This is a genomic window from Pseudomonas abietaniphila, from assembly GCF_039697315.1.
In the GTDB taxonomy this organism is placed as follows: domain Bacteria; phylum Pseudomonadota; class Gammaproteobacteria; order Pseudomonadales; family Pseudomonadaceae; genus Aquipseudomonas; species Aquipseudomonas abietaniphila_B.
On record NZ_CP155619.1, the window covers coordinates 4531864 to 5454609 of the forward strand.

748 protein-coding genes, 15 tRNA genes, 3 rRNA genes, 1 other RNA gene, 14 pseudogenes and 1 riboswitch (1 of these 782 only partly in view) are annotated in these 922746 nt (G+C 59.8%); of the genes and pseudogenes, 448 read left to right on the forward strand and 333 right to left on the reverse strand.

Annotation, left to right across the window (positions count from 1 at the left end):
• Positions 1–390: 390 nt before the first annotated feature.
• Positions 391–600: a hypothetical protein gene (locus ABDX87_RS20065; protein ID WP_346829450.1), complete on the reverse strand. Its 210-nt coding sequence runs from the start codon at positions 598–600 to the stop codon at positions 391–393.
• A 177-nt stretch (positions 601–777) separates the two neighbouring features.
• Here ABDX87_RS20065 and ABDX87_RS20070 point away from each other — a divergent pair, with 177 nt between their 5' ends.
• Positions 778–1572 (forward strand): DNA adenine methylase, encoded by a 795-nt coding sequence (locus ABDX87_RS20070; RefSeq protein ID WP_346829451.1) that lies wholly within the window; start codon positions 778–780, stop codon positions 1570–1572.
• Positions 1573–1595: 23 nt separating this feature from the next.
• Positions 1596–2483: a hypothetical protein gene (locus ABDX87_RS20075; RefSeq protein ID WP_346829452.1), complete on the forward strand. Its 888-nt coding sequence runs from the start codon at positions 1596–1598 to the stop codon at positions 2481–2483.
• A gap of 326 nt (positions 2484–2809) precedes the next feature.
• On the opposite strand, the gene ABDX87_RS20080 is transcribed toward ABDX87_RS20075, so the two are convergent.
• On the reverse strand, positions 2810–3334 hold the full coding sequence (locus ABDX87_RS20080; protein ID WP_346829453.1) for a hypothetical protein: 525 nt from the start codon (positions 3332–3334) through the stop codon (positions 2810–2812).
• 738 nt (positions 3335–4072) lie between these two features.
• Here ABDX87_RS20080 and ABDX87_RS20085 point away from each other — a divergent pair.
• The 3 genes from ABDX87_RS20085 to recX all read left to right on the forward strand — a co-directional run bounded on the left by ABDX87_RS20085 (position 4073) and on the right by recX (position 6205).
• A complete protein-coding gene (locus ABDX87_RS20085; RefSeq protein WP_346829454.1) occupies positions 4073–4573 on the forward strand; it encodes a CinA family protein in 501 nt (166 codons plus the stop codon).
• Between the two features lie 85 nt (positions 4574–4658).
• Positions 4659–5723: a recombinase RecA gene (recA, locus tag ABDX87_RS20090; RefSeq protein ID WP_346829455.1), complete on the forward strand. Its 1065-nt coding sequence runs from the start codon at positions 4659–4661 to the stop codon at positions 5721–5723.
• 11 nt (positions 5724–5734) lie between these two features.
• Positions 5735–6205, forward strand: coding sequence for a recombination regulator RecX (gene recX, locus ABDX87_RS20095; RefSeq protein WP_346829456.1), 471 nt, complete (start codon positions 5735–5737; stop codon positions 6203–6205).
• An 87-nt stretch (positions 6206–6292) separates the two neighbouring features.
• Here recX and ABDX87_RS20100 read toward each other — a convergent pair whose 3' ends face one another.
• Positions 6293–7408: an LOG family protein gene (locus ABDX87_RS20100; protein WP_346829457.1), complete on the reverse strand. Its 1116-nt coding sequence runs from the start codon at positions 7406–7408 to the stop codon at positions 6293–6295.
• A 494-nt stretch (positions 7409–7902) separates the two neighbouring features.
• Between ABDX87_RS20100 and ABDX87_RS20105 the strand changes: the two genes are divergently transcribed.
• Positions 7903–8094 carry a hypothetical protein gene (locus ABDX87_RS20105; protein ID WP_346829458.1) on the forward strand — a complete coding sequence of 64 codons (192 nt, stop codon included), beginning with the start codon at positions 7903–7905 and terminating at the stop codon, positions 8092–8094.
• Positions 8095–8101: 7 nt separating this feature from the next.
• On the opposite strand, the gene ABDX87_RS20110 is transcribed toward ABDX87_RS20105, so the two are convergent.
• Positions 8102–8527, reverse strand: coding sequence for a quorum-sensing-regulated virulence factor family protein (locus ABDX87_RS20110; RefSeq protein WP_346829459.1), 426 nt, complete (start codon positions 8525–8527; stop codon positions 8102–8104).
• Between the two features lie 220 nt (positions 8528–8747).
• Between ABDX87_RS20110 and ABDX87_RS20115 the strand changes: the two genes are divergently transcribed.
• Positions 8748–9476: a tRNA-uridine aminocarboxypropyltransferase gene (locus tag ABDX87_RS20115; protein WP_346829460.1), complete on the forward strand. Its 729-nt coding sequence runs from the start codon at positions 8748–8750 to the stop codon at positions 9474–9476.
• 73 nt (positions 9477–9549) lie between these two features.
• Here ABDX87_RS20115 and ABDX87_RS20120 read toward each other — a convergent pair whose 3' ends face one another.
• Positions 9550–10440: a DMT family transporter gene (locus tag ABDX87_RS20120; RefSeq protein ID WP_346829461.1), complete on the reverse strand. Its 891-nt coding sequence runs from the start codon at positions 10438–10440 to the stop codon at positions 9550–9552.
• Positions 10441–10666: 226 nt separating this feature from the next.
• On the opposite strand from ABDX87_RS20120, the gene erdR reads away from it, so the two are divergent.
• Complete coding sequence (gene erdR, locus ABDX87_RS20125) at positions 10667–11314, forward strand: response regulator transcription factor ErdR (RefSeq protein WP_346829462.1); 648 nt, start codon at positions 10667–10669, stop codon at positions 11312–11314.
• 105 nt (positions 11315–11419) lie between these two features.
• Positions 11420–11788 carry a diacylglycerol kinase gene (locus ABDX87_RS20130; RefSeq protein ID WP_062382795.1) on the forward strand — a complete coding sequence of 123 codons (369 nt, stop codon included), beginning with the start codon at positions 11420–11422 and terminating at the stop codon, positions 11786–11788.
• A gap of 27 nt (positions 11789–11815) precedes the next feature.
• Here ABDX87_RS20130 and ABDX87_RS20135 read toward each other — a convergent pair whose 3' ends face one another.
• Positions 11816–12742, reverse strand: coding sequence for a LysR family transcriptional regulator (locus tag ABDX87_RS20135; protein WP_346829463.1), 927 nt, complete (start codon positions 12740–12742; stop codon positions 11816–11818).
• 121 nt (positions 12743–12863) lie between these two features.
• On the opposite strand from ABDX87_RS20135, the gene fpr reads away from it, so the two are divergent.
• Positions 12864–13643, forward strand: a complete 780-nt coding sequence (gene fpr, locus ABDX87_RS20140; protein ID WP_002554680.1) for a ferredoxin-NADP reductase — start codon at positions 12864–12866, stop codon at positions 13641–13643.
• A gap of 277 nt (positions 13644–13920) precedes the next feature.
• On the opposite strand, the gene tsaA is transcribed toward fpr, so the two are convergent.
• From tsaA to ABDX87_RS20155, 3 genes are all read right to left on the reverse strand, one after another.
• Entirely contained in the window at positions 13921–14625 is a 705-nt protein-coding gene (tsaA, locus tag ABDX87_RS20145; RefSeq protein WP_346829464.1) for a tRNA (N6-threonylcarbamoyladenosine(37)-N6)-methyltransferase TrmO, read from the reverse strand.
• Between the two features lie 17 nt (positions 14626–14642).
• A complete protein-coding gene (locus ABDX87_RS20150; RefSeq protein ID WP_346829465.1) occupies positions 14643–15104 on the reverse strand; it encodes a DUF1456 family protein in 462 nt (153 codons plus the stop codon).
• Between the two features lie 66 nt (positions 15105–15170).
• The gene (locus tag ABDX87_RS20155; RefSeq protein WP_346829466.1) at positions 15171–15881 is read right to left on the reverse strand and encodes an rRNA pseudouridine synthase; all 711 of its coding nucleotides are present in this window, start codon (positions 15879–15881) and stop codon (positions 15171–15173) included.
• Positions 15882–16043: 162 nt separating this feature from the next.
• On the opposite strand from ABDX87_RS20155, the gene ABDX87_RS20160 reads away from it, so the two are divergent.
• Positions 16044–17039, forward strand: a complete 996-nt coding sequence (locus ABDX87_RS20160; RefSeq protein WP_346829467.1) for an alpha/beta fold hydrolase — start codon at positions 16044–16046, stop codon at positions 17037–17039.
• A gap of 400 nt (positions 17040–17439) precedes the next feature.
• Here the strand turns inward: ABDX87_RS20160 and ABDX87_RS20165 are convergent, their stop codons facing one another.
• Positions 17440–17895: a GNAT family N-acetyltransferase gene (locus tag ABDX87_RS20165; protein ID WP_346829468.1), complete on the reverse strand. Its 456-nt coding sequence runs from the start codon at positions 17893–17895 to the stop codon at positions 17440–17442.
• Between the two features lie 111 nt (positions 17896–18006).
• Entirely contained in the window at positions 18007–19344 is a 1338-nt protein-coding gene (gene rimO, locus ABDX87_RS20170) for a 30S ribosomal protein S12 methylthiotransferase RimO (RefSeq protein WP_346829469.1), read from the reverse strand.
• A gap of 270 nt (positions 19345–19614) precedes the next feature.
• Here rimO and ABDX87_RS20175 point away from each other — a divergent pair, with 270 nt between their 5' ends.
• On the forward strand, positions 19615–21513 hold the full coding sequence (locus ABDX87_RS20175) for a potassium transporter Kup (protein ID WP_346829470.1): 1899 nt from the start codon (positions 19615–19617) through the stop codon (positions 21511–21513).
• A gap of 263 nt (positions 21514–21776) precedes the next feature.
• Here the strand turns inward: ABDX87_RS20175 and ABDX87_RS20180 are convergent, their stop codons facing one another.
• From ABDX87_RS20180 to ABDX87_RS20195, 4 genes are all read right to left on the reverse strand, one after another.
• Positions 21777–23078 carry a virulence factor family protein gene (locus tag ABDX87_RS20180; RefSeq protein WP_346829471.1) on the reverse strand — a complete coding sequence of 434 codons (1302 nt, stop codon included), beginning with the start codon at positions 23076–23078 and terminating at the stop codon, positions 21777–21779.
• Complete coding sequence (mprF, locus tag ABDX87_RS20185; protein WP_346829472.1) at positions 23078–25720, reverse strand: bifunctional lysylphosphatidylglycerol flippase/synthetase MprF; 2643 nt, start codon at positions 25718–25720, stop codon at positions 23078–23080. Before mprF ends, ABDX87_RS20180 begins: the two co-directional genes overlap by 1 nt.
• A gap of 332 nt (positions 25721–26052) precedes the next feature.
• Positions 26053–26129 (reverse strand) — tRNA-Met (locus ABDX87_RS20190).
• 261 nt (positions 26130–26390) lie between these two features.
• Positions 26391–26467 (reverse strand) — tRNA-Met (locus tag ABDX87_RS20195).
• 261 nt (positions 26468–26728) lie between these two features.
• Between ABDX87_RS20195 and dinB the strand changes: the two genes are divergently transcribed.
• Positions 26729–27787, forward strand: coding sequence for a DNA polymerase IV (gene dinB / locus ABDX87_RS20200; RefSeq protein ID WP_346829473.1), 1059 nt, complete (start codon positions 26729–26731; stop codon positions 27785–27787).
• Positions 27788–27794: 7 nt separating this feature from the next.
• Here dinB and ABDX87_RS20205 read toward each other — a convergent pair whose 3' ends face one another.
• The 3 genes from ABDX87_RS20205 to ABDX87_RS20215 form a co-directional block, all read right to left on the reverse strand.
• On the reverse strand, positions 27795–28751 hold the full coding sequence (locus ABDX87_RS20205; protein WP_346829474.1) for a hypothetical protein: 957 nt from the start codon (positions 28749–28751) through the stop codon (positions 27795–27797).
• A 78-nt stretch (positions 28752–28829) separates the two neighbouring features.
• Entirely contained in the window at positions 28830–30545 is a 1716-nt protein-coding gene (locus ABDX87_RS20210) for a proline--tRNA ligase (protein ID WP_346829475.1), read from the reverse strand.
• A 172-nt stretch (positions 30546–30717) separates the two neighbouring features.
• Positions 30718–32040 (reverse strand): OprD family porin, encoded by a 1323-nt coding sequence (locus ABDX87_RS20215; RefSeq protein WP_346829476.1) that lies wholly within the window; start codon positions 32038–32040, stop codon positions 30718–30720.
• Positions 32041–33040: 1000 nt separating this feature from the next.
• Between ABDX87_RS20215 and ABDX87_RS20220 the strand changes: the two genes are divergently transcribed.
• Together ABDX87_RS20220 and ABDX87_RS20225 are read left to right on the forward strand one after the other, a co-directional pair.
• Complete coding sequence (locus tag ABDX87_RS20220; RefSeq protein ID WP_346829477.1) at positions 33041–33472, forward strand: HIT family protein; 432 nt, start codon at positions 33041–33043, stop codon at positions 33470–33472.
• Positions 33469–33675 carry a SlyX family protein gene (locus ABDX87_RS20225; protein ID WP_074752678.1) on the forward strand — a complete coding sequence of 69 codons (207 nt, stop codon included), beginning with the start codon at positions 33469–33471 and terminating at the stop codon, positions 33673–33675. The genes ABDX87_RS20220 and ABDX87_RS20225 overlap by 4 nt, the downstream gene beginning before the upstream one ends.
• A gap of 58 nt (positions 33676–33733) precedes the next feature.
• Here ABDX87_RS20225 and ABDX87_RS29265 read toward each other — a convergent pair whose 3' ends face one another.
• Positions 33734–33931 carry a cold shock domain-containing protein gene (locus ABDX87_RS29265; protein ID WP_238591726.1) on the reverse strand — a complete coding sequence of 66 codons (198 nt, stop codon included), beginning with the start codon at positions 33929–33931 and terminating at the stop codon, positions 33734–33736.
• A 132-nt stretch (positions 33932–34063) separates the two neighbouring features.
• Positions 34064–34339 (reverse strand): annotated as a pseudogene (locus ABDX87_RS29270) (cold shock domain-containing protein membrane protein); the annotation flags it as partial.
• A 459-nt stretch (positions 34340–34798) separates the two neighbouring features.
• On the opposite strand from ABDX87_RS29270, the gene ABDX87_RS20235 reads away from it, so the two are divergent.
• The 17 genes from ABDX87_RS20235 (at position 34799) to ABDX87_RS20315 (ending at position 48545) form a co-directional block, all read left to right on the forward strand.
• Positions 34799–35272 carry a Dps family protein gene (locus ABDX87_RS20235; RefSeq protein ID WP_074752676.1) on the forward strand — a complete coding sequence of 158 codons (474 nt, stop codon included), beginning with the start codon at positions 34799–34801 and terminating at the stop codon, positions 35270–35272.
• Between the two features lie 368 nt (positions 35273–35640).
• A complete protein-coding gene (locus ABDX87_RS20240; protein ID WP_346829479.1) occupies positions 35641–35982 on the forward strand; it encodes a ribbon-helix-helix domain-containing protein in 342 nt (113 codons plus the stop codon).
• Between the two features lie 288 nt (positions 35983–36270).
• The gene (aspS, locus tag ABDX87_RS20245; RefSeq protein WP_346829480.1) at positions 36271–38046 is read left to right on the forward strand and encodes an aspartate--tRNA ligase; all 1776 of its coding nucleotides are present in this window, start codon (positions 36271–36273) and stop codon (positions 38044–38046) included.
• 130 nt (positions 38047–38176) lie between these two features.
• Positions 38177–38923: a YebC/PmpR family DNA-binding transcriptional regulator gene (locus ABDX87_RS20250; protein WP_346829481.1), complete on the forward strand. Its 747-nt coding sequence runs from the start codon at positions 38177–38179 to the stop codon at positions 38921–38923.
• A 126-nt stretch (positions 38924–39049) separates the two neighbouring features.
• Entirely contained in the window at positions 39050–39574 is a 525-nt protein-coding gene (gene ruvC, locus ABDX87_RS20255) for a crossover junction endodeoxyribonuclease RuvC (protein WP_346829482.1), read from the forward strand.
• Between the two features lie 114 nt (positions 39575–39688).
• Positions 39689–40297 carry a Holliday junction branch migration protein RuvA gene (gene ruvA / locus ABDX87_RS20260; protein WP_092409161.1) on the forward strand — a complete coding sequence of 203 codons (609 nt, stop codon included), beginning with the start codon at positions 39689–39691 and terminating at the stop codon, positions 40295–40297.
• A complete protein-coding gene (gene ruvB / locus ABDX87_RS20265; protein WP_074752671.1) occupies positions 40298–41353 on the forward strand; it encodes a Holliday junction branch migration DNA helicase RuvB in 1056 nt (351 codons plus the stop codon).
• Positions 41354–41491: 138 nt separating this feature from the next.
• Positions 41492–41962, forward strand: a complete 471-nt coding sequence (ybgC, locus tag ABDX87_RS20270; RefSeq protein WP_346829483.1) for a tol-pal system-associated acyl-CoA thioesterase — start codon at positions 41492–41494, stop codon at positions 41960–41962.
• Positions 41952–42647, forward strand: coding sequence for a protein TolQ (tolQ, locus tag ABDX87_RS20275; protein WP_346829484.1), 696 nt, complete (start codon positions 41952–41954; stop codon positions 42645–42647). Before ybgC ends, tolQ begins: the two co-directional genes overlap by 11 nt.
• A 14-nt stretch (positions 42648–42661) precedes the next feature.
• Complete coding sequence (gene tolR / locus ABDX87_RS20280) at positions 42662–43126, forward strand: protein TolR (protein ID WP_062382730.1); 465 nt, start codon at positions 42662–42664, stop codon at positions 43124–43126.
• Complete coding sequence (gene tolA / locus ABDX87_RS20285) at positions 43126–44196, forward strand: cell envelope integrity protein TolA (protein WP_074752668.1); 1071 nt, start codon at positions 43126–43128, stop codon at positions 44194–44196. Before tolR ends, tolA begins: the two co-directional genes overlap by 1 nt.
• Positions 44193–45494, forward strand: coding sequence for a Tol-Pal system beta propeller repeat protein TolB (gene tolB / locus ABDX87_RS20290; RefSeq protein WP_431061166.1), 1302 nt, complete (start codon positions 44193–44195; stop codon positions 45492–45494). The genes tolA and tolB overlap by 4 nt, the downstream gene beginning before the upstream one ends.
• 52 nt (positions 45495–45546) lie before the next feature.
• On the forward strand, positions 45547–46047 hold the full coding sequence (gene pal, locus ABDX87_RS20295) for a peptidoglycan-associated lipoprotein Pal (protein ID WP_296180307.1): 501 nt from the start codon (positions 45547–45549) through the stop codon (positions 46045–46047).
• Positions 46048–46053: 6 nt separating this feature from the next.
• Positions 46054–46887 (forward strand): tol-pal system protein YbgF, encoded by an 834-nt coding sequence (gene ybgF / locus ABDX87_RS20300; protein ID WP_346829485.1) that lies wholly within the window; start codon positions 46054–46056, stop codon positions 46885–46887.
• 179 nt (positions 46888–47066) lie between these two features.
• A complete protein-coding gene (gene queE, locus ABDX87_RS20305; RefSeq protein WP_346829486.1) occupies positions 47067–47714 on the forward strand; it encodes a 7-carboxy-7-deazaguanine synthase QueE in 648 nt (215 codons plus the stop codon).
• 16 nt (positions 47715–47730) lie between these two features.
• Positions 47731–48405 (forward strand): 7-cyano-7-deazaguanine synthase QueC, encoded by a 675-nt coding sequence (queC, locus tag ABDX87_RS20310; RefSeq protein ID WP_346829487.1) that lies wholly within the window; start codon positions 47731–47733, stop codon positions 48403–48405.
• Positions 48406–48469: 64 nt separating this feature from the next.
• Positions 48470–48545: transfer RNA gene (locus tag ABDX87_RS20315), tRNA-Lys, on the forward strand.
• 71 nt (positions 48546–48616) lie between these two features.
• Here ABDX87_RS20315 and ABDX87_RS20320 read toward each other — a convergent pair.
• Complete coding sequence (locus ABDX87_RS20320; protein WP_346829488.1) at positions 48617–49249, reverse strand: TetR family transcriptional regulator; 633 nt, start codon at positions 49247–49249, stop codon at positions 48617–48619.
• A 92-nt stretch (positions 49250–49341) separates the two neighbouring features.
• On the opposite strand from ABDX87_RS20320, the gene ABDX87_RS20325 reads away from it, so the two are divergent.
• A complete protein-coding gene (locus tag ABDX87_RS20325) occupies positions 49342–50007 on the forward strand; it encodes an O-methyltransferase (RefSeq protein WP_346829489.1) in 666 nt (221 codons plus the stop codon).
• Between the two features lie 255 nt (positions 50008–50262).
• Positions 50263–51321, forward strand: coding sequence for a quinolinate synthase NadA (gene nadA, locus ABDX87_RS20330; RefSeq protein WP_346829490.1), 1059 nt, complete (start codon positions 50263–50265; stop codon positions 51319–51321).
• 108 nt (positions 51322–51429) lie between these two features.
• Here nadA and ABDX87_RS20335 read toward each other — a convergent pair whose 3' ends face one another.
• Complete coding sequence (locus tag ABDX87_RS20335; RefSeq protein ID WP_346829491.1) at positions 51430–52863, reverse strand: M48 family metalloprotease; 1434 nt, start codon at positions 52861–52863, stop codon at positions 51430–51432.
• Between the two features lie 150 nt (positions 52864–53013).
• Here ABDX87_RS20335 and ABDX87_RS20340 point away from each other — a divergent pair, with 150 nt between their 5' ends.
• On the forward strand, positions 53014–53265 hold the full coding sequence (locus ABDX87_RS20340) for a sulfurtransferase TusA family protein (RefSeq protein ID WP_346829492.1): 252 nt from the start codon (positions 53014–53016) through the stop codon (positions 53263–53265).
• 46 nt (positions 53266–53311) lie between these two features.
• Positions 53312–54382, forward strand: coding sequence for an AI-2E family transporter (locus ABDX87_RS20345; protein ID WP_074752657.1), 1071 nt, complete (start codon positions 53312–53314; stop codon positions 54380–54382).
• Between the two features lie 135 nt (positions 54383–54517).
• Here ABDX87_RS20345 and ABDX87_RS20350 read toward each other — a convergent pair whose 3' ends face one another.
• On the reverse strand, positions 54518–54991 hold the full coding sequence (locus ABDX87_RS20350; protein ID WP_346829493.1) for a peroxiredoxin: 474 nt from the start codon (positions 54989–54991) through the stop codon (positions 54518–54520).
• A 10-nt stretch (positions 54992–55001) separates the two neighbouring features.
• On the reverse strand, positions 55002–55565 hold the full coding sequence (locus ABDX87_RS20355; RefSeq protein WP_074752655.1) for a glycine cleavage system protein R: 564 nt from the start codon (positions 55563–55565) through the stop codon (positions 55002–55004).
• A 313-nt stretch (positions 55566–55878) separates the two neighbouring features.
• Here ABDX87_RS20355 and dapA point away from each other — a divergent pair, with 313 nt between their 5' ends.
• The 6 genes from dapA (at position 55879) to ABDX87_RS20385 (ending at position 59854) form a co-directional block, all read left to right on the forward strand.
• Positions 55879–56757 carry a 4-hydroxy-tetrahydrodipicolinate synthase gene (gene dapA, locus ABDX87_RS20360; RefSeq protein ID WP_062382691.1) on the forward strand — a complete coding sequence of 293 codons (879 nt, stop codon included), beginning with the start codon at positions 55879–55881 and terminating at the stop codon, positions 56755–56757.
• Positions 56758–56774: 17 nt separating this feature from the next.
• The gene (bamC, locus tag ABDX87_RS20365) at positions 56775–57890 is read left to right on the forward strand and encodes an outer membrane protein assembly factor BamC (RefSeq protein ID WP_346829494.1); all 1116 of its coding nucleotides are present in this window, start codon (positions 56775–56777) and stop codon (positions 57888–57890) included.
• On the forward strand, positions 57891–58649 hold the full coding sequence (locus tag ABDX87_RS20370; protein ID WP_346829495.1) for an MBL fold metallo-hydrolase: 759 nt from the start codon (positions 57891–57893) through the stop codon (positions 58647–58649).
• 101 nt (positions 58650–58750) lie between these two features.
• Positions 58751–59464: a phosphoribosylaminoimidazolesuccinocarboxamide synthase gene (purC, locus tag ABDX87_RS20375; RefSeq protein WP_074752651.1), complete on the forward strand. Its 714-nt coding sequence runs from the start codon at positions 58751–58753 to the stop codon at positions 59462–59464.
• Between the two features lie 91 nt (positions 59465–59555).
• Positions 59556–59645 (forward strand) — tRNA-Ser (locus ABDX87_RS20380).
• Between the two features lie 71 nt (positions 59646–59716).
• Positions 59717–59854, forward strand: a complete 138-nt coding sequence (locus tag ABDX87_RS20385) for a hypothetical protein (protein ID WP_346829496.1) — start codon at positions 59717–59719, stop codon at positions 59852–59854.
• A gap of 301 nt (positions 59855–60155) precedes the next feature.
• Here the strand turns inward: ABDX87_RS20385 and ABDX87_RS20390 are convergent, their stop codons facing one another.
• Positions 60156–60383, reverse strand: a complete 228-nt coding sequence (locus ABDX87_RS20390; RefSeq protein WP_346829497.1) for a helix-turn-helix domain-containing protein — start codon at positions 60381–60383, stop codon at positions 60156–60158.
• A gap of 353 nt (positions 60384–60736) precedes the next feature.
• Here ABDX87_RS20390 and ABDX87_RS20395 point away from each other — a divergent pair, with 353 nt between their 5' ends.
• Together ABDX87_RS20395 and ABDX87_RS20400 are read left to right on the forward strand one after the other, a co-directional pair.
• Positions 60737–62425 carry an NAD-dependent malic enzyme gene (locus ABDX87_RS20395; protein WP_346829498.1) on the forward strand — a complete coding sequence of 563 codons (1689 nt, stop codon included), beginning with the start codon at positions 60737–60739 and terminating at the stop codon, positions 62423–62425.
• Positions 62426–62685: 260 nt separating this feature from the next.
• A complete protein-coding gene (locus tag ABDX87_RS20400) occupies positions 62686–64356 on the forward strand; it encodes a GMC family oxidoreductase (protein WP_346829499.1) in 1671 nt (556 codons plus the stop codon).
• A gap of 106 nt (positions 64357–64462) precedes the next feature.
• Here ABDX87_RS20400 and ABDX87_RS20405 read toward each other — a convergent pair whose 3' ends face one another.
• Entirely contained in the window at positions 64463–64780 is a 318-nt protein-coding gene (locus ABDX87_RS20405) for a helix-turn-helix domain-containing protein (RefSeq protein WP_346829500.1), read from the reverse strand.
• Positions 64777–65121, reverse strand: a complete 345-nt coding sequence (locus ABDX87_RS20410) for a toxin (RefSeq protein WP_346829501.1) — start codon at positions 65119–65121, stop codon at positions 64777–64779. Before ABDX87_RS20410 ends, ABDX87_RS20405 begins: the two co-directional genes overlap by 4 nt.
• Positions 65122–65372: 251 nt before the next feature.
• On the opposite strand from ABDX87_RS20410, the gene ABDX87_RS20415 reads away from it, so the two are divergent.
• The 5 genes from ABDX87_RS20415 to ABDX87_RS20435 all read left to right on the forward strand — a co-directional run bounded on the left by ABDX87_RS20415 (position 65373) and on the right by ABDX87_RS20435 (position 70305).
• On the forward strand, positions 65373–67022 hold the full coding sequence (locus ABDX87_RS20415) for a phosphoethanolamine transferase (protein ID WP_346833574.1): 1650 nt from the start codon (positions 65373–65375) through the stop codon (positions 67020–67022).
• Positions 67015–67680, forward strand: coding sequence for a class I SAM-dependent methyltransferase (locus tag ABDX87_RS20420; RefSeq protein ID WP_346829502.1), 666 nt, complete (start codon positions 67015–67017; stop codon positions 67678–67680). Before ABDX87_RS20415 ends, ABDX87_RS20420 begins: the two co-directional genes overlap by 8 nt.
• A gap of 133 nt (positions 67681–67813) precedes the next feature.
• Positions 67814–68947 (forward strand): ribonuclease D, encoded by a 1134-nt coding sequence (gene rnd, locus ABDX87_RS20425; RefSeq protein WP_346829503.1) that lies wholly within the window; start codon positions 67814–67816, stop codon positions 68945–68947.
• Positions 68944–69237: a YcgL domain-containing protein gene (locus ABDX87_RS20430; RefSeq protein WP_074752643.1), complete on the forward strand. Its 294-nt coding sequence runs from the start codon at positions 68944–68946 to the stop codon at positions 69235–69237. The genes rnd and ABDX87_RS20430 overlap by 4 nt, the downstream gene beginning before the upstream one ends.
• 135 nt (positions 69238–69372) lie before the next feature.
• Positions 69373–70305, forward strand: a complete 933-nt coding sequence (locus ABDX87_RS20435; RefSeq protein WP_346829504.1) for a D-2-hydroxyacid dehydrogenase — start codon at positions 69373–69375, stop codon at positions 70303–70305.
• A 204-nt stretch (positions 70306–70509) separates the two neighbouring features.
• On the opposite strand, the gene ABDX87_RS20440 is transcribed toward ABDX87_RS20435, so the two are convergent.
• A complete protein-coding gene (locus ABDX87_RS20440; protein ID WP_346829505.1) occupies positions 70510–71103 on the reverse strand; it encodes a nitroreductase family protein in 594 nt (197 codons plus the stop codon).
• Between the two features lie 291 nt (positions 71104–71394).
• Between ABDX87_RS20440 and ABDX87_RS20445 the strand changes: the two genes are divergently transcribed.
• Positions 71395–71844: a YcgN family cysteine cluster protein gene (locus tag ABDX87_RS20445; protein ID WP_346829506.1), complete on the forward strand. Its 450-nt coding sequence runs from the start codon at positions 71395–71397 to the stop codon at positions 71842–71844.
• Between the two features lie 62 nt (positions 71845–71906).
• Entirely contained in the window at positions 71907–73160 is a 1254-nt protein-coding gene (locus tag ABDX87_RS20450; RefSeq protein ID WP_346833575.1) for a hypothetical protein, read from the forward strand.
• A gap of 190 nt (positions 73161–73350) precedes the next feature.
• On the opposite strand, the gene ABDX87_RS20455 is transcribed toward ABDX87_RS20450, so the two are convergent.
• The 4 genes from ABDX87_RS20455 to ABDX87_RS20470 form a co-directional block, all read right to left on the reverse strand.
• Positions 73351–73722, reverse strand: a complete 372-nt coding sequence (locus tag ABDX87_RS20455) for a YgaP family membrane protein (protein WP_346829507.1) — start codon at positions 73720–73722, stop codon at positions 73351–73353.
• An 85-nt stretch (positions 73723–73807) separates the two neighbouring features.
• On the reverse strand, positions 73808–74296 hold the full coding sequence (locus tag ABDX87_RS20460) for an RNA methyltransferase (RefSeq protein WP_346829508.1): 489 nt from the start codon (positions 74294–74296) through the stop codon (positions 73808–73810).
• A gap of 154 nt (positions 74297–74450) precedes the next feature.
• Positions 74451–74822, reverse strand: a complete 372-nt coding sequence (locus tag ABDX87_RS20465; protein WP_062382651.1) for a YajD family HNH nuclease — start codon at positions 74820–74822, stop codon at positions 74451–74453.
• Between the two features lie 59 nt (positions 74823–74881).
• Positions 74882–75568, reverse strand: coding sequence for a spermidine synthase (locus ABDX87_RS20470; protein WP_346829509.1), 687 nt, complete (start codon positions 75566–75568; stop codon positions 74882–74884).
• A gap of 111 nt (positions 75569–75679) precedes the next feature.
• On the opposite strand from ABDX87_RS20470, the gene ABDX87_RS20475 reads away from it, so the two are divergent.
• Positions 75680–75967: a hypothetical protein gene (locus ABDX87_RS20475; RefSeq protein WP_346829510.1), complete on the forward strand. Its 288-nt coding sequence runs from the start codon at positions 75680–75682 to the stop codon at positions 75965–75967.
• A 222-nt stretch (positions 75968–76189) separates the two neighbouring features.
• Here the strand turns inward: ABDX87_RS20475 and ABDX87_RS20480 are convergent, their stop codons facing one another.
• Complete coding sequence (locus tag ABDX87_RS20480; protein WP_346829511.1) at positions 76190–76663, reverse strand: Crp/Fnr family transcriptional regulator; 474 nt, start codon at positions 76661–76663, stop codon at positions 76190–76192.
• A gap of 119 nt (positions 76664–76782) precedes the next feature.
• Positions 76783–78840 (reverse strand): S9 family peptidase, encoded by a 2058-nt coding sequence (locus ABDX87_RS20485; protein ID WP_346829512.1) that lies wholly within the window; start codon positions 78838–78840, stop codon positions 76783–76785.
• A gap of 153 nt (positions 78841–78993) precedes the next feature.
• Between ABDX87_RS20485 and ABDX87_RS20490 the strand changes: the two genes are divergently transcribed.
• From ABDX87_RS20490 to ABDX87_RS20515, 6 genes are all read left to right on the forward strand, one after another.
• Positions 78994–79500, forward strand: a complete 507-nt coding sequence (locus ABDX87_RS20490; RefSeq protein ID WP_346829513.1) for an MFS transporter — start codon at positions 78994–78996, stop codon at positions 79498–79500.
• Between the two features lie 137 nt (positions 79501–79637).
• Positions 79638–80411, forward strand: a complete 774-nt coding sequence (locus ABDX87_RS20495) for a class II glutamine amidotransferase (RefSeq protein ID WP_346829514.1) — start codon at positions 79638–79640, stop codon at positions 80409–80411.
• 13 nt (positions 80412–80424) lie between these two features.
• Positions 80425–80949, forward strand: coding sequence for a DUF2937 family protein (locus tag ABDX87_RS20500; RefSeq protein WP_346829515.1), 525 nt, complete (start codon positions 80425–80427; stop codon positions 80947–80949).
• A 352-nt stretch (positions 80950–81301) separates the two neighbouring features.
• Complete coding sequence (locus ABDX87_RS20505) at positions 81302–82066, forward strand: 5-oxoprolinase subunit PxpA (protein WP_346829516.1); 765 nt, start codon at positions 81302–81304, stop codon at positions 82064–82066.
• Complete coding sequence (locus ABDX87_RS20510; protein WP_346829517.1) at positions 82063–82767, forward strand: 5-oxoprolinase subunit B family protein; 705 nt, start codon at positions 82063–82065, stop codon at positions 82765–82767. Before ABDX87_RS20505 ends, ABDX87_RS20510 begins: the two co-directional genes overlap by 4 nt.
• Positions 82764–83690 (forward strand): biotin-dependent carboxyltransferase family protein, encoded by a 927-nt coding sequence (locus tag ABDX87_RS20515; RefSeq protein WP_346829518.1) that lies wholly within the window; start codon positions 82764–82766, stop codon positions 83688–83690. The genes ABDX87_RS20510 and ABDX87_RS20515 overlap by 4 nt, the downstream gene beginning before the upstream one ends.
• Before the next feature lie 91 nt (positions 83691–83781).
• Here ABDX87_RS20515 and ABDX87_RS20520 read toward each other — a convergent pair whose 3' ends face one another.
• On the reverse strand, positions 83782–84960 hold the full coding sequence (locus ABDX87_RS20520) for a vWA domain-containing protein (RefSeq protein ID WP_346829519.1): 1179 nt from the start codon (positions 84958–84960) through the stop codon (positions 83782–83784).
• A 30-nt stretch (positions 84961–84990) separates the two neighbouring features.
• Entirely contained in the window at positions 84991–85836 is an 846-nt protein-coding gene (locus tag ABDX87_RS20525; protein ID WP_346829520.1) for an AAA family ATPase, read from the reverse strand.
• 202 nt (positions 85837–86038) lie between these two features.
• On the opposite strand from ABDX87_RS20525, the gene ABDX87_RS20530 reads away from it, so the two are divergent.
• Positions 86039–86269 (forward strand): DUF4160 domain-containing protein, encoded by a 231-nt coding sequence (locus ABDX87_RS20530; protein WP_346829521.1) that lies wholly within the window; start codon positions 86039–86041, stop codon positions 86267–86269.
• Positions 86266–86778, forward strand: a complete 513-nt coding sequence (locus ABDX87_RS20535; RefSeq protein ID WP_346829522.1) for a DUF2442 domain-containing protein — start codon at positions 86266–86268, stop codon at positions 86776–86778. The genes ABDX87_RS20530 and ABDX87_RS20535 overlap by 4 nt, the downstream gene beginning before the upstream one ends.
• A gap of 107 nt (positions 86779–86885) precedes the next feature.
• On the opposite strand, the gene ABDX87_RS20540 is transcribed toward ABDX87_RS20535, so the two are convergent.
• A complete protein-coding gene (locus tag ABDX87_RS20540; protein ID WP_346829523.1) occupies positions 86886–87953 on the reverse strand; it encodes a DUF748 domain-containing protein in 1068 nt (355 codons plus the stop codon).
• Positions 87954–88079: 126 nt separating this feature from the next.
• On the opposite strand from ABDX87_RS20540, the gene cysK reads away from it, so the two are divergent.
• From cysK to aceK, 4 genes are all read left to right on the forward strand, one after another.
• The gene (cysK, locus tag ABDX87_RS20545) at positions 88080–89054 is read left to right on the forward strand and encodes a cysteine synthase A (protein WP_346829524.1); all 975 of its coding nucleotides are present in this window, start codon (positions 88080–88082) and stop codon (positions 89052–89054) included.
• 181 nt (positions 89055–89235) lie between these two features.
• Positions 89236–90174, forward strand: a complete 939-nt coding sequence (locus ABDX87_RS20550) for an aspartyl/asparaginyl beta-hydroxylase domain-containing protein (protein ID WP_346829525.1) — start codon at positions 89236–89238, stop codon at positions 90172–90174.
• Between the two features lie 373 nt (positions 90175–90547).
• Positions 90548–91402 (forward strand): DMT family transporter, encoded by an 855-nt coding sequence (locus ABDX87_RS20555; protein WP_346829526.1) that lies wholly within the window; start codon positions 90548–90550, stop codon positions 91400–91402.
• 121 nt (positions 91403–91523) lie between these two features.
• A complete protein-coding gene (gene aceK, locus ABDX87_RS20560) occupies positions 91524–93248 on the forward strand; it encodes a bifunctional isocitrate dehydrogenase kinase/phosphatase (RefSeq protein ID WP_346829527.1) in 1725 nt (574 codons plus the stop codon).
• Positions 93249–93364: 116 nt separating this feature from the next.
• Here aceK and ABDX87_RS20565 read toward each other — a convergent pair whose 3' ends face one another.
• Positions 93365–96838: a hybrid sensor histidine kinase/response regulator gene (locus ABDX87_RS20565; protein WP_346829528.1), complete on the reverse strand. Its 3474-nt coding sequence runs from the start codon at positions 96836–96838 to the stop codon at positions 93365–93367.
• Between the two features lie 393 nt (positions 96839–97231).
• Between ABDX87_RS20565 and ABDX87_RS20570 the strand changes: the two genes are divergently transcribed.
• The gene (locus ABDX87_RS20570) at positions 97232–98377 is read left to right on the forward strand and encodes a TDT family transporter (RefSeq protein WP_346829529.1); all 1146 of its coding nucleotides are present in this window, start codon (positions 97232–97234) and stop codon (positions 98375–98377) included.
• 224 nt (positions 98378–98601) lie between these two features.
• The gene (locus ABDX87_RS20575; RefSeq protein ID WP_346829530.1) at positions 98602–100476 is read left to right on the forward strand and encodes an MFS transporter; all 1875 of its coding nucleotides are present in this window, start codon (positions 98602–98604) and stop codon (positions 100474–100476) included.
• Positions 100477–100656: 180 nt separating this feature from the next.
• On the opposite strand, the gene ABDX87_RS20580 is transcribed toward ABDX87_RS20575, so the two are convergent.
• The gene (locus tag ABDX87_RS20580; RefSeq protein WP_346829531.1) at positions 100657–101619 is read right to left on the reverse strand and encodes a bile acid:sodium symporter family protein; all 963 of its coding nucleotides are present in this window, start codon (positions 101617–101619) and stop codon (positions 100657–100659) included.
• 142 nt (positions 101620–101761) lie between these two features.
• Positions 101762–102682, reverse strand: a complete 921-nt coding sequence (rdgC, locus tag ABDX87_RS20585) for a recombination-associated protein RdgC (RefSeq protein WP_074752608.1) — start codon at positions 102680–102682, stop codon at positions 101762–101764.
• A 159-nt stretch (positions 102683–102841) separates the two neighbouring features.
• Here rdgC and ABDX87_RS20590 point away from each other — a divergent pair.
• Together ABDX87_RS20590 and ABDX87_RS20595 are read left to right on the forward strand one after the other, a co-directional pair.
• Positions 102842–102917 (forward strand) — tRNA-Val (locus ABDX87_RS20590).
• A 19-nt stretch (positions 102918–102936) separates the two neighbouring features.
• Positions 102937–103013: transfer RNA gene (locus tag ABDX87_RS20595), tRNA-Asp, on the forward strand.
• A gap of 377 nt (positions 103014–103390) precedes the next feature.
• Here ABDX87_RS20595 and nirD read toward each other — a convergent pair.
• Positions 103391–103768, reverse strand: coding sequence for a nitrite reductase small subunit NirD (gene nirD / locus ABDX87_RS20600; protein ID WP_346829532.1), 378 nt, complete (start codon positions 103766–103768; stop codon positions 103391–103393).
• Positions 103765–106323 (reverse strand): nitrite reductase large subunit NirB, encoded by a 2559-nt coding sequence (gene nirB / locus ABDX87_RS20605; protein ID WP_346829533.1) that lies wholly within the window; start codon positions 106321–106323, stop codon positions 103765–103767. The genes nirD and nirB overlap by 4 nt, the downstream gene beginning before the upstream one ends.
• Positions 106324–107015: 692 nt before the next feature.
• Here nirB and ABDX87_RS20610 point away from each other — a divergent pair.
• Complete coding sequence (locus tag ABDX87_RS20610; protein WP_346829534.1) at positions 107016–110792, forward strand: bifunctional nitrate reductase/sulfite reductase flavoprotein subunit alpha; 3777 nt, start codon at positions 107016–107018, stop codon at positions 110790–110792.
• A gap of 49 nt (positions 110793–110841) precedes the next feature.
• On the opposite strand, the gene ABDX87_RS20615 is transcribed toward ABDX87_RS20610, so the two are convergent.
• Positions 110842–111768, reverse strand: a complete 927-nt coding sequence (locus tag ABDX87_RS20615; RefSeq protein ID WP_346829535.1) for a 2-hydroxyacid dehydrogenase — start codon at positions 111766–111768, stop codon at positions 110842–110844.
• A gap of 106 nt (positions 111769–111874) precedes the next feature.
• On the reverse strand, positions 111875–112954 hold the full coding sequence (locus ABDX87_RS20620) for a tartrate dehydrogenase (RefSeq protein WP_346829536.1): 1080 nt from the start codon (positions 112952–112954) through the stop codon (positions 111875–111877).
• A 108-nt stretch (positions 112955–113062) separates the two neighbouring features.
• Between ABDX87_RS20620 and ABDX87_RS20625 the strand changes: the two genes are divergently transcribed.
• The 3 genes from ABDX87_RS20625 (at position 113063) to ABDX87_RS20635 (ending at position 117006) form a co-directional block, all read left to right on the forward strand.
• Positions 113063–113974 (forward strand): LysR substrate-binding domain-containing protein, encoded by a 912-nt coding sequence (locus tag ABDX87_RS20625; RefSeq protein WP_346829537.1) that lies wholly within the window; start codon positions 113063–113065, stop codon positions 113972–113974.
• Positions 113975–114192: 218 nt separating this feature from the next.
• On the forward strand, positions 114193–115242 hold the full coding sequence (locus tag ABDX87_RS20630; RefSeq protein WP_346829538.1) for an ABC transporter substrate-binding protein: 1050 nt from the start codon (positions 114193–114195) through the stop codon (positions 115240–115242).
• A gap of 15 nt (positions 115243–115257) precedes the next feature.
• On the forward strand, positions 115258–117006 hold the full coding sequence (locus ABDX87_RS20635; RefSeq protein ID WP_346829539.1) for a GMC family oxidoreductase: 1749 nt from the start codon (positions 115258–115260) through the stop codon (positions 117004–117006).
• Positions 117007–117081: 75 nt separating this feature from the next.
• Here the strand turns inward: ABDX87_RS20635 and ABDX87_RS20640 are convergent, their stop codons facing one another.
• Positions 117082–118509, reverse strand: coding sequence for an aldehyde dehydrogenase family protein (locus ABDX87_RS20640; protein WP_346833576.1), 1428 nt, complete (start codon positions 118507–118509; stop codon positions 117082–117084).
• Between the two features lie 149 nt (positions 118510–118658).
• On the opposite strand from ABDX87_RS20640, the gene ABDX87_RS20645 reads away from it, so the two are divergent.
• The 4 genes from ABDX87_RS20645 to ABDX87_RS20660 all read left to right on the forward strand — a co-directional run bounded on the left by ABDX87_RS20645 (position 118659) and on the right by ABDX87_RS20660 (position 122532).
• Positions 118659–119606 (forward strand): LysR family transcriptional regulator, encoded by a 948-nt coding sequence (locus tag ABDX87_RS20645; protein WP_346829540.1) that lies wholly within the window; start codon positions 118659–118661, stop codon positions 119604–119606.
• Between the two features lie 142 nt (positions 119607–119748).
• A complete protein-coding gene (locus ABDX87_RS20650) occupies positions 119749–120453 on the forward strand; it encodes an HAD-IA family hydrolase (protein WP_346829541.1) in 705 nt (234 codons plus the stop codon).
• A 69-nt stretch (positions 120454–120522) separates the two neighbouring features.
• Positions 120523–121806 carry an NAD(P)/FAD-dependent oxidoreductase gene (locus tag ABDX87_RS20655; protein ID WP_346829542.1) on the forward strand — a complete coding sequence of 428 codons (1284 nt, stop codon included), beginning with the start codon at positions 120523–120525 and terminating at the stop codon, positions 121804–121806.
• 15 nt (positions 121807–121821) lie between these two features.
• Positions 121822–122532: a cupin domain-containing protein gene (locus ABDX87_RS20660; RefSeq protein WP_346829543.1), complete on the forward strand. Its 711-nt coding sequence runs from the start codon at positions 121822–121824 to the stop codon at positions 122530–122532.
• Between the two features lie 127 nt (positions 122533–122659).
• Here the strand turns inward: ABDX87_RS20660 and ABDX87_RS20665 are convergent, their stop codons facing one another.
• From ABDX87_RS20665 to ABDX87_RS20700, 8 genes are all read right to left on the reverse strand, one after another.
• Positions 122660–123151, reverse strand: a complete 492-nt coding sequence (locus tag ABDX87_RS20665; protein WP_074752595.1) for an Lrp/AsnC family transcriptional regulator — start codon at positions 123149–123151, stop codon at positions 122660–122662.
• Between the two features lie 38 nt (positions 123152–123189).
• Positions 123190–123876 carry a hypothetical protein gene (locus ABDX87_RS20670; RefSeq protein WP_346829544.1) on the reverse strand — a complete coding sequence of 229 codons (687 nt, stop codon included), beginning with the start codon at positions 123874–123876 and terminating at the stop codon, positions 123190–123192.
• An 89-nt stretch (positions 123877–123965) separates the two neighbouring features.
• The gene (gene gabT / locus ABDX87_RS20675; protein ID WP_346829545.1) at positions 123966–125255 is read right to left on the reverse strand and encodes a 4-aminobutyrate--2-oxoglutarate transaminase; all 1290 of its coding nucleotides are present in this window, start codon (positions 125253–125255) and stop codon (positions 123966–123968) included.
• A 215-nt stretch (positions 125256–125470) separates the two neighbouring features.
• On the reverse strand, positions 125471–126559 hold the full coding sequence (locus tag ABDX87_RS20680; protein ID WP_346829546.1) for an ABC transporter ATP-binding protein: 1089 nt from the start codon (positions 126557–126559) through the stop codon (positions 125471–125473).
• A gap of 146 nt (positions 126560–126705) precedes the next feature.
• A complete protein-coding gene (locus ABDX87_RS20685; protein ID WP_346829547.1) occupies positions 126706–128166 on the reverse strand; it encodes an NAD-dependent succinate-semialdehyde dehydrogenase in 1461 nt (486 codons plus the stop codon).
• A gap of 250 nt (positions 128167–128416) precedes the next feature.
• Positions 128417–129214 carry an ABC transporter permease gene (locus tag ABDX87_RS20690; protein ID WP_346829548.1) on the reverse strand — a complete coding sequence of 266 codons (798 nt, stop codon included), beginning with the start codon at positions 129212–129214 and terminating at the stop codon, positions 128417–128419.
• Positions 129215–130141 carry an ABC transporter permease gene (locus tag ABDX87_RS20695; protein ID WP_346829549.1) on the reverse strand — a complete coding sequence of 309 codons (927 nt, stop codon included), beginning with the start codon at positions 130139–130141 and terminating at the stop codon, positions 129215–129217.
• A gap of 11 nt (positions 130142–130152) precedes the next feature.
• Complete coding sequence (locus tag ABDX87_RS20700) at positions 130153–131205, reverse strand: ABC transporter substrate-binding protein (protein ID WP_346829550.1); 1053 nt, start codon at positions 131203–131205, stop codon at positions 130153–130155.
• Between the two features lie 393 nt (positions 131206–131598).
• Here ABDX87_RS20700 and ABDX87_RS20705 point away from each other — a divergent pair, with 393 nt between their 5' ends.
• The 5 genes and pseudogenes from ABDX87_RS20705 (at position 131599) to ABDX87_RS20720 (ending at position 134119) form a co-directional block, all read left to right on the forward strand.
• Positions 131599–132393 carry an FKBP-type peptidyl-prolyl cis-trans isomerase gene (locus ABDX87_RS20705; protein ID WP_346829551.1) on the forward strand — a complete coding sequence of 265 codons (795 nt, stop codon included), beginning with the start codon at positions 131599–131601 and terminating at the stop codon, positions 132391–132393.
• 412 nt (positions 132394–132805) lie between these two features.
• Positions 132806–133255, forward strand: coding sequence for a YkvA family protein (locus tag ABDX87_RS20710; protein WP_346829552.1), 450 nt, complete (start codon positions 132806–132808; stop codon positions 133253–133255).
• 142 nt (positions 133256–133397) lie between these two features.
• A pseudogene (locus tag ABDX87_RS29275) lies at positions 133398–133491 on the forward strand (transcriptional regulator); the annotation flags it as partial.
• Between the two features lie 68 nt (positions 133492–133559).
• A pseudogene (locus ABDX87_RS29280) lies at positions 133560–133748 on the forward strand (helix-turn-helix domain-containing protein); the annotation flags it as partial.
• Positions 133745–134119 carry a hypothetical protein gene (locus ABDX87_RS20720; RefSeq protein WP_346829554.1) on the forward strand — a complete coding sequence of 125 codons (375 nt, stop codon included), beginning with the start codon at positions 133745–133747 and terminating at the stop codon, positions 134117–134119. The pseudogene ABDX87_RS29280 and the gene ABDX87_RS20720, both read left to right, overlap by 4 nt.
• A 443-nt stretch (positions 134120–134562) precedes the next feature.
• On the opposite strand, the gene ABDX87_RS20725 is transcribed toward ABDX87_RS20720, so the two are convergent.
• Together ABDX87_RS20725 and ABDX87_RS20730 are read right to left on the reverse strand one after the other, a co-directional pair.
• Complete coding sequence (locus ABDX87_RS20725; protein ID WP_346829555.1) at positions 134563–136356, reverse strand: bifunctional diguanylate cyclase/phosphodiesterase; 1794 nt, start codon at positions 136354–136356, stop codon at positions 134563–134565.
• A 132-nt stretch (positions 136357–136488) separates the two neighbouring features.
• Positions 136489–138570, reverse strand: a complete 2082-nt coding sequence (locus ABDX87_RS20730; RefSeq protein ID WP_346829556.1) for a carboxy terminal-processing peptidase — start codon at positions 138568–138570, stop codon at positions 136489–136491.
• Positions 138571–138857: 287 nt separating this feature from the next.
• On the opposite strand from ABDX87_RS20730, the gene ABDX87_RS20735 reads away from it, so the two are divergent.
• From ABDX87_RS20735 to ABDX87_RS20745, 3 genes are all read left to right on the forward strand, one after another.
• Entirely contained in the window at positions 138858–139820 is a 963-nt protein-coding gene (locus ABDX87_RS20735) for a zinc-binding dehydrogenase (RefSeq protein WP_346829557.1), read from the forward strand.
• A gap of 308 nt (positions 139821–140128) precedes the next feature.
• Positions 140129–142126: a hypothetical protein gene (locus ABDX87_RS20740; RefSeq protein ID WP_346829558.1), complete on the forward strand. Its 1998-nt coding sequence runs from the start codon at positions 140129–140131 to the stop codon at positions 142124–142126.
• Positions 142127–142389: 263 nt separating this feature from the next.
• Positions 142390–144726 carry an autotransporter outer membrane beta-barrel domain-containing protein gene (locus ABDX87_RS20745; RefSeq protein WP_346829559.1) on the forward strand — a complete coding sequence of 779 codons (2337 nt, stop codon included), beginning with the start codon at positions 142390–142392 and terminating at the stop codon, positions 144724–144726.
• A 55-nt stretch (positions 144727–144781) separates the two neighbouring features.
• On the opposite strand, the gene ABDX87_RS20750 is transcribed toward ABDX87_RS20745, so the two are convergent.
• The 6 genes from ABDX87_RS20750 to ABDX87_RS20775 all read right to left on the reverse strand — a co-directional run bounded on the left by ABDX87_RS20750 (position 144782) and on the right by ABDX87_RS20775 (position 150322).
• A complete protein-coding gene (locus tag ABDX87_RS20750) occupies positions 144782–145435 on the reverse strand; it encodes an HAD family hydrolase (RefSeq protein ID WP_346829560.1) in 654 nt (217 codons plus the stop codon).
• Between the two features lie 210 nt (positions 145436–145645).
• Positions 145646–146635, reverse strand: coding sequence for an ABC transporter ATP-binding protein (locus ABDX87_RS20755; RefSeq protein ID WP_346829561.1), 990 nt, complete (start codon positions 146633–146635; stop codon positions 145646–145648).
• Position 146636: 1 nt separating this feature from the next.
• Complete coding sequence (locus ABDX87_RS20760) at positions 146637–147434, reverse strand: ABC transporter permease (RefSeq protein WP_346829562.1); 798 nt, start codon at positions 147432–147434, stop codon at positions 146637–146639.
• The gene (locus ABDX87_RS20765; protein WP_346829563.1) at positions 147421–148263 is read right to left on the reverse strand and encodes an ABC transporter permease; all 843 of its coding nucleotides are present in this window, start codon (positions 148261–148263) and stop codon (positions 147421–147423) included. The genes ABDX87_RS20760 and ABDX87_RS20765 overlap by 14 nt, the downstream gene beginning before the upstream one ends.
• A complete protein-coding gene (locus ABDX87_RS20770; protein WP_346829564.1) occupies positions 148260–149066 on the reverse strand; it encodes an alkaline phosphatase family protein in 807 nt (268 codons plus the stop codon). Before ABDX87_RS20770 ends, ABDX87_RS20765 begins: the two co-directional genes overlap by 4 nt.
• 191 nt (positions 149067–149257) lie before the next feature.
• A complete protein-coding gene (locus ABDX87_RS20775) occupies positions 149258–150322 on the reverse strand; it encodes an ABC transporter substrate-binding protein (protein ID WP_346829565.1) in 1065 nt (354 codons plus the stop codon).
• 386 nt (positions 150323–150708) lie between these two features.
• On the opposite strand from ABDX87_RS20775, the gene phnR reads away from it, so the two are divergent.
• From phnR to ABDX87_RS20790, 3 genes are all read left to right on the forward strand, one after another.
• Positions 150709–151428 (forward strand): phosphonate utilization transcriptional regulator PhnR, encoded by a 720-nt coding sequence (gene phnR / locus ABDX87_RS20780; RefSeq protein ID WP_346829566.1) that lies wholly within the window; start codon positions 150709–150711, stop codon positions 151426–151428.
• 412 nt (positions 151429–151840) lie between these two features.
• Positions 151841–152545, forward strand: coding sequence for a TetR/AcrR family transcriptional regulator (locus ABDX87_RS20785; RefSeq protein ID WP_346829567.1), 705 nt, complete (start codon positions 151841–151843; stop codon positions 152543–152545).
• The gene (locus ABDX87_RS20790) at positions 152535–153314 is read left to right on the forward strand and encodes a pyrroline-5-carboxylate reductase family protein (protein WP_346829568.1); all 780 of its coding nucleotides are present in this window, start codon (positions 152535–152537) and stop codon (positions 153312–153314) included. Before ABDX87_RS20785 ends, ABDX87_RS20790 begins: the two co-directional genes overlap by 11 nt.
• A gap of 189 nt (positions 153315–153503) precedes the next feature.
• Here the strand turns inward: ABDX87_RS20790 and ABDX87_RS20795 are convergent, their stop codons facing one another.
• A complete protein-coding gene (locus tag ABDX87_RS20795) occupies positions 153504–155540 on the reverse strand; it encodes an NADH:flavin oxidoreductase (protein WP_346829569.1) in 2037 nt (678 codons plus the stop codon).
• Between the two features lie 216 nt (positions 155541–155756).
• Here ABDX87_RS20795 and ABDX87_RS20800 point away from each other — a divergent pair, with 216 nt between their 5' ends.
• On the forward strand, positions 155757–156665 hold the full coding sequence (locus tag ABDX87_RS20800; RefSeq protein ID WP_346829570.1) for a glycine betaine ABC transporter substrate-binding protein: 909 nt from the start codon (positions 155757–155759) through the stop codon (positions 156663–156665).
• A 160-nt stretch (positions 156666–156825) separates the two neighbouring features.
• On the opposite strand, the gene ABDX87_RS20805 is transcribed toward ABDX87_RS20800, so the two are convergent.
• The 6 genes from ABDX87_RS20805 to minC form a co-directional block, all read right to left on the reverse strand.
• Positions 156826–158964, reverse strand: coding sequence for a mechanosensitive ion channel family protein (locus ABDX87_RS20805; protein ID WP_346833577.1), 2139 nt, complete (start codon positions 158962–158964; stop codon positions 156826–156828).
• Between the two features lie 65 nt (positions 158965–159029).
• Positions 159030–160319, reverse strand: coding sequence for a M18 family aminopeptidase (locus ABDX87_RS20810; RefSeq protein ID WP_092409506.1), 1290 nt, complete (start codon positions 160317–160319; stop codon positions 159030–159032).
• 1010 nt (positions 160320–161329) lie between these two features.
• A complete protein-coding gene (locus tag ABDX87_RS20815; RefSeq protein WP_346829571.1) occupies positions 161330–161965 on the reverse strand; it encodes an RluA family pseudouridine synthase in 636 nt (211 codons plus the stop codon).
• A gap of 130 nt (positions 161966–162095) precedes the next feature.
• Positions 162096–162350, reverse strand: a complete 255-nt coding sequence (minE, locus tag ABDX87_RS20820) for a cell division topological specificity factor MinE (protein ID WP_037013831.1) — start codon at positions 162348–162350, stop codon at positions 162096–162098.
• Positions 162350–163162: a septum site-determining protein MinD gene (gene minD, locus ABDX87_RS20825; protein ID WP_081565987.1), complete on the reverse strand. Its 813-nt coding sequence runs from the start codon at positions 163160–163162 to the stop codon at positions 162350–162352. The genes minE and minD overlap by 1 nt, the downstream gene beginning before the upstream one ends.
• A 198-nt stretch (positions 163163–163360) precedes the next feature.
• Positions 163361–164107: a septum site-determining protein MinC gene (gene minC / locus ABDX87_RS20830; RefSeq protein WP_346829572.1), complete on the reverse strand. Its 747-nt coding sequence runs from the start codon at positions 164105–164107 to the stop codon at positions 163361–163363.
• A gap of 145 nt (positions 164108–164252) precedes the next feature.
• Here minC and ABDX87_RS20835 point away from each other — a divergent pair, with 145 nt between their 5' ends.
• The 3 genes and pseudogenes from ABDX87_RS20835 to ABDX87_RS29285 all read left to right on the forward strand — a co-directional run.
• On the forward strand, positions 164253–165185 hold the full coding sequence (locus ABDX87_RS20835) for a lipid A biosynthesis lauroyl acyltransferase (protein ID WP_346829573.1): 933 nt from the start codon (positions 164253–164255) through the stop codon (positions 165183–165185).
• A 64-nt stretch (positions 165186–165249) separates the two neighbouring features.
• A pseudogene (locus ABDX87_RS20840) lies at positions 165250–166144 on the forward strand (patatin-like phospholipase family protein); the annotation flags it as partial.
• A 62-nt stretch (positions 166145–166206) separates the two neighbouring features.
• Positions 166207–166455, forward strand: a pseudogene (locus tag ABDX87_RS29285) (patatin-like phospholipase family protein); the annotation flags it as partial.
• Positions 166456–166605: 150 nt separating this feature from the next.
• Here the strand turns inward: ABDX87_RS29285 and ABDX87_RS20845 are convergent.
• The 3 genes from ABDX87_RS20845 to ABDX87_RS20855 all read right to left on the reverse strand — a co-directional run bounded on the left by ABDX87_RS20845 (position 166606) and on the right by ABDX87_RS20855 (position 169771).
• Positions 166606–167460, reverse strand: a complete 855-nt coding sequence (locus ABDX87_RS20845) for a pirin family protein (protein WP_346829575.1) — start codon at positions 167458–167460, stop codon at positions 166606–166608.
• Between the two features lie 216 nt (positions 167461–167676).
• Positions 167677–168480, reverse strand: coding sequence for an MlaA family lipoprotein (locus tag ABDX87_RS20850; RefSeq protein ID WP_346829576.1), 804 nt, complete (start codon positions 168478–168480; stop codon positions 167677–167679).
• Positions 168473–169771, reverse strand: a complete 1299-nt coding sequence (locus tag ABDX87_RS20855; RefSeq protein WP_346829577.1) for a serine/threonine protein kinase — start codon at positions 169769–169771, stop codon at positions 168473–168475. The genes ABDX87_RS20850 and ABDX87_RS20855 overlap by 8 nt, the downstream gene beginning before the upstream one ends.
• 221 nt (positions 169772–169992) lie before the next feature.
• On the opposite strand from ABDX87_RS20855, the gene ABDX87_RS20860 reads away from it, so the two are divergent.
• A complete protein-coding gene (locus tag ABDX87_RS20860; RefSeq protein WP_346829578.1) occupies positions 169993–170364 on the forward strand; it encodes a hypothetical protein in 372 nt (123 codons plus the stop codon).
• 569 nt (positions 170365–170933) lie between these two features.
• On the opposite strand, the gene ABDX87_RS20865 is transcribed toward ABDX87_RS20860, so the two are convergent.
• Positions 170934–172538 (reverse strand): glycosyl hydrolase family 17 protein, encoded by a 1605-nt coding sequence (locus ABDX87_RS20865; RefSeq protein ID WP_346829579.1) that lies wholly within the window; start codon positions 172536–172538, stop codon positions 170934–170936.
• Positions 172539–173038: 500 nt separating this feature from the next.
• Between ABDX87_RS20865 and ABDX87_RS20870 the strand changes: the two genes are divergently transcribed.
• The 3 genes from ABDX87_RS20870 (at position 173039) to ABDX87_RS20880 (ending at position 176132) form a co-directional block, all read left to right on the forward strand.
• Positions 173039–173896, forward strand: coding sequence for a glycine betaine ABC transporter substrate-binding protein (locus tag ABDX87_RS20870; protein ID WP_346829580.1), 858 nt, complete (start codon positions 173039–173041; stop codon positions 173894–173896).
• A gap of 269 nt (positions 173897–174165) precedes the next feature.
• Complete coding sequence (locus ABDX87_RS20875; protein WP_062390323.1) at positions 174166–174477, forward strand: DUF485 domain-containing protein; 312 nt, start codon at positions 174166–174168, stop codon at positions 174475–174477.
• Positions 174474–176132, forward strand: coding sequence for a cation acetate symporter (locus tag ABDX87_RS20880; protein WP_346829581.1), 1659 nt, complete (start codon positions 174474–174476; stop codon positions 176130–176132). The genes ABDX87_RS20875 and ABDX87_RS20880 overlap by 4 nt, the downstream gene beginning before the upstream one ends.
• Before the next feature lie 302 nt (positions 176133–176434).
• Here ABDX87_RS20880 and ABDX87_RS20885 read toward each other — a convergent pair whose 3' ends face one another.
• Positions 176435–176593 carry a DUF3309 family protein gene (locus ABDX87_RS20885; protein WP_020290439.1) on the reverse strand — a complete coding sequence of 53 codons (159 nt, stop codon included), beginning with the start codon at positions 176591–176593 and terminating at the stop codon, positions 176435–176437.
• A 305-nt stretch (positions 176594–176898) separates the two neighbouring features.
• Between ABDX87_RS20885 and ABDX87_RS20890 the strand changes: the two genes are divergently transcribed.
• The 4 genes from ABDX87_RS20890 to csrA (ABDX87_RS20905) all read left to right on the forward strand — a co-directional run bounded on the left by ABDX87_RS20890 (position 176899) and on the right by csrA (ABDX87_RS20905) (position 178985).
• Positions 176899–177276, forward strand: coding sequence for a DUF2784 domain-containing protein (locus tag ABDX87_RS20890; protein WP_346833578.1), 378 nt, complete (start codon positions 176899–176901; stop codon positions 177274–177276).
• A gap of 104 nt (positions 177277–177380) precedes the next feature.
• Positions 177381–178196 carry an SDR family oxidoreductase gene (locus ABDX87_RS20895; RefSeq protein WP_346829582.1) on the forward strand — a complete coding sequence of 272 codons (816 nt, stop codon included), beginning with the start codon at positions 177381–177383 and terminating at the stop codon, positions 178194–178196.
• Positions 178197–178258: 62 nt separating this feature from the next.
• Positions 178259–178591 carry a YnfA family protein gene (locus ABDX87_RS20900; RefSeq protein ID WP_346829583.1) on the forward strand — a complete coding sequence of 111 codons (333 nt, stop codon included), beginning with the start codon at positions 178259–178261 and terminating at the stop codon, positions 178589–178591.
• 196 nt (positions 178592–178787) lie between these two features.
• Positions 178788–178985 carry a carbon storage regulator CsrA gene (csrA, locus tag ABDX87_RS20905; protein WP_346829584.1) on the forward strand — a complete coding sequence of 66 codons (198 nt, stop codon included), beginning with the start codon at positions 178788–178790 and terminating at the stop codon, positions 178983–178985.
• Positions 178986–179030: 45 nt separating this feature from the next.
• Here the strand turns inward: csrA (ABDX87_RS20905) and ABDX87_RS20910 are convergent, their stop codons facing one another.
• From ABDX87_RS20910 to mnmC, 8 genes are all read right to left on the reverse strand, one after another.
• Positions 179031–179261: a YheU family protein gene (locus tag ABDX87_RS20910; protein WP_062390314.1), complete on the reverse strand. Its 231-nt coding sequence runs from the start codon at positions 179259–179261 to the stop codon at positions 179031–179033.
• 265 nt (positions 179262–179526) lie between these two features.
• Positions 179527–180714 carry an osmoprotectant NAGGN system M42 family peptidase gene (locus ABDX87_RS20915; protein ID WP_346829585.1) on the reverse strand — a complete coding sequence of 396 codons (1188 nt, stop codon included), beginning with the start codon at positions 180712–180714 and terminating at the stop codon, positions 179527–179529.
• A 144-nt stretch (positions 180715–180858) separates the two neighbouring features.
• Positions 180859–182607, reverse strand: coding sequence for an N-acetylglutaminylglutamine synthetase (gene ngg / locus ABDX87_RS20920; protein WP_346829586.1), 1749 nt, complete (start codon positions 182605–182607; stop codon positions 180859–180861).
• A gap of 3 nt (positions 182608–182610) precedes the next feature.
• Positions 182611–184383, reverse strand: coding sequence for an N-acetylglutaminylglutamine amidotransferase (locus ABDX87_RS20925; RefSeq protein WP_346829587.1), 1773 nt, complete (start codon positions 184381–184383; stop codon positions 182611–182613).
• 537 nt (positions 184384–184920) lie between these two features.
• Positions 184921–186009, reverse strand: a complete 1089-nt coding sequence (locus ABDX87_RS20930; protein WP_346829588.1) for a lipocalin-like domain-containing protein — start codon at positions 186007–186009, stop codon at positions 184921–184923.
• A complete protein-coding gene (locus tag ABDX87_RS20935; protein ID WP_346829589.1) occupies positions 185999–188479 on the reverse strand; it encodes an ABC transporter permease in 2481 nt (826 codons plus the stop codon). Before ABDX87_RS20935 ends, ABDX87_RS20930 begins: the two co-directional genes overlap by 11 nt.
• The gene (locus ABDX87_RS20940; protein WP_346829590.1) at positions 188479–189147 is read right to left on the reverse strand and encodes an ABC transporter ATP-binding protein; all 669 of its coding nucleotides are present in this window, start codon (positions 189145–189147) and stop codon (positions 188479–188481) included. Before ABDX87_RS20940 ends, ABDX87_RS20935 begins: the two co-directional genes overlap by 1 nt.
• 302 nt (positions 189148–189449) lie before the next feature.
• Entirely contained in the window at positions 189450–191426 is a 1977-nt protein-coding gene (gene mnmC, locus ABDX87_RS20945) for a bifunctional tRNA (5-methylaminomethyl-2-thiouridine)(34)-methyltransferase MnmD/FAD-dependent 5-carboxymethylaminomethyl-2-thiouridine(34) oxidoreductase MnmC (RefSeq protein ID WP_346833579.1), read from the reverse strand.
• Positions 191427–191592: 166 nt separating this feature from the next.
• On the opposite strand from mnmC, the gene pap reads away from it, so the two are divergent.
• The gene (gene pap, locus ABDX87_RS20950; RefSeq protein ID WP_346829591.1) at positions 191593–193095 is read left to right on the forward strand and encodes a polyphosphate:AMP phosphotransferase; all 1503 of its coding nucleotides are present in this window, start codon (positions 191593–191595) and stop codon (positions 193093–193095) included.
• A gap of 330 nt (positions 193096–193425) precedes the next feature.
• Here the strand turns inward: pap and ABDX87_RS20955 are convergent, their stop codons facing one another.
• From ABDX87_RS20955 to ABDX87_RS20965, 3 genes are read right to left on the reverse strand one after another with little or no spacing between them, the layout of a single operon-like run.
• Complete coding sequence (locus tag ABDX87_RS20955) at positions 193426–194769, reverse strand: HlyD family type I secretion periplasmic adaptor subunit (protein WP_346829592.1); 1344 nt, start codon at positions 194767–194769, stop codon at positions 193426–193428.
• Between the two features lie 12 nt (positions 194770–194781).
• Entirely contained in the window at positions 194782–196944 is a 2163-nt protein-coding gene (locus ABDX87_RS20960) for a type I secretion system permease/ATPase (RefSeq protein WP_346833580.1), read from the reverse strand.
• A 53-nt stretch (positions 196945–196997) separates the two neighbouring features.
• Positions 196998–198353 carry a TolC family outer membrane protein gene (locus ABDX87_RS20965; RefSeq protein ID WP_346829593.1) on the reverse strand — a complete coding sequence of 452 codons (1356 nt, stop codon included), beginning with the start codon at positions 198351–198353 and terminating at the stop codon, positions 196998–197000.
• A gap of 421 nt (positions 198354–198774) precedes the next feature.
• Here ABDX87_RS20965 and ABDX87_RS20970 point away from each other — a divergent pair, with 421 nt between their 5' ends.
• Positions 198775–205284, forward strand: a complete 6510-nt coding sequence (locus ABDX87_RS20970; RefSeq protein ID WP_346829594.1) for a retention module-containing protein — start codon at positions 198775–198777, stop codon at positions 205282–205284.
• Positions 205285–206554: 1270 nt separating this feature from the next.
• Here ABDX87_RS20970 and ABDX87_RS20975 read toward each other — a convergent pair.
• Both ABDX87_RS20975 and ABDX87_RS20980 read right to left on the reverse strand, forming a co-directional pair.
• Complete coding sequence (locus tag ABDX87_RS20975; RefSeq protein WP_346829595.1) at positions 206555–206968, reverse strand: YbaN family protein; 414 nt, start codon at positions 206966–206968, stop codon at positions 206555–206557.
• 10 nt (positions 206969–206978) lie between these two features.
• Positions 206979–207566 carry a YecA family protein gene (locus ABDX87_RS20980; RefSeq protein ID WP_346829596.1) on the reverse strand — a complete coding sequence of 196 codons (588 nt, stop codon included), beginning with the start codon at positions 207564–207566 and terminating at the stop codon, positions 206979–206981.
• 211 nt (positions 207567–207777) lie between these two features.
• On the opposite strand from ABDX87_RS20980, the gene recQ reads away from it, so the two are divergent.
• The 6 genes from recQ (at position 207778) to ABDX87_RS21010 (ending at position 216290) form a co-directional block, all read left to right on the forward strand.
• Positions 207778–209904 carry a DNA helicase RecQ gene (gene recQ / locus ABDX87_RS20985; RefSeq protein WP_346829597.1) on the forward strand — a complete coding sequence of 709 codons (2127 nt, stop codon included), beginning with the start codon at positions 207778–207780 and terminating at the stop codon, positions 209902–209904.
• Between the two features lie 489 nt (positions 209905–210393).
• Positions 210394–210828: a MarR family transcriptional regulator gene (locus ABDX87_RS20990; protein ID WP_074757358.1), complete on the forward strand. Its 435-nt coding sequence runs from the start codon at positions 210394–210396 to the stop codon at positions 210826–210828.
• A 136-nt stretch (positions 210829–210964) separates the two neighbouring features.
• Positions 210965–213274: a FimV/HubP family polar landmark protein gene (locus tag ABDX87_RS20995; protein WP_346829598.1), complete on the forward strand. Its 2310-nt coding sequence runs from the start codon at positions 210965–210967 to the stop codon at positions 213272–213274.
• Between the two features lie 3 nt (positions 213275–213277).
• Positions 213278–213574, forward strand: coding sequence for a SelT/SelW/SelH family protein (locus tag ABDX87_RS21000; RefSeq protein ID WP_346829599.1), 297 nt, complete (start codon positions 213278–213280; stop codon positions 213572–213574).
• A 121-nt stretch (positions 213575–213695) separates the two neighbouring features.
• Entirely contained in the window at positions 213696–214595 is a 900-nt protein-coding gene (locus tag ABDX87_RS21005) for a bestrophin family protein (RefSeq protein WP_346829600.1), read from the forward strand.
• Positions 214596–215474: 879 nt separating this feature from the next.
• Complete coding sequence (locus ABDX87_RS21010) at positions 215475–216290, forward strand: UDP-2,3-diacylglucosamine diphosphatase (RefSeq protein ID WP_346829601.1); 816 nt, start codon at positions 215475–215477, stop codon at positions 216288–216290.
• A 30-nt stretch (positions 216291–216320) separates the two neighbouring features.
• On the opposite strand, the gene ABDX87_RS21015 is transcribed toward ABDX87_RS21010, so the two are convergent.
• On the reverse strand, positions 216321–216926 hold the full coding sequence (locus ABDX87_RS21015) for an HD domain-containing protein (protein ID WP_346829602.1): 606 nt from the start codon (positions 216924–216926) through the stop codon (positions 216321–216323).
• A 154-nt stretch (positions 216927–217080) separates the two neighbouring features.
• A complete protein-coding gene (locus ABDX87_RS21020) occupies positions 217081–217392 on the reverse strand; it encodes a DUF962 domain-containing protein (RefSeq protein WP_346829603.1) in 312 nt (103 codons plus the stop codon).
• A 137-nt stretch (positions 217393–217529) separates the two neighbouring features.
• On the opposite strand from ABDX87_RS21020, the gene ABDX87_RS21025 reads away from it, so the two are divergent.
• Positions 217530–218537 carry an AraC family transcriptional regulator gene (locus ABDX87_RS21025; protein WP_074757386.1) on the forward strand — a complete coding sequence of 336 codons (1008 nt, stop codon included), beginning with the start codon at positions 217530–217532 and terminating at the stop codon, positions 218535–218537.
• Between the two features lie 138 nt (positions 218538–218675).
• On the opposite strand, the gene ABDX87_RS21030 is transcribed toward ABDX87_RS21025, so the two are convergent.
• Positions 218676–220130: a TrkH family potassium uptake protein gene (locus ABDX87_RS21030; RefSeq protein WP_346829604.1), complete on the reverse strand. Its 1455-nt coding sequence runs from the start codon at positions 220128–220130 to the stop codon at positions 218676–218678.
• Positions 220131–220302: 172 nt separating this feature from the next.
• On the opposite strand from ABDX87_RS21030, the gene ABDX87_RS21035 reads away from it, so the two are divergent.
• Positions 220303–220863, forward strand: coding sequence for a nitroreductase family protein (locus tag ABDX87_RS21035; RefSeq protein WP_346829605.1), 561 nt, complete (start codon positions 220303–220305; stop codon positions 220861–220863).
• A 112-nt stretch (positions 220864–220975) separates the two neighbouring features.
• Here the strand turns inward: ABDX87_RS21035 and ABDX87_RS21040 are convergent, their stop codons facing one another.
• The 6 genes from ABDX87_RS21040 to ABDX87_RS21065 all read right to left on the reverse strand — a co-directional run bounded on the left by ABDX87_RS21040 (position 220976) and on the right by ABDX87_RS21065 (position 225261).
• The gene (locus tag ABDX87_RS21040) at positions 220976–222316 is read right to left on the reverse strand and encodes a sensor histidine kinase (RefSeq protein ID WP_346829606.1); all 1341 of its coding nucleotides are present in this window, start codon (positions 222314–222316) and stop codon (positions 220976–220978) included.
• 104 nt (positions 222317–222420) lie between these two features.
• A complete protein-coding gene (locus tag ABDX87_RS21045; protein ID WP_346829607.1) occupies positions 222421–222855 on the reverse strand; it encodes a Spy/CpxP family protein refolding chaperone in 435 nt (144 codons plus the stop codon).
• Between the two features lie 246 nt (positions 222856–223101).
• The gene (locus ABDX87_RS21050; protein WP_346829608.1) at positions 223102–223779 is read right to left on the reverse strand and encodes a response regulator transcription factor; all 678 of its coding nucleotides are present in this window, start codon (positions 223777–223779) and stop codon (positions 223102–223104) included.
• A 7-nt stretch (positions 223780–223786) separates the two neighbouring features.
• The gene (locus tag ABDX87_RS21055) at positions 223787–224206 is read right to left on the reverse strand and encodes a translation initiation factor 2 (protein ID WP_346829609.1); all 420 of its coding nucleotides are present in this window, start codon (positions 224204–224206) and stop codon (positions 223787–223789) included.
• A gap of 145 nt (positions 224207–224351) precedes the next feature.
• A complete protein-coding gene (locus ABDX87_RS21060) occupies positions 224352–224651 on the reverse strand; it encodes a YciI family protein (protein ID WP_346829610.1) in 300 nt (99 codons plus the stop codon).
• A 1-nt stretch (position 224652) separates the two neighbouring features.
• Entirely contained in the window at positions 224653–225261 is a 609-nt protein-coding gene (locus ABDX87_RS21065) for a septation protein A (protein WP_346829611.1), read from the reverse strand.
• A 65-nt stretch (positions 225262–225326) separates the two neighbouring features.
• Between ABDX87_RS21065 and ABDX87_RS21070 the strand changes: the two genes are divergently transcribed.
• From ABDX87_RS21070 to rluB, 6 genes are all read left to right on the forward strand, one after another.
• Entirely contained in the window at positions 225327–226187 is an 861-nt protein-coding gene (locus ABDX87_RS21070) for a PHP domain-containing protein (protein WP_346829612.1), read from the forward strand.
• A gap of 13 nt (positions 226188–226200) precedes the next feature.
• Positions 226201–226833, forward strand: coding sequence for an L-threonylcarbamoyladenylate synthase (locus ABDX87_RS21075; protein WP_346829613.1), 633 nt, complete (start codon positions 226201–226203; stop codon positions 226831–226833).
• A gap of 131 nt (positions 226834–226964) precedes the next feature.
• Positions 226965–227663 (forward strand): segregation and condensation protein A, encoded by a 699-nt coding sequence (locus ABDX87_RS21080; RefSeq protein WP_346833581.1) that lies wholly within the window; start codon positions 226965–226967, stop codon positions 227661–227663.
• 17 nt (positions 227664–227680) lie between these two features.
• Entirely contained in the window at positions 227681–228472 is a 792-nt protein-coding gene (gene scpB / locus ABDX87_RS21085; RefSeq protein WP_346829614.1) for an SMC-Scp complex subunit ScpB, read from the forward strand.
• A 159-nt stretch (positions 228473–228631) separates the two neighbouring features.
• Complete coding sequence (locus ABDX87_RS21090) at positions 228632–228820, forward strand: DUF1289 domain-containing protein (protein ID WP_346829615.1); 189 nt, start codon at positions 228632–228634, stop codon at positions 228818–228820.
• Between the two features lie 209 nt (positions 228821–229029).
• Positions 229030–230259, forward strand: a complete 1230-nt coding sequence (gene rluB, locus ABDX87_RS21095; RefSeq protein ID WP_346829616.1) for a 23S rRNA pseudouridine(2605) synthase RluB — start codon at positions 229030–229032, stop codon at positions 230257–230259.
• 102 nt (positions 230260–230361) lie between these two features.
• Here rluB and ABDX87_RS21100 read toward each other — a convergent pair whose 3' ends face one another.
• Positions 230362–231336: a leucyl aminopeptidase gene (locus ABDX87_RS21100; protein ID WP_346829617.1), complete on the reverse strand. Its 975-nt coding sequence runs from the start codon at positions 231334–231336 to the stop codon at positions 230362–230364.
• A gap of 71 nt (positions 231337–231407) precedes the next feature.
• Entirely contained in the window at positions 231408–231545 is a 138-nt protein-coding gene (locus ABDX87_RS21105; protein ID WP_062389297.1) for a hypothetical protein, read from the reverse strand.
• A gap of 536 nt (positions 231546–232081) precedes the next feature.
• Here ABDX87_RS21105 and ABDX87_RS21110 point away from each other — a divergent pair.
• Complete coding sequence (locus tag ABDX87_RS21110) at positions 232082–233506, forward strand: amino acid permease (RefSeq protein WP_346829618.1); 1425 nt, start codon at positions 232082–232084, stop codon at positions 233504–233506.
• A 174-nt stretch (positions 233507–233680) separates the two neighbouring features.
• The gene (gene arfB / locus ABDX87_RS21115; RefSeq protein WP_346829619.1) at positions 233681–234094 is read left to right on the forward strand and encodes an alternative ribosome rescue aminoacyl-tRNA hydrolase ArfB; all 414 of its coding nucleotides are present in this window, start codon (positions 233681–233683) and stop codon (positions 234092–234094) included.
• 48 nt (positions 234095–234142) lie between these two features.
• On the opposite strand, the gene ABDX87_RS21120 is transcribed toward arfB, so the two are convergent.
• From ABDX87_RS21120 to phhA, 6 genes are all read right to left on the reverse strand, one after another.
• On the reverse strand, positions 234143–235357 hold the full coding sequence (locus ABDX87_RS21120) for an MFS transporter (protein WP_346829620.1): 1215 nt from the start codon (positions 235355–235357) through the stop codon (positions 234143–234145).
• 188 nt (positions 235358–235545) lie between these two features.
• A complete protein-coding gene (locus ABDX87_RS21125; RefSeq protein ID WP_062389309.1) occupies positions 235546–235725 on the reverse strand; it encodes a hypothetical protein in 180 nt (59 codons plus the stop codon).
• Between the two features lie 76 nt (positions 235726–235801).
• Positions 235802–235939: a hypothetical protein gene (locus ABDX87_RS21130; protein WP_346829621.1), complete on the reverse strand. Its 138-nt coding sequence runs from the start codon at positions 235937–235939 to the stop codon at positions 235802–235804.
• A 325-nt stretch (positions 235940–236264) separates the two neighbouring features.
• Positions 236265–237461: an amino acid aminotransferase gene (locus ABDX87_RS21135; protein ID WP_346829622.1), complete on the reverse strand. Its 1197-nt coding sequence runs from the start codon at positions 237459–237461 to the stop codon at positions 236265–236267.
• Positions 237462–237818, reverse strand: coding sequence for a 4a-hydroxytetrahydrobiopterin dehydratase (locus tag ABDX87_RS21140; RefSeq protein WP_346829623.1), 357 nt, complete (start codon positions 237816–237818; stop codon positions 237462–237464).
• A gap of 14 nt (positions 237819–237832) precedes the next feature.
• Positions 237833–238621 carry a phenylalanine 4-monooxygenase gene (gene phhA / locus ABDX87_RS21145; protein WP_346829624.1) on the reverse strand — a complete coding sequence of 263 codons (789 nt, stop codon included), beginning with the start codon at positions 238619–238621 and terminating at the stop codon, positions 237833–237835.
• A 269-nt stretch (positions 238622–238890) separates the two neighbouring features.
• On the opposite strand from phhA, the gene ABDX87_RS21150 reads away from it, so the two are divergent.
• The gene (locus tag ABDX87_RS21150) at positions 238891–240444 is read left to right on the forward strand and encodes a sigma-54-dependent transcriptional regulator (protein WP_346829625.1); all 1554 of its coding nucleotides are present in this window, start codon (positions 238891–238893) and stop codon (positions 240442–240444) included.
• Between the two features lie 81 nt (positions 240445–240525).
• Here the strand turns inward: ABDX87_RS21150 and ABDX87_RS21155 are convergent, their stop codons facing one another.
• A complete protein-coding gene (locus ABDX87_RS21155; protein ID WP_346829626.1) occupies positions 240526–240792 on the reverse strand; it encodes a DUF2790 domain-containing protein in 267 nt (88 codons plus the stop codon).
• A 449-nt stretch (positions 240793–241241) separates the two neighbouring features.
• Between ABDX87_RS21155 and acs the strand changes: the two genes are divergently transcribed.
• The 14 genes from acs to astE all read left to right on the forward strand — a co-directional run bounded on the left by acs (position 241242) and on the right by astE (position 257470).
• Positions 241242–243197, forward strand: a complete 1956-nt coding sequence (gene acs / locus ABDX87_RS21160) for an acetate--CoA ligase (protein ID WP_346829627.1) — start codon at positions 241242–241244, stop codon at positions 243195–243197.
• Between the two features lie 650 nt (positions 243198–243847).
• Positions 243848–244624, forward strand: coding sequence for an ABC transporter substrate-binding protein (locus ABDX87_RS21165; RefSeq protein WP_074757301.1), 777 nt, complete (start codon positions 243848–243850; stop codon positions 244622–244624).
• Between the two features lie 90 nt (positions 244625–244714).
• Entirely contained in the window at positions 244715–245404 is a 690-nt protein-coding gene (locus tag ABDX87_RS21170; RefSeq protein ID WP_346829628.1) for an ABC transporter permease, read from the forward strand.
• Positions 245401–246099, forward strand: a complete 699-nt coding sequence (locus ABDX87_RS21175; RefSeq protein WP_081569138.1) for an ABC transporter permease — start codon at positions 245401–245403, stop codon at positions 246097–246099. Before ABDX87_RS21170 ends, ABDX87_RS21175 begins: the two co-directional genes overlap by 4 nt.
• Before the next feature lies 1 nt (position 246100).
• The gene (locus tag ABDX87_RS21180) at positions 246101–247213 is read left to right on the forward strand and encodes a succinylglutamate desuccinylase/aspartoacylase family protein (protein ID WP_346829629.1); all 1113 of its coding nucleotides are present in this window, start codon (positions 246101–246103) and stop codon (positions 247211–247213) included.
• A 21-nt stretch (positions 247214–247234) separates the two neighbouring features.
• Entirely contained in the window at positions 247235–247999 is a 765-nt protein-coding gene (locus ABDX87_RS21185) for an ABC transporter ATP-binding protein (protein WP_346829630.1), read from the forward strand.
• A 147-nt stretch (positions 248000–248146) separates the two neighbouring features.
• Positions 248147–249136 (forward strand): GlxA family transcriptional regulator, encoded by a 990-nt coding sequence (locus ABDX87_RS21190; protein ID WP_346829631.1) that lies wholly within the window; start codon positions 248147–248149, stop codon positions 249134–249136.
• A 424-nt stretch (positions 249137–249560) separates the two neighbouring features.
• Positions 249561–250781: an aspartate aminotransferase family protein gene (locus ABDX87_RS21195; protein WP_346829632.1), complete on the forward strand. Its 1221-nt coding sequence runs from the start codon at positions 249561–249563 to the stop codon at positions 250779–250781.
• Positions 250782–250954: 173 nt separating this feature from the next.
• The gene (gene aruF, locus ABDX87_RS21200; RefSeq protein WP_346829633.1) at positions 250955–251986 is read left to right on the forward strand and encodes an arginine/ornithine succinyltransferase subunit alpha; all 1032 of its coding nucleotides are present in this window, start codon (positions 250955–250957) and stop codon (positions 251984–251986) included.
• Positions 251987–252089: 103 nt separating this feature from the next.
• Positions 252090–253115 carry an arginine N-succinyltransferase gene (gene astA, locus ABDX87_RS21205; RefSeq protein ID WP_346829634.1) on the forward strand — a complete coding sequence of 342 codons (1026 nt, stop codon included), beginning with the start codon at positions 252090–252092 and terminating at the stop codon, positions 253113–253115.
• A complete protein-coding gene (astD, locus tag ABDX87_RS21210; protein ID WP_346829635.1) occupies positions 253112–254581 on the forward strand; it encodes a succinylglutamate-semialdehyde dehydrogenase in 1470 nt (489 codons plus the stop codon). The genes astA and astD overlap by 4 nt, the downstream gene beginning before the upstream one ends.
• 151 nt (positions 254582–254732) lie before the next feature.
• On the forward strand, positions 254733–256079 hold the full coding sequence (gene astB, locus ABDX87_RS21215) for an N-succinylarginine dihydrolase (RefSeq protein WP_346829636.1): 1347 nt from the start codon (positions 254733–254735) through the stop codon (positions 256077–256079).
• Positions 256080–256157: 78 nt separating this feature from the next.
• Positions 256158–256448 (forward strand): topoisomerase II, encoded by a 291-nt coding sequence (locus ABDX87_RS21220; RefSeq protein WP_074757280.1) that lies wholly within the window; start codon positions 256158–256160, stop codon positions 256446–256448.
• Between the two features lie 14 nt (positions 256449–256462).
• Complete coding sequence (gene astE, locus ABDX87_RS21225) at positions 256463–257470, forward strand: succinylglutamate desuccinylase (protein ID WP_346829637.1); 1008 nt, start codon at positions 256463–256465, stop codon at positions 257468–257470.
• Between the two features lie 152 nt (positions 257471–257622).
• Here the strand turns inward: astE and ABDX87_RS21230 are convergent, their stop codons facing one another.
• Complete coding sequence (locus ABDX87_RS21230; protein WP_346829638.1) at positions 257623–258117, reverse strand: 6,7-dimethyl-8-ribityllumazine synthase; 495 nt, start codon at positions 258115–258117, stop codon at positions 257623–257625.
• Positions 258118–258244: 127 nt separating this feature from the next.
• Positions 258245–258390, reverse strand: a riboswitch (FMN riboswitch).
• 184 nt (positions 258391–258574) lie between these two features.
• Here ABDX87_RS21230 and ltaE point away from each other — a divergent pair.
• The 7 genes from ltaE (at position 258575) to ABDX87_RS21265 (ending at position 264606) form a co-directional block, all read left to right on the forward strand.
• Complete coding sequence (ltaE, locus tag ABDX87_RS21235) at positions 258575–259579, forward strand: low-specificity L-threonine aldolase (protein WP_346829639.1); 1005 nt, start codon at positions 258575–258577, stop codon at positions 259577–259579.
• Positions 259580–259723: 144 nt separating this feature from the next.
• Positions 259724–262348, forward strand: coding sequence for an alanine--tRNA ligase (gene alaS, locus ABDX87_RS21240; protein WP_346829640.1), 2625 nt, complete (start codon positions 259724–259726; stop codon positions 262346–262348).
• Between the two features lie 103 nt (positions 262349–262451).
• Entirely contained in the window at positions 262452–263684 is a 1233-nt protein-coding gene (locus ABDX87_RS21245; RefSeq protein WP_074757272.1) for an aspartate kinase, read from the forward strand.
• Positions 263685–263868: 184 nt separating this feature from the next.
• Entirely contained in the window at positions 263869–264057 is a 189-nt protein-coding gene (gene csrA, locus ABDX87_RS21250) for a carbon storage regulator CsrA (protein ID WP_020290522.1), read from the forward strand.
• A 62-nt stretch (positions 264058–264119) separates the two neighbouring features.
• Positions 264120–264210, forward strand: a tRNA-Ser gene (locus ABDX87_RS21255).
• Positions 264211–264317: 107 nt separating this feature from the next.
• Positions 264318–264394, forward strand: a tRNA-Arg gene (locus ABDX87_RS21260).
• A gap of 135 nt (positions 264395–264529) precedes the next feature.
• Positions 264530–264606: transfer RNA gene (locus ABDX87_RS21265), tRNA-Arg, on the forward strand.
• A 42-nt stretch (positions 264607–264648) separates the two neighbouring features.
• On the opposite strand, the gene ABDX87_RS21270 is transcribed toward ABDX87_RS21265, so the two are convergent.
• Positions 264649–265128, reverse strand: a complete 480-nt coding sequence (locus tag ABDX87_RS21270; protein WP_346829641.1) for a DUF4124 domain-containing protein — start codon at positions 265126–265128, stop codon at positions 264649–264651.
• A gap of 321 nt (positions 265129–265449) precedes the next feature.
• On the opposite strand from ABDX87_RS21270, the gene mgtE reads away from it, so the two are divergent.
• Positions 265450–266892: a magnesium transporter gene (mgtE, locus tag ABDX87_RS21275; protein WP_346829642.1), complete on the forward strand. Its 1443-nt coding sequence runs from the start codon at positions 265450–265452 to the stop codon at positions 266890–266892.
• Positions 266893–267021: 129 nt separating this feature from the next.
• Here the strand turns inward: mgtE and ABDX87_RS21280 are convergent, their stop codons facing one another.
• From ABDX87_RS21280 to ABDX87_RS21290, 3 genes are all read right to left on the reverse strand, one after another.
• On the reverse strand, positions 267022–267348 hold the full coding sequence (locus tag ABDX87_RS21280) for an Arc family DNA-binding protein (RefSeq protein ID WP_346829643.1): 327 nt from the start codon (positions 267346–267348) through the stop codon (positions 267022–267024).
• A gap of 445 nt (positions 267349–267793) precedes the next feature.
• Positions 267794–267991 carry a PA3371 family protein gene (locus ABDX87_RS21285; RefSeq protein WP_346829644.1) on the reverse strand — a complete coding sequence of 66 codons (198 nt, stop codon included), beginning with the start codon at positions 267989–267991 and terminating at the stop codon, positions 267794–267796.
• Positions 267992–268043: 52 nt separating this feature from the next.
• The gene (locus tag ABDX87_RS21290; RefSeq protein ID WP_346833582.1) at positions 268044–268295 is read right to left on the reverse strand and encodes a hypothetical protein; all 252 of its coding nucleotides are present in this window, start codon (positions 268293–268295) and stop codon (positions 268044–268046) included.
• A 311-nt stretch (positions 268296–268606) separates the two neighbouring features.
• Here ABDX87_RS21290 and ABDX87_RS21295 point away from each other — a divergent pair.
• Positions 268607–268683, forward strand: a tRNA-Arg gene (locus ABDX87_RS21295).
• A gap of 254 nt (positions 268684–268937) precedes the next feature.
• Positions 268938–270425 carry an ATP-dependent nuclease gene (locus ABDX87_RS21300; RefSeq protein WP_346829645.1) on the forward strand — a complete coding sequence of 496 codons (1488 nt, stop codon included), beginning with the start codon at positions 268938–268940 and terminating at the stop codon, positions 270423–270425.
• A 426-nt stretch (positions 270426–270851) separates the two neighbouring features.
• Here ABDX87_RS21300 and ABDX87_RS21305 read toward each other — a convergent pair.
• Positions 270852–271448 (reverse strand): annotated as a pseudogene (locus ABDX87_RS21305) (recombinase family protein).
• Between the two features lie 279 nt (positions 271449–271727).
• On the opposite strand from ABDX87_RS21305, the gene ABDX87_RS21310 reads away from it, so the two are divergent.
• Entirely contained in the window at positions 271728–272039 is a 312-nt protein-coding gene (locus ABDX87_RS21310; protein WP_346829646.1) for a TM2 domain-containing protein, read from the forward strand.
• A 145-nt stretch (positions 272040–272184) separates the two neighbouring features.
• Positions 272185–272886, forward strand: a complete 702-nt coding sequence (locus ABDX87_RS21315; protein WP_346829647.1) for a cysteine hydrolase family protein — start codon at positions 272185–272187, stop codon at positions 272884–272886.
• A gap of 33 nt (positions 272887–272919) precedes the next feature.
• Here the strand turns inward: ABDX87_RS21315 and ABDX87_RS21320 are convergent, their stop codons facing one another.
• From ABDX87_RS21320 to ABDX87_RS29295, 7 genes and pseudogenes are all read right to left on the reverse strand, one after another.
• The gene (locus ABDX87_RS21320) at positions 272920–273339 is read right to left on the reverse strand and encodes an organic hydroperoxide resistance protein (protein WP_074757231.1); all 420 of its coding nucleotides are present in this window, start codon (positions 273337–273339) and stop codon (positions 272920–272922) included.
• A gap of 100 nt (positions 273340–273439) precedes the next feature.
• On the reverse strand, positions 273440–274153 hold the full coding sequence (locus tag ABDX87_RS21325) for an SDR family NAD(P)-dependent oxidoreductase (RefSeq protein ID WP_346829648.1): 714 nt from the start codon (positions 274151–274153) through the stop codon (positions 273440–273442).
• Between the two features lie 50 nt (positions 274154–274203).
• On the reverse strand, positions 274204–274860 hold the full coding sequence (locus ABDX87_RS21330) for a DsbA family oxidoreductase (RefSeq protein ID WP_346829649.1): 657 nt from the start codon (positions 274858–274860) through the stop codon (positions 274204–274206).
• Between the two features lie 8 nt (positions 274861–274868).
• Positions 274869–275084, reverse strand: coding sequence for a tautomerase family protein (locus ABDX87_RS21335; protein WP_346829650.1), 216 nt, complete (start codon positions 275082–275084; stop codon positions 274869–274871).
• Positions 275085–275319: 235 nt separating this feature from the next.
• Positions 275320–276960 carry a malate dehydrogenase (quinone) gene (mqo, locus tag ABDX87_RS21340; protein WP_346829651.1) on the reverse strand — a complete coding sequence of 547 codons (1641 nt, stop codon included), beginning with the start codon at positions 276958–276960 and terminating at the stop codon, positions 275320–275322.
• An 805-nt stretch (positions 276961–277765) separates the two neighbouring features.
• Positions 277766–278629 (reverse strand): methyl-accepting chemotaxis protein, encoded by an 864-nt coding sequence (locus ABDX87_RS29290; RefSeq protein WP_431061264.1) that lies wholly within the window; start codon positions 278627–278629, stop codon positions 277766–277768.
• Between the two features lie 42 nt (positions 278630–278671).
• Positions 278672–279406 (reverse strand): annotated as a pseudogene (locus ABDX87_RS29295) (MCP four helix bundle domain-containing protein); the annotation flags it as partial.
• A 465-nt stretch (positions 279407–279871) separates the two neighbouring features.
• Here ABDX87_RS29295 and ABDX87_RS21350 point away from each other — a divergent pair.
• Both ABDX87_RS21350 and ABDX87_RS21355 read left to right on the forward strand, forming a co-directional pair.
• On the forward strand, positions 279872–281476 hold the full coding sequence (locus tag ABDX87_RS21350) for a response regulator (RefSeq protein WP_346829653.1): 1605 nt from the start codon (positions 279872–279874) through the stop codon (positions 281474–281476).
• Positions 281473–282165 carry a sensor histidine kinase gene (locus tag ABDX87_RS21355; RefSeq protein ID WP_346829654.1) on the forward strand — a complete coding sequence of 231 codons (693 nt, stop codon included), beginning with the start codon at positions 281473–281475 and terminating at the stop codon, positions 282163–282165. Before ABDX87_RS21350 ends, ABDX87_RS21355 begins: the two co-directional genes overlap by 4 nt.
• A 421-nt stretch (positions 282166–282586) precedes the next feature.
• Here ABDX87_RS21355 and ABDX87_RS21360 read toward each other — a convergent pair whose 3' ends face one another.
• The 7 genes from ABDX87_RS21360 to ABDX87_RS21390 form a co-directional block, all read right to left on the reverse strand.
• Positions 282587–284029: an efflux transporter outer membrane subunit gene (locus tag ABDX87_RS21360; RefSeq protein WP_346829655.1), complete on the reverse strand. Its 1443-nt coding sequence runs from the start codon at positions 284027–284029 to the stop codon at positions 282587–282589.
• 207 nt (positions 284030–284236) lie between these two features.
• Positions 284237–286402, reverse strand: coding sequence for a glycosyltransferase family 2 protein (locus ABDX87_RS21365; RefSeq protein WP_346829656.1), 2166 nt, complete (start codon positions 286400–286402; stop codon positions 284237–284239).
• Position 286403: 1 nt separating this feature from the next.
• Positions 286404–287642, reverse strand: a complete 1239-nt coding sequence (locus ABDX87_RS21370; protein ID WP_346829657.1) for a hypothetical protein — start codon at positions 287640–287642, stop codon at positions 286404–286406.
• On the reverse strand, positions 287639–288883 hold the full coding sequence (locus ABDX87_RS21375; RefSeq protein ID WP_346829658.1) for an HlyD family secretion protein: 1245 nt from the start codon (positions 288881–288883) through the stop codon (positions 287639–287641). The genes ABDX87_RS21370 and ABDX87_RS21375 overlap by 4 nt, the downstream gene beginning before the upstream one ends.
• A gap of 484 nt (positions 288884–289367) precedes the next feature.
• Positions 289368–290594, reverse strand: a complete 1227-nt coding sequence (locus ABDX87_RS21380; protein WP_346829659.1) for an alkaline phosphatase family protein — start codon at positions 290592–290594, stop codon at positions 289368–289370.
• A 244-nt stretch (positions 290595–290838) separates the two neighbouring features.
• Positions 290839–291561, reverse strand: coding sequence for a FadR/GntR family transcriptional regulator (locus ABDX87_RS21385; protein WP_346829660.1), 723 nt, complete (start codon positions 291559–291561; stop codon positions 290839–290841).
• A 236-nt stretch (positions 291562–291797) separates the two neighbouring features.
• Positions 291798–293540, reverse strand: coding sequence for an IlvD/Edd family dehydratase (locus ABDX87_RS21390; RefSeq protein ID WP_346829661.1), 1743 nt, complete (start codon positions 293538–293540; stop codon positions 291798–291800).
• 222 nt (positions 293541–293762) lie between these two features.
• Here ABDX87_RS21390 and ABDX87_RS21395 point away from each other — a divergent pair, with 222 nt between their 5' ends.
• From ABDX87_RS21395 to ABDX87_RS21435, 9 genes are all read left to right on the forward strand, one after another.
• On the forward strand, positions 293763–295076 hold the full coding sequence (locus ABDX87_RS21395; RefSeq protein WP_346829662.1) for an MFS transporter: 1314 nt from the start codon (positions 293763–293765) through the stop codon (positions 295074–295076).
• A gap of 182 nt (positions 295077–295258) precedes the next feature.
• Complete coding sequence (araD1, locus tag ABDX87_RS21400) at positions 295259–296251, forward strand: AraD1 family protein (protein WP_346829663.1); 993 nt, start codon at positions 295259–295261, stop codon at positions 296249–296251.
• A gap of 192 nt (positions 296252–296443) precedes the next feature.
• The gene (locus ABDX87_RS21405) at positions 296444–298027 is read left to right on the forward strand and encodes an aldehyde dehydrogenase (NADP(+)) (RefSeq protein ID WP_346829664.1); all 1584 of its coding nucleotides are present in this window, start codon (positions 296444–296446) and stop codon (positions 298025–298027) included.
• 207 nt (positions 298028–298234) lie between these two features.
• Positions 298235–299563 carry an MFS transporter gene (locus ABDX87_RS21410; protein ID WP_346829665.1) on the forward strand — a complete coding sequence of 443 codons (1329 nt, stop codon included), beginning with the start codon at positions 298235–298237 and terminating at the stop codon, positions 299561–299563.
• Positions 299564–299796: 233 nt separating this feature from the next.
• Entirely contained in the window at positions 299797–300096 is a 300-nt protein-coding gene (locus ABDX87_RS21415) for a DUF5629 family protein (protein ID WP_346829666.1), read from the forward strand.
• 250 nt (positions 300097–300346) lie between these two features.
• Positions 300347–301513 carry a lactonase family protein gene (locus ABDX87_RS21420; RefSeq protein ID WP_346829667.1) on the forward strand — a complete coding sequence of 389 codons (1167 nt, stop codon included), beginning with the start codon at positions 300347–300349 and terminating at the stop codon, positions 301511–301513.
• A gap of 189 nt (positions 301514–301702) precedes the next feature.
• Positions 301703–301885: a hypothetical protein gene (locus ABDX87_RS21425; RefSeq protein ID WP_314580532.1), complete on the forward strand. Its 183-nt coding sequence runs from the start codon at positions 301703–301705 to the stop codon at positions 301883–301885.
• A gap of 515 nt (positions 301886–302400) precedes the next feature.
• Positions 302401–302592 (forward strand): hypothetical protein, encoded by a 192-nt coding sequence (locus ABDX87_RS21430; RefSeq protein WP_346829668.1) that lies wholly within the window; start codon positions 302401–302403, stop codon positions 302590–302592.
• The gene (locus ABDX87_RS21435; protein ID WP_346829669.1) at positions 302589–302819 is read left to right on the forward strand and encodes a hypothetical protein; all 231 of its coding nucleotides are present in this window, start codon (positions 302589–302591) and stop codon (positions 302817–302819) included. Before ABDX87_RS21430 ends, ABDX87_RS21435 begins: the two co-directional genes overlap by 4 nt.
• Before the next feature lie 330 nt (positions 302820–303149).
• Here ABDX87_RS21435 and ABDX87_RS21440 read toward each other — a convergent pair whose 3' ends face one another.
• The 10 genes from ABDX87_RS21440 to ABDX87_RS21485 form a co-directional block, all read right to left on the reverse strand.
• On the reverse strand, positions 303150–303767 hold the full coding sequence (locus ABDX87_RS21440) for a glutathione S-transferase (RefSeq protein ID WP_346829670.1): 618 nt from the start codon (positions 303765–303767) through the stop codon (positions 303150–303152).
• Positions 303764–307408, reverse strand: coding sequence for an AAA family ATPase (locus ABDX87_RS21445; protein ID WP_346829671.1), 3645 nt, complete (start codon positions 307406–307408; stop codon positions 303764–303766). Before ABDX87_RS21445 ends, ABDX87_RS21440 begins: the two co-directional genes overlap by 4 nt.
• The gene (locus tag ABDX87_RS21450; protein WP_346829672.1) at positions 307405–308646 is read right to left on the reverse strand and encodes an exonuclease SbcCD subunit D C-terminal domain-containing protein; all 1242 of its coding nucleotides are present in this window, start codon (positions 308644–308646) and stop codon (positions 307405–307407) included. The genes ABDX87_RS21445 and ABDX87_RS21450 overlap by 4 nt, the downstream gene beginning before the upstream one ends.
• Positions 308647–308835: 189 nt before the next feature.
• The gene (locus tag ABDX87_RS21455; protein WP_346829673.1) at positions 308836–310518 is read right to left on the reverse strand and encodes a BatD family protein; all 1683 of its coding nucleotides are present in this window, start codon (positions 310516–310518) and stop codon (positions 308836–308838) included.
• The gene (locus ABDX87_RS21460; RefSeq protein ID WP_346833583.1) at positions 310515–312236 is read right to left on the reverse strand and encodes a vWA domain-containing protein; all 1722 of its coding nucleotides are present in this window, start codon (positions 312234–312236) and stop codon (positions 310515–310517) included. The genes ABDX87_RS21455 and ABDX87_RS21460 overlap by 4 nt, the downstream gene beginning before the upstream one ends.
• Positions 312237–312244: 8 nt before the next feature.
• Positions 312245–313312, reverse strand: coding sequence for a vWA domain-containing protein (locus ABDX87_RS21465; protein WP_346829674.1), 1068 nt, complete (start codon positions 313310–313312; stop codon positions 312245–312247).
• Positions 313305–313799, reverse strand: a complete 495-nt coding sequence (locus tag ABDX87_RS21470) for a DUF4381 domain-containing protein (protein ID WP_346829675.1) — start codon at positions 313797–313799, stop codon at positions 313305–313307. The genes ABDX87_RS21465 and ABDX87_RS21470 overlap by 8 nt, the downstream gene beginning before the upstream one ends.
• A complete protein-coding gene (locus ABDX87_RS21475; RefSeq protein ID WP_346829676.1) occupies positions 313796–314740 on the reverse strand; it encodes a DUF58 domain-containing protein in 945 nt (314 codons plus the stop codon). The genes ABDX87_RS21470 and ABDX87_RS21475 overlap by 4 nt, the downstream gene beginning before the upstream one ends.
• Positions 314741–314744: 4 nt before the next feature.
• Positions 314745–315704, reverse strand: a complete 960-nt coding sequence (locus tag ABDX87_RS21480) for an AAA family ATPase (RefSeq protein WP_074757176.1) — start codon at positions 315702–315704, stop codon at positions 314745–314747.
• A 186-nt stretch (positions 315705–315890) separates the two neighbouring features.
• Positions 315891–316253 (reverse strand): hypothetical protein, encoded by a 363-nt coding sequence (locus ABDX87_RS21485; protein WP_346829677.1) that lies wholly within the window; start codon positions 316251–316253, stop codon positions 315891–315893.
• Positions 316254–316804: 551 nt separating this feature from the next.
• Here ABDX87_RS21485 and ABDX87_RS21490 point away from each other — a divergent pair.
• Positions 316805–321661: an NAD-glutamate dehydrogenase gene (locus ABDX87_RS21490; protein WP_346829678.1), complete on the forward strand. Its 4857-nt coding sequence runs from the start codon at positions 316805–316807 to the stop codon at positions 321659–321661.
• A gap of 1100 nt (positions 321662–322761) precedes the next feature.
• Here the strand turns inward: ABDX87_RS21490 and acnB are convergent.
• Positions 322762–325362, reverse strand: coding sequence for a bifunctional aconitate hydratase 2/2-methylisocitrate dehydratase (gene acnB / locus ABDX87_RS21495; protein WP_346829679.1), 2601 nt, complete (start codon positions 325360–325362; stop codon positions 322762–322764).
• Positions 325363–325757: 395 nt separating this feature from the next.
• Between acnB and ABDX87_RS21500 the strand changes: the two genes are divergently transcribed.
• Positions 325758–326225: a DUF1289 domain-containing protein gene (locus ABDX87_RS21500; RefSeq protein ID WP_346829680.1), complete on the forward strand. Its 468-nt coding sequence runs from the start codon at positions 325758–325760 to the stop codon at positions 326223–326225.
• 38 nt (positions 326226–326263) lie between these two features.
• On the opposite strand, the gene ABDX87_RS21505 is transcribed toward ABDX87_RS21500, so the two are convergent.
• Complete coding sequence (locus ABDX87_RS21505) at positions 326264–327139, reverse strand: universal stress protein (protein ID WP_346829681.1); 876 nt, start codon at positions 327137–327139, stop codon at positions 326264–326266.
• Between the two features lie 194 nt (positions 327140–327333).
• On the opposite strand from ABDX87_RS21505, the gene ABDX87_RS21510 reads away from it, so the two are divergent.
• The 5 genes from ABDX87_RS21510 to ABDX87_RS21530 all read left to right on the forward strand — a co-directional run bounded on the left by ABDX87_RS21510 (position 327334) and on the right by ABDX87_RS21530 (position 333616).
• A complete protein-coding gene (locus ABDX87_RS21510; RefSeq protein WP_346829682.1) occupies positions 327334–327942 on the forward strand; it encodes a tRNA-(ms[2]io[6]A)-hydroxylase in 609 nt (202 codons plus the stop codon).
• An 823-nt stretch (positions 327943–328765) separates the two neighbouring features.
• On the forward strand, positions 328766–329239 hold the full coding sequence (locus ABDX87_RS21515; protein ID WP_346829683.1) for a MarR family winged helix-turn-helix transcriptional regulator: 474 nt from the start codon (positions 328766–328768) through the stop codon (positions 329237–329239).
• Positions 329236–330732, forward strand: a complete 1497-nt coding sequence (locus tag ABDX87_RS21520) for an efflux transporter outer membrane subunit (RefSeq protein WP_346829684.1) — start codon at positions 329236–329238, stop codon at positions 330730–330732. Before ABDX87_RS21515 ends, ABDX87_RS21520 begins: the two co-directional genes overlap by 4 nt.
• Positions 330733–330742: 10 nt before the next feature.
• Positions 330743–332020, forward strand: a complete 1278-nt coding sequence (locus tag ABDX87_RS21525) for an HlyD family efflux transporter periplasmic adaptor subunit (protein WP_346829685.1) — start codon at positions 330743–330745, stop codon at positions 332018–332020.
• 63 nt (positions 332021–332083) lie between these two features.
• Positions 332084–333616: a DHA2 family efflux MFS transporter permease subunit gene (locus ABDX87_RS21530; protein ID WP_346829686.1), complete on the forward strand. Its 1533-nt coding sequence runs from the start codon at positions 332084–332086 to the stop codon at positions 333614–333616.
• A 162-nt stretch (positions 333617–333778) separates the two neighbouring features.
• Here ABDX87_RS21530 and lpxH read toward each other — a convergent pair whose 3' ends face one another.
• Together lpxH and ABDX87_RS21540 are read right to left on the reverse strand one after the other, a co-directional pair.
• Positions 333779–334543, reverse strand: coding sequence for a UDP-2,3-diacylglucosamine diphosphatase (lpxH, locus tag ABDX87_RS21535; protein ID WP_346829687.1), 765 nt, complete (start codon positions 334541–334543; stop codon positions 333779–333781).
• Positions 334540–335043: a peptidylprolyl isomerase gene (locus tag ABDX87_RS21540; protein WP_074757367.1), complete on the reverse strand. Its 504-nt coding sequence runs from the start codon at positions 335041–335043 to the stop codon at positions 334540–334542. The genes lpxH and ABDX87_RS21540 overlap by 4 nt, the downstream gene beginning before the upstream one ends.
• 270 nt (positions 335044–335313) lie before the next feature.
• Between ABDX87_RS21540 and ABDX87_RS21545 the strand changes: the two genes are divergently transcribed.
• Both ABDX87_RS21545 and cysS read left to right on the forward strand, forming a co-directional pair.
• The gene (locus tag ABDX87_RS21545; protein ID WP_346829688.1) at positions 335314–337014 is read left to right on the forward strand and encodes a glutamine--tRNA ligase/YqeY domain fusion protein; all 1701 of its coding nucleotides are present in this window, start codon (positions 335314–335316) and stop codon (positions 337012–337014) included.
• 9 nt (positions 337015–337023) lie between these two features.
• The gene (gene cysS, locus ABDX87_RS21550; protein WP_346829689.1) at positions 337024–338406 is read left to right on the forward strand and encodes a cysteine--tRNA ligase; all 1383 of its coding nucleotides are present in this window, start codon (positions 337024–337026) and stop codon (positions 338404–338406) included.
• A gap of 310 nt (positions 338407–338716) precedes the next feature.
• Here cysS and ABDX87_RS29300 read toward each other — a convergent pair.
• Positions 338717–339646 (reverse strand): annotated as a pseudogene (locus tag ABDX87_RS29300) (sigma-54-dependent Fis family transcriptional regulator); the annotation flags it as partial.
• 1279 nt (positions 339647–340925) lie between these two features.
• Here ABDX87_RS29300 and ABDX87_RS21560 point away from each other — a divergent pair.
• From ABDX87_RS21560 to ABDX87_RS21585, 6 genes are all read left to right on the forward strand, one after another.
• Positions 340926–342020: an ABC transporter ATP-binding protein gene (locus tag ABDX87_RS21560; protein ID WP_346829691.1), complete on the forward strand. Its 1095-nt coding sequence runs from the start codon at positions 340926–340928 to the stop codon at positions 342018–342020.
• Entirely contained in the window at positions 342020–343150 is a 1131-nt protein-coding gene (locus ABDX87_RS21565; protein WP_346829692.1) for an ABC transporter ATP-binding protein, read from the forward strand. The genes ABDX87_RS21560 and ABDX87_RS21565 overlap by 1 nt, the downstream gene beginning before the upstream one ends.
• A complete protein-coding gene (locus ABDX87_RS21570; RefSeq protein ID WP_346829693.1) occupies positions 343143–344009 on the forward strand; it encodes a carbohydrate ABC transporter permease in 867 nt (288 codons plus the stop codon). Before ABDX87_RS21565 ends, ABDX87_RS21570 begins: the two co-directional genes overlap by 8 nt.
• Positions 344010–344019: 10 nt before the next feature.
• Entirely contained in the window at positions 344020–344838 is an 819-nt protein-coding gene (locus tag ABDX87_RS21575; RefSeq protein WP_431061168.1) for a carbohydrate ABC transporter permease, read from the forward strand.
• Positions 344839–344849: 11 nt separating this feature from the next.
• Positions 344850–345122: a DUF2160 domain-containing protein gene (locus tag ABDX87_RS21580; protein ID WP_346829694.1), complete on the forward strand. Its 273-nt coding sequence runs from the start codon at positions 344850–344852 to the stop codon at positions 345120–345122.
• 155 nt (positions 345123–345277) lie between these two features.
• Positions 345278–347083: an ABC transporter substrate-binding protein gene (locus ABDX87_RS21585; protein WP_346829695.1), complete on the forward strand. Its 1806-nt coding sequence runs from the start codon at positions 345278–345280 to the stop codon at positions 347081–347083.
• A gap of 61 nt (positions 347084–347144) precedes the next feature.
• On the opposite strand, the gene folD is transcribed toward ABDX87_RS21585, so the two are convergent.
• Positions 347145–347999: a bifunctional methylenetetrahydrofolate dehydrogenase/methenyltetrahydrofolate cyclohydrolase FolD gene (gene folD / locus ABDX87_RS21590; protein ID WP_314584955.1), complete on the reverse strand. Its 855-nt coding sequence runs from the start codon at positions 347997–347999 to the stop codon at positions 347145–347147.
• Positions 348000–348307: 308 nt separating this feature from the next.
• Here folD and ABDX87_RS21595 point away from each other — a divergent pair.
• The 5 genes from ABDX87_RS21595 (at position 348308) to ABDX87_RS21615 (ending at position 352951) form a co-directional block, all read left to right on the forward strand.
• A tRNA-Arg gene (locus ABDX87_RS21595) sits at positions 348308–348384 on the forward strand.
• Positions 348385–348445: 61 nt separating this feature from the next.
• A tRNA-His gene (locus tag ABDX87_RS21600) sits at positions 348446–348521 on the forward strand.
• Between the two features lie 58 nt (positions 348522–348579).
• A tRNA-Leu gene (locus tag ABDX87_RS21605) sits at positions 348580–348664 on the forward strand.
• A 222-nt stretch (positions 348665–348886) separates the two neighbouring features.
• Positions 348887–350338 carry a hypothetical protein gene (locus tag ABDX87_RS21610; protein WP_346829696.1) on the forward strand — a complete coding sequence of 484 codons (1452 nt, stop codon included), beginning with the start codon at positions 348887–348889 and terminating at the stop codon, positions 350336–350338.
• Between the two features lie 42 nt (positions 350339–350380).
• Entirely contained in the window at positions 350381–352951 is a 2571-nt protein-coding gene (locus tag ABDX87_RS21615; protein ID WP_346829697.1) for a hypothetical protein, read from the forward strand.
• A 40-nt stretch (positions 352952–352991) separates the two neighbouring features.
• On the opposite strand, the gene ABDX87_RS21620 is transcribed toward ABDX87_RS21615, so the two are convergent.
• The 7 genes from ABDX87_RS21620 to ABDX87_RS21650 all read right to left on the reverse strand — a co-directional run bounded on the left by ABDX87_RS21620 (position 352992) and on the right by ABDX87_RS21650 (position 371273).
• Positions 352992–354035, reverse strand: a complete 1044-nt coding sequence (locus ABDX87_RS21620; protein WP_346829698.1) for a fimbrial protein — start codon at positions 354033–354035, stop codon at positions 352992–352994.
• Positions 354036–354088: 53 nt separating this feature from the next.
• Positions 354089–356671: a fimbria/pilus outer membrane usher protein gene (locus ABDX87_RS21625; protein ID WP_346829699.1), complete on the reverse strand. Its 2583-nt coding sequence runs from the start codon at positions 356669–356671 to the stop codon at positions 354089–354091.
• Positions 356672–356701: 30 nt separating this feature from the next.
• Positions 356702–357454 carry a fimbrial biogenesis chaperone gene (locus ABDX87_RS21630; protein WP_346829700.1) on the reverse strand — a complete coding sequence of 251 codons (753 nt, stop codon included), beginning with the start codon at positions 357452–357454 and terminating at the stop codon, positions 356702–356704.
• 132 nt (positions 357455–357586) lie between these two features.
• Positions 357587–358138, reverse strand: a complete 552-nt coding sequence (locus tag ABDX87_RS21635; protein WP_346829701.1) for a fimbrial protein — start codon at positions 358136–358138, stop codon at positions 357587–357589.
• A gap of 345 nt (positions 358139–358483) precedes the next feature.
• Positions 358484–363571 carry an RHS repeat domain-containing protein gene (locus ABDX87_RS21640; RefSeq protein WP_346829702.1) on the reverse strand — a complete coding sequence of 1696 codons (5088 nt, stop codon included), beginning with the start codon at positions 363569–363571 and terminating at the stop codon, positions 358484–358486.
• A 65-nt stretch (positions 363572–363636) separates the two neighbouring features.
• Positions 363637–369438 carry a hypothetical protein gene (locus tag ABDX87_RS21645; RefSeq protein WP_346829703.1) on the reverse strand — a complete coding sequence of 1934 codons (5802 nt, stop codon included), beginning with the start codon at positions 369436–369438 and terminating at the stop codon, positions 363637–363639.
• A 47-nt stretch (positions 369439–369485) separates the two neighbouring features.
• Positions 369486–371273 (reverse strand): hypothetical protein, encoded by a 1788-nt coding sequence (locus ABDX87_RS21650; protein WP_346829704.1) that lies wholly within the window; start codon positions 371271–371273, stop codon positions 369486–369488.
• Positions 371274–371456: 183 nt separating this feature from the next.
• Here ABDX87_RS21650 and ABDX87_RS21655 point away from each other — a divergent pair, with 183 nt between their 5' ends.
• From ABDX87_RS21655 to ABDX87_RS21680, 6 genes and pseudogenes are all read left to right on the forward strand, one after another.
• The gene (locus tag ABDX87_RS21655) at positions 371457–371948 is read left to right on the forward strand and encodes a hypothetical protein (protein ID WP_346829705.1); all 492 of its coding nucleotides are present in this window, start codon (positions 371457–371459) and stop codon (positions 371946–371948) included.
• Positions 371949–372055: 107 nt separating this feature from the next.
• The gene (locus ABDX87_RS21660; RefSeq protein ID WP_346829706.1) at positions 372056–376996 is read left to right on the forward strand and encodes an RHS repeat domain-containing protein; all 4941 of its coding nucleotides are present in this window, start codon (positions 372056–372058) and stop codon (positions 376994–376996) included.
• Positions 376997–377142: 146 nt separating this feature from the next.
• Positions 377143–378393, forward strand: a complete 1251-nt coding sequence (locus tag ABDX87_RS21665; RefSeq protein WP_346829707.1) for an RHS repeat-associated core domain-containing protein — start codon at positions 377143–377145, stop codon at positions 378391–378393.
• Between the two features lie 748 nt (positions 378394–379141).
• Positions 379142–380173, forward strand: coding sequence for an RHS repeat-associated core domain-containing protein (locus ABDX87_RS21670; RefSeq protein WP_346829708.1), 1032 nt, complete (start codon positions 379142–379144; stop codon positions 380171–380173).
• Between the two features lie 173 nt (positions 380174–380346).
• Positions 380347–380727 (forward strand): annotated as a pseudogene (locus tag ABDX87_RS21675) (RHS repeat-associated core domain-containing protein); the annotation flags it as partial.
• Entirely contained in the window at positions 380681–381436 is a 756-nt protein-coding gene (locus ABDX87_RS21680) for a hypothetical protein (RefSeq protein WP_346833718.1), read from the forward strand. The pseudogene ABDX87_RS21675 and the gene ABDX87_RS21680, both read left to right, overlap by 47 nt.
• A 30-nt stretch (positions 381437–381466) precedes the next feature.
• On the opposite strand, the gene ABDX87_RS21685 is transcribed toward ABDX87_RS21680, so the two are convergent.
• Together ABDX87_RS21685 and ABDX87_RS21690 are read right to left on the reverse strand one after the other, a co-directional pair.
• A complete protein-coding gene (locus tag ABDX87_RS21685) occupies positions 381467–382099 on the reverse strand; it encodes a LuxR C-terminal-related transcriptional regulator (RefSeq protein ID WP_431061169.1) in 633 nt (210 codons plus the stop codon).
• Between the two features lie 313 nt (positions 382100–382412).
• Positions 382413–382688: a LuxR family transcriptional regulator gene (locus ABDX87_RS21690; RefSeq protein ID WP_346829710.1), complete on the reverse strand. Its 276-nt coding sequence runs from the start codon at positions 382686–382688 to the stop codon at positions 382413–382415.
• A 377-nt stretch (positions 382689–383065) separates the two neighbouring features.
• Between ABDX87_RS21690 and tig the strand changes: the two genes are divergently transcribed.
• The 6 genes from tig to ABDX87_RS21720 all read left to right on the forward strand — a co-directional run bounded on the left by tig (position 383066) and on the right by ABDX87_RS21720 (position 391628).
• A complete protein-coding gene (gene tig, locus ABDX87_RS21695) occupies positions 383066–384376 on the forward strand; it encodes a trigger factor (protein ID WP_346829711.1) in 1311 nt (436 codons plus the stop codon).
• A 91-nt stretch (positions 384377–384467) separates the two neighbouring features.
• Positions 384468–385109, forward strand: coding sequence for an ATP-dependent Clp endopeptidase proteolytic subunit ClpP (gene clpP / locus ABDX87_RS21700; protein WP_274135006.1), 642 nt, complete (start codon positions 384468–384470; stop codon positions 385107–385109).
• Between the two features lie 115 nt (positions 385110–385224).
• Positions 385225–386508: an ATP-dependent Clp protease ATP-binding subunit ClpX gene (gene clpX / locus ABDX87_RS21705; RefSeq protein WP_346829712.1), complete on the forward strand. Its 1284-nt coding sequence runs from the start codon at positions 385225–385227 to the stop codon at positions 386506–386508.
• Between the two features lie 181 nt (positions 386509–386689).
• The gene (gene lon, locus ABDX87_RS21710) at positions 386690–389086 is read left to right on the forward strand and encodes an endopeptidase La (protein ID WP_074759351.1); all 2397 of its coding nucleotides are present in this window, start codon (positions 386690–386692) and stop codon (positions 389084–389086) included.
• Between the two features lie 145 nt (positions 389087–389231).
• Positions 389232–389504, forward strand: coding sequence for an HU family DNA-binding protein (locus ABDX87_RS21715; RefSeq protein ID WP_074759350.1), 273 nt, complete (start codon positions 389232–389234; stop codon positions 389502–389504).
• A gap of 249 nt (positions 389505–389753) precedes the next feature.
• Complete coding sequence (locus ABDX87_RS21720; RefSeq protein ID WP_346829713.1) at positions 389754–391628, forward strand: SurA N-terminal domain-containing protein; 1875 nt, start codon at positions 389754–389756, stop codon at positions 391626–391628.
• A 1569-nt stretch (positions 391629–393197) separates the two neighbouring features.
• Here ABDX87_RS21720 and fabI read toward each other — a convergent pair.
• From fabI to gloB, 8 genes are all read right to left on the reverse strand, one after another.
• Positions 393198–393992, reverse strand: coding sequence for an enoyl-ACP reductase FabI (gene fabI / locus ABDX87_RS21725; protein ID WP_346829714.1), 795 nt, complete (start codon positions 393990–393992; stop codon positions 393198–393200).
• An 18-nt stretch (positions 393993–394010) separates the two neighbouring features.
• Positions 394011–395621: an ABC transporter ATP-binding protein gene (locus ABDX87_RS21730; protein ID WP_346829715.1), complete on the reverse strand. Its 1611-nt coding sequence runs from the start codon at positions 395619–395621 to the stop codon at positions 394011–394013.
• 1 nt (position 395622) lies between these two features.
• Positions 395623–396642 (reverse strand): ABC transporter permease, encoded by a 1020-nt coding sequence (locus ABDX87_RS21735; RefSeq protein WP_346829716.1) that lies wholly within the window; start codon positions 396640–396642, stop codon positions 395623–395625.
• A 1-nt stretch (position 396643) separates the two neighbouring features.
• Complete coding sequence (locus ABDX87_RS21740; RefSeq protein ID WP_346829717.1) at positions 396644–397717, reverse strand: microcin C ABC transporter permease YejB; 1074 nt, start codon at positions 397715–397717, stop codon at positions 396644–396646.
• Between the two features lies 1 nt (position 397718).
• Positions 397719–399602: an extracellular solute-binding protein gene (locus ABDX87_RS21745; RefSeq protein WP_346829718.1), complete on the reverse strand. Its 1884-nt coding sequence runs from the start codon at positions 399600–399602 to the stop codon at positions 397719–397721.
• Positions 399599–401428, reverse strand: a complete 1830-nt coding sequence (locus ABDX87_RS21750) for an extracellular solute-binding protein (protein WP_346829719.1) — start codon at positions 401426–401428, stop codon at positions 399599–399601. The genes ABDX87_RS21745 and ABDX87_RS21750 overlap by 4 nt, the downstream gene beginning before the upstream one ends.
• A gap of 223 nt (positions 401429–401651) precedes the next feature.
• Positions 401652–403265 (reverse strand): LysM peptidoglycan-binding domain-containing protein, encoded by a 1614-nt coding sequence (locus tag ABDX87_RS21755; RefSeq protein WP_346829720.1) that lies wholly within the window; start codon positions 403263–403265, stop codon positions 401652–401654.
• 99 nt (positions 403266–403364) lie between these two features.
• Entirely contained in the window at positions 403365–404144 is a 780-nt protein-coding gene (gene gloB / locus ABDX87_RS21760; RefSeq protein WP_346829721.1) for a hydroxyacylglutathione hydrolase, read from the reverse strand.
• Positions 404145–404241: 97 nt separating this feature from the next.
• Between gloB and ABDX87_RS21765 the strand changes: the two genes are divergently transcribed.
• The 4 genes from ABDX87_RS21765 (at position 404242) to ABDX87_RS21780 (ending at position 407089) form a co-directional block, all read left to right on the forward strand.
• Positions 404242–405000: a class I SAM-dependent methyltransferase gene (locus tag ABDX87_RS21765; protein WP_346829722.1), complete on the forward strand. Its 759-nt coding sequence runs from the start codon at positions 404242–404244 to the stop codon at positions 404998–405000.
• 44 nt (positions 405001–405044) lie between these two features.
• Positions 405045–405497 (forward strand): ribonuclease HI, encoded by a 453-nt coding sequence (gene rnhA, locus ABDX87_RS21770; RefSeq protein WP_074759157.1) that lies wholly within the window; start codon positions 405045–405047, stop codon positions 405495–405497.
• Positions 405498–405695: 198 nt separating this feature from the next.
• A complete protein-coding gene (gene dnaQ, locus ABDX87_RS21775) occupies positions 405696–406454 on the forward strand; it encodes a DNA polymerase III subunit epsilon (protein WP_431061170.1) in 759 nt (252 codons plus the stop codon).
• An 86-nt stretch (positions 406455–406540) separates the two neighbouring features.
• Positions 406541–407089, forward strand: a complete 549-nt coding sequence (locus ABDX87_RS21780) for a GNAT family N-acetyltransferase (protein ID WP_346829723.1) — start codon at positions 406541–406543, stop codon at positions 407087–407089.
• A 97-nt stretch (positions 407090–407186) separates the two neighbouring features.
• On the opposite strand, the gene ABDX87_RS21785 is transcribed toward ABDX87_RS21780, so the two are convergent.
• The gene (locus ABDX87_RS21785) at positions 407187–407399 is read right to left on the reverse strand and encodes a hypothetical protein (RefSeq protein ID WP_346829724.1); all 213 of its coding nucleotides are present in this window, start codon (positions 407397–407399) and stop codon (positions 407187–407189) included.
• A gap of 316 nt (positions 407400–407715) precedes the next feature.
• Between ABDX87_RS21785 and ABDX87_RS21790 the strand changes: the two genes are divergently transcribed.
• Together ABDX87_RS21790 and ABDX87_RS21795 are read left to right on the forward strand one after the other, a co-directional pair.
• Positions 407716–408279, forward strand: a complete 564-nt coding sequence (locus tag ABDX87_RS21790) for an NADPH-dependent FMN reductase (RefSeq protein ID WP_346829725.1) — start codon at positions 407716–407718, stop codon at positions 408277–408279.
• A gap of 241 nt (positions 408280–408520) precedes the next feature.
• On the forward strand, positions 408521–413791 hold the full coding sequence (locus tag ABDX87_RS21795; RefSeq protein WP_346829726.1) for a dermonecrotic toxin domain-containing protein: 5271 nt from the start codon (positions 408521–408523) through the stop codon (positions 413789–413791).
• A 24-nt stretch (positions 413792–413815) separates the two neighbouring features.
• Here ABDX87_RS21795 and ABDX87_RS21800 read toward each other — a convergent pair whose 3' ends face one another.
• The 5 genes from ABDX87_RS21800 to ABDX87_RS21820 form a co-directional block, all read right to left on the reverse strand.
• On the reverse strand, positions 413816–414967 hold the full coding sequence (locus ABDX87_RS21800; RefSeq protein ID WP_346829727.1) for an acyl-CoA dehydrogenase family protein: 1152 nt from the start codon (positions 414965–414967) through the stop codon (positions 413816–413818).
• 3 nt (positions 414968–414970) lie between these two features.
• Entirely contained in the window at positions 414971–416068 is a 1098-nt protein-coding gene (locus tag ABDX87_RS21805) for an enoyl-CoA hydratase/isomerase family protein (RefSeq protein ID WP_346829728.1), read from the reverse strand.
• A gap of 210 nt (positions 416069–416278) precedes the next feature.
• Positions 416279–416857, reverse strand: a complete 579-nt coding sequence (locus ABDX87_RS21810) for a TetR/AcrR family transcriptional regulator (RefSeq protein ID WP_346829729.1) — start codon at positions 416855–416857, stop codon at positions 416279–416281.
• A gap of 130 nt (positions 416858–416987) precedes the next feature.
• Complete coding sequence (gene egtB, locus ABDX87_RS21815) at positions 416988–419135, reverse strand: ergothioneine biosynthesis protein EgtB (RefSeq protein ID WP_346829730.1); 2148 nt, start codon at positions 419133–419135, stop codon at positions 416988–416990.
• Between the two features lie 170 nt (positions 419136–419305).
• On the reverse strand, positions 419306–419662 hold the full coding sequence (locus ABDX87_RS21820) for a DUF427 domain-containing protein (protein ID WP_346829731.1): 357 nt from the start codon (positions 419660–419662) through the stop codon (positions 419306–419308).
• Positions 419663–419924: 262 nt separating this feature from the next.
• Between ABDX87_RS21820 and ABDX87_RS21825 the strand changes: the two genes are divergently transcribed.
• The 5 genes from ABDX87_RS21825 to ABDX87_RS21845 all read left to right on the forward strand — a co-directional run bounded on the left by ABDX87_RS21825 (position 419925) and on the right by ABDX87_RS21845 (position 426309).
• Positions 419925–421097 (forward strand): XdhC family protein, encoded by a 1173-nt coding sequence (locus tag ABDX87_RS21825; RefSeq protein ID WP_346829732.1) that lies wholly within the window; start codon positions 419925–419927, stop codon positions 421095–421097.
• 375 nt (positions 421098–421472) lie between these two features.
• The gene (locus ABDX87_RS21830; protein ID WP_346829733.1) at positions 421473–423152 is read left to right on the forward strand and encodes an MFS transporter; all 1680 of its coding nucleotides are present in this window, start codon (positions 421473–421475) and stop codon (positions 423150–423152) included.
• A gap of 101 nt (positions 423153–423253) precedes the next feature.
• Positions 423254–424363: an HlyD family secretion protein gene (locus ABDX87_RS21835; RefSeq protein ID WP_346833586.1), complete on the forward strand. Its 1110-nt coding sequence runs from the start codon at positions 423254–423256 to the stop codon at positions 424361–424363.
• 399 nt (positions 424364–424762) lie between these two features.
• Positions 424763–425023, forward strand: coding sequence for a DUF2790 domain-containing protein (locus ABDX87_RS21840; RefSeq protein ID WP_346829734.1), 261 nt, complete (start codon positions 424763–424765; stop codon positions 425021–425023).
• Between the two features lie 74 nt (positions 425024–425097).
• Positions 425098–426309: a cytochrome c biogenesis protein DipZ gene (locus ABDX87_RS21845; protein WP_346829735.1), complete on the forward strand. Its 1212-nt coding sequence runs from the start codon at positions 425098–425100 to the stop codon at positions 426307–426309.
• Positions 426310–426321: 12 nt separating this feature from the next.
• Here ABDX87_RS21845 and ABDX87_RS21850 read toward each other — a convergent pair whose 3' ends face one another.
• Positions 426322–426804, reverse strand: coding sequence for a cytochrome b (locus ABDX87_RS21850; protein WP_431061265.1), 483 nt, complete (start codon positions 426802–426804; stop codon positions 426322–426324).
• Positions 426805–427596: 792 nt separating this feature from the next.
• Here ABDX87_RS21850 and ABDX87_RS21855 point away from each other — a divergent pair.
• The 11 genes from ABDX87_RS21855 (at position 427597) to ABDX87_RS21905 (ending at position 438588) form a co-directional block, all read left to right on the forward strand.
• Entirely contained in the window at positions 427597–428715 is a 1119-nt protein-coding gene (locus ABDX87_RS21855) for a transaldolase family protein (protein ID WP_346829737.1), read from the forward strand.
• Positions 428712–429449, forward strand: coding sequence for a sulfotransferase family protein (locus tag ABDX87_RS21860; protein WP_346829738.1), 738 nt, complete (start codon positions 428712–428714; stop codon positions 429447–429449). The genes ABDX87_RS21855 and ABDX87_RS21860 overlap by 4 nt, the downstream gene beginning before the upstream one ends.
• Positions 429446–430177 (forward strand): SDR family NAD(P)-dependent oxidoreductase, encoded by a 732-nt coding sequence (locus tag ABDX87_RS21865; protein WP_346829739.1) that lies wholly within the window; start codon positions 429446–429448, stop codon positions 430175–430177. The genes ABDX87_RS21860 and ABDX87_RS21865 overlap by 4 nt, the downstream gene beginning before the upstream one ends.
• A gap of 32 nt (positions 430178–430209) precedes the next feature.
• Entirely contained in the window at positions 430210–431394 is a 1185-nt protein-coding gene (locus tag ABDX87_RS21870) for a hypothetical protein (RefSeq protein ID WP_346829740.1), read from the forward strand.
• On the forward strand, positions 431354–432166 hold the full coding sequence (locus tag ABDX87_RS21875) for a class I SAM-dependent methyltransferase (RefSeq protein WP_346829741.1): 813 nt from the start codon (positions 431354–431356) through the stop codon (positions 432164–432166). The genes ABDX87_RS21870 and ABDX87_RS21875 overlap by 41 nt, the downstream gene beginning before the upstream one ends.
• A 19-nt stretch (positions 432167–432185) precedes the next feature.
• A complete protein-coding gene (gene cysC, locus ABDX87_RS21880) occupies positions 432186–432797 on the forward strand; it encodes an adenylyl-sulfate kinase (protein WP_346829742.1) in 612 nt (203 codons plus the stop codon).
• Between the two features lie 108 nt (positions 432798–432905).
• The gene (locus ABDX87_RS21885; RefSeq protein WP_346829743.1) at positions 432906–433541 is read left to right on the forward strand and encodes a CGNR zinc finger domain-containing protein; all 636 of its coding nucleotides are present in this window, start codon (positions 432906–432908) and stop codon (positions 433539–433541) included.
• A 1087-nt stretch (positions 433542–434628) separates the two neighbouring features.
• Positions 434629–435546, forward strand: a complete 918-nt coding sequence (locus tag ABDX87_RS21890) for a DUF72 domain-containing protein (protein WP_346829744.1) — start codon at positions 434629–434631, stop codon at positions 435544–435546.
• Complete coding sequence (locus tag ABDX87_RS21895; protein WP_431061171.1) at positions 435543–436337, forward strand: endonuclease/exonuclease/phosphatase family protein; 795 nt, start codon at positions 435543–435545, stop codon at positions 436335–436337. Before ABDX87_RS21890 ends, ABDX87_RS21895 begins: the two co-directional genes overlap by 4 nt.
• Positions 436334–437584 carry a cardiolipin synthase ClsB gene (gene clsB / locus ABDX87_RS21900; RefSeq protein ID WP_346829745.1) on the forward strand — a complete coding sequence of 417 codons (1251 nt, stop codon included), beginning with the start codon at positions 436334–436336 and terminating at the stop codon, positions 437582–437584. Before ABDX87_RS21895 ends, clsB begins: the two co-directional genes overlap by 4 nt.
• Positions 437581–438588, forward strand: a complete 1008-nt coding sequence (locus tag ABDX87_RS21905) for a lysylphosphatidylglycerol synthase domain-containing protein (protein ID WP_346829746.1) — start codon at positions 437581–437583, stop codon at positions 438586–438588. Before clsB ends, ABDX87_RS21905 begins: the two co-directional genes overlap by 4 nt.
• Positions 438589–439474: 886 nt before the next feature.
• On the opposite strand, the gene ABDX87_RS29305 is transcribed toward ABDX87_RS21905, so the two are convergent.
• From ABDX87_RS29305 to ABDX87_RS21915, 3 genes and pseudogenes are all read right to left on the reverse strand, one after another.
• Positions 439475–440077, reverse strand: coding sequence for a methyl-accepting chemotaxis protein (locus tag ABDX87_RS29305; RefSeq protein ID WP_431061266.1), 603 nt, complete (start codon positions 440075–440077; stop codon positions 439475–439477).
• Positions 440060–440788, reverse strand: a pseudogene (locus tag ABDX87_RS29310) (PAS domain-containing protein); the annotation flags it as partial. The gene ABDX87_RS29305 and the pseudogene ABDX87_RS29310, both read right to left, overlap by 18 nt.
• Before the next feature lie 268 nt (positions 440789–441056).
• Positions 441057–441983: a MurR/RpiR family transcriptional regulator gene (locus ABDX87_RS21915; protein WP_346829748.1), complete on the reverse strand. Its 927-nt coding sequence runs from the start codon at positions 441981–441983 to the stop codon at positions 441057–441059.
• Positions 441984–442219: 236 nt separating this feature from the next.
• Between ABDX87_RS21915 and ABDX87_RS21920 the strand changes: the two genes are divergently transcribed.
• From ABDX87_RS21920 to ABDX87_RS21980, 13 genes are all read left to right on the forward strand, one after another.
• Positions 442220–444157, forward strand: coding sequence for a bifunctional 5-dehydro-2-deoxygluconokinase/5-dehydro-2-deoxyphosphogluconate aldolase (locus ABDX87_RS21920; RefSeq protein WP_346829749.1), 1938 nt, complete (start codon positions 442220–442222; stop codon positions 444155–444157).
• Between the two features lie 62 nt (positions 444158–444219).
• Positions 444220–445155, forward strand: coding sequence for a myo-inosose-2 dehydratase (gene iolE / locus ABDX87_RS21925; protein WP_346829750.1), 936 nt, complete (start codon positions 444220–444222; stop codon positions 445153–445155).
• Between the two features lie 2 nt (positions 445156–445157).
• Complete coding sequence (gene iolB, locus ABDX87_RS21930) at positions 445158–445967, forward strand: 5-deoxy-glucuronate isomerase (protein WP_346829751.1); 810 nt, start codon at positions 445158–445160, stop codon at positions 445965–445967.
• A gap of 28 nt (positions 445968–445995) precedes the next feature.
• On the forward strand, positions 445996–447495 hold the full coding sequence (locus tag ABDX87_RS21935; RefSeq protein WP_346829752.1) for a CoA-acylating methylmalonate-semialdehyde dehydrogenase: 1500 nt from the start codon (positions 445996–445998) through the stop codon (positions 447493–447495).
• Between the two features lie 361 nt (positions 447496–447856).
• The gene (iolD, locus tag ABDX87_RS21940) at positions 447857–449788 is read left to right on the forward strand and encodes a 3D-(3,5/4)-trihydroxycyclohexane-1,2-dione acylhydrolase (decyclizing) (RefSeq protein ID WP_346829753.1); all 1932 of its coding nucleotides are present in this window, start codon (positions 447857–447859) and stop codon (positions 449786–449788) included.
• Between the two features lie 181 nt (positions 449789–449969).
• Entirely contained in the window at positions 449970–450989 is a 1020-nt protein-coding gene (locus ABDX87_RS21945) for a Gfo/Idh/MocA family protein (RefSeq protein ID WP_346829754.1), read from the forward strand.
• Positions 450990–451638: 649 nt separating this feature from the next.
• Entirely contained in the window at positions 451639–452568 is a 930-nt protein-coding gene (locus ABDX87_RS21950) for a sugar ABC transporter substrate-binding protein (protein ID WP_346829755.1), read from the forward strand.
• Positions 452569–452652: 84 nt separating this feature from the next.
• The gene (locus ABDX87_RS21955) at positions 452653–454209 is read left to right on the forward strand and encodes a sugar ABC transporter ATP-binding protein (protein WP_346829756.1); all 1557 of its coding nucleotides are present in this window, start codon (positions 452653–452655) and stop codon (positions 454207–454209) included.
• Positions 454210–454268: 59 nt separating this feature from the next.
• Positions 454269–455291: an ABC transporter permease gene (locus ABDX87_RS21960; protein ID WP_346833588.1), complete on the forward strand. Its 1023-nt coding sequence runs from the start codon at positions 454269–454271 to the stop codon at positions 455289–455291.
• A gap of 385 nt (positions 455292–455676) precedes the next feature.
• Entirely contained in the window at positions 455677–456081 is a 405-nt protein-coding gene (locus ABDX87_RS21965) for a TraR/DksA family transcriptional regulator (RefSeq protein WP_062390457.1), read from the forward strand.
• Between the two features lie 293 nt (positions 456082–456374).
• Positions 456375–457913 (forward strand): methyl-accepting chemotaxis protein, encoded by a 1539-nt coding sequence (locus tag ABDX87_RS21970; protein WP_431061267.1) that lies wholly within the window; start codon positions 456375–456377, stop codon positions 457911–457913.
• A gap of 307 nt (positions 457914–458220) precedes the next feature.
• Complete coding sequence (locus ABDX87_RS21975; protein WP_346829757.1) at positions 458221–459687, forward strand: T6SS phospholipase effector Tle1-like catalytic domain-containing protein; 1467 nt, start codon at positions 458221–458223, stop codon at positions 459685–459687.
• Positions 459688–459845: 158 nt separating this feature from the next.
• Positions 459846–460034: a hypothetical protein gene (locus ABDX87_RS21980; protein WP_346829758.1), complete on the forward strand. Its 189-nt coding sequence runs from the start codon at positions 459846–459848 to the stop codon at positions 460032–460034.
• Between the two features lie 29 nt (positions 460035–460063).
• Here ABDX87_RS21980 and ABDX87_RS21985 read toward each other — a convergent pair whose 3' ends face one another.
• Complete coding sequence (locus tag ABDX87_RS21985) at positions 460064–460306, reverse strand: DUF2789 domain-containing protein (protein ID WP_346829759.1); 243 nt, start codon at positions 460304–460306, stop codon at positions 460064–460066.
• A 340-nt stretch (positions 460307–460646) separates the two neighbouring features.
• Between ABDX87_RS21985 and ABDX87_RS21990 the strand changes: the two genes are divergently transcribed.
• A complete protein-coding gene (locus ABDX87_RS21990; protein WP_346829760.1) occupies positions 460647–461114 on the forward strand; it encodes a hypothetical protein in 468 nt (155 codons plus the stop codon).
• Positions 461115–461925: 811 nt separating this feature from the next.
• On the opposite strand, the gene ABDX87_RS21995 is transcribed toward ABDX87_RS21990, so the two are convergent.
• From ABDX87_RS21995 to ABDX87_RS22020, 6 genes are read right to left on the reverse strand one after another with little or no spacing between them, the layout of a single operon-like run.
• Positions 461926–462294, reverse strand: a complete 369-nt coding sequence (locus tag ABDX87_RS21995; protein ID WP_346829761.1) for a Na+/H+ antiporter subunit G — start codon at positions 462292–462294, stop codon at positions 461926–461928.
• The gene (locus tag ABDX87_RS22000; RefSeq protein WP_346829762.1) at positions 462291–462569 is read right to left on the reverse strand and encodes a K+/H+ antiporter subunit F; all 279 of its coding nucleotides are present in this window, start codon (positions 462567–462569) and stop codon (positions 462291–462293) included. The genes ABDX87_RS21995 and ABDX87_RS22000 overlap by 4 nt, the downstream gene beginning before the upstream one ends.
• The gene (locus tag ABDX87_RS22005) at positions 462566–463054 is read right to left on the reverse strand and encodes a Na+/H+ antiporter subunit E (protein ID WP_346829763.1); all 489 of its coding nucleotides are present in this window, start codon (positions 463052–463054) and stop codon (positions 462566–462568) included. Before ABDX87_RS22005 ends, ABDX87_RS22000 begins: the two co-directional genes overlap by 4 nt.
• A complete protein-coding gene (locus ABDX87_RS22010) occupies positions 463051–464730 on the reverse strand; it encodes a monovalent cation/H+ antiporter subunit D (RefSeq protein WP_346829764.1) in 1680 nt (559 codons plus the stop codon). The genes ABDX87_RS22005 and ABDX87_RS22010 overlap by 4 nt, the downstream gene beginning before the upstream one ends.
• Positions 464727–465071, reverse strand: a complete 345-nt coding sequence (locus tag ABDX87_RS22015; RefSeq protein ID WP_062390475.1) for a Na+/H+ antiporter subunit C — start codon at positions 465069–465071, stop codon at positions 464727–464729. Before ABDX87_RS22015 ends, ABDX87_RS22010 begins: the two co-directional genes overlap by 4 nt.
• Positions 465071–468007, reverse strand: a complete 2937-nt coding sequence (locus tag ABDX87_RS22020; RefSeq protein WP_346829765.1) for a monovalent cation/H+ antiporter subunit A — start codon at positions 468005–468007, stop codon at positions 465071–465073. The genes ABDX87_RS22015 and ABDX87_RS22020 overlap by 1 nt, the downstream gene beginning before the upstream one ends.
• Before the next feature lie 1105 nt (positions 468008–469112).
• On the opposite strand from ABDX87_RS22020, the gene tusA reads away from it, so the two are divergent.
• Positions 469113–469367, forward strand: coding sequence for a sulfurtransferase TusA (gene tusA, locus ABDX87_RS22025; RefSeq protein WP_346829766.1), 255 nt, complete (start codon positions 469113–469115; stop codon positions 469365–469367).
• Positions 469368–469453: 86 nt separating this feature from the next.
• Positions 469454–470602, forward strand: coding sequence for a 4-phosphoerythronate dehydrogenase PdxB (gene pdxB / locus ABDX87_RS22030; RefSeq protein ID WP_346829767.1), 1149 nt, complete (start codon positions 469454–469456; stop codon positions 470600–470602).
• Here pdxB and ABDX87_RS22035 read toward each other — a convergent pair whose 3' ends face one another.
• Both ABDX87_RS22035 and ABDX87_RS22040 read right to left on the reverse strand, forming a co-directional pair.
• A complete protein-coding gene (locus ABDX87_RS22035) occupies positions 470603–471583 on the reverse strand; it encodes a zeta toxin family protein (protein ID WP_346829768.1) in 981 nt (326 codons plus the stop codon).
• Between the two features lie 162 nt (positions 471584–471745).
• Positions 471746–471922, reverse strand: a complete 177-nt coding sequence (locus tag ABDX87_RS22040) for a PA1571 family protein (protein WP_346829769.1) — start codon at positions 471920–471922, stop codon at positions 471746–471748.
• A 299-nt stretch (positions 471923–472221) separates the two neighbouring features.
• Between ABDX87_RS22040 and ABDX87_RS22045 the strand changes: the two genes are divergently transcribed.
• Positions 472222–474021, forward strand: coding sequence for an ABC transporter transmembrane domain-containing protein (locus ABDX87_RS22045; protein WP_346829770.1), 1800 nt, complete (start codon positions 472222–472224; stop codon positions 474019–474021).
• An 18-nt stretch (positions 474022–474039) separates the two neighbouring features.
• On the opposite strand, the gene ABDX87_RS22050 is transcribed toward ABDX87_RS22045, so the two are convergent.
• On the reverse strand, positions 474040–474327 hold the full coding sequence (locus ABDX87_RS22050) for a pyrimidine/purine nucleoside phosphorylase (protein ID WP_346829771.1): 288 nt from the start codon (positions 474325–474327) through the stop codon (positions 474040–474042).
• A gap of 89 nt (positions 474328–474416) precedes the next feature.
• Positions 474417–474959, reverse strand: coding sequence for an exonuclease domain-containing protein (locus ABDX87_RS22055; RefSeq protein WP_346829772.1), 543 nt, complete (start codon positions 474957–474959; stop codon positions 474417–474419).
• 331 nt (positions 474960–475290) lie between these two features.
• On the opposite strand from ABDX87_RS22055, the gene ABDX87_RS22060 reads away from it, so the two are divergent.
• A complete protein-coding gene (locus ABDX87_RS22060) occupies positions 475291–476121 on the forward strand; it encodes a substrate-binding periplasmic protein (protein WP_346829773.1) in 831 nt (276 codons plus the stop codon).
• 40 nt (positions 476122–476161) lie between these two features.
• Here the strand turns inward: ABDX87_RS22060 and ABDX87_RS22065 are convergent, their stop codons facing one another.
• On the reverse strand, positions 476162–476329 hold the full coding sequence (locus tag ABDX87_RS22065; RefSeq protein ID WP_074758439.1) for a DUF2897 family protein: 168 nt from the start codon (positions 476327–476329) through the stop codon (positions 476162–476164).
• A 146-nt stretch (positions 476330–476475) separates the two neighbouring features.
• Positions 476476–477840: an ethanolamine permease gene (eat, locus tag ABDX87_RS22070; protein WP_346829774.1), complete on the reverse strand. Its 1365-nt coding sequence runs from the start codon at positions 477838–477840 to the stop codon at positions 476476–476478.
• A 398-nt stretch (positions 477841–478238) separates the two neighbouring features.
• Here eat and pyrF point away from each other — a divergent pair, with 398 nt between their 5' ends.
• On the forward strand, positions 478239–478937 hold the full coding sequence (pyrF, locus tag ABDX87_RS22075; RefSeq protein ID WP_167362124.1) for an orotidine-5'-phosphate decarboxylase: 699 nt from the start codon (positions 478239–478241) through the stop codon (positions 478935–478937).
• Between the two features lie 199 nt (positions 478938–479136).
• Here pyrF and ABDX87_RS22080 read toward each other — a convergent pair whose 3' ends face one another.
• A complete protein-coding gene (locus tag ABDX87_RS22080) occupies positions 479137–480264 on the reverse strand; it encodes a glycerophosphodiester phosphodiesterase (protein WP_431061268.1) in 1128 nt (375 codons plus the stop codon).
• A 301-nt stretch (positions 480265–480565) separates the two neighbouring features.
• Here ABDX87_RS22080 and ABDX87_RS22085 point away from each other — a divergent pair, with 301 nt between their 5' ends.
• Entirely contained in the window at positions 480566–481924 is a 1359-nt protein-coding gene (locus tag ABDX87_RS22085; RefSeq protein ID WP_346829776.1) for a sensor domain-containing protein, read from the forward strand.
• Between the two features lie 16 nt (positions 481925–481940).
• On the opposite strand, the gene ABDX87_RS22090 is transcribed toward ABDX87_RS22085, so the two are convergent.
• Positions 481941–482393, reverse strand: a complete 453-nt coding sequence (locus ABDX87_RS22090; RefSeq protein WP_346829777.1) for a DUF2442 domain-containing protein — start codon at positions 482391–482393, stop codon at positions 481941–481943.
• On the reverse strand, positions 482390–482791 hold the full coding sequence (locus ABDX87_RS22095) for a DUF4160 domain-containing protein (RefSeq protein ID WP_346829778.1): 402 nt from the start codon (positions 482789–482791) through the stop codon (positions 482390–482392). The genes ABDX87_RS22090 and ABDX87_RS22095 overlap by 4 nt, the downstream gene beginning before the upstream one ends.
• A 300-nt stretch (positions 482792–483091) precedes the next feature.
• Between ABDX87_RS22095 and ABDX87_RS22100 the strand changes: the two genes are divergently transcribed.
• The 4 genes from ABDX87_RS22100 (at position 483092) to ABDX87_RS22115 (ending at position 486903) form a co-directional block, all read left to right on the forward strand.
• Entirely contained in the window at positions 483092–484027 is a 936-nt protein-coding gene (locus ABDX87_RS22100; RefSeq protein ID WP_346833590.1) for a 2-hydroxyacid dehydrogenase, read from the forward strand.
• 68 nt (positions 484028–484095) lie between these two features.
• Positions 484096–484860, forward strand: coding sequence for an SDR family oxidoreductase (locus ABDX87_RS22105; RefSeq protein ID WP_346829779.1), 765 nt, complete (start codon positions 484096–484098; stop codon positions 484858–484860).
• A 329-nt stretch (positions 484861–485189) separates the two neighbouring features.
• Positions 485190–485879, forward strand: a complete 690-nt coding sequence (locus ABDX87_RS22110; protein WP_346829780.1) for a fumarylacetoacetate hydrolase family protein — start codon at positions 485190–485192, stop codon at positions 485877–485879.
• A gap of 115 nt (positions 485880–485994) precedes the next feature.
• Positions 485995–486903: a helix-turn-helix transcriptional regulator gene (locus ABDX87_RS22115; RefSeq protein WP_346829781.1), complete on the forward strand. Its 909-nt coding sequence runs from the start codon at positions 485995–485997 to the stop codon at positions 486901–486903.
• Here ABDX87_RS22115 and ABDX87_RS22120 read toward each other — a convergent pair.
• Both ABDX87_RS22120 and hisD read right to left on the reverse strand, forming a co-directional pair.
• A complete protein-coding gene (locus ABDX87_RS22120) occupies positions 486900–488291 on the reverse strand; it encodes a GntP family permease (RefSeq protein ID WP_346829782.1) in 1392 nt (463 codons plus the stop codon). The two genes, ABDX87_RS22115 and ABDX87_RS22120, sit on opposite strands and share 4 nt — an antisense overlap.
• A 139-nt stretch (positions 488292–488430) precedes the next feature.
• Entirely contained in the window at positions 488431–489738 is a 1308-nt protein-coding gene (hisD, locus tag ABDX87_RS22125) for a histidinol dehydrogenase (RefSeq protein ID WP_346829783.1), read from the reverse strand.
• Between the two features lie 186 nt (positions 489739–489924).
• Between hisD and ABDX87_RS22130 the strand changes: the two genes are divergently transcribed.
• Positions 489925–490989, forward strand: coding sequence for a LacI family DNA-binding transcriptional regulator (locus tag ABDX87_RS22130; RefSeq protein ID WP_346829784.1), 1065 nt, complete (start codon positions 489925–489927; stop codon positions 490987–490989).
• A gap of 26 nt (positions 490990–491015) precedes the next feature.
• On the opposite strand, the gene ABDX87_RS22135 is transcribed toward ABDX87_RS22130, so the two are convergent.
• On the reverse strand, positions 491016–491933 hold the full coding sequence (locus tag ABDX87_RS22135; protein WP_346829785.1) for a LysR family transcriptional regulator: 918 nt from the start codon (positions 491931–491933) through the stop codon (positions 491016–491018).
• A gap of 62 nt (positions 491934–491995) precedes the next feature.
• Between ABDX87_RS22135 and ABDX87_RS22140 the strand changes: the two genes are divergently transcribed.
• Positions 491996–492703 (forward strand): CTP synthase C-terminal region-related (seleno)protein, encoded by a 708-nt coding sequence (locus tag ABDX87_RS22140; protein WP_346829786.1) that lies wholly within the window; start codon positions 491996–491998, stop codon positions 492701–492703.
• A 15-nt stretch (positions 492704–492718) separates the two neighbouring features.
• Here the strand turns inward: ABDX87_RS22140 and ABDX87_RS22145 are convergent, their stop codons facing one another.
• Positions 492719–494287, reverse strand: a complete 1569-nt coding sequence (locus ABDX87_RS22145; protein ID WP_346829787.1) for an MFS transporter — start codon at positions 494285–494287, stop codon at positions 492719–492721.
• A 152-nt stretch (positions 494288–494439) separates the two neighbouring features.
• Here ABDX87_RS22145 and ABDX87_RS22150 point away from each other — a divergent pair, with 152 nt between their 5' ends.
• Complete coding sequence (locus ABDX87_RS22150; protein WP_346829788.1) at positions 494440–494928, forward strand: MarR family winged helix-turn-helix transcriptional regulator; 489 nt, start codon at positions 494440–494442, stop codon at positions 494926–494928.
• 208 nt (positions 494929–495136) lie between these two features.
• Here ABDX87_RS22150 and ABDX87_RS22155 read toward each other — a convergent pair whose 3' ends face one another.
• Entirely contained in the window at positions 495137–496060 is a 924-nt protein-coding gene (locus ABDX87_RS22155) for a DMT family transporter (RefSeq protein WP_346829789.1), read from the reverse strand.
• A gap of 102 nt (positions 496061–496162) precedes the next feature.
• On the opposite strand from ABDX87_RS22155, the gene ABDX87_RS22160 reads away from it, so the two are divergent.
• Positions 496163–497056 (forward strand): LysR substrate-binding domain-containing protein, encoded by an 894-nt coding sequence (locus ABDX87_RS22160; RefSeq protein ID WP_346829790.1) that lies wholly within the window; start codon positions 496163–496165, stop codon positions 497054–497056.
• 24 nt (positions 497057–497080) lie between these two features.
• Here ABDX87_RS22160 and ABDX87_RS22165 read toward each other — a convergent pair whose 3' ends face one another.
• The 3 genes from ABDX87_RS22165 to ABDX87_RS22175 form a co-directional block, all read right to left on the reverse strand.
• Positions 497081–498499: a short-chain fatty acid transporter gene (locus tag ABDX87_RS22165; protein ID WP_074758478.1), complete on the reverse strand. Its 1419-nt coding sequence runs from the start codon at positions 498497–498499 to the stop codon at positions 497081–497083.
• Between the two features lie 293 nt (positions 498500–498792).
• Entirely contained in the window at positions 498793–499449 is a 657-nt protein-coding gene (locus ABDX87_RS22170) for a CoA transferase subunit B (protein ID WP_346829791.1), read from the reverse strand.
• A gap of 86 nt (positions 499450–499535) precedes the next feature.
• The gene (locus ABDX87_RS22175) at positions 499536–500237 is read right to left on the reverse strand and encodes a CoA transferase subunit A (RefSeq protein WP_062390523.1); all 702 of its coding nucleotides are present in this window, start codon (positions 500235–500237) and stop codon (positions 499536–499538) included.
• A 132-nt stretch (positions 500238–500369) separates the two neighbouring features.
• Here ABDX87_RS22175 and ABDX87_RS22180 point away from each other — a divergent pair, with 132 nt between their 5' ends.
• The 4 genes from ABDX87_RS22180 (at position 500370) to ABDX87_RS22195 (ending at position 504153) form a co-directional block, all read left to right on the forward strand.
• Entirely contained in the window at positions 500370–501263 is an 894-nt protein-coding gene (locus ABDX87_RS22180) for a LysR family transcriptional regulator (RefSeq protein ID WP_346829792.1), read from the forward strand.
• Between the two features lie 166 nt (positions 501264–501429).
• Positions 501430–502800 (forward strand): gluconate:H+ symporter, encoded by a 1371-nt coding sequence (locus ABDX87_RS22185; protein ID WP_346829793.1) that lies wholly within the window; start codon positions 501430–501432, stop codon positions 502798–502800.
• Positions 502801–503125: 325 nt separating this feature from the next.
• A complete protein-coding gene (locus ABDX87_RS22190) occupies positions 503126–503401 on the forward strand; it encodes a hypothetical protein (protein WP_346829794.1) in 276 nt (91 codons plus the stop codon).
• A gap of 146 nt (positions 503402–503547) precedes the next feature.
• Entirely contained in the window at positions 503548–504153 is a 606-nt protein-coding gene (locus tag ABDX87_RS22195; protein WP_346833591.1) for a LysE family translocator, read from the forward strand.
• 178 nt (positions 504154–504331) lie between these two features.
• On the opposite strand, the gene ssuE is transcribed toward ABDX87_RS22195, so the two are convergent.
• The 17 genes from ssuE to ABDX87_RS22280 form a co-directional block, all read right to left on the reverse strand.
• A complete protein-coding gene (ssuE, locus tag ABDX87_RS22200) occupies positions 504332–504913 on the reverse strand; it encodes an NADPH-dependent FMN reductase (protein WP_346829795.1) in 582 nt (193 codons plus the stop codon).
• Positions 504914–506227: 1314 nt separating this feature from the next.
• On the reverse strand, positions 506228–507310 hold the full coding sequence (locus ABDX87_RS22205) for a polysaccharide biosynthesis/export family protein (RefSeq protein ID WP_346829796.1): 1083 nt from the start codon (positions 507308–507310) through the stop codon (positions 506228–506230).
• Positions 507311–507490: 180 nt separating this feature from the next.
• Entirely contained in the window at positions 507491–508903 is a 1413-nt protein-coding gene (locus ABDX87_RS22210; protein WP_346829797.1) for an undecaprenyl-phosphate glucose phosphotransferase, read from the reverse strand.
• Positions 508904–508916: 13 nt separating this feature from the next.
• Positions 508917–510155 carry a glycosyltransferase family 4 protein gene (locus tag ABDX87_RS22215; RefSeq protein WP_346829798.1) on the reverse strand — a complete coding sequence of 413 codons (1239 nt, stop codon included), beginning with the start codon at positions 510153–510155 and terminating at the stop codon, positions 508917–508919.
• A gap of 96 nt (positions 510156–510251) precedes the next feature.
• A complete protein-coding gene (locus tag ABDX87_RS22220; protein WP_346829799.1) occupies positions 510252–511292 on the reverse strand; it encodes an acyltransferase family protein in 1041 nt (346 codons plus the stop codon).
• 9 nt (positions 511293–511301) lie between these two features.
• Entirely contained in the window at positions 511302–512423 is a 1122-nt protein-coding gene (locus ABDX87_RS22225) for a glycosyltransferase family 4 protein (RefSeq protein WP_346829800.1), read from the reverse strand.
• A 111-nt stretch (positions 512424–512534) separates the two neighbouring features.
• Positions 512535–513779, reverse strand: coding sequence for a hypothetical protein (locus ABDX87_RS22230; RefSeq protein WP_346829801.1), 1245 nt, complete (start codon positions 513777–513779; stop codon positions 512535–512537).
• A 178-nt stretch (positions 513780–513957) separates the two neighbouring features.
• Entirely contained in the window at positions 513958–515208 is a 1251-nt protein-coding gene (locus ABDX87_RS22235) for a glycosyltransferase family 4 protein (RefSeq protein WP_346829802.1), read from the reverse strand.
• Positions 515205–516206, reverse strand: coding sequence for a glycosyltransferase (locus tag ABDX87_RS22240; RefSeq protein ID WP_346829803.1), 1002 nt, complete (start codon positions 516204–516206; stop codon positions 515205–515207). The genes ABDX87_RS22235 and ABDX87_RS22240 overlap by 4 nt, the downstream gene beginning before the upstream one ends.
• A gap of 264 nt (positions 516207–516470) precedes the next feature.
• Positions 516471–516995 (reverse strand): transcription/translation regulatory transformer protein RfaH, encoded by a 525-nt coding sequence (rfaH, locus tag ABDX87_RS22245; protein WP_346829804.1) that lies wholly within the window; start codon positions 516993–516995, stop codon positions 516471–516473.
• 6 nt (positions 516996–517001) lie between these two features.
• Positions 517002–517802 carry a WbqC family protein gene (locus ABDX87_RS22250; protein ID WP_346829805.1) on the reverse strand — a complete coding sequence of 267 codons (801 nt, stop codon included), beginning with the start codon at positions 517800–517802 and terminating at the stop codon, positions 517002–517004.
• Positions 517803–517840: 38 nt separating this feature from the next.
• A complete protein-coding gene (locus tag ABDX87_RS22255; RefSeq protein WP_346829806.1) occupies positions 517841–520057 on the reverse strand; it encodes a polysaccharide biosynthesis tyrosine autokinase in 2217 nt (738 codons plus the stop codon).
• The gene (locus ABDX87_RS22260; RefSeq protein WP_346829807.1) at positions 520058–520510 is read right to left on the reverse strand and encodes a low molecular weight protein-tyrosine-phosphatase; all 453 of its coding nucleotides are present in this window, start codon (positions 520508–520510) and stop codon (positions 520058–520060) included.
• Positions 520500–521429, reverse strand: coding sequence for a glycosyltransferase family 2 protein (locus ABDX87_RS22265; RefSeq protein ID WP_346829808.1), 930 nt, complete (start codon positions 521427–521429; stop codon positions 520500–520502). The genes ABDX87_RS22260 and ABDX87_RS22265 overlap by 11 nt, the downstream gene beginning before the upstream one ends.
• A gap of 15 nt (positions 521430–521444) precedes the next feature.
• Positions 521445–522959, reverse strand: a complete 1515-nt coding sequence (locus ABDX87_RS22270; protein ID WP_346829809.1) for a lipopolysaccharide biosynthesis protein — start codon at positions 522957–522959, stop codon at positions 521445–521447.
• A 48-nt stretch (positions 522960–523007) separates the two neighbouring features.
• Positions 523008–524129: a DegT/DnrJ/EryC1/StrS family aminotransferase gene (locus tag ABDX87_RS22275; protein ID WP_074758518.1), complete on the reverse strand. Its 1122-nt coding sequence runs from the start codon at positions 524127–524129 to the stop codon at positions 523008–523010.
• Between the two features lie 82 nt (positions 524130–524211).
• The gene (locus ABDX87_RS22280) at positions 524212–524997 is read right to left on the reverse strand and encodes a hypothetical protein (protein WP_346829810.1); all 786 of its coding nucleotides are present in this window, start codon (positions 524995–524997) and stop codon (positions 524212–524214) included.
• Between the two features lie 906 nt (positions 524998–525903).
• Between ABDX87_RS22280 and ABDX87_RS22285 the strand changes: the two genes are divergently transcribed.
• Positions 525904–527712 carry an aminopeptidase P family protein gene (locus ABDX87_RS22285; RefSeq protein WP_346829811.1) on the forward strand — a complete coding sequence of 603 codons (1809 nt, stop codon included), beginning with the start codon at positions 525904–525906 and terminating at the stop codon, positions 527710–527712.
• A gap of 68 nt (positions 527713–527780) precedes the next feature.
• Here the strand turns inward: ABDX87_RS22285 and ABDX87_RS22290 are convergent, their stop codons facing one another.
• The 4 genes from ABDX87_RS22290 to rhtA all read right to left on the reverse strand — a co-directional run bounded on the left by ABDX87_RS22290 (position 527781) and on the right by rhtA (position 530759).
• The gene (locus tag ABDX87_RS22290) at positions 527781–528374 is read right to left on the reverse strand and encodes a 2-hydroxychromene-2-carboxylate isomerase (protein ID WP_346829812.1); all 594 of its coding nucleotides are present in this window, start codon (positions 528372–528374) and stop codon (positions 527781–527783) included.
• A gap of 75 nt (positions 528375–528449) precedes the next feature.
• A complete protein-coding gene (locus ABDX87_RS22295; RefSeq protein WP_346829813.1) occupies positions 528450–529190 on the reverse strand; it encodes an SDR family oxidoreductase in 741 nt (246 codons plus the stop codon).
• Positions 529191–529401: 211 nt separating this feature from the next.
• Complete coding sequence (locus ABDX87_RS22300) at positions 529402–529692, reverse strand: hypothetical protein (protein WP_346829814.1); 291 nt, start codon at positions 529690–529692, stop codon at positions 529402–529404.
• A gap of 182 nt (positions 529693–529874) precedes the next feature.
• Entirely contained in the window at positions 529875–530759 is an 885-nt protein-coding gene (gene rhtA, locus ABDX87_RS22305; protein WP_346829815.1) for a threonine/homoserine exporter RhtA, read from the reverse strand.
• Between the two features lie 627 nt (positions 530760–531386).
• Between rhtA and ABDX87_RS22310 the strand changes: the two genes are divergently transcribed.
• The 7 genes from ABDX87_RS22310 (at position 531387) to ABDX87_RS22340 (ending at position 540494) form a co-directional block, all read left to right on the forward strand.
• Positions 531387–532923 (forward strand): 16S ribosomal RNA (locus ABDX87_RS22310).
• A gap of 64 nt (positions 532924–532987) precedes the next feature.
• Positions 532988–533064: transfer RNA gene (locus ABDX87_RS22315), tRNA-Ile, on the forward strand.
• A gap of 26 nt (positions 533065–533090) precedes the next feature.
• Positions 533091–533166, forward strand: a tRNA-Ala gene (locus tag ABDX87_RS22320).
• A 247-nt stretch (positions 533167–533413) separates the two neighbouring features.
• Positions 533414–536306 (forward strand): 23S ribosomal RNA (locus ABDX87_RS22325).
• 153 nt (positions 536307–536459) lie between these two features.
• Positions 536460–536575 (forward strand): 5S ribosomal RNA (rrf, locus tag ABDX87_RS22330).
• The 16S, 23S and 5S rRNA genes sit together here with 2 tRNA genes alongside, the layout of an rRNA operon.
• A 386-nt stretch (positions 536576–536961) precedes the next feature.
• A complete protein-coding gene (locus ABDX87_RS22335; protein ID WP_431061172.1) occupies positions 536962–538062 on the forward strand; it encodes a WD40/YVTN/BNR-like repeat-containing protein in 1101 nt (366 codons plus the stop codon).
• A gap of 50 nt (positions 538063–538112) precedes the next feature.
• Entirely contained in the window at positions 538113–540494 is a 2382-nt protein-coding gene (locus tag ABDX87_RS22340; protein WP_346829816.1) for an efflux RND transporter permease subunit, read from the forward strand.
• Positions 540495–540715: 221 nt separating this feature from the next.
• On the opposite strand, the gene ABDX87_RS22345 is transcribed toward ABDX87_RS22340, so the two are convergent.
• Positions 540716–541567, reverse strand: a complete 852-nt coding sequence (locus ABDX87_RS22345) for a 3-hydroxybutyryl-CoA dehydrogenase (protein WP_346829817.1) — start codon at positions 541565–541567, stop codon at positions 540716–540718.
• A 13-nt stretch (positions 541568–541580) separates the two neighbouring features.
• A complete protein-coding gene (locus ABDX87_RS22350; RefSeq protein ID WP_346829818.1) occupies positions 541581–542765 on the reverse strand; it encodes an acetyl-CoA C-acyltransferase family protein in 1185 nt (394 codons plus the stop codon).
• A 195-nt stretch (positions 542766–542960) separates the two neighbouring features.
• On the opposite strand from ABDX87_RS22350, the gene ABDX87_RS22355 reads away from it, so the two are divergent.
• Positions 542961–543968 (forward strand): AraC family transcriptional regulator, encoded by a 1008-nt coding sequence (locus ABDX87_RS22355; RefSeq protein ID WP_346829819.1) that lies wholly within the window; start codon positions 542961–542963, stop codon positions 543966–543968.
• A 59-nt stretch (positions 543969–544027) separates the two neighbouring features.
• On the opposite strand, the gene ABDX87_RS22360 is transcribed toward ABDX87_RS22355, so the two are convergent.
• From ABDX87_RS22360 to ABDX87_RS22390, 7 genes are read right to left on the reverse strand one after another with little or no spacing between them, the layout of a single operon-like run.
• Complete coding sequence (locus tag ABDX87_RS22360; protein ID WP_346829820.1) at positions 544028–547567, reverse strand: glycosyltransferase; 3540 nt, start codon at positions 547565–547567, stop codon at positions 544028–544030.
• Positions 547568–547573: 6 nt separating this feature from the next.
• Entirely contained in the window at positions 547574–548317 is a 744-nt protein-coding gene (locus ABDX87_RS22365; RefSeq protein WP_346829821.1) for a class I SAM-dependent methyltransferase, read from the reverse strand.
• 3 nt (positions 548318–548320) lie between these two features.
• Positions 548321–549103 (reverse strand): phytanoyl-CoA dioxygenase family protein, encoded by a 783-nt coding sequence (locus ABDX87_RS22370; protein WP_346829822.1) that lies wholly within the window; start codon positions 549101–549103, stop codon positions 548321–548323.
• Positions 549100–549657: a GNAT family N-acetyltransferase gene (locus ABDX87_RS22375; protein ID WP_346829823.1), complete on the reverse strand. Its 558-nt coding sequence runs from the start codon at positions 549655–549657 to the stop codon at positions 549100–549102. The genes ABDX87_RS22370 and ABDX87_RS22375 overlap by 4 nt, the downstream gene beginning before the upstream one ends.
• Complete coding sequence (locus ABDX87_RS22380; RefSeq protein ID WP_346829824.1) at positions 549654–550634, reverse strand: hypothetical protein; 981 nt, start codon at positions 550632–550634, stop codon at positions 549654–549656. Before ABDX87_RS22380 ends, ABDX87_RS22375 begins: the two co-directional genes overlap by 4 nt.
• Positions 550627–551406 carry a WbqC family protein gene (locus ABDX87_RS22385; RefSeq protein ID WP_346829825.1) on the reverse strand — a complete coding sequence of 260 codons (780 nt, stop codon included), beginning with the start codon at positions 551404–551406 and terminating at the stop codon, positions 550627–550629. Before ABDX87_RS22385 ends, ABDX87_RS22380 begins: the two co-directional genes overlap by 8 nt.
• A 3-nt stretch (positions 551407–551409) precedes the next feature.
• Positions 551410–552528, reverse strand: coding sequence for a DegT/DnrJ/EryC1/StrS family aminotransferase (locus tag ABDX87_RS22390; protein WP_346829826.1), 1119 nt, complete (start codon positions 552526–552528; stop codon positions 551410–551412).
• A gap of 429 nt (positions 552529–552957) precedes the next feature.
• Here ABDX87_RS22390 and ABDX87_RS22395 point away from each other — a divergent pair, with 429 nt between their 5' ends.
• Complete coding sequence (locus ABDX87_RS22395) at positions 552958–554199, forward strand: glutamine synthetase family protein (RefSeq protein ID WP_346833593.1); 1242 nt, start codon at positions 552958–552960, stop codon at positions 554197–554199.
• 53 nt (positions 554200–554252) lie between these two features.
• On the forward strand, positions 554253–555710 hold the full coding sequence (locus tag ABDX87_RS22400; RefSeq protein ID WP_346829827.1) for an MFS transporter: 1458 nt from the start codon (positions 554253–554255) through the stop codon (positions 555708–555710).
• 9 nt (positions 555711–555719) lie between these two features.
• On the opposite strand, the gene ABDX87_RS22405 is transcribed toward ABDX87_RS22400, so the two are convergent.
• Positions 555720–556157 (reverse strand): SDR family NAD(P)-dependent oxidoreductase, encoded by a 438-nt coding sequence (locus ABDX87_RS22405; RefSeq protein WP_346829828.1) that lies wholly within the window; start codon positions 556155–556157, stop codon positions 555720–555722.
• A 237-nt stretch (positions 556158–556394) separates the two neighbouring features.
• Between ABDX87_RS22405 and ABDX87_RS22410 the strand changes: the two genes are divergently transcribed.
• The gene (locus ABDX87_RS22410; protein WP_346829829.1) at positions 556395–557141 is read left to right on the forward strand and encodes an SDR family oxidoreductase; all 747 of its coding nucleotides are present in this window, start codon (positions 556395–556397) and stop codon (positions 557139–557141) included.
• A gap of 145 nt (positions 557142–557286) precedes the next feature.
• A complete protein-coding gene (locus ABDX87_RS22415) occupies positions 557287–558237 on the forward strand; it encodes a GlxA family transcriptional regulator (RefSeq protein ID WP_346829830.1) in 951 nt (316 codons plus the stop codon).
• A gap of 210 nt (positions 558238–558447) precedes the next feature.
• On the opposite strand, the gene ABDX87_RS22420 is transcribed toward ABDX87_RS22415, so the two are convergent.
• From ABDX87_RS22420 to flgA, 4 genes are all read right to left on the reverse strand, one after another.
• Positions 558448–559188, reverse strand: coding sequence for a flagellar brake protein (locus ABDX87_RS22420; RefSeq protein WP_346829831.1), 741 nt, complete (start codon positions 559186–559188; stop codon positions 558448–558450).
• An 82-nt stretch (positions 559189–559270) separates the two neighbouring features.
• On the reverse strand, positions 559271–559738 hold the full coding sequence (locus ABDX87_RS22425; protein ID WP_346829832.1) for a flagella synthesis protein FlgN: 468 nt from the start codon (positions 559736–559738) through the stop codon (positions 559271–559273).
• A 49-nt stretch (positions 559739–559787) separates the two neighbouring features.
• Positions 559788–560105, reverse strand: a complete 318-nt coding sequence (gene flgM / locus ABDX87_RS22430) for a flagellar biosynthesis anti-sigma factor FlgM (protein WP_346829833.1) — start codon at positions 560103–560105, stop codon at positions 559788–559790.
• Between the two features lie 160 nt (positions 560106–560265).
• Positions 560266–561027 (reverse strand): flagellar basal body P-ring formation chaperone FlgA, encoded by a 762-nt coding sequence (gene flgA / locus ABDX87_RS22435; protein ID WP_346829834.1) that lies wholly within the window; start codon positions 561025–561027, stop codon positions 560266–560268.
• 75 nt (positions 561028–561102) lie between these two features.
• On the opposite strand from flgA, the gene ABDX87_RS22440 reads away from it, so the two are divergent.
• The 7 genes from ABDX87_RS22440 (at position 561103) to ABDX87_RS22470 (ending at position 569249) form a co-directional block, all read left to right on the forward strand.
• Complete coding sequence (locus ABDX87_RS22440; RefSeq protein ID WP_346829835.1) at positions 561103–562035, forward strand: chemotaxis protein CheV; 933 nt, start codon at positions 561103–561105, stop codon at positions 562033–562035.
• A 41-nt stretch (positions 562036–562076) separates the two neighbouring features.
• On the forward strand, positions 562077–562904 hold the full coding sequence (cheR, locus tag ABDX87_RS22445; RefSeq protein WP_346829836.1) for a protein-glutamate O-methyltransferase CheR: 828 nt from the start codon (positions 562077–562079) through the stop codon (positions 562902–562904).
• Positions 562905–563957: 1053 nt separating this feature from the next.
• Complete coding sequence (flgB, locus tag ABDX87_RS22450; RefSeq protein WP_346829837.1) at positions 563958–564365, forward strand: flagellar basal body rod protein FlgB; 408 nt, start codon at positions 563958–563960, stop codon at positions 564363–564365.
• Between the two features lie 3 nt (positions 564366–564368).
• Positions 564369–564812, forward strand: coding sequence for a flagellar basal body rod protein FlgC (flgC, locus tag ABDX87_RS22455; RefSeq protein ID WP_346829838.1), 444 nt, complete (start codon positions 564369–564371; stop codon positions 564810–564812).
• Positions 564813–564827: 15 nt separating this feature from the next.
• Positions 564828–565523, forward strand: coding sequence for a flagellar hook assembly protein FlgD (flgD, locus tag ABDX87_RS22460; RefSeq protein WP_346829839.1), 696 nt, complete (start codon positions 564828–564830; stop codon positions 565521–565523).
• A gap of 28 nt (positions 565524–565551) precedes the next feature.
• Complete coding sequence (gene flgE, locus ABDX87_RS22465; protein WP_346829840.1) at positions 565552–566874, forward strand: flagellar hook protein FlgE; 1323 nt, start codon at positions 565552–565554, stop codon at positions 566872–566874.
• Between the two features lie 563 nt (positions 566875–567437).
• On the forward strand, positions 567438–569249 hold the full coding sequence (locus tag ABDX87_RS22470) for a flagellar hook protein FlgE (RefSeq protein ID WP_346829841.1): 1812 nt from the start codon (positions 567438–567440) through the stop codon (positions 569247–569249).
• Positions 569250–569460: 211 nt separating this feature from the next.
• Here the strand turns inward: ABDX87_RS22470 and ABDX87_RS22475 are convergent, their stop codons facing one another.
• Positions 569461–569637 carry a hypothetical protein gene (locus ABDX87_RS22475; protein ID WP_346829842.1) on the reverse strand — a complete coding sequence of 59 codons (177 nt, stop codon included), beginning with the start codon at positions 569635–569637 and terminating at the stop codon, positions 569461–569463.
• Positions 569638–569921: 284 nt separating this feature from the next.
• On the opposite strand from ABDX87_RS22475, the gene ABDX87_RS22480 reads away from it, so the two are divergent.
• The 59 genes from ABDX87_RS22480 (at position 569922) to ABDX87_RS22770 (ending at position 636698) form a co-directional block, all read left to right on the forward strand.
• Positions 569922–570662 carry a flagellar basal body rod protein FlgF gene (locus tag ABDX87_RS22480; protein WP_346829843.1) on the forward strand — a complete coding sequence of 247 codons (741 nt, stop codon included), beginning with the start codon at positions 569922–569924 and terminating at the stop codon, positions 570660–570662.
• A 47-nt stretch (positions 570663–570709) separates the two neighbouring features.
• The gene (gene flgG / locus ABDX87_RS22485; RefSeq protein WP_346829844.1) at positions 570710–571498 is read left to right on the forward strand and encodes a flagellar basal-body rod protein FlgG; all 789 of its coding nucleotides are present in this window, start codon (positions 570710–570712) and stop codon (positions 571496–571498) included.
• A gap of 110 nt (positions 571499–571608) precedes the next feature.
• Positions 571609–572322 (forward strand): flagellar basal body L-ring protein FlgH, encoded by a 714-nt coding sequence (gene flgH / locus ABDX87_RS22490; RefSeq protein WP_346829845.1) that lies wholly within the window; start codon positions 571609–571611, stop codon positions 572320–572322.
• 13 nt (positions 572323–572335) lie between these two features.
• Complete coding sequence (locus ABDX87_RS22495) at positions 572336–573445, forward strand: flagellar basal body P-ring protein FlgI (RefSeq protein WP_346829846.1); 1110 nt, start codon at positions 572336–572338, stop codon at positions 573443–573445.
• Between the two features lie 10 nt (positions 573446–573455).
• Positions 573456–574730, forward strand: a complete 1275-nt coding sequence (flgJ, locus tag ABDX87_RS22500) for a flagellar assembly peptidoglycan hydrolase FlgJ (protein ID WP_346829847.1) — start codon at positions 573456–573458, stop codon at positions 574728–574730.
• A 10-nt stretch (positions 574731–574740) separates the two neighbouring features.
• Entirely contained in the window at positions 574741–576783 is a 2043-nt protein-coding gene (gene flgK / locus ABDX87_RS22505; protein WP_346829848.1) for a flagellar hook-associated protein FlgK, read from the forward strand.
• Between the two features lie 13 nt (positions 576784–576796).
• Positions 576797–578407 carry a flagellar hook-associated protein 3 gene (locus tag ABDX87_RS22510; protein WP_346829849.1) on the forward strand — a complete coding sequence of 537 codons (1611 nt, stop codon included), beginning with the start codon at positions 576797–576799 and terminating at the stop codon, positions 578405–578407.
• A gap of 121 nt (positions 578408–578528) precedes the next feature.
• Entirely contained in the window at positions 578529–582110 is a 3582-nt protein-coding gene (locus ABDX87_RS22515; RefSeq protein WP_346829850.1) for a glycosyltransferase, read from the forward strand.
• A gap of 170 nt (positions 582111–582280) precedes the next feature.
• A complete protein-coding gene (locus ABDX87_RS22520; protein WP_346829851.1) occupies positions 582281–585223 on the forward strand; it encodes a TIGR00180 family glycosyltransferase in 2943 nt (980 codons plus the stop codon).
• Between the two features lie 25 nt (positions 585224–585248).
• A complete protein-coding gene (pseB, locus tag ABDX87_RS22525) occupies positions 585249–586250 on the forward strand; it encodes a UDP-N-acetylglucosamine 4,6-dehydratase (inverting) (protein ID WP_346829852.1) in 1002 nt (333 codons plus the stop codon).
• Positions 586247–587428, forward strand: coding sequence for a UDP-4-amino-4,6-dideoxy-N-acetyl-beta-L-altrosamine transaminase (pseC, locus tag ABDX87_RS22530; protein ID WP_346829853.1), 1182 nt, complete (start codon positions 586247–586249; stop codon positions 587426–587428). Before pseB ends, pseC begins: the two co-directional genes overlap by 4 nt.
• A gap of 13 nt (positions 587429–587441) precedes the next feature.
• Positions 587442–588062, forward strand: a complete 621-nt coding sequence (locus tag ABDX87_RS22535) for a pseudaminic acid biosynthesis-associated methylase (RefSeq protein ID WP_346829854.1) — start codon at positions 587442–587444, stop codon at positions 588060–588062.
• Positions 588059–588760 carry a pseudaminic acid cytidylyltransferase gene (gene pseF, locus ABDX87_RS22540; RefSeq protein ID WP_346829855.1) on the forward strand — a complete coding sequence of 234 codons (702 nt, stop codon included), beginning with the start codon at positions 588059–588061 and terminating at the stop codon, positions 588758–588760. The genes ABDX87_RS22535 and pseF overlap by 4 nt, the downstream gene beginning before the upstream one ends.
• Positions 588757–590259 carry a UDP-2,4-diacetamido-2,4,6-trideoxy-beta-L-altropyranose hydrolase gene (gene pseG / locus ABDX87_RS22545; RefSeq protein WP_346829856.1) on the forward strand — a complete coding sequence of 501 codons (1503 nt, stop codon included), beginning with the start codon at positions 588757–588759 and terminating at the stop codon, positions 590257–590259. Before pseF ends, pseG begins: the two co-directional genes overlap by 4 nt.
• A complete protein-coding gene (gene pseI / locus ABDX87_RS22550) occupies positions 590252–591304 on the forward strand; it encodes a pseudaminic acid synthase (RefSeq protein ID WP_346829857.1) in 1053 nt (350 codons plus the stop codon). Before pseG ends, pseI begins: the two co-directional genes overlap by 8 nt.
• 381 nt (positions 591305–591685) lie before the next feature.
• Positions 591686–592618: a ketoacyl-ACP synthase III gene (locus ABDX87_RS22555; RefSeq protein WP_346833594.1), complete on the forward strand. Its 933-nt coding sequence runs from the start codon at positions 591686–591688 to the stop codon at positions 592616–592618.
• Between the two features lie 93 nt (positions 592619–592711).
• Positions 592712–594007, forward strand: a complete 1296-nt coding sequence (locus ABDX87_RS22560; protein WP_346829858.1) for a motility associated factor glycosyltransferase family protein — start codon at positions 592712–592714, stop codon at positions 594005–594007.
• Entirely contained in the window at positions 594004–594261 is a 258-nt protein-coding gene (locus tag ABDX87_RS22565) for a hypothetical protein (protein WP_346829859.1), read from the forward strand. Before ABDX87_RS22560 ends, ABDX87_RS22565 begins: the two co-directional genes overlap by 4 nt.
• A 288-nt stretch (positions 594262–594549) precedes the next feature.
• On the forward strand, positions 594550–595554 hold the full coding sequence (locus tag ABDX87_RS22570; protein WP_346829860.1) for a flagellin: 1005 nt from the start codon (positions 594550–594552) through the stop codon (positions 595552–595554).
• 291 nt (positions 595555–595845) lie between these two features.
• Positions 595846–596694: a flagellin domain-containing protein gene (locus tag ABDX87_RS22575; RefSeq protein WP_346829861.1), complete on the forward strand. Its 849-nt coding sequence runs from the start codon at positions 595846–595848 to the stop codon at positions 596692–596694.
• 72 nt (positions 596695–596766) lie between these two features.
• Complete coding sequence (locus ABDX87_RS22580) at positions 596767–597156, forward strand: flagellar protein FlaG (protein ID WP_346829862.1); 390 nt, start codon at positions 596767–596769, stop codon at positions 597154–597156.
• A gap of 77 nt (positions 597157–597233) precedes the next feature.
• Positions 597234–598664, forward strand: a complete 1431-nt coding sequence (gene fliD / locus ABDX87_RS22585) for a flagellar filament capping protein FliD (protein ID WP_346829863.1) — start codon at positions 597234–597236, stop codon at positions 598662–598664.
• Between the two features lie 120 nt (positions 598665–598784).
• Positions 598785–599180: a flagellar export chaperone FliS gene (fliS, locus tag ABDX87_RS22590; RefSeq protein WP_346829864.1), complete on the forward strand. Its 396-nt coding sequence runs from the start codon at positions 598785–598787 to the stop codon at positions 599178–599180.
• Between the two features lie 10 nt (positions 599181–599190).
• Entirely contained in the window at positions 599191–599487 is a 297-nt protein-coding gene (gene fliT / locus ABDX87_RS22595) for a flagellar protein FliT (RefSeq protein ID WP_346829865.1), read from the forward strand.
• A gap of 168 nt (positions 599488–599655) precedes the next feature.
• Positions 599656–601131 (forward strand): sigma-54 dependent transcriptional regulator, encoded by a 1476-nt coding sequence (locus ABDX87_RS22600; protein ID WP_346829866.1) that lies wholly within the window; start codon positions 599656–599658, stop codon positions 601129–601131.
• 141 nt (positions 601132–601272) lie between these two features.
• Positions 601273–602493 carry a sensor histidine kinase gene (locus tag ABDX87_RS22605; protein ID WP_346829867.1) on the forward strand — a complete coding sequence of 407 codons (1221 nt, stop codon included), beginning with the start codon at positions 601273–601275 and terminating at the stop codon, positions 602491–602493.
• Positions 602490–603917: a sigma-54-dependent transcriptional regulator gene (locus ABDX87_RS22610; protein ID WP_346829868.1), complete on the forward strand. Its 1428-nt coding sequence runs from the start codon at positions 602490–602492 to the stop codon at positions 603915–603917. The genes ABDX87_RS22605 and ABDX87_RS22610 overlap by 4 nt, the downstream gene beginning before the upstream one ends.
• A 272-nt stretch (positions 603918–604189) precedes the next feature.
• Positions 604190–604519: a flagellar hook-basal body complex protein FliE gene (gene fliE / locus ABDX87_RS22615; protein WP_346829869.1), complete on the forward strand. Its 330-nt coding sequence runs from the start codon at positions 604190–604192 to the stop codon at positions 604517–604519.
• 14 nt (positions 604520–604533) lie between these two features.
• A complete protein-coding gene (gene fliF, locus ABDX87_RS22620) occupies positions 604534–606312 on the forward strand; it encodes a flagellar basal-body MS-ring/collar protein FliF (protein ID WP_346829870.1) in 1779 nt (592 codons plus the stop codon).
• Complete coding sequence (gene fliG / locus ABDX87_RS22625) at positions 606305–607324, forward strand: flagellar motor switch protein FliG (protein WP_074758780.1); 1020 nt, start codon at positions 606305–606307, stop codon at positions 607322–607324. The genes fliF and fliG overlap by 8 nt, the downstream gene beginning before the upstream one ends.
• Before the next feature lie 15 nt (positions 607325–607339).
• Positions 607340–608158: a flagellar assembly protein FliH gene (gene fliH, locus ABDX87_RS22630; protein ID WP_346829871.1), complete on the forward strand. Its 819-nt coding sequence runs from the start codon at positions 607340–607342 to the stop codon at positions 608156–608158.
• Complete coding sequence (gene fliI / locus ABDX87_RS22635; RefSeq protein ID WP_346829872.1) at positions 608148–609506, forward strand: flagellar protein export ATPase FliI; 1359 nt, start codon at positions 608148–608150, stop codon at positions 609504–609506. Before fliH ends, fliI begins: the two co-directional genes overlap by 11 nt.
• A 6-nt stretch (positions 609507–609512) precedes the next feature.
• Positions 609513–609962 carry a flagellar export protein FliJ gene (gene fliJ / locus ABDX87_RS22640; protein ID WP_346829873.1) on the forward strand — a complete coding sequence of 150 codons (450 nt, stop codon included), beginning with the start codon at positions 609513–609515 and terminating at the stop codon, positions 609960–609962.
• Between the two features lie 991 nt (positions 609963–610953).
• Positions 610954–611256, forward strand: coding sequence for an STAS domain-containing protein (locus ABDX87_RS22645; RefSeq protein WP_346829874.1), 303 nt, complete (start codon positions 610954–610956; stop codon positions 611254–611256).
• On the forward strand, positions 611256–612983 hold the full coding sequence (locus ABDX87_RS22650; RefSeq protein WP_346829875.1) for an ATP-binding SpoIIE family protein phosphatase: 1728 nt from the start codon (positions 611256–611258) through the stop codon (positions 612981–612983). Before ABDX87_RS22645 ends, ABDX87_RS22650 begins: the two co-directional genes overlap by 1 nt.
• 66 nt (positions 612984–613049) lie before the next feature.
• Positions 613050–613388: an Hpt domain-containing protein gene (locus ABDX87_RS22655; RefSeq protein ID WP_346833595.1), complete on the forward strand. Its 339-nt coding sequence runs from the start codon at positions 613050–613052 to the stop codon at positions 613386–613388.
• 81 nt (positions 613389–613469) lie between these two features.
• Positions 613470–614903 (forward strand): flagellar hook-length control protein FliK, encoded by a 1434-nt coding sequence (locus ABDX87_RS22660; RefSeq protein ID WP_346829876.1) that lies wholly within the window; start codon positions 613470–613472, stop codon positions 614901–614903.
• A 257-nt stretch (positions 614904–615160) separates the two neighbouring features.
• Positions 615161–615664 (forward strand): flagellar basal body-associated protein FliL, encoded by a 504-nt coding sequence (gene fliL / locus ABDX87_RS22665; protein ID WP_346829877.1) that lies wholly within the window; start codon positions 615161–615163, stop codon positions 615662–615664.
• A 9-nt stretch (positions 615665–615673) separates the two neighbouring features.
• On the forward strand, positions 615674–616642 hold the full coding sequence (gene fliM / locus ABDX87_RS22670) for a flagellar motor switch protein FliM (protein ID WP_074758796.1): 969 nt from the start codon (positions 615674–615676) through the stop codon (positions 616640–616642).
• A 76-nt stretch (positions 616643–616718) separates the two neighbouring features.
• On the forward strand, positions 616719–617183 hold the full coding sequence (gene fliN / locus ABDX87_RS22675; protein WP_346829878.1) for a flagellar motor switch protein FliN: 465 nt from the start codon (positions 616719–616721) through the stop codon (positions 617181–617183).
• A 72-nt stretch (positions 617184–617255) separates the two neighbouring features.
• A complete protein-coding gene (gene fliO / locus ABDX87_RS22680; protein ID WP_346833596.1) occupies positions 617256–617765 on the forward strand; it encodes a flagellar biosynthetic protein FliO in 510 nt (169 codons plus the stop codon).
• Positions 617765–618508: a flagellar type III secretion system pore protein FliP gene (fliP, locus tag ABDX87_RS22685; protein ID WP_346829879.1), complete on the forward strand. Its 744-nt coding sequence runs from the start codon at positions 617765–617767 to the stop codon at positions 618506–618508. Before fliO ends, fliP begins: the two co-directional genes overlap by 1 nt.
• 25 nt (positions 618509–618533) lie before the next feature.
• Positions 618534–618803 carry a flagellar biosynthesis protein FliQ gene (fliQ, locus tag ABDX87_RS22690; protein ID WP_346829880.1) on the forward strand — a complete coding sequence of 90 codons (270 nt, stop codon included), beginning with the start codon at positions 618534–618536 and terminating at the stop codon, positions 618801–618803.
• Between the two features lie 7 nt (positions 618804–618810).
• Positions 618811–619596: a flagellar biosynthetic protein FliR gene (gene fliR / locus ABDX87_RS22695; RefSeq protein WP_346829881.1), complete on the forward strand. Its 786-nt coding sequence runs from the start codon at positions 618811–618813 to the stop codon at positions 619594–619596.
• 1 nt (position 619597) lies between these two features.
• Positions 619598–620737, forward strand: a complete 1140-nt coding sequence (gene flhB, locus ABDX87_RS22700; protein WP_346829882.1) for a flagellar biosynthesis protein FlhB — start codon at positions 619598–619600, stop codon at positions 620735–620737.
• A gap of 1053 nt (positions 620738–621790) precedes the next feature.
• Positions 621791–623920: a flagellar biosynthesis protein FlhA gene (gene flhA / locus ABDX87_RS22705; protein WP_346829883.1), complete on the forward strand. Its 2130-nt coding sequence runs from the start codon at positions 621791–621793 to the stop codon at positions 623918–623920.
• 11 nt (positions 623921–623931) lie between these two features.
• Positions 623932–625290, forward strand: a complete 1359-nt coding sequence (gene flhF / locus ABDX87_RS22710; RefSeq protein ID WP_346829884.1) for a flagellar biosynthesis protein FlhF — start codon at positions 623932–623934, stop codon at positions 625288–625290.
• Positions 625291–625408: 118 nt separating this feature from the next.
• Positions 625409–626242 (forward strand): flagellar synthesis regulator FleN, encoded by an 834-nt coding sequence (fleN, locus tag ABDX87_RS22715; protein WP_062385964.1) that lies wholly within the window; start codon positions 625409–625411, stop codon positions 626240–626242.
• Complete coding sequence (fliA, locus tag ABDX87_RS22720) at positions 626239–626979, forward strand: RNA polymerase sigma factor FliA (protein ID WP_074759340.1); 741 nt, start codon at positions 626239–626241, stop codon at positions 626977–626979. The genes fleN and fliA overlap by 4 nt, the downstream gene beginning before the upstream one ends.
• Before the next feature lie 268 nt (positions 626980–627247).
• Positions 627248–627622 carry a chemotaxis response regulator CheY gene (locus ABDX87_RS22725; RefSeq protein ID WP_175500148.1) on the forward strand — a complete coding sequence of 125 codons (375 nt, stop codon included), beginning with the start codon at positions 627248–627250 and terminating at the stop codon, positions 627620–627622.
• Between the two features lie 19 nt (positions 627623–627641).
• Complete coding sequence (locus ABDX87_RS22730; RefSeq protein ID WP_346829885.1) at positions 627642–628430, forward strand: protein phosphatase CheZ; 789 nt, start codon at positions 627642–627644, stop codon at positions 628428–628430.
• Positions 628431–628560: 130 nt separating this feature from the next.
• On the forward strand, positions 628561–630852 hold the full coding sequence (locus ABDX87_RS22735; RefSeq protein WP_346829886.1) for a chemotaxis protein CheA: 2292 nt from the start codon (positions 628561–628563) through the stop codon (positions 630850–630852).
• Between the two features lie 197 nt (positions 630853–631049).
• Positions 631050–632222, forward strand: coding sequence for a protein-glutamate methylesterase/protein-glutamine glutaminase (locus ABDX87_RS22740; RefSeq protein WP_346829887.1), 1173 nt, complete (start codon positions 631050–631052; stop codon positions 632220–632222).
• Positions 632222–632962, forward strand: a complete 741-nt coding sequence (locus tag ABDX87_RS22745; protein ID WP_346829888.1) for a flagellar motor protein — start codon at positions 632222–632224, stop codon at positions 632960–632962. The genes ABDX87_RS22740 and ABDX87_RS22745 overlap by 1 nt, the downstream gene beginning before the upstream one ends.
• A 7-nt stretch (positions 632963–632969) precedes the next feature.
• Positions 632970–633851 carry a flagellar motor protein MotD gene (motD, locus tag ABDX87_RS22750; RefSeq protein ID WP_346829889.1) on the forward strand — a complete coding sequence of 294 codons (882 nt, stop codon included), beginning with the start codon at positions 632970–632972 and terminating at the stop codon, positions 633849–633851.
• A gap of 39 nt (positions 633852–633890) precedes the next feature.
• Positions 633891–634679 (forward strand): ParA family protein, encoded by a 789-nt coding sequence (locus ABDX87_RS22755; RefSeq protein ID WP_346829890.1) that lies wholly within the window; start codon positions 633891–633893, stop codon positions 634677–634679.
• Positions 634680–634793: 114 nt separating this feature from the next.
• The gene (locus ABDX87_RS22760; RefSeq protein ID WP_346829891.1) at positions 634794–635747 is read left to right on the forward strand and encodes a CheW domain-containing protein; all 954 of its coding nucleotides are present in this window, start codon (positions 634794–634796) and stop codon (positions 635745–635747) included.
• 72 nt (positions 635748–635819) lie between these two features.
• Complete coding sequence (locus tag ABDX87_RS22765; RefSeq protein WP_062385949.1) at positions 635820–636299, forward strand: chemotaxis protein CheW; 480 nt, start codon at positions 635820–635822, stop codon at positions 636297–636299.
• Positions 636300–636698 carry a DUF2802 domain-containing protein gene (locus ABDX87_RS22770; RefSeq protein ID WP_346829892.1) on the forward strand — a complete coding sequence of 133 codons (399 nt, stop codon included), beginning with the start codon at positions 636300–636302 and terminating at the stop codon, positions 636696–636698.
• A gap of 252 nt (positions 636699–636950) precedes the next feature.
• Here the strand turns inward: ABDX87_RS22770 and ABDX87_RS22775 are convergent, their stop codons facing one another.
• On the reverse strand, positions 636951–637268 hold the full coding sequence (locus ABDX87_RS22775) for an EscU/YscU/HrcU family type III secretion system export apparatus switch protein (RefSeq protein ID WP_062385946.1): 318 nt from the start codon (positions 637266–637268) through the stop codon (positions 636951–636953).
• Entirely contained in the window at positions 637268–638896 is a 1629-nt protein-coding gene (locus ABDX87_RS22780) for a flagellar hook-length control protein FliK (protein WP_346829893.1), read from the reverse strand. The genes ABDX87_RS22775 and ABDX87_RS22780 overlap by 1 nt, the downstream gene beginning before the upstream one ends.
• Positions 638897–639103: 207 nt before the next feature.
• Here ABDX87_RS22780 and ccmA point away from each other — a divergent pair, with 207 nt between their 5' ends.
• The 10 genes from ccmA to ABDX87_RS22830 all read left to right on the forward strand — a co-directional run bounded on the left by ccmA (position 639104) and on the right by ABDX87_RS22830 (position 646692).
• The gene (gene ccmA, locus ABDX87_RS22785; RefSeq protein WP_346829894.1) at positions 639104–639739 is read left to right on the forward strand and encodes a cytochrome c biogenesis heme-transporting ATPase CcmA; all 636 of its coding nucleotides are present in this window, start codon (positions 639104–639106) and stop codon (positions 639737–639739) included.
• A complete protein-coding gene (gene ccmB, locus ABDX87_RS22790; RefSeq protein WP_346829895.1) occupies positions 639736–640407 on the forward strand; it encodes a heme exporter protein CcmB in 672 nt (223 codons plus the stop codon). Before ccmA ends, ccmB begins: the two co-directional genes overlap by 4 nt.
• A 114-nt stretch (positions 640408–640521) precedes the next feature.
• Positions 640522–641325: a heme ABC transporter permease gene (locus tag ABDX87_RS22795; RefSeq protein ID WP_346829896.1), complete on the forward strand. Its 804-nt coding sequence runs from the start codon at positions 640522–640524 to the stop codon at positions 641323–641325.
• Positions 641322–641498, forward strand: a complete 177-nt coding sequence (gene ccmD / locus ABDX87_RS22800; protein ID WP_074759326.1) for a heme exporter protein CcmD — start codon at positions 641322–641324, stop codon at positions 641496–641498. Before ABDX87_RS22795 ends, ccmD begins: the two co-directional genes overlap by 4 nt.
• Positions 641495–641974, forward strand: coding sequence for a cytochrome c maturation protein CcmE (gene ccmE, locus ABDX87_RS22805; protein ID WP_346829897.1), 480 nt, complete (start codon positions 641495–641497; stop codon positions 641972–641974). Before ccmD ends, ccmE begins: the two co-directional genes overlap by 4 nt.
• Before the next feature lie 3 nt (positions 641975–641977).
• A complete protein-coding gene (locus ABDX87_RS22810) occupies positions 641978–643951 on the forward strand; it encodes a heme lyase CcmF/NrfE family subunit (protein WP_346829898.1) in 1974 nt (657 codons plus the stop codon).
• The gene (locus ABDX87_RS22815) at positions 643948–644484 is read left to right on the forward strand and encodes a DsbE family thiol:disulfide interchange protein (RefSeq protein ID WP_346829899.1); all 537 of its coding nucleotides are present in this window, start codon (positions 643948–643950) and stop codon (positions 644482–644484) included. Before ABDX87_RS22810 ends, ABDX87_RS22815 begins: the two co-directional genes overlap by 4 nt.
• On the forward strand, positions 644481–645050 hold the full coding sequence (locus ABDX87_RS22820; protein ID WP_346829900.1) for a cytochrome c-type biogenesis protein: 570 nt from the start codon (positions 644481–644483) through the stop codon (positions 645048–645050). The genes ABDX87_RS22815 and ABDX87_RS22820 overlap by 4 nt, the downstream gene beginning before the upstream one ends.
• Complete coding sequence (gene ccmI / locus ABDX87_RS22825; protein ID WP_346829901.1) at positions 645047–646252, forward strand: c-type cytochrome biogenesis protein CcmI; 1206 nt, start codon at positions 645047–645049, stop codon at positions 646250–646252. The genes ABDX87_RS22820 and ccmI overlap by 4 nt, the downstream gene beginning before the upstream one ends.
• Before the next feature lie 26 nt (positions 646253–646278).
• A complete protein-coding gene (locus ABDX87_RS22830; RefSeq protein ID WP_346829902.1) occupies positions 646279–646692 on the forward strand; it encodes a hypothetical protein in 414 nt (137 codons plus the stop codon).
• Positions 646693–647603: 911 nt separating this feature from the next.
• Here ABDX87_RS22830 and ABDX87_RS22835 read toward each other — a convergent pair.
• From ABDX87_RS22835 to ABDX87_RS29320, 5 genes and pseudogenes are all read right to left on the reverse strand, one after another.
• Positions 647604–648602, reverse strand: coding sequence for a sulfate ABC transporter substrate-binding protein (locus ABDX87_RS22835; RefSeq protein ID WP_346829903.1), 999 nt, complete (start codon positions 648600–648602; stop codon positions 647604–647606).
• A 110-nt stretch (positions 648603–648712) separates the two neighbouring features.
• Complete coding sequence (locus tag ABDX87_RS22840) at positions 648713–649570, reverse strand: ion transporter (RefSeq protein ID WP_346829904.1); 858 nt, start codon at positions 649568–649570, stop codon at positions 648713–648715.
• Between the two features lie 45 nt (positions 649571–649615).
• Complete coding sequence (locus ABDX87_RS22845; protein WP_346829905.1) at positions 649616–650500, reverse strand: urea transporter; 885 nt, start codon at positions 650498–650500, stop codon at positions 649616–649618.
• A 342-nt stretch (positions 650501–650842) separates the two neighbouring features.
• Positions 650843–651577: a methyl-accepting chemotaxis protein gene (locus tag ABDX87_RS29315; RefSeq protein WP_431061269.1), complete on the reverse strand. Its 735-nt coding sequence runs from the start codon at positions 651575–651577 to the stop codon at positions 650843–650845.
• Positions 651578–651748: 171 nt separating this feature from the next.
• A pseudogene (locus ABDX87_RS29320) lies at positions 651749–652492 on the reverse strand (cache domain-containing protein); the annotation flags it as partial.
• 562 nt (positions 652493–653054) lie between these two features.
• Between ABDX87_RS29320 and ABDX87_RS22855 the strand changes: the two are divergent.
• Positions 653055–653465 carry a response regulator gene (locus ABDX87_RS22855; protein ID WP_431061270.1) on the forward strand — a complete coding sequence of 137 codons (411 nt, stop codon included), beginning with the start codon at positions 653055–653057 and terminating at the stop codon, positions 653463–653465.
• A 2-nt stretch (positions 653466–653467) separates the two neighbouring features.
• Here the strand turns inward: ABDX87_RS22855 and ABDX87_RS22860 are convergent, their stop codons facing one another.
• Positions 653468–654076, reverse strand: coding sequence for a TetR/AcrR family transcriptional regulator (locus tag ABDX87_RS22860; RefSeq protein WP_346829907.1), 609 nt, complete (start codon positions 654074–654076; stop codon positions 653468–653470).
• A 160-nt stretch (positions 654077–654236) separates the two neighbouring features.
• On the opposite strand from ABDX87_RS22860, the gene ABDX87_RS22865 reads away from it, so the two are divergent.
• Both ABDX87_RS22865 and ABDX87_RS22870 read left to right on the forward strand, forming a co-directional pair.
• Positions 654237–655166, forward strand: a complete 930-nt coding sequence (locus tag ABDX87_RS22865) for a DUF808 domain-containing protein (protein ID WP_346829908.1) — start codon at positions 654237–654239, stop codon at positions 655164–655166.
• Positions 655167–655196: 30 nt separating this feature from the next.
• Entirely contained in the window at positions 655197–655421 is a 225-nt protein-coding gene (locus tag ABDX87_RS22870) for a hypothetical protein (RefSeq protein WP_346829909.1), read from the forward strand.
• 48 nt (positions 655422–655469) lie between these two features.
• Here ABDX87_RS22870 and ABDX87_RS22875 read toward each other — a convergent pair whose 3' ends face one another.
• Positions 655470–656228, reverse strand: coding sequence for a COG4705 family protein (locus tag ABDX87_RS22875; RefSeq protein ID WP_346829910.1), 759 nt, complete (start codon positions 656226–656228; stop codon positions 655470–655472).
• 266 nt (positions 656229–656494) lie between these two features.
• On the opposite strand from ABDX87_RS22875, the gene ABDX87_RS22880 reads away from it, so the two are divergent.
• The gene (locus ABDX87_RS22880) at positions 656495–656791 is read left to right on the forward strand and encodes a hypothetical protein (RefSeq protein WP_346829911.1); all 297 of its coding nucleotides are present in this window, start codon (positions 656495–656497) and stop codon (positions 656789–656791) included.
• Between the two features lie 85 nt (positions 656792–656876).
• Positions 656877–659597, forward strand: coding sequence for an RHS repeat-associated core domain-containing protein (locus tag ABDX87_RS22885; protein ID WP_346829912.1), 2721 nt, complete (start codon positions 656877–656879; stop codon positions 659595–659597).
• Between the two features lie 45 nt (positions 659598–659642).
• On the opposite strand, the gene ABDX87_RS22890 is transcribed toward ABDX87_RS22885, so the two are convergent.
• The 7 genes from ABDX87_RS22890 to puuE all read right to left on the reverse strand — a co-directional run bounded on the left by ABDX87_RS22890 (position 659643) and on the right by puuE (position 666924).
• Positions 659643–660431, reverse strand: coding sequence for an outer membrane protein OmpK (locus ABDX87_RS22890; RefSeq protein WP_346829913.1), 789 nt, complete (start codon positions 660429–660431; stop codon positions 659643–659645).
• A 360-nt stretch (positions 660432–660791) separates the two neighbouring features.
• Positions 660792–662147, reverse strand: a complete 1356-nt coding sequence (locus ABDX87_RS22895) for a nucleobase:cation symporter-2 family protein (RefSeq protein ID WP_346829914.1) — start codon at positions 662145–662147, stop codon at positions 660792–660794.
• Positions 662148–662379: 232 nt separating this feature from the next.
• On the reverse strand, positions 662380–663687 hold the full coding sequence (locus ABDX87_RS22900) for a urate hydroxylase PuuD (protein WP_346829915.1): 1308 nt from the start codon (positions 663685–663687) through the stop codon (positions 662380–662382).
• A gap of 48 nt (positions 663688–663735) precedes the next feature.
• Positions 663736–664239, reverse strand: coding sequence for an ureidoglycolate lyase (locus ABDX87_RS22905; protein ID WP_346833598.1), 504 nt, complete (start codon positions 664237–664239; stop codon positions 663736–663738).
• A gap of 209 nt (positions 664240–664448) precedes the next feature.
• Complete coding sequence (gene alc, locus ABDX87_RS22910; RefSeq protein WP_346829916.1) at positions 664449–665444, reverse strand: allantoicase; 996 nt, start codon at positions 665442–665444, stop codon at positions 664449–664451.
• Positions 665445–665485: 41 nt separating this feature from the next.
• Positions 665486–666001 (reverse strand): 2-oxo-4-hydroxy-4-carboxy-5-ureidoimidazoline decarboxylase, encoded by a 516-nt coding sequence (uraD, locus tag ABDX87_RS22915; protein WP_346829917.1) that lies wholly within the window; start codon positions 665999–666001, stop codon positions 665486–665488.
• A complete protein-coding gene (gene puuE, locus ABDX87_RS22920) occupies positions 665998–666924 on the reverse strand; it encodes an allantoinase PuuE (protein ID WP_346829918.1) in 927 nt (308 codons plus the stop codon). The genes uraD and puuE overlap by 4 nt, the downstream gene beginning before the upstream one ends.
• Before the next feature lie 382 nt (positions 666925–667306).
• On the opposite strand from puuE, the gene uraH reads away from it, so the two are divergent.
• Entirely contained in the window at positions 667307–667660 is a 354-nt protein-coding gene (uraH, locus tag ABDX87_RS22925; protein WP_346829919.1) for a hydroxyisourate hydrolase, read from the forward strand.
• A 258-nt stretch (positions 667661–667918) separates the two neighbouring features.
• Here the strand turns inward: uraH and ABDX87_RS22930 are convergent, their stop codons facing one another.
• Both ABDX87_RS22930 and ABDX87_RS22935 read right to left on the reverse strand, forming a co-directional pair.
• Positions 667919–668545, reverse strand: a complete 627-nt coding sequence (locus tag ABDX87_RS22930; RefSeq protein ID WP_346829920.1) for a LysE family translocator — start codon at positions 668543–668545, stop codon at positions 667919–667921.
• A gap of 170 nt (positions 668546–668715) precedes the next feature.
• On the reverse strand, positions 668716–670062 hold the full coding sequence (locus ABDX87_RS22935; RefSeq protein WP_346833599.1) for an NCS2 family permease: 1347 nt from the start codon (positions 670060–670062) through the stop codon (positions 668716–668718).
• A gap of 374 nt (positions 670063–670436) precedes the next feature.
• On the opposite strand from ABDX87_RS22935, the gene ABDX87_RS22940 reads away from it, so the two are divergent.
• Positions 670437–671201, forward strand: a complete 765-nt coding sequence (locus ABDX87_RS22940; protein ID WP_346829921.1) for a GntR family transcriptional regulator — start codon at positions 670437–670439, stop codon at positions 671199–671201.
• A 245-nt stretch (positions 671202–671446) separates the two neighbouring features.
• Here ABDX87_RS22940 and guaD read toward each other — a convergent pair whose 3' ends face one another.
• From guaD to xdhA, 4 genes are all read right to left on the reverse strand, one after another.
• Positions 671447–672751 (reverse strand): guanine deaminase, encoded by a 1305-nt coding sequence (guaD, locus tag ABDX87_RS22945; RefSeq protein ID WP_346829922.1) that lies wholly within the window; start codon positions 672749–672751, stop codon positions 671447–671449.
• Positions 672752–672775: 24 nt separating this feature from the next.
• On the reverse strand, positions 672776–673627 hold the full coding sequence (gene xdhC / locus ABDX87_RS22950; protein ID WP_346829923.1) for a xanthine dehydrogenase accessory protein XdhC: 852 nt from the start codon (positions 673625–673627) through the stop codon (positions 672776–672778).
• Between the two features lie 177 nt (positions 673628–673804).
• A complete protein-coding gene (gene xdhB / locus ABDX87_RS22955; protein WP_346829924.1) occupies positions 673805–676213 on the reverse strand; it encodes a xanthine dehydrogenase molybdopterin binding subunit in 2409 nt (802 codons plus the stop codon).
• Entirely contained in the window at positions 676206–677675 is a 1470-nt protein-coding gene (xdhA, locus tag ABDX87_RS22960) for a xanthine dehydrogenase small subunit (RefSeq protein WP_346829925.1), read from the reverse strand. The genes xdhB and xdhA overlap by 8 nt, the downstream gene beginning before the upstream one ends.
• Before the next feature lie 310 nt (positions 677676–677985).
• Between xdhA and ABDX87_RS22965 the strand changes: the two genes are divergently transcribed.
• From ABDX87_RS22965 to ABDX87_RS22990, 6 genes are all read left to right on the forward strand, one after another.
• Entirely contained in the window at positions 677986–678645 is a 660-nt protein-coding gene (locus tag ABDX87_RS22965; protein WP_346829926.1) for a GntR family transcriptional regulator, read from the forward strand.
• Between the two features lie 3 nt (positions 678646–678648).
• Positions 678649–682137, forward strand: a complete 3489-nt coding sequence (gene smc / locus ABDX87_RS22970) for a chromosome segregation protein SMC (RefSeq protein WP_346829927.1) — start codon at positions 678649–678651, stop codon at positions 682135–682137.
• 264 nt (positions 682138–682401) lie between these two features.
• Positions 682402–683259 (forward strand): cell division protein ZipA, encoded by an 858-nt coding sequence (zipA, locus tag ABDX87_RS22975; RefSeq protein ID WP_346829928.1) that lies wholly within the window; start codon positions 682402–682404, stop codon positions 683257–683259.
• 194 nt (positions 683260–683453) lie between these two features.
• The gene (gene ligA / locus ABDX87_RS22980; protein WP_346829929.1) at positions 683454–685817 is read left to right on the forward strand and encodes an NAD-dependent DNA ligase LigA; all 2364 of its coding nucleotides are present in this window, start codon (positions 683454–683456) and stop codon (positions 685815–685817) included.
• Between the two features lie 196 nt (positions 685818–686013).
• A complete protein-coding gene (locus ABDX87_RS22985; protein ID WP_346829930.1) occupies positions 686014–687180 on the forward strand; it encodes a zinc-binding metallopeptidase family protein in 1167 nt (388 codons plus the stop codon).
• 167 nt (positions 687181–687347) lie between these two features.
• A complete protein-coding gene (locus ABDX87_RS22990; RefSeq protein WP_346829931.1) occupies positions 687348–689153 on the forward strand; it encodes a putative bifunctional diguanylate cyclase/phosphodiesterase in 1806 nt (601 codons plus the stop codon).
• An 18-nt stretch (positions 689154–689171) separates the two neighbouring features.
• On the opposite strand, the gene ABDX87_RS22995 is transcribed toward ABDX87_RS22990, so the two are convergent.
• Positions 689172–689660 (reverse strand): GNAT family N-acetyltransferase, encoded by a 489-nt coding sequence (locus ABDX87_RS22995; RefSeq protein WP_346829932.1) that lies wholly within the window; start codon positions 689658–689660, stop codon positions 689172–689174.
• 145 nt (positions 689661–689805) lie between these two features.
• Between ABDX87_RS22995 and ffs the strand changes: the two genes are divergently transcribed.
• An RNA gene (gene ffs, locus ABDX87_RS23000) (signal recognition particle sRNA small type) lies at positions 689806–689902 on the forward strand.
• Between the two features lie 336 nt (positions 689903–690238).
• Here ffs and ABDX87_RS23005 read toward each other — a convergent pair.
• Complete coding sequence (locus tag ABDX87_RS23005; RefSeq protein ID WP_346829933.1) at positions 690239–691570, reverse strand: hypothetical protein; 1332 nt, start codon at positions 691568–691570, stop codon at positions 690239–690241.
• Between the two features lie 678 nt (positions 691571–692248).
• Between ABDX87_RS23005 and ABDX87_RS23010 the strand changes: the two genes are divergently transcribed.
• The 6 genes from ABDX87_RS23010 to ABDX87_RS23035 all read left to right on the forward strand — a co-directional run bounded on the left by ABDX87_RS23010 (position 692249) and on the right by ABDX87_RS23035 (position 696915).
• Positions 692249–692524 carry a metal/formaldehyde-sensitive transcriptional repressor gene (locus ABDX87_RS23010; protein WP_346829934.1) on the forward strand — a complete coding sequence of 92 codons (276 nt, stop codon included), beginning with the start codon at positions 692249–692251 and terminating at the stop codon, positions 692522–692524.
• Positions 692525–692550: 26 nt separating this feature from the next.
• A complete protein-coding gene (dmeF, locus tag ABDX87_RS23015; RefSeq protein WP_346829935.1) occupies positions 692551–693504 on the forward strand; it encodes a CDF family Co(II)/Ni(II) efflux transporter DmeF in 954 nt (317 codons plus the stop codon).
• Between the two features lie 189 nt (positions 693505–693693).
• Positions 693694–694596, forward strand: a complete 903-nt coding sequence (gene coaA, locus ABDX87_RS23020; protein WP_431061173.1) for a type I pantothenate kinase — start codon at positions 693694–693696, stop codon at positions 694594–694596.
• Between the two features lie 29 nt (positions 694597–694625).
• Positions 694626–694964 carry a Rap1a/Tai family immunity protein gene (locus tag ABDX87_RS23025; RefSeq protein WP_346829937.1) on the forward strand — a complete coding sequence of 113 codons (339 nt, stop codon included), beginning with the start codon at positions 694626–694628 and terminating at the stop codon, positions 694962–694964.
• Between the two features lie 109 nt (positions 694965–695073).
• The gene (locus tag ABDX87_RS23030) at positions 695074–695652 is read left to right on the forward strand and encodes a TetR/AcrR family transcriptional regulator (RefSeq protein WP_346829938.1); all 579 of its coding nucleotides are present in this window, start codon (positions 695074–695076) and stop codon (positions 695650–695652) included.
• A gap of 39 nt (positions 695653–695691) precedes the next feature.
• Positions 695692–696915: an MFS transporter gene (locus tag ABDX87_RS23035; RefSeq protein WP_346829939.1), complete on the forward strand. Its 1224-nt coding sequence runs from the start codon at positions 695692–695694 to the stop codon at positions 696913–696915.
• Positions 696916–697041: 126 nt separating this feature from the next.
• Here the strand turns inward: ABDX87_RS23035 and ABDX87_RS23040 are convergent, their stop codons facing one another.
• From ABDX87_RS23040 to ABDX87_RS23060, 5 genes are all read right to left on the reverse strand, one after another.
• Positions 697042–697878, reverse strand: a complete 837-nt coding sequence (locus tag ABDX87_RS23040; RefSeq protein WP_346829940.1) for a PhzF family phenazine biosynthesis protein — start codon at positions 697876–697878, stop codon at positions 697042–697044.
• Between the two features lie 118 nt (positions 697879–697996).
• Positions 697997–698923 carry a LysR family transcriptional regulator gene (locus ABDX87_RS23045; RefSeq protein WP_346829941.1) on the reverse strand — a complete coding sequence of 309 codons (927 nt, stop codon included), beginning with the start codon at positions 698921–698923 and terminating at the stop codon, positions 697997–697999.
• A 198-nt stretch (positions 698924–699121) separates the two neighbouring features.
• Positions 699122–699352, reverse strand: coding sequence for a hypothetical protein (locus tag ABDX87_RS23050; protein ID WP_346829942.1), 231 nt, complete (start codon positions 699350–699352; stop codon positions 699122–699124).
• A 53-nt stretch (positions 699353–699405) separates the two neighbouring features.
• Positions 699406–701037 (reverse strand): methyl-accepting chemotaxis protein, encoded by a 1632-nt coding sequence (locus ABDX87_RS23055; protein ID WP_346829943.1) that lies wholly within the window; start codon positions 701035–701037, stop codon positions 699406–699408.
• 174 nt (positions 701038–701211) lie between these two features.
• A complete protein-coding gene (locus ABDX87_RS23060) occupies positions 701212–702213 on the reverse strand; it encodes an AraC family transcriptional regulator (RefSeq protein ID WP_346829944.1) in 1002 nt (333 codons plus the stop codon).
• 444 nt (positions 702214–702657) lie between these two features.
• On the opposite strand from ABDX87_RS23060, the gene ABDX87_RS23065 reads away from it, so the two are divergent.
• The 6 genes from ABDX87_RS23065 (at position 702658) to ABDX87_RS23090 (ending at position 709516) form a co-directional block, all read left to right on the forward strand.
• Complete coding sequence (locus tag ABDX87_RS23065; protein ID WP_346829945.1) at positions 702658–703893, forward strand: OprD family porin; 1236 nt, start codon at positions 702658–702660, stop codon at positions 703891–703893.
• An 87-nt stretch (positions 703894–703980) separates the two neighbouring features.
• Positions 703981–704709 (forward strand): DUF969 domain-containing protein, encoded by a 729-nt coding sequence (locus ABDX87_RS23070; protein WP_346829946.1) that lies wholly within the window; start codon positions 703981–703983, stop codon positions 704707–704709.
• Entirely contained in the window at positions 704706–705656 is a 951-nt protein-coding gene (locus tag ABDX87_RS23075; protein WP_346829947.1) for a DUF979 domain-containing protein, read from the forward strand. The genes ABDX87_RS23070 and ABDX87_RS23075 overlap by 4 nt, the downstream gene beginning before the upstream one ends.
• A gap of 445 nt (positions 705657–706101) precedes the next feature.
• Complete coding sequence (gene rbsK / locus ABDX87_RS23080) at positions 706102–707022, forward strand: ribokinase (RefSeq protein ID WP_346829948.1); 921 nt, start codon at positions 706102–706104, stop codon at positions 707020–707022.
• Positions 707023–707102: 80 nt separating this feature from the next.
• On the forward strand, positions 707103–708434 hold the full coding sequence (fucP, locus tag ABDX87_RS23085; RefSeq protein WP_074754367.1) for an L-fucose:H+ symporter permease: 1332 nt from the start codon (positions 707103–707105) through the stop codon (positions 708432–708434).
• Complete coding sequence (locus tag ABDX87_RS23090; RefSeq protein WP_346829949.1) at positions 708431–709516, forward strand: aldose 1-epimerase family protein; 1086 nt, start codon at positions 708431–708433, stop codon at positions 709514–709516. The genes fucP and ABDX87_RS23090 overlap by 4 nt, the downstream gene beginning before the upstream one ends.
• Before the next feature lie 129 nt (positions 709517–709645).
• Here the strand turns inward: ABDX87_RS23090 and deoR are convergent, their stop codons facing one another.
• Positions 709646–710416, reverse strand: a complete 771-nt coding sequence (deoR, locus tag ABDX87_RS23095) for a DNA-binding transcriptional repressor DeoR (RefSeq protein ID WP_346829950.1) — start codon at positions 710414–710416, stop codon at positions 709646–709648.
• A 143-nt stretch (positions 710417–710559) separates the two neighbouring features.
• On the opposite strand from deoR, the gene deoC reads away from it, so the two are divergent.
• Together deoC and ABDX87_RS23105 are read left to right on the forward strand one after the other, a co-directional pair.
• Positions 710560–711240, forward strand: coding sequence for a deoxyribose-phosphate aldolase (gene deoC, locus ABDX87_RS23100; protein WP_346829951.1), 681 nt, complete (start codon positions 710560–710562; stop codon positions 711238–711240).
• A gap of 233 nt (positions 711241–711473) precedes the next feature.
• A complete protein-coding gene (locus ABDX87_RS23105) occupies positions 711474–712427 on the forward strand; it encodes an alpha/beta hydrolase (protein ID WP_346829952.1) in 954 nt (317 codons plus the stop codon).
• Here ABDX87_RS23105 and ABDX87_RS23110 read toward each other — a convergent pair whose 3' ends face one another.
• Positions 712428–713159, reverse strand: a complete 732-nt coding sequence (locus tag ABDX87_RS23110) for a CatB-related O-acetyltransferase (RefSeq protein WP_346829953.1) — start codon at positions 713157–713159, stop codon at positions 712428–712430.
• A gap of 333 nt (positions 713160–713492) precedes the next feature.
• Here ABDX87_RS23110 and ABDX87_RS23115 point away from each other — a divergent pair, with 333 nt between their 5' ends.
• The gene (locus ABDX87_RS23115; RefSeq protein WP_346829954.1) at positions 713493–714287 is read left to right on the forward strand and encodes an AraC family transcriptional regulator; all 795 of its coding nucleotides are present in this window, start codon (positions 713493–713495) and stop codon (positions 714285–714287) included.
• 938 nt (positions 714288–715225) lie between these two features.
• Here the strand turns inward: ABDX87_RS23115 and ABDX87_RS23120 are convergent.
• From ABDX87_RS23120 to ABDX87_RS23145, 6 genes are all read right to left on the reverse strand, one after another.
• On the reverse strand, positions 715226–716473 hold the full coding sequence (locus ABDX87_RS23120) for an aspartate aminotransferase family protein (RefSeq protein ID WP_346829955.1): 1248 nt from the start codon (positions 716471–716473) through the stop codon (positions 715226–715228).
• A gap of 101 nt (positions 716474–716574) precedes the next feature.
• A complete protein-coding gene (locus tag ABDX87_RS23125) occupies positions 716575–717399 on the reverse strand; it encodes an ABC transporter permease (protein ID WP_346829956.1) in 825 nt (274 codons plus the stop codon).
• A 5-nt stretch (positions 717400–717404) separates the two neighbouring features.
• Positions 717405–718652, reverse strand: coding sequence for an ABC transporter permease (locus ABDX87_RS23130; protein ID WP_346829957.1), 1248 nt, complete (start codon positions 718650–718652; stop codon positions 717405–717407).
• Between the two features lie 10 nt (positions 718653–718662).
• Positions 718663–719742 carry an ABC transporter ATP-binding protein gene (locus ABDX87_RS23135; protein ID WP_346829958.1) on the reverse strand — a complete coding sequence of 360 codons (1080 nt, stop codon included), beginning with the start codon at positions 719740–719742 and terminating at the stop codon, positions 718663–718665.
• A gap of 167 nt (positions 719743–719909) precedes the next feature.
• A complete protein-coding gene (locus ABDX87_RS23140; protein WP_346829959.1) occupies positions 719910–720971 on the reverse strand; it encodes an ABC transporter substrate-binding protein in 1062 nt (353 codons plus the stop codon).
• Positions 720972–721016: 45 nt separating this feature from the next.
• Complete coding sequence (locus tag ABDX87_RS23145) at positions 721017–721331, reverse strand: hypothetical protein (RefSeq protein ID WP_346829960.1); 315 nt, start codon at positions 721329–721331, stop codon at positions 721017–721019.
• 14 nt (positions 721332–721345) lie between these two features.
• Between ABDX87_RS23145 and ABDX87_RS23150 the strand changes: the two genes are divergently transcribed.
• Entirely contained in the window at positions 721346–721981 is a 636-nt protein-coding gene (locus tag ABDX87_RS23150) for a cupin domain-containing protein (RefSeq protein ID WP_346829961.1), read from the forward strand.
• 37 nt (positions 721982–722018) lie between these two features.
• Here the strand turns inward: ABDX87_RS23150 and ABDX87_RS23155 are convergent, their stop codons facing one another.
• On the reverse strand, positions 722019–722918 hold the full coding sequence (locus ABDX87_RS23155) for a LysR family transcriptional regulator (RefSeq protein WP_346829962.1): 900 nt from the start codon (positions 722916–722918) through the stop codon (positions 722019–722021).
• 105 nt (positions 722919–723023) lie between these two features.
• Positions 723024–723560, reverse strand: coding sequence for a 2,4'-dihydroxyacetophenone dioxygenase family protein (locus ABDX87_RS23160; protein ID WP_346829963.1), 537 nt, complete (start codon positions 723558–723560; stop codon positions 723024–723026).
• 221 nt (positions 723561–723781) lie between these two features.
• On the opposite strand from ABDX87_RS23160, the gene ABDX87_RS23165 reads away from it, so the two are divergent.
• Positions 723782–724162 carry a cupin domain-containing protein gene (locus ABDX87_RS23165; protein WP_346829964.1) on the forward strand — a complete coding sequence of 127 codons (381 nt, stop codon included), beginning with the start codon at positions 723782–723784 and terminating at the stop codon, positions 724160–724162.
• 98 nt (positions 724163–724260) lie between these two features.
• Here the strand turns inward: ABDX87_RS23165 and ABDX87_RS23170 are convergent, their stop codons facing one another.
• Positions 724261–725145: a LysR family transcriptional regulator gene (locus tag ABDX87_RS23170; protein WP_346829965.1), complete on the reverse strand. Its 885-nt coding sequence runs from the start codon at positions 725143–725145 to the stop codon at positions 724261–724263.
• A 128-nt stretch (positions 725146–725273) separates the two neighbouring features.
• Here ABDX87_RS23170 and ABDX87_RS23175 point away from each other — a divergent pair, with 128 nt between their 5' ends.
• The 8 genes from ABDX87_RS23175 (at position 725274) to dctM (ending at position 734475) form a co-directional block, all read left to right on the forward strand.
• Complete coding sequence (locus ABDX87_RS23175; RefSeq protein ID WP_346829966.1) at positions 725274–726113, forward strand: FAS1-like dehydratase domain-containing protein; 840 nt, start codon at positions 725274–725276, stop codon at positions 726111–726113.
• A 66-nt stretch (positions 726114–726179) separates the two neighbouring features.
• Positions 726180–727343: an acyl-CoA dehydrogenase family protein gene (locus tag ABDX87_RS23180; RefSeq protein ID WP_346833600.1), complete on the forward strand. Its 1164-nt coding sequence runs from the start codon at positions 726180–726182 to the stop codon at positions 727341–727343.
• 10 nt (positions 727344–727353) lie between these two features.
• Entirely contained in the window at positions 727354–728703 is a 1350-nt protein-coding gene (locus ABDX87_RS23185) for an MmgE/PrpD family protein (RefSeq protein ID WP_346829967.1), read from the forward strand.
• Positions 728704–728879: 176 nt separating this feature from the next.
• Positions 728880–730079 (forward strand): CaiB/BaiF CoA transferase family protein, encoded by a 1200-nt coding sequence (locus tag ABDX87_RS23190; RefSeq protein WP_346829968.1) that lies wholly within the window; start codon positions 728880–728882, stop codon positions 730077–730079.
• Positions 730080–730273: 194 nt separating this feature from the next.
• Positions 730274–731098, forward strand: a complete 825-nt coding sequence (locus tag ABDX87_RS23195) for an HpcH/HpaI aldolase/citrate lyase family protein (RefSeq protein WP_346829969.1) — start codon at positions 730274–730276, stop codon at positions 731096–731098.
• A gap of 376 nt (positions 731099–731474) precedes the next feature.
• Positions 731475–732470: a TRAP transporter substrate-binding protein gene (locus ABDX87_RS23200; RefSeq protein ID WP_346829970.1), complete on the forward strand. Its 996-nt coding sequence runs from the start codon at positions 731475–731477 to the stop codon at positions 732468–732470.
• Positions 732471–732559: 89 nt separating this feature from the next.
• The gene (locus ABDX87_RS23205; RefSeq protein WP_346829971.1) at positions 732560–733192 is read left to right on the forward strand and encodes a TRAP transporter small permease; all 633 of its coding nucleotides are present in this window, start codon (positions 732560–732562) and stop codon (positions 733190–733192) included.
• Entirely contained in the window at positions 733192–734475 is a 1284-nt protein-coding gene (gene dctM / locus ABDX87_RS23210) for a C4-dicarboxylate TRAP transporter large permease protein DctM (protein WP_346829972.1), read from the forward strand. The genes ABDX87_RS23205 and dctM overlap by 1 nt, the downstream gene beginning before the upstream one ends.
• Before the next feature lie 1217 nt (positions 734476–735692).
• Here dctM and ABDX87_RS23215 read toward each other — a convergent pair.
• Both ABDX87_RS23215 and ABDX87_RS23220 read right to left on the reverse strand, forming a co-directional pair.
• Positions 735693–736493, reverse strand: a complete 801-nt coding sequence (locus tag ABDX87_RS23215) for an aldolase (protein WP_346829973.1) — start codon at positions 736491–736493, stop codon at positions 735693–735695.
• A gap of 10 nt (positions 736494–736503) precedes the next feature.
• A complete protein-coding gene (locus ABDX87_RS23220) occupies positions 736504–737214 on the reverse strand; it encodes a haloacid dehalogenase type II (RefSeq protein WP_346829974.1) in 711 nt (236 codons plus the stop codon).
• A gap of 109 nt (positions 737215–737323) precedes the next feature.
• On the opposite strand from ABDX87_RS23220, the gene ABDX87_RS23225 reads away from it, so the two are divergent.
• Positions 737324–738193, forward strand: a complete 870-nt coding sequence (locus tag ABDX87_RS23225) for a LysR substrate-binding domain-containing protein (protein WP_346829975.1) — start codon at positions 737324–737326, stop codon at positions 738191–738193.
• A gap of 180 nt (positions 738194–738373) precedes the next feature.
• Here the strand turns inward: ABDX87_RS23225 and ABDX87_RS23230 are convergent, their stop codons facing one another.
• Entirely contained in the window at positions 738374–739306 is a 933-nt protein-coding gene (locus ABDX87_RS23230) for a hypothetical protein (RefSeq protein WP_346829976.1), read from the reverse strand.
• A 411-nt stretch (positions 739307–739717) separates the two neighbouring features.
• Between ABDX87_RS23230 and ABDX87_RS23235 the strand changes: the two genes are divergently transcribed.
• The 3 genes from ABDX87_RS23235 (at position 739718) to ABDX87_RS23245 (ending at position 741603) form a co-directional block, all read left to right on the forward strand.
• Entirely contained in the window at positions 739718–740194 is a 477-nt protein-coding gene (locus tag ABDX87_RS23235) for a GNAT family N-acetyltransferase (protein WP_346829977.1), read from the forward strand.
• 432 nt (positions 740195–740626) lie between these two features.
• Positions 740627–740827, forward strand: a complete 201-nt coding sequence (locus tag ABDX87_RS23240) for a DUF1652 domain-containing protein (RefSeq protein ID WP_431061174.1) — start codon at positions 740627–740629, stop codon at positions 740825–740827.
• 359 nt (positions 740828–741186) lie between these two features.
• On the forward strand, positions 741187–741603 hold the full coding sequence (locus ABDX87_RS23245) for a hypothetical protein (protein ID WP_346829979.1): 417 nt from the start codon (positions 741187–741189) through the stop codon (positions 741601–741603).
• A 21-nt stretch (positions 741604–741624) separates the two neighbouring features.
• Here ABDX87_RS23245 and ABDX87_RS23250 read toward each other — a convergent pair whose 3' ends face one another.
• Both ABDX87_RS23250 and ABDX87_RS23255 read right to left on the reverse strand, forming a co-directional pair.
• Positions 741625–741939: a hypothetical protein gene (locus ABDX87_RS23250; protein ID WP_346829980.1), complete on the reverse strand. Its 315-nt coding sequence runs from the start codon at positions 741937–741939 to the stop codon at positions 741625–741627.
• Between the two features lie 21 nt (positions 741940–741960).
• Positions 741961–742146 (reverse strand): hypothetical protein, encoded by a 186-nt coding sequence (locus ABDX87_RS23255; RefSeq protein WP_346829981.1) that lies wholly within the window; start codon positions 742144–742146, stop codon positions 741961–741963.
• Positions 742147–742844: 698 nt separating this feature from the next.
• On the opposite strand from ABDX87_RS23255, the gene ABDX87_RS23260 reads away from it, so the two are divergent.
• The 3 genes from ABDX87_RS23260 (at position 742845) to ABDX87_RS23270 (ending at position 745856) form a co-directional block, all read left to right on the forward strand.
• Positions 742845–744275, forward strand: a complete 1431-nt coding sequence (locus tag ABDX87_RS23260) for a pyridine nucleotide-disulfide oxidoreductase (RefSeq protein ID WP_346829982.1) — start codon at positions 742845–742847, stop codon at positions 744273–744275.
• A gap of 194 nt (positions 744276–744469) precedes the next feature.
• Positions 744470–745411 (forward strand): ketopantoate reductase family protein, encoded by a 942-nt coding sequence (locus ABDX87_RS23265; RefSeq protein WP_346829983.1) that lies wholly within the window; start codon positions 744470–744472, stop codon positions 745409–745411.
• 202 nt (positions 745412–745613) lie between these two features.
• Positions 745614–745856 (forward strand): DUF465 domain-containing protein, encoded by a 243-nt coding sequence (locus tag ABDX87_RS23270; protein WP_346829984.1) that lies wholly within the window; start codon positions 745614–745616, stop codon positions 745854–745856.
• A gap of 355 nt (positions 745857–746211) precedes the next feature.
• Here ABDX87_RS23270 and csrA (ABDX87_RS23275) read toward each other — a convergent pair whose 3' ends face one another.
• The 3 genes from csrA (ABDX87_RS23275) to ABDX87_RS23285 all read right to left on the reverse strand — a co-directional run bounded on the left by csrA (ABDX87_RS23275) (position 746212) and on the right by ABDX87_RS23285 (position 748898).
• Entirely contained in the window at positions 746212–746400 is a 189-nt protein-coding gene (gene csrA / locus ABDX87_RS23275; protein WP_062380972.1) for a carbon storage regulator CsrA, read from the reverse strand.
• A gap of 514 nt (positions 746401–746914) precedes the next feature.
• A complete protein-coding gene (locus ABDX87_RS23280; protein WP_346829985.1) occupies positions 746915–748267 on the reverse strand; it encodes a GntP family permease in 1353 nt (450 codons plus the stop codon).
• Positions 748268–748382: 115 nt separating this feature from the next.
• On the reverse strand, positions 748383–748898 hold the full coding sequence (locus tag ABDX87_RS23285) for a gluconokinase (protein ID WP_346833601.1): 516 nt from the start codon (positions 748896–748898) through the stop codon (positions 748383–748385).
• 273 nt (positions 748899–749171) lie between these two features.
• On the opposite strand from ABDX87_RS23285, the gene ABDX87_RS23290 reads away from it, so the two are divergent.
• Entirely contained in the window at positions 749172–750188 is a 1017-nt protein-coding gene (locus tag ABDX87_RS23290; RefSeq protein ID WP_346829986.1) for a LacI family DNA-binding transcriptional regulator, read from the forward strand.
• A gap of 161 nt (positions 750189–750349) precedes the next feature.
• On the opposite strand, the gene ABDX87_RS23295 is transcribed toward ABDX87_RS23290, so the two are convergent.
• Genes ABDX87_RS23295 through glcD form a run of 5 tightly spaced genes read right to left on the reverse strand, consistent with a single transcriptional unit; the run spans position 750350 to position 756864 of the window.
• The gene (locus ABDX87_RS23295; RefSeq protein ID WP_346829987.1) at positions 750350–752530 is read right to left on the reverse strand and encodes a malate synthase G; all 2181 of its coding nucleotides are present in this window, start codon (positions 752528–752530) and stop codon (positions 750350–750352) included.
• 54 nt (positions 752531–752584) lie between these two features.
• Positions 752585–752992, reverse strand: a complete 408-nt coding sequence (locus tag ABDX87_RS23300) for a heme-binding protein (RefSeq protein ID WP_346829988.1) — start codon at positions 752990–752992, stop codon at positions 752585–752587.
• A gap of 48 nt (positions 752993–753040) precedes the next feature.
• Positions 753041–754264 carry a glycolate oxidase subunit GlcF gene (gene glcF, locus ABDX87_RS23305; RefSeq protein ID WP_346829989.1) on the reverse strand — a complete coding sequence of 408 codons (1224 nt, stop codon included), beginning with the start codon at positions 754262–754264 and terminating at the stop codon, positions 753041–753043.
• 3 nt (positions 754265–754267) lie between these two features.
• Positions 754268–755311, reverse strand: coding sequence for a glycolate oxidase subunit GlcE (glcE, locus tag ABDX87_RS23310; RefSeq protein WP_431061271.1), 1044 nt, complete (start codon positions 755309–755311; stop codon positions 754268–754270).
• A 53-nt stretch (positions 755312–755364) separates the two neighbouring features.
• The gene (glcD, locus tag ABDX87_RS23315; RefSeq protein WP_346829991.1) at positions 755365–756864 is read right to left on the reverse strand and encodes a glycolate oxidase subunit GlcD; all 1500 of its coding nucleotides are present in this window, start codon (positions 756862–756864) and stop codon (positions 755365–755367) included.
• Positions 756865–757295: 431 nt separating this feature from the next.
• On the opposite strand from glcD, the gene glcC reads away from it, so the two are divergent.
• From glcC to hppD, 3 genes are all read left to right on the forward strand, one after another.
• Positions 757296–758069 carry a transcriptional regulator GlcC gene (gene glcC / locus ABDX87_RS23320; RefSeq protein WP_346829992.1) on the forward strand — a complete coding sequence of 258 codons (774 nt, stop codon included), beginning with the start codon at positions 757296–757298 and terminating at the stop codon, positions 758067–758069.
• Positions 758070–758156: 87 nt separating this feature from the next.
• The gene (maiA, locus tag ABDX87_RS23325; protein ID WP_346829993.1) at positions 758157–758789 is read left to right on the forward strand and encodes a maleylacetoacetate isomerase; all 633 of its coding nucleotides are present in this window, start codon (positions 758157–758159) and stop codon (positions 758787–758789) included.
• Positions 758790–758931: 142 nt separating this feature from the next.
• Positions 758932–760008: a 4-hydroxyphenylpyruvate dioxygenase gene (gene hppD / locus ABDX87_RS23330; RefSeq protein WP_346829994.1), complete on the forward strand. Its 1077-nt coding sequence runs from the start codon at positions 758932–758934 to the stop codon at positions 760006–760008.
• Positions 760009–760155: 147 nt separating this feature from the next.
• Here hppD and ABDX87_RS23335 read toward each other — a convergent pair whose 3' ends face one another.
• The gene (locus tag ABDX87_RS23335) at positions 760156–760947 is read right to left on the reverse strand and encodes an IclR family transcriptional regulator (RefSeq protein ID WP_346829995.1); all 792 of its coding nucleotides are present in this window, start codon (positions 760945–760947) and stop codon (positions 760156–760158) included.
• A 110-nt stretch (positions 760948–761057) separates the two neighbouring features.
• Between ABDX87_RS23335 and hmgA the strand changes: the two genes are divergently transcribed.
• Both hmgA and fahA read left to right on the forward strand, forming a co-directional pair.
• A complete protein-coding gene (gene hmgA, locus ABDX87_RS23340; RefSeq protein WP_346829996.1) occupies positions 761058–762374 on the forward strand; it encodes a homogentisate 1,2-dioxygenase in 1317 nt (438 codons plus the stop codon).
• Positions 762371–763666 carry a fumarylacetoacetase gene (gene fahA / locus ABDX87_RS23345; RefSeq protein WP_346829997.1) on the forward strand — a complete coding sequence of 432 codons (1296 nt, stop codon included), beginning with the start codon at positions 762371–762373 and terminating at the stop codon, positions 763664–763666. The genes hmgA and fahA overlap by 4 nt, the downstream gene beginning before the upstream one ends.
• Before the next feature lie 263 nt (positions 763667–763929).
• Here the strand turns inward: fahA and ABDX87_RS23350 are convergent, their stop codons facing one another.
• The 4 genes from ABDX87_RS23350 to ABDX87_RS23365 form a co-directional block, all read right to left on the reverse strand.
• Positions 763930–765387 carry an N-acyl-D-amino-acid deacylase family protein gene (locus ABDX87_RS23350; RefSeq protein WP_346829998.1) on the reverse strand — a complete coding sequence of 486 codons (1458 nt, stop codon included), beginning with the start codon at positions 765385–765387 and terminating at the stop codon, positions 763930–763932.
• A gap of 3 nt (positions 765388–765390) precedes the next feature.
• Positions 765391–766251 carry a MurR/RpiR family transcriptional regulator gene (locus ABDX87_RS23355; protein WP_346829999.1) on the reverse strand — a complete coding sequence of 287 codons (861 nt, stop codon included), beginning with the start codon at positions 766249–766251 and terminating at the stop codon, positions 765391–765393.
• Positions 766252–767601: a gluconate:H+ symporter gene (locus ABDX87_RS23360; RefSeq protein WP_346830000.1), complete on the reverse strand. Its 1350-nt coding sequence runs from the start codon at positions 767599–767601 to the stop codon at positions 766252–766254. It lies immediately after the preceding gene.
• A gap of 254 nt (positions 767602–767855) precedes the next feature.
• Positions 767856–768836: a GlxA family transcriptional regulator gene (locus ABDX87_RS23365; RefSeq protein WP_346830001.1), complete on the reverse strand. Its 981-nt coding sequence runs from the start codon at positions 768834–768836 to the stop codon at positions 767856–767858.
• A 111-nt stretch (positions 768837–768947) separates the two neighbouring features.
• Here ABDX87_RS23365 and ABDX87_RS23370 point away from each other — a divergent pair, with 111 nt between their 5' ends.
• Positions 768948–769628 (forward strand): DJ-1/PfpI family protein, encoded by a 681-nt coding sequence (locus tag ABDX87_RS23370; protein ID WP_346830002.1) that lies wholly within the window; start codon positions 768948–768950, stop codon positions 769626–769628.
• Here ABDX87_RS23370 and ABDX87_RS23375 read toward each other — a convergent pair.
• A complete protein-coding gene (locus ABDX87_RS23375; protein WP_346830003.1) occupies positions 769625–770254 on the reverse strand; it encodes a TetR/AcrR family transcriptional regulator in 630 nt (209 codons plus the stop codon). The genes ABDX87_RS23370 and ABDX87_RS23375 overlap by 4 nt on opposite strands.
• A gap of 219 nt (positions 770255–770473) precedes the next feature.
• On the opposite strand from ABDX87_RS23375, the gene ABDX87_RS23380 reads away from it, so the two are divergent.
• A complete protein-coding gene (locus tag ABDX87_RS23380) occupies positions 770474–771571 on the forward strand; it encodes an MBL fold metallo-hydrolase (RefSeq protein WP_346830004.1) in 1098 nt (365 codons plus the stop codon).
• A gap of 9 nt (positions 771572–771580) precedes the next feature.
• Here the strand turns inward: ABDX87_RS23380 and ABDX87_RS23385 are convergent, their stop codons facing one another.
• The 3 genes from ABDX87_RS23385 to ABDX87_RS23395 form a co-directional block, all read right to left on the reverse strand.
• Positions 771581–771748 carry a hypothetical protein gene (locus ABDX87_RS23385; protein WP_346833719.1) on the reverse strand — a complete coding sequence of 56 codons (168 nt, stop codon included), beginning with the start codon at positions 771746–771748 and terminating at the stop codon, positions 771581–771583.
• A gap of 64 nt (positions 771749–771812) precedes the next feature.
• A complete protein-coding gene (locus ABDX87_RS23390) occupies positions 771813–773360 on the reverse strand; it encodes an FAD-dependent oxidoreductase (RefSeq protein WP_346830005.1) in 1548 nt (515 codons plus the stop codon).
• Between the two features lie 85 nt (positions 773361–773445).
• A complete protein-coding gene (locus ABDX87_RS23395; RefSeq protein ID WP_346830006.1) occupies positions 773446–773934 on the reverse strand; it encodes a GFA family protein in 489 nt (162 codons plus the stop codon).
• 195 nt (positions 773935–774129) lie between these two features.
• Here ABDX87_RS23395 and ABDX87_RS29325 point away from each other — a divergent pair.
• From ABDX87_RS29325 to ABDX87_RS23410, 4 genes and pseudogenes are all read left to right on the forward strand, one after another.
• Positions 774130–774897: pseudogene (locus tag ABDX87_RS29325) on the forward strand (MCP four helix bundle domain-containing protein); the annotation flags it as partial.
• Positions 774892–775755 (forward strand): methyl-accepting chemotaxis protein, encoded by an 864-nt coding sequence (locus ABDX87_RS29330; RefSeq protein WP_431061272.1) that lies wholly within the window; start codon positions 774892–774894, stop codon positions 775753–775755. The pseudogene ABDX87_RS29325 and the gene ABDX87_RS29330, both read left to right, overlap by 6 nt.
• 266 nt (positions 775756–776021) lie before the next feature.
• Positions 776022–777266 (forward strand): AGE family epimerase/isomerase, encoded by a 1245-nt coding sequence (locus ABDX87_RS23405; protein WP_346830008.1) that lies wholly within the window; start codon positions 776022–776024, stop codon positions 777264–777266.
• Entirely contained in the window at positions 777263–777880 is a 618-nt protein-coding gene (locus tag ABDX87_RS23410; protein ID WP_346830009.1) for an LpxA family transferase, read from the forward strand. The genes ABDX87_RS23405 and ABDX87_RS23410 overlap by 4 nt, the downstream gene beginning before the upstream one ends.
• A 159-nt stretch (positions 777881–778039) precedes the next feature.
• Here the strand turns inward: ABDX87_RS23410 and ABDX87_RS23415 are convergent, their stop codons facing one another.
• Positions 778040–779119, reverse strand: coding sequence for an AbrB family transcriptional regulator (locus ABDX87_RS23415; RefSeq protein WP_346833602.1), 1080 nt, complete (start codon positions 779117–779119; stop codon positions 778040–778042).
• A 122-nt stretch (positions 779120–779241) separates the two neighbouring features.
• On the opposite strand from ABDX87_RS23415, the gene ABDX87_RS23420 reads away from it, so the two are divergent.
• Entirely contained in the window at positions 779242–780144 is a 903-nt protein-coding gene (locus ABDX87_RS23420) for a LysR family transcriptional regulator (protein WP_346830010.1), read from the forward strand.
• Between the two features lie 63 nt (positions 780145–780207).
• Positions 780208–780423, forward strand: a complete 216-nt coding sequence (locus ABDX87_RS23425; protein WP_346830011.1) for a hypothetical protein — start codon at positions 780208–780210, stop codon at positions 780421–780423.
• 996 nt (positions 780424–781419) lie between these two features.
• Here ABDX87_RS23425 and ABDX87_RS23430 read toward each other — a convergent pair.
• Complete coding sequence (locus ABDX87_RS23430) at positions 781420–781935, reverse strand: nucleoside 2-deoxyribosyltransferase (protein ID WP_346830012.1); 516 nt, start codon at positions 781933–781935, stop codon at positions 781420–781422.
• Between ABDX87_RS23430 and ABDX87_RS23435 the strand changes: the two genes are divergently transcribed.
• Positions 781934–782095, forward strand: coding sequence for a hypothetical protein (locus tag ABDX87_RS23435; RefSeq protein ID WP_346830013.1), 162 nt, complete (start codon positions 781934–781936; stop codon positions 782093–782095). The genes ABDX87_RS23430 and ABDX87_RS23435 overlap by 2 nt on opposite strands.
• Complete coding sequence (locus ABDX87_RS23440; protein ID WP_346830014.1) at positions 782092–783759, forward strand: VRR-NUC domain-containing protein; 1668 nt, start codon at positions 782092–782094, stop codon at positions 783757–783759. Before ABDX87_RS23435 ends, ABDX87_RS23440 begins: the two co-directional genes overlap by 4 nt.
• Positions 783760–783912: 153 nt before the next feature.
• Here the strand turns inward: ABDX87_RS23440 and ABDX87_RS23445 are convergent, their stop codons facing one another.
• The 3 genes from ABDX87_RS23445 to mfd are packed head-to-tail and all read right to left on the reverse strand — an operon-like array spanning position 783913 to position 790642.
• The gene (locus ABDX87_RS23445; protein WP_346830015.1) at positions 783913–786618 is read right to left on the reverse strand and encodes a DEAD/DEAH box helicase; all 2706 of its coding nucleotides are present in this window, start codon (positions 786616–786618) and stop codon (positions 783913–783915) included.
• Positions 786619–786631: 13 nt separating this feature from the next.
• Positions 786632–787168 carry a CsiV family protein gene (locus ABDX87_RS23450; RefSeq protein WP_346830016.1) on the reverse strand — a complete coding sequence of 179 codons (537 nt, stop codon included), beginning with the start codon at positions 787166–787168 and terminating at the stop codon, positions 786632–786634.
• Between the two features lie 9 nt (positions 787169–787177).
• Positions 787178–790642, reverse strand: coding sequence for a transcription-repair coupling factor (gene mfd, locus ABDX87_RS23455; protein WP_346830017.1), 3465 nt, complete (start codon positions 790640–790642; stop codon positions 787178–787180).
• Positions 790643–790811: 169 nt separating this feature from the next.
• Here mfd and ABDX87_RS23460 point away from each other — a divergent pair, with 169 nt between their 5' ends.
• Positions 790812–792275 carry a glyceraldehyde-3-phosphate dehydrogenase gene (locus tag ABDX87_RS23460; protein ID WP_074749402.1) on the forward strand — a complete coding sequence of 488 codons (1464 nt, stop codon included), beginning with the start codon at positions 790812–790814 and terminating at the stop codon, positions 792273–792275.
• A 676-nt stretch (positions 792276–792951) separates the two neighbouring features.
• On the opposite strand, the gene ABDX87_RS23465 is transcribed toward ABDX87_RS23460, so the two are convergent.
• The gene (locus ABDX87_RS23465) at positions 792952–793812 is read right to left on the reverse strand and encodes a hypothetical protein (protein WP_346830018.1); all 861 of its coding nucleotides are present in this window, start codon (positions 793810–793812) and stop codon (positions 792952–792954) included.
• A gap of 252 nt (positions 793813–794064) precedes the next feature.
• On the opposite strand from ABDX87_RS23465, the pseudogene ABDX87_RS29335 reads away from it, so the two are divergent.
• Positions 794065–794799 (forward strand): annotated as a pseudogene (locus tag ABDX87_RS29335) (TetR family transcriptional regulator).
• A gap of 320 nt (positions 794800–795119) precedes the next feature.
• Here ABDX87_RS29335 and ABDX87_RS23475 read toward each other — a convergent pair.
• Complete coding sequence (locus ABDX87_RS23475) at positions 795120–799187, reverse strand: KAP family P-loop NTPase fold protein (protein WP_346830019.1); 4068 nt, start codon at positions 799185–799187, stop codon at positions 795120–795122.
• Positions 799188–799770: 583 nt separating this feature from the next.
• Between ABDX87_RS23475 and ABDX87_RS23480 the strand changes: the two genes are divergently transcribed.
• The 3 genes from ABDX87_RS23480 to ABDX87_RS23490 all read left to right on the forward strand — a co-directional run bounded on the left by ABDX87_RS23480 (position 799771) and on the right by ABDX87_RS23490 (position 802232).
• On the forward strand, positions 799771–800049 hold the full coding sequence (locus tag ABDX87_RS23480) for a hypothetical protein (protein ID WP_346830020.1): 279 nt from the start codon (positions 799771–799773) through the stop codon (positions 800047–800049).
• A 254-nt stretch (positions 800050–800303) separates the two neighbouring features.
• Positions 800304–800657 carry a hypothetical protein gene (locus tag ABDX87_RS23485; RefSeq protein ID WP_346830021.1) on the forward strand — a complete coding sequence of 118 codons (354 nt, stop codon included), beginning with the start codon at positions 800304–800306 and terminating at the stop codon, positions 800655–800657.
• A 231-nt stretch (positions 800658–800888) separates the two neighbouring features.
• Positions 800889–802232 carry a hypothetical protein gene (locus ABDX87_RS23490; RefSeq protein ID WP_346830022.1) on the forward strand — a complete coding sequence of 448 codons (1344 nt, stop codon included), beginning with the start codon at positions 800889–800891 and terminating at the stop codon, positions 802230–802232.
• A gap of 253 nt (positions 802233–802485) precedes the next feature.
• Here ABDX87_RS23490 and ABDX87_RS23495 read toward each other — a convergent pair whose 3' ends face one another.
• The 3 genes from ABDX87_RS23495 to ABDX87_RS23505 form a co-directional block, all read right to left on the reverse strand.
• Positions 802486–803280: a hypothetical protein gene (locus ABDX87_RS23495; protein WP_346830023.1), complete on the reverse strand. Its 795-nt coding sequence runs from the start codon at positions 803278–803280 to the stop codon at positions 802486–802488.
• A gap of 662 nt (positions 803281–803942) precedes the next feature.
• A complete protein-coding gene (locus ABDX87_RS23500; RefSeq protein WP_346830024.1) occupies positions 803943–805235 on the reverse strand; it encodes an MFS transporter in 1293 nt (430 codons plus the stop codon).
• Positions 805236–805486: 251 nt separating this feature from the next.
• Positions 805487–806053 (reverse strand): chalcone isomerase family protein, encoded by a 567-nt coding sequence (locus tag ABDX87_RS23505; protein ID WP_346830025.1) that lies wholly within the window; start codon positions 806051–806053, stop codon positions 805487–805489.
• Positions 806054–806428: 375 nt separating this feature from the next.
• Here ABDX87_RS23505 and sthA point away from each other — a divergent pair, with 375 nt between their 5' ends.
• Positions 806429–807823, forward strand: coding sequence for a Si-specific NAD(P)(+) transhydrogenase (gene sthA, locus ABDX87_RS23510; RefSeq protein WP_074749406.1), 1395 nt, complete (start codon positions 806429–806431; stop codon positions 807821–807823).
• A 42-nt stretch (positions 807824–807865) separates the two neighbouring features.
• On the opposite strand, the gene ABDX87_RS23515 is transcribed toward sthA, so the two are convergent.
• Positions 807866–808588, reverse strand: a complete 723-nt coding sequence (locus tag ABDX87_RS23515; protein WP_346830026.1) for a glycerophosphodiester phosphodiesterase — start codon at positions 808586–808588, stop codon at positions 807866–807868.
• 37 nt (positions 808589–808625) lie between these two features.
• Positions 808626–809213: a PilZ domain-containing protein gene (locus ABDX87_RS23520; protein WP_346830027.1), complete on the reverse strand. Its 588-nt coding sequence runs from the start codon at positions 809211–809213 to the stop codon at positions 808626–808628.
• Between the two features lie 126 nt (positions 809214–809339).
• Between ABDX87_RS23520 and ABDX87_RS23525 the strand changes: the two genes are divergently transcribed.
• The 3 genes from ABDX87_RS23525 to ABDX87_RS23535 all read left to right on the forward strand — a co-directional run bounded on the left by ABDX87_RS23525 (position 809340) and on the right by ABDX87_RS23535 (position 812604).
• Positions 809340–810590, forward strand: coding sequence for a lipoprotein-releasing ABC transporter permease subunit (locus tag ABDX87_RS23525; protein WP_346830028.1), 1251 nt, complete (start codon positions 809340–809342; stop codon positions 810588–810590).
• A 7-nt stretch (positions 810591–810597) separates the two neighbouring features.
• On the forward strand, positions 810598–811281 hold the full coding sequence (lolD, locus tag ABDX87_RS23530) for a lipoprotein-releasing ABC transporter ATP-binding protein LolD (RefSeq protein ID WP_167362020.1): 684 nt from the start codon (positions 810598–810600) through the stop codon (positions 811279–811281).
• A gap of 78 nt (positions 811282–811359) precedes the next feature.
• Positions 811360–812604, forward strand: a complete 1245-nt coding sequence (locus tag ABDX87_RS23535; protein WP_346830029.1) for a lipoprotein-releasing ABC transporter permease subunit — start codon at positions 811360–811362, stop codon at positions 812602–812604.
• A gap of 127 nt (positions 812605–812731) precedes the next feature.
• Here the strand turns inward: ABDX87_RS23535 and ABDX87_RS23540 are convergent, their stop codons facing one another.
• Both ABDX87_RS23540 and ABDX87_RS23545 read right to left on the reverse strand, forming a co-directional pair.
• A complete protein-coding gene (locus tag ABDX87_RS23540; protein ID WP_346830030.1) occupies positions 812732–814099 on the reverse strand; it encodes a heavy metal sensor histidine kinase in 1368 nt (455 codons plus the stop codon).
• Positions 814099–814779, reverse strand: a complete 681-nt coding sequence (locus ABDX87_RS23545; RefSeq protein ID WP_346830031.1) for a heavy metal response regulator transcription factor — start codon at positions 814777–814779, stop codon at positions 814099–814101. Before ABDX87_RS23545 ends, ABDX87_RS23540 begins: the two co-directional genes overlap by 1 nt.
• A gap of 172 nt (positions 814780–814951) precedes the next feature.
• On the opposite strand from ABDX87_RS23545, the gene ABDX87_RS23550 reads away from it, so the two are divergent.
• Positions 814952–815467 (forward strand): cupredoxin domain-containing protein, encoded by a 516-nt coding sequence (locus ABDX87_RS23550; protein WP_346830032.1) that lies wholly within the window; start codon positions 814952–814954, stop codon positions 815465–815467.
• Positions 815468–815557: 90 nt separating this feature from the next.
• Positions 815558–816388 (forward strand): NADPH-dependent 7-cyano-7-deazaguanine reductase QueF, encoded by an 831-nt coding sequence (gene queF / locus ABDX87_RS23555; RefSeq protein ID WP_346830033.1) that lies wholly within the window; start codon positions 815558–815560, stop codon positions 816386–816388.
• Between the two features lie 92 nt (positions 816389–816480).
• Here the strand turns inward: queF and ABDX87_RS23560 are convergent, their stop codons facing one another.
• Positions 816481–816744: a DUF4404 family protein gene (locus ABDX87_RS23560; protein ID WP_346830034.1), complete on the reverse strand. Its 264-nt coding sequence runs from the start codon at positions 816742–816744 to the stop codon at positions 816481–816483.
• A gap of 115 nt (positions 816745–816859) precedes the next feature.
• Complete coding sequence (locus tag ABDX87_RS23565) at positions 816860–817495, reverse strand: HAD family phosphatase (protein ID WP_346830035.1); 636 nt, start codon at positions 817493–817495, stop codon at positions 816860–816862.
• Between the two features lie 204 nt (positions 817496–817699).
• Between ABDX87_RS23565 and ABDX87_RS23570 the strand changes: the two genes are divergently transcribed.
• Positions 817700–818401, forward strand: a complete 702-nt coding sequence (locus ABDX87_RS23570) for an MlaA family lipoprotein (protein ID WP_346830036.1) — start codon at positions 817700–817702, stop codon at positions 818399–818401.
• Positions 818402–818500: 99 nt separating this feature from the next.
• Here the strand turns inward: ABDX87_RS23570 and ABDX87_RS23575 are convergent, their stop codons facing one another.
• Positions 818501–818800 (reverse strand): PilZ domain-containing protein, encoded by a 300-nt coding sequence (locus tag ABDX87_RS23575; RefSeq protein ID WP_346830037.1) that lies wholly within the window; start codon positions 818798–818800, stop codon positions 818501–818503.
• Positions 818801–819066: 266 nt separating this feature from the next.
• Here ABDX87_RS23575 and rssB point away from each other — a divergent pair, with 266 nt between their 5' ends.
• Together rssB and rssC are read left to right on the forward strand one after the other, a co-directional pair.
• Positions 819067–820248 (forward strand): two-component system response regulator RssB, encoded by a 1182-nt coding sequence (gene rssB, locus ABDX87_RS23580; protein ID WP_346830038.1) that lies wholly within the window; start codon positions 819067–819069, stop codon positions 820246–820248.
• Complete coding sequence (gene rssC / locus ABDX87_RS23585) at positions 820248–820730, forward strand: anti-sigma factor antagonist RssC (protein ID WP_074749420.1); 483 nt, start codon at positions 820248–820250, stop codon at positions 820728–820730. The genes rssB and rssC overlap by 1 nt, the downstream gene beginning before the upstream one ends.
• A gap of 745 nt (positions 820731–821475) precedes the next feature.
• On the opposite strand, the gene tal is transcribed toward rssC, so the two are convergent.
• Entirely contained in the window at positions 821476–822402 is a 927-nt protein-coding gene (gene tal, locus ABDX87_RS23590) for a transaldolase (RefSeq protein ID WP_346830039.1), read from the reverse strand.
• Positions 822403–822700: 298 nt separating this feature from the next.
• Between tal and dhaL the strand changes: the two genes are divergently transcribed.
• Positions 822701–824413, forward strand: a complete 1713-nt coding sequence (gene dhaL / locus ABDX87_RS23595; protein ID WP_346830040.1) for a dihydroxyacetone kinase subunit DhaL — start codon at positions 822701–822703, stop codon at positions 824411–824413.
• Between the two features lie 1048 nt (positions 824414–825461).
• On the opposite strand, the gene csgH is transcribed toward dhaL, so the two are convergent.
• On the reverse strand, positions 825462–825770 hold the full coding sequence (gene csgH / locus ABDX87_RS23600) for a curli-like amyloid fiber formation chaperone CsgH (protein WP_346830041.1): 309 nt from the start codon (positions 825768–825770) through the stop codon (positions 825462–825464).
• 5 nt (positions 825771–825775) lie between these two features.
• Positions 825776–825922 carry a hypothetical protein gene (locus ABDX87_RS23605; RefSeq protein ID WP_431061175.1) on the reverse strand — a complete coding sequence of 49 codons (147 nt, stop codon included), beginning with the start codon at positions 825920–825922 and terminating at the stop codon, positions 825776–825778.
• Between the two features lie 198 nt (positions 825923–826120).
• Here ABDX87_RS23605 and dusA point away from each other — a divergent pair, with 198 nt between their 5' ends.
• Positions 826121–827122 (forward strand): tRNA dihydrouridine(20/20a) synthase DusA, encoded by a 1002-nt coding sequence (gene dusA / locus ABDX87_RS23610; protein WP_346833603.1) that lies wholly within the window; start codon positions 826121–826123, stop codon positions 827120–827122.
• 237 nt (positions 827123–827359) lie between these two features.
• Here the strand turns inward: dusA and ABDX87_RS23615 are convergent, their stop codons facing one another.
• From ABDX87_RS23615 to xylA, 5 genes are all read right to left on the reverse strand, one after another.
• Positions 827360–827950, reverse strand: coding sequence for an eCIS core domain-containing protein (locus ABDX87_RS23615; RefSeq protein WP_346830042.1), 591 nt, complete (start codon positions 827948–827950; stop codon positions 827360–827362).
• Positions 827951–828013: 63 nt separating this feature from the next.
• Positions 828014–829150: a sugar ABC transporter permease gene (locus tag ABDX87_RS23620; protein WP_346830043.1), complete on the reverse strand. Its 1137-nt coding sequence runs from the start codon at positions 829148–829150 to the stop codon at positions 828014–828016.
• Positions 829151–830722, reverse strand: coding sequence for a D-xylose ABC transporter ATP-binding protein (xylG, locus tag ABDX87_RS23625; protein WP_346830044.1), 1572 nt, complete (start codon positions 830720–830722; stop codon positions 829151–829153).
• Between the two features lie 218 nt (positions 830723–830940).
• Positions 830941–831942 carry a D-xylose ABC transporter substrate-binding protein gene (xylF, locus tag ABDX87_RS23630; protein WP_346830045.1) on the reverse strand — a complete coding sequence of 334 codons (1002 nt, stop codon included), beginning with the start codon at positions 831940–831942 and terminating at the stop codon, positions 830941–830943.
• Between the two features lie 195 nt (positions 831943–832137).
• Positions 832138–833454, reverse strand: a complete 1317-nt coding sequence (xylA, locus tag ABDX87_RS23635) for a xylose isomerase (protein WP_346830046.1) — start codon at positions 833452–833454, stop codon at positions 832138–832140.
• Between the two features lie 171 nt (positions 833455–833625).
• Between xylA and ABDX87_RS23640 the strand changes: the two genes are divergently transcribed.
• Positions 833626–834804 carry a XylR family transcriptional regulator gene (locus ABDX87_RS23640; RefSeq protein WP_074749434.1) on the forward strand — a complete coding sequence of 393 codons (1179 nt, stop codon included), beginning with the start codon at positions 833626–833628 and terminating at the stop codon, positions 834802–834804.
• A 68-nt stretch (positions 834805–834872) separates the two neighbouring features.
• Entirely contained in the window at positions 834873–835799 is a 927-nt protein-coding gene (locus ABDX87_RS23645) for a Gfo/Idh/MocA family protein (RefSeq protein WP_346830047.1), read from the forward strand.
• 969 nt (positions 835800–836768) lie between these two features.
• Here ABDX87_RS23645 and ABDX87_RS23650 read toward each other — a convergent pair.
• Positions 836769–837722 (reverse strand): alpha/beta hydrolase, encoded by a 954-nt coding sequence (locus ABDX87_RS23650; protein ID WP_346830048.1) that lies wholly within the window; start codon positions 837720–837722, stop codon positions 836769–836771.
• Between the two features lie 591 nt (positions 837723–838313).
• Between ABDX87_RS23650 and ABDX87_RS23655 the strand changes: the two genes are divergently transcribed.
• From ABDX87_RS23655 to ABDX87_RS23710, 12 genes are all read left to right on the forward strand, one after another.
• Entirely contained in the window at positions 838314–838547 is a 234-nt protein-coding gene (locus tag ABDX87_RS23655) for a hypothetical protein (protein WP_346830049.1), read from the forward strand.
• A gap of 9 nt (positions 838548–838556) precedes the next feature.
• A complete protein-coding gene (locus tag ABDX87_RS23660) occupies positions 838557–838988 on the forward strand; it encodes an amidohydrolase family protein (RefSeq protein ID WP_346830050.1) in 432 nt (143 codons plus the stop codon).
• Between the two features lie 50 nt (positions 838989–839038).
• Entirely contained in the window at positions 839039–839617 is a 579-nt protein-coding gene (gene nudK, locus ABDX87_RS23665; protein ID WP_346830051.1) for a GDP-mannose pyrophosphatase NudK, read from the forward strand.
• Between the two features lie 367 nt (positions 839618–839984).
• Positions 839985–840536, forward strand: coding sequence for a sigma-70 family RNA polymerase sigma factor (locus ABDX87_RS23670; RefSeq protein ID WP_346830052.1), 552 nt, complete (start codon positions 839985–839987; stop codon positions 840534–840536).
• Positions 840537–840586: 50 nt separating this feature from the next.
• Positions 840587–842281, forward strand: coding sequence for a multidrug ABC transporter permease/ATP-binding protein (locus ABDX87_RS23675; protein WP_346830053.1), 1695 nt, complete (start codon positions 840587–840589; stop codon positions 842279–842281).
• 164 nt (positions 842282–842445) lie between these two features.
• On the forward strand, positions 842446–843774 hold the full coding sequence (locus tag ABDX87_RS23680; RefSeq protein ID WP_346830054.1) for a lysine N(6)-hydroxylase/L-ornithine N(5)-oxygenase family protein: 1329 nt from the start codon (positions 842446–842448) through the stop codon (positions 843772–843774).
• A gap of 143 nt (positions 843775–843917) precedes the next feature.
• Positions 843918–853634, forward strand: coding sequence for an amino acid adenylation domain-containing protein (locus tag ABDX87_RS23685; protein ID WP_346830055.1), 9717 nt, complete (start codon positions 843918–843920; stop codon positions 853632–853634).
• Entirely contained in the window at positions 853634–869836 is a 16203-nt protein-coding gene (locus ABDX87_RS23690) for a non-ribosomal peptide synthase/polyketide synthase (protein ID WP_346830056.1), read from the forward strand. The genes ABDX87_RS23685 and ABDX87_RS23690 overlap by 1 nt, the downstream gene beginning before the upstream one ends.
• Complete coding sequence (locus ABDX87_RS23695) at positions 869829–871238, forward strand: aspartate aminotransferase family protein (RefSeq protein WP_346830057.1); 1410 nt, start codon at positions 869829–869831, stop codon at positions 871236–871238. The genes ABDX87_RS23690 and ABDX87_RS23695 overlap by 8 nt, the downstream gene beginning before the upstream one ends.
• Before the next feature lie 170 nt (positions 871239–871408).
• Entirely contained in the window at positions 871409–873607 is a 2199-nt protein-coding gene (locus ABDX87_RS23700) for a TonB-dependent siderophore receptor (protein WP_346830058.1), read from the forward strand.
• Between the two features lie 344 nt (positions 873608–873951).
• Positions 873952–874431, forward strand: a complete 480-nt coding sequence (locus ABDX87_RS23705) for a VOC family protein (RefSeq protein ID WP_346830059.1) — start codon at positions 873952–873954, stop codon at positions 874429–874431.
• Positions 874432–874583: 152 nt separating this feature from the next.
• Positions 874584–875597, forward strand: coding sequence for a GlxA family transcriptional regulator (locus tag ABDX87_RS23710; RefSeq protein WP_346830060.1), 1014 nt, complete (start codon positions 874584–874586; stop codon positions 875595–875597).
• Positions 875598–875611: 14 nt separating this feature from the next.
• On the opposite strand, the gene ABDX87_RS23715 is transcribed toward ABDX87_RS23710, so the two are convergent.
• Positions 875612–876421, reverse strand: coding sequence for an alpha/beta fold hydrolase (locus ABDX87_RS23715; protein WP_346830061.1), 810 nt, complete (start codon positions 876419–876421; stop codon positions 875612–875614).
• A gap of 115 nt (positions 876422–876536) precedes the next feature.
• On the opposite strand from ABDX87_RS23715, the gene ABDX87_RS23720 reads away from it, so the two are divergent.
• Positions 876537–877445 carry a LysR family transcriptional regulator gene (locus ABDX87_RS23720; RefSeq protein ID WP_346830062.1) on the forward strand — a complete coding sequence of 303 codons (909 nt, stop codon included), beginning with the start codon at positions 876537–876539 and terminating at the stop codon, positions 877443–877445.
• A gap of 116 nt (positions 877446–877561) precedes the next feature.
• On the opposite strand, the gene ABDX87_RS23725 is transcribed toward ABDX87_RS23720, so the two are convergent.
• The gene (locus ABDX87_RS23725) at positions 877562–878473 is read right to left on the reverse strand and encodes a LysR family transcriptional regulator (RefSeq protein WP_346830063.1); all 912 of its coding nucleotides are present in this window, start codon (positions 878471–878473) and stop codon (positions 877562–877564) included.
• A gap of 110 nt (positions 878474–878583) precedes the next feature.
• Here ABDX87_RS23725 and ABDX87_RS23730 point away from each other — a divergent pair, with 110 nt between their 5' ends.
• On the forward strand, positions 878584–879708 hold the full coding sequence (locus ABDX87_RS23730; protein WP_346830064.1) for an alkene reductase: 1125 nt from the start codon (positions 878584–878586) through the stop codon (positions 879706–879708).
• A complete protein-coding gene (locus ABDX87_RS23735) occupies positions 879696–880238 on the forward strand; it encodes an ester cyclase (protein ID WP_346830065.1) in 543 nt (180 codons plus the stop codon). The genes ABDX87_RS23730 and ABDX87_RS23735 overlap by 13 nt, the downstream gene beginning before the upstream one ends.
• 468 nt (positions 880239–880706) lie before the next feature.
• On the opposite strand, the gene ABDX87_RS23740 is transcribed toward ABDX87_RS23735, so the two are convergent.
• Positions 880707–881165 carry an REP-associated tyrosine transposase gene (locus tag ABDX87_RS23740; protein ID WP_346830066.1) on the reverse strand — a complete coding sequence of 153 codons (459 nt, stop codon included), beginning with the start codon at positions 881163–881165 and terminating at the stop codon, positions 880707–880709.
• Positions 881166–882240: 1075 nt separating this feature from the next.
• Between ABDX87_RS23740 and ABDX87_RS23745 the strand changes: the two genes are divergently transcribed.
• A complete protein-coding gene (locus ABDX87_RS23745; RefSeq protein ID WP_346830067.1) occupies positions 882241–882936 on the forward strand; it encodes a tRNA (adenine(22)-N(1))-methyltransferase in 696 nt (231 codons plus the stop codon).
• Positions 882937–882967: 31 nt separating this feature from the next.
• Here the strand turns inward: ABDX87_RS23745 and ABDX87_RS23750 are convergent, their stop codons facing one another.
• The 5 genes from ABDX87_RS23750 to ABDX87_RS23770 all read right to left on the reverse strand — a co-directional run bounded on the left by ABDX87_RS23750 (position 882968) and on the right by ABDX87_RS23770 (position 887744).
• Positions 882968–884506 (reverse strand): sensor histidine kinase, encoded by a 1539-nt coding sequence (locus ABDX87_RS23750; RefSeq protein ID WP_346830068.1) that lies wholly within the window; start codon positions 884504–884506, stop codon positions 882968–882970.
• A gap of 131 nt (positions 884507–884637) precedes the next feature.
• A complete protein-coding gene (locus ABDX87_RS23755; protein WP_346830069.1) occupies positions 884638–885837 on the reverse strand; it encodes an NAD(P)/FAD-dependent oxidoreductase in 1200 nt (399 codons plus the stop codon).
• Between the two features lie 195 nt (positions 885838–886032).
• A complete protein-coding gene (locus ABDX87_RS23760) occupies positions 886033–886410 on the reverse strand; it encodes a response regulator transcription factor (protein ID WP_346830070.1) in 378 nt (125 codons plus the stop codon).
• A gap of 101 nt (positions 886411–886511) precedes the next feature.
• Positions 886512–887159, reverse strand: coding sequence for a response regulator transcription factor (locus tag ABDX87_RS23765; protein ID WP_431061273.1), 648 nt, complete (start codon positions 887157–887159; stop codon positions 886512–886514).
• A 324-nt stretch (positions 887160–887483) separates the two neighbouring features.
• The gene (locus ABDX87_RS23770; RefSeq protein ID WP_346830072.1) at positions 887484–887744 is read right to left on the reverse strand and encodes a hypothetical protein; all 261 of its coding nucleotides are present in this window, start codon (positions 887742–887744) and stop codon (positions 887484–887486) included.
• A gap of 261 nt (positions 887745–888005) precedes the next feature.
• Between ABDX87_RS23770 and ABDX87_RS23775 the strand changes: the two genes are divergently transcribed.
• The 9 genes and pseudogenes from ABDX87_RS23775 (at position 888006) to ABDX87_RS23810 (ending at position 896499) form a co-directional block, all read left to right on the forward strand.
• Positions 888006–888548 (forward strand): kinase inhibitor, encoded by a 543-nt coding sequence (locus ABDX87_RS23775; protein WP_346830073.1) that lies wholly within the window; start codon positions 888006–888008, stop codon positions 888546–888548.
• Between the two features lie 386 nt (positions 888549–888934).
• Positions 888935–889102: pseudogene (locus tag ABDX87_RS29340) on the forward strand (ATP-binding protein); the annotation flags it as partial.
• Positions 889103–889215: 113 nt separating this feature from the next.
• The gene (locus ABDX87_RS23780) at positions 889216–890220 is read left to right on the forward strand and encodes a GlxA family transcriptional regulator (protein ID WP_346830074.1); all 1005 of its coding nucleotides are present in this window, start codon (positions 889216–889218) and stop codon (positions 890218–890220) included.
• A gap of 133 nt (positions 890221–890353) precedes the next feature.
• A complete protein-coding gene (locus ABDX87_RS23785) occupies positions 890354–891556 on the forward strand; it encodes an NAD(P)/FAD-dependent oxidoreductase (RefSeq protein ID WP_346830075.1) in 1203 nt (400 codons plus the stop codon).
• 76 nt (positions 891557–891632) lie between these two features.
• Entirely contained in the window at positions 891633–893084 is a 1452-nt protein-coding gene (locus ABDX87_RS23790; protein WP_346830076.1) for a mechanosensitive ion channel family protein, read from the forward strand.
• A gap of 186 nt (positions 893085–893270) precedes the next feature.
• Positions 893271–893951 carry a nitroreductase gene (locus ABDX87_RS23795; RefSeq protein WP_346830077.1) on the forward strand — a complete coding sequence of 227 codons (681 nt, stop codon included), beginning with the start codon at positions 893271–893273 and terminating at the stop codon, positions 893949–893951.
• 215 nt (positions 893952–894166) lie between these two features.
• Entirely contained in the window at positions 894167–895150 is a 984-nt protein-coding gene (locus ABDX87_RS23800; protein WP_346830078.1) for an MBL fold metallo-hydrolase, read from the forward strand.
• A 226-nt stretch (positions 895151–895376) separates the two neighbouring features.
• Positions 895377–895790, forward strand: coding sequence for a helix-turn-helix domain-containing protein (locus ABDX87_RS23805; RefSeq protein ID WP_346830079.1), 414 nt, complete (start codon positions 895377–895379; stop codon positions 895788–895790).
• 199 nt (positions 895791–895989) lie between these two features.
• A complete protein-coding gene (locus tag ABDX87_RS23810; RefSeq protein WP_346830080.1) occupies positions 895990–896499 on the forward strand; it encodes a hypothetical protein in 510 nt (169 codons plus the stop codon).
• Positions 896500–896595: 96 nt separating this feature from the next.
• On the opposite strand, the gene ABDX87_RS23815 is transcribed toward ABDX87_RS23810, so the two are convergent.
• Positions 896596–898455 (reverse strand): ABC transporter ATP-binding protein, encoded by a 1860-nt coding sequence (locus ABDX87_RS23815; protein ID WP_346830081.1) that lies wholly within the window; start codon positions 898453–898455, stop codon positions 896596–896598.
• A 230-nt stretch (positions 898456–898685) separates the two neighbouring features.
• On the opposite strand from ABDX87_RS23815, the gene ABDX87_RS23820 reads away from it, so the two are divergent.
• Positions 898686–900809, forward strand: a complete 2124-nt coding sequence (locus tag ABDX87_RS23820) for a TonB-dependent siderophore receptor (RefSeq protein WP_346830082.1) — start codon at positions 898686–898688, stop codon at positions 900807–900809.
• 130 nt (positions 900810–900939) lie between these two features.
• On the opposite strand, the gene ABDX87_RS23825 is transcribed toward ABDX87_RS23820, so the two are convergent.
• The 4 genes from ABDX87_RS23825 to ABDX87_RS23840 all read right to left on the reverse strand — a co-directional run bounded on the left by ABDX87_RS23825 (position 900940) and on the right by ABDX87_RS23840 (position 903904).
• The gene (locus tag ABDX87_RS23825; protein ID WP_346830083.1) at positions 900940–901302 is read right to left on the reverse strand and encodes a response regulator; all 363 of its coding nucleotides are present in this window, start codon (positions 901300–901302) and stop codon (positions 900940–900942) included.
• A gap of 83 nt (positions 901303–901385) precedes the next feature.
• The gene (locus ABDX87_RS23830) at positions 901386–902774 is read right to left on the reverse strand and encodes an ATPase domain-containing protein (protein ID WP_346830084.1); all 1389 of its coding nucleotides are present in this window, start codon (positions 902772–902774) and stop codon (positions 901386–901388) included.
• Positions 902775–902933: 159 nt separating this feature from the next.
• Positions 902934–903248: a hypothetical protein gene (locus ABDX87_RS23835; RefSeq protein WP_346830085.1), complete on the reverse strand. Its 315-nt coding sequence runs from the start codon at positions 903246–903248 to the stop codon at positions 902934–902936.
• Positions 903249–903391: 143 nt separating this feature from the next.
• A complete protein-coding gene (locus ABDX87_RS23840) occupies positions 903392–903904 on the reverse strand; it encodes an acyloxyacyl hydrolase (protein ID WP_346833604.1) in 513 nt (170 codons plus the stop codon).
• Positions 903905–904095: 191 nt separating this feature from the next.
• Here ABDX87_RS23840 and ABDX87_RS23845 point away from each other — a divergent pair, with 191 nt between their 5' ends.
• The gene (locus ABDX87_RS23845; RefSeq protein WP_346830086.1) at positions 904096–904281 is read left to right on the forward strand and encodes a hypothetical protein; all 186 of its coding nucleotides are present in this window, start codon (positions 904096–904098) and stop codon (positions 904279–904281) included.
• A gap of 42 nt (positions 904282–904323) precedes the next feature.
• Here the strand turns inward: ABDX87_RS23845 and ABDX87_RS23850 are convergent, their stop codons facing one another.
• From ABDX87_RS23850 to ABDX87_RS23860, 3 genes are all read right to left on the reverse strand, one after another.
• Complete coding sequence (locus ABDX87_RS23850; protein WP_346830087.1) at positions 904324–906771, reverse strand: PAS domain-containing protein; 2448 nt, start codon at positions 906769–906771, stop codon at positions 904324–904326.
• A 76-nt stretch (positions 906772–906847) separates the two neighbouring features.
• Positions 906848–907636 carry an EAL domain-containing protein gene (locus tag ABDX87_RS23855; RefSeq protein ID WP_346830088.1) on the reverse strand — a complete coding sequence of 263 codons (789 nt, stop codon included), beginning with the start codon at positions 907634–907636 and terminating at the stop codon, positions 906848–906850.
• 212 nt (positions 907637–907848) lie between these two features.
• Positions 907849–909045, reverse strand: a complete 1197-nt coding sequence (locus ABDX87_RS23860) for an MFS transporter (RefSeq protein ID WP_346830089.1) — start codon at positions 909043–909045, stop codon at positions 907849–907851.
• A 308-nt stretch (positions 909046–909353) separates the two neighbouring features.
• Between ABDX87_RS23860 and ABDX87_RS23865 the strand changes: the two genes are divergently transcribed.
• The 6 genes from ABDX87_RS23865 to ABDX87_RS23890 all read left to right on the forward strand — a co-directional run bounded on the left by ABDX87_RS23865 (position 909354) and on the right by ABDX87_RS23890 (position 916070).
• Positions 909354–910286 carry an AraC family transcriptional regulator gene (locus ABDX87_RS23865; RefSeq protein WP_346830090.1) on the forward strand — a complete coding sequence of 311 codons (933 nt, stop codon included), beginning with the start codon at positions 909354–909356 and terminating at the stop codon, positions 910284–910286.
• Positions 910287–910374: 88 nt separating this feature from the next.
• Positions 910375–910830 carry a (2Fe-2S)-binding protein gene (locus ABDX87_RS23870; RefSeq protein ID WP_346830091.1) on the forward strand — a complete coding sequence of 152 codons (456 nt, stop codon included), beginning with the start codon at positions 910375–910377 and terminating at the stop codon, positions 910828–910830.
• Positions 910830–913079, forward strand: coding sequence for a xanthine dehydrogenase family protein molybdopterin-binding subunit (locus ABDX87_RS23875; RefSeq protein WP_346830092.1), 2250 nt, complete (start codon positions 910830–910832; stop codon positions 913077–913079). The genes ABDX87_RS23870 and ABDX87_RS23875 overlap by 1 nt, the downstream gene beginning before the upstream one ends.
• A 17-nt stretch (positions 913080–913096) precedes the next feature.
• A complete protein-coding gene (locus ABDX87_RS23880; protein ID WP_346830093.1) occupies positions 913097–914449 on the forward strand; it encodes a c-type cytochrome in 1353 nt (450 codons plus the stop codon).
• 11 nt (positions 914450–914460) lie between these two features.
• A complete protein-coding gene (locus tag ABDX87_RS23885; RefSeq protein WP_346830094.1) occupies positions 914461–915480 on the forward strand; it encodes an XdhC family protein in 1020 nt (339 codons plus the stop codon).
• Positions 915481–915740: 260 nt separating this feature from the next.
• The gene (locus ABDX87_RS23890) at positions 915741–916070 is read left to right on the forward strand and encodes a hypothetical protein (RefSeq protein ID WP_346830095.1); all 330 of its coding nucleotides are present in this window, start codon (positions 915741–915743) and stop codon (positions 916068–916070) included.
• A gap of 79 nt (positions 916071–916149) precedes the next feature.
• On the opposite strand, the gene ABDX87_RS23895 is transcribed toward ABDX87_RS23890, so the two are convergent.
• Entirely contained in the window at positions 916150–917142 is a 993-nt protein-coding gene (locus ABDX87_RS23895) for a hypothetical protein (RefSeq protein WP_346830096.1), read from the reverse strand.
• A 271-nt stretch (positions 917143–917413) separates the two neighbouring features.
• On the opposite strand from ABDX87_RS23895, the gene ABDX87_RS23900 reads away from it, so the two are divergent.
• From ABDX87_RS23900 to ABDX87_RS23910, 3 genes are all read left to right on the forward strand, one after another.
• Positions 917414–918907: a helix-turn-helix transcriptional regulator gene (locus tag ABDX87_RS23900; RefSeq protein ID WP_346830097.1), complete on the forward strand. Its 1494-nt coding sequence runs from the start codon at positions 917414–917416 to the stop codon at positions 918905–918907.
• 125 nt (positions 918908–919032) lie between these two features.
• Positions 919033–919290: a CsbD family protein gene (locus tag ABDX87_RS23905; protein ID WP_346830098.1), complete on the forward strand. Its 258-nt coding sequence runs from the start codon at positions 919033–919035 to the stop codon at positions 919288–919290.
• A gap of 155 nt (positions 919291–919445) precedes the next feature.
• The gene (locus ABDX87_RS23910; protein WP_346830099.1) at positions 919446–919625 is read left to right on the forward strand and encodes a CsbD family protein; all 180 of its coding nucleotides are present in this window, start codon (positions 919446–919448) and stop codon (positions 919623–919625) included.
• 117 nt (positions 919626–919742) lie between these two features.
• Here ABDX87_RS23910 and pobA read toward each other — a convergent pair whose 3' ends face one another.
• Positions 919743–920936, reverse strand: a complete 1194-nt coding sequence (gene pobA / locus ABDX87_RS23915; protein ID WP_346833605.1) for a 4-hydroxybenzoate 3-monooxygenase — start codon at positions 920934–920936, stop codon at positions 919743–919745.
• A 129-nt stretch (positions 920937–921065) separates the two neighbouring features.
• Here pobA and ABDX87_RS23920 point away from each other — a divergent pair, with 129 nt between their 5' ends.
• Entirely contained in the window at positions 921066–921971 is a 906-nt protein-coding gene (locus ABDX87_RS23920) for a helix-turn-helix domain-containing protein (RefSeq protein ID WP_346830100.1), read from the forward strand.
• Between the two features lie 200 nt (positions 921972–922171).
• A protein-coding gene (locus tag ABDX87_RS23925; RefSeq protein WP_346830101.1) for an aromatic ring-hydroxylating dioxygenase subunit alpha crosses the window boundary here: on the forward strand, positions 922172–922746 show its 5' portion. 526 nt of this gene lie beyond the right edge of the window; 575 of the gene's 1101 nt are visible here — the first part of the coding sequence; it begins with the start codon at positions 922172–922174; its stop codon lies off the right edge, out of view.

The window sequence follows — 922746 nt, forward strand, 5'->3', positions numbered from 1 at the left end:
AGTTACACCGGACAAAGCGGTCCTGTCGGCCATTGGAATTCTTCTACTGGCAGCTCGGAGAGAATCTCCCGCAGGCTGGCCCAAGGGTATTGATCTCGCCATGCCCAATTCGGGCAAATGTCTTGATGCACGAAAGGCTCAAAGTTTTTACTGGCGGGTTGGGTGGCAGCGCACTTTGTGCAGCCTATCCGGCCACCGGCAATCAATGACCAATGCTTTGTCCAGTGCAGCATGCGGATGTCGCTCCCGTCGTAAACCGGGATCGATATGCAATCGTCTGGAAGTTTTGGATGAGCAGTATCATTCGTCACAACGCTTCTCCTGTAATGCCTGTCCGGTATTTCAGGCGGAAGCCGGCGAAGCCAAAGCGGGCAGCCAATGCTAATTCGCTCAAATCCCCTTCAGTTCGGCGCGCAGCTGGTCACGCTGTGAAGCCAAAGCGATGTTCATATCGATCAGCATCGCGATGTTCTTCCTGCACCGGCTCAGATCAACCTGAAGCGTGCGGCACTCTTCAATGAGTAACCGGGATTGCTGCTCGAGCATCTCTTCGCGCGTGAATTCGTCCGTCCAGCAATCTTTGTCAGCATCAATACCCATGGCTCCAATACCTCGGAGTCGATTAGTGAAAGGAGCGATCGGCCAAGGTGCGCTAACACCCTGGCCGATCACCAAACCCGCAGCCCTTTACTGCAAGTTCAGCCACGTCTCCTGCCTTGTGCACAAAGCAAGGCAGAGTCTAACAACTGTTTATCCATACAGTAAAGGTCGTAATTCATGTCCAGTCCTATCGTCCCTTGGATGGGCGGCAAGCGCCGTCTTGCCGACCGTCTCATCCCTCTTTTCCCGCCACACGAATGCTACGTTGAAGTATTCGCTGGAGGCGCGGCCCTCTTTTTCATGCGGCCCCAAGCGGCGCCCGTCGAGGTCTTAAACGACATCAATGGCGACCTGGTGACGCTGTATCGCGTTGTCCAAAATCACCTTGAAGAATTTATTCGGCAGTTCAAGTGGGCGCTCAGCTCGCGTCAGATCTTCGAATGGCAAAAGATGACTCGCCCGGAAACGCTCACGGACATCCAGCGCGCTGCGCGTTTTTTCTACTTGCAGCAGCATGCGTTTGGGGGAAAAGTTTCGGGGCAGACGTTCGGCACGGCCACGACTGGCCCGGCCATCAACCTGCTTCGGATTGAAGAAAATTTATCGGCAGCTTGGCAGCGGCTTGCGGGCACGCATGTCGAAAATCTGCCTTGGCTTGAATGCGCGGAGCGTTACGATCGTCCTCATACCTTCCATTACATGGATCCGCCTTACTGGACCACGGCGGGTTACGGCGTAGACTTCGCCTTCGACAACTACGAGCGGATGGCTGAATTTATGCGTAGGAGCAGGGGGAAAGTCATGGTTAGCATAAATGACCATCCACAGATTCGGCGGGTTTTTGAAGGGTTTCACACTGAATCATTGGAAATTAACTATTCAAATTCTAATCGGCGGACTAATTCTGCTAAAGTTTCTAGTGAACTGTTAATAATGAACTGGACGCCAGGAATGCTCGATGGACTTTTTTAATAAAATATGGAGTGTAAAAGCGCATGGCCGATAGTCGAGAATTAGCGAAAGTTATTGGGAATACGGTATCGTCTATGGGGGAGGTTGATGATATTCAATACAAGGAATATCAGGAGCATCGTAACGTAATTAGGGCATTTTCAAACGAATTCGATTTGCTCCGCATGGTGGTGGAGTCCTATGATGATTTTATGAGTCATCTTGAGAAAGTTGCAGAAAATTTGGCCTCTGCCAAAGAGATGCTCAATCAAAGCGTCTTCGATCCCCTCGCATTCACTTCAGGTCGTCTATTATTGTCGTATCTCGCTGCTACGAGGACCTTCTTAGATCATACGCAAACTTCCCTAGCTCGTGAATATGGGAAGAAGTCCGATCAGCTAGCTTACTTTAAGTTGCTGACTGCGCGAGAGCATGATGAGCGTATCTCTTACAGGCTTCTTTATAAGCTGCGTAACTATGTCCAGCATTGCGGGATTCCGCCAGTCGAGTTTGCAGTGCAGCACGAGCCTGGCGTTGGGATCAATATTGACTTGACTATGTCGCCCGGAACTTTGCTGTCCGTGTACGATGAATGGGGGGCATTTGTAAAAAAAGATCTACAGGAATGTGAGGGCCCGATTTATCTCGTTGGTATCGTGGATGAAAATTTGGAGTCGTTAAAGCGAATTTATCTTTCGCTATATGTAAGTAACAAGGCGACTGTGGTTCGGCAAAGTTATTCTTGGGTTTGTCAGCTGATTGGAACTAATAGTCCAGAGGACATATTTTGCTTTTTTAATACGCCGGCAGAGGCCGGAGCCAGAACAGGTCCTGTAACCTTCAAAATGGAGTGGATACCAACTCAAGCTCTCCGGCAGGTAAATTGGGTGGAGGCTGAGCTTGCGGAGTTTCAGGAAGATGGAAATATCTAACGGGAAAACGGAATGCCAGCGGGCTGACGGGGAAGAATTCTAGTCTGATCGGGGCGGGGTGCGGTTATGTGCCGCTGGTGAGCAGGAGGCGGAAACTCTGGCGGACATCTGATTTGTACGTGCCCGTTGGAAACCCTTAGAAGAGTTTGGAGCGGTGAAGGGAGTCTTACCCTCGCCATCGACTTGGGAAGCAGACGGCGAGGGTGACAATCAGCGCTTATTAATCTTTTCAGCGTGGTTAAGGACCATTATAATCTCTGGTTTTTTTGCGGCTGGGTTTGGCTTCGGCTTTTCCACCGGCTTAGCGTCAGCTTTTTTTTCGTCGGTCATATTCCTACTCCGTTGGGAAATGCTGCGATCCAGAAGTAAAGCACAAGGCTCATGCCTAGTAGGCATGTTGAGCAAAATATTTCTCTGTACGCACTTTCTAAATAGTCTGTCTTTGCCTTAAGCACTGGTCTCGCCAGCTGCAATGCATCTTGGCAAGATTCTGCGAGGAGGCTGTACATAGTGATCAGCTCCTCCTCCTCAGCCAGCACATTCACGGTTTTACCAATGGCGACTGTGGGGCTGTCCGACAGTTTGATGCTGTTGAAGATACGAAACCACACGGAGAAGAGCGCAATAAAGGTCAGTCCTGTGAGTGTCAAAAATGCCCACCCTGTGAAGCCCAGGGAGCTCATCTCTCGTAGTTTTGAGGATGCTGCGTTGATGAGTGCCGTGTAGGCAACGATCCCGATGCTTAGGATGCTTAAAAAGCGACTGGCTTTCTCATCCAGCTTTTTATATCGGTCAAGCTCTTCGTCCAACGCTTTTTTGGAAAGCTCGTACAGGAATTTGTAATTTTCCATTAGACCTCGTGACGCGCAGGTTTCTGTCGCTGAAGTGACGATTACCAGGTGAAGCTTCGTTTAAAAGCATGGGGCAAAAATGGGGCAATCCGTACGCCATCCTATGCCATTTTATGCCCTTCGAGCGTTGTGCAACTTCCTCCGATATCCGCCTGCAGGCCATATCTTGTGAGGCCTACAGACAGTTTTTACGCTAATACCCGAGCACAATGGGGGTGTGCGAAGAGAGGTCGGAAATTGCTTTATTCATCAGTTATTTAGGCAAATTCGTTGGGAGATTGAGGCAAATGAGGAGCGTCGCGTGGAACTCCACCTACGTGGGCCGACGTCAGATCCGATTGCTTTTTCGATGGGCGCAAGGTTACCACGCACGTTCGCAGGCCGCAGGTTCGGGTTATTCGTTGCCTCACGTTTCCGAAGCGACACAAGGCGCTCAGGCCTGTCTAGGCTGTCGAGGCTGCTGTCCGATTCCGGGCAGGCATTTCCAAAAAGGACTTTATGTATGCGACGTAAACGCGGAAGGGATTCCACCAACGGACGTTTTATCACCCTCGAGGAAGCGCGTCGGCGGCCTCGGGAAACCATCATCGAAACCGTCAGGAAACGATGCCCCGAAAAACAGGAGCGCACCTAGGTGACGGGAGCACGCGTGGCCGGGGTTTCAGTCACGCGTCGTCTTGCGCATGAGCAACGCTCGTGTAGCGTGTGCCCATTGTGTGATCGATAGAGGAGCGTTTCGTGGACGACATCACTCAACTGGCTGTCACGCTGGGTCAGTGCCTGCGTGAGTCAGGTGCGCAGGTCAGCACCGCTGAATCCTGTACCGGTGGCGGGATCGCTGAAGCGATCACGCGTATTCCGGGCAGTTCGGCCTGGTTCGAGGCGGGGTACGTTACATATTCCAACCGCCAGAAGACGCAACAACTGAATGTGCCTGAAGCGTTGTTCAGTCAGGTGGGCGCAGTCAGCCGGGAGGTGGTCGAGGCCATGGCCCTGGGTGCTCAACTCCACAGTTCGGCGCAATTTTCGGTCGCGGTCAGCGGTGTTGCGGGCCCCGATGGAGGTTCTGCAGAGAAGCCGGTGGGCACCGTCTGGATTTGCTGGGGTGCTGCGCAACGGTTGATTGCGCAGCGCTTTCAGTTTGCCGGCGACCGTGATGCGGTGCGCCGACAAACGGTGAAGGCCGCGCTAGAGGGGCTGATCCAGCTCAGTCGCGGAGAAATACCAAATCAGGGGTAGGCGCGCGCCTAACCCTGTGGAATAATACTGTCTACTTATACAGTTATATCGGCCATCAGGCCTAACCGATTACGAGAGGACTTCAATGGACGACAACAAGAAGAAAGCCTTGGCTGCGGCCTTGGGTCAGATCGAGCGTCAGTTCGGCAAAGGCGCCGTGATGCGCATGGGTGACCATGACCGCCAGGCTATTCCTGCTATCTCCACCGGCTCGCTTGGTCTCGATATCGCGCTGGGTATTGGCGGCCTGCCAAAAGGCCGGATCGTTGAAATCTACGGTCCTGAGTCTTCCGGTAAAACCACGTTGACCCTGTCGGTCATCGCCGAAGCACAAAAGATGGGCGCGACGTGTGCGTTCGTCGACGCCGAGCACGCACTTGACCCAGAGTACGCCGGCAAACTGGGCGTCAATGTTGACGACCTGCTGGTTTCGCAGCCGGACACCGGTGAACAGGCGCTGGAAATCACCGACATGCTGGTGCGCTCCAACGCAATTGACGTCATCGTCGTCGACTCCGTTGCCGCGTTGGTGCCAAAGGCTGAAATCGAAGGCGAAATGGGCGACATGCACGTCGGCCTGCAAGCCCGTCTGATGTCTCAGGCGCTGCGTAAGATCACCGGTAACATCAAGAACGCCAACTGCCTGGTTATCTTCATTAACCAGATCCGTATGAAAATCGGTGTCATGTTCGGCAGCCCGGAAACCACCACCGGTGGTAACGCGCTGAAGTTCTACGCCTCGGTTCGTCTGGACATCCGCCGTACCGGCGCGGTGAAAGAAGGCGACGAAGTGGTGGGCAGCGAAACCCGCGTCAAGGTCGTGAAGAACAAAGTAGCGCCTCCGTTCCGTCAGGCTGAATTCCAGATTTTGTACGGCAAGGGCATCTACCGTAACGGCGAGATCATCGACCTGGGCGTGCTTCACGGTCTGCTGGAGAAATCCGGTGCCTGGTACAGCTACCAAGGCAGCAAGATCGGCCAGGGCAAGGCCAACTCGGCCAAGTTCCTGCAGGACAACCCGGAGATCGGTGCGACCCTGGAGAAGCAGATCCGCGAGAAGCTGTTGACCGCCGCACCTGATGTCAAAGCCCAGTCGTCCCGCGTTGCCGAAGACGACATGGCTGAAGTCGAAGCTGACGCCGATCTCTGATTGTCGCCGTCATGCCGGTAGTGCTTGATACGCCCGTCGCCGTACGGCGTACCGCAATGGACCTGCTCGCACGTCGCGAGCACGGTCGAGTCGAGCTGACGCGTAAACTGCGTCAGCGCGGCGCCCCGCCTGAAATGATTGAAGCCGCCCTCGACCGTTTGACGGAAGAGGGTTTGCTTTCAGAATCCCGTTACCTCGAAAGTTTTGTCTCCTACCGTGCCCGGTCCGGCTATGGCCCTTTGCGCATTCGTGAAGAACTGGGGCAGCGAGGTCTGCAACGTTCCGATATTGAGCAAGCGCTGCGGGAGTGCGGTGTCGATTGGCGAGAAAAGCTGGAAGAGTCCTGGCAGCGAAAGTTCGCCGGGCAGTTGCCCAGAGACGCCCGGGAACGCGGCCAGCAGATGCGCTTTCTGAGCTATCGCGGGTACCCGCCGGAGCTCATCAGTCGCTTGCTAAGTGGGAAGGGCGGCGACGATTATTAGTCGCTTGCCTCGATAGAGGCGCGATGTGAGGTATGTCCCACGCGAGGCGTGGGAACACCCATCTAAAGCCTGCGAGCGGGCTGCTTGTCACGTCGCCTGCATTGGTTCTCGTCCGCGTGACGGTTTCGCATCCGCCGGTTTTGCCCAGTTCTCGCTCTGGTTAATGAAATCCACCAGCATGCGCAGTCGCCCGTGGTTGCGCCCGTTGAAGGTGAACGCCAGCCGCGTGAGGTGGCTGAACTGTTCTTCGTCATGCTCTTCCTGATGCCCGTGCTGATGAAAGTGATCGCTCAAACGCAGGTCGGCAAACGCCTCCTGAATATGGGCCAGGGCTTTCTCGCTCAGTGCGTGGTGCATGCGAATGACGAAGGTATTTTTCAGCCAGCGGCTTGAATGGAAGTTGCTGTAGAACTGGTTGATCTCTTCGACCGCTTCGTCGGCGCTGTACACCAGTTTCAGCAGGTTCATGTCGGTGGGCAGGATATAGCGGTTGGCCTCGAGCTCGTTTCTGATAAACGTCAGTGCGCCTTCCCAGAACGTGCCGCCAGGTGCATCCAGCAACACAATGGGTACCAGCGGGCTTTTGCCCGTCTGAATCAAGGTCAGGACTTCCAGCGCTTCGTCCAGTGTGCCGAACCCACCGGGGCAGAGCACCAGTGCGTCCGCTTCTTTCACGAAGAACAGCTTGCGGGTGAAGAAGAAGTGGAACGGCAGCAGGTTGCCAGTGCCATCCACAGTGGCGTTCGCGTGTTGCTCGAAGGGCAGGGTGATGTTGAACCCCAGGCTGTAATCCAGTCCCGCGCCTTCGTGGGCCGCGGCCATGATGCCGCCGCCGGCTCCGGTAATGACCATCAGGTCGGACGCGGCGAGTTTCATGCCCAGCTCCCGGGCCAGGGCGTACATCGGATGCTCGACGGGCGTGCGGGCGGAGCCGAACACCGTCACTTTACGGCGACCCCGGAACTGTTCGAGTACGCGGAAGGCATTGTCCAGCTCGCGCAGTGCCTGGAGGGTGATCTTGGCGTTCCAGCGATTGCGGTCGTCCTGAGCCATGCGCAGGACAGTCAGCATCATGTCCCTGTACAGCGGGAGGTTAGGGCTGTTGGGCGCGACCAGGTTCAACTGTTCGTCGACCTTGCGGGTGAGGTCGACGCCGTTGCCCTGGAAGTGACGAGACAACACATCATTGGGTACGTAAGGCATTCAGGCTTTCTCCTTCTGCAGAATCATCGATCCTGCCTGTCTCGACAGGATCACGACACCTCATGCGTCGCTGCTGATAGCCCACCTCTGGCGAGGGTCAAGTACGGGATGGCGTCGTATGGCGCCACACTGATTCTGCCTATGTCCTTGGGTTGAAAAGAAAAACGTTGAGAGTGACGACAGTGAAAGGCAACCCCCTTTTGCCTATAGAACGTGACGGAAACAGGACTGTCCGGGTAAACCAATGGCTTGATGATGTGCCCGAAACGTCGATGCTGGCAACGACTCTTTCTGCGGGCCGTTGAATGTTTTTTCCGCTCGTCGGAGAGCACGGTCAGCGCTTTTGCGTCTGATTTACTGAATGACAGGGCAGGATAATGCCTTTGCAACCTGGATAGCGTCGCCGCGTGGCATCGCGTGCCCCTGCTGCGGCCGGAAGTCATCGAGGTTTGCCCGCGCAGGTACAGCGCGTGGACGAGCCAAGGAGGGATGAAATGGAAATCATCAGGCTGGAAGTCGATCAGGACCTGTTCCGCTCACTGAGCGAGGCGGCGCGGTGCAATCATTCGACGCTGGAGCAGGAGTGCGTGAAACGCCTGAAACAGAACGGTAGACGTTCTAATTATCTGCAGGCGCTGGTGGCCGAGTTGCGCGCCGAGGATCAGCAGCGGCGCGCGACGCACTAGAGAGGGGTTATTTCTTCTTGGCAGGTGGTTTCGCGGCGCAATCAGCGGCAGTGATCTGCTGAGTGGTGATCGGGCGATTGGTTTTGTATTCCGTGAACTCGTAGCGCAGGATTGCGCCCTTGGCCATCAACTGACGGTAACCCGGGTTGCGGCACACACTCGTGCCCAACTGACGCCCGACCAGTTCAGGGTTCTCGCGCATTTGCTGGGCTTGACCCGCCTGAACGCTCAGGTGGTCGATGAGGATCTTTCCTTCGACCGTGTAGCCTTGGTCAAGAATGTCTTCGCTGATCGCATTGGGCTTTCCGACGTTGCTTTTCGCCGCGACTTGTTCCAGCTCTTTGTTCAGTTCGTAATCCTGTTTGGACGCCGCGTTGGCGCACAGCGGAGCGATGAGCAAAAGCGTGAGAGCGGGGGCGATGAGGCGCAGCATTGGATTCTCCTGGGGCAGTGAACGTCGTTGGACCGGTAACGTCCACGGGCGTTCACTCGTGACATAGGGCTTTCAAGGCCGGCCAGTATAGGTGAGTCGCATCGACGGACACCAGTGAACCGGGCGCCTCTGATAGACTGCGCCGACTTTTTTCCTGCCGGATATTCATCGTGTCACTGTCTTCCTGCCGTCCAGCGCTGCGCTTCGGGTGCCTGACCTCATGAGCCACGCTGTCTCGCGTTTACGCGCTGAACGATTGGCCCGCAGCACCAAGCCTTTCATTGCACGCGGCTCGCGGGCGCCACGGTGCCCTGGCTGTCGGGTCATTGAGAGTTATTGCCTGTGTGCCTGGAAGCCTTCGGTTAACGCGACGTCGGCCGTGTGCCTGTTGATGTACGACACCGAGCCTTTGAAACCTACCAACACCGGTTGGTTGATCGCCGACGTGATCAAGGACACCGAAGCGTTCACCTGGTCGCGAACCGACGTGGATGAAAAGCTGCCCGCGCTGCTGAATGATCCGCAGTGGCAGCCCTATATCGTGTTTCCGGGAGAGTTCGTCGCTGCCGAGCGGGTGGTGACAGAGGTGAGCGTTGCGCCGGGCAAGCGCCCGCTCTTCATATTGCTCGACGCGACGTGGCCGGAAGCCCGCAAGATGTTCCGCAAAAGCCCGTATCTGGATCATCTGCCGGTGCTGAGTCTGGCGCCGGAGCAGATGTCGCGTTACCGCTTGCGCCGTTCGAAGCGCGACGATCATTTCTGCACCGCAGAAGTGGCGGCCCTGTGCCTGGAACTGGCGGACGATCAACAGGCGGCCGGGGTGCTGGATGCTTACCTGGATGTGTTCAGCGCCCATTACCTCGGGGCGAAGTTTCAGCGGCCCATTGATCCGGACGACGCCCCGCACAGCCATCTGAAAGCGTTCATCCAGGCGACCGTCCCGACCTGATGTCGCCCGGCGTATTCAAGTTGAAAGTGCCCCGTCGCAACCTTTGATAAGCCGACCCGACCTCAGGAATGATTCAGTGGGCGATGTCAGCTTTCCTTGGCCACAACTGCGCCAACAGCATCCCCGCCAGCATCAGCGCGCAGCCCGCATAACCGCGTATTTGCAGTGCTTCGCCCAGAAGCCACGCACCCGCAATGGCGGCAAACACCGCCTCAAGCGAGAGGATGATCGCGGCGTGTGAGGCGATGGCATGCTTCTGCGCGACCACCTGCAAGGTGTAACCGATCCCCACGGCGACCACGCCGCCGTACACCAGCGCGGGCCCCGCTGCGACTATGGCGTCCATCGCAATGGGTTCGAAGATCAGGGCCAGTATCAGGCTGACGACCGAGCACGTCGCGAACTGAAGAAAGGCCAGGCGAATCGGGTCGTGGCGGCTCGCGAACACCCCGACCAGAATCACATGGCCGCCCCAGACGAACGCGCCCATCAGTTGCAGCCAGTCTCCGGAGGCGACATGGAAGTTGTCGCCTACGCTCAGCAAGAACATTCCGATGACGGCCAACAGGCACCCCAGCCATGTGCCCATGCCGGTTTTATGGCCCAGGAACAGGCCCAGCAGCGGAACTACAATCACATAAAGGCCGGTGATGAAGCCTGAGTTGGTGACGCTGGTGAACAGCAGGCCGACCTGTTGCAGGTTGATACCCAGCGCCAGTGCGAGGCCCATGACAATCCCGCCTTGCAGCAGGCCGCGGGTCAGCAACGGTTCGGGACCGGGCCCTGTTGCAGAGCGGCGCAGCACCAGCGGCAGCAGGCAAAGCGAACCCAAGGCGAAGCGCAGCCCGGAATACAGATAAGGACCAATGTGATCCATGCCGGCGGTTTGCGCGACGAAACCGGTGCCCCAGATCATCGCGGTCAAAAGCATGAGCAGGTCCGCTCGCAGGGCGTGTTTTTGCATGATGGCGCTCGGAAGAATCGGGGGCGCAGACTGTGCCGCAAAGCGCCGAACTTGACCACCCCGAGTTCGCTGGGCATCCTTGGCGCCGCATGAGTGCTTGAACGCCACTCCCTGCGTGCGCTGGCGTTGTTTGCGTCGTTCTGACGCGCCGTAAAAAAGGTGGCCTTTCCCGATGCCATCGTGAGCGCTGAATCCGTCGGCACTCACCTATAAACAGGATCATGAAATGACCTACGAAATCCTGATCGCCGATGACCATCCCCTGTTCCGCAGCGCTTTGCACCAGGCCTTGACCTTGGGCTTGGGCCCTGACGCTCGACTGGTCGAAGCGGAAAGCATCGCCGATCTGGAAGCGCGTTTGACCGAGAAGTCCGATTGGGATCTGGTGTTGCTGGACCTCAACATGCCCGGCGCGTACGGATTCTCCGGGCTCGTGCTGCTTCGCGGACAATACCCGCAGGTGCCGGTGGTCATGGTGTCGGCGCAGGAAGAGGCGGCCGTGGTGGTCAAGTCAAAGGAGTTCGGCGCCAGCGGTTTCATTCCGAAGTCCAGTTCGCTGGAAACCATTCAACTGGCCGTGCGCACGGTCCTCGACGGCGACGTTTGGTGGCCGCCGCAGGTCAACGAAAATGTCAGCGTCTCGCCGGAGGCCAAGGCCGCCAGTGAGGGGCTCGCCAGCCTCACCCCGCAGCAGTTCCGCGTATTGACCATGGTCTGTGAAGGCTTGCTGAACAAACAGATTGCCTATGAATTGAGTGTGTCCGAAGCCACCATCAAGGCCCATGTGACCGCGATCTTTCGCAAGCTGAACGTGCGAACGCGCACTCAGGCAGCTTTGCTCTTGCAACAAATGGAATCGATTTCGCCCAACTGATGTGTCTGTTTCGGCACTATTCACGGCCTCCAGCGGCCGTTCTTCACACTTTTTTGACCGCCGCTGAACTAGCCTCCACCGTCTTCTTTTATCAGTAGTTTTCCTATGACGTCGCCTTTTAAAGGTCAAACCGGCCTTAAACGTATCCTCAACGCTTCCGGGTATTCACTTGACGGTTTGACCGCCGCGTTCAAAGGCGAAGCTGCGTTTCGCCAACTGGTGTTGCTCAACGTCATCTTGATCCCCGTGTCGTTTCTGTTTCATGTCAGCCGGGGAGAGCGTGCGATTCTCATCGCCGTGTGTTTGCTCGCGCTGATCGTCGAGTTGCTGAACTCGGCCATTGAAGCGGCCATTGACCGGATTTCCCTTGACCGCCACCCGCTGTCCAAGAATGCCAAGGACATGGGCAGCGCGGCGCAGTTCGTCGCGCTGAGCATGATCGCTGTGGTCTGGGCGTTGATTTTGCTGGGTTGACCGGACCCGCGTGAGCCCGGTGTCGCATCAGGCGATGCTGGGCAGCACGATCTCGTCGCTGCGGCTCACGCCTGCCGTGAAGGCGCGGCAAAGGTCCAGGAATTCGCGGATGGCTGAGGTCTGGTATTTCTGCTTGTGCCAGATGAAGTAGAACTGGCGAACAAGGTCCAGTTCCGGTGTTTCCACCGCCACCAGACTGCCCCGGCGAAAGGCGTCACGCAACGCTAGCCGTGAAATGCAACCAATCCCCAGTCCGGATTCCACCGCGCGTTTGATCGCCTCGGTGTGCTCAAGCTCAAGGCGCACATTCAGGCTGTTGAGGTGATGACGCATCGCCTGATCGAACGTCAGGCGCGTGCCGGAACCCTGCTCCCGAAGAATCCAGGCTTCCTGCGTCAATTCCGCCAGCGTGGCGTGCCCGCGTCTGGCCAACGGATGTTGAGGCGCACAGAACACCACCAGCTCGTCCTCCACCCAGGTTTGCACCTCGATGTCGGGGTGGCTGCAATCGCCCTCTATCAATCCCAGGTCGATTTCGTAGTGCGCGACCTGCTGCACGATATTGGCGGTGTTCTGCACATGCAGCTTCACCTGGCTTTCCGGATGACGTTGCATGAAGCTGCCGATCAACAACGTTGCCAGGTAATTGCCGATGGTCAGTGTCGCGCCGACCGCCAGCGACCCGAAACCGGACTTGCCGTTGAGCAGGTCTTCGATTTCCTTGGCCTGATCGAGCAACGCAACGGCTTGGGGCAACAACTGCCGCCCGGTGGCATTCAGGCTCAGGCGTTTACCGGCGCGATCGAACAGTTGGCAACTGGATTGCCGTTCGAGCTCGGTGATGGAGGTGCTGGCCGCAGATTGCGACAGGGAAAGCTGCACGGCAGCGCGGGAAACGCTTTCCTGCTGGGCCACGGCGACGAAGACTTGCAGCTGACGGAGAGTAAATCGCATATCTATATAACCGATAACCCATATCTTGATAATTCAGTTAACAGATATTGTGTCTCCCACTAGAATATCGCGCAATGGCGCTTTGACCGGCGCAGGCACATTTCAGGAGTTCCCACGTACCATGAGCAACATGAATCACGAGCGTGTCCTCAGCGTTCATCACTGGAACGACACCCTCTTCAGTTTCAAGTGCACCCGTGATCCAGGTCTGCGCTTCGAGAACGGTCAGTTCGTCATGATCGGTCTGCAGCAGCCCAACGGGCGCCCGCTCATGCGTGCCTACTCCATCGCCAGCCCGAACTGGGAAGAGCATCTGGAGTTCTTCAGCATCAAGGTGCCGGACGGCCCGCTGACGTCGCAGCTGCAGCACCTCAAGGAAGGCGATGAGATCATCATCAGCAAAAAGCCTACGGGCACGCTGGTGCTGGATGACCTCAAGCCAGGTAAACACCTGTACCTGCTCAGCACCGGCACCGGTCTTGCTCCGTTCATGAGCGTGATTCAGGACCCGGAGACCTACGAGCGTTTCGAGAAGGTCATCCTGTGCCACGGTGTGCGTTACGTGAACGAGGTCGCCTACCGCGAGTTCATCACCGAGCACCTGCCACAGAACGAATTCTTCGGCGAAGCGCTGCGTGACAAGCTGATCTACTACCCGACCGTTACCCGCGAGCCGTTCGAAAACGAAGGCCGCCTGACCGACCTGATGCGCAGCGGCAAGCTGTTCAGCGACATCGGTCTGCCACCGATCAACCCGCAGGACGACCGCGCCATGCTGTGCGGTAGCCCAAGCATGCTCGACGAAACCAGCGAAGTGCTGAACAGCTTCGGTCTGACCGTTTCGCCACGCATGCGTGAGCCGGGCGATTACCTGATCGAGCGTGCGTTCGTCGAGAAGTGATCCTGACGCTGCAGGTGTTCCTGCCTGCAGAAGATTTTCCTGACTGAAGATATTCAGCGTTTGTTTACTGCAGCCCCTTCCCGAGCAAGCTCGGTCCCACAGGGTTTGCAGGTGGCTGGACATCGTGGCTTCACGCGAAGCCCTGTTGTGGGAGCGAGCTCGCTCGCGAAGAGGTCAGTGCGGGCGCTAGTGGTTTAGTGCCTGACAAAAAAACCGCCTGGAGGTCACGGACCAGGCGGTTTTTTTGTGGGCGATCGTCGGGTGTTGTGCAGCGGGATCAATCGGACGCGAGCACGACTTCCAGCACCCGAATCAGACCTGCTTGCGGATAATGCCAGCGGACGTCCAGATCCCAGAATTGCGCGCCGTACACCCGCTCTGGCGCAGGCACTTGATACGCGGGTCGTGGATCCTGGGCCAGACACTGATCGATCAGCTCAACCAGCGGCTCATCGAGGCGCAAGGCATGTTCACGGGCTTGAACGAGTGCTGCATCTGCCCACTGCACGGGAATCAGCGCTGGCGCGGCGGCAGCCATGTGATTGCTGGCATCGGCAACAACGTCGGCATAGGGCACGTAAGGCTTGATGTCCAGCACCGGTGTGCCGTCCAGCAGATCAATGCCTGACAGCCACAAGCGTCCGGCCTCGACCTTTTCAAGCTTCACCACCGATTGACCCATGCCGTTGGGCCGATGCGTGGCACGGGTGGCGAACACGCCCACCGACTGGTTACCCCCAAGACGAGGAGGGCGCACCTTCAGCCGGGGTTTGTCTTCCAGTGCTTGATGGAACAAAAACAGCAGCCAGACATGACTGACCTGTTCCAGTCCTTGTACGGCCTCACCCTGATCGAAAGGCGCCACCAGTTCGAGCACGCCACGGGCGGCCGGTGCCAGTTGTGGCTGGCGCGGAATGGCGAACTTCTCCTTGAAACAGGAGCGCACGAAACCGATGGGAGAGACGCTGTAGCTTGGGTTCATCGAGTCATCGACAGCAGTCAGCCGCGGACGCGCAACGTCAGCCCGCGCAGGAAATTACGCAGCAACTGATCGCCGCATGGGCGGTAGTTGTTGTGCCCGGCCTTGCGAAACAGGGCGCTCAGCTCAGGCTTGGAGACAGGGAATTCGGCGGCCTTGAGGATGGCGTGCATGTCATCTTCCTTCAGCTCGAAAGCGACGCGCAGCTTTTTCAGGACGATGTTGTTGGTCATCGGCAATTCGATAGGCAACGGGGGCCGTGATTCATCCTTGCCGCGCTTGAAGAACACCAGGCCGTCGAGAAAGTAGGCCATGACTTCGTCGCTGCAAGGCTCGAAACCTTCTTCTTCGTCTTTCTTCATGTAGGCCATGATCTGGGCCTTGGTCACGTCGAAGCCGCCCAGCTTGATGATATCCACCACCTTGCTGTCGCTGATATCGAGCATGTAGCGGATGCTACGCAGTACATCGTTGTTCATCATGATGCGTGAGTCCTGATCAATCGTGTGTGAGCGCGCGCGGGTGCTGCGCAGCGCTGGAAATTCGGGTTAGAACTTTTCTTTGTCGGTCATGTAGCGCCATTGGCCTTCCGGCACCTTGCCGATCGAGACACCGCCGACGCGGATCCGCCGGATCGACACGACTTTCACGCCGACCGCCTCGCACAGTTGCGCGATGACGCCGGGCTGCGGGTTCTTCATGGCAAAGCGCAGACGGGTTTCGTTCTGCCAGCTGGCTTTGACCTTGGGCAGTTCCTTACCCTTGTACATCAGGCCGTGGTTCAGGCGGTTGAGGCCGTGAGCAACCATTTCGCCGTCGATCTCGACCACGTATTCCTGTTCGATCTTGCTGCGGTCGTCGGTCAGCTTGCGCAGGATTTTCCAGTCCTGGCTGAACACCATCAGGCCGCTGGCATTGGCCTGCAGCGTGGAGATGGCTTCCAGGCGCAGGAAGTGGCCCTTGAGCGGACGCTTGCTGAAGCTGTGCTCAGCCGACAACGACTCGGGCGTAATCAGCGACAGGGCTTTGTCAGGGCTCATGCCGGCGGGCGCGTTGAACAGAATTGTCACGGCTTCAGGGGTGACGGCCTTGGCATCCGGGCTGAGGACGACGGTCTGGTTCTCGACCTTGAATTGCGGCTCGTCGACGACAACGCCGTCTACCGTGACCCAGCCGCCTTCGATGAACAGTTCGGCTTCGCGGCGCGAGCAGCCGACCTGCTCGATAAGGCGTTTGGAAAGGCGAATGGGGTCAGTCATGAGAAAAGCCGTAACAGAAGGGAAAGGCGCCTATTGTACCCGTGCAAGCACCGTTAATCGCGGCAACATTGAAAATGCTTCTTGAATGAGACTCCATCTGAAGGATTTTTCCCGGAGCGGCGTTAGTTCGCTCTCGATTCCCACTTTGTCTGGAGCTTTTTCATGACCAAATGGATACCCGCGCTGCTGATGGGCGTCAGCTTGCCTTTGCTGGCGGCGCAGTCGCCTTCCTATGGCCCACAGCTGGAAGGGTTTCAATACCCGTTTCCGGCGCAGAATTTCAGCTTCGAGTCCCAGGGTGCGCAGGTGCAGATGGGTTACATGGACGTCAAGCCCACCGGCACGCCGAACGGCAAAAGTGTGCTGATGCTGCATGGCAAAAACTTTTGCGGCGCGACCTGGGAGGGCAGCATCAAGGCGCTGACGGCGGCAGGCTATCGCGTGGTGGCGCCGGATCAGATTGGCTTCTGTCGTTCCAGTAAACCCGCTGACTACACCTATACATTTGAGCAGTTGGCGCAGAATACAAAGGCATTGCTGACCCGCTTGGGTATCGACCACGTCACTGTCGTCGGTCACTCTATGGGTGGCATGCTGGCGACGCGTTTCGCCCTGATGTACCCGGATCAGGTGGATCAACTGCTGTTGGTCAACCCGATCGGCCTTGAAGACTGGAAAGCCAAAGGCGTGCCCGATCGCAGCTTTGACGACTGGTACGCCCGTGAACTGAAGACCAGTGCCGAGAGCATCCGCAAGTATCAACAGTCGACGTATTACGCCAACGAGTGGCGACCGGAGTTCGATCATTGGGTCGACATGCAGGCCGGCATGTTCAACGGCAAGGGCAAGGAAGCGGTGGCCCGGGCGTCGGCGCAGACCTACGGGATGATCTTCAATCAGCCGGTGTTCTACGACTTCGAAAAGCTGAAGATGCCGACGGTGTTGTTCATCGGGCAGAAGGACAACACCGCCATCGCCAAGGACGCCGCGCCGGAGGCACTGCGCAAAACGCTGGGCAATTATCCCGAATTGGGCAAGGCGGTCGCCAAGCGCATTCCGCAGGCGACATTGATCGAGTTCGCCGGGTTGGGGCACGCGCCGCAGATTCAGGATCCGCAGCAGTTCAATAAGGTACTGCTGGAGAGCTTGAAGCGCTGAGCGAGTCGCTGATTTCTGCCTGACGCTCTGCACGAACAAAATGTAGCCGGCTTGCTGGCGAATGCTGTAGATCAGCCAGACATCAACGTGTCTGACTCAGCGCTTTCGCCAGCAAGCCGGCTCCACAGGTTAGATGTCGACCACAAATCATCGAAACGACGCAGTACCTGTAGGAGACGTCCGAGGTTACGAGGGCAGCGAAGGCGGTGTTTCAGTCACATCAATGGCGAATGACACACCCCATTCGTCGGAATGCCGCCCAGAGCAAGCTCGCTCCCACAGGCATTGCGCCAGCCGCGAATCGGGGTAACGCCGCAATATGTAAGGACAGGTCGGAGGTTACGAAGGTTTGGGGGTTGCCCCCCCAAACATAGAATCTCCTACAGGGCATGCGTTACGTTCAATGTTTTCGTTTCAACCGCATCCGCAACATCGGATACGGCCGTCCCAGACCGTCCACCTCAGAGCGGCCCACCTGCTCGAATCCCTGCTTCTCATAGAACCCCAACGCCTGCGGGTTCTGCTCGTTCACGTCGAGCTCGGTCACGCGGTAGTGTTCGATCGCGTAGTCCAGCAGCTTCTTGCCCAGCCCCATCCCGCGATAATCCGGTGCGATGAACAGCATCTCCAGTTTGCCGGGAGTGGTCCCGCCGAAACCGGTGATGTTCAAGTGCGAGTCACGGGTGCAGAACAGGTTCACCGAGTCCAGGTACTGGGTCTCCAGTAGGTTTCTGAGGAGCGTGATGTAGTTTTCCGGCAGGAAGTCATGGGTGGCGCGAACCGAGGCCTCCCACACGCGGGTCAGTTCGGGGTAATCGTGCTTCTTGGGCAGGTAAATGACCGAGTGGTGGGTCATGTTGCCTCTTCTCCTGTGTGTCGTTGTCCTGATGTGGAGACGATAGCCAGAAAAAACAAACCCCGCCGTTTGAGGGGCGGGGTTTGTGATGAAGCTTGACCGGATCAGCGCTTAGACCGGTTCGGCCCACAGGTCGTATTCGTCGGCATCGACCACGCGGCACATGACCTTGTCGCCAGGCTTGAGATCACGATCGCTTTCGACAAAGACGTTCCCGTCGATTTCCGGAGCATCGAAGAAGGAGCGGCCCACGAAGCCTTGCTCGTCGACTTCGTCGATCAGCACTTCGATTTCCTTGCCGATCTTCATCTGCAGGCGTGCGGCGCTGATGGCCTGCTGGTGCGCCATGAAGCGGTCCCAACGGTCCTGCTTTACATCGTCCGGCACGATCGGAGCGTCCAGCAGGTTGGCGGGCGCGCCTTCGACTGGCGAGTACTGGAAGCAACCCACGCGATCAAGCTGCGCTTCGGTCAGCCAGTCCAGCAGGTACTGGAAGTCTTCCTCGGTTTCGCCCGGGAAGCCGACAATGAACGTCGAGCGGATGATCAGGTCCGGGCACTGTTCGCGCCACTTCTTGATACGCGCCAGGGTCTTGTCTTCGAAGGCCGGGCGTTTCATCAGCTTGAGGATCTTGGGGCTTGCGTGCTGGAACGGGATGTCCAGGTACGGCAGGATCTTGCCCTCGGCCATCAACGGGATGATTTCGTCGACGTGCGGGTAAGGGTAGACGTAGTGCATGCGGACCCAAACGCCCAGCGAGCCGAGGGCCACGCAGAGTTCGGTCATGCGGGTCTTGACCGGCTGGCCGTTCCAGAAGCCGGTGCGGTACTTGACGTCAACGCCGTAAGCGCTGGTGTCCTGGGAGATGACCAGCAGCTCCTTGACGCCGGCCTTGACCAGGCGCTGGGCTTCGTCCAGCACGTCACCGACCGGACGGCTGACCAGCTTGCCGCGCATCGACGGGATGATGCAGAAGCTGCAGCTGTGGTTGCAGCCTTCGGAAATCTTCAGGTACGCATAGTGGCGCGGGGTCAGCTTGATGCCTTGTGGCGGTACCAGATCGATCAGCGGGTTGTGATCGAGTTTCGGCGGCGCGGCGTCATGGACGGCGTTGACCACTTGCTCGTACTGCTGCGGACCGGTCACGGCCAGCACGCTTGGGTGTACGTTGCGAATGACGCTTTCGTCCACGCCCATGCAGCCGGTCACGATCACTTTGCCGTTTTCGGCGATGGCTTCACCGATGGTGTCCAGAGATTCGGCCTTGGCGCTGTCGATGAAACCGCAGGTATTGACCACGACCACGTCGGCGTCTTCGTAGGTCGGCACGACCTCATAGCCTTCCATGCGCAACTGAGTGAGGATGCGCTCGGAATCGACCAGAGCCTTCGGGCAACCGAGGCTGACAAAGCCGACCTTGGGGGCGGCAGACGTGGTGACGGTGGACATTGACTAACCTCGGCGTAGGTATGCCTGGGCGACTGGCCGAGGCATTGATTGGGCGCTGGGTGCGCCTCTGATCAAAAAGTGCGCAATTCTAGCGATCAGTCGAGCGATTGACCAGTGTTATACCGAGAATTACGACGAGTGCTGCGCTATGCTTCGCGCCTTGAGCCCGGCGGCGGTGTCGACCGGGCTTATCGGAATTTACCGGTGTGAGTCAGGTCCATGGGACAGCACCGCACCGTTGTGCTCGAGTCATGGTTTCAGGAGTGGTAAATGGGTCACGCAACTAGTCAGGCCGAGGCCGGACATCAAACGGCGAAACCACTGAGTCTTCTGGTAGGCGCGGTAGGTGTGGCGTACGGGGACATCGGCACAAGCCCGCTGTATACGATCAAGGAAGTGTTTGTCGGTGGGTATGGTGTGCAGGCCAGTCACGATGCCGTGCTGGGTATTCTGTCGCTGATCTTCTGGTCGCTCGTCTGGGTCGTGTCGTTCAAGTACATGGCCTTGGTGCTGCGCGCCGATAACGACGGGGAAGGCGGCATCATGGCGTTGACCGCGCTGGCACGTCGGGCGTCGTCCAAATTTCCGAAACTGCAGGCGACCATGATCGTGTTCGGTCTGTTCGGTGCCGCGCTGTTCTACGGCGACAGCATGATCACCCCGGCGATCTCGGTGCTGTCGGCGATCGAAGGGATGGAACTGGCATTCGACGGCCTCGACCACTGGGTCGTGCCGATCGCGCTGATCGTGCTCGTGGCCTTGTTCCTGATTCAGCGGCACGGCACGGCGCGGATCGGCGTGATGTTCGGTCCGATCATGGTGCTGTGGTTCGTGACGCTGGGCGCGCTTGGCATTTTCGGCATCGCGAGTCAGCCGGAAGTGCTGCACGCGGTAAACCCGGTCTGGGCCGTGCGCTTCTTTATCGACCATCCCGGCATCGGCGTGGCGGTGCTTGGCGCGGTGGTGCTGGCGCTGACCGGTGCCGAAGCGCTGTACGCGGACATGGGCCACTTCGGTCGCAAGCCGATTTCACGCGCCTGGTTCGGCCTGGTATTGCCCGCGCTGGTGCTCAACTATTTCGGTCAGGGCGCACTGGTCATCCAGGATCCGGAAGCCGTGCGTAACCCGTTTTATCTGCTGGCACCGACCTGGGCACTGTTGCCGCTGATCGGCCTGTCCACGCTGGCGACCATTATTGCGTCGCAGGCCGTGATTTCCGGCGCCTTCTCCATGACGCTGCAAGCGATCCAGCTGGGCTATATTCCGCGTATGTACATCCAGCACACCTCGAGTGACGCCCAGGGGCAGATCTACATCGGTGCCGTGAACTGGGCGCTCATGGTCGGCGTGATTCTGCTGGTGCTGGGCTTCGAATCGTCCGGTGCGCTGGCGTCGGCTTACGGCGTTGCGGTCACCGGCACCATGCTCTGCACCACCATTTTGGTGGCATCGGTCATGCTGCTGGCGTGGAAGTGGTCGCCCTGGATTGCGGTGCCCATTCTGGCAGGCTGCCTGTTTGTGGACGGTATGTTCTTCGCAGCCAACGTCCCCAAAATCGTCCAGGGCGGGGCATTCCCGTTCCTGGCCGGTATCGTGCTGTTCATCCTGATGACCACCTGGAAACGCGGCAAGCAACTGTTGGTGGACCGCATCGACGAAGGTGGCCTGCCGCTGCCGATCTTCATCAGCAGTATCCGCGTTCAGCCACCGCATCGCGTTCAGGGCACCGCCGTGTTCCTTACCGCCCGCCCGGATGCGGTGCCGCATGCGCTGTTGCACAACCTGTTGCACAACCAGGTGCTGCACGAGCAAGTCGTGTTGCTGACGGTGGTTTATGAGGACACGCCACGGGTGCCTGCTCCCCAGCGTTTCGAAGTCGAAGCGTACGGGGAGGGCTTTTTCCGGGTCATCCTGCACTTCGGATTCATTGACGAACCGGACGTGCCGGCGGCGCTGAAGCTGTGTCATTTGCCTGATCTGGATTTCAGTCCGATGCGCACCACGTACTTCCTCAGCCGCGAAACCGTGGTGTCGACCAAACTGAAAGGCATGGCCCGCTGGCGTGAAGGGCTGTTCGCCTTCATGTTGAAAAACGCCAACGGCAACCTGCGCTTCTTCAAGCTGCCTTACAACCGGGTGATCGAGTTGGGGACGCAGGTGGAGATGTAAGCCGTCAGAGGGCGCCGGTATTCCTGTAGGCGCGTGGCTTGTCTCTGGGCCGCATCCGGACGACCTGCCGGGAACCGGCAGTCGATCCATACGGCGCGGTACATCTGACAAAGCCCGTGTGCATGCTTATACGACTGCTGCGCAGGGGTTCGTCCGGACGCGCTCCAGACACGAGCCACGCGCCCACCGTTGAAATTTGCAAGACTCAAAAAACGAAAAATCCCCGCAGTCGTGAGAGTGCGGGGATTTTTTGTGCTCCGGATTTACTCGGCGCTGGCCGACTCCGGCGCCTCCTTGCCTTTCCATTTGTCGATGACCGCAATCAGGCGCTTGGCCAGCGCCGGGTAGTCCTCGTCAAAGTGATGGCCGCCTGGCAATTGCAGTTTCTGGCCAGGGGCGGTCGCTTCGGTGCAGCCGCTTTCATCCTTTTCTTCCACGCCATAGACGCAGAACACCTTGTCACCCGGCAGCTTGGCCATTTCCGGGCCGGTAGCCGCTTCTTTGCCTGACGCGCCGAGCCAGCCTTCGACCGCGATTTCGAAGCTGCCGCTGCGCGCAAAGGCGAGGAGGATGATGCCGTCGACGCGCGCTTTGTCGTCTTCCGGCAAGCGGTTGTAAATCGCAGGCAGCACGTCGGCGCCGAAGGAATATCCGGCGAGAACGAAATGCTTGGCGCCCCATTTCTGGCGATAGTGGGCCATCAGCTCGGTGAGGTCCGCTGCGGTCTGCTCAGGAGATTTGTGCTCCCAGTAGTAACGCAGGGTGTCGATTCCGACCACCGGATAGCCGCCCGACTTCGCCATGTCGCCGGCCACGTCCTTGTCCAGGTCCCGCCAGCCGCCGTCGCCGGAGAGGAACAGGGTGACGGTGTCCGATGGCTGGCTCGAAGGCACCTCAACCACGGGAATGTTCAGGCCGCCGCTGGCGTCATCGGCGATCAGCAGATGACGGACTTCGGTGTTCAGAATCTGCGGGTACTTGATGTCGTAGTCGCTGATTTTGGTTTCGGCGTTGGGCGTGTCCCGCACGAAGACCGCGGTTTCGTCGTCCGGGCCGTCATTCCAGGCCACGGTCCATTTGCCATGGGCAGCGGCTTTCGGTGGAGGGACCTTGCAGTCAGGTTGATTGAGGACAAAGTTCACCGAAATCGCCTGGGCCTTGTCGTTGTTCTGGCCGGCCAGCCAGTCCCACGCCACGGAACCGCCTGCGCTGATGCCGGCGACCACATCGGGGACGCCATCAAGCTTCTGCAGCGCGGCGCTGAAAGACTTCTCTTGCAGTTGGCAGTCGTCCTTTGGCAGGACGACCTGAATGACCTGAGCCGATGCGTCGTAGCTGAGCGCCAGGACCTGTTTCTCGGTCAGCGCATCTTCCGTGGTCACGGCCAGTGCGACCCGTGTCTTGACCTTGGTCGACGGGGTGGCGCGGATCAACGCCGAACCATCCTCCAGCGTCATGTGTTCCAGCGTGGGTTGTGCGGCAGGGCGGTTCCACAGCCAGAACCCCAATGCCACCACCAGGATTACCAGGGCTGCGAGCAAAAAGCGCCAGTAGCGTTGAATCATCAGCGTTTCACCAATCCAGTCAGGCCGCCCGCGATCAGGGCGGCGGTATCTGCCAGTGCCACCAGCGGATCGAGTCCTGCGGGCACAGCCATATAACGAGGTTCCCAGTCAGGCTGGAATTTGTCTTTGAAGCGACGCAAGCCCTGGAAGTTGTAGAGCTGCTCGCCACGGCTGAACACCATCGAACCCAGGCGCTGGGTCAATGGGGCGCCACGCCGTGGCTGAAGGCCCGACAGCGGCACCATGCCGAGGCTGAAGCGTGCGTAACCTTCCTTTTTGTAATGCAGGATCAGGCCAACCATCATGAACTCCATGGTCAGCTTGGGCGCTTCCGGGTGCGAACGCATCAGGTCGAGGCTGGCCAGATCATGGCGAGAGGTCTCCAACAGGTTGGAAAACGCCACCGGCTTGCCTTCGAAATGAACGATGGCGATGCGGAAGTGCTTGAGGTAATCCAGGCTGAAACGGCCGAGTGAGAAACCTTTCTCGCGCACGTTCTTGCCGGTCAGCCAGGCATCGGAAATCACTTTCAGCTCATCCATCGGCGCTTGGCCGACTTCGTAGATTTCCAGTGACAGACCGTCGCGACCACCCCGGTTCCAGGTGTAGCGCAGGTCCTTCATTTCCTTGCCCTTGGCGTCGATGTCGAACTTGTGCAGGTCGACGCGCGCCTCTTCACCCAGCTTGATCGCCGTCAGGCCGATGTCCATGTAGAACGGCAGATTCTCCGCGCGCACCTGATAGAACACGGGGCGGGCGTGGTGCACGTCGCACAGGTCACGGAACTGCCAGATCAGCTCGGCGCGCTGTTGGGTCGGGCCGATCGGGTCGTAAAGCGCCACCAGACTGCGGCCGCGATGGGCATACATCAAAAAGGCATTGCCGTCGGGGTGCAGCAGCACCGCTTTGTCACCGGTCAGTACCAGACCGCCGTCAGGCTGATTGGAGGCCTTGATGATCTCGGCGGCCTTCGCCAACTGTGCTTCGTCCGGCAAATCGATTTGCGGACGTGCAGTGCGCAGCAGCCAGGTCAGCGAAACGATGACCAGCAACACCGCGCTGCCCAGTGCCGAGCGCAGCCCGCGCGGCGCATCGGCATCAAGGGTGAACTGCCACCACAGCTGATGGCTGTAGGGAACGTCCTGATAAGCGAACAGCAGCAACCAGAACGAGGCGCCCAGCACGCAGACACTGGCGACCAGATACAGCGGCGAGAACGGCAGTTCCAGCAACCGGCTCGGGCGATAGAAGGACCGACGGAAGATCGCCAGCAGGCAGGCAGTCAGCAGCAGCAGACTGGCTTCCTCCCAGTCGAAGCCTTTAAGAATCGACAAGATGGAGCCGACGAACAGCAGAATCGTGGTCAGCATCCAGGCGGCAGAAAGGCGACGGCGCAGGCCTTGAGCCAGCAGCAGGCACAGCACGCCGATCAGGCTGGCGCCGAAGTGCGAGGCGTCAATCAAGCGATGAGGGATCAAAAAGCCGAGGCTTTCAAGGCGCGTATCGATTTCGGGCGTTGCGCCGGAAAACAGCAGGACCACGCCAGACAGAAACACCAGCAACGCCAGAATCGGGGCGCCCAATCCTGAGGCGACGCGCATGGCCTGACGGGCAAACAAAAACCGTTTGGCTTCGCTGAACAGCAGCACCAGGCACGCAATCAGCAGCGGCAGGACGACATAGATCAAGCGATACAGCAGCAGGGCCGCCGCGAGTGGCGCCGCACCGAGTTCATCGGCAAAGGCGGTCAGCAGGATGGCTTCGAATACGCCGACGCCACCCGGAACGTGGCTCAGTACGCCGGCAGCGAGCGCCAACAGGTACACCAGCAGGAACGCGCCGAACGGCGGGGCAGAAGGAAGCAGCAAATAAAGGACGGCAGCGGCAGCCGCCACGTCCAGCGCGGTGATCACCAGTTGCATCAAGGTCAGGCGCAGGCCAGGCAGACGCAATGTCCGGCGTCCGGCGCGCACCAGCAGATTGTGCGGGATGGTCTGTTCCGGAAGACGACGGCGATAAATCGCGATACCCAGAATCAAGCTGATCGCCAACACGGCCACCGCGACAGTCGCCAGTACCGGGACCGACACATGCAGCGCCAGCGACGCCGCGGGCAGGTCGCTCAAGGTCGCCAGCGCGGCCAGTGGCGGCAGTGCACAACCCAGCGAAAGGCTGGCGAACAACGTCATGTGGGCCACTTCGCCCGCGCCCAGTCCCAGCCTGGAATACAACCGGTAACGTACAGATCCGCCGGACAACATCGACAGGCCTACGGCGTTACCGATGGCAAATGCGCAGAAACCGCCCATGACCAGTGACTTGGCGGGCAAATTGACGTTCGCATAGCGACTGGCGGACCACTCATAACCCAGCAGGATGGTGAAGCCGATAGCGGTCGCCAGAACCGCGCCACCCAGAGAAGGCAAGGGGACGCTGAGCAGAGAATCCTGCAGCGCGTAAATGTCGAGTTCGGTCAGCATGTGCCGACAGGCAATCAACGCCAGGGCGAACAAGAGGATAGTGACAGCCAGACCGATAGGCTGACGGTACTTGCTCACCAGCTCGCGCACGCGCAGTCGGGCAGGGGGGACCGGAGTATTCTCCGGAACTGCTTCGTTTGTGTCGGATGGGTTGGCGCGCATCAATCACTCCTTGGATCGTGCGCGACAGGATGGGGGTATACAGCCAAGTTACCAATCCCTACGCAAAAAATAATTCAGGATGTTAGCGCTTCAACGTCTAACGGGCGAATACAGCGGATACGTGTTGGTGACCGTTCAGTCTAGGTTCAGTTACTGGCAAGCGTATCGGCCAAGGGGCCAAAAACTGTCGCCCCCGGCAACATAAGGTAACAAGCCCCTGAAGACCAAACCGTACCGACAACGAGTTGTGACAAGCGTTTAGTCATGCTGTTCGGGTGCTTTTCGTCAGGGCAAAAAAAAGGCCACTCTTTCGAGTAGCCTTTTTAGACGTTTGGTTGCGGGAGCCGGATTTGAACCGACGACCTTCGGGTTATGAGCCCGACGAGCTACCAGACTGCTCCATCCCGCGTCTGTGAGGCGGCATTCTACAGTCGAACGACGAGGTGTCAACCTTTAATGCTCGGGATCGACAAAATAACCACATTCGTTGTGCCGGTACGCTTAAGTGACCGATGGACAAGGCTTTTATCCAGGCAGCCACCTATTGGCAGGTGGCCATGATCGGCGGGCAATGTTTCAGTTGTATGAAGCCGCCGTGTCGGCGCGAGGGGACAGTAAAATCAGGCGCGCACAAAAAAGGCCACTCTTTCGAGTAGCCTTTTTTGATGTTTGGTTGCGGGAGCCGGATTTGAACCGACGACCTTCGGGTTATGAGCCCGACGAGCTACCAGACTGCTCCATCCCGCGTCTGTGAGGCGGCATTCTACAGAGTAACGACGAACTGTCAAGCAAGTGACAGAAAAAAGTGCTTTTTCTTCAAGCGGTTAGCGCTCAGTGTCAGCGGTGTCGGGCTGCCGAGGCTTGCCACGCGGGCCTGTCAGAGGATTCGAGCGGTTGCTTTGGTGGTGACGGCGATGGTGCATTTCTTGTCAGTGATTAGGCGTGGTGAGTGTCAGACAGATACTTGAGTGAGATACTGCCCAACCTGTTTTCCTACGATCACACGCTATGCCGCAGCGCAAAATTATCCATATCGACTGTGACTGCTTTTACGCTGCCATTGAAATGCGTGACGATCCGCGTTTGGCTGGCAAGCCGCTGGCAGTCGGTGGGTCGGCCGACCGGCGTGGCGTCATCGCAACCTGCAATTACGAGGCGCGCGCTTATGGCGTGCGTTCAGCGATGTCGTCCCGGCATGCGCTTTCGTTGTGTCCGGATCTGACCATCGTTAAGCCGCGCATGGAGGCTTATCAAGAAGCGTCGAAGGAAATTCACACCATCTTTCGAGACTACACGGACCTCATCGAGCCACTGTCGCTGGATGAAGCCTATCTGGACGTCTCTGAATGCAGCCATTTTGCCGGGAGCGCCACGCGCATCGCCCAGGACATTCGCCGGCGGGTGTCCAACCAGTTGCACATCACCGTTTCCGCCGGTGTGGCCCCCAACAAGTTTCTGGCCAAGATCGCCAGCGACTGGCGAAAGCCGAACGGGTTGTTCGTGATCACGCCGGATCAAGTCGAAGCGTTCGTGGCTGATCTTTCTGTCTCCAAGCTGCACGGTGTGGGCAAGGTGACGGCTGACAAGCTCGGTCGCCTTGGGATCATCAGTTGTGCGGACCTGCGGGGCTGGGCCAAGTTGGCACTGGTGCGTGAGTTCGGGTCGTTTGGCGAGCGGTTATGGAACCTGGCGCACGGTATCGATGAGCGACCCGTGCAGAACGATAGTCGCCGCCAGTCGGTGAGTGTCGAGAATACCTACGACACCGACTTGCCTGATCTGGCCAGCTGCCTGGAAAAGCTACCTGCGCTGCTGGAGAACCTGAATGGTCGGATCGCTCGCATCGACACGCTTTACCGGCCGGGCAAGCCTTTCGTGAAGGTGAAGTTTCATGATTTCACCCAGACCACGCTGGAGCAGGCCGGGGCGGGGAAGGATCTGGAAAGCTATGAGCAACTGCTGACTCAGGCATTCGCACGCGGTGACAAACCGGTGCGACTGCTGGGCATCGGAGTGCGGCTGCACGACCTGCGCAGCGCACATGAGCAGCTGCAGCTGTTCAATTGACGTAACGTTATTCGCTGCCGACCGGCACGGCCACCAGACGGCCCGCGTCTTTCGCCAGAGACTTCAGGAATTCATGCTGCAATTGAGGATCGTTGCGGGTCATCTCGATCAGCGATTGTTCGAGATCGCTGGCTTCTTCTTCCAGGCCCAGCTCCGACAGGCGTTTGACCCGGTGCACCCATTGGCTGACTTCATCGTCTTCCAGATCGTCGTAAATCAGGTCATGTGCTTCGATCAGCTTGCCGCGCAGGGACTTGCTCAGTGGCAAGCTGGCGCTGGCTTGCACGTGGGCCTGTTCATCCTCGACCTTGAGGCCTAGCTGAGTCACACGGCTCAGGTCCTTCTCGGCAAACGGGCTGTCCAGCAGGTTGACGCGCAGGATGCCGTTACGGTCGGTGTTCAGCTCATCGGTGTCCTTTCCGGCTTTGACCTCGACCGGGCTTTCGCTCCACGGCAGGCTGGAGTGTTCGACCCGATGGTCACGCTGGACTTCATCGATGCCGGCAAGGTTCTGTTGTGCGCGCCCATGTGAGGGGGCGTTCATGAACGGGTTGATGCCCGCGATCCCGTAATTCAGCCAGTCTTTGGTGACGCTGTCGGGCAGGCTGCCAAAGGTCAGCACATTGACCACATTCGCGCCGACCCCTGCGACGATTGCGACTGCACCCAGCGGGATTTCGTAAATTTCGCGCCAAGGCTGGTAGGGGGTATAGCGGTCGTAATGACGAGTGACATCGTATTCGGTGATGTCGAAGGTTTTCAGCTCGTGAATACGGACACGACGTTGCGGAAGCTCAAGGGTCTTAGGCTCGCCGACGTCGATTTGAAAGCTGTGGTCGAGCAGTTTGCGCTCGATGCGTTCTTCGTGTTCGCTGCGTTGAGACAGATGGTTGGCGCAACCGCTGACGAGCAGACTGCCGCACAATACGGCGCCTGCGAGGCTTGAGGAACTTCGCTTTAACATGAGATCTCTTGTTGCAGGCGGACTTGCCTGGACAAAACAGGTAAAAGCGCGCCCGCCTGAAGCGGGCGCGCCATCGACTCAGCGCTTGATCCGGCCCTTGATGAAGGACAGTACATCGGCAACCGGCAAGGCCTGAGCTTCAGACTCGGTGCGGCTCTTGTACTCCAGATTACCTTCGGCCAGACCGCGGTCACTGACCACGATACGGTGTGGAATGCCGATCAGCTCCATGTCCGCGAACTTGATGCCGGGGCTGGTTTTCTTGTCACGGTCATCCAGCAATACCTCGAAACCGGCAGCGGTCAGTTCCGCGTAGAGTTTGTCGGTGGCTTCACGAACGGCTTCGGTTTCATAGCGCAATGGAACCAGCGCGATCTGGAAGGGTGCAAGCGCGTCGCTCCAGATGATCCCGTTATCGTCGTTATTCTGCTCGATGGCGGCAGCCACCACGCGGGAAACGCCGATGCCGTAGCAGCCCATGGTCAATGTCACCGGTTTGCCGTTCTCGCCCAGCACCTGACACTTCATCGCGTCGCTGTACTTGGTGCCCAACTGAAAGATGTGACCCACTTCGATGCCGCGCTTGATGATCACGGTGCCCTGGCCATCCGGACTTGGGTCACCTTCGACGACATTGCGCAGGTCGGCGACTTCCGGGACCGGCAGATCACGCTCCCAGTTAACGCCGAAATAGTGCTTGTCGTCGATGTTCGCGCCAATGCCGAAATCGCTCATCAGCTCGACCGAGCGGTCGATGATGCAAGGCAGCGGCAGGTTCAGCGGGCCAAGGGAACCGGCGCCTGCGCCGATGGCGGCACGCAGTTCGGCTTCGCTGGCCATGACCAGCGGGCTGGCAACCAGTGGGTGGTTGGACGCCTTGATCTCGTTGAGTTCGTGGTCGCCACGAATGATCAACGCGATCAGCTTGCCTTCTTCGGCGGCATGAACCACCAGCGTTTTGACGGTTTTCTCGATCGGCAGACCAAACTGCTCGACCAGTGCGGCGATGGTTTTCGCGTTCGGGGTGTCGACCAGGCGCAACTCTTCGGTCGCGGCGCCACGTGATTTCTCGCGTGGGATGGCCTCGGCTTTTTCGATGTTGGCGGCGTAGTCGGACGTGTCGCTGAACACGATGTCGTCTTCACCGGATTCGGCCAGTACGTGGAACTCATGGGAGCCCGCGCCACCGATCGAACCGTTGTCGGCCACCACAGGGCGGAAGTTCAGGCCCAGGCGAGTGAAGACGTTGCAGTATGCCTGATGCATGCGGTCGTAGGTTTCCTGCAGGGAATCCTGGGTCGCATGAAAGGAGTACGCGTCCTTCATGATGAATTCGCGGCCGCGCATCAAGCCGAAGCGTGGGCGGATCTCGTCACGGAACTTGGTCTGGATCTGGTACATGTTGATCGGCAGCTGTTTATAGCTGCTCAATTCATTGCGAGCCAGATCGGTGATGACTTCCTCGTGGGTCGGACCCGCGCAGAAATCACGGTCATGACGGTCTTTCAGGCGCAACAGCTCAGGGCCGTACTGCTCCCAGCGACCGGATTCCTGCCACAGTTCCGCAGGCTGAATACCGGGCATCAATACTTCCAGCGCACCTGCAGCGTCCATTTCTTCACGAACGACGGCTTCGACCTTGCGCAGCACACGCAGGCCCATCGGCAGCCAGGTGTAAAGACCGGAAGCGAGTTTGCGAATCATGCCGGCACGAAGCATCAGCTGGTGGCTGATCACGACCGCATCGTTTGGCGTTTCTTTCTGTGTGGCGAGCAAATATTGACTGGTACGCATGGTCGGCCGTTGTCGGTTGCTGTGACTGGGAAATGACCTGGCATTGTACGGTGGTGATACGGTCGAGTACAGGGCGGACGGGCGTTGTAGCGCAAGGGATTGGCAGAGTTGCAGGAATGAAAAAGCCCGGCGCAAGGCCGGGCTTTTCTATAACGAGTGTCAGACTGTTCGATTACAGGACCGAAATCGGGTAGTCGACGATCAGACGGAACTCGTTTACGTCGCCTTCGCCCTCGTCCGTGTTGGCACGGTGGAACGCTTGACGGATACGAAACGACAGGTCTTTTGCCGGGCCAGTCTGAACAACGTATTTGGCTTCAACGTTGGTCTCGTGGTGGCTACCGTCAGAACCGTACAGACCGGTGTAGGTGCTGTTCGATGGCGTGTGGGTACCGTCAATGTTGGTACCGCTGACGTAACGGGCCATGAAGCTCAGGCCAGGAACACCGTAGGTTGCCATGTTCAGGTCGTAGCGAGCCTGCCAGGAGCGTTCACCCGGGGCGTTAAAGTCGGAGTATTGAATCGAGTTCGCCAGGAAGATCGAGTCGCCACCGCGGTTGTTGTCGCCGATACCGATGTAGTCGAACGGCGTATCACCGTTAACTTTCTGGAAGGCCAGGGTCAGGGTATGAGCGGCCAGGAACGAGTAGGCTGCAGACAGGGAGTAGGCGTTGTTGTTGATGTCGCCTGCTTTCTTGCTGCCAGTGTCCTGGGTGTTGTAGTAGTTGAAGTCGAAGGCCAGGGACTGGTCATCGGTCAACGGCAGTGCGTAGTTCACGTTGCCGTAGTACTGGTTCCACACGTCTTCCAGTTTGTTGTAGTAGAAACCAACACCCAGGTTGTCAGTGATCGAGTACTTACCGCCGCCGTAGGTGGACGACTTGGAGGTCACACCTGCGTACGTTGCCCAGATGTCGCCGTCACGGTTGGTTTCGTCTTGGCTGGTGCCCGAAGTGAAGCGACCCGCTTCAACGTCGAGACCTTTGATCTCGCTGCTCTGCAAAGTCACGCCAGTAGCCGTTTGTGGCAACAGGCGGGAGCCGCCGACTGCGAAGACCGGGTTCTGCGGCTGCATGTCGCCGATTTTCAGTTCGGTTTTCGAGATGCGGAACTTAACAGCGCCACCGGCTTTGCCGAAGCTGTCTTCGTTTTTGCCGTTGCTGTCGGTGACCAGGTTACCCGAACCCGAGTACTTGTCGGAGCCGTCCAGTTTGAAGCCGGCATAGCCGAACGCATCAACGCCCACACCGATCAGGCCTTGGGTGTAACCGGAGCTGTAGTTAGCCCAGAAACCTTGAGTCCAGTCTTTGTCGTCTACGGCGCCGTTCATTTTGTCGCGGTTGTAGTAGTAGTTGCGGGCTTTGACGTCCAGCTTGCTACCTTCAACAAAACCAGTTGCTTCGGACTGATCGCTTACGAATGCCGCAGCCGATGCCAATTGGGTACTGGCCGCAGTAACTGCCAGGGCGATTGCGCTCCACTTCATCACTCTCATCGTGACTTTGCTCCTTTGGTTTTAAGAAGAGTACTGCCGTCCACCTGTTTTTTTATCTGGGCGGCTCTTTCTTTTTGGTGTCGGCGAACTTATAGCACGCTGACATTATTGGCGATAGTTACGAACCTATCCTTTCAATTTCTTTACGGCCATGTCGCAAATCAGCTCTGTCCATGTCGCTACTGAACAGCTCCTTATCTGTAGACGTACAACTACCGCAGTACTTTTCGACAGTCAGGGGCCATCTCCGCTGTGATCTGGACCCTGTCATTCCGAACGCCCCCACGCGTTTGCTCGCCGTTTTCTCGCTGACCGTGAGCCAGGTCTACGACCCGTGCTGTTCGATCCTGTGTGTGACAAAGCAACAACCGTGCACAAAGTTCCCACGTACGTGAAAAAAATGTGTTTCTGCGCATAAATACTTTCAGTTGCTGTCGTAATTCATTGTTTTTTAAACATAAAAAAATTTCAGAAAAATGCTTTGCGATGCCTGTGGGAATGAGGTTAACGCGCAAAAATGTCACTGGCGTTACCTGTTACCGCGAGGAAGTGGGTAAATGGCGGATAGGTCTTGCGGTTTATGTCACGGGAGTGAGTCGTTTTGGTGCGCGGGAGTGTCGTGTCGCCTGAATTTGGTACAGCGGTGCCTTTTCCTTCGCTGCAGTTGACCTGAAAGTCAGTGAGCGCGTAGAGCAGGCATGCTGGCTGCCTTTATTCCACGGGCCTGCAGGCTGCTTTTTTACGGGATTGTTATGTCCGTAGTGGTTCGAAAGCCTGCTTCATGTCAGTGCGAACACAGTGGGCCTGAACGGTGCTGGTGCGCCTGCCGCTTTTTGGCTGGAAGTGACTCCAGGCCAACAGCGTATAGGCAAAATGTTCGCAAAATGGCGTGGTGGCGTGATTCGCCCTGTATTCCCGAGTATCCTGCTAGGCATTAAAGACAATGTGTTTCGGCGATTCAATTTGTCGAAAACCTAACCCGGCGATCAGGAGTTATGGCGTGTTCGTTTTGGATCAGCGCTTGTTACAAGACACTTTACCGGTGGGCGATTTCCCGCTGTCTCGACTGCTATTGTCGAATGACTCGCAATACCCGTGGTTCATCCTGGTGCCACGCCGGGCGGATATAAGCGAAGTGTTCCAGTTGTCCGATGCTGACCAGGCACAACTGTGGAAGGAGACAACTGTTCTGTCCAAGGCGCTTAGCCAGTTGTTCCAAGCTGACAAGATGAACGTCGGGGCATTGGGTAACGTGGTGAGCCAGCTGCATATGCATGTCATTGTTCGACACAAGCATGACATCGCATGGCCGACGCCGGTCTGGGGCAAATATCCGGCGGTGCCGTATTCGGCGGAGCAGGTAGCGGACATCCTCACGCGTCTTAAAACGGCGCTGACAGTCGATTTCACTTTTGCGGAAGACAGGTCATGAACCTTGACGAACGGGTAATGGAGCTGGAAAGCCGACTGGCTTTTCAGGATGACACCATTCAGGCACTCAACGATGTCCTGGTCGCGCAGCAACGCAGCCTGGAACGCATGCAGTTGCAGATGGCAGCGTTGATCAAGCGTCAGGAAGAGATGGGTGGGCAGTTCGAAGCATTCGAAGAAGACGCTCCGCCGCCTCATTATTAAGCGTCGGCTGGCATAAAAAAACCGCGCCCTTGAGCGCGGTTTTTTATTGAGGCAACGCTTAGCGACGGGGCAGCGCGGCGATCACGTCCTCGGCTTGCAGGCCCTTGTCACGGTTCATGACGGAGAACTCCACACGCTGACCTTCGACGAGCACACGATGGCCTTCGCCACGGATGGCGCGGAAGTGCACGAAAATATCGTCGCCGGAGTCGCGCGAGATGAAACCGAAACCCTTGGAGGTGTTGAACCACTTCACGGTACCGGTATCGCGGTTGCCGAGTTCATGGGGTTGCGCGGCGGGAGAAGGAGACGACTTGTAGAAGCTGACGGCGAGGTGGATTGCCACAGCGATCACGACCGCCAGCAGGCTCACCAGAACGGCCGGCTGGCCAGCAATGGTTTCAAGCGGGACGAGCAGCGTAAGGATTTGAAGAACAACCGCCAGCACCAGTAACACACTGACCAGATTTTGCAGTTGGTGACGCGGACCTTTATTCCAGTAAGGGATCACTGGCGCAAGCACCAGGTTAATCAGGCCAAAGAATGCCAGGTACAGCGCATCCGGTTGAGACAGGTAGGAAGACAGCGCTTCGCTACGCAGGCTGGGTATGAATGAGAGCAGCAGGGCAGCTGCGCCCGTCAGCAGGTGGACTATTTTCAACATTTTGATAACTCACATTTAAGATGGATCACGAGGAAATAGCTGGCAGGGTTCGGTACGCTTCTGAAAAAAGGGAGGCGTGATGCACGAGCGCTGGTCCAGCCTATGCGCTACAGCCTGTTGGCACGTCAGTAGCGACACATCTGTATTTAACAGCAAAGCCGAGAGCTACTCAAATCAAGCGCTTAGCGCGACTGATCGCAGGGGATGCTGGCAATTTGTCCCATATTTAGCGTGCGTCGCTAAAGCCTTGTTCCAGAGCCGTCAGTGCGACAAACACGCCTTTTCAGCGAATGTAATATTTACCAAGGCGTCTTTTGCCCGATTTTAGTTGGCCAAGCGACTGCGCCGGCTCGTGTTCGCGCGCAGGCGTCATACCCTCAGATGGCTGCGCAGGCGCTCGTGTCTTGATAGAGTGCTGACAGCTAATTGGAAAAAACCATCATATAAAGAGGGCAACGCATGGCAATCGATATCGGTATCAGCGAAGAAGATCGCAAGTCCATCGTGGAGGGTCTTTCCCGTCTGCTGGCAGATACCTATGTGCTGTATCTGAAAACCCATAACTTTCACTGGAACGTCACCGGTCCGATGTTCCGTACCTTGCACCTGATGTTCGAGGAGCAATACAACGAACTGGCGCTGGCGGTGGACTCTATCGCCGAGCGTATCCGTGCACTGGGCTTCCCGGCACCGGGCACCTACTCGACGTACGCGCGCCTTTCTTCGATCAAAGAGGAGGAGGGTGTTCCTTCGGCTGAGGACATGATCCGTTCTCTGGTACAAGGCCAGGAAGCCGTTACGCGAACGGCTCGCGGGATTTTCCCGCTGCTGGACAAGGTCAGCGATGAGCCTACGGCTGACTTGCTGACTCAGCGTATGCAGGTCCACGAAAAGACTGCATGGATGCTCCGTGCGATGCTCGAAGGCAAATAATGTTGGGGGTGGGCGGCTGCGTTGGCGCTCACCCAATCTCCTGAGCTTGACCGCAGGCGGATTTGCAGGCGCAAGCGCAATGCGAAGGCGCGGACATGGCAGTTGTAGTCTCACCTTCAGTTGATACTTTTTCGATGCGCTGAGTGCGTTTGCTGGCGAAAAAAATACATATATAACGCCATTTTTTTATCTTGGACTTTTCGGGGCATGACTCTCGAAATTCCCCCTTCTACTGTGGTGATGTCCTACGCCATCTGAGTATGGGTTCTACTGGTTAACCCCAGATGAATAGGGCTTGATAGACGTGTTGTTGATTTGATTTCAAACATTTCTATCGCCGTATTTGTCACTGCGTCAAAGGGGGTTAAATGAGTCAAGATGCTGCACGGGAAATCAAGGAAGCTCATCGATGTTTTAAGATTCAGCACGATCCATTCATCGAAACCTTCAATATGAACCTCGCGCAGCCTCAGGCGCGCTCGGTCAGGCTTAACGGGCTGGCCACATGCCTCAGGCTGGAGGAGGTTTACTGGGACATTCTGTCCGAGATTGCACGCTGTAATAGTTGTTCCATCAATGCGGTATTGTCTTATATCGATCGGGAAGTTCACCTGCGCTACGGCGGGGTAAAGAACTTCAGTGGTCTGATTCGCGTAGTGTGTGTCGCGCATCTGTTGAAAGCCGAAGGCTTCCAGCTGTCGCCTGTCTGAATCAGGATCAATCCGGCAAGATCTCTTTTTGCGGGTGCGCCCTCGGCGGACCCGCCTTCGGTAACGGTCACCTGGCAGCGAGACACGTTCGTGCCGGGTGACTTCTTTACGCGTATCGCCAGACGCGGCTGCACAGCCTTGATTAACCCTATATAATCCCCCGCCTTACTATGGAAGGCAGGGACTGACCGTCGGGTTGAACTGCATGCCAAGGCTCCTGCACCATTGCGCACTGGCGACGGGCGAGAGCTCCACCGAATTCGAATTACGAGAAGTGAACACACGATCATGATGCGCAGCCATTATTGCGGCCAACTGAACGAAAGCCTGGAAGGTCAGGAAATTACCCTTTGCGGATGGGTCCACCGCCGTCGCGACCACGGGGGTGTGATTTTCCTCGACATACGCGATCGTGAAGGTCTGGCTCAAGTGGTCTTCGATCCGGATCGTGCAGACACCTTCGCCATCGCCGACCGTGTTCGCAGCGAATACGTGGTCAAGCTGACCGGCAAGGTCCGTGCGCGTCCCGCCGGTGCGGTCAACCCGAACATGGCCTCCGGTGCCATCGAAGTGCTGGGTTATGAGCTGGAAGTCCTGAACGAATCAGAGACGCCACCGTTCCCGCTGAACGAATACTCCGACGTCGGCGAAGAAACCCGCCTGCGTTATCGCTTCATTGACCTGCGTCGTCCTGAGATGGCCGAGAAACTGCGTCTGCGCTCGCGCATCACGTCCAGCATCCGTGGCTTCCTCGACGGCAACGGTTTCCTCGACGTCGAGACGCCGATCCTGACCCGCGCCACCCCTGAGGGTGCTCGCGACTACCTGGTACCGAGCCGTACCCACGCTGGCAGCTTCTTCGCCTTGCCGCAGTCGCCTCAGCTGTTCAAGCAACTGCTGATGGTCGCGGGCTTCGACCGTTACTACCAGATCGCCAAATGCTTCCGCGACGAAGACCTGCGTGCCGACCGTCAGCCTGAGTTCACTCAGATCGACATCGAGACCAGCTTCCTCAACGAAGCCGACATCATGGGTCTCACCGAGAGCATGATTCGCAAGCTGTTCAAGGAAGTGCTGGATCTGGAATTCGGCGATTTCCCGCACATGACCTTCGAAGAGGCCATGCGCCGCTACGGCTCCGACAAGCCTGACCTGCGTAACCCGCTGGAGCTGGTGGATGTCGCCGACCAGCTCAAAGACGTCGAATTCAAGGTCTTCAGCGGTCCGGCCAATGACCCGAAATGCCGTGTGACCGCTCTGCGTGTTCCAGGCGGTGCGAACATGCCGCGTAGCAAGATCGACGACTACACCAAATTCGTCGGCATCTATGGCGCCAAGGGCCTTGCGTACATCAAGGTCAACGAGCGCGCCAAAGGCGTCGAAGGCCTGCAGTCGCCAATCGTCAAGAACATCCCGGAAGCCAACCTGAACGTGATCCTGGATCGCGTTGGCGCGGTAGACGGCGACATCGTGTTCTTCGGTGCCGACAAGTTCAAAGTCGTCAGCGAGGCGCTGGGTGCCTTGCGCATCAAGCTGGGCCACGACCTCAACCTGCTCACCTGTGAGTGGGCGCCGATGTGGGTCGTCGACTTTCCGATGTTCGAAGAGAACGACGACGGCAGCTTCACGGCGCTGCACCACCCGTTCACCGCGCCGAAGTGCTCGCCGGAAGAGCTGGAAGCCAACCCTGCGACCGCACTGTCCCGTGCCTACGACATGGTATTGAACGGCACCGAGCTGGGTGGCGGTTCGATCCGTATTCATCGCAAGGAAATGCAGCAAGCGGTCTTCCGTCTGCTGGGTATTGCCGAAGATGAACAGCAAGAGAAGTTCGGCTTCCTGCTCGACGCGCTGAAGTACGGTGCACCGCCGCACGGTGGTCTGGCGTTCGGTCTGGATCGTCTGGTCATGCTGATGACCGGCGCCCAGTCGATTCGCGAAGTCATTGCCTTCCCGAAAACCCAGAGCGCCGCCGATGTCATGACTCAGGCGCCTGGCCTGGTCGACGCCAAGCAGTTGCGTGAGCTGCACATCCGCCTGCGCGAAACGCCGAAGGCTGAGTAATGACGGAGCGGGGCGAGTCGTTTCGACGACTCGCTTCGGTTCCCGGCCCGAGAGGGCAAGATTCGAGTAAAGCGTCCTCGTTCGAGTGATCGGATTGAGGACGTGTGTGTTTCAAGGTTTGGAGCGTGTTATGGCTGGTCATTCCAAGTGGGCGAACATCAAGCACCGCAAAGAGCGTCAGGATGCCAAGAAAGGCAAGATTTTCACCAAGTGGATTCGTGAGCTGACGGTTGCCGCCCGTCAGGGTGGCGGTGATCCGGCTTCGAACCCGCGTTTGCGTCTGGCTCAAGACAAGGCGCTGGGTGCAAACATGAGCCGCGACATCATTGACCGTGCCATCGCTCGGGGCGCGGGCGCCGCCGATGCCGACGATATGGTTGAACTGGGTTATGAAGGCTATGGCCCGGGTGGCGTGGCCGTCATGGTTGAAACCATGACCGACAACCGCAACCGTACGGCAGCGGCTGTGCGTCACGCATTCAGCAAGTGCGGCGGCAACCTGGGCACTGACGGCTCGGTGTCGTATCTGTTCGAACGTAAAGGCCAGATTTCATTTGCGCCGGGCGTCGATGAGGATGCGTTGATGGAAGCGGCCATGGAAGCCGATGCCGACGACGTCGTGACCCATGAAGATGGCTCGATCGATGTATTCACGTCGTTTGCGGGTTTCTATGCCGTGCGAAACGCGCTGGAGGCGGCCGGTTTCAAGGCCGCTGACGCGGAGATCGTGATGCAGCCGACCACAAGCGCGGTGCTGGATCTTGAAATGGCGGAAAAGGTGCTCAAGCTGATCGACATGCTCGAGGACCTGGATGACGTGCAAAACGTTTATTCCAACGCAGAAATCCCGGATGAGGTGATGGAGCAGCTTGGCTGATCACAACCCTGGTCTGGACCTGAGGCCGGAGGCACGAAGCGCTGATTCGATCATCGCTATCGGCCTCCGGCTTCTGCCTTTATGCTGCGTTCAATTGTGCGCATCACTTCTCAAGCTGCAGGCGTTATGACTCTTATTCTAGGTATCGACCCCGGTTCGCGAATCACCGGCTACGGCGTGGTGCGTGACACGGGGCGCGGCTGCGAGTACGTGGCTTCAGGCTGTATCCGCACCGGCAGTGGTTTGTTGCATGAGCGGTTGCAGATCGTTTATCGCGGAGTGCGTGAGGTGATTCAGACCTACGGACCGATGACCATGGGCATTGAGAAGGTGTTCATGGCCCGCAACGCCGACTCGGCGCTCAAGCTCGGTCAGGCGCGGGGCGCCGCAATCGTCGCCGGTGCCGAAGAGGGGCTGGAGATCGCCGAGTACACCGCCACGCAGGTCAAGCAGGCGGTTGCCGGGACGGGCGGGGCGAATAAAGACCAAGTGATGATGATGGTCATGCATTTGCTCAAACTGACGCAGAAACCGCAGATTGACGCCTCGGACGCACTGGCGATTGCGTTGTGCCATGCTCATACGCGCTCCAGCCTGATCCCTCACGGTCTGAATACCGCACGCAGTCGTGGTGGTCGCCTGCGTCTCTGATAGCATCATCCGCTTATAAATTTTCACTTGCAGCTCGTGTGAGTCCTGCAACCATGGCGACCAGGGTTCAGCCCGGTCCATCGCAGCGACGGGCTACTGGAAAGGATCTGATACGTGATTGGACGTTTACGTGGTGCGTTGGTCGAGAAGCAACCGCCGCACCTGGTGCTGGATGTGAATGGTGTGGGCTATGAGATCGAAGTCCCCATGACCACGCTGTATCGTTTGCCGCACCTGGGCGAGACGGTGACGCTGCACACCCACCTGGTGGTTCGTGAAGACGCGCACCTGCTGTTCGGCTTTTACGAGAAACGTGATCGCGAAATGTTTCGTGAGCTGATCCGTCTCAACGGTGTCGGGCCGAAACTCGCGCTGGCTTTAATGTCCACGCTGGAGGTCGACGAGTTGGTGCGCTGTGTTCAGGCACAGGACACCTCCGCGCTGACGCGTGTGCCCGGCGTCGGCAAGAAGACGGCCGAGCGCTTGCTGGTCGAGCTCAAAGACCGCTTCAAGGCCTGGGACGCGTTACCGGGTACCTTTGCGCTGGTGTCAGAAGGACCGGGCGCGCCTGTTCAGGTTGCCACTGCCGAGTCGGATGCCATCAGTGCCCTGGTTTCTCTGGGCTACAAGCCTCAGGAAGCCAGCAAGGCGATAACCGCCATCAAAGACAAGAATCTAAGCAGTGAAGACCTGATTCGCCGCGCACTCAAGGGGATGATGTAAGTGATCGAAGCAGACCGCCTGATCGCCGCCACAGGCCGCGACCGAGACGAACAACTGGATCGTGCCATCCGGCCGTTGAGTCTCGCCGATTACATCGGTCAGCCGACGGTTCGTGAACAGATGGAGCTTTTCATTCAGGCGGCTCGCGGGCGCAACGAAGCGCTCGATCACACGCTGATCTTCGGCCCGCCAGGGCTGGGTAAAACCACGCTGGCCAACATCATTGCCCAGGAAATGTCGGTGTCGATCAAAAGCACCTCGGGGCCGGTGCTTGAAAGGCCGGGGGATCTGGCGGCAATCCTCACCAACCTTGAACCCCACGACGTGCTGTTCATCGACGAAATCCACCGTCTGTCGCCTATCGTCGAAGAGGTCCTGTACCCGGCGATGGAGGACTTCCAGCTTGACATCATGATCGGTGAAGGCCCTGCGGCGCGCTCCATCAAGCTCGATCTGCCGCCGTTTACACTGGTGGGCGCCACCACGCGTGCCGGCATGCTCACAAACCCGCTGCGTGACCGTTTCGGTATCGTCCAGCGTCTTGAGTTCTACAGCACCGCCGACCTTGCCACGATCGTGTCGCGGTCGGCCGGTATCCTGGGCCTGCACATCGAAGACGAAGGCGCCTTCGAGATCGCTCGCCGCGCCCGTGGTACGCCTCGTATTGCCAACCGCCTGTTGCGCCGGGTCCGGGATTTCGCCGAAGTGCGGGCCCAGGGGCAGATCACCAAGGCCATCGCTGACCTGGCGCTGAACCTGCTGGATGTCGATGAGCGCGGTTTCGATCATCAGGACCGGCGCTTGCTGCTGACCATGATCGAAAAGTTCGATGGCGGTCCGGTCGGCGTGGACAACCTCGCCGCGGCGATCAGCGAAGAGCGCCATACGATCGAGGACGTACTGGAACCCTATTTGATCCAGCAAGGCTATATGATGCGCACACCTCGTGGGCGCATGGTCACCCGGCACGCGTACCTGCACTTCGGTTTGAACATCCCGTCCCGGATGGGCGAGCGGTCGATTCCGGACGAGCCTGTCGGCGACGCCGACGAATAAAAGCAGCAGCGACCGATTTATTCGGGCGTTTGATGGTCAGACGGGCAGTCGCGGCAATGTGATGGCCGCCTGACAGTGAAAAACGATGAAAAACAGTTGCCTGGCCGGATTGGCAACCTGAGGAGTAAGCACTAGAGTATGCGCGCGCAAAACGGGGCTCAGTCGTTCGCACATCGCTGTCGCGTTTATTACGAGGACACCGATGCTGGCGGCATCGTCTATTACGTCAATTACCTGAAATTCATGGAGCGGGCTCGGACCGAGCGATTGCGGGCGTTGGGCTTTGCTCAATCCCGAATGGCCGATGACGAGAACCTGTTGTTTGTCGTGCATTCCAGTGAGGCGCGGTATCACTCGCCGGCGCGCCTGGACGATGAGCTGCTGGTCAGCGCCGAAGTAATCGAATTGAACCGTGCCAGCCTGCGCTTTCTGCAACAGGTCAGGCGGGCTGCGGATGATGTGCTGCTCTGCGAGGGGCAGTTTTTGGTGGCGTGTGTGCGCGCCGATAGTTTGAAACCCCGGGCCATTCCCGAAACTCTGCGCGCGGCCTTTGCCGGCCAGAGTGGCGCGGGTACACATTCAGAGCAGGAGATACAGCGTGGAAGCTAACGTCGTCGACCATTCCTCCATGTGGAGTTTGGTCAGCAATGCCAGCGTGGTTGTACAGTTGGTGATGCTGATCCTGGTGGCCGCATCGGTCACTTCGTGGATCATGATTTTTCAGCGCAGCTCCATGCTGCGTGCAGGGCGCCGTGCGCTGGACAGCTTCGAAGAGCGCTTCTGGTCGGGCATCGACCTGTCTAAGCTGTACCGTCAGGCGGGCAGCAACCCAGACCCGGATTCGGGCGTGGAGCAGATTTTCCGCGCGGGCTTCAAGGAGTTCTCGCGTCTGCGTCAGCAGCCGGGCGTTGATCCGGACGCCGTCATGGAAGGTGTTGCACGTGCCATGCGCGTTGCCATCTCCCGTGAAGAAGAGAAGCTGGAGCAAAGCCTCCCGTTCCTGGCCACCGTCGGCTCCACCAGTCCGTATGTCGGCCTGTTCGGTACCGTCTGGGGGATCATGAACTCCTTCCGTGGTCTGGCCACTGCGCAACAGGCCACACTGGCCACTGTCGCACCGGGTATCGCCGAAGCACTGATCGCGACCGCCATCGGTCTGTTCGCCGCAATCCCTGCAGTAATCGCCTACAACCGTTTCGCCGCCCGCGGTGAGAACCTGATTGGCCGTTACTACACATTCGCCGACGAATTCCAGGCCATCCTGCACCGTAAAGTGCACACCAGCGAAGAATAAGCAGGTATTTCCCAATGGCTTTAATCGCTCGCGGCCGACGCAGCAAACGCAAGCCGGTCGCCGAAATGAACGTGGTGCCTTACATCGACGTGATGCTGGTGCTGCTCGTCATCTTCATGGTGACGGCTCCAATGATTAACCAGGGCGTGAAAGTCGACCTGCCCAAGGTCTCCAGCGAGGCCTTGCCGCAGGACAACAACAATCAGGTCCTGACCATTTCGATCAAGGCTGACAAGACCTACTACTGGAACCTTGGCAGCGAAGTCGATACCGACAAGCAGATGGACAAGGCCATGACCTTGCCACAGCTGACCAGCGCCGTGACCAAGATCATTGCTGCGGGTCGTGAAGCCGGCAAGCAGACCCAGGTCTTCATTCGTGGCGACAAAACCGTCGATTACGGTGCTGTAATGGGCACGATGGGCGGGTTACAGAAGGCCGGAGTCGGTAACGTTGGTCTGATTACCGAGGCGCCCTGATGCAGCCGATTCGAGAGCCGTCAGCCTCGGAAAGCTACTTCTGGCCCTCAGTCTGGGCTGTGGCACTGCACGTCCTGATTTTTGGTCTGTTGTTCGTCAGCTTCGCGATGACGCCGGAGCTGCCTGAGTCGAAGCCGATCGTTCAGGCGACGCTTTATCAGTTGAAGTCGAAGAGCCAGGCGACGACCCAGACCAACCAGAAGCTTGCTGGCGAGGCAAAGAAATCCGCTGCGCGACAGACAGAAGTCGAGCAGATGGAGCAGAAAAAAGTTGAACAAGAGGCGATAAAGGCGGCGGAACAAAAGAAAGCCGATGCCGCTCAAAAAGCCGAAGAGCAAAAGGCTGAGGAAGCGAAGAAAGCAGAAGAGGCCAAGAAGGCCGATGATGCGAAGAAAGCCGAAGCCAAAAAAGCGGACGACGCGAAGAAAGCTGCAGAAGAGAAACAATTGGCTGATATAGCCAAGAAGAAAGCCGAAGACGACGCGAAGAAGAAAGCCGAGGAAGACGCCAAACGCGCGGCCGCCGAGGAAGCCAAGAAACAGGCTGCCGAGGACGCGAAGAAGCAGGCTGCTGAAGACGCGAAGAAAAAGGCCGCCGAAGACGCGAAGAAGAAAGCGTCTGAGGATGCCAAGAAAAAGGCTGCTGACGACGCGAAGAAGAAAGCCCAGGATGCTGCCCGTAAATCGGCGGAAGAGAAGAAGGCGCAAGCACTGGCCGACTTGCTTTCCGACAAGCCGGAGCGCCAACAGGCACTGGCCGATGAAAAGGGTGACGAAGTGGCTGGCAGCTTCGATGACTTGATTCGCTCGCGGGCTGCAGAAGGTTGGGCACGCCCACCGTCCGCGCGCAAAGGCATGACAGTAGTGTTGCAGATCGGCATGTTGCCGGACGGTACGGTTTCTTCGGTGACTGTGGCCAAGTCCAGCGGCGATGGTCCTTTCGACAGTTCGGCAGTAGCAGCGGTCAAGAATATTGGTCGTTTGACAGAGATGCAGGGTATGAAACCTTCGGATTTCGCACCTTACCGTTCATTCAAGATGACATTCACACCTGAGGACCTAGCCTTGTGATTAACCTTCTTCGAGGATTGCTTGTCGTTCTTTGTTGCGCAGCGGGTTTCGCCGCTGCCGACGAAAAGAACATTCTGGTCACCAGCGGCAGTGACCGTGCCACGCCGATCGCAATCGTGCCGTTTGGCCTGCAGGGTGGCAGCGTATTGCCAGAAGACATGGCTTCGATCATCAGCAATGACATGCTGAACTCGGGCTACTACTCGCCTATTCCAAAGGAAAACATGATCAGCCAGCCTAGCCAGGCCAGCGAAGTCATCTTCCGCGACTGGAAAGCGCTGGGTGCCCAGTACGTCATGGTCGGCAGCATCTCGCCGGCGGGTGGTCGTCTGCAGGTTCAGTACGCCCTGTTCAACGTGGCGACTGAGCAGCAGGTTCTGACCGGTAACGTGTCGGGTACCACTGACCAGTTGCGCGACATGGCGCACTACATTGCCGACCAGTCGTTCGAAAAACTGACCGGCATCAAGGGCGCGTTTTCCACCCGTATGCTGTACGTCACCGCTGAGCGTTTCGCGGCCAACAACACGCGTTACACCTTGCAGCGTTCGGACTATGACGGTGCGCGCGCAGTGACGCTGTTGCAGTCCCGCGAGCCGATCCTGTCGCCGCGCTTTGCGCCGGATGGCAAGCGTATCGCCTACGTGTCGTTCGAGCAGAAGCGTCCGCGCATCTTCGTTCAGCACATCGACACCGGTCGTCGCGAGCAGATCACTAACTTTGAAGGCCTGAACGGCGCACCTGCGTGGTCCCCGGACGGCAGCAAGCTGGCGATGGTTCTGTCAAAAGACGGCAACCCGGAAATTTATGTGATGAACCTGGCTTCGCGTCAGCTTTCGCGAGTCACTAATGATTCGTCCATCGATACCGAACCTTTCTTCGGTAAAGATGGCTCGACCATTTACTTCACTTCGGATCGTGGGGGTAAACCACAGATCTATAAAACGAGCATTAATGGTGGCGGCGCTGAGCGAGTCACTTTCATTGGTAACTACAACGCCAACCCTAAGTTGTCGGCTGATGAAAAGACTTTGGTCATGATCCATCGTCAAGATGGTTTCACAAACTTCAAGGTGGCGGCTCAGGATTTGCAGCGCGGTAGCGTAAAAATCCTTACAGATAGCAACCTTGATGAGTCGCCTACTGTTGCGCCCAACGGCACCATGGTAATCTACGCCACCCGCCAGCAGGGCCGGGGAGTCTTGATGCTCGTGTCCATTAATGGACGCGTGAGGCTCCCGCTTCCTACCGCTCAAGGCGAAGTCAGAGAACCTTCCTGGTCCCCTTACCTGAACTGACGCGGCGCTTTACGTTTTACTTAACACACTGGGGTTCATTAGGAGTTTCACGATGGAAATGCTGAAGTTTGGTAAATTTGCTGCGCTGGCTCTGGCCATGGCTGTAGCTGTAGGTTGCTCGTCCAAAGGCGGCGACAATGCCGGTCAAGGCGCTGCTGTAGATCCAAACGCTGGTTACGGCGCAAACACTGGTGCAGTTGATGGCTCCCTGAGCGAAGAAGCTGCTCTGCGCGCAATCACCACTTTCTACTTCGAATACGACAGTTCTGACCTGAAGCCAGAAGCCATGCGCGCTCTGGACGTTCACGCCAAGGACCTGAAAGCTAACGGCGCTCGCGTTGTTCTGGAAGGTAACACCGACGAACGCGGTACTCGCGAATACAACCTGGCACTGGGCGAGCGTCGTGCGAAAGCCGTTCAACGCTACCTGGTTCTGCAAGGCGTTTCGCCAGCTCAGCTGGAAATCGTTTCCTACGGTGAAGAGCGTCCAGTTGCTACCGGCAACGACGAGCAATCCTGGGCTCAAAACCGTCGCGTCGAACTGCGTAAGTAATTTGACATGCGAACGTGCCGCCGTGCTTTAACCGTTCTGGCTCTCACCCTTCCTCTTGCAGCGATGGGTGCGGTTCCTGTGGTCGATGACAACTCTGGCTCCGCTGGCAGCAGTTATCCGCCATCGGGTTATGGTACGGCGGGCGCCTACGCCGGAGGTGGGGCTACGGCCCAACCTTCGGCGCAAGGTCAGCTGTTCATGCAGTTGCAACAAATGCAGGATGAAATTTCGCGCTTGCGCGGAATCGTCGAAGTCCAGCAGAACGATATCCAGCAAATGAAACAAGAAGCGCTGGATCGCTACAAGGACCTCGATTCTCGCATCGGAGCTGGCGGCGCACCCGCTGCACCCGCTGCCAACAATTCTGCTTCCGACGGCGGCGTCAATGCCGGCGGAGCACCCGTAGCACCTGCCGCTGGCGCAGCGGCCAGTCAGGCACCGCAAACCAGCAGCGAACCCGGTGATCCGGCGAAAGAGAAGCTCTATTACGACGCTGCTTTCGACTTGATCAAGGCCAAGGATTTCGACAAGGCCAGCCAGGCGTTTTCTGCGTTCTTGCGCAAGTACCCGAACAGCCAGTACGCCGGCAATGCCCAGTACTGGTTAGGCGAAGTGAATCTGGCCAAAGGCGACCTTCAAGGTGCTGGTCAGGCGTTCGCCAAAGTGAGCCAGTTGTACCCCAAGCATGCCAAGGTGCCTGACTCTCTCTACAAACTGGCGGATGTCGAGCGTCGTCTGGGTCACACCGACAAGGTCAAAGGCATTCTCCAGCAAGTCGTCGCCCAATACCCTGGGACGTCGGCGGCACAACTGGCTCAGCGTGACCTTCAGCGTCTGTGATGACCCGGTAGTTTGACCCTCGATTCAAGAAAGCCGCGCGTTGCGCGGCTTTTTTCGTTAGAATCTCGCACCCGAAATTCCGGTATTGATTACGCTTCTGTAGATTCTGCGAGCGCAGGGTGTACGGAAGTGCCTGACGGAGGCGGATGGCCTGTTTAGCCGTTACGCCCGTGGCCCCTATGCAAGACACATTACGCATCACCGAAGTTTTCTACTCCTTACAGGGTGAAACGCGCACGGCAGGCCTGCCTACCGTATTTGTGCGTCTCACTGGCTGCCCGCTGCGCTGTGGTTACTGTGACAGCGAATACGCCTTCACCGGCGGCACCCTTCAGACCCTCGACTCGCTCATGGAGCAGGTTGCCAGCTATCGCCCCCGCTATGTCTGCGTGACGGGCGGAGAGCCTTTGGCTCAGCCAAACGCGATCCCGCTGCTCAAGCGCCTGTGCGATGCCGGGTATGAGGTGTCGCTGGAAACCAGTGGGGCGCTCGACATCTCCAAGGTCGATCCGCGCGTCAGTCGCGTGGTAGACCTGAAAACGCCGGGCTCTAAAGAAGTCACGCGCAATCGGTATGAAAATATCGATTTGCTGACCGCTAACGATCAGGTGAAATTCGTGATCTGTTCGCGGGAAGACTACGACTGGGCTGTCTCGAAGATCATCCAGTACGGGCTTGATCGCCGCGCGGGCGAGGTGCTGTTTTCTCCCGTGCACCGCGACTTGAATGTCAGGGATCTGGCTGACTGGATCGTTGCTGACAATCTGCCGGTTCGGCTGCAGTTGCAACTGCATAAAATTCTCTGGGACGACGAGCCGGGGCGCTGACATGAGTGAACAGACGATGACTGAGAAACGAGCGGTAATCCTGCTGTCGGGTGGCCTGGATTCGGCCACCGTGGTTGCCATGGCAAAAGCCGACGGTTTTACTTGCTACACCATGAGTTTCGATTACGGCCAGCGCCATCGTGCCGAGCTTCAGGCTGCCGAGCGCGTGGCGAAAGACCTGGGTGTGGTCGAGCACAAGGTCATTGGCCTCAACCTGAATGGCATCGGTGGTTCGGCGTTGACCGACAGCAGCATCGCCGTGCCGGAAACACAGGGTGAGGGTATCCCCGTCACTTACGTGCCTGCGCGCAATACCGTTTTTCTGTCATTGGCGCTGGGTTGGGCTGAGGTGCTGGGTGCGCGTGACATCTTTATCGGCGTGAATGCTGTTGATTACTCCGGTTACCCGGACTGCCGCCCCGAGTTCGTCGAGTCGTTCGAGCGCATGGCGAACCTGGCGACCAAGGCCGGCGTGGAAGGGCAGGGCTTCACGATTCAGGCGCCGCTGCAGATGCTCAGCAAGGCAGACATCGTCAAGGCCGGTACTCGTTTGGGCGTCGATTACGGGCTGACGGTTTCCTGCTATCAGGCGGACGATCAGGGCCGTGCGTGCGGCAAATGTGACAGCTGCCGACTGCGTGCAGAAGGCTTCTCGGCAGCGGGCGTAACGGACCCAACGCGTTATTTTTAAATTTATTTGCAATAAGGTGTTGAATTACTGAGAGAAACCGGTAATATACGCGCCACCACGAAGCGGGTCGTTAGCTCAGTTGGTAGAGCAGTTGGCTTTTAACCAATTGGTCGTAGGTTCGAATCCCACACGACCCACCATCTTCAAAACCCGAGAGGTCCACGAAAGTGTGAATTCTCGGGTTTTTTTTGCCCTGGATTCAGTGAAATCCTCAGACAGTGCTGAGCCGTTCAAGGTAAGCGCAAAACATGTCGGCCATCGCGTTCGAGTAGTTCTCGATCTCGGCGGCGGTCCGAGGGTGCTCGGAAAACTCCTTGCCCACGGTGCTCAGCGTTGTCTTTATCAGCTCGGCTGCCTGGATTCTCGTCGCCTGCTGTGCCTCGGGCAGGACCTCCTCCATGAAACGTTGTATGGCGCGCTCGCCAGTCGCCTTGGCTTGCTGTGCTTCGGGCGCATGCCGATACAGAGGCGCTGCGTCGTCGAGTGCGATTCGCATGTCGGCCTCCTCGCACTCGGAACAAATGAAGGTGTGGACCAGATCCCGTAGTCGCTGAAAGGGCGGCGTGGCGGTGTCACCGAGGATGCGGGTCAATAGTTCGGTTGTTTGTGTCCATTCATCACTTTGCAGCCGGAACAGGATGGCGGCCTTGTTCGGAAAGTATTGATAGAGCGAGCCAATGCTCACGCCTGCCTTTTCCGCGACTCTGGCGGTGGTGAAACGGGCAGCGCCTTCCTTTGCCAAAACCTGAATAGCCGCTTCGAGAATGATGGAAACGGAGGCTTCCGAGCGGGCCTGTTTTGGCTTTTTACGCAAAGAAATCGAGGGGTTGCGGGAGTCGGTCATGGCGGCTCGGCAATGCGAATGTTAAATGTGAGTGATTCGTCGCATTCTAGTCCGGCGTTGAGATCGACGCATCTTTTAACCCGGAGAAACCCATGAGCACACTGACTAACGCCCCCGTCGCCCCGTTGCTGAGCTGCCTGTTCGCCGAAGCATCCGAACACTCCCCGATGTCCATACCAGGCGTGTCCGAGCTCTCGCGCGACGAGCTGGATCGACTGATGCGCAGCAAGACCGACTATCTGGATTTTTATGGTCGTTTGAAAGATTTTCCGCTCGCTGTGTCGCGCGACACAGGCGCGCTGCTTTACATGCTGGCGTGCAGTTGCAAGGCGCGGACTATCGTCGAGTTCGGTACATCGTTCGGGATTTCCACGTTGCATTTGGCCGCAGCGCTGCGAGACAACGGCGGCGGTCTGCTGATTACCAGCGAATTCGAGTCGTCAAAAGTGGCGCAGGCCCGCAGCAATCTGATCGCTGGCGGCTTGCTGGACCTTGTGGAAATCCGTGAGGGCGATGCGCTGCTGACATTGGGCAAGGATCTTCCCGAAAGTATCGACCTGGTCCTGCTCGACGGCGCCAAGGCCCTCTATCCCGAAATTCTGACCTTGCTGGAAAGCCGCTTGAAGCCTGGGGCGCTGATCGTTGCTGACAACGCCGACTACGCGCCTGAGTATCTGGCGCGTGTCCGTTCTGCGGAGCAGGGCTACATGTCCATCCCGTTCGCCGATGACGTCGAACTGTCGATGCGGCTGGGATGAGGAGGGCGGTCGGTAAGTGATCGCTCAACAGGTTACGTGATACATTCGCCGCCGCTTTGCGCGACCTCCCGCTTCGGTCATCAAACGACTGCAATGCGGGAGGAAAGCGCGCGAGCATCCTAATCGCCGCATGCCCAACGAGGCGTGTGCAAGGTCGGAAACTTCATGACCGTGAGGGTTTCCCGCTTTATTTGTTGCCTGTTGTTCAGGTGTAAACTCGACGTTCGCGCTTACGCGCATTCAGGTCCTGCGAACATGACACAGATTTCCGAACGCCTTCTGGTGCAGGCGCACCTAGACGCCAAGCAGCCCAAGCCATTGACCCCGGAAGAAGAAGCCGAGTACCGCCGCCTGATCGCCGCCGAGCTGAAGGCTCAAGACGCCGTACTCGTCGCCCACTATTACTGCGATCCGGTCATCCAGGCCCTGGCGGAAGAAACGGGCGGTTGTGTGTCGGATTCGCTTGAGATGGCGCGCTTCGGCAAGAACCATCCGGCCAAGACCGTGCTGGTGGCCGGGGTGCGTTTCATGGGCGAAACCGCAAAGATACTGACGCCTGAAAAGCGCGTTCTCATGCCGACTTTGGAAGCGACCTGCTCGCTGGATCTGGGGTGCGGTGTCGACGAGTTCACCGCATTCTGCGACCAGCATCCCGAACGCACCGTGGTCGTCTACGCGAACACCTCGGCTGCCGTTAAAGCCCGTGCGGACTGGGTGGTGACTTCCAGCTGTGCGTTGGAAATCGTCGAGAGCCTGATGGACAACGGCGAGAAAATCATCTGGGCGCCGGACAAGCACCTTGGGCGCTACATTCAGCGTGAAACCGGCGCCGACATGCTGTTGTGGGACGGTGCCTGCATCGTTCACGAAGAATTCAAATCGCGTCAGCTCGAAGACATGAAGGCGTTGTACCCGGACGCCGCGATCCTGGTCCACCCGGAGTCGCCGGAGTCGGTGATCGATCTGGCCGACGCGGTGGGTTCCACCAGTCAGTTGATCAAGGCGGCACAGACGCTGCCAAACACGACATTCATCGTGGCCACCGACCGCGGCATCTTCTACAAGATGCAGCAGTTGTGTCCCGACAAGATTTTCATCGAAGCCCCTACGGCCGGGAACGGTGCAGCATGCCGCAGCTGCGCGCACTGCCCGTGGATGGCCATGAACACGCTGGCGCGCACCCTGCAGTGCTTGCGTGAGGGGACGAATGAGATTTTCGTCGACCCGGCGATCATCCCGAACGCGGTCCGACCGCTGCAGCGGATGCTGGACTTCACGCAGGCCGCTCGGTTGAAGCTATCAGGTAACGCCTAGTCAGCAACTGTATGAGCGCGCTTGCCCGCGATTGCAGAGTGTCAGCCGCCACAACGGTTCAGGCACTCTGCAATCGCGGGCAAGCGCGCTCCGACACCAGGCTTTTGATCAATTCATCATCTCTTTCACCGCCCGCTCCTGAGCGATGATTTCCTGCTGCCGCGCGTCGATCCGTGAAGCCAGCTGGAAGTTGTTGTTCGCGCGCCGCTTGGCGAACTCGAGCTGTTGAACGGCCTGCTTGAAATCCCCCATCAAGGCGAAATATTCCGCGCGCGCCTGGTGCAAACCGATGGTATTGCCTGAGAGGCCACGGGTGTCAGCCACCTGGTTCCAGATGTCCGGATCATCCGGGCGGCTTTTAAGCAGCGTTTCCAGCGATTTCAGTGCTTCAGGTGCCTTGGACTGTTTGAGCAGGACGTCGACCTTGGCCTGATTGAGCGGGTAGTCGTCCGGGTAAAGGTTCAGCATCCGGTCAACCCGTTGCTGAGCGTCGGGCAAGCGGTTGTTGGCAATGTCCAGATTCACCGCCGCCAGGTTGTAAGTGATGTTGTCCGGCGCCTTGTCCAGTAACGGTTTGAGTGTTTCGCGGGCTTCATTCAACTGACCCGCTTTGGTTTGCGCCAGGGCCAGCCCATAGCGGGCGGCATCGTTTTTCGGATTCTCGGCCAGTTGCGCGCGGAAGCGCTTGGCGGCCATGCCCGGTGTTTCTTCGTAGATCAGCACGACCCGCGAGCGCATGAGCTGATAGGCGAGGCTGTCTTCCTTGCCGCCTGGTTTGGCCTGTTCGGCACGGTTGCGGGTGTCAGCGATACGCGACTCCGTGACCGGGTGACTCATGAGAAATTCGGGTGGCTTGGCGTCGTAGCGATACTGACGGGCCAATTGTTCGAACATGTTGGGCATGTTGCGCGGGTCGTAACCCGCTTTTTCCAGATTGAGGATCCCGATCCGGTCGGCTTCCGCTTCGTTCTGGCGGGAGAAGCGGGCCTGTTCCTGAATCGCAGCGGCCTGCGTCCCGGCAATGGCGGCGATACCGGCGTCACCCGCACCGGCGGCGGCCATGACAATGCCGGCGAGCATGGCGGCCATCACAGGCACCTGCATGCGTTGTTGCGCCTGGACGCCTCGGGCAAAGTGACGCTGCGACAAGTGAGCCAGTTCGTGCGCGAGTACTGCCGCGTATTCGCCTTCGGTTTCGGCGTGCAGGAAAAGCCCGCCGTTGACCCCGATGATCCCGCCGGGCGCCGCGAAAGCGTTGATCTCGGGCGTGTTGATCAGGATGAATTCAAGGCGTCGGTCCTGCACCTGGCTGGTTTCGGCCAAACGATAGACCGAGGTCTCGACGAAGTCCTTGAGTTGCGGATCGGAGAGCTGAGCTACTTGCGCCCGCAGCAACCCGAGCCAGGCTCGGCCCAGGTCGTGCTCCTGTTGGGGCGAAACGATGGAGGAACTGGCGTCGCCCAGCGATGGCAGGTCATCCGCGAAAGTCGGGCTTGCCATCAGGCAGGCGAGCGTCAGCAGTGTGGGGCGCAAAAAATTCATGCACGAAACTCTGAGGCAGAAAGTCGTTACTGTAGCTGGCTCAATGGCTTGCTGACCAGAGTGGGGTATTCTTGCACGCGTGTAAGAAGGTTCTTCCTCGTTTTGTTTAGCGTTTCCGTGCAATTGGATGTGTCTACCTGGAGAGAAACAATGTCTGACGCTGTAGGGCGCCCTGCGACTTGCGATGCTGAGCTCGATGCCAGTGGCCTGAATTGTCCCCTGCCGTTGCTGAAGGCCAAGATGGAGCTCAACCGTCTTGCCAGCGGAGCAGTGCTCAAGGTGACCGCCACCGATGCGGGCTCCCAGCGTGATTTCCGCACCTTCGCCAAGCTGGCCGGCCATGCCCTGTTGCATGAAGAAGCTGCCGATGGCATTTATCGGTACTGGCTGCGCAAAGCCTGAGGTTTTCACCCCTTCGCCTTCTATCCCCTGGCCCAAAGGTTCATTGATGTTCAAAGTGCTTCGCGACTGGATGCAACGCTATTTCTCGGATGAAGAAGCGGTGGTGCTGGCGGTGCTGTTGGTGTTGGCGTTCACGATTGTCCTGACACTGGGCGGCATGCTTGCACCTGTGCTTGCGGGTCTGGTGCTGGCGTTTTTGATGCAGGGGATGGTCGTTCAGCTTGAGCGTGTGCGCATGCCTGAAGGGGCTGCCGTCGGACTGGTGTTCGCCTTGTTCATGGGCGCGCTGGCGGTGTTTCTGCTGGTGATCGTGCCGTTGCTTTGGCATCAATTGATTACGTTGTTCAACGAACTGCCAGGCATGCTCGCCAAATGGCAGTCGCTGCTGTTGCTGCTCCCTGAGCGCTACCCGCATCTGGTGTCCGACGAACAAGTGTTGCAGGCCATCGAAGCGGCCCGTGGCGAGATTGGCAAGTTCGGCCAATGGGCGCTGACCTTCTCGCTGTCCAGCCTGCCGCTGCTGGTCAACATGATGATCTACCTGGTGCTGGTGCCCATCCTGGTGTTCTTCTTCCTCAAGGATCGTAGGATGATTGGCCGCTGGTTCAGAGGCTATCTGCCCCGTGAGCGTACGTTGATCACCCGTGTTGCCGAGGAAATGAACCGGCAGATCGCGAACTACATCCGTGGGAAGGTCATCGAGATTTTCATTTGTGGCGCGGTGACCTACATCGCGTTCGTGACGATGGGCCTCAATTACTCCGCGTTGCTGGCGATGCTGGTGGGAATTTCCGTCGTCGTGCCCTACGTGGGTGCGGTGGTGGTGACGGTGCCGGTGGCGTTTATTGCGCTGTTCCAGTGGGGGTGGAGTGACCAGTTCATCTACCTGATGGCGGTCTACGGCATCATCCAGACGCTGGACGGCAACGTGCTCGTGCCGCTGCTGTTCTCCCAGACGGTGAGCCTGCACCCGGTCGCCATCATCTGCGCGGTGCTGCTGTTTGGCGGGCTGTGGGGATTCTGGGGGATCTTCTTTGCGATCCCGCTGGCGACCCTGTTCAAGGCCGTGCTGGATGCCTGGCCGCGTAACGAACCAACGGTGGCGCCGCTGTTGTAACGGAGGTTGTAACGGTGCACTTGTTACTGTGGGAGTGAGCTTGCTCACGAAGAGGCCGGTACAGTCAGCGCCTCTTCTCAGGCTGGAAGTCAGCCTTCGTGAGCAAGCTCACTCCCACAGGGTTTACCTGATGTCTCAAGCCTTGTTCAGCGCCTGAGCCTGTTCCAGAACCGCAGCCACGTGCCCCGGAACCTTCACGCCCCGCCATTCCTTGCGCAGCACACCTTCCTTGTCGATCAGGAAGGTGCTGCGATCAACGCCCAGGTATTCCTTGCCGTACAGCTTTTTCAGCTTGATCACATCGAACAGCTGGCAGAGGGATTCGTCTTTGTCCGAGATCAGCTCGAACGGGAATTCCTGCTTGGCCTTGAAGTTCTCGTGGGATTTCAGGCTGTCGCGCGACACACCAAAGACCACGGTGTTAGCCGCCTTGAAGTCGGCATGCGAATCACGGAAGCCCTGGCCTTCGGTGGTGCAGCCGGGGGTGCTGTCTTTCGGGTAGAAGTAAATCACCACTTGCTGACCCTTCAGCGCAGACAGGCTCACTGCCTGATCGCTGGTGGCCTGTACCTGAAAGTCGGCAACGGGTTTGTCCAGTTCTACAGCCATCGTGGTTTCCTTACATGGGGGCTTGCGGGCGCCATGGTTCGATCAGCGCATCGAGATTGAGTGCGTCGGCGAAGTCCAGGAACTGGTCACGGAGCCAGCTGATCTGGGTGCCGGCAGGCAGCGTCACGGTGAACGTCGCGTTGAGCATTGTGCCGCCGGTCTGTGGCGCCTGATAGGTGTCACAGATCAGGTTTTCCAGCTCGACATGATGGTCGATGAAGAACTGGCAGAGTTCGTTGATGATGTCCGGGCGATACGCCGAGCTGACGTACGCCACGTACGGCAACGCTTCTGGACGGCTTTCCAGCGATGCACTGCGCACGACGTTGACGGTGAACGCGTGTTTTTTCGACAGATTGGGCAGGCCGGTTTCAAGGCGCGCCAGAGCGTCCCAGCTACCGGTGACCTGCAGGATCAACGCACTGCATTCGCCGTGGCGAGTGAGGCGCGAGCTGACCACGGAGCAACGGTTTTCATGACTGGCGCGGCACAGGACGTTGGTCAGCTCCATTGGGTTTGCGCCAAGGGCACTGATGACAAGGAATTGTTCGCGAACTGTGGGGATGGACGACATGCAGCATTCCTAAGCGATGAGCGGTCGGTACATTGTTGGCTTGTGCGGCGGATTCGATGAACGCAAGCGTCGCAACGTCGACCCGGCCCCCTGTTGTGTCTGTCCGGGATGAACCGGTCAACCCAAGTGACAGCGACGCTGGGGCGGGGTTTGCGACGATGAAAGCGGACAGTCGAACGGGCTGCGCAGATGACCAGTACCGATCAAAGACCGAAGGGTAGCGAAAACCGTCGCTCAGGGGAATGCTCGCCTTGTGCAAGGATCATGGCGCCAGTACCATTACCGCTCTCTTTTTCCGGCAGGAGCGGTTTGCATGATTGCGGGCAGTATGGTGGCACTGGTCACACCTATGGATGCACAGGGTCGTCTTGACTGGGACAGCCTGAGCAAACTGGTGGACTTTCACCTGCAAGAGGGCACCAACGCCATTGTTGCCGTCGGCACTACAGGTGAGTCTGCGACGCTTGACGTCAACGAACACATTGAAGTCATTCGCCGCGTTGTCCAGCAGGTCGCTGGCCGCATCCCGGTGATTGCCGGCACGGGCGCCAACTCCACCCGCGAGGCGGTCGAACTGACCACCAACGCCAAGAATGCCGGTGCCGATGCCTGCCTGCTGGTGACCCCGTACTACAACAAGCCGACCCAGGAAGGCCTGTACCAGCACTTCAAGCACATCGCCGAAGCCGTGGACATCCCGCAGATCCTCTACAACGTGCCAGGCCGCACCGCCTGCGACATGTCGGCAGAGACCGTGATCCGTCTGTCCAAGGTCAAGAACATCATCGCCATCAAGGAAGCCACCGGTGACCTGCAGCGCGCCAAGGATATCCTGGCCGGCGTCAGCAGCGACTTCCTGGTGTATTCCGGCGACGACGCCACCGCGGTCGAGCTGATCCTGCTCGGCGGCAAAGGCAATATTTCGGTCACCGCCAACGTCGCCCCGCGCGACATGGCCGACCTTTGCAAGGCTGCGATGGCCGGTGACGCCGTCACTGCCCGTGCGCTCCACGAAAAACTGATGCCGCTGAACAAGACCTTGTTCATCGAATCGAACCCTATTCCCGTGAAATGGGCCCTGCATGAGATGGGTTTGATGCCGGACGGTATCCGTCTGCCGCTCACCTGGCTCAGCGAGTCCTGCCACGAGCCGCTGCGTCAGGCATTGCGCCAGTCCGGTGTATTGGTTTAATGAGGAAGCACTACGCAATGAAGCGACTGGCCGGACTTTCCGCACTAGCCTTGATTATCTCCAGCACCAGCGGTTGCAGCTGGCTGTTTGGTCAGGACGGTTATTTCCGTGATCGCAGCAGCGATTACCTGGAAGCGACCCAGAAACCTCCCATGCAGCTGCCTGAGGGCATCCAGGAAGCCAAACGCCTGGACCCGCTGCTGCCGATCCCGCGCAACGTCGCCGACGACACCGAGAAGGGTGAGTTCACCGTGCCGCGTCCGCAGTCGCTGTCCACTACTCAGGACTCCAGCGACTACACGCTGCAGAAGAGCGGCGACAACCGCTGGATTCTGGCTCAGCGCGCGCCCGCCGAAGTCTGGCCGGTGGCTCACCAGTATTTCGAAGACAACGGCTTCCGCATCGCCGAAGACCGTCCTGCGACCGGTGAATTCAACACCACCTGGCAGCGCATGGACGAGTTGTCCGCGTCTGTTGCCAAGCGCATGGGCTCGGCCGGCGACGCCGCCAACACCGAAACTCGCGTGCGCGTTCGTATTGAACCGGGCGTGCAGCGCAACACCAGTGAAGTCTACGTAGTCAGCGTTCAGCGTCCTGCCGGCAGCAGCGAAGAGCCTGCTTTCCCGTCGCGCAGCACCAACGTAGGCCTGGACTCGGTCCTGACCGACGACATGCTGGCCAGCCTGACCCGTACCGCCGAGAAGGGTGGTTCGGTGTCCCTGCTGGCGGCGCGTGACTTCGATACCCCAAGCCGTGTCGCGCTGAGCGAAGACGGCAGCGGCAACCCGGTTCTGAACCTCGGTGCCGACCTTGATCGTGCATGGTCCAGTGTGGGCCGTGCGTTGAACCAGGGTGACTGGCGCGTGGAAGACATTAACCGCAGCCTGGGTCTGTACTACATCAACCTTGCGGAAAAAGCGGACAAGCCGGAAAACAAACCAGGCTTCTTTGCGCGCATGTTTGGCAGTGAAGAGACCAAGGAACAGAAAGAAGCCCGCGCCGAGCGTTATCAGGTTCGCCTGAGCAAGGTGGGTGACAACGTTCAGGTCACGGTCGAGAAGAACATCAACACCGTGGCGCCGACAGAAGTTGCCCGTCGCGTGTTGAGCGTCATTCAAGACAACCTCGGTTAAGTGCGTTTCGCGGTTCTGGGCAGCGGCAGCCGGGGTAACGGCACGCTGGTTGCGAGCAATGACACGTACGTGCTGGTCGACTGCGGTTTCTCCTTGCGGGAAACCGAGCGTCGTCTGGACAGGCTGGGCGTCAGCGGTCATCAGCTGAGCGCCATTCTGGTGACCCACGAACATGCCGATCATGTGCATGGCGTGGGTTTGCTGTCTCGGCGCTACGATGTGCCGGTCTATCTCAGCGACGGGACCTTGCGCGGCATGCGCAAACCGGTCGAGGCGGGCGTCAGGCTCGCGGGCGGGCAGGGCGTACGGATCGGCGGGCTTAGCATCGATGTGGTTTCCGTGGCCCATGATGCGCTGGAGCCCACGCAGTTCGTCTTCAGCGATGGGCGCAAGCGCTTTGGCCTGCTGACCGATCTGGGGTCTTACTGTCCGTCGGTGCTCGACAGCTATCGTGGACTGGATGCCCTGATGATCGAGTCCAACCACTGTCGTGATCTGCTTGCCCGGGGAGCTTACCCCTACTTTCTGAAACAGCGGGTTGGCGGACAATACGGACACTTGAACAATCATCAGGCCGCAGGTCTGGTGAATGAACTGGGATGGCAGGACCTGCAACACCTGGTGCTGGCGCATCTGAGCAGCAAGAACAACCTGCCGCATCTGGCCCGGCAATGTTTCGTCGACACCCTCGGGTGCGATCCGGACTGGCTACAATTGGCCGATCAAGATTCAGGGCTCGACTGGCGCGAAATCGCCTAGCGTCCCAAACGGGGCGACAGCCCGGTTGTTGTTAACGGGCGACTCGCCCAGAACCTTTTTACTGGGCGCCTCGCCCGAACATTTTGCAAGCGGAGCCCATCATGGAAAAACGTGAAGAACTCTACCGCGGCAAGGCCAAATCGGTTTACAAGACCGACGACGCCGACCGCTTGATCCTGCTGTTTCGCAACGACACCTCGGCGTTCGACGGCAAGCGCATCGAACAGCTCGACCGCAAGGGCATGGTGAACAACAAGTTCAACGCCTTCATCATGCAGAAACTCGAAGCGGCCGGCATTCCGACCCAGTTCGACAAACTGCTGGCCGACAACGAAGTGCTGGTCAAGAAGCTCGACATGATCCCGGTCGAATGCGTCGTGCGTAACTACGCCGCCGGCAGCCTGGTCAAGCGCCTGGGCGTCGAAGAGGGCATGAAGCTCAATCCGTACACCTTCGAACTGTTCCTGAAGGACGACGCCAAAGGCGACCCGTTCATCAACGAATCCCACGTCGTGGCATTCGGCTGGGGCACCGCCGAGCAACTGGCTCGCATGAAGGAACTGTCCCTGAAGGTCAACGACGTGCTGACCAAGCTGTTCGACGACGCAGGCCTGCTGCTGGTCGACTTCAAGCTTGAATTCGGCGTGTTCAGCGATGGCTCCATCGTCCTGGGCGACGAATTCAGCCCGGACGGCTGCCGCCTGTGGGACAAGGACACCAAGAAGAAAATGGACAAGGACCGCTTCCGTCAGGGCCTCGGTGACGTCATCGAAGCCTACGAAGAAGTGGCCCAGCGTCTGGGCGTACCGCTCTAAAGCGAAAATCGCCGCAAGCATCTGAAAGAACGCGAAAAAATCCAAAAAAGGGTTCGCGTTCTTCGCCCAAGCTGTTATGATGCGCGCCGTTGGAGAGATGCCGGAGTGGCCGAACGGGACGGATTCGAAATCCGTTGTACTGGCGACAGTACCTAGGGTTCAAATCCCTATCTCTCCGCCATTACAAATAAAGCCCCAGAAGTTATGCTTCTGGGGCTTTTTTGTTTTTGACGGGCACAAAAGGAGCGGTCCGTGTTCGATCCAGATAGGGAACTGTTTAATGCCGCGCTGCAGATCAAAGCAGGCTCCATCGCGCGGCATGTCGGAAGGGTCAGGGAAGAGTTCGAGAAAGACTCGACGACATCAGTCGTTACGATGCGGCGATATTGAACATTGTTCGCGCTTTCGAAGCCGCTGAGAGCATCGGGCAGTTGATCATTTTTCACGCAAAGCTGGATGTCCCTCGGAATACCGGCCACGTGTTCGATCTGCTGCTTTCCCGCTGCAGGTTAACCGACGCTGATGCCGACAATGCGTCTGTTGGCGGATTACTGCCACAAGGCAATCCATGATGATCAGGTTCTCACGCCTTTCGAGACGTCTGCCGTCATAACAGACCATCTGGACGTTTTGCTTCAATTCGCTGACGCCATGCTGGCGAGTGATCTGACCTCGCCACCTTGAGGCATGGTTATTCCAGGCTGGCCAGCATTGTCTTCGGATCCTTCCCCATTCCTCGGCATATCTCGATGAATTCGATGACGTCCAATCTGCGCTCTGAATTTTCCGTTTTCGATACGAATGACTGGGGTCGGCCGAGCCTGTCGGCGAGTTCTTTTTGTGTGAGTCCTTCGGCGACGCGTGTCTCCATGAGCAACCTCACGAGCGTTTGGTACCTAGCGTTGTGGATAGTCTTCACGGCGTGCTGCCTTTCATTAAGCCAGTCGTGTAAATAAACCTGATTTGGGATTAACCCAAAACAGGATATTGAGCTAAGCTTCTGCCCATGGATAGGTAAATGGAAGAAAGCGCTTCTTCTCCCTGACAACTCTTTCACTGTCCAACCCCATCGCCCTCAGCCATCATTTCGCAATCGTGTGCGTGACAAAATGACGCAACCACGCCGAGACGAGTAAGATAGGCACCCTGATTTTTCATCTCCCCATTTTCTTCGGACGGATCCTGCGTTGAGTGTCGTGAAACATCGACCTCCGGGGCATCGTTTCGATTACGAATTGACAGAGCAAAACAGAGAAAAGGCGATCACTGAAAATGACCAAGACCTCGCGACCTTTATATATTTCCTACGCTGGCCCTTCGTTGCTGGAGATGCCGCTGCTCAACAAGGGCAGTGCGTTCACGCCGCAGGAACGTGTGGATTTCAACCTGATTGGCTTGTTGCCGCAGAACGTTGAAACCATCGAAGAGCAGGTGACCCGCGTTTACAACCAGTACCAGCAGTGCGCGAGCGATATCGACAAGCACATCTATCTGCGCTCGATTCAGGACAACAACGAAACGTTGTTCTTCCGCCTGCTGGATTCGCATTTGGAAGAGATGCTGCCGATTATCTACACACCGACCGTGGGTCAGGCGTGCCAGGAATTCTCGAAGATCTACCGCACCCACCGCGGTCTGTTCATTTCATACCCTGAACGCGATCGCATCGACGATATCCTGCGCAGCGCAACGAAAGATCGCATCAAGATCATCGTGGTGACCGACAGCGAGCGCATCCTGGGTCTGGGCGACCAGGGCATTGGCGGCATGGGCATCCCTATCGGCAAACTGTCGCTGTACACCGCGTGCGGTGGTATCAGCCCGGCCTATACGCTGCCGATCGTGCTGGACGTGGGCACTAACAACCAGGAGTTGCTGGACGACCCGATGTACATGGGCTGGCGCCACAAGCGTGTGACGGGCAAGGACTACGAAGATTTCATCGCGCTGTTCATTGAAGCGGTTCAGCGTCGCTGGCCAGACGTGCTGTTGCAGTTCGAGGACTTCGCCCAGACCAACGCCATGCCGTTGCTGGAGAAGTACCGCGACGAGCTGTGCTGCTTCAACGACGACATTCAGGGCACCGCGTCGGTGGCCGTAGGTACATTGCTCGCGGCCTGTAAGGCGAAGAACGAAACGCTGGGTCAGCAACGCGTGGTTTTCCTGGGCGCCGGTTCCGCCGGTTGCGGGATCGCCGAGCACATCATTGCGGCGATGGTGATCGAGGGTCTGAGCGAAGCTGAAGCACGCAAGCGCGTGATGATGGTTGACCGTTTCGGCCTGCTGACCGACAGCATGGACAACCTGCTGGACTTCCAGAAGAACCTCGCCCAAAAGGCAGGCGACGTGGCGGGCTGGTCGAGCGGCGACGGTTATGCTGAATTGCTGGACGTGGTCAGCCACGGCAAACCGACCGTGCTGATTGGTGTGTCGGGGCAGCGCGGTCTGTTCACCGAGCAGATCATTCGCGAAATGCACAAACACTGCGCCAAGCCGTTGGTGATGCCGCTGTCCAACCCGACCTCGAAAGTCGAAGTCACGCCGCAGGAAGTCCTGACCTGGACCAACGGCGACGCGCTGGTGGCTACCGGCAGTCCGTTCGCGCCGGTCACCCTGGGCGACCGCACGTTCCACATCGCTCAGTGCAACAACTCCTACATCTTCCCAGGCATCGGCCTTGGCGTTATCGCGGCGAAGGCCACGCGTATCACGGACAAGATGTTGATGGCCGCCTCTAACGCACTGGCTGAATGCTCGCCGATGGTCACGGGCAAGGGCGACGCGGTACTGCCGCCGCTGAAAGAAATCCAGGACGTGAGCAAGAAGATCGCACTGGCGGTGGCCAAACAGGCTCAGGCCGAGGGCGTAGCGCTGGAAACCACCGAAGAGATGCTGGTGGAGGCCATCGAGCGTAACTTCTGGATGCCGAGCTATCGCAGCTACCGCCGTAGCGCGGTGTAACGTACACGGTGTACACGGGGTGAATGCCCTTCACCTGTGGGAGCGAATTCATTCGCGAGAGGCACGGGCTGGCGATAGAAATGTGTCGAATGTGCTAACCCATCGCGAATAAATTCGCTCCCACAGAACGCGCAGCGACCTCACGTCAGATAGCGTTCCCCAACAAGACCGCCCATGGAAACATGCGGCGGTCTTTTGTTTTGTGACGGAAAACCTCAGGATGTCCCCTCGATAAAAACAAGAAGATCGACGAGGGACGCATGCAAACGGACAGTGTGCTCTATGACTACGTGATCGTTGGCGCCGGCCCGGCCGGGTGTTTGCTGGCCAATCGGCTGTCACTCAACCCTTCGCATCGTGTGCTGTTGCTCGAAGCGGGCGGGCAGGACAATTACGCCTGGATTCACGTGCCGGTGGGTTACCTCTACTGCATCGGCAATCCGCGCACCGACTGGTGTTTCAAAACCGAAGCCGAACCCGGCCTGAACGGGCGAGCCTTGAGCTATCCACGTGGCAAGGTGCTGGGTGGCTGTTCGTCCATCAACGGCATGATCTACATGCGCGGGCAATCCCGCGATTATGACGAGTGGGCAGCGCAGGGCAATAAAGGCTGGAGCTGGCAGGACGTATTACCGCTTTTCAAGCGCTCGGAAAGCCACTACGCCGGCGATTCCGAGCTGCACGGCGGGCAAGGTGAATGGCGGGTCGAGCAGCAGCGTCTGAAGTGGACGTTGCTGGATTCCTTTCGTGAGGCGGCTGCACAGACCGGCATTGCCTCGATTCCGGACTTCAACGGTGGCGACAATGAGGGCTGCAGCTACTTTCAGGTCAATCAGCGGCGCGGCGTGCGCTGGAATGCCTCCAAGGCGTTTCTGCGCCCGATTGCTCAACGCCCGAATCTGACGGTGCTGACCAACGCCGAAGTATCACGAATCGAGTTCGAAAACGGCCGGGCGAGCGCGGTCCTCGCCAACGTCGGTCCGCAAGCGCGGCGGCTGAATGCCAAGCGTGAAATCATCCTCTGCTGTGGCTCAATTGGCTCACCGATGGTGCTGCAACGGTCCGGGATCGGGCCGCGCCCGTTGCTGGAAAAGCTTGGCATCGGCGTGCGTCATGAGCTGCCGGGCGTCGGCGCCAATCTGCAGGATCACCTGCAATTGCGGTTGATCTACAAAGTCAGCAACGGGCAAACCTTGAACCAGATGGCCGGGAGCTTGTGGGGCAAGATGAACATGGGCTTGCGTTACGCGATCAATCGCAGCGGGCCGCTGGCCATGGCGCCGAGCCAACTGGGCGCATTCGCCCGCTCAGGGCCGGAGCAGGCGACCGCGAATCTGGAGTACCACGTACAGCCGTTGTCGTTGGAACGCTTCGGGGAACCGCTTCACGGCTTCCCGGCGTTTACCGCGTCGGTGTGTGATTTGCGCCCGCAGAGTCGCGGCACCGTGGAAATCCGCTCGGCCCTGGCCGACGCAGCGCCGATCATTCGTCCCAACTACCTCAGCCACGAGACCGACCTCAAGGTCGCAGCGGATGCCATTCGCCTGACGCGCCGCATCACAGCAGCGCCTGCGCTCGCGCGTTTCGAACCGGTGGAGTATCTGCCCGGCGCCAGCCTGCAAACCGATGAAGAGTTACGCCAGGCCGCGAGTAATATCGGCACCACGATTTTTCACCCGGTCGGCACCTGCAAAATGGGGCAGGGACGCGACGCGGTCGTCGATGAAAGGCTACGTGTTCATGGGGTGACAGGGCTTCGGGTGGTGGATGCGTCGATCATGCCGACCATCACCTCCGGCAACACGTGTTCGCCTACCGTGATGATTGCCGAGAAGGCTGCGCAGATGATTATTGAAGATGCGCTGAAAAACGAGTCAACGTGCGTGAAAGCAAGCGGTCCGCAATCTGCGGCGCAAGCGTTAACCGGGTGATTGAACGCCCGACGGTCTGCGCGAAGAAGCTTGTGAACAAAGGGGCAGATGGGCGGATAGTGGCTGGACTGCACATTCCAATGTAGATCCGTCCACGCCCTTCGCACTACACCGCGTTCAAGCGATCAACCATGTCCGGGAATTTTTCGACGAGTTTGATCAGCAGCGCCGCTTGGGCATTGGGTTTTGACTTTTCTTGTTCCCAATTGCGCAAGGTGCTCGCGCTTGTGCGGATTCGCTTGGCGAAGACGTTTTGTGACATTTGCAGACGTTCTCGCAGGGCAATGATCTCCTGAGCCGAAACGTCAGGCGCTGGTTTTTCCGCAAATGTATCGCTGCGAAGCGTGATTTTTCCTTCTCGATGCGCTGCCATCTCTTCCACGCCTTGCATCATTTCCGCGAATAGATCGCGCTTTCGACTCATTGCATACCTCGTTTCTTGAGCTCAACGTGGATCGCCACTTTCAGCTGTCGCTCTTGATCAGCGGTCAGGTTTTCAAGCTCATCCTTGTCGTAGATGGAAAACATCCAGAATTGGCCGGCGCCCACTAACCAGTAGTAGATGACTCGCAGGTCTCCGCGCTTACCCTTGCCTCTTCGTGCGTCGGGCCAACGCAGCTTTCTGAAGCCACCGGTCCGAGGCATGAGATCGCCGACGACAGGATTTTCAAGCATCGCAGTCTGAAGGGATCGGTAATCCTCTTCATTCATGTACTCAGGGCGGAAGGTACTGAATGTCGACGTTTCAAAAAATACAGCATCCATAGAAGTATACGCAAATCGATTATGGTTATGATCTGAGTGCCCACCTTACTCAAGCCGTCGATCTCGCTCACACGGTTTTTTGCCACGATCTGTTGCGCAGACTCTTCCTACAGAAAAAGAAGTCAGCGCCACACCTTTTGTTCTCATCCTTTTCACAAAAAATTGATGGCACGCTGCCTAAAGTTTGCGACGTCGAAGGAGTTTGTATTTCTCCTGTTCGACGGTGTCTTTCTTCAGTCAAGCAGACCCTCATGCCGAACATAAAAGCAGTTCGTCCGGAGCTCGTGACCGCGCTCGCCAGCATTTTTTTATTGCTCGGGTTCAATCTGACGCTCTGGCAGCACCTTTTCGCCATTACCGACTTCAACGGTAAGGGGCTCCTGTTGCGCGGTGCTTTTGCGCTGATGGTGTTCTGTGCCTTCAATATTTTTCTGACGTTGTTTGCTTTTAAGAAAGTCTTGAAGCCGGTATTGATTATGCTGTTTCTAATCAGTGCGGGTGTTGCTTACTTCATGAGCCAGTATGGCGTCATGATCGATGCGGGTATGTTTCGTAACTTCGCCGAAACCAATGCGACGGAAGTGCGCGACCTATTGTCGTTGAAACTTGCCGCGTATGTTTTATTTCTCGGCGTTTTGCCTTCGGTGATTCTGTGGAAGACGCCCATCAATTACCGCCGTTGGCCTCGAGAGGTATTGAGCAAGGTGGTGGTCGGTGCCGTGTGCGCGACGGCGATCGGCGGTGTGGCGCTCATCAATTATCAAGGCTTGTCTTCACTGTTTCGTAATCACCATGAGCTGCGCTTGATGGTGGTCCCGAGTAACTATATTGGTGCCTCGGTGGGCTACCTGAGTGAGCAGGTCAAGTCCGCACAACAACCGTTCGTGAGTATCGGGAAGGACGCGACGCTGTCTACCGAGTGGCAACAACACAAGCGCAAGTCGCTGACGGTTTTGGTAGTCGGCGAGAGCGCTCGCGCCGAGAACTTTGGCATTCTTGGCTATAACCGCGACACGACGCCTCAACTGAAGAAAGAACGCGGCCTGCTGACGTTCACCGACGTGCACTCCTGCGGGACAGAGACGGCCGTTTCGGTACCGTGCATGTTCTCCAACATGGGGCGTAAGGATTACGACGCTACCACGGCGAAAAACAAGGAAGGCATGCTCGACGTGCTCAAGCGCGCCGGTCTCGACGTCATCTGGCGTGACAACCAGTCCGGCTGCAAGGGCACATGCGATCGTGTGACCCTGCAGGATGTCAGCAACCTGAAGGATCCTGTCCTGTGCGCCAACAATGAATGCCGCGACGAGATTCTGTTGCAGGGCCTGCAGAACTTCATCGACCACCTGGACAAGGACACCGTGCTGGTACTTCACCAGATGGGCAGCCACGGTCCCGAGTATTTCAAGCGTTACCCGAAAGAGTTCGAGAAATTTACGCCGGTGTGTGAAAGCAATGCGCTGAACAACTGTTCGCGGGAAAGTATCGTCAACGGGTATGACAATACGCTCCTGTACACCGATCATGTGCTGGCCTCGTTGATCGATATATTGCGCAGCAACCAGAACAAGGTCGATACCGCCATGTTGTATCTGTCTGACCACGGCGAATCGTTGGGTGAGTACAACCTGTTTCTGCACGGCACGCCTTACATGCTGGCGCCGGATCAACAGAAGCATGTGCCGATGATTGCCTGGTTCTCGGATAACTATCAGCAGTCTTTCGCCGTCGACACTCATTGTTTGCAAAATGAACGCAACGCCCCTTTGAGCCAGGACAACCTGTTCCACTCCATGCTCGGTTTGTTGCAGGTCCACACCAGCGTCTATAACCCGGCGCTGGACATGTTCGCTGGCTGTCGGGGAATATATACGGACGGGGTACTGGCGAATGAGTGAGCAGGCGACCGATAAACGCCAGACCCAGCACTACGTTCAGCATCATGAACAGGGCCTGGCACGACGCTTGAGCCTGTGGCGCGATGCGCAACTGGCGCGTCAGGCGTTGCGTGACGCCGGAGAGCCCGGCCTGGTACTGGATCTGCCGTCAGGGGCCGGGCGGTTCTGGCCGGTGCTGGCCGAACACAGCAACCGCGTGATCCTGGCGGCCGACCCATCGACTGACATGCTGGAAATCGCCGAAGCGCAATCACCCGCGGACGTTCGCAAGCGCATCCGCACCTTTCAAAGTTCGGCGTTTTCCATTGGCCTGTCGGCCAACGCCGTGGATTGCATCTTTTGCATGCGGCTGTTTCATCACGTCGCCGACAGCGAGAAGCGGATGGCGATTCTCGAGGAATTCCACCGCGTGACCCGCGATACCGCGATTGTGGCGTTGTGGGTCGATGGCAACCTCAAGGCCTGGCGTCGCAAGCGCCAGGAGGGCAGCCGTCTGGATGCGAGTGGGGCGCCGACCGTGCGCAATCGCTTTGTGGTCTGCCGTTCCGACATTGAGTCGGAGTTTGCGCAAGCCGGATTCCGCGTTGTCGGTTATCACGACTTCTTGCCGGGTTACGCCATGTGGCGCGTTTATGTGCTGCGTAAAAAGGGCGAGTGATCCGATGAGTGGTCGCCTGGAAGTGCCCTATCGATAAACACGCAAGATGAAGTTGTTCAAGACTTGCAGGACGGATGCCCGGTAAACGCTGATAGCGATATATACTGCGCGCCATTCTTCAAGGGAGAGCCGTGTGGCCATCGATATTCACTGGATTCGCGACGACGACAGCCTCGCCCAACATTGCGCACAGTGGCAGACGCTGCCGTTTGTCGCGCTCGACACCGAATTCATGCGGGTCGACACCTTCTATCCCATTGCCGCGCTTTTGCAGATTGGCGATGGCTCGCGCGCCTACCTGATCGATCCTCTGCTGATCAATGACTGGAAACCGCTGGCTGCGCTGCTGGAAAACACTGACGTCATCAAAGTGGTTCACGCCTGCAGTGAGGACCTGGAAGTTTTGCTGCGCCTGACCGGCAGCCTGCCTGCGCCTCTGTTCGACACCCAACTGGCTGCTGCCTACCTGAACCTTGGGTTCTCGATGGGCTATTCGCGTCTGGTGCAGGAAGTGTTGAACATCGAGTTGCCCAAGGGCGAGACCCGTTCCGACTGGCTGCAACGACCGCTGTCCGAGACGCAGATCAGCTACGCCGCCGAAGACGCCGTGCATCTGGCTGAAGTCTACAGCCTGCTGCGCCCGCGCCTGTCTGACGACAAATACGCCTGGGTCCTGGAAGACGGTGCCGAACTGGTTGCCAACCTGCGTCGTGAAACCGACCCGTATGAGGTGTATCGCGAAGCCAAGCTGGCGTGGAAGCTGTCCCGTGCGCAACTGAACGTGCTGCGCGAGCTGTGCGCCTGGCGTGAGCAGCAGGCACGCCTGCGCAATCAACCGCGCAATCGGGTATTACGCGAGCAGTCGCTCTGGCCGCTGGCCAAGACCCAGCCGGATAACCTCGCCGCACTGGCGAAAATCGAAGACATGCACCCCAAGACCGTGCGTCAGGACGGCGAGTTTCTGCTCGACCTGATCAAGAAAGCCGGCAGTGTGTCTCAGGATCAGTGGCCCCCGGCGTTGCCGGAGTCGCTCCCAATAGAAGCCTCCAATGTGCTGAAGAGCCTGCGTGCCATTGGTCAGCAGCAAGCCGAACGCCTGGACATGGCGCCGGAACTGATGTTGCGCAAAAAGACGCTCGAAGCCCTGCTCAAGACCGGTTTTCCAGACGGTCCCTATAAACTGCCCGACTCGCTGCGTGGCTGGCGTCGCGAGTTGATGGGTCAGATGCTGCTCGACAGCCTGGCCAATGCCGGAGAACAGCCTTGAAACGTATTTGCTCCATCTACCGCAGTCCTCGCAAGAACGAAATGTACCTCTACGTGCTCAAGAGCGATGCGCTCGAACGCGTCCCGGTCGAACTGCTCACCGCATTCGGCAAGCCGCAGCACGCGTTCGACCTGGTCCTGACGCCCGAGCGCGCACTGGCCCGTGAAGACATCCACACTGTGCTCGCGAACCTTGAAAAACAGGGGTATCACCTGCAGATGCCGCCTGCCGAAGACGAGTACATCGAGCATTTGCCCGAAGAGTTGTTGCGCCGCAACGACCCGGTCTGACCGACGTTCGACCCCGTCATTCATCACGGGGGTTTACCGGACCGCTGTCAGCCTCTGCTCGCCCCGGCGTTTCTGAAAACGGTGGGCGCCAGGAGCCTTGCGGTCGCATGTCCTGCTTTTCTGAGTTTTGAATCCATGCGCGTTCTGATTGCCGAACACGATTACCCTGTTTACACCGAGTTACTTCGCAAGGCCGCTCCAGATATCGAAGTACTGAGCAGCGGCGACTCTGCCGAGCTGTCAAAAATGGCGGCGCAGGCCTCGATCTGGCTGGGTCAGCCCGACCTGCTCGCCAACCTGCTGCGCCAGGGTCACACACCACAATGGCTTCAATCGACCTGGGCAGGCATTACGCCGTTGCTGGCGCCTGGGTTGAACCGTGACTACCGCCTGACTCGCGCAGTCGGCATTTTCGGTCAGGTCATGGCGGAGTTCGTCCTGACCTACATGCTGGTGCATGAGCGTGAAGTGCTGGCCCGGCTGGTGAGTCAGGTCGAGCGCAAATGGGACGACCGGATGGGCCAGAGTCTGGCCGGGCGCAAAGCGTTGATCGTCGGTACTGGCGACATCGGTGTCCGCGTTGCCGAGTTTCTGGTGCCGTTTGGCGTTGAGCTGTATGGCATTGCGTCCAGTGCGCGCACACAGGCGCCATTCGTTGAAGTGGGGGCGCTCGAGGATTTGCCACGTCTGGTGGCCGAGGTCGACTTCGTCGTCAATCTGCTGCCCAATACGCCTCAGACTCACGATCTCTACGACGCGAAGCTGTTCGCCAAATTCAAACCGTCGGCGCTGTTCATCAACGTCGGGCGCGGCGTGGCAGTGGTCGATGCCGATCTGGTCCAGGCGCTGAAGGAAGGTCATCTGGCGGGCGCGGTGATTGACGTCTGCCGCCAGGAGCCATTACCGCAACGCCATCCGTTCTGGACGGCCTGGGGGCTGTTGCTCACCGGTCACAGTTCTGCACCGACCTCGCCATCGGCGATGACGCAGCTGTTCGTTGAGAACCTGAAAGCCTATACCGCTGGGGAAGCGTTGCGCGGGGAAGTGGATTTCGCGAAGGGGTATTGAGCGTGAGCGGTTCGCCCTTGTAGGAGCACGCTTGCCCGCGATCTGCCGGGAACCGGCGGCAAGACCTGTGCATGCGGGGTGCCAGGCATGATCGAGTTGCCTGATTTTGCTACCGCTGCGCGGTAGATCGCGGGCAAGCGCGCTCCTACACAGACTGCGTCAGTCTGACGTTTCGAACCAGCAGTAAGAATGGCTCACACCGCTTTACAAACTGAAATCCCCTTCAGCCGCCAACTCTGCCAAAGGCCGACGCGGGCTCGGCGTTTCGCGGGCTTGCAGGTATTCGGCGAGGGTCGATTTGTCGCCCAGTTTGCCAATGGCCACCGCAGCGTGCAGCGCGTAACCCTCGGGGATTTTCAGCTCCTTGCGCGTCAGCTCCTGATCGAACCCGGCCATGCCGTGGGTGTGCCAGCCGCTGAGGCTGGCTTGAAGCGCCAGGTGACCCCATGCCGAACCGGTGTCGAAGGTGTGCCACAGTGCCGGTGTTTCCTCGGTGGCGCCGGGTGCCGTAAAGGTTGTCTTGGAGATCACAATCACCAGCGCCGAGGCGTGTTGCGCCCAGCCACGGTTGAATTCGTTCAGCAGTCCCAGGAAGCGTTCCCAGTTTGGCGTATCGCGTCGCGCGTACAGAAAACGCCACGGTTGGGAGTTGTAAGCCGACGGCGCCCAGCGCGCGGCTTCGAAGAAGCTCAGCAGGGTTTCCTGGGGAATGCTTTCGCCGGTGAAGGCCCGTGGCGACCAGCGATCGGTGAATTGCGGGTGAATGGCGTATTCGGCAACGCGTGGATTGGCGCTCATGGAAAGTCTGATCCTGAAGTATGAGTAAACCGCAGCGCCCGAACCGGCGTGCGGGATCAATCAGATGGGCCGTGGACGGCAGGCATCGTCGAACGGACAGCTGTCGAAAAGGACAGTTGATGTGCAGGTCGCAAGCAAGGCTCTGGCGCCAGCCTGCGAGGGCATAAAACTACTGCGCCGGCGTTTCGCTGACAAGTCTGTGCTTACCGACAGTCGCCAGCGCTTGGCCCGGCTGCGATGTGCCACTAGACTGGCGGCCTTTTCATTGCCCGATACCGATCCCTCGAAACCATGGCCGCCAAAGTCGAACCGTTCTGGATGCGTAAAACCCTCGATCAACTCGATTCGGTCGAGTGGGAATCGCTGTGCGACGGTTGCGGCCTGTGCTGCCTGCAGAAACTCGAGGACGAGGACGATGGCAGCGTCTATTACACGCGCATCGCCTGCAAGTTGCTGGACCTGAAGACCTGCCAATGCACCGATTATCCGAATCGTCGCGCCCAGGTGCCGGATTGCATTCAACTCACGCCGGGCCAGGCCGATGAATTCAAGTGGCTGCCACCGACGTGCGGTTACCGTCTGGTCAGCGAAGGAAAAGATCTGCCCCTTTGGCATCACTTGGTGTGCGGTGATCGGGACCAGGTCCACAAGGAACGCATTTCCCAGGCGGGGCGCATGCTCAGCGAAAAGAATGTCGCCGAAGATGACTGGGAAGATTACCTGATCTTCCGCGCGGGCTGATTTTTTCGCGCCTCTGCAGGCGTTTGCCACCCGATCCCTGAGCCTGTCGCAACAGGAGTGGTCTGTCCGTGCGTTATCAACTGCCGCTGTGTGCTGTTCTGCTGCTGTTCGGTCTGCCCGTGTGGGCAGCGAAGAAAGTCGATCTGGACTACCACGTCACCTTGCTCCCGCAACGCGATCAGGCAGAAGTGCGGGTGACGCTGGAGCAGGGGACTGCGGTGCGCAGCCTGGATTTTGATCTGGGCGATCAGGGGTATTTCAGCGACTTCAACGCAGACGGGCAGTGGACGACAGTCCCTGGGCCGAAGACTGGCGGACTGCGTGGCGTGTGGAGGCCTGGCGCTGGCAAGGCAACGTTGACCTACCGCGTGCACGTCAGTCGCCCCGCGGCGAGCCCTTCACTGGAGAAGCCGCGCTATGACAGCCGCATGACCGCTGACTGGGCGCTGTTTCGTGGCGAGGATCTGGTGCCCCGCGCGCGTCTGGATCAGCAGGATGGCGTTCGCCTTCAGGCACGATTGACCTTTGATTTACCGACCGGCTGGAAGCACATCGAGACGTCATGGCCCCGCATCGGCAAGAACCGTTTTCGCATCGACAACGTCTCCCGGCTGTTTGATCGCCCGACCGGGTGGATGCTGGCGGGCAACCTGATCAATCGGCGCGCGCGTCTGGGTGACACCGAGGTCACAGTGAGTTCGCCGAAAGGGCAGGGCATGCGGCGCATGGAAACCCTGACGCTGATGACCTTCGTCTGGCCAAAGCTGCAAGCGGTGTTTCCGCGTACGCCGGGCAAGTTGCTGGTGGTCGGTGTGGCTGACTCTATGGCGCGCAATGCCAGCGCCGGGCATGACTCGGTCTTTCTCAACAGCAATCGCCCGCTGATTAGCGAAAGCGGCGTGAGTCCTCTGGTGCGCGAGCTGGTGCAGGTGTTCGGTCGGGTGAAGGCGCGTGATCGCAGTGACTGGATACCCGAAGGCCTGGCCGAGTATTACGCCGTCGAGCTGCTGCGTCGGGCGGGCGGCATGAGCGAAGACCGGTATCAGGATTGGCAGTCGATACTCACGCGTATCGGCCGCAAGGTCACCACGCTGCGCGCCGACCCTGTCGACCCCGCCATCACGGCCCGGGCAGTGCTGTTGCTGATTGCGCTGGATCAGGAGATTCGGCAACGGACCGACGACCAGAAGTCGCTGGATGACGTGGCTCAGGGTTTGATGCGGATGGGGCCGGTCAGCACGCATGATTTTGTGCAGGTGACCGCCGGAGTGATGGGAGAGCCGTCGAAGGTGTTGAACAACAGCCTGCTTGAATAACAGCCTATGAATAACAGCCTCAGAACGGTGTTCGCTTGATCGCCGACTACAGCCTGTCGGAGCGAATTCATTCGCGAGAAATCGTACAGCCGTTACACATGTGTCGACCGTACGGACGTCTCGCGAATGAATTCGCTCCCACATTGATACATTTTCAGAGAGCTAAAATGGCGGCGCGCGCGGTCTTCGCTTAGACGCCCTTCGGCCCTTTCACCGCATCGATGGTGGTGACCACCGCCTCTTCGGCAGCGACCTCAGCCTTGGTTTTGAGCTTGCTCAGTTCAGCACCGGCTTCTTCGATGCGCGAGCGGGCGATATCCATCTCACTGCGGCTTTTTTCCAGCAGTGCCTTGGTCGAGCAATGGCCGGTGATACCGCGCGCCAGCACTGCGCCGCCGATCGCCAGTTGCACCAGGCCGAAGATACCGCCACGGCGCAAGCCTTTGCCCATCATCAGTACGCCACCTGCCAGCGAGCCGATTCGCTCCCAGCCTTGCACGTTCTGCTCTGGATAATCACGCACGGTTCGTTCGACGCGTTTGATGATCGGGGTATCGCTCATGATGCGGTCTCCATGAATAGGTAGGGTCCCTAAAGCTGACTGCCGCGAGCGCAAACTGTTCAATGCGTTTGTCGTTGCGGGTGGATCAGGTGCGATCGGTCTCACGACCGAACTGCGGGCCGGAGCGGGTGTTGTTGCCCTTGGCCATGCGGTCGTAAAGCACCACGTTCACGGTCGCCGCCAGGTTCATGCAGCCGGTGGTGGGGATGTACACCACGTCCTCGCACCAGTCCCGGATCTCTTTGTCGAGCGAGCCGTCTTCCGGGCCGAAGATATAAATCGCGCGGTCGGGATGGGTGTATTCCGGCAATGCGCGGGCGCCTTCGACCAGTTCAACGGCAACGGGCACGCAGCCCAGTGGGATGATCTTTTTCAAGTCGTCGATGCCGATCAGCGGAATGTCCTGATGGATCTTCTTGGTGTCAGTGATGAAGTCCCGCGCCCGCTCGTAGCGTTTGCCGGTGTAGAACACCGACGCCACGCCATAACAGCCCGCCGCGCGCATCACCGAACCGACGTTTTCCGGAGACTTGGGGTTGTACAAGCCGATGCAGGCATAGCGTTTGTTGGCCACGGGGGAGGGTGCTCGTCAGAGAAAGCGCGGGATTATACGGGAAGGTGGGGCTCAGCGAACGTGTAGGAGCGCGCTTGCCCGCGATTGTCCGGATCAGGCGTTAAGGATCTTTCGGCTGAAAGAACGCATCGCGGGCAAGCGCGCTCCTACAGGCTTATTCGTCTTTCTTCATCAACCCAGCCAGCGCCGCGAATGGGTTGTGCGTGGCCTTCGCGGTCTTCGGACTGCTGGTCGAGCTGTCGGAGAAGTACTGCTGATCGGTGTAACGCGAGTGCTCGTTGTCGTGGCAGTACAGGCACAGCAGTTCCCAGTTGGAACCGTCCTGCGGGTTGTTGTCGTGGTTGTGGTCGCGGTGATGCACGGTCAGTTCGCTCAGGCGCTTGCCGGAAAACTCGCGGGCGCAGCGGCCGCAGACGTGCGGGTACATGCGCAGCGCCTTGTCGCGATAGCCCATCTCGCGGTCACGCTGGGCATCGGCCAGGATGCGGTCCAGCTTGGAAGTGTTGGTCGGGGTTCCCGAGCTCATGGTGTCACCTGTTTCGTGTGCGGTTGGCAATGGGGCAAGTCTAGCGCTTTGATCGGCTGTCAGGCTTTGACTTTTTCAGCAATCCAGATCGTATGCCGTGTGCCTTTATTGCCGTGGGCGTAGACCTTGACCTCTTCGGCCTTGAATCCGGCTTTGCGCAGTTTGTCACTGAAGGCTGCGTCGGCGCTGGCCGACCAGACCGCCAACACACCTTTCGGGCGCAGAGCGCTTGCGCAGGCCGCCAGACCACCGGCGGAGTAGAGCCAGCTGTTGGCTTTTTGCGTCAGGCCTTCAGGGCCGTTGTCGACATCGAGCATGATCGCATCGAAGCCCTGAGGCTCGCTTTTCAGCACCTGGGCGACGTCCTGCACGACGACCCGGGCACGTGGGTCCTGCAACGGATTGCCGGACTTCTCACCCAATGGCCCGCGATTCCACTCGACCACGCCGGGCACCAGTTCGGCCACGACCACTTCGCCGTTCTTGCCAAGATGCTTGAGCGCCGAGGCGAGGGTGAAGCCCATTCCGAGACCGCCGATCAAAACGCGAGGGTTCAGCCGAGAGGCGACTTTCTTGCAGGGAATTTCCGCCAGCGCGTCCTCGGAGCCGTGCATGCGCGTGTTCATCAACTGGCCGCCATCGCCCCCCTGAATCTTGATGACGAAGTCTTCGCCGTATTCGAACAGGCACAGGGCGCCGCCGTTGTCGGGAATCGGGGTGGTGTCGAGCAGAACGAAACGTTTCATGGAGAACCCGGTAGAAAGCCTGAAGGTGTGCGCATCAATTTCTCAGCGCACGAAGCGCCGCGCAGGAGTAGCCTGAGCGTCACAGCAAAAGATTGGCAGTGGAGGCCAACGATGAAGCGGTCCATTCTAGCGGCGATTGCCTTGATGATGCTCGGTGCATCACAGGCGTTTGCCGAGAATCTGCAGCCTGTCCTTAATACCCCCGAGCCGATCGCTGCAACATCCGGCTCGCCGGGAACGGCCACCCCAACGCCTTATCCGCAAGTCACCCCACCGACTGTGCCGCGCGCGGGAGGCCAGGGTAATCCGCCATTACTGCCAAAGATTCCTCAACCCGGCCCGCCCAAAGAAGATGAGCCGCTGCCGGGGTTGCCGCCGCCCGCCAAGCCCAGTCCTTGATTCAGGCTACCGCGATTGAAACCGGCCCCCAGAAAGGGAGTGGGCATCCAACGTGTTGGGGGCAGTCCTTCTCTGTGGGAGCGAGCTTGCTCGCGAAGACGGTATTCCGGCTGGAAGAGATGCAGCGAAGGTCCAGGCCCTCTTCGTCCGGATGCGGCCCAGACCAAGCTCACTCCCACAGGTCAGAGTGAGCTCATCAGGGGCAAGTACAGGTGCGACGCGTCATTCCTGCTGTGCCAGCACCTGTCCGTCCATCATCCGCAGGCGCTTGGACATCGCGATCGCAATCGCGCGGATGATCTTGGCTGCCACTTTCGGGGCGTCGTTGAGCATCTTGTCCAGTGAGTCCTTGCCCAGGTTCAGCAGGTAGCAAGGCGACGCTGCAATGCAGCTTGCCGAACGACGTTCGCCGTCCAGCACCGCCATTTCACCGAACGCCCGACCGCTGCGCAGGATCGCCGTTTCGACCTGCTTGCCTTCTCCATTGAGTTTCTGCACCGACACCGTCCCCGAATGGATGATGCACATGAAGGTGCCTGCATCGCCCTCGTTGAAGATCGGCTGGCCTTTTTCGATGCTGCTGATGCTGAAATAACCTGCTGCCGCGGAAAAGTCGGCGGGCGTCAGGGCGAGGAACAGACCGCAGTCCATCAGCATCTCGCGGATCTCATTGTTCAGGGATGACGGTGTTGGCATGTGATGGTCTTGTTGAGTCGTGAAGAATGGAGACTGATAACAGCTGATGTGTAAGACGTCCCTGGACTACGCATCGTCCGGGGACCGTCTGGTATGACACATGGCGATGAGGGAGTTCCTCACGCCAGTTGCAATACCTTGAAGATAAAACCGTATTCGAGCGCTACGTCACGCAATCCCTGATAACGGCCGCTCATCCCACCGTGCCCGGCACCCAGTTCTGTCTTGAGCAACAGTAGGTTGTCATCGGTTTTGGTGTCGCGCAATTTTGCCACCCACTTGGCCGCTTCCCAATACTGCACGCGGCTGTCGTTGTACCCGGCAATCACCAGCATCGACGGATACGCCTGAGCGGTGACGTTCTCGTACGGGGCATAGGCCTTGATGCGAGCATATACCGCCGGTTCCTGCGGATTTCCCCACTCGTCGTATTCCGTCACGGTCAGTGGCAGATCAGGGTCGAGCATGGTGTTCAGGACGTCGACGAACGGCACTTCGGCGATGGCGGCCTTGAACAGGTCAGGACGCTGATTGACCACGGCGCCGATCAGCAATCCGCCGGCGCTCCCGCCGCTGATCACCAGTTTGTCCGCCGTGGTGAGGTTTTGCGCGATCAGGTGCTCGGCGCAGGCGATGAAGTCGCTGAAGGTGTTTTGCTTATGCTCCTGCTTGCCGTTGAGGTACCAGGCTTCACCGAGTTCGCCACCGCCGCGCACGTGTGCGATGGCGAAGGCGACGCCCCGATTCAGCAAGCTCAGCCGGGCATGGGAGAACCATGGGTCCAGACTCTCGCCATACGCACCGTAGCCGTAGAGGTACAGCGGCACGGGCTGGCCGGCCAGCTCGCGTTTGACCACCAGGCTGATCGGCACCTGGGTACCGTCGGCAGCGGTCGCCCACAAGCGCTGGCTGACGTAGGCATCAGCGTCGAACACGCCCAGTACGGGCGTCTCCTTGAGCACCTCTTGCTCGCCCGTGGCCAACGTCAGCTGACGCACTTGAGGCGGGCGGTTCAGCGACTGGTAACGCAGGCGAATCTTGTCGCTGTCGAATTCAAGGGTGTCCTGCACATACAGGTTGTAGGCGGCGTCCGGCAGTTGCACACGATAGGCCGGCAAGTCCTGTGGGTGAACTTCGACGATGGGCAGGCCGCCTTCACGCAAACTGAGGGTCAGGCCTTTGGCGTTGAGGCTGAAGCCATCGAGCATCACTGAATCGCTGTGCGGGATCAGCGTTTGCCAGTCCTTGCGCTCTGGGACGCCGCTGGTTTTTTCCGGCGCATGGAACAGCGCGAAGTTGATGCCGGCCTGATTGCTGCGGATCAGCCAACTCCAGGTGCCGTCGACCAGGCCATGGTCCACGGAGTACTCATGACCCTCACTGCGTGGCGCCATGCAGACAAACGCCTGCTCCGGCTTGCTCGCATCCAGCACCCAGGATTCGCCGGTGGTCTTGCTGTCGAGGGCCAACACCAGTTGCCGCTCGGAGCTGGTGCGGTAGCAGTGCAGGAAGAAACGCCCGTCCGGCTCGTTGAACACGAGGTCGGCAGAATCGTTACCCAAGGTGTGGCGGTAAAGCTTATGGGGGCGGTGGGTGTCGTCCAGCTCGCCGAAGAACAACGTCTGGCTGTCGTTGGCCCAGGTCATGCTGCCGTCACAGTCCTCGAAGGGGAGATTGATGACGTTGCCGCTGCTCAGTTCTTTGACGTAGAGCTGATAGACCTCTTCGCCAGTGGTATCGAGGCTGTACGCCAGACGCTGGTGGTCCGGACTGATGCTGAACGCGCCGAGCGAAAAAAAGCCGCCGTTGGCCAATACGTTGGGGTCCAGCAGCAACTCTTCGGCGCTTTCGTCGACCGTCTGTGAGTCGTCTGCGGGGCGAGGGCAGCGATAGTGGCGGGCGTATTCGTCGCCTTCGGTAGTGCGGGTGTAATACAGATACGGGCCCCAGGGCGAGGGCAGCGACAGATCGGTTTCAAGAATGCGGCCCTTGATCTCCTGAAACAGCGTTTCGCGCAGCGCCTGCTGGTCGGCCAGTTGGCGCTCCTGATAGTCGTTTTCGGCCTTGAGGTAATCCAGCACCTCGTCGGTGTCGCGATTCTGCAGCCAGGCATACGGGTCGGCGCCGTCGGCCTTGCGGGCCAGCGGAGCGCTAGAGGCAGTGTTGGAAGAAGGCATGCTGGGCTCTCTCAATGGGCGTTCTCGACTAAACGGTCCGGCCCGGCGTTGCCTGGTAGAAGGCAGTGCGGACCGATAACTGAAGCCGGGGAAGCTAGGCTGGCGAAAAGTCGTTATCATAAGCGCCTCTTTACCTGCCTTACCACGGACGTCATGACCGACAACGACTATCTGATTGCCTGGGGCCTTTACGCATTCGCTGCGTTGGGTTGTCTGTGGGTGTGGTTCAAGCTGACCGGCTGGATGTGGCGCTACCTGCGCGAGCCGCTGCGCGTGATCGGCGCGGTCCTGCTGTTCTGCCCGACCGTCATCGATCCGGTCAAGGACAAGTACGCCCCCGCGCTGGCCATCAGCGTGCTGGATCTTGCGCTCAAGGTCGGCAACAACGTCTGGCGAGCAGTGCTGGATCTGGCCACCTACGGCGCCGTTGCCCTGGGTCTGTATGTCATCTTCGCGCTGATCCGCCTGCCGTTTTTGCGCAAGAAGAAAGCCCGTCAGGCTCATGCCGAGGCAGCGGCTGCACAGGCGGCTGCCGAGCAGAAGCAGGCAGAGCAGGACGACGAGCCGTTCGCAAACCAGAGTCCGAGCCGCTTCGCCAATCCACCCGCTGCGCCGGCCAATGGCAGCAGTGGCCGCTACCGGGTCGAACCCAAGTTGTGATGACACTTTTCCCTGTAGGAGCGCGCTTGCCCGCGATTGCGCGCTTTCAGGCGAAGCAGGACTGCCTGTCAGACGGCATTCGCGGGCAAGTGCGCGCCTACCGTGTGATCTGCGGTTAAGCCTACCGAGAGCCGAGCATGTGTGAACTTCTAGGCATGAGTGCCAACGTACCCACCGACATCGTGTTCAGCTTCACCGGGCTGATGCAGCGTGGCGGGCGAACCGGTCCGCACCGCGATGGCTGGGGCATCGGCTTCTATGAGGGGCGCGGCTTGCGCCTGTTTCAGGATCCGGCGGCCAGCAGCGAGTCGGAAGTCGCCCAACTGGTGCAGCGTTACCCGATCAAGAGCGAAGTGGTCATCGGTCATATACGTCAGGCCAACGTCGGTAAGGTCTGCCTGTCCAACACCCATCCATTCGTTCGTGAATTGTGGGGCCGTAACTGGTGCTTCGCCCATAACGGCCAACTGGCGGATTTTCACCCCCGCGCCACGTTCTATCGGCCGGTGGGGGACACCGACAGCGAAGCGGCCTTCTGCGATTTGTTGAACCGGGTGCGTGAAGGTTTTCCAGAGCCTGTCGAGATCGAACAGCTGTTGCCGACCCTGGTCGAAGCCTGCAGCGAGTACCGCAGCAAAGGCGTGTTCAACAGCTTGCTCAGTGATGGCGACTGGCTATTTTGTTTCTGCTCCACCAAGCTGGTGCACATCACTCGCCGTGCTCCGTTCGGCCCGGCTCGCCTGAAAGATGTTGATGTGATCGTCGATTTTCAGGCCGAAACCACCCCGAACGACGTGGTCACGGTCATCGCCACCGAGCCGTTGACCGAGAACGAAACCTGGAATCGCTACGAACCTGGCCGCTGGAGCTTGTGGCGTCGCGGCGAATGCGTGGCCGAAGGCCGAACCTGACAGAGAGGGATCTATGCTGCGAAGCTATCTGCGACTGGTGTTGTTCACGGCGGGCCTGTTGATCGGCGTGCAGATCCCCGGGTTTATCAGCGATTACACCAAGCGTGTGGAAGCGCACCTGATCGAGGCGCAAAAGAGCCTTGGCGGTTACAACGACACCGCTCAGCGGTTTTTCAAGGGTGATGTCCAGGCGCTGATCCAGCACTACCGCAGCAGTGATGACCCGGTGTTTCGCACCGATGCCGATAACATCAATAACCTGCTGACGCGGACACAAACCCTCGACCGCGAATGGCTTGCATTGCAAGGCCCGTGGTACATGCGGGCTTACCATGTGTTGACCGCCGCCGACCCGGACATCCGCAAGGAAACCTGGAACGGGTATTCCTGGCAGGTCTTGTTGTCGCCTGAAGTCATTGGCTGGGGCCTGGTGTGCGCGCTGCTGTTCTCGCTGGTCATCGAAAGCTTTGTGCTGCTCATCGACTGGGTGTTCGTAGGACGGCATCACGTGCGACCCATCAATCGCGACTGGCGCTAGGGAGCGAAACCGTTCAGCCGCTTCGCACAGGGCCTGTGGGAGCGAATTTATTCGCGATGTTTTGGTACATCCGTCACGAATGTGTTGTCTTGCTGATTTTTCGCTAATGAATTCGCTCCCACAGTGGTAGAGCACCTGTGACCGTACCAACGATGTCCCCTATTGCGGCGCTGAAGAAAGCCGTTCACTTTTTCTTATCTCCCCCTCTCGCTTTTATTCGTTGGACGCCCCGTCCTCTCCCGCCCAAGAATGCGCCTGCACATGACAGGCTCGTTTCAACGCTGCAAAGCGACGCTTCCCACGCGTAGACTCAAGGCCCGTCTTTAACATTCCTCTGCACAGGAGATACGCCTTGGGCCGCCTGTTATTGAATTGTGATATCGGCGAAAGCTACGGCGCGTGGACCATGGGTCTGGATGCCGAAGTCATGCCGTTCATTGATTGCGCCAATATCGCCTGTGGTTTTCATGCGGGCGATCCCAGTGTCATGCGCAAGACCGTGGCGTTGGCGTTGACCCATAACGTGAGCATCGGTGCGCACCCTGCGTATCCGGATCTCGTGGGATTCGGCCGCCGCTCCATGGCCTGTTCGCCGCAAGAGATCCAGGACCTGCTGCATTACCAGGTCGGCGCACTCGACGGTGTCGCCCGTGCACAGGGCGGTCATGTCAGTTACGTCAAACCCCACGGCGCAATGTACAACGACATGATGGCCAATCCGGAGCAACTGCGTGCCGTCATTGAAGGCATCGCCCGCTACAACGCTGAATTGCCCTTGATGCTGCTGGCCATGCGTGACAACAGCGCAGCGCAAGCGATGGCCGATGAATTCGGCGTCACCCTGTGGTTCGAAGCGTTCGCCGACCGTGCATACGACAGCGTGGGGCGTCTAGTGTCGCGCAGCTTGCCGGGTGCGGTCCACCATGACCCGGAAACCATTATTGCCCAGGCACTGACCCTGTCTCGTGGTGACCCCTTGATTGCGAGCGACGGCAGCGAACTGCTGCTCAACGCCGACACTCTCTGCGTGCACGGCGACAACGCCAGTTCCATTGCCGCCGTGCAACGGATCCGTCAGGCCTTGGGCAACACCCCGGCGCAGTTGTCCGCCTCATGAATGTGCGCATCGAAGTGGTCGCGATCGATTGTTTGATGGTGCGTCTGTTCGATGCCATCGACGAAGCCAACATGCCATGGATGCTTGCGGCCAGTTTGCGTCTGCGCGAGGGCTTCGGTGCGCATTTGATTGATCTGGTGCCGTCGTACACGACCTTGATGGTGCATTACGACCTGATGGCGCTCGACCCCCGGCAGGCGCGTGAGGTGATCGCGCAGGCCATGACCGACCTGTCCCCTGACGCCGCCCAAAGCGGGCGGCAGCATGTGTTGCCGGTCTGGTATGACCTGAGCGTTGGTCCCGAACTGACGTTGCTGTCCCGGCGCAGTGGATTGCCGGTGGATGAGGTGATCCGTCGCCACAGCCAGCGTGAATATCAGGTCTTCGCCTTGGGCTTCGCCCCCGGATTTGCCTTCATGGGGCTGGTCGAAGAGGTCTTGGCGGCACCACGGATCAAAACGCCGCGCAAACGCGTGGCGGCGGGCAGCGTCGGTATCGCCGAGCGCCAGACAGCGGCTTACCCGCTGGCGTCACCGGGCGGATGGAACATCCTGGGCCGCACGCCGGCGACATTGTTCGATCGCGACATCGAGGGTTACAGCCTGATGCAGCCTGGCGACACCGTGCGTTTCGAACCTGTCGATCACGCCGAATTCATTCGCCTGGGTGGCGACGACACTGCGCTGGAGGCGCTGGCATGACTGTGCTTACCGTAAAAAGCAGTACGCCGCTGTGCCTGCTTCAGGATGCCGGACGGTTTGGCGTCCGTCATCTAGGCGTGACGCAGGGCGGGGCGCTGGACTGGGTGTCGATGTCCTGGGCCAACAAACTGCTCAACAACCCGCTGGATGCCGCCGTCATCGAAATTACCCTCGGCGGCCTGACCCTGATCGCCGAATCCGATTGCTGCCTCGCATTGGCGGGAGCGGATCTGGGCGCGATGCTCGATGACCGCCCGATGGCGCCTTGGCGCAGCTTCTTCGTCAGGAAAGGCCAGCAACTGCGCTTCGCTCAGCCTATGACCGGCGCTCGGGCCTACATCGCCGCGCCGGGTGGCTTTGCTGCGGTCGAAGTCCTCTGCAGCTGCGCCACTGTCGGGCGCGAAGGACTGGGAGGGCTGGACGGTTCCGGAAAAGCGCTGGTTGAAGGCGATCAACTGACTTATTCAGGGGCGTCATTTGAGCTTCACGCGCTGCCCGATCACCTCATCCCCGACTTCTCCGATCAGCGTCCACTGGATGTCGTCCTCGGCGCGCAGATCGGCCAGTTCAGCGGCCTGAGCCTGTTCGACGCGTTCAACAACGACTGGACACTCGACAGCCGCGCCGACCGCATGGGCATGCGTCTATTGGGGCCGGAGCTGGTGTATCAAGGCAAGCCAATGATCTCGGAAGGCATTCCGCTCGGTGCCATCCAAGTCCCGCCGGACGGCCAGCCCATCGTCCTGCTCAACGACCGCCAGACCATCGGCGGCTACCCCCGACTCGGCGCGCTGACGCCGCTGTCACTGGCGAGGCTGGCGCAGAAACTGCCGGGCACGGTGGTGCGGATGAGGGCGGTGGTGCAGGAGATGGCGCATCGGGAGCAGGTGGGGTGTCTGAATCGACTCGGTCTGCCGTTGTAGGAGCGCGCTTGCCCGCGATTGCGGTGTGTCAGTCAGGGGGGGTCGTTGATACAACCCATTCGCGGGCAAGCGCGCTCCTACAGTCTCAGCATTACTTCGCCAGATACCGCATCCCTTCCTCCAACCCGCGCAAGGTCAGCGGGTACATCTGATCCTCGATCAAATCCCGTACGATGTTGGTCGAGGTGGTGTAGGCCCAGGCGTCTTTGGGGTAGGGGTTGATCCAGATGATCTTCTTGAACTTGGCCATGAAGCGGTGCATCCACACGTAGCCCGCTTCTTCGTTCCAGTGTTCGACGCTGCCGCCTGGCTGGGTGATTTCGTAGGGCGCCATGGCGGCGTCGCCGATGAAGATCACTTTGTAGTCGGCGCCGTATTTGTGGAGCAAATCCTGGGTCGAAGTGCGTTCCGAGGTGCGGCGCAAATTGTTCTTCCACACGGATTCGTAGATGAAGTTGTGGAAGTAGAAATATTCCATGTGCTTGAACTCGGTCTTGCAGGCCGAGAACAGTTCTTCGCAGATTTTCACGTGGGCGTCCATCGAGCCGCCGATGTCGAACAACAGCAACAGCTTGATGGTGTTTCGGCGTTCCGGGCGCATCTGGATATTCAGCAAACCGGCATCGCGGGCGGTGTGGTCGATGGTGCCGTCGATGTCCAGTTCGTCCGCCGCACCCTGACGCGCAAACTTGCGCAAGCGGCGCAGGGCCACCTTGATGTTGCGGGTGCCCAGTTCGACCTGGTCGTCGAGGTTCTTGTACTCGCGCTGATCCCAGACTTTCGCCGCCTTGCCCTGACGCTTGCCCGCATCGCCGACCCGAATGCCCTCCGGGTTATAACCGCCCGAACCAAACGGGCTGGTGCCGCCGGTGCCGATCCACTTGTTGCCGCCCGCGTGGCGTTCCTTCTGTTCTTCGAGGCGTTTCTTGAACTCTTCGATGAGTTTGTCCAGCCCGCCGAGGGATTGGATCTGCGCGCGCTCTTCATCCGTCAGCGAACGCTCGAACTCCTTGCGCAACCAGTCCTCGGGAATCAGCGCCTGTAAATGGTCGTCGAGCTTTTCGAGGCCATTGAAATAGGCGCCGAAGGCCCGGTCGAACTTGTCGAAATGGCGCTCGTCCTTGACCAGAATCGCCCGCGACAAGTAGTAGAACTCGTCCATGTCGGCGAAGACCACCCGCTGTTTCAGGGCGTTGATCAGGTCCAGCAGCTCACGCACTGAGACCGGCACCTTGGCGGCGCGCATTTCGTTGAAGAGGTTGAGCAGCATGTTGGTTGTCCCGCACTTATCCCGAAGAGCTTAGCGATTGCCACGACGGCTCATGAATGCGAGACGCTCAAGCAATTGCACGTCTTGCTCGTTCTTCACCAGCGCGCCCGCCAGCGGCGGAATGGCCTTGGTCGGATCGCGCTCGCGCAGCACCGCTTCGCCGATGTTGTCGGCCATCAGCAGTTTCAGCCAGTCCACCAGTTCTGAAGTCGAAGGCTTCTTCTTGAGGCCCGGGACCTTGCGCACGTCGAAGAACACATCGAGCGCTTCGCTGACCAGGTCTTTTTTGATGTCGGGGTAGTGCACATCGACGATCCGCTGCAGGGTGGTGCGGTCAGGGAAGGCGATGTAATGGAAGAAACAGCGGCGCAGGAACGCATCCGGCAGCTCTTTTTCGTTGTTCGAGGTAATGATGATGATCGGGCGCTTTTTCGCCTTGATCGTTTCGTCGATCTCGTAAACGTAGAACTCCATCTTGTCGAGTTCTTGCAGCAGGTCGTTGGGGAATTCGATGTCGGCCTTGTCGATCTCGTCGATCAGCAGAATCACGCGTTCTTCCGACTCGAACGCTTCCCAGAGCTTGCCCTTCTTCAGGTAATTACGCACCTCGTGGACTTTGTCGACGCCCAGCTGAGAGTCGCGCAGACGACTGACCGCATCGTACTCATACAGGCCCTGATGGGCCTTGGTGGTCGATTTGATGTGCCAGGTGATCAGCTTGGCGCCGAAGGATTCGGCCAGTTGCTCGGCGAGCATGGTCTTGCCCGTGCCCGGCTCGCCTTTGACCAGCAGCGGACGCTCCAGGGTGATGGCAGCGTTGACCGCCAGCTTCAGGTCGTCGGTAGCGACGTAGGCAGAAGTGCCTTCGAACTTCATCGGAAAATCCTCGAACATGGCGCCTGAGCAACAACTCAGACCGCCTCAATCAGAAAGAGAGCATGGCGCGACTATAACGCGCGGCCCGCACAACTGTGAACGCAGACGCTTTATTCAGTAGCTGAATGGCGGGTCGTGTTTTGACTCGAACAAATGTGTAACGCGTGTTGAGGTATCGCCAAATTGGCTATACATTGCCGTGATGTCTACCAAACATAGATTCAGGGACAAATACAGGATTCAGCTGCGGGAAAAGGATCACCTGCCGCCCCACGTGCATCTCACCGGGGGCGGTTTGGATGTGTTGATCGGCCTGCAACCGGTTGAACCCATGCTCGGTCATGCACCGGCCGCTGTGCTCAAGGAGGCGCTTGAATGGGTACAGGCCCACCAGACAGAACTGTTGGAGGAATGGACAAGATGGCATCCATGAAGCGACCACGTCTCAAATCGGTCCAGGCGCTGAAGGGGCGCAAGCTGGACCTGACGTTCATCAACGATCAAAAGTTCGTGCTCGACATGAACGCGGACATCCAGAATTTTCCCGGTCTTCGACCACTCCGGATCGAAGATGCCTTCATGCAGGCAGAAATCGGGGACGATGGCTGGACTGTGGAGTGGGTGGATCTGGACATTCAGATCGGTGCGGACACGTTGTATCTCGATGCTCAGGCCCAGGCTGCCAAGGACGAGAACACCCGCATATTCATCGGTTGGCGAGCACGAACGGGGTTGCCCCTGGCGCTGGCTGCCGAAGCCTTGGGCGTCAGCACGCGAAGCATTACGCGCTACAGCAATGGGCGTGAGGCAACACCCCGAACCCTGGCACTCGCGTGTATCGGCTGGGAAGCATTACAGGGAAGAGAGTTGAGTGGACGGTTGCTCGCCGAAGACCGAGCGTCTTACGGTATTGAGCATGGACAGGATGAAGAGCAGGGCTAAGTGGTGGGTCAGCGCTTGCTCACGAAGGCTGGCTTTCATCCACTAGAGAGGCAGCGGCGCTTCCTGAGTCTTCGTAAGCAAGCGCACGTCAACAGGAGGAGGTGCAATCATCCCGCCTCTTTCTTCCCGCTGTCGTACCGCGTATTGAACGCCTTCACGAAAGCATTGCGCAGAATCTGCAAAAACGCCTGAAACGCGCTGACGTTCTGGTTATGCACGCTGCCACTGAGTTCGACGCGGGTGGCGAACTGGTTTTCGCGCTGGTTCTTGAGCACGGTTTCGCTGCCGCCCACCATGGCTTCCCAGATGGAGCGGAAGAAACCCTTGTTGCGGTTTTCAACGTCTTGCTGCCAGTTGAAAATGTCCACATCGCGCAGCAGCGGTTTGATGTAGCCGCTGAGCTGGCCTTTCCTGGCCTGTGCTTCGATGACGATGTCGCCGTTGCCCGCATTGAAGTCGAACTTGCCATAAGCGGAGGCGAAGTCGTTCATCTGTTTGAGTTGCACGCCGGTAGCTCGCAGTTTGAAATCGAAATCTTCGAAGTTGCTTAACGGGTCAAACGTGGCACTGCTTTCCAGCGGAGCATTTCCCAGCAGTAACGCCTTGCCCTCGAAACGGGCGTCGCGCTGGCCTGCGATGTTGGTCAAGTTGTAGATGCTGGCGTTGACCTTGTCGGCTTCGATTTTCACCTTGGGCGTGGAATTGAAGTTGTTGAAGATGATCTTCCCATCCTGGATGCGTAACTCGTTTAGGGTGATTGGCAGCAGTTTGTTCAGTTCAACACGCCAGTCGGTGCCTGCACCGGTCTGTGATTGTCGTTTGTCGGGGCCGCCGTCGACGAAGTTAAGCTCGGGGCTGACGAACGCAACCTCTGCGACCACCGCGTGGTCGTACCAGAGTGAGTGCCAACTGACCGCCAGATCGATCACCGGGACTTTGAGCAGCGGAACGGGGACCTTGCCGTCGACCTTGACGATGTTCAGGCCGTTGATCTTGTAGGCGCCACGCCACAGGGCCAGGTCGACGTCGGTGACCTGGCCCCGGTAATCGCCCATGTCGGCGAGCTTGTTGTTCAGATAATTGCGCACCACATAAGGCAGCGCGATGTGAATGGCAATCAGCAAGACGATGAGGCCCACGACTGTCCACAGCGGCCAGCTATAGCGACGTTTCATGGCAACGCTCTCCGGTATCCTAGATTTGTTGACTGTTGGCGTTGTCATCCGTTCGCTACGACTGGACGCCATATGTGCCCAGGGCATAGGCTTTGGGCTTTTCCCAACCTGCACAAGGACCCGGTCATGAGCCGTATTTACGCAGACAACGCCCACTCCATCGGCAATACGCCCCTGGTGCAGATCAACCGCATTGCGCCGCGCGGGGTCACCATTCTGGCCAAGATCGAAGGGCGTAATCCGGGGTATTCGGTCAAGTGCCGTATCGGCGCGAACATGATCTGGGACGCGGAAAGCCGCGGCAAGCTCAAGCCGGGCATGACCATCGTCGAGCCAACGTCCGGCAACACCGGTATCGGCCTGGCGTTTGTTGCGGCCGCGCGCGGCTACAAGCTGATGCTGACCATGCCGGCGTCCATGAGCATCGAGCGGCGCAAGGTGCTCAAGGCGCTGGGTGCCGAACTGGTGCTGACCGAACCCGCCAAAGGCATGAAAGGCGCCATCGCCAAGGCTGAAGAACTGGTGGCGAGCGATCCAGGCCAATACTTCATGCCCGCGCAGTTCGAGAACCCCGCCAACCCGGCGATCCATGAAAAGACCACCGGCCCTGAAATCTGGAACGACACCGATGGCGCCATCGACGTGCTGGTTGCAGGCGTCGGCACAGGCGGCACCATCACCGGCGTTTCGCGTTACATCAAGCACACCAAGGGCAAACCGATCATTTCGGTGGCGGTTGAGCCGATGATTTCACCGATCATCACGCAAGCCATGGCCGGTCAGGAAATCACCCCCAGCCCGCACAAGATTCAGGGCATCGGTGCGGGTTTCATTCCGAAGAACCTCGACCTGTCCATCGTCGACCGAGTGGAGCTGGTCAGCGACGAAGAAGCCAAGGCCATGGCGCTGCGGTTGATGCAGGAGGAGGGCATTCTCTGCGGTATCTCCTGCGGCGCGGCGATGCACGCCGCCGTTCGCCTGGCCGAGAAGCCGGAAATGCAGGGCAAGACGATCGTTGTGGTGCTGCCGGATTCGGGTGAGCGTTACTTGTCCAGCATGCTCTTCAGTGACCTGTTCACTGAACAGGAGCTGACCCAATAGTCGCATCGCGGGCCGCTTCGGCTTTTTACCGGGCCGACTAAGGCTTATGATGGCCGCCATCCAGACCCGCCGGAAGCTTGTCACAGATCATCCGGCGGTACGCTGCAGTGATTCAGACTTATAAGGTCGGCGACAGCACCGTATCAACACTTGGCGATTTGCCTGCTCCAAGGAGAGTTTCATGACCCTTTCTTTTGCTGCCAAAGCGGCGATTCTGCTGCTGTTTCTCGGCAGCACGCTGTACGTGCACTTGCGCGGCAAGGCGCGTTTGCCTGTGCTGCGGCAGTTCGTGAACCACTCCGCGCTGTTCGCGCCGTACAACGCCTTGATGTATATGTTCTCCAGCGTGCCGTCCAAACCTTACCTGGACCGCAGCAAGTTTCCCGAGCTCGACGTGCTGCGCGACAACTGGGAAACCATCCGCGACGAAGCGATGCACCTGTTTGACGAGGGTTATATTCGTGCCGCCGCCAAGGACAACGACGCCGGTTTTGGCTCCTTCTTCAAGAAAGGCTGGAAGCGCTTTTACCTGAAGTGGTACGACAAACCCCTGCCGTCCGCCGAGGCTCTGTGCCCGAAAACGGTAGAGCTGGTCAGCCGCATTCCCAACGTCAAAGGCGCGATGTTCGCGTTGTTGCCGGGCGGCAGTCATCTGAACCCGCACCGTGACCCGTTCGCCGGTTCCCTGCGTTATCACCTTGGGCTCTCGACGCCGAACTCTGACGATTGCCGTATCTTCGTCGATGGCAAGGTCTACGCCTGGCGCGATGGCGAGGATGTGATGTTCGACGAGACCTACGTCCACTGGGTCAAGAACGAAACCGACGTCACCCGGGTGATTCTGTTCTGCGACATCGAACGTCCGCTGAGCAACCGCTTCATGACCTCGATCAACCGCAGCGTCAGTGCGTTTCTCGGTCGGGCCACGGCGCCGCAGAATACCGATGACGAGCGCGTCGGCGGGATCAACCAGGCCTATGCCTTCAGCAAGCGCTTCAGCAATGCGTTCAGCGGCAAGGTGAAACAGTTCAAGCGCGCCAATCCCAAGGCCTACCGCATCCTGCGTCCTGTGCTGGCGGTGATCGTGCTGACCCTGCTGGGTTACTGGTTGTTTGGCTGATAACTAAACGTTGCATCCTGCACCGCGCGCTGGTTATATTCGGCGCCGGTGTTTTGAAACCTCTCGAAGCACTCAACCCTATTCCGAAGAAGATCAGCGCCATGCCTGCTTCCCACCTTCAGTTCGTGTTCGACATCGCAGCCTCGTCTGCTGTTGATCCGTGCGGGTGCATGCAGATCGCCTTCATCACGCGTTACCCCCCACCTTCTCCTGTGAGCAGCCCGGTCGTGTGCGTCGTCGCACCACCAGGCGTCGTTGTGCTCGGCTGATCGACCCCTCTACGGCTGTCGATCCACGCCTGCAAACGCCAACAAAACATCCGTGAATCCGGTTTTGCGCCGGGTCCGATTTTGTCTGAATCACAGGTGACACCATGTTTGCGAATAAAGCCCTGGCCTCAATGGCCACGACCACACTGTTTGTCCTGCTCTGGAGTAGCGGGGCAATCGTTTCCAAGTGGGGTCTGGCGCACGCATCACCCTTTGCGTTTCTGTTCTTCCGTTTCGTGCTGGCGCTGATTGCCTTGGCGATCCTGATCCCGACCCTGGGCTACAAGCTCCCCGGCACGCCTCAGTCGATGCTCTACGCGATAGCAACGGGTGCCGTGTTATTGGGCGCCTACCAGATCTGCTACCTGCTGGCGCTGGACATGAAAGTCGCGCCAGGCGTCATGGCAACGATCATGGGGGTTCAACCGATCCTCACCGCCGTACTCGTCGAACGTAGCCGCTCTGGCTCGAGGATGTTTGGTCTTTGCCTGGGGCTGGCGGGCCTGGTGCTGGTGGTCTATCAGGGCATTGGCGACGGTGGGTCGCTCGCCGGCATGGCGTTCGGGGTGTTGGGCATGCTGAGCATGACCGGTGGCTCGATCATGCAGAAACGCATTACCGACAACCCGCTGGGCACGCTGCCGGTTCAGTACTTTGCCGGTGCCATCGTGTGCGCGGTGTTCGTGCCGTTTCAGCCGTTCCATTTCGAGCACAGCATCGGCTTCTACGTGCCGGTGTTGTACATGGGGCTGGTGGTGTCGGTGCTGGCGACCTTCCTGCTGTATCGGCTGATCGCCCAGGGCAATCTGGTGAACGTGACCAGCCTGTTCTACCTGGTGCCCGCGGTGACCGCGATCATGGACTACCTGATTTTCGGCAATCGCCTGGCAGGGCTGAGCATGCTGGGAATGGTGCTGATTGTGGTGGGGTTGGTGTTTGTGTTCAGGCAGGTGAAATAGCCCGACGCGATCCCCAGTAGGAGGGGACTTGAAACGGTCTGACGGTTGCCAATGAAAGTGCTTCGGTGGCAGAGCCAATCCACTGCTAAGCTCGGCGCTGGAACGATCACGAGATATTTCAATGTCCTCGCCCTGGCCTGCCGGCGACATCGCCCGCCTGATCCTTGAAGGTTTTGACGATTACCGCGATCACTTCCGCCGCATCGCCGATGGCGCTCAAAGCCGCTTTGAGCAAGCGCTGTGGCAGGAAGCTCAGGCCGCGTCGGCGGCACGAATCAGCCTGTATGAGGAGAAGGTCGGGGAGGTCACCGCTCGGTTGACCGAGGTGTTCGCCCGCGACCTTTTGCTGGACGCTGCGCGCTGGCCACAGGTCAAGCGCGCGTACATGGAGCGCATCGAGCCGCGCCTGGACGATGAGCTCGCGGAGACCTGGTACAACTCGATCTTCTGCAGCCTCTTCAGTCATGACCTGATCAGCGACGACTGCATGTTCATCCACACCACCCGGCCTGCGTCACGCCATCATGAACACGCGCTGCAAACACGCACGTACCTGCCAAACGGCGATCTGTCAGCCATGCTGGCTGAGGTGTTCAGCGACTACCGCTTCACCGTCGCCTACGCCGACCTGGCTGGGGATCTGCAACGCCTGGAAACCCTGCTGCGTGAAACGCTTCCCGACTGGGTCTGCAAGGATCCGGCCCTGACGCTGGAGCTGTTTTCCTCTGTCCTGTATCGCAACAAAGGCGCCTACCTGGTCGGCCGTATTTACACCCTCGACGAACAATGGCCACTGGTGATCGCGCTGTTGCACCGTGAAGGGCAGGGCGTGCAGATCGATACGTTGATCACCGACGAGGCCGAGGTGTCGATCATCTTCTCCTTCACCCGTTCGTATTTCATGGTCGATGTACCGGTGCCTGCCGAGTTCGTCGGTTTTCTGAAAGGCATTCTGCCGGGCAAGCACATTGCCGAACTGTACACCTCGATCGGTTTCTACAAGCACGGCAAATCCGAGTTTTATCGCGCGCTGATCAAGCACCTGGCCGACACCGATGACCGTTTCATCATGGCGCCGGGCGTGCGGGGCATGGTCATGAGCGTGTTCACACTGCCGGGCTTCAACACCGTATTCAAAGTCATCAAGGACCGTTTTTCGCCGTCCAAGAACGTCGACCGCGCCACGGTGATCGAGAAATACCGGCTGGTGAAAAGCGTGGACCGGGTCGGGCGCATGGCCGACACCCAGGAATTCGCAGACTTCCGCTTTCCGGTCGCCCGGTTCGATCCGGAGTGCCTGGCGGAATTGTTGGATGTCGCTCCGTCGACGGTCGTGCTGGAAGGCGACATGGTCCTGATTCGTCACTGCTGGACCGAGCGCCGTATGACGCCTCTCAATCTCTATCTGGAAAACGCCAGCGAGGCGCAGGTGCTCCAAGCGCTGGATGATTACGGGTTGGCGATCAAACAGCTGGCGGCGGCCAATATCTTTCCCGGCGACATGCTGCTGAAAAACTTCGGCGTCACACGGCATGGGCGGGTGGTGTTCTACGACTATGACGAGATCTGTTATCTGACGGAGGCCAACTTCCGGCGGATCCCTGAACCGCGCACACCGGAGGACGAGATGGCGTCCGAACCCTGGTACTCGATTGGTCCGCTGGACGTGTTTCCCGAAGAGTTTCCGCCATTTCTGTTTGCCGATCCGGGCCAGCGCCGACTGTTCAACAGCCTGCATGGCGAGCTGTACGACGCCGATTACTGGAAGGGCGTGCAGGCAGCGATTCGGGCGGGGACGGTGATTGATGTGTTTCCGTATCGCAGGAAGCCGACCCCACCTCTGTAGGAGCGCGCTTGCCCGCGAACCCGTGCTTCCAGACACCGCGAGGGTGAGCTGAAGAACTGTTCGCGGGCAAGCGCGCTCCTACACGGGGTCGGCAATCAATCAGCGCGATCTTGACTTCACGTCAGGCTCACATGCCGACTCAACAACGCCCGCAACGCAGCAGGTTTGACCGGTTTGGCAAGGTACTCCAGCCCTGCCGCATGCACCTGTGCCACCAGCTCGGGCCGGCCATCGGCACTGATCAGCACGCCCGGCACCGGCTCGCCCAATTGTGTGCGCAGCCATGCCATCAGTTCGGTGCCGGTTTCGCCGTGGTCCAGGTGGTAGTCGACCAGTGCCAGATGCGGACGGATGCCGTCGTCGAGCAGGGCCTGACACTCCTCACGGTTGCGCGCGGTCCACACCTGACAGCCCCAGCGACTCAACAAGCTGTTCATGCCGATCAGGATGCTGTCTTCGTTATCGATGCACAGCACCTGCGTGCCGTTGAGTGCGGTTTTTTTAGGCTCGGCGGTCGTGGCTGGCGGCAACGATTGCGAACGCGCCAGAGGCACCGTCACGCTGAAGACGCTGCCTTTGCCCGGCCATGAGCGCACCTCCAGCGTATGGCCCAGCACACGACACAGGCCGTCAGCGATCGCCAGCCCCAGGCCAAGCCCTTTTTCGGCGCGGGTTTGATGGCTGTCCAGGCGTTTGAATTCCTCGAAGATCACCTGACGTTTGTCTTCGGGGATCCCCGGTCCACGGTCCCAGACCTCCAGGCTCAGATGGTCGCCTTTGCGTCGCACGCCCAGCAGGATCGGTCCCTTGGCGTAACGGAAGGCATTGGTCAGGAAGTTCTGCAGTACCCGGCGCAACAGCTTCACGTCGCTGGCAATCCGAAGCTGACGGCCGCGCACGCGGAAGCTCAGACCTTGCTCCTGCGCCAGCGCCTTGAACTCCGCGCCCAACGTGTCGAACAGATTATTGAGCGGGAACGGCGCGACGGTCGGAGTGAACTTGCCGTTTTCCAGGCGGGAAATGTCCAGCAGGTCGCTGATCAGGTCCTCGGCCGAACGCAGGGAACTGTCCAGATGATGGATCAGCTTCCTGGCTTCATCGGGCACGTTGTCGTCGGTGTGCAACAAGGCGGCGGAGAACAGTCGCGCGGCGTTCATGGGCTGCATCAGGTCATGACTGACCGCTGCCAGAAAACGCGTTTTTGACTGGTTGGCGGCTTCGGCGTGGGCCTTGGCCTCAGTGAGCGCCAGGTTCAGTTGCGACAGTTCCCGGGTGCGTTCGGCCACCCGCTGTTCCAGGCTTTCGTTGACGCCTTTAAGCGCGTGCTCGGCTTCGCGGAAGGCGGTGATGTCGGTGAAACTCATGACGAAACCGCCGCCGGGCATCGGGTTGCCGATCAGCTCGATCACTCGGCCGTTGGGAAACAGCCGCTCGGAAGTATGCGCGCGACCCTGGCGCATCCAGTGCAGGCGTCGCGCGACATGCACCTCGGCTTCGCCGGGTCCGAGCAAGCCGCGTTCGGCGTTGTAGCGAATGATGTCCGCGATGGGCCTGCCGACGCTGATCAGCCCGTCCGGGTAGTTGAACAGCTCCAGATAGCGGTCGTTCCAGGCCACCAGCTTAAGCGACTGGTCCACCACGCTGATGCCCTGCGTGATGTTCTCGATGGCGCCTTGCAACAAGGCCCGGTTGAACTGCAGGACCTCGGAGGCTTCGTCGGCGATGCGCACCACGTCTTCAAGCTGCATGTCCCGGCCTTCGATGGCGGCCTTCACCACCGCACGGGTGGACGAGGTGCCGAGGACACCGGCCAGCAGCCGCTCAGTGTGGGCAATCCATTCACCGTTGGCGTTCTGGTTCGGGTTAAAGCCTTTGCCTTGGCGATAGGCGAAGCGGATGAAGCTTTGCTGGGCGCGCTCTTCGCCGACGAAACGTGCGGAGAGCTCAAGCAAGTCCTCGATCTGTACCGCCAGCAGCGAACGATTGTTGGGCCGTGCCTGCAACTCCTGACCGATGAATCGGCCTGCCTGCCAGTGTTCCGACACGCGCGTGCGCGACAGCAGCGAAACCCAGGCGAACAGGATGAAATTGCCCGCCATCGACAGCACCACGCCTTGGGTCAGTGGGCTGATCGGCAAATTAAGCGGATTGCTGTGAAGCCAGGCCAGCAACGGGAAACTGCTCAGTGACCAGCCCATGCTGTGCGCGGTCAAGGGCAGCACGAGGGTGTAGAACCAGATGAAGACACCGGCCGCCAGGCCCGCGAACACGCCACGGCGGTTGGCCGGTTTCCAGTAAAGCGCGCCGATCATCGCGGGCGTCAGTTGAGTGATTGCGGCGAACGCGATCTGGCCGATGGTCGCCAGGCTGGCCGTCGAGCCCAGCAATCGGTAGCTCACGTACGCCAGCAGCAGAATCGCCACGATGCTGACCCGGCGCACCGAGAGCATCCAGTAACGGAACACCTCAAACGGACGCTCGGCGGTTTTACGGCGCAGTAGCCACGGCAGCAACATGTCGTTGGAGACCATGGTCGACAGGGCCACGCTGGCCACGATCACCATGCCGGTCGCGGCCGATGCACCGCCGATGAACGCCAGCATCGCCAAGGCTGGGTGCGCGTGGGCCAGGGGCACGCTGATCACGAAGGAGTCCGGGAGCACCGAGCTCGGCAGCAGCATTTGCCCGGCCAGCGCGATAGGCACCACGAACAGCGCGGCGAGCAACAGGTAGGCCGGAAACACCCACTTGGCCAGGCGTAAGTCCTGAGGTTCGATGTTCTCCACCACCGTCACGTGAAACTGGCGGGGCAGGCACACGATGGCCATCATCGCGACGCCGGTCTGCACAACCATCGAGGGCCAGTTGATCGTCTCTTTCCAGTATTCCTCGAGGCGCGGCGCGAGCATGGCCTGATTGAACAGATCGTCGACCCCGTCATACAGGCCGAAGGTCACGAAGACGCCGACCGCCATAAAGGCGAACAGCTTGACCAGCGCCTCGAACGCGATGGCCAGGACCATGCCGCGGTGGTGTTCGGTGGCGTCGAGGTTGCGTGTGCCGAAGACGATGGTGAAAAGCGCCAGCACCAGCGAAACGATCAGTGCGGTGTCCTGCGCGCGCGTACCTGCGGCGTCGGCGCCGGCACCGATGAGAATGTTCACGCCGAGCACGATGCCTTTGAGCTGCAAGGCGATGTAGGGCAGGACGCCTATCAGGCAGATCAGCGCGACGACGACCGCCAGCGACTGGGATTTGCCGTAGCGCGCGGCGATGAAGTCGGCGATGGAGGTGATGTTTTCCTGTTTGCTGATGAGCACCATTTTCTGCAGCACCCAGGGCGCCAGCACCATCATCACGATGGGCCCGAGGTAGATCGGCAGGAACGACCACAACTGCTCGGCCGCCTGACCGACCGCACCGAAGAACGTCCAACTGGTGCAGTAGACCGCCAGTGACAGGCTGTACACCCACGCGCGCAATCGAGGCGGCAGGGCGCCGCTGCGACGGTCGCCGTAAAAGGCGATGGCGAACATGATGGCCATATAGGCCAGGGCGACGGCAGCGATCAGTCCGCTGGACAGCGACATGGGAACTCCAGATTCAAACAGGTCACGATTCGACGGCGATCCTTCGCCGGTCAGACAGTCTCGCACGCCGCATCACGTTCGTCTGTCTCGACCAAGGTCTGAGCGGCGCGGTGTCGCAGGTGCGCGGTGGGGTGTAGGAGCGTGGCTTGTGCCTGGGCCGCATCCGGAAGATCGGCGACGTAGTCGCCGTTAAATCTGCAAACGCGCTGTGTCAGATGCAGTGCGGATGCAGGGTTCACTGCCGCTTCGCGGCAGATCGCGGGACAAGCCACGCTCCTACAATAATTCGTTTATATCGGTTAAATCTATGAGGGATAGAGAAATTACCCGCTTAATCGATATCGGGTCGCGCCGTAATATGAATACCACCTCACATGAGGACAGGAGCGACCCATGAATCACACCCTTCTAATCCCGCGCAGACCCTTCAGCCAACTGAGCCATCCGCGGGAAGTCATTCGTCAATTCACCCCCAACTGGTTCGCGGCAACCATGGGCACCGGCATTCTATCCGCCGTGCTCACGCAGCTGCCCGTTCACATTCCGGGCATGCTTCAGCTCGCAGAAGCGTTGTGGATGCTGAACATCGTCATGTTCCTCAGCTTCAGCGTTCTTTACGCCGCGCGCTGGGTGATGTTCTTTGATGAAGCGCGGCGGATTTTCGGGCATTCAACGGTTTCGATGTTCTTCGGCACCATCCCGATGGGCATGGCGACGATCATCAACGGGTTGCTCACGTTCGGTGTGCCGCGATGGGGGCAGGGCGTGTTGCCGCCGGCCGAAGCGCTGTGGTGGCTGGACGTGGCGATGTCGCTGGCGTGTGGCGTGGTGATCCCGTTCATGATGTTTACCCGTCAAGAACACCGCATCGATCAGATGACGGCGGTCTGGCTGCTGCCGGTGGTCGCGGCGGAAGTGGCGGCGGCCAGTGGAGGCCTGCTGGCCCCGCATCTGGCGGACAGCCACAGCCAGTTCAGCGTGCTGATCACCAGCTACGTGCTGTGGGCGATGTCGGTGCCGGTCGCATTCAGCATTCTCACCATCCTGTTATTGCGCATGGCGCTGCACAAACTGCCGCACGAAAACATGGCCGCCTCAAGCTGGCTGGCGCTGGGGCCGATCAGCACCGGGGCTTTTGGATTGATGGTGCTGGGGGCTGATTCGCCTGCGATCTTTGCCGCCCATGGTTTAGGGGGCGTAGGTGAGATTGCGTCGGGGCTGGGCCTGATCGCCGGGATAATCCTGTGGGGTGTCGGTGTGTGGTGGCTGCTGATGGCCGTGCTGATCACGGTTCGCTATTTGCGCACCGGCATCCCGTTCAACCTCGGCTGGTGGGGGTTCACGTTTCCACTGGGGGTGTTTGCCTTGACCACGCTGAAGCTGGGGGCTGTCTTGCAGCTGGGGTTCTTTTCGGTGCTGGGAAGCCTGCTGGTGGCAAGCCTGGCGATGCTATGGCTGGTGATCATGCGCCGCACTCTGGTGGGCGCCTATAAAGGAGAGCTCTTCGTTTCGCCGTGTATTGCCGGGTTTAAGAAGTGAACGGTTTTCCTACTCACGCGATATGAAACGGTGGGAGCGAATTCATTCGCGAAAAATGTTCCGGAGGATGGAGATGTATTGACGTACCTGCCCTTCGCGAATGAATTCGCTCCCACAGGGTGTGCGCCTATCGACAGAAATGCCGGTTACGTCTTCAATGTGGCTCGGACTGGAATCCCGTCTTCCAATCCAAAAGCCGACCCCGGCGTCATTCAGGATGAAGTTTGATGAGTCAGTCGCAATTCAATCTGTTGGGCAAACGGCGGTTCCTGCCGTTTTTCGTGACGCAGTCCCTCGGGGCGTTCAACGACAACATCTTCAAGCAATCGCTGATCCTCGCCATCCTCTACAAGCTGACCATCGACGGTGACCGCTCGATCTACGTCAACCTGTGCGCGCTGCTGTTCATTCTCCCGTTCTTCCTGTTCTCGGCGCTGGCCGGGCAGTTCGGCGAGAAGTACCCCAAGGACAAGCTGATCCGCATGATCAAAGTGCTGGAGATCGGCATCATGGTCGTCGGCGCCATCGGGTTTCTCTTCGATCACCTGTCCTTGATGCTCGCCGCGCTCTTCGCCATGGGCACGCACTCCGCGCTGTTCGGGCCGGTGAAGTATTCGATCCTGCCGCAGCACCTGCATGAAAACGAACTGGTGGGCGGCAATGGTCTGGTGGAGATGGGCACCTTTCTGGCGATCCTTGCCGGGACCATCGGCGCGGGGATCATGATGTCGGCCACTCATTACGCACCGATTGTTTCGACTGCGATGGTGCTGGTCGCCTGTCTGGGTTATCTCGCCAGCCGTGGCATCCCGCCCGCCGCTGCCGCGAGCCCGGACATGCGCCTGAACTGGAACATCTTCAGCGAGTCCTGGGCAACGCTGAAACTGGGCCTGGGCCAGACCAAAGCGGTCTCGCGCTCGATCGTGGGCAACTCCTGGTTCTGGTTCGTCGGCGCGATTTACCTGACGCAGATCCCGGCCTACGCGAAAGAATTCCTGTACGGCGATGAAACCGTCGTCACCCTGATCCTCACGGTATTTTCCATCGGTATCGCGGCCGGCTCCATGCTGTGCGAGCGACTGTCGGGGCGCAAAGTGGAGATCGGGCTCGTTCCGTTCGGGTCGATGGGCCTGACGGTATTCGGCCTGTTGTTGTGGTGGCATTCGGGCGAGTTTCCGCAAAACGTTCAAGCCAATAACTGGCTGGCGGTGCTGGGTTACGGGCAGGCGTGGTGGGTGCTGTTCGACATCCTCGGCATTGGCGTCTTCGGTGGGTTTTACATCGTGCCGCTGTACGCGCTGATCCAGTCGCGCACGTCCGAGAAGGAGCGCTCGCGGGTCATCGCCTCGAACAACATCCTCAACGCACTGTTCATGGTGGTGTCGGCGATTGTGTCGATCATCTTTCTGAGCGTGGTGAAACTCTCGATTCCACAGCTGTTCCTTGTGGTCTCGCTGATGAACATCGCGGTGAATACCTACATCTTCAAGATCGTCCCGGAATTCACCATGCGTTTCATGATCTGGCTGCTCAGCCACTCCATGTACCGCGTCGAGCATCGTGACCTGGAACAGATTCCTGAAGAAGGCGCTGCGTTGCTGGTCTGCAACCATGTGTCATTCGTGGATGCCTTGTTGATCGCCGGCTCCGTGCGCAGGCCGATCCGCTTCGTCATGTACTACAAGATCTTCAACCTGCCAGTGCTCAACTTCATCTTCCGCACCGCAGGCGCGATTCCCATCGCCGGACGCAGTGAGGACCTGTTGATCTATGACCAGGCGTTCAAGCGGATCGCCGACTACCTGAAAGACGGTGAGCTGGTGTGCATTTTCCCCGAAGGCAAACTGACCACCACCGGTGAGATCGACGAGTTCAAAGGCGGCATGACCCGCGTGCTGCAAGAGACCGACGTGCCGGTGATTCCGCTGGCGTTGCAGGGCTTGTGGGGCAGTTTCTTCAGCCGCGATCCCGAGAAGGGTGTGTTCCGCAGATTGTGGTCGCGGGTGACGTTGGTGGCAGGGCCGGCGTTGGCCAGTGAACAGTCCGAACCCGCCTTGGTGCGTGAGCGGGTGGCGGAGTTGAGAGGGGCGGTGCGTTAACCGAGGCCCCTCGGTGCAGGCATGACATGCAATGTCCTGTGGGAGCGAATTCATTCGCGAGACGTAGGTACATCCGACGCATCTTCGTCGGAGGGCCCACCGCATCGCGAATGAATTCGCTCCCACAGTGCTGTGGCGTTTCACATAAAGCGGTTGTTCTGACCCATTGCCAGCAACCCGTCAGCCCACCACCGGCCTGTCTTCCGTCACCCCTTCATCCGGCGCCATCTTCCTGAAGTACGTCGACAGCAACGCCCCCGAGATATTGTGCCACACGCTGAACAGCGCGCTGGGCACCGCCGCCAGTGGCGAGAAGTGGGCGCTGGCCAGGGCGGCGCCGAGGCCGGAGTTCTGCATGCCGACTTCCAGCGACAGCGACTTGCGCTGGGCCAATGGCAGTTTGAACACCTTCCCCGTGAAGTAGCCCAGCAGAAATCCAAAGCTGTTGTGCAGCATGACCACGGCCATGATCAGCAGGCCTGACTCGGCGATTTTTGCCTGACTGGCGGCCACGACGGCGCAGACGATCATCACGATGCTCACCACCGAAATCAGCGGCAGCACGTCGACCGCGAACTGCACGCGAGCGCCGAGCAGGCGTTGGGCGATGACGCCCAGCACGATCGGCAGCATCACCAGTTGCAGGATCGACCAGAACATCTCCATGAAGGACACCGGCAGCCATGCCGACGCCAGCAGCCAGATCAGGGCCGGGGTCAGCAGCGGGGCGAGGAGGGTGGTGACGGCTGCGATGGCGACCGACAGCGCCAGATCGCCTTTCGCCAGCCAGGTCATGACGTTGGACGATGTGCCGCTCGGGCAGCAGCCGACCAGAATCACGCCGACGGCGATTTCCGGCGGCAGGTGAAACGCCTGGCACAGCAACCAGGCCACGCCCGGCATGATCACGAAATGTGCGACCACACCCAGGGCCACGCGCCAGGGATGGCGCACGACCTCGGAAAAATCCTCAAGCTTGAGGGTCAGGCCCATGCCGAACATGACCAGCCCCAAGAGCGGCACGATCAATGTCTTCAGGCCGATGAACCAAGTGGGGAACAGGAACGCCAGCACGGCGAACAGCAGCACCCAGTACGCGAAGGTATTGCCGACAAAACGACTCAAAGCAGCCAGTGCACGCATGGCTTGCTCCTTTTTATGAGTTGGAACAAGGAACAAAATTGTGGGAGCCGGCTTGCTGGCGAAAGCGTTAGTTCAGACAACTCAATGTTGAATGACAGATCGTATTCGCCAGCACGCCGGCTCCCACAGTTTCGAGATGGGGTCAGATCCCCTGCGGAATCTCTTCACCGCCCAGTGCGTCGAACAACTGCGGCAGGAACTCGCCGAAGGTCAGCATCATCAGGGTGAAGCTGGCGTCCTGCTGGCCCAGTGCGTCGTCGCCGCCGTCCTGCTCCGCCTGATCCTGCAGCAGGTCTTCGAACTTCAGGCGTTTGACGCCCAGTTTGTCGTCGAGCACGAAGGACAATTTGTCCTGCCAGGCCAGTGACAGCTGAGTCACGACTTTACCGGTACTCAGGTGCAGCTGGATTTCGTCGCTGGTCAGGTCCTGACGCTTGCACTTCACGATGCCGCCGTCCTCGTGGGTGTCGCGCAGTTCGCATTCGTCGAGGACGAAGAAGCTCTCGGCGGTCTGCCCTGTCTTGACCCATTCGGTCATCACGGCGGTCGGTGCGGTTTTTACGGTCACGGGACGGACCGGCAGCGAGCCGACCACTTCACGCAGAGTCGACAGCAGGTCTTCAGCGCGTTTCGGGCTGGACGCGTTGACCAGAATGACGCCTTGCTTCGGGGCGATGGCCGCAAACGTCATGGAGCGGCGGATAAAGGCGCGCGGCAGGAAGGCCTGAATGATTTCATCCTTGAGCTGGTCGCGTTCCTTCTTATAGACCTTGCGCATCTGCTCGGTCTCGATCTCTTCGACTTTCTCTTTCAATGCGTCGTTGACCACGCTGCCCGGCAGGATGCGTTCTTCCTTGCGCGCCGACACCAGCATGAAGTCGCCACTGACATGCACCAGCGGTGCGTCTTCACCTTTGCCGAACGGGGCGATGAAACCGTAAGTGGTCAACTCCTGGCTGGCACAAGCGCGTGCAGGCTTGGTCGCCAATGCGGTTTCCAGCGCCTCGGCATCAAATGGCAGGTCCTGGGTCAGGCGATAGACAAGCAGGTTTTTGAACCACATGGGGTACGTCTCTCCTTTATACAAAGGGGGGCATTATTCGCTGCCGCGACCCTGCGGCCAACCCTGACGTAAGCCTTTGGCGGGAATATAAAAATTATTTAAAAAAGTGCTTGCCAGAGGTGGGATCGCTCCGTAGAATGCGCGCCACACCGAAGCGAAGGGTGATTAGCTCAGCTGGGAGAGCGTCTGCCTTACAAGCAGAATGTCGGCGGTTCGATCCCGTCATCACCCACCATTCGTTTCAAGTGTTACGCGCAGCGGTAGTTCAGTCGGTTAGAATACCGGCCTGTCACGCCGGGGGTCGCGGGTTCGAGTCCCGTCCGCTGCGCCATATTGAGTTACGAGGCCCTTGAACTCCTCGTAACGACAGAAAGAGCGACCTTAGGGTCGCTTTTTTTGTGCCCGCGATTTGATGCATGGGCGACGCAATCTGCTGTTGATTCTGGCCATAGGCCGTAGGAGCGTGGCTTGTCCTGCGATCGGTTGCTCAGCAGCCGTGAAATCTGACGGCCTGTTTTTCACCTGACACACCGCATTCAACCGTCCTGCTGCCGCTTCGCGCCAGATCGCGGGACAAGCCACGCTCCTACCGTTCTCCGTCGTGCCGTGCGCAGATGTTGCGTCATACGGCACCTACAGATCCGGGGGGGCGACTCAGTGAATGCATGTGCTTCCGATCCCGGTTCTGCCCGAAAAACTCTCCGCGCTTCAACCCACATCAATCTCCACCACGTCCCCCGCTAATCGCGCGGGCCATGTGCGCAGCTTCAAGGCAGGATCCTCAAGGCAGGTTCCGTCTTCCAATCGATAATGCTGCTTATACAGCGGCGACGCGATCACCAGATCGCCCGCCAGGCTGCCGACCAAACCACGACCGATCACGTTCACTCCCGACACCGGATCACGGTTTTCCACGGCGAACAGTTGTGGTGTGCCGCTGATCGAGGCGACGTAGAACAGTGCCACCTGGGTATTGCCCACCAGCGCCACGACGCCGGAATTGAGGACCAGGTCCTGACGGGCGCACACGGCGCGCCAGGCGTGGGTTTGAGGCATGTCCATCATCAGCGCATTGGCCTGGCTCATCGTGCGATCTCCGCAACAGGAATAAGGTTGAGTTCATTGGCCCGCGCCGGGCGGCGCTGGCTGCGTTCCTTGACGAAATGAATGTCCGGGTCGGCGCTCTTGTCGTTGACGAAGGTGCGGAAGCGTTTCAGTTTCTCGGGGCTCTTCAGTGCGTTGGCCCATTCGCATTCATAACGGTCCACGACCAGTTGCATTTGCTCCTCCAGCTCGGCGGCCAGCCCAAGGCTGTCGTCGATGACCACGGCTTTCAGGTAATCCAGGCCCCCTTCCAGCGATTCGCGCCAGACAGAGGTACGCTGCAGCTTGTCGGCGGTGCGGATGTAGAACATCAGCACACGGTCGATGTAGCGAATCAGCGTCTCGTCGTCCAGGTCGGTGGCGAACAGCTCGGCATGGCGTGGACGCATGCCGCCGTTGCCGCAGACGTACAGGTTCCAGCCGTTCTCCGTGGCGATGACGCCGATGTCCTTGCTCTGCGCTTCGGCGCATTCGCGGGTGCAACCGGACACTGCGAATTTCAGCTTGTGCGGCGAGCGAAGGCCCTTGTAACGGTCCTCGATGGTCAGCGCCATTTGCACGCTGTCCTGCACGCCATACCGGCACCAGGTGCTGCCGACGCAGGATTTCACCGTTCGCGTCGACTTGCCGTAGGCATGCCCGGTCTCGAAACCGGCCGCGATCAACTCGGCCCAGATGTCCGGCAACTCATGCAATTGCGCACCAAACAGGTCGATGCGCTGACCGCCCGTGATTTTGGTGTACAGGTCGTATTTCTTCGCCACCGCGCCGATGGCGATCAGGCCATCCGGCGTGATTTCACCGGCCGGAATCCGTGGCACCACCGAATACGTACCGTTCTTTTGCATATTCGCCATGAAAGTGTCGTTGGTGTCCTGCAAGGGGACCAGCGAAGGGTCCATGATCGGCTTGTTCCAGCACGATGCAAGGATGGAGCCGACAACCGGTTTGCAGATGTCGCAACCGACGTGCCCCTTGCCGTGGCGGACGAGCATCTCCTCGAAACTCTCGATATTTTCGACGCGAGCAAAGGCGTACAGCTCCTGACGCGTAAAGGCGAAGTGCTCGCACAGGCTCTTGTCGACAGCGACCCCGCGTGCGGTCAGCTCGTGTTCGAACACGCTTTTGAGCAAGGCCGAGCAGCCGCCGCAACCGGTTGCCGCCTTGGTGCAGGCCTTGATTCCGGCAAGGTCGGTACAACCGCTGTCGATGGCCGAGCAGATCGCGCCTTTGCTGACGTTGTGGCAGGAGCAGATGGTCGCGGTGGCGGGCAACGCGTCGGCGCCCAGGGTTGGCGCGCCTTCGCTGTGGGGCAGGATCAGGCTCGACGGATCGGCCGGGAGCTTGATGCCGTTCTGCGCGTATTGCAGCAGCGTGTCGTAAAAGCTGTTGTCTCCGACCAGCACCGCGCCCAGCACCTGCTTGCCGTCGGCAGACACCACCAGACGTCGATAAGTGGCTGTGGCCTCGTCGATAAAGCGATAGCTGCGCGCGCCGGTCAGGGCGCCATGGGCATCGCCGATAGACCCGACATCGACGCCGAGCAGCTTGAGTTTGGTTGACATGTCAGCGCCGAAGAACGGCTCGGCGTCCTGATCGCATAGCTGTGCCGCGACGTTACGCGCCATCTGATACCCCGGAGCGACCAGACCGAACACGCTGCCGTTCCACGCTGCGCATTCGCCGATGGCAAAGATATCGGCGTCGCTGGTGCGGCAGTGTTCGTCAATGGCGATTCCACCGCGCGGACCAAGCGCCAGCTCGCACTGGCGGGCGAGGGCGTCTTGTGGCCGAATCCCGGCCGAGAACACGATCAGGTCGGTTTCAAGGAACTCCTCGCCCGCGAAGTTCATGCGGTAGCGGTATTCCTCGCCTGCGCTGATTGATTGAGTGGCGCGAGAGAGATGCACGCCGACGCCCAGCGCTTCGATGCGGGCCTTGAGGGCTGCGCCGCCAAAGTCGTCCAGCTGCACGGGCATCAGACGCGGGGCGAACTCCACCACATGGGCTTCGAGGCCCAGGGATTTCAACGCATTGGCCGCTTCAAGTCCGAGCAGACCGCCGCCGACCACGACACCGCGTTTGGCATGGGTGGCAGCGGCGCGAATGGTGTCCAGATCGTCCAGCGTGCGGTACACAAGACGCGAATGGCCTTCGGCGCCTTCGATGGGCGGCACGAACGGATAAGAGCCGGTCGCGAGCACCAGTTTGTCGTAGGCAAAGCAGCCTTTGGAGGTGATGACTTCGCGGCGGCCGCGGTCGATCTCCAGCACCGGTACGCCCAGGTGCAGCGTCAGGCCGGGGTGTTCATATAAAGAAGCAGCGCTGAGGGCCAGTGACTCGGCATCGCGCCCGCCGAAGTACTCGGACAGGTGGACGCGGTCATAGGCGCGCTGGCCTTCTTCGCCGAACACATGGATGCGATAGCGCTCGAGGGCACCGGCGGCGATCAGTTGTTCGACGCAGTGGTGACCGACCATCCCGTTGCCAACGACGATCAGTGTTTGCACATCGTGAAGTGGGGCTGTGGTGTTCATATCGAGTCCCGGCCAAGGCCAATCAGGTTTTTTGAAAGCAAAAAAAAGGCGCCCGGAACCGTTCGGTTCCAGGCGCCTTTGCCTGTTCTTTTATGGGTTGTCACTCGACCACAGTGTCGGCACAACCTGTAGAGCCCATCGCCGTGTGGCGCGGACGATCATCGTTGACCGACCAGGGCTGCCCACCGCGCATTCGGGTTGGGCTTGAAAGGGATGAAGCAATGGGTGTGCCAGTTGTGGACGCAGTGCGATCAGTGTAGGAGCGTGGCTTGTCCCGCGATCGGCGGGGAACCCGTCGTGAAGCCTGTGGACGCAGTCAGCCCAATACACCCTGTTAATCAGATTGACTTCGCGGCAGATCGTCCGGATGCGGCCCAGAGACAGGCCACGCTCCTACAAGGGATAGCGTATGGCACGCAAACGGTGCGATTTCGTGAGGTTCGCCCCATTGCGAGGCCGAAATGCAAGTGTCGGTCGCTGCCTTGCTTTCCAGCCAGAGCGCCTTTGTACACGCCACCGCCAGCCACTCGCACTCGCTTCAAGGCCTCCCATCAGGCTGGCCTGTCCTTTGCAGTCATCCTTTATATAGGCAGTCAACGCCGATTGCCCTCTTCACGACAAAGGCGCCGTGTGCTCCCCGTTTTTCAACGGAGGAGAACAGGGCGTCTTTTTTTGGGTTCGGGAAACGGGTTATGGCGAGCAACAGCGTACGAAGCGTGTGTCCTTATTGCGGTGTCGGCTGCGGCATCGTCATGCAGGTCGAGAATAACCGCGTGATCAAGGTCAGCGGAGACAAGGCGCATCCGACCAATTCCGGGCGTCTGTGCACCAAGGGCACTACCTGTGGTCAGGCGATTGCCGAATCCGGTCGGATGACGTCCGCCTACCTGCGGCATCAGCGTAGTCAGGACCCGGTGCGCAGTGATATCGACGCCGCGATCACGGAAACGGCCAGCCGCCTGCGGGGCATTCTTGATCGTGACGGACCCGATGCGCTCGCGTTCTATGTCTCGGGCCAGATGTCCTTGGAAGCGCAGTACCTGGCCAACAAGCTTGCCAAAGGTTTCGTGCGCACGAACAACATCGAATCCAACTCCCGGCTGTGCATGGCGAGCGCTGGCAGCGGTTATAAATTGTCGCTGGGTTCGGACGGTCCGCCGGGTTCCTATGACGACTTCGACAAGGCCGACCTGTTCTTTGTCATCGGCGCCAATATGGCCGACTGTCACCCGATCCTGTTCCTGCGCATGATGGATCGGGTCAAGGCGGGCGCAAAGCTGATCGTCGTGGACCCTCGGCGCAGCGCCACGGCGGACAAGGCCAGCCTTTTCCTGCCCATCAAACCCGGCACCGATCTGGCGTTGCTCAACGGCCTGCTCTATCTGTTGCTGGAAAACGGCGATGTCGACACCGACTTCATCGACGCCTTCACCCAAGGCTGGGACGTGATGCCCGAGTTCCTGGCCAATTACACGCCCGCTCACGTCGCGCAGATCACCGGGCTACCCGAGGCAGACGTTCGTCAGGCTGCCCGGATGATCGGTCTGGCGCCGGAGTGGATGAGTTGCTGGACCATGGGGCTGAACCAGAGCACCCACGGCACCTGGAACACCAACGCGTTGTGCAACCTGCATCTGGCCACCGGCGCGATTTGTCGCCCTGGTAGCGGCCCGTTTTCGCTCACCGGTCAACCGAATGCCATGGGCGGCCGGGAAATGGGTTATATGGGCCCCGGCCTTCCGGGTCAGCGGTCGGTACTGGTTGAGGCGGATCGCTGTTTTATCGAAGACCTGTGGTCGATTCCGCGCGGCAGTCTGGATCAGACACTCGGGGGTGGCACCATCGACCTGTTCGAACAGATGCGTGACGGGCACATCAAGGCCTGCTGGATCATCTGCACCAACCCCGTGGCAAGCGTCGCCAATCGCTCGACAGTGATCCAGGCACTGCAAAAGGCTGAATTGGTGATCACTCAGGACGCGTTTCTCGACACCGAAACCAATCGCTACGCGGACATTCTCCTGCCCGGTGCGCTGTGGGCGGAAGCGGAAGGGGTGATGATCAACTCGGAGCGCAATCTGACCCTGACTCAAAAGGCGGTCGATGCGCCGGGTGAGGCGTTGCCTGATTGGCAGATCATCGCCCGGGTCGCCTGCGAAATGGGGTTTGCCGAAAGCTTCAGCTACGCCTCGGCCGAGGACGTGTTCGAAGAAATCAAACAGGCCTGGAACCCGAAAACCGGTTACGACATTCGTGGTGCCAGCTATGGGCGTCTTCGCGATCAGTCGCTGCAATGGCCTTGCGGCCCTGACGACACCGGCACGCGTCACCCGATTCGCTATCTCGATAAAAGTGGCGAACCGTCAGAGCGCCCGAGGCTCGTTTTCGCGACGGACCACGGCAAGGCGGTTTTTCTGCCGCGTCCACACCTGCCGCCGGCCGAGATGCCAAACGATGCGTTTCCGATGGTGCTGAATACCGGTCGCCTGCAACACCAGTGGCACACGCTGACCAAGACCGGAAAAGTCCCGACCCTCAACAAGCTCAATCCCGGTCCTTTCGTCGAGATCCATCCGGTCGACGCAGCGGCGTTGGGCATCCGCGACAAGGACGCCGTGGAAATCCGGTCGGTGCGCGGTCAGGCGGTTCTGCCAGCCGTGGTGACCGACCGGGTGAGACCGGGTAATTGCTTTGCGCCGTTTCACTGGAACGATGTCTACGGTGAGCACCTGGCGATCAACGCTGTCACCAGTGACGCCGTCGATCCGGTTTCGAAGCAGCCCGAATTCAAGTTCTGCGCAGTCGCGCTGCGCAAGGTTGAGCTGATCGGCCATCGTTTTCTTGATGTGCCACAGCCCGATGCGCAGACGCTGGAAGAGTCCGAAGGGGAGCCGCTGCTCACTTTGCTCTGGGCCTCGCAAACCGGCAACGCAGAGGCACTCGCCAAACGCTTCGGCACGCACCTGCGCTCATCAGGCATCCCAGTGCAGGTCGCTGCGATGGACCAATTTCCGGTGGCACGCCTGAGCGATGTCAGCCATCTCGCGTTGATCAGCAGCACCTTTGGCGACGGCGACTCGCCCGACAACGGTCAGCGGTTCTGGCAGTCGCTGAGCGAACGCCAGGAGCGGCTGGAGTCGCTGCGTTACGCCGTGCTCGCGCTGGGGGATCCGAGCTACGACCGCTTCTGCCAGCACGGCAAAAATCTCGATCAGCGACTGCTGACATTAGGGGCTTCGCCGTTGATGCCTCGTGTCGATTGTGACGGCGATTTTCAGGACCATGCCGATGGATGGTTCATGGCGCTGCAACAGGCGCTGGATCTTCCTCCCATCGACATGACCCCGCAAACGTCGAGCAGCCAACCGTCGCGTGCGCACCCTCATAACGCCAGGCTGTCGATCAACCGACGCTTGAACGGCGAGGGCGCGAGCAAGGACACACGGCAGTTTGCGCTGACGCTGGGCGACTCGGGTCTGGCTTACGAGGCAGGCGATGCGCTGGGCGTGTGGCCACGCAATTGTCCGGCATTGATCGATGAAGTGCTCGCGTTGACGGGCCTGCGGGGCGACCAGCCCGTGAGTGTCGGCAAGGTGGGGGAAATGCCGTTGTCACAGGCACTGACTTCGCAATTCGAAATCGCAAGACCCACGGCAGAAGCGCTGGGTTTCATTGCCGAGCGCAGCGGCAGTAGCGAGCTTAAAACCTTGCTGACCGAGCCGTTCAACAGCGAGTTGAAGGACTGGCTATGGGGAAGGCAACTGGCGGACGTGATTCGGGAGTTTCCGCTGAGCTGTTCAGCGCAGGAGTTGCTGGACCACCTCAAGCCGCTTCAGCCCCGGTTGTACTCCATCGCATCCAGCGCAAAGGCACATCCCGATGAGGTTCATCTGACGGTTTCTGCCGTGCGATACGGCAAGCGCAAGGGCGTGTCCTCAACCTTTCTCGCCGACCGTGCCGGTGACGGCGAGGTGCCGATTTTCCTGCAACCGACCCAGCACTTTCGCGTACCGGTCGAGGGTGACGTGCCGATGATCATGATCGGGCCCGGCACTGGCGTGGCACCGTTCAGGGCGTTTCTGCAGGAGCGGCGCATGCGTGCCGATCGCGGACGCAACTGGCTGTTCTTCGGTGAGCAGCATGCGGCCACGGATTTCTACTACCGCGACGAGCTCGAAGGCATGCAAAAAGACGGTTTGCTCACGCACCTGAGCCTGGCGTTTTCCCGTGATCAGGCCGAGAAGATCTACGTCCAGCATCGCATCCGCGAACAGGGCGCGGAACTGTGGCGGTGGTTGCAGGACGGCGCGCGCATCTACGTGTGCGGGGATGCGACGCACATGGCCAGTGACGTTGATCAGGCATTGCGCGAGGTCATCGTTGCCCATGGCGGGATGAGCACAGAGCGTGCCGCCGAGCATCTGCGAGTGATGGCCGGCGAGAAGCGCTATGTGCGGGACGTTTATTAAGCCCGGTCATCGGATCGCCCAATACAGGGGCGCTGGCCGTACCGTTCCCTCAGTAGCCTTGATGCCGGGCGATCACGCCTTGCATCGCTTCCCCTTGCTGGTGGCGACGAAGGTTGCCGAGCAATACCTCGAAAGCGGTGTCGGGAGAGGTGTTTGCGCCGATATGAGGTGTCAGCCAGATGTTGGGATGGTGCCAGAACGGATGATCGGTCGAAGGCGGCTCGTCCTCAAGCACGTCGACGACGGCCTCACTCAGTTGCCCACTGTCCAGCGCATCCAGCAGGTCGCGCTCGATCAGATGTCCGCCCCGTCCCAGGTTGATCAGTTGGGCACCTTTGGGCATGGCAGCGAAGGTCTGCGCATTCAACACACCACGGGTGTCGTCCGTCAGAGGGAGCAGGCAGATCAGAATGTCGCATTGGGCGAGAAAGGGCTTGAGTTGATCATCGCCAGCGTAGCATTGCACGCCGTCGATGTGTTTCTGTGACCGTGACCAGCCCCGCAGTTCAAAGCCAAACGGGCGCAGGGCTTGCGTCACCGCCAAGCCGAGATTGCCCAGGCCCATGACCCCGACACGGCGCCGTCTGGCGGGTGTCAGTGCATGTTCTTTCCAGACCCCCGCCTGTTGCTGACGCACATAAAGGGGAATCTGCCGATGCAGGCTCAGCACGGCAAAACAGGCGTACTCGACGATGCCTTGGGCAATGCCGGGATCGAGCATCCGGACCACCTGGATGTGCTCCGGCAGTTCGCCAAGGTCGAACTGATCGACCCCGGCAGAGGTGGCGAAGATCACTTCGAGGTTGGGAAAGCGCGCGAGCAAGTCTTGCGGTGGTTGCCAGGCGGCGAAGTAACGCACCTGCAATGGATCCCCCATGTCCGGCCACAGGCGTACATCGATGTCCGGTGCATGCTGTTCGAACAGTGATTTCCAGACGCTGCCACGTGAGTCGTCAACTTTGAACAGCAGGGCCATGGGGAACTCGCAGTTGAGGGGAGGGTGTTCATACGATGCCAGAGCCCGGCGCAACAATCTCCCGAATCATGGGGCGCAGACAGGAGATTGCGCGCAACTGGCCGGGTCAGACAGCAGCGGCGATGGCTTTGCCCAAGGCTTCGGTATTGCCGGTCCCGCCGATGTCCGCCGTGAGCGGGGCGTGCTCAGGCCCCATCGCCAGCACGGTTTCGATGGCGGCGAGTACGGCTGCCCCTGCTTCCGGATGACCCAGGTGTTCAAGCATCATCGCCCCGCACCAGATCTGGCCGATCGGGTTGGCGATGCCTTTGCCGGCGATGTCGGGCGCCGAACCGTGCACCGGCTCGAACAGGCTCGGGAAGTTGCGTTCCGGGTTGATGTTGGCCGATGGCGCGATGCCGATCGTACCGGTGCACGCCGGGCCCAGGTCCGACAGGATGTCGCCGAACAGGTTGCTCGCCACCACCACGTCGAACCAGTCAGGGTGCAGAACGAAGTTCGCGGTGAGGATATCGATGTGGTACTTGTCGACGTTCACTTCAGGGTACTTTTTGCCCATTTCGGCAGCGCGTTCGTCCCAGTACGGCATGGTAATCGCGATGCCGTTGGACTTGGTGGCCGACGTCAGGTGTTTCTTTGGCCGACTCTGCGCGAGGTCATAAGCGAACTTCAGGATACGGTCGACGCCAACGCGGGTCATGACCGTTTCTTGCAGCACGATCTCCCGGTCCGTGCCCGGAAACATCTTGCCGCCGACGCTGGAGTATTCGCCTTCGGTGTTCTCCCGTACCACCCAGAAGTCGATGTCGCCAGGCTTGCGATTGGCGAGCGGCGCCTTGACCCCGGGCATCAGACGGCAGGGGCGCAGATTGACGTATTGGTCGAATTCTCGGCGAAACTGGAGCAACGAGTCCCACAGCGAAATGTGATCCGGCACCACGTCAGGCCAGCCGACGGCACCGAAGTAAATCGCGTCGTACCCCTTGAGAATGTCAAACCAGTCGTCGGGCATCATCTTGCCGTGGGCCAGGTAGTAATCGGCGCTGGCGAAGTCGAACCAGTCCCATTGCAATTCCAGGTTGTGCCTGGCCGCCACCGCGTCCAGCACGCGAACACCCTCAGGCATGACTTCCTTGCCGATGCCGTCGCCGGGGATCACTGCAATTTTGTACCGGGGTTTGCTCATGGAATTCGACTCCTGGGATTGTTGAGGAACGGTTCCAGTGTATGGCGCGTTTCTGGATTAATAATTAGTCTTGTTCGAAAGCTATTCTTAGTTTTAAGGAAAGAATCCGTGAGCATGATCGACGACCTGAGTTTCTTTCAGCAGGTGGCGAGCCGGGGCAGCCTGACCGAAGTCGCGCGTCATCTGGGGCTGTCATTGCCTGCGGTCAGCAAACGGCTGAGCCAACTGGAGGCGCGCCTGGGCGTGCAGTTGCTCCAGCGCACCACCCGACGTCTGTCGCTGACCCCGGAAGGGACGTTGTACCTGGAAGGCGGGCGGCCGATCCTGCGTCAGCTGGAAGAACTCGAGAGTGCGCTCGATAGCCGTCAACCCACTCTGAAGGGGCGGTTACGGATCAACGGAACGCTGGGCTTCGGCCGCCAACATCTGGCGCCCGTAGTGTCCAGCTTCGCTCGCCTGCACCCCGAACTTGAGATTTCCCTTGAACTCACGAGCCAGCCGCTGAGCGTGCTGGATGACCAGTTCGATATCGGCGTGTGCATGGGTGAACCGCCTGACTCCCGGCTGATCGGTGTTCGCCTCCTGGAGAATCCACGCATCCTCTGCGCGTCTCCGAAATACCTTGAAGCTATGCCTGCGTTGACTCGAGTTGCTGATTTGGCGCAGCACAACTGCATCGTGCTGAGGCAATTCGGCAGCGACTACGCCATCTGGCGGTTCAGCAAGGACGGCCAGGATTACGCGCACAAGGTCAGCGGTACGTTGTCGAGCAATGATGGTGAAGTCGCGCTGAGCCTTGCGCTGGATGGGCATGGGCTGATCCTGCGTTCGCGCTGGAATGTGCAGGCGTCTCTTGAGAAAGGCCTGCTGCAGGCGGTACTCACCGATTATCAAGCACCCTCGGCCGATATTTTCGCGGTGTACCAGCACCGTCGGCATATCCCGCAACGGATCTCGGTGTTTGCCCGATATCTGGCGCAGGAACTGGCCGAGCGCTTGCCGTTCGCGGCGATTCAGTGAGTGATTGGCCATCACCTGGAGCAGCGCGCGTGCGTATGACTCCAGGTTATGGTCGGCCTGACTAATCGTGCATTGCCCCCCGATGTCATGCTCTTGTAACGTCGAAATGTCCCGCTCGGTCGAACAATAAAATCAAACCTGAGCAAAGCACTGCGGTGCAGGGTGTTCAGTCGAGGTTTTAACGCTGCCGAATTAATCTACGTCCAGGATGATTTGCCATGAAAACCTTGTCTGTCACTGCAGCTGTCGGTTCCGTCATTTCCCTGTTGAGTCTGGCTGTCGCGTGCGCAACGCCGGCCATTGCCGATGAGATCACTTTCGTCTCCCAAGGGGGCTCCTACCAGGAAGCCCAGACCAAGGCGATTCTGGACCCCGCTGCAAAAAATCTGAAGATGACCATCAAGCAGGACAGCGCCCCGGATGCCTGGCCGATGGTCAAGGCGCAGGGCGAGGCGAAGAAACCGGTTTGGGACGTGATTGATACACCGCCTTCCAATTGTGTGCGTGGGGGTAATGAAGGGCTGATCGAGCCGCTCGACCTGAGCAAGATGCCCAACGTGCAAAGCATGCCCGCAACCTACCGCACACCGTACTCGGTGGCGTATGAGTTCTATTCGTCGGTGATCGGGTACAACAAGAAGTCCCTGAAAAAAATTCCGCAGACCTGGGCTGAGTTCTGGGACGTGAAGAACTTCCCCGGCACTCGTGCCTTGCGCAACGATCCGATGAGCACGCTGGAAGCTGCTTTGCTGTCGGACGGTGTACCTCGCGACAAACTGTATCCGCTGGATGTTGATCGGGCCTACAAACGCCTGGAGCAGATCAAGCCCAATATCGCCGTGTGGTGGACCTCAGGTGGTCAGTCGGCGCAGTTGCTCGCCGATGGTGAGGTGGACATGCTCATGATCTGGAACGGCCGCGCAAGCGCCGTGCAGAAGAGCAACCCGGACGTCGCGTTCACCTACAACGACGGCCTCCTGCAGAACACCCAGCTGTGCATCCTCAAGAACGCGCCCAACTACGCGGCGGCGGTGAAGTTCGTCAATGAAGCGGTGTCGCCTGAATTGCAAGCCAATCTGCCGCTCTACATCGATTACGGCCCAGGAAATCCGGCAGCGTTTGGTACGGGGAAAATTACCGCCGAGCGCGCCAAAGAGCTACCTAGCTCGCCGGATAACGCCGCCAGGCAGGCCTTGATGTCAGAGGAGTGGTGGGCTTCGGCAGCCGGCATCGCGGCCAAGGATCGCTGGCTTAAATTTGTTCAGTAACGCCGGGACGACGACATGATCGATTACCTGATTCTGGGAGGGGGATCGGCCGGCTGCGTGCTTGCCGCCCGGCTCTCGGAGGACCCCGACAAGCAGGTGTACCTGATCGAGGCCGGACGCGACATTTCTGCGCAGACCATGCCGCCGGCGATTCGCAGCCGCTACCCCGGCCGTGCCTATCTGGACGTCAGCAATATCTGGCAGCGGCTGACCGCCCTGATGGGCCACCGCGCTCATGCGACACGACGTTACGAGCAGGCTCGCATCCTCGGAGGAGGGTCGGCGATCAACGCGTTGATGACCAACCGCGGCGCGCCTGCCGACTATGACGAGTGGCAGGCGTTGGGTGCTGAAGGATGGGAGTGGAGGACTTGCCTGCCGTACTTTCGCAAGCTGGAAACCGACACGGATTTCAGTGAGCCAGAGGATGCTGCCTTACATGGCCATGACGGTCCGGTAAGGATTCGACGCACGTCTGCCGAGCGACTGTCGCCGTTTGTCAAAGGCGTGATGAAGGTTTTCGGCGCACAGGGCCTGACGCACAAACTCGATCAGAACGGGCCGTGGGAAGAGGGCGTGTTTGTCGGGGCGATTGGGGTCAGTGAGCAAGGCGAGCGGATTCCAACCTCGGTGTGTTACCTCACCGATGAGGTGCGACGACGCAGTAATCTGACCATCGTGACCCACTGTGTGGTGGATCGCGTGCTGATCGATAACGGAGTTGCGGTGGGCGCCCGGGTTTTGCGACCAGGAGGCAAAGCCGAGTCGCTGATGGCCCGGGAAGTGATCGTGTCTGCCGGGGCCATTCACAGCCCTGCCGTGTTGATGCGCAGCGGAATCGGTCCGGCGGATGATCTGGTTTCGCTGGGGATCACGCCGGTCGTTGATCGGCCGGGCGTAGGCGCAAACTTGATGGAGCATCCGTCGATTGCCGTGTCTGCATTGCTGACTCGCAGAGGGCGGACTGCGTTTCCCGAGGAGCATCACGAGCAGGCCGTCGTGCGTTTCTCATCAGGGCTGCCCGGCACGGTGCCCTGCGACATGCATGGCGCGATCCTGTCCCGTTCGGGCTGGCATTCGGTCGGGTATCGCTTGGGAACGATCTTTTTCTGGGTCAACAAATCGTATTCCAGAGGTCGCCTGCGGCTGGCGTCTGCCGATCCCCATGATGAGCCTCAGGTGAGCTTCAACATGCTGTCCGATGAACGCGATCTCGAACGCTTGAAGCACGCGTTGCGATTCGGCGCTCTGGCGTTGTCGGCTGATTCGTTGGCGGGGGAACGGAGTGTGGCTTTCCCTTCCAGCTATTCGCCACGGGTGGCCAGGGTCGCCATGCCCGGTGCCTTCAACGCGGTGCAGCGTGGGGTGTTGAGTCTGTTGCTGGACGTCGCCGGACCCCTGCGCGGATGGCTGATTCATCGGTTGGTGACTCAAGGGGTGACGGTCGAAAAACTCGTGTCCGATGACGCGGCACTGACTGACTTTGTACTGCGTAATGTCGGCGGCACCTGGCATCCGTCCGGCACCTGTCGCATGGGTCGTGCTGATGATCCGCTGGCCGTGACCACGGGGGACGGGCGGGTGATCGGTGTCGCACATTTGCGCGTGTGCGATGCATCGCTGATGCCTTCCATTCCTTGCGCCAACACCAACGTCCCGACCCTCATGATCGCTGAGCGAATTGCCGACCTGATCAGGGGTGACGCTGTTGATGCGGCCGAACCGGCAGATGCCGGATTGCGCGTTACGCCATCCTGCCTCTGAGCTCCGCCGCAGCAGGGCGTAGGGGCACGCACCGGTCATGCCGGTGGGTGCCTGGGATGACTCAGTTGGCCTCTCTCAAACGCCCCATCCCACCACGCCCTTGGTTTCCAGAAACGCCTCCAGGCCCCACTCGGCATATTCGCGACCGTTGCCCGATTGCTTGTACCCGCCAAACGGCGCGCCGGCGTCCCAGTTCGGGTAGTTGATGTAGACGCTGCCCGCGCGCATCCGCAGCGCTACGTTTCGGGCTCGCGCCAGGTCTGCCGACTGCACGTAGGCGGCCAGACCAAAGACGCTGTCGTTGGCCATGCTCACGGCGTGTGCCACGTCGTCGTAGGGCTGAATCACCAGCACCGGACCGAAGATTTCTTCCCGCGAAATGGTCATGTCTTGAGTGACGTTGGCAAAGATCGTTGGCTGGACGTAATACCCTTTGGGCAAATGCGTCGGCCGACCCAAGCCCCCACACACCAGTTGCGCGCCTTCTTCGATGCCGATGCCGATCATCTTTTGAATGGCGTTGAACTGCCGCTCGCTGATGACCGGGCCCATACGGGTGGACGCGTCTTCCGGTGCGCCGAGGGTGTGAGCCAATGCAGCGCGGCGAGCGATCTCAACGGCCTGATCATGCAAGGCCGCCGGCACCAGCATGCGCGTCGGGGCATTACAGGACTGGCCGCTGTTGCCGAAGCAGCTGTCCACGCCGGCTGTGACGGCAGACACGAGGTCAACGTCGTCGAGCAGGATGTTCGCGGATTTTCCCCCCAGCTCCTGATGCACGCGTTTGACCGTCGGCGCGGCCAACCTCGCGATCTCGATACCTGCCCGAGTGGAACCTGTGAACGACACCATGTCCACCTGAGGATGAGCCGACAGGGCTGCGCCGACGAGGGGGCCGTCACCGTTGATCAGGTTGAATACCCCGGGCGGGACACCCGCGTCATGCATGACCTCGGCAAACAGCAAGGCGTTGATCGGGGCAATTTCGCTGGGCTTGAGCACCATGGTGCATCCGGCCGCCAATGCGGGAGCCACTTTGCAGACGATCTGGTTGATCGGCCAGTTCCAGGGAGTGATCAGGGCGACGACCCCTACCGGTTCCTGCCGGACCAGGGTGGTGCCCCGGCTTTTCTCGAATTCGAAGGTCTCCAGAGTGCGCAGCAGTTGTTCCAGGTGACGCTTGCCGATACCGGCCTGCCAGTCGTGGGAAAGCGCCTTTGGCGCGCCGACCTCTTGCAGGATGGCGTCAGCGATCTCGTCGTAGCGGTCCATGAAGGCGGCAAGAATGCTTTGCAGCAGCTGTGTGCGCTGAGCCGGTGATGTTTCCGCGAAAGAGGGAAACGCGCGCCGTGCTGCGATCACGGCGGCTTCCACGTCGTCCAGATTGCCCAAGGCGATTTCGCCGAACGCCTGCTCGGTGGCAGGGTTGATCACCGGCAGGCGGGTGCTGCTGCAGGGTTCGACCCAGCGGCCATCGATATAAAACTTCAGGGCGTTTCGCATCATCGGGGCAGTCTCGTGGGGAGTATGAAGAAGGGGCGCACATCGGCTGGCCGGTGGCCGAAAAGCTGCGGGCGGTCGCTCGCAAGAATAGCCCCGGTTTTTTTCAGCCGGCAATTTACTAATAGTTGTGAGAGGCATAAGCTCAGGTCATGTCTACTCTTCGTCGAAAGCTCCCCAGTTCCAGTTCGTTGTTCGTCTTTGAAGCCGCCGCCCGTTGTGGCAGCTTCACCCGAGCGGCGGATGAATTGTGCGTCAGTCAGCCGGCGGTCAGTCGCATGTTGTCGCGCCTGGAAGAGCACCTGGGCGTACAGCTTTTCGAGCGGGTTCGTGGCGGTGCGCGGCTGACCGAGAGCGGCAGCATTTTGTATCGTCGGGTGCAGGAAGGGTTCAGCACCATCGAGTCGGCGATCAGTGAAATCGAAGCGAGAGCGACGGGCATCGAGACCGTCACGTTGTCGGTGTCAACCGCGTTCACCACCCATTGGCTGATGCCTCGAATGAGCCGGTTCAGTCAGCGGTTCCCCACTGTCGACATGCGATATCAGTTGATGTCCGGCAGGATCGGTGGCCCGTTGGTGGACGTTGATCTGGGCATGCGCTACCTCGACGTCGGAAGCCTGAAACCCACGGAAAGTCTGGTCATTCCCGAAATAACGCTGCCCGTTTGCAACCCTCAATACCTGGCTGATGTGCTGCAAGGAAAGGGTAAGAAACGGTCCCCGACCCTGATCAGCATGGACAACCAGGAACGCGAATGGGCCTCGGCTTTTGAAACGGCGGGCCGTACGGTCAACACCCTGGTGTTTTCCGATTATGCCGTGGTGGTTCAGGCTGCGTTGCTCGGCCAGGGCATGGCGCTGGGTTGGCTGAATGTGATCTCGAACTCGCTGTGCAAAGGCGAACTGGTGCCCGCGATCGATGCGTGCCGGGTCACCTCCCGTCGATGCTGTCTGGTGGTGCCGGCCAATCGTCCGGTCCGGCCGATCGTGGAAAATGTACGCGACTGGATCATCGAAGAAATGCGCGCGGACATGCTCGAAATCGACGCGCTCTACCCTCATCTGAGGTTGGGATCGATCCTCGAATCCCACCGTTGAGCACAGGTACCGCACCCCGAGTAGAAAAACAGTAGGTTATGCCTCCAGGGCAGGGCAAAACAGAATATTGCGCGAGAGAGCGGGCAGATAATGAGTCCGTCCAGTCAGTTTCACCCTCACGACTTTTCTTGCGGAGCGCCCTATGTCTTTCAAGCAGTTCAAAGCCCTGACGTTCGACGTCGTCGGTACCCTGATCGATTTCGAAGCCGGCATCCTCGCCCATGTGCGAGAAGTCGCGGGTGACGCGGGCAAAGCCTGCACCGACGACGACATCCTGAAAGCTTACCGTGAAGCACGCGCCTCCACCGACTCCGGCTGGTGGCCCGATGATCTGGAGCGTTGCTACCACGTCATCGCTTCCAGGCTCGGGCTGCCGGATAACGATGATTACGCCAAAGGCCTGGCGCAGTCGGTTAAAAATTTCCCTGCATTTCCTGATTCGGTTGAAGCCCTCAAACGCCTGCGCAAACACTTCAAGCTGGTGGCGACGACCAACTCGCAGATCTGGGCGCTCAATCATATGGCCGAAACGCTGGATCATCCGTTTGACGTCCGCGTGACCGTCGATGATGTGCGTTTCGAGAAGCCCGATCCGCAGTTTTTTGCCTACACCCGTGGCGTCCTGGCGACCCAGGGCATCCTGTTCGAAAACATCCTCCACGTTGCCCAGAGCCAGTACCACGACATCGGCGTCGCCATGCGTCTCGGTTACCAGACGTGCTGGATCGAGCGCCGTTTCGCTCAGAAGGGCACGGGCGGCACGCTGGAGTCTGAGCGCACCGAACCGCATTACCACTTCACTTCGCTGGCGCAATTGGCCGACGCAGTCGAGAAAGAGCTGGGTTGATCTCCGCGGCGCTCTGGGCCTGCTCACCCTGGCCATGGGCGCCAGTCCTCATTTAGCCGAGACGCTGGCATGACTGTTCAGAGCTTATGGGCGGCCACCGCCCAACCTGCACCTGCGCTGCAATCGCTGGAAGGCGAGCGTCAGTGCGACGTGGTGATCATCGGTGCCGGCTACACCGGCCTCTCGGCGGCGCGTCACATCGCTGAGAGCGGCCGCGAGCCGCTGATCGTCGAAGCCAATACCCTGGCGTGGGGTGCGAGCGGGCGAAACGGCGGTGTGGTTTCACCGAAGTTTCGAGTCGGTTTCTCCACCCTCATGTCGCGCTTCGGTCGCGACACGGCCTTACAGATGTACCGTACCGGTTACGCGGCGGTGGACAGCCTGGTCGAAACGGTGGAGAGCCTTGGCTTGACGGCGGCCAACCTGCAGATGGCAGGGCATATCGCTGCCGCCCATAACGCTCATGCGCTCGGCGGCCTGGAATCGACCGCTCAGTGGATCAAGCGCGAAACCGGCGGCGAGTCGTCGGTGATGATATCCGCCGACCAGGTCTGCGAGATGACCGGCGCCACGATTTTTGCCGGTGGCCTGCTGACGCCTCGGGCGGGCGGTATCCATCCCCTTAATTACGCCCGCGGGATCGCGCAGCATCTGGTCGACCGGGGCGTGAAACTGTTCATCAACAGCCCTGCGCAGGAGGTCCGTCGCGAAGGTGAGCGGATCATCGTGCAGACGCCACAGGGACGCATCAGCGCCCGGCAAGTGATCTACGCCACCAACGGCTACTCGGATCAGACCCGGGTAACCGACACGCTGCACCGCCGCCTGATACCGTTCCGCAGTGCGATCATCGCCACAGAATCGCTGCCTGCGTCTGTCCTTGCCACGATCATGCCGGGCGGCCAGGTGTGCGGCGACACCAAGCGCATGCTGCGCTGGTTCAGGGTGATCGGCGATCGGTTGATCTTCGGCGGACGGGGTGCATTTGGCAAAGACGATTCACAGAGCGCTTTTGATGATCTGCAACGCAGCATGGGGGTGGTTTTTCCCGTCCTGCGTGACCAGAAAATCGCGTATCGCTGGTCTGGCCTGGTCGCCATGACGCTGGACTATCTGCCCCACGCCGGGCAGCTGGACGACCGCAGTTTCTACGCCATCGGCTACAACGGCGGCGGAGTGGCGATGTCGACGTGGATGGGCAAGCAACTGTCTGCCATGACGGCGGGCGAGAAGGTCGATCTCGGTCTGTTGGCGGGCGACCATTTCAAACCGATTCCCTTGCATGCCTTTCGTGCGCCCGGCGTTCGCTTGGCGGCGGGTTGGCAGCAATTTCTTGATGTCATCGGACGATGAGCGAGCGTTAAGCGTATGCCACCGATTTTGCACTACACCCATCCCCATGCTGAGCGCCAGATGCCTTGCGCGGCGTTTGCATTGCACGGCGATCCACTGGCTGCGGGGCGTGTGATCCATTTCCACGATCCTTTACAGGGGTATGCCGCAGGCAGCAGTATCAGCGTCGGCGCGAACCTGTTGATCGAGGATTTTCCCTGGGTCGAACTGGGGGTTGTCGAAGCGGGCGAGTTGCGTTTGCAGGGCGACGGCTTCGACCTTCAACTCAGTGCCGGCGATTGCTTCGTGGTGCCGCGAGGCGTTCACGTCCGGTGGCATCACCGGGGGCCGTTACGTCGACTGTTCATGGCGTTTCCAGGCCTTGAAGCCTGCTCGGACATGCCCAAGGTGCCCATCCGGCTCGATCTGTCCCAACCCCTCAGCGAAGCCAGTCCGCCAGCTGCCAGCGTGCTGCTGACGCCGACGCCAAAAGCCTGGAGCGAGACGCTCTTCAGCGTCGCCAGCCTGCGGATTGGCCTGTGGCAATGCGAGCCGTATGCGCGCAGGCAAGTTGAACCGGCCTACACCGAACTGATGTTCATCCTGGAAGGCGCAGTGACCCTGACCGCCGACCAGGGCGAGCGTCATGTCATACGTTCGGGGGAAGTTGTTGTGGTGCCCAGAGGCGCGACCAACGCATGGGCCAGCGAGGAAACCGTGCGCAAGGTGTTTTGCATTCTGGGGTGATCGCGCTCGTGCGTGGTTGCGCTGATACAGAAACGCCGAACGGTTTGACTGTCACTGGGCGGCAGATCGCGGGCACCCGCGCTTCCTCGCCTTTCGGGCAGAAGCGCGATGCGATAAGCGGAAGGAATCAAACGGCCCTGACCAGGCTCCGCAAAGGCACTGTGCTCTTGACCACCGGCGACTTGATCACGATGTAGCTGAAGTATTTTTCGATGCCGATGTTCTTGTCCAGAATCGACTCCATCAGCTCCTGATAGTGCTGGATGCTGCTGCACAGGAAGCGCACCAGGTAGTCATAACCGCCGCTGATCAGATGGCACTCCAGCACCTCGTCGATATTGCGAATGCTCGATTCGAATTTCACGAAGTCGGCGCGCTTGTGATCTGAGAGGGTCATCTCAGTGAAGACCGTCACTGAGTTGGCAAACTTGGCCAGATTGACGTGGGCTTCGTAGCCGCTGATATAACCCGCAGATTCAAGACGTTTGACACGCTGCAGGCAGGGGCTGGGCGACAGGCCGACGGCCTCGGCGAGGCTGACGTTGGTCATGCGCCCGTCTTTCTGTAACTGAACCAGAATGTTGATATCGATACGATCGAGCTTGGTTGCAGCGTCCATTGATCAGTCCTCGCAATGTCAAATCCGGGCCGTCGGTCTCAGGCGTGCAATGCCTTTTGATGGGCATGTGCAAGGTCGGCAAGGCTGGCGTACTCACAGCGCTTGCCATCCATTGCCTGAGGCGAATGGTTCCACGGCAGGTTGTGGCCGCGGCGTAAGGTGCACACCGGAAAATCCACCCGATCGGTCCACGGGTCGTCGGTTTCCGTACTGCGCACCGGTAACAACGCTGAACGCTCCAGGCCCAGGCGGTGCAGCTCGCGTTCAAGGCTGCGGTGCCAGTCGTCGTCACGGGGTTCGATGATTGCATCAAATTCCACCGGCAGCCGACGGCTGAGCGCTGTCACATCAATCCCATGGGGTGGGGCGATCAGTATCAAACGGTAGAACTTGCTCAGGTACTGAAGGGCACCAGGAGCATCCTCGAAAATCGGCCACTGGGCGCAAGAGCTACTGAACGCCACACTTTCATCCCAGCCCGGGATGATTTGCAATTGTTGCGCCACCCGTTGGTATAGCTGTCCGTGAAAAGCTGTCGCGCTCACCGGCATCGCCCGTGCGGCAAGCTCCTCTGCCACCTGTCGATAAGTGCTCAGCAATTGCGCATCACTGGTCACCGATTCACTTTGCACTGCCAGCGGTCGCAGGCCCTCAAGAATGCCCCGTTCACGATCAACCAGGGTGGCGAATGACAGGCCCAAAGCCTTGTACTGCGTAACTCTCATGATCTGCTCCAGAGTAAGGCTTTCGCGCATCCATTAACCTTCAAGCCCAAGGCCCGACAGTGCATTCGCAGGTCGGGCCGACACCTCGTTCAGCAGGCGGCCGCCAATGCCTTTTCCAGCATTTGCAGCGCCTCGGCCACCTGTTCCGGCGTCGTCACCAAGGGTGCGAGGAAACGCACGACGTTACGGTGTACACCGCACTTGATCACCAGCAAGCCGGCGTGGCGGGCTTCGTCGATGACCTTCTGTGCCAGCGCCGCATCAGGGGTCTGATGGGCATCGTCGGCGACCATTTCGATGGCCTGCATGAAGCCCAGGCCGCGCACGTCGCCGATTCTCGGGTAGCGCTTTTGCAAGCCCTGCAAACCTTCGCTGAGCTGCGCGGCCAGTCTCTCGCCTTGCGCCAGCAGATCCTGCTCTTCGAAAAGATCGAGTACGGCCAGTGCCGCAGCACAAGCCACTGCGTTGCCGCCGTAAGTTCCGCCCAGACCGCCGGGCGTTGGAGCGTCCATGATGTCGGCGCGACCGACCACGCCGGACAGCGGCATACCGCCGGCCAGGCTCTTGGCGACGGTGACCAGGTCAGGCTGGATGTCAGCATGCTGGAAGCCGAACATCGTGCCGGTACGCCCGAATCCAGCCTGGATTTCATCGAGGATCAACACGATGCCGTGTTGGGTGCAGCGTGCGCGCAGGGCTTGCAGGAATGCCTTGGGTGCGGCCAGAAAGCCGCCGTCGCCCTGGACGGGCTCGATGATGATGGCGGCCACACGGTCCGGCGCGACGTCGGTGGCGAACAGTTCATCGAGTTCGGCCAGCGCGTCGTCGCTGCTGATGCCGCGATAGGCGTTGGGGTAGGTCGCGTGGTAGATCTCGGCGGGGAAGGGGCCGAAGTTCTGCTTGTAGGGCTGGCTCATGCCGGTCAGGGTCACGCCGAGCAACGTGCGCCCATGGAACCCTCCACGGAAGGAAATCACAGCGGTCCGGTTGGTGTAACCACGGGCGATTTTGACGGCATTTTCTACGGCTTCGGCGCCCGAGGTGAACAACACGCTTTTGTAGTGGGCGTCGCCGCCGATCATTTTGTTCAGCCGGGCGGCGACCTCAATGTAGTTCTCATAGGCAACCACTTGAAAGCTGGCGTGAGAGATCTCACCGACCTGACGCCTTACGGCCTCAACGACCTTGGGATGGTTATGGCCAACGTTGAGAACGCCAATACCGCCAACGAAATCCAGATAGCGCTTGCCATCGACGTCCCACAACTCGGCGCCTTGCGCTTTTGCGGCAACGATGGGGTGAGCGGTGGCGATGCCGCGAGGCACGTTGTGTTCACGCAGGGCCAGCAGGCGTTGGTTTTCAGTCAGTGCAGAATTCATCTCGATCTCCGTGAACGCCGAGTTGGCGGTTGATGTGATCAGGATAAGGATTGGCCGGAACCACAAGCGCTGAACTTGGGGCGGGCGGCGCTGTGATCGACTGTTTTGAGGGGGTGTTACGACATATTTCGCTGCGGTGTTTTTGGCGGGGATGGAGGAGGAATGATCGACCCACGCGAAGCGTGGGCGCGATCAGTGAGCCACGGCCAATTGCATCAGGCGCCGGCCCGTGGCACGACGATGGTGTCTTCCGGGTGCAGGCGCATCATCATCGGCGAGCCGATCGGGGGCAGCGACAGGTTGCCTTCGTGGTGGCTCGGCTGGCGCAGGCTGACGGTAGGGCCGCCTTCCAGGTCGACAAAAACTTTCAGGCTTTCACCCTGGAACACGATGTCGGAAACCCGGCCGCGCAGGCGATTCCACTCGGGGCCGGAACTGTCGTTATCCAGCAGCAGTTTTTCTGACTGCAACGCCAGGAAGACATCCCCGGATGGGGGAATCGGGCGGGTGGTGCGCAACGCAGTGGCGCCCAGCGTCAGACCGTTGTCGGCGCCACGTTGCAGCGGCACCAGCGTGCTCTCACCGATAAAGCTGGCGACGAAATCATTGGCCGGATGATCGTGCAGACGGCGCGGCGTATCGACCTGCACCAACTCACCGCCGCGCATGATCGCGATACGGTCGCTCATGGTCAGGGCTTCACGTTGATCGTGGGTCACGTAGATCATGGTCGCGCCCAGTCGCTTGTGCAGGGCGCGCAGTTCGATCTGCATGATCTCGCGCAATTGCTTGTCCAGTGCCGACAGAGGTTCGTCCATCAAAATCAGTTTGGGCTCGAAGACAATTGCGCGGGCCAGGGCCACGCGCTGACGCTGGCCGCCGGAGAGCGCTGCGATGTTGCGGTCTTCGTAGCCCGACAGCTCGACGGTCGCCAGGGCGCTCTTGACCCTGTCCCGGCTCTTGCTCGCGCTTTCACCGCGTGCGCGCAGCGGGAAGGCGACGTTCTCGCCGACGGTCATGTGCGGGAACAACGCATAGTTCTGAAACACCACGCCGATTTCGCGCTTGTGCGGCGGCATCAAGGTGACGTCGCGTTCACCGAAGAAAATGCTCCCGGAACTAACCCGAATGAAGCCGCCAAGAATGCTCAGCAACGTGGTCTTACCCGACCCCGAAGGCCCCAGCAAAGACATGAACTCCCCGGCTTCCACCTTGAGATCCACATTGTTCAGCGCTTTGAGGTTGCCGTAGTGTTTGCACACCTTGTTCACGCTGACCGATTCAAAACCTTCAGTGAAATTCATTAAGCATCCTCCTCTGCAGAGCCGGGGATTACCCGAACCGTCTGCCAGTCATCTGAACACAGGCCCAAACCTGATTCGTGCCGTATTGGGGCGTCGGACCGACAGGATCTGCTGTCCGACGCGTAGGGTGTCAGTCAGTCAGGCAATCAACCCAACCCGCCGATGTGCCAGGCCTTCACTTCCAGGAACTCGTCCAGTCCGTACTTTGAGCCTTCGCGACCGGTGCCTGATTGCTTCATGCCACCGAAGGGCGCGACCTCCATCGAAATGATCCCGGTGTTCAGGCCGACCATGCCGAATTCCAGACGTTCGCCGACGCGCCAGGCGCGGCGCATGTCCTGGGTGAAGTAGTAGGCGCCGAGCCCGTAAGGCGTGGCGTTGGCCAGCGCCAGTGCCTCGTTTTCGTCCTTGAAGCGGAACAACGGCGCGACGGGGCCAAAGGTTTCTTCAGTGGCCAGCAACATTTCGGGGTTGGCGTCGCGTAACACCGTGGGCTGCACGTAAAGCCCTTCACCTTGAGGGGCTCCGCCGATCGCCAGGCTGGCGCCTTTCTCCAGGGCATCGTTGATGTGCCTGGCCACTTTTTCGACGGCCGCCGCGTTGATCAACGGCCCGATCGTGACACCGCTTTGCAGGCCATCACCCACTTTCAGCTCGGCCACCGCAGCGCTCAAGCGTTCGGCGAAACGGTCGTAGATACCGTCTTGCACCAGAATCCGGTTGGCGCAGACACAGGTCTGTCCGGCGTTGCGAAACTTGCTCTGCATGACACCGGCGATCGCCAGATCCAGATCGGCGTCGTCGAACACGATGAAAGGGGCGTTGCCGCCGAGCTCAAGGCTCAGACGTTTGATGGTTGCCGCGCACTGGCTCATCAGCAGTTGGCCGATCCGGGTGGAGCCTGTAAACGACAGCTTGCGCACGGCGGGATTGGCGGTCATCTCGCCGCCGACGCCTGCGGGCATGCCGGTCAGCACGTTGAACACGCCCGCAGGAATCCCGGCGCGCTCGGCGAGCACCGCCAGGGCAAGCGCCGACAGCGGGGTCATGTCCGAAGGTTTGACCAGTACGGTACAGCCTGCCGCCAGCGCCGGGGCGCATTTGCGGGTGATCATCGCGTTGGGGAAGTTCCACGGGGTGATCGCCGCGACCACGCCGATCGGTTGCTTGAGCACCAGAATGCGTCGATCGGCAGCCGGCGCGGGAATGGTGTCGCCGTAGATGCGTCTGGCTTCTTCGGCGAACCATTTGACGAAGCTGGCGCCGTAGGCGATTTCACCGCGAGACTCGGCCAGCGGTTTTCCCTGTTCGGCGGTCATGATCAGCGCCAGGTCTTCCTGGTTTTCCATGATCAGCGCAAACCAGGTCTCAAGGTAGCGCGCACGTTCTGCTGCCGGCACTTCACGCCATGAAGCGAATCGTGCCTCGGCGGCTTCGATGGCGCGGCGGGTTTCGCTTGCCTGAAGCGCCGGAACGCGCGCGATGACACTGCCGTCGGCGGGGTTGGTCACGTCGATTGTTGCGCCGTCATCGGCCTCGATCCAGGCGCCGTTGGCATAGGCGCGCTCGACAAGCAGGGAAGGGTCACGCAGTTGGCTTTTCAACATGATCTGGGGCCTTGAGGGTGCGAACGATGGCTTCATTGTAAAAACGCCCGCCCAGTGGCCGATGCCGAGATGAAGGGTTGAGCGGGTGATTGATGCTGAATTGCGAGGATTGACGGCAGGCTCTGCTGGGGTGCGAAACACGACGGCCTCTGTAGGAGCGCGCTTGCCCGCGATTGCGGCGTGTCAGCGAGAAAAGATTGACTGACACACCGCAATCACGGGCAAGCGCGCTCCTACGGTTGCGAGGTTCTCAACCCTGCTTATTGCGGCCCGCGATCACCACCAGAATCAGCGACGCCAGAATCAGGATCGAACTGATGGCCGCGATGGTCGGGTCGATCTCGTCGCGCAGCGCGGTGAACATACGCTTGGTCAAGGTCTGGTTGTCGCCGCCTGAGATAAACAGTGCCACCACGGTTTCATCCAGGGAGGTGATGAAGGCAAACAGCGTGGCCGAGACCACACTCGGTTTGATCTGCGGCAGGGTCACGGCCATGAAGGCCCGAAAGCGGTTCATGCCCAGGCTGCGGGCCACCATCTCCTGAGACATGTCGAAGTTACGCAGCCCTGCCAGCAGCGCAATGATCACGTAAGGCAATGCCAGCATGATGTGCGCCAGCACCAACCCGGTCATGGTGCTGATCAGACCGACCCGTGCGTAGACAAAGAACACCCCCGCTGCGATCAGGATGATGGGGACCATCATCGGCAGCAGCAGAATGATCTGCAGCGTGCGCACGATCTTCAGGCTCGAGTTATTGATGGCGTACGCTGCCGCCATGCCGATGGGCAGGCTGATCACCATGGTGAAAAACGCAGTGATCAGGCTGACCCGTGCGGCGGACATCCACTCCACGCTGTTGAAGAACGCTTCGTACCAGTGGAATGACCACTGCTTGGGCGGGAACTGCAAAAAGCGCGCTTCGGAAAACGACATCGGGACGACGATCAGCACCGGGATGATCAGGTACAGCAGGATCGCCGCCACCACCACGGTGAACAGCAGGTGCGAGAGTTTGAGGTGACGCAGGTTGGCAAGCAGGTTCATTTAGCGCGCTCCCAGAATGCGTTCGATGGGGATGAAGCGGTTGATGCCCCAGAAAATCAGGAACACCACGAACAGCAGCACCAGGCCGACTGCGCTGGCCGCGCCCCAGGCGTGGTACAGCTCGACGTTGCGTTGCACCAGCATCGACACCAGGATCGTGCGGCCACCGCCCAGCAGTTCCGGGGTGATGAAAAAGCCGAGGCAGATCACGAACACCAGAATCGAGCCCGCCATGATCCCCGGAGCGGCCATCGGCAGGAACACCCGGCGGAAGGTATAGAAGGGTTTGGCGCCCAGGCTCTCGGAGGCCTGCATCAGGTCTTGGGGAATCTTCTTCATGACCGAGTACAGCGGCAGGACCATGAAGGGCAGCATCACATGCAGCGTGCCGATCACGGTGCCGGTGGTGTTGTGCATCAGGTTGAGGGGTTGGTCGATGATGCCCAGGTCGATCAGCGTCTGGTTAACCAGACCGCGGCGCTGCAGCAGCACCAGCCAGGCGTAAGAGCGCACCAGCACGCTGGTCCAGAACGGCAGGATCACGCAGATCAGCACCAGGTTGGCCCAGAACCCGTGAAGGCGCGACGCGGCATAGGCAATGGGAAACCCCATCACAATGGACAGAATCGTGACCAGGAAACTGATCTTGAAGGTCAGGGCAAACGTGTCCCAGTAAATCGTCTCCTGAAAGATCCTGGCGTAGTTGGCCAGGGAGAATCCCTCTTCGGTCTGAACGGACTGAAAAGCCAGCCAGCACAGCGGCATGATGAGCAGCACCACGACCATCACCAGCGCTGGCGTGAGCAGTAACAGCATCGAGGTGTTTTCCTTGCGCTCCTCACGTGCCAGCGCGTGCTCGTTGGTCAACGGCGGCGGTAGCTGATCGCTGGAGTCAGGCAGGGATTTGGCGAGATACGCGTTGGACATAGATCCTCCCATTACTTTTTCTGAACGAAGGACAACCAGCGCTCTTCGGCTTTGACGCCTGCGTCCGACGCCCACCACTGCGCGGAAAGCAGCGCCTGACGCGACAGGTTTTCCGGAGAGGACGGCAGCTTGGCTTCACGCTCGGCCGGTATCACGCCGGTCTTGAATGCTTCCGGGTTCAGCGGGCCGTAATCGATGATCATCGGCAGCGCGGCCTGCAGCTTGGCGTCTATGGCTTCATTGACGAACTTCATCGCCGCTGCCTTGTGAGGGGTGCCTTTGAGTACGCACAGCGAGTTGGTTTCCAGCACACCCTGGTTGTAATCGAAGGCGACCGGCGCGCCCGCCGCCTGTACCGCACTGATGCGACCGTTCCAGGCCTGGATCATGTCCACTTCGCCGTCGCTGATCAGTTGTGCCGACTGACCTCCCGACGTCCACCAGGTGGCGATGTCCGGCTTGATCTGCTCAAGCTTGCGGAAAGCCCGGTCAACGTCCAGTGGATAGAGTTTGTCGGCGGATACGCCATCGGCCATCAGCGCTATTTCCAGCGTAGGACGAGGCAAGTTACGCAGCGAGCGTTGGCCCGGGTATTTTTTCGTGTCCCAGAAATCGGCCCAGGTCTTGGGGACGTCCTTTCCTTTGAACGCGTCGGTGCGATAGGCGAGCACGGTGGAATAGCTGATGTAGCCGACGCTGTAGTCGTCTTTCAGCGTGGCGGGCAACTGCGCCGCATTGGGGATCAGACTGAGGTCCAGTTTTTCGAACAGTCCCTCAGCCTCGCCGCGAATGCAGTCGCCGGTGGGCAGGTCCACCACATCCCACGTGACCTTGCCACTTTCCACCTGGGTCTTGATGACGGGGTAGGCCTTGGGCGAACTGTCCTGCTTGAGGGTCAGCCCCAATCGTTTGGCCGCAGGTTCCAGGATCGCTTTGCTCTGGGCTTCTTGATATGCGCCACCCTGGGACACGAATGTGATGTCTTCGGCAAACGCCTGGGAGGTGCCACCGATCAGTAGCGCCAGGCTCGCCAGTCTGAAAACTTTGCTACGCGTTTTACTCATGTGAAGACTCCGGATGGTTGGCAGATTTCATAAGCGAGCTGGAGGTTTTGTTATCGGTCGCTCTGCGGGACCATGCTCACTTAATGTACTGGCTTGTCCATGCGCGAAGAGGGCATAAATGCGTGGCTGAAAAGTGCTTTATTGCGAAATTGTGAACCGGGACGGCATCTCCTGCGTTTGCCGCCGTCGGACATTCCCTGCGCACGAATTGCTTTTTTCTGACAGTGGCCTGAACCGAAACTGAACGGTTTTCTCGATGAAACAAGAAAACCTTTGGTTACCTGAACTTATCTGCCTTTTCCCCCTCTCATGCCGGTAGCCATTGATCGCGGCGGCCTGATAAGCTCGCGGCTTTACTCGTTTGCCCTATTGGCGCATGAACAAGGAAACAGGATGAAACAGCATCGGTTGGCAGCGGCGATTGCCCTGGTCGGTCTGGTACTCGCGGGCTGCGATAAGCAAGCCAGCACCGTTGAGCTGAAAACCCCGGCACAAAAAGCCTCTTATGGCATCGGCCTGAACATGGGCAAAAGCCTGGCTCAGGAAGGCATGGACGATCTGGATTCCAAAGCCGTAGCGCTGGGTATCGAAGACGCCGTCGGCAAGAAAGAGCAGAAGCTCAAAGACGAAGAGCTGGTAGCAGCCTTCGGCGAGCTGCAGAAGCGTGCTGAAGAGCGCATGGCCAAAATGAGCGAAGAGTCGGCAGCCGCTGGCAAGAAATTCCTCGAAGAAAACGGCAAGCGCAAGGAAGTCACCACGACTGCTTCCGGCCTGCAATACGAAATCATCAAGAAAGCTGACGGTCCAGTTCCTAAGCCAACTGACGTCGTGACCGTTCACTACGAAGGCAAGCTGACTGACGGCAAAGTGTTCGACAGCTCGGTTGAGCGCGGTAGCCCGATCGATCTGCCGGTCAGCGGTGTGATCCCGGGTTGGGTCGAAGGCCTGCAACTGATGCACGTCGGCGAGAAGATCAAGCTCTACATTCCTAGCGAACTGGCTTACGGCGCGCAGAGCCCGAGCCCGATGATTCCGGCCAACTCGGTACTGGTCTTCGACCTGGAACTGCTGGGTATCAAGGATCCGGCTGCTGCAGGTAACGACGCCGCTGGCGGCGCTGCTGGCGCGGACGAGGAAGAAGAAGCTGCACCGGCTCCAGAACCTGCGAAGCCTGCAGCCAAGAAGTAATCGATACCTCGATTGCCGCTTGTACGAAATGCCCCGTCTCGACGGGGCATTTTCATTTTTGTTGAAAAGAAATCGAACCGGGCAGGGTAGGTAGAGTCCCAATACCGTTGGCAGACCGGGCAAATGTCGAGATTTTTTGTCGGTGCGGACAGGTTTGAAGCGTGCGTCGGGAGCGTCGACATCCACCTGAGTCAACGGTTTTTGCGTTGGGTGATGTGAGTAAAAAACGCGCGATTTAAGCAAAACCCTTATGGTACGGGCGTTCCAGCGCCGAAAAGCGGGTCTGTTCACAAGGTTATCCACAATTTGTGTGGATAACCTTGTGCGCGTGAGGCTGTGCATGCGGTTGAGCGGCTTGCAACCGAGGCGATTGGCCGTCAGGTCGATTTTTATCGATATCGCGGGAGTGAATATGAAAGCACCCTGGAACTTCATTCGTTACCTGCCCATGGCCAAGCGGCTCATGGCGGCAGGCCGGTTGCCCGCCTTGTTGTTCGCCGTGGCGGGCAAGGCTGCCAGTGAAGGCAATCGACTAGGCAAGCTCAAGGATGATTTGAAACTGCTTCAGGCGCTCTGTCTGGCTTACTGGCGGGGTGAGTATCGTGCCATCAGCGGCAAGGCGATCTTGTCGGTGGTGGCGGGCCTGATGTATTTCCTCAGCCCGCTGGATGCGATTCCGGACTGGATACCCGGTCTGGGCATGCTTGATGACATCGCGGTTCTGGCTTGGGTGATGAAGAATCTTGAGGCCGAGCTCAATGCGTTCCGCGCCTGGCGTGCTCGCCAAAACCCCGAGAAACTCGCGGTGGTCGAGCGGCTGCCGCCAACACCCAGGTTGCTTGAGAAAGAAAAGAAGGATTGAGCCAGAAAACCTCCGGGAAAAGTCGCATCTGAGAAAGCCGTGTCGATCAGGCGCACGCAAGTTCTACCCATCCACTGTTAAGATGCCGCCAATACAGAGAAAAAGACTACAAGAAAGACTTTTTTGTCCTACAGGGGGTGGTATGGATCTTCAGGTTATTTCTCGCGACGGAGAGCCGGAGTACGCGGTGCTGCCCTGGGCGCAATATCAGGCGCTGTTGCAGGCCGCTGGCGGCGTTCAGCCTCAGAATGCCGCATCCGCTGCTCAGCCTGTCGATTTCCCCGCTTCTGTTTCTCACGATTACCCCGCTTTTGATCAGATTGGCCCGCTGCGTCAGGCCAAGGGGCTGGAGCTGGCGCAACTCGCCCGCGCGGTGGGCATCAGCCCTTCGTATCTGGAGTTGATCGAGAATGGCACGCGGCAGCCCGACGCGGCTATTCGACGAAGCCTTGCCTGGGAGTTAGGCGTCCCTGGCTGGCGAGGTGAGCCGTGAGCGTGCGCATCAGCCGTCAGCATTGGGAAGCGCTGTTGGCTGAACTGGATCTGGCGCGTCGGCAACGGCATCTGGTCACTTATCGCGCGTTGTTGGAGCGCCTGCAACTCCCCAGCCCGGCCATGCAAACCCTGACCGCAGCCCTCGAGCACCTCGCCGCCATCGATGCCCGGGCCGAGCAACCGCTGCGCAGTTCGCTGGTCATCAGCCAGGGCGCCAGCCGGCTGCCGCGCACGGGCTTCTTCGAATGCGCCGAACGCCTCGGTCGTTTTTCCGGCCCCTCCGACGGGGTTGCTGCAGCCTCTTGGCATGCCTCTGAAGTGGTCCGCGTGTTCGAGTTCGAGTATCCGGAAGAGGCGAAGCCGGAATAAATTTATCGTCTGCGCCTACGCAAACTGGCGGATCCTACGCTGTTCTTTGGAGCCGGCTTGGTGCGGGCCGCGTTCGGACGAATGCGTTGGGTCAGGGGCATCCATGGTGACTGAGCCACCTCATTCGCTGCCCTCGTAACCTCGGACGTCTCCTACAGGGATTATCGGTGTTCCGGGAATCTGGGGCAGGCACCGACCTTGTGAGAGCCGGCTTGGTGCGGGCCGCGTTCGGACGAATGCGGTGGGTCAGGGGCATCCATGGTGACTGAGTCACCGCATTCGCTGCCCTCGTAACCTCGGACGTCTCCCACAGAGACCGGGTTGATGCACGAACCTATGTCCAGACCTCGGAACTTGTGGGAGCCGGCTTGGTGCGGCTGCGTTCGGACGAATGCGGTGGCGCTGGAACGTATAGAGTGTCTGACACCGCGCGACGATGGAATTTAGCTCCCCGAAATCGCCTGATTCAACGCAACCATCACCTCCGCTTCCCGCGTGTCGATCACATGCACGCTGGCGCCAAGCACGTCTTTGGCGTGGTGCTTGGCCTGTGAGGCGAGTTCGGCGAGCTGGCTGGCGTCCAGGCTGCTGCAGACCTCTGGGTGCAGGTGCACCACGCCTATCGACAACGACAGCAGCGCAAATTCCTGGCGCTGACCCTGGCGGTTGAGGGCGATGAAGCAGCCCGCTTCAAGATGCTCGGCGCGGTAGAAGCGTCGGCACTGGTTCTGAAAATCTTCCAGCAGCAGGTTCAAACGTTTGCGCCAGTCTTCGGAGCCCAGCACCATCAGGAAATCGTCGCCCCCGATGTGGCCGACGAAGTCGCGGCTGGGGTCGATGCGGTCGTTCAGACATTGCGCCAGGCACAGCAACACTTCATCGCCACGGCCATAGCCGTAGAGGTCGTTGAAGGGTTTGAAGCTGTCGATGTCGACGTAGCAGATCATCGATTCGCGGCCCTGTTGCAGCAGGCGCGTCAGGCACTGCTGGATCGGTACGTTGCCCGGTAACAGGGTCAACGGGTTGGCATAGCGTGCTTGCTGGATCTTCAGCTCGGTGATCAGTTTGAGGACGTCGATCACCCGGCCCAGGCCCAGGTACACGCCGTGCTGCATGATGATGAAGTCCTCTTCGATGCGTTGCCGCGCGCGGCTGGTGATCAATCGGCTGACCTGCTGCAACGACTGGCTCAATTCCACCGCAAGGAAATCGTCGCTCATCAGCCGGCTGATCGGCTTGCGGGCGTAGATCTCGGTCGCGAACGGCTGCAGCAGGACGTCCGACAAGGTGTGACGGTGGACGATGCCGATCGGGTGCTGCTGGTCATCCAGCACCGCCAGAGAATTAAGGTTCGCCTGCTTGCGAAAGGCTTCCAGCACTGCGGCGGTCGGCGTGGTTTGCTGCACCGCAGGCACCGAGTTAAGGAGCGCGCTCAGGTCGCTGCCTTCTTCAGTCAGCACCACCGCCGTGGGGTCGATCTTGGGCAGTAGCGCACGGGCATCACGGGGCGGGTGCTCTTGCGGGCGGCACAGCAAATAGCCCTGGACCAGTTCGACGCCCATGTCGATCAAGACGGCCAGCTCTTCCTGCAACTCGATGCCTTCGGCGATGACCAGCGCTCGCGAAGCTTTGGCCATTTGCAACATGGAGCCGACGAATTCACGCTTCACCGCGTCCTGATGAATGCCGTCGATGAAGTGGCGGTCGATCTTGACGTAATCCGGACGCAATTCGGACCACAGCCGCAGGCTCGAGTAGCCGGCGCCCAGGTCATCGAGCGCAATCGAAAACCCCATGTCGCGGTAATGGTAGAGCGCGTTGTACAGCAGCCCGAAATCGTCGGTGGGCGTCTGCTCGGTCAGTTCGATCACCACTTGGCTCGGCGGAATGCCATAGCGCTGCAACAGCTGAAGCGTGCGCCCCGGTGGGTGCGAAGGTTCAAGAAGCGATTCGGGCGAGATGTTCAGGAACAGTTTGCCTTCCAGCTTCTGCTCGCTGAAGCGACGACAGGCGGACTCGCGACAGGCCAGTTCCAGTTCGCTCAGACGACCGGCCTGGCGGGCCACGGCAAACAGACTGACAGGGGAGTGCAGCGCGCTGTTGGACGGACCACGGGTCAAGGCTTCGTAGCCCAGAATGCGGCGGTCTGACAGCGACACAATCGGTTGGAACAGGCTGTACACGTCGCGGTGAGTCAGAATTGCACTCAAAGCGCTCAGCTGTTCGGTCACGGTCATGGCAATCTCGGGGCAAGAAAAAGGGGCTCGACGCCTGTAGCGCCGAGCCCCCGTATTTCACGACAGATTCATGACTGTTTGATGACGATTTGCCACCATCTCGTCATCTTTCATGACGAGCCGATCACGGTTTTACTTTTTTGCGACGGAACCACTCAGGCCCAGGTAATCGATAAGGATTCGCCCGGTTTCCGACAGGTAAGCGTCGTCTTCCGGTTTGGTCTTGTCGTCATCCACGGGCAGTGCGTCTTCGTCCTCTTTCTTCAGCTCTTTGAGCGGTTCTTCGCCCTTGGCTTTGCGACGGGTGTTTTCCATCACCAGTTGCTTGCTCTCGACGTCGGCGTGCTCCGCGCGACGCTCGGCTTCGTTCAGGCTGACGGTTTTTTCGCTCATCAGTTTCTTGGCCAGCGCCAGCTTCTGCTCGACGAACACGAACTCGGCGTCTTTGGCCGAACGTACGTCGTGGCGAGATTGCAGTTGGGCCAGGAACGGTTTGAACGGGTCCACTGCCGGCTTGATGGCAGGCTTGATGGTGTCGTAGGTCATCGCTTCAGGCAGCGCGCTTTCGCCGATTTCCTTGGTGTCGATGATCGACGGGTAGGCGATGTCAGGGAGAACGCCCTGATGCTGGGTGCTCTGACCGGAAACCCGGTAGAACTTGGCCAATGTCAGTTTGAGTTCGCCGTGGTTCAGCGGCTGAATCGTCTGCACGGTGCCTTTGCCGAAGGTCTGGCCACCGATGATCAGCGCGCGGTGATAGTCCTGCATGGCGCCGGCGAAAATCTCCGAAGCCGAAGCGGACAAGCGGTTGACCAGAAGCGCCATCGGGCCTTTGTAGAACGCGCCGCTGTTCTCGTCTTCCAGCACGTCGACCTTGCCGTCAGCGTTACGCACCAGCACGGTCGGGCCTTTGTCGATAAACAGGCTGGTCAGCTCGGTGGCTTCCTGCAGCGAACCACCGCCGTTGTTGCGCAAATCGATGACCACGCCGTCGACTTTCTCCGACTGCAGCTCGGTCAGCAGTTTCTTCACGTCGCGGGTGGTGCTCTTGTACTCAGGATCGCCAGCGCGGTAAGCCTTGAAGTCCAGATAGAACGCAGGGATCTCGATCACGCCGAGTTTGTAGTCCTTGCCATCCTGGTTCAGGTGCAGGATCGACTTCTTGGCTGCCTGCTCTTCAAGCTTCACGGCCTCGCGGGTGATCGACACGATCTTGGTGGTCTGATCGTTCGGCGCGTTGCTCGCCGGGATGATTTCCAGACGCACCACCGAGCCTTTCGGACCACGGATCAGCTTGACCACTTCGTCCAGACGCCAGCCGATCACGTCGACCATCTCTTTGTCGCCCTGGGCGACGCCGATGATCTTGTCAGCGGTTGCCACCTGTTTGGTCTTGGCGGCAGGGCCGGCCGGAACCAGGCGCACGATCTTGACGTTGTCGTTGTCGCTTTGCAGGACGGCACCGATGCCTTCCAGCGACAAACTCATGTTGATGTCGAAGTTTTCCGCACTGTCAGGTGACAGGTAGTTGGTGTGCGGATCGTAGGACATCGCGAAGGTGTTCAGGTACGCCTGGAAGATGTCCTCGCTGCGGGTCTGACCCAGACGCGCCAGCTGGTTCTTGTAGCGCTTGGTCAGGGTTTCCTGAATCTTCGCCGGGTCTTTGCCCGCGATCTTCAAGCGCAGAACTTCGTCCTTGACGCGCTTGCGCCACAGGTCATCCAGTTCGGCTTCGTTCTTCGGCCAAGGGGCGTCCTTGCGATCAACCAGCAGGGTTTCCTGCGTATTGAGGTCGATCTTGTCGACGCCTTTACTCAATTGGGCCAAGGCGAAGTCCAGACGCGACTTGATGCGGTCCAGATAGCGCTTGTAGATAGTGAATCCCGGGTTCAGGTCGCCGCTCTTGAGGAAGTCGTCGAACTGAAAACGCCATTTGTCGAACTCAGCGATGTCGCTGGCCAGAAAATAGCTGCGCGCAGGGTCCAGCAGTTTCAGATAGCTCTGATAGATGATTTCCGAGCGCTTGTCGTCCAGCGGCGGCTTGCTGTAGTGGTGGCGTTTAAGCAGCTCCACGACGTTCAGGCTGGCGATAACCTCATCGCGATCAGGTTGAAGGTTGTCCCAGCTGTTGGCTGCGAACGAGCTGGCTGACATCGGCAATGCGGCCAGGCCAATGAGTAATGCAAGGGTGGTGCTGGGCAATAATTGCTTCATGCTGATTCGACGCGGGGACAATTGATAACGCATAGTAGGCCGTCTTAGAGGTCGCCGGTTCCGTTCAGATTCGTGAAAGCTACTGCGCTCGACAATACTGCGTTAAAAACAGGCGGGAAATGCTCATTTAGAACACCTAGACTCCGCTTTCCCGCCTGTTTTTGCCTTGTCTTGCCTTCGCTCGTGACGCTTTCACGATTCTGACCCCGAAACTCGGTCGCATAATGCAAGAAAGCCAGAATGCTTCTCTGCACGCTGGCTCAGTCAGAACTCACTATGGAGGCACCGTGAAAGCATTGCAAGGCGTTGAAGGTCACGTGGAATGGGTTGAACAGCCATCACCGACGCTCGATGTGGGGCAAGTTCGCATCAAGGTCGCTGCGGCAGGGCTTAATCGCGCCGATCTGCTGCAACGCGCGGGGCTTTATCCGCCACCGCCAGGCGTCACGGAAATCCTTGGAATGGAGTGTTCCGGTGTGATCGCCGAGGTGGGGTCCGGCACGTCATGGAAGGTCGGAGACCGAGTCTGTGCGCTGGTTGCAGGCGGAGCGATGGCCGAAGAAGTGGTCGTCGACGCACGGCATGTTTTACCCGTACCAGCGGGTATGTCTTTGCATGAAGCTGCTGGCATTCCGGAAGTCTATGCAACGGCCTGGCTAAATCTTTTTCAGTTGGCGGGTCTCAAGCCCGGCGAAAAAGTGTTGCTGCACGCCGGCGCAAGTGGCGTTGGTTCAGCCGCCATTCAGCTGTGCAAGGCGTTTGGCAACCCGTGTTGGGTCAGTGTCGGTTCGGCTGAGCGACTGGCGTACTGCGAGGCACTCGGCGCGCAGGGCGGTGTGATCCGTAACGAGAGTCTGGAGGGTCTGAACGATTTCGCCCCGTTCCACGTGATTCTCGATCCTGTGGGCGCCAACTATGCCGCCCTGAACCTGAAAGTGCTGGGCACTGACGGGCGGCTGGTGTTGATCGGTTTGATGGGCGGGCGCAAGGCCGAACTGGATTTCGCGCAAGTGCTGGGTAAGCGCATCCAGATCCTGGGCTCGACCCTGCGCAGCCGTGACGATCAGTTCAAGGCCGACCTGCTCAGCGACCTGGGTCAGCACGTCTGGCCGCTGTTTACTGAAGGCCGGCTCAAGCCGCAACTGGCTCGCAGTTTCCCGATTCTTGAAGCGGAAGAGGCTTACGCCGAACTGGCGACCAATCAGGTGTCGGGCAAAGTGGTGTTGGTGATCGATCCAACGCTAAGTTAAATCGTTTGGCAGCCTGCGTCATGACCAAGTATGACCGGTCAGTGACGCAGGCCTGTGACACATCCTTGTTTTCTTGTCCTCCCCCTTCTCGTAGCCCGCAGTCCCGTGGGTTCACAGTCTGCTCTGCCTATCAGTTCTGATAGTAGGCACGTTCGGTAATTCGACGCTCAATAAGCACCTGCCCGCCGGTCAGGTTGGGGTCAGCCCTTTTCAGGGGTTGGCGATGACCTGCCAGCCAGCGTTGCGGATCAAAGGTGTTCAGTTGGTCGGATCACCTCGTCGTGACCCATATCAAGGAGCGTTTGAGCATGAATAGGAATGTTTCGGACAGGAACAGCATCGCAAGGGCCGTCGCGAAATACGTCAGGAAGACCGGCCACCTGAGAAAGGCCGGTGCGTTGGCGGATCTTGTGGCGCCGACATTGCCTGATTGGTGGTCGGGTGATCCTGAGTTTGCCGGGCTGGTGCCGCGAGATCAGCAGGAAGAGGCGATGGAGGTTAAAATCGACATCTGGCCAGGTTATACCGACTACACCGATGAGTACGATACCTTGATCTTCGAATGGTGCCGGGAGTCGACCGAGAGCTGGACAGTCTTTCAAGAGATACCCATTAACGGTGGCAGAGATCCTGGCGAGTTCCCTATCCCCATCAGCCTGACAAACGACATCTTCAAAGAAGAAGGGAAATTTTTGCTGCGTTACCAAGTGAAACTTTTCATTGGTGAGCTCAATATCTCGTTAATCACCCCATTTATTATTGATAAAACGCCACCTCACAACAATTTAAAACCCAGTGCTTTGACATTCGTTGACTCGAGCGTGGGGACTGAAGGTATTACCGATGCTTACCTTCAGGCCAATGGCGGATTGAAGGTAACGATCCCTTCCTATTACGACACGCAAAGGGGGGATCGCATTTGGGTCTATGCGTATACGGTCGAAGAGCAGCCGGTCAATTATGTGTATGACGACGAGTTGACGAGCAATCAGGTATTGATTCCCAAGGAGGCATTTAACGGGCTGACCGATGGCAAGATCGACTTCAAATACCAGTTGGTCGATAAAGCCGGTAATGATGGCCCTGATTCTCAGCTTACCGAAACCAGTCTATTGATCAAACCGCTGCCCACGGGGCTGGATAAACCGGTGGTGCCCTTGGCGAGTGACGGGTTGCTGGACCTTGAGGATATCCGGTCGATCCTGCCCCCGGCATCGCGGGCTCTTTCGGTTCCGGTGCACATCAAACGTTATGACAACTGGCAGCCCAAAGATACGGTGATCCTGACATGGGGCGGCGCGCAATCTATCGACCATACGTTGGGGCCCGTACCTGGTGACCCTATCGTGGTCGAGGTCCCCTACAGCCTTATCGCGGCAGACTACGGGACACTGACAGGCGATAAGCCAACGACCGTGTCTTATGTCATTCAACGCGGCAGCAGGACGTTCGATGCGCCTCCTGAAACGATCAACGTGAACCTTTTCGTACCCGGCCCTGTCAATCCGGACCGGCCCGACCCCATCAACAAGCAGCTGCCGCCGGTGACGGTGAAGGGTGGGAGCGGGACTTCTCCGGACAACGTGTTGACGGCCGATGATATAGGGCTGGACGCCACGGTATCGCTCAAACTGTACAACCCGATCGGCTCCGGTGAACGGATGAAGCTGTATTGGAACTCGACTGATAAGTCCGTTGCACGGTATCTCCCGGCCTCGGGATCGGAAGGCCAGGATTACGAGTTCAACGTGCCTTGGGCGGCTATCGCGGCACAGCCCAGCGCGGTGCCGTTGCCGGTCTTTTACACGGTGGATCTTGAATCGGGGGGCGGTAACAAGGAAATGTGCGAACCCACCCTGGTGGATGTGTCGGCGGCGGTGACCGTGCAACTGGCTGAACCGGAGTTTCCCGACGCAGGCAGCACCGCCACGGGTGACCCGATACTCAACTGCTCCTCCTTCATGGGGCCCGATCAAGAGGTCACCGTCTTCATTCCCGGCAACAGCCCCCATTTGAAAGGCGGGGAAACACTGAATTTTACCTGGCAGTGCTACGACAAGCGTGACGGATTGGCTGGGGACGAAGCAGGAACGCCACAAAAGTGGTCAAAAACGGTTACACCGACTGAAGTTGCCGACGGTTTCACTTTTACCGTGGGGCCTTTCGATGACTACATAAAGCCTGTCGAAAAAAACGGTGCGGTTCGGTTGACCTATGTCTCAGATACGACCCCTCCACTCTCGGGAGAGGCACTTATTCGGGCATCAGCGTGGGATGCGGCAGGCTATTGCGAGTTCAAGCCCTAGTCGTTGCGTTCGAGATAAACCCGCAGTTAACGGCGATACCCAGTCAAAGGAAGGCCGCCCTCGGGCGGCCTTCTTTTTCTCGATTACGCGTGCCGGACGACGCGGACGAACGGTAAAGCTCCGTAATTGTAGGAAGCTACGCTCAAAATTATAGGACACGTCCTACAGAGCAGCGCGCCAGACGTGAGTAGTCTTCACGGCCCTTTCCTTCGGCGACGTCAGCAGTACCGTGGGATTTTCCTTTAATGCCATGGAGCGTTGCGATGAGTGGATCACTTGTCTGTGTATCAAGGATATTCAAACCCTCATGTTTTCTGTCACTGGCCACCCTGTGCGTCAGCGCCGCCCACGCGGCGAATGTGAACCCTGGCGACTCCGCCGTGGTGAGCCCGGGCGATGCTGTTGATCGCTGGTCCCTGGGTTCAGGCTCCAGCCTGATCGTCAACGGCGCTCAGACCCTCGCCATCACCGCTGCTCCAGCTGCCACCGTGACGATCAACCCTGGAAGCAGCACGCAGGCGATCAGCGTGCTCGAGGGTTCTGTGGTCACCATCAGCGATTCGAACGTCAGTGCTGCTCCTGGCCAGTCGTTTGGTATGGCGATAACCGGCAGTTCAGCTGCGCTGACCAATACCAACGTCAGTAATGCCAACGGTGTCGGAATCAGTGGATCTCAGGACGGCACCACGAAAATTGGCAGTCGCTTCAGCATCCTCGGCGGGACTGTCAGCGGCGGCCTGGGCGGGATCACGCTCTCAGAGCAGAGCACCCTGGACATGGATGGCACTCAGGTCACAGGAACAGGTGCAACCAGTTACGGCGTGCTCGCGTTCGGGTCAGACATGACCCTGCGCAACAGCACCATCACCGGTGGCCTCAACGGCATCGTTTATCGCGGTACCGGGACCACCACCCGCGTCGGCACGACTAACCTGGACGGTACTCATGTCGAGGGGCAAAGCGGTTCAGCGATTCTTCTGAGTGGCAGGAGAGTGCCGGTGGAGTTCAACCTCAACCTGCTCAACGGCACCACGCTGACCGGCGGCAACGGTAATGCACTGGAGGTGACTGATTCAGCCGTCGCCAATGTTCTGGTACAACGAAGTACGATCGTCGGTAACGTTCAGGTCACCAATAACAGCACCACTAATCTGGCCGTCAACCAGGGCTCCCTGACCGGCGACATCGTGGTCGATGGCACGAGCCAGGGCGCCTTGTCCCTGCAAAATCAGGCAACGTTCACCGGCAACCTGATCAATGTCGACAACGTTGCCATTGGCGATCAATCCACCTGGAACATGGTGGCGTCCAACACCATTGGTTCTCTGGCGATGAATGGCGGCGCGGTCAAGTTCGGAGGCGCCGATCAGTTCTATCAACTGAACGTGGCGAACCTTTCAGGCAGTGGCACGTTCATCATGGACGTCGATTACGCCACCAATCAGCACGACACACTGAACGTGACCGGCACCGCAACGGGCAATCATACCTTGTTGATTGCCGGCTCCGGCGTCGACCCGGTTTCACCGCAGCAACTGACGGTCGTTCAGACCGCCGCAGGCGATGCCACCTTCGCACTGGCCGGTGGACGGGCGGTGGACGTGGGGACGTTTTCATATGACCTGGCGTCGGCCAGCAATGGTTCGGGCGGAACTGACTGGTTCCTCGACCCGGCCAGCAAAACCATCAGCCCCGGGACGGCCTCTGCATTGGCCTTGTTCAATACGGCGCCGACGGTCTGGTACGGCGAGCTCACCTCGTTGCGCAGCCGGATGGGCGAGCTGCGGCTCAACAAGGGCGACACCGGCGTCTGGATGCGCACTTACGGCAACAAGTATGACGTGAGTCAGTCATCCGGTCTGGGCTACAAGCAGACCCAATATGGCTTCTCACTGGGCGCGGATGCGCCGTTGCCGGTCGGTGACGGTCAGTGGCTGGTGGGGGTGCTGGCGGGCCAGAGCAATTCCAGTCTTGATCTCAGTCGCGGCACGTCCGGTTCTGTCAAAAGCTATTACGCGGGTGTGTACACCACCTGGCTTGATCAAGACAGTGGTTATTACTTTGATGGCGTACTCAAATTCAACCGCTTTCGCAACGATGCCAAGGTCAGCATGAGCGACGGTACCCGCGCCAAGGGCAATTACGATAACTCGGGCGCTGGCGGTTCGCTGGAGTTCGGACGCCATATCAAACTGGACGACGGCTACTTCGTTGAGCCTTTCACCCAACTGTCCGCTGTGGTGATTCAGGGCAAGGGCTTCACCCTCGATAACGACATGCAGGCCGACGGTGACCGCTCCCGCTCATTGCTGGGCAAGGTCGGTGTGACGGTAGGGCGCAATTTCGCGCTGGACAACGGCAGTGTCTTGCAGCCTTACGTCAAGGTGGCGGGTGCTCACGAGTTCGCCAAGAACAACCGGGTGGTGGTCAACGACAATACCTTCAATAACGACCTCTCGGGATCGCGAGCCGAACTGGGCGCAGGGGTTGCCGTGGCGTTCTCGCAGAACCTGCAGATGCATGCGGATTTCGACTACGCCAATGGCGAGAACATCGAGCAGCCGCTGGGCGCCAATCTCGGTGTGCGCTACAGCTGGTAACTAGCGTCAGCGCCATCCTCAAAAAGCCCCTCACTCGCGAGGGGCTTTTTTTGGCTCACGTCCAGCTGTGAATCGGCCAGCCAGCCTTCTGCGCGGCCTCCCGAAGCACCGGATCGGGGTTCACCACGTGGGGGAAATCGACCTTCTGCAACAGTGGCAGGTCGTTGCGTGAGTCTGAGTAGAAACTGGCGCCTTCGAGGTTTTCGCCTTCCTGATCCAGCCACTCCATCAAACGGGTGATCTTGCCTTCGCGGTACGTCAGCACGCCTTGGGTCTTGCCGCTGTAGACGCCGTGGGCGATGTCCAGATCAATGGCGAGCACTTCATCGACGCCGATTCGCTCGGCAATGGGTTTGACCAGATGCACACCGGACGCCGAGATGATGAGGATGCGGTCACCGGCCGCGCGGTGTTCGGCGATGGCTTTGGTAGCGTCGCTGAAAATGATCGGTTCGATGAAGTCCTCGACCCAGGGCCCCACCAGAAAATCCACTTCTTCAGGCGTGCGACCGATCATGGGTTCGAGGCTGAACGCCATGTAGTCTTCCATCGCCAGATCGCCCTTGCTGTAAGCCTCCATCAGTTCATGGTCTTTCTTGATGAAGGACTCGGGATCGACCCAGCCCAGACGGCCCATCTGCTCGCTCCACAGGCTGGCGCAGTCACCATGAATCAGGGTTTCGTCCAGGTCGAATATTGCTAATGCCATTACCGCTGTCCTCTTTTTTGATACTTACGCAATCATTTGTAGGAGCGTGGCTTGTCCCGCGATCGGCGGGGAACCCGCCGTGAAACCTGAGAAGCGGCTAGCTCTGAAAGACCGTGTCTGTCGGGTTTGCTGCCGGCTCCCGGCAGATCGCGGGACAAGCCACGCTCCTACAGGATCGCGGTCGTCGACAAAGGTCGTGCAACATTGGATTCAGGCCACTTCACACAGCGCCGAATCTTCAATGTTCAGGGTGACGCGCTGGCCGTTCGGGTGCAAGTCATTGGCCGAACGGTTGAGCACATCGACCACCAGTTCCACACCTCGCGCTTCGACACGATAACGGATCACATTGCCCAGCAGGCTGTGGCTGCGCACTTCGCCTTCCAGCGAGCCGGTCAGGCTCAGTTGAATGGCTTCTGGCCGGATCGCCACACGGCTGCTGATCGGGCGCTGCATCAGGCGGCTGGCGGCGTCGGGTTCCAGCAGGTTGTAGTTACCGATGAAGCCGGCGGCGAACGCATCGACCGGCGCGGTGTACAGGGTTTCGGCATCGCCGCTCTGCACGATCCGACCCTGGTTCATCAGGAAGATCCGGTCCGACATGGTCAGCGCCTCTTCCTGATCATGGGTCACGAAAATCGTGGTCAGGCCCAGTTCCTGCTGGATCGCCCGGATCTGTTCGCGCAGGTGTTTGCGAATGCGTGCATCCAGCGCCGACAGCGGTTCGTCGAGCAGCAGCAGGCGAGGGCGGGTCACCAGTGAGCGCGCCAGCGCCACACGCTGGCACTGGCCGCCCGACATCTGGTGCGGATAACGTTTGGCGAGCTCGGTCAGCTCCACCAGCTTCAGCACCTCGGCCACGCGCTGTCTGGTTTCATCGGCGCTGACCTTCTGCATGCGCAAGCCGAAGGCGACGTTTTGCTCCACGTTCATGTTGGGGAACAGCGCATAGCTCTGGAACACCATCCCGATGCCGCGCTTCTGCGGCGACACCGGCACGATGTTCTTGCCGTCGAGGAAGATCCGCCCGCTGGTGACCGAGGTCAGCCCGGCGATGCAGCGCAAAAGGGTGGATTTACCGCAGCCGGACGGGCCGAGCAGGGTCACGAACTCGCCCTTGTTGATCACGCAGTTGATGTCACTGAAGACCGCTGTGCTGGCGTAGTTCTTTTGCAGGTTTTCGACACTGACGAAGCTCATATCAGTCTTTGTCCTTGTTGAGTCGATTGGCCGCCCAAGTCAGCAGCAATACGAAGAAGAAATAAGAGATCACCAGCGCGCTGTTGAAGTGTCCGCTGCTGTTGCGCATGTTGTTCAGGTAAACCTGCAGCGTTTCGTAGCGGGTGCCGACCAGCAGGTTGGCGAACACAAACTCACCGAACAGGAAGGAGAACGACAGCAGCAGGGCGATCATCAGGCCTTTGCGCAGGTTCGGCAGCACGACCAGAAACGCCGCCTGAAAGGTACTGGCGCCGAGCAACTGAGCCGCGTCCATCAGGTCGACCAGGTTGATCGCCTGGAGGTTGTTGGTGATCGCCCGGTACATGAAGGGCAGGGCAATGGTGAAGTAGCAACCGATCAGGATCCACGGCGTGCCGACCATCGCCAGCGGCCCGGAACCGTAGAGCTGCAGCAGCCCGACCGACGACACCACCGGCGGCACGGCGAACGGCAACAGGATCAGGATATTCATCAGCGCGTCGAGTTTCGGGAAGTGGTAATGCACCACGAACAACAGCGGCAGGATCAGCACCACCGACAGGATCAGCGCACCGACACACACCAGCAACGACTGCCCGAACGCCATCAGGAAGCGCGGGTCGCTCCACAGCGCCACGTACCATTTGTAGGTGAAGCCGGCGGGAAGAATGGTGGCCGACCAACTGGTCGCAATGGAGTAAACGAAGGTGCCCAGCAGAGGCGCCAGCAGGATCAGAAACAGGATGTACACCACCACGCGGTGGTAAAGCCCGGCCGGGCCGCGTTCAGCGCGAGACATGGTAGCTCCTCTTCAACAGCCACTGATGAACGATGGTGACCAGGGTCATCATGCCCACCAGAATCATCGCCAGGGCGCTGGCCATGTTCGGGTCCAGCGTGATATCGCCCGCGACCATGGCCGCGATGCGGATGGGCAGGACGTTGAAGTTGCCAGTGGTCAGCGCATACACCGTGGCATAAGCGCCCAGTGCGTTGGCCAGGAGGATCACGAAGGTGCCGAGCAGGGCCGGCGTCAGCACCGGAATGCCGATATGCCGCCAGAAATCCCAGGTGCTGGCGCCCAGCAGGGACGCCGATTCGCGCCAGTCTTCGCGCAGTGCGTCGAACGCGGGGTAAAGCAGCAGCACACCGAGCGGAATCTGGAAGTAGGTGTAGAGGATGATCAGCCCGGTTTTCGAATACAGGTTGAAGTCATCGATGATGCCGGCCTGCTTCAGAATCAACGTCAGCGCGCCGTTGAAGCCCAGCAGGATGATGAACGCGAACGCCAGCGGGACGCCGGAAAAGTTGCTGGTCATGTTGGCGAAGGCGCTGACGAAGTCACGCAGCCGTGACGGCACCTTGCGCAGCGAGTAACTGCCGAGGATCGCGATGACGATGCCGATCAGGCTCGACCAGAAACTGATCTCCAGGCTGTACTGCATGGCCTGTCGGTAGAAGCGCGAGTTGAAGGCCTTGATGAAGTTGTCCACACCCCAACCGGCGTCCGAATACAGGCTGTTGATGGCGACCCAGGCGAGCGGGGCGATCTGAAACGCGATGAAAAAAAGGGCAAAAGGCACCAGGCACAACAGCCCCAGCCATTTGCCGCGACTCTGTGAATTCACTTGAGCACCTCTCTGCAGACGGGTTTGTCGTGGGGCACGCCAAGCAGCTCGCAGACCGTCCCGCAGAGGTCGGTCTGTCTGGGTGACGCTTCGGGATCGAGGCTGAACGCATCGCCGATCACGAACAGCGGCACTTCACGCTCCTCGGGCAGGATGCCGTTGTGCGAGCGGTCGTTGTTCATGCCATGGTCGGCGGTCACCAGCACTTGATAACCGGCGTCCAGCCAGCGCTGCAGGTATTCGGCGAGGATGATGTCGGCCGAGCGCGCGCTGTTGCGGTACTGCGGGGTATCGAGGCCGTGTTTGTGGCCGGCGTCATCAATGTTCATCGGATGGATGAACAGGAAGTTCGGTTGATGCGCCGTTCGCAGATGCTCGGCATCGTCGAACAGGTGGGAATCGGGGTAGTGATCGACGTAGTAGAAATGACCGTGCTGGATCGGCAGGTCAGCGTCGTCGGTGTGGCGGTCGCGGCTGGCGATGAACGGGCTGCGGTTGTACAGCTCGCTGACCCAGTGATACGCGGCGGCGGCCGTGGTCAGACCCGATGCGGCGGCGTAATGAAACACGCTGCGCTGGTTGGACAGGCGTGAAACGTGGTTGTGCACGATGCCGCTGTCGATGGGCGCGACACCCGTCAGAATGCATTCGTACAATGGTCGGGAAAGCGCCGGCAGTTCGCATTCGAGCTTGTACAGCGCGGCGCGACCTGCGTTTCGATACGCCAGCAAATGCCCCATTGCATGCTGCGCCACGCTGTAACTCAGGCCGTCCAGCAGGATCAGAATGACGTTGTGTTTCATGGCCTCTCCGGGGGGCTTCGGTGGTGCGGGACGGACGCAGATCCCTGTGGGAGTGAGCTTGCTCACGAATGCTGAGTCTCAGCCGCCGGATAGGGGGGCGGATGTACCCACGTCTTCGTGAGCAAGCTCACTCCCACAGAGAAAATGTTGCATCAGAGAGTGGCGCTCCCTCCTTGAAGCGCCTACCCGGATTACTGCATTTCTACAATGACCTGCTCGTTCCACTGCTGAGGCAAGGCTTTCGAGGTTTTTTCCCAGGCCGCGGCGTCTTTGATCGGCGTCACGTTCTTGTACTGCTCGTTAGGCAGCAGCTTGGCTTGCACTTCCGGTGGCAGCTTCAGGTGATCGGCACGGATCGGACGGGCGTTGCCGTTGGCCAGGTTGATCTGACCGGCGTCGCTGAAGATGTACTCGCGCGCCAGCTTGGCCGCGTTCGGGTGTTTGGCGTATTTGTTGATGATGGTGGTGTAGCCCGAGATCACCGAGCCGTCAGACGGGATCAGCACGACGTAATCGTCCGGGTTGGCCATCTTGGCTTTGTAGCTCAGGCCGTTGAAGTCCCATACCACGCCGACTTCCACTTCGCCTTTTTCCATGGTCTGGATGGTCGGGTTGTTGATGCCCAGACGCTTCTGCTTGGCCAGTTCGGTGAACAGTTGCAGGCCTGGGGCGATATTGGTTTCGTCACCTTTCATCGCAATCGCTGCCGCCAGCACACCGTTGGCCGCTTGAGCCGCGGTGCTCACATCGCCGATGGTGACTTTGTATTTACCGGTCTTCAGGTCAGCCCAGGACTTCGGCACGTCGGAGCCGTGCAGCAGCTTCTTGTTGACGATGAAGGCGATGGTGCCGGTGTAGGCCAGTGCCCAGTGACCGTCCTTGTCTTTCGCCCAGTCCGGAACCTGATCCCAGGTGGTCGGCTTGTAAGGCTGGGTCACACCCTTGGCTACGGCGATGGGGCCGAAAGCGGCGCCCACGTCGCCGATATCGGCGCTGGCGTTGTCTTTTTCCGCATCGAACTTGGCCACTTCCTGTGCCGAACTCATGTCGGTGTCCATGTGCACCAGGCCGTACTTGGCCGTCAGGTCGGTCCAGGTGCCTTTCCAGTTCGCCCAGTCATCGGGCATGCCCACGCTGTTGACCGCGCCTTCGGTTTTCGCGGCGGCTTCCAGATCTTTGACGGAGTCGGCGGCCATGGCCGAGGTGCTCAGCGCGATGGCCGAACCCAGGAGTGATGCCAGCAAAAGGTGTTTCATTCGAAGCTCCTTTGGTGCACTTCTCGACGTTTTATAAGAAAGGGTCGGTGAAATGCTCGTTGCGGGTTGGGATGTCTGGTGCGTTGGTCTAGGTCAGCAATACCTGAGCCAAGTTAGGCCACTCTCATGACACTTTCGTGTCTGGACCGACTTTTGCTGGGGTTAACACGAGCAGGCGGTATGGCTGTGGGGTAAGCGTAGACCATGGCCAACTCACTGATATAAAAAGCCTAATTTCTTTTTATTGTCTGATTTTTCAAGCGGATCGCGCTGGCTTGTCACGTAACAGTCATCTACGCTGCCTAGGCTCTAGAGCACTGAAACGGGCCATCATGCTGTCGATCCTGCCCCCCTTTAGCGCTGGTCTAGTCCAGATAGGTAACGCAATGCGCCAGGATGTGCCTCGAGCGGTGACGACCATCTGCAATGCCCTGCAGGAGCAGATCGAGCATGGTTTGTTGCTGCCCGGTAGCAAATTGCCTGCTGAACGCAAGCTTAGTGAAGTATTCGATACCACGCGCATAACCTTGCGCGAGGCGCTGGTGCAGCTGGAGGCTCAAGGGCTGATCTATCGCGAAGAGCGCCGGGGCTGGTTCATCTCGCCCCCTCGGCTGGCCTATGACTTGATGCGTCGCAGCCACTTCCACGCGATGGTGCAGGCGCAAGGCCGCGTGCCGGCGACGCAGGTGATTTCCGCGCGACTGCAACCGGCATCGGCGGCGATCTGTAATTTGCTTCAGCTCCCGGCATTGTCCAGCGTGATCCAGATCTGCCGTGCGCGGCGCATCGACGAGCGATTGGTGCTGTACGTCGAGCATTACCTGAACCCCGAGTACTTCCCGCAGGTCCTGGATTTCGACCTCAATCAGTCACTGACCGAGCTGTACGCCAGTCACTACGGCATTCGTTACGGCCAGGTGCGTTTCGAAATGGTGCCCACCGCACTGCCGATGGACGCGGCGGCGGCATTGAAAGTCTCGATCGGCAGCCCCGGTTTGCGCATTGCCAGGGTCAACCACGATCAGCGCGGCCGCCTGATCGATTGCGACCTGGAGTACTGGCGGCATGATGCGATTCATGTGAGTGCGGTGGTTGCGGACGTCTGAGACGTGTCCCAGGGGACTGAGCATCCGTCGCGCGCTCGCTGCAGTCTTTGTAGGAGACGTCCGAGGTTACGACGGCAGCGAATGCGGTGGGTCAGCCACGGGTGATGTCAGAGGCGGGTACAACCGTGAACCTGAGTGACGCCGCAATCCCTGTAGGGGACGTCCGAGGTTACGAGGGTATGGGCCGCATTTCGGACGAATGCGGTGGGTCAGCAAAAAATTCTTATCAGAGAAATCCCGTTCGCTGCCCTCGTAACCTCGGACGTCTCCTACAAGACGCCTTGCACGGCTGCGGTCACAGATCACGCACACCAAAACCGAGTGACTGAACGTCGTCCGAATGTACATCCGTGTACATCAAAAGACCATGCGCGTACAGTTGCTCCACTCGTTTTCAAAAGGCGACACACCTATGTCGGAATCAGGTAAGAGCCGGGGCAAAACCCAGGACTCTGGATGGCGGGGCTCTGCCGAGGGCTGGCTGGAAGCCGCCTACGATGCCTTGAAGGAGTCCGGCGTGGATGCCGTGCGCGTTATGCCGCTGGCCAAGCGGCTGAACCTGTCGCGCACCAGTTTCTACTGGTTCTTTCAGGACCGTGAGCAATTGTTGGCCGCCTTGCTGGCGCGCTGGAAAGACAAGAACACCGGCGGCATGGTCAAGCAGTCCGAAAGCTATGCGGAAAACATCACCGAGGCGATCCTCAACGTATTCGAGTGCTGGCTGAACCCGGAAGTCTTCGATTCCCAGTTCGAGTTCGCGGTGCGCAGCTGGGCGTTGCAGTCGGAAGAGGTCACCCAGGAAATCGTTGCGGCGGACGACGCGCGTATCAGCGCCCTGACGGCGATGTTCAGGCGTTTCGGCTACGAGCAGGACGGCGCTGACACCCGTGCTCGAACGATCTATCTGACGCAGATCGGCTACATCTCGATGAAGACCACCGAAGACATTACCGAGCGCTTCCGACGCATCCCGCACTACGTCGCGATCTTCACCGGCAAGGCGCCCCGCAAGCGTGAGCTGGACCGCTTTTACGGCAAGTTCGGCTATGCCGAAAAAGAACCGGGCGAGTTCGTTCCGCTGGCGGATACCTTCGAGGAGACAACCGGTGCGAGCTGAGACGGTAGGCATCATCGGCGGGACGGGCTGGCTGGGTGGGGCGCTTGCGCAGGCGTTGCTGGAGACGGCCTTTGTCGGTAATGGCAGCCTGTTTCTGTCTAACCGGTCCGGCAGCCATCCGCTGGCGGACGCGGGGGCGCAGTTGATGACTGACAATCAGGCGCTGGTGGACGCCAGCGACACCGTCATCCTCTCGGTGCGTCCCGAGCAGTTCAGCGCATTGAGTGTCGACGCTTCGGGCAAACGGGTGATTTCGCTGATGGCAGGTATCACGTCAAAGGCGATCAGCGCCGCGACGGGTGCCTCCACTGTCGTGCGGGCGATGCCCAATGCAGCGGTGGACATCCGGCAGTCGTTTACGCCGTGGCATTGCGCGAGTGAATTGTCGGCGTCCGATGTCGATTACGTGCAAGGTCTGTTGATGTGTGTCGGTAAGGCGAGTCGGGTGCCATCAGAAGACTGCATCGACTATCTGAGTGCGCTGTCAGGCACTGGCCCGGCTTTTCCCGCCCTGTTGATGACGGCCCTCACTCATCAGGCCATTGCAGCGGGCATTCCAGAGGAGGTCGCCCGAGACGCGGCGCAAGGCGTGGTGCTCAACGCCAGCCAGTTGCTGGGGACGGCCGAACCGCAGGCGCTTATTGATTCACTGGTGGCGTACCAGGGTGTGACGGCGGCGGCGTTGCAGAGCCTGATGAGCGCGGGTTTCGAAGGATTGATTGGCGATGCTGTGCAGGCAGGGGCTGAAGTCGCGCGCAGAGGGATGTAGGCGCGGAGCGTGGATCGATCCTCAGATCCGGATGGGAATAACATCCTGTGGGAGCGAATTCATTCGCGAAAATCGTCCAGAAGACAAAAATCCATCACCCGTGCCGACCCATCGCGAATGAATTCGCCATCACAGGAGTCGAGTGGAGTCGTCCCGTCGCGCCTCGGTGCCAGGCGCGACGGACACAGCCTACAAATCCTTCACCAACCGCAGCGCATCATAAATGGCCGCGTGGGTATTGCGCGCGGCCACCGCGTCCCCGATGCGGAACAGCTGGAAACGCCCGGCCGGGTTGGTCACCAGGTTCTGCACCTTCCCCGCAATCAAGTCATGCTGTTCGACGGCACCGCCGTTGCTGGAATGCGGGCGCAGGTCGAAATACAGGTCATCCAGCGGCAGCGTGCCGTGGTTGATCACCACTTGGTCGACCACACGTTCCTTATTGACCTTGCCGTAATCACTGCCGAAGACCGCTACCAGCTTGCCGTCACGCCTGAGTACCGACTCCACTCGATAGGTCACGGTGAACACCACGTCCAGATCCTGCAGGCTGCGCATGTACGGCACTAGGTTCATCGCCATCACTTCCGGCGAGAAGGCGCGGTCCGGGGTGACGATCTCCAGCCGTGCACCACTCTGCGCGATCACTTCGGCGGCTTGCAGCGCGGCGTGATCACCTGCGTCGTCGAAGATGAGCACGTTCTTGCCCGGTTTGACGTCCCCGGAAATGATGTCCCAGGCTGAGACCACCAGGTCGTTGCCTGCCTTCAGGACTTCCGTGTCCGGCAATCCGCCCGTGGCAACGATGACCACGTCCGGTTCCAGATCCTGCACCGTTTGCGCTTCCGCCCACGTGTTGAACTGAAACTTCACGCCCATCCGTTCGCACTGTGCCATGCGCCAGTCGATGATGCTGATCATCTCGCGGCGACGCTCGCTCAACGACGTGAGACGGATCTGCCCGCCGGGCTGGGCCGCAGCCTCCAGCACCGTGACGTCATGCCCGCGCTCGGCCGCAACGCGCGCCGCTTCGAGTCCGCCAGGGCCTGCGCCGATCACCACGACCTTGCGTTGCGTCGCGGCCTTGGGAATGTCGTGCGGCATGGTGGTTTCACGCCCGGTCGCCGGGTTGTGGATGCAATAGGCCGCGCCGCCCTGATAAATCCGGTCCAGGCAGTAGTTCGCGCCGACACACGGGCGTATGTCCTCTTCGCGTTTTTCGATGATCTTGCGCACGATGTGCGGGTCGGTCATGTGCGCGCGGGTCATGCCGACCATGTCGACCTTGCCCGACGCAATGGCGTGGCGAGCCGTCGCCACGTCGGGAATCTTGGCGGCGTGGAAGGTCGGGAAGCCCGTTGCGGCGCGGATTTCCCCGGCAAAGTCCAGGTGAGGCGAGTTACGCATGCCCTGGATCGGGATCACGTCCGTCAGGCCGGCATCGGTGTCGATGTGCCCTTTGACGACGTTGAGAAAGTCCACCAGCCCGCTGTCCTTGAGCTTGTGGGAGATGGCGATGCCTTCCTCGGCGCCGAACCCGCCCGGCAAGTCTTCATCGCCGGTGTAGCGCACGCCGAGCAGGAAGTCCTCGCCGCACTGTTTGCGAATTCCGCGCAGGATGTCGAAGGTGAAGCGCAGGCGGTTGTCCAGCGAGCCGCCGTATTCGCCTTGAAGGTCGTTGGTCAGCGGCGACCAGAACTGGTCCATCAAATGGCCATAAGCCTGAAGCTCCAAGCCGTCCATGCCCGCGGCTTTCATGCGCTCTGCAGCGTCGACGTAGTCCTTGATGATGCGCTGGATGTCCCATTCCTCCAGCTTTTTCGGGAACGACCGGTGGGAGGCTTCGCGCCGATGCGAAGGCGACACCACGGGTAACCAGTCAGCCTTGTCCCAGCGTGTCCGACGCCCCAGGTGCGTCAGCTGAATCATCACGGCCGCGCCGTGCTCATGGCATTCGTCGGTCAGGTCCTTCAGCCAGCCCACCACTTCATCCTTGTACGCCAGCACGTTGTTGAACACCGGCGGACTGTCACGGGACACGGCAGCGGAACCTGCAGTCATGGTCAGTGCAACACCGGCTTTGGCGCGCTCTACGTGATAGGCCCGGTACAAGTCTTTCGGCATGCCATCGACCGGATAAGCCGGCTCGTGGGAAGTGGTGATGATGCGATTTCTGAGGGTGAGATTCTTGATCGTGTAGGGCTGCAGCAGCGGATCGCTGGACATCGTGGGGCGCTCCTGTCGGGGAACATCAGGCATGGTTTGACGCAAAATTAGGTGGAATGTACATAGGTGTCAAGCATGGGTGACGCATGTGTACATTTTGCTTGCACCCACACTGGCTGTGTGGCTACTATCGGCCGAACAGCTGGCCGAGACTGGCGATTCGACACTTTCACTGCCGCACCCAGTAACACCCATACACGACAGGGGACATGCACGATGGATGCTTATTCGCCGTATAAGAAAAAACGTATTGGTTGGTTAGCAGGGATTGCCTTGACGACTGTGAGCCTGATCAGCCACGCCGCGGATCAACCGCCCGTGCGCATCGGATGGGTGAACTGGTCGGACACGGAAATCACGGTGAAGCTGGCCAATCTGGTGTTGGAAGATCAGTTGAAACAGCCGGTCAAGCTGGTGATGGCCGACATCGGTATTCAGTTCCAGGCCATGGCCAACGGTAATATCGATCTCATCCCGATGGTCTGGTTGCCGGGCACGCACAAGGCCTTCTACGACAAGTACAAAGACAAACTCGAAGACCTGGGCGTGCTGTATGAAGGTCGCATCGGCATGGCGGTGCCGGACATCGTGCCTGCCAGCGAAGTGTCGAGCCTCGCTGATTTGAACAAACCGGGCATATCGGAGAAATTCGACGGCAAGATCCTGACGTCGGAGGTGGGCAACGGGCAGTACAAACTGACCGAGAAAGTCCTCAACGATAAGAAGATCGTCGGTTACAAAATGGTCGCGTCTTCGGAAAGCGGCATGCTCAGCGAGCTGGACCGCAACCTCAAACGCGGGAAGTGGTCACTGGTCAACGCCTGGAGCCCGCACTGGATGTTCGCCAAATACCCGCTGCGTTACCTGGATGACCCGGAGCACCTGTTCGGCGGCACGGAGCAGATTCATGTCGTCGCCCGCAAAGGGTTCAGCGAGCAGTACCCGAAAGTGGCGCAGTTCTTCACCCATTTCTCGATCCCACAGGCTGACCTGCAATCGATGATGTCCGAAGCGCGTGAGCAAGGCAGCTCACCTGAAAAAGTTGTCGCTGCATACTACGCCGCGAACAAACAGCGTTTTGCGGCGATGGTTGAAGGGAACAAGACGGCGGCAATCGCCCCGTAACGTTGTCTGCAGAGATCGGGTTGCCGTGCCTCTGATGGGATGGCAACAACACCACTGTGGGAGCGAGCGTGCTCACGAAGACGCCGGTATGGCCGTGCAGCTGCGTTGGCCCGGCTGACGTCTTCGCGAGCAAGCTCGCTCCCACAGGTGATGTGATCGATCAGTGGGCGGATGCATCATCCTTCTTCCCGCGCAGCTCACTCACGCTGCCGCCGCTGGTGCTGACCTGCACATTCAGACGCGGTGTCGCCAAGTCCATCCCGGCCTCATCCAGATAACGTTTGAGCGACAGGTTGAACGCACGTGACACTTCCCATTGCTTGATCGGCGCCGTCTTGAAGCGCGCTCGCAGGATGGCGTTGCCCGACTCGAAACTTTCGACACCCTGAATTTCCAGCGGCGACCAGATGTTGCGGCGTTGCAGCGGATCGGTGCGCATCTTCTGGCCGACATCACGAATCATCTTCAGCGCGTCGTCGATGTTCATGTTCGACGGAATCGCGATGCGGAAAATCGCGTAGCCGAACTCCCGCGAATAGTTCTGGATGCTCTTGATCTCGCTGAACGGGATCGTGTGGACGATCCCGTCGATGTCCCGCAACCGGACCGTGCGGATCGTCAGCCCTTCGACCGTGCCCAGGTGTCCGCCCACGTCCACGTAATCGTCGATCGCCAACGAGTCCTCGATGATGATGAACAGGCCGGTGATCAAGTCCGCCACCAGCGACTGTGCGCCGAAGCCGATCGCCAGACCGATCACACCGGCACCGGCCAGCAGTGGCGTGACGTTCATGCCCATGTTCGCCAGCGCCACGATCACCGCGATGATGAAAATGGTCACGAACAGCACGTTGCGGATCAACGGCATCATGGTCTGCGCGCGGGCGTTGGCCATGCCTTTGCGAGAGCGGGTGAGGGCGTGGTGAATGGCGGTGTCGGCCAGGATCCACACCAGCCAGGCGAACATCAGCGTGGTCGCAAGGCCTGCAATACGCACACTGATGTCATGGCCGTCGCCTTCGGAGAAACGAATCAGCGACAGGCCCCAGACCCGCAGGCCCAATTCGATGAACACCAGCCAGACCAGCAAATGCACCACGGTGTAGAAAAAGCTTTTCAGCCGGTCCGAGTACAGCGCATGGCGTTTGTGGCCGTGGGACGGTTCCTGCGAATGACGACGCACCAGGCCGTTGAGCACCATGCACACCACCAGCAACACGGTGCAGATCAGCGACTGACGCAGCGCGGTGCTGGTGTCGCCCGCCGAGAAGAAGGTGGCGAACAGCGAGACGCCCACCAGCACCATCGCGGGCAAGTACCAGAAGCTGCCGAGAATCTCGATGGTGTCGCTCAGCGCCCGGCGTTTCAGGCGGCGGGACAGCGGTTGATTGCGGATCAAGTGCGCGATGGGGCGACGGAAACGCACGATGAACAGCCCCGTGGACACCGCCGCCATGACGTTGGCCAACGTGGCCGCAGTGTGTGCCAGATGCACGCCCAGGCTGGCGACGAGTCGCGGATCGCTCAGTGCTTCGCCAAACGCTGCAAAGCTGCCGATCCACCACAATGGACGGAAGGCCTGGTGACGCAGGATATGCAGCGCCTGGTGCCGGTGCGGACCGTCGAGCAGCGAAAACGCTATCACGCAGATCGCCGAAAACAACGTGCCGACCACCAACGCATAGGCCAGCACCATCGCCAGGTCGCGGCCCAATGACGGCGGCAGGGAATAACTGAGGTAGACGGTGATCACCAGCGCGATCAGCCAAGGGCCGAGTTTGCGCAGGGCAAAGCGCAACATGTCAGACGGGCGAGGGTGTTGCGGCAGCTCTTCCGACAGGCCAAAACGCACACGAACCCGGTGGCTTAGCCAGATCAGCGCCGCGGCCAGCAAGCTCCACAGCGCAATGACCACGGCGAAGCCGAAGATGATCGGCCACCACTGATTGGCGGGGAGCATCAGGTCCATCAGTTCCTGTTCGGCCAGCGACACCTCGTCGCCCCATCGGCTGAGCGGGCTGTCATCGCCGGTGAATTGTTTCTCGAATCCCGACAGCGTGCTGCCGATCAGCCCCAATACGCCCTGTTCTGCCGTGGGCTGGGCTTTCTTGGTGGCGTCACGGAGCTTTTTCAGGTCATCGAGCAACTTGCTGCGTTGCTGATCGTTCTCCAGCGAGGTGATCACCTCGTCCAATGACTGACCCAGTGGCTCTTGTGCCTGTGGCTGGGCTTTCTGGCCGCTCAACAGGCTGGGCAGACCGGCGGCCTGCGTCAGCGCGAAGGGAAACAGCGTCAGCATCACAATCAGCAGCAGACGCGACAGGAAGCAGGAGCGGAAAGGGTCGGTCACCGGGTCATCAACCTCTATGGCAGCTCGGCGCTGGCGTAAAACGCGCTGAGCACCTTCACCAGATGCGCGAGGTCCTGGCTGCCCGCCAGTTCGCGGATCGAGTGCATGGCGAAGGTCGGCAAGCCGATGTCGACCGTGCGCACGCCCAAGTGACCGGCCGTGATCGGGCCGATGGTCGAACCGCAGGCCATGTCGGTGCGAACCACGAAGCTCTGCACCGGCACTTCTTCAGCCATGCACAGATGACGGAAGAACCCGGCGGTTTCACTGTTGGTGGCATAACGCTGGTTGGTGTTGACCTTGATCACCGGGCCGGCGTTGAGTTTCGGGCCGTGGTTGCCGTCGTGCTTCTCTGCGTAGTTCGGGTGCACGCCGTGGGCGTTGTCGGCAGAAATCAGCAGCGACTTCTGGATCGTGCGCACATAGTCGTCGCCTTCAGGCAGCAGACGTTGCAGCACTTGCTCCAGCATCGGGCCGTCGGCGCCACAGGCGGAGGTCGAGCCGACTTCTTCGTGGTCCGTGCAGATCAGCAGGCACGTCTCGTCGCCATCGGCATTGAGCAGCGCTTGCAGACCGGCGAAGCACGACAGCAGGTTGTCCAGCCGCGCCCCGGCGATGAAGTCGCCGTTGAGACCAATGACGGCCGCGCTTTGGGTGTCGTAGAAACTCAGCTCGTAATCGAGCACCACGTCGGCGTTCAGGCCGTGCTCACGGGCGAGCTGGTCGGTCAGCAACGCGCGGAAGTCAGCACGTTCGTCGCCTGCGACTTGCGCGAGGATCGGCGGCAGTTCGTTCTGCGGGTTGATCGGCCAGCCTTCGTTGGCGGTGCGATTGAGGTGGATCGCCAGGTTCGGGATGATCGCGATCGGCAGTTTGAAGTCGATCAACTGGCTCTCGACCTTGCCGTCACGGCGGAAGGTGACACGGCCCGCCAGTGACAGGTCGCGGTCGAACCAGGGGGCGAGCAGGGCGCCACCGTAGACTTCGACGCCCAGTTGCCAGAAACCCTGGCGCTGCAGCTCGGGCTGCGGTTTGACGCGTAGGCACGGGCTGTCGGTGTGTGCGCCGACCAGGCGGATACCGCCGATCAATGGCGACAGGCGGCCGAGTTTGAAGGCGACGATGGAGGAGTCGTTACGGGTGACGTAGTAACGGCCGCCGGCTTCGGTGTGCCATGGCTCACGTTCGTCCAGGCGCTGATAACCGGCGCCTTCGAGGCGTTGCACAAGGCTTGCGGTGGCGTGAAACGGGGTGGGAGAGGCCTTGAGGAAATCGATCAGGCCTTGGTTCAACTCTTCGCGCATAAGTTACTCCAGACAGCAATGGCGGGAGTTTACAGGCCTCTGTGTGAGGTAGCGAGCTTGGTGGTTGTTGGATTTTATGGCGGGGGGCATATCTGACGTCGGTATCGACGCACCTTGAGTTTATGACGCTAGGGCCGTGCGCATATCCGTTATCTGTGGGGGGGCAAATTATGGTTCCGCTCTTACAGCGGGTCACTTTTTCCAAGAGCCGAAAAAGTAACCAAAAAGGCCCTGCTCCTGGTTTGGCTTCGACTTCGTCGAAGTACCCTCACTCCGGCGACGCTCCGTGGGCCCGCGCCGAACGGACATCCATGTCCTGACGGCGCTCTCGCGGCATCCATGCCGCTCGGCCCACTCCACGCCGCCTGCGTTCAGCCTGCACCCAAGTCGCGTTTTGTGTCGTCCAAACGTTCTCGGTATGAAGATCAAAAGCGGGAGCAGGAGCAGTTCACTGCCCCGCTTTTGATTCTGCCGAAGGCGTAGGAGCGTGGCTTGTCCCGCGATCTGCCGCGCAGCGGTAGCAAAATCAGACGACTCGGTTATGCCTGACATACCGCATGCACCGGTTTTGCTGCCGGTTCCCGGCAGATCGCGGGCAAGCGCGCTCCTACAGTTAAGAATGCAAGCAGACGATTGATGCACGTTCCAAAAAAGCGAAGAGCGTTAGCTCCAGCCCGCGTTGCTCTCTTACGCGACAGTTCAGACGACACAAATCGCGACTTGGGTGCAGGCTGAACGCAGGCGATGCGGAGTGGGCCGAGCGGCATGGATGCCGCGAGAGCGCTGCTAGGACATGGATGTCCGTTCAGCGCGGGCCCACGGAGCGTCGCCGGAGTGAAGGTACCTCGACGAAGTCGAGGCCAAACCGGGAGCCTGAAACCCTTGGTTACTTGGGGTTATCAAGTAACTCGCCGAAGGCGAAACAGGTCTGGCGTTAGCCAGACCCGTCAGCATCACTACATAAAACGGATATGCCCACCGATCCACGCGCCATCCAAAAAACAACGCAATCAAAAAGGCGCAGCACACTCAAACCGCAACCGCTCTCCCGAAACAGGGTGCGTAAACGCCAGCATGCTTGCGTGCAGACACAACCGCGGATAGGCCGCCAACGCCTCAGGATGCGCATACAGCCCGTCGCCCAGCAACGGATGCCCGATCGACAACATATGCACCCGCAACTGATGCGAACGCCCCGTAATCGGCGTGAGCTCGACCCGACAATGCGTGTCAAAACGCTCCAGCACCTTCCAGAACGTCAGGGCATGCTTGCCGAACTCATGATCCACCACATGCCGGGGTTTGGTCGGCGGGTCATAACGAAGGGGCAAGTCGATGCTGCCGCTGTCCAGCGCAGGCTGTCCCCAGGCCAGCGCGGTGTACGCCTTTTCGGTTTCCCGGTCATGAAACTGGCGAGACAGCTCGCGGTGCGTGTCCGCGTCCCGGGCGAGCAGGATGATCCCGGACGTTTCCCAGTCCAGCCGATGGACAATACGCGCCTCGGGGTAGCCGTTTTCCTGCAAGCGCGTGATCAGGCAATCCTTGTTGTCGTCAGCACGACCGGGGACCGAAAGCAGCAGGGTGGGTTTGTTCACCACCAGCACGGCGTCGTCCTGATGGAGAATGTGAACATTGGACAGCGGCATCAAACAGCCTCGTAGCTAAACGGTCTCGTCGCAAAAAACAGACCCGTTGAAAGCGCCAACGGCGGCTCGCTCACCCGCACCCCGCAAAAGGGTACAGGTGACCGAGCCGCCGTGGCGACTGCCTGTTCGATCAACGATCAGGCAGGGTGATATTGAGTTCCAGAATCGAGCAGCTGCCGTCGTTTTCCAACGCGACATGCACGTCATCGTTGCCGATATTGACGTATTTGCGAATCACCTCAACCAGTTCCTTCTGCAAGGCTGGCAGGTAATCCGGGGTGCTGCGTTGGCCGCGTTCGTGCGCCACGATGATCTGTAGACGCTCTTTCGCTACCGACGCGGTGCTTGGCTTTTTGTTGGCACGAAAGAAGTCAAAAATACTCATTAATTACCCCCGAACAGACGTTCGAAAAATCCTTTTTTCTGTACGTCCAGGAAGCGGTGCTCGCGGTCTTTGCCCAGCAGGCGGTCGACGGCATCGCTGTACGCCTGGCCGGCGTCGCTCTGGTCGTCGAGGATGACCGGCACGCCCTGGTTGGAAGCCTTGAGCACAGCCTGGGATTCAGGAATCACGCCCAGCAGGGTGACGGCCAGGATTTCCTTGACGTCTTCCACGCCCAGCATCTCGCCCTTGCTGACGCGCTCAGGGTTGTAGCGGGTCAGGAGCAGGTGTTCCTTGATCGGGTCTTCGTTGCGCTCGGCACGACGCGATTTGCTGGCCAGCAGGCCCAGCATGCGGTCCGAGTCACGTACGGAGGAGACTTCCGGGTTGGTCACGACGATCGCTTCGTCGGCGAAATACATCGCCAGGTGAGCGCCCGTTTCGATACCGGCAGGGGAGTCGCAAACGATGTACTCGAAAGACTCCTTGAGTTCCATCAGGACTTTTTCCACGCCGTCTTTGGTCAGCGCTTCCTTGTCACGGGTCTGGCTGGCGGCCAGCACGTACAGACCTTCGATCTTCTTGTCCTTGATCAGGGCCTGTTGCAGGTTGGCTTCGCCGTTGACCACGTTGACGAAGTCATAAACGACGCGACGCTCGCAACCCATGATCAGGTCGAGGTTACGCAGGCCGACGTCGAAGTCGACGATCACTGTTTTGTGGCCGCGCAGAGCGAGACCGGTACCGATAGCGGCGCTGGTGGTGGTCTTGCCCACACCACCCTTGCCGGATGTAACCACGAGAATCTTGGCCAAGGTGAATCACCCCTAGAGGAAAAGGATTTTTAGTCCCTGAAGAGCCCCTCGTGACACAGCGTGATTCGAGCAACGGTGGAGACACGCGCCTGGTATAGGCTCATGTTTCGAGAAAACACATGAATTTCCCGGATTTCCTTTCCCTTTGCATCGTTTTCGCGGTGAATCAGAGTGGCTTTGAAAATGGCGCAGTATCCGTTAAAGACGGGTGATGTTCAACACGTCGCCGGACAGACTGACCTGTACCCCGGCTCCCCACAGAGGATCTCTGCGCAGGTCTTCGGAAACCTTGTATTGCCCGGCGATGGAGACCAGTTCGGCCACCATTTGCTGGCAGAAAATCCGCGCTTTGGTATCGCCTTTGATGCCCGCCAGTGCCCGGCCCCGCATGGGACCATACACATGGATGTTGCCATCGGCGAGAAGTTCCGCGCCGGGGCTGACCGAGGAAATCACCACCAGGTCCGAGCCCTGGGCATAAATCTGTTGGCCTCCGCGCACAGGGGCCGTGATTATCTTGGTCGGCTTGATCAAAGGCTCGGGTGGCTTCTCGATGATTTCGGGCTTTTTCCGGACTTCGCCTTCCGTCGGATCGAGCGGTCGCTCCCGCGCGCCGGAGGGTGGCAGAACGGGCAGATCGATGGCGATGGCGGCGGCGATGTCTTCAATGCGGTTGGCGCGGATGGCCAAGGTACGCAGGCCGTGCTGGCGACAGATGCGCATCATCGCCGGCAGGTCGATCGCGCCTTCGTTGGGCGGCAGCTTGTCCAGCGCCAGCACCAGCGGGGTATTGCTGAAGAAGTTCGGGGCCTGGGCGACTTTTGCCGCCAATTGACGATCCAGCGCTTCGAGGTTGTTGCGGGCCAGCTCCAGCACGGTGATGGCCAGCATGCTGCCCTTCAACTGGAACACGGGATCCTGATCTTGCAATTCGATTTGGCTCATGTCGGCATACAGCGGCTTGTCGCTAAAAGTGCCGAGACTTATAACGAGAACGCCCGCGAGTCGCAAGGGAGCTGCAACTGACGAACCGCCACCGATCCCGTCGAGACGATGTAGAATGCCCGCCTTTGCCTTGACGGAAGCTGTAATGGATCGCCCGCGTTTTCGAGCTCAATTTCTTCATCCACGCTACTGGCCGCTCTGGCTGGGGCTGGGTTTGCTCTGGCTGGTCGTGCAGTTGCCGTTTCGGATGCTGGTGGCCATCGGCCGGGCACTGGGTGGCGTCATGTATTACTTCGCCACCGACCGACGGATCATTGCCGCGCGCAATCTGGAGCTGTGCTTCCCTCAATACTCCAAAGCCGAGCGCAAACGCCTGCTCAAGGAAAACTTCGCCTCCACCGGCATCGCCTTTTTCGAAATGGCCATGAGCTGGTGGTGGAGCCCGCAACGGCTGGCAAAGCTGGCCCATATTGAAGGGCTGCAGCACCTAAAGCAGCCGCATCTTGAAGGGCAGGGCGTGATTCTGATGGCGCTGCATTTCACCACCCTGGAAATCGGCGCAGCACTGCTCGGCCAGCAACACACCATCGACGGCATGTACCGCGAGCACAAAAACGCGTTGTTCGATTATGTTCAGCGCCGGGGCCGTGAGCGTCACAACCTGGATTCCATCGCCGTCGAGCGCGAGGACGTGCGCGGGATGATCAAGCAGCTGCGCAAGGGCCGCGCCATCTGGTACGCGCCGGATCAGGATTACGGCGCCAAGCAGAGCATCTTCGTGCCGCTGTTCGGCATCCCGGCCGCCACCGTCCCGGCCACCAGCAAGTTTGCCACCCTTGGCCGTGCGCAGGTCGTGCCGTTCACCCAGGAGCGTCTGGCGGACGGCAGTGGCTACAAACTGGTGATACACCCTCCGCTTGAGAACTTCCCCGGCGAAAGCGATGAGGCCGACTGCCTGCGCATCAATCAATGGGTCGAGCGGGCAGTCACGGCATGCCCTGAGCAATATTTGTGGGCGCACCGGCGCTTCAAAAGCCGACCACCGGGCGAGCCGAAACTGTATAAAAAGCGTGGTTGAACCCCAAGGCTGAGCCTTCATGACGACAAGCGCAACAGAACAAAAACCAGTCAGCAGCGCTTCTATGGGCTCGCAGGTTCCAGACGCCACCGAGCCGGTCACCGGTCTGATCCTTTCGGGCGGCGGTGCCCGAGCGGCCTATCAGGTCGGCGTGCTGGCGGGCATCGCCGACTTGCTGCCGGTCGGCGCCAAGAACCCCTTTCCCGTCATCGTCGGCACCTCGGCTGGCGCGATCAACGCGGTGAAGCTCGCCAGCGGCGCGGCGCAGTTTCGTACCGCGATCCATGAACTGACTGACTTCTGGCAAAGCTTTCGCAGCCATCAAGTGTTGCGCAGCGACTGGGCGGGTGTGATTCGTCAGGCGGCACGATTCTTCGGTCGCAGCCTGCTGGGCATCGGTCGCAAACAAGTGCCCGTCGCCCTGCTCAACAGTTCGCCGCTGAAGGCATTGCTCACTCAGAGGCTCGATCTTCAAGGGATCGACGAGGCCATCGAGGCCAGGCACCTGCACGCGGTGGCGGTCACTGCGTTCGGGTACGAGTCGGGTCAGGCCGTCACCTTCTACCAGGGCAAGGGCACCATCGACGCCTGGTTGCGGCATCGGCGGATCGGCGTGCCGACCAGGCTGTCGGTCGATCACTTGCTGGCCAGCTCGGCGATCCCTCTGTTGTTCGCGCCGGTCAGGCTGGAACACGAATACTTCGGCGATGGTGCTGTGCGTCAGTCGGCGCCTATCAGCCCGGCCCTGCACCTGGGCGCCAATCGCGTGCTGGTGGTGGGCGTCAGTGGTAATCCGCGCGGGCTGGGCGCAAATACGCCGATTCAGCGTGCGGTGAGTGGTGTGCAGCCGAGCCTGGCCCAGATTGGCGGGCACATGCTCAACAGCACGTTCATCGACAGTCTCGAGAGTGACATCGAATTGCTGGAACGGCTGAACCTGCTGAGTCGCATGCTGCCTCCCCAGATTCCTCATCAACCTTCGCCTCAGGTCTCGGAACAACCGACGCCCGCGCAGTCGCTGGCGCCGGTCGAGGTGTTGGTGATCTCTCCCAGCCAACCCATCGATGAGATCGCTGCACGCCATCGCCGGGAACTGCCGCCCGCGTTGCGCACGTTTCTGCGCGGCCCGGGCGCGACCAAGACCAGCGGGGCAGGGGTGCTGAGTTATCTGCTGTTCGAATCGGGGTACTGCAGCGAGCTCATCGAACTGGGCCGCCGCGATGCGATGGCCCAGAAAGAACAGTTGATGAGGTTTTTGCGGCTGGATTAAACACGCGTCTGGAAACCTGTGGGAGTGAGCTTGCTCACGAATGTCGACTGTCAAACGCCACAGGTGTGTCGGATGTACAGGCCTCTTCGTGAGCCAGCTCAGTCCCACAGGGTATTTGAGGCCAGCGATATTGCGTAATCCGTTGGCCGCTCACGCCGTCAGCTTGTCATCCCGAAAATCGCGCAGCGCCTGCTCGATCTCTTCGCGGCTGTTCATCACGAACGGGCCGTACTGCACGATGGGCTCGCCCAGCGGTTTACCGGCAATCAGCAGCACCTTGCTGTCGGCCGATGCGGTCAGTTGCAGCTCACCGTTTTCAGACAGTCGAGCCAGACGGCTCTTGCCGAGTTTCTGCGGTTGACCGGCGATTGCCACCTCACCTTCGTACACATACAGCAGCACACGATGACCTTCCGGGACCTTGGGGGCGATGGTCGCGCCAGCCGGCATATGGAAGTCGAAATACTGCGGCTCGGTGTCCGGACGCTGCACCGCGCCGGCCTGATGTGTCTGACCGTCGTCGAACTGCCCGGCGATGACGACCACGTCGACGCCGTTCTGCGTGGTGATGCGTGGGATGCGTTCCGGCTGGATGTCGTCGTAACCGGCATCGCCCATCTTCGATTTGCCTGGCAGGTTGAGCCACAGCTGGAAGCCGCGCATCACGCCTTCTTCCTGCTCCGGCATTTCGCTGTGGATCACGCCGCGCGCCGCAGTCATCCATTGCACGCCGCCGCCTTGCAGCAAGCCGACGTTGCCCATGTGGTCTTCGTGGCGCATACGACCTTCGAGCATGTAGGTCACGGTCTCGAAACCACGGTGTGGATGGGGCGGAAAACCTGCGATGTAGTCGTCCGCTTTGTCAGAACCGAACTCGTCGAGCATCAGAAACGGGTCGAACAACTCGACACCGGGACCGCCGAAAACGCGTGTCAGCTTGACGCCCGCGCCGTCCGAGGTCGGTTGACCGGCCTGGATCGACAGCACTTTGCGTAATTGAGTCATGAGGCTCACTCCGGAACAGGTGGGAATGGCGCCTATGGTATGCCTGTTGAGGCGATAGATGGTTGACGATTTTGCGAGGGATTGATCGACTTTGTAGATGGTTTTGCCGCCGCATTGTAGGAGCGCGCTTGCCCGCGAAGGCGTTCTGTCAGACGGCATCGGTGTGCCGGAAAGATTGCAATCGCGGGCAAGCGCGCTCCTAAAAGGGGATTGGGTTTACTCCGAAATCTGCAACTTGCGCGCCTCGGTGTACACGTACCGCACCTTCTCGTACTCGAACGGCGAATCCATCTGTCCATAACGGAAGCTGGTGGTGTAGCGCCGGTCGATCGCGCGCAGCAGGTAGAGCTCAGGATGGTCCTGGCTGACCTGTGCAACGTTCAGGAAGTTGATCTGCGATTCGGCGGTGAAGTCGAACACCAGACCGCCGGTGTCACGGAAGTTCGACGGGCCGAGGATCGGCAGGACGAAGTACGGACCGGCAGGCACGCCGTAGAAGCCCAAGGTCTGACCGAAGTCTTCACTCTGCTTGGGCAAGCCCATCATGGTCGCCGGGTCCCACAGGCCCGCGATGCCGATCGTGGTATTGATGATCAGGCGGCCGGTGGTTTCCATCGAGCGCTTGCCCTTGAACTGCAGCAGGCTGTTCAGCAGGTTGGGGACGTCGCCCAGGTTGCTGAAGAAGTTGCTGACGCCGGTGCGGACGAAGCTGGGCGTGACGTATTTGTAGCCATTGACCACGGGCAGAAAGACCCATTCATCAAACCGGTAGTTGAAGTGGTAGACCCGGCGGTTCCACGATTCCAGCGGGTCATAGACGTTGAGGGCGTTGAGCGAGGAACGCTCAAACTCCTGCGCATCCAGGCCGGGGTTGAATTTCAGCGACTTCAACGGCTCGGTGAAGCCGTCGTCGTTGTCCTGGCGCTGCACGGGCGCGGCTTTGGAGACGATCGGCGCATCGGCCGCGTGAACGGCGCCTGCACAGAGCAGGGCGGCAATAAGCAATAGACGTTTAGCCACGGAAAAACTCCAGCATGGCGTCGCTGTTGACGCGATAGTTCATGTTGCCGCAATGACCGCCATAGGGGTAAACGGTCAGGCGATCGCCAAAGGTCTTGCGCAGGAATCCGAGGTCGCCCGGGCCGAGGATCACGTCATCGGCGTTGTGCATCACGGCAATTTTCTTGCTGGTGCTGAGGTAGTCCTTCAATGCATACAGGCTGACCTGATCGACCAGTTGCAGCAGGCTGCCGCCATCGGTGCGGGCGCGCCACATCGGGATCACCTGTTCGGTCACGTAGCAGTCGAAGTCGCATTGCAGTGCGCGCTTGAGGAACGGTGTCAGGCTGGTGCCTTCGCTGATCGGCGTCTTGGGCGGTGTAATCAGGCCGCGACGGTTGATCAGGTCCGACGTGAAAGCGATGTCGGCGGCCGAGAAGCGGAACGAAGTGCCGATCAGCATTGCCATCTGTTCGTTGGACAGGTGCTGTTTGGACTGCTGGAAGTCGTAGAGCAAGGCGTCGTTGAGGTCGATGTAGCCTTTTTCGCGGAAGTAACGGGTCAGTTTCTGCAGTACCAGCTCATAGAAGGTGGTGCTGTTGGTGATGCCCTTCACGTCGGTCTGGACCATTTTGTCCAGATTGGTGATCGAGGTGTAGAGGTTCACCGGCGGGTTGATCAGCAGCACTTTCTTGAAGTTGAAGCTGCGACGGGTTTCGTCGAGCTTGCTGACAAAGGCTGCGTCCAGAGCGCCGAGGCTGTAGCCGCTGAGGTAATACTCGGTGACTTGCAGCTTGCTCTGCTGGGCACGCACGGCCTGCATCACGCGGTACAGGTCTTCGGCGTCTTCGGACGTGACGCCGGGTGTGGCGAAACGTGAGGCCGCGCTCATGAAATCGTAGCTGGTAGGCGACGAAAGCTGCACGACGTTGTAGCCCGCTCCGTAATACAGCCGCTTGAGGTATTCGTTGAGGGTGCTGTTGTAGGGCGCGCCGGTGCCGGCGATGAGAAAGATCAGCGGCGCGGGTTTATCCTGTTTCGCCAGGCGGTACCGCAGTTTCTTCACGGCCCAGAAGTTGTCGGGCAGCGTGAACTCACGGTCAGGGCGCAGCGTCAGGCTGTAGTCGTCCTGATCGATGTCGGCGTCATCCGGCACCTTGGCACGCAAGTCAGGCGGCGTGGTGGCGATGGTCGCTTCAAACGGGTTGGTGAGAGGGAAGCCATAGCTGGACGGGTCGATGTCGACCGCCATCACGGACGCACTCAAGAACAAGCCGCCAGAGAGGGCGGCGAGGCGCAGAAAACGAAGCATGACTAAATCCCTTGGGAAAGAAGTGCTGTTGAGATACGCAGGCTATGACACGGGTGTAGTGCCAAAGTGCCGTGCTGGCAAGCAAGCCGGTACAGACCCTAGGCGACAATACACGTTCTGGCACTTCTGGCGTGTGTGGTTGTGCTTTTAATGTGATGTGGTTTCTGTCTGTACACGGCTGCAGCTATGCTGGGCATCGTTTTCCTGAGCTGGGGTGTTCCGTGTCGCGTCGTCTGCCGCTGGTTGTTCTGTTCGCTGTATTGGCCCTGTGGCTCGCCGCCGTTTATGGCGTGCGTTACGGCCTAATGGAAGACGTGCAATGGGTCGGACTGTGTTCTGAGGGCGCCGAGAAGTGGCAATGTCAGGTGCGCTCGAATCTGGGCCTGATGATCCATTTCGGAGTATTTGGCTGGGGCGCGCTGATCGCCTCGGTGATCGCGTTCTTTGTGCCGCATCGGGCGGGTCGAGCACTGGCGCTGCTCGGTTTGTTGCTGGGGATGCTGGCGCTCGTGTTGTATTCGGCGAGCCTTGCGGTGTTCGCCGTGGTGATTGCCGGGTTGCGGCTGGTGCGGGCGACGAACGTTCGACCCTGAAAAACCCAAACGCCAGACAGCATAAAGGGGAGCCGAGGCTCCCCTTTAAATCGTTGCACGTGCTCTTTTTTTATTGTTTTAGGGCGGTCTATTGTTGTTTTTGGCAACCAGTCCCTTCACAGCGTTCTTCAGTGATCCCCATCCGGGATACAAGAGCAAACGTATTTTTTTGAGCGCTGATCTGCTTTGATCCAATTCGCTTGTGGCGAAGATCCAACCCGTTCCGGACGCTACCTGAAGGTAGTTTTATTGTTCTCTGTCGGGCTGCGAGGCCAAGACCTCGCTAAAAGCACATCTACTCCAAAAAAATCTGTTGGCTGCGTCTCTGTACCGTTGTTCTTGTTATGTCAGAGCCGATTCATCTTATTTTTATTGGGTTTTCACATTTTGTTCTTGTTATGCAGGAGATATAGCAGGTGCCGTGCCAACTTTTTAAATGCGTTTAAAATCAATGAGTTGTGAAATTTCTGAGTTTTCAAGACCGGCGTTGCTGGCCCATTCTGTTTCCGTGTTACCCGTATTCTGTTTTGGAATCCCGCCATCGGTAACACAATGTGTTTCGTGTGCCGTCACCCGGATGCGCGCTCGAGTTCCGGCAACGACGAAGGCTGGACGTCCCGTGACGCCGCCCTCACTTTCAGGCTGCGCCACAGCGCCAACGTCATCAGCACGCTGACCACCGCCCACGCCCATGCCTGAGGATTGCTCAATCCTTCGCGGAACAACTGTGGGACGATACCCGCACCCACAATAAAGGCGAGCAAGCCGATTTCCCGGCGCGGTGCCCTCACGGGTCTGACTAAATAGAAGAGCGCGGGCAGCCATAAGGTTGAGGTGGCGAAGCTGCGATAACGCGGATCGAACACCATTCCCAGCATCATGACCGACGCGGCGAACCCTGCGGCGCCTAGCCACCACGCAGCGCGGGATTCGAACCAGATGAACGCGCGACCGCGCCATCCGGACCGTGCGCTCAGCGTTAATGCCGCATGGGCGAGCACCAGCAGATTGAGCACCACCAGCGTTACCGCCCACAGGTACTCACCTGCGGACCGGCTGGTCACACGCGCCAGCTCGCCCCATGTGCCGATGCAGCCTGCGCCGAACACCGCGAGCAGCGGCAGAATCACGGCACTGCGCGCGTGCGTTACCCGTCCGGCCAGTGCCAGGGTCGCCAGGCTGATGACGCCACTCACCAACAGCCAGAACGGCCACCAGGACAGGTTGGACACCGGGCCTGCCAATACGCCTTTCTCCTGGCGATCGGCGTCGAACAGACCCCAGTAACCACCGACCGCGCCTTCAGCCTCGCGTTTCCAGGGCTGGTCGAAGGCCTCGATCAGGTTGTAATGCCAGCCGTTCTGTTCGGCCATCGCGACAAAACTGCGAATGAACTTCGCTTCATTGACCCGACTCGGCAAGGCGGTCTCGCGCTGACGACCTTCGCTGGGCCATCCGGTCTCGCCGATGAGAATATCCTTGGGGGCGAACTGCCTGCCGAAGGTCTGACGGATCTGCGCCACATGGGCCAGCGCGTCATCGATTCCTTTCGGATCGTCTTCCCAGTAAGGCAGCAGATGAATGGTCAGGAAGTCCACGGCGGGCGCGACTTCCGGGTACTGCAGCCAGTATTCCCAGACGTCGGCGTAGGTGACCGGCTGTTTGACCTTAGCTTTGACCTGACGAATCAGTTTCGCCAACTGCGCGCCGGTCACTTCTTTACGTAACAACGCCTCGTTACCCACGATCACGGCGGTGACAACATCCGGGTAGGCGTTTGCGGCCGCCACCAGCGCGTTGACCTCCTTGGCCGTGTCCACGGGGTTGGCGTTCACCCAGGCGCCCAACATGACTTTCAATCCATGTTTGCGCGCCAGTTCAGGAATCGCTTCCAGGCCGGTCATCGAGTAAGTCCGAATGCACTCGAAGCGCGTTGCCAGCAAGGCCAGGTCGGCATCCATTCGCGCCGGGCGCAACGTGAACGGCTGATCGAACGGCGATTGGTCCTTGTCGAACGGCGTGTAGGACGCGCATTGCAGCTTGTGTGTCGGGGTCGCCGCGTCCGGCAAAACCACTGGTTTACCGAGCCCATACCAGTAGCCGGACAGGGCGATCAAAGCAAACAGACAGGAGAACAGGTAGAGAACGACAGGCGAGCGGGAGGTGGCGGGCATGATCGGGCCGAGAGGGGACAGAGAGCCGCAGTCTATCAAGCCAACGCCATAACATCTGTAGGAGCGTGGCTTGTCCTGCGATCTGCCGGGAACCGGCAGTCAAATCTGAAGGGTGGGTCATCGCTGGCACACCCAAGTCGTCTGGTTTACGACTGATTCTCAGCCGATCGCGGGACAAGCCACGCTCCTACTCGTGAGCGCGACACAGGCTATTAAAAGACCCATGCAATTTTCGGACGGACTGCCACCCGTTTTACGACCTGTTTGTCGTTGATGGCCCGGTGATGTCGTTTCCCAGTGCCTGAGTGTCGCCCAGAGGAAAGGGACGAGGTCGGTGCAGGTCGATGATCGAACCGTCAACGCAGCGAGTGCGGCTGCGCAGGCAAGTGGTTGAGGCGTGAAAGGTGCGCGACGCGCCAAACGTGGGCGCAGGTCGCGGCCTTATAAGAACGTTAACGATTCCCGACGCCGTCGGGTTCAGGACTACCGGGGAAGTAACGATGAAGATTCGAAATATCCTGGGTGCAGGCGCCGCTCTGGCCCTTGCCATCAGTTCCACGCTGGCCGTTGCCGCCGACAAACCGGAGCTCAGCATCGGTTACGTGGATGGCTGGTCGGACAGCGTCGCCACCACCAACGTGGCCGCCGAAGTGATACAGCAAAAACTGGGCTACCCCGTGAAACTGCAAGCCGTCGCGGCCGGGATCATGTGGCAGGGCGTTGCGACCGGCAAGCTGGACATGATCCTGTCCGCCTGGCTGCCCGTGACCCACGGTGAATACTGGGCCAAGAACAAGGACAAGGTCACCGACTACGGTCCTAACTTCAAGGACGCCAAAATCGGCCTGATCGTGCCGGAGTACGTGAAAGCCAACTCGGTGGCGGACCTGAAAACCGACGAGTCCTTCAAGAAGAAAATTGTCGGCATCGACGCTGGTTCAGGTGTGATGATCAAGACCGACCAGGCGATCAAGGACTACGGTCTTGATGGCTACAAGCTTCAAGCGAGTTCCGGCGCCGGCATGATTGCCGAGCTGACCCGCGCTGAAAACAAGAAGGAATCCATCGCCGTGACCGGTTGGGTGCCGCACTGGATGTTTGCCAAGTGGAAACTGAAGTTCCTGGAAGATCCAAAAGGCGTTTACGGTGCAGCAGAAACCGTGGACAACATTGGTAGCCTGGACCTCGCCAAGAAAGCCCCGGACGTGGCTGACTTCCTGAAAAAATTCCAATGGAAAGACAAAGACGAGATCGGTGAAGTCATGCTCGCGATCCAGGACGGCGCCAAACCTGAAGCCGCTGCCAAGGACTGGGTCGCCAAGCACCCTGATCGCGTCAAAGAGTGGACCGGTAAGTAAGCTGTCATAAAGATTTAATCTTCAGGAAACCGCTTGGTGAGTGATCGCCAGGCGGTTTTTTATTTTTACCGACCCTCCTTCCCTGTGAGATCAGGGTGCCTGATACGGCACTTACGCCAAACATGCCTCTTCTTTTTCTGCTTCTTCAGAAAGTGCAGGTCCGCGCACATCAACTAATGTCGTTCTAATACTAAGGTCGTCTGGAGTGCGCCTCAGAGCGGACTAAAGTGGAATACGTGACATCCATCTGTGCTGCGAGGACAAAAACAATGAACGACAGCATTTACCTCTCGATTCAGAACAGCGCCCGTTTCAAGGAGCTGGTCTCGAAAAGGGAACGATTCGCCTGGATTCTCTCGGCGATCATGCTTGGGCTCTATGCCGCATTCATCCTTTTGATTGCGTACGGGCCTCAGATTCTGGGCGCCAAACTCAGCGCCACATCATCTATCACTTGGGGAATGCCAATCGGCGTCGGCCTGATTGTCTCTGCATTCGTGCTGACAGCCATCTATGTTCGCCGTGCCAACGGTGAATTCGATGACCTGAACAACGCGATCCTGAAGGAGGCACAGCAATGATCCGCCCTCTGGTTGCGACCCTTGGCCTGTCTGCATTCGCACCGACCCTATGGGCGGCCGATGCATTGACGGGTGCCGTACAGAAACAGCCGCTGAATATTTCGGCGATCATCATGTTCGTGGTCTTCGTGGCGTTCACGTTGTGCATCACGTACTGGGCTTCGAAGAAGAACAAGACAGCAGCGGATTACTACTCGGCGGGTGGCAAGATCACAGGCTTCCAGAACGGCTTGGCGATTGCGGGCGACTACATGTCGGCGGCGTCCTTCCTGGGTATTTCCGCGCTGGTTTACACCTCCGGCTACGATGGCCTGATCTACTCGATCGGCTTCCTGGTGGGCTGGCCGATCATTCTGTTCCTGATCGCCGAACGCCTGCGTAACCTGGGCAAATACACCTTCGCTGACGTGGCGTCCTACCGCCTGAAGCAGAAGGAAATCCGTACCCTGTCTGCCTGCGGTTCGCTGGTGGTGGTGGCGTTCTACCTGATTGCGCAGATGGTCGGCGCAGGCAAGCTGATCCAACTGCTGTTCGGTCTGGATTACGCGGTCGCCGTCGTGCTCGTCGGTATCCTGATGTGCCTGTATGTGCTGTTCGGCGGCATGCTGGCCACAACCTGGGTACAGATCATCAAGGCCGTGATGCTGTTGTCCGGTGCGTCGTTCATGGCGCTGATGGTCATGAAGCACGTCAACTTCGACTTCAACATGCTGTTCTCCGAAGCCGTGAAAGTTCACCCTAAAGGTGAGGCGATCATGAGCCCGGGCGGTCTGGTCAAAGACCCGATTTCGGCATTCTCGTTGGGTCTGGCGCTGATGTTCGGTACCGCTGGCCTGCCGCACATCCTCATGCGCTTCTTCACCGTGAGCGATGCGAAGGAAGCCCGTAAATCGGTTCTGTATGCGACTGGTTTCATCGGCTACTTCTACATCCTGACCTTCATCATCGGCTTCGGCGCGATCCTGCTGGTCAGCACAAACCCTGCGTTCAAAGATGCAGCGGGCGCACTGTTGGGCGGTAACAACATGGCCGCTGTCCACCTGGCCGATGCAGTGGGTGGCAGTCTGTTCCTCGGCTTCATCTCTGCGGTGGCGTTCGCAACGATTCTGGCGGTGGTTGCCGGTTTGACCTTGGCCGGTGCTTCGGCGGTGTCGCATGACCTGTATGCCAGCGTGATCAAAGGCGGCAAGGCCAACGAGAAGGACGAAATCCGCGTGTCGAAGATCACCACCATCGCCCTGGCGGTTGTGGCGATCGGTCTGGGGATTGCGTTCGAAAGCCAGAACATCGCGTTCATGGTGGGCCTGGCGTTCTCCATCGCGGCGAGCTGTAACTTCCCAGTGCTGTTGCTTTCGATGTACTGGAAGAACCTGACCACCCGTGGCGCGATGATCGGCGGCTGGATGGGGCTGATCAGCGCGGTGGTGCTGATGATTCTTGGCCCGACCATCTGGGTGCAGATCCTGCATCACGAGAAGGCGATCTTCCCGTATGAGTACCCGGCGCTGTTCTCGATCGCCATTGCGTTTGTCGGCATCTGGTTCTTCTCGGTGACGGACAAGTCGAAGGCGGCGGAAGGTGAGCGTGCGTTGTTCTTCCCGCAGTTTGTGCGTTCGCAGACTGGGCTTGGGGCGAGCGGTGCGGTGTCGCATTGATTTGAGGTAGTGGTGTAGTGCTTAAACGCCCCGACTGGTTCGGGGCGTTTTTGTTTTTGGGGTTTGGGTTGAGGGTTTGTTCGTGCCCGCGCTCCTGGATGTGATGATCGTTCCCACGCTCCGCGTGGTAACGCAGCGACTGACGCTCTGCGTCAGCGTGGACGCGGAGCGTCCCGGCAGGCATTCCCACGCAGAGCGTGGGGACGATCAAATACCCAAACCAAAAGCCACCCAAACCACCAAAACCCGACCCATAAAAAACCCCGCGACAAGCGCGGGGTTTTCCAGATGCTGCCAGGGGGTTATATCCTGCCGAGCAACACCAAAATCAATAGAATCACCAGAATCGTACCGATGATGCCCGATGGCCCATAACCCCAACTTCTGGAGTGCGGGAACACTGGCAAACCGCCGACCAACAGGAGAATCAGGATGATGATAAGAATTGTGCCGATGCCCATGACGAGTTCCTTCTTGTGTACCTGGAAAGTGGCTATGCCGTTCAAGCTGCTGGCCAACTTGGCAAAAAGTTGTACCGCTTGATTAATCCGACTATGGGCATAATCAAAAGGTTCGAATCCAGAGAAATAAAAAATAACATTTTTTAAAAGTGCATATAAAACAATGGCTTATATAAAAATCTGGCGCGGGAATGTATCTTGGTTTAGTCGCGATTCATGTGCAGTTAACACGTAATGAGTGTGGAACTTACACGCACGCCATCGGTCGCGAAAGTTGCCTTGGCAGGACAAATAGGAAGCAAGCTATGTTTTATTCGCTCATGGCGGACGTGGTGGTTGTCTTCCATCTTTTATTTATCGTCTTCGTCATGTCGGGCGCACTTCTGGCATTGCGTTGGCGTGGATGGATCCTGATTCATTTACCGGCGGTGGCTTGGGGAATGGCCGTGGAGTTTTTGCACCTGTACTGCCCATTGACGCCGCTTGAAAACAGCCTGAGGCTCAAAGCGGGCATCGCGGGTTATCAAGGGGATTTCATCGGTCACTATCTGATACCGCTGATTTATCCGGCCGGCCTCACACCGCAGATCCAGATCGCGCTCGGGACGTTGGTGGCCGTGGTCAATCTGACGGTGTATCTGATCGTCATCCAGCGTTGGCGCCGCCGACGCCGCGTGGCCTGAGGCGCCGGTTTGCCTCGCATATTCAGCGAGCTAATGAAGGCGTTGTCGGACAATTTGTCTGTTTACACTCAGCTCACTTCTTCGCAATCGACAAGGCAACTGCTATGCAAAATCGCATCATGATCACTGGCGCCGGTTCCGGTCTGGGGCGTGAAATCGCACTGCGCTGGGCGCGTGAAGGCTGGCGCCTGGCGCTGTCGGACGTGAGCGATGCCGGCCTTCAGGAAACCCTGAAACGGGTGCGTGAAGCGGGTGCAGACGGTTTCGTTCAACGTTGTGATGTGCGGGACTACAGCCAGTTGACGGCCTTCGCTCAAGCCTGCGAGCAGAAGTTCGGCGGCATCGACATCATCGTTAACAACGCAGGCGTCGCGTCCGGCGGTTTCTTTGGCGAGTTGTCGCTGGAAGACTGGGATTGGCAGATCGCGATCAACCTCATGGGTGTGGTCAAGGGCTGCAAAGCGTTTCTGCCGTTGCTGGAGCAGAGCAAGGGCAAGATCATCAACATCGCTTCGATGGCGGCGTTGATGCAAGGCCCGGCGATGAGCAATTACAACGTCGCCAAGGCCGGTGTGGTGGCGTTGTCGGAAAGCTTGCTGATTGAATTGCGTCAGCAAGAGATCGGGGTCCACGTGGTGTGCCCGTCATTCTTCCAGACCAACCTGTTGGACTCGTTCCGGGGCCCGACGCCAGCGATGAAAGCCCAGGTCGGCAAGCTGCTGGAGAGCTCGCCCATTACGGCGAGCGACATCGCCGAGTACATTTTCGATCAGGTCGGCAAAGGCGAGTTCATGATCCTGCCCCACGAGCAAGGGCGCATGGCCTGGCAACTCAAGCAGAAAAACCCACAGGTGCTGTACGACGAAATGGCCAACATGGCGGACAAGATGCGCGCCAAGGCGAAGTCCGGGAAGGAGTGAGCCGAGGCTTTTTCTGATAGGGTGCGCCGTATCTTTCCGGCCACCTTTGAAGAGTTTTCGCCGTGCTCAATTACTTTTGGTTCTTCCTGGCTGCGGTGTTCGAGATCGCCGGTTGTTATGGTTTCTGGATGTGGTTACGCCAGGGCAAGAGCGCGCTCTGGGTGATTCCAGCGGTGGTCAGTCTGACGCTGTTCGCGCTGTTGTTGACGCGTGTCGAGGCGGCGTATGCGGGACGTGCGTATGCCGCGTATGGCGGGATCTACATCATCACTTCCGTTGCCTGGTTGAGCATTATCGAGCGCGTGCGGCCGTTGACGTCTGACTGGATCGGCGTGGCGTTCTGCGTCATCGGTGCGACCATTATCTTGCTGGGACCGCGCTGGGCGGCGACCTGACAGGTCCATGAAAAAGACGACGTTGTACCGGGATTTTTTCCGATCGGCGTTGCGGGTTAGGAAGAGGCGTAGGACGTGTCTGTCAGCAATCGCCGTTCAAGCTTGAAGGGCAAGACTGATTTTCTCCAGGTGCATTGTAGCGCTCTGGCCCGCGCGGCAACCTTCTCTCTCGGTTACAACCAAGGGAGTAGGAAAAATGCTGGTATTGACGCGAGAAATCGGAGAAACCTTCTCCATCGGCGATGACATTACCGTGCAGATTCTGGGCATCACCGGCAATCAGGTACGGCTGGGCATCGACGCCCCGCAACACGTGAAGATCCACCGTGCGGAAGTCTACAAGCGCATCGCTGCGCGTCTGCAGCAGATGGCGGCGCACTCATCGGGCACCTAGACCCGACGTCGCACCGATCAATCCTTTGCCTTGCGGCAACCTTTGTCATTCGTCGAAGTATTCTTTGGGCACGTCATGCTTGAGCATCAGCTGACATTGCTGACTGTCCAGATCAAAGAAAATCACCGCCTGACCTTTACTCAGCGCATGCCGGACCCGCAGCACGCGGGTTTCCAACGGGGTTTCGTCGCCATTGTCGGTCCCATCCCGCGTCACGAAATCCTCGATCAAACGCGTCAGGGTGTCGGCTTCGAGTTGGTCGTAGGGGATCAGCATGGGGTTCTCGGTCAGGGCGAAAGGGCAGGTGGCGGGATGCTAGCGCGGTCCAGGTTGGGAGGCTACAGCGGTGGTTAATTTTTCCTACGCTGCTGCTGATGTCGGCACTTTAACTGTGGGAGCGAATTCATTCGCGAGACGGTGGTAGAGGCTCAACATCCCTATTGCCTGCAACTTTGCATCGCGAATGAATTCGCTCCCACAGGATTTCTTTGATCATTCCCACCCAGGGTGCAGGAATGATCAGTGAGGGGCGGATAAATGCTTAACGCTGCCCCACCAACGTATCCACAGACGGCACCCGGGTGTCGGTTTCCATCTGCGCGTCATGCTCCAGCTGGTGGCTGAAATTCTCCAGCGACGCGTTCGAGGGATGCGCATCGCTGGCGAACACCGGCGGGCTCATGATGTACGCCGAGAGCAGGCGGCTGAGCGTACTCAGGCTGTCGATGTGCGTGCGCTCGTAGCCGTGGGTCGCATCACAGCCGAAGGCCAGCAACGCGGTGCGCGTGTCATAGCCTGCAGTGATCGCCGAGTGCGCATCGCTGTAGTAGTAACGGAACAGGTCACGACGCACCGAGAGTTCCTTTTCCTGGCCCAGACGCAACAAATGCCGGGACAGGTGATAGTCGTAAGGACCGCCGGAGTCCTGCATCGCCACGCTCACCGCGTGTTCGCTGGAGTGTTGGCCCGGAGCGACCGGGGCGATGTCGATGCCGACGAACTCACTGACGTCCCACGGCAGGCTGCCCGCTGCGCCGCTGCCGGTTTCCTCGGTGATGGTGAACAGCGGGTGGCAGTCGATCAAAGGCTCGGCGCCGCTGTCGACAATGGCCTTGAGCGCGGCGAGCAGGGCCGCAACGCCCGCCTTGTCGTCCAGATGCCGCGCGCTGATATGGCCACTTTCAGTGAACTCGGGAAGCGGATCGAAAGCGACGAAATCGCCGATGTTGATGCCCAGCGACTCACAGTCGGCGCGGGTGGCGCAGTAGGCGTCCAGGCGCAGTTCGATGTGATCCCAACTGATGGGCATCGTATCGACGGCGGTGTTGAACGCATGCCCTGATGCCATCAACGGCAGCACGCTGCCGCGAATCACGCCCGTATCGGTGAACACACTGACGCGGCTGCCTTCGGCAAAACGGCTGGACCAGCAACCGACCGCCGACAGGCCCAACCTGCCGTTGTCCTTCACTTCACGCACGCTGGCGCCGATGGTGTCCAGGTGAGCGGAAACCGCCCGGTCGGGGCTGTTCTGCTTGCCTTTCAAGGTGGCGCGAATGGTCCCGCGCCGGGTTAATTCAAAAGGAATGCCCAGCTCTTCCAGACGTTCGGCGACATAGCGCACGATGGTATCGGTAAAGCCCGTGGGACTTGGAATCGCGAGCATTTCCAGCAGGACTTTCTGCAGGTAATTCAGATCCGGTTCGAGGATTTTTTGTGCAGTGGTCATGGAGAGGCTCCTGAATGTATGAGCGGATCCCTTGTAGGAGCGCGCTTGCCCGCGATATCGGTGTGTCAGCGACGAAGATGCTGACTGGCGCTACGCAATCGCGGGCAAGCGCGCTCCTACAAAAGCAGGGAAGCGCGCCGATTTTCAGCCGTGCACAGGCAGGCTGTGGGGGAACAAAAGGTCGACGAAGCGCTCGGCGGTTGGCTGTGGCTCGTGGTTGGCGAGGCCACAGCGTTCGTTGGCTTCGATGAACACGTATTCCGGCTGGTCGGCGGCCGGAACCATCAGGTCCAGACCCACCACCGGAATATCCAGGGCGCGGGCGGCGCGGATGGCCGCGTCTTTCAGTACCGGATGAAGAATCGCCGTCACGTCTTCCAGGCATCCGCCGGTGTGCAGATTGGCGGTGCGGCGTACCGCCAGACGCTGATCGGCAGGCAGCACGCTGTCGAAGGTAAAGCCTGCATCCTCAACGGTACGACGGGTTTCTTCGTCCACCGGAATCTTGCTTTCGCCGCCCGTAGCCGCCGCGCGCCGACGGCTTTGCGCTTCGATCAACTGAGCGATGGTGTGACGACCGTCGCCCATGACTTCAGCCGGCCGCCGGATCGCTGCCGCCACGACATCGAAACCGATGACGACGATGCGAAGGTCCAGCCCTTCATGAAAGCTTTCCAGCAGCACGCGGCTGTCGAACTGACGGGCGCGCTCGACGGCGGCCTGGACGTCATCGATGGTCCGCAGATCGACGGCAACGCCCTGGCCTTGCTCGCCATCGACCGGCTTGACCACCACCCGTTGATGTTCGTCGAGAAACGCCAGGTTGTCATCGGCATTGCCTGCCAGTTGTTGCACAGGCAATTCCAGACCCGCCGCTTTCAAGACCTCGTTCGTCAGGCGTTTGTCCTGGCACAGGGTCATGCTGACCGCGGTGGTCAGGTCGCTCAACGACTCACGGCAGCGAATGCGGCGTCCGCCATGAATCAGTGTAAACAGACCTGCCTCTGCGTCATCCACTTGCACGTCAATGCCGCGACGGTGCGCCTCTTCGACGATGATCCGCGCGTACGGATTGAAATCCGCCTGCGGACCGGGGCCGAGAAACAGCTTCTCGTTGATGCCGTTCTTGCGCTTGATCGCGAAGGTCGGCAGGTTGCGAAAACCGAGCTTGCCGTACAGGTTTTTTGCCTGCTGGTTGTCATGCAGCACCGACAGGTCCAGATAGGCGAGGCCGCGACTCTGGAAATGCTCGATCAAATGCCGAACCAGCACTTCGCCAACACCCGGCCGTGTGCATTGCGGATCAACCGCCAGGCACCACAGGCTGCTGCCATTCTCCGGATCATTGAAGGCTTTCTGATGGTTCAGGCCCATGACGCTGCCGATCACCGCATTCGTGGTCTCGTCTTCGGCGATCCAGTACACCGGACCGCCCTGATGACGCGGGGTCAACAGGGTCGGGTCGATGGGCAACATGCCTCGGGCAATGTACAGGTTATTGATCGCCGTCCAGTCATCCTGACTCTGTGCACGGCGGATGCGAAACCCGCGAAACACGCGCTGCGATGGGCGGTAATCACTGAACCACAACCGCAAGGTGTCCGACGGGTCGAGAAACAACTGCTGTGGTGACTGCGCCAACACTTGTTGCGGCGCCGCCACATACAGCGCGATGTCGCGCTCGCCAGGCTTCTCGTTCAGCAACTCATGGGCCAGCGCCGCAGGATCGGGGTACGTGTGACCGATCAGCAGTCGCCCCCAGCCGCAATGCAGGGCCAAGGGTTCTGTGTCCGGCGTGCTGCCGTCTTCGGCAAAGCGCGCCTGCAGGCGTTCATACGACGGCGCCTGACCGCGCAACAGGCGCTGGTTGTAGATCGAAGCGTTGGCTTTCATCGGTCAGAGTCCTTGTTCGCTGAGCCACAGGTTCAGGGCCGCGAGCTGCCACAGCTTCGAGCCGCGCAGCGGAGTCAATTGACCATCGGGATCGGTCAACAGCTTGTCGAGCATGGTCGGGTTGAACAGGCCGCGGTCCTGGCTCGAGTCGAGCAACAGGTCGCGCACCCAGTTCAGCGTGTCGCCCTCAAGGTGCTTGAGACCCGGCACCGGGAAATAACCTTTCTTGCGGTCGATGACCTCGGACGGGATCACCAGACGCGCCGCTTCTTTAAGGACTTGCTTGCCGCCGTCCGGCAGCTTGAAGCGGGCCGGCACGCGGGCTGACAGCTCGACCAGGCGGTAGTCGAGGAACGGCGTACGCGCTTCCAGGCCCCAAGCCATGGTCATGTTGTCGACACGCTTGACTGGGTCGTCCACCAGCATCACGGTGCTGTCCAGACGCAGCGCTTTGTCCACCGCCGCGTCCGCGCCCGGCATGGCGAAGTGTTCGCGCACGAAATCGCCAGCCGCGTCGTTAGCGGTCAGCCATTGCGGCGCAACGGTATCGGCGTATTCCTTGTAGCTGCGATCAAAGAAGGCATCGCGGTACGCGGCATACGGATCGCTCGCGCCATCGACCTGCGGGTACCAGTGGTAACCGGCGAACAGTTCGTCGGCGCCCTGGCCGCTCTGCACCACTTTGCAGTGCTTGGCCACTTCCCGGGACAGCAGGTAAAAAGCGATGCAGTCGTGGCTGACCATCGGCTCGCTCATGGCGCGGAACGCCGCCGGCAGCTGCTCGATGATCTCGCTTTCCTTGATCCGCAACTGATGGTGATTCGTGCCGTAGTGCTTGGCGATCAGATCCGAATACTGGAACTCGTCGCCGCGCTCGCCGCCCGCATCCTGAAAACCGATCGAAAAGGTCGAGAGGTCCTTCACGCCGACTTCACGCAACAGGCCGACCAGCATGCTGGAGTCGACACCGCCGGACAGCAGCACACCGACGTCCACCGCTGCACGTTGACGAATGGCCACGGCCTCGCGGGTGCTGTCGAGTAGGCGGTCTCGCCAGTCTTCCAGGGTCAGGTTCGCTTCATCGGCATGAGGGCCGTAGGGCAGGGTCCACCAGGTTTTCTGCTCGACCTTGCCATCGGCGCCCACGCGCATCCAGGTGGCCGGCGGAATTTTCTCGACGCCGGCCAGCAGGGTGCGCGGTGCAGGCACCACGGCATGGAAGTTCAAGTAATGATTCAGTGCCACCGGATCAAGCATCGGGCTGATGTCACCGCCTTTGAGGAGGGCGGGCAGTGCCGAGGCGAAACGAAGGCGCTTGTCGGTCCGCGACAGGTACAGCGGTTTCACGCCCAGACGGTCGCGCGCAATGAACAGGCTGTTGTTGTCGCGCTCCCAGATGGCGAAGGCAAACATGCCGTTGAGCTTGGGCAGCATGTCGGCGCCCCAGGCGTGATAACCCTTGAGCAGCACTTCGGTGTCGCCACCGGAGTGGAACTGATAGCCGAGGGCTTCAAGCTCGGCACGCAATTCCGGGAAGTTGTAAATCGCACCGTTGAAGGCCAGCGACAGGCCCAGATGGCTGTCGATCATCGGCTGCGCCGAACCGTCGGACAGGTCCATGATTTTCAGGCGACGATGACCAAGGGCAATCGGCCCCTGGCTATGAAAACCCCAGGCATCCGGGCCGCGAGGGGCCAGATGATGGGTGATGCGTTCTACCGCGGCGAGGTCCGCAGGTTGGTTGTCAAAACGTAATTCACCAGCTAATCCGCACATAAAATCCTTACCGGTTTTCCGTTGGGGAACGTAGACGGGACGTCCGGCTACCCAAAGACTGACCGGCAGGGATTGTGAGAGTTTTAGAACGATGAGTTATAAGCGGGGCATGAGTCTGACGTCGCACTTACCGGCCGATGCTCGTCTGTGGTGCTGTAACACGGGAGTTGATGGTTGCCTCAAGTACCCATAACGCTGCCGTCCCTGTAGGAGACGTCCGAGGTTACGAGGGCAGCGAATGCGCCGGTCCAGTCGCCAACAATGCCACCTGACCCACGCCTTCGTCAGTAACACCGCGGTCCCTGTAGGAGACGTCCGAGGTTACGAGGGCAGCGAATGCGCCGGTCCAGTCGCCAACAATGCCACCTGACCCACGCCTTCGTCAGTAACACCGCGGTCCCTGTAGGAGACGTCCGAGGTTACGAGGGCAGCGAATGCGCCGGTCCAGTCACCAACGATACCGCCTGACCCACCGCCTCGTCCGAACGCAACCCGCACCAGGCCTGTTCCTACTTATTGCGCGTCAATCGCAGCCTCTCAATACCCCGTCATCTCCAGATACCCCACGCCTTTTTGACTGCCACTGATCTGAACCGGCCCTTCCCAGTAAGGAATCTGCAGGTTCATCCAGGCGCGCGGATTGAGCGCTTCCACGGTCAGATCCACAGCCTTGCTGGGGATTTTTACCGACCAGCGGGTCGGCATGTCCCTACCTTCGACGTCGGTGGTGTCTTGCGGCTCCAGCTCGATGTCTTTCGCCTCAAGCCGTTGAGTGCTGCCGTCGGCGTTGATCCAGGTTCCGGTGAGGTACGGCTCCCCATCCTTCTGCCGCATGCGATAAAGCATCACGTCGGCACCGTCGCTCAGGTGCAGCGAGAACCAGTCCCAGCCGGTCTGGTTTTCCGTCAGCGGCTGGCTGCTCCATTCGCGGTCCAGCCAGGCGGGGCCGGTCACCTGATAGGTCCTGCCGTCGATCTCAAGGCTGCCTTCGGCCTGAAAGAACGGCTGACTGTAGTAATACGACGCCTGACCTTGCTCAGATTTCTGGCTGAATCCCTGATTGCCTTGCAGCACCAGCGGTTTGCTCGACGTCAGGTGCAGGCGATAGCTGAACTGCGCCCCGCGAGCCTCCAGTTGCATGTCGGCCAGCGGGTCTTCGACGCTGGCGTGGCTGGTCAACGCCCAGTCATCGATCCACGCCGACATGGGCGCCAGCGTGACGCCCGCCTGACCCACGCCCCCTCGGGCATACCGCTCGGCCGCGTAGTGCTCGTCCTCCGAGGTGACGGCCGCATGGCCCATCCACAGGTTGCGATTGCTCCAGCTGTGATTGTCCTGCGGCGCGGCGGTCGAGCGGGGCAGGGCATTGCGGAACAAGGTCCATTGCACGCCAAACGACTGGCCATCGGCGTCCTTGAGGTTGGCGGTGATGTACCACCATTCGATGCGGAAGTCGTTGTGCGCGCCATGATCCAGCGGAAACAGGAACGTCTTGCCCGGCGTAACCTGCGCGTAATGGGCTGCATCGTCCGCCAGCCCCGCGAAGCCTTTTTCTTCCTCGGGTTTGTCGTCGCAGCCAGCCAGTAACAGCGCGACCATCAGCAGGGCCATCGCCTTAACGTTCATTGGCGAAGGTCCTCAACAGATCGGCAGGCCGGGTGCGGTACAGGCGATACAAAGGCCAGGCCGACGCCAGCAGAGTCGCGAGCATCGCCAGCATCATCAAACGCAGCAATTGCATCGGGAACACCTGCAACGGCAGGCGCCAGCCGAAGGCTTGCACGTTGATGACCGCATCCAGACACCAGGCCAGCAACAGCCCCAGCGGGATCGCCAGCACTAGCGTCAGCACCGCCAGCAGCCAGGTCTGCGCAAGGTTCAGCAACATCAACTGCCGGCGCGTGACACCCAGTGCCCACAACGGCGCCAGTTGCCCCAAGCGGCTCTGGCTCTGGGTGAGCAGGCTGATGAACAGCGCCACACCGGCGACCATCAACGTCAGGCTGTTCAAGGCGGCGGTCGCGGCGAAGGTGCGTTCGAACACTTGCCGGGACCACGCCTTGAGCTGAATCTGATCGACGATGCGGTTGTCGTCGATGGTGAACTTGTTGTGCAGCACACGCAGCAACTGCGGGATGGCCTGAGGATCGATGCGCAGGTTGAAGCGGTTGGGCGTCAGCTGTGGCCAGTGTTCGAGGAGGTGATCGGCGTTCACCAGGATGTGGCCTTTCGGGTTGCCGTAGTCTGCGTAGATCCCGACCACCCGCAGCGGCCAGTCGCCGTCAGGTGCGGGCAGAGTGACCTGATCGCCGACACCGACCTTGAGACGTCGCGCCAGTTGTTCGCTGAGCATCAGCGTGTCGTCAGACGCCAGTTGCGCCCAGGCATCGCCGCTGGCCGTTTGCAGCAAGGGCCAGTGTTGACGGTAATGTTCATGGTCGATCACGCCGTACAACTCGGCCGGCCAGCCTTTGAGTTGCAACGACACCTGATAATTGGGCAGCACGGCGGAGGTCAGCGGTTGCTCGCTCAGCCATTTTTGCAGGGGCGCTGCCTGGGCCGAGTTTTGTGGGTTGATGTACAGCTCGGCGCTCAGGCGTTGTTCCAGCCAGTGGGTGAAGGTCTGACGAAAGCCCGACGTCATGCTGCCCGCGCCGATGTTGGCCGCCATCGCCAGCAGCAGGGCCATCAAGGCCAGGCTCAAAGCCGGCAACTGTTGGCGGCAGTCGGCGAGAAACCATTGCCCCAGTACCGAACGGCTCCTGCCCAAGAGCAGGTTGAGCAGGGCGTTGAGCAGCACCGGCAGACCCAGCGCCGCGCTGAGCAGCAGGCTCGCCATCAGCACGAAGCCCACCGCAAGGCTGTTTCCGAACAGCACGGCGAGGACCGCGATCCCGGCCGAAACCCCGGCGACCCAGCCTTGACGTTTCAACCAGCGGGCGTGGGTTTCATGCCAGGCTTGTGCGTTGGCCAGAGCCAGCAAAGGAAGGCGCGCCGCGCGCAACACGCTGCTGGCCCCGGCGAGAAAGGCGCCGAAAAGGCTCACGCCCAATCCACTCAGCCACCACCCGATGCTCAGGTTCAGGTGCCCGGCGACTTCAGCCCCATACAGGCCCCGCAGGCTGGCGGCGACATCAGGTAACAGCGCACTGGCGAGCCAGTAACCGCTAATGACCCCGGCGATGCCACCCAGCAATGCCAGCACGCCCAGTTCGATGATCAGGCTGAAGATCAGCCCCCGCGCACTGACACCGCACGCGCGCAGGTTTCTCAATAGACCGCGACGCTGTTCCAGCGCCAGACCAATCGCCGCGTGGACAATGAACAGCCCGACCACGAACGACAGGAAACCCAACGCATCGAGGTTCAGGTGAAAGCTTTCGGTGAGCCGCCCGAGATCGTTGTCCTCGCCGCTCTTGCGCATCACCAGTTCGCCCTTGATGTCGTCGGGCAGGTCCGGGGCGTTCTCGGCAAAGTCTTTGGGCAAAATCAGACGCGAGATCTGTCCGGGCTGATTGAGTAATTGCTGGGCGAAGCCGATGTCCATCAGCAAAAGGCCGGGCGCCATGTCAGCTTGGGCATGCAGCGGCGGTAGCGTCTGGCCCGTATCGGTCTGAGGCTGTTCGCCTTCATGCAGGCCCAGTGCCTGAAGGGTTTGCGGGGAGATCCAGGTGCTGCCCGGCGGGGTGAAAAACGACACGATCTGCGCGGTGTCCAGTGACTGCCCCGCCAGGGCGGTGTTGACCGGCAACGACACCGGCTCGATGCCGAGCAAGGTCAGGTGCTGGTCGGGCAGGTCCTTGAGCGTGAGACGACCTCGCAGCGCAGGCGAGACCGGCCAGCCGGCACGACGCAGGCTGACGAACAACTCTTGCGGGAAGTTCGCGCCGTTGGGCGTGACCAGGATTTTCTGCGGCTCGCCGCCGATCAACTGACTGGCTTTGGCGTAGCTCTCGCGCGCCTGGCTGTTCAACGCCTGCACCCCGGTCAACAGGCTGGTCGCCAGCCACAGGCCGGTCAGCACGCTGAAGAATTGAACGGGATGACGCCGCCAATGGCTCAGCAGCGCTTTCAGCGTCCAGTAGAAGACGGGCATCAGCGTTCGCCTTCAGTGGCCAGACGTCCCAGGTGCAGCACTTCCTGACGGTCCAGCCGTGCCGCGACTCTGGGGCTGTGGGTGACCATCAGCAGGCTGGTGGGGCTGTCGGCGAGCAGGTCGAGCAGCAACTGCAAGACTTCATCGCTGGTGTTTTCGTCGAGGTTGCCGGTGGGTTCATCCGCCAGCAACAGGCCGGGGCGTGAGGCAAGGGCGCGGCCAATGGCGACACGCTGCTGCTGGCCGCCGGAGAGTTGCTCGGGGTAACGCTTGAGCAGCGGACCCAAGCCCAGACGCTCGGTCAGTTCGGCTTGCCACTCGGGCTGGTAACGGCCCGCAAGGCGAGCCTGAAAGGCCAGGTTGTCTTCGACCTTGAGGCTGCCGATCAGGTTGAACTGCTGGAACACCAGGCCGATTTCGGTACGCCGCCAGTTGGCCAGTTGGGCTTCGCCCATCTGATCAAGGCGCTGGCCGGCGATCTCGATGCTGCCTTGATCAACCTGATCGAGGCCCGCCACCAGATGCAGCAAGGTGCTCTTGCCACTGCCCGATTCGCCCATCAACGCCAGGCTTTGTCCCTGGCCCAATTGCAAATCCACCCCGCGTAATACTGCCAACGGGCCTTGGGCCGTCGCATAACTCTTGAACACGCCTTGGACTTGCAGCATCGACCTGCACCTGGAAGAGGAGTGGGATGGAGAATACCGGGTTGGCCGGGGGAGGTGTAAACAGCACGATCGTGCAGATTTGTAGCGGGGTGGATACGTTGAGGCAAAGGTCGCTTGAATGCGGTCTCACTGTGGGAGCGAATTCATTCGCGATTGACCAGCAAGACCCACACAGCTCTATCGTCAGGAATATTTTTCGCGAATGAATTCGCTCCCACAGGGTAAGTCCAGTGTGTCAGCGAACACTGAGTCACCGCTTTGCCAAGAGGGCGGATGTTCCCAAATGCCTCCGGTTCGGGGTGCTATTTCCCTCTGATCAACCCGCGCAACACAAACCGATTCGGATGGCAGGCCTCGGCGACCGCGCGGGGTAGGGGCAGGGGTTCGTTGTCGAGCCAGGCGGCGATCAGTTCACCGGACAGTGACGCGGTGATCAGGCCGCGTGAGCCGTGGCCGCTGTTGACGTACAAACCTTCTACCCAAGGGCAGGCGGTGTCGGGCGTTTGCCGTGCATCCTTGCGCAGCACCGCGTACGCTTCAAGGAAGGCGTCTTTGTCCGCCAGCGGTCCGACGATAGGCAGGTAATCAGGACTGGTGCAACGAAAGGCGGCGCGGCCCTCCAGTTGCTCGACAGGCAACCGATCGGCAGCAAGGCGCTCAGTCAGGTCGCCAGAGATTTCCCGCAGCAGTTCAAGATTGCCCAGATGCTCAGCAGCAGTCGGTGTCAGGTCGTCACTGTGGAAGTCGAAGCTCGCCCCCAGCGTGTGTTCGCCCAGACGCGCGGGTGCCATGTAGCCCTCGGCACAGACGACCGTGCTCAAAGAAGCGCTGGCGCGGGTTTCAGGCAGTCGGGTGATTTGTCCACGAATGCGTTTGAGCGGCAGGTCGGCGCTGGCCTGGAAGCGCTTGACCTCCGCCGCGCCTGCAAGCACCACGACCGGTGCCGAGTCCAGCAGCCGATCACCGTCCCATGCCTGCCAGTGATCACCTTCACGTCTTAATTCAACGACGTCGTGGTGTGGCATCAGACGGATATTTGCCGCGCTCGTCTGACGATGACACAGCGCAGGCGGGTGTACCCAGCCGCCTTCGGGGTAAAACAGGCCGCCGCAGTTCAATGCGATACCTGCCTTCGCTTCGGCGGCGGGCGTGTCCAGAACATGCAGCAACTCGGCTGAAAACGCTTCGGCCAGTTGCGCCTGACGTTGATGTTCCTTTTCGTCGAACGCCAGTTGCAGCACGCCGCAATCGTCCCAGTCCACGCCGCGTTCCAGTCGTTCCAACAGGCGACGGGTATGACCAAAACCACTGAGGATCAGTTGCGAAAGCGCTGTGCCGTGGGCGGACAGCTTCAGGTAGAGCACGCCTTGCGGATTGCCGGATGCCTCTTGCGCAAGGTCCGCATGCCGCTCCAGCAAACTGACCTGCCAACCGCGGGCGGCCAGACTGGACGCGGTTGCGCAGCCGGCGAGCCCGGCACCAATGACCAGCGCCTTGCGTTCTTTGCCGGGCGATCGCGGTCGCGCAAACCAGGGTTTAGGCTGCGCGGGTGCAGGCACGTCTTCCGGCCAGCCAAGAAAACGGCCCTTGAGCACTTCCCATTTGTGGCCGATGCCGGGTACGCGCTTCATCTTGAAACCTGCCGCATTCAATGCACGGCGGACCCAACCGGTGCTGGTGAACGTGCCGATGGTCGAGCCGGGCGCGGCCAGTCGGGCCAGTTCGGCGAACAGTTCGGGCGTCCACATCTCCGGGTTTTTCGAGGGCGCGAAACCGTCGAGAAACCAGGCATCGATCTCCCCATCCAGTTGCGGCAGCATGTCCAGCGCATCGCCAATCAGCAGGGTCAGCGTAACGCGTCCGCTATCAAACACCAGGCGTTGAAACCCCTCGTGGATGGCGACGTACTGCTCCAGCAGTTGATCGGCGAAGGCCTTCAGTTCCGGCCACAGTGCCAGCGCTCGCACAAGGTCTGCGCGGCTCAACGGGAATTTTTCAACGCTGACGAAGTGCAGGCGCGCGCCGGGCGTGGCGCAGGCGTCGAACAGCTGCCACGCACAGAGAAAATTGAGGCCGGTGCCAAAGCCTGTTTCACCAATTACCAGTCGCCCATCCGCCGGCAGTGCAGCGAAGCGTTCGTGCAGCTCGTTCTGGGTCAGAAACACATGACGTGTCTCGGCGAGGCCCGATTCATTGGAGAAATAGACATCGGCAAACGCCCGAGAGATCGGGTTGCCGTTTTCGTCCCAGTCGAGCTGGGCGTGCTGGAGAGTCGTCATCATTGAGCTGTGAAAGGCGCTTTGGCAGGTGCAAGGCCGGCATCTTAACGCACTGCGGGCGCGGTATCGCAGCCGGCGGATTGACCCATAACCCGGATTTGCGGTCACAACCGTCACTGACCCATTCGATCCGCTAGTCTTGAGCGATCAGGAACAGGAGCCGTACATGTTTGAATCCGCTGAAATCGGCCACACCATCGACGACGAAACCTACGACGCCGAAGTGCCGGCCTTGCGAGAAGCATTGCTTGAAGCCCAGTACGAACTGCATGAACAGGCCCAGCGCCAGATCATCATCTTGATCAACGGCATCGAAGGCGCGGGCAAGGGCGAAACCGTCAAGCTGCTCAATGACTGGATGGACCCGCGTTACATCGAAGTGCGCACCTTCGATCAACAGACCGATGAAGAGCTCGCTCGTCCGCCTGCCTGGCGCTACTGGCGTCAACTGCCGCCCAAGGGGCGGATCGGCGTGTTTTTCGGCAACTGGTACAGCCAGATGATCCAGGGCCGTGTGCACAAGCAATACAAGGACCCGGTGCTGGATCAAGCCATCAACGGCGCCGAACGCCTGGAAAAGATGCTCGTCGATGAGGGCGCGGTGATTTTCAAGTTCTGGTTTCACCTGTCAAAACAGCAGATGAAATTGCGCCTCAAGACCCTCAAGGACGACCCGCTGCACAGTTGGCGAATCAGCCCGCTGGACTGGCAGCAGTCCAGGACTTACGACAAGTTCGTGCGCTTCGGCGAGCGCGTGCTGCGTCGCACCAGCCGCGACTATGCGCCGTGGCATGTGATCGAAGGCGTCGACCCCAACTACCGCAGCCTCACCGTTGGCCGTCTGTTGCTCGAAGGTTTGCAGAATGCGCTGAAGACGCCGGAAGGCAGCACCAATCTCGTCAACCTCGGGCCGCTGCCCAGCAACACCGACGAGTTGAGTCTGCTGGACAATCTCGACATGACCCTGTCGCTGGAGAAGGACGACTACGACGAGCAGTTGATCACCGAACAAGCGCGTCTGTCCGGCTTGATGCGTGACAAACGCATGCGTCGTCATGCGTTGGTGGCGGTGTTCGAAGGCAACGATGCGGCTGGCAAGGGCGGCGCGATCAAGCGCGTCGCCGGTGCGCTGGATCCGCGGCAGTACCACATCGTCCCCATCGCTGCGCCGACACAGGACGAGCTGGCGCAACCTTATTTATGGCGCTTTTGGCGGCAGATTCCAGCACGGGGCAAGTTCACCATTTTCGACCGCTCCTGGTACGGCCGGGTGTTGGTCGAGCGCGTGGAAGGCTTCTGCTCCGAAGCCGACTGGCTGAGGGCGTACAGCGAGATCAACGACTTCGAAGAACAACTCACCGACGCCGGTATCGTGGTCGTGAAGTTCTGGCTGGCGATTGACGACAAGACGCAGCTGGAGCGCTTTCAGGCGCGGGAAAAGATCCCGTTCAAGCGCCACAAGATCACAGAGGACGACTGGCGAAATCGCAAGAAATGGCCGCAATACCGCGAGGCCGTCAGCGACATGGTCGACCGCACCAGCACCGAGATCGCCCCGTGGACATTGGTGGAGGCCAACGACAAGCGCTGGGCCCGGGTGAAGGTGCTGCGCACGATCAACGAAGCGCTTGAGGCAGCGTTCGCGAAGGACGACAAGAAGAAAAAATGACTGACGTAGCGCAATTCCTGTAGGAGCAATAGGAGGTTACGACGGTCGCGAATGCGGTGGTGCATCCGATGAATATCTTTCGGATGCACCGGCCAATCGCGAATGAATTCGCTCCCACAGACCTAAGGTATGGCCTGACAGCCAGTAATGACCCCAGGCCTATGGTATGGCCTGACAGCCAGTAATGACCCCAGACCTGTAGGAGCGCGCTTGCCCGCGATGCGTTGTATCTGACGATGGAAATGCATCGACTGTACCGACGTCATCGCGGGCAAGCGCGCTCCTTACGGCCTGCGACCAGAATCAAAGGCCCAGCGTCGGGAGCGCTGACTACCGCTCCCGCAGCGCCTCGGTCCGGGCCTTCAGCACGGGTTTCAACAGGTAGTCCATCACGCTTTTCTCGCCGGTAATGATGTCCACGGTGGCGACCATGCCGGGGATGATCAGCAACGGTTTGGCGTCGCTGCCCAGATGGTTTTTGTCGGTGCGCACCTGAATCAGGTAAAAGGTGTTGCCCTTGTCATCGGTGGTGGTGTCGGCGCCGATCAGCTCCAGTTTGGCGGGCAAGCCGCCATAGATCGTGTAGTCATAGGCGCTGAATTTCACCATCGCTTTCTGGCCCGGATGCAGGAACGCGACGTCCTGCGGACGAACCTTGGCTTCGATCAGCAGGTTGTCTTCCAGCGGAACGATTTCGATCATGTCGCTGCCCGGCTGAACCACGCCACCGATGGTGTTGACCTTCAGCGTCTTGACGATGCCTTTGACGGGCGAGGTCACCGTGGTGCGGGTGACGCGGTCGTCGATGGCAATGCTGGTGGCGCTGGCCTTGGCGAGGTCGGCGCGCTTGTCGTTCAGGTCCTTGGCGGCGTCCGAGCGGAAGCTGTCTTGCGACTCCTGGATCTTGCTCTTGATCTCGTTGATGGCGGCCTCTGCACGAGGAATCGCCAGCGAGGTGGCGTCCATCTGGCCACGTGCTTCAGATGCCTTGCCTTTGAGCCGGATGATCTCGACCGGCGACACCGCGCCACTGTTCACCAGCGGCGCCGACATGCTCAGCTCCTGCTGAATGAAGCCGAGCTGGTTGCGGAACTGATCCTGTTTCGAACGAAACTCGGCGACTTCCTGAGTCTTTTGCCGCAGCTGTTCTTGCAGCGTGCGTTGCTCACTGGCCAGACGGCGCTGCCGTGAGTCGTACAGCGATTGCTCGTCGGCCGCGACCTGTGGCGCCTTGGCCAGCACCACGGCGGACGGCTTGAACGGACGGCCTTCAGACTCTGCCGACAAGCGATCGACCTGAGCCATCAGCGTGTATTTATCGACCTCGCTCTCACCTTTGTTCGACAGAAACCGCGTGTCGTCCAGTCGCAGCAGCGTGTCACCTTTGTTCACGATCTGGCCTTCACGAACGAAGATTTCGGTGACGATGCCGCCTTCCAGGTTCTGTATCACCTGGACTTTGCTCGACGGGATCGCCTTGCCTTCGCCCATGGTGACTTCCTGCAACACCGCGAATTTGGCCCAGACCAGCGCGGTGATGATCAACGCGGCGGCGATCCATACGGTGATGCGAGACCCTCGAGACGCGTCCTGCGCCGCGACGCCGGCAACTTCCGGCATGAACTCGGTATCGACCTGACGACCAGGGTGAAAATAACCTTGAGCGGATGACATAGGGAACGCTCCTTAAACCGTGGCCGGGCCGACACGGCCCTTGCGCAGTGCTTCGACGACGAGTTCTTTGGGACCGTCAGCGACTACCTTGCCGTTGTCCAGCACCACCAGCCGGTCGACCAGACTCAGCATCGACATGCGGTGCGTCACCAGCAGCAGTGTCTTGCCTTGCATCAGGGTGAACAGCTTCTGACGCAGCACGTCTTCGCTGCCGTTGTCCATGTGGCTGGTGGGCTCGTCGAGCAACATGATCGGCGGGTCGAGCAAGAGTGCGCGGGCCAGCAGCACGGCCTGGCGCTGACCGCCGGACAGCAATTGCCCGCGTTCACCCACCGGCCGGTCGAAGCCAAGCGGATGGTTGCGCGCCAGCTCGGTCACGCCGGTCAGTTCAGCCACTTCCAGCATCCGGGCGTCGGTGACATAACGGGCGCCCAGGGTGAGGTTATCCCGCAAGCTGCCCGCCAGCAGCGGCAGGTCATGGGCGACATAACCCACTTGCTGACGCAGGTCGGCGACGTCCACCTGGCGCAGGTCCAGACCGTCGAGCAACAGCTGCCCTTCATCCGGCGTATAAAAACCCATGATCAACCGTGCCAAGGTGCTTTTACCCGAGCCGCTGCGGCCAATGATGCCGATCCGCTCGCCCGGTTTGACGGTGATGCTGACCTCGTTCAAAGCCGCTGACGTACCCGGGCCGCCATAGGCGAAACTGGCTTTGACGACCTCTATCGCCCCTTTGAGCTGGGTGTGCTGCAAGGGGTGTTTGGTCGGGTCGCGCTCTTGCGGCAGAGCCATCAAGGCGTCGGTGCTTTTCATGGTGATCTGCGCTTGTTGATAGCGCGTGATCAGCCCGGCGATCTGCCCCAACGGCGCCAGCACACGACTGCCGAGCATATAAGTGGCCACCAGCGCGCCGACGCTGAGGTTGCCCGCGATGATGCTGTAGACGCCCGCAACGATGGTCGCCATGCCCGAGAACTGCTGAATGAACAGCGTGCCGTTGCTGGCCAGCGCCGAGAGGTCCCGAGCGTGGCTGTCGAGGCGGGTGAGGGCGCCGTGGGTGTGTTCCCACTTGTGCTGACGTTCGCTTTCGGCGCCGCAGGCTTTGAGGGTTTCCAGGCCACCCAGGGTTTCCACCAACAGCGCCTGACGTTCTGCACCCAGCGCGAGGCTACGTTCGACGGTGTCGCGCAGGCGCATCTGGATGATCCAGGCAAACAGGATGGTGATCGGAAACGCCACCAGCGGAATCACCACCAGCCAGCCGCCGAGCAGCCCGATCACCGCCAGCATCAAGACGGCGAAAGGCAGATCGATGATGCTGGTCAGGGTCACGGCGGTGAGGAATTCGCGCAGGCCCTGGAAGTCATGAATGCTCTGGGCGAAACCGCCGATGGTGGCGGGACGTGCCTTCATCGACATGCCCGTGATGCGCTCGAACAAGGTGGCGGACAGAATCACGTCGGTCTTCTTGCCGGCTTGATCCAGCAGGCGCGCACGCACCAGCCGCAGGGTCAGTTCGAAGCCGGTGCCGATCAGCAGACCAATCGCCAGTACCCACAGCGTTGAAGTGGCCTGGTTGGGTACCACCCGGTCGTAAGTCTGCATGACGAACAACGGCACCATCAGGCCCAGCAGGTTGATCATCAGGCTGGCGAGAATCGCGTCGCTGTACAGCCAGCGCGACAGCTTGAGCGTGTCGCGGAACCACGCGTTGACCCTGGGCACCAGCGGCGAGCGAAGGTTTTCCAGCTCATGCCGGGGACGGGCGAACAGCGCTTGACCGGTGTACAGCGTGGCCAGTTCTTCACGGGTCACGTGCTGTTCGCCGCCATCTGCTTCGCTCGGCAGAATCAGCGCCCGACCGTCTTCTTCCCATCGTCGAAGGACCGCGCAGCGATTGCCCTTGAGCAGCAGCAATACGGGCAGGTTCAGACCGTCGATGGCATCCAGGTTGCGGCGCAAAATGCGCGCCTGCAACCCGGCGCGAGCGGCGGCGCGAGGCAGAAGGTCGACGCTTAAGGATTGTTGCGCCAGCGGCAGGCCGGCGCTGAGGCTGGTCCGGCTGGCGCTGCAATCGTGGAGCCGGCAAAGGATGAGCAAGCCATCCAGCAGCGGGTCGTCGAAGTTCGAACGTGGGTCAAATGCAGGTGCTGATTCAAATACAGGCGGCATGCTGGTCACAGACTTCTCCCGCGCTAAATGCGCTACTGCTTACTTCAGTTCGCTTACTTCAGTTCGGGAAGCCGGGCTTCGCTTTTGACTTCTGTCAGCGCGACGGCGGCCGTTGGCAATACCACACGCGCTTTGCTCAGCAGCTCGCCTTCAGTGGCCAGCACTCGGTACATCGAGTACTCCTCGGTGTAGCGCAGTTCGGTGTAGCGACGGGCTGCGTTGTACAGCTCGTTTTCACTGTCCAGCAGGTCAAGGAGCGTGCGTTGACCCAGGCCGAACTGGTCCTGATACGCGGCGCGAACCTTGGTCGTGGTTTCGGTGTATTCACGGGCGATCGGGGTCTGCACACGGGCGTTGTTCATGGCGTTCCAGGCCAGCGACAGGTTCTCGTTGATCATGCGCAACGCGTTGTTTCGGATGTCCATCGCCTGGCCGGTCTTGTAGGAGTCTGAGTTCAGGCGGGCCTTGTCACGGTTGCCATTGAACAGGTTGTAATTCATCACCACGGCGGCGCGCCATTCGTTGTCGTGGCCTTCTTCGCCTTGCAGGTTGTTGTTCGCGCCGACTGCCAGTTCACCGTCGAACCGTGGATAAAACGGCGACTTGGCGACTTCGTATTGTTTCTCGGCGGCGTTTACATCGGCCTGGGCGGATTTCAGATAGGAGTTATTGACCAACATGCTCTGCCGGGCGTCGCTCAGGCTTTTCGGCACTTCGCCTTTGATCGACGGGGGCGCCTCAAGCTCATCGGGCATCTTGCCGACGGCGCTGAAGAAATTGGCTTCAGCGTCGGCAAGGTCGACTTGTGCGGTGTAGAAATTGTTCTCGGCCAACGCACGGCGAGCTTTGGACTGATCGCTGTCGGCATTGCTGCCGATGCCACGGTTGGTACGCAAGCCGATCTGGTCATTGATGCGCAGGTGGGCCTGCAGGTTGTTCTTCGCAAGGTCGAGCAATTCACGGCGTTTGAGCACTTCGAGGTACACCTCGATGGCCCTGAGCGCCAGATCCTCAGCGGTGCCGCGCAAGTAGTACGCACGGGAATTCACCACGGCCTGCGTACGGCCGACCTCGTTCTTGGTGTTGAAACCGTCGAACAGCATCTGGCGCAGACGCAATTCCGACTGGGTGTAGTTGAGCGTTTCCTCGTTGTGGTTACCGAAGGCCCGTGTAGTGGGGCTGTCGGTGTGCTCACGGCCATAGGCGGCGATCAGATCGACGGTGGGGAGATAGCCTCCTTTGGCAATTTTCACATCTTCATCTGCGGACAGTCGGTTGTTCACGTTGGAGTGAATTTCCGGGTGGTTGTCGACAGTGTTCTGAATCGCCTGACTCAGTGACATGGCTTGCGCTTGGGCGCAGGCGACCGCCAACACAACTGCACTGTAAAGCGGGGTCAAATCGCGCATGGAGCTTCTCCCTGGATTGTTGTCGTGCTGCTAACGCCAAAAAACCGACGAATCTGGCTGTTAAAACCGTATCAGGTTTGTAACATCAGAGCTAAGAACAACTTTGGGAAAAGCTCAGACGTTTTTTTCATAAGCCTTATTCCAAAAAAAACTTATGCCATTTCTGGTTTTCAAGCGAAGGTTGAATTCAGGAAACGCTTGTATTCAAGGTTTTACAAGCATCTTACGGTTGCTAAGGAAGTTTCAACGGAAATTTGACGGCGTTCGATCAAGCGGTTTTTCGAGCAAAAAACTTGAAAAGATTCAGCGACATAAAATTGTCGTATGAAGCTGGCTCCTAGCCATTTCTGTGCGCCGAATGAACAGTTTTTGTTGGATTCGTAACATTTTCTGATCCGGTATTTGCAGCAAGGGAGTGGATATGGCCAGGTTGATCGGTACTGTGCGGCAGGTGGTGGGCGACGTTTTCGCGGTGGCGGGCAACGGCACCAAGCGTCTGGTGATCGAAGGCGACAAGGTTTATGCCGGTGAACAACTGCAAACCGGACCCACGGGCGCGGTGGCGATACATCTGGCCAAGGGAGGCGAACTGACGCTGGGACGTGACAGCAGCATGCCGCTGACGCCGGAGATCCTGGCCAACCACGCGACCCACGTAGACACCCCGGATGCGGCGCCCAGTCAGGCCCAGCTGTCCGATGTGCAGCAGGTGCAGCAGGCGATTGCCGCCGGTGCTGACCCGAGCCAGATCACCGATCCGCCCGCCGCTGGCAACGCCAATCCCGGAGGTTCGCCCACGGCATTGGGGGGCGGGCATTCATTCGTATTGCTGACCGAAACGGCAGGCGTCGTGACGCCGGTCATCGGCTTTCCGACGGCCGGTCTGGGTTCCACGTTCATCCTGCCGGAGCTGGAGGTTGGCACGTTTGTAAACGGCTCTCCGGACTTCAGCCTTCCACCGATCGTCGTGCCGCCGCCGGTGGTGACGCCACCCGACAATCCGCCGCCTGATCAACCGCCACCGGACCAGCCACCACCGGACCAGCCACCACCACCGGTGGACAACGGCGTGAGCCTCGGTTCCAGCGAGGTGACGCTCAACGAAGCCAACCTGGCCGATGGCAGTAACCCGAACCCGGATGCGCTGACCCAGAACGGGGTGATCAAAGTCACCGCGCCTGACGGTCTGCAGACCCTGAACATTGGTGGCATCGACGTCGTGGTCAACGGCGTGGCAATCACCTCACCCCAGTCGATCACCCTGCCATCAGGCAATACGCTGACCATCCTGGGTTACAACCCGACCACCGGCGAAGTGACTTACACCTATACGCTCACCGGCGCGGAAACCCACAACCAGGGTGACGGCACGGTCAACAACGAACAGATTGCCGTGCATGCCGTGGACAGCGATGGCGACGTAGCGGACGGCAATATCAACGTCCACGTGACTGACGACGTGCCGCAGGCCAACCCCGATATTGGCTATGTCAAAGAAGGCGGGGAGACCAGCGGCAACATCCTCGGCAACGACACCGCCGGCGCTGACGGTCCGGCAGCCGGTGGTTTGATCATTGGCGTGAGAGCCGGCAGCGATACGTCGACGCCGGTTACCAGTGGCGTGGGCACGGTGATTCAAGGGCTCTACGGCACCTTGACGGTGGATGCCAACGGCAACGCTTCTTATGTGGCCAACCCGAATAATGGTGGTCAGGGCGATGCGCAAGATGTCTTCACCTACACCATCCGCGACGCCGACGGCGACACCAGCACCACGACGGTGACCGTCAATGTTTTCCACAACGATGGCGTGATCATTGGTGGCAGCGATTGCACGGTCAGCGAAGCCAACCTGGCCGACGGCAGCAGCCCGGACGCCGCGGCGCTGACCCAGACCGGCACCGTGAAGGTCACGGCGCCGGACGGTCTGCAAACACTGACCATTGGCGGCATCAACGTGATCGAGAATGGCGTGGCGATCACTTCGCCGCAATCGACCACATTGCCATCGGGCAGCACCTTTACTGTTATTTCCTATAACCCGGTCACCGGGGAAGTGACCTACAGCTACACGCTCAACGGTGCCGAGACCCACAATCAAGGCAACGGCACGGTCAACAACGAACAGATCGCTGTGCATGCCGTGGACAGCGACGGCGACGTGGCTGACGGCAATATCAACGTTCACGTGACGGACGATGTGCCGCAGGCCAACCCTGATATTGGCTATGTCAAAGAAGGCGGCGAAACCAGCGGCAATATCTTGGGCAACGACACCGCGGGTGCCGACGGTCCGGCAGCCGGTGGTTTGATCGTCGGTGTGCGCGCCGGCAGCGACACCTCGACTCCGGTTTCCGGCGGCGTAGGCACCGTGATTCAAGGGCTGTACGGCACGTTGACGGTCGATGCCAACGGCAACGCCTCTTATGCGGCGAACCCGAATAATGGGGGGCATGGCGACGCGCAGGACGTGTTTACCTACACCATCCGCGATGCCGACGGCGACACCAGCACCACGACGGTGACCGTCAATGTCTATCACAACGATGGCGTGATCATCGGTGGCAGCGATTGCACGGTCAGCGAGTCGCATCTGCCCTATGGCAGCGACCCTGACGCAGCGGCACTCACGCAAAATGGCAGCATCAAAATCACGGCGCCCGACGGTCTGCAAACCCTGACCATCGGTGGTGTCAACGTGATCGAGAATGGCGTGGCGATCACCTCACCGCAGTCGACCACACTGCCGTCGGGCAGCACGTTCACCATCCTCACGTACAACCCGACCACAGGCGAAGTGACCTATAGCTATACGCTCAACGGTGCGGAAACTCACAATCAAGGCAACGGCACGGTCAACAACGAACAGATCGCCGTGCATGCCGTGGACAGCGACGGCGACGTGGCTGACGGCAACATCAACGTTCACGTGACGGACGATGTGCCGCAGGCCAACCCTGATATTGGCTATGTCAAAGAAGGCGGCGAAACCAGCGGCAATATTCTCGCTAACGACCAGGCGGGTGCCGATGGTCCTGGAGCGGGCGGTTTGATCGTCGGTGTGCGCGCCGGCAGCGACACCTCGACTCCGGTTTCCGGCGGCGTAGGCACGGTGATTCAGGGCCTGTACGGCAACCTGATCGTCGATGCCAACGGTAATGCCTCATACCACGCCAACCCGAACTCGGTGAGTCATGGTGGCGAGCAGGATGTCTTCACCTACACCATCCGCGACGCCGACGGTGACACCAGCACCACGACGGTGACCGTCAATGTCTACCACAACGATGGTGTGACCATCGGCGGTGGCGACTGCACGGTCGATGAAGCGAATCTGCCGGGCGGCTCTCATCCGGATCACGATGCGCTGACGCAGACCGGCACCATCAAGATCACCGCACCGGACGGTCTGCAAACTCTGACCGTGGGCGGTATCAACGTGATCGATCACGGCGTGCCACTCTCGTCCCCACAATCGACGACGTTACCCTCGGGCAGCACGCTGACCATCCTCACCTACAATCCGACCACAGGCGAGGTGACGTACACCTACACGCTCAACCATTCGGAAGACCACAATCAGGGCGACGGCACGTCACTCAACGATCAGATCCCCGTGCATGCAGTGGACAACGACGGTGACGTCAGCGACGGCAATGTCGTGGTCAAGATTCTCGACGACACACCCCAGGCTCACTGCGACATCGGCAACGTGGCGGCGGGCGGCGATGTCAGCGGGAATCTGCTGCTCAATGATTCGGCGGGCGCAGACGGCGCAGGCCCTAACGGCCTGATCGTCGGCGTACGTGCAGGTGGTGACACTTCAACCCCGGCATCGGGCGGTCTGGGCAGCGTGATCACCGGGCTGTACGGCACGTTGATCGTCGACGCCCAAGGCAATGCGACCTATCACAGCAACCCTGCACTGGTCGGCCCGCATGGCGAGCAGGACGTGTTCACGTACACCATCCGCGACGCCGATGGCGACACCAGCACCACCACGGTCACGGTCAACGTTGCGCCGCCATGCCCACCGGTTGCCTGCAACGATCATGACGTCACCGTGCAGGAAAGCGCGCTGGATACCCACAAGGACGGCCAGGACCTGGCGCCCGGAAAAGTCACCGGCAGCCACCCGGGATCAACCGCTGAAACCGGCACCGGCACGGTTGCCGACTCGGCCCACGGCGGTTATGGCGCGCTGACCTTCAGCCTTGATGGCGCCCACAACGGCACCGTTCAAGGTCAGTTTGGCGTGCTGCACCTGAACGCGGACGGCAGCTACACCTACACGCTGACATCGGCACCGAAAACCACGCCTGCCGCCAACGATGGGCCGAACATCACCCACGACACGTTCAATTACACAGTCACCGATTCGCTGGGGCATTCATCCACCGCGCAGATCGTGGTCAACATCGTCGACGATCAACCTAAAGCCGCCTGCATCGACAAGACGGTGACCAGCGATGGCGTCGACACCAACCTGATGCTGATCGTCGATAATTCGGCGAGCATGAACGAGGCGTCGGGTGTGAACGGGCTGTCTCGTCTGGGCCTGGAAAAACAGGCGATCATCGAGCTGCTGAACAAGTACGAAGCCCTCGGCGACGTGAAAGTGCAACTGGTGACCTTCAACAGCCAGGCGAACATCGGCAGCAACGAATGGGTGGATGTCGCCACGGCCAAGGCCATGGTCAATGCGCTGACTGCTGGCAACGGCACCAACTACGACGCCGCGCTGGCCGCTGCACAACAAGCGTTCGTCGAGAAAGGCGCCATCGCAGGTGCGCAAAACCTTGCGTACTTCTTCTCGGATGGCAACCCGACGACTTCACCGCAGCATGCTGATCCGGATCACGTGCCGAACCCTGCACGCGGTGACGGTATCGACGCGACTGAAGAGCACGCCTGGACCACGTTCCTCGACAGCCATCACATCAACGCCTTCGCCATTGGCGTCGGTACTGACGTGAGCAGCACTTACCTCAACCCGGTCGCGTACAACGGCGCGACGGGCACCAATACCAATGCGGTGGTGGTCACAGACCTCGGTCAATTGAACGTGGTGCTCAGCGGCACCGTTCAGGGCGGGGTGCATGGCAGCCTGCTGGAAGGCGGCACCTTCGGCGCCGATCAGGGTTTCATCAAATCCGTGAGCGTCGATGGCACGACGTACACCTTCGATCCCAAGGCTTACAGCCATCAGGGAGGCGTCATCACCAGTGGTGGTGAAAACCATGGTGTCTTCGATGCCCAGACCCACACCCTGACGGTCACCGGTGAGCACGGCACGCTGGTTGTCAACATGGGCACTGGCGAATACAGCTACACACCGTCAGTGGGTGTTACTCAACCGGTGACCGAAAACATTCACTACGTGCTCAGCGACAACGACGGCGATCTGGCCTCGGCCAACCTCAACGTTCACGTCGTTCCGCCGCCTGTCTACGAAGCCCCGATTGCGGTGGCCGACAATGTCATCACCAACCTGGGCGGTTCGAGCATCGTCATTCCGGGCGCCGCGCTGGCGGCGAACGATGTACCGGGCAATGGCGGCGCGCTGACTGCTTCGCCGACGACCTTCAACACCGGCTGGACCGCCAAAGGTGCAGATTTCTCTGCGGGCTCGCTGAAAACCATCCAGTTCGCAGGGACCCAGAACAAAGACAGCAATCACCTGAAAAACCTGGACCGCAGCGATTTCTTCAACAACACGGCGACCACCGCTTTGCTGGTGATCAGCGGTTACCTGGGCGCAGTCAATGCCGCGCCGTCCAACGCACAGGACCTGTACAGCGTGCACCTGAGGGCGGGTGAAACCGTCACGGTCGACCACAGCCTGACCAACGACGTGCTGGGCATGGCGTGGAAGTTCGAAGACGGCGCGTATCACGGCCTCTCGGATGGCGGCACGTTTACGGCCACTGAAGAGGGCACTTATCGTCTGATCGTGGTCAATCAGTCCGACCCTGGCGTGAAAGAACACTACAACCTGAACTTGACCATCGATTACGCAGCGGTCAACACCACGCCGGATGTCCACAGCACCTACACCGTCACCGACCCGCACGGCGGCAGCAGCACCGCCGCCGTGAACATTGCGCATCAGGACGGGCATACGGTCTTGGGCACCACCGGCGATGATGTGCTGGTCGGCGCGGCCGACAGTCACCTCCACGGTGGCGACGGCAACGACGTGCTGGTGGCCGGGCCAGGCACCAACGAACTGTTCGGCGACAACGGGAACGACATGCTCTTCAGCGGGCCGGGCAACGACCTCCTTGATGGCGGCGCCGGGAACAACACCGCCAACTACTCGCTGGCCACGGCGGGCGTGACCGTCAGCACCGCCGAGCTGGGGGCGCAACACACCGGCGGGGCCGGGACCGATACCCTGGTCAATATCCAGAACCTGATCGGCTCCAACTTCAACGATCACCTCACAGGCGATCAGGGCAATAACGTGCTCAATGGCGGTCTGGGCAACGACGTCCTCAACGGCGGCGCGGGCGATGACCTCCTGATCGGCGGGTCTGGCAACAACACACTGACCGGTGGTCCTGGGCACGACACCTTCCAGTGGCAAGCCGGCAACACCGGGCACGACACGGTCACCGATTTCAACTTCGGTCTCGACAAACTCGACCTGTCGCAGCTGTTGCAGGGTGAGCATGCCGATGCCAATTCACTGGAGAACTTCCTGCATTTCAGCGTCAGCGGCAATGGCGCGTCGTTGGTGTCGAGCATCGGCGTGAGCAGTGTGGCGGGCGGGGCGACCACTCAAACCATCGACCTGGCCGGGGTTAACCTGGCTCAGCATTATGGTGTTTCCCCCGGGGCAGGCGGTGTGGTGGCGAGCGGGCACGATACCGCTTCGATCATCAACGGCATGCTGGGGGATCACTCGCTGAAGGTGGATACGGTTTGATTGAAAGGCTTGCGGTGTGCTGGAACACCGCACCAATGGTTTCGCGTCGCGATGTGCGCTTGGGTTGGGGGCGCTTGGTGCGGCGCGGATTGGGTTGTTGTGTGAAGAGGGTGGATTGGCGTTGCGGTCGGGTGTTAATCCGATCGTTCGGGGGCGCTGATCTTTGGGTTCTGCCTAACGGCAGAAGCGTTCCGCCTTCGGCGGGTGACTTGATAACTCCAAGTAACCAAGGGTTGGCTCCCGGTTGGGCCCGACTGCGTCGGGTACTCACTCCGGCGACGCTCCGTGGGCCCGCGCCGAACGGACATCCATGTCCTGACGGCGCTCTCGCGGCATCCATGCCGCTCGACCCACTGCGCGCCGCCTGCGTTCAGCCTGCACCCAAGTCGCGTTTTGTGGCGCCTGGACTTTCTCGGTATGAAGATCAAAAGCGAGAGCAGGAGCAGTGCGCTGCTTCGCTGTTGATTCTGCCGAAGGCGTAGGAGCGTGGCTTGTCCCGCGATCTGGTGCGAAGCAGCAGTAAAACCGGACTACTTGGCAGTATCAGGTAAACCGCATTCACCGGATTTGCTGCCGGTCCCCGGCAGATCGCGGGCAAGGTGGAACGCCACCCCGGTTGCTCCTACGCCTTCGGCAGAATCGAAAACAAGATGTACGTATTGATCGTCCCCACGCTCCGCGTGGGAATGCCTATCAGGACGCTCTGCGTCCAGGTTGACGCTGAGCGTCAGCCACTGCATTACCACGCGGAGCGTGGGAACGATCAATCAAGAGCAAAATCAACGGCAGGAGCAGGAGGCCGCTGCGCTTTTGCTTCTGCCGAAGGCGTAGGAGCGTGGCTTGTCCCGCGATCTGCCGGGAACCGGCAGCAAGACCTGTGCATGTGGCGTGTCTGGTAGAACAGGGTCGCTTGATTTTGCTACCGCTGCGCGGTAGATCGCGGGACAAGCCACGCTCCTACTGGTACTGCATCAGCCCGATATCAGCATGATCGTTCCCACGCTCTGCTTCCCGCGTTGACGCAGAGCGTCAGTCGTTGCGTCATCACGCGGAGCGTGGGAACGATCAATCAAAAGTGGAGTGTGGGAAATGGATGCACGAATCAAGATGCGATGAGCGTTAGCTCCAGCCTGAGTTGCTCTAATGCGCGAAAGTTCAGACACCATAAAACGCGACTTGGGTGCAGGCCAAACCAAGATTTAACCGCCAACCGAAGTGATGGGATAGATAAACGTTGTGAGCGCCAAGCGTGTGTAAGCAGAAAACGCCCTCACCGCCGCAGCGTCTTCTGCCGCAAGATATAAACCGTCACCAAAACAGCACTCACCCCCATAAACACCCGCGCCCAGACCATCGGCACCAGCCAGCAAGAAACCCCGATACTGATCCACATCAGACCGATCGCATACACCTTGCCCTTGAGCGGAATACCTTCCCCGTTCAGATACCCACGAATCCACGGACCGAGCCGAGGGTGATCGACCAGCCAGTGATAAAAGCGGGGAGAACTGCGCGCGAAACACGCAGCGGCCAGCAGAAGGAAGGGCGTGGTCGGCAGCACCGGAAGGAAAATCCCGATCACACCCAACGCCACGCTCAGCCAGCCAATGCCTTGCAACAGATACCGCACGAACCGGGATCGGCTCGTACGGGGTGTGGAATCACCGGAACTGCCGTGCGCCATAGGCGCCGACTCAGTGGTGGCGAGGTTTGAGGATCGCCGGTTTTTCATCCGGGGCGTGCAGCAGCAGATACAGCGCGGTCAGCGCCTCAGGGATCTGCACGATCATGTCGTCCATCAGATTGGCATCTGCCGCGATGTCGGCGAACTCAGGTTGCTCGTCGAACAGACCCGAACCGACCATGATCGGTAGCAGCATCTCGCTGACTTCCTCTTCATCGTTCTCGAACCAGGCCGATTCACGCAGGAAAACACCTTCCATGAAACCGATGCACCAGCCGCGCAGTTCGGAGTCGTCCGGGTCATCGCCCAGGTCCAGGTCGCAAGGCAGTTCGAACTCTTCGTCCGACGCCAGCTGACGGGCGATGTGCGCCTTGAGCTGGATCAGGGTGGATTCGATCTCTTCGTGCTGAGCCTTGTCCGCGTAGTGCGGTGGCTCGGCGAACAGCGCGTCGATCCACTCGCGGTCCGGCACGGTTTCGGCACAGATCGACAGCGCAGTCAGGTAGCCGTGGGCGGCTACGTAGTCCAGCGCTTCGTCATGCAGCTCATCGGCGTCGAGGAAGGCTTGCAGGCGGTGTAATTGCTCAGCGAAGGACATTGAAGGACTACCTTGGAAATAAACGATGCTGAATTCTAGGCCCTGAGCGCTGCAGATGCCAGTCACGAGGCCCTTGGAATCAGCATTGCTGCTAATTTCGACCGCTCGTGTCACCGCTGTCCTATCTGTCCGGGCGCTCCGGTATACTGCGGCGCTTTGCGATTTCCACAGCGAATCTTCACCCGCTGCAGTGGCACCATCCGGGGTATTTATGCTCGACCAGGCTCAACGCGTACTTAAAGACATCTTCGGCTACGACAGTTTTCGTGGCTTCCAGGGTGCCATTATCGAGCGTGTGGCCAGTGGTGGAGATGCGCTGGTACTGATGCCGACCGGCGGTGGCAAATCCCTGTGTTTCCAGGTGCCCGGCCTGTTGCGTGACGGTCTGGCGGTCGTGGTGTCTCCGTTGATCGCCCTGATGGACGATCAGGTGGCCACGCTGGAAGAGCTGGGTGTTTCGGCAGCAGCGCTGAACTCGACCCTCAGCCCCGAGCAGCAACGGGACCTGGCCAACCGGATTCGTCTCGGCGAGATAAAAATGCTGTATCTGGCGCCCGAGCGTCTGGTCCAGCCACGCATGCTGTCGTTTCTGCAGAACCTGAAAATCGCCCTGTTCGCCATCGACGAAGCCCACTGTGTTTCGCAATGGGGCCATGACTTCCGCCCCGAATACCTGCAACTGGGTCAACTGGCCGAGCTGTTCCCGGACGTGCCGCGCATTGCGCTGACCGCGACCGCCGACAAGCGCACCCGTGAGGAAATCGTCACACGCCTGCATTTGCAGGACGCCGAGCGTTTCCTGTCCAGTTTCGACCGCCCCAACATCTTTTATCGCATCGTGCCCAAGGAACAGCCGCGCAAGCAGTTGTTGGCGTTTCTCTCCGAGCGTCGCAGCGATGCGGGCATCGTCTATTGCCTGTCGCGCAAGAAGGTTGAAGAAACCGCCGCCTTCCTCAGCGACAATGGTTATCCCGCGCTGCCGTATCACGCCGGCCTGCCCATCGAAACGCGTTCGGAAAACCAGCGCCGCTTCCTGAATGAGGAAGGCCTGATCATGGTCGCCACCATCGCCTTTGGCATGGGCATCGACAAACCCAACGTGCGCTTCGTTGCGCACATGGACCTGCCCAAGTCGCTGGAGGCTTACTACCAGGAAACCGGGCGGGCAGGGCGTGATGGTCTGCCGGCCGATGCCTGGATGGCCTACGGCCTGCAAGACGTGCTGATGCTCAAGCAGATGCTGCAGAACTCCGAAGGCGACGAGCGCCACAAGCGTGTCGAGCACCACAAGCTGGATGCGATGCTGGCGCTGTGTGAAGAAACACGCTGCCGGCGTCAGGCGCTGTTGGCCTACTTCGACGAAGACATGCCCAACCCTTGCGGCCATTGCGACAACTGTGTCGACGGCGTGCAGACCTGGGACGCCACCGAGCCCGCGCGTCAGGCACTCTCGGCGATCTACCGCACCGGCCAGCGCTATGGCGTCGGTCACCTGGTGGACGTGCTGTTGGGCAAGGAAAACGACAAGGTCCAGAGCTTCGGCCATCAGAAGCTGGCGGTGTTCGGGGTCGGCAAGGCCCGCAGCGAAGGCGAATGGCGCTCCTTGTTCCGTCAACTGGTGGCGCGCGGCCTGGCTGATATTGATCTGGAAGGCTACGGCGGCCTGCGTCTGAGCGACACCTGCCGCCCATTGCTGCGTGGCGAAGTGACGCTGCAACTGCGCCGTGACCTCAAACCACAAACCACGCCGAAAGCGTCGGGCAGCCCGGCCAGTCAGCTGGTCCGTGGCGAAGAGCGCGAACAGTGGGAAGCCTTGCGCGCCCTGCGCCGCAAGCTGGCAGAAGAGCACCGCGTGCCGCCGTACGTTATTTTCCCCGACTCAACCTTGCTGGAAATGCTGCGCAGCCAGCCGGGCACCATGGCCGAGATGGGACGGGTCAGCGGTGTTGGCGCGCGCAAGCTGGAGCGTTATGGCGAGGCGTTCCTGGAGGTGCTCGGCGGTTCAGCGCCTGCTCCGCGCGTTGTGACCGATCTGCGGCATGAACTGATCAGCCTGGCCCGTGCCGGGATGACCCCGATGCAGATTGCCGGTCAACTCCAGTGCTCGGAAAAGAACGTCTACACGATGCTCGCCGAGGCGATCGGCAAACAGCAGCTGTCGCTCGAACAGGCGCTGGACCTGCCTGAAGACCTGCTCAGCGAAATTCAGGATGCCTTCCTCGACGGTGAGGGCGAGTTGCCTCCCGTCGCCGCGATCGCCGAACTGTTCACGGGACGCGTGCCCGAAGGCGTGCTGTATTGCGTGCGTGCGGCGTTGCAGTCGGAGTTTGAGGTTTAAGTCAGGCCGCCGCCCACCGATAACGGGAGATTCTTTGGTTCTCGACCAAGGGTTCGCAGAACCTCCGACAGCTCCAACAGGTATCGCGGTGTTCCACGGATTTTCGGCTGACAGAAGACCTGTGGGAGTCAGTGCTCATCCAGCAGTTGATGCGTCCCACCAGGGAAAGCGAAAAGCGCTTCGTTTCAGGATCGTTCCAACGCTCTGCGTGGGAATGCCTGCCAGGACGCTCCGCGTCCACGTTGACGCAGAGCGTCAGTCGCTGCGTTACCACGCGGAGCGTGGGAACGATCAAAGCGCCATTCTAAATCCCGGATATGCACACCTTTCAAGCCACCCCGCCAACTCCGCACAGCGCTATATATCCATGCCAAACCCGCACTCCCCCTGCCTCTGCGACGAAACACCACGTCCGGCCACTTGCCTCGCCTCAAGCTCCATGGTTAGCTGCCTATTAATTAGGAATCGTCTTTAACCATCGAGTTACCTATGCCGTTAACAGAAGAACACCGCTTTGGCATGCAACTGGCCAGCTTATCCCGTGGCTGGCGTGCCGAGCTTGACCGTCGTCTGGCCGATCTTGGGTTGTCCCAGGCCCGTTGGCTGGTCCTCTTGCATCTGGCGCGTTTCAAGGAAGCGCCGACTCAGCGCGAACTGGCGCAAAGTGTCGGCGTGGAGGGTCCGACTCTGGCCCGCCTGCTCGACAGCCTTGAGAATCAGGGGCTGGTCCGTCGTCAGGCCGTGGTCGAAGACCGACGTGCGAAAAAGATCCTGCTGTGCGACACCGCACGGCCTCTGATCGAGAAAATCGAAACCATTGCCACTGCGTTGCGTCATGAGCTGTTCGAAGGCATCGATGAGGAAGATCTGCGCGTCTGCCTGCGCGTTCACTCGACAATTCTGGCGAATCTGGAAAAATCGTGAGTTCATGGCGATGAGCCAGCGACAAATACGTTGATCGTGTCGAAACATCCTGTTCTATTTGCACCCATACTGGTTTTTTCCGGACACGGTGTCCGCATTACGAAATTGCAGGGAAGCCTGCCTCATAAGGGTTCGCATGCTGAAGAGTTTTCAGGCCGGTCGTCGGCGCGGGAGTCAGGTATCACTTCGCGTTCAGTCGGGTCTTCGCACAGGGTTGTTCGCCGTGGCGGTCGCTTCGGCATCGATGCTCCACAGCTCCATGGCGGCCGCGCTGGGCTTGGGCGAGATCACCCTGCACTCGGCGCTCGGCCAGCCTTTCAACGCTGACATCGAACTGATCGAGGCGGGCGGGCTGACTCCTGAAGAAATCGTTGTTGCGCTGGCACCGGCCGAAGCCTTCACCAAGGCGGGCGTTGAGCGCGTGTTTTTCCTCAACGACCTGCGCTTCACCCCCGTGATTCGTGGCAGCCGTGCCGTCGTGCATGTCGAGTCGCGCAAGGCCGTCACTGAGCCGTACATGGATTTTGTCGTGCGTCTGGTGCGACCTAACGGCGATCAGTTGCGCGAATACACGGTGCTGCTGGACCCGCCGAACTCGCCGACGGGGCTCGCCGCGACGCGCAGCCGTACTCAATCGCCTGCCGTTGGTGCAAAGAGCGATGAGTCCCGACTCCCTGTCGCGCCGCCGAAAGCTGTGCAGGGCAAGCGTTATACGGTGGCCTCCGGCGACACGCTGGCGAGCATCGCGCGCCGCGTGCAGGCGCCGGGCAGCAAGAGCTCTGGAAACGAGCTGATCAGCGGTATTCAGGCGCTCAACCCACAGGCGTTCCCGAACGGGGATCGCAGCCAGTTGAAAGTGGGCCAAAGTCTGCTGCTCCCGGACAGCGCCATCGAGCCCGAGCCGTCAGCAACCGCCGCCGCTGCGGGCGCCCAGCCTCCGGTCACCGCCCCTGCCACCGCGCCCGCCGTGCCAGGCGCCCCTGCGCCGACCCCGGATGCGGGTCAGCAACTGACCGCCACCGCACTGGAAAACCAGCAGTTGGCCAAGACCGTGGACGATCTCAAAGGTCAGGTCCAACAGGCGAACGAGGAAGAAGCGGGCAAAGACAAACAGATCATCGAGTTGCAGACGCAACTGGCGGAAATGAAAGCGCTGGCGTCGCGACCGGCGCCTGCTCCTGTTCCTGTTCCTGCAACCCCTGTCGTACAGAAAACCCAGCCGGTTGCCACAGCGCCTGCGCCGGTGGCCGCACCCACGCCGGTGCAGCCGGTGGATGACGACGAGCTGCCCTGGACGACGATCCTGGCGGCATTGCTGGTCCTGCTGTTACTGCTCGCGCTGGCATGGTCGGTGCGGCGCAACCGGATCAAAAACCAGTTGGCGCTACAGCCGGAGCCAGTGGAGCCGATCATCAAACCGGCCCAGGCGACGGTCACGCCGGTGTTCGAAGTGCCCTCCGTGACGCCGCGTCCGGCCGCGACGGCTTCGCCTGCTGCCAGCACCACCGCGCCGGCAGGTCAACGGCTCGCCGGTGCAGCGACTGACGCGCTGGACGGGGCGAGCATCTACATTGCTTACGGCCGTTTTGCTGAAGCCTTGGCGATCCTGCGAGAGGCGCTGGACAAGCAGCCGCAGCGCACCGATGTGCGGATGCGCATTCTCGAGTTGCTGGGAGAGCAGGGCGATGGCGCGGGCTTCGACGCCGAGGAAAAGGTCTTGCTGAGTCAGGGGATCGAGGCGCAAAAGCTCAAAGAGATCCGCGCTCGTTATCCGAAACTCAACGCGGCGGTTGCCCCGGCGGCCCCCGCTGCGGCGGCGACGGAGCCGTCAGTAACCCCGGCCCTCCTGGCAGGCGCTGCTGCCGTTGCTGCGGATGCGGCAGCCAGCGACACGCCGGCAGGCCAACTGGACGAAACCGCAGCCGCCGCACTGAACCCCGATCCGGCGGACGATTTCCAGCTCAACCTGGACGACCTGTCGATGGACGCCGACTGGGACCTGGTCGACCCGTTCGATAGCACACCCGCACCACGCAAGCCTGCACCCGATGCCGAGCCTGCGTTGGATCCGGCGTTCGCCTCCAATCTCACGGAGTTGCCGGAAGTCTTCGAAATGCCCGAGGAACAGTTCCTCAGCGATTTCGCCGAAGAAGACGGGACGATGGACATGGACGTGCAGTTCGAGGAAGAGCCTGAGCCTGCGTTGATCGTGCAGAGCAACAGTGACCTGATGGACGACGCGTTTCTCGACAGCTTCATGACTGATGACACCGAATTCGACCTGATGGACCTCGATGAAGCGCCACTGAGCAAGATCAACGAAGCGCAAGTGTTGATCGATGAAGGCAATGTCGAGGAGGCGCGACGTCTGTTGCAGCAGGTCATCGATGAGTCCGACGACGGTCCTCAACAAACGGCCCGTGATTTACTGGCCGGGCTGGGCTGAGTCATGACCGCGAAACCTGAGATCGTCATCACGTATTGCACGCAATGCCAGTGGCTGTTGCGTGCGGCTTGGCTCGCTCAGGAGTTGCTCAGCACCTTTGGTGACGATCTGGGCAAGGTGTCGTTGGTGCCGGGCACCGGAGGCGTGTTCCACATCACCTGCAACGCGGTGCAGATCTGGGAGCGCAAGGCCGATGGCGGCTTTCCCGAAGCCAAGGTCCTGAAACAGCGCGTGCGCGATCAGATCGATCCCGAGCGTGACCTCGGTCATAACGATCGCAAAACCCCGCTCGACAGTTGACGCTCGATCACTGATCGAAACCCTCGATTGGGTCTTCATTAACAGTGATTGGACGCTGCTGACGCCACGGACCTATGCTGAACCGGCGTCCTGACACCTTCGCCGAGCATAGACCGACCCCATGATCGTCCGACCTCATCCCAACCTGCTGAACGTGTTGCTTGCCCTCAAAGGGTCGATTGCCCGACGCATTGCCACCCGCAGTCTGGCCGTGACACTGCTGGCAGCGCTCATCGTACTGATTGAAAACCTGCACCCGGAGTATTTCTCCAAGGTCAGCGCCGTGCCGTTCACGCTGCTGGGCCTCTCGCTGTCGATCTTCATGAGCTTTCGCAACAACGCCTGTTACGACCGCTGGTACGAAGCGCGCAAGGCGTGGGGCGACGTGATCACCGAGATCCGCTCGATCATCCGTGAAACCCAGGTGATCAAGGACGTCAGCGTGCGCAGCCTGATCCTGCGAGACCTGTGCGGTTTTGCCCATGCCCTGAATGCAACGCTACGCCGAGAGGACGTGCGCAAAGTCGCGCAGCCGTGGTTGAGTCGAGTGCCGTCCGAAGAGGGCGCAAATTTTTGCGACAGGGTGCTGCGCGAGATTGGTCTGCAGTGTTCCAACGCCAGTGACAGCGGGCACATCAACGAGTGGCGCTATACGCTGCTGGCCAATCATCTGAGCGTGATCAGCCGGGCGGTGACCGCGTGTGAGCGCATCAAGGGCACGCCGCTGCCGTTCCCGTACACCTTGCTGCTGCACCGGACGATTTACCTGTTCTGCATCCTCTTGCCCTTCGTGATGGCCGAGCCGCTGGGCTGGGTCACACCCTTGTTCATGGCGATCGTCAGCTACACCTTCTTCGGGCTGGATGCGATTGGCAACGAACTGGAAGACCCGTTTGGCTTCGATGAAAACGACCTGCCGCTGGATGCGCTGGTGCGCGTGATTGAACGCGACATCCTCGACGCCCTCGGTGAAACGCCCTTGCCACCGCTGCTTGAGCCTGTGGATTTCGTGTTGACCTGAAGCCTGACCCCGGATCACGTTTGATCCGTTTGTGCGGGATTCTGTGTGAGCGAGCTTGGTCTGGGCGGCATTTCGGCGAATGCGGTCGTGCTGAACTGACAGATGTGTCGGACACCCAGCTGCGTTCGCGAGCAAGCTGCTTGTATGGTGTGCATTTCCACTGCTGGGGGTGACGCTGATGGTTGGGTTTGTCCTAACGTCCAAACTGTTCCGCCTTCGGCGGGTTACTTGAAAAGACACCAAGTAACCAAGTGTCCAGCTCCTGGTTTGGCGACTCCTTCGTCGTCGTACCCTCACTCCGGCGACGCTCCGTGGGCCCGCGCTGAACGGACATCCATGTCCTGGCAGCGCTCTCGCGGCATCCATGCCGCTCGGCCCACTCCACGCCGCCTGCGTTCAGCCTGCACCCAAGTCGCGTTTTGTGGTGTCTGGACTGCTGCGGCATGAAGATCAAAAGCCAGAGCGCGCTTTGCGCTGTTTAGAACAACACCTCAATCGTTGAATAAACATAAAAAATGTGGGAGTTAGCTTGCTGACGATGCGGAGTGTCATTCACCCTTGATGAAACTGGCTCACTCCCAGCGCGAGCAAGCTGATGGTTCCCACGCTCCGCGTGGTAACACATTCAACGACGCTCTGCGTCATCCGGGATATGGCGCAGGCTGTCGGGCTTTGCGACCCTCAAGAAACGAACTGAGACCACTGGTTGAGAGCCATAGAATCTCCCACAGTAATCGCTGTTCTGCCGTTCGGCCTCCGCGGCGCTGGAACCCTGCCAAGGTGTTGCTTCGTTTGTCATGTCATCAAACCTCAACAATGCCGTCATGTTCACTTCACTGACCCGGTCCACTCTTGTGGAAACCAAAGTGGAGGTCATCCATGAGCATTGCCGAGAACGTGAAACCGAGTCGTAAGCAACGTGTCCGGACCTTATGGATCTCCGATGTACATCTGGGAACCCGGGATTGTCAGGCCGAGCACCTGTCCGGTTTTCTCAAGCAGTATCATGCCGACAGGGTTTATCTGGTCGGCGATATCATCGACGGCTGGAAACTGCGTGGCGGGATGTACTGGCCGCAAGCGCACACCAACGTCATCCGCCGCCTGTTGACCATGAGCAAGCGCGGCACCGAAGTGATCTACGTCACCGGTAACCACGACGAATTCCTGCGTCGTTATTCCAAGCTGATTCTGGGCAACATCCAGCTGGTCGACGAGGCGGAGCATGTCACCGCCGACGGCCGACGCCTGCTGGTGATCCACGGCGATCAGTTCGACGTGATTACCCGTTACCACCGCTGGCTGGCGTTCCTGGGCGATTCGGCCTACGAATTCACCCTGACCCTCAATCGCTGGCTCAACCACTGGCGCGCCAAGTATGGCTACGGCTACTGGTCGTTGTCGGCGTACCTGAAACACAAGGTCAAGACCGCCGTGAACTTCATCAGCGACTTCGAAGAGGCCATCGCTCACGAGTGCGTGAAGCGTGGGCTGGACGGTGTGGTCTGCGGGCATATCCACCATGCCGAGATTCGTCAGGTGGGCGGGGTGGAATACCTCAACTGCGGCGACTGGGTCGAGTCCTGCACCGCGCTGATCGAACATTGGGACGGCACCATCGAGCTATTCCGGCTGGCCGATGCGCACATCAAGGCCAAGAGCCTGGCGACCGAGGCGGTTGGCGAGGCGGTTTGATACGCCGCACCGCCTACATAAGGTCGTTAGTCAGGCCTGGACCCCTGCTGAGTTCTGCTCGATCGCAGCCTTATAGATCGAGTTTCTGGGTTGGGCGAAAACCCGTTCCAGCATCGGCTCGAAAAAACTCAGCGGCAGGTTCTCGTAATCGGGATCGAACGCTGCCGCATCGTATTTGGCGCAGAACTCGATGGTCTGGCGGTATTGCGGATGGTCGGCGAAGGTTTCGCGCAGGTGCCGGTCCATCCCCAGGTGATGGAAGAAGTAATAGCCCTGAAAGATCCCGTGCTTTTCGACCATCCACAGGTTTTCGTCGCTGACGAAAGGCTTGAGGATCGCGGCGGCAATGTCCGGGTGGTTGTAACTCGCCAACGTGTCGCCGATGTCGTGGAGCAGGGCGCAGACCACGTACTCTTCATCCCGGCCGTCGCGATGCGCCCGGGTCGCGGTCTGCAGAGAGTGGGTCAGACGATCCACCGGGAACCCGCCGAAATCACCGTCCAGCAAACGAAGATGATTGAGAATGCGCGAAGGCAGTTGTCGCGCGTAGGCGCTGAAGTCCTTGGCGATGATCGCCCAGTCTTCCTGCGTGCCGTCCTTCATGTGGGTGAAGCGTGCTTGGTCGGTCTGGCTCATCGGCGGCTTCGGCTCTTCTTGTCAATGACGCAACGAGTGTAGGCCGGGTCGATCACCACAGTGTGACTGAGCGGGACGGCTTGATGGCTCAGCGGGCCTTGCCCTCGGCGCTATAAGCGACGTTGATAAGCCGTCATCAGCCTGCGTTGCTGACTTAAAAAGGCACCTTGCCGGTCAGCATGTCCCGGTACATCACAAAATCGCCGAGCAAACTGTAGAACGGATGCTTGAACGTGGCGGGCCGATTCTTCTCGAAAAAGAAGTGCCCCACCCAGGCGAAGGTGTAACCCGCCAACGGCAAAACCCACAGCAATACCCAACTGGCGCTGAGCAGAGCGGTCGTCAGTATCAGGATCACCAGACTCGTGCCGATAAAATGCAGGCGGCGGCAGGTGCTGTCGCGATGCTCCTGCAGGTAATACGGATAGAAGTCGGCGAAACGATCAAAGCTTCTTGCGTCATCCACAGCGGTTTTCTCTGATGCCTGTCATGTCCATCAGTTTAGCCGAGCACGCCCGGCGGCCAGTGACAATGGGTGCCAACGTAGTATCCTTCGGCTATCAGTCGCAGGGGGCGACCGATTCTGAACAAGAAGACGTGAGCATGGAAAAAACGACTTCTTCAAGTTGGGCGATGGGGATCGTCAAGTCCCTGGAAATGGATGGGCTGGACTGCCAGGCGTTGTTCAAGGAACTGGGGTTGGTGTATGCCGATCTGGAAAATCCCGACGCCCGTTTTCCGCAGGACTCCATGACCCGACTCTGGCAACGTGCCGTCGAGCTGTCCGGCAACCCGGCGGTTGGCCTGAACATGGCCCGGGTCGTTCGACCGGCTTCGTTCAGCGTTGCCGGTTATGCCTTGATGTCCAGCCGGACCCTTAAAGAAGGGTTCGAGCGGTTGGTGCGTTATCAGCGAATCATCGCCGACAGTGCCGACCTGAGTTTTCGCCTTCTCCCTGAAGGCTACGCGCTGATACTGACGGTGCACGGGGATCTTTTGCCCCCCACGCGACAAAGCGCGGAGGCCTCTCTGGCGTTTGCGCTGGCGTTCTGTGGCTGGCTCACCGGTCGTCCATTGCACCCGCGTCAGGTGTTGATTCAGGGCGATCAACCCAAGAACGTCGAGCCCTATAAAAAGTTCTTCCACGCGCCACTGACGTTCAACGCGCCTTACGACGCGCTGGTGTTTGACCGCGCAGACATGGAAGCACCGCTGCCGACCGCCGATGAGGCGATGGCCAAGCTGCATGATCGCTTCGCCGGGGAGTTTCTGGCCCGCTTCGCCAGCAACCGCGTGACGCACCAGGCGCGTCAGGTGCTCTGCCGTCTGCTTCCACAGGGCGAACCCAAGCGCGAAGCCGTCGCCCAGAGCCTGCACCTGTCGCAGCGCACGTTGCAGCGACGTTTGCAGGAAGAGGGCACCAGCTTCCAGACCCTGCTCGACGACACGCGCCGCGAACTCGCCGAGCAATACCTGGCGCAGCCGCAGATGACGCTGCTGGAGATCGCCTATCTCCTGGGCTTCGCCGACCCGAGTAACTTCTTCCGCGCGTTCCGCCGCTGGTTCGATGAGACGCCGGGGGAGTATCGGGTGAGGAAGGCGATCGAGTAGCCACCACCGATTCCTGTAGGAGCGCGCTTGCCCGCGATAGCGGTTAGTCAGCCAGCCTCTGTGTGTATCTGACACAGCGCCATCGTGGGCAAGCGCGCTCCTGCAGGGATCAGATGTGTTCTGTCGGCCTGCGTTGAATCAATGCCGCCAGAACGCCGGAATGCACAGCACCAGCACGGTGATGATTTCCAGACGACCCAGCAGCATGCCCAACGACAGAATCCACTTGGCTGCATCCGGCAACGTCGAAAAGTTGCCGGCCGGTCCGATGGTTTCACCCAGTCCCGGGCCGACGCCGGACACGGTACTGGCGGCGCCGGTCAGTGCGGTCATCCAGTCCAGACCCAGCAGCGACAGCAGCAAGGCGATCAGGCAGATGGTGATCGAGAAGAAGAACGAGAACGTCAGAATCGACCGCACGATTTCATCGTCCAGCCGATGGCCGTTGTACTTCTGCTTGATGACCGCGCGCGGATGAATGAGCTGATGCAGGTTGGCCTTGAGCAGAATGTAGGCGACCTGAAAGCGGAATACCTTCACGCCGCCCGCCGTGGAGCCGGAACATCCACCAATGAAGCCCAGATAAAAGAAGAACATCAGCGCGAAGTTGCCCCACAGGCTGTAGTCCCCGAGCGCAAAGCCTGTGGTGGTCACCACCGAGGTGACGTTCAGCGCGACGTGCCGAAGTGCGTCGTACCACGGCAGGTCGGTGGTGGCCCAGTACCAGGCGGTCATCACCAGCCAGGTCACCAACAGCAGACCGATGAACCCCTGAACCTGCTCATCCTTGAACAATGCTTTGCGATGCCCCCTCAGGGTCGCGACGTACAGGGTGAACGGCAGCGCGCCAAGAATCATCACCACGATCGCCACCCAGTGCACGGCCGGTTGCGGCCACTTGGCGAGGGATTGATCGGAGGTGGAGAAACCGCCTGTGGAGATCGCTGACATTGCGTGGTTGATCGCGTCGAACAGGCTCATGCCGGCCCACCAGAACGCCAGACTCCCCAGTACGGTAATGCCGACGTACACCAGTACGATAAATTTGGCGACCATGTGCGAGCGCGGCATGACCTTCTCCGAACGGTCAGAGGACTCGGTCTGGAACAAGCGCATGCCGCCGATGCGCAGCAGCGGCAGGATCGCCACCGCCATCCCGATAAAACCGATCCCTCCCAGCCAGTGCAGCAGCGAGCGCCAGATCAGAATGCCCGGCGACATGCTGTCCAGCCCGCTGAGCACGGTAGAACCCGTGGCCGTAATGCCGGACATACTCTCGAAAAAGGAGTCCGTGTAGCTGATGTGCTGGGTCAGCAGAAACGGCAGCGCGGCGAAGACGCACACCACCACCCAACTGGAGACGGTCAACAGGTACATGTCGCGAGGGCGCAGGTGAACGTGCTCGGGACGCCCTTGCCCAACCAGCGCCAGCCCGGCGATCAGCGTGATCATGCTCGACCACAGGAACGACGGCATGTCGCCGGTTCGTTCGAAGATCAACAGCGTGGCCATGGGCACGACCATGGCGATGGCCAGGGTGATGAGGAAGATGCCGATAATGAAACCGATGATGCGAAGAGTCGGCAACGCCATGCAGTCGCTCTGATCAGGAAATGGAAGGGCGCACATTCTACCCGTGGGTCAAGGCAAGTAAACCGAGTCCGGCGTCGGGTGTCATGTAAGTAAATGCTTCTTTCATTCGTTATTGAAGTTCAAGAACGCATTGTCGGCACTACAATGCCCCATCATTTAAGGAGACGACTCAATGGAAGCGCTCGACGTATTACTCAACCGCGTGTCCGTTCCCCGGCTGGTCGAGCCAGCCCCGGACGCTGCCCAGCGCGAAATCCTGTTCAGCGCGGCCCTGCGTGCCCCCGATCATGGACAACTGCGGCCTTACCGCTTCCTCACCGTGGAAGGCGACGCCCGCAACCGCATGGGCGATTTGTTGGCACAGGCGCTGATCGAGAGCGGCAACGGTGCCGACGAGAAGGCCCTGGAGAAAGCTCGTTCAGGCCCGCTTCGCGCCCCGCTGGTGGTCGTGGTGATCGCCCGGTTGCAGGACCACTTCAAGGTGCCGAAGAAGGAACAAGCGATCACCGCAGGGTGCGCCGCCCATGGCGTGCTGCTGGCGGCGTACGCATTGGGCGTGGGTGCGGTCTGGCGCACCGGTGAATTGTCGTATTCCCCACACGTCGCAAAAGGGTTGGGCCTGGCCGCGGATGAAGAGGTCGTTGCGTTCCTGTATCTGGGCACGCCATTGAATCCGCCGCGCGAAGCACCGAAGCTCGACGTCGCGGAATTCGTCAGCGCGTGGCAGGGATAACAAGCAGCGCGGACGTTGTGGGAGCCCGTTCGCTGCCCTCGTAACCTCGGACGTCTTCTACAGGGATGGGCTCACCCAAGAAGCCATGTTGACCGTAACCCGCTGTTAAGGCTTAGCCAACGGCCGTGCCCGTGTCGCGCGGCACGACGATGCTGGCAATGAAGCCGCCCTGCGGATGATTCTCCAGCACCAGGCTGCCGCCGTGTTTTTCCGCTGCACGCTTGGCGATGGCCAGACCCAGACCGTAGCCCGGCGCGGTCTGGTTCGGCGCGCGATAGAAGGGTTCGCCCAGCTGCGCCAGATGCTCTTCGCTCACGCCGGGACCATGGTCACGTACGCTGATGAACAGCATGGCATCCTCATTGCGCGCGCTCAGTTCGATGGGCTGCCCTGACGGGTTGAAGCGCAGGGCGTTGCGCAGCAGGTTGTCCAGGGCGCGTTCAAGCACGTTCGGCCAGCCTTGCAACTGAACGCCTGACTGCGCGTCGACATTGACGGTCTGGTCATTGCTGCTTAATTCGGTTTCAGCCTTCAAGTGATGCAGCAACCCAGGCAGGTCAACGGGCGTGGCATCGCCCATGTCAGCGTCCAGGCGGGCGAGGGCGAGAATCTCACTGATCAACTCTTCCAGGCGATCGCATTCACGCGTCAGGCGCGGCCAGAGTTTTTCCCGCTCGGCAGGTCCCCCTCGTTCAGCCAGGGCCAAGGCAATCCGCAGCCGCGCCAAGGGTGAGCGCAGTTCGTGGGACACGTCCCGCAGCAACTGACGCTGACTGCCGATCAGGCTTTGCAGGCGGGCGCCCATGCGGTTGAAGTCATTGGCCAGCACGCCGAACTCATCGCGACGATTAGCGAGCTGGGCCAGGCTGTTCTGTTGATACGTGGTTTGCCCCAGGTCGTGAACGGCGCCCCGCAGACGGCTCAGCGGCCGGGTGATCGACAGGGTGACGAACAGGCTGAACAGCGTCAGCACGACGAGCGCGATGCCCAGCGCACTGAGTGGCCAGAGCAGGCTTTCGCGGTGCCAGGCGTCCAGTTCCGGGTGCGGAATCCGGTAAATCAGCAGATAGGTTTCGCTGGTCTTGGGGCTGGTGTATTCCGCGGTCAGACGACGCCAGGGCAGGGGACGTTCATCGTCTTTTTGCTGGCGCGCTTCGAACGCGGCTGCGCGAGGCGGGAAAGTGCCGGGAATCACGGCCTCGCCGCTGTCGTTCAACACCTGAACGTCGATGTGGTACTTGCGCTTGAGATTCTGCAGAAACTCCTGCGCCGGACCTTCGCCCTGTTCCTCATACAGCTGCGTCCACTTTTCCGGCAATTTGTGCAGGCCGGGGTGGCGACTGAGAATCCAGGCATCCTGATTGAGCATATGCCCCATCAGGATCGACAGACCCGCCACCAACGCGATCGCGAGCCAGAAGCTCGCCAGGATTCGCCAGAACAATGAACGCACGTGAATCCCTCGATCAAACCCCTGAACTGGAAAAGCCCGACACGCCGGGGAGAGCGTGTCGGGTTGCAAGTGTACTGCCGCGCCAGCAGTGTGTTACCGGGTAATTACTGGGTCTTCTGCGCCTTTTGCGCTTTCCAGGCTTCGAACTCGGCACGGTCTGCGCGACGTTGTGCCTGGTCCTTCTGGATCTGATCGAAAGTCTTCTGCTGATCAGGTGTCAGCACGGCGCGAATGTCAGCCTGGGTTTTCGCGTGCTTGGCCGCCAGTTCATCCTGCATTGCCTTCTGATCGGCTGGCGACAGCTTGGCCAGGTACTTCTGGGTGATCTCGGAGCGGCCGTGCCATTGCTCGCCCATCAGTTTACCGACTTGCTGACGTTGTTCCGGGGTCAGGTTCAGCTTGTCGAACGGGCCTTTGCGGTGATGCATGCCAGGGCCATCAAAGCCTGGGCCAGCCATAGGACCGCCTTCCGGAGGCATTGCCATCGCAACGGTCGGCAGAGCAGCAGCGAACATCAAAGCCATCAGAGTCTTACGCATGGTGTATCTCCTTGTCTCGAATCCGGCTCTGTGCCGGTTGTGGCCAGTTTAGGGAGATCAAGGTCAAGCGAGGTCAGGCGGGCGTAAAGCTTGGGTAAAGAGGGATTGTTACGTGGCTGACAGATCGATCTGAGACCGGGTACCTGTAGGAGCGCGCTTGCCCGCGATTGCGATCCGTCAGACATCGCGATGTGCCTGACACTCCGCCATCGCGGGCAAGCGCGCTCCTATATTCATGTCGTATGACTACACCGCGTAGTAATAACCCCGACTGCGCAGCGCCACGATGCGCGGGCGTCCGTCGGCGTGCGGGCCGATCTTCTTGCGCAGGTTGCTGACGTGCATGTCCAGGCTGCGGTCGTAGAGCGTGAGCTTGCGACCCAGTGCCAGTTGCGCCAGTTCCTGTTTCTCCAGCGGTTCACCGGGTTGACCGAGGAGCGCTTCGAGCAAGCGGGCTTCGGAGACGGTCAGGGTGAATTCCTGGTCATCGATGGTCACCACACCTCGGGCCGGACTGAAGCACAGGTCGCCCAGTTCGATCTGGCTGGACACGGCGGCAGGATGACTGCGACGCAGGACCGCCCGCAGGCGTGCCGTCAGCTCGCGAGGGTCGCAGGGTTTGGCGAGGTAATCGTCAGCGCCCAGCTCCAGACCCAGAATGCGGTCCAGCGGCTCGCCGCGTGCCGACAGCATCAGCACTGGAAGGTCAGGGTGATCGGTGCGTAATTGCTTGAGCAGTTCCAGACCGCTGCCGTCGGGCAGCATCACGTCCAGCACCACGGCGGCGGGAGCACTTTCGGCGAGCGCCTTGCGGGCACTCTGGCCATCGTGGCAAGCCCGTACCTGAAAGCCTTCCTGGCTCAACCAACTGCTCAGGAGCTCACACAGCTCCTGGTCATCATCAATAAGTAACAGCTCGCTCATGACTCACTCAATTTAGCCATTGCCGACGCTGTCTACGCCAGCCGCTGGCAAAGATACCGCACAGCAGGGCGACCATTGCAACGCCGCCCCCCGTAACGAACCATTGTTGTTGCTCGGTCAGTACGCGCGCAGGCATGACCGACTGTGCTTCTTTGAGCTGCAGTTTAAGCCTTTGGTTCTCCTGACGCAGGCGTCCGAGCTGAATACTTTCGCGTTCAGTGTCGGCATTTTGCAATTGCCGGGTCAACTCTTCGCGCTGCTTCTCGCTGTCGGCCAGACGCTGGCGAAGGTCGGTCAGCTGGCTGGCGGTGCTGGGCAACGGCAACGCGTGGCTGACGGAATCGGTTGTTTCTTCGGCCTGGACATCGAAACTCATCGCCGAAACGGCCAGCGCGGCCGCTAGCAGACACCACGGACGTGGACGCATCTGAACTCCTGACTTTTCTTGCGGCACCTGAAAGCGCGCCGGCTTTATTGGGCATTTGGCAGGGTATCGGCAGCAGAATGCGAATAATGAGCAGTCAGAATGGGCGTGTTGCGAACCCGACCTCGTGGCGAGGTCGGGCTGACCGTCAGGGCAGGACTTGCTTGAAAGGTTTGACCACGACGTGGTCGTAGACACCCGCCTTGACGTACGGATCAGCGTCGGCCCAGGCTTGCGCGGCGGCCAGGGATTCGAACTCGGCAACGATCAGGCTGCCGGTGAATCCCGCAGTGCCTGGGTCATTGCTGTCGACCGCCGGGTTGGGGCCGGCGAGCACGATGCGGCCTTCGGCTTTCATTGCGTTCAGGCGCTCAAGGTGCGCAGGGCGCGCTTCAAGGCGTTTTTCCAGCGAGTTGGCGACGTCCGTTGCTACGATTGCGTAGAGCATTTCAGTCCTCTGTCTTTTTTGTGGAAGGCTGGGTCGATGCGTCGGCATCGTGGATGTGACGGGCCAGGAAGATGCCTTGGCCGATCAGGAAAATCAGGGTCATGCCCAGGCTGCCGAAGACTTTGAAGTCAACCCAGAAGTCCTGATACGTGAAGGCCACGTACAGGTTGGCAGCGCCGCAGAACAGGAAGAACACGATCCAGGCGATGTTCAGCTTGACCCAGATCGCCTGAGGCAGCGTCAGTGCGTGGCCCATGATGCGCTGGATCAGCAGGCGGTCGCCGATGAAATGGCTGCCGGCAAAGATCAACGCGAACACCCAGTTGACCACCGGGGCTTTCCATTTGAGGAAGGTTTCGCTGTGAAACGCCAGCGTCAGGCTACCGAATACCAGACAAGCGATCAGCGTCAGCCATTGGCTTTTTTCCAGTTTGCCCTGACGGATGAACAGGATGCCGTAGACCACGATGGAGCTGGCGATCAACATCGCGGTGGCGCTGAAAATCCCGCCTACCATGAAGGTGTGACCGAGGATGTCGACGGCCTGAGGACTGATTTTGTAGACGATGAAAAACAGGATAAGCGGGATGAAGTCGATGAATTGTTTCACAGTAAGAGCCAGAAGCTGGATGTGACGGCATAATAACAAACATCAATGACTGCGAAAGCGCCCCTATGAATGTCGATCTGCACTGCCACAGTACCGCTTCCGATGGCGCGCTTGCGCCCGCGGCACTCGTCGCCCGTGCTCACGAGAACGGCGTTCGGGTGCTGGCGCTGACCGACCACGACACCATCGAAGGCCTTGAAGAAGCCCGCGCGGCGGCGGTTGCGCTGGACATGCAACTGATCAACGGCATCGAACTGTCCTGCACGTGGGGCGGTGCCACCATTCATATTCTGGGGTATGGCTTTAATGTCGATGCCCGGCCTTTGCTCGACGCCATTGAGCAATTGCACACCGGACGCTGGTTGCGCGCTGAAGAAATCAGCCGCAAATTGGCGATGAAAGGTATGCCCGGCGCGCTGGAAGGTGCTCGCGCGGTCCAGCAGGCGCTCGGCGACAGTGGTAATGCGCCGGCCCGGCCGCATTTCGCGGATTTCCTGATCAATGAAGGTTTCGTGAAAGACCGCGCCGAAGCATTCCGAAAATGGCTCGGTGCAGGCAAGCTGGGCGACGTCAAGCAGCACTGGCCAACGCTTGAAGACACCGTCGCAACGCTGCGGGCCGCGGGTGCCTGGGTCAGTCTGGCGCATCCATCGCATTACGATTTCACTCGCAGCAAGCGTCGCAGGCTAGTCGCCGACTTCATCGAGGCGGGTGGCCATGCAATAGAAGTGGTCAACGGCCTGCAGCCCGCCGATCAGGTCGGCAGCCTTGCCATTCTGGCCCGTGAATTCGGTCTGCTGGTCAGCGCCGGCAGTGATTTCCATGCGCCTGGCGCCTGGTCCGAAATTGGTGTTTATCGCCCGTTGCCTGAGGATCTGCCGCCACTCTGGGGGCGATTCAAACATGACCAGCCTACTGCCGTCTGAACAGGAAGATACCGTGAGTCAATTTTTCCAGGTCCACCCGGAGAACCCGCAGTCGCGTCTGATCAAGCAGGCGGTCGAGATTATCAGGGCCGGCGGTCTGGTGGTTTACCCGACCGATTCGTCCTACGCCCTGGGTTGTCGAATGGAGGACAAGACGGCGGTCGACCGTATTCGCCGCCTGCGTCAGCTGGACGACAAGCACAACTTCACCCTGATGTGCTGCGACCTGTCGCAACTGGGCACCTTTGCCAAAGTCGACACCGCGGCTTTCCGCTTGCTCAAGGCGCACACGCCGGGCCCGTACACGTTCATTCTCGGGGCGACCCGCGATGTGCCGCGACTGGTGCTGCATCCCAAGCGCCGTACCATCGGCTTGCGGGTACCGGAGCATCCCATCGCTCAGGCGCTGCTGCGCGAGCTTGGCGAACCGCTGATGAGTGTCAGCCTGATCATGCCGGGCGAAACCCTGCCGATGAGCGATCCCCATGAAATGCGTGAGGTGCTCGAGCATCAGGTGGACCTGATCATTGACGGCGGCGAGGGCGGGATATCGGCCTCCACCGTGATCAATCTCGCCGAAGGCGACCCGCAGGTGGTCCGTGTGGGCTGTGGCGACCCGACGCCGTTCGGGGTCGAAGTCGAGTGACCGACCTCGAAACGCCTGGCGCTGCAGTGCTCGATCCGCAAGCCGATGCCCAGCAGGAGCTGCCCTTTGCGATGGTCTACGGTCAGGCCGTCACGCAGATGCCGCTTGACCTGTACATTCCACCGGATGCGCTGGAAGTCTTTCTCGAGGCCTTCGAAGGCCCGCTCGACCTTCTGCTGTACCTGATTCGCAAACAGAACATCAACATCCTTGACATCCCGGTAGCGGAAATCACTCGCCAGTACATGGGTTACGTCGAGCTGATGAAGACCGTGCGCCTGGAGCTGGCCGCCGAATACCTGGTGATGGCCGCGATGCTCGCCGAGATCAAATCGCGCATGCTGTTACCACGCTCGGAATCGGTGGAAGAGGAAGAGGACGATCCGCGCGCTGAACTGATTCGTCGCTTGCAGGAATACGAGCGCTTCAAGGCCGCCGCCGAAGGCATCGACGGATTGTCCCGCGTCGGGCGCGATGTGGTGGTGCCGAAGCTCGACGCGCCGGAAGCGCGGGCGCGCAAGTTGTTACCCGATGTCGCGCTGGAAGAATTGTTGATCTCCATGGCCGAGGTGCTGCGCCGTGGCGACATGTTCGAAAGCCATCAGGTCAGCCGCGAAGCGCTCTCGACCCGCGAGCGGATGAGCGATGTCCTGGAGCGCCTCAAAGGTGCCGGATTCGTGCCCTTTGCCGAGCTGTTCACGGCCGAGGAAGGGCGTCTGGGTGTGGTCGTGACGTTTATGGCCGTCCTGGAGTTGGTCAAGGAGCAACTGGTCGAGCTGGTGCAGAACGAACCTTTCGCTGTCATTCATGTGCGCGCACGAGCCGAATAAAGAGCAAGAGCTGACCGATGAACCTGAACGAACCCCGCGAACTCGCGCCGCTGCTCGAAGCCTTCCTGCTGGCCTCGGGTAAACCCCAATCGCTCGAGCGGCTGTACGAGCTGTTCGAGGAGGGCGAGCGTCCCGAGCCCGCCGTCTTCAAGAAAGCCCTGACGTTGCTGAGCAAATCCTGCGACAACCGCGCGTTTGAATTGAAGGAAGTGGCGACGGGGTATCGCCTGCAGATTCGCGAAAAGTTCGCCCCGTGGGTCGGTCGCCTGTGGGAGGAACGCCCGCAGCGGTATTCCCGCGCGCTGCTTGAAACCATGGCCTTGATCGCCTACCGGCAGCCGATTACGCGGGGCGAAATCGAAGATGTGCGCGGTGTGGCGGTCAACAGCAACATCGTCAAGACCTTGCTTGAGCGTGAATGGATCAGGATCGTCGGTTACCGCGATGTGCCGGGCAAGCCCGCGATGTTTGCCACCACCAAGGCGTTTCTCGATCACTTCAACCTGAAAAATCTCGACGAGCTGCCGCCGCTGGCCGACCTTCGCGAAATGGAAGCCGAGCCGATCCTGGACTTCGACGACGCCCCGGTGCCCGCGCATTTGCAGGCGCTGGCCGATGCCAGTCTGGAAGCGGACCCCGACGCCGAGCCCGAACCCCCGCGCGATGAAACCAGTTTCCGCAGCCTGCTGGCTGAACTCGACACCATGGAACAGGGCCTGAAAACCGATTTCGACGATTTATTGCTCGATGAGGGCGATAAAGAGTCTGAATTGGAAGACGAGCCGGCGGACGACGAAGATCCGCGGTAGGCAATGAGTTGCGGTCGCCACAACATTGCGTGAGGCGAGATCCCGTGGGAGCGAATTCATTCGCGAGAGGCCCATAAGGCCTACACATCCTTTTTTGCCTGAACATTTTTTCGCGAATGAATTCGCTCCCACAGTGTTATCGCGGTGGCTAAAGAAACCATGAGCACCAAAGACCCCTGCATCAGCGTCTGCAAATTCGACGACGACATCTGCCTCGGTTGCGGGCGCAGCAAGCGCGAGATCAAGTCGTGGAAGAAGATGGACAAGGACGAAAAACGCTCGGTGCTGGCCGAGTCGGCCATGAGGCTGATCAAGCTCAAGGCGTCCGGTCGGCGGAAAAAGAAGTGAGCCAGCCAGCGTTATCGGCGTTTTCGTCTAGTCTCTGATGCGCAACGCGCGCCATGAGCGTATGATTCGCGACCTTTTGGCGATCCACACTCGCCACAGGATTCAGTTTTCAGCCCTTCTGGACCGGAGAGTCTCTCCTGGCCAGGCGCAGGGCAACAGGTCGTGCCCACTCGCGCACGCCCTGATTCGACACACCGGGAGGTGCCCAGATGAGTGAACAAGACAAGCAGGACAAAGAGATCGGCCCAGCAGGCGAAAAACTGCAAAAGGTCCTCGCACGCATTGGCGTCGGCTCGCGCCGTGACGTCGAAGCCTGGATCGGCGAAGGCCGCATCAAGGTCAACGGCGTTCAGGCAAGCCTGGGGCAGCGCGTCGATCTGCATGACGCCATCACCGTTGACGGTCGCGTTATCCGTCGCGAAGAAGCGGCCGAAACCGTCCGCCGCGTCATCATGTACAACAAGCCAGACGGCGAAATCTGCACCCGTGACGACCCTGAAGGCCGTCCGACCGTGTTTGATCGTCTGCCGCGCCCGAAAGAAGGCCGCTGGATCAACATCGGTCGTCTGGACATCAACACCACCGGTTTGCTGATGTTCACCACCGACGGCGAGCTGGCCAACCGCCTGATGCACCCCTCGTTCGAAATGGACCGCGAGTACGCCGTGCGTGTGCGTGGCGAAGTCGACGACGACATGCTGCTGCGCCTGAAGAACGGCGTGATCCTGGAAGACGGTCCAGCGCGTTTCACCGACATCCAGCAAGCGCCGGGCGGTGAAGGTTTCAACCACTGGTACCACTGCGTGGTGATGGAAGGCCGTAACCGCGAAGTCCGCCGCCTGTGGGAATCCCAGGGGCTGGTGGTCAGCCGTCTTAAGCGCGTGCGTTTCGGTCCGGTGTTCCTCAATTCCGACCTGCCGATGGGTCGCTGGCGCGAAATGAGTCAGCAGGAAGTCGACATCCTCAGCGCCGAAGTGGGCCTGAAGCCGGTTGCCATGCCGCAAATGAATGCCAAGACCAAGGACAAGCTGGAGCGTCTTCAGCGCCAGTCTTCGCGTCCATTGGGCAAAGGCGAACGCGTGCGTCAGCTGCGTCCGGCCAAGGATGCGGTGCCTGCCGAGCGTGCACCTCGCGAGCCGCGCATGGCCGACGGCGAGCGCCCTGCGCGCAAGCCGGCCGAAGGAGGTCGTCCGGCCCGTACCCCACGTCCGGCCGCCGGCGGTCGTAGCGACAGCCGTGGTGAAAACCGTGGCGACAGCAGCCGCGGCACGCCAGTGGCCGAACGTCCGAGCGACATGAACAAGCGCCCGGCCAAGCCGAAGACCTCGCGTCCCGGCATCAAGCTGGTCGACGACGGCAAAACCCCGTCCGGCAAGCGCCGCGGCGCCCCGGCGGGCTCCGGTCAGCGCCCGGGCTTTGGTCGTCGCAAGCCTGAGTGATTGCGGTGTGAAATAAAAAACGCCAGTCGAGAGACTGGCGTTTTTGTTTCTGTCGCAAAGGCCCGTGTGGAAGTGAGCTGGGCGCGGCCATTAAATCCACGCCTAAACGCTTAGATGGAACGCCCCGTCAAACACCACGCGTTTATCCACAGCCAGCCTTCCACTGTTGAAGATCAAGTCCAGGTGATGGCTGCCTTTTGCGCCGCCGCCGAGCCCCAGATGCAGACCGCAATGGCGTTCTTCGAACCCGGCGTTGCGGGCATACAGCCGGGTCACGCCCTCGTTGGTGCCGATGCCCAGTTCCTCGACTCGCCGGTTGGACGGGTTGGCATCGAGGTATTTGTTGAAATCATTTTCCAGCCCCGGCACGTCGGTCGCGACGCGGGTGATGGTGGAATTTTCGATCCACAGTTCCAGCGGTGATTCGATGACCCCGTATTTGCGCGCGAACGGGATCGTGCTGAGAAAGGTGCCGACGAATTTCACGTGGCCATTGATCGAGTCGCTGTGGGTGGCGATCTCACCTGGCGCCAGGTCGTAATTGCCGACCCCATTGATGTTGGTCCATTTCTTCAACTCTCGTAGCGGCGCTTCGAAGTAAGAACCACGTTCATCGCTGAAGCTCAGCGTCTCGCCTTGATTCATATGGTCGATCAGGGCAGCGTTCAGGTGTGCGATACGTTCGGGTTTGACGCTGAAGGTATCGTAGAAATAGCGGCCATAGTCCTTGAACAGGAGGGACTTCTTCCATTGATCCGACATCACCGTCTGCAACGAGCGAATGAAGGCCGGGCCTTCGGCGCTCGGATTGGGCAGGGTCGAGGCATCGTAGAACAGCACGTAGAGGTCGGCTTGAGTAATGGCTTGAGCCAACTCCTCAATGGGGGACGTATCAAGTGCCATCGTACTGAAGCGAAAGGCATCGCGGGCGGTGGAGCTTTCGACGATGTTGCCGACGATCGCTGTGTAATCTTCGGTGTGGGCCAGCAATACCTTGGGTGAGGCCATGCCGTCGATAGCAGGGTGGTGTTGCAGGTAATAAAGAAAGTGCTCGATTGCGCTGCTCTGTTCCGTCATGGGGGCGCTCCGTTGTAAAGGCTGAAAACAAAAAGGGCGAACGCGTCAGACGCGCTCGCCCTCTGTCTGCTTTAGAACGGCCACATCGCGGTGCCGAACGCCACCACTGCGTCGGCTTGCATCATCTCCACGGCAGCATCATGAGTCGGTGCTTCAAACCAATCGTCCAGTTGCAGTTCTTCTTCCAGAGTTTGTTCCACAGATTGCATAGGTGAATCTCCTGAGAATGACGTACTTGCCGAATGCGACGAGGCCAGTGCAGACAGTGCCTGTGGCGGCCTCATCAGGGAAGCACACTGACCTTCGTGGCCAGCAGCGATGAAAAAACTAGTTCAATAGTCCGACTGTTGCAAAAGAAATTTCAGACGCGAAATGCTGGCAATTTGCCTAAAAAACAAAAACTTGCTGGAAAAACAACGCCAGAGCTGAAGCGTTTCTGCTGAATTTTATTTACGACGGAATTGTGTCGGTTTTCCCAAATTTTCCGTGTCATTCAAACGCTAAATAGTCTGACGTTTAGCCAAAACCCTCGTATTTGCCGGGGCAGACCTTTGACCGATCGCACAGCTTTTCTCGGCCAGCCGCAAGTTTGCCGGTGTACAATGCGCCGCGTTTTTTCTGTGAATCATCGGCGTATGAACGCCACCCAGACTCGGGGTTTACCCACTCCGTCTTTCATTCCGCCGCGTCATGAGCGCGTCGGGTTCGATTCCGTCACAGACAAGAACAAGAAGGTGACTATCCCATGAGTGAACACATGTCCCATTCGGGTGACTTGAAGCGTGGTCTTAAAAACCGTCACATCCAGCTGATCGCCCTGGGTGGCGCCATCGGCACAGGATTGTTCCTGGGGTCGGCGGGCGTTCTGAAATCGGCGGGTCCGTCGATGATTCTTGGCTATGCCCTGTGCGGCTTCATCGCCTTCATGATCATGCGCCAGCTGGGCGAAATGATCGTCGAGGAGCCGGTTGCCGGGTCGTTCAGCCATTTTGCTCACAAGTATTGGGGTGGTTTCGCCGGCTTTCTGTCCGGCTGGAACTGCTGGGTGCTGTACATCCTGGTCGGCATGTCCGAGCTGACCGCGGTCGGAAAATACATTCAGTACTGGTGGCCGGAAATCCCGGCCTGGGCGTCGGCGGCTGTGTTCTTCCTGATGATCAACGTCATCAACCTGGCCAACGTCAAAGTCTTCGGCGAGGCGGAGTTCTGGTTCGCGATCATCAAGGTCGTGGCCATTTTGGGGATGATCGCGCTGGGCAGTTACATGCTGGTCAGTGGCAGCGGCGGTCCGCAGGCCTCCGTCAGTAACCTGTGGGACCACGGTGGGTTCTTCCCCAATGGTGTGAGCGGTCTGGTGATGGCCCTGGCCTTCATCATGTTTTCGTTCGGCGGTCTGGAAATGCTGGGGTTCACCGCGGCCGAAGCCGATCAACCGCGAACCATCATTCCCAAAGCGATCAATCAGGTGATCTACCGCATCCTTATTTTTTACATCGGTTCTTTGGTGGTCCTGCTGTCGTTGACCCCATGGGATGCGTTGCTGGTTGATCTGAACGCATCGGGCGATGCCTACAGCGGCAGCCCGTTCGTGCATGTGTTCTCGATGCTCGGCAGCACGACAGCTGCACACATTCTCAACTTTGTGGTGCTGACGGCCGCGTTGTCGGTGTACAACAGCGGCACCTATTGCAACGCGCGGATGCTGTTTGGCATGGCCGAGCAGGGCGATGCGCCGCAATCGCTGGCGCGGGTCGATGGTCGTGGGGTGCCGGTCCGGGCGATTCTGGTGTCGGCGGCGGTGACGTTGATCGCGGTGTTGCTCAACTACCTGATCCCGCAGAATGCGCTGGAACTGTTGATGTCACTGGTGGTTGCGACGCTGGTGATCAACTGGGCGATGATCAGCTACTCGCACCTGAAATTCCGCCAGTACATGACCCGTAAGGACCGGCAGCCGCTGTTCAAGGCGCTTTGGTATCCGTTTGGCAACTACCTGTGCCTGGCGTTTGTGGTGCTGATCCTGGGCATCATGCTGATGATTCCGGGCATTCAGGTGTCGGTTTACGCGATTCCGGTGTGGCTGGTGGTCATGTGGGTGTTCTACGTGATCAAGAACAAGCGCCACGCTGACGGCGAGTCGATGGCGCAGCGGACATCGATCATTAAATAGGGACAGGCGGCGCATGGCGCGCCGCGATTTCTCATCAAACGGCAACGCTTGTGGGAGCGAGCTTGCTCGCGAAGGCGTAAGGTCAGGCCATCAATATCATTTGACTGGACGCATTCGCGAGCAAGTTCGCTCCCACAGGTTTGATGTTCGCCCTCACAGGTTCAGGCACGTCCCATGCTGATCATCTCCAACAACGTGCATCTCCCGGACAACGAGGTCGAGCTGACGGCCATTCGTGCGCAAGGCGCGGGCGGTCAGAACGTCAACAAGGTGTCCAGTGCGGTGCACCTGCGGTTCGACATCAATGCGTCGTCCTTGCCGCCGTTTTACAAGGGGCGGCTGCTGGCACTGAGCGACAGTCGAATCACCAGTGACGGCGTGATCATCATCAAGGCCCAGCAATACCGCACCCAGGAACAGAATCGCGCGGACGCGTTGGAGCGGCTGAGCGAATTGATCGTCAGCGCGGCGAAGGTCGAGAAAAAGCGCCGGCCAACCAAGCCGACGCTGGGGTCAAAGACGCGCAGGCTGGAGTCCAAATCCAAGCGCGGATCGATCAAGGCGGGGCGGGGGAAAGTGGATTTTTGAGGTCGCGACAGGGCTGTCATAGCAGAAGATGTGGCAGCCCTGTATCCGTCAGACTGGCGCCGCTTTGTCCCGCATCACTTTCCCCTGTTTGTACAGGTAGATGCTCAGCCCCAGCCCGCCGAGCGAGGCCAGTGCCGCGAACAGAAAGATCGAGGAGAAGCCGAAGCCTGCGGCCACAGCGCCCGCCACCGGACCGGTAATCCCCAGCGACAAGTCGATGAACAGCGAATACGCGCCCACCGCCGCACCTCGACTGGCCGCGGGCACCAGATTCACGGCCTCGACACCCAGCGCCGGGAACACCAGCGAGAAGCCGAAACCGGTCAGCGCGGCGCCTGCCAGCGCCAGATTGGGATTGGGCGCCAGCCACAACAGCAGCAAGCCCAACGCCTCGACCGACAGGCAGGCAATCGCCACGCGGAAACCGCCAATGCGGTTGATCATGTTGCCGAACAGCAGTCTCGCGCCGATGAAGCAGGCGCCGAACAGGCTCAGGCACAGCACTGCATTCGGCCACGTGTGGCTCGCGTAATACAGGGTGATGAAGGTCGCGATGGTGCCGAAGCCGATGGACCCCAGTGCCAGGCCCGTCCCGTGCGGGAGCACCAGACCGAGCACGTGCAGGAACGGCATGCGTTCGCCGTGCACGATGGGCGCGGGCGTCTTTTTCCACGCCAGCGAAATCCCCAGCGCCGCCAGCAGCATGATGCTCACGCCCATGCTCCACAGCCCCATGGCATTCACCAGCAAGACGCCCAGTGGCGCGCCGATGGCCAATGCGCCGTAGCTGGCGATGCCGTTCCAGGAAATCACCTTGGCGGTGTTCGCGGCGCCCACTCGGCCAATTCCCCAACCGATCGAACCCGAACCCACCAGGCTCTCGGCGCTACCCAGCACCAGACGACCGATGAACAGGCTGATCAGGCTCGCCATCGGCCAGGCATCGAGCCATCCGGCCAGCAGCATGAACACGCCGCTCAGCCCGCACCCGAACAGGCCGATGATCACGGCTTTCTTCGGCCCCTTGGTGTCGATGATGCGCCCGGCATACGGGCGACTGAGCAACGTCGCCAGGTACTGAACGCTGATCACGAGACCGGCAGCCACGGCACCGAACCCGAGGTCCGTGTGGACGTAACCTGGCAGCACCGCTAGGGGAATGCCGATGTTCAGGTAACCGATGAACGTGAACAGAACAATGGAAACGACCTGAAGCGTGACGGCGATAGGACGGGGTGTAGCGGCGCTTGAAGCGTCTGGCATGGGCATCAATCCACGATTACGACAGGGGAGGTACAACGAGGGCAGAAACAGATTGAAGCGTAGACGCTTGAAAGCCAAGCGATGCCACACATGATAACGAGGCTCGCTGTGTTGTGGCAGCTGAAGGCTTCGTTCACGGCAGCAGAAGGTTGAACTGAACGCGGGGTTGCCGATACCGGCTTTTATGATTATTCGGCGGCGGGTGCCACGAGTTGCGTCGTGACCAGAGCAGCGAGCGCGTTTTCCTGAGTGCCGAAGCGGGCCAGCAACGCGTTCTGTTTTTCCGGGCTCAGACGTGCCCAGATTTCAATCATCTTCTCGGCAGTGCCGATCAAGGCTTGTGCCTGTGTTTCAGTGAATTCGGTCATCGAGTCATCTCAAAGCAATCAGCCCTTATGGAAGTACGCCTGAAAGACGCTCTTGCATAGGGGCTGAAATCAGCCTTTAGCGTTGGCTTGGGGCTTTCTTGCTGTCACCACTTTTCCCGCTGGTTTTCATCTCGATCGGCTGACCGAGTTCCTGGCGGGCTGCTGCGCTTTGCTGGTTTTGGCTTGGGAAGGGGAAGTTTGGGATTTCATGCATAGCGTCGCTCCTCACAAGTTTTGTTGCTGCTGGTTTGAACAGCGCGTCCAAAAAACGCTCAGGGAGGATACAGCACACGAGATGACAAACAGATTTTTAATGCTGGCCGTTGGTCATGTAGTGGCGATTGGTTGCTACAACCAAAGTCCTGTGGGAGCGTGCTTGCCCCGACAGTGCTCCAACGATTGCAGTGGGTCAGCGGCATTTGCGCTGAATGTCCCACCGCATTCGTCCGAACTGCGGCCCATACCCTCGTAACCTCGGACGTCTCCTACAGGAACCACGTTGAAGCGCAGATCAGTGGTGTTCCTGTAGGAGTCGAAGGTCAGTCCTTGCACACCGCCGCAAACGCCGCCGCCAATGCATCCAGCCGCGTAGCGTCAATCCCTGCAACGTTCGCACGGCCAGCAGCGACCATGTAGACGCTGTGTTCTTTGCGCAGGCGGGCGACCTGGTCGTCGCTCATGCCGGTGTAGGAGAACATGCCGCGTTGTACGCCGATGTGGGCGAAGCGTTCGCCCAGGCCCAATGGGGTCAGGGCTTCAACCAGGCCTTGGCGAAGCTGCGCAATACGACTGCGCATTTCTTCGACTTCATCGGCCCACAGCGCTTTCAATTCCGGATCTCCCAGAATCTCGGCGACGACGGCGGCGCCGTGATCCGGTGGGTTGGACCACAGGTTGCGCGCGGTGGCCGACAGTTGGCTGCGCACATCCATCAATTTGTCGGTGCTGTCGGCACACACCAGCAGAGCGCCGGTGCGTTCGCGGTACAGGCCGAAGTTCTTGGAGCAGGAGCTGGTGATCAGCAGTTCCGGCAGTTCGGCGGCGAACAAGCGGACCGCCCAGGCGTCTTCCTGCAAGCCATCACCGAAACCCTGGTAGGCGAAATCGATCAGCGGCAGCAAGTTGCGGCGCTTGACGATCTTCAACACTTCGCGCCAGTCATCGTGCCCGAGGTCGAAACCGGTCGGGTTGTGGCAGCACGCGTGCAGCAGCACGACGTCGCCTTCCGGAACGGTGTCCAGTGTTTCCAGCATGGCCGGAACATTGAGCTTGTTGTCGCTGCCCACGTACGGGTAGTGATTGACCTTCAAACCGGCCGCGGCGTAGATCGTTTCATGAATCGGCCAGGTCGGGTCGCTAAGCCAGATGCCCTTGCCCGGAAGGCAGTTGGCGATGAAGTCGGCCGACAGGCGCAGTGCGCCGGTGCCGCCCGGCGTCTGAGTGGCGCCGACGCGCTTGTCTTTGATCAGCGGCGAATCGGCGCCCATCACCAGTTCACAGATCAACGTGCCGAATCGCGGTTCGCCGTGGCCACCGATGTAGGTCTTGGTCGGTTGCGAATCCACCAGACGCTGTTCGGCCAGCTTGACCGCGCGCGGAATGGTGGTCAGGCCTTGCGCGTCCTTGTACACGCCCACGCCCAGGTCGAACTTGTTCGGGTTCGGGTCGTTGGCATAGGCTTGGATCAAGCCCAGGATCGGATCATCCGGTACACGCTGAATCTGTGAAAAATGCATTTACTTACGGCCCTCGGCGCCTTTGGCCCCCTCGTCGGTGCGGGCGGCCATGATGAAGTCGTTGCGGTGCAGCCCTTTGATGGAATGGCTCCACCAGGTCACGGTCACTTTGCCCCACTCGGTCAGAAGACCGGGGTGATGACCTTCGGCTTCGGCAATTTCGCCGACCGCGTTGGTAAACGCCAGCGCAAATTTGAAATTCTTGAACAGAAAGACTTTCTCCAGCTGCATCACGCCGTCACGGACTTCGATGTTCCAGTCGGGAATCTGGCGGAGCAGCTCTGGCAGCTCGGCTTCGCTGACTTGAGGCGCATCGGCGCGGCAGGCTTCGCAGTGGGCTTGGTTGAGGGAGGTCATAAAGGGTGTCCTGTTCAGGCGGCTTTTGTTTTAGGGGGGAAGCGAGGGGCATGCAGCCCCAGCTGCGTGGCAGTCTGGACCATGCCCATGATGTCTTCGTGGGCGAGGTCGAACAGACGCTTGAGCTCCGGCAGCACAAAATAGAGCGGCTGCAGGATGTCGATACGGTACGGCGTGCGCATGGCTTCGATCGGGTCGAAGGCCTGATGTTCAGGCGTCTCGGACAAGCTGTACACGGTCTCCTTCGGCGAGGAAAGAATTCCTCCGCCGTATATCTTGCGCCCTTGGGCGGTCTCAACCAACCCGAATTCGATGGTCATCCAGTAAAGGCGGGCAAGGTACACGCGTTGCTCTTTGCTGGCTGCCAGCCCGAGCTTGCCGTACGTGTGGGTAAATTCCGCAAACCAGGGGTTGGTCAGCAGCGGGCAGTGTCCGAAGACTTCATGAAAGATGTCGGGTTCTTGCAGGTAATCCAGTTCTTCTTCGGTGCGAATGAACGTGGCCACGGGAAATCGCTTGCTGGCCAGCAGTTCGAAGAAGGTCTGGAAGGGAATCAGCGCGGGCACGCGGGCGACTTGCCAGCCGGTGGTGCTGTCCAGCACCCGATTGATTTCGCCCAGTTGAGGAATTCGGTCGTGAGGCAGGTTCAATTGCTCGATGCCGTCGAGGTATTCCTGACAGGCGCGGCCTTCGATCACCTTCAATTGGCGGGTGATCAGCGTATTCCACACCGCATGTTCGGCGTCGGGGTAGTCGATAAACCCGACGGCATCCGGTTCACGGGCGACGTACTGCGTGCTCATGCTGCTCTCCTGAATGGCTTGTTGTTATCTGGAGCGAGGCGGGGTGCCTACCGCTATAGATAACGTTTTTCATGCCGTTTGCAGCAGTGATAACGCCGTAAGGGCCTCAGGAAAAGCATCCATTTCGTAAAGAAATCCTGACAGCTGTGTGAATTAAGCCCCAAATCTGCAATCTCTCATCCGCCAAGCGGCTTGCGCTGTAACGTATTCTTGACGATAAACTTCGCCTCATGACAAAAAGCTTCCCTGCTTAAAAGAGTCGATTGCCCATGCGCATCAAAGTGCACTGCCAAAATCGTGTCGGAATACTGCGCGATATTCTCGAATTGCTGGTTTCCTATGGCGTCAACGTGTCTGGCGGCGAAGTCGGCGGTGAACACGGCGATGCGATTTATCTGCGCTGCCCGAATCTGGTCAATCTTCAGTTCCAGGCCTTGGTGCCGAAGTTCGAAATCATTCCGGGTGTATTTGGCGTGAAGCGTGTGGGACTGATGCCAAGCGAGCGCCGGCATATGGAGCTGAACGCGCTGCTCGGCGCGTTGGAATTTCCGGTGCTGTCCATCGACATGAGCGGCTCGATCGTCGCGGCGAATCGCGCGGCAGCACAACTGCTCGGTGTGCGTGTGGATGAAGTGCCCGGTATTCCGCTTTCCCGCTACGCCGAAGATTTCGATCTGCCCCAATTGGTGCGCGCCAACCGTTCGCGCATCAATGGCCTGCGGGTGAAGGTGAAGGGCGACGTTTTCCTTGCCGACATCGCACCATTGCAATCCGAGCACGAAGACAGCGAGGCCATGGCCGGCGCGGTGCTCACCCTGCATCGCGCGGACCGCGTGGGTGAGCACATCTATAACGTGCGCAAGCAGGAGTTGCGGGGTTTCGACAGCATCTTCCAGAGCTCGAAAGTCATGGCGGCGGTGGTGCGCGAGGCACGCCGCATGGCGCCGCTGGACGCCCCCCTGTTAATAGAGGGCGAAACCGGGACAGGCAAAGAGTTGCTGGCGCGTGCCTGTCATCTGGCCAGCCCGCGCGGGCAGTCGCCCATGATGGCGCTCAATTGCGCGGGCCTGTCCGAGTCGATGGCAGAAACCGAGCTGTTCGGTTACGGGCCGGGTGCCTTCGAGGGCGCGCGGGCCGAGGGCAAACTCGGCCTGCTGGAACTCACGGCGGGTGGAACACTGTTCCTGGACGGTGTCGCGGAAATGAGCGCGCGCTTGCAGGCGAAACTGTTGCGTTATCTGCAAGAGGGCTGCTTTCGCCGGGTTGGCAGCGATGAAGAGGTGTACCTGGACGTGCGGGTGATCTGCGCGACTCAGGTGGATCTTTCGGAGTTGTGCGCGCGCGGCGAGTTTCGCCAGGACCTTTATCACCGGCTTAATGTGCTGTCATTGCACATCCCGCCCCTGCGTGAATGCCTCGACGGTCTGGAGCCTCTGGTGCAGCACTTCCTCGATCAGGCGAGTCGGCAGATCGGATGCTTGCTGCCGAAGATCGCCCCGGCCGCGATGACCCGCCTCGGTCAGTACCATTGGCCCGGTAATGTGCGGCAGCTGGAAAACGTGCTGTTTCAGGCGGTCTCGTTGTGCGAGGGCGGGGTGGTGAAGCCCGAGCACATTCGTCTGCCGGATTATGGCGCGCCACAACCGCTCGGGGACTTTTCGCTGGAGGGCGGGCTGGAAGATATTATTGGCCGCTTCGAGAGAGCCGTACTTGAACAACTCTATGCGGCGCATCCGAGCAGTCGATTGTTGGGTAAACGACTGGGCGTTTCTCATACCACGATCGCCAACAAGTTAAAGCAGTATGGCGTGGATAAAAGTTAAGTCCGTGCGGAGCGGAGTTATTTAATATAAGTACGCCCCGGCGATGACAATCGTCAGGGCGTTCATATAAAAACGTTTTAATTATCCGTTGCTGCACCCGTTGCCCATGACCTGGTATTCCAGTACATGGCGCTTGCCTTGGGAATCTTCGTACGTCATGTGCTGTGGCACGACGCTGCAGACGTTGGGCACTTCGTCCACGGAGATGACTTTGGCAATGTCCAGATGCGTCGAGTAGGTGTATTGCTCGACGCGTTGCTGTTGAACGGCGACTTTGGCGTTTGATTCTTCCGCCATAGCCATGGTGCTTAAACCACAAAGAGCCATTACAACCAGTGCAGCTTTCATTACATGTTTCCTCTTGGTTGCTTCATCAACGCGGCCAAACAGGAATTCCATTCGGCAGGGTGCACAGAACCCTTGTGGGGCTCTGAGTGAAGCCAGTTAATTACTTGAAGGTTTGTTGATTGACAGGCCGGTGTGGGGGGCTGTTAGTTGTCAATCATTTGCCGTGTTGGCGAGATGAATTCTATGCGCCTGTTCTGGATTCATATAGAAACCATTCTGATAAAGACTATTGAGCAAATACGCAACAATCGCGGGAAGGGGCTTGCCAGCCTTCAGTTTTATAGTGCTTTGGTCGTAGTTCATACATGAAGATTTGCCACAAACGGGGCACTTGAGCGCTTTTCGGCGTTATGCTGAGGTCCGGTAAGACCATCGTCGAATGGCTTTCGCGGCCATCGGCGGATACAACGGGTCCATACAAAAACAACATTTCCACCGAGGTAAGAAAGATGAGTGCGGCTTCCCTGTACCCCGTTCGCCCTGAAGTGGCAGCAAACACGCTGACTGACGAGGCGACCTACAAGGCCATGTACCAGCAGTCGGTGGTCAACCCCGATGGCTTCTGGCGTGAGCAGGCCAAGCGCCTGGATTGGATCAAGCCTTTCACCACCGTCAAACAGACCTCCTTCGACGATCACCGCGTCGACATCAAGTGGTTCGCCGATGGCACCCTGAACGTTTCCTACAATTGCCTGGACCGCCATCTGGCCGAACGAGGCGATCAGGTCGCAATCATCTGGGAAGGTGACGACCCTTCCGAAAGCCGCAACATCACCTACCGCGAACTGCATGAAGAGGTGTGCAAGTTCGCCAACGCCTTGCGCGGTCAGGATGTACACCGTGGCGACGTCGTCACTATCTATATGCCGATGATCCCCGAAGCCGTGGTCGCCATGCTGGCGTGTGCCCGCATCGGTGCGATTCACTCGGTCGTGTTCGGCGGCTTCTCCCCTGAGGCCCTGGCCGGTCGCATCATCGACTGCAAATCGAAAGTGGTGATCACCGCTGACGAAGGTCTGCGTGGCGGCAAGCGCACTGCGCTCAAGTCCAACGTCGACCGTGCACTGACCAACCCGGAAACCAGCAGTGTCCAGAAAGTCATCGTGTGCAAGCGCACCGGTGGCGACATCGAGTGGAACCGTCATCGCGACATCTGGTACCACACGCTGCTGGAAGTGGCATCGGCCACTTGCGCACCGAAAGAAATGGGCGCCGAAGAATCCCTGTTCATCCTTTACACCTCGGGGTCTACCGGCAAACCGAAAGGCGTGCTGCACACCACCGCAGGCTATCTGCTGTACGCCGCGCTGACCCACGAACGCGTGTTCGACTACAAGCCGGGTGAAGTCTACTGGTGCACCGCCGACGTAGGCTGGGTCACCGGCCACAGCTACATCGTCTACGGCCCGCTGGCCAACGGCGCGACCACGCTGCTGTTTGAAGGCATTCCGAATTACCCGGACATCACCCGCATGTCGAAAGTCATCGACAAGCACAAGGTCAACATCCTCTACACCGCGCCAACCGCGATTCGCGCCATGATGGCCGAAGGCACCAAGGCCGTTGAAGGCGCTGACGGTTCGAGCCTGCGTCTGTTGGGTTCGGTGGGCGAGCCGATCAATCCGGAAGCCTGGAACTGGTACTACAACACCGTTGGCAAGAAAAACTGCCCGATCGTCGACACCTGGTGGCAGACCGAAACCGGCGGCATCCTGATCAGCCCGCTGCCAGGCGCAACTGCGCTCAAGCCAGGCTCGGCGACCCGTCCGTTCTTCGGTGTGATTCCGGCGCTTGTGGATAACCTGGGCAACCTGATCGAGGGTGCGGCTGAAGGCAATCTGGTGATTCTCGATTCCTGGCCGGGCCAGTCGCGCACGCTGTACGGCGACCACGACCGTTTCGTCGACACCTACTTCAAGACCTTCCGTGGCATGTACTTCACCGGTGACGGTGCGCGTCGCGACGAAGACGGCTACTACTGGATCACCGGTCGTGTGGACGACGTGCTCAACGTGTCCGGCCACCGCATGGGCACCGCGGAAATCGAGAGCGCGATGGTGGCGCATCCGAAAGTCGCCGAAGCGGCCGTGGTCGGTGTGCCCCATGATCTGAAAGGGCAGGGCATTTATGTCTACGTCACCCTCAACGGTGGTGAAGTCCCGGATGAAGCGCTGCGCATCGAACTGCGTAACTGGGTGCGTAAGGAAATCGGCCCGATTGCCTCACCTGACGTGATTCAGTGGGCCCCGGGCCTGCCGAAGACCCGTTCCGGCAAGATCATGCGCCGCATCCTGCGCAAGATTGCGACGGGCGAGTACGACGCACTGGGCGACATCTCCACGCTGGCCGACCCGGGTGTGGTTGCGCACCTGGTCGAAACCCACAAGACCATGAACGTCGCCTGACGCTCAGCGGTTGAAAACGCCCCGTTCGGTGAAAGCCGGGCGGGGCGTTTTTGTGTGTACGCCTCCAGATCTGCTCACATCGGGTGGAGCCTCCGAGAAATTGTGGGCGCTGCTGGAGGTTACGACAGTGGCGAACGCGGAGTGTCAGGCAGGTCGCAGTCGCCACTGTCGTAGCCTCCAGCAGCCCCTACAGGAATAGCGGGCGAATTCGAAACCGGGATATATATCGATTTGTTACCGTCTTCCTCAGGCTGTCACCTTGCGCACCTGGGTGGGGCATTTCACCCCGAAACCCATGCACTTCATCGCCTCAAACGAGCGTGCATCTACGCCAGACTTGCCGGATTAGAAGGCTTTGCCAATAATGGGCGCGTTATTTGCTTCGTTGATAGGTTTGCCATAAAAGCCTCTTGCATAAACGCTTAAGGCTGTCAATCAGGCTGATCGGCATTTCCAGTGCTTCTGTAACTAGTTGTCGCATTGAAGAAATATCGACTTTCAACCTGTCGCTAAAATGCCGATCACTCGCCGAAGGCTTGTCGAGCCCTGAGACTCGATGGCACCTCGCGTCGCAATTTCAGTTATTCCTTCTGCACATTGAGCGTTTCGCTCACTGCCATTTGTCGCGTTATACCGATGGAGTTCCAAGAATGAAAAAGCTCATGCTGCTGGGCGCGCTGGCGCTGTCCGTATTGGCACAGCCTGTGTTCGCCGATGAAAAGCCACTGAAAATCGGCATCGAAGCGGCGTACCCTCCATTCGCCTCGAAAGCGCCCGATGGCAGCATCGTCGGCTTCGACTACGACATCGGCAACGCCCTGTGCGAAGAGATGAAGGTCAAGTGCGTCTGGGTCGAGCAAGAGTTCGACGGCCTGATCCCTGCGCTGAAAGTGCGCAAGATCGACGCCATCCTGTCCTCGATGTCCATCACCGAAGACCGCAAGAAGTCCGTCGACTTCACCAACAAGTACTACAACACCCCGGCCCGTCTGGTCATGAAGCAAGGCACCGTCGTCAGCGACGGCCTGACCGAACTCAAGGGCAAGAACATCGGTGTGCAGCGTGGTTCGATCCACGAGCGTTTCGCCAAGGAAGTCCTGGCTCCACTGGGCGCTGAAATCAAGCCGTACAGCTCGCAGAACGAGATCTACCTGGACATCGGCGCCGGTCGTCTCGACGGTACCGTGGCTGACGCCACCCTGCTGCAGGACGGTTTCCTGAACACTGATTCGGGCAAGGGTTACGCGTTTGTCGGCCCGGCGTTCACCGACGTCAACTACTTCGGCGACGGCGTAGGCATCGCAGTGCGTAAAGGCGACAAGGCTGATCTGGACAAGATCAACGCAGCCATCGCGGCCATCCGCGCCAACGGCAAATACAAAGCCATTCAAGACAAGTACTTCAACTTCGACATTTACGGCCAGTAAGTCGAAGCCAGCACCTGATGGCGCAAGCAGTGGGTATTCGATCCTTCTGATTGCGCCATTTTTCTATCCCGCGCTCGAGGGCCACACAACATGTTGAAAGGCTACGGAGCCGTCATCCTCGACGGTGCATGGCTGACCCTGCAACTCGCTCTGTGCTCCATGGCGCTGGCGATCGTGTTGGGTCTGATCGGCGTGTCGCTGCGTTTGTCGCCGGTGCGCTGGCTGGCCTGGCTGGGCGATCTTTACTCCACGGTCATTCGTGGCATTCCCGACCTGGTGCTGATCCTGCTGATTTTCTACGGCGGTCAGGACCTGCTCAACCGCGTCGCGCCCTTGTTGGGTCACGACGATTACATCGATCTGAACCCGCTGATGGCCGGTATTGGCACGCTGGGTTTCATTTTCGGAGCGTACCTGTCGGAAACCTTCCGTGGCGCTTTCATGGCGATACCTAAAGGGCAGGCCGAAGCCGGCATGGCCTACGGCATGAGCAGCTCTCGGGTGTTCTTCCGCATCATGGTGCCGCAGATGATTCGTCTGGCGATTCCGGGATTCACCAACAACTGGTTGGTGCTGACCAAGGCCACCGCGCTGATTTCCGTGGTCGGTCTGCAAGACATGATGTTCAAGGCCAAGCAGGCGGCGGATGCCACCCGCGAACCTTTCACTTTCTTCCTCGCAGTCGCGGCCATGTACCTGGTGATCACCAGTGTCTCGCTGCTGGTACTGCGCTACATCGAAAAACGCTACTCGGCCGGCGTAAGGGTGGCAGACCTATGATCTTCGATTACAACGTCGTCTGGGAAAACCTGCCGCTGTACTTCGGCGGTCTGTTGATCACCCTCAAACTGCTCGCGCTGTCGCTGTTCTTCGGCCTGTTGGCGGCCTTGCCGCTGGGCTTGATGCGCGTGTCCAAGGTGGCGTGGGTCAACCTGCTGGCCTGGAGCTACACCTACGTGATTCGTGGCACGCCGATGCTGGTGCAGTTGTTCCTGATCTACTACGGTCTGGCGCAATTCGAAGCCGTGCGCGAGAGCTTCCTCTGGCCGTGGCTGTCGAGCGCGACGTTCTGTGCGTGCCTGGCGTTCGCCATCAACACCAGCGCCTACACCGCCGAGATCATCGCCGGCAGCCTCAAGTCCACACCGCCGGGCGAGATCGAAGCCGCTCGGGCGATGGGCATGTCAAAGGCCAAGATGTACCGCCGCATTCTGCTGCCGTCGGCCCTGCGCCGGGCGCTGCCGCAATACAGCAACGAAGTGATCATGATGCTGCAGACCACGAGTCTGGCCTCCATCGTGACGCTGATCGACATCACCGGCGCGGCGCGCACCGTCAATGCGCAGTTCTATCTGCCCTTCGAGGCCTACATCACCGCTGGTGTGTTCTACCTGTGCCTGACTTTCATTCTGGTGAAGCTGTTCAAGCTGGCCGAGCGCCGCTGGCTCAGTTACCTCGCACCGAGGAAGCACTGATATGCAACGCATCGATCACCGCCTGCCCTGGAGCACCCTGGGCACCGAACGCACGTTGAGTGTCTTTCGCTTCGGCGAGGGCGGGCGCAAGGCTTACATTCAGGCCAGCCTGCACGCCGACGAATTGCCAGGCATGCGCACGGCGTGGGAGCTGAAAAAGCGTCTCACACAGCTGGAAGAGCAGGGCCTGCTCAATGGTGTCATCGAGCTGGTGCCCGTCGCCAACCCGATCGGGCTGGGTCAGTTGCTGCAAGGCAATCACCAGGGGCGTTTCGAATACGGCAGCGGCAAGAACTTCAACCGCGACTTCACGGAGTTGAGTGAACCGGTCGCCGAGCAGCTGGCGGGCAAGCTGGGCGACGATGCGCACGCGAACGTGAAGCTGATCCGTCAGGCCATGGTCGATGTGCTGGAACAGTTGCCGCCTGCAGGCAGCGAACTGGCCGGCATGCAGCGCGTGTTGCTGAGCCATGCCTGCACGGCCGACATCGTGCTGGATCTGCACTGCGACACCGATGCCTCGCTGCACATGTACGCCTTGCCGCAGCACTGGCCACAGTGGCGGTCGCTGTCGGCGCACCTCGGCGTGAGTGTCGGTCTGCTGGCTGAAGACTCCGGCGGCAGCTCGTTCGATGAAGCCTGCTCGTTGCCGTGGCTGCGGCTGGCCAAGCAGTTTAAGGAAGCACAGATTCCGCTGGCCTGCATGTCCACCACCCTGGAACTGGGCGGCCAGAACAACACCGGCAAGGCCGACGCCGAGGCTTATGCGGAAGGCATCCTGGCGTTCCTCGCCGAGCACGGCCTGATCAGCGGTGAATGGCCGCAGCCGGCGTTCGAAGCCTGCGAAGGCATGCCGTTCGAAGGCACCGAAATGATCTATGCGCCGCACGCGGGCGTCCTGACATTCTTGCGCCCGGCCGGGGCATGGGTCGAGCCTGGCGAGCCTCTGTTCGAAGTTATCGATCCCTTGACCGACCGCGCGACCACCGTGTGCGCGGGGACGGCAGGCGTGTTGTTCGCCATCGAAAAACTGCGTTATGCCCAACCGGGCTACTGGATGGCCAAAGTGGCGGGTCGTACTCCGCTGCGCACCGGCCGCCTGCTCAGTGACTGATTACTTGTGAGAACCGACATCATGAACAAACTGGAAGTCCAGGACCTGCACAAGTGCTACGGCAGTCACGAAGTGCTCAAAGGCGTTTCGCTCACCGCGAAGGCGGGCGATGTGATCAGCATCATCGGCTCCAGCGGCTCGGGCAAAAGTACTTTCCTGCGCTGCATCAATTTGCTGGAGCAGCCCAAGTCCGGCCGCATTCTGCTCAACAACGAAGAGCTGAAACTGGTCGCCAACAAGGACGGCGGACTGAAGGCCGCCGATCCGAAACAGCTGCAGCGCATGCGTTCGCGTCTGTCGATGGTGTTTCAGCATTTCAACCTGTGGTCGCACATGACGGCCCTGGAAAACATCATCGAGGCCCCGATCCATGTGCTCGGCGTGTCGAAGAAAGAAGCGCTGGAAAAGGCCGAGCATTACTTGAACAAAGTGGGCGTCGCCCATCGCAAAGAGGCGTATCCAGGGCACATGTCCGGTGGCGAGCAGCAACGGGTTGCTATCGCGCGGGCGCTGGCGATGGAGCCTGAAGTCATGCTGTTCGACGAACCGACCTCGGCGCTGGACCCGGAGTTGGTCGGTGACGTACTGAAAGTCATGCAGGCGCTGGCGCAGGAAGGCCGCACCATGGTCGTGGTCACGCACGAAATGGGCTTTGCCCGTGGGGTGTCGAACCAGTTGATCTTCCTGCACAAGGGCCTGGTCGAAGAGAGCGGTGACCCGCGCGAAGTGCTGGTCAATCCGAAGTCGGAGCGGCTGCAGCAGTTTCTGTCCGGCAGTTTGAAGTAGTGATCGGCACCGTCTCGAACGGTGCGTTTTGTGTCAGAACAGTTCATGCTGCGCTTCACCCAAACCGCTGCCACGAACTGAGCGCCAGAGATTTACCGCATGTTTGCCGTGCGGCCCATAACAGCGACACGTTTCGGATTGCACGCCATGACTGCCCATCGAATTGGATTTCTTATCTGGCCCGGTACCAAAGCCCTGACGCTGGCACTGGCGGAGGAAGCCCTGCGTGTTGCTCAGCGCGTTCATCCCGACGTGGTTTACGAACTGACGTTCATGCAGGCCGAACCGGCCACCGCGGTTGACGGTGCCAACTGGCAATTGCCGGGTGAGCCGTGGGGCGGTCGACTCGAAGGGTGTCAGAAAGTGTTCCTGCTCGCCGATGAACCGCCAGCGCCCATGGCGTCAGCGCTGGCCGGAGCGCTGAAGCAACTGGTGCGTGCGGGCTGTGTGATCGGCGGTCTGTCGGCGGGTGTGTATCCGCTGGCGCAGTTGGGCCTGCTGGACGGTTATCGGGCAGCGGTGCACTGGCGCTGGCAGGATGATTTCGCCGAGCGTTTCCCCAAGGTCATCGCCACCAGCCACCTGTTCGACTGGGACCGTGATCGCCTGACAGCCTGCGGTGGCATGTCGGTGCTGGACCTGCTGCTGGCGGTGCTGGCGCGGGATCATGGCGCAGAACTGGCCGGCGCGGTGTCTGAAGAACTGGTGGTCGAGCGCATTCGCGAAGGTGGCGAGCGTCAGCGCATTCCGCTGCAGAACCGTCTGGGGTCCAGCCATCCGAAGCTGACCCAGGCCGTGTTGTTGATGGAAGCCAACATCGAAGAGCCGCTGACCACCGATGAAATCGCCCAGCACGTCTGCGTGTCGCGACGACAGCTGGAGCGGATTTTCAAGCAGTACCTCAATCGCGTGCCCAGTCAGTATTACCTTGAGCTGCGTCTGAACAAGGCGCGGCAGATGCTGATGCAGACCAGCAAATCGATCATCCAGATCGGCCTCTCCTGCGGTTTCTCCTCCGGCCCGCACTTCTCCAGCGCCTACCGCAATTTCTTCGGCGCCACCCCTCGCGAAGACCGCAACCAGCGCCGCAGCAGCAGTCCGTTCGAATTGTCCTCGGTGCCTGCTGAGCGCGGATAAACAAGACTCTAAGCGGATTCGAATTCCTGTAGGCGCGAATTTATTCGCGAAAAATGTTTCAGGTGACAGAGGTCGGCTGGATGTAAGGCCGTCTCGCGAATGAATTCGCTCCCACAGGATGCTAAGGCGCCGCTGAAATCCTTGTTCCTGTGCGCCCAATCCAGGCCCAGCCTCAAATCGAGCTCTACTATTTCTGCTTTGGTCCTTCAGTAAATCAAATCGACACGACGCTGCTACAACCGTCGCCCAACGTTTAAACTGCGCCTTTCCGACGCTATTTGTCGCATTGCCGAAAGCCGCGGAAAAAGCCGGTTTGGCGCTATAAGAAGTTGTCGCTTGGCGGCAAGGCCAGACCGAAATCAGTCCTTACAATCCTTCCATCGCTCGCCAGTCCCAGGCAGGCGTTCCTCTTCAGGAGACTCCGATGTCCGTTGAGCAAGTACCGGTGCAACGTGCCGATTTTGACCAGGTGATGGTCCCCAACTACGCCCCAGCAGCGTTCATTCCGGTGCGCGGCCAGGGTTCCCGTGTCTGGGATCAATCGGGTCGTGAGCTGGTTGATTTCTCCGGCGGCATCGCAGTCAACGTGCTGGGCCACGCGCATCCGGCGCTGGTCGGCGCACTGACCGAGCAAGCCAACAAGCTGTGGCACGTCTCCAACGTCTTCACCAATGAACCTGCGCTGCGCCTGGCCAAAAAACTGGTCGACGCCACGTTCGCCGAGCGCGTGTTCTTCTGTAACTCCGGTGCCGAAGCCAACGAAGCGGCCTTCAAGCTGGCCCGTCGCGTGGCTCATGACCTATATGGCACCGAGAAGTACGAAATCGTCGCCGCGCTGAACAGCTTCCACGGTCGCACCCTGTTTACCGTCAGCGTGGGCGGTCAGCCTAAGTATTCCGACGGTTTCGGCCCGAAGATCACCGGCATCACCCATGTGCCGTACAACGACCTCGCGGCACTGAAAGCCGCCGTCAGCGACAAGACCTGCGCAGTCGTGCTGGAGCCGATTCAGGGCGAGGGCGGCGTACTGCCCGCCGAGCTTGAATACCTGCAAGGCGCGCGCACGCTGTGTGACGAGCACAACGCGCTGCTGGTCTTCGACGAAGTGCAGAGCGGCATGGGTCGCAGCGGCCACCTGTTTGCGTACATGCATTACGGCGTGACCCCGGACATTCTTTCCAGCGCCAAGAGCATTGGCGGTGGTTTCCCGATGGCGGCCATGCTGACCACCGAAAAGCTCGCCAAGCACTTGGCGGTCGGCGTTCACGGCACCACATACGGCGGCAACCCGCTGGCGTGCTCGGTGGGCGAGGCGGTGATCGACGTCGTCAACACACCAGAAGTATTGGCGGGCGTTAAGGCCAAGCACGAGCTGTTCAAGTCGCGCCTGGAGAAAATCGGCCAGCAATACGGCGTGTTCAGCGAGGTGCGTGGCCTGGGTCTGTTGATCGGCTGCGTGCTGACCGACGCCTGGAAAGGCAAGGCCAAGGAGTTCTTCAACGCCGCCGAGCACGAAGGCGTGATGATTCTGCAAGCCGGCCCTGATGTCGTGCGTTTTGCGCCGAGCCTGGTGATCGACGATGCGGACATCACCGAAGGCCTGGACCGTTTCGAGCGTGCCGTTGCCAAGTTGACCGGAGCCTGACAGACGCAATCCTGTAGGAGCGCGCTTGCCCGCGATTCAGTCTGCCTGTTACGCATGTGCTGAATGACACACTGCGATCGCGGGCAAGTGCGCTCCTACAGGGATCTCTGTCGTGATCCTCTTTTTTTCTTTTGCCGTTCAATCGGCCCGATTTTTTCTCAAGGAGTGACACCATGCTGGTGATGCGCCCCGCGCAAATGGCTGATCTGAGCGAGGTTCAACGACTCGCCGCGGACAGCCCGATTGGTGTCACGTCCCTTCCGGATGACGCTGGACGTTTGAGTGACAAGATTGCCGCTTCCGAAGCGTCGTTCGCCGCCGAGGTCAGTTTCAACGGTGAAGAAACCTATTTCTTTGTGCTGGAAGACACCGACACCGGGCGTCTGGTGGGGTGTTCCGGGATTGTCGCCTCGGCGGGATATTCCGAGCCGTTCTACAGTTTCCGCAACGAGACCTTCGTTCACGCCTCCCGCGAGCTGAAGATCCACAACAAGATCCATGTGCTCTCGCAGTGCCATGACCTGACCGGGAACAGCCTGCTGACCAGCTTCTACGTGTTGCCTGAGCTGGTCGGGACCCTGTGGTCGGAGCTCAACTCCCGTGCGCGTCTGTTGTTCGTCGCAGCGCATCCGGAGCGGTTCGCCGATTCGGTGGTGACCGAGATCGTCGGTTACAGCGACGAGAACGGCGACTCACCGTTCTGGGACGCCATCGGTCGCAACTTCTTCGACCTGAATTACGCCGAGGCTGAGCGTTTGTGCGGTTTGAAGAGCCGGACCTTCCTCGCCGAACTGATGCCGCATTACCCGATCTACGTACCGCTGCTGCCCGACGAGGCGCAGGAAGCCATGGGCCAGGTGCATCCGCGTGCGCAGATCACCTTCGACATCCTGATGCGTGAAGGCTTCGAGACCGATCATTACATCGACATCTTCGACGGCGGTCCGACCTTGCACGCCCGTGTTTCCGGCATTCGTTCGATTGCCCAGAGCCGCGTCGTGCCGGTCAAGGTTGACCCTGTCAGCAGCGGCGACGCGGTCAAGGGCGGACGTCCTTATCTGGTCGCCAACGGCCAGTTGCAGGACTACCGCGCGGTGATGCTGGAGCTCGATTGGGTACCGGGTAAACCGGTGACCCTGAGCCTGGCGGCGGCCGAGGCATTGGGTGTCGGCGAAGGCGCCAGTGTGCGCATCGTCGCGGTTTGACAGTTGAGTCGTCGGCGGTCAGTGCGTGAGTCACAGCCTGACGCCGTATCGCGGGTTTGAGTTCGCCGGTTCTTCAAACAGAGAATCGGGTTGAGGAGAAAGCATGATCGTTCGTCCCGTACGCAGCAGTGACCTTCCGGCGCTGATCGAGCTGGCGCACAGCACAGGCGCAGGCCTGACCACGCTGCCGGCCAATGAAGAGCGTCTGGCGCACCGGGTCGGCTGGGCCGAAAAGACCTTCCGCGGCGAGGCCGAGCGGGGGGACACCGACTACCTGTTCGTCCTCGAAGACGATGACGGTCGTGTGGTGGGTATTTCCGCCATCGCGGGCGCGGTCGGTCTGCGGGAGCCTTGGTACAACTACCGCGTGGGCCTGACGGTCAGCGCGTCGCAAGAGCTGAACATCTACCGCGAAATCCCGACGCTGTTCCTGGCCAACGACCTGACCGGCAACTCGGAATTGTGCTCGCTGTTCCTGCACGCCGATTACCGAAACGGTCTTAACGGTCGCTTGCTGTCCAAGGCGCGGATGCTGTTCATCGCCGAATTCCCTGAGCTGTTCGGGTCGAAAATTATCGCGGAGATGCGCGGCATGTCCGATGAAGAAGGGCACTCGCCGTTCTGGGAAAGCCTGGGCCGTCACTTCTTCAAGATGGAGTTCAGCCAGGCGGATTACCTGACCGGCGTCGGCAATCGCGCGTTCATTGCCGAATTGATGCCGAAATTCCCGTTGTACAGCTGCTTCCTCTCGGAGGCCGCGCGCAATGTCATCGGTCGTGTACACACCAGCACCGAACCGGCGCTGACCATGCTCAAGGCCGAAGGCTTCAGCTATCAGGGATACGTCGACATCTTCGACGCGGGCCCTGCCATCGAGTGCGAAACCGGCAAGATCCGCGCGGTGCGTGACAGCCAGGCACTGGTGCTGGCGGTCGGCACGCCGGGCGACGACGCCACGCCGTTTCTTATCCACAACCGTAAACGCGAGGACTGCCGCGTGACAGCCGCTCCGGCCCGGTTTGCCGCTGGCACGCTGGTGGTCGATCCGAAAACCGCCAAACGCCTGCGCCTGAACGCCGGCGATCAGGTGCGTGCGGTGCCTCTGTCTCCTGCTCGGGAGGGCATTTGATGACTACCTTGTATATCGCAGGCGGCTGGCAAGCCGGGCAGGGCGAGGCGTTCGAATCGCTGAACCCGGTGACGCAACAGGTGATCTGGTCCGGTCAGGCCGCAACCGCCGAGCAAGTCGATGCGGCGGTCAACGCTGCGCGTCAGGCCTTTCCGGCATGGGCTTCGCTGACACTGGACGAGCGCATCGCGGTGCTGGAACGCTTCGCCGTCACACTGAAAGGCCGCACGGACGAGATCGCCCGTTGCATCGGTGAGGAAACCGGCAAGCCGCTGTGGGAATCCGCGACGGAAGTGACCAGCATGGTCAACAAGGTCGCGATCTCGATTCAGAGCTACCGCGAGCGTACCGGCGAGAAGAGCGGGCCGCTGGGCGACGCCACCGCCGTCTTGCGACACAAGCCACATGGCGTGGTTGCCGTGTTCGGGCCTTACAACTTTCCGGGCCACTTGCCCAATGGTCATATCGTGCCGGCGCTGCTCGCGGGTAATGCCGTGGTGTTCAAACCGAGTGAGCTGACGCCGAAAGTCGCCGAGCTGACCGTGCAGTGCTGGATCGACGCGGGCCTGCCAGCCGGGGTGTTGAACCTCGTTCAGGGCGCGCGGGAAACCGGCATCGCCCTGGCGGCCCACTCAGGCATCGATGGTCTGTTCTTCACCGGGTCCAGCCGCACCGGCAATTCCTTGCATCAGCAATTCGCCGGTCGCCCGGACAAGATTCTTGCCCTGGAAATGGGTGGCAATAACCCGCTCGTCGTCGATCAGGTCGCTGACGTGGACGCCGCGGTGTACACCGTGATCCAGTCGGCTTTCATTTCTGCCGGTCAGCGCTGCACCTGTGCCCGCCGTCTGCTGGTGCCGGAAGGCGCGTGGGGCGATGCGTTCATGGCGCGTCTGGTCGAGGTCACCGCGACGATTCAAGTCGGAGCCTTCGATCAACAGCCTGCGCCCTTCATGGGGTCGGTGATTTCCCTGCGCGCCGCTCAAGCGTTGCTCGATGCTCAGGAGCAACTGCTCGCCAATGGCGCCGTGGCGTTGCTGGAAATGACCCAGCCACACGCGCAATCGGCGTTGCTGACGCCGGGCATTCTGGACGTCAGTGACGTGAGCGATCGTCCTGATGAAGAGCTGTTCGGCCCGTTGCTGCAGGTGATTCGCTACGCTGATTTCGACGCGGCCATCGTTGAGGCCAACGCCACGCAGTACGGCCTGGCGGCGGGTTTGCTGTCGGATTCCCAGGAACGCTATCAGCAGTTCTGGCTGCAAAGCCGGGCCGGCATCGTCAACTGGAACAAGCAACTGACGGGCGCGGCGAGTACCGCGCCGTTCGGTGGGGTCGGTGCATCGGGGAACCATCGCGCCAGTGCTTATTACGCCGCGGACTATTGCGCGTATCCGGTGGCGTCGCTGGAAAGCGGGACGTTGGCGTTGCCCGCGAGCCTGACGCCGGGCATAAGCCTTGGGTGACCTGGAGTAGGAGCGCGCTTGCCCGCGATTGCGGTACGCCTGTAATGCATGCTTTGCCTGACACACCATAATCGCGGGCAAGCGCGCTCCTACAGGTCACTGCGCACACGAACATTGATGTTTATAAAAACAGATCCACGGAGCCTCACCGATGAAATCCTGTGAAGTCAACTTTGACGGTCTAGTGGGGCCGACCCATAACTACGGCGGGTTGTCCTACGGCAACGTCGCGTCCCAGAGCAACTGCCAGCAGTCGTCCAACCCGCGCGAGGCGGCGTTGCAGGGCCTGTCGAAAATGAAAGCGCTGATGGACATGGGGTTCACCCAGGGTGTGCTGGCACCACAGGAGCGCCCGGATGTCGCCGGGCTGCGCAAACTGGGTTTCAGCGGCACCGATGCTCAGGTCATCGAGCGGGCGGCCAAAGAGTCCATGCCGTTGCTGGTGGCCAGCTGCTCCGCGTCAAGCATGTGGGTCGCCAACGCCGCCACGGTCAGCCCGAGTGCCGACACGGCCGACGGTCGTGTGCATTTCACCGCCGCCAACCTCAACTGCAAGTACCACCGCAGCATCGAACACCCGACCACCAGCCGCGTGCTGGGCGCCATGTTCGCCGATCAACAGCACTTTGCGCACCATGCCGCCTTGCCTGCCGTCGCCCAGTTCGGTGATGAGGGCGCGGCCAACCACACGCGTTTCTGCCGCAGCTATGGCGAAGCTGGCGTCGAGTTCTTCGTGTTCGGGCGTGCGGCGTTCGACACCCGCTTCCCGGCGCCGCAGAAGTACCCGGCGCGTCAGACTCTGGAAGCCTCGCAAGCCGTCGCGCGTCTGCACGGCCTGAGCGACGACGGCGTGGTCTATGCGCAACAGAACCCTGCGGTGATCGACCAGGGCGTGTTCCATAACGACGTCATCGCGGTCGGTAACGGCGAAGTCTTGTTCTATCACGAGGACGCTTTCCTCAATACCGAACACATGCTCAGCGAGCTGCATGACAAGCTGGGCCGTCGCGGTGGTCGTTTCCAGGCCATTTGCGTGCCGCGCACCGAGGTTGGCGTGGAAGACGCCGTGCGCTCCTACCTGTTCAACAGCCAGTTGCTGTCCCGTGCCGGCGGCTCGATGCTGTTGATCGTCCCGGAAGAGTGCCGCAGCAACGAGCGCGTCTGGAATTATCTGCAGCGCCTGATCGCCGACGAAAGCCCGATTCGCGAGGTCAAGGTGTTCGACCTCAAGCAAAGCATGCAGAACGGCGGAGGCCCCGCCTGCCTGCGCTTGCGCGTCGCGCTGAATGAAACCGAACTGGCAGCCGTCAATCCAGGGGTTATCATGACGGCGCCGTTGTACGACACGCTGACGCAGTGGGTGGACAAGCACTATCGCGACCGCATGACGGAAAGCGATCTGGCCGATCCCCAGCTGTTGACCGAATGCCGCACGGCACTGGATGAACTGACGCAGCACCTGAAGCTGGGCGCGGTCTATCCTTTCCAGATCAATTGATGCACCTCACACATCGCGCCCGTTGTCCTGCGGCGTCGGGCCGACGATGTTTTTGCTTTTACAGAGAGAATTTTTGACATGACCGACGCCCTGCGTTTGATCCTTGAAGACACCGACGGCACTCAGCTGGAAACGTCCTGCACCCGTTTTGCCGTTATCTGGCAGGGTAAAGAGGTCTGGATTCAGCAAGACGGCCGCGGCCAACTGCTGATCGGTGTCGACGTCGAAGAAGACGATGCCGAATACGCCAACCTGTTGCTGCGTCCGTTGGCCACCAACCTGGTCAGCCTGCAACTGGAAATGGAACCGGCGGATATGAGTGGCGACGACGAAGACGGTCACGTCCACGGTCCAGACTGCAATCACTAAGCGGAAATCGACACATGCTCGCCCTCGGCAAACTGCTTGAACTGACCCTGGCGGGTCGTGAACCCGCGGAAAAGACTCAACTGACCGTCGAAGGCGTGCGCATGCGCTGGCTGGCCGAAGGTGCGCTGGAAGTCCGGCCACCCGAAGCGCGGGACAACGGCACCGACTTGCTGCTGTCCGCCGGCATCCATGGCAATGAAACGGCGCCGATCGAGCTGCTCGACGAGCTGATTCACGCCATCGCGCGAGGCGAGCTCAAGCCTCGCGCGCGTATTCTTTTCCTGTTCGGCAACCCCGAAGCGATGCGTCGTGGCGAGCGGTACGTCGAACAGGACGTCAATCGGCTGTTCAACGGCCGTCATGAACAAAGCGGCGGCAGTGAAGCCTTGCGCGCCTGTGAGCTTGAGCGACTGGCGGCCAGTTTCTTCAGCCTGCCGGATCGCTACCGCCTGCACTACGACCTGCACACGGCGATCCGCGGCTCGAAGATCGAGCAGTTTGCCTTGTACCCGTGGAAGGAAGGGCGTCAGCATTCGCGCCGCGAGCTGGTTCGCTTGCACAAAGCGGGGATGGAAGCGGTGCTGTTGCAGAACAAGTCGTCCATTGTGTTCAGCGCCTACACCTACGACAAACTCGATGCCGAGGCTTTCACGCTGGAGCTGGGCAAGGCCCGACCGTTTGGGCAAAACCAGCAGGTCAACCTCGCGCCGCTGAAAGCGACCCTGGAGCAATTGATCGAAGGCAAAGAGGCGCTTGTCGGGGATCAGCTCGATGGCCTCAAGCTGTTCAGCGTGGCCCGTGAGATCATCAAGCACAGCGACGCATTCCGTCTGAACCTGCCAGCCGACATCGAGAACTTCACGGTGCTGGATAAAGGCTTCGTTCTGGCCGAGGACCTGGCCGATTCACGCTGGGTGGTAGAGGAGGAGGGCGCACGCATTATCTTCCCGAATCCGAAGGTCAAGAATGGGTTGCGTGCAGGGATTCTGATTGTGCCGACGACTGCGGATGGGTTGGTGTGAGTCACGTCTCGGGTTGACGCCGTTCATTGTAGGAGCGCGCTTGCCCGCGATTGCAGTGTGTCAGCCAACTATTTGTAACTGACCCACCGCATTCGCGGGCAAGCGCGCTCCTACACAGTCATGGCGGCGTCCTGAGGGACGCCGCCACTCCATCAACCCACCGCTTTCTGCGACTCGCTGCTGCGACGCACGGCGCGCAATTTGGTCAGGGTGTCGGCGCAGGTCTTGGCCGCTTCCTGACCTTTGTGCACGAAGTGGTCGAAGAAGAACTTCTGGTGCTCTTCGCCGGCGTGGAAGTGGTGCGGGGTCAGGACCACCGAGAACACCGGCACTTCGGTTTCCAGCTGGACCTGCATCAGTGCGCTGATCACCGACTGCGCGACGAACTCGTGACGGTAAATGCCGCCGTCCACGACCAGGCCCGCTGCCACAACGCCGCCATAACGGCCTGTCTTGGCCAGCAGCTTGGCGTGCAGAGGGATTTCAAAGGCGCCGCCCACTTCGAAGAAGTCGATATCGGTCTCGGCGTATCCGTGGTTAGCCATTTCGGCGACAAAGCCTTTGCGCGCCTGATCGACGATATCTTTGTGCCAGCAAGCTTGAATGAAAGCGATGCGGTCGTGGGCGTGAATTGCGGTGGGTTGCATCTGTTCTGACTCCTGTTTAATTAAAAAACAGGGCGTGTTGGATCGAATGGGATGCCAGGGTACGGTCGACAGCTGTCCGGGCGGCGAGCGCACATGACGAGGCTGCGAGACGATCCTGTGGTGCCAATCCCGTTCTCTCTTCATCCGGACTATGACCGTCGGCCCTGGAATCACACCAGGTCTGCTGACCTCGCTTTCGCGAGCGCTCGCGGGCTAAACGCATTGCGCGTCATTACCGCCGGTGGGGAATCGCACCCCGCCCTGAGAACGTTGCCAACGGGTTTTGTCGTCGGCGTGCAGTTTGTAACACAGATTTTCAGAATGTGCTTGGAGCCATTTTGATGGTTTTCATCAGCTTTTCTTATAAGCACGACTTGGCATCGCGGACCGAAGCCTTGATTATCGTTCGTCCCGGCCTCAAAACTGAGGCCAGAACCATTTCTCAGGGAGCTTCATCGTGACGGTTATCGATCTGCGCAGCGACACAGTGACCCAGCCCACTGCCGGCATGCGCGACGCCATGGCCCGTGCGCCATTGGGCGACGACGTGTATGGCGAGGACCCGACGGTCAATACGCTGGAGTCGTGGCTGGCGGAGCGCCTGGGTTTTGCCGCAGCGCTGTTCGTTCCGACCGGCACCATGAGCAACCTGCTGGGCCTGATGGCGCATTGCGAGCGTGGCGACGAATACATCGTTGGCCAGCAAGCGCATACCTACAAGTACGAAGGCGGCGGCGCAGCGGTGCTGGGGTCCATTCAGCCTCAGCCGCTGGACAACCAGGCGGATGGTTCTCTGGATCTGAATCAGGTGGTTGCCGCGATCAAGGCGGACGATTTCCACTTCGCGCGGACACGCCTGCTGGCGCTTGAAAACACCATGCAGGGCAAGGTCCTGTCGCTGGACTACCTCGCTGCCGCGCGCAAACTGACCCGAGAAAAGGGCCTGGCGCTGCATCTGGACGGTGCTCGTCTTTACAACGCAGCGGTCAAGCTGGGTGTGGATGCGCGTGAAATCACTCAGCACTTCGATTCGGTGTCGGTCTGCCTGTCCAAGGGCCTGGGCGCGCCGATCGGTTCGGTGCTGTGTGGCTCGAACGAACTGATTGCCAAGGCGCGTCGCCTGCGCAAAATGGTCGGCGGCGGCATGCGTCAGGCCGGTTTGCTGGCAGCGGCGGGGTTGTATGCACTGGAGCATCACGTCGAGCGTCTGGCAGACGACCACGCCAACGCAGTGTTTCTTGCCAAGGGCCTGACGGAGTTGGGCTACGACGTGGAGCCGGTGCAGACCAACATGGTCTATGTGCAGATCGGTGATCGCGCCGAGGCGCTCAAGGCTTTTTGCGCCGAGCGAGGGATTGTCCTGAGCGCGGCGTCCCGTTTGCGCATGGTCACGCACCTTGACGTGTCCGCCGCGCAAATGGAGCAGGTGGTCGCGGCATTTGCCGAATTCGCAAGCCGATAATCGACCGATAATCCAATTGGCTGCTTCTATCGTACAAAGTCACTGTACCGTGGAAGCAACGCCTATATAATGCGGCCCTTTGCCGTCGCTACGTCGAATGACGTTATGCACTTGCCTCTGGCCGCAGTTCCCGTGGAAGAACCTATGAAAAGCGCAGAAATCCGTGAAGCCTTCCTTCGCTTCTTCGAAGAGCAAGGCCACACCCGAGTAGCCTCCAGCTCCTTGATTCCGGGCAATGACCCAACCCTGCTGTTCACCAACGCAGGCATGAACCAGTTCAAGGACTGCTTCCTGGGCCAGGAAAAACGGGCCTATACCCGTGCCGTCAGCAGCCAGAAGTGCGTGCGCGCCGGTGGCAAGCACAACGACCTGGAAAACGTCGGCTACACCGCTCGTCACCACACCTTTTTCGAAATGCTGGGTAACTTCAGCTTCAGCGACTACTTCAAGCGCGATGCGATCACCTACGCCTGGACTTTCCTGACCTCCGACAAATGGCTGAACCTGCCCAAGGAAAAACTCTGGGTCACGGTTTATGCCTCGGACGACGAAGCCTATGACATCTGGACCAAGGAAATCGGCGTTCCGGCCGAGCGCATGGTCCGCATCGGCGACAACAAAGGCGCGCCTTACGCCTCCGACAACTTCTGGACCATGGGCGACACCGGCCCGTGCGGTCCTTGCACCGAGATTTTCTACGATCACGGCGCCGACATCTGGGGCGGCCCACCGGGTTCGCCAGAAGAGGACGGCGACCGTTACATCGAGATCTGGAACAACGTTTTCATGCAGTTCAACCGCACCGCCGACGGCGTACTGCACCCGCTGCCAGCACCGTCGGTCGACACCGGCATGGGTCTGGAGCGTGTCAGCGCCGTGCTGCAGCACGTGAACTCCAACTACGAGATCGACCTGTTCCAGAGCCTGCTGTCTGCCGCTGCCAAGGCCATCGGTTGCAGCAACGACAATCAGGCTTCCCTGAAAGTCGTGGCCGACCACATTCGTTCGTGCGGTTTCCTGATCGCCGACGGCGTGTTGCCGTCCAACGAGGGCCGCGGCTACGTGCTGCGTCGCATCATTCGTCGCGCATGCCGTCACGGCAACAAGCTGGGCGCCAAGGGCAGTTTCTTCTATCAGATCGTCGCTGCGCTGGTGGCCGAGATGGGCGAGGCGTTCCCTGAACTCAAATCCCAGCAAGCACACATCGAGCGCGTGCTGAAAGCGGAAGAAGAGCAGTTCGCCAAGACCCTGGAGCAGGGCCTGAAGATTCTCGAGCAGGATCTGGCTGAGCTCAAAGGCACCGTGGTGCCGGGCGATGTGGTGTTCAAGCTGTACGACACCTACGGTTTCCCGATGGACCTGACTGGCGACATCGCCCGTGAACGTAACCTGACCCTGGATGAGGCCGGTTTCGAGCGCGAGATGGACGCTCAGCGTGAGCGCGCGCGTTCCGCCAGCGCCTTCGGCATGGACTACAACAGCCTGGTCAAGGTCGATGTGGCCACCGAATTTACCGGCTACAGCGCCACGGCTGGCGAAGCCAAAGTCGTCGCGCTTTATAAAGAAGGCGTGGCCGTCGAGCAGTTGAGCGAAGGCGAAGACGGCGTGGTCATTCTTGATCGCACCCCGTTCTATGCCGAGTCCGGCGGCCAGATTGGCGACAGCGGTTATCTCACCGCAGGTGACGTGCGTTTCGACGTCAGCGACACGACCAAGACCGGCGGTGCTTTCCTGCACCATGGCATTCAAGTGTCCGGCAGCCTGAAGGTCGGCGCGACCGTCAGCACTCAGGTTGCCGCCGAGGTGCGTCAGGCCACGTCGTTGAACCACTCGGCCACCCACTTGCTGCACGCGGCCTTGCGTCAGGTGCTGGGCGATCACGTTCAGCAGAAAGGCTCGTTGGTCGACAGTCAGCGCCTGCGCTTCGACTTCAGCCACTTCGAAGCCATCAAGCCTGAGCAGATCAAGGCGCTGGAAGACATCGTCAACGCCGAAGTGCGCAAGAACACCGCGGTTGAGACCGAAGAAACCGACATCGAAACCGCCAAGAAGAAAGGCGCCATGGCGCTGTTCGGCGAGAAGTACGGCGACAGCGTTCGCGTACTGAGCATGGGCGGTGATTTCTCGGTGGAGCTGTGCGGCGGCATTCACGCCAACCGTACCGGCGACATCGCGCTGTTCAAAATCATCAGCGAAGGCGGCGTGGCGGCTGGCGTGCGTCGTATCGAAGCGGTCACCGGTGCTGTGGCGCTGGCCTACCTGAATACGGCCGAAGAACAACTGAAGGAGGCTGCGAGCCTCGTCAAGGGCAATCGCGACAACCTGCTGGACAAGCTGTCGGCTGTCCTGGAGCGCAATCGCCTGTTGGAAAAACAACTGGAACAACTGCAGGCCAAGGCGGCCAGTGCGGCGGGCGACGATCTGTCGGCCTCGGCAGTGGACGTCAAAGGCGCCAAGGTCCTCGCTGCCCGTCTCGACGGTCAGGATGGCAAGGCGTTGCTGGCGCTGGTGGATCAGTTGAAGAACAAACTCGGTCGCGCAGTGATCCTGCTCGGCGGGGTGCATGAGGACAAGGTCGTTCTGGTGGCGGGTGTCACCAAAGACCTGACTGGCCAACTCAAAGCCGGTGATTTGATGAAGCAAGCGGCTGCCGCTGCGGGCGGTAAAGGTGGTGGTCGTCCTGATATGGCGCAGGGTGGCGGCGTGGATGTCGCTGGCCTGGACGCAGCGCTCGCGCTGGCTGTTCCGTTCGCCGAACAGGGAATGTAAGGGAAGCTAAGTCGACCCACCGAAGTCCGCTATCCGGCGGGCTTCGGCGCTTTGCGGTTTGAATGATTAACGGGCGCCCTTCACGGGCTGAGGCGGCTTTGAGATGGCTTTAATCGTACAGAAATTTGGAGGCACCTCCGTGGGCTCTGTAGAGCGCATCGAGCAGGTGGCCGACAAAGTCAAAAAATTCCGCGACGCGGGTGATGATCTGGTGGTGGTTCTGTCCGCCATGAGCGGCGAAACCAATCGCCTGATCGACCTGGCTAAGCAGATCAGCGATCAACCGGTTCCTCGCGAACTGGACGTGATCGTTTCCACCGGTGAGCAGGTGACCATTGCCTTGCTCGCCATGGCGTTGATCAAGCGCGGTGTACCTGCGGTGTCCTACACCGGTAATCAGGTTCGCATCCTGACCGACAGCGCGCACAACAAGGCGCGTATTCTGCAGATCGACGATCAGAAGATTCGCGCTGACTTGAAAGAAGGTCGCGTGGTTGTTGTCGCAGGTTTCCAGGGTGTGGACGAGAGCGGCAACATCACGACCCTGGGTCGTGGCGGTTCCGACACCACCGGTGTTGCGCTGGCCGCAGCCTTGAAAGCTGATGAATGCCAGATCTACACCGACGTCGACGGTGTTTACACCACCGATCCGCGCGTTGTGTCCCAGGCTCAGCGCCTGGACAAGATCACCTTCGAAGAGATGCTGGAAATGGCCAGCCTCGGTTCCAAGGTGCTGCAGATCCGCGCTGTCGAATTCGCCGGCAAGTACAACGTCCCGCTGCGCGTACTGCACAGCTTCAAGGAGGGTCCAGGCACCCTCATTACCATTGATGAAGAGGAATCCATGGAACAGCCGATCATTTCTGGCATCGCATTCAACCGCGACGAAGCCAAGCTGACGATCCGTGGCGTGCCAGACACCCCGGGCGTTGCATTCAAGATTCTGGGCCCGATCAGCGGCGCGAACATCGAAGTCGACATGATCGTGCAGAACGTTGCGCACGATAACACCACCGACTTCACCTTCACCGTGCACCGCAACGACTACCAGTCGGCGCTGACCGTGCTGGAAAACACGGCCAAGGAAATCGGCGCGCGTGAAGTCGTCGGCGACACCAAGATCGCCAAGGTCTCCATTGTCGGTGTCGGCATGCGTTCGCACGCAGGTGTTGCCAGCCGTATGTTCGAAGCCCTGGCCAAGGAAAGCATCAACATCCAGATGATCTCCACTTCTGAAATCAAGGTTTCGGTCGTGATCGAAGAGAAGTATCTGGAGCTGGCTGTGCGCGCCCTGCACACAGCGTTCGAACTCGACGCCCCTCGCCAGGGCGAGTAAGGCATTGAACAAAGGGGCGCGGGTGATACCGCGCCTTTTGTGTTTCTGATGTGCGCGAGAAAACTGTTCTTTTCCCGGCGCTAGTCAATACTCAAGGCGTAGACCTGCTGCTGATGCTGGTGCGGGCCAACGCCTTTTTGGTTGTGCAGACTGTTGTCCCTGAATGCAGGTTGAGGAGATAGGTATGCTGATTTTGACCCGTCGGTGCGCGGAGAGCCTGATTATTGGTGACGGTGAAATCACCGTGACCGTGCTCGGCGTTAAAGGTAATCAAGTCCGAATTGGGGTCAACGCGCCCAAGGAAGTGGCTGTTCACCGTGAAGAGATTTACCTGCGCATTAAGAAAGAGAAGGACCAGGAACCAAGCCATTAATTTTTATTGAATTTTTGGTTTGCAAACGGGGAAAAGGGTGGTTATTATACGCCCCGTGTTGCGGAGAGCTGGCCGAGTGGCCGAAGGCGCTCCCCTGCTAAGGGAGTACACCTCAAAAGGGTGTCGGGGGTTCGAATCCCCCGTTCTCCGCCATTATTTGCGTAGTACGTTGTAATCTGGCTTGATCGGTAAGTTGTTGAATTTACTAGAAAAAGTTCTTGACCAAAAGATTTAACGGCCTATAATGCGCGGCAACAAATGCACTCGTAGCTCAGCTGGATAGAGTACTCGGCTACGAACCGAGCGGTCACAGGTTCGAATCCTGTCGAGTGCACCATTTAAGCGTTGTTGGTAGTGATACGAGCAACTGCTTTAAGAAAGAGCCTGGCTTTAACAGGTCTTCGGAAGTACCACTCACTTCTGGAAGTAAAATGCAGTAACCAGAGGTGATCTGGTTTATCAAGCGCCATATGCACTCGTAGCTCAGCTGGATAGAGTACTCGGCTACGAACCGAGCGGTCACAGGTTCGAATCCTGTCGAGTGCACCATAAAACGAAAAGCCCGCATGCAAATGCGGGCTTTTTGCTTTTCTAGCGTTTGCCTTTTACACAGCCATTTTCGTCGAACGTCACCTGGCGACTCTTCCCTTTCTTTTCCTCGTACACGTACCGAAGCTCGGCGTTGCGCCCGACAATCTTGTCCGGCTTGCCCAGCAGGCTTTCGACGTCACGTTTTGTCATGCCTGTAGGCGTTTGCTGGTTGATGATCGCCCGTCGCCGTTGTTCGGCGCTCAGCACGTTTCCGCATCCGTCGTCGCGCTGACCTACGATCACCAGTTCTTCGCTTCTCCTTCTGGCTTTGCTTTCTGTGGTTGGGCTGGGGGTAGCAACCGTGCCTGGCAATGGATTGTGTGCGTTCTGCAGTTTCAGCGCGTGGCCTGCCGGGCAGGCAAGGGTGGTGAAGGTGATATGTCCATGCTCATCCTCGCAACGGTGCACCGTGGCTGCGGTCGCCAGAACAGGAAGAAAGAGCAGGGCAGCAAATACCGGTTTGCGGGTGTCCAACAGCATGACAGCGTCCTCCGTGACAGGTGTCAGGGCAGACTAGCCACATGAATTTTTTCAGGCGAGCGTGTTTTCCTCTCTGAATGTGACGTCGTAGCAATAACGACTCGGACAATAGTTAACATTGTGTTGCAACCGATTGTTCCGCGTTGAATTTTTAACATGAAGGCCCGGCAAGCGGTGTATGATTGCGCCCGTCAGCCCCGCCGGGGCTTGTGGAATACCTCCATGGACTTACCCAGTAGCAACTCAGCCTTAAGCTTTACCAATCAAGAATCGACTGATTGATCTTCCGGCGTGGTCCACTGCTGGGAGTGGAGTTCGCCTATGACCGAAATCGAAGTAAAAAAGACTCAGGAAAGCCTTCAGGACCGCCTTGCGCAGGTTGTCGACCTGCTGCAACGTCAGCGTGTCGTTGAAGACCTGACTCATCGCCAGGAAGGCCAGCACCAAGACCGTGTTGAAAACCTGGTTCACCGGCAGAATCTGGTCGAGCTGCAACGCAAGCTCGATGACCTGCACTCTGCCGACGTTGCCTACATCCTCGAAGCGCTCCCGGTCGAAGACCGTCTGACGGTCTGGCAACTGGTCAAGGCCGAGCGTGACGGCGACATCCTCCTCGAAGTATCCGACTCCGTTCGTGAAACGCTGATCGCCGACATGGACGATCACGAGTTGCTGGCGGCCGCCAAGGAAATGGACGCCGACGAACTCGCCGACCTTGCACCTGAGCTGCCCCGTGACGTCGTCCATGAGTTGATGGAAGCGTTGGACAGCCAACAACGCGAGCGCGTGCGTTCGGCGCTGTCTTACGACGAAGATCAAGTCGGCGCGCTGATGGACTTCGAGATGGTCACCATCCGCGAAGACGTCAGTCTTGAGGTGGTGCTGCGTTACCTGCGTCGTCTCAAGGAGCTGCCGGGTCACACCGACAAACTGTTCGTGGTGGACTCCGACGGCGTGCTCAAGGGTGTACTGCCCATCAAGCGTCTGTTGGTTAACGACCCTGAAAAACAGGTGTCGGAGGTCATGGCCAGCGATCCGGTAAGTTTCCACCCGGACGGCGATGCCTATGAAGCGGCTCAGGCCTTCGAGCGTTACGACCTGATTTCTTCGCCGGTGGTGGACAAGAACGGCAAATTGATCGGCCGTCTGACCATTGACGAAATGGTTGACCTTATCCGTGAAGAAAGTGAAACCGAAGTCCTCAACATGGCCGGTCTGCGTGAAGAGGAAGACATCTTCGCGTCGGTATGGCGCTCGCTGCGCAACCGTTGGTCATGGCTGGCCGTCAACCTCATCACCGCTTTTTTAGCCTCGCGGGTTATCGGACTGTTCGAAGGCTCCATCGAGAAACTGGTGGCACTGGCCGCCTTGATGCCGATCGTTGCCGGGATCGGTGGCAACTCGGGCAACCAGACCATCACCATGATCGTTCGCGCCATGGCGCTGGACCAGGTCAGTACCGGCAACACCTCACGCCTGATGCGCAAGGAGCTCGGCGTGGCGTTAGTTAACGGCCTTGTGTGGGGTGGGGTGATCGGTATCGTGGCGTACCTGCTTTATCACAGCTGGTCGCTGGGTGTGGTCATGACCGCTGCGATGACGCTTAACCTGTTGCTCGCCGCTTTCATGGGGGTGTTGATTCCAATGACGCTGGCGCGGTTCGGCCGCGATCCTGCCATGGGCGCCAGTGTGATGATCACGGCCATGACGGACAGCGGAGGGTTCTTCATCTTCCTTGGCCTTGCGACGCTGTTTTTGCTCTAGGGTTGTACAGACACCCACAAATACCGCCCTCGTGGCGGTTTTTTGTGCCCGGGAAACGTGAAATTCCCGAATCGCAGGCACAAAAAAGCCAGCGGGATGCTGGCTTTTGAGTCTCTGGGAAACGCCGACTTATTCGTCGTCGTTTGCCAGGCTGGTGTCGTGTGCAATCAGCGACACGAGAGCGTTTTGCTGGCGATGAGCGAGCTGGCGGAAGCGTTGCAGCAACTCACGCTCATGCAATGACAGCTCAGGGCTGTCCAGACGCAGGCTCGGCTCGTCTCCCAGAGCACCTTCCTGAATCAAGCTTTGCTCAAGGCGGGCAATGATTTCGGAGTTCATGCTCCGGTGGTGCTGCTTGGCGACATCAGCGATCCGCTCACGCATGCCTTCCGGAAGACGGACAACGAACTTGTCAGCTGTGCGACTGGAATAAGTGGCCTGTTTCATAGGGCTCATATATTTAACCGATTTAGTTCAAAGGGGGAGGCGGTTCAAGCATTAGGCCGCGAGATGTCATCCTCTGACTGTCATTTTGGCGAAATGTTCAACCGTCCAACATAAAGGTCCGTCATCATGCATCAATCCGTCGGAACCTTGGCGTCAAATCTGTGACAAATATTGAACTAGATAAAGGCGTTTAGCCAGCACCAATTATCAGAAATGCGTTCTGGTTTGCAAAGTTCCCGGCCACCGTCCATCTGATCGACAGCCGCAGGGGGCGCGGGTTTGCGCCATGATGGCTATCTGTCTTCAGCGTAGAGGTGTCTGCGGAATATTTCGAGAAAGGTGACAAGAAAGAGACGAAGGGTCTGTCAGAGAAGTGGACAGCTCGACGTCGCGAGTGTCAGAAAACGGATCAGAAGGTGCTGAGAAGTGCAGCTCACGCCATCAGAAATGAGGGTCAGGGCTTGGCTTGGCGCAGCACCGGATCAAACTTGATTCTTCGGCCTACGAACAGGGCAGCCAGAAACAAGCTGGCAAATATGCCGGCAGCCGTCTTGGCAGCGGTGCTCAGGGTGTCCATCGAGACAGGAAGCAATTGGTCAACGGCAATGGCCATAATGGCCAGGATCAAAAAGGACAGTGCTGCTTTGGACATGGCGGTTCTCTAAGCGAAAGACTGATGGGCAAACCCGGTTTCACATACAGCGTCAAAATACCCAGCGTTCGGAGCGATTCACAGGGATCGCTTCGTCGGTGTCGTTCGCCAGCATCGCGTCTGAGCGGTGTGCCGGTTGAGCGACGAAACGAGGCGCCTGTTTCATGAGGTAATGCGGTTGAGCCTGAACAGCGACGCTTTCCGTGTTTGCAGCATTGCCTGCCTTGCTGCCATCGTCCTGGAAGTGGAAAGCCACCAGAGCGACGAGGGCTGCTGCGTTCAACAGAGAGAGAGTCATGTTCATCTCGATTACCTTCGCTTGGAATTCGGGTTTTGAAGGGGATTGCACAGAAGGGATAATGCAGTCTGCATGCCAAGCGTTTATCAAAAAAAATATCAATAAAATCAATGGTTTATTGAATGATTGAGCGGCGTGCAGGTTGCAGTTTGCAATGATGTCACTCTGCGGCATTGCAATTTGCATGATGCCCTTGAGGCGCTGGTAGTAGCGTTCGGGACTACACCCTAAAAAGACAATGACGACATGACAAAACAAGGGCTTGCCGTTAACATGCACGCCGTCCCGCTGGCGCCATTCAGAGCGCCGGCCACTGTGTCTCAGTAGCTCAATTGGATAGAGCATCCCCCTCCTAAGGGGAAGGTTGGCAGTTCGAACCTGCCCTGGGACACCATATAATTCTGGCTTCTCAAGACTTTTCCCTGACAGATCTCTTTGATTGTGACAGTAGGCTGGCAGCAGCAGACAAAAGAAAGCCCCGCCAGGCCATGCTTGGTCGGGGCTTTTTATTGACCAAATATAGCGATCATTGCTGCTAATGGCTAAAAACGGGCTTACGCAGACGTCCTCAAGAAGTCCAGGTAGTGGTTTTGGTGGTATAGTGGCGCTTTGACATAATCATCTGAAAGTAGATAACGGGGCGGTGCGATGGAACGTAGTGAGATCAGAGAGTCGAGAAAGCTCGCCTTGCTCAAGAAAGTCCGTGAGCACGATTATGGAAAGTACTTGTATAAAGCAAGTATCCAACGTATCAGAGGGTTTTCCGGTGAAGACATTACTTTTGAATTTCCAGTTACGGCACTCATCGGGCCTAACGGTAGCGGAAAGTCCTCCGTTTTAGGCGTCGCGGGTTGCGCGTACAAGCCTATCAAGCCTGGATATTTTTTTCCTAAAAGCGCCGTTGGTGATGAATCTATGTCTGGGTGGCGAGTCGAGTATGAACTCGTAGACAAAGCACTTAACCCCCGCCAACTGGTCAAAAGAAGCAGCAATTTCAGACAAGCGAAGTGGGTTCGGGGGGAGGTAGCAGATCGAGTCGTTCTTTTTTTCGGAATTGAGCGCACCGTACCTGCGGGAGAAAAAACCCGGTTCAAAAAGCTGACTAAGTCGTCTTATGTACACCAAGGTGCACTTCTTTCTCTTGACGCGGAGGTCGCGACTCAAGTCGAACACGTTCTTGGAAAAGCCGTAACTGAATTTCGGGTTACCGATGTGGGCCAAGACGAGCTGTTCCTGATCGGAAAAAATGGAGACCAGCAGTACTCGGAGTTTCATTTTGGAGCTGGCGAGTCTTCCATCATCAGAATGATCAGTGAGATTGAGCAAGCTCCACCAAACTCCCTCATCATCATTGAGGAAATTGAGAACGGTCTCCATCCGATCGCCACACGCCGCATGGTCGAGTACCTCATTGATGTTGCTGAACGAAAATCCGTGCAAACAGTATTCACAACGCACAGTGACTACGCTCTTTCCCCTTTGCCTAATGAGGCAATCTGGGCGTGCATCTCAGGCAAGCTCAAGCAGGGAAAACTATCGGTTCAGGCTTTAAGGGCTGTGTCAGGTCGTGTTGATAGAAAACTCGCCGTTTTTGTTGAGGATGATTTTGCAAAAAGTTGGGTCGAGGCCATTCTTCGAGAAAAGCTTGGCGCTGAATTTGAACAAGTAGAGATTCATGCGGTAGCTGGGGACGGTACAGCCGTCAGTACGCATAGAAGCCATGTCCGTAACCCTGCAATCTCTTTCAAGTCACTTTGCATTATCGATGGCGACTCTGAGCAGCAAGGTGATGACGATCCCGCAAGTGGCATTATCCGCCTTCCTGGCGATCAGCCGGAGATAAGTGTTTACGACGATATTTTGTCTAATATCGAACGAGATATCGCAGTCCTGACAGTATCCTGCCAGCGTCCCCCGGAAGCACAAGCGGAAGTCAGATCAGCCATGGAGGAGATTGTGAAAACCAATAGAGACCCACACTTACTCTACGTCCAGCTAGGTCTGAAAATTGGTTTCGTATCTGAAGTAATTGTCAGAGGGGCCTTCTTCGCCCTTTGGGTGAGAAATAATCCAGATTTTTGCAACGCGTTAGCGGCACGAATCCATGCACTGGTCCAAGAGCCGGAAGCTGCATAACACCTCTTTAAAACTTCGATAGAAAGTCCGTCCGTGCAACGCCGCCCATGATGGCGGCGCTTGCATTTCTGGCGGACGAATAGCGTACCATTAGATCTCTTGAACGACCGTTTAAGCCGGTTTGTGTCCGTCGCAAAGGGCTACAACTGGTTGTGCTCTACCGCACCCCTATCGGAGTGGGCTGGTTCAATCTGGATGTAAACGATGGTCAGCGACGAACCAGCATTTGGGAAATGGGCCGGTCTGTCCAATCGTCTATGCCGAAGACTGCCCGCCTGATGATCCACGCGCATGCTGTTTAAGAAACTGGGAAATATGCTCGTCCTTTTGCGGCTCCGAAATCATCGATTTCTTCGTAGCAACTGCTGGAAACACCTCAATGGTTCTGGATTCGAACCGTGTTGCAAAGCCTATTTTTTGGTATTTTCAGGCGCTGACTAAGTCCCTGATTCTGAGGACTGTGGTAGTTGGCTGTAGCGCGAATCACAAGACCTGCGCCGAGCAGTTCCGTAACTCTTTTTTCAAGTTTTCATCGATCGGCCGGCCCTGATACTTACCGGCAGCTTTGGCTTTCTCGATACCTTGGGCCTGACGCTCGCGGCATTGCTCGTAACCCATACGCGCAATGGCGGCCATCATTTACACCAGCATCGAGTCAATAGCGCCAAGGATCCGCCCGGTGAACTCGTCGCCCTTTGTCCTGCATTCCTTGGTGGTATCGGCAGATCGTGCGCGACGAGGCGAAGACCCTTGGAATCGAGCTCGGCCTTCAACTCTAGTCAGTCCTCCACCGGCAATGAAGAGCCGGTGTATAAACTCAACCAGCAGCACGTCACCCTCACGCGCATCTTTGAGTAGACGCTGCAGCTCAGGCCGATCTGCCGACGCGCCGCTGGCGCTCTCCAAATACACGCTCGCGATCACCCTATTGAGGTCGGTGGCAAACTGCTCAAACGATGAACGGGCGCAGCTGGCGTCCAGCTCTTCGGTCGATGCTCGGGGGTATGCGCGGATGAGCGAGATGTGCTGTCCGTATCAGTTAAGGTGGACTACAAACGCTGTTTCACTTTGAGTGTTACTAATCAAGCGGGGAGGGCGAATAACCCTGACTTTGCGCGCATCAGCTCGGGCACTCTCGAGACGGAAACCCAGCCAACTGATAACGAGAAAGGCAAAGCACTGCCCAGTAAACATGGCAGAGAAAAACCACGCTTAATAATGATTGCAAAATGCTACCGTTGAGGCTTCAATTTGATCCGACTCATCCACCTGATGGACTCCCACCTAGGAAAGGAAACCTGAATGTCTTCCCTGCAATCTGAAATGCTCGTTGAACAGAAAGTCGCTAACGCCCAAAAGTCTACAGGCGTTGCCTACCTCCTCTGGTTTTTCCTGGGTGGCTTCGGCGGCCATCGGTTCTATTTGGGCAAAACCGGTACAGCGGTTGCTCAGTTGATCATCACCATTGTCGGCTGCTTTACGTTGATACCGCTGATCATCACCGGCATCTGGTTATTGGTTGACGCGTTTTTGATCCCCAGCATCATCCGTGAGAACACCGACAACGTCCGTCGACAGGCGCGACTGGAAGTTGCGTTGATTCAGCAAGGTTAATGCCTTAGCGATTCATATCTACAAGCAGGCTGGCGAAGTCCAAGTAAAAAGCTTCGTCAGCTGCGAGCCTGGTTCTGGTCAGGCATTCCCGCCAAAATCACCGATACTCCCTCCCATCTCGCCAGTCCGCGTTTGGAGGAACCCCATGATCTCAGCCCGCCCCTTCAGCTATCCCTACGACGGTCAACTCCACCCTGAATCCACCGCGCTGTTGGTGATCGACCTGCAGGAAGATTTCCTGTCTTCGTCCGGTTATTTCGCGCGGAGTGGCTATGACCCGACGCCGCTGAGGGCGATTCTTCCTGCTGTGAACGCGTTGATTCGCAAGGCGAGGTCGGTGGGGGTTCAGGTGATCCACACCCGGCAGGGTTACCGTGGGGATCTGGCGGACATGACGCCGTATGAGAAGTGGCGGCGCCAGCGGGCGGGGCTAGAGGGGACCGATGTTCTGCTGCGGTCCAGCCCCGGGTTTCAACTGGTGTCGGACCTTGATGTCAGCGCTGACGACATCATCGTGGACAAGACCTGCAACAGTGCCTTCACGTACACGGACCTTGAGCATATTCTGCGTGCACGGGGCATCACGCATTTACTGTTCAGCGGTTGCACCACGGATGTCTGTGTCCATACGACGTTGCGCGAGGCCTGTGATCGCAATTTCCAGTGCCTGACGATCGCCGATGCGTGTGCGAGCGGCGATCAGTACGCGCACGATGCTGCGCTGCACATGGTGACCGTGGAGAACGGCATCTTTGGCGCGTTGACGGATTCGCAAGCGGTGCTTGACGGCTTGAGCTCGCTCCCTGAAAAGGCGCCGCTTTCAATTAGTGAAAGCGGCAACGTTTGAGATTGGTATGCCGCAGACCAACTGCGCCGCGATTCAGACCAGGGTGATCACGGCGTTGATGTTGCCGCGTGTCGCCTTCGAGTAAGGGCAGGCTTCGTGGGCAGCATCCACGACTTTTTGCGCCGTTTCGCGGTCCAGTCCGGGCAGTGCGACGTTGAGCCGTGCCTGGATCAGGTAGCCGCCGGCGTTGGTGCCCAGATCGACCTCTGCATCCACGGTGGTGTCGGGCGGCATGGTGACTTTCATTTTGGCGGTCACGACGCCGATGGCGCCAATGAAGCAGGCCGACCAGCCCGCCGCGAACAGTTGCTCCGGGTTGGTGCCTTCGCCTTTCGCGCCGGGCGAGGAGAGTTTGATGTCCAGACGTTTGTCGGAACTGACCGCTGTGCCGTCGCGGCCACCGGCGGTGTGGACCTTGGCGGTGTACAGCACTTTCTCGATGTTCTTGTCCATGGTGCGCTCCTTACGATAAATGCGGGCTACGCCGGATGGCGCAGCGTGACGTGAGCCGTTTCCAACAGTAGCCCGCTTTTTGAAGATATCGAGTCGGCGATCAGTGACCGGCGCTCTGGCCACCGTCGACGTGCAGGATTTCGCCTGTCACGAAGGCGGCGCTGTCGAGGTACAGCACGGCGCCGACGATGTCCTGAACTTCGCCCATGTGGCCCATCGGGTGCAGGCTGCCCAGCGCAGCGTGGGTTTCTTCGCCGTGCATCGGTGTCTTGATGATGCCTGGGGAGACCGCGTTCACGCGGATGCCGCGTTTGGCGTATTCGATCGCCAGCGATTTGGTGGCGGCGTTCATGCCACCTTTGGTCAGCGATGCGAGCACCGAAGGCACGCCGTCGATGGCATGGTCGACCAGCGACGTGGTGATGCTGACCACGTGACCGCCACCGCCCTGTTTTTCCATCTGCGCAATGGCGTGTTGCGACATGTGGAAGAAGCTGCCCATGTTGGTGGCCACGTTGTTTACGTAGTCTTCATGGGTGAACGCGGTAAATGGCTTGGCCAGGAAGATACCGGCGTTGTTGACCAGGGTGTCGATGCGGCCGAAACGGGCCACGCCTTCACGAATGATTTTCTCGGCGGTCGCAGGGTCTGCGATGTCACCGGCTACGGTGAGGATGTCCGGATCGGTCGAAGGTTTGATCGAACGCGAGGTTGCGACGACCTGATAGCCCAGCTTGCGGAAGCCCGCAACGATACCCGCGCCAAGACCTTGGGATGCACCGGTGACGACGACGACTTTTTTCGATTGGCTCATGATGATGTTCTCGCTCATTAATGGATAGGGTGTGAATCGGTAGTGGGTTATCAAGCGGCGGCGGCTTCTTGCGCCATCTGCCTGAGGACGGTTTCGTAGTGCTCGACCGACTGCGATCCGGTCACCAGCTGGCGATCGTTCAGTACCATCGCCGGGACAGAATTGATCCCGCGTTCGGTGTAGAAACGTTCCAGTTCACGGACTTCGTCGGCGAACTCACCGGCGGCCAGCACTTCGCGGGCGCGTTCGCTGGACAGTCCGGCTTCGCCCGCCAGGCGCACCAGCGTTTCCTGATCGCTGGGGTTCTGGCCGTCCGTGAAGTAGGCCTTCAGCAGGGCTTTCTTCAGCGGGACCTGACGACCTTCGTGGGTCGCCCACAGCAGCAGGCGATGGGCATCGAAGGTGTTGTAAAAGTGACTGCGTTTTTCCAGGTCGAAACGAAAACCGAGTGCCTTGCCACGGGCGATGACCATCTCGTTGCGGGAAGCGACTTCTTCTGCGGTACGGCCATATTTGCGCATCATGTGCTTGACGGCGTGCTCGCCCTCGGCCGGCATGTCCGGGTTCAGTTCGAAGGGCTTGTACGTCAGCTCGACGGTGATTTCGCCGGCGAGATTCTCTATGGCTTGCTCAAGTGCCGTTGCGCCCAACGCACACCACGGGCACACGACATCCGACACGAAGTCGACCTTTACGGTACGGTTCACGGCCGTGTTCACGAGGCCGACTCCGCCAGGTTCTTGCGATACTCCGTGGTGGAAATACCGGCGTATCCCCAGTTATCGGTGTCCACTTCTTCGATGACGATGTGGGTGAGGTGAGGGTCCTTGTTCAGGACGGTCTGCATGGTCTGAGTGATTTCGGCGATGACCTGAGCTTTCTGCTCCTTGGTCACGCCATCGCGGGTGATGCGAACGCTGATGAAAGGCATGGAAAAGTCTCCAGTGTGCTTCCCACCGGAAGGGTGGAAGAGCAGGTGGAGTGGACTTTAGGAGCTTGGAGCGACGGGATAAATGCGGGGCGGGGTACTTCATTTGTGATGCGGTGTAACGAATCGGACTGGCAGCAAAGCCTTTACGCGCGGACCGCAAACGAAAAAGCCACGGGTTTCAACCCCGTGGCTTTGTCTTCACCGCGTCATCAATGCCGGCAAGCGGCAGCGAGTCTTACAGTGCCATGTCGTTTGCTGGCTTGCTTTCAGCCGGCTTGGACGTCGTTGCGGTGCTGGTGCCAACGGTCTGGTCGATGACCGGAGGTTTGCCCAGTTGCAGGACTTCAGCGGTGTAGTTCCACTCCTGCTGAACAGCGGCCGGCGAGTCGTTCAGCTTGGTGCCATAGCTCGGCACGATCTGACGGATCTTCGCTTGCCACTCAGGTGTTGCCACCTGGGTTTTGAAGATCTTTTCCAGCACGTTCAGCATGATCGGCGCGGCGGTCGAAGCGCCTGGCGATGCGCCCAGCAGTGCTGCGATGGTGCCGTCCTGAGAGGACACGACCTCGGTGCCCAGCTTGAGCACGCCGCCTTTGTCCGCGTCACGCTTGATGATCTGGACGCGCTGACCGGCTTGCCACAGGCGCCAGTCTTCTTTCTTGGCGTGCGGGAAGTATTCCTGCAGCGCCTTGAAGCGGTCGTCGTCGGACAGCATCAGTTGACCGGCGAGGTACTCGACCAGCGGGTACTGCTCAATGCCGACCTTGGTCATTGGCCAGAAGTTGTGCGTGGTCATGCTGCTGAACAGGTCCAGGTAGGAACCTTCTTTCAGGAACTTGGTGGAGAAGGTGGCGAACGGGCCAAACAGGATCACGCGCTTGCCGTCGAGCACGCGCGTATCCAGGTGCGGAACCGACATCGGTGGCGCGCCGGTGGAGGCGATGCCGTAGGCCTTGGCCATGTGTTGCATGGCAACGGTCGGGTTCTCGGTCACCAGGAACGAACCGCCCACCGGGAAGCCGGCGTAGTCGCGAGCCTCCGGAATGCCGGACTTCTGCAGCAACTTCAGTGCGCCGCCGCCTGCGCCGATGAACAGGAACTTGGCGTCGGTACCCGAGGTGGTGCCGTCTTTCAGGTTCTTGTACTCGACGTGCCACGAGCCGTCTTCGTTACGCGTGATGTCGTTGACTTCGCTGGACAGCTTTAAGTCGAAGTTTGGGCGGGTCTGCAGGTAGGACACGTATTGACGGGTGACTTCGCCCCAGTTGACGTCGGTGCCGATCGGCGTCCAGGTGGTCGCCAGCTTCTGGGAAGGATCGCGGCCTTCCATCATCAGCGGGACCCACTTGGCGATCTGCGCCGGGTCTTCGGAATACTGCATCGGACGGAACAGCGGGCTGGCTTGCAGCGCGTCGTAACGCTTCTTCAGGAATTTGATGTTGTCATCGCCCCACACGAAGCTCATATGCGGTGTGGTGTTGATGAACGAAGGCGGGTTCTTCAGGACGCTCTGGCGGACCTGCCAGGAAAGGAACTGACGGGTCACCTGGAAGGCTTCGTTGATCTCGATGGCCTTGGAGATATTGACCTTGCCGTCTTTGTCTTCTGGCGTGTAGTTCAGCTCGGCCAAGCCCGAGTGGCCGGTACCGGCGTTGTTCCAGCCGTTGGAGCTTTCTTCGGCGACGGCGTCCAGACGCTCGACCATTTCCATCGACCAGCCCGGCTCCAGCTCGTTGAGCCAGACACCCAGGGTCGAACTCATGATGCCGCCACCGATCAGCAGGACGTCGACTTTCTTGCTTTCAGCAGCATGGGCTTGCAGGAAGGTCGCCGAAATCGCCAGGCCCAGCAGAGCCTTGCTCGTTTTCTTGAACATTGAGTCATCCAATAGAGAGAAAGTTATCCACCTGCGGTCCTTCATCAGGCAACGTCCCGCCGTGCTGCAACCCGGCTCGGGGTGCAAACGTCGGAAGGCTTCGCTCTCAGAAGACGAGGAGGCAGGGTCAGGAAGTCAGTGAATCGGGGACCTCCCGTTCTATGTCCCTCGGTGCTGGCTTTTTATTCGGTCATTGGATTCAGCAGCTTGAGTAAACATCTATACCCCCGCAGGACTCGGTCATCAGGTCCAAGCGATCTGCGGGAGGGGCGGGATTGTACCCGAAATGAGATTTACGACAAATCGTAGGACGATTTAGTCAATTGGCCAATTTGTCTCAGGTGGCTAAAGGGTGGCTGCTGCGGTGTCTGCATCGACACAGTTTTTGCGGGAGCCGGCTTGTATGGTGTGCATCTCCACTATTTGGGGTGACGCTGATAGTTTGGTTTGTCCTAACGTCCAAACTGTTCCGCCTTCGTGAACTGACCCCCGAAAGTTGGACAAAATTACTGACTCATTACCTGCGTTCAGCCTGCACCCAAGTCGCGTTTTGTGGTGTCTGGGCTGCTGCAGTATGAAGATCAAAAGCCACAGCGCGCTTTGCGCTGTTTGGGTAAACAAATTCCTGTGGCTGAACACAAAACCTGTGGGAGTCAGCTTGCTGACGAATGCGGTGTGTCATTCACCCTTGATAAAACTGGCTCACTCCCATCGCAAGCACGCTGCCAGGCCTTGCGCCCCTCAAGAAACGGACTGACGCCACTGGTTTGAGAACCATGGAATCCCCCATACGGGCGGCCAGGAATCAAAGGGTGAATTTGCCGACCATGGCGTTGAACGACACGGCCAGGCGCGACAGTTCCTGGCTGGAAGCGTTGGTCTGGTTGGCGCCGGCGGCGGTCTGGGCCGACAGGTCCTGGATGTTCACCAGGTTGCGGTCGACTTCGCGGGCCACTTGGGCCTGCTCCTCGGCGGCACTGGCGATGACCAGGTTGCGTTCGTTGATCTGGCTGACGCCTTCGCTGATGCGCTCCAGTGCCAGACCGGCTTCGGTGGCCAGCGTCTGGGTGTTGACTGCGATGGACTGGCTCTTGCCCATGGCCTGTACGGCTTCATCCGCGCCGTTACGCACCTGGGTGATCATCGATTCGATCTCGCCGGTCGACACCTGGGTGCGGTGGGCGAGGGCGCGGACTTCGTCGGCGACCACCGCAAAACCGCGGCCTTGTTCACCGGCGCGCGCAGCTTCGATGGCGGCGTTGAGGGCCAGCAGGTTGGTCTGTTCGGCGATGCCGCGAATTACATCCAGCACCTTGGTGATGTCGCGAATCTGGCCCGCGAGGGCTTCGACCCGTTGCGTCGAGTCGTTGATTTCCACCGTCATGGTGTTCATGGCGGTGACCGCTTGCTGCACCTGATGCTGGCCTTTCAGCGCATCGTCGGCGGTCTGGGCCGAGACTTGCGAGGCACTGGCCGCGTTGCGAGCGACTTCTTCCACCGCAGCGGTCATCTGGTTCACTGCGGTGGCGGCCTGTTGAATCTCATCGTTCTGACGCTGCAATCCACGGGTGCTGTCATCGGTGACCGCCGTCAGCTCTTCGGCGGCCGACGCCAGCTGATCCGACGCGTTGGCAATCTGCTGCACGGTGCCTTTGAGGTTGCCTTGCATGTTTGAGAGCGCTCTGAGCAACTGACCGATTTCGTCCTGGCCTCCCAGTGCAATGGCTTGGGTCAGATCACCGCTGGCCACCCGCGCTGCACTCTCCACGGATTGATAAATCGGGCGGGTAATCATCCGCGTGACGATCAGGCCGAGTGCGATGGCGCAGATCACAGCCACCAGCGAGCCGATAATCAACACCCAGGTGATCTGGCGATCCAGTTCGACGCCAGCCTGAGTGGCTTCGGCGGCTTGCCGTGCGTTGGACTCGATGATGATTTTCAGCTCACCCATGGTTTTGCGGTAGCTCGGCGTGACGCTGCTGGCGGCCAATTTGCCGGCTTGCTCAATGTCGCCGCTTTGCAGCACCGCGAGCGCGTTTTGTGCGGCGTTAATGTACGCGGCCCAATCACGCTCGAAATCGTCGCCGGCGGCTTTTTCGTCGGCCTCTAGAGGCGTACTGCGGTAGTAACGGAAATCGGTTTCTGCCTGCGCCTGGTTTTCTTTGAACGATTGAAGGGCCGAGCTGATGTCTTCCGGGTTGGCCTTGAGCGCGCTCAGACCGATGATTTTGAAGAAGTCGCGGTTGGTGGCGATGACGTTGGCTTTGACGGAGTCGACCTTGGTGATCGACATCATGTTATCGCTGACCGTGTTTTGAAACAGGTCATACAGGCGCGAGACGCCGGCTTGTCCCAATACACCGACCGCGACGGTGACCAAGGCGCACAGGCTAAAGGCAAGGAGCAGCTTGGACTTGAGTTTCAGGTTGATCAGCCAGGACATGACGATTACTCGGACAGGGTAGGGTTTGGCGACGTGCAGACACCGCTTTCACTCCGTATCGGCGGGGGGATGAGGGACTTTACACAAATCGAAATAACGTCGATGAACGTCGTAATTCAGCCCGTTTTCGAGTGATATTGGATCCACGAGTCCGGGCGAACGCCTGCGCTCATGTTTGGTGATTCGGGACCGACACACTGCGTCACAGATACGTCATCAGCGGCCGACGCGAGACGCTTGGCAGTCGCTTTTTCCCACTGCGATCACCTAAGCTTTACTTCCGCGCCGCCGATAACCCGGACAAGCGGCGTCGTGCCGCACCTGAACAGGCCAAAGCTTTAGCGAAATAGCTTGATGGCAAATTGATGTTGGCTATCATTCGCCCCGCCAAAAACGGGCGCATTGAAGCCGACCCGTTGTGTAATTGCCCCTGGGCTGATTTTCTCTCCCGTGACAGGAATCTCGATGCTGGCGTGGAACCAAAAAAGCTTTCTGATCGTCGATGATTTCTCCGATTTCCGCAGTTCGGTCAGGTCGATGCTGCGCGAGTTGGGCGTCAAGGAAGTAGACACCGCCGATACCGGCGAACAGGCGCTGAAGATGTGCTCGCAGAAGCGCTACGACTTCATCCTGCACGATTTCAACCTGGGCGATGGCAAGAAGAATGGTCAGCAGGTGCTCGAAGACCTGATGACCGACAAGTTGATCAGCCATGAAAGCGTCTTTGTGATGGTCACCGCCGAGAACAGTCAGGCGATGGTCATGAGCGCGCTGGAGTGGGAGCCCGATGCTTACCTGACCAAGCCGTTCAATCGGGCGAGTCTGGCGCAGCGTCTGGAAAAGATCGTCCAGCGTAAAAACCTGCTCAAGCCGATTCTTCAGGCACTGGATCGCGGCAAGCCTGCCGAAGTGCTGGCGGCGTGCGTGAACCTGACCAAACAGGACCCCCGTTTTGCGCCGTTGTGCCTGCGTTACAAAGCCGACGCCTTGCGTGATCTGAACCAGCACGAGCCGCTGGAAGCCTTTCTCAAATCGATTCTGGCCGACCGTCCTCAACCTTGGGCCTACGCGGCATTGGGCAAACTGCTGTTCAAGCGCGGACGCAATGCCGAGGCGCAAGCGGTCTACGAAGACGCGATCCGTGCGTTCAATGCGATGCCGGTGTTGTTTGATGGCCTGGCCGATGTGCTGATCGCCAGCGGCGACAAAAAGCGTGCGCAGAAGATGCTCGAAGAGGCCGTCCGGCTGTCTCCGTACGCGGTACGGCGTCAACGTCTGCTTGGCCAACTGGCGCTGGAAAACCAAGACTTCGATGGCGCTTCCAAGGCGTATCGTCAGGCGGTGGCGCAAGGTCAGTTTTCGCGATTCAAGGACCCGGAAACCAACCTCGGCTTGGCGCAGGCGTTGATCAGTCGCGGCGGTGAGCGGGGTCTGGATGCGCGCACCCGTGTTGAAATCAACACGACGTTAAGTGAAGTCGCCAAAGAGCACACCAACGATGCCGGCTTGCAAGTGCGAGCACGTTTGATGAAAGCCACCAGCGTGGCGAGTTCCGATCCGGAAATGGCCGCCAAGCTGACCGAACAGGCCATGGCCCGCTTGGAAGGCATGGAACAGTTTCTGAGTGCCGACGCAGCGCTGGCCGTGGCGGCGCAGCTTAAACAACTGGGTCAGGAGTCCGCCGGCGCCGGCATTCTGAAAAGCTGCGCGGAAATCTACGGTGACGATCCGGTGGTCATGCAAGGCATCGCCAGGCAGACCGACGATCCGGAAATCCTCAGCGCGGGCAAGGCGGCCATCGATCTGAACCTGCAGGGCATTCGCAGCTACCGCGCGGGCAAGCTCGGTGAGGCGCAGGACCTGTTCCGTCAGGCGCTGGCGCTGCAACCGAAGAACATCAGTATTGCCTTGAACATGGCCCAGTCGCTGCTGCACGTCGGTGTGCAGAACCTCGATACGGCCAGCCTGCTGGATTGCCAGAACAGTCTGAAAATGGTGGGCAAGATGCCCGACACCGATCCACGTTACGACCGTTATCAGAAACTGCGACTCAGGGCGTTTGGCGAATGAACGATCAGGAAACGGGGCTCGATTTCTCCATGGTGATTGCCTCCACCGTGCATGACATGAAGAACTCGCTGGCGTCGTTGATTCAGGCACACGGGCAATGGGTCAAGGACCTGCCCGAGGCGCAGCGCGGCACGCCGGAGCAGGGCGTGATTGATTACGAATTCGCGCACCTGAACGGCATGCTGGTGCAGCTGTTGGGTCTGTACAAACTGGGCGTGAACCAGCTGCCGTTACGCCCGGATTATCACGAGCTGGACGACTTCATCGAGGCGCAACTGGCGTTTCATCAAGAGGTGCTCGACAGCCGTGGCATCGTCGCGCGTTACCACGTGGACGACTTTGGCTTGCCGGGTTTCTTCGACCGCGAGCTGATCGGCTCGGTGGTGTCGAACGTGGTCATCAACGCCATCCGCTTTGCTCGCCAGGAAGTGCTGATCAGCGCGGGTCAGGTCGGCGAGCAACTGGTCATCCGCATCAACGACGACGGTCCGGGTTTCCCCGAGCACATGATCGAACACCAGACCGACTACGTGCTGGGCATCAACCAGAGCAGCGGCAGCACCGGCCTTGGTCTGTACTTCGCGGCGAACATCGCCAAACAGCATCAGCGTCAGGGCGTGACCGGACACATCGAGATCGCCAACGGCGGCGAGCTGGGCGGCGGGTTGTTCAGTATTTATTTGCCGTAGTTAGAAAATAGGCGGTGTGACTGATACAACCGAGTCGCCTGATTTTGCTGCCGCTTTGCGCCAGATCGCGGGCAAGCGCGCTCCTACGGCCTCCGGCCAGAATCAAAAGCCGAGACACCTTCCCAACACCGCTTCTGCCCGGAGGAAACTCACGTCATGCCAGGCACAGCCTTGTTCTGCCCGCAGAAAGCTCACGTGATGCCATGCACGGTTCTGCTTCTGCCTGGAAGGCGTAGGAGCGTGGCTTGTCCCGCGATCTGCCGGGGACCGGCAGCAAAACCTGTGCATGCGGTGTGTCAGACATCATCGAGTCGGCTGATTTTGCTACCGCTGCGCGGCAGATCGTCCGGATGTGGCCCAGACACAAGCCGCGCTCCTACAGGATCCAGCCAGAAACATCGACATCCGCGATTCGCCTTTCTTATTTCGCATCCGCGACATTCAGCTTCGGTGGCGTCCATCCGCCGCCCAGTGCCTTGTACAGGTCGATCTGATTGACCTCCCGCGCCAGCTCCAGATTCAGGTATTCCTGCTGGGCGGCAAACAGGGAGCGTTGCGCGTCCATGGTCGAGAAGTAGCTGTCCAGCCCGGCCTCGAAACGCAAGCGCGACTGTCGCCAGGCTTCCTGATAATCCCCGACCAACCTTTGTTGCGCCGCGACCTGCGCGAGCATTTCCTGACGGGCGTTCAGTGCGTCGGCGGCTTCGCGAAAAGCGTTCTGCACGGTGCCTTCGTAGGCTGCAGTATTGGCGTCATAGCGGGCATGACTGGCGTCTACCACGGCACGCCTTTGACCGCCGTCGATCAGGGTCATTGAGCCGGCCGCCGCCAACTGCCAGAACTGGGCCGGGCCGGTGAGGAGTTTCGAGAAGTCCCCGCTTAAACTGCCCAGCGCGCCGGTCAACGACAGGGTCGGGAAGTAGGCACTGCGCGCGGCGCCGATGTCGGCGTTGGAGGCGCGCAGCAAGGCTTCGGCAGACATGATGTCGGGACGTCGCTGGATCAGGCTGGAGGGCAAGCCGGACGGGACATCGGCCGTCGCCAGTGTTTTGCCCAGATCGCCGACCGGCAACAATTGATCGGGCACTGGTTGACCGACCAGCACACGCAGGGCGTTGAGGTTCTGTGCCACCTTCATGCGGTAGGTATTGACCTGCACGGCGGCGGTGTTGGTCATGGCATCGCCCTGATGCACGTCGATGCGTGCCGTCGAACCGGCGTTGTAACTGCTGCGCAGCAAATCGCCGTAATGCTGCTGGGACTGGTAGGTGCTTTGAGCGAGGTTGAGCAGCGTCTGATTGGCCTTCAGGGTCAGCCAGGTGCTGGCGACTTCACCGATCAAACCCAGGCGCGCGGTCTGATAATCGGCCTCGCTGGCCTCGAAGCGCGCATCGGCCGCGTTGCGCTGACTGCGCAGGCGACCGAAGAGGTCGAGCTCATAGGACGTGAAACCCGCCGTGGCCTGAAACGTATTGTCCAGGCTGCCCGAACTGACACCGCCGCCCTGAGTGCGCACCAGGGGCGGGATCTTGCTGCGCCCGGCGTAGGTGTTGATGCCGATGGACGGAAACAGCGAGGCATGCGCGCCGTCGGATTCGGCGCGGGACTCTTCCACCGAGGCCGCGTACTGGCGCAGTCCACGGTTGTTCTCCAGCGCCAGGTCGATCACCTGTCGCAGGCGCGGGTCGGTGATGAACGTGTGCCAGTCTTCCTGAAAGGCCAGCTTCGGATCGGCCACCGCACCTTTTGTGTTGGCGGGCCATTGCTGATCGATTGGCGCGTCGGGGCGCTGATAGGTCGGCTCCAGCGAGCAGCCGCCGAGCAGGAGCAGGGTGAGGCAGGTGAAGGGTAGAGAACTGTTCATCGGCATGCTCTCGGCAAATATGGAATAGCCAAAGATTCTCGTGACGCAAACTTCTCTGAACGCTGCGGTGAACCCTGTGGGAGCGAATTCATTCGCGAAACGGCATTCCAGCCGATACAGATAGCTTGTCTGAGCCCTTTTTCGCGAATGAATTCGCTCCCACAGGGAATGCGCTTTAACGCCACTCGGGCGCTCGAAATCAATCGATCACAACCGCATCCCGAACCACGCGCGTATTTGCATGAACAGCCACGCCACCACGTCCGTGCGCGGGGCCGACAGTCTTGGCATCGGGCCTTCGGGCAGGCGCAGGTTGACGGTCTTGAAACGCGGCAACGGTCGACGACCACGTACGGCGCGTGGGTGGCGCGCCGCGCGGGTGTGAAGCGGCTGAGGGGGACGTTTTTCACCGATCAGCGAGCGGCGCAGCAGGCTGCTGAACGCGATGCCGGGCATGGCCTTGCCGGCGACGTTGGTGTTGGCATCGCTGAACAATCGCCCGATCAGCCGCTGGCGCAATGCGTCGTCCATGTCGATGAACTGCAGACCCAGGCGGCCGTCGCCGGTCTGGCGCTTCACCTCCACGGGCACGCGGCCGACCTTGTTGACCCAGACCTCGCCCCGCAACCCCGGCTTGATCAACTCGGCGTGCCGGCAGGCAAACGATGCGCCGGTGAGCGAGATGTCCGTCAGGCGCCCGGCGAACATGCGTCCGGTCAAATGCAGCCCGGCCGGTTTCAGGAAGGGGAAGCGCTCTTCGCCGTGCAGGCGCGGGCGGTCGACGCAGGCCACCAGCGTGGCGACGTTGTAGATCAACGCGACCACCGTCCAGCACAGGTTGAATTGCACGTTGCCGTCGAAGGTGTCTGCGGTGGCAATCGCCGTGAACGCACCGACTTGCGCAAACAGCGTGAGGAAGAAAAAGAACCCGAACAGCTTCCAGTGCACCATGGCCTTCGACCGATCCAGCCCTTTGGCCGTGACCTTGAACGGCCGGCCAAACGGACGAATCAACGCGCTGATGATCGTGGCCGTGACCGCCAGCGAGGCGACGATCTGCGTGACCTCGGTGAAGATCGGCAGCGTCCTGCGGTCCGTCACCCACGTGCCGTAACCCCAGAAGGCAATGAGCGCCGGCATGCCGAACGCCAGAAAATCCATCGGCTTGGCGTAGAACCCGGCGATGCCGAAATACCAGTAGAGCAGCGGCGAGATCAGCATCATCAGAATGAACGGCTTGGAAAACCAGTGCAGCATCCCGTGGATGTAATGCAACCGGTCGTTGAGCGTGTAGCCGCGCCCGCGCAGCGGACCGTCCGGGAGCAGCGCGACCTGAATCGTGCCCAGGCACCAGCGGCCGCGTTGATTGATGTACTCGGTCAGGCCTTCGGCGGACAGGCCGATCGACAGCCGCTCGTTGAGCCAGCGGGTGACGTAGCCGCGTTGCAGCAAACGGTAGGTGGTGTAGATGTCTTCGCACACGGAGCCTGTGGGAAAGCCACCGATCTCGTTGATCCGGTCGCGGCGCACCACGAACGAGGTGCCGACACAGAACGCAGCGTCCCAGCCGTCCTTGGCCGGCTGAAACACGTCGAAAAATACCCGCTGCTCGTCGACCCAGCAAGTGGATGAGCCGAGGTTGTGCTGAATCGGATCCGGGTTGTAATAGAACTGCGGGGTCTGCACCAGCGCGACTTTCGGGTCTTCGAACAAGCCGAGGGTGCGCATCAGGATCGGTTGTTGCGGCGCAAAGTCGGCGTCCAGCACCAAGATGTAGGGTGCGTTGGTCGAGGCTTCGGACTGGCGCAAACCGTTGTTCAGGTTACCGGCCTTGGCGTGGCTGTTGTCGGGACGGCGGGCGTAGTAAACGCCCATTTGCGCGCAGTAATCGCGCAGCCAGTCGCGACGGGTGTCGTCCAGTACCCAGACATTGAAGTTGGGGTAGTCCATGGCCTTGGCGGCAATGATGGTCTTCTCCAGCACGTCCAGGCCTTCGTTGTACGTGCAGATGAACACATCGACGGCAGGCACATGAGGGCCGGCGGCGCGCAGGCGTTCCTCGCCCGCATCGGCGGTCTGCGAGTGGTCGCTGCGCACCAGCATGACCACGATCGACACCAGCGTGTAGGTGATTGCCAGCATCTCGAAAAACAGGAACGTGTACGACCACAGCGCGGCGAAGCCCGAATGGATGTCAGGCAGCGTTTCCCGCACTCGCCAGATCACGTAGTTGATCAACAGCAGCCCGGTCATGATCCCGAACACGGCACGCGCGCCCCACTGATCGCGATGGGTCAGGCAGGCGAACAACACGACCATGGCCAGCGTGCCAAGGTTGAGCTGCCACAGTTGCAGCGAGTCGAGAGCGTGCATGTCAGTTCGCCTCCTGGGCTCCGGTGAAGGGGTTGACGCCGCTGGCTGCGATGGCTGCCCACGCCGTGGCCCCTAGATGAGGCAGGTGGTAATAGAAAAAGTCGTTGCGTGTGGAATCCGGACCGATGGCCAGGCCGGTGCTGATCTGCGCTTGCGGTGTCGCGAACAGCCAGCCATCGGCCGCCTGCTGAGCGATCAGCAGCGACCACAGCGGCTTGGCCTTGTCGGCGGCACCGGTCAGTTGCGCGACGGCGGCGGCCTGCGCGGTGCCTTCGGTCCACAAGCCGTCCGGGTCGCGACTGAAACCGTAACCGCCCCCGAATCGGTGTGCCTGGTCGACAAAGCTGAACACCCGCGACCAGTCGGCGGGCGGGTTTGTGACGGCAATCAGGGGCCAGATCTGTGCATCCAGACCGGAGCGTTGATGTTCGGCGGTGCGGCCATCGGGCAGGGTGCCGATCAGGAACCGCCCCTCGTTCGCGAGCCACTGACTGTCGACGAAATTACGGGCGATTTGCGCCTGCGCGGCGCTGTCCTGACTGGCCTTGATACGGTTCAGCGCGCTCCAGGCGGCGGCCAGATCGACGTTGTGTTCAGTGGATTTCCAGCCTTGACGCACCGGGTTGGGCGGATACCCGTAGAAGCCGCCAATGAAACCCGCCGGTGCCTGACCGTCATAGGTGTTGCGCTGGGTCCACAGCAGGACTTTTTCCGCCGCCAGCAGATAACGCTGTTCTTCGGTCTGACGGAACGCTTCCAGCAAAGCCAGCACCGCCCAGGCCTGATTGCCGGTGGCGCTGCCGACCTGATAGGCGTCCTGATTCCAGGCGTTGCGTTCCTGGCTCCAGTAACCGGGCAGCAAAATCGGACCCTGCTGCTTGACCGAACCCGCCGCGTAGGCGTTGCGCAGGCGACCGTCCTGGTAATCGGGATCGTGGTCGGTGGCGTAGACAAGGGCATCGGCAATGCGTTGAGCGGACTTTGGTTTGCCGCAGCCGAACAGCGCGATGCTAGCGAGCGCGTTGTCATACGTGAAGGCCACGCCGCGCAGGGCGATGATGGTCGGAGGATGCCCCTCGAACGCGGGATAACTGGCGAGCAGCACCGGGCCGTCAGCGAGGGACTGGACGGCGCGATCGAGGGCCGCGCAGGTCAGTTGTTCGAGCCGAGGTCGGCTTTGTTCGGCCAGCGCGGGCGTGATGACCAGGGCCATCAGCAGCGACGTGAGCAGGGCGTTCAACGCGCGACCTCGGTCGTCACCCAGTTGCCGGGGTTGCAGGTGCGGGCGCGCTCGCTTTCCGACAGGTTGTTGTCGAAGGCGCCCACGACGTACACCGAATTCTGTTCGGCGAAGGGGAAGGGCACGCTGTAGTTCGCAGACTGGGTATCGCTGGGTTTGGACAGCAGCTGCACCACGTGCGCCTGCAGCGGCTGGTTAAGGCCCGCGACATTCACTTTCAGCACGGTGTCCCGCGTGATCTTGCTCGCCATGCGTTCGGGAAACACCGCAATGACGTTACTCTCATTGCAATGCGTGGCGCGCAGCAGCGTGGAACCCGCCCGCACCAGTGTTCCCTCTGGCGCGATCAGTTCCTGCACAGTGCCCGGTGCGTAGGCAACCACGTTGTAGGCCGCCATCAACTTGACCCGGTTCTGCTCGGTCTCGATCAGTCGGTTGAGATTGTCCAGTTCCTCCTGTTGCGTCGCGCGGTTCTTCGCCTGATTGGCCAGGCTCAACTGCAAGGTGGTCATTTGCGCCTGAAGGTCGAACATCCGCAGTTGGTCTGGATCGAGATACACCTGTTCGCTGGCCGCCGACACGTCGCCGCTGTTGATGCGCACCTGCGAACGGATCGATTCGGCGGCGCCTTGCAGCGACGCCAGCTGGGCTTTGGACGAGGTCACCGCCGCCTCGCTGATTGCGCCCTGACGGAACAACTCCAGGTTGCGCGTCACCGTGGCTTGAGCGTCTTGCAGACGTGCATCGGCCGCGACGCTTTCGGCTTTCAGGGCGCGTTGGGCGTACAGCTGTCGGGTGCGGTACGCGCTCTGGTACTGCTGACTGGTTTTGTCCAATGCGTCGTAAAACTGTTGGTCATGCTCGGCCTGACTCTTCAGTGAGGCGAGTTGTTGCTCCAGGGTGAGGCGACGGGTTTGCAGGGTCAGCAGAGTTTCCTGATTCGCGCGCGGGTTTTCGATGGTGGCAATCGTCTGACCTTTCTCGAATGTCTCGCCGGGTTTGATCGTGAGCGAGCTGACGACGCCGTCGATGGGAGTGGTCAGCAAGATCACCGGAGCGTTGAGGATCGCGCGGGTGGCCGACGAGGACAGCAAGGGCATGAACAGCGTGGAAAACAGCAGCCAGACGATGAAGAACAGCACGCTGAATCCCACCAGCCTGGGCAGCAGCGACAGGGTAAAAAACCGCGGCTTCGAAGGTTTGCCCGTCATCTCGATCGGTTCGATCGACAAATTGGTCATGATCCGGCACTCCAGGGTCGAGCATGTAGAAATCAGTTCGCAGACGGGCACACAGGCGCCGTGACTGCGTCAGGTAGACGACAGCTAAACCAAGGCATACGAAAGCGTCGCCCGGTCAAAGGCGAGGTAAAGGAACCGTCTTGTTGAAAGCGCAGGACTGAAAAGGCTGGATACGTCCCGTCTTGTAGAAATGGAGCTGCAGTGACCCAGGCAGGAGAAAACGATCACTGCCGTTACGCTAGGCGGGAAGTCTTTTACTGTCAATCACCTGCGCGCGCTCAAAGATTGACGTCGGTTTAACGGCACGGTTTTCTGGCGCGATGGCCGGCAGGCCGGTTTTTCGAGTAGGTGTAACTGTCTGATTTGCTGAAACTTATGGACGTATCCGATAAAGCGGACCTTTCGTCGTTTCTGCCATTAAAGACAGATCGAAACGCCCGCCAGTGCAAAAAAATATAAGGATCCCGTTTGTCATGCCAATGCTTCAGCGTTTGGCGGGCGGTTCCGTGATCAGCCTTGAAACCGGAACGTCATTGAGCACTACGGTGTAATTGAGTTGGCCGATGGGCTGTGGCAGGTCAGTGTCGACGTATTCGTGGGAGGAGTCCGTCAGTTTTGCGATGAGCTGACCCGACCGATAAATGCGCAGCGGTTGTTTGCTGCCTTCGGTCACGCGCCAACGCAGAGTGACGGTTCGCGCGGCACTGTTCAGGCTCGCGGTGAGCTGGCGCACGCCGACATGCCCGATCAGTGGCACGCCGTCGACGACATAGCGTTCCGGATCCGTGTTGATCCCCAGATGAACGAGGATCGTCGGTGTGATGTCGGCGACACTGGCCAAGCCGTACAGGCCGTCAAGACTGCTATCGAACGGGTCGCCGATCGGGTGTGTCAGCTCTTCATTGGCCGGTTTGTTGAGACCGATGAAGGTGGTTTTTTCGCTGCGGCTCTGTTCGCCATGGTCGTAACCGTCCGGAGGTCGCCGCCCATGGTCGGTGGTCAGCATCACCAGCCAGTCTTCGTCGGGGTTCTGTTGTTTGCGTTTATCCAGCGCAGCGAGGATTTGCCCGATCTGCCGGTCCACCCGTGCGATTGCCTCCTGATAGCGGGCACCAAATCCGTTTTCATGTCCGGCGGTGTCCGCTTGGTCGAGGTGCACGAAGATGAAATCGAAATTGCCAGTGCTCAGTTCCTGGACCGTACGATCGGTGGAACATTGATCATCGCCGCCACACTTGACGCCAAGCTCGATGAACCCCGCGTTGATGTCGTCGATGAAGTTGTCATTGATGGGATTCCAGCTGACGATGCTGGCGGTGTGGCGCGTGGGAGAAGACAGGCTGATCAGCTTGAACAGGCTGTCGGTCCTGTTGCGCAGGCTGCTGTCGTTGCCGGCAATCCGGTGACGGTTGACCCAGGCGCCCGTCAGCACCGTCGCCCAGCCGGGACCGCTGAACGTGGGTTGCTGAGTCGAGGTGCCGACGATGCCACCGGTGTAGCTCATGGCCGGATGAAGCCGGATGATGAAAGGTGCCTGGCCGGTGTCCATGGCGTGTTTGAGTTGTTCGTACTGCACACCGTCGATGCCGATCAGCAGGGCCTTGTGCCGATGAAAGTCGACCGAATCCCCCAACAACATGTTTTTCAGCAGCAGCGCTGCCAATAACCCCAGAAGCACAGCGATTCCGCAGAGCCTGGCGATTGGATACATGATGAGCCTCATTTTTTGCACTGAGGTCGCGGGCAGTAAGGCATGGAAGGGCGACTAATCCGTGTCGATGGCGAATTGGGTTCTATTGGTTATAGCGGAGTTTTGGCGAGGTGCAGGCTGCTGAGACGAGATAGGGCTGAGCCAGTCCACCCTGTGGGAGCGAGCTTGCTCGCGAAGGCGGTGGGTCATCCGGCACGCCCAGACCAAGCTCGCTTCCAAAGGGACCATGCTGTCTGAGACCCGGTTACAGCTTCAATCCTTGTCCCAGCACCACGTTCAGCGCGTTACGCGCGTCGTCCAGCTGGACCAGCGTGGCGTGATGAGCGCCGAGGGCATCGCGGTTTTCGATGGCGGTCAGAATCGCCTTGTGCCGGGGCAGGGCCAGTTCGTGCAGGTTCGGTCGCTTGTTGGAGTGCTTCAACGCTTCGCGCAGTGCCAGCGACAGCATGTTGCACAAATGGGCCAGCAGATCGTTGTGGGTGGCGTCGGCGATACGGCTGTGGAAATCCAGGTCCGGTTGCAGCACGGCTTCCACTGTCGGCGCGGCTTCCATGCGTTGATACGCCTCACCGATGGCGGCGATTTCATCGGTGGTCGCGTGTTGTGCGGCGAGCGCGGCGGCAGCGGGTTCGATGATGCTTCGCACGCTGGTGAGCAGGGCGAAGAACTCGTTCTGCGGCGAGCTTTGCATCAGCCAGTGGAGGACGTCCGGGTCGAGGATGTGCCATTCGCGACGAGGCTTCACCACCGTGCCGACACGCGGACGGGAATAGACCAGGCCCTTGGCGACCAGCACACGCGTGGCTTCCCGCAACACCGGGCGACTGACGGCATATTCTTCACAGAGCAAGGCTTCGGGGGGGAGCTTGTCGTCAGGTTTGAAACGGCCTGAAACGATCTGCATGCCGATGTCCTGGACGATGCGTGAATGCATGCTTTTGCGGTCGGAGGGCTTACGGTAATCCATGGGGGCGCGAGGCGATCCTGAACGGTGAATGCCGCGCATCATAGCATTGGCGATGAAGTCAGGGCGCGAGTGGAAATGTCCGGGGATTTTCCGGCAGATAGAGAACCTGTGGGAGTGAGCTTGCTCACGAATGCTGACGTACAACCGCCAGATATTCAGCGGTTGTACCGACGCTTTCGTGAGCAAGCTCACTCCCACAGGTCATGCAGCGACATCACCGGTGCAGCAAGCGGGTATCAGTGAGAATGCCTTGGCACTTCCGATCCGCGCATCCCCACCAGGAAGTCAAAGTCGCAACCCTGATCCGCCTGCATGACGTGGTCGATGTACAGCTGACGATAACCGCCGATCAACAGTTGCTGAGGCGCTTGCCAGTCGGCCAGGCGCGCGGCCAGTTCTTGCTCGGAAATGTCCAGGTGCAGGCGGCCAGTCGAGCAGTCGAGTTCGATGTAGTCACCTTCTTGCACCACCGCCAACGGACCGCCCGCGGCCGCTTCCGGCGCAACGTGCAGCACAACCGTGCCGTACGCCGTGCCGCTCATGCGCGCATCGGAAATCCGCACCATGTCGGTCACGCCCTGCGCCAGTAGCTTGGCCGGAAGACCCATGTTGCCGACCTCTGCCATGCCTGGATAACCCTTCGGCCCGCAGTTCTTCATGACCAGAATGCTGTCGGCGTCTACGTCCAGCTCCGGATCATTGATTCGCGCTTTGTACATGTCGAAGTTCTCGAACACCACTGCACGACCGCGATGCTTCATCAAGGCGGGTGTCGCCGCGGACGGTTTGAGAACGGCGCCCAGCGGCGCAAGGTTGCCACGCAGTACGCAGATGCCGCCATCGGCCACCAATGGATTGTCGATGGCGCGGATCACCTCGTCATCGCCGTAGATCGGTGAGTTCTGGACGTTTTCCCAGAGCGTTTTGCCGTTCGCGGTCAACGCTTCAGGGTGAGGAATCAAGTTGTTTTCGCCCAGACGACGCAGCACCGCAGGCAGGCCGCCCGCGTAGTAGAACTCTTCCATCAGGAAGCGCCCGGAAGGCTGCAGGTCGACCAGGGTTGGCGTGCCTCGACCGATGCGGGTCCAGTCGTCCAGTTCCAGGTCCACACCGATGCGGCCAGCAATAGCCTTCAAGTGGATAACCGCGTTGGTCGAACCACCGATGGCGGCGTTGACGCGAATGGCGTTCTCGAACGCTTCTTTGGTCAGGATTTTCGACAGGCGCAGGTCTTCATTGACCATCTGCACCGCGCGCATGCCGGACATGTGCGCCAATACATAGCGACGGGAATCGACCGCTGGAATCGCCGCGTTGTGCGGCAACGACGTGCCCAGTGCTTCAGCCATGCACGCCATGGTCGACGCCGTGCCCATGGTGTTGCAGGTACCGGCCGAGCGCGACATGCCGGATTCAGCGGAGAGGAATTCATCCAGGCTGATCTGCCCGGCTTTATAGGACTCGTGCATCTGCCAGACGATGGTCCCGGCGCCGATGTCCTTGCCTTTGTGTTTGCCGTTGAGCATCGGTCCGCCGGTGACGACAATGGCTGGCACGTCGCAGCTCGCCGCGCCCATCAACAGGGCAGGGGTGGTCTTGTCGCAGCCGGTCAGCAGCACCACGCCGTCAATCGGGTTGCCGCGAATCGCCTCTTCCACGTCCATGCTCGCCAGGTTACGCGTCAGCATGGCGGTGGGGCGCAGGTTCGATTCGCCGTTGGAGAAAACCGGGAATTCAACCGGGAAACCACCGGCTTCGATCACGCCGCGTTTGACGTGTTCGGCGATGGTGCGGAAGTGGGCGTTGCACGGGGTAAGTTCGGACCAGGTGTTGCAGATGCCGATGATGGGCTTGCCCTGAAACTGATGGTCGGCAATGCCCTGGTTCTTCATCCAGCTGCGGTACATAAAGCCGTTCTTGTCGGCGGTACCGAACCATTGGGCAGAACGCAGGGTAGGTTTCTTATTGGAATCAGACATAAATCAGCACTCTTATTGTAAGACTAAAGGCTTCGCGTGCTGACTAAAATAGGCCGAAAATCGTCTGAGTGGAAGTGTTGTAACGTCAAATAGTAATACTATATAGTCGGTTCCCATCGAGGGACGACCCTGCCAGCCCGACTCACCGCAGTAAGGCACACACGAAGGCAGAGGCGATCCCCGGAATGCTTCCATAACAAAAACAACGTGGAGACCGCATACATGAGCCAGGAACTCAGGCTTATTCGCCGCATCACCTTGAAACTCATCCCTTTTTTGATCCTGTTGTACCTGATCGCGTATGTGGACCGTTCCGCCGTGGGCTTCGCCAAGCTGCACATGGGCGCAGACGTCGGCATCGGTGACGCGGCCTACGGCATGGGCGCCGGGCTGTTCTTCATCGGCTATTTCCTCCTGGAAATCCCCAGCAACCTGATGCTCGAACGCTTCGGCGCGCGGCGCTGGTTCGCGCGGATCATGATCACCTGGGGCGCAATCACCATGGGCATGGCCTTCGTTCAAGGGCCAACCAGCTTCTATGTGATGCGCTTCCTGCTCGGCGCGGCCGAAGCGGGCTTCTTTCCGGGCGTGCTGTACTACATCACCCAATGGTTCCCGGTGCGCCATCGCGGCAAGATCCTCGGGCTTTTCATCCTTTCCCAACCCATCGCGATGATGATCACCGGCCCGATCTCTGGCGGTCTGCTGGGCATGGAAGGCATTGGCGGCCTGCACGGTTGGCAATGGCTGTTCCTGTGCATTGGCGCCCCGGCGATCCTGCTGACGCTGCCGGTCCTGCGCTGGTTGCCGGACGGTCCGAAAGACGTGAAATGGATGGATCCGGTCGAAAAAGAATGGCTGGCCGGTGAGCTGAAAAAAGACCTGGAAGAATACGGCCAGACCCGTCACGGCAATCCATTGCATGCCCTGAAGGACAAGCGTGTCCTGTTGCTGGCGCTGTTCTATCTGCCCGTGACCTTGAGCATCTACGGCCTGGGCCTGTGGTTGCCGACGCTGATCAAACAGTTCGGCGGCAGTGATCTGGTCACGGGCTTCGTCTCGGCAGTGCCTTATATCTTCGGCATCGTTGGTCTGTTGATCGTACCCCGCAGCTCCGACCGCCTGAACGACCGTTACGGTCACCTGGCCGTGCTGTACGTGATCGGCGCGCTGGGCCTGTTCCTCTCGGCTTACCTGACCGTGCCGGTGCTGCAACTGGCCGCATTGTCTCTGGTCGCGTTTTCCCTGTTTTCCTGCACCGCGGTGTTCTGGACCTTGCCGGGCCGTTTCTTCGCCGGCGCCAGTGCGGCGGCCGGTATCGCGCTGATCAACTCGGTCGGCAACCTCGGCGGTTACATCGGCCCGTTCGTCATCGGCTGGCTGAAAGAGATCACCGGCAACCTGGCCACCGGCCTGTATTTCCTGTCGGGCGTGATGATCTGCGGATTGATCCTCACCGGTGTCGTGTACCGCGTGCTCGAACGCAAGCACGTCCTGCCGGAATCCAAATTCGCGGCCAGCGCGCGCTCGCGTTAACCGCACGACGTCTTGTAGGAGCGTGGCTTGTCCCGCGATCGGCGACGGAGTCGTCGTCAAATCAGATAGCCAGGTGTGTCAGGCATACCGCGTTCTCTGGGTTTGCTACCGGTTCCCGGTAGATCGCGGGACAAGCCACGCTCCTACAGAGGTCCGTGCAGACTTTAGAAAGGAGTATTCATATGCATTTGGTTCAATTCGAATTGGGTAACGGCGAACGCCGTGTCGGTCTGGTGGACGGCGCGCTGGTGCGTGAAGTGCAGGGCGCGACGAGCACCCGTGAGCTGGCGCTGGCGGCCATCGACAAGAAAATTTCGTTGGCCGAACAGGTCGACAGCCTGGGCCTGGGTGACAGCCACGACTACTCGCAACTGCGTGCCGACCTGATGATCCTGCCGCCGCTGGATCATCCGGATCCTGCGCACGTATTGGTCAGTGGCACCGGCCTGACGCATCTGGGCAGCGCCTCGGCCCGCGACAAGATGCACCAGCATGGCAATGACGAGTCGGCCATGACCGACACCATGCGCATTTTCAAATGGGGCATTGAAGGCGGCAAACCTGCAGCCGGTCAGGCAGGCGTGCAACCCGAGTGGTTCTATAAAGGCGACGGCGGCATCGTGGTTCGTCCTGGCGCCGCGTTCCCGCAACCCCCATTCTCCGAAGACGCGGGCGAAGAGCCTGAGCTGAGTGGCCTGTACGTGATCGGCAACGATGGCAAGCCGTATCGCCTGGGCTTTGCCATCGGCAACGAGTTCTCCGACCACGTCATGGAGCGCAAAAACTACCTGTACCTGGCGCATTCCAAACTGCGCGCCTGTTCGTTCGGCCCGGAATTGCGCGTCGGTGATCTGCCGCAGAATCTCGCTGGCACCAGTCGCATTCTGCGCGACGGTCAGGTGCTGTGGGAAAAGGAATTCCTGAGCGGCGAGGCCAACATGTGCCACAGCCTGGAAAACCTCGAATATCACCACTTCAAATACAGCCAGTTCCTGCGTCCGGGCGACGTGCACGTGCATTTCTTCGGCACCGCGACGTTGTCGTTCGCCGACGGCATCAAGACCCAGCCGGGTGATCACTTTGAAATCAGCCAGCGCGAATTCGGCGCGCCATTGATCAATGGCATTGCGCCAACCGAGGGCGTATTCCAGCCCGGCGGTATCAAGCAGCTTTAACGCATTGACTGATCGTTGATCTGACAGGCGACACACATTCTGTGGGAGCGAGCTTGCTCGCGAAGACGTGAATCAGGGCGATGAAAATCCTTCGGATTACCGACCCCTTCGCGAGCAAGCTCGCTCCCACAGGGCCGCAACGGCCGGAAAGTGTCGGCGCCTGTTTCGCATGTCTTAAAGGAAAACGCTTTCATGACCTCAATTCTTGGCCACAACTACATCGGCGGCCAGCGCAGTGCCGCTGGCACCGTCATCGTTTACAGCGTCGACGCCAGCACCGGTGAAAACCTGCCCCACGACTTCTATCAGGCCACGGTCGAAGAGGTCGACGCTGCGGCGAAAGCGGCCGCTTCCGCGTACCCGGCCTACCGGTCGTTGAGCGCAGAAAAACGCGCTCAGTTCCTCGACGCCATCGCAGACGAACTGGACGCATTGGGCGACGACTTCATCGCCACCGTTTGCCGCGAGACGGCGCTCCCGACGGCGCGCATCCAAGGCGAGCGCGGCCGTGTGACCGGTCAAATGCGCCTGTTCGCCAAGGTCCTGCGTCGCGGTGATTTCTACGGCGCACGCATCGATTTGCCATTGCCGGATCGCAAGCCGGCGCCACGACCGGATCTGCGCCAATACCGCATCGGCCTTGGCCCGGTGGCTGTGTTCGGTGCGAGCAATTTCCCGCTGGCGTTCTCCACCGCTGGCGGTGATACCGCGTCGGCCCTGGCGGCCGGTTGCCCGGTGGTGTTCAAGGCACACAGCGGTCACATGGCGACGGCCGAGTGGGTCGCCGACGCGCTGCTGCGGGCCGCCGACAAGACCGGCATGCCCAAGGGCGTGTTCAACATGATCTATGGCGGCGGTGTCGGCGAGTGGCTGGTCAAGCACCCGGCGATTCAGGCGGTAGGTTTTACCGGCTCGCTCAAGGGCGGTCGCGCGTTGTGTGACATGGCCGCTGCGCGCCCACAGCCGATTCCGGTGTTCGCGGAAATGTCGAGCATCAATCCGGTCATCATCCTGCCTCAGGCATTGGCGCTGCGCAGCGAACGCATTGCAGCTGAACTCGCCGGTTCCATCGTTCAAGGGTGCGGTCAGTTCTGCACCAACCCTGGCCTGATCATCGGCCTCAGCTCGCCGACCTTCAGCGAGTTCCAGAAGCGTCTTGCGGCACAGATAAACGACCAGCCGCCACAGACCATGCTTAACGCCGGGACCCTGAGCAGTTACACCCGTGGCCTCAAGGCACTGCACGCTCATGTCGGCATCCAGCATCTGGCGGGCGAAGAACAGAAGGGTGATCAGGCCCATCCGCAGCTGTTCAAAGCCGATGTCAGTCTGTTGCTGGAGGGGGACGAACTGCTGCAGGAAGAAGTGTTCGGACCGACCTCGATCGTGGTCGAAGTCGCCGATCAGGCGCAGCTCACCGAGGCCTTGCTCGGGCTGCATGGTCAGCTCACCGCGACGCTGCTGGTCGACGGTGATGACATGCAACACTTCAGCGAATTGACCGGCCTGCTGGAACAGAAGGTCGGGCGCATCCTGATCAATGGCTACCCGACAGGTGTTGAAGTGGTGGACTCGATGGTTCACGGCGGGCCGTATCCCGCGACCTCCGACGCACGCGGCACGTCGGTCGGTACGCTGGCGATCGATCGTTATCTGCGTCCGGTGTGCTTCCAGAATTACCCTGACAGCGCCTTGCCCGACGCCCTGAAAAACGCCAATCCGCTAGGGATTCAGCGGCTCGTGGATGGGGTGAATACCACTGCCGCAGTAGGTTGATACGACAAACCCTGTGATCGTTCCCACGCTCCGCGTGGGAACGCCGTTCATGACGCTCTGCGCCCTGGTGACGCCGAGCGTCACGAGCTGCATGCCCACGCAGAGCGTGGGGACGATCAAGTCAAAGCTCACTCCTTCAAGAGAATTGCAACGCAGGATCAACGCAACACACCCGACACCCACATAAAAACAAACGAGGTGCGCCCCATGACCGCCAACGCCATACCGCTGGAACAGCTCGACACCGACGCGCTTGAAGACAGCATCTACCGCAAGGTGAGCTGGCGCATCGTACCGTTGTTCATTTGCTGTTTTCTGTTCGCTTACCTGGATCGGGTCAACATCAGTTTCGCCAAGCTGCAAATGGCCAGCGACCTGGGCTTCAGCGAGACCGTTTACGGCCTCGGCGCCAGTCTGTTCTTCGTCGGCTACTTTCTTTTTGAAGTCCCCAGCAACGTGCTGCTGCACAAGATCGGCGCGAGAATCTGGATCGCCCGGATCATGGTGTCGTGGGGCATCGCCTCGGCCTGCATGATGTTCGTGCAGACCGAATTCTGGTTTTACACCCTGCGTTTTCTGATTGGCGTGATGGAAGCCGGCTTCGTCCCGGGCGTGCTGTATTTCTTCACCCAGTGGTACCCGAGCACGCGACGGGCTCGGGTCAATTCATACTTCAAGAGCTCCATTTGCCTGTGCGGCATCGTGGGCGGTCCGATTGCCGGCCTCATCCTCGGCCACTTCGACGGCGTCATGGGCCTGGCCGGCTGGCGTTGGCTGTTCCTGCTAGAAGGCATTCCGTCGGTGCTGCTGGGCGGCGTGGTGTTCTGGCTGGTCAAGGACCGCATCGAAGACGCGCCCTGGCTCAGCGCTGAGGAAAAACAAGTGGTGCTGTCGCGCATGGCCAAAGAGGCCAAACCCGCCACACCGCAAAAGGTGAAGGACATCTGGAAACACCCGACCACCTACGTCATGTCGGCGATCTACCTCTGCCTGGTGATGGCGCTGACGGGTCTGCTGTTCTGGATGCCGCAACTGATCAAAAGCGCGGGCGTGACTGACACCATGAACATCGGCTGGCTGACCGTGATTCCCTATATCGGCGCGGTGATCGGCAATCTGCTGATCGGTGCCAGTTCCGACCGTCATCGCGAACGTCGCTGGCACATGGCGGGCTGCGCATCTCTGACGGCAGCCGGCTATCTGGTGTGCGCGCTGTTCCCCGGCCAGTTGCTGCCCTTGATGATCGGCATGACCATGATCATGACCGGCATCATTGCCTGGATGCCGATCTTCTGGACCATCCCGCCACGCTTCCTGACCGGCATCGCCGCGGCAGCCGGGATCGCGCTGATCAACTCGCTGGGTCAGTTGGGCGGGATCATTGCGCCGTTCATGGTCGGTCGCATCAAGGACCTCACGGGTACCGCAACGCCTGCACTGTTCGCCCTGTTTGCCGTGAGTGTGCTGGCGATTGCACTGATCGTGTGGGGTATTCCGAAGCGTTATTACGCGAAGGAAGCGCTGCAGGATCGATGAGGGGAATTAGCCTGAATCCGGCATCGCGGGTTTGGACTAAACGCTGAACCCTGTGGGAGCGAGCTTGCTCGCGAATGCCTCTGTGAAGCCTTTGCATCCCCGTCGGCTGTCACAGCGCTTTCGCGAGCAAGCTCGCTCCCACAGGGCATTTGCGCCATGCATGAACGTGCGCACACGCCGCGATGGCAGCTTTTGTCCTATCATTCGCGCTTTCACCTATGCGAACGACTGCCATGACTGACACCCCCGAAACCCTGCGCACCGCCCTGCAAACGGCACTGACGTCTCACAGCATGCTGGAGATCGACGGCCTCCACGCCTTCGAGTTCACCCTGGACGAAATGCTGCAAATCGAGAGCATGGACGGCCGCGAACGCAAGGTCTGGCGATTCTCGCTGGCGCAAATCGATTCCGCCGAGTTCGACGCCAAACTGCAGAGTTGGGTTATCAACGACGGCAATGCCGATCACCGCATCGTCGTGCTGAACGCCTTCGCCGCGAGTGATGACGATGAGGAAGACGAGCAGGGTTGATGCTCGATCGCGGACACACCCGATGAACTGCGGGAGTGAGCTATGCCCGGGCGGCATTCCGACGAATAGGCCAGTCTTTCCGCAGCATCTGTGGAGACTGTCGCCCAGCCTTCGCGAGCAAGCTCGCTCCCACATGACGACAAAGGGTGAGTCCGAACTCACGGCTCAGGCAACTCCTGCGCTGAAACCGCTGTCATAGACCTGATTCTCGCGTTTACCGCGCCAACAATTTCAAAAAGAGAATGCCCCGATGACTCCAAGACTCCTGCCGTGGCTGGTGCTTGCCAGCAGCCTCACCGCTCTTTCCGTTCAGGCCAAATCCATGACCGACTACGACGTCCTGGTAGGTGCCTACACCGCTGGCGCCAGCGAAGGCATCTACCGTTATGGCTTCAACACCCAGACCGGCCAGCTCGAAGCGAAGCCCCGTCAGGTAATCAAAAGCGAAAACCCGTCCTGGCTGACGCTCTCCAAAGACCAGCGTCATCTGTTTGCGGTCAACGAGAACGGCCCGGGCCAGACTGACGTGGTCGGTAAGGTCAGCAGTTTTTCCATCGATCCCAAGACCCACGCGGTGTCGTTCATCAACCAGATCGAGAGCAAGGGTGAAGAGCCGACGCATTCCAACCTGAGCCTGGATGGGCGCTTCCTGTTCGTCGCCAACTACGCCGTGCATCCCGATCCGGGCGGTTCACTGGCGGTCGTGCCGGTCGGCAAGGACGGCAAGCTGTCTGCCGTGGCGCAGACCGCGACGCACGAAGCCAGCAAGGTCAACCCGGAACGTCAGGCGTCGTCCCATGTGCATGCCGCCGTGCCGACCCCCGATGGCAAGTACCTGGTCGCGATGGATCTGGGCGCCGACAAGATGTTCGTCTTCAACTACGACGGCAAGAAACCCCAACCGCTGACGCCCGCCAAAGCGCCGTCGGTTGACCTGCCACCGGGCAGTGGCCCACGTCACCTGCTGTTCAGCAAGGACGGCAAACACGCCTGGCTGACCATGGAAATGAGCGCGCAGGTCGCAGTGTTCGATTACCACGATGGCGCGTTCAAGCGCACGGCGTTGGTGGACCTGGCCAACAAAGACGGTCAGCAATACCGCGCCGCCGGTGGCCTGCACACCTCGCCGGATGGCAAGTTCCTCTACGTTGCCAATCGGGGCGAGGTCAACGAACTGCTGGTGTTCAGCATTAACCCGAGCAACGGCCAGTTGAAGGAAATCCAGCGCCGCTCGGTGGAAGGCAAGGAGCCCCGTGAGTTCAGCTTCGACCCTAGCGGTCATTTCGTGTTGATTGCGAACCAGAAGAGCAACCAGATTGTGACGGTCCGCGTGGACCCCAAAACCGGTGTGCTGGGCGACACCGTGCAGAAAGTCGACTTCGATTCCCCCTCGGATTTCCGTTTTTTGAAGCCGTGACCGCTGGCAAGTGACAGGTTGACGCAGGCTCCAGCCCTTGAAAATCAAGGGCTGGAGCCATGTATTAATTGAAGTGATAAGGGCTAGTGCCAGAAAAGATTTTTTCTGAAAGCTCCTCGGGCGTACTTTTAATTCCACGGCCAAGACGGTCAAGACTTGAAACGAAACATCTACACCGAGGCACACACCATGAACTTCAATATCTTCTCCATCATCGCCGCGTCTGCCATCTCCGCTACTGTTGCATTGCCTGCCAGTGCCAGTGTCGAAGTCACCGACAAAAAAGTCAGCTCGACCCAGAGTTACACTCCGAAGTACCTGCAACAAAGCGCCAACTTCTATGCGGCTCTGGATCATAAGACCCAGCAATGAATAGAACTCGATGTGAATCCATTCCCCGTTAACGACATAAACGGTACCGGGGAATGGATTTGTAAGAACTAAATATTACGATCGTTATATCTGCTCCGAGTGCAAGAACGCTTTCGCGAGCAAATTCGCCTTTAACAGGTTGATGCGACCCACTGACCACTGCGTGTCAGGCCATGCATCAAATGCAGGCGAGCTTGCTCGCGAAAGCGTTGAATTCCCTCCCTTTGGTCCCCGTCTGCTGAATAAGCGACGGGGATTTTTTTATGCCCCGATTACATGCCCCTGTAGGCGTGAGCTTGCTCGCGATCAGCATACTTCCGTGAAATCATTATTAGCTGACACTCCCTGATCGCGAGCAAGCTCACGCCTACCGTCAGGTGGGCAACACTATCGGCCTGATTAACTTTCTAAATAATCAACCGAGTCGATCTTTTGAATCGCTGCACATCGTTTTTCATTAATAAGAACTCCGGGCATTCTGGGCGCCGGAAACGAAACATCCCGGAGTAACTGTCATGGCCACTGCCATTCTTCATTCACTTAAACAAGGCGCTTACACCGCCATCGCTTTGTATGTTGTCTTCATCGCAGTGGTCACCGTCACCAGCATGAATCCACAACTGACTGCACCGGTATCGGTGTCGGCTCAATCGTCCGTCGTCGAGCTGGATCGTGCTTCTGTCAGCACGCAGGAGCGTGCGTCGTGAGAGGCGTTAAATTTTGGGTGATCGTATTTTTTGCCCTGATCAACAACGGCTGCTCGTTGCTGGGTTATGGCGAAGGGTCGGTGGGCGGTGTGGCGCGCAGCATGGAATTCAAGACCGAAGTCGCCGAAGCCATCGAAATGCAGCGGGGGCAGAAGCTCAACGCAGGCAACCCGCCACCGAAACACGGCGAGTTGTTCTCTGAGATCTTCCAATGGACGGTGGTGTGACGTCACTGCGCGAACCTGTGGGAGCGAGCTTGCTGCGGACCGCGATCGGACGAATGCAGAGGGTCAGTGATCGGAGTGTCGGCTGACGCACCGCATTCGCCACCGTCGTAACCTCCGGCAGCTCCCACAGTTACGGTGCTGAGTCCCGGATTTTCTGCATCACCCGTGTGAGCAACGTCGATTTCAGAAACCGCATTCGCCACCGTCGTAACCTCCGGCAGCTCCTACAGTTACGGTGCTGAGTCCCGGATTTTCTGCATCACCCGTGTGAGCAACGTCGATTTCAGAAACCGCATTCGCCACCGTCGTAACCTCCGGCAGCTCTCACAGTTACGGTGCTGGGTCCCGGATTTTCTGCATCACACGCGCAAACAACGCCGAATCCAGGAACCGCGTGAGCCATCCCTGCAGTCTTGGATACGGTGCCTGCCAGAACCAGTCCGGGTCGACCCCGCAGAACTGCCGTACGAAAGGCGCCAGCGCAATGTCTGCCAGGGTCAGGTGATCGGTCACCAGAAAGTCGCGATCCTTCAACAAGCCTTCCAGCTTATTCAGGAACACCTCACCCCGTGCCCGGTAGTCTGCCTGGGTGAATTCCGGATACCGCACGGCGTATTTGTAGCGATCCAGATCGGTCTTGAAGCCGCTGTCGTTCTCCGCGATCAGTTCAGCGATCTGCCGTTGCGCTTCTGGATCAGAGGCCATGGACCAATCGTCCGGGTCATGCTGCGCCAGTGCCCAGCGCATGATGTCCAGGCTCTGTTCCAGCACCTGGTCATCCAGCACCAGCACCGGCACGGTGCCCTTGGGTGAGCGTTCGAGCATTTCCGGCGGCTTGGCCTTGAGGCTGACTTCAATCAGTTCAACCTGAACGCCCGAATACGCCACCGCCATGCGCGCACGCATGGCATACGGGCAACGGCGGAACGAGTAGAGCAGGGCGCTCATCCACTGACTTCCACGGTGCTCAGGCCATTGCCCTGGCGGCGCACCTGAATCTGCACCGGAATTCGCTCGTGCATTTCCTGTACGTGGGAAATCACGCCCACCTTGCGCCCTTGAGCCTGCAAGCCATCCAGCGCATCCATCGCCAGTTGCAGCGACTCGGGGTCGAGGCTGCCGAAACCTTCGTCGATGAACAGCGACTCGATTTTCAAGGTGCTGGACGCCATGGACGCCAGGCCGAGCGCGAGGGCGAGCGACACCAGGAAGGTTTCGCCCCCTGACAACGAATGCACCGAACGCAGCTCATCGCCCATTTCGGTGTCCATCACCAGCAAGCCGAGCATGCTGCCGCCGCGCTTCAGGCGATAACGCCGTACCAGTTGTTTGAGCTGCGCGTTGGCGTGATGCACCAGCAGATCAAGGTTGTACGTCTGGGCGATCTTGCGGAAGGTATCGCCCGTGGCCGAACCGATCAGGGCGTTGATTCGGCCCCAACGCTGGAACTCCGAATAAGCGGCTGCGATTCGCGCCTGCAATTCGCTGCTGGCATTGCGACGGCGGTCGTCCTCGCTCATCTGCGCGCGCAAATCGGCGCACAACTGATCGTGAGTGGTCAACTGGCCCTGTGCGTCGGTCAAGGCCGACGCCAATTGCTCGCCGTCCGCGATGTCGCTGTGTTGCGCCTGATGCTGTTGCAACTGGGCGTCGCGTTCTTGCACCAGCACTTTGGCTTGCTCCAGGGCTTTTTCGCTGAGCTGCAAGCGCTGGCGCAGTTGCCCGACGCTGTCATCGCTCATGCCCAACAAGGTGTCCAGCGCGGCGTCGTCCAGTTCACTGTGCTGACTGCGCCATGCGTTGATCTGCCCGTCGAGGTCGGTCAGCTCTTGCTCCAAACCGTGCAGGCGCTGACGCTCGCTGTCCAGCTCAGCGCTCAGCTTGATCACTTCGCTGCGCGCCTGCTGCAAGGCCTCGGCCGTGGTCGCCTGGGACTGCCGCGCTTGCTCGACGGCGTGTTCAAGGTGCTGCTGCCATTGCTCGGCGCTGGCCTGCTCGCCGAGGATTTCTTGCAAGCGCTGCTGAACGACACGCTGTTGCTGCTGGCTGGCATCGAGCTGTTTTTGCAGCTTCTGATGCTCGTGCTGGCGTCCCTGTTGAGTGATTTGCTCACGTTCGATTTTCAGCGCGCGCTCGTTGTGTTCCTGCTGTTCGTCCTTCTGCTGACCGAGCTGCTCGATGCGGCGCGCAATGTCGTTGTCCAGCTGCAGGAAGCTTTCGGTGGCCGACTCGCGCCACGACGACAGGCTCTCGGCGGGCAACAACGGTTCGAACTCCTGCAGCGCGGTTTCGAATGCCTGGTTGTCCAGGGAGATGTTGCGCTGTTGATCGTCCAGCAGTTTCATCGCCTGCTGACTGGCCTCGCGCGCGTCCTGAACCTGCTGCTGCAAGGATTCCGCATCGCGCTGCACCTTGAGCAGCCGGGTCTGGCGTTGCTCGGCGGTGAGGATTTCCTGCGCCAGCTGATGCAGGCGTTCGCTCAGCCAATCGGTACGCAGGTGTTCGGGCTGTTCCAGCAAGCGCGGGTACAGGGGATGGGTTTCGAGTTCTGGCGTGAGCTTCTGCAACTGCTCGCTGAGCTGATCCAGTTGCGGTTTGGAGACCTTCAACTGGTTGTTCAATTCACCGACTTCGGCGCGCAATTCAGCGAGCTTCTCGCTGAGCTGGCTGACCTTCAGCCGTGCCTGGGTTTCTTCGCTGTCGTCATGCCCGGACAGCGCCTCGAGCAGTGCCTCGGACTGGTGATACGGATGATCTTCGCTGCCGCACACCGGGCACGGCTGGTGATCCACCAGCTGCCCGCGCAATTGCTCGACGCTCGCACTGCGCGCCAGCCGCTGGCGTTGCAGCAGTTCGACAGTGACCTTCAACGCCTGCTCGGCCGCCTCGTGTTCGCCCTTGAGCTTCAGGCCCTGAGCGATGCCTTGCGCGCGGCGCTCGGTGGCCTGTTGTTGACTGTTCTGCACGTCCTGCAAGCGCGTCGCGATGTCTTGATGACGCTGCCACAGACGCTCGAGTGAGTCGCTGGCGGCGTGCTGCTGACGGTTTTCCTGCAACAGCCCACTGAGGCGTTCGATTTCCTGACTGACGGCGTCCGCCTTGACCTGAGCATCGTCGTACAGCGCCTGCAAGGCACTTCGGCGTTCACTCAAGGCCTGTTCGGCCCGCGTGGCCGCTTGCTCCAGTGCGGGCAGTTCTTCACGGCCCTTGTTCAGGCGCGAACTGACCAGCACGATCTGTTGCAGGCGTGGCCGATAGGCGTCCCACGACTGGCTGAGTGAACTCAGTGCTGCGCTGTTCTGTAGCTGTTCGGCGATGGATTGCAGACGGGTTTCGACCTGCCGTTGCTGCTCGCACATCTGGTTGAGCAGGGCCTGGGCGTCGTGGCTCGATTGCTCGGCGGCGCGCGCCTGCTCACTGACCTTTTGCAGGTCCTGATTCAAATGGTTGAGCTCAACCTGCTGCTCGAACGCCTCGCGCAGTGTTGGCGCGCAGGCTTGCTGGTGTTCCTGTGCCTGTTGAAGCGCGGCGAGCGCGTTGGCGAGCTCTGTTTCCAGGCCGTTCAGGCGGGCTTGAGCCTCAGTCTGTTGCTGAAGATGCGTCTGGATACCCGCTGTGAGCGGACTGAGTTGAGCCTCCAGCTTTTTGCGCTGAGCGAACAGGTGGCGCTGTGGCGCAAGGCGTTCCAGTTGGCCCAGTTGCTGGCGGTCGCCGGACTGGTTGTCCCAGGTTTGCTGCGCATCGATGCGTTGTTCATTGGCCGCCTGGTGGCTGTCGCGCAGGCGGTTCAGCTCCGTCAGCCATTGCTGTTTGAGTTCCAGTTGGCGCAGCTGAGTCTGCGCCCGTTTCAATTGCTGCTGGGCGTCAGCGAAGCGTTGCTCGAGCTCGGCGCGCTGTTCGGGCTCCAGCGGGGTCAGGTTGCCCGCCTGCGCATTCAAGGCTTTCAGCGTCTCTTCGGCTTCCTTGCTCTTGCTGAACGCGCGACGGCCAAGCTGGCTGTAGATGGCGGTGTCCGTGAGCTTTTCCAGCAGTTCGCTGCGCTCCTTGTCGTCGGCCTTGAGGAAGGCGCTGAACTCGCTTTGCGCCAGCATCACGGCGCGGGTGAACTGCTCGAAGTTAAGCCCCAGCCGGGCTTCAAGCAGGGTCTTGTATTCGGTCTTGTTCTGGCTGCTGAGAATCTGCTCGCTGTCCAGATCGGTCAGGGTCTGACGACTGGCTTGAAGCTTTTTCGTGGCGTTGTCACGGGCGCGGTTGGTTTCCCAGCGCGCACGATAACGACGCTTGTCGATGCCGACGAAATCCACCTCGGCGTAACCGCTGCCGGTACCGCGCCGCAGCAGGTTACGCGGGTCACTGGTGCTGATGTCACCGTCGATTTCCGGGACCCTGGACTGGCCGACATCGTTCAGCCGCGGGATCGCGCCGAACAGCGCCAGGCACAGCGCGTCGAGCAGTGTACTTTTGCCCGCACCGGTCGGGCCTGTGATCGCGAACAGACCCGCGCTGGCCAGAGGCTCGGCGGTGAAATCCAGTTCGAACGGGCCGGCAAGCGAGGCGAGGTTTTTCAAGCGAATGGCGAGGATCTTCATGGCTGTTCGCTCTCCAGTTGCACGTCCTGCAGCAGCGTGGCGAAGTCCTGCAACGTCTGTTCGTCGACCTCGCTGCCGTAATTGTCGAGCCAGGCGCGGCTGAACAACTCCTGCGGGCTGAGTTGATCCAGCTCGATCAGATCCTGATTGCCGTCTTCGTCGCGGGCGCCTTTGCCCGCGTATTCGGCGGCGATGCGCACCAGTCGCACGGCCTTGTTTTCCAGCGCCGCCTCGATCTGGTTGCGCAGGTCAGGCTGTGGCTCGTCCAGGCGCACGCGGACTTCGAGCCAGGGTTGGCGATCAATGTCGGCCAGCAGGTCGATGTCCGGCAGGTCCTTGAGTTGCAGCAGCAGTTCGGCCAAGGGCGCCGGACCGATCCGTTGCAGGTTGACCGCGCGGGGGATCAGCAGCGGTTTGACGCTGGCGAGCGTGTCGCCCTCGCATTCGATTTCGAGGATCTGATGCTGATAGCCGATTTCCGAGAACGACAACGGGATCGGCGAGCCGCTGTAGCGAATGCGGTCTTCGCCATTGACCCGTTGTGGCTTGTGCAGGTGGCCGAGAGCAACGTAGGTGATGCTCTCGCCGAACAAGCTGGCCGGCAGGGCTTCTGCGTTGCCGATGATCAGGCTGCGTTCGGAGTCTTCCGAGACCGAGCCGCCCGCCATGTGGGCGTGACTGATGGCAATCAGCGCCTGGCCTTTTTTGCGTTTCAGGTTGGCGGCGGCAATCAGTTTCTCGTGGACCTGACCGATGCCGCGCAGGTAGTTGTCGCCCAGCGTCGGGCCGGTGACTTCAGCCGGCCGCAGGAAAGGCAGCGCCAGGCACCAGCCCAGCACTTTGCCTTTGGCGTTGGTCAGGGGCAGCAGCAGACGATCGACGTCGAGCACCCCGTCATCCAGCCACAGCACACGGCCCAGCGCGTGGGTGCGCAGGCGTCGCATCAGGGGGGCGGGGAGTTCGATGCGCGAGCCGGAGTCGTGGTTGCCGGCGATCATCACGATGGTCAGCTGCGGGTTTTGTTCGTGGGCGCTGACGATGAAGTCGTACAGCCGCTCCTGGGATTTTACCGGCGGGTTGACGGTGTCGAAGATATCGCCGGCGATCAGCAGCACGTCGGGCTTGCGCTCGGCCAGCCGGGCCAGCAGCCAGGTCAGGAAGCTGGCGTGTTCGAAGTCCCGTTCCTGGCCATGGAGGTTTTGGCCCAGGTGCCAGTCGGAGGTGTGGAACAGACGCATGGGGGTACCTTGTGTTGAATGGGTTTCAGATGGCCGCAAGCCAACCCCACTGATCGTTCCTCACGCTGCGCGTGGGAATGCCGGGTCGGCCGCTCTGCGGCCAATGTGACGCGGAGCGTCACGGGTTGCGTTCCCACGCGGAGCATGGGAACGATCGATGCGCGATGATTACGCATCGATCCAGAGAAATTATTTCGGATAAAGCGGCGGCAGGCTGTCTGCGCCGTTCGGGTCTTGCGGTCGCTCAACTGCGGGCAATGCCTTGACGGCGCGCCACAAATCTTCGCCCAGCCACAGCTTGCCGGTCTCACTGTAAAGCGCGCCGTTCAGGCCATCCAGGGCGTCGGACAATGGCACAAAACGCGCGGCCATGTCAGCGAGGGTTTCCGGTTGCTGACGGGCCCAGGCGTCCAACGCTTGCCGGGTCGCGTGCGGGTCATTGGCCAGGCTGGCGCGCTTCAGGTCGTCAAGCACGGTGCGCGGGCTGGGACCGGCTTGTGCAACGCGGGTCAGCGCAGGCTGCCAGCGCGCCCGCCACCACAGGCCGAAGCCCAGCAGCGTGGTAAAACTCAACAGCACCGTGCTCAATTGCCACGGCCAGACCGGCGGTCCGATCACCGTCACACCGGCGTTCTCACTGACCGGCATGTCCACCGCCAGCGCCGGGTTGGTGCTGACCTGCAGCGTGCGAGCGGGCAGGGCGCTGTGCTCCAGGTGGTCCTCCTGAGTGTTCCACCACACCAGGTCCACCGCCGGGATGTCGATGGCGCCGGGCCGGTTGGGCACCAGCGCTTCACGTTCTTCACGCACGCCGACCAGACCCCGTTCGCTCGCCTGATTGCTCAGTTGCGGCTGATCCGGGTAACGACGAAGGGCGCTCACGTCGGTGGCGGGCAAGGGAGGCAGTTGTGCGCTGGACAAGCCTTCAGCCTTGATCACCAGGGTGCGGGTCAACGAATCGCCGATCTGGCTGTGGGCCGGATCCGGACTCCAGTTCTCGCTGAGGCTGATGCTGCGCGCGGGCAACCACGGCGTGTTGGCGGGGTAGTGTTCGGGTTGCGGCTTGACCTTCAGCGCCAGCGGGTCGGACGTCACGCGCATCAGCTTGCCTGGCTTGGGGCTGGTGGCCATCGCCGGCTGGCTGGTGGCAGCCGCTGGGGTGTCGGGAATGTCCTGCACCATCGTGGCGCTGAATTCCTGGGCCGGAATGGTCAGCTCGCCGCTGTGCTGCGGGTACAACGCATAACGCATTTCGATGACGCCATGACGAATGCCATTGATCTGCTTCTCGTACGTGCGCGTGTCGCCGAGTTTTTCAATGCGCGCGTCCGGAACCTGCAACGGCGTCAGGTTGCTGTCGTCGAACAGCGACACCGAGTGATAGACACGCACCGTGAGCACCGCCTGCGCCTGCACGTAAACGGTGTCTTGATCCAGGCTCGCTTCCATGAACACCGGCGCGAGTTTCTGTTCCTGCGACTGCGCAGACGGTTCGACCTCCACCACTTGCAAGGCGATGGGCTGGCTCACCAGTTCGCCCAGTTTCAGCGAGGGAATGTCGATTGAGCCGCTGTGTCGAGGCATCAATGTAATCAGCCAGCGGGTGGTCGCGTGAACGTTGCCTTCCAGCGTGGTCAGGCTGTTGAGCTGGCGGGTGTCACGCACTTCGAAGTCGGCGTCCAGCGCGCTCATGTCAGGCTTGCCGAACAGCGTGGCATCATCGGATTCAAGGGTCAGTTCGACCGTTTCGCCAGTGTTGACGCGTGTGCGGTCGACGCTGGCCTGCAACGTTGCAGCAGGGGTGTCGGCCTGTGCCGCGAGCGCGAACAGGCACAACAACCAGGCGATTACCACTGTGTGCACACGACTCATCGGGCTTTTTCCTGATGTTGCTGTTGTTCGTACCAGAATTTGCGTCGCAGCAGTTCGCCGGGTTCGTCGGGGATCTGTCGCAGCCATTGTTCGAGCGCCTGGCGCTGTTCGCCATTGAGGTGAGGGTCGGCCGGACGACTGGGCGCCCGGGTCGGTTCGTCGTCGTTCGGCATGGCGTCGGAGGTGCCGGCGCCACCGGATATTTCAGACGTGCTACGCGAATTGTTGTCATCGTCCCCGTTCTGAACCGGCGCCTGCGGATTCGTTTGTTGTTGCTCTGCGCTGTCCGAACGTGGATTGTTCGCGGCGTCATCGCCTTCCGTTTTACCTTCACTGGCGTCTTCGGCGGCCGCCTGCTTGTTCTGCTCCAGCATCTGTTCGACCAGCGCTTTGTTCGCGGCGGCGGCCGGAAAGTCCGGCTGACGTTCGAGTGCCTGTTCATAGGCATCGATGGCCGCGTCCAGTTCACCGCTCTTGGCCAGGGCATTGCCGCGATTGTAATGGTCGGCGGCGCTGTTGCCCTGGGCGAAACGCTGAGCGGCACCGGCATAGTCGCCCGCTTCGTAGAGCGCGATGCCTTGCCACTGTACGTCTTCGAAGTGCCGCGCGGCTTCGCCGGGTCGATGGCGTTGCAGCAAGTGCTGGCCCTGTTGATCGGGACGCAGGAACAGGTCTTTGAACTCGAAGGCATAGCTGTGTTGCGGAACCAGCATCAACAACGGCAGGCACAGCACCCAACCGCGTCGACCGGCACAGGCGGCCAGCAACAGCAGGGGCAGTAACAGCCAGTAACCCTGGTCGGCCCAACTGTCGAGTCGGACGGTCTGGCCCTGACTGCGCAGGTCTTTCGGGCCATCGAGTAACCCGAGTTCGCGCAGGTCGTCATCGTCCAGCCGCAACGAGGTGTAATGACCGCCGAGTTCTTCAGCGAAGTCCTTGAGGCTGTTGCCATCGAGGCGCGGCACCAGAATGCCGCCCTGCGCATCCTTGAGGAATCCGCCTTTCTCCTGCGCAACCGGCGCACCTTCGGCGGTGCCGACACCGAGCATCAGCAGCTGTGGCGCATGGCCGGTCATGACCGAGCGGATGCCTTGGCGCTCGGCGTCGTTCAGCGACGAGCCGATCCACAGAAGACGTCCCACGCCCAGATCCCCTTGTTTGAGCAGGGCGAGGGCCTTGATCACGCCCAGGTCAGCGCGCTGGCCCGCTTCGGGCATGATCGAGGGCTTGATGGCGTCCAGCAGGTTTTTGCTGGTCGACAGGTCATCGGACAGCGGCACGAGGGTGTGTGCGCTACCGGCGTAGACAATGATCGCGGTCTGCGAATCGCTGCGCGCTTGCAGCAGGTCCAGCAGTTTGCGGCGCGCCTGCTCCAGGCGGGTGGGTGGGCTGTCGGCGGCGAGCATTTCCGGGGTCAACTCCAGCAGCACCACCAGCGGGTCCACCGGCTTCTGGCTGGTCTGCTCGACCCGTTGCCAACTCGGCCCCAGCAATGCCAGCAATGCCAGCAGCCAGCCAAAACCCAAGGCGATCCACGGCAGTTTGCTCTCGCGCCCGTTGCCCCCGCTGAGCAGGGTCGAGTGAAACGCGCCGGGCAAAATCATCTGCCAGCGGCCGACACGCTTCTGCCGGTTCCAGAGCCGCCACAGCAGCCAACTGAGCAACGGCAGGAGCAACAACCACCAGGGCCGCAGCCATTGCGGCCACAGCGCGAACAGCGAGGCGATCATCGGTGCCTCCGCAAGCGCTTGAAGCGCTGCCGCCACTGCGGACCCTGATGCAGAACTGGCTGGCGGGCGAGGAAACGGTACAGCGGGTTTTGCGGCCAGCGTTCGTGAATCACCAGCAGGATGCTCAGCAGCAACGCCATTGCCAGCGGCCAGTGATAGAGGGCGTGAGCGGGACGGGCCTGAGTCGGTTGTTGGGTGACGGGCTCAAGGGTGTCGAGAGCCTTGCCGATCTTTTCCAGCTGCGCGCCGTCGCGGGCACGGAAATATTGCCCGCCCGAGATCTCGGCGATTTCGCGCAGGGCTGGCTCGTCCAGATCCAGGCTGGGGTTCAGACCGAGAATCGTGGTCGCGCCTTTGTCGGGGTCGGCGCCGATACCGATCGGATAAATCTTCACGCCTTCTCCCGCCGCGAGGCGCGCGGCGGTCGCGGGGTCGATCTGACCGGCGTTGTTGGCGCCGTCAGTCACCAGAATCAGTACGCGGCTTTGCGCGGGACGTAAACGCAGACGTTTCAGCGCCAGGCCAATGGCATCGCCGATGGCTGTGTTTTTACCGGCGATGCCGATGCGTGCTTCGTCCAGCCAGACCCGAACGGTCTTGCGGTCGAAGGTCAACGGTGCCTGAAGATAGGCCTGGCTGCCGAACAGGATCAGCCCGACGCGATCGCCCTGACGATGCTCGAGGAAGTCGCCGAGCAGCTGCTTGACCAGCGTCAGGCGGCTGACTTCGTCGTTCTGCCAGACCATGTCCGGGTAATCCATGGACCCCGACACGTCAACTGCCACCAACAGGTCGCGCCCACTGGCCGCCACCGGCAACGGGTCGCCGAGCCATTGGGGACGCGCAGCCGCCACCAGCAGCAACAGCCACAGCGTGACGAAGGGCAGTTGTCGACGCCATCCAGGCAGGTGAGCGCGGGCGCGACGACCGGCCAGGCCTTCCAGTTCATTGAGGAAAGTCACCTTGAGCGCGGCCTCACCGCTGTCGGCCACCGGCAGCACGAACCTCAGCAGCCAGGGCAGGGGCAGCAGGGCGAAGACCCACGGCCAGGCGAATTCAAACATGTTTGCGAATCCAGGTGTCGACCGACTGAGTCAGGCCGTTGATGGCCTTGTCGTCGAGCTTGCATTCAGGTTTGTAAGCGCCTTCGACCAGGATCATCCAGCGGGTAAGCCCCGCCGCCGGGCAGCGATTGTCGAGAAATGCCAGCCATTTGCGGCCATTGAGCGTGTGGCTCTGGCTGTAGGGGTAGTCGTTGCGGCACAGGCGTTTGAGCAAACCGTTGATCTGCTGCAGCCACGCGCCGGCCGGGGCACCGTCATAAGGTTTGGGCAACTGGGCGAGTTCGATCAACGCGGCCTGGCGCAGCGGATCGAGCGGCTGTTCGACCGCCTCGCCAGCGGCCTTTTTCGGCAGGAAAACCCGCGCGCGCCACAGGCCGTAGCCCAACAGCGGAATCAGTGCGAGCAGCAACCACCAGCCAGGCGCGAGTGGCCAGACGCTCACCGGCTCGGGGAGGATCATCGGTTGCAACTGATCCAGCAGGCTCATTTTGGTTTGGCCGGTTGCTGGGCATTCAGGTAGTCGCGCAGTTGCTCCACCATCTCGCGTTGTGTGCTCAGCGGAATCATCAACACGCGCAGCTTCTTGGCCAGCAACTCCCAGCGTGCCTGCCGCGCTTCACCCTGCGCACGGTAGGTCTGACGCAGGTCGGGGTTAAGGGTGTCGAGTTCCAGTTGCGCGCCTTTTTCGGCGAACCTCAACAGTCCGGCGGCGGGCAGCGCATGATCCAGCGGATCGGACAACGGCAGCAGCAACAGGTCGCAGTGCCGCGAAAGCAAGGCCAGTTGCTGTTCGGCGGAGTCGGACAGGGTTCGTTCGTCGCACAGGATGAATACCAGGCTTCCCGGCCGCAGGACTTCCCGCGCACGACGCAGGGCGACACCAAAGGTGTCCCGGTCTGCCACCGCTTCGGTGTGCAGGGACTGATTGACCCGCACCAGCCGGTTGAGCAGTTGCAGCAAGCTCTGCTTGCTGCGTCGCGGCTTGATTTCGTAGTGCTCGTTGTCGCCGAATACCAGCCCGCCGACGCGATCGTTGTGGCCCAGCGCGGCCCAGCCAATCAGGGCGGCGGCCTGCGCCGCGAGTACCGATTTGAACATCAGGCCAGAGCCGAAAAACACGCGACGGCTTTGTTCGACCATGAGGAAAATCGGCCGCTCACGCTCTTCATGAAACAGCTTGGTGTGCGGCTCTTGGGTTCGGGCGGTGACGCGCCAGTCGATAGTGCGCACGTCGTCGCCGGCCTGATAGACGCGCACCTGATCGAAGTCGACACCGCGCCCGCGCAGCTTGGAGTGGTGCAGGCCGATCAGCGGGCTGCGTCGGCTGGGCGACGAAAACAGCTGCACTTCCCGCACGCGATGGCGCATCTCGATCAGCTCGGCAAGGCTGATGCGGATGCCCGGTTGGGAAATCAGATAGGGTTGCATGGGGTCAGGCGACGGCAACGACGTCGAGAATGCGCTGGATCACGCGGTCCTGATCAATGCCCGCGGCTTCGGCTTCGAACGACAGAATGATGCGATGACGCAGCACGTCGAACACCATCGCCTGAATGTCCTCGGGGCTGACGAAGTCACGGCCGGCCAGCCAGGCGTGGGCCCTTGCGCAGCGGTCCAGAGAGATCGAGCCACGGGGGCTGGCGCCGTAACCGATCCACTCGGCCAGCTCTGCGTCGAACTTGGCGGGTGTGCGGGTGGCCATGACCAGTTGCACCAGGTATTCCTCCACCGCGTCGGCCATGTACAGGCCAAGGATCTCTTTACGTGCGGCGAAGATTGCCTGCTGGGTCACGCGCCGCTCCGGCTTGGTTTCACCGTTCAAGGCTTCGCCACGGGCCTGCTGCAGAATCTTGCGTTCGACGTTGGCATCGGGGAAACCGATTTTGACGTGCATCAGAAAGCGGTCGAGCTGAGCTTCGGGCAGCGGATACGTGCCTTCCTGCTCGATCGGGTTCTGTGTGGCCATGACCAGAAACAGCGGCGACAGATCGTAGGTGCTTCGCCCAACACTGACCTGGCGCTCGGCCATGGCTTCAAGCAGCGCCGACTGGACCTTGGCGGGCGCCCGGTTGATTTCGTCCGCCAGCACCAGGTTGTGGAAGATCGGACCCTGCTGGAAGACGAAGCTGCCGGTTTCCGGGCGATAGATCTCGGTGCCGGTGATGTCGGCGGGCAACAGGTCGGGCGTGAACTGGATGCGATGGAACTCGGCCTCGATGCCTTCGGCCAGTTCCTTGATCGCTTTGGTCTTGGCCAGGCCCGGCGCACCTTCGACCAGCATGTGGCCGTCGGCAAGCAGCGCGATCAGCAGGCGCTCCACCAGTTTCTCCTGCCCCAGAATCTGAGTGGAGAGAAAGGTTCGCAGCGCGATCAACGCTTCACGATGTTCCATCGATGACGGTTCCTGGCAGGTGCGCAGCAGCGCCAAAAGGGCGCCGAAGCTGGGGGCGTTACTTTAATCCATCCGAGGGGGTGGCGACTAACCGGCCAAGGGGTTTTTTCAGCGTTTGGTAGAGTTCGCGGGGTAAAAGTGAGAATTGTCTGACAGATTCCGGGTATTCCCACTGTTACGCGGCGTTTACGCTGTGATCTCGCTGACGTACGTCCCCACCTCCCTGAGGATGATCTTCAGCGTTTCATCCAGATCCCGCAGCTCGTTGGCCGGCGTGCTGTGGGTGATCTCGTAAACGGTGTCACCGCCGAACGGCTTGGCGTCAGTGGCATCGATTTCCACGACCAGACGGGTCGCAGAGAACGTCACTTTCAAATTCGAATCGACGTGAATGGTGTCGTCGCGGAAGGTGATGTCGACCTCGTCTTCATCCGGGAAGCGCGCCAGCAGGAACAGATCGCCGTTCGTGGCGTGGCAGCAGGCCAGCGCCATGTCATCTTCTTCCTCGTCGCAAGGGTTGTGGATGAAGCTGTCGGTGATCATCTTCATGGGCGTAGGTCCTGTGGCTCGGTTCGGGGCAGGGAGAGATTTTGCCAGCCCTGAAGATTTTTTGCCTGCTTGTCGACTTGCCCGGTTCCAATGGCTTGCGCCAACACCCGTGGGAGCGAATTCATTCGCGAAAATGTTTTAGGCGACGGAGATGTATGGGTTGTGGTGGCGTCTCGCGAATGAATTCGCTCCCACAGGTGTCCGCAACTCCCTTACATGGGCAACATTCCGTTGCAAGCCGATGTCCGAATATGTCGCAGGACCGCAAGCAGCCGCGTGGCAGCAATCGTTAAGCTGCGTAGCAGATGAACGGAAGTGTGGCCGAGCCTGCCTGGGCAGACGTCACACCGATCGTCATTCGGGTCGGATCAATGTGACGACGCACACACGACGAGCGTTAGTACTAAGGCAAGTGTGAGCACGCACCGCGCCTTGTCACGTTTTGCTGACTATCATCGAACAGACGCAAAACGGGCGAACACACTTACATGCACGACCCCGAAACACGCATCTCTCCTATATAAAAGCCCAAGCCAAGCGGAGTACCACAGATGGCGTTCTTCACCGCAGCCAGCAAGTCCGACTTCCAGCACCAACTGAGAGCGGCACTGGCCCAGCACATCAGTGAACAGTCACTGCCACAAGTGGCGCTGTTCGCCGATCAATTCTTCGGCATCATTTCCCTCGATGAACTGACCCAGCGCAGGCTTTCCGACCTCGCCGGTTGCACCCTGTCTGCCTGGCGTCTGCTCGAGCGTTTCGAACACAGCAAGCCTGAGGTTCGCGTCTACAACCCTGACTACGAGCGTCACGGCTGGCAATCGACGCACACCGCGGTCGAAGTGTTGCACCACGACCTGCCGTTCCTGGTCGACTCGGTTCGTACCGAGCTGAACCGTCGTGGTTACAGCATTCACACGTTACAGACCACCGTACTGAGCGTGCGTCGCGACGAGAAAGGTCAGTTGGTCGAGTTGCTGCCAAAAGGCACCACCGGCGATGGCGTGCTGCAAGAATCGCTGATGTACCTGGAGATCGACCGCTGCGCCAACGCCGCAGAATTGAACGTGCTGGCCCGCGAGCTTGAGCAAGTGCTCGGTGAAGTCCGCGTGGCCGTTGAAGACTTCGAACCGATGAAGGCCAAGCTGCACGAACTGCTGGCTGGCATCGACGCCAACGAATACGCCGTTGACCCGGACGAGAAAGCCGAGGTCAAGGTGTTCCTCGAATGGCTGGTGAACAATCATTTCACCTTCCTGGGCTACGAAGAGTTCACCGTCAACGGGGGGAGCGAAGGCGGTCAACTGACCTACGATCAGTCTTCCTTCCTGGGCCTGACCAAACTGCTGCGTGCGGGGCTCACGGCTGAAGACCTGCACATCGAAGGCTATGCAGTGAATTACCTGCAGGAGCCAACGCTGCTGTCGTTCGCCAAGGCCGCGCACCCGAGTCGTGTGCATCGCCCGGCGTACCCGGACTACGTGTCGATCCGCCAGATCGACGCCGACGGCAGCGTCATCAAGGAATGCCGCTTCATGGGCCTGTATACCTCGTCGGTGTACGGCGAGAGTGTGCGCAATATCCCTTACATTCGCCGCAAAGTCGCCGAAGTCGAACGCCGTTCAGGTTTCGATGCCAAGGCGCACCTGGGTAAAGAGCTGGCGCAAGTCGTAGAAGTGCTGCCACGCGACGACTTGTTCCAGACCCCGGTGGACGAACTGTTCACCACCGTCATGTCGATCGTGCAGATCCAGGAACGCAACAAGATTCGCGTGTTCCTGCGCAAAGACCCCTACGGCCGTTTCTGCTACTGCCTGGCCTACGTGCCGCGCGACGTTTACTCCACCGAAGTCCGTCAGAAGATCCAGCAAGTGCTGATGGATCGCCTGAAGGCCAGCGACTGCGAATTCTGGACCTTCTTCTCTGAGTCGGTACTGGCCCGGGTGCAGTTGATTCTGCGCGTGGACCCGAAAGTCACCCTGGACATCGACCCGCAACAACTGGAAAACGAAGTGATCCAGGCCTGCCGTTCGTGGAAGGACGATTACGCGAGCCTGGTCATCGAAAGCTTCGGCGAAGCGCAAGGCACCAACGTGCTGGCCGACTTCCCGAAAGGCTTCCCGGCCGGCTACCGCGAGCGTTTCGCCGCGCATTCGGCCGTGGTCGACATGCAGCACCTGCTGAACCTGACCGAAGCCAACCCGCTGGTCATGAGCTTCTATCAGCCGCTGTCGGGCGACAAGGCGCAGCTGCACTGCAAGCTGTACCACGCCGACACCCCGTTGGCGCTGTCCGACGTCTTGCCGATCCTGGAAAATCTCGGCCTGCGCGTGCTGGGCGAGTTCCCGTATCGTCTGCGCCACACCAATGGCCGCGAGTTCTGGATTCACGACTTCGCCTTCACCTATGGCGAAGGCCTGAACCTCGACCTGCAGCAGCTCAATGACACGCTGCAGGACGCCTTTGTCCACATCGTCCGTGGCGATGCCGAAAACGATGCGTTCAACCGCCTGGTGCTGACCGCCGGTTTGCCGTGGCGTGACGTGGCGCTGTTGCGCGCTTATGCCCGGTACCTGAAACAGATCCGTCTGGGCTTCGATCTGGGCTACATCGCCAGCACCCTGAACAACCACGCCGACATCGCGCGTGAGCTGACCCGACTGTTCAAGACCCGCTTCTACCTCGCGCGCAAGCTGAGCGGTGGCGATCTGGACGACATGCAGTCGCGCCTGGAGCAGGCGATTCTCTCGGCACTGGACGACGTTCAGGTGCTCAACGAAGACCGCATCCTGCGTCGCTACCTTGATCTGATCAAGGCGACCATGCGCACCAACTTCTACCAGACCGACGCCAACGGTCAGAACAAGAGCTACTTCAGCTTCAAGTTTAACCCGCGTCTGATTCCTGAACTGCCCAAGCCGGTGCCGAAGTTTGAAATCTTCGTGTATTCGCCGCGCGTCGAAGGCGTTCACCTGCGTTTCGGCAACGTTGCGCGCGGTGGCCTGCGCTGGTCCGACCGTGAAGAAGACTTCCGTACCGAAGTCCTGGGTCTGGTAAAAGCCCAGCAAGTGAAGAACTCGGTCATCGTGCCCGTGGGCGCAAAAGGCGGCTTCCTGCCGCGCCGTCTGCCGACTACCGGCACCCGTGACGAGATCCAGGCCGAAGCGATCGCCTGCTACCGCATCTTTATTTCCGGTCTGCTGGACATTACCGACAACCTGAAAGAAGGCGCCCTGGTGCCGCCGGCCAACGTCGTGCGTCATGACGACGATGACCCGTATCTGGTCGTGGCCGCGGACAAAGGCACCGCGACCTTCTCCGACATCGCCAACGGCATTGCCATCGACTACGGCTTCTGGCTGGGCGACGCGTTCGCCTCGGGCGGTTCGGCCGGTTACGACCACAAGAAGATGGGCATCACCGCCAAGGGCGCGTGGGTCGGCGTTCAGCGTCACTTCCGTGAGCGCGGCATCAACGTTCAACAGGACACCATCAGCGTGATCGGCGTCGGCGACATGGCCGGTGACGTGTTCGGTAACGGCCTGTTGATGTCCGACAAGCTGCAACTGGTGGCAGCGTTCAACCACCTGCACATCTTCATCGACCCTAATCCCGATCCGGCCACCAGCTTTGCCGAGCGTCAGCGTCTGTTCGACCTGCCGCGTTCGGCCTGGACCGATTACGACACCAGCATCATGTCCGAGGGTGGCGGTATCTTCCCGCGCAGCCTGAAGAGCATCACCATCACCCCGCAGATGAAAGCGCGGTTCGACATCAGCGCCGACAAACTGACCCCGACCGAACTGATGCACGCGTTGCTCAAGGCGCCGGTGGACCTGCTGTGGAACGGCGGTATCGGCACCTACGTCAAGGCCAGTTCCGAGAGCCATGCCGACGTCGGCGACAAGGCCAACGACGCCCTGCGCGTCAACGGCAACCAGCTGCGCTGCAAGGTGGTGGGTGAGGGCGGTAACCTGGGCATGACCCAGTTGGGTCGCGTCGAGTTCGGCTTGCTGGGCGGCGCCACCAACACCGACTTCATCGACAATGCCGGTGGTGTGGACTGCTCCGACCACGAAGTGAACATCAAGATCCTGCTCAACGAGGTGGTGCAGGCCGGTGACATGACCGAGAAGCAACGCAACCTGCTGCTCGAAAGCATGACCGACGAAGTGGGCAATCTGGTGCTCGGCAACAACTACAAGCAGACGCAGGCGCTGTCGTTGGCCGCTCGCCGTGCTTACGAGCGCATCGCCGAATACAAGCGTCTGATGAACGACCTGGAGTCTCGCGGCAAGCTGGACCGTGCCATCGAGTTCCTCCCGGCCGAAGATCAACTGGCCGAGCGCATCGCCGAGAAGCAGGGTCTGACCCGCGCTGAACTGTCGGTGCTGATCTCGTACAGCAAGATCGACCTCAAGGAAGCGCTGCTGGAGTCTCGCGTACCGGACGACGATTACCTGGCCCGCGACATGGAAACCGCGTTTCCGCCTTCACTGGGTGCGAAATTCTCGGAATCCATGCGCCGTCACCGCCTGAAGCGCGAAATCGTCAGCACCCAGATCGCCAACGATCTGGTCAACCACATGGGCATCACCTTCGTGCAGCGGCTCAAAGAGTCGACCGGCATGAGCGCGGCGAACGTGGCCGGTGCTTACGTGATCGTGCGTGACATCTTCCACCTCCCGCACTGGTTCCGTCAGATCGAGGCGCTGGACTACAAGGTCCCGGCTGAGATTCAGCTGGCGCTGATGGATGAACTGATGCGCCTGGGCCGCCGTGCGACCCGCTGGTTCCTGCGCAGCCGTCGCAACGAACTGGACGCCGCACGCGACGTCGCGCACTTCGGTCCGCACATCGCCGCACTGGGCCTGAAACTGGACGAGCTGCTGGAAGGCCCGACCCGCGAAGTCTGGCAGGCGCGTTATCAGGAATACGTCGAAGCGGGCGTGCCGGAGTTGCTGGCACGGATGGTTGCCGGGACGACGCACCTGTACACGCTGTTGCCGATCATCGAAGCCTCTGACGTCACGGGCCAGAATGCGGCCGATGTGGCGAAGGTGTACTTCGCCGTAGGCAGCTCGCTGGACGTGACCTGGTACCTGCAGCAGATCAGTGCGCTGCCGGTCGAGAACAACTGGCAGGCCCTGGCCCGCGAAGCGTTCCGCGACGACATCGACTGGCAGCAACGGGCGATCACAGTGTCCGTCCTGCAGATGCCGAACGGCCCTGCGGATGTGGAAGAGCGCCTGAACCTATGGCTGGAGCAGCACATGCCGATGGTCGAGCGCTGGCGCGCGATGTTGGTTGAACTGCGTGCGGCGAGTGGTAATGACTACGCGATGTACGCCGTTGCCAACCGCGAGCTGCTGGATCTGGCCATGAGCGGGCAGACTGCTGTGGTTTGATCATTGTCTGAGTGGTAACCGGAGCCCCGTGTCGAGAGATGCGGGGCTTTTTTGTTTTGTGGCGTTTGGTTTGTCAGGTATTGGGAACGTTGAAAGCAGATCTTTGTTGGAGTCTGGAATGGGGGTATATCCGTTTCTGCGGTAACGGCGGCTTACGGTTCCGCTCTTACAGCGGGTCACTTTTGTAAAAAGCCGAAATGTCGGACTACGAAAAAGTAACCAAAAACGCTTTGCTCCCGGCTTGGCCCTCCTGCGTCGGGTTCCCGCACTCCGACGGCGCGCAGTGGGTCGAGCGGCATGGATTCGGGGAGAGCGCCGCTAGGGCATGGATGCCCACCACCGAACCTGTAGGAGCAGTCGGAGGTTACGACGGCCGCGAAAGCGGTGGGTCAGCTGCAAATGTTTTATCTGATACACCGCCTTCGCGGCCGTCGTAACCTCCGACTGCTCCCACAAGTGAATCGGGCCGAGGCCGAGATCAACGTTCGCTTTTGATCTTGATCTTCATACGCGATAGATCAGACACCGCAGAACGCGACTTGGGTGCAGGCCAAACGTAGACGACGCGCAGTGGGCCGAGCGGCATGAATTCCGCGAGAGCGCCGCTAGAGCATGGATGCCCGCCGTCGTAACCTCCGACTGCTCCCACAAGTGAATCGGGGCGAGGCCGAGATCAACGTCCGCTTTTGATCTTGATCTTCATACGCGATAGATCAGATGCCGCAGAACGCGACTTGGGTGCAGGCCAAACGCAGACGACGCGCAGTGGGCCGAGCGGCATGGATGCCGGGAGAGCGCCGTCAGGGCATGGATGCCCGCCACCGAACCTGTAGGAGCAGTCGGAGGTTACGACGGCCGCGAAAGCGGTGGGTCAGCTGCAAATGTGTTATCTGACACACCGCCTTCGCGGCCGTCGTAACCTCCGACTGCTCCTACAGGGGATCGGGGCGAGGCCGAGATCAACGTTCGCTTTTGACCTTGATCTTCATACGCGAGAGCCGCCCCCCGCCATGGAACCTTGAGCCACCCAAACCCAAACCAACCCCAACCCATAAAAAAACCCCACCGAAGTGGGGTTCTTTCAACGCTCTGTTTCGATCTTACGCTTGAACAACCGGGATCTTGGCGTTCGCTGCGATTTCACGGAACTCGGCAATCTGGTCGAAGCTCAGGTAACGGTAAACATCGGCAGCCATGCTGTCGATCTTGCCCGCGTATTCCATGTACTCCTCGACGGTCGGCAGGCGACCCAGGATCGACGCAACGGACGCCAACTCAGCCGAAGCCAGGTAAACGTTCGCGCCATCGCCCAGACGGTTCGGGAAGTTACGGGTCGACGTCGACACCACGGTCGAGTTCGGCTCTACGCGTGCCTGGTTACCCATGCACAGCGAGCAGCCCGGCATTTCCATGCGCGCGCCAGCCTTGCCGTAGATACCGTAGTAGCCTTCCTCAGTCAGCTGATGAGCGTCCATCTTGGTCGGCGGCGACAGCCACAGACGGGTTGGAAGCTGACCTTTGACCTGATCCAGCAACTTACCGGCAGCGCGGAAGTGACCGATGTTGGTCATGCACGAACCGATGAACACCTCATCGATCTTCTCGCCAGCCACGCTGGACAGCAGACGGGCGTCGTCCGGGTCGTTCGGCGCGCAGAGCACAGGCTCTTTGACGTCGGCCAGGTCGATCTCGATGACTTCAGCGTATTCGGCGTCAGCGTCGGCTTCCAGCAGCTCAGGGTTGGCCACCCAGGCTTCCATCGCCTGAGCACGACGCTCCAGCGTACGTGGGTCGCCGTAGCCTTCGCCGATCATCCAGCGCAGCAGGGTGATGTTCGACTTCAGGTACTCGGCGATCGACTCTTTCGACAGCTTGATGGTGCAACCGGCGGCAGAGCGCTCGGCCGACGCGTCAGACAGTTCGAAGGCTTGCTCGACGGTCAGGGTTTCCAGACCTTCGATCTCCAGGATGCGGCCGGAGAAGGCGTTCTTCTTGCCTTTCTTCTCGACAGTCAGCAGACCTTTCTGGATCGCGTAGTAAGGAATCGCGTGAACCAGGTCACGCAGGGTGACGCCCGGTTGCAGCTTGCCTTTGAAGCGAACCAGGATCGACTCCGGCATGTCCAGCGGCATGACGCCGGTGGCAGCGGCGAACGCGACCAGACCGGAACCGGCCGGGAACGAGATACCGATCGGGAAACGGGTGTGCGAGTCGCCACCGGTACCGACGGTGTCCGGCAGCAGCATGCGGTTCAGCCAGCTGTGGATAATGCCGTCGCCCGGACGCAGCGAAACGCCGCCACGGGTCATGATGAAGTCAGGCAGGGTGTGGTGAGTCTTGACGTCGATCGGCTTTGGATAGGCCGCGGTGTGGCAGAAGGACTGCATCACCAGGTCGGTCGAGAAGCCCAGGCACGCCAGGTCTTTCAGTTCGTCACGGGTCATTGGACCGGTGGTGTCCTGGGAACCGACGGTGGTCATCTTCGGCTCGCAGTAGGTGCCAGGACGGATACCGTCGGTGCCACAGGCCTTGCCGACCATTTTCTGCGCCAGGGTGAAGCCCTTGGTGCTGGCAGCCGGTACTTCAGGCAGCTTGAACAGGGTCGATGGCGGCAGGCCCAGTTCGGTGCGCGCCTTGCCGGTCAGACCGCGACCGATGATCAGCGGGATACGACCGCCAGCACGGACTTCGTCCAGCAGGACCGGGGTCTTCAGTTCGAACGTGGTGATCACTTCGTCGCTGTCGTGCTTGCAGACCTTGCCCGCGTATGGGTAAACGTCGATCACGTCACCCATGTTGATGTTGGTCACATCGAATTCGATAGGCAGTGCGCCCGCATCTTCCATGGTGTTGTAGAAGATCGGAGCGATCTTGCTGCCGAAGCAGAAGCCGCCAGCGCGCTTGTTCGGGACGTAGGGAACGTCGTCACCGAAGAACCACAGCACCGAGTTGGTCGCCGATTTACGCGAGGAACCGGTACCGACCACGTCACCGACGTAGGCGATAGGGAAACCCTGACCGCGCATTTCTTCGATCTGCTTCATCGGGCCGATGGAGCCTTGCACGTCAGGCACGATGCCGTCGCGGGCCATTTTCAGCATGGCCAGGGCGTGCAGCGGGATGTCCGGGCGGGACCAGGCGTCAGGCGCAGGAGACAGGTCGTCGGTGTTGGTTTCGCCGGTGACTTTGAAAACGCGCAGGCTGATTTTCTCGGCCAGGGTAGGGCGCTTCTGGAACCACTCGCCGTCAGCCCAGGACTGCAGCACGCCTTTTGCGTGTACGTTACCGTTCTTGGCTTTTTCAGCGACGTCGTGGAAGGCGTCGAACATCAGCAGGGTGTGCTTCAGTTGTTCGGCAGCAACCGGTGCCAGCTCGGCGTCGTCCAGCAGGTCGACCATGGTCACGATGTTGTAGCCGCCCTGCATGGTGCCGAGCAGTTCTACAGCGCGTTTCTTGTCCAGCAGAGGGGAAATGACTTCGCCCTTGGCCAGAGCGGAAAGGAAACCGGCTTTGACGTAGGCAGCTTCGTCAACGCCAGGCGGAACGCGATTGGTGATCAGGTCAAGCAGGACAGCTTCTTCGCCAGCCGGTGGGTTTTTCAGCAGCTCGACCAGGCCTGCAGTTTGTTCGGCGTTAAGCGGCTGGGGCACGATACCCTGGGCGGCACGCTCTTCGATGTGTTTACGGTAGGCTTCAAGCACAGTATTACCCTCATCAGTGGTCCCAAATGGGTGTCCGGGACGCTCATCCAGAGAAAGTCCGCAGCCGTGCTCGTCAAAAACTTTTTGAGTCTTATGGCAGGCAGCTGACGATCTCCAACAGAAGCTGTTTTCAAAGTTTTACGCCTGCATGAACGGTCCCGGAGGAGGGGACGCAGGGCGAGCCTGCGTCGTAGAACCGACTGCTGGGTAGACTTGACTGTGCTCGTGACGCTTTGAAAACAGCTTCCAACGGACATTGGCGCCTTAAAAGGCCCGGTGATTCTACGGCAAAAAAAAGGTAAAGGTAAGTTAGACCCTACATCTTCGGGGGTGTACCCCGTTAGACAAAGGGCTAACATGCGGGCTTGTTTCGTCCGCTGCCGTGTTTTTCCGCCATGTCCAATCACGTGATCAAGACGCCCTGCGTGGGCTTGTGTTCCACCGTCTACGGCGACCTGGTGTGCCGGGGCTGCAAGCGCTTCCACCATGAGGTGATTCACTGGAACGGTTACAACGAGGACGAAAAACGGGCGGTCTGGCTGCGGCTGGAGCAGTTGCTGGTGCAGGTGATGGCAGCGAAGGTTGAAGTGTTCGATGCACACAAGCTGCGCCAACAGCTGGAGTTGCGCAAGATCCGCTTCGTGCCGCAGCAATCAGAATATTGCTGGGCCTACCAATTGATTGCCCGCGGTGCGCGGGTCATCAATCAGCTGGAGGCTTATGGCATGGTGCTGTTGCCCGAATTCCGCGACTGGCCGCTGCCGGATCTGCGCGATGCCATTGATCGGGAATTCTTCCTGCTCTCTGAGGCGCACTACGAGCGCTACATCGCCCCGGGATTTCTGAAGGATGCGATCGGCTGAGCCCCGCGCGCGCTCAGGCAGAAGCCTTTCGCGGCAGATCAGGCGCGAGCCAGCCCCTCTTCCAGATGCGCCTGTATCTCCTCGCTTTTGAGCACCAGCACGTCGCTTTCCAGTGCATCCAGCACCACTTCGGCGGTATTGCCGATCAGCGCGCCGGAGATGCCGGTGCGCCCCACCGTGCCAATGACCGTCACGGCCGCCTTCAGGTGGTGAGCGGTAAAAGGAATCAGCACGTCCGCCGGCCCTTCGGCAATGTGCAAATGAGCGTCGTCGATGCTGAATTCGGTCTGAAAGGCCCGGCACTGCTCGCGGTATCGACCTTCTACGCTCGAGGACAACGGATAAACAGGGTCTGCAGCCGACAGCAGGGGTGACGGGTGGGCGGCGATCACGTGCAGGTCTATGCCCGTGATTTTAGCGAGGAGGTCGCCATGTTCGATGATGCTGTCGTGCAGGGTGCTGTGTTCGCCGTCGGGATTCCCTACGTCCACGGCCGCCAGCACCGCCGAACCTTTCCAGGGGCGATCGGTTTTAACCATCAGCACCGGGCAAGGGCAGTAGCGCAGCAGCTTCCAGTCGGCCGGCGTCAGCAAGGCGCGTTTAAGCGTGCTGTCGGGAAAGTGCTGTTTGATGACCAGGTCCGAGCCTTCGGCTTGCTGCACCTTGATGATGGTCTGATGAACGCTTTCATGCCATTCCTGTTGCGCGGTGACGTTGAAGTCTTCTGCTTGCAGGTCATGCTTCAAGGTTGCGAGCAGCTCGGAATGGTCGAACTTTTTGTCGCAGATCAGCAGATGGAGACTGGCGTCTGTCGCGTTCGCAATCAGACACGCCCGTCGCATGGCCAGGCTTTCGACTGTGTCCGTTTCCGCGCTGGGTTCGATGACAACCAGAATTCTGCGAATCGATGGCATGAGCTGATCTCCCTGGAATGTTCCATGAAGTGTTCGAACGTCTGGGTACCAGGACTGTTCGATTCATTAACTATAGTTGCCCGTCGTCATTCGTCGCGTTGACCGCGGTCATGGTTTTTCCGGCCAAAGACACTGGTTCTGTGCCTCAGCCCCCGTATAATGCTGCGCCTTGTCATCCATCCAGTCGTGAAATCATGCAGATTTACCCAGAAGTCGACGCTTTCCTGCTTTGCCCCACCCCTGACAGCTGGGTTCAGGCCGCGTTGCAGAATCTGGATATTTTGCTGATCGACCACGCCAACAATGAAAAGAAGGCCGCCGGTGCGGCGTTTCAATTCATGTTTCAGTACAACGACAAATTCGATCTGCTGGCCAAGATGTCGCGCCTGGCCCGTGAAGAACTGCGTCATTTCGAACAAGTGATCGGCATCATCAAGAAACGTGGCATTCCGATGGCCAACATCAGCTCGGCCCGATACGCCGGTTCGCTGCGCAAGCTGGTGCGCAACCACAACCCCTATCGCCTGACTGATGCGCTGGTGGTGGGCGCCATCGTCGAAGCCCGCTCGTGCGAACGGTTTGCCGCACTGGTGCCGCATCTGGACGCCGACCTGTCGAAGTTCTACGCCAGCCTGCTCAAGTCAGAAGCCCGGCACTTTCAGGATTACCTCAAGCTCGCCTACCTGTATGGCGAAGAGGCGGACGTCGACGCCAAGATCGAAGAAATCCGCCTCGCTGAGCGCGAGCTGATCGAAAGCCCTGACGAGGATTTCCGCTTCCACAGCGGTGTGCCTGCTCTGTAACGCCGTTTCTGCCGCTCACACCCATACCGCTGTCGGGCGCCGACTCCGTGCAGGAGCCGGCCGCGAATTATGCTAACGCCGCAATCCCTGTGGGAGACGTCCGAGGTTACGAGGGCAGCGAAGGCGGTGTTTCAGTCATATCAATGACGAATGACACACCTCATTCGTCGGAATGCCGTCCAGACCAAACTCGCTCCCACCGGTGCTGCGCCAGCCGCGAATCGGGGTAACGCTGCAATCCCTGTGGGAGACGTCCGAGGTTACGAGGGCAGCGAAGGCGGTGTTTCAGTCATATCAATGACGAATGACACACCTCATTCGTCAGAATGCCGCCCAGACCAAACTCGCTCCCACCGGTGCTGCGCCAGCCGCGAATCGGGGTAACGCTGCAATCCCTGTGGGAGACGTCCGAGGTTACGAGGGCAGCGAAGGCGGTGTTTCAGTCATATCAATGACGTCATTCGTCGGAATCAACCAAGCTCTCTCCCATATGTGCTGCGCCACGAATGATCCACCTCTTCACCAATCCGCATCCGGGCGACCTCGCTTGTCAGGAACTCTGTCGTCCGAGGTTACGAGGGCAGCGAAGGCGGTTCATATCACCGGAATGCCGCCCAGACCAAGCTCTCTCCCATATGTGCTGCGCCAGCCTTGAATCGGGCATCCACCTCTTCAAGCCAATCCGCCTTCCCTCACGCCACCGATCCGGGCGACCTCGCTTGTCAGGAACTCTGCATTCTAAAAATTGTTTCATTGTGTGTTAGCTGCTTAGGCAGTAATATTCGAGTCATTCACTGCCTAGGCAGATAATTGGTGGCTATCAATGGCTCATTTCACTCCTGAAAAATTTAATGAAAGCTTCCTTGGGATGCTGCTCGGCCGCACCGAACAGCTAAAGAACCGCATTCTGGACAAGCACCTTGAGCCTCACGACGTCACGGCACAGCAGTTCAAAGTGTTGGTGATCATCTCCAGGTTCGGCGCCGACACCCCTGCGGAGCTGTGCCGTTCGCTCTCGCTGGACAGCGGTTCGATGACGCGCATGCTCGATCGGCTGGAGCAGAAAGAGCTGTTGGTTCGCACGCGATGCGAGTCGGATCGTCGGCAGGTTCGGCTGGTTTTGACTGAATCGGGCCAGGCGCTTTCCGACCTGTTGCCGCAGGTCGGCGCCGCAGCCATGAACGAAATGGTTGGCGTGCTGGAAGACAGCGAGCTGGCCACGCTGGAAAAAATCCTCACCAAGATTCTGGTGGCGTCGGCTGACTCCATCACACTCGCCCGGTTGGCAGGAAAATGAACATTCGACCCAAGCAGGGCTCGGCTCTGCGTACTTCATTAAGCCTGGTGTTTGTTGCGCTGGTCATGGCCGGTTGCGCGAACTCCAAAGGCCTCAACACCGAGGGTGTCGGCATCGACGCCAACAGCCTGCAGGCCGGAAACAGCCTGCAAGGCGTCAACCTGTCGCCGGCCGCCTGGCCGAAGCGCGACTGGTGGACCAGCCTCGGCGATCCGCAACTCAACGGTTTGATCACCGAAGCGCTGCGTGACAGTCCGGACATGCAGATCGCGGCCGCACGCACCCATCAGGCGACCGCTGCGGCGTATGGCGCCGATGCCGAGCGCATGCCGACCGTCGACGCCAGTGCCAGCGTCAGCCGCTCGCGTCTGGCGCGCGATCAAGACCCGCTCGGGCAGGGTGGCCGTTACAGCACGCTGCGCAGTCTGGGCGCGACCTTCAATTACAACTTCGACTTGTGGGGAGGCCAGCGGGCCGCCTGGGAAGCGGCATTGGGACAGGCCCGCGCCACCGAGATCGACCAGCGCGCAGCGCAGTTGACCCTCGCGGCCGACGTCGCCCGCGCCTACAGCGATCTGGGTCAGGCCTACGTCGTACGCGATCTGGCCGCCGAAGACCTGAAACGCACCCGGCAACTCCTGGAACTCGGCGCCCGTCGCTTCAAATCCGGGATCGACAGCGAGTACCAGTATCAGCAGACCGAAAGTCTGGAAGCCAGCTCCCGGGAATCCCTGGCCGACGCCGACAAGCGTCTGCGCACCGCGAAGATCTCCCTTGCCGTGTTGATGGGCAAAGGCCCGGATCGCGGTGAAGAGCTTGCTCGGCCTGCAGTGCTGAAACCCGCGGTGGTCCAGTTGCCGTCGATGGTGCCTGCCGAACTGCTCGGTCGTCGTCCCGATCTCGTGGCGGCGCGCTGGCGTGTTGAAGCGGCCAGCAAAAACATCGACGTCAGCAAGACCAACTTCTATCCCAACCTGAACCTCAGTGCATCGGCGGGCGTTGAGTCCCTGCTCGGCGATGCGATGTTCGGCTCGGCCAGCCGTTTCTTCAATGTGGCGCCGACCGTCTCGCTGCCGATCTTCGATGGCGGCCGTCGGCGCGCCGATCTGGATGCGCGGGACGCCGATTACGACCTCGCGGTGGCGCAGTACAACAAAAGCCTTGTGCGTGCGCTGGGTGACGTGAGCGACAACATCGATCAGCTGCGTTCGATCAGCAGCCAGATCGATGCGCGCCAGCAAGCGACCGACGTCATCCAGAAGTCCTACAACACCGTCGTTCAGCGTTACTCATCAGGCATCGGCAACTACCTCGATGTGCTCTCCGTCGAGCAGCAGTTGCTGCAATCGCAACGCCAACTGGCTGATCTCAACGCGGAACGAATCGATCTTTCGATCCAGTTGATGCAGGCCCTGGGGGGAGGCTTCGAAGACAGCAAGCCCGGCGAAAACGCCGCCCCGGCCGTCCCGTCAACTGCATCGCTGACCCATTAAGGTAATCGTCATGGCCACTGCCACTACCGAAAACAACGCTACAAACGAACAAAAGGCCCCCGAAGGTCAGCAGCAGGCTGATCAGGGCCAGGCGTCCAAAAATCAGTCCGGCCAACCCGGCCAGCCGCAGAAAAACCCGCGTAAGCGCAAACTGCTGTTGATCGGTCTGGCGGTCATCGTGATCCTCGGCGGCCTGGGTGTCTGGGGTTGGTACGAAGTCTATGGCCGCTGGAGCGAAAGCACCGACGACGCCTACGTCAATGGCAACGTGGTGGAGATCACGCCGCAGGTGACGGGCACGGTCGTCAGCATTGGCGCCGACGACGGCGATCTGGTCCGCGAAGGCCAGGTGCTGGTGCAGTTCGACCCCAACGATTCGGAAGTCGCGCTGCAGAGCGCCGAGGCGAACCTGGGCAAAGTCGTGCGCCAGGTGCGTGGTCTGTACAGCAACGTTGATGGCATCAAGGCCCAGTTGGCGGCCCAGCGCGCCGAAGTGAAAAGGGCGCAGGACAACTACACCCGTCGTCGCAACCTGGCAGCAGGCGGGGCGATTTCTCAGGAAGAGCTGTCCCACGCCCAGGATGACTTGACCAGCGCGCAAAACGCCTTGAACAACATCCAGCAGCAATTGGTGACCAGCACCGCATTGGTCGATGACACCAGTGTCGCCTCGCACCCGGACGTCAAGGCGGCTGCCGCACAATTGCGTCAGGCCTACCTGAGTAACGCGCGCAGCACGTTGATTGCGCCCGTCACCGGTTACGTCGCCAAGCGCACCGTGCAGTTGGGGCAACGCGTACAACCGGGTACCGCACTGATGGCGGTGATCCCGCTGGATCAACTGTGGATCGACGCCAACTTCAAGGAAACCCAACTGGGCAAGATGCGCATCGGTCAGCCGGTGGACATTGAAGCAGACCTGTATGGCAGTGACGTGAAGTACAGCGGCACCGTTGACAGCGTAGGCGCGGGGACCGGCAGCGCGTTTGCCTTGCTGCCCGCGCAGAACGCGACCGGTAACTGGATCAAGATCGTGCAGCGCGTGCCGGTGCGGATTCACATCAATGCGGACGAACTGGCACAACATCCGCTGCGCATCGGCCTGTCCACCGTGGTCGATGTTGACCTGCACGATCAGAGCGGTCCGGTACTGGCCCAGCAGCCACCCAAGCAGGCGTCCTTCACCACCGACGTTTACGTCAAGCAGCTGGCTGAAGCCGACACCCTGATCAACCGTCTGATTCACGAAAACAGCGCCTCCGCTTCCGGCAAGACCGCCCAGCGCTGATTCGCCAATCCATCAGCTCCGGCGTGATCGCCGGAGCCAATTTCGAGTGTCAAAGGATTCGCGATGAGTAACAACGCTCCCGCTTCTTTTACGCCGCCCAGCCTTCTGTTGACGACCATCGGTCTGTCGCTGGCGACGTTCATGCAAGTGCTCGACACCACCATCGCCAACGTGGCACTGCCGACGATTTCCGGCAACCTGGGGGTGAGTTCCGAGCAAGGCACCTGGGTCATCACCTCGTTTGCCGTGAGTAACGCCATCGCCTTGCCGCTGACGGGCTGGCTGAGCCGACGTTTTGGCGAGGTGAAGCTGTTCATCTGGGCCACGATCCTGTTTGTGATGGCGTCGTTTCTGTGCGGTATTTCCACCTCGATGCCGGAACTGGTGGGCTTCCGTGTCCTGCAGGGTGTGGTGGCGGGGCCGCTGTACCCGATGACCCAGACGCTGCTAATTGCGGTATATCCTCCGGCGAAAAGGGGGATGGCACTGGCACTGCTGGCGATGGTGACGGTCGTTGCGCCCATCGCCGGGCCGATCCTTGGCGGCTGGATCACCGACAGTTACACCTGGCCGTGGATCTTCTTCATCAACGTGCCGATCGGATTGTTCGCCGCGTTCGTGGTGCGCACGCAGATGGCGGCTCGGCCTGTGACCACCAGTCGGCAACCGATGGATTACGTGGGGCTGATCACCCTGATCATCGGTGTGGGTGCCTTGCAGATCGTGCTCGACAAAGGCAATGACCTGGACTGGTTTTCGTCGAACTTCATCATCATCGGCACGGTGATCTCGGTGATCGGGCTGGCGGCGTTCGTGATCTGGGAAATGACCGACGAGCACCCGGTGGTGAACCTGCGCCTGTTCGGTTTCAGAAACTTCAGGGTGGGCACGATCTGTCTGGTATTAGGGTATGCAGGGTTCTTCGGCATCAACCTGATTCTGCCTCAGTGGTTGCAGACGCAGATGGGGTATACGCCCACCTATGCCGGGCTTGCGGTGGCGCCGATCGGGATTCTGCCGGTGTTGATGTCGCCGTTCGTGGGGCGTTACGCCAACAAGTTCGACCTGCGCATACTGGCTGGTCTGGCATTTCTGGGGATCGGCATGAGCTGTTTCATGCGCTCGGGGTTCACCAGTCAGGTGGATTTCGAACACATCGCGCTGGTGCAGTTGTTCATGGGCGCGGGCATTGCGCTGTTCTTCATGCCGACCCTGAGCATCCTGCTGTCGGACCTGCCGCCTTCACAGATCGCCGACGGTTCGGGCCTTGCGACCTTCCTGCGTAACCTGGGCGGCAGCTTCGCGGCCTCGTTGACGACGTGGATCTGGATTCGCCGGGCCAACATGCACCATGCCTACCTCAGTGAAAACGTGAACAACTACGAGCCGACGACGCGACAGGCGCTGGACACCCTGGGTGGGGCGAGTAATCAGGCGTATGCGCAGCTCGACGGGATGGTGACCAGCCAGGCTTACATGATGTCCACGGTGGACTATTTCTACATGATGGGCTGGCTGTTCATGGCGCTGATTCTGGTGATCTGGATGGCCAAACCGCCGTTTGCCGCGAAGGCCGGGCCCGGGGCAGGGCATTGATAGGGTTCCCAGGGCTGCAGCGGATGTGATGACGTCCGGGAATCTCCTGTGGGAGCGAATTCATTCGCGATAGGTCCCAACAGCCATGGAGATCTGTCGGCTGTACCGCCGTCTCGCGAATAAATTCGCTCCCACAGGTTTGCACCAAACGATCAACTGTGTTCAATCCTGGCTTTGGGAATGCCCAATCGCCAAAGGCTCTTCAGGCACAAACCCGAACGAGGTCAGTTGAAAGCCCTGTTCGTCGATCTGCAGCGCCCATCCTTCGCGGTCCCAGTCGCCCAGCACAATGCGTTGAGCGGTCTGGTCGCCGATCTGCAATTTGTGAATGGCGGGGCGGTGGGTGTGGCCGTGGATCAGCGTTTTCACGCCAAACTCGGTCATGATGCGCGGGACTTCTTCAGGGGTCACATCAACGATGTCGTTGGCTTTCATGCGGGTCTGCGCGCGGCTCTCGCTGCGCAGCTTGCGCGCCAGTTTATGGCGGGTGCTCAGGGGCAGGTGACGCAGGACCCATAACGTCAGTGGATTGCGCAGATAGCGGCGCATGCGCATATAGGCTTCGTCGCGGGTGCACAGGCTGTCGCCGTGCATCAGCAACACCGGTTCACCGTTAAACTTGACCACGCTAGGGTCGGGCAACAAGGTGCAGCCAGCGGCTTTGCAAAACGCCTTGCCGATCAGAAAATCGCGATTGCCATGCATCAGGAATACCTGGGTGCCGCTGTCGCTCAGCGCGCGCAGGGCCTCGCAGATCGAGCGCTGGAAGGGCGACATCGCGTCATCGCCGATCCAGGCTTCGAAAAAATCCCCGAGGATATACAGCGACTCGGCGCCACGGGCGCGGTCAGTCAGTAGATCCAGAAACGCCCGGGTAATGTCCGGGCGTCCTTCTTCCAGATGCAGATCGGAGATCAGCAGTATCACTCAACGATCTCTGCTTTCTCGATGATCACGTCATCAGCAGGAACGTCCTGGTGGCCAGCTTTGGACGTGGTAGCGACGGCCTTGATCTTGTCGACGATGTCCTGACCTTCGATCACTTCACCGAAGACTGCGTAGCCCCAGCCCTGAACGGTCTTGGCGCTGTGGTTCAGGAAGCTGTTGTCAGCGACGTTGATGAAGAACTGCGCGGATGCCGAATGCGGTTCCATGGTACGGGCCATGGCGACGGAGTACTTCTTGTTCGGCAGGCCATTGTCGGCTTCGTTCTGGATGCTTGGGCGCTTGTCTTTCTTTTCTTTCATGCCTGGCTCGAAACCGCCGCCCTGGATCATGAAGTTGCCGATAACGCGGTGGAACACAGTATTGGTGTAATGACCGGCGTTAACGTACTCAACGAAGTTGGCAACCGTGATCGGCGCTTTTTCGGCGTTCAGTTGCAGGACGATTTCACCGTGGTTAGTGGTCAGTTTTACTTTGGACATGTGCGAGTCGCTCTTTTGGAATTCGTGGTTGGACGTGTCGATCGCGGCTTACAACCTGGTAAGTGCCGGCGATTTCACCCAGACGCGCAGTTTACAGAGGCTAGTCGCTTAACGGGTAGTCGCTGTTAAGTTGCAGCTTCAATTGACCGAGGGTGTATCTCGGCAGTTTTGTCACGGCACGCTGTCAGGGGCTTGACAGGTTCGGCTATGATAGGCGCTTTGATTTATTCGGCCTACCCTGGCCAAGACTGTCAGGTTTTCAAGGATCCTATGAGCAAGCCCACTCAAGACGCTAATGCCAACACCAAGGCAGGCCCTGCAATTCCCACCAACTTCCTGCGCCCGATCGTGCAGGCAGACCTGGATTCGGGCAAGCACACCAAGATCGTGACCCGTTTTCCGCCGGAGCCCAATGGCTACCTGCACATCGGTCATGCCAAGTCGATCTGCGTCAACTTTGGTCTGGCTCAGGAGTTCGGCGGCGTCACGCACTTGCGTTTCGATGACACCAACCCGGCCAAGGAAGACCAGGAGTACATCGACGCGATCGAAAGCGACGTCAAATGGCTGGGCTTCGAATGGTCCGGCGAAGTGCGTTATGCCTCGCAGTATTTCGACCAGCTGCACGACTGGGCGGTCGAGCTGATCAAGGCCGGCAAGGCTTATGTCGATGACCTGACCCCGGAACAGGCTCGCGAATACCGTGGCACCCTGACCGAGCCTGGCAAGAACAGCCCGTTCCGTGAGCGCAGCGTCGAGGAAAACCTGGACCTGTTTGCCCGCATGAAAGCCGGTGAGTTCGAAGACGGCGCCCGCGTATTGCGCGCCAAGATCGACATGGCGTCGCCGAACATGAACCTGCGCGACCCGATCCTGTACCGCATTCGTCACGCCCATCACCACCAGACCGGCGACAAGTGGTGTATCTACCCGATCTACGACTTCACCCACGGCCAGTCGGATGCCATCGAAGGTATCACGCATTCCATCTGCACCCTGGAGTTCGAAAGCCATCGTCCGCTGTACGACTGGTTCCTGGATAACCTGCCGGTGCCGTGCAAGCCGCGCCAGTACGAATTCTCGCGCCTGAACCTGAACTACACCATCACCAGCAAGCGCAAGCTCAAGCAACTGGTTGATGAGAAGCACGTCAATGGTTGGGACGACCCGCGCATGTCGACCCTGTCGGGTTTCCGCCGTCGCGGTTACACCCCGGCCTCGATCCGCAACTTCTGCGAAATGATCGGCACCAACCGTTCGGATGGTGTGGTCGACTTCGGCATGCTCGAGTTCAGCATTCGTCAGGACCTGGACCACAACGCGCCGCGTGCCATGTGCGTGCTGCGTCCATTGAAGGTCGTGATCACCAACTACCCAGAAGGCAAGGTCGATCACCTCGAACTGCCGCGTCATCCACAGAAAGAAGAGCTGGGCGTGCGCAAACTGCCGTTCGGCCGTGAAATCTACATCGACCGCGATGACTTCATGGAAGAGCCGCCAAAAGGCTACAAGCGTCTGGAGCCGAACGGTGAAGTGCGCCTGCGCGGCAGCTACGTGATCCGTGCCGACGAGGCCATCAAGGACGCCGACGGCAACATCGTCGAGCTGCGTTGCTCCTACGACCCGGACACCCTGGGCAAGAACCCTGAAGGCCGCAAGGTCAAAGGCGTGGTGCACTGGGTTCCTGCGGCTGAAAGCGTTGAATGTGAAGTGCGTCTGTACGACCGTCTGTTCCGCTCCGCCAATCCTGAGAAAGCCGAAGATGGCGCCAGCTTCCTGGACAACATCAACCCCGACTCTCTGCAGGTGCTCACCGGTTGTCGTGCCGAGCCTTCGCTGGGCGACGCACAGCCGGAAGACCGTTTTCAGTTCGAGCGCGAAGGTTACTTCGTGGCTGACATCAAGGACTCCAAACCTGGTCATCCGGTATTCAACCGTACCGTGACCCTGCGTGATTCCTGGGGTCAATAAGGAATAGCCGTGCTTTCTATCTACAACACGCTCACCAAGAGCAAAGAAGTCTTCAAGCCGCTGGATGGCAACAAGGTACGCATGTACGTCTGCGGGATGACCGTGTACGACTATTGCCACCTTGGCCACGGCCGCAGCATGGTCGCGTTCGATCTGGTGACCCGCTGGTTGCGTTTCAGCGGGTATGACCTGACCTACGTGCGCAACATCACCGACATCGACGACAAGATCATCAATCGCGCCCGTGAAAACGGCGAAGCGTTCGATGCGCTGACGGCGCGCATGATCGATGCCATGCACGAGGACGAAGCGCGGCTGAATATCCTCAAGCCGGACATGGAGCCGCGTGCCACCGACTACATCGGCGGCATGCACGACATGATCCAGAGCCTGATCGACAAGGGTTATGCCTACGCGCCGGGCAATGGCGACGTGTACTACCGCGTCGGCAAGTTCCTGGGCTACGGCAAGCTGTCGCGCAAGAAGATTGAAGATCTGCGCATCGGTGCCCGGATCGAAGTCGACGAAGCCAAAGACGATCCGCTGGACTTCGTGCTCTGGAAGGGCGTCAAGCCGGGCGAGCCCAGCTGGGAGTCGCCGTGGGGTCCGGGCCGTCCGGGCTGGCACATCGAATGCTCGGTGATGTCCACCTGCTGCCTGGGCGAGACGTTCGACATTCATGGTGGCGGCAGCGATCTGGAATTCCCGCACCACGAGAACGAAATCGCCCAGAGCGAAGCGGCCACCGGCAAGACCTACGCCAATGCCTGGATGCACTGCGGCATGATCCGCATCAATGGCGAGAAGATGTCCAAGTCCTTGAACAACTTCTTCACCATTCGCGACGTGCTGGATAAATACCATCCGGAAGTGGTGCGTTATCTGCTGGTGTCGAGCCACTACCGCAGCGCGATCAACTACTCCGAAGACAGCCTGAAAGAGTCGAAGGGCGCGCTGGAACGTTTCTACCACGCACTCAAAGGCCTGCCAGTTGCCGAGCCTGCTGGCGGCGAAGCGTTCGTCGAGCGTTTCTCGGCGGCCATGAACGACGACTTCGGCACGCCGGAAGCCTGCGCCGTGTTGTTCGAGATGGTTCGCGAGATCAACCGTCTGCGTGACAGCGATGTCAACGCCGCAGCCGGTCTGGCGGCACGCCTGAAGCAACTCGCCAGCGTGCTGGGTGTGTTGCAGCTCGAGGCCGACGATTTCCTGCGTGCAGGGGCTGAAGGTCGTGTCGACGCGGCAGAAGTGGAAGCGCTGATTGCCGCGCGTCTGCAAGCCCGCGCCGACAAGAACTGGGCCGAGTCCGACCGTATCCGCGACCAGCTCACCGCCATGGGCGTGGTGCTGGAAGACGGGAAGGGCGGAACGACGTGGCGGTTGGCGGATTGATCTTCAGCGCTTGATACTTCAGCGCCTGTTACACCGATTCGCGAATGAATTCGCTCCCACAGGTTGATCGCATTTCAACTGTGGGAGCGAATTCATTTGCGATGACGTCGGGCCAAACGCTGCGCCTCCCGATCAGAAACCCTGCTCCCTTGATCGTTCCCACGCTCTGCGTGGGAATGCATCTTTGACGCTCCGCGTCACATTCGACGCAGAGCGTCAGGGGCGGCGTTACCACGCGGAGCGCGTGAACGATCATCTGTGGGAGCGAATTCATTCGCGATGACGTCGGGCCAAACGCCGCGCCTCCGAATCAGAAACCCTGCTCCCTCAGCCGCTTGTACAGCGTATTCCGGCTGACACCCAGCCGTTTGGCCAGCTGCGAAATATTCCCGCCAGCCGCCTGCAACAGCTCGTTCAATTCCTCCGGCGTATCCAGCGCAGCCTTGCGGTTGAAGGCCATCGTTGGTTCGCTGCCTTCGCTTTCAAGATCCAGATCGACAAGCTCCAGATCAGTAAAGAAGTCCTCCGGCAAATGTTCGGCGCTAATCAGTTGATCGTCCGCCAGCGCCAGTGCGACCTGAATCACGTTGCTCAACTGCCGCAGGTTACCCGGCCAGGGATGACGTTCGAACAAGGCCAGTACTGATGGCTCGAAGCCCGCCGTCTGTTGCGGTTCGCGGTGCTGCTCCCAGATCGACTGGACCAGCGCGGCCTTGTCGGTCCGTTCCCTCAGCGGCGGCAGTTCGAGATTCAACCCGCTGATGCGGTAGTAGAGGTCCTGACGGAAACGGCCGCTCTGCACCTGTTCGCGTAATGAACAGTGCGTGGCGGAGATGACCCGGATATCCACCGGAAACAACTCACTGCTGCCCAGCGGCTGAACGCAGCGCTCCTGCAACACCCTCAACAGGCGGGCCTGAACGGGAAGAGGCATGTCGCCGATCTCATCCAGAAACAATGTGCCTTTGTCGGCCTTGCGAATCAGCCCGATGCTGCCTTTATGGTGGGCGCCGGTAAACGCCCCTTTTTCGTAACCGAACAACTCGGCCTCCACCAGCTCTGATGGAATGGCGGCGCAGTTCACCGCGATCAACGGCTGGTCGGCCCGCGAACTGGCCTGGTGCAGGGCTTTGACGAACACCTCTTTGCCCGCGCCCGTCTCTCCGAGGATCAGCAGCGGAACGTTTTTCTCCAACAGCCGCTGCGCCTGGCGGGCTGCTTTTTCGACTTTCTCATCCCCATGACTCAGCCCGCTGAACGCCGATGTGCCCAAGCTGGATTCGGCTTTTTTCGGCGCCTGCACGGTCCTGAATTTCAGCACCGGAGCCTTCGGCCGTTTGATCAGGCAATGAAAGCGGTTATGCCCCGAAGCCTGAAGGGGGAACGGTTGGCCTTCCTGCTGATCCAGCAGGTGGGCAATCGGCGCTTTGAACAGGTCTTCGATATTGGCGCGCAACAGGCTGACGCCCAGCAGGTTGTCCGCGCGGCGGTTGGCGCAGAGGATGCGGCCGCTTTCATCGAACACCAACAGGCCCGCCCACTGGCTGTCGAGGTTGTTCAGGCCGGTATTGAAGGTCATCTGAAAGTGCGTGTGCTGGAACTGGTCGAGGATCAGCCGGTTTTCGATGGTCTGGCTCATCATTTTCACCATCCCGAGTGTGTGGGAGGGTGGCAGGAAGCTGTCACTGGACACATCGAGCACTGCGATCATGCGCCGCGATGCATCGAAAATCGGCGCGGCCGAGCCGGTCATGAAGCGGTTGGCCTTGAGAAAGTGTTCATCGTGTTCAATGTGAACAGCCTGTTCACACGCCAGTGCCGTGCCGATGGCGTTGGTGCCGACACCCTGCTCAAGCCAGCTGGCGCCGGCGACGAAGCCCATTTGCTGGGCCGGCTCTACGAAGCGCTTGGTGCCCCACGAATTGAGCACCTGGCCTTGTTGGTCGGCCAGAAGAATCAGGCAATTGGAGTTACTGAGGATGTTTTCGTAAAACGGCAGGACCTGCTGGTGGGTGGTCTGCACCAGTGACTGATGCCGTTCCAGCAACTGCGAAACCTGTTGTTCCGGCAAACGGCCGAAAGCAGGGCGTGACTGGTGGTCAAGGCCGAACTCGCGGCAACGGGCCCAGGAGTCCTGAATGATGGTGTCGTGAGCGATGGATGCGCCTGGTGTGGCCATGAAATGGCTCCGTCCGAGTTCTTTTATTGTTTTTGGGATACGGCTTTGGCAGAGCATCCGTGCTCGAAACGTTCACCCATTGTTGTTCAGGATTGTTCAAAGTCAATGTTCATTTTGTTCAGGTGTTCAGTCTTTCCTGTTCATTTTTGTTCAGCAACGAATATGGTCGTCTCCCGGTTGAAGGTCCGACGGCTCTATTTCGGGCCTCTGGCCGATACGCGCGATAACGAACGCCGATTGGCACGATTGTCGCTATTCAACAATCGGTCGACGAATGTCATGACCCGAACACGCTACTCCCTGAGCAACACCCTAATAAGAACAGATAAAAGGGCACGCCATGTCTCTCACGCTTGAGCACGTCAGCCGCGCAGTCGACGGTCAGATCTGGATCGATGATGCTTCGCTGAGCTTCGAACCCGGCTCATTCAACGTATTGCTGGGGCGCACCTTATCAGGCAAAACCAGCCTGATGCGCTTGATGGCCGGTCTGGACAAGCCAGACAGCGGCCGAGTACTGATGAATGGCAAAGATGTCACCCAGGTTGCGGTGCGTCATCGCAACGTCTCCATGGTTTACCAGCAGTTCATCAACTACCCGAGCATGACCGTTTTCGACAACATCGCCTCGCCGTTGCGCCAGGCGAAGATGTCGAAGGACGAAATCGAAAGCCGCGTGCGGGAAACCGCCAAAATGCTGCGGATCGAAAAATTCCTCACCCGTTACCCACTCGAACTCTCCGGCGGCCAGCAACAGCGCACGGCCATGGCCCGGGCGCTGGTCAAGGACGCTGAGCTGATCCTGTTCGACGAGCCGCTGGTCAACCTCGACTACAAGCTGCGTGAAGAGCTGCGTCAGGAAATGCGCCAGCTGTTCGAGACCCGCAACACCATCGCGGTGTATGCGACCACCGAGCCCAACGAGGCATTGGCGCTGGGCGGCACGACGACGATCCTGCACGAAGGCCGTCTGATCCAGAGCGGTAAGACGCCTGAGGTCTACCACCAGCCGAAAACCGTGCTGGCGGCCGAGCTGTTTTCCGAACCACCGATCAACCTCATGCCGGGCCGCATCGACGGCAATGAGGTGAGCTTCGCCAACTTCGTGCACTTCCCGCTCAACGTTGACCTGCGCACGATCGGCGATGGCGAATACCGCTTCGGCGTACGCCCCAGCCATTTGAGCCTGGTGCCGTCCAACGACGATGACCTCGAACTGGCGGTAACCGTGGAACTCGCTGAAATCAGCGGTTCGGAAACCTTCCTGCATGTGCGCAACGAGCATTTCTCGCTGGTGCTGCACCTGCCGGGCGTTCACGAGTACGACGTCGATACGCCGATCCGCGTGTACATCCCGACTCATAAACTGTTCGTATTCGATCAGCAGGGCGGCCTTATCCAGGCGCCGGGCCTGCGCATGGCGAGGGTTGCCTGATGGCCGAGATCCGCTTGCAACAACTCGCACACAGTTACAGCGCCACGCCCAGTGGCCCTGAAGACTATGCCATTCGCGAGATGACTCACATCTGGGAGCAGGGCGGCGCGTATGCCTTGCTCGGCCCGTCCGGCTGCGGCAAATCGACCTTGCTCAACATCATTTCCGGCCTGCTCAGCCCGTCGGAAGGCAAGGTGATGTTCGACTCCACGGTGGTGAACGACATGTCGCCCGAGCAGCGCAACATTGCTCAGGTGTTCCAGTTCCCGGTGGTCTACGACACCATGACGGTGTACGACAACCTCGCGTTCCCGTTGCGTAATCAGGGCATGGCGGAGGCGAAGATTCAGACCAAGGTGCAGGAAATTGCCGATGTCCTGGACCTGCAACCACTGCTGAAGAAAAAGGCCAAGGGCCTGACCGCTGACGAAAAGCAGAAAGTGTCGATGGGGCGCGGTCTGGTACGTGACGACGTCTCGGCGATTCTGTTCGACGAACCGCTGACCGTGATCGACCCGCACCTGAAGTGGAAGCTGCGGCGCAAACTCAAGCAGATCCACGAGCAGTTCAACATCACCATGGTCTACGTCACCCACGATCAGCTGGAGGCATCGACCTTCGCCGACAAGATCGCGGTGATGTACGGCGGCCAGATCGTGCAGTTCGGCACCCCGCGCGAGCTGTTCGAGAAGCCGCATCACACCTTTGTCGGTTACTTCATTGGCAGCCCGGGCATGAACCTGATCGAGGTCAAGCCGGAAGTGGGTGGTGTGGGGTTTGGCGGCATTCATCTGCCGTTGTCGGACGCCTTGCAACAGCGTCTGGCGGCTACCCAGTGGAAAACGCTCAAGGTCGGGATTCGGCCGGAGTTCGTGCACGTCTGGGACGGCCCGTTCGAAGACGCCATGTGCGCCGAGGTGACCTACGTCGAAGACCTGGGCACCTACAAGATCCTCACCCTGAATCTGGCCGGGCAGTCGCTGAAAGTCCGCCTGCCGGAAGACAAGCCCGTGCCGCAAGGCCAGGCCTGGATCAGTTTTCCCGCGCAGTGGTTGATGTTGTACGCCGACGAATTTCTGCTGGAAGCCGACGCGAATCAGGCGTCGGCCAGCGAGGTGCCCCATGAGTAAGGTGCAGAACAACAAAGCCTGGTGGCTGGTGCTGCCGGTATTTCTGCTGGTGGCGTTCAGCGCCATCATTCCAATGATGACCGTGGTCAACTATTCGGTGCAGGACATCTTCGACCAGTCCAGCCGCTATTTCGTCGGCACCGACTGGTTCAGGCAAGTGCTGCGGGACCCGCGCCTGCATGATTCGCTGCTGCGTCAATTCATTTATTCGGCGTGTGTACTGCTGATCGAAATCCCGCTGGGCATCGCCATTGCCCTGACCATGCCGACCAAGGGCCGCTGGTCTTCCCTGTGCCTGATCGTCATGACCATTCCGCTGCTGATCCCTTTCAACGTGGTCGGCACCATCTGGCAGATCTTCGGCCGTGGCGACATCGGTTTGCTGGGGTGGTTTCTCAATAACGTGCTGGGCATCAGCTACAACTACGCAGCCAATGCGTCGGACGCCTGGGTCACGGTGCTGATCATCGACGTCTGGCACTGGACCTCGCTGGTGGCGCTGCTCTGCTACTCGGGTCTGCGGGCGATTCCGGATGTGTATTACCAGGCGGCGCGCATCGATCGGGCCTCGAACTGGGCGGTTTTTCGACACATTCAATTGCCGAAGATGAAGAGCGTGCTGCTGATCGCGGTGATGTTGCGCTTCATGGACAGCTTCATGATCTATACCGAGCCGTTCGTGCTCACCGGTGGCGGGCCAGGTAACTCGACGACCTTCCTCAGCCAGACCCTGACCACGATGGCGCTGGGGCAGTTCGACCTGGGCCCGGCAGCGGCGTTCTCGCTGGTGTATTTCCTGATCATTCTGTTGGTGTCGTGGGTGTTCTACACCGCGATGACCCACGGCGAAAAGAACTGAGGAGCGGCTCATGAACAAGCGCGAAAAGCTGCCGTGGAAAAAGATTGTGCCGTTGTGGATCTACCTGCTGTTTTTGCTGGTGCCGATCTACTGGCTGGTGAACATGTCGTTCAAGACCAACACCGAAATCCTCGGCGGTCTGACGCTGTTTCCGCAGGATTTCACGCTGGCGAACTACAAGGTGATCTTCACCGACGAGAGCTGGTACAGCGGCTATATCAACTCGCTGTACTACGTTTGCCTGAATACCGTGATATCGCTGAGTGTGGCATTGCCAGCGGCTTATGCTTTTTCACGCTATCGTTTCCTCGGCGACAAGCATCTGTTCTTCTGGTTGCTGACCAACCGTATGGCGCCCCCGGCTGTGTTCCTGCTGCCGTTCTTCCAGCTTTATTCGTCCATCGGCCTGTTCGACACCCACATTGCCGTCGCCTTGGCACACTGCCTGTTCAACGTGCCGCTGGCGGTGTGGATTCTTGAGGGGTTCATGTCCGGTGTACCGAAGGAGATCGACGAAACGGCCTACATCGACGGTTACAGCTTTCCCAAGTTCTTCGGCAAGATTTTCATCCCGTTGATTGGCTCGGGCATTGGGGTGACAGCGTTCTTCTGCTTCATGTTTTCCTGGGTCGAGCTGTTGCTGGCGCGCACCCTGACATCGGTCAACGCCAAACCGATCGCCGCCGTCATGACGCGTACGGTGTCGGCATCGGGGATCGACTGGGGCGTGCTCGCGGCAGCGGGGGTGTTGACCATCCTGCCGGGCATGCTGGTGATCTGGTTCGTTCGTAATCACGTGGTCAAGGGTTTTGCCCTTGGTCGGGTCTGAGGAGTCGAAAAATGGAGTGGATGTCCTGGACACTGCCGACCGCCGTTTTCTTTGCATCCATCGCCGCCATTCTGGTTGCGATGACTGCCTGGGAGTTGCGCTCGGCGAGTATCGAACGTCGTGGTTTTCTGCCGATTGCCACCACCCGTGGCGACCGGTTGTTCATCGGTCTTCTCGGAAGCGCCTACCTTCATCTGCTGGTGATTGGAGCAACCGACTGGAATATTTGGGTCGCCTCCGGGCTGTCCCTGGTTTGGCTGTTGGTAGTAATGCGTTGGGGTTGAAGGTCTGAAACGCCTTCTGGTGTAGGAGCGCGCTTGCCCGCGATTGCGTCTGTCTGCGAACGATGCGTCAACGGGCACGCCCCATCGCGGGCAAGCTCGCTCCTACAAAGCAAAGGCAAAGCGGGAATACATAAGAATCAACACTGGAGGTGTCTATGTTCAATAAGAAAAACAAGCTGCGACATAGTGTGACGGTAGCAACGATGGTGATGCTCAGCGGATTGAGCGTTTCGGCATGGGCCGATCAGTACGAAGACGCGGCCAAGAAGTGGGCGGCCAGCGAATTCAAGCCGACGACCCTGTCCGACGCTGACCAGCTCAAGGAACTGGAGTGGTTCATCAAGGCTGCCGAACCGTTCCGCGGCATGGACATCAAGGTGGTTTCCGAAACCTTGACCACCCATGAATATGAATCGAAAACCCTGGCCAAGGCTTTCACCGAAATCACCGGCATCAAAGTGACCCACGACCTGCTGCAGGAAGGTGACGTCATCGAGAAGCTGCAGACGGCCATGCAGTCCGACAAAAGTATCTATGACGGTTGGGTCAACGACTCCGACCTGATCGGTACCCATTTCCGTTATGGCAAGGCGCTGTCCCTGACCGACCTGATGGCCAGCCCCGAAGGTGCGAAGGTCACTTCGCCTACGCTGGACATCAAGGATTTCATCGGCACCTCGTTCACCACCTCGCCTGAAGTCAAAGATGCCTCGGGCAAGGTCATCACCCCGGCCAAGCTGTATCAACTGCCTGACCAGCAGTTCGCCAACCTCTACTGGTTCCGCGCTGACTGGTTCGAGCGTGCTGACCTGAAAGAAAAATTCAAGGCCAAGTACGGCTATGAGCTGGGCGTTCCGGTGAACTGGTCGGCGTACGAAGACATCGCCAAGTTCTTCAGTGAAGACGTCAAGGAAATCGACGGCAAGAAAGTCTATGGCCACATGGACTACGGCAAGAAAGACCCGTCGCTGGGCTGGCGCTTCACTGACGCGTGGTTCTCCATGGCCGGCAGCGGTGACAAAGGCCTGCCGAACGGCCTGCCGGTGGACGAGTGGGGTATTCGCGTAGAGGATTGCCATCCGGTCGGTTCGAGCATCACCCGCGGCGGCGACACCAACGGCCCGGCCGCTGTGTACGCCACGCAGAAATACATCGACTGGCTGAAGGCCTACGCACCGCCAGAAGCGGCGGGCATGACCTTCTCCGAATCGGGTCCGGTTCCGTCTCAGGGCAACGTCGCTCAGCAGATTTTCTGGTACACCGCTTTCACCGCCGACATGACCAAGCCAGGTCTGCCGGTGATGAACGCCGACGGCACGCCGAAATGGCGTATGGCCCCGTCGCCTAAAGGCCCGTACTGGAAAGAAGGCATGAAGCTGGGCTATCAGGACGTGGGTTCGTGGACTTTCCTCAAGTCGTCCGACGAGAAGAAGCGTCTGGCGGCCTGGCTCTACGCGCAGTTCGTGACCTCGAAATCCGTGTCGCTGAAGAAAACCATCGTTGGCCTGACGCCGATTCGTGAGTCGGACATCAACTCCAAGGAGATGACCGCGCTGGCGCCGAAACTCGGTGGTCTGGTCGAGTTCTACCGCAGCCCGGCCCGCGTGCAGTGGTCGCCGACCGGCACCAACGTTCCGGACTATCCGAAACTGGCACAGCTGTGGTGGAGTCACGTGGCTGAAGCGGTCACCGGCGAGAAATCGGCGCAAGCGGCGCTCGACGGTCTGGCCAAGGATCAGGATGCAATCATGACCCGCATCGAGCGTTCGAAGGTTCAGGACGCCAGCGGTTGTGCACCGAAGATGAACCCGGAAACCTCGGCTGAAGAGTGGTACACCAAGGCCGAGAAGAGCAATGGCGCGTTCCTCGCGCCACAACGCAAACTGGCTAACGAGAAACCGAAGGGCGAAACCATCGCTTACTCCGATCTCCTGAAGAGCTGGGAAGCTGCGAAGAAGTAAGCAGTAACGAAACAAAAAAACGGCACCCTCGGGTGCCGTTTTTGTTTGCGCTGTTTGTTGATCAGCCGTGCAGGGTTTCTGCCGCGTACAGCGTGTTCTCAAGCAGGCAAGCGCGGGTCATCGGGCCTACACCGCCCGGAACCGGCGTGATCCAGCCTGCGCGGGGCAGGGCGGTCTCGTAAACCACGTCACCCACCAGCTTGCCATCGTCCTGACGGTTGATGCCCACGTCGATGACGATCGCGCCTTCCTTGATCCACTCGCCCTTGACCAGGCCCGGTTTGCCAGCGGCGACGACCACCAGATCGGCACGGCCCACATGCCCGGCCAGATCCTGAGTGAAGCGATGGGTCACGGTCACGGTGCAGCCCGCCAGCAGCAGCTCCATCGCCATCGGACGACCGACGATGTTGGAGGCGCCAACCACCACTGCATCCTTGCCGTACAGATCGACACCCGTGCTTTCCAGCAGCGTCATGATGCCTTTGGGCGTGCACGGGCGCAGCAATGGGATGCGCTGGGCCAGACGGCCGACGTTATAAGGATGGAAACCGTCGACGTCCTTATCGGGACGAATGCGCTCCAAAAGACTGGAGGACTCCAGGTGCTCGGGCAGCGGCAGTTGCAGCAGGATGCCGTCGATGGCCGGATCGTCATTGAGGCTGTCGATCAGATCGGTCAGCTCGGTCTGGGTGGTTTCGCTGGGCAGGTCGTAAGCGCGGGAGATGAAGCCGACTTCTTCGCAGTCTTTGCGTTTGTGCGAGACGTAAACCTGAGAGGCGGGGTCGCTGCCGACCAGAATCACCGCGAGGCCCGGCGTGCGCAGCCCTTGCTCGCGACGTTCGGCGACTCGTTGGGCGATCTGCTGGCGCAGGTTGGCTGCGATCGCTTTGCCGTCTATTAGTTTTGCAGTCATTACGCGTGATTAACCATCGGAAGGGAGGGAAAAAGAGCGCGCATTCTCGCATGACCTGACGCAAGGGCAAAGGCGGTTGGTCTGCTTAATAAGCTAACCCCTTTAATTAACTGAATTTTTTAGAAAAAAGTGTTGACGACCTTTCGGACCGTCTATAAGATTCGTCGCACTTGTCGGGCACAACCCCACACAGGATAAGCCGGAAGCGGTTGATCATGTCGAAAGGTTGATTAAGTCAGGTAGAGTTCAGATCGGCTCAGCGTGATTGAAAGCTCTTAATTTGCAGTCGAAAGACGCAGATTAAATAAGCGCCCGTAGCTCAGCTGGATAGAGCATCCGCCTTCTAAGCGGATGGTCGCAGGTTCGAGTCCTGCCGGGTGCGCCATTAACGGCAGCTTTGGCACAAGTAGCATTCAAGTTGAATGCGTCGGTTACAACGCAATATGGTGGGCGTAGCTCAGTTGGTAGAGCACGGGATTGTGACTCCCGTTGTCGAGGGTTCGATCCCCTTCGTCCACCCCATATTCGAAAAAGGCGCCAGATGCATAATCTGGCGCCTTTGCTTTAAGCGCTTCAAAACGCGGATGTGGTGGAATTGGTAGACACACTGGATTTAGGTTCCAGCGCCGCAAGGTGTGAGAGTTCGAGTCTCTCCGTCCGCACCAGCTACAAACCTTGAGAAGAGCCATCAGCCTTCAAGAGGATCAAAAAGCCGCCCAGTGCGGCTTTTTTTATGCCTGCGTTTCACCCTCCCGAACCTTCTCAACCTGATACTTCTGCTAGTAGGCAGCCGCTGTGGTCGGGTGTTCAATCCTCCCTGACGCTTGCGGATCCTGCTGTTCGCTTCATCCGCGTGTCGATGACGTGTTCGCCAGGGATCCCGCACCATGCCTAGACCGAGCTTCGATACCGCTAACCCTCTTCCCCAGGCTCTGCTGGCTGCTCCGAAGGTACCCGCCGCGTTGCCGGACGTGCCTGGTGGTGAAGCGAATCTCCTGCCCCTCAGCGCCTTGTCCGGCCCATTGAAAGTGACGTTCGATAAGTGGAATAACACTGAAGATGGAGGGGAGCTGACGCTGTTCTGGAACAACGTCCAGGTTGAAACCAGATCCTGGGACACCGACATGCCGGAGGATGAGCTGTTCATCCTCGTGCCGGTGAGTTTTCTGGTCGAAGGTGAGCCCAGGCTTCGCTACACAGTGAAGACCGCGCAGGGCGTCACAACGGATTCTCTTACGCTGAGTATCACGATCGATACCACGGCGCCGCTGTTGAATCGGGTCGACCCACTGATCTTTCCCCCCGAGGTGATCAATGCGGGCGTCACTGCGCAGTGGCTCAATGACCATGGCGACTGGCTCACGGCGCAGGTTCCTGACTACGTGCCGATCAAGCCAGGTGATGTCATACGGTTCTATTGGGGCGATGACCCAACGACGTGGGCCAGTGCCGGAGAAAAGACGGTTGAGCCGCTGGATATCGGGTCGCCGTTGATGATCGATATCAGCGGCATCACGATCCGCGGTCACGGTGATGGTCGCCGTTTTGCTGGGTATGAGGTGATTGATCGAGCGGGTAACGTCAGTCCCTCCGCGACGCCCTTGGAATTATTGGTTATTGCGCAGTCCAGGATCTTGCCTTGGCCGACGCTCCGAGAGGCAACCGGCACAGGCCAGAGCGTGAGCCTTGATCCGCTGAACGCGACGCGAGGTGTTCTGGTTAGTGTGCCGACCAGTGCCGTTATCAATCCGAGTGAAGAAATAAAAATCGTATGGAGTGGTACAGGCAGCACAGGTCAGTACGAGACCAGTGTGGCGGATCCGCCGGGCTCCCTTGATTTTCCGGTTCCGGCCAGCGCGGTGCCGGCCAACTTTCTGAAGACCGTGGAGGTTTACTACCAGCTCACGGCACCCTCCAGTGGCGCGATCAGTCGCTCGCCCAATCTGCACCTGGCGGTAAAAGCCGTACTGCCGGTTGACCGCTTTTCTCAGATCAGTTGCGACGAAGCCCCCGGCGGTAATGCGTTGTCCTTGTCTTCTGTGCCGAACGGCTGCCACTTTTCGCTGGATAAATGGGTGTTCATTGCCCCCGATCAGAAGGTGTCTGCCTGGGTCGAGGCGGTGGACCAGTTGGGTAAGGATTTTACGTTTGAACTGGTGAGTGAGCGCCCTGTGAGTCCCGGCGAAGTGTCGATGGGCATCCGGGGTATGCCTTTGCCCCGCGACCAACTGGAACGCATGAAAGTCGATGAGTCGTTCGACGTCTATGTCACGGTCCGGTTTGACGATGCGGTAGCGCCGACTGACTTTCCGGTACTGACCAAGCTTCTTGAGGATTGAGCAAGGTTACGCGCGTTTCTTCTGACACCGAGGGTGTTCGATATGGCAAACAATACCAAAGCCGACCTGCTTCAGTGGCTGGCAGGCGGTACCAGGACGTTTGGCTGGGATGCAGTGATTGCCTATGGCCGAAAGGAGGCCAATGCATTGCTCAGAAAGCAATTCATTGGCCGTTTTGCCGAGGCGACGACTTTTCCGCCGATGCAGGGCGTTATCGAGACCGGTCAGCTCACGAAAACCCTGCGCAACGTGCAGTTGGGCCCACCGCTTCTCTCATTTGAAGCGTCCTCGCTCGATGAGTCCAGAGCACGGCTAAGCCTGCGCATTGTCGCAGGCCAGGTGGTGACGGAGGGTGAGGGGGGCGTCGTTCAGAAGATCCAGGAGCTCGTGCCCGCCTTCAGCCCGGAGCTGTTCATGAACGTTGACCTGAACAAGACCGATGGCGGCAGCACGAGCGCGGGTGAATTCTATCTGGACCTCAACGACGCTTATGACTTCACCACCAGCTTGTTCGACGCTGACGATGATGCAGGACAGGTCCAGGCCGGCGTGTTTTTCAGAGAGCGTTTTGCCGAGCTGCCCGAAGCCCGGCGTTTCACGCTGGGGACCATTGCCCGAGGTGACGGATCGTTTGCAGTTGACCGTTTTGAGGTCCGGACGCAAATGGCGCCCGGTGCGAACGTGAGAAGTGCGGCTAATTTCGGAGACGGTGCCGTACTGATGTTCATCAAGTTTGCAGGTGGCAAGCCGGGGACTATGCCGACGCCGGAGGTGTTTAGGTATTTGATTCCAGAGGATGGATTCGGAGCGACGCTGCTGCTGTCGGCGAGTAGTTTACTGACCCAGCTTGGTGAGTCGATTGGAACGTACCTTGGCGAGGGGGTCTCCTTCCAGGTTACAGCCCTACAAAATGCTTTGGTATCGGCTAAAGCGAGCGGTGACTGGAGCCCCGTTTATCTGGATCCTTACAGCGCGGGGTGGCAGAGCGGACCTGCTTGCTCCACTTCCAATGTGTATGACTACCGTCAAAGCTTTTCAGTCTCGTCAATGACCCTGTCAATCAACGGTGAAAAGTTAGTGTTGGCCTGGGACGAGAAACATCAGAGGCCATGGTATTGTTTTGGAATGAGCTGGCCTTGTTCCCAGCCCGCATCGGTTTTTTCGGAAACGACCAGTAACTCTGGTAATTATTGGGTTGATCTCGCGGTCACCTGTAAATTCGTCGTCAGGTTGAATTCCGCTCGCGAGGCTATCGTTTTTGAGCAATCTTCATATGCATCATCCGTCAGTTGCTCTGATATGCATGCCCCTTCCCCTTTAAGCAATGCCCAAGTTGAGTCTCATTTTCAAGCAGGCATTGCGAGTAAAGTAAAGGAAAAATTCGAATCTATCCCAGATATGACCCTCCCCATCGGAGCTTTGAGTGGATTGCTCTTTGCCGATGCGAACAGCGTCCGGTTGAAAGAAGCGGCTGCCCCACAGGATCTTGTGTGTTTTGGTGATATCGACTCGAACGCAGAAACACCGATTCTTTCCCCAGATGATTCAGTGCTCGGTGCAAATGGCGTTCAGAACCTCACCTGCAATGTCCCGGTAGCCCAATGGACACTCCGCGATGGCGACGGTAATGACGATCTGAAAACTGTCGGAAGTATTACTTCGGGGCGCTATCAGGCACCCGATATGTCGGATTCCAGGGAAATGAGCCGCCGAATCGTTGTCACCGCTCATGGGGTGAGCGGCGGCCAGGCGCACGCCTTGATCACGGTGTTGAAAACCCCTCTGATGGTGGACCCGGTTTTCCAGGTGGTGAGCCCCGCTGACAGGTGTGAAATCCTCGCAGGGGCGCTGAATACGGCGGATGTCGACGCGCGCCTGATTGCACAATGGCCAGAAATCGCCCCTTCTCTGGCACCTGTACCGAACAAACCGGGCGCTTATGTTTTCGAGCCGGGTAAGAGCGACAAGGTCCATTCATTGAGCCTGGATCGGGTGGAGTTCACCAGCAAACACCATGCAGGTGCCGTATCGTCTTCTTATGTGTTGACCCAATGGCGCAAAGATACGGCGACGATCATCATTGACCCTGAATGGGCCGGGCCCTCGACGCAGGTGAAATTGCTGTTGCTGGCGGAGAACGACGATTGGGAACTGGTGCCTTATGACGGTGCAGACTGGACGCTTTTTGCCGGTGACGGCTCGGTCGACGCCTCCGGTATTTATACGTACCCCGAGCGCCCTCAGTCGGGTTTCGCCGTCGTACAGGCGATGCTGGACGACGACGGGTATGAGCTGCGGTCTCACCTTGTTATTCCGTCGTTGGCGAAGGTGTCGGCGAGTACCTCGAAATACCCGACCGAGCTGAGAATGCTGGCTATCGGAACAGGCGGCATTGTATTGCGTTGGCGGAAGCCGGGTGCAGCAGACACACCTACCTATAGCGTACTCAGGGACGATAAATGGATTCACAGCGGGTGGAATCCGGGAGCGTTTCTTTTCCCCTTGGCATTTGAAGCTGGCAGGCATTATCAAATTACCGTCAGAGCAACCTACAAAGACGACCCGCAGTCCTACGACTGCGGCCCCATCACCGTCACGGTGCCGTTGCCCTGAGTCCAGGCACCTGTAAGAGTCAGCTCAGTGCGCTGACCGTTCACTTGTAAGTGATCGTGAAGTCCAGCGCACCTTTGGCCTGACCCGCCTGGACCTGGGCATCGGTCTGATACAACCGTGCATTGAACGGGAGTACGGTGTCCCCGGCCGGACTGATGGCCTGAAGCGGCACTTCGATGCCTAACCCTACCGGCGTGCTCCCATCGCCCATCAGCATCTGGATGCCGACGCCTTTTGCGGTTGAGTCAGTGCTCAGGCTGAATACGCCGTTGAGTGGATCGCCGACAGGGGCGGAGCCGTTTACGCCATCCAGACGAATGTGCGCCGTGGTGACGCCATTGGCCGGATCGGAGATGCAGCTGTTCAAGGTCAGCGTGAAGGGGGTTGCGCGGGTCGTGTAGCCAGGGCCCGTGAAGTCCGATTGTTGCCACTCTCCCAAATCGACAGGGTCTGCACTGACTGGATTGCTCGACACCGAGCACTCTGCCTGGATCACCGTGCCGGCGAGCGACACCGACCAGGCTTTCCCCACCGCGGTGATCACAGCCTGGGCCAGCTCGCGTCCGTCGAATATCTGAGGACCGGGGTTGATGTCCCCGATTTTCACCAGCGTTATATAGCTGTCCATCGAGGCCTGCATCCAGGGGAAGAACATGTTCTTCTCCATGTAACCGCTGAAGGGAACAACCGACGGGCCATCCAGGTACCAGTTGTCGACGGGGCCGCGATACGGGATACCCAGTTTGATCCTCACGCCGACCCCTGGAATCGAGGTAGTCAGGATTTTCCCGTCGCTGTTTTCGCCGCCAATGGGTGGGAGGCTGCCGGAAAACGCAGGTACGTTATTCGTAATGTTCACAGTGATGTCAGGCACATGCACGGTATGGCAAATCAGGTTGACGCCACCGGGACCTTGCTTCAGCCACAGGAACCGGTCCAGCGTGCCGATCACGTCTCCGACGGCGGCGTCTCTGGGCACGAAAACCGTCCCGACGTCTGCGATGAACGACATGGGCCCGGGGTTATCTTTATCCCAGTAGCAACCGTCTTCAAAACCACCGGCCCATGTCAGAGAAAACGTCATGCAACAGGTCAGCGCGGCAAGGGCCGTCAATGATCGTTTGAATGTATTCATGTTCAGTCGAGTTCCAAAAGAGACGGCCGAACGTGTTCGGTCGCTCCCGAAAGAGAGGGGTACGGCTCAGCGGCATCGGTCGGTGCACAGGTCAGGGTTTGCAGCCGGTAGCCTTGTTGTTCTGGAAGGCTTTGGGCATCGACTTCGAACGCGCATTGTTGCGCCGATGCGTTTCCCCACTTGACCACAAGACGTTGGTTGCCCTGTCCTACGTTGAGAACCGCCTGGCCGGCTTGCCCGACGACGCCCAGCGTCTGGCCATCGGCATCGACGACCAGAGCGCCGAAGGGCAGGGGGGAGCCTGTGCTGTCGTGGAACGTCGCCACCAGACGTTTGACGACCTGTGCAGCGAAGGTGGTTTTGACCACGGCGCCGCGTCGAGGCACCAGGTGAGTGACACCGTTTTCAATCTCGACATCCGGTCCCAGTTCATCGGTGTTGAGCACCACCCGATTGACTCGGTAAGGCCGCATATAAGGAACAAGTGCATAGCCACGCTCGTTGGTTCTGACCTGACCTGCGTTCAGAACACCGACGTCGGCGACGCCCGGCACTTCGATCAAGGCTGCGGTCTCGCCGATGTACGGGCCTGCTTCGAGTCCGTCCCCGTGCAGCAGCAACGCACCACTGGCGTTCACCGATGCCTGCGAGTAATGACTGGCGTGGGTCACGCCACCCCCCACGTTACCGAAGGGGGCCTGGTAACCGACGCTCAGGGAGGCAGTCTTGTCCTGTGTTTCGCTGTTGGCCAGACCGGCGCGGTAGCTCAGACGGTTGTCCATGGCCCGGCCCGACAGGCTCGCACGTTGACTGAGGGCCTTGTCATTTTCCAGCAGGTCAAACGTGGCGGTAGTGCCGTGGCGGGTCGAGCCCAGCGGCATGCTGATGCTCAGGCCGATCTGACGATCGTCATAGCCACGATCAGTCAGTGACTTGGAGGCGTACAGGTTGTAGCTGATGCCATGGTGTTGCGTGTTGAAGCCGAACTGGAACTGACGCCGTTCCTGGCTCGTGCCCCAATAGTTTTCCTGGGACAGGGTCAGGTTCAGCGCGCTGGTCGAGCCGATGTTCTGATAGATCGCCGCTTCCAGCCGACTGCGTCGGTGCCCTTGGTAGCGTGAGTCCAGATTGCGCTGGCGAATCGCTTCGTCAAAGTCCCGGTAACCTTCGGTGGAGTAGCGATAGCCGGCGAACCGCAGGTTGGTCCGTGTTTCGAAAGACTTACCGTACTTCAATGCGTAGCTGCTGCCCTGGACCTTGCCGGTGCCTTGGGCATCGAGGTCGGTGCTGGAGCGGGTCACGTCGAAGGAGAGCGCGCCAAATGCGCCCAGGCTCTGTCCCACACCCAGATTGCTTGCGGTGTAAAACTCGTTGCCCAACAGTCCACCGTACAGGGTCGAACCTCCCGCCAGGCCCTTGGCCGCCGTGCCTTGCCAGAACACTGGATTGTGCCGCCCGGTGGGATCGTTGTAGCGGCCCAGGCTGGCACTGTACCGCCAAACGCCTTCACGTAGCAGGTTGCCCAGCGTGGCGTAGGGTTGCGTGAAGCGCTGGATACGGCCATCGGCTTCGGTCACCACGATCTCAAGTTCACCACTGCCTCCGGCCACATTCAGGTCGTCGATCTCATAAGGGCCGGGGGACACGTAAGTGGAATAGATGGGATAACCGTTTTGAAGGATTTCGACCTTTGCCCGGGTCTGTGCGACCCCCCGAATCACCGGCGCATAACCCTGCATGGAGTCGGGCAGCATGCCCATGTCCGATTGCAGGCTGATGCCCTGGATCGGCAGGCTGCGAAACACATCGCCAGGGGTAAAAGTCTGGCCAAGGGTAAATTGTCCCAGCCTTCCCGGCAGGTCGTGCTGGGCGTAGGTGTAGGCGCTGTTCCAGTCGCGGGCACCTCGGGAATCCTGGCGCAGCGAGTGGTTGCTGCGCAGACGCCAGCCGCCGACGTTGACGCCGCTGTTGAGGTACAGATCGCCACTCTGCGCACGGCCGTTGAAGTCGCTTCGACTTTGCTGGGCGGACGCCTGGTAGTTGATGAACGCCGCGTTGATGCCCTGATCCCAGCGTGAGGGATCCACATAACCGGCAGCATCGCGCCGCATGGCGATCTGCGCAATGGAGATGTTCAGCTTCAGCCGGCTGCCTTCGAAGTCGACGGTCGCACCGGGAATCACCTGCGGGAGATCGATACAGGTTTTGTGCAGCGCTTCGTCCGCGCCCAAGGCATCGAGTTTTACGCCCATTTCTTCAAGCAGAGGGCGAGACAGGCAAGGTGTGAGCCGCTCAGCGTTATCGGCAGCGAAGTCGAGTTCGCGGTGATCGAAAAATTGTTGATTGACGCTGATGCTCACCTGATAGCGACCAGGTGCCAGGGCATCTTCGTTGGCCAGGCTGCGCAACGCCAGGGCGCCATCCTGCCCATTACCGAGCTGACGCATGAAGGAGGACTGGAATTCAAGAGGCTCGGTGACAGCGGAGCTCTCGAGCGGCAGGCTCAGTCCGCTGCCCATGATCATCATGCAGTGCAGGCGTGACGGCTTGCCGGATGGTCGCAGACGTCTGAAGAAGGGAGGCATAGGGCTATTCCGGAAGTAACAGGGCGACCGTCAACGGTTCGCGTTCAGCGATTGCGTGAGGGGCTTGCTGAAACCGCCGTAGTCGGTAATGACTGAAAACGTGACGCTCGCGTCCGGGGCCGCCACAAAGCTGTCCAGCGGATAGGACTGGCGCGAGAACGGTGCGGCCATGGTGGTGTCGTCGATCTTGTGGATGCGCCCTTTGTCCTGCAGTTGCAGGGTGATGAACGACATATGGAAAGGTGTCGGGTTATCGACCACCAGGTGAGGTCCGTTGTCGGTCGCCACCACCGACCAGGTGAGTCGCTGCAGTGCGTCCAGCGGGTTTTCGCTCAGCTCGGCGGGGCGGTAGAAAAACTTGATGCGTGAGCGCAGAGCGATGGTCAGCTTGTTGCCGTCACTGGTGTCGGTCTGCGGAATTTCCTGAGCGTTGAAAAAGAACAACGACTCACGGTCTTTGGGCAATTGATGGGGCAGGGCGCTGATCTGCACATGCTGTTCCTTGCCCGGGCCGAGCCGGAATAACGGCGGAGAGGCAATGAAGGGAACGGGCGTGTGGTGATCGTCTGCCGCCGTGTTGATCCATGTCTGCACGGCGTAGGTCGCCTTGCTGGGGTTGGCGACGGTCAGTGACACGCTGCGCTTGTCACCCTGAAAAATGACGCGTGTGCCACTGAGGGTCAGGGCACCGTGGCCGGCAGGAAGGTAGGCCAGCAGGCACAGTGCGGCGCAGAGGTTGCGCCACGGGGGGACGGGCAGGCAGAGCCCTTGAAACATCGGCATGGGAGGCTGTCTTTAAAAGGAGGCATCAAGGCGCCGGAGATTGATACCAGCCCTCGGTCTGAATCAATGGACCGGGGTCACCGCAGCCCGGCGCGGGACATGCGCCGGGGCGGCTGGCTGGCAAGCCGGGCGTTACTGGAAGTGAACGGTGAAGTCGACGTCGGCGTCAGCCTGACCGGGGTTCAGCGCGCCGATGCGTTTGTACAGGGCGGTGAAGTACAGAAGGCTTTCGTTAGTGTCATCGATGGGATAAGCCGAAGATTCCAGGCCGTTCTTGACCGGGAGCCCTTTGGCATCCTTGATCGCAATGGCCACACCGTCTGCGGCGCCCGCACCGGCCTTGATGGCGAAGTTTTCGCCACTCGGGTCGCTGCCTTGCACGGCGTTGAAGGTCACGGTGGCGGTTTTGCCCGGACCTACCACACAGGTGGCATCAGGGGATACCTTCAGCTGAAACGCGCCGCCGCCTGCCTCGTCGCCAACGGCCGCGAGGGAGCCGGTGTTGACCTCGCCCATCGACACACTGCTGCTGACATTACCGCTGCCTGGATCGATGACGTCGATGGGGCATGTGTTGCTGACGATTTTGCCAATGAAGTTGATGGTTCCGTCCTTGGCCATGGCTGAGGACGCTGCAAAACCCAGGAGCAGCCCCAGGGGCAGGATTGCGAATGACTTTTTCATGAGACCATGATTCCTTGAAAGTGTGGCTCGACACATGAACCAGGACATTGTTGAAGCCTTGTGACTTCATGCCGGACAACAGACGAGCAATGCCGTCGTGCATGTCGCTGGTGGGGGCGCACTTTAAGGAGATGAATGCAAAGGGAATATGAGAGAACTCTCAAAGAGATGGGCGTGGTTGTAGCAGGATGTTGCTGGAATGGGTGAAAAGTGTAAGGCCTTACCAAGTTCATGTTCGTTTAGAGGCCGCGCGCTCGTTGGATTTACATGAGGGTGAGGCAAGTAGGGTATCGACCTTACAGACCTGCCTGCCACCCGCCCTACGGAAGGGCAGGTGGAAGGTCATCACGTGTTGCGGGTTCTTCGTACGTTGGCCGCCAGATCAATCGTTGTTCGATCATTAACGACTTTGTTCGAGCTTTGATAAGGCCAGAAGTTGTCTTTGGCTGCGATGGTTTTCGCCGGCTCGGCGGGTGTGGGTTTGGGCACCGGACTGTTGCTGCGGACGGTTGAGACCGGTGCGTCCAGTTCGTCAGTTTGCGTGGCTGAACTTTTAACGATGTTGTCTTCCGTTTGCATGCTCAAAGATCGCGTTCTTACGGCCTTAGTGTGGTTGGTTATGGAGCTCTGTCCTTTGAGCGCTGCCATACGCTCCGTGTTGTCCACCATAGATCCACTTGAGCTACCCGATACAGATGTTCTCGTTGATCCCGGGAGGTAAACGTCGTGTAACCTAAGGTCATCACTCATCGTAACGTCACCTCTAAGAGGTAGAGCCTGCGGATCAGTGAGATCAAGCGAATTTCTGGCAGAGCCACTGGCAACACTATCCGCACCGTCTGCCGCCCCTTCCTTCGCCGCATTCGAAAACCCATGCAGTTTCCCGGCCTTGCTGAAGTTCGCCGCTGCCGAGAACATGCTGAATACGCCCGATAGCACACCGCTGATGATGCTGATGTTATCCAGCGTCCTGGCGTGTTGACGGTCCTGCTCCATCGCGCCCATGACACCGGTAATCGCGGAGGCCACGCCGGTACCGACACCGGCGCCCCAAAGCCCCCAAGCGATAACCCCCCCGGCAACGGGCGTAAGACCGCCCGCCGTCACCACGGTGGCCACGATGCCGATGACGCCCAGCCCCACGCCAATCCAGCTTTTCAGCGAATGCCCACTGGGGTCGACCGCATTGATCGGGTCGCTCAGGCAATACACGTAGGGATTGACCCCGCCAGCCCCGAAGGGGCTCAGGGAGTCAGGGCTGTGGAAGCGCATCAGCGTCGGGTTGTAGCCGCGGTAACCCTTGCCCAGCAGGTACCAGCCACCGACCGCGTCTCGCACCTCGCCGTTGAAGGCCATCAGGCTTTGCAGCGGCTCGTCGCCGGTTCGTTCTCCGTATGGATCGTAGGTCACATGCCGCGTGGTTTTTTGTTGGCACTCGCCAATCACCGAGCGGGTGGCATCGGTCATCAGCAGCAGTGTCTGGCTACTCTTGCCGGGTGTTTGCTGCCCCAGCGGCCGGCCCCTTTCAAGCAGGTAGCTGATGGCTTCGCCCGCTTGCAGGCTATTGCTCAACTGGCTGTCCTGATAGAAACGCAGGGTCTCGGGCTGCTGCCCGTGGAGCACCGAGATCAGTTGGTTGTGTCCGTCATAACGGTACTGCGCCAACGGCTGCCCTGTGTCATCGGTCACGCTCAGCAGCCGACCCTGGCTGTCATAGCGCAGCACTTGGCCGTGCTCATCTTTGGTCAGGTTTCCGTCAGCGTCGTATTCCAGCCTGATGGGAGACTTGCCTGGAACGTCGTAGCGAATCTCCGTCAACTGGCAAGGATCTGCCGGATTGAAGTGGTAGGTGGATTTTTCAATGCGGCCATCGGCAAAGGTCGTTGACAGGGCCGTGATGTTGTCCAGGCTGTCGAAGGTGAAATCCTGCCGGATAATCGCGTCGGCGAGCGCCCCCGTTACGGGTGGCGTGCGGGTGTACACCTTGAGACGGCCACGGACGTCGTAGGTGAAGGTTTCTGCGTGCAGCTCGGTGTCACCTTCGCACAGGCGCCGAGTGGCGAGTTTGTGGTCAGGTTGGTACGTCTGCTCAAGGCTGCGTAATGCCTTGCCATCGACGCTCAGCGTTCTGAGGGTTTCGCGGCCCAGGTCGTCGTAGTCCAGCGCCGTTTCCAGCTGCTGCTGACTGCTCAGGTCGGTGCAGGTGGTTGTCTTCAACCATCCTGTCGGCCAATAGCTGAAGTCAGCCCGCAGTTCGCCCTGATGAATGCTGTTCAAGCGGCCCAGCAGGTCATGTTCGTACAGGGTCTTCAGACCGGTCACATCGACACGGCTGATCTGGCGTCCGCTCAACGAGCTGTTGTACGTCACCGAGAACGGCTCGGCCTTGCCACTGTCCGTTTTCCGCCCTGCCAGACGGTTGGTATCCGTCCAGCTTTCGCAGCGCAGGTGCCCCGCCTGGTCGTACTCGAAGTCATGCTGACCCTGTGTGCTGCGGGTCGTGGTGATCTGGGCCGTTTTCGGGTTGTAGCTGAAGCTTGCTGTCTCATCGGGTCCGGTGGAGGTTTTTGGCAGTCCGGTCAGGCCCAGGTCGTAGGTGTATTGCAATCGCTGTTGGCTGGGTGTTTCGCATTCGCTGACGGTCATCTGCCCCGCCGTATAGCGATAGTGGCTCGTGCGGGGGCCCACCTTGAACTGTTTCAGCCGGTTGAGACCATCAAACAGTTGTTCCCCGACCAGCACGCTGGGCAATGCTTCGTTGTCCGGCACGATCCGCACGCTGACCGGCAGGGCTTCACGGGTATGCGGGGCATACGTCTTGCTGACGACGGTCATGTCGGGCAACTGCGTGTGCAGCAACCTTCCCCACGCGTCGTATTCGAAACCGCTGGTGTTCTCCATGGCATCGGTGCTTTCGACACATCGGCCAAGACCGTCGTAGGCGTACGTCTGCTCTAGATACTGTGCGCCCGCTCGTTGCCTGACGGTCAACGGTTTGTCGAAGCCGTTGCTGACGGTTTCGCTCCAGTTGACCACGGTTGTCTGCATTTCTTGCCAGGCGGTTCGTTTCAAGGTGATGGGGTCGAACTCGTTGACATCCACCACGCCATCCGGACGAGTGGTTCGGGTCACTGCTCCCCAGGCGTTGTAGGCGTAAGCCGAGGTCAGTTCCAGTGTTTGCAGCGGCTGACCTTCCTCAGGCTGCCAGTGATCCCAGGATGTCTCCTGTTCGAGCTGGCCGTAAGCGTTGTACGTCCACGCCTGAACTTTCAGGAAGTCGGGGGCTGGTTGATAAATGTTCTGATGGTACTCGGCAATCGCCCGACCCAGTCCGTCCAGCTCCGTGAACACGGTGACATCATTGACGTCCATTGCCGACTGCGAGGCCTTTTCACCTGGCTGGCTGCAGAGTTTATAGGTGTAGAGACGACGGGCTGCATAGTCGGTGTCAGGGGACACGACTTCTTCGACGATTCTGCCCAAGGCATCGTAGCGGTAGTTGATTTCGATATCGTCCTCGTCCTGATCGAGCAACGGCAGTCCGCTGAGCAGTGAGTGTTCCAGGGTGACGGTTTTGGTCGCGTTGGCTTCCTGATTGGTGAAAGCGGTCGAAAGCGTTTTGGTGGTTTTCTGAGCCTTCTCGTTGCCGCGTTTTTGAGTGCCGCTCTGGTAGCTGTAGTCGGTATGGGACGTTTGACCGTTGAGGGTCTGTGACTCCCGTTTGATACGCCCGAACAAAAACGGCTCGTTCACATCATCGATGTACTGCGTTTCGGTGCGTTGCAGTTCGATATCGCCGTTACTGTCCACCTGCAGCAGCGTTTCGCTGTCCAGGGACAGCCATTCGCTCAGCGTGCTGCCCAGGGTCGGTTTGACGCTGTAGCGGTAGACGCTGCGCAGCGTCGGTGCGGCCTCGCCCAGCTTTCGCGGGCTCTGCACGAACGCTGCAAAGTCGTTCTTGAGGGCTTTCACTGCGCAGCGGCGGCGTGCTCCGGACACGCTCAGGTCGTGCCGCGACTGCGCGGGTTCTACCCGTTTTTCCTTCAAGGTGCGCACGAAATCGTCAGGGTCGGGCGGGCAGCCGTCGGCGCCTTCCTTGGGATAATAGCTGCTGACTTCGCGGATGCCGGTGGGCAGGGTCTGCACCAGCAGATTGCCGTACGCGTCGAACTCGGTCAGGGTGCTTTCCACCCGCTTATTGGCGGAGCTGCTGCGCAGGTACCAGGTCTTGCGCACCTCGGTGGCCAGTTGGCACTGGGCCGGCTGCTGGTCGAAACTCAGGTTGGGGTTCTGGTCGGCGTAGTAGCTGTTTTCCAGCAGCAGGACGTTGTCGTTCTGGGTGGTTTCTTCGCTGACGAGCAGGTGAAAGCGGTTGAAGACGCGATGAATGCGCCGCACATCGCGCTTCTGGGCGTTGTCGTACAGGATTTCGGTGGTGGTGTACTGGTAAGGGGTGTTGAGCTTGTACAGATTATCCTGACCGTCATCGCTCCAGATCAGGCCCTGGGCACCAAAACCGAGGAAGTTGGTGTCGGAGTATTCGTAACGGGTGGTGATCGGCGGTTGACCGGAACCGGGGTTGTTGATGTGTTCCCGGACCCGCGGCAATGCGCGGCGGGCATTGCCCGGAAACTCATGGCCCGGCACGGCATGGTCGATGGTTTCCGTGCCGCCCAGCGGCGTCAGCACCTGGGTGACGCACAGGAAGTCGTTGAAATACCCGTATTCGAAGTGCCAGCGCGCTTTTTCATCGGTGGGCAGGACGAGGTCGGAGACCCGCTCATCGCTGTCGGCCAGCGCCATGACGTAACGGGCGTCCAGCTCGGGGACGTCCGGGTGCAGGTGCAGCGTGATGGCCGCATCGGTGCGCACGATGCGCAGCACGGTGCCGCTGCTGTCCTGGATTTCGGAGAGGGTGCGCACCCCCTTGAAGACTTCGTAGAACAACTCGATCTTGTGGCCCTGTGCCGAATAGATGGCGCTGGGCAAGGCAATGCCGTCGGGGCCACCAGGACTCAGGTGTTCCACCAGGCCGGACTTGTGCACCACCCAGTAGAGCGGGCCGGTGCTGCCCTGTTCTTCATAGAAGTGAAAGCTTTCAATCTTCTGTTCGCGGATCGCCGGCTGCACGCCGCTGCCGGTGACCTTGAAGGATTCGCCGGTGCTCAGGGAAAGCATCTGGGTGGTCGGGTTGTACTGCGACAGCGCCAGGCTCCAGCCGCAGCCGAACCCGCTGTTGCGGTCTTTGCTGGCAAGCTGGGTGGCCAGCGGATTGAAGCTCAGGCGCAGTGGCAACGCGGGGCCGCATAGGGCGTTGCATTTGAGTTCCGGCAGGCTGATGGAACAGGTGTACTGACCGGTGCGAGAGTCGACACCGGCTTCGACGAAACTGAGAAAGTTGAAGGCGTTGGAGTGAACTGAGGACGTGGCCATGAGAGTCTCCTTCCATTGGAAACGCTGCCTTGGGGCCAGTAGCCCCAAGGCAATTGTCACAGTGGTTAATCGTTGGAAATCCGTTTGATGATGAGCTCGTTGCGGTTATTGAAACTTGCGAAGCTCAGTTGCAACTGATGCGGATTGCCATACCGGTCGATCAGCCGCATACGCAGAGGCTCAACCAGTTCGCTGGACTCGTCGAACGGGAAGTCGAGCCGACGATGCAGACTGAAGAGGAATTGACCGTCGGGGCTCTCAAAGCCGGCCCTGACCACTTTGCTCGGTTTCACGGCATCCGGTATGCCGTTGTACAGCAACGGTTCAAAGTTGAGTTCCTTCGACATGGGCAGCGCGTAGCCGGTGTAACTGCCCACCTCTTCGGCATATTGGCGGCTTTCCCACTGGACCATCGAAAAGGCACGCTCGAAGGCGATATTCTTGAATCCGATGATTTCCTGCACCGAGGCCGACAAGAGCCTAAGGATGTAATAGTCGACGGTGGTCAGGTACAAGTCGAAGTCCGTATCCTTCTCTGGATCGCCTAACCCTTCTGCTCGCCGGACATCCAGGTGGTACTCGCTGTCCTGATAGACCGGCACCGGCAGCGGCTGGATGACAATGATGGCGTCGTTTTCCTCGGAACCCGAATGGTCCGTTGAATAGAAAAACGTATTGTCCGCCCGTGTCACCCGGGCCGCGATTCTAATTTCGGTGTCGCTGCGGGTCTGGATGTAAACCGTTTTTGCATCGCCATCCAGATCAAGAGCGTCCTCCTGCGCTTGAGCCGGCGGGAACTTGCTGGTGTAGAAGTCGTATTCATTGCGCTTGGCGTTGACACCCCACCGCGTGACGCTGCCATCAATCGGTACCCCTTCGCTGTCCACCTGAGGCAGCACCTCTTTGGTTTCAGCCACCACCAGCGTCAGGCTGGCGCGCTCGGCAGGGGTGAGGGCGGTCTCTTCGCCGCTGTCGGTGGGTTTGGTCTTGATGGCGATTCTCACCTGAACCTGCTGCAACCCGTTGGCGTAGGCCATCTTGGTAGGGGATTCGGGCTTGACGGTGAACGTGGTGAAGTCCGACCAGGTGGGTCTCAACGCTGTATTGGACAGGTGCACGACACCGAAACCGCGGAAACGTGGATAGTCCACATCCTTACATTCGATCACGCTGTAGGGGCTCGAAATGTCATCCGGGGCGGTGAAGACTCCGAACGTGTCGACCGTGCCTTGGCCGGCGATCACGTTCCATTCATAGGTGTAATCTTCGTCATCGTCCAGAACACTGAGCTGAACCGACGCATTACGTGCCAGACCGGGATGGAAGACGGGCTCAATACCAAGCGTGTAATTGGCGTTGATCAGCAATACCGTTGCCAGCACTTTTTCGCCCGTGCCTGAGTCTGCAATCTCGATCAGTGCCGGCAGCATGTCGCTCTGCAAGGATGCGGGGGCGGTATACAGCGCCGACAACGTGTCCACAGCCACCTCAAGTTCACCGGGTGTCTCATCAAGCAGACGCCATACCAGAAGGTTGCCGCTCAGGCTCGATGCCCGCAGTTCCACAGGTGTGGACTCATTGCGGATGCGCAAGGTTGACATCGCAGGGGCCACCGCCATGGATTCAGCAACGACCGTTACCAGCGCCGAAGCCGTGCGCAACTCACCCGTTGCCGGATCGTCATAGCTGGCCGTGATCACATTGCGCACCGCTGAGCCTTCCAGGCTCTGCAAGGGCGGGGCAGTGAACACGCCGGTCTGATCGATCACGCCCTGGGCGCGACTGCCATCGATACCGCGTACGGTCCAGGTAATCGGTTCGGCTGTCCGGGTCAACTGGCGGACCTCGAAACGCTGACTGTTACCCACCTTGATGATCGACTGCAGCGGTTCCAGCGTGAATGAGGTGTTGGTCGGGTCGATCTGTCCGAACAACACCACATCGCCCGGTAGGTGGGCCTCGGTGGCCAGGAAGGCATTCTGCCCGGGGAACAGCAGATGATTGAGCGCATAAAAGTCCAGGTCCGGTAGTTCAATACCGAAGAACAGGTCTTTCATCTTTTGCATTTCCGACTTGATGAAGTCTTTGAACTGCGTGTGAACGACCTCCGCGTTTTCCTCGTCATACCTGGGCGTGAAGTTCTGAAGTTGCATCGTATAGTCAAACAAAGAATCCTCGAGAGAGAAACTCGTTTTATTCAGTGTTGTGTCCACGCTGATTGCAAATTTCAATGTCAGGGAGTAGGTGAAATTAATAATGTCCCGGATATTAAAGTCTTCAAAATTCTTTCTGTTGAGCTTGTAATGGTAGGGGTGTGTGATCGACTCACTCAAGGTGATCAATAATTGGCTGGCGTCGCTGCTGGTGTGTACTGTCAGACTCGGACTGAACGGAAAGTAGATATTAGCTACCATTAATTCGTGAACGACATCACCCCAGATATCCGCTTGCTTCTGAAGGTGAACACTCCCCGAATCCCACTTTCCATTCGTCGCTTTCAACAATGCACTGGAGCCCGGAGGCGTATTGGAAGACAAACTCAACCCACGACCGATATAGCTTGTCAGGTACGGCTTGATGACATTCTCGAAGATCATCCGGCTGGACAGCACGATGGAGCCCGAATAATCGGGTTGTCCTGGCTCCCTAGTCTCGTCGTCGGGGATCAGGTAACGGAACGTCGCGGCGTTTTCAGGGGTGGGCAACGTACCGTCATAGAAGTCATTGCGTGTGCGCACGAACAGGATGACACCGCCCTCGCCATAACTGCTTGAATTGATGTTCTTGCCACTGGGCGCCGCCTGCGTGCGGATGTGAAAGTTGCGCGGTGTCAGCATATCGTCACCGATATAATCCAGTACACCGATCAGATAGCGCCTGTCCGAGGCAGGCTGACTCTTGAACAGGTTTTTGAAAAACAGGCCCAGCTGCTCTTGCGGATACTCCAAGGTCACCAGATTACTGGTGAAGCTATAACCCTCGCCCAGATCGATCACCACATGGCCTGCCTGATCCACTTCGCCCATCACGGCGGCAAGGTCGACTTCCATTTGCACCTTGAACTGCTGTTGCACGCTGATGTTGAAACTGGACTTCAGGTACGCCGGACTGGCGTCGGGGTAGGACTGATAGGCCACGGAACCCGACACGATATCCAGCGTGACGACGACCCTGGAGTCCAGCAGGTCGGCGGTTTCAAAGGAGATCTGAGGTGCACTGAGCACCAGCCCGGAGAGTTCGAGCATTTCTCGTTTGGCGCCGCTGGGGTCTAGCGAGACGGTGCCGAAAATCGGCGGCAGGAAGCTGTCGGTATTGAACTTGGTGACGTACTGATGTTCGAGCAGCCGGTTTATTTTGGCCCGACTGTAGGTAATGAGTGCGTTCCAGCCATACGTGACGGTTTTACCCTGCATCCAGCTGAGCAATGCATCGCGCGAATTCACCCCCTTGCCTGCGGTGTGCACTTTGGCTGGAGCGGCATGGCGCGCAGAACGGGCCTGGAGGATAGGGCGTGGGGGCGCATAACGAGGTGCGTGGCGGTCGAACCGCTCCAGCGGTAGTGGCAGCGCAATAAACCCAAACGGATCGCGGCTTGAAGGCCCTTTCCTCGCCATCACGATGGCCACACCGTCCTTCAGCGCAGTCGGTGCAGGCTCTGTGAAGATGCCTGTCTGATCCACCTCGCCATCGCCCCCCAATACAAACCACTCCAGTTCATCCTCGATGGGGTAAGTCTCTCCATAATCTGATTCCATCAGCGCAAGCTGGATGCCCTGTTCAGGGGCTTGCTCGATGATTTCCATGCTATAGGTCAGGTTCTGCCAGCACACCAGGATGAAGGCACGTGCCTTGGCGCCTGTCGCTGTATCGGTGAACTCCGCGGTGTCCACGGTGATCTGGTATTTCGGGCTCGTACCCGGGTTATAGAGATAGACCCCGGCTTTATCGGGGGCAGGCGTCAGGGTCGCCCCGTGATCGACGTTGCTGGTCAAGGTGAAGGTGATCTCGCTTTCACCCAGGCTCTCAACAAGAATCACCGCTTCCTTGGTTGTTGCACAGGTCTGGAAAAGCGGGCTGACACTCAACGATGAGGCGACGACGGTCACCAGCGTCGATGAGCTGCTCCCGCCGTTCATGTCCCGGGCGGTCACGATGACCCGAACGAACGATCCATCGAGCTCTTTCGCTGCAGGTGCCGTGTATAAGCCGCTGGCGCTGATCGTGCCGACGCCTGAAGTGGCGCCGTCGATCCCTTTGACGCTCCACTCCAGAGTCTGGGTACGTCGTGTCTCAATTGTGCTGGTCGTAAACTGCTCGGTTTTGCCTGCGAGCACCCTGGGTTCCAAAGGTAATATTTGAAACGAAGTCAAGCGGGTGTCCAGTTGGCCGAACAAGGCCAGGTCACCCGGCAGGTCCACATCGCTGATGCGCAGATTGTTGTTATCCGGAAACAGCAGGTTGTTCACCATGAAGGTCTTGATGTCAGGCGCTTTGAGCGCGTTGAACTTGCCGGACAGTGCGGTGCGGACGCGAGACTCGACCTCCTGATGAACGGCCCTCGCTTGCTGGCCGTTGACTGGAAGTACCGCCTCGTGTCCGTGTTCTTCAACGGTGAGGTGCGAAGTGCTGTCTCTTTCGAAACTCACGACATGAGTGACCGGGTCAATGCTCGGCCTGAAGTTGAGTTCAAAATCGTGTACGACTTGCAACTTGCCGTACACCTCATCATCTTTGTCAGGAAAATCCCACTTCTTTTTGGAGTGAAACGGGCATGCCGTTTCTTGCGCCCACTTGATGGTGATTTTATTATCTTTCGCGGCCACCAAATACCCTGAATCAAACCCGTAATTAAAAGGAAACTCCATGCTCTGTATATGGAAAAAGGCATCCCTTCCACCGCCGTGATCATATTCAAGCATGTATTCGCCCAGCGTAAACTTTCCACCACTGGCTTTCAGCGCGCTTTCATCATCGACGTACTTCATGGCGAGCCCGTTCCCCATGTCGAGGATCACTTGGTTCATCAATACCCGGTTGAAAATGACCTCGCTGGAAAAAATGGCCGCAGCGGAATACAAAGGGACGCCGGCACTGTCGACGTCATCCGGGATAAAGTAGGGCATACCGGAATCTTCGCCGGGCAGTCCAGCGCCGGGACCTTCACGACTTTCGAGGGTCACCAGCATGATCACGGCGCCAGAACCGCCGCCATTCGGGTCGCGCTGAGTCACTAGCTTGAAGCTTTTAGGGGTCATGACATCATTACTGAATGCCTCCATATGCCCCAGGGAATAACGCCGAAACTTCTCGTCTTGCTCGGTAAACCAGTCCTCGAAAAATTTGCCTATCAGCAGCTGATCTGCTTCGGAGTCGGTAAAGTCGCCCTTGAAGTTGTAGCCGTCCGCAATGTTGAAGTAAACATCGCCTTCTTTTCCGACCCCGCCGGTATTCGATTTGAGCGTGATGTCCATGAGCAGCTTGGGACCTGTCAATAGCGCTGCTGGATTGGCGTCGATGATTTTGGTGGTGTACGTGAAGTCAATGGCGTCAGAGGTCGCCGTATCGACGATTTTGGCGCCCATCAATTGATAGGTCAGCCGTGCCTCTGCTTTTTCCAGATTGGCATTTTCAAACGACAGGCGTGGGGGGCTCAGCACGATACCGCTGAGCGTTTTGAGCATTCCGCCCAACTCTATGACACCGCCGAATGGAGGCAATGCGTCGTTAAGCATGTAGCGTTTTATATATTGTTGCGTGAGCAGTGCATTGACCTTGTTGCGATTGTAACTGACGATGGCGTCCCAGCCCGATGTACAACGTCTGGACTTCATCGTATTAAGAATATTCTGCCGAGAGTTGTTACCCATTTCACACCTCTTCCGTCGTGCATTCTTTAGTTTCAGGGAGGGTTGAGCTAATCAATCAGTTTCAGTGCCAGTGTTCGGAACGGTTGGGGTGAGGCACTGTTGTCGAAACGTACAGAGACATACACATCAAATTGTTCATCTTTTTTTAATTGTTGGAGAAGGGTCGTCGGCAACACACCATGGTTAACCCCGTTAACGACATCACTGTCCGACACGGCATAATCTTTGAGGATGTCGTAGTCCACCGGTGAGACGCCGTCCGAGCCCAATCCGGAGAACTCCAGGCCCAACTGTTGGCCGGCAGCAATGTAAACCCAGGGCTCCAGTGTGAAATGAGCGCCGCCGGCAGCGATGGCCGTGTTCAGGCTGAGCTCACCGGTTGTGCCTATCGCTTCGGTACAGTGCAGATTGGCAAAGCTGTCGCGTGGTATCTGAGGAATGGAAAGCCGGTGCTTGTCAGAGACGACCTCCAGCTTCGCGATTTTTGTGCGCGTTACCGTGTAATACACATCAAATGTGGTCCCCAGATTGGCCGGAATCGCGGTGGTGGGGATCCTGAAATCCAGCCCGCCGTCCACCAGGGGGGTCGACGTTACAAACTTGCCGGTCTTGCCAATGCCGTCCCAGGTGACTGTTATCAGATCGCCCGGCACCAAACCCGCGTTGGCAGGGACGCGGACGGTGGCACCTTTTTTGGTAACGTCAACGTTTAGCGGTTCGAGTGTTGACGTTCCCGCCACAGGAGTGGCCTCCAGCACGGACGGTGCGGTCAGTTTCAGCGGTGTGACGATGGACAACTTCCGCGTTGCGGAGGAAGCGCTGCTGCCGATTCGTGCGTATTGCCAAGTGAGCGTCACGTCGCTGCCAATGCTGGCGTCGAGCACGTTCTTCTCGATCAGGAACTCGATTCTCCTGCTGTCGATGTTCGACTGGTCGATACGTACGTGCTGGATTCTGCTATTGGTCGCTCGGGCGGCGCTCCAGTAAACCAGGACATCGTCACCGACCTGTATGTCCGGGTACGGATCCACCTCAATCACGGCCCCGTTGGGAAACCCCGCCGGGTCCAAGGTATCTCCGGTCAGGTCTCGGATACGCGGTAGCGGCATCCGGGTATCTGGCGGCACGGAGAGCTTCAGTTGCAGGCGGGAAGAGTCGGTGCTGCCGCTCGTGGAATAGGTGACGGCGTAACTGATTTCGACGCGGCCATCCGCTGCGCCGCTGAAGTAGTTATCGCTGACTGACCAACTCAGAGGAAAGCCGACGTCTGTGTCGCCCAGGGTTTTGGTGTTGAGGTAGGGGGACAGAGGATTGCCGCCTGTCTCATAGGCCTGCCAGGTCAACTTGACGGTATCGCCTTTGGCCATGGCATGGTAAGGCGCGACAGCGACTTGAACCGGCCCCTGTGCTATAGGCTCCAGAAAACCGTTATGAGCCTCTTTGACCTGTGGTACTGGCAAGTGCGCAGCCGGTGCCGGGCGTTGTCCTACGAACAGTATCAGGCGTTTGGACTCCTCCGTAACGCCTTGATCGTCGACGGTGTAAGAGTAAAAAGCCTGACCGTCGCGCAGACCGACCACGACCGCATTGGGAATCTCGATCTCAAGGCCCTCTACTGGAAGTTGGTCTTTGTCGACCCTTATCGGGTTCGATCTGAAGTCCAGACCATCGGATGCCGATGTCCTCCCGATCCAGGAAAACGTCACGAGGTCACCGTCCATTTCATCATCGTTGCCGTAGCGGATATAGGCCAACAGGTTTTTAGTGCCGAGTTCAATCAGGTCGACAGTGTCATCTACCAGCGTCGGTATTTTAGGGGCAGGCTTATCGGCCATGTTGATTACCTTAACGTGTGCGGTGAAATACCCATGCACTTCTTCTACTCGCCCGATACCGCGCTGTAACCTAGTAGAACTGATAGGTGGCGCTGGCACCGTCCAGTGCTAGCGTTAGTGATGACAATTACTGCACGACCACCGGCAGTTTCTTATCATGTGCTCAATGACAAGGATGGCATTATGAAAAGCATCAGACTCATGCTCTGTTCATCTTTTTTGATGGCGGCGTGTTTTTCGCAAGTGGCGATCAGTGCGGCCCTGGAAGACCCTGTCTATCAAGGTCGGCTGGAAATTTATGGGGGCAAGAAGGGGGATGAGCTTTCTTGTACGCTTGCGTTTGAAAATGGGAGCTTTAACTTCAAGAATATCGATGAGTGCGAGAATGATACTGCCTCTAAGTTTAAACTTGATGAAGTACCCTCTGCAGCCTTCATTACCTTTTACGATGCGCCTGATTGCGCCTCTCATGACAACTTCATTATTAAAATGAAGACCGTGAAACATCCAACCACAACGGTGGAGGCCGTTGATCTGACGACAGCAGCCAAGAAACGTCCGAATGAAGTGGTGGTGCCCGGCATCATCATGATCAGCACGGAAAACGATCAAGGTCAGATTAAAGACAAATTGTCCTGCGTCAAAATAGAGCGTTCTTCCGGGCCTGGCAGTTAAACCCGGACTTTCCTGTCTTTCGGTTGCCGAGCCTGTCGTCATGCAGTCTCGCGCTCAAGGTTGCATCGACTATCGCTGACCCGAAACAGCAATGGAGATCCACGCGCATGGCCACGTCCTCAGTTCACTCCAACGCCTTCAACTTTCTCAGTTTCGTCGAAGCCGGTGTCGACTCTCGCACCGGTCAGTACACCTGTTCCATCAGCCTGCCGGAACTCAAATGCAACGCCCTGTGCGGCCCCGCGTTGCCACTGCGCCTGAGCTTCAATCCGCTGGCCACCCAGCTTGCCAGCAAAGACCGCAACAGCGGGTTCGGCTGCGGCTGGAGCCTGGCGCTGTCGCAGTACAACCCGACCACCCAGATGCTTTCCCTGAGCACCGGCGAATCCTTCAAGGTCACCGGCAGCGGCGTGCAGCCGGCGATCCGCGAACAGAAGATTGAAAGCTTTCACTTCTATGAAGAACAGGGCAGCACCGGCCCGCTCTACTGGGTGGTGCACAAGTCCGGCCTGGTGGAACACCTGAGTCCTGGTGGCCCCGACGGCATTGCCTTGCCCAGCGCCATCTATTCGGCACAGGGCCACAAGATCGAGTTGTTCTACGAAGTCTTCAAGGGGGTGCGCACCCTCTCCGAAATCCAGGACAGCAGCGGCACCGTGCTGCGCATCGTGCGCACCGATGCGGCCATCACGCTGCACCTGCACCCGGACGTCCCCGAGCTGGACGCCCGTTACGTCATGGCGCTGGCCGACAGCGATGAGCGGGTCTCCGACCTCGTCCTGCCCACCGATGAAAAAGCGCGCTGGCACTTCGAATACGGGTATTTCAACGACTTCCTGTGCGTCACCCAGGTGCTGACGCCGCTGGGCGGCACGGAAACCATCGACCATGCCGTGCCGGGCCATGAGTTTCCGGGCAATGCCCGCCGCGCATTGCCGCGGGTCCGGGAACACATCAACAACCCCGGTTCCGGTCAACCGCCGATCACCACCCGTTACGAATACTCCGACACCAACTTCCTCGGTTTTGGTGCCCAGGGCCTGATCTGGAGCGATGACGGTCAGGATAATCTGTACAAGCTCAACACCCCTTACCAGTACACCACCACCGAAATCCTGTACGACAACGCCCAGAAGCGCGATGTGCGGCGCATTCATCGCGTCTTCAACCGCTTTCACCTGCTCGTCAGCGAAGAAACCACCCAGAACGACAACGTCCTGCTGCTGGAAAACAGCTACTACGCCGACCAGAACCCCAACCTGAGTTTCGACCAGCAGCCGGCCCAGTGCCAACTGGCCACCGAGGTGCGCAAGACCTGGTACCTGCGCAGCAGCTCCGCCAATAAGCGGGTGGAAAGCACCCTGACCGAGTTCGACGCGTACGGCAATCTGCTGGTGCAGACCCTGCCCACCGGCATCCGCGAAGTCAGCAGCTATTATCCCAAGGAAGGCGCCGACGGCTGCCCGCCCGACCCTGACGATTTCGTGCGCACCTTGAAGGAAAAACGGGTAGAACCCGCGCAGTCGCGGCACGACCTGAGCGTGTCCGGAGCACGCCGCCGCTGCGCAGTGAAAGCCCTCAAGAACGACTTTGCAGCGTTCGTGCAGAGCCCGCGAAAGCTGGGCGAGGCCGCACCGACGCTGCGCAGCGTCTACCGCTACAGCGTCAAACCGACCCTGGGCAGCACGCTGAGCGAATGGCTGGCACTGGACAGCGAAACGCTGCTGCAGGTGGACAGTAACGGCGATATCGAACTGCAACGCACCGAAACGCAGTACATCGACGACGTGAACGAGCCGTTTTTGTTCGGGCGTAAACGCGTCGAAAACGTGACCCTCAACGGTTTTACCCAAACCAGTACCTTTGAGTACAGCAAACCGCTCAACGACACTAAAACCAAACGGTTTGAGGGCGAATACGTTCAACGGATCGTTGAAACCCGCAGCACCAACCTCGACGCTGCCAAGAAAGAAATTACCTCGGAATATTCGTTGCTCAATGGCGAGCCCCTGCTTACCCGCGACGACAACGATGTAGCGATTCGCTACAGGTACGACGTGCTCGGGCGCGTGGTCGAGGAGAAGGTCGCGCCGGATACAGCCTACGAGGCCAGACGCCTTTACAGTTACGTGCTGAGTGGCGCGCCCGGGAACCAGGTCATGCAGGAGTCAATAAACGTCAAAGACGTCAAGACCCGCACCTGGCTGGATGGACTCCATCGTACGGTCAGGGAGGAGCGTCAGGATGTCGACGCGGTCGAGCCGGGGAGCGAACCAGCGTGGCGCCTGACGTACAGTGCCGAGCACGATCTGCTGGGCAATCTGGCAGCCGAAACCGAGTATGACTGGATCAATGGCGACACTCCTTATGTCAGCACATTCGATTACGATGACTGGGGAGAACAACGCTGTGTGACAGGCCCCGACGGGATTCAACAGCATCAGGTCAATGACCCCATTGCGTTGACGCGTACCGAGTGGCGCGAGTCTGCGCAGAAGGTCAAATCGGACACGACCCAGACCACGCAGAATTTATTCGAAAAACCCTTGAGGGTGTTGCGCACAGACGAAGCGGGGCACGCGTACCTGCATGAGTACTTCTATGACGGTCTGGGGCGCAGTGTTGAGGAGTACGACGCCCTCGATCGTCGCACGCTTTACAGTTATGACGCCTTCGACCGCATGGTCGAAACCGAGCTGGCCGATGGTGCCTGGGTCAAGCGTGACTATGCCCTGCACAGCAGGGAAGACCTGCCCGTACTGATCAGTGTCAATGACATTGTGCTGGGTGAGCAGGCCTTTGACGGTCTGGGGCGCAGAGTCATGGCCAGGACCGGTGGTCGTGAGCAGACGTTCAGCTACCTGCCTGGGCAGAATCAGCCAGAGAGCGTGCAGCGTCCCAGCGGCAAGGTCATCAAATACCAGTACACGCCACAGTTGGGCGACGAGCCCAACCAGCGGGTCATGGCAGCCTCCACCGCTGACTACACGTACGATGTGCAAAATGCGCGCTTGCTCGAGTGTATCGAACAGCCCAGCCCCGGCAGGCAAGGCCAGCAGGCCGTGAAGATGGAGCGCAAGTACTTCAGTACCGGAAAACTGAAAAGCGAACGGCGCATCCAGGGCAGCGATGATTCCGAAGCGCGTTATGACTACAGCCTGCGCGGTCGCCTGCTCAGGTTCACTGACATTTTCCAGCAAGCTCAGACCTGCGAATACGACGCCGCCGGACGGCTGATCAATACCCGTCTTGCAGAGGTGGACACCACATTCACCTACGATGATCTCGGGCGCGCTGCCAGTGTTCAGACCCTCAATACAGCACAAGGCAAACAGGTCTTCGTCTCGCTGACGTACGACGGGTTCGGTCGCGAGGCTGTGCGCACTTTCGACTTTGGTGACGAGCGCCAGCAACTGACTCAGCGCTACAACGAAGTCGATGCGTTGGTGCAGCGCACGCTGGAGCGGGTTTACACCGACGGGACGCCCGCGCAAATCCTGCGTGACGAGCAGTATGAGTACGATCTGCGGGCGCGTCTGAGACACTACCGCTGCACCGGCACGGAATGTCCGCTGGACCCTTATGGCAAAACCCTGAAGGAGCAGGTCTTCGATTTCGATGCCTTGAACAACCTCACGACCGTGACCACCACCTTTGTCGACGGCAGTGCGCAGGGGCAGAACACGGCGACCTATGTCTATTCCGGCGCCGATCCGACACAACTGCGCGAGGTGCGCAATGTCAGCGCCGACCCTGCTTACCCTGCACTGATCACGCTCGACTATGACCTGGACGGTAACCTGACGGTGGATGAACAAGGACGGCAACTGGAGTACGACGACATCGGTCGCCTGGTCAGCGTCAGCGCGTTGCCCGGCGAGAGCGCCAACACGTATCACTACGACGCCCTGGACACCCTCAGTGGTCGCAGCGATGGTTCAACCTCCGAAGCCCGTTTCTACCTCGACGCTCAGTTGGTGAGCCAGAAGGAGTCGAACGGCAACCAGCTGAGCTTCATGCGCGGCGGCGATCACCTGCTGGCTGAACGCAGTAAAAGTGGGGAGGATTCGCCGGGAAAGAACCTGCTGCTGGTCAGTGACAGCCGTGACACCGTGCTCGGCGAAATCGATCAGCAGCGCTTACACGCCCATGCCTACACCGCTTACGGCCATCGCGACATAGCCCCGCAAACGGCCAGTCACCTGGGATTCAACGGTGAGCGGTGCGAAGACGCCGGAGGGTACCTGCTGGGCGCGGGTTACCGGGCCTACAACCCGGTGCTGATGCGCTTTCACAGCCCGGACAGCCTGAGCCCCTTCGATGCAGGCGGCTGGAATTCTTATGCCTACTGCGTGGGCGATCCGGTCAACTTCGTCGATCCAACGGGGCACCTGCCCAGTTGGGCCATGATGGCGATCGGCGTCGTCGGCGGCATTGCACTGGGCGTAGTGTCCGGCGGGGTCGGCACTCTGGTGGCTGGCACGATGGCCGCCAGCACCGCTGCCGCTGCTGCGAACGCTTCGATGGTCCTTGGTGTGGGCCTGGAGATCGCGTCTGTGGGGACGGGGATAGCGGGAACGGCGATGGGTGGGGAGGAAGGAAACCTCTTGGGCAAGATCAGCATGGGGCTCGGGCTTGCTGCCGGTGTGGTGGGCGGGTTTGGGATGGGGATGAAGTTGAAGGTCAGAACGACCAATAAAATGGAAGCCGCACAGTATGGGAAAAAAGGTCATGCAGAGGATTATGGGAGAGTGACTAGAAGTTACGCTAACCGTCCTGACCCAGAATTCGATGCGCAATTGAAGATAAGTAACGACAACCCAAGCCCGGACGCGGTAGGAAGCAGGCTGGATGCTCAGCATGCGGCCGAGGGTAATCGAGCACGCTTTCGAGATGGAAATGATCAGTGGGGAAGAAGGTATGCGACCTCTAGAATCGGAGACTGGAAAACGGCAGTTGAACCTTACACTGGGCCTGTCGAGGTTCAGCGGCATATTAGGTCAAGGCCGCGCAATCCTATCAATCCCCGTATACTGAGTCTGGATTAATCACGTTGCGACTCGGTATGAGAACAACAGTTTAAAGAGGGCTGCGTGTAATCGTTGCATGAATGTTTTGTTCTACATCGCATCGTTAATATTGGCTACCGATGTCAAATGGAGGAACCGTTGGCAGGGGTGCGGAGGGAAAGTTAATGACCACGTCTAAATGTTTTTGCGTATACCCCAATGGAGGCGAAGCATTTGACCGTTTTGCCGCCTCCTTGCCGTCCTTGGCGAATCCGGTGCGACCGTTTTACGGCGGCGATGATTCTAAGCCAAGCGTTGAGACGACTTCGCCACATTCGGTCATGCAGAACCATGGCGGCATGCCGCACCAACGCCCGCCTGATGATCCGCCCTGGGAGACCACGCTCTTGGGGACGGACCAGCGACGCACTGTTTTGCATAAGAGAGCGGCGCAGGATCAAGCAGATTTGGTCTACACCCCCTATGGCCATAGCCAGGACACCAGTGGCCTGAGCGGTGGGCTAGGTTTCAATGGCGAACCCCGCGAATCGACGACGGGGCATTATCTGCTGGGTGCCGGTTACCGGGCATTCAATCCGGCGCTCATGCGATTTAACAACCCGGACAGTTTGAGCCCGTTCGAGGCGGGTGGCTTGAATCCTTACGCCTACTGCCTGGGAGATCCGGTGAACTTCATTGACCCAACGGGACACCTGCCCACTTGGGCCATGATGGCGATCGGCATCGCTGGCGGCATCGCACTGGGCGTGGTCTTTGGTGGTGTCGGAACCCTGGTGGTGGGCTCGATGGCGGCCAGCACCGCCGCCGCTGCTGCAAACGCTTCGATGGTCCTCGGTGTGGGCCTGGAGATCGCGTCTGCCGGAACAGGAATAGCGGGAACGGTTATGGGCGGCGAGAAAGGAGACCTGTTGGGCAAGATCAGCATGGGACTGGGGTTTGCTGCCGGAGCGGCGGGAGGATTTGGAGGAGGGATGAAGCTAAAGATCGGACCGCACTCGAGGCGAGCGCTGCCGGTACTGCCCGGGTTAAACCGGTTGCAGCGGGTCAATGGCAGGATAGGCTTCCCGGCGAGTGGACGAGGAGCAGGAAAGGCTGCGCAACGCTGGTCCATCGACAAGACAAAAGGCAGCTTCAAAGAGAGCGGTCTGACAACTGCGGAGCAGGAAAAGTGGGATAGGTTTCAAAATGCCATCCATAACGACGGCGCTCACTATACAGACGCAGCCAAGCAGGCTGGCGACACCAACTTGAAGAGTTTAGCGAAGGTTTCAATGCCATCCGAGGTCGATGGCACCTCAAGCTACACGGAGGTGCTGCAGTATCAGATCAGACTAAGTAAAAAAGCGCGTGCGACCTTCTGGGCGAATGAATCAACCAAAACGGTAAAGGTGATACGGGTTGGTGGGCATACATGATCAGAACACTGCAGGGCACGCCCAAAGTGGACCGAGCAGGCATCTGGCGCGGAAATACTGTCAGTAACAGCGCTCTACCCGAGCCGGCACCTGCCATTGATTATCCAGTGTGAAGTGGGGAGAGTAACCCCTACCAACCTGTAGAGCGCCGCCGTTCTAGTTTTGCTGAGTTTAGTTTGCGTGAGTTCGGTTTAGATGACTTTATTATCAGTGGTTATGGTTCTCGGCGTAGTTCATCGGGTTTATCGGGTTCATCCGATTGGTCGGCTGTTTCAGAAGTAAGCGTTGGTGATGAGGGACGCATGTTTGGGCGGGTAATCCTTACGCTGATGCATTTCGAGAAATTTTGTCTGAGTCAGACGCTGGTATTTGAGTGTGCGGTTCAGTGACGTCAGGTACTAGTCTTATGACAGAGTCACTTGGTAATCCGAGCTTTGGAAAGATGCGTTAGGTGACCTTGAATGCCAGTGAGTAAGGTCTGAGATTCGCTTTTCAAGTTGGTTGAAGGGGCCGGTTTGACGCTATTTAGAGTGACGGTGCGCAGATTGGCAGGTTTGCTAAGGAGGATGTACCAATGAACACCCCTACATGGTTGCACCTATACCCCTGTGATGGCAAAGCAACTGACCCTCTGGCTGCGTCTTTGCCGCCCCTCCCGGAGCCAGTACCACCCTCTCGCGGCAGCGGTACTCCTGCGCCTGGCATTCAAGCGACTTCGCCCCATTCGGTCATGCAGAACCAGGGCGGCATGCCGCACCAACAACAGCCTGATGATCCGCCCTGGGAGACCACGCTCTTGGGGACGGACCAGCGACGCACGGTTTTGCACAAGAGGGCGGCGCAGGATCAAGCAGACTTGGTCTATACCCCCTATGGCCATAGCCAGGACACCAGTGGCCTGAGCGGTGGGCTAGGTTTCAATGGGGAACCCCGCGAATCGATGACGGGGCATTATCTGCTGGGCGCCGGTTACCGGGCATTCAATCCGGCGCTCATGCGGTTCAACAACCCGGACAGTTTGAGCCCGTTTGAGGCGGGTGGCTTGAATCCTTACGCCTACTGTGTGGGCGATCCGGTGAACTTCGTTGATCCGACAGGGCATTTGCCGAGCTGGGCCATGATGGCCGTCGGAATGATAGGGGGAGCTGTCCTGAGTCTGGGGTTCTCGGCGGTAGGAGCGGCGGCCGTGTTAGCGGGCGCTGTCTCCACTCAGGCCTCTGCAACAGCGGGTAGTGTCGCAGTTGCAGTAGGGATAGGGCTGGATGTCGCCTCCGTCGGGGCAGGGATCGCCGGGAGTGTCATCGGTGGCAAATCTGGGGATGCGTTAGGAAAGGCCAGCACGGTGCTTGGTATTGTCGGAGGCATTACTGCCGGTTTTGGCGCAGGGCTCAAGTATGTTTCTCGTACGCCACTCGCGCGTAATTTGAACAGAACGGCACGGGGTTATTTACAAGATGGCGAGCCCCCGCAGCGGATGATTACTAATTTTAACGATTTTCGTCGGCAAGACCGTTGGGTTGATGAGTATATTAATGAGCACTACGATAATCACTATGCATTTGCATTCGATGACCGGAGACATCCGAGAATTGTTGAGGACCATTTTTTTAGCCAGAATCCACAAGCCCGTTTGCGCCTAATTGCACAATTTGACAATGACGGCTTACCTCTCACCGACATGGTCCTCTGGCGGCGGCGGCGGTCGTCAAGCTCAAGTTTGTCAAGCTTATCGAGTGTTGCCAGTCGTCGAGTACGACGAGTGAGCTTGGATTTGGATTAACGTCAGGCCCGGGATCAGGCAGTATTGTTTATGGCTTCCCCGGGGATAAGGCGGCAGCCAAATTGCGAAATTAAGATTTCTTATTTCTTGTTACGGGTTATTCAGGAGGGATTTGAGTACCACGTTATCGTCATCATTACGATGACCTTGCCCATCTGCGGTGTGGACCAAGATTTCATCTAGGATGCTTATTGATGCAATGTCACGAAGTCCAGTCGGCCCAGCTCCAGGAAGGTTGGCAAACCACGCTGTTGGCAACGGACCTACAGCGCTCGGTCTTGCGTACGGATACAGACCACTCTCGAACCCGCATCGCTTACAGCCCTTATGGCCATAGCAATGATGTTGGCGGAGTGAGCACGCTTTTGGGTTTCAATGGCGAACGCCGCGAATCAATGACGGGGCATTATCTGCTGGGTGCCGGTTACCGGGCATTCAATCCGGTGCTCATGCGCTTCAACAGCCCTGACAACTTGAGTCCTTTGGGTGAGGGCGGTTTGAATCCTTATGCCTATTGCCTGGGTGATCCTGTCAATCGCATTGACCCCGTCGGGGCATTTGTCATGGCAGTCGTCATTAGGCTTGGGGTTGGGGCTGCTGGGTATCGTTGTAGGGCTTTTCAGTGCAGGGGCCTCGACCCCCTTGGCTGTCGCCGGATTAGCCACCGGATTGATCTCCGAAGGCACTGCCGTAGCCTCTGCGCTCACCGAAAGCAGAGCCCCCAAATGGTCAGAAGGCCTGATGTGGGCCAGCGCCGGACTGGGCCTTGCCGCTGCGGGGATGGCCGGGTTGAGTTTTCTGAATAATTACAAAATCAGTCGAAGGATATTGAACCGAGGTCTCGGTCAGCAGCACGGAAGCGTGCTGGGGCACGGCATGTTCACTGAGCGTGACATCACTGCGCACGGCTATCCTTTCACAACCGCCACAACGAAGCCCAGTTCGGGATTGACCCTGGCGCGGCAGCTTCAAAACGTAGAGTGGAAGACTGAGGCACCAGTAAGGCTGATTTCGTGTTTCAGTGCCAATGGCGGTTCATACGCCTCCCAAGCGCAGGTACTGGCCAATCGGTTGCAACGTGATGTGACCGGATACTACGGCTTGGTCACTGCGAATCGGGCAAGCGACACCGTGAGGGGTACTTACCGCGTCTTTTCGCCACAAACCGGTTTGACGGCAATCAGGACCGGTATGCTGAACACGACGCTGTCCTACCTGGTCAGACCTGCCTATTTCCTTAAAAGGCCGGCTTACTTCTTCTGATATCCGCATCGACATCACCCGGCCAAGTGTTCAAACGGCCCATTCCGTTGCCAGGCGACGAGGCGCGCTCACGGATCGGGACGCCCCATTGAGTCCCAAGGCACGTCCGTACTCGATCAAACCGCTGTCGTGGATGAGCCCCAGTTTTTGCATCGCGGTCCGTTTGTGGCGGCTGACGGTTTTTTCACTGCGGTTGAGGCGTTCGGCGATTTGTCGTCCTGACAGTCCCTGGTAGAGCAGCCGCACCACTTCCACTTCGCGGATAGACAGTGCGGAGTCTGCGTGCGCATCGCAGGCTGGCGTACCCAGCCTGTTGCCAACGCTCGGGCTTATATAAATGTGCCCTCGGCATACGGTGTCCAGTGCGCAGTCGAGTTCGGTCAACGAGTCGTGTTTGTCGAACAAGCCCCGGACCCCCAGATCGAGCAGGTTCCTCCACAAGACGGGGCTGTCGAACATGCTCATGACAATGACGTCCACCGCGTCGAAATGGCGACGGATGTAACTGATCAGCGCCAGCCCGTCGGGTTTCTGGCTGCCGGGCATGGAGAAGTCAGTGATCAACAGCTCGCAAGGGCGATGGTGAAGGTGTTCGATCAACTGGTCGGCGTTGTGGGCATCACTGATAAAAGCACCGTGATGCCGGCCGTTGCTCAACGACATGCGTGCTCCCAGCAATACTACAGGGTGATCGTCTGCCAGCAGGATGTGTCGTGGGGTTGATCGGGGGCGTAGGGTTCGCGGGTGGGTATTCATGCTAAAGGCTCAGGCGGTGCAAAGGTTTGACAGGCATTGAGCAATGGCGGGGATAGACGGGGTGGTTTTCAGACCCCGCCTATTTGAAAGCGCTGGAACTGTAACAAGAGCTTGTAGGAATTCTCTGTACGCTGTTCGTGTTTGTTGTGTAGTCCTATTCCTAATTGTCCGTGAGGTCTGGATATTTCAGGATGGCCTTAAAGGTTCCCGGTCCGTCATTTCATTCGTCGAGCAGGCCCATTTCTGTCGCTTTGCGCAACGCTAGCCAACGGGAGCCGACATTGAATTTGCGCCGGATATTGGCGAAGTGAAAATTGACCGTGGCCTCGGTGCAGGCCAGGATTTGCGCAATTTCCCATGAAGACTTGCCTTTGTTTCCCCAGTGACCGACTTGCTTTTCCTTGGGTGTCAGGGTGACGGGGGGCGTCGAGGCCGCCAAAAGCCGCGAGTGAGCGGTGTCCGGAATGCCGGGGTTTTGGTGTAGAGGTGCGTGCATGGCAATGTGTCCTTTTCGATTGACTCGTCCCTTTGAAATGACGGGCCTGATGCCTGAGAGGCCCTCTGCGGCTGGCGCACCCCCTGCGCGTTGTGCCGCTGATTAGGTTTATAAACCCGATGCGCTTTTTTGAAAGCTGTCAGAAATGACAGTAGGGCGGTATTTCCGATGAGCTGCATCGCAGGAGAGGGGCCTGTGCTGCAAGCCTGCGGGACAGGCGAGAGCGCCCGGATCGAGGCTTGTGCAATGCCCCTCAGCGCCCTGGAAGATTAGCCTTACGCCGTGGGGTGACTTCTTGTGTTTGACCCACTAGAATGCTTGCCCTTGATTCTGGGGTCGGGAATGGCCGGCTATCGTCTGTGCAACGAGGAATATCCATGCAAGTTTCTGTTGAAAACACTTCGGCTCTTGAGCGCCGCATGACCATTGGCGTGCCTGCCGAACGCATCGAGACGGAAGTCAACAAGCGTCTGCAGCAGACCGCACGCAAAGCCAAGATCCCGGGCTTCCGCCCTGGCAAAGTGCCTATGAGCGTGATCCGCCAGCGTTACGAAGACGGCGCTCGTCAGGAAGCCCTGGGCGACCTGATCCAGGCGACCTTCTACGAAGCAGTCGTAGAGCAAAAGCTGAACCCTGCCGGCGCACCTTCCGTCGAGCCAAAAACCTTCGAAAAAGGCAAGGACCTCGAGTACGTCGCCACGTTCGAAGTGTTCCCTGAATTCTCTGTTGCCGGTTTCGAGTCCGTATCCGTAGAGCGTCTGTCTGCCGACGTCGCTGACTCCGATCTGGACAACATGCTGGAAATCCTGCGCAAGCAGAACGTCCGTTTTGAAGTGGCCGACCGTGCTGCCGAGAACGAAGACCAACTGAACATCGACTTCGTGGGCAAAATCGATGGCGAAGCATTCGCTGGCGGTTCGGCGACCGGCACTCAGCTGGTACTGGGCTCGGGTCGCATGATCCCTGGTTTCGAAGAAGGCCTGGTTGGCGCCAAAGCTGGCGAAAAGCGCGTTCTGAACCTGACGTTCCCAGAGGATTATCAGAATCTGGAACTGGCTGGCAAAACCGCTGAGTTCACCGTTACCGTGAACACGGTGTCGGCACCGACCCTGCCTGAGCTGAACGAAGCGTTCTTCAACCAGTTCGGCATCAAGGAAACCGGTATCGAAGGCTTCCGCACCGAAGTTCGCAAGAACATGGAGCGCGAGCTGCGTCAGGCTATCAAGTCCAAGGTCAAGAATCAGGTAATGGACGGTCTGCTGGCCGCCAACCCGATCGAAGTGCCTAAAGCACTGCTGGAAAACGAAGTGAACCGTCTGCGCGTTCAGGCCGTTCAACAGTTCGGCGGCAACATCAAGCCTGACCAACTGCCAGCCGAGCTGTTCGAAGAGCAAGCCAAGCGCCGCGTTGAGCTGGGTCTGATCGTTGCTGAAGTCGTCAAGCAGTTCGACCTCAAGCCTGACGAAGCCCGTGTTCGCGAGCTGATCCAGGAAATGGCTTCCGCTTACCAGGAGCCTGAGCAGGTTGTGGCCTGGTACTACAAGAACGAACAGCAAATGAACGAAGTGCGTTCGGTTGTGCTGGAAGAGCAAGTTGTGGATACTGTTTTGCAGAAAGCGAGCGTGACCGATAAAGCGGTCTCGTACGAAGAAGCCGTCAAGCCGGTAGAAGCTCCACAAGCCGACTGATTTCTTTCTCTCGTTCGAAAACACCATAAGCCAGCCTTCGCGCTGGCTTATGCGTATTCAAGACATGACTATTTGGGAGTGAATGCGAGACATGTCCCGCAATTCTTATATTCAGCAGAACTCTGACATCCAGGCCGCTGGCGGCCTGGTCCCGATGGTTATCGAGCAGTCCGCCCGTGGCGAACGCGCCTATGACATCTACTCCCGCCTGCTCAAGGAACGCGTCATCTTCCTGGTCGGCCCGGTTGAAGACTACATGGCCAACCTGATCTCGGCGCAACTGCTGTTCCTTGAAGCGGAAAACCCGGACAAGGACATCCATCTCTACATCAACTCCCCAGGTGGTTCGGTGACCGCTGGCATGGCGATTTACGACACCATGCAGTTCATCAAGCCGGACGTTTCCACGACGGTCATGGGACAGGCTTGCAGCATGGGCGCTTTCCTGCTGGCGGGCGGTGCCAAGGGCAAGCGCTTCGCGCTGCCGAACTCCCGCGTGATGATTCACCAGCCACTGGGCGGTTTCCAGGGGCAGGCGTCGGACATCGACATTCACGCCAAGGAAATCCTGTACATTCGCCAGCGTCTGAACGAGCTGCTGGCCCACCATACAGGTCAGTCGCTGGAAGCCATCGAGCGCGACACCAACCGCGACAATTTCATGAGCGCCGAACGCGCTGCTGAATATGGCCTGGTGGACTCGGTGCTCGACAAACGTCAAATGATCAAATGATTGCTTGATAGGCAGTAATCCCAGGCGGTCGGTACGTCCGTACCGCCTGCGGACTTGAAAAAGCCCGCAATTGCCTTCATCTTGTGTTGCAAGCCTACCGGATTGGATCGATCGAATGACTGACACCCGCAACGGCGAGGACAACGGCAAACTGCTTTATTGCTCCTTCTGCGGCAAAAGCCAGCATGAAGTACGCAAGTTGATTGCCGGCCCCTCGGTATTTATCTGTGACGAGTGCGTCGACCTGTGCAATGACATCATCCGCGAGGAGGTGCAGGAAGCACAGGCAGAAAGCAGCGCGCATAAATTACCATCGCCTAAAGAAATCAGCGGCATCCTTGACCAGTACGTCATTGGTCAGGAGCGTGCCAAAAAGGTTCTCGCAGTAGCGGTGTACAACCACTACAAGCGGCTGAACCAGCGCGACAAGAAAAATGACGACGTTGAACTGGGCAAGAGCAACATCCTGCTGATCGGCCCTACGGGCTCCGGCAAGACCCTGCTCGCGGAAACGCTGGCACGTTTGCTCAACGTACCGTTCACCATCGCCGACGCCACCACCCTGACCGAAGCCGGTTATGTGGGTGAGGACGTGGAAAACATCATCCAGAAGCTGTTGCAGAAATGCGATTACGATGTCGAGAAGGCCCAGATGGGCATTGTCTACATCGACGAAATCGACAAGATTTCGCGCAAATCCGACAACCCTTCGATTACACGTGACGTTTCCGGTGAGGGCGTGCAACAAGCCTTGCTGAAACTGATCGAAGGCACTGTGGCTTCCGTTCCGCCGCAGGGCGGTCGCAAGCATCCACAGCAGGAATTCCTGCAGGTGGACACGCGCAACATCCTGTTCATCTGCGGCGGTGCGTTCTCGGGCCTCGAAAAGGTCATCCAGAATCGCTCCACCAAGGGCGGCATCGGTTTCAACGCCGAAGTGCGCAGCAAGGAAGAGGGCAAGAAGGTTGGCGAATCCCTGCGTGAGGTCGAGCCTGACGATCTGGTCAAGTTCGGTCTGATTCCGGAGTTCGTGGGCCGTCTGCCAGTACTGGCGACCCTGGACGAGCTGGACGAAGCTGCGTTGATGCAGATTCTGACCGAGCCGAAGAACGCGCTGACCAAGCAGTACGGCAAGTTGTTCGAAATGGAAGGCGTGGACCTCGAGTTCCGCACCGATGCGCTGAAATCGGTTGCTCGTCGTGCGCTGGAGCGCAAGACCGGTGCCCGTGGTCTGCGGTCCATCCTCGAAGGCGTGCTGCTCGACACCATGTACGAAATCCCGTCGCAAACCGACGTGAGTAAAGTGGTGATCGACGAAAGCGTGATCGAAGGTACGTCCAAGCCGCTGTTGATCTACGAAAACAGCGAGCCACCCGCCAAGGTGGCTCCCGACGCGTAAGTCGCAAGGCTTCGTACCGGGCGACTGGAAAAGAAAGGGGCCCTCGGGCCCCTTTTGCATTTCACCGTCTCTTTCGCATTAACTCAAAGCGACGCTTGTTTTTTTGGGTATCTACCCCCATCTTGATTTTCAGCTTATTTCTATCTGTCCATGGCCTTAAGGCCGCCGTAGAGGCGAAATCATGAAGACGACCATTGAACTGCCTCTCTTGCCATTGCGCGATGTCGTGGTGTATCCGCACATGGTTATCCCACTGTTCGTGGGGCGCGAGAAGTCCATCGAGGCCCTTGAAGCCGCGATGACGGGCGACAAGCAGATTCTGCTGCTCGCGCAAAGAAACCCTGCAGACGATGATCCTGGTGAAGACGCTCTTTATAGCGTGGGTACGATTGCAACTGTATTGCAGCTGCTGAAGCTACCTGACGGCACGGTCAAAGTGCTGGTGGAAGGCGAGCAGCGTGGCTCTGTAGAGCGTTTCATCGAAGTGGACGGCCATTGCCGTGCCGAAGTCGCGCTGATCGACGAAGTCGACGCGCCTGACCGTGAATCCGAAGTGTTCGTGCGCAGCCTCCTGGCGCAGTTCGAACAATATGTGCAGCTGGGCAAGAAGGTGCCGGCTGAAGTCCTGTCATCGCTTAACAGCATCGATGAGCCGGGTCGTCTGGTCGACACCATGGCAGCCCACATGGCGCTGAAGATCGAGCAGAAGCAGGAAATCCTCGAAATCATTGACCTGCCTGCGCGTGTTGAGCACGTGCTGGCGCTGCTGGATGCCGAAATTGACCTGTTGCAGGTCGAGAAGCGCATTCGCGGTCGCGTGAAAAAGCAAATGGAGCGCAGTCAGCGCGAGTACTACCTGAATGAGCAGATGAAGGCCATTCAGAAAGAACTCGGCGACAGCGACGAAGGCCACAACGAAATCGAAGAGCTAAAAAAGCGCATCGACGCCGCTGGCCTGCCGAAAGATGCGATGACAAAAGCCACTGCCGAGTTGAACAAGCTCAAGCAGATGTCGCCGATGTCCGCTGAAGCAACCGTCGTGCGCTCCTACATTGACTGGCTGGTGCAGGTGCCCTGGAAGGCACAGAGCAAGGTTCGTCTGGACCTGGCGCGCGCTGAAGACATCCTCGATGCCGATCACTACGGTCTGGAAGAAGTCAAAGAGCGGATCCTCGAATACCTCGCCGTGCAAAAGCGCGTGAAAAAGATTCGGGGTCCGGTGCTGTGCCTGGTCGGTCCTCCTGGCGTGGGTAAAACCTCGCTGGCGGAGTCGATTGCTCACGCTACCAACCGCAAGTTCGTGCGCATGGCGCTGGGCGGCGTTCGTGACGAAGCCGAGATTCGCGGTCACCGTCGGACCTACATCGGTTCGATGCCTGGCCGTCTGATCCAGAAAATGACCAAGGTTGGCGTGCGCAACCCGCTGTTCCTGCTCGACGAAATCGACAAGATGGGCAGCGACATGCGCGGCGATCCGGCGTCGGCATTGCTTGAGGTGCTCGATCCTGAGCAGAACCACAACTTCAACGATCACTATCTGGAAGTCGATTACGACTTGTCCGATGTGATGTTCCTCTGCACTGCCAACTCGATGAACATCCCTGCGGCGCTGCTCGACCGTATGGAAGTGATTCGTCTGCCGGGTTACACCGAAGACGAGAAGATCAACATCGCCACCAAATACCTTTCGCCGAAGCAGATCGCTGCGAACGGCCTGAAAAAAGGTGAAATCGAGTTCGAAGAAGAGGCCATACGCGACATTATCCGGTACTACACGCGTGAAGCTGGCGTGCGTAGCCTGGAGCGGCAGATCGCCAAGGTCTGCCGCAAGGCCGTCAAAGAGCACGCTCACGAGAAGCGTTTTGCCGTCGTGGTCACGGCTGCAATGCTCGAAAACTTCCTCGGTGTGCGCAAATTCCGTTACGGCCTTGCCGAACAGCAGGATCAAATCGGTCAAGTGACGGGCCTGGCGTGGACCCAGGTGGGTGGCGAATTGCTGACCATCGAAGCGGCCGTGGTGCCAGGTAAAGGGCAACTGATCAAGACGGGCTCGCTAGGTGATGTAATGGTCGAATCGATCACCGCAGCACTGACCGTCGTGCGCAGTCGCGCGAAAAGCCTGGGCATCCCTCTGGACTTCCACGAGAAGCGCGACACGCACATCCATATGCCGGAAGGGGCGACGCCTAAAGACGGCCCTAGCGCGGGTGTAGGCATGTGCACGGCACTGGTTTCGGCGCTGACTCAGATCCCGGTCCGTGCGGACGTGGCAATGACGGGTGAAATCACCCTTCGCGGTCAGGTTCTGGCGATTGGTGGATTGAAGGAAAAACTGCTGGCGGCGCACCGGGGTGGAATTAAAACGGTGATCATTCCAGAAGAAAACGTGCGTGATTTGAAAGAAATTCCTGACAATATCAAGCAGGATCTTCAAATCAAACCGGTTAAATGGATTGACGAAGTCCTGCAAATTGCGCTGCAATACGCGCCGGAGCCCTTGCCGGATGTGGCTCCGGAGATGGTTGCAAAGGATGAAAAACGCGAGTCTGACTCTAAGGAAAGAATTAGCACGCATTAGTCTGGGGGGCCTTCCTTGACAGCTTTTTAGAGCCCTTGTTATAAAGCGGCTCTTTCCAGCGTCAGAAGGCCATTCAGCGTTTGTCTGGCTTCACCAAAAAACTTAGAAAATATACTCAATATAGATAGATATAAGGGGACTTAGAGTGAACAAGTCGGAACTGATTGATGCTATCGCCGCATCCGCTGACATCCCGAAAGCTGCTGCTGGCCGTGCGCTGGACGCAGTAATCGAATCCGTCACTGGCGCTCTTAAGGCTGGCGACTCTGTTGTACTGGTTGGCTTCGGCACCTTCTCCGTAACTGATCGTCCTGCTCGTACCGGCCGTAACCCACAGACCGGCGAAGCTCTGAAAATTGCAGCCGCCAAGAAGCCAGGCTTCAAAGCCGGTAAAGCTCTGAAAGAAGCCGTCAACTAAGTTTCTTTTTTACCTTTGCCCATCCAGGACAGCGTTACCTCTGTTCTGGTCGTGAAGCGGCACGTGCGGTTGGTCAAGCGCTGGCCTGTCACCTCAGGGAACGCACATTCGAACCCTGTTCGTTTTGCCCGCTTCACTTGTTACACCTGTTACGACGAGAAGGCGCATCCTCGGATGCGCCTTTCTTCTATCCGGATTTCACCCACGCTCGGCGGTTTGTGAGTCGAATACAACCGTTCTGGGGGACGCATGCTGCAAAATATCAGGGACAATTCACAAGGCTGGATTGCCAAGACCATCATCGGGGTCATCATGGCGCTGATGGCCCTGACGGGTTTCGATGCCATTTTCAGGGCCACCAGCCACAGTCAGGATGCCGCGAAGGTCAATGGTGACGAGATCACTCAGGCAGATCTTGGCCAGGCGGTTGAAATGCAACGCCGTCAGCTGATGCAACAACTGGGCAAGGATTTCGATCCTGCGATGCTCAATGAGAAGATGCTGCGCGACTCGGCCCTCAAGGGCCTGATCGATCGCAAGCTGCTGCTGCAAGGCGCAGCCGACGCGAAGTTCGGTTTCTCCGAAGCTGCGCTGGACCAGCAGATCCTGATGACGCCTGAATTTCAGGTCGATGGCAAATTCAGCGCCGACCGTTTTGATCAGGTGATTCGTCAGTTGGGCTACAGTCGTATGCAATTCCGCCAGATCCTCGGTCAGGAAATGCTGATCGGCCAGATCCGTGCGGGCATCGCAGGCAGCGCATTCATCACTGACGCACAGGTTGACGCGTTCGCGCGTCTGGAAAAGCAGACGCGTGATTTCGCGACCCTGACGCTGCCAGCCGATCCGTCGAACGTGAAGGTTACCGACGACGAAATCAAGGCGCACTACGACCAGCACGCCAAGGAATTCCTCAGCCCCGAGCAGGTTGTGCTCGACTACATCGAGCTGAAGAAGTCCTCGTTCTTCGACAAGGTGACTGTCAAGGACGAAGACCTGCAGGCGGCGTACCAGAAAGAAATCGCCAACCTGGCTGAGCAGCGTCGCGCTGCGCACATCCTGATCGAAGTCAACGACAAGACCACTGATGCGCAGGCCAAGGCGAAGATCGAAGAGATTCAGGCGCGTCTGGCCAAGGGTGAAGACTTCGCGGCACTGGCCAAAGAGTTTTCGCAGGACCCTGGTTCGTCGACCAAGGGCGGTGACCTGGGCTACGCCGGCAAGGGCGTTTATGACCCTGCCTTTGAAGACGCGCTGTACGCGTTGAACAAGGATCAAGTGTCGACGCCGGTTCGCAGCCAGTTCGGCTGGCACCTGATCAAGCTGCTGGGCGTCGAGGCACCGTCGGTTCCGACTTTCGCCAGCCTGAAAGACAAGCTGACGCATGAGCTGAAGTCTCAACAGGTCGAGCAGAAATACGTCGACGCGAGCAAGAAACTGCAAGATGCCGCGTATGAAGCCTCTGACCTGGTCCAGCCCGCGCAGGATCTGGGTGTGAAGGTGCAAACCACGGCGCCGTTTGGCCGTGAAGGCGGCGAGGGCATCGCGGCTAACCGTGCGGTGATCCAGGCAGCGTTCAGCCAGGAAGTGATGGAAGAGGGTTCCAACAGTTCTGCGATTGAGCTCGATCCGGAAACCACGGTCGTTGTGCACGTGAAGGAACACCGTCAGCCGGAGCAGTTGCCTCTGGAAGCGGTTTCCAGCGCGATTCGTGCCCAACTGACCAAGCAGCACGCCAGCGAAGCCGTCAAAGGCAAGGGCGAGGCGCTGCTGGCCGGTCTGCGTGATGGCAAGGTTCCTTACAGTGCTACCAAGCAGGAAGGTCAGAGCTGGAAGGTCGTGGAAGCTGCTTCTCGCGGTCAGGAGGGTGTCGATCCTCAGGTTCTGCAGGCGCTGTTCCGTATGCCTAAGCCTGAAGGTAAGGACAAGCCGGTTTATGGCAGCCTGACCGCTGCTGACGGCAGCTTCGTGATTGTGCGCCTCAATGGCGTGAATCAGGCGGCTCCGGCGACCGATGCCGAGAAGGCTCAGTACCGTCGTTTCCTGGCATCCCGTGAGGGTCGTCAGGACTTCGAGTCGTATCAGTCTCAGTTGCAGTCGGCGGCGAAGATCGAGAAGTATTGATCGTCGCGTTACGCTGAAAACGAAAAGCCCCGGCTCGTGAGAGTTGGGGCTTTTTGGTTTTTGGTTTTTCGGGTTGGCGTTGGGAGAGTGGGCAGATCCATTGTCTTGGGTGGCGCCGAATCACCTTTCCGCCCCTCCGGCGGGTCACTTTTGAAAAGGCACCAAAAGTAACCAAAAGTGCCCTGCTCCCTGGTTGGGCCCGACTTCGTCGGATTCCCGCACTCCGACGACGCTCCGTGGGCACGCGCCGAACGGGCATCCATGCCCTGACGGCGCTCTCCCGGCATCCATGCCGCTCGGCCCACTGCGCCCCGTCTGCGTTTGGCCTGCACCGAAGTCGCGTTCTGCGGCGTCTGATATCGCGTATGAGGATCAAGATCAAAAGCGAACGTTGATCTTGGCCTCGCCCCGATCCCTTGTAGGAGCAGTCGGAGGTTACGACGGCCGCGAAGGCGGTGGGTCAGATAACACATTTGCAGCTGACCCACCGCGTTCGCGGCCGTCGTAACCTCCGACTGCTCCTACAGGTTCGGCGGCGGGCATCCATGCCCTGACGGCGCTCTCGCGGCATCCATGCCGCTCGGCCTACTGCGCGCCGTCTGCGTTTGGCCGGCACCCAAGTCGCGTTCTGCGTCGTCGGATCTCTCGCGTATGAAGATCAAGATCAAAAGCGAACGTTGATCTCGGCCTCGCCCCGATTCCCTTGTAGGAGCAGTCGGAGGTTACGACGGCCGCGAAGGCGGTGTATCAGATAAAACATTTGCAGCTGACCCACCGCTTTCGCGGCCGTCGTAACCTCCGACTGCTCCTACAGGTTCGGCGGCGGGCATCCATGCCCTGACGGCGCTCTCGCGGCATCCATGCCGCTCAGCCCACTGCGCGCCTTCTGCGTTTGGCCTGCACCCAAGTCGCGCTCTGCGGCGTCTGATCTATCGCGTATGAAGATCAAGATCAAAAGCGAACGTTGATCTCGGCTCGCCCCGATCCCCTTGTAGGAGCAGTCGGAGGTTACGACGGCCGCGAAGGCGGTTTATCAGATAAAACATTTGCAGCTGACCCACCGCTTTCGCGGCCGTCGTAACCTCCGACTGCTCCTACAGGTTCGGCGGCGGGCTACAGGGGATCGCACCACCTCCAGCTTTTGCCTTGGCTTTGGCTTTTGATCTTCCTGCGCGACAGCCCAGACACCACCAAACGCGACTTGGGTGCAGGCCAAACGTAGATGACGCGGAGTGGGCCGAGCGGCATGGATGCCGCGAGAGCGCCGTCAGGACATGGATGTCCGTTCGGCGCGGGCCCACGGAGCGTCGTCGGAGTGCGGGTACCCGACGAAGTCGGGCCCAACCAGGAGCAGGGCACTTTTGGTTACTTTTGGTGCCTTTTCAAAAGTGACCCGCTGTAAGAGCGGAACCATAATCCGCGCCACCACAAATAATGGATATACACCCACCACCCAGCGCCCCCAAAAAACACCCACCAAAAAAAACGGCAGGCCACTCAGCAAACGCTGACTGACCCACCGCTATCGCCAGCAAGCCGGCTCCTACAAATAGTGCGAAGGTTAAAGCATCAACCTTCCAGATCACCCATCGCCGTGGTGTTGAAACCACCGTCGACGTACATGATCTCACCGCTGACACCGGAAGCCAGGTCCGAGCACAGGAAGGCGCCGGCGTTGCCGACTTCTTCGATGGTCACGTTGCGACGCAGTGGCGTCTGAGCTTCGTTGGCAGCCAGCATTTTGCGGAAGTTCGAGATACCCGAAGCCGCCAGCGTACGGATCGGACCTGCCGATACCGCGTTGACGCGAGTGCCTTCTGGACCGAGGCTGCGGGCCAGGTAACGGACGCCGGCTTCCAGGCTGGCCTTGGCCATGCCCATGACGTTGTAGTTCGGCATGGTGCGCTCGGCGCCCAGGTACGACAGGGTCAACAGGCTGCCATTGCGGCCTTTCATCAGTTCGCGACCGGCTTTGGCCAGGGCCACGAAGCTGTAGGCGCTGATGTCGTGAGCAATACGGAAACCTTCACGGGTGGTGGCTTGGGTGAAGTCGCCGTCCAGTTGGTCGCCCGGAGCGAAGCCAACGGAGTGCACGATGCAGTCCAGGCCGTCCCACTTCTTGCTCAATTCTTCGAAGACCTTGGCGATTTCCTCATCGCTGGCCACGTCGCAAGGGAAGCACAGCTCGGCGCTCGAACCCCAGCCTGCGGCGAATTCTTCCACGCGGCCTTTGAGTTTTTCGTTCTGGTAGGTGAAGGCAAGCTCAGCGCCCTCGCGATGCATGGCGGCAGCAATGCCGGATGCGATGGACAATTTGCTGGCGACACCGACGATCAGGACGCGCTTACCGGCGAGAAAACCCATGGTTTGTTCCTCTTCAGGTTAATCGACAGCTGCCGGCGCCAAGAAGGCGGCTTCCAGCAGCTGCTGTGTATAAGGATGTTGCGGTGCGGCGAAGATGTCTTCGGCCATACCCTGTTCGACCACTTGGCCTTGCTTGACCACCATCAGTTGGTGGCTCAGCGCTTTGACTACCGCCAGGTCATGGCTGATAAACAAATACGTCAGGTTGTACTTCGTTTGCAGGGAGCGCAAAAGCTCCACCACTTGGCGCTGAACGGTCCGGTCGAGGGCCGAAGTCGGCTCGTCCAGTAAAATCAGCGCCGGTTTTAACACTAATGCCCGGGCAATGGCGATCCTTTGCCGTTGTCCACCGGAAAACTCATGGGGGTAGCGGTGCCGGGTGTCCGGGTCCAGGCCTACCTCCTTGAGTGCTTCGATCACCGCGGCTTCCTGCTCCACCGGCGTGCCGATCTTGTGGATACGCAGGCCTTCGCCGACGATGTCGCACACCGACATGCGCGGACTGAGGCTGCCGAACGGGTCCTGAAACACCACTTGCATCTGGCGTCTTAACGGACGCACTTGATCCTGCTTGAGGCACGCCAGTGAATCGCCCTGAAAGCGTATCTCGCCCTCGCTGCGAATCAACCGCAGAATCGCCAGGCCCAACGTCGACTTGCCCGAGCCGCTTTCGCCGACAATCCCCAGCGTCTGGCCCTTGGGCAGACTGAAGTGAATGCCGTCCACGGCCTTGACGTGATCGACGGTGCGTTTGAACACGCCTTTCTTGATCGGAAACCAGACCTTCAGGTCTTCGACTTCAAGCATCGGCGCCCCGGGGGCGTTGTTCGCAGGGCCGCCTTTGGGCTCGGCACTCAGCAGTTCTTTGGTGTACGGATGCTGCGGCGCACGGAACAGCTCTTCGCACGATGCCTGTTCGACGATGCAACCGCGCTGCATGACACATACTCGGTTGGCAATTTGTCGAACCACGTTCAAATCGTGGCTGATCAGCAGCAAGGCCATGCCCAGACGCGCCTGCAGTTCCTTGAGCAGTTTGAGGATTTTGAGCTGCACCGTGACGTCCAGCGCCGTGGTTGGCTCGTCGGCGATCAGCAGTTCCGGTTCGTTGGCCAGTGCCATGGCGATCATCACACGCTGGCGCTGACCGCCGGAGAGCTCGTGTGGCAGGGCTTTAAGGCGTTTGGTCGGTTCTGGGATGCCCACCAGCTCCAGCAGCTCCAGCGTGCGCCGAGTGGCGGCTTTGCCGGTCAGCCCCTTGTGCAGGCCGAGCACTTCGTTGATTTGCTTTTCGATCGACTGCAACGGATTCAGCGAGGTCATCGGCTCCTGAAAAATCATCGCGATCCGGTTGCCGCGAATGGCCCGCATGCGTTTTTCGCTGACCGTGAGCAATTCGTTGCCCGCGTACTGAATGGTGCCGGTGGGGTGCCGCGCGAGCGGGTAGGGCAGCAGTCGCAGGATCGAGTGCGCGGTCACCGACTTGCCCGAGCCGCTTTCGCCGACAAGGGCCAGCGTCTCGCCCTTCGGAATGTCGAAGCTGATGCCTTCTACCACACGCTGGACTTTGTCACCCGTGACGAACTCGACGGACAGGTTGCGGATTTCGATCAGATTGTCCTGATTCATCTCATTTCCTCGGGTCGAATGCGTCACGGGCGGATTCGCCAATGAACACCAGCAAACTCAACATGATCGCCAGCACGGCAAAGGCACTGATGCCCAGCCACGGCGCTTGCAGGTTGGATTTGCCCTGTGCGACGAGTTCGCCCAGTGAAGGCGAGCCGGCGGGCAGGCCGAAGCCCAGGAAGTCCAGCGCGGTCAGCGTACCGATCGCGCCGGTGAGGATGAACGGCATGAAGGTCATGGTCGAGACCATGGCGTTGGGCAGGATGTGGCGGAACATGATCGCGCCGTTCTGCATGCCCAGCGCCCGTGCGGCGCGCACATATTCCAGATTGCGACCGCGCAGGAATTCGGCGCGTACCACGTCGACCAGGCTCATCCACGAGAACAGCAGCATGATGCCCAGCAGCCACCAGAAATTGGGCTGCACGAAGCTGGCGAGAATGATCAGCAGGTAAAGCACCGGCAGGCCCGACCAGATCTCCAGAAAGCGCTGGCCAACCAGATCCACCCAGCCGCCGTAGAATCCCTGCAACGCACCGGCGATGACACCGATGATCGAGCTGAGGATGGTCAGGGTCAGAGCAAACAAGACCGACACTCGGAAGCCGTAGATCACCCGCGCCAGCACGTCGCGACCCTGATCGTCGGTGCCCAGCAGATTCTCCCGCGAAGGCGGAGCAGGGGCCGGGACTTTCAGGTCGTAGTTGATGCTCTGATAGCTGAACGGAATCGGCGCCCACAGGGTCCAGCCGTCTTTGGCCGCCAGCAGTTCTTTGATGTATGGGCTTTTGTAGTTGGCTTCCAGGGGGAATTCACCGCCGAAGGTGGTTTCGGGATAGCGTTCCAGCACCGGGAAATACCAGTGGCCGTCGTAGCGCACCGCGAGCGGCTTGTCGTTGGCGATCAGCTCGGCGCCCAGGCTCAGGCCGAACAGGATGAGGAACAGCCACAGCGACCACCAGCCACGTTTGTTGGCCTTGAATCGTTCGAAACGGCGTCGATTGAGAGGGGACAACGTCATATCAATGATCCCTGCGGTCGAAGTCGATGCGTGGGTCAACCAGCGTGTAGGTCAGGTCGCCGATCAGTTTCACCACCAGCCCCAGCAGGGTGAAGATGAACAGCGTGCCGAACACCACCGGGTAGTCGCGGTTGATCGCGGCTTCAAAGCTCATCAGGCCCAGGCCGTCGAGGGAAAAAATTACTTCTACGAGCAGTGAACCGGTGAAGAAGATGCCAATGAACGCCGACGGGAAGCCGGCGATGACCAACAGCATGGCATTGCGGAACACGTGGCCGTACAGGACCCGACGCTGGGTCAGGCCCTTGGCTTTGGCGGTGATCACGTACTGCTTGCCGATTTCGTCGAGGAAGCTGTTCTTGGTCAGCAGGGTCATGGTGGCGAAGTTGCCGATCACCAGCGCAGTGATGGGCAGGACCAGGTGCCAGAAGTAGTCGCCCACCTTGCCCAGCCAGCTCAACTCGTCGAAGTTGCTGGAGGTCAGGCCGCGCAAGGGGAACCAGTCGAAGTAACTGCCGCCGGCAAACACCACGATCAGCAGGATGGCGAACAGGAAGGCGGGGATCGCGTAGCCGACGATGATCGCCGAACTGGTCCAGACGTCGAACTGACTGCCGTGCCGCGTGGCCTTGGCGATCCCCAGCGGGATCGAGACCAGGTACATGATCAGCGTGCTCCAGAGCCCCAGGGAGATCGAAACGGGCATCTTCTCGACGATCAGGTCGATCACCTTGGCGTCGCGGAAGAAACTGTCACCGAAGTCCAGGCGGGCGTAGTTCTTGACCATGATCCACAAGCGTTCCGGCGCCGACTTGTCGAAGCCGTACATGTGCTCGATTTCCTTGATCAGGCCCGGGTCCAGACCCTGGGCGCCACGGTAGGTCGAGCCTGCCACGGAAACTTCCGCGCCGCCGCCAGCGATGCGGCTGGTGGCGCCTTCAAAGCCTTCCAGTTTGGCGATCATCTGTTCCACCGGGCCGCCGGGTGCGGCCTGGATGATTACGAAGTTGATGAGCAGAATGCCGAACAGGGTCGGCACGATCAGCAGCAAGCGCCGCAGAATGTACGCCAGCATGTTATTGCTCCGTGCCTTTGGATGGCGCAGCTTCAGGTTCGGCGAGGTCCGGTGCGGTCTGCACCGGAATCGCAGGCGTCGCGTCGGGTTTGACCCACCAGGTCATGGTGCCGATGTCGTACAGCGGCGTCTTTTTCGGGTGACCGAGATGGTCCCAGTACGCCAGACGCCACGTCTTGATGTGCCAGTTGGGGATCACGTAATAACCCCACAACAGCGCGCGGTCGAGGGCGCGCGCGTGGTCGATCAGGCTTTGCCTTGAGTCGGCGTTGATCAGGCCGCTGACCAGGGTGTCGACGGCGGGGTCCTTGAGGCCGATCAGGTTGTAGCTGCCCGGTTTGTCAGCGGCCGACGAGTCCCAGTATTCGCGCTGTTCGTTACCCGGCGAGCTGGATTGCGGGAAGCTGCCAACGATCATGTCGTAGTCGCGCGAGCGGCGGCGGGTGATGTATTGCGAGACGTCGACCCTGCGAATTTCGAGGTTGATGCCGATGTCGGCCAGGTTGCGCTTGAACGGCAGCAACACGCGCTCGAATTCGGTCTGGGCCAGCAGAAACTCAATGCTGACCGGCTTGCCTTCGGTGTCGACCATCTTGTCGCCGACGATTTTCCAGCCCGCGTCCTTGAGCAGCTGGAAAGCCTTGCGCTGTTGCTCGCGAATGATGCCGCTGCCGTCGGTCACCGGCAGTTTGAACTCGTCGGTGAACAGCGGCGCAGGCAGTTTGTCGCGCAGCGGTTCGAGGATTTTCAGTTCGGCGTCGGACGGCAGGCCGCGCGAGGCCATGTCCGAGTTGTCGAAGTAGCTCTTGGTACGGGTGTACGTGCCAAAGAACAGCTGTTTGTTGGTCCACTCGAAGTCCAGCAACAGGCTCAGCGCCTGACGCACGCGGACGTCCTGGAACATCGGCTTGCGCAGGTTGAAGATAAAGCCCTGCATGCCCTGCGGGTTGCCGTTGGGGATTTCCTCCTTGATCAGCCGGCCTTCGCGCACGGCGGGCACGTCGTAGGCCGTGGCCCAGTTCTTGGCGGTCATCTCCTGCCAGAAATCGAAAGCCCCGGCTTTCAGCGCTTCGAGCGCAACGGTGTTGTCGCGGTAATAGTCGGTCGACAGCCTGTCGAAGTTGTAGAGGCCCTTGTTGACCGGCAGGTCCTTGCCCCAGTAATCCTTCACCCGCTCATAGCGCACCGAGCGTCCGGCCTTGACTTCGACCACCTTGTACGGCCCGCTGCCCAAAGGGATTTCCAGGTTGCCCTTGTTGAAATCACGGGTCGCCCACCAATGCTTCGGCAGAACGGGCAACTGGCCAATGATCAACGGCAATTCGCGGTTGTCGTTGTGCTTGAACTTGAACAGCACCGTCAGCGGGTCCTCCGCAACCACTTGGTCGACGTCGGCGTAGTAGCTGCGGTAGAGCGGCGAGCCATCCTTGATCAGGGTGTCGAAACTGAACACCACGTCTTCGGCCCGCACCGGATGGCCGTCGTTGAACTTCGCTTCGGGGCGCAGGTAGAAGCGCACCCAGCTGTTGTCCGGGGCTTTTTCAATCCTGCCCGCAACCAGACCGTATTCGGTGAACGGTTCGTCCAGCCCCTGACGCATAAGGGTGTCGTAGATCAGGCCGATGTCATCCGCGGGCACGCCTTTGCTGATGAACGGGTTGAGGCTGTCGAACCCGCCAAAGCCGGCACTGCGCAGAATCCCGCCCTTGGGCGCGTCCGGGTTCACGTAGTCGAAGTGTTTGAAGTCGGCCGGGTATTTCGGTGGCTCGTTGTACAGCGTGATGGCATGTTGCGGGGCCGCCTGGGATGAACAGGCCATTCCCAATAGAAGAGGGCCGAGCAGGAACAGGCCGCCGGCCCGTGTCCGGGCGCGCAGTGCGGTCATTGAGTTTTCTCCGAAGGCTTGAGCCACCACGCACGCAGGCCCAGGGTGTAGGGCGGGGTGGTGACGAAGGCGAACCGGTTGCGGTACGCCAGACGATGATTGTTGAGGTACCAATTGGGAATCATGTAGTGCTGCCAGAGCAGAACGCGGTCCAGTGCCTTGGTGGCCGCGACCTGATCTTCGCGGGTTTTCGCCGCCAATAGCTGGTTGAGCAGGTTATCCACCACCGGATTGGCGATGCCCGCGTAATTCTTGCTGCCTCTGATGCTGGCCTGGCTGGAGTGAAAATACTGCCACTGCTCCAGGCCCGGGCTCAGCGTCTGGTTCAGGGTCATCAGAATCATGTCGAAGTCGAACTGGTCCAGGCGCTGTTTGTATTGGGCGCGATCCACCGTGCGCAGCCGGGCGTCGATGCCGATTCGCGTCAGATCTTCGATGTAGGGCTGCAGGATTCGTTCGAGGTTGGGGTTGACCAGAAGTATTTCGAAACGCAACGGTTGGCCAGCATTGTTGGTCAGACCACGGTCGGTGAATTTCCAGCCCGCTTCGGCCAGCAGACCCAATGCTTTACGCAGGGTGTCGCGAGGCACGCCGCCTCCGTCGGTCTTCGACACCGTGAACGGCTGGGTAAACAGCTTGGGCGGCAGTTGATCGCGGTAGGGCGACAGCGTCAGAAACTCGCGGCCAGCGGGCAGATCGCTCGCGGAAAACTCGCTGTTGGGGTAATAGCTGGTCGAGCGGCTGTAGGCATTGTTGAACAGCGTACGGTTGGTCCACTCGAAGTTGAACATCAGGCCCAGCGCCTCACGCACCTTGATGTCGGCGAAGGTGCCGCGACGGGTGTTCATGAACAGGCCTTGGGTCTGCGTCGGGATCTGATGGGGAATCTGCGCCTTGATCACGCTGCCGTTGGCCACAGCCGGGAAGTCGTAGCCCGTCGACCAGTTCTTGGCCTGATGCTCGATGTAGATGTCGAACTCGCCGGCCTTGAACGCTTCGAAGGCGACGTCGGCGTCGCGGTAGAACTCGACGTCCACGCGATTGAAGTTGTACTTGCCGCGATTGACCGCCAGGTCCTTGCCCCAGTAATCCTTCACCCGTTCGAACACCAGGCTGCGACCGGGACGCACCTGCGTGATGCGATAAGGACCACTGCCCAGCGGCGGCTCGAAGGTCGTCGCTTTGAAGTCGCGGTTCTTCCAGTAGTGCTGGGGCAGCACCGGCAATTCACCCAGGCGCAGAATCAATAATGGGTTGCCGGACCGCTTGAACACGAAACGAATGCGATGCCGGTTGAGAATGTCCACCCGCTGCACTTCCTGCAACGCCGTGCGGTACTGCGGATGGCCGTCTTTGAGCAGCGTTCGGTAGGAGAACGCCACATCATAGGCTGTGATCGGTTTGCCATCGTGAAAGCGCGCTTCCGGGCGCAGGTTGAACACCACCCAGCTGCGGTCTTCGCTGTATTCGACCGACTTGGCGATCAGCCCGTAACTGGAGGTGGGCTCGTCGCCGGAAGGATCGTACTGACCGGTGCCGACCATCAACGGCTCGTTCAGCTCGCTGACGCCGTATTGCCCGAAGTTGGGCGTCGAGATCGGGCTGCTGCCTTTGAAAGTGTAGGGGTTGAGGGTGTCGAACGTGCCATTGGCCATGATTCGCAAGGTGCCAGCCTTCGGCGCCTCGGGATTGACCCAGTCGAAATGGGTGAAGCTGGCCGGATACTTGAGGACACCGAACTGTGCGTAACCATGGCTTTCGCTGATGGTCGCGGCGGCTGTCGTGCTCAAGACCAGGCTGGAAATCAGCAGCAATGGGCGTATCAAATGGGCATTCGATCCAGGCAGCGGTCGGTCACAGTAACAGCTTGTATGGGCTGGAAAAAGGGGAGACTTGGATGCTCAACTGTAGGAGCGCGCTTGCCCGCGAACAGGGTGTGTCTGTGACACATCTGTTGCTTGATACACCGCAATCGCGGGCAAGCGCGCTCCTACAATGGGACCGTTTTCCGAGCAGGGAACCGGTCAATACTGCTCGGTTTTGCGCCAATCAATGCGGCAAATAAACCGTCAACGTCTGCCCCGGCTTCAGCGCCTGGCCACTGCGAGGGTTCCAGCGCTTGAGGTGTTGCATCTCGACGTTGAAACGTTTGGCCACCAGATACAGCGAGTCGCCTTTCTGGATCTTGTACTGCATGGATTTCTTGTCGGCGTCCTCGCCCTTTTGGGTCGTGTCCGCTTTCGCCACGGCGCGGGAGCTGGTCCTGGCCGGTTTGCTGTTGTCCTGCATGACCAGGGTCTGACCGACCTTCAGGTTATGGCCTGAAAGCTTGTTCCAGTGCTGCAGGTCCTTGGCGTCGACTTTATTGATACGGGCGATCTGGGCCAGGTTGTCGCCTTTTTTAACCTTATAGGTGCGGGTGCGTGCAGGCTTTTCGTCGACTTCGGCAACTTCTTCGAACACCGGCATCGCCGTTTTCATGCCCGGCTGCACCGGAATGGTCAACGCCTGGCCGCGTTTCAGGTGATTGCTCGACAGCTTGTTCAAGTCTTTGATCGTGGCCGTCGACACTTTGTAACGGCTGGCGATGCTGGCCAGGCTGTCACCCGGGCGCACACGGTATTGCTGCCAGTCGACCAACTCGTCAGGCTTCATGTTCGACAGGCTGGCGGTCAGCAACTGCGACTTCGAGGTCGGCACGAGCAAATGCTGCGGGCCGTCGATGGTCAGGCGCTTCTTGAACGCAGGGTTGAGCTGCATCAACTCGTCTTCGTCGATGTTGGCCATTTGCGCGACCTTGGTCAGGTCCATGCGCTGGTTCAGCTCGACGACTTCGAAATAGGGCTTGTTGTCGATCGGGTTCAGGTTGACGCCGTAGGCTTCCGGCGACATGACCACCTGCGAGAGGGCCAGCAATTTAGGTACATAATCGCGGGTTTCCTGCGGCAGCGGCAGGTTCCAGTAATCGGTCGGCAGGTTGAGCTTTTCGTTGCGCTCGATGGCCCGGCTGACGGTGCCTTCGCCGGCGTTGTAGGCGGCAAGGGCCAGCAGCCAGTCACCGTTGAACATGTCGTGCAGCTTGGTGAGGTAATCCAGCGCTGCCGTGGTGGACGCGGTGATGTCGCGGCGGCCATCGTAGAAATTGGTCTGACGCAGGTTGAAATATCGACCGGTGGACGGGATGAACTGCCAGATCCCGGCAGCATCGCTGCGTGAAAGGGCCATCGGGTTGTAGGCGCTTTCAATCACGGGCAACAGCGCCAGCTCCAGCGGCATGTTGCGTTCTTCCAGACGCTCGACGATGTAATGCATGTACAGGCTGCCACGCTCGCCAGCCGTTTCGAGGAACGAAGGGTTGTTGGCGAACCAGAGGCGCTGTTGATCGATGCGCGGGTTGAGGTCGTTACCGTCTTGCAGCTGGAAACCCTGACGCATGCGCTCCCACACATCATGGGGCGGGGCCAACGGCGCGGGTTTTCGTGCGACGAACACCGATTTCGGCTTGACGTTGGCTGGCGAGTGAGAGGCGCTCGACGCACTGGCGGCATCCAGGCTGCTGGTGGTCTGGCAGCCTGCCAATGTTGCGCTCGCGACCACCGCGATGGCCTGAGCTAACCGAGTCAATGCGTCGGAATTAAAGGTTCTGCGTATAGATGACGACATTGGCTGGGGGATAGTTCCAGTCGAAAATGTCGGGCGATTCTAGAAAGCGTCTGAACAACGGTCAACCTTTCAGAATTTTTGTGCTGATCCAGCGGCGGTTTAGAACTTATCTTTCCACGCCCTCAAGGCGGCAAAAACCGCTGCGGGCGAGGTGTTTTCCGTACCGGTCCGTTCGTCTGCTTTTTGTTTCACGGCAGGCTGTGAAACACGTAGAAACGGATTGGTCTTGTGTTCCAGCGCCAATGTGGACGGCAGGCTGATGCGGTTCTCTTCGCGCCATTTTGTGACTTGCTCGAAGCGGCCAGTGACGTCGGGGTTGTTCGGTTCGACGGCCACGGCGAAACGCAGGTTGCTGAGGGTGTATTCGTGGGTGCAGTACACGCGGGTGCTGTCGGGCAATGCGGCCAGTCGCGACAGGGAGTGATGCATCTGCTCCGGAGTGCCTTCGAACAAGCGGCCGCAGCCAGCCGCGAACAGCGTATCGCCGCAAAACAGCAGCGGCGATTGCGGATCGGCGTGATAAAAGGCGATATGGCCCAGGGTGTGGCCCGGAACCGCATGGACGTCGAACCCAAGGCCGAGTACGGTGATCTTATCGCGGTCGGACAAGGCGACATCCCGAGCGGGGATATTTTCGTTGGCGGGCCCATAGACCGTGGCCCCGGTCACGTTTTTCAGCTCGGCGACACCGCCGGTATGATCGGCATGATGGTGAGTCACGAGGATGTCACTCAGATGCCAGCCAGGATTATTGCCCAGCCACGCAAGAACCGGTGCCGCATCGCCCGGATCGACGACCGCGCAGCGCTTGCTGGCATTGTCTTGTAACAACCAGATGTAGTTGTCGGTGAAAGCGGGCAGGGCATCGATCTGTATCATGGCGCGGTTCGCTTTGTTGGGAACAAAGAAGCATCTTAGAGTCTGAACAGCGTCCAGGCGAGCCGCACTCGCTCAGGATCACTCATGGAGACCGGAAATGACCGATGAAGCGTTCGCCCAGGCCGACCCCGAATGGCTTGAGTTGATCAGCTCTGCCCGTGAATGGTTGTCCGGGCCGTTGGGCCAGTTGCTGCTGGAAGAAGAGCGCCGTGTGCTCGAAGAAGAGCTTGAGCGATTCTTCGGTGGCTACCTTGTGCATTACGGACCGTCGGCGCAAACCCCGCCTGCCGCCAAACAGGTTCAGCGCAATGTTCGCCTGGGTGCGCCATTGCCGGGGGTCGAGATCGTCTGTGAAGAACAGGCCTGGCCGTTGAGTGAGCATGCCGCGGACGTTGTCGTCATGCAGCACGGCCTGGACTTCTGCCTTTCCCCGCACGGCCTGCTGCGTGAAGCCGCGAGCAGTGTCCGGCCCGGCGGCCATCTGCTGATCGTCGGCATCAATCCCTGGAGTACGTGGGGCATTCGTCATTTCTTCGCCAACGACGCGTTGCGCCGCGCGCGCTGCATCTCGCCTTCCCGGGTGGGGGACTGGCTTAATCTGCTGGGCTTCGCGCTGGAGAAACGTCGGTTCGGGTGCTATCGTCCGCCGCTTGCCTCGCCCAAGTGGCAGACCCGGTTGTCGGGCCTCGAGCGTTTGGGCGACGGTTGGCAAAGCCCCGGTGGCGGCTTCTATTTATTAGTGGCACGCAAGCTGGTCGTCGGGCTTCGGCCTGTGCGCATGCCGCGTCGCGAGCCCATGGGCAAACTGCTCCCATTGCCGATGGCCAAGGTCAATCGGCGCAGCCCCGAGCCTTGATCTTCAGGCTGTACCCGGCCTTTCAAATTCTGGAATAAATGGTAATGAGCGATACCGTAGAACTCTTCTCCGATGGCGCCTGCAAAGGCAACCCAGGCCCCGGCGGCTGGGGCGCGTTGCTGGTCTGTAAAGGCGTTGAAAAGGAATTGTGGGGCGGTGAGGCCAACACGACCAACAACCGCATGGAGCTGCTCGGCGCCATTCGTGGACTGGAAGAGCTGAAGCGTCCCTGTGACGTCATCTTGGTGACCGACTCGCAGTACGTGATGAAAGGCATCACCGAGTGGATGGTCAACTGGAAGAAACGCGGCTGGAAGACCGCCGCCAAGGAGCCGGTGAAGAATGCCGACCTGTGGAAGCAGCTGGATGAGCAGGTCAGCCGTCACAACGTCACCTGGAAATGGGTGCGAGGGCACATTGGCCATCATGGCAACGAACGGGCCGACCAGTTGGCCAACCGTGGTGTGGATGAAGTGCGTGGGATCAAGCACGGTTAATTGTGGCAACCACAAACGCTGAGCATCCTGTGGGAGCGAATTCATTCGCGATATGGTTTATCAGGCGACCTAGTCAAGTCGAATGTACCGACGTCTCGCGAATGAATTCGCCCCCACACGGCGGGCGTCGCTCGTCGGTCCTGCACATCCCGAAAACACCCATGTTAGTATTCGCGCCTGAAGCTGAGGCGGTAGGCAATGACGGTACAAAACATCATCACTGAACGTAGGGTCGTTCTCGACACCGAAACCACGGGTATGCCGGTCACTGACGGCCATCGGGTGATCGAGATCGGTTGCGTGGAGTTGATCGGTCGGCGTCTGACCGGGCGTCACTTTCACGTGTACCTGCAACCGGATCGCGAGAGTGACGAGGGCGCCATCGGCGTTCACGGCATCACGGATCAGTTCCTGATTGGCAAACCCCGGTTCGCTGAAGTCGCCGATGAATTCTTCGAGTTCATCAAGGGCGCGCAACTGATCATCCACAACGCGGCGTTCGACGTTGGCTTCCTCAATAACGAATTTGCCCTGATCGGTCAGCACGACCGGTCGGACATCAGCACCTATTGCTCGGTGCTCGATACCCTGGCCATGGCCCGGGAGCGTCACCCGGGGCAGCGCAACAGCCTTGACGCCCTGTGCAAACGTTACGACGTGGACAACTCGGGCCGTGAGCTCCACGGCGCACTGCTCGACTCCGAGATTCTGGCTGACGTCTATCTGGCGATGACCGGTGGCCAGACGACCTTGTCGCTGGCGGGTAACAATGATGGCGAAGGTGGTGCTGACCGGCCGACGGAAGTTCGTCGCATCGTCAATCGCACGCCGGGGCGGGTCATCGTCGCCAGCGAGACCGAAATGGCTGAGCATGAGGCGCGCCTGGCCGTGATTGCCATATCGGCCGGTGCGCCGGCATTGTGGACTCAACTGCTGGAAGCTCAGGCTCAAGCTTAAGGGCTGCAACGCGTTGGCGGCAGGCATCTTGTATGACCTGCCGCACACAGGTGTGATCCTTTCATCATTGGTGCAGGAGGCCCAGGGTGACAATGGCGAACCCGACGTTGAGCATTCGTGTCGCAGACGAATGCTTCGAAGACTACATCCTCAACTGCGAATTCACGTTCATGGTCACCGGTTACGCGCAGGTGCAGATCGGCACACCGGTCGCGCAATGGCGCATCGACCCGGTCGAACCTTATCTGAAGAATTACGGCATCGACTCGGAAGAGTTCTGCCACTACCGGGACGCGGCGGACGGCACCGTGCTGGTGGCGTGGCTCGACGAAAATCCGGTGGGGCACATCGTCATCAGCAAGCACTGGAACGGCTTTGCCCACATTGACGAGCTCGCCGTGGACATGACCGCCCGGCGCAACGGTGTTGCACGCAAACTGCTGGACGTCGCGCAGTTCTGGAGTCAGAAACACCACCTGCCAGGCATCATGCTGGAAACCCAGAACAACAACCTGGCGGCGTGCAGACTGTACGAAAGCTACGGATTTGTGGTCGGAGGTGTGGACCATCTGCGTTACCGCGCGATCGATCCGTCGACCCGCGAAGCCGCCATCTTCTGGTATCTGGTGTATTAGCCGCAAGCCGCAAGCTTTAAGCCGAAAGCGGTCGGTGGCGAGATTGCGGAGGACAGCCGTTAACTTGCCGCTTGAAGCTTAAAGCTTGCAACTGCCTTCAAACCACCCTGGTCAGTTTGATTCCTGACTGGAGCAACTCGAATTCGTCGCCGCCCAGATGAGTCACGCGGTCGCCAATGGCCAGGCGATAGGTGGACACGGGCTCCTTGCCGTCAGCCTCGTTCGGCTGTGATTCGCGGAATTCATGCACCGGGTAAATGCGGCCTTCCGCATCTCTGGCATGAAATTGCCCAACTAGAACTGAAGCCATTTGCTTTGTAACCTCTGGAAATAACTGCTCGTTTTCGCCCGCATCGTAACACTGCGCGCCAAGGGTCCGTGTCCGCTTGTAAGGTAATTCTGTAGGTTATGTACGTACCTTCCTCACTCAAGCCTCTCAGACCGCCGTTTTCAGGGGGAGTTTTCCAGGAGGGAAAAAATAGTCTCGACCAACGGTATCGCCGGGCTACGCGACAGGACCGTCACCTATCATTTTTTTCGATCGGAAATAACGAAAAAACAGCGCGGTAAACATCGCTTCTTTCATCTATAACTGTCCATTCCTCCATTAGAAGAAGGTCAGCTTCATGAGCCAGGTTCATTCGATTGCGGTGATCGTCGGCAGTCTGAGAAAAGACTCAATCAACCGCAAGGTTGCCCGCGCACTGGCAGAGTTGGCGCCCTCCAGCCTGAAACTGAGCATCGTCGAGATCGGCGATCTGCCGCTCTACAACGAAGACATCGATCTGGATTCACCGCCTGCGGCTTACACCGCGTTCCGTCAGGCGCTGCAAGGCGCGGACGGCTTTCTGTTCGTCACGCCTGAGTACAACCGGTCGGTGCCGGGCGTACTGAAAAACGCCATTGACGTGGGTTCACGTCCCTATGGCAAGAGCGCCTGGGGCAAGGCCAAACCTGCGGCGGTCGTGAGTGTTTCTCCGGGGGCCATCGGCGGCTTCGGTGCCAACCAGCACTTGCGTCAGAGCTTCGTGTTCCTCGACGTGCTGTGCATGCAACAGCCTGAGGCGTATCTGGGCAACGCGGGCAGTTTTTTCGATGAGCAGGGCAAGCTCAACGAGAAAACCCGGCCGTTCCTGCAGAGCATCATTGATGCCTTCGCTGCGCACGTGGCCCGGACGGTGACGGCCTGATCGCAGCGTATCAATCACGGTGAATCTTTTTGGGTGTGAGCCTGGTCAGGATTGACTGCACGCCCGACAATACCTCGCCGCTAGTCCGTCGGCCCATGGCCGTCAGTCAACCTTAAATGCTCCCTGTGCAGGACAGCGTTATGTAACGCAGTCCGCACGGGGTTCGGACATACGCTCCTTTGCCATTCTTGCCCCTGCCAGCTGCTGTTGGCAGGGGCGTTATTGTGCAAAAGGAACTCTCATGTCCTCGACATCTTCTCCCTATTTCCACGCAGTTTCACTCAAGCAGCGTTTCACCGACGCGCTTGGCTCAGCGGTGCTTGAGCAGCGGCTTTCGGCCGAAGAGCAGCAGTGGCTGCAGCGCGTGACTCGCCACAGTGAAAACGAGGCTGCAGACCCTGTGCGAGTCGACCGTCTGACGCTTGATTCGAGCAGGGTGACGCCATTCGAACTGGCGGCGGCTTTGCTGGTGAGCCATGCAGATGGCAACCAGCAGCAGGTTTACCTGTACACGCTGGCCCACGGTATCGAACGCTTCGAACATCGCATCGACCTGTTGGCCGCGCTGCAGCGTTACTTCGCCGATGCGAATGCGACCGCCAATTTCGAGTACGAAAAAGTCGATGACGATCCGTTTCAGGTGCAGATGCTGCAAATCGTCGATTATCAGGCCGACCGCGTTGGAAGACTGACTGAGGCGCTGGCGCAAACCCCCTCACTTTTCACGGCACTGGTCAGTTCGCTCAAACGCCAGCTTTCCGACACCCTGCCTCAGATGAGCGTCGATGCCGAGAAACAGCTCCTTCAGGTCGTAGAACGGGGCTCGGCGAGCAACCCGGACATCGTGCTGATGACGCAAACGCTGGCGCAGGCGGCTTACGAAGATGGCAGCGGCAGGGCGTTGCTGCCCGGCGTGGAGCGACGTTTTCTCGCGCCTGACGGGCAACTGCTCGGTGCGGAAGATGCGCAGTCGATGGCTCAGGCGTTGAGCAATGCGGTGCGGCAGGTTGCCGATCACTATGGCGTCCTGCTCAAGGCGTTCTGGGAGGAAAGGCTGATGCATCAGCGAACGCGCCGGGATCTGGCGATTGAATGCTTTGGCGCCAGTGTGCGCGATACGTTGTATCGCCAACTCCACCAGAACGATCTTTCAGAGCAGGCTTGCCAAGCGCTGCAGGTCTTATTGCAGTCGGCCCATTGCGCGTTAGCCGCCGACGGTGATGTACGTCTGGAGCGATTGTCGATCGTCGGGAATGACGGTAGGTCGTATTTGCTGGCGGGAACGTTCGTGGTTCGGCTCGGCGTTGAGTCCGATGCGCCCTTGCTGTGGTTTTCGCCTCAGCACCGATTGCTGCCGTTCGACAGTCTGGCAGCGCTGCAGACCTTTGCCAGAACGCCCGAAGGATGCGAGTGGTTGCGTCGGGCGCTGGCCCTTGAAGATCAGCACATTGTGCTTGAGCCCGACACGTGGCAGCTCGGTCTGCACGCCATCGATACGGCGCTGTTCGCGGAGCGGGTCGACTCCATCATTGCCGTGCAAGCGCGAAATCTGGTGTATGGGTTGAGGGTGGTCATCAACTCCGAGAGCTTCTCGGCGATGATCGATGACGCCCTCGACGTTCGTCTGCTGTTGGACCCCCGGCAGCTGCAATTCAGCGCGCGACGCTGGCGGGTGGATGCCCTGATCGATTTTGCTTCGGTCTGGGAGAGCAGCGTGTCGGATGACCTGGTCCAGGTTCAGGCACCCAGGTCCCGCAGCGAGCCTGCTCCGTCGTGGGTTGAGCAAACTCAGTTGTTTGAGGACAGGGCCAACCAGCTGCGATACGTGGGGGACGGTCTTCGTCACTACTGCGCGGATGTGCTGCAGCAATATTTGTGTGTCATGAACACGACTGACGTGGACGCTGGACTTATCCGGGTCATTTGGCAGGCACCGGCTTCAGTGGGGGTTCTGGATTCCCCGGTCAATACCGAAGGCGAGGCGGCACCTGTCAGTGTGCTTCCGACACGTGTGTCCAGAGACCTGGTGTCGCTCCTCATCGAGCGAGTCAGTGGTCATTGGAGCGGCCCGGTGGTGGCCGATGCGCACATCGTGCAACGTCTGTCATCCGAGTCGGACGAGACGACGCTCAATGACCTCAATGTTGCCTTGATCAACCATGTACTGGACTGCGCGGCCATTGATTTCATCGAACTGTACCCGCGTTTCGTCAAGCGGTGCCGGGAAGAGGTATGGCGTAACGGGGATGAGAAGTGGAGGCCCGAAACGGTCGCGCTCTATTTGCGTGAAGACATCTTGCGCCTGGATCTGACGGTCAAACGGCGCACCAACGACTTCAAGAGCGATGAGTTGAACATGGCCCAGCAACTGCTGGATCGACCGGTACGCAGTTTGAGGACCGGCCTCCCCGGACCGGTCACTGAAGCGTTTCTGGTGTCGGTGCTGTACGGCAACAATCGCGCGGCCCCGTTGAGCGACATGCTGGCGGTGTGGCAACCGCAGGCCGAAAACGGTGGGGGGATGCTCTGGTACGGGGTGAAAGGCTGGTGCAGCTTTTCGTCGATCAAGCAGATGCAGGATCATCTGCGCAGCCGGTTCTACGGCATACACCGTGAACAAATGCTGGCGCTGACTGGCGCGCATGACCGGGCGCTGCTGCAAAAACACTTTGAGAAAACCGCTGACGGCGCGGTGACGATCCGGCTCGACCGGGTCGACGGTCATGCGCTCAAGGCACTTCAGGCCCGCGCGCTTGACCGCCAGCAGCAAACGCTCAAGCAGGTCACTGCCAGGGCCCTTCGCAGCGGTCTGGAGGCTGATCTGTTTGCCCGCATGATCGAAGAGTCTAACTGCGATACCTATCTGAGCCGCGCGCTGGACACCCTGTCATTGCGAATCGACAGTGCGTTGATGCAAGCGCTGCTGCCGGACTGGCTGTTGGAGGCGTCTCCCGCGGACCAGATGTTGTACGCCGACAGGCTCCACCGGTTCGATCAGCAAATCAGCGATCAGCCGGATTTTCTGTTCGACATTCCCTCGTTGCAAAGCTATTCCCGTGGACGACTGCTCGAGCAATTGAGCAAGGACTTCAAGGATCAGGACTGGGACCCGGACCACATTCTGGTGACGCTGCGCCACTATGTACCGGGATTGCCAGAGGCGGGGCAGACACCCTCGGGCGTTTCGGCCTCGACCATCGTCAACACCGAGTCGTTGACCGAGTACGCACTGAACCGTTTCGTCACCATTCAGGACGCCGCGCTCAGCGTCAGCTCGACAGACCAGCCAAAGGCGGCCGAGTTACTGACGCCGGATTACTTGCGCGGGTTGATCGACACGCTCGATGTGGGCGGTGGCTACATGACGCTGCTGGAAAATGCGCTGAGCCCGAAAAGCCCCGACTACGCGCTGCGTCACCAGTACTTTTTCGATCAACTCCCGCCAATGATGGCGATACGGGCATTGGAGGAAAAGCTTCAGGGCAACCTCAGCGATCAAGCCTACCACTACATTCTGGCCGTGATCCTGATGCCGGACGGGATTGCGAGGGAGCCGGTAGACGGAACGCCTGTCATCATCAGTCCATTGCAACTGGTGGCTGACCCGGGCATGACGCCTGACGGCGTGCCAGGCGTCTACCTGATCTGTGCACGTGGGGCAGCCAGCGGACCGGTGATCCTTCACACCGTTTACAACTCGGACTTCAGTATCAAGGAGTACGCCAGTCTGGACGCGCTGCTCGACGACATTCGCAGTGATGAGGCGCTGCAGAAGCTGTTGCTCGCGCGCCTTGATCTGGTCACTCGCCGACGCTACGACCAGGGCGGTTTTATCGAGCCTCACTTGCCTTTCAATGTGGACGGAATGGGGGAAGTGCCCTTTGAAGCACCTGGCCCGGTGACGTTGGCGCTGGCTGAGCAGAAGGGCAACGCGCTGGAATTCATGTTTGGCAATTCACTGCGGGTGCTGCTGGACATCGGACGGGCGAACACCGTAACGAACGCCGAGGCCAACGAAGCGTCAATCCGGTTTCTGCTGACCTTGGGTATTGAGCAGATCATGAGCTTGCTGCCGGGTAAGCTCGGGGCCTTGGTCGGTCTCTGGCAGAGTGAAACGCTGCTGCGCGCTTCGGCCGCCTCAGCCAAAGGCAAGCGCTGGGGCGAGGCGCTTTCCGAGTTTTCTGCGGCCTTGGGGGTCATGGCCACCGCCCGGGAGCAGGCCAATGACGATCTGGTCGGCGGGGAGGAACCGACCCAGGAGGTGATTGCTTCGCTGGAAGATGAGACCACGACGTTCTCCTGGTCCGACCCACGATTGACCCCGGAACAGTGGGTGCGATTGGGCGCGCTGGAAGTCAAGGATGTGGCACTGAACGAACTTCAGCACGATGAGCTGTTGAGCCTGTACATGGGTGCCGGCGGCACGCGCTTTTATGCGTCGGTGAGGGGGCGGGTCTATCAGGTCGCGCGAACAAGTGACGACACCCGTTGGATGATCATCGGTGCCGATGGGGCGCCAGGTCCCATGCTGGAACTCGATGCCAATCAGCGCTGGCAGTTCGATTTGAAAATGGGCCTGAAAGGCGGAGGGCTGATCACGCGAATGCGCTCGGCACTCATAGACTTTGATGTGGACGAGATCATGGTGGTCAAGGCAACCGGTATGACGGAAATCCGTGCACGTTACCGGGATAAGGCCCTGCAGATTGCCGAAGCGCAGTTGTACAGCAAACGGTACCTGGAGAACTGTCTGGATAACCTTCATATCCATCAGCGAGGCAAACCGCTGGACCCTCGGGTCAACAAGATTCTGGCGGATTTCTATGGGGTCGTAACCCCTGACCAGCGCTTGCTGGACGAAACCGAGCGCATGATCAAGATGCTCTATGACGGTCTGATGGACGCTTCCATGTCGACGCATTCTTCGTCCCGGTACGTCATCGGCAACAACCGATCCGCTTCGGACACGACAGCCGGATTCGTGTTCAAGCGTGACCCTAAGAAGCGCATGTTTCTGACCGAACGTTTTTTCAACGTCTTGCCTTTTTCGCTGAGTGCGCGGGCGCAGGTCGAGGGCTTCGAAATGGTGCCGCATTTTCAGTCGGCGACGCTGATTCACGAGTTTTCCCATCTGGTCGCGGACACCCATGACATTGCGTACCTGGAAACGTCGGCGCCTTACCCGGACCTCTTGCTGGAAGACAACGCGAATAACGTGCGGCTCAAGGCGGACCTGGCACTGTTGCAAACCCAGGGTATGTCGCATCTGACGCAGAAGGCGATTCTGTTCCTGGTTGAAAAAGACGGCCAGTGGCGAGATATCAGTCGGGACGATGGCAGCGGCTTCGATGCGATATTGCGAATCACCGGCACTCGAAACCTGGACGCCGCGCGGGAGGTGTTTTTGACCGACGCGGTCAAGCGCAGTCAGCTGTTGCTGAGCAATGCCGACTCGGTGACTTTGCTGGTGTTGCTGCTCGGTCGTCATAACTTCGTGGTGCCGACCCCGTGAAGCCGTCGGCACCGTGCGAAGGTATTACAGCGAGTAGTGCCGCAGCTCGCGGGCGATCAGCAAGCGCTGGATTTCACTGGAGCCCTCGTAGATCTGCGTAATGCGCGCGTCCCGGTAGTATTTTTCCACCGGGTAGTCTTCGAGGTAGCCGTAGCCGCCGTGGATCTGTACCGCTTTGGAGCAGACCCACTCGGCCATTTCCGATGCAAACAGCTTGGCCTGTGAGGCCTCCGACAGACACGGCTTGCCCGCCGTACGCAGGCGTGCGGCGTGCAGGACCAGCAGGCGAGAAGCATTGATGCGGGTGTGCATGTCGGCCAGCAGATTGGAAACGCTCTGATGCTCGATGATCGGTTTGTCGAACTGCACCCGCTCACGCGCATACACCAGGGCTGCCTCGAAGGCGGCGCGCGCGATGCCCAAGGCTTGTGCGGCGATGCCGATGCGGCCGCCTTCCAGGTTGGACAGGGCAATCGACAGGCCTTTGCCACGCTCGCCCAGCAGGCTGGACGCCGGAATGCGACAGTCGCTCAAGGTCACCGCGCAGGTGTCCGAAGCGCGAATGCCCATCTTGTGTTCCATGCGGTCGACGCGATAACCCGGGTTATCCGTCGGCACCAGAAACGCCGAAATACCTTTCTTGCCCATTTCCGGATCGGTCACCGCGAAGACGATGGCCAAGTGAGCGCGCTTGCCGTTGCTGACGAACTGCTTGGCGCCATTGAGCACCCATTCACCGTCCTTGAGCTCGGCGCGGGTGCGAAGGTTATGGGCTTCGGAACCGGCCTGCGGTTCGGTCAGGCAGAAACAGCCGATGGCTTTGCCGCTGGCGAGTTTTTCCAGCCATTGCTGCTTCTGTTCGTCGCTGCCGTAATTGAGCACAGGTCCGCAACCCACCGAACTGTGCACGCTCATCAGCGTGCCGGTCGCCGCATCACCGGCAGAGATCTCTTCCACCGCCAGGGCGTAGGCCACGTAGTCGATGTAGGTGCCGCCCCATTGCTCCGGGACGACCATCCCCAGCAGTCCCAGTTCGCCGAGCTTGTCGACCAGGCTGTCATCGATCCAGCCGGCCACTTCCCACGCGTGGGCGTGGGGCGCGATTTCGTTGCGCGCGAATTCACGCGCCATGTCGCGGATCATGATCTGTTCTTCGGTCAGTTCAAGGTCTTGCATAGGTCACGCCTCATGACCGCTGAAGAAGCTCGCCACGTGTTCGGCATCCAGGGCCTGCACGGTGGGCGGGTTCCATTGCGGCTTCTTGTCTTTGTCTACGATCAGGGCGCGGACGCCTTCGATCAGGTCGCCCCGTTCGAACCACTGCCGGTCAAGGTGCAACTCCATTTCGAAGCAGCTTTCCAGCGGCAGGTGCCGACCCCGGCGCAGCATGTCCAGTGTCACGGCCATCGCCAGGGGTGAACGGGTTTTCATCAGGTTGGCCGTGTCGACCGCCCAGCTGTGGGTGTCGATGACGGTCACTTCCAACAGTTGCTCGATGATGCTCGGGATGTCCGGCAGGGCAAAGAAATGATCGATGGCCGGGCGCAGTTTTTCCAGCGGCGGATCCGGCAGTCGCTGCACGGCGATTCTCGCCAGCACGCCTTGCAGGTCCTTGAGCGGGGTCAGGGTCCACTTCAGGTTGTCGAGCTGGCGGTCCAGATCATTCACCCGTGCGCTTTGCAGGTACCAGTCAGCCAGGCCGCAGTACAGCGCATCGGCGGCCTGGATCTGCACGCCGGTGACGCCCAGGTAGATGCCCAGCTCTCCGGGCACGCGCGGCAGAAAATAACTGCCGCCGACATCCGGGAAGTAACCGATCGCCACTTCCGGCATCGCCAGCCGGCTACGCTCGGTGACCACGCGCAGGTCCACGCCTTGCGCGAGGCCCATCCCTCCACCCAGGACGAAGCCATCCATCAGCGCCATGACAGGTTTACGGTAGTGATGGAGGGTAAGGTCCAGTGCGTACTCTTCGGCGAAGAATGCCTGGTGTTGGGTCTCGCCGTTCTTGAAGCTGTCGTAGAGTGCGCGGATGTCGCCGCCCGCGCAGAAGGCCTTGTCGCCGGCCCCGCGCAACACCACCGCATAGACCCTGTCGTCGGTGGCCCATTCGTCCAGCTGGCGCTGCAGCTGGCGGACCATGTCCAGATCGATGGCATTCAGCCCTTGCGGGCGATTGAGGGTGATGTGACCAATGTGATTGCGTACGTCGGACAGAACGGTGTCGCAGGCCGGTTCCTGACCCGAAGACTTGGCCGATACTACCTGTGCCGTCATTGCTGACTCCCTGTGGCTTTTTATTCTTGCTCGTTCAGGCGGCCATTCGAGCCGCATTCCATGAGTTTCAGCAGGGATGCTAACAGCGCAATTTTGCAAATGACAATGAAGAATCGTGCAGGGTGGGTGTGCAAGTTTGCATGGGGGAACGGTTGTTCACCGGATTATCCCGGCCCGGCGTCCCACCACAAAGGCGTTGCTTGTCGATGCTCAGCGCAGGACGTTGGTCGCCAGAATCGTGGAGAAACTTTCCAGCGCGGCAGTGTGGCGCTGGGCTTTGGCCAGCAGCACGGCGCCTTGCACGGAGGCGATGATGAACAAGGCGACTTGTCGGCTGTTGAAGTCCCTGGGCAGGGCGCCTGCCTGGATGGCCTCGTCCAGACAACCGCAGATGATGTCGGTGAGCCAGTCATAGATTTCCACCAGACGGGCGCGGATCGGCTCACTGTGTTCGGTGCTTTCGGCGGTGAAATTGCCGAACAGACAGCCTTTGTGCATGGCGCATTCAAGGGCGCCTTTGTGGAAGTCGACGTAGGCCTGCACGCGCGCGATGGGCGACAGCGACGTATTGCGTAATGTCTGCCCGACCATCTGTCGGGTGCTGTCGAAATAGAGGTCGATGATCTCCAGGCCGAAGGCTTCCTTGGACACGAAATGATTGGTGAACGAGCCCTGAGGCACCCCGGCCGCCTGCACGATGTCGCGCACACTGGCGCCCGCGAAGCCGCGCTCGTGAACAACCTTCAATCCTTCGGTGAGTATTTTTTCACGGTGCGATGGTTTAGCCATGGAGGGTCAAGCTGCCTGTACATGTCCGGTCGGTTGTGAAGCGGGTGGGCGTTATCAGGTCGGCGCCGCTGGCGTCGATAAGCGCCCTGAGCACCGGTTGCGGTGCGCCGGCTGGCACACCGCAATGGCTTCACGCTTGCAGGCTGAACAATGCCATCTCTGGTGCATCGCTGATCCAGACCTGACTGACCGACCACCCGGCACGCCCCGCCAGTTCGGTAAAGGACGCCACGGTGAACTTGTGCGAGTTCTCCGTGTGCAGCCGTTCCCCGGCAGCAAAGTGAAAACTGTGGCCCGCCACTTTCACCACCTGTTCGAGCTGACTCACCAGATGCATTTCCATGCGCTCCCCTTCGGCATTCCAGACCGCCAGATGATCGAATGCCTCGACGTTGAAGTTGGCATTCAGCTCGCGGTTGATGCGCGTCAACAGGTTCTTGTTGAAGCGTGCGGTCACGCCCTCGGCATCGTCATAGGCCGCCACCAGCGTGTCGGCGTCTTTGACCATGTCCACGCCCACGATGAAATGAGCGTTCTTGCCCAGTACCTCGTGGGCCGCATGAAGGAAGTCCACCGCCTCTTCGTGGGTGAAGTTACCGATGGTCGAACCCGGAAAGAAACCGACGCGGGTGTGGCCATCAGCTTCTTTGGGCAAGGTCAGCACACGGGTGAAGTCGTCGACCTGCGGTGCAACCACCAGCGCCGGGTACTTCTTGCGCAATGACTGCGCCGCCTTGTTCAACGCGGTGGCGCTGATGTCGATCGGCACGTAAACGGCAATGTGCGGCGCGGCGTCCAGCACCAGCCGGGTTTTCTCGCTGGCACCGCTGCCGAATTCCACCAGCGCGGCGCCATCGGGGATCGACGCTGCGATCTGCTCTGCAATCCCTTTCAGCAAGCCGGTTTCGGCGCGTGTGGGGTAATACTCGGCGGTTTCGCAGATGGCCTCGAACAGGTCCGACCCTGCTGCATCGTAGAAATATTTTGGCGAAAGCGTTTTGGCCGGTGCCGATAAGCCTGTCACGACATCGCGGGCGAACTCGCTGTCGTTGGGATTGACCACACCCGGTTGGCGACTGTCACGGGCCAGGCGCACCCCGGCGACCATCCAGCGTTTTTCGGTCTGGAAGAAATTGCGATAGGTCAGCCGACAGTGATTGGGCGAGGTCACGCTGGCGCCACCGCGCAGCACCATCTGGTTAACCATGAATTTGCCGTTGTACTCACCCACGGCACCGGCCGAGGGCTTGAAGCCGGGATAAGCGCTGTAGGCACTCTGCGTCCATTGCCAGGCGACATCATCGACCTGTTCCAGTAAACCGGCCCGGGCGGCGGCTTCCCATTCGGCCTCTGTCGGCAGGCGCGCGTCGGCCCACGTGGCGAACGCGGCGGCTTCGTAATAACTGATGTGCGTCACGGGACCGGCCGGGTCGATGGGCTCCAGTCCGCGGAGGCTCATGCGTTTCCAGCCGTTCTCGTCGTGTTGCCAATACAGCGGCGCGTTCCAGCCGTTTTCCTGAACCATCGTCCAGCCTTCGGACAACCACAGTGCGGCGGTGTGATACCCACCGTCGGCGATGAAGCTCAGCCATTCGCCGTTAGTGACCAGCCGATCGCTGATTTCGAAAGATTGCAGGTACGTGGTATGGCGCGGGCCTTCATGATCGAACGCAAAGCCGTTACCGTCGTGGCCGATTTGGGTCAAACCGGCACTCAGCGGTTTGAACTGGCCACGACGTCCGCCAGCATCTTTGGGCCAGGTATGGTCATAGGCCGGCTTGAGCGACGACAGGCTGAACAGGTGCAGGATGTCCATCAGCAGCAGTTCCTGATGCTGCTCCTCGTGGGCCAGGCCCAGTTCGACCAGGCTCTTGACCTCATCGGACAAGGTGCTCATCAGCAGCGCCGACATGTGTTCATCGACGTATTTGCGATAGGCCATGACCTGGTCGACACCGGGGCGAGTCATCAAACCCCGTTGCGGGCGAGGATGACGGGGGCCGACGGCTTCGTAATAGGAGTTGAAGAGGTAACCGAAGGTCGGGTCGAACGGCGTGTAGTCCGGGACGTTGGGCGCCAGCAGGAAGGTTTCGAAAAACCAGGTGATGTGCGCCATGTGCCACTTCGCGGGGCTGGCGTCGGGCATCGACTGAACCACCATGTCCTCGGCACTGAGCGGGGCAACCAATTGTTCAGTGCGACGACGAACGCCTTGATAGCGCTTGCACAGAGGATACGTGGCGGGTGTGTCGCGAAGCTGGCGTGAATGGCGCGTCATCGGGTGTTCTCCGGATCTTGCCGGCGCCCGGGTGGCTGAGTCGGTGCAGCCAGGCGGTACGGCGTTCCTGCGTTCTTCTCATGAGAGGGCCGCAACGGAGTTCGTTGCGGCCCGTACGTCGTGTGGCAAAAACGATGGAGCGATGCAGCGGGACTTCGGCCGACGTGGACTCATTGAACGTCGAAGGTCACCTTGTCCGGGTAAAACGCGACATGGCCTTCGATTTCCTTCACCGAGGGATATGGCTCCTCGTAAGTCCAGACGGCATTTTCAGCGGCTTGGCCGTTGGCTTTCAGGCTGAAGTAGCTGGCATCACCCTTATAGGGGCAATGGGTTCGATGTTCGGTTCTTTCGTAATGTTCAATCGAAATATCCGAGCGGGGCACATAAATGACTGGCGGATAGCTGGCTTCCTTCAGTTGAAGCGCCTTATCGCTTTGCGCGACCTGGACACCCTTGAACTGAACCGTGACACGGCCCTTGAGTGGGGAAATGGTGATGGGGTGATCGGGACCTGGAATTTTCATGGCGATAATCCTGTGGTGAATTCTGTTAAGCAGAAGAAACCGACCCGCTACCCGTCGGGCAGTTGGCACCGATAAGGAAAAGCAGTGTAGTTGGAAGGAATATGGATGACCGTATTTTTTTGCTGTCTCCCTGTGAATTGCACTCGAAGGCTTGAACCTGAGGCGTCGCTGGCAGTCAGCAAGTAATCGCACCAATATGCTAGGCGGCGGTGCATTACCGTTTAACAGTACCGTTTCAGCTCATGACTCAGTGGGGACATGCATGAATGATCTATCCAGTTTGCTTGCGGCGCTTGATCGAGCGCAGGCCGGGCGACAGGAAACAGTGATCGCCACGGTGGTCAAGGTCGAGGGCTCGGCCTATCGGCGACCCGGTGCGCGGATGGTCGTTGCGCAGCTGGGCGAAGCCACGGGCACCGTCAGTGGCGGGTGCCTGGAAAGTGACGTGAGCAAAAAGGCCTGGTGGTTGACGGCCAGCGGCAAACCGTCAATTCGCACGTACAGCACAGGCGAGGACGACGATGAACTGGAAGAAGCCGAGCTGAGTTTTGGCCTGGGCTGCAACGGCACGGTGCACATCCTTTTCGAGCGTGTGCTGCCAGAGGCCGAAAGCCTGGTGGTTGACGTATTGCGCGAGGTCAAGGCCAGCGGTCACGGCGCGGCGCTGGCGACAGTCATTGGTTCGCACAATGAACGGCAGGTCGCTGTGGGTGAACGTGTCGCATTGTCTCCGTCGAGCGGGTTACGCACGCAGGTGCATGAACGCTGGCTGGCGCAGGCGATCGCTGAAGATTTGCGCGCGGTCCTTGATGCCCGTCGCTCTGCCACTCGCACGTACGAAGGGGCGGGCGGGGAAATCGAAGTGCTGCTGGAATACATTCCGGCGCCGCGCAGGTTGGTGGTGTTTGGGGCCGGCCATGATGCTTCTCCGCTGGTGAGCATGGCGCGCTTGCAGGGCTGGCACATCACGGTGATCGATGCGCGCCCGCATTTCGCCCGTGCTCAGCGCTTTCCCGAAGCGGACCGGGTGTTGGCGGCGCCGCTAGAACCCTTGCCCGATGTCGCCGCGATGGTGGCGGATGCTGCTGTTGTGGTGATGACCCACAGCCTCACGCAGGATCGTCACTGGCTTGGGCAGGTTTTGAACTGCGCACCGCGCTACATCGGGCAACTGGGGCCGCGCAGCCGTACCGAGCGTTTGCTCGATGAGATGCCTGCTCAGCTGCGCGGAGGCCAGGCGTTTTCCGTCCTGCATTTCCCGGTCGGCCTGGACCTGGGAGGCGATACGCCGGACAGCGTGGCGTTGTCGATCCTGTCGGAGATCAACGCCGTGTTCAACGGCCGCGCCGGCGCCATGCTCAAGCACCGCGAGGCGAGCATTCATGCGGTGGACGTGAAGCTTGAGCAGGAGCCGGGGTTGCGGATGATCGGGTGAGCTGGGCTGCAGCCCCCTCGCACGTCACCCGCCGATCTGTCTGAGCGGTGCTGAGCGATAAAGAGTGTGTGGGAGAGAGTTTGCTCACGGACGTTGAGTTTGCATCGTCAAGACAGGCGGATGTACCCGCCTCTTCGTCAGCAAGCTGACTCCCACAGGTCCTGCACCGGCACTGGACGTGCTCATCGCTGACCGTCGGGCCTTCACTGTTGTGAGACTCTCCAGCCGCTGCATATCCGTTGGCAACTTCTAAACTCCCTTTAACGAATCCTCATTCACTCGACAAATAATGCCGAATCGTTATCACGCACGAGCGGCCTGTGAGTAATATCGTTCTGATCACGGTCTCAGGACAGCATCCATCAGGTCTGCTCGATGAACGACAAGTACACGCCTCATAATTGGGCTCCCCATGAGCGGCCGACCATTCCGGGTTCGCCCTCCACGCCGCTGCACTCGACGCCCAAACGGCTGGCGTACGCGATGGTTGGTGTGATCGTCGCGCTGACTGGCGGGTTGGGTAACGCGCTGGTGGTTGCCAACCTGCAATATCTGCAAGGCTCGCTCGGGGCCACGCAGGCGGAGATCGCCTGGCTGCCGGCGGCGTACGTCATGACCAACGTCTCCATCAACCTGTTGTTGGTGAAGTTTCGCCAGCAATTCGGATTGCGTGCATTCACTGAAGGTTTTCTGGTGCTGTACGCGCTGGTGACCTTTGCGCATCTGTTCGTCAATGACATCAACTCGGCCATCGCGGTGCGCGCCGCCCATGGCATGGTCGGCGCGGCGCTCAGTTCGTTGGGGCTGTATTACATGATCCAGGCCTTCCCGCAGAAGTGGCGAATGAAGGCGCTGGTGCTGGGGCTGGGAACTGCACAGTTGGCGACGCCACTGGCACGGCTTGTCTCCGAAGACTTGCTTCAGATTGCCGAGTGGCGGGGGCTGTATCTGTTCGAATTGGGCATGTGCCTGTTGTCACTGGGCTGTGTACTGATCCTGAAACTGCCCCCGGGCGACCGCTTCAAGGCGTTCGAAAAACTCGACTTCCTGACCTTTGCATTGTTGGCCTCAGGCTTTGCCGCCCTGTGCGCAGCCTTGTCGCTGGGCCGTATCGAGTGGTGGCTGGAGGAACCCTGGATCGGCGTTGCACTGGCGTTTTCCATCGCGACGATCTGTGCAGGGCTGGCAATCGAACACAACCGCACGCGACCTTTGTTGATCACCCGCTGGCTGGGCAGTGGGCGGATGCTGAGGTTTGCCTTGAGTGTGCTGTTGACCCGCATTGTTCTGTCCGAGCAGGCGACGGGTGCCGTGGGCTTTTTGCAGGGACTGAACCAGGGCACGGAGCAGCTGCACACGCTGTATTTCTTCATGCTGCTGGGCAGCGTCGCGGGGCTGTTGGTCAGCGCCATGACCATCGACCCACAGCATCTGTTCAAGCCGCTGATCATTTCGCTGGCATTGATGGCCATCGGTTCCGGCATGGACAGCTTCTCCACCAGCCTGACCCGTGGACCGCAAATGTACTTCAGCCAGTTTTTGCTGGCGTTTGGCGGTACGTTTTTTCTGGGGCCGACGCTGGTGCTGGGCATCAGCGGCGTGATCAGCAACCCGCGAAACATGGTGAGTTTCTCGGTGATGTTCGGGATCACCCAGAACGTCGGCAGCCTGATCGGGTCGGCCTTGCTGGGGACGTTTCAGGTCTGGCGCGAGAAGTTTCACTCGGCCCATCTCGTCGAGAACGTGACCCTGCTCAACCCTCAGGTCCAGTCACGATTGCAGAGCTCGAGCGGGTCTCTGCTCTCGGCGATTGCCGACCCGTCTTCCCGTAACAGCCAGGGCATACGCACCTTGGCGACGGCTGCGACCCGTGAGGCCAATACGCTGGCCTACAACGACGTATTTATGCTGATTGCAGTGATCGCGGTCTTGACGATGATCTGGATCACCAGCCGTGCGACCTGGCTGTGGATCACCACAGAACCGGTGGCGCCGTTCACCCCGTCGGCCGCTGCACCTTCCTCCGTTCCCTCTTCTGGCGCGCACTCTTCATGACAGAACCTGGCAAACCTTCTGACAAACCTTCAGGGGACGCATCCGTGAACCCCGCACCACAATCGGCGCCCACCGCAGCTCCGGCGCCAGCGCCAGCGGTGATGCCCGCCACCACACAACCGCGCTCGGCACGCATTCGTCTGGTGTCATCGATCCTGTTTGGCGGCGTCGCGCTGGCGGGCGTGTTGATCGTGCTGTATGCCTGGCAGCTGCCGCCGTTCAGCAGCCCCATCGAGAGCACGGAAAATGCTCAGGTGAGAGGGCAGACCACGATCATTTCGCCGCAACTGAGCGGCTACGTCTATGAAGTGCCCGTGCAGGATTTCCAGTGGGTGAAAGAGGGTGATCTGCTGGTGCGCATCGACGACCGGATTTATCAACAGCATCTGGATCAGGGGCTGGCGCAACTGGGGATTCAGAAGGCCGCGCTGGAGAACAACCTGCAGCAACGGCGCAGTGCCGAAGCCACCATCGTGCAGCGTCAGGCGAGCGTGGCGAACGCCGAGGCACAGAGTCAGAAAGCCGCAGCGGACCTGCGCCGCAGCAACGCGCTGGTGACCGATGGCTCGGTGTCGAAAAGCGAACTGGACGTGACCCGCGCGGCGGATGCTCAGGCGCGTGCGGCCTTGGCCGAAGCCAAGGCGTCACTTGAAATCGCTCGGCAAGACCTGCAAACCGTTATCGTCAATCGGGGCTCGCTGGAGGCGTCGGTCAAAAACGCCGAAGCGGCCATCGAGCTGGCGCGCATCGACCTGACCAACACCCGTATCACCGCGCCGCGTGACGGTCAGCTGGGGCAGATCGGGACGCGCCTGGGCGCCTATGTGAACTCGGGTGCGCAGTTGATGGGGCTGGTGCCGCGTCCGCGCTGGATCATCGCGAACATGAAGGAAACCCAGATGGCCAATGTGCGCCTGGGTCAGCCGGTGTCGTTCACCGTGGATGCCCTGGAAAACCGCAAGATGCGCGGGCGTGTACAGCGGATCTCGCCGGCGGCGGGGTCAGAGTTCAGTCTGCTGCCTGCTGACAACGCCACGGGCAACTTTGTGAAGATTGCGCAGCGGATCCCGGTGCGGATCACGGTGGACGGCGACCAGGACGATCTGGCGCGTTTGCGTCCGGGCATGTCGGTGGTGGTCAGTATCGACACCAGTCAGGATGGGCCGATTCCGCCGGATCCGGTGGATGGGTCGGTTGAGCAGCAACGTTAACCGTAGGCGAGTTGTGTGCCGATCAGTGTTTGATCGTTCCCACGCTCCGCGTGGTAACGCAGGGACTGACGCTCTGCGTCAGCGTGGACGCGGAGCGTCCTGACAGGCATTCCCACGCAGAGCGTTGGAACGATCCTGGGTATCGGCTTCTGCCGTGAGGCGGATCCAGACGATCAGCGCCCCCACATGGTGGAGTACCAAGCGCCCCTCGCGCCGACCGTAAGCCAACCCAGCACACCCATTTGTATCGCACTGTATCCACACCCCCCTGCGACACGTAGCGATTCCAATGGCCGCTTTGCCGACACATCCGCGATACCTCCAGACCGTTCAATAGGCCCCATCGAGGAACAACGCCTCGGCCCACTTGAACAATCAGCCATCGCTCTGGAGATCGCCATGAACTGGAAAAATCTTTCAATCGCCACCCTGTTTGCCGCCCTCAGCCTGGGCGCTCTGTCCGCTCAGGCGCAGGACGCCGTGAAGTCCGAAACCTACACATACGGCACCCACCTGGACATCAAGAAAGTGCTCTCGTCCAAAGAAGGCACCACACCCGCCTGCAGTGTGGTGACCTCGCAACTGACCTACCTCGACTCGACGGATCAAGTCCATGTCCTCGACTACCAAGATCTGTCCGGCGGCTGCCACGACAACTGAGTCATCGCCTCAAGACTCCGGTTTCCAAGGGGCGACATTCATGGTCGCTCCTTTTCTGATTGCAGGTAACGCGTATGTTGCTCATCGCTTTTCTGGGCGGGATCGTCACGGTGCTCAGCCCGTGCATCCTTCCTGTCGTGCCGTTTCTGTTCGCACGTGCCGACCGCTCGGCGTCCTCCGTGTTGCTGACGCTGCTCGGGCTGATGCTGACCTTTGCGTTGGTCTCCAGTCTGGCGGTGGTGAGCAGTGACTGGGTGGTGACGGCCAACGGCATCGGCCGCCATGTCGCGCTGGTGGTGTTGGTGTTGTTTGCGCTTTCCCTGCTGTCGGCGAAGGTCGGGAGCTGGTTGACGTGGCCGTTGGTGACCCTGGGCAACCGGCTTGATCCGGCTACGCGGCGGCTGTCAGGCCCCTCGGCTTCGCTGCTGATCGGCGTGGCGACCGGGCTGTTGTGGGCACCGTGTGCCGGACCGATTCTGGGGATCATCCTGACCGGTGCGATGTTGCAAGGGCCGAGCGCGCACACCAGCCTGTTGCTGCTGGCGTACGGGCTGGGCAGCGCGGTATCGCTGGGCACGCTGATATTTGCCGGACGCGGTGTGCTCGCCCGAATGAAACTGTCGTTGCCCGTTACGGCGTGGCTAAGGCGCGGCGCCGGTTGCGCAGCGTTGCTGGTGGCCGTCGTGATCGCCAGCGGTAACCAGAATCAGCTGCTGGCGGGAACGTCCTCAGAAGGAGCGGCGGCGATTGAGCAACGTCTGCTGACCGGCGTGCCTGCGGTCATTGATTACCTGGTGGACAGCGTGAAGGCCGCCACGGCGCCTGACGTCAGTAGCAAAGGGGAAATGCCATCGCTGTCCGGCGCGGTGGAGTGGTTGAACTCGCCTGCACTGAGCAAGGAGTCATTGAAGGGCAAAGTGGTGCTGGTGGATTTCTGGACCTTCGACTGCATCAATTGCCAGCACAGCATTCCCTACGTGAACCAGTGGGCGAAGAAATACGAGAAGGACGGTCTGGTGGTGATTGGCGTGCACACCCCCGAGTACCCCTACGAGCGGGTCATCGATAACGTGCGCAAGAACGTCGAGAAGCTGGGCCTGAACTACCCGATCGCAATCGACAACAACTACGCCATCTGGCGCGCGTTCGACAATCAATACTGGCCCGCGCATTACATCATCGATGCGCAAGGCCAGATTCGATACACCCACTTCGGCGAGGGCGGCTACGACACCCAGGAACAGGTGATCCAGCAGTTGCTCAACGAAGCCAAGGCCAAGGGCTAGTGCCGACCGGTGTTACACCATGCGCCGCACGGTATTGTCCTTGCGTACGAAGTGATGCCAGACCGCCGCGACCACGTGCAGCCCGATGACGTAGTAGAAGATGGTGCCCAGCAACACATGGAAGTGTTCCAGGGTTTCAGCCGTGTCCTTGGAGATATCGAAGGGCGCGGGAATGGTCAGGGAGGTCAAAGGGACGGGCAGCGCACCGCGTTCCAGCAGGACGGTGAACAACCCCAACAGCGGTTGCGCGAAGAGAAACGCATACAGCGCATAGTGCGACAACGTAGCGGCCAGCCGCAGGATGCCTTCCAGCGGCGGAGTAATCCCCGGCGGCGTATGACGATGACGCTCCGCCACGCGGAAAAACGCCATGATCAGCACCACGATCCCCACCCAAAAATGCGATTGCACCACAAAGGTTCGCAGGTCGGTCCCCTTGGCGAACTGACTGCGGCTGAGGATCAAGGCATACGCCAGCACAATCAGGGCGGCCATCACCCAGTGGAACCAGCGAGCTCGGTAGCTGTAGCGTTCGGTATTCAATGGTGTCGTCACGGTCAGGTCCCTCGATTTTTGATGTTCTCACCTGATTTAAACAGGTCCGCATTGAGAACACGATGCAGGCCACAGGTTTCAGCAGGCCTCCACATCACGTCCTCAATGCGCGTGCCGATCGCATGTTGCAAAACCCGGCAGGCTTGGCCTGGGGCATGAATGCCCCGTACATTCGCCATACTTCACAGCGGCGATTGAATGAATGTTCAATCAAAAGACTTTCGAGCACGCGCGCAACCTTATAACAACTGAGTCAATTGGCCAGTATTAAATGTGTGAGTGTCATCAATGCGTTCAAGGGTCAGTTGTACGATGTACTACCGATATATTCCGGAATGTCTCTTATTTATCCCCATATGAAGTTATTCAAATGAGGGGGTGAAACCAATTTGAACAGGTTTGCCTATCGCGTCATACTTAGTGCTGTTCTTATACTTATTCGTGATTAAGAAACCATCAAAACGAGTTTGACAGGTAATCCGCTTGGATCCATCTTTACCCCGGAAGGTTCAGAGCTTCTGACGATCAGTCTGCTCAGACTGGCATTTTGCCCAGCTTCGCTGGGGCCCTCTTCATCATTAATGGACACCTGCACACAGGACTATTCTCATGGAAGTCCCCGGATTCGCTCGCCTGTTAAAACAGAACACTGTGGATTCCGAAGTATGGTGGGATTCATCACCGACGATCTATAGCGCCTTTAAAGATCGAATGATTATGAAATACCCGAGCATGTTTAACCTGATTGAGAGTTGGCTTCCCGATAACTTTTCAGCCAGTCAATCAGGTCTCAGCGGGGCAACTACCAATCCTCGACTGGTTGCGCGGGCTGTGCTGGAAGACCCTCGGCCGTGGCAGGATTTTACCGACAGTCTTCCCCCGCAAATGGCGGAGTCCGAAAAAGCGCGACAGCTCTACGACCAGGTGATCGTGCAAGGGGCGGGGCAATTTCGCGCGTTATGGAACGCTACGCAGCAACGTCAGGGCTGGTTGTCGGCACAGATTGAAGGCGGCGAACGGATGCACGAACGCATGCTCGTCACACGCGGGCTGCAACTGGCCAGCCTGGCCCCCAATGTGATGATCAAGGTGCCGGGTAGCGAGCAGGGGTATCGGGCGATCGAACAACTGGTCGCTCAGGGGTGTTCGATCAATAACACCTTCTGCTTCACCGTTTCGCAGTTCGCGGCGTGCCTCAAGGCCATCCACAGTGGTCGCCTGCGCGCACGGGTGACAGGTGTGAACACCGATCGCGCCCGTTACGTCATCACGTTCATGATCGGGCGCCTGGGTGCCGAACACGAGTTTGAACGTCAAGCCGCGCAGCGCCGGCTGTGCCTGACTGCCGCGGACCGGCGCTGGGCGGAACTGGCTGTCTACCAGGCGATTCAGGCGTTGCTGCGCCGTTGGCAGACACCGGCGCGGCTGTTGCTCTGCAGCCTGAAAGTCGACACCGATGTGCGCGGGCGTGAGCATTGCTGGCACCTGCAGCGCACGGGCGCAGACACGACCTTGTACACCCTGACGCCGGACATCCTTGAGTTTCTCATCCGACGCCAGCAGCGCAATCAGCCGGTGACGCCCGCCACCGAATGGGTGCAAGTACCACGGCGCGTCCTGAGCCGGTTGATGGCGATTCCTTACTTCAACCAGGCGTATTTCGAAGGTGAGCAGGCGCCGTCCCGGTTCGCCCAGCATCCGGCTTTCATCACCGCCAGCCACGACGCCCGGGAAGGTCAAGAGCGCCTGCTGGCATTTGTAAAAGGCGCCAGCAACGGGGCCTTGTTTCCCGCCATGAGGCCCCTGAGCGATCTGGCCACGGGTGATCTGGCGATGGGGCGTGTGTCATGAATCGCATGATCGCGCTGTGGGCCCATCCGCGTTCGCGCTCCACTGTGCTGGAGCGTGTGTTCATCGAAAGGGGGGATTTCGAAGTCTTCCACGAACCTTTTGCGCACATGGCTTTCAATGAGCAGTCGGCCATTCCCCATGACGATCTGGACTGTGGCCTGCCGCGGACCTACGAGGGGATCAAGTCTTTATTGCGCAGCACGCGTGAGCGGCGCCACGTATTTCATAAGGACATGTGCTACCACTGCCTGGATGAACTGAAGGCAGACGCTGATTTCCTGCTTGAACAACAGCATGTGTTCATCATTCGCGAGCCAGGTCGGGCCATCGTTTCGCACTTCGCGATGTTCGCTCAGATGCCCTTGCACGCCATCGGCCACAAAGCCCTTTACGAAGTGTTCTGTCGGGTCACCAAACTCACCGGCAAGATTCCGTACGTGATCAATGGCGACGATCTGGCGAACCAGCCGGAAGAAACCCTGCGCAGGCTCTGCGATCACTTGCAGCTGGACTTCCTTCCCGAGGCGCTTCGTTGGGAGCCGTCCTGCCCGCCACAGTGGCAGGCCTGGCGCAGCTGGCACAAAGACGCCGAGCGCAGCACGCACATCGTCGCGTCGACATCGGATTTCGACGCGCGACAGCTCACTGCCCACCCGCATCTGGTGGGTTACTACAACACGCACCGGCCGTTCTACGAACGCATGAATCAATTCACTCAGCAGGGACGCTCATGAAAAAAATCGTCATCACTGGCGCTGCCAACGGCATTGGCCGAGCGACCGCCATTGCCTGTGTGGAAGCAGGTTATTACGTCATTGCCGCCGACAAGGACAAACAAGGTTTGCGTGACCTCCAGAGTGTCCTGCCATCCCATCGGATGGAGGCGCATTTTGCCGATTTCTCCAGGCACGACACCTATCAGTCTTTTATCAGTGAGCTTTACCAGCGCGACGATCGCCTCGCCCTGCAAGGACTGGTGAACAACGCGGGTCTGTACCACGGCAAAAGCGTTTACGAATACAGCGACGAGGAAATGGAAGAAATGTGGGCCGTGAACCTCAAATCGTTGATCTACCTGTCAAGGGACTTCGCCCGTCACGAGCTGCAGGCGCCGCATGCCCGCAGCATCGTCAACATCACATCCGTGGCCGGTGAGGTCGGCAGCATGGATGCGCTCTATGGCGCCACCAAGGCCGGCGTCATTGGCCTGACCAAGGCCAACGCCTGGAATTTCGCGCCGCGCATACGCGTCAATGCCGTCTCGCCAGCATTGATCCGAAATACCTCGATCCATGGCCGAATCCCTGAACACAGGCGCGAAGAATACGAGCGGCAGGAAGTGCTCAAAGAACCGATTCAACCGGAAGGGGTCGCCGATGTGATCCTGTTTCTGCTGTCCGAGCAGAGCCGTCACCTGACCGGAAAAGTCATACCCGTAGACAACGGTGCCTACCCGCGCTGATGCGCAATCTGGACACTCAGGGAGATGAAATCATGCAACGGAAAAAATTGCTCATCGTGGGCGGCGGCAACCTGTGTCTGCAGGTTTTGCAAATTCTCGCACCGCGCAATCAATTCGAATTTCATGTGGCCAGCCGTAACCTGGAACAAGCGACCCGCTTGTGCAACCTGGTCAGGCTGGGGGCGCTGCAACTGAATGTGGCGGTGCGCATTCAGGCGTGGGAGATGGACCTGACGGAGTTCGCCATCGAACGCAACGCCGAAACGCTGTCCCGGATCAAACCGGATGTCATCTTCAATTGCGCGTCGTTGCAGTCCTGGCGCGTGATCACGCAATTGCCCAAGGCGACGTTTGATGCACTGGATCAGGCCCAGTTGGGGCCTTGGCTGCCGATGCACCTGGCGCCTGCGTATGCGTTGATGCGTGCGGTCAAACAATCCTGCCCCAAATCCTTGGTGGTCAACGCGGCATTCCCCGACGCGGTCAACGCCGTGTTGTACAAGGTCGGGATGGCGCCGGATGTCGGCGTCGGGAACATCGCGAACCTGATTCCTGCCACACGCTGCGCTATCGCCCGGCTTGGGCGGTGCGAGCCGTTGCAGGTCTGCGTCAAACTGATCGGCCAACACTTTTTCAGCCACTACGTGCCACGCCATGGTTTGCCGCAGCAGGCGAACTTCAATCTGTCTTACTGGATCGATGGCCGGGAGTGCACGGACGAATTCAGTGCCGAGATGATCTTTCGCAGCGTGGCGGACAACTTCCGTCGCCTGGGGGGCATCGATGGGCAGTACCTGACAGCGATGTCAGCCATCACTGTCCTGGAAAACCTGTTCGCCGACGAAGAGGTGCATGTGCATGCCCCCGGGCCGCATGGTTTGCCGGGCGGTTATCCGGTGAAAGTCGGTATGGGCCAGGTGCTGCTTGGTCTGCCTTATGGGGTCCGGCGCGAAGAAGCCATTCAGATCAATGAGGCCGGACAACGACAGGACGGCATTCAGTCGATCATGGCCGATGGCACGGTCATGTTCGGGAGTGCGCAGATGAACGTCATGGAGCAGATGCTCGGTTATTTCGTGGCGGGCATGAAGGTCCAGGACGCCGCCGAATGCGCCAACGAGCTGGGCCGTAAATATCAAGCGTTTGCTCACAACATCAGCCAACAAGGAGTCAGCCATGTTCCCCAGCAACGCATCTTCGCCCGTCAGTTCGGCTGATTGCCCTGACGTGAACGGTGCCGGGCAGGCCGTCGCGCATCCAGTCTACACCGAGCAATACAACGCTGATTTTGTCAGTCGCTGGGACGAGCTCATCGACTGGAGCAAACGCGCGGAAGGAGAGGGACCGTTCTTTACGCAACTGTTGTTGCAGGCCGGCGCCTGCCGGGTATTCGATGCCTCCTGCGGCAGCGGGTTTCATTCGGTACAACTGCGTCGCGCAGGTTTTGACGTGACGGCCTGCGATGGCAGCCCGACCATGGTCAGGCAAGCGAAGGCCAACTTTGCCAGCCGGGGCCTGGACATTCCCACCCTGTGCTGCGACTGGCACGACCTCGACCCTCGGCAATTGGGCACCTTCGATGCGGTGCTGTGCCTGGGCAGTTCACTGTGTCATGTGTTCGAGGAAGCCGAGCGCATCGCGGTGTTGAAGCGGTTTCGCCAGCTGCTCAACCCGGGAGGTGTGTTGCTGGTTGATCAACGCAATTTCCTGGCCATTCTCGCTGGACGGTTTTCCTCATCCGGTCGCTACTACTATTGCGGCAAAACCGCGAAGGTCACGTTAGGCGAGCTGCACGATTCGTTGTGCGAGTTTGTGTACACCTTCGCCGATGGCGCCCGGTATTGCTTGCGGGTGTTCCCGATCCTGCCCGTTCGGCTGCGAGGCGAAATGAGAGCGGCCGGTTTTGTGGTCAAGCAAAGCTACGGTGATTTCAAAACTGTCTACGACCCGATGGCCGCCGATTTCATCATTCATCAGGCGCATGTTTAAGTCACAAGGAGGTGTCTTCATGGATATCCAACAACAGCCCCAGGCTTCGCGTAGCAACCTGTTCGCGTACCCTTTCACCCACGGCACCGCGCACGAGGGGCAGCCTACGCCTCATGTGATCTGGCTGACCGGGCTGTCCGCTGCCGGAAAATCCACGATTGTCGACGGGCTGAACCCGGTGTTGCAGGCGCGCGGGCTCAAGACCTGCATTCTGGATGGCGACTCACTGCGCAGCGGCCTGTGCCGGGACCTGGGGTTCACGGATCACGACCGTGATGAAAACGTTCGGCGTGTGGCCGAAGTCGCGGCATTGATGGCCGACGCCGGCCTGACGGTCATGGTGGCGCTGATTTCGCCGACTCGAGCCGCGCGGCATTACGCGCGCTCGATCATCGGCAACGAGCGCTTCGTCGAAGTGTTCGTCGATGCGCCGCTGGCGGTGGCCGAAAGCCGTGATCCCAAAGGGTTGTATCGCCGCGCCAGACAGGGCGAGATACGTGGTTTTACGGGCATCGATTCGGCGTACGAGCCACCGGTCTTTCCGGAACTTCATATTCACAGCGATCAGGTCAGTGTGGCGACAGCGGTGGAGATGATCGACGACTGGTTACGTCATCCGCGTGGATTTTAGGGCCCGATCGCCTGAATTTCGCGGCGAATTGAACGCGGTTGTCTGAAAGACCGGCGAGTTGGCTCGTTTCTGCCATTATTGATCTTCTGTCAACACTGAGGGCGGGCCATGTCCATCGGTCAATTGAAGATCAACGCCATCCGTCTGGTCGGCGGCGTCAGCGTGCTCGATTATCTGAATACGTGCGATGGCCGAAGGCCCGGCACATCGCTGGCGGCGGTGGTGGATAAGCTCTCGAACCTGGAGGAGATCGTGCACTGGTTTCTTCATGCCGGGCTGATCGGTGAGGCCGAGCACGCCCGGTGTGTGGACCTGGTGCAGCAGTCGTCCTGGCATTCGCTGACGGCATTCAAGCAGTTGATCGGTTTTCGTGAGTCGCTTTATCGGTTGTTTCTGCCTGTGGCGTTGGGAGAACCGGTTGCGTCCGGTGAGCTTGATGTGCTGAATGAGGTGCTGGTGTCGACGGCGTCGCAACGGGTGCTGATTTCGGTACCGACCGGGTTCGTCTGGGACTGGCGCCCGTTTGACACCCTGGATGGGATGACTGCCGGTTTTATGGGGCGAATCGCGGTACAGGCGTCGTCGCTGCTGACTTCTCCGGACCTGGCGAGGCTCAAGTTATGTGCCTTGCCGGATTGCGATTGGTTGTTCGTGGACACGTCGAAGAATGGCAGTCGGCGGTGGTGCCAGATGAATGTGTGCGGGGCCAAGGAAAAGGCCCGGCGGGCGGTGGGGCAGTTTTAAGCTGTTTTTTTGGTTTAGCATTTGGCATTGGGCTGATTCATGACTGTCCCCTCGGTTGGACTGGGTGTCCAACCGAGGGGACAGTTCAGGCCAGGCTCCCGGTTTGGCCTCGACTTCGTCGAGGTTGCTCACTCCGGCGAGGCTCCGTGGGCCCGCCGCCATCCGCCATCCATGGCGGGGGGCGGCTCTCGCGGCATCCATGCCGCTCGGCCCACTGTGCGCGCCGCCTGCGTTCAGCCTGCACCCGAGTCGCGTTTTGGAGCTAACGCTCTTCGCATCTTGATTTGTGAATCAATCTCCCTCGCTCCACTCGTTATTGTAGGAGCGTGGCTTGTCCCGCGATCTGCCGGGAACCGGCAGTAAACCCTGTGCCTTCGGAGTGTCAGACAGTGCCGAGTCGCCTGATTTTGCTACCGCTGCGCGGTAGATCGCGGGGCAAGCCACGCTCCTACAGGATCCGCGTGATCCGATGCTTTTGATTTTGCTTTTCTATCTCGACAGTCCAGGCACCACAAATTGCGACTTGGGTGCAGGCCAAACGCAGATGACGTGGAGTGGGCCGAGCGGCATGGATGCCGCGACAGCCGCCCCAACCCCGATTCCTATTCCAACCCCCGCACGCGAACCTCTGGCCAACCCGCCCAAGTCTGACCGATAAACGGCCCCCAAAAACCCTGAACACCCACCCCCGATCCTTTTCAAACACTTCATGACCCGCCCCAAAAACCGCAAATAACCCCAAGGTGCGCCATGAAAAAGAACCTGATGGGACCAACCCGGCTTACAGAACCCACTTTCCCAAAACCCCGGGACCGACTACGACGAACTCCTCGATCCTGTCTTCACCGACGGTGGAAAAGTCCTGGAAGGTGACGATGTCCGCACACCAGGCGCCGATCCCAGCCGACCTGAAACCTTGCCCAATGGCCCCGACGTCATCGACGACAGCCACCCCGACCCGCAAAAACGCGGTATCTGACGCCACCGCGATAAAAAACCAGGGAACCTGCTTGTTTCACAGGCTTCTTATCTCTTGTTCAAGGCAGTCGCGACACCGGTCGTGGCCCAGAGCATAGAGAGCACTTGCATGAGCGATATTCGTATCGGCATCTCGGGCTGGCGCTACGTGCCGTGGCGCGGTGATTTCTACCCCGAAGGTCTGGTCCAGAAAAACGAACTGAAATTCGCCTCCAGAGCGGTGAACAGCATTGAAATTAATGGCTCGTTCTATTCTCTGCAGTCGCCGGACCTCTATGCCCGCTGGTATGACGACACGCCCAAGGGCTTTGTATTCAGCCTGAAGGGACCGCGCTACATCACCCATGTCAGGCGCCTGAACGACATCGCTGAACCCCTCGCCAATTTCTTTGCCTCGGGCATCTTTCAGCTCAGGGGCAAACTGGGCCCGATCCTTTGGCAGTTTCCGCCCAGTTTCAAATTCGACGCCGAAAAATTCGAAGCGTTTTTGCAGTTGTTGCCGTTTGATGGCAAAGCCGCCAAGGCCCGCGCCAAGCAGTGCGCTGCGCGTATGGAGAAGCCGGGTTACCTCGACATTCCGGCGAAAGCCAGGCTGCGCCACGCCGTCGAAATTCGTCACGAGAGCTTTGCCGTCGCCGAGTTCATCACGCTGCTGCGCAAGTACAACGTCGCGTTGGTGATCGCTGATACGGCAGGCAAGTGGCCGTACCTGGAAGACCTGACCAGCGATTTCGTTTACCTGCGCCTGCATGGTGACAAAGCGCTGTACGCCAGCGGTTACACGCCCAAGGCGCTCAAGCGCTGGGGCGACCGTATTGAGTCGTGGCAGCAGGGCTCGCAGCCCAAAGACGCCCATCTCACTGCCACTAAATCGCCTCGCGCCCGCAAGTCGCGGGACGTTTATTGCTATTTCGATAACGACATCAAAGTCAGGGCGCCTTATGACGCGCGTGCGTTGCTGGAGCGTTTTGACCTGACCGCCGACCTGGAAGTCGCCCCCGGCGATCTGCAAGGAGTGAAGTTTTGACCAGTGCCCTGATTCCCGAAGGCATCGCCAGCCGCCGACAAAACGCGTCCACCGACGTCACGCTCAATGTGCTGACGATGAACATGCACATGGGCTTCGGTTTCCTCAACCGGCGTTTCATCCTCCCAGAGCTACGGGATGCGGTGCGCAACGTGTCGGCAGACGTTGTGTTCCTGCAAGAGGTGCACGGCGAGCAGCAAAACCATGCACAGAAGGTCAAGGATTGGCCGACGACGTCGCAGTACGAGTTTCTCGCCGACAGCATGTGGAACGACTTCGCCTACGGTCGCAATGCGGTGTACCCCCACGGCCATCACGGCAACGCGTTGCTGTCGAAATACCCGATCATTCGGCACGAAAACCTCGACATTTCGATCCTCGGCACGGAAGAGCGAGGCTTGCTGCACTGCGTGTTGCAGGTCCCCGGTTTCGGTGAGGTTCACGCCATTTGCGTGCATCTGGGACTCAAGGAAGTGCACCGCCAGCAGCAGCTGTCTTTGATGGCGGAACTGGTGTCGCGCTTGCCGCAAGAAGCACCGGTGATCATCGCCGGTGATTTCAACGACTGGCGGCAGAAGGCCGACGCTGCGTTGAGGCCCGTTGGCTTGCGCGAGGTGTTCGTCGAATCGTTCGGTGCGCCGGCCAAGAGTTTTCCGGCGCGCTTCCCGTTGCTGCGTCTGGACCGTATTTACGTTCGCAATGCCCGTCCCCGGGCGCCCAGGGTGCTGTCGAACCGCCCTTGGTCGCACCTTTCCGATCATGCGCCGTTGGCGGTGGAGGTCACACTATGAAGGCGTTTCATGATCAATGTGGCATCTGGCAGGACGGCAACTCCGTCGAACTGCTGATCAATGGCGAAGACTTCTTCACCAGCGTCTTTGAGCACATTCGCACGGCGCGGCGAGAGGTACTGATCGAGACGTTCATCATTTTCGAAGACCGCATCGGCGAAGGCTTGCAGCAGGCGGTGATCGAGGCGGCCAGCCGCGGCGTACGCGTAGTCATTACGGTGGATGACTACGGCACCAGCGACCTGAGTACGGCGTTCGTGGAGGAAATGGTCAGCGCCGGGGTGCAGATTCAGTTGTTTGACCCGCGCCCGAAATTCATGGGCATGCGCACCAACCTGTTTCGCCGGCTGCACCGCAAGGTGGTGGTGATCGATGCCGAACTGGCGTTCATGGGGGGCATCAATTACAGCGTCGATCACATGTCCGACACCGGCGTGACCGCCAAACAGGACTACGCGGTGCTGGTACGCGGCCCCATCGTGGCCGACATCTACCGGTCCACGCTGGGCATGCTTGGGCCGGCATTGCGCGGATCCTTCGCGCCGCTCAAGGCCGTGACCCGCCAGGCCGGCAGCGCACGCATGCTGCTGGCCGAGCGGGACAATCGCCAGCACACCACCGACATCGAAGAGCAGTACCTGCTGGCGATGCGCGGCGCTACCCAGCGCATCACCATCGCCAACGCCTATTTTTTCCCCAGCTACCGGTTCCTGCGCGAACTGCGCAATGCCGCGCGCCGCGGCGTGAAGGTCACGCTGATCCTGCAAGGCCAGCCGGACATGCCGTTCGTGCGCATGTGCTCGCGCCTGACCTACACCTGGCTGCTGCGTGAGGGCGTGGTGATCCATGAGTACAAGCAGCGCGCGTTGCACGGCAAAGTCGCATTGATCGACCATGAGTGGTCGACGGTGGGCTCCAGTAACCTCGACCCTCTGAGCCTGGCGTTGAACCTGGAAGCGAATCTGTTCATCCGCGATCGCGCGTTGAACCAGCACCTGCACGAGCACCTCAAGGAGCTGGCTGCGGCTCACAGCAAGCAGGCCAGCCTGAAAGGCTTGGCGAAAGGGCAGTGGTGGCGGGCGCCGATGATCTTCCTGAGTTTCCACTTTCTGCGGCATTTTCCGGCGATCGCCGGGTTGTTTCCGGTGCACGGGCCGCGCTTGAAACCGGTGCGCACGCCGGACGTGATTCCACAAGCGAGCGAACTCAAGCGCGAGCTGTCGCCTGATCAGGAGAAATCGCTATGAACGGGGTGTCTCAGGCGTCCACCGAGCAGGACGAAGCCTCTGCGCCGGGCAAGCACAAGGTCTGGCTGACCTGGGCCAAGCGCGGTTTTACCTTGTTTTTCTTCGTCGCCGTACCGGTCTTGCTGTTCATGCTGGTGAAGAACCTCGACTGGAAAGAAGTGGCCCATGCGCTGGAGTCATACAAGGCAAGCACGCTCGCGCTCGGTTTCCTCGTCGCGGCTGGCAGCTATCTGACTTACTGTGGATTCGATGTGCTGGCGCGGCGTTACACAGAACACAAACTGTCGGTGAAGCAGATCGTGCCGGTGACGTTCGTCTGCTACGCCTTCAACCTGAACCTGAGTTCGTGGGTCGGCGGTATCGCTCTGCGCTATCGGTTGTACTCGCGCCTCGGTCTCGACGTACCGACCATCACCCGGATTCTCAGCCTGAGTCTGATCACCAACTGGCTGGGCTACATGTTGCTGGCGGGGTTTGTGTTTGCTGGCGGTTTCATCGACCTGCCCGAGGGCTGGAAGATCGGCGACACCACGTTGCAGCTGATCGGCGTCGTGTTGCTGGCCGTGTGCTTCGGGTATTTCCTGGCGTGCCGGTTTTCCAAACGACGGACCTGGACGATTCGCAAACAAAAACTGGTGCTGCCGTCGCTCAATCAAGCGCTGCGTCAGGCGTTACTCGGTGCGTTGAATTGGGGCTTGATGGCGCTGTTGATCTTCATACTGCTGCCGGAAAAAGCGTTCTACCCGGCCGTGTTGGGGATTCTGTTGATCAGCAGCATCGCGGGCGTCATCGCGCACATTCCAGCGGGTTTGGGGGTGCTGGAAACTGTCTTCATCACCCTCATGCAGCATCAATTCAGCAAAGGGCAATTGCTGGCCGCGCTGATTGGCTACCGGGTCATCTACTTCCTGATTCCACTGATGTTGGCGGTGGTGGTGTATCTGGTGCTGGAGAAGCGCGCCAAGGCCATGCGCAGCAGGAATGAAGCGCGCAACGAACACTGACTCCCTGTAGAAGCGGGCTTGCTGGCGAACGCGTCAGACCGGCAGCATCGACGTTAGCTGGCCGGCTTGTTCAGTGTGCAATATCACTATTTGGGGTGACGCTGATGGTTTGGTATGTCCTAACGGCCAAACTGTTCCGCCTTCGGCGAGTTACTTGATAACCCCCCTCCTTGTTTCAAGAGGCAGCCAAGGGTTCAGTCTCCCGGTTTGGCCCTCCTGCGTCGGGTACCCTTACTTCGGCGACGCTCCGTGGGCCCGCGCCGAACGGACATCCATGTCCTGACGGCGCGCTCGCGGCATCCCTGCCGCTCGGCCCACTGCGCATCGCCTGCGTTCAGCCTGCACCCAAGTCGCGTTTTGTGTCGTCTGAACGTTGTCGGTATGAAGATCAAAAGCAAAAACATCGGATGACGCGAATTCTGTAGGAGCGTGGCTTGTCCCGCGATCTACCGCGCAGCGGTAGCAAATCAGGCGACTCGGTTATGCCTGACATACCGCATGCACCGGTCTCGCTGCCGGTTCCCGGCAGATCGCGGGACAAGCCACGCTCCTACAATAAAGGGTGGTGCGAGGGAGATTGATGCACCAATAAAGACGCGAAGAGCGTTAGCTTGAGCCCAAGTTGGTCTTGTAAGCGAGAGCGCTGCCAGGACATGGATGTCCGTTCAGCGCGGGCCCACGGAGCGTCGCCGACGTGAAGGAACCCGACGAAGTCGGGCCCAACCGGGAGCCTGAATCCTTGGCTGCCTCTGAAACAAAGAGGGGGGTATCAAGTAACCCGCCGAAGGCGGAACAGTTTGGCCGTTAGGCCAAACCAAACCATCAGCGTCGCCTCAGATTGTTGAAATGCACACCCTGCACGGCGACCCCTACAAAAGTGGAAACCTCAATCCTTCCCCGCAAACATCCGCACTGCTTCCACCGCTTCATTCGTGCCATTGCTGATCTGCACGATGGCCGAGCCCGCCTGATCGGCGAGGTCCACGCCTTTGGCGGCGTTGTTGCGCGTATTGTCCATGCTGAGGATCGCCTGACGGGTTTCCGTCTGGATCAACTGGATCATCTCGGAAATTTCCTGCGTCGAACGGCTGGTGCGGCCTGCCAGTTGCCGTACCTCATCCGCCACAACGGCAAATCCACGGCCCTGATCCCCGGCTCGCGCCGCTTCGATGGCCGCGTTGAGTGCCAAGAGGTTGGTTTGATCGGCGATGCCGTGAATCGTGTTGACAATGGTGGTGATCTGCTCGGACCGCTCACCCAACTGACCGATGATGCGCGAGGAATCGTCGATGTTGCGGGAGATCTGGCGCATTTCGCTGGCCGCTTGCTGAATCACCTGAGTGCCTTGCTCGGCGACTTTCTGCGTTTGCACTGAGATGTGATACGCCTGCGCGGCGCTGTGAGAATCCTGCTCGTGCTTCTCGATGCGCGCAGTCACGTCGGATGCAAATTTCACCACCTTGAGCAGCTTGCCGCAGGCGTCGTACACCGGGTTGTAGGAGGCCTCGAGCCACAGCGTCTGACCGTGCTTGCCGATGCGTTTGAACTGCCCGCTGAAAAACTCCCCCTTGTTCAGCTGGCGCCAGAAATCCTGATAGTCGGAACTGTTGGTGACCTCCGATGGGCAAAGCAGTTTGTGGTGCTTACCCAGCAACTCCTGGCGGTTGTAGCCGAGCAGACGCAGAAAGTTGTCGTTGGCGGCGATGATGCGGCCATCCAGGTCAAACTCGATCACGGCCATGGCGCGGTCGATGGCCTGCAGCTTGTTGCGGGTTTCGCTTTCGGATTGAAGCTTCTGGGTGACGTCCATCGCGTACTTGACGATTTTCACCACCTTGCCGTCCATGTCTCTGATCGGGTTGTAGCTCGCCTCCAGCCACACCGTGCTGCCGTCGCCCGCCACACGCTGGAAGGTGGCCGACACGAACTCGCCATTGCGCAATCGGGACCACAACTGCGCATATTCGGCGCTGCGCACGTGTTCGGGGGTGCAAAACATCCGGTGCTCTTTACCGATCACCTGTTCCGGGCGGTAGCGCATGGCTTTGAAGAAGTTGTCGTTGGCGCTGAGCACGACGCCATTGAGATCGAATTCAATGCTGGCCATCGAGCGGTTGATGGCTTCCAGCAGACTCGCCTGATGAGCGACGGTCAGTTGCAGATCTTGAATGGTTTTATTCTTTGACGAGTCGAAAAACATGATGGCGGCTCAGGCAAGTGGAACGGCAGGGTTATCCGTTCCATGGCCTGAAGAGCAAAGGTCAATGCTCAGCTGCGATTTCCTTCTGCAGTGCAAAGATCATCACAAAAGTGATATCAAAAAGCTACAACAAAGTTGTACAGCTCGTCGGTTTTTGTACAAGTTATGGGGCGGACGCTGACGATTCTTTGCCCGTGCGTCACCATTTCCAACGTCGACCATGTCTTTTTGATTCTGGTCGAAGCGTCGGGGCGCGTCATACACGCGCTCAATCTTCAAACCCGACCTGCTCCGACATCTCGTCCACCTTCAATTCCAGCCGGTACGCCACGGCGATGAACAGCGCCTGACACAGGCACAGCGTGGCGCTCAGCGAACGGAAGGCGAACGAACTGCCTTCATTAACCAGCAGCACCGAGTTGGCGCGCTTGGCCAGTGGCGAGAGGTTGCTGTCGGTAATGATCAACGTCTTGGCCTGATGGTGCTGAGCGATGCGCAGGCAGTGCTGGGTTTCCTTGCCGTAGGGGGTAAAGCTGATGGCGATCACCAGATCGTTGGCGCGCACGCTGCGCATCTGCTCGCGGTAACTGCCGCCCAGGCCCGAGATCAGGTGGATACGTTTGTTGGTGTGTTGCAGGTTGTAGACCAGGTAATCCGCCACGGCGAACGAGCGACGTACCCCGACCACGTAGATGTTGTCGGCGTTGACCACCAAGTCCACGGCTTTCTCGAACGCTTCATCGTCCAGTTCCAGGGCGAGGCGTTCCAGCCCGGAAAGCGTGGCGTTCACGCATTCGCGGGCCAGGTCGCCGCCGCTGGCTTTCTGCGACTTGTTGGCGATCATGCTGCGAATGCGTTGCTGGTAGTTCTGCACCGGTGTGGCTTTGTGGGTGTAGGCCTCGCGGAACAGCGCCTGCATTTCGCTGAACCCGCTGAAACCGAAGCGCTGGGAGAAGCGCACGATTGCAGAAGGGTGGACTTCACATTCGCGAGCGATGTCGCTGATGCGATCGACCATGATGCGGTCGCTCTGCTGACTCATGTAGCTGGCGATGCGTTTGAGCTGGCGCGGCAGGCTTTCGTATTCCGTGGTGATCAGCTTGAGCAGAGACTCGGCGGTATCCGGCGCGGTGACCTGTGAAGACGCCGCGTCGGCGCCGGTTTCGGACAAGGAGGGCTGATCGGTGCTGGACATACGGTTGAATTCCTCAAGCTTTTCTTATGACGCGAAGTTTACAGCGCTTCGCGTTTATATCCTGCCTGTTTAGCACGAACTGCCCGCGTTTGTGCAAAGTGGAAAAAATATTCTACTTGAAAAAAATATAGAAAAAATCATTGATCCTTGCCCTTGAGCGTTCTAGTCTGCATCCACGAACAGCGCTTCCAGCAGACGCTGCGGAAGCCAGGCTTATAAAAATAACAGGAGCCAGCATGGGCCAGACTCGTTTTGCCAGTGGACGTCCGTTAGACGTGGTGTGCCTCGGACGTCTGGGCGTTGATCTTTACGCGCAACAGATCGGCGCACGCCTGGAGGACGTCAGCAGTTTCGCCAAATACCTTGGCGGGTCCTCTGCCAACATCGCCTTCGGCAGCGCCCGACTGGGTGTGAAATCCGCCATGCTGACTCGCGTCGGTGACGATCACATGGGGCGCTTCCTGACCGAATCCCTGGCGCGCGAGGGCTGCGACGTCAGCGGCATCAAGGTCGATGCCGAACGTCTCACCGCCATGGTCCTGCTCGGCATCAAGGACCGCGAAACCTTCCCGTTGGTGTTCTACCGCGAAAACTGCGCCGACATGGCCCTGAGCGCCGAAGACATCGACGAAGCGCAGATCGCCTCCAGCAAGGCGTTGTTGATCACCGGCACGCATTTCTCCACCGATCAGGTGTTCAAGGCCAGCAGCCAGGCGCTGGACTATGCCGAGAAGCACAACGTCAAACGCGTGCTCGACATCGATTACCGGCCGGTGCTCTGGGGCCTGACCGGCAAGGCCGACGGCGAAACCCGTTTCGTCGCCAACCAGAACGTCAGCCAGCATGTGCAGCGTATTCTGCCGCGCTTCGACCTGATCGTTGGCACCGAAGAAGAATTCCTGATTGCAGGCGGCGCCACCGACTTGATCGCGGCATTGCGCACCGTGCGTGAGCTCACCGCCGCCACGCTGGTGGTGAAACTTGGCCCGCAAGGTTGCACAGTGATCCACGGGGCAATTCCCAAGCGCCTGGAAGACGGCGCGATTTACCCCGGCGTGCGCGTTGAAGTGCTCAACGTGCTGGGGGCGGGCGACGCGTTCATGTCGGGTTTTCTCAAAGGCTGGCTGAACGACGACAGCGATGAGCGCTGCTGCCAGTTGGCCAATGCCTGTGGCGGACTGGTGGTGTCGCGGCACGCTTGCGCACCGGCCATGCCGACGCCGGTCGAGCTTGAGTACCTGTTCAACAGCCCGGTGCCAATCACCCGGCCCGATCAGGATCCGGTGCTGCAGCGCCTGCATCAGGTCAGCGTGCCGCGCAAGGAGTGGAAGCAGCTTTTCATCTTTGCCTTCGACCATCGGGGGCAGTTGGTGGAGCTGGCGCAGAAAGCCGGTCGCGATCTGGGGTGCATCGGGCAGCTCAAGCAACTGTTCATTCAGGCCGTGGAGCGGGTCGAGGCCGACCTCAAGAAGCGCGGGATCGAAGCGGACGTCGGTCTGTTGGCCGATCAGCGCTTCGGGCAGGACTCGTTGAACGCGGCAACCGGCCGTGACTGGTGGGTGGCTCGGCCGGTGGAAGTGCAGGGTTCGCGTCCGTTGGCGTTCGAACACGGGCGCTCCATTGGCAGTAACCTGGTGGCATGGCCCAAAGAGCAGATCATCAAGTGCCTGGTGCAATACCACCCCGATGACGAGCCGATGCTGCGCCTTGAGCAGGAAGCGCAGTTGATGGGCCTGTACCAAGCCTCCCAAGTCAGCGGTCATGAATTGCTGCTGGAAGTCATACCGCCGAAGGATCACCCCTCGACGTACCCCGACGTGATTTACCGTTCGCTGAAGCGCCTCTACAACCTTGGGATTTTCCCGGCGTGGTGGAAGATCGAAACCCAGCCGGCCGACGTCTGGGAAAAACTCGACGCGTTGATTCAGGAGCGCGATCCGTACTGCCGTGGTGTGGTCCTGCTGGGCTTGAATGCGCCAGCCGAAGCCTTGGCCGCAGGCTTCCGCGAAGCCAGCAAAAGCACCTCGAGCCGCGGCTTTGCCGTGGGCCGGACGATTTTCCATGAGCCGAGCCGAGCGTGGCTGGAAGGCGAGATCGACGATGCCGGGTTGATCAGTCGGGTGCAGAGCACGTTCGGCTTTTTGATCGAGTCCTGGCGTGACGCCCGAGCGTGAGCCTGCAACCCGAATCAGCCGTATGAACCCGTTTAAGCGAAAAGAACAATAAAGGTGCAGCCATGCCCGCTTCCGCAATCCGAATTGGCATTAACCCGATTTCCTGGAGCAACGACGACCTGCCGGCCCTGGGTGGCGAAACACCACTGAGCACCGCGCTCAGCGAAGGCAAGGAAATCGGCTACGAAGGTTTTGAACTCAACGGCAAGTTTCCCAAGGACGCCAAAGGCGTCGCGGATGTCCTGAGGCCTTACGATCTGGCGCTGGTGTCAGGCTGGTATTCCAGCCGTCTCGCCAGCCGTTCGGTGGCTGAAGAGATCGAGGCCATCGCCAGTCACGTGGATCTGCTCAAACAAAACGGCGCCAGCGTGCTGGTGTACGGCGAGGTCGCCGACTCGATTCAGGGCCAGCGCATTCGTCTGGTCGAGCGGCCGCGTTTTCACAGTGACAGCGCCTGGCAGGAGTACGCTGACAAACTCACGGAGCTTGCGCGTTTTACGTTGTCGCAGGGTGTGCGTCTGGCGTACCACCATCACATGGGTGCTTATGTCGAATCCCCTGAAGACATCGATCAGTTGATGGCGCGCACCGGCAGTGAAGTCGGTCTGCTGTTCGATTCGGGCCATTGCTACATGGGCGGCGGCGAGCCGTTGCAGGTGCTGCGCAAACACATTGATCGCGTGTGTCACGTGCACTTCAAGGACGTGCGCAAACCGGTGGTGCAATTGGCGCGTAACAACCTGTGGAGTTTTCCGGATTGCATCGTCAACGGCACGTTCACGGTGCCGGGCGATGGCGACATCGATTTCACGGCCTTGCTGGACGTGTTGATCGAGGCCCGCTACGAAGGCTGGCTGGTGGTCGAGGCCGAGCAGGACCCGGCGGTTGCGCCCAGCTACGTTTATGCGAAGAAAGGTTATGAAACGCTGCGCAATCTGCTGGCAGCCTCACAAGAAAGCCACTTGGGTTTACATCAGCCTGCACAAAGGAGCCTGTGAACATGAATCTCCTGGTCAAGAGCAAAGCCGAAGGCCGCGATGTGGTTGCGCTCGGTGAGGGCGTGTTGGAATACGTCGGTTTCGCTGCCCATCGGCTGACCGTCGGCGAACGTCTGCCGGTGACTGCCGGCGACAAGGAGCTGTGCCTGGTGTTGCTCAGCGGTCGCGTCAGTGTCAGCGGCGAAGCGCCGGGGCAGGGCGCGTTCAGTTGGGAAAACATCGGCGACCGGCAATCGGTGTTCGAAGACAAATCGCCGTTCGCGGTGTACCTGCCGCCCAATAGCCAGGCGCAGGTCACGGCATTGAGTGCGGTGCAGATTGCCGTGTGTGCCGCGCCGGGCGATGCGAGCAAAGACTTGCCCGCGCGGCTGATCAAGCCTGACGCGATGAAGCGAAGCGTGCGCGGCAAGGCGGCCAACACCCGATACGTCTGCGACATCCTGCCCGATTCCGAGCCCGCGCATTCGTTGCTGGTGGTGGAGGTGCGCACGCCGTCCGGTCATTCCTCCAGCTACCCGCCGCACAAGCACGACAAGGACGATCTGCCGCACGAGAGCTTCCTTGAGGAGACCTATTACCATCAGGTCAATCCGCCCCAGGGTTTTGTGTTTCAGCGGGTCTACACCGACGACCGCAGCATCGATCAGGCCATGGCGGTTGAAAACAACGACCTGGTGACCGTGCCCAAGGGCTATCACCCGGTCAGCGTGCCGTATGGCTACGAATCCTATTACCTGAACGTGATGGCCGGGCCGAAACGCGCCTGGCAATTCCACAATGATCCCAAGCATCAGTGGTTGCTGGATCTTTGAGCTCACCCCTATTTTGAAGGAGCCCGCAATGAGCAACGCCCCGATTATCGGCCACTACATCAATGGCCAGGTGCACGACGCCAGCGAGCGTTTCAGCGATGTCTTCAACCCCGCGACCGGTGCCGTGCAAGCGCGTGTTGCACTCGCGGAATTGAAGACCGTTGACGACGCGGTGGCCGCAGCCCAGGCGGCTTTCCCGGCGTGGGCCGATCAGTCGTCCCTGCGCCGTGCGCGGGTGATGTTCAAGTTCAAGGAACTGCTCGATCAGCACCATGACGAACTGGCCGAAATCATCTGTCGCGAACACGGCAAGGTGTTCTCGGACGCCAAAGGTGAAGTGGTGCGCGGCATCGAAATCGTCGAGTTCGCGTGTGGCGCGCCGACGCTGCTGAAAAGCGATTACAGCGACAACATCGGCGGCGGCATCGACAACTGGAACCTGCGCCAGCCGCTGGGCGTGTGCGCCGGTGTCACGCCGTTCAACTTCCCGGTGATGGTGCCGCTGTGGATGATTCCCATGGCACTGGTTACCGGCAACTGCTTCATCCTCAAGCCGTCTGAACGTGACCCGTCGGCCAGCCTGTTGATGGCGCGATTGCTGAAACAGGCCGGTCTGCCGGACGGCGTGTTCAACGTTGTGCAGGGCGACAAGGTGGCCGTGGACGCGTTGCTGCAACACAAGGGGATCGACGCGATTTCCTTTGTCGGCTCGACGCCGATTGCCGAGTACATCCATCAACAGGGCACCGCCCATGGCAAGCGGGTTCAGGCGTTGGGCGGCGCGAAGAACCACATGATCGTGATGCCCGATGCCGATCTGGATCAGGCCGCCGATGCGCTGATTGGCGCCGCGTATGGCTCGGCCGGCGAGCGCTGCATGGCGATTTCCGTCGCTGTGGTGGTGGGCGATGTCGGCCAGAAACTCATCGACAAACTGTTGCCACGCATCGACGCGCTCAAGGTCGGTAACGGCATGAACGCCGATTCCGACATGGGCCCGTTGGTGACGGCGGTGCACAAGGCCAAGGTCGAGGGGTACATCGATCAAGGCGTGAAAGAGGGCGCGAAGCTGATCGTCGACGGACGCAATTTCAAGGTGCCCGGCGCTGAGAACGGGTTCTTTGTCGGCGCCACATTGTTCGATGACGTGACACCGGAGATGACCATCTATAAAGAAGAGATTTTCGGACCGGTGCTGGGCATCGTTCATGTGCCGGACTTCGCGGCAGCGGTCGAGCTGATCAACGCCCACGAGTTCGGCAACGGCGTGTCGTGCTTCACCAGCGACGGCGGCATCGCCCGTGCCTTTGCGCGGAATATCAAAGTCGGCATGGTCGGCATCAACGTGCCGATTCCGGTGCCGATGGCCTGGCACTCGTTCGGCGGCTGGAAGCGCTCGCTGTTCGGCGACCACCACGCCTACGGCGAAGAAGGCTTGCGGTTCTACAGCCGCTACAAGAGCGTCATGCAGCGCTGGCCGGACAGCATCGCCAAAGGGGCGGAGTTCAGCATGCCGACGGCGAAATGATCGAGGTCTCCATCTGAAATGCGATTCTTTGTGGGAGCGAATTCATTCGCGAGAGGCCGGGAAATTCGACACAAAAACTGGTTGGCTGTCAGATTGCATCGCGAATGAATTCGCTCCCACAAAAGACCTCATCGCCCCGAACAACGCCTCCCATAACAACAAGGTGCAAGCATGACCACGACACGAATGATCGAGGTCTCCATTTGAAATGCGATTCTTTGTGGGAGCGAATTCATTCGCGAGAGGCCGGGAAATACGACACAAAAACTGGTTGGCTGTCAGATTGCATCGCGAATGAATTCGCTCCCACAGAAGACCTCATCGCCCCGAACACCGCCTCCAATAACAACAAGGTGCAAGCATGACCACGACACGGTTGACCATGGCTCAGGCCCTGGTGAAGTTTCTCGATAATCAGTACGTCGAAGTGGACGGCGTGCAGAGCAAGTTTGTTGCCGGTGTGTTTACCATTTTTGGCCACGGCAACGTGCTGGGCCTGGGTCAGGCGCTGGAACAGGACAGCGGCGAGCTGATCGTGCATCAGGGACGCAACGAACAAGGCATGTGCCACGCGGCGATGGGGTTCGCCAAGCAGCACCTGCGCCGCAAGATCTACGCGTGCACCTCGTCGGTCGGACCCGGTGCCGCCAACATGATCACCGCGGCGGCAACTGCGTCGGCCAACCGCATTCCGCTGCTGTTGCTGCCCGGTGATGTGTACGCCAGCCGTCAGCCTGACCCGGTGTTGCAACAGATAGAACAATTCCACGACCTCAGCATCAGCACCAACGATGCGTTCAAGGCCGTGAGCAAATACTGGGACCGGATCAACCGGCCCGAGCAATTGATGAGCGCCGCGCTCAACGCCATGCGCGTGCTGACTGACCCCGCCGAAACCGGCGCCGTGACCCTGGCACTGCCGCAAGACGTGCAGGGTGAGGCCTACGACTATCCCGATACCTTCCTGCAGAAACGCGTGCACCGTATTGATCGCCGCCCGCCGACCCAGGCCATGCTCAAGGACGCGTTGGCGCTGCTCAAAGGCAAGCGCAAGCCGTTGCTGATTTGCGGCGGAGGGGTGCGGTATTCCGGCGCGGCAGCCGAACTTCAGGCATTCGCCGAGCAGTTCGACATTCCGTTCACAGAGACTCAGGCGGGCAAGAGCGCGATTGTCTCGGCTCACCCCCTGAACATGGGCGGCATCGGCGAAACCGGGTCGCTGGCGGCCAACACGCTGGCACGCAAGGCGGATCTGATCATCGGCGTCGGGACGCGTTACAGCGACTTCACCACCGGCTCGAAATCGCTGTTCCAGAACCCCGACGTGCAGTTTCTCAACCTCAACGTTGGCGCGTTCGATGTGCAGAAACTCGACGGCGTCCAGGTGCTCGCCGACGCACAACTCGCATTGCAGTCGTTGAGCGATGCGCTGGGTGACTACAAGGCCGGCTGGGGTGACGCGCCGAAGCAGGCGAGGGCAGCGCTGGATGCCGAGGTGGATCGTCTGTACGCCGTGGAATACCAGACTCAGGATTTCGAACCCGAGGTCAGCGGACACCTCGACCCACAGGTGCTGCGCGACTTCATCGAAATGACCGGTTCGTGCCTGACCCAGAGCCGCGTCCTGGGCCTGCTCAATCAGCAACTGCCTGGCGATGCTGTGATCGTGGCGGCGGCGGGCAGTCTGCCCGGCGATCTGCAACGGGCGTGGCGCAGTACCAGCGTCGACAGTTATCACGTCGAATACGGCTATTCCTGCATGGGCTACGAGGTGAATGCGGCCCTCGGCGCGAAGATGGCCGCGCCCGAGCGCGAAGTCTACGCACTGGTCGGCGATGGCTCCTACATGATGCTGCACTCGGAGCTGGCGACCTCGATTCAGGAGCGGCGCAAGATCAACGTGGTGCTGCTGGACAACATGGCATTCGGTTGCATCAACAACCTGCAGATGGGCAACGGCATGGGCAGCTTCGGCACCGAGTTCCGCTTCCGCAATCCCGAGAGCGGGTTGCTCGATGGCGACTTCGTGCCGGTGGATTTCGCCATGAGCGCCGCCGCGTATGGCTGCAAGACCTACACGGTGAAAACCGTCGCAGAACTAGAGGCCGCGTTGATCGATGCGCGCAGGCAGACGGTGTCCACGCTGATCGACATCAAGGTCCTGCCCAAGACCATGATTCACGGCTACCTGTCGTGGTGGCGGGTGGGCGTGGCCGAAGTGTCGACGACGGGGGCCACCGCAGAGGCCTATGAACGGCAAAAAGCGATGCTGGCCAAGGCCCGTCAATATTGAATCAAGCAACCCCTGTAGGAGCGTGGCTTGTCTCGCGATCTGCCCGGGTTTGCGTCCGGGCGCATCGGCAGTAAATCCGTCTAGCGCGGTGTGTCAGGTTTATTCGGGTTGCAGGTTTCACGACCGGTTCCCGGCCGATCGCGGGACAAGCCACGCTCCTACAGGAAACGGAGAACACATTATGAAAATCGGACTCATCGGCTACGGCAAAGGCGGGCGCTTCTTTCATGCGCCGCTGCTCGCCAGTATGCCCGGCGCGACCTTTGCCGGTGTGGTGACGCGCTCGCCCGAGCGTCGCCTGGATCTGAGCAAGGATTACCCCAAGGTGCCGGCCTTCGACAGCCTGGCCGACATGGTGGCGGCAGGCGTCGATGCGGTGGTGATCTCCACACCCTTGGCCTCACGGCGTGCATTGATCCTGGAGGCGATCGAACTCGGGGTGCCTGTGGTCAGCGACAAACCCTTCGCGCCCGACGCCAAACAGGCGCAGGAACTGGTGGACGCCGCCGAACGCCGGGGCGTGTTGTTGGGCGTGTACCAGAACCGTCGCTGGGATTCGGATTTCCTCACGCTGCGCAAGTTGATCGATCAAGGCGTATTGGGTGACATCCGACGCTTTGAATCCCGCGTCGAGCGTTATTCGCCTTCGTCAGTGGGCAAGGAAAGCGGCGGCGGGATTTTGCGCGATCTGGGCAGTCACCTGGTGGACCAGGCACTGCAACTGTTCGGGCCGGTCAAGCGGGTGTACGCCGAACTCGAGTTCGCAACGCCGGAACAACAGGTCGATCACGGCTTCTTCGTTTCACTCATTCATGCCAACGGCGTGACGTCGCACCTGTGGGGCAACTGCCTGCAAAACGCTCAAGGTCCGCGCTTTCGGGTCAATGGTTCACAAGGCTGCTATACCGTTGATGGCCTGGACGGACAGGAAGCGGCGGCGCTGGCAGGGCTTTCCCCCAAATCCGAAGGCGAACGCTGGGGCGTCGAGGAGCATCGTCGCTGGGGCTGGTTCGAGCAGGGCGAACATCGCGAACGCGTGCCTTCCGAGCGCGGCAGTTGGCCAGAATTCTACCGTCAGCTGCAGGACGCCGTGATGAATCAAGGGCGTAATCCGGTGGACGCGCGGGATGCCGTGGCGTCGGCGACAGTGCTGGATGCCGCCAGGGTCAGCGCGCTGGAAGGGCGGGTGGTGGCGCTGTAACGGTCACCAAGGGTTCAAATTGTGGGAGCGAATTCATTCGCGGTGCAATGTGTCAGGCGACAGAGATGTGTTGAATGTGCGTGCCTCTCGCGAATGAATCCGCTCCCACGGTAGGCGTGCATCAACCGTTTTCCGCAAGATTGCATGCAACGAAAATCAAAATAGAAATAAATTCTAAAACAGGTTGAAACAGAAATTATTTTCCAATAGAGTCATTTTCAGGTTGCCGACTATCGACGTCTGAACCTGCTGTCGGATGCTTCCGACGCCAGGCCGCACGTACGAACCAAAAACAAGAAAGCCAAAAAGACAGGTACCGTCGATGAACATTTTCAAACATGCCGCCAAGGCTTGCCGTTCAGTGTCCAGCGCTCTTCTCGTTGCTCCTCGCGTCGTCTCGTACGCGAAATCCTCTGCTGTTCCTGCCCTCGAACGAACCCTCGAAACCATTGCCCGCGTCCTGTGTGTGGAAAGCCACGGGGTGATGGTCTGTGGCGCCTCGGCAGCGTCGGTTGCGCACTTCACGAACCCGCACTTCTCGGATCAAAGCTCCGCACCCAATCAAGCTCCCCATTAAAAGCAGCTTTCTGAAGACCAGCAGTCGTTAGCCAATTCACTACAACAACAAGAATTTGGAGAAAGACCGTTCATGACTACCAAAGCCCGTTTTACCTCTATGGCACTGGCCCTGATGCTCAGCAGTGGCGCCGTCATGGCCGCCGACCTGAAGATTGGTGTCGCCATGTCCCAGTTCGATGACACCTACCTGACCTACATGCGCGAAGACATGGGCAAGAAGGCCAAGGAAATGGGCGGCGTCGACCTGCAGTTCGTCGATGGGCGCAACGACGTGAACAAGCAGCTCGATCAGGTGCAGGAGCTGATCGGCAAGAAAGTCGACGCGCTGATCGTCAACCCGGTCGACACCGCCGCCACAGGGCGCATCACCAAGGCCGCCACTGACGCCGGGATTCCGCTGGTCTACGTCAATCGCCGTCCTGATGATCCGAAATTGCCCGCCGGCGTTGCCTCCGTGACCTCGGACGACAAGGAAGCCGGTCGTCTGCAGATGCAATACATCGCCGACAAACTGAAAGGCAAAGGCACCGTGGTGATCCTGCTGGGCGAACTGTCGAACAACTCGACTCGGGACCGTACCGAAGGCGTGAAGGAAGTCCTGAAAAAATACCCTGACATCAAGATTGCCGAGGAACAGGAAGGTGCATGGGGACGCCAGAAAGGCATGGACATCACCAACAACTGGCTGACCCAGGGGCGTGATTTCAGTGCGGTGCTTTCCAACAACGATGAAATGGCCATTGGCGCGTCCATGGCCCTGAAGCAGGCGGGCAAAAAGCAGGGCGACGTGCTCGTCGCCGGTGTCGACGGTACGCCTGACGGTCTGAACGCAGTGAAAAAGGGGGATCTGACCGTCTCGGTGTTCCAGGACGCCAAAGGCCAGGGCGAAGGCTCCATCGACGCGGCCGTGAAGCTGGCGAAGAAGGAAGCCCTGCCGCAACAGGCCATCGTGATTCCGTTCAAGCTGATCACGCCGGAAAACGTCAGCACCTTCAAATAACGTTCACAACACAACAACTGACACGACGCAGAGAGCGGCATGGCCGCACCTCTGTTACCGATGTCACTTGAGGAGCCTGTGACCATGTTCGCTTCCGCTACTGCTTCGACCGACGCAACGATCGATCTCGCTGCAACCACCGCCGAGCATCCCTATCTGCTGGAAATCACCAACATCAGCAAAGGTTTTCCTGGCGTGGTGGCGCTGGACAACGTCGAACTGCGCGTGCGGCCGGGCAGCGTGCTGGCCTTGATGGGTGAAAACGGCGCGGGCAAGTCCACCCTGATGAAAATCATCGCCGGCATTTACCAGCCCGATACCGGCGAAATTCTGCTGAGGGGCAAGCCGGTGGTGTTCGACACGCCGCTGGCGGCGCTGAAATCGGGCATCGCGATGATTCACCAGGAACTCAACCTGATGCCGCACATGAGCATCGCCGAGAACATCTGGATCGGTCGCGAGCAGCTCAACGGCCTGCATATGGTCGACCACCGCGCCATGCATCGCTGCACCGCCGAACTGCTGGAGCGCCTGCGCATCAACCTCGACCCCGAGGAGCAGGTGGGCAACTTGAGCATCGCCGAACGGCAGATGGTCGAGATTGCCAAGGCCGTGTCCTACGACTCTGACGTGTTGATCATGGACGAGCCAACATCGGCCATCACCGAAACGGAAGTGGCGCACCTGTTTTCGATCATTGCCGACCTGCGTGCCCAAGGTAAGGGCATCATCTACATCACCCACAAAATGAACGAAGTGTTTGCCATCGCCGACGAAGTCGCGGTGTTTCGCGACGGCGCTTACATCGGCTTGCAACGCGCCGACAGCATGGACGGCGACAGCCTGATCTCCATGATGGTGGGGCGTGAATTGACCCAGTTGTTCCCGGAGCGGGATACGCCCCTCGGCAAGCTCATGCTGTCGGTGCGCGATTTGTCGCTTGAGGGCGTCTTTGAGGGTGTGTCGTTCGATCTGCACGCGGGCGAGGTACTGGGTATCGCCGGTCTGATGGGGTCGGGCCGCACCAACGTGGCGGAAACCATTTTTGGCATCACACCCTGCACACGTGGAGAGATCCACCTGGACGGCGCGCCCATCAAAGTCACCGACCCTCATTTCGCCATCGAGAAGGGGTTTGCGCTGCTCACCGAGGACCGCAAGCTCAGTGGCCTGTTTCCCTGCCTGTCGGTACTGGAAAACATGGAAATGGCCGTTCTGCCGCATTTCGTCGGCAACGGTTTCGTGCACCAGAAAGCCCTGCGCGCCTTGTGCGAAGACATGTGCAAGAAGCTGCGGGTCAAGACGCCGTCGCTGGAGCAGTGCATCGACACCTTGTCCGGCGGTAATCAACAGAAAGCCCTGCTCGCGCGCTGGCTGATGACCAATCCGCGAGTGCTGATTCTCGACGAGCCCACGCGCGGTATCGACGTGGGTGCCAAGGCGGAAATCTATCGGCTGATCTCGCTGCTCGCCAGTGAAGGCATGGCGGTGATCATGATTTCTTCGGAGCTGCCGGAAGTGCTGGGCATGAGTGATCGGGTCATGGTCATGCACGAAGGCGAAATGATGGGCACCCTCGACCGCGCCGACGCGACTCAGGAGCGGGTCATGCATCTGGCGTCGGGCAATTCGCTCCATTGATGGGCCGTTTGCCAATGGCCCGCTGCGGGTCTGAACAAGAATAAGAGGCACGTATGAAGATGAACGCGATACTGGAAAACAAACCTGCTCTGGCACCGACCAAGCACAAGCGCCGCCTGCCCACCGAGCTGAGCATTTTTCTGGTGCTGATCGGCATCGCCCTGATCTTCGAAGTGTTCGGTTGGGTCGTGCGCGATCAGAGCTTCCTGATGAACTCCCAGCGCCTGGTGCTGATGATTTTGCAGGTGTCGATCATCGGCATGATCGCGATCGGAGTCACCCAGGTGATCATCACCACCGGGATCGATCTGTCCTCGGGCTCGGTGCTGGCGCTGACGGCCATGATCGCCGCCAGCCTCGCTCAATCTTCCGACTACACCCGTGCGGTGTTTCCTTCACTGACGGATCTGCCGGTGTGGATACCCGTCGTTGCCGGGCTCGGGGTGGGTCTGCTGGCCGGTGCGATCAACGGCAGCATCATTGCCATCACCGGCATCCCGCCCTTCATCGCCACGCTGGGCATGATGGTGTCGGCACGCGGCCTGGCCCGTTTCTACACCGGCGGTCAGCCCGTGAGCATGCTCAACGATTCCTATACCGCCATTGGTCAGGGTGCGATGCCGGTGATCATCTTCCTGGTGGTTGCGGTGATCTTCCACGTTGCCCTGCGCTACACCAAATATGGCAAATACACCTACGCCATCGGCGGCAACATGCAGGCGGCGCGGACTTCAGGGATCAACGTCAAACGTCATCTGGTGATCGTCTACAGCATCGCGGGCCTGCTGGCCGGGCTGGCTGGCGTCGTGGCGTCGGCGCGTGCGGCCACGGGTCAGGCGGGGATGGGCGTGTCCTATGAGCTGGACGCGATCGCTGCGGCAGTGATCGGCGGCACGAGCCTGTCGGGCGGCGTCGGCCGGATCACCGGCACCGTCATCGGCGCGCTGATTCTCGGGGTCATGGCCAGTGGATTTACCTTCGTGGGGGTCGATGCCTATGTACAAGACATCATCAAAGGGTTGATCATCGTCGTCGCGGTGGTCATCGACCAGTACCGCAACAAACGCAAGCTCAAGCGCTGAGTGTTTGAGGAATATTGAAAAAGGGCCTGGTTCAGGCCCTTTTTGTTTTTAGCGAGTTTGAACTGAAGGGGTGGCAGCGGGTCAGAGACCGTCTTCCTGATTCCGGCGAAGCGCTGTCGGGGCTAATGCGATCGCGAGCACCCACACCGGATATGTCGCGTCAGACACACGTTCAAACCCCTGTTTCACTCAATGCCACCGGGGATTTGGGGGCTTGTTGAGCGAATCCTGTTCAATTATGTTGCCGAGTACGAAACCCGGCCTTAGACTGCCGCCCCTCGTAAATTGAGTGCCCGATGGCGCTTGGAGACTACGGCGCTTTTTAAACACGGGCCAAGGCGCTCCCTTGATTCGCCTTAATGCACGTTTTTTTATAGAGAAATCAATGACCAAGGAAAAGTTGCTGGCGATGCCGGCCGATGACTACATGAACGCGGAGCAACACGCTTTCTTCGTCAAGCTGTTGCAAGACATGAAAGTGGAAATCCACGAGCGCATCGAGCAGAGCCGTATCGCTATCGAAAGCCTGGACACCCCGGCCGATCCCGCTGACGCTGCTTCCGTCGAAGAAGAGCGTCATTGGCTGGTCAACGTGATCGACCGCGATCAGCGCATGCTTCCGCAGCTGGAAATGGCCCTGACGCGTATCGCCGAAGACACCTTTGGCTGGTGCGATGACAGTGGTGAGCCGATCGGTTTGAAGCGTCTGCTGATCAGCCCGACCACCAAGTACTGCATCGAAGCCCAGGAACGCCACGAACAGATCGACCGCCACCAGCGTCAGGCCTGATTCCAGCCGACGTGATGGCCAAGGCCCGACTGCCTGTTTCCAGGCAGTCGGGCTTTTTGTCGTTCGCAGTTTGTTGATTGGCCCCGTACTACTTTCTTTTTCAAATCCGACCGAGTACCACCATCGGCTCATAGCGTATGGCCGCTATGTGGCGTCTAATGCTTGCAAAATAATAAGCAGGTGGGGTCACGGATATGGCTGCGAATGGACGTTATACAGGGACACTTTCCCCGCAACTGGAACCGGCCGTCGTTCAGCGGCCCGCAGGCGCTTTGCACTGGATGGCGACGTCGATGCAGAGCCTTGCGCTGTGCGGGCTGTTCGCGGCCATGGCGTGGGGCGATGTGTCGGTGTATGCCTGCCTGCCGCTGGGCCTGGTGACGCTGTGGTTGCCGCGTCTGCTCACATCGCGTGCGGTGGTCGCGCCACGCGCCGTTGAGGAAGACGCCATCGGCAAGCTGACCCGCGATCTTTCCCGCAGCACCAGCCACAATGCGCTGTCTGCGGCAGCGGTGGCGTTTTCGGTCAAGCAACTGGCGGGCAAGCTGCAGTCTCAGGTCGACGCTGCCGAGCAGATCGTCAGCAGTGCCGACGTGATGATCGCCACCGAGCGCGCGACGTCCTCCCTCAGCCAGCAAGCCCTGAGCGCCGCCAGCGAAGCGCGGCAAAGCAGCGATGCGGGGCTGACCGTACTCAACGAATCCATCGCCTTGATGCATCGGCTCAGCGAGCGCGCCGACAACAGCCGGCAGTTGATCGAAGCCCTCAGCCAGCGCAGCGAAGACATCCAGCGGGTGACGGCCGTGATTCAGTCAATCGCCAGCCAGACCAACCTGCTGGCCCTCAACGCCGCCATCGAAGCCGCCAGGGCCGGTGAACAGGGGCGCGGGTTCGCCGTGGTCGCCGACGAGGTGCGCGGTCTGGCGGGTCGTACCGCAACGGCCACCAGCGAGGTCGGGGACATGGTGACCGACATTCAGCAACGCACCGCGCAGGTGGTCGAACAGATCCGCCAGCTTTCCGGCGACCTGAATGGCGGTGTCGAGCACGTGGAAATGACCGGGCAGCAGCTGGCCAGCATTGCGCGACTCGCGGCGGGTGTGGAAGGGCAGGTCAATGAGATCGCCCTGGGCGCGCAGACCAATCAGGCGCAATTGAGCAGCCTCTTCGTCGCCGTGGAACAGATGCGCAGTGACCTGGCCATCAGCGACGACCAGACGCGCCAACTGGCCAAATCGGCGGTGCAGATGGAAGGGCAGGCGGAGACGATCAGTGAGCGCCTGGCGGAGGTCGGACTGGACGATTATCACCAGCGTGTTTATGACCTCGCGCGAGAGGGGGCCAACCAGATTGCGCAACAGTTCGAACGCGACCTCGACCAGCGACGCGTGAGTCTGGAAGACTTGTTCGACCGGTCGTATCAACCCATCGCCAACACGTCCCCGACCAAATACCAGACCCGCTTCGACCGCTATACCGATCAGGTGCTGCCGGTCATTCAGGAGCCGTTGCTGTCGCGTCATGAGGGCCTCGTGTTTGCCATCGCCTGCACCCAGCAAGGCTATGTGCCGACCCACAACCAGGCGTTCAGCAAGCCGTTGACAGGCGATACCGCCGTCGACGCCGTAAACAACCGCACCAAGCGCAAATTCGACGATCGGACGGGCATCCGCTGCGGCAGCCATCAGCAACCCGTGCTGCTGCAGACGTACACCCGGGACACCGGTGAGTTGATGCACGATCTGTCGGTGCCCATCATGGTCAAAGGAAGGCATTGGGGTGGTCTGCGTCTGGGCTACAAGCCCGAAAGCGGAACCGGCACCTTCCGTTGACGGTGCGATAACCGGACCTGTCGGAAAAGCGGGTTCGGACGAGGTAAGTCAATAATTAACGGTGCGTTGTATCCAAGGGTTGTTTAAGTGAGATTTGTTTGTTTAGTTTCGCAACGGGGCGCTCGGAGATAATTGCTTAATAAGTGGGATAAAAGAGGTTGAGGGTTTTAATGGTCTGATAAATGAGTGGGAAGTTTCTGAAGTTCAATTCTCCCCGTTGACGCTGTCGGGGGTGTGAGCATTCTGTGAGTGATAGGTCCGGTGATAAGAAGTCCGGATTAACGTCAGCCCTCACAGGTGATTACTTATGACAGCATTATTTGCAAAAACAGGTTCAGGCTCCGCGGCGAGCGCGTTGAGCGCCACCGTGCGCATCGGCGTGTTCTTTGACGGGACAGGCAATAACCGCGTCAATAGCCAGATTGGCGCCGACTGCCAGGCGATGGCCGAAATTTATAACAATGCTCACATCAAGGAATGCGGTGGTCGGCATTCCGATCCCGGCAGCAGTTACAGCAATGACCTCACTAATATTGCCCGGCTGGCCGAGTTATATCGGTGTCAGCCTAAGGCCTTTAATGCCGGGGATGGATTGCGGGTGTATCACGCCGTTTATGTCGGAGGCGTGGGTACAACTTCCGGCGGTCGAGATTCCAAAGTATCCGGGCAGGGCTTCGGGCGAGGCAATACCGGCGTGGTGGCGAAAGTGTACCGAGGCGTCAAAAAGATTGGCGATGTACTCGATCACTTTGAAACCGACAATCCGGGGTGCGTGATCGCGGCGCTCGAGCTGGATCTGTTCGGCTTCAGCCGCGGTGCGGCATCCGCCCGCCATTTTGCCAATGAAGTGCTCAAAGGAACGCGTGGTGCCCTTGAGTCGATCCTCAATCCTCGCAAGCTGCCGCTGGCCACAGGCTTCTCCTGGGACAGCGGCTGCGTACGTTTGAAAGTGATCGGGCTGTTCGACACCGTTGCGGCGGTGGGTGGCATTTCCGACCTGGGTAACGTCCGCGATGGGGTCAACACGCGGGTCAATCTGTTTTTGCCCCCGGGGTGTGCGCAGCAGATTCTGCACCTGGTTGCGGCCGACGAGCACCGACGTAATTTCGCCTTGAACAGTGTGGCCCCTGACTGGCCACGCGAAATCGTCGTGCCGGGGAGTCATTCCGATGTCGGCGGCGGATACCACGCTCAATCGGTGGAAAAGATTGCACTGACCCGGCCGCGTCGCAGCCAGGTCAGCGTAGACACGCCATTCGATACAACGGATGCCTGGCGGGAAACCCACGCCGAGATGGTCCGCGTGGATGCGCAGCGCTGGATCGATCCGCTGGACGACACGGCATCGATGGGGGTGGAGTGCATCGAGCGAATGGCGCAACGCGGGTCAGGCACGAAGAGCGTAGTGGCGACCGTGATGTTGGAGCGCCGGGTGTTCGGTCATCTGTCCAGGGTTTACCTGCGCGTGATGCACGCGTTGGCGTGCGACGAAGGCGTGCCGTTTCAGCCGGTTCCGGATTCGCCGGACCTGAGCCTGCCGCCAGAGTTGCGGGAGGTCGCCGTTAAACTGATTGCTCATGCGCGTGGGGAGGGCGTGTCATTGAGCGACAGCGATCTGCAGATGCTGTACCGACGATACATTCATTGCTCGGCGCATTGGAACAGCACGTTGGGGCGCCGTGGCACGCTGGTCGACAGCCTGTTTCTGCATGCCCCTGCACGTGAAGGACGGCTACGGTTTCCAAACCAGTGTCAGTCGGGCAATCCGCATTAGTCCGGCCTGGCGTTGAGACCGACTGTTTGTTACCGATCATGCAAGGAACCTATTCCGCAGATAGCTTTTTCCCCAGGCGGTCGGTCATTAAGATGCGGTGACCCGCATCAATGAGATGCAGCTATCAGCCAAAGCTCGTGAGATCCCCGGAGGATGCGATGCAAAGCAAGATCGATGTCGCCGTGATGATTGGCCTGGGCGTACCCCCATCTTTTCGTGACAGGGGCCAGCGTGTTTGCTGGGTCGTGTTGATCAACGGCGAACAACGCGGCACGGCTTTTTCAAGCCGGGCCGAAGCCGAAGAATGCCGTAGCGCGTGGCTGCAGCAACTGACGATGGCGGCCTGAAGGGCCGCCATTTCTTTCAGGGCCGTCGCTTAGTCGGCTTTGGCCGAATGGAGCAGTTCGTTGAGCTCGTCCACGACGGGCGCCCATTCGGCGTCTACGTGCAGTTCCTCTTTCAGAAAGCGCGCCTGTTGCGGGGTCCAGAAGTCCGCATCAATCAGTTTCACGTCATCGGGCAACGAATGGGCGCTGACAAACGCGTCGATGCTGGCCTGATCGGATTCAAGGCCCAACTGTTCGAACAACGTCGCAAGTGTCGGTGGGGTAAGTTCCATGGTGTCTCCCTGGCGGGTCAAAGACCCGGGTTGGCGTGGGCGTGAGTGAAGCGTGTGCTGCATGTGAGTACGTTCAGGGCGCAAGAGTTCTAAGTGTTCGCCGTAACGATTCAGCGGCCGCCGTTCGGGTTGTCCAGAGGATTGGACACAGCACCGGCGGGACGGTCGTGTACAAAAATGGCCACATAACGGACGAAAGGCATATATCCCGTATAGACTCTGAGCCGGTAGAATCCACACCCATGCCAGTCCCCGGCAACCGGGGCGTACCGTTTTTCTCGTATTTTCCTTGCCTGGCCCTGCGGCCGGGCGAGTTCATATCAGGTTGGGAGTTTGTACATTGGCAGTAAGTAATCTGGATACCCATGCGTTATTCGTACTCGGCGATTTGCGCGCGAAGTTGGTAAAGCAGTTCCAGGCACGTTTCGTTTACGTCATCGAGCAGTCCCCTGAAGGCATCTACATGTCTGAGATCGACACCGAAAGCGCATTGGTGGTCGATGACAAACCACGTCTGGAATTGAAAGTAGGCGATCACTTTCGCGCCGCCGTACTGCCCAGTCGCGAAGGCGGCAAGTTCGAGATCAAGTTTCGCGACATCAAGATGACCATCTACGGTCTGGGCGAATACGCGTTTGTCGATGTGCCCGAAGGCCACGGTATTGTCTTCAAGGAATCGCACTGCGTGTTCATGGTGTTCGCTGCCCATGAGCAGATTCAGCTGGGGTTGAGCAAAGTGCTCAAGGCCGCAACGGCCAAGGCCGCCAAATGGCGCAAGGGCGAACTGGTGTTCAAGGCCAGCGAGTGATTCGCCGGCGTGAAGCGTGATGACGGTTTAGAGGCGTGTTTGGCCTGCACCCAAGTCGCGTTTTGTGTGTCTGAACTCTCGCGCACGAAGAGCAAGATCAAAACCAGAGCAAGGGAGAGGATCACCGCCCGCCTTTGATTCTGCCGAAGGCGTAGGAGCGCGGCTTGTCCCGCGATCTACCGCGTAGCGGTAGCAGAATCAGACGAGTCGACGGTGCCTGACACTCCACGTGGACCGGTTTTAGTGCCGGTTCCCGGCAGATCGCGGGACAAGCCACGCTCCTACAGTTAAGGGTAGCGTGGATGATTAGGATCGTTCCCACGCTCTGCGTGGGAATGCCTGTGGAGGACGCTCCGCGTCCACTTTGACGCAGAGCGCCAGTCGCTGCGTTACCACGCGGAGCGTGGGAACGATCAAGAAAATCAAGATCAAGAGCGACTTGCTGCTCCGCTTTTGATTCTGCCGAAGGCGTAGGAGCGTGGCTTGTCCCGCGATCTGCCGGGAACCGGCAGCAAGACCTGTGCATGCGGTGCATCAGGTACAACCGAGTCGCCTGATTTTGCTACCGCTGCGCGGTAGATCGTCCGGATGCGGCCCAGACACAAGCCACGCTCCTACAGGGACGGCGTCAAGCTCATATTTCTGCTTCTGTTCCTGCTTTTGATTTGGCTGGTGGCGTTTAGAACTTTTGCACATCCGACGTTTGTGCTGGGGCCTAACCCTCAATGCCACCACCGCTACCGGATAAACACACCCAACCCGCACCAAAAACTACAAACCAAAACAACAAACCGAGAGCCCAACCCCCGCTTCACTTCCCCTCGTGCCGCCCTTCGCTCACCTCCGGCGGCACATCCCCATCCCCCGCCATACGCTTGCGAAACAACCCCGTCCGGGCCAACAGCAAGGTTGTCACCGGCACCGTGACCGCCAACAGGATCGGGATCAGCCAGGCATGCAGAACCGGGGCTTCCTTCATCGCCGAGAAATATACGATCGAGGCCAGCGCCACACACCACGCACCGAGGGTCGAGGCCAGAGCAGGCGGGTGCATGCGCTGAAAAAAATCCTTCATCCCCAGCAGCCCCACCGCACCGACCAGCGCAAACAGACTGCTCACCACCAGCAGCACCGCCGTCAGCACTTCCGCACAGAACGGCAACACGTACAACGAATTCATTCGATCACCTCGCCGCGCAGCAGGAACTTCGCCAGGGCGAATGAGCCCACGAAACCAAACAATGCAATCAACAGCGCCGCTTCGAAATACGTGTCGCTGGCGTAGCGAATCCCAAGCACCAGCATCATCAGCATGGCGAGGATGTACAGATAGTCCAGCGCCAGTACCCGGTCCTGGGCAGAGGGGCCTTTGAACAGGCGAATCAGGGTCAGCACCATCGCGACCGTGAACACCGACAAGCTGAACAGGATGGCGTAGGTGAGCAGCGGGCTCATTGAAAAATCTCCATCAACGGGCGTTCGTAGGTGGTCTTGAAGTGCTCGATAAACTGCGCTTCGTCACCCAGGTCGAACACGTGGAGCAGCAGCACGCTGCGGTCCAGTGCCAGCTCCGACCACACCGTGCCGGGCACCACGGTACAAATCATCGACAGCGCCGCCAGGCCGTGAGCATCGTGCAAGTCCAGCGGCACCTTGATAAACGCAGAACGCGGCGGTTTGTGGCGCGCACGCAACACGGCCCACGCCACCTGCAGATTTGACGTGATCACATCACGCCCGACCACCCAGAACAATTTGAAGGCCACGCCGGGCTTGCGGATGCGCGCAGGCAAAGGGCGAAGGGGGGCGAACATGATCGGCGCGAGAAAACCCAGCAGTGCGCCGAGCAGCAGATTGCCGACACTCAGCGACAGGTTGAGCAGCAACCACAAGGCCCACAGCGACAGCGATAACAGCGGCGCCGGCAATAGACGCTTCATGGCTGCACCTCCGTTGCAGCAGTGGTGGGGCCGGGAGTCGGTTTGGCGGCCATGACCGACAGCACGTACTGCTGAGGGTCGTGCAACGCCTGAGCGGTGTCCTGGGTGTAGCGCAACAGCGCCTGAGCCTTGAACGTGAGTACGATGCACGCGCAGAGCAGCAAGGCGATCGGGATGCACTCGTTACGTCGCAACGCGGGCGACGGTCGATCCTGCGCGGTCCAGAAACGCTTGATGCCGACCCGCACGAAGGCGAACAGCGACGCGAGCCCCGACACGATCAGCAAGGCCACCAGCGTCCAGCTGTCCGCGCGAATGGCCTCGTCTTTCGCCACATCCAGGCCCAACGGGTTGAGCAGGGCGCTGATCAAGGTGAGTTTGCCGAGAAACCCCGACAGCGGCGGCATGCCGATGATCAGCAGCGCGCACACGATGAAGCTCAGTCCCAGGAAGGCCATCGTCCATGGAATCACCTGGCCGACGACGGCTTTTTGTTCGTCATCCAGGTTGGTGCCCGGCACCGGGTGCAGCGACTCCATGGCTTTCGGCAGTTGGTCGGCATCGTCTTCCAGCGGGATTTCATTGGCCGAGCGCGAGCGTTCAACCAGTTCAGCCAGCAGGAACAACGCGCTCAGCGCCAGGGTCGAGCTGACCAGATAGAACAGCGCGCCGGAGGTCAGGCTCGGCTGCCCGAAGCCAATGGCCGACAGCAGAATGCCGGCCGACACCAGAATGCTCAGGCTCGCCATGCGCTCCAGACGCTGGGCGGCGACCACGGAAATCGCCGCGACGGCCAGCGTGGCCATGCCGCCCCAGATCAGCCAGTCGCCGCCGAAGAACGCCGAGTCACCGGCCTGCCCCGAGAACAACAGGGTCCACAGACGCAGCAGCGTATAGGCACCGACCTTGGTCATCAGCGCAAACAACGCCGCCACCGGCGCGCTCGCGGCGGAGTAGGCGGGCACGAGCCAGAAGTTCAACGGCCACATGCCAGCCTTGGCCAGAAACGCCACGGCCAGAATCGCGGCACCTGCGTGCAGAAGCCCGATATCCGCCTGTGAAACCTGGGGGATCTTCACAGCAAGATCAGCCAGGTTCAACGTGCCGGTGACCCCGTAGATCAATGCCGCGCCAATCAGGAACAACGACGAAGCCAGCAAGTTGATGGTGATGTAATGCAGACCCGCCGACACCCGCGCGCGTCCCGAACCGTGCAGCATCAAGCCGTAGGACGCCGCCAGCAGCACCTCGAAGAACACGAACAGGTTGAACAGGTCGGCGGTCAGAAAGGCGCCGTACAACCCCATGAGTTGAATTTGGAACAGCACATGGAAGCTCGCACCCGCCCGGTCCCAGCGTGCCAGCGCAAACAGAAGGGCACAGAAGGCGACAATGCCGGTCAGCACCATCATCAGCGCCGACAGATGATCGACCACCAGCACGATGCCAAAGGGTGATTCCCAGTTGCCCGGCAGGTACACGCCAATCGAGCCGGTGGTGCCTGTCTTCTGCACCCACATCATCAGCGTGATCGAGATCGCCAGACCGAGGGCCGTCGACAGCAGGTTGATGCGTGCCTTCAGCGGCCGGTGTTTCTCGCCGAGCCAGAGCATCAGTGCGGCGGTCAGCACCGGCAACAGGATCGGTGCGACGATCAGTTGGTTCATCAGACTCATTCACTGCTCTCCCGACCGTCGACGTGGTCGTTGCCGGTCAGTCCACGGGACGCCAGCAGCACCACCAGGAACAGCGCGGTCATGGCGAAGCTGATCACGATGGCGGTCAGCACCAGCGCCTGGGGCAGGGGATCGGTGTAATTGAGCAGGTCATGGGGCACGCCGTCCTTGATGATCGGCTCCTTGCCGATGAACAGACTGCCCATGCTGAAGATGAACAGGTTGACGCCATACGACAGCAGACACAGGCCCATGACCACCTGAAACGTCCGTGGGCGCAGGATCAACCAGACGCCGGAGGCGGCGAGCACGCCAATGGCAATGGCGATGACTTCTTCCATCAGATGGCTCCTTGTGTCGGGGTGGGCGCGGCGGGTTCGATCGGCTGCGGCAACGAGGTCGGGCGATGGCTGCGCACTGACTGGTGCGCCAGTGCGGTCAGAATCAACAGCGTCGAACCGACCACCACGGCGTACACGCCGATGTCGAAAAACAGTGCACTGGCGACGTGCACATCACCCAGCAACGGGAGGTGCAGGTGCGCGGTATGCGTGGTCATGAACGGGTAGCCCAGCGCCATCGAGCCCAGCCCGGTAATGAGCGCAAAGAACAGACCGGTGCCCATCCAGCGCAACGGTCGCAGGCTCATGTTGGCCTCGACCCACTGCGTGCCAGCGACCATGTATTGGAGAATGAACGCGACCGACATCACGAGGCCGGCAACGAAGCCGCCTCCCGGTTGGTTATGGCCGCGCATGAACAGGTACATCGACACCACGAAGGCCACCGGCAGCAGCAGGCGCACCAGCACCGCCGGGACCATCATGAAGCCCAGCGCCGTGTCGGTTGCGTGCCGCGGGTTGACCAGGTCGGTGACCACGTCGCGGGCCAGCAGACGTTGTTGGGCAGGCAGTGCGATGCTTTCTTTCGGTGGGCGGAAGCGTCGCAGCAGGGCGAACACCGTCAGGGCAACCACCGCCAGCACGGTGATTTCGCCAAACGTGTCGAAGCCGCGGAAGTCCACCAGCATCACGTTGACGGCATTGGTACCGCCGCCCTGGGCCAGTGCGCGACTCAGGTAAAACTCTGAAATCGTGTTCGGGGTCGGGCGCGTCAGCATCGCGTAAGACAACAGCGCCATGCCGCCACCAACGCCCACGGCGAGAATGAAGTCGCGTACCCGGCGCACTCGCGCGCGGCTGCGTGAGCGAGTCGTTGGGGCAACGTTCTCGTTACGCCGTGGCAGCCAGCGCAGGCCCAGCAGGATCAACACCGTGGTCACCACTTCGACGGCCAGTTGGGTCAGCGCCAGGTCAGGCGCGGAGAACCAGACGAAGGTCACGCAGGTCATCAAGCCGCAGACCCCGACCATGGTCACGGCGGCAAGCCGGTGGTATTTGGCCTGCCAGGCCGCACCCACGGCGCAAGCAATGGCGATTAACCAGAGCATGACGAACACGCCGGAACCCGGAATTTTTGGCCGATCACCCCAGCTCAGGCCGTTTTCGTACATCGGCACAAAGCCTGCGATCAGCGCGACAGTCACCATCAGGAACAATTGCGCTTGCAGGCGTCGAGTGGTCAGCAAGCCTTCCAGCGTCCGTGCGACCCGCAGCTTGAGGATCAATACGCGCTCAAACAGTCGCTTGCCGTTCAAACGCCAGATCAGCGGCGGGCCGACGAAACGCTCGCGCTTGATCGGTTTGCGCAGCAGCAGATACAGCAGGATGCCCGCGCCCATGGCAATCAGGCTCATGATCATCGGGGCATTCAGGCCGTGCCAGATCGCCAGGCTGTACTCAGGCAAGGTGCCGCCCACCACAGGCTGGGCCGCGGCGGCCAGCAATGGACCGACCGATTGGGCCGGGAAAATCCCCACGATCAGGCAGGCCAGCACCAGCAACTCGACCGGCACACGCATCCAGCGTGGAGGCTCGTGCGGCGTGTGTGGCAGATTGTTGGCTTTCGGGCCGAAGAACACATCGACGGTGAAACGCAGGGAATAAGCGACGCTGAAGGTCCCCGCCACGGTGGCTATCACCGGGAGGGCGGCCTCCACCCAGGCCGTCGAGGTGATGAACACGGTTTCGGCGAAGAACATTTCTTTGGACAGAAAACCGTTGAGCAGCGGCACACCGGCCATCGCCGCGCTGGCGACCATCGCCAGCGTCGCGGTGTAAGGCATCAGCTTGATCAGGCCACTGAGTTTGCGGATGTCCCGAGTGCCGCTTTCGTGGTCGATGATCCCTGCCGCCATGAACAGCGACGCCTTGAAGGTCGCGTGATTGAGGATGTGAAACACCGCCGCGACGGCAGCCAGCGGGCTATTGAGACCCAAGAGCAGAGTGATCAATCCCAGGTGGCTGAGGGTGGAGTAGGCGAGCAAGCCCTTGAGGTCGGTCTGGAAAATGGCCGCGTAGGCACCCATCACCAACGTACAGGCGCCCGCACCGCTGACGATCCAGAACCACTGCTCGCTGCCGGATAACGCAGGCCAGAGCCGCGCCAGCAAGAACACGCCGGCCTTGACCATGGTCGCGGAGTGCAGATACGCCGACACCGGCGTTGGCGCGGCCATGGCGTGTGGCAGCCAGAAATGGAAGGGGAACTGCGCGCTCTTGCTCAGCGCGCCGATCAGAACCAAGGTCAGCAAGACCGGGTACAGCGCGTGGGCACGGATCGCGTCGCCTGAGGCCAGCACCCGGTCCAGGTCGTAGCTGCCGACCACGTGCCCGAGCAGCATGACGCCGACCAACAGCGCGAGTCCGCCAGCCCCCGTCACCATCAACGCCATATAGGCGCCACGGCGGGCGTCGGCGCGGTGGTGCCAATAGCCAATCAAAAGGAATGAGAAGACGCTGGTCAGCTCCCAGAAAAACACGATCTGGATCAGGTTGCCGGACATGACCAACCCAAGCATGGCGCCCATGAACGCGAGGAAAAACGAGAAGAATCGCGGCACTGGATCGTCCGGCGACATGTAGTAACGCGCGTACAGCGATACCAGCGTCCCGATGCCCAGCACCAGCATGGAGAACAACCAGGCGAACCCGTCTAGGCGCAGCACGAAGTTCAGCCCCAGGCTGGGGACCCAGAAAAATTCTTCACGAATGACGCCGCCGTGGGCGATCTGCGGGTACCAGAGCGCAACTTGAATCGCGCCGATCAGGGCGATCAGGCCCGCCAGGATGGATTCACTGTTGCGTGCGTTGTGCGGCAAAAGCGCCGCCAGACAGCTGCCGATGAAAGGCAGAAGCAGTAGAACTATCAGGGACATAGGCTTCTAATCTGCGGGGAAAATGTCAAGGATCATACGTGCCGGGTCATGCATCACCAACCGTCAAGATGTCGCAGAATCCTACAAGCTGTGTAGGCAGCAGCGTAGTAGAGCGGTGTGAACCCCGAAGGTTAAGGCCCAAATACAATGCCCCTGTGAGAGTGACATTGCTCGCGAAGCGGTTGAATCAGAGGGTGTTGCAGTGGCCGATTCGCTGGCAAGCTCGCTCCTATGATGTGAATTTCCACTATTTGGGGTGACGCTAATAGTTTGGTTTGTCCTAACGTCCAAACTGTTCCGCCTTCGGCGGGTTACTTGAAAAGACACCAACTAACCAAGTGTCCTGGCTCCTGGTTAGGCCCGACTTCGTCGGGTTCCCGCACTCCGACGACGCTCCGTAGGCCCGCGCTGAACGGACATCCATGTCCTGGCAGCGCTCTCGCGGCATCCATGCCGCTCGGCCCACTCCGCGCCGTCTGCGTTTGGCCTGCACCCAAGTCGCGTTTTGTGGTGTCTGGGCTGCTGCGGCGCTGTGGATCAAAATCCACAGCGCGCTTTGCGCTGTTTGGAACAACACCTCAATCGTTGAATAAAACACAAAACCTGTGGGAGTTAGCTTGCTGACGAATGCGATGTCTCATTCACCCTTGATGTCGCTGACCCACCGCCTTCGTCGGAATGCCGCCCAGACCAAGCTCGCTCCCACAGGTTAAGTGTCCGCTGCGAATTCTGGTTACCCCGCAATATTTGTTGGAGACGTCGGAGGTTACGACGGCAGCGAATGCGATGTCTCATCAACCTTGATGTCGCTGACTCACCGCCTTCTCGAAATGCCGCCCAGACCAAGCTCGCTCCCACAGGTTAAGTGTCCGCTGCGAATTCTGGTTACCCCGCAATATTTGTAGGAGACGTCGGAGGTTACGACGGCAGCGAATGCGATGTTTCATTCACCCTTGATGTCGCTGACCCACCGCCTTTTCGGAATGCCGCCCAGACCAAGCTCGCTTCCACAGGTCCGTGTCCGCAGAGGGATGACAACCTATCAGCCGGATTTGGCGCCTCATCACATTTAAGCGACAATGCCCGCCAGTTTTTGGAGCGCCCCATGTCTGATTCCATCGAAAGCCTTGCCGTCGACGCCGTCCTCGACGCGACCGGTCTCAATTGCCCGGAACCTGTGATGATGCTGCACCAGAAGGTACGCGACCTGCCGGCCGGCGGTTTGCTGAAGGTCATCGCCACCGACCCTTCGACCCAGCGGGACATTCCCAAGTTCTGCGTTTTTCTGGACCACGAACTGGTTGAAAAGCAGGCCGCCGATGGCGTGTACCTGTACTGGATTCGCAAGAAACAGGGCTGAACCTTCCCGTACTGGCTGCGACGTTGCACCGCGCTGGCCCGGCCGCGTGCGAGCGCCTACACTGCCGCGACCCCAGGGAGCCCATCATGCGCATAGTTGCTGACGAAAACATTCCACTGCTCGACGCCTTCTTTTCCGGTATTGGCGAGATTCGTCGATACCCCGGACGTACCCTCGACCGCGCAGCCGTGGCCGACGCCGATATTTTGCTCGTTCGGTCGGTGACCAAGGTCACCCGTGAATTGCTGGAAGGCACACCGGTGCGTTTCGTCGGCACCTGCACCATCGGCACCGATCACCTGGATCTTGAGTATTTCAACGAAGCGGGTATTCAGTGGTCCAGCGCACCGGGGTGCAATGCCCGAGGCGTGGTGGACTATGTGCTCGGCAGTCTGTTGACCCTCGCGGAAATCGAAGGCGCCGACCTGACTCAACGCACGTATGGCGTGGTTGGGGCGGGGCAGGTCGGCGGTCGGTTGATCAAGGTGTTGCGCGGGCTGGGCTGGAATGTGCTGGTCTGCGATCCGCCGCGCCAGGCGGCAGAGGGCGGCAATTACGTCAGCCTCGACGAGATCGTCGCTCGCTGCGACGTGATCAGCCTGCACACACCGCTGAGCAAAACGGGCGAGCTGCCGACCTGGCACCTGTTCGACCGCGCCCGTCTGCTGGATCTCAAGCCAGGTGCCTGGCTGATCAACGCGGCCCGTGGCCCCATCGTGGATAACACGGCGTTGCGCGAAGTGCTGCTTGAACGCGAAGACTTGCAAGCGGTGCTGGATGTCTGGGAACACGAGCCGCTGGTGGACGTCGAACTGGCCGAGCTGTGCGTCATCGGCACCCCACACATTGCCGGTTACAGTCTGGACGGCCGCCAGCGTGGCACCGCTCAGATTTATCAGGCCTTGTGTGCGCACCTGGGGCAATCGCCGAGTATCAGCCTCGACGACTTGCTGCCCAAACCCTGGCTTGCTCACGTGACGCTCGATGCGGCGACCGATCCCGCCTGGGCACTGAACATGCTTTGCCGGGGTGTCTACGATCCGCGCCGCGACGATGCGGATTTCCGTCGCAGCCTGGTCGGTGACGCCGCCAGCCAGCGACTGGCCTTCGATGCGCTGCGCAAACACTACCCGCCCCGTCGGGAAATCGACAGTTTGTACGTGTCCATTAACGGCCAATCCGACGTCTTGCGCACGATGGTGGCGGCGCTGGGTGCCGTGTGCGTCAGTGACTGATCATTCTGTGTATTTCTTGATGTAGGACCACAAGGTTTCGGCGAGACGAGGAGGCGTCTGCTGCCAGAACGGTCTCATGCGAGCCAGGGCCGCGTACGCTTCCTGCCAGGCTTCCTGACGATCCTGCTTGCCGGTGACCGGCGCGTGGACCAACGCGGTGAAGCTGGCGAAGCTGCATGGGACAGGGTATTGCTCGCTGCGCACGATACGGTGAGTCTGTTCCTGCACGGAAACGACCGTTCCTTCGTCGTCGGTAAATGCATGTGGCGTCAGGCTGGTGATTTGGTCGCATCGGCTGTTGCACAGCATTTTGCGGTTTCTCAGCTCGCCAAAGCCTCGTTCGTACATGCTGATCGTTGAACCGCTGACCCTCATGCACGCCATTTCAAAGGCATTCAGGATCACTTCCGCGTTATCGATGCTGGTTTCGATGGTCGCGATGTCGACAAAACGTTCGAGCGTACCCTTCTCCAACGCATCGAGCGCTCGCTTGATGGTGGACAGATGGACAAAGTCCTTCTTGCAGCCGATCAGGTGAACATCAAACTGGTAATCGGCCAGCTCGTCGCCTGAAATGACGTTGGCGAAGGCGCGGGTATCCAGTGCCGTTTCCATGATGATGTTGAACTTGTTCTTGTGCGCGTGGCTGAAGATGCGGCTGCACAGCTCCCAGATGAAGGTTTCGGTGTGCTTGTAACGGCTGGTCACGTCCTGATCGGCGAACTCGGCATAACGCGGGTGCAGCTCACGAAAACGCTCCAGGTAGAGGCGCACGTAGTTGCTGTAACGCGAGTCCTTGAGCAGGGTGTTGTTCAGCATGTAGGTCTTGCCGGAACCCTGGACGCCGGCCACAACGAGGATTTTTGGGGACGGCAGACCGTCCTCTCCAATGTCTCGTTTAACGCCGAACAGGGTGGTTTCCAGCGTGCGGTAAACGGAGTCGAGTTCAGCGGAGGTATAGCTGTAATGAGTAGCGGACATCGTGATGTTTCCTGGATTGTCTGGATTTGAAGGGCCGGACGTAATCGCAGGAAGTGGATGAGCGCAATGGTGTATCGGTGGGGCATGTGTTGCGGAATGTTTGTTGATTTCGCGCGCATAAAAAACCCGGCATCGAGGCCGGGTTTGAATTCAGTAGGCTCATCAGTCTTGTTTTTCAGGTTTGACCCAGTACTTTTCGCATTCCTGACATGCGGCCTGAACCATCTCTTCAGTAATCAGGACTTCTTTCCCGTTTTCATCGAATATCGCGCCGCCCAGTTGTGCCTGGGGTTGGGGCCGAACGACGGGTTCGTGATTGCTGCTGTTCTGCAAGCTCATGGCCTGTCTCCTTCATCAGGTTGTGCGCTTCAATTTACCCACGCTCGATGACCGCGCCATGACATCCCTGGACGCTTCAAGCGTTCGATCAGTCCGCCAGATGACGGCAAAAACCGCCAGCTTGCCGTTAGACCGATCCGCTCTAAACGCCCCTTCTTGCCTTCATAACGCAGCCCCACGCCGGTGTGGATACTCCTACCCAGACTGGCGTCTGCCGCTTGAGTTCAGCAAAAGTCGACGAGCGTACATCGGGGGGGCGGTGTAGGCTCTGCGCTTGAATCGTCTATCAGGTGCCTCCCATGGCTTCAGTGTTTTCCGGGCGTCAGCGCCATGCCATCCGTTTGGCGTTGCGGATGATCACGCCGTACCGCAAGCAAGCCATCGGCGCGCTGGTCGCGCTGATTGTGACTGCAGCGATCACCTTGTCGATGGGGCAAGGCATTCGCCTGATGGTCGATCAGGGGTTCATGACGCGCTCACCGACCCTGCTCAACGAAACCATTGGCCTCTTCATGGTGCTGGTTCTGGCGTTGGCGGTCGGGACGTTCACCCGGTTCTATCTGGTGTCGTGGATCGGGGAACGTGTGGTGGCCGACTTGCGCAAGCAAGTGTTCGATCATCTGGTGAGCCTGCATCCCGGCTTTTACGAGAACAACCGCAGCTCGGAAATCCAGTCGCGCCTGACCGCGGACACCACCTTGCTGCAATCGGTGATCGGATCGTCGCTGTCGATGTTCCTGCGCAATGCGCTGATGGTTATCGGCGGCGTCATCCTGCTGTTTTTCACCAACCCCAAACTGACCAGCATCGTGGTGATCGCGCTCCCTTTAGTGGTCGCGCCGATCCTGATCTTCGGGCGGCGCGTGCGCAGCCTGTCCCGTGAGAGTCAGGACCGCGTGGCGGATGTCGGCAGTTATGTTTCCGAAGCGCTCGGGCAGATCAAAACCGTGCAGGCGTACAACCATCAGGAACAGGATCGCCAGCGCTTTGCAAAAACCGCCGAAGACGCCTTCGACACCGCTCGCAAGCGTATCTTGCAGCGTTCCTGGTTGATTACGCTGGTGATCGTGCTGGTGCTGGGCGCCGTGGGGGTGATGCTTTGGGTCGGCGGGATGGATGTCATTGCCGGGCGAATTTCTGGCGGCGAGCTGGCGGCGTTCGTCTTCTATAGCCTGATCGTCGGCAGCGCGTTCGGCACGCTCAGCGAGGTGATTGGCGAGCTGCAACGGGCGGCGGGTGCGGCGGAGCGCATCACCGAGTTGTTGCAGGCGCGCAGCGAAATCACGCCACCGGCCAGCAATCTGCTGACGCTACCGGAACGGGTCAGCGGTCGATTGGTTCTGGAGCGTGTCAGCTTCGCGTACCCGTCACGGCCCGAGCGCAATGCGGTCGAGGGCTTGAGCCTGACGGTCGAAGCAGGGGAGACACTGGCCCTGGTGGGGCCATCGGGCGCGGGCAAGTCAACGCTGTTCGATTTGTTGCTGCGCTTCTACGATCCGCAGCAAGGGCAGATCCTGATCGAAGGCTTGCCCGCCGAACGCCTCGATCCTCTGGACCTGCGTCGCTGCTTCGCCTGGGTGTCGCAAACCCCGGCGCTGTTCTTTGGCAGCGTCGAAGACAACATCCGTTACGGCAACCCCGTCGCCAGCGTCGAGCAGGTCGAAGCCGCTGCGCGCATCGCTCACGCTCACGAATTCATTCAATTGCTGCCTCAGGGGTATCAGACGCATTTGGGCGACGGCGGGATGGGGTTGTCGGGCGGTCAGCGCCAGCGTCTGGCGATCGCTCGCGCATTGCTGGCCGATGCGCCGATTCTGTTGCTCGACGAAGCCACCAGCGCGTTGGATGCGCAGAGCGAACATCTGATCCAGCAGGCGTTGCCGACCCTGATGCAGGGCCGAACCACGCTGGTGATCGCTCACCGGCTGGCCACGGTGCAGAACGCTGACCGGATCGCGGTGATGGATCAAGGGAAACTGGTGGCGGTGGGCACGCATCGGGAGCTGATCGCCAGCAATCCGCTGTATGCGCGCCTGGCGGCGTTGCAGTTCAACACGGGGACGCAGGATGTGGTGGCGGACATGAAAACGGCGCCTTGAGCGCCGTTGGGTGAATCATCAGTCTTTGCGGTATTCGCAGAGGTAAGCGGTTTCTTCCAGGACATGCAGCTTGAACTTGCTGTTGGCTGGCACGCGGAACTGATCGCCGGTCTTGAAGTGTTCCCAGTCGCCGCTATTGGGCAGCAGGACTTTCAGCGAACCGGAGACGACATGCATGATTTCGCGATCAGCAGTGCCGAACTCGTATTCGCCCTTGGACATGACGCCAACGGTGGCCGCGCCGTGTTCTTGCTGGAAGGCGATGGACTTGACGGTACCGTCGAAATACTCGTTGACCTTGAGCATGGCTGATCTCCTCGGAAAGGGCTTAAAAAGGTTGGACAGTATGCCCAACGTACAAAAGGCCGTCATCCGCTTTGAGAAATGCGTCACGCTCAGCCGGGAATGACCAGCGGGAGCAGTCGGGCGGTGTTGCGCGCGTCGGTCAGTGCACGATGCTGCTGCCCGTTGAAATGCATGCCCGCCAGCTGCAGCGCCGTGTTGAGCCCGCAGGGTTTTTGCAACTGGCGTGCCTGGGCGAACCGCTGCTTGAGGTTGATATGGGCCAGACCGCTGAGTTCGCTGGTGAGTTGATGCTGCTGCCATTGGACTTCGAATTGCTGGCGGTCGTAGTCGCCCCAGCTGACCCAACCGAGCAGGCGGGTGCGGTGATGGCTCAGCCAGCGCTCGAACTGCGGCCAGACGGCGGTGAAGAGTGGCGCACTGTCGATCTGCGCTTGTTGGATGTGCGTCAGTTCGCGACAGAACGAGGTGAGCATCGGCCTGCGCGCGGGCCTGACAAAGCGCTCGAAGTGGTCCACCTCGCGTCCGTCCGCGTTGACCACGCAGGCGCCAATCTCAATGATTTCCATCTCTGCCACCGGCCATCCGCCCTCTTCGGTGGTGGCCTCCAGATCTATCACCAGCCAATGTGGCATCTCGAACTCCAGTTTCTTAACCTGTGGCACCGTCATGGAGCGTAGTCATATTCGGCTGATCGCGTCCAACCGCCGAACGCGCCCATGACTGAGACATGGGACTCGAATGAGGGACGATGGTTTGCCGGGGCGCTGTTTTTTATCGTGCCGGCTGAGCGGACCTGCGGTGAAACGCTTGCCTGGCCGACGGGGTCGGCATAAATTGCGCCGCGACAGTGACTGAAAGATTCGGGTTGTGAATAAAGCCGGTTTTGACGTTGTTTGACCGTTGTCTAATTGTTCGCAAACGCATAGCTTACGTAATCCGATTCGCCAGAGGTGCTTTGTCTTGATGTCTACGCCAGTGCGGATGGCTATTAAAACGCTGCTGTTGGCAACCACGACGCTGTGGGCCTGGCAAGCGGGCGCGGCACAGGTGGTGCGGATTGGCGCGGCGCACTTTCCGCCGTACACGATTCGCCCCGAGCGCGGTGAGGACACTGGCTTGCTGCCGCAAATGATCAGTGCGCTGAATGCCATGCAAAGCGACTACCGGTTTGAAATGGTCCCGACGTCGATTCCACGCCGTTTCCGCGATTTCCAACAGGCTCGCTTTGACATGGCGATTTTCGAGAACCCCGCCTGGGGCTGGAAAGACATCCCTCACGAGGATGTCGACATGGGGCTGGAGGACGCCGAAATCTTCGTCGCGCATCGCGCTCAGGGTCGCTCGCAAAACTATTTCGATGACCTGCACGGCAAGCGCCTGGCGCTGTTCAGCGGGTATCACTACGCCTTCGCCCACTTCAACGCCGACCCCAGGTTCCTGGCAGAGAACTACAACGCCACTTTGACCTATTCCCACGACAGCAACCTGCTCATGGTGCTACGGGACCGGGCGGACATTGCGTTGGTCACCCGATCCTATCTGAGTACGTTTCTGGCCGGTAACCCCGCCGACGCCGATCAGTTTCTGGTGTCGGACCGCGTGGATCAGGTGTATCGGCACTTCGCGCTGTTAAGGCCCAACGCGCCGATCACCGGGGAGAAGTTCGGTGAATTGCTTCGGCAACTGCGCGAGAACGGGCAGATGTTCAAGATCTTCCAGCCGTTCCGGATTGCCGTGACGCCGCAGGCGAGCCATCACGCCATTGCGCTGGATGAGGGTGATAGCCGGGACTGAGGGTGGCAGGCGGGCAGTGAGTGTTCACTGCCCGCGAGTGTCAGCGGTCGCGCGCTTCCTTGGCGTCCATTTCAGCGTTGCGCTCGTGGACGCGCTTGAGTTGTTCTTCGGTCAGGGGCAGTTTTTTCGCTGAATCCTTGAGCATCAGCAAACCACCGACGATCGAGCCGATTGCAATAACCAGAATTAACCAGGCGTACCAGGGCATGAGGCTCTCTCCTTCTTGTGATACCGCTTTGAGCAACGGCGCTGCCCAGTGGTTCAATTGTAGGAGACGTCCGGTCCGCGAGGTATAGGTCAGGGCACCTTTGCAGGCGCCGGCTTGCCGACGTCTGCACGGTGTCCGGGGGTGCTTCAGATTCCGGTCAGCATCGAGTCGGCCGGCGCCGCCGAGCGGGCGCCTTCGGTCAGGCCGAAATAGATGAAGCCCACCACCATGAATGCCAAAAAGATCAGGCCGATGAGGGCGTTGAACCAGGCCATGGCAATCAGGCAGACCACCGCGAGCACCAATGCGATCCCCGGCACGATCGGATAGCCCGGAGCGCGGAAGGTGCGCTCCAGCAGCGGTTCGGTCTTGCGCAGCTTGAACAGGCTCAACATGCTCATGATGTACATGACGATGGCGCCGAACACGGCCATGGTGATCATCGCGGCGGTGAGGGTCATGCCACTGAGGTTGATCAGGCCGTCGCTGTAAATCGCCGCGATACCGATCAGGCCGCCCGCGATGATCGCGCGGTGCGGGGTCTGGAAACGCGACAGTTTAGCCAGCGACGCGGGCAAGTAGCCGGCGCGGGCGAGGGCGAAGAACTGCCGCGAATAGCCCAGAATGATGCCGTGGAAACTGGCGACCAGCCCGAACAGGCCGATCCACACCAGCATGTGCAGCCAGCCAGAGCTTTCGCCGACCACCGCTTTCATCGCCTGAGGCAACGGGTCGTTGATGTTCGACAGGGCTTTCCAGTCGCCGACGCCGCCGGCAAAGAACATCACGCCCATTGCCAGCAAGACCAGGGTGATGATCCCGCTGATGTAGGCCTTGGGAATCGTGCGCTTGGGGTCCTTGGCTTCTTCTGCCGCCATGGCGGCGCCTTCGATGGCGAGGAAGAACCAGATGGCGAACGGGATTGCCGCGAACATCCCGGCAATCGCGGGCGCGCCGAAGGTGTCCGAGCCGGCCCAGCCGTTGAGTGCGAAGTTGCTGAAGCTGAACGCAGGGGCAACCACGCCCATGAACACCAGCAGTTCCAGCACCGCGAGGACGCAGACCACCAGCTCGAAGGTTGCGGCCAGTTTCACGCCCAGAATATTCAGGGCCATGAACACGATGTACGCGCCGACCGCGGCGTGTTTCGGATCCAGCGCCGGGAACTGCACATTGAGGTAAGCGCCAATCGCCAGTGCAATGGCGGGCGGGGCGAAGACGAATTCGATCAGCGTGGCGAGCCCGGCGATCAACCCGCCTTTCTCGCCAAACGCCCGGCGACTGTAGGCGAACGGACCGCCCGCATGGGGGATCGCGGTGGTCAGTTCGGTGAAACTGAAGATGAAGCAGGTGTACATCGCCGCGACCATCAGCGACGTCAGCAAGAAGCCCAGCGTTCCGGCCACTCCCCAGCCGTAACTCCAGCCGAAATACTCACCGGAAATCACCAGACCGACAGCGATCCCCCACAAATGCAGCGTGCCCAGCGTGGGCTTCAGTTGCGTATTCATGCGTCACTCCCTGGATTGATTGGATCATCGGGACAGAGCGCGCTGCAGTGGTCGTGCCAGCGGTGGGCAGGTATGTCGTAATGCTTCTATTTGGGTCGTATACAGGATGCTTGTTCGGCGATTCAGAGGCGATCGTGCCCGATGGGTGCGCAGTGGCGGGTGCGGGGAGACAGAATGTGGCACGGCCAATGCGGTCTTCCTTGTCAGGGTGAATTCATTCGCGAAAGATTTTCCGTACCGCGAATCCATAGTGACCGGGTTGGCCCATCGCGAATGAATTCGCTCCCACAGGCGTTATCCGTGCGCTGCCCGAGTACCATTTACCGATCACCGGGTCCCGTCCCCCGGGATGATCGGCTACAATGCGCGCCGATTTCGACTTGCCAGAGAACCCGCTCATGTCCGCCTGCCAGACCCCTATCATCGTCGCCCTGGATTTTCCGACCCGCGAAGCCGCGTTGAAACTGGCTGATCAGCTGGACCCCAAGCTGTGTCGGGTCAAAGTGGGCAAGGAATTGTTCACCAGCAGTGCGTCGGGCATCGTCGAAACCTTGAACAGCAAGGGCTTCGAAGTGTTTCTGGACCTCAAATTCCATGACATCCCCAACACCACGGCGATGGCGGTCAAGGCCGCTGCCGAGATGGGCGTGTGGATGGTCAACGTGCACTGCTCCGGTGGCCTGCGCATGATGGCCGCTTGTCGTGATGTGCTGGATCAGCGCAGCGGGCCGAAACCGTTGCTGATCGGTGTGACCGTACTGACCAGCATGGAACGCGAAGACCTCGCGGCGATCGGTCTGGACATCGAGCCGCAAGAGCAGGTGTTGCGTCTGGCGGCGCTGGCCGAGAAGGCCGGCATGGACGGGTTGGTGTGCTCGGCGCTGGAAGCCCAGGCACTGAAAACCGCACACCCATCGTTGCAACTGGTGACGCCGGGCATTCGTCCTGCTGGCAGTGCGCAGGATGACCAGCGCCGCATTCTGACGCCGCGTCAGGCGCTGGATGCCGGTTCTGATTACCTGGTCATCGGCCGTCCGATCAGCCAGGCGGCCGATCCGGCGAAAGCGCTGGCCGCGGTGGTTGCGGAGCTGGCGTAACGCCAACCGGCGCTAGGTTGAAAGCCTGTAGGCGCCGGTTTGTAGGGTGTTCTGATCGTCCCCACGCTCCGCGTGGTAACGCAGCGACTGACGCTCTGCGTCAACGTTGACGCGGACCGTCCCGGCAGGCTTTCCCACGCAGAGCGTGGGAAAGATCCCGCAGATTTTGGGTTCAGCCAGTGACACTTTTGTGAGATGCCTAGTACCCGATCCGCTTCAAGATTGAATCGATGCTTTCTTTCGACGGCCGTCCGTAGAACTTCAACAGTTCCGACGCCCGGTTGGTGAAGAAGCCATCGACGCCGCGCTGGCTGATTGCCTTGAAGTCTACCGCGTCATCCACGGTGTACGGGTGAATGATCAGGCCGCGATCGTGGGCCATCTTGTTCATCCACGGTTGCACCAGATCCATGTAGCTCTGGTCGCCACCGTTTTTCAAGGCCGACGCAGGGCCGGTGCCGATGGCGCCGTGGGCTTTTGCCCAATCCATCCACGCCGCGAACTCTTCCTTGGACTTCACTTGCTGAGTCGCATAGAAGCTGGCTTTGTCTTTGGCGCCCGAATCCTTGAAGGTCTTGTCAGACGCCGCCTGGATGTAGCCGTCGCCCAGCCACAGCAAGAGGATTTTCGGCGTGTTCGGCATGGCTTTTTGCAGCAGTTCCAGGCTCGGTTTCTCGAACGTTTGCAAAATCACCCGACCCGGCATGTGTGCCACGTTCACGTGCCCTTTTTCCGCCGCGGGGCGCTGACTCAGCCAGCCGCGTTGTTCCAGCTTTTTCTTCAAGTCTTCTTCGATGCCGGGAAACTGCGCCGGCACTTTGGTCTCGATGTACAGACCGGGCTTGTTCTTGCCGCCTTCGGCAATGTCGATCACCTCGTCCAGCGTCAGTATTTTCAGGCCTGCGTAGCTGGCGCGCGCGCGGTCAGGGTGGGTCTTGTTGAACCAGGAGCCTGCATCCAGACGCTTGATCTCTTCCAGGGTAAAGCTGCTCAACGGGTCTTTTGCCCGGCCTGGAAACACGTCGGCGACGTTGGTGGTCCGCTCGAGGGTGTCGTCGTGCAAGGCGATCAGCACGCCGTCCTTGGTGCGCTGGATGTCCATTTCCAGATAGTCGGCACCCAGTTCGCGGGCGAGGGTATAGGAAGGAATGGTTTCTTCCGGCGCATTGAACGACGCACCGCGATGCGCAATGACGGCCGGCCATGGCACGCCGATTTTGGCGGCGAGCGCCTTGCCGGGTTCGTTAGCGGCCATGGCAAACCCTGAAGACAGCATGACACCGGCCAGCGCGGCGGTGCCCAACGTTCTGGAAATTCCTTTGAGCATGGTGATGACGTTCCTTTTGTGCATGATTCATTCATGAGGCGGTGTGAACCACCGCAGCGCGTACCGGCGTGTTTGCCGCTACTGTTTATCCAGACGCATCGCTCAGACCTTAAACAGCATTGTCTTGTGCCGGCAACCGGCGTGTCGCTGCTGGAAACGAGCGGTCGTTATGAGGGTCTGTTCATTCGGCTCATAGCCGAACGCAGGGCGTTTGGGCACTATGACGACGAGTTTCAGGATTTTTCATGACGCTAAATCGTCAGGTGCATGACCGTTTTACTTGGCAGGTGGCTTTTCTCGCATGGAAACAAACACATACGCGGCACTGACGGGTTTTGTCGACCTGTTGTTGGATGCCATCTGCGTGGTGGACGCGCAAGGCCAGTTCGTTTTTGTCAGTGCTGCCTCTGAACGGATTTTCGGTTACCACCCCCATGAGCTGATCGGTCGCAAGATGATCGAACTGGTCCATCCCGAGGACCGGGAGCTCACGCTCGCTGCCGCCAGCGAGATCATGTCGGGCCAGCCAAATGTTGGTTTTGAGAACCGTTATGTGCGTAAAGACGGCCGGGTGGTGCACATCATGTGGTCGGCACGCTGGTCGGAGGCCGACCAGTTGCGTATCGCCGTCGCCCGGGACATCACCGAACGCAAACGCTCGGAGTCCATGCGAACGGCGCTGTTCCGCATTTCCGAAGCCGCCCATGTGGCCAGCGATCTGCCTGCGCTGTTCAAAGAGATTCACTGTGTCATCGGCGACTTGCTGCCCGCGCGCAACTTTTTCGTCGCCCTGCTCGACAAATACAGCGGGTTGCTGAATTTTCCCTATCGCGTCGACGAGCTCGATCCGACCCTGGCGCATCCGATGGCCGATGCACTGGCGACTGAAATCGTCGGAACGGGGCGGACCATGCTGATGGCGCCTGTCTGCGATTCCCACGGCAGCGGTCATGCCGTCCCTGATTACCTGAGGCAGATGCAGGGTAATGACGGCCTTTCCTGGCTCGCGGCGCCGCTGGAGACACAACACGGCATCATTGGGGCGCTGCTGGTCAAGAGTCATCCTGACTGTCCGCAGTACAGTGAACGCGACAAGGAACTGCTGCAATTCGTGTCGACCCAGGTGGCGGCCGCCATTGAACGCAAGCAGCTGTATGACCGACTCAAGAGCATGGCCCAGTACGACCAGTTGACCCAGCTGCCCAACCGGATGCTGTTGCAGGAACGCCTGCTGCAATCACTGGAGCGGGCGAAGACCAGCAAAGGACGTCTGGCGTTGCTCTATCTGGATCTGGACAAATTCAAACAGGTCAACGACACCCTCGGTCACGCTGCAGGCGATCTGCTGCTCCAGGAAGTGGCCCATCGCTTGAAACAATGCGTGCGCGAAACCGATACCGTGGCGCGCATCGGCGGTGATGAATTCGTGATACTGCTCGACCGGGTCAACAGCACCGAGGATTCCGGCAAGGTGGCGGAAAAAATCTGCAAGACCCTCAACGTGCCCATGGTCCTCAAGGGACATGACTGGCAGATCCTGCCCAGCATCGGCATTGCCAACTACCCCGAAAACGCCACCGACCTTGCGCAACTCTTCCGCCATGCCGATGAGGCGATGTACAGCGCGAAGAAGTCTGGTGGGAATCGTTTTCAGGGGTGAGCATTTGCGGCAATGGCTAGGAAGGCGTAGTGATCTCGCGCGGACGGCCGCCTTTCAAACCATTGGCCTTTGACGCATTGATCTTCGCCTCGCTGCTGCGTCCTCCATTTCGCGCTGCAATAACGCTGGCTGCCATCGTCATCAATGATTCGCTGGCCAACACCAGCCCAGCGATTGAAATGTGCAGATCCCGATGTTCCAGGCATAAGGCGCCACCCGCATAGCCCAAGTCGATCTGGCTGAGTTCTTCGGCGGCAAGGCGATTCAACTCCGGGTATTTGTCGACGGGCAGTAGAAGGGCGGTCCCGTCAGCAAAACCGATCGCCAACGCGTTCAGTTCGGCCAGAAATTTCACTGTGCTCGCACACAACACGCACTGCGAGCGCTTGCGTCCCGAGCTGATCGCCCTGGTCAGCGCTTCAGGTGTAACGACTTCGTCTGCATGCTCTCGGGCTTTAACCGGCTTCATAATTCGATCTCCAGCGGTGCGGGGTATCCCGCCAGACGCAATTTCGTTGCGTAAGTCTGAACATCAAACAGGGCTGACAGAATCGGGGTGGTGCCCAACCGATCATGGCGGGGTGCTACGACCTCTCCAGACTCAAGGTCCCACGCCTGATTTTCAAGACACAGTGTCTTTCGGCTGCGCCACCAGTACTCGCGCGCCTTGCGCAAGTTCGACCGGCGCTTGATGATCTGACGGAGTTCTTCAAGAACCCGCGAGCACGGTTCATTTTTTGCCGGGATCACGTCCCAGAGGCGAATACCGTTGTGCCAGAAACTGAACAGGAATCGAGCATCCCACTCCCTCGTCCCCACATGAACATGGGGAGGGCAATGTTCATTGCGCGTCAGAACCGCGATCACATATCCCCTATGACTGCATACTCTCATTCAATAACCCATCCGTTAGGTTTTGAGTCTACGCCCCGACGTCAGACTTTGCGACTGGGTCCGCGCGCTCAACCCGCGTTTCAGAAATCGCCTACACGGGGCGGAAGTTGAACGTAAATCCGGAACCCGAGCCACGATTGAGCTGCAACAAAATTTGACCCTGATGGCGTTCAGTCCGATACGTCTGCGGATGCATTTTCATTTTTGTCTCTGCACAACCGCTCTAACTCACGCTACTGTCTGTCCCATCGAATTTTCCGCGACGGTGTGATGATGACGAAGACGGTGCTGGTGTTGGTTGAAAGCGTGAACGAGTACTTGCCGATTCTGGAGGAGAGCGGGTTTCGTTTGATTCTGGCGCCGACGCCTGCGACGCGGGCGGAGGCGGTGGCGACGCGCGGGGGTGAGATTGATGCGGTGTTGACGCGCGGCCCGTTGGGTTTTACGGCTGATGAGATCGCGGCGCTGCCCAAGCTGGGCATCATTTGTGTGATTGGTGCGGGTTATGAGCAGGTCGATCTGTTGGCCGCCGAAGCGCGCGGCATTACGGTGACCAATGGCGCCGGAGTGAACGCGCCGAGCGTGGCCGATCATGCGATGGCGTTGCTGCTGTCGTTGGTACGCGATATCCCTCAAGCCGATGCATCGGTACGCCGCAGCGAGTGGCGCAAGGTCACGCGGCCGTCGTTTGCGAACAAACGCCTCGGTATTTTGGGCCTGGGCGCAGTGGGGATGGCGATTGCCAAACGGGCGCTGGGCTTCGACATGCAGATCAATTACCACAGCCGTTCGCCACGGGCGGACGTCGATTTTCACTACTGTGCAACGCCGCTGGCGCTGGCCGCCGAGTCCGACTTTCTGATTGTGGCAACCCCGGGCGGTGCCGGAACGCGGCATTTGATCGACAAAGCCGCCATTGAAGCGTTGGGCGCGGACGGTTTTCTGCTGAACATCGCGCGGGCCAGTGTGGTGGACACCGAGGCCTTGATCGATGCCTTGCAGCACGGCCGTCTGGCCGGCGCGGCACTGGACGTGTTCGACGACGAACCCCAGGTGCCCGACGCGCTGAAAACCCTCAACAACGTCGTGCTGACCCCGCATGTCGCGGGCCTGTCGCCGGAGGCCTCGCGGGGCACTGTGCAGCTGGTTGCCGACAACCTGCTGGCGTTTTATGCCGGCCAGCCGGTGCTGACTCCGGTGCACAGCTGACCCAACCAATAGCCCCCCGCGTGATGGCGGGGGCAACGGATCCCCTCTAACAAGAAAAGGAAACCCACATGTCTTCATCGTCTGCCCTGAAAGTCGCGCTGGTCACCGGCGCTGGAAGTGGTATCGGCCGCGCGGTCGCGCTGCAGTTGCTCAAGGACGGTTACGCCGTGGTGCTGGCAGGGCGTCGGCTGGAGCCATTGGTCGAGCTGGCCGAGCAGGCGAAAGCCGCAGGACAGCAGGCGTTGGCGGTGTCGACCGATGTGCGTGATGCGGCCAGTGTCGAGGCGCTGTTCGCGCAGATTGAAAGCACGTTCGGGCGACTGGACGTTTCGTTCAACAACGCCGGTATCGGTGCGCCTGCGGTGCCAATGGACGAGTTGACGGTCGAACAGTGGAAAAACGTGATCGATACCAACGTCACCGGCATGTTCCTCTGTGTGCGTGCCGCGTTTGGCCTGATGCGCCGGCAGGTGCCGCAAGGCGGGCGAATCATCAACAACGGCTCAATCTCGGCGCACACGCCGCGGCTATTCAGCTCGCCGTATACCTCCAGCAAACACGCGGTGCTGGGCCTGACCAAGAGCACGTCGCTGGACGGTCGTCAGTACAATATCGCCTGCGGACAGATCGACATCGGCAACGCCTTGACTGAAATGACGGATCGCATGACCAAGGGCGTCTTGCAGGCCGATGGCGAGCTGCAAGTGGAACCGACGATGAACGTACAGCACGTGGCGGACGCCGTCAGCTATATGGCGAGTCTGCCGTTGTCGGCGAACGTGCTGAACATGACCGTGATGGCCAGCAGCATGCCGTTCGTTGGGCGCGGATGATTGGTTGACTAAGACCTGTAGGCGCGCGCTTGCCCGCGATCTGCCGGGAACCGGCAGCCAACTCGGGCGCCTTTGCCGACGCAGGTCTGCGGTCTGGGCTTGAACGTGTTCCGATCTGTGTCCGGGGTGACGCGGAGCGTCATTCACGGCGTTACCACGAGGAGCGTGGGAACAATCAAGAGGTCGGCGGGCAAGCGCGCCTGCAGAAAGACGCCATTGATACGACTGCGTTGTTTCGTCCAAAACCCCATGGGATCTGTCCAACTCTGCCCGTGGTTCTTCGCACACACTGTGGTCATGTCGATCCACCTTCAATCGAGGACATGACCATGAGCGAATTCGTTATTGCGCCAGTCACCACGCCATCGCTGGCTGTCGCGGGCACTGCCAGCCGTTTTCCGATCCGCCGCGTCTTTTGCGTCGGCCGTAACTACTCCGAACACGCCCGCGAAATGGGCCATGACCCTGATCGCGAGCCACCGTTTTTCTTTATGAAGCCTGCTGACGCGGTCGTGCCGGCTGAAGGCAACATTGCTTACCCGCCGCTGACCCAGGACCTGCACCACGAGATCGAACTGGTCGTTGCGATTGGCAAGGACGGCGTGGACATCCAGCCGGAAGATGCCTTGAGCCACGTCTGGGGCTACGGCGTCGGGCTGGACCTGACTCGCCGCGACCTTCAGGCGCAGGCGAAAAAAATGGGTCGCCCATGGGAGTGGGCCAAGGCCTTCGACGCCTCGGCACCCGCCACTGCGCTGCTGCCAGTCAGCAAGATCGGCCACCCGGACAGAGGTTCGATCTGGCTGGACGTGAACGGCGAAAGCCGCCAGCGTGGTGATCTTGCCGATCAGATCTGGGCGGTCAAGGACGTGATTGCGTACCTGTCGCAATCGGTCGGCGTCAAAGCCGGTGACTTGATCTACACCGGCACACCGGCAGGCGTCGGTGCGCTGCAGCGTGGTGATGTGGTGACGGCGGGCATCGAAGGCATTGCCGAGCTGACCGTGACCCTCGTTTAATCCGCGATCAGGCATCGTCCACACGCACTGAGCGCCCTGATAATCCCTTGGTTCGACGGCTGCTGTTGCCCTAACATGCGCCAGATCGAACCAGGTAATTTCAGGTGTTTAAGCGATGGCCAACCCGTCCCGCATCCAGACCTATGGCATGCAACAGCGCAGCGACCGGATGGATTTCTACATCCGTGACAAGTCTGCTCGTCCCGCCCTGACATCACCCCATCGTCACGAATACTTCCAGATCCAGATCAATCTTGGCGGCGACACCGTGCAGCATATCGGCGGTGCCATCCGGCCGTTTCCGCGCAACACCCTCGCGTTTATCCTGCCGCACCGGCTGCACGTGATTCCGCACCCTGAAGACGGCAACTTCGTGCTGATCAATTTCTCTCAGGAATTTTTGCTGCATCACCTGCAATGCGATCCGATGGACCTGGAAGATGTCTCCCTCACCGAGGCACCGGAGCTGGCGCCGTTTCGCTTTCAGGAGCATCTGGATTTCATCCTCGAGGACGCCGAGTTCGCGCAGGTGACCGCGCTGCTGGAACGAATGCGCGAAGCGGACCAGACGCGGCAGCTCGGGTCAGGTTCTATTTTGCGGGGTTACCTGCTGCAACTGATCGGCACGGTCTGCAACCTGTTCGAGCCTCAGTTGCTGGGCTTGTCGGCCAACAAGGCCGAGCGAAGAGGGCGCCGCGATGCGATGGGCCGGGTGATGGAATACATCCGCGCGCACATCGCTGATCCGGCCATGACCCTGACCGACGCGGCAGCGGCAGCCTTCTTGTCGCCGAACTACCTGACGCACCTGCTGCGCAAGGAGACGGGCAGTACGTTCTCGGAACTGGTGCTGGAGCGGCGCATGCGCCTGGCGCGCACGCACCTGATGAACAGCCAGAAACCCTTGAGCCACATCGCCGAGATCTGCGGATTCGCCGATGAAGCGTACTTTTCCCGGCGTTTCCGCAAGGCCCATGGTGTCCCGCCGGGGCAATTCCGGCGGGAGCAGGCCGCCAAGCGTTAAACCAGGCCGGTCGTGTAATACACGCCAATCACGAAGAACGCCGCCAGCACCTTGAAGATCGTCATGCCGAAGATGTCCTTGTAGGCCTCGCGGTGGGTCAGGCCGGTGACGGCCAGCAACGTGATCACGGCGCCATTGTGCGGCAGGGTGTCCATGCCGCCCGCTGCCATCGACGCGACCCTGTGCATCACTTCCATCGGGATGTGCGCGGCATTCGCAGCGGCAATAAAGGTGTCGGACATGGCCGCCAGCGCGATGCTCATCCCGCCCGAAGACGAGCCGGTGATCCCCGCCAGGATATTGATCGTGATCGCCTGATTGATCAGCGGGTTGGGAATCGCCTTCAGCCCGTCGACCACCACCAGAAAACCTGGCAACGCAGCAATCACCGCGCCGAACCCGTATTCCGAGGCGGTGTTCAGCGTCGCCAGCATCGCCCCGCCCACGGCGGTCTTGCTGCCGTCGGCCAGTTTGCTGGCCACGGTGCGGAAGGAGAACACCAGCACCGTGATGATGCCCACCAGCAACGCGGCTTGTACCGCCCAGATGGCGGTCAGCTTGGCAACGTCGGTCTGAATCGGCGCTTTCAGCCCCGGCAGGTGAATGCCGTAGGAGCCGCCATACCAGCCCGGAATCCATTTCGTGAACAGCAGGTTCATCACCCCGACCAACACCAGCGGCAACAGGGCGATCAACGGGTTGGGCAACGCGATCTCTTCAGGCGTTTCCGGCTCGTTGCGCAGGTTCGTGCCGTAGCCTTCGCCAGCACGAGCGGCTTTGCGTCGCTGATGCTCCAGATACAGCATGCCGCACACCAACACGAACAGCGAACCCGTTAGGCCAAGCGACGGTGCGGCCCAGGAATTGGTGCCGAAGAAGGTGGTCGGGATGATGTTCTGGATCTGTGGCGTGCCTGGCATCGCGTCCATGGTGAAGGTGAACGCGCCCAGCGCGATGGTCGCGGGCATCAACCGTTTGGGGATATTGCCCTGACGGAACATCTCGGCGGCGAACGGATAGACCGCGAACACCACCACGAACAGCGAGACCCCGCCGTAGGTCAGCAAGGCGCAGACCAGCACGATGACCAGGATCACCTGACTGCTCCCCAGCAGGCCGATGACCGATTTGACGATGGAGCGCGAGAAACCCGACAGCTCGATCAACTTGCCGAACACCGCGCCCAGCAAAAACACCGGAAAGTACAGCTTGATGAAGCCGACCATCTTGTCCATGAACAGGTCGCTGAACACCGGCGCCACGGCGGTGGGGTCGGTCAGCAACACGGCACCCAGGGCGGCCAGTGGCGCGAAGATGATGACGCTGTAACCCCGGTACGCAGCCAGCATCAGAACGCACAACGCCAGAACGGCGATGACAACACTCATGAGGACATCCTTTCGAAGCGGTACGGCGAGCCATCGCTGGACCCGAATGGGGTTCGACGATGGCTCGCAGTCGGTTGATTGTTTTTATTGTCGGACGCGCGGTTTCCCGCCCGTCCTGTCCCGCAAAGAACGCGATTTCTTACTGGGCAGCGCCGGCGTACGGCACGTCCTTATGGCCATAGCGACGCACGCGGATGTTGGCTTGCTCGCCATGCCCGGCGAAGCCTTCCAGGGCGCACAGGCGCGAGCAGTACTCACCGATCATCGAGGAGGCTTCGTCGGTGGTGACCTTTTGATAGGTGCAGGTCTTGATGAATTTGCCGACCCACAGACCGCCGGTGTATCGCGCCGCTTTCTTGGTCGGCAGGGTGTGGTTGGTACCGATTACCTTGTCGCCGAACGAGACGTTGGTGCGCGGACCCAGGAACAGCGCGCCGAAGTTGCGCATGTGTTTGAGGAAGAAGTCCGGGTCCTGGGTCATGACCTGCACGTGCTCGAAGGCCAGTTCGTTGGCGATCTCGAGCATTTCTTGTTGATCGTCGGCAACGATCACTTCACCGAAGCTTTCCCATGCGCGGCGCGCGATGTCGGCAGTCGGCAGGATCTGCAGCAGGCGTTCGATTTCGGCCATGGTTTCGCGGGCCAGTTTTTCCGACGTGGTCAGGAGAATGGCCGGAGAGTCCGGGCCATGTTCGGCCTGACCCAGCAGGTCGGTGGCGCAGAGTTCGCCGTCAACGCTTTCATCGGCGATCACCAGTGTCTCGGTCGGCCCGGCGAACAGGTCGATGCCCACACGGCCGAACAACTGACGCTTGGCTTCGGCGACAAAAGCGTTGCCCGGGCCGACCAGCATGTCCACCTGAGCAATGGATTTGGTGCCCAGCGCCATCGCGCCGATCGCCTGGATGCCGCCCAGGCAATAGATTTCGTTGGCGCCGGCCATGTGTTGCGCGGCGACGATCGCCGGTGCCGGCTTGCCCAGGAATGGCGGGGCGCACGTGATGATGCGTGGAACGCCCGCGACCTTGGCGGTGATCACCGACATGTGCGCCGAGGCCAGCAGCGGATATTTGCCGCCAGGCACGTAGCAGCCCGCGGCGTTCACCGGGATGTGCTTGTGGCCCAGGATCACGCCCGGGAGGGTTTCCACTTCGACGTCGACCATGGAGTTGCGCTGATGCTGGGCGAAGTTGCGCACCTGGGTCTGGGCGAACTCGATGTCCTTGAGGTCGCGATCACTGAGCTGATTCATGCACGCCTGGATCTCGGCGTCGCTGAGGCGGTAGTCCTCACGGTCCATCTTGTCGAAGCGAATCGCCAGTTCACGAACGGCGGCATCGCCGCGCGCTTCGATGTCGGCCAACAGGTTTTCGACAGTGTCGCGCACTTCACGGGCAGCGGATTTGATGACTTCTGCTTCGGCGCCTTGTTTGAGCCACTTAGCCACGGTGTTCTCCTGGGAGGTTGTTTTTATTGGGTGATGGAGTTTTGCATACGTATGCAATAGCATCGATGGTAATGGATGATTCTCAGATTGCAAACCCCCTCGGCAGAAGTCGGGTGAATTTCATGTGCGGGCTGTGGGATAACCGATTGGCAGGTATGATCATTTTTTTTCGGCGGTTAAGGCGATATGTCAGAGAACATGGAGCGAGGGCGGCGTCCGGTCACGGCCCACGATGTGGCCCGGCTGGCGGGGGTTTCCCAGTCGGCGGTCTCACGCACGTTTACCAAGGGCGCCAGCGTTTCCCCCGACACCCGACGCAAGGTGGAGGAGGCTGCGGCCAGCCTCGGTTACCGGCCCAATCTGGTGGCGCGCTCGCTGATCACACGGCGCTCCAACCTGATCGGCGTGGCCATCCCCGGCATGGCCAACCCGTTTTATGCGCGGGTGCTGGAATCGCTCTCGGCGGCGTTCGAACAACTCGGCTACCGCATCCTGCTGTTCTCCATGGCCAATAACGAAGACTCCGACCCGGTGCTGGAAGAAATCCTGCGTTATCAGGTCGACGGTCTGGTCCTGGTATCCGCCAGTCTGTCTTCACGTTTTGCTGAAGAATGCCGAACCATCGGCTTGCCGGTTGTGTTGTTCAACCGCACCAACGGCAGCACCTCGGTGTCCAGCGTGACCAGCGACAACATCACCGGCAGCCGCACCATTGCACGCTTCCTGCTCGCAGGCGGGCACGAGCGCCTGGCGTTCATTGCCGGCAAGCAAAGCTCGTCCACCAACCGTGACCGCGAAGCGGGTTTCAACGGGTATCTGCAAGAGCACGGCAAGCCGCTGCCGCTGCGCGAGGTCGGGGATTACACCTTCGACGGGGCCATCACCGCGACCCGACGTTTGTTGGCGCAGGATGCACCGCCCGACGCGATTTTCTGTGCCAACGATCTGATGGCGCTGGCCGCGATCAACGTCTGCCACGAGCTGCGCATGCAACCGGGCAGGGATGTGTCCATCGTCGGCTTTGATGACTTGCCGCAAGGACAATGGCCGATCTTCGGGCTGACGACGTTTGAGCAGCCCTTGGCCGAAATGATCGGACGCGCGGTGAACATCATTTGTGCCCAACTGGCGGATCCCGGTACATCGGCTATCCAGGAAATCGTGCCGGGCAGAATGATCGTGCGCCAGACCGCAAGGCTGCCCGCGAGCGGGATTGTCGAGGTCGATGGCGAGCGTATCTGGCAGCCTTGATTCGATCCCGCGTCCCGCCTGGCCGCTCAGTCGATTGAGGTCAGGGTGAGGTTTCGGGTCAATTCGCTGAACAGTGCCGACACGCAGCGCAATGCCCGGCAATCCGGACGCGTCAGCAGCCACAGCGCGGTGTCGTAGCCTGCGAGCGGCTCGCCCAGTCGCCTGAGTTCGCCTTCGCGCAGCATGAAGTCGGGCAGCGCCGCGACACCCATCCCGGCGCGCACCAGTTGCGCAACCGCCAACATCGAGCTGCAGCGATAGGCCAGGTTCACCCGAGGCCATTGCTGGCGTCGCCAGGTGACGGTGGGATGGTCGGGAAGGAAGTCGTCCGGTGCAATCCAGTGCATGTGTTCAATTTCGAGCTGTCCGACGCGTCGCAGGTATTCCTCGCTGGCGCAGACGTGGTACGACACCGTGCCCAGGCGCGTGCCGACCAGATGCTCCGGCGGCGTGTTGGTCAGGCGCAGGGCGATGTCCGCGTCGCGGCGGCTCAGATTGGCGAAGGTGCTTGAGGTGTTCAGCTCCAGTTTCAGCCCCGGATAGTCCGGCATGAAACGGCGTAACGCGGGCAGCAGCAGGCTTTGCAGGACCGCCTCGGTACACGTCAGACGCACCGTCCCGCTAACGATCTGCTGGCCCTGCTCAAGACTGATCTGCGCCAGGGCCAATGCCTGTTCCGCACTTTCTGCCTGCTGAGAAAGGGCTATCGCTGCACTGGTGGGTTGATACCCGGCACGGCTTTTTTCAAACAGCGAGGTGCCGACCGACGCCTCCAGCCGACGCACCGAGCGAAACACCGTCGACACATCTACCTTGAGCTGTTCGGCGGCGCGCGCCAGCGTTCTGCCGCGCACCAGCGCGAGGATCAGGGCGAGGTCGGCGTAGTTGATTCGATATTGCACGGCTGCATTGATCACTTGCTTGAACGCCAATGTTGATTGCACGGCGACAAGCTTATAGTCCCGCCCGGACCTATCGCAAAGCGTTTCGATATCAGGGAGCAGGTATGAAGCAGAAGCACGACATCCGCATTGCGTTGGTGGGTGACTATGACGAGGGCGTACCCGCGCATCAGGCGATTCCGGTGGCGCTGGACAGGGTGGCAGGCGAGACCGGTATCGTGGTCGAGTTTCACTGGTTGCCGACGCCGGAGGTGGGTGAGGGGGCCGGGCTTCAAGCGTTCGACGGGATCTGGTGCGTCCCGGCCAGCCCCTATCGCGACATGAACGGCGCGCTGACGGCCATACGTTACGCCCGCGAAAACCAGGTGCCGTTTCTGGGCACGTGTGGCGGCTTTCAGCACGCGTTGCTGGAGTACGCGCGCAATTACCTCGGCTGGTCCGACGCCGAGCACGCCGAGACAGCGCCGGATTCGGCGAGGGCAATCATCACGCCGCTCAGTTGTTCGCTGGTCGAAGCGTTCGCGCCGATTCGTCTCTTGGCGGGTTCGCGGATAGCCGAGGCGTATGGCGCGTTGCACACCCAAGAGCGTTATCGCTGCCGTTATGGGCTGAGAAAGGAGCTCGAAGCAGAGGTATTTGCAGGGCCGCTGAAGGTCAGTGGATACGATGATGAAGATGAAGTGCGCGCGATGGAACTGCAGGGGCATCCGTTCTTCGTCGCCACCCTGTTTCAACCCGAGCGCGCGGCGTTGCAAGGTGACACACCGCCGCTGGTCCGGGCATTTGTGCAGGCGTGTGCCACGGCAAACTGAACAGGTCCGTGGCTGTTATTCCGCCTGAGGCACCACAGCGTCGGGAGTCTCGATGTGACGCGGCGTCGGCGCGGTGTCGACGCTGCGTACCAGCAACCAGGCCAGCAAGGACGCGGTCAGCGCGATGCCTGCTCCGACCCAGAGGATGGCCTGGTACCCGCTGCCGAAACTGTGCAACGCCAACCCGTGCAGGTCGATGCCGTTTGACGCTGCCATGGGGCCGCCCGACAGGTCGCCCGCTGCGATGCTGCGGGTCAAGGACACCGGGTCAATCGCGGAGTCGGCCGGCAAACCGCTCGCCAGCGTCGCCGACACCCGAGAAAACAGAATCGCCCCCAGCGCCGCAAACCCCACCACAATGCCGGTGAAACGCACCGTTCCTGAAATTCCCGAGGCCATCCCGGCACGTTCTGGCGGGATCACCGACATGCTCACCTTGGCGGTTTCGCCATTGAGGATGCCTGCGCCGATACCGGCGATCAGCAGGCCGGCCACCATCGAGGCGTAATCGAAACTCAACGCGTGGGCGCCCAGCCACAGCAGGCCGACGCCGATGGTCGCCAGGCCGAAGGTCAGCAACGCGCGGCCGCTGTAACGGTGGGTCAGGTAGCTGGCCACGATGCGTGGGACCACAAACAACGGCACCGCGATGGGCAGCATCAACAACCCGGCCTTTTGCGGGCTGAGCCCAAGACCGCTCTGAAAATAAATCGGCAGATACGTGAACATCGTCAGCAACGCCGAGGCGTAGGCCAGCCCCGCGATATTGGCGCCAATGTAAGTCGGGCGTCGGAAGAAACTCAGGTCGAGCATCGGACGTTGCTGCTTGAGTTCCACGACGAGAAACAGGGCGAACAGTACGGCGGAGCTGGCGAACTCGATGAGAATCTGCGGGCTGGTCCACCCTGCGTGGTTGCCGGTAATCAACGCCAGCGTGATCAGGAACAGGCTGCTGCAGAACGTGATCGAGCCCGGTAGATCGACGTTGCGCGCGTGGGGATCGCTGGATTCCTTCACGGCGTACAACGTCAGCGCAATCATGGCGACGCCGATCGGGCCGTTGATGTAAAACACCCATTGCCAGCCGAAGTGCTGCGTGATGAAGCCGCCCACGACAGGGCCCAGTGACGTGGCGATGCCGATCACCGAGCCCCAGAACGCAAAAGCCCGCGCCCGATGCGGACCGCGAAACGTGTGCGACAGGGTCGCCAGCGCCGAGCTCAGCAAGATCGCCGCACCGACGCCTTGCAGGGCTCGGGCGCCGTTAAGCAGTGCGACACTGCCCGCTGCACCACAGATCAGCGAGGCAAGGGTGAACACCGCCAGACCGATCACCAGCATGCGTTTGCGACCATAGCGGTCCGCGAGCGCGCCGGCCGGCATGACGCATGAGGCGAAAGTCAGTGTGTAGGCGCTGATCACCCATTCGATATCGGCGAAGTCGGCGTGCAAGGACTGCGCGATGGACGACAGAGAAACCGCAACAATGTTGGAGTCCAGGTTGATCATGAACGAGGGGATCGACACGCACAGCAGGATCAGAAATCGCTGCAAGCCTGCAGGAGAAACGTGTTCGGTGTTCATGGCTACGTCTCGAGGGTGAGCGGAAAATGAATTAGAGGTATATGCTCCTATTTCAATTTGTGGGTATATGCCAGTATCGGTCAAGGCTTATTTTCATCAATGGACCGCAGGCGCCGGACCGGCCTGCGCGCAACGTCCTCGGAGGAGGCAAGATGAGTAACGTGCACAACAAGGCAGCGACGGTCCCGGAAGGGCTGCACATTCCGCCGAGTGTGGTTTGTCACGCCACCCACCTGCGCAAGGCCACGCGCCGTATCACGCTGCTCTACGACGCGCTGCTCGCGCCTTCCGGGCTGCGCTCCACCCAGCGTTCGATCCTGATGCAGATCGCCCGCAGCCAGGTCACCAGCCTGTCGGAGCTGGCGGCGATCCTGGTCATCGACCGCTCAGCGCTGGCGCAGAACCTCAAACCCCTTGAACGCGAAGGCTGGTTGTCAGTCACCGTAGACCCCGCCGACAAACGCAGCCGACGCGTGAGCCTGACCCAGGCCGGCATGAACAAACTGCTCGAAACCCAACCCCTGTGGGAACAAGCCCAGGCCAGCTTCGAGAAAGGCTACGGCCATGAACAAGCCCTGGCATTGCGCAAGGCACTGATTGACGTTGCAGCGGGGGAATATGAAGGGGTGGATGAAGCGTGAAGTAAGAACTTTTGCTCAAGAATGCGGCACATACGCTACATCAACGCTGAATGCCGCCTCGCATTCGTCAGCAAGCTAACTCCCACAGGTTTTGTGTCGCACCCGTGACAGGCGTCCCGGCCCCAGATCGCGCAAAGCCGAAGGCGGAACGCTTCTGCCGTTAGGCAGAACCATAAATATCAGCATCACCAAAAATGGCGATACCCGATCAGTCAGCCGCAGCGACAGCCCTCACTGGAACCTCCCGAGCCGCCACCCGCCGCCCGCTTTGCAACACAAACACCCCACCCAGAATCGCCGCAATCGCCACGACATCCAACGCATGCACCGGCTCACCTGCCACGAAAATCCCGATCAACAGCGCAACCACCGGCGGAATGTACGTCGCAGAAGCCGCGACCACCGCACCGAGCCGTTCAACGATGAAGTAATAAAGAATGTACGCCACCCCGGTTCCCGACAGACCCAATCCAAGGGACACCCCGATCATCGCCTTCGGACTTTCGGTGATGTGCTGCATGCCGGTCTTGTCGGTGACCAACAACAGAATCAACAGCGCCAGACCGATCTGGTAGGTGCACAGCGCCACCGGCGAAATGTTCAGCCCGGTCAGGAAACGTTTGGCGTAGACGAATGAGCAACCGATGCTCAGCGAGCCAAGCATCATGTACATCACGCCCTGCACTGAAATCGCCGCATCACCGGTGGCCCAAGGCCGCGCGATCAACAGCACGCCGACAAAACCCAGCAGCACACCCATCGTCATGCGTGCATTCAGCTTCTCTTCACGCAAAAACAGAAACGCACAACCAAAGGTGAACAGCGGAATGACGCCGCTCAACAGACCCGCGACGCTCGACAGCAGCAGCGTGGTGCCTTGGGCATACAAGTAGTAATAAATCGCCGTAGCCAGCAGCGCCATGACCAGAAAGTGATGGATATAACGGACATGCCGCCAGCTCAACGCGCGGGTCGCCAGCGCATAGATCAGGATCGGCAGAAAGCCGAAGAACGAACGCAGCAGCACGATCTGCGCGGGAGAAATCCACTCCACCGCCCACTTCATGAACATGAAGTTGGTGCCCCAGATCAGCCCGAGGAGGGCGAAGGCAAAGTAGGCGATGTTTTTCATGGGGGGTCTTCAGCCGTATTAAGGGTGGGAGGGCGATTGTGCGTGGCGGCAGGATTCGTTACAAATCATCATCTCTGTGGAATGAAATAGAAAAACAACATCATGAAAACATCTCCGCCGCTTAAAGCCTTGCTCTGCTTCGATGCCGCCATGCGATTGAACAGTTTTTCTCTGGCGGCAGATGAACTGAACGTTACGCCCGGTGCCGTGGGACAACAGATCCGGAATCTGGAGCAATGGCTGGGCGTCGCCCTGTTCACACGGCAGATCCGACAGATTCAGCCCACGCCCGACGCTCAGGCGTACTGGTCGCAGATTCAGCCATCGCTTCTGCAGATCATTAATGCCAGTCATGCGTTGCGCGACCGCCATAACAACAATGTCTGGCTGAACATGCCGCCCAGTCTGGCCGCCAAATGGTTTGCGCGGCGCATGGCCGGGTTTCTGGAGCGCCATCCTGCGGTCGCGCTGCACCTGAGTTCGTCGACCACATTGGCCGATTTCAGCAGCGAGCGGGTCGATCTGGCGATCCGGCACTTCGACGGGCATGCGCCTGAGCTGGACGTTGAGTTGCTGCATCAGGACGACGCCCGCGTCTATTGCAGCCCCGCCTACGCCGAGCAGCACGGTTTGAACAGCCCGAGCGACCTGCGACGTGCGACCTTGCTGCACAACACCCTGCACCCGAACTGGCCAGAGTGGTTGCAGCGCTTTGCCGTAATCGACGAACAGGAAGGACGGGACATTCCCGGCATCCACTTTGACCAGTCATTGATGGCCATTGAAGCGGCGCGGCGGAATCAGGGCGTGGTCATCACCAGCGAATGGCTGACCCAGGAGGAAGTGGCGAGCGGGGCGCTGATTGAACCCTTCGAGCAGCGTCTGCCGCTGTCGAAGGGGTATTACCTGGTGCAGCCCAAACATTCGATTCTGCGCCCGACGGTTCGGGCGCTGAAGGTCTGGTTGATGGAGGAGGCGAGAGACGCGTCGAAGTGAACGGACGACCCTCGCTCTCAGCGTTTACGGCATGACCGGCGGGATGTACGCCAACGTGGTGCCCAGCGCCCACAGCAGGAACAGCACCAGTGGCGTGTGCACCAGCAACTGCACGAATGAGAAACCGATCAGGTCGCGCGCTTTCAGGCCCAGTACGCCCAGCAGCGGCAGCATGTAGAACGGGTTGATCAGGTTCGGCAGCGCCTCGGCGGCGTTGTAGATCTGCACCGCCCAGCCCAGGTGATATTTCAGGTCGTTGGCGACTTGCATCACGTACGGTGCTTCGATGATCCACTTGCCGCCACCGGAAGGAATGAAGAAGCCGAGGATCGCCGAGTACACGCCCATCAGCAGCGCGTAGGTGTCGTGGGAAGCGATGCTGGTGAAGAACAGCGAGATGTGGTGCGCGACGGTCTGCGCGTCACCGCCCTTGACCGTGGTCAGCAGCGCGGCAATCGAACCGTACAACGGGAACTGAATCAGCACGCCGGTGGTGGTCGGCACTGCGCGGGCCACTGCATCCAGGAAGCTGCGCGGACGCCAGTGCAGCAGCGCGCCGACCATGATGAACAGAAAGTTGTACGTGTTCAGGCCGGAAATCGCGGTGATCGCAGGTTTGGTGCTGAACTCGTTGAACAACCAGCCGGACGCCAGCACGACCATCAGGATGATCAGCAGCGGGCTGTATTCCAGCCATTCGCCTGGACGGGTGCGCGGCGGCAGCGGCGGCAGGCTGAACGCTGGATCGACGCCGCATTCCTTGGCGTCACGGGCGTTGGCCGGACCCGGCGCGGTGGCGTAGGCGACGATGATCGAAATCACCACCAGGGCCAGCAGCATCACCCCGGATTGCCACAGGAAGATGGTCTGGGTGAACGGGATCATCCCGGTGATCGCCAGGATGGATGGCGGCAGGCTGGCCGGGTTGGCTTGCAGCTGTGCAGCCGACGACGACAGACCCAGCGCCCACACCGCGCCCAGACCCAGATAAGCGGCGGCACCGGCCGCGCGATAGTCCATCTTCAAGTCCGTGCGACGTGCCAGAGCACGTACCAGCAGACCGCCGAACACCAGCGACAGGCCCCAGTTCAGCAATGAAGCAACCATGGAGATCAGGGCGACCCAGGCCACGGCTGAGCGGCCGTTTTTCGGGATGCGCGCCAGACGGTCGATCAGTTTGACCGCAGGCGGCGAACTGGCGACGACATAGCCGCCGATGACCACGAAGGCCATTTGCATGGTGAAGGGGATCAGGCTCCAGAAACCGTCGCCAAAGGCCTTGGCGGTGTCGGCGGGTTTAGCGCCGATGACCAGCGTTGCGAGGGTGACGATGACCACGGCAAGGGCGGCGAACACCCACGAGTCAGGGAACCAGCGTTCTGCCCATTTGGCGCAGCGCAGGGCAAATCGGGCGGAGCGGCTTTCTTCAATATCGGCGGCCACGTTGTTTTACCTCTTGGAGTTATTGTTCGGGTGCTATTTGAAATAGCTGTTTTTAGTGTTGGCAGTGATGCAAAAAAGGTTCGGCGCTAGATACAGCAAAGCCCCTTCATGACTGAAGAGGCAGAATGGCACAACGGTGTGACGCGGGTGTATCAAGAGCGTAGTGGAGGACGCGGACCCTGTAGGAGCGCGCTTGCCCGCGAAGCGATCGTTCAGACACTGCGTGGGTGTATGGACGGGCGCTGATCGCGGGCAAGCGCGCTCCTACAGGGGAACGCGACAGCTCAGGTCTCTTAGAACTTCATCTCGACCACATCGTCCGGCACGATCAGTTTGCCGGCGGTCTTGGCGATGATTTCTTCGACGGTCACGCCCGGTGCGGTTTCGCGCAGGATAAAGGCGCCGTCCTGGATTTCCAGGTAGGCCAGGTCGGTCAGGACTTTCTTGATGCAGCCGGCACCGGTCAGCGGCAGGCTGCAGCGCGACAACAACTTGGATTCCCCGTCCTTGGACGCGTGGGTCATGGTGACGATGATGTTGTCGGCACCCGCGACCAGGTCCATCGCGCCGCCCATGCCTTTCACCAGTTTGCCGGGAATCATCCACGACGCGATGTTGCCCTCGACGTCGACTTCGAACGCGCCCAGCACCGTCAGGTCGACATGGCCGCCACGGATCATGGCGAAGGACTCGGCGGAGGAGAAGATCGACGCGCCTTTGCGCGCGGTCACGGTTTGTTTGCCGGCGTTGATCATGTCGGCGTCGATGGTCGCTTCGGTCGGAAACTCACCCATGCCGAGCAGGCCGTTTTCCGATTGCAGCATCACGTCGATGCCGTCGGGTACGTAGTTGGCGACGAGGGTCGGAATGCCGATACCCAGGTTCACGTAGAAACCGTCTTGCAGTTCGCGGGCAACGCGCTGTGCCATTTGTTCGCGGGAGAGTGCCATGATCGTGGGTCTCTTTTATTGTGTCCGGCAGGCTCGAGGATCGTCTGCGGAATAATCAGTGGAGGGTGTCGAGTCGACTCGGCGCGTCAGGATTTCTTGATCGTGCGCTGCTCAATGCGTTTCTCGAACGTGCCCAGGATCACGCGATCCACGTAGATGCCAGGGGTATGGATCTCGGTCGGCAGCAAAACGCCCGGCTCGACGATTTCCTCGACTTCCACCACGGTGATCTTGCCTGCGGTGGCGACGACCGGGTTGAAGTTCTGCGCGGTATGGCGATAGACCACGTTGCCGAAGTGGTCGGCTTTCCAGCCTTTGACGATCGCGAAGTCGCCGGTGATGGCCTCCTCCAGGATCACATTGCGGCCATTGAACTGGCGGGTTTCCTTGCCTTCGGCCACCGGTGTGCCGTAGCCGGTAGCGGTGTAGAACGCGGGAATGCCAGCACCGCCTGCGCGCAGTTTTTCAGCGAGGGTGCCTTGCGGGGTGAGTTCGACTTCGAGTTCGCCGCTCAGCAACTGGCGTTCGAACAGGGCGTTTTCGCCAACATAAGAAGAGATCATCTTGCGGATCTGGCGGTCTTCGAGCAGGACGCCCAGACCGAAACCGTCGACGCCGCAGTTGTTGGAAACCACTGTCAGGCCTTTCACGCCCATGCGCTTGATCTGCGCGATGAGGTTTTCCGGGATACCGCACAGACCGAAACCACCGGCCAGAACAGTCATGTTGTCAGTCAGCCCGGCAAGGGCTTCTTCGTACGTTGCCACTCGTTTGTCGAGTCCAGCCATGATGATGCGACCCCGCTTCGTTGTAGTTGTGTCTGACAATCGGGCTGTCAGAGAGCGTTGGCTGCATCTTCTCTCTGCACCAATGATTTGTTAATTTTGTTTTTTTCATAGATTGATAAGAAAACCAAATATATGAACGTGAAGCAGCTTCGGGCGTTTCTGGCGGTGGCGCAATGTTTGAGTTTTGCTCAGGCCGGAGAGCGGCTGCACCTGTCCCAGCCCGCACTGAGCCTCACCATCAAGGCGCTGGAAGATGATCTGGGTGGGCAGTTGCTGGCACGCACCACACGCAATGTGAGCCTGACCCCGGAAGGCGAGGCGCTGCTGCCGCTGGCCCGGCAACTGCTCGCCGACTGGGACAACGCCGAAGAGCTGTTGCGTCAGCGCTTCACGCTGCAAATGGGCAAGGTCTCGGTCGCTGCGATGCCGTCGTTCGCGGGCAACCTGCTGCCCATCGCGCTCAAGGTATTCCGCGAGCGCTATCCACGGGTCAACGTGGCGGTGCATGACGTGATCAACGAACAGGTGCTGGAAATGGTCGATCACCGTCGGGTCGAACTCGGCATCGGGTTTGAGCCCGAGTCGAGCAATAACCTGACCTTTACGTCGTTCTACATGGACCGGTTTGTCGCGGTCGTGCCGATGGATTCACCGCTGGCCGGACGTGCGCAAGTGACCTGGGACGAACTGCTGCACCATGACTTCATAACTCTGCAGCGGCCGTCGGCCGTGCGTCTTTTGCTTGAGCAGGACCTGCAGACCCAGCACGGCAAGCTGTCGGTTGCTTTCGAAAGCCATCAGTTGTCGACGGTTGGGCGCATGGTCGCCAATGGGTTGGGCGTGAGCGCCGTGCCGTCGTTGTGCATTCAGCAGATGGAAGAACTGGGCGCACAGTGCGTGCCGTTGGAAGGCCCGAGGATCGAGCGCCGAATCGGTTTGATGACCCTGGCCGATCACAAGTTGTCGGCCGCGGCGCAGGCGTTGCGGGATGTGTTGATCGAGTGCGCGCAGACACATGTTAGCTAGGCAAAGTGAGCATTCATTTAGATGAATGGATGAATGACAGGTCGTTTCGGCCACTTTCTGCGAAAAAATCGCTGCGACGTCTTGCCGCATCCGGTATCGTTTGGCCATCTGAAACAAATTGTTTCAGATCGCCTTTCAATAAGAATCGAACGATAAGGGGTTGCGCTTGGATTTGTCGTCTGCTGCTTGGGTGTTTCATGACACTCGCCTGATCATCTGCTGCCTGATCGCCATTGCCACGATTATCGTGCTGATCAGTGCCACCAAACTCCCACCGTTTCTCTCGATTCTGGTGGGCACTTTCATCGCAGGGATAGGCGCGGGGTTGCCAGCGGAGGCCGTTGCAAAAGCGTTCAGCAAAGGCGCGGGCGGGATTCTGGGAGAGGCCGGGATCATTATCGCGCTGGGTGCGATGCTGGGCGCGTTGATGGCCGAATCGGGGGCGGCAGATCGTATTGCGTCCACCTTGCTCAAGTTGGGCAAAGGCAAGACGCTGCCGTGGGTGATGGCGTTGGTGGCGATGGTCATCGGCCTGCCGCTGTTCTTCGAAGTGGGCCTAGTGATGATGGTGCCGATCATCTTCGTCATGGCGCGCCAGTCCAACCAGCCGCTACTCAAGATCGCCATTCCGGCACTGGCGGGCATGACGACCTTGCACGCCCTGATGCCTCCGCATCCGGGGCCGCTGATCGCGGTCAGCGCATTGCACGCCGACCTGGGCCTGACCATGTTGCTGGGTTTCTGCATTGCGGTGCCGGCGGTGATTCTGGCGGGCCCACTGTATGGCAACTGGTTGTCCAAGCGTCTTCACGTTAAAGAACCGGCCGAACTGGGCGAGTTGTTTTCGGCCAAACCTAACGTCGCGCGTCAGCCTGGGTTCGGCATTTCGCTGTTGATCATCCTGCTGCCGGTGATCCTGATGCTCGGCAGTACGCTGGCCAAGATTGCCCTGGAACCTGAGAGCAGCCTTGCACTGACGCTGAAATTCCTCGGCGAGCCGTTGGTGGCGTTGGGCATTGCAGTCTTGGCGGCGACGGTTTGTCTGGGCTGGGCCAACGGGATCTCCCGCGAGCATGTGGGCGGCACGCTGCGCAAAAGCCTGGCGCCGATTGCCGTGCTGTTGCTGACGATTGGCGCGGGTGGCGGCCTCAAGCAGACCCTGCTGGACGCCGGTGTCAGCCAGACCATCAGTAAAGTGGCCGAAGGCGCGCACATGCCTTACCTGCTGCTGGCGTGGCTGATCGCCGTGGCATTACGTCAGGCGACGGGCTCCGCGACCGTGGCGACCACCACCACCGCAGGCATTCTCGCGCCGATGATGGCCGGCCTTGCGCCGATTGAAGCGTCGCTGGTGGCGCTGGTGATCGGTGCGGGCTCGGTGTTCTTCTGCCACGTCAACGACGCGGGCTTCTGGATGGTTCGCGAGTACTTCGGCCTGCAACTCAAACAGACGATCTGGGTCTGGTCGGTGCTGCAGACCATTGTCTCGGTGGTGGGACTGATCGGCACGCTGTTGTTGTGGCATTGGTTGGTTTAACAGGTTCCGATCTTCACAACGATCCTCTGTGGGAGCTGCTGGAGGTTGCGACGGTGGCGAAGGCGGTTAATGCGGTCTTTCTGACGTACCGCATTCGCCACCGTCGTAACCTCCGGCAGCTCCCACAAGTCACGCGTCTTCTGCCCGATGCCGATAAGGCAGCTCCCACAGGTCACGCGTCTTCTGCTCCATGCCGATAAGGCAGGTGACGCAGGCAGACCGCGTCGACGTAGCCAATACCGACTATCAAGACGACTGATTTCTGCTCGAACGGGCCGGCGCGTAGCCTTGGCTCATTCCCGAAACGAGCCGAATGGAGTCTCTCATGAACCGTCTTCTTGCCCTTGCCATGCTGCTTTCCGTCGCTGTCCTGTCTGGCTGTGCCGCTGGCAATCATCCTGAACTGCGTCCCTACACCGCCGAAGAAACTCACCAGCTGGCCCTTGAAGACTTGAACCGTCGCGGCTTGTCCTACGACGACTATCAGGCTCGCAAAAACGAGCTGATGGCTCAGCCACAGATGCAGCAAGCCCACGAGTTCGATAACCGTGGAGAAGTCAACGCTCAGGTCAGCGCGCCGTCCAAAGCCCGCCAAGGCTGAGACCTCTGCTTCAAGGTTGTAACAGTTTCCTGAGGTTCGCGATTTACCTGAAACTGTATGGTTAAAAGTCAGCGTGTCTGTCTATGTGTTTCCGACGATGCTTTCGATAGCGTGGTCGTCAGAAATCAAGACACTCCTGGACCCGCATCATGCTGACTGCCGACCTGCTGCTCGCTTTCATTCTGTTCGCTTTCGTTTCATCGATCACGCCCGGCCCGAACAACACCATGCTGTTGTCTTCAGGCGTGAATTTCGGTTTCAACCGCACCATCCCCCACATGCTCGGCATCAGCTGCGGTTTCGCGCTGATGGTGCTGGCGGTCGGCTTTGGATTGGGCGCGGTGTTCAAGGCCTATCCGATTCTGTACACCGTGCTGCGATACGCAGGCGCGGCGTATTTGCTGTACCTGGCGTACAAGATCGCCACTTCCGGTCCCGCCAAGGACAGTGAACAAAGCAATGCGCGGCCTATGAGTTACCTCGGCGCGGCGGCGTTTCAATGGGTCAACCCCAAGGCGTGGGTGATGGCGATCGGCGCGATCAGCACCTACACGCCCATGAATGGCTACTTCACGAATGTCGCGATCATTGCCTTGGTGTTTGGCATCGTCAATTTGCCCGCCGTGAGCCTGTGGGCGGGGTTTGGCAGCCTGCTTCGCAACGTGTTGCGCGATCCGCTGTGGTTGCGGGTGTTCAACGGGGTGATGGCGGCATTGCTGGTGTTGTCGCTTTATCCGTTGCTGGAACATTGATCGCATCGGCTTCTGACCGAGCGAGCTGTGGCTCAGACCGCAATCTTCTGTGGGAGCGAATTCATTCGCGATTGGCTGGCAGGATCAACACCTCTCTTTTGCATGAGCCATCTTTCGCGAATGAATTCGCTCCCGCGGTTGATCTGCATTCGGCGGGGATGATTGTTGTGAAGGGCGATCACAACGCCAGCTTCAAATGCCCACCCGCTTCCTTGTGCCGCGCATTCGTGCGGTGTTGCAGCCCCAGATGAAAATGCTCCAGCCCGTCTTGCAGGCGCTGGGTCAGCAACTCGTCCAGTTCGCCACCGAGGTCGTTGTCGCCGTAGCTGATCTGGCTGTCGATGGCGAAGACGCCGTGCAGCACTTCCTGGCATTTGAGCGCGGACAGCACCGGCTTCAAGGCGTAGTCCACGGCCAGCATATGCGCAATGCTGCCGCCGGTGGCCAGCGGCAACACGACTTTGCCGTGCAGCGAGCGCTCGGGCAGCAGGTCCAGCAGGGTTTTCAGTGCGCCCGAAAACGAGGCCTTGTACACCGGCGTGCCGATCAACAGACCGTCGGCTTTGGCCACGGCGTCAATGAAGGCAATGACTTCGGGGCTGTCGAACCGGGCGTAAAGAAGGTCTTCGGCATTGAAGTCCTGGATGCGTACGGCTTTTACGTTCACGCCGTGATCGGCCAGCCATTGCGCTGCGTGTTTGAGCACCACACCGGAGCGGGAACGGGTGGAGGGGCTGCCTGAGATTGAAACTACCAACATGTCGTAGGTCCTTGGGGTCGGTCACCCGAGGTGCCGCATGGCACCGTGCAGGTCGCGGTCATCGCGATGGGGATGGGCGGATAGACCCTTTGGGAGGTTCAAAGCAGCATGCGTGCCAGCCTCGGTGATGTGCCTGGACGACAGTGAAACCGGGGGCTTGAGGGTTTTCAGGGGGAATACGTTTGGGGAAGGGATTGATTCTGGAGGGGGTAACTGTTGATTGGCTGTTGCTGGGGAAACACTTGGATGTTCAGGGTTCAGGGTTCAGGGTTCAGGGTTCAGGGTTCAGGGGGCAGGGGGCAGGGTCATGGCTGGTGTCAGGGTGGGCATTGGGTTTTGGGTGCATATCCGTTATTGAGAGTGGCGCTGATTACGGTTCCGCTCTTACAGCGGGTCACTTTTGGCAAACGCCCCAAAAGTAACCAAAAGGTCTTGCTCCTGGCTTGGCTTCTCCTTCGTCGAAGTACCTTAACTTCGGCGACGCTCCGTGGGCCCGCCGCCATCGGCCATCCATGGCCGGGGGCGGCTCTCGCGGCATCCATGCCGCTCGGCCCACTCCGCGCCACCTGCGTTCAGCCTGCACCCAAGTCGCGTTTGGCGGTGTCTGGACTTTCGCGTAAAAGAGCAACGCGTTGGAGCTAACTCTCTTGGCTTTTTGATGCGTGCATCAATCGTCTGGACCCTACCCCGAACTGTAGGAGCGTGGCTTGTCCCGCGATCTACCGCGCAGCGGTAGCAAATCCAGGTGACTCGATTCTGCCTGACACCCCGCATGCACTGGTCTTGCTGCCGGTTCCCGGCAGATCGCGGGACAAGCCACGCTCCTACAGGTATCGCGCAGCCCTGATATTTCTGCTCCTGCTGTTGATTTTGCTCTTCGACATCAATGGTCCAAACACCACAAAACGCGACTTGGGTGCAGGCCAAACGCAGACGACGCGCAGTGGGTCGAGCGGCATGGATTCCGCGAGAGCGCCGTCAGGACATGGATGTCCGTTCGGCGCGGGCCCACGGAGCGTCGTCGGAGTGCGGGTACCCGACGGATTCGGGCCAAGCCAGGAGCCAGGACACTTGGTGACTTGGTGTCTTTTCAAGTAACCCGCCGAAGGCGGAACGCTTCTGCCGTTAGGCAGAACCAAAAATCTCAGCGCCACCCCGAATAACAGATATGCCCCCAATCCCAAAGCCCTCAACCCAACCCCACCAACCCCAAAAAAAGCCCAAAAAAAATCCCCGCAGTCGGCCTCTGCGGGGATTTTTGGCTTTCGTCTTGCGCTTAACCGACAATCTGAAACGTGCCGCTCGAAGCAGCCATCAGTTCCGGAACATCGCACCTGTCTGGATGATGTTGTTCGAACCCAGCAACTGGCTCACATAACGGCTCCAACGGGTAATGTTCGCAGGCCCCACGAACACCACATCCTGCGCCGCCAGCTCGAAACCCTTGGCCAGCGCATACGCGGTCGGCTTCTTCGCGTTCAAGTGATACACGGTGGCCGCATGCGTCGCATCCTGCGCACGAATCACATACACCGCCTCACCGTCGGCAGCATCCGGGCTCAAGCCACCGGACGTACCCAGCGCCTCCAGCAGCGTCACGCTGGTGGTGCTGAACGAGATCACCTGTGGACGCTGAACCTCGCCCAACACGTAAATCTTGTTCTTCGAGTTGCTGTTCAAGTGCAGGTAGTCGCCGTCCTTCAGGTAGATCTTGCTCAGTTGTGAGTCCTTACGGTTGAGCGAGTCAACGTCGATCACGTAATCCTTGCCGTCGCGACGCAGCGTCAAGCCAGCAAGGTTGGCGTCGGTCAGGTCAACACCGGCCTGGCTGATGGCCTGAACCAGGCTCAGTGGAATGTTGGTGACCGGCTGCGGGCCAGGGGTTTTGAACGCACCCGACAGCAACACGCGCTGACTGTTGTAACGCAGCACTTTGACGTCGACCTTCACCTCGGTGTACTGCGGCGCGAGGCCCATGCGCAGTTGTTCGCGAATCTGGGAAACGGTCTTGCCACCGGCCTGGATGCGGCCGACGTAGGGGAAGAAAACGGTGCCGTCGTGCAGCACTTCCCGGGTGTTCGCGTCCAGTTGATCCTGGGAACCCGGCGCGGTCAGTTCAGGGTGTTCGAACACCGTGACCAGCAAGGTATCGCCTGGGCCGACGATGTATTCAGGCGTCTTGTAATTCAACAGTTCAGGAGGCAATGGCTTGGCCATCGCCGCCGCCGATTTCTGCTGCTGGGCCAGGGTGGTCGGGGTGATATTGACGAGGGTGACCGCGGGACCGTCCGGGTCTTTATCGGTTACATCATCGAGGGACATGTATTGACCAGGGGCGAATGCGCAGCCTTGCAAAACCAGACTGGAAAGCAGCACTACCGCTAACGTTACTTTCATATGAATGTTCCTTCTAATCCTAAAAGGTGCGTACTGGCACCGCAGTGATTTCGTTGCATCCCTTACTTACACCGAACTTCGGATCACAATCGTTCAAACACTCAAGCACCTCCCGCCGAGCTTAGTAGCCATCGGCCATCTTTGTTGTTATTGGCAGACATTCTTTTTTTTAACGAGCGTTTAGAAGGCGTTCTTGTTGACGAAGCCTTTGAAGAGCGTCAGCAGGATGATTTTCATGTCCAGCCAGACCGACCAGTGCTCGATGTACTGCAGGTCGAATTCCACGCGTTTCTGCATCTTGTCCAGCGTGTCGGTCTCGCCGCGCCAGCCGTTGATCTGTGCCCAACCGGTGATGCCCGGCTTGACCTTGTGCCGCAACATGTAGCCCGACACCTGTTTGCGGTATTGCTCGTTGTGCGCCACGGCGTGGGGACGCGGGCCGACGATGGACATGTCGCCACGCAGCACGTTGAAGAACTGCGGCAGCTCATCCAGCGAGGTGCGGCGCAGGAACGCGCCCAGTGGCGTGATGCGGCTGTCGTTGCGGGTGGCCTGGGTCACCACCGCGCCGTTTTCCTGCACGCTCATGCTGCGGAATTTCCAGACCATGATCGGACGGCCGTCCAGGCCGTAACGGCGTTGGCGAAACAGCACCGGGCCCGGCGAAGTGAACTTGATCGCCAAGGCAATCAGCATCAAGGGCAGGGCGATCATCGTCAGGATCACGCTCGACAGCACGATGTCTTCCACGCGCTTGACCATGCTCCAGGCGCCATCCATGGGCGAGTCGAAAATGCTGATGCTCGGCAACCCGTTGATGCTCTCGCTACGGGCGTGCAGCAACTCGAACATGAACACGTCGGGAATCACATAGACCGAAGCGGTGGTGTCGCTCAAGCCTTTGATCAATTCCTGAAGGCGCGCTTGCGCGCCCAGAGTCAGGGTGATGTAGACCTTGTCGATCTTGCCGTCGCGGGCGTCCTGGATCAGTGCGTCCAGATCGCCCAGCACTGGAATGCGCCGGCCGATGCGCGCCAGGTCCATTTGCTCGGGTGACTCGTCATAAAAGCCCAGCAGGTTCAGGCCCATCCAGGGCGCGCGTTCGATGGACAACGCCAGGCGTTCGCCGCAGTGACCCGTGCCGACGATCGCCACGCGCCGGGTGTTGAACCCATGGCTTCGCAGTGTGTGCAGCAGGCTGCGAATCGCCAGGCGATAGCCACACAAGGCGACCAGTACGGCGGCAAACCAGGCCATCTGGCTGTTGTCCGCCAAGTGGTCGGGCTGCAACAACATGTAGTCCACGAACAGCAGCAGGACGAATGCCAGTCCCCAATAGTTGGCGACTTTCAGCAGTTCACGCAGGATGCGTTCGCCGCGCCATGAGCCGTACAACTGGTGGTATTCGGCCAGCCAGTGAAAAGCCACGGCGGCCAGCAGAATCTGCATCCAGGTTTCGGTGCTCATCGGCGTGCCGGTGAACAGGTTGATGCTGTAGCCGCCCAGAGTGATGACCGCCAGGTCCAGCAAACGGTGGGCGACGGACAACGTCGATTGATGAGCATGCAAGATGCCGCGAAGTGGTGTGCTCATATTCTGTGCTCGCTCAGACGGATTTGATCGGAACAACGCGGGCGGATACATCGTTGGCAAGTAACGCGGGCGCGACCAGCGTCGGAGGTATCTGAGTCGCGCGGAACTGCATGGACAGACGGGCCTGACGCGAGGCGCTCAAGCGCAGCTCGACGAATTGCCGCATTTCCTGCTCGAAGCGCGCTTCGCTGAAACGCTCGGCGTTGGCGCGGCAGGCTTGCGCGGTAATGCGGTCAGCTGACGCTTCGAACGTCTCTATTGCCGCGATCAGCGACGGGACGCTCTGCTCCTGATAGAACACCCCGGTCGGTTGCGGGTGATCCAGGCCGCAAACCGTTTCCAGCACGCCGCCCTTGCCGAAGGCGATGACCGGTGTGCCGCACGCCTGGGCTTCCACCGGGCTGATGCCGAAGTCTTCTTCAGCGGCAAACACAAACGCTTTGGCATTGCGCATGTGTTCCTGCAACACCGCGAACGGTTGATAACCGAGCAGGGTGACGTTCGGCGCGTTGGCGGCAATGGCCTTGGCCTTTTCCATTTCCGGGCCGTCACCGACCATGACCAGGCGCTTGTCCGGCATCGCGGCGAACGCTTCGACGATCATCGGCATGCGCTTGTAGGGGACCATGCGCGAGGCGGTGAAGTAGTAGTCCTGCTTTTCTTCCTGGATCGAGAAGCCGCGGGTGTCGACCGGCGGATAAATCACGGTGGATTCGCGGCGATAGGACTTGGTGATGCGCGCGCCGATGAAGTGCGAATTGGCGATGAAATCGTCCACGCCCGCAGCAGTGCGCTGATCCCACATACGCATGTAGTGCAGGATCATCCGCGCCACTTTGCCCTTGAGGCCGGCATTCAAGTTGGCTTCTTTCAGATACTGGTGCTGCAGGTCCCAGGCGTAGCGAATGGGCGAGTGCACGTAGCTGATGTGCAGTTGGTCCGGACCGCACAGCACGCCCTTGGCGACGGCGTGGCTGCTGCTGATGATCAGGTCGTAGCCGGACAGGTCGAGTTGCTCGATCGCCATCGGCATCAACGGCAGATAGCGCTGGTATTTGGTTTTGGCTTTAGGCAGGCGCTGGATGAACGTCGTGGTGGCGACCTTGCCGCCCAATTGGGCGCGGTCCTGGTCGCTGAGAAAGTCGATGACGGAGAACAGATCCGCCTCCGGCCAGATTTTAATCAACGATGCCAAAACCCTTTCGGCACCGGCATACGTCACCAGCCAGTCGTGGACGATTGCGATTTTCATTGGAATTCTCTGCAGTAACGGCTTACAGAAATCCGGCACGTCGAGCGAAGCTCGCGAGGATTTCCCCAAAGCGTTGATATTTGCGCAGGCTCTACTTCAGACGCTTAACGGTTGCGTCTTGGCTTTGCGATTATTGAGGCGTTTTCCAAGCTGGATAAAAGGCGATTCGATGAACTGAAAACACAGATGAGCGGCACCCAGCGTCAACAGCGTGGCGAACAGCGCGATGATCAGCGCCGAAGCCCCGGTGCGTGCCAGTACGAACTCGGCCAGCATCCCCATCGTCGGGTGCAACAGGTACAGCGAGTAGCTCACCGCGCCCAACCACACCAAGGCTGGATGGTCCAGGCGCACGCTGCGGGTCAGCAGCAGAAAACTGCTGATCGCCACGGCGTAGGTGAAGCAGTAACGGCCCCAGGTTTCCCCGGTGCCCATGTCCTGGTGATACGCCATGATCAGCGTCGGTGGCAGCAGCACCACAAAGGCAATCAACAGCATCTTGAGGTTACGTGTCAGTTCCGGGCTGTGTTCGGCCAGCAACCATTGACGCCACACCGAACCGAAGAACATCAGTGACAGCGCCAGCGGCAAGGCCACGGGCAGCTTGCGTTCGGTCAGGGCGCGAACCACGCCCATCGCCAGCGCCATCAGCAGAAAGGCCAGCGAGCAGCGCGCGCGAAACGTCTGGTCGTACAGTTTGCCGCCGATGAACAGCGCCAGGCACAGTCCGTAGAACACCAGCTCGATGAACAGCGTCCAGTACAGTCCGATCACATCGTCGAACCCCAGTGCCGCTTGCACCATCGTCAGGTTGGCGATGACCTGTTTGAGCGGCGGCAGCGGTGCGCCGGTCAGGCCCAGCATCACCACGAACAGCAGCAGCGAGACCCAGTACGCCGGATACAACCGCATGAAGCGCGAAATCAGAAAGCGCCGCGCTCCGTCGGGCACTGGCTTGAGGCTGTAAGGAATCACCACGCCGCTGATCATGAAAAACCACAGCACGCCGAGCTTGCCGGGGTCGATCAGGGCGTCGAAAACCCAGACATGACCGATGACCGGCAAGAACAGGTGGGTGAACACCACCATCAACGCTGCGATGCCACGCAGCGCGTCGAGATAGGCCAGACGTTTCATGGGCATGCCTCAAAGCTTACTGGAGGATTCACGACGCAGCGCGTCGTTGCCGGTGCTGGCGCGACGATCCCTGGACTGATTCAGCAACGTGTCGATGCGTTGCGAGACACGGCGTGCCGATTCGTCCCAGGAAAAGCGCGCCACGTTGTTCAGGCCGCGCCGACGCAATGACTGGCGCAGCGGCAGATCCGTGAGAATTCGTTCCATGGCCGAGGCCATGTGCGTGATGTCCATCGGGTCGAAATACAGGGCGCTGGCCTGCAGCACTTCGGGAATCGACGCCGCGTTGGCCGCCAGCACCGGGCAACCACAGGCCTGCGCTTCCAGCGGCGGGATGCCGAATCCTTCGTACAGCGAAGGAAACACGAACGCCGTAGCGCCCTGGTATTGGGCGATCAGTTCGTCATCGTTCAACCGGCCGAGAAAGCGAATGCGCCGGTCACGGCTGGCCAGGCGTTGCAGGTTGTCATCGGCGAACACGTCACTGGCGCCACCGACGATGTGCAACTCCAGGTCATCGTGATCGCGCAGCATCAGGAACGCCTGGATCATCCGGCTGAAGTTTTTGTGCGCGCTGGGCGAAGACACGGCCAGCAGGTATTCCGGTTGATCCTTGAGCGGCGGCCCCGGCTGAAAGGCCCCGCTCACGGCGTTGGGCACCACGAAGATCTTCTTTTCCGGGTAGTTGTAGAACTGCGATATCTCCCCCTTCGAGAAATTGCTGACGGTCAGCAGCGCCTTGATCCGCGACAGCATGATCGGTGTCATGGTCCGGTACAGCAGGCGAAACATCCGGGTGTAGCTTTCCGGGTGACGCACATAGGTGACGTCGTGGTGGGTAGCGATCTGGTTGCCGTATAACAGCGGCGCCGTGCTGCACAATGAAATCAGCAGCGGGCTGCCCTGGCGTTTCAAATACAGCGGTAGATCCAGCTGTTCCCACAGGTGGCCGCTGTTGCGACCGATGCACTGCACGTCCAGTGCCTTGGCGCTGTCGTGCATCTTGATGCCATGAGGGGCGACGAAGACGACGTCGTCGCGTTGTTGCTTGAGCGCCAGACAGGTCTGTTCTGCGAAGCGTTGAACGCCGCGCAACTCCTGAGTGAGAAAGCGTGCATTGATCACAATCATGGTGGGCGACCTGTTGAAGAGGTAAATGAGTCATACGCGGCACAAAGGTCCGGGAGCGCCCTGAGTGAAGGGGCGCTCTCAATGCGGACGTGAAAAAGATGAAGAGATGAATCAGGGCAAGGCGAACAGGGCAGGGCGGGTGCCCAGGCTTATTATTTTAGGAAACTCATCGATCGGCACCTGTGCCGAACAGCGCCCCTCGTTGCAATTCCATGGGATGCCGCTGTCGACCTGGCCGTTTTGGGGCTCTCGGGTATCGATGTACTGCACATTGCCGCGCAACACGCTGCTGGCGTCGACCTTGATCGGCCTGGGCAAACCGGCCGTCCAGGCAACCATCACCTGATCCGAACCCCGGGCAAACCGCAACAGATACTGCGAGTCGATTTCACGACTCTTCTCGGCGTCATAGCGGAACTGATGCAGCGTCGGGCTGATGGCCTTCAGCGTCAGGTAAGCCTGCTTGATGCTCAGGTCCTGAGTGAGCAGACCGAAGTTCTGCTCGGGGTCAGTGTCGTCGGGGCCATCGTTGAGCAACCCGTTCCACCACATACCTTTGATGTTCGGCATCGTCTGGGCCAGAAAGAAGCTGCGCGCCAGAAACGCTGCCTGGGTCTTCTCGTCGCCGCCGCAGCGTCCTGTGTTGCTGGGCCAGCCCATTTCCGTCAGGTACAGCGGCACGTCCGTTTTGTTTTTGGTCTTCTCCTTGAGGTCTTCGTTGATCCGCCTGAGCCAGGCAATCCAGTTTTCCGGGGTGTTGCGTTCATCCGAGCGGCAATGCACATAAGGGTGCAGCGACAATCCGTCGACATGATTGAGGATCCCCGACTCGACCAGCCGATCGGCAAATCCGAGGTCCATCCCCTGGCTGGTGACCGCACCTGCGAGAATCACCATCGGTCTCTGGTTGCTGCGGATGCGCCGGGACGCTTCTTCGACGAGGACGCTGTAATCCTTGGCAAACGCAGGATCGACGGGGTTCTCCTTGTCCCATTCGTTCCAGATCTCGTAGAAGTCCACGCTGTCGGTCAGCTGGCGGGTCACGAAGCTGATGTAGTTGCCGTACGCCTCACGCACGTTGGGTTTTCGCGGTTTGGCGTAGTTGTCATAGAACGGGTTGCCGTAACCGAGCACCAGCAGCGGCCGTAAATGATGTTCCTGAGCCTTGCTCAGGTAGGCCTGCCAGGCGGGCTCTATTCTCATCAAGCCTCGTCGGGGTTCGGCGCTGGACCAGTAAGCGTCATCACGTACCGAGTCCACGCCCGCCGCTTCGAGCAGTTGCAAAGCCTTGGCCGACGTCGTGCTTTTGTTCATCAGGTGAGTATCGACCCCGATGATGAAGGTATCGTCGGCCATGCTCGAGCAGCTGATGAACCATCCCAGCAGCACAAAAGCACAATGTCGTCGTAACCTCGTCAGGCGCTTGATGGGCATGGCTTGTCTCAGTGAAGAGGCACGGTCCGGAGCGCATGCTCAGGTAGGTCTCGGGCCGTCGGCAAGTGGATCGGCATCGCGCGCGCAGGGCCGGGCGTCTTCAAACCGTGTGGGACAAGGCCGGGTCGCGGTGCGCAATGTTGTCCAGCAACGTCTGGGCGAAGATGCTCTCGTAGCTGTCGAGCATCAGGTCCAGATTCAGCAGCGCCGCGACACTGACACGCGCCTGACTGCTCAAGCGGGCCAGCAGGTCCGGTTGTTGATGCAGTCGAAGCATCGCGTGTCCCAGCGAGTCAGGGTCATTGGGGCTGCACAGCAAACCGTTGAGCGGGTCCTGGATGATTTCCGGCAACCCGCCCATGCGGCTGGCGATTACGGGTACCGAGTGCGCGCACGCCTCGACTGCGACCATACCGAACGGTTCGTTCCAGAGGGACGGCACGATGGCGACATCGATCTGGCTGTAAAACGTTTCAGGTTTCTGGTAACCGACGAAACTGATATTCGGCGATGTGGCCAGAGCCTTGAAGGCTGCTTCGTCGCTGGCCTGACCTCGGCCGGCAAGCTGCAGCGTGGCGTCAAACGGCAGACGCTGAAACTGTTCGATAAGCCAGCGTACGCCTTTCTGCTCGGACAGGGTGCCCATATATCCGAAACGCAGCGGCGCCTTTTTCATCGACGGATCAAGCTGGCGCTGCTTGCTCGGCGAGTTGTGCACCACGGCATACGGGCTCGCGTTGTGCACCACATAACCCTTCGCGGCGCTGAAATATCCGCGCTTTTGCAGCTTGTCGAGAATGAACTGGCTGACCCCGACCACCGCCGACACCTGCGCGGAGCGGGCATCGTGGCCCTTGCGAAACGACTGGCAACTGCTGCATTGCTGCTGGCAGCACTGACCGCGCTTGAACATGTTGCTGCTTGGGCACATCAGGTACATGTCGTGCAGCACCTGCACGATGGGCAGTTGAGCGGCGGAGATCTCATCCCACACCGACACTGACCAACCAGACAGGTTATGGCACACGACCAGTTGCGGCTGCTCGTCCTTGATGACTTGCTTTACGTACGTGCGCATCGCGCCGTTGTAACGGTCGCGCAGGTGCCAGCCCAAGCGCGCCAGACGTCCAGGCCGTTGTGCACCGAAGTGCCAGTAGAAGTTATGCAAACCGGCGCGGTACACCTTCACGCCATTCACGGTATCGGTGGCCAGGCCCGCGTCCGGTCCGGTCACCAGCACGCTGACCTGGCAGCCGCGTTTTTGCAGGCCTTCGACGGTGCGCTGAAGAATGATCTCCGCGCCGCCGCCGACGTGAGGTGAATACAGGCTGCTGATGAACAGTATTTTCATAGTGGATACGACTGATTCAGACCCAGTACGCCGGACTCACCGTCACGGATGGCTTTTTCGATCAAACCCAGACGCTCTTCAGCGCCGCGCCGCTTGGCGATCAACCGCAACAGCCGGAAGAACACCCAGCGGTTGAGGCTGTACAGCAGCGACGAGTTGGCCCAGATGTTCTTGTCGAACCAGGCCTGGTTACGCGCGCCGTAGTAGGCGCGCAAGTCCGAACCGCCCAACAGGAAACTTTCGTAAATGTTGTTGGTGCGGGCCTTGATGTTCCAGGAGTTCTCCAGGTCATCGAGCACAGCGTCCGGGACCAGGAAGATCCGTCCGCCGCCCGCCGTGATGCGCCAGGTGTATTCGCTGTCGTCGGCGTAGAGCAGCAGCGCGTCCAGCGGCAGACCGATCCTGCGATACAGGTTGCGATGGGCGAGCAGGCCGCCGTAGGTCGCGAAGGGCAGCTGCACCATGGGCAGTTTGCTCTGCGGGCTCTGCGGCGCGCCCCATGGCAGGCGACGCCAGACCTTGTAAGGCAGTTGCGCGATGTGGAAGCCGAAGAAGCTGGAGCGCAGTTGAATCGCAAACCGCTTCGGCACACCGGCGGCAATGTCGGCCTGATGCGTCGGGCGAAAACCCAGCACGGCGGCCTTGTCTTCGCCGTCGATGATCTTGCGCTCTTCAAGCACCTTATGCAGCGTCGCGATCGCGTTGATCGTCGGTGCGTTGTCATCGTCCATCAGCCAGATGTGCTCGGCGCCCGCATCCAGTGCGGCCTGGATGCCCACCGAGTAGCCGCGGGCCGATCCGGTGTTCTCATGAAGGTAGATGACGCTCACCTGGTCCGGCCAGGTGCGACGCAATGTTTCCAATGGCGCGGTGGAGGCATTGCTGACGATGATCACACGGTCGATGAGTGGGCTCTCGAGCGATCGGCTGACCAGCGTGTGCAGGTAATTGAAACGATCACCATAGGTGAGCGTCACCAGCGTTGTCTTGTGGGTCATGGTGAGTTCCGGGCAAAGAGGGTTCAAGAGGCTGAAAGCGTCAGCCCCGTGGGAATCTGGAGTGTTGTCAAGGGAGCTCTGTAGGAGCGTGGCTTGTCCCGCGATCTGCCGGGCACCGGCAGTAAATCTTTGCATGCGGTGGATCAGACAAACCGCATTTCCGGGTTTTACGACGGGTTCCCCGCCGATCGCGGGACAAGCCTCGCTCCTACAGGTATCGCGGTGAAACGTCTGGATGCACTCCAGACGGCGGCAAGTATCAGATCAGACCCGCGCTTCCATCCGCGACAGGCTGCTGACCGGCAAGGTCACTTTCTGTTCGCGCTGCAGCAGGTTGAGCAGGATCACGGCACGTTCATCGCCGTCGGCCGCGAGGAAAATCGCCTCGACGTCGTTGAAACCGTCCGCAGTGATTCGCACCGTGTCGCCGTGTTGAAAGGTCTCTTTGGGCGGCGGCGCGAGCAAGCGTTCACGGATCTGCTCGATCAGAGCGTCTTTCACCGGCACCGGCAGACCGCCGAAGGTCACGATACGCGCCACGCCCCGGGTGGAGCGGATCGGGTACCAGTTATCGTTGGTCTGGTCCATGCGGATGAACAGGTAGCCGGGGAACAGCTCCTCTTCGGACGGGGCGCGGGAGCCGCGTTTCTTTTCGCCATGCTTGACCGGTCGGTAGCATTCGAAGTGCTGACGCTGCAGGTGTTCCTCTGCACGGCCTTCCTGGCGAGGTTTGGTTTGGATCAGGTACCAGCGCGCCGGGCTGCTTGAGGTGCTGTCGGCATGAGACATAATTCTTCACTCCACTGCAATGCGGTTCGACAGGGTTGAAACTGGCTCAGGGTGTTGCGTCAGTCTGGCCAGCACGCCGGGTTCGGCAGCGGGCGGGTGCTTGTCCAGCCGGTATTGGGTCAGCATCTGCTGGACCTGCTCGACGCAGTTGAACATCAGGACGTCGATGATGGACAGGTTGGCGACGAAAGGTTGCCTGAACTGCCGATACTCCACCGGATCCATCCGGAAAAACCTCACCAGTAAGCGGTTGCGCGCAAAGTGATCGCGGTCATACACCACCGATCCGCCTTCGGGCGTGATAAACGTCGTCGCCTCGAAGGTATGGGCAATGCGGATGATGCGTTCCTGTTTGTCGGCAGGGCTGCCGAGAATCAGGTCAGAACTGCGCATGATCGGCGTGACGATGTGTAGATAAGCACACATTTCACGAATTGCATGTTCGGCGTAAAGCGAGATGTTCTGTTGCGGGAAATGGATCAGGCGTTCGACCAGTGGCATGACCTGAGCGAAGTAGGGCGCCTCTTTATAACTCTCGGCAATCAGACGAATCAGCCGTTCGGCCTCGTCGCTGAAGTGATCGCACAGTTGCCGTTGATTGATCTGCAACTGAAAGCGGTCTTTTTTCAGCGGAAAGGTGATCAGCCGCGCTTCGTCGTTATGCAGAATGCGGTTGCGGTTAACCCAGCCGGACCGCACATAGTGCAGATCGTCTCCCAGGACGAAGACGTCTGCAGCGGCGATGAGCTGAAAGTAACCCAGGTAAGGAAAGAGATAGGGTTGCATCACTGCAATGGTCCTGGCCATCAATACGTCTCCTTTACTTCAGTGACTTCACAGCCCGGTTATTTGCGAACCGTGGTGTAGTCGTAGCCATAGGCTGCGCAGTCATAGTCGGCGGTCGAGGCCTTGCGCAGGACACCGTTGAAGATTGCACCCTTGATCAGAATGCCGTTGTGCATCAGGCGACGTTTGCACGCTTCGATTTCCTTGGCGGTGCTCAGGCCGAACCGGGTGACCAGCAGGCACGTACCGGACTGACGACCCACCAGCGTGGCGTCAGTGACGGCCAGGATCGGTGGGGTGTCGACGATCACCAGGTCGTACAGCGGTGACAGGTCGGTGATCAACTTATTGAAGTTGTCATGCATCAACAGCTCCGACGGGTTGGGCGCCGCGAACCCACAGGAAATGAAGTCCAGGTTGCGCACTTCGGTGTGGTTGATCACTTCCTTGCTCTTCAAACGGGCGGCCAGGGTGTCGGACAGACCGTGCTTGGGCGTCAGGTTGAACAGCTTGTGCAGGTAACCTTTGCGCATGTCGGCGTCGATCAGCAGCACGCGTTTGCCCGTCTGGGCAATGATCACCGCCAGGTTGCTGGAGACGAACGACTTGCCCACGCCCGGCGTCGGGCTGGAAATCATCAGCACGTTATTACGAGCTTCGAGCATCGCGAAGTGCAGGCTGGTGCGCAGGCTGCGCAGTGATTCGATCGCCAGTTCCGTTGGCGCGCTGACACTGAGCAGGCGAGGCTCCTTGCTGCCACCGCGGCTCTGGCTCGCCTTGTCCATGCGTTCTTGCTGACGTGAGTACGGCAGCGACGCGTAGACCGGCATGCCGAGGTTTTCGATGACTTCCGGGTTATCCACACCGCGATAGAACGCTTGACGGACGAACACGGTGCCCACGGCCAGCAGCAGACCGACGAGGGCGGCGACCAGGACGATGATTTTCTTCATCGGCTTGACCGGCTCTTCGACATTGGCGTCGGCGTTGTCGATGATGCGCACGTTGCCGATGCTGCCGGCACGAAGAATGTCTTGCTCCTGGCTTTTGTCCAGCAACAGGGTGTAGGTCTGCGAGGTGACTTGCATGTCGCGAGTCAGGCGCAGAAGTTCCTGTTGGGTGGCCGGCAGGGTCTCGATTTTCTTCAGCAGGGCTGCTTTCTGGGCTTCCACCTGGCTGATCTGGGTCATCAGGCCGCGATAGGTCGGGTGCTCTGGGGTGTACAGACGCTCGACGTCGACGCGTTTCATCTTCAGGTCAGACAGCGTGCCTTCCAGCTTGACCACCTGATCGAGGACCGATTTGGTTTCCACGCTCAGGTCAACCGACTTGGCGCTGGTCTGGAAGTTGTTCAGGGCAATTTCCGACTGTTCCAGTTGCTTGCGCACGGCAGGCAGTTGCGAGCGCAGGAACTCCAGGCGCTGGGCGGCTTCGGCCGAACTGCGTTCAACGTTCTGACGCACATACAGGCGGCTGACTTCATTGAGGATGCGTTTGGCCAACACAGGATCGGCGTCCTGAATGGACAGGTAAACGATCCCCGAGTCCTTGCCGGCTTCAATGATCTTCAGACGGTCCTGATAATCCAGCGCCGCGGTCAGGGTGCGTTGACGCATCACCGTGAACTCGGTGCCGGGACGACCATTGAGTGCGGCCACCTGAATCTTCACGCCGCTGCCTTCGACGGTTTGACCGACAGGGCCGCTGAGCAGCTTGTTGTGGTCTTCGTCATACAGGCTGAAGCTGTCAGGCTTGTCCACGACCATGGTCAGCTTGTCGCCAAGCAGAGCGTCAGGCACTTCCAGCTGGAAGATGTCGATCTTCTCGCCACCCCACGCGTAGCTGTCCAGCCCCAGGATGGGTGAAGCCAGTTCGCCTTCGTGATCAGGCTTGAAGTGACGGGCCATGTAGGCGCCGATGCCCGGTACGTATTTGGGTTTCTGAATGATGTTGAGCTTCAAGTCATCGACGACCTTGCCCAGCACCGCGCGGGACTTGATCAGCTCGATCTCGGTGGTCGCCTGGGAAACCGACAGCGGCTTGGCGCTGATTTCGGTGCGACCCTCGATGCCGATTTTCTTCGGCTCGATCTGAATCATCGCGTTGGCCTGAAAGATCGGCGTCGCGAGCACGGCGTAGGTCACGCCAATCAGGACGCAGACACCGATGATCGATGCAATCATTCCCTTGTGATCGAAAAGTGTGCGCAAGATAGTCGCCAAATCGATCCGGGAGTCCTGGACCTCGTCCAGGGAAGTACGGTTCATAGCGGTCATTTATCTTGGATCTCCTGACTGAAGATAAGGAAGCCAGTCGTCGACGCAACGCGAAAGCTGCTCGTAGGTCTGTTCAAAGGCTAGTTTCGGGCGCCGGTACGGGTCGGCTATTTCCAGTTCTTGTTGCCATTTGCCAATCAGAAACGTCTTGCCGCGTACCTCGGGGGCGAGCTTGAGTACGCTTTGGGTCTGGCGGTGTTCCATCAGCAGGATCAAGTCCGCGTCGTAGAGCATTTGCCGCACCACCTGACGGCTCTTGTGCCGGTGTGCTTCGACACCGTTGAGTTGCAACACGGCCCGGGCGAGCGGGTCCATGGTGGAGCTGAGCATGGCGTGAGTGCCTGCCGACGAAATCACGATGCGATCGTTCTGAACGCGTTGTCGGAACATGGCTTCGGCCATGGGGCTGCGACAGATGTTGCCGACGCAGACCACGAGTACGTTACTGAACATGGCCTTTGTTAAGCGTCGTCATCAGTCTCTTGCCGATGTTGGTGCTGAAATTTCGCCCGACTTGCAGCAGGGTCTGAACCTTGCGCTGAGGGGTGATCGCGGAGAGCGAGTAGCCGACCAGTTGCATCAGGAAGTACTCGTAGAGCTCATCGTTGCCGAGGCGGTTGTAGTAGTTGGCCAGCGCGCCGGACGTCTGCAAGGCCATGTGCAGTTTTCGCTTGTTCGACCGCATGGAGAACACACCGCCCGGGTGCAGGCGATACATCGCGGGCTTGATCTCACCCATGAACTTGCCTTTGCCGTAGGCACCCAGCAGCGACCACCAGACCAGATCGTTCAAAGGCGCCGCCGCGAGCTCTTTGGGCAGTGAGTCGAAGACGTTGCGAAACACGGTGGTCAGCGTCGAGATCGGCCGCGCCTTCTGCAACCCCAGGGCCGTGGCGTCAGCGCGCAGCTCGCCTTGCAGCTGAATGCCGTATTGGCCGTTGGTGTCGAAGGAAATGGCGTCGTGGTAAGTCAGGGCGTAATCAGGGTGGCTTTCGAGAAAGTCCACCTGGATCTGCAGTTTGCGCGGGTCGGTCCAGTAATCGTCGGCTTCGCAGTAAGCGATGTAGCGGCCACGGGCCTCACCGAACAGGCGAGGGACCGATGGATTGCCTTGCGAATACTGGTTCGTCTCGTGATAGAAGGCGCGGATCAACGTCGGGTAGCGCTTGACGTAGTCGGCAATGATGCGGGCAGTTCCATCTGTGGAAGCGTCGTCGTTGACCAGAATTTCAAAGTCAAACGTCGTTTGCTGCATCAGGAAACCTTCCAGCGTCTGAGCGACGTAGGCTTCCTGGTTGTAGGCTGGGCAGACGATGCTGACCAGGGGTGCGGCAGACGGCGAAGAGCTCGTCTTTTTGCTAATAGCATCCATGGCTTAATACTCGGTTTAGAGACTCGGTTTGCTGAACAGGACGGAAATCTTCGTCACCAGCGGCTTGTAGCTTGCTGCTACCACCATCAGCGTGATCAAGCCGCTGACGGCCAGACCCAAAAACGTATTGATGCGGTTTTCACTGGCGATCATGCGCAATACCGGTTCGCTGATCGCCAGGCCCACGGCCGTCATCACACTGATGCGGATGATGTCGCGCAGCCATAGGCTGTGAATGCCCGGCGCCAGTCGCTGATGAACGATCATTGGCCAGATGGCGAACGACACCAGGCGCAAGATGAACCAGGCGATGGCAGCGCCGAATGCGCCCTCGTAGTGAATGGCCAGAACCATCGTCGGCACGGTGATCACGGCTGAAACGACGCTGTACCAGACGTGCAAGCGCATCTGCCCGTAGGCGTACTGCAAGTAAAACTGAAAGGCGCTGACCGCCATGATCGCGCTGCCCAGCGAATACCACGGCAACACCGAGCGGCTCCATGCGGCAGCAGGCTCGTCACCCGACCAGGCGTACACCATCTCGTGAGCGTGCAAAGCAATCAGCGCCGCCAACGGAAACAGAAACGTGCAAACAAAGCGGTTGGCTGCCAGGAACAAGGCGTGCATGTCATCGCGACGCCCTTCAGCCATCAGCACCGTTAGCCGCGGCAACAACGTCTGCGCCAGCGGGTTGCTCAACATCATGATGCCGGTGGTGATCAGCGCCACCAGCGAGAAGTAACCGTACTCGTTGAGCGGCAGCAGCTCGGACAGCAGCACCTTGTCGATCTGGGTCAACACGATCCACAACACCGCCGTGCCCGACATGCTCGCCGCGAACGGGATGATCGGCTTGACCAGTTGCCAGTCGAAGCCGGTCAGCCAGGAGGGCGTCGGCATCTGTTGGTAGGCGCGGGCGGCGAAGATCAATGTTTCGACCACGCCCACCAGCACCTGAAATTCGAAAAACAGCACCGGGTCGCTGGAGATCGTGCTCACCAGAAACAACCCGCCGAAGTAACGCAGGGTGGCGATGAAGACGTTGGCGATGTTCAGCCAGGCGTGTTGTTCGAGGCCCTGAATCCCGCTTTTATAAAGCGTTGAGTACAGACGCAACGCGATCACGATGCCCATCAGGCAAATGCACTCGATCAGCGTCTGTGTCGAGAGCTCCTTGGCATTGAGCCAGCGCACCGCGATCCAGTCGCTGCCCAGGTACATCGCGATGCAGCACAGGCTGGCCAGCGGCAGGAAGATGATTTCGAACGAGCGCAGCAGGCGTCCCGAATGCCGGTCGGCGAGGTCGGCGCCTTGTTGATGCGCCACCGCCCGGACCAGGCTTGGCGACAGGCCTGCGTCCAGCAATTGCAGCCAGGCCTGCAGTACCGAGAAGAATCCGATCAGGCCGTAGGCCTCGGCACCCATGTGGCCGAGGTAGAACGGCATGATCAGGATGCCCACCAGCAATGTGTAGGCTTGTCCTGCATAGCTCAACGCAGTGTTGCGTATGACTGAGCGTTTGGTTTGCATGGGGTGTCCTTTCTCGCCAAAACGTATGCGTCTTCCCGGAACCGGGTACTAGATGACCTGTGCCAGGTTCGGTGTGCGATACGGCGCGCGGCCCAGACTGCATTCGGCGATCACGGTGTTGATCACGCGTTCCTGATCCTCCAACTGCAGGCCCGGATAGATCGGCAGGCACAGCACGCGTTCGCTCAAGGAGCGCGAGGCGGTTTGCGCCGCCTGCGGTTGCAGGTATTCCAGCGTGTCCAGCGACGGGTAGAAGTAACGGCGAGGGTTGATGCCGTTGGTGTTCAGGGCGCTGCGCAGACGCAACAGTTGCTGTTCGTCGCTCAGGGCGATCGGGTAGTAGCTGTTGTTGAGCTGGCTGTTGTCTTCCGGCTTTTGCAGGTCGACGTAATCGCCCAGGCGCGTGGTGTAGCGGTGGGCGATTTCTGCGCGCTGCTGAAGGATGTTCTCGATGTCGTCGAGAATGCATAAGCCCATCGCGGCGGAGAATTCGTTGAGCTTGGCGTTGATGCCAATGCCGTCGATCTTGTCGACGTCGACGATGCCAAAATTGCACAGCAGGTGCACGCGACGTGCAAGCTCGTCGTCGTTGGTGATGATCGCGCCGCCTTCAATGGTGTGAAACAGCTTGGTCGCATGAAAACTCAGCGTGCTGATGTCGCCCCAGTTCAGTACCGACTGACCGGCATGACGCACGGCGAAGGCATGGGCGCCGTCGTACACCACTTTCAGATTGCGGCGACGGGCGATTTCTTCGATGCGTTCAACGGCGCAAGGGTTGCCGAACACGTGAGTGCCGACGATGGCCGTGGTGTCCGACACGATGCGGCTTTCGATGTGCTCGGGCGAAATGTTCCAGGTCTGCGCGTCGATGTCAGCGAAGATCGGGCGGATGCCTTCCCATTGCAGCGAGCTGCTGGTGGCCACAAAGCTGAACGGCGTGGTCACTGCGCTGCCGCTCAGGCCCAGGGCACGATAGGCGACCTGAAGGGCGAGGGTACCGTTGTTGGTGAGGATGACGTGCTTGACGCCCAGGTAGTCCTTGAGGCGCTGCTCCAGTTCACACACCAACGGGCCATGGTTGGTCAGCCAACCCCGGGAGTAGATGCCCTCGACGTAAGTCTTGAACTTGTCGATATCACCTAGGTAGGTCTTGGTTACGTTGATCATCGAATTCTCCATTTCTGACGCAATGCTTAAGGCGTTGTGTGAGGCAGCCATGCTTTCAAGGCGGGAACGTGCGCGAACCGGGCTAGCTCTGTGTGGGAGCGGATGGCTGGTTGCCGGCTTTGTTGCTCATCCGTCGTGCCCGCCCCTGGTTGATCCTGAGGATCAGGCGAGTCGCCAGACTTCCTGTATGTGGGTCACCAAAATGGAACAGCGCCGTCGCGCGCTTGACCTCAGGGCCGCATGGCTTGTTGGCGTGCAGGGTGCGGTAGCCCCAGAAGAAGTAAACGTTGCCCGGCTCCAGGCGCAGGATGTAAGGCTTCAACCAGTTGCGCTGCATGCCCTTGATGATCCAGCCGCGTGTGAAAGAGTTCTGCAGCAACGCCTTCTCGAGCACGTTGAACAACACCCAGGCACGTACGCGACGAATATTGGGGAACAGCATCAGATCGCCGCGCTCTTCACCTTCGGTCGGGATGAACACAGGGATAAGTGCGGTCACCAGGCTGGCGTCGTAGTGAAAGCTGTTGGATTCGCGTTTGCCCTGATTGCCCTGAACGCAGCGCAGTACCGGGAAGATTCGGTCGCTCGGAGCGTCGGTCTGTGCAGCGTGCCTATAAAGGCCGGCGAGCAGCGACTTGAAGCGTGGGTCGGCCCAGTAGCTTGCCAGCAGGCTTTCCCCCAGCATCGCTTCGCCGTGATACGCGAAGTATTCGCCCTGGTGCTTCTGCGCCTGCTCATCGGTCCAGGTGCGTAATTGCTGCAGATCGGACTCGGTGACGGCACCGCTCAGTTTTGCAAAGCCGTTGGTATCGATTTCGTCAGCTAAACGTCGCGTCAGCTGCTCATCCATGTCGAAAGATAAGGGCATTGCATCGCGTCCTCTAAACACGTGGGAAGGACACAGCAGGGTGTTTTAGGGCTTCAGGCACGCTACCGCCCGAATCTGCAGATCCTGCCGTTCTTTTCGGAAGTGGGCCGTGCCTGTCAAACGCTTGATCAAAACTGCCTTATCAAATCGTTGGGCAAAGCTACCGCCCTACCGAGCACTTTCAGTAATTTTGAAAATTTTCTTTAAACCAACACATGCCCACCGGCGCAAGCAACGCACCGTGGTGTTCATTAACTTCGTTGGCAGGTACAGAGTGATAAAATCGCAATGTCTTCTGCGCGCAGCTCTGCGGCTACGCTGCTAACAACACGAAAACAATGGACAGGCATATATATCGACGGCGGCGCAGTTTCTGTCAAATTATTTCGCCAACATTCTGTTAAATTTTTGATAAACGGGTTTGTGGCTTGTATAAGCTATTGATTTATATAGCAGTCAAAAAAACATCAACGCCCTATCACGGTGCGCTGACGCTTTGTATGGTCTCCGGTGTAAGGGTCGTGAGCCACGTAAAAATGACGGAAAGGCATTTTTCCAACGCCAGAAAGTGGGCGCAGGCAGGGTGCAGCGGTTTTATGGCGCTCATTAATTGAACATGTAAGTTGTGACATGAAGTTAGAAAGTGCCGAGCGCTCTAGTGCATGTAATAAAGAAGCTGTCTCGTTTATGTTTTACCCATTGTTGGGGGCGAGGTTAATAAAACTATTCAGTCTTCGTGCAACTTTTAGGTAGCCGTAATGTCGTCGGGGTGGCCGCAAGTACAAACCGTACTGTCTTTCCTTTTAGTACCTGTCATCCCGGACGCTCTGCCCGAGGTTGCTCCTGAACGATGCGTCCGCCATTATCTGGCCGGTGTGACGCACCTATTTCGTGTCAGGAGAGTCAATGAATACGCAGTCGAAAACCAATGGAGTGGTGGCGCAACGCCTGGCGCAGGCGCGCGCCCTGATGAGTCGCGAAGGTATCGATGCCTGGCTGGTGCCATCGGCCGACCCTCATCTTTCCGAATACCTGCCCGGTTATTGGCAAGGCCGGCAGTGGCTGTCAGGTTTTCATGGATCGGTCGGGACGTTGATCGTCACCCAAGACTTCGCGGGCGTCTGGGCGGACAGTCGTTACTGGGAGCAGGCGACCAAGGAACTGGCTGGAAGCGGGATCGAGTTGGTCAAACTGCAGCCTGGACAACCCGGACCGCTTGAATGGCTGGCCGAGCAGGCCAAGAACGACTCGGTAGTAGCCGTCGACGGTGCCGTACTGGCAGTGGCGTCCTCGCGCACACTGGCCAGTAATCTGTACGCGAAGGGCGCCAGGTTGCGCACGGATCTCGATCCGCTGACCGAGCTGTGGGACGGTCGCCCGACGTTGCCGACTCAGGCTATCTATGAGCATGTGGCTCCACAGGCGACTCAACTGCGCAGCGACAAGCTGACCCGGTTGCGTGGCGTAATGGCCGAGCGGGGCGCCGACTGGCATTTCCTGGCGACGCTGGATGACATCGCCTGGTTGTTCAATCTGCGCGGCGAAGATGTCTCCTATAACCCGGTGTTCATTTCCTTTGCGCTGATCGGCCCTGACAGCGTCAGCCTTTTCGTGGCCTCTGAAAAGGTGAACCCTGCATTGCGTAAAACGCTGGAGAGCGAAGGGATTACCTTGCGTGAGTACACCAGCATCGGCGCCGCGTTGCGTGAGGTCCCGCGTGAGGCGCGCCTGCTGGTCGATCCGGCACGGGTGACGTGCGGCCTGCTCGATTACCTGGACAGCGAAGTGACGCTGGTCGAAGGCTTGAACCCGACGACCCTGTTCAAGTCGCAAAAAAGCGAGGCGGATACAGCCCACATTCGTCAGGCCATGGAGCAGGACGGCGCAGCGTTGTGCGAATTCTTCGCCTGGCTGGATTCAGCGCTGGGTCACGAACCCGTCAGTGAGCTGACCATCGATGAGAAGCTCAGTGCAGCACGGGCGAAGCGGCCGGGCTACGTCTCGCAGAGTTTCGCTACCATCGCCGGTTTCAATGGCAACGGTGCGATGCCGCACTATCGCGCGACGCAAGAGGAGCACGCGCAGATCGAAGGCGACGGCCTGTTGCTGATCGACTCCGGTGGCCAGTACCTGGGCGGCACCACTGACATCACCCGGATGGTCCCGATAGGCACACCGACGGCCGAGCAGAAACGTGATTGCACGCGTGTGCTCAAAGGCGTGATCGCACTTTCTCGCGCACATTTCCCGCGCGGCATTCTTTCACCGCTGCTGGATGCGATCGCTCGCGCGCCGATCTGGGCCGAGGGCGTCAACTATGGTCACGGCACCGGCCACGGTGTGGGCTATTTTCTCAACGTGCACGAAGGCCCGCAGGTCATTGCCTATCAGGCACCGGCGACGCCGCAGACGGCGATGCAACCGGGGATGATCACTTCCATCGAGCCCGGCACGTATCGACCGGGGCAGTGGGGTGTTCGTATCGAAAACCTGGTGATCAATAAGGAGGCGGGCAAGACCGAATTTGGCGAGTTCCTTAAATTCGAAACGCTGACGCTGTGCCCGATCGACACCCGCTGCATCGAGGTGAGTTTGTTGAATCAGGAAGAGCGCGACTGGTTGAACGCTTATCACGCTCAGGTCAAACAGCGTTTGAGCCCGCTGCTTGAAGGTGCTGCACTGGCGTGGCTGAACACTCGTACGGCAGCCGTCTGATTCATCCTTACGACATCACGACATCGCCGCTTTGTGCGGCGATGTCGTGCCTTCTCCCTGGCCTGGTATCAGGCGGTGAGCGCTTCCCTCACAAAGTCGACGCGATCTTGACCAAAGAAGAGGTCGTCGCCGACAAACATACTCGGCGCGCCGAAAATGCCGCGCGCAATCGCCGCTTCGGTCTCTGCTTTCAGCGTCTCCTTCACCTGCGGGTCGTTGACCCAGCCGAACACCTGCGCAGGATCGAAGCCCCCTTCCTTTAATGTCGCGCTCAGAACCCCCGGGTCGTTGAGGTTGTGGGCGTCTATCCACATCGCCTTGAACGTCAGGTCGAGGAACTCGATGAACCGCCCCGGTTGCAAACGCTGCATGGCCACGATGGCCCGCATCAGGTTCAGCGTATTGATGGGGAAATAGGGATTGAACACCAGCGGCACGTTATAGCGCTTGGCAAACCGTTCGAGATCGATCACCGAGTAACGCGCCTTGGCGGGTACCTCATTGGGCGAGGCGTTCCCGGTGGCCTTGAACACCCCGCCGAGCAACATGGGCCGCAAGCTCAACGTGCTTGCGGTTTCATCGCAGATTTTTCGAAGCTGGGTGTACGCCAGATAACTGGTCGGGCTGCCCACGTCGAAGTAAAACTCCACGGTCTTGCTCATCGCCGGCTTCCTTCTTATATAGAGAGGTGAGGGTGCTGCTGGTACGGGGCGGCAGGTCTGCAGCGTGGCGCTGGATCACCAACGCTCATTCCATGGCCGCAGGTCCAGTTCGAAGGTCCAGGCGTCGCGCGGCTGACGGTGTAGGTACCAATAGTTTTCGGCGATGTGTTCGGGGTCGAGAATGCCGTCCTCAGCCTTGAGCGCGTAACGCTCCGGGAATTGGGTGCGGATGAAGTCTGTGTCGATCGCCCCGTCGACCACGACATGCGCCACATGAATGTTCATGGGCCCGAGCTCACGCGCCATGCTCTGAGCGAGGGCTCGAATGCCATGCTTGGCGCCGGCAAAGGCAGCGAAATGTGATGCGCCTCGAAGGCCGGCGGTGGCGCCGGTGAAAAGAATCGTGCCGCGTTTGCGACTGGCCATTCGAATAGCCACCTCGCGAGCGTTCAAAAAGCCCGAGAAACAGGCCATTTCCCAGATCTTGAAGTATTTGCGTGCGGTTTCTTCAAGAATGCTGCACGGCACATTGGCCCCGATGTTGAACACGAAGGCTTCGATGGGGCCGATTTCGTTTTCGATCTGTTCGATCAGAGCGACGACATCCTCCTCTTTGCGGGCGTCCGAAGCGAACCCGTGCGCTTCGCCGCCTGCTTGGCGAATGCTATCCACCAGTGGCTGCAGCTTGTCAGCGCTACGCCGAGTGACACACGCCACATAGCCTTCTTTGGCGAAGCGCCTGGCAATCGCTCCTCCTGTTGCATCGCCTGCACCGATGACCAGAACCACCTTCTTGTTGTTCGTATCGACGCTCATGGCATCTCCTTATTCAAGCGGTCGTTTGCCTGAAGGACGTTAAGCCAAGCGGTCGCCTGCGTCACCGGGTGAACCGGCTAATGAGTGTGATGATTCAGCCTTGGGCAGACGCTCACTGAGCAACGGGATTTATGTGCGCGGGATGGGAGAGTGGCAGCGACGCAGCCGTTGTTCTGCTGTGTCGGCAGAATCAACGGACTGAGGGTCTGGACTAAGGCTTTTGCGGTTTCTTGCAGATGATGATCATGCTGCGGCTGGTGTAGCCGGCGGGATTCAGCCCCAACGGAAAATCCCCTGGGTCTTCGGCGGAGTCCCCTGACTTGGCAATGATCCGATACTGCTTCGACTCACAGGAGTCGGTTGCCATTTCGTAGCATTTGTCCCAAGAAGACGAGAGTCCTGAGCAATTGATGTGTAGGCCTCGCTTGCTCATGACTGGCTTGGAGTTGGCCGCGCACCCGGCGACGGTCAGCACTGCCATTATTATTAAAATGTACTTCATTCACTTCCTTACCTGACCGGAGTGATCCGCTCAGTCTCTAGCCTTGAATTCGCTCGCTTGCCTGAAGCCAACAGTCATGCCCGTCCGGGTGGTTCTCCGCAATGGAGGAGGGCTCGGGCGTAAACATGGCGCAACAGCGTTACAAATGCTAGTGACATCGTGTAACGAACGGAAAAAAGCAATCAGTCAGATGGCATCAGTGCGGCGGGTTCCGGTCGTGTGGTCAGCGTTGCGCCTGCCGACGCCACGATAATCGCGCCGATGGCCAACCATTGGGTCAGCGTCAGGCTTTCGTGCAGAAACAGTAAGCCCGAGAGCGCCCCCACCGCAGGCTCCATGCTCATGAGCGTGCCGAACGTGCGAACCGGCATGCGAGTCAGTGCAACCATCTCCAGGGTATAAGGCAGTGCGGTGGAGAGGATGGCCACCCCGATTGCAACAGGAATAAGGGAGGGGTTGAGCAAGGCAGCGCCTGCATGTGCAACGCCGATGGGCGCGATGAATATGGCCGCGATCACCACACCCAGTGCTGCGGTCTGGACGCCGTGATCGGCCCCGGCCTTCTGTCCAAACAGGATATACGCGGCCCAACACACCCCGGCACCCAATGCATACAGGGCGCCGGTCAGGTCAAGGCTGTCTGCTTGTCCCATGGGGATCAACAATGCCAGCCCGCTCACTGCGAGTACGATCCAGATGAAGTCGGTGACCTTACGCGAGTGAAACAGCGCAACGGCCAGTGGCCCGGTAAATTCCAGGGCCACGCCTATGCCTAGCGGAATCGTGCGGATCGCCATATAGAAGAGGAAGTTCATTCCGCCCAGCGCGATGCCATATATAACCACCGTGCGCAGGGAGGTGGCCGTGAAGGTCGTCCGCCAAGGGCGCAGGATCAAGAGCATGAGAATGCTGGCGAAGATAAGGCGCAAGGTCGTGGTGCCTTGAGCGCCTACGGCCGGGAAGAGCGACTTTGCTAAGGAGGCGCCTGTCTGTACTGACGCCATGGCGATTAACAGCATGCCAACGGGAAGGAGGGCCGAAATCAGGCTGCTTTGTTTTACGTTCATTGCTTTATAGGGATCCGCAGGCGGTGAGAGTCAGGAACAACGGCCGCCATGATGCTGAAGAAAGGCTTTCTGAGCAATATATTGCTCAATCTCGTTGTTTTGAGTTGATTTTGAAGAAAGTGAAATTAAGGGTTGACGCCCCTCCGAATCTCTCTATAATTCGCCCCACTTCCGGCGCAGACGAAACGGAAAACTCCTTGAGAATCAACGAGTTGGACGAAGTAAGCAGCGAGGACGGGCTTCGGTTCAGATGCTTGAATCGACAGCGGTGAAAAAGGGAGTTGACAGCAGATTGTAACGCTGTAGAATTCGCCTCCCGCTGACGTGAGACGCCAAGTCGAACGAAGCGCAAGTGGTTGAAGTTGCAAAGGAAACTTTGAAAACTTCTTAAAATAACCGCTTGACAGATACAGAGGACGCTGTAGAATGCGCGCCTCGGTTGAGACGAAAAGCTCTTAACCAACCGCTCTTTAACAACTGAATCAAGCAATTCGTGTGGGTGCTTGCGCTGTAAGACTGAAGTCAACTGATTATCAGCATCGCAAGTTGCTCCACGAGAAATCATGGTTTAACCAACGATTGCTGAGCCAAGTTTATAGGGTTTTCTCAAAACCCGATTGCAGTATTGAACTGAAGAGTTTGATCATGGCTCAGATTGAACGCTGGCGGCAGGCCTAACACATGCAAGTCGAGCGGATGAAGGGAGCTTGCTCCCTGATTCAGCGGCGGACGGGTGAGTAATGCCTAGGAATCTGCCTGGTAGTGGGGGACAACGTCTCGAAAGGGACGCTAATACCGCATACGTCCTACGGGAGAAAGTGGGGGATCTTCGGACCTCACGCTATCAGATGAGCCTAGGTCGGATTAGCTAGTTGGTGAGGTAATGGCTCACCAAGGCGACGATCCGTAACTGGTCTGAGAGGATGATCAGTCACACTGGAACTGAGACACGGTCCAGACTCCTACGGGAGGCAGCAGTGGGGAATATTGGACAATGGGCGAAAGCCTGATCCAGCCATGCCGCGTGTGTGAAGAAGGTCTTCGGATTGTAAAGCACTTTAAGTTGGGAGGAAGGGCATTAACCTAATACGTTAGTGTTTTGACGTTACCGACAGAATAAGCACCGGCTAACTCTGTGCCAGCAGCCGCGGTAATACAGAGGGTGCAAGCGTTAATCGGAATTACTGGGCGTAAAGCGCGCGTAGGTGGTTTGTTAAGTTGGATGTGAAATCCCCGGGCTCAACCTGGGAACTGCATCCAAAACTGGCAAGCTAGAGTAGGGCAGAGGGTGGTGGAATTTCCTGTGTAGCGGTGAAATGCGTAGATATAGGAAGGAACACCAGTGGCGAAGGCGACCACCTGGGCTCATACTGACACTGAGGTGCGAAAGCGTGGGGAGCAAACAGGATTAGATACCCTGGTAGTCCACGCCGTAAACGATGTCAACTAGCCGTTGGGAGTCTTGAACTCTTAGTGGCGCAGCTAACGCATTAAGTTGACCGCCTGGGGAGTACGGCCGCAAGGTTAAAACTCAAATGAATTGACGGGGGCCCGCACAAGCGGTGGAGCATGTGGTTTAATTCGAAGCAACGCGAAGAACCTTACCAGGCCTTGACATCCAATGAACTTTCCAGAGATGGATTGGTGCCTTCGGGAACATTGAGACAGGTGCTGCATGGCTGTCGTCAGCTCGTGTCGTGAGATGTTGGGTTAAGTCCCGTAACGAGCGCAACCCTTGTCCTTAGTTACCAGCACGTTATGGTGGGCACTCTAAGGAGACTGCCGGTGACAAACCGGAGGAAGGTGGGGATGACGTCAAGTCATCATGGCCCTTACGGCCTGGGCTACACACGTGCTACAATGGTCGGTACAGAGGGTTGCCAAGCCGCGAGGTGGAGCTAATCCCACAAAACCGATCGTAGTCCGGATCGCAGTCTGCAACTCGACTGCGTGAAGTCGGAATCGCTAGTAATCGCGAATCAGAATGTCGCGGTGAATACGTTCCCGGGCCTTGTACACACCGCCCGTCACACCATGGGAGTGGGTTGCACCAGAAGTAGCTAGTCTAACCTTCGGGGGGACGGTTACCACGGTGTGATTCATGACTGGGGTGAAGTCGTAACAAGGTAGCCGTAGGGGAACCTGCGGCTGGATCACCTCCTTAATCGAAGACTCAGCTTCTTCGCAAGTTCCCACACGAATTGCTTGATTCATTGAAGAAGACGATTGGGTCTGTAGCTCAGTTGGTTAGAGCGCACCCCTGATAAGGGTGAGGTCGGCAGTTCGAATCTGCCCAGACCCACCAATTACCGGTGCACCCTGTAGCGATACGGGGCCATAGCTCAGCTGGGAGAGCGCCTGCCTTGCACGCAGGAGGTCAGCGGTTCGATCCCGCTTGGCTCCACCATTACCGTAGTAGTTGGGTACAGACAGTTGTCCGCTAAAGCTTAGAAATGAGCATTTCCTTCGATTGAAGGCTGAATGTTGATTTCTGATCTTTGTCAGAATCGTTCTTTAAAAATTTGGGTATGTGATAGAAAGATAGACTGGATGGCACTTTCACTGGTGTTCATTCAGGCTAAGGTAAAGTTTGTGAATGCAAACTTTCGGCGAATGTCGTCTTCACAGTATAACCAGATTGCTTGGGGTTATATGGTCAAGTGAAGAAGCGCATACGGTGGATGCCTTGGCAGTCAGAGGCGATGAAAGACGTGGTAGCCTGCGAAAAGCTTCGGGGAGTCGGCAAACAGACTGTGATCCGGAGATGTCTGAATGGGGGAACCCAGCTGTCATAAGACAGTTATCTTACGCTGAATACATAGGCGTAAGAGGCGAACCAGGGGAACTGAAACATCTAAGTACCCTGAGGAAAAGAAATCAACCGAGATTCCCTTAGTAGTGGCGAGCGAACGGGGACCAGCCCTTAAGTTGATTTGAGATTAGCGGAACGCTCTGGAAAGTGCGGCCATAGTGGGTGATAGCCCTGTACGCGAAAATCTCTTGTCAATGAAATCGAGTAGGACGGGGCACGAGAAACCTTGTCTGAACATGGGGGGACCATCCTCCAAGGCTAAATACTACTGACTGACCGATAGTGAACCAGTACCGTGAGGGAAAGGCGAAAAGAACCGCGGAGAGCGGAGTGAAATAGATCCTGAAACCGTATGCGTACAAGCAGTGGGAGCCCACTTTGTTGGGTGACTGCGTACCTTTTGTATAATGGGTCAGCGACTTATTTTCAGTGGCGAGCTTAACCGAATAGGGGAGGCGTAGCGAAAGCGAGTCTTAATAGGGCGTCTAGTCGCTGGGAATAGACCCGAAACCGGGCGATCTATCCATGGGCAGGTTGAAGGTTAGGTAACACTGACTGGAGGACCGAACCGACTACCGTTGAAAAGTTAGCGGATGACCTGTGGATCGGAGTGAAAGGCTAATCAAGCTCGGAGATAGCTGGTTCTCCTCGAAAGCTATTTAGGTAGCGCCTCATGTATCACTGTAGGGGGTAGAGCACTGTTTCGGCTAGGGGGTCATCCCGACTTACCAAACCGATGCAAACTCCGAATACCTACAAGTGCCGAGCATGGGAGACACACGGCGGGTGCTAACGTCCGTCGTGAAAAGGGAAACAACCCAGACCGTCAGCTAAGGTCCCAAAGTCATGGTTAAGTGGGAAACGATGTGGGAAGGCTTAGACAGCTAGGAGGTTGGCTTAGAAGCAGCCACCCTTTAAAGAAAGCGTAATAGCTCACTAGTCGAGTCGGCCTGCGCGGAAGATGTAACGGGGCTCAAACCATGCACCGAAGCTACGGGTATCATCTTTTGATGATGCGGTAGAGGAGCGTTCTGTAAGCCTGTGAAGGTGAGTTGAGAAGCTTGCTGGAGGTATCAGAAGTGCGAATGCTGACATGAGTAACGACAATGGGTGTGAAAAACACCCACGCCGAAAGACCAAGGTTTCCTGCGCAACGTTAATCGACGCAGGGTTAGTCGGTCCCTAAGGCGAGGCTGAAAAGCGTAGTCGATGGAAAACAGGTTAATATTCCTGTACTTCTGGTTATTGCGATGGAGGGACGGAGAAGGCTAGGCCAGCCTGGCGTTGGTTGTCCAGGTTTAAGGTGGTAGGCTGAGATCTTAGGTAAATCCGGGATCTTAAGGCCGAGAGCTGATGACGAGTGTTCTTTGGAACACGAAGTGGTTGATGCCATGCTTCCAAGAAAAGCTTCTAAGCTTCAGGTAACCAGGAACCGTACCCCAAACCGACACAGGTGGTTGGGTAGAGAATACCAAGGCGCTTGAGAGAACTCGGGTGAAGGAACTAGGCAAAATGGCACCGTAACTTCGGGAGAAGGTGCGCCGGTGAGGGTGAAGGACTTGCTCCGTAAGCTCATGCCGGTCGAAGATACCAGGCCGCTGCGACTGTTTATTAAAAACACAGCACTCTGCAAACACGAAAGTGGACGTATAGGGTGTGACGCCTGCCCGGTGCCGGAAGGTTAATTGATGGGGTTAGCTAACGCGAAGCTCTTGATCGAAGCCCCGGTAAACGGCGGCCGTAACTATAACGGTCCTAAGGTAGCGAAATTCCTTGTCGGGTAAGTTCCGACCTGCACGAATGGCGTAACGATGGCGGCGCTGTCTCCACCCGAGACTCAGTGAAATTGAAATCGCTGTGAAGATGCAGTGTATCCGCGGCTAGACGGAAAGACCCCGTGAACCTTTACTATAGCTTTGCACTGGACTTTGAATTTGCTTGTGTAGGATAGGTGGGAGGCTTTGAAGCGTGGACGCCAGTTCGCGTGGAGCCATCCTTGAAATACCACCCTGGCAACTTTGAGGTTCTAACTCAGGTCCGTTATCCGGATCGAGGACAGTGTATGGTGGGTAGTTTGACTGGGGCGGTCTCCTCCTAAAGAGTAACGGAGGAGTACGAAGGTGCGCTCAGACCGGTCGGAAATCGGTCGTAGAGTATAAAGGCAAAAGCGCGCTTGACTGCGAGACAGACACGTCGAGCAGGTACGAAAGTAGGTCTTAGTGATCCGGTGGTTCTGTATGGAAGGGCCATCGCTCAACGGATAAAAGGTACTCCGGGGATAACAGGCTGATACCGCCCAAGAGTTCATATCGACGGCGGTGTTTGGCACCTCGATGTCGGCTCATCACATCCTGGGGCTGAAGCCGGTCCCAAGGGTATGGCTGTTCGCCATTTAAAGTGGTACGCGAGCTGGGTTTAGAACGTCGTGAGACAGTTCGGTCCCTATCTGCCGTGGACGTTTGAGATTTGAGAGGGGCTGCTCCTAGTACGAGAGGACCGGAGTGGACGAACCTCTGGTGTTCCGGTTGTCACGCCAGTGGCATTGCCGGGTAGCTATGTTCGGAAAAGATAACCGCTGAAAGCATCTAAGCGGGAAACTTGCCTCAAGATGAGATCTCACTGGAACCTTGAGTTCCCTGAAGGGCCGTCGAAGACTACGACGTTGATAGGTTGGGTGTGTAAGCGCTGTGAGGCGTTGAGCTAACCAATACTAATTGCCCGTGAGGCTTGACCATATAACACCCAAGCAATCTGCGACTCGATGAGCACAGATTGCGGTGACTGTGAAGACGACACGCACCGAAAGTTTGCAGCACACAGGCAAGACCTGATCACATACCCGATTTGCTGAAGCGAGGCCATACGGTCACGAGTCAGTACCCGAATTTCTTGACGACCATAGAGCGTTGGAACCACCTGATCCCATCCCGAACTCAGCAGTGAAACGATGCATCGCCGATGGTAGTGTGGGGTTTCCCCATGTGAGAGTAGGTCATCGTCAAGATTAAATTCCAAAACCCCATCTGCGAACGCAGATGGGGTTTTGTTTTTGCCCGCGGAAAAGCTCCCGCGATGCTTTGCAGGGCTTACGCCAGCGTCAGCTTGTCTTCCCTGCATGAAAGCTGTGCCTCCTAAAGATGGCTCATTGCTTGTATGTCGACCCTCAGCCTATTCCAGCGTCTAGAGTTGCCAATCAACCGGAGTGATAAGGCTCTAATCACCAAGGCGCTGCTTAACAAAAGATAACGTCATGTCGATTGTCATACGTTTCTAAAGCTGGATAGGATGGGTTCGCTTCGGTAAGGCCACGTCTGACGCAGGCTAGAGCGCTCGCTGCTCCTGCACTGGCCCCCAGGAGAACCTAATAAAAATAAAGGAAGGGGAAGCTCCATGCGTGAGCCAGTCATTCGGCGCACTCGGTCCGCAGTCATTCAAGGCAATGACGGTTCCCGGACGTTTTACACGAGCAAGCCTCTGCACGTTGCGATGTCGCTGCTCATGTCCATCACCTTGTACGGCACCGCACTGGCGGCTGACAGTACACCTCCCGATGCCCCGGGCAATGCCAGCGACGCGGCTGTCTTCGCACTCGAATCTGCCAAAGCGTCCCACAGCCTGTTGCTGGACGTGACCCATGCTGGCAACCGCATGGTCGTCGTGGGAGATCGTGGGCACATTCTCTATTCCGACGATCAAGGTAAAACCTGGACTCAGGCCAAGGTGCCAACCCGCCAACTGCTGACTGCGGTGTACTTCGTCGATGACCAGTATGGCTGGGCGGTGGGGCACGATGCGCAAATACTGGCCAGCGCCGATGGTGGTGCGAGCTGGAACAAACAGTTCGAGGACCTCAAACGGGAAGCGCCGCTGCTGGATGTCTGGTTCAAGGACCTGTCCACCGGCATCGCCGTGGGTGCGTACGGGGCAATGCTGGAAACCACCGACGGCGGTCAGCATTGGGAAGACATTGGTGATCGCCTGGACAACGAAGATCAGTACCACCTCAACGGCATTGCTTACGTGAAAGATGCCGGCCTGTTCATCGTGGGTGAAATGGGCAGCATGTTCCGTTCGGCCGATGACGGTCAGACGTGGGAGAAGCTGGAAGGCCCTTATCAAGGCTCGCTGTTCGGCGCAATCGGTACAGCGCAGCCCAACACGCTGCTGGCTTACGGGTTGCGCGGCAATCTGTTCCGCTCCACGGATTTCGGCAGCACCTGGGAGGCGGTTCCCTTGCAGGGCGAACGCGGGCCGCTGGAATTCAGCATCGCGAATGCCTCTCTGCTCCCTGACAACTCCATTGTGCTTGTAGGCAACGGCGGCAGTGTCATGCGCAGCACCGATGATGGAGAAAGCTTTACGGTCTCCAATCGTTCGGACCGGCTCTCCCTCGCGGGTGTCGCCGAGGGCGACAAGGGCAATTTGATTCTGGTAGGACAGGGCGGCGTACACGTCACCTCGCCAACGGGCGCAGATGTCACTCAGCAGTAAAGGCTGAGAGCGCTCAACAATAAGAACTGACCAGGCGAGGATGCTTTCGCATGACAAACCTTCAACACCATCACGATAAACCGACGCTCCTGGAGCGGTTGATCTTCAACAACCGTCCGACCGTGATCGGCATTTGCCTGCTCGTCAGCATCGTTCTGTTCTGGCAGGCGACGTTGGTACGCCCCTCCACCAGTTTCGAGAAAATGATCCCGCTGAGCCACCCGTTCATCCAGAACATGATGGAGCACCGCAACGATCTGGCGAATCTGGGCAACACCGTGCGGATTTCGGTCGAAGCCAAACGGGGCGACATCTTCTCCAAGGAATACATGGAGACACTGCGTCAGATCAACGATGAAGTCTTTTACATCTCTGGCGTTGACCGCTCTGGCTTGAAGTCGCTGTGGAGTCCCAGCGTGCGCTGGACAGAGGTGACGGAGGAAGGGTTCGCCGGGGGCGAAGTCATTCCGCAGAGCTACGACGGGTCGCAGGGCAGCCTCGACAAGCTGCGCAATAACGTTCTGAAATCCGGTCAGGTCGGGCGCCTGGTCGCCAACAACTTCAAGTCCAGCATCATCGACGTGCCGTTGCAGGAGTTCTACCCGGACCCCGCTGACCAAGGGAAATTGCTGCCGCTGGATTACCGTCAGTTCTCCCACCAACTGGAAGAGAAGATCCGCGACAAATACGAGGCACAGAACCCTAACGTCGATATCCACATCGTTGGTTTCGCCAAGAAGGTGGGAGACCTGATCGATGGCCTGATCATGGTCGTGATGTTCTTCGGTGTCGCCTTCCTGATCACCCTCGTGCTGCTGATGTGGTTCACCCGCTGTACGCGCAGCACTGTGGCGGTATTGAGCACGACGCTGATCGCGGTGATCTGGCAGTTGGGCTTGATGCACGTGGTGGGTTTTGGTCTTGACCCTTACTCGATGCTCGTTCCGTTTCTGATCTTCGCGATCGGGATATCCCATGGCGTGCAAAAGATCAACGGTATCGCCTTGCAGTCCAGCGATGCAGAGAACGCATTGATGGCTGCACGCCGGACGTTCCGTCAGCTCTTTCTGCCTGGGATGATTGCAATTCTGGCGGACGCGGTCGGTTTCATCACGCTGCTGATCATCGACATTGGTGTGATTCGCGAGCTGGCGATCGGCGCGTCCATCGGTGTTGCGGTGATTGTGTTCACCAACCTGATCCTGCTGCCTGTAGCGATTTCTTACGCGGGTATCAGTAAAAGGGCGGTAGTACGCAGTAAAGAAGATGCGGTCCGCGAGCACCCGTTCTGGCGCCTGCTGTCGAACTTCGCTGCGCCGAAGGTGGCGCGCGTGTCCGTGGCGCTGGCGTTGATCGCGCTGGCCGGAGGCCTCTGGTACGGCCATAACCTGAAAATCGGTGACCTCGACCAAGGTGCGCCGGAGCTGCGGCCGGACTCCCGCTATAACCAGGACAACAACTTCATCATCAGCAACTACTCGACCAGCTCCGACGTGCTGGTGGTCATGGTCAAGACCCCGCCTGAAGGTTGCTCGGCCTATCAGACGTTGTCGGCCATCAACGAGTTGTCCTGGAAGATGGAGAACACGCCCGGTGTGCAGTCGGCGATCTCCCTGGTCACGGTCTCCAAGCAGGTGATCAAGGGCATGAACGAGGGCAACCTGAAATGGGAGTCGCTGTCGCGCAACAAGGATGTGCTCAACAGCTCTATCTCTCGTGCCGATGGCCTTTATAACAACACCTGCTCCTTGGCACCGTTGCTGATCTTCCTCAACGATCACAAGGCCGAAACCCTCGACCGCGCGGTGCATGCCGTTCAGGATTTCGCCAAGGTCAACAACAAGGAAGGCCTGGAATTCTTGCTGGCTGCGGGGAACGCCGGGATCGAGGCGGCGACCAACGAAGTCATCAAACAGGCTGAGTTGACCATTCTGATACTGGTCTACATCTGCGTCGCGGTGATGTGCATGATCACCTTCCGCTCATGGGCGGCCACGCTTTGCATTGTGTTGCCTTTGGTGCTGACGTCGGTACTCGGCAACGCGCTGATGGCGTTCATGGGGATTGGCGTGAAAGTCGCAACGTTGCCTGTGGTGGCCTTGGGCGTGGGCATCGGCGTCGATTACGGCATCTATATCTATAGCCGTCTGGAAAGCTTCCTGCGTGCCGGGCTGCCATTGCAGGAAGCCTATTACGAAACGTTGAAATCGACCGGCAAGGCGGTACTGTTCACCGGTCTGTGCCTGGCCATCGGCGTCTGCACGTGGATCTTTTCGGCGATCAAGTTCCAGGCCGACATGGGCCTGATGCTGACGTTCATGCTGCTGTGGAACATGTTCGGTGCGTTGTGGTTGTTGCCAGCGCTCGCACGGTTCTTGATCAAGCCAGAGAAGATGGCTGGCAAGGTGGGTAATTCGCTGTTCTCTCACTGATCGGCGGATGAAACAAAAAACCGCAGCCTGTTGAAGGGCTGCGGTTTTTGTTTTTTATCTCGGGCATTTGCAGTCGTTTGGCCACACCTGCGGACGCACTCGACGGAGCCCGCCGTAAACTGATGGGGGCGGTGTATCGGGTACGGCGAAGCTGTCTGGTTTTGCTGCCGGTTCCCGGCAGTTCGCGGGACAAGCCACGCTCCTACAGGGAACAGCATTACTCAGTTATAAACAAAGAACCCACGGCCGGTTTTGCGTCCCAGATAACCCGCGGCAACCATCTCTTTTAGCAGTGGAGCAGGGCGGTATTTGCTGTCGTTAAAGCCATCATGGAAGGCTTCGATGATCGCGAGCAACGTGTCCAGGCCGATCAGGTCCGCCAGCGCCAACGGCCCGATGGGCTGGTTGCAACCCAGTCGCATGCCGTCGTCGATGTCTTGCGCCGTCGCCAGCCCTTCCTGCAATACCAGGATCGCTTCGTTGATCATCGGGACGAGAATCCGGTTGACCACGAAGCCAGGACGGTTGCCGGCGGTGATGGCGGTCTTGTTCAGTCGCTCGGCCAGCTTGATCGCGACCACGTGCGTTTCGTCAGCGGTTTGCAGGCCGCGAATCACTTCAATCAGGCCCATCATCGGCACGGGGTTGAAGAAGTGCAGACCGATGAAACGCTCCGGGCTGGAGACGCTGGCCGCCAGTTCGGTGATTGACAGCGATGAGGTATTGGACGCGATCACGCAGTCTGTACCGACGTTGTCGGCAATCTGCTTGAGCAGGCGCAGCTTGAGGTCGAGGTTCTCGGTGGCGGCTTCGATCACCACCTGTGCATCGCTGAGCAGCGCATAGTCAGTGGTGCAACGGATGCGGCCCAAGGCGTCTGCTGCCAGTTCGGCCGTCAGCGTGTGCTTGTTCACCTGGCGCTCCAGGTTTTTGCGCACGGTCGCAAGGCCACGCTCCAGCGCGGCGTCGTTGATGTCCAGCAGCGTGACGTCCAAGCCGGCAATCGCGCACACCTGGGCGATGCCGTTGCCCATGGTGCCAGCGCCGATCACGGCAATGTGATGCATGGTCATGGAAATCTCTCCCTCACACGCGTTCGAAGATGACGGCGATACCCTGACCGCCGCCGATGCACATGGTCACCAACGCATAACGGCCGCCGATACGGTGCAGCTCGTGGATGGCTTTGGTGGCGATGATCGCGCCGGTAGCGCCCACCGGGTGACCAAGGGAGATGCCCGAGCCGTTCGGGTTGACCTTTTCCGGGTCGAAGCCCAGCTCACGGGCCACGGCGCAGGCTTGCGCGGCAAAGGCTTCGTTGGATTCGATCACGTCCAGGTCGGCGACCGTCAGGCCGGCGCGTTCCAGCACCTTGCGGCTCGCCGGGATCGGACCCAAACCCATCATCGAAGGCTCGACGCCGGCATGGGCGTAAGCGACCAGACGCGCCATTGGCTTGAGGCCGTGCTCACGCACGAGGTCGCCGTTGGCCATGACCAGCGCCGCCGCGCCGTCGTTCAGGCCCGAGGCATTACCCGCGGTGACCGTGCCGTCCTTTTTGAACGCGGTTTTCATTTTTTCCAGTTGCTCGGCGGTGACGTCGCCGCGCACGTGTTCGTCCTGTGCGAAGGTCACCGTGCCTTTGCGGGTGACGATTTCAATCGGGACGATCTGGCCTTCGAATCGGCCTTCGGCGATGGCGCGGGCGGCGCGTTGCTGACTGGTCAGCGCCAGCGCATCCTGATCGGCGCGCGTGATGCCGTAGTGCTCTGCGATGTTCTCTGCCGTGATGCCCATGTGAATGTTGGCGAACGGGTCATGCAGCGCCCCGAGCATGTAGTCATACGCCTGCACGTTGCCCATGCGCGCGCCCCAACGAGCCTGGGGCATGATGTACGCGCCACGGCTCATGGATTCCGCGCCACCGGCCAGTACGGCCTGGGCATCGCCGAGCATCAGCGATTGTGCGGCCGAGACAATGGCCTGCAGGCCGGAGCCGCACAGACGGTTGACGTTCATGGCCGGCGTTTCTTTGGTCAGGCCGGCTTCCAGGGCAATGACCCGAGACAGATAGGCATCGCGCACTTCGGTTGGAATCACGTGGCCCATGACCACATGCCCGATGTGCTCGGCGGCCAGGCCAGATTTCGCCAGGGCGGCGCGGCTGACCTGGGTGCCCAGTTCGATAGGCGAGACGTCTTTGAGAGAACCACCGAATCCACCGATGGCGGTGCGCAGTGCGCTGACGACGAAAACTTCGGTATTGCTCATGTCGACTCCTGAAACCTGTTGAATTTATTGTGAGTGGCACCGACAAACGGTATTTCGGCCAGGTGCTGTTTGCGGGCAAGTCTAGATCGGCGTTTGAGGCGGGCCTATGCCAAAACTGTCCAGATCGACTGGCGTTCTTTACCATCAGCGCCGTGGCATGTTTTGAGCGCACAACGAGAAAAGGAAAGGCGGCTCATGCGGGAAAAGGATTCGGTGTCGATCTACTTCGTCCAGTTGGTGGTGCACGCGTTGCGCGACCAGCCGCTGCGCCTGCAATCGGTGCTGGAAGCGGCCGGGATCGACATGGCGCTGCTCAGTGATCCTGAGTCGCGGGTTCCGGCCAGTGCCTTTGCGACGCTGTGGCTGGTTCAGATCAAGGAGCTCGGCGACGAATTCTTCGACCTGGATTCCCATGGCATGCCGCCCGGCAGCTTCGCGCTCATTTGTCGGGGTTTGATTCAGGAGCCCAACCTGGAAAAAGCCCTGCGTCAGTGCCTGGCGAACTTCAGGCTGTTCCTGCGCGACTTTCGCGGCAGCCTGATCGTGCGCGGACAGCGCGCGATCATTGCGGTGGACAATCACGCCACCGATCCGGTCAAACGGCGCTTCGGTGAAGAGACCTTTCTGCTGTTGATGATCAGCTTGTTGTGCTGGTTAGGCGGGCGACGGATCACCATCGACCGTGCGCAGTTTCGTCATAGCCGTGAGCGGCTGAGTGACGACTCCTTGCTGTGGGGGTTCAACCTGAGCTTTGGCGAGCCGCGCACCGAGGTCGAGTTTTCCAGCCACTACTTACGGCTGCCCGTGGTGCAGTCGCTGCCGTCGCTCAAGTCTTTCCTGCGCACCGCGCCGCAATGGCTAGTCATCCGTTTCCGCAATCAGCGTGGGTTGGCAGCGCAGGTGTACCAGCGTCTGCGAAACAGTCATTACGGCCATTGGCCAACGCTTCTGGAAATGGCCGATGAACTGAAACTCAGCCCCACCACGTTCAGGCGTCGGCTTGAACGCGAAGGGTGCGCCTTTCAAGGCATCAAGGATGACGTGCGACGCGGGATCGCTCAGCAGAAACTGCGGGAAACCGACATGAGTGTGGTCGAGATCGCGGCGCTGGTGGGTTTTCAGGAGCCCAGTGCGTTTCACCGGGCGTTCAAGAAGTGGACAGGGGAGAGCCCGGGCGCCTACCGAACGCGCAATGCGGTCTGAAGGACCGCAGTGCATGGTTCTGTCGAAGCTCGATGGTCAATATGGCCTCACCCTACAGGCTAAGGCAGCCATACCTCGCGCCACAGCTGAATGCCTTTCTCGTCGAACATCCAGTCATTGAGCACCTTGGCGCGCAGTTGATCCCCCATGCGCGCAGCGGCAGGCAGATCTTGCAGATGTGCACGAATCGCATCCACCCATGCGTCCATGGTATTCAGGGTTCGGGTCACCGGCAGTTGACCCCGAAAGGCACGCACATCACTGCACACCACGGGATAGCCGCAAGCACCATGCTCCAGTAAGGGAAGGTTGCCCCGTGCCTCATTGAACGATGTGTCTTCAAGCGGCACCAACGCCAGATCGAGGTCCAGGCTCGCCAAGGCGGCGGCTTTGCGCGCGATCGACGGACTGCCATGAATCTCGAACGCGCAGTTGCGCAGATCACCCTGGCATGCGCCTACGAATACCCATTCGACCTCATTGGCCAATTGCCGGATGACATCGTCGAGTAAATGCATGTCCGTGTCGGTGAGGATACCGACGCGTGGCTTGAACCCTCGGTTGCGGCGGGGACGCAGATTCGCCCACTGCTCCGGCAGCAAGCGGTTTTCCATCACCCGCAGGTCTGCATGGAAGCCGGAGAAAAGATCCGCCATGTGAGGCGTTGAGACGACGAATCGATCAACATAGCTCAAGCCCGATTCCAGGGCCGTGACCAGATCATCGGGCAGGCGCTCGCGGTCGGGATGAGCCGCCGGCAGGTTGAACAGGTCGCTGTCCAGGTCAAAGACCTTGAACGACGAGGAGAAGGCCTTGGCCCGGCGCATCGCTGTCAGCCGCTGTTCGTCCAGATGACGCTGCAGGACGAGGACGTCCGGGTTGTAACGCTGCAAATCCACCACCGGCAGTGCATTGGGAACTGCGAAACCGTCTACGACAGCGCTGTCCATGAGCATCTTGAGCGGATTGAGCACCCTACAGTGTCCGGACTCCAACACATCCGCCGGATGTGCCATCACCCTGGGAAGCGGGCGCCAAGCCATCGGCTGCCAGGTAAGTGCAGTGATCGACTCCAGGTCGAAGCCGTTACCACCCAGCGACAGGTTGGGGTTATACGCCGGATCACGTGCCAGTTTCGGTAACCACTTGGCATACATCGCGTCCTGTTCGCTGGCAAAGCGTTCTTCTTTTCTTTTGCGCTCGACACTCAGTTCCGCGGTCTGACTTACCGAACCCTCGTGCAGCAATAGCGCATGGGGCGTCCAGACCGTGAGGTAACCGAGAGCCCCCACCTTGAGACACAGGTCGACATCGTTGTAGGAGACCTTGAACGCTTCCTCGTCCATGCCGCCGACGTCGTCGTAAACCGATTTGCGGATGATCAGACAGGCTGCGGTCACCGCACTCAGGTCCTGATCCAGCCAGCGTCGCTGCATATAGCCCGGCGAAGTCGCAGATTCTCCGGAAAACGGATGGTTGGCAGGTCCACGCAGGCCCAGGACCACGCCGGCATGCTGCAGAGTGGCATTGGGGTAAAGCAGCTTAGTGCCGACGATTCCGACTTCTGGCCGCTGAGCATGATTGAGCAGTTTGTCCAGCCAGTCACCGCGCAGCACCGCAATGTCGTTGTTCATCAATACCAGATAATCCCCGCGTGCTTCGGACGCGGCCCGGTTGTTCATGGCCGAGAAATTGAAGGGGAACGGGTAGCGAAGCACGCGTACTTTTTGCCCTCCGACCGCTTCCATGTTGGCCAGCCATTCAATGGCTTCCGGGGTTTCGCTGTTGTTATCGATGATCAGGATTTCATAGTGCGGGTATTCGGTTTTTTCCAGGACCGTTTCAATGCAGCGTTGCAGCATGGGCAACTGGTCTTTGGTCGGTACGATGATCGAGACCATCGGCTGCCCGAGGTGACCGTATTGCACGTGATAGTGACGGGAAGGCGCCTCGATGATATCTGCATGATGATAATCACGGGCAAGCAAGTGGCGTCTGAGGGTTTGCACCTCATGGCTGTTCTGTTCGAGCGTCGGTGCACTGCACGCCAGCAGGGGTTCGTCGATGTGGCCAATAGCGCCGATGCCGTTGTGCTCAATCATGCGCAAGATCAGATCGAACTCCAGGGCGTCGCAGTACTGTGTATCGAACCCTCCGGCCTGCAACGCCAGATCTCGCTTGAAGAACCAGTGTCTGGCCATGCTCACGGGGAAGCTCAGTAGCAGGTCCAGGTTGAAATCCGGGCGCAAAGCGATGCCCCGGACAGCGCCGTCATGATGGATTTCGTCGAAATACACCATCTGGCACTCACGGGCGTCGGACAACTCCAGCTCCATGCGCAGGGTGCCTGTGGCCTGCCATTCATCGCCTGCGTGCAGTACCGTAAACCATTGGCTGTCGTGACTTTCCAGCACGGCATTCAGCTGCTGCGCGACGTCATTGTTCAAAGGCTGCCAGTCGATGTCTGGCTCCAGCCCCTGAGGACGAGGCAAATGACTGAATACCACCGTTTTTAGAGTGGTCGTCTGAGGTTGCCATTGGCTGAAACTGTCGAGGGTGAGGCGCAACGCTGCGGCGTCGCCAGTGGCGTCCACGACCACGGCTGTCAGACTGTTGCTGCCGCTCAACTGTGCCCGACGCTCGGCGATCAGGTGCTGCTGTACCGGGGACAGCGTACGTGCATGGAGCCATTCGCGCAGAGGTCGGGTGTGCAGATTGGCCTTGTGGTCCGTGACGGCTTGCTGAGTCAGCCGAATGAACTCTTCGAACTGCTCCCAGAAGGTGGTTTCGATCTCCAGCCAGCGAGTGCGCGCTTGTGGCAGCGACGCGCGAGCGCGTTCCAGGCCGCCTGGCTCGTCGTACATGGCTGCGCCTGCATCACCGAAATGCTCGGTGAAGGGCAGGGTGTCGATGTGGCCGCCCTTAAGGTAAATCACAGGACATCCACACAACATCGCTTCCGTGCAGGTCGCGGAGATTTCGTAGGAGTACAACGCCGCTGCTGATTTGAAGATTTCGGCCAGTTGAGCGAGGGTCTTGGGCTTGTTCAGGGACAGGATTTCAATGTCCGAAGGCAAGGTCGCGAAGTCCACATCCCGCAATGGATGGCGGTGCAGATAAAGATAGGATTTACGACGCTCGACAGGCTCCGCGGGTGGAGAGAACAGCTCCGAATCGATGACCGGTAGCGTCAGCATGTTGGTGTTCAGGCTTTCGTCACGGAAGTCGTAAGCGTAGTGGAAGAACAGGTCGTTCTGACCGGCCTGCAGCGAGTTTCCGGTGAGAAACCCCGCCCGGTTAAGGATGTAGCGCACCACCACCGGCCCCGACAAAGGGTTGCCCGACACGACTTCGGGGTAGACAACGATCGGCGTGCGCCCCAGATCCTTGTGGCGTTTGATGATTTCATCGGTCAGTGACGGCGTGCGAAGCGCCGGATTGATCACGTCGCACAGCGCGACATAAGCCTCGTGGCCGGCAATGTTCAATGCGTGACACAAGTAGTGCATCACGCAGATGCCTGACGACGTCTCACGGTAGTCCGGAGCGTAGATGTAGTAAGGCGCAGGAAGTTTGCCGTGCAGATTACGGGTGATCATGCCAGGTTACTCCGCCGCAGCGCTGTGTTCGCAGACAACGAAAATGCTCGCGCACAGATCGGGGTATTGCATGCCCAAGGCATAGCAGCCGTCCATGAAGCGGTCGTCCAGCAGGCCTGTTTCCATCGCTTTGTCCAATTGAAAGTTGGCCAGTGGTTTGAAGAACACGCCGCCGCGGTGCCTCACGGTCCAGCCAGCAGAGCGCACTTCATGGTCCAAAGTGTCGAGCGAGTAGGTGATGCGATGGCCGTGCAGGCGCTCGCCTTCTGTCACCGCGCTGTTATGCTCGATCAGGCCCATTTTCACGGCGATCTGTCGCGAAGGCGCGTTGGCATTCGGGACTGCAATGAACAGCCGGCCCCCGGGCTTCAGCCATTTGGTAATGCGTTGCAGCACCGCTTTACGGTCGTCCAGGTGTTCGAGGGTATGAATCAGGAAAATGTTTTCGAATCGCGGCTCAAGCTCAGCGGTCTCGAACGTGCTGCATACGAATCTGACCTGTTCGCCGACGCGCTGGCGAGTGACGTCGATCAGATCGCTGGCGGCCTCGATGACGGTCAGGTCATTGAAGTGCTCGCTGAAAATCTGCGTGAACTCGCCCTCGAAACAGCCCAGTTCAAGCGCTGGCCCCTGGCTGAGCCACGGCGTGAAGGTGTCCAGCATGTAGCGGCGCAGACGCCCGTCGAAGTCATAAAAATAACTGCGATGGGCGTTGTCCTGAAATTCCTGGTTGTAGTCGCGTGTGGCCATGATTTATCCCTGATTCTTTCGGTAAAAGCGCTGGTCTTCCGGCTGATACCACTCATGAAGGTTGGACGGCGTGCGGGCATACCAGCCCAGCAGTTGCTGAATTTCCATGCTCTGTGCCTCACAGAACGACGCCCCCAGCGCGCGGCAATAATCAAACTGCGGCTTGAGGTAACTTCGGGTAAACGTCAGGGTCAGGCAGCGGCGAGGCCCTGAGGTGCGGTTCACTCCGGCCGCATGCCAGATTCGCGAATCGAAGAGGTACAGTGAACCGGCCTTGCCAAGGGCTTTGCTGGCGCCGCTATCGAAATCGGCATCGGTCGGTTTGTCTGGCGTGCGGTGCGAACCGGCCAGAAAAAGCGTGGCGCCGTTGTCGGGGGTGAAGTCGTCGAGCAGCACCAGTACCTGAGCCATCTGCATGGATTCGGCGGACCAGGAACGTACGTCACGATGGACGTTACGCACGTAAGCGTTGGTGCTGTTGAGGTTGTTCAGGCCGCCGAATGAATTGAGGATCGCCACGCCGCCAAGCATGCTGTGCAGCAGATCGATCACCCCCCATGCACCGAAGCGGTCGAGCAACGCGATGAAGCCATTGTCAGGCTCGAGGATGTGGTGGGCTGTCTGTTCGGTGCGCTGAATGATGTTGTTTTCCAGCTGGACGCGGCGGCAGCGCTCGATCGCCGTTGCCAGATCATCACGCAACCGAGTCAGCTGTTCATTGTCGATCAGCTCTGGCAGGCAGACGTAACCCTGCTCACGCAGTGTTTCCCAGGCCGCTTGCATCATGCCGGTTCACCTTTAGCGGCCAGCCAGGAACGGTAATCCTCGGCGGTAACGCCCAGCAGATAACGGTCCCAACGTTTACCCTTGCGGAAATACCATTGGCGCTGCGTGCCTTCGATGATCCATGGCGTCTTGCGCGTGTAGGTCGCCAGTGAGGCTTGGTTATATTCGATGATCGTCGTGGACAGCCTGCTCAAGCCCAGTTCTTCAAAGGCGTACCGCATGACCGTGGTCACGACTTCGCTGCCATAGCCATGACCGCGAAGATGCTCAAAGCCGATCAGCATCCCGTGTTCCGCGGTGCGGTTTTTCCAGTCGATGTCCACCAGGTTGGCGGTGCCGATCAGGCCATGCGCTTCTGTCTCGATACCGAAACGCTGGTTCAGACGATCGTCCTTCAGACGAATCAGCCAATCGCGTTGCGACTCGCGTGAGGTCGGGAAGTGCCAGCCACCGAGCATCGACCATAACGCCTCATCATTGGACCAGGTATGCAACCGCTCCAGATCATCCAGTTCCAGTGCGCGCAGGGTGATGCGTGTACCTCGGATACTCATGCTGTCCTCAATGTCTGATGAATGATGGAGGCCAAGCGGTCCATCTGTAGGGGGCCGCAACGTTGATCGATAGGCAGCGCCAGCAGCCGCTCGGTCATATCGCGCTCAAGCGGAGGGGTCTCTGGGTTTTCAAGCACTTCACGCCAATAGCAGGGCACGAACACTCTCTGCTTGAGCAATGCCTCGCGCACGGCGCTGGCGCCGGCAGCGTTTTCCAGCAGCACGGGGTAGCACAGCGCACCTGCGTGTTCGCCGAAGGCCGGAGTGAAACGGTTAATCGATGAAAGTGCGTCGTGAAGTCGATTGAAGTTGCTCTGCCGCCTGGTTTTTACCGAGTCATAGTCGATGCTGTCGAGCAGGCGTGCAGTGACACGCGACATGCCGCTGATGCCCTCAAGACCCAGCGCTTGCTCGGTTTTCTGGAAGTCTGCGTAATGAGCTTCCGGTGCGTCGCCCAGACGGCCCAGCAGGGCGTCGAAACGACCGACAAAGGCCCCCGGTTCAGGTTGCTCAATACCGGCAGGGCCATTGACCAGCCATCCTCCGTCCGGCACCCCGACAAATTTGCGCGGCGAATAGAGCGTCGGCACGCCGTCGAGCGGAGCAGCGAACAGCGCCTGTGAATTGTCGACGATCAAGTGTGCGTAGAAATGTTCTGCCAGGACGTTGCGAAGGTAGTGGGTCTTGAGTCCGAAATAGTCGACGTAGAGCAATGCATCGTTTTCGCCGAGCTGAGGCAGGATCACCAGCTCAAGCTGGTCGTTCAAGCCATATTCAACGACCTCGACCCCTGCCGAGCGTGCGGCCTGCGGCATGACCGAACAGAGAAAATGCGGCATGAAAACCCTATGAATATCGCGCGACCGCAAAAGCGCCTGAAAGCCCGACCGCGCCGAGTTGAATGCAAGCGCATCAGGAAACGGCTGGTGGCCGCGTCGCAGCTCCATTTCAAAATAACCGCCCATGGCTTCATGCACGAAGGATCTCTCCTTGTCTGACCCAGGCGCTGACGGTTTCCACTTCGTTGAACATCAGGGCATCGAGAATCGAAAGCGCGGGGACGAACGGTTTGTTGTGCTGGGCGTAAACCGGCAGCGAGGGTTTGAGCAGTTCCAAGGCATAGCCGGCCTGCGCAAAATCGTCCGCCTCGTACAGGCTGCCACCGGCGGCCGGGTTGAGGTACGACGTGCCGCCCACTGACTTGATCACTTCGATCACGCGATCCTGCCCTCGGGAGTGTGACGAGGGCGCCCATTCGCTGGCGCGGATGATCGGCGTATTGAGTTTAAGCAGACTGCAGCATGAACGCAGCGCAAGCTCGTTCAGCTCCGCAATGTTCTGGGCGGGCAGCTTGAGCAGCGCTTCCAGCCAGGTCAGTGTGCGCTCCACATGGGGCGCTTTGCGGTAGGCGAATGCCAGTTTGTTGATCAGAGAGGCCATGTCGAAATGCGCCGACACCTGCCGCTCCATGATCATCTGGCTGTGACTCCCCTTGGCAAGGGGAACGCCAAACCACTTCGCCTCGCCGTCGAGCAGGTAACGGTTGCGCTCGATCCAGCCGTTCTTGATGAACTGCACGTTGTCGTACACCACAAAGCAGTCACTGGCAGCGATCAACTGAAAGTACCCCAGGTACGGCAGGAAATAAGGCTGCATCAAGGCAACCCGTCCCTCCCGCAATAACGCAAGGTCTTCAGGCTGCGTCTGCCGCGTTGCCCGGGCATTGGCCGTGGCCAGTGTGTCGACCATCGGTTAGCCCTCGCGTGCGCTGAGAAGGATGTCGATGATCGTGTCCTGCTGCTCGAGTGACAGGTCCGGAAAGATCGGCAGGCACAAGACCTGGCTGGCAATTCGATGAGCATGGGGCAGCTTTGTGGCGTCCGAGCTTGCAAGGTTGCGGTACATCGGGAACTCGGTAATCAGCGGGTAGAAATAACGCCGGACCAGAATCTCGCGCGCCCGATAGCGGTCATACATCTCGTCGCGGCTGACCCCGAAACGAGCGTCATCAATCAGGATCGGGCAATAAGCGTAGTTCCAGTCCACCCCTTGCGGCTGATGCAAAAGGGTGATGCCGTCAATGCCCGTCAATGCTGATCGGTAGCGATCAAAAATGCGTTTGCGAATCTGCAGTGCCGATTCGATGTGGCGCAGCTGCAGCATCCCGAACGCGGCCTGCACCTCGTTCATTTTGCCGTTGATGCCCGGCGCCATGATCGTCACTTCATCCGCGAAGCCGAAATTTTTCAGGTAATTGATGCGTTGCTTGATCTTTTTGTCAGGGCAAATGATCGCGCCGCCCTCGAAGGTGTTGAACACCTTGGTGGCGTGGAAACTGAGAATCGACAGGTCGCCATGGTTCAGGACGCTGACGCCGTTCTGACGAACGCCAAACGCATGGGCCGCGTCGTAGATGACTTTAAGGCCATAGGTGTCGGCGATGCGCTGAATGGCATCGACGTCGCAGGGAATGCCGTAGCAGTGCACCGGCAGAATCGCCGTCGTCGCCGGGGTGATCGCTTCTTCGACGCGCTTGGGGTCCAGGTTATTGGTCACCGGATCAATGTCGACGAACACGGGCTTGACGTTGTTCCACAACAACGAGTGCGCGGTGGCGACGAACGAATAGGGCGTGGTGATCACTTCTCCGGTGATGCGCAAGGCCTGCAGCGCGGTGACCAGTGCCAGCGTGCCGTTGGAGAACAGGCAGACATGCTCAACACCCAGATACTCAGCCAGCGCGGATTCCAGTTGCTCATGGAACGGCCCACCATTGGTCAGCCGCTTGCTGCGCCAGATTTCCTCCAGATAAGGCAGGAATTCCTCCAGAGGTGGAAGCAGCGGACTCGTGACGGGAATCGGGTTCGACATGGACGACACGGCTCATGAAAGGGGTGGAGATTGCGCTGACGGCACAGACGTCAAGGGCCCGGCACACGGCGGACATTCGTCGACTGCCACGAAAATGGCGTCTGAATGCTTTATGAGGGTTGAATAGCAAAAAACCGGCCAATTTGTATCGATGCCGTTACCGGTCGTGGCCAAGGCGTTTTTGATCGCTTGGATGCACGTTCAGGTACGAAAACAGAGTGGCAATTGCACACAACTTGGATGGCTCGCTTGATATTCCGAACGCCCGATGCTTATTTTGTACGCCTTGCCGCGGTGCGGCCTGCACAACCATTAAAGGACTGAGTCATGAGTAGCGATGGCCATAATTCACTCGCGCAGCGATTGATGGGCATTGATGAAATTGAATGTGTCACGCCGGATCTGAACGGCGTGCCACGCGGGAAAGTGATGACGGCCGAGGGTTTCCTTGAAGGCCGTCGCTTGCAGCTGGCGCGCGGCGTGCTCCTGCAATGCATCATGGGCGGGTATCCGGCGGCGAAATTCTACGGCAGCGACGACGGCGACCTGGCGTTGATCGCGGACCCTCGGCAGATTCATCGATTGCCCTGGAGCGACGAGCCCCGTGCGCTGGCGATCTGCGATGCCGACGAGCTGGATGGCGAGCCCTCGAACCTGTCCACTCGGGGACAGCTCAAGTCGGTCATTGCCCGTTACGCGCGTCATGGGTGGTCGCCAGTAGTGGCCACCGAGCTCGAGTTCTTTGTCTTTGCGCCCAACAGCGACCCTAATCAGCCGTTCAAGCCTCCGGTCGGTCTGGACGGTCGCCGTGAGGACGGCCAGTCGGCGTTCAGCGTCAGTTCCAATAACGGCCTGCGTCCGTTCTTCAGTGAGGTCTATAAGTGCATGGCGGCGCTGGACCTGCCGCGCGATACGTTCATGCACGAGATGGGCGTGAGTCAGTTCGAGATCAATCTGCTCCACGGCGACCCGCTGTTGCTGGCCGACCAGACGTTCCTGTTCAAGCACATGCTCAAAGAAGTGGCGCTCAAGCACGGGCTGACCGTGGTGTGCATGGCCAAACCGTTGGCGCATACGCCGGGCAGCTCGATGCACATTCATCAGAGCGTGGTCGACAGCGTGACCGGCCAGAACATTTTCAGCGACGCTCAAGGCGAACCGACGTCGGCCTTTCATCACTTCATCGGCGGTCAGCAGGCGGCGATGGCGGATTTCACCGCTTTGTTCGCGCCCAACGTCAATTCGTATCAGCGTTTGTGTCATCCTTTCGCCTCACCGAATAACGCATGCTGGTCTCATGACAACCGTGCGGCAGGTTTGCGCATTCCGGCCAGCGCCCCGGTGGCGCGTCGTGTAGAAAACCGTTTGCCGGGCGCGGATGCCAACCCGTATCTCGCCATTGCAGCTAGTCTTGCAGCCGGGCTTTACGGAATGGAGCAACGGCTGGAGCCGTCGGATGCGATTCAGGGGGAATTCGTCGTGCCGGACAATCTTTCGCTGCCATGTACCTTGCATGCCGCGCTGGAACGTCTGAAACGCAGCCCTTTGGCCAAGGAACTGTTTGGTGCCGAATTCATCGAAGGGTACGTCGCGTCGAAGACGCTGGAATTGACCAGTTTCTTCAACGAAATATCGCCTTGGGAGCGACGAGTGTTGGCTTCCCAAGCTTAGAAACCGTGGTTCGGAAACCCTCCGTGGAGGAGGGTTTCCTTTTTGGAAAGCCGATGCGCCAAATCTGGAAATCCTTTCGAGCGCTGTATTTTGCCTCGCTGATGATGTTGATCGGCTCGGGCCTCCTGAGTACCTACCTTGCCTTGCGTCTCGCGGCCGATCAGGTCGATGGCCTGTGGGTCGGTGCGCTGATGGCCGCCAACTATGTGGGCCTGGCGCTGGGCGGCAAGATCGGCCACCGGCTGATTGGCCGGGTCGGGCACATCCGGGCCTACGCCACCTGCGCGGGCATCGTCGGCGCGGCGGTGCTGGGGCATGGCCTGATCAACTACCTGCCGGCCTGGATCTTCCTGCGGATGATCGTCGGTCTGGGAATGATGTGTCAGTACATGGTCATCGAAAGCTGGCTCAACGAGCAGGCATCGCCCAAACAGCGGGGTCTGGTGTTCAGCGGTTACATGATCGCCTCTTACATGGGCCTGGTGCTCGGTCAGCTGATCCTGGTCATCCATCCGCAGTTGGGGCCGGAGCTGCTGATGCTGGTCGCGATGTGTTTCACCTTGTGCCTGGTGCCCGTGGCGATGACCCGCAGCATTCACCCGGCCCCGATGCGTCCTGCGCCGCTTGAACCCTTGTTCTTCATGCGCCGCGTCCCGCAATCGCTGACGACCGTACTGAGTGCCGGGTTGATCATCGGTTCGTTCTACGGCCTGGCGCCGCTGTACGCCGCTCAGCAGGGATTGTCCACGGAGCACGTCGGTCTGTTCATGGCGTGCTGCATCGGCGCCGGCCTGCTGGTGCAGGGACCATTGGGCAAGCTCTCGGATCGTTATGACCGTGCCTGGCTGATTCGCGGCGTCGCGGGGATGCTGGTGCTGGCCGCATTACCGCTCGCGATCTTTCCCAACGTGCCGATGGAGGTCCTGTTTGCCGTCGGTTTCGTGGCGTCGTTGCTGCAGTTTTCGTTGTACCCGCTGGCCGTGGCGTTTTCCAACGACCACGTCGAAGGCGAGCGCCGGGTATCGCTGACCGCCATGCTGCTCATGACCTATGGCGTTGGGGCGAGTATCGGGCCGTTGGTGTCGGGCGTGTTGATGAAGCAGTTTGGCAGCAACATGCTGTATGCCTTCGTCTGTGTGACGGCATTGGTGCTGGTGCTGCGTATTCGTCCGAAGGCCGTCACCAATCTGCACCAGGTGGAAGACGCGCCGCTGCACCACATTGCGATGCCCGACAGCATGTCCAGCTCGCCCTTGGTGGTCGCGCTCGATCCGCGTGTTGACGAGCAAGTGGTTCAGGACCAGATGCAAACCGCCACGGAGCCTGCTGCGCCGCCGGAACACGAGCCTGAGGTTGAAGGTGAGGCGCCGGAGCGCGTCGTGCCTTCAGGCGAGGGCGTTGTGCGCCCGGTGGCGGTTGTCGATGAAGCCGTCAGCGCCGAACCCCAGGCCGCACGACCCGACGCGGCACACGATGCGTCACGGGATGTCGGCGTTGACCGGCCGCTGTAGCGGCCCGTCTCAATGCCGTGAGCCTGTGCTGTGCATTTCCAGAAGCTCTTCGGTCCATGCCGCGTCCTCCGTCGGGCATTCCGCCTTGCCGGTCACCTCGACCACAGCCCCTCGGCGGCGTGCCATGAACCCCGGCTTCAGCGCTCCACAGAGGCCGCTTGAGCAGGACAGGGGCGTGGCGTAGTTCACCAGCAACGTGATGCTGGCGTCGTGGCTCAAGACCTGCGCGATGTGCTGCCGGTCTTGCGCAATGCTCAGATCGCCCGCTATCACCTCCACGGACTGTCCTGATGCATCGGTGATGCGTCGGGCCAGTGTCTGCAGCCGCTCCAGGTCAGGAGCGATCAGGATCAGGTCATAACCCTGGGCCGCCATCCGGCGGGCGTAGGCCTGGCTGCGGCCGGACGATACGCCGGTGATCACTGCGGTGCCTCGGTGCTTGAACATGGTGGGTCTGCTGTCGGGGACTTTATCAGGCGCAAGCGTAAGGGGATCTCCGACCGTTAACCGGCCATAAAACCCACCATTCCAGACGTCTTTTCCGGCCTCGCACCGAATGGCCGAAAAGGTTGGTTTTACGGCAGATGCGGGGTGGTTCATCTCTCTAACATCGGTTCTCGAAATGCACGACACGGCTCGAACAGCCACGCGTCGTTCATAACCACTTTCCCTCGGAGAACCGACATGAACCTGACCAACAACACCATCTTCATCACCGGCGGTACGTCCGGCATCGGTCGTGCCCTGGCCGAAGCGCTGCACGCTCGTGGTAACAAAGTCATCATCGCGGGGCGTCGCAAAGCACTCCTCGAACAAGTGACCGCCGCCAACCCGGGTATGGAAGCCGTGACGCTGGACGTGGGGGATGCGGCAGACATCGCCCGGGTTACCGCTGACATCACCCGTCGTTTTCCGGACTTGAACGTGCTGATCAATAACGCCGGCATCATGCAGATCGACGACGCGAGCAGCGCAATTGACGAAAAACTGCTGATCGACACGCTGACCACCAACGTGTCTGGGCCGATTCGTGTCACTTCCGGTTTGATCGAGCACCTGAAAACCAGACCGCAGGCCGTTGTCATGAATGTGTCGTCGGTCCTGGCCTTCGTACCGCTCGCTCTGACAGCCGTCTACAGCGCGACCAAAGCCGCCATGCACTCGTATTCGATGTCCCAGCGCTTCATGTTGCGCAACACGTCGGTACGGGTTCTGGAAATCGCGCCGCCTTGGGTTCAGACCGACCTGCTGGGCAGCAACGACGAACCGCGCGCCATGCCGCTGGCTGAGTTCATCAAGGAAACCATGGCGGTACTGGCGACCGACGCCGATGAAATCCTCGTCGAACGCGCCGTTCCCCTGCGCGCTGCCGTGGGGCCGAACGAAATGGGCTTTGTGACGGCGTTCAACGAGTCTTTCCTGGCGGGCTGATTCGTTCGGGAGGGCCGCCGCCCCATCAATCGGTGTGGCGGTCAACCGTCCGTGTTTCATCACGCGGTACCGAGGCCTTGCAGGCAATGCTTGCGTGCAAGGCGCCGGGGTCTAGAATCGACATCTTTGTGACGGACCCAGCCTCATGCAAACCGTTGCGCTCATTGTCAGGCCGGACTTTCAAGTCATGAGCCTGGCGGCGCTGTCGGCGTTCGAATTCGCCAACATTGCCGCCGAAAAAAAGCTCTATGACATCCATCTGCTGTCAGAGCACGGCGGCCTTGTGGCCGCTAGCTCGCTATTTACCTCGGTGTCCACCCAGCCACTGGATCACGCGCGGTTCGACACCTTGCTGATCAGCGGCGCCATGGATCGCTCATCGGCATCGCCTGCCATCAATGCCTTCCTGATCGAGGCGTACGCCCATTCCCGCCGTGTGGGGGCTTTGTGCGTGGGGGCATTCGCGCTGGCGGAGGCCGGCCTGCTCGACGGTCGTCGAGCGACGGTGCACTGGGCGAGGGCGCGTGAAATGCGCCAGAACTTTCCGGCGATCAAGGTCGAGGAAGACCGGATCTACATCGTTGACGGCAAGATCTGGACGTCGGCCGGGATGTCGGCGGCGCTGGATTTGACCATTGGCATGGTGGAAAAGGACCATGGCGCGGAGCTCGCGCGCAAGGTGTCCCAGCATCTGGTGCTCTACCATCGTCGGGCGGGAGGCCAATCGCAGCATTCGGCAATGCTGGAAATGAGCCCGAGCTCCGACCGGATCCAGATGTCCCTGGAATACGCCCGCAAGAACCTGCGTCGCGAACTGTCGGTTGAAGAGCTGGCCGATGCCGCGTGCCTGAGTGCGCGTCAGTTCAGTCGTTCGTTTCGAGCCGAAACCGGTATCTCGCCCGCCAAGGCGGTGGAAAACCTGCGCCTTGAAGCGGCGCGTCTGATGATGGAGCAGGGGCGTCATTCGCTGGAAGCGGTGGCCAGCGAAACCGGGTTTGGCGACCGGGAGAGGATGCGTCGCGCGTTCCTGCGGGTCTACGGGCAATCGCCACAGTCGTTGCGGCGCAGTTTCGGGCCGGTGGTGGATGCGTTTTAGTCAGGCGGGACGTGGATCCACGCCCTGTGTGAGCGAATTCATTCGCGAACGATCTGCCAGACATTAGAAGTTCGTGGACTGCACTGGCCAATCGCGAATGAATTCGCTCCCACAGGTTTATCCCGTGCAGGTGCGTTAAATGGCTTTCAGATGAACAGAGGGCAGGCCCACAGGATTTGGCATTGCATGCAAACCCTGTGAGCGGCCTGATCAGAAGTCGTCGTCTTTATCGAAGCGACGGGCTTCGCGTTGCAGCTGGTAGACGAAACGCTCAACTTGGCGCTGCACCAGCCCACTGATGTTGTGGAAGCGCACGCCGGCAAAGGTAGTGTTGATCCTTTCTTCGAAGTGCAGATACCGCAGCTCGACCGGGGTGGTCATGCTGCCGAAGGGCAGGGAGGCGATGAAGCGTTCGTACACCTGACCCAGCTGCATCCGTTCCGAAACATCGCCTTCGAAGCGCAGTTTGCAACCGGTCGCGGAGATGTCCAGCAGCTTGCCCCTGAGCGGAAACTTCAGCTTGTCGCCACCGATTTCGATATCGACCAGAGACGCCAGTTTCAGGGCAGCGCGGAAGGCATTGCGGCGCTGGTGATACACCACTTCTTCAGGCAGCGGCCCACGATAAGAGTGCGGATCCTCGATAATGGTCATCTGCGCTTTGACTTCCCAGGCGATGCGCACACCGTCATGGAAACCTTCAACACGGAACGCTTCACCGTTGGCCAGGAAGCGTTCGCCGTCACGCGGGATCATCTCATCGAGCGAGATCTCGTTGCTGTCACGGTCGACGTCGATGACATAGCTCTGGAAGCGTTGGCTGCGCTCGTGAAAGGTGATGATCAGGGGATCATGGCTTTCCATCAGCAGCCGCAGGTTGGCGGCAATTTCCAAAGGCGTGGTCAGTACCTTCGGGGGCTGCGGAACATCTTCCGCGCTTGAGGCATTCACGGTTTATCCATCTCCAGGCAAAAAACGACAGCGTGCGGCCAGCGGCATTTTGCCATCATGTCGCACGCCTTGATACAAGAACTTACGCCTGGCTAAGCGGACGTGGTCTGATCTTCCCGGACGTCGATCCCCGGCTGTCGTACAGCGCTGGAGTATCGCCACCGTTGAGGATTCTGAGCTGCTGAGCCGTGGTCAGCTGCTGGAGCTGGATCAGACTGCCATTCTGCTCGTTGGCGGCCTGACATTCAGTCATCAGCGCGCTCAGTTCATCACCCGCCTTCAACAACGCTTCACCGACCGATGAATGCCTGGCCACTTCTTCGAGTCCCGCACGATTGGCGGGCAGGCCGAGGCTGGTCATCAATTGGCTGCGTCTGCGTCCGTGCTGTTCGAGCACGATCACCAACGCTTGTTTCTGCGCCAGGATGTGTTCCATTTCGACCATATTGCGGCCGTGAAGCGCCAGTGACTCGGCCCTCAGGATGTCCAGCAGATGCCGGGTCGGCGCAATATCGTCCGTGATCAGTTGAAGCAATGTAGTGTCTTGCATCGCATGCCCTGGGATTTAAGCGTCCAGAAGCCCCTGCGCGTACCGGGGGCTAGCGCTGGGCTTCGAAATTAAGCAGTTTGTTCGCAACACGGTTGCTGTCGACCTTGTAGCTGCCGTCGGCGATAGCCTGTTTCAACTCAGCCACGCGGCTGCTGTTGACGACGGGCTGATCACGCAACGAATCAGTGATCTTCTGCAACTGCTGAGCTTCACTGCTCAAACTGACTGTCTCGCCGCTACCGCTGACGCTTCCGGAAGTGCTGACCGTCGCCGGGGCTTCGGTTTTGCTGGCTTCTTTGGTGCTGGCGGTACGTGGAGTACCTCCAACGGTAGTGGAGTTATTCAAACGACTGAAGTCGATGACCATGATTGAAAACCTCTGGGTTCTAGGACGCTTGCCTTGGTTTCGGCCAAACCCGGAATAACTTTAGGGCCCGTGCGAAAACAGTCTTGAATTGACTTCGCATAGGGCATATCGGTTCCGAGTGTAGAAAAAGCGCAGGCGTAGCGCCAGAGGTCAATGCCCGTCACATAGAAACCTCCACCTGACCGGGGGCCACGATGTTGGCCTTGATCACGCGTTTGGAGTTCAGGTTCTTCACCCGTATTTGCTCATTGAAACCGCCGTCGGACAGGGCTTCACCCGGCATGCGCACGCTCATCGAACCGCTGCGTGCACTGATCACGACCTGATCGCCCTTGTGAACCATCTGCGGCTGCTCCAGGTGCACAGGCGTCAGCACCTGATCGATGACCGTTGGTCGGACAACTTTTTGCCCGACCGCTTGGTCCAGCGAATCGAGGAAACCTTGCCCCAGCGTGCCTACGTCGCGCTCGCGCATCGCCACATCAGCCTCGGAAACGATCGCGTCGCGCTTCATGGGGCGAATGGCAGTCACCACATTGCGAAACAAATGTACCTGGGCGGGCACGAACACCGTCCATGGAGCACTGCCTTCGCAACGCAGTTTCACGGTGACCCGGCCAATCGGCTGGGCCGGGCTTTCCAGCGACGCTGTCAAATCCTTGTCGCAATGCGGCATGCGCAAACGGGGATCGAGTTGTTTGACCTCGATTTCATAGCGTCCCTGGGTTTGACTCGTCGCCAGATAGTCTTCCACTGTGAATTCAAGAAAGCCCTGGGTGACGCCGATAAGTTGTTCAGGCAGGGTCACGTTGTCCGCTCGACTCAGGCCGGCGGTGCCCATCAGGCACACTGCAGCCAACACGCACAAGAAATGGCGGGTTGCGGATGTCGGGCGTCGAGATACTGTCGTTTGTGTGTTCATGACGGGTAAATAGCAAGGCCCGTGCCGTTTGCCATCTGGCAGCGCGCAATTGGTCGCTTTGGGAAGGAGTGGGGCATGGCTGGTGTTTTGGATTCAGTGAACCAGCGCACTCAACTGGTAGGGCAGAACCGCCTTGAACTGCTGCTGTTCCGTCTGGACGGCAAGCAGTTGTATGGGATCAACGTGTTCAAGGTAAAAGAGGTGCTTCAGTGCCCAAAACTTACCCACATGCCCAAATCCAGTCCGATTGTGCGCGGAGTGGCAAATATTCGTGGCGGTACGATACCGATCCTCGATCTGGCGATGGCCACCGGCTCGGCGAAGCTGGGTAGCATCGACAACGCGTTCGTGATCATCACGGAATACAACACCAAGATTCAGGGTTTCCTGGTGCATTCGGTCGAGCGCATCGTGAACATGAACTGGGAAGACATTCATCCGCCACCCAAGGGAACCGGTCGCGATCACTACCTGACGGCGGTGACGCGGATCGACAACCAGTTGGTGGAAATCATCGACGTGGAGAAAATCCTCGCCGAAGTGGCGCCGGTGTCGGAAAACATTTCCGTAGGTGTGGTCACTGAAGAGGTCGCGCACAAGGCATTGTCGCTGCGGGTACTGACGGTCGATGACTCATCGGTGGCACGCAAGCAGGTGACGCGTTGCCTGCAAACGGTGGGCGTCGAGGTCACGGCGTTGAATGACGGTCGTCAGGCACTCGAATTCCTGCGCAAACTGGTGGACGAGGGCAAAAAACCGGAAGAAGAGTTCTTGATGATGATCTCCGACATTGAAATGCCGGAGATGGACGGCTACACCCTGACAGCAGAGATCCGTAACGATCCGCGCATGCAGAAGCTGCACATCATCTTGCACACGTCGCTGTCCGGGGTGTTCAACCAGGCGATGGTGAAGAAAGTAGGTGCCGATGATTTTCTGGCCAAGTTTCGGCCGGACGATCTAGCGGCTAGAGTGGTAGATCGTATCAAGGCGGCAGATATCAGCTGAGCAAGCACTTGCTCAGCTGTTCACATGATTTGAGAGGCGGCATGTCTACAGGTAATTTGGATTTTGAACAGTTCCGGGTCTTCCTGGAAAAAGCCTGTGGCATTTTGCTGGGTGAAAACAAACAGTATCTGGTCTCCAGTCGCCTGAACAAGCTGATGGAGCAGCAGAGCATCAAGTCCCTTGGGGAGCTGATTCAGCGCATCCAGAGCCAGCCGCGCAGCGGGTTGCGCGAGCAGGTGGTGGACGCGATGACCACCAACGAAACCCTGTGGTTTCGCGACACCTACCCGTTCGAGGTGCTCAAGAACAAGGTCTTGCCGGAGCAGTTGAAGGCAAGCCCCGGCTTGCGTCCTCGTATCTGGTCGGCGGCGTGTTCGTCGGGGCAGGAGCCGTATTCGCTGTCGATGTCGATCGACGAGTTCGAGCGCAGCAACCCGGGCCATTTGAAGGCCGGCGCGCAGATCGTGGCGACGGACCTGTCGGGCAGCATGTTGAATAACTGCAAGACGGGTGAATACGACAGTCTGGCGATCGGGCGTGGTTTGTCGCCGGATCGGCTGCAGCGTTATTTCGACCAGAAAACGCCGGGGCGCTGGACGGTGAAGGCGCCTATCAAGAGTCGTGTGGAGTTTCGTTCGTTCAACCTGCTGGACAGTTATGCGGCGTTGGGCAAGTTCGATATCGTGTTCTGTCGCAACGTGCTGATCTATTTTTCGGCTGAGGTGAAGAAGGACATTCTGCTGCGGATTCATTCGACGTTGAAACCAGGCGGGTATTTGTTTCTGGGGGCTTCGGAGGCGTTGAATGGTCTGCCGGATCATTACCAGATGGTTCAGTGCAGCCCCGGGATTATTTATCAGGCCAAGTGAGTCTGTATTCGGTTTGTCGAGAGCCCCGCTTTGGCGGGGTTTTTTTATGGTCGGGGTTTGAGTTGTTTTGGGTTTTTGTGGGTGCTGGTTTTTGTGTGTATATCCGTTATTGAGGGTGACGCTGACTACGGTTCCGCTCTTACAACGGGTCACTTTTTTCAAGAGCCGAGATGTCGGACCACAAAAAAGTAACCAAAAAGGCCTTGCTCCTGGTTGGGCCCGACTGTGTCGGGTTGCTTCACTCCGGCGACGGTCCGTGGGCCCGCGCTGAACGGACATCCATGTCCTGGCAGCGCTCTCGCGGCATCCATGCCGCTCGGCCCACTCCACGCCGCCTGCGTTCAGCCTGCACCCAAGTCGCGTTTTGTGGTGTTTGGGCCATTGAGGTCGAAGAGCAAAATCAACAGCAACAGCAGAAACATGACCAAAGACATCAAGTTGACGGGGCCTCTGTAGGAGCGCGCTTGCCCGCGATCTACCGCGCAGCGGTAGCAAAATCTGGCGACTCGGCTGTACCTGATACACCGCATGTATCGGATTTGCTGCCGGTTCCCGGCAGATCGCGGGACAAGCCACGCTCCTACGCCTTCGGCAGAATCAAAAGCAGAGCGGTGATTCTCCCCTTGCTCTGGTTTTGATCTTGCTCTTCATGCGCGATGGTCCAAACGCCACAAAACGCGACTTGGGTGCAGGCCAAACCGGGAGCGAGACCCTTGGTTACTTGGGATAGTCCGGCATTCCGGTTTTCAAGTAACCCGCCGAAGGCGGAACAGTTCGGACGTTAGGACGAACCACTTAGTCAGCGCCAACACAAACGTCGGATGTGCAAAAGTTCTAAACGCCGCCAATCAAAGCACCACCGCTATAGCGGCAAAAAAACGGCACCCACCTTGCCGCTTGCCTCCCCACCAGCGGAAATCGCTTGCCGCTTTTCTGGCATCACCCTTGCCGATCGCCTCCGAAACCCCCGGAATACGGGCCTTTCCAAAAGTGGCACGCCGCTTGCTATCTCTATGTCACGAACATCTGGTCAACCGGTAAAGGTTTCCCGACATGAGCATCAGCTTCGACAAAGCACTGGGCATTCACGAAAAGGCGCTGAACTTCCGCGCCCAACGTGCCGAAGTGCTGGCCAACAACATCACCAACGCCGACACGCCTAACTACAAGGCGCGCGACCTGGACTTTTCCAAGGTGTTGGCCGCCGAAAGCGACAAGGCCAACAACGGCACCTTCGCCCTCAACATGACCAACAACCGTCATATCGAAGCGCAAGGCCTGACCGATGGCGACGCCAGCTTGCTGTACCGCACGCCGTCGCAGCCTTCGCTGGACCAGAACACCGTCGACTCTCAGGTCGAGAACGCCAACTACGCCGAGAACGCCATTGGCTTCCAGGCCAGTTTCACTTTGCTCAACAGTAAGTTCAAAGGGCTGGTAGCAGCCCTGCGCGGAGAGTAATTCATGTCTCTATCCAGTGTTTTCAATATCGCCGGTAGTGGCATGAGTGCGCAGAACACTCGCCTGAACACCGTCGCCAGTAACATCGCCAACGCCGAGACCGTCTCGTCCAGTCTGGACAAGACCTACCGCGCCCGTCACCCGGTGTTCGCTACCGTGTTTCAGGGCCAGGAGTCCGGCGGCAGCGCATCGCTGTTCGAAGATCAGGGGCAGGCCGGCACCGGCGTGCAGGTTTCCGGCATCGTCGAAGACGCTTCCAACCTGGAAGCACGTTACGAGCCAAACCACCCGGCAGCCGACAAGAACGGTTACGTCTATTACCCGAACGTCAACGTCGTCAACGAGATGGCGGACATGATTTCGGCCAGTCGTTCGTTCCAGACCAACGCGGAAGTCATGAACACCGCCAAAACAATGATGCAGAAGGTCCTGACCCTGGGTCAGTGATAAGGGGCGTATGCAATGAGCGTGACTAACGACACTACCAGCAGCGACTACCTTAAGTCGTTGCAGCAGGTGACCTCCGGCAAGACCGGCGATTCCACCACGGGCGCCAGCACGCTGGGCAAGGATTCGTTCCTGCAACTGCTGGTCACCCAGATGCAGAACCAGAACCCGCTCGATCCACAGGACAACAGCGAGTTCGTGGCGCAGCTGGCGCAGTTCAGCAGCCTGGAAACCATGCAGAACCTGAGCACGTCGGTTGATGCGATCGGCGGCATGTACCAGTCCTCGCAAGCGCTGCAAGCATCGTCGCTGGTGGGTCGCTCGGTGATCGTCGACAGCGGCTCGACCAATGTGGACACCACCAAAGGCATGACCGGCCAAGTCGTTCTGCCTTCTACCAGCACCGTGACCAGCGTCGATGTCTACGACAGCAAAGGCAACATCGTGCGCACGATCGATCTCGGTGAGCAGAAGGCCGGCAAGGCCAGCTTTACCTGGGACGGCAAAGACGACGCGGGGCAGACGCTGGCGACCGGCAACTACAGCTTCAAAGCCTCGGGCAGCCTGGACGGCACGAAGACCGGCCTCACGACCTACCTCCCAGCGACAGTGACGAGCGTCACCATGGGCTCGGCAGGCAGTGCCATGACGCTCAACCTGGCCAACGGCGAAAACATTGCCTTGTCCAAAGTTCAACAAATCGGAATCTAGAGCCGACTCGACGGCGCAGGAGTGATACATGTCTTTCAATATCGGTCTGAGTGGGCTCTACGCAGCAAATAAAAGTCTCGACGTCACCGGCAACAACATTGCCAACGTCGCGACCGTCGGCTTCAAGTCTTCCCGCGCGGAATTCGCCGACCAGTACGCACAGTCCATTCGTGGCACGTCGGGCGGCACCAACGTCGGCAGCGGCGTGACCACCGCAGCCGTGACCCAGAACTTCACCCAGGGTGCATTGACCACCGGTACCGGCCGCGATCTGGACCTGGCGATCAACGGCAACGGCTTCTTCATGGTCAGCAACAATGGCGAGAAGCTGTACACCCGTGCCGGTAACTTCCATACCGACACCGCCGGCAACGTCATCGACACCAACGGCAATAACCTGCAGGGTTACGGCGTTGATGCCAACGGCAACGTGAAGACGGGCGTCCTGACCAACCTCAAGGTCGACACCTCGAACATGCCGCCGAAGGCGACGAGCACCATTACCATCAGCTCCAACCTGGATTCGTCCAAGGAAATCAACACCGCTGCCGCGTTCGATCCGGCGAAGGTCGAAACCTACGACCTGACCTACAGCACCAAAATCTACGACAGCCAGGGTAACGAGCACTCACTGGATCAGTACTTCCGGAAGACGGGACTCAATACCTGGGACATGTACACCCTGGTGGACGGTCGCAGCATCAATGACCCGACTAAAACCACGCCAGATGTGACCAACCTGACGTTCGACTCGGCCGGCAACATGGTGACCACGCCAGCGCCGACGTCGACGGCCAACATGGTGGTGAACACTGACGGCACCTTCACGGTCGCCAACTGGGTTCCGGGCCAGAGCAAGACCGTCGGTTCGACCACGACCTGGGCGGCGAACGGTGCAGCGGCGGCAGCGGGCGGCATGAAGCTGGACATGCTGGCGACCACGCAAACCAATGCGGTGGGCGGTGCGATCGCGAAGACTCAAGACGGTAACTACACCGGCCAGATCAGCGCGATGAACGTCGATGCCAGCGGTAACCTGTTCGCCACCTACACCAACGGCCAGTCTCGGACCATCGGCCAGGTGGCGCTGACCACCTTCGCCAACGTCCAGGGCCTGTCCCCGGCGGGCGGTACCATGTGGCGTGAAACCTATGCGTCGGGCATCCCGGTGACCGGCGCGCCGGAGTCCGGTACGTTGGGCAACATTACCGGTTCGGCGCTGGAAGAATCCAACGTTGACCTGACCACCGAGCTGGTCGAACTGATCAAGGCACAAAGTAACTATCAGGCGAATGCGAAGACCATTTCGACTGAAAGCACCATCATGCAGACCACGATTCAGATGACCTGATAACGGTTGATAGCGTTTGATCAAGCCCCTCTTCGGAGGGGCTTTTTTTATGGTGTTTCGAGGGTGCTTGCTCCTGGTTTGGCGACTCCTTTGTCGTCGTACCCTTGTAAGATGGTTTTGCCTGCACCCAAGTCGCGTTTTGTGGTGTTTGAGCTTCCTCGGTATGAGGATCAAAAGCGGAGCTCGCTTTGCTCGTGCTTGTTAACTACGCATTCACTGCTGGCTCACCAGTCCTGAGCCCACTTCAGACCTGTGGTAGTCAGCTCGCTGACGAATTCGGCAGATCAGATACATCGTTGTTGAATGACTCATGGCATTCGTCAGCGAGCTGACTCCCACAGGGAATCTTCGTCCGAATCACAGCCGCACCGCCGCCAACTCCGGTACAAAAAACATCAAGAGTCATCCCACTCTCTTCCTGGAAATTTCCTACTTCCGTTAATGCGAGACTCGAATTCGCTGACAAATAAATGCCATTGAGAGGTCGCTTTCGATCGCATTCGTTTGCCTGCGAAACCCATGCATTGACGGACGTGCCGTGCTTAACGGCTCAGGGAGAGTTCATGTCATTCAACATCGCAGTGGCCGGTCTGCACGCGGCGCATAAACGAATGGAAGTTGCCGGCAATAACATTGCCAACGTCCATACCTCAGGTTTCAAGTCTTCGCGGGCGGAATTCGCCGCACTCTATTCATCGGCGGCGCTCGGTGGCAGCCGTTACGCTTCGGGCGATGGTGTACGCGTAGCGAACGTGTCACAAAACTTCGCGCAGGGCGGGGCGATTTCCAGCCAGGGGCGTGTGCTCGACATGCAGATCCAGGGTCAAGGCTTTTTCGTGATGAGCGACGGCGGCGCATTGAGCTACACGCGCTCGGGGGCCTTTCACATGGACAAGGAAAACTTCGTGGTCGATGCCCAGGGCAGTCGGTTGCAAGGGTACGGCGTCAACACCGAAGGCGAACTCATCAGCGGGGTGCGCAGTGACCTGAAAATCGACACCGCCAACCTTGCACCCCAGGCCACGAGCAAGATGGAGCAGACCGTGAACCTTGACGCCGCGACGGCTTCGCTGGCGGCTGTCCCGCGTTTCAATCCCGATGATGCGCGCACGTATACCCGCATGGTCAGCCGCACGATTCAGGATGCGGGCGTGCCGGAGGTGAAGGAGGTGCTGGGTGTCGATGCTGCGGGGAACAGCATCGTCGTTACGCCAGCAAAAGCCGCGGTGCCACCGCAGGATCATGAGCTCAAGCAATACTTCGTCAAACTCGACGACAACACCTGGACCTCTTACATCCTCATTGACGGCATCAACCCGTTGGATCCTTCGAACAGGTCGCCGCTGGAGGTGGGGTTGCACACCCAGCTCAACGGCGCGCTGTCCCTGACGGGCACTTCGGCGGCGATTGAAAAGACGTCCAACACTGAACTGGCATTGCGTGACTGGCGCCCGGCGATCAAGGTCAATGGCGGTTGGGTGCCGAGTGATGCGGCCAATGCCGGTCCGATTTCGATCCCGCTCAGCGATGCCAGCGGCAGTTTGCTCAGCCCGACGGACGCCGTCATCCCGCGTCCGGTCCCGATGTTCAATCCGAACGATCTGACGACCTACAGCAAGATGTTCACCTCCACGGTATTCGACAGCCTCGGCAACGGGCATCCGATGACGCAGTACTTCGTGAAGGACGGCAGCAACAGCTGGAAGATGCATGTGCTGGTCGACGGCCTGAACCCGCAGGATCCCAGTCGCAAGGACCCGGTCACGGCCAGCATGCTGTTCGACAGTCGGGGCAATTTGCAGTCGTTGGTCGGCGGTGCCGGTTTGTCGGGTGCCAACCAGACATTGACGCTGACGGGTTGGGTGCCGGCCAAGCCGCTGGAGGGTGGTCGTCCTGGCAGTTCGTGGGGCAGCAACGGCGCTTCGGCCAACGGTGACGGGATCGTCATAGACATGAGCAAGCTTAGTCAGTACCGCGCAGCTACGGCGTTGACCTCGCCGGTTGTGGATGGGCACGCGCCGGGGGAAATCCGAGCGATCTCGATTGATCGCACAGGCGTTATCAGCGCCGGTTTCAGCAACGGCCTCAACCGCAAGATCGGCCAGGTCATGCTCGCCAGCTTTGCCAACGATCAGGGGTTGCAGCCCATCACCGGCACACGGTGGAAGGAGACCCATGAGTCGGGCGTCGCCCAGTACGACGGGCCCGCCACCGGCAGTCTGGGCAGCATCGCCGGGCAGTCGCTGGAGGGCTCCAATGTTGATTTGTCGCAGGAGTTGGTGGAGCTGATTCAGGCGCAGACGGCCTATCAGGCGAACTCGAAAACGCTGTCCACCGAAGCCGAGTTGATGCAGACGTTAATTCGGGCGACATGATCGAGAGGGTGGCGTCGTGCGCGGATGCCGGGTGCGCCGCCTTTCCAAGGCTATCGAATAACCCTGTGGGAGCGAATTGATTCGCGATGCGGTCGATCTGGCGATGGATCTTTATCGCCTGCCCAGGCCTCTCGCGAATGAATGCGCTCCCACAGGCGTGGACTGGATGCTCGCTTAAAGGGTGGATGATTGTGTCAGCACCCGATTCAACTCAAATCGAACAATCAGACTTCACAAACCCTCTGCTGACCTTGGTCCAGCCCTTGCCGGGGCTGGTCTGTGCGCAGACGGTTTTATCCTTCCCCTGCCACAGGTAATACGGCGCTCGCGCGGCAACGGCCACGGTCGAGCAGGCGAGGAGGAGGGCGAAGACGAGCGGCAAACGCATGACAGTTTCCTGTGGCAAAAAAGGCCGGTGAGCGAACCGCTGCAATTATCGCTCCTCGGGTGAAGCGCCTCACGCGAAATTTTTGGCGGCGCTGACGACGGATTGCGTACAAAGCGGCGGTCCGCTGTCGCGGCCAGAAAACGTCTCGGTCGCCAGCAATGATTTGGCCCCGTAACCATTGGAAAATCAGCACTTTGTATCACCGCTGAAAAACTGGTTCGATTATTGCTATGACCTCTGCAGTACAGCTACAGGCGGCAAACGTCTGTCGGAGGAGGAAGACTGTGGACAAGTTGCTTTACGTGGCCATGAGCGGTGCGTCGGAAAACGCCATTGCGCAAAAGGCCCATGCCAACAACCTGGCGAACGTCTCGACCAACGGGTTTCAGCGCGACCTTGAACAGGCCCGCTCGATGCCGGTGTTTGGCGAGGTTAACCCGTCGCGCGCCTATGCCATGAGCGAGCGTCCGGGCACGGACTTCAGCCAGGGTTCGATGATCGACACCGGTCGTGAACTGGACGTTGCCGTCAAAGGCAATGGCTGGATGGCAGTCCAGACTCCCGACGGCGGCGAAGCCTATACCCGCACTTCCAGCATGAACATTGACGCCCTCGGCGTGCTGCGTGATGGCAATGGTTTGCCGGTCATGGGCAACAGCGGGCCGATTGCCGTGCCGCCTCAGCAGCAGATCGAGATCGGTGCCGACGGCACGATCAGCGTTCGTTCCCTGGGTGAAAGCCCGCAGGTGATGGCTGAGATTGACCGCATCAAGCTGGTCAAGCCGGACCTGGCGAACATGGAAAAAGGTCCCGACGGTCTGATGCACACCAAAGACGGCAAACCGGCGCAGGCCGATGCCGATGTGCAGGTGGAATCCGGGTTTCTGCAGTCGAGCAACGTCAACGCCGTCGAGGAAATGACCTCGGTGCTGGCGTTGTCCCGTCAATTCGAACTGCACATCAAGATGATGAAGACCGCCGAGCAGGATGACGAGTCGATGGCTCGCGTCTTGCAAATGGGCTAATGACTGACAGCTTGCGCCGATAATCAGGCGCTCGAGGAGAAACACGAATGCTTCCGGCACTCTATGTTGCGAAAACCGGCTTGGCGGCTCAGGACACCAACCTGACCACCATTTCGAACAACCTGGCCAACGTCTCGACCACCGGTTTCAAAAGTGATCGCGCCGAGTTCCAGGACCTGCTGTATCAGATCAAGCGTCAGCCAGGTGCTCAGTCCACTCAGGACAGCGAGCTGCCTTCCGGTCTGCAGCTGGGTACCGGTGTGCGCATCGTCGGCACGCAGAAAAACTTCACGGCGGGCAGCCTGCAAACCACCAACCAGCCGCTGGACATGGCGGTGAACGGCCGTGGTTTCTTCCAGATCCGTCAGCCTGACGGCACCCTGGCATACACCCGCGACGGTACGTTCCACCTCGACCAGAACGGCCAGATCGTGACCTCCAACGGTTATGCGCTGGAGCCTGCGATTGTCGTTCCACAAGACTCGCAGACCTTCACGGTCGGTGAAGATGGCACCGTGTCGATCACCACGTCGACCAACACCGCGACGCCACAGATCATCGGCAACATCCAGACCGCCGACTTCATCAACCCGGCCGGCCTGCAATCGCAAGGCGGCAACCTGTACCTGGAAACTGCTTCCAGCGGTGCGCCGCAGGTCGGTACGCCGGGCCTGAACGGTCTGGGCGTGGTCAAGCAGAACACCCTGGAAAACTCCAACGTCAGCACCGTGGAAGAGCTGGTGAACATGATCACCACTCAGCGCGCTTACGAGATGAATTCCAAAGTGATCTCGACCGCCGACTCGATGCTGCAGTACGTGACGCAGAACTTGTAATCCGGCGCTGTAAACGGAGCCTGAAACACCTGATGTTCTTCAATGAAACACCTGATCAATCCGATGGGGCGCCTGAAAACCGCCTGCTACACCGCGAGGTTTTAAGTGTCATGAAACGGCTTTCTGTATTGCGGCTTTCCCTGTTGGCAGCACCGCTGTGCGGTATCGCGCTGCTGACCGGTTGCGTTGCGCCTTCGGCCAAACCCAATGACCCTTACTACGCACCGGTGTTGCCACGAACGCCGCTGCCTTCGGCGGCGAACAACGGTTCGATCTATCAGGCCGGTTTCGAGCAGAACCTCTACGGCGACCGCAAGGCTTACCGGGTCGGTGACATCATCACCATCACCCTGTCCGAGAGAATGGCGGCCAGCAAGGCAGCCAGTTCCGGGATCAGCAAGACCAGCAAAACCAGTGTCGGCCTGACCTCGCTGTTCGGTGTGGGCGTGAACACCAACAACCCAGTGGGTGGTGGCGATCTGAGTCTGGACGCCGGCTACACCGGCGACCGCGCCACCAAGGGCGATGGCAAGGCCGCACAGAGCAACAGCCTGACCGGTTCGATCACCGTGACCGTGGCCGATGTGCTGCCTAACGGCATTCTGTCGGTGCGTGGCGAGAAATGGATGACGCTCAATACCGGCGACGAGCTGGTGCGTATCGCGGGCCTCATCCGTGCTGATGACATCGCCACTGACAACACCGTGTCGTCCACTCGCGTGGCCGATGCGCGCATCACATATTCCGGTACAGGGGCGTTTGCCGATTCCAGTCAGCCAGGCTGGTTCGACCGATTCTTCCTGAGCCCGTTGTTCCCTTTCTGATACCGGGATAGCCATGATCACGTTCAAGCAACTGATAGCGGCAGCGCTGCTGTTCACCACGGCCATCGGCGCACACGCCGAGCGCCTGAAGGACATCGCCAGCATTTCCGGCGTGCGGACCAACCAATTGATCGGTTACGGTCTGGTGGTGGGCCTGAACGGCACGGGTGACCAGACCACCCAGACGCCGTTCACCCTGCAGACCTTCAACAACATGCTTTCGCAGTTCGGCATCAAGGTGCCGGCGGGCTCGGGCACGGTGCAGCTGAAAAACGTTGCGGCCGTGGCGGTCTATGCCGACCTGCCACCGTTTGCCAAACCGGGTCAGCAGATCGACATCACCGTGTCGTCCATCGGTAACTCGAAAAGCCTGCGCGGCGGCAGCCTGTTGATGACCCCGATGAAAGGTATCGACGGCAACGTGTATGCGGTCGCTCAGGGCAACCTGGTGGTCGGCGGCTTCGATGCCGAAGGCCGTGACGGTTCCAAGATCACCGTCAACGTGCCGTCGTCGGGTCGTATCCCGGGCGGAGCATCGGTGGAACGCGCGGTGCCGAGCGGTTTCAACCAGGGCAACTCGCTGACGTTGAACCTCAATCGCAACGACTTCACCACCGCCAAGCGCATCGTCGACAAGATCAACGACATGCTTGGCCCTGGCGTTGCTCAGGCGCTGGACGGTGGTTCTGTACGCGTGACCGCGCCGCTGGACCCTAACCAGCGCGTCGATTACCTGTCGGTGCTGGAAAACCTGGAAATCGATCCGGGCCAGACCTCGGCCAAGGTCATCATCAACTCGCGAACCGGCACGATCGTCATCGGGCAGAACGTCAAGGTGTCGCCTGCTGCGGTCACCCACGGCAGCCTGACCGTGACCATTACCGAAGACCCGGTGGTAAGTCAGCCGGGTGCGTTCTCCAACGGCCAGACGGCCGTGGTCCCGCGTTCCAAGATCAACGCTCAGCAAGAGCTGCACCCGATGTTCAAGTTCGGTCCCGGCACCACGCTGGACGAAATCGTGCGTGCAGTTAACCAGGTGGGCGCAGCCCCGGGTGACTTGATGGCCATTCTCGAAGCACTCAAGCAGGCCGGCGCATTGCAAGCCGATCTGATCGTGATTTAAGGGCGCAGCGATGAGTATTCCAAGTGGCGGTCCGTCCAGTACTGCGGGTGATTCGGGAGCGTATACCGACCTCAATCGTCTGACCGCTTTGAAGACTGGCGACCGCGACAGCGATGCCAACCTGAAGAAAGTGGCGCAGGAATTCGAGTCGCTGTTCGTCAGCCAGATGCTCAAGGCCATGCGTTCGGCCAACGAAGTGCTGGCCAAGGACAACTCGATGAACACCGCGGCCACGCGGCAGTATCAGGACATGTACGACCAGCAGTTGTCGGTGAGCATGTCGCGCGAGGGCGGTGGTATCGGTTTGCAGGACGTGTTGATGCGTCAACTGTCCAAGAACAAGACCAGTGAAATCGCCCCTGCGACCAACGCACTCAATGCCGCTGCCAAGCCTGACGCCGCCTCGGCACCGTCAGGGCTGGCGACCCGCGTTGCCCAGCGTCCGCTGTGGGCCACTCGTTCCGTTGCCGCGCCTGCCACGTCGGCCGACGGCACGCCGCACAACGACGTCGCCGCGCTGAATTCCCGTCGTCTGTCGCTGCCCAGCAAGCTCAGCGACCGGATCCTGGCAGGCATCGTGCCGAACACCTCTGGCGCGCAGGATGCCGCTGCCAGTGCGACCACGCTGAAGAATCGCATCGCTGTTTCCAATGCCGTCGACGCTGCCAAAAAAGCCGGCAGTCAGGGCAATGGCGACTGGACCATCGGCCCGGAATTCACCGCCCAGGCCAATGCCTATGTGCGCAGCCGGGTGCAGACCCCGTTGGCGCCGGGCAAGGCGGCGTTTGCCAATGCCGACGAATTTGTCTCGACCATGCTGCCGCTGGCCAAGGACGCCGCCGCGCGTATCGGCGTCGATCCGACCGTGCTCGTGGCGCAGGCTGCGCTGGAAACCGGCTGGGGCAAATCGATCATGCGTCAGTCCGACGGCAGCAGCAGTCACAACCTGTTCGGCATCAAGGCACAGGGTAACTGGCAAGGCCCTGAAGCCCGCGCGATCACCAGCGAGTTCCGTGACGGCAAGATGGTCAAGGAGACGGCGGACTTCCGTTCCTACGACTCCTACGCCAGCAGCTTCCATGACCTGGTGAGCTTCCTGCAGAACAACAATCGCTATCAAGCCACGCTGAAGTCGGCCGATAACCCGGAACAGTTTGTGAAAGAGCTGCAGAAGGCCGGTTACGCCACGGACCCGGACTATGCCAGCAAGATTTCTCAAATAGCGAAACAGATGAAGAGTTACCAGAACTACGCAGCCGCAGCGGGCTCTTCCACGACTTTATAAGGTTTGAACCATGTCACTGATTTCAATTGGGCTTTCGGGACTGAACGCCAGCAGTGCAGCGATGACCACCATCGGCAACAACACTGCGAACGTTGATACGCTGGGTTACTCGCGTCAGCAGGTGATGACCACCTCCGGTGCGCAGCAGAACATCGGCGTGGGTTTCATCGGCACCGGTACCACGCTGTCCGACGTGCGCCGTATCTACAACGGCTTCCTGAATACCCAAGTGCAAAGCAGTACATCGCTCAATTCCGACGCCCAGGCGTACCTGGGGCAGGCGAGCAAGCTGGACTCGATCCTGTCGGACAGCTCGACCGGGATCAGTACGGTCTTGAGCAAGTTTTTCAGCAATCTGCAGCTGCTGTCGAAATCACCGAACGACTCGTCTGCGCGCACTAACTTTCTGACCAGCGCCTCAGCGTTGGCAGGGCAGTTCAACGCCATCTCTTCGCAGATGAAGGACCAGAATGCGAGCGTCAACACCCAGTTGACCTCGCTTTCAGGTCAGGTGAACTCGCTGGCGTCTTCGATTGCCAACCTGAACTCGCAGATCACGCAGGCCAAAGCCACGGGTGCCGAGCCCAACTCGCTTCTCGACTCCCGTGACGAAGCGGTGCGCCAGCTCAACGATCTGGTAGGCGCCAAGGTCGTCGACAACAACGGCAGCTACGACATCTACATCGGTACCGGTCAGCCGCTGGTCACGGGCAACAAGGCCAACACGCTGAGTGCCGGCCCAAGCGACAGCGACCCGAACGTCTACTCGCTAAAGCTCAATTACCAGAACAGCAGCGTCGACGTATCGTCGGTCGTGACCGGCGGCACCATCGGCGGTCTGCTGCGCTATCGCAGCGACGTGTTGCAGCCTGCGCAAAATGAGCTGGGCCGTCTGGCGCTGGTGGTCTCCGACCAGATGAACCAGCAGATGAATCAAGGTGTGGACGCCAACGGCGACTTCGGCTCGAACCTGTTCAACAGCATCAACAACCCGAGCCTGACCAGCCAGCGCAGCATTGCCACCAAGGGCAACAGCGCAGGCTCCGGCAACCTGGACGTGACCATCGCCAACACGGGCGCTTTGACGACCAACGATTATCAGGTGACGTTTACCAGCGCCACCGGTTACAGCGTCACCCGGCTGCCGGACGGCAAGGACATGGGTGCCTACAGCACGACCACGACGCCGCCTCCGGTCATCGACGGCTTCTCGCTGAAGCTGAGCGGTGGTGCGGTGGCTGCCGGTGACAGCTTCAAGGTCAGCCCGACGAACACTGCCGCCAGCGGTATCAAGACGGTGATGACCGATCCGAAGACCCTCGCCGTGGCCGCGCCGCTGACAGGTACGACCGGCAGTAACACCGGCACCGGCACGTTCTCCCAACCAACCCTGAACACCCAGGCCGATATCTACAACCCCACGGCCACCGCGGACATGCGCAAGGCGATTGGCGGCGCGACGCCGATGCGCCTGTTGATGGGGGCGGTCTCGGGTGGCGCTCAGGCGTACTCGCTGGTCGATGCCAACGGAGCGGCGGTCAAGGACAAGAACGGCAACCCGATCACCGGCAGTATCGTTCAGGGCCAGAACAACGACATCAGCATGGAAGTGGGTTACACCGACTCTTCCGGCACCGCGCAGTCCTTCAAGATCGGCATGTCTATCTCTGGGACACCGGAATCGGGTGACACCTACAGCATCAACCTGACCGGTGCGGGCTCCTCCGACAACCGCAACGCTGAAGTTGCAATGGGCCTGCAAACCAAGCAGACGATAGACACGGCCTCGGGCAACGGCACTGGCATGAGCATGAGCGATGCCAACAGCAAGATGATCACGACGGTCGGGTCTCAGGCCGCCCAAGCCAAGGACGATGCCACGGCGACCACGGCCGTACTGGCCCAGGCGAAAAGCTCGCGGGACAGTGTCTCGGGCGTTTCGCTGGATGAAGAAGCCGCCAACCTGGTCAAGTACCAGCAGTACTACACCGCGTCGTCGCAGATCATCAAAGCGGCTCAAGCCATCTTCAGCACGCTGATCAACAGTCTTTAAGGGGTCGTAATCCATGCGTATTTCTACTTCTCAGTTTTACGAAACCAGCGCTGCAAACTACTCGCGCACCTATGCCAACGTCACCAAGACCGGTGACGAAGTCGCCAGTCAGATCAAGCTCAACACGGCTGCCGATGACCCGGTGGGTGCGGCGCGCGTGCTGCAGTTGCAGCAGATGGGCACGATGCTCAATCAGTACAAGTCCAACATCGACACCATCAACACCGGCGTGGTGAACACCGAAACCGCGCTGAACGCGATCACCTCGTCCATTCAACGTGCTCAGGAGCTGGTGTTGGCGGCGGGGAACGCCACCTACACCGACAAAGACCGTCAGGCCAGCGCCGCCGAGCTCAAAGAATTGCAGACGCAAATCCTGGGCCTGATGAACAGCAAGGATGCCAATGGCTCCTACCTGTTCTCCGGCTCGAAATCCAGCACGCCGCCGTATGCGGTCAACCCGGATGGCACCTACAGCTACCAGGGCGACCAGACGCGCAACACACTGGCGATCGGCAGCGGCATCAGCATGGCCAGCAACACGACAGGCTGGGATGCGTTCGAGCAGGCGGTCAACACCACGCGCACCTCGACCACGCGCACCTCCCCGGCGACCGACGACGGCATCGTTTCGTTGTCCGGCGGCAGCGTCAGCAATTCGGCCGATTACAACAGCAAGTTCACGGCGGGCCAGCCTTACAGCATTACCTTCACGAGCAGCACGCAGTACAAAATTACGGACGGTTCCGGGGCAGACGTCACGGCCGAAGCCACCTCCGCCGGCAAATTCAGCTCCACCAGCGCAGCCAACCAGACCATCGGCTTCCGTGGCCTGGAACTGAACCTGAACATCAACCTGACCGATGCGCAGTACGCGGATTCGTCGTTGGCCGATACGGCCCTGACCACGCCCGCGCACAGCTTCCAGTTGGCCGTGTCTCCGAGTACCGTCAGCACGGCGCGTCTGCCGGGTAACCCGTCGACCACCGTGATCACCGGATCCACGGTCACGGACCAGGCCACGTTCGACAAGACGTTCCCATCCGGCGGCGCCATTCTTCGATTCACCAGCGCCACCAACTTCGATCTGTACGCAGCACCTTACGACCCGGCCACCAGCTCGCCGGTGTCCAGCGGCACCCTGAGCGGCACGCCGGTCGCCAACCAGGCGGTTGCAGCGGGTGTGACCTTCACGCTCAGCGGTACACCACCTGCGCCGGTCGCAGGTGATCAATTCACCGCTCAGTCGTCGAGTCAGCAGACCCAGAACGTACTGAACACGTTGTCGAACATGATCACTGCACTCAACGGCAAGGTCGATGGCGACCCCGTCGCGAAGCAGAACCTGCAAGCCACCTTGACCTCGACCATTGGCAACCTGACAAGCGCGGCCAACCAGATCAACGACGCGGTGAGCGACGGCGGCGCGCGAGCAAGAACCGCGACTGATCAGGGTGTGACCAACCAGAATCTGCTCGACAACGGTACCACCGAGTCGAGCACGATCACGGCGTCTGACCCGGTGGATGCCATTGCGCGTCTGACCTTGCAGAAAACCATGCTGCAGGCCTCGCAACTGGTGTTTACCCAACTGTCCGCGCTGAACCTGTTCAGCAAGTTGTAATCGCACCACCGGAAGGCGGCGCCCTGTGTTTCAGGCGCCGCCGCCGCTGAGCATCAACCGTTATTGTCAGCGGTTAGGCCGATCCTTGGAGCAAGGGGAGGCGCCGCTCGTGAGCCCGCCCGTGAATTCAGTTCCTCTCGTCAGCATCGTCATTCCCGCCTACAACCCCCGTTTCTTTCAAGCGGCACTTGCCAGCGCTCTGACCCAGACGTACAGCCGCCTGGAAGTCATCGTCTGTGACGACTCCCGTGACAACGAGATCAGCGACATCGTCGAGAGTCTCCGCGCGCTGAGCACCGTGCAATTGCGCTATGTGCGCAATTCTCAGCGCCTGGGATTTGTTGGCAACCTGAAACAATGCTTGTCCCAGGCGCGTGGTGAATACATCAAGTTTCTGTGCGACGACGATCGTCTGTTCCCCGGGTGTGTGACGCTGCAGGCCCAGGGCTTCGATCAGAACGCTGACGTGAACCTGGTGCTGGCGCAGCGTTTTCTGTGGGATGCGGACAGCATCCAGCTGCCTTCACGCCTCGAAAACACCCCGGTGGCTCCCAAAAACTCAGTGTTTCTGGGCACTGACATGCTGGCGATTTTCGAGAATTTCCCCTCCAATTTTCTCGGCAGTTTCACCAGTGCCCTGTTTCGGCGTGCGGACGTCGAGGCGTTCTTTCCGGCGCTGACGGGGGCAGAGCAGGGCTTCGCTGCCATGCTCGATCTGGCGCTTTATACCTGTCTGCTGCGTCGCGGCAATCTGGTGGTGCTCAACCAGGTATTGAGCGTGGAGCGTCTTCATCCGGAGCGTCTGAGCCGCCAGCAAGCGATGCGCACCGCCGCCGTCAATGAGCTGCAATGGCTGGTGGACCTGCTCAAGGCACGCACCAGCGAGCCGCCCCCGGCCCAGGGTTGGGTCCGGTATGTGGAGCTGGAGAATGCGGGCAAGCAGCCGCGTGTCTGGGAGGAATTGGCGCTGAGCCGAACGTTGGGCAGTCAGCAGGCCGTGTTGCCACTCAAGGTCGGTGTCGACAGCCAGAGCTTCGCCGAGTTGTACGCCCAATGGCTCAGTTGCCGCACCTTCACGCCGCAGCAGCTGGCCTTGCTGCCTGACCGGCTGCATCGCTTGCCGATGCAGCCGAAAATCGTCGCAGTGGTCGTCGACGACCATAACCGCAGTGCCCGTCGTACGCTGACGCTCGACAGCCTCGCCGAACAGTTTTATCCGGCAGAACTTGTACTCTTGCTGAGCGAGTCGGTCAGCGAGCCAGTGCTGGAAGACCGTGTGTTCAAGCTGCCGTTGGAGAGCGACTGGCATACACAGTTGAACGGTTTACTGGCTCAGCTTGAGGGCGCGGATTGGTTCTATCTGCTCCGTGCAGGTGACCGTTTGGTCCGCCCGGCGTTGCTCACCCTGGCCGATCGCATTGCCACCTCGCCTCAACTGGCGTGTCTCTACAGTGACGAAGGTGCGCTTCGTGAGGGCGAGTCGGCGGAGCCGGTGTTCAAACCGGCATTCAACCTCGATTTTTTGCGCAGCTATCCCTACGTTGGCCGAGCGCTGGCATTCAACCGTCAGCGTTTCCTGGACCTCGGTGGATTCGACGCCGATTTCGGCGAAATGGCACCCCATGACACGTTGTGGCGTCTGGTTGAGGCTGACGGCGACGCGGCGGTCGGCCATGTGGCCGACCTGCTGCTGGAAAGCCAGTTCCCGTTGGGCCAATGGCTGACGTCCAGTGCCGTGATCGAGCAGAATCCGCGTGTGGTGCACGCGCATCTGCAACGTTGCGGTATCGCCCACCAGATTCGTCAGGGCCATCAGGCGCTGTTGAACCGTATCGACTACCGCCATGACGATCAGCCACGGGTGTCGATCATCGTCAGCCATCGTAATCAGTTGGCCGCGTTGCAGCGCTGTTTTGAAACCGTGCTTGAGCACACTGCGTACGCTCATTACGAACTGCTGATCATCGACAACGCCAGCGACAGCCCTGATGCGCTGGCCTGGTTGAACGAGCTGGCCGGTATGGGGGGCGACAAGGTGAGGGTGTTGTTATGCGAACAGCAGACCAGCATCACGCACTTGCGCAATCTGGCGGCCCTTCATGCACGCGGCGAATACCTGCTGATGCTGAACCCCTACATCGTCATCACTCAGGGGGATTGGCTGGACGAGCTGCTGATCCATGCACAACGGCCTGAGGTCGGTGTGGTCAGCGGCAAACTGTTCGATCCCAATGGCGCCATCGTTCATGCGGGCCTGATCCTGGGGCTGCAGAATGCCGCAGCGACGCCGTTCTACGGGGAGTCACTTCAGGCACCGGGTTACATGCAGCGCTTGCAGGTGGTTCAGGACCTGAGTGCCGTCGGTCCGGCCTGCCTGATGGTGCGCAAGTCGGTGTTCGATCAGGCGGGTACGCTGGACGCTGACGCGTTCGCCGATACGTTCAGTGAAGTGGACCTGTGCCTGCGCATTCGTCAACTCGGCTACCGGGTGGTCTGGACGCCGTATGCGGTGATGGCGCTGGGCGATCAATCGGGCAGGCCGGTGGATGAGGCGGCCCAGAAAAGGCGCACCCAGGAGCTCGAAACGTTGTACCTGCGCTGGTTGCCGATCATTGCCCGAGACCCTGCCTACAACCCGAGCCTGACGCTGGACGCTTACAGCTTCCGCCTTGATCCTGGCCTGCGCACGGGGTGGTCGCCGTTCTCCGAACGCTCGTTACCCAGTGTGCTGGCGTTGCCGATGAACGCGACCGCAGTGGGTCATTATCGGGTGACCCAACCGTTTACCGAGCTGGCCGCTGCGGACAGGATCATAGGGCAGATCTCGTACGATGCACCCACCACCATCGAGCTGGAGCGTCGGTCGCCCGACGTCATTGTGCTACAGGGGCGTTATCACGAAGCGTCCATGGAAGACACGGTGCGATTGAAGACCTTCTCGAATGCGCGTCGGATTTTTGAGCTTGATGACTACGTGATCAGCGTGCCAAAGAAAAACGCCCATGGCCGACACATGCCCACTAACCTGGAGGCAGTGGTGCGCCGGGGGATCAGTCTGTGTGACCGCGTTGTCGTGTCGACCCAGGCATTGGGCAATGCGTTGTCGTCGATGCATCACGACATTCGTGTGGTGCCGAACATGCTTGCACCCCACTTGTGGACGGGGCGTCGGGCGCAGCGTCGCACGTCGTTCAAGCCGCGAGTGGGCTGGGGCGGGGGCACCAGTCATGGCGGCGATCTGGAGATCATTGCGCAGGTCATCCGAGAACTGGCCGACGAGGTGGATTGGGTGTTCTTCGGCATGTGCCCTGAAGAACTGCGGCCATACCTCAAGGAGTTTCATGCGGCTGTAAGTCTTGAGGCTTACCCGGCCAAGTTGTCCAGTCTCAACCTCGACCTGGCACTGGCGCCGCTGGAGTACCACATTTTCAACGACTGCAAGAGCAACCTGCGTCTGCTGGAGTATGGCGCGTGCGGCTATCCGGTGATCTGCACGGATACCGAGGCCTACCGGGGCTACTTGCCGTGTACCCGCATTACCACCAACTCCACCCAAGAGTGGCTGGAAGCGATTCGCATGCACCTCGCGGACCCTGATGCGAGCTATCGCATGGGGGACGAACTGCACGAAGCGGTAATGCGCGACTTCATGCTGCGCGGCGATAACCTTCAATATTGGGTCAACGGCTGGCTGGCGGACTAGGCATCGGTTGCTTGCACGGGCCGCTGATGGACCCACACCAGCGAACCGAGCTGGCGCGTTTCCTGCAATCTCCCCTGAATAACGTCATGCACCGCAGATTTTCCGGCGCGGTGCATGGCCTGTGAGGCCGATTATCAAGGCCTCGACTTCAATTTCGGTGGGGATGGGCAATGTCCGGCGTTACGACTCAAGCGTCCAGTGTCAAAAAAACCGCAGCGTCAAGCGAGCTCAATACACTGGTCGTGCTGACGCAAGACCGGTCTGACTTTTTGCGTCGCACGCTGCAGTACTACCGTGCTTACGCCGGCCCGGTGCTGGTGCTGGACTCATCGCTTCTGGCAGAGGGCGATGATCGCATCCGCGCACCCCTGGTCACTTACTTGCACGTGCCACAGCTCGCCCAGGCCAGTGAGCAAGACAAGCGTGCCCATGTTGCCGAGCTTGTCACCACGCCTTACCTGACCTTTGCTCATGATGATGACTTCATCCTCCCGGGCGCGATGGCCGAGAGCGTGAGTTTTTTGCAGGACCATCCTGACTACGGTTTCTGTCACGGTTATTCGCTCAGCTATCGCAGTACCGGTCATCAGGTCGACTACTTCCGTCGTGATAAAAAAGTCCAGGAAGATTTCAGCTCAGCGAACGTGCAGGAGCGAATTCTGCAGGCGATGGGCGCATTCATCTCGCCGTTTCACGCCGTCACGCGTACCGAGTTGCTGCGTCATTGGTACCGATCCATGCCGCAAGGCATCAGTGCGCAATGGCACGAAACCGGCGTCGCCTGGTACCTGTTCGCCAGCGCCAAGGCGCGCGTGCTGCCGGTGCCTTACGCGGTGCGCGAAGTGGCGGATGCCCCCGCTCGCAACAAGGCGCAACAGGTCGCCGCGTTGAGCAATGCCGATCCGGCATCCAAGGCCACCCGGGAATCGTTCGCCGAGTTTCTGGCCTCTATGTCAAAGACGGCGTTGGGGCACGACGCGCGGGCTGCGCAAGGGTTTGTACTCAAAAGCTTCGAGACACTGCTCAAATGTGTTCGTGAGGACGCCGCCTCGGCCCATGAACTGATTGTCGAGTCAACGTGGAAAAGCCCGCTGGCCGATCCGGTCCGACAGTTCGGCTCGAATCAGTACGTCGAGTTGCCTTTCTACAATCAGACGTTCTTCGACCAGTTGGCCGACATCGAATTTCTCATCGGTGCGATTCCAGCGGGCGATGCGCAGCTGCAAGCGCTGGAAGGGGCCTGGGTCTTGCAGGAGCAGCTATTGGCGCGGCATGACAACGATACGCCGGAGACCATCACCGACCGCCTGTGGAAAGCGCTGGACATCAACGTGTTTAACACGGCAGTGGTTGCGCACCTGGCCGATCAACTGGATACGCTCAATGAGCCGGACGAAGCGCGCGGCATGCATGCCTGGCTGCAACGTCTGGGTGAGGTCGCCACCGTTGATCGTCATCAATTGTTGCAAGCCACGCCGTCAGGGCAATTGCTCAATTGGCTGGATGCCCGTCGTCCGAGCGCCGACGAGGCCGCTCGAGCTAACGCGTCCCTGAGCCGTCGCGGCGCAGCGCCTCAGCTCGGCATCTTTCTGCTTGACCTTGACGACGATCTGGAAAAACTTCAGATCACCCTGGACAGCCTCGTCGAGGGTGCTTATCGGTCGTTCAAGATTGTCGTGTTCACCACAGGCGAGCCACCGGTGGCGACCTCGGTTCAGAACACGCTGCATTTCGTCAAAGTCAGCAAAAGCAACTATGTCGACAAACTCAATCAGATCGCACGGCAGTCGACGTCCACCTGGTTGCTGCTGGCAGAGGCGGGCGATCAGTTCATATCCAGCGGCCTGCTGCGTGCCGCGCTGGAGTTGCAGGATGCGCCGCAGGTGCGTGCGGTGGCGGGCGATGAAATCCAGCGCTCGTCCAATGGCGCGCTGAAGGACGTCTTCAGGCCTGGATTCAATCTCGATCTGCTGCTGCGTGTTCCAGCGTTGATGGCTCGCCATTGGTTGGTGCGTAAGGATGTGCTGCTTGATGTCGGCGGTTACTCCCCGGATTACGCGGGCGCTCTTGAGTTCGATCTCTTGCTGCGCATCATCGAACAGGGCGGCCCTGCGTGGCTCGCACACCTGGATGAGCCGCTGTTGATCGCTGACGCGCCGAGCCTGCAAGACAATGCTGATGAGCGGCTGACGCTCACCCGGCACCTCAGTGCGCTGGGTTACAAGGCTCAAGTCACCTCATCGTTGCCGGGCACCTGGCAGATTGACTACCGCCACAGCGAGCGCCCCCTGGTCTCGCTGATCCTGCGCAGTGAGGATAATCAGGCTCAGCTGCAACGTTGCCTGACAGCCATCCTGCAGCGCACGCGCTATACCCGTTATGAGGTGCTGATCGCCGACAACGGGAGTCAGTCCGATGAGCTGCACGAATGGCTCGACCGCCAACAGCAGCAGAACAAACGTATTCGTATCCTGCGCAGTGAGCAACGTCTGAGCGATGCGGCATTGGCCAACACCGCCTCGCAGCACGCCGAAGGTGAATACCTCGTCTTCTTGTCGCCGGAGAGTGAGGTGGTCAATCCAAACTGGATCGACGCGCTCCTCAATCACGCCATGCGTCCAGAAGTGGGTGTAGTGGGCGCCAAGCTGATCGATCGCGAGGGTGCGGTCACTGGCGCGGGTCTGATTCTGGGTATGAACGGAGCAGTCGGATCGGCTTTCCTGGGGCAGGCCAAAGATGCGCCGGGTTACCTGCAACGCCTGATGCTGGAGCAGAACTATTCGGCGGTGAGCGGGGCCTGCCTGATGGTGCGCAAGGCGCTGTTCAACGCCGTGGACGGCTTCGATGACGATCGGTTTGCCGACGCGTACGCAGACGTCGATCTGTGCCTGAAAATCGGCCAGAACGGGTTCCTGACCGTTTGGACCCCTCAGGTGCACATCATTCACCCAGGCCACCAGCCTGACGCTCCGACGGCGCTGGCTGCCGTGCAGGAAAAGTGGGCCGGCGCGTTCGCTCACGACCTGGCCTATAACCAGAATCTGGCATTGACCGGAACCGGCTTCACCCTAGGCGCTGCCAGCGGTGTGAACTGGCAGCAGTGGCTCGTCTGAAGTCGCCTCGTTAAAGGACACCGTTATGTTCAGCGGCAAATCAATCTTCATCTCTGGCGCGACCGGCTCGTTCGGTCGTCAGTTCATTCGCACGCTGCTGGAGCGTTATCAGCCTCGGCGCGTGGTGGTGTTCTCCCGCGACGAGCTCAAGCAGTACGAAATGCAGCAGGAATTCAATGCGCCCTGCATGCGTTATTTCCTCGGCGATGTGCGCGATGCCGACCGGCTGCAGCAGGGCATGCGCGGCATCGACTACGTCGTGCACGCGGCGGCGCTGAAACACGTGCCTGCGGCCGAATACAACCCGACCGAGTTCATTCGCACCAACGTCAATGGCGCTGAAAACATTATTGCGGCCGCGATTGCCAACGGGGTGAAGAAAGTCATCGCGCTGTCGACCGACAAGGCCGCCAGCCCGATCAACCTGTACGGCGCGACCAAGCTGCTGTCGGACAAACTGTTCGTGGCCGCCAACAACATCGGTGGGGAAGAGCAGACCCGTTTTGCCGTGGTCCGTTATGGCAACGTGGCGGGTTCGCGCGGTTCGATCGTGCCGTTCTTCAACAAGCTGATCGCGGGGGGCGCCAAGGAACTGCCGATCACCGATCCGCGCATGACGCGCTTCTGGATCACCCTGGATCACGGTGTCGACTTCGTCATGCAGAGTTTCGAGCGCATGCACGGCGGTGAAGTCTTCGTGCCGAAGATCCCTTCGGTGCGCATCGTCGATCTGGCGCACGCGATGGCGGCCGAGCTGCCGCACAAGGTGGTCGGGATTCGCCCGGGCGAAAAGCTTCACGAGCTCATGGTCCCGCAGGATGACGCCCGCATGACGCTGGAGTTCAGGGACCACTACACCATCGTGCCGTCGATCCGCTTCAACAACGTCGACACCGATTTCGCGGTCGACGCGACGGGCGAAAAAGGTCAGCCGGTGTCCGATGACTTCGAGTACCGCTCCGACACCAACCCCGACTTCATGTCGGTCCGCCAGATCGGCGATCTGCACGCTGCCATCCAGCCATGATTCCGTATGGTCGCCAGAGCCTCGATCAGGCGGACATCGATGCAGTGGTCGAAGTGCTCAAGTCCGACTGGCTGACGCAGGGCCCGACGATCGAGCGTTTCGAAGCGGCCGTGGCCGAGCGCTGTGAAGCGCGCTTTGGCGTGGCGGTCAGTAATGCCACGGCGGCCTTGCACATTGCCTGTCTGGCGGCCGGCCTGGGCGAGGGCGACGTGTTGTGGACCAGTCCCAACACGTTCCTGGCGTCGGCCAACTGCGGTCGGTATTGCGGCGCCGACGTCGACTTCGTCGACATTGACCCGCTGACGTGGAACCTCGATGCTCAGGCCCTCGAACGCAAACTCGAAGCCGCCGAACGCATCGGAACACTTCCCAAAGTGCTGGTGGCCGTGGCGTTTTCGGGGCAGAGCTGTGACATGCGCGCGGTGGCTGCGCTGGCCCGTCGTTACGAGTTTACGGTCATCGAAGATGCGTCCCATGCGGTTGGCGCGCGCTACGCCGGACGCCCGGTGGGCTGCGGCGAGTTCGCCGACATGACCGTGTTCAGCTTCCACCCGGTGAAAATCGTCACCACAGGCGAAGGCGGTTTGGTGCTGACCAATCGTCCGGAGCTGGACGAACGGCTGCGTCGTCTGCGCAGCCACGGCATGACTCGCGATCCGGCGCAGATGGACGAGCCCAGCCATGGGCCGTGGTATTACCAGCAAATCGAGCTGGGCTTCAATTACCGCATGACCGACATGCAGGCCGCGCTGGGTTTGTCGCAGTTGAACAAGCTCGAGGGATTTCTGGCCCGTCGTCGCGAACTCGTGGCGCGCTACCAGCGCCTGCTCGCCGATCTGCCGCTCACGTTGCCGACACTGCAAGCCGAGGCCGAGTCGGCATGGCACCTCTACGTCGTGCGCCTGCAGACTGAGCGTTTGACGCTCGGCCATCGCCAGGTGTTCGAAGGCTTGCGTGCGGCGGGCATCGGCGTCAACGTGCATTACATCCCGGTGCATCTGCAGCCTTACTATCGGGACCTTGGGTTTGTGGCGGGTGACTTCCCCGAAGCAGAAGCCTATTACGCGCAAGCCATGAGTCTGCCGCTGTTCCCGGCGATGACCGATGCTCAACAAGACTATGTGATCGATCAGCTCAAGCGGCTATTAGTCGTTTCTGATGTGATCGTTGCTGAATAGACGGACGCAAGACATGCGTGATCTGAGTGAACAAGAGCAATTCTGGCAAGGCGATTTCGGCGATCAGTACGTGGAACGCAATCAGGGGCACGCGCTGGTGTCGGCCAACGTCGCGCTGTTTGCCAAGGCGCTGGGGCGTGCGCACGCGCTCAAGAGCGTGCTTGAACTGGGTACCAACACCGGCAACAACTTGCTGGCGCTGAGTCAATTACTGCCGACCTGTGAATTCAATGGTGTCGAAATCAACGCCAAGGCGCACGCACAGGCGCAATCGCTGAACATTGGCGACATCTGGCAAGGCTCGCTGTTCGACTTCCCGCGAGAGCGCCGGTATGACCTGACCCTCACGAAGGGCGTGCTGATTCACCTGGCGCCCGAGCTGCTGAGCAAGGCGTACGACCAGCTGTATCACCTCAGTTCGCGCTATGTGTTGATCGCCGAGTATTACAATCCGGCGCCGGTGGAAGTCTCTTATCGCGGTAACAGCGGCAAGCTCTTCAAGCGGGATTTTGCGGGCGAGATGTTGGATCGTTTTGCCGATCTGCACCTGCTGGATTACGGCTTCGGTTATCACCGTGATCCGCAGTTTCCGGTGGACGACATCACCTGGTTCCTGCTGGAAAAGCGTCCATGAGCGCGGTGGCGATCATTCAGGCGCGCGGCGGCAGTCAACGGATTCCTCGCAAGAATCTGAAGCTGTTCAACGGCGAGCCTATGATCGTCGGGTCGATTCGCAAGGCCTTGGCCAGCGGACTGTTCGAGCGCGTCGTGGTCAGCACCGATGACGATGAAATTGCTGACGTGGCGCGTGCCCATGGTGCAGACGTGCCGTTTCTGCGGCCTGCCGACCTGGCCGATGCCTACACCGGCACGGCGGCGGTGATTCAACACGCGATTCGCGCCCTCGATCAACGCTACGATTTCACCTGTTGCCTCTACGCGACCGCGCCGCTGCTGCAGACGCGGTTCCTGCGCCAGGGTTTGCATGCGTTGCAGGCTGCACCTGAGAAATCCTATGCCTTCTCGGTGTGTGGTTTTGGCTTCCCGATTCAACGGGCGCTGCTGATCAATAACGATGGCAGCCTGGATGCCATGCACCCCGAATACCGTAATGTGCGCTCCCAGGATTTGCCGGCGGCCTACCAGGACGCCGGGCAGTTTTACTGGGGTCGCAGCGACGCGTGGTTGCGTGGCGATGTGATTTTTTCGTCGCAGAGCCTGCCGGTGATCCTGCCACGTCATCTGGTTCAGGACATCGACAACGAGGAAGACTGGGTGCGTGCCGAATACCTCTATGCAGCGCTCAAGGCAGGCGGAGAGTTGGAGCCGTGAGGGTCCTGATTCGAGCCGACGCGTCGATTGCCATTGGCAGCGGCCATATCGCGCGCTGCCTGACGCTGGCGAATGCCTTGCGCGAAGACGGCGCCGAGGTGGTATTCGCCTGCCGGCAATTGCCCGGACACCTGCTTCAGCGTCTGAGTGATCAAGGGTATCTCGCCCTTGGGTTGCCTGATCGTTATCCGCAGGAGGCGTCTGGTGCTGGCATCGAAGCGCTCTTGCCTTGGCAGGCCGACATTGATGCCCTGGCGAGTGCGCTGGGCAACGAGCGACGCTTCGACTGGCTGATTGTCGATCACTATGGGCTGGATGCACGATGGGAGAGGGCCGCCCGCCAGTTCGCCGATCACCTGATGGCCATTGACGACCTCGCCAATCGACCCCATGCGGTGGACGTGCTGCTGGATCAGAATTACTCCGCACAGGCGCAGGATCGTCCTTACGCGCAGTGGCTCGAGGGCGCCTGCAAGACCTTCCTGGGTCCACGTTTTGCGTTGATGCGGGATGAGTTTCAGTGCCAGCCGATTGTCATCAAAGCGCGCGTTGAGCGGGTAATGGTCAATTTCGGTGGCTTCGATGCGGCGCGTCAGGTGTACGCGACGATGCTGGCTTTAAGCGACTTCGACGATCTGCAGGTGGATTTCGTCGCGGGCCTGCACAACCCCGAATGGACCGCCATGAGCGAGCAGGCAAAGGCCCGCCCGAACTGGCGGCTGCACACCTTGGTCAGTGATTTTTTTGGCTTGATGCAGCAGGCCGATCTGTTCATTGGCGCGGGCGGTGGCACCACGTGGGAGCGTGCGGCGCTAGGGTTGCCTACGATCTGTATGACCGTCGCCCACAACCAGCAACTCAATGCGCAACTACTGGCGAAAGCCGGCGGCCATCTTTACCTCGGCGCGCATGACACCCTCGATCCGCAACGGCTGGTCGACGCTGTCGCGGTGCTGCGGGATAACCGCGAATTGCGCCAGAGTCTTGCCGAGCGTTCACGGGCGCTGGTAGACGGCAAGGGCGCGCAACGTCTCGCGGTCGCACTGGCAGCGCCGGTCCTGGCGCTGCGTCAGGCCACCGAACGGGACGCCAGGTTGCTGTTTGAAGGGCGCAATGCTGCGCATGTCCGGCAGTGGGCCTTCAACGCCGACCTGATCGACTGGGACAGCCATGTCGCCTGGCTTGCGAGCAGCCTTAATAATCCACAGCGACTGATCCTGATCGGCGATACCCCAAGAGGGCCGGTCGGCATGGTGCGTTACGATCGCGAAGGCGACAGCGTCGAGGTGTCGATCTATCTGTTCGAAGGCCATGCCGGCGTCGGTTGGGGGCAGGTTTTACTGGCCAGTGGCGAGCGCTTTCTGCGACGCCACTGGCCGGATGTCCGCCTCATTCAGGCACAGGTGCTGGCTGACAACGCCGTGTCCGTTTCTCTTTTTCAAAAGGCCGGGTACGCCCAGGCCGAGCGTCATTTTCAGCGAGTGCTCAACGATGAATAGTTTCAAGATCGGTTCCAGACCCATCGGCCCGGACGCGGCGCCGTTCGTCATCGCGGAAATGAGCGGCAACCATAACCAGTCGCTGGATCAGGCGCTGCGCATTGTGGAAGCGGCCGCGAAGGCCGGGGCTCACGCGCTCAAGCTGCAGACCTACACCGCGGACACCATGACCCTGGACATCGCTGAGGGTGAGTTCTTCATCAAGGACCCGAACAGCCTGTGGGCCGGTTCGTCCTTGTACGCGCTGTATGAGCAAGCGCACACCCCCTGGGAGTGGCATGCGCCGATTTTCGCCCGCGCCAGGGAACTGGGGTTGCTGGCGTTCTCCACCCCGTTCGATGAAAGCGCCGTGGACTTTCTCGAAAGCCTCGACGTGCCGGCCTACAAAATCGCCAGTTTCGAGAACACCGACATCCCGCTGATCCGCAAGGTAGCGGCCACCGGCAAGCCGATGATCATTTCCACCGGCATGGCCAGCATTGCCGAGCTCGACGAAAGCGTGCGTGCCGCGCGCGAGGCCGGGTGCAAGGACCTGGTATTGCTCAAATGCACCAGCACCTACCCGGCGTCGCCAGAAAACAGTCACATTCGGACGATTCCGCATTTGGCGGGGTTGTTTGGCTGTCAGGTCGGGTTATCCGATCACACCATGGGCGTAGGCGTGTCCGTCGCGGCGGTCGCGATGGGGGCGACGGTCATCGAAAAGCACTTCACCCTGGACCGTGCCGACGGCGGCGTGGACGCGAGCTTTTCGCTGGAACCCGCGGAAATGGCCAGCCTGGTGGTTGAGACCGAACGGGCCTGGCAAGGCCTGGGCCACGTGCAGTACGGCGCGACCCAGGCTGAGCAGAAATCGCTGGTGTTCCGTCGCTCACTCTACGTGGTGCGGGACATCGCAGCGGGCGAAGCCTTCAGCAAAGACAACGTCCGCGCGATCCGGCCAGGTCTGGGCCTGGCCCCCAAACACATCGACAAGGTCATCGGCCGCACCGCCCGCCATGCCCTCGCGCGCGGCACGGCGCTGAGTTGGGAGTCGGTTGGCTAGGAGCGTGGTGTGTCAGGCACTGAGGACGTCAACAACCTATCGCATGTGTCCAAACGCTACCTGCACCAAAACCGCGTCTCTGATCGGGATCGAATCCGTGACGCTTTCATGTCTATTCCCTGTCTGAAAGGCAATCGACCCTTGCACCGGACCCATCGGTCAGCTAAAAGCTTGTAAAACTTTTGGTGACCTGTGAGTCATAACGGGCATCTTCACTGTATCGTGCTTGCAGGCGATGAAGGCATCAGGCTGATTTCAGAGACTTTCTGAAGCGGCCAGAGTCTTCCGGTTGCCTTTTTTTTCGGCTTCAAGCCCCGGATTTTCAATGCCCCGCCTTTGGGCGATGGGTGATGTTCAGCAGTTTTTGATTGGGAAGCCATGATGATTGGCATTAAAAGCATAGCGAGTTACGTGCCAGCAGCCGGCGTTGACAATTACGCGCAGGGTGCCAAATTCGGGAAGGATGAAGACTTCATCCTCGGCAAGATCGGTTCTGCTTTTCTGCCACGCAAGGACGATGCTCAGGAAACCTCCGACCTGTGCGTCGAAGCGGCCAACCAGCTGTTCGCCAACAATCCTGAGCTTTCGCGCGACGCCATCGACGCGGTGATCGTGGTCACCCAGAACGGTGACGAAGAAGGCTTGCCGCACACCGCTGCCATCGTTCAGCACAAGCTCGGCCTGCCGACCCATGTGGCGGCGTTCGACATTTCGTTGGGCTGCTCGGGTTACGTTTACGGTATCTATGCGCTCAAAGGCTTCATGGAAGCCGCTGGCCTGAAAAACGGCCTGCTGATCACCGCTGACCCTTATTCGAAGATCGTCGACCCGGAAGACCGCAACACCACGATGTTGTTCGGCGACGCCGCGACCGCCACCTGGATGTGCGACGGCGCGCCGTGGCAACTGGGCAAAGCCAAGTTTGGCACTGACGGCGGTGGCGCCGAGTTTCTCAAGACCACCAATGGCGCGTTCTTCATGAACGGCCGTCAGGTGTTCAACTTCGCGCTGGTCAAGGTCCCGGCGCACCTGAACGAACTGCTGACCGATTCGGGTCTGCAATCGACAGACATCGACGCGTTCTGTATCCACCAGGGCAGCGCCGCGATTGTCGACGCAGTGGCCCGCCGTTTCGAAGAAGGCAGCTCGCCTGAAAAGTTCGTCAAGGACATGCTGGAGACCGGCAACACCGTGTCGTCGAGCATTCCGCTGCTGCTGGAAAAACACGTGCTCAACGCGACCTGGAAGCGCGTGGCACTCAGTGGTTTCGGCGTAGGCTTGTCTTGGGGTTCGGCGATCATTTATCGTCCTTGACCCTGACCTGCTTCTGATTGAGCCCACACAAACGGCGACACTGGATTTCAGGTCGCCGTTTTCATTTCTCCCTTTTTTATAAGGACAGTCGCGGTGGACGAGATTTATCAGCGCAACAGCGCCGTTTTGGCGCAACGCTGGCCCGCAGTCATGCAACGCCTGTCCGGCGAAGATCCATCCTCTGTTCCGGCTCAATTGCTCGAAGGGCAAGGCTCGACCCTTAGCGTTGCGGGCATCCAGCTCACCAGCCGCCACGACCGCCTCGCCGAAGCGCAGATACAGGCGGACAGCCTTCCAGTAGAGAGTCCCGTGATTCATCTTTACGGCACCGGGCTGGGGGATTTACAGCGCGTGCTCTTGGCCTGCGACCGTCTGCAGCAGCTGTATGTGCACATCCTCAATGGCGCGCTGTTCGCCCTGGTGATGCAATTGCTTGAGCAAAGTGACTGGCTCAGCGACCCCCGCGTGGTGCTGGACTACGCCGATGCACGTACGGAAATCCAGCTACCGTTCTTCGCGCTGCCCGCCGAGTTGGTGCTGGCCGACGATGCCAATGCGCGAATCCGCGATCGTCTGGTCAGTGAAGTGCATGTCGATTTCAATAATCAGGAGTTTTCGCCCGACAACCCGGAAAACGTCCGGCGACTGGAGCAGGGCAGAGCGCTGTTGGAGAGCGACACCGACGTCGCGGCGCTTTTTGGTACTCAGGCCGGGCGAGACGTGTTTGTCATCGCCACGGGTCCGAGCCTGCAGCAGCACCTGCCGCGCTTGTCTAGCACCTTTGAGCGTGCTGATCGGCCGCTGTTCATCTGTGTCGACACCGCGTATGTGCCACTGCGCAAGCAAGGGATCAAGCCGGATCTGGTGGTCAGCATCGACCACCGCATCACCTCCCGTCATTTGCCTGCTGACGATACTCAAGGCATCGCATTGGTCTACCTGCCACGTCAGGAAGCTGCGATGCTTCAGGCATGGCAAGGACCGCGCTACGTCGGCTATTCCACCAGCCCGGTCTACTCGCGAATTCGTCAGCAGGTCCCGCGCGCCAACTTGCATGTGGGGGGCAGCGTGATTCACCCGGCCATCGACCTCGCGGTCAAAATGGGCGCGACGCGCATCACCCTGTTTGGCGCCGACTTCGCCTTCCCCGGCGGCAAAACCCATACCGGGTGGCAGGACGGGGACCTGGGGCCAGAAATGAGCATCGCCAGGCATTGGGTGTATGACGGCCGCGGCAACAAGGTCAAAACGCAGCTCAACTTTCGCAGCTACTTGATCGAGCTGGAGCGCTACATCGCGCTGCACCCCGACGTGCACTTCTTGAACACCAGCCGTGACGGTGCCCTCATTGCCGGCACCGAGTTCGACCCGGAGTGGACCGCGCCATGACTTCCCATGCTCAAATCATCGCCGACGCACAGCACTGCGCCCGCCTGTTTCGCCTCGGGCGCGATATTGAAGCTGCGTTGAACATGGTCGAACTGATCGATACTGCCATGCCGCTATCAACCCGATTAGCGCCTGAACAAAAGGCGGAATGGACGCTCGTCCTGAGCGAAATATTGCGCTGCCAGGAACGGCAGGACTGGTTGGGGGTCGCAGACTGGCTCGAAGTTGAGTTCGTAGCGCTGTGTCGAGTCTGATGTTTCCGGTCAGTTATCAATAAAGGAAAGTTCCGACATAACGGTTGCGTGACATACGAATAGACGGCCTTGAATGGCCGTTTTTTTTATGTTTTTTTTAACTGAAACAATTGAATGAGTTAGCTTGATTATTCCCCTTCATCTGTCGTGGAGGCACGGCGTAGCCCGCTGGCAAGTTACTAAAGGCCTTTTTTGAATCGTCGATAACGAAACTGTAGGTTTTCCGGGAGAAATGGACTTCCCCGCTTTTTTGAAAACCTGCCGTTTCTATCAACGAGGGAATTCAAAATGGCTTTAACCGTTAATACCAATATTGCGTCGTTGTCTGTTCAGCGGAATTTGAACAAGTCTTCTGATTCGTTGAGCACTGCGATGACCCGCATATCTTCGGGTCTTCGGATCAATAGCGCCAAGGATGATGCTGCCGGTATGCAGATAGCCAGTCGCCTGACCACTCAAGCGAGAGGCTTATCGGTGGCGACCCGCAATGCTAACGATGCAATATCGGTTATCCAGACAACAGAAGGTGCATTGTCACAAACATTAAATACCCTGCAACGGATGAGAGACCTCGCCGTGCAAGCCAAGAATGGAACCAACACGGCTTCTGATCGACTGGCCTCTCACAAGGAGTTTGAACAAGCTTCTGAAGAGTTGACCCGGCTAAGCAAAAGTACGAAGTTCGGGAAAGATCTCAACCTGCTGGATGGCAGTGCAGGAAGCCTGACCTTTCATGTGGGGGCCAATACAGGAGAGCATGAAGAAATTCAGATAGTTCTGGATCAGGATTATTCCACTAAATCCCTGTTCGCTGCTGCTGCGGACCGAGCGGCAGAAACTGCGGAGGTTGCAACGGCGACAGCACCGATGAAGGTGGGGAATAAAGACATCAAGGCTGGCGATGATTTGACGCCTAAAATTGACGGCACTGGGATTTATGAGGGGGTGACTCGAGCGGATCCCCTCAAGCCCACAAAGGAAGAACTCGCGCTGGAAGCTGCAGTGGCCAACAAGAACATCGACGAGGCTATCATCCAGATCGACAGCGCCATTGCCAGAGTCACTGCAGGGATGGCTGACCTGGGCGCGAAGCAAAACCGTCTCACGACGACGGTGGCCAACATAAGCAACATCATCGAAAACGTCACAGCGTCTCGTGGCCGTATTGAAGACGTCGATTTCGCCGCCGAAACCGCTGAACTGACCAAACAACAAACCCTCCAGCAAGCCTCAACCGCCATCCTGGCTCAGGCCAATCAGCTGCCCGCTGCGGTATTGAAGCTGCTTCAGTAACCGTCCGTCCGCTACAGGACCTTGACCTCCGTGCACGTGAGAGGGCGTGTACGGAGAAATTAATCATAAGAATCATAAGGTTATCGTTCTGGTTAAAGATTGCGATGGTCACGCCGAAACGCTGTGTAACCCCCGTCAAAAGCAGGGGTGGCGCTCTGGTGGCAAAAAATTTTCAAATTGTCCTCAAGCTCCTTCCAGATACGACGATAAACATTACGAAGGTTCTCTAGGCCACACCCGGCGCTTGCCAGGGCCGGAAAGCCGCAGTACCCAACCAACGAGGAATTCATCATGGCTTTAGGCGTAAACACTAACGTAGCTTCCCTGGCTGTTCAGAAGAACCTGGCCAAAGCTTCCGATGCACTGTCGACTTCGATGACTCGTCTGTCTTCCGGTCTGAAAATCAACAGCGCTAAAGACGACGCAGCCGGCCTGCAGATCGCTACCCGCGAAACTTCGCAAATCCGTGGTCAGACCGTAGCAATCAAGAACGCCAACGACGGCATCTCGATGGCTCAGACCGCTGAAGGCGCTCTGCAAGAGTCGACCAACATTCTGCAGCGTATGCGTGAACTGGCTGTTCAGTCGCGAAACGACACTAACGGCACTGCTGACCGTACCGCTCTGAACGCCGAATTCGGTCAGATGTCCGACGAACTGACCCGTATCTCGGCTTCCACCAACCTCAACGGCAAAAACCTGCTGGACGGTTCGGCTGGCACCATGACCCTGCAAGTCGGTTCGAGCACTGGCTCGGCCAACCGCATCGACCTGGTTCTGAGCTCCAAGTTCGACGCCACCTCGCTGTCGGTTGCCAGCGGTTCGGTTGCCATCACCGGCACCAGCGCCACTGCGTCCACCAACATCGACAACGCGATTACCGCGATTGACGCTGCTCTGGCAACGATCAACGCCACCCGTGCAAACCTGGGTGCTTCGCAAAACCGTTTGACCAGCACCATTTCCAACCTGCAAAACGTCAACGAAAACGCCACCGCTGCACTGGGTCGTATTCAAGACACCGACTTCGCCGCTGAAACCGCTAACCTGACCAAACAACAGACTCTGCAACAGGCTTCCACTTCTGTTCTGGCCCAGGCTAACCAGCTGCCATCCGCTGTACTGAAACTGCTTCAGTAATATCGGTTAGAGTTTTAGCGGGGGAGTGTGCTTGCGTGCTCTCCCGCTTTTTACTTTTAGAGGTGAGTGGACATGGACATTAGCAACCGGTTGAGCACGGTCTATCCTCCGGTGCAGTCGTTGCCATCGGTGCCTGTGGTTGCTGACAAGCAGGCCGTGGCGCCTCAAGTCGTTTCTGCGCCCGCAGCCTCTGCGAAGTCGGATACGGCAACGAGTAAAGACGCTGACCCTGAAGAGAAGTCAAAAGACTTGAAAGCTGCTGTGCAGGAAATGGAAAAGTTCTTTCAGTCGGTTCGCCGCAATCTGGAATTCTCGATCGACGAGGGATCCGGCCAGGTGGTCGTGAAGGTTATTGCCACTGAAACGGGCGAGGTGGTGCGGCAATTGCCGTCAGCCGAAGCTCTGAAAATCGCCGACAGCCTGAAGAATGCAAACAGCCTGTTGTTCGACGCAAAAGTGTAAATGGCATGAAACGTGAACGCAGTTCTTCTGAGCTGGAACGTAGTCAAAAGACTGACTCAAACTGAAAGGAGACACAAATGGCTAGTCCAATCACCCCTTCAACCGGCCTGGGATCTGGCCTGGCGATCGGGGATATCGTCACCGCGCTGGTGAACTCCGACAAGCTCGCCAAGCAGACTCAGATCACCACACAGACCAAGCTGGTCACCACCAAGCTCTCTGGGATCGGAACGCTGAAATCAGCGATGTCGGCCTTTCAGACATTGTTGAAACCACCGACCGGCACCACCAGCACTCTGCAGTTCGCAGGCTACGCGGCCAAGTCGTCTGACGAAACCAAAGCAACTGTAACGTCCGACAACAGTGCAGTTCCGGGTAACTACACCGTCAAGATCAACAAGCTGGCCACCAGCTCCAGTGTGGCGACCGCTGCATTTTCTGGCGGCGCTGACAGTGCCATTCCGAGTGGCAATCTGACCGTCACTCAAAATGGCATTTCCAAAAGCTACACGATCCCGACAGGCGCGACGTTGGCCTCGGTCGTCAAGCAGATCAACGCCGACACCAAGACCACGAACATCAGCGCCAACATCATCACCGACGCCAACGGTTCACGCATGGTGTTGGGCTCGAGCACAACCGGTGCGGGTTCGGACATCACCACGAGCAGTGATATCACCGGCTTTACCATTGCATCGGGTGTGGCGATCAACACCGCATCAGCGACCTCTGCCGGTTACATCGGTAGCCCGCCGATCAGTGCGGACGTCGATATCAACGGTTTCAACGTGATCAGCAAGAGCAATACCGTCGACAAGACGCTCGGCGGTATTTCGTTGCAATTGGTGGCAGTGGGAACGACGACAGTCAACGTATCGACCAACACCGATGGACTGAAGACGTCCTTGCAGGCGTTCATCGACTCCTACAACGCCGTGGTCAAGGCTATTTCCACGGTGACCAAGGCCACCGTCAGTGATACCCCGGACCCTACGACCGGGGCGACCGTTACCCCGGCTGCCTTGACGGGCGACGCTATGCCTCGTTCGATCCTGTCGGCTATGCGAAACGAGTTAGTGACAACGGGCGCCACGGGTGATCTTTCTGTATTGTCGCAGTTGGGCATTACCACGACCCAGTCAGACGGCACCCTGTCGCTTGATGCCACCAAATTCAGCGCGGCCATGGACAAGGGCCTGGCCGGCGATGTGCAGCAGTTGTTCAGCGGCACCGGCGACGGTTCCAACGGTCTGATTGCGCGCATGAACGCGGCCATCACGCCTTATACCCAGACGGGTGGCATTTTTGACACGCGTACCACGAGTCTGAACAAACAGCAGAATGATCTGCAGGACCAGCAAGCTGCGCTGGACCTGCGTGTCACCAACCTGACCGCTACCCTGACCGCCAAGTACAATGCCATGGACTTGCTGGTAGGGCAGCTCAAGGCCTCTGCGACCAGCATCACGTCGTTCTTCGACTCGCTGAACGCGCAGAAAAGTGGCTGATCATTGAAATAAAAACAAGGACCCGGCCCAGTGCCGGGTTTTTGGCATCTGGCCTTAAAGTTTCTCAAGGCCGTGTCGATACCCTGAATATAGAAACTTCGAGTTGTGTGAGGTAAGAACATGAACCGGATGGCAGCCCTTCGGCAGTATCAGAAGGTCAATTCACACGCACAGACCGCCGTGGCCACGCCGCACCGTCTGGTGCAGATGCTGATGGAAGCGGGACTGGACCGTATCGCCCAGGCCAAAGGTGCGATCGAGCGCAAAGACGTGGCCGCCAAGGGCACGTTGATTGGCAAGGCCATCGAGATCGTGGGTGGCCTGCGTGAAGGCCTGGACATGGAGAAGCAGGCAGAGGCCCTGGCCCATGTCGACAACCTGTATGTGTACATGATGAAGCGTCTGGCGGAAGCCAACATCAAGACCGACCCGAAAATCCTCGACGAAGTCAGCGGTTTGTTGACGACCGTCAAGGAAGGTTGGGACGGGATTGGCGATCAGCAGCAAGCGCTGTAAGGAGATAACCATGAGTGCTGCACTCAAGCGAATCGAAGAAACCCGCGAAGCTTTGGTCGATGCCCTCGCCGAGCGAGATTGGGAGGCGATCGGCAAGCTCGATCTGGCCTGCCGTGCCTGCGTCGACGAAGTCATCCGCGAGGCGACTGACGACGAGCCTGAAGTGCGCAGCAATCTGGAAGAGTTATTGGGCGTGTATCGGCAGCTGATCGATATCGCTGCGGGGGAGCGTCAGGCGATTGTCGATGAAATGTCGCAGATCCAGCGAGCGAAAAGCGCTGCAAAGGTTTACCATCTGTTTGGTTGACGCTTGGTTGATCTAAAAAATTTGTGCGCCATAAAATTGACTGTGTACGGTTTTTTGACTTAACTAGTGATGTTCACTAATTTCTGGTTGATGTAGCGTCCTGCGGACAGTACAAATGCCAAGCTTGCCCCTGATGGGCATCGAGTTGACTAGGGAAGTTGCTATTGCATGTGGCGTGAAATCAAGATTCTGCTGATCGATGACGATAGCCAGCGCCGCCGTGACATGGCGGTGATTCTGAATTTTCTCGGCGATGAGAACCTGTCCTGTTCCAGCACTGACTGGCAGCAAGTCGTAGGCTCTTTGACATCCACTCGAGAAGTTCTCTGCGTGCTGGTCGGCTCGGTAAATGCGCCGGGCAGTCTCCAAGGGCTGCTTAAGACCGTCGCTGCATGGGATGAGTTCCTTCCTGTCCTGCTGATGGGCGAAAATTCTTCTGCCGAGCTGGCCGAAGACTTGCGTCGGCGCGTGCTGTCCACGGTCGAAATGCCGCCCAGCTACAGCAAATTGCTGGATTCCCTGCACCGTGCCCAGGTCTATCGTGAAATGTACGATCAGGCCCGCGAGCGCGGCCGTCAGCGCGAGCCCAACCTGTTCCGCAGCCTGGTCGGCACCAGCCGTGCGATCCAGCACGTGCGCCAGATGATGCAGCAAGTGGCCGACACCGACGCCAGCGTGTTGATCCTGGGCGAGTCGGGCACTGGCAAGGAAGTGGTTGCACGTAACCTTCACTACCATTCAAAACGTCGCGACGCGCCGTTCGTCCCCGTCAACTGCGGTGCGATTCCGGCAGAGCTGCTGGAAAGCGAACTGTTCGGCCACGAGAAAGGCGCGTTCACCGGTGCGATCACCAGCCGGGCAGGGCGCTTTGAGCTGGCGAACGGTGGCACGCTGTTCCTTGATGAAATCGGTGACATGCCGTTGCCGATGCAGGTCAAGTTGCTGCGGGTGTTGCAGGAACGCACCTTTGAGCGCGTGGGCAGCAACAAGACCCAGAGCGTCGATGTGCGCATCATTGCAGCGACCCACAAGAACCTCGAAGACATGATCGAGACCGGTGGCTTCCGTGAAGACCTGTACTACCGCCTGAACGTATTCCCGATCGAAATGGCGCCGTTGCGTGAACGCGTGGAAGACATTCCGCTGCTGATGAACGAGCTGATTTCGCGCATGGAGCACGAAAAACGCGGTTCGATCCGTTTCAATTCGGCCGCCATCATGTCGCTGTGCCGCCACGGCTGGCCGGGCAACGTGCGTGAGCTGGCCAACCTGGTGGAGCGCATGGCGATCATGCACCCCTACGGCGTGATCGGCGTTGCCGAACTGCCGAAGAAATTCCGCTACGTCGACGATGAAGACGAGCAACTGGTGGACAGCCTGCGCAGCGATCTGGAAGAGCGCGTGGCCATCAACGGTCACACGCCCAACTTCGCCAACAGTGCGATGCTGCCGCCCGAAGGCCTGGACCTGAAGGACTACCTCGGTGGTCTGGAACAGGGCTTGATCCAGCAGGCGCTGGACGATGCCAACGGTATCGTGGCCCGCGCCGCCGAGCGCTTGCGTATCCGCCGCACCACGCTGGTGGAGAAGATGCGCAAGTACGGCATGAGCCGTCGCGACGGCGACGATCAGGTCGACGACTGACACTCGTTTGACGCGCCAAAAATAAGCCGCTGATTTTTCAGCGGTTTTTTTTCGGCACGAGGATTGCTAAGTCTCTTGCAACATACCGTTTACTGACGGTTCGCCACGCGAGAGATCAACACTATGCCCCAGGCCGCTCAGATGTCTTCCGAACCTGTTTTACCCGGTTCGCAAGTGCAGCCGTCCCCGGAAGTGGAAAGTCGTCAAGGACTGGAGCAGGCGTTTGCCCTGTTCAACCAGATGTCGACACAACTGACTGACTCCTACAGCTTGCTGGAAGCGCGGGTCACCGAGCTCAAAGGTGAGCTGGCGGTCGTGAGTGCTCAGCGGATGCAGGAGCTGGCCGAGAAAGAGCGTCTGGCCAACCGTCTGCAGAACCTGCTCGACCTGTTGCCGGGCGGTGTGATTGTCATCGACGCTCACGGCATGGTCCGCGAGGCCAACCCCGCAGCCCTTGATCTGCTGGGCGAACCGCTGATCGGCATGCTCTGGCGCCATGTGATCGCACGCTGCTTTGCGCCCCGTGAGGACGACGGTCACGAAATCTCGCTGAAAGACGGGCGTCGCCTGTCGATTGCGACCCGATCCCTCGATGCTGAGCCCGGCCAACTGGTGCTACTCAACGACCTGACTGAAACCCGTCACCTGCAAAGTCAGCTGGCGCGCCATGAGCGTCTGTCCTCGCTGGGCCGCATGGTGGCTTCGCTGGCACATCAGATTCGCACGCCTTTGTCGGCTGCCATGATTTACGCCAGTCATTTGACCGAGCAGGCGCTGAATGTAGAGACGCAGCAGCGTTTCGCCGGCCGTTTGAAAGAGCGGCTGCACGAGCTCGAACATCAGGTGCGCGACATGCTGGTGTTCGCCCGCGGCGAGCTGCCGCTGACGGACCGCCTCTCGCCCAGCCAACTGGTCACCGCCCTTGAGTCTGCCGCGCAGACCCACGTGCGTGATGCGACAGTGCGTTGGCAGTGCAATGACCTCAATGGCGAACTGCTGTGCAACCGGGACACGCTGGTCGGTGCCTTGCTCAATCTGATCGAGAACGCGGTGCAGGCGAGCGCCGGTCGGTCACGCATCAAGATTCATGCGTACAGCCGCGGCACTACGCTGCGTCTGTGTATCAGTGACAACGGCAGCGGCATTGACGCTGTTGCGCTGGCCCGCATCGGTGAGCCATTTTTCACCACCAAGACGACGGGCACCGGGCTGGGCCTGGCCGTGGTCACGGCCGTTGCGCGGGCTCACCAGGGGCAGGTGCAATTTCGGTCGCGTCCGGGGCGCGGCACCTGTGCCATCGTTTCCTTGCCGCTGATTCCGGGTCTCAGCGCGGCGATCACCACGGTGGGTGATGACTCATGACGATCAAGGTATTGCTGGTCGAGGACGACCCTTCACTGCGTGAGGCCTTGGGCGAAACCCTCGCGCTCGCAGGGCATGACTACCGCGCGGTCGGTTCGGCGGAGGAGGCGCTTCTGGCCGCCGCCGAGGCGTCGTTCAGTCTGGTGGTCAGCGACGTCAACATGCCCGGCATGGACGGACATCAATTACTCAATCAGTTGCGCACGCGCTACCCGCAGCTGCCAGTGCTGTTGATGACGGCACATGGCGCGGTGGACCGTGCGGTGGACGCAATGCGTCAGGGCGCCGCCGATTACCTGGTCAAGCCGTTCGAGCCCAAGGCATTGCTCGCGCTGGTGGCACGCCACGCCCTGGGGCGTCTCGGGCCGGCGGACGGCGAGGGGCCGATTGCGGTCGAGCCCGCGAGCATCCAACTGCTGAACCTGGCGAGCCGCGTGGCCAAGAGCGACTCCACGGTATTGATCTCGGGCGAGTCGGGGACTGGTAAGGAAGTGCTGGCGCGTTTCATTCACCAGCAATCCCCGCGTGCCGGGAAGCCGTTTATCGCCATCAACTGTGCAGCGATCCCGGACAACATGCTCGAAGCGACCTTGTTTGGTCACGAGAAAGGCTCGTTCACCGGCGCCATTGCTGCGCAGCCCGGCAAATTCGAACAGGCCGATGGCGGCACCATCCTGCTCGACGAGATTTCCGAAATGCCGATGGGGTTGCAGGCCAAGCTGCTGCGTGTGCTGCAGGAGCGGGAAGTGGAGCGTGTTGGCGCGCGCAAGCCTATCGAGCTGGATATTCGTGTACTGGCGACCACTAACCGCGATCTGGCGGGCGAAGTGGCGGCAGGCCGTTTCCGTGAGGACCTGTTCTATCGTCTGTCGGTGTTCCCGTTGGCATGGCAGTCGTTGCGTCAGCGTCCCGCCGACATTTTGCCGCTGGCCGAGCGTCTCCTGGCCAAACACGTCAATAAAATGAAGCACGCGCCGGTGCGCCTGTCGGCTGACGCGCAAAAGTGTCTGGTCGGCTACAGCTGGCCGGGCAACGTGCGCGAGCTGGACAACGCTGTGCAGCGCGCACTGATTCTGCAGCAGGGCGGGGTGATTCAGGCGGAAGACTTTTGCCTGACCGGCCCCATCACCTTCGCATCCCTTCCGACGCCTGCGCCGGTCCTTCAGGTTCTGCCGACGGTGCCGACAACCTCCAGCGCCATGGATTCGTCGCCCGAGACGGCCAGTGGCGATCTGGGTGGGGCATTGGGTGAAGACCTCAGGCGTCGTGAGTTTCAGATGATCATCGATACGCTCCGGGCCGAGCGCGGCCGCCGCAAGGAAGCTGCCGAGCGCCTGGGTATCAGCCCGCGTACGTTGCGCTACAAGCTGGCGCAGATGCGGGATGCCGGGATGGATGTCGAGGGCTATCTGTTCGCCAGCTGATACGCGTGTGCTCATTGGATGATGCATTACTTGTGGGAGCCGGCTTGCTGGCGACTGTGGAGTGTCAGACACCTTCAGGGGTGGATGAACTATCGCATTCGCCAGCAAGCCGGCTCCCACATTGATTTTCCTACTGTTCGATTCTGTAACCGCCCCAATACTTTCATGAAAAGCTGGCACTGTGCCTCCATTGGTCTGGCACCGTTGTTGCTACGACATGGGTAATCGCTAAATCCGTGTCAAAAATTTGCGGCCCTTTGAGAGAGAAGTCCATGAGCCAAGGTGTTGAATTTAATCGCTTGATGTTGGACATGCGCTCCATGCAAATGGACGCCATGGCCAAGCCCAAGGCTATCGAGGCGCCGGAGCAGACGGGCGCGACCAGTTTTTCCGACATGCTCGGCATGGCGGTGAACAAGGTCAACGATACGCAACAAGCGTCCAACCAGTTGGCGACGGCCTTTGAGATGGGCAAAAGTGGCGTGGATCTCACCGACGTGATGATTTCCTCGCAGAAAGCCAGCGTGTCGTTTCAGGCGCTGACCCAGGTACGTAACAAGCTGGTTCAGGCGTACCAAGACATTATGCAAATGCCGGTTTGAGGACGATCTAAGTCATGGCTGAAGCCGTCGCCGATAACGTACCCGCCAAAGCGGGTGCGACAGGAAGCAAACCACCGATGTTTGGTTTGGCGTTCCTGCAAAATCTGTCCGAGATGACCATGCTGCGGCAGGTCGGCCTCATGGTCGGTCTGGCTGCCAGCGTGGCGATTGGTTTTGCCGTCGTGCTTTGGTCGCAACAGCCGGACTACAAGCCGCTTTACGGCAGTCTGTCCGGCATGGACACCAAGCAGGTGATGGACACGTTGGCGCAGGCCGACATTCCGTACACCGTTGAGCCGAATTCCGGTGCTCTGCTGGTCAAGTCCGATGACCTGGCCCGTGCGCGTATCAAGCTCGCCGGCGCCGGTATCGCGCAGACCGATGGCAACGTCGGTTTCGAGATCCTCGACAAGGACCAGGGGCTGGGCACCAGCCAGTTCATGGAAGCCACGCGTTATCGCCGTGGTCTGGAAGGCGAACTGGCACGCACCATCTCCAGCCTGAACAACATCAAGGCCGCTCGCGTGCACCTGGCGATTCCGAAAAGCTCGGTGTTCGTTCGCGACGATCGCAAACCCACCGCGTCAGTGCTGGTGGAGATGTACGCCGGTCGCACCCTTGAGCCGGGTCAAGTCATGGCCATCGTCAATCTGGTGGCGACCAGTGTTCCTGAACTGACCAAGTCCCAGGTCACCGTCGTCGACCAGAAAGGCAACCTGCTGTCCGATCAGGCGGAGAACTCCGAGCTGACCATGGCTGGCAAGCAGTTCGACTACACCCGTCGCATGGAGTCCATGCTGACTCAACGCGTGCAAAACATTCTGCAGCCGGTGCTGGGCAATGACCGTTACAAAGCTGAAGTTTCGGCTGACGTTGACTTCAGTGCGGTGGAGTCCACGGCCGAAAGCTTCAACCCCGACCAACCGGCACTGCGCAGTGAGCAGACCACCAATGAACAGCGCTCCAGCAGCAGCGGTCCGCAAGGCGTTCCGGGTGCTCTGAGCAACCAGCCACCTGGTCCGGCGACTGCCCCGCAGAACGCCACCGCCGGTGCTGGCGGCGCCGCTGGCCCGATCGCTCCTGGACAGCCGCTGCTGGACGCCAACGGTCAGCAGATCATGGACCCGGCCACCGGTCAGCCAATGCTGGCGCCGTACCCGTCGGACAAACGTAACCAGTCGACCAAGAACTTCGAGCTGGACCGTTCGATCAGCCACACCAAGCAACAGCAAGGCAAGATCAATCGCCTGTCGGTCGCGGTGGTCGTGGACGATCAGGTGAAAGTGAACGCGGCCAACGGTGAAACCACCATGGTGCCGTGGACCGCTGACCAGTTGGCTCGCTTCACCCGTCTGGTGCAGGACGCCGTGGGCTTCGACGCCAGCCGTGGCGACAGCGTCAGCGTGATCAACGTGCCGTTCTCGGCCGATCGCGGCGAAGTGATTCCGGACATTCCGTTCTACTCGCAGCCGTGGTTCTGGGACATCGTCAAACAGGCCATGGGCGTGCTGTTCATCCTGGTGCTGGTATTCGGTGTGCTGCGTCCGGTGCTGAACAACATCACCAATCCGAAGAGCAAGCACGGCGACGGTGACGTCGAGCTGGGCGGCATGGTCGGTCTGGACGGTGAACTGGCGAACGACCGCGTGAGTCTGGGTGGTCCGCAAAGCATTCTGCTGCCTAGCCCGAGTGAGGGTTATGACGCGCAGCTCAACGCAATCAAGAGCCTGGTGGCTGAAGACCCGGCTCGTGTGGCTCAGGTCGTAAAAGAGTGGATCAACACAGATGAGTGATAGTCGCGCTGCAGCGGTCAAAATGACCCGAGTTGATAAGGCCGCCATCCTGCTGCTCACCCTGGGTGAGACGGATGCTGCGCAGGTGCTTCGTCACATGGGCCCTAAAGAGGTTCAGCGTGTCGGCGTGGCCATGGCGCAAATGCGCAATGTGCACCGCGAGCAGGTCGAGCAGGTGATGAGCGAGTTCGTCGACGTCATCGGTGACCAGACCGGCGTCGGTATCGGCTCGGACGGCTACATTCGCAAGATGCTCACGCAGGCATTGGGCGAAGACAAGGCCAACGGCCTCATCGACCGGATCCTGCTGGGCGGCAACACCAGTGGTCTGGACAGCCTGAAGTGGATGGAGCCGCGCGCGGTCGCGGACGTCATCCGCTACGAGCACCCGCAGATCCAGGCCATCGTCGTCGCGTATCTGGACGCCGACCAGGCCGGTGAAGTGCTGAGCCATTTCGACCACAAGGTGCGTCTGGACATCATCCTGCGCGTCTCGTCGTTGAACACCGTGCAGCCAGCGGCACTGAAAGAATTGAACCAGATCCTCGAGAAGCAGTTCTCGGGCAACGCCAACACGTCGCGTACGACTCTGGGTGGTATCAAGCGTGCTGCGGACATCATGAACTTCCTCGACAGCTCGATCGAAGGCCAGCTCATGGATTCCATCCGCGAAGTGGACGAAGACCTGTCGACGCAGATCGAAGACCTCATGTTCGTCTTCAACAACCTGTCCGACGTCGACGACCGCGGTATTCAGGCCTTGCTGCGCGAAGTGTCCTCCGATGTGCTGGTACTGGCACTCAAGGGGTCGGACGACGCTATCAAGGAAAAGATTTTCAAGAACATGTCCAAGCGTGCCGCCGAGCTGCTGCGCGACGATCTGGAAGCCAAAGGCCCGGTTCGCGTCAGCGACGTGGAAGCTGCTCAGAAAGAGATCCTCACCATTGCCCGTCGTATGGCGGAGGCCGGGGAAATCGTTCTCGGCGGCAAAGGTGGCGAGGAAATGATTTAACAGTAGGTGCAGTCGATGTTCAGCTCCGATAAAGAAGCACCCAGCGAGCTCATCCGCGCCAAGGATTTGCGCGGGTTGGATGTCTGGGCCTTGCCCAGCTTCGATCCTCAGGTGGCGGAGCCAGAGCCTGAACCGGTGGCCGAAGAGCCGGAGCCAGCCGAAAGCGAAGAAGTGCCGCTGGAAGAAGTCCAGCCGCTGACCCTGGAAGAGTTGGAAAGCATCCGTCAGGACGCCTACAACGAGGGCTTCGCCATCGGCGAAAAGGAAGGGTTTCACAGCACCCAGCTAAAGGTGCGTCAGGAGGCCGAAGTCGCCCTGACGGCAAAGCTGGAGAGTCTGGAAACGTTGATGTCGCACCTGTTCGAGCCCATCGCCGATCAGGACGCGCAGATCGAAAAATCCATGATTCAACTGGTCGAGCACCTGGCTCGCGAAGTGATTCAGCGCGAATTGAAAACCGACTCCAGCCAGATCGGCAAAGTGCTTCAGGACGCGTTGCGCCTGCTGCCGATGGGCGCCAACAACGTTCGCATTCTGGTCAATTCCCAAGACTTCGCTCAGGTCAAAGCCCTGCGTGAACGTCATGAGGAAAACTGGCGCATTCTCGAAGACGACACCTTGCAGCCGGGCGGTTGCCGGGTCGAAACCGAACACAGCCGCATCGACGCCACCGTCGAGACCCGGCTGAGCGTTGCGATTGCCAAGATGTTCGATCAGTTGCACGAACAGGCCCTGCACCCGGCTGCGCCGGACGTCAGTGTCGACCTGGAAGCGGCGATCAAAAGCGCGGAAGAAGTGATGCAGAAGCACGCGGACGCTTCCGATGCGTCTTGATCGCACCAGCTTCGGCAAGCGACTGAGCACCTACGCAGACGCGATTACGCTGCCGGTACAGCCGGTAGTGGAAGGGCGCCTGTTGCGCATGGTCGGTCTGACGCTTGAAGCCGAAGGCCTGCGCGCCGCCATGGGCAGCCGCTGTGTGGTGATCAACGACGACAGCCATCACCCGGTGGAAGTTGAAGCCGAAGTCATGGGTTTTTCCGGCGGCAAGGTGTTTCTGATGCCGGTGGGCAGCGTCGCCGGGATCGCACCCGGCGCGCGCGTGGTGCCACTGCCGGACACCGGGCGTCTGCCGATGGGCATGACCATGCTCGGCCGCGTGCTTGATGGCGCCGGTCGTCCACTGGACGGCAAAGGCGGCATGAAGGCTGAAGACTGGGTGCCGCTGGACGGCCCGACCATCAACCCGCTCAAGCGTGACCCGATCAGCGTGCCGCTGGACGTGGGCATTCGTTGCATCAACGGTTTGTTGACGGTCGGTCGCGGTCAGCGTCTTGGCCTGTTCGCCGGTACCGGCGTGGGTAAGAGTGTGCTGCTGGGCATGATGACCCGCTTCACCGAGGCTGACATCATCGTCGTCGGGCTGATCGGCGAACGGGGCCGGGAGGTGAAGGAATTCATCGAGCACATTCTGGGTGAAGAGGGCCTCAAACGCTCGGTGGTCGTGGCATCCCCTGCCGACGACGCGCCGTTGATGCGTCTGCGGGCCGCCATGTATTGCACGCGTATCGCCGAATATTTCCGCGACAAGGGCAAGAACGTCCTGTTGCTGATGGACTCCCTGACCCGTTTCGCCCAGGCCCAGCGGGAAATCGCGCTGGCCATCGGCGAACCCCCGGCGACCAAGGGTTATCCGCCTTCGGTGTTCGCCAAGCTGCCGAAGCTGGTGGAGCGCGCAGGTAATGCCGAGAAGGGCGGCGGTTCGATCACGGCGTTCTACACCGTGCTGTCCGAAGGCGACGACCAGCAAGACCCGATTGCCGACTCGGCGCGGGGTGTGCTGGACGGGCACATCGTGCTGTCCCGGCGTCTGGCCGAGGAGGGGCATTACCCGGCCATCGACATCGAGGCGTCCATCAGCCGGGTCATGCCGTCAGTGGTCGATCCGCAGCACATGGTGCAGGCGCAATACTTCAAGCAGTTGTGGTCGCGTTATCAACAGAGCCGCGACTTGATCAGTGTCGGCGCCTATGTGGCCGGCGGAGATCGCGAAACCGACCTCGCCATCAACCTGCAGCCGCAGTTGGTGCAATACCTGCGTCAGGGCCTGCACGACAACGAAAGCATGCAGAGCAGCGAGGCTCAGCTGGCGAAGATCTTCAATCCCCAGGGCGGGAGCTGATAGGTCATGGCGCAGAGTCGCGCGGCCCGTCTCGCTCCGGTGGTGGACATGGCTGAAAAAGCCGAGAAAACCGCGGTTCAGCGTCTGGGGCATTTTCAGGGGCAGGTCCGGCTTGCCGAAGCCAAGCTGGGCGACCTCGAAAAGTTTCGTTCCGACTACCAGCAGCAGTGGATCGACAAGGGCGCGCATGGCGTGTCGGGTCAGTGGCTGATGAACTATCAGCGCTTTCTCAATCAGCTGGAAACGGCGGTCAGTCAGCAGCGCCAGAGTCTGGCCTGGCATCAGAGCAATGTGAACAAGGCGCGCGGTGAGTGGCAGAAGGCTTATGCGCGGGTCGAGGGTTTGCGCAAGCTGGTGCAGCGGTATATCGATGAGGCGCGTGCGCTGGAGGACAGGCGGGAGCAGAAGTTGCTGGATGAGCTGTCGCAGCGGTTGCCTCGGCATGAGGCGTTTTGAGGTTTTAAGGATTTGAGTTTGTGAGTGTTTGGATCGCGTGTGGATCCGTTCTTTCGGTGGTGATCTTTGGGGTCTGGCTAACGCCAGATTTGTTCCGCCTTCGGCGGGTGGCTTGAAAAGCCCCTCTCTCTGTTTCAAGAAGCTGCCAAGTGTCTGGCTCCTGGTTAGGCCCGACTTCGTCGGTTACCTCTCCGGCGACGCTCCGTGGACCCGCGCCGAACGGACATCCATGTCCTGACGGCGCTCTCGCGGCATCCATGCCGCTCGGCCCACTCCACGCCACCTGCGTTCAGCCTGCACCCAAGTCGCGTTCTGTGGTGTCTGGACTGTCGCGCTAGAAAAGCAAAATCAAAAGCATCGGATGACGCGATACCTGTAGGAGCGCGCTTGCTCTGGGCCGCACTCGGACGACCTGCCGCGCATAGGTAGCAAAACCATGCGACTCGATCATGCTTGACGCACCGCATGCACAGGTCTTGCTGCGGGTTCGAAATATCAGGCTGATGCAGTCCCTGTAGGAGCGTGGCTTGTCCCGCGATCTGCCGGGAACCGGCAGCTAATTCTGTGAATGCGTTTTACCTGATACTGCGAAGGTGTCCGGTTTCACTGCTGCTTCGCAGCAGATCGCGGGACAAGCCACGCTCCTACAGGCTCGGGGTCAGCCTGATATTTTCGCTCCTGCTTTTGCTTTTCCTGCCTCGTCAGTCCAGACACCACAAATTGCGACTTGGTTGCAGCCTGAACCCTTGGTTACTTGGGGTCTTTTCAAGCAACCCGCCGAAGGCGGAACAGGTCTGGCGTTAGCCAGAATAACAACAAGCTCCCAGGCTACCTGGGTGGTGCGGCAACCGGACTTTTCCAGTCACTCACCGACGGCGAAACAATCTGGCCGTAACGCCGAACGCAGGTGCTGCAATCTTCCATTTGCCGCGCCGCACAACCAGTGCTAAAACTTCACCGTCTGACGTCGTTTCATATAAAGGATTTGTCCATGTCAGTAACTTCCAATCGTTCACCAGACGAGCAGCAGCTGACCATCAAGATCAAGGGACGCTTCGATTTTTCGACGCATCAGGACTTTCGCGGTGCCTATGAAAAAGAGACCAAGGCCAAGCGTTATGTGGTCGATCTGAAAGAAACCAATTACCTGGACAGCTCGGCGTTGGGCATGCTGCTGCTGTTGCGCGATCACGCCGGGGGCGAGCGGGCTGATGTGCGGTTGGAAAACTGCAGTGCAGACGTCGTCAAAATCCTCGCCATCTCCAACTTCTCCAAACTCTTCCAAATCGGCTGATGACGGGATCTGCGCCACCCGAGCGCCTGAAGATTCTCATCGCCGACGACAATGCCAGTGACCGCATGCTGCTCTCGGCGATCATCAGCCGCCAGGGGCATGAGGTGTTGAGCGCGAGCGATGGTGCCGAAGCGGTGGCGCTGTTCGAGCGTAATCGTCCGCAACTGGTGCTGATGGATGCCTTGATGCCCGTCATGGACGGTTTCGAGGCGGCCCGGCGAATCAAGGAGCTGGCGGGCGAAGCGCTGGTGCCGATCATCTTCCTCACCTCCTTGACCGAAGGTGAAGGGCTGGCCCGTTGCCTGGACGCCGGAGGTGACGATTTCGTCGCCAAGCCTTACAACCAGGGCGTACTGGCCGCCAAGATCAATGCGATGAACCGCCTGCGACTGCTTCAGGAAACCGTCCTGCAGCAGCGCGATCTCATTGCCCGGCATCACAAATACCTGCTCAACGAGCAACGCGTGGCGAAGGCCGTGTTCGACCAGATTGCCCATTCCGGTTGCCTGAGCGCCCCGAACATTCGCTATCTGCAATCGCCTTACGCGTTGTTCAACGGCGATCTGCTGCTCGCGGCGTGGGCGCCCTCCGGCAACATGCATGTGTTGCTCGGCGACTTTACCGGCCATGGCTTGCCGGCGGCGGTCGGGGCTATGCCGCTGGCGGAAGTGTTTTACGGCATGACGGCGAAGGGCTATGGCTTGCCGGAGACCCTTCGCGAAATGAACGCCAAGCTCAAGCGCATCCTGCCGGTGGACATGTTCTGCTGTGCGGCGCTGATCAGCATCAATTTCAAACAGCACCTGGTCGAGGTCTGGAACGGCGGTCTGCCGGACGGTTATCTGCTGCACGGCGATGGTCGGCCCCACACGCCGCTGGTGTCGGCGCATCTGCCGCTGGGGGTGTTGAGCGCGAACAGCTTTGACGACAACACCCAGGTTTATCCCTTCGGTGCGGGTGATCGGGTGTTTCTGTTGTCCGACGGAGTGGTCGACAGCACCGACGAGAGCGGCGAGATGTTTGGCACTCGGCGCCTGCAAAACGTATTCGTGTCCAACCGCAATCCCGCCATGCTGATCGAGGAAGTGCAGTGGGCGCTGGCGCGTTTTCGCGGGCAGGTGCGTGATGACGTCAGCATGGTCGAAGTCGGCTTCACGCAACCTGAGTTGCTGGGGCCGCCCTCGGTTATTTACACCGACAGCGGCGATTCAAGCCCGCTGGACTGGTCGGCGAGTTTCGAATTCCGCGCGTCGACGCTCAAACGCTTCAACCCCTTGCCTTACCTGTTGCAACTGCTGCAAGAGGTTCACGGCTTGCGCCTGCAGAGCAGCGAGTTGTACATCGTGCTCTCCGAGCTTTATAGCAATGCCCTGGAGCACGGCGTGCTGGGACTGGATTCCGCACTCAAACGCGATGCCGAAGGTTTTGCGCTCTACTACCAGCAACGTGGCGAGCGACTGGACGCGCTGGAGCGAGGGTTCATCCGCTTTAATTTTCAGATAATCCCGGTGGGGCAGGGTGGTCGCCTCATCGTCGAGGTGCATGACAGCGGCAGCGGCTTCGACGCTCAGCAGGTCCTGTCGCTGCCGCCTGCGGTGGATCAGTTGTCCGGCCGCGGCCTTAGCCTGGTTCGACAACTCAGCGACCGCTGCCAGTGGTCGCTGGATGGCCGTACAGCCTGTGTGGAGTTTGCGTGGGAGGGTCTGGCATACTCCCGCGATTCTTGATCAAGGAGCGAGCAAGTGGCGGATGAACATGTGGATGTGAGCGTTCTCGGAACGTTGCGTGATGTGATGGAGGGTGAATACCCGTCATTACTGGACGTTTTCATCAAGGACTCTGAGACGCGCGTCAGGGCGTTGAACCAGTTGATCCGCGCACCCGGTTTCTCGGTCGAGTCTGCCGCGCAATTGCAGCCGTTGGGCATGATGGCCCACAGCTTCAAAGGCAGCAGCAGCAACATGGGCGCCACGCGCCTGACCGAGTTGTGCCGTTTGCTGGAAGAGCTTGCGCGCAATCAGTCGGCCGCCGACGGCGCGGTGGTCAATCAACTGGTGCAGGCGATCACGGACGAGTTTAGCGTGGTACGTGATCTGTTCGACGTCGAATTGCAGGCCTGCACACTTCGTTAATGCCTCAGTCCATCATCGCTTTGCCGAACTGGCCCGCCATTTGCTAGATCTCTGTGCAATCGTGCTCTTGCGGAGATCAACATGGCCCTTGCCAACAATCCTTTACTCGCGGCTCTGACGGCTGCCAAAGCCCAGAAAGCCAGTACCAGCACTTCGGTAAAGGCGCCTGACCCCGTCAAGGACAAGACTTCCAGCTTTTCCAGCGTCTTTGCCAAACAGGCAGCGCCCAAGCCTTCCAGCGTCGACGATACGCCGGCCAAGCCTGCGAGCGCCAAGAGTTCGGCAGTCGACAAGAAGGACAGCGTCAGTCATTCGTCTGCCGCTCCTGACAAGACCGTTGCCGATAGCGGCAATGGCTTGCCTGCCAAAACGGTCAACGGGAAAGACAACAACGACGCCGGCAGCAGTGCCAGCGACGACGATGACGATGACACCGAAGACGACACCACGAGCACTGCAGATGCTTCAGCCGACGCGACGCTGGCTGACACGCCGGTCACCGACCCGGCGCTGGATCCGACGCTGGTCGTGACCCCGCCCGTCCAGGATCCCGCCCCGCCGGTTGTGGCTTCGCAAACCGTGGTGGACCCCGCGACATTGCTGTCCAACAGCGGCGCCCCGGTTGTTCCCCCGCCGGTGGTGCAGGCGCCGACTGACGCCACCGACGATAAGTTCGACCCGTCGGCTGACCCTTTGGAAGGGCTGACGGCCGTGCAGGTCGCGCTGGAAAACAAGGCGCAGCAGAACGCCCAGGCGACGGGCCATGGCAACGAGGCGGGCAAGACCTCGGGCAAGCAGGATCCGAACGCCGATCCGGCGCAATTGCTGGCCGGGAATCTGGCAGCGGCAGGGGATCAGCCGGTTGACAAGAGCACCACAGAGGGCGGCGACGACAAGGCGTTCAGCGGCTTGCTCGCTGACGGTTTGAAAGACGTGAAAGGCGCCACCAGCGATACCCGCGTGGATAACTTCGCCGAGCGTCTGGCGGCACTCTCCCAGGCTGCTCAGACCAAAACCAGTGCCGCCACCCCGGCGCCGTTGATGAGCCAGCCTTTGGCGATGAACCAGAACGGTTGGACTGAAGGCGTGGTCAACCGCGTGATGTACCTGTCGAGCCAGAGCTTGAAGCAGGCGGACATTCAACTGGAACCCGCCGAACTGGGACGCCTCGACATTCGCGTCAATATGGCGGCGGACCAGCAAACTCAAGTGACCTTCATGAGCGCCCACGTCGGCGTGCGTGAAGCGCTGGAAAGCCAGATGTCGCGTCTGCGTGACTCCTTCGCTCAGCAGGGCATGGGGCAGGTCGACGTCAACGTTTCGGATCAGTCGCGCAACATGCAACAGCAGGCGCAACAACAGTCCGGCGGTGACGCCCAGCGCGGCAACGGCACGGGTCGATCCGGTGGCGGCAGCGACCTGATCGCGGACGGCGCACCGGTCGATGCGGCCGCCGCAGCAGCCAATGCGCCGTTGACGGTGGTGGGTTCGAGCGCGGTCGACTATTACGCCTGATCCTGCGTGTAAATAACTGTGGGAGCGAGCTTGCTCGCGAAGGCTTAAGGTCCGGCACTGGGAGAATTATCCGCCGGGCCTCCGTTTTCGCGAGCAAGCTCGCTCCCACAGGTCGTTTCATGGCCGACAACCGGCGCCGTCGGTCCATCGGTTTTGAATTGAAAGCTTCAAACTCCTCCTGCGCCAACTCTGGCACAACCCTTGCTCTTCCTCTGTCACGCAACACTGAACCCCTTGGATAGTGACGGATTATTGGCATGGCGAAGAGCGACGACTCAGTTAAAGACCCCGCGAAAAAAGGCAAGCTGAAGGTCATCATCCTGGTAGTGGTGGGCTTGTTGCTGGCGATCGGTCTGTCGGTCGGCGCCACGTGGTTCATCATGCACAAGGCGGAAAGCAAACCGGACCCTGCGGTTGCCGCCGAGGCTGCGAACGTCAAGAAGGAAGCGATCTTCGAACCGCTGACACCGCCTTTTGTCGTTAACTACAACGTCAACGGCCGTCAGCGTTACATGCAGGTCAGCATTACTTTGCTGGCTCGCGATCACGCAGATCTGGAAGCGTTGAAAGTTCACATGCCGGTCATTCGCAATAACCTGGTCATGATGTTCTCCGGTCAGCCGTTCGACACCATCGCGACCCCGGTCGGTATGGAGATGCTGCGCCAGAAAGCCGCTGCCGTCGTGCAGGAAGTCGGCCAGAAGGAGCTGAACAAAAGCGTGATCGAACAGGTTCTTTTCACTAACTACGTATTGCAGTAGGACCACGACATGGCCGTGCAAGACCTGCTGTCCCAGGATGAAATCGACGCGCTGTTGCATGGCGTGGACGATGGTCTGGTGCAGACCGAAAGCGTTATCGAACCCGGCAGCGTCAAGAGTTACGACCTGACCAGTCAGGACCGCATCGTCCGTGGACGCATGCCGACCCTGGAAATGATCAACGAGCGTTTCGCCCGCTACACCCGCATCAGCATGTTCAACCTGCTGCGTCGCTCTGCCGACGTGGCGGTGGGCGGTGTGCAAGTGATGAAGTTCGGCGAATACGTGCACTCGCTCTATGTGCCGACCAGTCTGAACCTGGTGAAGATCAAACCGCTGCGCGGCACCGCGCTGTTCATTCTGGACGCCAAGCTGGTGTTCAAGCTGGTGGACAACTTCTTCGGTGGCGACGGCCGCCACGCCAAGATCGAAGGCCGTGAATTCACGCCGACCGAGCTGCGGGTGGTGCGCATCGTCCTCGATCAGGCGTTCATCGATCTGAAAGAAGCCTGGCAGGCGATCATGGAAGTCAATTTCGAGTACATCAACTCGGAAGTGAACCCGGCCATGGCCAACATCGTCGGCCCGAGCGAAGCGATCGTGGTATCGACCTTCCACATCGAGCTCGATGGCGGTGGTGGCGATCTGCACGTGACCATGCCGTATTCGATGATCGAGCCGGTACGCGAGATGCTCGACGCCGGTTTCCAGTCGGATCTGGACGATCAGGACGAGCGCTGGGTCAACGCCTTGAAACAGGACGTGCTCGACGTGGCGGTGCCGATGAGCGCCACCGTCGCCCGTCGTCAGCTGAAATTGCGCGACGTGCTGCACATGCAGCCCGGCGATGTGATTCCGGTGGAACTGCCGGAACACCTGATCATGCGCGCCAACGGGGTGCCGACGTTCAAGGTCAAGCTGGGTTCGCACAAGGGCAATCTGGCCCTGCAAGTGGTCGAACCGGTAGAACGCCGCTGACGAACTGCCGTCAGCGTCAGAACGTAGTGTTTAAACGATTTGCTGTGTCAACGAATATTGCTCGCCGAGGACAACCATGGCTGATGAAAACGAAATGAATTCCACAGACGACCAGGCACTGGCCGACGAGTGGGCGGCTGCCCTGGGTGAAGCGGGAGAGGGTGGTCAGGCTGATATCGACGCACTGCTGGCCGCCGATGCCGGGAATTCCTCCACCAACCGTCTGGCGATGGAAGAGTTCGGCAGCATGCCGAAGAACAATGCCCCGGTGACGCTGGACGGTCCGAACCTGGATGTGATCCTCGACATTCCGGTGTCGATTTCCATGGAAGTGGGCAGCACCGACATCAACATCCGCAACCTGCTGCAACTCAACCAGGGCTCGGTGATCGAGCTGGATCGTCTCGCGGGTGAGCCGCTGGATGTATTGGTCAACGGCACGTTGATCGCCCACGGTGAGGTGGTGGTGGTGAACGAGAAGTTCGGCATTCGCCTGACCGATGTGATCAGCCCGAGCGAACGCATCAAGAAGCTGCGTTAAGTGGGCGGATTTCTTGTGAAGGGGCTCAGGGCGCTGTCAGGCCTGTCGTTGCTGGCGCTGTCATGGGCGGTCATGGCCGCTGATCCTGCGGCCCCCGCGGCGAGTGCGCCTGCTGCAACGGCAGCAGCGTCGGCCGCTGCGCCGGTGGCCGTGCCGCCTGTGTCGAGTGCGTTGAGCAGCGGGGTGGGCGCCCAGTTGCTGCAGCTGGTGCTTGGCCTGTTATTGGTGGTCGGTCTGATTTTCGTCCTGGCCTGGCTGATGCGTCGGGTGCAGCGCGCCGGCCCTGCAGGTAATCAGGTGATTGAGCTGGTGGGATCGCGTGCACTCGGTCCGCGTGATCGGCTGGTGCTGGTTCAGGTCGGCAACGAGCAGGTGTTGCTGGGCGTTTCGCCGGGGAGCATCACCGCGCTGCACGTGATGAATGAGCCGGTCGCAGTGCCCGATACGCAGAACGCTACGCCAGAGTTCGCCCGACGCCTGATGGAAGCATTGGGCAATAAAGGCATCGCCGCGCCGCGCGCCGACAAGACGCGTCCGGGCACAGACGGCTCCGGCAACCCGGGTCAGAAGGATAAGAACTGATGCGCATTGTTTTGACGCTGCTGTTGCTGCTGGCAGCGCCGCTGGCGTTCGCCGCCGACCCGTTGTCGATCCCGGCGATCACGCTGGGCACGGGCGCCAATGGTCAGCAGGAGTATTCGGTCAGCCTGCAGATCCTGCTGATCATGACCGCGCTGAGTTTCATTCCGGCGTTCGTGATGCTGATGACCAGCTTCACACGGATCATCATCGTGTTCTCGATTCTGCGTCAGGCCCTGGGCTTGCAGCAGACGCCGTCGAACCAGATTCTCACCGGTATGGCGCTGTTTCTGACGTTGTTCATCATGGCGCCGGTGTTCGACCGTGTGAACAACGACGCCTTGCAGCCCTACCTGGCTGAAAAGCTCAGCGCGCAGGATGCAGTGGCCAAGGCCGAAGTGCCGATCAAGGACTTCATGCTGGCGCAGACTCGCTCCAGCGACCTGGACCTGTTCATGCGCCTGTCAAAACGCACCGACATCCCGACGCCTGATGCCGCGCCGCTGACGATCATTGTTCCGGCCTTCGTGACCTCGGAATTGAAGACCGCGTTTCAGATCGGTTTCATGATTTTCATCCCGTTTCTGATCATCGACCTGGTGGTCGCCAGCGTGCTGATGGCCATGGGTATGATGATGCTGTCGCCGCTGATCATTTCGCTGCCGTTCAAGATCATGCTGTTCGTGCTGGTGGATGGCTGGGCGCTGATCATCGGTACGCTGGCCGGCAGTTTTGGTGGTGTATGAGCCTGTTTGACGAGGAGTGCGCACTATGACCCCCGAAGTCGCCATCGACCTGTTTCGCGAAGCGTTGTGGTTGACCACCACAATGGTGGCGATCCTTGTGGTGCCGAGCCTGATCGTCGGCCTGATCGTGTCGATGTTTCAGGCGGCCACCCAGATCAACGAACAGACATTGAGCTTTCTGCCGCGTCTGCTGGTCATGCTCGTGACCCTGATCGTCGTGGGTCCATGGCTGGTGCGGACCTTCATGGAGTACATCATTTCGCTGTACACCAGCATTCCTCAAGTCATCGGCTGATTTTCGAATGGAACCTGTGCTGGCGCTGACCGACACGCAGATCAGCACGTGGGTCGCAGCCTTCATGTTGCCGTTGTTTCGCATCGCGGCCGTGCTGATGACCATGCCGATCTTTGGTACGACACTGGTGCCCAATCGGGTGCGTCTTTACCTTTCCCTCGCGATCACGGTGGTGGTCGCGCCCAGCCTGCCGCCAATGCCAGCCGTGCATGCACTGGACCTCAGTGCGCTGCTGCTGATCGCTGAGCAGATCATCATTGGCACTGCGCTGGGGTTGTCGCTGCAAATGTTCTTTCAGGCTTTTGTCATCGCCGGCCAGATCATTGCCGTGCAGATGGGCATGGGCTTTGCGTCCATGGTCGACCCGGTCAACGGCGTCTCGGTGGCGGTGATCGGGCAGTTCTTCACCATGCTGGTGACGCTGTTGTTCCTGTCGATGAATGGCCATTTGGTGGTCTTCGAAGTGCTCATTGAAAGCTTCACCACGCTGCCCGTGGGCGATGGCCTGGTGGTCGCCAATTTCTGGGAACTGGTGCTGCGTCTTGGCTGGGTGCTGGGCGCGGGGCTGATTCTGGTCTTGCCGGCAATCACCGCGTTGCTGGTGGTCAACATCGCCATGGGCGTGATGACCCGCGCCGCCCCGCAATTAAACATCTTCTCCATCGGTTTCCCGCTGACGCTGGTGTTGGGCATGGGGATCCTGTGGATCACCCTTGGCGACATTCTCAACCAATATCAACCGCTGGCGGTCGACGCCTTGCAGTTGCTCAAGGAAATGATCAGGGCGCGCTGACATGGCTGAAAGCGAGAGCGGTCAGGACAAAACAGAAGACCCCACGGACAAACGAAAACGTGAGGCCAGGGAGAAGGGCGAAATCGCCCGCTCCAAAGAACTCAATACGGTCATCATCATGATCGTCGGAGCTGCCGGTTTGCTGGCGTTCGGCGGGTCGATGGCGGAAATGATGATGCAGTTGATGCGCGACAATTTCACCATCACCCGTGAAGCGCTGATGGACGAGCGCAGCATGGGCCTGATGCTCATGACGTCCGGCAAGGCGGCGCTGCTGTCGGTTCAACCGATCCTGGTGGCGTTGACCATCGCCGCGTTGGTCGGTCCTATCTCCCTCGGTGGCTGGCTCTTCGCGGCAGGCTCACTGGCGCCCAAGTTCAGCCGCATGAACCCGGCAGCGGGCCTCAAGCGCATGGTATCGCCCAAGGCATTAATCGAGCTGCTCAAGTCGTTGGCCAAGTTTTTTATCGTGCTCGTTGTGGCGCTGGTGGTGCTGTCCAAGGACAAGGCCGACCTGGTGTCCATCGCCCACGAACCCATGGAAATGGCGATCGTGCACAGCCTGCAATTGGTGGGCTGGAGTACGTTGTGGATGGCGTTGGGGCTTGTGATCATCGCCGCCGTGGACGTGCCGGTACAGTTATGGGAAGCGCACAAAAAGCTGCTGATGACCAAGCAGGAAGTGCGTGACGAGCATAAGGACAGTGAGGGGCGGCCGGAGGTCAAGCAGCGAATTCGTCAGTTGCAGCGCGAGATGTCGCAGCGGCGGATGATGTCGGCGATTCCCGAGGCCGATGTGGTCATCACCAACCCGACCCACTATGCGGTGGCGCTCAAGTACGATCAGGACAAGGGCGGGGCGCCGGTGTTGTTGGCCAAGGGCAGTGATTTCATGGCGCTGAAGATTCGCGAGATCGCGGCGCAGCATCAGATTCTGTTGCTTGAGTCGCCTGCGCTGGCGCGGTCGATCTACTACAGCACCGAGCTTGAGCAGGAGATCCCGGCGGGGTTGTACCTGGCGGTGGCTCAGGTGTTGGCGTATGTGTATCAGATCCGGCAGTTCCGGCAGGGGCGTGGCAAGCGGCCTGATCCTTTGCGGGATGATTTGCCGATTCCGCCGGATTTGAGGCGGGATTCTTAGGTTTGGTTGGGATCAAGATCAAGATCAGGATCAACAGCGATTCGTCCTAACGGCCGAACTGTTTCGCCTTCGGCGAGTTACTTGAAAAGACACCAAGTAACCAAGTGTCCTGGCTCCTGGCTTGGCCCGACTTCGTCGGGTACCCGCACTCCGACGACGCTCCATGGGCCCGCGCCGAACGGACATCCCTGTCCTGACGGCGCTCTCGCGGCATCCATGCCGCTCGGCCTACTGCGCGTCGTCTGCGTTTGGCCTGCACCCAAGTCGCGTTTTGTGTTGTCTGGTCTGTCGCGTACAAGAGCGACGCGGGCTGGAGCTAACGCTCCTCGCTTTCTTGGTTCGTGCGTCCATCTCCCTCGCTCCACTCTCAACTGTAGGAGCGTGGCTTGTCCCGCGATCTACCGCACAGCGGTAGCAAAATCAGGCGACTCGATGAGGCCTGACACCCCGCACGCACAGGTCTTGCTGCCGGTTCCCGGCAGATAGCGGGACAAGCGCGCTCCTACAATTTGGGGTGCGTTCGGACGTTTGATGATCGAATCAAGAAGCGAAGAGCGTTGGCTCCAGACCAGAAACAGAAACGTCAGGTTGACGCAGTCCCTGTAGGAGCGTGGCTTGTGTCTGGGCCGCATCCGGACGATCTACCGCGCAGCGGTAGCAAAATCAGGCGACTCGATTCTGCCTGACACTCCGCATGCACCGGTCTTGCTGCCGGTTCCCGGCAGATCGCGGGACAAGCCACGCTCCTACAGTTGAGAGTGGAGCAAGGGAGATGGATGCAAGGACCAAGAAAGCGAAGGGCGTTAGCTCCAGCCCGCGTCGCTCTTGTACGCGATAGCCCAGACACCGCAAAACGCGACTTGGGTGCAGGCTGAACGCTTCTGCCGTTAGGCAGAATCAGGCAGTCACCCAAATCTGCCAACCACCCCACAAATCCCATACTGGCACCTTGCTATTTTCAACCCGTTCCAAGAGTTGGACAGGTTTTTGCAATACCTGCGTTACAACGCCTCTGGCGTCAAAAGTTTGATTTAACGCGCAGGTACAGAATCGGTGGATCGCTCTCAGTTAATCTCTAACGCTCGCATTGGACTGGTCGGTCTGGGCCGTGGTCAGTTGGGCGTGCCGTTGCTGTTGCTGGTCATGCTGGCAATGATGATGTTGCCGATGCCGCCGTTCCTGCTGGACGTGTTCTTCACGTTCAACATCGCGCTGTCGATCGTCGTACTGCTCGTCTGCGTGTACGCCCTGCGTCCATTGGACTTCTCGGTGTTCCCCACCATCCTGCTGATCGCAACCCTGTTGCGGCTGGCGCTGAACGTCGCGTCCACCCGCGTCGTCATGCTCCACGGTCAGGACGGTCACGCCGCGGCCGGTAAGGTGATTCAGGCCTTCGGTGAAGTGGTGATCGGCGGTAACTACGTCGTCGGTATCGTGGTCTTCGCGATCCTGATGATCATCAACTTCGTCGTGGTGACCAAGGGTGCCGGTCGTATCTCCGAGGTGAGCGCGCGTTTCACCCTCGATGCGATGCCCGGTAAACAAATGGCGATCGACGCTGACCTCAACGCCGGTCTGATCGATCAACCCGAAGCCAAGCGCCGCCGTCTGGAAGTCGCCCAGGAAGCCGAGTTCTACGGCTCCATGGACGGTGCCAGCAAGTTCGTGCGCGGTGACGCCATCGCCGGCCTGCTGATTCTGTTCATCAACCTCATCGGCGGCATGCTGGTGGGCATCCTTCAGCACAACATGACCTTCGCCGACGCGGGCAAGGTGTATGCCTTGCTGACCATTGGTGACGGTTTGGTGGCGCAATTGCCATCGCTGCTGCTCTCCACCGCCGCTGCGATCATGGTGACCCGTGCGTCCGGCTCGGAAGAAATGGGCAAGCTGGTCGGTCGTCAGATGTTCACCTCGCACAAGGCGCTGGCCGTTTCCGCCGGCATCATGATCGTGATGGGCCTGGTACCGGGCATGCCGCACTTTTCGTTCATCAGCCTGGGGCTGGTGGCGGCGGGTGGTGCGTACCTGCTGTGGAAAAAGCAGAACATGGTCAAGCTGGCGGCGATTCAAGAGGTCAAGCGTCAGCAGGAGCTGCTGCCCGCACCGAACCGCGTGCAGGAATCCAAAGAGCTGGGCTGGGATGACGTGACCCCGATCGACATGATCGGCCTGGAAGTGGGTTATCGCCTGATTCCGCTGGTGGACCGTAACCAGGGTGGTCAGTTGCTGGCGCGGATCAAGGGCGTGCGCAAGAAGCTCTCGCAAGAGCTGGGCTTCCTGATGCCGACCGTTCACATTCGCGACAACCTCGATCTGGCGCCAAGTGCCTATCGCCTGACCCTGATGGGCGTGACGCTGGCCGAGGCCGAGATTTATCCGGACCGTGAGCTCGCGATCAACCCCGGCCAGGTGTTTGGCAGCCTTAACGGCATTAATGCCAAAGACCCGGCGTTCGGGCTGGAAGCGGTGTGGATCGAAATCAGCCAGCGCGCTCAGGCGCAGTCGCTGGGCTATACCGTGGTCGATGCCAGCACTGTAGTGGCAACCCACTTGAACCAGATACTCTATAAACACTCTCATGAGTTGATTGGTCATGAAGAAGTCCAGCAACTGATGACGTTGCTGGCCAAGAGCTCGCCAAAACTGGCCGAGGAGCTGGTCCCAGGCGTGCTGTCTTTGTCCGCGCTGCTCAAGGTGTTGCAGGCGCTTTTGGCCGAGCAGGTGCCGGTGCGCGATATTCGCAGTATTGCCGAAGCCATCGCCAACAATGCTGCGCGGAGTCAAGATACCGCCGCATTGGTGGCGGCCGTCCGGGTCGGTTTGTCCCGCGCAATCGTCCAAAGCATTGTCGGCATTGAGCCGGAGCTGCCTGTTATCACCCTTGAGCCAAGGTTGGAACAGATATTGCTCAATAGTCTGCAGAAGGCGGGACAGGGTCAGGAAGAAGGCGTTCTGCTCGAACCGAGCATGGCTGAGAAACTTCAGCGCTCGTTGATCGAAGCGGCGCAGCGTCAGGAGATGCAGGGTCAGCCGGTTATTTTGTTGGTCGCAGGTCCGGTTCGCGCCATGTTGTCCCGCTTTGGACGTCTGGCAGTACCGAATATGCATGTTTTGGCTTACCAGGAAATTCCTGACAATAAGCAAGTCACCATCGTAGCGACTGTCGGGCCGAACGGCTGAGGTAGTGAGTCATGCAAGTTAAGCGTTTTTTCGCCGCCGATATGCGACAAGCCATGAAACTGGTTCGTGATGAGCTGGGCGCTGAAGCCGCCATCATCGGCAACCGGCGCATCGCCGGTGGCGTGGAACTGACAGCCGCGCTGGACTACAAACTGTCCGCGCTGGCGCCGCGTGTGCCGAACATCGAGCTCGAAGACGAACTGCGCAAGACCCAGTCGCGCATCGTCACCGCTCAGGCTGAGCTGACCCATCGCAGCGAGCTGGACACTGTCGCCAACCGTCAGTTGTTCGCCGGTCTTGCGATGGACGACAACAAGCAGATCGAGCCGACGCTGGACGAACCGTTTCGCCCTTCGATCCATGCGGCCATCGCGGCTGATCGTGCCGAACGCGCTGAGCGTCAATCGGCCGCCGACCCTGCTGTGAGCCAGCGTGCGTACGACTCGATGCGTTCCGAATTGAATGGGCTGCGCGAACTGCTGGAAGTGCAGCTGGGTTCGCTGGCCTGGAATCAGTTGCAAGGCAGCCGTCCGCAACAGGCCAATCTCTGGCGTCGTCTGCAGCGCATCGGCCTGTCCGGTCCGCTGTCCCGCGACTTGCTGGCGATGGTGCCGGAAGGCGGCGATCAGGCGCACACCTGGCGCATGTTGCTGGCGCATCTGGCGCGCATGATCTCGACGCCGGACGTCGAGCCGCTGGAAGAGGGCGGTGTGATCGCCATGGTCGGACCTGCCGGTATGGGCAAGACCACCACGCTGGCAAAACTTGCCGCGCGATATGTGTTGAAATACGGCGCGCAAAACATCGCGCTGGTGAGCATGGACAGCTTCAGGATCGGTGCTCAGGAACAACTCAAGACGCTGGGACGTATTCTCAATGTGCCGGTGACTCACGTCGATCCGGGGCAGTCCCTGGCTCAGGCGCTGGAACCGCTGCTGCGCAAGCGCGTGGTGTTGATCGACACCGCCGGTTTGCAAGCGAGCGACCCGGCCCTGCGTCTGCAACTGGAAAGTCTGGCAGGTCGCGGCATCAAGGCGCGCAACTACCTGGTGCTGGCGACGACCAGCCAGAAGCAGGTGCTGACGGCGGCCTATCACAGTTACAAGCGTTGCGGCCTGGCCGGGTGCATCCTGACCAAGCTGGACGAAACCGCAAGCCTCGGCGAAGTGCTGAGCCTGGCGGTGACTCACGAGTTGCCGGTGGCCTACCTCACGGATGGTCCACGGATACCCGATGATCTGCATCTTCCACGCCGGCACCAGCTCGTGAGCAGGGCTGTCAGCGTGCAGATGCAGGAGGAGCCTAGCGAGGAAGCGATGGCGGATATGTTTGCGGATCTTTATCACAGCACCGGCAAGCGCGCGGGCTAGGTAGGGAAAATGACATTGGAAAATACCTGCATCGATGGTCTGCCAGGCATTGTTCACACAGTGAACGTGCAGCCCGAAATGTGGCTTAGGTCTAAGCAAGACAAGGTAAAAAATTAACATGGGCAGCATGCATCCCGTTCAGGTTATCGCGGTGACCGGTGGCAAAGGTGGCGTAGGCAAGACCAACGTGTCAGTGAACCTCTCGCTGGCCCTGGCCGAGCTGGGACGTCGCGTCATGTTGCTGGACGCCGATCTGGGTCTGGCCAATGTCGACGTATTGTTGGGACTGACCCCGAAACGCACCCTTGCCGATGTCATCGAGGGGCGGTGCGAGCTGCGCGATGTCCTGTTGCAGGGCCCCGGCGGCGTGCGCATCGTGCCTGCGGCATCGGGCACCCAGAGCATGGTTCACCTGACGCCTGCGCAACACGCCGGCCTGATTCAGGCGTTCAGCGATATCGGCGACAACCTGGATGTGCTGGTGATCGACACCGCTGCCGGGATCGGCGAATCGGTGGTCAGCTTCGTACGCGCGGCACAGGAAGTGCTGCTGGTGGTCTGCGACGAGCCGACCTCGATCACTGACGCCTACGCCCTGATCAAGCTGCTCAACCGCGACTACGGCATGAACCGCTTCCGCGTGCTGGCCAACATGGCTCAGAGCCCGCAGGAAGGGCGAAACCTGTTCGCCAAGCTGACCAAGGTCACCGACCGCTTCCTCGACGTGGCGCTGCAGTATGTGGGCGCGGTGCCTTACGACGAGTGCGTGCGCAAGGCTGTGCAGAAGCAGCGTGCGGTGTACGAAGCATTTCCACGTTCCAAATGCGCGCTGGCGTTCAAGGCCATCGCGCAGAAGGTCGATACCTGGCCATTGCCGGCGAACCCGCGTGGCCACCTTGAATTTTTCGTTGAACGTCTGGTTCACCAGACCAGCGCAGGGCCAGTGTCATGACACCGAGCGGGTATCGCATGTACAGCAAATCTTCCAAAGATTCCCAGTATGAGCTGATCGAGCGTTATGCCCCTCTGGTCAAGCGCATCGCTTACCACTTGCTGGCGCGTCTGCCAGCCAGTGTGCAGGTCGAAGACCTGATCCAGGCCGGCATGATCGGTCTGCTAGAGGTATCGACCAAGTACGACTCCACCAAGGGTGCGAGCTTCGAGACGTACGCGGGTATTCGAATCCGCGGCGCGATGCTCGACGAAGTGCGCAAGGGCGACTGGGCACCGCGCTCGGTTCACCGCAATACGCGCATGGTCAGCGACGCGATTCGTGCAATTGAAGCAAAAACCGGCCGTGACGCTAAAGATCACGAGGTTGCTGCCGAACTTCAATTGAGTCTCGACGATTACTACGGGATTTTGAACGACACCTTGGGCAGTCGCCTGTTCAGCTTCGACGACCTTTTGCAGGACGGCGAGCATGAAGGGCTGCACGAGGACGGCGCGAGCCAGTCGCTCGAACCGTCGCGCGATCTGGAAGACGAACGTTTCCAGAGCGCCTTGGCGGACGCCATTGCCAACCTGCCCGAGCGTGAACGCCTGGTGCTGGCGCTGTACTACGACGAAGAGCTGAACCTCAAGGAAATCGGTGAGGTCCTGGGTGTCAGCGAGTCGCGCGTCAGTCAGCTGCACAGTCAGTGCGCTGCGCGGTTGCGGGGTCGGTTGGGCGAGTGGCGCGCGCGTTGACTCATCGAACGCGGGCCGTGGTGTCTGCGTGATGCATGTAAGGCCGGCTGTGCAATAACCGTTGTGTGGGTGAGAAGGGAGACAAGGCAGGAGCCGGTCGGATCAGGGCTTTCAGAGTCCGGTTCCGCTGTGCTCGTCCATTGTCGAGTCGTAAACCCCCTTAATTGTTTTCGCAAAACGGGCCATTGGTTTGTGCCGGTATTGATTGAACGCGCGTCCAGGTGCTGGACGCGTTAAAGACTGCTTGGAGGTCGAATTGGACAAGAACATGAAAATCCTCATCGTTGATGACTTCTCAACGATGCGGCGGATCATAAAAAACCTGTTGCGTGACCTTGGGTTCACCAACACGGCCGAAGCAGATGACGGTACCACCGCATTGCCGATGCTGCAGAGCGGGGCCTTTGATTTCCTGGTGACTGACTGGAACATGCCTGGCATGTCCGGCATCGACTTGCTGCGTCAGGTGCGTGCCGATGAACGCCTGCGTCATCTGCCGGTGTTGATGGTGACTGCCGAGGCCAAGCGCGAGCAGATCATCGAGGCCGCTCAGGCCGGCGTGAACGGCTACGTGGTGAAGCCATTCACCGCACAGGTGCTCAAAGAAAAGATCGAGAAGATATTCGAGCGCGTCAATAGCTGATGTCCGCTGCGAGGGCGCTATGGATTCCAAAGATTCGACAATGGGTGACTTCGAGTCGACCCTGAAGAAACACGCACAGGAACTCGTCGCCAGCCTTGAAAAAGGCAAGTTCGGCGACGCCGTGCAACTTATCCATGAGCTTAATCAGACCCGGGATCGCGGCCTGTATCAGGAAGTTGGCAAGCTCACGCGTGAACTCCACAGTGCGATCGTCAATTTCCAGATTGACCCGCATATGCCGCAAGCCGAAGAAGTGTCCCAGATCACCGATGCCACCGAGCGCCTGTCGTATGTGGTCAGGCTCACGGAAGGTGCGGCCAACCGCACCATGGATCTGGTGGAGCAAAGCACGCCTTTGATGAACGGCCTCAGTGCCGACGCCAAGGCGTTGAGTGCCGATTGGGGGCGCTTCATGCGTCGCGAGATCGGCGCCGAAGAGTTTCGTGATCTGGCCCGCCGCGTCGAAGGTTTTCTGACGCGCAGCGAGAAGGAGACCCATGAGGTCGCCAGCCACCTGAACGACATTCTGCTGGCTCAGGATTATCAGGACCTGACCGGTCAGGTGATCAAGCGCGTCACGCAGTTGGTGACGGAAGTGGAGAGCAATCTGCTCAAGCTCGTGCTGATGGCCAGCCAGGTCGATCGCTTTGCCGGGATCGAGCACGATCAGGAAGTGTTCCGTAAGCAAAAAGAAGAAGAAAAACTTCATTCCAAGGGTGAAGGTCCGCAGATTCATGCCGATAAACGTGAAGACGTCGTATCCGGTCAGGATGATGTAGACGATCTGCTATCCAGCCTTGGCTTCTAACTTCTAGATCCCAGGTTCTATGTGAAAGTGGCTGTGGTGCTGCGCGCGAATGCTTCGACGAAGGTAATGCGCGCAGACCCTCGATGCAGCCTCTGGATCGGTTTGACGGTTAATTTTAGGAGCACCCCCAATGAGCTTCGGCGCCGATGAAGAAATCCTTCAGGATTTTCTGGTAGAGGCCGGCGAGATTCTGGAGCAGTTGTCCGAGCAGTTGGTCGAGCTGGAAAGCCGACCTGACGATGCGGACCTGCTCAATGCAATTTTTCGCGGTTTTCACACTGTAAAAGGGGGCGCCGGCTTCCTCCAGCTCAACGAGCTGGTTGAATGCTGTCACATCGCCGAAAACGTGTTCGACATCCTGCGCAAAGGTGAGCGCCGGGTCGACTCGGAGCTCATGGACGTCGTGCTCGAAGCGCTGGACACCGTCAACAGCATGTTCGGTCAGGTCCGCGAACGTTCGGACATCACACCGGCCACACCTGAGTTGCTCGCCGCGCTGTCGCGTCTGGCAGAGCCTGCGTCGGCTGACGAAGCAGCGGCTGCGCCTGCTCCGGTGGTCGAAGCGGTTGCCGAAGCGCCGTCCGAAGACATAACCGACCAGGAATTTGAACAACTCCTGGATTCGCTGAACGCCGTCAAGGCCCAAGCAGCCGGTGCTGCGGTGTCGGTGCCAGCACCTGACGCGCCTGTGTCGACGCCTGCTCCAGCGGCTGATGCGGCCAGCGACGAAATCACCGACGCTGAATTCGAATCGCTGCTCGATCAACTGCACGGCAAAGGCCAGTTTGCGGCCGATGCCGTGGTGCCTGCGGCCGCTGCCGCACCCGCGGCGCAACCTGCCAGCGATGAAATCACCGATGACGAATTCGAAGCGTTGCTGGATCAACTGCACGGCAAAGGTTCGTTTTCGCCCGACGCCAGCGCCGCTCCTGCTGCTCCAGTGGCGCCTGCTGCTGCGACCGACGCCAAGGCCGCTGCATCGGATGAAATCACGGACAACGAATTTGAAGACCTGCTGGATCAACTGCACGGCAAGGGCAAGTTCGAGCCTGCGGTAGCGGCTTCTGCAGCCACGGCCACTGCGCCGGCCAAGAAAGCCGAGCCTGCGAACGTTGAGCCACCGAAAGCCGAACCGGCCAAGCCGGCTGCTGCGTCTGCCGCTGCCGCACCTGCCAAGGCCGCTCCGGCACCTGCTGCTGCCCCCGCGGCGGCACGGGCACCGGCGCCGGTCGCCGAGAAGGCACCGACCGAGGCCGAAACCACCGTGCGCGTCGACACCGCGCGGCTGGACGAAATCATGAACATGGTCGGCGAACTGGTGCTGGTGCGTAACCGGCTGGTGCGCCTGGGCGCCAACAGTTCGGACGAAGCCATGTCCAAGGCCGTGTCCAACCTGGACGTGGTCACCGCTGACCTGCAGACGGCGGTGATGAAAACCCGCATGCAGCCGATCAAGAAAGTGTTCGGTCGCTTCCCGCGACTGGTTCGCGATCTGGCACGTCAGCTGAAGAAAGAAATCAACCTTGAACTGGTGGGTGAAGAAACCGACCTGGACAAGAACCTGGTCGAGGCACTGGCCGATCCGTTGGTGCACTTGGTGCGCAACGCGGTGGACCATGGCATCGAATCGCCGGAAGAGCGCGAAGCTTCGGGCAAGGCCCGGGGCGGTCGCGTGGTGCTCTCGGCGGAACAGGAAGGCGACCACATCCTGCTGTCGATTTCCGATGACGGCAAAGGCATGGACCCGGCGGTACTGCGCGCAATCGCGGTCAAGCGCGGGGTCATGGACAAGGATGCGGCGGACCGTCTGAGCGACACCGACTGCTACAACCTGATCTTCGCGCCGGGCTTCTCGACCAAGACCGAGATTTCGGATGTGTCGGGCCGTGGCGTGGGCATGGACGTGGTGAAAACCAAGATTGCCCAGCTCAACGGCTCGATCAATATCTACTCGACCAAGGGCCAGGGTTCGAAGATCGTCATCAAGGTGCCGTTGACCCTGGCGATCATGCCGACCCTGATGGTGATGCTGGGCAACCAGGCGTTCGCCTTCCCGCTGGTCAACGTCAACGAGATCTTCCACCTCGACCTGTCGACCACCAACGTCGTCGATGGCCAGGAAGTGGTGATCGTGCGCGACAAGGCACTGCCGCTGTTCTACCTCAAGCGCTGGCTGGTCAGCTCGGCCGCGCACGAGGAACAACGCGAAGGCCACGTGGTGATCCTCTCGGTCGGCACTCAGCGCATCGGCTTCGTCGTCGATCAGCTCGTGGGTCAGGAAGAAGTGGTCATCAAACCGCTGGGCAAGATGTTGCAAGGTACGCCAGGCATGTCGGGCGCCACCATTACCGGTGACGGCCGCATCGCCCTGATTCTCGACGTACCGAGCATGCTCAAGCGTTACGCCGCGCGGCGTATTTGATCCGGCAATGCAATGACCTGTGTGGGAGCGAATTCATTCGCGAAAGATGCATCAGGCGACGCTGCGGCGTCGGCTGAACGGGCCCATCGCGAATGAGTTCGCTCCCACAGGTTTTTTATCCACCCTGGTCATTTCGGTGGGGCAGATGTTGACGAAGCGGGCGTTGCAATTGGCCGGTTTTGTCCAATGGAGTGTTTATGGCAGTCAAGGTTCTGGTGGTAGACGACTCCGGCTTTTTTCGCCGGCGCGTCTCGGAAATTCTTTCCTCTGACACAACGATTCAAGTGGTCGGCACCGCCACCAATGGCAAGGAAGCGATCGAGCAGGCCCTGGCCCTCAAGCCCGATGTCATCACCATGGACTACGAAATGCCGATGATGGATGGCATTACTGCCGTTCGCCACATCATGCAGCGCTGTCCTACGCCGGTTCTGATGTTCTCCTCGCTGACGCACGAAGGCGCCCGGGTCACCCTGGATGCACTGGATGCGGGTGCGGTGGATTTCCTGCCGAAGAATTTCGAAGACATTTCGCGTAACCCTGACAAGGTCAAGCAGATGCTGTGCGAGAAAGTGCACAGCATTTCTCGCAGTAACCGCCGCTCCACTGGTTTTGCTGCCGCACCCGTTGTCGCGCCTGCTGCGTCGACCCCTGCGCCAGCCCCGGGTGCGTTGCGCAGCCCGGCCCCGGCGGCAGGGACGGCGCGTCCTGCACCGGCGCGTCCTCTGGCCGGGACGTCCACTCACCCTGCGCCTGCTCATCACGCGTCGGCACCTGCCACGCACAATTCGCCCGCGCCCAAGCGCAAGGCCTACAAGCTGGTCGCCATCGGCACCTCCACGGGTGGTCCGGTTGCGCTGCAGCGCGTGCTGACCCAGCTGCCCGCCAATTTTCCGGCTCCGATCGTGCTGATTCAGCACATGCCGGCGGCGTTCACCAAGGCCTTCGCCGAGCGCCTCGACAAACTGTGCCGCATCAGCGTCAAGGAAGCCGAAGACGGCGACATTCTGCGTCCGGGGCTGGCGCTGCTGGCGCCTGGCGGCAAGCAGATGATGGTCGACGGCCGTGGAGCGGTGAAAATCCTGCCGGGTGACGAGCGCCTCAACTACAAGCCGTGCGTCGACATCACCTTTGGTTCAGCGGCCAAGTCCTACGGCGACAAAGTGCTCGCGGTGGTGCTGACCGGCATGGGCGCGGACGGTCGCGAAGGCGCGCGTCTGCTCAAGCAGGGCGGCAGTCACATCTGGGCGCAGGACGAAGCCAGCTGCGTGATCTACGGCATGCCGATGGCCATCGTCAAAGCCGATCTGGCGGACGCCGTTTACAGCCTGGACGATATCGGGCGTCACTTGGTCGAGGCGTGTCTGTAATGGATGTTTTGACACTTATCGGGATCATTCTGGCGTTCGTCGCCATCATCGGCGGTAACTTTCTGGAAGGTGGCCACCTGGGCGCCTTGCTCAACGGGCCCGCTGCGCTGATCGTGCTGGGCGGCACCCTCGCGGCCTGCCTGTTGCAGACGCCGATGAGCGCCTTCAAACGCGCGATTCAGATCTTCGTCTGGATTCTGTTTCCGCCGCGCATCGACCTGGCCGGCGGCATCGACCGTGTGGTGTCGTGGAGCCTGACCGCGCGCAAGGAAGGCCTGCTGGGCCTTGAATCCGTGGCCGATGGCGAGCCCGATGCGTACTCGCGCAAAGGCCTGCAATTGCTGGTCGACGGTGCCGAGCCGGAAGCCATTCGCAGCATCCTGGAAGTGGACTTCATGACCCAGGAAAGCCGTGACATTCAGGCGGCCAAAGTCTTTGAAAGCATGGGCGGCTGCGCGCCGACCGTGGGCATCATCGGTGCGGTCATGGGCCTGATCCACGTGATGGGCAACCTTGCTGACCCGAACCAGTTGGGCAGTGGCATTGCAGTCGCGTTCGTGGCAACCATCTATGGCGTGGCTTCGGCCAACCTGATCCTGCTGCCGGTGGCCAACAAGCTCAAAGCCGTTGCCATTCGTCAGTCGCGTTACCGTGAAATGCTTCTCGAAGGCCTGCTGTCCATTGCCGAAGGCGAGAACCCGCGTTCGATCGAATTGAAGCTGCAAGGCTTCATGGAGTGATGGACTGATGGCCCGTCGACGTCGCCACGAAGAGCACGAAAATCACGAGCGCTGGCTGGTGTCCTACGCCGACTTCATCACGCTGCTGTTCGCGTTTTTTGTGGTCATGTACTCCATCTCGTCGCTCAACGAAGGCAAGTACAAGGTGCTGTCCGAAGCGCTGGTCGGCGTGTTCAACGAAGCCGAGCGCAGCGTGAAGCCAATCCCGATCGGTGAGCAGAAGCCGCAGACCGTTCGGCCAGCCGATCCTCTGGTTCAAGACAGCGAGCAGACCGATGCCGCCCTGGGGCAGGGCGCACAGGACCCGCTGAAATCCATCGCCGATGACGTGAATGCCGCGTTCGGCGACTTGATCGCCTCAAAACAGATGACCGTGCGCGGCAACGAGCTGTGGATCGAGATCGAGCTCAACTCCAGCCTGCTCTTCGGCAGCGGCGATGCCATGCCCAGCAACCAGGCGTTCGATTTGATCGACAAAGTGGCGAAAATCATCAAGCCGTTCGACAACCCGATTCACGTCGAAGGTTTCACCGATGACCAGCCGATCAATACGGGGCAGTTCCCGAGCAACTGGGAGCTGTCGTCGGCGCGTTCTTCGAGCATCGTGCGCATGCTGGCCATGGACGGGATCAATCCGGCGCGTCTGGCGTCGGTCGGCTACGGCGAGTTCCAGCCGCTGACGTCCAACGCCACCGCCGATGGCCGTGCGCGCAACCGTCGTGTGGTGCTGGTGATTTCCCGCAACCTGGACGTGCGCCGCAGCCTGACGGGTTCCGGCACTACGGCCAATGCGAAACCGGATGCTGCACTGCGTCGTGCTGGCACGCAAACTGCACCTGTCCCAGCCAAGCCGTCGCAAGGCGTCAAATCTTCGTCATCTGCCCCTTAATTCTCGGTCACCGTTTGGGTCCGGGGGGAAAACGAACACATGAGAGTCTGGGCAGTAGCCAATCAGAAAGGCGGGGTCGGCAAGACCACCACCTCAATCGCTTTAGCCGGGTTGCTGGCCGAGGCGGGCAAGCGCGTGGTCGTGGTCGACCTGGACCCTCACGGCTCGATGACCAGTTATTTCGGCCACAACCCCGATGCGCTGGAACACAGTTGTTTCGACCTGTTCCTGAATAAAGGCGCCGTGCCGGATGGGTTGCCCGGCCAGTTGTTGTTGCCCACCAGTGACAAACGTATTTCCCTGCTGCCTTCCAGCACCGCGCTCGCCACCCTTGAGCGCCAGTCGCCGGGCCAGAGCGGGCTGGGCCTGGTGATTGCCAAGAGCCTTGCGCAGCTGTGGCAGGATTTCGATTACGCGATCATCGACAGCCCGCCGTTGCTGGGCGTGTTGATGGTCAACGCGCTGGCGGCCAGTCAGCAACTGGCGATTCCGGTGCAGACCGAGTTTCTGGCGGTCAAGGGCCTGGAGCGCATGGTCAACACGCTGGCGATGATCAACCGTTCGCGCAAGGTTCCGCTGCCGTACACCATCGTGCCGACGCTGTTCGACCGCCGCACGCAGGCGTCGATGGGCACCTTGAAGTTGTTGCGCGACAGTTTTCCTGAACACGTGTGGAACGCCTTTATTCCGGTGGACACGCGCTTGCGTGATGCCAGCCGTGCGGGCGTCACGCCGTCGCAGTTCGACAACAAGAGCCGGGGAGTGTTGGCGTATCGTGCGTTGCTCAAGCACATGCTCACCGAACAGCTTGTGGGACAGGTGGCCTGACATGTCCGCTGATCGTTTAATCCCGGTCAATGCGCCTGCGCGCTCAAGTCGGCCAGCTGTTCAGCCGATATCGGGTATAGGCGGTAATCGCATCACTAATTTTCGGGCTCCCGTATGAACCGCCCTCTGGACATCGCATCACGACCGCAACTGGCGCTGCAGAACTACCTCGACGCGTTGCTTCAAGACGCCACCGAAGAACTGGAAGCCGTCGAAAGCATCGATGAGTTTCAAGCGGCCGTGCTCGAAGAGCAGGCTCACGATGCACGCATGCGTTCGGCCGTTGCCGAAGCCGTAGCGGCGGCCGTCCCGGTCAGCCGACCTGCGCCGGTGTCGCTGGCGTTCACGCCTGAGCCTGTCGCACGACTGGCGACCGTTCGCGAGACAGCACCGCTGGCCAGACCGCTTGCTGACCCCGTGACGACCCAATTCCTTGAAACGCCGGTTATTCTGCCGCCGGTGATCGCACCTCCCTTGATCGCTCCCGCCGTCGTCGAACCGGTCACTGCGGAACCGACGGTGGGACTGGTCGAGCCCGTGGCCGACGTGCACTTGCCGGCGCAACGCACGCCAACTCCGCCGCCTACGTCCGATGAGCGTCCGGCCTGGGCAGACGAGCCGTTCGAATGCCTGCTGTTCGATGTCGCCGGGCTGACCCTGGCGGTGCCACTGGTGTGTCTGGGTTCGATCTATCCATTGGCCGGGCATGACCTGACGCCGTTGTTCGGGCAACCGGACTGGTTCCTCGGGATTCTGCCCAGTCAGGCCGGCAACCTGAAAGTGCTGGATACCGCCCGCTGGATCATGCCGGACCGCTACCGCGACGATTTTCGTCAGGGCTTGCAGTACGTCATCTCGGTTCAGGGCTACGAGTGGGGATTGGCGGTGCATCAGGTCAGCCGCTCGCTGCGCCTGGACCCGAAAGAAATCAAATGGCGCACCCATCGCGGTCAACGTCCGTGGCTTGCCGGGACGGTGATCGAACACATGTGTGCGTTGCTGGACGTGTCCGAACTGGCCGAGCTGATCGCCAGCGGTGCGGTCAAGCAGATGCAGGCTCGTAAATAAACACCATTAGATAAACACAGGCCGGTGCTGAAAGCGTCGGCCGCACAGCACAACACGCAAGGGGTTAGGGGTATGAAGAAGTCGTCAGCACAGGGTTCCGAAGATCCGATTCTGCAGTGGGTCACCTTCCGCCTGGACAACGAAACATATGGCATCAACGTGATGCAGGTTCAGGAAGTGCTGCGCTACACCGAGATCGCGCCAGTGCCGGGTGCGCCGAGCTACGTGCTGGGCATCATCAACCTGCGTGGCAATGTGGTCACCGTGATCGACACCCGCCAGCGCTTTGGTCTGCCGCCGGTTGAAGTCAGCGACAACACGCGTATCGTGATCATCGAGGCCGATAAGCAAGTGGTCGGGATCCTGGTCGACAGCGTCGCTGAAGTGGTTTACCTGCGTCAGTCGGAAGTCGAAACCGCGCCGAACGTGGGCAACGACGAATCCGCGAAATTCATCCAGGGCGTCTGCAACAAGAACGGCGAGCTGCTGATCCTCGTGGAGCTGGACAAGATGATGTCCGAGGAAGAGTGGTCCGAGCTGGAGAACATCTGATTGATTCTTGAGGTTGCGGTCATTTTTCTGGCGGTGTTGTGGGTCGCGACGGTTGCGATGTTCATGGCCCACACCAAACGCCTACGTACACTGGCCACGCAGCAGGTCGAAGCCGACTCGCTGCGTGATCAGCGCATCCGTGAGCTGGCTCGGCGCCTGGAGAACTACCAGGGCGGTACGGTGAAGATGGGCGAAGATCTGCACGAACTGCGCTCCATCGTCGCGCCGCTGCCGGACAAGATCACCGCGCTCGAACAGCGCGACCCCTCCACACTGTCCTTCGCCCAGGCCGCACGCCTGGTCAGCATGGGCGCCAGCGTCGACGAACTCACTCAGTCCTGCGGCCTGACGCAGGCCGAGGCGCAGTTGATGAGCAAGTTGCACGGGAATAATGGATAGCAGGATTTTTGGTTCTGCCGTTGTTGGATACGGTGTGTATATCCGTTCCTTGGTAACGGCTGCCACTGCGCATCGCCTGCGTTCGGCCTGTACACACGTCACGTTCTGCGGCGCCTGACATTGCTCGCAACAAGATCAAAAGCGAACGCCTGTCCAGGCTTCGCTCCGATCTCTTGTAGGAGCAGTCGGAGATTACGACGGCGGCGAAAGTGGTGGATCAGATACACCGCCTTCGTATAGGGATAGCACCTGTCAGCGCGGCGTAATATCCCGCTCAACCGGCTCCGGATCCGGGTCGAACCCCACCGGAAACTTGCCTTTGAGGTGCCAGGCGAAGGCGATGATTTCGGCGATGGTCAGGTACAGCTCCTTCGGGATGCTGTCGCCCAGTTCCAGGCGCGCAAGCATTTTCACCAGTTCGGCGTTTTCGTAGATCGGGACCTTGTACTCGCGGGCGATGGCCAGGATCGCTTCGGCCAAGGCGTCGTCGCCCTTGGCCGTGAGGGTCGGGGCTTGCTGGCCGTCGTAGCTCAGGGCAATCGCCTGACGCGGATTCTGTTCGGTGTTCATCAGGCGTTCTCGTCGATCCAGCGTTGTTCCAGCACCGTGCGTGGCCCGTGGGTCGGTGTGCCACGGTTGCACTCCAGTTCCTTGACGTTCAGGCCGACCGCCACCAGACGTGCGCGCAGGTTGTCCAGCTCACTGGAAATCAACTCCGCGCTGCCCTCGCGTTCCGCCCACAGCTGGCTGGACAGATTGCCTGCGACGAGTTGTGCCTGCACCTGCAACGGGCCCAGCGGCTCCAGATCGAAGGCCAGTTCGACGCGCCAGAGTTTTTCCTTTTCCTTGAGGTCCTGTGCCGCCGTCTCGGCGGCGTCCTCGCGCTCCGGAGTGTCTTCGCGCTGAACCCTGACCTGCAACGGCACGATGTCGTGGGCATTGCGCATGGGGATTTCCAGCTGCCAGGTCGTGACCTGAGTGCCGTCGGCGTTGGTGCGGGTCTGTTCCAGTCCGCCCAACTGGTGGCTTTGCAGGCGCGAAATAGCCCCTGCAGCCAGTTTGAGCAGGGTTTCCAGATCATCCTTGCTGTCCGGGCTGCCGAGGGTCCGGGCCGGTAATGGGAAGTTGATCGGCACGTTCGGCGCAGCGACCAGTCCCAGCGTTCCCAAGGCGTTGCGAATCACACTGGGCATCGCGCGGGCGAGGGTGTTGGCGGCTGCGGCCGCGTCGTAACTGACGTTGCCCGGCAAACCCGGAAGTATCTGGGCGATCACGCGCAGCAGGTTCGCTTTCAAGTCCGGCACCAGTGTCGGGTTTTCTCCGGCCAACAAGCGCGACTCCATGAACAGGCCACTGGCATTCAGCGCCTGCGCCACACCTTTGGCGGTGGTCAGTTGTTGCACATCCGGCAGGTCCGCCAGCAACTGATCGATGCTGGCGCGTAAAGAGGGTGGCAGGTTGTCCGGGCTGTTCGTTGCGCGAGACGGCAGGTTCTGCAGCGCGGTCAGCAAGCTCTGCAGTGAGCCTTGGCGGCTTTGTTGGGTCGACAGTTGCTGGGCCAGCGCCAGTTCGTCCAGTCGATTGGGCATGGCGATGAAGTTCAGCGCCTGACTGTTCTGCACCTGGGCACTGAGCAAACTGCCCACCCGCAAAGGCTGCGGGCTATCGATGGTGAGGCTGCTGCCCGCCAGCGCAGTATTGAGCAGCATGACGATGGAACGGTAGTTCGCGGTCGGTGTGGCCATGCTGCCTGTGGGTTGCCCCGCCAGTTGCGCGACGTTCTGGGCCATGACCTGCGTCGTCAGTACCTTGCCTTGCAGCAGCGTGCCCGCAGGCAGTTGGCGGGTGTCGATGCTGGTCAGGCTGTTGGCGATCGCTTTCTGAAGTTCCTGCACGCTGATCGTCAGGGTATCGGCCGACCCCTGGGCAACGTTGACGTTAGTGCCGGGCGTCAGTGGCAGGGAGCTGCTGACGGGCAGGGTGGTCTGCTGGCCGTTGTTCATGGTCAGCCTGAGCAGCAGCTGGAAATCCTGGCCAAGCTGCTTGAGGCTGACCACTTCAGCGTTGGCGACCTGACCCAAATTCAAAAGGCCCGCGCGCGGCTCCATGAGCTTGAGCACTTCGCCCGGCGGAACGCCTGCCCGTAACAAGGCCGTGGCCGCCGCGACTGGAGAAAGATTGGGTATATCGCCTGTCATCAGATCCCGACTCGGTAAAGGTGCGCTCTGGGTCGCCTGTTCTGGACACTATCCCCATATCAGCCTGCGCACGGCAACAGCGCCTATCTATGTATAATCCTGCGCCGACGTCATCGGCGGGCTACCGTTAAGCTGCATCAGTATAACGGCCGTCATAACGCTGACTTGAACCGCCGTGCACACCTGCTATCCGAAAAGAAGGTCCCCATGTCGATCCCTGTTCTTGAAGCCGTGTCGCTGGCCTGCGAGCGTGACTGGCGCCTGCTGTTCGAGAAGCTCGACCTGCGGCTGGCAGCGGGCGATATGGTGCAGATCAGCGGCCCGAACGGCAGTGGCAAGACCACTTTGCTGCGTCTGTTGAGCGGCTTGATGCAGCCCACGGCAGGCGATGTATTGCTCGACGGTAAACCTCTGTCGCAACAGCGCAGCGAACTTGCCCGCAACCTGCTGTGGATCGGCCATGCCGCCGGGATCAAAGAGTTGTTGACCCCGGTTGAAAACCTCACCTGGCTCTGCGCCTTGCACCACAGCGTCGAATCCGATGCCATTTGGCAAGCCCTCGATTCGGTTGGACTGCGCGGTTTCGAAGATGTGCCGTGTCATACCTTGTCGGCCGGGCAGAAACGCCGGGTCGCGCTGGCCCGTCTGTATTTGCCGGGCCCGGCGCTGTGGATGCTCGATGAGCCGTTCACCGCGCTGGACAAACAAGGCGTGGCGCAACTCGAGTCGCATCTGGCCGATCACTGCGAAGACGGCGGCACCGTGGTGCTGACCACTCACCATACGCTGAGCCGCACACCGGCCGGTTACCGCGATCTGGACCTGGGGCAGTGGGCCGTATGAGTCATGTGTTCACCCTGTTGATCGCCCGCGAAGCCCGTCTGCTGTTTCGCCGTCCTGCCGAACTGCTCAACCCGTTGGTGTTCTTCGCAATCGTCATCGCACTGTTTCCCCTGGCCGTAGGGCCTGAAGCGCAATTGTTGCAGACTTTGTCACCGGGGTTGGTCTGGGTGGCCGCCTTGTTGTCGGTGCTGTTATCCCTGGACGGCCTGTTCCGAAGTGACTTTGAAGATGGTTCACTTGAACAGTGGGTGCTTTCGTCGCACCCTCTGTCTTTGTTGGTGCTGGCCAAGGTCCTGGCGCACTGGATGTTCTCCGGTCTGGCGCTGGTGCTGCTGGCACCGTTGCTGGCACTGATGCTGGGACTGCCGACCGCGTGCCTGCCTGTGTTGCTCTTATCGCTGTTGCTGGGCACGCCGGTTCTGAGCCTGTTGGGTGCGGTGGGTGCCGCGTTGACGGTCGGGCTCAAGCGCGGTGGTTTGCTGCTGGCGTTGTTGATTCTCCCGTTGTACATCCCGGTGCTGATTCTGGGCAGCGGGGCGTTGCAGGCTGCACTTCAGGGTATGCCTGCGACCGGCTATCTGCTTTGGCTTGGCAGCCTGACCGCACTGGCGATAACCCTGACACCTTTTGCAATTGCTGCTGGCTTGAAAATCAGCGTTGGCGAATAATCGGTTTCTGACCGAGCGGACAATTTTTTATCTTCAGAACCAGGACGCTTCAATCAATAGAAGCGCCAGAACAGAACCAGACTATGAAAAGCACCGTGATGAAAAGGCAGCGTGATGAACACAAGCGCCAAGGCTAAAGGCGGGATCAGTTGGGCCTGGTTCCATAAACTGGGCTCGCCGAAATGGTTCTATGGCATCAGCGGTCGTTTGCTGCCATGGCTGAGCGTCGCCGCCGTCTTGCTGATCGGCATCGGCGTGGTCTGGGGCCTGGCGTTTGCACCGCCGGATTACCAGCAAGGCAACAGCTTTCGCATCATCTATATCCACGTCCCGTCCGCGATGCTTGCGCAATCCTGCTACGTGATGCTGGCCGTGTGCGGCGTGGTCGGTCTGGTCTGGAAGATGAAAATGGCCGATGTCGCGCTGCAATGCGCTGCGCCCATCGGTGCCTGGATGACGGCCGTGGCACTGGTCACCGGCGCCATCTGGGGCAAACCGACCTGGGGGTCGTGGTGGGTCTGGGATGCGCGACTGACGTCCATGCTGATTCTGCTGTTCCTGTACTTCGGTCTGATTGCGCTGGGCAACGCCATCAGTAATCGTGACAGCGCCGCCAAGGCGTGCGCGGTGCTGGCGATTGTGGGCGTGATCAACATTCCGATCATCAAGTACTCGGTAGAGTGGTGGAACACGCTGCATCAGGGCGCGACCTTCAGCCTCACCGAAAAACCGGCGATGCCGGCTGAAATGTGGCTGCCGCTGCTGTTCACCGCGCTGGGGTTTTATTGCTTCTTTGGCGCAGTGCTGCTGGCGCGGATGCGTCTGGAAGTGCTCAAGCGTGAGTCCCGCGCCACTTGGGTCAAGGAAGAAGTCTTGAAGAACCTCGGGCAGTCCCCTCGACAAGGAGCCGGGCAGTGAGTTTTGAATCGTTCGGCGATTTTCTCGCCATGGGCAAGCACGGGCTGTTCGTCTGGACCGCCTATGGCATCTGCTTCACCGTACTGGCGATCAACGTCGCGTCACCGCTGTTGGCGCGTCGGCGTTACCTGCAACAAGAGGCGCGCCGTTTGCGCCGGGAGAGCAACACGTGAATCCGCTGCGAAAGAAGCGACTGTTGACCATCGTGGCGATTCTCGCCGGGGTCGGCATCGCCGTGACGCTGGCGCTCAGCGCCCTGCAAGAGAACATCAACCTGTTCTATACCCCGACCCAGATTGCCAGCGGCGAAGCGCCCCACGACACTCGCATTCGCGCCGGTGGCATGGTCGAAAAGGGCTCGCTGCAACGCTCTGCCGATTCGCTGGACGTGACCTTCGTCGTGACCGATTTCAACAAGTCGGTGACCATTACTTACCGTGGCATCCTCCCGGACCTGTTCCGCGAAGGGCAGGGCATCGTTGCCTTGGGCAAGCTCAATGCCGACGGCGTGGTCGTGGCCGATGAGGTGCTGGCCAAGCACGATGAGAAATACATGCCGCCTGAGGTCACCAAAGCCTTGAAGGACAGCGGCCAGTCAGCACCCGGCGCGTCGGCGCAGCCAGGCGCTCTCCCGGAAAAACAGGGGTAAACCATGATTCCCGAACTCGGCCATCTGGCCATGATCCTGGCGCTGTGCTTTGCCGTCGTGCAGGCCGTTGTCCCGCTGTTCGGCGCCTGGCGCGGTGATCGTCTGTGGATGGGCCTCGCCCAGCCGGCGGCATGGGGCCAGTTTGCTTTTCTGCTGTTCTCGTTCGGCTGCCTGACGTACTCGTTCATGGTCGATGACTTTTCGGTGACCTACATCGCTGAGAACTCCAACAGCGCCTTGCCGTGGTACTACAAGTTCAGCGCCGTATGGGGGGCGCACGAAGGCTCGTTGTTGCTCTGGGCCCTGATCCTCGGCGGCTGGACCTTCGCGGTGTCGGTGTTCTCACGGCAATTGCCGCAAGTCATGCTGGCGCGGGTGCTGGCGGTCATGGGCATGATCAGCGTCGGCTTCCTGCTGTTCCTGATCCTCACCTCCAACCCGTTTAGCCGCCTTCTGCCGCAGATCCCGCAGGACGGTCGCGACCTCAACCCGTTGCTGCAGGACATCGGCCTGATCGTTCACCCGCCGATGCTCTACATGGGGTATGTGGGTTTCTCGGTGGCTTTCGCTTTCGCCATCGCGGCCTTGCTCGGCGGACGTCTCGATGCGGCGTGGGCGCGCTGGTCGCGTCCTTGGACCATCGTTGCCTGGGCGTTCCTTGGCGTTGGCATCACGCTGGGCTCGTGGTGGGCGTATTACGAACTGGGCTGGGGCGGCTGGTGGTTCTGGGACCCGGTGGAAAACGCCTCGTTCATGCCGTGGCTGGTCGGCACGGCGCTCATTCACTCGCTGGCCGTGACTGAAAAACGCGGCGTGTTCAAAAGCTGGACGGTGCTGTTGGCCATCGCTGCCTTTTCGTTGAGCCTGCTGGGAACGTTCCTGGTGCGTTCCGGCGTGCTGACCTCGGTTCACGCCTTTGCTTCGGATCCTGCGCGCGGCGTGTTCATCCTTATCTTCCTGTTGATGGTCGTCGGCGGCTCGCTGACGCTGTTCGCCATCCGTGCGCCGGTGGTGAAAAGCCACGTCGGTTTCGGCCTTTGGTCACGGGAAACCTTGCTGCTGGGTAACAACCTGGTGCTGGTGGTGGCGGCGTCGATGATCCTGCTTGGCACGCTCTATCCGCTGGTACTGGACGCGTTGAGCGGGGCGAAGATGTCCGTCGGCCCGCCGTACTTTAATGCGTTGTTCGTCCCGCTGATGGGGCTGCTCATGGCGGTGATGGCCGTGGGCGTGCTGGTGCGCTGGAAAGACACGCCGATCAAGTGGCTGCTGAGCATGCTCGCGCCGGTGTTGATTGGCAGTGCGGTATTGGCGGTGATCGCCGGTTTCGCGATGGCCGATTTCCACTGGGCGGTGCTCGCCACCTGCCTGCTGGCCGCTTGGGTGCTGCTGGCCGGGGTGCGTGATCTGCTGGACAAAACCCGGCACAAAGGTCTGCTCAAGGGCATGCGCTCCTTGACCCGCAGTTATTGGGGCATGCAAATCGCGCACATCGGCATCGCGATAGTTGCGCTGGGCGTGGTGTTGTCGAGCCAGAACAGCGCCGAACGCGACCTGCGTCTGGCCCCCGGCGAGTCGGTCGAACTGGGTGGCTATATGTTCGTCTTCGACGGCGCCAAGCACGTTCAAGGCCCCAACTTCACCTCTGACAAAGGCACCCTTCGTGTGCTGGAAAACGGCAAGGAAGTCACGGTGCTTCACCCGGAAAAACGCCTGTACACCGTTCAGCGTTCGATGATGACCGAGGCCGGTATTGACGCTGGTTTCACTCGCGATCTGTACGTCGCGCTGGGTGAGCCGCTGGACAACGGCGCCTGGGCCGTGCGTGTACACGTCAAACCCTTCGTGCGCTGGATCTGGTTCGGCGGTTTGATCACCGCACTGGGCGGGTTGCTGGCGGCGCTGGACAAGCGGTATCGGGTCAAGGTCAGAGCGAAAGTGCGTGATGCACTCGGGTTGTCGGGAGCGGCGGTATGAAGCGTTGGGTGTTAGTGATTCCGCTGGTGCTGTTTCTGGGCATGGCGGTGTTTCTCTACAAAGGCCTTTATCTGGACCCGTCGGAGCTGCCTTCGGCGCTGATCGACAAACCCTTCCCGGCGTTTTCTTTGCCGTCCGTGCAGGACGGCAAGCCGCTGACCCGGGAGAACCTGCTGGGTAAACCGGCGCTGGTCAACGTCTGGGGCACGTGGTGCATTGCGTGCCGGGTCGAGCACCCAGTGCTGACCAAGCTGGCCCAGCAAGGCGTGGTGATCTACGGCGTCAACTACAAGGACGTCAACGCCGACGCCTTGAAGTGGCTCAAGGAGTTTCACGACCCGTACCAACTGAACATCAACGATGAAGCCGGCAGCCTGGGGCTTAATCTGGGCGTGTACGGCGCACCGGAAACCTTCCTGATCGACCGTAAAGGCATCATTCGTTACAAACATGTCGGCGTGATCGATGAGACGGTCTGGCGCGAAAAACTCGCCGGTCTGTACCAAGGGCTGGTCGACGAGGACAAACAATGAGGCCTCTGGAAGATGCAGTGACAGGACGGGCCTCTTCGCGAGCAAGCTCGCTCCCACAGGTTGCGCGGTGGGCGCAGGGTTGGGCGGCACGGGTGGGGCGGCGCGTTTTTGCGGCGTTTTTACTGGTGCTGGCGAGTGCGAGCATCGCCCATGCCGCCATCGACGCCTACACCTTCAAAGACGAAGCCGAACGCGCTCGGTACACCGAGTTGACACGTGAACTGCGTTGCCCGAAATGCCAGAACCAGGACATCGCCGATTCCAACGCGCCGATTGCCGCCGACCTGCGTAAAGAGATCTATCGCATGCTCGGCGAAGGCCAGAGCAACCAGCAGATCATCGACTTCATGGTCGACCGCTACGGTGAGTTCGTTCGCTACAAACCTGAGCTGAACGCGCACACCTGGCTGCTGTGGTTCGGTCCTGCCGGGCTGTTGCTGGGCGGTGTGCTGCTGATTGGCCTGATCGTTATGCGTCGTCGCGGCCAGCGCAGTGCAGACGCCGATGTGCTTTCCGACGAGGAGCGTCAGCGCCTCGCCCACCTGTTGGATAAAAACCACGAATGATCGATTTCTGGCTAGCGGCCGGCCTGCTGTTGCTGGTGGCCCTGAGTTTTCTGCTGATTCCTCTGGTGCGTGGTCGTCGCGCTCAAAGCGAAGAAGATCGCACAGCCCTTAACGTCGCCTTGTATCAGGAACGTCTGGCCGAACTGCAAGCGCAGCAGGCTGAAGGTGTTTTGTCGTCATCGCAACTGGACAGTGGTCGCGCCGAAGCTGCCCGTGAGTTGCTGGCTGACACCGAAGGCGCCGCGCCCGAGCAGGTCTCGCGCCTGGGCAAACCGCTGCCGTTGCTGATCGCGGTGCTGGTGCCCGTGCTGGGGCTGGGGCTGTACCTGCATTTTGGTGCGAGCGACAAGGTCGAGTTGTCACGTGAATTCGCGCAGCCTCCGGGCTCCCTGGCGCAGATGACTGATCGTCTGGAGCGTGCGGTCAAGGCCCAGCCGGATTCGGCCGAGAGCATTTACTTCCTTGCCCGCACGTACATGGCGCAAGATCGCCCGGCCGACGCGGCGAGCATGTTCGAGCGCGCGGTAGGGCTGGCTGGGCGTCAGCCAGAGTTGCTTGGGCAGTGGGCACAGTCCCTGTACTTCGCCAGCAACAAAACCTGGACTCCGCAGATCCAGGCGTTGTCCGACGAGGCGTTGAAACTTGATCCCAAGGAGGTCACCAGTCTGGGCCTGAAGGGCATCAATGCCTTCGAAGGCCAGCGGTATCAGGAGGCAGTGGATTACTGGAAGCGGCTACTGGCGGTGCTGCCGCCCAACGATCCGTCGCGTTCGGCGCTGGAAGGTGGCATTGCGCGCGCCAGTGACAAGCTGGTGCAGAACGGCGGCACCGTACAGGACACGCAACCGGTCGCCGCTCAAGGTGCGCGCCTCAAGGTTCACGTTACGTTATCCGATGCGCTCAGATCCAAGGTGCAGTCGGGCGACACGGTCTTCATCTTCGCCCGCGCCGTGTCGGGTCCGCCCGCGCCGTTGGCGGTCAAGCGCGTGACCATCGCCGACCTGCCGGTGGACGTTGAACTGACGGACGCCGACGCGATGATGCCGCAGCTGAAACTGTCGAACTTTCCGGAAGTCCAACTGGTTGCCCGGGTATCCCGAGCGGGCCAGCCCACCGCCGGTGAGTGGATCGGTCGCAGCCAACCGTTGCCCAGCAACGTGACTGCCCGGCAGGCCTTGACCATCGACAGCCCCGATCAGTAACCCTGATCCGTAGAGAGTCTCCGCTTATGTATCGCGTCGCACGATTTGCCTTGTTGAGTGTGGTGGTGGCGCTGAGCGCCGCGTGTGCGGTCCAGCGCCCTGGCCCACAGAGTTCAGAGCCTATTCCGACCATTCCGGGGCCGTCACCGACGCCTCAGCCGGGAACGCCGCGCACGACGCCACAGACGCCACCGTCAAAGCCAATTCCTTCGGGCCCGAAAACCTCCGCCCACTTCGCGCCACCCCCAGGCGGGAACAGCCACTGGGATGCCCGACTGGGCGTGCATGTGCTGGATAACGTGCCCAACACCTTCTACCGTCAGCGGACGTATTACCGCTGGAACAACGGCTGGACGTGGTCCACCTCGCCGAGCGGCCCATGGCAGGAAACCGATGCCAGCGGTGTGCCGCCGGGGTTGAGCAAGCAGTTCGGGAATTAAAAAAACGTCTGGCTCATGGCAGATGTGTCTTGATGGTTTATCAGTGGGAGACGTCGGAGGTTACGACGGCAGCGAACGCGGTGGGTCAGTGAAATAGATGGGGCTGACACACCGCATTCGCGGCCGTCGTAACCTCCGACTGCTCCTACAGGTTAATTTGTCGTTTCTGGTTTCCGTGCAATTTGATCGTTCCCACGCTCCGCGTGGTAACGCATTGATCGACGCTCTGCGTCAAACAAAGCCGGACGCGGAGCGTGGAGACAATCAATCTCCATGCGGTACAAGGCCTGGCGCGATGTGTGGACAGATGAGATTCCCAGTGGGAGACGTCGGAGGTTACGACGGCAGCGAACGCGGTGGGTCAGTGAAATAGATGGCGGCTGACCCACCGCATTCGCGGCCGTCGTAACCTCCGACTGCTCCCACAGGTTAATTTGTCGTTTCTGGTTTCCGTGCAATTTGATCGTTCCCACGCTCCGCGTGGTAACGCATTGATTGACGCTCTGCGTCAAAGAAAGACGGACGCAGAGCGCGGGAACAATTATCTCCATGCGGTACAAGGCCTGGCGCGATGTGTGGACGGATGAGATTCCCAGTGGGAGACGTCGGAGGTTACGACGGCAGCGAACGCGTTGAATCAGTTAGATAGATGGGGCTGACCTACCGCATTCGCGGCCGTCGTAACCTCCGACTGCTCCTACAGGTTAATTTGTCGTTTCTGGTTTCCGTGCAATTTGATCGTTCCCACGCTCCGCGTGGTAACGCATTGATTGACGCTCTGCGTCAAACAAAGACGGACGCAGAGCGTCCAGATCGGTGTTACCACGCTGAGCGTGGGAACAATCAAGGCCCCTGATACCAAACAAAAACGGCGACCTCTTCAGGTCGCCGTTTTTGTGTTCAAGCCAGGCTTACTTGGCCGGGTAGATCTCGTCGAAGACGCCACCGTCATTGAAGTGGGTCTTCTGAACGGTGCGCCAGTCACCGAAGGTTTTCTCGACGTTGAGGAAGTCGACTTTCGGGAAACGGTCGGTGTACTTCGCCAAGATGGCCGAGTCGCGCGGGCGCAGGTAGTTATTGGCGGCGATTTCCTGGCCTTCCGGCGACCACAGGTATTTCAGGTAGTCCTCGGCCAGTGCGCGTGTGCCTTTCTTGTCGACGACCTTGTCGACCACGCTCACCGGTGGCTCGGCCTCGGCGGAAACGCTCGGGTACACCACCTCAAACTGATCGCGGCCGAACTCGCGGGCGATCATTTCTGCTTCGTTCTCGAAGGTCACCAGCACATCGCCGATGTGGTTGGTCATGAAGGTAGTGGTGGCGCCACGGCCGCCGGTGTCCAGTACGGGCACGTGGCTGAACAGCTGGCCGACGAACTTCTTCGCGGCGGCTTCATCACCGCCGTTTTTCAGGGTGTAACCCCAGGCCGAGAGGTAGGTGTAGCGGCCGTTGCCCGAAGTCTTCGGGTTCGGTACGACCACTTCAACGCCATCCTTGATCAGGTCCGGCCAGTCTTTCAGGGCTTTCGGGTTGCCTTTACGGACGATGAACACGGTGGCCGAGGTGAACGGCGCGCTGTTGTTCGGCAGGCGAGTGACCCAGTTGTCCGGCACCAGTTTGCCGTTATCTGCCAGGGCGTTGATGTCGGTGGCCATGTTCATGGTGATCACGTCAGCAGGCAGCCCGTCGATGACCGAACGCGCCTGCTTACTCGAACCGCCGAAGGACATTTTCAGTGTCACGTCTTCCTTGTGCTCGGCTTGCCAGTGCTTCTGGAAGGCGGCGTTGTAGTCCTTGTAGAAGTCGCGCATCACGTCATAAGAGACGTTGAGCAATTCGGGCGCGGCGTGGGCGGCACTGCCAAATGCCAGTCCGGCGGCCAGCAGGGAAGCGGAGAAGAGTTTGTTCACTGCGAATTCCTTTGTCGTGTCAGAAAGTTATTCTTATATAAAAAGCGATGGCTAATGGCCGCGACTATAACGAAAACCATCAGTCGAACCTAGATTAAAAACGTCTGTGCTTATGCCTTGTTCACAGGCTCGCTGGCTGAGATCGAATCCACTTTCGGGAACAGCGCGTTTCCGCAACGTGAGCAAAAAGCAGCAGCAGGTTCATGGCTGTGTTTGGCGCACACCGGGCAGTCGTGCTCGATTTGATCGCCGCGCATGGCATTGGCCAATTCAGCGGTGAAAATGCCGGTGGGCACAGCGATGATCGAGTAACCGGTGATCATCACCAGTGACGACAGGATCTGCCCGACCGGCGTTTTGGGCACGATGTCGCCAAAGCCCACCGTGGTGAGCGTGACGATCGCCCAATAAATGCCTTTGGGAATGCTGGTGAAGCCATGCTCCGGGCCTTCGACGACGTACATCAAGGTGCCGAAGACGGTGACCAGCGTCGACACCGTGACCAGAAACACGATGATCTTCTGTTTGCTGCCGCGCAGCGCCGCCAGCAGGTAGTTGGCCTGCTTCAGATAGGGGCTGAGTTTGAGCACGCGGAAGATTCGCAGCATCCGCACGATACGCACGATCAGCAGGTACTGCGCGTCGCTGTAATAGATCGCGAGGATGCCAGGCACGATGGCCAGCAGGTCGATCAGGCCGTAGAAGCTGAAGGCGTACTTGAGTGGCTTGGGTGAGCAATACAGTCGCAGCATGTATTCCACCAGAAACACGAAGGTGAAACCCCATTCGATGTACGCCAGCAGGTCGGCGTAATTGCGGTGCACGGCTTCGATGCTGTCGAGCACGACGATCAGCAGACTGCTGAGGATGATCAGCAGCAGGAGTTTGTCGAAGCGTCGACCCGCCTTGGTGTCCGTTTGAAAAACGATGATGCGTAGCTGTTCGCGCCAGCCGGTGTTGCTGTCCATGGGGCATTTCCGAGTGCAAGGTCGCAAGAGCCTGTGACAAACCGCTCAGGAGCGCAACCGCAGATCGTTGGCCGATTGCTTCAACAGCCTGCTTGCGGCCTGAACCAGCCAGCACGCCAGAATGAACGGCGCGGTCAGCGTCGCAAGACCTAGGCCCGAGAAACCCGGTTGCAGCACAATCGCCAGAAGAATCGCAATGCCGGGCAGCCAGGGTTTATAGCGAACATGGCTGAACGCCAGCGCAGCCAACGCCGGGTTGTAACCGGACAGTCCCAGCAGCGCGAGGTTGCTTTCCTGTTGCCACACCGCGAAGGCGACCCCACTGATGCAGCCCACCGCCGCCCACAACGCAGCGGTGCGGTTGGCGATGAGCAAACCGATCCCGATCAGTACGCCAGCGAGTGGTTGATCCAGCAGAAACACTTGGCCCAGACCTGCGGGCAATGCCTGAATCAGCGGGGCGTCGGCGGACGGCGGGGTCGGCAGCGGCGCGGCGAACACCAACAGTAACCAACTGAACAGCACAAAGGGTGCGGTGTACGCCTTGAGGCACGAGGCACGAGGCGTACGCCGCAGCCAGGCGTGCATGAGCATCGCGCTCAGCCCGCCACAGGCGATGATCAGCAAGGGCAACAGCGGAGACCATTCGAATCGGTAGCCGATCAGCAACCCCAGCAGTACGCCGTTGTAGCTGTAGATGCCGGACTGGCGTTCGGATTTGGCGTAGCCGCGACGTTGTGCCGTCAGCAGACCGGCCACCGCGCCGAGCAATGCGCCGCCGAGGGAGGAGGGCGCGCTGATCAGGATCGCGAGCAGGCAAAACAGACCGCACACGGGATTGCGTTGCAGCAACACCTGACTGAAGCCGTTTAGTAGGGCTTCGGCCCAGTCGGGGCAATGGGAGGAGGGGGCAGCGTTCAGGGTTTCCATATATGTATTCAATATTTGTTTTTATTGTATACATAGTGGCTGAGCGCGTTGCCTTGAGCAAGTCCTTGCGCGGATGACAGTTTGCTCGCGATGGGAGTGAGCCAGTTTCATCACGGGTGAATGACACACCGTATTCGTCAGCAAGCTAACTCCCACAGATTTTGTGTTCAGCCGGCCATCAGCGTCACCCCAAATAGTGGAAATGCACACCCTACAAGCTTCCTTACTGGCTAACGGGGTGTGCCAGTCGAATCATTCATGACTGACACCCCACGTTCGCCAGCAGGCCCGCTCCCACGGTTGATACGGTGTTTCCAGTGATGCCCCTGTCGCATTCACCTGTTAAACCCTGAACTGCCTCAACAACCCGTTCAACTGTTCACTCAAGCCTTTGAGTTGCGCACTGGCCGCGCTCGATTGCTCGGCCGCGACCGCCGTGCTTTGCGACAGCTGTGCCGCTTGCGTGACGTTCTGATTGATGTCCTCCACGACGTGGGATTGCTGCAAGGTCGCGCTGGCGATCGAGGCATTCAGGCCGTTGAGATTGCGCAATGCCTGGCTGATCGACGTCAGGCTCTGGCCGGCCAGATTGGCCTGTTCGATAGTCAACTGCGACGCACGGCTGCTGTCGCCAATCACCTTCACGGCAGCGTCGGAGTGGCTTTGCAGGCGTTCGATCATTGCCTGGATCTCGGCGGTGGACTTCTGCGTGCGTTGCGCCAGCAAGCGGACTTCGTCGGCCACCACCGCAAATCCTCGGCCCTGATCACCCGCCCGCGCCGCTTCGATTGCAGCGTTCAAGGCCAGCAAGTTGGTCTGCTCGGCGATGGAGCTGATGACCTCCAGTACGCCGCCGATCTGCGTGCTTTCGCTGGACAGCGTACGGATCACTTCCACGGCCTTGTCGATGGTGCCGGACAGGTGATCGATCTGCTTCAGGCTGCTGTCGATATTGGCCTGACCCTGCTGCGCCTGGGACTCGGCATTGCGCATCTCGCTGGCGGCGTGCTCGGCATTTTTCGCCACGTCCTGAACGCCATAGGTGACTTCGTTGACCGCCGTGGCGACCTGTTCCATCTGCAGCGACTGCTGCTGGCTTCTTTCCTGCGCCTGCACGGCGTTGTTACCCAGTTCGCTGGATGCCTGACCCAGCCCGACGGCCGACAGTTGCAGCTCGCCGACGACACGGCGCAGTTTTGCGGTGAAGGCGTTGAAGTGGGTGGCCAGTTGCGTGATCTCGTCGTTGCCCTGGGTTTCCAGGCTACGGGTCAGGTCACTTTCGCCGCTGGCAATATTGGCCATCGCGTCGACGGTGGTTTTGAGCGGGCCCGCAATGCTACGGCCAATGAGCGTCAGCAGCACGGCCATGACCAGAATGATGCCGATACTGATCGACAGCGCCTTGATCACCTGTTGCTGGAACTCGGCCTGCACGTCATCCACATACACGCCGGAGCCGATGATCCAGCCCCAGGGTGTGAACAACGAGATGTAGGAGGTTTTTTGAACGGCATCACTGGCACCCGGTTTTGGCCAGCGGTAATTGACCATGCCGGCACCCTTGGTCTTGGCCAGCGTGACCATCTCGTTGAAGACTTGAAAACCATCGGGGTCTTTGACGCCCGACAGATCCTGGCCTACCAGCTTGGGATTGGCCGGGTGCATGATCATCACCGGGCGCAGATCGTTGATCCAGAAATAGTCGGTCTGGTTGTAGCGCAAACCGCGAATGGCATCCATCGCCTGCTGCTGGGCCTGTTCTCGGGTCAGCGTGCCAGCGGTTTCCAGGCCGTGGTAATAGTCGAGCAGGCCACTGGCGGTCTGCACCACGTGCATGGTTTTCTGTGTCTTGGCGTCATAGAGGTCGTCGTGGATTTGTTTGAGCATGGCCACGGCCAGCGTGAACAACATCAGCACAGCGACGATAAGGATCAGCCACAGACGCCGGCTGATCGAGAGATTGCGCATATTCATAACCGTCACTCCGTTCATTGTTCTTGTTATTGCGCGAAGCCGTTTCTAAGCCCGGCTTGCGTGACGGCGAATCTTCCACGCTCGCGGCTGGCAAAAGCGTGCCCGTCATAAGCGTCTCGGCTCCGATGAGACAAACCTGAGAGCGTTGTAGGGCATTTCTCAACTAGTCGTCGAATAAGTCTGAATCGTCGCGAGGGATGACCAAAAAGTGACGTCAGAATTTTTACAGGTATGGCGAAAGGCTTACACGAAGTGGAGATTTTCGCTCTAGGTTGGATCCCATTTCAGCAGTACATTGGATCCATCAACTGCAGCAACGGACCGCTGCAGGATCAAGGACGATCGACCGTTGCCAGGCATTGGCGGCCGACAGGAGGTTGGACGGTCTTGCACAAACCCGCTTCGGCGGGTTTTTTTATGGCCGCGAAAAGGCCGGTTCCCTCTCTGCGCGTGCCCTCTGTTACAACCGTTTCGACCAAATGTCATCACTTAATGGAATTTCCAGCGCTTGCGCCGTTCACAGTACGGACAACAACCCGAGTCCAGGACAGGGCCGGCCGGGCAGGCAATGGGAAGAATTATGGTGGACGCAGCGCAAATGGCAGCAGACGGGCAGCAAAAAGGACTCATTCTGGTGGTGGAGGATGAGTCGATCATTCGCGATTTTGTGTGTGAGATTCTGGGGGACGAGGGCTTTTCGACCCATGCCCTGGAGAGCGCAGACGAGGCCGCGAAATTTCTCGACGATCACGCCGACCGCGTGTCGCTGTTGTTGACCGACATACTGATGCCGGGCACGTTGAACGGTGCCGACCTGGCAAACCTGTCGGGCAACAAATGGCCGCAGATCCCGATTCTCATCATGTCGGGTCACGAGACGCCGGAAAGCTCCGGCGTCCAGCACCCGGTCACCTTTATCCGCAAGCCCTGGAGCTTTGGCCAGCTGCTCGACGGTGTCGACAAGGCGCTGCAGGGCGGCAAGACGGTCTAGGATCAGCGGTCGGGCTCACATCCTTTCAGCACAAGACGAATGATGGTCTGGGCGGCGGCTTCATAGTCGGCGTCGTCCAGCTTCGGCTTGCCGGTGACCGTGGAAATCTGCCAGTCGAAATCCGCATATGTCTGGGTCGCGGCCCAGATGCTGAACATGAGATGGTTGGGGTCGATCGGCGCGATCAAGCCGTCGTCGATCCAGCCCTGGATACAATCGATGTTGTGCCTCGCCTGGCCGTTGAGCTGCTCTACCTGCTCGGGCGTCAGGTGCGGCGCGCCGTGCATGATCTCGCTTGCAAACACCTTCGAGGCGAACGGCAACTCCTGTGAAATCCTGACCTTGGAACGAATGTAGCCGCTCAACACATCAGCGGGCACGCCCTCGCGATTGAAGGGGGTCGACGCCTGCATGATGGGCTCGATGATACTTTCGAGCACCTCGCGGTAGAGGTTTTCCTTCGATTTGAAGTAGTAGTAAACGTTGGGTTTGGGCACACCGGCCTTGGCGGCGATGTCGCTGGTTTTGCTGGCGGCGAAACCCTTGTCGGCGAATTCTTCACTGGCTGCGCGCAGGATCAGTTCTTTGTTGCGCTCGCGGATGCTGCTCATAAAGCTGAATGTCCTTGCCTGCTCGGCGGTGGCGAATGGTAGCACCGGCTTCGCGGCAGGCTCAAGATTGGTGCAGGGACGGGCCAGCGCCGGTCCGACAGGTTATGCTCCGCAGTCAAAACGCACTCCATCGAAACACCTCGGGAACAGGACAACGCACATGGCAGGAAGCAGTTTGCTGGTATTGATCGACGACATCGCGACCGTCCTCGACGACGTTGCGCTGATGACCAAGATGGCGGCCAAGAAAACCGCCGGCGTGCTGGGTGACGATCTCGCCCTTAATGCGCAGCAAGTGTCGGGCGTGCGTGCCGAGCGCGAGTTGCCGGTGGTCTGGGCCGTCGCCAAGGGCTCGTTCGTCAACAAGCTCATTCTGGTGCCCGCGGCGTTGGCCATCAGCGCATTCATTCCCTGGGCGGTCACGCCCCTGTTGATGCTCGGCGGCGCGTACCTGTGTTTCGAAGGTTTCGAAAAGCTGGCGCACAAATTCCTGCACAGCCCGCAAGACGATCAGGCGCAACATGCGAAATTGACCGAGGCGGTGGCGAACCCAGAGACCGATCTGGTGGCGTTCGAGAAAGACAAGATCAAGGGCGCGGTGCGCACCGATTTCATTCTCTCGGCGGAGATCATCGCGATCACGCTGGGCACGGTGGCCGAGGCTTCGCTGACGCAGCAGGTCATCGTGCTGTCCGGTATCGCGATCATCATGACCATCGGTGTTTACGGTCTGGTGGGCGCCATCGTCAAACTGGATGACGGCGGCCTGTACCTCAGCGAACTGAAAGGCGAGGGCGGCCTGCGACGCATGCAGCGGGCATTGGGTCGCGGCGTGCTGAGCGCGGCGCCTTACATGATGAAAAGCCTGTCGGTCATTGGTACGGCGGCGATGTTTCTGGTGGGTGGCGGCATCCTGACTCATGGCCTGCCTGTGCTGCACCATGGCATTGAAACCCTGGCGTCTGCCGCCGGTGGTCTGTCGTTCGTCGTGCCGACGCTGCTCAACGCTGTGGCGGGAATAATTGCCGGTGGTATGGTGTTGGCGGTGGTCATGGGAGCGGGAAAAATCTGGCGCCTTTTCAAGGCTTGAACGGGTACGCGGTGGCGAGGTGTCGGCAGAATGAACAGCCCTTTGTTTTCCAGTGTGGTCGCTTACGCCCAGCACTGTGAGCGGCAGTTGGTGGAGATCCTTTATCGTCGACCGTCGCTCGATCGGCAACAGGTCATGACGTGGGTGGATGAGCAAAGTCATGCGATGAAGGACCGTGATCCTCTGGATCTGTTGCGCTCGCTCAACGCCAAGGTGCGCGCTGGCAAACCGTTGCCGTGGGAGAGCTATCCGTGAGGCTCTTTGCAGGCGTAAGCGCACTTACACCTGCAACGCCGGGCTGACTCAGTTATCAGTGATCTGCCCGTAGGCCTTGGCCGGCTGACGGTTGTAAATCATTGCAGCGCCCACCAGCAGCACCAGAATGCTCAGCAGCACCAGTGACGAGCCTACGGTGCCGAAGTCCAGCCCCCCTTTTTCGTGGGGCTTGGTCAGTACGTCGCCCAAGGTCGCCCCGAACGGCCGAGTCAGCACGAAGGCGATCCAGAACAGCGCGACCGACGATATTCGGGTGGTGTAGTGCAGCACCACGACCACCGCAATCGCCGAGCCGATCAGCAGTGCGCCGCCCATGAATCCGAGGCCCGAATCATCGGCCAGGAAATCACCCAGCGCGGTGCCCAAGGTGTTGGAAAACAGAATCGCGAACCAATAGAACAGCTCGGCCTTGAGCGTGGTCACGCGCGTCACGGACAGCGATTTTTCACTCAGGTACCAGACCGAGAAAATCGCCAGCAGAATGGCCACCAGAATTGCCGAGCCTGCTGCGTAGCCAAGCCCGAGGGTGCGGTCCATGAAGTCGGACATCGTCGTACCCGCAGTGCTGGTCGAGAGGATCACGATCCAGTACAGCGCCGGGTTATATTTTTTGGACGCGAGCTGGGTCAGCAACGTGACCACGAACACACTGATCAGAATCAGCGAACTTATCAGGTAGCCCACGTCCAGGGTCATCGACAGTAGGTCGCCGGCGGTTTCGCCCAATGTCGTGGCACAGATTTTCATGACCCAGAATGCAAGGGTGATCTGTGGAAGTTTATTCATCGTTAATACCCGGGGAAGTTCGACAGGATTATTCAAATAGCCGCCTGCAGGAAGCCGACGATGGCGGGCATGATCCGGGTACAGGTGTTAAAAATAGGTCGTCTGAACATGAAAACGCTATGAAAGAACCTGTTACCGGTTCATTAGCAAACAGTACGCGACCCATCGCGCAGCTAGCGGTTTCAGAGCGGCGTAGAATGCCGGTCGGCGTGTCGATAAGCGAAGCCGCTAATTGATTGTGCAGGATTGAATTAAGGAGAGATCCCATGCACGGAAATGGAATGGCCGGAGACCTGTTGCACCTGTGTGTTTATCTGTTGACCATCGTTGCCTGGCTGTACTTGTGGCTGACCTGTGTGTTTAGTGCAAAGGTGCCCTTCAAGCGAAGACTGGGGACGCATGCCTTGCTCATCTTCGCGCTGGGCGTGCCCAGCCTGGCGACCGTCATGGTGGGCGGTGCTTTTCTGTTGTTTGGACTGGAATACATCCTCTGGAGCCTGATGGTGGTCGGGGTCGGTTTCCCCATCGCCAGCGCCCAGGTGGTACGCGCTCACCAGGTCTGACGACCACGCGTCGCCCTATAGCGCTCAATACGGCGTTCGTGTCTAGCCTTACTCAATAGAAGGCACAGACACGGATGTCGGCATCATGAACCTACACTCCAATACCCCTACGCTGCTGGTCGCAGACGCCCGAGGCCGGGCAATACTCCAGGTCCGTTTCTGTCGCACCGTTGATCAGTCGAATGCCGAACCTCGGCTTGTCAGGCAGGTTTTCGATCTTGCCGGCCGGCTGGTGTCCAGTTTTGATCCCCGACTTGATCGTCCTCATACCTCCACGATTCATGCCCTTTCCGACGCAGGTTTGCTCACTGACAGCGTTGATGCCGGCTGGCGATTGAGCCTGTGGGGCGAATCGGGACAGGTGCTGGAGACATGGGACAGCCGTGGCAGCCGATCCTCCATCAGCCACGACTCGCTGTTAAGGCCTTTAGCGGTCGTTGAGCAAATGGAAGGGCAGGCTGCCAAAACGGTTGAGCGCTTCACGTATGGTGATGCTTCGAACGAATCCGCCGCGCATAACCAATGCGGGCAACTGCTGCGAAGGGATGATCCTGCGGGAAGTACCGCTTTTCTGGCGTTCGGTCTGACGCGTGCGTGTTTACTACAACAGCGCCGTTTTTTGTTGGAACTCGATCCGCCCGACTGGCCTGATGCGCTGTCGGAGCGTGATGCATGGCTTGAGGTTGACGGTCATGTCTCGTCGAGTGTTGTCGGCCCATTGGGCGAAGTGATTGAAAGCAGCGACGCTAAAGGGCATCGGCAACTGAGGGGCTACGGATGCGACGGGCAGCTCAAACACGTCAGTGTGAAACGGGCCAATGCTGAATCGACGCAGACGCTGGTCAGTGATATTCACTACAACGCATTGGGGGCTGTGGAGCAGGAAACCGCGGGCAACGGCGTCACCAGCACTGCACTCTACGACGAGGGAAACGGGCGTTTGCTCAGGCTTCTGGCGCAGTCTGCAGGGCGAACATTCCAGGACTTGAATTACACCTACGACCCGGTGGGCAACGTGGTGAGCATCGAGGACGCCGCGCAGTCGACCGAGCATTTCAGTCAACAGCGCACCGACCCGGTCAATCGCTATCGCTACGACAGCCTGTATCAACTGATCGAAGCCACGGGGCGAGAGGTGGCTGCGTTCAGTCACGGACCACACCTTCCTTCGTTTCAGACGCTGCCCCTGGATTCCGGTTGTCTGGTCAATTACACCCAGCGCTTTGACTACGACCCGGGCGGCAACCTGATCGCCCGTCATCATAGCGGGACCGACACCTGGCGCATGGCGACGTCGACGACCAGCAATCGCAGCGTGCCTCAGCGTGCCGACGGTTCGCTTCCCGGTGATGAGCAGATCGCAGCCGGATTTGATGGCAACGGCAATCTCATTGAGCTGCAACCGGGTCAAATCATGCGCTGGGACGCGCGGAACCAGCTCAGCGATATCACCTCGGTCGCTCGCGACGACGGCCCTGACGATGGTGAGCTTTATCGTTACGACGGTGACGGCCAGCGTGTGCGCAAGGTGCGTTATACACAGACTCGCAGTCGGACCCTGACAGGCGACGTTCGTTATTTGCCAGGCCTGGAAATCCATCGCAACGACGCCACCGCAGAAGTTAGGCACGTGCTGACGATCGAGGCAGGACGTTGCACCGTGCGCGTGTTGCATTGGGACTCGGGCAAGCCGAATGACGTAACGAACGACCCATTGCGCTACAGCCTCAGCGATCATCTTGGTTCGAGCACGCTGGAGCTCGATGAAGCCGCGAACGTCATCAGCCATGAAGGCTATTACCCGTACGGCGGCACCGCATGGTGGGTGGGGCGCAGTGCCGTAGAGGCCAAGTACAAGGTCGTGCGGTATTCAGGGAAAGAGCGGGATGCAACCGGACTTTATTATTACGGGCTGCGGTATTACGCACCGTGGTTGCAGCGATGGATCAATCCGGATCCGGCGGGGAATGTGGATGGTCTGAATGCATTCTGCTTTGTCAAAAACAACGCTGTTTCACTGAAAGATGCGGAAGGATTGGTGGCGGTGAACCCCGTTGAAGAAAAAAAAGGGAAGGGGCGGTGGCGGCTTCGTGATCTCACTTTGGAGACGACGGAGCGAAGAGAGACTGACGCACGTGAGCCCAGCATCGGGCACAACGTTAAGGTCAGCATTTCACTTTCTTATAAGCCGAAGGTCTACGACAGGCTATTAAACAAGTTTGAAGAAGCGCCCGCGTTACAGTGGTACGAAAAGATCGGCATGAATGATTATGCGTCAGGGGAAAGGTGGAAGTTCGAGGCCGATATGTATCAACACAACCCCACGAGCAGAACCTTGGAGGTATGGCCACGAAAATATATTGATGCCTATGATTCAGCGTTTTCTCAGTCGAGTTTATTGCGGGGGGGCGTGTTGTTGAACGATAAGCATGGAAAGCGTGTCGGGGAGAAGCAATTGAAACCCAATCTGCAAGATAATCGAGAGAAAGCAGAGGCGGTTCGGTCGTTCCTGCAGCGAAACGGGGGAACGCTCGTTATCACTGTCCACGACGTGCCTGCGCTCCATTTGCGAGATGACCTCAGGCGGGAGCGAAGTCTGGACATTAGCGTAGGTATAAAGGGATTCACGCAGCGGGTAGGGATGAGTCAATACCTACAGGTGGACACGACAAGCAAACCTTGGGAAATGCTTGCTGTTCACAACGGGCCACGGATGAAGCCTGCAGAAACCCTGGCGCTTGTCGATCCTCCCATATTAGTGAGCAGGCCCAGAGAACGGATATTCGCTGCTGGAGAATACCCGTAGCGGAACGCCTGCAATGTCTTGTTTGCAGGCGATGTGGCGAATCGCTTAGAAAAACACTTTCACCAGCAAACTCGCGGTGTTCTGGTCGGTATCGAAGTAACGGGTGTCGTTGATGCCGTACTTGTTGGTCCAGTAGTCATACTCGATACCCACGTACAACTGTTTCTCCGGCAGGTTCATCGCCTTGCCCAGGTCGTATTTGATCTGCGGGTTGAAGTGCAGGTTGGAGTGGTAATCGCCTTTGGTGTTGGACTGTTTGTTGTCCACGACCCAGTCCATGAAACCGTCGATCAGGATGTCGGATTTGCCCACCGGAATGGTGTACGACCAGACCGGGGTGATCTGCCAGGCGCCATAGCCGGCACGATGTCCGTCGTTGTAGCGCTTGTAGAAGTTCAGCTGGAAATAGTCGAAGCCGGGGATGTTCAGGTCAAAGCCCGGGCCGATCAGGTAGGACTCGACATCACCTTCACCGAACTCATACGTGCCGGCCAGCAGCACGTCCTTGATCGGACCCAGTTCGAATTTCTGATCGAAGATTTTGCCCATCGACAGGCGAGGGGAGAATTCGCCGTACAGGGTGTTATTGCCCACGCCCGCGTCTTTTTTGCCGTTGTAAAAGATGTTGTCGACGAACAGGAAGTTATCGCCGTATTTCCAGCCATCAGCATGTTCAAAGGTAAAGGTTTGCTGAATTTCCGGGTTCACGGCGAAGTCTTTGCCGTAAAGGTACGTCAGGCTGTTGCTCTGCCACTGCAACAGATCGCCGGACATGGCCGGAGTGGCGGCAAGCAGGCTACCTGCGGCCATCAGGCTGGAAAGCGTACGGTTCATGCGGTTACTCCCTAAGGTTGAAAGTCGTTGTTGCCCATGGTTGACGCTCTGTTTCGGCGCCTTGTTTTTTGCTGATTAAGTTGTCTAGTTGGTCAGCTTTGTGTTGATAGCAAGAGCTGAGCCAACACCTTGAAAAAAGGCAAAAAAGTCTCGTCGGCTGTTTTAAAAACAGTCGATTCGTGGGTTTCTTCGTGCCTTTTCGAGTGTGCTTAGACTGATCGGTAATCTGTCTGACCAGTCAGGATAAAGTCAGCGGTCGTTCCGGGGCTGATTTCGAGCGGCGGCGGAGGATACTGACTCGTGCAGCCGTCCTCAAGTGCTCTGCGACAGAGCACCCGAGTCGAAAACAGGGCAGTGGGACTAGTGAGAGTGTGCCGGTCCCGCCATGGCCGCGCGTTCGGCACCGCCCAACACGTTGAACAGCAGGTTCAACAGCACCGCGCTCAAGGTCGCCATTGCGATGCCGCTGTGGGTGATCGGGCCCATCCAGTGCGGAAGGTGGCTGAAGAATTCCGGCCGTACGACCGGGATCAGGCCCATGCCGATGCTCACCGCGACCAGCAACTGATTGCGTCGATCGGAGATGTCGGCTTCCTGAAGGATCTTGATGCCGGTCGCCGCCACCATGCCGAACATCGCGATGGCCGCGCCGCCCAGGACCGCAGGCGGAATCGACGCCACCAGATACGCGGCTTTGGGCAGCAGGCTGAGGAGGATCAGAAACCCGCCGGCGACGATGGTCACCGAACGGCAACGCACGCCGGTCATCTGCACCAGGCCGATGTTCTGGGCGAAGGAGGAGTGGGTGAAGGTGTTGAGGAAGCCGGCGAGGAACGAAGCCGCCGCATCGCACAGCAAGCCGCGACGCAGCATGCCGGGGGTGACTTCACGATCGGTGATTTTGCCCAGCGCCAGAAACATTCCGGTGGACTCGACGAAAATGATCACCACCACCAGGCACATCGAGAGGATGGGTGCGAGGCTGAACTGCGGCATGCCAAAGTGCAGCGGTGTGACCACTTTGACCCAGTCGGCCTGGGCCAGACCGCTGAGGTCGACCATGCCGATGAAGCCAGAAAGGATGTAGCCCAGGCCCATGCCGATCAACACCGAAATGTTGACCCAGAAACCGCGCATGAAGCGGTTGATCAGCAGGATGGTCAGCAGCACCAGCGCCGCGACCGCGAGGTACAGCGGGTCGCCGAAAGTGACCGCCTTGTTGCCGCCGCCCGCCCAGTTCACCGCCACGGGAAACAACGACAGGCCGATCGAGGTGATGACGGTGCCGGTGACCAGCGGAGGAAAGAAACGGACGATTTTGGACATGAACGGCGCGATCAGCATGCCGAAGAACCCGGCCGCGATGGTTGCGCCGAAGATGCCCGGCAAGCCCACACCCGGCATCCCCGCCATGGCGACCATGCTGCCGACGGCGGCAAAGCTGGCGCCCATCATGATCGGCATGCGAATGCCCAAGGGGCCGATGCCCAGCGACTGCACCACGGTGGCGATGCCGGCGACGAGCAAGTCAGCGTTGATCAAAAAAGCGATTTCTTCACGGGAGAGGCCAGCGGCCTGACCGATGATCAGCGGCACCGCAACGGCACCCCCGTACATCAACAGGACGTGTTGCAGGCCCACCAGAATCAGTTGCATCAGTGGCAGGGGCTGTCGTGGTGGCGCAGCAGGGATGCGCGCGTGAGTTGACTCGGACATGCAACACCTCAATTGTTCTTATTTTTTGAGTACGCCCGTTGCGGCTGGGCGGTGGAGCTTTGGTAGAGCACATTCTCTGTAGGAGCGAGGCTTGTCCCGCGATCGGCGACGAAGTCTCGTAAGTCAGCGATGCGGTTTTTCCAGATACTCCGCGTTCACCGAATTCACGACTGCTTCGCAGCCGATCGCGGGACAAGCCACGCTCCTACATTGGGCGCGTGGCCAGGCTGCCTTAATTCGTCTGCGCCCCCTTATCAATCCACTGCCCCAGCAGGTCACGTTCCTGTTGAGTCATCTGGGTGATGTTGCCCAGCGGCATGATCTGCGCGGTCACGGCCTGGGCCTGGATGCGCGGTGCCAGTTGCTGGATCTGTTGCGGGGTATCGAACATGATCCCGGCCGGTGCGCTGCTGAACAGCGGGCTGGTCGGTTTGGCCGAATGGCAGACCGCGCAGCGCTCCTGAATCACGCTGTGCACCTTGCCGAAATCCACACCGCCGTCGTTGCTGGCCTGTGCAGGCGCTGCGGCCGGAGCGGCAGGGGCAGGGGCCACTTCGGGTTTCGGCTCATCGGCACGGTGACCGCCAATCGCCGTGGCAGGCAGCGGCTGGTATTCGATTTTGGCGACTTCCGGACCACGGGGCATTTGCGCAGGACCGGTCACGTAGGCCAGGCAGATCATGCCCAGTGCGCCGACCGGCAAGGCCCAGGCAAACTTGTGGCTGTTGTGACGGGTGTTGAAGTAGTGACGCACCAGCACCGCACACACCGCGATCGCCGCCAGGATCAGCCAGTTGTACTGACTGCCGTAGGTGCTCGGGAAGTGGTTGCTGATCATGATGAACAGCACCGGCAAGGTGAAGTAGTTGTTATGACGCGAACGCAGCAGGCCTTTGGCAGGCAGCGTCGGGTCCGGCGTGCGGTTCTCGGCAATCGCCGCGACCAGTGCGCGCTGTGCCGGCATGATGATGCGGAACACGTTGCCGACCATGATGGTGCCGATGATCGCGCCGGTGTGCAGGTACGCACCCCGACCGCTGAACACCTGGCTGAAGCCGTAGCAGGCGCCGATGACCAGCACGAACAGCACCAGACCCAGCAGGCCGGGGCGCTTGCCCAGTGGCGAGTCGCAGAGCAGGTCGTAGATGAACCAGCTGGCGATCAACGCACCGACACCGATGGCGATGCCTTCGCCGCCGCTCAGCGTGCTGCCGGGTGCCAGCAGGTAAAGGGTAGGGTTGGAGTAGAACACGATGCACAGCAGCACGATGCCCGACATCCAGGTCCAGTAGGCTTCCCATTTGAACCAGTGCAGGTTGTCCGGCATGGTCGGTGGGGCCAGCTTGTATTTTTCCAGGTGGTAGATGCCGCCACCGTGGATCGCCCACAGATCACCCGATAGCCCGTCGCGCGGGTTGGCGCGGTTGAGGTTGTTCTCCAGCCAGACGAAGTAGAAGGACGCGCCGATCCAGGCGATCCCGACGATCATGTGAATCCAGCGCACGCCCAGATTCAGCCATTCCATCAGATGTGCAGCCACAGTCTTTACCGTTAGTCTTCTGCCACTTAGCGAGCAGTCAGACCCTCATTATTTTTGGGGATCGAGAATCATCTTCTGATTCTCTTCGAAGAAATGCTCATCGCAGTTATTGCCACTGCCACTGCGATCAACCACCAGGAAGTCATCCCGCTTTTCGATCGTCAGCACCGGGTGGTGCCAGACGCCGCGATGGTAATTAACACCCTGCCTGCCATTGGTGATGAAGGCGCGGGTCAACTCTGGTTCAGGTACATCGCCAAATGGCGCGACCACGACCAGAAAAGGGTTGCCGAGCAGCGGAATGAAAGCCTGGCTGCCCAGCGGATGGCGCTCCAGCATGCTGACGGTCAGCGGCATGTCCAGCGCGTCGGCGCGGAAAATGCTGATGATCGCCTGGTCGTCCGGCGTGGCCGTTTCCACGGTAGCCAGACGATGAAAGCGCATGGTCGAGCCGTTGTTGATCATGAAATGATCGCTGCCATCGGTTTCGATGACATCACCGAAAGGGGCGAAGGCTTCTTTGGTCAACGGCTCGATAGTCAGTGTGCGCATGCGGGTTCTTCTTTCTCGAAATTCGTAAATGAAAACACAGCAATTTTTGTCTTTACGCGATCTTCTGTAGGAGCGCGGCTTGTCCCGCGATCGGCGACGCAGTCGTCGTAAATCCGAGAAATGCGGTCGGTCTGATACACCGAATTTGCCGGTATCACTGCCGCTTCGCGACAGATCGCGGGACAAGCCACGCTCCTACAGACTCAGCATTACTTCGCGACCTTGCCCAACACACGCAACCGGCTCACACCGCCGTCCGGGAAGACGTTCAGGCGGATGTGGGTGATCGGGCCCAGGCTTTTGATCTGCTCGACGAAGGTGTGCTCGGCGTGCATTTCCAGTTTCTGACTTGGCAGCAGTTCGCGCCAGAACAGGCTCTGGGTTTCGATCTGGCTGTCGGTGCCACCTTTGACGTACGCACCCTGAATCGAGCAGCTGTCCGGGTAGTTGCCTTTGAAGTGCAGGGTGTCGACGACGATCTGCTCGACTTCACCGGCATGACCCAGGGCCACGATGACCCAGTCATTGCCCGGCGTGCGACGACGTGCGGTTTCCCAGCCGTCGCCCATGTTCACGCCACGGCCCGGGTTGAGGATGTTGCTCATGCGACCGAAGTGCTCGTCGGAGCAGGCCAGTGCGCGACCGCCATTGAGCGCCGCGGCCAGGTCGACCTGTTCGTTGTCGCCCACCGACGACCAGTCGCGGTGCGGCACGCCGTACACGCGCAGACGCGCCACGCCGCCGTCCGGGTAGATGTTGAAACGCAGGTGGCTGTAGGCCTTGGTGTCGCTGATTTCGTGGTAGTGGTGGCTGTCGCCTTTCAGCTCCACGGCGGGCAGCACTTCTGTCCATTCGGTGCTTTCGTCTGGCTCGCCCGAGGCCAGGAAGCAGGCTTCCAGGGAGGCCGATGGCGGGTAGTTGCCGGTGAAGTACGAGGTGTCGATGTCCACGCCCTTGATCGAGCCGGCCACGCCCAGGCGGATCACAGCGCTGTCATAACCTTCGAAACGCTTGCGGCGCGATTCCCAGCCGTCCATCCACTTGCCGTTGTCGTCGAACACACCTTCTTTCCACACCGCCGGGGTTGGCTGGAAGAGGCGGTTGGCATCGGCGAACCAGTCGTCGGTCACGGAAATGATTTTGGTGCCCAGACGGGCGTCGGCCAGGTTGACGAATTTTTCGAAGGGTACGGCGTAAGCTTTCATTATTGTCTGCCTCTGGTAATGGGCGTGGGGATGGTCAGGGCTCAAAGGGTCTGCAAACGGAACATCGCGATCTTGTTGATCTCTGCCAGCGCGCAGGCGAACTCGACGTCGGCCGAATTGTGAATGCGCGTTTCAAACGCCGCGAGGATCTGATGCCGGTTGCTGCCTTTTACCGCCATGATGAAGGGGAACGCGAACTTGGCCTTGTAGGCGTCGTTCAGCTCGGTGAAGCGTGCGAACTCTTCAGCCGTGCATTGGTGGATACCGGCGCCCGCCTGTTCGTTCGTGCTGGCTTCGGTCAGTTGGCCTTGCACGGCGGCTTTGCCGGCAAGATCCGGGTGAGCATTGATCAGCGCCAGTTGCGTGGCGTGATCGGCGCTCAACAGGATGTCGCTCATACGCGCATGCAGAACCTCGATGTCATCGATGTCGCTGTCGTGCCCCAGGTCATAGGCTTTCTCGGCGACCCAAGGGGAATGCTCGTAGATATCGGCGAAGGCTTTGACGAAGTCTTCGCGGCTCAGGGAAGAAGGTGTCAGGGTCTGGAAACGGCTCATTTTGCGTCTCCCTTGAAGGGATGGACGTCGTGCCAGTGGCGAGCGATTTCGACGCGACGGGCGAACCATACCTGCTCGTGGCCTTTGACGTACTCAAGGAAACGCTGCAGCGAAGCGAGGCGGGCAGGGCGGCCGATCAGGCGGCAGTGCAGGCCGATCGAGAGCATCTTCGGCGCTTCGGCACCTTCGGCGTAGAGCACGTCGAACGCGTCCTTCAGGTAATCGAAGAAGTCATCGCCCTTGTTGAACCCCTGCACCTGGGTGAAACGCATGTCGTTGGTGTCCAGCGTGTAGGGAATCACCAGGTGAGGCTTGCCAGTCGGGTTGTTGGGTTCCCAGTAGGGCAGGTCATCGTCGTAGGTGTCGCAGTCGTACAGAAAACCGCCTTCTTCCATCACCAGCCGACGGGTGTTAGGGCCGGTGCGACCGGTGTACCAGCCCAGCGGGCGTTCGCCGGTGAGCTCGGTGAGGATGCGGATCGCTTCGAGCATGTGCTCGCGTTCCTGCGCCTCGTCCATGTTTTGATAATCGATCCAGCGGTAACCGTGGCTGCAGATCTCGTGTCCGGCTTCGACCATCGCCCGGATGACGTCCGGGTGGCGCTGCGCGGCCATGGCCACGGCGAAGATCGTCAGCGGGATGTCGAATTGCTTGAACAGCTTGAGGATGCGCCACACACCGGCGCGGCTGCCGTATTCGTAGAGCGATTCCATGCTCATGTTGCGCTGGCCTTGCAGCGGTTGCGCCGCGACCATTTCGGACAGGAACGCTTCGGATTCCTTGTCGCCGTGCAGAATGTTGCGCTCGCCGCCTTCCTCGTAGTTGAGTACGAACGACAGCGCGATCCGGGCATTGCCTGGCCAGTGTGGGTGGGGCGGGTTACTGCCGTAACCGATCAGGTCGCGTGGATAGTCGGCGCTCACTGCAATCTTCCTTATCTACGTGTTGTCTGTGGCAGGGCCTTGTGCGAATCACCAGGCCGCCGCTGCGATGGGTAGATTGTATACAACTTTATTTCGGATTTGTAAGCCTGTTTTTTTGCTTTTTCTGTGCCGTACGTCACTGCAAGAAACTTGCCTGAGTGGTCAGGATCTCTAGAAAAACCCTAATACTTTCCGCGATGCTCGTGAATTCAAGGTTGCCGATTGCTTGACGGTGACGACGACGGAAAAACTGATTTTTATTGTGTACAATTTTTTTGAAAAGTGTCTTAATCGGTCATCGCTCGTATCCCACGGTTGCCATGACGGCGCCAAAAGGGTGCGATTCATCGACCTCCAACCATCAATGAGGCACTGACAAGCCATGGGACGACTGACTACACACGTGCTGGACGCCGCACACGGCTGCCCCGGCAGCGGAATCCGGATTGCCCTCTATCGGGTCGAAGGTGAGCGCCTCGAGAAAATCGCCGAAGCGCTGACCAACAGCGACGGCCGTTGTGACGCCCCTTTGTTACAGGGCGATGATTACCGTTCCGGTGTGTACCAGCTGCAATTCAGCGCCGGCGATTACTACCGCGCCAAAGGCGTGAAGCTGGGCGATCAGGCGTTTCTCGATGAAGTGGTGCTGCGCTTCGGCATTGACGCCCATCAGGACCACTACCACGTCCCATTGCTCATATCGCCTTACAGCTACTCGACCTATCGCGGCAGCTAGCAACCCCGTTTAACCCGCTTCACTGCTTTGCCCCTGTTCCTCTTGCCCGCCCCACACTGCGGGCTTTTTTTCGTCCGGTAAAAACGCTGCCGACGCTTCATGACTGTAGGAGCGTGGCTTGTCCCGCGATCGGCGGGGAACCCGTCGCAAAACCGGTAAACACAGTCTCGCGGATACTCCGCATCTGACGAGTCACGCCTGCTGCGCAGCCGATCGCGGGACAAGCCACGCTCCTACAAGAAGGAGGCGTGTGGGGCATCAATGACTGAGCAACGCCGCCGTTCCCGCCGTGCCGAACAACCCCGCGCTGATGCGGTTGAACCAGCTCTGGCCCTTGCCGGTGCGCAAGTAACGCGCTGCGCTCTGGGCGCTCAGGCCATAGAACAGCTTGCAGCCGAGGTCGAGCAGGGTCCAGGTGATGATCATCGTGATCAGTTGGCCGAGGAAGGGTTGGTCGGCCTTGAGGAATTGCGGCAGGAAGGCGGCGAAAAACAGAATGTCTTTCGGGTTGCTGCCGCCGAGCACAAAGGCGCGCCAGAACAGCGAGCCGAAACCCGGATGGCTGAGCGCACCAGGCACGTCGGCCCCTGTTGCGGGCTGGCGTGATTGTTTCCAGCTCTGCCAGGCCAGATAGAACAGATACAGTCCGCCGACGATCTTCAGCGCGCTGAACACCTGTTCGGACGCCATCAGCAACGCGCCAAGCCCCAGGGCCGAGGCGCTGAGCAGGCAGATCGAGGCGCACACGCCACCGAGAAACGCCGGGTACGAACGCAGCAGGCCATAGTTGAGGCTGTTGCCGATCATCAGCAGGGACAGCGGTCCCGGGATCAGAATCACCACCAGCGCAGCGCCGCTGAACAGCAGCCAGGTTTCCAGGGTCATGCGGGTTTCTCCTTCAATGTTCTAAAGCAAAAAACATATCCCACTGTGGGAGCGAGCTTGCTCGCGAAGAGGCCAGTACAGCCGCAATATTTTCAGCGGCAGAACTTCAGTCTTCGCGAGCAAGCTCGCTCCCACGGGGGATATGTGTGTGAGCGCGGATGCGGTGACGTTTACAAAAACACAAACTTGGCAATGAAGATCGCGCACAGCGCCCAAAGGCTCACCGAAATCTCTTTGTGCCGACCGGTGCAGGCTTTCAGCACCACATAGGTGATGAACCCGAGCGCAATGCCGTCAGCGACCGAGAATGTCAGCGGCATCATGATCGCAGTCACGATGGCCGGAATTGCGTCGGTCGCTTCGTCCCATTCGATGTGCGCCATGCCGCCCATCATCAGCATGGCCACGTAAATCAAGGCCCCTGCGGTCGCATAAGCGGGAATCATGCCAGCCAGCGGGGCGAAGAACATGGCTGCGACGAAAAGGACGCCGACCGTAACGGCGGTCAGACCAGTCCGACCCCCGGCCGCCACGCCTGACGCGCTTTCCACGTAGCTGGTGACGGGCGGAACACCGACCATCGCGCCGAACACGCTGGAGGCGCTGTCGGCCTTCAAGGCGCGGGACAGGTTCTCGATCCGGCCGTCTTCACGCACCAAACCGGCGCGCTGGGCCACGCCCATCAATGTGCCTGCGGTGTCGAACATGTGGACGAAGAGAAACGCCAGTACCACGCTGATCATGCTGACGTTGAACACGCCTGCGACGTCCATCGCCATCCAGGTGGGTGCGAGGCTCGGCGGGGTCGAGAAGATGCCGTTGTAATGCACCAGGCCCAGACCCCAACCCGCCAGCGTCACGGTGATGATGCTGATCAGGATCGCGCCGAACACGCGGTGATAGCTGAGCACGGCAATCATCAAGAAGCAGATGGCCGCCAGCAACGGGCCAGGCTCACGCAGCGAACCCAGCTTGATCAGCGTCGCAGGGCTGTCGACCACGATGCCCGCGGTCTTCAAGCCAATCAGCCCGAGGAACAGTCCGACACCGGCGCCCATGGCAAAGCGCAGGCTCACCGGGATGCTGTTGAGCAGCCATTCACGAATGCGCGACAGGGTCAGGACCATGAAGATCAGCCCCGAGATGAACACCGCGCCCAGCGCCGTTTGCCAGCTGTAGCCCATGGTCCCGACCACGGTGTAGGTAAAGAACGCGTTCAGGCCCATGCCTGGCGCCAGGCCAACGGGCCAGTTGGCGTAGAGGCCCATCAGCAGACAACCCAGCGCTGCGGCAATACAGGTTGCCACGAAGGCAGCACCATGATCGATACCGGCGTCGGCCATGATGTTCGGGTTGACGAAGATGATGTAAGCCATGGTGATAAAGGTCGTCAGCCCCGCCAGCAGCTCGGTTTTGACCGTCGTGCCATGCAGGCTCAACTTGAAGATGCGTTCAAGCAGACCGGTGCGAGGCGGCGTGCTGTTGAGACACGTGTCTTCAAGTTGAGTGGCATCCAGCGGCGCGGCTTCGGTTTTGCGACTTTCCACAGTGAATTCCTCGGAACGTTTTTGTTGTTTTTTTCAGAGCCGGTAACTGCTCCGTGAGGCGAATTGACCTGTCAGTGTGATTTGTTGACTGAAAGGTCAGAAACGTGCACGAGCGAATTATGCTTTTGTATACAAAAATTGCAAATAATGTTTTTGATTTTGTCGTGAGTATTTTCGGGATTGTGTGCATAACGGCAGGGCGAGCAGGGACGTGTTCAGACTTTGCACTCTGTGTACAATGCGCCATTACTTTTACTGTGACTTTTGAGCGATATCTGCTATTGATTTGCTCATTACCGATCACGGTCACGGCCCTGCGCCGGATTCAGTTCTTACGAGTGCCCATGAACGATCAGCTGCAACCCCTCAAGAAACAACCGCGCGCCGCCAAGGCTGGCCGCAGCGGCACCCAGGACGACATCGTCTACGCGCACATTTTCGAGGCCATCCTCGAACAGCGGCTGGCGCCCGGCACCAAGCTGAGCGAAGAGGCCCTGGGCGAGATCTTCGGGGTCAGCCGCACCATCATTCGTCGCGCCTTGTCCCGTCTGGCCCATGAAGGCGTGGTGTTGCTGCGTCCGAACCGTGGCGCGGTGGTTGCCAGCCCAAGCGTTGAAGAAGCGCGTCAGGTGTTCTTCGCTCGCCGCATGGTCGAGAAGGCGATCACTGAGCTCGCCGTCGAACATGCGACGGCCGAGCAGCTCACTGAACTGCGCAAGATGGTCAGCGACGAGCGCGACAGTTTTTCCAGAGGGGACCGCGGGGCGGGGATTCGTCTGTCCGGCGAGTTCCACCTGAAACTGGCAGAGGCGGCGAAGAATGCGCCACTGATCAGCTTTCAGCGCAGCCTGGTGTCACAGACCTCGCTGATCATCGCCCAGTACGAAAGCGGTAACCGCTCGCACTGTTCCTACGATGAGCACACCCAGTTGATCGACGCCATCGAAGCCCGCGACGCGGCGCTGGCGGTGAACCTGATGATGCACCACATGGATCACATCGACAGCAAGCTCAACCTCGACGAAGAAAGCGCCTCGGACGACCTGCACGCGGTGTTCTCGCACCTGATGCTGCCGAAGAAGAAAGCGGGGCGCAGTACAGCGGTTTGATGGAGTTTCGCTCGGTCGACGGTCTTGATTCTGGCCGGAGGCCGTAGGAGCGCGGCTTGTCCCGCGATCTGCCGGGCACCGGCAGTAGAGTCGGCTTACGCGGTGCCTCAGGAATATTACATTGGCAGGTTTTGCTGGCGCTTCGCACCAGATCGCGGGACAAGCCGCGCTCCTACGGCCTCCGGCCAGAAGCAGTCAAGTGCCGTCCAGCGTGCGGCGGATCTCCAGGACGCCCCACGGATGCCTCAGCGCTGATGCACTCGAACCCCCGCCGAATACGTCTCGCTGACCGTCCTGTCATCGCCCAGCGTCATCAGCACGAACAGCTTCTCCTCGATACTGGTCGCCTGTTTCATCCGATAGGACAGCAGCGGCGTGGCGTTGAAGTCCAGCACCACGAAGTCGGCTTCGGTGCCTTCATGCAGGTTGCCGATCTTGTCTTCCAGACGCAGCGCCCGTGCGCCACCCAGCGTCGCCAGGTACAGCGACTTGAACGGGCTCAGCTTGGCGCCTTGCAGCTGCATCACCTTGTACGCCTCGTTCAGCGTCTGCAGGATAGAGAAGCTGGTGCCGCCGCCGACGTCGGTGCCCAGGCCGACATTGACCTTGTGCCGTTCGGCCATCGGCAGGTTGAACAGCCCGCTGCCGAGGAAGAAGTTGGACGTGGGGCAGAAGGCGATGGCCGAGCCGGTTTCCGCCAGGCGCTCGCATTCCTGATCACACAGATGCACCCCGTGCGCGAACACCGAGCGCTCGCCCAGTAGCTTGAAGTGGTCGTAGACGTCCAGGTAATTCTTGCGCTCCGGGAACAGCGCGTTGACCCACTCGACTTCCTTCAGGTTTTCACTGATGTGGGTCTGCATGTACAGGTCCGGGTACTCGGTCAGCAGTTGACCCGCGAGGGTGAGTTGCTCGGGTGTACTGGTTGGCGCAAAGCGCGGCGTGACGGCGTAGTGCAAGCGACCCTTGCCGTGCCAGCGCTCGATCAGCGCCTTGCTGTCGACGTAGCTGGACTCCGCGGTGTCCACCAGATAATCCGGGGCATTGCGGTCCATCATCACCTTGCCGGCGATCATGCGCAGGTTGAGCTTCTCGGCCGCCGTGAAGAAGGCGTCCACCGACTCCTTGTGACGGCTGCCGAACACCAGTGCGGTGGTGGTGCCGTTGCGCAGCAGTTCCTTGATGAAAATGTCAGACACTTCAGCAGCGTGGGCAGGATCGGCAAACTGCCGCTCCACCGGGAAGACGTAAGTGTTGAGCCAGTCCAGCAACTGTTCGCCGTACGAGCCGACCATGCCGGTCTGCGGCAAATGGATGTGCGTGTCGATGAAACCGGCGGTGATCAGCGCGTCCGTGTAGGTCACGACTTCGACGTCGCTGGCGAGGCTGCCGAGCAGGTCTCGGGTGTGGCCGACGGCCGTGATCTTGCCGTTCTCGACCACCATCAGGCCGTCTTCGAAATACTCGTAGGAGGCTTCGACCACCACCTCGGCAGGGTCGGCGATGCTGTGGACGATGGCGGCGCGGTAGGCTTTCTTTTCAATAGTCATGTTCGGGATTCGTTCTTCTTTGATTCATTGAGCCTGACTGCGGCGCGAGACCGGCAGCAGCTTGGCAACAGGTTCGGCGCTCGAGCGTTGCTCACCGCTCTCCATACCGAAGCAGGCGTTATAGGTCGCGATCACTTCGGCAGCGACCGAGACGGCAATCTCGATGGGCAGCTTGCCTTTCACCTCGGCCAGGCCCATGGGGCAGCGCATGCGCTGGACCAGGGCCGGGTCGAAGCCGCGATCACGCAGGCGGTGTTCGAATTTGGCGCGCTTGGTCTTCGAGCCGATCAGGCCGAACCAGGTGAAGTCGCCGCGCTTGAGAATCGCTGCGGTGAGCTCCAGGTCCAATTGATGGTTGTGGGTCATGACGATGCAGTAACTGCCAGCGGGCAGGTTATCCACTTCATCGACGACCTCCTCGTTGACGATTTTGGTCACACCTTCAGGCAGGTGCGCGGGGAACTCGGCATCGCGCGAGTCGATCCAGCGCACGCGGCACGGCAGGCTGGCGAGCAGCGGTACCAGCGCGCGGCCGACATGGCCTGCGCCGAAGACGGCGATCTGTGCCTGCGGCTGGCCCATCGGTTCAAACAGCAAGACGTTCACGCCTCCGCAGCACTGCCCCAGGCTGGCGCCCAGGCTGAAGCGCTCCAGCCGCGTTTGCTGGCTGCCGCTGTCGAGCATTTCGCGTGCAATCGCCATCGCCTTGTATTCCAGATGGCCGCCGCCAATGGTGTCGAAGATCCGCTCGGCGCTGACCACCATCTTCGAGCCCGCATTGCGCGGCGTCGAGCCACGCTCCTCGATGATGGTCACCAGCACGCAGGCTTCACCCCGGGTTTGCAACTCGGCAAGGGCGCTGATCCAGTTGTTCATGTGCTTCTCCTGATCGCATCAGACGATCAATCTTCTTTGTCCTTCCCGGCCCATTCGTGAGCAAGCTCACTCCCACAGGGACCGCATTTCATCCGAGGAAAAAGCGGTGGGTCGTCATACAACGTTTTCCTGTGGGAGCGAGCTTGCTCGCGAAGGCGTCAGCTCAAACGCCACTGATCAAACCGGTGAAACCGTTAGCTCATGGGCCACGCCTTCCGCTTCCGGCGCTGCGGCCTTCAACTTTCGCATCTGCTCACACCCCCACAACACCCGCTCTGGCGTCGCCGGGGCGTCGATCTTCGGCTGATGCCTGTAATCGCCCAGGCTTGCCACCGCATCCTTGATCGCACACCACGCCGCGATCCCCAGCATGAACGGCGGTTCGCCCACGGCCTTGGAGTGGAACACCGTGTCTTCGGGGTTCTTGCGGTTTTCCACCAGTTTCACGCGCAAGTCTGCCGGCATGTCGGCCACCGCCGGGATCTTGTAGCCGGCCGGGCCGTTGGTCATCAGCTTGCCTTTGGCGTTCCACACCAGTTCTTCGGTGGTCAGCCAGCCCATGCCTTGAATGTAGCCGCCTTCGACCTGACCGATGTCGATCGCGGGGTTCAGCGAGGCGCCAACGTCGTGCAGGATGTCGGTGCGCAACATTTTGTATTCGCCGGTCAGCGTGTCGACGATCACCTCGGTGCACGCCGCACCAAAGGCGAAGTAGTAGAAGGGCCGGCCGCGTGCCTGGCTGCGGTCGTAGTAGATCTTCGGCGTTTTGTAATAGCCGGTGCTCGACAGCGACACCTGACCCATCCATGCCTGCTGCGCCAGGGTGTCGAAGCTGATCACCTGCTCGCCGACGCGCACGTGGCCGTTGCGGAACTCAACCTGCGACGTTTCGCACTGATAGTGCTTTGCCGCGAACTCGATCAGCCGTTGTTTGATGGTTTCAGCCGCATTCTGTGCTGCCTTGCCGTTCAGGTCCGCGCCGCTGGACGCTGCGGTGGGCGAGGTGTTCGGCACCTTGTCGGTGTTGGTCGCGGTGATCTGCACGCGGTCGATGCTGACCTGAAACACCTCTGCCACGACTTGCGCGACCTTGGTGTTCAGGCCCTGGCCCATCTCGGTGCCGCCATGGTTCAGATGGATGCTGCCGTCGGTGTAGATGTGGATCAGCGCACCCGCCTGATTGAGGAAGCTGGCGGTAAATGAAATGCCGAATTTCACCGGGGTCAGCGCCAGGCCTTTCTTCAGGATCGGGCTGTTGGCGTTGTAGGCCGTGATCGCCTTGCGACGCTCGGCGTACTGACTGCTTTCTTCCAGTTCGGCGGTCATCTCTTCGAGCATGTTGTGCTCGACGGTCTGATAGTAGTGCGTGACGTTGCGCTCGGTCTTGCCGTAGTAGTTGGCCTTGCGCACGGCCAGCGGATCCTTGCCCAGATGCCGCGCAATCGCGTCCATCACTTCTTCGATGGCGACCATGCCCTGCGGGCCGCCGAAGCCGCGGTAAGCCGTGTTGGACGCGGTATTGGTCTTGCAGCGATGACCATTGATGGTGGCGTCGCCCAGGTAGTACGAGTTGTCGGCGTGGAACATCGCCCGGTCGACAATCGAGGCCGAGAGGTCAGGGGAGCAGCCACAGTTGCCCGCCAGTTCCAGCTGAATGCCGTGCAGACGGCCGTCGTTGTCGAAGCCCACGTCGTATTCGACGTAGAAGGGGTGGCGCTTGCCGGTCATCATCATGTCTTCGACGCGCGGCAGACGCATCTTGGTGGGCTGACCGGTGAGGCGTGCCACCACGGCGCACAGGCACGCAGGGCTCGCCGCTTGGGTCTCTTTGCCACCGAAACCGCCGCCCATGCGACGCATGTCCACCACCACCTTGTTCATCGACACGTCGAGCACTTCGGCGACGAGCTTCTGCACTTCGGTCGGGTTTTGCGTGGAGCAGTAAACGATCATGCCGCCGTCCTCGGTCGGCATCACCGAGGAGATTTGCGTCTCCAGATAGAAGTGTTCCTGACCGCCAATGTGCAGCGTGCCTTGAATGCGGTTCGGCGCAGTGTCCAGCGCCACGGCCGAATCGCCGCGCTGATGGGTGTGGCTGTCGAGCACAAAATGCTTCTTGCGGTAGGCCTCGACCACGTCAAGCACCGGCTCCAGATCCTCGTATTCGATGATCGCGGCCATCGCCGCTTTGCGCGCGGTTTCGTGGTCGCGAGCCGCCACGGCAATCACCGGTTGCCCGACGAACTCGACGGTGTCGATGGCCAGCAGCGGGTCACCTGGCAGCAACGGGCCGATGTCTTTCAGGCCGGGAATGTCTTCGTGCGTAATCGCAATGCGCACGCCGTCAAAGTCGTAGCACGGCGAGACGTCGACGCTGACGATTCGCGCGTGCGCCCGGTCGGACATTCGTGCATAGACGTGCAGCTGATTGGGAAACTCCAGCCGGTCATCGATGTAGATCGCTTCGCCCGACACGTGCTTGTCGGCGCTGTCGTGCTTGACGCTGCGGCCAACGCCGGTGGTGAGGTCCTGCTGGAACAGGGCGACCAGTTCTTCCTGGATTTTAGCGGGATGATGATTAGACATAAGCGGTCACCCGAGTCTCGATGTGTGGCGTTTGCAGCTCGATGAAGTATTTGCGCAGCAGGTTCTGCGCGCTCAGCAGGCGGTATTCCTTGGTGGCGCGGAAATCCGACAGTGGCGTGAAGTCCTTTTCCAGTGCAGCACAGGCGCGCTCGACGGTGGCCGACGTCCAGGGTTGACCGATCAACGCCTGTTCGCAGTGTGCGGCGCGTTTGGGAATCGCCGCCATCCCGCCAAATGCCGCGCGGGCGTCGACGATGGCGCCGTTCTCGACCTGCAAGCGGAACGCTGCGCACACCGCAGAAATATCATCGTCCAGTCGCTTGGATACCTTATAGGCGCGGAACGCCTGCTTGGCATTGGCTTTGGGCACGATGATCTTCTCGATGAACTCGCTTTCCTGGCGTGCGGTCACGCGGTAATCAATGAAATAATCTTCCAGCGCCAGGGTGCGCGACTTGTCGCCTTTGCGCAGGACGATCTTCGCGCCGAGTGCGATCAGCAGGGGAGGCGAGTCACCAATCGGCGAGGCGTTGCCGATATTGCCGCCCAACGTGCCCTGATTGCGGATCTGCAGCGATGCAAAACGGTGCAGCAGTTCGCCGAAATCCGGGTATTGGCTGCTCAGCGCCTCGTAGCAGTCGGTCAGCGCGGTGGCGGCGCCGATCTCGATAAGGTCGTCGAAGTGCTCGATCTTCTTCATGTCGGCGACGTTGCCGACGTAGATCATCACGGGCAATGGACGGTGGAACTGCGTGACTTCCAGCGCCAGGTCGGTGCCGCCGGCCAGCAAGCGTGCCTGAGGATACGAATCGTAGAGGTCGGCCAGGTCGGCGACGGTCAACGGCACCAGGCAGCGTTTGTCGCCGCTGTTCAGCTCGGCGGTTTCCTTCGGTTTGATGGCTTTCAGGCGGGCGATGGTCTGTGCCTGGCGACTGTCGAACTGGTCGGGCTGACGCTGGCTGCAGCTCTGTTCGGCGGCGGCCAGAATTGGGCGATAGCCGGTGCAGCGACAGAGGTTGCCGGCCAGGGCTTCATGGGCCTGAGCGTGCTTTACCTGAGCCGAGTCCGCCTCGTTGCTGTTCTTCTGCAAGGCAAACAGCGACATCACGAAGCCCGGCGTACAGAAACCGCATTGCGAACCGTGGCACTCGACCATGGCCTTTTGCACGCTGTGCAGTTCGCCCTGGTGCTTGAGGTCTTCGACGCTGATCAGCTGCTTGCCGTGCAGCGATGCCACGAAGGTCAGGCAGGAATTGAGGCTGCGGTAGCTCAGGTGATCCTGACCGTCGTTATCGGTGGTCAGCTCGCCCACCACCACGGTGCAGGCCCCGCAGTCGCCGCTTGCGCAGCCTTCCTTGGTGCCGGATTTGTGCAAATGCTCACGCAGATAGTTGAGCACCGTCATGTTGGGGTCCAGAGCATGCTCGGTTTTCAGCTCTTGGTTCAGCAAAAACTGGATCACGGGTCGCGCCTCGTCTTCTTGTAATGGATAGCGATCTTGTAAAGGTGTAACGGAATCTGTGATTGAACCTGTCGATGAATCTATCAGTTCTGACTATTGGGTCAATTAAATTCTGACCTTTAAGTCAAGAAAACGGCTTTTCCGGCGACTGGCCGATTAACGGCAACATGACCTTGCAATAAAACGGTGTGGCGACGCTCAAAGTTTTGCTTATTTCGTGCCAGTTTCCGTGCATATGGCCCTGCGCCACAGGTATCCAGTGCGATACACTGCGCCGCTTGTGTGCAGCTATTGGATTTAAAGGAAAGACATGACGTTCAAGGCACCGGACAGCCTCGCTGAGCAGATCGCTCATCACCTCGCCGAGCGGATCATTCGCGGCGAGCTCAAGCCAGGGGAGCGGATTCAGGAGCAGAAGGTCACTGCTGCACTCAACGTCAGCCGCGGCTCGGTGCGTGAAGCGCTGCTGATCCTCGAACGCCGTCACCTCATCGTGATCCTGCCGCGCCGTGGCGCGCAGGTGTCGGTGCTCACCCCGCACAACGTCACCAGCCTCTGCGCGTTGATGAGCGAGCTTTACATCCTGCTCGGCCTTGCAGTGGCGAAAAGCTGGAAGGAAGAACTCGATCTGGCGCCTTTCCTGCAGATACAACAGCGTCTGATCGCCAGTTGTGAGCGCGAGGATGTGAAAAGCTTCGTCGAGGACAGCTTCAACGTGATGCGCGCGACGTATCCGTTCGCGAATAATCCGTACCTTGAAGAGACCGTCGAGAACCTGCAACCGTCCATGAGCCGCTTCTACTATCTGGCACTGGAACAACGCCAGGCCGAGATGAGCGAATACCTGACCCTGTTCGGCCAGTTGCTCGAAGCAGTGGTTGCGCGCGATCTGGCGCGCATTCGCGCCGTGCTGACCCGTTACGCCGAGCGCAGCTGTCAGTCGATCCTGTCTGCCCTGGCGGCCAGCTGATCCATGCGCCTTAAATGCATCAGGCTGGCGGGGTTCAAGTCGTTCGTCGACCCGACGACGGTGAACTTCCCCAGCAACATGGCGGCCGTGGTCGGCCCCAATGGATGCGGTAAATCCAACATCATCGACGCGGTGCGCTGGGTCATGGGCGAAAGCTCGGCCAAGAACCTGCGTGGCGAGTCGATGACCGATGTCATTTTCAACGGCTCCACCAGCCGTAAACCGGTCAGTCAGGCCAGCATCGAGCTGGTGTTCGACAACTCGGACAGCACCCTGGTCGGCGAGTACGCCAGCTACGCGGAAATCTCCATTCGCCGCAAAGTGACCCGCGACAGCCAGAACAGCTATTACCTGAACGGCACCAAGTGCCGTCGTCGCGACATCACCGACATCTTCCTCGGCACCGGCCTCGGCCCGCGCAGCTATTCGATCATCGAGCAGGGCATGATCTCCAAGCTGATCGAAGCCAAGCCTGAGGACCTGCGTAACTTCATCGAAGAAGCGGCGGGCATTTCCAAATACAAGGAGCGCCGTCGCGACACCGAAAATCGGATCCGCCGCACCCACGAAAACCTCGCGCGCCTGACCGACCTGCGCGACGAGTTGGGCCGTCAGCTGGAGCGGCTGCAGCGTCAGGCGCAGGCCGCCGAAAAGTATCAGGAATATAAAGCCGAAGAACGCCAGCTCAAGGCGCAGCTGTCGGCGTTGCGCTGGCAGGCCCTGAACGAACAGGTCGCCCAGCGCGAATCGATCATCGGCACTCAGGAAATCGGTTTCGAATCCCTGGTGGCGGATCAGCGCAGCGCCGATGCCTTGATCGAGCGTCTGCGTGACGGCCACCACGATCTGTCCGAGCGGTTCAACCTGGTGCAGGGCCGCTTCTATTCGGTGGGCGGTGATATCGCGCGCGTCGAGCAGAGCATTCAGCACGGCCAGCAGCGCTTGCGTCAGTTGCAGGACGACCTGCGCGAGGCCGAGCGGGCGCGGCAGGAAACCGAATCGCACCTGGGCCATGACCGCACCTTGCTGGCGACCCTCGGCGAAGAACTGGAGATGCTCGAGCCGGAACAGGAAATGACCCTGGCCGCCGCTGAGGAATCCGCCGCATCACTGGAAGAGGCCGAAGCCTCAATGCACAGCTGGCAGGAGAAGTGGGACGCCTTCAACCTGACCTCTGCCGAGCCCCGGCGCCAGGCCGAGGTCCAGCAGTCGCGCATCCAGCAACTGGAAACCAGCATGGAGCGGCTGGCCGAGCGTCAGCGCCGTCTGGGCGAAGAGCGCCAGTTGCTGGCCGCCGATCCTGAAGACGCCGCCATTCTTGAACTCAGCGAAGACCTCGCTGCGCGCGAGATGGCCTTTGAAGAACTGACGGCGGAAGAAGAACAGCTGATCGAGCGCCTTGAGCAGCTGCGTCTCGAACTGCAACAGGCCACGCAAGCACAGCAACAGGCGCAAGGTGATCTGCAACGCCTGAACGGACGCATCGCCTCGCTGGAAGCGTTGCAACAGGCGGCGCTCGATCCCGGCACTGGTACAGCCGAGTGGCTGCGCGACCAACAGCTCAGCGAGCGTCCGCGTCTGGCCGAGGGCCTGCGCGTCGAAGCGGGTTGGGAGCTGGCGGTGGAAACCGTGCTGGGTGCCGATTTGCATGCCGTCTTGGTGGATGACTTCTCAGGGCTTGATCTCGCCGGTTTCAGCCAGGGCGATTTACGCCTGGTGAGTCCGACCGCAGACAAGACGCGTGTTCCCGGCAGTCTGCTGGACAAAGTGGAAACGCAGCTCGACCTGACCCATTGGCTGGGTCAGGTCGGGCCGGTCGAAACCCTGGACGATGCGCTGTCGCTGCGTGCACAACTGAGTGCCGGGCAGAGCCTTATCAGCCGTGACGGCTATTGGGTCGGTCGGGATTTTCTGCGGGTTCGCCGTGCCAGCGAAGCCGAGAGCGGCGTGTTGGCGCGTGGTCAGGAACTGCAGCGTCTGGGGCTTGAGCGCGAAGAGCGAGAAGCGACCCTCGCAGCGCTGGAAGACCAATTGCTGACGCAGCGCGAGCAGCAACGCTTGCAGGAAGGCAATCGCGAGCAGTTACGCCGTCGCCTGCAGGATGAAACCCGTCAGCAGAGCGAACTCAAGGCACAACTGTCGGCGGCCAAAGCCAAGGTCGAGCAGTTGACCTTGCGCCGTACGCGGCTGGATGAAGAGCTCACCGAACTGGGCGAGCAGCGCGCCATCGAGCAGGAAAGTCTCGGCGAGTCGCGCCTGCAATTGCAGGACGCCCTGGACAGCATGGCGCTGGACACCGAGCAGCGTGAGTTGCTGCTGGCCCAGCGCGACAGCCTGCGCGAACGGCTCGACCGGGTGCGTCAGGAAGCGCGTCAGCACAAGGACCACGCCAACCAGCTGGCCGTGCGGCTCAGCTCGCTGCGGGCACAACACGACTCCACGCGTCAGGCGCTGGAACGCCTGGAAATGCAGTCCGAACGGCTGACCGAAAAACGCGAGCAGTTGAACCTCAACCTGGAGGAGGGCGCGGCGCCACTGGAAGAGCTGCGCCTGAAGCTCGAAGAATTGCTGGAAAAGCGCATGGTGGTCGATGACGAAATGCGCACCGCGAAAAATGCGCTCGAAGACGCCGACCGTGAGCTGCGCGAAGCCGAGAAACGCCGGACTCAGGCCGAACAGCAGTCACAGCTGTTGCGTGGACAGCTGGAGCAGCAGCGTCTCGAATGGCAGTCACTGACCGTGCGCCGCAAGGCCTTGCAGGAGCAATTGCACGAAGACGGCTACGATCTGAATGGCGTCCTGGCGACGCTGACGCCCGAGGCCAGTGAGAAAGAGGCCGAGGAAGAGCTGGGGCGTATCGACGCCCGTATTCAGCGTCTGGGCGCGATCAACCTCGCGGCCATCGACGAGTACCAGCAGCAATCCGAGCGCAAGCGTTATCTGGACGCCCAGGACGCCGACCTGGTCGAAGCCCTCGATACGCTGGAAAACGTCATTCGCAAGATCGACAAAGAAACGCGTAATCGCTTCAAAGAGACCTTTGATCAGATAAACAGCGGAATTCAGGCACTTTTTCCAAAAGTTTTCGGTGGCGGCAGCGCTTACTTGGAACTGACGGGCGAAGATTTACTCGATACAGGGGTGACGATCATGGCGCGTCCCCCGGGCAAGAAAAACAGCACGATCCATTTGCTGTCCGGTGGCGAAAAAGCCCTGACCGCATTGGCGCTGGTTTTTGCCATTTTCAAACTCAACCCGGCACCGTTCTGCATGCTCGACGAAGTCGACGCGCCGCTGGACGACGCCAACGTGGGCCGCTATGCCCGACTGGTCAAGGAGATGTCGCAAACCGTGCAGTTCATCTACATCACCCACAACAAGATCGCCATGGAAATGGCCGATCAGCTGATGGGCGTCACCATGCATGAGCCTGGGTGTTCGCGCCTTGTGGCAGTTGACGTAGAGGAGGCGATGGCGCTGGTGGATGCGTAGCGGACTGCCATGCGGTCAAACAGATTGACGAGGGAAAAGTGGCGCTTCGATAGCGCAGCACAGGAATAACTGTCGTAGCGGTACAGATGCTCGCGACATGCAGATGTAACAGACGGTGTAAAGTTACCTTTGGTCGTGCTAGCTTAATGTCCACTTTTTCATTTTGCGTGGGTAAAAGGCCATTCAGAACATAGAGTTGGCTCCACGTTTTAAAGGGGTTTACGCCCTTAATTTTCAGAATTTTCATTAGAGGCACGGGATTACATGGAAATCGGTCTGCGAGAGTGGCTGATCGTCATCGGCATAATTGTCATTGCCGGTATTCTTTTTGATGGCTGGCGCCGGATGCGCGGCGGCAAAGGCAAGTTGAAATTCAGGCTGGACCGCAGCTTCTCGAACCTGCCGGACGACGAAGAAGGCTCGTCCGCCGAGGTGTTGGGCCCTGCACGTGTCCTCGACAACCAGAAAGAACCGCAGCTCGACGAGCATGACCTGCCCGCCATGAGTGCGGCCCGCGAACGGCCGGAGCGTCCCGAGCGCGAAAGCAAACGCAGCAAGCGCAAGGATGAGCCGCAACAGGGCGACCTGAATCTGGATGTCGACGGCCCGAACCTGTTCAGCGCCCGTGACGACGATTTCCCGGACGACAAGCCGCCTCAGCGCATCACCGAAGACAAAGACCTGCCGCCAGTCGAAGAAGTGCTGGTCATCAGCGTGATTTCCCGCGACGAAAGCGGCTTCAAGGGCCCTGCGTTGCTGCAGAACATTCTGGAAAGCGGCCTGCGTTTCGGCGAAATGGACATCTTCCACCGTCACGAAAGCATGGCGGGCAACGGTGAAGTGCTGTTCTCCATGGCCAACGCGGTCAAGCCGGGTGTGTTCGACCTGGACGACATCGACCATTTCAGCACCCGGGCGGTGAGCTTCTTCCTGGGTCTGCCAGGTCCGCGCCATCCGAAGCAGGCCTTCGATGTGATGGTGGCCGCTGCTCGCAAGCTGGCTCACGAGTTGAACGGCGAGTTGAAAGACGATCAGCGCAGTGTCATGACCGCGCAGACCATCGAGCACTACCGCCAGCGGATCGTGGAATTCGAACGCCGCGCCCTGACTCAGCGTCGTTGATTGAACTGCCGACCCCCGTGGGAGCGAATTTATTCGCGATACGGTGGGTCCGGCGATGAACATGTATCGCCTGTCCCGGTTTTCGCGAATGAATTCGCTCCCACATAGCGTATTGGCGTCGGGCCAATAGGCGAGGCGAGGCACCATGAATTGAGCAGCTCCGGCTGCTCTTTTGCATTCTGAGAGAACACCGTATGAAAGCCGCCGAAACCCGAATCCTGGAACTGCGCGCAGAGCTGGACCTTCACAACTACCGCTATCACGTTCTCGACGAGCCAAGCATTCCGGACGTCGAATACGACCGCCTGTTCCACGAACTCAAGGCGCTGGAAGCCGAAAACCCGCATCTGGTCACGCCGGACTCACCCACTCAGCGGGTCGGCAGTGCGGCGTTGTCGGCGTTCACTCAGGTGCGTCATGAAATCCCCATGCTCAGCCTGGGCAACGCCTTCGAAGAAACCGACATGCGTGAATTCGATCGGCGTGTCACCGAAGGCCTGGACCTTCCGGCAGGTGACCTGCTTGGTGCCGGCGCTGCGGTCGAATACAGCTGCGAGCCCAAGCTCGACGGTCTGGCGGTGAGCCTGCTGTACCAGAATGGCGCATTAGTCCGGGGTGCCACGCGCGGCGATGGCACGACTGGCGAAGACATCAGCGTCAACGTGCGCACCGTGCGCAATATTCCGCTCAAGCTGCACGGTGAAGGCTGGCCGGAAACCCTCGAAGTGCGTGGCGAGGTGTTCATGTCCAAGGCGGGGTTCGACCGTCTCAACGAAAGCCAGCTGGAAATCGGCGGCAAGACGTTCGCCAACCCGCGCAATGCCGCGGCGGGCAGCCTGCGCCAACTGGACTCCAAGATCACCGCCAACCGGCCGCTGGAGTTCTGCTGCTACGGCATCGGCCAGGTGTCGCACGACATCGCCGACACCCATATTGGCAACCTGAAGCAGCTCAAAGCGTGGGGCATGCCCATCAGTCGCGAGCTCAAGGTGGCCGCCGGGATTGAAGACTGCCTGAAGTACTACCACGACATCGGCGAGCGTCGCCTGTCGCTGCCGTATGAAATCGACGGCGTGGTGTTCAAGGTCAACAGCATCGCCGCACAGCGGGAACTGGGTTTCCGCGCACGCGAGCCGCGTTGGGCCATCGCGCACAAATTCCCGGCCATGGAAGAGCTGACCGAGCTGCTCGACGTGGAATTTCAGGTCGGTCGTACTGGCGCCGTGACCCCGGTCGCACGCTTGAAGCCGGTCAAAGTCGCTGGCGTCACGGTCGCCAACGCCACGCTGCACAACATGGATGAAGTGGCGCGTCTGGGCCTGATGATCGGTGACACCGTGATCATCCGCCGTGCCGGTGACGTGATTCCCCAAGTCGTGCAGGTGGTGCTTGAGCGCCGCCCCGACAATGCGCGCAAGGTCGAGATCCCGCAGACCTGCCCGGTCTGCGGCTCGCAGGTCGAGCGCACGCAGTTGATCAAGCGCAGCAAAGGCAAGGAAACCGTCAGCGAGGGCGCGGTCTATCGCTGCGTCGGGCGTCTGGCGTGTGGCGCGCAACTCAAGCAGGCGATCATCCACTACGTGTCGCGTCGTGCCATGGACATCGAAGGCCTGGGCGACAAGACCATCGAGCAACTGGTGGACGAAAAGCTCATCGGATCGCCGGCCGATCTGTACAAGCTCGAATACGACCAGATCATCGATCTGGAAGGTTTCGCCGAGATTTCCAGCAAGAAGCTGCTGAAGGCCATCGACGAGAGCAAGACGCCGACACTGGCGCGTTTCATCTACGCGCTGGGCATCCCCGATGTGGGCGAGGAAACTGCCAAAGTGCTGGCCCGCTCGCTGGGTTCTCTGGATAAGGTCAAGGTCGCACTGCCGGAGGTGCTGACGTACCTGCCGGACATCGGCCTGGAGGTCGCACACGAGATTCACAGCTTCTTTGAAGACGACCACAACCAGAACGTCATCGGCGCGCTGCTGGGCGAATGCAAGATGCAACTGCAGGACACGGGCGATCTGGCGGCTGAGTTCGCCGCCAGCGCGACGCTGGGTGGCATGCTCGACAAACTGAACATCCCGTCCATCGGCCCGGGCGGCGCACAGAAACTGGCGGACAAGTTCGGCACCCTGGAAGGCGTGGTCAAGGCCGACTGGCTGGACATGCGCCAGACGTTGCCGGAAAAGCAGGCGCAGTCTGTCAGGGCGTTCTTCGACGTGCCGGAAAATGCTGAGCGGGCGCTCAAGATCGAACAGCAGCTCAAAGACTTCGGCATGCACTGGCAGAGTGAGAAGAAGGTGGTCGAAGGCTTGCCGCTGACTGGCCAGACCTGGGTGCTGACCGGCTCGCTGGAGCTGATGAGCCGCGACGTCGCCAAGGAAAAACTTGAGAGCCTCGGCGCGAAGGTCTCGGGCTCGGTGTCAGCCAAGACCCACACCGTTGTCGCAGGGCCGGGGGCGGGGTCCAAGTTGACCAAGGCCAACGAGCTGGGGTTGAAGGTGCTGGATGAAGAAGCGTTCGTAGCGTTCTTGAAAGGGCATCACGTCACTGTCGATTGACGGTGACTGTAGGAGTGCGCGTGCTCGCGATGCAGTGAGTCAAACGCAGCTGCAGATACCGACAGACTGCAATCGCGAGCAAGCTCACGCCTACAGGTAGCTCGCCTTTTTCGGCAGATACGCTTTTCAGCAAAAATATCTGGAACCGCCGCAACCCCCAACGATCTAGTGCTTGCAGCCCCATCAGGAGATCGCCATGTTCCAGTTCTTCGAGCAACTCAGCACACGGATCGCGGCGCCCTTCGCCGGAGAAAGCAAACGCAACAGCAAGGTCTGGCAATGCCATTGCGGACAGTCGGTATTCTTCCGCAACAGCCAGTGCCTGGCGTGTTCCGCTGCGTTGGGGTATCTGCCTGAACAAAGCAAAATTGCTGCCCTTGAACCGGGGCCGGACCTCAATACCTGGCGCCTGAGCGACGAACCGCAGGCCGGTCTCTATCGTCGCTGCGCCAATCTCGACACGCCGGCTGCCTGCAACTGGCTGTTTCCGGCGAACAACGCCGGGGAATTCTGCATTGCGTGCAGCCTGAACAGGACCATTCCCGACCTTTCCGTTCCGGAAAATTCCGAGCGCTGGGGCAAGATCGAGATCGCCAAGCGTCGACTGGTCGCGCAACTCATCACGTTGGGCTTGCCGGTGATCCCGAAAAGCCTTGATGAAGAGCGAGGCCTTGCGTTCGAGTTTCTCGGCGTCGACCTGGAGGGCAACCTGCCCACCACGGGCCACGCCAACGGCCTGATCACCCTCAACGTTGAAGAAGCCGACGACGCGATCCGCGAGAAAGTGCGCGTGCAGATGCACGAGCCTTACCGCACGTTGCTCGGGCACTTCCGTCATGAGGTAGGGCATTACTACTGGGACAGGCTGATCGCGAACACCTACTGGCAGGATGGTTTCCGAAATCTGTTCGGAGACGACCGCGCGAGCTACGCCGACGCGCTTGATCACCACTACCAGCACGGCGCGCCAGCGGACTGGCAGCAACGATACGTCAGTGCCTACGCCACCATGCATCCCTGGGAAGACTGGGCCGAAACATGGGCGCATTACCTGCACATGATGGACGCCGTCGACACGGCGCTGAGTCTGGGCATGAGCGCACGCGACATGGACCTCGACTATCAGCCCTTCGAGCTGGAAACCCTCTACGATCCGCAGCATCCAGGAGGGCCTTCGTTCCTTGCCTTCGTCAACGCCTGGATCGAATTGGCGGGCATGCTCAACGAACTGTCCCGCGCCATGGGGCAGCCGGATTTTTATCCGTTCGTGCTGCCGCCTGCGGTGATCACCAAGCTGCATTTCATCCATCTGGTGATACAGGGAGCGGGCGGCAAGGCGGATGAAGTGCTGCAGGTCCAGTGAGTCGCGCATCTGGAGGGTGAGCGCTCAAGTGCTGCAACTTTGTGGCAGGCGTCCGGTCATCGCCGTCGGTCTGCGAGTGCCTGCAGGCCTCTGAATCTAGTGCTACTTTGCCTAGCAATATCGTTTTGATACTACTGGCGTAAAGCAGTTGCACAGGGATTTCGCAGATGGCCAATAGCGCTCCAATACCGTTGAACGAATCCTCGCGGCTGTCCCGTATCACCCACATGGGGCTTCTCGATTCAACCGCCGACGAGGTGCTGGATCACATCGTCGACATGGTGGCTCACTATTTCGAGGTGCCCATCGCGCTGGTGTCCATCGTCAGTGAACACCGGCAGTGGTTCCGCGCGGGCACCGGCCTGGATGAGCGCGAAACACCGCGCGAAATCTCCTTTTGTGCCTACTCCATTCTCGGTGACGATGTGTTCCAGGTGCCGGATGCGGAGCTAGATACCCGCTTCAAGGACAATCCACTGGTCGTCGGCGAGCCGCGCATTCGTTTCTATGCCGGTGTGCCGCTGGTCACCGCCGATGGATTGGCGCTGGGCACGCTCTGCATCATCGACAACACGCCCCGACCGCTGCTCAACCCACGCGACCTCGCCATGCTGGAGATGTACGGTCAGTTGGTGATGAAGCGGCTCAACAACATGCGCAAGGCCAGCTATGTCGATCAGCCGACCGGGTTATTCAATCGCCTGCGGCTGGAAGAAGACATCATGGCCCTGGCCGATCGTGACGACCATGCGTTAGTCGCCCTGGACATGGTCAACCCGGTGTTCCTCGACAGCATCGTCAAAGCACTCGGCTACAGCTTCGCCCAGGAACTGGTGCGATGCATGATTGAAAGCTGTCGCGAGCAGCTGCCATCCGACACGGCGTTGTACAAAGTCAGCCCGACACGCATTGCGCTGCTGACCCGACACGCCGGTCCGGAACAGGCAGAGGACCTGTTTCGCAGGCTGATCAAGCATTTTCAGCGCCCGTTGATCTGCCGCAACATTCCGATCCAGATGGACGTCGGCATCGGTGTGCTGCCGCTGGGGTTGGGACGTTGTGATGAAAAAGACTGGATTCGTCTGGTGGTCAGCGCCGCCGACGAAGCGCGCGGGAAGGCGACTGGCTGGCGCTGGTACGAGCCGCATCTGGACTTCGCGCAGCAGCGCGCCTTCCTGCTGTTGGCGTCACTGGCCGACGCCGTCCGCAGCCCGGATCAGCTGTCGCTGGTGTTCCAGCCGCGGCTGGAAGTCGCCACCGGGCGCATCGTCACCGTCGAGGCGCTGCTGCGTTGGCAGCATCCCGTCCTGGGGCCGATCAGCCCGGCCGAATTCATTCCATTGGCGGAAAAGACCGCACTGATTCGCTCGCTGAGCCTGTGGGTGTTGCGCAACGCCGTCGAGCAGGCGAGGAACTGGCAGCGTCAGGGTTACGCCTTCAAAGTCGCCATGAACGTCTCTGCCATCGACCTCGCCAACTCGCAGTTCAGCGATGCGCTGTTTGAGCAGCTGGCGATCAGTGGTCTCGATCCGGGCCGCTTCGAGCTCGAATTCACCGAAAGCGCGCTCTGTGATAATCCCGACATCACCCGGCAGCAACTCGAACGCCTGCGCGCATTGAACATCGACATTGCCATCGACGACTTCGGCACCGGTTACAGTAACTGGACTTACCTGCGTCAGTTGCCGGCTACCACCGTCAAGCTCGACAAGTCGCTGGTGGAAAATCTGGACGCCAATGAAAAGGACCGGCGACTGGTGGAAGCCATCGTCGACCTGGCAAGGCGTCTGGGTTACCGCGTTGTCGCAGAAGGGGCGGAGACGGAAGACGTCTACGAGATCCTTTGCCAGCTCGGCTGTCATGAGGTGCAGGGCTATCTCATCGCCCGGCCCATGACCGTCAGCGCGCTGGAACACTGGATGAATGGCGAGCGCAGCAACAAGGTCAAGCAACTGCGTGCGTTGGGGCGCTGATGGCCTGACTTCAGCGTTTCAAGGCAGCTTCAAGAGCATTCGGCGCTCAAACCCCACCAATGCCCGGTCGGCATCGCCGTAGTCCTGCCAGCCAAGGCTTCGGTACAGCGCGTGAGCTGTCGTGTTTCCGAGATCGACTGCCAGCATCAGTTGCCGGGCCTCAGGCCACAGTTCGCGCACCAGATCCGGCAACTGGTGCAAACAGGTTTTTCCCAGCCCGCGGCCCTGGTATCGCCGATCGATCATCAAACCGTGCAGCGTGACGGTCTGACCATTCGCCCAGCGCGGCAACAACGACCGGCGCTTGAGCAAAAAAAAGCCCCGCGCCACGTCATCGATCAGCAGCGCGTAGCCCTGAATGTCAGACGCCGGTCGCGCCGTGAGCGCATGCACGGCCCCGTGGGCATCCCCGACGAGGGTTTTCTGCTCACCCAGCAACTCGATGTCCAGCACCTGCTGACGCTGCAGCGCCGAGAGCGTTTGGTATTTCTTCAAAATGCTTTTCATGAACGCCACCATGCCGCGTCCACAGCCACCCATGCAAGTGGTTGAGCCTTATCAAATTTTTTATCTGAAACCAGAGGTTGTAACTTCGCGCCAGACCGGTACAATGGCGCGGCTCGCCGACTGGCGAGTGTCGTTATGGTGACCCCATCGGTCCCCCCGCAACGATTACCCGTGAACCTGGTCAGATCCGGAAGGAAGCAGCCACAGCGGGAACATTGTGTGCCGGGGTGTGGCTGGTGGGGTTGCCTCCATAACGAATCCCCCTCGGAGTGTCCGCTCCCGCTTCAAATACCACGCATTTAGCGCTGAATGACGATGCGTCAGGTCTAATCGGCGCGAATCTACGTTCCTGAATCAGATGCCTTACGCACAGGCTTCCACAGGCCTGCATCCCGAATCGGGAAAGATTTCCACGTCGTCAAAGTGTCCTTAGCGCCTAACTGGTTCGCACACGCTCAAGCCCAAGGGACTGGCGTTCGATGTGCAAACCAACGACGCTTGAACTCACTTACCTATTGGTCGACGTTTTTTGCCTGGCGCGCTCAAATTTGAGATGACCAAGCTGGTACCTGCTCGGTTTACGCGTTGGTCATTCCCCCACCACTCGACATTTGCATGATCGCCGACCCGATCTCACTCCCTCCCCGAATCAACTGTGCAAAGCGGAACATCATTTCCGGCCCCGAGTCGTTCATCAGTGCGTCATACAACAAACGGCGTACCGCTTCGGCTTCAGGCAGGTGTGCAGAGTCTGTGGTTGCCTCGGGCTGCAATTCGGCGAAGCGCGCCAGAACGTCGGACCCAGGCGTGTCTTCATCAATACCGAAGAGTTCGTTGAACAGCATGCCCAGCGTGCCGGCAGGCTGGTAGTCGGGTCGGTCCCATTTGCGAACGATGGAGCCTTCTTTCTCGATCTTTTCCAAAGTCCGGCGGATCTTACCGGGGATCGTCGCGGTGGCGCGGACTTCGGTGTAATACACCAGCCTTGCGAGGCTGGCGGCGTCCTTGACGTTTTTCCAGATCACAAACCAGATCTGCGAGACGCTGTGGGTTCTGAGCCCGTTTCGCAGCGTACTCCGGATCTCGTTGAGCTGATTTTCATTCAGATCGTGGTGAAACGCCCTGCATTTATCCAGCAAGTAGCAAACCGCATCGGCGGAGGCAAAGTCGAGCCACAGGTTGAACAGCGCGGCGCTGTCGCAAAATTCTCTGGCGAGCAATATTTGCATCGCTTCTTCAGTTCGCCCCAGATGCTGGTCCGGCACCAAGGCGTAAGGAATGAAATGCGTGTTCACCATCAGGTTATCGTCGCGCAAAAAGTAGGTGCCTGGTGCAGCACTGTGCGGGTCTTCACGAACAACGCCTGCGGTTTTCAGTTTGTCGATCAGTAGCGCGACGTCCATTGGCGCCAGCGCCTTGCATTCATCGAGGGTGAAGGACTCGCTGATCAGTCGCGGCGAGATTGCGAGGTCCAGTGCTAGTAGCAACAAAGCCTCGTCGTCGCCCAGTAGGTGGTAGTCGATTGGCCCGCTAGGCAGTCGCTCCACATAGGCATTAAGCCGCAACTCGAGGGCGGCCGCAGCGGCCGCCTGTTCTGCCCGCTTTTGCCGCACTTGGACTTCTTCACAGGCGGGACAGGGCGAGAAGGATTTCTGCGGGTTTTTCTTCACTGCCGAACGGCTTTTGACTTCCATGCAAGCGTCGCAATGCGGGCAGGTGAGGTTGTTGTCGAATGCGCGGCACAGCTCGCGAACATGGCTAGCGAGTGTTCCGCTGTGCGTAATGTGACGGAAGGGCACCAGATCGATCACTTTCTCCAAAAAGTCCCCGGTGTTGCTCATCGCCCAGTAGCGAATAGCCAGTTGCCTTTCTTCAGGGTCGTCCGTCATCAGTTCAAGGTTTACGGTCATGAGCAGTTCAATCCAGTTTTCATGGTGATCTAGAAAACAGGGGCAGACCGGCGTTATGCAGCGGCTTCCCTGCAACGGTAGAAACAACAAGTAACTACCGGCGCACAGGGTCGCTGGATATAAGCTCAAGGACTGTAGGTCGACGATGTTCGGCTGCGTAGGCGGGGTCCGGAAATTGCACCGCGACGTCTGTAGGAACTGTCGCTGCCGGAAGGCAGCAAGCGGTGGAGCTTGCTGCTAAGGGGGATCCGAAGGCTGACTTATCGCCTTGTTTGAAGGGGGGTAACGCTCATCACCCCTCGCTCGCCCATGCCTTCGATGAGCGCGCCGCTCGCTCACTGGCAAACTGTTTCCCTCGTGCCGTGCGCTCTGCCACCACGCACCCGTCCCTGACAGACACGGATGCATAGCCCTGATCCCTGAGATAGAGCAGGGCTGTAAAGTCCAGCGGGTTGACTCTGGACGTCGCCCCATCCGTGAGCGTTTGAAGAAGTCGAATGGCCAACGATTCAAGCCGCATGGGGCACGCCTCGGGTGGTGTATGTGGGATAGTGGCTATTCGTCACCAGAGGGCCATGTGTAGTTCCATTTATTTGCGCTCATTACACGTCCAGGTAGGTTGCGAAGATGGGAGAACAGGTCCATGATGCCGCCCTATATAGGTAGGGGGGGTATGGTATGGCGCATTTACACACCGAGAAAGACGATCTGCTCAAGCGTGTCAGGCGCATAGCGGGGCAGGTGCAGGCGATTGAGCGCGGGCTGGAATCAGATACCGATTGCGCCAAGACGTTGCATCTCGTGGCTGCTACCCGCGGCGCGATCAATGGTCTGCTCGACCAGATCATCGAAGCCCATGCTCGCGAGCATGTGGCTCATCCTGATTTGAGTGATGAGGATCGGGCCCAAGGGCTTGAAGATTTGCTCGAAGCCATTCGTCGGTACTCAAAATAAGTCGCCAGGCGACACACGGAGGCCGCATGGTCCTTTCGCAGAAACACACCCACGAACACGTTTTCCTCAGTCAGTCTCACGACGAGAATGCCCGCCGTACGTTATGGGTGGTCGTGCTCACCTTCGTGATGATGGTCGGGGAGATTGCCGCCGGTTACGTCACGGGCTCGATGGCGCTGCTGGCGGACGGTTTTCATATGGCAACCCATGCTGGTGCGTTAGGCATCGCGGCGGCGGCCTATTCGTTTGCACGGCGCAACGCCAATAACGGTCGCTTCAGTTTTGGCACCGGCAAGGTGGGCGATCTGGCGGGTTTCGCGTCGGCGCTCATTCTGATGATGGTCGCGCTGGGCATCGGCATCGAGTCGCTGATGCGCCTGTTCCAACCGACGCAGGTGGCGTTCGGGGAAGCCACCTTGATTGCGGTGGTCGGTCTGTTGGTCAACATTGTGAGCGCCTTCATGCTGTCCGGCGGCCATGGGCACCACGGGCATCACGCTCATGGGCATCACTCGCATGATGATCACGATCACCATGACCACGACAAACATCATGGCCACGGCGGAGACAACAACCTGCGCTCCGCCTATGTTCACGTCCTGGCCGATGCGTTGACCTCGGTACTGGCGATCGGTGCATTGCTGGCAGGGCGTTATCTGGGCTGGGTCTGGCTCGATCCGCTGATGGGTGTGGTCGGCGCGGTGGTCATCGCCAAGTGGTCTGTCGGTTTGATCAAGCAGAGTGCCAACGTGTTGCTGGACGTCACCGACGAGCACGTCGCGGAAGAAATCCGCGAAGTGCTCGAAGCCGATGGCAACGTGCAGATCACCGATCTGCATGTGTGGAAAGTCGGCCCGGATGCCCGTGCGGCGATTGTCAGCGTGCTGGCGAAAGTCGAGGTCACGGCAGAGGCGATTCGTGAGCGGCTCGGTGTGGTGCACGAGGTGTCGCACTTGACCATCGAGTATCGAACGGCCTGAAGAACAGCTTCATGCTGAATCGTATCCAGCGCTTTTCCGGGCGCTGGATCGACGCCAGATTCGCCAATAATGCGTGTCAAATCAAAGAAATCTGCCCCGTTTTTGGGGCAATACGATAGTCTTCGCACCATTGTCGATACGGACACCTGGATTGGAAGGCTATAGATGGCGCCTGATGACTATCTCGTAATGACCAGCAAGGAGTGGGCGGGGCTTCGCGCCAGTACGCCACTGACCTTGTCCGAAGAAGATCTGTCGGCGTTACGAGGCGTAAACGAAGATATTTCTCTGGAAGATGTCGTCAACATCTACCTTCCGCTGTCGCGCCTGATCAATCTGCACGTCAGCGCTGCGCGCAATCTGGCGAGCATCAAGGACACTTTCCTCGGGCGTCCGGCGAAAAAACAGACCTATGTCGTGGCAGTTGCGGGCAGTGTGGCGGTGGGCAAAAGCACCTTTGCCCGCGTCCTGCAGGCGCTGATGGCGCGCTGGCCGGATCATCCTCGGGTCGATCTGGTGACCACCGACGGCTTTCTGCATCCCAACGCCAGGCTGGACGCGGACGGCATCATGCACCGCAAGGGCTTTCCGGAAAGCTACGATCGCAAGCGCATGGTCAAGTTTCTCTCGGATCTCAAGGCGGGCATTCCGGTGATCAGCGCGCCGGTCTATTCGCACATCAGCTACGACATCGTGCCGGAGAAATTCATCGAGATCAGCCAGCCGGACATCCTGATTTTCGAAGGCCTGAACGTGCTGCAGACCGAGGGCAACGACGGCCAGAAGCCTGGCAGCATCGTGTCGGATTTCTTCGACTTCTCGATCTACCTGGACGCAGCCGAAGGGGACATCGAGCGCTGGTACGTCGAGCGCTTTCTCATGCTGCAACGCACTGCGTTCCGTGCCCGGGGCGCTTATTTCCGCGAACTGGCCGACCTGCCGCCTGAAAAATCCCCGGATGCCGCGCGCAAGATCTGGCGCGACATCAACCGTCCAAACCTGCTGGAAAACATCCTGCCGACCCGCGAGCGGGCAAGCCTGGTGGTGCGCAAGGCGTCGGATCATTCGGTGAAAGAGCTGTGGTTGCGCTGACGATCGGTTCGGTCGTGCGGTGTTCAGCATTGCTCGCCCTGTGTTTCAGCGCTGCCGCGATGGCCGACGGCAACACGTTGTTGCTCGAATGCCAGGACGGTATCAACAGCATGAGCGGCGGGGTGGCCAAGAACCCGGTGGGGGTTGGCCACTGCGTCGGCGTGTTGCAAGCGACCATGGACACCCTCGACATCTTTCACGAAGCCGGCGGCGTGCCCAAGTTGGTCTGTGTGCCGGAAGGCGGTATTCCGATGGTGCAGTCCATGCGCGTCGTGGTTCAGTCACTTGAAACACATCCCCAGAGTCTGCACCTGAACGAATCGGTGTTGGTCGTCTCCGCGCTGAAAAACGCGTTTCCCTGCCGCTGATCAAACGCCAGTCCTGATAGCCCGCTCGTCGCGGCCGGTAAACAGTGCTGGTTTTTTTTATTTCGAGGTCTATCCTTACCGGTCAGTACAGTTCAATTATGAGGCGACCATGCCGACCACCCGAGACGCCAGCGTGAATCATCAACGCCTGATCGACGCGGCCTCCGCGCTCTTCTTTCGTGACGGGATCAATGCGACGGGAATTGCCGCCGTGGCTGAGTTCGCCGGGGTGTCGAAGATGACGCTGTACGCCCACTTCGCGTCGAAGGACGAGTTGATCGTGGCGTTTCTGGACAAGCGCAATGAGCGCTGGGAAGCCGCGGTGGAGCAGACATTGGCGGCCAGCGAGGCGCCAGCCGACAAGCTACTGGGGCTGTTCGACCTGCACCGGCAGTGGCTGCGCGAAGGTGGATTGCGCGGCTGCCCTTACGTGAATTCCGCTGCAGAGTTTCCGGACCGCAGTCACCCGGTTCGCCTGGCGGTGGATCGGCATAAACAAGGGGTGAAGCAACACCTGTTGGACCTCGCAGAAAGCGCGAGGCTGAGCAACCCGCAGACGTTGGTAAGGCGATTGTTCCTGTTACTGGAAGGGGCGTTTCTCACGGGCGCTCTGGAAAACGACGACAGCGTATTTCTGGTGGCGCGAGAGCTGGCCGCAGAGCTGATTGACGCAGCGAAACCGGCTTAACCCTGTTCTCTCCTTCACATTCAAGAAAGGAAGCTGACCATGCGGATCAATGCACTGATTGTCTTGCTGCTCACCGGGCTGGTAGCAGCGACGTTTGGTTTCGGTATCTACCTGTTTGCGCAACTGGTGCCCGACATGCGCGCCAGCCTCGGTTTTGACATTTCCTACGTCGGTACGATCACTGCGTCCGGGCAGTTCGGTTTTCTGCTGTGTGCGTTGTTGGCGGCGTGGATCACCCCACGGGTGGGCGGCGGTTGGGTGATTTTCGGTTCCGGAGTGGTGTGCGCCGTAGCGCTGCTGCTGATCCCGCTGACGCACAATATCCTGCTGATTGGCGCCTTGCTGACGGTGTTGGCAGGCACGGCGGCGACGGTTTTCGTGCCCATGGTCGATGTGATTTCCCGCACGGTTGCCTATAAATCACGCGGCATGGCAATGGGCTTGGTATCCAGTGGCACCAGTTATGGCGTGTTCATCAACAGTCTGTTGGTGCCGCTGTATGCGCCGCAGGGTGAATGGCGCATGGTCTGGTGGATCGTTGGGTTGATCACCGTGGCGATGGCGGTTGGCGTGATGGTGGCGTTCAAGCGGGCGCGATTGTTCGTCCATGAAAAGGTTTCGGCATCCGAGACTGAACAGAACACACAGGCTGGCCGGACCGCGCTGAAGCAGCCTTGGGTGCTGACGGTGTGGACGATGAACTTCCTTCTTGGTTTCTCGACCTTTCCTTTTCAGAATTACTTGTCGTCCTACCTGCGCAGCGAATTGAATTTCGACGTGACTTACACCGCGCACATTTGGGCGAGTATCGGTTTCGTCGGCATGTTTGCCGGGCTCGCGGTCGGTTGGCTGTCGGATCGCGTCGGCCTGCGCGCGGCGATGCTGCTGGTTTATGCCTGCGTGGGCGCGGCCGCGTTGATCTTCGTTGTCCATCCTGTCGGTTACTGGCCGTTGGCAGCGGGTGTTCTGTTCGCGGTGGCGTTTTACCCGATCTTCGGGTTGATCCCGGCCTATGTGTCGAAGATGGCGGGCAGTGCCACGCTGGCCGTGACGATTTTTGGCGTGGCCAACATCCTGCAAGGTGTCGGCGGCATGATCGGAAACTTCTGCGGCGGGTTGCTGGCCAGTTTCAATGGATCGTTCGTGGGTGTTTACGTGGCCATCGGCCTGGTGGCCGTCTTGCTGGCGATGTTGACGTTGCGCCTGCCAAAGGAAGCTCGCGACGTGCAGCAGGATGACGCGCTAGGGTGCGTAAACGGCTGATTGATCACTGCCGGTTTGCCCGGATTTGGCGTCATCCGGCAGTCCGATTCAGACCGTTTACACGTTGATCACCGGGACGAACATCCCGGCCCGGCTGATCCTTGCGACCACGGCGCCACCCATGGGTTACAGCGTGACATTTCCCGCGATGCAGGTTTGCACCTCACCGCCGACCCAGATCTGATTCCCGACCTGTTCGATGGACACGCAGCCGCGGTGACCCAGCACTGTACCTTGGCGCGTGGTGTACTGGCGCGGCGCGAGGCCGGCCGGGATCAGCCATTGTGCAAGGCTGGCGTTGAGGCTGCCGGTCACCGGGTCTTCGGCGTTGAGGTCACCGGTCAGTGCCCGCACCTCGAAGTCGGCCTCGGCGTCCGGCCCGGTCCAGGGGGCGACGATGCCTATATTCAGGCCTTTGAGTGCTGCGTAATCGGGACGAATCGCCAGAACTTCTTCACGGCTCGACAGCATCACCGCGACCCAGCCCGGCCCGTTGTCCGCCCACTGACTGCCAATGATCTGCTCGCGGCGCACGCCAAGTCCGGCCACCAGACTGGCCAACACTTCGTCCTCCACCGGACCGCTGCGCAAAAGTGGCGGGGCGCAGAACGCCAGGCGTGAGCCGTCCCGGCGAATCCGAACCAGCCCTGCACCGCACTCTTGAACCACTTCCTCGGCCTTGGCCGCGCCACCGTTGTCCAGCCAGACGAAGCAACTGCCCAGCGTCGGATGACCGGCAAACGGCAGTTCGCGCGTGGTGGTGAAGATGCGCACGCGGTAGTCCGCTTCCGGGTGGGTAGGGCGCAGCAGGAAAGTCGTTTCGCTGAGGTTGGTCCAGCGAGCGAACGCGGCCATCTGCGCGTCGGTCAGGTCATCGGCGGCACTGACCACGGCCAGCGGATTGCCTTGGGTGGCGGCGCTGGAAAACACGTCGACCTGCTGGAATTTGAGCGTGTGGGCCATGGCGTTATCTCCTGGGACGATGGCGGGATCGGCCACTCTAGGGACGCGGTACGAGGCTGTACAGAGACAGATGATGGTGGTTTTTTGTGCCGTCTGAATGGTTCAGGCGTATGAATGGTTACGCCTCACCGCCCGCCAGCACGAAGCCTGTCGGCATTTGTTGTGCGTACTCGTTCACCACGTCGCGCGTCAGGCCGACGATGTCCTCCACCAGCTCCATGCCCGCGCCGGTTCGCCAACTGGCGACAATGTCCATGACCGGTGGCAGAGGCACATTTTCGATACGCGTCAGCACGCCCTGGGTGAGTTCGCCATGCACCAATGTGGCGGGCAGTGCACCGATACCGAAGCCGTCGCGCACCAATCGGGTGATCGCCGACGCTGAGTTCACGCAGTTGATGCGCGGTGTAACGATGTCGGCCCTGTGCAGCATGTTGAGGATGTCCTGATGCGGCCGTGAATGCCGGGAAAAGGTCACGATGCGCGCCATGGCAATCTCTTCCAGCGTCACGTCTGCACGGTCGAATGCAGAGCCTGTCGGCACCACCCAATGCAGCGGGTATCGGGCGAGCACTGCGTTGCGAACGGTGTCGAAGCGCAGGACGTCGGTCTGGAAAATGATGTCCTGATAACCTTTCTCCAGTTGCGAGCACAGGTTGCTCGCTGTCTCGGCGGTCAGTTCGATCTCAAGATTTGGGTAACACTTCATCAGGCGTGTTACCAAGGCACTGAGCCAGGTGTGTATCACCGTATCCATGGCGCCGATGCGAATCCGCCCACGCACCTGACTCGGGTCCTTGATCGCCGCCTTCATGCTTTGCATCGTGTCCATGATGTGCTCGGCGTACTCGAGCACCCGCAAGCCCTCGGGTGTCAGCGACACGCCTTTGGAATCCCGCACGAACAACCGCACGCCCATTTCGTCTTCCAGCGCCGCGATCCGGCTGGAAATAGAGGCCTGCGTGCTGAACAGTTTTTCCGCCGTGAGCCGGAAGCTTTTCAGCCGTGCGACCCAGACGAAGGTTTCCAGAAACTTGAGGTTCACCGAATGATTTCCTTGAGCGGGGTGCGACGAGGCGCGTTCGACAGGGTGAACCGTCTTGCGTCATCGCCCTTGTTGGCATTGCATGTCTTGGATAAACAGCAGGTTGCATGCCAGCCGATCAGTGGAAATTCTTATCGGGAATCCCGATTTTTCTTGTTTGACGTCGCTCTCTCGTTCTGTCGTTTCCTTAAAAAGCGCTTATTTGACGAGGTAAAGCGTTGGCCGCTGGGGCAGCGACTGAGGCGCTGTTGCTGGCTGATTCAGGGCTAAGGCGTGCAGTTGAACGTTTAGTTTCTCGGTGGCGATGAGGAGCTTTCTCAGGGCATCGAGGAGAATCTTTTGACCTTCAAGATCCAGGTCGCACCGTTTCTCGGCAATTTCCTGCAGCAGCGTTGTCAGGTTCATGCTCAATTCGTCGATAGGTTCCATGGGTTATCCTGGCTCAATCCTTCCTGTATCGGTTTTCGTGCAGCGTCGCGCGTTCACCCGAAAGTGAATCCGTCCAGACGTTGCTTCAGCGCGATGGCGATCTGCGCCAGTTCTTCGCTCGCGGCTCGGGTCTGATCGGAGCGCACCGACGACTGCACCGAGAGGTCGCGAATACGGATGATGCTACGGTCCACATCCTTGGCGACCAGAGCTTGCTCTTCGCACGCGGTGGCGATCAGGGCGTTGCGCTCGTCAATGCTGTTGACTGTGGTCGTGATGCCTTGCAGCGCCTTGTTGGCGGAAGCCGCCTGCGCGCGTGTCTGCGCGGCCTGAATGGCGCTGTCGTTCAACGCGCCCACGGTGTCCTGGGTGCCGGTCTGGATATGGCCGATCATGCGTTCGATATCCATGGTCGAGGTACTGGTGCGGTGCGCAAGCGACCTGACTTCATCGGCGACGACGGCGAACCCCCGTCCTGCTTCCCCGGCGCGTGCGGCTTCGATCGCGGCGTTGAGCGCCAGCAGGTTGGTCTGGTCGGCGACCGATCGGATCACCTCAAGCACCTTGCTGATTTCGACGGTGTTGGCGGCCAGAATGCCTGCGCGTTCGGATGCGCCGTTGACGCTGGTGTCCAGCCGGGTGATCGCGTTAAGCGTCGAGGTCAATTCCTGCTGGCCGTCGCGGGCCAGATTCAGGGAGGCCCGCGACTCATCGCAGGTGCTGCTCGCGTTGCGTGCGACCTCGTCGACGGCCTGACTCATCTCGGTGATGGCGGTGGCCGCTTGTTCCAGCTCACTGTTCTGCAGCTGCAGGTCTTCGTTGCTGTTGCTGACGAGCATGCTGAGTTCCTCGGCAGCGCTCGAAAGCTGGCTGGCCGCCTGGTGTACACCGGTCAGCGTCTGACTGAGGTTTTCACGCATGGTCACCACCGCTCGCAGCAACTGCGCGGCCTCGTCCTTGCCGCTGACGTCAAGGGCGGTTTCACGCAGATCGCCCCGCGCGATGGTATCGGCAGCGTGCAGCGCCTGAGCGACAGGGCGTGCAATGCTTTCGGTCAGGCGATAGGCGATGACAACCGCGCCCAGGGTCGACAGCACAATCACGATCAAGGTGACGCGAAGCGAGGTCTGGTACGCCTGCTGCCCGGCCGCGCTCGCGGTCTGCTGCGCCTGGTCGTTGAGCAGCTCCAACTCCCCCAGTGTCTTGGTCATGGCCTGAGCGATGGTCGACATCTCGTCGTTGACCAGCGCATTCGCCTCGCTGGAAGCGCCTTGCTTGAGCAGCTCATGAACGCGGACGGCAGCGCTCCGGTACCTTTCGAACAGCGTGCCAATGGTATTGAACAGGGTCCGCTCCTGATCCCCGCTGATGATCGGCCGATAGGTGTCCTGAGCCGTCACGAACTCCCGAGTGTCGGAGACAAACGCCGCATAGTTGCTGGCCAGCGCGCTGTCGTTGGAGGACGTCAGCAACCGAATCACGCCGAAGCGGGTTTTGGTAAAGGCCAGCGTGATGTCGTCACCTAACGCGATGCCGGGCAGGGCATCCTGTTCGACCACCAGGCTTGCCTGACGTATTTCCCTGGCTTGATACATGGCAAAGGCGCCCACGCCCATCAGCGACGCGATCACCAAGGCAAAACACAGTCGGATTCGCATCGCGAAATTAAAACGTCTTAGCTGCATCGTTCGATTTATCCATGTGAAGGTCAGGTCTTACTGCGAATTCTCACCTTGTTAGTGGCGTCATGAGTAAGGCTGTCCAGTGGAGGACAAATGAAAACCGGCTGCGGATAACAATAACGGTCCGTTCTTTACTGCGCGTTCACGAACAACCGTTATGCCCGCTATCGAATAACGTCAGGCCTGTCTGCCCAAGCGATAAGTGCCCGGAGACATACCGAACCATCGTTCGCACGCTTTGTTAAACGCGCTGGGATTTTTGAAGCCCACGCTGTATGAAATCTGTTTAAGACTGAGCGAAGTGTTCATCAACAAATGATGACTGTGTTGCTTCCTGACGATATCGACCAACTTCTGGAAACGCTGCCCGTCTTTGTCCAGCGACCTGATCAATTGATGAGTGGACAGCCCCAAGGTCCTGGCGATGTCTTCCATGCCAAGTGGTCGGGCTTGATTGAGGTGTTGCAGTATCGCGCCGGTGGTCCTTGCGGTAACGCTGTCGCTGTTCTGCTCGTCCTGACATCGCTTCAGGTATTGATCGTGGATTTGTTGCAGGGACGGATCGAAGGTGGCCACGGCCTGATCGGTGTCAGCCCGCCGGAACGTCAACGCGGTGACTGGACAAGAAAAGCGCAGGTCGGTACCGAACAGTTGTTCGAGTCGGCCCGTATTCCGCGGCTGCTCGTACGTGAATTCTGCTCTGACTGGCGTAATTCGCACCGACGGAGCAAGCCAGTGGAGCAGTCCCAGCGTGATTGACACCACTGCATCGACGAATACCCTAGGCAATGCGTTCTGCGGGCTCGCAGACAGTCCGGCCATTCTGAGGGTGGTCGCGGTGCTGTCCAGAAACATGCAGAAGCCGGTGCCGATCATGGTGTGGTGCTCCACCATGCGAGTCATGGCTTCACCCAATGTGGCGCTGGACATGGTCGCGTAACCCAGCGCGCCCAAGTGACCGGGGTGAGCCTTTTCATAGGCCAGCAGCCCAAGATCCTCATTCCCACTGCGCACTTGAACGTCTTCAATGAGTCGTGAAAGTTCATGCAGGGGTATCCGCGCAGATGTAAGCGGCTCAGTTGTTTTTGTGCGCGTTACTGCGAACGGATCAATCGGTGTATCGGCACTGCCTATTGCGTCGATAAGCGCGAGGGCGAACGCAGGGGAAATACTTTGCATATCGATTCCATTGGGAAAGTTATCGAACTCCTGTTGTTCTTGTTGTGGGCGTCATTATTGTTGACTCATTGATCAGGAAAGTAAGGCGGCTGTTTCCAGTGTTGTGTCATAAGAAGCGTTCGAGCGCATTCAAGACACTTTTTCCTGCGACGCAAGTTTGCGCCTCATTAAAGGCGGGCAGTGTTCCAGTCAAAAAACCGAACCCGTCGCTGAACAGAAAATCTTATCGGGCATAGCGGTTTTTTCCCGTTGGACGCAGCGCCCCGGCCTGCCGAAAGATGGCCGTCGACACGAGAAAGGTACGACGCCGAGGTGGAAGTTTTCCACGATCAGCTGGGCGTCCAGCCTTCAGGGTCGTAGCGTTTCGGCGCTCGACCTCATTCATTAGCTGCGCTCTGCCAGCAGTCGGTCGACACCGCTGCGCGCTCATGGGAAGAGGCTTCAATGACACATAACCAACAAAAATACGTCTGCGCGTTGCTGTTCGGCAGTGCCACTCTGACATACGGCATCACCGCTCAGGCGGAGTTTCTGGCGGACAGCAAAGGCGAACTGGAAGCGCGAAATTTCTATTTCAATCGCGACTTTCGTCAGGCGGGCGCTCGCGACAAGGCTGAGGAGTGGGCGCAGGGTTTTCTGCTGCGTCTGCAATCGGGCTATACCGCAGGCACGGTGGGTTTCGGGTTGGACGCGCTGGGGATGGTCGGCGTGAAACTGGACTCAGGTGATGGCACCGCGGGCACCGGTTTGCTGCCTGCCGACCTGTCTTCTGGCGGTTCTCAGGATGACTACGCCAAGCTCGGGCTGACCGCCAAGGTGAAGGTGTCGAAGACCGAGCTCAAGGTCGGCTCACTGTTTTTCCGCGACCCCGTCATCAACTCGAACGATACGCGGCTGTTGCCGCAGACCTTTCGCGGCGGCCTGCTGACGTCGCAGGAACTGGACAGCTTCAAGTTCACAGGCGGGCACATCGACCGGATCAAGGCCAACAGTTCGTCCGACTTCACCGAGATGAGCGCCAACCGGATCGGCGGCACCAGCAACAGTTTCAACTTCGGTGGAGGCGACTATCAGTTCACCCCGCAATTGGCGTTGAGCGCCCATTACGGTCAGCTGGAAAACGTCTATCAGCAGTATTACGGCGGGTTGGTGCATGTGTTGCCGATCGCGACAGGGCAAAGCCTGAAGAGCGACCTGCGCTACGCGAGCAGTCGCGAAGACGGCCATTTTCGGGATCTCGACAATCAGGCATTTGGCTCGATGTTCACCTACCGGCTCAAGGCCCACGCCTTCGGTGTCGGCTATCAACGCATGACCGGCGACGACCCGTTCCCCTACATCGCGGGCAGCGACCCGTACCTGGTCAACTTCATTCAGATTGGTGATTTCGCCAACGCCAGGGAGCGTTCCTGGCAACTGCGTTACGACTATGACTTCGCTGCGATGGGCGTGCCCGGCCTGACGTTCATGAGCCGTTACGTGTCGGGGGATAACGTCGAGCGTGCAGCGGGCGGCGAGGGCAAGGAGTGGGAGCGCAATACGGACATCGGTTATGTGATTCAGAGCGGCACGCTGAAAAACCTCGGCGTGAAATGGCGCAACGCGACCGTGCGTTCGAACTTCGGCAACGATCTGGACGAGAACAGGCTGATCGTCAGCTATACCGTGCCGTTGTGGTAGGAGCGTTGACGCCTGCGCCGAGTCGGCCGGTCCGACGTCGGTGTGTCCATTCAACGAATCAGAGCACCAAAAAACGAGATCTCGATTATGCAAACCGCTATCAACCTCTGGCCGCTGCTCGGCGTGCTAGTGATCGTTCTGGGTTTTGTCCTGCGCTTCAACCCGATGCTGGTGGTGGCGCTGGCGGCTTTGGCCACGGGCCTGGCCGCGAGCATGCCGCTGGAGACCCTTCTTGCCACCGTCGGGACCGGGTTCATCAAGACCCGCACATTGCCGCTGATCATCCTCCTGCCGCTGGCCGTCATCGGTCTACTGGAACGGCATGGCCTGCGTCTGCATGCACAAAACTGGATTGCACGGTTTACCGGCGCCACCGCCGGACGCCTGCTGATCGCTTACCTGTTCGTGCGTGAAACAACGGCGGCGTTGGGACTGACCAGCTTGGGCGGGCATCCGCAAATGGTTCGCCCGTTGCTTGCCCCGATGGCGGAAGGCGCCGCCGAATCCCGCTTCGGCAAATTGCCTGAAGCGCTGCGCATCAAGCTGCTGTCGTTATGCGCCGCGACCGACAACGTCGGGCTGTTCTTCGGTGAGGACATCTTCGTCGCGTTTGGCGCCATTGCCTTGATGCACACCTTTTTGCTGGGCTCAGGCATCGATGTCGACCCGATGCACATCGCGTTCTGGGGCATTCCGACGGCGATCTGTGCGTTCGTGATTCATGGGATCCGTCTGCATCGATTTGATCAGCGACTCAATCGTGAACTTAAAGCGTTGCCACAGCCTTCAACGGTCATCACGGAGATCGCGCCATGATCATTTCCATTCAATACCTCTATTGGCTGGCAGGTGTGATTCTGGCCATTACTGCGTTCATGACGCTGACTGACCGCAGCAATCCCAAGCGCTGGAGCACCGGGGCATTCTGGGGGCTGTTTGCCATAGCCTTTCTGGTGGGTGATCGCCTGCCGCCTGTATGGGTTGGCGTCGGGGTCATCGTCATGGCGCTGATCGCCGGGTTCGGCGGGGTCGGTTTTGGCCAGCACGACACCCTGCCAGACAAAGCGCGTCGCGAGAGTGCAGGGCGGCTGAAGAACAAGCTGTTCATTCCAGCGCTGGCGATTCCAGTGGTCACGGTCATCGGTGCGGTGTTGCTGAAGAACATCAAGTTTGGCGACGTGTTCCTGCTGGATCCGGCCAACAGCACGTTCGTCTCGCTGGGGATCGGCAGTCTGGTGGCGCTGGCTTTGGCCTGCTGGCTGACCCGCGACACGCCCGTGCAAGCCATGCGCGAATCCCGTCGTTTGACCGAAGCCTTGGGCTGGGCGCTGGTGTTGCCGCAGATGCTGGCGATGCTGGGCCTGGTGTTCAACGATGCGGGCGTGGGCAAGGCGGTCGCGCATCTGGCAACGGCGTACATCAATCTGGATTTTCGTCTCGTGGCGGTGATGGTGTATGTGTTGGGCATGGCGCTGTTCACCATTGTGATGGGCAACGGTTTTGCGGCCTTTCCGGTCATGACCGGCGGCATCGGTGTGCCGGTGCTGGTGGGCATGTACGGCGCCAATCCTGCGGTGATGGCCGCCATCGGCATGTTCTCCGGCTACTGCGGCACGCTGATGACACCCATGGCGGCGAACTACAACATCGTGCCGGCGGCATTGCTGGAGTTGCCGGACAAGTACGCAGTGATCAAGGCGCAGATCCCGACGGCATTGGCGATGCTGGTGGCGAATATTCTGCTGCTGTATTTCCTGATGTAGTGCGCAGGGCGTTTGGTCCTGCCCGATATACCTACACACCGCATGCGCCTGTTTTGCTGCCGGTTCCCGGCAGATCGTCCGACTGCGGCCCAGACCAAGCGCGCTCCTTCAGTGAATCGCGTTCAGTCAGATGAGCGTGGGGCGCGCATTGAACGTGTTTAGCCGCAGGCGCGTGCGGCTAATTGCGCCCCCAAGTTGACAAAAAAGGCAATCGCAAACGATTGCGACTGGCGGTGGTCTGTATAGACCAACGGCGCCAACCCCTCTAAATCCACCGTTTTAACGGGTCAGGCTGCGATGTCTGGCCCGTTTTCGTATGCGGAGCATGGCCGGCCGTAAAAAATAGGTTGAATAGTCACAATAAATGTTATTTAAATAACAAAAATAATAACGCGCTTTGGTTCGCTTTTCAGAGCCTCATCGCGTGAACAAGGTAATCACACACATGAACAAGATCGCGGTCATCGGCAGCAACATGGTGGATTTGATCACCTACATCGACCGGATGCCGGCACAGGGTGAAACCCTTGAAGCGCCGAATTTCGCCATGGGTTGCGGTGGCAAGGGTGCCAACCAGGCCGTCGCGGCTGCCAAGCTCGGCGCCGACGTGCTGATGCTGAGCAAGGTCGGCGACGACATGTTCGCCGACAACACCCTGGCCAACTTCAAGCGCTTCGGCATCGACACTCAATTCGTGCAACGCGTGCCTGGCGTGTCCAGCGGCGTCGCACCGATCTTCGTGCAGAGCGATTCGCACAACAGCATCCTCATCGTCAAAGGCGCCAACGCGCACCTGAAACCCGCCGACATCGACGCAGCGCACGCCGCATTGCGCGACTGCAAGCTGATGGTGCTGCAGCTGGAAATCGAGCTGGAAACGGTTTACTACGCCATCGAATTTGCCAAGGCCAACGGTATCCCGGTGCTGCTTAACCCCGCGCCCGCCGTCAAAGGCCTGAGCCGCGATCATCTCTCGCAACTGGACTTTTTCATTCCCAACGAGACCGAACTGGCGCTGATCACAGGGCAAGTCGTTGACTCCCTGGAGGCTGCCCGCGCTGCCGCCTTGCAACTGGTGCAGGACGGCATTCGTCACGTCATCGTGACCCTTGGCGAAAAGGGCGCGCTGTACGTGGGCGAGGAGGGCGAATTCCGCGTCGAGGGCATCAAGGTCAACGCCCGCGACACCACCGGCGCAGGCGATGCCTTCATCGGTTGCTTCGCTCGCCACTGGAGCGAGGAAGGCGACATGCGCAATGCCATGACCCAGGCGGTTGCCTACTCCGCCTGTTCGGTCACCGGCCTGGGTACCCAGAGTTCCTATCCGGACGCTGCCACGTTCCGGCAATTCCTCGACACGCTGTAAGTCATCCACGCGCCGCGGCGCCATGTCCGATGACCGCATCGGCGTGGCGTAGCAGTCCCTGCACTTCACGGAGAACAACAATGACAAAACCCGCGCTCCAACAATCACCGGACGGGTTCTACCTGAACCGCACGCCCTGGTTCGCCTTTCTGCTGCTGTGCTGCTGTTTCGCGTTGTGGGCGGCGGCGGCGAGCATGAACGATGTGCTGATCGCGCACTTCAAGAAGGCCTTCCTGCTCAGCGACTTCCAGACAGCGTTCGTGCAGTCGGCGTTTTATCTGGGGTACTTCTTCGTGGCGATTCCAGCGGCCATGGTCGTCCGGCGTTTCAGCTACAAGACCACCATTCTGATCGGCCTGTTGTTGTACATGGTGGGTTGCTCGCTGTTCTTCCCGGCAGCGTCGATGGCCAAGTACGGCATGTTCCTGATGGCGCTATTCGTCATCGCGGCCGGCCTGTCGTTTCTCGAAACCGCGTGCAACACCTACTCGACGCTGATGGGTCCGCGTGAAACCGGCACTCGCCGCCTGAACATCTCGCAAACCTTCCACCCGTTCGGAGCGATGGCGGGCGTATACGTCGGCAGCTTCGTGATGTTCAAAGACACCGACGCCACCCGCGAGCAGCTGACGCAGATGAGCGCATCCGACGCAGCGATCCAGCAACTGGAAATGATCCAGTCGACCCTGCTGCCGTACAAATGGATGATCGCGGTCCTGATTCTGATGTTCGTGCTGATCGCCTTCACCAAATTCCCGGCGTGCAAGGGCATCGTCAAGGCCAGCGTCAAATCCAGCAGCATCGGCCAGAGCCTCTCGCGCCTGTGGCGCAACCCGCGCTTCACCTTTGGTGTGCTCGCGCAATTTCTGTACGTCGGGGCGCAAGTCGGCGTGTGGAGCTTCACCATTCGCCTGGCCATGCAGATGGGGGGCATGAACGAGCGCAGCGCCTCGTGGTTCCTGCTGACCACCTTCGCTGCTTACTTCGTCGGCAAGATGATTGCCAACCTGCTGATGCGCAAGATGCACCCGGCCAAGGTCTTGGCGATCTATGGCGTGCTGACCATCGCACTGCTGGCCTACACGATTCTGGTGCCGAACATCAGCGCGGTTTACGCCGCGGTGGGCGTGAGCATCTTCCTCGGTCCTTGCTGGCCGACGATTTATGGCCTGACCATCGATGGCCTGGGCGAAGACACCGGCGTGGGCGGTTCGCTGCTGGTCATGAGCATCGTCGGTGGCGGCGTCATGCCGATCTTCCAGGGCCTGCTGTCCGATGCCACCCATGGCAACATGCAGATCGCCTACACCGTCCCGCTGTTGTGCTTCGTGGTCATCGTCGCCTACGCGATCAAGTGCATGCGTGATCCCCGCAGCGAAACAGCGCCTGTGGGTGCGGTGACCGCATCATGAACGGCCTCGACACACGCACCACGATCCCGCTTTACCCCGAGCTGTTCGGTGGCGACGAGAAAACCCTGCTCGAATCGGCGGACTTCCGCGTGCTGGCGTGGACCTACCCGAGCGGCGTGAAGGCGCTGGCGTTGGAGAACAATCGGGGGCGCGTCGTGGTATTGCCGTATCAGGGGCAGATGGTCTGGTCGGCCGTATTCGACGGTTGCGACCTGACCATGCGCAACATGTTCGAGCAACCGCGCCCTAGTGCGACCGTGATCGGCACCTATGGCTGCTTCATGTTCCACAGCGGTCTTCTGCGCAACGGCTGCCCGACCCCGCAGGACGATCATCCACTGCACGGCGAAATGCCGTGCGCGGCGATGGACAGTGCCTGGCTGGAAGTAGGGCAGGATGCCGCCGGCGCGTTTCTGCGCGTCGGCGGCGAGTACGAGTATGTGATGGGGTTTGGCGATCACTATCGCGCCAGACCCAGCGTGACGTTGCGCGCCGCCTCGGCGCTGTTCGACATTGGCATGGACGTGCGCAACCTGGCCGGCAAGCCGATGGAACTGATGTACATGGCACACATGAACTACGCCTACGTCGCGGACGGACAGTTCGTCGAGCCGCTGAGCGTCGAGCGTACGCGGGTTCGCAGCAGCGTCCCCGCGCATGTGAAACCGACCCCCGCGTGGTCGGCGTACATGGCCGAGCTGACGGAAGATCCATCGCGCCTGCAGACCTTGAACACGCCCGAGCTGTATGACCCGGAGATCGTCTGTTTCTTCGACGGCGTTCAGGCGGATGCCAGGGGCAATGCCCATTTTCTGCTCAAGCATCCCCACGGGCCTGCGTTTTATACCCGTTACGCGCCGGCGCAGTTCGACCATGCGGCACGCTGGATTCTGCACAACGTCGATCAACAGGTGGCGGCGTTCGTCTTGCCAGCCACTTGTGAGCCCGAGGGGTATCTGGCCGAAAAGGCCAAGGGCAATGTGCGGATGCTGGGGGCAGGGGAGAGTGCGTCGTTCAGTGTGACGACCGGGTATCTGGCGGCTGCGGAAGTGCAGCAGATCCATAGTGATTTGAGACGCTGAGATCCCATCGCGAATGAATTCGCTCCCACAGGTGTTCGCGTTCGGCACACGTTTCCGGCCGTACACGATCCTGTGGGGGTGAGCTTGCTCACGAAGAGGGCGTATCAGCCGATGGAGATCCGAGCTCCATCACATCACCAACTGCGCCCCATATCCCTGAATCAGGTCGCGGTAGGGCTTGGGCAGTTTCTTGTCGGTGACCACCACATGGAAGTTCTCCAGCGCGGCGAAGTGCGCGGTGCGCACGGCGTCGAACTTGGTGTGGTCGGCCAGCAGCATGCAGTGACGCGCCTGGCGCAGGACCTTCTGCTTGACCTCGACCTCATTGAAGTTGAAGCAGGTCACGCCGAATTCGTCGCTGACACCTGCAGCGGAGACAAAGGCCCAGGTCAGGCGAATGCCGTCCAGGATGCTCGCTTCGCTGTGGTGTTCGAAGACCTGGTTCTTGCGATGAAACGTGCCGCCGCACAGCACGATGGTGCAGTTGGGTTTCTGCTGCAATTTGAGCAACACGTTGAGCGAATTGCACACGGCGGTGAAATCCAGCTCGTCGGGAATGAAATCGATGACGAAAGGTATCGTCGTGCCGCAGTCGAAGAACACCGTGTCACCGGGCTTGATGAACGCAGCCGCCAGCTTGCCGATGCGGCGCTTTTCTTCGACGTGGCGAGTGCCTTGCTCGGTGACCTTGTAATCGCTGGCATCGGACGGATCGAAGGCCAGCGTGATGTGCCCGCCGAGTAGGTGGAATTTGTCGGGATGACGGCCCAGGTCGCGACGCAAGGTCATCTCCGAGACGTCCAGCAGGTCGGCCATTTCACGCAGGTGAATGGCTTTCTGATCCTGCAGGGCTTGTTGAATCAGTTTGATGCGGTCGGATTTTTTACTGTCCACAGGCATTCCGGCTGTCGATTGAATATGGTAAAAAAATAACATTTACTGTTATATATACAACACAAAATGAAGCGCACAGGCTTGCAGCTTAAAGCGTGTCGCTGGTAACTGCTTCTCTTACCCGCTCCCCGACAGGAAGAAGGACCGAAATGAAGATCGAACCCGCAGCACTCGCGCAGTATATCGACCACACCTTGCTGGCCGCCGATGCGACCCGCGAGCAGATCGCCACATTGTGCCGTGAAGCGCAGGAGCATGGATTCTATTCGGTGTGCGTGAACTCAGGCCAGGTGCCTTACGCCGCCTCGTTGCTCACCGAAGGGCGGGTCAAGGTCTGCGCCGTGGTCGGCTTCCCGCTGGGCGCCGGCCTGAGCGACACCAAGGCGTTCGAAGCGCAGCAGGCGATTGCGGCTGGAGCGGGCGAAATCGACATGGTGCTGAACGTGGGCGCCTTGAAAGATGGCCTTCTGGATCAGGTGAGTGACGACATTGCCGCTGTGAAGCAAGCGTGCGGCGCGGTCCCCCTGAAAGTGATTCTGGAAACCTGTCTGCTCGACGACGCACAGAAAACCAAAGCCTGCGAAATCTGCCGCGAGCTGGACGTCGCGTTCGTCAAAACCTCCACCGGTTTCAGCCGCAGCGGCGCGACCCTCGAAGACGTTGCCCTGATGCGCAAGGTCGTGGGTGCCGATGTCGGCGTCAAGGCGTCGGGCGGCGTGCGCGACTACAAGACGGCGATTGCCATGATCGAAGCGGGTGCTACCCGTCTGGGCACCAGCTCCGGTATCGCCATCATCAGCGGCGCTGAGGCGTCGGGTTCGGGTTACTGACTGTCCGAACTCGCTTGAACCTTTGGGGGCCGGCTTGCTGGCGAAAGCGCTGGGTCAGTAATACTCAGGCCGACTGACACACCGTATTCGCCAGCAAGCTGGCTCCCACAATGGTTACGGTGTTCTGGCAAATAGTGCCGGTTCCCTGGCCAACCGGCAAACGGCAGTGACCTCGCGCCGCAATGAATGGCAAACTGCCGGAGCGCTCACCTGATCTCCGGAACCTATCGTTTATGCCGCAACTCTCCCTGGCCCACTTCAAGGCGCGCTGGTTTTTCTGGCTGTGCATGCTGTTGATCGTCGTCGGCCTGCCGGTCGGGTGCGCGGCGTTGCAGCACAAGGAGCGGGAGCTGGTGTTCATGATTGAGCCGGGCGTCGCCAGTTGGTATCACGGCATCCCGGAGGACGTTCAGGTTCTGGAACTCAAGGCGCCATCGTTTGGTGTCTCACAGAACATCCACGCCTGGTGGTGGCTGGCGGAGAAAAAAGACGCGCCCGCCGTGCTGTACCTGCACGGGTCGCGCTGGAACCTCACCGGTCAGTTCTTTCGCATCGAACAACTGCATGCGCTGGGCTTTTCCGTGCTGGCCATCGATTATCGCGGCTTTGGCGAGAGCAAAGGGCAACTCCCGTCTGAGGCCTCGGTGTACGAGGATGCGCGCATCGCCTGGGAGCGGTTGAAACAACTGCAGCCCGATCCACAGAAGCGCCTGATCTACGGGCATTCGCTCGGAGGGGCGGTGGCCGTGGACTTGGCCGCCGAGCTGGGTCGCAATGCGCAAACGGGCGCGGAGCCGATTCAGGCGCGCGGTTTGATCATCGAATCGACCTTCACCAACCTTGCCGATGTGGCGGCGTCCGTTGCGAGCACGCGGACATCGCTGCCGGTGCGTTGGCTGGTGTCGCAGAAATTCGACTCCATCGACAAAATCGCCGACGTGCATATGCCTGTGTTGATCGTTCATGGCACCGCCGATCAGTTCGTCTCGCCGCGATTCAGCCAAGAGCTGTTTCAGGCGGCGCAAGAGCCCAAGGATCTGCTGATGGTGCCCGGTGGCAACCACAACAACAGTATGAACCTGGGACGACAGGCCTATAACCAGGCGATTCAGGCGCTGCTCAATGCCAGGATGCCTGCCGTGCACGCCACCAACGACGCAGCGGCCAGCGGGAAACAGTCGGGCTAGTCACTGCGCTGCGTGGTAGTCCACCGCAAACGGCTGGTTGCGCACCACGACCTTGCCCGGGTGACTGTCCGGCACGACAAACCCTTTCAACGCCTCCAGAAGCGCTTCGGGGTCTTCAATCGGCAGTTCGGCGAGTTGATGCGGGGTCAGGTTCCACCACTGGCTGGCGAGCAAGCCGTCGATGATGTGCGGCTCGAAGCGATAGCGCTGCACCTTACCTGGCGACCCCGTCACGATGGCGTACGGCGGGACATCCTTGGTGATCAGCGACTGAGCGCCGATCACCGCGCCGGTGCCAATGGTGATGCCTTCCAGGATCAACACGTCCATGCCGATCCACACGTCATGCCCGACGACGGTCTGCTTGACCTCCTCATGAATCGAAGTGGCGGGGCTTTGGCGCTGACGCAGGCCGACCAGACCACTGTGGGAGCTGAGCCAGCTCAGTGGATGCGATTTCCGGTTTTGACCGATGGTCACGTTGCGCGCGATGGAGCAGTAGCGGCCGATACTGGAGACATTTTGCAGCTCGGAACCACTGACGATATCGGTGTAGGCGCCGATGCTCAGTTTGCTGGAGTTGATCTTGATCTGGTGCAGTTTCACGCCGTATTCCAAGGTCAGTTCCATGTCCCTGCGAAGGCCCCGGATGCCACTGTCCAGTCGGCATTTATTCCGGGACAGGGAGTGTTTGAGCTGTCGATCAAGCACGCTACGGCGCAGAAAATTCATGGTGAGGCAGTCCGCGTAAGAAGAGGGTATCAAGGGCTGCGTGTGCCAAATCGGTCGATGCCACGCGCCTGTTTTTATTTGAGAACGGTTCTCGATGGTGTCACATTAATGGCCAGCCCGGTAAACCAGAACCGGTGGGTCACGCGTCAGTCGTCTGAAAGGCGCCAGAACAACCGCACGCAGGCTTTCCGACCGTCCATGCACCTGAACATTCCCAATGAGGTTGCCAAATGGTATCTGTGTCGCGTTGCATCCTTTCGATCGTGAGCCGCCACAATGGATAAGTACTCAAACGGAGAAGCCCACCTCGCTCATTCCGAGCGGGACTGGGTAATGCGTGCCAAACCGTTGCCGCAGATGGAGCGGATCGAGGCGTATTTCCACGGCCATGGTTTCGAGATGCATCGGCACGACACCTACGCCATCGGACACACCCTGTCTGGCGTGCAAAGCTTTCAGTACGGCAAGGAGCGGGTGAATAACCTGCCGGGCCAGACCATGGTGTTGCATCCCGACGAGCCGCACGACGGCCACGCGGGCACCGAAGAAGGCTTTCGCTACCGGATGTTCTACCTGGAACCGGCGATGATTCAGCATGTGCTGGGCGGCAAACCGCTACCGTTCATCAAGGGCGGTGTGTCCAGCGATCCGCGGTTGTTCAAGGCGACGCAGGCGTTGTTGCAGGATCTGCAGACCACGCTCGATCCGCTCGAGCTGGACGACGCGGTGTTCGACATCGCCATGGCGCTGCAGGACGCGGCGGGCGTGCGCAAGGGAAGACAATCGGTCGACTATGCGGCTGCCGAGCGTGCGCGGGAGTTGCTGATGGCGAGCCTGGAGCAGGGCGTTAGCCTCGACCAACTGGAGCAGGCCAGCGACACCGACCGCTGGCGCCTGTCGCGGGATTTTCGTGTGCTGTTCGGCACCAGCCCGCACCGCTACCTGACCCTGCGAAGACTGGATCTGGTGCGGCATTCGATTTCGCTGGGTGTGTCCCTGAGTGACGCGTCTGTGATGGCCGGATTTTCCGATCAAAGCCACATGACGCGGCATTTTGTTAAGACCTATGGTTACCCGCCAGGCCGGTGGCTGAAGATGCTGGGCACTCGAATGCGAGCTCAGGCCTGAGGGCGGGGCAGTGGGTCAGTCACCGGCGATGTCACTGACCCACCGCCTTCGCGAGCAAGCTCGCTCCCACAGATGCGATGCCCGCCACAATATCTGCGGGACGACACATTACCCTGTGGGAGACGTCCGAGGTTACGAGGGCAGCGAATGCGGTCTGTCATTCAGCAAGGATGTCGCTGACCCACCGCCTTCGCGAGCAAGCTCGCTCCCACAGGTTAAAGTCCGCCGCGAATTCGGGTAATCCCGCAATACCTGTAGGAGACGTCGGAGGTTACGACGGCAGCGAACGCGGTGTGTCATGCAGCATGAATGTCGCTGACCCACCGCATTCGCCAGCAAGCCGGCTCCTACAAATCGATGCGTGCCGCAGATCCCGGAACCCCGCACCACCTGTAGGAGACGTCCGAGGTTACGAGGGCAGCGAATGCGGTCTGTCATTCAGCAAGGATGTCGCTGACCCACCGCATTCGCCAGCAAGCCGGCTCCCACAGATGCGATGCCTGCCACAATATCTGCGGGACGACACATTACCCTGTGGGAGACGTCCGAGGTTACGACGGCAGCGAACGCGGTGTGTCATTCAGCATGCATGTCGCTGACCCACCGCATTCGTCAGCAAGCCGGCTCCCACAGATGCGATGCCTGCCACAATATCTGCGGGACGACACATTACCCTGTGGGAGACGTCCGAGGTTACGAGGGCAGCGAATGCGGTGTGTCATTCAGCAAGGATGTCGCTGACCCACCGCATTCGCCAGCAAGCCGGCTCCCACAAATGCGATGCCTGCCACAATATCTGCGGGACGACACATTACCCTGTGGGAGACGTCCGAGGTTACGACGGCAGCGAACGCGGTGTGTCATTCAGCAAAGATGTCGCTGACCCACTGCCTTCGTCCGAACGCGGCCCGCACCAAGCCGGCTGTCAGGGCCACCCTTCAAGCGTCGGCGAATGCCGGCTTCAATTTCGCGGCAGCGGTTTCGAACGCTGTTTTCATCGCTTCAATCACCTCGTCGGTGTGCTCGAACGAGATGTAAATCCGGCCGTAAGGCGACGGCATCATCAGCAGGCCGGCTTCGCGCAACGCCAGGTGTAGCGCGTTGGTGAAGGCGGGGTTGGCCTTGTGCGCCGCTTGCTCATAGGTCACCGGCGCATCCGCCGAAAGCCAGATCCCGAAGACGTTTCCATAGCCGCTGGTGACCACCGTGATGCCTTGGGATTTGAAGGCGGCTTCAATTGCCTGACGCAGCGCGTCGCCGCGTTTGATCAGCATTTCAAAGTCGCTTTCATCCAGCTGCGCCAGGGTGCTGGTCACGGCAGCGCAGGCCATCGGGTTGCCGCTGAACGTACCGCCGCGCGCCACGCGACCTTCCTCGAAACCCGCCAGAATCTCGGGTTTGCCGACGACCGCCGACACCGGAACACCATTGCCGATGGCTTTGCCGACGCTGGCCAGATCAGGGTCCAGCCCTTCGCGCAAACCGGCGAGGCCTGGGAACAAGCGAAAGCCCATCAGCACCTCGTCGCAGATCACCAGTGCGCCGTGCTGGTGAGCGATGTCCTGCACATGTTTCAAATAGCCAGGCAGCGGCATGATGCAGCCGGCGTTGGCGAGCATCGGTTCCAGAATGACGGCCGCGATGTCTTGGTCTTCGGCGAACAATCGCTCCACATCCTCGAAGTCGTTGAAGCGCAGCAGCGTGGTTCGCTCGGTCGTAGGGCGGGCGCCATCGCTGAAACTCGCTTCATTGGAGGTCACGTTGCCGAAGCTGACGTCATCGAACCAGCCGTCAAAACCGGCCGCCATCTTGGCAATCTTCCTGCGACCGGTGTACGCCCGCGCCGCGCGGCAGGCCAGGTGGACCGCCTCGCTGCCGGAGTTGGTGAACATCACTTTGCTCAGCGCACCGGTGTGCTGCGCCAGGGCCGTGGCCGCGCCGTGTTCGCGGACATGGGCCCAGGAAGGCGCGGCACTGTCTGCCAGGGCCTGGGTCACGGCGGCGTTGACCGAGTCATTGGCGTGCCCGAGCAAGACCGCGCCGAAGCCCAGCGCGGTGTCGATGTACTGGCGGCCCTTGTCGTCCCAGAGATACGCGCCCTTGCCGTGATGAATGAACAGTTTCTCGCCGTTCAATTCCGGGAGGATGCGGGCGGCGCTGGATACATCGCCAACTAAGTTAGCCATTCTGAACCTCTGAATCTGGACAGTAGTTTGCCGTCCCGAAGGCTGTTCGGGAGGCGTCACGTGGTTGTGTTCAATGCGGCCGACAGCGCGGCGCCGCCTGCTTATTCTTGTTTTACCTTCAGTTTTTCGTTGCGCCGCCTCAGGACCTCCAGCGTCAACAACATCAACACCGACAGAACGACCATGATGGTGGCGACGGCGGCGATGTTCGGGCTGATGTTCTCCCGGATCCCGGCGAACATCTGCAGCGGCAGGGTGCGTTGCGACGGGCTGGCGAGAAACAGCGTGACCACCACTTCATCGAAGGAGGTCGCGAACGCAAACAGGCCGCCGGAGATCACACCCGGCGCAATCAGCGGCAAAACGACCCTGAAGAACACGGTCAAGGGCGGGGCGCCGAGGCTTGCGGCGGCGCGGCTCAGGTTGGTGTTGAACCCTTGCAGCGTCGCGTTGACCGTGATGACGACGAAGGGCACACCGAGCATGGCGTGGGCCAGCACCAGACCGATGTAGCTGTTGAGCAATTGCAGCTTGGCGAAGAAGAAGTACAGGCCGACCGCAACGATGATCAGCGGCACGATCATCGGCGAAATCAGGAACGCCATGACCACGCCTTTGAAGCGGAAGTTACCGCGACACAGACCCACCGACGCCATGGTGCCGAAGACCATCGCCAGCAACGTGGCGCCGGGCGCGATGATGAAGCTGTTCTTGAACGCCTGCTGCCAGTCCTGAGAAGACATCAACTCCTCGTACCAACGGAAGGAAAAACCGTCCATGGGGTACGTCAGGAACGACGACGAATTGAACGACAGCGGAATGATCACCAGGATCGGCACGATCAGGAACAACAGGATCAGGATGGACGCCGACACCAGTGCGAACCGGGCGAGTTTTTCAGCGGGAGACGCGTAAGGCTGCAACATGTCGGTTACCTCGCCTGAGTCGGGTTGGTGAGCTTGCCGTACACCACGTAAAGCAACAGGGTCGCGATCAGCAGCAAACTGCCGAGGGCCGACGCCATGCCCCAGTTCACGGTCTTGTTGGTGTAGAACGCGACAAAGTAGCTGACCATCTGATCGGCAGCGCCGCCCACCAGCGCGGGTGTCACGTAGTAACCGATGGCAAGGATGAACGTGAGCAAACCGCCCGCCGCCAGCCCTGCGAAGGTTTGCGGGACATAGACGCGCCAGAACGCCACGAACGGATGAGCACCCAGCGAAATGGCGGCACGCACGTAGTTCGAGGGAATGCTTTTCATGACGCTGTACAGCGGCAGAATCATGAACGGCAACAGCACATGGGTCATGGCGATGATCACGCCGGTTCGGTTGAACACCAGTTGAATCGGCGCGTCGACGATGCCGAGGAACATCAAGGTCCGATTGATCAGGCCGTCCGATTGCAACAACACGATCCAGGCTGCCGTGCGCACGATGAGCGAGGTCCAGAACGGCAGCAGGACGCAAATCATCAGCAGGTTGCTTTTGCCTTCCGGCAAGATCGCCAGCCAGTACGCCACGGGAAACCCGAGCAACAGGCAGAGCACCGTGACGATGGCGCCAATGTAGAACGTGCGGGCAAAGATATCGACGTAGATCGACTGATTGGGCTCAGCCTTGACGATGCTGCCCGTCACGGAGTCAAAGCGATGATCCAGCGAGGCCAGCAGGTAATACGGCGTCAGTTTCGACGAAGCCTGCTTGAGCGCTTTCCAGTAGGTGACATCGCCCCAGGCTTTGTCGACCTCGATCAGCGCGTCGCGTTTCGATGCTGCGCTGTCGTCCGGCAACTTGCGCAAGGTCTTGGTGATGACCGTGCGGTAGTCCGCAAGTTCGTAACTCAGGCGTTTGCTCAGCGCGAGAATCTGGCCGTTTTCCTTGGCATCGGCCAAGTCCTTGATCAAGGCAACGTAGGTGCGTTCATCAGGCAGTGCGTTACCTTGCCAGGTGCTCAACGCCGCCGTCGTCGCCGGCATCGCCGTGTTGACTTCAGGGTTGTCGACGCTGCGGCTGAGCATCGTGCCGATGGGGAATGCAAAGCACACCAGCACAAACAGGAACAACGGGGCGATCAGCGCAAGGGACTTCAGTTTGTAGGCGCGCTGGGACTTGCGGAGCTTGGTCCTCAGGTCGAAGGTTTCTTCGTCGCCCTGAAGCAGTGTGGCGGTCTGGCTCATGGTCGGCGCCTCAGTGCTGAATGACGTCGAGGGCGCGAATATGATCGGGCGCCCACGAGAGGGAAATGGAGCTGCCGACGGTCCAGCTGCTGTCCATTTGCGCGGTCGGCAGTTTGATCATGAAGTCAGGCTGGCCGGCGATTTCGGTGATCATTCGCACGTGGTCACCGAGGTAGATGTATTCGCGGATACGCGCGGTCAAAGGCGTTGTTCCGGCGGCGCTGACGATGACGCGCTCAGGGCGGATGCACAGCGCGACGGACTCGCCCGGTTGCGCGTCGGTCACCGTGATCGCCTGCACGATGCTGCCGTCCTTGAGGCGAACGGTGGAGTGGGTCGCGTCTCTGGAAAGCACGGTGCCCAGCAACGTGTTGTTCTCGCCGATGAATTGCGCCACGAAGCTTTTGGTCGGGGTCTCGTAAATGGCGGCCGGGCTGTCGATCTGCTGGATCACGCCGTCGTTGAATACAGCGACGCGATCCGACATCGTCAGGGCTTCGCTCTGATCATGGGTCACGTAGACCACGGTGAGCCCGAGTTGCTTGTGCAGGTGTTTGATTTCCAGCTGCATGTGTTCGCGCAGTTGCTTGTCGAGTGCGCCGAGGGGCTCGTCCATCAGCACCAGCTTGGGCTCGAACACCAGCGCGCGTGCCAGGGCCACCCGCTGTTGCTGGCCGCCGGACATCTGCGCCGGGTAGCGTTTTGCGAAATCGTTGAGCCGCACCATGTCCAGCGCGCGCCGGACTTTCTCGGCACGCTCGATGCGGTTCATCTTGCGCACGGACAGTGGAAACGCAAGGTTTTCCTCAATGGTCATGTGCGGGAACAGCGCGTAGTTCTGAAACACCATGCCGATGTCGCGCTTGTGCGGCGGCAGGTTATGCAGCGGTTTGTCTTTCAGAAAAATCTCGCCGTGGGTCGGTGTTTCAAAACCGGCCAGCATCATCAGGCTGGTGGTTTTGCCCGAGCCGGACGGGCCGAGCAGGGTGACGAATTCGCCTTCCTTGATGTCCAGGTTCAGGTCTTTGACGACAGGACGAAAGCCGTCGTAGGTTTTTTGTATGTTCTTGAAGCTGACCAGGTGTTTCATGTCGCAGCCCTCATCAGGGAGTAGGCAGAATCCGTTTTTCGCTACTCATCTGCCTGCTCACGCAAAATGAAGAAGCAAACAGTGACCGCACCTCGCGAACAGCGCGAGGCGGGGATCGTTCATGGGTGAAACCGCCGCCCTGAAGCGGGCGGCAGGGAAGGTGAGTCTTACTTCTGCGCGATCCAGGCGTTGAAACGCTCGGTCAGCGACTCGGTGTTGTCGACCCAGAACTCGACGTCCAGCGGCAGCGCGGCGGCGAGGTTGTCCGGTGTGGTCGGCAGGTCGGCCTTCAGGTCTGCCGGCACCAGGTCGTTGGCTTTCGTGTTGGGCAGGCCGTAGGCGATGAATTTCGGCAGCTTGGAAAGGTTTTCCGGCTTGCTGGCGAACGCGATGAAATCCATGGCCGCGGCTTTGTTTTCGCTGCCCTTGAGCACGGTCCAGGAGTCGATCGCCGACACGCTGCCGTTCCACAGGAACTTGAAGTGCTTGCCTTCGTTACGGTTGAAACCGGTGATGCGGCCGTTGTAGGCCGAGCTCATGACCACGTCACCCGCGGACAGCATCTGCAGCGGCTGAGCGCCGGCTTCCCACCAGACGATGCTGGATTTGATGCTGTTCAGCTTGTTGAACGCGCGGTCCACGCCTTCGGGTGTGCGCAGCACTTTGTACACGTCGGTCGGCTTCACGCCGTCGGCGATGAGGGCGAATTCCAGCGAATATTTGGGGCCTTTGCGCAGGCCGCGTTTGCCGGGAAATTTCTGCGTGTTGAAGAAGTCGGCCCACGAGGTAGGTGCGGTTTTCAGTTTGTCGCCGTCCCACGCCACACCGGTGTTCCAGACGATCGCGCCGACCCCGCAGTCGTTCACGGCTTCGGGGATGAAGTCAGCCTTGTTGCCGACTTTCGCCCAGTCGATTTTTTCGTAGAGCCCCGAGTCACAACCCAGCGCCAGGTCTTCGGCTTCCACCTCTACGACGTCCCAGTTCGGGTTGCCGACTTTCACCTTGGCGTCGAGGACACCCACGCCACCGTCCCAGCTTTGGTCCAGGACCTTCTTGCCGGTTTGCTGACCAAACGGCGTGAAGAAAATTTCCCGTTGGGCGTCCTGAAAGTTTCCTCCCCAGGAAACGATGGTCAGGTCACGGGCGCTTGCAGTCTGTGCGGCTGCCAGCCCGGCGACGGCAAACGCGAGAGCGGCTAACGCGTGGCACGGCTTGTGCTTCTTGTGCATTTGGAACCTCGACGCAGATGGTGTGTGTTGTGGTGGTAAAAATTTTTACCACTGTGAAATCCGCGACGCAAGTTTTATTTTCCTGCGCCTCCGAAAATTGAAATTGCCCGGATGACCGGTAAGCGATTGATTTTTCATGCCCGAAATTTGATATTCGGCCACGGGAATTTCCGTACCCGCTGCCGCCTGCAGGCTCGCCGCCAGCGTCATGCCAGACCGAGCACAATTTGCGCCTGTTACTTTTGCGCTTGTCAGGTGAAGCGTGTTGGTGCGAAATACCCAACATGGTGCGCCGCGATTCCCTTGGCATTGCGCGCGCGCAAACCACAGCACGGCGTCGCCGTGATGTGTCGCGTACATTCGAGGAATACACCGTGACCGATACGCCGGCGATCAGCCGCAACCCCCACGCGCCGGAAGAGCCGCCTGAAGACGAGATCGCGGGCGAAGAAACCGCCTCCGTCGGTGCGCGGCTCAAGGCCCTTCGACAAAGCCGGGGCTTGTCCATACGCGGCCTCGCCGAACTGGCAGGCGTGCCTCACGCCACGCTGTCGATCATCGAGCGGGACAAATCCAGCCCCTCGGTCAGTATCCTCAAGCGCTTGCTCAAGCCCCTCAACGTGACCCTGAGCGTGTTTTTTTCAGACTCCGCGGTGGTTGATCGCGCGGTGTTTTACAAGGCCAGCGAACTGGTCGAACTGGCCGACGGCAAAATGCTGTCGTACCGGCAGGTCGGCGCCAACCTGGCCAACAGTTCGATGATGATCCTTCACGAACGCTACGAACCCGGCGCCGACACTGGCCAGGAAGGCGAAGAGCTTTACTCCCACGAAGCCGAGGAGGGCGGCATCATCATCGAAGGCCGGCTGGAAATGACCGTCGGCGATGAGGTGCGCGTCCTGTCGGTCGGGGACGCGTACTACTTCGACAGCCGCCTGCCGCACCGGATGCGAAACCCCTTCGATGAAGTGTGCGTGGTGGTCAGCGCAGTTTCGCCGCCGACGTTCTGAGGTCTGCGCCTGCGCTCAGGCGCGTGGCTGTGAATCCTTAATCCCAAGGCGACTCCCGCAGCCTGTTCTCCAGGAAGTCGCGAAACACGCGGATTCTCGGGCTCAGGTGCTTTCTGTTCGAATAGATCAGATACAGCGGCTCTTTTTCCGGCAAGTCGAAGTCGGTCAGCAGCGGGACGAGTCGCCCGGCGCGGAGGTCTTCGCCGATGTGAAACTGCGCCAGGCGCACGATTCCTGCGCCGCCCAGCGCCATCTCGCGTAGCAGGTCCCCTTGAGCGAACGCCGCCTTGGGCGCGATGGGGATCGTCACCACGCCCTCCGGTGTCGAGAACCGCCAGTTGTTCCAGGCGCTGGCGAAGCCGAAGTTGAAGCAGTCATGATCGAGCAAGTCCTGCGGCCGCGACGGTGTGCCTCGTCGGGCCAGGTAAGCGGGCGACGCGCAGGTCATCCACGCGCTTTCGCCTATCTTTTTCGCCACTCGGGACGAATCAGGCAACACGCCGCTGTGAATCGCGATGTCCAGCCCTTGATCGAAAGTGTCCACGTACTGCGCACCCACCTGAATGTCGACGGTGAGCCCGGGGTAGTTGGACAGGAATTCCGGCAGCCAGGGCAGAATCTGGTGTTTGGCGAACGTGGTCATGGTGTGAATGCGCAGCGATCCGCTGACCCGGTTCGGAAAGGCTTCGGCCAACGAGTCCGCTTCTGCCATGGCATTGATGACTTCGCGCGCGCTGAGCAGGTACGCCGAGCCTTCTTCGGTCAGGGTGAGGCTGCGTGTGCCACGCTGGAAAAGCCGGGCCTGCAAGCGGTTTTCCAGGCGAGTGATCAGCTTGCTCACCGCTGACGGGGTCAGCCCGTGCGCGCGCCCTGCGGCGGAGAAGCTGCCGTGTTCGGTCGCCCACATGAACGCCAGCATCTGTGAGTAGTTATCCATCTGCTCTCTCGCGACCGCTTACGATTTGCTACGCAGCCTGCCAGTATTTCGACCCTTGAACAACAAACGCGCCCACGGCGCGCCTGTTGTGTCTTGCGGCGGGACTCAGCGGATGAACTGCTCGATGTAGTCGTCCGGCAGGCCCAGGGATTTGTAATGTTTACGTGCGGCTTCAAGCTTGGTGAACACGTCTTCGTAACCGACCGCGACACCCTGCGGATCGACATAGGTGTAGCCGCCCTGGACGTGAAACCAGGTGATCATTTCCTCGACGTCTTCCGGCACGAACAAGGTGTGGGTTTCACCTGGCGGCTCGTAGGCAAAGGAGCCTTCTTCGGCGACCCAGTCGTGTTCCAGGTAATACCAGCGACCCTTCAACACGATCGCGTGGACACCGCCGCTGTGACGATGACGGGACAGCACGCCACTCTGGCGGACACGCAGCAGGTTGATGTAATAGCCCCCGGTGGTGCTAAGCAGCAACGGCTTGAACGAAACGGAACTGGTCACCGGCACCCAGAGGTTATCGTCGTCGAGCCAGGTGGTGAGTACGCCAGCGTGCACCATGTCCGGCGTCATGAACGGCACTTGTGGCAATTGATAGGGGATGGCGAGTTCGTCTGGCTTGGCGGGTGTGCTCATTGGCGTCTGCTCACGGTAGGTGATCTGAATCCCGGGATGCTCAAATGTCCAGGGTTGAGAGCAGCCTATGCCCTTCGTGAAAGAGGAAAAAGCCCCTCGCGAGCACACCTGCTGTGAACGTACGTCACAGGTAATGGCCTCGCCCGTGCAATAATGTACAAGACGTTCCAGGCGGGTGCCCCTTAGATTGACGGCTCCACCAGACCTCCCGGAGCCCTCTCATGTCTATTGCTTCGAACGCCCATCACCCCGTCAACTTCGCCCAGAAATACAGCCTGTTCACTGAGCAATGGCAGCCCAAGGTCGTTGCTCAAATGAACGACTACCAGTTCAAACTGGCGCGTCTGGAAGGGGATTTCCTGTGGCATAGCCACGCCGACACCGACGAAACCTTCATCGTGCTCGAAGGCTGCCTACGCATCGATTTTCGTGATGGCTTTGTCGAGCTCAACGCGGGCGAGTTATACGTCGTGCCAAAGGGCGTGGAGCACAAACCCTATGCCGAAAAGGAAGTGAAGCTGATGCTGATCGAGCCGACCGGCGTGATCAATACCGGTGACGACACCAACGAGCGCACGGCACAGAACGATGTATGGATCTGAGTGTTGAGGCGTCTGAACCAGCGCATCCGGACGAAGACTGAGTTTCAGACGCCGCAGAAGTGAAATCCGTCCGGAGCCTTCAGTGTTTCCAAGGGTTGCTAACTCGGCATCAACACCGCAATCAACGCCCTGACCACCCCCGGCAGGGCGTCCAGTTCCCGGACCAGAATGCTGCGCTCGCGCACGGCCCATGGCTCGTCCAGCTCAATGGTCACCAGCTTCATGGTCTTGCTGTGCCGAAGTGCCGCCGACTCGGGAATGATGCCGATCCCCACGCCCGCTTCGACCATCCGGCAGATCGCTTCGAAGCTCGACACCTGGATCCGCAACGAAAGATTTTGCCCCAGTCGCTCGACGTGATCGCGCAGAAAACTCAACAACGTGCTGCCCTCGTGCAAACCGATGTGCTGAAACGCCAGGGTCTGTTTGAGCGTGACGGTCTTCTGCTTCGCCAGTTCGTGTCCCTCGGGCACCGTCAGCACCAGGCGGTCGGTGCTGAAGTGGATGACCTGCAGGCCTGCAGCTTCGACGGGGCCGGCAATGATGCCCATGTCGGTGCTGCCGTCGAGCACACCGCGCACGATGTCCCGCGATAACCGCTCCTGCAGATCCACCGTCACCCCTGGCCGTTTGGCAAGAAACCCGGCCAGCACTTCTGGCAAAAACTCGGTGACGGCGGTGGTGTTGGCAAAGATGCGGATGTGGCCGGCCGAGTCGGTCCCGTAATGGGTGAACTCGCTCTTCAGGTAATCCACCTGACTCATGATCAGCCGCGCGTGCTTGAGCAAACGTTGCCCGGCCGGGGTCAGTTCGACACCCCGGCTGTCGCGATAGAGCAGGCGCGTATCCAGCTGACCCTCAAGCGCCTTGATGCGCGCACTGGCGGCAGCGGGCGAGAGAAAGGCACGGCGGGCGCCCTGGGTCAGGCTGGGTGATTCACCGATGTGAATGAAGAGGCGCAAGTCAGCCAGGTCGAAGTGCATGGTTTGTGTCCGGACATTGCAATGGCGTTCAGCATACATGAACGCCGGTATATGCAAATGCAAATTCACAGAATGCCGGACAGCTCCCATGATCTGCGAATAACAACAAACGCAGAGGGTTCCTTGCCATGAGTGCTTCAGAGTCGCCTGTGGATTTCAGTGCCTGGATCGGACGGACCGAGGAAGCGCAGGATCATTTGAGCCATAACCTGATCAAACGGATTGCCGCTACGTTTGGCGAGCCCACGCCTGCCTATGGCGACGCACTGCCGCCGCTGTGGCAGTGGTGTTTTTTTCAGGAGCCGGTGTTCGAAGCGCAACTGGGCGGTGACGGCCATCCGGCGCGCGGCGGCTTTTTGCCTCCCGCCGACAACCGTAACCGCATGTGGGCCGGTGGCCGCGTCGAATTCGTCCGGCCGCTGAAAGTCGGCGCGGATGCTCATCGTCTGTCGACCATTCTGCACATTGAAGAAAAGCACGGTCGCACGGGTTCGCTGCTGTTCGTGACGGTGCGTCACGACTATTCACAGCAGGGCGAACTGTGCGTGCGCGAAGAACAGGACATCGTGTACCGCGAACCCAATCCGCCCAAGCTCAACAGCGGCGAGCCGCCGGCCCAGGGTGACTGGAGCGAGACTATCGAGCCAACCCCAACTTTGTTGTTCCGCTACTCGGCCGTGACCTTCAACGGTCATCGCATTCACTACGACTACCCCTACGTGACCGAGACCGAAGGCTATCCAGGCCTGGTGGTTCATGGACCGATGATCGCCACGTTCAACCTGCGTGCCTTTATCCGTGGCAACCCGGGCAAGCGCGTGCGTCATTTCGCTTATCGCGGCGTCCGGCCGCTGAACGTCCCGGATGCGTTTAGCGTCGGCGGTCGCATCGTCGAGCCGGGCAAAGCGCAGTTGTGGGCGGGCAATGAAGCCGGTGTCGCGCAGAGCGCTGAAGTCAGCTTCGACTGAACCCTTCTTCTTACAGATCGCCAGGCCCGGCTGTTCACGGGCGGCTGGCAGACGCGAGCAAGCATGATGAATCCATACGAAAACGAAGACCTGAATGTCATCCGTGAAGGCGTGCGCGCCCTGTGTGCCGAGTTCCCGGCTGAATACTGGCGCAAGATCGACGAAGAAAAGGGTTTCCCCGAAGCCTTCGTCAAGGCGCTGACCGACGCGGGCTGGCTGTCGGCGATGATCCCGGAAGAATACGGCGGTTCGGGCCTGGGCCTGGCGGAAGCCTCGGTCATTCTCGAAGAGGTGAACGCCTGCGGCGGCAACTCCGGCACCGTGCACGGCCAGATGTACAACATGTTCACCCTGTTGCGGCATGGCAGTGAGGAGCAGAAGCGCTTTTACTTGCCCAAGCTCGCCAGTGGCGAACTGCGGCTGCAATCGATGGGTGTCACCGAGCCCACCACCGGCACCGACACCACCAAGATCAAGACCACGGCGGTGAAGCAGGGCGACAAATACGTGATCAACGGCCAGAAGGTCTGGATCTCGCGCGTTCAACATTCCGACCTGATGATCCTGCTGGCGCGCACCACCCCGCTGGCCGAGGTGAAAAAGAAATCCGAAGGCATGTCGATCTTCCTGGTCGACCTGCGGGAAGCCATTGGCAAAGGCCTGACCGTTCAGCCGATCGCCAACATGGTCAACCACGAAACCAACGAATTGTTCTTCGACAACCTCGAGCTTCCAGCCGACAGTCTGATTGGCGAAGAGGGCAAGGGCTTCAAGTACATCCTCGATGGCCTGAACGCCGAGCGCACCCTGATCGCCGCCGAGTGCATTGGCGACGGTCGCTGGTTCATCGAAAAGTCCGCGGCCTATGCCCGCGACCGCGTGGTGTTTGGCCGCCCGATCGGCCAGAACCAGGGCGTGCAGTTCCCGATTGCCGAAGCGCACATCGAGATCGAAGCCGCCGACCTGATGCGCTGGCGTGCCTGCGAGGAATACGACAGCGGCAAGAACGCCGGTGCCAGCGCCAACATGGCCAAGTACCTCGCGGCCAAAGCTTCATGGGAAGCGGCCAACGCCTGCCTGCAGACCCACGGCGGTTTCGGCTTTGCCTGCGAATACGACGTGGAGCGCAAATTCCGCGAGACCCGTCTGTACCAGGTCGCGCCGATCTCCACCAACCTGATTCTTTCCTACGTCGCCGAGCACTTGCTCGAACTGCCACGCAGCTTCTGAGGACACCCAGATGAGTCATACCCAGGCGTTGGCGGCCTTTCTCGCCGAGCTGACCTACGAACAGATTCCAGGCCACGTGCTGGACCGGACCGAAGACCTGTTTCTGGACTGGATCGGCTCCGGCCTCGCCAGTCAGGGCGCGCGGCCGATTCCAATCTTCGAACGATATGCCGAGCGCATGGGGCCGGCAGACGGCAAGTCGAAGATTCTGGTCAACGGACGTGGCACCTCGGCGTACTTCGCGGCGCTGGTCAACGGCGCGTCTTCGCATCTGGTCGAGCAGGATGACCTGCACAACAGTTCGGTGCTGCACCCGGCGACCGTGGTGTTCTCTGCGGCGCTGGCCGCCGCGCAGGACCTGAACAAGTCCGGTCAAGACCTGTTACTGGCTTCGGTGGCCGGTTACGAAGCCGGGATTCGCATCGGCGAGTTCATGGGCCGCTCGCACTACCGCATCTTCCACACCACGGCCACGGTCGGCACCCTTGCCGCCGCGGTTGCAGTGGGCAAGTTGCTGGATTTCGACAAAGAGCAGTTCATCAACCTGCTGGGCAGCGCCGGGACGCAGGCGGCCGGTTTATGGGAATTCCTGCGCGACGCCGCTGATTCGAAACAGCTGCACACCGCCAAAGCGGCGGCGGACGGCTTGCTCGCCGCGTACATGACCCAGGACGGTCTGACCGGCGCGCGCAACATCCTCGAAGGGGATCAGGGCATGGCGGCCGGCATGTCGACCGACAGCGACCCGGGCAAATTGTCCGACCGGCTTGGCTCGCGTTGGGCGCTGGTGGAAACCTCGTTCAAGTTCCACGCCTCGTGCCGTCACACGCATCCGGCGGCTGATGCGCTGTTGCACCTGATGCAGCGCGAGCACCTGCGCCATGACCAGATCGCCAAGGTGGTCACGCGTGTTCACCAAGGAGCGATCGATGTGCTGGGGCGGGTCGATGTGCCGCAGACCGTGCATCAGGCCAAGTTCTCGATGGGCGCCGTGCTGGGCCTGATCGCCGTGCATGGCAGTGCGCAGCTGATCGAATTCCGTGATCTGGCGCTGACCGATGCTGACGTGGCGGCCTTCCGTGAAAAAGTGACGATGGAACTCGACCCTGAAGTCGATGGCGCCTATCCGGCCCGCTGGCTGGGCCGCGTGGTCGTGACCACGACGTCCGGGCAGACCTTCAGCGCGGCGATTGACGATCCGAAAGGCGATCCGGGCAACACCCTGTCGCGTCCGGAGCTGGAGGACAAGGTTCAGCGTCTGCTGGCGTTTTCCGGAGCCCGTACGCCGGAGCAGGGCAAGGCCTTGATCGAGCGCGTCTGGCACCTGCGCGATGCGCGGGATTTGGCTGATTTGGTTTAAAGCGAACGCCAACCTTTGTAGGAGCGTGGCTTGTCCCGCGATCTGCCGCGTAGTGGCAGCAAATTCAGAGTCCCGGAGTGTCTGGCATACCGAGGTGTCTGGTTTTACTGCCGGTTCCCGGCAGATCGCGGGACAAGCCACGCTCCTACAACGAAGCGTATGAGAGGTTTCCACACATGACTCAACAAAACCCCCGTCCACTGGACGGCATCACCGTGGTCAGTCTGGAGCACGCGATCGCGGCGCCGTTCTGCACGCGGCAACTGGCCGATCTGGGCGCACGCGTGATAAAGGTCGAGCGCCCGGGCGTCGGCGATTTCGCCCGTGGCTATGACCAGCGTGTCGATGGCCTGGCCTCGCATTTCGTCTGGACCAACCGCTCCAAGGAAAGCCTGACCCTGGACCTCAAGCAGGACCAAGCGGGCGACATTCTCGAGTCCTTGCTCGGTAACGCCGACGTGCTGGTACAGAACCTGGCGCCGGGTGCGGCGGCGCGCATGGGCCTGTCGTTCGAGGCGCTGCATGCGCGTTTTCCACGGCTGATCGTTTGCGATATTTCCGGCTACGGCGAAGGCGGCCCTTATGAAAAGAAGAAAGCCTACGACTTGCTGATTCAGAGCGAAGGCGGCTTTCTCTCGGTGACCGGCGGCCCAGGCGAAAACGAAATGGCCAAGGCTGGATGCTCTATCGCTGACATCGCCGCCGGCATGTACGCGTACACCGGGATCCTGTCGGCGTTGTTGCTGCGCGACAAGACCGGGGAGGGCAGCCGCATCGACGTCAGCATGCTGGAAAGCCTGGTGGAGTGGATGGGCTATCCGATGTACTACGCCTACAACGGCGCGCCTCAGCCTCCACGGGCGGGCGCTTCACACTCGACCATCTACCCTTACGGGCCGTTCCCGACGGGGGGTGGTGGCACGATCATGCTGGGGCTGCAGAACGAGCGCGAGTGGGCGCTGTTCTGCGAAAAGGTGCTGCTGGACAAGGCATTGGCCACCGACGCGCGTTTCTCGGCCAATTTCAAACGCTCGGAAAACCGTGAGGTGCTGCGGCAGATCATTGTCGATGGCTTTGCCTCGTTGAGCGTCGACGAAGTGGTCGCGCGGCTTGAAGACGCGCAGATCGCCAATGCGCGCGTCAATGACATGCAAGGCGTCTGGAATCACCCTCAGCTCAAGGCCCGCGACAGCTGGCGCGAAGTGGACAGCCCGTCTGGTCCGTTGCCTTCGTTGTTGCCTCCTGGACGCAACACAGCGTTCACCCCGCGCATGGATGGCGTGCCGGGATTGGGGCAGCACACGGGCAGCATCCTTGGCGAGCTGGGGTTCAGTGCCGAGGAGCAGGCGCGGATGCTGGCGGCCGGGGTGGTTTGAATGACCTCAAACTCCGGCCAACCGCCGGACCTGTAAGAGCGAGCTTGTTCTGGGCGGCATTCCGACGAAAGCACTGGGGCAGTTGACGCAATCAGTGTCGGATGTACGGGCCTCTTTGCGAGCAAGCTCGCTCTCACAGAATTTCCATTCGCAGGTCATTGCTAGTTGAATTTCATTTTCAGGAGCGCTTCACCATGCCCCCATCCACCGTCCGCTCCGCACTGTTCGTGCCTGGCAGTCGACCCGAACGCTTCGCCAAAGCCCTGGCGGCTGGCGCCGATGCGGTGATCGTCGACTTCGAAGATGCCGTCGAAGAACCGCTCAAACGTCAGGCCCGGGATCATCTGGCGGCGTTTCTCCAGGCTAATCCGCAGGTGTCGCTCTGGGTGCGTGTCAACGCTCCCGATCACGCCGAGCACGCTGCGGATCTGGCGTTCTGCAAGCAGCACGCCGGGGTCACCGGCATGTTGCTGCCCAAAGTCGAAAGTGCCGCGCACGTGGCTGCCGTCTGGCAAACCGGTAAACCGGTCTGGCCGATCATCGAAAGCGCCAAAGGCTTACTGGCGCTGGAAGCCATCGCGCATGCACCGGGCGTGGAGCGCCTGTCGTTCGGCGGACTGGACCTGGCGCTTGACCTGAACCTCAACAGCGGCACGCCCGCTGCGCAGATGTTTCTCGATCAGGCGCGGATGTCGGTGCAGTTGCATTCCCGAGGCGCGGGGCTGTTGCCGCCACTGGACGGCGTGCATCCCGCCATCGGCGACCCCGACGGCCTGCACCGCGCGATTCGACATGCCTATGACATGGGCTATGGCGGTGCGCTGTGCATTCATCCCAAACAGGTGCCGGTCATCCATGCCGCGCTCGCGCCCAGTGCAGACGATCTGGGCTGGGCACAGCGGGTGGTGGACGCGAGTCTGGCTGCGAAAGGGGCCGGGGCGTTTCAACTCGACGGACAAATGGTCGATGCGCCGGTTTTGTTGCGTGCGCAGCGCCTGCTGGCGTTGGCGAATCAGTAAAAACCTCTGATCCCGTCACATTCCCTGTGGGAGTGAATTCATTCGCGATTGGCCAGTAAGCGCGATGGATCTCCATCGCCTGGCAGATTTTTCGCAAATGAATTCGCTCCCAGAGGCGGAGGCTGTGATAGCCCCAAGGTGCGTGGACTGGTGGCACTTCTTAATTAGCGTGCTAACTTTCTCGAGGTCGGTGTCTGGATCGCGGGTGGGGGATTTCATGGAGAAAGACTGGCGTTCAGCTCTGACGAACGCTGGCTTACAAAAAAGCTGATTCTCTAAACACCTTGTGTTCGGCATCGTTAGATAGCACAACGCTCAAGCACCACCGACTGCTCCTACAAAAATAAGCTCCTACAACAATAAAAAGGTGATATCGATGTTGAAGCTGACCAAGGCGCTTTTCTGCGCCGCTGCAGTGTCCATGGCCGGCATGGCGTGCGCTGACCCAATCGTCATCAAGTTTGCCCACGTGGTGGCCGAAAACACCCCGAAAGGTCAGGGCGCCTTGATGTTCCAAAAGATGGTTGCCGCCGATCCGGCCTTGAAAGACAAGGTCAAGGTCGAGGTCTACCCGAACTCCTCGCTGTTCGGTGACGGCAAGGAAATGGAAGCGCTGTTGCTGGGGGATGTGCAGATGCTTGCGCCGTCGCTGGCCAAGTTCGAGCAATACACCAAGAAGGTGCAGATCTTCGACCTCCCGTTCCTGTTCAATGATCTCGCCGCTGTCGACCGCTTCCAGCAGGGTCCTCAGGGCAAGGCGCTGCTGACCTCCATGGACGACAAGGGCATTCATGGCCTGGCCTACTGGCACAACGGCCTGAAGCAACTGTCCGCGAACAAGAAAATGATCGAGCCTAAAGACGCCCGCGGCCTGAAATTTCGCGTACAGGCCTCCAGTGTCCTGGAAGCCCAGTTCGTCGCCCTGCATGCCAACCCGCGCAAGATGAGCTTCGCCGAGGTGTATCAGGGTCTGCAGACCGGCACCGTCAATGGCACCGAGAACACCTGGTCAAACTACGAAAGCCAGAAGGTCAACGAAGTACAGCCGTTCTTCACCGAAACCAACCATGGCCTGATCGACTACATGGTGATCACCAACTCCAAGTTCTGGAACGGTCTGCCCGCCGATGTGCGTGACGAACTGCAGAAAATCATGGACCAGGTGACGGTCGAAGTGAACAAACAGGCTGAAGCCCTGAACCAGACCGCCAAACAGAAAATCATCGATTCCAAAACCAGCGAAATTGACACGCTCACCCCTGAGCAACGTGCCAAATGGCGCGAAGTCATGAAACCGGTCTGGGACAAGTTCTCCGACGAAATCGGCGCGGACCTGATCAAGGCCGCGGACGACTCGAACAAGGCACCTTGATTCTCAAGGCCGTCTGATCGACACAGGCAGTGATGTCTGCGTGACCACCCGGGCAAGGGGTGGTCACCCTCTACGTTCGGAGAATTCTTATGCAATCGCTGACGCGACTCTGGGAGCATCTGGAGGAGGGCTTCATCGCCTTCCTGCTGGCTGCCATGACGCTGGTGACATTCGTCTACGTGGCGCTGAACAACATCTACACGCTGTTTTATACCCTCAGCGATCAGTGGGCGGTCAGCAGCGACTTTTTCGCAGGGATTGGCGACCACTTGATGGGCTACGCGCAGAGCATGACCTGGAGCGTGGCGCTGACCAAGGCCCTCTTCGGATGGCTGATCTTTTTCGGGATTTCCTACGGCGTGCGCACCGCCGGGCACCTGGGGGTCGACGTGCTGGTCAAGAAAACCAGCAAGCCGGTGCAACGCATTCTGGCGATGCTGGCCTGTGCTTGCTGCCTGGCCTATGCCGGACTGTTTCTGGTCGCGAGTTACAAGTGGGTGTCCGCTTTGTGGGTGGCGGGTATCGGGGCTGAAGACCTGGACCGTTTTGGCATCAAAGTCTCCTACATCACGCTGATCGTTCCGATCGGCTTCACGCTGGTGATTGCCCGTTACCTGGAAATCCTCTACCGCATCTGGACCCACCGGCAGACCGGTCTGGGCCTGGCTGACGAAGCGGCAGAAGCGAGCAAGCTGGCCAACCCTGGTGAGGAGCAACACTGATGACGGTTATCTGTTTGTTCCTGCTGCTGTTCGTGTTCATGTTCCTTGGCGTGCCTATCGCGATTTCGCTCGGGCTGGCCGGTGCCACCTCAATTCTGCTGTTCAGCCCGGACTCCCTGAGTTCGCTGGCGATCAAGCTGTTCGAGACGTCCGACAGCTACACCTTTCTGGCGATTCCGTTCTTTCTGCTGTCCGGTGCGTTCATGACCACCGGCGGCGTGGCGCAACGGCTGATCGACTTCGCCAATGCCTGCGTCGGCCACATTCGCGGCGGTCTGGCGATCGCGGCGGTGCTGGCATGCATGCTGTTCGCGGCGTTGTCCGGGTCATCTCCGGCGACGGTGGCGGCGGTGGGTTCGATTGCCGTGGCGGGCATGGTGCGGTCCGGTTACCCGAAGGAATTCGGCGCCGGGATCATCTGCAACGCCGGTACGCTGGGCATTCTGATCCCTCCCTCCATTGTCATGGTGGTGTATGCGGCAGCGACGGAGACCTCGGTTGGCAAGCTCTTCATCGCCGGTGTGGTGCCGGGGATCTTGCTCGGCGTGGCGTTGATGGTGGTGATCTACATCGTCGCCCGGGTCAAAAAGCTGCCCGCCCAGCCTCGGGTGTCGTTCCGTCAATGGCTGCATACCGCGCAGCGGGCGTTCTGGGGTCTGCTGTTGCTGGTGATCATCCTGGGTGGCATCTACAGCGGCATGTTCACTCCCACCGAGGCAGCGGCTGTCGCGGCGGTGTATTCAGCGTTCATCGCGCTGTTCGTCTACAAAGACATGCGTTTGAAAGATTGCCCGAAGGTCCTGCTGGAGTCCGGGCGGTTGACCATCATGCTGATGTTCATCATTGCCAACGCGATGCTCTTTGCGCATGTGCTGACGACTGAACAGATTCCGCAGCAGATTACCGCTTGGGTTATTTCCGAAGGCCTGACGCCCATCGGCTTTTTGATCATGGTTAACATCGTGTTGCTGGTGGCGGGCAGTTTCATGGAGCCTTCGGCAATTATCCTGATCCTTGCACCGATCTTCTTCCCGATCGCCATGAAACTGGGAATCGACCCCATTCACCTCGGTATCGTGATGGTGGTGAACATGGAGATCGGGCTGGTGCATCCACCGGTGGGTCTGAACCTGTTCGTGACCTCGGCGGTGACCGGTCTGACGCTCGGACAGACCATTCGCGCGGCGTTGCCATGGTTGTCGATCCTGCTGGTGTTCCTGTTGCTGGTGACATACGTGCCGTTTATTTCGCTGGCGCTGCCGAACTGGCTGGGGATGCCTTGAGGGCTGTTCGAGCCTTGAAATAGAACTGTGAGCGCAGTGCCTTGGCCCTCGTTGACGTTGAGTCTTCGGGGGCTTTTTTCATGGGTTCGATTTGAGGTGTTCAGGATTCGAGGCGTTCTGGATGTCTGGTGGTGCTGGTTTTTGTGTGTATATCCGTTGTTCCGGGCGACACGGATTCACCTTTTCGCCCCTCGGCGAGTCACTTTTGAAAAGGCGCCAAAACAACCAAAAGCGCCTTGCTCCTGGTTTGGCCTCGACTGCGTCGAGGTACCTTCACTCCGGCGACGCTCCGTGGGCCCGCCGCCCGCCGCCATTCATGGGGGGCGGCTCTCGCGGCATCCATGCCGCTCGGCCCACTCCGCGCCGCCTGCGTTCAGCCTGCACCCAAGTCGCGTTTTGTGGTGTCTGGAATTTCTCGGTATGAAGATCAAAAGCAAAAACATCGGATCACGCGAATCCTGTAGGAGCGACCGGGGTGGCGTTCCACCTTGTCCCGCGATCTACCGCGTAGCGGTAGCAAAACCAGGTGACTCAGTAATGCCTGACACGACGCGTGCACAGGTCTTGCTGCCGGTTCCCGGCAGATCGCGGGACAAGCCACGCTCCTACAATTACCGAGTGGCGTTCCACCTTGCCCGCGATCTACCGCGCAGCGGTAGTAAAATCAGGCGACTCGATGATGCCTGACACCCCGCGTGCACAGGTTTTGCTGCCGGTTCCCGGCAGATCGCGGGCAAGCGCGCTCCTACAGTTAAGAGTGCAGCGCAGAATAAGGGTGGAAAGCGGACGAATGATGCACGCATCAAAAAAGCGAGGAGCGTTAGCTCCAGCCCGCGTCGCTCTTGTACGCAACAGTCCAGACAACACAAAACGCGACTTGGGTGCAGGCCAAACGTAGACTACGCGGAGTGGGCCGAGCGGCATGGAGGCCGCGAGAGCCGCCCCCCGCCATGGATGGCGGATGGCGGCGTGCCCACGGAGCGTCGTCGGAGTGCGGGAACCCGACGAAGTCGGGCCCAACCGGGAGCAGACACTTGGTTACTTGGTGTCTTTTCAAGTGACCCGCCGATGAACTGACCCCCGAAAGTTGGACACCCAGTCCAACCGAGGGGACAGTTCACGAAGGCGGAACGCTTCTGCCGTTAGGCAGAACCAGAAATACCAGCACCCCCACACACCATGGATAGACACAAAAACTCAGCGCCAAACCCCCAGACTCAATCAGCAAAATCCGGCTCAGTCCTCGCCAATACCCGCTTCACACTCTCCAGATGCAACCGCGCACTCTCAGCATCCTCCTCACTCATCTGCCGCGCCGTACGCAGCAGCACCTCCTGATCGATCACCTTCAACGGACGCCCGGAACTCATTGCCTTGAGCTGCACCTCAGCCGCCCGCTCCAGGTAATACAGATCGTCCCAGGCCTGCGCGATGCTCGGAGCCGTCACCATCACCCCGTGATTCTTCAAAAACACAATGTCTGCCTGACCCATCGACGCCGCGATCCGGTCGCCTTCGTGATTGTCCAGCGCCAGGCCGTTGTAATCCTCATCCACCGCCACACGCCCATAAAACTTCAGCGCGGTCTGACCCGCCCAGGCCAAGGGCTCACCTTCCAGCATCGCCAGCGCCGTCGCATGGGGCATGTGGGTATGGAACGCCGCCGCTGCCTGTGGCTTGTGCAGGTGCAGCCGCGCATGGATATAAAAGGCCGTCGCCTCAGGCTTGCCATCCCCCATGATCACGTTGCCGTCGAAGTCACAGACCAGCAGGCTCGACGCCGTGATCTCTGCGAAGGCCAGGCCATAGGGATTCACCAGAAACAGCTCCGGATAACCCGGTACCAGCGCTGAAAAGTGATTGCAGATGCCCTCGCTCAAACCCAGTCGCGCCGCCATGCGAAAGCTGGCCGCCAGATCGATGCGGGCGGCCTGGACCTGTGGGGCAGTCAGATGGGGATAACGCCTGTCGTGACGATCATGCAGATGATCACCGGAAAAACGCAGATCGTGCGCCATAAGTCTCTCCTTACTCGTTCACCCAGCCTCGGCTGCGAAGGTAATGCGGCACTTTCGCCAAGTCCGGCAGTGTCGCGTCAGGAGTGTAGTCCGGGAGCGGCTTGCGTTGGGTTCCCCGGTCGATCCAGACACACCGGAACCCCATGCCCTTGGCGGCTTCGAGGTCCAGATGCGGGCTGGCACAAATGTGCAGCACGTCATCGATGCCAACACTCAATTGCGCGTGAGCATGCTGGAACAGCTGATGGTTCGGCTTGTACGCCTGCGCCTGTTGAGCCGTGATCACCCGGTCAATGCAACCGCCCAGTTGAGCGACGTTGCCCGCGATGATGTCGTCGTCGGTGTTGGAGACGATGCACAGCATGAAGCCCTGCGTTTTCAGCCATTGGAGCGTAGCGACGACCTCGGGAAAGGGCGGCATCTGGCTGATGCGCCGGATCAGGCGTTCGCCATCTTTGGGCTCGAACGGCATGCCCAGTTCCTCCAGTGTCAGGGACATCGACAGTCTGGAAATCTCGGCGAACGAGCGGTGGGGAGGTGTTTGCTCCAGTCGATGTTCGTGGCGGTCATAGACGGTGATGAAACGGTCAACGTCCAGGTCCGTCCTGCCTTTGCGCTGCAACAGGTCACGGACGCAATCGAGCAGGCCTTCGTCCCATTGAATCAAGGTGCCGTAGCAATCGAAGGTCAGCCAGCGCGGCCGGGTAGGGGGAAGGTTCATGGTCAGCTCCGTGTTCAGGTGTGTGCCCAACTTTAGAAACCTGTAGAGTGGATCGTAAAATTAAATTAAATTGAAAAAATAATTCGATACTCGAATGAAAGGCCCAGCCATGTTTGATCTCGAACTGCTCCACACCTTCGTCTCCGTGGTCGATGCTGGCGGTTTCACCAAGGCAGGGGAACGGGTCAATCGCACGCAATCCACGGTCAGCCAGCAGATACGCAAGCTCGAGGAACAGCTGGGACGGCCGCTGTTGTTGCGTCAACGCGCGAGCAAACACATTGAGCTGACCGAAGATGGCGAGCGCCTGTTGGGCTATGCCCGTCGTCTGGTGGCGTTGTCTCTGGAAGCGCACAGTGTGCTGCGTCGCAGCGACGACACGGGCGTGGTCAAACTCGGCGTGCCCGAGGATTTCGATGTGCAGCGACTGATGACCTTGCTCTCGGGGTTCGCGCGGCAATACCCGCGCATTCGTCTGGACACCGTCAATGGCCTGAGTGTCGACCTGCATGCACGGCTTGAGGCCAAGGAGATCGATCTGGCGCTGGTGAAGCGGGACCTTCCTTCTCGTCAGGCGCAGCGAGACGAACCAGCACTGGCGAGCTGGCCTGAGCAAGTGAACTGGGTCGCCGGTCGGGAGGTGCGGATCATCGAAGACCCGGTGCCACTGGTGGTTTATCCGCAGGGCTGCATCTATCGCAACCGCATCGTGCATGCCTTGGAGTCGTCTGGCCGGCGATGGCGCGTGGCGTTTGCCAGTCAGAGCCTGGTGGGCATTCAGGCGGCGGTGTCGGCAGGATTGGGGATCAGTCTGCTGCCCGCGTCGGCGATGCGGGCGGACCATCGTCTGTTGAGCGCGGAGGAGGGGTTCGCGTCGGTGCCTGCAAGTGAGTTGGCGTTGATTGCGGGGAACCGTTTGCTGACGGACGTGCAGCGCACGCTGGTGACGTACATGAAGGAGGAGATGACCGCGAACTGACCGGTCACGCGCCAGATCCCGGACAATAAAAAATCCGCGTGTGCCTGCCAGATACTCAGGGCGCCACGCGGATCGTCTACGACTCGGTCAATGCATGAACAGTGCGATCAGGATGATCACGGGAATTGGCACACCCAGGAACCACAGCAGTAATGAGCGCATAGCGTTTCTCCTTGATACTCAGCGAATGTTGGAAGTAGTGGCGTAGGCACGGGTTTCGACGTACGTCACGGCATCGCGACGACGGCCACCCCAGATGGCTGCAAGGCTGGCAACGAAGGCGCCGCAGAGCAGGGCAACGAAGGTCCAGAGCGCGCTCATCGCAGCCACTTTCGCAGCAGTTTCAGCGGCCTGTTGAGCTTTCAACTTCGCATCGGCGACCGCTTGCTTAGCCTGGCCGTACACTTGATCGACACGGGCCTGTGCGTCGGCCTGGCTGAGGTTGGTGCGCTGAGCGACCAGTTGAGCCAGGTAGTTGCGGTCTTCCGGCGCCAATTGACCATCGTTGGCCAGTGTCCTGGTGAAGATCCGCACCACCACGCCGCGTGCTGCGTCGTCGCTGACAGCAGCCGGACGGTCGTCACGGAACAGGGTGTCGACGAAATAACCATATTGATCGCCACTGGTGTTGCTGGCAGCGCTGCCTGCAGCGACAGCGGCCGTGCCGGCTACGCCTGCCACCGCACTGGCACCCGCCTTGACGCCACTGCCTACCAGCCCGCTGACGGACCCGACGATCAGCACGGCGGCGACCAGGGTCGCAATAGCCCACGACAGGAAGCCGTGAGCGGTGTCACGGAAATACACTTCATCGCCATGCATGTTCGACCATTTCACCCGCAAGCGACCGGCCAGGTAGCCGCCCAGGCCAGAGGCAATGATTTGCGTCAACGCAAGCCAGACCACTGTGGAAATACCAATGGTTTTAGCGCTGGCGCCTTCGTTGGCCCAAGGCGACATCGCCGAGAAACCAAGACCCGAGCCCAGCAGGACGAGTATCAAGGATAAAGCTGCGGCGCCCGCGGCACCGGCGAAGATAGCGCCCCAGGACACGCCCGAGACAGAGGAGGGTTCTTCTACAGCGGCAGGATAAGAATCAGGCGAGACATTCATTGTTGTGCTGCTCCATGCGAATAAGGGTGTGACTTCGCAGGGATAGGTGCAGTGCCTGTGCCAGATCGATATATTGAAAAATCTGTTAAATATCAATACGTTATTTTTGTAATGTAACGTCTGGTTCATGCAAATTGCATGAATGGCCCAGCAGGCGCATGCGTTATGCCCGGTTCGTATAAGTTCAATCTCTTCAGGGGCTTGCGACGGGTTTTTAGCGCTCGGTGGAACGAGATTGAAACACCTTGGGACTATTTTTTAAAAAAATTGTCCTATGGGATCAGCACTGACAGCGTGTGATAGCCGCTCTGACATATATATGTGCTCCAGAGCGGATCAGATCATGTCCTCGGGCCAGTGTTTGACCTATAGTTTCCGCTCAGCGCCCGTTTCTTCGAGAGGTTAATCGTCATGTTTCTACATCGTCCCCTGGAAGAAAAAGACATCCCGGCTATATGCGACATGCCCCAGAGTGTCGATGAGTTGTTCTACATGTTCCCCAAGGCGGTTTTCCCGCTCACGCCCGCGCAGCTGCGCGATTCAATCGAACAGCGTTCCGATAACACGGTGATCGAGCTGGATGGCGAGGTGGTGGGTTTTGCCAACTTTTCGCGCTACGACTTTCGCGGACGCTGTTCAATGGGCAATGTCATTATTGCGCCACACGCCCGCGCCAAGGGGGTCGGTCGCTATATGATCGGCTGCATGATGGAGCTCGCGTTCGGCAAGCATGAGGCGAAAGAGCTGACGGCTTCCTGCTTTAACCACAACGTGCCCGGCCTGCTGTTTTACCCCAAGCTGGGCTTCAAACCCTTCGCGATAGAGGAGCGTCAGGACAAGAAGGGCGCTCGCGTTGCGCTCATCCATTTGCGCCTCCCTCGGGAGTAAGCCAGACACGTCATTCGTCGGTTAACGTTACAGTGGCCGACGAGTGGACGCCCCAAAAACTCGCTTCCGCTTTTCACATCCGACAGCGCCAGGCCCTCTCATCAGAAAAAATTCCTCCTTTTATCCGCACGTTATTCCTGATGAAACGTTTTTTCTAAGAGATCACTTGCGTATTCCCTGATTTGAAGCACGCGGAGTCGCTTATTTGCTTCAAGTTAGGGCGAGGCGTATAAATTGGGTATTCACCCTTCATTTAGTCGAGGCGTTGAATAAAGATCCACGTTTAAACACAAGGAAGCCATTAATAAAATGTGTCAGGCGAGCGACTGTACATGTGGTGACAGGGACCGCCTCGGGAGGATATCGCTAATGATTGCATGCACACTCTCCAACCTTGAATTGCGCAGCATAATTGAAAGTGCGTTTCTGCCCATGCGGTGCAATTGTACCGTTCTGGACGACACCATGACGGTTGAGGTCATCGACCCCACAACCGAGCACGTAGAGCTGCTGGTCAGCGGCATTGCGCTGGACCGACTGGACACCAGCCGGGCGTTGTGCGAGCTGATTTCCGAGCTGCACGCAGAGCTCAACAACAGCCGACACATCCACAGGCATGCGTTGGCGAGTTAATCGTTGTTTTATCGCGTCACTCCCGTACGCCCATGGTGCAGTGGTTATCATGGGCGTTGTTGTATCCCCTCTTTATTAGCCTGTCCGGCAGGCACCTTCAAAAGCATGGAAGTTTAAAAGCGCAGTTGCCGAATGCGTGGATGTTCGGAAAAGTTTTATTAGTCTTTATCCCTTCCTGATATATGAAAGAGATGACAGCGAACAAACGCACTGTATCGCAGCATGGCGCGTTAAGACGGTCACCCTCGGACAAGCGCACGGACGATGGCTCAAATGACTCTGGCAAACCGGGCATTTACCTTTTATCTTAAGGCCGGCTACGGCGGATGAGCGCCGACTTTAAATCTCGAGGGGAATGCATGGCGCATCACCAGCCCAATGACCTGGGTCTGCCAGACCGTGACAATTCGAGAGGAATGATCCGCCGGCGCCGAGTACTGTGGGGTGTCGGCTCACTTCTGGGTGTCGTGGTGGTCTGTGTCGCCGTCGTTGTCGTGATGTTGCAACGGCTCGAGGCGAGAACCGCCAATTTCCAGCCACCGATGACCGCACTGGAGCGCCAGCGCCTGCTGCCCAAAGACCCGGTTCTTGATGCGGCGCCCAAGCTCGATGGGCTACGGTACGGAGAGGAAGCGGGGTCAGACCCTGCTCACTATTCGGTTAAGGAAGTCGAAGTGCAGGGTCGCGATGTGCCGCTCGGTCAGGCGCTCATGCTTCATGAAACCGATTTGCACGCCAACGTTCAGCATGGCCTGCAACCTGCCAGTCAAAACTGAAAGAGCCTTCGCCTCGCACGATCAATGCACCCGACGGCGGTGCTCATTTTCGAACAGCACTTTAAAGCGTTCCTCGCCCTCTTCGTCGGTGGCGTACTGCTCGCGAATCGGTCCTGCTTCTATCCTGCCATCCAGTGCGATGCGAATGATGGCGGACTTGGGCAGGTAATCCGGTACGTCGCCGATAATGGTCAACTCCCTCAAGGTATGCCCGTCTTGCTCGACCGTCGCCAGCCTCACTCGGCAGGTGGCCTGCATCGGGATCGGCCCGAAAAGGGTGTCCCGGGAATAATCGATCTCGGCAATGCTGGACCGACGGTTTTTCTCAGCATTCATGTCAGCGACCTCTATGTCAGTTCAAAAGCGGGCAAGAGCCTGATAATGGAGACGAATTGGTCCGGAATAGTTCTGCTTTTTTTCCCGCTGGTGCGACCACTCATCGGCAGGCATCAAAGCCTTGGCGCCTCGGTGCCTGCCGCAGGGATGAAATCCGGCGCCATAAAAAGCGCATTTTGATAAAAAAGCATAAATAAAGAGCGCCATCCGTAATCTGCTGTAAATAGCACTTTATGGCGCGACAAAATTCCGGCAAGTGTGTCGCGTAGGCGGGCGGGGAAATACCGTGTCTTACTTGGTTTGTTCTAAATACCGATTATTTTAATGTTAAAAATGCATTGAGCATCGCGCTTGTCACAAAATACCGGCGTCAAAAAATAAATAACCTAAGAATCAATGGCTTGCGAATGCAAAATGGATATTTTGATAAATTCTCGAAAATTTGACACTTGACGGGATTTTTGAAACTATCACCTTACGGTTTTTCTCTTGTAATAGTTTGTAATAGATTCTCGGCTGCTTTCACGGCGTGCATGAAACTCTCGATCCAGAGCGCTTGGCGAGAGGGCGGTAGCGTCCGTCAGTGTTCTAGAAAGCCTGCCCAGTTATTCTATTTCCTCTCGTTTGCTGTTCGTCATGTCCAGGCCGGACGCTGGCACTGTACCGCGTGTTCAATGCGCCTGAAGAACAAGAAATACAGGTGATCCTCTCGTTTGAATCGCGACTGACATTGCTGTCAGTTGTCACGGTAGTCATGCCCACATTTTGCCCGTTCCACGTTGTATGTATCCAGTTCGATATAAAAAGAAGTCAGGTCAGAACGGGCGGTTGGTTGTGCCTGTTATTTCAGGGTCCACGCCTGTATGGGCGCGCTCAATGCATCGACTAAGTTCGGAGTTACGATTATGTATGGAGATCATCTGGAAACCGTTTGTGGTTGCGTAGTAGGGGGAGCCGGACCCGCCGGGATGGGGTTGCTTTTCAATGCGTTGAAAAGCGGCGCCATGCCTGAATTGGCCAAGGAAGGCTTGATTATTGTCGATGCGAGCCCCAACCCCGGCACGGGTCGGTTGGGTGATTACAGGATTACCGCCAACTCGGTGGGCGATGTCTTCCTCGATTGTCTGCGCGACCCCGCGTTGCGAGACGTGTTCGAACCCCTTGAGCACTCACCTGCCTACTGGCGCATCCGCCGTCAGGCGCAAAGTGCGCCGCAGCTTTCGGATGTTGCGGAGTTGCTGGCCGAGGCGTCCACGCTGGTGCTGAACTTCATTGTCGAACACTACGGTGTGAAACTGTGGACCAGCACGACGATTACCGAGGTTGTGCATGAAGACGACGAATATCAGGTGTGGGTTGAATCGGAAGGGCGTAGTCGCCGTATCCGCTGCCGGGCTGTCGTCCTCAATCTGGGCGGCCGCCAGGACCCACGGCATTTGCTGAACAGTCTGGCCGATCAAGGGTTGGCGGTACCCCCCTCTGCCACAGTGCAAAGTGCCGATGAGTTGCTGCGCATGAACGGCGTGCAATTGCGCGATTTCTTCGCGCCAACCCTGGCGCGTAACGGCCGGGTGAGTGTGGTCGGGGGCTCTCACAGCGCGTTCTCGGTGTTGGAGAATCTCGCCGATGCGCTGGAATTTGCGGGCCTGCGTGAAGTGACCCTCGTGCACCGTTCGCCCATCCGCTTGTTCTACGAAACCGCTGAGGCGGCAACCGAAGCCGGGTATGCATTCGATCCGCTGAAAGACGTGTGCCCGGTCTCGGGGCGCGTCAACCGCTCGGGCGGGTTGCGTTACCGTGCGCTGGATGTAGGGCGTGAGGCACTGTCGCGCGGCCATATTGGCAAGACCGGGGTGCGTGTGCATCTGCTGCAGACCCAGAACGGCCCGGAAGGGCAATTCGAAAGTGCGCGGCAGGCCTTGGCTGAATCCGAGGTCGTGGTGCAATGCACCGGGTATCAGCCCCTGTTGCCGACGCTGACCTATGCGGGTGGGGCCGCCGTCAGCCTGATGGAGGTCAAGGGCGGTCTGGATTCCGATCCTTCCGGCTGCCCGCTCGACAGTAACGGTCAGCGCCTCTACGGGCTGCACCTGTTCGGTCTGGGCGCCGGACTCGGCGTCGATCCACGACTGGGCAGCGAGGCATCGTTTGACGGTCGTATCTACGGCGTGTGGCAGTTCCACAATGACGCCAGTGGCGCCGTCATCGATGCGGTGCTTGCGCGTCTGCAACAGCCGGTGATCCAGCCCGTCAGCCTCAGCCGTCGGCTGGTCGTCAACCGCGAAGAACAGCGCCAACCGTTCCTCTGGCCTGTACTGGCCAACGCGCAATCCTGACTCTCCTTGCAACACCTATCCCGGACCGCCTGCGCGCTCCGGGATTTTTTTTGCCGGCGCGTCTGCGCCCGGCGTCTCGATGCATTGAAAAACAATATGTTGGCCATCATTCCACGGTTGGATAGAGTGGGCGCATTCATCTATTCTGGGTTGTCCGAACCCTCTCAGGCTGACTCCAAAAGGAATCGAAACACATGCGTATCTTGATCGTGGGTGCAGGGGCGATAGGTGGCTATTTCGGCGGCCGGCTACTGGAAGCCGGGCGCGACGTCACGTTTCTGGTTCGCCCTGGGCGCGCCGAGGAGCTGGACCGCAGCGGCCTGATCGTGCGCAGCCCGCTGGGCAATATTCAGTATCCGTCGCCCCCGCATGTGATGACGCCGATGCTGGATCAGACCTTCGATCTGATCCTGCTCAGTTGCAAGGCTTACGACCTCGACGCGGCCATGGAGTCCTTTTCGGCAGCGGTCGGTCCGCAGACGGTGATTTTGCCGCTGCTTAACGGGATGGCGCATCTGGACCGACTGGCCGAGCGCTTTGAGCCTGAGAACGTCCTGGGCGGGCAGTGCCTGATTTCCCTTGATCGTGATGCTTCCGGCGCCATCTTGCATCTGAACGACACTAACCAGTTGTCCTTTGGCGAACGCAGCGGTGCGTTGACGCCGCGCATTCTCAAGGTCGCCGAGGCGCTGGCAGATGCAGGCTTCGATGCCAACCTGAGTCAGCAGATCGTTCAGGAAATGTGGGAAAAATGGTGTTTCATCGCCACGGGCGCAGGGATCACCGGCTCGATGCGCGCCAGTATCGGTGATGTGATCGCCAGTGGAGGAGAGGTGATGATTCTCAAGTTGCTGGCGGAATGCGCCCAGGTTGCGGAGGATGCCGGGTATGCCATTCGCCGCGACGTCAGGCAGCGCTTTCAAACCATGCTGACCACTCAAGGCTCGAAGATGACGGCGTCCATGCTGCGGGATATCGAGCGGGGCGCGCCGATCGAGGTCGAGCACGTGATCGGCGATATGGTCGCCCGCCGTTCCAGCACCGATCAGTCCGCGAAAGGGCAGCTGTCGATGCTGGAGGCTGTTTACGTCAACCTCAAATCCTATGAAGCGCGGCGGGCAAGGGAAGCGGACTGAGCGGTCACGCGCATTACCTGTTGGTTTGAGCGATCAAACGCTTCCGGCACCGCCGCGCGCACGCTGGCTTTGGCGTTGAACAGGTATGCCCATGTCGGTTAGCGGCGAGCACGCATCGGTCGATTGCATTGCAAAAATGCCGAACCTTTGGGGTGAGCTACCCTCAATCATTCAACATCTGTCATCAGAGGAGAGGCGCACCATGCCGGTCAAGCACGATTTGTACGCGGATTTAAGTGTCAGCAAAGACGAGTTGGGCAAGCTTCGCAGCAAGGATGCCAAGCTCAATCAACTGGTCGAACATTACGACATGATCGACGCCGACATCGTCAAGGCGGAGGCCGGATCGGCTGGCGATATCTCGGACGATCAACTCAAGAAGCTTAAGGAAAAACGCTTGCTGGCAAAGGACAGCATTGTTCAGCACTTGCCGCATCCGGACTGAGTCGTCCTGATTCCTGAATCACAAGCGGCTGGTTTTCATTGGGGAAACCGGCCGTTTTTTATTGAGCGCTCAGGTGAAAGAACCGGGCAATGATGCCGCGGATCAGTCGGAAAAGTGCGTGCCAGAGCAGTTTGCGTTGAACCCGTCAGTTAACTAGCGAGCGGATGGGTTAGTTAGCCAACGCCCAGGGGAAGTGCGGCTGTTATGGATCCAAACATATTTCCGACATAAACGGCGTCGGGCATACGCCGTTTAATGGGTCTGCCGCCGGGCAGCAGCAGACGCGTGACTAAAAACAGTGAACCCGGGTGACTAACGTTGCGCGCGGGTGGGCAAGTCAGCTGCACCGGGTGGATCATTGGGGCTCTTGGTTGGGGGCAATTTCAGCCTGAATGCGTTTGTAGATTTCTTCACGGTGTACTGAAACATTCTTCGGTGCGTTGATGCCGAGCCTTACTTGAAGGCCTTGTACGCCCAGAATGGTGACAGTGATTTCGTCACCGATGTTTATGCTTTCGCCGACTTTGCGGGTGAGTATCAACATAATCTTTTCCTTGATGGCCTCTTGAAGCGCCTCTACCAGGAGGCTGGCGTTAGCCTTTTGGGTGGTGGTAATGCCGAGTGCATCCAAATGCGTCCGTCAGTATGACGCCATGGGTACGGTTTTAATTCCCCAGGACCCGATTCTTGTCATTGGTATGGGTGCTCCTGAGGCCAGACGGCATGCGAATTTTGCCTGTTTTTGGCAGTAAATCCCCTAAAGGATTGGCTATAACCCTGATAGCCAGATCCGGGGCGGCGCCTATTGCACACTCCTTTCGCATTTATTGCAAAGAACTCGTGCCAGACGGCGATGAAATTTTCATTAGCCTGCTTGTACGTGATCTCCTAGAGCAGTGTAGGAGAGTTCCTAATTGCGTGGCGGCAAAGTGAGATGAGTTAAGCAAATCAGCGACAGGCTGCCTGAGTTCGTGTGGCGTGGGTGCGGGCAGACACTGGCGGGGGGCAGAAACAACATGCCCACCGCGAGGGTGGGCATGGGTGCAGCGGTCAGGGAATCAGACCACCAGCGACAGCAGCATGATCAAGATGATACCGACCACGGAGAGGATGGTTTCCATCACGGTCCAGGTCTTCAGTGTTTCAACCACGGTCATGTTGAAGTACTGCTTCACCAGCCAGAAACCGGCATCGTTGACGTGGGACAGGATCAGCGAGCCCGCGCCGGTGGCCAGCACCAGCAGTTCGCGGTTAACGCCCGGCACCATGGCAACGACAGGCGCCACGATACCCGCGCCGGTGATGGTGGCGACGGTTGCAGAGCCGGTGGCGACACGGATCACCGCAGCGACCAGCCACGCCAGCAGGATTGGCGAAATCTGCGCCTGCACGGCCATGTGACCGATCAGGTTACCGACGCCGCTGTCCACCAGCATTTGTTTGAAACCACCGCCCGCGCCCACGATCAGCACGATCGCGGCGACTGGCGCCAGGCTCTGGTCCAGCAGCTTGATGATCTGGTCACGGCTGAAGCCGCGTGCCGAACCAAAGGTGTAGAACGCCAGCAGCAACGCGAAGAGCAGGGCGGCGATCGGGTGACCGATGAAGTCCATCCAGATGCGGAAGATATGGCCTGCCGGCAGCGCGACGTCGGCGAAGGTCTTCAGCAGCATCAGGAACACCGGCAGCAGAATCGTGACCAGCGTGATGCCAAAGCTCGGCAGGTTCTCGTTGGTCGATTCCTTGGCAATCTGGTCCATCAACTCTTTGGACGGGTTGCCAGGAATGCGTTTGGCGATCCATTTACCAAAGATCGGGCCTGCGATGATTGCCGTCGGGAAGGCGACGATCAGGCCGTAAAAAATGGTCTTGCCGATGTCAGCGTTGAAAATGCCGATGGCCAGCAGCGGGCCCGGGTGCGGTGGCACCAGGCCGTGTACTGCGGACAGGCCGGCGAGCAGCGGGATACCGATCTTGACGATGGAGACGCCGCTGCGACGGGCAACGATGAACACCAGCGGGATCAGCAGCACGAAGCCGATTTCGAAGAACAGCGGGATACCGACCAGAAAGGCCGAGAACATCATGGCCCAGTGAACACGATCCTTGCCGAAGCGACGAATCAACGTCTGGGCGATCTGGTCGGCACCGCCGGAGTCGGCCATCAGTTTGCCAAGCATGGTGCCGAGGCCAAGGATGATACCGACGAAACCCAGAACGCCGCCAAAACCGTCCTGGAACGATTTCATGACTTTGTCTACTGGCATCCCGGAGGTCAGCCCGAGAAAACCTGCTGCGATGGTCAGTGCAATAAAAGGGTGGACTTTGAACTTGGTGATCAATAGCACGAGGCCAATGATGGTCACCAACGCATCGACGAGTAGATACGTGTCTTGAGTCATACCGAACATGGGGTGTCTCTCCGTTGTATTTTGTTTTTTTGGAGCTACTGCTCAGCGCTGTTGTTCACTGCCGTGTGCACACAAAAAGACAGCGCTATCTTTGTCGCTCACGCCGGATCGAGGATCAGGAGCCGGTGAGAGCGTTGGCAGATTGGGTTTGCGAGGCGGTCCACCAGGACGCCGCTTCGGCACCGATGGTCTCGATGGTTTTGGTCGCATCCACGACCAGCGTACGGTCTTCACCGTAGGGCGGCTCAAGGGTCGCGAACTGGCTGTCCACCAGACTGGCCGGCATGAAATGCCCCGGGCGGTGGGAGCATCGCTCGGTCGCCAGTTCCTTGGTCAACTCCAGAAACACGAAGCCAAGCCCAGGCACGGCTGCACGCAGACGGTCACGATAAATGAGCTTGAGCGAGGAGCAGGTCAGAACCGGCTTTTCGCCATTTTTAAGCGCGTTGGCCACTTCTTCGCCCAGGCGGGTCAACCAGCCTGCGCGGTCTTCGTCATTAAGAGGATGGCCAGCGCTCATCTTGTCGATGTTTGCTTGAGGATGGAACGCATCGCCTTCGATAAGGCGACCGCCGCAGTTCTTGGCAATTTCAGCGCCGACGGCGCTTTTGCCGCAGCCGGAAACACCCATTACCACAACGGCGGATATTGCATGTGGAGCAGTAGTCATAAAAACCTCGTCCCGAAGACAGCGCTGTCTTTGCCGGATGGTGTGCAAGACCGGCAAGACTGTTTCCGGGTGTAGTCATTGTTATGGGTATCTCGCTGATCCATGAGATGCAACGGTTCCGTTCGTGAGTACGATCGAAGAAAGTTGCGGGCCTCCGTGAGATAGCGCTACCTTAGAGCCCATCCGAGACAATCGCAACCCCTTCAGCTTTTCCTTCCAATCAGTTGGCAACGCATGACACGCATTGGTTCCCGCTCCACCGGTCGTCCCACGCTTAATGAAGTCGCGAAACTGGCCGCCGTTTCCCCGATTACCGCTTCCAGAGCGTTGCGCGGCGTGGCCACGGTGGCGCCGGAACTGGTGGAAAAAGTCCGTGCCGCTGCGCAAAGTCTAGGCTATGTCGCCAACCCTGCTGCCCGCGCACTGGCTTCCTCGCAAAGTCAGTCGGTCGTGGTGCTGGTGCCGTCCCTGTCCAATCAGTTGTTCATCGAGACACTGGAAGCCATTCAATCCGTCTTGCGCCCGCGCGGGTTGGAAGTGGTGATCGGTAACTATCACTACTCGCCTATAGAAGAAGAGAACCTTTTGCGCAGCCATCTGGCGAACCGACCGCGCGGCATTTTGCTGACCGGCTTCGATCGCAGTCAGGCTGCGCAACAGCTGCTGGCGGCCAGCGGCGTGCCGTGCGTGCACATGATGGAGCTCGACCCTGCACGCGCGGAGCCTTGTGTGGGGTTTTCCCAGCAGCAGGCGGGCGCCGAAGCGGCGCGGCATTTGTTGAGCCGTGGGCGTCGGCGTCTGGCGTACGTGTCGGCGCAACTCGACCCACGAGTGATTCAGCGCGGCACGGGATTTCGCGGCGCACTGGAAGCGCAGGGGCTGTATGACGAGACCCTGCAGATGGCTTCGCCGCTGCCGTCCTCGATCGGGCTGGGCGGCGAATTGTTCGCGCGTCTGCTGGCAGAGCATCCGGACGTGGACGGGGTCTTTTTCTGTAACGACGACCTGGCGCAAGGAGCCGCGCTGGAGGCATTGCGTCGCGGAATCAAGATCCCCGAGCAAGTGTCGCTGATCGGCTTCAACGACCTGCCAGGCTCGGCCCATATGGTGCCGCGTCTGACCTCCATTCGTACCCCCCGTGAAGAAGTCGGCCAGCGCGCCGCGCAATTGCTGCTCGGCTTGCTGGACGGCAATGTCCAGCAGGCGCAGGTCGATCTGGGGTTTGAACTGGTGGTGCGGGAAAGCACCTGATCACGAGGGTGTGCGGACCGGGATTTCTGGCTGACACATCTCGTTGTGGGAGCTGCAGGAGGTAACTACAGTGGCGAATGCAGTGCGTCAGGTAAACCGCTTTCGCCACCGTCGTAACCTCCTGCAGCTCCCACAGGTGCTGCAGTCTTGCTGGGACGGCTTTATTTGTCTTCTTGCTTGTACGCCAACCGGAACTCGTGCAGCAGCGGTTCGGTGTACCCGCTCGGCTGTTCACGGCCTTTGAACACCAGCGCGCACGCCGCCTGGAACGCAACCGATTTGTCGAAGTTTTCCGCCATCGGCTTGTAGGCCGAATCGCCTGCGTTCTGTTTGTCCACGACCTTCGCCATGCGCTTGAGGGTTTCCATTGCGTAGTGATCGTCGATCACCTTGTGACGCAGCCAGTTGGCAATGTGCTGACTGGAAATGCGCAACGTGGCGCGGTCCTCCATCAAGCCGACGTTATGGATGTCCGGCACTTTCGAACAGCCGACGCCTTGCTCGACCCAACGCACGACATAGCCCAGAAGCCCTTGCGCATTGTTCTCGACCTCTTCGCGAATCTGGTCCTCGGTCCACTTCGCTTCGGCCACCACCGGGATGCTCAACAGGTCGAGCAGAATGGATTCGCTGACCCTGTCCAGATCGACCTGTTCCAGCTCCAGTTGCACCGCTTTCACATCGACCTTGTGATAGTGCAGGGCGTGCAGGGTGGCGGCCGTCGGTGAAGGCACCCAGGCCGTGGAGGCACCGGATTTCGGATGGCCGATCTTCTGCTCCAGCATGTCGGCCATCTGGTCCGGCATGGCCCACATGCCCTTGCCGATCTGTGCGCGGCCGCGCAGGCCACACGCCAGACCGACCAGCACGTTGCTGCGCTCGTAGGCCTTGATCCACGGCGTGGCTTTCATGTCGCCCTTGCGCAGCATCGGGCCTGCTTCCATCGAGGTGTGCATCTCGTCGCCGGTGCGGTCGAGGAAGCCGGTGTTGATGAACGCCACCCGTGCGGACGCTGCGTTGATGCAGGCCTTGAGGTTGACGCTGGTGCGCCGCTCTTCGTCCATGATCCCCATTTTCAGGGTGTTGCGCGGGATCTTCAGGGCGTCTTCGATGCGACTGAACAGCTGGTCGGCGAAGGCCACTTCGGCCGGGCCGTGCATCTTCGGTTTGACGATGTAGACACTGCCGGCGCGCGAGTTGCCGCGATTGTGCAGGTCATGCAGTGCGATCAGGCTGGTGATCACGCCGTCGAGAATACCTTCCGGGATTTCCTTGTTGCCGTCGTAGAGGATCGCCGGGTTGGTCATCAGATGGCCGACGTTGCGGATGAACAGCAGTGAACGACCGTGCAGGGTGATGTGGCTGCCGTCGGCGGCGGTGTATTCGCGGTCGGGGTTGAGTCGGCGGGTTATGGTCTTGCCGCCCTTGATCAGCGCTTCGGTCAGGTCGCCCTTCATCAGGCCCAGCCAGTTGCGGTAGATCACCAGCTTGTCGTCGGCGTCAACGGCCGCCACGGAGTCTTCGCAGTCGATGATGGTCGACAGAGCCGCTTCCATCAGCAGGTCTTTGATGCCCGCTGGATCGCTGCTGCCGATCGGGCTGGTCGGGTCGATCTGGATTTCGATGTGCAAGCCGTGGTTCTTCACCAATATCGCGGTGGGTTGCTGGGGTTCACCCTGGTAGCCGACGTATTTTTCCGGTTGTGCGAGGCGCGACTGGCTGCCGTCGGCCAAGGTCACCCGCAATTCGCCGCTGTCCACGGCGTAGGCCTTGGCATCGACATGAGAGCCGGACGCCAACGGCACGGCGTCGTCGAGCAGAGCACGGGCGAAGTCGATGACTTTTTTACCACGCAGCGGGTTGTAACCGGCCTTGATCTCTGCGCCGTTGTCGTTGGAAATCGCATCGGTGCCGTACAGCGCGTCATACAGCGAGCCCCAGCGGGCATTGGCGGCGTTGAGCGCGTAACGCGCGTTGGCGGCGGGCACGACGAGCTGCGGACCGGCCTGTTCGCTGACTTCGATGTCGACTTTACTGGTGGTTGCCTGAACCTCCGCCGGCACCGGTTGCAGGTAACCGATGGAATCGAGGAAGGCGATGTAGGCAGGCATGTCGGTGACAGGGCCCGGATTGGACTTGTGCCATTTGTCCATCTGCACCTGAATCCGGTCGCGCTCGGCCAGCAGCTCACGGTTGATGGGCGCCAGGTCGTGGACCAGCGAGTCGAAGTCGGCCCAGAAGACGTCCGGGTCCAACCCCGTTCCGGGAAGCACGTCCTCGTCGACAAAGCGTTTCAGATTGGCCGCTACCTTGAGGTTGTGGCTGTTGACGAATTCGGTCATCTCGGGTTCTCCATCATAAAAAATGTCTGTGCATCTTCTGCCGCGTGCGTTTGGTTATCCCGCATTCACCGCCGCGACACCGGCCTTGGCGACTTGTGCATCCTGGTCGGCTTTAACGCCGGACACACCCACCGCACCGATGGTTTCGCCGCCCACGATCACCGGCACGCCGCCTTCCAGCGAGGTCAGCAGTGGCGCGGTCACGAACGCGGTGCGACCGCCATTGACCATCTCTTCGTAGCCCTTGGACTCGCGACGACCCAGCGCCGAGGTGCGGGCTTTTTCGATGGCGATATAGCCACCAATCGGGGCGCAGCCGTCCAGGCGCTCAAAGCCCAGCAGATGACCGCCGTCGTCGGTCACGGCAATGGACACGGCCCAACCGTTGGCCTGAGCGTCGGCGCGCGCGGCAGCGAGGATCTGGGTGACTTCGGTCTGGGTCAGAACGGATTTGGTTTTCATGAAGTTCTCCTGAAGAAGAGGGGGGCGAAAGGGAGAAGACGGCTGCGATCAGCTTGGATGCAGCGCGTCCTCGATGAGTTCGATCCAGTGCTTGACCGGTGTGCGCCCAGCGCTGGCCAGGTGCGTCTGACAACCGATGTTGGCGGTGGCGATGACGTCCGGTTGACCGCTTTCCAGCGCATTCATTTTGTTGTCGCGCAGTTGCTTCGACAGCACCGGCTGGGTGATCGAGTAAGTACCCGCCGAGCCACAGCATAGGTGATTGTCAGGAACCGCGGTCAGGTTGAACCCCAGGCGGGTCAACACCGCTTCCACCGCGCCGCCAAGTTTCTGCGCGTGCTGCAGGGTGCAAGGGCAATGAAACGCCAGTTTTGCGCTGGTGCAGGCCCCGAGTTTTTCCAGAGGTTCGGCGCGCAGGACTTCCACCAGGTCTTTGGTCAGTGCGCTGACTGTGGCTGCCTTGTCGGCGTACGCCGCATCGTCGCGCAGCATATGGCCGTAGTCCTTGACGAACGCACCACAACCGCTGGCCGTTTGCACGATGGCTTCAGCACCGGCCTGCACGCTCGGCCACCAGGCATCGATGTTGCGCCGGGCGCGGTCCAGGCCTTGTTCCTGTGCGTTCAGGTGGTAATCCACCGCGCCGCAGCAACCGGCCTGCGCAATCGATTTGACGCTGATCCCCAGGCGATCCAGCACGCGAGCGGTGGCGGCGTTGGTGTTGGGTGACAGGCCCGGTTGCACGCAGCCCTCAAGAATCAGCACCTGCCGGGCATGGTGTTGTGTGGGGCGGGCTTTGGCCGGACGAATGTTGCCGGGCAACTTGTCCTTGAGTGAGCCCGGCAGCAGCGGACGAAACGAATTCCCCATCTGCGTGAGCGTCTTGAACAGGCCGGCATTCGGCACCACGGCGCGCAGGCTCTCGCGCAACATGCGCTGGCTTAACGGTCGCGGCACGGCGGCGTCGACCACAGCCCTGCCGATGTCCAGCAGGTTGTGATAATTCACGCCGGAAGGGCAGGTGGTTTCGCAGTTGCGGCAGGACAGGCAACGGTCCAGGTGCAACTGGGTTTTTTCGGTGACTTCTTTGCCTTCCAGGACTTGCTTGATCAGGTAAATCCGCCCGCGCGGGCCGTCCAGCTCATCACCAAGCAGCTGGTAGGTCGGGCAGGTGGCGTTGCAGAATCCGCAATGCACGCAACTGCGCAAAATGCTTTCGGCTTCTTCGCCGCGGGGCAGGCTTTTCGCCTGTTCGCTCAGGGTGGTCTGCATGGTTCAGATCTCTGCGTACATTCGGCCCGGATTGAAGATTCCGTGCGGATCAAGTTGCGCCTTGAGCTGGCGGTGATAGCGCAGGAGCGGCTCGGCCAAGGGCTGGAACGGGCTGTCGTCCAGGCCGTGGCTGTAAGAGAGCGCATGTCCGCCGACGGCGCCAACGATGGCGCGAATCTCGTTGCCACTGGCCTCGGATTTGAGCCAGCGTTGCGCGCCGCCCCAGTCGATCAACTGATCGCCCGGCAGGTCGAGCACAGCGGTATTGGTCGGCAGTGACAGTCGCCACAGCGGCCGGCCATCGGTAAAGAAATCCAGCCGATGCTCATTCAGCGCTCGCCAGTACGCCGGGTCGATGGATTCACCGCCCAAACGATCATGGGCCGCCGCCACCGAGCCTTCGCCACCTTCCAGACGCAGCCTCAGCACACGGCCATCGTGACTGGCTGCACTGATCGGCAACGGCTGCTGGCCCCATTCGGCCAACCGGGCGAGGGCGCGGGCGCTGTCCATCTCCAACGCGATGCTGGTGCACAGGCGTGGCTTGGGCAGCACTTTGAGCGAGACTTCGGTGATCAGTCCCAGGCAGCCAAAACTGCCTGCCATCAACCGCGACAGGTCATAACCGGCGACGTTTTTCATCACTTCGCCGCCGAACTTCAGGTGTTTGCCCAAGCCGGTAATGACGCGTGTACCGAGGACAAAATCGCGCACCGAACCTGACCATGGCCGGCGCGGACCGGACAAGCCCGCTGCAATCATGCCGCCAACCGTCGCATCGCCCACGCCACCGTCACTAAAGGTGGGTGGCTCGCACGGCAGCATCTGCCCGGCAGCTTCCAGGGCGGCGTTCAATTCGCTCAGCGGTGTTCCGGCGCGCGTGGTGATCACCAGTTCGGTGGGGTCGTACGTCACGATGCCGCGATGCGTCCGCGTGTCGAGCACTTCCCCGGCGACTTCCCGGCCGAGAAAGGCCTTGCTGTTGGCGCCCTGAATGCGCAGCGGCATGCCGCTTTGGATAGCTTGGTTGACCTGCTCCTGCAGCATGTTGCTGGCGTCGCGGTCCTGCGCGGTGAAGTGGGGTTGACGTTCGGCACCCATCAGAAACGCTCCAGTTCAGGGAAGGGCAGCTTGCCCATGTGCACGTGCATCGCACCGAATTCGGCGCAACGATGCAGCGTCGGGATGTTCTTGCCGGGGTTGAGCATGCCGCTGGGGTCGAATGCTGCTTTCACCGCATGGAACAACGTCAGTTCGTCGCTGTTGAACTGCGCGCACATCTGATTGATCTTCTCGCGGCCGACGCCGTGCTCGCCGGTGATGCTGCCGCCGACTTTCACGCACAGCTCGAGAATCTTGCCGCCCAGCGCTTCGGCCCTGTCCAGCTCGCCCGGTTGGTTGGCATCGAACAGAATCAAGGGGTGCATGTTGCCGTCGCCGGCATGGAACACGTTGGCCACGCGCAGCCCGTATTCTTCGGACAACGCCGAGATGCCTTTGAGTACGCCCGGCAACTCCCGGCGCGGAATGGTGCCGTCCATGCAGTAGTAGTCCGGCGACAGCCGACCCACGGCAGGAAACGCATTTTTGCGACCGGCCCAGAAACGCACGCGTTCGGCTTCATCTTTGGCTTGGCGTACTTCGGTGGCGCCGGCTTTTTCAAGCACGGCGCGAACCCGGTCGCAGTCGTCGTGAACGTCGGCTTCGACGCCATCCAGCTCGCACAACAGAATCGCTTCGGCGTCGACCGGGTAACCGGCGTGGATAAAATCTTCGGCGGCCCGGATCGCCAGGTTGTCCATCATCTCCAGCCCGCCAGGAATGATCCCCTCAGCGATGATGTCGCCCACGGCACGTCCGGCTTTCTCCACGGAGTCGAACGCCGCCAGCAGCACCCGCGCGACCTGGGGTTTGGGCAGCAGCTTGACAGTGACTTCGGTGATGATGCCGAGCATGCCTTCGGAACCGGTGAACAGCGCCAACAGATCGAAGCCGGGCGAGTCCAGCGCGTCCGAGCCCAGCACCATGCGTTCGCCTTCAACGGTCAGGATGTCGACCTTGAGGAGGTTATGCACGGTCAAGCCGTACTTGAGGCAGTGCACGCCACCCGCGTTTTCCGCGACGTTGCCGCCGATGGAGCAGGCGATCTGCGACGAAGGGTCCGGCGCGTAATAAAGGTCGTAAGGCGCGGCAGCCTGGGAAATCGCCAGATTGCGCACGCCGGGTTGAACACGGGCGAAACGTCCGGCGGGATCGATGTGCAGGATCTTGTTGAAGCGCGCCATCACCAGCAGCACGCCTTTTTCCAGCGGCAGGGCGCCACCGGACAGGCCCGTGCCCGCGCCGCGCGCCACGACCGGCACACCGCGCTCGTGGCAGACCTTGAGCAGGGTCTGGACCTGTTCGACCCGTTCCGGCAGCACCACCAGCATCGGGGTGGTGCGATAGGCGGAGAGGCCGTCGCATTCGTAGGGACGCAGTTCTTCCTCGCGATGGAGGATGTCCAGATCGGGCAGTCGCGCTTGCAAGGCCTGTAACAGCTGAGCCTTGTCGATGGCAGGCAACGCGCCATCGACGCGTTCGTCGTACAGAATATTCATGATGGGTTCGCAACCCTGTTGTTTTTATATAAAGCGGTTTTATGTAGGGCCCGTTCTTTGACGGAACGTTCTACCGCTGACTTGCATCATTGGGTGCGGGGGCCTTACTGTCCATGTCTTAAAGCACTGGTCGAACCAGTTTTTTTTGTCATTTGCACAATGGATGTTAAAAAAAACGATGCTTATCAAGCTCTTGGTATCGTGTTTTTCCAACGATATCTTGATATTTATCACTGGTCATACCAGTGGGTCCGGCGTAAATGGATACTGCTTTTCCAATGCTGGATCAAATAACGCTGTTTTGTAGGAGCCGGCTGGCTACCGAATGCGGTCAGGCACAAAGCTAGAGGCTAGCTGACCCTCTGCGTTCGCCAGCACGCCGGGTCCTGCAGGCATGCACAGGATTCACCCCTATCGCGGACGCTGGATCAATGGAAACGCCTGCAAACAAGCTCACGCCTCAAGTTGCCGATGTGGTCAGCGAGCGTATCGAACGGCTGATCGTTGACGGTGTGCTCAAGGTCGGGCAGTTATTGCCCTCCGAGCGACGCCTGACCGAGAAGCTCGGCGTATCGCGCACGGCGCTGCGTGAGGGGCTCAAACTGTTACGTGCCAGAGGCATCATTGAGACGCGGCAAGGCAAGGGCTCGTTCGTCGCCCAGATGGGTGGGCTGGGGCTGACCGCTGCCTCGCCCTTGATGCACCTGTTCGCCTCGCAGCCTCGCACGCTGTACGACCTGTTCGAGGTGCGCAGCCTGCTGGAAGGGGAGTCCGCTCGCCTGGCGGCCTTGCGTGGCACCGACGCTGATTTCGTGCTGATCACCCGGGCCTACGACGCGCTGGTCGCGGCTCACGACCATGAACTGTCGGCCTCTGAACACGCACGCCTCGATCACGCTTTCCATTTGGCGATCTGTGAGGCCTCGCACAACCCGGTATTGGTCCAGACCTTGCGCTCGCTGACCGACCTGCTGCTCAACACGGTGTTTGCGTCCGTCAACAACCTGTACCACCGCGAGGCGCAAAAACGCCAGATCGACCGCCATCATGCGCGGCTGTACAACGCCGTCACCGGGCGTCTGCCGGAACAGGCGCGCAAGGCGGCCGTGGCGCACATTCAAAGCATCTGCGAGAGCCTGCGCGAGATCGAGAACGAAGAGCAGCGACTGGTGCGCGCCACCTTGCGGCTGGAGGGGTGGACCTGACCTTGACAGCTGCCGGGTATTGCCGCAATTTACGCATTGCGTAAACCGTTTACGAATAAAACAAGAAAACAACGCGAAGGCCTGCCCGTGGATCTTTACACCTACTACCGATCAACCTCCAGCTACCGGGTGCGGATTGCCCTCGCGTTGAAAGGGCTGGAGGTCAATGCCATCCCCGTAAATCTGATTCGTGACGGCGGCGAGCATCGCAAACCCGACTACCTGGCAATCAATCCTCAAGGTCGCGTGCCCGCGCTTCGGCTCGACACGGGCGAGGTGATCACCCAGTCGATGGCGATCATCGAATACCTGGACGAACGCGCACCCCTGCCGGCGTTGCTGCCCAAGGATTTGATTCAGCGAGCCCGACATCGAGCAGTGGCCGCGTTGATCGGCTGCGATATCCATCCGCTGCACAACGTCGCGGTGCTCAATCGCTTGCGCGGTCTGGGGCATGACGAAGGCAACGTGACGGCGTGGATCGGACACTGGATTACTGAGGGCTTCGCCGCTGTTGAAGCGTTGATTGGCGACGAAGGCTTCTGTTTTGGCGAAGTGGGCCTGGCCGATGTTTATCTCTTGCCCCAGCTCTACGCCGCACGCCGCTTCACTGTCGACCTGACCGCGTTCCCGCGCATTGGCCAGGTCGAGGCGCTGGCGTTGCAGCATCCGGCCTTTCAGTCTGCGCACCCTGATGCGCAATCCGACAAGCCGGAGTAACCTTTCCCCCATGAAAATCCTCGGTCTGCAATTGATCTTCGGCGACTTCCTCGCCCGCAGCGTACGGGGCATTCCCTGTGCGCCACCCGCTGAACAGTGATCCTCGCCGCTGTGCATCTCACTTTTTAGCAGGAGCAAGACCGTGACTGATCTCTACGAAAACCCGATGGGCCTGATGGGCTTCGAATTCATCGAATTCGCCTCGCCGACCCCCAACACGCTGGAGCCGGTGTTCCAGATGATGGGCTTCACCAAGGTCGCCAACCACCGTTCCAAGAACGTGGCGCTGTACCGTCAGGGGGCCATCAACATCATCCTCAATAACGAGCCTCACAGCGAAGCGTCCTACTTCGCGGCCGAGCACGGTCCTTCCGTGTGCGGCATGGCATTCCGGGTCAAGGATTCGCAGCAGGCCTACAAACGCGCGCTGGAACTGGGGGCTCAACCCATCGAGATCGGGACGGGGCCGATGGAGCTGCGTTTGCCTGCGATCAAGGGCATCGGCGGGGCGCCGCTGTACCTGATCGACCGCTTTGGTGAAGGCACTTCGATCTATGACATCGACTTTGTATTCATCGAAGGCGTGGACCGTCACCCGGAAGGCGCGGGCCTTCAATTCATTGATCACCTGACCCACAACGTCTACCGCGGGCGCATGGCGTACTGGGCGAACTTCTACGAGAAGCTGTTCAACTTCCGCGAAATTCGTTATTTCGACATCAAGGGCGAATACACCGGCCTGACTTCCAAGGCGATGACCGCGCCGGACGGCATGATCCGCATCCCGCTCAACGAAGAGTCTTCCAAAGGCGCCGGCCAGATCGAAGAGTTCCTGATGCAGTTCAACGGCGAAGGCATTCAGCACGTCGCGTTCTTTACCGAAGACCTGATCGACACCTGGGACCGACTCAAGGCACTGGGCATGCGCTTCATGACGGCCCCGCCGGACACCTATTACGAAATGCTCGAAGGGCGACTGCCGAACCACGGCGAGCCCGAAAGCGAACTCAAGGCGCGCGGTATTCTGCTGGACGGCACCTCAGAAGGCGGCAACAAGCGCCTGCTGCTGCAGATCTTCTCGGAAACCCTGATGGGACCGGTGTTTTTCGAGTTCATCCAGCGAAAGGGCGACGACGGCTTCGGCGAGGGCAACTTCAAGGCGCTGTTCGAATCGATCGAGCGCGACCAGTTGCGGCGTGGGGTGTTGACGGCGGATTGATTTCCGTCGTCTGTCGCTGTTCTACCTGTAGGAGCGAATTCATTCGCGAAAAAATGTTTCAGGCGAAAGAGATTTGTCGGTCGTACCGGCCAATCGCGAATGAATTCGCTCCTACAGGTTTGATCGGTGTCCGAGCCGTGTCAGGGATCAGACCTTCGGCATCTCTCCGCCCATCCGTGCGCTGATCGCTTTGGCTGTGTTTAGCAGCTTCTGGGCCGCCAGCGCCTGGCGTTCATTGGTGAGCACCGATGCCGAACCCACCACGGTCACCACGCCCACCAGCTTGTTGCCCATCGCGAACACCGGTGATGACACGGCATTGACGCCCGCCATCAGCAGGCCGTGAATCTGATGCACGCCGGTGCTGCGGATTTCCTGAATGTGGCGGTCGATCTCCTTCAGCTGTTTCGCATTCATGGAAGCCGCTTCCGAGTGTCTCAGCGCTGCTGTCTCGGCGGGCGAGAGGAAGGTGTCGAACACCAGCCCTGTCGAGGAACTGAGCAGCGGCAAGACCGAGCCGATCTGCGTGACCAGCGTCACTGCGCCCAGCGATTGCTCGACATACACCACGGTGGGGCCTTTGTTGCCCCACACCGCGAGGAAGCAGGTTTCATTGAGTTCGTCGCGCAGCGCAACCAGTTCGGGTGCCGAGGTCTTCAGCACATCCAGCTGACTCAGCGCCGCAAGGCCGACCTGCAAGGCGGAGCGTCCCAGCCGGTAGTGGTTGGTCACCGGGTCCTGCTCGGCGAAGCCGCTGTCCACCAACGCCTGCAAGTAGCGATGCACCTTGCTGGCGGGCATGCCGACGTATTCGGCGAGCTTCGACAACGAGGTGGCGGGCGCGAGTTCGGCCAGCGCTTTGAGAATGCCGACCCCGACTTCGGCGGACTGCACTTTCTGTTGGCGCGAGCCTGCGGGGATTGTGGATTCTTCGGTCATGAGCGGGGCGTGCGCCGGTCTGGAAAGGCTGCTTTATAGCTTGACCGACCTGCAAACTCAAATTACGTTATGCGTAATCTGTTTACGTAAAATAAAAACAAGAGGTCGAGATGTTCACAGCACCTGCATCCGAGGCTTTGAGGTATCAATCCGGCTTCGGCAATCAATTCAGCAGCGAGGCCGTGCCGGGCGGTTTGCCGGTGGGACAGAACTCGCCGCAACGCCATCCCCTCGGTCTCTACGCCGAACAATTCTCGGGCACTGCGTTCACCGTCCCCCGCGCCGAAGCCCGGCGTACCTGGCTGTACCGCATCCAGCCCTCGGCCGCGCACCCTCAGTACCAACGTCTGGCACGGCAGATCACCGGCCAGCAGCAAGGTCCGATCACCCCCAATCGCCTGCGCTGGAATGCGTTTGACGTACCCACAGAACCCACCGATTTCGTCGACGGCCTGATCGCCCTGGCGAGCACGTCGGCGGCGGATCAGGCCGACGGCGTCAGCGTGTATGTCTACGCCGCCAACCGCTCCATGCAGCGCGCGTTCTTCAATGCCGATGGCGAATGGTTGATCGTTCCGCAGCAGGGTCGCTTGCGCATTGTCACCGAGCTCGGCCTGCTGGACATCGAGCCTCAGGAAATCGCGGTGATGCCCCGTGGCCTGAAGTTCAGCGTGCAGCTGCTCGACGGCAACGCGCGCGGTTACATCTGCGAGAACCACGGCTCTGCCTTGCGCCTGCCAGACCTCGGGCCGATTGGCAGCAACGGGCTGGCCAATCCCCGCGACTTTCAGGCGCCGGTTGCGCACTTCGAGAACAGCGAGCAACCCACCGAACTGGTGCAGAAGTTCCTTGGCGAACTGTGGAGCACGCAACTCGACCACACGCCTTTCGACGTCGTGGCCTGGCACGGCAACAACGTGCCGTACAAATATGACCTGCGCCTGTTCAACACCCTGGGCACGGTCAGTTACGACCATCCCGACCCGTCGATCTTCACGGTGCTGACCTCGCCCGGCGCGGTTCACGGGCAAGCCAACGTCGACTTCGTGATCTTCCCGCCACGCTGGATGGTGGCGGAAAACACCTTCCGTCCGCCGTGGTTCCACCGCAACCTGATGAACGAGTTCATGGGCCTCATCGACGGCGCCTACGACGCCAAGGCCGAGGGTTTCATGCCCGGCGGTGCCTCGTTGCACAACTGCATGAGTGCCCACGGTCCGGACAACGCCACGGCCGAGAAGGCCATGGCGGTGGACCTCAAACCGCACAAGATCGAACAGACCATGGCGTTCATGTTCGAGACCGGAAAGGTCCTGCGGCCCAGCCGTCATGCGCTGGAATGCCCACAATTGCAAAGCGACTACGATGCCTGCTGGAACGGCATCGCCAGAACGTTCAAACCCTTCGATACGGACAGCCAACGATGAGCACTTCCCGACACCCGCGCAGCTGGGTGACCAGCGCCAACGACCACCCTGATTTCCCGCTGCAGAACCTGCCATTTGGCGTGTTCAGCCGTCCGGGCCTTGGCAAACGTGGCGGGGTGGCCATCGGTGACTTCATTTTCGATCTGCAGATTGCACTGGAGTCAGGATTGTTCAGTGGCGCCGCGCAAGTCGCCGCAGAGGGCGCCAGTCGTGGTCAGTTCAATGAGTTTTTCGCGCTGGGCGCTGCTTCTCGCCAGGCTTTGCGTACCCGCTTGCTGCAGTTGCTGGATGAACACAGCCCGCAGCGCGCGCAACTGCAGGCACTCGGCGACCTGTTGCAACCGATGAGCGACTGCCAGATGCACCTCCCGGCGCAGGTCGGCGATTACACCGATTTCTACGTCGGCATCCATCACGCGATGAACGTCGGCAAGCTGTTCCGTCCTGATAACCCGCTGCTGCCCAATTACAAGTACGTGCCCATTGCCTACCACGGCCGGGCATCGACGCTGTGCGTGTCGGGGACACCGGTCAAACGTCCCCAGGGTCAGACACTCGCACCGGGCGCCGAAGTGCCGGCGTTCGGTCCTAGCAAGCGGCTTGATTACGAGCTGGAAGTGGGCGTCTGGATGGGGCAGGGCAACGAAGCGGGCGAGCCGATTCCGATCGCGCAGGCCAGTCAACACATTGCCGGCTTCTGTCTGCTTAACGACTGGTCGGCGCGCGATCTGCAAGCCTGGGAATACCAGCCGTTAGGGCCCTTTTTGTCGAAGAGCTTCGCCACCAGCATTTCACCGTGGGTGGTGACCGCTGAGGCGTTGGCACCGTTCCGCAGCGCACAACCCGCGCGGCCGGAAGGTGACCCAAAACCGCTGGATTACCTGTTCGATGAACAGGATCAACGGCAGGGTGCACTGGACATCGAGCTGGAAGTGTTGCTGCTCACCGCGCACATGAAACAGCAAGGTCTTGCCCCACAACGACTGGCGCTGAGCAATACGCTGAACATGTACTGGACCGTGGCGCAGATGGTCACCCATCACAGCGTCAATGGCTGCAAATTGCAGCCGGGCGACCTGTTCGGCACCGGCACATTGTCCGGTCCGCACGCCGGGCAATTTGGCAGTTTGCTGGAGATGACCGAGGGGGGAAAACAGGCCATTGAACTGGCAAGCGGCGAGACGCGCACCTTTCTGCAAGCCGGCGACGAAGTGATCCTCAAAGCGCGCTGCCGCAAGGATGGCGAGGTGAGTATCGGCTTTGGTGAATGCCGTGGGGTGGTGGTGGGTTAAGTCGCACAGGCCTTGAGCTCAGCGCCGTTGTGTAGGCGCCTGGCAGATCACCGCGTTCGTCGGAATGCCGCCCAGCCCGAGCTCACACCCACAGGTTTCGCGTGATTTCACACGGCTTTTTGCAGAGACTCGGTCCCTGTAGGAGACGTCCGAGGTTACGAGGGCCGCGAACGCGGAGGGTCATTCACACGATGATGCAGCTGACCCAACGCATTCGCGAGCAAACCTGCGCAGGTTTCGCGTGATTTCCCTGACCTTGCGTATCAATTGAATCCTGAAACCAACGAACCTTCACGAGGCAGGAACCTGCCTTGTCTTTCACCCTGCGGTTTGCCGCCGGCATAACTCAACTGCCCATTGACCCACACCCCATCGATGCCTTCGGCGGCGCGCTTCGGTTCTTTGAAATCGGCGACATCACGAACTGTCTCGGCGTTGAACAGCACCAGATCCGCCCAATAACCCTCACGCACGAACCCGCGCTCATGCAGGCCAAAGCGGGTGGCGGTCAGGCCCGTCATCTTGTGCACGGCGGTGTGCAACGGGAACAGTCCCACGTCGCGACTGAAATGCCCCAGCACGCGTGGGAAGGCGCCCCACAGGCGTGGGTGCGGGAACGGGTCTTCCGGCAGGCCGTCCGAACCGATCATCGACAGCGGGTGTTTCATGATGCGCTGCACGTCCTGCTCGTCCATGCCGTAATACACCGCACCGGCCGGTTGCAGCCTGCGGGCGGCGTCCTCCAGCGACAGATTCCAGTCGGCGGCGATCTCGGTCAGATCACGGCCGCCCTGATCCGGGTGCGGCGTCGACCAGGTGATGGTGATGCGGTGGGCGTCGGTGACCTGCTTCAAATCCAGCGTCGAGGAACTGGCGGCATAGGGATAACAGTCGCAGCCAACGGGATGCGTCAGCGCCGCCTTTTCCAGAGATGCCAATAATTGCGGACTGCGACCCCAGTTGCCGGCGCCGGCGCATTTAAGGTGGGAGATCACCACCGGCGACCGGGCATGACGGCCGATCGCGAACGCCTCGTCCATCGCTTCCAGCACCGGCTCAAACTCACTGCGCAGGTGCGTGGTGTACACCGCGCCGAAGTCGGTGAGTTCCTCGGCCAGTTGCTTGACCTCGTCCGTGTCGGCCGAGTAGGCCGAGGCGTAGGCAAGTCCGGTGGAAAGCCCCAGTGCGCCGTCTTGCAGGCTCTCGCGCAGCTGGTTGCGCATGGCGCTGATCTCGTCGGGCGTGGCCGTGCGGAACAGGTCGTTCAGGTGGTTGCTGCGTAACGCCGTGTGGCCGACCAGGGCCGCGACGTTGACCGCCGGACGCGCCTTGTCCACGGCGTTGCGATAGTCCATGAAACGCGGATAGGCAAAGGCTTTGGCAGGACCCAGAAGGTTCATCGGGTCAGGCGGATCACCGGCCAGGGTGACCGGCGAGGCGCTGATCCCGCAGTTGCCGACGATCACCGTGGTCACACCTTGAGTGATCTTCGGCAGCATGTCCGGGTGACGAATGACCACCGTGTCGTCGTGGGTGTGTACGTCGATGAATCCTGGCGCCAACACCCGACCGGCGGCGTTGATGTCTTCCTTGGCCGAGACGCCGTTCAGGTCGCCGATGCGCTGAATGCGCCCGTCGCGCAGGGCCACGTCGGCGCGGTAGCCCGGGGTGTCGCTGCCGTCGATCACCAGCGCGTCGCGAATGATCAGGTCGTAAAGCATGATTCAGTCTCCAAGCGGCAGGCCGTCGTCGCCGCCGCGGTAATCATCGAGGGCCAGCTTGATGCGCCGCAGCCGCTCCTGATTGTCATCCGGGGCGATCAGCGCAAGCTCGGTGGCGAGCACGTCGATGGTCAGCAGCATGCCGTAGCGCGCTGCCGTGGGTTTATAGATGAAATTGGTTTCGGCGATCTGCAACGGCAGCACCACGTCGGCGAGGCCGGCCAGCGGAGAGTCGGGCAGGGTGATCGCCACGGTCTTCGCGCCGTAACTGCGCGCCAGGGTCACGGCATCGAGCAGCTCGGGCGTGCGACCGCTCAATGAACAGACAATCAGGCTGTGATCCGGACCGAGGGTGGCGGCGATCAGGCGCATCATCACCGGATCGCGGCTGGCAGCGATGGGGTAGCCGAGGCGCACCAGGCGGGTCTGCAATTCTTCGCTGCACAGACTGGAACAGCCGCCCATGCCAAAGCTGTGAATCATGCGTGCCGGGGTCAGCAGGGCGACGGCCGCCTTGAAGCGCGCGTCGTCGAACCCGGCCAGATGCTGGCGCAGCGTCGACTCGATATCGCCGACGATCTGGGTGAAAAATGCCGATTGCTCGGGCGCTTGTTCCGGATTGAGAAAACGTGTGCCAACGCCGCTGGCTTGCGCCAATTGCAGGCGCAAATCCCGCAGATCCTTGCAGCCAATCGAGCGGGCGAACCGCGATAGCGTGGCGCTGCTGACCTCGGCGCGCGCGGCCAGCTCGTCGAGGCTGGCGCTGGCGCAGAACGCAACGTCGCTGAGAATCAGTCGGGCGATGCGGCCTTCACCCGCGCTGAACGAATCCTGGCGAGCGCGGATCTGGTAAAGGATGTCCACTCAGATCACCTGGGCCAGGCCGAGGGTGAAGATGAACGCGATGACGGAAATCAGCGTTTCCAGCACGGTCCAGGTCTTGAAGGTTTGCGCCACGGTCATGTTGAAGTATTCCTTGATCAGCCAGAAGCCGCCGTCGTTGACGTGAGAAAAGATCACCGAGCCCGCGCCGGTGGCCAGCACCAGCAGTTCCGGATGCGGATAGCCCAGCCCCATCGCGACAGGGGCAACGATGCCTGAAGCGGTGGTCATGGCCACGGTCGCCGAACCCGTCGCCACGCGCATCAATGCGGCGAACAGCCAGCCCATCAGCAGCGGCGACAGGTGGAAGTCCTGGGCCAGGCTGACGATCTCGTTGGTCACGCCACTGTCCACCAGAATCCGGTTCAAGCCACCGCCCGCGCCGACCAGCAAGGTGATGCTCGCCGTTGGTGCGAGGCATTCCTGGGTGAATTTGAGGATCGCGTCACGGTTGAAGCCCTGTGCGATGCCCAAGGTCCAGAAGCTTAGCAAGGTCGCCAGCAACAGGGCGATCACCGAATTGCCGATAAACAACAGGAAGCTGTTGAACGCGCTGCCAGGCGTGGAGATCAAGTTGGCCCAGCCACCGAGCAGCATCAGCAACACCGGCAGCAGGATGGTGGTCATGGTGATGGCGAAGCCCGGCAATTGCTTGCGCGGCTCGCGGTCCAGAAACTGCTTGGCCAGCGGGTTTTCGTCGGGCAGCTGAATGTGCGGCACGATGAACTTCGCGTAGAGCGGACCGGCAATGATCGCGGTCGGAATCCCGATGAGGATGGCGTAGAACAGCGTCTGACCGACTGAAGCCTGATAGGCCTGCACTGCCAGCATCGCCGCAGGGTGCGGCGGAACCAGTGCGTGCACTACCGACAAACCGGCGACCATCGGCAGGCCGACCATGAGGATCGAGACACCCACCCGGCGCGCGACCGTAAAGGCGATGGGCACGAGGAGAACGAAGCCGACTTCGAAAAACAGCGGCAGTCCCACCAGGAACGCGATGCAGACCATCGCCCAGTGGGCGTTGCGCTCGCCGAAGCGGTCGATCAGCGTGCGCGCCACCTGCTCGGCGCCGCCGGACTCGGCCATCATTTTGCCGAGCATGGTGCCCAACGCCACGACCAGCGCGATGTGCCCCAGTGTCTTGCCGACGCCACCTTCATAGGAACTGACCACCGAGGTGGCAGGCATTCCGGCCACCAGGGCCAGGCCCACTGAAACGAGGGTGATGACGACGAACGGGTTAAGGCGAAAACGCGCAATCAGGACGATCAGGGCGATGATCGCGATGGCGGCGTAGACCAGAAGAGAAAGACCGGTAGACGGTGGCATGCAACGGTTCCTTGCAGAGAAAGAGGGAGGTCAGGCTTGGCGAAAGGAGGTCAGTCCCTGCGCAGGCAAGCGGTGAAAACAATCTCGGCAGTGGGTGTTGCAGAAGGCGCGCACGGCAAAGCGGGGGTCGAAAAACGACGATCACAGGCAGGCATTATTGTTATCTCTGATTTCGTGATGAAAATTAAATTACACGAAAACGTATAGAAATATCAATTTATGAAAATTAATTTCTTGCGTGATTAGCGCAGGGGTCATCCCGCGCTGAACCGCTCGCGGTACGCCTGTGGCGTCACCGACACCGCGCGCAGAAAGCTTCGGCGCAGCGTCTCTTCCGTGCCAAAGCCGCACCGGTCGGCGATCCGTTTGATCGGTAACGCACTGTCGCCCAACAAGCGCCGGGCGGCTTCAACGCGTAACTGTTCGATGGCGCGTGCTGGCGTGTTTCCCGTATGCGCGCGGTAATGCCGGACGAAGCTACGCTCGCTCATACCCACCTGAGCGGCGAGGGTCGCAACGGAAAGGTCGCTTGCAAGGTTGTCGAGAATCCAGGCGTGAAGGTCGCCAAAGCGGCTGTCCTGTCCACGCGTGGCCTGTTGCATCGACAGCGCGGTGCTGAACTGGGACTGGCCACCGGGCCGCTTGAGAAACACCACCAGGTCGCGCGCCACGGCGAGGGCGATGTTTCGGCCAAGGTCGGCTTCGACCATCGCCAGCGCCAGGTCGATACCGGCCGTGACACCGGCCGAGGTCCACAGCGCTTCCTCGTTGATGAAGATCGGTTCCGGATCGACCTGCAGTGCTGGATAACGCCGGGCCAGTTCGTCGCAGCTGTCCCAGTGGGTCACCACCCGATGCCCGTCGAGCACACCCGCTTCGGCCAGCATGAACGCGCCCGTGCAGACCGATGCCACCCGTCTCGCGCTCGCGGCCTGTGCACGCACCCAGTGCAGCAAACCTTGATCGAGCAACGCGGTGTGTACGCCCCGGCCGCCGGCGATGATCAACGTATCCGACGCTGTATCCGGCAATGGATGGGTGTGCAGACCCAGGCCCGCCGACGAGACCACGCTGCCTTCCTGTTTGGCGATAACGATGGGTGAGTAAGGCGCTGGCAGATTGTTCTCCAGCATCTGCACGTTCGCTGACGCGAAGACTTGCAACGGGCCGCTGACGTCGAGCAATTGCACGTTGGGGAACGCCAGAATGTGGATGGGTCTGGGCTGGTCGGACATGGCGCGCCTCGACGGAAAGGGTTGGCGGAAATTGTGGGTGTTATGGCGTATCCGCCAGAGCGTATCTGGCTACAGTGGATTCGTCCAATTGACCTCACTCAGGAGCACCCCATGACTCTGCATATCGGTTTGCTGGTATTTCCCAAGGTTCAGCAACTGGACCTGACCGGTCCCTACGACGTTTTCGCCACCATGCCTGGTGTCACGGTGCATCTGGTCTGGAAAAACCTCGACCCTCTGCAGTCCAGCAGCAACCTGACATTGACGCCGACCTGCACGTTCGACGACAGCCCTGACTTCGACGTGATCTGTGTGCCGGGTGGCGTCGGCGTGGACGCCCTGATGGAAGACGCCGAAACGCTGGCCTTCATCCGGCAGCAGGCCGCGAATGCCCAGTACGTGACGTCGGTCTGTACCGGCGCGTTGGTCCTTGGCGCTGCGGGGTTGCTGGAAGGCAAGCGCGCAACGACTCACTGGGCGTCCCATGGTTTGCTGGAAAAGTTCGGGGCGATCCCGGTCCAGGAACGGGTCGTTCGCGACGGTAACCTGATGACCGGCGGCGGCGTGACCGCGGGCATTGATTTCGCCTTGACGTTGATCAGCGAAATCTTCGACGCAGACACATCCCAGACCATTCAACTGCAGCTGGAATACGCCCCCGCGCCACCGTTCGATGCCGGTCGCCCGGATACAGCGCCTGCCCGCGTGCTGGCGATTGCCACGGAGCGGGCAACGCCGGGATTGGTGGCACGTCGGCAGATTGTCGAGCGGGTGACAGCGGGCCGTCGTTAAGCCTGCGAGCACGCGGCGGGGATTTCGTACCAGCACAAGAACAGGTCCAGTGCCGATTCCACCACAGACACCTGCTCTTCGGGTGTCAGCAGCGGTTTATTGAGGGTGACTTGCGGCCAGAAGGCGAAGGCCTTGAGCAGCGCGTGAATCTGTGACGCGGCAAAACCGGGTTCGACGGCCTTGAGGCGGCCGTCCTGCTGGGCGCCGCGGACCCAGACCGTGAACGTCTCCTCTCGCTCGTTCAGACGGTTGACCCACGCCTGAGCGCGCTCCGGGGAGTGAATGGTCGCGCCGATGGCGACGCGCGCCAGGTCGATGAAATTGCTGTCGCCGAGGGTCTTCATCTTGGCGTCGAGCAAGTCGCGCAACTGGTCGCGCAACGGCAGGGCGGGGCGGTAGATCGCTTCGGGCTGTGCGGTGGCGCTGGCCCACAGGCGCTGAAGCATCTCGGCAAATAGCTCTTCCTTGCTCGGGAAATGGTTGTACACCGTGCGCTTGGAGACTTCGGCCCGTGCCGCGATGCGGTCCATGCTGGTGACCTCGAAACCGTTGTCGCGGAATTCGGCAATCGCCGCCATCACAATGGCTTCACGTTTTCGGTCGGTCAGTCGCAGGGGAGCAGTCATGGCATCGCTTCTAAAGGTATACGCAGGCCGGGGAAATCCCGAGAAGAAAATTACACCGGGCAGTTTACTTCTCTTTGACGATCGTGCAAGCTTGAAACTACACTGTGTAGTGTAAAACACTGTTACAACTTGCCGCTTACTTCTTTCCGTCGTATGCAACATTCTGCAATGCGTCCGCCCTTGCAGAAACCTCCACCCGTTTCATGGAGTCAGCACCTCATGGCCTCGATCGAAAAAAACCTCGATAACGCTTCCTCGTTGCCCGTTCTGTCCCGGCAAGAGGGCCGCTATCTCAATCACAAGCCGATGAAGCGCTCCGGGTTTCTCAAGACAGTGCGCATCTTCTGGAACGCGATGGTCAATAAGCCCCGCCACACCCGTCCTGTGGGTGAGATTCCGGTTCAACCGCTGTCGCGTCAGCAATTGCTCGCGGCCCCGAACAACACGGTGTATCGCCTGGGCCATTCAACGGTGTTGCTGAAGCTGCGCAATCAGTATTTCCTGACTGATCCAGTCTTCGCCGAACGGGCGTCGCCGATTCAATGGGCCGGCCCCCAGCGTTTCCACCAGCCGCCGATCAGCCTGGAAGACCTGCCGCCCCTTAAGGCTGTGATCCTGTCGCACAATCATTACGACCACCTCGATCACATGACCATTCAGGTGCTCAAGGACAAAGCCGAGCACTTCATCGCGCCTCTGGGTGTGGGCGATACGTTGATCAAGTGGGGTGTGGACGCGAAGAAGGTTCAGCAGTTGAACTGGTGGGAGTCGACCGAAATTCATGGCATTCGCTTTGTCGCAACGCCCGCGCAGCACTTTTCAGGACGCAGCTTCAGCGACGGTAATCAAACGCTGTGGTGTTCGTGGGTGATGATCGATGGTGACCAACGGATTTTTTTCAGCGGGGACACCGGTTATCACAGCGGTTTCAAACTGATCGGCGAGCAATACGGCCCCTTCGACCTGACGCTGATGGAAACCGGCGCCTACAACGTTGACTGGCCGGATGTGCATATGCAGCCGGAAGAAACCTTGCAGGCGCACATCGACGTTCGCGGTAAATGGCTGCTGCCGATCCACAACGGAACGTTCGACCTGGCGATGCACGCCTGGCACGAGCCATTCGACCGTATCCTGGCGCTGGCCTGGGATCGCAGCATCTCGATCACCACGCCGGAAATGGGCCAGCCGTTCTACCTCCAGTACCCCAGCCGCGGCGAGGCATGGTGGATGAAGGTCGAGAAGGCCGTTGAATCCGAGGCGCCACGTCGCCGCGGTCGTCGCTGCGATCGGCAGCAGGCCACCAGTCGAGGTTAATGGCCGGGATCAGGGTTTGTTGCGATTCTGATCCCGATCCTGTTCGCTGCCATCTGGCTGGGCCGGGTGGCGGGGCTGTTCACCCTGCTGGTTGGCCTGCTTGTGCTGCTCGCCCACTTTCCCGGCATTTTCCGGCTGGTGGTCCAGGTCTTCACGGCTGGATTCTTTGGGCATCATGTGTTCTCCATTATTAACAGTTGAGCTGAAAGCGCGCGGCCCCAGTGGCTGTGGCCTGCGCCGTTCACTGGCTTAGCTGTTTGATCAGCATCAGCGCTTCGTCCCTGAACAAGGGTTGTTTCATACGCTCAGCCAAAAGCGCGACTTCACGTTCGCGGTCGCACCCCACGACGCTCTCTACCACGCCCTGTTTACAGATCAGCGCCAGGAAAGAGAACGTTTCGGGTTCGCCGAGATAGACGATGTCGTCCCAGTCTTGGGCATGTCCCAGACAGTCCAGACGTTTGCCGAAGTGATACGTCCAGAAGTAGGGCACATCGCAATAGTGCACGTCGCCGCCGAGCATATTGCTCGCGGCGACACGCGCCTGTTGTTGTGCCAGACGCCAATGTTCGATGCGCTGCGGGGCGTCGTTGACCGGAAAGGTCGCGATGTCGCCGGCCGCCCACAAACCCTTGCCTGCCTGCATTCCGGCATCCACCAACAGAGATCCGTCCTCTTCGAGCTCGACGCCGTCGATGAACTGAGTCGCCGGCGCTACGCCGATGCCGATCAAGGCAAGATCGACCGGCATCCGCTCTCCGTTGCTCAACACTGCCACGTCCAGGCGTTTTTTGCCTTTGTCCACGTCACCTTCGAAACGGCTGACCTCGACATGGGTGCGGAATAACACCCCGTTCTTTTCATGCAACGCACGGATCGCCTTACCGATTCGCTCGCCAAGCTGTTTCACGAACGGCACCTCGTGGCGGGCGATGACCGTCACTTTCACGCCGTGCTTACGCAATGCAGACGCCGCCTCCAGGCCGATGAAACTGTCGCCGACAATCAATGCGTGGCGCCCAGGTTCTGCCACAGCCAGGATCTTTTTCGCGTCATCACGGCAACGCAGGGTCAGCACTTGGGGCAGATCGGCGCCGATCAGTGGCAACGCGCGAGGCTCACCTCCCGTGGCGATCAATGCGGCGTCATAGGCGACGCGTCGCCCGTCTGCAAGCGTCACGCGCTTGTTGATGACGTCGAGCTTCATTACCTCGCCCTGGATGCGTTCGATGTGGTTATCGTCGTAGAAGCTGTCCTCGCGCAGGGGCGGCGTTTCGTCGGGGCGCATGTCAGCAGCCAAGACAAATTTGCTCAATGCCGTGCGGTCGTAGCCGGGTTTTTCCTCACGGTCGATCAGCAGCAACTGGCCGTTGAAGCCCTTTTCCCTCAACGCGCAGGCAGCGGCGGTTCCTGCGGCGCCAGCACCGATGATGACGAAGCAGCGATCATCGTCGGCGTGTATTTCAGGCTCGATCTGAACGGGCTGATCATCGACATGAATCTGATCGCCGATCACCTGCGTCGCATAACGCGTCAGGGCATTCAGTGCAGGCGGCTCGCATAAGTGCCCGTCATGGACAGCGAACTCGGCCTTGTGCCAGGGGCAAATCAAATGGCCGTTGCACACTGCGCCATCGGCGAGCGGTGCGCCCGCATGCGGGCATTCGCCCTGATATGCGCGCACCGCTTCGCCGTCACGGACCAACACGATTTTTTTCTCGCCAACTTCAACCTGAAGACCCCGATCTTGACGAAGATCGGCCAGGCTAGCGACCCGATGCATAGGCATGTGACTTTCCTCTCAGGCTTTCTGTTGGGAGTGGGCCGCGCATGAAGAGGTTCAGCGAATTTGCGCGACGCAGCAATCGAGTGCGTCAGCGCACCAATCCCAAGCGTTCATGCCAGTCGGCGATCGACTCATCGGGATATTGTTCGAACTGCTGATCCTTGGGCCCGGCCTGGACTTCGACCCACGACGCCTTTGAATCGAGCAACAAATGCGTGTGCTCCGGCGGCGTTGGTAACGGTGTGTCGATGGCCGAGGCAAAAGGATGGATCAGCTCCGGCCATTCCGGGCTGAACAACCACAAGCCGCTGCCACACTGCTTGCAGAAGTGTCGCTCTGCGCTGCTGGTGTGAACGTGATGGTGGTGTTCGTCGCGCATCTTCGCGTGGTAGATCGCAATGCTGTTTTTGCCTTTGACCTTGAGACTTTTCGCGTCGCCACCCAGGTTGATCGAGTAGCCGCCACCGCCTTGGGTCTTGCGGCAGATCGAGCAGTAGCAACGTTGATAGGGGTAGGGATGAGCGCTCGTCAGGCTGAACTCGACCGCGCCGCAATGGCAGGAACCTTCCAGGTGCATGGCTTCTCTCCTCGCCGTTGATCAGGGACTGTTATGTCTAGACCGCGCCGGCGCTTGAGGTTCGAAGTTTTTCTCGAACAGCCGTTCGTATTCTTCATGTGCCAGGCCCTCAAGAAGCGGCGGCGAACGTCGATAAGCGATAGTCGTACGACAAGTTGTGCGACCACTGCCACTTATAACAAAGAGCCAACGGTCATGAACCTACGCAATTTGACCATTGCCCGCCGTGCGGGCCTTGGATTCACCCTGATTTCCCTGCTGGTGGCCCTGTTGGGCTGGTTTGCCCTGACCCAGATGTCCAACATTCGCCAGAGCGAAGTGGCGGTCGAGAGCAACTGGATGCCGAGCATGCGACTGGTCAACGACATCCGCGAGGCCATGTTGCGCATCCGTACCATCTCGCTGCGCATGGCGCTGGACACCGACCCCAAGAACGTCAGCGTCTACAAAGGGCAAATGGATGCCCGCGCTAAAGTCCTGACCGACAAGCTGAGCAGCCTCGACGCGTTCATCGATACCCCCGAGGAAAAAGTCCTGTACGACAAGTTTCGCGGCACGCTGGCTGATTATCAGCGCGGGCTGGCCCGGTCGTTCGCGCTGGCCGAAAGCGGCGATCTGAAAGCGTTGAACACGCTGTTGCTGGTCGACATGAAAACCGCCGTCGACAACTCCGGCTCGCAACTGGGCGATCTGGCCGACTTCTACACGCATCAGGTTGAACTCGAGGGCGTGGCCGCGCAATCGCAGTACGGTCAGTCGCGCACTGTGGTCCTGGTGTTCGTGCTGATCGCGGCGCTGGCGACGGTGATTCTCGCGCTGTGGCTGACCCGCAGCATCATTTTGCCGCTGGAAGAGGCGGTCACTGCGGCCGAATTCGTCGCCAAGGGCGATCTGACCCACGACATCCGCGTCGAAGGCAAAGACGAAGTGACGCGTTTGCTGCACGCCTTGCAGCAAATGCAGAACAACCTGCGCAGCACCTTGAGCCTGATTGGCAGCTCCGCCAGCCAGTTGGCGTCCGCCGCGACCGAGCTGAACTCGGTGACCGAAGACAGTCACCGTGGCCTGCATCAACAGAACGCCGAAATTGAGCAGGCTGCGACAGCCGTCAACGAAATGACCTCGGCGGTCGAGGAAGTGGCGCGCAATGCCGTGTCCACCTCTCAGGCGTCGAGTGAGTCCAACACCGCCGCGCAGGATGGCCAGGCACGCGTCATCGAGACCGTGACCTCGATCCAGAACCTGTCCAGTAATGTGCAACACACCTCGGTGCTGGTGCAGAGCCTGGCCGATCAGTCCCAGGACATCGGCAAGGTGCTGGATGTGATCCGTTCCATTGCCGAGCAAACCAACTTGCTGGCGCTGAACGCGGCCATCGAAGCAGCGCGCGCGGGTGAGTCGGGCCGTGGTTTTGCGGTGGTGGCGGATGAAGTAAGAGCGCTGGCGCATCGCACCCAGCAGTCCACGCTGGAAATCGACAAGATGGTTTCGACCATGCGCAGCGGTTCCAGCGAAGCGCTGGAGTCGATGCTGGTCAGCCGTTCCAGGGCGACCGAAACGCTGGAGCTGGCGCAGGGCGCGGGCGAGTCGCTGACCCGCATTACCTCGTCGATCAACCAGATTTCCGAGCGCAACCTGGTGATCGCCAGCGCGGCCGAAGAGCAGGCGCAGGTGGCGCGGGAAGTGGACCGCAACATCGTCAACATTCGTGACCTTTCGCTGCAGTCTTCATCGGGTGCCAACCAGATCAGCGCGTCCAGCAATGAGCTGTCGCGTCTGGCGGGTGAGCTGAATCAAGTGGTCACGCGTTTCCGGGTTTAACCCCGCTCACCGCGCTTTTTCCAGAGACTGAAGCAACACGTGTGGGAGCGAATTCATTCGCGATTGGCGGTACAGCCGACACTCAACTGTCGCCTGCCATGCCGCTTCGCGAATGAATTCGCTCCCACAGGTTTCAGGTGTTGAACTGCGTCTTGCATAAACGTTTCACCTCATTCACTTGCCTGCACCAGCGGTTGGCTTGCATGATTCTCCCCGACTAATAATTCCTGGCGGGCTGAACCTGCCGAGCAGATAGGTGAAAGGCAATGGATGATGTGAATCGCGGTTTCAGCAGCTGGCTGCGCTCCCCCGGACACAAAGCGTGGCTGGCGCAAGAAGGCAACCGGCTGCTGGCGTTCGCCAAGGCGTCGAAGATGCCCCAGGGTTTTGGCAATCTGGATGAGCAGGGGCGTCTCCCCGCCGACGCCATCGCCGAAACCATGAACACCGCGCGCATGACCCACAGTTTTGCCATGGCCCACATCAACGGCATCCCGGGTTGCGCCGAACTGGTCGATCACGGCGTTGCCGCACTGGCCGGCCCTTTGCGCGACGCCGAGCATGGCGGCTGGTTCGCCAAACCGCTCGAACACAGTACCGACACCGGCAAAGCCGCCTACCTGCATGCCTTCGTCGCCCTCGCGGCGAGTTCTGCCGTGGTCGCGCAACGGCCGGGGGCCAAGGCGCTGCTGGAACAGGCGATTCAGGTGATCAGTCAGCGTTTCTGGAGCGAAGAAGAAGGCGCCATGCGCGAGTCGTTCGATCGCGACTGGAGCAACGAAGAAGCCTACCGTGGCGCGAACAGCAACATGCACAGCACCGAAGCCTTTCTGGCGCTGGCGGACGTGACGGGGGATGCACGCTGGCTGGACCGCGCGCTGCGCATCGTCGAGCGGGTGATTCATGAGCACGCCGCCGCCAACCATCATCAAGTCATCGAACACTTCACGCTGCAATGGCAGCCGGTCCCCGAGTACAACGCCGACAAGCCGGATGACGGCTTTCGCCCTTACGGCACCACGCCGGGCCATGCCTTCGAGTGGGCGCGGCTGGTGCTGCACCTTGAGGCCGCGAGACAGAAAGCCAAGCTGGAGACGCCGTCCTGGCTCGTGGAAGACGCGCGGTTGCTGTTCGAAAATGCCTGTCGGTTCGGCTGGGATGTCGATGGCGCGCCGGGCATTGTCTATACGCTCGACTGGGAGAATCGCCCAGTGGTTCGCCATCGTTTGCACTGGACCCACGCTGAAGCCGCCGCGGCCTCGGCGGCGCTGCTGCAACGCACGGGTGAGCAGCAATACGAAACCTGGTACCGCACGTTCTGGGAATCCAACGAAACCCTGTTCATTGATCGCGAACACGGCAGCTGGCGGCATGAGCTGAACCCGCAGAATCAACCCAGCGCCGATATCTGGCCAGGCAAGCCGGACCTCTATCACGCCTATCAGGCGACCCTGCTGCCGGTCCTGCCGCTGGCGCAAAGCCTGGCGACCGCGCTGGAGCATCTGCAGTGATCCGCATCGGTGACTTCATCGAGTCGATGGACACCTCGGCCTTGTCCCGCTGGGCGTCGCTGACGCCTTGGGACATGATCACCCGCGCGCCTGAAATCGTTCGCGAGATACTTATGACGCTGGGCGATGACTATGAAATCCGCGGCGACATCGCGGTGCACAAGACCGCCGTGGTCGAGCAGGGCGCGGTGCTCAAAGGGCCGCTGATCGTCGAGCCGCATTGCTTTATTGCCAGCGGCGCATACCTGCGCGGCGGTTGCTGGGTGGGTGAGCGCTGCATCTTCGGGCCAGGTGCCGAGTTGAAAACCTCGTTCGTGTTTGACGGTTCCAAGCTCGCGCACTTCAATTTCGTGGGCGATTCGGTGTTGGGTGCGGGGGTTAATCTGGAGGCCGGCAGCATCGTCTGCAATTACCGCAACGAGCGCGACGACAAGGAAGTGCGTGTGCGCATCGACGGTCGTCTGCGCGCCACCGGCTGTGACAAGTTCGGTGCGTTGATCGGTGATCGCTCGCGGATCGGCGCCAACGCGGTGCTGGCGCCTGGCGCGTTACTGGCAAAGGCGTCGATCATACGGCGGGGAGAAGTGTTCGATGCCGAGGCGGTGAAGGCCTGACCTCGCGGAACTTCTCGCGGAACTTACTGCGGGAGCGAATTCAGTCGCGAAAATAGTCCTGGCGACAGGGATGTGTCGATTCAGCTGACTCATCGCGAATGAATTCGCTCCCACAGGGCTTGCGTACGGACGCCGGGCTCTTATCTTGCCGCTGACGAGTCAGGCCAGCCGCTGCGTGACCCGGATCACCTGCCGTGCAATGTAGGCGCCGGTTACGATCACGCCGAACAGGCGCAGCGTCTGCATCGCCAGCACGAAGCCAACGTCGGAGTGGGTGTCGATGGCGATGATCGCCATGGCGTCCAGGCCACCGGGACTGGTTGCCAGATACACCGAGAGGAAGTCCTTGCCCATCATTTCGGCGATTACCCAGGCGGAGATTGCGCAGAGCAGGATCAACAGCAGCGCGCCGAAAATCATCGCCGGCAGTCGCCGCCAGACGTAATGGATGGTCGCCCGGTCAAACCGCAGGCCGATGTAACTGCCGATGGCCCCGTAAGCGATTGCCAGCAGCCAGGTCGGCATGACGATTTGCAGCACGCCGCTCAATTGCAGCGCGCCCCCCAGCAACAGCGGCACCAGCAACGCGCCAGCCGGGACCTTCGATCCGAGTGTCACACCGACCAGGATCACCAGCAGGCTCAGGCCAAGATTCAGCAGATTGGCACCTTGCAACAGGGCGTCGCTGCTGTGTGCATCGGTGCCGCCAACGTCAGCGCCAATCAGGCGGCTCACCAGCGCGCCGACCATGACCACGCAGACCACCCGCACATACTGCATCGTTGCGACCACGCGTGAATCGGCGCCGTAGTCCTCCGACATCGCCACCATCGCCGACGCTGCACCGGGCGAAGTGCCCCAGGCAGCCGTGCTGCCTTGAATGCCGCCCCAGCGTGCCAGGCCGATGCCGACCACCGCGCTCAGGGCCACGGTCAGCAGGGTGGCGAACACCATCACATGCCAGGAATGCAGGGCCGTGAGCAAGACGCCCATGGTCATCGAGTGCGCGACCAGCACGCCGACGCTGCCCTGACCCAGGCGAAACACGTGTTTGTGCAGCCGGATATTCGCGCCGCAAACGCCAAAGCCAATGGCGACCAGCATCGGGCCGAGAAACAACGCAGCAGGAACGTGAAAGTATTTGAAGGCCTGACCGGCGCTGCCCGCCATGACGATGAGCAACGACCATTGCAAAACCGGATGCAGGGAATCGAGGGAAAAGGGTGCAGAGCGCGACAACGAGGATCTCCAGAGCATTGGCAGGTTCCTGGTGGAAGGGTGTCCAATGCCGGGAAGTATCGACAGCTGAATCGATCAAGTCTATTTTCTAATAATCATGAATTGATAACTTTGGTTGATATATGGACCTGCGCGACCTGACCTATTTCGAAACCATCGCCGAGCTCGGTCACTTGGGGCGTGCGGCAGAAAAACTCAATCGCAGCCAACCTGCGCTGACCAAAAGCATTCAGCGTCTGGAAGAATCGTTTGGCACCAAGCTGTTCCAGCGTGACGGCCGGCGAATCAAGCTCACGCCGGTCGGCGAGCTCTTGCAGGCTCGGGGCAAGATGCTCCAGCAAAGCATTGCCCAGACCCAGCGAGAGGTCCGTGATTTCGCCAGCGGGGCGGTGGGCGAGATTCGCTTGGGGTGTGCGTCGACGATGGCCGAATACCTGCTGCCGGAATTGACCAACGCCTTACTCAAGCGCGCGCCGGAAATTACCCTGAAACTGGTGATCGGGCAGGATGACATGCTGCGCGAACAGCTGCGGTCGGGGCATCTGGACATGATCATCTGCGCGCAACGCAGCGTTGAAGACGAGTTCACGGCCCATCCGATCCTCACGGACGAAGCGGTCGTGATCGCCAGCCGCAATCATCCGATCTTCAACGCGCCGTTCCAGATGAGTGACTTGTGCAATTACCGATGGGTGTTGCCGCCGCCGGGCGTGTCCTCGCGGATCTGGGTCGATGAGGCGTTCGCCCGGCATAACCTGCCTTTGCCAGTGGTGCAGATCGAAGCCAACTCCATTTCCCTGCTGCCCAGGCTCATCGCTCAGACCCGCCTGTTGAGCTTCATTGCCAGGGAAACCCTCGAATATGGCAAGAACATGCAATACCTGCGGGAAGTGCCGCTGAAAAATACCACCATGGCGCGGACCATCTGCGTGATCCTGCGCCGCGAGGGCTACCTGTCCCCGGCCGCTCACGCCATGGCGAAAATGCTGCGCGAGGACGGCGGCTCGTTTTTCAGCTGGGTGTGATCGCGAAGGGATGTGGAGTAGCCTTTAAAGTGAATATGAAGAGCCGTTTAGGAGAACCTTGCGATGCACGTACAGCCACACACACGCGGCAAGCATCATCTGACACCGTATTTTCTGAATAACGAAGACCAGCATTTTGGTGGTGACCAGTCGCCACTCAACGATGCCGATGCCGACGAAGACAGCGACCCGGAAGGCGAGCTGGATCTGGGTGATCTGCGGCTGGACGAGTTTGAGGATTCGGACAAGCTGGACATTGGGTCGTCGACGCTGAGTTGAGCGCGATATAGGCACCGATCAGTTATCTGTGGGAGTGCGATTGCTCACGAAGGCGGTGTGAACTTCCGTTATTTGAGGTGACGCTGATGGTTTGGTTTGTCCTAACGTCCAAACTGTTCCGCCTTCGGCGGGTTACTTGAAAAGACACCAAGTAACCAAGTGTCCTGGCTCCTGGTTAGGCCCGACTTCGTCGGGTACCCGCACTCCGACGACGCTCCGTGGGCCCGCGCCGAACGGACATCCATGTCCTGACGGCGCTCTCGCGGCATCCATGCCGCTCGACCCACTCCGCGCCGTCTGCGTTTGGCCTGCACCCAAGTCGCGTTTTGTGGCGTCTGAGCTGCTGCGGTATGAAGATCAAGATCAAAAGCGAAGCGCGCCCTGCGCTTTCTCAGGCTCGCCACATAAACTGCCGGCTGAACACAAAACCTGTGGGAGTTAGCTTGCTGACGAATGTGGCGTGTCACTCACCCTTGATGTCCCTAACCCACCGCATTCGCCGGAATGCCGCCCAGACCAAGCTCGCTACCACAGATTGGACTGCCGCTCGATGTGCGCGTGGACTCGATCCCTGTAGGAGACGTCCGAGGTTACGAGGGTATGGGCCGCACTTCGGACGAATGCGGTGGGTCATTCAGCAATGATGTCGCTGACCCACTGCATTCGTCGGAATGCCGCCCAGACTAAGTTCGCTCCCACAGATTGGACTGCCGCTCGATGTGCGCCTTAACTCGATCCCTGTAGGAGACGTCCGAGGTTACGAGGGCAGCGAATGCGGTGTGTCATTCACCATTGAAGAAACTGGCTTAATCCCATCGCGAGCTGGCCGATGGTTCCCACGCTCCGCGTGGTAACGCGCTCAATGATGCTCTGCGTCCGGGATGTGGTGCATGCTGTCAGGCGTTGCGATCCTCAAGAAACGGACTGACACCACTGGTGTGAGAACCCTGGAATCTCCCACAGGTTCCCCGGCACGCAAAGCTTCGAGGGCGTGATTTACGTCGCAAGCGCTGATACCAGATACTGCGCCAGCGCCTCGATCGCGCGCTCGGCCGTTTCGCTGCTGCCTGCCCATGTGCACGCCAGCATCAGGTTTTTCGGCAGGTGAAAGTCTTCGACCTGAAACCCCTGCGCATCGAACCCGGCAGCATCGTGCTCGATCTGTTCGCGCAACGATCCCAGGTCATCGAAATACGCCCACACCGGTTTGCCCAGCGCCACGGCCATGCCGACTTCAAATGCTGTCCCGGAATCCGGCTCGGCACCGCGAAACACATTCAAATTCGCCAGCACGGCATCGCAGCTTCTGATCATCGTGATATTGGCATTGCAGATCAGCGCGGCGGTTTCCTGCGGCGGCAGACCTTGCACCACTTCGTTATCGAACGGGTACAGCCCTTCAAGGCCGTGGGCTTCGCACAGCGCTTTCAAATAGCGCCCGTGCTCGATGGCGTCGCTTCGGAAGACGTCGAAGCCCGCCAGATAAACCCGAGGTGTGCGAGAGGAACGCATGGCCATTTCCCTGGAAGACAAAGGCACCGATTCTAGCGGTTTCGGTGATGAGCTGCCGTTGATCAGCCCGGCATCGACTGATGGCAAAAAGGGGCTGGAATCTGTACGGATAAACAGTATCCTGACGCCTTTCCAACTGCCGTACGTGACCGCACCGTGAGCACTTCTCCCCTCGACAACCCGTTCTACTACCTGGAGAACTTTCGCCAGGTGCTGGGCTGGATTGGTCAGCGCTACGATGATCTGCTCGATGATGACGAGCGTCGGTTTATCGAGCACTTTGCGCGTCTGTCGCAGCCTTCACAAGCGTTGCTGGTGCGGATGGTCATGCGCAAGGGCACCTTGTTTCGCGCCAGCAAGCTCAATTATGCCGAGATCGGTGACGTGCGGCTGGCTGCCGCGGCGCTCCTGGAGTGTGGATGGGTCGATGCGCAGCCTCATCTGGATCTTCATGCGTTATTTGCGCTGCTACGCAAGGATGAACTGGGGCTCTGTTTCAGGGATCACGGGTTCAGGAGCACGGAGAAAAAGTCGGATCTGCTGGAACGACTCCTGCCGCTGTACGCGCAGGCGCAACCGTTGGATCAATGGTTCTCAGGCCTTGATGACGTGGTCTTCGGACTGGAGGTCATGCCGCTGTGCGATCGCCTGCGGCTGTTGTATTTCGGCAATCTGTATCAAGAGTGGTCTGAATTCGTGCTGGCGGATCTGGGCATTTATCGCTATGAAAAAGTCGAATTTTCCGTCGAGTCGCGCGGGATAGGCCGACGGGAAGACATCGACACCTGCCTGCATCTGCACGCCTGCCGCCAGGCGCTGGACGAAGGCGCGGTGCTGCACGAACTGGCGGACCAGGCGATGAGCGTCAACACGGCAAATCCGTGGCTGGCGATGCGCCGGGCCAAGCTGCTGTTCCAGATCGGCTATCAGGCCGAGCGCGAGCAGGACTGGCCGCTGGCGTTGAGCGTGTACACGCACTCCAGCTATCCCGGTGCCCGGGTTCGCAGGATTCGCGTGCTGGAGCGCATCGAGCACTATGCCGAAGCCATGGCACTCCTGCTGCAGGCTCAGTCGGCCCCCGAAAACGATGAAGAAACCCAGCACCTGCTGCGCATTCAACCGCGCCTGCAACGCAAGTTGGGGCAGGGCGGCGTACGACGGCGGACCACTCGTACGGTCACTCGACTGGACCTGAGTGTGGTGCCGTTGCCGGAATACAGCGTCGAGCGACTGATTCAACTGCACCTGGCCGAAGAGGGCAGTGAGGTGCATTACGTCGAGAATGCGCTGATCAATTCGTTGTTCGGGCTGCTGTGCTGGCCCGCGATCTTCGCGCCGCTGCCGGGGGCGTTCTTCCACCCGTTTCACAGCGCGCCCAGCGACCTGCACAGCCCCGACTTCTACCCGCGTCGCGCGACGTTGTTCGACGCCTGTCTGGCGCAACTGGACGATGGACGGTATCAGGCGGCCATCCGGCAGAACTACGTCGACAAGTTCGGCCTGCAATCACCCTTCGTCTTCTGGGGCACGCTCACGCCGGAACTCCTCGAGCAAGCGCTGCATTGCCTGCCGGCGCACCACCTCAAACGCTGGTTCCGCCGTCTGCTGCAAGACATCAAGGCCAACCGCACCGGCATGCCCGACCTGATCCAGTTCTACCCCGAGCAGCGCAGCTATCGAATGATCGAAGTCAAAGGCCCGGGTGACCGGTTGCAGGACAACCAGCTGCGCTGGCTGGATTTCTGCGCCGAACACGAGATGCCAGTGGTGGTGTGTTACGTCCAGTGGGCCGAGGAATCCCTCGCTCAGACGGCACTTCAATAGCGGTGTTTTTCCAGTGGGAGTGAGCTTGGTCTGGACCGCATCCGTCGGAAGACTGCTGTTGAGCTTGTACCTCTGCACCGGATGGACTGGCCTCTTCGCGAGCAAGCTCGCTCCCACAGGGCAGAGCTGGAAACGCGCCTTCCAATGCGGCCGCTAGCGTTTCACTTTTTTGGGCGGCAGAGGCAAGGGCGCGAACAGCGCTTCGATGTCGTCGTCCTGCAGTTTCCAGTCTCCCGCCGCACGACCGTCCAGCACGCCGGATGCCAAGGCGCGCTTTTCTTGCTGCAGGTGCTGGATTTTCTCCTCCACGGTGCCTCGGGCGATCATCTTGTAGACGAAGACCGGCTTTTCCTGGCCAATGCGGTAAGCGCGGTCGGTTGCCTGATTTTCAGCGGCCGGGTTCCACCAGGGGTCGTAGTGGATAACCGTATCGGCCGCCGTCAGGTTCAACCCCGTGCCCCCAGCCTTGAGGCTGATCAGGAAAATCGAGCGTTTGCCGCTCTGGAAGTCTTGTACCGGCGTTCGACGGTCCTTGGTCCTGCCGGTCAGCAAGGCGTACTCGATCCCGCGTTGTTCCAGCTCCGTTTCGATCAACTCAAGCATCGACGTAAACTGTGAAAACAGCAGAATCTTGCGATCTTCCGCCAGCAGTTCTTCCACCATTTCCATCAGGCTCTGCAGCTTCGCCGAGGTGGAGTGGCGAGGGTTGGCCGGCACGCTGTTGACCAGACGCAGGTCGCAGCAGACCTGCCGCAGCTTGAGCAACGCTTCCAGAATGATGATCTGGCTGCGCGCCACGCCTTTCTGGGTGATCTCATCGCGGACTTTTTTGTCCATGGCCAGGCGCATGGTCTCGTAGACGTCGCGCTGAGCATCGTTGAGTTCGACCCAGTGCACGATTTCGGTCTTGGGCGGCAGCTCGGTGGCCACCTGTTCTTTGGTGCGGCGCAAGAGGAAGGGTTTGATTCGCGCGTTCAGGTGTTGAAGACGCTCCTCATTGCCCAGCTTCTCGATGGGCGTGCGGTAATTAAGGGTGAACTGCTTCACGTCGCCCAGCCAGCCGGGCATCAGGAAGTGAAACAGCGACCACAGCTCGCCCAGGTGATTTTCCAGCGGCGTACCGCTCAAACACAGGCGCTGGCGGGCGTTGAGCTGGCGAGCGGCCTGCGCGGCTTTGCTGTTGGGGTTCTTGATGTACTGCGCTTCGTCGAGCACCAGCACGTGCAGCAGCTGTTTGCTCAACAGCTCAACGTCCCGTGGCAGCAGGGCGTAGGTGGTGAGGATCAGGTCGTAATCCTGAAGGCTTTCGTAGTCCTGATGGCGGTTCGCGCCATACAACGCCAGCACGTTGAGCTGCGGCGTGAAGTGTTTCGCTTCGTCCATCCAGTTGGGGATCAGGCTGGTCGGCATGACCGCCAGCGCCGGACAATCCAGTCGCCCGGCCTGTTTTTCCAGCAGCAGATGCGCCAGGGTCTGCAGGGTCTTGCCCAAGCCCATGTCGTCGGCCAGCACGCCGCCGACTTCCAGCTCGCGCAGGGCCTGCATCCAGCTCAACCCTTCCAGCTGATAAGGCCGCAACGTGGCGTTGAGACCTTCCGGAACCGTGACCTGGGTGTCCTTGATGTTGACGAGCCGTTCGGAAAACTGACGGACCCGGTCGCCGCCTTGCCACAGCAACGGCATGGCGTCGAGCGGCTTGAGCCGCGCAGCGTCGGCGGTGCTCAGGCGAATCGCGGTGTTGCCGTCTTCACGCCAGTAGAAGTCGCCCAGCGTGGCGAGCACGGTCTTCAAGCGACCGTAGGGCAGGGCGACCTGAATCGGCACACCACCACGCTGGGTGAAGTGATTGAGCTGCACCAGAAGCTGTTCATCATCACGCCGTTTGGCGATGCCGTTCAGTGTCATCAATTCGGGGTGTGTACGCAGCAGGTTGATCAGGATCGGCAACAGGCTCAGACGCTCGCCATTGACGATGATGCCCAGCTCCAGGTCGAACCAGTCGCGCTCCGGTTCTTCATCGACCGTGGCGTACCAGTCGTCTACGGGTGTCACGTCAAAGCCGAAATCGGCGTTCATTTCGATTTGCCAGCCCTGCTCGCGCAACGCGGGCAGCTCGTCGAGCATGAAGCTCAGCCAGGCCTTGTCGGTCGGCAGCTCGAACATTTCCCCGGCGCTGTCGGGCAAGGCCTTGCTCTGCCGGGTGGCGATGCGAAAGCCCATGTCCTGTAGCTGCTTGCGGTACTGCGCCTCGCGATCCAGCACCCGGCGCATGCGGATGGTTTCTGCTTTCAGGTGCCAGAGAATGTCACTGGAGCGGCCGGGGCTGGGCACGCCCGAGACAAACATCTCGCGGTAGCGGAACGCCAGGGCAGCACGATGCTGGATGTGTCGTTGCATCTTGCCGTTGCGGGGCTCGTAGGCACTGAACTCAAAGCTGGCCAGGATCAGGCGGGGCTCCGGCTCGACGCCCTTCAACAGCTTGACCGGCAAAGCGGGTTTTTTCTCGATCACCGGCTTGCGCGCGCCATTCAGATTGCCCGCAGCCGCCGAGATCGCTGGCTTGTTTTCCGGGTCCTGAAGGAAAAACAACGCGGCCGCGCAATGCTTGCAGTTGTTTCTGACCGGGCAGGTGCATTTGCCGACGATAAAATTGCGGGTGCGGTCGGGGTCTTTGAACAGCAGGGTCTGGGTGTAGGTTTCAAGGCTCGATCCTCGGCACACGGTGCGCACCAGGTCGGCGCTGATGTGATCCAGGGTGACGCGTTTCTGCCGGGCATAGTCGAGCCCGCGTTCCACGCTTTGCGCCTTGAATAACGGTTCCCATGGCAGCGCCAGGGCTTTTTCCAATGAGGATGACACGTCTTGCCCTACGTCAACGCGGTGCTTGAAGAGGAGAAACCTTGATCAACATCGCCAGACTCCCGTTGTCCAGGTAGGTCAATTCGCCGTTTCTGACGCGGGTCGCCTGACGCATGCGTTCGCTGGTGACCAGTACGCCATGGTCATCGAGCTGATTGACCCAGAAATTGGCGTCGATATCGGTAAAGCGCGCCAGACCCAGGCTCACCGTGCCCTCGATGGGGTAGTGGCCAAACTGTTCCTGGCCGCTGCTGATCGCCACCTTGCTCGGCGTCGCGCTCAGGTCCTGTTGCCAGGCGCGGTGCAGCAACACTTTGTAGTTTTCGCTGGATTCCAGCTTGCCCACCAACGTGTCCAGCGAGGTGGACGCCTGGTTGTCGGGCCCCAGGTTTCGTGCGCCGGCGTCCCAGTCTTCCGGCGCTGGCTGGTTGGTCGCCGCCGGTTCGCCGTTCTGGCGGAACAGGATCAGTTCCACCTGATACGTACCATCGGCGAAGGCTGCAGGGGCGAACAGCACCAGCAGCAGGGTGAGCGAGCGAAGCAGACGCATGGTGAATCCTTAAGCCGATTTCGTGGTGGGCAGCGGGGTCAGGCGCTCGAACAACGCTTCAATCGTATTGAAACGCTCTTCAGGGCGCTCCATCGGCACCATGAACTTGAACAGCGTGGCGCCTTCGAATTTGTAGCGTTTGGGTTGCCCCTGAATCAGCTTGATCAGTGTCAGTGGATCTACTGAAGTATCGGCACCGAATTCGATTCGTCCACCCTGCGGACCTGCATCCACCTTTTTAATGCCCAGTTGCTCGGCCTTGAGTTTGAGCGAAGTCATGCGCACCAGGTTCTTGGTGGGTTCCGGCAGCAGGCCGAAGCGGTCGATCATTTCCACTTGCAGGTCTTTCAGACCGTCCTCGTCGGCGGCGTTGGCGATGCGTTTGTACAGGATCAGGCGGGCGTGGACGTCCGGCAGGTAGTCCTCTGGAATCAGCCCCGGCACGCGCAGGTTGATTTCCGGCCCGCCACTGAGCGGCTGGTCCAGATTGGGTTGCTCGCCCTTACGGATCGACTTCACCGCGCGTTCGAGCATTTCCATATAAAGGGTAAAACCCACGGCCTGAATCTGCCCGCTCTGGCCTTCGCCCAGCAGTTCGCCCGCGCCACGGATTTCCAGGTCGTTGGTCGCCAGCACGAAGCCCGCACCCAGATCCTGAGTGTTGGCGATCGCTTCCAGGCGCTTCTCGGCGTCGGGTGTGATCTGTTTGCGCGGCGGCGTCAGCAGGTAGGCATACGCCTGGTGGTGACTGCGTCCGACCCGGCCGCGCAGCTGGTGCAGCTGGGCCAGACCGAACTTGTCGGCGCGCTCGATGATGATGGTGTTGGCGCTTGGCACGTCGATCCCGGTTTCGATGATGGTCGAGGCGATCAGCACGTTGAAGCGCTTGTGGTAGAAGTCGCTCATCACCTGTTCGAGGTCGCGTTCATGCATCTGGCCGTGACCGATACCGATCCGCGCTTCGGGCACCAGCTCGGCGAGGTCGGCGGCACACTTCTCGATCGTCTTCACATCGTTGTGCAGGTAGTAGACCTGACCGCCGCGCAACAGCTCACGCAGCAGCGCCTCTTTGACGGTCGGTTTGTTCTGCTCCATGACGAAGGTGCGCACCGACAGGCGACGCGCAGGCGGTGTGGCGATGATCGACAGATCGCGCATCCCGGCCACGGCCATGTTCAGGGTCCGTGGGATCGGCGTGGCGGTCAGTGTCAGGATGTCGACTTCGCTGCGCAGCGCCTTGAGCTGTTCTTTCTGACGGACACCGAAGCGGTGTTCTTCGTCGATGATCACCAGCCCCAGGTTCTTGATCTTGACGTCGTCCTGCAACAGCTTGTGGGTGCCGATGACGATGTCGATCTTGCCCTCGGCGAGATCGGCCACGGCAGCGTTGATTTCTTTGGCCGACTTGAAACGGCTCATGACTTCAACGGTCACCGGCCAGTCTGCGAAACGGTCGCGGAAGCTGTTGTAGTGCTGTTGGGCGAGCAGGGTGGTCGGTACCAGGATCGCGACCTGCTTGCCGCCGTGCACCGCGATGAACGCGGCGCGCATCGCCACTTCGGTCTTGCCGAAACCGACGTCGCCACAGACCAGACGGTCCATCGGCTTGGGCGCCAGCATGTCGGCCCGCACCGCTTCGATGGTGGTCTGCTGGTCCGGGGTTTCCTCGAACGGGAAGCCGGCGCTGAAGGTTTCGTAATCGAGCTTCGGATCGGCGAACGCGTAGCCTTCGCGCGCGGCGCGGCGGGCATAGATATCGAGCAGCTCGGCCGCTACGTCGCGCACCTGTTCGGCGGCCTTGCGCTTGGCTTTCTGCCAGGCTTCGGAACCCAGGCGGTGCAGCGGCGCCAGCTCGTCATCGCTGCCGGTGTAGCGTGCGATCAAATGCAGGTTGGCCACCGGGACATACAGCTTGGCGTCCTCGGCGTAGGCCAGCATCAGGAACTCTGCGACCTGGTTTTCCACTTCCAGCGTGGCAAGGCCCAGATAGCGCCCCACGCCGTGGTCGATGTGCACGACAGGCGCGCCTTCGCGCAACTCGGCAAGGTTCTTGATGACCGCATCGCTGGAGTGGCCGTCGGCACGCTTCTCGCGGCGTCGACGCTGCATCACGCGCTGACCGAACAACGGGCTTTCCGCGATCAACGCCAGTGCGGGCTGGTCCAGTACCAGGCCATCGTCCAGCGGTGCGATGGTGATCGCCAGCCGCTCTTTGCTGTCGACGAATTCCTGCCAGCTGTCGAGGGTTTTCGGGCGCAGCTTCAGGCGCTCGAGCAGTTCAAGCAGCACTTCGCGGCGCCCGGCCGATTCGGCGGTGAACAGCACGCGGCCGGGGAAGTCGTTGAGAAAGTTGGACAGCGCCGCCAACGGCTCGTTGGCCTTGGCTTCAATCGCCAGATTCGGTAACACCTGGGCCGGGAAGCGCTCGCGACCGACGCCTGTCTCGACGTCGTCCTGGCTGGTGACCACCCGTGGCCAGCTCTTGAGGCGCGCGAAACAGTCTTCCACCGGCAGGAACAGCTCGGCTGGCGGCAAAAGCGGTCGGTCAGGGTCAACGCGGCGCTCTTCGTAACGGTTGCGCACATCCTTCCAGAACGTTTCCGCCGCCTGTTCGATGCCCGGCAGCGAGAACACCTGGGTGTCCTGGGGCAGGTAGTCGAACAGGGTGGACGTTTCTTCGAAGAACAGCGGGATGTAGTACTCGATACCGGCCGGAGTAATACCGCTGTTCAAATCCTGAAAGATCGGGCTGCGACGGAAATCGACGTCGAACCGCTCGCGGAACCGCGCCTTGAAGCGCGTGACGGCTTCCTTCTGCAGCGGGAATTCCTTGGCCGGCAACAGGCGCACCGAATCGACCTTGTCGATGGAGCGCTGGGTTTCCGGCTCGAAGGTGCGCAGGGTTTCGATTTCGTCGTCGAACAGGTCGATCCGGTAGGGCAGTTTGCTGCCCATCGGGAACAGGTCGATCAGGGCGCCGCGCACCGTGAACTCGCCGTGCTCGTACACCGTGTCGACGTAGCGGTAACCGCTGGCTTCGAGCCGCGTGCGCATGGCCTCGACATCGAGTTTCTGGCCGACGTCGAGCACCAGACTGCTGCCGAGCAGGAATTTGGTCGGCGCCAGGCGGTGCAGGGCCGTGGTAATCGGCACGACCAGTACGCCATGTTCCAGCTCGGGCAGTCGATACAGGCTGGCGATGCGCTGGGAGATGATGTCCTGGTGCGGCGAGAACAGATCGTAGGGCAGGGTTTCCCAGTCAGGGAAATGCAGCACCGGGAGCTGGGGGGCGAAAAACTTCAGTTCCTGCTCGAGTCGCTCGGCGCTTTGGCTGTCGGCGGTCAAAAGCAGGGTGAAGCGTTTCGCAGCGCTGGCGGCCTCGGCAATGGCCAGGCTTTGAGCGGCACCGGGCAGGTTGCCCCAATGTTGTTTGCCTGCGGCAGCAGGGAGAATCGGTAGGCGCAGAACGGGCACGGAAGATAAAGCTCCAGGCGTTGCGGCAAAGCCGGGGATTGTAACTAAATCGGGAATCCGCTGTCAGTTTTGTGCTCGCCGATTTATGTAGTGCTCCGAGATCTCAAAACACTGGATTGCTCATAAACAAAGGCTTGGGCATAATGTAGTCCCTTTTTTCAGCCCCTACATGTGGAAGGTTCCCGTGACTCAGAAGCCCGACCAGTGTCTTGGTGAATGGATTGATCGTGAAGCGCTCGCCGAGGCGATGATCCCGCTTATCGGTCAGCTCTACCGCAATAACAATGTGGTGAGTTCGATCTATGGCCGCACCCTGATCAACCGTTCAGTCATCGCGATTCTCAAAGCTCACCGCTTTGCGCGTCACCGCCAGGCAGACGCAACCGAGTTGTCCGTACACGAGACTTTCCCGCTCATCAAAGCGATGAGCGAGCTCAAACTGGGTGCCGCTTCGGTGGATCTGGGCAAGCTGGCCGTCAAATACAAGGCTGAAGCCAACGGTCGCACTGCCGAGCAGTTCGTTCGTGAAGAAATGGCCGAGATCGTAGGTCAACAGAATTCCGGCGCCCGCAAAGGCACTGACGTCGTGCTGTACGGTTTCGGCCGTATCGGTCGTCTGCTGGCGCGTATCCTGATCGAAAAAACCGGTGGTGGCGACGGCCTGCGTCTGCGTGCCATCGTCGTGCGCAAAGGCGCCGAGAACGATCTGGTCAAGCGCGCAAGCCTGCTGCGTCGTGACTCGGTACACGGTCCGTTCGACGGCACCATCACCATCGACGAAGCCAACAACACCATCAGCGCCAATGGCAACCTGATTCAGGTGATCTACGCCAAGAGCCCGACCGAGGTGGATTACACCCAGTACGGCATCAAGGACGCTTTGCTGGTCGACAACACCGGCGTATGGCGTGATGCCGACGGCCTGGGCCAGCACCTGCAGTGCCCTGGCATCGACCGCGTGGTGCTGACCGCACCGGGCAAGGGCAAGCTGAAGAACATCGTTCACGGCATCAACCACCAGCAGATCACCGCCGATGACAAGATCATCTCTGCGGCCTCTTGCACCACCAACGCCATCGTTCCGGTCCTCAAGGCCGTGAACGACAAGTTCGGTATCGTCAATGGTCACGTTGAAACGGTTCACTCGTACACCAACGACCAGAACCTGATCGACAACTTCCACAAGGGCGACCGCCGTGGCCGTAGCGCTGCGTTGAACATGGTCATCACCGAGACCGGTGCAGCGACGGCGGCTGCCAAGGCGTTGCCTGAGCTGGCTGGCAAGCTGACCGGTAACGCGATCCGCGTTCCGACGCCGAACGTGTCGATGGCGATCCTGAACCTGAACCTGGGCACCGCGACCACGCGCGAAGAAATGAACGAATACCTGCGCCACACCGCGTTGTATTCGGACCTGCACAAGCAGATCGATTTCGTGAATTCGCAGGAAGTGGTTTCCACAGACTTCGTGGGCTCGCGCCACGCGGGTGTGGTGGATGCCGAAGCGACTATCTGCATGGATAACCGTGTTGTTCTGTACGTTTGGTACGACAACGAATTCGGTTACAGCTGCCAGGTGGTTCGCGTAATGGAAGACATGGCGGGTGTTAATCCGCCAGCGTTCCCGAAGTAAAAGCGGCCTTGAGCTGCGAGTTTCACGCTGCACGTTGAAGCCACATGAAAACGCCCCGACTGGTTCGGGGCGTTTTTTTTGACTGTTTTTTTCGCTTGGCTTTCGGTGTGTGTCCGATACATATGTGGCTCTTGTTTGGTTCTGACTAAGGGCAGAAGCGTTCCGCCTTCGGCGGGTTACTTGAAAAGCCCCTCCTCTTTGTTTCAAGAGGCAGCCAAGGGTCAGGCTCCCGGTTTGGCCTCGACTTCGTCGAGGCCTTCACTCAAGTCGCGTTTTGTGGTGTCTGGCCTGGCGAGGCAGGAAGATCAAGAGCAAAAGCATCGGATAGCGCGAATCCTGTAGGAGCGTGGCTTGTGTCTGGGCCGCATCCGGACGATCTGCCGCGCAGCGGTAGCAAAAATCAGGCAGCTCGGTTGTGCCTGATACACCGCATGCGCCGGATTTGCTGCCGGTTCCCGGCAGATCGTCCCAGAGTGTGTAACAACATCCTCGGACACACCGCAGGCTATAGCTTCATGACCTCCCACTGATAAGAACGCATGCCTCAATAAGACATGCCCTTGGAACCTTGGCTTACCGAACAGGCTTGGGGATGGGTTTTTCGTCCTTCACGTACCTGACAGAAGGTCGAGCAGGGAGTTGCGGGACTTTCGGCTTCTCCCGTTGTGCCACAGGCTTACTCTTGTCCTGAATCATGCTTCACCTCCGCCCAGTTCCCACTGCTGTCTTCCAAAGAAATCCGCACGGAGGGGCGATCCGGTAATTTGGGCTTCATTTGCATGGGTACATCTTTTGCGGGGCCGGGACTAGGTTCAGCCTTACTATCCTGTTCACTAGCCGGTTTCTTCGTGTTCGGATCAGACATTTTAGTACCCTCCAGTTTTTTTAATGACTCTGTCATGGCGCTCAAGCTGCTGTCGATTTTTCCGAGTTGATCGCCCACGTACTTATCTATGACCTGATAATTTTTTCTAGGCGATGACACATCCATGTCCAGACCTACAAACAGGGTAGCAGAGATGGCCAGTGGTATGAGCGATGTCAGCAACCACTTGAAAGACTGATGCACCATTGTTGATCGCTTGAAGTTAACGTCGGCATTGTGAGTTGCGCACTCTTCGAATGCGTCGGACAGATATCCATCGAGCTCGGACTTGATATCAACTTCCTGCGTGCCATCATCCAGTGAGTCCTTGATCGCCTCAACTTCCAAATTGTACTGCACTAGCGCATTGCAGTAGTTTTTTATCTCCGACGCGGCGGGCATCTGCTTGAACGTATTGCCCCAGAACGCCCTGACCGCCAGAACGCCCGACAAGCCCAGGCATAACAGGAATACAAGGACGAGCACTAAGATGGACAGGGCCACGGGCTTCGATTCGGTGAAATCCAGCATTCGCAGCATGTAGCTGGAGACAGCCACCAATGCCAGGATCAAGGAGAAGACGAGTTGGACGCGTATGGTTATCTTCTCTTTCGTGTCATTTTCTTGCAGGTACATTTTTTCAAAGACTATTAACAACTCACTCCGTTGCATTCAGAACCTTCCTTTCACAGTCGGCGCAAACCGCGTATTGGCAAGCGGCGCGTTCAAATTCGGTTACCCAGTTTAAGCGATACTTCATCGCAGGCTGCGGGCTGCTGAATGCCCTGCAAGGTGCCCGAGCCGCCACGGCAGTATCATAAGCTTTCCGGGCTCAAGAGTTATGGCTATCGGTGCTGCGGTGGTGGGAGGCGCTTTGCCGAGAAGTAGGGAGCGCCGACGCGCGCTGTGCAAACGCAGAAGAGGATGGGGGGGAGGTCGGTGGATGCTTCTCTGCATGCAACTAACCTGGTCTATAGCCGTATCGGGTACACGCCGACTACGACCCAAAGCTTGATAGCCGACGTCCCTGTCTGCCTGAATCAGCTACGTCTCGTTCCAGCCCCCGAAGCGGCGGAGTGCGTGTTCTCGGTCCGCGGATTCGCCCGCACGGCTCCGGCCGACATTGCGGCGTCTGCAGGTGTGAACAGAGGCGCCATTTACTGGCACTTTGAGAGTCGCGAGGCGTTGTTCTCAGCGGTTCTGGACAGTCTGGCGAACCCTCTGGAGCAGGCCTTGCAGCAAGCAGCGGTGAGTGAGCGGGATGCGTTGGGCGCCCTGAAAAAGTTCCTGATAGGGCTATTCGAAAGCTTCATCGACAACCCTCGTGCTCGACGCTTGCATGAGGTCGTTTTTCATAAATGCGAGCTTGTCGATGAGCTTTGTGATCTGCGCTTTCAACGCCAGCGAGTCAGCGAGCGCTGGGATAAACACCTGGAAATGTTGTTCGAAGGAGCCAAGACGAGCGGTCAGTGACACCCGGATTTCGATACCAAAATGGCAGCAATTACCACGCACGCCTTCATCGAGGGTCACATAGGTTTGTGGCTGCTTCAGCCTGATAATTTTTCTATCACGCTGAACGCGGAGCGTTTAAGCGACAGTCTGCTGGATATGTTGAGAAGTAGCAGCGCGTTACTTTTACATTCAGCCAGCCATTAATTGCATCGCGGATCAGGCAATAAATAAATTGGATTAGGCAAACTAACTAGCGTGATCTAAATTTTTTAAAAATCACCGACTGCTTAATGTCCGTTGAGCGTTCCTGATGGTCGACTCGAAGCGAATCTGTGTGCGTGCGTGTTTAAGCGCTTTCCTGACCGTGATCGTCATTGTCTGCGGCAGTACTCGCCTGCCGGAGCTATGAAATGCCGACGATACCGGGCCTGCAGGACGGTCCCTCACCTGCCTGATGGTTGATCAGGCGCCGGTATCCGATTGGACCCAGGCACTTACCGTTAGCGGGTGGCCCGGTGGCTGAGTCAGCCTTTGTTGAACCAGCGTTTCTTCAATCCGGCCATGGGGCGACTGGTACCAAATGCAGTGTGGATGATCTGCAGATCGCCTTCAGACAGGTGTGCCGGGTTGAGCTCCTTCAGTAGTGCTTCAGTGCCCAACGTCTTCGCCCAGGCTGCCATGTATCCCTTTGCGGTATCCGAAGCGGCCTTTGGCAGCTCGCGCAGCAACAGTCGTGCGTACGTTAATCGCTCTTCATGGGTCGCCAGGCGATCTCTGATTTCCGAGCGCAGCTCATGAACAGCTGTCCACGTCAGTGGGCTTTCTGGCGTTTGCAGCATCTGCAGTGCAAGCGACGGCAGCTCCGTGGTTTCCTTGTCATCCTTGTCGGCGCGAACGATGTGGCCGTAAACCCTTTTGCGTTGCTCGTCATTGATATCAGTGCTCAGCAGCAGCGATTTCAAATCACTGAACGCCTCGATATCAAGCGCACGACACCACACGGTGAATGCCAGGTCCGGGGTCTTCAAGTTGCCGCGAGGTCCTTTCAATAGCACCGCTTTTGCCGCATCAACGTATTCGCCTACGGGCAGTTGAGGAATCAATGCTGTCCAAGCGCGTTCAAGCATTCCCACCTGTTCATCCTCGCCGAAGTCGATCCCCTCCACCAGCTCAGCAAGCTGAGGGACGGTGAGGCGTGCCTGCCCGGATGTCAGGTAGTCGACTGCCTGATCAGGATGCTGTTGCCACACCTCACACGCGGTCTCCACCAGATGGGCACGATGTGCCACGGCCACACAACCACTGGTGATCATGCTCTCCATGGAAGCTAGCGTGTACTTGCCGACCGTTGTGGGTGACGACTTTGCCTGCTGCCTGGCCTCATTGAAGAGCGTCTGAGGAGCGTAGCCGTGCGGGAGTTGTTCGACTGTCGGCCAGCGCCCACAGAAATGCTCATGCAAGGACTCGAAGACTTTCTCCCGTCCCTTGGCGGCACTGAACAGTTTTTGAAGGGCCGGCCCCAACACCGCCGGGCTTGCGTGCATGAAAACGTTAGAGATGCCCGGTATGAGTTGGCGCAGATAATCATCCCAGGACGCCAACTTGCTGTGGGCACCCGAGACCACGGTGTCCAGGTGAGGACGCAGCAGTTTGCCGCTCCAGTGTTCGGAGGGGATATGAACAGTGGCGTCAGTGTAGAGGGCTCCCTGCTGGTCATCGAGTTCCGGGTCATTGGCCAGCGAGGTCAACTCGCCAACAAGGGAGGTCTGATCATCCTCGTCGAGGGATCCAAATTCCTCAAACAACACGTTGCGGCATACGGCAGGGATAGCGCTGAGGGAATAATTGATCCAGTGATCCACCACTCTGGAGAGCGCGCGCGGGTTACCCATGACGAATGCTCTGAGCACCTCGGCAGCGTCTTGCGAATGACCTTCAGCAGTACTCAGCGTGATAGCGAGATCGGTATAGCTTTCTGTGGTCTCGTCGGTGAAATACGATTTGCGCTCGGCGCCCAAGTCGACGATCAAACGGAATGCACGGTCAAACTCAATCGGCTGATTTCTGAAGTCCGCAATCCGAATGCTGAATCTGGCAAGGCACTTCAGTAACTCCTCTTCATCCGAGAGGAGAACGTACTGCTCCAGTGCCCCGATTACGCAACTGACAATGGGCGGGGAGCCCATGGTGGCCAGATTGGTGACCTGCTCCCAGAGGGCGTGCCTGCTCTCGTCACCTTCACCTGACAGCCGATCCCAGACGACATTGATCCGGTGAATGGTCCGGTTCATGTCCAGCCCCTCGATCAGGTCGCCCTCGTCGTGGGGATATTCATGACCATGCAGAGCGGTGGTCAGCTCATTCACATACTCCGGTCCAATCTCGGGCAGCAGCGAGGTTTCGAATGCATCCATCCAGCGTTGCAGGTGACCGAATGGCAGGCTGATTGAGCCGCTGACAGTTCGTACTGTGCGCGCTGATAGCCATTCCATGAGCCTGTCCTTTGATGCAGGCACCAGACCATGCGCACTGAACACGGTGAGCGCAATCTGAGCTGCGCCCTCGGAAATCTGGATGGTCTCTTCCAGATTGGGCATCTGCCCAGATTGAAGACGCATGGTGCTGAGTTTGTTTGTTGTCAGCAGCTCGTCGATCAAGACCGAGGCAATTTGCTTCTGGTCGACCGGGTTCGAGACGGCAGTAATACGCCCGATCTTTTCCACGCCCAAGAGTGAACGCAGGTCGCTGGACGTCACAATGTCATTGGTCAAGATTCCCAGCACCAAGTTGCGGGTGCGTGCTGGCAAGCGATCAATGATGTCCGCGACAACGCGCATCGCGTTGAACTTCAAGGTGTCCTCAGTTCGGTGCAGCTCGCTCAGCATGCCGTGCAGCAACTGCGTCTCTTGATCACTCAACGACTCATTGGCGCGAGGGGAGAGCGCCTCCAGGAAGCCCTGAGTGTCTCCGGATACCAGGTAGCCGTAAATTCGTGAAGCGTGCGGACCGTACTGCCTGGTGGCGAAGTCTTCAGACAGCAACAACAAGCTTTGCAGCGACGCTGGCCACTGGATACCCACCAGGCTGGCGAGGAACTGACGCAGATCGCGCTGGCCATCAGCGACAGTGTTGACCTCTTCTCCATCCTTGCGGGTCACATACCGGTTGAGTACATAACGCGTTTCCAGTGGCTCATCATTGGGCGAGGCCTGCCTGACCATCAAATTAGTCAGACGGTTCAGCAATTGCGGGTCGCCCTGCAGATCCTGGTAAAAGCCCGGAAAGCTCACGCGCGCCGCACTGAGCGCTCCAAGCGCGACGGGGTAGTTGGTGACTGCACCTTCATGCAACCCTCCTGGACGCTCGCTGCCGATAGCGCCGAGCTCGCGCTCCTTTGCCAGCCACCAGGTCTGTGTGAACGCGTTGATGATCTGCAGGGCATTACGAGGATCGATGACATTGACATGAATCATTCGATCCACGACCTGTTCAATCGAAGCACCTCTATCGGCGATGTCCTTGACCAGGTCCGGGAAGCTTTTAAGCTTCGAAAGCGCGAACTGACGCATGTCGCTTCTGGGCGGAGGGGGAATCTCCAGCCTGAATTGGAAAATCCGGTCCAGGTAGCGCCGGGCATCAGTGGGGTTGAACACGGAGCCGGGTTGCTCTGGATTGCCACGTCGACGAGAGAGTGCATCCGCCACTTTCCCCTCATCGCATGAGATCACGAATACCAGTCCCAAATTATCCGGAAGCTTGTTGACGGGTATCTCCATGAAGGTGCGAACGGCATCCAACCCCAGCACCATCTCTTCGGCAGAAAGACGATCAAGGTCGTCCACAAAGATGACAAGGCGTTCATAGGGCACTGCGTTGTTTTTTGTCGCCTTGAATTTGCGCAATTGCTGCAACAGCATCTCTTCGTACTGTTCTGCGCTGGCGCTCGGCAAGTGAACCCTGGTTACGGTTTGAAAGGGGCTCACTGCAGAAGGCTTCATCAGCTTGAGCAGGTAGGCATAGATCCCGGTGACTGCCGCAACGAACAAGGACTGAACCCAGGCAGTCTCAAGCGGCAACCACTTTAATCCTGCCGCCACGAAAAGCAGGTAGGTGATCACAGCAATCAAGAACGCCGGAAGCGGTGCTACCCAGCTGAACAGATGCTGTTTGGTCAGCTCGGCTACGCTTTTTTCGACTGTCTCGGTATGGGTCACATTACGATACAGGTCATCATGCAGCTTGCCCTCATCGCCACCCAGTTCCAGAAAAACATGCCGCAAGAGAGCGCGCTTTATGTCCTGTTCTTTTCCACCAAAGCGCCACGCGTTGAAGGTGATGCTCTTGAAACGCTGACTGCGCGGGCGGCGCCCATCGGCGCTGCCGGTATCATCAATCAGGGCATGGGTGTACATCTCCTTGATCGAGCTTTTACCTGTACCCCAGCCTCCCAGCAGGCCGATGCTGTATGGCGGTCGATGACCTTCATTTTCGATCAAGCTGCGCAGCGCCTGCGCGTAGTGACGGTGCCCGAAGGCATCGTCTTTTTCTTGCTCGATGTGGCGATCCAGCACGGCTGGCATATCGCGGCGCATATCTAGCATTCGGTATCCCTGAGAATGTATGGCAAGTGGCTATTGGCCGGATGAGCATACTGGCCGTTGAGCGTTCAGACCAGTGGGCCCTGTCCAGTGCGGGACAGGCAGTGCGGATAGGAAACTTGAGGGACCTCGCAGATCCATCCCATGGCGAGCGGCCTGTTTTATCGGATCGTTGTTTGCTGAAGGGGCCATCATGGCCGGCGATTGGCAGCAGTGGCCGGGGGTTAATGGTTGTCGGAGTAGAGGACTGACCTGACACCGATCACCTCGGTACGGAGCACAAGCATATAGCGCAAAGACGACGGCCGCCTCAATCGGCGATGCCTGCGGTTATCGGATCCGCGCTGGAATGGATGACGATTGGCCCGAGCGGTATCAGCGTAGGGGCAATAGGGTATGCAGGCCCGTTGCTGAAATAATCTCAAAATGTTATTGGTGTTGGGTGCTGATTGGATCCATTCTGCTTAGTCAGCAGTAAACCTATGAATGCGCACCTTGCTGGATTTCCTATCCGGAAATGTTTCGAATTCCTCAGTACCAATGAGGGTCGCGCTTTGCTCGCACATTGGAGACTCCTATGCCTGCCAGCTTCAAAGATACTGATCTGCAACACAAGTACACCTGGACTCGGGACAAGGGAGACAAGCCCTACAGTGGTATCAAGGACCGAATCAAGGTTGATAAGGACGAAGGCTATGAAGTCCTGCCTTTCCTGAACCACTTTTTAGGTGAATATGGCAAAACGTCTCTGGCCTCCCTACACGAGGCCGAAGACGCGCTGCATCTACCAAAGTTCAGCAACGTCCAAATGCGTGACGAGCTGGACACTGCACTAAAAAAGGAACTGGGCTGGTAAAACTGCTCCGGGTGGGCGAGAGGTGACACTCGCCCACTTGTTGAATGGCGCACAGTGTCCCAGGGTGTGGTGAAAGCGAGGTTTATAACTGATCGAAGCCCGCTCGATAGGCTCTAAAAAGAGGCAACTCGCCCTCCCTTTTCGAATGGTTGCAGACGCGAACAGCGTGAGTTGCAATTCCCCCTCGCATGTCATTCTCACACTGGTGTTCAGCCATTCCTGCTGGAGCCTGCCGAGTGAGCGGTTAAACATCGTTGAGCCATGAGCTGGACTCTGCCGCCTGCTTCGCAATGCCCCTCCCGTTCACCGATAAGCCTGAACGTCCGTCAAACGTCCAGACGTTGCCGAAGTTGAAATCAGTTAGAACCCTTCCGGAAAACAGTGAGTCACACAGCCACAGTGATGGATTCCCATCATCGGTTTCGGTGCTTGGCGTAGCAACGTCAGTGATCAAAAGCCAGAAGACGCTGGCAGATACGTTGCAGAATTTTCAGGAAGGCACGGTAGGGTATCTCAACGTGACGGCGGCGCAAGCGCAGGTATTGAGAAATCAGCAGAATTTGGCCAAGACAAATACGAGGCTGAATATCGATCTGGTCAACCTCTAAAAAGCGCTCGGGGGTGGCTGGTAGACCATTGATGGCTCCTGATTCGCACCTCACACCCATCGGCGCTGAGACGCAACTCAGCCGCTCTCAGTGGCAAGCTTGGGAGGGGGGGTAGGTCTCGCAGCGCTTATCCTGACGAGCCGGATAAATCCATGCTCTGGCGCAATCGAACAGTGTACAGGCGCCGGCCCGAGTGTAAAAATTTCTGCCTGATGCTAGCAGGAGTCGTTTGTGAAAGGCCGGGATGAGATTGTGGAAGATCAAGAGGCGCCGATGCAGCAAAGTCCAAGGTATGCCTTGGCCAAGTGGGCCAGACAGAACGAGCTGTCCTCCGAGGCTCTTCGGGAAAAAGAGGAGACGGCCCTGAGGTTGGCAATCGAAGGGATCGCTGATGGCTCCATCATATCGCTTGACGGCCCCAAGTCGCCGCTATCGCGCAAGATTCAATTCCATCACGGAATCGACCAGTTTGAGATGAATAGAAACTGGGTCGAAACAGCCCAGGCCTGGACATGTCCATGCTGCAGTCGAGGCAAATTTGAAATTTCCAGAGTTGCTGGCAAGGGGCACATTTTAGCGAAGCTGGTCGAGCATCACGACCATATGGCTGATGCATTGAAAGCTGCCTTCAATCGGGTGTTTGTTGAGAGCGGTACGGAGAAACCTACCAGTACCGGCTTGGCACTCATAGAGCGAATGGCCCCTGCATTTTCTGCGTACTCTCCCGTCTTGATTTGCGAAGACTGCAATAATGCGGACGCTGCTGCGAAGAAGATTGTTTCTAATGCTGGACGCAAGATCGAATGGCAGTCTTTTTCCATTGGGCAGATTCGTGAGTTCATTATCGTCCAGGAACACGCACCCCACCGCATCGACGTGACCAAATTTATGGATCTCTGGGAGCGTGTTCGCCCCGCGTACGTCGCACGAATGAACCTGGTTTACGGAGTGGCGAAGGCGGCGGTGCTGCAAGACTATTGGTATGAAAGGTACCAAGGCGAGGGGATGGCAGTGCCTACTCTGTCCAATGGATCACAGCGATACCGAGGACTGGAGTTGATTAGCGGTGAGGCGCTCGTGCGTGAAATGACGAAAAGCTCAATCAAATATGCGTCGAACTACAGTCGTTGGCGTACAGAGGATCCGCCTGAGGGGCACACACCACCTTCAAACTTTTTGGCGATGATTAATTCCCTGCCAGGATGCGCACGCATGTGGGCGGGGCTTGCGGACAATTGGCAATGCCCGGTGTGCGAGCGTCTCAAGTATGAAGTTGTAAGCTACAGGAAGGGAAAAATCAGCTTTCATACGCATCTGCCGACCCCGTTTAGCTCAACCTGGAAACCTCTGGGGCAGATCTGCATGTCGTGCTTCAACATTGTGGCGGCTATCAAGCGCGAGCTCGAACATGATCTCGGTGTAAAAGTACGATATACGTTCGATTGCATTACGCCTGATGAGCTACGCGCGATGATTCACCCCAGACCCCATTCCCCGCCTTTGGTGGACACGGAAATGGCAGAGGCCCTAATTGCACGGTGGCGGTCGCATGCCACGGCTGGCCGCAGAGATTAATGACTCGATCAGGCGCGTCAGCCGGAAACACGATACAGGATCGTGCAGTTTTCGTTAGCCGTTCAACCGCGCTGGCTGGCGGAGTCGTCCGCAATCACATGGCCGATCCGTCGGGAGCGCTTCATGAGTGCACGCTGCTCTCTGGGGAGAAAACTGACTCTCCTCACCAGGTTGGACTCATCATCCGAAAGTCCGGGGCGGCCGCTGACGAGCGGCATGTGTCGATCCTTGCATTATTTCCGCGCTCACTTCTCTAGCTATCGTAACGGGGCCGAATGAACTGGAGGAGAGACGTTCTTTCTTGGATGTAAATGAGACGGACCTCCATGATCACCCCATTGGAATCCTCAAGCTCGAACGCTTCGTTTGCCTTCAAATGGACAGGCTGCTTCTTGCCGCCGTTTATTGCAATGCTGTCGGCGTAGAGATACGCGCTCTGTTCGGCTTCAAAAATTGGATTGAGTCGGCCTTCCAGCCCAGGAATGTAACCCGTGCTGTGGCACACCAAAGACCCTGTATTCTCGGTATCGACCAGTGTCACCTGGATGCCATCTGCAGGATCCCAGGATGGGATCAACGCCGCTGGATAATCCGCATGCGCCACGAGCAGTTGATAGTGACGACGGGTGGGAATGGTCAGCGCGACTTTGCCGTGGGCGTCAGTTTGTCCGCTCTTGGTGGTGCCGTTATCCGCTGTAGCGACAACAGCGGCCGACACCACGGCGACGCCCATAGAGGAAATCACTGTGACGCTAGGGGTTTGAGGTTCGAAGCGGGGAACGGTCGTGGTGGAAAACAGTGCTTTGCGAATCGATTCAGAAGGCACAGTGCGACCATTGTTGATGAGTTTCTTGTGAATAACCTCCACGAACTTTTCCGGTGAACGTTCGGTCAGCGAAATGTAACCGGTCGTTGGCAGTACTCCGGGAATATGAGTGTCATCAAAGCGAGCTGGAAGTATGTACTTCTGGCTCTCCTGGAAAGCCCAGGCCTGCATGGCTTTGTGCATGTAGATATCGGACAGATAGTCGTAAAGGTTTTTTCCCAAAGTTTGGCCTCTTCAAATCTGTCGTAGAACACTTTCACGCCTGAGTTTCGCGGAAGGTTCGCAACCTGCCGCGCAGCGGTAGCAAAATCAGGCAGCTCGGTTGTACCTGATACACCGCATGCACCGGATTTGCTGCCGGTTCCCGGCAGATCGCGGGACAAGCCACGCTCCTACAGTTAAGAATGCAGCGCGGACGATTGATGCACGCATCAAGAAAGCGATGAGCGTTAGCTCCAGCCCACGCGGTTCATATACGCGACAGTCCAGACACCACAAAACGCGACTTGGGTGCAGGCCAAACGCAGACGACGCGCAGTGGGTCGAGCGGCAGGGATGCCGCGAGAGCGCCGTCAGGCCCGTTCGGCGCGGGCCCATGGAGCGTCGTCGGAGTGCGGGTACCCGACGCAGTCGGGCCAAACCAGGAGGTCGGCACTGTTGGTTACTTTTGGTGCCTTTTCAAAAGTGACCCGCCGGAGGGGCGGAAAGGTGAATCGGCGCCACCCGCGAAAATGGATCCCCACAATACCAATGCCACAGGTCTGCCGTTAGGCAGAACCCAAAATAAGCGTCACTACAAACACCAAATGTGCACTCAAAATCAGCATCAAAAAAAAGCCCCGAACCAGTCGGGGCATTTTTTTCAGCGTCACAACGAACCAGGTTTAACCCGCCGCTGGCGCGCCTTGAATACGCGTCTGGCCCTTACGGAACAGCACCAGCGTCGCAATCAGACCCAACACCGCAGCACCACTCAGCCAGATGCCCGGTGCAGCTTTGTTATCCAGCACATGAATCAGATACGTACAGGCCGCCGGCGTGAAGCCACCGAAGGTCGCCGTCGCCAGGCTATACGCCAGCGAGAAGCCCGTGGTACGCACTTCCACCGGCATGATCTCGGTCAGCGAAACCACCATCGCGCCGTTGTACGAACCGTACAGGAACGACAGCCACAGCTCGACCATCAGCAGGTTGGCGAAACTCGGATTCGAGGTCAGCCAGGACAGCGCAGGATAGGCGGTGACGATGGCCAGAATGGTCGCAGCCAGCAGCAGCGGCTTGCGGCCGATCTTGTCCGACAGCGAGCCCATGACCGGCAGCCAGATGAAGTTCGAAATACCCACGCACACGGTGACCAGCAGGCTGTCCAGGTCAGACAGGTGCAGTTCGTTTTTGCCGAAGGTCGGCGTGTACGCCGTGATCAGATAGAACGACACAGTGGTCATGACCACCAGCGCCATACCGGCGATCACCAGCCCGAAGTTCTGGCCGATCGACTTCATCACTTCACCCATGGTCGGGCGATGTTTGCGGGCGCGGGCTTCGAACTCAGGTGTTTCTTCCAGCGAGCGACGGATGATGAAGATCGCCGGAACGATCATGCAGCCGACCAGGAACGGAACGCGCCAGCCCCATTGCCCCATCTCTTCCGGGCTCAGCCAGTGGTTCAGGCCCACGCCCAGCAAACCGGCGAACACCACCGCCGCTTGCTGACTCGCGGACTGCCAGCTGACGAAGAAGCCCTTGCGGCCCGGGGTCGAGATTTCGGCCAGGTAGACCGACACACCGCCCAGTTCCACACCGGCGGAAAAGCCTTGCAGCAGACGGCCGACCAACACCAGCAGAGGCGCCGCGACACCCAAGGTCGCGTAACCTGGCACGCAGGCAATCAGGATCGTGCCCATGGCCATCATGGCGAGGGTGATGATCAAGCCTTTTTTACGGCCGTGGTGGTCGATGTAGGCGCCGAGGAATATCGCACCCAGCGGTCGCATCAGGAAGCCGGCACCGAAGGTCGCCAGCGAAAGCATCAGGGATGCGAATTCACTGTCGGCAGGGAAGAAGGTCTTGGCGATGGCCGTGGCGTAGAAGCCGTAGACCATGAAGTCAAACATTTCAAGGAAGTTGCCGCTGACAACGCGAAATATCGCCTTGCCTTTGCCTGTGTTCGAGGCCATTTGGAATTACTCACTTAAGGCTGTCTAGCTGGGGGGATCCGTTGTATTTGTGCGTCCTCTCCTGCGCCGTTCGAGCTTGGTCTCGATAGATGCAGATTTGTAACGATATGTGTAAAAGTGGCGAATGGCAATTAATTCGGGCGGCCGCGGGCCTCAGCGGCAGGCCGTCGCGATGAAATGCAATGCGGTTATATGTCGCGCGCAGGCAGAGGATTCGCCTGAAGCCCCCGACGAATGCCGGGGGCGGTTTTTTACTTCAGTAAGGCTTCACGCAAATCGGACGATAAACCGTCCGGCGCGAGCCAGATCGCGAAATAGGCCTTGGCCAGTTCGGGGTCTGGGCTGGCGAAAATCACTTTGCCGTTGCGAGTGAGGTTGAGGCCATCGTTACGGTCCCAGCTCAGGTCATACCGGTCGCCTGGCTTGATGTTCTGAAAGCTTTTGTGGAGTCGGTCCAGTTCGGGCCTCAGCCGTCCCAGCGTCTCCTTGGTCTGTTGACGTTCAAGCGTGGCGTTGGCGGCCTTGATCACGTCCTCGCGATCGATATCGCGAAAGTAGAACAGCTCCAGTTTTTGCGGTGTCTGGGTGAAAACCGCCTGCTTGGCGGTGATCGACGGTTCCGCGTAAAACGCGGCCGCGTAAACATCGGTCCACAGGTAGGTGAGAATGGCCTGGTTCTTGCGCTCCAGCGCCGGGGTTTGCCCATCAAGGCGAGCCGGAAAATCCGCCTGTTTGAGCAGGTCCGCCTGAGAGGCCATCGCCTGCGCGCTGCAAAGCAGTCCCAGTAACAGCATCCAGTGAATGAAGCGGTGTCGCATGATCGCGCCCTTTTATCGAAAGATCCCACGTAAGGGTATGACACTTTCTGCGTGGTGCGGCGACGGCGATTCAGTGGCCGCAGGTGAATAAACCTCGGAATTCGGTAGAAACCCACAAAATTGCAGGTTTTTTTAGGATTCGTAACGCCAAGGGATTTATCATCCGCAGCAATCGGGCACCCGACCGGCTTTTTGCGGCGATCAGGTCACCCTTACCGCAGACAAAATTGGCCTGTGACGCGACCAAGGGTTAATGTTCGCCGCGACGCTGGACGATTAGACTGCGCCGCGAGTTTCGATTCTCATGCCGCCGGCCGCGGCATGATTTAGCCAGAGACGCCAGAGTGGCGCCTCGGCCTGTTCTAAGGAGTACGCATGGCTGTCTACAACTACGACGTAGTGGTACTGGGTTCCGGCCCAGCTGGGGAAGGCGCGGCAATGAACGCCGCCAAGGCTGGGCGCAAGGTAGCCATGGTCGACAGCCGTCGGCAGGTCGGCGGCAATTGCACTCACTTGGGCACGATCCCGTCCAAGGCGTTGCGTCACTCGGTCAAGCAGATCATTCAGTTCAACACCAACCCGATGTTCCGGGCCATTGGCGAGCCGCGCTGGTTCTCGTTCCCGGATGTGTTGAAGAACGCCGAAAAAGTCATCAACAAGCAGGTGGCGTCGCGCACCGGTTACTACGCGCGCAATCGCGTTGACGTGTTCTTCGGAACCGGCAGTTTCGCTGACGAGCGTACCGTCGACGTGGTGTGCAACACCGGTGTCATGGAAAAACTGGTGGCCAACCAGATCATCATCGCCACGGGCTCGCGTCCTTATCGCCCGGCCGATATCGACTTTTCCCACAAACGTATCTATGACAGCGACACCATCCTCAGCCTCAACCACACCCCGCGCAAACTGATCATCTACGGTGCCGGCGTGATCGGCTGCGAATACGCGTCGATCTTCAGTGGCCTGGGCGTGGACATCGAGCTGATCGACAACCGCGATCAACTGCTGAGCTTCCTCGACTCGGAAATTTCCCAAGGCTTGAGCTATCACTTCAGCAACAACAACGTGATGGTTCGCCACAACGAAGAGTACGAGCGCGTCGAAGGCCTGGAAAACGGCGTCGTCCTGCACCTCAAGTCGGGCAAGAAGGTCAAAGCCGACGCGTTGCTGTGGTGTAACGGCCGTACCGGCAACACCGACAAACTGGGCCTGGAAAACGTCGGCATCAAGGCCAACGGTCGTGGCCAGATCGAAGTCGATGAGGCGTATCGCACCAGTCAGCCGAATATCTATGGCGCGGGCGACGTGATCGGCTGGCCGAGTCTGGCAAGCGCCGCCTACGACCAGGGTCGTTCGGCGTCGGGCAGCGCGGTCGACAACGGCGCATGGCGTTTCGTCAACGACGTGCCGACCGGCATCTACACCATTCCGGAAATCAGCTCGATCGGCCAGAACGAACACGACCTGACCGTGGCCAAGGTGCCGTACGAAGTGGGCAAGGCGTTTTTCAAGAGCATGGCCCGAGCGCAGATCTCCAACGAGCCGGTCGGCATGCTGAAGATCCTGTTCCATCGCGAGACCCTGCAGATCCTCGGCGTGCATTGCTTCGGCGACCAGGCGTCCGAGATCGTGCACATCGGTCAGGCGATCATGAACCAGCCCGGTGAAGCGAACAGCCTCAAGTATTTCGTCAACACCACGTTCAACTACCCGACCATGGCCGAAGCTTATCGAGTCGCGGCGTACGACGGCCTCAACCGGCTTTTTTGAGCGGCTCCGGCCGGTGGCCTGAGCCGGCCGGGGAGACCGATTTCAGTAATTCTCGAGCGTGGCAGTGGCCAAACCGGGAAAGTCTGTAATCAGGCTGTCAACGCCGAAGTCGGCGAGTCTGCGCATCAGCGCAGGCTCGTTGACGGTCCACACCGACACATGCAGGCCCAGCGCCTGAGCTTTCTTCAGGCGTTCCGGCGTGCACAGCGTCCAGTTCAACGCCAGTATCTCGCAGCCATAACCCACCGCGACCTTCAGCGGATCCAGCCATGCGTATTCCGCCACCAGTCCACGGGACAAATCGGGCGCGAGCTCCAGTGCTGCGCGCAGAACTTCCCGGGAGCTTGACGTGATGGTGACTTTGTCCAGCAGGCCGTGACGCTGAGCCATTTCACGAATCGCCAGCACGGTGGTCGCTGCGCGGGTACGCGAAGCGCTTTTGACTTCCAGTTGCCAGTGATCGAACGCGCACTTCTCGAACAGTTCTTCGAGGCGCGGGATCGGACAGGGTTGCACCCAGCCCGGACCGCCCTTGCGGGCGTCGTAGGTCACCAGATCGGCGGCGTCATGTTCGACCACCTTGCCGCGCCGGTCAGTGGTGCGTTTCAGGGTCGGGTCGTGAATCACCATCAGTTCGCCGTCGCGAGACAGGTGCAGGTCCAGTTCGCAACGTTTGACCCCGTGTTTGAGGCATTCCTGAAAGCTGGTCAGGGTGTTTTCCGGTGCTTCGCCCTTGGCGCCGCGGTGGCCGTAAATTAAGGTCACAATTGTTCCTCGAAAGCGCGCTAAGGCTGTAATCGGTTCATTTCACATCAGGGTCGTTTTGCTCACGCGCCAGCCGCCGTTGCGCGGCTTGTCGTTGCAGGATGTGTCGGGCGAGCAACTGCCGCTGGGCGTCGCTGAGGTCGATCCACTCGGTACCGATCTCGAAATCGCCGATGGTCAACGCGTGGCTCTGCGTTACTTTGGCCCGCAGCATCATGCCGGACGCTTGCGGCATCAGCACCATTTTGACCGACAACAGAGTGCCGACAGGGAAGGGCTGGTGGGACTCGAATTGCAAGCCGCCTTCGGACATGATCACCTTTTGCGGGGCGCCCAGCTTGCCCAGCACGGTTTGCGCGACCACCTGGCCGAGCAGGTCGATGCGCTTGCTCATGGCCCGCAGGAAGCTGTTGGTCGTGCGATCGCGATCATCCAGCTGGCGCAGCAGATGCTGGGATTCGAACTCGGCAACGTGCAGCTCGCTCAGCAGGTCGAAGAGTGTCGAGCTGGTGTCATGGGGATGTTCATCGAGCGTTCCGGCGGCTGGAATGCGTTGAATTTCCAGTGCGACGCTGTCCTCGATACGGTAGTATTCGCGGCGTTCTTCTTCATCTAATGTCGACATGGCGAACCCAGGGTAGCGGCGGTTGTCAGAGTGATTGCTCGCAATCGTTACTCAGCGATTTGAGTGTAAAGCTGCCGGCCAAGGCCCGCCACAAGGACGTTCCCATTCCTCCGAACAAGCCCCTACATGTTCAGACCTCTTTTTGTATTCATCGGCACGCGTTACACCCGTGCAAAACGCCGTAATCATTTTGTCTCCTTCATTTCCCTGACGTCGATGATCGGTCTCGCCCTCGGCGTCGTGGTGATGATAGTCGTGTTATCGGTCATGAACGGTTTCGATCATGAGATGCGCACCCGCGTCCTCGGCATGGTCCCGCACGCGACCATCGAATCCGGCGAGCCGATCAGCGACTGGCAAAGCCTGGCAGCCAAGGTCAAACAGAACCCCCAGGTGGAGGCGGTCGCGCCGTTCACGCAGATGCAGGGTTTGCTGACCAACAATGGCAATGTGCAGAAAATCCTGCTCAATGCCATCGACCCGGTCAGGGAACGCAAAGTTTCGATCATCGACGGCTTCATGAAACAGGGCAGTCTTGACGATCTGGTGTCAGGCGGCTTTGGCGTGGTCATCGGCGACAAGGCCGCGACCAAGCTGGGCGTGGGCCTAGGCGACAAGGTGACGTTCGTGTCGCCTGAAGTGATGGTCACGCCAGCCGGCATGTTCCCGCGCATGAAGCGCTTCACCGTGGTTGGCATCTTCCACGTCGGCGCTGGTGAACTGGACGGTTATCTCGGTGTGACCAACCTGCAGGATCTGGCGCGTCTGCACCGCTGGAAGCCTGATCAGGTGCAAGGGTTGCGCCTGAAGTTCACCGATCTGTTCAAGGCACCGCGCACGGCTTACGAGATTGCCCAGACCCTGGGCGAGCACCAGTATTACTCCCGTGACTGGACCCGTACCCACGGCAATCTGTATCAGGCCATCGGCATGGAGAAATCCATCATTGGCCTGCTCCTGTTGCTGATCGTGGCAGTGGCGGCGTTCAACATCATTTCCACGCTGGTGATGGTGGTCAACGACAAGCGCGGTGACATCGCGATCCTGCGCACGCTGGGTGCCACGCCGGGCCAGATCATGCGCATCTTCATGGTTCAAGGCACGGTGATCGGCGTCGTCGGCACGCTGGTAGGTGCCGGTGTCGGCATTCTGGCCGCGCTCAACGTCAGCTCGGCGATTTCGGCACTGGAAGGCCTGATCGGTCACAAGTTTCTCAACGCGGATGTCTACTTCATCGACTATCTGCCTTCGCAATTGATGGCTGAGGACGTGCTGCTGGTCTGCGGCGCGGCCTTGGTCCTGAGTTTCCTCGCCACCCTGTATCCAGCCTGGCGTGCTGCGCGCACCCAGCCGGCAGAGGCGCTACGTTATGAGTGAGTCGGGCATGAGTGATAAAGCTGTACTGAGTTGCCGCAACCTGGGCAAATCCTACGAGGAAGGCCCGGAATCCGTAGTGGTGCTGTCGGGCCTGCAGCTGGAGCTGCACCCGGGCGAGCGCGTGGCGATCGTCGGCAGTTCGGGGTCGGGCAAAAGTACCTTGCTCAACCTGTTGGGCGGACTGGACACGCCTACCGAGGGCAGTGTCTGGCTGGCCGGTGAAGAACTGTCCGCACTCAACGAAAAGGCCCGTGGCCTGCTGCGCAACCGCGCACTGGGTTTCGTGTACCAGTTCCACCACCTGCTGCCTGAGTTCACCGCACTGGAAAACGTCTGCATGCCGCTGCTGATCGGCAAGACCCCGATTCCGGAAGCGCGCCAACGCGCGACGGCGTTGCTGGAGCGGGTAGGGCTCAAGCACCGTCTGGCGCACAAGCCTTCGGAGCTGTCGGGTGGTGAGCGTCAGCGTGTGGCCATTGCCCGCGCGCTGGTCAATCAGCCAGGGCTGGTGATGCTCGACGAGCCGACCGGTAACCTCGACTCTCATACCGCACAGGGCATTCAGGACCTGATGCTGGAACTGAGCACTTCGTCGCGGACCGCGTTCCTGGTGGTGACTCACGACATGGCGCTGGCCCGTCAGATGGACCGCGTATGGCGCCTGGAAGAAGGCCGTCTGGTCGAGGCGTGATGCCAACAACCCGCTGCCGGTCCTTCCGGCAGCGGTGGTTTTTTACTTTTAGCTGCTTTTAGCTACGGTGCTCCACGAATGTTCAGACCGTTATCCATTTTTATCGGCACGCGCTACACCCGGGCCAAGCGACGCAACCACTTCATCTCGTTCATCTCGATGACGTCGATGATCGGCCTGGCGTTGGGCGTCCTGGCGATGATCGTGGTGCTGTCCGTGATGAACGGCTTCCAGCAGGAAATGAGCTCGCGCATCCTCGGCATGGTCCCGCACGCGGTGATCGACGGGGTCAAGCCGCTGGATGACTGGAAGCCTGCCGCCGACGCTGCGATGAAGAACCCGCAGGTCACGGCTGCCGTACCCTTCACGCAAATGGACGGCATGCTGTCGTACAAGGGCACCATGCAGCCAATCGAGATCAACGGGGTTGATCCGGCGCTAGAGTCGAAGGTTTCCATCGTCACCCAGCACATCGTTCAGGGCCGCCTTCAGGACCTGAAGCCCGGTGAGTTCGGCGTGGTGATCGGTGAGATCACCGCGCGGCGTTTTCGCCTGAACGTCGGTGACAAGATCACCCTGATCGTGCCGGAAATCAGCAGCGACCCGGGCGGCATTACGCCGCGCCTGCAGCGCCTGACCGTGGTCGGTGTGTTCAAGGTCGGTGCCGAGCTGGACGGCTCGATGGCGCTGGTGAACGTGGCCGACGCCGCGACCATTCAACGCTGGCAGCCCAATCAAGTGCAGGGCGTACGCCTTGCTCTGACAGACCTGTACGCTGCACCGCAAGTCTCGGCGGCCATCGCCGGCGGGTTGGGCGCTGACTACAAGGCCGACGACTGGACGCACACCCAAGGCAGTCTGTTCAGCGCGATGAAAATGGAAAAAACCATGATCGGCCTGCTGCTGCTGATGATCGTGGCCGTTGCTGCATTCAACATCATCGCGACATTGATCATGGTGGTGAACGACAAAGGCGCGGACATCGCCATTTTGCGGACGATCGGCGCCACGCCTCGGCAGATCATGACCATCTTCATGGTGCAGGGCACCGTGATCGGCGTTGTTGGCACCGTCATCGGGGGTGTACTGGGCGTGATCGCGGCCATCAATGTCAGTCAGTTGGTCGGCTGGGTGGAGCGGGTGACAGGCCAGCACATCTTCACTTCAGACGTGTACTTCATCAGCAACCTGCCGTCGCATCTGGAAGGCAGTGACGTGGCGCTGATTTGCAGTGCGGGCTTCATTCTCAGCTTTCTGGCGACGATTTACCCGGCTTACCGCGCGGCACAGATTCAGCCGGCGCATGCGTTGCGGTATGAGTAAGCACCGAATTTTCTGACGCTGCATGACATCTGTGGGAGCGAATTCATTCGCGAGAGGCCGGTACAGTCGATACACCTATGTCGCCTGGACGCTTGCATCGCGAACGAATTCACTCCCACAAGAAACATCACTGGCTCGCGGTCGGCAACTCGATCAAGAACCGCGTCATCCCTTCCTGTGACTCACAGCTGATCGTCCCGCCGTGGGCGTGGATGATCGATTGGGTAATCGCCAGTCCCAACCCCGCGTGCTCGCTGCTGCCTTCATGGCGGGCAGGATCCGCGCGGTAGAACCGGTCGAACAGTCTGGGCAATACTTCGGCCGGGATGGTCTGGCCGGTGTTTTCAACGGTGATCCGCACGCGTCGGGTCGCGGATTCGAGCTTCACGGCAACCTGGCCGTGAGGCGGGGTAAATCGCAGGGCGTTGCCCAGCAGGTTCGACAGCGCCCGACGGAGCATATGGCGATCGCCCGCCAGTTCGGCGTCTCCCTGACGACGGAGTTGCACGTGGGCTTCCTCCGCTAGCGGCAGGAAAAACTCCAGCAGCGCGTCAGTTTCTTCCGCCAGATGCAAGCGCTCCCGATTCGGACTCAGCAGGCCATGCTCGGCCTTGGCCAGATACAACATGTCGTTGACCATCTGCGCCATCCCCTGCAGTTCTTCCAGGTTGCCCAGCAGCGCCTCGCGGTACGCTTCAAGGTCCCGTGGGCGGGTGAGGGTGACTTGGGTATGCGTGAGCAGGTTCGACAGCGGTGTACGGAGTTCATGGGCAATGTCTGCGGAAAAAGCCGACAAGCGCTGAAATGCATCATCCAGGCGCCCCAGCATGGCGTTGAACGCCTGAGTGAGTTCTGCCAGCTCCACCGGCATTTCGTTGAGCGGCAGGCGCGTGGTCAGCGAACTGGCCGACACGCTGGCGGCGATTTCGCTCATCTTGCGCAACGGACGCAAGCCGCTGCGGGCGGCCCATGCGCCGAGTAATGCGGTGGCCAGCGCCGACAAACCCACGGTCAGCCAGATCAGGTGCTGCATGCGCTCCAGAAAGTGCTGATGGTGGGTAATGTCCAGCAACAGGGTCAGCTGTGGCGAGTCCTGTTCCTCCGGATTCAGCGCAACCGTGTAGGTGCGATAGGCAACGCCGCTGTCGGTCAGGGTGTGCAAGCCTGCGTGGACGCCAGGCCGCGGTAATGACGAGGCCAGGCTGTCGAACCACAGTGCGCCCGCCTGGCTGCGGACCTGCAAGGCCAGATCCGGCGAATGCCCAAGTTCATTCAGCAGCGCCGGTTTTCTGGCCTCGAGCTGTTCAAAAGTGACCACGTCCTTCAAGGCATCGCGCAGCGTCGGCAGCTTGCTGTCGAGCAGTTGCTGATCCAGCTCCAGGAAGTGCGCTTCGCTGGCGCGGTTGAACAACACGCCTGCCGTCAGCGACACCACGGCGGTGCAGCCGGCGAACAGCAAAGCAAGTCGGCTGCCAAGGGAAATGCGTCGGAGCATCAGAGGCTTCGCTCTTCGAGGACGTAGCCCATGCCGCGCACCGTATGAATCAGCTTGTTCGGATAGTCGTCGTCGACCTTGAGGCGCAAGCGTCGGATGGCCACCTCGATGACATTGGTGTCACTGTCGAAGTTCATGTCCCAGACCTGCGAGGCGATCAGCGATTTGGGCAGGACTTCTCCCTGACGGCGAAGCATCAATTCCAATAGCGCGAACTCCTTCGCGGTCAGGTCGATGCGCTGACCGTTGCGTTCGACGCGACGACGCAGCAGGTCCAGCCGCAGGTCAGCCAGTTGCAGATGGGTTTCCTGGCTGGCGCTGCTGCCACGGCGCAACAGGCTGCGCACGCGTGCCAGCAGTTCGGAGAATGCGAAGGGCTTGATCAGATAATCATCGGCGCCCAGCTCCAGGCCGCGTACACGGTCTTCTACCGCGTCGCGTGCAGTCAGAAACAGCACGGGCGTGTCGAGCCCCGCGCCTCGCACCGCTTGCAGAATCTGCCAGCCGTCACGACCGGGCAGCATCACATCCAGAATCAGCAACGCGTAGTCTCCGGTCAGCGCCAGATGCTGGCCGTTGGCGCCGTCGGCCACCCATTCGGTAGTGAAGCCGGCTTCGGTCAGGCCCTGGCGCAGGTACTGGCCCGTTTTTGCTTGATCTTCGACGATCAGTAATTTCATGGGTCACTCATCGGTCGTCATGACGCTAGACAGTGGCGTTTCGCGGTGACGCTTTATAGCGCGACCGAGGCGGGCGGTGTTCAAGCTTACAAAGTTGTAATCTTGCGGTCAGCTGATTGCCAGTGGCGTCGGCCTACCTTGGCTCATCGATTGTCGCTGACTGGAGATTCACATGTTTGCTCGTTTGACCGCTGCTGCAGTGTTACTGGGTGTGAGCCTGTCGTCACTGGCGTCCCCCGGTGAGCATTTTGCTTTTGGCCATTCGGCCAAAGCCGACCAGGCAACCCGCACCATTGAGCTGACGCTGGGCGACATGTACTTCGAGCCCAAGTCCCTGGCCGTCAAGGAAGGGGAAACCGTGCGCTTCGTGCTGGTCAACAAGGGGCAGTTGCTGCACGAGTTCAACCTGGGTGACGCGGCCATGCATGCGGCGCATCAACAGGAGATGCTCAAGATGGTCGCCAGCGGCATGCTGACGTCGACCGGCATGAAACACGACGGCATGGCGGGCATGGATCATGGCGACATGGCCATGAAGCACGATGATCCGAACAGCGTGCTGGTCGAACCTGGCAAAACCGCCGAACTGACCTGGACCTTCACCAAGGCCACCGACCTTGAGTTTGCCTGCAATATTCCCGGCCATTATCAGGCCGGCATGGTCGGAAAAATCGCGATTGCCGACTAATCGCTGAAAGCGCGGGACAAAACCTATAAACTTCGCGGTCAGGATTTTCAAATCAGTCCCTCACATCCGCTTTCAGGTTCAGGTCCCGCCATGCATCCCGCAGCCGAACACTCGCCGCTGGGCAAGTCCAGTGAATACATCGCCACTTACACGCCGTCTTTGCTGTTTCCGATTCCCCGTGCCGCCAAATGGGCGGAGCTGGGGCTGACGGCCGAGACGCTGCCGTATCAGGGCGTCGACTTCTGGAACTGCTACGAGCTGTCCTGGCTGCTGCCTTCCGGCAAGCCGGTGGTCGCGATCGGCGAGTTCTGCATTCCGGCGGACTCGCCCAACATCATCGAGTCCAAGTCCTTCAAGCTTTACCTGAACTCGCTGAACCAGACGCCGTTCGCCTCGCAGGCTGAACTGGTGGCCACCCTGGAGAAAGACCTGTCGGGCGCTGCGGGCAAGCCGGTGGGTGTACGCATTCGTTCGCTGAAGGATATTGAGGCCGAGGGCATCGTGCCGGTGCCAGGGGTGTGCGTCGACGACCTGGACATCACCATCAGCAGCTATGACCGGCCCCAGCCTGAACTGCTGCAGTGCGATGAATCCCGTGTGGTGGAGGAGTCGCTGCACAGCCATCTGCTCAAATCCAATTGCCCGGTCACCAGCCAGCCGGACTGGGGCAGCGTTGCGGTGGAATATCGGGGTGCGGCGCTGGATCACGGCAGCTTTCTGGCTTATATCGTCAGTTTCCGCCAGCACTCGGACTTCCACGAGCAGTGCGTAGAGCGAATTTTTATGGACCTGCAGCGGCTGCTCAAGCCCGAGAAACTTACCGTGTCTGCGCGTTATGTGCGTCGCGGCGGGCTGGACATCAACCCGTACCGCAGCACCGAAACACTCACACTGGAAAACGGGCGTCTGGCGCGTCAGTAACTGCCGGGCCGCTTTGTAGGAGCGCCTTACGTTGCTGGAAACTGAAAAGCCCGTCATCAAGACGGGCTTTGCATTTCACAGCAACGAAAACGTCAGATCCCGATATTGCCCAGGGTCAGCACGATGTTGCGCAGGGTCCCTGCAATTCCTGGGTGTTCCAGCTCGAAGCGCTCGACCGCTAGGTTCACGCCGTCGGCCAGGTTATTGTCCGGGGTCGCGGTTTCGACGGCGATCTCTGCTTGAATCTGCGCCATCAGCGCCTTCAGGTCAGCGCGTTCTTCTTCAGTCATTGGCGGATTCTGATCCAGTTGCTCGCGCAGGGTATCGAGTTGTGCTTGCAGTTCGCGGGCAGGCATAGGGTGCTCCCTTCATGAATAGTCTCAGCATGGACCGCAATGCGTCGGCAAAGGTCCTTTGCAGCTAAGACTAATCCAGTCTGCGCCACCTTGCATGACGCCGATCAAACGCGTGTCAGGGCTTTTCCGACTTGAGGCGTCTCAGCGTGATATCGGCGAGACAGGACTCCAGTTCACCCAGGTGATCGATTACCGAATGCGCGCCCGCTGCGTACAGTTCCAGCGTTGCTCGGCCACGCCGGCGTTCGCGGTCCAGATCGCTCAACGCCTCCCACTGTGCAGGAGACAATCCGCACAGAGGGCCGCACGATGCCAGACCCACCGTCCACAGTCCGGCGTTCAAACCGGCCATCAGCAGCCGTGGGTCGCCACTGACCAGCACGCAGCCGTCGAGCTGGCTGGCATTAAGTCCCATCAATGCTTGCCAGCATGCATCCGGCGCGGGCCAGTGGTTGTTCGGGCGGGGTGTGGACTGGATCAATCCCTCAAGCGGCGCAGCCAGTTGTTCGGCGATGCTGGCTGGGTATTCATCGATCCACGCACAGGGAATCTGTTGCTGCTTGAGGCTCTTGAGCGCTGCCAGTGCGCCGGGCGTGGGGGCGGCGAACGGGCGGGCATCCTGAGAATGGAACGAAAGCCCGTCACTGCTGCGTAGCGTCCGTGCCTGTGCACCGAAATCAACCAGGCAACCGCTCAGACCAAATAGCACGGCGGTGAAAGACGGGGCGGGCACTGCGACCGGGGCGAGCATGAAATTCCCTCTCAAATGGCAATGACGCTAAGGGATTTGCATGACATTCCTGTGACCGACGCATGACATTGTGAGCGGATGTTTAAAGGCCTACGGCATTCCTTCAGTTTTCGACGACGTAAAACGTCGCGGAACGCTTTATACTCCCCCTCTTTGGCTTGGGGCGTAGCGCCCGCTTCATTACTTTGACTGGGAGTCTCAGCTATGCCCGTGACCGGTGCAGGCTTTATCAATCGTCTGGCTCGAACGTGTTTCTGGGCCGGTCTGGCCTTGGTGCCCATGGCAGCTCACGCTGCAGAAGACGATCCATGGGAAGGCGTTAACCGCGCGATCTTCCGCTTCAACGACACCGTCGACACCTACGCGTTGAAACCCATCGCCCAAGGGTATGAATTCATTACCCCGCAGTTTCTCGAAGACGGCATCCACAACATGTTCAAGAACATCGGTGAAGTGACCAACTTCGCCAACGATGTTCTGCAGGCCAAGCCTGAAGCCGCCGGTGTCGACACCGCGCGCCTGATCCTCAACACCACTTTCGGCCTGCTGGGCTTCTTCGACGTGGGCACCAAGATGGGCCTGCAACGCAACGACGAAGATTTCGGTCAGACCCTCGGTCACTGGGGTGTTGAAAGCGGCCCGTTCGTCATGCTGCCATTCTTCGGCCCGAGCACCGTGCGTGACGCATTCGCCAAGTACCCTGACACCTACACCCAGCCGTATCGCTACATCGACCACGTGCCAACCCGCAACACGGCTTTTGGCGTGAGCGTTGTAGATACCCGCGCCAGCCTGTTGTCGGCCGAGAAGCTGATCAACGGCGACAAATACATCTTCATTCGTAACGCCTACCTGCAGAACCGTGAGTTCAAGGTGAAAGACGGCAAGGTCGTCGACGATTTTTAATCGCCCTGCAATTCGCGTGAAGATGCAAAAAAGGCGACCTTCGGGTCGCCTTTTCTTTTTCGGAATTTTTCGAAAATGTGAAGTAGTTCCGAAGTGCCATCACTTCATGGTCAGGATGGTCAGTCCCAGTTTTTGCTCGCCACCGTCGATGTCGGCGATCCAGACAACCTCGGTGTCGGCTTCCAGGCCCTTGAGCGCTGCATGATCGGACTCGATGCGAACGCTGATCCTGTCACCGACCTTGAACGAGCGCGGGGCCTGTATCTGCATGCCTGAGCTGGATAAATCCACGCACACCGCAGGGATGATCTGACCCGCATAGATCAGGCTGATGTCCGCGTCGACACGCATGCGGATGTAATCTCGTTTCTCTGCATAGTCGCGATCAATCTGGCCCATGGCGCATCCTTCGTTTTCGTTGCTGATTTAAAGGTTCTTATAACTCCCGGCGATTTGCGATGTAAAGACGCTGGCCGACCGCTGGAGCGAGCTTGAAACGCCCGGCGGATGGGAGTACCGTCTGCGCCTTGAAGGGCACCTCTGACACGTGAAGCGTTTGACCAAAAGTCCGCTCCCTGACTCCAGAGAGGCTAGAAGCGAATCCAGTATGCGGGCTGACAGAATCCGACCGCGTACGCCAACCTAATCTGGCGCCGTTTGCCCACATGCAAAAAACCAGTGCCACGCTGCTGATTATCGATGACGACGAAGTAGTGCGCGCGAGCCTCGCGGCCTATTTGGAAGACAGTGGGTTCAGCGTCCTGCAAGCCAGCAACGGCATGCAGGGTCTACAGACCTTCGAGCAAAAAAAGCCTGATCTCGTGATCTGCGATTTGCGCATGCCTCAAGTGGGCGGCCTTGAGCTGATTCGCCAGGTGACCAGTCTCGCTCCGGAAACCCCGGTCATCGTGGTGTCGGGTGCGGGCGTGATGAGCGATGCCGTCGAAGCGTTGCGCCTGGGCGCGGCCGATTACCTGATCAAGCCCCTCGAAGACCTTGCAGTGCTTGAGCACTCGGTCCGACGGGCGCTGGATCGGGCGCGCTTGCTGCAAGAGAACAAGCTGTATCGTCAGAAGCTCGAGACCGCCAACCGCGAGCTCGAAGCCAGCCTGCACTTGCTGCAGGAAGATCAGGATGCGGGCCGTCAGGTTCAGATGAACATGCTGCCGACGAGTCCCTGGGCCATCGACTCGTTCGAATTCGAACACGAAATCATTCCGTCGCTGTACCTCTCCGGCGATTTCGTCGATTACTTCCGGGTCGACGACCGTCGTGTGGCGTTCTACCTGGCCGATGTGTCGGGCCATGGTGCTTCCTCGGCCTTCATCACCGTGCTGCTGAAATTCATGACCACGCGCTTGCTGTTCGAGTCCAAGCGCGGTGGCACGTTACCGAAATTCAAGCCTTCCGAGGTCCTCGGCCATATCAACCGCGGTCTGATCAGCTGTAAGCTGGGCAAACACGTGACGATGGTCGGTGGCGTGATCGACGAAGAAACCGGGCAATTGACCTACAGCGTGGGCGGTCATTTGCCGCTTCCGGTGCTGTACACGCCGACCGAGACGCGTTATCTCGAAGGGCGTGGTCTGCCGGTGGGGTTGTTCAACGAGGCGACGTATTCAGACCATGTGCTGGATCTGCCTGAGTCCTTTAGTCTGACCCTGCTGTCTGATGGCATTCTGGATCTTTTGCCAGGTGATACACTCAAAGAGAAAGAAGCCAACTTACCTGAATTGGTGAAGTCGGCGGGCGGCAGCCTGGATGGCCTGCGTCGTAAGTTTGGATTGGCCACACTCGGGGAGATGCCGGATGATATCGCCTTGTTAGTGTTGAGCAGGAACCTTTAATGAGTACCGGTAGAATCCAGTTTGCCGAGCAAGATGGCACCTTTGTCCTGAAGTTTGTGGGTGAAGTGCGTTTGACTCTCTGCTCGGCGTTGGATGCGACGATTGAGCGGATCTTCACCTCCATGAATTTTTCGACCGTGGTGATCGATCTGACCGAAACCCGCAGCATTGACAGCACAACGCTCGGCCTGTTGGCCAAGTTGTCCATTCTGTCGCGGCAGAAAGCGGGCCTGCTGCCCACTGTCGTGACCACTCACGAAGACATCACGCGCCTGTTGCAATCGATGGGCTTCGATCAGGTGTTCAACATCGTGGGTCGCCCGATCCCCCGTCCCGAGACGCTGAGCGACCTGCCGTCGCAGGATCAGTGTGAAGACGTGGTAAAGGCCAAGGTCCTAGAAGCGCACAAGATCCTGATGGGCCTCAACGACTCCAATCGCGAAGCGTTTCGCGATCTGGTGAATGCGCTGGAGCATCAGTAGAGCTCCTCTTCTGGCTCTGGCTGAGGCCAGATCGGTTTCGCTTCAGCAAGTGACTTTTAAAAGCCGGGAAGCGGACTTACCAGAAGTGACCGATGTCGCTTGCCCTTATTTTTGATCGTTCTCACTGACAGTGTCAGACAGACCGCGTATGCAGGATTTGCTGCCGGTTCCCGGCAGATCGTCGGCAAGCCAAACTCCTACGCCCTCCGGGCAGAAGCAAGACAGTGCGCAGGTCCAAACTCTGCGTTTGAATGCCCGTCAGTACGTTTCGTGCCCCCCATGTCGCAGAGCGTCAGGCGCTGCTCTACCACGCGGAGCGTGGGAACGATCAAGTGCGTAAGCTCGCTTTGTTGTTGATCTTCATACCGCAGCAGTCCAGACACCACCAAGTGCGACTTGGGTGCAGGCTGAACGCAGGCGGCGCTCCGTGGGACGAGCGGCATGGATGCCGCGAGAGCGCCGCTAGGGCATGGATGCCCGTTCGGCGCGGGCCCACGGAGCGTCGCCGAAGTGAGGGTACCCGACGAAGTCGGGCCCAACCAGGAGCCAGGACACTTGGTTGCTTGGTGTCCTTTCAAGTAACCCGCCGAAGGCGGAACGCTTCTGCCGTTAGGCAGAACCTGGAACAGTCACCTTCAATCCATCAGGCATTTACAAAAGCCCAAGCCCGACTGACACCATTCCCCAGACATAAAAAAGGGCAGCATCCCCACGGATGCCGCCCTTTTTAAATAAGCCCGACGTATTACGCCTTGGCGCGCAACAACGCCTCGAGCTTCTCCTGATCGCGAGCAAACTGACGAATGCCCTCGGCCAGCTTCTCGGTCGCCATCGCATCCTCGTTCGACGCCCAGCGGAACTGGCTTTCGTTCAGCGTCTGACGTGGCTCACCACCGTTACCCGGCTTGAGCTTCTGCACCAGCGTGCCGGTGTCTTCAGCCAGCTTTTGCAACAGATCCGGACTGATGGTCAAGCGGTCGCAGCCGGCCAGCTCTTCGATCTGGCTCAGGTTACGGAAGCTGGCACCCATGACCACGGTCTTGTAGTCATTGGCCTTGTAGTAGTTGTAGATGCGAGTGACCGACTTGACGCCCGGGTCCTCGGCACCGACGTAATCCTTGCCTTCGGCTTTCTTGTACCAGTCGTAGATGCGACCCACGAACGGCGAAATCAGAAACACGCCTGCGTCAGCGCAAGCCTGTGCCTGAGCGAAAGAAAACAGCAGCGTCAGGTTGCACTGGATGCCTTTCTTTTCCAGCTGTTCGGCAGCGCGGATACCTTCCCAGGTCGAGGCCAGTTTGATCAGGATGCGATCACGGCCGATACCGGCCTGGTCGTACAGCTCGACCAGACGTTCTGCGCGCTCGATGCAGGCGTTGGTGTCGAAAGAGATGCGGGCGTCCACTTCGGTGGAAACACGGCCCGGCACCACTTTCAGAATTTCCTGGCCGATCGCCACGGCGAAACGGTCGCTGGCCAGGCCGATGTCATTCTTCGCACCGCTGAAGGCTTCTTTCAGGCGGTCGGCGTTGCTGTCGCTGGAGGCGGCTTTGAGCAACAGGGAAGGGTTGGTGGTGGCATCAACCGGCTTGAGCTTTTCAATGGCAGCGAAATCGCCAGTATCGGCGACGACGGTGGTGATTTTTTTGAGTTGTTCCAGCTTGGAAGTCATGAGCGTGCTCTGTCCTGTGGGTGTGATGACATTACCCGAGCGCCGCCGGTCACTCAAGGGCGTAAACCGCAACAAACACGCTGATCTAGAGGCCTGCATTTGCGCAAACAGCAGACCTGTGCTTCAGCCACGATCCTGAAAATACATGACGTTGAAGCCGTCAGTCAGGGGCGTGGTTATCGGTTCCCGAGGAGGGCGGATACTCGATCCAGACTGGTTTGAGCCTGGAGGCGGCAGGTTGTTCCCCGCACTGTCGTCTATTGTGCTCTGACCGATTCGGGCGAAAGGGATCATCACCATGAAGAAACTGATCAACGACCCACTGGGTGTCGTCGATGACATGCTGGAAGGCGCCGTGCTGGCCGATCAGCGGCTAGTGTTGCTGGAAGGGGAAAACATCATTGCCCGCCGGGATTTTCAGGCGCTGGCCAATAGCGGGAAAGTCAGCATCCTCTCGGGCGGCGGCGCTGGTCATGAACCCGCCCACGGGGGCTATGTCGGCAGCGGCATGCTCACGGCCGCTGTCGCCGGGCCCGTGTTCACGTCCCCAAGCGTCGACGCGGTGTTGAAGGCGATCATGACCATTGCCGGACCGGCGGGTGTCTTGCTGATCGTCAAGAACTACACCGGTGATCGCCTGAACTTCGGGCTTGCTGCGGAAATCGCCAGGGCGGCGGGCGTCGAGGTTGACATGCTGGTCGTCGGTGATGATGTCGCGCTGGATAACCAGGGCGGGCAAGTCGGGCGGCGGGGCATTGCCGGAACCGTGTTCATTCACAAGGTCGCCGGTGCTGCAGCGCAGGCAGGACTCCCGCTGTCGCAGGTCAAGGCCGAAGCGGAGCATGCGGCCGCGGGGTTGTTCAGCATGGGCCTGGCGCTCAGCGCCTGCACGGTGCCTGCAGCCGGAAAACCGGGGTTTCACCTCGGCGACGATGAGGTCGAGTACGGCCTGGGCATTCATGGGGAAAGCGGCGTGCGCCGTGGCCGGATTCTGACGGCGGACGAGATGGTCGATGTGCTGTTGGCACGCATCGTCGAGCAAGGTGAGCTGAAGGCCGGTGAGCGTATCGCACTGATGGTCAATAACCTGGGCGGCACCGCGGTTCAGGAACTGGACATCGTGGCGCGTCGGGCATTGTTGGCGTGCATGGCGCAGGGACTGCGGGTCGAGGCCGTCATGGTGGGTACTTTCCTGACAGCCTTGGAGATGGCAGGGTGTTCGCTTTCAATCCTGCGTGTCGATGATCCGCTGCTGACGCGACTCAAGGCGGCGACTGACGCGACCGCATGGCGGGGCATGACGACGCCCAGTGCTGCTGTATCCCGTGTGCTGGCGGTGAACGTGACCGAGCAGCATGCGTTCACAGGCGCGTCCTGGTCGTCGGACCGCGCTGAGGCCATGAGGAAGGTGCTGCAGGCGGTCAGCCAGGCATTTCAGCAGAACGAACAGGTGCTGACGGAACTCGATTCGGTGGTGGGGGACGGCGATATCGGCATCAGTCTGGCGCGAGGTGCTCGCGCCATTGATGCCGCGTTGGAATCCTTTGCGCTGGATCGGCCAGGGATCGCGTTGCAACAGCTTTCAGCCATTCTCAGACGGGTCTTGGGAGGAACGTCGGGGCCGCTATATGCCGTTTTCGTGCTGCGCGCGGGTGTGGCGCTATCGGAACACGCCGAGCCAGGTTCTGTGGGTGCATGGGCCGAGGCCTTGCAAGCGGGGTGCGACGGGATGGTGAAGCTCGGCGGTGCCAGTGCGGGTGACAGAACGATGCTGGATGCGCTGATTCCTGCTGCGGCTGCGCTTTCGTCCCAAGCGAAGGGTGTGACCGCGGCCGATGCGGCGTCGCGAATGGCCATTGCCGCAGAGATCGGGGCTGAGGCGACGCGCACGATGCTGCCGAGCAAAGGGCGCTCTTCCTACATCGGTGAGCGGGCGCTGGGGCACGTGGATCCAGGGGCTTACGCGGTGGCGCTGTGGATGCGTGCGGTTGCGTCGGCCTTGGGCGAGTGACGCGGGGTGATGGGAGCGGACCCTTTGGCCTGTCAGTGACTCAGGCTATAGCCAAAGGCTTACACGAGCTGGGGCGAACTCGCCCTATGAACTGAAACATTTGAGGGTTACATTGGATCCATCAACTGAAGCGAAGGAACCGCTTCGGAGATCACGGATGATCAGCCATGGCGCGGAGCGCTGCCGACAGGATGTTGGAATGGTCTTGAACTGAAAAACGACCCGCTTCGGCGGGTTTTTTTATGGCCGCGATTTAAGGGTTTTGTCGAATTTTTTACTGCTGTAGGCGGTGGGTCAGTAAAATCACTGTTTTATGGCACATCGCGTTCGCGGCCGTCGTAACCTCCGACTGCTCCCACAAGGTGTGCGGTGGGTCAGTAAAATCACTGTTTTATGGCACATCGCGTTCGCGGCCGTCGTAACCTCCGACTGCTCCCACAAGGTGTGCGGTGGGTCAGTAAAATCACTGTTTTATGGCACATCGCGTTCGCGGCCGTCGTAACCTCCGACTGCTCCCACAAGGTGTGTGGTGGGTCAGTGAAATCACCGTTTTATGGCACATCGCATTCGCGGCCGTCGTAACCTCCGACTGCTCCCACAAGGTGTGCGGTGGGTCAGTAAAATCACTGTTTTATGGCACATCGCGTTCGCGGCCGTCGTAACCTCCGACTGCTCCCACAAGGTGTGCAGTGGGTCAGCGAAATCACTGTTTTATGGCACATCGCATTCGCGGCCGTCGTAACCTCCGACTGCTCCCACAAGGTGTGTGGTGGGTCAGTGAAATCACTGTTTTACGGCACATCGCGTTCGCGGCCGTCGTAACCTCCGACTGCTCCCACAAGGTGTGCGGTGGGTCAGCGAAATCACCGTTTTATGGCACATCGCGTTCGCGGCCGTCGTAACCTCCGACTGCTCCCACAAGGTGTGCGGTGGGTCAGCGAAATCACCGTTTTATGGCACATCGCGTTCGCGGCCGTCGTAACCTCCGACTGCTCCCACAAGGTATTCAGTAATCAGCAGATCGCAGGCACACGCCCGTATTTCGCAGTCACTGACGACCCGCAACTTCACACGCACTGTCAACTTCTTTCACCAGCGTGTTCTCTTGAAACACCTGCAGGTGCACCTGACAGGTCCCGCCCGCAGGCAGGTTCAAACTCACGCTGTTGGCCGGAACACCGCTCTGCACGTCGCCTTGCTGGTTGATGCTCGACGTCCCGTTCACGCTTTTCTGGCTGACCGTCATGCGGTACTGCAGCGTCAGCGGCACCGGGTTTTCGATGTGCGGGCGAATGACCACCATCGCGCCATGGCGCTGGGTATCGATCGATACCGCCAGTTGGGAAACGTCCATCATCAGGTCTACCTCTGTCTCGCGCTGGCTTTCATGTTATCGCCGTACTGGGTCACGGACACCGTACCGCCGAATCCGGCCTGGTTCACGGTCGCCTGGTTGGACTGCCCGTATTGCCCGACGAATGCCTGATTATAGGCGCCGGTCTGCACCACGTTCGCCGTGTTGTCGGTGCCGTGCTGTGCGACGCTCGTCTGTTTGTCCGGTCATTGCGGCTCGGTCCTGGACGCTGGAAACGGAGTGGGTGCATCCCACGCTATCCGGAACATCGCCAGGCGCCTACAGCTTGATCCTTCTAACTGTTAAACTGCGCGCCCATTACGCCTGACCCTTCCGACCGCCCCATGCTGCCAATGACCGCTTCACGCACCGCCAGTGCCCGCCACGAACCTTCACGCCGCTTCTCCGTGGCGCCGATGATGGACTGGACCGATCGCCATTGCCGGTTCTTCCTGCGCCTGCTGTCGAAGAACGCACTGCTGTACACCGAAATGGTCACCACCGGCGCCTTGCTGCACGGCGACAGCGAGCGTTTCCTGCGCCACGATCAGAGCGAACATCCGCTGGCGCTGCAACTGGGCGGGAGCAACCCGGCAGACCTCGCCGCCAGCGCACGTCTGGCACAGGCGGCGGGTTACGACGAGGTCAACCTTAACGTGGGCTGCCCGAGCGACCGAGTGCAGAACAACATGATTGGCGCGGTGTTGATGGGCCACCCGCAATTGGTCGCCGACTGCGTCAAGGCGATGCGCGATGCGGTGTCGATCCCGGTGACTGTCAAGCATCGCATCGGCATCAACGGCCGGGACAGCTACGAGCAACTCTGTGAATTCGTCGGCACCGTGCGCGATGCCGGCTGCACCAGTTTCACCGTGCATGCCCGCATCGCGATCCTTGAGGGCCTGTCGCCGAAGGAAAACCGTGACATCCCGCCGTTGCGCTACGAGGTCGCCGCTCAGCTCAAGCAGGATTTCCCCGACCTTGAATTCATCCTCAACGGCGGCATCAAGACCCTGGAGCAATGCCAGGAACACTTGAAAACATTCGACGGGGTGATGCTGGGCCGCGAGGCGTATCACAATCCGTACCTGCTGGCGGACGTCGACCGCGAACTGTTCGGCGGCAGTGAACCGCCCATCACCCGCGCCGAAGCGCTGGCGCAGCTGCGTCCTTACGTCGAAGCCCACCTGCGTGATGGCGGCTCGATGCACCACATCACCCGCCACGTGCTGGGGTTGGGCACGGGTTTCCCCGGCGCCCGCAAATTTCGCCAGCTGTTGTCGGTGGACATTCACAAAACTGACGACCCGCTGGGCTTGCTGGACAAGGCCGGGGAGTTGCTGGAAGGGCGGTGATTGGCTCGCTGAAAGTGTCGGTCGGTCCGATCCGTCATGGGCGATGTTCGTAAATCTTGTGATAGCCGGCCTGCTGCAGGCTGCGTTCAGACGAATGCGGTGGGGCAGGCACTTCGACAGAGAACGACCTGCCGAATTCGCTGCCGTCGTAACCTCCGACGTCTCCCACGGGTAATGGGGTGTTCCAGGATGCCACTGCTGGTATCGGGCATGATTTCAGCCTGAACCACGCCAGACTCAGGGATCGAGCCCTCGCAACACGCGCCCGACCTCGGTCTGAATCTGATACGCCGGGGCTTCCACGGCATTGAAATCCTGGGTGTATCGCTGTGCGAACCCGTCGACGCCCCATTCCTGGTACTGCTGCACGTGTTTGAGTTCGTGAGCCCACAGGGCAACGTCGTGCTCAGCGGACTCGGCCGTGCGGAAGACGATGATGTCGATCAAGGTGACGGCGCCGATGTCGGGGTTTTGCATCATGGCACCGGCGGCGCTGAATTCGCCGTTGTCGCCGACCTTATAGAGGGCTGCATCCAGCACACTGGGCGGGTACCAGCGCAGCAGGTGCTCGCGGATCGCGTCGGGAATGGGCTGGGTACCGCTCATGGCGGCGTCGGCGCGGGACTGGCTGAGCCAGAGGGCGAGCGCGGGGCCGGCGACCTGGGTCACCTCGGAGGGCATGCCGCTGCCGAGGATCTGACCCAGATCGGGCAGGCAGATGCAGCCGTTGAGGCAGATGAGTTTTTCCCCGGCCGGACAGGACACGGGGTCGGCGAGGGCGCTTGCAGTGAGGCAGGAGAGAAGCAGGGCGAGCAGGGCGTTGCGCATGAATGTATCCGGAACGGAAGTGCGCTTAGCCTAGCTGCTCGCCAGCATTTTCTGTAGTCCGGCTCAACGCCGGCCGGTGCGCGTGCTCACATCCACCCAGACCGCGAGTACCAGAATGCTGCCCTTGACGATCATCTGCCAGTAGCTGTCGACGTCGAGCATGGACATGCCGTTGTCCAGGCTGGTGATCACCAGCGCGCCAAGCAGCGCGCCGTACACGGTGCCCGATCCACCGCGCATGGACGTGCCGCCGATGAAGCAGGCGGCGATGGCATCCAGTTCACCCATGTTGCCCGCAGACGGAGAACCTGCCGCCAGACGTGCCGTGTTCACCAGCCCGGCGAGGGCGCACATGACGCCCATGATGCCGAAGATCCACAACTTAACCGCTTGCACGTTGATGCCCGACAGCCGCGTGGCTTCCATGTTGCTGCCCACCGAATAGATGCGGCGGCCGAACACGGTCTGGCTGGTGATGTAGCTGAAGACGCCGAGCAAGACCAACAGCAGCAACACCGGTACCGGAATGCCGTCATAGCTGTTGAGCGTATAGACGAAGCCCGCCAACACCGCGCCGATCAACACGACCCGCAGGACATCGCGCAGCAGTGCGTGCGGCGCCAGACCGTGCAGTGCGCGGTTGCGGCGCTGGCGCCAGGTCAGAAACACGGTCAGGGCGAACAACAGGACGCCCAGCGTCACGCCGACCAGCGGCGGCAAGTAGCCCTGGCCGACATAGACCAGTTGCGGCGACACCGGCGCAATGGTCGTGCCGCCGGTGATGCCCAGCAGAATCCCGCGAAACGCCAGCATGCCGCCCAGGCCGACAATAAAGGAAGGGATACGCAGGTACGCTGTCATGGCGCCGTTGGCCAGCCCGATCAGCAGTCCACACAGCGCCACGATGCCCAGGTTCACTGGCAGCGGCACGTGATAGACCACGTCAAGAATCGCCGCCACGCCGCCGAGCAAGCCGAGCAATGAACCGACTGACAGGTCGATTTCGCCGCTGATGATCACCAGCACCATGCCGCAAGCCAGGATGCCGGTGATCGACATTTGACGAAGCAGGTTGGAGAGGTTGCGCGGCGTCAGAAAGCCGCCTTCGGTCTGCCAGCTGAAAAACAGCCAGATCACGGCGATGGCGATGACCAACGCGAGCATTTTGTAGCGGGTGAAGAGTTGTTTGACCTGGTTCATTTACGCGGAGCTCCCCACAGCAGCTGGTCGATCATTATTGTTATGTCCGTCGGGCTGGCTGAGCGCGGCGGCGAGCACCTGTTCCTGGGTCAGGTCCTGGTTGATGAAGTCCCCGCGCAACTGGCCTTCGCCGATCACCAGTACGCGGTCGGAGACGCCGAGCACTTCGGCGAGTTCCGACGACACCATGATGATCGACACGCCGGTGGCGGCCAGTGCGCCCATCAGTTTGTAGATCTCGTACTTGGCGCCCACGTCGACACCGCGCGTCGGCTCGTCGAGGATCAGCACCCGCGGTTGGGTCAGGAGCATTTTCGCCAGCACCGCTTTTTGCTGATTGCCGCCCGAGAGGCTGGTGATCGGCAGAAACGGGCTCGCCGTCTTGAGGTGCATGCGCGCGATTTCCTTGTCGATGCTCCCCAGTTCCTGCTCGGCGTCGATGCGCGTCAGGTGGGAAAAACTGTCGAGTACCGCCAGCGTGATGTTCTGTCCGACGCCGAGGTCGGGAATGATGCCCTGACGCTTGCGGTCTTCAGGAACCATGCACAGCCCTGCGCGAATCGATTTCAGCGGCGTACGGGTGTCGATCTTCTGGCCCTCCAGCCAGACCTCGCCTTCATAACGGCCGGGATAAGAGCCGAACAGCGCGGACACCAGCTCCGTGCGACCGGCGCCAACCAGCCCGGCAATGCCGAGGATCTCGCCGCGTTTGAGGGTGAAAGAGATGTCGTCGACGCGTTTGCGTCTGGGGTTGTCGACGTCGTAGCAGGTGAAGTGCCGCGCTTCGAAAATCACCTCGCCGACGGCGTGGGGTTCGGTGGGGTAGAGGTTGCTCATCTCGCGTCCGACCATCTGGGTGATGATCTTCGGGATGTCCATGTCGGCCATGGCGGTGGTTGCGATGTGTTTGCCGTCGCGGATGACCGAAATCGTGTCGCACACGGCGGCGACTTCATCGAGCTTGTGCGAGATGTAAACGCAGGCCACACCCTTGGCCTTGAGGTCGCGGATGATGTCCAGCAAGACGTCGATTTCCGAACGGGTCAGGGCCGATGAGGGCTCGTCGAGGATCAGCAGACGGGCTTTCTTGTTCAGTGCCTTGGCGATCTCGACCAGTTGCTGGTAGCCACCGCCGTACTGGGACACCGGCAGCGCGACGTTCATGTCGGGCACTTTCAGCTCGCGCATCAGGGCTTCGGCACGGTGGATCATCGCCGGGTAATTCATGCGCCCGCCCGGCAAGGTCAGTTCGTGGCCCATGAAGATGTTTTCTGCCACCGACAGATCGGGGACCAGCGTCAGCTCCTGGTGGATGATGACGATCCCGGCGGCCTCGGTTTCGCTGATGGATTGGGCTTTGAGCGGTTGGCCGTCCCAGACGATTTCGCCGTCCCAGGTGCCATGGGGATAGACCGCTGACAGCACTTTCATCAGGGTCGATTTCCCGGCGCCGTTCTCGCCGCACAGGCCGACGCATTCGCCGGGCCGGACCTTGATGTCGATGCCGTTCAGGGCTTTGACACCGCCGAAGGATTTGACGATGCCGTTCATTTGCAGCAGGTAGTCGGACATTGCGTGGTATTCCAGGACAGGCCGGAGTTCTCGTGTAGGAGCGTGGCTTGTCCCGCGATCGGCTGCGAAGCAGTCGTAAATTCAGCAGACGCGTTGTGTCAGGCAAACCACAGTGTCAGGTTTTACGACGGGTTCCCCGCCGATCGCGGGACAAGCCACGCTCCTACAGGTGTCGGTGCAGGGCTCACACTACAGCTATGACACCCTGCAAGGGGCGATCACTTCCCGGCGATCTGATCCTTGGTGTAGAACCCGTCTTTCTCCAGCAGGTCAATGTTGTCCTTGGTCAACGGCGTCGGGGTCAGGAGGATGGTGTCGACCTTTTTCGTGCCGTTGTCGTATTGGGAGCTGAACGCCGGTTTTTCATTGCGCGCCAGTTGCACCGAAAGCTTGGCGGCTTCCGAGGCGATCAGCTTCAGCGGTTTGTAGACGGTCATGGTCTGGGTGCCGTCGATTACGCGCTTGACCGCCGCCAGGTCGGCGTCCTGACCGGAGATGGGCACCTTGCCCGCCAGCTTCTGTGCGGCCAGGGCCTGAATCGCGCCACCGGCCGTGGCATCGTTGGAGGCGACGATGCCGTCGATCTTGTTGCCGTTCTTGGTCAGGGCGTTTTCAACGATGCTCAGCGCTTCGGTCGGGTTCCACTCCTTGACCCATTGCTGGCCGACAACCTTGATGTCGCCCTTGTCGATGGCCGGCTGCAGCACTTTCATCTGGCCTTCGCGCAGCACTTTGGCGTTGTTGTCGGTCGGGGCGCCGCCCAGCAGGAAGTAGTTGCCCTTCGGCTGTGCCTTCAACACGCCGGCGGCCTGCATCTCGCCGACTTTCTCGTTATCGAAGGAGATGTAGGCATCGATGTCGGCGTTCAGGATCAGGCGATCGTAAGACACCACCTTGATCCCGGCTTTCTTGGCCTCGGCCACTGCGTTGGTCAGCACGGTGGCGTTGAACGGCACGATGACGATCACATCGACGCCGCGAGAAATCAGGTTTTCGATCTGGGAGATCTGCTTCTGTTCGTTGGCATCCGCCGATTGAACGAAGACTTTGGCGTCCATCTTCTCGGCCGCCGCGACGAAGTAGTCACGGTCGCGCGACCAGCGCTCCAGCCGCAGGTCGTCGATGGAGAAACCGATTTTCGGATGGGCCGCGTCGGCCATGACCGGCAGACTGAGCAGTGCCAGTGCGCTGGCGAGCAGGGTGCGTTTCAGGTTTTTCATTGTGGTGCGTCCTTTTATTGTTGTTTGGGGGGCACTTCCTGAGCGTGTACGTGTTTCCGGGTGAAACTGTAGTAAGTCGCCAGCTCCCGCGAGCAACGAATTGTCGCGAGAATGTAACCGCCGCGTGCGGGGTGTCAGACGACTCCGCGGCAGTTGAAAGCCGTGTTCGCGGGCAAGGGCGCTCCTACCTACTCGTTATCGGTAGATGAATCTGTTCACCACGCCTTCGAGCATCTCCTGACGGCCACTGACCGCCTGTGGGTTGAGTTCATGGTCGAACGCATGTTGGGCGAGCGACTCCAGGCTGAAATCCCCGGACAGGACGGCGCGGCCAAAGGGTTGATCCCAACCGGCGTAGCGGGTGTCCTTGAACTGCTGGAGCAGGTCGTTTTCGATCATGGCTGCCGCGCGCTCAAGCGCCAGGGCGAGCACATCCATCGCTGCGACATGGCCGTAGAACAGGTCGACTTCATCGAGGCTCTGACGGCGCACCTTGGAATCGAAATTGAAGCCGCCGTTCTTGAAGCCGCCGGCCTTGAGGATCTCGTAGGTCGCCAGGGTCATCTCTTCAACACTGTTAGGGAACTGGTCAGTGTCCCAGCCGTTCTGCGGGTCGCCCCGGTTGGCGTCGATGCTACCGAATATGCCCAGCGAAGCTGCCGTGGCGATTTCGTGATGGAAACTGTGGCCCGCGAGGGTCGCGTGGTTCGCTTCGATGTTGACCTTGATCTCCTTCTCCAGGCCGTACTGCTGCAGAAAGCCGAACACAGTGGCGCTGTCGTAATCGTATTGGTGTTTGGTCGGTTCCTGCGGCTTGGGTTCGATCAGCAAGTCGCCCTTGAAGCCGATTTTGTGCTTGTGCTCGACCACCATGCGCATGAAGCGCCCCAGTTGTTCGCGCTCGCGCTTGAGGTCGGTATTGAGCAGCGTCTCGTAACCTTCACGACCGCCCCACAGCACGTAGTTGGAGCCTTTCAAGCGCTGCGTGGCGTTCATGGCGCTGAACACCTGAGTGGCGGCGTAGGCGAAGACTTCCGGGTCCGGGTTGCTCGCAGCGCCCGCAGCAAAGCGCGGGTTGCTGAAGCAGTTGGCCGTGCCCCACAGCAACTGGATGCCACTGCTTTCCTGATGACGTTCAAGCTCGTCGACCATGTGCGCGAAGTTGTGGCGGTATTCCTTGAGGCTGGCACCTTCAGGCGCGACGTCGGTGTCGTGGAAACTGTAGTAATCGATGCCCAGTTTGGAGAAGAACTCGAACGCGGCTTCGGCCTTGAAGCGCGCAAGCTCCATGGCGTCGCCCGGCTTGATCCAGGGACGCTTGAAGGTGCCGACGCCGAACATGTCGGCGCCTGGCCAGACGAAGGTGTGCCAGTAGCAGGCCGCCATGCGCAGGTGCTCGCGCATCGGCTTGCCGAGGATGATTTTGTCGGCGTTGTAATGGCGGAAGGCAAGGGGGGAATCGCTGTCGGGACCTTCGTAGCGAATCCTGTCGATCTCGGGGAAGCAGGGCATCGGTCATTTCCTTGTTGTTCTGGTTGATCGGCGACTGTCCCGATACTAACAACGGGCCCGGCCCTCAAAATTATGAAAATCACCAACTCGGTGTTCGATTTTGAGTATTGAGATTCGCTGCGTGCAGGCCTAGTCTGTGCCGACCTGTTTCACAGGCTCGGGGGAAAAACAATGAAAACCGTCCCGCCCGTTCACCGTATTGCCCTGCTGTTCAACGGCGGCAAGATCTACGATCGCGGCATCATCACTGGCATCGGCAATTACCTGAGCAGCACGCGCGCATCCTGGGATCTGTTCCTTGAGGAGGATTTTCTCTGCCGTTTGAAAGGCATCGAGCGCTGGCAAGGCGACGGGATCATTGCTGACTTCGACGATCCGCTGATTGGCGAGGCGCTGGCCGGAAGCAAGTTGCCCGTGGTCGCGGTCGGCGGCTCGTACGAAGACGAACGCGCCTACCCGAAGCACATTCCTTACGTGGCGACCGACAACTTTGCGCTGATCAAACTGGCGTATGAGCATCTGATCGAGGCCGGTCTGACGCGTTTTGCCTGTTTCAGTCTGCCGGAAGCCCAGAGCAATCGCTGGGCGCAGGAGCGGGAAAAGGCGTTCCGCCGCCTGCTGCAACGCGACGGTTTGCGCGGCGAGGTCTATCGAGGCCTGAGCACCAGCGCGCCGCTCTGGGACAGCGCCGTGGAACAGCAGATCGCCTGGTTGCAGAGTCTGCCCAAACCCATCGGCATCATTGCCGTCAGCGACGCGCGCGCCCGTCAGTTGCTGCAGGCCTGTCTGACTGCGGGAATCGCGGTGCCGGAGCAGGTGGCGCTGATCGGCATCGACAACGACCCGCTGACCCGCACCTTGACTCGTGTGCCGCTGAGTTCTGTGATTCAGGGCACGCAAAGCATGGGCCGCACGGCGGCGGCCTTGCTGCACCAGATGCTGCACGGCATGCCCTCCACGACGAGTCAGATCCTGGTGCCGCCGGAGGCCATCAATGTGCAAGCCTCCAGCCTGCATCAACCGTTGGGCAACCCATACGTCATGCAGGCGTTGCACTTCATTCGTCAGTACGCCTGCCAGGGCATCAAGACCGCGCAGGTCGCGGGGTATGTCGGGATCTCGCGCTCTTCACTGGAATCGCACTTTCGCAAAGCGCGCGGTTGCAGCGTGCATGACGAAATCCTTCGCTTCAAACTGGCTGCGGCGGCTTCGCGACTGGAAAAAACCGATTCGGCCATCGCCGACATTGCGCAGCATTGCGGCTTCAAATCCGCGCAATACCTGCATACCGTGTTTCGCCGAGAATTCGGTTGCACGCCGCGCGAGTATCAACAGGATGTCGCGCATTGATTTGCTTTTGAGGCACGACCTGCGAGGCGTGCCTAACCATAACAACGACAACATCACAGGAGTCATCGATGCATCCGATTCGTTTAGGGCTGGTGGGTTACGGCAAGATCGCGCAAGACCAGCACGTGCCGGCGATCCGCGCCAACCCGCAGTTCGAGCTGGTGGCCGTCGCCACCCTGGGTCAGCCTTGCCCCGGCGTCGACAACTTCAGCTCGCTCGCCGACCTGCTTGCGCACGGTCCGCAGGTGGACGCGATTGCTTTCTGCACACCGCCGCAAGGCCGTTTTGCGCTGGTTCAGCAGGCCCTCGACGCGGGCAAGCATGTGCTGGTGGAAAAGCCGCCGTGCTCGACCCTCGGCGAAGCGATGTCGCTGATCGATGAAGTGAAACAGGCGGGCGTCAGTGGCTTGTTCGCCTGGCACTCCCGTTTCGCGCCGGGTGTGGCAAACGCGAAAGAGTGGCTGAAGGGTAAAGCCCTGACGCAGGTGCGGGTCGAGTGGAAAGAACAGGTGCGCAAATGGCACCCCGGTCAGGCGTGGATCTGGCAAGCGGGTGGTTTGGGGGTGTTCGACCCGGGCATCAACGCGCTGTCGATCGTCACCGATCTGCTCCCGGGTTCGCTGTTCGTCACGTCTGCCGCGTTGAGCGTGCCGGACAACTGCCAGTCACCGATCAACGCGAACCTGAGCATCCGGAGCCAGGGCCAGGTGGAAGTTCTGGCCGAGTTCGATTTCGACCACAGCGACAACGAACTGTGGCGCATCGAGCTGCACAGCGACGAAGGCATGATGCGTCTGGATTCGGGCGGTGCTCAGGTCAGCATCGATGGCGTGCCGCAGAGCGTGTCGGAGGAGGGGGAATACCCGGCGATGTACCGGCATTTCGCGCAATTGATCGCCGACCGGCAGAGCGACCTGGACCTGCAGCCTTTGCGCATCGTGGCGGACAGTTTTTTTGTCGGCAGCAAAGAGACGGTGGCGGCGTTTCATGAGTAAAGCGGTGCGCTGAGGCCGTGCATAAGCAGTGGGGATTGGTTGTTGGCTCCCGAATGCGGTGGGCCAGCGACATTGAGGGTGAATGAGATTCTGCAGACGCTCCGTGGGCCCGCGCCGAACGGACATCCATGTCCTTACGACGCTCTCGCGGCATCCATGCCGCTCGACCCACTGCGCGCCACCTCCGTTCAGCCTGCACCCAAGTCGCGTTTTGTGGTGTCTGGACTGCTGCGGTATGAAGATCAAGATCAAAAGCGAAGCGCGACCTGCGCTTTGGTAGGTTCGCCGCATAACTGCCGGTCAAACATAAAACCTGTAGGAGTTAGCTTGCTGACGAGTGCGGTGTGTCATTCACCCTTGGTGTATCTGATCCACCGCATTCGCGGCCGTCGTAACCTCCGACTGCTCCCACAGGTCCGCGGTCAGCCTGTTGTTGGGCGCATCGTTGATTCATGATCGTTCTCCATGCGCTGCGTGGGAATGCCCGTCAGGATGCTCTGCGTCCGGACCGGGGCGGAGCGTCAATCGCTGCGTGACCCGTAGACGGGCCAACGCCTCGACCTGGGGGCTCGATTAAACCCTGTGGGAGCGAGCTTGCTCGCGAATGCAGTCATTCAGAGACATAAACGGTGAATGACACACCGCATTCGCGGCCGTCGTAACCTCCGACTGCTCCCACAGGTCCGCGGTCAGCCTGTTGTTGGGCGCATCGTTTCCCACGCGTTGCGTGGAAATGTCCGTGTGCGGACCGAGGAGCAGCGTCAATCGCTGCGTGACCTGTAGACGGGCCAACGCCTCGACCTGGGGCTCGATTAAACCCTGTGGGAGCGAGCTTGCTCGCGAATACAGTGGGTCAGATACATCCTTGGTGAATGATTCACCGCATTCGTCCGCAAGTTGACTCCCACAGGTCCGAGGTAGGTCACCTATTGGGTGATCAGCCGCGGCCCTAATGACCGTTTGAACCGATCAATTCAATACGAAGTCATTTTTGTTCAACAGTGTCCGGTTCGGTATCGAGTTGCGATCAATGCTGCCTTTCAAGGTGTACGCCAGATCGTCGTACCAGTTGCTGTCTTCCAGGTACCAGGAGTGCGAGACCAGGCCGTCGATGACCTTGAGCGTCCGTTTGGGCACGGCCAGGTAGCGGGGGCCGCAGTCGACATCCAGCGCCTTGTCGTCGGCGGGGGTGTCCACCGGCATGCCGACACGGCCGACCCGCGAGCTGGTGTCGAGGTTCTTGGCGTTGGAGACGGCCAGCGCTTCATCGTAGCCGCTGAAGTAGTTGGTCAATCGCCCGCAGTGGGCGAACGTCGGAATCATGTCCGAGTTGCCCAGCGCAAAGCACGCCGAGGAAATATCGGCTGCAAACAGCACCATCTGCCCGATTCGCCAGTCGTTGGCCAGTCCTGAGTCGCGCATCTTGTCCACCGAACGAAAGGCCTCGCGCACGACGAATGCGCCCATGGAGTGCGCCATGACATGTACGTTGATCGGGCAGTCGGGCTGGGAATACATCATGAAAGGGACAATGCCGCGCTTGACCAGTTGCGCCGCCGAATCCTGTGCCTTGCTGCGGTCCGCCAGGTACAGCAGTGTTTTGCTTTCCGACGGCCAGTCGAAGCCGACGACCATGCACGGGTAATTTCGGGCCCTCAGTTCCTTTTCAATCAAGCGTTGACGGGTCAGCGCTTCCCTCGAGGTCGTGTTATAGCCGTGCACGAAGAAGATCACGTCCAATGCTTGTCCGGCAGGATCGGCCTGCTGGAGGATCGCGGCCATCCATTGTTTGGCGGAGTTGATGTTGTGGCTTGGCAGAGGGTCGCTGTCGCTGGCAGGCACTTGCAGGTAGGAAGCCGGGCCGACGTCCTGGCCGAACGTGCCATTGGCTTTGCTGCGGGTGCTGAGAATGAAGCTGTCCATAAAGGGGTGTCCTAGCTGTTCAGGTGTCGGGAAACGATTCTGAGCAGTGGCCCGGACACCAGGCGTACAGGGAGGACGAGGCAGCTAAATGCCCATAGCGTCACGGACGGCGATTGCTCGACAGCCCATGAGGTTTAGCTTTGGATACGTATCTTGTCCAACCCCTGCGATACAGAGGGAGACGAAGGACGGTCAGCAGAAGGAATGAAGCGCAGATTCAGGCGATAACGCCGGATCAGAACTGGCCAACGCCCGACAAGGCGATACAGAACGAAACGATCAGCATGAGCAGAATGGACATGTTGATGGACATTGGGGAAATCCTTGTTCGGGTAGTCAATGTCGGCATGATCCCAATCCGCGTTGGGAAAAAGAACGGCGTTCTTCAGTATGTTGGCTATCGACACAATCAATAGTCCGAAGCTTTGATCGCGTTGCGGGAGATGTGCTATGCGCAACGCTGGCCTCAAGCGTTGATCAGGGGTCCAATACCTTGCGGGTATCACTGCTGACCCAAATTCGATTAGTCATGCATCGCAGCCCGACCTACAGTCCGTCGCCAATAACAACAAATTTTGAATGGAATCGGGCATGACTGCAGTTGACCGATACCCCGGCCCCATCATTGACAGCCACATCCATCTCTTCGATGCCTCCCGCGCTGAGGGCATTCCCTGGCCCGAGCCCGGCCACCCGCTGCATGGGGTCGCGCTGGCGGCTGACTATTGGCCCCACGCTGAAAAACACGGCATCACGGGCGCCATCGTGGTGGAAGCCCGTCATTGGCGGCTCGACAATTTCTGGCTGCTCGAAACGGTGCGATGAAGCCCGCACATGCTGGGGTTTGTCGGCATCCTGTCGCCCTTCGACGCAGCGTTTCACGATGACCTGAGTCAGCTGGAACGCGAGCCGCTGTTCCTCGGTTTGCGTTACGGCAATTTGTGGCAGCGTGACCTTCTTGACGACCAGACCCGACCCGGCTTCATCGACGCCATGCAGCGTCTGGCGGCGACCGGTCGAACGCTGGACAGTCCCACCCCGGACCCGCGTCTTATCAAAGGGTTGATCAGGTTGACCGACGCCGTGCCGACGCTGCGGATCGTCGTCGATCACCTGCCGAGCGCTGCGGTGCCAGCCGGGCAATGGGCTGATTTCAAGCGTGACGTGATGACGCTGGGCGAGCGGCCCAATGTATTCGCCAAACTCGCGGAAAGCGGTGTGTCTGGTCTGCCGCATCACACGCTCGCCCGACAAGGCCGGGGCTGATAGGGTATTTGCGATTACCCGCCGCACCGAACCTGCCCACAAGGACCTCCATGCCCTCCACACCGATCCGCATCACCGACGAACACACCCTCTCGGACAACTGGTACGTGCTGAAGAAATACAGCTTCGACCTACAGCGCCGCGACGGCAGTTGGCAGTCGCAGACCCGTGAGGTGTACGACCGGGGCAACGGGGCAACCATCCTGCTGTACAACCTGGAGCGCCGTACCGTCGTGCTCACGCGGCAGTTTCGAATGCCGGCGTTCGTCAATGGCCACAGCGGTTACCTGATCGAGGCCGCGGCCGGTTTGCTCGATAACGCAAGCCCGGAAGAGCGTATCCGGATGGAGGCCGAGGAGGAGACCGGGTACGTGGTCCACTCAGTAAAAAAAATCTTCGACGCGTTCATGAGTCCCGGTTCGGTCACCGAGCGCATTCACTTCTTTATCGGTGAATATCAACCCGCCGACCGTGTCAGCGATGGGGGTGGCCTGGAGGAGGAGGGCGAGGACATCGAGGTGCTGGAACTGAGTTTCGACACCGCCATCGCCATGGTGGAAACCGGCGAGATCGCAGATGGCAAGACCATCATGTTGCTGCAGTACCTGGAGCTGCGTTTGATGCGATAACCCCTGCGTTGAGCGGGGCATCACGGGGCCTTCGAATCGGACCCGGCATGCGAAGCACGTCACACGCCGCGTGGACGACCATCCGCGGCGGCGACTTATTTTTTTTGCCGAGGATCGTGCTCGCCAGGTCCCCACGTCCACTTGGGCCAGACATTGCGTCATTCCATTTAAATCCATTAAATCAGCGGGCTACAGCCCGCTGGCTATCAGTTAGCCGCTATCTGACGCCGCCACAAACGACCCCTCCGATATACCGAAAGTTTCACCAATCGGTAAAATTTCTTACATTGCAATGAGAATTGTTTGCGTTATCCTTCGCGTTCTTTCGTAACCAGGGATGTCAAACAAGATGGATTTTCATCCTGCAATGAGCCAGCCAACCCCGCTTCGCTCCACCTGTGTGAACGGGTCTTGCGTATCGATTGATCCTCGTCTGGATGCGCTGATGGGCACCTACAACACCCATCGGGAAGGGCTGCTGCGTCTGGCGGCAAAATTCCTGGGCTGTCGCGCCCGCGCCGAGGATGTGGTGCAGGACGCTTTCGTGAAAATGCTCGAAAGCGATCTGGCGTCCACCGAACCGGCGCGCTACATGTTTCGGGTGGTGCGTAACCTCGCCATCGACCGCCTGCGTCGCCAACGGCTTGAGCGCAGCCATGGCACCGAGATCGAACACGACGATCAGCCACGTTTCGAGGTCTCGCCCGAGCGTGTGTTGGCTGGACGCGAGTCCCTCAGCCAACTGGTCGGTGCCCTCAACGAACTGCCCAAGCGCATGCGCATCGTGTTCAACCTCAGCCAGATTCAGGGCTACACCCAGCGCGACGTTGCCAAGGTCATCGGCACGTCTCCGACGATGGTCAACTTCCTCCTGCGCGACACCCTGTCTCACTGCCGTGCGCGGCTGGGCGAGATCTAGGCGTCGTCGATTCACCCTTATGTTTCTGCTTCCACTGCCCGGAGTCATCCATGAAATTAGTTCGTCTGGTCTTCCAGCAATACCGCTGGCCACTCGCGATGGTCCTGCTGCTGAGCATCAGCAGCGGCCTGTTGAGCGTGGGCGTGATTGCCTTCGTCAACCAGCGCATGATCAGCACACACGACGGTCTGGGCACCGCGTTGTGGCAGTTCGGCCTGATGCTGGTGGTGCTGCTGGCGCTGGCGTCAGGTGCATCGCTGTCGCTGACGGCTCTGGGTCATCGCTTCGTCTACGGCCTGCGCCGGGTGATGGTCAAACGCCTGCTGGACACCCACATCGAACGCATCGAGTCCATCGGCGGCGCGAAAATTTTCGCCAGCCTGTCGAGCGACATTCGTGCCGTGACCATGGCGTTCGTGCAGTTGCCTGACTTGATTTATGGCAGCGTGCTCAGCGTCGCGTCGTTCAGTTATCTGGCGTGGCTGTCGCCGTCGCTGTTCATCACCACGCTGTGCTGGATGGCCTTCACGCTGGGCGTCGGCTGGTTGCTGGTGGGCAAACTCAACGCGCACATCCGCGCATTGCGTGAGTCGGAGGACAAGCTCTACCAGAGCTATCAGGCCGTGATCGACGGGCGCAAGGAACTGACGCTCAACCGCGACCGCGCCCGTCGTCTGTACGAAGAAACCTTCGACGTGGCAGCGCAGCGTTATCGCGAACACTTCACGCTCGCCGACCGGTATCACGGGCTGGCCAGCAACTGGGCGAACATCATGGTACTGGGCACCATCGGCCTGGCGTTCTACCTTGCCAACGGCCTGGGCTGGGCACCGACCGAAGTGGCGGCCACTTACGCGCTGACGGTGCTGTTCATGCGCACACCGCTGGTGCTGGCGGTGGCGGCGATTCCGGCGCAGATCTCAGGGCGCGTGGCCCTGGACAAGGTCGAATCGCTGGCGCTCGCCGAGCATCACGACAGTTTCCAGGTCGTCCCCAGCCACATCGTCGGCCATTGGCAGACCCTGGAATTGCGCGACGTTGAATACCACTATCCGGCGCAGGGTGATGAACCCGGTTTCGATGTCGGCCCGGTCAACCTGACCCTGCGCCGTGGTGAAACCGTGTTTCTGATGGGCGGCAACGGCAGCGGAAAATCCAGCCTCGCGCGCCTGCTCAGCGGGTTATACCGACCTTCGGCCGGCTCGATCCTGATCGACGGCCAGGTCATCGGCTCGGGCGACTGGCTGGCTTATCGTCACCTGTTCGCCAGCGTGTTCACCGATTTCCATCTGTTTTCGCAATTGCTGGGCAACGACGGCCAGGACGCCGAGGCTGTGCACATCGACCATTGGCTCGATCAGCTGCACATGAAGCACAAGGTGCAGATCGGCGATGGTCATCTGCTCGACACGCGTTTCTCCCAAGGTCAACGCAAACGCCTGGCGCTGCTGCTGGCGTTGCTTGAGCAGCGCGACATCCTGCTGCTGGACGAGTGGGCCGCCGACCAGGACCCGCTGTTTCGCCGGTTTTTCTACCGCGAGTTGCTACCGATGTTCAAGAACGCCGGCATCACCGTGTTCGCCATCAGCCACGATGACCAGTACTTCGACCTCGCCGACAGGCTGGTGAAGATGGAGTCCGGTCAGCTCAGCGAATTACAGGGTGATCGTCGCGACAACGCCAGCCGTGATGCGGTGGAAGAGATTGGCGGCGCTTACACAATGAAAACCGTCAAGGCTTTGTAAGTTTTTCATCGGCAAAGACTAAACAGCCGGAAGGCTCAGGCGTCTTTGTAATGATAATCACTCTTACTCATTCTTGATGCCCCGTGAGCGGTCCCAAGCCTGTGTGGCAACGCCTCCACACCCGCTTGGAACTCACGGCGCATCGCTCCTAACGAGAGGGAAGCATGGAACTCGTCTACGACTACATCGGCATTGGTTTCGGCCCGTCGAACCTGGCGCTGGCCATCGCCACCCAGGAGCATGCCTTGCGCAACGGTCTGGCGCCCCAGGTGTGTTTCCTCGAAAAGAAACCGGCTTTCAACTGGCATGAAGGCATGCTGATCGACGGGTCGACCATGCAGATTTCCTTCCTTAAGGATCTGGTCACGCTGCGCAATCCCGCCAGCCGTTTCACCTTCGTCAATTACCTGAAGGAACGCGGCCGTCTGCAGGATTTCATCAACCTCAAGACGTTCTTCCCCACCCGCGAGGAGTACACCGATTACCTGAGCTGGGCCGCTTCGCACTTTAACGAACAGGCGCACTACGGTGAGGAAGTGATTTCGGTCGAACCGCATTTCCAGGACGGCCGTTTCGTCGCGGTGGACGTGCTGTCCCGTGGGGCGGGCGGGGGTGTTTCCCGTCGCCGTGCGCGCAATCTGGTGTTCGGGATTGGCGGCATTCCGCAGGCACCTGAGGCCTTCGACGGCATCGACGACCCCCGCGTTCTGCACTCGGCGGGGTATCGGGGCGGCATCGAACGCCTGCTGACCAACCGCCCGGGCCCCGTGCGTGTCGCGGTGGTCGGCGGCGGTCAGAGCGCAGCGGAAATCTTCGAAGACCTCGCCAGCCGGTTCGATAACGTGGAAGCCAGCCTGGTCATTCGCGGCAGTGCGTTGAAGCCGTCCGATGACAGCCCGTTCGTCAACCAGATCTTCAACCCATCGTTCACCGACACGATCTTCAATCACAGCGAAGAGCGTCGCGGCGCATTGTTCAACGAGTTCCGCAACACCAACTACTCGGTGGTCGACACCGACCTGATCGAGACCATTTTCCAGCGCATGTACCAGCAGAAAGTGCGCGGCGAGCAGCGTCACCAGTTGCTGACCAACCGGGAAGTCGCTCACGCCGAAGTCGGCTCGGGCGGCATCGAACTGTTCCTGCGCGATGCACCCCATGACCAGATGCACAGCGAAACCTTCGACATCGTCGTGCTGGCCACCGGTTACCGCCGCGACTATCACCTGGAACTGCTGGCTGGCGTACAGCCTTACATTCAAGGGGCAAACGTCGATCGCCACTATCGCCTGCCGCTGAGTGCGGGGAGCGAGGCGGGCATCTTCCTGCAGGGCTGCTGCGAGGACAGCCATGGCCTGAGCGACACGCTGCTGTCGGTGCTCGCCGTGCGTTCGCAGGAAGTGGTGGAGTCCATCTTCGCCGAGTACGAACAGCCCTGTTCAAACCGACCGGCGCAGAGCCATGAGCGTGTGGCGCTAAAACTGGCGCGTTGATTCACATGCGCTAAGCCGGACCTGCACGCCCACGCGTCGCACCGGTGGCCGTTCGCGGCCACCCAACCTTTCTCACAACGTTGCGGATGAGGCCGATTTGGCCGTCCGTGGGTTGAGCCTTGCCGAAACAAATAGGTGAAAGCATGAAATCCATACGAGATCAGGCCGCGCATTTTCCCGAACTGGTGGGCCATTATGCGCAGAGCCAGCCGGACCGGATTGCCCTTCGACACATCCACCACGAAGAACAGGCTCCGTGGCTGACCACCTACGCGCAGCTGGATCTGCACGCGCGCTCGATCGCGGGTCTGTTGCAGCATCATCTCGGTCCACAAGGCGCTGAACGTTGCGTGCTCATGCTGCCGACCGGCGCCGATTACGCCGCGGCGTTTCTTGGTTGCCTGTACGCCAACGTCATCGCGGTCCCGGCGTTCGCCCCGGAATACAACCGGCAGACCCATCTGGACCGACTGACCGGCATTCTCCAGGACGCCGCGCCGGGCGTGGTGCTGGGGCGTCGTGAGGATTTCGATAAATTCCAGCACCTGTTGCAACCCTTCATGCCGGCACACGGACGGTTCGTCGCCATTGAAGAGGTTCATGGCTGGCAGGGCTCGTTCCAGCCGTCACTGATCGACACCTCGTCGCTGGCGTTTCTGCAGTACACCTCGGGCTCGACCAGCGCGCCCAAGGGCGTGATGGTTTCCCACGACAACCTCATGGCCAACGAAGTGGCCATGGCGCGGCACTTCGTCACCGACGCGTCGACCGAAAGCTGGGTCAGCTGGCTGCCGCTTTACCACGACATGGGCCTGATGTGCGGCCTGCTGTTGCCGCTGTACTACGGCGGCACGTTGAACCTGATGTCGCCCAATTACTTCCTCGGGCGCCCGGCGCGCTGGCTTGAGGTGATGAGCCAATACAACGGGACCTTCTCCGGCGGCCCGGATTTCGCTTATCGCCTGTGCGTGGAGCGCATCAAACCGAGCGCCGTGAAGCACCTCAAACTGAACCCCTGGAGCCTGGCGTTTTCCGGTTCCGAGCCGATTCGCATCGCGACCCTGGACGCGTTCAGTGAGCATTTCGCCCCCGCCGGTTTTGACCGTCGTGCGCTGACCCCGAGCTACGGTCTGGCCGAAGCCACGTTGTTCGTCAGCGCCGCCCACCGTGAGGTGCCGTTCGGCATCAAGCGTTTCGATGGCAGTCAATTGGCTGCGGGCGAGGGGGGCGAAGCATTGTTTGCCAACCAGCGTTCCACCAGCCGCTTACCGGGGTGCGGCTGGTGTCGCGACGACCACGACCTGCGCATTGTCGATCCTGCGAGTCAGCAGGTGCTGCCGTCCGGGCAAGTCGGTGAAATCTGGATCGCCGGGGCAAGCGTCGCCCAGGGCTACTGGCAGAACCCGGAAGCCACCGCGAACACCTTCGTCGAGCAAGACGGCCAACGCTGGTTGCGCAGTGGCGACCTGGGGATCGCCAGCGACGGTGAGCTATTCATCACCGGCCGCCTCAAGGACCTGATCATTCTCAATGGCCAGAACCTCTATCCGCAGGACATCGAGCAATCGCTGGAGAAGAAGGTCGAGTTGCTGCGCCGCGGACGTATTGCGGCCTTTCCGGTCACCGACGAACAGGGCGCCGAAGGCGTTGGTCTGGCGCTGGAAATCAGCCGCAATGTGCGCCGCTTGCTGAATCCACAGATGATCTGCGAAGCCGTTCGCGACGCGCTGTCCGAGCTGTTTCTGGTGGCGCCCAAGGTCATCGTGTTGCTGGAACCCGGCGCGTTACCGCGGACCACCAGCGGCAAGCTGCAACGTTCAGCGTGCCGAGCGGGCTGGCAGAACGGCAGCCTGGACAGCTTCGCCATCTGGCAGGACGGCCGTCTGCTCGACACTCAAGACAATCAGGAAAATGGCGCCGCCGCACCTTTGCTGGCGCCCGTCGTCGCGGCCTGGGCCGAAGTGCTCGGCAAGCAGGACCTCGCCGCTCACGACCATTTCTTTGCCCGAGGCGGCGATTCGGTCGGCGTCGTGCAGGTGTTGGCGCGCCTGAACACCGAGCTGGGCCTCGCCCTTGAGCCCGCGCACCTTTTTGAGCACCCGACGCTGGGCGCCTTCAATGCTCACGTCGCTCGTCAGACCCGCAGTGACCAGGCGCCAAAATCGGTCGCCCGTGTTTCCCGAGAGACGCCACCGGAGCAATCCTTCGCGCAGCAACGCCTGTGGTTCCTCGCTCAACTGGAACCCGACAGCAGCGCCTATCATCTCTGTGGCCAGTTAAGCCTGAGCGGCGCCATCGATGACCTTGCGCTGCAACGCAGCTTCGATGACCTGGCCGTGCGCCACGAAAGCCTGCGCACCACCTTCGCCATCGACACGCACGACACGCTGGTGCAACGCATTCACGCCGCGCAGCCGGTGCTCCTCGAACAGCACGACCTCAGTCTGCACGCGCAGCCGCTGGAAGCCTTGGCGGCGTTGGCCAAGGCCGCCGTCGAGCAACCGATGGACCTGCAGATCGGGCCGCTGTGGCGCGTGCTCAAGGTACGACTGTCACCGGATCAGCAGCAACTGGTGCTGGTGTTGCACCACATCATCGCGGACGGCTGGTCGGTGCAAGTCATGCTCAAGGACTTCGCTGCGCTCTACAGCGCTCATGTTCAAGGGCTGACGCCAACGCTGACGCCGTTGCCGATCCAGTACGCCGACTTCGCCGTCTGGCAGCGCGAGCGACTGGCCGGGGGCGAGGGTGAACGTCAACTGAGGTACTGGCGTGAGCGCCTCGGCGACACGCAGCCGGTGTTGACGCTGCCAGCCGATCGTCCACGCCCGGCGCAGCAGAGCCATCGCGGCGCACGCTATGCCATTGCCTTCGACCGCACGCTCAGTCAGGGGCTTCGTGAACTGGCCGCGAACCAGGGTGCCACGCTGTTCATGGTCATGCTCGCGGCCTACAAAACCCTGTTGCAGCGCTACAGCAGCCAGACCGACCTGCGCGTCGGCGTGCCAGTGGCAGGGCGTACCTGCACCGAGGCGGAAGGCCTGATCGGCTTGTTCGTCAACACGCTGGTGCTGCGCACGGAGGTGTCGCCGCAGCAGTCTTTCAGCGCGCTGATCGAGGCGGTCAAACACACCGCGCTGGGCGCGCAGAACCACCAGGACCTGCCGTTCGAGCAACTCGTCGAGGCCTTGGGTGTGTCGCGCAACCTCAGCCACAACCCGCTGTGTCAGGTGAAATTCACCCAGCAGTTCCCGCTGCCGCAGAACGTGGAAACGGCCGGTATGCGCATGGACGTCAATCAGCTGGATGACTACGCCGCGCACTTCGATCTGGGGCTGGATATTACTGACAGCGCAGACGGCATTCAGGCCGTGTTCACCTACGCCTGCGACCTGTTCGACGAAGCGCGTATCGCCGGGCTGGCCGCGGACCTGTTGCGCATTTGCGCGCAAGGGGTCGCGCAGCCGCAAACCCGTTTGAACGAGCTGCAGCTATCGGCCGTGCCTTCGCGCCTCGATGCCGAAACGGTCGCGTTCCCGGCCACAGACGTGCTGACCCTCTGGGACGTCAGCGTCAACGCGCACCCTGAGCGTCTGGCGTTGCAGAGCGAACAACAGAGAGAGAATTTCGCCTCCGTCGATGCCCAGGCCAACCGTCTGGCCCGGCACCTGCGCCAACTCGGCGTGGGGTCTGAAAGCCGTGTGGGCCTGGTGCTGGAGCGCTCGGTGGAATTTGTCGTCGGCCTGCTGGCGGTGCTCAAGGCGGGCGCAGCCTACGTGCCACTGGACCCGAAATGGCCCGCTGAACGTCAGGCGTTCGTGCTTGCCGACAGCGGCGCGCGCTGGCTGATCAGCGATGCAGTCGCGCCTGCCGACTACACGGGTGAAATCATCAAGGTGGACGCCGATGCCCCTTGGCGCTCGCTTCCTGCCGCAGCGTCGAACATTCGCCTGCATCCCGAGCAAGCGGCGTATCTGATCTACACATCAGGCACCAGTGGCACACCAAAGGGCGTGGTGATCAGTCATGGCGCGCTGGCCGATTACGTTCAGGGCCTGCTCAAGCGTCTTGAACTTGCACCGGATGCGAGCATGGCGATGGTCTCCACCGTCGGTGCCGACCTGGGTCATACCGTGCTGTTCGGCGCCCTGTGCTCGGCGCGCACGCTGCACCTGATCAACCCGGATCGGACCAACGACGCCGACCGTTTTGCGGCCTACATGGCCGACCACAACGTGGGTGTTTTGAAGATCGTCCCGACCCACCTGAGCGGTCTGCTGCAAGCGGCCAATGCCGCCGATGTGCTGCCGGAACGGGCGCTGATTCTGGGCGGTGATGCATTGCCATGGGAGCTGCTGGCTCAGGTCAAACGCCTGAAACCGAACTGCCGCGTCATCAACCATTACGGCCCGACCGAAACCACCGTCGGCGTGTTGAGCAACGAGGTGGCGGACGCACAAGCGACGTCAGAAACGGCGCCCGTCGGTCGTCCGCTACCGAACGCCGTGGCGCTGATTCTCAATGATCAGCTGGAGCCGGTGGTGCAGGGTGACATCGGCGAGCTGTACATCGGCGGGCCTGGCCTCGCCCGCGGGTATCACGACCGTCCGGGCATGACCGCTGCGGTGTTTATTCCGGATCCGAACGGCGCAGGCCGTCGCCTGTACCGCAGCGGCGACCGTGCGCGGTTGTTGGCTAACGGGCAGATCCAGTTCCTGGGGCGCGCCGACGATCAGGTCAAGGTGCGTGGCTATCGCGTAGCGCTGGGAGAGATCGCCCAGCGTCTGCGTCAGCTGGAAGGGCTGCGCGATGCGCATGTCCGGGTGGATGAGCGCGGCCAGTTGATCGCCCACGCACTGATCGCCAAGGGTGTGCAGATCGATGGCGAAAGCCTGCGTGCGCAGCTCGGCGAGAGCCTGCCGGATTACATGGTGCCGAGCCATGTGTTGACGCTGGATGCCTTCCCGCTGACCGCCAACGGCAAGCTCGATCACAGCGCCTTGCCCACGCCGCAGGTGATTTCTCAGCAGTTCGAAGCGCCCCATGAAGGCGTGGAGGCGAGTCTTGCAGCGCTTTGGGAAAAGGCCCTCAACGTTGAAGCGGTCGGCCGTCACGATAACTTCTTCACCTTGGGCGGCGACTCGATTCTCAGCCTGCAGATCATCGCGCGTGCCCGTCGTCAGGGGATTCGCCTGACACCCAAGCAGCTTTTTGAAAAACAGACCATCGCCGAACTGGCGCAGGTCGCCGTGTTGTCCGAGGCCAAGCCTGCCGCTGCCCCAATCGTCGCGGCGGTTGCCCCCCGTGACTTCGCGTTGACGCCGATTCAAGCCCGCTTCTTCGCCTTGCCCGTGGCTCAGCGTTCGCACTGGAACCAGTCGCTGCTGCTCGATCTGCCTCAGGCCCTTGACGTCGCTGTGCTGCAACAAGCGCTCGCCTTGTTGCTGGCGCAGCACGACAGCCTGCGCCTGAGTTTCCATCAGGGCGACGACGGTCAATGGCAACAGCGCTACCGCGACAGTGAAAACGCCGAGCGCGTGCTGTGGACCTGCGAATTGACCCGCGAAGAAGACCTGGCCTCGCTGAGCGACGAAGCTCAGCGCAGCCTGAACATCGAGACCGGGCCGTTGTTGCGCGTAGTCCATGCGCGACTGCCCTCGGGCGAAGGCCGTCTGCTGCTGGCGATCCATCACCTGGCCGTCGATGGCGTTTCGTGGCGCGTGCTGCTGGAGGACCTGCAACACGCTTACAGCCGTCTGGCTGTCGGGCAGAACATAACGCTGGCGGAGAAAACCGCCAGCTTCCAGGCCTGGTCGCAGTCGCTGCAAACCCTGGCTCACAGTCCTGAACTGGCAGCTCAGTTACCGCACTGGCAGGCGCTGAGTGCAGCAGACGCCTGCCTGCCGGGCGACGCCTCGATTCAAAGCAAGGTCGGCGACGGTGAAACCATCGGCCTGACGCTGGAAGCGGACGACACCCGCCGTCTGCTCAGTGAAGCCCCGGCGGCCTACCGCACGCGCATCGACGATCTGTTGCTGGCGGCGTTGTCCCAGGCGCTGCATCAATGGACCGGGCGTCGTCGTCACGTGATCAGCCTCGAAGGCCATGGCCGCGAAGACGCCAGCGGCACGTTGGATTTGAGCCGCAGTGTCGGTTGGTTTACCAGCCTGTATCCGCTGGCGCTGGACGCCGATGACGATGCGGTTGCCACATTAAAAACGGTCAAGGAAGCGGTACGCGCCGTGCCGGAAAAAGGCTTGGGTTATGGCGTGCTCAAGCATCTGGCTGGCGCCGATTTGCCAGAGCTGGTGGGGCAGGGCGTGACGTTCAACTACCTCGGCCGTTTTGATGACACTGAGGGCGCCCTGTTCTCACTGTCGAGCATGGTTCCCGCCCATCTGCGTGACCCGCAAGGCCCGCTGGCCAATGCACTGGCGATAGATGGCCAGGTACGCGACGGTCAGTTGCACCTGGACTGGACCTTCAGTCGCGTGCGTTTCAGCCGCGACAGCATCGAGCAACTGGTGGCGCTGTACCGTGAGCAACTGCTGCACCTGATCGCCCACTGCAGCGATGAACGTAACGCCGGTCTGACACCGTCCGATTTCCCGCTGGCAGGGCTCAACCAGGCGCAACTGGATGCCTTGGCGATTCCCGCCCGGGAGATCGAAGACATCCTGCCGCTGGCGCCCATGCAGCAGGGGATTCTGCTGCACAGCCTGCTGGAGCAAGGCAACGGCATCTACTTGATGCAGGATCAATACGCCGTCGGCAGCGACGTCGATTTCGAGGCTTTCAAGTTCGCCTGGCAGCACGTGGTGCAGCGACATCCCGCCCTGCGCACGGCCTTCCACGGTCTGGAAAGTGGTGTGCAGCGTCAGGTGGTGATGCGTCGCATGCCATCCCCGGCTCAGCTGATCGACCTCAGTCACCTGTCCCGCGAGGCCGCCGAAGCCGAGCTGGAGGCACTGCTCGGCGCCGAGCGCGAACAGGGCTTTGATTTCGCCCGTGCGCCATTGCTGCGCCTGCGGCTGGTCAAGTTTGGCGAGGCGGATTTCCGCATCGTGCAAAGCCACCACCACGCCCTGATCGACGCCTGGTGCCGGGGCCTGATGCTCACCGAGTTCTTCGCCCACTACCGCGCATTCCTCGACGGTCGCCACGTCAGCCTGCCGGCTGCGCGACCTTATCGTGACTTCCTCGGCTGGCTGGCCGAGCAGGACGAAGCCGTCAGCCGAGATTACTGGCGCAACGCGCTGGCCGGCTTCACCGACGTCACGCCGTTGCCGTATCGCCACAGCCCACAAGGCGAGCCGCAGATGCGTGACGTGACCCTGGCGCTGGGCACCGAGCAGACCGCGAAACTGGCCGATCAGGCGCGTCAGTACCGTCTGACTGCCAACACCTTCGTGCAGGCCGCCTGGGCCTTGTTGCTGATGCGCCATGCGGACCGCGAGGACGTGCTGTTCGGCGTCACGGTGGCAGGTCGTCCAACCGAACTCGAAGGCATTGAGGGCGCGCTGGGGCTGTTCATCAACACCTTGCCGCTGCGCATCAAGCGTCCCGGCGTCGCCGCTCCGGCGCTGGACCTGCTCAACGCGCTGCAAGCGCAGAACGCCGAGATGCGTCAGCACGAGCACCTGTCCCTGGCGGACATTCAACTGTTGGCCGACACGCCGCGCGGTCAGCCGTTGTTCGACAGCCTGTTCGTCTTTGAAAACGTTCCGTTGGGCGCCGAGGTTCAGCAGGCCGTGAACGAATACCGGATCAACCCGCTGGCAAACCGTACCCACACCAACTACCCGTTGACCGTGGTGCTGCTGCCGGGCGAGTCGCTGCAATTGCAGCTGACCTACGACACCCGTCACTTCGACGACGTCGACATGACCTCGCTGGTCGGGCATTTCCGCCGACTGCTGACGCAACTGATCGACAACCCGCAACAGACCCTCGATCAGTTGCAGGTGCTGGAGCAGGCCGAACGTGAACAGTTGCTGCAACAGGGTCAGGGACCGGTGGAAAAACACTGGTACGGCATCAGTTATCTGGAGCGTTTCGAGTCCCGCGTGCAGGCGCATCCGAACCTGGAAGTGGCGCGCTGCCAGGGCCAGAGCCTGACCTACGACGAACTCAACCGCGACGCCAATCGCATCGGTCATGGCCTGATCGAAGCAGGCGTGCAGGGCGATGACGTGGTGGCGTTGTTCGCGCCGCGCGGTTTGCCGCTGCTGAGCATGATCATCGGCGCGTTCAAGGCCGGCGCTGCCTACCTGGCACTGGATGATCGTCATCCGGCAGGCCGCAGTGCCCGCATGCTGGTGAGCAGCGCTGCCCCTGTGTTGCTGACGCCACGTGACTCTCTGGCACAGGTCGAGGCGATTCTTACACTGACCGAGGTCAAACCGCGTCTGCTGATCCTGGAGGACCTGCTCAGCAACGGCGCCGAGGGTAATCCCGGCCGCTACGCCAGCGCCGAGCAACTGGCTTATGTGATCTACACGTCGGGTTCTACGGGCGAGCCGAAAGGGGTGATGGTCAACCAGCGCGGGATGCTCAACAACCAGATGTCCAAGCTGCCTTACCTGCGTCTGGGCGAGGGCGATGTGATCGCCCAGACCGCCGCCACCGGTTTCGACATTTCCGTGTGGCAGTTCCTCACTGCGCCGCTGTTCGGTGGTCGGGTGGAGATTCTGCCGGACTCGGTGGTTCACGACCCGCAGCGTCTGCTGGAGGAGGTCGTTGCCAATCAGGTCAGCGTGCTGGAGTGCGTGCCCGCAGTGATCGACGGCATGCTCGCCGTGTCGCCGCACCGGCTCGATGCCTTGCGCTGGTTGTTGCCGACCGGGGAAGCGCTTACCGTGGACCTGGCGACGCGCTGGTTCAATCGATACCCGAACGTGCCGTTGGTCAACGCTTATGGCCCGGCCGAATGCGCCGACGACGTGGCCCTGCACACCTTGACCGCAGCGCCCGCCGCCAAGGCCAACATGCCGATTGGCCGACCGACCGACAACAACCGTTTGTATGTACTGGATTCCAGCCTGCAACTGGCGGCGCCGGGCGTCGTCGGCGAGCTGTACATCGGCGGCGTTGGCGTGGGCCGCGGTTATGCCGCACGTCCTGCGCTGACTGCCGAACGCTTCTTGCCGGACCCGTTCGGTGAAGCCGGTGCGCGGCTGTACCGCAGCGGCGACCTTGCGCGCTGGAACGCCGACGGTGCGCTGGAATACGTCGGCCGTGCGGACTTCCAGGTGAAGATCCGCGGCCAGCGCATCGAACTGGGCGAAATCGAAAACGTGCTGCTGGCTCAACCGGCGGTTCATGACGCCGTGGTCAGTGCGCAACCGACGCTCCACGGTCCGCAACTGGTGGCGTACGTGGTCGCCGAGGCGCAGCAGGCACTGTCCGCCGACGTCCTCAAGACTGCACTGGCCCAAGCGCTGCCGGCGTTCATGGTGCCCGCCCATGTGGTGCAACTTGAGCGCCTGCCGCGCAACGCCAACGGCAAGCTCGACCGCAAAGCATTGCCGGCGCTCAGCGTGCAGGAAAGGACCTTTGAGGCGCCGCAAGGCGAGCGTGAAGAGGTCCTCGCCGAACTCTGGCGGAACCTGCTGAACGTTGAGCGGGTAGGGCGCGACGACAACTTCTTCGAACTGGGCGGGCACTCGTTGCTGGCGACACGTCTGTTGTCGCGCATTCGCGAGCGCCTGGGGGTGAGCATTCCGCTGGCGCAGGCCTTCGAAGCCACGACCGTCGCCGCACAGGCCGCCCTGATCGACACCTTGCAGGGGCAGACCCTGACGCTCGACCGGCTCGATGCCCTGGACGAGTTAATGAATGAGCTGGAGGAAAGCAACTGATGTCGCAACCGAGCATGACTTCGCAAAGCAAGCTGCTGGCCCTGGCCACGCGCTTCCTCAGCCTTGACGCCGCACAGCGGCGGGTGTTCCTGGGCAAGCTGCGCGAACAGGGGCTGGATGCGTCGGCGCTGCCGATTCCGTCCGGCGTGGCGGGCGAGCGCAGCCCGACGTCGTTTTCCCAGCAGCGCCTGTGGTTCCTCGAACAACTGGAACCGGGCAACAGCACCTACCACCTGCCCGGCGCCCTGCGCCTGAAAGGCACGCTGGACGTCGCTGCCGTGCAGTCGGCCTTCGAGCGTGTCGCCGAGCGTCATGCCAGCCTGCGCACCGTGTTCGACACCGCCGAAGACGGCACGCCGGAGCAAGTGATCCAGCCGCCACGGGCGTTACCGTTCGAGCAACTGGATGCCGCCGACGAGACTCAATTGCACGGGGTGGCCGAGGCGTTTGCGCGCCGTCCGTTCGATCTGGCTCAAGGTCCGCTCTGGCGCGTGGCACTGGTCAAACGCACTGACGACGAGCATGTATTGCTGGTCTGTCTGCACCACATCATCGCCGATGGCTGGTCGATCCAGGTGCTGTTGCTGGACTTCGTGCAGGCCTACCGTGCGGCGCTGGAGAACACTGATTCGACCCTTGCGGAACTGCCGCTGAACTACGCCGACGTCGCCCTGTGGCAGCGCGCCTGTCTGGAAGCGGGTGAGGGCGACCGCCAGCTTGAATACTGGAAACAGCAGTTGGGCGACGAGCCGCCGGTGCTGGAACTCCCTGCCGACCGTCCGCGTCCGGCGCGCCAGAGTTTCCGGGGCGCGCGCCTGCCGTTCAGCTTCGACGCGGTCTTGTCCGATCGCATGCGTGCACTGGCGAAGCAGCGTGGCGTGACGTTGTTCACTGTGATGCTGGCGGCCTATCAAGTGCTGCTGCAGCGCCTCAGCGGGCAGAACGATCTGCGTATCGGCGTGCCGATTGCCGGGCGTCAGCGCGCTGAAACCGAAGGGCTGATCGGCTTTTTCGTCAACACCCAGATCCTGCGCGGCGAGGTCACGGCCGAGGCCAGTTTCAACCAGATCATCGACAACGTACGTCTTGCGTCCCAAGGCGCGCAGGCCCATCAGGACCTGCCGTTCGAGCAACTGGTGGACGCCTTGGCGCCGGAACGCAGCCTGAGCCACAACCCGCTGTTTCAGGTGCTGTACAACCACCAGCAGCGTCAGGATGAAGCCCTGCAATTGATGCCCGGCCTCAAAGCCACGCTGATGCCGCTGGACAGTGGCAGCAGCCAGTTCGACCTGGCGTTGCACACCTGGGAAAACGCGGCGGGGGAACTGGCGGGCAACTGGAACTACGCCACTGACCTGTTCGATCACGGCAGCATTGAGCGCCTGCATGAACGATTCGTGCAGCTGTTTGCGCAGTTGCTGGCACAGCCGGAAGCGTCGATTGGCGATGTTGAACTGCTCGATGCGCAGGATCGCGCGCAGCTAATTCAGTTGAACGACACGGCGCGGGATTGGGCTGGCGTTTTTGAGGGCGCGGATGAAAGCGTCGTCCATCGTCGCTTCGAGCGTCTGGCGCAGGTGCATCCTCAGCGTGAAGCCTTGCGCTGTGGCGATCAGGTACTGACGTATCAGCAACTGGATCAGCGGGCCAACCGGCTGGCGCATTTCCTGCGCGAACACGGCGTGGGGCGCGAAACGCTGGTCGGTGTCGCGGCGTTGCGTTCGGTTGAGATGGTCGTCGCGTTGTATGCCGTGGTGAAAGCCGGTGCTGCGTATGTGCCGCTGGACCCGGAATACCCGGTGGATCGCCTGCGCTACATGCTGGAAGACGCGGGGATCGGTTTGCTGCTGAGCCATGACGTCGTGATTGATGATTTGCCAGTTGTTGACGGCTTGCAGGTGTTGAATCTGGATCGACTTGAGGTGTCGAGTCAGCCAGTGACGGCGCCGGTAGTCGAGATTCATCCCGAACAGCTGGCCTACATGATCTACACCTCGGGTTCGACCGGGAAACCCAAAGGCGCAGGCAACACGCACGCGGCGCTGTTTAACCGTTTGGCCTGGATGCAGGAAGCTTATAACCTCGACGCATCCGATGCCGTGCTGCAAAAGACCCCGTTCAGTTTCGACGTTTCGGTCTGGGAGTTTTTCTGGCCGTTGATGGTCGGGGCACGTCTGGTCATGGCCCAACCGGGCGATCATCGCGATCCTGCGTTGCTGACGGCGCTGATCGAACACAACCAGATCACCACGCTGCACTTCGTGCCATCCATGCTCGCTGCCTTTATGGCTCAAGACGATCTGTCGGGCTGCGTCTCGCTGAAACGCATCGTGTGTAGCGGTGAAGCGCTGCCTGCCGATCTTGCCCGAGAAACCCTGCAACGCCTGCCCAACGCGGGACTGTTCAACCTCTACGGCCCGACCGAAGCGGCCATCGACGTCACCCACTGGACCTGCCGCAATGAACCGGGCGCGGCTGTGCCCATCGGTCGCCCGATTGCCAACCTGCAGATCCACATCCTCGACAGCCGCCTGAACCCTCAGCCCATCGGCGTACCGGGCGAGCTGTACATCGGCGGGGCCGGTCTTGCCCGTGGTTACCATCAGCGTCCCGGCCTCACCGCAGAACGCTTCGTCGCCAGCCCGTTCGGCAATGGCGAGCGCCTGTACCGCACCGGCGATCTGGCCCGCTGGCGTGCCGACGGCGCGGTGGAATACCTGGGCCGTCTCGATCACCAGATTAAGTTGCGCGGCCTGCGTGTGGAAATCGGCGAGATTGAATCGGCTCTGCTGGACCATCCGGCGGTCAGCGAAGCCGTCGTCGTTGCGCGTCAACTCAGCACTGGCCTGCAACTGGTGGGCTACCTCGTTGCTGAGTCCTTCGACGAAGAGCAACTGCGCAACCAGCTGAAACAACGCTTGCCGGATTACATGATCCCGGCGCATCTGGTGACGCTGGAGAAATTTCCGCTGTCGGCCAACGGCAAACTGGACCGCAAGGCCCTGCCTGAACCGCAACTGCAACAACGTGCGTTCGAAGCACCGCTGGCAGGCGTGGAACGCGAACTCGCCGAGCTGTGGCAGGACTTGCTGGGTGTGACGCAGGTCGGTCGTCAGGACAACTTCTTCGAACTGGGCGGCGATTCGATTCTCAGCCTGCAAATCGTCTCCCGCGCCAAGAAGCGCGGCATTCAACTCACGCCTCGGCAGATGTTCGAGCGCCAGACCATCGCCGACCTGGCGCAGGTTGCCCAAGTGCTCAACCGTGATGAAGCCGCGACCGTTGCGCGCGTCGAATTCAACCGCGACATCCCGCTGACGCCGATTCAGCACGGGTTCTTCGAGCAACCGATGCGCCGTCGCAGCCACTGGAACCAGTCGTTGCTCCTGACGCCCGATGAAGCACTGGAAACACCGGCACTCACCCGGGCACTGCAAGCGCTGATCAATCAGCATGACGCTCTGCGCATGACGTTCGTGCAGCAGGACAATGGTCAATGGCAGCAGCGTTATCGTGCCGAAGGCCATCCCGCTGACCTTGCCGGAGACCTGTTGTGGGAGCGCAAGGTACGAGTCGGGGAGCTGGCTGCGGCGTGCGATCAAGCACAGGCCAGTCTTGATCTGAAAGACGGTCCGTTGCTGCGCGCCGTGCATTTCACGCTGGCCGACGGCGGCGAGCGACTGTTGTTGGTGGTGCATCACTTGGTGGTGGACGGCGTTTCGTGGCGCATCCTGCTGGAAGACCTGCACAACGCGTACGCCCAGGCTCAGGCTGGCCTGTCGGTCGATCTTGGCGAGAAAGGCTTGCCGTTTCAGCGTTGGGCCCATCGCCTGCTGGACTTCGCCTACAGCGATGCACTGCTGGCCGAGGCTCACTACTGGCGCAACCTGCCGAGTGCTCCGCCACTGCCGGTTGCCCGTCCCGATGGAAAGGCACTGCAAGCCTCGGTTCAACAGCTCCATTTGCAACTGGACACGGCCCGCAGTCAGGCATTGCTCAGCCAAGCGCCAGCGGCTTATCGCACCCAAATCAATGACCTGCTATTGACCGCGCTGACCCGCGCGATTGCGCAATGGAGTGGTGAATCCCGCGCCCTGATTGCGCTAGAGGGGCATGGCCGTGAGGATCTGTTCGAGGGCCTTGATCCCTCACGTACCGTAGGCTGGTTTACCAGTCTTTACCCGGTCAGCTTGCAGGCTCAGGACTGCCTCGATGCTGCACTCAAACACACCAAGGAAACCCTGCGCGCCGTACCGAATGGCGGCATCGGTTATGGTCTGCTGCATCACCTGCGCGGCGAAGCGTTGCCGTCGCTGGAAGGCTGCGTGTTGTTCAATTATATGGGCCGTGTCGGCCATCCAACGGGCCGCCTGCAAAACAACAGTGGCCTGTTCACGCTGGCCGAAGAAGGCAGCGGGGCGCAACGTGACGCCGACTCGCCGTTGGCCTGCGAGCTGTCGGTGGATGCGCAGGTCCGCAACGGACAGTTCAGCCTGACGTGCAGCTACAGCGGCGAACGCCATGAAACCCCGTCTGTCCAGCGCCTGCTCGACGCTTACGCCAACGCGCTGGACGAAGTGATTGAGCATTGCCTCACGCATTCGGCGGTCACACCGTCGGACTTCCCGGCACTGGACCTGACTCAGGCGCAACTCGATGCATTGCCGGTCGCCGCCCGTGACATCGAGCAGCTGTACCCGCTGACACCGATGCAGCAGGGTCTGTTGTTCCACAGTGAACTGGGAGAAACCCAAAGCGCTGATGATGCCCGCGATCTGTACATCAATCAGGTGGCGCTGGACATTGAGCACCTGCCGCTGGCGCGCTTCAAGTCGGCGTGGGCGGGGGCGGTGCAGCGCCATCCGGTTTTGCGTGCCTCCTTCCTGCGTCTGACCGGCAGCCAGCAACCGGTGCAAGTGATTCGTCGCGATGCGGCGCTGGTGGTCCGCGAACTGGACCTGCGTGCCGGTCAACAGGCGCTCAGTGACGTGCTGGCTGCTGAGCGTGAAACCCCGTTCCAGTTGCACGAAGCGCCGCTGATGCGCGTGTTGCTGGTGCGCCAGAGCGAGACGCGTTGGAAGCTGGTGTGGACCTTCCACCACATTCTGCTCGACGGCTGGAGCAGCGCGGCGGTGCTGGGCGAAGTGATTCAGTCGGCCATGTCCGACGCCGCGCCGACAGCGGCCGGTCATTACGGCGATTACGTTCAATGGTTGCTGAGCCGGGACGCGCAGGAGAGCGCTAGGTTCTGGCAGCAGCACCTGGCCGGTTTCGAGCAACCGACGCTGATGGCGACCGCCTTGACCCCACCCACGTCTGCCAACGGCGAACCGCTGCCGACGCAGGTGAGGGTGACGTCGATGGACCTGGACAGTCAGTTGCTGCATAACACGGCGCGCCGTCAACGGGTGACCGTCAACACGCTGATTCAGGCGGTCTGGGTGCTGCTGTTGCAGCGTTACACCGGGCAAAAGCGCGTGGCGTTCGGCGCTACGGTGTCCGGCCGTTCGGCCCAGGTGCCGGGCATCGAACGCATGCTTGGCCTGTTCATCAACACCTTGCCGCTGGTGCAGGCGCCGGAATCGCAGCAGAAGGTCGGCGACTGGCTCAACGAGCTGCAAGCGCACAACCTGGAACTGCGCGAGCACGAACACACGCCGCTGTTCGAAGCCCAGCGCTACGCCGGGCACGCCGGACGTGACCTGTTCGACAGCCTGGTGGTGTTCGAAAACTACCCGGTGGACGCCGTACTGCGAGACAAACAGGCCGGAGGTGTAAACCTCGGTTCGGTGGAACTCAGCGACAAAACTCACTACCCGCTGAGCCTGGCGGTGGTGGCGGGCGAGCAGGCCCACATTCACGTCAACTACCACAGCAACGTGTTCAGTGCCGAACAGATCGACCGCCTGTGCGGGCATTTCCAGACATTGCTGGACGGCCTCTGCCGCTTCCCTGAAGCGAGCGTTGGCGAGCTGTCGATGCTCACCCAGCGGGATGTCAGCGAGATGCACGCCTGGAACCAACCACCGTTCTCGCCCTACGTCGATCGCCCGATTCACGAGTTGATCGCCGACCACGCACGCCTGCGGCCTGACGCCATTGCTTTGGTGCATGGCGAACAGCGCCTGACCTTTGCCGAATTCGACCGTCGCGCCAACCAGTTGGCCCACGCCTTGCGCGCGCGGGGTATCGGCACCGAGGTGCGCGTGGCGATTGCCATGGAGCGCGGGATTGATCTGTGGCTGTCGTTCTTCGCCGTTCTGAAAGCGGGCGGGGCCTACATCCCGCTGGATCCGGATTACCCGGCCGAACGCCTGCGCTACATGCTGGAGGACGGCGGCGTGAAGTTGCTGATCTCCCACGATGCCGCGCTGGATCGAGTGCCGGTGGGTGACGTGCCGCTGCTCAACCTGGATCAGCTTGATGTTTCCTCTGAACCGGAAACCGCGCCGGACGTGATGATTCATCCGCAGCAACTGGCGTACCTGATCTACACCTCGGGTTCGACCGGCAAGCCGAAGGGCGCGGCCATCGCCCACAGCGATATCTCGATGCACATCCAGACCATCGGCGAACGCTATGGCTTCACGCCGGAGGACCGGAAATTCCACTTCCTCTCGATCAGCTTCGACGGCGCCCACGAAGGCTGGATGATGCCGATGTGTTACGGCGCTCGAGTCGTTTTGCGCGATCAGGAACTGTGGAGCGTCGAGCAGACTTACGACACCTTGATTCGTGAAGGCATTACGGTGGCCTCGTTCCCGCCGAGTTACCTGCGTCAGCTGTCGGACTGGGCCGGCGTGCAAGGCAAAGGCCCGGGGGTGAAAACCTACTGCTTCGCGGGCGAGGCCTTCAGCCGCGAGATGCTGCATGACGTGATTCGCAATCTGCAGCCGCTGTGGATCATCAACGGCTACGGCCCGACCGAAACCGTGGTCACGCCGACCCTGTGGCTGGCGTCCTCGGAAACCGCGGACTTCACCACGGCCTACGCGCCAATTGGTGATCTGGTCGGGGATCGTCAGGGTTACGTGATGGACGCCGACCTCAATCCGCTGCCCCAAGGCATCGCCGGTGAGCTGTACCTCGGTGGCGCGGTGGCGCGAGGGTATCTGGACCGTCCAGGTGCGACGGCCGAGCGTTTCCTGCCGCACCCGTTCCGACCGGGCGAGCGGATCTATCGCAGTGGCGACCGCGTGCGGTTGAACAGTAAAGGCTTGCTGGAATATTTGGGCCGCATCGACCACCAGATCAAGATTCGTGGCTTCCGCATCGAAGCCGGTGAGATCGAGGCCGCGCTGAAAGGCTGTGAGGGCGTTCGCGAAGCCTTGGTCATTGTTCGTGATGGTCCGAGTGGCAAACGTCTTTTGGGCTACGTTGGCGGTCACGAGCTGGACGAAGAGCAGATCAAGCAGCAACTCCAGGTGACCCTGCCGGAATACATGATCCCGGCGCACATCATCCTCATGGAGCGTCTGCCTCAACTGCCGAATGGCAAACTTGATCGCAACGCGCTGCCCGATCCGCAGGTCAGTTCCAGCGACTATCAAGCACCGCAAACCGCGCTGGAACAGCAACTGGCTGCGTTGTGGCAGCCGCTGCTGGGCATCGAGGCGGTGGGGCGTAACGATCACTTCTTCGAACTCGGCGGCCACTCGCTGCTGGCGATGCAACTGATCTCGCGCCTGCGTCACGAACATGATCTGAGCGTGCCGCTCAGGGTGATGTTCGAAGCACCGCGTCTGGCCGATTTCGCCCAGCGCATCACACAGCTGGCGCAACCCGCGAAGCAGCTTGAACTCACCGCACGCCACGCGACGAGCGCTGTGCAGTCGTTCGCCCAACAACGGCTGTGGTTCCTCGATCAGTTGCAACCGGGCGGAAACGCTTACAACCTGCCTGGTGCAGTGCGCCTGCGCGGTGAGCTGAACGAAGCAGCCTTGCAGTCGGCGTTCGACGGGTTGGCCGCACGTCATGAAGTGCTGCGCACACGCTTCGCCGCCGGTGATGGCGTGCCGCTGCAACGGATCGATGCGGCGAGCACCGTGGACATCGAACGTCTGGACATCCGTGCGGAAGTGGAGCCTGAAGCAACCTTCAACGCCCTGGCTCAGGAATTCGTCAAGCGGCCGTTCAATCTGGCGCAAGGCCCGCTGTGGCGTCTGGCGCTGGTGCGTGTGGCTGCGGACGAGCACCGCCTGTTGTTGTGCCTGCACCACCTGATTTCTGATGGCTGGTCGGTGCGTGTGCTGTTGCAAGAGTTCAGCGAGCTGTACCGCGCCGCGGTGGAAAGCCGTGCGCCGCAGTTGGCGCCGTTACCGGTGCAATACGCCGACTTCGCTGCATGGCAGCGCGAGTGGCTGGAAGCGGGCGAGGGCGAACGCCAGTTGCAGTACTGGCGCGAACAACTGGGCGACGAGCATCCGGTGCTGGAACTGCCGACCGACCGGCCGCGCCGGGCGCAGCAGAGTTATCAGGGTGACCGGTTGCTGTTCAGTTTCGATGGCGAATTCAGCCAGCGTTTGCGCACCTTCGCCAAACAGCGCGGCGTAACGCCGTTCATGGCGATCCTGGCGGCGTATCAGGTGCTGTTGCACCGCCTCAGCGGGCAGAACGATCTGCGCATCGGCGTGCCGATTGCCGGGCGTTCGCGTCTAGAGGTGGAAGGCCTGATCGGTTTTTTTGTCAGCACCCAGGTGCTGCGCGCTGACGTCAGTGCCGAGCGGTCGTACCGTGAGGTGCTGGAGCAAGCGAAGGTCACGGCCCTCGGCGCTCAGGCCCATCAGGACCTGCCGTTCGAGCAACTGGTCGAAGCCCTGCAACCGCAACGCAGCCTGAGCCACAACCCGCTGTTCCAGGTCGCGTACGACCACCAGCAACGTGACTTTGCGCCGCTGTCCGGACTGCCGGGATTGCATGCTGAAGTGCTACCGCTGGACGACGGCAGCAGCCAGTTCGATCTGGCGCTGAACACCTATGAAGATCCCGATGGCGGCCTCGGCGGATCGTGGAATTACGCGACCGATCTGTTCGACCACGGCAGCATCGAGCGTCTGCATGTGCGTTTTGTGCAGCTGTTTGAACAGTTGCTGGAACAGCCGGATTCGGCGGTTGGTGATTTTGAACTGCTGGATCGGCAGGACCGTGAGCAACTGGCGTTGGTCAACGACACGACGCGGGACCGGTCTGTCGATGAATCTGTCGTGCATCGCCATTTCGAACATCTGGCGCAACAGCATCCGGATCGCGAAGCCCTGCGCTGTGGGGATCAGGTGCTGACGTATCGGCAACTGGATCAGCGTGCCAACCAGCTGGCTCACTACCTGCGCGAACACGGTGTGGGGCGTGAGTCGTTGGTCGGTGTCGCGGCGTTGCGTTCGGTTGAGATGATCGTCGCGTTGTATGCCGTGGTGAAAGCCGGCGCTGCCTATGTGCCGCTGGACCCGGAATACCCGGTGGATCGCCTGCGCTACATGCTCGAAGACGCGGGCATTGGTTTGCTGCTGAGCCATGACGCCGTGATCGACGATCTGCCCGTTATTGACGGCTTGCAAGTCTTGAATCTGGATCGTCTGGAACTCGCAGGTCAGCCTGTTTCCGCTCCGGTAGTCGAGATTCATCCCGAACAGCTGGCCTACATGATCTACACCTCGGGTTCGACCGGGAAACCCAAAGGCGCGGGCAACACACACGCTGGGCTGTTTAACCGTTTGGCCTGGATGCAGGAGGCTTATAACCTCGACGCGTCCGATGCCGTGCTGCAAAAGACGCCGTTCAGTTTCGACGTGTCGGTCTGGGAGTTTTTCTGGCCGTTGATGGTCGGCTCCCGGTTGGTCATGGCCCAACCGGGTGATCATCGCGATCCTGCCTTGCTGACGGCACTGATCGAAAAGAACCAGATCACCACGCTGCACTTCGTGCCTTCGATGCTCTCGGCGTTCATGGCGCAAGACGACCTGACCGGGTGTGTCTCGCTGAAACGCATCGTGTGCAGCGGTGAAGCGCTGCCTGCCGATCTTGCCCGAGAAACCCTGCAACGCCTGCCCAACGCGGGACTGTTCAACCTCTACGGCCCGACCGAAGCGGCCATCGACGTCACCCACTGGACCTGCCGCAATGAACCGGGCGCGGCTGTGCCCATCGGTCGCCCGATTGCCAACCTGCAGATCCACATCCTCGACAGCCGCCTGAACCCTCAGCCCATCGGCGTACCGGGCGAGCTGTACATCGGCGGGGCCGGTCTTGCCCGTGGTTACCATCAGCGTCCCGGCCTCACCGCAGAACGCTTCGTCGCCAGCCCGTTCGGCAATGGCGAGCGCCTGTACCGCACGGGCGATCTGGCCCGCTGGCGTGCTGACGGCGCGGTGGAATACCTGGGCCGTCTCGATCACCAGATCAAACTGCGCGGCCTGCGGGTTGAGATCGGCGAGATTGAATCGGCTCTGCTGGACCATCCGGCGGTCAGCGAAGCCGTCGTCGTTGCGCGTCAACTCAGCACCGGCATGCAGTTGGTGGGCTATCTGGTCGCCACTGATTTCGACGAAGAACACCTGCGCACCCAGCTGAAACAACGCTTGCCGGACTACATGGTCCCGGCGCATCTGGTGACGCTGGAGAAATTTCCGCTGTCGGCCAACGGCAAACTGGACCGCAAGGCACTGCCTGAACCGCAACTGCAACAACGTGCGTTCGAAGCACCGCTGGTGGGCGTGGAAAGCGAACTGGCCGAGCTGTGGCAAGACTTGCTGGGCGTGGAGCAGGTGGGCCGTCAGGACAACTTCTTTGAACTGGGTGGGCATTCGCTGCTGGGCATTCAACTGGTGGCACAGATCCGTCGTGACCTCAAACTTGAACTGCCGTTGCGTGCGCTGTTCGAGACGCCGGTGCTGGCTGATTTGGCGCATTACCTCAACACCCGCGCCGAGCGGGCGGCGATACCGGCGTTGTTGCCGCGCAGCCAGCGTGAGTTCGCCCCGCAGTCCTTCGCGCAACAGCGCCTCTGGTTCCTTGCCCAGCTGGAACCGGACAGCACGGCGTACAACCTGCCGTGCGTGCTGGACCTCAGTGGCGCGTTGCAGATCGACGCCTTGCAACGCAGCTTCGATGCGCTCGCCGCACGGCACGAAAGCCTGCGCACCTGCTTCTGCCCGGCTGAAGTCGGGCATGGGCAGCAGGGCGTGCCATTGCAACGCATCCTGCCGGTGGGCAGTGTCAGCCTGGACCGCCATGACCTGCGTGAGAGCGCGCTGCCGGAAGAGGCGTTCGCCTCGCTCGCCCATGCCTTCATGAATCAGCCCTTTGACCTCGATGCCGAGCGTTCACCGTGGCGTGTCGCGTTGGCGCGAGTGGGAGAGCGCGAGTGGCGCTTGCTGCTGTGCATGCACCACATCATCTCCGATGGCTGGTCGGTGCAGGTCATGCTTGAAGACTTCGCGCGGCTGTATCGCGCCTTCTCTGAAGGGGAAGACGCGCAGTTGCCGAAGCTGGACGTGCAATACGCGGATTATGCCGCGTGGCAGCGCGACTACCTGACTGGGCCTGAACGCGAGCGGCAGTTGAGCTGGTGGCGCGAGGCACTGGGTGACGAACAGCCGGTGCTGGAGTTGCCAGCCGACCGCTCCCGTCCGGCCGAGCGCGATGGCAAGGGCGGACGGCACGCCTTCGTGCTGCCGCAGGCGCTGGCCGACAGGCTGCGTCAGACCGCGCGAACCCATGACGCCACCTTGTTCATGCTGTTCCTGGCGGCGTTCGACACGCTGTTGTATCGCCTCAGCGGCCAGCGCGATCTGCGCACCGGCGTGCCCGTAGCAGGGCGTGCCGACGTGCAGACTCAGGGCCTGATCGGCTTTTTCGTCAACACACTGGTGTTGCGGGCACAGGTCAGCGGCGACTTGCCGTTCAGCCGCTTGCTGGCTCAAGTCAAGGACAACCTGCTGGGCGCCCATGCCCATCAGGACCTGCCGTTCGAGCAACTGGTGGAAGCGCTGCAACCGGCGCGCAGCCTCAGCGTCAACCCGCTGTTCCAGGTCAGCTACAACCACCAGCAGCAGCCGGACATGGCGCTGCTGCAGTTCGATGGCTTGAACATCGAAGCGCAACAGTGGGACATCAAGGGCGCGCAGTTCGACCTGGTGCTCGGCACCTTCGAACATCAGGACGGCCGCATCAGCGGTTATCTGGACTACGCGACCGACCTGTTCGACGCCTCAACCGTTGAGCGCCTTTACGGGCAGTTGCTGACCGTGCTGAACGCTGTCTGCGCGCACCCGCACACCGCCATCGGTGATCTGCCGCTGCTCGGCGAAGCTGATCTGGCCGCGCTGGATCAGTGGAATTCACCCCCGTTCTCGCCCTACGTCGATCGCCCGATTCACGAGTTGATCGCCGACCACGCACGCCTGCGGCCTGACGCCATTGCGTTGGTGCATGGCGACCAACGCATGACGTTTGCCGAATTCGACCGCCGTGCCAATCAGTTGGCCCACGCCCTGCGTGCGCGCGGCATCGGCACCGAAGTGCGGGTGGCGATTGCCATGGAGCGCGGGATCGATCTCTGGCTGTCGTTCTTCGCCGTTCTGAAAGCGGGCGGGGCCTACATCCCGCTGGATCCGGATTACCCGGCCGAGCGTCTGCGTTATATGCTCGAAGATGGCGGCGTGAAGCTACTGATCTCCCACGATGCGGCTTTGGATCGAGTGCCGGTCGGTGACGTGCCGCTGCTCAACCTTGATCAGCTTGATGTTTCCTCTGAACCGGAAACCGCGCCGGACGTGATGATTCATCCGCAGCAACTGGCGTACCTGATCTACACCTCGGGTTCGACCGGCAAGCCGAAGGGCGCGGCCATCGCCCACGGCGACATCTCGATGCACATCCAGACCATCGGCGAGCGCTATGGCTTTACGCCCGAAGACCGGAAATTCCACTTCCTCTCGATCAGCTTCGACGGCGCCCACGAAGGCTGGATGATGCCGATGTGTTACGGCGCTCGAGTTGTCTTGCGCGATCAGGAACTGTGGAGCGTCGAGCAGACCTACGACACACTGATTCGCGAAGGCATCACCGTGGCCTCGTTCCCGCCGAGCTACCTGCGGCAGCTGTCGGACTGGGCCGGCGTGCAAGGCAAAGGGCCGGGAGTGAAAACCTACTGCTTCGCGGGCGAGGCCTTCAGCCGCGAAATGCTGCACGACGTGATTCGAAATCTGCAGCCGCTGTGGATCATCAACGGTTACGGCCCGACCGAAACCGTGGTCACGCCGACCCTGTGGCTGGCGTCCTCGGAAACCGCGGACTTCACCACGGCATACGCGCCAATCGGCGATCTGGTGGGGGATCGTCAGGGTTATGTGATGGACGCCGATCTGAACCCGCTGCCCCAAGGCATCGCCGGTGAGCTGTACCTCGGTGGCGCGGTGGCGCGAGGGTATCTGGATCGTCCGGGCGCCACCGCCGAGCGTTTCCTCCCGCACCCGTTCCGACCGGGCGAGCGGATCTATCGCAGCGGCGACCGCGTGCGGTTGAACAGCCAAGGCTTGCTAGAGTACCTGGGCCGCATCGACCACCAGATCAAGATCCGCGGCTTCCGCATCGAAGCCGGGGAGATCGAGGCCGCGCTGAAGGCCTGCGAGGGTGTTCGCGAAGCGCTGGTGATCGTCCGCGAAACGCCGAGTGGCAAACGCCTGCTGGGTTATGTCGGTGGCAACGAACTGAGCGAGGACAGCCTGAAACAGCAGCTGGCAACGACGCTGCCCGAATACATGGTGCCGCAACACATCATCGTCATGGCGCGTCTGCCGCAACTGCCGAACGGCAAACTGGACCGCAACGCGTTGCCGGATCCGCAGCTCGACAGCCAGCAGTTCGAAGCGCCGCAGGGTGAACGAGAACAGCAGCTGGCCAATGTCTGGCAGCAACTGCTGGGCATAGCCAGCGTGGGCCGTTCGGACAGTTTCTTCGAATTGGGCGGCGACTCGATTCAATCGCTGGCGGTCATCACGCGCCTGCGTCAGGCCGGTCTGAAACTGATGCCCAAAGACGTCTTCACCCATCCACGGTTGAAGGACCTGGCGTTGCGTCTAACTGTCGTCGAGGCGAGTGCGGAAATCGTTATTGATGAGGTCCCGCAGGGTGAAGTGCCGCTGACGCCGATTCAGGCGCACTTCTTCGAACAGCCTATGGCGAACCGGGGGCATTTCAATCAGGCGTTGCTGCTGGATGTGCAACGTCCGGTCGAAGCGCAATGGCTGGCACGGGCGCTGGAGGCGGTATTGCGTCACCACGATGGCCTGAACCTGAGCTTCCGTGCAGCGGATGATGGCCGTTGGCAGCAGGTGTATCGCCAAACCCCTGAGAGCGACAGCCTGTGGGTGCGGGATGTGGCCGATGACGCTGCGCTGGTCGCGCTGTGCGAACAGGCGCAACGCAGCCTCGATCTGGAAAACGGTCCGTTGCTGCGACTGGTGCTGGCGCAGATGCCGTACGGCCAGCGTCTGTTGCTGGTCGCTCACCACCTGGTGGTGGACGGCGTGTCCTGGCGAGTGCTGCTGGAGGATCTGGCCCGGGCTTATGCGCAACTGGCTTCGGACACCCCGGTAAACCTTGGACCGAAATCTAGCAGCTACCAGCGTTGGGCGCAGCACCTGCTGCTCGCAGCGCAGACGCCCGAACGCGAAGCCGAAGCGGCGCAGTGGCTGGAGCAGATCGGCCGGGGCAACAACGCCTGGCCGGTGGACGACGCCCAGGGCCGCGCGACCCAGCAGGATCTCGAACAGTGCGAGCTGCTACTGAACGCGCAAATGACCCACCGTCTGCTGCGTGAAGCGCCGGCGGCGTTGAATGCGCGGATGGATGAAATCCTGTTGGCTGCCCTGGCCCAGGCACTGAGTGGCTGGACCGGACAGCGCGATAATCTGATCGCGCTGGAAGGTCACGGTCGTGAGGCCCTGTCCGACGCGCTGGACGTGGGTCGCACCGTGGGCTGGTTCACCAGTCTGTTCTCGGTGCGGGTCAAGGCTGCGGACACGATCAAGCAGACCGTCGAGCAGGTTCGGGAGACGGTTCGCGCGCTGCCGGACAAGGGCGTGGGTTTCGGGCTGCTGCGTTATCTGGGCACCGATCAGGTTCGCCAGCAACTGGCTGCACTGCCCGAGCCGAAGGTGGTGTTCAACTACCTCGGTCAGTTCGATCAGGACCTGGGCGACGGCCGTTTTGCTCCGGCGAACGTCTCAGCCGGTGCCTTGATCGACCCGACCACACCGCTGAATCGCGAGCTGGAAATCAACGGTCAGGTGTTCGCCGGGCAACTGGGCCTGACCTTCCGTTTCAGTGGTCAGCGTTATCAGCGCCAGACCATCGAACGCTTGCAAACGGCCTACCTTGCGGCATTGACGGCGCTGCTGGATGGTCTGCCAGCGGTGCAATCGGCAGTTGCTGCGGCTCAGCCGGTCAACAACAACGGCGCGCCGAATCCGCTGATTCGCCTGAGCAGCGGCCCCAGCGACAAGCCGCCGGTGTTCTGCGTGCACCCGGTCAGCGGCACAGTGGTGGGTTACTACGCCCTGGCGCGTCGGCTGTCCACGCAGTGGGACGTGTGGGGCATTCAGAACCGTCAGGTGCTCGACGGCCAGTGGCGCGACGGTTCAATCGAACAGATGGCCCGCGACTATGTGAAAGCGTTGCTGGAGCAGCAACCGTCCGGGACCTACCGCCTGATCGGCTGGTCGATGGGCGGCACGATGGTCCTGGAAATGGCCCGTTTGCTGACCCGTCTGGGCAAGCGCGTGGCCTTCGTCGGCCTGATCGACGGTTACGTGCCGGGTGCCGGGCAGCCGCGTCCTGCGCTGACTGAACCGTCCGCGCCAGCGGTGGGCGGCGATGACGAAAGCGAAGGCGATGAGCACTGGCAGCAGTTGCTCGGCGTCGAGCGGCACATGCGCCAACTCGCCAACCAATGCCGGGACATTCATCCGTCAAGCGTGGCGGTGTACGCCTGGTGGGCGGAGCGCTCCCCGGAAAATAACGATAACGCACCGGCTCTTCTGGAGCAGGGCATGGGCAGCCGCTTGCAGGTTTCAGCCTGGATCGATGCCGACCACCTTTCGATTGTCCGTGATCAGCAGTTCATCACTCAGCTTGCCGAGGCCCTCGCGCAAGTCAACGAACGACCTCAGTCACACGATTTCCAGGAGCAGGAATATGCATAGCCAACACAACGTGACGCCGATTGCCGAGCTGACACCCGATGCCGCGCTGGCCCATGCTGACTACCGGTTTGCGCCGACCGCGCGGCTGGACCGTCAGGCGGCGGTGGAATCGAACGCTCGCAGCTACCCGCGGCGCATTCCGCTGGAACTCAAGCGCGCCCAAGGCATTCATGTGCAGGACAGCGAGGGGCGCTGGTTCATCGATTGCCTGGCGGGCGCCGGTACGCTGGCGTTGGGGCACAACCACCCCGAGGTGGTGCAGTCGATGCGAGACCTGCTCGACGGGCAGCGCCCGCTGCACACCCTGGACCTGATGACCGAGGCCAAGGACGCCTTCATCGACGAGCTGTTCGCGCTCCTGCCATCGGCGTTCGCCAGGGATGCACGCATTCAGTTCTGCGGCCCGGCGGGCACTGACGCCGTGGAAGCGGCGATGAAGCTGGTACGTACGGCCACCGGTCGCAGCAACATGATGGCCTTCCACGGCGCGTATCACGGCATGACTCAAGGGGCCTTGAGTCTGATGGGCAACCTGGGACCGAAAGCGTCGCTGGGCGGTCTGGCCTCCAGCGCGCAATTCTTGCCGTTCCCGTACGACTACCGCTGCCCGTTTGGGGTCGGTGGTGAAGCGGGTGAGCGCATCGGTCTGCACTACATCGAAAACCAGCTGACTGACCCGGAAAGCGGTGTCATGCCGCCTGCCGGGATGATCCTCGAACCCTTGCAAGGGGAGGGCGGCGTGGTGCCGACCTCTGCCAACTGGTTGCGCGAAGTCCGCCGCATCACCCGTGACGCGGGCGTGCCGCTGATTCTCGACGAAATCCAGTGCGGCGTGGCGCGCACCGGTAAGCCGTTCGCGTTCCAGCACGCCGGCATCGTGCCGGACGTATTGGTGCTGTCCAAGGCGATCGGGGGCAGCCAGCCGATGGCCGTGGTGGTGTACAACAAGTCGCTTGATGTCTGGAAACCGGGCTCCCACGCCGGCACATTCCGAGGCAACCAGCTGGCCATGGTGGCCGGCTCTACCACGCTGCGTATCGTTCGCGAACAGCAGCTCGATCAGCACGCAGCGGCCATGGGCGAGCGTTTGAGCGGTCACTTGCACGCGCTGCAAAAAGACTACCCGCAGATGGGTGATGTACGCGGCATGGGCCTGATGCTGGGCGTGGAAATGGTCGATCCCGAAGGGCGTCCGGACGCGTTGGGCCGCTTCCCGCAAAGCGGCGCACTGGCGTCGAGGATTCAGCGCCAATGCCTGCAACGCGGACTGATCATCGAAGTGGGTGGCCGTCACTCCAGCGTCATCCGCTTCCTCCCGCCTTTGATCGTCACCGCAGCCCAGATCGACCAGATCGCCGAGATCTTCAGCGCCGCGGTTTCCGCCGCCGTCAACCTGCGGTAATCCCTTCCGACCTGTATCAGCGAAGTGACAAGGGATGGCACTTCGCTTTTATTTTGAATGACAATGGTAACGAGAATGTTTCTCTGTTACATTTTCACGCCTTTTTTACATCTGTAAACACTGCGCAGTGGGCTCAGGCCCAGGTCATTTCAAAGGGAGGGGGAGTTCGGATGGCGAGCAACAAGAACAAACAATTCAAGGTGAACGCCTTGGCAGCACTGGTGGCAACGGTCGCCTGTCACGGCCTGGCATGGGCAGAGGATGCCCCCGCCAAGCCTGCGAAAGGCTCAGCGATTCAGCTGCAGAACTCGGTGATCACCGGGGAATCACTGGCGGTTGAACCCGACGTTGGCTACCAGGCGAAGAACAGCACCGCGGGCACCAAAACCAGCACTCCATTATCCGAAACGCCGCGTTCTGTATCGGTGGTGACACGTCAGCGCATTCAGGATCAGGGCTCGCAAACCCTCACCGATATCCTCGGTTACGTACCCGGCATCTTCGCGCCGCCGTTTGCGGTAGGTGATGGCCTGGCGGGCGACCTGTTCTCCATTCGCGGCTACAACGCCACCGACTATGGCTACGGCCTGCTCAAGGACGGCCTGCGTCTGCAAGGCAACCGTTACGACACCACCACCGAACCGTACGGCCTGGAGCGCACCGAAGTGTTCCGCGGCCCGAGCTCGATTCTGTACGGCGAAAACGCCCCGGGCGGTCTGGTCAACCTGGTCAGCAAACGCCCGACCGAAACCGCCCAGGGCGAAGCCAAGTTCTCTTATGGCAGCAACAACCGTCGCCAACTGGGCCTCGACGTGTCCGGCCCTCTGACCGACGACAACCGCATTCTGGGCCGTGTGGTGATGCTGGGTCGCAACGCCGACACGCAGGTCGACTCGGTGCCGGACGATCGTCTGTACATCGCACCGTCCATGACCTTCAACTTCGATGAAGACACGTCGCTGACGTTGCTGTCCACCTACCAGCGCGACCGTACCCAGCTGCTGCTCGGTTACCCGGCGGCCGGTACTTTGCTGAACAACGTCAATGGCAAGATCGGCAAGGACCAGTACAACGGCAACCCGAACTGGGACGACTTCGAGCGTGAGGCGTGGAGCCTGGGTTACGAGTTCAGCCATCAGATCAACGACACCTGGCAGTTCCGCCAGAACTCGCGCTTCATGGAGTCCCGGATCGACCGCCATGAAACCTGGCCGAACAACCTGAACAACGCCGGTTTTGGCAGCATCCTGACCAGCACCGCGTATGACCGTGACAACAAGTCCCTGGCGTACTCGCTGGACAACCAGTTCGAAGGTCACTTCACGTCCGGCGCGCTGGAAAACACCGTGTTGCTGGGCGCCAGCTACGACCGTACTTCGTTCAACCAGGATTGGGCGGCGGGCAACGGCGGTACGTACAACGCCTTCAACCCGGTGTTCCCGGCCGGGAATCCGCGGATGATCGCGACGATCCAGAACTCGCAGCTGGACCAGCAAATGTACGGTCTGTACAGCCAGCTTCAGAGCAAGTACGACAACTGGATTTTCCTGCTGGGCGGCCGCCAGGACTTCGTCAACAGCAAATACCGTAACCGCGCGGGCACGACCAGTGGCTTGGCCGACCTGGATGGCTGGGATCACCGTTTCAGCTGGCAGACCGGTCTGATGTACCAGTTCGAAAACGGTATCTCGCCTTACGTCAGCTACTCGACGGCCTTCACCCCGGTGCAGCAGTCCTCGCAGCCCAACGGCGAACTGCTCGACCCGATCCTCAGTCACCAGTACGAAGCGGGTCTGAAGTTTGAGCCGGCCGGCTGGAATACCACCTTCAGCGCCGCTGTGTTCCAGCTGACCAAGACCCATGACGTGGTTGCAGGCAGCAACGGTTTCAGTCGTCAGGTGGGCGAGAGCGAGTCGAAGGGCATCGAACTGGAGGCCAACAGCGATATCACCAAGAACCTCAGCCTGACGGCGTCTTACACCTATACCGACGCGCGCGTGACCAAGGATGCGCCGGGGTCGTTGGTGGAGGATCACCAGTTGACGGGGATTCCGCGTAACCAGGCGTCCGGTTGGGCGACCTACCGTTTCCTCGATGGCCCACTGAGCGGTTTCCGTCTGGGAGGCGGTGTGCGTTATTTCGACAACACCTTTGCATACACCTCGCCGACCTTGTACGGCAAGTTGAAAACCGGCGATGTGACGCTGGTGGATGCGTTGGTGGGGTATGACATCGACAAGCACTGGTCGGTGGATGTGAACGCGAAGAACCTCTTCGACAAGGAGTACGTCAGTGGTTGCAACAACGCAGGTCGTTGCTACTGGGGCGAGGAGCGTACAGTCATGGGGACGGTTGCGTTCCGCTGGTAATGCTTGAGTTTTAGACGTTGGGAAGAGGGGCAGACCGGTCAACGTGTCTGCCCTTTTTTATGGCTGGAATTTGGGCGGAGCTGGTCGGCTTGAGATGTTCGCGGGCCTCTGTCGAAGCAATCGGAGGTTACGACGGTCGCGAAGGCTTTCTTCCTGAGGTTTCCCGGATTGCGTGTACATCCGTCATCAGCAAGCTGACTCCCACAGGCCTGAGGTGCGCGACAGATCCAATAGACACGGAGCTTCTGGCCCTGCGTGCCCAAGCGAAGCGAGGCACCCTTAGCAGGCAGGTAAATGTCTCCCGTCTAAACTCATCTCTCCATTCCAAACGTTGGAGAGCCGACATGGTCGCGAAGAATACAGTCTGTCTCTGGTACGAAGGCGATGCCGAGGACGCGGCGAGCTTTTATGCGAAGACGTTCCCTGATAGCGCGGTCACTGCTGCTCATCCGGCGCCCGGGGATTATCCCTCGGGCAAGGAGGGCGATGTGATTACCGTCGAGTTCACAGTCATGGGCATCCCCTGCATCGGGCTGAACGGCGGGCCGGTGTTCAAGCACAACGAGGCGTTTTCCTTTCAGGTCGCAACCGAGGATCAGGCGGAGACGGACCGCTACTGGAACGCGATAGTCGGCAATGGCGGCGAGGCCAGCGTCTGCGGTTGGTGCAAAGACAAATGGGGCATATCGTGGCAGATCACCCCGCGCGTGCTGACCGAAGCGATTACCCACCCTGACCGGGCCGCAGCCAAGCGTGCGTTCAACGCAATGATGGGCATGACACGGATTGACGTGGCTGCCATCGAAGCCGCGCTCAAGGGATAACAGCGCTTTCTGTCGCAGGCCATCACTTTGAGATAACCTCGGCGCTCCTCGCGCACTGATGTCAGGTTTGCCTGAAGCGAGTGCGACAGGGCAAGGGCAAATGTGAGCAGCACAAGAACGTTGATCGTTTGGAAAAACACGCGGAGCGAGCGTTGAGCGAGAGAAGAGAGTTCAGCGGCGGCATGAAGGGCAAGAACCTTCGCTATCTGGAGGCGCATCGGCGGCTGCCTTGTACGCACACGCGGACGGGTTTTCTGCTGCTCGAACACTTCTCGCTCCCGGCGTTCACTCAGGCGCTGGACACAATTGTCACCGCCAATCTGCTGCGTCCTACGCTGTTTTCTTCCAGAACGTTCGGCTTGCAGGAAGGCGAGGTCATCAGCGATCTGGGGCTGGTCATCCGGCCCGACGCCCGCCTTGAACTGCCCGCGCTCAAAGACCTCGATCTGCTGGTGATCTGTGGTGGCTACCGCACGGAACTCAAAGCCGACGACGCGCTGATCACGCTGCTGATCACCGCCGCCGACTTGGGCATCACTCTCGCCGGGTTATGGAACGGGGCGTGGTTTCTCGGTGCAGCGGGCCTGCTCGAAGGCTACCGTTGCGCGATTCACCCCGAACACCGTCCCGCACTCGCCGAGATCTCAAAAGTCACCCACGTGACCAGCGAGCCCTTTGTCGTGGACCGCGACCGGCTCACGGCGTCCAGTCCATCCGGCGCCTTCCACATGGCCCTGGAATGGATCAAGGGCCTGCACGACAAGGCGCTGGTCGAAGGCATCGAAGACATCCTGTCGTTCGAGGAGTCGCGCTATCGGCGCATCAAGCCGAGCCGGCACATCTCGGTCAGCGCACCGCTCAAGGAAGTCGTCAAACTGATGGACGCCAACCTTGAGGAACCGCTGGAGATGGACCAACTGGCGGTTTACGCAGGGCGCTCGCGCCGGCAGATCGAGCGCCTGTTCAAAGAACAGTTGGGCACCACGCCGCAGCGTTATTACCTGGAGCTGCGCATCACCGAAGCACGACGGCTGCTGCAGCACACTGAGCTCTCTCAGGTCGAAGTCCTCGTCGCCTGCGGTTTCGTCTCCCCCAGCCACTTCAGCAAGTGCTACAGCGCCTATTTCGGCTACCGGCCTTCCAAGGAAACGCGGCTGGTGAAGTGATGCCGTCTCTGGCTTCACGCCGATAGCTTGCTTCTCAGCGTGGACACGAACCCACCAATAATGGCCGCCAGTTCCACGGGGGACTCCAGAGGTGATAAATGGCCTGTGCCGGCCAGTTCATGGAAATCCGCGTGGGGGATGTTCGGGAGCAGGTGCGCTTTCAGCGTCGCAACCGAATCGACCTGATCCCTCTCTCCTGCAATCACCACGGTCGGGACGTTGATCGCCTGAACCTGATGCGTAATGTCCTCCTGGCTGATCGACTGCGGCCACGCGATCTTTGCCTCGGCCGTGCCGCGCAGACTGTCCTCTATCACCTGCCGCCGTTGTTCGGGGCTCAATGGTCTGGACGTCAGCATGTGCTCGATGGCCAGGCCCACGGAGGCCTCGGACACGTAGGCGCTCGCCATCGCAGCTTTGGCTTCTTCAGGCATTTGAAGGGCCCCTGGAGGCGCGGGCGCTACCAGCACCAGGCCCGCGAGTCCACTGGGACGCTGCGAGGCCAGCAGTTGCGCAATTTTTCCGCCCATGGAATGCCCGATCAACACGTAGTTATCCAGCTCAAGTGCTGAAACGACCGCTGCGACATCGGCGGCATAGTCGCTCAAGTTATAGCCGACAGGCCCGTCTGAAGAGGGCATCGTCACAGAACTTCCCCAGCCCCTCAGATCCGGCCTGACAATCCGGCAGGTGATCGGCAGAGCGTCAACGACCGCGTTCCAGGTGCGCGATGAGCCGCCCCAGTAGTGCAGGAATACCAGAGCCGGGGCACCTGTTCCCTGATCTTCGACATGAATACGAACGCCATTTGAATCCACGTGCATCGTCCACCTCTCAACGTTGAATGTTCAGGTGGGGATCGTAAATTAAGGCGCTCAGCGCGATAATCCGCACATTCCTATCATCAATCGATCGCCTGGTTATCGACTGGAGGCTCTCTTGGATCGTTTCACCAGCCTCAACGTTTTTGTTGCCGCCATCGAGGACGGCAGCCTGGTGGCGGCCGGTCGGCGGTTCGGCTTGTCAGCCTCCATGGCCGGAAAACACGTGAGTGCGCTGGAGTCGCAACTGGGGGTGAGGCTGCTGCAACGCAGTACGCGTCATCTGAGCACGACCGAGGCGGGTCAGGCGTATTACCTGCGTTGCAAACAGATCCTTGATGCCTTCGACGAAGCCAATCACGAAGCGAGCGATGCCGGCAGCGGTGTACGGGGTACCTTGCGCATCGCGGTACCGGTCACCTTTGGCGCGCTGCACGTGGGGCCGGTCATCGCTCGCTTACTGCGTGATTTTCCCGATATCAATGCCGACGTTGTCGCCGATGATCGCTATGTCGATCTGCACGCGGCCGGCATCGACGTCGCCATCCGCATCGGGCAACTCGCGGACTCTTCGCTGATTGCACGACGGCTGGGCGTGTGTCGGATGGTGCTTTGCGCATCGCCTGAATTCATCGAGCGACACGGCCTGCCGGTGCACCCGAATGACGCGCGCAGCCTGCCGCGCCTGGCGTTCAGCGAGGCTGTGTCGGCGGATGGCTGGACGGTGAGCGATGTCGACAACAGGCTTCATGTCATCGATGGCCCGCTGCGCATGCGTGCAAACAACATGCAGGTGCTGGTGTCTGCGGCGCTCTCGGGTCTCGGTATCGCCTACGGACCGACCTTCGTGTTCGGTCAACACTTGCGCGCCGGGTCACTGGTTCAAGTCTTGCCCACGTTTACGCCCTCCGAGCTGGCGATTCATGCGGTGTTCCCGACGGCCCGATACGTGCCGGCCAAGGTGCGGTGCTTCATCGATTACGTGACAGAGGCGTTTGCAGGCGAGCCGGAGTGGGACCGGTTTTAGCACGGTCGCCCCGGAGGGTCCGGGCAGTGGATTCAGGGCGCAAAGCAGGCAAGGCATTGAAAGTCGGGCTGGCGTTTGACGGATTATCCGACGTACGAACTGTCGCGGCCTGGCGTCTAAAGCGTCATGTCCCGTGATGCCTGTTCGAATCGCTCGACCAGAAAGTCCAGCAGGGCTCGTACACGAGGGGCCAGGTAGCGGTTGCGAGGATACAGCGCATGCACCGGCGCTTCGGCGGTTTGCCAGTCAGTCATCACCAAGCTCAGGCGACCGGCGGCGAGGTCAGCGCTGACGTCCCAGATCGACTTGAGGGCAATGCCGTGGCCGTCGATTGCCCACTGCCGAGCCAGCGAGCCGTCGTTGGTCTCCCGCGCGGCCTCCATCGGCACCTTGAACAGCTTCACTTCCTCCCCTCGTTGCAGGCGCCATTCGCTGGACCAGCCTGATTGTCCGGCGACGATATGGTCAAAATCTGCCAGTTGGTCGGGGTGCTTTGGTGTGCCTTTGCGTTGCAGGTAACCCGGTGCGGCGCACAGCACGCGGCGATTGGCCGCCAACGGCCGCGCGATCAGCGAGCTGTCGGGCGGCACGCCGAAGCGAATCACCAGGTCGACCTCGTCGGCGATCAGGTGTGACAGTGAGTCGGACAGCAACAGTGCGGGCACGACCTGGGGATACAGGGCAGTAAAGGCGTCCAGCCAGGGATTGAGCACGTGGCGGCCGAAATCCGAGGTCGCGGAGATACGGATCTTGCCGCGAATCTCTTTCTTCTCGGCGGACAGTGCCGCGCGGGCATCGTCCAGCGCCTGCAACGCCTGGCGGCAATGCTGCAGATAAAGCCGGCCTTCATCAGTCAGCCTTAATTGACGCGTGGTTCGCTCGAAAAGGCGCGTGGAGAGAGAGGCTTCGAGCTTGAGCAGACGTGCGCTGGCGGCGGCCGGTGACAGGCCCAGCTTGCGGCCGGCTGCGGAAAGGCCGCCGAGTTGGGCCGCTTCGACAAACAGGCGAATGGCTTCGAGGTTGTCCATGATTCTTCCGCTATTTTTGAAAATCCATCAAAGATTAGCCCAATTATCAAATGCAGTCCTCGAACGCAGACTGAGCCCATTACCTTTTTCTGGCTCAGGAAACTTTCACCATGAAGACCCCAGCGACACTGTTTACCCCGATCGCCTTCGCGGGCCTCACTGCACCGCACCGTGTGGTGATGGCGCCCATGACCCGCGCCCGCAGCAGTCAGCCCGGCGACATCCCCAATGCACTTAACGCTCAGTATTACGCTCAGCGTGCATCGGCGGCGTTGATCGTCACCGAGGCCTCGCAGATTTCCCCGCAGGGCAAGGGCTACTCCTTTACCCCCGGCATCCATAACGATGCGCAGCAGGAAGGCTGGCGCGGCGTGACCGAGGCGGTGCATGCCGAAGGCGGTCGCATCTTCCTGCAACTGTGGCACGTGGGGCGTATGTCCCATCCTGACTTCCACGGGGGAGCGTTGCCCGTGGCGCCCTCCGCAGAGCCGTTCGAAGGGCAGATCTGGAAATTGGACCCGGCGACCGGGCAGGGTGCGATGGTGGACTCCCCGACACCTCGGGCGTTGAGCCGGCGCGAGATTGCGCAGATTGTCGATGATTTCCGTCAAGCCGCACGCCGGGCCATGCTCGCCGGATTCGACGGCGTTGAGGTCCATGGCGCCAATGGCTATCTGGTGGATCAGTTCTTGCGCACCACGTCCAACACGCGGACCGACGAATACGGAGGCTCGCGCAGCAATCGCCTGCGTTTTCTGCGGGAGGTGATCGACGCGATCAGCGATGAAATCGGTGCCGAACGCACGGCCATTCGCCTGGCGCCGTTCCTGACGGCCCGTGGTATGGACTGTCCGGACATTCTTCCGACGATCCTCGAAGCCGTCGAATACCTGCAAGGAAAGGGCATCGGTTATCTGCACCTGGTCGAAGCCGACTGGGACGACGCGCCGGTGTTCACCGAGGCCTTCCGCCAGGCGATTCGCGAGCGCTTCACCGGCCCGATCATCGTGGCCGGTAACTACGACAAGGCCCGTGCCGAGTGGGTCATCGCCCAGGGTTATGCCGACCTGGTGGCGTTTGGCAGGCCGTTCGTGGGCAATCCCGACCTGCCAGCCCGTCTGGAACACGACCTGCCGCTGACACCGCTCGATCCCGCCACCTTGTTCGGCGGGTCGGCTCAGGGTTACAGCGATTACCCCGCCGCTCGCACAGGAGAAGCTGCATGCGCTCGCTGATCACCGGCCTGTTGGCCGTCGCCCTCACCGCCACCGTGCTCACCCAACCTGCCGTCGCCGCCGAGCCGGCCCTGATCACCCCGAAGGTGCTGATCGCCGATCCTGGCGCAACACCCGAGCAGGTTCAGGCACAAACCCTCGCTGCCCGCCGTTACGCGACGTTCTGGTCGTCGGGCGATCCGGCGTTGGCCCGCGAAGCGCTGGCGCCCGACTTCATGGACCGGGCGTTGCCGCCAGGCCGCCCCCAAGGCATCGCCGGACCGCTGGCCGCGTCCAGCGCGTTCCATGGCACAGTGCCGGACCTGAACTGCGAGGTGCAACAGATGATCGTCACTGGAGACCGCGTGGTTTCGCACCTGCGTTTCACCGGGCATTTCACCGGGACGTTCAACGGCGTGAAGGGAAAAGGCCAGGCAGTGAACTTCATCGCGACCGACATCTACCGCATTGCCGACGGCCGGATTGCCGAGAACTGGCACCTGGAAGACAACCTGACGTTCCTGCAACAGATCGGAGTTATCGCCCGTTAGTCCCATGCGTTTGCTGCCGTCACAACCTCCGATGTCTCCCACGGGGGCTAACTAAACCAAGCCACCACAGCCGCCGCAATCTCTGTAGGAGCTGCTGGAGGTTACGACAGTGGCGAATGCGGTGGGGCAGTAACATCACCGGTGACTGACCCACCGCTTTCGCTGCCGTCGTAACCTCCGACGTCTCCTACACGAACCGGGCAGCCCCGTGATGTTCTGCCCGCCGCAAAACCTGTGGGAGCTGCTGGAGGTTACGACAGTGGCGAATGCGGTGGGGGCAGTAACATCACCGATGACTGATCCACCGCGTTCGCTGCCGTCGTAACCTCCGACGTCTCCTACACGAACCGGGCAGACCCGAGATGTCATGCCGCCGCAAAACCTGTGGGAGCTGCTGGAGGTTACGACAGTGGCGAATGCTTGCTCGGCAGCACCTGCGTTCTTCAGCCGTTCGATATCGTCACGCGTTCAGATCCATTTCGCGTCCCATAGCGGATAGTCATGAACCCGATTGACCAAACCGGCGCGGATCGGATTGGTGATGATGTAGCGCCCGGCGCTGAGCAAGTCCTCTTCCTTCCGAATCGCCCGGTCGTGAAAGCCTCTCTGCCAGAGTTGGCCGGACCTGCCTAGATGCGTGTTGATGTCTCGCGCTGCGCGTGATTTGACCGCGAGCACCAAAGCGGGAAGATCCTTTTTCTCAAGCTCAAGCAACCAGTGAAAGTGATCTGGCATCACGACCCAAGCCAACGTATTTGCCCAGCCTTCCTGCTGCGCTTTTCGGAAGTGATTTACCAGCAACCGCCCTGTGACCCAGTCGCTAAAGAAGGGCTGACGATGGTGAGTGATTGAGGTCACGAGGTAGATCTGGCCTTTCTGGGAATAACGACCCATGCGCAAGCGCTTGGAGTCAGCGGGTAGAGGCATCGCGTGCTCGCCTGTTTAAGAGGAAAGCTAGAAGGCTAGTGATCAAAACAAAGGGCGTAGCCCAAGAACTGCATCAGGATGTGTGAAGCAGGCAGCGTTTGTCTGGAGTACAACCCATGCCCTCATAATCTCGACGTCTCCCACAGGGGCTACGTAAGCCAGGCCTCCGCAGCTGCCGCAATTTCTATGGGGGGCGGCTGGATGTTATGACGGTGGCGGACGTGTTGGGTCAGAGGCATCAGCGGTGAATGACCCACCGCATTCGCTGCCGTCGTAACCTCCGACGTCTCCCACAGGGGCGATGTAAACCAGGCCACCGCAGCTGCCGCAATTTCTGTGGGAGCTGCTGGAGGTTACGACAGTGGCGAAGGCGTCGGGTCAGGCATGACGACAGGCACTGACCCACCGCAATCGTCCGGAATACGGCCCATACCCTCATAACCTCCGACCTCTCCCAAAGGGACTATGTAAACCAGGCCACCGCAGCTGCCGCAATTTCTGTGGGAGCTGCTGGAGGTTACGACAGTGGCGAAGACGTCGGGTCAGGCATGGCGACAGATACTGACCCTCCGCATTCGTCCGAAACGCGGCCCATACCCTCGTAACCTCCGACGTCTCCCACAGGGGCGATGTAAACCAGGCCACCGCAGCCGCCGCTATTTCTGTGGGAGCTGCTGGAGGTTACGACAGTGGCGAAGGCGTCGGGTCAGGCATGACGACAGACACTGACCCACCGCAATCGTCCGGAATACGGCCCATACCCTCATAACCTCCGACCTCTCCCACAGTGGCTGGGTAAACCAAGCCACCCTAGCCGCTGCAATCTCTGTGGGAGCTGCTGGAGGTTACGACAGTGGCGAAGGCGTCGGGTCAGGCATGACGACAGGCACTGACCCACCGCATTCGTCCGAAATGCGGCCCATATCCTCGTAACCACAGTGGCTGCCTCGATGCATATGCCTTGACCCGGGCCGAGGGTTTACTCAGCAAAACATTTGAATTGCCCGGGATTGCCCGACAGAATCGCGCCCGGTCCGGCCAAGGCGTCGGGCTTCACGGTGATAAGGGGCGGCAGTTGAACGAACACACATTGTCCATGCGGCTTGAGCGCGTCGCAGCGCGGGTACCGGTCGGGGCGCGGCTGGCGGATATCGGCTCGGACCACGGCTACCTGCCGGTGGCGCTCATGCGCCGTGGGGCGATCGAGTACGCGGTTGCGGGTGAGGTGGCGATGACGCCGTTCCGCGCAGCCGAGCGTACCGTGCGTGAGAACGATCTCGATGACCGGATGAGCGTGCGCCTGGCCAACGGCCTTGAGGCGATCAAGCCCGAGGACGGGATCACGGCCATCAGCCTCTGCGGCATGGGCGGGGAAACCATCCGCGATATTCTCGACAGCGGCAGGGCGTACCTGACGGGTCGTGAACGCCTGATCATGCAACCCAACGGCGGCGAGCAGCCGCTTCGCCAATGGTTGATGGAAAACGATTACCGCATCCTCTTCGAAGAAGTGCTGCGAGAAAACCGTTTCGACTACGAAATCATCGTCGCCGAGCGTAGCGGCCCTGTGCTGTACACCGCTGAAGAACTGTATTTCGGTCCGCTGCAGATGCAGGAACGCAGCGCCGCCTTTGTCGCCAAATGGCAGCGCAGGCTCAAGCAGAAAGAGAAGACTCTGAATCAGTTCTTGCGCGCACGCCAGAACGTGCCCGAAACCAAGGTGCAAGCGCTGCCCCAGCAGGTGCGGTGGATCACCGAGTTGCTGGGCTGAGCGCGGTCACAGAGGACGGCCTCCTTACGGATCACTGTGGCCTTTTAACCTGAGGTATCGAAAAGAAGAACGAGGCGCCAGTGGGCGAGTTTCGTGCCCAGATCTTTCCGTCGTGAAAATCAATGATGGACCGACAGATGGACAAGCCCATCCCCAGCCCGCTTTCCCGGGTCGTGAAGAATGGCGTGAACAGCGACGGCAACACATCTTGACGTATTCCGGGCCCACCGTCACTGACCTCAACGATGACATCACAGGGCGTGACGAAGGTCTGAACGCACAGCCGACGGCGGGGTTGCTCGATCCCGCTCATGGCCTGGCATGCGTTGATCAGCAGGTTGATAAGAACCTGTTGCAGTTGTATCCGGTCTGCAAATACCCAAGGGTTTTCTGCGGCTAGGTCTGTGCGCGGGCTGATATGGTGATGGGTCATTTCATACTGCACCACGCAGAGTGTTTCCCGGACGATATCGTTGATGGGTTCATGTCGACGTATCGGGTCACTTTTGCGTGACAGCGCCCTGACGCGACTGATCACCTCACTGGCCCGGCGTGCGCTGTCGTTGATCTGCCGTAATCCGCGCATGGCCTCGGGGATGTCCGGTTGCGGACGATCCAGCCAGCGGCGACAACCATCGGCGCTGCTGTTGATGGCAGTCAGGGGCTGATTGACCTCATGTGCGATCGATGCGGTGAGTTCACCCAATGTGGTGACCCTGCAGATGTGGGTCAACTGGGCCTGGGTTCGGTACAGCATCTCCTCGGCCTGCGTTCTTTCGGTGATGTCCATCACGGCACCCAGATATTCGAAGCGGTCGTCCTGAACAAACAACACAGTGGCGACCATGTGCACATGCTTGATGCGCCCGTCCGGCATGAGCAGCCGGTGGCGTACTTCAATCTGTGGCTCACGCTGCGCTGCCCGGTTGAACACATCGTGTATCAGTGAGTGATCTTCTATTGGTGTACGCGCCAGGATCATTGACTTCGACACGGGTATCTCGACCGGGTACTCAAAGATTCGCGCGCTTTCCGCCGACCACGCCATCAGTTCACTGATGCCGCAGAACGTGACACTGCCGGTCTGGCTCAAGCACTGAGCTCCCGTCAGATAAATCTGATGCTGGCGAAGATCGTCCGCGGCCTGTTTGGCGCGCGTTGCCAGAAAACCGATGGCGGACAAGGCCGTCAGGCAACGCACGAAACTGGTGAAAGAGTCCCAGTCCTGATAACCGTGGTCGACGAAAAACATGACGACGATAGTTGCCATGCACATCAGCGAAACGCCTATGACGATGCGCAACGTGAACACATTGGCGGCCATCAGCAATAACGTCACGTAGATGACTGTGGCCGCGATGTCACGGTGGTGCGCGACCGTGCTTATCACGGCGATGCCTGCCGTCACCACAAGGCCAATGGCCCAGACCAGCCACGTTTCGTAGCGGCGTTTGCTGAGACAGATTAACGGCCGCGCGATCAGGTTGCCGGTGCTGTCCGGGGTTGGCGAAGACTTGAACGGATTGAAGTCCTGTCGTCTGCGCTTGCTCGAAGACTCGGTATCACTCATTGCGCTGCACTATCCCTTTCGGTGAGGCCATCGACACGGAAAAAGCCTGGCACGCAAACAACGGCGGCCAGGCGTAAAAAGACCTCTGCCGCGTGCTGCGGCTCGAAGGGCGTGCCGCAGAGACCGGGCAATCAGGCAACCGGAATCGATGGGTCTGCGGCGCTCAACGCGCTCGCGCGTTCCGCGACCGGAGGGTAAATCCAGACCGAATTGATTGTGTGTTTCAGCGTCTTCGCTTCCTGCCCGACCAGCTTCACCTGACGATCCCAACCTTCGGTGTACACCGCGCCCCATTCACCGAGGTCCAGGCAGGTCACGTATTTAGGCTGGCTGTAGCCGGTGGTGGGAACACCCAGCAGGGCAGCTGCGGCATTATTGCCTGCATGGCGTCCAAGTGAAATGGCGTGCTGACAGGACATCGCGGCGACGTGGCCTTGATCATCGGTCGCGGCAAAGGCGACGTCGCCAGCGGCGTAGATGTCGTCTTGACCGATCACCTTCAAGTTTGCATCCACGTGGAGTCGGCCGAGCGGGTCACGTTCGCCAGGGACCTGAGCGGTCAGTGGACTGGCGCGGAAACCGACCGTCCAGATCACTGTTTTCGATGCGATGTAGCGTCCATCACTCAAGGTGACGCCGTCTGGATCAATCGCTGCCACTGATGCATTCAGGCACCACTCGATGCCTTGCTCGGCAGACGCCTCGGCGATCGAGGGGCTGATGTGCTTGCCCAGCGCCGCGCCAATTTCTGCGCCACGGTCGACGATGAGCACATTGACCTTCGCATCGTCACCCAATACCGCGCGCAGTCGTTTGGGCAGTTCAGTGGCGGTTTCGATGCCGGTGAAACCACCCCCGCACACCACGACAGTGTTACGGGCTTCGGAATCCGAGTAGCTGCCCAATGCGTTGATGTGTTTCTCAAGGCAGGTTGCTGCCTCGATTTCATCCACGTCGAAGGCATGCTCGATACCGGTAATATTGGAGCGGATCAATTGGCTGCCTGTCGCCAGCACCAACTTGTCGTAACTGAGCCAGGAATGAACCCCTCGGCCTGCGGTGTACTCGACGCGTTTGCCCTGCGGGTCGATCCGGTCCGCCGTGCCTTCGACAAACCTGACGCCGGTGACGTCGAACAACTCGAGCAGGGACGCTTTCATTTCGTGCACGTTCGACTCATAAAAGCGCGGGCGGATACGCAACTCCGCCTGAGGCGCCAATACAGTGATTTGCACATCGCTGCTGCCCTGTAAATCCAGCAACCGAGCCGCGCTCAATGCACTCCAGACACCACCGAATCCAGCGCCCACTACCAGGATGTTTCGCTTCATGTTTATCTCCGTACTTCATTGTTCAGGGGCGGAAAGTTTGCAATTGATGGCGTAACTTTAACGAGCGAAGTTCCGCGCGTCATGGCTGCATAAGTTGCAGGTTTTAGTGAATGAGTGTGACAGGTGTATACGTTGGTATAGTGGCCAATTCATTAGAAATCCGGGGTTGAGCGTGGAAGGGAAGGGGTGATGTTTTCAGGGGCGATCAAGTTTCAATGCCACCTCCAGACACGCAATCAAATGCTCTCCATCGAACGGCTTGGACAGATAGCAACGGGCCCCCAGCTCAGCTGCGGTCAGCCGCGGCGCCTGCGCTGCGGAGGCCGTAATGAAGATGACGGGAATGGTATGGCCATCGCGGAGTAGCCGTTGGTACATGTGCAGGCCACTCATGCCGGGCATCTGGATGTCGGACACCAGGCAGTCCAGCAGGGGGATCATGTCCGACGCCAGCAACGCTTCGGCGCTCTCGTATAAATGAACGGAATAATCATAAGCGCGCAGCAAACTGCTTAGTGAAGTTCGAACAAGGTCGTCGTCATCGATAATGGCGATGGTTGAGCGGGTGACCACTGTATGCACCTTCCAATGATGAGGGTCGCGTTCGCTGACCGTCCTTACCTACACGATACCCCCTGTCGGCTTATCATTAATTATACCTGCGTATATATATTCTACTTTTCGAGACGAAGTTTCAGTGTTTCGGCCATGCGCACCAATTCCGCAAATGTTTTAGCCCGCATTTTTCGCATGACATTGGCGCGGTGGATCTTCACGGTGATTTCGCTCAGGCACACTTCGCTGGCGATTTGTTTATTCATGAGGCCGGAGGCCGCCAGTGCCATGACCTCCTGCTCCCGGGCGCTCAAGGTGCGCAAGCGATCAGTCAGTTCGTTCAAACCCTTGTTCGCCTCGCGCTGCTCCGCGTCCTTGCGCAACGCCAAGCCCACTGCGTCCAGCAAATCCTGTTCGCGGAAGGGTTTGGCGAGAAAATCCACCGCCCCGGCCTTCATGGCTTTCACCGTCATCGCGATGTCGCCATGCCCGGTCATGAAGACGATAGGCAGCGTCTCGCGGGCTTTGACCAGTTCATTCTGAAAGTCGAGACCGCTGATCCCTTGCAACCTCACGTCCAGCACAAGGCAACTCGTGGTTTCGGGTCTTTTGAAGGTGAGAAACTCTGCCACCGACGCAAAGAGTTCAACCCTCCAACCGATCGAGCGCAGCAAACTGCTCAGGGATTCGCGTAGCAGCTGATCGTCGTCGACGATATAGACGCAGGAGGTGTCGTTGATCATTTTGCTAGTCATCTGACTGGTCATCTGAAAAGTGCCCATGGGTCTGGTGCCGCAACTAAGGGAAGCTCCAGCAGCAAGGAGCCGGTCCAGAAAGAGAAACCACCACCTAGCCGCCAGGACGCGCCATGGCGCTAATCTCCGCGCTTGGAGGTGGCTAACATGGGGTACGAAGACCCTAGTTAAGTTTATGAGTCCGGGCGCGGCACTGATATGACATACACCCCGGAATTTATGCCAATACGGTGGGAGCGCCTGGGACGAAGTCGCAGGTGCACAGCGGCGCCGCATCGTCGTCGGCGCGGAGAACTGAAAGGCAGGAAGGGAGGAGAGCGCGAAAAAATGAGGGATTCAGGCCGCCACGACAGACCAGACATGGCGATTGCTGTCAGCAAGAAATTCGCTGAAGCGCGATCGTAACCAGCGCTCAGCGGGGTCGTTGTCGGCCACCCCACGCCACACCATCGACAGTTCAGGCGCGCTCACTTTCATCGGCAGGGGCTCTGCACGCAGGCCGGTGCAGGCAGCCACGGTGTGTGCCACATAATCCGGCACCACCGCCAGCAGCTCGCTGTGTGCCAGCAACACGGCAAGCGCACTGAGTTGCGGCAACTCGAGCGCGGCGATTCGCTCGCGAGCTATCCTTTAGCGGCTGTCAGCGCAGAGTTCGAAATGATGGTGGACGCCAGGTAGACGCTGCGGTAGCGACCTGCGGGGCGTTCACCCAGGCATCATCAGTGCCAATGATGCCCGGCATAGGCATAGGCGCTATTTCCTTTATCTTGAAGCATCAAAAAAACATTCGATGGTATGAATGTCCTCGGTGGCTGTACGACCTAACGTATTCGTCGTTCAGTCATTGATGAGGTGGTGATGAAGATCAAATTAGTGCCGTTAGCCCTTTGCCTGGGCGTATCGCTCACCAGCCATGCGGCCGAGTTTTCGCTCACGAGCTCCGATATTGCCGACAACCGGACCCTGAGCCGACGCGAGGTGTTCAATGGGTTCGGTTGCGAAGGCGGTAACACATCGCCTGAGCTGTCGTGGAGCAATGCGCCGGAAGGAACGAAGAGCTTTGCTGTGACGGTCTACGACCCGGATGCCCCGACAGGCAGCGGCTGGTGGCATTGGACGGTGGTCAACCTTCCCTCGAGTGTCCGAAGCCTGCCGCGCGGCGTCGGTGCTCATCTGCCTGTCGGTGCTGTGCAAGGACGTACGGATTACGGTCAGCCGGGGTTTGGGGGTGTGTGTCCACCGCTCGGGGACACCGCCCACCACTATCAATTCACGGTCTGGGCATTGAAGGTTGAAAAGCTGCCGCTGGATGAGCAGGCCAGCGGTGCGCTGGTGGGGTACATGCTCAACGCGAATGTGCTCGGCAAAGCGACCATAACCCCGACTTACGCGCGCCAGTGACACGGCGAAATACCGGTCAAGCGCCCGCAGCCATCGGGTGCTTCGCGAGTACAGCTGTCTGCGCGTCCCGGTGGCCATGACGTCACTCTGTCTCGTGTGTCTATCATGCTGACGCGCAGGCCGTCCTTGAGACTGATCGTGCCGATATAAAACAACGCCCTCCGGACGTCTGCGCTGGCAGAGAAACAGGGGTTTGTGTCGTGGCGACCAGCCTCATTGTCACGCTAGCCTTCTTACGCGGCCGGATACTCGGCAATACGCCTTCCATAGCGTGATCCCAACCTGCCGTAAACGAAAAATCACAGTTCCGCCGTTGATGGAAAACAGCCTGCAGAGAGTTTGGAACGATGGTGAGCGCGTCTTGTATCGGATGTGCCCAGGCGTAGGAGCAAATGTTCGCGCCGTTCTGCAGCACCTAGGCCACTGGCCTGGGAATGGGGCTGGCGATCTGTCGCTCGATCATCGAAGCGCACGGAGGCCTGCTCTGGGCCTGCGCCGGTGAGCCCGATGGCGCGGTCGTTCAATTCACCCTGGGGCCGCATCGGCAGGAGTAGCGACGCCGATGCAGCGCCACCGCCGACTCACTACACAAGTTCGCCAAACCCATGAATACTGCGCGCGGGCTTTGTCCGCGCCATCTGTTGTGTTTTTCAAGGAGACCTCTTTCATGAACAGTTCTGCGCTGTCCGCGCCGTTCAGTCGTCCTCGCACCATGTTGTTCGTGGCGTATCCGCAAGTGGGATTGCTGGACCTGACCGGCGCGCAAACGGTTTTCTGGGTGGCGAGCAGGGCCATGAAGGCGCTCGGTTTGCCAGGCTATCATTGCCCGACTGGCAGCATCGCGGGAGGCATCACCCCGACCGCCGAGGGGGTCGCGGTGGATACGAGGGAGCTGTCGTCGCTCATCGACGAGGAGGTGGACACGATTGTGGTGCCAGGATCGCCTGAAATTCTCACGGCGCTGGAGAACAACCCCGATGTGATTGACTGGATCGCGCGACACTCGCCCCAGGCGCGGCGGACGGCGTCGGTGTGCAGCGGGGCGTTTTTACTGGCGCAGGCGGGGCTGCTGGACAGCAAGCGCGCGGCCACGCACTGGGCAATGTGCGACATGCTCAAATCCCGCTTCCCGACGGTGGAGGTCGATCAGGACGCCATTTTTATTCAGCAGGACAGAGTCTGGACCTCCGCCGGCGTCACTGCCGGGATCGATCTGGCGCTGGCGTTGGTCGAGGAAGACTGCGGGCGGGATATCGCCATGAAAGTGGCGCGTGAGCTGGTCGTTTTCATGAAACGCCCGGGCGGTCAGTCGCAGTTCAGCGAGATGCTTCAGTCGCAGATGAGCGACGGCGATACGTTCGCCGGCTTCCATGTCTGGTTGACCGAGAACTTGCGACGCGAGGACCTGGACGTCGAGACGCTGGCGCGTCAGGCCAACATGAGCGCGCGGAATTTCAGCCGGGTCTACAAACAGAAAACCGGCCGCAGTCCGGCCAAGGCATTGGAGGTGTTTCGCCTGGAAGCAGCGCGTCGCTTGCTGGAGGACTCAGACCGCAGCATCTGCCAGATCGCTTCTGCCTGCGGATTCGGTGACGAAGAGCGGATGCGTGTGACGTTTCAGCGCCACCTGTCAATTTCGCCTCGGGATTACCGCACCCGATTTTCTCGCTGAGGGCCTTGAAGCGGCCCTCGGCGCGCAAAGTTGGGCCCGGCCAAACCGTTGGCCGGATTTCAGGGTTTTATGTCGTTTACCGGAGCTCTTCAGGCTCCTAGCATTCTGGGAAATAAGCCCGGAGCACAGAATAATGAAACAGCAAATCCTGGTAATTGGCGCTGGATTCGGCGGCGTCTGGAGTGCCTTGAGCGCCGCGCGTCAGCTTGACCTCAATGACCGTCAGGACGTCGAGATCAGCGTCTTGGCCCCACAGGCCGAATTGCGCATTCGACCCCGCTTTTACGAACCCGATGTGCATGAGATGAAGGCCGGCCTGCAGGCCTTGTTCGAGGTTGCCGGCATCAGGTTCGTGCAGGGACTGGCAGACAGAATCGAGGTGGCGGGCAAGACGGTCGAGTACGTCGATGCTCGCGGTGAGCGACAATCGATGCCCTACGACCGACTGGTGCTGGCGACCGGCAGTCACGTTATGCGGCCGAACCTTGAGGGCGTCAGCGAGCACGCGTTCGATGTCGACACCCTCGAGGCGGCGGCCCGACTCGAGGCGCATCTGCATGCGTTGGCTGAGCAGCCGGATTCCGTCGCACGCAACACCGTCGTGGTGTGCGGCGGTGGTTTCACCGGTATCGAAACCGCAACTGAAATGCCCCAGCGCATGCGTGCGCTGCTGGGGGAAGATGCAAGCGTGCGCGTCATCGTCGTCGAGCGCGGTCCGAAGATCGGGGCGGCGTTTGGCGAAGGCATCAGCCCCTCTATCGTTCAGGCCAGTGAAGCCTTGGGCCTTGAATGGTACTTGGGCGCCACGGTCGCGTCTGTCGACACCAACGGAGTCACCCTCGATGACGGGCGCCACATCGAGTCCAGGACGGTGATCTGGACAGTGGGTTTCCGTGCCAGCCCTCTGACCGCTCAGATCCCGGGCGAGCGTGACCCCTTGGGCCGGTTGTACGTGGATCACAACCTCAAAGTGGTCGGGCAGCCGGATATTTACGCAGCGGGCGATACCGCCTATGCGGCGACAGATGATCTGGGCAACTTCGCCGCCATGTCGTGCCAGCATGCTATCTCGCTGGGGCGCCATGCTGGCAATAACGTCGCTGCCGAGTTGATCGGCGCGGCGACCCAACCCTACCGCCAACCCAAATATGTAACATGCCTGGATCTGGGCGAATGGGGTGCGGTGTACACCGAAGGCTGGGACCGTCAGGTCAAGCTGATCAAGGACGAAGCCAAGCAGCTCAAGCGGCAGATCAATTCCGTATGGATTTACCCACCTGTCGCCGATCGCACGGCGGCATTGGCCGCGGCGGACCCCTCGATCCCTGTCGCGTAATCACGGCTTTCAAGTGTTCGCCTGTCCCGGTTCATCCGGGACGGGCTTTTTTCGTGAATGGCAGGGAGACGTGCCGTTGGACTTTCCGCAGATCTGCTCGCTGATTGCCGGTTTCGTATTGCTGGCGCTGGACCTGCTGGTGTGGCATCTGACGCCCTCGGTTCGCATGCTGCATCGAACGTTGGTGCGCATTTTTCTTTTTCTGCTGTTTTCCTGGCTGATCATCGCAATCGGCGTCAGTCCGTTACAGCCGTCGCCGTGGCCTGACGATGTCGCACTGAACATGCTGAGTACGGTACTCGCGGTGTTGTGGTGGTTCTTCGCCGCACGGACGCTGACCGTGGTGTTGAGCGCGATGTTCTTCAACCGGGGCGAGCACGCCGCGAGACTGTTCCAGGACATCATCGGCGCGGGCATCTTTCTGGTTGCGATCGTCGCCGCCGCTGGCTACGTCATGCAGTTGCCGGTCAAGGGGTTGTTGGCCACGTCCGGCGGTATGGCGATCGTCGGCGGTCTGGCCTTGCGCAGCACCTTGAGCGATCTGTTCTCCGGCGTTGTGCTCAACACCACCAAACCGTATCAGGTCGATGATTACGTGAAGATCGACAGTATTGAGGGAAAGGTGGTCGACATCGACTGGCGAGCGACTCACCTCATCACCTCCCACGGCAGCATGGCGGTGATTCCGAACTCAATCGTCGCCAACGCCAAAGTGCTCAATTTCAGCCGTCCTGTTGATCTCCACGGGGTCAACATCACCTTGCAGGTCGCGGCGCACGTGCGCCCCGGCCGGGTGATCGAGGCACTGGAGCGGGCGCTGCAAGGGACGCGGCATTTGCTCGCGTCCCACCCGCCCAAGGCCTCGGTGAAGGGCGCAGGGCCTGAGTTCATCGAGTACGAGGCGCGGGGCTTCATTGCATCGATAAGCCAGCGAACGGAGGTCTGCAATCACTTGTTCGATCTTGCCCATCGACACCTGGAAGCGGCGGGCATAAGCCTGGGCAGTGCAAGCCTCGGTCCCGCTCTTCCGGGGGCGCAGGCACAGCGCTGGAGCCGACAGAGGTTGCTGCTCGAGGACGTGAAGATCTTTCGCTCCTTGAGCGAGGTTCAGCGTGACCAATTGGCTCAGGACATGCGCCTGGTCGAGTGCATCCCCGGTCAGGTGGTGCTCGAGCTGGCCCAGGTGTCCGACTGCTTGATGGTCATCAGCACGGGCGTGATGTCGGCGTCCGTGCATGACGGGGAGCGACTGCTCGAAGCCGCGCGCATGGGGCCGGGTGAAGTGCTGGGCGAGGAGGGGATTTTGTCGGAGGGTCGATCACGGGCGCAGTTCCGCTGTATCACGGGGTGTGCGCTGTTCCGCATCGATCAGGTCACGTTGCGTGCTTATCTGGAACAAGGCGATGAATTCAAGGCGGCGCTCAACAAGTTGCAGTTGTTCCGTCAGGGCGTGCGGCAATCACTGTTGCTTCAAAAACCCGTGGCGATCAAAAAGGGTGGTTTCCTGCGCTGGCTTAAAAGCGCCTGACGGGTTCATGGTCCCTTCTGCGCAAGATTCCGACCGGCGCGTTTTCAATCCGGGGATCCGGGCCTAAACTCGTTAAGCTAAACATTCTCATCTGCAGCGAAACGATCGTACTGGCGCGAGAAAGTGACGTGTGATTGCGCGCGCCCGTGTCCTGTCCCATGGATGTTCAACGAGCAGCGCACACAGATGGCCGAGACTTTTTCCATCGATCGATTGATACGGGACCGACGCTCCAAGCGAGGTTATCTCGACAACCCCGTCGCGCCTGAAACCCTAAGGGACATTCTTGAGGTCGCTCGGTTTGCACCAAGTTCCAGCAACAGCCAGCCGTGGCGTTGCATCGTGATGACTGGCCGTACGTTGGGACGCGTGACCGAGCGCGCGGTGCAGCGGTATCGTATTGCCCCCGAAAGCCTGAACCCTGAATATCCTTTTTTTCCGGCTGAGCTGCAGGAGCCCTACGCACAACGCGTCTATTTATTTCGGGATCAGTTGGGCGAAGCGCAGGGGTGTCCTCGCACGGAGAAAGCGTTACGGATGTTCAACATCGAGCGCCAATACCGATTCTTCGATGCGCCAGTCGGCCTTATATTCATCATGGATCGCAAGCTCGAGCGCGCGAACTTCATCTGTTATGGCTGTTTTCTGCAGAACATCATGCTGGCGGCCAAAGCGCGCGGTCTGGACACGTGTCCTCAGCAAATATGGTCGCTGCAGCATGCGGTTCTGCGAGAGGAACTGGACATTCCGGCGCAGGACATGGTGGTGGCGGGCATGGCATTGGGGTGGGCCGATTCCGAACGGCTGGAAAATCATATCGAGACGCCACGAAGCCCGCTGAGTGAGGTGGCCACGTTCTACGACTGACCCCGAGCGCTTCGGGTTCGCAATCATGTTCAGCGACGCTCGCGTCCACCCTCACGGGGAATTTGCATCCCTCAATGAGGATGAAAAATATATACCCAAGTGTGGTTCCGGGCCTAAGAGGCGGCGGCGCAAACTTTCCCCATGAGCGATTCATCGCTCGCGCGGTCACCCAACCGCGCGCCTGAATGTCTGAGCCGAGCCTAAGGAGAACCACCATGACAACCTACCTCAATCATCCCGCCCCACGAGCATCGTCGTTTCTGCAGGACGGGGGGCAGTCGTCGTCGACGCCGGGTGGGCATCAACCTATTGGCGCCGCCGGGTTCGAAGAGCTCGTTCCGTCGCGCTATGCGCTGCGTGTCGGCGACATCGACGTGATGGTGGTCAGCGACGGTGTTCTGCCGCTGCCGACCGAGACCATGTCCACCAACGTCGACCCGGTCGTGCGCGCCGCCTGGTTCAAGGACATGTTTCTGGGGCCTGATGCCTTCGACTGGGCACTGAATGTACTGGTCGTACGCAGCGGCAAGCAGATCATTCTGGTCGATGCGGGGCTGGGCGGACAATTCCCCGGATTCCCGCGCGCAGGTCAGTTCCCCAAGCGTTTGAAAGCGGCGGGTATCGAGCTGTCTGCCGTGACTGACGTGATCATTACCCATATGCACATGGACCATATTGGCGGGCTGCTGGTCGAGGAGGTGAAAGCCCGGCTGCGTCCGGACATCCGCATCCACGTGGCGGCGAGCGAGGTCGCGTTCTGGAAAGCCCCTGACTTTTCGCAGACGTCTATGCCTGAGCCTGTGCCTGATGTTTTGCGCACGACCGCCAATCAGTTCATGAGTGAATACGGCAGCAAGGTGCGCACCTTCGAGGACGAATATGAAGTTGCGCCCGGCGTAGTTGCCAAGGTTACAGGGGGCCATACACCAGGGCATTGTGTGGTTTATGTGAACTCCTGCGGCGAGCGGCTGACATTCGCCGGCGACGCGCTATTCCCGGTGGCCTTCGAGCACCCCGACTGGCAGAACGGGTTCGAACATGATCCCGAGGAGTCGGTCCGGGTGCGCGTTCGGTTGCTGCAAGAAGCTGCGGCCAGTGGCGAGCTGTTCGTCGCGACCCACCTGCCGTTTCCGTCGGTGGGTCGAATCGCCGTCGACGGCGACGCCTTTCGGTGGGTAGCGGGGTTCTGGGATTACTGATGACCAGGCTGAGGGTCGAGCAACGCGAAGCCCTTCGTTGCGCTGCAGCGAGGGGCGTTTTGCTGACCGCAAAGGTGTCGCGAGACGATTGTCGGCGCGCCGTGGATCGGTGAAGAAGTTTGGATGAAGCCTGGAAGACAAATCGATGCAATCGGAAAATGCTGCTGACTGGAAGCGTTCCAGAGAGCGATTAGCCCCATGGAGAGTCAAGAAGGCGCAGGTGCTCATGTCTCAACTGATGGTTGAGCGAGGGACGGTCGAAAAAGTCGCCAATGCGTGTGCTCTGTCCAGAAGCCACTTTTCTCGGGCGTTTAAAAATTCTACCGGGCTTTCGCCGCATGACTGGCTCCGGCGGGAAAAGCTGTCGAAAGCCGAGCAACTGTTAAAGGACCGACGCCTGACGATTTATCAGATCGCCCTTGAATGCGGGTTCGCGGATCAGTCGTATTTCACGCGCTTGTTCAGACGAGTGAAAGGCGTGAGCCCTCGGCGTTGGCAAGTCCAGCATGAAGGCAATGGCGTAACGGCCAAGTGTGATCTGTGGTCCGAGGGATGTTTTAAGTTGCGGGCTGATGAAACAATTATTCAGTGTGAAGTTGATGTTTTTAACGTGGGTTGCAAACGTCCACTCTGTAAGTAACGTCCCAGGCGGACAATTAACCCTGAATAAGTGCCATGAGAGGTTTCGCGCTTGACGGCGTTGTAAGGATTTTCCAACTATTGGCACTCTTCATGGACATCGTCACGATGAACCTTATCGTTCTGTTAACTGCAGCGGCAGTTGGCGCACTGTCATGAACAGACAAAACCAAGACGTTTATTCAAACAGGGAATGAGCAATGAATACCCTTTCTGGTCTCACTATCCATCACTCAATCATCCCCTCTAATCGAGACATCGATGCAAGAATCACTGTTCAGCCTGCTTTGACGGCGGCCGAGGTGAGCAGCAGTATCCAGCCTCGCGACGCCGTCAAAGTCAATCTCTCTGTTGAGGGGTTGCAGGCCTTCGCGTCCGCGCAGAGCGACAGCAAAAAACCGGCGAACACTGAGGCCAAGGAAATCGCGAAAATTCGCGAGCACATTAAAGAGTTGCAAAAAGCCCTTCAGGAACAGCAGGCGCAACTGCAGTCAATTCAGTCATCTAAAAACGTGTCCGACGATGAAAAGACTCAACGTATTCAAGCCATCAACCAACAACTTGCCAGTCTCAACGCTTCACTCGCCAGTGCGACCGCGCAGTTGATGGAAGCGCTCAAAGGTAAGCCGAAAACTGCGGGCGCGGAGGGTGTTCAGCCTGTGCCGTTTGTGCAACATGGGGCGCCGGCTTCCGGGTCGGACTCTGTCTGATCCAGCGATGCAGGTGTCGGCCGTCGCGTTACTGTTCGTCAATTAATGACGGTGAGGCCTGGGCGATCAGCGTTGATCGCCCAATGTCGACAACCCTCAAGCCTGCTCGCTTACCTCGACCACACCCTGATCCTCACCCAGAAACCCGCCACTCTGGTGCTGCCACAGCCGTGCATAGACGCCGTTTTTCGCGAGCAATTCAGTGTGCGTGCCTTGTTCGATGATACGGCCGTCATCCATGACGATGAGTCGGTCCATGGCGGCTATCGTTGAAAGCCGGTGGGCGATGGCGATCACGGTTTTGCCTTCCATCATTTCATCGAGGCTTTCCTGAATCGCAACTTCGACTTCCGAGTCCAGCGCGCTGGTGGCCTCGTCCAGCAGCAGGATCGGGGCGTTCTTGAGCATCACGCGCGCAATCGCGACCCGTTGGCGCTGGCCGCCCGATAGCTTGATACCGCGCTCACCCACGAGGGTGTCGTACCCCGTATGGCCCTGCTTGTCGCTGAGCTGGCGGATGAAACCGTCGGCTTGCGCGTTGGCTGCGGCGCTGTGAATCTGGGCATCGGTCGCGTCGGGCCGGCCGTAGGCGATGTTGTCGCGAATGGAGCGGTGCAGCAGCGAGGTGTCCTGAGTGACCATGCCGATGGCGCTGCGCAGGCTGTCCTGGGTGACGTGCGCGATGTTCTGTCCGTCGATGCGAATCTCGCCGCTGTCCACGTCGTAGAAGCGCAGCAGCAGGTTGATCAGCGTGGATTTGCCCGCGCCTGAGCGCCCAACCAAACCGATCTTTTCCCCTGGCTGGATGCTCAGGCTCAGCCCGTCGAGCACTTGCCGCTCGCCACCGTAATTGAAGCTCACTTTGTCGAAGGTCACGGCGCCGCCGGAGGTCACCAGCACGCTTGCGTGCGGCGCATCTTGAACCTTGGGGCCGCGGGTCAAGGTGGCCATGCCATCCTGTACCGTACCGATGTTTTCGAACAGCGAGGTCATTTGCCACATGATCCAGTGGGACATGCCGTTGATGCGCAGCGCCATGGCGGTAATCGCCGCGACGGCGCCCGCGCCGACTTCGTCTTGGTGCCACAACCACAGTGCATAGCCTCCGGCTGCCAGAATCAAGCCGACCACCAGCGCCTGATTGACGATCTCGAACTGGCTCACGAGGCGCATCTGCCGGAAGCCGGTCTGCTTGAAGTCCTCCATTGCCGCGCGTGCGAAGTGCGCTTCACGTTTGGAATGGGAGAACAGTTTGACCGTAGTGATATTGGTGTAGGCGTCCGAGATCCGTCCGGTCATCGACGACCGCGCATTGGCCTGTTCCTGCCCGACTTTCCCCAGGCGCGGTACGAAGTACCACATGGCCAGCCCGAACAACACGATCCACGCTATGAACGGAAGCATCAGTTTCAGCGCGAAGCCACCGGCCAGCGCGATGATCGCGATGAAGTACACGCCGATCCCGGGCGCGATTTCGATGAGGGTGAACAGCACTTCACGCACCGACAGTGCGGTCTGCATCACTTTGGTCGTGACCCGGCCTGAGAATTCATCGGAAAAGAATGAAAGGCTCTGGCGCAGCATCAAGCGGTGAAAGTCCCAGCGCAGACGCAGCGGCAGATTGATCGCCAATATCTGGTGCTGCACCATCGTGCGCAACGCCACCAGCCCGATGCTGGTCACCAACACAATACCGATGCCCCACAGCACGTGACGTTCCTGATCCGACACCCCGCCGCCGGTCTTCCAGGTCGAGAGCAAGTCCACGACCTGGCCGAGGAAGGAAAACAGCCACGCCTCGTAGATCGACACGCCGGCGCTGAGCAACGCGAGCGCGAGGATGTAGCCCCGTGCGCCACGGGTGCAGGCCCACAGAAACCGCGCAAGGCCGTCGGGCGGTGGCGGTACTTCGTCAGGTGGGAAGGGGTCGAGCCATCGCTCAAATGCACGCAGCATGGTGGTCTCCGAAAGGATCAAATGAGGGAGAGTTTGCCATTGAAAGGCGACCAGGGCTAAAGCGAGTGCATTTCTTTACCTGCGCAGCCAGTGTCAGGTGCATGAGGCAGGGTGTGCAGCGATTCAAAAATATTTTTCAAAAACCTGTGAGGTAAATACCGTTTCGACCCGTGTAGATGAGATAGGAATCATTCTCTTTCGCTTTTCTCTACGGAGTCACTTACGTGGTCATGCTGCTCAACCGCACCAATGCTTCGCTCCTCTTGTGTTCTGCGCTGCCGTGTCTGGCGATGGCTGCCCAACCGGTCACCGAGCTTCCGGTCAGCACCATTGAGTCGACCTATGACGCAAGTGGAGACTCCGACAGCTATACCCGCGCCGACAGCAGCACCGCGAGCAGAGGAGCGACCCAGAACCGCGACGAGGCGCAGACGGTCAACACGGTGACAGCACAGACGCTCGATGACTATCAGGTGAAGGACCTCAACGATGCGATGCGTTTCGTCAGCGGCGTCACGCAGACCAACACCCTGGGCGGCACCAAGGATGCCGTGATCAAACGCGGGTTCGGCAGCAACGACGACAACTCCATCCTGCGCGACGGTATTCGTTCGGCCATCGGCCACAACCTGGGCGCCACCACCGACCATGTGGAAGTGTTGAAGGGGCCCGCGTCCCTGATGTACGGCGCGCTTGAGCCCGGCGGCCTGATTAACGTGATCAGCAAACAGCCGCAGTTCACCCGCAGCACGACCCTGACCGGGTCGGGGTACAGCGAAGGAGGCGGGTCTTTCGGCGTCGACACGACCGGACCGTTGGGCGATACCGGCCTGGCGTATCGTTTGATTGCCGAGCGCAGCCATGAAGACTACTGGCGCAATTACGGTGTCGATGAGCACACACTGATTGCACCCTCGATTGCCTGGGTGGGTGATCGTGCGAGTTTCTCGCTGGCCTACACCTACAACGACTACGCCAGCCCCTTTGATCGGGGCACGGTGTTTGTGGGCGGGCATCCCGCGGACATCAGCTACCGTGATCGCCTGGATGAGCGTTGGGCGAAGACGGAGGGCATCAGCCAAAGCACGACCGCCAAGTTCGAGTATCAGCTTAATGACGACTGGCGCAGCCGACTGACCTACGGCTGGACAGAGGATCGCTACAGCCTCGCCATCGCGCAGCCGAGCACGCTGAACGGCAACACGTTGCGGCGAATCGCCAACGGTGGCCATTACGACTATGAAAGCCGCTATACCGCGCTGGATTTTCTGGGCGACCAGCAGATCTTCGGCCAACGGCACGAGATCACGGTCGGCGTGGACAACGAGTCGCTGGATAAATACCGTGGCAAAACCTACCGCAATACCAACACCACGGCCGGTAACCTCAATATCCAGAATCCCGCCTACGGCAACCTCGCCGAGCCTGTAACCGTCAGCGCTGCACAGAGCAATGCTGAAAATAACCTCGTGACCACCTCGGCGTACTTCAAGGACAACTGGCACCTGAATGATCGCTGGATCCTGGTCTTCGGCGGGCGTCAGGAGCACTGGGATCAGTACAGCGATCAGGGCTTGGGCCGCGCGTATGCGCCGGGCGCGGATTCCAACGGGGACAAATTTATTCCTTTTGGCGGGATCGTCTATCAGCCAACTGAAACGGTGGCGCTCTACGCCAACTACAGCCGCTCCTTCGTGCCCAACGACGCCGATGATGCGGGCAACAGCTTTAAACCCACCGAGGGACGCAGCTACGAGGCGGGGATCAAATACACGCCGGTCGAGACGCTGAATGTGAACCTGGCGGTGTACGACATCGTCAAGAAGAACCTGGTGAACAGCGTGCTGCAAAGCAATGGCGACAGCATCGACGAAGCGGTGGGTAAAGCACGTTCACGCGGTGTCGAGCTGGATGTGACCGGTGAGATCGCCGAAAACTGGAGCGTGATCGGCACCTACGCGTATGACCATACGGAGGTGTTGAAGAACGACGAGTCGCCCGAGCAGGAAGGCAATCGTCTGCCCAACGCGCCGATGCACAGCGCCAGCCTCTATCTGACCCACCATCTCGCGCTGCCGGCTGACACGGGCAAGTGGCATGTCGGCGCCGGTGCTCGCTACGTCGGCCAGCGTCCGGGTGACGATGCCAACAGCTTCTGGCTCGACAGCTACACCGTGGCCGACGCGTTCGTTCGCTGGGACCTGCCGACCCACGACTACAAAACCAGCCTGCAACTGAACATCGACAATTTGTTCAACAAGGAATACTACCCGTCGACCACCGGCAGCAGCACGCTCCAGGTGGAAGAGGGTGCATTGAGAACCGCCCGGCTCACGGCCAGCGTGACGTTTTGATACCCAAGGTCTGCGCCGGGGCAGAGGTGCTTTCCCTGAACCAGCGCAGGCCGGAGCGGGAGATCGAGTGGGGTACGGAATTGGGCTGGCGCGGGCGGTGCTTATCCTTGCGACAGGCAACGGGGAGCGGTCAGCTCCGGGCAACCAGCGATTTGATCTTCTGGACCACCACATCGATATCAAACGGTTTATCCAGGACCTCGATGAAGAGATCTGGACGCGCGACCCCGAGATACGCTTGTGCCCCGCTCATGAGCATGATCGGGGTGGCGGCGTGAAGATCCTTGCTCCTCACCGCGTCTGCAAACTCGATACCTGTCATGCCGGGCATCATGAAATCGGTGATGATGAGATCGGGGCGTTCCCTGTCCAGAATCTCAAGCGCCTTCTTCCCGCTTCCGGCGGTGACAGTCATGTAACCCTCATCCTCAAGCGCAAAGCTCAGAATGTCTGCAATCAGGTATTCGTCATCGACGATAAGAATGGTCGTCATGACTTGAGCGCTCGTCGGAGCCTGTCAAATGTGCTTGGACGCGCAAGCCAGACTCGCTGTGTCGTTTTTAACATGTGCATGAGTCAGACCTTATTCACGGCTACCCCAAAATCACCTATAGCCACCTCGAGCAGAGAAGGGTCGTAGGCACTGTCTCTGATTTTCAGAATAAAAAGCTCGCGTTTAAGTTCAGAACCTTTTCGTGCGAATCGGATGAGGAGCAGATTGTCCACGATGCTCGAGAGATCCGAGGCGGGTGCATCGATCTCACTGCCCAATAATGTTTGCGTCTCCCACGAGGCCATGGTGGTGACGCCTCGGGTGCGCAACTCCGCCATCAGTGCGGCGAGCAGGTCATGAATTCTGCTTTTGTCCGCCGCGACCCGGCCCATTCCACTGAGGCTGTCGATGAAGACTCGCTTGATCCCTTTCTCCTCGACAACCTCGAGCAGCTGGTACCCCAGCTTGTCAATCAGGCCGGGTGTCGTGGGATTCCAGATGACGTGCAGGGCTCCGCTGCTCTGCATGGCGTCAAGGTCGATACCGAACGCGTTGGCCTTGACCCTCAGCCGCTGTGGCGATTCGAAAAACCCGAATAACAGCCCAGGCTCCTGCGGCGTACATTTGCTCAGGAAGTGCATGCCGATGGAGGTTTTTCCGGCGCCGGACGGGCCCGTCAGCAACGTGACAGAAGAGCCGACAAGTCCGCCGCCGATCTGCGGATCCAGGGAGTCGATGCCACTGCTGACAGGCGCGATCGACGCCAGGTCAACCACTGACGCACAGCTCAAGACGCTCTCGAGCCTTGGGTAAACGTCGATCCCCTTGTCCGTGATTTCAAACTCGTGCGCACCCGGCAACGAACCGCTTCCGCGGGTTTTGCGAAGCCTCATGCGGCGCACGGTCCTGGGGCCAAAGGTCTCTTCACCCATCTCGATGACGCCATCGACCATCGTGTGCTCCGGGCTGCCGTCGTCCAGCTGCGAGCTGGTCAGGAAGATGACGGTGCAGCCAGCAAAGGCGGCATGGCCCTGAAGCTCTGAAATGAATTTCTTGGTATCGATAGGCAGTTCGGCCTGAGAGCGGGCGTTCAAGAGGCCATCCAGGATCATCAACGTGGACTTCTGTCTGCTGATTTCCCGACGCAGCAACTTGACGACTTCGTCCAGACCCTCATTTTCCAGTGTGTCGAATGCGCTGACGAACTGGATTTTTCCGCCGATCTGGCTTTTGTCGAAAAAACTGAGCGTCGACAGGAAATGGAACAGCCGATCGTGAGGCTCTGCGAGCAACGTGGCGAAGAGGACATTTGCGCCGTTGCGCACATGGTTGAAACCGATCTGATTCGCCAGGATCGTTTTCCCTGAGCCAGGGCGACCTTGAACGATGTACGAAGCCCCCGCGACCAATCCACCCTTCAACAGGGTATCAAGGCCCTCAATGCCGCTTTTCAGGCGTTTTAAATGTTCCACGTCTCAGACCTCTACTGATTCAGCCAGCAACACGATGAGTGTACGGGGCGGTGCTGATGCTGCTGGTTGTTGCGGACAGCTATTCTATCCAAAGCGAGGGCGTGCGCTAGCCATCTTTTCAAGGAGCGACTTGCGGGGCAGGCTTCATCGATGGAGTCTTTAAAACGAGGTCAGCGGCGTCGGTTGCAGCAGCTCGCGCGTGCTGTCAGTGATGATGACGGGACGATACTGCAGGTCGACCAGATGCTCCGGGTTTTCGTCGGGGGAAGGGCAGGCGAGCGCCCCGAACGCCCGTGCAATCTCGGCGTGCTCATTCGGGAAAAATACAAACGTTTCTGCCGTGGCGGCATTGATCATCAGGCGGTAGGGGGATTCAGCCGTGGGGCACAGCAACAGCCGGAGTTCGTCCAGAATTCTCAAACGATGGTAGACGGATGCTCCATGCCCCAACGATTTACTGTACCAATCGGCCATATCTTTGCTCGTCAAACGTGTAGTTAAGGTTCTGACAAACCGCTGAAAATGTTGGTTCCGCAGCCCCGGACAGGTCTCAGCGTGGGCGGGTGGCATGTGAGAAACATGCCACCCCGTTTTCTACGACCCGATTAGCGTTCGCGTCAGATCGAATGGCTATAGAACAGCGCGTAGGATTCGATCCCGTCGTTTGGCTCTTTGATGCCCGCGTTGGAGTAATGGGTGACGCGCAAGCCTACCTTTTGCGTATCCCCGATCTTGAGGCCGGCGCCCAGGCGGTCTTCAAAGTTGAAGGCGGAACCGAATTTTTGATCGCCCGCCGTTGTGCCTGAGAACATCGCGACGCCAATGCCCGCTTCCACGAATGGCTTGACATGGCCGCTTCCGAATTCGTAAACGAAGACCGGGGCGAAGGACACGGAATGACGGCCGCCTGCTTCATCGCCGGCTTCCCAGTAGGTGTAACCCAGATCCCAATAGCCGGTCAGTTTGCCCGTCGTGCTTTCCATCCAGCTTTTGTCCCAATCGAAACCCAGGCCGACGCGGGCGGTAAGGCCGCCTTGGCTGGTGGCGCCGAGTGCGCCGGAGATGTCGGCGGCGTGGGCATTCAGCGAGAGACTGGACAGGCAGAACGCAGCGATCAGGAGATTTTTCATAGTCTTCATGAGGCAATATCTTGATGAGGATAAGGATGCGGCAACGCCGCGCGTGGGATAGGGCAGATCGCCATCAAAATGGTTCAATTTTTTTACAGGAAGGAAAATTGAACGGCCGTATGCCGTTGAGATCCGAGTTTTACACCCACAGCAGGCGTGCCAGCAGCATGCAGGCAAAGCGAGGAATTTCCATGGCCGTCACTGTCAAGAAGCTGGAAGGGACTGAAGTGCCTGAGGCATTGCGTCGCGGGGAAGGTCAACAGATCTTTGAAGTGACCGATGTCGACGGCAGCACGCATTACCGGGAAAACGAGGTAGACGCGGCAAAGCTGGTCGTCGAGCTCAGCGAAGAGGCCAGGAAAGCAGAGAACAGGTGAAGCAGTCGCCCGACAGCCGAGGATTTTTACAAAAAAGGCGCTTCATTTTCTGACCACTTTCCTTAGGGCTCGGGAAAGCTGATCGAGGGAGTAGGGTTTGTGCAGCAGCTCGAAGCCGTCGGAGCCCTTGTCAGCGAGTACATGGCTGTAGCCGGAAGTCAGAACGACCGGCAGTTGCGGATAGCGTGTACGAAGCGCGTGAGCAAACTCGATGCCCGTCATGCCAGGCATGACCACGTCGGAAAAAACGACATCAAACGGGTGGGCAGCGGATTCAAGCTCGGCCATGGCCTGGTGAGCATTGGCGCTGAGCACGGTCCTGTACCCTAGCTCGGTCAATGCCTGCACCGCAGAGGTCCCCACATCGCCATTGTCTTCAACGACCAATACGCAGGTGCCGTGACCCTCTTCCAATGGCAGATCTGCGAGGACCTGCTTCGACGTCCAGCCGTCTTCGCTCACTCGCGGCAGGTAGAGGGTGAACGTCGTGCCTTTCCCTAATTCGCTTGCCACCGCGATCTCTCCGCCGGACTGCTTGGCGAAGCCGAATACCTGACTGAGGCCCAATCCCGTGCCCTCACCGACGTTTTTAGTGGTGAAGAACGGTTCGAAAATGTTCTCAAGCTGCGTCGCAGGTATGCCCGCGCCGGTATCCGAGATCGAAATGGCCACGAAAGCACCGGTCGAAGGAGGGTGAAGCCTGACGGTGGGCATGGATTCGACCGGGCGCACCGTGATGGTGAGCGTGCCTTCTCCCATCATCGCGTCCCGGGCGTTGGCGACCATATTGACCAGTGCCGTATCGAACTGGCTGGGGTCGGCGTTCACACAGCAAGGCTGCTCGGCGAGCTGGAAAACCGTCTCGATTCGCGAGCCACTGAGCGTTCTCATCATCCCGCTGATGGCATCGACGTTTTCACAGACGCTAAAGACTTCAGGCTGAAGGGCTTGTCTGCGCGCGAAGGCGAGCAACTGCCCGGTGAGCCGGGCGGCACGATCGACCGTCTCTGAAATGGCGGTCACGTACCGTTGTCTTCGTTCATCGGTCAGTTTCGGACGCATCAACAGATCGGTCGAAGAGCGGATGACCGTCAGCAGATTATTGAAGTCGTGGGCCACGCCGCCAGTGAGTTGTCCGAAGGCTTCCATCTTCTGGGACTGACGCAGCGCCTCGGCCTGTTCTCTTTCCTTGGTCACATGTCGACCTGCGGCGTACACCCGACCGTCCTCGAAGGTGCCTGTCCAGCTGAACCATTTATACGAACCGTCCTTGTGGCGCAGTCGGTACTCATAGGGCACGGTCAGCGGTGTCTCGAATATGGTGGTGAATGCAGCCAGCGAGCCCGCCAGGTCGTCCGGGTGGGTGTAGTCAGAAAACGTGGTACCGACCAGCTCGCTTTCGGACCATCCCAGCTGTTCGGTCCAGCGCCCGTTGACTTCATCCAGGGTGCCGTTGGGCGATGCGATCACCAGCAGCTCCTGAGACAGTCCCCAGGCCCGATCACGTTCCTGGGTACGAATCGCCAGGTTGTTGGCCTGATCTTTTTCGTGAGTGATGTCACGCCCGCTGCAATAGACCTTTCCGTCTTCGAGTACGGCCACCCACGCGACCCAGCGATACGTGCCGTTGCGATGCCGGACGCGATTCTGAAAACGGGAGACAGGGCGGCCGCGCGCGGCCTGGCTGAATACGGCTTCGCTGCCGGGAACATCGTCCGGATGGACAAAGGACAGAAAGGTGGTGTGCAACTCTTCCGGAGACCACCCTAATGCAATCGTCCAGGCAGGGTTGGACGCCTCGATGATGCCGTGGGCGTTGATGACGGACAGCAGGTCATTGCTGAGCAGCCAGGTCCGGCTTCGCTCTGTGGCGCGCTCATTGACCTTGCGTTCGAGGTAATTGTTGAGATCACGCAGTTCGTCCTGACTCTGGCGCAGTCGCTGATCCGAGCGATGCCGTTCAATGGCGAGCGCAACGGTCTGGGCGATGACCGCGATGGCTTCAATGTCGCCATCGGTTGGCGTGCGGGGTTCACCGTAGTAGACCGCGAAGGTGCCGAGGGTTTTCCCGTCCGCTGCCTTGATCGGCATGGACCAGCAAGCACGCAGGCCGTGAGGAACCGCAAGGTCTGCGTATCCCTGCCACAGCGGGCTGCTGGCGATATCGTCGACATAAACGGCAGCACCGCGAGCCGCAGCGGTACCGCACGAGCCAATGCCTTCGCCGATGGCGATTCCGTGAATGGCCTCGTTGTAGGGCGCTGGCAGGCTGGGCGCCGCGCCGTGCAGCATGTACTGACCGTCTTCGCTCAAGAACAGCACCGAAGCCTTCATGTCACGACTCTGCGCTTCAATGGCGAGCAGCAGATCATTCAGCACTTCCGCCAGCGGCATACCGCTGGCGATTTGACCCAGGACCTTTCTTTCGCGCTCAATGAGCGCCACAGGGGAATAACGTCCACCCAGCAAACTCAGGTCAATGGATGGCATGACAAACTCCTGGAACTCGGTACGTGACGCTGAAAATAGGGAGTGATCAGGTGTTCTACCGGTGCGGATTACCCGTCTACGGTCCTGGATACGGCGACATGCCGGCCAGCACGCCGATTGCCGGCCGGGCGAACAGGTAGCCCTGCATCAGCTCAACGCCCATCTTCAGCAAGGTTTCGCACTCCTGCGGCGTCTCGATTCCCTCAGCGATGACGGTAATGTCCAACCGGCTCGCCACCAGCACAATGCCCTCGAGGATGGCCTGGCGCGCTCGATCCTGATCGATTCCACGGGTCAGCGCCATGTCGATTTTCAGGACATTAGGCTGGAACATCGCCAGAAAGTTGAGGCCCGAATAGCCCGATCCGAAGTCATCGATGGCCGTGGTGAAACCCTGACGCTCGTACTCTTCAAAAATCGACTTCAGGTGCTCGGGATCGTCCACACGCTCACCTTCCGTGACCTCGAACATCAGGCGCCCGACGGGGAAATCGAAAAGGCGAGCGGCTTCCAGGGTCGCGCGCACGCACGTCTCGGCCCTGTAAACGGCATTGGGCAAAAAGTTGATGCTGAGTTTGCAATCAGGAATCGATAACAGCCCAAGCTGCGCGGCCAGCTCGATGGCCTTGACCCGGCAAGACTGGTCGAACCGGTAACGGTTGCTGTCGTTCACCCTTCCCAGGATGCTCGCAGCGGACTCTCCGTTGATACCGCGCACCAGCGCCTCGTAAGCGTAGGCAGCGCCGGTCTTCACGTTGAAGATCGGCTGAAAGGCCATGGTGAAGTCGAATCCCAGTCCGTCGAGATTGCGGCATTCAGCGCATCCGACGGATTTGAATACAGGGGTGGGGGGGCGCTGGGTCATGCGTGTCCTGCTCCATAGGCGATAGGAATGCGTACCTCATGATGCTACTCGGTGATTTGCACATTTCCGAAAGCATGCATTAGAACCTTTTCCACCGCTTTCATGAAGCGGCTTCTACTGGGACAGACGGTAATGCATTTTGATCACTCTGACTTCGCATGCTGCCGATTGGCGGAACGATGGTCGGCTGACCATCACATTTGCAGACCCGGTCAGGCTGTTGCGTTCGACTCGGAAAGATGAACCTCAGTGGCGTAGCGACCCGCCAGCCAGGCGAGCACAGACGCGGCCACCAGCACGGATGCGCTGAATTCGAAGGTGGCTTTGTAGCCGCTGAGATCAAAGGCCAGGCCGCCGATGATTGCGCCGCCAGCGATAGCCAGTTGGACAATGGCCACCAGCAAGCCGCCACCGGCTTCTGCATCGTCAGGGAGCGTTTGCGCCAGCCATGTCCACCATCCGACGGGCGCAGCGGTGGCGACCAGCCCCCACAGACCGAGGAGCAGGGCGGTCAGCACCGGCGACGCGCCTACGCTCACCAGCGCCATCGCGATAACGGCCATGACCAGCGGTATGACCGTCAGTGTCCGGTAGAGGCCATTGCCGATGAACCTTTCGATCAGAAAGGTCCCGACAAAACCTGCAACGCCCAGGCCTAGTAACATGAACGACAGTGTCGAGACGCTGACACCGGTGACCCCTTCAAGAAACGGGCGCAAATACGTGAACAGCATGAACTGACCCATGAAAAACACGCTCACTGCGATCATGCCCAAGGCAACGGGCAACTGCTTCATCAACCTTAGGGCGTTGCCGCTGCCTGCCTGACGCTCGGCCTTGAAGGACGGCAGACTGATCAGCAGCCACACGGCCGCCAGCGTTGCGACAGGCACCACGCAGAAGAAAGCGCCGCGCCAGCCGATCAACGCGCCAAGAAAGCTGCCTGCCGGGGCTGCAATGACCGTTGCGAGCGCATTACCTCCATTGACAATGGCCAGGGCCCGGGAAACCTGGTCAGGCGGCACCAGTCGCATGGCGGTCGCCGCCGACAATGACCAGAAACCGCCGATCGCGATGCCGATCAAGGCGCGTCCAAACATGAACGAGGGGTAGCCGGGCGCGAGCGCGACGACCGTGCCCGAGACGATCATCAACAAGGTCAGGCACAGCAGCAGCTTCTTGCGTTCGACCCGCGCGGCGATCGCTGCGATGACCAGACTGGTGACCAGTGCGAAGGCACCGGATACGGAAATACCCTGGCCGGCCTGGCCTTCGGTGATCTGCAGTTCTGCGGCGATGGGGGTCAGCAGGCTGACCGGCATGAACTCTGACGCGACCAGCGCGAAGGCGGCCAGCGACATGGCGAGCACGGCGCTCCAGCCGCGTTTTTCTGTAGAGCGAGACGTCATGGGAATTCCTGTGATGCGACAAGCGCGTTGATTCGTTTTGCGGAGAAGTTGTGCTGAAAAAAGCGGGTCTCTGGGGACGGGTCGGTTGATGCGAGTCAGCCGTGCAGGCGTTTCTTCCCCGCATGGCTCGGTGAGGGGTGGGTTGCGTTAGTCCTTTTTCGTAACAGTTCGACACATTCTCCCTGTCGATCCGCCTGTGCCCTAGTGCATTCCTCTTGAATGCTTGCCTAATCCTATGAGGATGCGGGGCGATGGATAGGAAACGCCTCTGCAGCGCATTAGAGTTCGGTCAACAGAAGAGACCTGACATGATGCCGATCACCCCGCGCCATGAATCCCCCTTGGCGGCAAACATCGACCCCCGCGTGAGCGTGACGGGTGACATCGCCACCGCCATTTCCGGACTGTCGCTGTTTCGTCGTGACCAGCCGGCGCCTCCCGCCGTGTGCATGATCGAGCCGAGCCTGATTCTGGTGGGCCGTGGCGAGAAACGGTTGTGGGTGGGAGGCGAGGGTTACCGCTACGGCCCGTCGCAATTGCTGGTCACTTCACTGGATTTGCCCGCCAACTCCGAAGTGATGGTTGCCAGTCCCGAGCAGCCCTGTGTCGGGCTCGTGCTGAAACTGGATGTGAGCATGCTCGCCGAGGTCATCACTCAAGGTGGCTTGCCTGCAACCCGTCAGCGAGCGGAAGGGGCAGGTGCCGGGATTGGCCACCTGTCATCGGCGCTGGAAAGCGCGCTTGATCGCCTGCTGACGTTGCTCGACGAACCTGAGGCGATCCCCGTGCTGGCGCCGCTGATTTTGCGGGAGATCCACTATCGGCTGCTCAATACGGATCAGGGGCCAAGGCTGCGGCAGATCACGGCCGTCGATGGCCAGGGTTATCGCATTGCCAAAGCCATCGACTGGCTCAAGCTCAACTACGCCGCGGCGTTGCGCATCGATGAGCTGGCGGCCCGCGTGCAAATGAGCGCACCGACCTTTCACCATCATTTCCGCCAACTGACCGGCATGAGCCCGCTGCAGTACCAGAAGTGGCTGCGCCTGAACGAGGCACGTCGCCTGATGCTGATGGAGCGGCTGGATGTTTCGCGGGCGGCCTTCGCCGTCGGGTATGAAAGCCCCTCACAGTTCAGCCGCGAATACGGTCGCCTGTTCGGGACGGCGCCCAGTCGGGACATGGCGTTGCTGCGCGGGCAGCCCATTGAGGCACAAGCACTCGACAACGCGGGACCCTGAGCGAAAGACAGGCTTTACCGGTGATGCGCCTCGCTGCGCGTCACCCCTGATAACAATGCACATCAACCGATGATCAAGCGGGTGAGCCATGGAACTACGAATCAACCAGAAGACCTATCAGGTCGATGCCGACGCCGACACGCCCCTGTTGTGGGTGATCCGCGATGACCTGGGCATGACCGGCACCAAGTATGGCTGTGGCCTGGCGCAGTGCGGGGCCTGCTCCGTGCTGGTAGACGGCAATGTGGTGCGCTCGTGCGTCACGCCCGTGGCGGGTGTGGTCGGCCGAGAGGTCACCACCATCGAGGCGATTGAGGCCGATGACGTGGGCAAGCGTGTCGTCGCGACCTGGGTCGATCTTCAGGTTGCCCAGTGCGGGTATTGCCAGTCCGGGCAGGTCATGGCAGCCACGGCGCTGCTCAAGCACAACCCCACACCGAGTGATGCGCAAATCGAGGCCGCGATGGTCAATCTGTGTCGCTGTGGCACCTACAACGCCATTCATGCCGCCGTGCATGAACTGGCCGGCAAGGGAGACGCGTGATGAACGTCCGTATCGACCCTGCCTTGCAACCCTCCGCACTTGCCTTGACTGACCCGGTCAACCTTTCCCGACGTCGTTTTCTGACAGGGACCGCGCTGGGCGCTCTGGTGCTGGGCTTCGGCTTGCCGCTTGGATCGGCCCGCGTGCAGGCTGCGGCTGCAGCGACGGCCGAGCGGGGCACGCAAGTTCCGGCGTTTCTGGAAATCCGCCCTGACAACCGGGTGCGCCTGCTGTGCCCGTTCATGGAAGGCGGGCAGGGCACGTTCACCGCGATGGCGCAGATCATCGGTGAAGAACTGGACGCCGACCCTGCGACCTTTCTGGTCGAAGCCGCGCCGCCTGGCGAGGCCTATGTGGTGATGGAAAACGGCATGCGCATCACCGGCGGCAGCATGTCGGTGCGCATGAGCTACCCGGTCATGCGCCGCCTCGGCGCCTTGGCCCGCGCCATGCTGATGGAGGCGGGCGCGCAGGCCCTCAAAGTACCGGTCAGCGAGTTGACCACCGAACCGGGCAAGGTGGTCCATGCCGCCTCCGGTCGCTCCCTCGACTACGGCGCGTTGGCCGAGCGTGCGATGAGCCTGCCGGTTCCCGATCCTGCCAGCGTGCAACTGCGCGACCCGAGTCAGTTCCGCTGGATCGGCAAGCCCGTGAAACGCATCGATGCCTACGACAAGTCCACCGGCAAGGCGCTCTACAGCATCGACCTCAAGGTCGACGGCATGCTGCACGCCGCCGTTCAGCATGCGCCGCGCCTGGGCATGACGGTCGCGAAACTGCGCAACGAAGATCAGGTCAAGGCCATGAAGGGCGTGCATTCCGTGCACCGTCTCGACGGTGCCGTGGCCGTGGTCGCCGAACGCTGGTGGCACGCAAAACGTGCGGTGGAAGCGGTTCAGGTCGACTGGCAGGAACCCACGGCCGACAGCAAAGTAAGACCGATGCCTGCGGACTTTTCCAGCGATGCGTATTTCAAGCGGCTGGCGGCGGAGAAAGGCCCTGCCCGCGACGATGAAAACGAAGGCGACGTTGCCGCGAGCCTGGCCAATGCCAAGGTCCGTGTCGACGCGACTTACCACAACCAGTACCTGAATCACGGCCAGCTGGAGCCACCGTCGGCGTTGGCGCGCTTCAACCCGGATGGCTCGCTGGAGGTCTGGCTGCCCAATCAGGCGCCGGACATGTTCCGCGCTGACATCGCCAAGCGCACCGGTCTCGACCTTTCGCAGATCACGCTGCATTCGCCGCTGCTGGGCGGGTTCTTCGGGCGGCACTTTCTGTACGACTCCGCCAACCCGTACCCCCAGGCCATCGTCCTGGCCAAGGCGGTCGGGCGTCCGGTCAAGCTCATCTGGACCCGCGAGGAAGAGTTTCTGCGCGACGTGCTCCGTCCGGTTGCCGCCGTCAATTTCCGTGCGGCGCTGGATAACGACGGCTGGCCGCTGGCGATTGAAGCGGTCAGCGCCACGGAGGGACCTACCGAGGCCCTTGCGGGCAAGCAGGGTGACAAGCTCGACCCGACGGCTCTGGAAGGTTTGTCGGGCAAGTCCTACGCCATCCCCAACAAACGCATCGCCCAGATCTACGTCAAAGGCCCGGCCATGCTGGGTTACTGGCGTTCAGTGGGGAATTCACTCAACGACTTTTTTTACGAGTCGTTCCTTGACGAGCTGGCCGACAAGGGCGGCAAGGACCCGTTCGAGCTGCGCCTGCACCTGCTGCGCGACAACAAGCGCCTGACCACGCTGCTGCAGGCGGTGGGCGAATTGTCGGGAGGCTGGAAGCGGGGACCGTTTACCGCCGAGGACGGCACAAAGCGTGCGCGCGGCGTCGCGATGGCATCGCCTTTCGGCACGCAGACGGCGGTGATTGCCGAAGTCTCCCTCGAGAACGGGCAGGTCAAGGTGCATGACATCTGGCAGGCGATCGACCCCGGCAGCATCGTCAACCCGGCGATTGTCGAGGCTCAGGTCAATGGTGCCGTGGCGCTGGGCCTTTCTCAGACGCTGGTGGAGGAAGCGGTGTGGATAGAGGGCAAACCCCGCGCCCGTAATTACGATCTGTACCCTATTCTGCCGCCTGCGCGCATGGCAAGGGTGCATGTCCGGGTGGTCGAGAGCGGGGAAAAGATGGGAGGTGTCGGCGAGCCGCCGCTGCCTGCCGTCGCGCCGGCCGTTGCCAATGCAGTGGCCGCACTGACGGGGCAGCGGGTTCGCAGCCTGCCCCTGAGCCGACACACCTTTACTTGATCAGCGCAGGAGCGTCCATGAAGAACAGCCGATTCGCAAGAGCCGCTGGCTGGCTGGCCGTGCCATGCCTGGTCGCGGCAGGCCTGCTGGCCTGGTATGTCACGCGCGAACCCGTTTCGCGTCTTGAAAACCCGCCTGGCGCCGTGGCCGACCTCGGCCCGGCGTTGGTTGCCCGTGGCGAATACGTCGCCAGACTGGGCGACTGCGTGGCCTGCCACAGCGTGCCTGGCGGCGCGCCGTTCGCGGGCGGCCTGGAAATGGCCACGCCGCTGGGGGCGATACACGCCACCAACATCACGCCCGATCCTGAAACCGGCATCGGCCGCTACAGTCTGGCCGACTTTGATCGCGCCGTGCGTCACGGCGTGGCACCCGGCAGTCGCCGGCTGTATCCCGCCATGCCGTACCCTTCATACGCCAAGCTCAGCGATGACGATGTGCGCGCGTTGTACGCCTTTTTCATGAAGGGCGTGGCGCCGGTCAAACAGGCGAACATCCCGAGTGCGATTCCCTGGCCTCTGAACCTGCGCTGGCCAATCGCGCTGTGGAATGGCGTGTTTGTCGACCCCCAGCCGTACGTGGCCAACGCGTCGCAGGATGAGGCGTGGAATCGCGGTGCCTATCTCGTTCAGGGCGCGGGCCACTGTGGCAGTTGCCATACACCCCGGGGGCTTGCGTTCAATGAGAAAGCGCTCGATGAATCGGGCACACCGTTCCTCGCCGGGGCCTTGCTGGATGGCTGGTACGCGCCGAGCCTGCGGGACGATCACAACACCGGGCTTGGCCGGTGGAGCGAGCCGGAGATCGTGCAGTTCCTCAAGACGGGGCGCAACAGGCACGCGGTGGTCTACGGCTCGATGACCGAGGCGTTCAACAATTCCACCCAGTTCATGACCGATGATGATCTGACCGCCATTGCCCGTTATCTCAAGTCATTGCCCGGTGACCGTCAGCGCGACGGCGCGCCCTGGCAGTATCAGGAGAGCTCGGCAACAGCGGGGCCGCAGACGCCTGGCGCCCATACCTACGCTACGCGCTGCGCGTCGTGCCACGGGCTGGACGGCAAGGGGCAATCGGAGTGGATGCCGCCGCTGGCGGGCGCGACCTCCGCCTTGGCAAAGGAGAGCGCGTCGGCGATCAACATCACCCTCAATGGCTCCCAGCGTGTCGTGGCAGCCGGAGTGCCGGACGCGTATCGTATGCCTGCCTTCCGTGAGCAATTGTCCGATCAACAGATCGCCGACGTTCTGACATTTATGCGCAGTCACTGGGGCAATCAGGGCAGTGCCGTCGAGGCGCAAGCGGTGGGCAAATTGCGTGAACACACGGATCCCGCCAGCAGCAGCCCGATCATTCTGCACATGCGCTAAAGGAGAGCCTGATGGAAAGTATCGACCTGCTGGTCCTGCGCACCGCGCGGGACTGGCTTGCCGCCGGCGAGCGTGTACTGCTCGCCACGGTGGCGCGCACATGGGGGTCTTCACCGCGTCCGGTCGGGTCGATGATGGCTTTGCGTAACGACGGCCGGGTGGTGGGCAGCGTGTCCGGCGGCTGCATCGAAGACGACCTGATTCATCGCTACACGACCCTCCATGGCGCAAGCGGAATGAGCGACAGCGCCCCCGAGGTGGTGCGTTACGGTGTCAGTGCCGATGAAGCTCACCGTTTCGGTCTGCCGTGTGGCGGGACCCTTGAACTGGTTCTCGAATTCGACCCCGCGTTGCAGTCGCTCGATGAGCTGCTGCGCCAGCTGGATGCCGGGCGGCTGGTGCGCCGCCATCTGACGCTGAATACCGGTCAGGTGACCCTCCAGCCTACGGCAACACCGGAGCAATTCAGTTTCGACGGCCAGCAGATGCTCAACACGCTGGGGCCGGGGTATCGCATGCTCATGATCGGTGCCGGCGCACTGGCCGAGTACCTGGCGACCATGGCGTTGTTCAACGGCTTCAAGGTCGCGGTGTGCGATCCGCGTCCTGAACACATCGAGGCGTGGGGGTTGGATGGGGTGGAGCGCATCGTCGGCATGCCTGATGACGTGGTTCGCGACTTCGCCGTCGATGTGCGAACCTGCATCGTCGCCCTGAGTCATGACCCTAAGCTCGACGACCTCGCCTTGCTCGAAGCCCTCCACGGTCCGGCGTTTTACATCGGCGCCATTGGCTCGCGCCGCAATAGCCAGCTACGCCGCGAACGCCTGATCGAGCATTTCGGTGAGACCGAGGCGTCGCTCGAGCGTCTGCGTGGGCCTATCGGTCTTTATATCGGCAGCAAGACTCCTGCAGAAATCGCCGTCAGCGTCATGGCCGAAATCCTGGCCGCCAAGAACGGGGTCAGTGTGCCGAGCGAGTTTTCGATTGCCAGTTCAAAAGCGCATGAAGGCTTGCCGGAATCGCGTTGAAGTCCCTGCGCTACTTTTCCTGGAGCGTCATGCCAGCCTGACACGGATTTTTCCTGAACCGTTCCGCAGAGCGGCTGCCCAATCAGATATCCGTCAGACCGAGGACATGACCATGACCGAAGAAAAGAAAGAGGCGCCTGAAAAAGACGATGTTCCTGCTCACTCGACCGAACAGGAAAAGGAACGGCTGAAAGACTTTAACAAGGACGGCATACCACCTGGCTCAAGCTGAGGGCCTTGGTTATCAGCGGGTGCCTCCTTTGATTGCCGGCTCCGCAAGCGCAATCCTGGAGGACATCCGTCAGCAATACCGTTCGCTCATCGAGCAACGCTGGCGGATCGTAGAGCAGTCAGAAGGCGCGATTCCCGGCCCTTTGATCGGGATGCTGGTTGCGTGGCTGACGCTTATTTTTGCGAGTTTTGGGTACCGCGCACCCAGCAATTCGATGGTCGTCGGCATGTTCGTCGCCTCGTCGTTGCTTATCGCGGCTTCGGTGTATCTGGTGCTGGACATGGAGATACCCTTTCATGGCCCCATCCAAATATCCGACGAGCCCTTGCGCAGAACGCTCGCCGTCATCCAGCTCTAGCCTGTTCTCTAGCTCCATAAAAAAGTCCGGTACGAAGCGATTCGTACCGGACTCAGTGTGCGCGTCAGGGCGTTATCCGTTATTCAGTGACGACCAGCAGTTGTGGGCGCGACCGAATTGCATAACGGGCGGTAAAGAAACTCACTGCGCCACCCAGCAGCAGCATGAAGAACGTACCCCAGGCTGCCTTGGAAACTTGCTTGGCCGCGACGTCTGCCGCTTCGCGGGCCTGTTGCTCAGCCTGCTGTTTGAGCTGGTTCACTTTGGCGGCAGCGTCCTGATAAGCACGGGCATAGTTGTCGACGATCTGTTGGGCTTCCTCCTTACTTTTGCCGGTACGCGCCGCGACGATGTTGACCAGCGCTTCCTTGTCCGCCGCATTCAGGGCGGGCTCGCCGGCTTTTTGAATGCGCTCGAACCATTGCTTGAGTTGATCGCCAGCCTGAGTCGGATCAGTGGACGCTTGCGCCGCGGCCTGCTTGCCATCTTCTCCGGCGGCGTCTGCCTTCTGTTCGAGCGCTGCGGGATCAAGCGCCTGCTTGCCGGACTGCTTGAGCGTGGTGTCCAGTTCTGATTTCAGGCTGTCCCAATCCAGGCTGATGCCGTTCTCGTCCAGTTGTTGCTTGATCGTCTGCCCAACCCCGGGCGCCGCAGCGGCCACGCCATCAGCAGCCAGGGAAAGACCTTTGCCTGCGATGTTGCCAGCGGTGCCTACCAATGAGCCCGCGAGCGACGCCAGCAACCAGGTGGTCAGCAGGGTGCTGATGGCCCAGCTCAGCAGACCGTGCAGACCGCCGCGATCCGGCGCCGTGCGGCCCGAGACCCAGGCACCGACACCGATGGCGACCAATGTGCTCACAAACAGCCAGACACCTGCGCCGGTTCCGAACCCTTGCAGCGGGTTGCCCTGCGCCAACGGATTGATTGCGCCGGCGCCGATCGCGGTTCCGAGTACGCTCAGCACCAGGTAGGTGACCAGGGTAATGGAAGCACCGGCAAAGACTGAACTCCACGAGACCCTGAACGGGGAGGCGGAGTGAAGGGCAGCGGGGGCAGCGTAAGTCGAAGTCATAAGCGATTCCTCTTGTGCAATGGCAACGCACTACCTGCGTGCGTGACGTGATACGAGCCGCTATCAGTGCGGCTCAATGCGTCTTTTGTGACGTGGTATCAGTCTGCGCAGAGCGCGCAAGCCTGTGATGGCGCATTTGCACCGGTTGCACTGGTGCATTCGCACCGACGCTTGCGCGCGCCGCTGCACTAAGCTTGCACCGGCGAGTCCGATGGTTTGCTGTGCCCTGACAGTCGAGGTGCAGCCTTCGTTAACCGATCCAGGAGATGACATGACAGATGCTGTGCTTGCCCGAGAAACCAACCGCCGTCAGTTGCAGCAGATTATTTCCGGGTTGTCGGATGGTGTGATTCTGGTCGAGGTCGATCAGACCATCATCTGGGCCAACGAAGCCGCGCTGCTGATGCACGGGGTGGACGAAGTGAGCGAGCTGGGTGTGGACGGGGACGCCTACCGTGAACGCTTTTCGCTGCGCTACCGCAACAACCACCCGCTGGACCCGGACCAGTACCCGATCAGCCGGGTGGCGGCCGGTGAAGAGTTCAGCGATGTACTCGTCGAGGTCAGTCGGGTCGGGGACGAAGAGGATCGCAGCCGCGTCCATCGCGTGCGCAGCATGGTGCTGTCAGACAGCAGCGGCGAGCCGGAATCGCTGGTCTTGATCATGGCCGACGCCACTGAGTGGGCGAGTGCCGAACAGCGTTTCGAGAAGACATTCAATGCCAACCCGGCTCCCGCCGTCATCTGCCGTCTGAGCGATCTGCGCTTCATCAAAGTGAATCAGGGCTTTCTGGAGATGACGGGGCATTCCCGGGAAAACGTGATCGGCCGCTCGGTCTATGAGGTCGACGTGTTGGAAAATGCAGAGCGCAAAGACCTCGCCATCGAGCGGCTGAACGCCGGGACGACCATTCCCCAGATGCAGGCCGAGCTCAAGATGCCCGAGGGCGGCACCAAGCTGGTCATTGTGGCCGGGCAGCCTCTGGACATGAATGAAGAAGACTGCATGCTGTTTTCGTTCATCGATCTTGAAGCCAGGCGTAAGGCGGAGACCGCGTTGCGTCAGAGCGAAGACCGGTTTGCCAAGACATTCAAGTTAACCCCGGTTCCGATCATGGTGTGCACGGCGGATCGTCAGCAAATCGTCGACGCCAACGAAGCGTTTTTTTCCACGTTGGGTTTCACCACCCTGGAGATGATTGGCAAAACCGTTGCCGAGATGGACTTCCTCGATAAGGGCAAAGGCGAGGTGCAGCTGTTCGATATCCTGGAAAAGAGCGGGCACATCGAAGGCATGGATTTCAAGGTCCGCAAGAAAAACGGCGAGATCATGCACTGTGTCCTGGCGGCAGACACCGTGACCATTCAGGACGCGGCGTGTTACCTGTTCGTGTTCATGGACATCACCGAGCGCAAACGCTCGGAGCTGGAGCTGGTGGAAGCCATCGAGACGGTGATGAAAGATGCCTCCTGGTTCAGCCAGACGCTGATCGAAAAGCTGGCGAATGCGAAACGCGTCAATGGCCAGAACCTGCCCACGGCCTCCTTCACCGACCTCACGGCCCGGGAGCGTGACGTGTTGGGCTTGATCTGCGAAGGGCTCGCGGACAAGGAGATCGCCTCACGTCTGAACCTGGCGCTCAACACGATCCGTAACCACGTGGCCACGGTGTATTCCAAGCTGGACGTTCACAGCCGGGCCGAAGCCATCGTCTGGGCCCGTGAACGCCACCTGTTCGCGAGCCAGGGCGCCAACAAACGCTGATCCCTGATGCAAATGCACTGGCGACACTGGTGCAAAAGCGCCTTAAAGGCCGAGCGCTCATGACTTAACCTGTGACTGTACCGGCCACTGCGGGCCGCAATGAGAGTGATCCTGGAGGACATACCATGAAGGCTGAACAGGTGAAGGGCGCATTGGAAAAGGCCGCGGGTAAAACCCAGGATTTTCTGGGCGAACTGACCGGGGACGAGCGCTTGCAGATGGAAGGGAAAGCAAGGCAGTCGGCTGGGGAGCTTCAGCAGCGTTATGGCGATGTATTGGACACCTGCGCGACTTACCTGCAACGCAGGCCGCGCGCCACTCTGTTTACCCTCGCGGGCTTGACGTTCGCGGTGGCCTGGCTGATCAAACACCGGAGTCATTGAGCGCTTTAAACCAGGCGGGTAAAGCCCATCATCCATCCGCCGCAAGCGACGGATGAGTTTCGACTGTTTCGGCACACAAGGCCAAATGCCTTGAACGTTTGCCGGACCACACCACGGTGTCGAGCCTCGGCACCCACGTTATCGGAGAAGCAATCATGAGCGGCACTTCAGACAAAATCAAAGGCATGGCCAACGAAGTGGTAGGCAACATCAAGCAAGGCGTAGGTAAGGTCACAGGCAACGAATCGTTGCAGGTCAAAGGCAAGATTCAGGAGAAGAAGGGTGAGGCCCAGCAGGTAGTCGGGGACGTCAAGGACGCGGTGGATAAACACTGACAGCGGTCAGGTGTTCAAAAAAGCGGTCATCTCAGGATGACCGCTTTTTGTTTGTCCTCGGGTCGGCGTCGAGGTGAATGGGAAATCGCCGCCGCCCGCGCGCCCCTTGATCCCTGCTTACTCAACGCTTTCGTACGGTAATCCCACGTAGTTTTCGGCAATGGTGGTGCGTCCCGCCAGAGAACCCACGAAATAATCCAGCTCGGTGTCTTTGATGCGCTGGCCGAACGCATCGACGTCGGGGAATGCGTGCAGCATTGAGGTCATCCACCACGAGAAACGCTCGGCTTTCCAGATACGCCGCAGGCAGATGGCCGAATACTGCTCAATCGCGTCAACACGGCCTTCCTTGTATACCTTGCAAAGAATATCGAACAACGTGCTGACGTCGCTGGCGGCCAGGTTCAGACCTTTGGCGCCTGTCGGGGGAACGATATGGGCGGCATCGCCCACCAGGAACAGCCTGCCGAACTGCATGGGTTCGACCACGAAGCTGCGCAGGGGGGCGATGCTTTTCTCGATGGAGTCACCGGTGACCAGACGTTCCGCCAGCTCGGCGGGCAGGCGGCATTTAAGTTCATCCCAAAAGCGCTGATCGGACCAGTCTTCGACTTTTTCTTGAGCCCCGACCTGCAAGTAGTAACGGGTGCGCGTGGGCGAGCGCATGCTGCACAACGCAAAGCCTCGTTCATGGGCGGCATAGACCAGCTCATCGTTGACCGGCGGCGTATCGGCGAGCACGCCTAACCAGCCAAAAGGGTAGACCCGTTCGAAAATCTTCAGTGCCTCGGCAGGGATGGATTGTCGGGCGACACCATGAAAACCGTCACATCCCGCGATGTAGTCACACTCCAGATGCACCGCCTCACCGTTTTTTTCGAAGGTGACGCAGGGCCGGTCGGTCTTCAGATCCTGAGGACTGACGTTCTCCACGTTATAAAACGTCTCGCAACCCGCCGCCTTGCGCGCCGTCATCAGGTCGTGGGTGACCTCGGTCTGGCCGTAAATCATGACGGTCCGGCCGCCCGTGAGCTGCTTGAGGTCGATGTGTTGGCGCTTGCCGGCGAACACCAGTTCAAAACCGTCGTGGACCAGGCCTTCGGCATCCATACGCTCGGCCACGCCGGCCTTGCGCAGCAGGTCGACCATCCCTTGTTCGAGCACACCTGCACGGATGCGACTGAGCACATACTCGGGGCTCTGCCGTTCAAGAATGATGTTGGCGATGCCCGCTTTATGCAGCAGCTGACCGAGCAGAAGGCCGGACGGACCGGCACCGATGATTGCGACTTGAGTCTTCATTGTTGTTATCCCCCGCAAGCTTGTTATGTTTATGTGCTTGCATTTTTCGCTTGCTGGAGGCGGTTTAGAAGTTTAAAAATCCTGATCTTCGGGTACTTTTCAGTAATCTGGGCGATTATCGCGCAGTCTGGAGCGGGCATGGTCAGGGCGTTGCTGGACAACATTCCGGTGTTCAAGCTGTACGGCGAGGGCCAGCGTTGGGCGACCCCCGACTTGCTGCATTGCGAGACCATTGCCAAACGCAGTCGCTTGCACCACTGGGAAATCCAGCCGCATCGGCACGCGGATCTGTGCCAGTTGCTCTACGTACGCAAGGGACAGGCGCACATTGATATCGAGGGGCAGCACCTCGTGGTGCGTGAAGCGGCCTTGCAAGTCGTTCCACCTCAGTGCGTCCACGGTTTTCGTTTCTCGGAAGACATCGACGGTTACGTGGTCACGCTCGCCGCTCCGCTCATCGCTCAGTTGCAGGCTCAGGCGGGCGCCACCCATGATGTGCTGGCCCAGCCGGCGCTCTATCCGGCGGGCAGCGATCGCAAATATCTGACGACACTCTTTACGGCGCTGCTGCGTGAGTACCAGACCCTCCAGTCGGGCCGGGATGTCGTGCTTCATTCGCTGATCAATGTGGCGTTGGTATGGGTCGGTCGACAAGCCACCGCACGCAACAGTTCGAAGCAGGCACCGGAGCGTGGTCGACGCTACCTTGCACACTTCATCAGCCTGATCGAAACGCATTTTCGGGAGCAGCCCAGCGTCGAGCACCTGGCCTACAAGGTGGACCTCTCGGTCGCGCAGCTAAACAATATCTGCCGCGAACTGGCAGGCCTCAGTGCGCTGCAGGTCGTGCACCAGCGCATGCTGCTCGAGGCCAAACGCAACCTGATCTACACCAGCATGACCGTTGCTCAAGTGGCCGATGCGCTTGGCTTTGCCGATCCAGCGTACTTCTCTCGCTTTTTCAAGCGCCTCAGTGGTCTCTCACCTTCGGATTTTCGTGGGCAGGGCCTGCGTCAAACGGATCCCGTCACGGGCACCTCCTGACGTCTCTGGCCGTCATCGTTCACACCTCATTTCCAAGTCAGGCATCGCGGTTGGCGATACCTCCTAGCGGAGGATCTGATTGGTGCGCGCGGGGTCGGGAGCGCTAAGGTCTACCGCCAGGGTTGCTCATTGGTCGGTGAACGACCGTCACCTCATGGAGGTGGGCACCTCATACTAAAAACAAGCAAGGTGAGATGATCATGAGCGTTACCGTCTTCGACTCGGCCGTTCAATCCCAGGCTGCCCCCACGCCAGCCACATTCCCGATCAATCAATGGTACGTCGCGGCCTTGTCCAAAGAGCTTGGAGATGCTCCCTTGGCGCGCACATTACTGGGCATCCCGGTCGTACTTTTTCGGTGCGCCGACGGCACGGTTGCTGCGTTGGAAGACCGCTGCTGTCACCGGGCGCTGCCACTGTCAAATGGCACGCTGGAAGCGCGAGGCATACGCTGCGGCTACCACGGTCTGCTGTTCGATGCTCAGGGCAAATGCATTGAGGTGCCGGGCCAGGATCGCATTCCCGCAAAGGCGAAAGTCCCTGCGTATGTTGTCCGTGAAAAGGATCACATTGTCTGGGTCTGGCACGGCAGCGAGGCGCACCCTCAACCCCTGTCCGAACCGCCTGCCTATGACGTGCACAGCAGCGGCCTCTACCTCTATGACGGCGATGTCTATCACTACGATGCGCCTTACCAGCTCATCCACGACAATCTTCTGGATTTGAGCCATCTGGGCTATGTGCATCTGCGCACCATTGGTGGCAATGCAAGCAT

Excerpts from the sequence above, each read along its gene's own strand:
- fliE (WP_346829869.1), top strand. The coding sequence starts at position 604,190 with ATGAGCCAAGGTGTTGAATTTAATCGCTTGATGTTGGACATGCGCTCC.
- ABDX87_RS21935 (WP_346829752.1), top strand. The coding sequence starts at position 445,996 with ATGAGCAACGCCCCGATTATCGGCCACTACATCAATGGCCAGGTGCAC.
- ABDX87_RS21190 (WP_346829631.1), top strand. The coding sequence starts at position 248,147 with ATGACTGCCCATCGAATTGGATTTCTTATCTGGCCCGGTACCAAAGCC.
- ABDX87_RS20555 (WP_346829526.1), top strand. The coding sequence starts at position 90,548 with ATGTTTGCGAATAAAGCCCTGGCCTCAATGGCCACGACCACACTGTTT.
- ABDX87_RS21090 (WP_346829615.1), top strand. The coding sequence starts at position 228,632 with ATGAGCACCAAAGACCCCTGCATCAGCGTCTGCAAATTCGACGACGAC.
- ABDX87_RS21835 (WP_346833586.1), top strand. The coding sequence starts at position 423,254 with ATGCCCGCCACCACACAACCGCGCTCGGCACGCATTCGTCTGGTGTCA.
- ABDX87_RS21660 (WP_346829706.1), top strand. The coding sequence starts at position 372,056 with ATGGCCACGTCCTCAGTTCACTCCAACGCCTTCAACTTTCTCAGTTTC.
- ABDX87_RS22295 (WP_346829813.1), bottom strand. The coding sequence starts at position 529,190 with ATGAGCGTCGATACGAACAACAAGAAGGTGGTTCTGGTCATCGGTGCA.
- ABDX87_RS21270 (WP_346829641.1), bottom strand. The coding sequence starts at position 265,128 with ATGCTGTTGGACACCCGCAAACCGGTATTTGCTGCCCTGCTCTTTCTT.
- queF (WP_346830033.1), top strand. The coding sequence starts at position 815,558 with ATGCATCCCGCAGCCGAACACTCGCCGCTGGGCAAGTCCAGTGAATAC.
- ABDX87_RS22815 (WP_346829899.1), top strand. The coding sequence starts at position 643,948 with ATGAAGCGTTGGGTGTTAGTGATTCCGCTGGTGCTGTTTCTGGGCATG.
- ABDX87_RS23125 (WP_346829956.1), bottom strand. The coding sequence starts at position 717,399 with ATGTTGCAGCCTTACGCGTCTCCCGCTGAAAAACTCGCCCGGTTCGCA.
- ABDX87_RS23370 (WP_346830002.1), top strand. The coding sequence starts at position 768,948 with ATGACTCTGCATATCGGTTTGCTGGTATTTCCCAAGGTTCAGCAACTG.
- fliN (WP_346829878.1), top strand. The coding sequence starts at position 616,719 with ATGGCTGATGAAAACGAAATGAATTCCACAGACGACCAGGCACTGGCC.
- ABDX87_RS22570 (WP_346829860.1), top strand. The coding sequence starts at position 594,550 with ATGGCTTTAACCGTTAATACCAATATTGCGTCGTTGTCTGTTCAGCGG.
- ABDX87_RS21525 (WP_346829685.1), top strand. The coding sequence starts at position 330,743 with ATGGCCACTGCCACTACCGAAAACAACGCTACAAACGAACAAAAGGCC.
- ABDX87_RS23230 (WP_346829976.1), bottom strand. The coding sequence starts at position 739,306 with ATGAATGTCTCGCCTGATTCTTATCCTGCCGCTGTAGAAGAACCCTCC.
- ABDX87_RS20775 (WP_346829565.1), bottom strand. The coding sequence starts at position 150,322 with ATGAAACACCTTTTGCTGGCATCACTCCTGGGTTCGGCCATCGCGCTG.
- ABDX87_RS21420 (WP_346829667.1), top strand. The coding sequence starts at position 300,347 with ATGACTCCAAGACTCCTGCCGTGGCTGGTGCTTGCCAGCAGCCTCACC.
- ABDX87_RS21915 (WP_346829748.1), bottom strand. The coding sequence starts at position 441,983 with ATGTCCAGCACCGATCAGCCCTCCTTGTCCGAAACCGGCGCCGACGCG.
- ABDX87_RS22510 (WP_346829849.1), top strand. The coding sequence starts at position 576,797 with ATGCGTATTTCTACTTCTCAGTTTTACGAAACCAGCGCTGCAAACTAC.
- ABDX87_RS22255 (WP_346829806.1), bottom strand. The coding sequence starts at position 520,057 with ATGACCGCTATGAACCGTACTTCCCTGGACGAGGTCCAGGACTCCCGG.
- ABDX87_RS21365 (WP_346829656.1), bottom strand. The coding sequence starts at position 286,402 with ATGCACGCTCTCGACTCGCTGCAACTGTGGCAGCTCAACCTTGGCACG.
- ABDX87_RS22780 (WP_346829893.1), bottom strand. The coding sequence starts at position 638,896 with ATGACAGGCGATATACCCAATCTTTCTCCAGTCGCGGCGGCCACGGCC.
- fliF (WP_346829870.1), top strand. The coding sequence starts at position 604,534 with ATGGCTGAAGCCGTCGCCGATAACGTACCCGCCAAAGCGGGTGCGACA.
- ABDX87_RS23120 (WP_346829955.1), bottom strand. The coding sequence starts at position 716,473 with ATGGCTAACTTAGTTGGCGATGTATCCAGCGCCGCCCGCATCCTCCCG.
- ABDX87_RS20680 (WP_346829546.1), bottom strand. The coding sequence starts at position 126,559 with ATGAATTTCACTGAAGGTTTTGAATCGGTCAGCGTGAACAAGGTGTGC.
- ABDX87_RS20795 (WP_346829569.1), bottom strand. The coding sequence starts at position 155,540 with ATGTCCAGCGATCCGCTGCTGCAGCCCTACACGATCAAGAATCTCACC.
- rhtA (WP_346829815.1), bottom strand. The coding sequence starts at position 530,759 with ATGAACGTAAAACAAAGCAGCCTGATTTCGGCCCTCCTTCCCGTTGGC.
- ABDX87_RS20910 (WP_062390314.1), bottom strand. The coding sequence starts at position 179,261 with ATGCTGATCCCCTACGACCAACTCGAAGCCGACACCCTGACGCGTTTG.
- fliA (WP_074759340.1), top strand. The coding sequence starts at position 626,239 with ATGACACCGAGCGGGTATCGCATGTACAGCAAATCTTCCAAAGATTCC.
- ABDX87_RS23055 (WP_346829943.1), bottom strand. The coding sequence starts at position 701,037 with ATGCAGCTAAGACGTTTTAATTTCGCGATGCGAATCCGACTGTGTTTT.
- ABDX87_RS22085 (WP_346829776.1), top strand. The coding sequence starts at position 480,566 with ATGGAAACAAACACATACGCGGCACTGACGGGTTTTGTCGACCTGTTG.
- fliM (WP_074758796.1), top strand. The coding sequence starts at position 615,674 with ATGGCCGTGCAAGACCTGCTGTCCCAGGATGAAATCGACGCGCTGTTG.
- ABDX87_RS21950 (WP_346829755.1), top strand. The coding sequence starts at position 451,639 with ATGACTACCAAAGCCCGTTTTACCTCTATGGCACTGGCCCTGATGCTC.
- ABDX87_RS20960 (WP_346833580.1), bottom strand. The coding sequence starts at position 196,944 with ATGCCGCCTGTATTTGAATCAGCACCTGCATTTGACCCACGTTCGAAC.
- ABDX87_RS23705 (WP_346830059.1), top strand. The coding sequence starts at position 873,952 with ATGGTCGCGAAGAATACAGTCTGTCTCTGGTACGAAGGCGATGCCGAG.
- hmgA (WP_346829996.1), top strand. The coding sequence starts at position 761,058 with ATGTTCACAGCACCTGCATCCGAGGCTTTGAGGTATCAATCCGGCTTC.
- ABDX87_RS22090 (WP_346829777.1), bottom strand. The coding sequence starts at position 482,393 with ATGAAGCCGGTTAAAGCCCGAGAGCATGCAGACGAAGTCGTTACACCT.
- ABDX87_RS20700 (WP_346829550.1), bottom strand. The coding sequence starts at position 131,205 with ATGAGTAAAACGCGTAGCAAAGTTTTCAGACTGGCGAGCCTGGCGCTA.
- ABDX87_RS23030 (WP_346829938.1), top strand. The coding sequence starts at position 695,074 with ATGCCGACCACCCGAGACGCCAGCGTGAATCATCAACGCCTGATCGAC.
- ABDX87_RS22160 (WP_346829790.1), top strand. The coding sequence starts at position 496,163 with ATGAAAACATCTCCGCCGCTTAAAGCCTTGCTCTGCTTCGATGCCGCC.
- ABDX87_RS22495 (WP_346829846.1), top strand. The coding sequence starts at position 572,336 with ATGATCACGTTCAAGCAACTGATAGCGGCAGCGCTGCTGTTCACCACG.
- ABDX87_RS22115 (WP_346829781.1), top strand. The coding sequence starts at position 485,995 with ATGGCCAACCCGTCCCGCATCCAGACCTATGGCATGCAACAGCGCAGC.
- ABDX87_RS23165 (WP_346829964.1), top strand. The coding sequence starts at position 723,782 with ATGTCTATTGCTTCGAACGCCCATCACCCCGTCAACTTCGCCCAGAAA.
- ABDX87_RS23215 (WP_346829973.1), bottom strand. The coding sequence starts at position 736,493 with ATGGCGCACGATCTGCGTTTTTCCGGTGATCATCTGCATGATCGTCAC.
- fliD (WP_346829863.1), top strand. The coding sequence starts at position 597,234 with ATGGCTAGTCCAATCACCCCTTCAACCGGCCTGGGATCTGGCCTGGCG.
- ccmI (WP_346829901.1), top strand. The coding sequence starts at position 645,047 with ATGATCGATTTCTGGCTAGCGGCCGGCCTGCTGTTGCTGGTGGCCCTG.
- ABDX87_RS23735 (WP_346830065.1), top strand. The coding sequence starts at position 879,696 with ATGCGCTCGCTGATCACCGGCCTGTTGGCCGTCGCCCTCACCGCCACC.
- ABDX87_RS23050 (WP_346829942.1), bottom strand. The coding sequence starts at position 699,352 with ATGGAACCTATCGACGAATTGAGCATGAACCTGACAACGCTGCTGCAG.
- ABDX87_RS23090 (WP_346829949.1), top strand. The coding sequence starts at position 708,431 with ATGAACGGCCTCGACACACGCACCACGATCCCGCTTTACCCCGAGCTG.
- ABDX87_RS22280 (WP_346829810.1), bottom strand. The coding sequence starts at position 524,997 with ATGCCCTTATCTTTCGACATGGATGAGCAGCTGACGCGACGTTTAGCT.
- folD (WP_314584955.1), bottom strand. The coding sequence starts at position 347,999 with ATGACTGCAAAACTAATAGACGGCAAAGCGATCGCAGCCAACCTGCGC.
- ABDX87_RS20870 (WP_346829580.1), top strand. The coding sequence starts at position 173,039 with ATGAAGATTCGAAATATCCTGGGTGCAGGCGCCGCTCTGGCCCTTGCC.
- ABDX87_RS21645 (WP_346829703.1), bottom strand. The coding sequence starts at position 369,438 with ATGGGTAACAACTCTCGGCAGAATATTCTTAATACGATGAAGTCCAGA.
- ABDX87_RS22575 (WP_346829861.1), top strand. The coding sequence starts at position 595,846 with ATGGCTTTAGGCGTAAACACTAACGTAGCTTCCCTGGCTGTTCAGAAG.
- ABDX87_RS20880 (WP_346829581.1), top strand. The coding sequence starts at position 174,474 with ATGATCCGCCCTCTGGTTGCGACCCTTGGCCTGTCTGCATTCGCACCG.
- clpP (WP_274135006.1), top strand. The coding sequence starts at position 384,468 with ATGTCCCGCAATTCTTATATTCAGCAGAACTCTGACATCCAGGCCGCT.
- ABDX87_RS22370 (WP_346829822.1), bottom strand. The coding sequence starts at position 549,103 with ATGATGCAAGCGGCCTGGGAAACACTGCGTGAGCAGGGTTACGTCTGC.
- gloB (WP_346829721.1), bottom strand. The coding sequence starts at position 404,144 with ATGATACAGATCGATGCCCTGCCCGCTTTCACCGACAACTACATCTGG.
- ABDX87_RS22190 (WP_346829794.1), top strand. The coding sequence starts at position 503,126 with ATGAACCGTCTTCTTGCCCTTGCCATGCTGCTTTCCGTCGCTGTCCTG.
- ABDX87_RS20995 (WP_346829598.1), top strand. The coding sequence starts at position 210,965 with ATGCTGAAGAGTTTTCAGGCCGGTCGTCGGCGCGGGAGTCAGGTATCA.
- pseC (WP_346829853.1), top strand. The coding sequence starts at position 586,247 with ATGATTCCGTATGGTCGCCAGAGCCTCGATCAGGCGGACATCGATGCA.
- csrA (WP_020290522.1), top strand. The coding sequence starts at position 263,869 with ATGCTGATTTTGACCCGTCGGTGCGCGGAGAGCCTGATTATTGGTGAC.
- ABDX87_RS22080 (WP_431061268.1), bottom strand. The coding sequence starts at position 480,264 with ATGCTCAAAGGAATTTCCAGAACGTTGGGCACCGCCGCGCTGGCCGGT.
- ABDX87_RS21470 (WP_346829675.1), bottom strand. The coding sequence starts at position 313,799 with ATGAGCCTGCTGGATCAGTTGCAACCGATGATCCTCCCCGAGCCGGTG.
- flhB (WP_346829882.1), top strand. The coding sequence starts at position 619,598 with ATGGCTGAAAGCGAGAGCGGTCAGGACAAAACAGAAGACCCCACGGAC.
- dctM (WP_346829972.1), top strand. The coding sequence starts at position 733,192 with ATGACGGTTATCTGTTTGTTCCTGCTGCTGTTCGTGTTCATGTTCCTT.
- tusA (WP_346829766.1), top strand. The coding sequence starts at position 469,113 with ATGTCTGATTCCATCGAAAGCCTTGCCGTCGACGCCGTCCTCGACGCG.
- ABDX87_RS22845 (WP_346829905.1), bottom strand. The coding sequence starts at position 650,500 with ATGGAAACCCTGAACGCTGCCCCCTCCTCCCATTGCCCCGACTGGGCC.
- ABDX87_RS23385 (WP_346833719.1), bottom strand. The coding sequence starts at position 771,748 with ATGATGCCCAAAGAATCCAGCCGTGAAGACCTGGACCACCAGCCGGAA.
- mgtE (WP_346829642.1), top strand. The coding sequence starts at position 265,450 with ATGACCGAAATCGAAGTAAAAAAGACTCAGGAAAGCCTTCAGGACCGC.
- ABDX87_RS21355 (WP_346829654.1), top strand. The coding sequence starts at position 281,473 with ATGAACGATCAGGAAACGGGGCTCGATTTCTCCATGGTGATTGCCTCC.
- ABDX87_RS22840 (WP_346829904.1), bottom strand. The coding sequence starts at position 649,570 with ATGGACAGCAACACCGGCTGGCGCGAACAGCTACGCATCATCGTTTTT.
- ABDX87_RS29330 (WP_431061272.1), top strand. The coding sequence starts at position 774,892 with ATGCAGAACAACCTGCGCAGCACCTTGAGCCTGATTGGCAGCTCCGCC.
- ABDX87_RS21515 (WP_346829683.1), top strand. The coding sequence starts at position 328,766 with ATGGCTCATTTCACTCCTGAAAAATTTAATGAAAGCTTCCTTGGGATG.
- zipA (WP_346829928.1), top strand. The coding sequence starts at position 682,402 with ATGGAAATCGGTCTGCGAGAGTGGCTGATCGTCATCGGCATAATTGTC.
- flgE (WP_346829840.1), top strand. The coding sequence starts at position 565,552 with ATGTCTTTCAATATCGGTCTGAGTGGGCTCTACGCAGCAAATAAAAGT.
- ABDX87_RS21220 (WP_074757280.1), top strand. The coding sequence starts at position 256,158 with ATGACCGACGCCCTGCGTTTGATCCTTGAAGACACCGACGGCACTCAG.
- ABDX87_RS23730 (WP_346830064.1), top strand. The coding sequence starts at position 878,584 with ATGAAGACCCCAGCGACACTGTTTACCCCGATCGCCTTCGCGGGCCTC.
- ABDX87_RS23855 (WP_346830088.1), bottom strand. The coding sequence starts at position 907,636 with ATGACCCAGCGCCCCCCCACCCCTGTATTCAAATCCGTCGGATGCGCT.
- ABDX87_RS20480 (WP_346829511.1), bottom strand. The coding sequence starts at position 76,663 with ATGCCAACACCGTCATCCCTGAACAATGAGATCCGCGAGATGCTGATG.
- xylG (WP_346830044.1), bottom strand. The coding sequence starts at position 830,722 with ATGTCCGACTACCTGCTGCAAATGAACGGCATCGTCAAATCCTTCGGC.
- mqo (WP_346829651.1), bottom strand. The coding sequence starts at position 276,960 with ATGTTCAAGAAAACGAGCAAGGCTCTGCTGGGCCTGGCGATTTCGGCG.
- ABDX87_RS23070 (WP_346829946.1), top strand. The coding sequence starts at position 703,981 with ATGCAAACCGCTATCAACCTCTGGCCGCTGCTCGGCGTGCTAGTGATC.
- ABDX87_RS21565 (WP_346829692.1), top strand. The coding sequence starts at position 342,020 with ATGGCCGAGATCCGCTTGCAACAACTCGCACACAGTTACAGCGCCACG.
- ABDX87_RS22340 (WP_346829816.1), top strand. The coding sequence starts at position 538,113 with ATGACAAACCTTCAACACCATCACGATAAACCGACGCTCCTGGAGCGG.
- nudK (WP_346830051.1), top strand. The coding sequence starts at position 839,039 with ATGCCCTCCACACCGATCCGCATCACCGACGAACACACCCTCTCGGAC.
- ABDX87_RS22605 (WP_346829867.1), top strand. The coding sequence starts at position 601,273 with ATGTCTTCCGAACCTGTTTTACCCGGTTCGCAAGTGCAGCCGTCCCCG.
- ABDX87_RS22425 (WP_346829832.1), bottom strand. The coding sequence starts at position 559,738 with ATGCAAGACACTACATTGCTTCAACTGATCACGGACGATATTGCGCCG.
- ABDX87_RS22565 (WP_346829859.1), top strand. The coding sequence starts at position 594,004 with ATGACTTCCCATGCTCAAATCATCGCCGACGCACAGCACTGCGCCCGC.
- ABDX87_RS21455 (WP_346829673.1), bottom strand. The coding sequence starts at position 310,518 with ATGAGTCGTGTGCACACAGTGGTAATCGCCTGGTTGTTGTGCCTGTTC.
- uraD (WP_346829917.1), bottom strand. The coding sequence starts at position 666,001 with ATGAGCCGTTTCCAGACCCTGACACCTTCTTCCCTGAGCCGCGAAGAC.
- ABDX87_RS21465 (WP_346829674.1), bottom strand. The coding sequence starts at position 313,312 with ATGTTTGAATTCGCCTGGCCGTGGGTCTTCGCCCTGCTGCCCCTGCCC.
- ABDX87_RS22050 (WP_346829771.1), bottom strand. The coding sequence starts at position 474,327 with ATGCTCAAGGTCAACGAGTATTTCGACGGTACCGTCAAGTCCATCGCC.
- ABDX87_RS23805 (WP_346830079.1), top strand. The coding sequence starts at position 895,377 with ATGTCTCAACTGATGGTTGAGCGAGGGACGGTCGAAAAAGTCGCCAAT.
- ABDX87_RS23780 (WP_346830074.1), top strand. The coding sequence starts at position 889,216 with ATGAACAGTTCTGCGCTGTCCGCGCCGTTCAGTCGTCCTCGCACCATG.
- dnaQ (WP_431061170.1), top strand. The coding sequence starts at position 405,696 with ATGACGGTACAAAACATCATCACTGAACGTAGGGTCGTTCTCGACACC.
- ABDX87_RS21510 (WP_346829682.1), top strand. The coding sequence starts at position 327,334 with ATGCAGATTTACCCAGAAGTCGACGCTTTCCTGCTTTGCCCCACCCCT.
- dapA (WP_062382691.1), top strand. The coding sequence starts at position 55,879 with ATGATTGCGGGCAGTATGGTGGCACTGGTCACACCTATGGATGCACAG.
- ABDX87_RS21410 (WP_346829665.1), top strand. The coding sequence starts at position 298,235 with ATGACCGCCAACGCCATACCGCTGGAACAGCTCGACACCGACGCGCTT.
- sthA (WP_074749406.1), top strand. The coding sequence starts at position 806,429 with ATGGCTGTCTACAACTACGACGTAGTGGTACTGGGTTCCGGCCCAGCT.
- ABDX87_RS20845 (WP_346829575.1), bottom strand. The coding sequence starts at position 167,460 with ATGACTCAATTACGCAAAGTGCTGTCGATCCAGGCCGGTCAACCGACC.
- ABDX87_RS22865 (WP_346829908.1), top strand. The coding sequence starts at position 654,237 with ATGGCAGGAAGCAGTTTGCTGGTATTGATCGACGACATCGCGACCGTC.
- pseF (WP_346829855.1), top strand. The coding sequence starts at position 588,059 with ATGAGCGCGGTGGCGATCATTCAGGCGCGCGGCGGCAGTCAACGGATT.
- pal (WP_296180307.1), top strand. The coding sequence starts at position 45,547 with ATGGAAATGCTGAAGTTTGGTAAATTTGCTGCGCTGGCTCTGGCCATG.
- ABDX87_RS20340 (WP_346829492.1), top strand. The coding sequence starts at position 53,014 with ATGTCTGACGCTGTAGGGCGCCCTGCGACTTGCGATGCTGAGCTCGAT.
- ABDX87_RS20180 (WP_346829471.1), bottom strand. The coding sequence starts at position 23,078 with ATGATTCAACGCTACTGGCGCTTTTTGCTCGCAGCCCTGGTAATCCTG.
- ABDX87_RS20730 (WP_346829556.1), bottom strand. The coding sequence starts at position 138,570 with ATGAAGCAATTATTGCCCAGCACCACCCTTGCATTACTCATTGGCCTG.
- guaD (WP_346829922.1), bottom strand. The coding sequence starts at position 672,751 with ATGACTATTGAAAAGAAAGCCTACCGCGCCGCCATCGTCCACAGCATC.
- ABDX87_RS20520 (WP_346829519.1), bottom strand. The coding sequence starts at position 84,960 with ATGCTGCTCAACCTCTTCAACGAAATGCGCGCCGCCAAGGTGCCGGTC.
- ABDX87_RS20665 (WP_074752595.1), bottom strand. The coding sequence starts at position 123,151 with ATGGACGCTGCAACCAAGCTCGATCGTATCGATATCAACATTCTGGTT.
- ABDX87_RS23645 (WP_346830047.1), top strand. The coding sequence starts at position 834,873 with ATGCATCCGATTCGTTTAGGGCTGGTGGGTTACGGCAAGATCGCGCAA.
- ABDX87_RS22405 (WP_346829828.1), bottom strand. The coding sequence starts at position 556,157 with ATGTTCAAGCACCGAGGCACCGCAGTGATCACCGGCGTATCGTCCGGC.
- fliT (WP_346829865.1), top strand. The coding sequence starts at position 599,191 with ATGAGTGCTGCACTCAAGCGAATCGAAGAAACCCGCGAAGCTTTGGTC.
- ABDX87_RS21390 (WP_346829661.1), bottom strand. The coding sequence starts at position 293,540 with ATGTCTGATTCCAATAAGAAACCTACCCTGCGTTCTGCCCAATGGTTC.
- ABDX87_RS20345 (WP_074752657.1), top strand. The coding sequence starts at position 53,312 with ATGTTCAAAGTGCTTCGCGACTGGATGCAACGCTATTTCTCGGATGAA.
- ABDX87_RS22395 (WP_346833593.1), top strand. The coding sequence starts at position 552,958 with ATGACGGCCGAGGGTTTCCTTGAAGGCCGTCGCTTGCAGCTGGCGCGC.
- ABDX87_RS23785 (WP_346830075.1), top strand. The coding sequence starts at position 890,354 with ATGAAACAGCAAATCCTGGTAATTGGCGCTGGATTCGGCGGCGTCTGG.
- ABDX87_RS20660 (WP_346829543.1), top strand. The coding sequence starts at position 121,822 with ATGCCACCGATTTTGCACTACACCCATCCCCATGCTGAGCGCCAGATG.
- ABDX87_RS23560 (WP_346830034.1), bottom strand. The coding sequence starts at position 816,744 with ATGCCTGCCCGCGAACTGCAAGCACAACTCGATACCCTGCGCGAGCAA.
- ABDX87_RS21480 (WP_074757176.1), bottom strand. The coding sequence starts at position 315,704 with ATGGAACATCGTGAAGCGTTGATCGCGCTGCGAACCTTTCTCTCCACT.
- ABDX87_RS21640 (WP_346829702.1), bottom strand. The coding sequence starts at position 363,571 with ATGGCCACGTCCTCAGTTCACTCCAACGCCTTCAACTTTCTCAGTTTC.
- lolD (WP_167362020.1), top strand. The coding sequence starts at position 810,598 with ATGAGTGATAAAGCTGTACTGAGTTGCCGCAACCTGGGCAAATCCTAC.
- csrA (WP_346829584.1), top strand. The coding sequence starts at position 178,788 with ATGCTGGTATTGACGCGAGAAATCGGAGAAACCTTCTCCATCGGCGAT.
- ABDX87_RS21000 (WP_346829599.1), top strand. The coding sequence starts at position 213,278 with ATGACCGCGAAACCTGAGATCGTCATCACGTATTGCACGCAATGCCAG.
- ABDX87_RS21585 (WP_346829695.1), top strand. The coding sequence starts at position 345,278 with ATGTTCAATAAGAAAAACAAGCTGCGACATAGTGTGACGGTAGCAACG.
- ABDX87_RS23235 (WP_346829977.1), top strand. The coding sequence starts at position 739,718 with ATGTTTCTACATCGTCCCCTGGAAGAAAAAGACATCCCGGCTATATGC.
- ABDX87_RS20930 (WP_346829588.1), bottom strand. The coding sequence starts at position 186,009 with ATGAACGTTAAGGCGATGGCCCTGCTGATGGTCGCGCTGTTACTGGCT.
- ABDX87_RS20160 (WP_346829467.1), top strand. The coding sequence starts at position 16,044 with ATGACCAAATGGATACCCGCGCTGCTGATGGGCGTCAGCTTGCCTTTG.
- ABDX87_RS21290 (WP_346833582.1), bottom strand. The coding sequence starts at position 268,295 with ATGAACATGACTCTCTCTCTGTTGAACGCAGCAGCCCTCGTCGCTCTG.
- rnhA (WP_074759157.1), top strand. The coding sequence starts at position 405,045 with ATGAGCGATACCGTAGAACTCTTCTCCGATGGCGCCTGCAAAGGCAAC.
- aspS (WP_346829480.1), top strand. The coding sequence starts at position 36,271 with ATGATGCGCAGCCATTATTGCGGCCAACTGAACGAAAGCCTGGAAGGT.
- ABDX87_RS23860 (WP_346830089.1), bottom strand. The coding sequence starts at position 909,045 with ATGACGTCTCGCTCTACAGAAAAACGCGGCTGGAGCGCCGTGCTCGCC.
- ABDX87_RS22360 (WP_346829820.1), bottom strand. The coding sequence starts at position 547,567 with ATGATCACCCGTAATCTGCACGGCAAACTTCCTGCGCCTTACTACATC.
- ccmA (WP_346829894.1), top strand. The coding sequence starts at position 639,104 with ATGTCGATCCCTGTTCTTGAAGCCGTGTCGCTGGCCTGCGAGCGTGAC.
- ABDX87_RS21320 (WP_074757231.1), bottom strand. The coding sequence starts at position 273,339 with ATGGACAAGAACATCGAGAAAGTGCTGTACACCGCCAAGGTCCACACC.
- ABDX87_RS20455 (WP_346829507.1), bottom strand. The coding sequence starts at position 73,722 with ATGAGCGATACCCCGATCATCAAACGCGTCGAACGAACCGTGCGTGAT.
- ssuE (WP_346829795.1), bottom strand. The coding sequence starts at position 504,913 with ATGTTGGTAGTTTCAATCTCAGGCAGCCCCTCCACCCGTTCCCGCTCC.
- ABDX87_RS23655 (WP_346830049.1), top strand. The coding sequence starts at position 838,314 with ATGACTGCAGTTGACCGATACCCCGGCCCCATCATTGACAGCCACATC.
- ABDX87_RS23660 (WP_346830050.1), top strand. The coding sequence starts at position 838,557 with ATGCTGGGGTTTGTCGGCATCCTGTCGCCCTTCGACGCAGCGTTTCAC.
- tsaA (WP_346829464.1), bottom strand. The coding sequence starts at position 14,625 with ATGAACCCAAGCTACAGCGTCTCTCCCATCGGTTTCGTGCGCTCCTGT.
- ABDX87_RS21765 (WP_346829722.1), top strand. The coding sequence starts at position 404,242 with ATGACCGATGAAGCGTTCGCCCAGGCCGACCCCGAATGGCTTGAGTTG.
- ABDX87_RS22235 (WP_346829802.1), bottom strand. The coding sequence starts at position 515,208 with ATGAAAATACTGTTCATCAGCAGCCTGTATTCACCTCACGTCGGCGGC.
- ABDX87_RS21430 (WP_346829668.1), top strand. The coding sequence starts at position 302,401 with ATGGCCACTGCCATTCTTCATTCACTTAAACAAGGCGCTTACACCGCC.
- ABDX87_RS23280 (WP_346829985.1), bottom strand. The coding sequence starts at position 748,267 with ATGTTCGGTATGACTCAAGACACGTATCTACTCGTCGATGCGTTGGTG.
- ABDX87_RS23145 (WP_346829960.1), bottom strand. The coding sequence starts at position 721,331 with ATGTACGCGACACATCACGGCGACGCCGTGCTGTGGTTTGCGCGCGCG.
- ABDX87_RS21425 (WP_314580532.1), top strand. The coding sequence starts at position 301,703 with ATGAACTTCAATATCTTCTCCATCATCGCCGCGTCTGCCATCTCCGCT.
- ABDX87_RS21800 (WP_346829727.1), bottom strand. The coding sequence starts at position 414,967 with ATGCAAGACCTTGAACTGACCGAAGAACAGATCATGATCCGCGACATG.
- ABDX87_RS20855 (WP_346829577.1), bottom strand. The coding sequence starts at position 169,771 with ATGCTTCGTTTTCTGCGCCTCGCCGCCCTCTCTGGCGGCTTGTTCTTG.
- arfB (WP_346829619.1), top strand. The coding sequence starts at position 233,681 with ATGCTGATCATCTCCAACAACGTGCATCTCCCGGACAACGAGGTCGAG.
- ABDX87_RS23065 (WP_346829945.1), top strand. The coding sequence starts at position 702,658 with ATGACACATAACCAACAAAAATACGTCTGCGCGTTGCTGTTCGGCAGT.
- ABDX87_RS20835 (WP_346829573.1), top strand. The coding sequence starts at position 164,253 with ATGGATCGCCCGCGTTTTCGAGCTCAATTTCTTCATCCACGCTACTGG.
- ABDX87_RS21785 (WP_346829724.1), bottom strand. The coding sequence starts at position 407,399 with ATGGCTTCAGTTCTAGTTGGGCAATTTCATGCCAGAGATGCGGAAGGC.
- ABDX87_RS21010 (WP_346829601.1), top strand. The coding sequence starts at position 215,475 with ATGAGCATTGCCGAGAACGTGAAACCGAGTCGTAAGCAACGTGTCCGG.
- ABDX87_RS23110 (WP_346829953.1), bottom strand. The coding sequence starts at position 713,159 with ATGAATTTTCTGCGCCGTAGCGTGCTTGATCGACAGCTCAAACACTCC.
- ABDX87_RS22610 (WP_346829868.1), top strand. The coding sequence starts at position 602,490 with ATGACGATCAAGGTATTGCTGGTCGAGGACGACCCTTCACTGCGTGAG.
- ABDX87_RS21875 (WP_346829741.1), top strand. The coding sequence starts at position 431,354 with ATGTTCCCCAGCAACGCATCTTCGCCCGTCAGTTCGGCTGATTGCCCT.
- ABDX87_RS23285 (WP_346833601.1), bottom strand. The coding sequence starts at position 748,898 with ATGGGTGTTTCCGGCTGCGGCAAAAGCGCCGTCGGCGCTGAAATTGCC.
- ABDX87_RS21945 (WP_346829754.1), top strand. The coding sequence starts at position 449,970 with ATGAAAATCGGACTCATCGGCTACGGCAAAGGCGGGCGCTTCTTTCAT.
- minC (WP_346829572.1), bottom strand. The coding sequence starts at position 164,107 with ATGAGCCAAATCGAATTGCAAGATCAGGATCCCGTGTTCCAGTTGAAG.
- ABDX87_RS23335 (WP_346829995.1), bottom strand. The coding sequence starts at position 760,947 with ATGACCGAAGAATCCACAATCCCCGCAGGCTCGCGCCAACAGAAAGTG.
- ABDX87_RS23175 (WP_346829966.1), top strand. The coding sequence starts at position 725,274 with ATGAGTGCTTCAGAGTCGCCTGTGGATTTCAGTGCCTGGATCGGACGG.
- lon (WP_074759351.1), top strand. The coding sequence starts at position 386,690 with ATGAAGACGACCATTGAACTGCCTCTCTTGCCATTGCGCGATGTCGTG.
- rfaH (WP_346829804.1), bottom strand. The coding sequence starts at position 516,995 with ATGTCTCATGCCGACAGCACCTCAAGCAGCCCGGCGCGCTGGTACCTG.
- ABDX87_RS20240 (WP_346829479.1), top strand. The coding sequence starts at position 35,641 with ATGAGTCAAGATGCTGCACGGGAAATCAAGGAAGCTCATCGATGTTTT.
- ABDX87_RS22795 (WP_346829896.1), top strand. The coding sequence starts at position 640,522 with ATGAACACAAGCGCCAAGGCTAAAGGCGGGATCAGTTGGGCCTGGTTC.
- ABDX87_RS21615 (WP_346829697.1), top strand. The coding sequence starts at position 350,381 with ATGGCAAACAATACCAAAGCCGACCTGCTTCAGTGGCTGGCAGGCGGT.
- ABDX87_RS20770 (WP_346829564.1), bottom strand. The coding sequence starts at position 149,066 with ATGAAACACAACGTCATTCTGATCCTGCTGGACGGCCTGAGTTACAGC.
- ABDX87_RS23390 (WP_346830005.1), bottom strand. The coding sequence starts at position 773,360 with ATGCCTATGCATCGGGTCGCTAGCCTGGCCGATCTTCGTCAAGATCGG.
- csrA (WP_062380972.1), bottom strand. The coding sequence starts at position 746,400 with ATGTTGATACTCACCCGCAAAGTCGGCGAAAGCATAAACATCGGTGAC.
- ABDX87_RS23670 (WP_346830052.1), top strand. The coding sequence starts at position 839,985 with ATGAGCCAGCCAACCCCGCTTCGCTCCACCTGTGTGAACGGGTCTTGC.
- ABDX87_RS21650 (WP_346829704.1), bottom strand. The coding sequence starts at position 371,273 with ATGGCCGATAAGCCTGCCCCTAAAATACCGACGCTGGTAGATGACACT.
- ABDX87_RS21155 (WP_346829626.1), bottom strand. The coding sequence starts at position 240,792 with ATGAAAGCTGCACTGGTTGTAATGGCTCTTTGTGGTTTAAGCACCATG.
- dhaL (WP_346830040.1), top strand. The coding sequence starts at position 822,701 with ATGAAGAAACTGATCAACGACCCACTGGGTGTCGTCGATGACATGCTG.
- ABDX87_RS20895 (WP_346829582.1), top strand. The coding sequence starts at position 177,381 with ATGCAAAATCGCATCATGATCACTGGCGCCGGTTCCGGTCTGGGGCGT.
- ABDX87_RS20080 (WP_346829453.1), bottom strand. The coding sequence starts at position 3,334 with ATGGAAAATTACAAATTCCTGTACGAGCTTTCCAAAAAAGCGTTGGAC.
- ABDX87_RS21955 (WP_346829756.1), top strand. The coding sequence starts at position 452,653 with ATGTTCGCTTCCGCTACTGCTTCGACCGACGCAACGATCGATCTCGCT.
- ABDX87_RS21100 (WP_346829617.1), bottom strand. The coding sequence starts at position 231,336 with ATGACGGAACAGAGCAGCGCAATCGAGCACTTTCTTTATTACCTGCAA.
- ABDX87_RS21685 (WP_431061169.1), bottom strand. The coding sequence starts at position 382,099 with ATGTCGTTGAGCAACGGCCGGCATCACGGTGCTTTTATCAGTGATGCC.
- ABDX87_RS23250 (WP_346829980.1), bottom strand. The coding sequence starts at position 741,939 with ATGAATGCTGAGAAAAACCGTCGGTCCAGCATTGCCGAGATCGATTAT.
- ABDX87_RS21575 (WP_431061168.1), top strand. The coding sequence starts at position 344,020 with ATGAACAAGCGCGAAAAGCTGCCGTGGAAAAAGATTGTGCCGTTGTGG.
- pdxB (WP_346829767.1), top strand. The coding sequence starts at position 469,454 with ATGCGCATAGTTGCTGACGAAAACATTCCACTGCTCGACGCCTTCTTT.
- ABDX87_RS21670 (WP_346829708.1), top strand. The coding sequence starts at position 379,142 with ATGCCGCACCAACAACAGCCTGATGATCCGCCCTGGGAGACCACGCTC.
- ABDX87_RS23505 (WP_346830025.1), bottom strand. The coding sequence starts at position 806,053 with ATGCGACACCGCTTCATTCACTGGATGCTGTTACTGGGACTGCTTTGC.
- ABDX87_RS23875 (WP_346830092.1), top strand. The coding sequence starts at position 910,830 with ATGAACGTCCGTATCGACCCTGCCTTGCAACCCTCCGCACTTGCCTTG.
- ABDX87_RS23750 (WP_346830068.1), bottom strand. The coding sequence starts at position 884,506 with ATGAGTGATACCGAGTCTTCGAGCAAGCGCAGACGACAGGACTTCAAT.
- ABDX87_RS23650 (WP_346830048.1), bottom strand. The coding sequence starts at position 837,722 with ATGGACAGCTTCATTCTCAGCACCCGCAGCAAAGCCAATGGCACGTTC.
- ABDX87_RS22735 (WP_346829886.1), top strand. The coding sequence starts at position 628,561 with ATGAGCTTCGGCGCCGATGAAGAAATCCTTCAGGATTTTCTGGTAGAG.
- ABDX87_RS22170 (WP_346829791.1), bottom strand. The coding sequence starts at position 499,449 with ATGGCACTCTCCCGCGAACAAATGGCACAGCGCGTTGCCCGCGAACTG.
- ABDX87_RS23105 (WP_346829952.1), top strand. The coding sequence starts at position 711,474 with ATGCCGCAACTCTCCCTGGCCCACTTCAAGGCGCGCTGGTTTTTCTGG.
- ABDX87_RS22745 (WP_346829888.1), top strand. The coding sequence starts at position 632,222 with ATGGATGTTTTGACACTTATCGGGATCATTCTGGCGTTCGTCGCCATC.
- ABDX87_RS20725 (WP_346829555.1), bottom strand. The coding sequence starts at position 136,356 with ATGACCGTGACCGAACAGCTGAGCGCTTTGAGTGCAATTCTGACTCAC.
- ABDX87_RS23170 (WP_346829965.1), bottom strand. The coding sequence starts at position 725,145 with ATGCACTTCGACCTGGCTGACTTGCGCCTCTTCATTCACATCGGTGAA.
- ABDX87_RS21120 (WP_346829620.1), bottom strand. The coding sequence starts at position 235,357 with ATGCCAGACGCTTCAAGCGCCGCTACACCCCGTCCTATCGCCGTCACG.
- ABDX87_RS23685 (WP_346830055.1), top strand. The coding sequence starts at position 843,918 with ATGAAATCCATACGAGATCAGGCCGCGCATTTTCCCGAACTGGTGGGC.
- pyrF (WP_167362124.1), top strand. The coding sequence starts at position 478,239 with ATGTCCGCCTGCCAGACCCCTATCATCGTCGCCCTGGATTTTCCGACC.
- ABDX87_RS21445 (WP_346829671.1), bottom strand. The coding sequence starts at position 307,408 with ATGAAGATCCTCGCCATTCGCTTGAAAAACCTCGCCTCGCTTGCCGGC.
- ABDX87_RS23675 (WP_346830053.1), top strand. The coding sequence starts at position 840,587 with ATGAAATTAGTTCGTCTGGTCTTCCAGCAATACCGCTGGCCACTCGCG.
- csgH (WP_346830041.1), bottom strand. The coding sequence starts at position 825,770 with ATGATGGACGTTTCCCAACTGGCGGTATCGATCGATACCCAGCGCCAT.
- ABDX87_RS23360 (WP_346830000.1), bottom strand. The coding sequence starts at position 767,601 with ATGCCACCGTCTACCGGTCTTTCTCTTCTGGTCTACGCCGCCATCGCG.
- ABDX87_RS22645 (WP_346829874.1), top strand. The coding sequence starts at position 610,954 with ATGTCAGTAACTTCCAATCGTTCACCAGACGAGCAGCAGCTGACCATC.
- ABDX87_RS23465 (WP_346830018.1), bottom strand. The coding sequence starts at position 793,812 with ATGCAACGGAGTGAGTTGTTAATAGTCTTTGAAAAAATGTACCTGCAA.
- iolD (WP_346829753.1), top strand. The coding sequence starts at position 447,857 with ATGACCACGACACGGTTGACCATGGCTCAGGCCCTGGTGAAGTTTCTC.
- ABDX87_RS20925 (WP_346829587.1), bottom strand. The coding sequence starts at position 184,383 with ATGTGCGGATTAGCTGGTGAATTACGTTTTGACAACCAACCTGCGGAC.
- ABDX87_RS20630 (WP_346829538.1), top strand. The coding sequence starts at position 114,193 with ATGAAAACCTTGTCTGTCACTGCAGCTGTCGGTTCCGTCATTTCCCTG.
- ABDX87_RS22145 (WP_346829787.1), bottom strand. The coding sequence starts at position 494,287 with ATGAACACCGAACACGTTTCTCCTGCAGGCTTGCAGCGATTTCTGATC.
- flgH (WP_346829845.1), top strand. The coding sequence starts at position 571,609 with ATGAAACGGCTTTCTGTATTGCGGCTTTCCCTGTTGGCAGCACCGCTG.
- ABDX87_RS20405 (WP_346829500.1), bottom strand. The coding sequence starts at position 64,780 with ATGAGTCGAAAGCGCGATCTATTCGCGGAAATGATGCAAGGCGTGGAA.
- ABDX87_RS23820 (WP_346830082.1), top strand. The coding sequence starts at position 898,686 with ATGCTGCTCAACCGCACCAATGCTTCGCTCCTCTTGTGTTCTGCGCTG.
- flgB (WP_346829837.1), top strand. The coding sequence starts at position 563,958 with ATGAGCATCAGCTTCGACAAAGCACTGGGCATTCACGAAAAGGCGCTG.
- ABDX87_RS22600 (WP_346829866.1), top strand. The coding sequence starts at position 599,656 with ATGTGGCGTGAAATCAAGATTCTGCTGATCGATGACGATAGCCAGCGC.
- ABDX87_RS20515 (WP_346829518.1), top strand. The coding sequence starts at position 82,764 with ATGACTGTGCTTACCGTAAAAAGCAGTACGCCGCTGTGCCTGCTTCAG.
- ABDX87_RS20955 (WP_346829592.1), bottom strand. The coding sequence starts at position 194,769 with ATGTCATCCGCTCAAGGTTATTTTCACCCTGGTCGTCAGGTCGATACC.
- coaA (WP_431061173.1), top strand. The coding sequence starts at position 693,694 with ATGACCAGCAAGGAGTGGGCGGGGCTTCGCGCCAGTACGCCACTGACC.
- cysC (WP_346829742.1), top strand. The coding sequence starts at position 432,186 with ATGGATATCCAACAACAGCCCCAGGCTTCGCGTAGCAACCTGTTCGCG.
- ABDX87_RS21125 (WP_062389309.1), bottom strand. The coding sequence starts at position 235,725 with ATGACCGAATTCACTGAAACACAGGCACAAGCCTTGATCGGCACTGCC.
- ABDX87_RS21170 (WP_346829628.1), top strand. The coding sequence starts at position 244,715 with ATGTTGAAAGGCTACGGAGCCGTCATCCTCGACGGTGCATGGCTGACC.
- ABDX87_RS21440 (WP_346829670.1), bottom strand. The coding sequence starts at position 303,767 with ATGAGCGCCCTGCTCTACTCGTTCCGCCGTTGCCCGTATGCCATGCGT.
- ABDX87_RS23690 (WP_346830056.1), top strand. The coding sequence starts at position 853,634 with ATGTCGCAACCGAGCATGACTTCGCAAAGCAAGCTGCTGGCCCTGGCC.
- ccmB (WP_346829895.1), top strand. The coding sequence starts at position 639,736 with ATGAGTCATGTGTTCACCCTGTTGATCGCCCGCGAAGCCCGTCTGCTG.
- ABDX87_RS21755 (WP_346829720.1), bottom strand. The coding sequence starts at position 403,265 with ATGTCGTCATCTATACGCAGAACCTTTAATTCCGACGCATTGACTCGG.
- flgM (WP_346829833.1), bottom strand. The coding sequence starts at position 560,105 with ATGGTCATCGACTTCAGTCGTTTGAATAACTCCACTACCGTTGGAGGT.
- ABDX87_RS21995 (WP_346829761.1), bottom strand. The coding sequence starts at position 462,294 with ATGAATTCGTTGTACGTGTTGCCGTTCTGTGCGGAAGTGCTGACGGCG.
- dusA (WP_346833603.1), top strand. The coding sequence starts at position 826,121 with ATGACCGCTTCACGCACCGCCAGTGCCCGCCACGAACCTTCACGCCGC.
- ABDX87_RS23825 (WP_346830083.1), bottom strand. The coding sequence starts at position 901,302 with ATGACGACCATTCTTATCGTCGATGACGAATACCTGATTGCAGACATT.
- ABDX87_RS21325 (WP_346829648.1), bottom strand. The coding sequence starts at position 274,153 with ATGAGCCAATCGAAAAAAGTCGTCGTCGTCACCGGTGCATCCCAAGGT.
- ABDX87_RS22730 (WP_346829885.1), top strand. The coding sequence starts at position 627,642 with ATGGATTCCAAAGATTCGACAATGGGTGACTTCGAGTCGACCCTGAAG.
- rluB (WP_346829616.1), top strand. The coding sequence starts at position 229,030 with ATGAGTGAACAAGACAAGCAGGACAAAGAGATCGGCCCAGCAGGCGAA.
- ABDX87_RS22890 (WP_346829913.1), bottom strand. The coding sequence starts at position 660,431 with ATGAACCGTACGCTTTCCAGCCTGATGGCCGCAGGTAGCCTGCTTGCC.
- astA (WP_346829634.1), top strand. The coding sequence starts at position 252,090 with ATGATCGTTCGTCCCGTACGCAGCAGTGACCTTCCGGCGCTGATCGAG.
- scpB (WP_346829614.1), top strand. The coding sequence starts at position 227,681 with ATGAACCTGAACGAACCCCGCGAACTCGCGCCGCTGCTCGAAGCCTTC.
- ABDX87_RS21690 (WP_346829710.1), bottom strand. The coding sequence starts at position 382,688 with ATGCACGCACCTCTACACCAAAACCCCGGCATTCCGGACACCGCTCAC.
- ABDX87_RS20750 (WP_346829560.1), bottom strand. The coding sequence starts at position 145,435 with ATGGCATTAGCAATATTCGACCTGGACGAAACCCTGATTCATGGTGAC.
- ABDX87_RS23570 (WP_346830036.1), top strand. The coding sequence starts at position 817,700 with ATGCCCGTGACCGGTGCAGGCTTTATCAATCGTCTGGCTCGAACGTGT.
- ABDX87_RS23725 (WP_346830063.1), bottom strand. The coding sequence starts at position 878,473 with ATGGACAACCTCGAAGCCATTCGCCTGTTTGTCGAAGCGGCCCAACTC.
- ABDX87_RS23840 (WP_346833604.1), bottom strand. The coding sequence starts at position 903,904 with ATGAAAAATCTCCTGATCGCTGCGTTCTGCCTGTCCAGTCTCTCGCTG.
- ABDX87_RS23740 (WP_346830066.1), bottom strand. The coding sequence starts at position 881,165 with ATGCCTCTACCCGCTGACTCCAAGCGCTTGCGCATGGGTCGTTATTCC.
- ABDX87_RS22365 (WP_346829821.1), bottom strand. The coding sequence starts at position 548,317 with ATGGCCACACGCGACTACAACCAGGAATTTCAGGACAACGCCCATCGC.
- ABDX87_RS22385 (WP_346829825.1), bottom strand. The coding sequence starts at position 551,406 with ATGGTCGACACACTGGCCACGGCCAATGCCCGGGCAACGCGGCAGACG.
- ABDX87_RS22880 (WP_346829911.1), top strand. The coding sequence starts at position 656,495 with ATGCACGGAAATGGAATGGCCGGAGACCTGTTGCACCTGTGTGTTTAT.
- ABDX87_RS23075 (WP_346829947.1), top strand. The coding sequence starts at position 704,706 with ATGATCATTTCCATTCAATACCTCTATTGGCTGGCAGGTGTGATTCTG.
- ABDX87_RS20155 (WP_346829466.1), bottom strand. The coding sequence starts at position 15,881 with ATGACTGACCCCATTCGCCTTTCCAAACGCCTTATCGAGCAGGTCGGC.
- ABDX87_RS20320 (WP_346829488.1), bottom strand. The coding sequence starts at position 49,249 with ATGACCGACTCCCGCAACCCCTCGATTTCTTTGCGTAAAAAGCCAAAA.
- ABDX87_RS20875 (WP_062390323.1), top strand. The coding sequence starts at position 174,166 with ATGAACGACAGCATTTACCTCTCGATTCAGAACAGCGCCCGTTTCAAG.
- nadA (WP_346829490.1), top strand. The coding sequence starts at position 50,263 with ATGACACAGATTTCCGAACGCCTTCTGGTGCAGGCGCACCTAGACGCC.
- ABDX87_RS22285 (WP_346829811.1), top strand. The coding sequence starts at position 525,904 with ATGAATACGCAGTCGAAAACCAATGGAGTGGTGGCGCAACGCCTGGCG.
- ABDX87_RS21520 (WP_346829684.1), top strand. The coding sequence starts at position 329,236 with ATGAACATTCGACCCAAGCAGGGCTCGGCTCTGCGTACTTCATTAAGC.
- ABDX87_RS23185 (WP_346829967.1), top strand. The coding sequence starts at position 727,354 with ATGAGTCATACCCAGGCGTTGGCGGCCTTTCTCGCCGAGCTGACCTAC.
- ABDX87_RS23255 (WP_346829981.1), bottom strand. The coding sequence starts at position 742,146 with ATGGCGCTCTTTATTTATGCTTTTTTATCAAAATGCGCTTTTTATGGC.
- ABDX87_RS20120 (WP_346829461.1), bottom strand. The coding sequence starts at position 10,440 with ATGCAAAAACACGCCCTGCGAGCGGACCTGCTCATGCTTTTGACCGCG.
- ABDX87_RS22650 (WP_346829875.1), top strand. The coding sequence starts at position 611,256 with ATGACGGGATCTGCGCCACCCGAGCGCCTGAAGATTCTCATCGCCGAC.
- ABDX87_RS20800 (WP_346829570.1), top strand. The coding sequence starts at position 155,757 with ATGGATGCTTATTCGCCGTATAAGAAAAAACGTATTGGTTGGTTAGCA.
- ABDX87_RS20915 (WP_346829585.1), bottom strand. The coding sequence starts at position 180,714 with ATGACCACTGCACAAAAAATCCTCGAACCGGATCTGAATTACCTGCAG.
- ABDX87_RS23535 (WP_346830029.1), top strand. The coding sequence starts at position 811,360 with ATGTTCAGACCGTTATCCATTTTTATCGGCACGCGCTACACCCGGGCC.
- ABDX87_RS23920 (WP_346830100.1), top strand. The coding sequence starts at position 921,066 with ATGGTCAGGGCGTTGCTGGACAACATTCCGGTGTTCAAGCTGTACGGC.
- ABDX87_RS21380 (WP_346829659.1), bottom strand. The coding sequence starts at position 290,594 with ATGTATCCAATCGCCAGGCTCTGCGGAATCGCTGTGCTTCTGGGGTTA.
- dinB (WP_346829473.1), top strand. The coding sequence starts at position 26,729 with ATGCCGCAGCGCAAAATTATCCATATCGACTGTGACTGCTTTTACGCT.
- rbsK (WP_346829948.1), top strand. The coding sequence starts at position 706,102 with ATGAACAAGATCGCGGTCATCGGCAGCAACATGGTGGATTTGATCACC.
- ABDX87_RS20785 (WP_346829567.1), top strand. The coding sequence starts at position 151,841 with ATGTCGGAATCAGGTAAGAGCCGGGGCAAAACCCAGGACTCTGGATGG.
- ABDX87_RS22045 (WP_346829770.1), top strand. The coding sequence starts at position 472,222 with ATGGCTTCAGTGTTTTCCGGGCGTCAGCGCCATGCCATCCGTTTGGCG.
- ABDX87_RS21980 (WP_346829758.1), top strand. The coding sequence starts at position 459,846 with ATGCAAAGCAAGATCGATGTCGCCGTGATGATTGGCCTGGGCGTACCC.
- ABDX87_RS21195 (WP_346829632.1), top strand. The coding sequence starts at position 249,561 with ATGTCCGTTGAGCAAGTACCGGTGCAACGTGCCGATTTTGACCAGGTG.
- motD (WP_346829889.1), top strand. The coding sequence starts at position 632,970 with ATGGCCCGTCGACGTCGCCACGAAGAGCACGAAAATCACGAGCGCTGG.
- bamC (WP_346829494.1), top strand. The coding sequence starts at position 56,775 with ATGAAGCGACTGGCCGGACTTTCCGCACTAGCCTTGATTATCTCCAGC.
- purC (WP_074752651.1), top strand. The coding sequence starts at position 58,751 with ATGGAAAAACGTGAAGAACTCTACCGCGGCAAGGCCAAATCGGTTTAC.
- ABDX87_RS23035 (WP_346829939.1), top strand. The coding sequence starts at position 695,692 with ATGCGGATCAATGCACTGATTGTCTTGCTGCTCACCGGGCTGGTAGCA.
- ABDX87_RS21505 (WP_346829681.1), bottom strand. The coding sequence starts at position 327,139 with ATGCCATCGATTCGCAGAATTCTGGTTGTCATCGAACCCAGCGCGGAA.
- ABDX87_RS29290 (WP_431061264.1), bottom strand. The coding sequence starts at position 278,629 with ATGCAAGGCAACCTCAAAGGCACCGTGCAGCAGATTGCCAACGCGTCG.
- glcF (WP_346829989.1), bottom strand. The coding sequence starts at position 754,264 with ATGCAGACCACCCTGAGCGAACAGGCGAAAAGCCTGCCCCGCGGCGAA.
- ABDX87_RS21485 (WP_346829677.1), bottom strand. The coding sequence starts at position 316,253 with ATGAAGATGATCACCGACAGCTTCATCCACAACCCTTGCGACGAGGAA.
- ABDX87_RS21060 (WP_346829610.1), bottom strand. The coding sequence starts at position 224,651 with ATGCTCTACGCAATCGTAGCAACGGACGTCGCCAACTCGCTGGAAAAA.
- ABDX87_RS20615 (WP_346829535.1), bottom strand. The coding sequence starts at position 111,768 with ATGGCCCTGCTGTTCAAAGTTGACGACTCACGTGGCAGCGTCTGGAAA.
- ABDX87_RS20530 (WP_346829521.1), top strand. The coding sequence starts at position 86,039 with ATGTCTACCAAACATAGATTCAGGGACAAATACAGGATTCAGCTGCGG.
- ABDX87_RS21530 (WP_346829686.1), top strand. The coding sequence starts at position 332,084 with ATGAGTAACAACGCTCCCGCTTCTTTTACGCCGCCCAGCCTTCTGTTG.
- ABDX87_RS21310 (WP_346829646.1), top strand. The coding sequence starts at position 271,728 with ATGTCTTCCCTGCAATCTGAAATGCTCGTTGAACAGAAAGTCGCTAAC.
- ABDX87_RS21005 (WP_346829600.1), top strand. The coding sequence starts at position 213,696 with ATGATCGTCCGACCTCATCCCAACCTGCTGAACGTGTTGCTTGCCCTC.
- ABDX87_RS21830 (WP_346829733.1), top strand. The coding sequence starts at position 421,473 with ATGAACGACAAGTACACGCCTCATAATTGGGCTCCCCATGAGCGGCCG.
- ABDX87_RS20540 (WP_346829523.1), bottom strand. The coding sequence starts at position 87,953 with ATGAAACGTCGCTATAGCTGGCCGCTGTGGACAGTCGTGGGCCTCATC.
- ABDX87_RS23450 (WP_346830016.1), bottom strand. The coding sequence starts at position 787,168 with ATGCGTCTGCTTCGCTCGCTCACCCTGCTGCTGGTGCTGTTCGCCCCT.
- ABDX87_RS22760 (WP_346829891.1), top strand. The coding sequence starts at position 634,794 with ATGAACCGCCCTCTGGACATCGCATCACGACCGCAACTGGCGCTGCAG.
- ABDX87_RS21070 (WP_346829612.1), top strand. The coding sequence starts at position 225,327 with ATGAATGTCGATCTGCACTGCCACAGTACCGCTTCCGATGGCGCGCTT.
- ABDX87_RS20760 (WP_346829562.1), bottom strand. The coding sequence starts at position 147,434 with ATGTCTCGCGCTGAACGCGGCCCGGCCGGGCTTTACCACCGCGTGGTG.
- ABDX87_RS22010 (WP_346829764.1), bottom strand. The coding sequence starts at position 464,730 with ATGAGTCTGATGAACCAACTGATCGTCGCACCGATCCTGTTGCCGGTG.
- ABDX87_RS20475 (WP_346829510.1), top strand. The coding sequence starts at position 75,680 with ATGAAGCGGTCCATTCTAGCGGCGATTGCCTTGATGATGCTCGGTGCA.
- ABDX87_RS20400 (WP_346829499.1), top strand. The coding sequence starts at position 62,686 with ATGCAAACGGACAGTGTGCTCTATGACTACGTGATCGTTGGCGCCGGC.
- ABDX87_RS20100 (WP_346829457.1), bottom strand. The coding sequence starts at position 7,408 with ATGCCTTACGTACCCAATGATGTGTTGTCTCGTCACTTCCAGGGCAAC.
- ABDX87_RS23755 (WP_346830069.1), bottom strand. The coding sequence starts at position 885,837 with ATGAAGCGAAACATCCTGGTAGTGGGCGCTGGATTCGGTGGTGTCTGG.
- ABDX87_RS20105 (WP_346829458.1), top strand. The coding sequence starts at position 7,903 with ATGGAAATCATCAGGCTGGAAGTCGATCAGGACCTGTTCCGCTCACTG.
- cysK (WP_346829524.1), top strand. The coding sequence starts at position 88,080 with ATGAGCCGTATTTACGCAGACAACGCCCACTCCATCGGCAATACGCCC.
- ABDX87_RS22870 (WP_346829909.1), top strand. The coding sequence starts at position 655,197 with ATGAACAGCCCTTTGTTTTCCAGTGTGGTCGCTTACGCCCAGCACTGT.
- ABDX87_RS22810 (WP_346829898.1), top strand. The coding sequence starts at position 641,978 with ATGATTCCCGAACTCGGCCATCTGGCCATGATCCTGGCGCTGTGCTTT.
- ABDX87_RS20890 (WP_346833578.1), top strand. The coding sequence starts at position 176,899 with ATGTTTTATTCGCTCATGGCGGACGTGGTGGTTGTCTTCCATCTTTTA.
- ABDX87_RS23290 (WP_346829986.1), top strand. The coding sequence starts at position 749,172 with ATGACACGCATTGGTTCCCGCTCCACCGGTCGTCCCACGCTTAATGAA.
- ABDX87_RS22155 (WP_346829789.1), bottom strand. The coding sequence starts at position 496,060 with ATGAAAAACATCGCCTACTTTGCCTTCGCCCTCCTCGGGCTGATCTGG.
- ABDX87_RS20115 (WP_346829460.1), top strand. The coding sequence starts at position 8,748 with ATGAGCCACGCTGTCTCGCGTTTACGCGCTGAACGATTGGCCCGCAGC.
- ABDX87_RS22005 (WP_346829763.1), bottom strand. The coding sequence starts at position 463,054 with ATGAAGCGTCTATTGCCGGCGCCGCTGTTATCGCTGTCGCTGTGGGCC.
- ABDX87_RS23775 (WP_346830073.1), top strand. The coding sequence starts at position 888,006 with ATGAAGATCAAATTAGTGCCGTTAGCCCTTTGCCTGGGCGTATCGCTC.
- fpr (WP_002554680.1), top strand. The coding sequence starts at position 12,864 with ATGAGCAACATGAATCACGAGCGTGTCCTCAGCGTTCATCACTGGAAC.
- ABDX87_RS21985 (WP_346829759.1), bottom strand. The coding sequence starts at position 460,306 with ATGGAACTTACCCCACCGACACTTGCGACGTTGTTCGAACAGTTGGGC.
- ABDX87_RS21175 (WP_081569138.1), top strand. The coding sequence starts at position 245,401 with ATGATCTTCGATTACAACGTCGTCTGGGAAAACCTGCCGCTGTACTTC.
- ABDX87_RS21545 (WP_346829688.1), top strand. The coding sequence starts at position 335,314 with ATGAGCAAGCCCACTCAAGACGCTAATGCCAACACCAAGGCAGGCCCT.
- ABDX87_RS20175 (WP_346829470.1), top strand. The coding sequence starts at position 19,615 with ATGGGTCACGCAACTAGTCAGGCCGAGGCCGGACATCAAACGGCGAAA.
- ABDX87_RS20710 (WP_346829552.1), top strand. The coding sequence starts at position 132,806 with ATGAAAGCACCCTGGAACTTCATTCGTTACCTGCCCATGGCCAAGCGG.
- ABDX87_RS23795 (WP_346830077.1), top strand. The coding sequence starts at position 893,271 with ATGGCCGAGACTTTTTCCATCGATCGATTGATACGGGACCGACGCTCC.
- fliS (WP_346829864.1), top strand. The coding sequence starts at position 598,785 with ATGAACCGGATGGCAGCCCTTCGGCAGTATCAGAAGGTCAATTCACAC.
- ABDX87_RS22755 (WP_346829890.1), top strand. The coding sequence starts at position 633,891 with ATGAGAGTCTGGGCAGTAGCCAATCAGAAAGGCGGGGTCGGCAAGACC.
- ABDX87_RS22985 (WP_346829930.1), top strand. The coding sequence starts at position 686,014 with ATGTTCCAGTTCTTCGAGCAACTCAGCACACGGATCGCGGCGCCCTTC.
- ABDX87_RS20490 (WP_346829513.1), top strand. The coding sequence starts at position 78,994 with ATGACCGACAACGACTATCTGATTGCCTGGGGCCTTTACGCATTCGCT.
- ABDX87_RS22270 (WP_346829809.1), bottom strand. The coding sequence starts at position 522,959 with ATGCAAACCAAACGCTCAGTCATACGCAACACTGCGTTGAGCTATGCA.
- ABDX87_RS21730 (WP_346829715.1), bottom strand. The coding sequence starts at position 395,621 with ATGAATCAGGACAATCTGATCGAAATCCGCAACCTGTCCGTCGAGTTC.
- ABDX87_RS20935 (WP_346829589.1), bottom strand. The coding sequence starts at position 188,479 with ATGCCCGTCTTCTACTGGACGCTGAAAGCGCTGCTGAGCCATTGGCGG.
- ABDX87_RS20465 (WP_062382651.1), bottom strand. The coding sequence starts at position 74,822 with ATGAGCTCGGGAACCCCGACCAACACTTCCAAGCTGGACCGCATCCTG.
- ABDX87_RS21035 (WP_346829605.1), top strand. The coding sequence starts at position 220,303 with ATGGAAGCGCTCGACGTATTACTCAACCGCGTGTCCGTTCCCCGGCTG.
- ABDX87_RS22215 (WP_346829798.1), bottom strand. The coding sequence starts at position 510,155 with ATGAAAATCGCAATCGTCCACGACTGGCTGGTGACGTATGCCGGTGCC.
- recX (WP_346829456.1), top strand. The coding sequence starts at position 5,735 with ATGCCGGTAGTGCTTGATACGCCCGTCGCCGTACGGCGTACCGCAATG.
- ABDX87_RS22905 (WP_346833598.1), bottom strand. The coding sequence starts at position 664,239 with ATGCGCACACTGACTATCGAGCCGTTGACCAAAGAAGCCTTCGCCCCT.
- ABDX87_RS22830 (WP_346829902.1), top strand. The coding sequence starts at position 646,279 with ATGTATCGCGTCGCACGATTTGCCTTGTTGAGTGTGGTGGTGGCGCTG.
- ABDX87_RS22210 (WP_346829797.1), bottom strand. The coding sequence starts at position 508,903 with ATGAGCACACCACTTCGCGGCATCTTGCATGCTCATCAATCGACGTTG.
- ABDX87_RS20975 (WP_346829595.1), bottom strand. The coding sequence starts at position 206,968 with ATGGCGCACGGCAGTTCCGGTGATTCCACACCCCGTACGAGCCGATCC.
- astE (WP_346829637.1), top strand. The coding sequence starts at position 256,463 with ATGCTCGCCCTCGGCAAACTGCTTGAACTGACCCTGGCGGGTCGTGAA.
- pap (WP_346829591.1), top strand. The coding sequence starts at position 191,593 with ATGTTTGAATCCGCTGAAATCGGCCACACCATCGACGACGAAACCTAC.
- ABDX87_RS22535 (WP_346829854.1), top strand. The coding sequence starts at position 587,442 with ATGCGTGATCTGAGTGAACAAGAGCAATTCTGGCAAGGCGATTTCGGC.
- ABDX87_RS23835 (WP_346830085.1), bottom strand. The coding sequence starts at position 903,248 with ATGGCCGATTGGTACAGTAAATCGTTGGGGCATGGAGCATCCGTCTAC.
- ABDX87_RS21920 (WP_346829749.1), top strand. The coding sequence starts at position 442,220 with ATGGGCCAGACTCGTTTTGCCAGTGGACGTCCGTTAGACGTGGTGTGC.
- ABDX87_RS23190 (WP_346829968.1), top strand. The coding sequence starts at position 728,880 with ATGACTCAACAAAACCCCCGTCCACTGGACGGCATCACCGTGGTCAGT.
- pseB (WP_346829852.1), top strand. The coding sequence starts at position 585,249 with ATGTTCAGCGGCAAATCAATCTTCATCTCTGGCGCGACCGGCTCGTTC.
- ABDX87_RS20645 (WP_346829540.1), top strand. The coding sequence starts at position 118,659 with ATGTCTACTCTTCGTCGAAAGCTCCCCAGTTCCAGTTCGTTGTTCGTC.
- cheR (WP_346829836.1), top strand. The coding sequence starts at position 562,077 with ATGTCTACAGGTAATTTGGATTTTGAACAGTTCCGGGTCTTCCTGGAA.
- ABDX87_RS22100 (WP_346833590.1), top strand. The coding sequence starts at position 483,092 with ATGACGAAGACGGTGCTGGTGTTGGTTGAAAGCGTGAACGAGTACTTG.
- ABDX87_RS20650 (WP_346829541.1), top strand. The coding sequence starts at position 119,749 with ATGTCTTTCAAGCAGTTCAAAGCCCTGACGTTCGACGTCGTCGGTACC.
- ABDX87_RS22475 (WP_346829842.1), bottom strand. The coding sequence starts at position 569,637 with ATGCGTTTGCCGCTCGTCTTCGCCCTCCTCCTCGCCTGCTCGACCGTG.
- ABDX87_RS20065 (WP_346829450.1), bottom strand. The coding sequence starts at position 600 with ATGGGTATTGATGCTGACAAAGATTGCTGGACGGACGAATTCACGCGC.
- fabI (WP_346829714.1), bottom strand. The coding sequence starts at position 393,992 with ATGGGTTTTCTCGCCGGTAAGCGCGTCCTGATCGTCGGTGTCGCCAGC.
- rssC (WP_074749420.1), top strand. The coding sequence starts at position 820,248 with ATGAGTACCGGTAGAATCCAGTTTGCCGAGCAAGATGGCACCTTTGTC.
- ABDX87_RS22240 (WP_346829803.1), bottom strand. The coding sequence starts at position 516,206 with ATGACCCACAAGACAACGCTGGTGACGCTCACCTATGGTGATCGTTTC.
- ABDX87_RS23500 (WP_346830024.1), bottom strand. The coding sequence starts at position 805,235 with ATGGCCTCGAACACAGGCAAAGGCAAGGCGATATTTCGCGTTGTCAGC.
- ABDX87_RS23135 (WP_346829958.1), bottom strand. The coding sequence starts at position 719,742 with ATGAAACACCTGGTCAGCTTCAAGAACATACAAAAAACCTACGACGGC.
- rimO (WP_346829469.1), bottom strand. The coding sequence starts at position 19,344 with ATGTCCACCGTCACCACGTCTGCCGCCCCCAAGGTCGGCTTTGTCAGC.
- ABDX87_RS20805 (WP_346833577.1), bottom strand. The coding sequence starts at position 158,964 with ATGCTGACGCTGTTTCCCTTCGCGCTGACGCAGGCCGCCGGTCTGCCC.
- ABDX87_RS22740 (WP_346829887.1), top strand. The coding sequence starts at position 631,050 with ATGGCAGTCAAGGTTCTGGTGGTAGACGACTCCGGCTTTTTTCGCCGG.
- ABDX87_RS23200 (WP_346829970.1), top strand. The coding sequence starts at position 731,475 with ATGTTGAAGCTGACCAAGGCGCTTTTCTGCGCCGCTGCAGTGTCCATG.
- eat (WP_346829774.1), bottom strand. The coding sequence starts at position 477,840 with ATGAATACGCAACTGAAGCCCACGCTGGGCACGCTGCATTTGTGGGGG.
- ABDX87_RS22820 (WP_346829900.1), top strand. The coding sequence starts at position 644,481 with ATGAGGCCTCTGGAAGATGCAGTGACAGGACGGGCCTCTTCGCGAGCA.
- ABDX87_RS23300 (WP_346829988.1), bottom strand. The coding sequence starts at position 752,992 with ATGAAAACCAAATCCGTTCTGACCCAGACCGAAGTCACCCAGATCCTC.
- ABDX87_RS21405 (WP_346829664.1), top strand. The coding sequence starts at position 296,444 with ATGACCTCAATTCTTGGCCACAACTACATCGGCGGCCAGCGCAGTGCC.
- ABDX87_RS21130 (WP_346829621.1), bottom strand. The coding sequence starts at position 235,939 with ATGCATGAAATCCCAAACTTCCCCTTCCCAAGCCAAAACCAGCAAAGC.
- ABDX87_RS21180 (WP_346829629.1), top strand. The coding sequence starts at position 246,101 with ATGCAACGCATCGATCACCGCCTGCCCTGGAGCACCCTGGGCACCGAA.
- ABDX87_RS23435 (WP_346830013.1), top strand. The coding sequence starts at position 781,934 with ATGGCCATTTCCCTGGAAGACAAAGGCACCGATTCTAGCGGTTTCGGT.
- egtB (WP_346829730.1), bottom strand. The coding sequence starts at position 419,135 with ATGACGCGCCATTCACGCCAGCTTCGCGACACACCCGCCACGTATCCT.
- xdhB (WP_346829924.1), bottom strand. The coding sequence starts at position 676,213 with ATGTCTAATCATCATCCCGCTAAAATCCAGGAAGAACTGGTCGCCCTG.
- fliQ (WP_346829880.1), top strand. The coding sequence starts at position 618,534 with ATGACCCCCGAAGTCGCCATCGACCTGTTTCGCGAAGCGTTGTGGTTG.
- ABDX87_RS21050 (WP_346829608.1), bottom strand. The coding sequence starts at position 223,779 with ATGAGCGAGCTGTTACTTATTGATGATGACCAGGAGCTGTGTGAGCTC.
- ABDX87_RS21680 (WP_346833718.1), top strand. The coding sequence starts at position 380,681 with ATGCCTATTGCCTGGGTGATCCTGTCAATCGCATTGACCCCGTCGGGG.
- mnmC (WP_346833579.1), bottom strand. The coding sequence starts at position 191,426 with ATGACGACTCTCCAGCACGCCCAGCTCGACTGGGACGAAAACGGCAAC.
- ABDX87_RS21790 (WP_346829725.1), top strand. The coding sequence starts at position 407,716 with ATGAGCCAGGTTCATTCGATTGCGGTGATCGTCGGCAGTCTGAGAAAA.
- clsB (WP_346829745.1), top strand. The coding sequence starts at position 436,334 with ATGAAGGCGTTTCATGATCAATGTGGCATCTGGCAGGACGGCAACTCC.
- ABDX87_RS20415 (WP_346833574.1), top strand. The coding sequence starts at position 65,373 with ATGCCGAACATAAAAGCAGTTCGTCCGGAGCTCGTGACCGCGCTCGCC.
- ABDX87_RS21630 (WP_346829700.1), bottom strand. The coding sequence starts at position 357,454 with ATGCCGATGTTTCAAGGGCTCTGCCTGCCCGTCCCCCCGTGGCGCAAC.
- ABDX87_RS21245 (WP_074757272.1), top strand. The coding sequence starts at position 262,452 with ATGGCTTTAATCGTACAGAAATTTGGAGGCACCTCCGTGGGCTCTGTA.
- ABDX87_RS20535 (WP_346829522.1), top strand. The coding sequence starts at position 86,266 with ATGAAGCGACCACGTCTCAAATCGGTCCAGGCGCTGAAGGGGCGCAAG.
- ABDX87_RS22775 (WP_062385946.1), bottom strand. The coding sequence starts at position 637,268 with ATGAACACCGAACAGAATCCGCGTCAGGCGATTGCCCTGAGCTACGAC.
- ABDX87_RS21970 (WP_431061267.1), top strand. The coding sequence starts at position 456,375 with ATGCAGAGCCTTGCGCTGTGCGGGCTGTTCGCGGCCATGGCGTGGGGC.
- ABDX87_RS20440 (WP_346829505.1), bottom strand. The coding sequence starts at position 71,103 with ATGAGCGCCAATCCACGCGTTGCCGAATACGCCATTCACCCGCAATTC.
- ABDX87_RS22265 (WP_346829808.1), bottom strand. The coding sequence starts at position 521,429 with ATGGATGCTATTAGCAAAAAGACGAGCTCTTCGCCGTCTGCCGCACCC.
- ABDX87_RS20565 (WP_346829528.1), bottom strand. The coding sequence starts at position 96,838 with ATGTCGCTGTCCAGCGGACTGATCGCTGCCGTCGCCCTGGCCTATATG.
- flgC (WP_346829838.1), top strand. The coding sequence starts at position 564,369 with ATGTCTCTATCCAGTGTTTTCAATATCGCCGGTAGTGGCATGAGTGCG.
- ABDX87_RS20350 (WP_346829493.1), bottom strand. The coding sequence starts at position 54,991 with ATGGCTGTAGAACTGGACAAACCCGTTGCCGACTTTCAGGTACAGGCC.
- fucP (WP_074754367.1), top strand. The coding sequence starts at position 707,103 with ATGACAAAACCCGCGCTCCAACAATCACCGGACGGGTTCTACCTGAAC.
- erdR (WP_346829462.1), top strand. The coding sequence starts at position 10,667 with ATGACCTACGAAATCCTGATCGCCGATGACCATCCCCTGTTCCGCAGC.
- ABDX87_RS20205 (WP_346829474.1), bottom strand. The coding sequence starts at position 28,751 with ATGTTAAAGCGAAGTTCCTCAAGCCTCGCAGGCGCCGTATTGTGCGGC.
- ABDX87_RS20130 (WP_062382795.1), top strand. The coding sequence starts at position 11,420 with ATGACGTCGCCTTTTAAAGGTCAAACCGGCCTTAAACGTATCCTCAAC.
- ABDX87_RS23480 (WP_346830020.1), top strand. The coding sequence starts at position 799,771 with ATGCCTGCCAGCTTCAAAGATACTGATCTGCAACACAAGTACACCTGG.
- ABDX87_RS23620 (WP_346830043.1), bottom strand. The coding sequence starts at position 829,150 with ATGAACCAGGTCAAACAACTCTTCACCCGCTACAAAATGCTCGCGTTG.
- ABDX87_RS20635 (WP_346829539.1), top strand. The coding sequence starts at position 115,258 with ATGATCGATTACCTGATTCTGGGAGGGGGATCGGCCGGCTGCGTGCTT.
- ABDX87_RS21360 (WP_346829655.1), bottom strand. The coding sequence starts at position 284,029 with ATGAACAGTTCTCTACCCTTCACCTGCCTCACCCTGCTCCTGCTCGGC.
- ABDX87_RS22175 (WP_062390523.1), bottom strand. The coding sequence starts at position 500,237 with ATGGCTGGACTCGACAAACGAGTGGCAACGTACGAAGAAGCCCTTGCC.
- ABDX87_RS22885 (WP_346829912.1), top strand. The coding sequence starts at position 656,877 with ATGAACCTACACTCCAATACCCCTACGCTGCTGGTCGCAGACGCCCGA.
- ABDX87_RS21885 (WP_346829743.1), top strand. The coding sequence starts at position 432,906 with ATGTCCATCGGTCAATTGAAGATCAACGCCATCCGTCTGGTCGGCGGC.
- ABDX87_RS21165 (WP_074757301.1), top strand. The coding sequence starts at position 243,848 with ATGAAAAAGCTCATGCTGCTGGGCGCGCTGGCGCTGTCCGTATTGGCA.
- ABDX87_RS21415 (WP_346829666.1), top strand. The coding sequence starts at position 299,797 with ATGACTGACACCCCCGAAACCCTGCGCACCGCCCTGCAAACGGCACTG.
- fliH (WP_346829871.1), top strand. The coding sequence starts at position 607,340 with ATGTTCAGCTCCGATAAAGAAGCACCCAGCGAGCTCATCCGCGCCAAG.
- ABDX87_RS22060 (WP_346829773.1), top strand. The coding sequence starts at position 475,291 with ATGTCTACGCCAGTGCGGATGGCTATTAAAACGCTGCTGTTGGCAACC.
- ABDX87_RS20810 (WP_092409506.1), bottom strand. The coding sequence starts at position 160,319 with ATGCGCGAAGAGTTGAACCAAGGCCTGATCGATTTCCTCAAGGCCTCT.
- dmeF (WP_346829935.1), top strand. The coding sequence starts at position 692,551 with ATGGTCCTTTCGCAGAAACACACCCACGAACACGTTTTCCTCAGTCAG.
- ABDX87_RS22765 (WP_062385949.1), top strand. The coding sequence starts at position 635,820 with ATGAAGAAGTCGTCAGCACAGGGTTCCGAAGATCCGATTCTGCAGTGG.
- ligA (WP_346829929.1), top strand. The coding sequence starts at position 683,454 with ATGAAAGCCGCCGAAACCCGAATCCTGGAACTGCGCGCAGAGCTGGAC.
- ABDX87_RS22275 (WP_074758518.1), bottom strand. The coding sequence starts at position 524,129 with ATGATCAACGTAACCAAGACCTACCTAGGTGATATCGACAAGTTCAAG.
- ABDX87_RS21055 (WP_346829609.1), bottom strand. The coding sequence starts at position 224,206 with ATGCGTCCACGTCCGTGGTGTCTGCTAGCGGCCGCGCTGGCCGTTTCG.
- ABDX87_RS23430 (WP_346830012.1), bottom strand. The coding sequence starts at position 781,935 with ATGCGTTCCTCTCGCACACCTCGGGTTTATCTGGCGGGCTTCGACGTC.
- ABDX87_RS23375 (WP_346830003.1), bottom strand. The coding sequence starts at position 770,254 with ATGACTGCTCCCCTGCGACTGACCGACCGAAAACGTGAAGCCATTGTG.
- ABDX87_RS21850 (WP_431061265.1), bottom strand. The coding sequence starts at position 426,804 with ATGGCCGCCCTGATTGTGCTGGCGTATGCCTTGATCCTCAGCCGCAGT.
- ABDX87_RS23115 (WP_346829954.1), top strand. The coding sequence starts at position 713,493 with ATGCGTGCCAAACCGTTGCCGCAGATGGAGCGGATCGAGGCGTATTTC.
- ABDX87_RS20745 (WP_346829559.1), top strand. The coding sequence starts at position 142,390 with ATGAGTGGATCACTTGTCTGTGTATCAAGGATATTCAAACCCTCATGT.
- ABDX87_RS21110 (WP_346829618.1), top strand. The coding sequence starts at position 232,082 with ATGAGTGAACACATGTCCCATTCGGGTGACTTGAAGCGTGGTCTTAAA.
- ybgF (WP_346829485.1), top strand. The coding sequence starts at position 46,054 with ATGCGAACGTGCCGCCGTGCTTTAACCGTTCTGGCTCTCACCCTTCCT.
- ABDX87_RS20940 (WP_346829590.1), bottom strand. The coding sequence starts at position 189,147 with ATGCTGCAAGTCCAAGGCGTGTTCAAGAGTTATGCGACGGCCCAAGGC.
- ABDX87_RS22055 (WP_346829772.1), bottom strand. The coding sequence starts at position 474,959 with ATGCCACATTGGCTGGTGATAGATCTGGAGGCCACCACCGAAGAGGGC.
- ABDX87_RS22225 (WP_346829800.1), bottom strand. The coding sequence starts at position 512,423 with ATGATTGTGATCAATGCACGCTTTCTCACTCAGGAGTTGCGCGGCGTT.
- ABDX87_RS20225 (WP_074752678.1), top strand. The coding sequence starts at position 33,469 with ATGAACCTTGACGAACGGGTAATGGAGCTGGAAAGCCGACTGGCTTTT.
- ABDX87_RS23405 (WP_346830008.1), top strand. The coding sequence starts at position 776,022 with ATGGATGATGTGAATCGCGGTTTCAGCAGCTGGCTGCGCTCCCCCGGA.
- ABDX87_RS22040 (WP_346829769.1), bottom strand. The coding sequence starts at position 471,922 with ATGAGCTTGCAGAACAGCAGCAATCACGAACCCGTCGTTCGGCCCCAA.
- ABDX87_RS22120 (WP_346829782.1), bottom strand. The coding sequence starts at position 488,291 with ATGAGTGTTGTCATCGCCGTTCTGGCGTTGTGCGTTCTGATGCTGGCT.
- ABDX87_RS21375 (WP_346829658.1), bottom strand. The coding sequence starts at position 288,883 with ATGACCAATTTGTCGATCGAACCGATCGAGATGACGGGCAAACCTTCG.
- ABDX87_RS20655 (WP_346829542.1), top strand. The coding sequence starts at position 120,523 with ATGACTGTTCAGAGCTTATGGGCGGCCACCGCCCAACCTGCACCTGCG.
- ABDX87_RS22205 (WP_346829796.1), bottom strand. The coding sequence starts at position 507,310 with ATGAAAGTAACGTTAGCGGTAGTGCTGCTTTCCAGTCTGGTTTTGCAA.
- fahA (WP_346829997.1), top strand. The coding sequence starts at position 762,371 with ATGAGCACTTCCCGACACCCGCGCAGCTGGGTGACCAGCGCCAACGAC.
- ABDX87_RS20470 (WP_346829509.1), bottom strand. The coding sequence starts at position 75,568 with ATGAAACGTTTCGTTCTGCTCGACACCACCCCGATTCCCGACAACGGC.
- deoR (WP_346829950.1), bottom strand. The coding sequence starts at position 710,416 with ATGCCTGTGGACAGTAAAAAATCCGACCGCATCAAACTGATTCAACAA.
- recA (WP_346829455.1), top strand. The coding sequence starts at position 4,659 with ATGGACGACAACAAGAAGAAAGCCTTGGCTGCGGCCTTGGGTCAGATC.
- ABDX87_RS23715 (WP_346830061.1), bottom strand. The coding sequence starts at position 876,421 with ATGCACGTGGATTCAAATGGCGTTCGTATTCATGTCGAAGATCAGGGA.
- pseI (WP_346829857.1), top strand. The coding sequence starts at position 590,252 with ATGAATAGTTTCAAGATCGGTTCCAGACCCATCGGCCCGGACGCGGCG.
- ABDX87_RS20695 (WP_346829549.1), bottom strand. The coding sequence starts at position 130,141 with ATGTCCAACGCGTATCTCGCCAAATCCCTGCCTGACTCCAGCGATCAG.
- ABDX87_RS22130 (WP_346829784.1), top strand. The coding sequence starts at position 489,925 with ATGTCAGAGAACATGGAGCGAGGGCGGCGTCCGGTCACGGCCCACGAT.
- tolR (WP_062382730.1), top strand. The coding sequence starts at position 42,662 with ATGGCTTTAATCGCTCGCGGCCGACGCAGCAAACGCAAGCCGGTCGCC.
- ABDX87_RS20210 (WP_346829475.1), bottom strand. The coding sequence starts at position 30,545 with ATGCGTACCAGTCAATATTTGCTCGCCACACAGAAAGAAACGCCAAAC.
- aceK (WP_346829527.1), top strand. The coding sequence starts at position 91,524 with ATGTCCTCGCCCTGGCCTGCCGGCGACATCGCCCGCCTGATCCTTGAA.
- ABDX87_RS20395 (WP_346829498.1), top strand. The coding sequence starts at position 60,737 with ATGACCAAGACCTCGCGACCTTTATATATTTCCTACGCTGGCCCTTCG.
- ABDX87_RS23460 (WP_074749402.1), top strand. The coding sequence starts at position 790,812 with ATGTGGAAGGTTCCCGTGACTCAGAAGCCCGACCAGTGTCTTGGTGAA.
- ABDX87_RS20135 (WP_346829463.1), bottom strand. The coding sequence starts at position 12,742 with ATGCGATTTACTCTCCGTCAGCTGCAAGTCTTCGTCGCCGTGGCCCAG.
- ABDX87_RS23060 (WP_346829944.1), bottom strand. The coding sequence starts at position 702,213 with ATGCAAAGTATTTCCCCTGCGTTCGCCCTCGCGCTTATCGACGCAATA.
- ABDX87_RS23130 (WP_346829957.1), bottom strand. The coding sequence starts at position 718,652 with ATGAGCCAGACCGCCACACTGCTTCAGGGCGACGAAGAAACCTTCGAC.
- ABDX87_RS21740 (WP_346829717.1), bottom strand. The coding sequence starts at position 397,717 with ATGCTGGCGTACATTCTGCGGCGCTTGCTGCTGATCGTGCCGACCCTG.
- ABDX87_RS21625 (WP_346829699.1), bottom strand. The coding sequence starts at position 356,671 with ATGCCTCCCTTCTTCAGACGTCTGCGACCATCCGGCAAGCCGTCACGC.
- ABDX87_RS21385 (WP_346829660.1), bottom strand. The coding sequence starts at position 291,561 with ATGGATTACCGTAAGCCCTCCGACCGCAAAAGCATGCATTCACGCATC.
- ABDX87_RS22520 (WP_346829851.1), top strand. The coding sequence starts at position 582,281 with ATGTCCGGCGTTACGACTCAAGCGTCCAGTGTCAAAAAAACCGCAGCG.
- ABDX87_RS22965 (WP_346829926.1), top strand. The coding sequence starts at position 677,986 with ATGACGTTCAAGGCACCGGACAGCCTCGCTGAGCAGATCGCTCATCAC.
- fliO (WP_346833596.1), top strand. The coding sequence starts at position 617,256 with ATGGCCGCTGATCCTGCGGCCCCCGCGGCGAGTGCGCCTGCTGCAACG.
- ABDX87_RS22000 (WP_346829762.1), bottom strand. The coding sequence starts at position 462,569 with ATGAGCCCGCTGCTCACCTACGCCATCCTGTTCAGCTTGTCGGTGTTC.
- ABDX87_RS23680 (WP_346830054.1), top strand. The coding sequence starts at position 842,446 with ATGGAACTCGTCTACGACTACATCGGCATTGGTTTCGGCCCGTCGAAC.
- ABDX87_RS23010 (WP_346829934.1), top strand. The coding sequence starts at position 692,249 with ATGGCGCATTTACACACCGAGAAAGACGATCTGCTCAAGCGTGTCAGG.
- ABDX87_RS22355 (WP_346829819.1), top strand. The coding sequence starts at position 542,961 with ATGCGGGAAAAGGATTCGGTGTCGATCTACTTCGTCCAGTTGGTGGTG.
- fleN (WP_062385964.1), top strand. The coding sequence starts at position 625,409 with ATGGGCAGCATGCATCCCGTTCAGGTTATCGCGGTGACCGGTGGCAAA.
- ABDX87_RS21030 (WP_346829604.1), bottom strand. The coding sequence starts at position 220,130 with ATGGCGTTGCCGACTCTTCGCATCATCGGTTTCATTATCGGCATCTTC.
- ABDX87_RS22260 (WP_346829807.1), bottom strand. The coding sequence starts at position 520,510 with ATGTTCAGTAACGTACTCGTGGTCTGCGTCGGCAACATCTGTCGCAGC.
- ABDX87_RS21570 (WP_346829693.1), top strand. The coding sequence starts at position 343,143 with ATGAGTAAGGTGCAGAACAACAAAGCCTGGTGGCTGGTGCTGCCGGTA.
- ABDX87_RS21635 (WP_346829701.1), bottom strand. The coding sequence starts at position 358,138 with ATGAAAAAGTCATTCGCAATCCTGCCCCTGGGGCTGCTCCTGGGTTTT.
- ABDX87_RS22020 (WP_346829765.1), bottom strand. The coding sequence starts at position 468,007 with ATGTCCCTGATAGTTCTACTGCTTCTGCCTTTCATCGGCAGCTGTCTG.
- ABDX87_RS23845 (WP_346830086.1), top strand. The coding sequence starts at position 904,096 with ATGGCCGTCACTGTCAAGAAGCTGGAAGGGACTGAAGTGCCTGAGGCA.
- ABDX87_RS21655 (WP_346829705.1), top strand. The coding sequence starts at position 371,457 with ATGAAAAGCATCAGACTCATGCTCTGTTCATCTTTTTTGATGGCGGCG.
- ABDX87_RS22180 (WP_346829792.1), top strand. The coding sequence starts at position 500,370 with ATGAACGTGAAGCAGCTTCGGGCGTTTCTGGCGGTGGCGCAATGTTTG.
- clpX (WP_346829712.1), top strand. The coding sequence starts at position 385,225 with ATGACTGACACCCGCAACGGCGAGGACAACGGCAAACTGCTTTATTGC.
- ABDX87_RS20610 (WP_346829534.1), top strand. The coding sequence starts at position 107,016 with ATGGCGAGCAACAGCGTACGAAGCGTGTGTCCTTATTGCGGTGTCGGC.
- ABDX87_RS21805 (WP_346829728.1), bottom strand. The coding sequence starts at position 416,068 with ATGACGGCACAGGTAGTATCGGCCAAGTCTTCGGGTCAGGAACCGGCC.
- ABDX87_RS23205 (WP_346829971.1), top strand. The coding sequence starts at position 732,560 with ATGCAATCGCTGACGCGACTCTGGGAGCATCTGGAGGAGGGCTTCATC.
- ABDX87_RS20420 (WP_346829502.1), top strand. The coding sequence starts at position 67,015 with ATGAGTGAGCAGGCGACCGATAAACGCCAGACCCAGCACTACGTTCAG.
- ABDX87_RS21105 (WP_062389297.1), bottom strand. The coding sequence starts at position 231,545 with ATGCAATCTGTGGAACAAACTCTGGAAGAAGAACTGCAACTGGACGAT.
- ABDX87_RS20965 (WP_346829593.1), bottom strand. The coding sequence starts at position 198,353 with ATGCGCGATTTGACCCCGCTTTACAGTGCAGTTGTGTTGGCGGTCGCC.
- ABDX87_RS23880 (WP_346830093.1), top strand. The coding sequence starts at position 913,097 with ATGAAGAACAGCCGATTCGCAAGAGCCGCTGGCTGGCTGGCCGTGCCA.
- ABDX87_RS21735 (WP_346829716.1), bottom strand. The coding sequence starts at position 396,642 with ATGACGTTGTCCCCTCTCAATCGACGCCGTTTCGAACGATTCAAGGCC.
- ABDX87_RS23365 (WP_346830001.1), bottom strand. The coding sequence starts at position 768,836 with ATGTCCGACCAGCCCAGACCCATCCACATTCTGGCGTTCCCCAACGTG.
- ABDX87_RS20705 (WP_346829551.1), top strand. The coding sequence starts at position 131,599 with ATGAAACAGCATCGGTTGGCAGCGGCGATTGCCCTGGTCGGTCTGGTA.
- ABDX87_RS23520 (WP_346830027.1), bottom strand. The coding sequence starts at position 809,213 with ATGTCGACATTAGATGAAGAAGAACGCCGCGAATACTACCGTATCGAG.
- astB (WP_346829636.1), top strand. The coding sequence starts at position 254,733 with ATGAAATCCTGTGAAGTCAACTTTGACGGTCTAGTGGGGCCGACCCAT.
- ABDX87_RS23245 (WP_346829979.1), top strand. The coding sequence starts at position 741,187 with ATGGCGCATCACCAGCCCAATGACCTGGGTCTGCCAGACCGTGACAAT.
- ABDX87_RS21975 (WP_346829757.1), top strand. The coding sequence starts at position 458,221 with ATGACAGCATTATTTGCAAAAACAGGTTCAGGCTCCGCGGCGAGCGCG.
- ABDX87_RS20150 (WP_346829465.1), bottom strand. The coding sequence starts at position 15,104 with ATGATGAACAACGATGTACTGCGTAGCATCCGCTACATGCTCGATATC.
- ABDX87_RS23350 (WP_346829998.1), bottom strand. The coding sequence starts at position 765,387 with ATGCTTTACGACCTGATCATTCGCGACGCGCTGGTGATCGACGGCAGC.
- ABDX87_RS22580 (WP_346829862.1), top strand. The coding sequence starts at position 596,767 with ATGGACATTAGCAACCGGTTGAGCACGGTCTATCCTCCGGTGCAGTCG.
- ABDX87_RS20500 (WP_346829515.1), top strand. The coding sequence starts at position 80,425 with ATGCTGCGAAGCTATCTGCGACTGGTGTTGTTCACGGCGGGCCTGTTG.
- uraH (WP_346829919.1), top strand. The coding sequence starts at position 667,307 with ATGGGACGACTGACTACACACGTGCTGGACGCCGCACACGGCTGCCCC.
- tig (WP_346829711.1), top strand. The coding sequence starts at position 383,066 with ATGCAAGTTTCTGTTGAAAACACTTCGGCTCTTGAGCGCCGCATGACC.
- ABDX87_RS20235 (WP_074752676.1), top strand. The coding sequence starts at position 34,799 with ATGGCAATCGATATCGGTATCAGCGAAGAAGATCGCAAGTCCATCGTG.
- ABDX87_RS23565 (WP_346830035.1), bottom strand. The coding sequence starts at position 817,495 with ATGCTCGCCCCGGTCGCAGTGCCCGCCCCGTCTTTCACCGCCGTGCTA.
- ABDX87_RS21960 (WP_346833588.1), top strand. The coding sequence starts at position 454,269 with ATGAACGCGATACTGGAAAACAAACCTGCTCTGGCACCGACCAAGCAC.
- ABDX87_RS21610 (WP_346829696.1), top strand. The coding sequence starts at position 348,887 with ATGCCTAGACCGAGCTTCGATACCGCTAACCCTCTTCCCCAGGCTCTG.
- ABDX87_RS21490 (WP_346829678.1), top strand. The coding sequence starts at position 316,805 with ATGGCGTTCTTCACCGCAGCCAGCAAGTCCGACTTCCAGCACCAACTG.
- ABDX87_RS21475 (WP_346829676.1), bottom strand. The coding sequence starts at position 314,740 with ATGCAACCCTATCTGATTTCCCAACCGGGCATCCGCATCAGCCTTGCC.
- fliI (WP_346829872.1), top strand. The coding sequence starts at position 608,148 with ATGCGTCTTGATCGCACCAGCTTCGGCAAGCGACTGAGCACCTACGCA.
- ABDX87_RS23870 (WP_346830091.1), top strand. The coding sequence starts at position 910,375 with ATGGAACTACGAATCAACCAGAAGACCTATCAGGTCGATGCCGACGCC.
- ABDX87_RS21720 (WP_346829713.1), top strand. The coding sequence starts at position 389,754 with ATGCTGCAAAATATCAGGGACAATTCACAAGGCTGGATTGCCAAGACC.
- ABDX87_RS23220 (WP_346829974.1), bottom strand. The coding sequence starts at position 737,214 with ATGAACCTTCCCCCTACCCGGCCGCGCTGGCTGACCTTCGATTGCTAC.
- ABDX87_RS21230 (WP_346829638.1), bottom strand. The coding sequence starts at position 258,117 with ATGCAACCCACCGCAATTCACGCCCACGACCGCATCGCTTTCATTCAA.
- ABDX87_RS21665 (WP_346829707.1), top strand. The coding sequence starts at position 377,143 with ATGACCACGTCTAAATGTTTTTGCGTATACCCCAATGGAGGCGAAGCA.
- ABDX87_RS21135 (WP_346829622.1), bottom strand. The coding sequence starts at position 237,461 with ATGCATTTTTCACAGATTCAGCGTGTACCGGATGATCCGATCCTGGGC.
- ABDX87_RS23615 (WP_346830042.1), bottom strand. The coding sequence starts at position 827,950 with ATGCGCAACGCCCTGCTCGCCCTGCTTCTCTCCTGCCTCACTGCAAGC.
- ABDX87_RS20075 (WP_346829452.1), top strand. The coding sequence starts at position 1,596 with ATGGCCGATAGTCGAGAATTAGCGAAAGTTATTGGGAATACGGTATCG.
- ABDX87_RS22860 (WP_346829907.1), bottom strand. The coding sequence starts at position 654,076 with ATGAGCAGCATCCGCGAGCGCAACAAAGAACTGATCCTGCGCGCAGCC.
- araD1 (WP_346829663.1), top strand. The coding sequence starts at position 295,259 with ATGCATTTGGTTCAATTCGAATTGGGTAACGGCGAACGCCGTGTCGGT.
- ABDX87_RS22065 (WP_074758439.1), bottom strand. The coding sequence starts at position 476,329 with ATGCCCTGGTACGCCTGGTTAATTCTGGTTATTGCAATCGGCTCGATC.
- gabT (WP_346829545.1), bottom strand. The coding sequence starts at position 125,255 with ATGAATTCTGCACTGACTGAAAACCAACGCCTGCTGGCCCTGCGTGAA.
- ABDX87_RS22855 (WP_431061270.1), top strand. The coding sequence starts at position 653,055 with ATGGTGGACGCAGCGCAAATGGCAGCAGACGGGCAGCAAAAAGGACTC.
- ABDX87_RS21045 (WP_346829607.1), bottom strand. The coding sequence starts at position 222,855 with ATGCGTAAGACTCTGATGGCTTTGATGTTCGCTGCTGCTCTGCCGACC.
- ABDX87_RS23475 (WP_346830019.1), bottom strand. The coding sequence starts at position 799,187 with ATGCGCCGCGATATGCCAGCCGTGCTGGATCGCCACATCGAGCAAGAA.
- ABDX87_RS20355 (WP_074752655.1), bottom strand. The coding sequence starts at position 55,565 with ATGTCGTCCATCCCCACAGTTCGCGAACAATTCCTTGTCATCAGTGCC.
- fliG (WP_074758780.1), top strand. The coding sequence starts at position 606,305 with ATGAGTGATAGTCGCGCTGCAGCGGTCAAAATGACCCGAGTTGATAAG.
- ABDX87_RS23140 (WP_346829959.1), bottom strand. The coding sequence starts at position 720,971 with ATGCACAAGAAGCACAAGCCGTGCCACGCGTTAGCCGCTCTCGCGTTT.
- ABDX87_RS23425 (WP_346830011.1), top strand. The coding sequence starts at position 780,208 with ATGCACGTACAGCCACACACACGCGGCAAGCATCATCTGACACCGTAT.
- flgK (WP_346829848.1), top strand. The coding sequence starts at position 574,741 with ATGTCACTGATTTCAATTGGGCTTTCGGGACTGAACGCCAGCAGTGCA.
- ABDX87_RS23640 (WP_074749434.1), top strand. The coding sequence starts at position 833,626 with ATGAAAACCGTCCCGCCCGTTCACCGTATTGCCCTGCTGTTCAACGGC.
- ABDX87_RS21335 (WP_346829650.1), bottom strand. The coding sequence starts at position 275,084 with ATGCCTTTCATCAGCGTTCGCATCACCCGCGATGGCGTGACCAAGGAG.
- ngg (WP_346829586.1), bottom strand. The coding sequence starts at position 182,607 with ATGAAAGCCAACGCTTCGATCTACAACCAGCGCCTGTTGCGCGGTCAG.
- ABDX87_RS20970 (WP_346829594.1), top strand. The coding sequence starts at position 198,775 with ATGGCCAGGTTGATCGGTACTGTGCGGCAGGTGGTGGGCGACGTTTTC.
- ABDX87_RS22725 (WP_175500148.1), top strand. The coding sequence starts at position 627,248 with ATGAAAATCCTCATCGTTGATGACTTCTCAACGATGCGGCGGATCATA.
- ABDX87_RS21825 (WP_346829732.1), top strand. The coding sequence starts at position 419,925 with ATGAATGATCTATCCAGTTTGCTTGCGGCGCTTGATCGAGCGCAGGCC.
- fliL (WP_346829877.1), top strand. The coding sequence starts at position 615,161 with ATGGCGAAGAGCGACGACTCAGTTAAAGACCCCGCGAAAAAAGGCAAG.
- ABDX87_RS21965 (WP_062390457.1), top strand. The coding sequence starts at position 455,677 with ATGACCAAGGAAAAGTTGCTGGCGATGCCGGCCGATGACTACATGAAC.
- ABDX87_RS21350 (WP_346829653.1), top strand. The coding sequence starts at position 279,872 with ATGCTGGCGTGGAACCAAAAAAGCTTTCTGATCGTCGATGATTTCTCC.
- ABDX87_RS21185 (WP_346829630.1), top strand. The coding sequence starts at position 247,235 with ATGAACAAACTGGAAGTCCAGGACCTGCACAAGTGCTACGGCAGTCAC.
- ABDX87_RS20980 (WP_346829596.1), bottom strand. The coding sequence starts at position 207,566 with ATGTCCTTCGCTGAGCAATTACACCGCCTGCAAGCCTTCCTCGACGCC.
- ABDX87_RS21540 (WP_074757367.1), bottom strand. The coding sequence starts at position 335,043 with ATGTCCAAAGTAAAACTGACCACTAACCACGGTGAAATCGTCCTGCAA.
- iolE (WP_346829750.1), top strand. The coding sequence starts at position 444,220 with ATGCCCGCTTCCGCAATCCGAATTGGCATTAACCCGATTTCCTGGAGC.
- ABDX87_RS23885 (WP_346830094.1), top strand. The coding sequence starts at position 914,461 with ATGGAAAGTATCGACCTGCTGGTCCTGCGCACCGCGCGGGACTGGCTT.
- fliR (WP_346829881.1), top strand. The coding sequence starts at position 618,811 with ATGGAACCTGTGCTGGCGCTGACCGACACGCAGATCAGCACGTGGGTC.
- flgD (WP_346829839.1), top strand. The coding sequence starts at position 564,828 with ATGAGCGTGACTAACGACACTACCAGCAGCGACTACCTTAAGTCGTTG.
- recQ (WP_346829597.1), top strand. The coding sequence starts at position 207,778 with ATGCTCGACCAGGCTCAACGCGTACTTAAAGACATCTTCGGCTACGAC.
- ABDX87_RS22410 (WP_346829829.1), top strand. The coding sequence starts at position 556,395 with ATGAACCTGACCAACAACACCATCTTCATCACCGGCGGTACGTCCGGC.
- ABDX87_RS22375 (WP_346829823.1), bottom strand. The coding sequence starts at position 549,657 with ATGAGTATCCGAGGTACACGCATCACCCTGCGCGCACTGGAACTGGAT.
- ABDX87_RS23265 (WP_346829983.1), top strand. The coding sequence starts at position 744,470 with ATGCGTATCTTGATCGTGGGTGCAGGGGCGATAGGTGGCTATTTCGGC.
- ABDX87_RS22930 (WP_346829920.1), bottom strand. The coding sequence starts at position 668,545 with ATGACCCTGGAAACCTGGCTGCTGTTCAGCGGCGCTGCGCTGGTGGTG.
- ABDX87_RS29315 (WP_431061269.1), bottom strand. The coding sequence starts at position 651,577 with ATGGAACAGGTCGCCACGGCGGTCAACGAAGTCACCTATGGCGTTCAG.
- nirD (WP_346829532.1), bottom strand. The coding sequence starts at position 103,768 with ATGAGCCAGGCCAATGCGCTGATGATGGACATGCCTCAAACCCACGCC.
- xylA (WP_346830046.1), bottom strand. The coding sequence starts at position 833,454 with ATGCCCTGCTTCCCCGAGATCGACAGGATTCGCTACGAAGGTCCCGAC.
- ABDX87_RS21450 (WP_346829672.1), bottom strand. The coding sequence starts at position 308,646 with ATGCGTCTGTTCCACACCTCCGACTGGCACCTGGGCCAAAACCTCCAT.
- ABDX87_RS21285 (WP_346829644.1), bottom strand. The coding sequence starts at position 267,991 with ATGTCCAAAGCAGCACTGTCCTTTTTGATCCTGGCCATTATGGCCATT.
- tal (WP_346830039.1), bottom strand. The coding sequence starts at position 822,402 with ATGACTTCCAAGCTGGAACAACTCAAAAAAATCACCACCGTCGTCGCC.
- queC (WP_346829487.1), top strand. The coding sequence starts at position 47,731 with ATGACTGAGAAACGAGCGGTAATCCTGCTGTCGGGTGGCCTGGATTCG.
- ABDX87_RS23155 (WP_346829962.1), bottom strand. The coding sequence starts at position 722,918 with ATGGATAACTACTCACAGATGCTGGCGTTCATGTGGGCGACCGAACAC.
- ABDX87_RS23695 (WP_346830057.1), top strand. The coding sequence starts at position 869,829 with ATGCATAGCCAACACAACGTGACGCCGATTGCCGAGCTGACACCCGAT.
- ABDX87_RS22150 (WP_346829788.1), top strand. The coding sequence starts at position 494,440 with ATGAGTAACGTGCACAACAAGGCAGCGACGGTCCCGGAAGGGCTGCAC.
- ABDX87_RS22140 (WP_346829786.1), top strand. The coding sequence starts at position 491,996 with ATGAAGCAGAAGCACGACATCCGCATTGCGTTGGTGGGTGACTATGAC.
- alaS (WP_346829640.1), top strand. The coding sequence starts at position 259,724 with ATGAAAAGCGCAGAAATCCGTGAAGCCTTCCTTCGCTTCTTCGAAGAG.
- ABDX87_RS21890 (WP_346829744.1), top strand. The coding sequence starts at position 434,629 with ATGAGCGATATTCGTATCGGCATCTCGGGCTGGCGCTACGTGCCGTGG.
- ABDX87_RS20690 (WP_346829548.1), bottom strand. The coding sequence starts at position 129,214 with ATGAACCTGCTTGCCAACCTGCGTCACCTCAAACTCTCGCACCTGCTG.
- flgG (WP_346829844.1), top strand. The coding sequence starts at position 570,710 with ATGCTTCCGGCACTCTATGTTGCGAAAACCGGCTTGGCGGCTCAGGAC.
- alc (WP_346829916.1), bottom strand. The coding sequence starts at position 665,444 with ATGAAAGCTTACGCCGTACCCTTCGAAAAATTCGTCAACCTGGCCGAC.
- glcD (WP_346829991.1), bottom strand. The coding sequence starts at position 756,864 with ATGAATATTCTGTACGACGAACGCGTCGATGGCGCGTTGCCTGCCATC.
- ABDX87_RS22995 (WP_346829932.1), bottom strand. The coding sequence starts at position 689,660 with ATGAAAAGCATTTTGAAGAAATACCAAACGCTCTCGGCGCTGCAGCGT.
- ABDX87_RS21870 (WP_346829740.1), top strand. The coding sequence starts at position 430,210 with ATGCAACGGAAAAAATTGCTCATCGTGGGCGGCGGCAACCTGTGTCTG.
- rdgC (WP_074752608.1), bottom strand. The coding sequence starts at position 102,682 with ATGTGGTTCAAAAACCTGCTTGTCTATCGCCTGACCCAGGACCTGCCA.
- xylF (WP_346830045.1), bottom strand. The coding sequence starts at position 831,942 with ATGAAAAACCTGAAACGCACCCTGCTCGCCAGCGCACTGGCACTGCTC.
- ABDX87_RS20885 (WP_020290439.1), bottom strand. The coding sequence starts at position 176,593 with ATGGGCATCGGCACAATTCTTATCATCATCCTGATTCTCCTGTTGGTC.
- ABDX87_RS23800 (WP_346830078.1), top strand. The coding sequence starts at position 894,167 with ATGACAACCTACCTCAATCATCCCGCCCCACGAGCATCGTCGTTTCTG.
- ABDX87_RS23270 (WP_346829984.1), top strand. The coding sequence starts at position 745,614 with ATGCCGGTCAAGCACGATTTGTACGCGGATTTAAGTGTCAGCAAAGAC.
- ABDX87_RS20410 (WP_346829501.1), bottom strand. The coding sequence starts at position 65,121 with ATGGATGCTGTATTTTTTGAAACGTCGACATTCAGTACCTTCCGCCCT.
- ybgC (WP_346829483.1), top strand. The coding sequence starts at position 41,492 with ATGCGCGCGCAAAACGGGGCTCAGTCGTTCGCACATCGCTGTCGCGTT.
- ABDX87_RS20740 (WP_346829558.1), top strand. The coding sequence starts at position 140,129 with ATGAATAGGAATGTTTCGGACAGGAACAGCATCGCAAGGGCCGTCGCG.
- ABDX87_RS22290 (WP_346829812.1), bottom strand. The coding sequence starts at position 528,374 with ATGAGCAAGACCGTGGAGTTTTACTTCGACGTGGGCAGCCCGACCAGT.
- ABDX87_RS23895 (WP_346830096.1), bottom strand. The coding sequence starts at position 917,142 with ATGACTTCGACTTACGCTGCCCCCGCTGCCCTTCACTCCGCCTCCCCG.
- ABDX87_RS23765 (WP_431061273.1), bottom strand. The coding sequence starts at position 887,159 with ATGACCAGTCAGATGACTAGCAAAATGATCAACGACACCTCCTGCGTC.
- ABDX87_RS23815 (WP_346830081.1), bottom strand. The coding sequence starts at position 898,455 with ATGCTGCGTGCATTTGAGCGATGGCTCGACCCCTTCCCACCTGACGAA.
- fliP (WP_346829879.1), top strand. The coding sequence starts at position 617,765 with ATGCGCATTGTTTTGACGCTGCTGTTGCTGCTGGCAGCGCCGCTGGCG.
- ABDX87_RS22015 (WP_062390475.1), bottom strand. The coding sequence starts at position 465,071 with ATGGAAGAAGTCATCGCCATTGCCATTGGCGTGCTCGCCGCCTCCGGC.
- flhF (WP_346829884.1), top strand. The coding sequence starts at position 623,932 with ATGCAAGTTAAGCGTTTTTTCGCCGCCGATATGCGACAAGCCATGAAA.
- ABDX87_RS20640 (WP_346833576.1), bottom strand. The coding sequence starts at position 118,509 with ATGCGAAACGCCCTGAAGTTTTATATCGATGGCCGCTGGGTCGAACCC.
- nirB (WP_346829533.1), bottom strand. The coding sequence starts at position 106,323 with ATGAACACCACAGCCCCACTTCACGATGTGCAAACACTGATCGTCGTT.
- ABDX87_RS21395 (WP_346829662.1), top strand. The coding sequence starts at position 293,763 with ATGAGCCAGGAACTCAGGCTTATTCGCCGCATCACCTTGAAACTCATC.
- glcE (WP_431061271.1), bottom strand. The coding sequence starts at position 755,311 with ATGCTGCAGGAGCAGGTCAACCAAGCTATCCAAAGCGGCATGCCGCTG.
- ABDX87_RS21025 (WP_074757386.1), top strand. The coding sequence starts at position 217,530 with ATGGAAAAAACGACTTCTTCAAGTTGGGCGATGGGGATCGTCAAGTCC.
- ABDX87_RS22400 (WP_346829827.1), top strand. The coding sequence starts at position 554,253 with ATGCGCCAAATCTGGAAATCCTTTCGAGCGCTGTATTTTGCCTCGCTG.
- ABDX87_RS21855 (WP_346829737.1), top strand. The coding sequence starts at position 427,597 with ATGTTTAACCTGATTGAGAGTTGGCTTCCCGATAACTTTTCAGCCAGT.
- ABDX87_RS20510 (WP_346829517.1), top strand. The coding sequence starts at position 82,063 with ATGAATGTGCGCATCGAAGTGGTCGCGATCGATTGTTTGATGGTGCGT.
- ABDX87_RS20215 (WP_346829476.1), bottom strand. The coding sequence starts at position 32,040 with ATGAGAGTGATGAAGTGGAGCGCAATCGCCCTGGCAGTTACTGCGGCC.
- ABDX87_RS20990 (WP_074757358.1), top strand. The coding sequence starts at position 210,394 with ATGCCGTTAACAGAAGAACACCGCTTTGGCATGCAACTGGCCAGCTTA.
- ABDX87_RS23240 (WP_431061174.1), top strand. The coding sequence starts at position 740,627 with ATGCGGTGCAATTGTACCGTTCTGGACGACACCATGACGGTTGAGGTC.
- ABDX87_RS23900 (WP_346830097.1), top strand. The coding sequence starts at position 917,414 with ATGACAGATGCTGTGCTTGCCCGAGAAACCAACCGCCGTCAGTTGCAG.
- ruvC (WP_346829482.1), top strand. The coding sequence starts at position 39,050 with ATGACTCTTATTCTAGGTATCGACCCCGGTTCGCGAATCACCGGCTAC.
- ABDX87_RS21845 (WP_346829735.1), top strand. The coding sequence starts at position 425,098 with ATGTTGCTCATCGCTTTTCTGGGCGGGATCGTCACGGTGCTCAGCCCG.
- ABDX87_RS22470 (WP_346829841.1), top strand. The coding sequence starts at position 567,438 with ATGTCATTCAACATCGCAGTGGCCGGTCTGCACGCGGCGCATAAACGA.
- ABDX87_RS20110 (WP_346829459.1), bottom strand. The coding sequence starts at position 8,527 with ATGCTGCGCCTCATCGCCCCCGCTCTCACGCTTTTGCTCATCGCTCCG.
- ABDX87_RS23260 (WP_346829982.1), top strand. The coding sequence starts at position 742,845 with ATGTATGGAGATCATCTGGAAACCGTTTGTGGTTGCGTAGTAGGGGGA.
- ABDX87_RS23040 (WP_346829940.1), bottom strand. The coding sequence starts at position 697,878 with ATGGCCCACACGCTCAAATTCCAGCAGGTCGACGTGTTTTCCAGCGCC.
- ABDX87_RS22250 (WP_346829805.1), bottom strand. The coding sequence starts at position 517,802 with ATGGCCAGGACCATTGCAGTGATGCAACCCTATCTCTTTCCTTACCTG.
- ABDX87_RS22555 (WP_346833594.1), top strand. The coding sequence starts at position 591,686 with ATGATTGGCATTAAAAGCATAGCGAGTTACGTGCCAGCAGCCGGCGTT.
- ABDX87_RS21500 (WP_346829680.1), top strand. The coding sequence starts at position 325,758 with ATGTCCAATCACGTGATCAAGACGCCCTGCGTGGGCTTGTGTTCCACC.
- ABDX87_RS21300 (WP_346829645.1), top strand. The coding sequence starts at position 268,938 with ATGGAACGTAGTGAGATCAGAGAGTCGAGAAAGCTCGCCTTGCTCAAG.
- ABDX87_RS20550 (WP_346829525.1), top strand. The coding sequence starts at position 89,236 with ATGACCCTTTCTTTTGCTGCCAAAGCGGCGATTCTGCTGCTGTTTCTC.
- ABDX87_RS22895 (WP_346829914.1), bottom strand. The coding sequence starts at position 662,147 with ATGTCCGAGTCAACTCACGCGCGCATCCCTGCTGCGCCACCACGACAG.
- rssB (WP_346830038.1), top strand. The coding sequence starts at position 819,067 with ATGCAAAAAACCAGTGCCACGCTGCTGATTATCGATGACGACGAAGTA.
- ABDX87_RS23575 (WP_346830037.1), bottom strand. The coding sequence starts at position 818,800 with ATGGGCCAGATTGATCGCGACTATGCAGAGAAACGAGATTACATCCGC.
- ABDX87_RS22345 (WP_346829817.1), bottom strand. The coding sequence starts at position 541,567 with ATGACCATGCATCACATTGCCGTGATCGGCGCTGGCACCATGGGCAAC.
- fliJ (WP_346829873.1), top strand. The coding sequence starts at position 609,513 with ATGGCGCAGAGTCGCGCGGCCCGTCTCGCTCCGGTGGTGGACATGGCT.
- ABDX87_RS20250 (WP_346829481.1), top strand. The coding sequence starts at position 38,177 with ATGGCTGGTCATTCCAAGTGGGCGAACATCAAGCACCGCAAAGAGCGT.
- ABDX87_RS23420 (WP_346830010.1), top strand. The coding sequence starts at position 779,242 with ATGGACCTGCGCGACCTGACCTATTTCGAAACCATCGCCGAGCTCGGT.
- ABDX87_RS21795 (WP_346829726.1), top strand. The coding sequence starts at position 408,521 with ATGTCCTCGACATCTTCTCCCTATTTCCACGCAGTTTCACTCAAGCAG.
- ABDX87_RS22035 (WP_346829768.1), bottom strand. The coding sequence starts at position 471,583 with ATGTCCGCTACTCATTACAGCTATACCTCCGCTGAACTCGACTCCGTT.
- flgJ (WP_346829847.1), top strand. The coding sequence starts at position 573,456 with ATGAGTATTCCAAGTGGCGGTCCGTCCAGTACTGCGGGTGATTCGGGA.
- ABDX87_RS22875 (WP_346829910.1), bottom strand. The coding sequence starts at position 656,228 with ATGAATAAACTTCCACAGATCACCCTTGCATTCTGGGTCATGAAAATC.
- ABDX87_RS21840 (WP_346829734.1), top strand. The coding sequence starts at position 424,763 with ATGAACTGGAAAAATCTTTCAATCGCCACCCTGTTTGCCGCCCTCAGC.
- ABDX87_RS22105 (WP_346829779.1), top strand. The coding sequence starts at position 484,096 with ATGTCTTCATCGTCTGCCCTGAAAGTCGCGCTGGTCACCGGCGCTGGA.
- ABDX87_RS21315 (WP_346829647.1), top strand. The coding sequence starts at position 272,185 with ATGATCTCAGCCCGCCCCTTCAGCTATCCCTACGACGGTCAACTCCAC.
- ABDX87_RS20865 (WP_346829579.1), bottom strand. The coding sequence starts at position 172,538 with ATGCCCGCCACCTCCCGCTCGCCTGTCGTTCTCTACCTGTTCTCCTGT.
- glcC (WP_346829992.1), top strand. The coding sequence starts at position 757,296 with ATGGAAACGCCTGCAAACAAGCTCACGCCTCAAGTTGCCGATGTGGTC.
- mprF (WP_346829472.1), bottom strand. The coding sequence starts at position 25,720 with ATGCGCGCCAACCCATCCGACACAAACGAAGCAGTTCCGGAGAATACT.
- ABDX87_RS21810 (WP_346829729.1), bottom strand. The coding sequence starts at position 416,857 with ATGGCTAAACCATCGCACCGTGAAAAAATACTCACCGAAGGATTGAAG.
- ABDX87_RS20165 (WP_346829468.1), bottom strand. The coding sequence starts at position 17,895 with ATGACCCACCACTCGGTCATTTACCTGCCCAAGAAGCACGATTACCCC.
- ABDX87_RS23195 (WP_346829969.1), top strand. The coding sequence starts at position 730,274 with ATGCCCCCATCCACCGTCCGCTCCGCACTGTTCGTGCCTGGCAGTCGA.
- ABDX87_RS20335 (WP_346829491.1), bottom strand. The coding sequence starts at position 52,863 with ATGAATTTTTTGCGCCCCACACTGCTGACGCTCGCCTGCCTGATGGCA.
- ABDX87_RS23395 (WP_346830006.1), bottom strand. The coding sequence starts at position 773,934 with ATGCACCTGGAAGGTTCCTGCCATTGCGGCGCGGTCGAGTTCAGCCTG.
- ABDX87_RS20325 (WP_346829489.1), top strand. The coding sequence starts at position 49,342 with ATGAGCACACTGACTAACGCCCCCGTCGCCCCGTTGCTGAGCTGCCTG.
- ABDX87_RS20445 (WP_346829506.1), top strand. The coding sequence starts at position 71,395 with ATGGCCGCCAAAGTCGAACCGTTCTGGATGCGTAAAACCCTCGATCAA.
- ABDX87_RS20525 (WP_346829520.1), bottom strand. The coding sequence starts at position 85,836 with ATGAAGTTCGAAGGCACTTCTGCCTACGTCGCTACCGACGACCTGAAG.
- ABDX87_RS20620 (WP_346829536.1), bottom strand. The coding sequence starts at position 112,954 with ATGAGCAAACCCCGGTACAAAATTGCAGTGATCCCCGGCGACGGCATC.
- ABDX87_RS23810 (WP_346830080.1), top strand. The coding sequence starts at position 895,990 with ATGAATACCCTTTCTGGTCTCACTATCCATCACTCAATCATCCCCTCT.
- ABDX87_RS23540 (WP_346830030.1), bottom strand. The coding sequence starts at position 814,099 with ATGCTCCGACGCATTTCCCTTGGCAGCCGACTTGCTTTGCTGTTCGCC.
- ABDX87_RS22440 (WP_346829835.1), top strand. The coding sequence starts at position 561,103 with ATGGCTGGTGTTTTGGATTCAGTGAACCAGCGCACTCAACTGGTAGGG.
- ABDX87_RS21620 (WP_346829698.1), bottom strand. The coding sequence starts at position 354,035 with ATGACGTTTTCTCTGACATGGGCCGGTGGTTTTGAAGACGGTTGCTAC.
- ABDX87_RS21280 (WP_346829643.1), bottom strand. The coding sequence starts at position 267,348 with ATGAGCCCTATGAAACAGGCCACTTATTCCAGTCGCACAGCTGACAAG.
- ABDX87_RS22300 (WP_346829814.1), bottom strand. The coding sequence starts at position 529,692 with ATGAAGTACATTTTAATAATAATGGCAGTGCTGACCGTCGCCGGGTGC.
- ABDX87_RS23295 (WP_346829987.1), bottom strand. The coding sequence starts at position 752,530 with ATGACCGAATTCGTCAACAGCCACAACCTCAAGGTAGCGGCCAATCTG.
- ABDX87_RS22660 (WP_346829876.1), top strand. The coding sequence starts at position 613,470 with ATGGCCCTTGCCAACAATCCTTTACTCGCGGCTCTGACGGCTGCCAAA.
- ABDX87_RS20670 (WP_346829544.1), bottom strand. The coding sequence starts at position 123,876 with ATGAGAGTTACGCAGTACAAGGCTTTGGGCCTGTCATTCGCCACCCTG.
- minE (WP_037013831.1), bottom strand. The coding sequence starts at position 162,350 with ATGAGTATTTTTGACTTCTTTCGTGCCAACAAAAAGCCAAGCACCGCG.
- ABDX87_RS22655 (WP_346833595.1), top strand. The coding sequence starts at position 613,050 with ATGGAGGGTGAATACCCGTCATTACTGGACGTTTTCATCAAGGACTCT.
- smc (WP_346829927.1), top strand. The coding sequence starts at position 678,649 with ATGCGCCTTAAATGCATCAGGCTGGCGGGGTTCAAGTCGTTCGTCGAC.
- tolA (WP_074752668.1), top strand. The coding sequence starts at position 43,126 with ATGCAGCCGATTCGAGAGCCGTCAGCCTCGGAAAGCTACTTCTGGCCC.
- ABDX87_RS21150 (WP_346829625.1), top strand. The coding sequence starts at position 238,891 with ATGCGCATCAAAGTGCACTGCCAAAATCGTGTCGGAATACTGCGCGAT.
- ABDX87_RS22220 (WP_346829799.1), bottom strand. The coding sequence starts at position 511,292 with ATGAAACGTCTGGCCTATCTCGACGCGCTGCGTGGCATCGCAGCGTTG.
- ABDX87_RS21860 (WP_346829738.1), top strand. The coding sequence starts at position 428,712 with ATGAATCGCATGATCGCGCTGTGGGCCCATCCGCGTTCGCGCTCCACT.
- ABDX87_RS20580 (WP_346829531.1), bottom strand. The coding sequence starts at position 101,619 with ATGCGTGCACTGGCTGCTTTGAGTCGTTTTGTCGGCAATACCTTCGCG.
- ABDX87_RS21580 (WP_346829694.1), top strand. The coding sequence starts at position 344,850 with ATGGAGTGGATGTCCTGGACACTGCCGACCGCCGTTTTCTTTGCATCC.
- ABDX87_RS23550 (WP_346830032.1), top strand. The coding sequence starts at position 814,952 with ATGTTTGCTCGTTTGACCGCTGCTGCAGTGTTACTGGGTGTGAGCCTG.
- ABDX87_RS20570 (WP_346829529.1), top strand. The coding sequence starts at position 97,232 with ATGAATCACACCCTTCTAATCCCGCGCAGACCCTTCAGCCAACTGAGC.
- ABDX87_RS23545 (WP_346830031.1), bottom strand. The coding sequence starts at position 814,779 with ATGAAATTACTGATCGTCGAAGATCAAGCAAAAACGGGCCAGTACCTG.
- ABDX87_RS20435 (WP_346829504.1), top strand. The coding sequence starts at position 69,373 with ATGCGCGTTCTGATTGCCGAACACGATTACCCTGTTTACACCGAGTTA.
- ABDX87_RS20495 (WP_346829514.1), top strand. The coding sequence starts at position 79,638 with ATGTGTGAACTTCTAGGCATGAGTGCCAACGTACCCACCGACATCGTG.
- ABDX87_RS23225 (WP_346829975.1), top strand. The coding sequence starts at position 737,324 with ATGTTTGATCTCGAACTGCTCCACACCTTCGTCTCCGTGGTCGATGCT.
- ABDX87_RS23380 (WP_346830004.1), top strand. The coding sequence starts at position 770,474 with ATGGCCTCGATCGAAAAAAACCTCGATAACGCTTCCTCGTTGCCCGTT.
- ABDX87_RS22415 (WP_346829830.1), top strand. The coding sequence starts at position 557,287 with ATGCAAACCGTTGCGCTCATTGTCAGGCCGGACTTTCAAGTCATGAGC.
- ABDX87_RS21015 (WP_346829602.1), bottom strand. The coding sequence starts at position 216,926 with ATGAGCCAGACCGACCAAGCACGCTTCACCCACATGAAGGACGGCACG.
- ABDX87_RS20815 (WP_346829571.1), bottom strand. The coding sequence starts at position 161,965 with ATGCCGCTGTCCAATGTTCACATTCTCCATCAGGACGACGCCGTGCTG.
- ABDX87_RS23850 (WP_346830087.1), bottom strand. The coding sequence starts at position 906,771 with ATGCCATCCATTGACCTGAGTTTGCTGGGTGGACGTTATTCCCCTGTG.
- ABDX87_RS22940 (WP_346829921.1), top strand. The coding sequence starts at position 670,437 with ATGAACGATCAGCTGCAACCCCTCAAGAAACAACCGCGCGCCGCCAAG.
- ABDX87_RS22335 (WP_431061172.1), top strand. The coding sequence starts at position 536,962 with ATGCGTGAGCCAGTCATTCGGCGCACTCGGTCCGCAGTCATTCAAGGC.
- ABDX87_RS23865 (WP_346830090.1), top strand. The coding sequence starts at position 909,354 with ATGATGCCGATCACCCCGCGCCATGAATCCCCCTTGGCGGCAAACATC.
- ABDX87_RS20685 (WP_346829547.1), bottom strand. The coding sequence starts at position 128,166 with ATGTTGAAAAGCCAACTGCGTGACCCTTCCCTGCTTGTCGAGCGCGCC.
- ABDX87_RS21140 (WP_346829623.1), bottom strand. The coding sequence starts at position 237,818 with ATGACCTCCCTCAACCAAGCCCACTGCGAAGCCTGCCGCGCCGATGCG.
- ABDX87_RS22350 (WP_346829818.1), bottom strand. The coding sequence starts at position 542,765 with ATGAGCAATACCGAAGTTTTCGTCGTCAGCGCACTGCGCACCGCCATC.
- deoC (WP_346829951.1), top strand. The coding sequence starts at position 710,560 with ATGAAGATCGAACCCGCAGCACTCGCGCAGTATATCGACCACACCTTG.
- ABDX87_RS23005 (WP_346829933.1), bottom strand. The coding sequence starts at position 691,570 with ATGACCGTAAACCTTGAACTGATGACGGACGACCCTGAAGAAAGGCAA.
- ABDX87_RS22390 (WP_346829826.1), bottom strand. The coding sequence starts at position 552,528 with ATGTCGAACCCGATTCCCGTCACGAGTCCGCTGCTTCCACCTCTGGAG.
- iolB (WP_346829751.1), top strand. The coding sequence starts at position 445,158 with ATGAATCTCCTGGTCAAGAGCAAAGCCGAAGGCCGCGATGTGGTTGCG.
- ABDX87_RS21820 (WP_346829731.1), bottom strand. The coding sequence starts at position 419,662 with ATGAAAATTCCAGGTCCCGATCACCCCATCACCATTTCCCCACTCAAG.
- ABDX87_RS21560 (WP_346829691.1), top strand. The coding sequence starts at position 340,926 with ATGTCTCTCACGCTTGAGCACGTCAGCCGCGCAGTCGACGGTCAGATC.
- ABDX87_RS23180 (WP_346833600.1), top strand. The coding sequence starts at position 726,180 with ATGAATCCATACGAAAACGAAGACCTGAATGTCATCCGTGAAGGCGTG.
- ABDX87_RS23160 (WP_346829963.1), bottom strand. The coding sequence starts at position 723,560 with ATGAGCACACCCGCCAAGCCAGACGAACTCGCCATCCCCTATCAATTG.
- ABDX87_RS23525 (WP_346830028.1), top strand. The coding sequence starts at position 809,340 with ATGTTCAGACCTCTTTTTGTATTCATCGGCACGCGTTACACCCGTGCA.
- ABDX87_RS20070 (WP_346829451.1), top strand. The coding sequence starts at position 778 with ATGTCCAGTCCTATCGTCCCTTGGATGGGCGGCAAGCGCCGTCTTGCC.
- aruF (WP_346829633.1), top strand. The coding sequence starts at position 250,955 with ATGCTGGTGATGCGCCCCGCGCAAATGGCTGATCTGAGCGAGGTTCAA.
- flgA (WP_346829834.1), bottom strand. The coding sequence starts at position 561,027 with ATGAACACACAAACGACAGTATCTCGACGCCCGACATCCGCAACCCGC.
- xdhC (WP_346829923.1), bottom strand. The coding sequence starts at position 673,627 with ATGAACAACTGGATCAGCGCCCTTGCCGAGTTGCAAACCCGGGGTGAA.
- ABDX87_RS23910 (WP_346830099.1), top strand. The coding sequence starts at position 919,446 with ATGAGCGGCACTTCAGACAAAATCAAAGGCATGGCCAACGAAGTGGTA.
- acs (WP_346829627.1), top strand. The coding sequence starts at position 241,242 with ATGAGTGCGGCTTCCCTGTACCCCGTTCGCCCTGAAGTGGCAGCAAAC.
- ABDX87_RS22990 (WP_346829931.1), top strand. The coding sequence starts at position 687,348 with ATGGCCAATAGCGCTCCAATACCGTTGAACGAATCCTCGCGGCTGTCC.
- queE (WP_346829486.1), top strand. The coding sequence starts at position 47,067 with ATGCAAGACACATTACGCATCACCGAAGTTTTCTACTCCTTACAGGGT.
- ABDX87_RS22230 (WP_346829801.1), bottom strand. The coding sequence starts at position 513,779 with ATGGCCGACGATACCTTCATCATCGGGGTCGATACTCACCTGATGAAC.
- phhA (WP_346829624.1), bottom strand. The coding sequence starts at position 238,621 with ATGAGCACGCAGTACGTCGCCCGTGAACCGGATGCCGTCGGGTTTATC.
- ABDX87_RS23905 (WP_346830098.1), top strand. The coding sequence starts at position 919,033 with ATGAAGGCTGAACAGGTGAAGGGCGCATTGGAAAAGGCCGCGGGTAAA.
- ABDX87_RS21905 (WP_346829746.1), top strand. The coding sequence starts at position 437,581 with ATGAACGGGGTGTCTCAGGCGTCCACCGAGCAGGACGAAGCCTCTGCG.
- ABDX87_RS21865 (WP_346829739.1), top strand. The coding sequence starts at position 429,446 with ATGAAAAAAATCGTCATCACTGGCGCTGCCAACGGCATTGGCCGAGCG.
- ABDX87_RS22110 (WP_346829780.1), top strand. The coding sequence starts at position 485,190 with ATGAGCGAATTCGTTATTGCGCCAGTCACCACGCCATCGCTGGCTGTC.
- ABDX87_RS23700 (WP_346830058.1), top strand. The coding sequence starts at position 871,409 with ATGGCGAGCAACAAGAACAAACAATTCAAGGTGAACGCCTTGGCAGCA.
- ABDX87_RS20485 (WP_346829512.1), bottom strand. The coding sequence starts at position 78,840 with ATGCCTTCTTCCAACACTGCCTCTAGCGCTCCGCTGGCCCGCAAGGCC.
- ABDX87_RS20755 (WP_346829561.1), bottom strand. The coding sequence starts at position 146,635 with ATGAGCTTCGTCAGTGTCGAAAACCTGCAAAAGAACTACGCCAGCACA.
- ABDX87_RS21745 (WP_346829718.1), bottom strand. The coding sequence starts at position 399,602 with ATGACCGCACTGCGCGCCCGGACACGGGCCGGCGGCCTGTTCCTGCTC.
- phnR (WP_346829566.1), top strand. The coding sequence starts at position 150,709 with ATGCGCCAGGATGTGCCTCGAGCGGTGACGACCATCTGCAATGCCCTG.